Source organism: Rhodococcus sp. NS-SX18 (assembly GCF_057367935.1).
On record NZ_CM170633.1, the window covers coordinates 3,019,256 to 3,942,001 of the forward strand.

796 protein-coding genes, 13 tRNA genes, 2 other RNA genes, 4 pseudogenes, 3 riboswitches and 1 other annotated feature (2 of these 819 only partly in view) are annotated in these 922,746 nt (G+C 70.7%); of the genes and pseudogenes, 272 read left to right on the forward strand and 543 right to left on the reverse strand.

Features of this window, described 5'->3' with window-relative positions:
- The 4 genes from AC2IPW_RS13945 to nadA form a co-directional block, all read right to left on the reverse strand.
- Window positions 1-16: the beginning of a WS/DGAT/MGAT family O-acyltransferase gene (locus tag AC2IPW_RS13945; RefSeq protein WP_450120776.1), read on the reverse strand. It extends 1,394 nt beyond the left edge of the window; the window shows 16 of its 1,410 coding nt (coding positions 1-16); it begins with the start codon at window positions 14-16; its stop codon lies beyond the left edge, outside the window.
- Window positions 17-175: 159 nt separating this feature from the next.
- The gene (gene nadC / locus AC2IPW_RS13950; protein ID WP_054374928.1) at window positions 176-1,045 is read right to left on the reverse strand and encodes a carboxylating nicotinate-nucleotide diphosphorylase; all 870 of its coding nucleotides are present in this window, start codon (window positions 1,043-1,045) and stop codon (window positions 176-178) included.
- Complete coding sequence (locus AC2IPW_RS13955; RefSeq protein ID WP_486375059.1) at window positions 1,046-2,644, reverse strand: L-aspartate oxidase; 1,599 nt, start codon at window positions 2,642-2,644, stop codon at window positions 1,046-1,048.
- A 2-nt stretch (window positions 2,645-2,646) separates the two neighbouring features.
- Complete coding sequence (gene nadA, locus AC2IPW_RS13960) at window positions 2,647-3,681, reverse strand: quinolinate synthase NadA (protein WP_054374927.1); 1,035 nt, start codon at window positions 3,679-3,681, stop codon at window positions 2,647-2,649.
- Between the two features lie 79 nt (window positions 3,682-3,760).
- Here nadA and AC2IPW_RS13965 point away from each other — a divergent pair, with 79 nt between their 5' ends.
- Window positions 3,761-4,465 (forward strand): NUDIX hydrolase, encoded by a 705-nt coding sequence (locus AC2IPW_RS13965; RefSeq protein ID WP_054374926.1) that lies wholly within the window; start codon window positions 3,761-3,763, stop codon window positions 4,463-4,465.
- Window positions 4,466-4,993: 528 nt separating this feature from the next.
- Here the strand turns inward: AC2IPW_RS13965 and AC2IPW_RS13970 are convergent.
- Entirely contained in the window at window positions 4,994-5,377 is a 384-nt protein-coding gene (locus AC2IPW_RS13970; RefSeq protein ID WP_054374925.1) for a winged helix-turn-helix transcriptional regulator, read from the reverse strand.
- Between the two features lie 81 nt (window positions 5,378-5,458).
- Here AC2IPW_RS13970 and AC2IPW_RS13975 point away from each other — a divergent pair, with 81 nt between their 5' ends.
- Window positions 5,459-5,869 (forward strand): RidA family protein, encoded by a 411-nt coding sequence (locus AC2IPW_RS13975; RefSeq protein WP_003935825.1) that lies wholly within the window; start codon window positions 5,459-5,461, stop codon window positions 5,867-5,869.
- Window positions 5,870-5,876: 7 nt separating this feature from the next.
- Here the strand turns inward: AC2IPW_RS13975 and bsaP are convergent, their stop codons facing one another.
- Both bsaP and bioB read right to left on the reverse strand, forming a co-directional pair.
- Window positions 5,877-6,071, reverse strand: coding sequence for a biotin synthase auxiliary protein BsaP (gene bsaP, locus AC2IPW_RS13980; RefSeq protein WP_003935826.1), 195 nt, complete (start codon window positions 6,069-6,071; stop codon window positions 5,877-5,879).
- Between the two features lie 9 nt (window positions 6,072-6,080).
- The gene (gene bioB, locus AC2IPW_RS13985) at window positions 6,081-7,094 is read right to left on the reverse strand and encodes a biotin synthase BioB (RefSeq protein WP_486375060.1); all 1,014 of its coding nucleotides are present in this window, start codon (window positions 7,092-7,094) and stop codon (window positions 6,081-6,083) included.
- Window positions 7,095-7,221: 127 nt separating this feature from the next.
- On the opposite strand from bioB, the gene AC2IPW_RS13990 reads away from it, so the two are divergent.
- Window positions 7,222-7,884 carry a TetR/AcrR family transcriptional regulator C-terminal domain-containing protein gene (locus AC2IPW_RS13990; RefSeq protein ID WP_486375061.1) on the forward strand — a complete coding sequence of 221 codons (663 nt, stop codon included), beginning with the start codon at window positions 7,222-7,224 and terminating at the stop codon, window positions 7,882-7,884.
- A gap of 26 nt (window positions 7,885-7,910) precedes the next feature.
- On the opposite strand, the gene AC2IPW_RS13995 is transcribed toward AC2IPW_RS13990, so the two are convergent.
- Genes AC2IPW_RS13995 through AC2IPW_RS14010 form a run of 4 tightly spaced genes read right to left on the reverse strand, consistent with a single transcriptional unit; the run spans window position 7,911 to window position 11,730 of the window.
- Entirely contained in the window at window positions 7,911-8,657 is a 747-nt protein-coding gene (locus AC2IPW_RS13995; RefSeq protein WP_450120782.1) for a succinate dehydrogenase/fumarate reductase iron-sulfur subunit, read from the reverse strand.
- Window positions 8,658-8,659: 2 nt separating this feature from the next.
- On the reverse strand, window positions 8,660-10,576 hold the full coding sequence (locus AC2IPW_RS14000) for a fumarate reductase/succinate dehydrogenase flavoprotein subunit (RefSeq protein ID WP_003935830.1): 1,917 nt from the start codon (window positions 10,574-10,576) through the stop codon (window positions 8,660-8,662).
- 57 nt (window positions 10,577-10,633) lie between these two features.
- Window positions 10,634-11,449, reverse strand: coding sequence for a hypothetical protein (locus AC2IPW_RS14005; RefSeq protein ID WP_416061225.1), 816 nt, complete (start codon window positions 11,447-11,449; stop codon window positions 10,634-10,636).
- A complete protein-coding gene (locus AC2IPW_RS14010) occupies window positions 11,446-11,730 on the reverse strand; it encodes a hypothetical protein (protein ID WP_003935832.1) in 285 nt (94 codons plus the stop codon). The genes AC2IPW_RS14005 and AC2IPW_RS14010 overlap by 4 nt, the downstream gene beginning before the upstream one ends.
- Before the next feature lie 268 nt (window positions 11,731-11,998).
- Here AC2IPW_RS14010 and AC2IPW_RS14015 point away from each other — a divergent pair, with 268 nt between their 5' ends.
- Both AC2IPW_RS14015 and AC2IPW_RS14020 read left to right on the forward strand, forming a co-directional pair.
- On the forward strand, window positions 11,999-12,151 hold the full coding sequence (locus AC2IPW_RS14015) for a hypothetical protein (RefSeq protein ID WP_003935833.1): 153 nt from the start codon (window positions 11,999-12,001) through the stop codon (window positions 12,149-12,151).
- Between the two features lie 35 nt (window positions 12,152-12,186).
- Window positions 12,187-12,615, forward strand: a complete 429-nt coding sequence (locus AC2IPW_RS14020; RefSeq protein ID WP_416061226.1) for a hypothetical protein — start codon at window positions 12,187-12,189, stop codon at window positions 12,613-12,615.
- A 115-nt stretch (window positions 12,616-12,730) separates the two neighbouring features.
- Here AC2IPW_RS14020 and AC2IPW_RS14025 read toward each other — a convergent pair whose 3' ends face one another.
- The 5 genes from AC2IPW_RS14025 to AC2IPW_RS14045 all read right to left on the reverse strand — a co-directional run bounded on the left by AC2IPW_RS14025 (window position 12,731) and on the right by AC2IPW_RS14045 (window position 17,558).
- Window positions 12,731-13,162 (reverse strand): ATP-binding protein, encoded by a 432-nt coding sequence (locus AC2IPW_RS14025; protein WP_003935835.1) that lies wholly within the window; start codon window positions 13,160-13,162, stop codon window positions 12,731-12,733.
- Between the two features lie 85 nt (window positions 13,163-13,247).
- On the reverse strand, window positions 13,248-13,637 hold the full coding sequence (locus tag AC2IPW_RS14030; RefSeq protein WP_003935836.1) for an STAS domain-containing protein: 390 nt from the start codon (window positions 13,635-13,637) through the stop codon (window positions 13,248-13,250).
- A gap of 730 nt (window positions 13,638-14,367) precedes the next feature.
- The gene (bioD, locus tag AC2IPW_RS14035) at window positions 14,368-15,063 is read right to left on the reverse strand and encodes a dethiobiotin synthase (protein ID WP_486375062.1); all 696 of its coding nucleotides are present in this window, start codon (window positions 15,061-15,063) and stop codon (window positions 14,368-14,370) included.
- Window positions 15,060-16,199 (reverse strand): 8-amino-7-oxononanoate synthase, encoded by a 1,140-nt coding sequence (locus tag AC2IPW_RS14040; protein WP_289378331.1) that lies wholly within the window; start codon window positions 16,197-16,199, stop codon window positions 15,060-15,062. The genes bioD and AC2IPW_RS14040 overlap by 4 nt, the downstream gene beginning before the upstream one ends.
- Window positions 16,200-16,277: 78 nt before the next feature.
- On the reverse strand, window positions 16,278-17,558 hold the full coding sequence (locus AC2IPW_RS14045) for an adenosylmethionine--8-amino-7-oxononanoate transaminase (protein WP_289378332.1): 1,281 nt from the start codon (window positions 17,556-17,558) through the stop codon (window positions 16,278-16,280).
- 103 nt (window positions 17,559-17,661) lie between these two features.
- Between AC2IPW_RS14045 and glgX (AC2IPW_RS14050) the strand changes: the two genes are divergently transcribed.
- Both glgX (AC2IPW_RS14050) and treY read left to right on the forward strand, forming a co-directional pair.
- Complete coding sequence (gene glgX / locus AC2IPW_RS14050; RefSeq protein WP_416061230.1) at window positions 17,662-19,965, forward strand: glycogen debranching protein GlgX; 2,304 nt, start codon at window positions 17,662-17,664, stop codon at window positions 19,963-19,965.
- Window positions 19,962-22,322, forward strand: coding sequence for a malto-oligosyltrehalose synthase (gene treY / locus AC2IPW_RS14055; RefSeq protein WP_416061231.1), 2,361 nt, complete (start codon window positions 19,962-19,964; stop codon window positions 22,320-22,322). Before glgX (AC2IPW_RS14050) ends, treY begins: the two co-directional genes overlap by 4 nt.
- Before the next feature lie 46 nt (window positions 22,323-22,368).
- On the opposite strand, the gene AC2IPW_RS14060 is transcribed toward treY, so the two are convergent.
- The 6 genes from AC2IPW_RS14060 to AC2IPW_RS14085 form a co-directional block, all read right to left on the reverse strand.
- Window positions 22,369-22,626, reverse strand: coding sequence for a chorismate mutase (locus AC2IPW_RS14060; protein WP_054374703.1), 258 nt, complete (start codon window positions 22,624-22,626; stop codon window positions 22,369-22,371).
- A gap of 122 nt (window positions 22,627-22,748) precedes the next feature.
- On the reverse strand, window positions 22,749-23,540 hold the full coding sequence (locus AC2IPW_RS14065; protein ID WP_003935843.1) for an ABC transporter permease: 792 nt from the start codon (window positions 23,538-23,540) through the stop codon (window positions 22,749-22,751).
- Window positions 23,537-24,316 (reverse strand): ABC-2 transporter permease, encoded by a 780-nt coding sequence (locus AC2IPW_RS14070; protein WP_003935844.1) that lies wholly within the window; start codon window positions 24,314-24,316, stop codon window positions 23,537-23,539. The genes AC2IPW_RS14065 and AC2IPW_RS14070 overlap by 4 nt, the downstream gene beginning before the upstream one ends.
- Window positions 24,313-25,275: a daunorubicin/doxorubicin resistance ABC transporter ATP-binding protein DrrA gene (locus tag AC2IPW_RS14075; RefSeq protein ID WP_054374705.1), complete on the reverse strand. Its 963-nt coding sequence runs from the start codon at window positions 25,273-25,275 to the stop codon at window positions 24,313-24,315. Before AC2IPW_RS14075 ends, AC2IPW_RS14070 begins: the two co-directional genes overlap by 4 nt.
- Before the next feature lie 35 nt (window positions 25,276-25,310).
- A complete protein-coding gene (locus AC2IPW_RS14080) occupies window positions 25,311-40,049 on the reverse strand; it encodes a non-ribosomal peptide synthetase (protein ID WP_486375063.1) in 14,739 nt (4,912 codons plus the stop codon).
- A 134-nt stretch (window positions 40,050-40,183) separates the two neighbouring features.
- Window positions 40,184-40,675 (reverse strand): TIGR00725 family protein, encoded by a 492-nt coding sequence (locus AC2IPW_RS14085; protein WP_486375064.1) that lies wholly within the window; start codon window positions 40,673-40,675, stop codon window positions 40,184-40,186.
- Between the two features lie 107 nt (window positions 40,676-40,782).
- On the opposite strand from AC2IPW_RS14085, the gene AC2IPW_RS14090 reads away from it, so the two are divergent.
- Window positions 40,783-41,685 carry an alpha/beta fold hydrolase gene (locus AC2IPW_RS14090; protein ID WP_486375065.1) on the forward strand — a complete coding sequence of 301 codons (903 nt, stop codon included), beginning with the start codon at window positions 40,783-40,785 and terminating at the stop codon, window positions 41,683-41,685.
- Window positions 41,686-41,693: 8 nt separating this feature from the next.
- Here the strand turns inward: AC2IPW_RS14090 and AC2IPW_RS14095 are convergent, their stop codons facing one another.
- From AC2IPW_RS14095 to AC2IPW_RS14105, 3 genes are all read right to left on the reverse strand, one after another.
- Window positions 41,694-42,314 carry an FHA domain-containing protein gene (locus AC2IPW_RS14095; protein WP_040783537.1) on the reverse strand — a complete coding sequence of 207 codons (621 nt, stop codon included), beginning with the start codon at window positions 42,312-42,314 and terminating at the stop codon, window positions 41,694-41,696.
- Window positions 42,315-42,334: 20 nt separating this feature from the next.
- Complete coding sequence (locus AC2IPW_RS14100; protein WP_003938250.1) at window positions 42,335-42,637, reverse strand: chorismate mutase; 303 nt, start codon at window positions 42,635-42,637, stop codon at window positions 42,335-42,337.
- Window positions 42,638-42,729: 92 nt separating this feature from the next.
- On the reverse strand, window positions 42,730-43,719 hold the full coding sequence (locus tag AC2IPW_RS14105; RefSeq protein ID WP_486375066.1) for a magnesium transporter: 990 nt from the start codon (window positions 43,717-43,719) through the stop codon (window positions 42,730-42,732).
- A gap of 83 nt (window positions 43,720-43,802) precedes the next feature.
- Between AC2IPW_RS14105 and AC2IPW_RS14110 the strand changes: the two genes are divergently transcribed.
- A complete protein-coding gene (locus AC2IPW_RS14110; protein ID WP_486375067.1) occupies window positions 43,803-44,213 on the forward strand; it encodes a YchJ family protein in 411 nt (136 codons plus the stop codon).
- Between the two features lie 48 nt (window positions 44,214-44,261).
- On the opposite strand, the gene AC2IPW_RS14115 is transcribed toward AC2IPW_RS14110, so the two are convergent.
- The 3 genes from AC2IPW_RS14115 to AC2IPW_RS14125 form a co-directional block, all read right to left on the reverse strand.
- Window positions 44,262-44,492: a DUF6480 family protein gene (locus AC2IPW_RS14115; protein WP_003938247.1), complete on the reverse strand. Its 231-nt coding sequence runs from the start codon at window positions 44,490-44,492 to the stop codon at window positions 44,262-44,264.
- A gap of 96 nt (window positions 44,493-44,588) precedes the next feature.
- On the reverse strand, window positions 44,589-44,840 hold the full coding sequence (locus AC2IPW_RS14120; protein WP_289380552.1) for a hypothetical protein: 252 nt from the start codon (window positions 44,838-44,840) through the stop codon (window positions 44,589-44,591).
- 433 nt (window positions 44,841-45,273) lie between these two features.
- Window positions 45,274-46,071, reverse strand: coding sequence for an alpha/beta fold hydrolase (locus tag AC2IPW_RS14125; RefSeq protein WP_003938245.1), 798 nt, complete (start codon window positions 46,069-46,071; stop codon window positions 45,274-45,276).
- Between the two features lie 149 nt (window positions 46,072-46,220).
- Here AC2IPW_RS14125 and AC2IPW_RS14130 point away from each other — a divergent pair, with 149 nt between their 5' ends.
- Window positions 46,221-47,225, forward strand: a complete 1,005-nt coding sequence (locus tag AC2IPW_RS14130; RefSeq protein ID WP_486375068.1) for an AraC family transcriptional regulator — start codon at window positions 46,221-46,223, stop codon at window positions 47,223-47,225.
- Here AC2IPW_RS14130 and AC2IPW_RS14135 read toward each other — a convergent pair.
- Complete coding sequence (locus tag AC2IPW_RS14135) at window positions 47,191-47,850, reverse strand: TetR/AcrR family transcriptional regulator (RefSeq protein WP_486375069.1); 660 nt, start codon at window positions 47,848-47,850, stop codon at window positions 47,191-47,193. The genes AC2IPW_RS14130 and AC2IPW_RS14135 overlap by 35 nt on opposite strands.
- An 89-nt stretch (window positions 47,851-47,939) precedes the next feature.
- Between AC2IPW_RS14135 and treZ the strand changes: the two genes are divergently transcribed.
- On the forward strand, window positions 47,940-49,712 hold the full coding sequence (gene treZ, locus AC2IPW_RS14140) for a malto-oligosyltrehalose trehalohydrolase (protein ID WP_486375070.1): 1,773 nt from the start codon (window positions 47,940-47,942) through the stop codon (window positions 49,710-49,712).
- On the opposite strand, the gene AC2IPW_RS14145 is transcribed toward treZ, so the two are convergent.
- Window positions 49,684-51,207, reverse strand: coding sequence for an MFS transporter (locus AC2IPW_RS14145; RefSeq protein WP_416061239.1), 1,524 nt, complete (start codon window positions 51,205-51,207; stop codon window positions 49,684-49,686). The genes treZ and AC2IPW_RS14145 overlap by 29 nt on opposite strands.
- Window positions 51,208-51,301: 94 nt before the next feature.
- Here AC2IPW_RS14145 and AC2IPW_RS14150 point away from each other — a divergent pair, with 94 nt between their 5' ends.
- Together AC2IPW_RS14150 and AC2IPW_RS14155 are read left to right on the forward strand one after the other, a co-directional pair.
- The gene (locus AC2IPW_RS14150; protein ID WP_003938240.1) at window positions 51,302-51,838 is read left to right on the forward strand and encodes a TetR/AcrR family transcriptional regulator; all 537 of its coding nucleotides are present in this window, start codon (window positions 51,302-51,304) and stop codon (window positions 51,836-51,838) included.
- Window positions 51,839-51,918: 80 nt separating this feature from the next.
- On the forward strand, window positions 51,919-52,209 hold the full coding sequence (locus AC2IPW_RS14155; protein ID WP_486375071.1) for a hypothetical protein: 291 nt from the start codon (window positions 51,919-51,921) through the stop codon (window positions 52,207-52,209).
- A 56-nt stretch (window positions 52,210-52,265) separates the two neighbouring features.
- On the opposite strand, the gene ilvA is transcribed toward AC2IPW_RS14155, so the two are convergent.
- Window positions 52,266-53,588 carry a threonine ammonia-lyase IlvA gene (gene ilvA, locus AC2IPW_RS14160; protein WP_486377007.1) on the reverse strand — a complete coding sequence of 441 codons (1,323 nt, stop codon included), beginning with the start codon at window positions 53,586-53,588 and terminating at the stop codon, window positions 52,266-52,268.
- Between the two features lie 115 nt (window positions 53,589-53,703).
- Window positions 53,704-54,138 carry a nitroreductase family deazaflavin-dependent oxidoreductase gene (locus AC2IPW_RS14165; protein ID WP_054374654.1) on the reverse strand — a complete coding sequence of 145 codons (435 nt, stop codon included), beginning with the start codon at window positions 54,136-54,138 and terminating at the stop codon, window positions 53,704-53,706.
- A 159-nt stretch (window positions 54,139-54,297) separates the two neighbouring features.
- On the opposite strand from AC2IPW_RS14165, the gene AC2IPW_RS14170 reads away from it, so the two are divergent.
- Window positions 54,298-54,525 carry a hypothetical protein gene (locus AC2IPW_RS14170; RefSeq protein WP_486375072.1) on the forward strand — a complete coding sequence of 76 codons (228 nt, stop codon included), beginning with the start codon at window positions 54,298-54,300 and terminating at the stop codon, window positions 54,523-54,525.
- A gap of 123 nt (window positions 54,526-54,648) precedes the next feature.
- Here AC2IPW_RS14170 and AC2IPW_RS14175 read toward each other — a convergent pair.
- Window positions 54,649-55,914, reverse strand: a pseudogene (locus tag AC2IPW_RS14175) (IS3 family transposase).
- Window positions 55,496-55,627 (reverse strand) — a sequence feature (AL1L pseudoknot). It overlaps the preceding pseudogene by 132 nt.
- Window positions 55,915-56,245: 331 nt before the next feature.
- On the opposite strand from AC2IPW_RS14175, the gene AC2IPW_RS14180 reads away from it, so the two are divergent.
- Both AC2IPW_RS14180 and AC2IPW_RS14185 read left to right on the forward strand, forming a co-directional pair.
- Complete coding sequence (locus AC2IPW_RS14180; protein ID WP_486375073.1) at window positions 56,246-60,607, forward strand: hypothetical protein; 4,362 nt, start codon at window positions 56,246-56,248, stop codon at window positions 60,605-60,607.
- A 217-nt stretch (window positions 60,608-60,824) separates the two neighbouring features.
- A pseudogene (locus AC2IPW_RS14185) lies at window positions 60,825-60,980 on the forward strand (IS1634 family transposase); the annotation flags it as partial.
- Between the two features lie 18 nt (window positions 60,981-60,998).
- Here the strand turns inward: AC2IPW_RS14185 and AC2IPW_RS14190 are convergent.
- From AC2IPW_RS14190 to lspA, 9 genes are all read right to left on the reverse strand, one after another.
- Window positions 60,999-62,567, reverse strand: a complete 1,569-nt coding sequence (locus AC2IPW_RS14190) for an IS1634 family transposase (protein ID WP_450121930.1) — start codon at window positions 62,565-62,567, stop codon at window positions 60,999-61,001.
- A gap of 414 nt (window positions 62,568-62,981) precedes the next feature.
- A complete protein-coding gene (locus tag AC2IPW_RS14195) occupies window positions 62,982-64,757 on the reverse strand; it encodes an AIPR family protein (protein WP_486375074.1) in 1,776 nt (591 codons plus the stop codon).
- A gap of 124 nt (window positions 64,758-64,881) precedes the next feature.
- Window positions 64,882-68,418 carry a DNA polymerase III subunit alpha gene (gene dnaE, locus AC2IPW_RS14200; protein WP_486375075.1) on the reverse strand — a complete coding sequence of 1,179 codons (3,537 nt, stop codon included), beginning with the start codon at window positions 68,416-68,418 and terminating at the stop codon, window positions 64,882-64,884.
- Window positions 68,419-68,519: 101 nt separating this feature from the next.
- Window positions 68,520-69,443: an EamA family transporter RarD gene (gene rarD, locus AC2IPW_RS14205; RefSeq protein WP_003938234.1), complete on the reverse strand. Its 924-nt coding sequence runs from the start codon at window positions 69,441-69,443 to the stop codon at window positions 68,520-68,522.
- 55 nt (window positions 69,444-69,498) lie between these two features.
- Window positions 69,499-70,062 (reverse strand): LemA family protein, encoded by a 564-nt coding sequence (locus AC2IPW_RS14210; protein WP_450121413.1) that lies wholly within the window; start codon window positions 70,060-70,062, stop codon window positions 69,499-69,501.
- Window positions 70,063-70,127: 65 nt separating this feature from the next.
- Window positions 70,128-71,909 (reverse strand): DUF2207 domain-containing protein, encoded by a 1,782-nt coding sequence (locus AC2IPW_RS14215; protein WP_486375076.1) that lies wholly within the window; start codon window positions 71,907-71,909, stop codon window positions 70,128-70,130.
- A gap of 46 nt (window positions 71,910-71,955) precedes the next feature.
- Complete coding sequence (locus AC2IPW_RS14220) at window positions 71,956-72,594, reverse strand: hypothetical protein (protein ID WP_486375077.1); 639 nt, start codon at window positions 72,592-72,594, stop codon at window positions 71,956-71,958.
- Between the two features lie 2 nt (window positions 72,595-72,596).
- Entirely contained in the window at window positions 72,597-73,505 is a 909-nt protein-coding gene (locus tag AC2IPW_RS14225) for an RluA family pseudouridine synthase (protein WP_486377008.1), read from the reverse strand.
- A gap of 14 nt (window positions 73,506-73,519) precedes the next feature.
- Window positions 73,520-74,134: a signal peptidase II gene (gene lspA / locus AC2IPW_RS14230; protein WP_486375078.1), complete on the reverse strand. Its 615-nt coding sequence runs from the start codon at window positions 74,132-74,134 to the stop codon at window positions 73,520-73,522.
- A 66-nt stretch (window positions 74,135-74,200) separates the two neighbouring features.
- Between lspA and AC2IPW_RS14235 the strand changes: the two genes are divergently transcribed.
- Window positions 74,201-75,145, forward strand: a complete 945-nt coding sequence (locus AC2IPW_RS14235; RefSeq protein ID WP_486375079.1) for a hypothetical protein — start codon at window positions 74,201-74,203, stop codon at window positions 75,143-75,145.
- Window positions 75,146-75,208: 63 nt separating this feature from the next.
- Here AC2IPW_RS14235 and AC2IPW_RS14240 read toward each other — a convergent pair whose 3' ends face one another.
- The 24 genes from AC2IPW_RS14240 to AC2IPW_RS14355 form a co-directional block, all read right to left on the reverse strand.
- Window positions 75,209-75,706 carry a WKL family lipoprotein gene (locus AC2IPW_RS14240; RefSeq protein ID WP_040783541.1) on the reverse strand — a complete coding sequence of 166 codons (498 nt, stop codon included), beginning with the start codon at window positions 75,704-75,706 and terminating at the stop codon, window positions 75,209-75,211.
- Between the two features lie 143 nt (window positions 75,707-75,849).
- Complete coding sequence (locus tag AC2IPW_RS14245) at window positions 75,850-77,193, reverse strand: DNA polymerase IV (RefSeq protein WP_486375080.1); 1,344 nt, start codon at window positions 77,191-77,193, stop codon at window positions 75,850-75,852.
- Window positions 77,194-77,281: 88 nt separating this feature from the next.
- Window positions 77,282-80,434 carry an isoleucine--tRNA ligase gene (gene ileS / locus AC2IPW_RS14250; RefSeq protein WP_486375081.1) on the reverse strand — a complete coding sequence of 1,051 codons (3,153 nt, stop codon included), beginning with the start codon at window positions 80,432-80,434 and terminating at the stop codon, window positions 77,282-77,284.
- Between the two features lie 287 nt (window positions 80,435-80,721).
- Window positions 80,722-80,943 (reverse strand): hypothetical protein, encoded by a 222-nt coding sequence (locus AC2IPW_RS14255; RefSeq protein WP_003938223.1) that lies wholly within the window; start codon window positions 80,941-80,943, stop codon window positions 80,722-80,724.
- Between the two features lie 43 nt (window positions 80,944-80,986).
- Complete coding sequence (gene wag31 / locus AC2IPW_RS14260; protein WP_003938222.1) at window positions 80,987-81,838, reverse strand: DivIVA-like cell division protein Wag31; 852 nt, start codon at window positions 81,836-81,838, stop codon at window positions 80,987-80,989.
- Window positions 81,839-81,985: 147 nt separating this feature from the next.
- The gene (locus tag AC2IPW_RS14265; protein ID WP_003938221.1) at window positions 81,986-82,276 is read right to left on the reverse strand and encodes a YggT family protein; all 291 of its coding nucleotides are present in this window, start codon (window positions 82,274-82,276) and stop codon (window positions 81,986-81,988) included.
- Between the two features lie 114 nt (window positions 82,277-82,390).
- Window positions 82,391-83,059 (reverse strand): cell division protein SepF, encoded by a 669-nt coding sequence (locus AC2IPW_RS14270; protein WP_003938220.1) that lies wholly within the window; start codon window positions 83,057-83,059, stop codon window positions 82,391-82,393.
- A 31-nt stretch (window positions 83,060-83,090) separates the two neighbouring features.
- On the reverse strand, window positions 83,091-83,828 hold the full coding sequence (locus AC2IPW_RS14275) for a YggS family pyridoxal phosphate-dependent enzyme (protein ID WP_486375082.1): 738 nt from the start codon (window positions 83,826-83,828) through the stop codon (window positions 83,091-83,093).
- On the reverse strand, window positions 83,825-84,580 hold the full coding sequence (pgeF, locus tag AC2IPW_RS14280; RefSeq protein ID WP_040783527.1) for a peptidoglycan editing factor PgeF: 756 nt from the start codon (window positions 84,578-84,580) through the stop codon (window positions 83,825-83,827). The genes AC2IPW_RS14275 and pgeF overlap by 4 nt, the downstream gene beginning before the upstream one ends.
- A complete protein-coding gene (gene ftsZ, locus AC2IPW_RS14285) occupies window positions 84,577-85,773 on the reverse strand; it encodes a cell division protein FtsZ (RefSeq protein ID WP_003938217.1) in 1,197 nt (398 codons plus the stop codon). Before ftsZ ends, pgeF begins: the two co-directional genes overlap by 4 nt.
- A gap of 201 nt (window positions 85,774-85,974) precedes the next feature.
- Window positions 85,975-86,709: a cell division protein FtsQ/DivIB gene (locus tag AC2IPW_RS14290; protein ID WP_289380338.1), complete on the reverse strand. Its 735-nt coding sequence runs from the start codon at window positions 86,707-86,709 to the stop codon at window positions 85,975-85,977.
- Window positions 86,706-88,238 (reverse strand): UDP-N-acetylmuramate--L-alanine ligase, encoded by a 1,533-nt coding sequence (murC, locus tag AC2IPW_RS14295; protein ID WP_289380340.1) that lies wholly within the window; start codon window positions 88,236-88,238, stop codon window positions 86,706-86,708. Before murC ends, AC2IPW_RS14290 begins: the two co-directional genes overlap by 4 nt.
- On the reverse strand, window positions 88,235-89,389 hold the full coding sequence (murG, locus tag AC2IPW_RS14300; protein WP_003938214.1) for an undecaprenyldiphospho-muramoylpentapeptide beta-N-acetylglucosaminyltransferase: 1,155 nt from the start codon (window positions 89,387-89,389) through the stop codon (window positions 88,235-88,237). The genes murC and murG overlap by 4 nt, the downstream gene beginning before the upstream one ends.
- Window positions 89,386-90,876 (reverse strand): putative lipid II flippase FtsW, encoded by a 1,491-nt coding sequence (gene ftsW, locus AC2IPW_RS14305; protein WP_486375083.1) that lies wholly within the window; start codon window positions 90,874-90,876, stop codon window positions 89,386-89,388. The genes murG and ftsW overlap by 4 nt, the downstream gene beginning before the upstream one ends.
- Entirely contained in the window at window positions 90,873-92,306 is a 1,434-nt protein-coding gene (gene murD / locus AC2IPW_RS14310) for a UDP-N-acetylmuramoyl-L-alanine--D-glutamate ligase (protein ID WP_328517619.1), read from the reverse strand. Before murD ends, ftsW begins: the two co-directional genes overlap by 4 nt.
- Before the next feature lie 76 nt (window positions 92,307-92,382).
- Window positions 92,383-93,465, reverse strand: coding sequence for a phospho-N-acetylmuramoyl-pentapeptide-transferase (gene mraY / locus AC2IPW_RS14315; RefSeq protein WP_003934158.1), 1,083 nt, complete (start codon window positions 93,463-93,465; stop codon window positions 92,383-92,385).
- Window positions 93,462-94,988: a UDP-N-acetylmuramoyl-tripeptide--D-alanyl-D-alanine ligase gene (locus AC2IPW_RS14320; RefSeq protein WP_450121401.1), complete on the reverse strand. Its 1,527-nt coding sequence runs from the start codon at window positions 94,986-94,988 to the stop codon at window positions 93,462-93,464. The genes mraY and AC2IPW_RS14320 overlap by 4 nt, the downstream gene beginning before the upstream one ends.
- Window positions 94,985-96,637 (reverse strand): UDP-N-acetylmuramoyl-L-alanyl-D-glutamate--2,6-diaminopimelate ligase, encoded by a 1,653-nt coding sequence (locus AC2IPW_RS14325; protein WP_486377009.1) that lies wholly within the window; start codon window positions 96,635-96,637, stop codon window positions 94,985-94,987. The genes AC2IPW_RS14320 and AC2IPW_RS14325 overlap by 4 nt, the downstream gene beginning before the upstream one ends.
- A gap of 168 nt (window positions 96,638-96,805) precedes the next feature.
- A complete protein-coding gene (locus tag AC2IPW_RS14330) occupies window positions 96,806-98,653 on the reverse strand; it encodes a peptidoglycan D,D-transpeptidase FtsI family protein (protein ID WP_486375084.1) in 1,848 nt (615 codons plus the stop codon).
- Window positions 98,654-98,709: 56 nt separating this feature from the next.
- Window positions 98,710-99,342 (reverse strand): cell division protein FtsL, encoded by a 633-nt coding sequence (ftsL, locus tag AC2IPW_RS14335; protein ID WP_439127291.1) that lies wholly within the window; start codon window positions 99,340-99,342, stop codon window positions 98,710-98,712.
- 137 nt (window positions 99,343-99,479) lie between these two features.
- Entirely contained in the window at window positions 99,480-100,496 is a 1,017-nt protein-coding gene (gene rsmH / locus AC2IPW_RS14340; protein ID WP_486375085.1) for a 16S rRNA (cytosine(1402)-N(4))-methyltransferase RsmH, read from the reverse strand.
- 253 nt (window positions 100,497-100,749) lie between these two features.
- Window positions 100,750-101,181: a division/cell wall cluster transcriptional repressor MraZ gene (gene mraZ / locus AC2IPW_RS14345; protein WP_054373681.1), complete on the reverse strand. Its 432-nt coding sequence runs from the start codon at window positions 101,179-101,181 to the stop codon at window positions 100,750-100,752.
- 473 nt (window positions 101,182-101,654) lie between these two features.
- Window positions 101,655-102,071 (reverse strand): DUF3040 domain-containing protein, encoded by a 417-nt coding sequence (locus AC2IPW_RS14350; protein WP_040780784.1) that lies wholly within the window; start codon window positions 102,069-102,071, stop codon window positions 101,655-101,657.
- Between the two features lie 218 nt (window positions 102,072-102,289).
- On the reverse strand, window positions 102,290-102,814 hold the full coding sequence (locus tag AC2IPW_RS14355; RefSeq protein WP_486375086.1) for an SAV_6107 family HEPN domain-containing protein: 525 nt from the start codon (window positions 102,812-102,814) through the stop codon (window positions 102,290-102,292).
- A 178-nt stretch (window positions 102,815-102,992) separates the two neighbouring features.
- On the opposite strand from AC2IPW_RS14355, the gene AC2IPW_RS14360 reads away from it, so the two are divergent.
- Genes AC2IPW_RS14360 through AC2IPW_RS14380 form a run of 5 tightly spaced genes read left to right on the forward strand, consistent with a single transcriptional unit; the run spans window position 102,993 to window position 107,865 of the window.
- Complete coding sequence (locus AC2IPW_RS14360; protein WP_003934149.1) at window positions 102,993-103,592, forward strand: GNAT family N-acetyltransferase; 600 nt, start codon at window positions 102,993-102,995, stop codon at window positions 103,590-103,592.
- A 10-nt stretch (window positions 103,593-103,602) separates the two neighbouring features.
- The gene (locus tag AC2IPW_RS14365; protein ID WP_052033884.1) at window positions 103,603-105,192 is read left to right on the forward strand and encodes a phytoene desaturase family protein; all 1,590 of its coding nucleotides are present in this window, start codon (window positions 103,603-103,605) and stop codon (window positions 105,190-105,192) included.
- A complete protein-coding gene (locus AC2IPW_RS14370) occupies window positions 105,189-105,995 on the forward strand; it encodes a carotenoid biosynthesis protein (RefSeq protein WP_003934147.1) in 807 nt (268 codons plus the stop codon). Before AC2IPW_RS14365 ends, AC2IPW_RS14370 begins: the two co-directional genes overlap by 4 nt.
- Before the next feature lie 31 nt (window positions 105,996-106,026).
- Complete coding sequence (locus AC2IPW_RS14375) at window positions 106,027-106,728, forward strand: LppM family (lipo)protein (RefSeq protein WP_003934146.1); 702 nt, start codon at window positions 106,027-106,029, stop codon at window positions 106,726-106,728.
- Window positions 106,729-106,731: 3 nt separating this feature from the next.
- Window positions 106,732-107,865 (forward strand): glycosyltransferase, encoded by a 1,134-nt coding sequence (locus AC2IPW_RS14380; RefSeq protein WP_486375087.1) that lies wholly within the window; start codon window positions 106,732-106,734, stop codon window positions 107,863-107,865.
- 53 nt (window positions 107,866-107,918) lie between these two features.
- Here AC2IPW_RS14380 and metF read toward each other — a convergent pair whose 3' ends face one another.
- Window positions 107,919-108,887, reverse strand: coding sequence for a methylenetetrahydrofolate reductase [NAD(P)H] (metF, locus tag AC2IPW_RS14385; RefSeq protein WP_486375088.1), 969 nt, complete (start codon window positions 108,885-108,887; stop codon window positions 107,919-107,921).
- A gap of 206 nt (window positions 108,888-109,093) precedes the next feature.
- Between metF and AC2IPW_RS14390 the strand changes: the two genes are divergently transcribed.
- The 4 genes from AC2IPW_RS14390 to AC2IPW_RS14405 all read left to right on the forward strand — a co-directional run bounded on the left by AC2IPW_RS14390 (window position 109,094) and on the right by AC2IPW_RS14405 (window position 114,364).
- Entirely contained in the window at window positions 109,094-110,140 is a 1,047-nt protein-coding gene (locus AC2IPW_RS14390) for a polyprenyl synthetase family protein (protein WP_486377010.1), read from the forward strand.
- Window positions 110,140-111,672 carry a phytoene desaturase family protein gene (crtI, locus tag AC2IPW_RS14395; protein WP_486375089.1) on the forward strand — a complete coding sequence of 511 codons (1,533 nt, stop codon included), beginning with the start codon at window positions 110,140-110,142 and terminating at the stop codon, window positions 111,670-111,672. The genes AC2IPW_RS14390 and crtI overlap by 1 nt, the downstream gene beginning before the upstream one ends.
- Before the next feature lie 116 nt (window positions 111,673-111,788).
- Complete coding sequence (locus AC2IPW_RS14400; RefSeq protein WP_486375090.1) at window positions 111,789-113,459, forward strand: alpha-(1->6)-mannopyranosyltransferase A; 1,671 nt, start codon at window positions 111,789-111,791, stop codon at window positions 113,457-113,459.
- Window positions 113,456-114,364 (forward strand): phytoene/squalene synthase family protein, encoded by a 909-nt coding sequence (locus tag AC2IPW_RS14405; RefSeq protein WP_054373676.1) that lies wholly within the window; start codon window positions 113,456-113,458, stop codon window positions 114,362-114,364. The genes AC2IPW_RS14400 and AC2IPW_RS14405 overlap by 4 nt, the downstream gene beginning before the upstream one ends.
- A 22-nt stretch (window positions 114,365-114,386) precedes the next feature.
- Here the strand turns inward: AC2IPW_RS14405 and AC2IPW_RS14410 are convergent, their stop codons facing one another.
- Window positions 114,387-114,758 (reverse strand): Rv2175c family DNA-binding protein, encoded by a 372-nt coding sequence (locus AC2IPW_RS14410; RefSeq protein WP_268744372.1) that lies wholly within the window; start codon window positions 114,756-114,758, stop codon window positions 114,387-114,389.
- A gap of 262 nt (window positions 114,759-115,020) precedes the next feature.
- On the opposite strand from AC2IPW_RS14410, the gene pknB reads away from it, so the two are divergent.
- Window positions 115,021-117,021: a Stk1 family PASTA domain-containing Ser/Thr kinase gene (gene pknB / locus AC2IPW_RS14415; protein ID WP_486375091.1), complete on the forward strand. Its 2,001-nt coding sequence runs from the start codon at window positions 115,021-115,023 to the stop codon at window positions 117,019-117,021.
- A 21-nt stretch (window positions 117,022-117,042) separates the two neighbouring features.
- On the opposite strand, the gene AC2IPW_RS14420 is transcribed toward pknB, so the two are convergent.
- The 12 genes from AC2IPW_RS14420 to AC2IPW_RS14475 all read right to left on the reverse strand — a co-directional run bounded on the left by AC2IPW_RS14420 (window position 117,043) and on the right by AC2IPW_RS14475 (window position 128,048).
- Window positions 117,043-118,428 carry a class II 3-deoxy-7-phosphoheptulonate synthase gene (locus tag AC2IPW_RS14420; RefSeq protein ID WP_003934137.1) on the reverse strand — a complete coding sequence of 462 codons (1,386 nt, stop codon included), beginning with the start codon at window positions 118,426-118,428 and terminating at the stop codon, window positions 117,043-117,045.
- Between the two features lie 90 nt (window positions 118,429-118,518).
- Complete coding sequence (locus AC2IPW_RS14425; protein WP_003934136.1) at window positions 118,519-119,010, reverse strand: polyadenylate-specific 3'-exoribonuclease AS; 492 nt, start codon at window positions 119,008-119,010, stop codon at window positions 118,519-118,521.
- A gap of 83 nt (window positions 119,011-119,093) precedes the next feature.
- Entirely contained in the window at window positions 119,094-119,831 is a 738-nt protein-coding gene (locus tag AC2IPW_RS14430; RefSeq protein ID WP_003934135.1) for a lysophospholipid acyltransferase family protein, read from the reverse strand.
- Window positions 119,832-119,963: 132 nt separating this feature from the next.
- Window positions 119,964-120,938, reverse strand: a complete 975-nt coding sequence (locus tag AC2IPW_RS14435) for an ROK family protein (RefSeq protein WP_003934134.1) — start codon at window positions 120,936-120,938, stop codon at window positions 119,964-119,966.
- Between the two features lie 13 nt (window positions 120,939-120,951).
- Entirely contained in the window at window positions 120,952-121,386 is a 435-nt protein-coding gene (locus tag AC2IPW_RS14440) for a hypothetical protein (protein WP_371382523.1), read from the reverse strand.
- Window positions 121,383-122,603 carry an ArsA family ATPase gene (locus AC2IPW_RS14445; RefSeq protein ID WP_371382522.1) on the reverse strand — a complete coding sequence of 407 codons (1,221 nt, stop codon included), beginning with the start codon at window positions 122,601-122,603 and terminating at the stop codon, window positions 121,383-121,385. Before AC2IPW_RS14445 ends, AC2IPW_RS14440 begins: the two co-directional genes overlap by 4 nt.
- A 32-nt stretch (window positions 122,604-122,635) precedes the next feature.
- A complete protein-coding gene (locus AC2IPW_RS14450; protein ID WP_003934131.1) occupies window positions 122,636-123,073 on the reverse strand; it encodes an SRPBCC family protein in 438 nt (145 codons plus the stop codon).
- Window positions 123,074-123,196: 123 nt separating this feature from the next.
- Window positions 123,197-123,595, reverse strand: coding sequence for a hypothetical protein (locus AC2IPW_RS14455; RefSeq protein WP_054373700.1), 399 nt, complete (start codon window positions 123,593-123,595; stop codon window positions 123,197-123,199).
- 74 nt (window positions 123,596-123,669) lie between these two features.
- Window positions 123,670-124,797 (reverse strand): glycosyltransferase family 4 protein, encoded by a 1,128-nt coding sequence (locus tag AC2IPW_RS14460; protein ID WP_486375092.1) that lies wholly within the window; start codon window positions 124,795-124,797, stop codon window positions 123,670-123,672.
- Window positions 124,798-124,839: 42 nt separating this feature from the next.
- Entirely contained in the window at window positions 124,840-126,168 is a 1,329-nt protein-coding gene (locus AC2IPW_RS14465; RefSeq protein ID WP_486375093.1) for a gluzincin family metallopeptidase, read from the reverse strand.
- Between the two features lie 55 nt (window positions 126,169-126,223).
- Window positions 126,224-127,267, reverse strand: coding sequence for an NlpC/P60 family protein (locus AC2IPW_RS14470; protein WP_486375094.1), 1,044 nt, complete (start codon window positions 127,265-127,267; stop codon window positions 126,224-126,226).
- 199 nt (window positions 127,268-127,466) lie between these two features.
- Complete coding sequence (locus tag AC2IPW_RS14475) at window positions 127,467-128,048, reverse strand: C40 family peptidase (RefSeq protein WP_003934126.1); 582 nt, start codon at window positions 128,046-128,048, stop codon at window positions 127,467-127,469.
- A 14-nt stretch (window positions 128,049-128,062) separates the two neighbouring features.
- A riboswitch (cyclic di-AMP (ydaO/yuaA leader) is annotated at window positions 128,063-128,230 on the reverse strand.
- A gap of 489 nt (window positions 128,231-128,719) precedes the next feature.
- On the opposite strand from AC2IPW_RS14475, the gene AC2IPW_RS14480 reads away from it, so the two are divergent.
- On the forward strand, window positions 128,720-130,495 hold the full coding sequence (locus AC2IPW_RS14480) for a DEDD exonuclease domain-containing protein (protein ID WP_450120310.1): 1,776 nt from the start codon (window positions 128,720-128,722) through the stop codon (window positions 130,493-130,495).
- Between the two features lie 42 nt (window positions 130,496-130,537).
- Complete coding sequence (locus AC2IPW_RS14485) at window positions 130,538-130,813, forward strand: Lrp/AsnC family transcriptional regulator (protein WP_486375095.1); 276 nt, start codon at window positions 130,538-130,540, stop codon at window positions 130,811-130,813.
- A gap of 79 nt (window positions 130,814-130,892) precedes the next feature.
- Here the strand turns inward: AC2IPW_RS14485 and trpD are convergent, their stop codons facing one another.
- Window positions 130,893-131,966: an anthranilate phosphoribosyltransferase gene (gene trpD / locus AC2IPW_RS14490; protein WP_486375096.1), complete on the reverse strand. Its 1,074-nt coding sequence runs from the start codon at window positions 131,964-131,966 to the stop codon at window positions 130,893-130,895.
- A gap of 66 nt (window positions 131,967-132,032) precedes the next feature.
- On the reverse strand, window positions 132,033-132,479 hold the full coding sequence (locus tag AC2IPW_RS14495; RefSeq protein WP_052033882.1) for a hypothetical protein: 447 nt from the start codon (window positions 132,477-132,479) through the stop codon (window positions 132,033-132,035).
- Between the two features lie 137 nt (window positions 132,480-132,616).
- On the opposite strand from AC2IPW_RS14495, the gene ctaE reads away from it, so the two are divergent.
- From ctaE to qcrB, 4 genes are all read left to right on the forward strand, one after another.
- The gene (gene ctaE, locus AC2IPW_RS14500) at window positions 132,617-133,228 is read left to right on the forward strand and encodes an aa3-type cytochrome oxidase subunit III (protein WP_003934121.1); all 612 of its coding nucleotides are present in this window, start codon (window positions 132,617-132,619) and stop codon (window positions 133,226-133,228) included.
- A 63-nt stretch (window positions 133,229-133,291) separates the two neighbouring features.
- Window positions 133,292-134,161, forward strand: coding sequence for a cytochrome bc1 complex diheme cytochrome c subunit (gene qcrC, locus AC2IPW_RS14505; protein ID WP_040780777.1), 870 nt, complete (start codon window positions 133,292-133,294; stop codon window positions 134,159-134,161).
- Window positions 134,158-135,285, forward strand: coding sequence for a cytochrome bc1 complex Rieske iron-sulfur subunit (qcrA, locus tag AC2IPW_RS14510; protein ID WP_003934118.1), 1,128 nt, complete (start codon window positions 134,158-134,160; stop codon window positions 135,283-135,285). Before qcrC ends, qcrA begins: the two co-directional genes overlap by 4 nt.
- Window positions 135,282-136,931, forward strand: a complete 1,650-nt coding sequence (qcrB, locus tag AC2IPW_RS14515) for a cytochrome bc1 complex cytochrome b subunit (protein ID WP_040780775.1) — start codon at window positions 135,282-135,284, stop codon at window positions 136,929-136,931. Before qcrA ends, qcrB begins: the two co-directional genes overlap by 4 nt.
- A gap of 196 nt (window positions 136,932-137,127) precedes the next feature.
- On the opposite strand, the gene AC2IPW_RS14520 is transcribed toward qcrB, so the two are convergent.
- Window positions 137,128-138,003: a cytochrome c oxidase assembly protein gene (locus tag AC2IPW_RS14520; RefSeq protein WP_486375097.1), complete on the reverse strand. Its 876-nt coding sequence runs from the start codon at window positions 138,001-138,003 to the stop codon at window positions 137,128-137,130.
- Between the two features lie 11 nt (window positions 138,004-138,014).
- Window positions 138,015-138,524 (reverse strand): DUF2243 domain-containing protein, encoded by a 510-nt coding sequence (locus tag AC2IPW_RS14525; protein ID WP_486375098.1) that lies wholly within the window; start codon window positions 138,522-138,524, stop codon window positions 138,015-138,017.
- A gap of 173 nt (window positions 138,525-138,697) precedes the next feature.
- Here AC2IPW_RS14525 and AC2IPW_RS14530 point away from each other — a divergent pair, with 173 nt between their 5' ends.
- On the forward strand, window positions 138,698-138,904 hold the full coding sequence (locus AC2IPW_RS14530) for a hypothetical protein (protein ID WP_486375099.1): 207 nt from the start codon (window positions 138,698-138,700) through the stop codon (window positions 138,902-138,904).
- Window positions 138,905-139,258: 354 nt separating this feature from the next.
- Here AC2IPW_RS14530 and AC2IPW_RS14535 read toward each other — a convergent pair whose 3' ends face one another.
- Window positions 139,259-139,675, reverse strand: a complete 417-nt coding sequence (locus AC2IPW_RS14535; protein WP_010594341.1) for a cytochrome c oxidase subunit 4 — start codon at window positions 139,673-139,675, stop codon at window positions 139,259-139,261.
- A 31-nt stretch (window positions 139,676-139,706) separates the two neighbouring features.
- Window positions 139,707-140,771 (reverse strand): aa3-type cytochrome oxidase subunit II, encoded by a 1,065-nt coding sequence (gene ctaC / locus AC2IPW_RS14540; RefSeq protein WP_450120304.1) that lies wholly within the window; start codon window positions 140,769-140,771, stop codon window positions 139,707-139,709.
- 272 nt (window positions 140,772-141,043) lie between these two features.
- Here ctaC and asnB point away from each other — a divergent pair, with 272 nt between their 5' ends.
- Window positions 141,044-142,969: an asparagine synthase (glutamine-hydrolyzing) gene (gene asnB, locus AC2IPW_RS14545; protein WP_003934111.1), complete on the forward strand. Its 1,926-nt coding sequence runs from the start codon at window positions 141,044-141,046 to the stop codon at window positions 142,967-142,969.
- A 63-nt stretch (window positions 142,970-143,032) separates the two neighbouring features.
- Here the strand turns inward: asnB and AC2IPW_RS14550 are convergent, their stop codons facing one another.
- Complete coding sequence (locus AC2IPW_RS14550) at window positions 143,033-144,004, reverse strand: carbohydrate kinase family protein (RefSeq protein ID WP_289380583.1); 972 nt, start codon at window positions 144,002-144,004, stop codon at window positions 143,033-143,035.
- A 113-nt stretch (window positions 144,005-144,117) separates the two neighbouring features.
- Window positions 144,118-144,468 carry a HesB/IscA family protein gene (locus tag AC2IPW_RS14555; protein WP_003934109.1) on the reverse strand — a complete coding sequence of 117 codons (351 nt, stop codon included), beginning with the start codon at window positions 144,466-144,468 and terminating at the stop codon, window positions 144,118-144,120.
- Window positions 144,469-144,614: 146 nt separating this feature from the next.
- Here AC2IPW_RS14555 and AC2IPW_RS14560 point away from each other — a divergent pair, with 146 nt between their 5' ends.
- Window positions 144,615-145,280, forward strand: coding sequence for a DUF3043 domain-containing protein (locus AC2IPW_RS14560; RefSeq protein WP_003934108.1), 666 nt, complete (start codon window positions 144,615-144,617; stop codon window positions 145,278-145,280).
- A gap of 76 nt (window positions 145,281-145,356) precedes the next feature.
- Here AC2IPW_RS14560 and AC2IPW_RS14565 read toward each other — a convergent pair whose 3' ends face one another.
- Window positions 145,357-145,572, reverse strand: a complete 216-nt coding sequence (locus AC2IPW_RS14565; RefSeq protein WP_486375100.1) for a hypothetical protein — start codon at window positions 145,570-145,572, stop codon at window positions 145,357-145,359.
- Window positions 145,573-145,706: 134 nt separating this feature from the next.
- Between AC2IPW_RS14565 and cobT the strand changes: the two genes are divergently transcribed.
- On the forward strand, window positions 145,707-146,810 hold the full coding sequence (cobT, locus tag AC2IPW_RS14570; protein WP_003934106.1) for a nicotinate-nucleotide--dimethylbenzimidazole phosphoribosyltransferase: 1,104 nt from the start codon (window positions 145,707-145,709) through the stop codon (window positions 146,808-146,810).
- Complete coding sequence (locus tag AC2IPW_RS14575) at window positions 146,810-147,562, forward strand: adenosylcobinamide-GDP ribazoletransferase (RefSeq protein ID WP_003934105.1); 753 nt, start codon at window positions 146,810-146,812, stop codon at window positions 147,560-147,562. The genes cobT and AC2IPW_RS14575 overlap by 1 nt, the downstream gene beginning before the upstream one ends.
- Before the next feature lie 16 nt (window positions 147,563-147,578).
- On the opposite strand, the gene AC2IPW_RS14580 is transcribed toward AC2IPW_RS14575, so the two are convergent.
- Window positions 147,579-148,682, reverse strand: coding sequence for a branched-chain amino acid aminotransferase (locus tag AC2IPW_RS14580; RefSeq protein WP_003934104.1), 1,104 nt, complete (start codon window positions 148,680-148,682; stop codon window positions 147,579-147,581).
- 33 nt (window positions 148,683-148,715) lie between these two features.
- Window positions 148,716-149,816, reverse strand: coding sequence for a glycine cleavage system aminomethyltransferase GcvT (gene gcvT, locus AC2IPW_RS14585; protein WP_486375101.1), 1,101 nt, complete (start codon window positions 149,814-149,816; stop codon window positions 148,716-148,718).
- Window positions 149,817-149,890: 74 nt separating this feature from the next.
- Here gcvT and AC2IPW_RS14590 point away from each other — a divergent pair, with 74 nt between their 5' ends.
- The 6 genes from AC2IPW_RS14590 to AC2IPW_RS14615 all read left to right on the forward strand — a co-directional run bounded on the left by AC2IPW_RS14590 (window position 149,891) and on the right by AC2IPW_RS14615 (window position 157,110).
- Complete coding sequence (locus AC2IPW_RS14590; protein ID WP_003934102.1) at window positions 149,891-151,399, forward strand: leucyl aminopeptidase; 1,509 nt, start codon at window positions 149,891-149,893, stop codon at window positions 151,397-151,399.
- Window positions 151,400-151,656: 257 nt separating this feature from the next.
- Window positions 151,657-153,402, forward strand: a complete 1,746-nt coding sequence (sucB, locus tag AC2IPW_RS14595) for a 2-oxoglutarate dehydrogenase, E2 component, dihydrolipoamide succinyltransferase (protein ID WP_003934101.1) — start codon at window positions 151,657-151,659, stop codon at window positions 153,400-153,402.
- Between the two features lie 111 nt (window positions 153,403-153,513).
- Window positions 153,514-154,404, forward strand: coding sequence for a TIGR01777 family oxidoreductase (locus tag AC2IPW_RS14600; RefSeq protein ID WP_003934100.1), 891 nt, complete (start codon window positions 153,514-153,516; stop codon window positions 154,402-154,404).
- Between the two features lie 46 nt (window positions 154,405-154,450).
- Window positions 154,451-155,233, forward strand: a complete 783-nt coding sequence (lipB, locus tag AC2IPW_RS14605) for a lipoyl(octanoyl) transferase LipB (RefSeq protein ID WP_003934099.1) — start codon at window positions 154,451-154,453, stop codon at window positions 155,231-155,233.
- A 66-nt stretch (window positions 155,234-155,299) separates the two neighbouring features.
- Window positions 155,300-156,313 carry a lipoyl synthase gene (lipA, locus tag AC2IPW_RS14610; protein WP_003934098.1) on the forward strand — a complete coding sequence of 338 codons (1,014 nt, stop codon included), beginning with the start codon at window positions 155,300-155,302 and terminating at the stop codon, window positions 156,311-156,313.
- A gap of 56 nt (window positions 156,314-156,369) precedes the next feature.
- Complete coding sequence (locus AC2IPW_RS14615; RefSeq protein WP_003934097.1) at window positions 156,370-157,110, forward strand: DUF4191 domain-containing protein; 741 nt, start codon at window positions 156,370-156,372, stop codon at window positions 157,108-157,110.
- 71 nt (window positions 157,111-157,181) lie between these two features.
- Here AC2IPW_RS14615 and AC2IPW_RS14620 read toward each other — a convergent pair whose 3' ends face one another.
- Window positions 157,182-157,658: an RDD family protein gene (locus AC2IPW_RS14620; RefSeq protein WP_040780772.1), complete on the reverse strand. Its 477-nt coding sequence runs from the start codon at window positions 157,656-157,658 to the stop codon at window positions 157,182-157,184.
- A 213-nt stretch (window positions 157,659-157,871) separates the two neighbouring features.
- Between AC2IPW_RS14620 and glnA the strand changes: the two genes are divergently transcribed.
- Window positions 157,872-159,308, forward strand: a complete 1,437-nt coding sequence (gene glnA / locus AC2IPW_RS14625) for a type I glutamate--ammonia ligase (protein ID WP_054374447.1) — start codon at window positions 157,872-157,874, stop codon at window positions 159,306-159,308.
- Window positions 159,309-159,412: 104 nt separating this feature from the next.
- On the opposite strand, the gene AC2IPW_RS14630 is transcribed toward glnA, so the two are convergent.
- Window positions 159,413-160,558 (reverse strand): hypothetical protein, encoded by a 1,146-nt coding sequence (locus tag AC2IPW_RS14630; RefSeq protein ID WP_289378845.1) that lies wholly within the window; start codon window positions 160,556-160,558, stop codon window positions 159,413-159,415.
- A 12-nt stretch (window positions 160,559-160,570) separates the two neighbouring features.
- On the reverse strand, window positions 160,571-161,497 hold the full coding sequence (locus tag AC2IPW_RS14635; protein ID WP_003934093.1) for a metal-dependent hydrolase: 927 nt from the start codon (window positions 161,495-161,497) through the stop codon (window positions 160,571-160,573).
- Window positions 161,498-161,736: 239 nt separating this feature from the next.
- Between AC2IPW_RS14635 and AC2IPW_RS14640 the strand changes: the two genes are divergently transcribed.
- On the forward strand, window positions 161,737-162,351 hold the full coding sequence (locus AC2IPW_RS14640) for a TetR/AcrR family transcriptional regulator (RefSeq protein ID WP_486375102.1): 615 nt from the start codon (window positions 161,737-161,739) through the stop codon (window positions 162,349-162,351).
- 243 nt (window positions 162,352-162,594) lie between these two features.
- On the opposite strand, the gene AC2IPW_RS14645 is transcribed toward AC2IPW_RS14640, so the two are convergent.
- Entirely contained in the window at window positions 162,595-164,151 is a 1,557-nt protein-coding gene (locus AC2IPW_RS14645; protein ID WP_486375103.1) for an amino acid permease, read from the reverse strand.
- Between the two features lie 216 nt (window positions 164,152-164,367).
- Here AC2IPW_RS14645 and AC2IPW_RS14650 point away from each other — a divergent pair, with 216 nt between their 5' ends.
- On the forward strand, window positions 164,368-164,877 hold the full coding sequence (locus AC2IPW_RS14650) for an Lrp/AsnC family transcriptional regulator (protein WP_003937105.1): 510 nt from the start codon (window positions 164,368-164,370) through the stop codon (window positions 164,875-164,877).
- A 224-nt stretch (window positions 164,878-165,101) separates the two neighbouring features.
- Here the strand turns inward: AC2IPW_RS14650 and AC2IPW_RS14655 are convergent, their stop codons facing one another.
- Complete coding sequence (locus AC2IPW_RS14655; RefSeq protein WP_486375104.1) at window positions 165,102-166,175, reverse strand: Glu/Leu/Phe/Val family dehydrogenase; 1,074 nt, start codon at window positions 166,173-166,175, stop codon at window positions 165,102-165,104.
- 52 nt (window positions 166,176-166,227) lie between these two features.
- The gene (locus AC2IPW_RS14660; protein ID WP_486375105.1) at window positions 166,228-169,689 is read right to left on the reverse strand and encodes an indolepyruvate ferredoxin oxidoreductase family protein; all 3,462 of its coding nucleotides are present in this window, start codon (window positions 169,687-169,689) and stop codon (window positions 166,228-166,230) included.
- A gap of 578 nt (window positions 169,690-170,267) precedes the next feature.
- Here AC2IPW_RS14660 and AC2IPW_RS14665 point away from each other — a divergent pair.
- The gene (locus AC2IPW_RS14665; RefSeq protein ID WP_003937102.1) at window positions 170,268-170,588 is read left to right on the forward strand and encodes a PASTA domain-containing protein; all 321 of its coding nucleotides are present in this window, start codon (window positions 170,268-170,270) and stop codon (window positions 170,586-170,588) included.
- A gap of 19 nt (window positions 170,589-170,607) precedes the next feature.
- Here the strand turns inward: AC2IPW_RS14665 and thiM are convergent, their stop codons facing one another.
- The 4 genes from thiM to AC2IPW_RS14685 all read right to left on the reverse strand — a co-directional run bounded on the left by thiM (window position 170,608) and on the right by AC2IPW_RS14685 (window position 177,600).
- Complete coding sequence (gene thiM, locus AC2IPW_RS14670; protein WP_486375106.1) at window positions 170,608-171,450, reverse strand: hydroxyethylthiazole kinase; 843 nt, start codon at window positions 171,448-171,450, stop codon at window positions 170,608-170,610.
- A gap of 54 nt (window positions 171,451-171,504) precedes the next feature.
- The gene (locus AC2IPW_RS14675; protein ID WP_289378850.1) at window positions 171,505-174,516 is read right to left on the reverse strand and encodes a bifunctional [glutamine synthetase] adenylyltransferase/[glutamine synthetase]-adenylyl-L-tyrosine phosphorylase; all 3,012 of its coding nucleotides are present in this window, start codon (window positions 174,514-174,516) and stop codon (window positions 171,505-171,507) included.
- Between the two features lie 117 nt (window positions 174,517-174,633).
- Window positions 174,634-175,971 (reverse strand): glutamine synthetase family protein, encoded by a 1,338-nt coding sequence (locus AC2IPW_RS14680; RefSeq protein WP_003937099.1) that lies wholly within the window; start codon window positions 175,969-175,971, stop codon window positions 174,634-174,636.
- An 84-nt stretch (window positions 175,972-176,055) separates the two neighbouring features.
- A complete protein-coding gene (locus AC2IPW_RS14685; RefSeq protein WP_486375107.1) occupies window positions 176,056-177,600 on the reverse strand; it encodes an alpha/beta hydrolase in 1,545 nt (514 codons plus the stop codon).
- A 181-nt stretch (window positions 177,601-177,781) separates the two neighbouring features.
- On the opposite strand from AC2IPW_RS14685, the gene panB reads away from it, so the two are divergent.
- The 3 genes from panB to pip all read left to right on the forward strand — a co-directional run bounded on the left by panB (window position 177,782) and on the right by pip (window position 180,115).
- On the forward strand, window positions 177,782-178,630 hold the full coding sequence (panB, locus tag AC2IPW_RS14690) for a 3-methyl-2-oxobutanoate hydroxymethyltransferase (protein WP_371382500.1): 849 nt from the start codon (window positions 177,782-177,784) through the stop codon (window positions 178,628-178,630).
- Window positions 178,631-178,721: 91 nt separating this feature from the next.
- Entirely contained in the window at window positions 178,722-179,156 is a 435-nt protein-coding gene (locus AC2IPW_RS14695) for a hypothetical protein (protein WP_371382499.1), read from the forward strand.
- Window positions 179,156-180,115 carry a prolyl aminopeptidase gene (gene pip / locus AC2IPW_RS14700; RefSeq protein WP_289378853.1) on the forward strand — a complete coding sequence of 320 codons (960 nt, stop codon included), beginning with the start codon at window positions 179,156-179,158 and terminating at the stop codon, window positions 180,113-180,115. Before AC2IPW_RS14695 ends, pip begins: the two co-directional genes overlap by 1 nt.
- A 3-nt stretch (window positions 180,116-180,118) precedes the next feature.
- Here pip and AC2IPW_RS14705 read toward each other — a convergent pair whose 3' ends face one another.
- The 4 genes from AC2IPW_RS14705 to rnpB form a co-directional block, all read right to left on the reverse strand.
- Window positions 180,119-180,730: a CHAP domain-containing protein gene (locus AC2IPW_RS14705; RefSeq protein ID WP_054374782.1), complete on the reverse strand. Its 612-nt coding sequence runs from the start codon at window positions 180,728-180,730 to the stop codon at window positions 180,119-180,121.
- Window positions 180,714-182,123, reverse strand: coding sequence for an RNB domain-containing ribonuclease (locus AC2IPW_RS14710; protein ID WP_486375108.1), 1,410 nt, complete (start codon window positions 182,121-182,123; stop codon window positions 180,714-180,716). The genes AC2IPW_RS14705 and AC2IPW_RS14710 overlap by 17 nt, the downstream gene beginning before the upstream one ends.
- A gap of 16 nt (window positions 182,124-182,139) precedes the next feature.
- Window positions 182,140-182,319 carry a hypothetical protein gene (locus AC2IPW_RS14715; RefSeq protein WP_006947711.1) on the reverse strand — a complete coding sequence of 60 codons (180 nt, stop codon included), beginning with the start codon at window positions 182,317-182,319 and terminating at the stop codon, window positions 182,140-182,142.
- Between the two features lie 212 nt (window positions 182,320-182,531).
- An RNA gene (gene rnpB / locus AC2IPW_RS14720) (RNase P RNA component class A) lies at window positions 182,532-182,945 on the reverse strand.
- Window positions 182,946-183,001: 56 nt separating this feature from the next.
- On the opposite strand from rnpB, the gene AC2IPW_RS14725 reads away from it, so the two are divergent.
- Complete coding sequence (locus AC2IPW_RS14725) at window positions 183,002-183,526, forward strand: DUF1697 domain-containing protein (RefSeq protein ID WP_040782638.1); 525 nt, start codon at window positions 183,002-183,004, stop codon at window positions 183,524-183,526.
- Between the two features lie 65 nt (window positions 183,527-183,591).
- Here AC2IPW_RS14725 and AC2IPW_RS14730 read toward each other — a convergent pair whose 3' ends face one another.
- The 3 genes from AC2IPW_RS14730 to AC2IPW_RS14740 all read right to left on the reverse strand — a co-directional run bounded on the left by AC2IPW_RS14730 (window position 183,592) and on the right by AC2IPW_RS14740 (window position 186,631).
- Window positions 183,592-184,677 carry a bifunctional RNase H/acid phosphatase gene (locus AC2IPW_RS14730; RefSeq protein ID WP_450120291.1) on the reverse strand — a complete coding sequence of 362 codons (1,086 nt, stop codon included), beginning with the start codon at window positions 184,675-184,677 and terminating at the stop codon, window positions 183,592-183,594.
- Entirely contained in the window at window positions 184,674-185,411 is a 738-nt protein-coding gene (locus tag AC2IPW_RS14735) for a zinc ribbon domain-containing protein (protein WP_003937088.1), read from the reverse strand. Before AC2IPW_RS14735 ends, AC2IPW_RS14730 begins: the two co-directional genes overlap by 4 nt.
- 86 nt (window positions 185,412-185,497) lie before the next feature.
- The gene (locus AC2IPW_RS14740) at window positions 185,498-186,631 is read right to left on the reverse strand and encodes a Nif3-like dinuclear metal center hexameric protein (RefSeq protein ID WP_289378863.1); all 1,134 of its coding nucleotides are present in this window, start codon (window positions 186,629-186,631) and stop codon (window positions 185,498-185,500) included.
- A gap of 77 nt (window positions 186,632-186,708) precedes the next feature.
- Between AC2IPW_RS14740 and AC2IPW_RS14745 the strand changes: the two genes are divergently transcribed.
- From AC2IPW_RS14745 to AC2IPW_RS14765, 5 genes are read left to right on the forward strand one after another with little or no spacing between them, the layout of a single operon-like run.
- Window positions 186,709-187,410, forward strand: a complete 702-nt coding sequence (locus tag AC2IPW_RS14745) for an HAD hydrolase-like protein (RefSeq protein ID WP_486375109.1) — start codon at window positions 186,709-186,711, stop codon at window positions 187,408-187,410.
- The gene (locus AC2IPW_RS14750) at window positions 187,400-187,867 is read left to right on the forward strand and encodes a low molecular weight protein-tyrosine-phosphatase (protein WP_054374777.1); all 468 of its coding nucleotides are present in this window, start codon (window positions 187,400-187,402) and stop codon (window positions 187,865-187,867) included. Before AC2IPW_RS14745 ends, AC2IPW_RS14750 begins: the two co-directional genes overlap by 11 nt.
- Before the next feature lie 28 nt (window positions 187,868-187,895).
- Window positions 187,896-188,735, forward strand: coding sequence for an SURF1 family cytochrome oxidase biogenesis protein (locus AC2IPW_RS14755; protein ID WP_010594298.1), 840 nt, complete (start codon window positions 187,896-187,898; stop codon window positions 188,733-188,735).
- 23 nt (window positions 188,736-188,758) lie between these two features.
- On the forward strand, window positions 188,759-189,118 hold the full coding sequence (locus AC2IPW_RS14760; RefSeq protein WP_450120288.1) for a DUF5655 domain-containing protein: 360 nt from the start codon (window positions 188,759-188,761) through the stop codon (window positions 189,116-189,118).
- A gap of 55 nt (window positions 189,119-189,173) precedes the next feature.
- Window positions 189,174-189,314, forward strand: coding sequence for a hypothetical protein (locus tag AC2IPW_RS14765; protein WP_193788839.1), 141 nt, complete (start codon window positions 189,174-189,176; stop codon window positions 189,312-189,314).
- 263 nt (window positions 189,315-189,577) lie between these two features.
- Here the strand turns inward: AC2IPW_RS14765 and AC2IPW_RS14770 are convergent, their stop codons facing one another.
- The 4 genes from AC2IPW_RS14770 to AC2IPW_RS14785 all read right to left on the reverse strand — a co-directional run bounded on the left by AC2IPW_RS14770 (window position 189,578) and on the right by AC2IPW_RS14785 (window position 195,308).
- Complete coding sequence (locus AC2IPW_RS14770; RefSeq protein ID WP_486375110.1) at window positions 189,578-191,416, reverse strand: AMP-dependent synthetase/ligase; 1,839 nt, start codon at window positions 191,414-191,416, stop codon at window positions 189,578-189,580.
- A 60-nt stretch (window positions 191,417-191,476) separates the two neighbouring features.
- A complete protein-coding gene (locus AC2IPW_RS14775; RefSeq protein ID WP_450120286.1) occupies window positions 191,477-192,697 on the reverse strand; it encodes a lipase family protein in 1,221 nt (406 codons plus the stop codon).
- A gap of 336 nt (window positions 192,698-193,033) precedes the next feature.
- Window positions 193,034-193,456 carry a cupin domain-containing protein gene (locus AC2IPW_RS14780; protein ID WP_450120285.1) on the reverse strand — a complete coding sequence of 141 codons (423 nt, stop codon included), beginning with the start codon at window positions 193,454-193,456 and terminating at the stop codon, window positions 193,034-193,036.
- A gap of 142 nt (window positions 193,457-193,598) precedes the next feature.
- Window positions 193,599-195,308 (reverse strand): SulP family inorganic anion transporter, encoded by a 1,710-nt coding sequence (locus AC2IPW_RS14785; RefSeq protein ID WP_486375111.1) that lies wholly within the window; start codon window positions 195,306-195,308, stop codon window positions 193,599-193,601.
- Between the two features lie 340 nt (window positions 195,309-195,648).
- Here AC2IPW_RS14785 and AC2IPW_RS14790 point away from each other — a divergent pair, with 340 nt between their 5' ends.
- Entirely contained in the window at window positions 195,649-195,888 is a 240-nt protein-coding gene (locus AC2IPW_RS14790) for a hypothetical protein (RefSeq protein WP_486375112.1), read from the forward strand.
- Between the two features lie 18 nt (window positions 195,889-195,906).
- On the opposite strand, the gene AC2IPW_RS14795 is transcribed toward AC2IPW_RS14790, so the two are convergent.
- Window positions 195,907-196,617 carry a hypothetical protein gene (locus tag AC2IPW_RS14795; protein ID WP_486375113.1) on the reverse strand — a complete coding sequence of 237 codons (711 nt, stop codon included), beginning with the start codon at window positions 196,615-196,617 and terminating at the stop codon, window positions 195,907-195,909.
- A 574-nt stretch (window positions 196,618-197,191) separates the two neighbouring features.
- Between AC2IPW_RS14795 and AC2IPW_RS14800 the strand changes: the two are divergent.
- Window positions 197,192-197,465 (forward strand): annotated as a pseudogene (locus AC2IPW_RS14800) (tyrosine-type recombinase/integrase); the annotation flags it as partial.
- A gap of 59 nt (window positions 197,466-197,524) precedes the next feature.
- Here AC2IPW_RS14800 and AC2IPW_RS14805 read toward each other — a convergent pair.
- The 3 genes from AC2IPW_RS14805 to AC2IPW_RS14815 form a co-directional block, all read right to left on the reverse strand.
- Window positions 197,525-197,599: transfer RNA gene (locus AC2IPW_RS14805), tRNA-Val, on the reverse strand.
- A gap of 34 nt (window positions 197,600-197,633) precedes the next feature.
- The gene (locus AC2IPW_RS14810; RefSeq protein WP_416061282.1) at window positions 197,634-198,098 is read right to left on the reverse strand and encodes a peroxiredoxin; all 465 of its coding nucleotides are present in this window, start codon (window positions 198,096-198,098) and stop codon (window positions 197,634-197,636) included.
- 44 nt (window positions 198,099-198,142) lie between these two features.
- Window positions 198,143-198,565 (reverse strand): DUF3052 domain-containing protein, encoded by a 423-nt coding sequence (locus AC2IPW_RS14815; RefSeq protein ID WP_003937077.1) that lies wholly within the window; start codon window positions 198,563-198,565, stop codon window positions 198,143-198,145.
- Window positions 198,566-198,922: 357 nt separating this feature from the next.
- Here AC2IPW_RS14815 and aceE point away from each other — a divergent pair, with 357 nt between their 5' ends.
- From aceE to AC2IPW_RS14845, 6 genes are all read left to right on the forward strand, one after another.
- Window positions 198,923-201,775 (forward strand): pyruvate dehydrogenase (acetyl-transferring), homodimeric type, encoded by a 2,853-nt coding sequence (aceE, locus tag AC2IPW_RS14820; protein ID WP_040782636.1) that lies wholly within the window; start codon window positions 198,923-198,925, stop codon window positions 201,773-201,775.
- Between the two features lie 49 nt (window positions 201,776-201,824).
- On the forward strand, window positions 201,825-203,138 hold the full coding sequence (locus AC2IPW_RS14825; RefSeq protein ID WP_238586446.1) for a PucR family transcriptional regulator: 1,314 nt from the start codon (window positions 201,825-201,827) through the stop codon (window positions 203,136-203,138).
- 128 nt (window positions 203,139-203,266) lie between these two features.
- Window positions 203,267-204,184, forward strand: a complete 918-nt coding sequence (locus AC2IPW_RS14830; protein ID WP_040782669.1) for an ACP S-malonyltransferase — start codon at window positions 203,267-203,269, stop codon at window positions 204,182-204,184.
- Between the two features lie 117 nt (window positions 204,185-204,301).
- Window positions 204,302-204,580 carry a meromycolate extension acyl carrier protein AcpM gene (gene acpM, locus AC2IPW_RS14835; RefSeq protein WP_003937073.1) on the forward strand — a complete coding sequence of 93 codons (279 nt, stop codon included), beginning with the start codon at window positions 204,302-204,304 and terminating at the stop codon, window positions 204,578-204,580.
- Between the two features lie 8 nt (window positions 204,581-204,588).
- A complete protein-coding gene (locus AC2IPW_RS14840; protein WP_003937072.1) occupies window positions 204,589-205,836 on the forward strand; it encodes a KasA/KasB family beta-ketoacyl-ACP synthase in 1,248 nt (415 codons plus the stop codon).
- A gap of 99 nt (window positions 205,837-205,935) precedes the next feature.
- On the forward strand, window positions 205,936-207,369 hold the full coding sequence (locus AC2IPW_RS14845; protein ID WP_450121635.1) for an acyl-CoA carboxylase subunit beta: 1,434 nt from the start codon (window positions 205,936-205,938) through the stop codon (window positions 207,367-207,369).
- A gap of 70 nt (window positions 207,370-207,439) precedes the next feature.
- On the opposite strand, the gene AC2IPW_RS14850 is transcribed toward AC2IPW_RS14845, so the two are convergent.
- The 3 genes from AC2IPW_RS14850 to AC2IPW_RS14860 form a co-directional block, all read right to left on the reverse strand.
- On the reverse strand, window positions 207,440-207,949 hold the full coding sequence (locus tag AC2IPW_RS14850; RefSeq protein ID WP_003937070.1) for a DUF3145 domain-containing protein: 510 nt from the start codon (window positions 207,947-207,949) through the stop codon (window positions 207,440-207,442).
- Between the two features lie 103 nt (window positions 207,950-208,052).
- On the reverse strand, window positions 208,053-208,883 hold the full coding sequence (locus tag AC2IPW_RS14855) for a serine hydrolase domain-containing protein (protein ID WP_003937069.1): 831 nt from the start codon (window positions 208,881-208,883) through the stop codon (window positions 208,053-208,055).
- A 37-nt stretch (window positions 208,884-208,920) separates the two neighbouring features.
- On the reverse strand, window positions 208,921-210,048 hold the full coding sequence (locus tag AC2IPW_RS14860) for an NDMA-dependent alcohol dehydrogenase (RefSeq protein WP_054375132.1): 1,128 nt from the start codon (window positions 210,046-210,048) through the stop codon (window positions 208,921-208,923).
- A gap of 329 nt (window positions 210,049-210,377) precedes the next feature.
- On the opposite strand from AC2IPW_RS14860, the gene AC2IPW_RS14865 reads away from it, so the two are divergent.
- Window positions 210,378-210,581, forward strand: a complete 204-nt coding sequence (locus tag AC2IPW_RS14865) for a hypothetical protein (protein ID WP_054375128.1) — start codon at window positions 210,378-210,380, stop codon at window positions 210,579-210,581.
- Window positions 210,582-210,828: 247 nt separating this feature from the next.
- Entirely contained in the window at window positions 210,829-212,433 is a 1,605-nt protein-coding gene (locus AC2IPW_RS14870) for an MBL fold metallo-hydrolase (protein WP_486375114.1), read from the forward strand.
- A gap of 260 nt (window positions 212,434-212,693) precedes the next feature.
- Here AC2IPW_RS14870 and AC2IPW_RS14875 read toward each other — a convergent pair whose 3' ends face one another.
- Window positions 212,694-213,527, reverse strand: a complete 834-nt coding sequence (locus AC2IPW_RS14875) for a class I SAM-dependent methyltransferase (protein ID WP_486375115.1) — start codon at window positions 213,525-213,527, stop codon at window positions 212,694-212,696.
- Between the two features lie 190 nt (window positions 213,528-213,717).
- On the opposite strand from AC2IPW_RS14875, the gene AC2IPW_RS14880 reads away from it, so the two are divergent.
- Window positions 213,718-214,329 carry a sigma-70 family RNA polymerase sigma factor gene (locus AC2IPW_RS14880; RefSeq protein ID WP_486375116.1) on the forward strand — a complete coding sequence of 204 codons (612 nt, stop codon included), beginning with the start codon at window positions 213,718-213,720 and terminating at the stop codon, window positions 214,327-214,329.
- Between the two features lie 53 nt (window positions 214,330-214,382).
- Here AC2IPW_RS14880 and AC2IPW_RS14885 read toward each other — a convergent pair whose 3' ends face one another.
- Window positions 214,383-214,847: an ArsI/CadI family heavy metal resistance metalloenzyme gene (locus AC2IPW_RS14885; RefSeq protein ID WP_486375117.1), complete on the reverse strand. Its 465-nt coding sequence runs from the start codon at window positions 214,845-214,847 to the stop codon at window positions 214,383-214,385.
- Window positions 214,848-215,036: 189 nt separating this feature from the next.
- On the opposite strand from AC2IPW_RS14885, the gene AC2IPW_RS14890 reads away from it, so the two are divergent.
- Window positions 215,037-215,777 carry a PIG-L deacetylase family protein gene (locus AC2IPW_RS14890; protein ID WP_486375118.1) on the forward strand — a complete coding sequence of 247 codons (741 nt, stop codon included), beginning with the start codon at window positions 215,037-215,039 and terminating at the stop codon, window positions 215,775-215,777.
- Window positions 215,778-215,795: 18 nt separating this feature from the next.
- Here AC2IPW_RS14890 and AC2IPW_RS14895 read toward each other — a convergent pair.
- A tRNA-Ile gene (locus AC2IPW_RS14895) sits at window positions 215,796-215,869 on the reverse strand.
- 213 nt (window positions 215,870-216,082) lie between these two features.
- Window positions 216,083-216,155 (reverse strand) — tRNA-Asn (locus tag AC2IPW_RS14900).
- Between the two features lie 158 nt (window positions 216,156-216,313).
- Between AC2IPW_RS14900 and AC2IPW_RS14905 the strand changes: the two genes are divergently transcribed.
- On the forward strand, window positions 216,314-216,547 hold the full coding sequence (locus AC2IPW_RS14905; RefSeq protein WP_371382508.1) for a hypothetical protein: 234 nt from the start codon (window positions 216,314-216,316) through the stop codon (window positions 216,545-216,547).
- Window positions 216,548-216,563: 16 nt separating this feature from the next.
- On the opposite strand, the gene dnaG is transcribed toward AC2IPW_RS14905, so the two are convergent.
- From dnaG to AC2IPW_RS14920, 3 genes are read right to left on the reverse strand one after another with little or no spacing between them, the layout of a single operon-like run.
- Window positions 216,564-218,486 carry a DNA primase gene (dnaG, locus tag AC2IPW_RS14910; protein WP_054372460.1) on the reverse strand — a complete coding sequence of 641 codons (1,923 nt, stop codon included), beginning with the start codon at window positions 218,484-218,486 and terminating at the stop codon, window positions 216,564-216,566.
- 17 nt (window positions 218,487-218,503) lie between these two features.
- Window positions 218,504-219,775, reverse strand: a complete 1,272-nt coding sequence (locus AC2IPW_RS14915; protein WP_486375119.1) for a deoxyguanosinetriphosphate triphosphohydrolase — start codon at window positions 219,773-219,775, stop codon at window positions 218,504-218,506.
- A gap of 11 nt (window positions 219,776-219,786) precedes the next feature.
- Window positions 219,787-220,476, reverse strand: a complete 690-nt coding sequence (locus AC2IPW_RS14920; RefSeq protein WP_052033979.1) for a YdcF family protein — start codon at window positions 220,474-220,476, stop codon at window positions 219,787-219,789.
- Window positions 220,477-220,561: 85 nt separating this feature from the next.
- Between AC2IPW_RS14920 and AC2IPW_RS14925 the strand changes: the two genes are divergently transcribed.
- On the forward strand, window positions 220,562-222,580 hold the full coding sequence (locus tag AC2IPW_RS14925; RefSeq protein ID WP_486375120.1) for a TPM domain-containing protein: 2,019 nt from the start codon (window positions 220,562-220,564) through the stop codon (window positions 222,578-222,580).
- Window positions 222,581-222,646: 66 nt separating this feature from the next.
- On the opposite strand, the gene AC2IPW_RS14930 is transcribed toward AC2IPW_RS14925, so the two are convergent.
- Complete coding sequence (locus AC2IPW_RS14930; protein WP_003937056.1) at window positions 222,647-224,038, reverse strand: glycine--tRNA ligase; 1,392 nt, start codon at window positions 224,036-224,038, stop codon at window positions 222,647-222,649.
- 166 nt (window positions 224,039-224,204) lie between these two features.
- Between AC2IPW_RS14930 and AC2IPW_RS14935 the strand changes: the two genes are divergently transcribed.
- On the forward strand, window positions 224,205-224,591 hold the full coding sequence (locus AC2IPW_RS14935) for an ArsR/SmtB family transcription factor (protein ID WP_003937055.1): 387 nt from the start codon (window positions 224,205-224,207) through the stop codon (window positions 224,589-224,591).
- 8 nt (window positions 224,592-224,599) lie between these two features.
- The gene (locus AC2IPW_RS14940) at window positions 224,600-225,028 is read left to right on the forward strand and encodes a Fur family transcriptional regulator (protein ID WP_003937054.1); all 429 of its coding nucleotides are present in this window, start codon (window positions 224,600-224,602) and stop codon (window positions 225,026-225,028) included.
- A gap of 11 nt (window positions 225,029-225,039) precedes the next feature.
- Here the strand turns inward: AC2IPW_RS14940 and AC2IPW_RS14945 are convergent, their stop codons facing one another.
- The 5 genes from AC2IPW_RS14945 to AC2IPW_RS14965 form a co-directional block, all read right to left on the reverse strand.
- Window positions 225,040-225,543 (reverse strand): T3SS (YopN, CesT) and YbjN peptide-binding chaperone 1, encoded by a 504-nt coding sequence (locus tag AC2IPW_RS14945; RefSeq protein WP_289380802.1) that lies wholly within the window; start codon window positions 225,541-225,543, stop codon window positions 225,040-225,042.
- A complete protein-coding gene (locus AC2IPW_RS14950) occupies window positions 225,540-226,013 on the reverse strand; it encodes a hypothetical protein (RefSeq protein WP_003937052.1) in 474 nt (157 codons plus the stop codon). Before AC2IPW_RS14950 ends, AC2IPW_RS14945 begins: the two co-directional genes overlap by 4 nt.
- The gene (locus AC2IPW_RS14955; protein ID WP_003937051.1) at window positions 226,010-226,807 is read right to left on the reverse strand and encodes an isoprenyl transferase; all 798 of its coding nucleotides are present in this window, start codon (window positions 226,805-226,807) and stop codon (window positions 226,010-226,012) included. Before AC2IPW_RS14955 ends, AC2IPW_RS14950 begins: the two co-directional genes overlap by 4 nt.
- The gene (recO, locus tag AC2IPW_RS14960) at window positions 226,773-227,588 is read right to left on the reverse strand and encodes a DNA repair protein RecO (protein ID WP_081608744.1); all 816 of its coding nucleotides are present in this window, start codon (window positions 227,586-227,588) and stop codon (window positions 226,773-226,775) included. Before recO ends, AC2IPW_RS14955 begins: the two co-directional genes overlap by 35 nt.
- A gap of 64 nt (window positions 227,589-227,652) precedes the next feature.
- Window positions 227,653-228,690 carry an alpha/beta fold hydrolase gene (locus tag AC2IPW_RS14965; RefSeq protein WP_289380798.1) on the reverse strand — a complete coding sequence of 346 codons (1,038 nt, stop codon included), beginning with the start codon at window positions 228,688-228,690 and terminating at the stop codon, window positions 227,653-227,655.
- Window positions 228,691-228,883: 193 nt separating this feature from the next.
- Here AC2IPW_RS14965 and AC2IPW_RS14970 point away from each other — a divergent pair, with 193 nt between their 5' ends.
- Together AC2IPW_RS14970 and AC2IPW_RS14975 are read left to right on the forward strand one after the other, a co-directional pair.
- Complete coding sequence (locus tag AC2IPW_RS14970) at window positions 228,884-230,302, forward strand: amidase (RefSeq protein WP_289380797.1); 1,419 nt, start codon at window positions 228,884-228,886, stop codon at window positions 230,300-230,302.
- Complete coding sequence (locus tag AC2IPW_RS14975; RefSeq protein WP_371382480.1) at window positions 230,293-230,925, forward strand: TetR/AcrR family transcriptional regulator; 633 nt, start codon at window positions 230,293-230,295, stop codon at window positions 230,923-230,925. The genes AC2IPW_RS14970 and AC2IPW_RS14975 overlap by 10 nt, the downstream gene beginning before the upstream one ends.
- On the opposite strand, the gene AC2IPW_RS14980 is transcribed toward AC2IPW_RS14975, so the two are convergent.
- The 6 genes from AC2IPW_RS14980 to AC2IPW_RS15005 all read right to left on the reverse strand — a co-directional run bounded on the left by AC2IPW_RS14980 (window position 230,892) and on the right by AC2IPW_RS15005 (window position 235,997).
- A complete protein-coding gene (locus AC2IPW_RS14980) occupies window positions 230,892-231,197 on the reverse strand; it encodes a hypothetical protein (protein WP_289380795.1) in 306 nt (101 codons plus the stop codon). The genes AC2IPW_RS14975 and AC2IPW_RS14980 overlap by 34 nt on opposite strands.
- Window positions 231,198-231,262: 65 nt before the next feature.
- Window positions 231,263-232,180, reverse strand: a complete 918-nt coding sequence (era, locus tag AC2IPW_RS14985) for a GTPase Era (RefSeq protein ID WP_010594261.1) — start codon at window positions 232,178-232,180, stop codon at window positions 231,263-231,265.
- A gap of 67 nt (window positions 232,181-232,247) precedes the next feature.
- Entirely contained in the window at window positions 232,248-233,558 is a 1,311-nt protein-coding gene (locus tag AC2IPW_RS14990) for a hemolysin family protein (RefSeq protein ID WP_003937045.1), read from the reverse strand.
- Window positions 233,559-233,582: 24 nt separating this feature from the next.
- Window positions 233,583-234,125 carry an rRNA maturation RNase YbeY gene (ybeY, locus tag AC2IPW_RS14995; RefSeq protein ID WP_003937044.1) on the reverse strand — a complete coding sequence of 181 codons (543 nt, stop codon included), beginning with the start codon at window positions 234,123-234,125 and terminating at the stop codon, window positions 233,583-233,585.
- A gap of 67 nt (window positions 234,126-234,192) precedes the next feature.
- Window positions 234,193-235,260: a PhoH family protein gene (locus AC2IPW_RS15000; RefSeq protein WP_003937043.1), complete on the reverse strand. Its 1,068-nt coding sequence runs from the start codon at window positions 235,258-235,260 to the stop codon at window positions 234,193-234,195.
- A 62-nt stretch (window positions 235,261-235,322) separates the two neighbouring features.
- Window positions 235,323-235,997: a TetR/AcrR family transcriptional regulator gene (locus tag AC2IPW_RS15005; protein WP_003937042.1), complete on the reverse strand. Its 675-nt coding sequence runs from the start codon at window positions 235,995-235,997 to the stop codon at window positions 235,323-235,325.
- Window positions 235,998-236,123: 126 nt separating this feature from the next.
- Here AC2IPW_RS15005 and AC2IPW_RS15010 point away from each other — a divergent pair, with 126 nt between their 5' ends.
- Window positions 236,124-237,698, forward strand: a complete 1,575-nt coding sequence (locus AC2IPW_RS15010) for an MFS transporter (RefSeq protein ID WP_486375121.1) — start codon at window positions 236,124-236,126, stop codon at window positions 237,696-237,698.
- Between the two features lie 4 nt (window positions 237,699-237,702).
- On the opposite strand, the gene AC2IPW_RS15015 is transcribed toward AC2IPW_RS15010, so the two are convergent.
- From AC2IPW_RS15015 to hrcA, 4 genes are all read right to left on the reverse strand, one after another.
- Window positions 237,703-238,494, reverse strand: a complete 792-nt coding sequence (locus tag AC2IPW_RS15015) for an alpha/beta hydrolase family protein (protein ID WP_289380792.1) — start codon at window positions 238,492-238,494, stop codon at window positions 237,703-237,705.
- 13 nt (window positions 238,495-238,507) lie between these two features.
- Window positions 238,508-239,269 carry a 16S rRNA (uracil(1498)-N(3))-methyltransferase gene (locus AC2IPW_RS15020; RefSeq protein ID WP_048770821.1) on the reverse strand — a complete coding sequence of 254 codons (762 nt, stop codon included), beginning with the start codon at window positions 239,267-239,269 and terminating at the stop codon, window positions 238,508-238,510.
- Between the two features lie 9 nt (window positions 239,270-239,278).
- The gene (dnaJ, locus tag AC2IPW_RS15025) at window positions 239,279-240,427 is read right to left on the reverse strand and encodes a molecular chaperone DnaJ (protein WP_003937038.1); all 1,149 of its coding nucleotides are present in this window, start codon (window positions 240,425-240,427) and stop codon (window positions 239,279-239,281) included.
- 71 nt (window positions 240,428-240,498) lie between these two features.
- Window positions 240,499-241,542: a heat-inducible transcriptional repressor HrcA gene (gene hrcA / locus AC2IPW_RS15030; RefSeq protein WP_003937037.1), complete on the reverse strand. Its 1,044-nt coding sequence runs from the start codon at window positions 241,540-241,542 to the stop codon at window positions 240,499-240,501.
- Window positions 241,543-241,690: 148 nt separating this feature from the next.
- On the opposite strand from hrcA, the gene AC2IPW_RS15035 reads away from it, so the two are divergent.
- Window positions 241,691-242,026 (forward strand): type II toxin-antitoxin system VapB family antitoxin, encoded by a 336-nt coding sequence (locus AC2IPW_RS15035; RefSeq protein WP_003937036.1) that lies wholly within the window; start codon window positions 241,691-241,693, stop codon window positions 242,024-242,026.
- 65 nt (window positions 242,027-242,091) lie between these two features.
- Here AC2IPW_RS15035 and hemW read toward each other — a convergent pair whose 3' ends face one another.
- Window positions 242,092-243,294 carry a radical SAM family heme chaperone HemW gene (gene hemW / locus AC2IPW_RS15040; protein WP_450121108.1) on the reverse strand — a complete coding sequence of 401 codons (1,203 nt, stop codon included), beginning with the start codon at window positions 243,292-243,294 and terminating at the stop codon, window positions 242,092-242,094.
- 387 nt (window positions 243,295-243,681) lie between these two features.
- Here hemW and AC2IPW_RS15045 point away from each other — a divergent pair, with 387 nt between their 5' ends.
- The 6 genes from AC2IPW_RS15045 (at window position 243,682) to AC2IPW_RS15070 (ending at window position 250,115) form a co-directional block, all read left to right on the forward strand.
- Window positions 243,682-245,409: a nitrite/sulfite reductase gene (locus tag AC2IPW_RS15045; protein WP_003937034.1), complete on the forward strand. Its 1,728-nt coding sequence runs from the start codon at window positions 243,682-243,684 to the stop codon at window positions 245,407-245,409.
- A complete protein-coding gene (locus AC2IPW_RS15050) occupies window positions 245,406-246,143 on the forward strand; it encodes a phosphoadenylyl-sulfate reductase (RefSeq protein ID WP_124258389.1) in 738 nt (245 codons plus the stop codon). Before AC2IPW_RS15045 ends, AC2IPW_RS15050 begins: the two co-directional genes overlap by 4 nt.
- On the forward strand, window positions 246,140-247,084 hold the full coding sequence (gene cysD, locus AC2IPW_RS15055) for a sulfate adenylyltransferase subunit CysD (RefSeq protein WP_003937032.1): 945 nt from the start codon (window positions 246,140-246,142) through the stop codon (window positions 247,082-247,084). Before AC2IPW_RS15050 ends, cysD begins: the two co-directional genes overlap by 4 nt.
- Before the next feature lie 2 nt (window positions 247,085-247,086).
- On the forward strand, window positions 247,087-248,409 hold the full coding sequence (locus AC2IPW_RS15060; RefSeq protein WP_054373740.1) for a sulfate adenylyltransferase subunit 1: 1,323 nt from the start codon (window positions 247,087-247,089) through the stop codon (window positions 248,407-248,409).
- Window positions 248,406-249,161, forward strand: a complete 756-nt coding sequence (locus AC2IPW_RS15065) for a sirohydrochlorin chelatase (protein WP_289380813.1) — start codon at window positions 248,406-248,408, stop codon at window positions 249,159-249,161. Before AC2IPW_RS15060 ends, AC2IPW_RS15065 begins: the two co-directional genes overlap by 4 nt.
- Before the next feature lie 72 nt (window positions 249,162-249,233).
- Window positions 249,234-250,115, forward strand: coding sequence for a universal stress protein (locus AC2IPW_RS15070; RefSeq protein ID WP_003937029.1), 882 nt, complete (start codon window positions 249,234-249,236; stop codon window positions 250,113-250,115).
- A 65-nt stretch (window positions 250,116-250,180) separates the two neighbouring features.
- On the opposite strand, the gene AC2IPW_RS15075 is transcribed toward AC2IPW_RS15070, so the two are convergent.
- Both AC2IPW_RS15075 and AC2IPW_RS15080 read right to left on the reverse strand, forming a co-directional pair.
- Window positions 250,181-251,200: an extracellular solute-binding protein gene (locus AC2IPW_RS15075; RefSeq protein WP_486375122.1), complete on the reverse strand. Its 1,020-nt coding sequence runs from the start codon at window positions 251,198-251,200 to the stop codon at window positions 250,181-250,183.
- A 98-nt stretch (window positions 251,201-251,298) separates the two neighbouring features.
- On the reverse strand, window positions 251,299-251,505 hold the full coding sequence (locus AC2IPW_RS15080) for a hypothetical protein (protein WP_003937027.1): 207 nt from the start codon (window positions 251,503-251,505) through the stop codon (window positions 251,299-251,301).
- A 64-nt stretch (window positions 251,506-251,569) separates the two neighbouring features.
- On the opposite strand from AC2IPW_RS15080, the gene AC2IPW_RS15085 reads away from it, so the two are divergent.
- Window positions 251,570-253,528 carry a glycoside hydrolase family 15 protein gene (locus AC2IPW_RS15085; RefSeq protein WP_003937026.1) on the forward strand — a complete coding sequence of 653 codons (1,959 nt, stop codon included), beginning with the start codon at window positions 251,570-251,572 and terminating at the stop codon, window positions 253,526-253,528.
- A 4-nt stretch (window positions 253,529-253,532) separates the two neighbouring features.
- Here the strand turns inward: AC2IPW_RS15085 and AC2IPW_RS15090 are convergent, their stop codons facing one another.
- Both AC2IPW_RS15090 and lepA read right to left on the reverse strand, forming a co-directional pair.
- Window positions 253,533-254,465 carry an NAD(P)H-dependent flavin oxidoreductase gene (locus AC2IPW_RS15090; RefSeq protein ID WP_003937025.1) on the reverse strand — a complete coding sequence of 311 codons (933 nt, stop codon included), beginning with the start codon at window positions 254,463-254,465 and terminating at the stop codon, window positions 253,533-253,535.
- A 6-nt stretch (window positions 254,466-254,471) separates the two neighbouring features.
- Window positions 254,472-256,259, reverse strand: coding sequence for a translation elongation factor 4 (gene lepA, locus AC2IPW_RS15095; protein ID WP_235157362.1), 1,788 nt, complete (start codon window positions 256,257-256,259; stop codon window positions 254,472-254,474).
- Between the two features lie 187 nt (window positions 256,260-256,446).
- Between lepA and AC2IPW_RS15100 the strand changes: the two genes are divergently transcribed.
- Window positions 256,447-257,016 (forward strand): type II toxin-antitoxin system PemK/MazF family toxin, encoded by a 570-nt coding sequence (locus tag AC2IPW_RS15100; RefSeq protein ID WP_054373732.1) that lies wholly within the window; start codon window positions 256,447-256,449, stop codon window positions 257,014-257,016.
- 96 nt (window positions 257,017-257,112) lie between these two features.
- Here AC2IPW_RS15100 and AC2IPW_RS15105 read toward each other — a convergent pair whose 3' ends face one another.
- A complete protein-coding gene (locus tag AC2IPW_RS15105; RefSeq protein ID WP_486375123.1) occupies window positions 257,113-257,994 on the reverse strand; it encodes an aquaporin in 882 nt (293 codons plus the stop codon).
- 343 nt (window positions 257,995-258,337) lie between these two features.
- Between AC2IPW_RS15105 and rpsT the strand changes: the two genes are divergently transcribed.
- Window positions 258,338-258,598, forward strand: a complete 261-nt coding sequence (gene rpsT / locus AC2IPW_RS15110) for a 30S ribosomal protein S20 (protein WP_003937021.1) — start codon at window positions 258,338-258,340, stop codon at window positions 258,596-258,598.
- 60 nt (window positions 258,599-258,658) lie between these two features.
- Here rpsT and holA read toward each other — a convergent pair whose 3' ends face one another.
- The 14 genes from holA to AC2IPW_RS15180 form a co-directional block, all read right to left on the reverse strand.
- A complete protein-coding gene (gene holA / locus AC2IPW_RS15115) occupies window positions 258,659-259,627 on the reverse strand; it encodes a DNA polymerase III subunit delta (RefSeq protein WP_486375124.1) in 969 nt (322 codons plus the stop codon).
- Window positions 259,624-261,162 carry a ComEC/Rec2 family competence protein gene (locus AC2IPW_RS15120; RefSeq protein ID WP_416061301.1) on the reverse strand — a complete coding sequence of 513 codons (1,539 nt, stop codon included), beginning with the start codon at window positions 261,160-261,162 and terminating at the stop codon, window positions 259,624-259,626. The genes holA and AC2IPW_RS15120 overlap by 4 nt, the downstream gene beginning before the upstream one ends.
- Complete coding sequence (locus AC2IPW_RS15125) at window positions 261,159-261,974, reverse strand: helix-hairpin-helix domain-containing protein (protein WP_486375125.1); 816 nt, start codon at window positions 261,972-261,974, stop codon at window positions 261,159-261,161. The genes AC2IPW_RS15120 and AC2IPW_RS15125 overlap by 4 nt, the downstream gene beginning before the upstream one ends.
- Before the next feature lie 92 nt (window positions 261,975-262,066).
- Window positions 262,067-262,885: a DegV family protein gene (locus AC2IPW_RS15130; protein WP_040782625.1), complete on the reverse strand. Its 819-nt coding sequence runs from the start codon at window positions 262,883-262,885 to the stop codon at window positions 262,067-262,069.
- A 5-nt stretch (window positions 262,886-262,890) separates the two neighbouring features.
- Complete coding sequence (octT, locus tag AC2IPW_RS15135; protein ID WP_054373722.1) at window positions 262,891-263,664, reverse strand: diglucosylglycerate octanoyltransferase; 774 nt, start codon at window positions 263,662-263,664, stop codon at window positions 262,891-262,893.
- Window positions 263,651-264,304 (reverse strand): histidine phosphatase family protein, encoded by a 654-nt coding sequence (locus AC2IPW_RS15140; RefSeq protein ID WP_003937015.1) that lies wholly within the window; start codon window positions 264,302-264,304, stop codon window positions 263,651-263,653. The genes octT and AC2IPW_RS15140 overlap by 14 nt, the downstream gene beginning before the upstream one ends.
- Entirely contained in the window at window positions 264,301-264,774 is a 474-nt protein-coding gene (gene rsfS, locus AC2IPW_RS15145; RefSeq protein ID WP_486375126.1) for a ribosome silencing factor, read from the reverse strand. Before rsfS ends, AC2IPW_RS15140 begins: the two co-directional genes overlap by 4 nt.
- Window positions 264,771-265,472, reverse strand: a complete 702-nt coding sequence (nadD, locus tag AC2IPW_RS15150; RefSeq protein ID WP_054373720.1) for a nicotinate-nucleotide adenylyltransferase — start codon at window positions 265,470-265,472, stop codon at window positions 264,771-264,773. The genes rsfS and nadD overlap by 4 nt, the downstream gene beginning before the upstream one ends.
- Before the next feature lie 70 nt (window positions 265,473-265,542).
- Window positions 265,543-266,994 (reverse strand): vWA domain-containing protein, encoded by a 1,452-nt coding sequence (locus AC2IPW_RS15155; protein ID WP_450121048.1) that lies wholly within the window; start codon window positions 266,992-266,994, stop codon window positions 265,543-265,545.
- 1 nt (window position 266,995) lies between these two features.
- Window positions 266,996-267,877 (reverse strand): AAA family ATPase, encoded by an 882-nt coding sequence (locus AC2IPW_RS15160; RefSeq protein WP_003937011.1) that lies wholly within the window; start codon window positions 267,875-267,877, stop codon window positions 266,996-266,998.
- Between the two features lie 68 nt (window positions 267,878-267,945).
- Window positions 267,946-269,250, reverse strand: coding sequence for a glutamate-5-semialdehyde dehydrogenase (locus tag AC2IPW_RS15165; protein ID WP_003937010.1), 1,305 nt, complete (start codon window positions 269,248-269,250; stop codon window positions 267,946-267,948).
- Window positions 269,251-269,280: 30 nt separating this feature from the next.
- Window positions 269,281-270,387, reverse strand: a complete 1,107-nt coding sequence (locus AC2IPW_RS15170; protein WP_193788789.1) for a D-alanine--D-alanine ligase family protein — start codon at window positions 270,385-270,387, stop codon at window positions 269,281-269,283.
- Between the two features lie 49 nt (window positions 270,388-270,436).
- Window positions 270,437-271,558: a cystathionine gamma-lyase gene (locus tag AC2IPW_RS15175; protein ID WP_486375127.1), complete on the reverse strand. Its 1,122-nt coding sequence runs from the start codon at window positions 271,556-271,558 to the stop codon at window positions 270,437-270,439.
- A 4-nt stretch (window positions 271,559-271,562) separates the two neighbouring features.
- Window positions 271,563-272,561: an NAD(P)H-dependent glycerol-3-phosphate dehydrogenase gene (locus AC2IPW_RS15180; RefSeq protein ID WP_003937007.1), complete on the reverse strand. Its 999-nt coding sequence runs from the start codon at window positions 272,559-272,561 to the stop codon at window positions 271,563-271,565.
- Window positions 272,562-272,676: 115 nt separating this feature from the next.
- On the opposite strand from AC2IPW_RS15180, the gene cofC reads away from it, so the two are divergent.
- Genes cofC through AC2IPW_RS15195 form a run of 3 tightly spaced genes read left to right on the forward strand, consistent with a single transcriptional unit; the run spans window position 272,677 to window position 276,646 of the window.
- Window positions 272,677-273,432 (forward strand): 2-phospho-L-lactate guanylyltransferase, encoded by a 756-nt coding sequence (cofC, locus tag AC2IPW_RS15185; RefSeq protein ID WP_486375128.1) that lies wholly within the window; start codon window positions 272,677-272,679, stop codon window positions 273,430-273,432.
- A 50-nt stretch (window positions 273,433-273,482) separates the two neighbouring features.
- Window positions 273,483-275,699, forward strand: coding sequence for an RNA degradosome polyphosphate kinase (locus tag AC2IPW_RS15190; protein WP_416061307.1), 2,217 nt, complete (start codon window positions 273,483-273,485; stop codon window positions 275,697-275,699).
- 8 nt (window positions 275,700-275,707) lie between these two features.
- Window positions 275,708-276,646, forward strand: a complete 939-nt coding sequence (locus AC2IPW_RS15195) for an NUDIX hydrolase (protein ID WP_486375129.1) — start codon at window positions 275,708-275,710, stop codon at window positions 276,644-276,646.
- Between the two features lie 129 nt (window positions 276,647-276,775).
- Here AC2IPW_RS15195 and AC2IPW_RS15200 read toward each other — a convergent pair whose 3' ends face one another.
- From AC2IPW_RS15200 to leuC, 3 genes are all read right to left on the reverse strand, one after another.
- Window positions 276,776-277,513, reverse strand: coding sequence for an HU family DNA-binding protein (locus AC2IPW_RS15200; protein WP_289380756.1), 738 nt, complete (start codon window positions 277,511-277,513; stop codon window positions 276,776-276,778).
- A 168-nt stretch (window positions 277,514-277,681) separates the two neighbouring features.
- Complete coding sequence (leuD, locus tag AC2IPW_RS15205; protein WP_003937002.1) at window positions 277,682-278,278, reverse strand: 3-isopropylmalate dehydratase small subunit; 597 nt, start codon at window positions 278,276-278,278, stop codon at window positions 277,682-277,684.
- A 26-nt stretch (window positions 278,279-278,304) separates the two neighbouring features.
- Complete coding sequence (gene leuC / locus AC2IPW_RS15210; RefSeq protein ID WP_439127298.1) at window positions 278,305-279,732, reverse strand: 3-isopropylmalate dehydratase large subunit; 1,428 nt, start codon at window positions 279,730-279,732, stop codon at window positions 278,305-278,307.
- Between the two features lie 120 nt (window positions 279,733-279,852).
- Here leuC and AC2IPW_RS15215 point away from each other — a divergent pair, with 120 nt between their 5' ends.
- Genes AC2IPW_RS15215 through AC2IPW_RS15225 form a run of 3 tightly spaced genes read left to right on the forward strand, consistent with a single transcriptional unit; the run spans window position 279,853 to window position 281,353 of the window.
- The gene (locus AC2IPW_RS15215) at window positions 279,853-280,554 is read left to right on the forward strand and encodes an IclR family transcriptional regulator (protein ID WP_003937000.1); all 702 of its coding nucleotides are present in this window, start codon (window positions 279,853-279,855) and stop codon (window positions 280,552-280,554) included.
- 41 nt (window positions 280,555-280,595) lie between these two features.
- Window positions 280,596-281,138, forward strand: a complete 543-nt coding sequence (locus AC2IPW_RS15220) for a pyridoxamine 5'-phosphate oxidase family protein (RefSeq protein WP_003936999.1) — start codon at window positions 280,596-280,598, stop codon at window positions 281,136-281,138.
- A gap of 47 nt (window positions 281,139-281,185) precedes the next feature.
- Entirely contained in the window at window positions 281,186-281,353 is a 168-nt protein-coding gene (locus tag AC2IPW_RS15225) for a DUF5302 domain-containing protein (protein ID WP_003936998.1), read from the forward strand.
- 56 nt (window positions 281,354-281,409) lie between these two features.
- Here AC2IPW_RS15225 and AC2IPW_RS15230 read toward each other — a convergent pair.
- The 5 genes from AC2IPW_RS15230 to AC2IPW_RS15250 form a co-directional block, all read right to left on the reverse strand.
- A tRNA-Glu gene (locus AC2IPW_RS15230) sits at window positions 281,410-281,485 on the reverse strand.
- Between the two features lie 59 nt (window positions 281,486-281,544).
- Window positions 281,545-281,620, reverse strand: a tRNA-Glu gene (locus AC2IPW_RS15235).
- A 91-nt stretch (window positions 281,621-281,711) separates the two neighbouring features.
- Window positions 281,712-281,783: transfer RNA gene (locus tag AC2IPW_RS15240), tRNA-Gln, on the reverse strand.
- 163 nt (window positions 281,784-281,946) lie between these two features.
- Window positions 281,947-283,419, reverse strand: a complete 1,473-nt coding sequence (gene gltX / locus AC2IPW_RS15245) for a glutamate--tRNA ligase (protein WP_289380754.1) — start codon at window positions 283,417-283,419, stop codon at window positions 281,947-281,949.
- Between the two features lie 68 nt (window positions 283,420-283,487).
- Window positions 283,488-284,264, reverse strand: coding sequence for a fumarylacetoacetate hydrolase family protein (locus tag AC2IPW_RS15250; protein WP_486375130.1), 777 nt, complete (start codon window positions 284,262-284,264; stop codon window positions 283,488-283,490).
- Between the two features lie 114 nt (window positions 284,265-284,378).
- Between AC2IPW_RS15250 and AC2IPW_RS15255 the strand changes: the two genes are divergently transcribed.
- Window positions 284,379-285,551, forward strand: coding sequence for an MFS transporter (locus AC2IPW_RS15255; RefSeq protein WP_054373635.1), 1,173 nt, complete (start codon window positions 284,379-284,381; stop codon window positions 285,549-285,551).
- A gap of 47 nt (window positions 285,552-285,598) precedes the next feature.
- Here AC2IPW_RS15255 and AC2IPW_RS15260 read toward each other — a convergent pair whose 3' ends face one another.
- From AC2IPW_RS15260 to AC2IPW_RS15285, 6 genes are all read right to left on the reverse strand, one after another.
- Entirely contained in the window at window positions 285,599-286,609 is a 1,011-nt protein-coding gene (locus AC2IPW_RS15260; RefSeq protein WP_003936994.1) for a 3-isopropylmalate dehydrogenase, read from the reverse strand.
- A 79-nt stretch (window positions 286,610-286,688) separates the two neighbouring features.
- A complete protein-coding gene (serA, locus tag AC2IPW_RS15265) occupies window positions 286,689-288,281 on the reverse strand; it encodes a phosphoglycerate dehydrogenase (protein ID WP_054373636.1) in 1,593 nt (530 codons plus the stop codon).
- 212 nt (window positions 288,282-288,493) lie between these two features.
- Entirely contained in the window at window positions 288,494-290,272 is a 1,779-nt protein-coding gene (locus tag AC2IPW_RS15270) for a SulP family inorganic anion transporter (RefSeq protein ID WP_486375131.1), read from the reverse strand.
- A gap of 76 nt (window positions 290,273-290,348) precedes the next feature.
- Window positions 290,349-291,350 (reverse strand): ketol-acid reductoisomerase, encoded by a 1,002-nt coding sequence (gene ilvC / locus AC2IPW_RS15275; RefSeq protein ID WP_193788782.1) that lies wholly within the window; start codon window positions 291,348-291,350, stop codon window positions 290,349-290,351.
- Window positions 291,351-291,400: 50 nt separating this feature from the next.
- Window positions 291,401-291,904, reverse strand: coding sequence for an acetolactate synthase small subunit (ilvN, locus tag AC2IPW_RS15280; RefSeq protein ID WP_003936990.1), 504 nt, complete (start codon window positions 291,902-291,904; stop codon window positions 291,401-291,403).
- Window positions 291,901-293,847: an acetolactate synthase large subunit gene (locus AC2IPW_RS15285; protein WP_081005260.1), complete on the reverse strand. Its 1,947-nt coding sequence runs from the start codon at window positions 293,845-293,847 to the stop codon at window positions 291,901-291,903. Before AC2IPW_RS15285 ends, ilvN begins: the two co-directional genes overlap by 4 nt.
- 266 nt (window positions 293,848-294,113) lie before the next feature.
- Here AC2IPW_RS15285 and AC2IPW_RS15290 point away from each other — a divergent pair, with 266 nt between their 5' ends.
- Both AC2IPW_RS15290 and ilvD read left to right on the forward strand, forming a co-directional pair.
- Window positions 294,114-294,587 (forward strand): PH domain-containing protein, encoded by a 474-nt coding sequence (locus AC2IPW_RS15290; protein WP_486377011.1) that lies wholly within the window; start codon window positions 294,114-294,116, stop codon window positions 294,585-294,587.
- A 121-nt stretch (window positions 294,588-294,708) separates the two neighbouring features.
- Entirely contained in the window at window positions 294,709-296,550 is a 1,842-nt protein-coding gene (gene ilvD, locus AC2IPW_RS15295; RefSeq protein ID WP_486375132.1) for a dihydroxy-acid dehydratase, read from the forward strand.
- A 54-nt stretch (window positions 296,551-296,604) separates the two neighbouring features.
- Here the strand turns inward: ilvD and AC2IPW_RS15300 are convergent, their stop codons facing one another.
- Window positions 296,605-297,396 (reverse strand): DoxX family protein, encoded by a 792-nt coding sequence (locus tag AC2IPW_RS15300; RefSeq protein WP_486375133.1) that lies wholly within the window; start codon window positions 297,394-297,396, stop codon window positions 296,605-296,607.
- A 112-nt stretch (window positions 297,397-297,508) separates the two neighbouring features.
- Here AC2IPW_RS15300 and AC2IPW_RS15305 point away from each other — a divergent pair, with 112 nt between their 5' ends.
- Entirely contained in the window at window positions 297,509-298,621 is a 1,113-nt protein-coding gene (locus tag AC2IPW_RS15305; protein ID WP_450121764.1) for a PQQ-dependent sugar dehydrogenase, read from the forward strand.
- Window positions 298,622-298,645: 24 nt separating this feature from the next.
- Here the strand turns inward: AC2IPW_RS15305 and AC2IPW_RS15310 are convergent, their stop codons facing one another.
- Window positions 298,646-299,596, reverse strand: coding sequence for a linear amide C-N hydrolase (locus AC2IPW_RS15310; protein WP_486375134.1), 951 nt, complete (start codon window positions 299,594-299,596; stop codon window positions 298,646-298,648).
- Between the two features lie 283 nt (window positions 299,597-299,879).
- On the opposite strand from AC2IPW_RS15310, the gene AC2IPW_RS15315 reads away from it, so the two are divergent.
- On the forward strand, window positions 299,880-300,296 hold the full coding sequence (locus AC2IPW_RS15315) for a VOC family protein (RefSeq protein ID WP_450121760.1): 417 nt from the start codon (window positions 299,880-299,882) through the stop codon (window positions 300,294-300,296).
- Window positions 300,297-300,368: 72 nt separating this feature from the next.
- On the opposite strand, the gene gatB is transcribed toward AC2IPW_RS15315, so the two are convergent.
- The 4 genes from gatB to AC2IPW_RS15335 form a co-directional block, all read right to left on the reverse strand.
- The gene (gene gatB, locus AC2IPW_RS15320) at window positions 300,369-301,880 is read right to left on the reverse strand and encodes an Asp-tRNA(Asn)/Glu-tRNA(Gln) amidotransferase subunit GatB (RefSeq protein ID WP_486375135.1); all 1,512 of its coding nucleotides are present in this window, start codon (window positions 301,878-301,880) and stop codon (window positions 300,369-300,371) included.
- A 59-nt stretch (window positions 301,881-301,939) separates the two neighbouring features.
- On the reverse strand, window positions 301,940-302,971 hold the full coding sequence (locus AC2IPW_RS15325; protein WP_010596578.1) for a 6-phosphofructokinase: 1,032 nt from the start codon (window positions 302,969-302,971) through the stop codon (window positions 301,940-301,942).
- Between the two features lie 85 nt (window positions 302,972-303,056).
- The gene (locus AC2IPW_RS15330) at window positions 303,057-303,731 is read right to left on the reverse strand and encodes a response regulator (RefSeq protein WP_450121761.1); all 675 of its coding nucleotides are present in this window, start codon (window positions 303,729-303,731) and stop codon (window positions 303,057-303,059) included.
- 9 nt (window positions 303,732-303,740) lie between these two features.
- On the reverse strand, window positions 303,741-304,955 hold the full coding sequence (locus tag AC2IPW_RS15335) for a sensor histidine kinase (RefSeq protein WP_486375136.1): 1,215 nt from the start codon (window positions 304,953-304,955) through the stop codon (window positions 303,741-303,743).
- A gap of 104 nt (window positions 304,956-305,059) precedes the next feature.
- On the opposite strand from AC2IPW_RS15335, the gene AC2IPW_RS15340 reads away from it, so the two are divergent.
- Both AC2IPW_RS15340 and AC2IPW_RS15345 read left to right on the forward strand, forming a co-directional pair.
- Window positions 305,060-305,638, forward strand: a complete 579-nt coding sequence (locus AC2IPW_RS15340) for a hypothetical protein (protein ID WP_486375137.1) — start codon at window positions 305,060-305,062, stop codon at window positions 305,636-305,638.
- Window positions 305,635-306,945, forward strand: a complete 1,311-nt coding sequence (locus AC2IPW_RS15345; protein WP_486375138.1) for an alpha/beta-hydrolase family protein — start codon at window positions 305,635-305,637, stop codon at window positions 306,943-306,945. Before AC2IPW_RS15340 ends, AC2IPW_RS15345 begins: the two co-directional genes overlap by 4 nt.
- 26 nt (window positions 306,946-306,971) lie before the next feature.
- On the opposite strand, the gene gatA is transcribed toward AC2IPW_RS15345, so the two are convergent.
- Complete coding sequence (gatA, locus tag AC2IPW_RS15350) at window positions 306,972-308,447, reverse strand: Asp-tRNA(Asn)/Glu-tRNA(Gln) amidotransferase subunit GatA (RefSeq protein WP_486375139.1); 1,476 nt, start codon at window positions 308,445-308,447, stop codon at window positions 306,972-306,974.
- Window positions 308,444-308,743 carry an Asp-tRNA(Asn)/Glu-tRNA(Gln) amidotransferase subunit GatC gene (gatC, locus tag AC2IPW_RS15355; RefSeq protein WP_003936975.1) on the reverse strand — a complete coding sequence of 100 codons (300 nt, stop codon included), beginning with the start codon at window positions 308,741-308,743 and terminating at the stop codon, window positions 308,444-308,446. The genes gatA and gatC overlap by 4 nt, the downstream gene beginning before the upstream one ends.
- A gap of 290 nt (window positions 308,744-309,033) precedes the next feature.
- On the opposite strand from gatC, the gene AC2IPW_RS15360 reads away from it, so the two are divergent.
- Entirely contained in the window at window positions 309,034-309,684 is a 651-nt protein-coding gene (locus tag AC2IPW_RS15360; RefSeq protein ID WP_003936974.1) for an ACT domain-containing protein, read from the forward strand.
- A 9-nt stretch (window positions 309,685-309,693) separates the two neighbouring features.
- Here AC2IPW_RS15360 and AC2IPW_RS15365 read toward each other — a convergent pair whose 3' ends face one another.
- From AC2IPW_RS15365 to AC2IPW_RS15405, 9 genes are all read right to left on the reverse strand, one after another.
- The gene (locus AC2IPW_RS15365; RefSeq protein WP_003936973.1) at window positions 309,694-310,182 is read right to left on the reverse strand and encodes a GNAT family N-acetyltransferase; all 489 of its coding nucleotides are present in this window, start codon (window positions 310,180-310,182) and stop codon (window positions 309,694-309,696) included.
- Between the two features lie 79 nt (window positions 310,183-310,261).
- On the reverse strand, window positions 310,262-312,385 hold the full coding sequence (gene ligA / locus AC2IPW_RS15370) for an NAD-dependent DNA ligase LigA (RefSeq protein ID WP_486375140.1): 2,124 nt from the start codon (window positions 312,383-312,385) through the stop codon (window positions 310,262-310,264).
- Between the two features lie 10 nt (window positions 312,386-312,395).
- Window positions 312,396-313,448, reverse strand: coding sequence for a methionine synthase (locus tag AC2IPW_RS15375; protein WP_486375141.1), 1,053 nt, complete (start codon window positions 313,446-313,448; stop codon window positions 312,396-312,398).
- Window positions 313,445-314,536 (reverse strand): tRNA 2-thiouridine(34) synthase MnmA, encoded by a 1,092-nt coding sequence (mnmA, locus tag AC2IPW_RS15380; protein ID WP_416061322.1) that lies wholly within the window; start codon window positions 314,534-314,536, stop codon window positions 313,445-313,447. Before mnmA ends, AC2IPW_RS15375 begins: the two co-directional genes overlap by 4 nt.
- Window positions 314,537-314,541: 5 nt before the next feature.
- Entirely contained in the window at window positions 314,542-315,768 is a 1,227-nt protein-coding gene (locus tag AC2IPW_RS15385) for a cysteine desulfurase family protein (protein WP_486375142.1), read from the reverse strand.
- A 42-nt stretch (window positions 315,769-315,810) separates the two neighbouring features.
- A complete protein-coding gene (locus AC2IPW_RS15390; protein ID WP_003936968.1) occupies window positions 315,811-316,689 on the reverse strand; it encodes a lysophospholipid acyltransferase family protein in 879 nt (292 codons plus the stop codon).
- 111 nt (window positions 316,690-316,800) lie between these two features.
- Window positions 316,801-317,640 carry a GNAT family N-acetyltransferase gene (locus tag AC2IPW_RS15395; RefSeq protein ID WP_003936967.1) on the reverse strand — a complete coding sequence of 280 codons (840 nt, stop codon included), beginning with the start codon at window positions 317,638-317,640 and terminating at the stop codon, window positions 316,801-316,803.
- A 137-nt stretch (window positions 317,641-317,777) separates the two neighbouring features.
- Window positions 317,778-318,734, reverse strand: coding sequence for an electron transfer flavoprotein subunit alpha/FixB family protein (locus AC2IPW_RS15400; RefSeq protein ID WP_003936966.1), 957 nt, complete (start codon window positions 318,732-318,734; stop codon window positions 317,778-317,780).
- 46 nt (window positions 318,735-318,780) lie between these two features.
- Window positions 318,781-319,566 (reverse strand): electron transfer flavoprotein subunit beta/FixA family protein, encoded by a 786-nt coding sequence (locus AC2IPW_RS15405; RefSeq protein WP_003936965.1) that lies wholly within the window; start codon window positions 319,564-319,566, stop codon window positions 318,781-318,783.
- A gap of 230 nt (window positions 319,567-319,796) precedes the next feature.
- Between AC2IPW_RS15405 and AC2IPW_RS15410 the strand changes: the two genes are divergently transcribed.
- Genes AC2IPW_RS15410 through AC2IPW_RS15420 form a run of 3 tightly spaced genes read left to right on the forward strand, consistent with a single transcriptional unit; the run spans window position 319,797 to window position 323,364 of the window.
- Window positions 319,797-320,576: a class I SAM-dependent methyltransferase gene (locus AC2IPW_RS15410; RefSeq protein WP_486375143.1), complete on the forward strand. Its 780-nt coding sequence runs from the start codon at window positions 319,797-319,799 to the stop codon at window positions 320,574-320,576.
- A complete protein-coding gene (locus AC2IPW_RS15415) occupies window positions 320,573-322,123 on the forward strand; it encodes a 1,4-alpha-glucan branching protein domain-containing protein (RefSeq protein WP_486375144.1) in 1,551 nt (516 codons plus the stop codon). The genes AC2IPW_RS15410 and AC2IPW_RS15415 overlap by 4 nt, the downstream gene beginning before the upstream one ends.
- Window positions 322,120-323,364, forward strand: a complete 1,245-nt coding sequence (locus AC2IPW_RS15420; RefSeq protein WP_486375145.1) for a glycosyltransferase family 4 protein — start codon at window positions 322,120-322,122, stop codon at window positions 323,362-323,364. Before AC2IPW_RS15415 ends, AC2IPW_RS15420 begins: the two co-directional genes overlap by 4 nt.
- Before the next feature lie 19 nt (window positions 323,365-323,383).
- Here AC2IPW_RS15420 and AC2IPW_RS15425 read toward each other — a convergent pair whose 3' ends face one another.
- Together AC2IPW_RS15425 and AC2IPW_RS15430 are read right to left on the reverse strand one after the other, a co-directional pair.
- Window positions 323,384-324,874: an amidase gene (locus AC2IPW_RS15425; RefSeq protein ID WP_486375146.1), complete on the reverse strand. Its 1,491-nt coding sequence runs from the start codon at window positions 324,872-324,874 to the stop codon at window positions 323,384-323,386.
- A gap of 13 nt (window positions 324,875-324,887) precedes the next feature.
- The gene (locus tag AC2IPW_RS15430; RefSeq protein ID WP_010596600.1) at window positions 324,888-325,649 is read right to left on the reverse strand and encodes an acyltransferase; all 762 of its coding nucleotides are present in this window, start codon (window positions 325,647-325,649) and stop codon (window positions 324,888-324,890) included.
- A 96-nt stretch (window positions 325,650-325,745) separates the two neighbouring features.
- Between AC2IPW_RS15430 and AC2IPW_RS15435 the strand changes: the two genes are divergently transcribed.
- Window positions 325,746-327,047, forward strand: coding sequence for an outer membrane protein assembly factor BamB family protein (locus AC2IPW_RS15435; protein WP_486375147.1), 1,302 nt, complete (start codon window positions 325,746-325,748; stop codon window positions 327,045-327,047).
- A 7-nt stretch (window positions 327,048-327,054) separates the two neighbouring features.
- Here AC2IPW_RS15435 and AC2IPW_RS15440 read toward each other — a convergent pair whose 3' ends face one another.
- The 7 genes from AC2IPW_RS15440 to AC2IPW_RS15470 all read right to left on the reverse strand — a co-directional run bounded on the left by AC2IPW_RS15440 (window position 327,055) and on the right by AC2IPW_RS15470 (window position 332,596).
- A complete protein-coding gene (locus tag AC2IPW_RS15440) occupies window positions 327,055-327,435 on the reverse strand; it encodes a VOC family protein (protein ID WP_003936958.1) in 381 nt (126 codons plus the stop codon).
- Window positions 327,432-327,728, reverse strand: coding sequence for an ArsR/SmtB family transcription factor (locus AC2IPW_RS15445; RefSeq protein WP_003936957.1), 297 nt, complete (start codon window positions 327,726-327,728; stop codon window positions 327,432-327,434). Before AC2IPW_RS15445 ends, AC2IPW_RS15440 begins: the two co-directional genes overlap by 4 nt.
- A 56-nt stretch (window positions 327,729-327,784) precedes the next feature.
- Entirely contained in the window at window positions 327,785-328,942 is a 1,158-nt protein-coding gene (locus AC2IPW_RS15450; RefSeq protein ID WP_003936956.1) for a THUMP-like domain-containing protein, read from the reverse strand.
- A gap of 1 nt (window position 328,943) precedes the next feature.
- A complete protein-coding gene (locus AC2IPW_RS15455; protein ID WP_003936955.1) occupies window positions 328,944-329,915 on the reverse strand; it encodes a class I SAM-dependent methyltransferase in 972 nt (323 codons plus the stop codon).
- Window positions 329,916-329,967: 52 nt separating this feature from the next.
- Complete coding sequence (locus tag AC2IPW_RS15460) at window positions 329,968-330,747, reverse strand: enoyl-CoA hydratase/isomerase family protein (RefSeq protein ID WP_416061329.1); 780 nt, start codon at window positions 330,745-330,747, stop codon at window positions 329,968-329,970.
- 10 nt (window positions 330,748-330,757) lie between these two features.
- Complete coding sequence (locus AC2IPW_RS15465) at window positions 330,758-331,588, reverse strand: NUDIX hydrolase (RefSeq protein ID WP_003936953.1); 831 nt, start codon at window positions 331,586-331,588, stop codon at window positions 330,758-330,760.
- Window positions 331,589-331,762: 174 nt separating this feature from the next.
- Window positions 331,763-332,596, reverse strand: a complete 834-nt coding sequence (locus AC2IPW_RS15470) for an ABC transporter ATP-binding protein (RefSeq protein WP_040782650.1) — start codon at window positions 332,594-332,596, stop codon at window positions 331,763-331,765.
- A 96-nt stretch (window positions 332,597-332,692) separates the two neighbouring features.
- Here AC2IPW_RS15470 and glgX (AC2IPW_RS15475) point away from each other — a divergent pair, with 96 nt between their 5' ends.
- Window positions 332,693-334,807 (forward strand): glycogen debranching protein GlgX, encoded by a 2,115-nt coding sequence (glgX, locus tag AC2IPW_RS15475; protein WP_486377012.1) that lies wholly within the window; start codon window positions 332,693-332,695, stop codon window positions 334,805-334,807.
- Here glgX (AC2IPW_RS15475) and AC2IPW_RS15480 read toward each other — a convergent pair whose 3' ends face one another.
- The 3 genes from AC2IPW_RS15480 to ctaD all read right to left on the reverse strand — a co-directional run bounded on the left by AC2IPW_RS15480 (window position 334,808) and on the right by ctaD (window position 338,801).
- Window positions 334,808-335,557 (reverse strand): peptidyl-tRNA hydrolase, encoded by a 750-nt coding sequence (locus tag AC2IPW_RS15480; protein WP_486375148.1) that lies wholly within the window; start codon window positions 335,555-335,557, stop codon window positions 334,808-334,810.
- Window positions 335,558-335,657: 100 nt separating this feature from the next.
- Window positions 335,658-336,872 (reverse strand): phosphoserine phosphatase SerB, encoded by a 1,215-nt coding sequence (gene serB / locus AC2IPW_RS15485; RefSeq protein ID WP_193788801.1) that lies wholly within the window; start codon window positions 336,870-336,872, stop codon window positions 335,658-335,660.
- Between the two features lie 174 nt (window positions 336,873-337,046).
- Window positions 337,047-338,801, reverse strand: coding sequence for an aa3-type cytochrome oxidase subunit I (gene ctaD / locus AC2IPW_RS15490; protein ID WP_081005275.1), 1,755 nt, complete (start codon window positions 338,799-338,801; stop codon window positions 337,047-337,049).
- Window positions 338,802-339,057: 256 nt separating this feature from the next.
- Here ctaD and AC2IPW_RS15495 point away from each other — a divergent pair, with 256 nt between their 5' ends.
- A complete protein-coding gene (locus AC2IPW_RS15495; protein WP_003936947.1) occupies window positions 339,058-340,050 on the forward strand; it encodes an ABC transporter substrate-binding protein in 993 nt (330 codons plus the stop codon).
- Window positions 340,051-340,081: 31 nt separating this feature from the next.
- A complete protein-coding gene (locus AC2IPW_RS15500) occupies window positions 340,082-341,143 on the forward strand; it encodes an ABC transporter substrate-binding protein (protein ID WP_486375149.1) in 1,062 nt (353 codons plus the stop codon).
- A gap of 104 nt (window positions 341,144-341,247) precedes the next feature.
- Here AC2IPW_RS15500 and nrdF read toward each other — a convergent pair whose 3' ends face one another.
- The 8 genes from nrdF to AC2IPW_RS15540 all read right to left on the reverse strand — a co-directional run bounded on the left by nrdF (window position 341,248) and on the right by AC2IPW_RS15540 (window position 350,442).
- Window positions 341,248-342,258, reverse strand: coding sequence for a class 1b ribonucleoside-diphosphate reductase subunit beta (gene nrdF / locus AC2IPW_RS15505; protein ID WP_486375150.1), 1,011 nt, complete (start codon window positions 342,256-342,258; stop codon window positions 341,248-341,250).
- Between the two features lie 651 nt (window positions 342,259-342,909).
- Window positions 342,910-345,075 carry a class 1b ribonucleoside-diphosphate reductase subunit alpha gene (gene nrdE, locus AC2IPW_RS15510; RefSeq protein ID WP_054373946.1) on the reverse strand — a complete coding sequence of 722 codons (2,166 nt, stop codon included), beginning with the start codon at window positions 345,073-345,075 and terminating at the stop codon, window positions 342,910-342,912.
- Window positions 345,076-345,173: 98 nt separating this feature from the next.
- Window positions 345,174-345,602: a class Ib ribonucleoside-diphosphate reductase assembly flavoprotein NrdI gene (gene nrdI, locus AC2IPW_RS15515; protein ID WP_003936943.1), complete on the reverse strand. Its 429-nt coding sequence runs from the start codon at window positions 345,600-345,602 to the stop codon at window positions 345,174-345,176.
- 69 nt (window positions 345,603-345,671) lie between these two features.
- Complete coding sequence (locus AC2IPW_RS15520; RefSeq protein WP_003936942.1) at window positions 345,672-345,902, reverse strand: redoxin NrdH; 231 nt, start codon at window positions 345,900-345,902, stop codon at window positions 345,672-345,674.
- Between the two features lie 193 nt (window positions 345,903-346,095).
- Window positions 346,096-348,210, reverse strand: a complete 2,115-nt coding sequence (locus tag AC2IPW_RS15525) for a xanthine dehydrogenase family protein molybdopterin-binding subunit (protein WP_416061333.1) — start codon at window positions 348,208-348,210, stop codon at window positions 346,096-346,098.
- On the reverse strand, window positions 348,207-349,196 hold the full coding sequence (locus AC2IPW_RS15530; protein WP_289378572.1) for an FAD binding domain-containing protein: 990 nt from the start codon (window positions 349,194-349,196) through the stop codon (window positions 348,207-348,209). Before AC2IPW_RS15530 ends, AC2IPW_RS15525 begins: the two co-directional genes overlap by 4 nt.
- Window positions 349,193-349,741: a 2Fe-2S iron-sulfur cluster-binding protein gene (locus tag AC2IPW_RS15535; protein WP_289378571.1), complete on the reverse strand. Its 549-nt coding sequence runs from the start codon at window positions 349,739-349,741 to the stop codon at window positions 349,193-349,195. The genes AC2IPW_RS15530 and AC2IPW_RS15535 overlap by 4 nt, the downstream gene beginning before the upstream one ends.
- 140 nt (window positions 349,742-349,881) lie before the next feature.
- The gene (locus tag AC2IPW_RS15540) at window positions 349,882-350,442 is read right to left on the reverse strand and encodes an NAD(P)H-dependent oxidoreductase (protein ID WP_289378570.1); all 561 of its coding nucleotides are present in this window, start codon (window positions 350,440-350,442) and stop codon (window positions 349,882-349,884) included.
- 87 nt (window positions 350,443-350,529) lie between these two features.
- Here AC2IPW_RS15540 and AC2IPW_RS15545 point away from each other — a divergent pair, with 87 nt between their 5' ends.
- Together AC2IPW_RS15545 and AC2IPW_RS15550 are read left to right on the forward strand one after the other, a co-directional pair.
- Window positions 350,530-351,159, forward strand: coding sequence for a TetR/AcrR family transcriptional regulator (locus AC2IPW_RS15545; RefSeq protein WP_371383643.1), 630 nt, complete (start codon window positions 350,530-350,532; stop codon window positions 351,157-351,159).
- Between the two features lie 5 nt (window positions 351,160-351,164).
- The gene (locus AC2IPW_RS15550) at window positions 351,165-351,953 is read left to right on the forward strand and encodes an META domain-containing protein (RefSeq protein WP_486375151.1); all 789 of its coding nucleotides are present in this window, start codon (window positions 351,165-351,167) and stop codon (window positions 351,951-351,953) included.
- Window positions 351,954-351,962: 9 nt separating this feature from the next.
- Here the strand turns inward: AC2IPW_RS15550 and AC2IPW_RS15555 are convergent, their stop codons facing one another.
- Complete coding sequence (locus AC2IPW_RS15555) at window positions 351,963-352,511, reverse strand: nucleosidase (RefSeq protein ID WP_054373952.1); 549 nt, start codon at window positions 352,509-352,511, stop codon at window positions 351,963-351,965.
- The gene (locus tag AC2IPW_RS15560; RefSeq protein WP_486375152.1) at window positions 352,508-353,281 is read right to left on the reverse strand and encodes a fructosamine kinase family protein; all 774 of its coding nucleotides are present in this window, start codon (window positions 353,279-353,281) and stop codon (window positions 352,508-352,510) included. The genes AC2IPW_RS15555 and AC2IPW_RS15560 overlap by 4 nt, the downstream gene beginning before the upstream one ends.
- Before the next feature lie 75 nt (window positions 353,282-353,356).
- On the opposite strand from AC2IPW_RS15560, the gene nadE reads away from it, so the two are divergent.
- Window positions 353,357-354,196, forward strand: coding sequence for an ammonia-dependent NAD(+) synthetase (nadE, locus tag AC2IPW_RS15565; RefSeq protein WP_486375153.1), 840 nt, complete (start codon window positions 353,357-353,359; stop codon window positions 354,194-354,196).
- A 32-nt stretch (window positions 354,197-354,228) separates the two neighbouring features.
- Here nadE and AC2IPW_RS15570 read toward each other — a convergent pair whose 3' ends face one another.
- Both AC2IPW_RS15570 and moaA read right to left on the reverse strand, forming a co-directional pair.
- Window positions 354,229-354,486 (reverse strand): MoaD/ThiS family protein, encoded by a 258-nt coding sequence (locus tag AC2IPW_RS15570; protein WP_289377614.1) that lies wholly within the window; start codon window positions 354,484-354,486, stop codon window positions 354,229-354,231.
- A complete protein-coding gene (gene moaA / locus AC2IPW_RS15575; RefSeq protein WP_486375154.1) occupies window positions 354,479-355,540 on the reverse strand; it encodes a GTP 3',8-cyclase MoaA in 1,062 nt (353 codons plus the stop codon). Before moaA ends, AC2IPW_RS15570 begins: the two co-directional genes overlap by 8 nt.
- 119 nt (window positions 355,541-355,659) lie before the next feature.
- Between moaA and AC2IPW_RS15580 the strand changes: the two genes are divergently transcribed.
- The 4 genes from AC2IPW_RS15580 to AC2IPW_RS15595 all read left to right on the forward strand — a co-directional run bounded on the left by AC2IPW_RS15580 (window position 355,660) and on the right by AC2IPW_RS15595 (window position 359,959).
- A complete protein-coding gene (locus AC2IPW_RS15580) occupies window positions 355,660-356,850 on the forward strand; it encodes a molybdopterin molybdotransferase MoeA (protein WP_486375155.1) in 1,191 nt (396 codons plus the stop codon).
- Window positions 356,847-357,893, forward strand: coding sequence for a bifunctional molybdenum cofactor biosynthesis protein MoaC/MoaB (moaCB, locus tag AC2IPW_RS15585; protein ID WP_486375156.1), 1,047 nt, complete (start codon window positions 356,847-356,849; stop codon window positions 357,891-357,893). The genes AC2IPW_RS15580 and moaCB overlap by 4 nt, the downstream gene beginning before the upstream one ends.
- Window positions 357,886-358,332: a molybdenum cofactor biosynthesis protein MoaE gene (locus tag AC2IPW_RS15590; protein ID WP_003936928.1), complete on the forward strand. Its 447-nt coding sequence runs from the start codon at window positions 357,886-357,888 to the stop codon at window positions 358,330-358,332. The genes moaCB and AC2IPW_RS15590 overlap by 8 nt, the downstream gene beginning before the upstream one ends.
- Before the next feature lie 175 nt (window positions 358,333-358,507).
- On the forward strand, window positions 358,508-359,959 hold the full coding sequence (locus AC2IPW_RS15595) for a DEAD/DEAH box helicase (protein ID WP_486375157.1): 1,452 nt from the start codon (window positions 358,508-358,510) through the stop codon (window positions 359,957-359,959).
- Window positions 359,960-359,987: 28 nt separating this feature from the next.
- Here the strand turns inward: AC2IPW_RS15595 and AC2IPW_RS15600 are convergent, their stop codons facing one another.
- The 3 genes from AC2IPW_RS15600 to AC2IPW_RS15610 all read right to left on the reverse strand — a co-directional run bounded on the left by AC2IPW_RS15600 (window position 359,988) and on the right by AC2IPW_RS15610 (window position 362,813).
- On the reverse strand, window positions 359,988-361,010 hold the full coding sequence (locus AC2IPW_RS15600) for a CobW family GTP-binding protein (protein ID WP_371383637.1): 1,023 nt from the start codon (window positions 361,008-361,010) through the stop codon (window positions 359,988-359,990).
- Window positions 361,011-361,071: 61 nt separating this feature from the next.
- The gene (locus AC2IPW_RS15605) at window positions 361,072-361,731 is read right to left on the reverse strand and encodes an MBL fold metallo-hydrolase (protein ID WP_289377619.1); all 660 of its coding nucleotides are present in this window, start codon (window positions 361,729-361,731) and stop codon (window positions 361,072-361,074) included.
- Window positions 361,728-362,813: an S-(hydroxymethyl)mycothiol dehydrogenase gene (locus AC2IPW_RS15610; RefSeq protein WP_003938108.1), complete on the reverse strand. Its 1,086-nt coding sequence runs from the start codon at window positions 362,811-362,813 to the stop codon at window positions 361,728-361,730. The genes AC2IPW_RS15605 and AC2IPW_RS15610 overlap by 4 nt, the downstream gene beginning before the upstream one ends.
- A 248-nt stretch (window positions 362,814-363,061) precedes the next feature.
- On the opposite strand from AC2IPW_RS15610, the gene AC2IPW_RS15615 reads away from it, so the two are divergent.
- Together AC2IPW_RS15615 and AC2IPW_RS15620 are read left to right on the forward strand one after the other, a co-directional pair.
- Window positions 363,062-363,376 carry a WhiB family transcriptional regulator gene (locus AC2IPW_RS15615; RefSeq protein ID WP_003938109.1) on the forward strand — a complete coding sequence of 105 codons (315 nt, stop codon included), beginning with the start codon at window positions 363,062-363,064 and terminating at the stop codon, window positions 363,374-363,376.
- Between the two features lie 40 nt (window positions 363,377-363,416).
- Window positions 363,417-363,965, forward strand: a complete 549-nt coding sequence (locus AC2IPW_RS15620) for a gluconokinase (RefSeq protein WP_081005316.1) — start codon at window positions 363,417-363,419, stop codon at window positions 363,963-363,965.
- Here the strand turns inward: AC2IPW_RS15620 and AC2IPW_RS15625 are convergent.
- Window positions 363,949-365,226: a LuxR C-terminal-related transcriptional regulator gene (locus AC2IPW_RS15625; RefSeq protein ID WP_486375158.1), complete on the reverse strand. Its 1,278-nt coding sequence runs from the start codon at window positions 365,224-365,226 to the stop codon at window positions 363,949-363,951. The genes AC2IPW_RS15620 and AC2IPW_RS15625 overlap by 17 nt on opposite strands.
- Window positions 365,227-365,467: 241 nt before the next feature.
- On the opposite strand from AC2IPW_RS15625, the gene AC2IPW_RS15630 reads away from it, so the two are divergent.
- Together AC2IPW_RS15630 and AC2IPW_RS15635 are read left to right on the forward strand one after the other, a co-directional pair.
- Entirely contained in the window at window positions 365,468-366,253 is a 786-nt protein-coding gene (locus AC2IPW_RS15630; protein WP_486377013.1) for an IclR family transcriptional regulator, read from the forward strand.
- Window positions 366,246-367,748 (forward strand): AMP-dependent synthetase/ligase, encoded by a 1,503-nt coding sequence (locus tag AC2IPW_RS15635; protein WP_486375159.1) that lies wholly within the window; start codon window positions 366,246-366,248, stop codon window positions 367,746-367,748. The genes AC2IPW_RS15630 and AC2IPW_RS15635 overlap by 8 nt, the downstream gene beginning before the upstream one ends.
- Here AC2IPW_RS15635 and AC2IPW_RS15640 read toward each other — a convergent pair whose 3' ends face one another.
- The 17 genes from AC2IPW_RS15640 to prfB all read right to left on the reverse strand — a co-directional run bounded on the left by AC2IPW_RS15640 (window position 367,749) and on the right by prfB (window position 380,038).
- On the reverse strand, window positions 367,749-368,183 hold the full coding sequence (locus tag AC2IPW_RS15640; RefSeq protein ID WP_040783434.1) for a DUF7144 family membrane protein: 435 nt from the start codon (window positions 368,181-368,183) through the stop codon (window positions 367,749-367,751).
- Between the two features lie 385 nt (window positions 368,184-368,568).
- Window positions 368,569-368,641: transfer RNA gene (locus AC2IPW_RS15645), tRNA-Ala, on the reverse strand.
- Between the two features lie 76 nt (window positions 368,642-368,717).
- Window positions 368,718-368,793 (reverse strand) — tRNA-Ala (locus tag AC2IPW_RS15650).
- 146 nt (window positions 368,794-368,939) lie between these two features.
- Window positions 368,940-369,686, reverse strand: coding sequence for a DsbA family protein (locus tag AC2IPW_RS15655; RefSeq protein WP_003938115.1), 747 nt, complete (start codon window positions 369,684-369,686; stop codon window positions 368,940-368,942).
- A 37-nt stretch (window positions 369,687-369,723) separates the two neighbouring features.
- Window positions 369,724-370,212: a MauE/DoxX family redox-associated membrane protein gene (locus tag AC2IPW_RS15660; RefSeq protein WP_003938116.1), complete on the reverse strand. Its 489-nt coding sequence runs from the start codon at window positions 370,210-370,212 to the stop codon at window positions 369,724-369,726.
- Window positions 370,213-370,238: 26 nt separating this feature from the next.
- Window positions 370,239-371,447: an MFS transporter gene (locus tag AC2IPW_RS15665; protein WP_040783419.1), complete on the reverse strand. Its 1,209-nt coding sequence runs from the start codon at window positions 371,445-371,447 to the stop codon at window positions 370,239-370,241.
- 62 nt (window positions 371,448-371,509) lie between these two features.
- A complete protein-coding gene (gene pgm, locus AC2IPW_RS15670; RefSeq protein WP_486375160.1) occupies window positions 371,510-373,141 on the reverse strand; it encodes a phosphoglucomutase (alpha-D-glucose-1,6-bisphosphate-dependent) in 1,632 nt (543 codons plus the stop codon).
- A 78-nt stretch (window positions 373,142-373,219) separates the two neighbouring features.
- On the reverse strand, window positions 373,220-373,564 hold the full coding sequence (crcB, locus tag AC2IPW_RS15675; protein ID WP_040783436.1) for a fluoride efflux transporter CrcB: 345 nt from the start codon (window positions 373,562-373,564) through the stop codon (window positions 373,220-373,222).
- Window positions 373,561-373,917, reverse strand: a complete 357-nt coding sequence (locus AC2IPW_RS15680; protein WP_054374282.1) for a fluoride efflux transporter FluC — start codon at window positions 373,915-373,917, stop codon at window positions 373,561-373,563. Before AC2IPW_RS15680 ends, crcB begins: the two co-directional genes overlap by 4 nt.
- A 67-nt stretch (window positions 373,918-373,984) precedes the next feature.
- Window positions 373,985-374,353: a transfer-messenger RNA gene (ssrA, locus tag AC2IPW_RS15685) on the reverse strand.
- Window positions 374,354-374,454: 101 nt separating this feature from the next.
- Window positions 374,455-375,309: an EamA family transporter gene (locus tag AC2IPW_RS15690; protein ID WP_486377014.1), complete on the reverse strand. Its 855-nt coding sequence runs from the start codon at window positions 375,307-375,309 to the stop codon at window positions 374,455-374,457.
- Complete coding sequence (smpB, locus tag AC2IPW_RS15695) at window positions 375,306-375,779, reverse strand: SsrA-binding protein SmpB (RefSeq protein WP_010594668.1); 474 nt, start codon at window positions 375,777-375,779, stop codon at window positions 375,306-375,308. Before smpB ends, AC2IPW_RS15690 begins: the two co-directional genes overlap by 4 nt.
- Window positions 375,780-375,873: 94 nt before the next feature.
- Window positions 375,874-376,779, reverse strand: coding sequence for a permease-like cell division protein FtsX (gene ftsX / locus AC2IPW_RS15700; protein WP_486375161.1), 906 nt, complete (start codon window positions 376,777-376,779; stop codon window positions 375,874-375,876).
- Window positions 376,780-376,834: 55 nt separating this feature from the next.
- Entirely contained in the window at window positions 376,835-377,524 is a 690-nt protein-coding gene (gene ftsE / locus AC2IPW_RS15705) for a cell division ATP-binding protein FtsE (protein ID WP_054374284.1), read from the reverse strand.
- A 31-nt stretch (window positions 377,525-377,555) separates the two neighbouring features.
- The gene (locus AC2IPW_RS15710) at window positions 377,556-378,002 is read right to left on the reverse strand and encodes an Rv3103c transmembrane domain-containing protein (protein WP_486375162.1); all 447 of its coding nucleotides are present in this window, start codon (window positions 378,000-378,002) and stop codon (window positions 377,556-377,558) included.
- Entirely contained in the window at window positions 377,999-378,883 is an 885-nt protein-coding gene (locus tag AC2IPW_RS15715; RefSeq protein ID WP_486377015.1) for a mechanosensitive ion channel family protein, read from the reverse strand. The genes AC2IPW_RS15710 and AC2IPW_RS15715 overlap by 4 nt, the downstream gene beginning before the upstream one ends.
- A 30-nt stretch (window positions 378,884-378,913) precedes the next feature.
- A complete protein-coding gene (gene prfB, locus AC2IPW_RS15720) occupies window positions 378,914-380,038 on the reverse strand; it encodes a peptide chain release factor 2 (RefSeq protein WP_054374290.1) in 1,125 nt (374 codons plus the stop codon).
- Window positions 380,039-380,117: 79 nt separating this feature from the next.
- Between prfB and hisN the strand changes: the two genes are divergently transcribed.
- The 4 genes from hisN to AC2IPW_RS15740 all read left to right on the forward strand — a co-directional run bounded on the left by hisN (window position 380,118) and on the right by AC2IPW_RS15740 (window position 385,465).
- Complete coding sequence (gene hisN, locus AC2IPW_RS15725) at window positions 380,118-380,912, forward strand: histidinol-phosphatase (RefSeq protein ID WP_289377632.1); 795 nt, start codon at window positions 380,118-380,120, stop codon at window positions 380,910-380,912.
- A 90-nt stretch (window positions 380,913-381,002) separates the two neighbouring features.
- Window positions 381,003-382,397, forward strand: coding sequence for an acyl-CoA dehydrogenase family protein (locus AC2IPW_RS15730; protein WP_416061349.1), 1,395 nt, complete (start codon window positions 381,003-381,005; stop codon window positions 382,395-382,397).
- Between the two features lie 43 nt (window positions 382,398-382,440).
- The gene (locus tag AC2IPW_RS15735) at window positions 382,441-383,649 is read left to right on the forward strand and encodes an acyl-CoA dehydrogenase family protein (protein ID WP_054374296.1); all 1,209 of its coding nucleotides are present in this window, start codon (window positions 382,441-382,443) and stop codon (window positions 383,647-383,649) included.
- Window positions 383,650-383,821: 172 nt separating this feature from the next.
- The gene (locus tag AC2IPW_RS15740) at window positions 383,822-385,465 is read left to right on the forward strand and encodes an acyl-CoA synthetase (protein ID WP_486375163.1); all 1,644 of its coding nucleotides are present in this window, start codon (window positions 383,822-383,824) and stop codon (window positions 385,463-385,465) included.
- A 52-nt stretch (window positions 385,466-385,517) separates the two neighbouring features.
- On the opposite strand, the gene AC2IPW_RS15745 is transcribed toward AC2IPW_RS15740, so the two are convergent.
- Window positions 385,518-385,594 (reverse strand) — tRNA-Met (locus AC2IPW_RS15745).
- 434 nt (window positions 385,595-386,028) lie between these two features.
- Between AC2IPW_RS15745 and AC2IPW_RS15750 the strand changes: the two genes are divergently transcribed.
- Window positions 386,029-386,541 (forward strand): transglycosylase family protein, encoded by a 513-nt coding sequence (locus AC2IPW_RS15750; RefSeq protein WP_486375164.1) that lies wholly within the window; start codon window positions 386,029-386,031, stop codon window positions 386,539-386,541.
- A gap of 65 nt (window positions 386,542-386,606) precedes the next feature.
- Here AC2IPW_RS15750 and AC2IPW_RS15755 read toward each other — a convergent pair whose 3' ends face one another.
- A complete protein-coding gene (locus AC2IPW_RS15755; protein ID WP_486375165.1) occupies window positions 386,607-389,603 on the reverse strand; it encodes a UPF0182 family protein in 2,997 nt (998 codons plus the stop codon).
- Window positions 389,604-389,759: 156 nt separating this feature from the next.
- On the opposite strand from AC2IPW_RS15755, the gene AC2IPW_RS15760 reads away from it, so the two are divergent.
- Complete coding sequence (locus tag AC2IPW_RS15760; RefSeq protein ID WP_040782869.1) at window positions 389,760-390,365, forward strand: PPA1309 family protein; 606 nt, start codon at window positions 389,760-389,762, stop codon at window positions 390,363-390,365.
- Between the two features lie 14 nt (window positions 390,366-390,379).
- Here AC2IPW_RS15760 and AC2IPW_RS15765 read toward each other — a convergent pair whose 3' ends face one another.
- Complete coding sequence (locus AC2IPW_RS15765) at window positions 390,380-391,405, reverse strand: YlbL family protein (protein ID WP_040782872.1); 1,026 nt, start codon at window positions 391,403-391,405, stop codon at window positions 390,380-390,382.
- A gap of 88 nt (window positions 391,406-391,493) precedes the next feature.
- On the opposite strand from AC2IPW_RS15765, the gene AC2IPW_RS15770 reads away from it, so the two are divergent.
- The 3 genes from AC2IPW_RS15770 to AC2IPW_RS15780 all read left to right on the forward strand — a co-directional run bounded on the left by AC2IPW_RS15770 (window position 391,494) and on the right by AC2IPW_RS15780 (window position 395,312).
- On the forward strand, window positions 391,494-392,990 hold the full coding sequence (locus tag AC2IPW_RS15770) for a zinc-dependent metalloprotease (protein ID WP_486375166.1): 1,497 nt from the start codon (window positions 391,494-391,496) through the stop codon (window positions 392,988-392,990).
- Window positions 392,991-393,085: 95 nt separating this feature from the next.
- Window positions 393,086-393,934 (forward strand): hypothetical protein, encoded by an 849-nt coding sequence (locus AC2IPW_RS15775; protein WP_486375167.1) that lies wholly within the window; start codon window positions 393,086-393,088, stop codon window positions 393,932-393,934.
- A 46-nt stretch (window positions 393,935-393,980) separates the two neighbouring features.
- Complete coding sequence (locus AC2IPW_RS15780; RefSeq protein ID WP_003937332.1) at window positions 393,981-395,312, forward strand: ABC1 kinase family protein; 1,332 nt, start codon at window positions 393,981-393,983, stop codon at window positions 395,310-395,312.
- A 16-nt stretch (window positions 395,313-395,328) separates the two neighbouring features.
- Here AC2IPW_RS15780 and AC2IPW_RS15785 read toward each other — a convergent pair whose 3' ends face one another.
- On the reverse strand, window positions 395,329-395,607 hold the full coding sequence (locus AC2IPW_RS15785) for a WhiB family transcriptional regulator (protein ID WP_003937333.1): 279 nt from the start codon (window positions 395,605-395,607) through the stop codon (window positions 395,329-395,331).
- A 384-nt stretch (window positions 395,608-395,991) separates the two neighbouring features.
- Window positions 395,992-398,136, reverse strand: coding sequence for an ATP-dependent DNA helicase UvrD2 (locus AC2IPW_RS15790; protein WP_486375168.1), 2,145 nt, complete (start codon window positions 398,134-398,136; stop codon window positions 395,992-395,994).
- Window positions 398,137-398,238: 102 nt separating this feature from the next.
- On the opposite strand from AC2IPW_RS15790, the gene AC2IPW_RS15795 reads away from it, so the two are divergent.
- Window positions 398,239-398,493, forward strand: coding sequence for a mycoredoxin (locus AC2IPW_RS15795; RefSeq protein ID WP_040782890.1), 255 nt, complete (start codon window positions 398,239-398,241; stop codon window positions 398,491-398,493).
- Window positions 398,494-398,529: 36 nt separating this feature from the next.
- Here AC2IPW_RS15795 and AC2IPW_RS15800 read toward each other — a convergent pair whose 3' ends face one another.
- Entirely contained in the window at window positions 398,530-399,372 is an 843-nt protein-coding gene (locus AC2IPW_RS15800; RefSeq protein ID WP_486375169.1) for an SDR family NAD(P)-dependent oxidoreductase, read from the reverse strand.
- A gap of 103 nt (window positions 399,373-399,475) precedes the next feature.
- Between AC2IPW_RS15800 and AC2IPW_RS15805 the strand changes: the two genes are divergently transcribed.
- A complete protein-coding gene (locus tag AC2IPW_RS15805) occupies window positions 399,476-400,087 on the forward strand; it encodes a TetR/AcrR family transcriptional regulator (protein ID WP_054375065.1) in 612 nt (203 codons plus the stop codon).
- Between the two features lie 5 nt (window positions 400,088-400,092).
- Here AC2IPW_RS15805 and nudC read toward each other — a convergent pair whose 3' ends face one another.
- Window positions 400,093-400,995 (reverse strand): NAD(+) diphosphatase, encoded by a 903-nt coding sequence (gene nudC, locus AC2IPW_RS15810; RefSeq protein WP_289377641.1) that lies wholly within the window; start codon window positions 400,993-400,995, stop codon window positions 400,093-400,095.
- Between the two features lie 26 nt (window positions 400,996-401,021).
- Window positions 401,022-402,089 (reverse strand): potassium channel family protein, encoded by a 1,068-nt coding sequence (locus AC2IPW_RS15815; protein WP_289377642.1) that lies wholly within the window; start codon window positions 402,087-402,089, stop codon window positions 401,022-401,024.
- 103 nt (window positions 402,090-402,192) lie between these two features.
- On the opposite strand from AC2IPW_RS15815, the gene AC2IPW_RS15820 reads away from it, so the two are divergent.
- Window positions 402,193-402,585, forward strand: a complete 393-nt coding sequence (locus AC2IPW_RS15820) for a DoxX family protein (RefSeq protein ID WP_289377643.1) — start codon at window positions 402,193-402,195, stop codon at window positions 402,583-402,585.
- Window positions 402,586-402,594: 9 nt separating this feature from the next.
- Here the strand turns inward: AC2IPW_RS15820 and AC2IPW_RS15825 are convergent, their stop codons facing one another.
- From AC2IPW_RS15825 to AC2IPW_RS15835, 3 genes are all read right to left on the reverse strand, one after another.
- Window positions 402,595-405,960 carry an ATP-dependent helicase gene (locus AC2IPW_RS15825; RefSeq protein WP_486375170.1) on the reverse strand — a complete coding sequence of 1,122 codons (3,366 nt, stop codon included), beginning with the start codon at window positions 405,958-405,960 and terminating at the stop codon, window positions 402,595-402,597.
- Window positions 405,957-409,280 carry an ATP-dependent helicase gene (locus AC2IPW_RS15830; protein WP_486375171.1) on the reverse strand — a complete coding sequence of 1,108 codons (3,324 nt, stop codon included), beginning with the start codon at window positions 409,278-409,280 and terminating at the stop codon, window positions 405,957-405,959. The genes AC2IPW_RS15825 and AC2IPW_RS15830 overlap by 4 nt, the downstream gene beginning before the upstream one ends.
- 93 nt (window positions 409,281-409,373) lie before the next feature.
- Complete coding sequence (locus tag AC2IPW_RS15835; protein WP_486375172.1) at window positions 409,374-409,784, reverse strand: PaaI family thioesterase; 411 nt, start codon at window positions 409,782-409,784, stop codon at window positions 409,374-409,376.
- Window positions 409,785-409,836: 52 nt separating this feature from the next.
- Here AC2IPW_RS15835 and AC2IPW_RS15840 point away from each other — a divergent pair, with 52 nt between their 5' ends.
- The 3 genes from AC2IPW_RS15840 to AC2IPW_RS15850 are packed head-to-tail and all read left to right on the forward strand — an operon-like array spanning window position 409,837 to window position 411,458.
- Window positions 409,837-410,388, forward strand: coding sequence for a winged helix-turn-helix transcriptional regulator (locus AC2IPW_RS15840; RefSeq protein ID WP_486375173.1), 552 nt, complete (start codon window positions 409,837-409,839; stop codon window positions 410,386-410,388).
- Window positions 410,385-411,161 carry an alpha/beta fold hydrolase gene (locus AC2IPW_RS15845; RefSeq protein ID WP_486375174.1) on the forward strand — a complete coding sequence of 259 codons (777 nt, stop codon included), beginning with the start codon at window positions 410,385-410,387 and terminating at the stop codon, window positions 411,159-411,161. The genes AC2IPW_RS15840 and AC2IPW_RS15845 overlap by 4 nt, the downstream gene beginning before the upstream one ends.
- A complete protein-coding gene (locus AC2IPW_RS15850; RefSeq protein ID WP_486375175.1) occupies window positions 411,162-411,458 on the forward strand; it encodes an MGMT family protein in 297 nt (98 codons plus the stop codon).
- 6 nt (window positions 411,459-411,464) lie between these two features.
- Here the strand turns inward: AC2IPW_RS15850 and AC2IPW_RS15855 are convergent, their stop codons facing one another.
- Entirely contained in the window at window positions 411,465-412,901 is a 1,437-nt protein-coding gene (locus AC2IPW_RS15855; RefSeq protein WP_486375176.1) for an aminotransferase-like domain-containing protein, read from the reverse strand.
- Between the two features lie 61 nt (window positions 412,902-412,962).
- Between AC2IPW_RS15855 and AC2IPW_RS15860 the strand changes: the two genes are divergently transcribed.
- Both AC2IPW_RS15860 and AC2IPW_RS15865 read left to right on the forward strand, forming a co-directional pair.
- Window positions 412,963-413,091 carry a hypothetical protein gene (locus tag AC2IPW_RS15860; protein WP_006942753.1) on the forward strand — a complete coding sequence of 43 codons (129 nt, stop codon included), beginning with the start codon at window positions 412,963-412,965 and terminating at the stop codon, window positions 413,089-413,091.
- A gap of 45 nt (window positions 413,092-413,136) precedes the next feature.
- A complete protein-coding gene (locus AC2IPW_RS15865; RefSeq protein ID WP_486375177.1) occupies window positions 413,137-414,873 on the forward strand; it encodes an NTP transferase domain-containing protein in 1,737 nt (578 codons plus the stop codon).
- Window positions 414,874-414,883: 10 nt separating this feature from the next.
- On the opposite strand, the gene AC2IPW_RS15870 is transcribed toward AC2IPW_RS15865, so the two are convergent.
- The 7 genes from AC2IPW_RS15870 to AC2IPW_RS15900 all read right to left on the reverse strand — a co-directional run bounded on the left by AC2IPW_RS15870 (window position 414,884) and on the right by AC2IPW_RS15900 (window position 424,341).
- A complete protein-coding gene (locus AC2IPW_RS15870; protein ID WP_486377016.1) occupies window positions 414,884-416,386 on the reverse strand; it encodes an FUSC family protein in 1,503 nt (500 codons plus the stop codon).
- Between the two features lie 152 nt (window positions 416,387-416,538).
- On the reverse strand, window positions 416,539-417,243 hold the full coding sequence (locus AC2IPW_RS15875) for a sirohydrochlorin chelatase (RefSeq protein WP_003939149.1): 705 nt from the start codon (window positions 417,241-417,243) through the stop codon (window positions 416,539-416,541).
- A 45-nt stretch (window positions 417,244-417,288) separates the two neighbouring features.
- Window positions 417,289-418,446, reverse strand: coding sequence for a uroporphyrinogen-III synthase (locus AC2IPW_RS15880; protein WP_289377652.1), 1,158 nt, complete (start codon window positions 418,444-418,446; stop codon window positions 417,289-417,291).
- A complete protein-coding gene (nirD, locus tag AC2IPW_RS15885; protein WP_003939147.1) occupies window positions 418,443-418,865 on the reverse strand; it encodes a nitrite reductase small subunit NirD in 423 nt (140 codons plus the stop codon). The genes AC2IPW_RS15880 and nirD overlap by 4 nt, the downstream gene beginning before the upstream one ends.
- Before the next feature lie 56 nt (window positions 418,866-418,921).
- A complete protein-coding gene (gene nirB, locus AC2IPW_RS15890; protein ID WP_486375178.1) occupies window positions 418,922-421,435 on the reverse strand; it encodes a nitrite reductase large subunit NirB in 2,514 nt (837 codons plus the stop codon).
- 44 nt (window positions 421,436-421,479) lie between these two features.
- Complete coding sequence (locus AC2IPW_RS15895) at window positions 421,480-422,943, reverse strand: MFS transporter (protein WP_486375179.1); 1,464 nt, start codon at window positions 422,941-422,943, stop codon at window positions 421,480-421,482.
- A gap of 96 nt (window positions 422,944-423,039) precedes the next feature.
- Complete coding sequence (locus AC2IPW_RS15900; protein ID WP_416061368.1) at window positions 423,040-424,341, reverse strand: MFS transporter; 1,302 nt, start codon at window positions 424,339-424,341, stop codon at window positions 423,040-423,042.
- Between the two features lie 55 nt (window positions 424,342-424,396).
- On the opposite strand from AC2IPW_RS15900, the gene AC2IPW_RS15905 reads away from it, so the two are divergent.
- Window positions 424,397-425,062 (forward strand): FadR/GntR family transcriptional regulator, encoded by a 666-nt coding sequence (locus tag AC2IPW_RS15905; RefSeq protein WP_416061369.1) that lies wholly within the window; start codon window positions 424,397-424,399, stop codon window positions 425,060-425,062.
- A gap of 11 nt (window positions 425,063-425,073) precedes the next feature.
- Here AC2IPW_RS15905 and AC2IPW_RS15910 read toward each other — a convergent pair whose 3' ends face one another.
- The 3 genes from AC2IPW_RS15910 to AC2IPW_RS15920 all read right to left on the reverse strand — a co-directional run bounded on the left by AC2IPW_RS15910 (window position 425,074) and on the right by AC2IPW_RS15920 (window position 428,484).
- The gene (locus AC2IPW_RS15910) at window positions 425,074-425,928 is read right to left on the reverse strand and encodes a TIGR02569 family protein (protein WP_003939142.1); all 855 of its coding nucleotides are present in this window, start codon (window positions 425,926-425,928) and stop codon (window positions 425,074-425,076) included.
- 93 nt (window positions 425,929-426,021) lie between these two features.
- Window positions 426,022-427,203, reverse strand: coding sequence for an adenylyltransferase/sulfurtransferase MoeZ (moeZ, locus tag AC2IPW_RS15915; protein ID WP_486377017.1), 1,182 nt, complete (start codon window positions 427,201-427,203; stop codon window positions 426,022-426,024).
- Between the two features lie 282 nt (window positions 427,204-427,485).
- Window positions 427,486-428,484 (reverse strand): DUF3152 domain-containing protein, encoded by a 999-nt coding sequence (locus AC2IPW_RS15920; RefSeq protein ID WP_486377018.1) that lies wholly within the window; start codon window positions 428,482-428,484, stop codon window positions 427,486-427,488.
- 273 nt (window positions 428,485-428,757) lie between these two features.
- Between AC2IPW_RS15920 and fasR the strand changes: the two genes are divergently transcribed.
- A complete protein-coding gene (fasR, locus tag AC2IPW_RS15925; protein WP_003939139.1) occupies window positions 428,758-429,435 on the forward strand; it encodes an HTH-type transcriptional activator FasR in 678 nt (225 codons plus the stop codon).
- 85 nt (window positions 429,436-429,520) lie between these two features.
- On the opposite strand, the gene AC2IPW_RS15930 is transcribed toward fasR, so the two are convergent.
- Together AC2IPW_RS15930 and AC2IPW_RS15935 are read right to left on the reverse strand one after the other, a co-directional pair.
- Window positions 429,521-429,751 (reverse strand): DUF3107 domain-containing protein, encoded by a 231-nt coding sequence (locus AC2IPW_RS15930; RefSeq protein ID WP_003939138.1) that lies wholly within the window; start codon window positions 429,749-429,751, stop codon window positions 429,521-429,523.
- Window positions 429,752-429,797: 46 nt separating this feature from the next.
- On the reverse strand, window positions 429,798-430,496 hold the full coding sequence (locus AC2IPW_RS15935) for a ferritin-like fold-containing protein (RefSeq protein ID WP_486375180.1): 699 nt from the start codon (window positions 430,494-430,496) through the stop codon (window positions 429,798-429,800).
- Window positions 430,497-430,709: 213 nt separating this feature from the next.
- Here AC2IPW_RS15935 and AC2IPW_RS15940 point away from each other — a divergent pair, with 213 nt between their 5' ends.
- Window positions 430,710-432,326 carry a DEAD/DEAH box helicase gene (locus AC2IPW_RS15940; RefSeq protein ID WP_486375181.1) on the forward strand — a complete coding sequence of 539 codons (1,617 nt, stop codon included), beginning with the start codon at window positions 430,710-430,712 and terminating at the stop codon, window positions 432,324-432,326.
- A gap of 9 nt (window positions 432,327-432,335) precedes the next feature.
- Window positions 432,336-433,553, forward strand: a complete 1,218-nt coding sequence (locus AC2IPW_RS15945) for an Rv3212 family protein (protein ID WP_486375182.1) — start codon at window positions 432,336-432,338, stop codon at window positions 433,551-433,553.
- Window positions 433,554-433,568: 15 nt separating this feature from the next.
- On the opposite strand, the gene AC2IPW_RS15950 is transcribed toward AC2IPW_RS15945, so the two are convergent.
- The gene (locus AC2IPW_RS15950; protein WP_003939134.1) at window positions 433,569-434,357 is read right to left on the reverse strand and encodes a ParA family protein; all 789 of its coding nucleotides are present in this window, start codon (window positions 434,355-434,357) and stop codon (window positions 433,569-433,571) included.
- 93 nt (window positions 434,358-434,450) lie between these two features.
- Between AC2IPW_RS15950 and AC2IPW_RS15955 the strand changes: the two genes are divergently transcribed.
- Window positions 434,451-434,951 carry a GNAT family N-acetyltransferase gene (locus AC2IPW_RS15955; RefSeq protein ID WP_486375183.1) on the forward strand — a complete coding sequence of 167 codons (501 nt, stop codon included), beginning with the start codon at window positions 434,451-434,453 and terminating at the stop codon, window positions 434,949-434,951.
- Here AC2IPW_RS15955 and AC2IPW_RS15960 read toward each other — a convergent pair.
- Window positions 434,921-435,349, reverse strand: coding sequence for a hypothetical protein (locus AC2IPW_RS15960; RefSeq protein WP_486375184.1), 429 nt, complete (start codon window positions 435,347-435,349; stop codon window positions 434,921-434,923). The genes AC2IPW_RS15955 and AC2IPW_RS15960 overlap by 31 nt on opposite strands.
- Before the next feature lie 47 nt (window positions 435,350-435,396).
- Here AC2IPW_RS15960 and AC2IPW_RS15965 point away from each other — a divergent pair, with 47 nt between their 5' ends.
- Both AC2IPW_RS15965 and AC2IPW_RS15970 read left to right on the forward strand, forming a co-directional pair.
- Window positions 435,397-436,347: a diacylglycerol/lipid kinase family protein gene (locus AC2IPW_RS15965; protein WP_486375185.1), complete on the forward strand. Its 951-nt coding sequence runs from the start codon at window positions 435,397-435,399 to the stop codon at window positions 436,345-436,347.
- 224 nt (window positions 436,348-436,571) lie between these two features.
- A complete protein-coding gene (locus AC2IPW_RS15970) occupies window positions 436,572-436,826 on the forward strand; it encodes a WhiB family transcriptional regulator (protein ID WP_003939130.1) in 255 nt (84 codons plus the stop codon).
- Window positions 436,827-436,929: 103 nt separating this feature from the next.
- Here AC2IPW_RS15970 and AC2IPW_RS15975 read toward each other — a convergent pair whose 3' ends face one another.
- Window positions 436,930-438,408 carry a sensor histidine kinase gene (locus AC2IPW_RS15975; protein ID WP_289377663.1) on the reverse strand — a complete coding sequence of 493 codons (1,479 nt, stop codon included), beginning with the start codon at window positions 438,406-438,408 and terminating at the stop codon, window positions 436,930-436,932.
- Window positions 438,409-438,425: 17 nt separating this feature from the next.
- Window positions 438,426-438,641: a biotin/lipoyl-binding carrier protein gene (locus AC2IPW_RS15980; protein WP_003939128.1), complete on the reverse strand. Its 216-nt coding sequence runs from the start codon at window positions 438,639-438,641 to the stop codon at window positions 438,426-438,428.
- A 96-nt stretch (window positions 438,642-438,737) separates the two neighbouring features.
- Between AC2IPW_RS15980 and AC2IPW_RS15985 the strand changes: the two genes are divergently transcribed.
- Window positions 438,738-438,812, forward strand: a complete 75-nt coding sequence (locus AC2IPW_RS15985; protein WP_022597109.1) for a 50S ribosomal protein bL37 — start codon at window positions 438,738-438,740, stop codon at window positions 438,810-438,812.
- Window positions 438,813-438,867: 55 nt separating this feature from the next.
- Here the strand turns inward: AC2IPW_RS15985 and rsrA are convergent, their stop codons facing one another.
- Both rsrA and AC2IPW_RS15995 read right to left on the reverse strand, forming a co-directional pair.
- Window positions 438,868-439,149: a mycothiol system anti-sigma-R factor gene (gene rsrA, locus AC2IPW_RS15990; RefSeq protein ID WP_003939127.1), complete on the reverse strand. Its 282-nt coding sequence runs from the start codon at window positions 439,147-439,149 to the stop codon at window positions 438,868-438,870.
- Entirely contained in the window at window positions 439,146-439,775 is a 630-nt protein-coding gene (locus AC2IPW_RS15995) for a sigma-70 family RNA polymerase sigma factor (protein WP_054374681.1), read from the reverse strand. The genes rsrA and AC2IPW_RS15995 overlap by 4 nt, the downstream gene beginning before the upstream one ends.
- A gap of 160 nt (window positions 439,776-439,935) precedes the next feature.
- Between AC2IPW_RS15995 and ybaK the strand changes: the two genes are divergently transcribed.
- The 3 genes from ybaK to rsgA all read left to right on the forward strand — a co-directional run bounded on the left by ybaK (window position 439,936) and on the right by rsgA (window position 442,795).
- On the forward strand, window positions 439,936-440,433 hold the full coding sequence (gene ybaK / locus AC2IPW_RS16000; protein ID WP_450120715.1) for a Cys-tRNA(Pro) deacylase: 498 nt from the start codon (window positions 439,936-439,938) through the stop codon (window positions 440,431-440,433).
- 107 nt (window positions 440,434-440,540) lie between these two features.
- Window positions 440,541-441,809 (forward strand): 3-phosphoshikimate 1-carboxyvinyltransferase, encoded by a 1,269-nt coding sequence (gene aroA / locus AC2IPW_RS16005; protein WP_450120716.1) that lies wholly within the window; start codon window positions 440,541-440,543, stop codon window positions 441,807-441,809.
- Window positions 441,776-442,795 carry a ribosome small subunit-dependent GTPase A gene (gene rsgA / locus AC2IPW_RS16010; protein ID WP_003939123.1) on the forward strand — a complete coding sequence of 340 codons (1,020 nt, stop codon included), beginning with the start codon at window positions 441,776-441,778 and terminating at the stop codon, window positions 442,793-442,795. The genes aroA and rsgA overlap by 34 nt, the downstream gene beginning before the upstream one ends.
- A gap of 79 nt (window positions 442,796-442,874) precedes the next feature.
- On the opposite strand, the gene AC2IPW_RS16015 is transcribed toward rsgA, so the two are convergent.
- The 6 genes from AC2IPW_RS16015 to AC2IPW_RS16040 all read right to left on the reverse strand — a co-directional run bounded on the left by AC2IPW_RS16015 (window position 442,875) and on the right by AC2IPW_RS16040 (window position 449,053).
- A complete protein-coding gene (locus AC2IPW_RS16015) occupies window positions 442,875-444,110 on the reverse strand; it encodes a fatty acid desaturase family protein (RefSeq protein WP_003939122.1) in 1,236 nt (411 codons plus the stop codon).
- Window positions 444,111-444,171: 61 nt separating this feature from the next.
- Entirely contained in the window at window positions 444,172-445,404 is a 1,233-nt protein-coding gene (locus tag AC2IPW_RS16020; protein ID WP_003939121.1) for a fatty acid desaturase family protein, read from the reverse strand.
- 35 nt (window positions 445,405-445,439) lie between these two features.
- Complete coding sequence (locus AC2IPW_RS16025) at window positions 445,440-446,570, reverse strand: ferredoxin reductase (RefSeq protein ID WP_003939120.1); 1,131 nt, start codon at window positions 446,568-446,570, stop codon at window positions 445,440-445,442.
- 99 nt (window positions 446,571-446,669) lie between these two features.
- Window positions 446,670-447,182: a DUF6912 family protein gene (locus tag AC2IPW_RS16030; protein ID WP_003939119.1), complete on the reverse strand. Its 513-nt coding sequence runs from the start codon at window positions 447,180-447,182 to the stop codon at window positions 446,670-446,672.
- A gap of 3 nt (window positions 447,183-447,185) precedes the next feature.
- Window positions 447,186-448,598, reverse strand: coding sequence for a WS/DGAT/MGAT family O-acyltransferase (locus AC2IPW_RS16035; RefSeq protein WP_486375186.1), 1,413 nt, complete (start codon window positions 448,596-448,598; stop codon window positions 447,186-447,188).
- Complete coding sequence (locus tag AC2IPW_RS16040) at window positions 448,595-449,053, reverse strand: HAD-IA family hydrolase (protein ID WP_371383602.1); 459 nt, start codon at window positions 449,051-449,053, stop codon at window positions 448,595-448,597. The genes AC2IPW_RS16035 and AC2IPW_RS16040 overlap by 4 nt, the downstream gene beginning before the upstream one ends.
- A gap of 172 nt (window positions 449,054-449,225) precedes the next feature.
- Between AC2IPW_RS16040 and AC2IPW_RS16045 the strand changes: the two genes are divergently transcribed.
- Window positions 449,226-449,729 (forward strand): Rv3235 family protein, encoded by a 504-nt coding sequence (locus AC2IPW_RS16045; RefSeq protein ID WP_486375187.1) that lies wholly within the window; start codon window positions 449,226-449,228, stop codon window positions 449,727-449,729.
- 58 nt (window positions 449,730-449,787) lie between these two features.
- On the opposite strand, the gene secA is transcribed toward AC2IPW_RS16045, so the two are convergent.
- The 14 genes from secA to AC2IPW_RS16115 form a co-directional block, all read right to left on the reverse strand.
- Window positions 449,788-452,589: a preprotein translocase subunit SecA gene (gene secA / locus AC2IPW_RS16050; protein ID WP_486377019.1), complete on the reverse strand. Its 2,802-nt coding sequence runs from the start codon at window positions 452,587-452,589 to the stop codon at window positions 449,788-449,790.
- A 209-nt stretch (window positions 452,590-452,798) separates the two neighbouring features.
- On the reverse strand, window positions 452,799-453,473 hold the full coding sequence (gene hpf, locus AC2IPW_RS16055; protein ID WP_289381416.1) for a ribosome hibernation-promoting factor, HPF/YfiA family: 675 nt from the start codon (window positions 453,471-453,473) through the stop codon (window positions 452,799-452,801).
- Window positions 453,474-453,729: 256 nt separating this feature from the next.
- Window positions 453,730-454,374, reverse strand: coding sequence for a ComF family protein (locus AC2IPW_RS16060; protein ID WP_486375188.1), 645 nt, complete (start codon window positions 454,372-454,374; stop codon window positions 453,730-453,732).
- Between the two features lie 41 nt (window positions 454,375-454,415).
- Window positions 454,416-456,182, reverse strand: coding sequence for an MtrAB system accessory lipoprotein LpqB (gene lpqB, locus AC2IPW_RS16065; protein WP_486375189.1), 1,767 nt, complete (start codon window positions 456,180-456,182; stop codon window positions 454,416-454,418).
- Window positions 456,179-457,930 (reverse strand): MtrAB system histidine kinase MtrB, encoded by a 1,752-nt coding sequence (mtrB, locus tag AC2IPW_RS16070; RefSeq protein WP_486375190.1) that lies wholly within the window; start codon window positions 457,928-457,930, stop codon window positions 456,179-456,181. Before mtrB ends, lpqB begins: the two co-directional genes overlap by 4 nt.
- Window positions 457,927-458,604, reverse strand: coding sequence for an MtrAB system response regulator MtrA (gene mtrA, locus AC2IPW_RS16075; protein WP_003939111.1), 678 nt, complete (start codon window positions 458,602-458,604; stop codon window positions 457,927-457,929). Before mtrA ends, mtrB begins: the two co-directional genes overlap by 4 nt.
- Before the next feature lie 5 nt (window positions 458,605-458,609).
- Window positions 458,610-459,275 (reverse strand): dTMP kinase, encoded by a 666-nt coding sequence (locus AC2IPW_RS16080; RefSeq protein ID WP_289381407.1) that lies wholly within the window; start codon window positions 459,273-459,275, stop codon window positions 458,610-458,612.
- Between the two features lie 25 nt (window positions 459,276-459,300).
- Entirely contained in the window at window positions 459,301-460,788 is a 1,488-nt protein-coding gene (gene ahcY / locus AC2IPW_RS16085) for an adenosylhomocysteinase (protein WP_003939109.1), read from the reverse strand.
- Between the two features lie 58 nt (window positions 460,789-460,846).
- The gene (locus tag AC2IPW_RS16090; RefSeq protein WP_450120720.1) at window positions 460,847-461,509 is read right to left on the reverse strand and encodes a TetR/AcrR family transcriptional regulator; all 663 of its coding nucleotides are present in this window, start codon (window positions 461,507-461,509) and stop codon (window positions 460,847-460,849) included.
- A 46-nt stretch (window positions 461,510-461,555) separates the two neighbouring features.
- Complete coding sequence (locus tag AC2IPW_RS16095; RefSeq protein WP_416061377.1) at window positions 461,556-463,040, reverse strand: amino acid permease; 1,485 nt, start codon at window positions 463,038-463,040, stop codon at window positions 461,556-461,558.
- A 230-nt stretch (window positions 463,041-463,270) separates the two neighbouring features.
- Window positions 463,271-464,542: a mannose-6-phosphate isomerase, class I gene (gene manA / locus AC2IPW_RS16100; protein WP_003939106.1), complete on the reverse strand. Its 1,272-nt coding sequence runs from the start codon at window positions 464,540-464,542 to the stop codon at window positions 463,271-463,273.
- Window positions 464,542-465,627 carry an SIS domain-containing protein gene (locus tag AC2IPW_RS16105; RefSeq protein WP_003939105.1) on the reverse strand — a complete coding sequence of 362 codons (1,086 nt, stop codon included), beginning with the start codon at window positions 465,625-465,627 and terminating at the stop codon, window positions 464,542-464,544. The genes manA and AC2IPW_RS16105 overlap by 1 nt, the downstream gene beginning before the upstream one ends.
- An 82-nt stretch (window positions 465,628-465,709) precedes the next feature.
- Entirely contained in the window at window positions 465,710-467,077 is a 1,368-nt protein-coding gene (locus tag AC2IPW_RS16110; RefSeq protein ID WP_450120722.1) for a phosphomannomutase/phosphoglucomutase, read from the reverse strand.
- A gap of 72 nt (window positions 467,078-467,149) precedes the next feature.
- The gene (locus AC2IPW_RS16115; RefSeq protein ID WP_193788811.1) at window positions 467,150-467,545 is read right to left on the reverse strand and encodes a DUF3499 domain-containing protein; all 396 of its coding nucleotides are present in this window, start codon (window positions 467,543-467,545) and stop codon (window positions 467,150-467,152) included.
- An 87-nt stretch (window positions 467,546-467,632) separates the two neighbouring features.
- Here AC2IPW_RS16115 and AC2IPW_RS16120 point away from each other — a divergent pair, with 87 nt between their 5' ends.
- On the forward strand, window positions 467,633-468,127 hold the full coding sequence (locus AC2IPW_RS16120) for a metallopeptidase family protein (RefSeq protein WP_040784265.1): 495 nt from the start codon (window positions 467,633-467,635) through the stop codon (window positions 468,125-468,127).
- 4 nt (window positions 468,128-468,131) lie between these two features.
- On the opposite strand, the gene AC2IPW_RS16125 is transcribed toward AC2IPW_RS16120, so the two are convergent.
- On the reverse strand, window positions 468,132-468,395 hold the full coding sequence (locus AC2IPW_RS16125; RefSeq protein ID WP_193788813.1) for a WhiB family transcriptional regulator: 264 nt from the start codon (window positions 468,393-468,395) through the stop codon (window positions 468,132-468,134).
- A 402-nt stretch (window positions 468,396-468,797) separates the two neighbouring features.
- Here AC2IPW_RS16125 and cofD point away from each other — a divergent pair, with 402 nt between their 5' ends.
- From cofD to AC2IPW_RS16140, 3 genes are read left to right on the forward strand one after another with little or no spacing between them, the layout of a single operon-like run.
- Window positions 468,798-469,787 carry a 2-phospho-L-lactate transferase gene (gene cofD, locus AC2IPW_RS16130; protein ID WP_054374213.1) on the forward strand — a complete coding sequence of 330 codons (990 nt, stop codon included), beginning with the start codon at window positions 468,798-468,800 and terminating at the stop codon, window positions 469,785-469,787.
- Entirely contained in the window at window positions 469,784-471,166 is a 1,383-nt protein-coding gene (locus AC2IPW_RS16135; protein WP_289381649.1) for a coenzyme F420-0:L-glutamate ligase, read from the forward strand. The genes cofD and AC2IPW_RS16135 overlap by 4 nt, the downstream gene beginning before the upstream one ends.
- Window position 471,167: 1 nt before the next feature.
- Complete coding sequence (locus AC2IPW_RS16140) at window positions 471,168-471,731, forward strand: NUDIX hydrolase (RefSeq protein WP_486375191.1); 564 nt, start codon at window positions 471,168-471,170, stop codon at window positions 471,729-471,731.
- Here AC2IPW_RS16140 and AC2IPW_RS16145 read toward each other — a convergent pair.
- From AC2IPW_RS16145 to rfbD, 4 genes are read right to left on the reverse strand one after another with little or no spacing between them, the layout of a single operon-like run.
- Window positions 471,728-472,483 (reverse strand): SGNH/GDSL hydrolase family protein, encoded by a 756-nt coding sequence (locus AC2IPW_RS16145; protein WP_289381647.1) that lies wholly within the window; start codon window positions 472,481-472,483, stop codon window positions 471,728-471,730. The two genes, AC2IPW_RS16140 and AC2IPW_RS16145, sit on opposite strands and share 4 nt — an antisense overlap.
- Window positions 472,484-472,499: 16 nt before the next feature.
- Entirely contained in the window at window positions 472,500-473,585 is a 1,086-nt protein-coding gene (manB, locus tag AC2IPW_RS16150) for a mannose-1-phosphate guanylyltransferase (RefSeq protein WP_010594761.1), read from the reverse strand.
- On the reverse strand, window positions 473,582-474,487 hold the full coding sequence (locus tag AC2IPW_RS16155; protein WP_054374216.1) for a glycosyltransferase family 2 protein: 906 nt from the start codon (window positions 474,485-474,487) through the stop codon (window positions 473,582-473,584). The genes manB and AC2IPW_RS16155 overlap by 4 nt, the downstream gene beginning before the upstream one ends.
- Before the next feature lie 36 nt (window positions 474,488-474,523).
- Window positions 474,524-475,384, reverse strand: a complete 861-nt coding sequence (rfbD, locus tag AC2IPW_RS16160) for a dTDP-4-dehydrorhamnose reductase (protein WP_416061381.1) — start codon at window positions 475,382-475,384, stop codon at window positions 474,524-474,526.
- Between the two features lie 135 nt (window positions 475,385-475,519).
- On the opposite strand from rfbD, the gene AC2IPW_RS16165 reads away from it, so the two are divergent.
- Both AC2IPW_RS16165 and AC2IPW_RS16170 read left to right on the forward strand, forming a co-directional pair.
- The gene (locus tag AC2IPW_RS16165) at window positions 475,520-477,049 is read left to right on the forward strand and encodes an LCP family protein (protein ID WP_416061382.1); all 1,530 of its coding nucleotides are present in this window, start codon (window positions 475,520-475,522) and stop codon (window positions 477,047-477,049) included.
- Window positions 477,050-477,080: 31 nt separating this feature from the next.
- A complete protein-coding gene (locus AC2IPW_RS16170) occupies window positions 477,081-477,788 on the forward strand; it encodes a TIGR03089 family protein (protein ID WP_486375192.1) in 708 nt (235 codons plus the stop codon).
- Here the strand turns inward: AC2IPW_RS16170 and AC2IPW_RS16175 are convergent.
- The 3 genes from AC2IPW_RS16175 to AC2IPW_RS16185 form a co-directional block, all read right to left on the reverse strand.
- The gene (locus AC2IPW_RS16175; RefSeq protein ID WP_003939091.1) at window positions 477,766-478,113 is read right to left on the reverse strand and encodes a hypothetical protein; all 348 of its coding nucleotides are present in this window, start codon (window positions 478,111-478,113) and stop codon (window positions 477,766-477,768) included. The genes AC2IPW_RS16170 and AC2IPW_RS16175 overlap by 23 nt on opposite strands.
- Window positions 478,114-478,195: 82 nt before the next feature.
- Window positions 478,196-478,699, reverse strand: coding sequence for a 5-(carboxyamino)imidazole ribonucleotide mutase (gene purE, locus AC2IPW_RS16180; protein WP_274521200.1), 504 nt, complete (start codon window positions 478,697-478,699; stop codon window positions 478,196-478,198).
- Window positions 478,692-479,987 carry a 5-(carboxyamino)imidazole ribonucleotide synthase gene (locus tag AC2IPW_RS16185; protein WP_486375193.1) on the reverse strand — a complete coding sequence of 432 codons (1,296 nt, stop codon included), beginning with the start codon at window positions 479,985-479,987 and terminating at the stop codon, window positions 478,692-478,694. Before AC2IPW_RS16185 ends, purE begins: the two co-directional genes overlap by 8 nt.
- 135 nt (window positions 479,988-480,122) lie before the next feature.
- Here AC2IPW_RS16185 and AC2IPW_RS16190 point away from each other — a divergent pair, with 135 nt between their 5' ends.
- Complete coding sequence (locus tag AC2IPW_RS16190) at window positions 480,123-480,671, forward strand: GtrA family protein (protein WP_054372189.1); 549 nt, start codon at window positions 480,123-480,125, stop codon at window positions 480,669-480,671.
- 46 nt (window positions 480,672-480,717) lie between these two features.
- Here the strand turns inward: AC2IPW_RS16190 and AC2IPW_RS16195 are convergent, their stop codons facing one another.
- The 4 genes from AC2IPW_RS16195 to AC2IPW_RS16210 are packed head-to-tail and all read right to left on the reverse strand — an operon-like array spanning window position 480,718 to window position 484,213.
- Window positions 480,718-482,022, reverse strand: coding sequence for a sensor histidine kinase (locus tag AC2IPW_RS16195; protein WP_054372188.1), 1,305 nt, complete (start codon window positions 482,020-482,022; stop codon window positions 480,718-480,720).
- 10 nt (window positions 482,023-482,032) lie between these two features.
- Complete coding sequence (locus AC2IPW_RS16200; protein WP_054372187.1) at window positions 482,033-482,716, reverse strand: response regulator transcription factor; 684 nt, start codon at window positions 482,714-482,716, stop codon at window positions 482,033-482,035.
- A gap of 38 nt (window positions 482,717-482,754) precedes the next feature.
- Window positions 482,755-483,300, reverse strand: a complete 546-nt coding sequence (locus AC2IPW_RS16205; RefSeq protein ID WP_416061385.1) for a PH domain-containing protein — start codon at window positions 483,298-483,300, stop codon at window positions 482,755-482,757.
- Between the two features lie 46 nt (window positions 483,301-483,346).
- Window positions 483,347-484,213, reverse strand: a complete 867-nt coding sequence (locus AC2IPW_RS16210; RefSeq protein WP_486375194.1) for a biotin--[acetyl-CoA-carboxylase] ligase — start codon at window positions 484,211-484,213, stop codon at window positions 483,347-483,349.
- Window positions 484,214-484,330: 117 nt separating this feature from the next.
- Here AC2IPW_RS16210 and AC2IPW_RS16215 point away from each other — a divergent pair, with 117 nt between their 5' ends.
- The 5 genes from AC2IPW_RS16215 to AC2IPW_RS16235 all read left to right on the forward strand — a co-directional run bounded on the left by AC2IPW_RS16215 (window position 484,331) and on the right by AC2IPW_RS16235 (window position 488,347).
- Window positions 484,331-485,971 (forward strand): acyl-CoA carboxylase subunit beta, encoded by a 1,641-nt coding sequence (locus AC2IPW_RS16215; RefSeq protein WP_486375195.1) that lies wholly within the window; start codon window positions 484,331-484,333, stop codon window positions 485,969-485,971.
- A gap of 151 nt (window positions 485,972-486,122) precedes the next feature.
- Window positions 486,123-486,440, forward strand: coding sequence for an acyl-CoA carboxylase epsilon subunit (locus tag AC2IPW_RS16220; protein ID WP_486375196.1), 318 nt, complete (start codon window positions 486,123-486,125; stop codon window positions 486,438-486,440).
- A gap of 2 nt (window positions 486,441-486,442) precedes the next feature.
- Window positions 486,443-487,099 carry a Maf family protein gene (locus AC2IPW_RS16225; protein WP_486375197.1) on the forward strand — a complete coding sequence of 219 codons (657 nt, stop codon included), beginning with the start codon at window positions 486,443-486,445 and terminating at the stop codon, window positions 487,097-487,099.
- Window positions 487,100-487,124: 25 nt separating this feature from the next.
- On the forward strand, window positions 487,125-487,922 hold the full coding sequence (locus AC2IPW_RS16230) for a class I SAM-dependent methyltransferase (RefSeq protein ID WP_486375198.1): 798 nt from the start codon (window positions 487,125-487,127) through the stop codon (window positions 487,920-487,922).
- Window positions 487,923-487,987: 65 nt separating this feature from the next.
- Window positions 487,988-488,347 (forward strand): cupin domain-containing protein, encoded by a 360-nt coding sequence (locus AC2IPW_RS16235; protein ID WP_054372180.1) that lies wholly within the window; start codon window positions 487,988-487,990, stop codon window positions 488,345-488,347.
- On the opposite strand, the gene AC2IPW_RS16240 is transcribed toward AC2IPW_RS16235, so the two are convergent.
- Window positions 488,313-488,714 carry a group III truncated hemoglobin gene (locus AC2IPW_RS16240; protein WP_486375199.1) on the reverse strand — a complete coding sequence of 134 codons (402 nt, stop codon included), beginning with the start codon at window positions 488,712-488,714 and terminating at the stop codon, window positions 488,313-488,315. The two genes, AC2IPW_RS16235 and AC2IPW_RS16240, sit on opposite strands and share 35 nt — an antisense overlap.
- 90 nt (window positions 488,715-488,804) lie before the next feature.
- On the opposite strand from AC2IPW_RS16240, the gene AC2IPW_RS16245 reads away from it, so the two are divergent.
- From AC2IPW_RS16245 to AC2IPW_RS16285, 9 genes are all read left to right on the forward strand, one after another.
- Window positions 488,805-489,698: a sulfurtransferase gene (locus tag AC2IPW_RS16245; protein WP_054372178.1), complete on the forward strand. Its 894-nt coding sequence runs from the start codon at window positions 488,805-488,807 to the stop codon at window positions 489,696-489,698.
- A complete protein-coding gene (locus AC2IPW_RS16250) occupies window positions 489,695-490,108 on the forward strand; it encodes a SufE family protein (protein WP_289378718.1) in 414 nt (137 codons plus the stop codon). Before AC2IPW_RS16245 ends, AC2IPW_RS16250 begins: the two co-directional genes overlap by 4 nt.
- Before the next feature lie 6 nt (window positions 490,109-490,114).
- On the forward strand, window positions 490,115-491,551 hold the full coding sequence (locus AC2IPW_RS16255) for a condensation domain-containing protein (protein WP_450120459.1): 1,437 nt from the start codon (window positions 490,115-490,117) through the stop codon (window positions 491,549-491,551).
- Window positions 491,552-491,671: 120 nt separating this feature from the next.
- Window positions 491,672-493,468, forward strand: a complete 1,797-nt coding sequence (locus AC2IPW_RS16260; RefSeq protein WP_054372175.1) for an acetyl/propionyl/methylcrotonyl-CoA carboxylase subunit alpha — start codon at window positions 491,672-491,674, stop codon at window positions 493,466-493,468.
- A gap of 80 nt (window positions 493,469-493,548) precedes the next feature.
- The gene (locus tag AC2IPW_RS16265) at window positions 493,549-494,139 is read left to right on the forward strand and encodes a DUF1707 SHOCT-like domain-containing protein (RefSeq protein WP_486375200.1); all 591 of its coding nucleotides are present in this window, start codon (window positions 493,549-493,551) and stop codon (window positions 494,137-494,139) included.
- 20 nt (window positions 494,140-494,159) lie between these two features.
- Complete coding sequence (locus tag AC2IPW_RS16270; protein ID WP_486375201.1) at window positions 494,160-494,540, forward strand: DUF1707 SHOCT-like domain-containing protein; 381 nt, start codon at window positions 494,160-494,162, stop codon at window positions 494,538-494,540.
- The gene (locus AC2IPW_RS16275; RefSeq protein ID WP_486375202.1) at window positions 494,541-494,801 is read left to right on the forward strand and encodes a hypothetical protein; all 261 of its coding nucleotides are present in this window, start codon (window positions 494,541-494,543) and stop codon (window positions 494,799-494,801) included.
- The gene (locus tag AC2IPW_RS16280; protein ID WP_486375203.1) at window positions 494,798-495,139 is read left to right on the forward strand and encodes a VanZ family protein; all 342 of its coding nucleotides are present in this window, start codon (window positions 494,798-494,800) and stop codon (window positions 495,137-495,139) included. The genes AC2IPW_RS16275 and AC2IPW_RS16280 overlap by 4 nt, the downstream gene beginning before the upstream one ends.
- Window positions 495,140-495,232: 93 nt before the next feature.
- The gene (locus tag AC2IPW_RS16285) at window positions 495,233-495,628 is read left to right on the forward strand and encodes an MmcQ/YjbR family DNA-binding protein (RefSeq protein WP_450120461.1); all 396 of its coding nucleotides are present in this window, start codon (window positions 495,233-495,235) and stop codon (window positions 495,626-495,628) included.
- A gap of 26 nt (window positions 495,629-495,654) precedes the next feature.
- Here AC2IPW_RS16285 and AC2IPW_RS16290 read toward each other — a convergent pair whose 3' ends face one another.
- Window positions 495,655-496,479, reverse strand: coding sequence for a tyrosine-protein phosphatase (locus AC2IPW_RS16290; RefSeq protein WP_486375204.1), 825 nt, complete (start codon window positions 496,477-496,479; stop codon window positions 495,655-495,657).
- A gap of 277 nt (window positions 496,480-496,756) precedes the next feature.
- On the opposite strand from AC2IPW_RS16290, the gene AC2IPW_RS16295 reads away from it, so the two are divergent.
- A complete protein-coding gene (locus tag AC2IPW_RS16295; protein WP_486375205.1) occupies window positions 496,757-498,694 on the forward strand; it encodes a sensor histidine kinase in 1,938 nt (645 codons plus the stop codon).
- Window positions 498,695-498,765: 71 nt separating this feature from the next.
- Here AC2IPW_RS16295 and lat read toward each other — a convergent pair whose 3' ends face one another.
- Entirely contained in the window at window positions 498,766-500,109 is a 1,344-nt protein-coding gene (gene lat, locus AC2IPW_RS16300) for an L-lysine 6-transaminase (RefSeq protein WP_486375206.1), read from the reverse strand.
- Between the two features lie 66 nt (window positions 500,110-500,175).
- Window positions 500,176-500,625 (reverse strand): Lrp/AsnC family transcriptional regulator, encoded by a 450-nt coding sequence (locus AC2IPW_RS16305; protein ID WP_054372167.1) that lies wholly within the window; start codon window positions 500,623-500,625, stop codon window positions 500,176-500,178.
- A 36-nt stretch (window positions 500,626-500,661) separates the two neighbouring features.
- On the opposite strand from AC2IPW_RS16305, the gene amaB reads away from it, so the two are divergent.
- Together amaB and AC2IPW_RS16315 are read left to right on the forward strand one after the other, a co-directional pair.
- Window positions 500,662-502,167 carry an L-piperidine-6-carboxylate dehydrogenase gene (gene amaB, locus AC2IPW_RS16310; RefSeq protein WP_486375207.1) on the forward strand — a complete coding sequence of 502 codons (1,506 nt, stop codon included), beginning with the start codon at window positions 500,662-500,664 and terminating at the stop codon, window positions 502,165-502,167.
- Window positions 502,164-503,321 (forward strand): hypothetical protein, encoded by a 1,158-nt coding sequence (locus tag AC2IPW_RS16315; RefSeq protein ID WP_486375208.1) that lies wholly within the window; start codon window positions 502,164-502,166, stop codon window positions 503,319-503,321. The genes amaB and AC2IPW_RS16315 overlap by 4 nt, the downstream gene beginning before the upstream one ends.
- A gap of 126 nt (window positions 503,322-503,447) precedes the next feature.
- On the opposite strand, the gene AC2IPW_RS16320 is transcribed toward AC2IPW_RS16315, so the two are convergent.
- Genes AC2IPW_RS16320 through AC2IPW_RS16330 form a run of 3 tightly spaced genes read right to left on the reverse strand, consistent with a single transcriptional unit; the run spans window position 503,448 to window position 505,247 of the window.
- On the reverse strand, window positions 503,448-503,882 hold the full coding sequence (locus tag AC2IPW_RS16320; RefSeq protein WP_003935692.1) for a pyridoxamine 5'-phosphate oxidase family protein: 435 nt from the start codon (window positions 503,880-503,882) through the stop codon (window positions 503,448-503,450).
- Entirely contained in the window at window positions 503,879-504,256 is a 378-nt protein-coding gene (locus AC2IPW_RS16325) for a hypothetical protein (protein ID WP_289378703.1), read from the reverse strand. The genes AC2IPW_RS16320 and AC2IPW_RS16325 overlap by 4 nt, the downstream gene beginning before the upstream one ends.
- A gap of 22 nt (window positions 504,257-504,278) precedes the next feature.
- Window positions 504,279-505,247 (reverse strand): hypothetical protein, encoded by a 969-nt coding sequence (locus tag AC2IPW_RS16330; RefSeq protein ID WP_450120477.1) that lies wholly within the window; start codon window positions 505,245-505,247, stop codon window positions 504,279-504,281.
- A 139-nt stretch (window positions 505,248-505,386) separates the two neighbouring features.
- Here AC2IPW_RS16330 and AC2IPW_RS16335 point away from each other — a divergent pair, with 139 nt between their 5' ends.
- The 5 genes from AC2IPW_RS16335 to AC2IPW_RS16355 all read left to right on the forward strand — a co-directional run bounded on the left by AC2IPW_RS16335 (window position 505,387) and on the right by AC2IPW_RS16355 (window position 514,328).
- Window positions 505,387-506,931 (forward strand): AMP-binding protein, encoded by a 1,545-nt coding sequence (locus AC2IPW_RS16335; RefSeq protein ID WP_486375209.1) that lies wholly within the window; start codon window positions 505,387-505,389, stop codon window positions 506,929-506,931.
- A complete protein-coding gene (locus AC2IPW_RS16340; protein WP_289378723.1) occupies window positions 506,928-508,298 on the forward strand; it encodes an FAD-binding oxidoreductase in 1,371 nt (456 codons plus the stop codon). The genes AC2IPW_RS16335 and AC2IPW_RS16340 overlap by 4 nt, the downstream gene beginning before the upstream one ends.
- Window positions 508,299-508,342: 44 nt before the next feature.
- Window positions 508,343-508,906, forward strand: coding sequence for a hypothetical protein (locus AC2IPW_RS16345; RefSeq protein ID WP_289378700.1), 564 nt, complete (start codon window positions 508,343-508,345; stop codon window positions 508,904-508,906).
- A 68-nt stretch (window positions 508,907-508,974) separates the two neighbouring features.
- Complete coding sequence (locus AC2IPW_RS16350) at window positions 508,975-513,492, forward strand: ATP-dependent helicase (RefSeq protein WP_486375210.1); 4,518 nt, start codon at window positions 508,975-508,977, stop codon at window positions 513,490-513,492.
- Window positions 513,492-514,328: a DNA-formamidopyrimidine glycosylase family protein gene (locus AC2IPW_RS16355; RefSeq protein ID WP_486375211.1), complete on the forward strand. Its 837-nt coding sequence runs from the start codon at window positions 513,492-513,494 to the stop codon at window positions 514,326-514,328. The genes AC2IPW_RS16350 and AC2IPW_RS16355 overlap by 1 nt, the downstream gene beginning before the upstream one ends.
- 20 nt (window positions 514,329-514,348) lie before the next feature.
- On the opposite strand, the gene AC2IPW_RS16360 is transcribed toward AC2IPW_RS16355, so the two are convergent.
- Window positions 514,349-514,606: a DUF7218 family protein gene (locus AC2IPW_RS16360; RefSeq protein ID WP_003935700.1), complete on the reverse strand. Its 258-nt coding sequence runs from the start codon at window positions 514,604-514,606 to the stop codon at window positions 514,349-514,351.
- 69 nt (window positions 514,607-514,675) lie between these two features.
- Window positions 514,676-515,227 (reverse strand): annotated as a pseudogene (locus tag AC2IPW_RS16365) (TetR/AcrR family transcriptional regulator); the annotation flags it as partial.
- Between the two features lie 153 nt (window positions 515,228-515,380).
- On the opposite strand from AC2IPW_RS16365, the gene AC2IPW_RS16370 reads away from it, so the two are divergent.
- Window positions 515,381-515,917 (forward strand): hypothetical protein, encoded by a 537-nt coding sequence (locus tag AC2IPW_RS16370; RefSeq protein ID WP_416061399.1) that lies wholly within the window; start codon window positions 515,381-515,383, stop codon window positions 515,915-515,917.
- Between the two features lie 67 nt (window positions 515,918-515,984).
- Here the strand turns inward: AC2IPW_RS16370 and glpD are convergent, their stop codons facing one another.
- Entirely contained in the window at window positions 515,985-517,718 is a 1,734-nt protein-coding gene (glpD, locus tag AC2IPW_RS16375) for a glycerol-3-phosphate dehydrogenase (RefSeq protein ID WP_054372157.1), read from the reverse strand.
- A 95-nt stretch (window positions 517,719-517,813) separates the two neighbouring features.
- Between glpD and glpK the strand changes: the two genes are divergently transcribed.
- Window positions 517,814-519,328 (forward strand): glycerol kinase GlpK, encoded by a 1,515-nt coding sequence (gene glpK / locus AC2IPW_RS16380; protein ID WP_003935703.1) that lies wholly within the window; start codon window positions 517,814-517,816, stop codon window positions 519,326-519,328.
- 249 nt (window positions 519,329-519,577) lie between these two features.
- On the opposite strand, the gene AC2IPW_RS16385 is transcribed toward glpK, so the two are convergent.
- The 3 genes from AC2IPW_RS16385 to AC2IPW_RS16395 all read right to left on the reverse strand — a co-directional run bounded on the left by AC2IPW_RS16385 (window position 519,578) and on the right by AC2IPW_RS16395 (window position 522,271).
- Window positions 519,578-520,393: a MerR family transcriptional regulator gene (locus AC2IPW_RS16385; protein ID WP_416061400.1), complete on the reverse strand. Its 816-nt coding sequence runs from the start codon at window positions 520,391-520,393 to the stop codon at window positions 519,578-519,580.
- A complete protein-coding gene (locus tag AC2IPW_RS16390) occupies window positions 520,390-520,809 on the reverse strand; it encodes a VOC family protein (protein ID WP_040781790.1) in 420 nt (139 codons plus the stop codon). The genes AC2IPW_RS16385 and AC2IPW_RS16390 overlap by 4 nt, the downstream gene beginning before the upstream one ends.
- Before the next feature lie 61 nt (window positions 520,810-520,870).
- Window positions 520,871-522,271 carry an NAD(P)H-quinone dehydrogenase gene (locus AC2IPW_RS16395; RefSeq protein WP_416061401.1) on the reverse strand — a complete coding sequence of 467 codons (1,401 nt, stop codon included), beginning with the start codon at window positions 522,269-522,271 and terminating at the stop codon, window positions 520,871-520,873.
- A gap of 178 nt (window positions 522,272-522,449) precedes the next feature.
- On the opposite strand from AC2IPW_RS16395, the gene AC2IPW_RS16400 reads away from it, so the two are divergent.
- Window positions 522,450-522,920, forward strand: coding sequence for a gamma-glutamylcyclotransferase family protein (locus AC2IPW_RS16400; protein WP_006939627.1), 471 nt, complete (start codon window positions 522,450-522,452; stop codon window positions 522,918-522,920).
- Here the strand turns inward: AC2IPW_RS16400 and AC2IPW_RS16405 are convergent.
- The 6 genes from AC2IPW_RS16405 to AC2IPW_RS16430 form a co-directional block, all read right to left on the reverse strand.
- Complete coding sequence (locus AC2IPW_RS16405; RefSeq protein WP_416061402.1) at window positions 522,917-523,975, reverse strand: ABC transporter ATP-binding protein; 1,059 nt, start codon at window positions 523,973-523,975, stop codon at window positions 522,917-522,919. The two genes, AC2IPW_RS16400 and AC2IPW_RS16405, sit on opposite strands and share 4 nt — an antisense overlap.
- Window positions 523,972-525,426 (reverse strand): ABC transporter permease, encoded by a 1,455-nt coding sequence (locus AC2IPW_RS16410; protein WP_003935709.1) that lies wholly within the window; start codon window positions 525,424-525,426, stop codon window positions 523,972-523,974. Before AC2IPW_RS16410 ends, AC2IPW_RS16405 begins: the two co-directional genes overlap by 4 nt.
- Window positions 525,427-525,530: 104 nt before the next feature.
- The gene (locus AC2IPW_RS16415; RefSeq protein WP_003935710.1) at window positions 525,531-526,565 is read right to left on the reverse strand and encodes an iron ABC transporter substrate-binding protein; all 1,035 of its coding nucleotides are present in this window, start codon (window positions 526,563-526,565) and stop codon (window positions 525,531-525,533) included.
- Window positions 526,566-526,620: 55 nt separating this feature from the next.
- Window positions 526,621-527,775: a M20 family metallopeptidase gene (locus AC2IPW_RS16420; protein WP_003935711.1), complete on the reverse strand. Its 1,155-nt coding sequence runs from the start codon at window positions 527,773-527,775 to the stop codon at window positions 526,621-526,623.
- Window positions 527,772-528,932: a M20 family metallopeptidase gene (locus AC2IPW_RS16425; protein WP_054372151.1), complete on the reverse strand. Its 1,161-nt coding sequence runs from the start codon at window positions 528,930-528,932 to the stop codon at window positions 527,772-527,774. The genes AC2IPW_RS16420 and AC2IPW_RS16425 overlap by 4 nt, the downstream gene beginning before the upstream one ends.
- A 34-nt stretch (window positions 528,933-528,966) precedes the next feature.
- Window positions 528,967-529,665: an enoyl-CoA hydratase/isomerase family protein gene (locus tag AC2IPW_RS16430; RefSeq protein ID WP_416061403.1), complete on the reverse strand. Its 699-nt coding sequence runs from the start codon at window positions 529,663-529,665 to the stop codon at window positions 528,967-528,969.
- A 65-nt stretch (window positions 529,666-529,730) separates the two neighbouring features.
- On the opposite strand from AC2IPW_RS16430, the gene AC2IPW_RS16435 reads away from it, so the two are divergent.
- Window positions 529,731-530,543, forward strand: coding sequence for a purine-nucleoside phosphorylase (locus tag AC2IPW_RS16435; protein WP_450120469.1), 813 nt, complete (start codon window positions 529,731-529,733; stop codon window positions 530,541-530,543).
- Window positions 530,540-532,015, forward strand: coding sequence for a phospho-sugar mutase (locus tag AC2IPW_RS16440; RefSeq protein ID WP_486375212.1), 1,476 nt, complete (start codon window positions 530,540-530,542; stop codon window positions 532,013-532,015). Before AC2IPW_RS16435 ends, AC2IPW_RS16440 begins: the two co-directional genes overlap by 4 nt.
- 85 nt (window positions 532,016-532,100) lie before the next feature.
- Here AC2IPW_RS16440 and AC2IPW_RS16445 read toward each other — a convergent pair whose 3' ends face one another.
- Together AC2IPW_RS16445 and upp are read right to left on the reverse strand one after the other, a co-directional pair.
- On the reverse strand, window positions 532,101-532,796 hold the full coding sequence (locus AC2IPW_RS16445; protein WP_003935716.1) for an MspA family porin: 696 nt from the start codon (window positions 532,794-532,796) through the stop codon (window positions 532,101-532,103).
- 367 nt (window positions 532,797-533,163) lie between these two features.
- Window positions 533,164-533,787 (reverse strand): uracil phosphoribosyltransferase, encoded by a 624-nt coding sequence (gene upp, locus AC2IPW_RS16450; RefSeq protein WP_054372194.1) that lies wholly within the window; start codon window positions 533,785-533,787, stop codon window positions 533,164-533,166.
- A gap of 163 nt (window positions 533,788-533,950) precedes the next feature.
- Between upp and AC2IPW_RS16455 the strand changes: the two genes are divergently transcribed.
- From AC2IPW_RS16455 to AC2IPW_RS16470, 4 genes are read left to right on the forward strand one after another with little or no spacing between them, the layout of a single operon-like run.
- On the forward strand, window positions 533,951-534,592 hold the full coding sequence (locus AC2IPW_RS16455; protein WP_054372193.1) for an ABC transporter permease: 642 nt from the start codon (window positions 533,951-533,953) through the stop codon (window positions 534,590-534,592).
- A gap of 1 nt (window position 534,593) precedes the next feature.
- The gene (locus tag AC2IPW_RS16460) at window positions 534,594-535,784 is read left to right on the forward strand and encodes an ABC transporter ATP-binding protein (RefSeq protein ID WP_003935719.1); all 1,191 of its coding nucleotides are present in this window, start codon (window positions 534,594-534,596) and stop codon (window positions 535,782-535,784) included.
- Complete coding sequence (locus tag AC2IPW_RS16465) at window positions 535,781-536,575, forward strand: ABC transporter permease (RefSeq protein ID WP_003935720.1); 795 nt, start codon at window positions 535,781-535,783, stop codon at window positions 536,573-536,575. The genes AC2IPW_RS16460 and AC2IPW_RS16465 overlap by 4 nt, the downstream gene beginning before the upstream one ends.
- On the forward strand, window positions 536,572-537,549 hold the full coding sequence (locus AC2IPW_RS16470; RefSeq protein ID WP_003935721.1) for a glycine betaine ABC transporter substrate-binding protein: 978 nt from the start codon (window positions 536,572-536,574) through the stop codon (window positions 537,547-537,549). Before AC2IPW_RS16465 ends, AC2IPW_RS16470 begins: the two co-directional genes overlap by 4 nt.
- Before the next feature lie 79 nt (window positions 537,550-537,628).
- Here the strand turns inward: AC2IPW_RS16470 and AC2IPW_RS16475 are convergent, their stop codons facing one another.
- Window positions 537,629-537,943, reverse strand: coding sequence for a DMT family transporter (locus AC2IPW_RS16475; RefSeq protein ID WP_003935722.1), 315 nt, complete (start codon window positions 537,941-537,943; stop codon window positions 537,629-537,631).
- A 10-nt stretch (window positions 537,944-537,953) separates the two neighbouring features.
- Window positions 537,954-538,020, reverse strand: a riboswitch (guanidine-III (ykkC-III) riboswitch).
- A gap of 121 nt (window positions 538,021-538,141) precedes the next feature.
- On the opposite strand from AC2IPW_RS16475, the gene AC2IPW_RS16480 reads away from it, so the two are divergent.
- From AC2IPW_RS16480 to AC2IPW_RS16500, 5 genes are read left to right on the forward strand one after another with little or no spacing between them, the layout of a single operon-like run.
- The gene (locus AC2IPW_RS16480) at window positions 538,142-538,480 is read left to right on the forward strand and encodes a hypothetical protein (RefSeq protein WP_371383557.1); all 339 of its coding nucleotides are present in this window, start codon (window positions 538,142-538,144) and stop codon (window positions 538,478-538,480) included.
- A complete protein-coding gene (locus tag AC2IPW_RS16485) occupies window positions 538,477-539,451 on the forward strand; it encodes a C40 family peptidase (protein ID WP_416061407.1) in 975 nt (324 codons plus the stop codon). The genes AC2IPW_RS16480 and AC2IPW_RS16485 overlap by 4 nt, the downstream gene beginning before the upstream one ends.
- A gap of 41 nt (window positions 539,452-539,492) precedes the next feature.
- Window positions 539,493-539,825, forward strand: coding sequence for a hypothetical protein (locus tag AC2IPW_RS16490; RefSeq protein ID WP_416061408.1), 333 nt, complete (start codon window positions 539,493-539,495; stop codon window positions 539,823-539,825).
- 5 nt (window positions 539,826-539,830) lie between these two features.
- Window positions 539,831-540,136, forward strand: coding sequence for a YbaB/EbfC family nucleoid-associated protein (locus AC2IPW_RS16495; protein WP_003935726.1), 306 nt, complete (start codon window positions 539,831-539,833; stop codon window positions 540,134-540,136).
- 60 nt (window positions 540,137-540,196) lie between these two features.
- Window positions 540,197-541,423, forward strand: a complete 1,227-nt coding sequence (locus AC2IPW_RS16500) for a primosomal protein (RefSeq protein ID WP_486375213.1) — start codon at window positions 540,197-540,199, stop codon at window positions 541,421-541,423.
- On the opposite strand, the gene AC2IPW_RS16505 is transcribed toward AC2IPW_RS16500, so the two are convergent.
- The 5 genes from AC2IPW_RS16505 to AC2IPW_RS16525 form a co-directional block, all read right to left on the reverse strand.
- Window positions 541,356-542,744 carry an NAD(P)/FAD-dependent oxidoreductase gene (locus tag AC2IPW_RS16505; protein WP_486375214.1) on the reverse strand — a complete coding sequence of 463 codons (1,389 nt, stop codon included), beginning with the start codon at window positions 542,742-542,744 and terminating at the stop codon, window positions 541,356-541,358. The genes AC2IPW_RS16500 and AC2IPW_RS16505 overlap by 68 nt on opposite strands.
- An 82-nt stretch (window positions 542,745-542,826) precedes the next feature.
- Window positions 542,827-544,917: an ATP-binding protein gene (locus AC2IPW_RS16510; protein ID WP_486375215.1), complete on the reverse strand. Its 2,091-nt coding sequence runs from the start codon at window positions 544,915-544,917 to the stop codon at window positions 542,827-542,829.
- Between the two features lie 38 nt (window positions 544,918-544,955).
- A complete protein-coding gene (locus tag AC2IPW_RS16515; protein WP_289378742.1) occupies window positions 544,956-546,056 on the reverse strand; it encodes an adenosine deaminase in 1,101 nt (366 codons plus the stop codon).
- A 17-nt stretch (window positions 546,057-546,073) separates the two neighbouring features.
- Window positions 546,074-547,357 carry a thymidine phosphorylase gene (locus AC2IPW_RS16520; RefSeq protein ID WP_371383552.1) on the reverse strand — a complete coding sequence of 428 codons (1,284 nt, stop codon included), beginning with the start codon at window positions 547,355-547,357 and terminating at the stop codon, window positions 546,074-546,076.
- Window positions 547,350-547,772: a cytidine deaminase gene (locus AC2IPW_RS16525; RefSeq protein WP_416061412.1), complete on the reverse strand. Its 423-nt coding sequence runs from the start codon at window positions 547,770-547,772 to the stop codon at window positions 547,350-547,352. Before AC2IPW_RS16525 ends, AC2IPW_RS16520 begins: the two co-directional genes overlap by 8 nt.
- Window positions 547,773-548,025: 253 nt before the next feature.
- On the opposite strand from AC2IPW_RS16525, the gene sdhC reads away from it, so the two are divergent.
- The 4 genes from sdhC to AC2IPW_RS16545 are packed head-to-tail and all read left to right on the forward strand — an operon-like array spanning window position 548,026 to window position 551,415.
- Window positions 548,026-548,430: a succinate dehydrogenase, cytochrome b556 subunit gene (sdhC, locus tag AC2IPW_RS16530; RefSeq protein WP_072786530.1), complete on the forward strand. Its 405-nt coding sequence runs from the start codon at window positions 548,026-548,028 to the stop codon at window positions 548,428-548,430.
- A 1-nt stretch (window position 548,431) separates the two neighbouring features.
- The gene (locus AC2IPW_RS16535) at window positions 548,432-548,872 is read left to right on the forward strand and encodes a succinate dehydrogenase hydrophobic membrane anchor subunit (protein ID WP_003935734.1); all 441 of its coding nucleotides are present in this window, start codon (window positions 548,432-548,434) and stop codon (window positions 548,870-548,872) included.
- Window positions 548,873-548,887: 15 nt separating this feature from the next.
- Entirely contained in the window at window positions 548,888-550,639 is a 1,752-nt protein-coding gene (gene sdhA, locus AC2IPW_RS16540; protein WP_289378740.1) for a succinate dehydrogenase flavoprotein subunit, read from the forward strand.
- A complete protein-coding gene (locus AC2IPW_RS16545; RefSeq protein WP_003935736.1) occupies window positions 550,639-551,415 on the forward strand; it encodes a succinate dehydrogenase iron-sulfur subunit in 777 nt (258 codons plus the stop codon). The genes sdhA and AC2IPW_RS16545 overlap by 1 nt, the downstream gene beginning before the upstream one ends.
- 58 nt (window positions 551,416-551,473) lie before the next feature.
- On the opposite strand, the gene AC2IPW_RS16550 is transcribed toward AC2IPW_RS16545, so the two are convergent.
- Window positions 551,474-552,514: an NAD(P)-dependent alcohol dehydrogenase gene (locus tag AC2IPW_RS16550; RefSeq protein WP_416061413.1), complete on the reverse strand. Its 1,041-nt coding sequence runs from the start codon at window positions 552,512-552,514 to the stop codon at window positions 551,474-551,476.
- A gap of 89 nt (window positions 552,515-552,603) precedes the next feature.
- Window positions 552,604-553,611, reverse strand: coding sequence for an NADP-dependent oxidoreductase (locus tag AC2IPW_RS16555; RefSeq protein WP_371383551.1), 1,008 nt, complete (start codon window positions 553,609-553,611; stop codon window positions 552,604-552,606).
- Between the two features lie 122 nt (window positions 553,612-553,733).
- On the opposite strand from AC2IPW_RS16555, the gene AC2IPW_RS16560 reads away from it, so the two are divergent.
- Window positions 553,734-554,330: a TetR/AcrR family transcriptional regulator gene (locus AC2IPW_RS16560; protein ID WP_003935740.1), complete on the forward strand. Its 597-nt coding sequence runs from the start codon at window positions 553,734-553,736 to the stop codon at window positions 554,328-554,330.
- On the opposite strand, the gene yhjD is transcribed toward AC2IPW_RS16560, so the two are convergent.
- From yhjD to AC2IPW_RS16580, 4 genes are all read right to left on the reverse strand, one after another.
- Window positions 554,275-555,339 carry an inner membrane protein YhjD gene (yhjD, locus tag AC2IPW_RS16565; RefSeq protein ID WP_416061414.1) on the reverse strand — a complete coding sequence of 355 codons (1,065 nt, stop codon included), beginning with the start codon at window positions 555,337-555,339 and terminating at the stop codon, window positions 554,275-554,277. The two genes, AC2IPW_RS16560 and yhjD, sit on opposite strands and share 56 nt — an antisense overlap.
- 60 nt (window positions 555,340-555,399) lie before the next feature.
- Entirely contained in the window at window positions 555,400-556,440 is a 1,041-nt protein-coding gene (gene trpS / locus AC2IPW_RS16570) for a tryptophan--tRNA ligase (RefSeq protein WP_003935743.1), read from the reverse strand.
- Window positions 556,441-556,512: 72 nt separating this feature from the next.
- The gene (locus AC2IPW_RS16575; protein WP_200863125.1) at window positions 556,513-557,316 is read right to left on the reverse strand and encodes an exodeoxyribonuclease III; all 804 of its coding nucleotides are present in this window, start codon (window positions 557,314-557,316) and stop codon (window positions 556,513-556,515) included.
- A gap of 85 nt (window positions 557,317-557,401) precedes the next feature.
- Window positions 557,402-558,619 (reverse strand): NADP-dependent isocitrate dehydrogenase, encoded by a 1,218-nt coding sequence (locus AC2IPW_RS16580; RefSeq protein ID WP_003935745.1) that lies wholly within the window; start codon window positions 558,617-558,619, stop codon window positions 557,402-557,404.
- A 266-nt stretch (window positions 558,620-558,885) separates the two neighbouring features.
- Window positions 558,886-559,001, forward strand: a riboswitch (SAM riboswitch).
- An 86-nt stretch (window positions 559,002-559,087) separates the two neighbouring features.
- Here AC2IPW_RS16580 and AC2IPW_RS16585 point away from each other — a divergent pair.
- Both AC2IPW_RS16585 and metX read left to right on the forward strand, forming a co-directional pair.
- Entirely contained in the window at window positions 559,088-560,413 is a 1,326-nt protein-coding gene (locus AC2IPW_RS16585; RefSeq protein ID WP_416061415.1) for a bifunctional o-acetylhomoserine/o-acetylserine sulfhydrylase, read from the forward strand.
- Window positions 560,410-561,537, forward strand: a complete 1,128-nt coding sequence (gene metX / locus AC2IPW_RS16590) for a homoserine O-acetyltransferase MetX (protein WP_040783352.1) — start codon at window positions 560,410-560,412, stop codon at window positions 561,535-561,537. The genes AC2IPW_RS16585 and metX overlap by 4 nt, the downstream gene beginning before the upstream one ends.
- A gap of 52 nt (window positions 561,538-561,589) precedes the next feature.
- On the opposite strand, the gene AC2IPW_RS16595 is transcribed toward metX, so the two are convergent.
- Both AC2IPW_RS16595 and AC2IPW_RS16600 read right to left on the reverse strand, forming a co-directional pair.
- Complete coding sequence (locus AC2IPW_RS16595; protein ID WP_003937991.1) at window positions 561,590-561,892, reverse strand: DUF3017 domain-containing protein; 303 nt, start codon at window positions 561,890-561,892, stop codon at window positions 561,590-561,592.
- Window positions 561,893-561,896: 4 nt separating this feature from the next.
- Window positions 561,897-562,751, reverse strand: coding sequence for a bifunctional methylenetetrahydrofolate dehydrogenase/methenyltetrahydrofolate cyclohydrolase (locus tag AC2IPW_RS16600; protein WP_003937992.1), 855 nt, complete (start codon window positions 562,749-562,751; stop codon window positions 561,897-561,899).
- 142 nt (window positions 562,752-562,893) lie between these two features.
- Between AC2IPW_RS16600 and AC2IPW_RS16605 the strand changes: the two genes are divergently transcribed.
- The 3 genes from AC2IPW_RS16605 to AC2IPW_RS16615 all read left to right on the forward strand — a co-directional run bounded on the left by AC2IPW_RS16605 (window position 562,894) and on the right by AC2IPW_RS16615 (window position 564,427).
- The gene (locus tag AC2IPW_RS16605; RefSeq protein WP_003937993.1) at window positions 562,894-563,358 is read left to right on the forward strand and encodes a tRNA (cytidine(34)-2'-O)-methyltransferase; all 465 of its coding nucleotides are present in this window, start codon (window positions 562,894-562,896) and stop codon (window positions 563,356-563,358) included.
- Window positions 563,359-563,482: 124 nt separating this feature from the next.
- Window positions 563,483-564,004 carry an isopentenyl-diphosphate Delta-isomerase gene (idi, locus tag AC2IPW_RS16610; RefSeq protein ID WP_235157466.1) on the forward strand — a complete coding sequence of 174 codons (522 nt, stop codon included), beginning with the start codon at window positions 563,483-563,485 and terminating at the stop codon, window positions 564,002-564,004.
- A gap of 222 nt (window positions 564,005-564,226) precedes the next feature.
- Window positions 564,227-564,427, forward strand: coding sequence for a hypothetical protein (locus AC2IPW_RS16615; protein ID WP_003937995.1), 201 nt, complete (start codon window positions 564,227-564,229; stop codon window positions 564,425-564,427).
- Between the two features lie 33 nt (window positions 564,428-564,460).
- Here the strand turns inward: AC2IPW_RS16615 and AC2IPW_RS16620 are convergent, their stop codons facing one another.
- The 5 genes from AC2IPW_RS16620 to AC2IPW_RS16640 form a co-directional block, all read right to left on the reverse strand.
- Entirely contained in the window at window positions 564,461-564,769 is a 309-nt protein-coding gene (locus AC2IPW_RS16620; protein WP_003937996.1) for a rhodanese-like domain-containing protein, read from the reverse strand.
- On the reverse strand, window positions 564,762-565,601 hold the full coding sequence (locus AC2IPW_RS16625) for a DUF4349 domain-containing protein (protein ID WP_486375216.1): 840 nt from the start codon (window positions 565,599-565,601) through the stop codon (window positions 564,762-564,764). The genes AC2IPW_RS16620 and AC2IPW_RS16625 overlap by 8 nt, the downstream gene beginning before the upstream one ends.
- Window positions 565,602-565,612: 11 nt before the next feature.
- Window positions 565,613-568,873 (reverse strand): error-prone DNA polymerase, encoded by a 3,261-nt coding sequence (locus AC2IPW_RS16630; RefSeq protein WP_486375217.1) that lies wholly within the window; start codon window positions 568,871-568,873, stop codon window positions 565,613-565,615.
- An 82-nt stretch (window positions 568,874-568,955) separates the two neighbouring features.
- A complete protein-coding gene (locus AC2IPW_RS16635; RefSeq protein WP_486375218.1) occupies window positions 568,956-569,819 on the reverse strand; it encodes an RNA polymerase sigma-70 factor in 864 nt (287 codons plus the stop codon).
- Complete coding sequence (locus AC2IPW_RS16640; protein ID WP_416061419.1) at window positions 569,816-570,388, reverse strand: carboxymuconolactone decarboxylase family protein; 573 nt, start codon at window positions 570,386-570,388, stop codon at window positions 569,816-569,818. Before AC2IPW_RS16640 ends, AC2IPW_RS16635 begins: the two co-directional genes overlap by 4 nt.
- Before the next feature lie 358 nt (window positions 570,389-570,746).
- Between AC2IPW_RS16640 and AC2IPW_RS16645 the strand changes: the two genes are divergently transcribed.
- The 6 genes from AC2IPW_RS16645 (at window position 570,747) to AC2IPW_RS16670 (ending at window position 579,929) form a co-directional block, all read left to right on the forward strand.
- Window positions 570,747-571,454 carry a ScbR family autoregulator-binding transcription factor gene (locus tag AC2IPW_RS16645; RefSeq protein ID WP_486375219.1) on the forward strand — a complete coding sequence of 236 codons (708 nt, stop codon included), beginning with the start codon at window positions 570,747-570,749 and terminating at the stop codon, window positions 571,452-571,454.
- Between the two features lie 247 nt (window positions 571,455-571,701).
- Window positions 571,702-573,237, forward strand: coding sequence for a multicopper oxidase family protein (locus AC2IPW_RS16650; RefSeq protein WP_486375220.1), 1,536 nt, complete (start codon window positions 571,702-571,704; stop codon window positions 573,235-573,237).
- Window positions 573,238-573,247: 10 nt separating this feature from the next.
- A complete protein-coding gene (locus tag AC2IPW_RS16655) occupies window positions 573,248-574,156 on the forward strand; it encodes an ABC transporter ATP-binding protein (protein ID WP_416061422.1) in 909 nt (302 codons plus the stop codon).
- Window positions 574,153-575,736, forward strand: coding sequence for an ABC transporter permease (locus tag AC2IPW_RS16660; protein ID WP_486375221.1), 1,584 nt, complete (start codon window positions 574,153-574,155; stop codon window positions 575,734-575,736). Before AC2IPW_RS16655 ends, AC2IPW_RS16660 begins: the two co-directional genes overlap by 4 nt.
- A gap of 57 nt (window positions 575,737-575,793) precedes the next feature.
- Window positions 575,794-577,917, forward strand: coding sequence for an MMPL family transporter (locus tag AC2IPW_RS16665; protein WP_486375222.1), 2,124 nt, complete (start codon window positions 575,794-575,796; stop codon window positions 577,915-577,917).
- Between the two features lie 32 nt (window positions 577,918-577,949).
- Window positions 577,950-579,929, forward strand: coding sequence for an SDR family oxidoreductase (locus AC2IPW_RS16670; protein ID WP_486375223.1), 1,980 nt, complete (start codon window positions 577,950-577,952; stop codon window positions 579,927-579,929).
- Between the two features lie 58 nt (window positions 579,930-579,987).
- On the opposite strand, the gene AC2IPW_RS16675 is transcribed toward AC2IPW_RS16670, so the two are convergent.
- From AC2IPW_RS16675 to AC2IPW_RS16685, 3 genes are read right to left on the reverse strand one after another with little or no spacing between them, the layout of a single operon-like run.
- Window positions 579,988-580,860 carry a ferredoxin family protein gene (locus AC2IPW_RS16675; protein ID WP_486375224.1) on the reverse strand — a complete coding sequence of 291 codons (873 nt, stop codon included), beginning with the start codon at window positions 580,858-580,860 and terminating at the stop codon, window positions 579,988-579,990.
- 4 nt (window positions 580,861-580,864) lie between these two features.
- The gene (locus tag AC2IPW_RS16680; RefSeq protein WP_003938008.1) at window positions 580,865-581,458 is read right to left on the reverse strand and encodes a YdeI/OmpD-associated family protein; all 594 of its coding nucleotides are present in this window, start codon (window positions 581,456-581,458) and stop codon (window positions 580,865-580,867) included.
- Window positions 581,459-581,460: 2 nt separating this feature from the next.
- Complete coding sequence (locus AC2IPW_RS16685; protein WP_486375225.1) at window positions 581,461-581,982, reverse strand: hypothetical protein; 522 nt, start codon at window positions 581,980-581,982, stop codon at window positions 581,461-581,463.
- 238 nt (window positions 581,983-582,220) lie between these two features.
- Here AC2IPW_RS16685 and AC2IPW_RS16690 point away from each other — a divergent pair, with 238 nt between their 5' ends.
- Entirely contained in the window at window positions 582,221-583,603 is a 1,383-nt protein-coding gene (locus AC2IPW_RS16690) for a dicarboxylate/amino acid:cation symporter (RefSeq protein ID WP_003938010.1), read from the forward strand.
- Between the two features lie 399 nt (window positions 583,604-584,002).
- On the opposite strand, the gene AC2IPW_RS16695 is transcribed toward AC2IPW_RS16690, so the two are convergent.
- Together AC2IPW_RS16695 and AC2IPW_RS16700 are read right to left on the reverse strand one after the other, a co-directional pair.
- Window positions 584,003-584,470 carry a DIP1984 family protein gene (locus AC2IPW_RS16695; RefSeq protein WP_003938011.1) on the reverse strand — a complete coding sequence of 156 codons (468 nt, stop codon included), beginning with the start codon at window positions 584,468-584,470 and terminating at the stop codon, window positions 584,003-584,005.
- A 43-nt stretch (window positions 584,471-584,513) separates the two neighbouring features.
- Complete coding sequence (locus AC2IPW_RS16700; protein WP_486375226.1) at window positions 584,514-585,605, reverse strand: HNH endonuclease; 1,092 nt, start codon at window positions 585,603-585,605, stop codon at window positions 584,514-584,516.
- A 32-nt stretch (window positions 585,606-585,637) separates the two neighbouring features.
- Between AC2IPW_RS16700 and AC2IPW_RS16705 the strand changes: the two genes are divergently transcribed.
- Entirely contained in the window at window positions 585,638-585,949 is a 312-nt protein-coding gene (locus AC2IPW_RS16705) for a nucleoside triphosphate pyrophosphohydrolase (protein ID WP_486375227.1), read from the forward strand.
- Between the two features lie 14 nt (window positions 585,950-585,963).
- Here AC2IPW_RS16705 and AC2IPW_RS16710 read toward each other — a convergent pair whose 3' ends face one another.
- From AC2IPW_RS16710 to AC2IPW_RS16720, 3 genes are read right to left on the reverse strand one after another with little or no spacing between them, the layout of a single operon-like run.
- The gene (locus AC2IPW_RS16710; protein WP_486375228.1) at window positions 585,964-586,722 is read right to left on the reverse strand and encodes an alpha/beta fold hydrolase; all 759 of its coding nucleotides are present in this window, start codon (window positions 586,720-586,722) and stop codon (window positions 585,964-585,966) included.
- Between the two features lie 15 nt (window positions 586,723-586,737).
- Entirely contained in the window at window positions 586,738-588,306 is a 1,569-nt protein-coding gene (locus tag AC2IPW_RS16715; protein ID WP_486375229.1) for a DNA polymerase Y family protein, read from the reverse strand.
- Complete coding sequence (locus AC2IPW_RS16720) at window positions 588,303-589,088, reverse strand: hypothetical protein (RefSeq protein WP_486375230.1); 786 nt, start codon at window positions 589,086-589,088, stop codon at window positions 588,303-588,305. The genes AC2IPW_RS16715 and AC2IPW_RS16720 overlap by 4 nt, the downstream gene beginning before the upstream one ends.
- Window positions 589,089-589,217: 129 nt before the next feature.
- Here AC2IPW_RS16720 and AC2IPW_RS16725 point away from each other — a divergent pair, with 129 nt between their 5' ends.
- From AC2IPW_RS16725 to AC2IPW_RS16735, 3 genes are read left to right on the forward strand one after another with little or no spacing between them, the layout of a single operon-like run.
- Window positions 589,218-590,444 carry a serine/threonine-protein kinase gene (locus tag AC2IPW_RS16725; RefSeq protein WP_371384330.1) on the forward strand — a complete coding sequence of 409 codons (1,227 nt, stop codon included), beginning with the start codon at window positions 589,218-589,220 and terminating at the stop codon, window positions 590,442-590,444.
- Between the two features lie 39 nt (window positions 590,445-590,483).
- Window positions 590,484-591,551, forward strand: coding sequence for a DNA polymerase III subunit beta family protein (locus tag AC2IPW_RS16730; RefSeq protein ID WP_486375231.1), 1,068 nt, complete (start codon window positions 590,484-590,486; stop codon window positions 591,549-591,551).
- Complete coding sequence (locus tag AC2IPW_RS16735; RefSeq protein WP_486375232.1) at window positions 591,548-592,033, forward strand: hypothetical protein; 486 nt, start codon at window positions 591,548-591,550, stop codon at window positions 592,031-592,033. The genes AC2IPW_RS16730 and AC2IPW_RS16735 overlap by 4 nt, the downstream gene beginning before the upstream one ends.
- Window positions 592,034-592,040: 7 nt before the next feature.
- On the opposite strand, the gene AC2IPW_RS16740 is transcribed toward AC2IPW_RS16735, so the two are convergent.
- Together AC2IPW_RS16740 and AC2IPW_RS16745 are read right to left on the reverse strand one after the other, a co-directional pair.
- A complete protein-coding gene (locus tag AC2IPW_RS16740; RefSeq protein ID WP_003938020.1) occupies window positions 592,041-592,703 on the reverse strand; it encodes a response regulator in 663 nt (220 codons plus the stop codon).
- Window positions 592,700-593,974 (reverse strand): ATP-binding protein, encoded by a 1,275-nt coding sequence (locus tag AC2IPW_RS16745; protein ID WP_054374071.1) that lies wholly within the window; start codon window positions 593,972-593,974, stop codon window positions 592,700-592,702. Before AC2IPW_RS16745 ends, AC2IPW_RS16740 begins: the two co-directional genes overlap by 4 nt.
- 133 nt (window positions 593,975-594,107) lie before the next feature.
- On the opposite strand from AC2IPW_RS16745, the gene AC2IPW_RS16750 reads away from it, so the two are divergent.
- Together AC2IPW_RS16750 and AC2IPW_RS16755 are read left to right on the forward strand one after the other, a co-directional pair.
- On the forward strand, window positions 594,108-595,424 hold the full coding sequence (locus AC2IPW_RS16750) for a PspC domain-containing protein (protein ID WP_416061433.1): 1,317 nt from the start codon (window positions 594,108-594,110) through the stop codon (window positions 595,422-595,424).
- Window positions 595,417-595,653, forward strand: a complete 237-nt coding sequence (locus AC2IPW_RS16755) for a hypothetical protein (RefSeq protein ID WP_289379271.1) — start codon at window positions 595,417-595,419, stop codon at window positions 595,651-595,653. Before AC2IPW_RS16750 ends, AC2IPW_RS16755 begins: the two co-directional genes overlap by 8 nt.
- Before the next feature lie 60 nt (window positions 595,654-595,713).
- Here AC2IPW_RS16755 and guaA read toward each other — a convergent pair whose 3' ends face one another.
- The 4 genes from guaA to guaB all read right to left on the reverse strand — a co-directional run bounded on the left by guaA (window position 595,714) and on the right by guaB (window position 602,005).
- The gene (guaA, locus tag AC2IPW_RS16760; RefSeq protein WP_003938024.1) at window positions 595,714-597,285 is read right to left on the reverse strand and encodes a glutamine-hydrolyzing GMP synthase; all 1,572 of its coding nucleotides are present in this window, start codon (window positions 597,283-597,285) and stop codon (window positions 595,714-595,716) included.
- A 48-nt stretch (window positions 597,286-597,333) separates the two neighbouring features.
- Window positions 597,334-599,067, reverse strand: a complete 1,734-nt coding sequence (locus AC2IPW_RS16765; protein WP_416061434.1) for a GMC oxidoreductase — start codon at window positions 599,065-599,067, stop codon at window positions 597,334-597,336.
- 203 nt (window positions 599,068-599,270) lie between these two features.
- Complete coding sequence (locus tag AC2IPW_RS16770) at window positions 599,271-600,410, reverse strand: GuaB3 family IMP dehydrogenase-related protein (RefSeq protein ID WP_003938026.1); 1,140 nt, start codon at window positions 600,408-600,410, stop codon at window positions 599,271-599,273.
- Window positions 600,411-600,481: 71 nt separating this feature from the next.
- Window positions 600,482-602,005, reverse strand: a complete 1,524-nt coding sequence (guaB, locus tag AC2IPW_RS16775; protein WP_040783396.1) for an IMP dehydrogenase — start codon at window positions 602,003-602,005, stop codon at window positions 600,482-600,484.
- Between the two features lie 276 nt (window positions 602,006-602,281).
- On the opposite strand from guaB, the gene AC2IPW_RS16780 reads away from it, so the two are divergent.
- Window positions 602,282-602,692 (forward strand): DUF5319 domain-containing protein, encoded by a 411-nt coding sequence (locus AC2IPW_RS16780; RefSeq protein ID WP_003938028.1) that lies wholly within the window; start codon window positions 602,282-602,284, stop codon window positions 602,690-602,692.
- Between the two features lie 67 nt (window positions 602,693-602,759).
- Here AC2IPW_RS16780 and AC2IPW_RS16785 read toward each other — a convergent pair whose 3' ends face one another.
- The 3 genes from AC2IPW_RS16785 to AC2IPW_RS16795 form a co-directional block, all read right to left on the reverse strand.
- Entirely contained in the window at window positions 602,760-603,812 is a 1,053-nt protein-coding gene (locus tag AC2IPW_RS16785; protein ID WP_289379275.1) for an anti-sigma-D factor RsdA, read from the reverse strand.
- Complete coding sequence (locus tag AC2IPW_RS16790) at window positions 603,805-604,383, reverse strand: sigma-70 family RNA polymerase sigma factor (protein WP_040783363.1); 579 nt, start codon at window positions 604,381-604,383, stop codon at window positions 603,805-603,807. The genes AC2IPW_RS16785 and AC2IPW_RS16790 overlap by 8 nt, the downstream gene beginning before the upstream one ends.
- Before the next feature lie 121 nt (window positions 604,384-604,504).
- Window positions 604,505-605,347, reverse strand: a complete 843-nt coding sequence (locus AC2IPW_RS16795; RefSeq protein ID WP_416061435.1) for a hypothetical protein — start codon at window positions 605,345-605,347, stop codon at window positions 604,505-604,507.
- Between the two features lie 504 nt (window positions 605,348-605,851).
- On the opposite strand from AC2IPW_RS16795, the gene AC2IPW_RS16800 reads away from it, so the two are divergent.
- Window positions 605,852-606,145, forward strand: coding sequence for a WhiB family transcriptional regulator (locus AC2IPW_RS16800; RefSeq protein ID WP_003938032.1), 294 nt, complete (start codon window positions 605,852-605,854; stop codon window positions 606,143-606,145).
- A gap of 87 nt (window positions 606,146-606,232) precedes the next feature.
- On the opposite strand, the gene groL is transcribed toward AC2IPW_RS16800, so the two are convergent.
- On the reverse strand, window positions 606,233-607,849 hold the full coding sequence (gene groL / locus AC2IPW_RS16805) for a chaperonin GroEL (RefSeq protein ID WP_289379279.1): 1,617 nt from the start codon (window positions 607,847-607,849) through the stop codon (window positions 606,233-606,235).
- A gap of 86 nt (window positions 607,850-607,935) precedes the next feature.
- Window positions 607,936-608,238, reverse strand: a complete 303-nt coding sequence (gene groES, locus AC2IPW_RS16810; RefSeq protein WP_003938034.1) for a co-chaperone GroES — start codon at window positions 608,236-608,238, stop codon at window positions 607,936-607,938.
- Between the two features lie 696 nt (window positions 608,239-608,934).
- On the opposite strand from groES, the gene AC2IPW_RS16815 reads away from it, so the two are divergent.
- Window positions 608,935-610,455, forward strand: coding sequence for an Hsp70 family protein (locus AC2IPW_RS16815; protein ID WP_416061436.1), 1,521 nt, complete (start codon window positions 608,935-608,937; stop codon window positions 610,453-610,455).
- A gap of 29 nt (window positions 610,456-610,484) precedes the next feature.
- On the opposite strand, the gene tsaD is transcribed toward AC2IPW_RS16815, so the two are convergent.
- The 8 genes from tsaD to glmS are packed head-to-tail and all read right to left on the reverse strand — an operon-like array spanning window position 610,485 to window position 618,883.
- Window positions 610,485-611,525: a tRNA (adenosine(37)-N6)-threonylcarbamoyltransferase complex transferase subunit TsaD gene (gene tsaD, locus AC2IPW_RS16820; RefSeq protein ID WP_054374434.1), complete on the reverse strand. Its 1,041-nt coding sequence runs from the start codon at window positions 611,523-611,525 to the stop codon at window positions 610,485-610,487.
- Complete coding sequence (gene rimI, locus AC2IPW_RS16825) at window positions 611,522-612,016, reverse strand: ribosomal protein S18-alanine N-acetyltransferase (RefSeq protein WP_003938037.1); 495 nt, start codon at window positions 612,014-612,016, stop codon at window positions 611,522-611,524. Before rimI ends, tsaD begins: the two co-directional genes overlap by 4 nt.
- Window positions 612,013-612,741, reverse strand: a complete 729-nt coding sequence (tsaB, locus tag AC2IPW_RS16830; RefSeq protein WP_003938038.1) for a tRNA (adenosine(37)-N6)-threonylcarbamoyltransferase complex dimerization subunit type 1 TsaB — start codon at window positions 612,739-612,741, stop codon at window positions 612,013-612,015. Before tsaB ends, rimI begins: the two co-directional genes overlap by 4 nt.
- A gap of 30 nt (window positions 612,742-612,771) precedes the next feature.
- The gene (gene tsaE / locus AC2IPW_RS16835) at window positions 612,772-613,257 is read right to left on the reverse strand and encodes a tRNA (adenosine(37)-N6)-threonylcarbamoyltransferase complex ATPase subunit type 1 TsaE (protein ID WP_054374431.1); all 486 of its coding nucleotides are present in this window, start codon (window positions 613,255-613,257) and stop codon (window positions 612,772-612,774) included.
- The gene (locus AC2IPW_RS16840) at window positions 613,250-614,308 is read right to left on the reverse strand and encodes an alpha/beta fold hydrolase (RefSeq protein ID WP_416061437.1); all 1,059 of its coding nucleotides are present in this window, start codon (window positions 614,306-614,308) and stop codon (window positions 613,250-613,252) included. The genes tsaE and AC2IPW_RS16840 overlap by 8 nt, the downstream gene beginning before the upstream one ends.
- Window positions 614,305-615,489 carry an alanine racemase gene (alr, locus tag AC2IPW_RS16845; protein WP_416061438.1) on the reverse strand — a complete coding sequence of 395 codons (1,185 nt, stop codon included), beginning with the start codon at window positions 615,487-615,489 and terminating at the stop codon, window positions 614,305-614,307. The genes AC2IPW_RS16840 and alr overlap by 4 nt, the downstream gene beginning before the upstream one ends.
- Window positions 615,490-615,547: 58 nt before the next feature.
- A complete protein-coding gene (locus AC2IPW_RS16850; protein WP_486375233.1) occupies window positions 615,548-616,996 on the reverse strand; it encodes an NAD(P)H-hydrate dehydratase in 1,449 nt (482 codons plus the stop codon).
- A 21-nt stretch (window positions 616,997-617,017) separates the two neighbouring features.
- On the reverse strand, window positions 617,018-618,883 hold the full coding sequence (gene glmS, locus AC2IPW_RS16855) for a glutamine--fructose-6-phosphate transaminase (isomerizing) (protein ID WP_289379287.1): 1,866 nt from the start codon (window positions 618,881-618,883) through the stop codon (window positions 617,018-617,020).
- Window positions 618,884-618,981: 98 nt separating this feature from the next.
- Here glmS and AC2IPW_RS16860 point away from each other — a divergent pair, with 98 nt between their 5' ends.
- Window positions 618,982-619,827, forward strand: coding sequence for a dienelactone hydrolase family protein (locus AC2IPW_RS16860; RefSeq protein ID WP_289379288.1), 846 nt, complete (start codon window positions 618,982-618,984; stop codon window positions 619,825-619,827).
- Window positions 619,828-619,966: 139 nt separating this feature from the next.
- On the opposite strand, the gene AC2IPW_RS16865 is transcribed toward AC2IPW_RS16860, so the two are convergent.
- The 9 genes from AC2IPW_RS16865 to eccCa form a co-directional block, all read right to left on the reverse strand.
- Window positions 619,967-621,265, reverse strand: a complete 1,299-nt coding sequence (locus tag AC2IPW_RS16865; protein ID WP_486375234.1) for a hypothetical protein — start codon at window positions 621,263-621,265, stop codon at window positions 619,967-619,969.
- Window positions 621,262-621,588: a hypothetical protein gene (locus AC2IPW_RS16870; protein WP_486375235.1), complete on the reverse strand. Its 327-nt coding sequence runs from the start codon at window positions 621,586-621,588 to the stop codon at window positions 621,262-621,264. Before AC2IPW_RS16870 ends, AC2IPW_RS16865 begins: the two co-directional genes overlap by 4 nt.
- Window positions 621,589-621,662: 74 nt before the next feature.
- The gene (glmM, locus tag AC2IPW_RS16875) at window positions 621,663-623,000 is read right to left on the reverse strand and encodes a phosphoglucosamine mutase (protein ID WP_486375236.1); all 1,338 of its coding nucleotides are present in this window, start codon (window positions 622,998-623,000) and stop codon (window positions 621,663-621,665) included.
- A gap of 162 nt (window positions 623,001-623,162) precedes the next feature.
- Window positions 623,163-623,669, reverse strand: a complete 507-nt coding sequence (gene rpsI, locus AC2IPW_RS16880; protein ID WP_003938048.1) for a 30S ribosomal protein S9 — start codon at window positions 623,667-623,669, stop codon at window positions 623,163-623,165.
- Window positions 623,666-624,109: a 50S ribosomal protein L13 gene (gene rplM / locus AC2IPW_RS16885; RefSeq protein ID WP_003938049.1), complete on the reverse strand. Its 444-nt coding sequence runs from the start codon at window positions 624,107-624,109 to the stop codon at window positions 623,666-623,668. Before rplM ends, rpsI begins: the two co-directional genes overlap by 4 nt.
- Window positions 624,110-624,353: 244 nt before the next feature.
- Entirely contained in the window at window positions 624,354-624,653 is a 300-nt protein-coding gene (locus AC2IPW_RS16890) for a WXG100 family type VII secretion target (RefSeq protein ID WP_225223062.1), read from the reverse strand.
- A 64-nt stretch (window positions 624,654-624,717) separates the two neighbouring features.
- Window positions 624,718-625,059: a WXG100 family type VII secretion target gene (locus tag AC2IPW_RS16895; protein ID WP_235157476.1), complete on the reverse strand. Its 342-nt coding sequence runs from the start codon at window positions 625,057-625,059 to the stop codon at window positions 624,718-624,720.
- A gap of 128 nt (window positions 625,060-625,187) precedes the next feature.
- Window positions 625,188-626,423, reverse strand: coding sequence for a type VII secretion-associated protein (locus AC2IPW_RS16900; RefSeq protein ID WP_486375237.1), 1,236 nt, complete (start codon window positions 626,421-626,423; stop codon window positions 625,188-625,190).
- Between the two features lie 68 nt (window positions 626,424-626,491).
- Entirely contained in the window at window positions 626,492-630,466 is a 3,975-nt protein-coding gene (gene eccCa, locus AC2IPW_RS16905) for a type VII secretion protein EccCa (protein WP_486375238.1), read from the reverse strand.
- 263 nt (window positions 630,467-630,729) lie between these two features.
- Here eccCa and eccD point away from each other — a divergent pair, with 263 nt between their 5' ends.
- Both eccD and mycP read left to right on the forward strand, forming a co-directional pair.
- Window positions 630,730-632,190: a type VII secretion integral membrane protein EccD gene (gene eccD, locus AC2IPW_RS16910; RefSeq protein ID WP_486375239.1), complete on the forward strand. Its 1,461-nt coding sequence runs from the start codon at window positions 630,730-630,732 to the stop codon at window positions 632,188-632,190.
- Between the two features lies 1 nt (window position 632,191).
- Window positions 632,192-633,589 (forward strand): type VII secretion-associated serine protease mycosin, encoded by a 1,398-nt coding sequence (gene mycP / locus AC2IPW_RS16915; RefSeq protein WP_486375240.1) that lies wholly within the window; start codon window positions 632,192-632,194, stop codon window positions 633,587-633,589.
- Here the strand turns inward: mycP and eccB are convergent.
- The gene (gene eccB / locus AC2IPW_RS16920; protein WP_486375241.1) at window positions 633,535-634,989 is read right to left on the reverse strand and encodes a type VII secretion protein EccB; all 1,455 of its coding nucleotides are present in this window, start codon (window positions 634,987-634,989) and stop codon (window positions 633,535-633,537) included. The genes mycP and eccB overlap by 55 nt on opposite strands.
- A gap of 152 nt (window positions 634,990-635,141) precedes the next feature.
- Between eccB and eccE the strand changes: the two genes are divergently transcribed.
- Window positions 635,142-636,743: a type VII secretion protein EccE gene (gene eccE / locus AC2IPW_RS16925; protein ID WP_486377020.1), complete on the forward strand. Its 1,602-nt coding sequence runs from the start codon at window positions 635,142-635,144 to the stop codon at window positions 636,741-636,743.
- On the opposite strand, the gene AC2IPW_RS16930 is transcribed toward eccE, so the two are convergent.
- Entirely contained in the window at window positions 636,731-637,297 is a 567-nt protein-coding gene (locus AC2IPW_RS16930) for an NADPH-dependent FMN reductase (RefSeq protein WP_003938058.1), read from the reverse strand. The genes eccE and AC2IPW_RS16930 overlap by 13 nt on opposite strands.
- An 18-nt stretch (window positions 637,298-637,315) precedes the next feature.
- On the reverse strand, window positions 637,316-637,897 hold the full coding sequence (locus AC2IPW_RS16935) for a TetR/AcrR family transcriptional regulator (protein ID WP_416061448.1): 582 nt from the start codon (window positions 637,895-637,897) through the stop codon (window positions 637,316-637,318).
- A gap of 57 nt (window positions 637,898-637,954) precedes the next feature.
- On the opposite strand from AC2IPW_RS16935, the gene AC2IPW_RS16940 reads away from it, so the two are divergent.
- Together AC2IPW_RS16940 and AC2IPW_RS16945 are read left to right on the forward strand one after the other, a co-directional pair.
- On the forward strand, window positions 637,955-639,097 hold the full coding sequence (locus AC2IPW_RS16940; protein WP_416061449.1) for an acyl-CoA dehydrogenase family protein: 1,143 nt from the start codon (window positions 637,955-637,957) through the stop codon (window positions 639,095-639,097).
- Between the two features lie 131 nt (window positions 639,098-639,228).
- Complete coding sequence (locus tag AC2IPW_RS16945) at window positions 639,229-639,396, forward strand: hypothetical protein (protein WP_160320120.1); 168 nt, start codon at window positions 639,229-639,231, stop codon at window positions 639,394-639,396.
- Between the two features lie 5 nt (window positions 639,397-639,401).
- Here the strand turns inward: AC2IPW_RS16945 and AC2IPW_RS16950 are convergent, their stop codons facing one another.
- From AC2IPW_RS16950 to infA, 9 genes are all read right to left on the reverse strand, one after another.
- A complete protein-coding gene (locus AC2IPW_RS16950) occupies window positions 639,402-640,394 on the reverse strand; it encodes an alpha/beta hydrolase (protein WP_416061450.1) in 993 nt (330 codons plus the stop codon).
- 101 nt (window positions 640,395-640,495) lie between these two features.
- Window positions 640,496-641,407 carry a tRNA pseudouridine(38-40) synthase TruA gene (gene truA, locus AC2IPW_RS16955; RefSeq protein WP_486375242.1) on the reverse strand — a complete coding sequence of 304 codons (912 nt, stop codon included), beginning with the start codon at window positions 641,405-641,407 and terminating at the stop codon, window positions 640,496-640,498.
- A gap of 5 nt (window positions 641,408-641,412) precedes the next feature.
- Window positions 641,413-641,985, reverse strand: coding sequence for a 50S ribosomal protein L17 (rplQ, locus tag AC2IPW_RS16960; RefSeq protein WP_003938063.1), 573 nt, complete (start codon window positions 641,983-641,985; stop codon window positions 641,413-641,415).
- 31 nt (window positions 641,986-642,016) lie between these two features.
- Entirely contained in the window at window positions 642,017-643,078 is a 1,062-nt protein-coding gene (locus AC2IPW_RS16965; RefSeq protein WP_003938064.1) for a DNA-directed RNA polymerase subunit alpha, read from the reverse strand.
- Between the two features lie 102 nt (window positions 643,079-643,180).
- Window positions 643,181-643,786: a 30S ribosomal protein S4 gene (rpsD, locus tag AC2IPW_RS16970; RefSeq protein ID WP_003938065.1), complete on the reverse strand. Its 606-nt coding sequence runs from the start codon at window positions 643,784-643,786 to the stop codon at window positions 643,181-643,183.
- A gap of 21 nt (window positions 643,787-643,807) precedes the next feature.
- The gene (gene rpsK / locus AC2IPW_RS16975) at window positions 643,808-644,221 is read right to left on the reverse strand and encodes a 30S ribosomal protein S11 (RefSeq protein ID WP_003938066.1); all 414 of its coding nucleotides are present in this window, start codon (window positions 644,219-644,221) and stop codon (window positions 643,808-643,810) included.
- Window positions 644,221-644,589: a 30S ribosomal protein S13 gene (gene rpsM / locus AC2IPW_RS16980; protein WP_003938067.1), complete on the reverse strand. Its 369-nt coding sequence runs from the start codon at window positions 644,587-644,589 to the stop codon at window positions 644,221-644,223. The genes rpsK and rpsM overlap by 1 nt, the downstream gene beginning before the upstream one ends.
- Before the next feature lie 244 nt (window positions 644,590-644,833).
- Entirely contained in the window at window positions 644,834-644,947 is a 114-nt protein-coding gene (gene rpmJ / locus AC2IPW_RS16985) for a 50S ribosomal protein L36 (protein ID WP_003938068.1), read from the reverse strand.
- A 91-nt stretch (window positions 644,948-645,038) separates the two neighbouring features.
- A complete protein-coding gene (infA, locus tag AC2IPW_RS16990; protein ID WP_003886926.1) occupies window positions 645,039-645,260 on the reverse strand; it encodes a translation initiation factor IF-1 in 222 nt (73 codons plus the stop codon).
- 170 nt (window positions 645,261-645,430) lie between these two features.
- Here infA and dtd point away from each other — a divergent pair, with 170 nt between their 5' ends.
- Window positions 645,431-645,868, forward strand: a complete 438-nt coding sequence (gene dtd, locus AC2IPW_RS16995; RefSeq protein WP_003938069.1) for a D-aminoacyl-tRNA deacylase — start codon at window positions 645,431-645,433, stop codon at window positions 645,866-645,868.
- An 81-nt stretch (window positions 645,869-645,949) separates the two neighbouring features.
- On the opposite strand, the gene map is transcribed toward dtd, so the two are convergent.
- From map to AC2IPW_RS17120, 25 genes are all read right to left on the reverse strand, one after another.
- Window positions 645,950-646,747 carry a type I methionyl aminopeptidase gene (gene map / locus AC2IPW_RS17000; RefSeq protein WP_486375243.1) on the reverse strand — a complete coding sequence of 266 codons (798 nt, stop codon included), beginning with the start codon at window positions 646,745-646,747 and terminating at the stop codon, window positions 645,950-645,952.
- A gap of 18 nt (window positions 646,748-646,765) precedes the next feature.
- Window positions 646,766-647,311, reverse strand: coding sequence for an adenylate kinase (locus tag AC2IPW_RS17005; protein WP_003938071.1), 546 nt, complete (start codon window positions 647,309-647,311; stop codon window positions 646,766-646,768).
- Window positions 647,308-648,621: a preprotein translocase subunit SecY gene (gene secY / locus AC2IPW_RS17010; protein ID WP_003938072.1), complete on the reverse strand. Its 1,314-nt coding sequence runs from the start codon at window positions 648,619-648,621 to the stop codon at window positions 647,308-647,310. The genes AC2IPW_RS17005 and secY overlap by 4 nt, the downstream gene beginning before the upstream one ends.
- A 247-nt stretch (window positions 648,622-648,868) precedes the next feature.
- On the reverse strand, window positions 648,869-649,312 hold the full coding sequence (rplO, locus tag AC2IPW_RS17015; protein ID WP_003938073.1) for a 50S ribosomal protein L15: 444 nt from the start codon (window positions 649,310-649,312) through the stop codon (window positions 648,869-648,871).
- Complete coding sequence (gene rpmD / locus AC2IPW_RS17020; RefSeq protein WP_003938074.1) at window positions 649,309-649,509, reverse strand: 50S ribosomal protein L30; 201 nt, start codon at window positions 649,507-649,509, stop codon at window positions 649,309-649,311. The genes rplO and rpmD overlap by 4 nt, the downstream gene beginning before the upstream one ends.
- Window positions 649,509-650,159 carry a 30S ribosomal protein S5 gene (gene rpsE, locus AC2IPW_RS17025; protein WP_003938075.1) on the reverse strand — a complete coding sequence of 217 codons (651 nt, stop codon included), beginning with the start codon at window positions 650,157-650,159 and terminating at the stop codon, window positions 649,509-649,511. The genes rpmD and rpsE overlap by 1 nt, the downstream gene beginning before the upstream one ends.
- Window positions 650,160-650,190: 31 nt before the next feature.
- Window positions 650,191-650,598 carry a 50S ribosomal protein L18 gene (gene rplR / locus AC2IPW_RS17030; RefSeq protein WP_054371930.1) on the reverse strand — a complete coding sequence of 136 codons (408 nt, stop codon included), beginning with the start codon at window positions 650,596-650,598 and terminating at the stop codon, window positions 650,191-650,193.
- 2 nt (window positions 650,599-650,600) lie between these two features.
- Window positions 650,601-651,140, reverse strand: coding sequence for a 50S ribosomal protein L6 (gene rplF, locus AC2IPW_RS17035; protein WP_003938077.1), 540 nt, complete (start codon window positions 651,138-651,140; stop codon window positions 650,601-650,603).
- Between the two features lie 14 nt (window positions 651,141-651,154).
- Window positions 651,155-651,553 (reverse strand): 30S ribosomal protein S8, encoded by a 399-nt coding sequence (gene rpsH / locus AC2IPW_RS17040; RefSeq protein ID WP_003938078.1) that lies wholly within the window; start codon window positions 651,551-651,553, stop codon window positions 651,155-651,157.
- A gap of 184 nt (window positions 651,554-651,737) precedes the next feature.
- On the reverse strand, window positions 651,738-651,923 hold the full coding sequence (locus tag AC2IPW_RS17045) for a type Z 30S ribosomal protein S14 (protein WP_003938079.1): 186 nt from the start codon (window positions 651,921-651,923) through the stop codon (window positions 651,738-651,740).
- Window positions 651,924-651,927: 4 nt separating this feature from the next.
- The gene (gene rplE / locus AC2IPW_RS17050; protein ID WP_003938080.1) at window positions 651,928-652,494 is read right to left on the reverse strand and encodes a 50S ribosomal protein L5; all 567 of its coding nucleotides are present in this window, start codon (window positions 652,492-652,494) and stop codon (window positions 651,928-651,930) included.
- Between the two features lies 1 nt (window position 652,495).
- The gene (gene rplX / locus AC2IPW_RS17055) at window positions 652,496-652,813 is read right to left on the reverse strand and encodes a 50S ribosomal protein L24 (RefSeq protein ID WP_003938081.1); all 318 of its coding nucleotides are present in this window, start codon (window positions 652,811-652,813) and stop codon (window positions 652,496-652,498) included.
- Window positions 652,813-653,181, reverse strand: coding sequence for a 50S ribosomal protein L14 (gene rplN / locus AC2IPW_RS17060; RefSeq protein ID WP_003938082.1), 369 nt, complete (start codon window positions 653,179-653,181; stop codon window positions 652,813-652,815). The genes rplX and rplN overlap by 1 nt, the downstream gene beginning before the upstream one ends.
- Window positions 653,182-653,477: 296 nt before the next feature.
- Entirely contained in the window at window positions 653,478-653,762 is a 285-nt protein-coding gene (rpsQ, locus tag AC2IPW_RS17065) for a 30S ribosomal protein S17 (RefSeq protein ID WP_040783378.1), read from the reverse strand.
- On the reverse strand, window positions 653,759-653,995 hold the full coding sequence (rpmC, locus tag AC2IPW_RS17070; RefSeq protein WP_003938084.1) for a 50S ribosomal protein L29: 237 nt from the start codon (window positions 653,993-653,995) through the stop codon (window positions 653,759-653,761). Before rpmC ends, rpsQ begins: the two co-directional genes overlap by 4 nt.
- Window positions 653,995-654,411 carry a 50S ribosomal protein L16 gene (rplP, locus tag AC2IPW_RS17075; RefSeq protein WP_003938085.1) on the reverse strand — a complete coding sequence of 139 codons (417 nt, stop codon included), beginning with the start codon at window positions 654,409-654,411 and terminating at the stop codon, window positions 653,995-653,997. Before rplP ends, rpmC begins: the two co-directional genes overlap by 1 nt.
- Before the next feature lie 3 nt (window positions 654,412-654,414).
- The gene (gene rpsC / locus AC2IPW_RS17080; protein WP_003938086.1) at window positions 654,415-655,212 is read right to left on the reverse strand and encodes a 30S ribosomal protein S3; all 798 of its coding nucleotides are present in this window, start codon (window positions 655,210-655,212) and stop codon (window positions 654,415-654,417) included.
- Window positions 655,212-655,610 (reverse strand): 50S ribosomal protein L22, encoded by a 399-nt coding sequence (rplV, locus tag AC2IPW_RS17085; RefSeq protein ID WP_026137933.1) that lies wholly within the window; start codon window positions 655,608-655,610, stop codon window positions 655,212-655,214. The genes rpsC and rplV overlap by 1 nt, the downstream gene beginning before the upstream one ends.
- The gene (rpsS, locus tag AC2IPW_RS17090) at window positions 655,607-655,888 is read right to left on the reverse strand and encodes a 30S ribosomal protein S19 (protein WP_003938088.1); all 282 of its coding nucleotides are present in this window, start codon (window positions 655,886-655,888) and stop codon (window positions 655,607-655,609) included. The genes rplV and rpsS overlap by 4 nt, the downstream gene beginning before the upstream one ends.
- 19 nt (window positions 655,889-655,907) lie before the next feature.
- On the reverse strand, window positions 655,908-656,741 hold the full coding sequence (gene rplB, locus AC2IPW_RS17095) for a 50S ribosomal protein L2 (protein ID WP_003938089.1): 834 nt from the start codon (window positions 656,739-656,741) through the stop codon (window positions 655,908-655,910).
- A gap of 37 nt (window positions 656,742-656,778) precedes the next feature.
- Window positions 656,779-657,084, reverse strand: a complete 306-nt coding sequence (gene rplW, locus AC2IPW_RS17100; protein WP_003938090.1) for a 50S ribosomal protein L23 — start codon at window positions 657,082-657,084, stop codon at window positions 656,779-656,781.
- Complete coding sequence (gene rplD, locus AC2IPW_RS17105; RefSeq protein ID WP_486375244.1) at window positions 657,081-657,764, reverse strand: 50S ribosomal protein L4; 684 nt, start codon at window positions 657,762-657,764, stop codon at window positions 657,081-657,083. The genes rplW and rplD overlap by 4 nt, the downstream gene beginning before the upstream one ends.
- Window positions 657,761-658,414: a 50S ribosomal protein L3 gene (rplC, locus tag AC2IPW_RS17110; protein ID WP_003938092.1), complete on the reverse strand. Its 654-nt coding sequence runs from the start codon at window positions 658,412-658,414 to the stop codon at window positions 657,761-657,763. Before rplC ends, rplD begins: the two co-directional genes overlap by 4 nt.
- A gap of 45 nt (window positions 658,415-658,459) precedes the next feature.
- Window positions 658,460-658,765 (reverse strand): 30S ribosomal protein S10, encoded by a 306-nt coding sequence (gene rpsJ, locus AC2IPW_RS17115; protein WP_003938093.1) that lies wholly within the window; start codon window positions 658,763-658,765, stop codon window positions 658,460-658,462.
- A 435-nt stretch (window positions 658,766-659,200) separates the two neighbouring features.
- Entirely contained in the window at window positions 659,201-660,865 is a 1,665-nt protein-coding gene (locus tag AC2IPW_RS17120; protein ID WP_486375245.1) for an amidase, read from the reverse strand.
- Between the two features lie 142 nt (window positions 660,866-661,007).
- On the opposite strand from AC2IPW_RS17120, the gene AC2IPW_RS17125 reads away from it, so the two are divergent.
- The 5 genes from AC2IPW_RS17125 to AC2IPW_RS17145 all read left to right on the forward strand — a co-directional run bounded on the left by AC2IPW_RS17125 (window position 661,008) and on the right by AC2IPW_RS17145 (window position 665,643).
- Window positions 661,008-661,703: a GntR family transcriptional regulator gene (locus AC2IPW_RS17125; RefSeq protein ID WP_054371918.1), complete on the forward strand. Its 696-nt coding sequence runs from the start codon at window positions 661,008-661,010 to the stop codon at window positions 661,701-661,703.
- Window positions 661,704-661,834: 131 nt separating this feature from the next.
- Window positions 661,835-662,836, forward strand: a complete 1,002-nt coding sequence (locus tag AC2IPW_RS17130) for an ATP-binding cassette domain-containing protein (protein WP_289379211.1) — start codon at window positions 661,835-661,837, stop codon at window positions 662,834-662,836.
- On the forward strand, window positions 662,833-663,684 hold the full coding sequence (locus tag AC2IPW_RS17135) for an ABC transporter permease (protein WP_003938097.1): 852 nt from the start codon (window positions 662,833-662,835) through the stop codon (window positions 663,682-663,684). Before AC2IPW_RS17130 ends, AC2IPW_RS17135 begins: the two co-directional genes overlap by 4 nt.
- 7 nt (window positions 663,685-663,691) lie before the next feature.
- Window positions 663,692-664,549 carry an ABC transporter permease gene (locus AC2IPW_RS17140; RefSeq protein WP_450120275.1) on the forward strand — a complete coding sequence of 286 codons (858 nt, stop codon included), beginning with the start codon at window positions 663,692-663,694 and terminating at the stop codon, window positions 664,547-664,549.
- A 119-nt stretch (window positions 664,550-664,668) separates the two neighbouring features.
- A complete protein-coding gene (locus AC2IPW_RS17145; protein WP_450120276.1) occupies window positions 664,669-665,643 on the forward strand; it encodes a lipase family alpha/beta hydrolase in 975 nt (324 codons plus the stop codon).
- 73 nt (window positions 665,644-665,716) lie between these two features.
- Here the strand turns inward: AC2IPW_RS17145 and AC2IPW_RS17150 are convergent, their stop codons facing one another.
- The 15 genes from AC2IPW_RS17150 to AC2IPW_RS17220 form a co-directional block, all read right to left on the reverse strand.
- Window positions 665,717-666,745: an alpha/beta hydrolase gene (locus AC2IPW_RS17150; RefSeq protein WP_450120277.1), complete on the reverse strand. Its 1,029-nt coding sequence runs from the start codon at window positions 666,743-666,745 to the stop codon at window positions 665,717-665,719.
- Between the two features lie 142 nt (window positions 666,746-666,887).
- The gene (locus AC2IPW_RS17155) at window positions 666,888-680,552 is read right to left on the reverse strand and encodes a non-ribosomal peptide synthetase (protein ID WP_486375246.1); all 13,665 of its coding nucleotides are present in this window, start codon (window positions 680,550-680,552) and stop codon (window positions 666,888-666,890) included.
- 226 nt (window positions 680,553-680,778) lie between these two features.
- Entirely contained in the window at window positions 680,779-686,571 is a 5,793-nt protein-coding gene (locus AC2IPW_RS17160; protein WP_486377021.1) for an amino acid adenylation domain-containing protein, read from the reverse strand.
- Between the two features lie 617 nt (window positions 686,572-687,188).
- Window positions 687,189-699,281 carry a non-ribosomal peptide synthetase gene (locus AC2IPW_RS17165; RefSeq protein WP_486375247.1) on the reverse strand — a complete coding sequence of 4,031 codons (12,093 nt, stop codon included), beginning with the start codon at window positions 699,279-699,281 and terminating at the stop codon, window positions 687,189-687,191.
- Between the two features lie 183 nt (window positions 699,282-699,464).
- Entirely contained in the window at window positions 699,465-706,856 is a 7,392-nt protein-coding gene (locus AC2IPW_RS17170) for an amino acid adenylation domain-containing protein (RefSeq protein WP_486375248.1), read from the reverse strand.
- A gap of 216 nt (window positions 706,857-707,072) precedes the next feature.
- On the reverse strand, window positions 707,073-736,628 hold the full coding sequence (locus AC2IPW_RS17175) for a non-ribosomal peptide synthase/polyketide synthase (RefSeq protein ID WP_486375249.1): 29,556 nt from the start codon (window positions 736,626-736,628) through the stop codon (window positions 707,073-707,075).
- 145 nt (window positions 736,629-736,773) lie between these two features.
- Entirely contained in the window at window positions 736,774-757,614 is a 20,841-nt protein-coding gene (locus AC2IPW_RS17180; RefSeq protein WP_486375250.1) for a non-ribosomal peptide synthase/polyketide synthase, read from the reverse strand.
- A 288-nt stretch (window positions 757,615-757,902) separates the two neighbouring features.
- Entirely contained in the window at window positions 757,903-758,250 is a 348-nt protein-coding gene (locus tag AC2IPW_RS17185; protein WP_003936303.1) for a hypothetical protein, read from the reverse strand.
- A gap of 75 nt (window positions 758,251-758,325) precedes the next feature.
- On the reverse strand, window positions 758,326-760,287 hold the full coding sequence (locus AC2IPW_RS17190; RefSeq protein WP_486375251.1) for an acetoacetate--CoA ligase: 1,962 nt from the start codon (window positions 760,285-760,287) through the stop codon (window positions 758,326-758,328).
- Entirely contained in the window at window positions 760,284-761,141 is an 858-nt protein-coding gene (locus tag AC2IPW_RS17195; RefSeq protein ID WP_416061461.1) for an HpcH/HpaI aldolase/citrate lyase family protein, read from the reverse strand. Before AC2IPW_RS17195 ends, AC2IPW_RS17190 begins: the two co-directional genes overlap by 4 nt.
- A 138-nt stretch (window positions 761,142-761,279) precedes the next feature.
- Window positions 761,280-762,116, reverse strand: a complete 837-nt coding sequence (locus AC2IPW_RS17200; protein WP_486375252.1) for an HpcH/HpaI aldolase/citrate lyase family protein — start codon at window positions 762,114-762,116, stop codon at window positions 761,280-761,282.
- The gene (locus AC2IPW_RS17205) at window positions 762,113-762,598 is read right to left on the reverse strand and encodes a MaoC family dehydratase (protein WP_003936307.1); all 486 of its coding nucleotides are present in this window, start codon (window positions 762,596-762,598) and stop codon (window positions 762,113-762,115) included. Before AC2IPW_RS17205 ends, AC2IPW_RS17200 begins: the two co-directional genes overlap by 4 nt.
- Window positions 762,595-763,755: an acyl-CoA dehydrogenase family protein gene (locus tag AC2IPW_RS17210; protein WP_486375253.1), complete on the reverse strand. Its 1,161-nt coding sequence runs from the start codon at window positions 763,753-763,755 to the stop codon at window positions 762,595-762,597. Before AC2IPW_RS17210 ends, AC2IPW_RS17205 begins: the two co-directional genes overlap by 4 nt.
- Before the next feature lie 12 nt (window positions 763,756-763,767).
- Complete coding sequence (locus AC2IPW_RS17215; RefSeq protein WP_486375254.1) at window positions 763,768-765,789, reverse strand: acetyl/propionyl/methylcrotonyl-CoA carboxylase subunit alpha; 2,022 nt, start codon at window positions 765,787-765,789, stop codon at window positions 763,768-763,770.
- A gap of 11 nt (window positions 765,790-765,800) precedes the next feature.
- Window positions 765,801-767,408, reverse strand: coding sequence for a carboxyl transferase domain-containing protein (locus AC2IPW_RS17220; RefSeq protein WP_486375255.1), 1,608 nt, complete (start codon window positions 767,406-767,408; stop codon window positions 765,801-765,803).
- Between the two features lie 114 nt (window positions 767,409-767,522).
- On the opposite strand from AC2IPW_RS17220, the gene AC2IPW_RS17225 reads away from it, so the two are divergent.
- Window positions 767,523-768,152, forward strand: a complete 630-nt coding sequence (locus tag AC2IPW_RS17225) for an SACE_7040 family transcriptional regulator (RefSeq protein ID WP_268965449.1) — start codon at window positions 767,523-767,525, stop codon at window positions 768,150-768,152.
- A 98-nt stretch (window positions 768,153-768,250) separates the two neighbouring features.
- On the opposite strand, the gene AC2IPW_RS17230 is transcribed toward AC2IPW_RS17225, so the two are convergent.
- From AC2IPW_RS17230 to AC2IPW_RS17255, 6 genes are all read right to left on the reverse strand, one after another.
- Complete coding sequence (locus tag AC2IPW_RS17230; protein WP_371383544.1) at window positions 768,251-768,517, reverse strand: GlsB/YeaQ/YmgE family stress response membrane protein; 267 nt, start codon at window positions 768,515-768,517, stop codon at window positions 768,251-768,253.
- A gap of 155 nt (window positions 768,518-768,672) precedes the next feature.
- Complete coding sequence (locus AC2IPW_RS17235; RefSeq protein WP_054374119.1) at window positions 768,673-769,785, reverse strand: NDMA-dependent alcohol dehydrogenase; 1,113 nt, start codon at window positions 769,783-769,785, stop codon at window positions 768,673-768,675.
- Between the two features lie 37 nt (window positions 769,786-769,822).
- Window positions 769,823-771,322, reverse strand: coding sequence for an aldehyde dehydrogenase family protein (locus tag AC2IPW_RS17240; RefSeq protein ID WP_003936314.1), 1,500 nt, complete (start codon window positions 771,320-771,322; stop codon window positions 769,823-769,825).
- A 100-nt stretch (window positions 771,323-771,422) separates the two neighbouring features.
- The gene (locus AC2IPW_RS17245; RefSeq protein ID WP_486375256.1) at window positions 771,423-773,069 is read right to left on the reverse strand and encodes a sigma-54-dependent Fis family transcriptional regulator; all 1,647 of its coding nucleotides are present in this window, start codon (window positions 773,067-773,069) and stop codon (window positions 771,423-771,425) included.
- Entirely contained in the window at window positions 773,066-774,724 is a 1,659-nt protein-coding gene (locus AC2IPW_RS17250; protein WP_486375257.1) for an AMP-binding protein, read from the reverse strand. The genes AC2IPW_RS17245 and AC2IPW_RS17250 overlap by 4 nt, the downstream gene beginning before the upstream one ends.
- Window positions 774,725-774,891: 167 nt before the next feature.
- The gene (locus AC2IPW_RS17255; protein ID WP_371383540.1) at window positions 774,892-776,259 is read right to left on the reverse strand and encodes an MFS transporter; all 1,368 of its coding nucleotides are present in this window, start codon (window positions 776,257-776,259) and stop codon (window positions 774,892-774,894) included.
- A 219-nt stretch (window positions 776,260-776,478) separates the two neighbouring features.
- Here AC2IPW_RS17255 and AC2IPW_RS17260 point away from each other — a divergent pair, with 219 nt between their 5' ends.
- A complete protein-coding gene (locus AC2IPW_RS17260; RefSeq protein ID WP_054374122.1) occupies window positions 776,479-776,907 on the forward strand; it encodes a protein-tyrosine phosphatase family protein in 429 nt (142 codons plus the stop codon).
- Between the two features lie 8 nt (window positions 776,908-776,915).
- Here AC2IPW_RS17260 and AC2IPW_RS17265 read toward each other — a convergent pair whose 3' ends face one another.
- The 10 genes from AC2IPW_RS17265 to mftE form a co-directional block, all read right to left on the reverse strand.
- Complete coding sequence (locus AC2IPW_RS17265; protein WP_289378797.1) at window positions 776,916-777,464, reverse strand: hypothetical protein; 549 nt, start codon at window positions 777,462-777,464, stop codon at window positions 776,916-776,918.
- 138 nt (window positions 777,465-777,602) lie between these two features.
- Complete coding sequence (eutC, locus tag AC2IPW_RS17270) at window positions 777,603-778,367, reverse strand: ethanolamine ammonia-lyase subunit EutC (protein WP_289378798.1); 765 nt, start codon at window positions 778,365-778,367, stop codon at window positions 777,603-777,605.
- Window positions 778,364-779,779, reverse strand: a complete 1,416-nt coding sequence (locus AC2IPW_RS17275; protein WP_003937353.1) for an ethanolamine ammonia-lyase subunit EutB — start codon at window positions 779,777-779,779, stop codon at window positions 778,364-778,366. The genes eutC and AC2IPW_RS17275 overlap by 4 nt, the downstream gene beginning before the upstream one ends.
- Window positions 779,776-781,230, reverse strand: coding sequence for an ethanolamine permease (eat, locus tag AC2IPW_RS17280; RefSeq protein ID WP_486375258.1), 1,455 nt, complete (start codon window positions 781,228-781,230; stop codon window positions 779,776-779,778). Before eat ends, AC2IPW_RS17275 begins: the two co-directional genes overlap by 4 nt.
- A gap of 116 nt (window positions 781,231-781,346) precedes the next feature.
- Window positions 781,347-781,883, reverse strand: a complete 537-nt coding sequence (locus AC2IPW_RS17285) for a DUF779 domain-containing protein (RefSeq protein ID WP_407040981.1) — start codon at window positions 781,881-781,883, stop codon at window positions 781,347-781,349.
- 161 nt (window positions 781,884-782,044) lie between these two features.
- Window positions 782,045-783,568, reverse strand: a complete 1,524-nt coding sequence (gene adh / locus AC2IPW_RS17290; protein ID WP_003937356.1) for an aldehyde dehydrogenase — start codon at window positions 783,566-783,568, stop codon at window positions 782,045-782,047.
- A 100-nt stretch (window positions 783,569-783,668) separates the two neighbouring features.
- Window positions 783,669-784,970 (reverse strand): helix-turn-helix domain-containing protein, encoded by a 1,302-nt coding sequence (locus AC2IPW_RS17295; protein ID WP_003937357.1) that lies wholly within the window; start codon window positions 784,968-784,970, stop codon window positions 783,669-783,671.
- 49 nt (window positions 784,971-785,019) lie between these two features.
- Window positions 785,020-786,495, reverse strand: a complete 1,476-nt coding sequence (mftG, locus tag AC2IPW_RS17300) for a mycofactocin dehydrogenase MftG (RefSeq protein WP_486375259.1) — start codon at window positions 786,493-786,495, stop codon at window positions 785,020-785,022.
- Window positions 786,496-786,500: 5 nt separating this feature from the next.
- Window positions 786,501-787,889, reverse strand: a complete 1,389-nt coding sequence (gene mftF, locus AC2IPW_RS17305) for a mycofactocin biosynthesis glycosyltransferase MftF (RefSeq protein WP_486375260.1) — start codon at window positions 787,887-787,889, stop codon at window positions 786,501-786,503.
- Window positions 787,886-788,572: a mycofactocin biosynthesis peptidyl-dipeptidase MftE gene (gene mftE, locus AC2IPW_RS17310; RefSeq protein WP_486375261.1), complete on the reverse strand. Its 687-nt coding sequence runs from the start codon at window positions 788,570-788,572 to the stop codon at window positions 787,886-787,888. The genes mftF and mftE overlap by 4 nt, the downstream gene beginning before the upstream one ends.
- 281 nt (window positions 788,573-788,853) lie before the next feature.
- On the opposite strand from mftE, the gene AC2IPW_RS17315 reads away from it, so the two are divergent.
- Complete coding sequence (locus AC2IPW_RS17315) at window positions 788,854-789,027, forward strand: hypothetical protein (RefSeq protein ID WP_486375262.1); 174 nt, start codon at window positions 788,854-788,856, stop codon at window positions 789,025-789,027.
- Between the two features lie 5 nt (window positions 789,028-789,032).
- Here AC2IPW_RS17315 and AC2IPW_RS17320 read toward each other — a convergent pair whose 3' ends face one another.
- Complete coding sequence (locus AC2IPW_RS17320) at window positions 789,033-790,034, reverse strand: endonuclease/exonuclease/phosphatase family protein (protein ID WP_486375263.1); 1,002 nt, start codon at window positions 790,032-790,034, stop codon at window positions 789,033-789,035.
- Between the two features lie 125 nt (window positions 790,035-790,159).
- On the opposite strand from AC2IPW_RS17320, the gene AC2IPW_RS17325 reads away from it, so the two are divergent.
- Together AC2IPW_RS17325 and AC2IPW_RS17330 are read left to right on the forward strand one after the other, a co-directional pair.
- Window positions 790,160-790,504, forward strand: a complete 345-nt coding sequence (locus AC2IPW_RS17325; RefSeq protein ID WP_003937362.1) for a YciI family protein — start codon at window positions 790,160-790,162, stop codon at window positions 790,502-790,504.
- Window positions 790,501-791,772, forward strand: coding sequence for an RNA polymerase sigma factor (locus AC2IPW_RS17330; protein ID WP_486375264.1), 1,272 nt, complete (start codon window positions 790,501-790,503; stop codon window positions 791,770-791,772). Before AC2IPW_RS17325 ends, AC2IPW_RS17330 begins: the two co-directional genes overlap by 4 nt.
- A gap of 69 nt (window positions 791,773-791,841) precedes the next feature.
- Here the strand turns inward: AC2IPW_RS17330 and AC2IPW_RS17335 are convergent, their stop codons facing one another.
- Window positions 791,842-792,621, reverse strand: coding sequence for a hypothetical protein (locus AC2IPW_RS17335; protein WP_486375265.1), 780 nt, complete (start codon window positions 792,619-792,621; stop codon window positions 791,842-791,844).
- A 32-nt stretch (window positions 792,622-792,653) separates the two neighbouring features.
- On the opposite strand from AC2IPW_RS17335, the gene AC2IPW_RS17340 reads away from it, so the two are divergent.
- Entirely contained in the window at window positions 792,654-793,643 is a 990-nt protein-coding gene (locus tag AC2IPW_RS17340) for a GNAT family N-acetyltransferase (RefSeq protein ID WP_486375266.1), read from the forward strand.
- A gap of 16 nt (window positions 793,644-793,659) precedes the next feature.
- On the opposite strand, the gene AC2IPW_RS17345 is transcribed toward AC2IPW_RS17340, so the two are convergent.
- Window positions 793,660-794,478, reverse strand: coding sequence for an alpha/beta fold hydrolase (locus AC2IPW_RS17345; protein ID WP_486375267.1), 819 nt, complete (start codon window positions 794,476-794,478; stop codon window positions 793,660-793,662).
- A 55-nt stretch (window positions 794,479-794,533) separates the two neighbouring features.
- On the opposite strand from AC2IPW_RS17345, the gene AC2IPW_RS17350 reads away from it, so the two are divergent.
- From AC2IPW_RS17350 to AC2IPW_RS17360, 3 genes are all read left to right on the forward strand, one after another.
- The gene (locus tag AC2IPW_RS17350) at window positions 794,534-795,157 is read left to right on the forward strand and encodes a TetR-like C-terminal domain-containing protein (RefSeq protein WP_450120567.1); all 624 of its coding nucleotides are present in this window, start codon (window positions 794,534-794,536) and stop codon (window positions 795,155-795,157) included.
- A 67-nt stretch (window positions 795,158-795,224) separates the two neighbouring features.
- Window positions 795,225-795,578 carry a GntR family transcriptional regulator gene (locus AC2IPW_RS17355; protein ID WP_486375268.1) on the forward strand — a complete coding sequence of 118 codons (354 nt, stop codon included), beginning with the start codon at window positions 795,225-795,227 and terminating at the stop codon, window positions 795,576-795,578.
- Window positions 795,575-796,591: a DUF1648 domain-containing protein gene (locus AC2IPW_RS17360; protein WP_486375269.1), complete on the forward strand. Its 1,017-nt coding sequence runs from the start codon at window positions 795,575-795,577 to the stop codon at window positions 796,589-796,591. The genes AC2IPW_RS17355 and AC2IPW_RS17360 overlap by 4 nt, the downstream gene beginning before the upstream one ends.
- 63 nt (window positions 796,592-796,654) lie before the next feature.
- Here the strand turns inward: AC2IPW_RS17360 and AC2IPW_RS17365 are convergent, their stop codons facing one another.
- The gene (locus tag AC2IPW_RS17365) at window positions 796,655-798,223 is read right to left on the reverse strand and encodes an HD domain-containing phosphohydrolase (RefSeq protein WP_486375270.1); all 1,569 of its coding nucleotides are present in this window, start codon (window positions 798,221-798,223) and stop codon (window positions 796,655-796,657) included.
- Window positions 798,224-798,348: 125 nt separating this feature from the next.
- Between AC2IPW_RS17365 and AC2IPW_RS17370 the strand changes: the two genes are divergently transcribed.
- From AC2IPW_RS17370 to AC2IPW_RS17380, 3 genes are all read left to right on the forward strand, one after another.
- Window positions 798,349-799,080, forward strand: a complete 732-nt coding sequence (locus tag AC2IPW_RS17370) for a hypothetical protein (protein WP_486375271.1) — start codon at window positions 798,349-798,351, stop codon at window positions 799,078-799,080.
- Window positions 799,081-799,128: 48 nt separating this feature from the next.
- Entirely contained in the window at window positions 799,129-799,563 is a 435-nt protein-coding gene (locus AC2IPW_RS17375) for a hypothetical protein (protein ID WP_235157405.1), read from the forward strand.
- Window positions 799,564-799,749: 186 nt separating this feature from the next.
- Window positions 799,750-800,638 (forward strand): IS5 family transposase gene (locus AC2IPW_RS17380; RefSeq protein WP_486375272.1). Its coding sequence is split into 2 segments (ribosomal slippage): window positions 799,750-800,298 and window positions 800,300-800,638, totalling 888 coding nucleotides; the frame shifts between segments, so codons are not numbered across the junction.
- Between the two features lie 24 nt (window positions 800,639-800,662).
- On the opposite strand, the gene AC2IPW_RS17385 is transcribed toward AC2IPW_RS17380, so the two are convergent.
- The 7 genes from AC2IPW_RS17385 to mftA are packed head-to-tail and all read right to left on the reverse strand — an operon-like array spanning window position 800,663 to window position 808,312.
- Window positions 800,663-802,627 (reverse strand): mycofactocin system FadH/OYE family oxidoreductase 2, encoded by a 1,965-nt coding sequence (locus AC2IPW_RS17385; protein ID WP_486375273.1) that lies wholly within the window; start codon window positions 802,625-802,627, stop codon window positions 800,663-800,665.
- A complete protein-coding gene (locus tag AC2IPW_RS17390; RefSeq protein WP_054375040.1) occupies window positions 802,624-803,436 on the reverse strand; it encodes a mycofactocin-coupled SDR family oxidoreductase in 813 nt (270 codons plus the stop codon). The genes AC2IPW_RS17385 and AC2IPW_RS17390 overlap by 4 nt, the downstream gene beginning before the upstream one ends.
- Before the next feature lie 37 nt (window positions 803,437-803,473).
- A complete protein-coding gene (locus tag AC2IPW_RS17395; RefSeq protein ID WP_486375274.1) occupies window positions 803,474-805,372 on the reverse strand; it encodes a mycofactocin system FadH/OYE family oxidoreductase 1 in 1,899 nt (632 codons plus the stop codon).
- Window positions 805,373-805,388: 16 nt separating this feature from the next.
- Window positions 805,389-806,564, reverse strand: a complete 1,176-nt coding sequence (gene mftD, locus AC2IPW_RS17400) for a pre-mycofactocin synthase MftD (RefSeq protein WP_450120574.1) — start codon at window positions 806,562-806,564, stop codon at window positions 805,389-805,391.
- Window positions 806,565-806,602: 38 nt separating this feature from the next.
- On the reverse strand, window positions 806,603-807,850 hold the full coding sequence (gene mftC, locus AC2IPW_RS17405) for a mycofactocin radical SAM maturase (protein ID WP_450120575.1): 1,248 nt from the start codon (window positions 807,848-807,850) through the stop codon (window positions 806,603-806,605).
- A 46-nt stretch (window positions 807,851-807,896) separates the two neighbouring features.
- Entirely contained in the window at window positions 807,897-808,232 is a 336-nt protein-coding gene (gene mftB / locus AC2IPW_RS17410) for a mycofactocin biosynthesis chaperone MftB (RefSeq protein ID WP_017679992.1), read from the reverse strand.
- Window positions 808,217-808,312 (reverse strand): mycofactocin precursor MftA, encoded by a 96-nt coding sequence (mftA, locus tag AC2IPW_RS17415; protein WP_003937689.1) that lies wholly within the window; start codon window positions 808,310-808,312, stop codon window positions 808,217-808,219. The genes mftB and mftA overlap by 16 nt, the downstream gene beginning before the upstream one ends.
- A gap of 124 nt (window positions 808,313-808,436) precedes the next feature.
- Between mftA and mftR the strand changes: the two genes are divergently transcribed.
- Together mftR and mftM are read left to right on the forward strand one after the other, a co-directional pair.
- Complete coding sequence (mftR, locus tag AC2IPW_RS17420) at window positions 808,437-809,096, forward strand: mycofactocin system transcriptional regulator (RefSeq protein ID WP_450120576.1); 660 nt, start codon at window positions 808,437-808,439, stop codon at window positions 809,094-809,096.
- Window positions 809,093-809,902: a mycofactocin oligosaccharide methyltransferase MftM gene (mftM, locus tag AC2IPW_RS17425; protein WP_486375275.1), complete on the forward strand. Its 810-nt coding sequence runs from the start codon at window positions 809,093-809,095 to the stop codon at window positions 809,900-809,902. Before mftR ends, mftM begins: the two co-directional genes overlap by 4 nt.
- A 96-nt stretch (window positions 809,903-809,998) precedes the next feature.
- Here the strand turns inward: mftM and AC2IPW_RS17430 are convergent, their stop codons facing one another.
- Together AC2IPW_RS17430 and AC2IPW_RS17435 are read right to left on the reverse strand one after the other, a co-directional pair.
- Window positions 809,999-811,633, reverse strand: coding sequence for an ABC transporter permease (locus AC2IPW_RS17430; protein WP_486375276.1), 1,635 nt, complete (start codon window positions 811,631-811,633; stop codon window positions 809,999-810,001).
- Window positions 811,630-812,592, reverse strand: a complete 963-nt coding sequence (locus AC2IPW_RS17435) for an ABC transporter ATP-binding protein (RefSeq protein WP_416061486.1) — start codon at window positions 812,590-812,592, stop codon at window positions 811,630-811,632. The genes AC2IPW_RS17430 and AC2IPW_RS17435 overlap by 4 nt, the downstream gene beginning before the upstream one ends.
- A 156-nt stretch (window positions 812,593-812,748) precedes the next feature.
- Between AC2IPW_RS17435 and AC2IPW_RS17440 the strand changes: the two genes are divergently transcribed.
- Together AC2IPW_RS17440 and AC2IPW_RS17445 are read left to right on the forward strand one after the other, a co-directional pair.
- Window positions 812,749-813,966, forward strand: a complete 1,218-nt coding sequence (locus AC2IPW_RS17440) for a lipase family protein (RefSeq protein ID WP_416061487.1) — start codon at window positions 812,749-812,751, stop codon at window positions 813,964-813,966.
- 285 nt (window positions 813,967-814,251) lie between these two features.
- A complete protein-coding gene (locus tag AC2IPW_RS17445; RefSeq protein WP_416061488.1) occupies window positions 814,252-814,737 on the forward strand; it encodes a hypothetical protein in 486 nt (161 codons plus the stop codon).
- 20 nt (window positions 814,738-814,757) lie between these two features.
- Here AC2IPW_RS17445 and AC2IPW_RS17450 read toward each other — a convergent pair whose 3' ends face one another.
- The 6 genes from AC2IPW_RS17450 to mdo form a co-directional block, all read right to left on the reverse strand.
- On the reverse strand, window positions 814,758-815,426 hold the full coding sequence (locus AC2IPW_RS17450) for a MadR family response regulator transcription factor (protein ID WP_003937682.1): 669 nt from the start codon (window positions 815,424-815,426) through the stop codon (window positions 814,758-814,760).
- Window positions 815,423-816,862, reverse strand: a complete 1,440-nt coding sequence (locus AC2IPW_RS17455) for a MadS family sensor histidine kinase (protein WP_486375277.1) — start codon at window positions 816,860-816,862, stop codon at window positions 815,423-815,425. The genes AC2IPW_RS17450 and AC2IPW_RS17455 overlap by 4 nt, the downstream gene beginning before the upstream one ends.
- A complete protein-coding gene (locus AC2IPW_RS17460) occupies window positions 816,859-818,034 on the reverse strand; it encodes an iron-containing alcohol dehydrogenase (RefSeq protein WP_003937680.1) in 1,176 nt (391 codons plus the stop codon). The genes AC2IPW_RS17455 and AC2IPW_RS17460 overlap by 4 nt, the downstream gene beginning before the upstream one ends.
- A 245-nt stretch (window positions 818,035-818,279) precedes the next feature.
- Window positions 818,280-819,788 (reverse strand): MadC family VWA domain-containing protein, encoded by a 1,509-nt coding sequence (gene madC / locus AC2IPW_RS17465; RefSeq protein ID WP_486377022.1) that lies wholly within the window; start codon window positions 819,786-819,788, stop codon window positions 818,280-818,282.
- Between the two features lie 100 nt (window positions 819,789-819,888).
- Window positions 819,889-821,025, reverse strand: a complete 1,137-nt coding sequence (locus AC2IPW_RS17470; RefSeq protein ID WP_486375278.1) for a MadB family AAA-type ATPase — start codon at window positions 821,023-821,025, stop codon at window positions 819,889-819,891.
- Window positions 821,026-821,113: 88 nt separating this feature from the next.
- Window positions 821,114-822,385 carry an NDMA-dependent methanol dehydrogenase gene (gene mdo, locus AC2IPW_RS17475; protein ID WP_289378832.1) on the reverse strand — a complete coding sequence of 424 codons (1,272 nt, stop codon included), beginning with the start codon at window positions 822,383-822,385 and terminating at the stop codon, window positions 821,114-821,116.
- Window positions 822,386-822,703: 318 nt separating this feature from the next.
- Here mdo and AC2IPW_RS17480 point away from each other — a divergent pair, with 318 nt between their 5' ends.
- Window positions 822,704-823,759, forward strand: coding sequence for a ferredoxin--NADP reductase (locus AC2IPW_RS17480; protein ID WP_003937676.1), 1,056 nt, complete (start codon window positions 822,704-822,706; stop codon window positions 823,757-823,759).
- Window positions 823,760-823,784: 25 nt separating this feature from the next.
- Here AC2IPW_RS17480 and AC2IPW_RS17485 read toward each other — a convergent pair whose 3' ends face one another.
- On the reverse strand, window positions 823,785-825,032 hold the full coding sequence (locus tag AC2IPW_RS17485; RefSeq protein WP_054374917.1) for an MFS transporter: 1,248 nt from the start codon (window positions 825,030-825,032) through the stop codon (window positions 823,785-823,787).
- Between the two features lie 227 nt (window positions 825,033-825,259).
- Here AC2IPW_RS17485 and AC2IPW_RS17490 point away from each other — a divergent pair, with 227 nt between their 5' ends.
- On the forward strand, window positions 825,260-825,625 hold the full coding sequence (locus AC2IPW_RS17490; protein ID WP_003937674.1) for an SPW repeat domain-containing protein: 366 nt from the start codon (window positions 825,260-825,262) through the stop codon (window positions 825,623-825,625).
- A 97-nt stretch (window positions 825,626-825,722) separates the two neighbouring features.
- Window positions 825,723-826,334 (forward strand): TetR/AcrR family transcriptional regulator, encoded by a 612-nt coding sequence (locus tag AC2IPW_RS17495; protein WP_054374916.1) that lies wholly within the window; start codon window positions 825,723-825,725, stop codon window positions 826,332-826,334.
- Window positions 826,335-826,347: 13 nt separating this feature from the next.
- On the opposite strand, the gene AC2IPW_RS17500 is transcribed toward AC2IPW_RS17495, so the two are convergent.
- Together AC2IPW_RS17500 and AC2IPW_RS17505 are read right to left on the reverse strand one after the other, a co-directional pair.
- A complete protein-coding gene (locus AC2IPW_RS17500) occupies window positions 826,348-827,163 on the reverse strand; it encodes a glutamate racemase (RefSeq protein WP_486375279.1) in 816 nt (271 codons plus the stop codon).
- Window positions 827,164-827,194: 31 nt separating this feature from the next.
- Window positions 827,195-828,385, reverse strand: coding sequence for an NAD(P)/FAD-dependent oxidoreductase (locus tag AC2IPW_RS17505; protein ID WP_371383504.1), 1,191 nt, complete (start codon window positions 828,383-828,385; stop codon window positions 827,195-827,197).
- Between the two features lie 181 nt (window positions 828,386-828,566).
- Between AC2IPW_RS17505 and AC2IPW_RS17510 the strand changes: the two genes are divergently transcribed.
- The 5 genes from AC2IPW_RS17510 to AC2IPW_RS17530 are packed head-to-tail and all read left to right on the forward strand — an operon-like array spanning window position 828,567 to window position 831,129.
- The gene (locus tag AC2IPW_RS17510; RefSeq protein WP_003937670.1) at window positions 828,567-829,028 is read left to right on the forward strand and encodes an Asp23/Gls24 family envelope stress response protein; all 462 of its coding nucleotides are present in this window, start codon (window positions 828,567-828,569) and stop codon (window positions 829,026-829,028) included.
- Complete coding sequence (locus tag AC2IPW_RS17515; protein WP_054374914.1) at window positions 829,025-829,342, forward strand: Asp23/Gls24 family envelope stress response protein; 318 nt, start codon at window positions 829,025-829,027, stop codon at window positions 829,340-829,342. The genes AC2IPW_RS17510 and AC2IPW_RS17515 overlap by 4 nt, the downstream gene beginning before the upstream one ends.
- The gene (locus tag AC2IPW_RS17520) at window positions 829,339-829,533 is read left to right on the forward strand and encodes a hypothetical protein (protein ID WP_054374913.1); all 195 of its coding nucleotides are present in this window, start codon (window positions 829,339-829,341) and stop codon (window positions 829,531-829,533) included. The genes AC2IPW_RS17515 and AC2IPW_RS17520 overlap by 4 nt, the downstream gene beginning before the upstream one ends.
- On the forward strand, window positions 829,526-830,563 hold the full coding sequence (locus AC2IPW_RS17525; RefSeq protein ID WP_371383502.1) for a DUF6286 domain-containing protein: 1,038 nt from the start codon (window positions 829,526-829,528) through the stop codon (window positions 830,561-830,563). Before AC2IPW_RS17520 ends, AC2IPW_RS17525 begins: the two co-directional genes overlap by 8 nt.
- Complete coding sequence (locus AC2IPW_RS17530; protein WP_003937666.1) at window positions 830,560-831,129, forward strand: Asp23/Gls24 family envelope stress response protein; 570 nt, start codon at window positions 830,560-830,562, stop codon at window positions 831,127-831,129. The genes AC2IPW_RS17525 and AC2IPW_RS17530 overlap by 4 nt, the downstream gene beginning before the upstream one ends.
- A 236-nt stretch (window positions 831,130-831,365) precedes the next feature.
- Here AC2IPW_RS17530 and tuf read toward each other — a convergent pair whose 3' ends face one another.
- The 15 genes from tuf to AC2IPW_RS17605 form a co-directional block, all read right to left on the reverse strand.
- On the reverse strand, window positions 831,366-832,556 hold the full coding sequence (gene tuf / locus AC2IPW_RS17535; RefSeq protein WP_003937665.1) for an elongation factor Tu: 1,191 nt from the start codon (window positions 832,554-832,556) through the stop codon (window positions 831,366-831,368).
- Window positions 832,557-832,651: 95 nt separating this feature from the next.
- Complete coding sequence (gene fusA / locus AC2IPW_RS17540; protein WP_003937664.1) at window positions 832,652-834,754, reverse strand: elongation factor G; 2,103 nt, start codon at window positions 834,752-834,754, stop codon at window positions 832,652-832,654.
- Between the two features lie 147 nt (window positions 834,755-834,901).
- On the reverse strand, window positions 834,902-835,372 hold the full coding sequence (rpsG, locus tag AC2IPW_RS17545; protein WP_003937663.1) for a 30S ribosomal protein S7: 471 nt from the start codon (window positions 835,370-835,372) through the stop codon (window positions 834,902-834,904).
- Window positions 835,372-835,746 carry a 30S ribosomal protein S12 gene (gene rpsL, locus AC2IPW_RS17550; protein WP_003937662.1) on the reverse strand — a complete coding sequence of 125 codons (375 nt, stop codon included), beginning with the start codon at window positions 835,744-835,746 and terminating at the stop codon, window positions 835,372-835,374. Before rpsL ends, rpsG begins: the two co-directional genes overlap by 1 nt.
- 310 nt (window positions 835,747-836,056) lie before the next feature.
- A complete protein-coding gene (locus tag AC2IPW_RS17555) occupies window positions 836,057-836,581 on the reverse strand; it encodes a DUF3558 domain-containing protein (RefSeq protein ID WP_486377023.1) in 525 nt (174 codons plus the stop codon).
- A gap of 8 nt (window positions 836,582-836,589) precedes the next feature.
- Window positions 836,590-837,132 carry a DUF3558 domain-containing protein gene (locus AC2IPW_RS17560; protein WP_003937660.1) on the reverse strand — a complete coding sequence of 181 codons (543 nt, stop codon included), beginning with the start codon at window positions 837,130-837,132 and terminating at the stop codon, window positions 836,590-836,592.
- 9 nt (window positions 837,133-837,141) lie between these two features.
- The gene (locus tag AC2IPW_RS17565) at window positions 837,142-837,771 is read right to left on the reverse strand and encodes a TetR/AcrR family transcriptional regulator (RefSeq protein WP_003937659.1); all 630 of its coding nucleotides are present in this window, start codon (window positions 837,769-837,771) and stop codon (window positions 837,142-837,144) included.
- On the reverse strand, window positions 837,768-838,424 hold the full coding sequence (locus AC2IPW_RS17570; protein ID WP_003937658.1) for a TetR/AcrR family transcriptional regulator: 657 nt from the start codon (window positions 838,422-838,424) through the stop codon (window positions 837,768-837,770). Before AC2IPW_RS17570 ends, AC2IPW_RS17565 begins: the two co-directional genes overlap by 4 nt.
- A 162-nt stretch (window positions 838,425-838,586) precedes the next feature.
- A complete protein-coding gene (locus AC2IPW_RS17575; RefSeq protein WP_003937657.1) occupies window positions 838,587-839,366 on the reverse strand; it encodes an enoyl-CoA hydratase family protein in 780 nt (259 codons plus the stop codon).
- Between the two features lie 10 nt (window positions 839,367-839,376).
- Window positions 839,377-840,537 carry an acyl-CoA dehydrogenase family protein gene (locus tag AC2IPW_RS17580; RefSeq protein WP_010591984.1) on the reverse strand — a complete coding sequence of 387 codons (1,161 nt, stop codon included), beginning with the start codon at window positions 840,535-840,537 and terminating at the stop codon, window positions 839,377-839,379.
- Window positions 840,538-840,539: 2 nt separating this feature from the next.
- A complete protein-coding gene (locus tag AC2IPW_RS17585; RefSeq protein ID WP_486375280.1) occupies window positions 840,540-842,885 on the reverse strand; it encodes an acetyl/propionyl/methylcrotonyl-CoA carboxylase subunit alpha in 2,346 nt (781 codons plus the stop codon).
- Between the two features lie 7 nt (window positions 842,886-842,892).
- Window positions 842,893-844,491, reverse strand: coding sequence for an acyl-CoA carboxylase subunit beta (locus AC2IPW_RS17590; protein WP_486375281.1), 1,599 nt, complete (start codon window positions 844,489-844,491; stop codon window positions 842,893-842,895).
- Window positions 844,488-845,636: an acyl-CoA dehydrogenase family protein gene (locus tag AC2IPW_RS17595; protein WP_486375282.1), complete on the reverse strand. Its 1,149-nt coding sequence runs from the start codon at window positions 845,634-845,636 to the stop codon at window positions 844,488-844,490. The genes AC2IPW_RS17590 and AC2IPW_RS17595 overlap by 4 nt, the downstream gene beginning before the upstream one ends.
- Window positions 845,633-847,393, reverse strand: coding sequence for an acyclic terpene utilization AtuA family protein (locus AC2IPW_RS17600; RefSeq protein ID WP_003937652.1), 1,761 nt, complete (start codon window positions 847,391-847,393; stop codon window positions 845,633-845,635). Before AC2IPW_RS17600 ends, AC2IPW_RS17595 begins: the two co-directional genes overlap by 4 nt.
- Complete coding sequence (locus tag AC2IPW_RS17605; protein ID WP_486375283.1) at window positions 847,390-848,181, reverse strand: TIGR03084 family metal-binding protein; 792 nt, start codon at window positions 848,179-848,181, stop codon at window positions 847,390-847,392. The genes AC2IPW_RS17600 and AC2IPW_RS17605 overlap by 4 nt, the downstream gene beginning before the upstream one ends.
- Before the next feature lie 146 nt (window positions 848,182-848,327).
- Here AC2IPW_RS17605 and AC2IPW_RS17610 point away from each other — a divergent pair, with 146 nt between their 5' ends.
- Window positions 848,328-849,209 (forward strand): EamA family transporter, encoded by an 882-nt coding sequence (locus AC2IPW_RS17610; RefSeq protein ID WP_486375284.1) that lies wholly within the window; start codon window positions 848,328-848,330, stop codon window positions 849,207-849,209.
- Window positions 849,210-849,234: 25 nt separating this feature from the next.
- Here AC2IPW_RS17610 and AC2IPW_RS17615 read toward each other — a convergent pair whose 3' ends face one another.
- Together AC2IPW_RS17615 and AC2IPW_RS17620 are read right to left on the reverse strand one after the other, a co-directional pair.
- Window positions 849,235-850,881: an MFS transporter gene (locus tag AC2IPW_RS17615; protein WP_371383512.1), complete on the reverse strand. Its 1,647-nt coding sequence runs from the start codon at window positions 850,879-850,881 to the stop codon at window positions 849,235-849,237.
- Window positions 850,882-850,998: 117 nt separating this feature from the next.
- Window positions 850,999-851,916: a LysR family transcriptional regulator gene (locus AC2IPW_RS17620; RefSeq protein ID WP_289381279.1), complete on the reverse strand. Its 918-nt coding sequence runs from the start codon at window positions 851,914-851,916 to the stop codon at window positions 850,999-851,001.
- A gap of 63 nt (window positions 851,917-851,979) precedes the next feature.
- On the opposite strand from AC2IPW_RS17620, the gene AC2IPW_RS17625 reads away from it, so the two are divergent.
- Together AC2IPW_RS17625 and AC2IPW_RS17630 are read left to right on the forward strand one after the other, a co-directional pair.
- Window positions 851,980-852,417 (forward strand): PaaI family thioesterase, encoded by a 438-nt coding sequence (locus AC2IPW_RS17625; RefSeq protein WP_003937647.1) that lies wholly within the window; start codon window positions 851,980-851,982, stop codon window positions 852,415-852,417.
- A gap of 56 nt (window positions 852,418-852,473) precedes the next feature.
- Entirely contained in the window at window positions 852,474-853,280 is an 807-nt protein-coding gene (locus tag AC2IPW_RS17630; protein WP_371383496.1) for a class I SAM-dependent methyltransferase, read from the forward strand.
- Between the two features lie 32 nt (window positions 853,281-853,312).
- Here AC2IPW_RS17630 and AC2IPW_RS17635 read toward each other — a convergent pair whose 3' ends face one another.
- From AC2IPW_RS17635 to AC2IPW_RS17675, 9 genes are all read right to left on the reverse strand, one after another.
- Entirely contained in the window at window positions 853,313-854,617 is a 1,305-nt protein-coding gene (locus AC2IPW_RS17635) for an amidohydrolase family protein (RefSeq protein ID WP_486375285.1), read from the reverse strand.
- Between the two features lie 80 nt (window positions 854,618-854,697).
- The gene (locus AC2IPW_RS17640) at window positions 854,698-855,018 is read right to left on the reverse strand and encodes a DUF202 domain-containing protein (RefSeq protein ID WP_371383494.1); all 321 of its coding nucleotides are present in this window, start codon (window positions 855,016-855,018) and stop codon (window positions 854,698-854,700) included.
- A gap of 25 nt (window positions 855,019-855,043) precedes the next feature.
- On the reverse strand, window positions 855,044-855,412 hold the full coding sequence (locus AC2IPW_RS17645; protein WP_003937644.1) for a YidH family protein: 369 nt from the start codon (window positions 855,410-855,412) through the stop codon (window positions 855,044-855,046).
- Between the two features lie 59 nt (window positions 855,413-855,471).
- Window positions 855,472-855,924: a QcrA and Rieske domain-containing protein gene (locus tag AC2IPW_RS17650; protein WP_486375286.1), complete on the reverse strand. Its 453-nt coding sequence runs from the start codon at window positions 855,922-855,924 to the stop codon at window positions 855,472-855,474.
- Between the two features lie 41 nt (window positions 855,925-855,965).
- Complete coding sequence (locus tag AC2IPW_RS17655; protein ID WP_486375287.1) at window positions 855,966-856,529, reverse strand: DUF6529 family protein; 564 nt, start codon at window positions 856,527-856,529, stop codon at window positions 855,966-855,968.
- 36 nt (window positions 856,530-856,565) lie between these two features.
- Window positions 856,566-857,210, reverse strand: a complete 645-nt coding sequence (locus AC2IPW_RS17660; protein WP_486375288.1) for a hypothetical protein — start codon at window positions 857,208-857,210, stop codon at window positions 856,566-856,568.
- A gap of 88 nt (window positions 857,211-857,298) precedes the next feature.
- Complete coding sequence (locus AC2IPW_RS17665) at window positions 857,299-857,772, reverse strand: QcrA and Rieske domain-containing protein (protein ID WP_450120539.1); 474 nt, start codon at window positions 857,770-857,772, stop codon at window positions 857,299-857,301.
- A gap of 100 nt (window positions 857,773-857,872) precedes the next feature.
- The gene (locus AC2IPW_RS17670) at window positions 857,873-859,402 is read right to left on the reverse strand and encodes a DHA2 family efflux MFS transporter permease subunit (RefSeq protein ID WP_486375289.1); all 1,530 of its coding nucleotides are present in this window, start codon (window positions 859,400-859,402) and stop codon (window positions 857,873-857,875) included.
- A 274-nt stretch (window positions 859,403-859,676) separates the two neighbouring features.
- A complete protein-coding gene (locus AC2IPW_RS17675) occupies window positions 859,677-861,371 on the reverse strand; it encodes an FAD-dependent oxidoreductase (RefSeq protein WP_486375290.1) in 1,695 nt (564 codons plus the stop codon).
- Window positions 861,372-861,525: 154 nt separating this feature from the next.
- Between AC2IPW_RS17675 and AC2IPW_RS17680 the strand changes: the two genes are divergently transcribed.
- Both AC2IPW_RS17680 and AC2IPW_RS17685 read left to right on the forward strand, forming a co-directional pair.
- Entirely contained in the window at window positions 861,526-862,407 is an 882-nt protein-coding gene (locus AC2IPW_RS17680) for an acyl-[acyl-carrier-protein] thioesterase (protein WP_486375291.1), read from the forward strand.
- A 23-nt stretch (window positions 862,408-862,430) separates the two neighbouring features.
- Window positions 862,431-862,922 (forward strand): SixA phosphatase family protein, encoded by a 492-nt coding sequence (locus AC2IPW_RS17685; RefSeq protein ID WP_486375292.1) that lies wholly within the window; start codon window positions 862,431-862,433, stop codon window positions 862,920-862,922.
- A 10-nt stretch (window positions 862,923-862,932) separates the two neighbouring features.
- Here AC2IPW_RS17685 and AC2IPW_RS17690 read toward each other — a convergent pair whose 3' ends face one another.
- The 27 genes from AC2IPW_RS17690 to AC2IPW_RS17820 all read right to left on the reverse strand — a co-directional run bounded on the left by AC2IPW_RS17690 (window position 862,933) and on the right by AC2IPW_RS17820 (window position 889,989).
- Window positions 862,933-863,946, reverse strand: coding sequence for an iron-siderophore ABC transporter substrate-binding protein (locus AC2IPW_RS17690; protein WP_486375293.1), 1,014 nt, complete (start codon window positions 863,944-863,946; stop codon window positions 862,933-862,935).
- Window positions 863,947-864,119: 173 nt separating this feature from the next.
- Window positions 864,120-868,091: a DNA-directed RNA polymerase subunit beta' gene (locus tag AC2IPW_RS17695; protein ID WP_003937634.1), complete on the reverse strand. Its 3,972-nt coding sequence runs from the start codon at window positions 868,089-868,091 to the stop codon at window positions 864,120-864,122.
- 111 nt (window positions 868,092-868,202) lie between these two features.
- Window positions 868,203-871,709 (reverse strand): DNA-directed RNA polymerase subunit beta, encoded by a 3,507-nt coding sequence (rpoB, locus tag AC2IPW_RS17700; protein WP_486375294.1) that lies wholly within the window; start codon window positions 871,707-871,709, stop codon window positions 868,203-868,205.
- Window positions 871,710-872,049: 340 nt separating this feature from the next.
- Window positions 872,050-872,871: a hypothetical protein gene (locus tag AC2IPW_RS17705; protein ID WP_486375295.1), complete on the reverse strand. Its 822-nt coding sequence runs from the start codon at window positions 872,869-872,871 to the stop codon at window positions 872,050-872,052.
- Window positions 872,872-872,892: 21 nt separating this feature from the next.
- Complete coding sequence (locus AC2IPW_RS17710) at window positions 872,893-873,465, reverse strand: hypothetical protein (protein WP_486377024.1); 573 nt, start codon at window positions 873,463-873,465, stop codon at window positions 872,893-872,895.
- A 95-nt stretch (window positions 873,466-873,560) separates the two neighbouring features.
- Entirely contained in the window at window positions 873,561-874,808 is a 1,248-nt protein-coding gene (locus AC2IPW_RS17715; protein ID WP_486377025.1) for an MCE family protein, read from the reverse strand.
- Window positions 874,808-876,082 carry an MCE family protein gene (locus AC2IPW_RS17720; protein ID WP_486375296.1) on the reverse strand — a complete coding sequence of 425 codons (1,275 nt, stop codon included), beginning with the start codon at window positions 876,080-876,082 and terminating at the stop codon, window positions 874,808-874,810. Before AC2IPW_RS17720 ends, AC2IPW_RS17715 begins: the two co-directional genes overlap by 1 nt.
- A complete protein-coding gene (locus AC2IPW_RS17725) occupies window positions 876,079-877,326 on the reverse strand; it encodes an MCE family protein (protein ID WP_486375297.1) in 1,248 nt (415 codons plus the stop codon). The genes AC2IPW_RS17720 and AC2IPW_RS17725 overlap by 4 nt, the downstream gene beginning before the upstream one ends.
- Window positions 877,326-878,321 carry an MCE family protein gene (locus tag AC2IPW_RS17730; RefSeq protein WP_003937627.1) on the reverse strand — a complete coding sequence of 332 codons (996 nt, stop codon included), beginning with the start codon at window positions 878,319-878,321 and terminating at the stop codon, window positions 877,326-877,328. The genes AC2IPW_RS17725 and AC2IPW_RS17730 overlap by 1 nt, the downstream gene beginning before the upstream one ends.
- On the reverse strand, window positions 878,318-879,397 hold the full coding sequence (locus tag AC2IPW_RS17735) for an MCE family protein (protein WP_003937626.1): 1,080 nt from the start codon (window positions 879,395-879,397) through the stop codon (window positions 878,318-878,320). The genes AC2IPW_RS17730 and AC2IPW_RS17735 overlap by 4 nt, the downstream gene beginning before the upstream one ends.
- On the reverse strand, window positions 879,394-880,761 hold the full coding sequence (locus tag AC2IPW_RS17740; RefSeq protein WP_416061507.1) for an MCE family protein: 1,368 nt from the start codon (window positions 880,759-880,761) through the stop codon (window positions 879,394-879,396). The genes AC2IPW_RS17735 and AC2IPW_RS17740 overlap by 4 nt, the downstream gene beginning before the upstream one ends.
- Complete coding sequence (locus AC2IPW_RS17745) at window positions 880,758-881,618, reverse strand: MlaE family ABC transporter permease (RefSeq protein ID WP_040783020.1); 861 nt, start codon at window positions 881,616-881,618, stop codon at window positions 880,758-880,760. The genes AC2IPW_RS17740 and AC2IPW_RS17745 overlap by 4 nt, the downstream gene beginning before the upstream one ends.
- Window positions 881,619-881,622: 4 nt before the next feature.
- On the reverse strand, window positions 881,623-882,423 hold the full coding sequence (locus AC2IPW_RS17750) for an MlaE family ABC transporter permease (protein ID WP_003937623.1): 801 nt from the start codon (window positions 882,421-882,423) through the stop codon (window positions 881,623-881,625).
- A gap of 8 nt (window positions 882,424-882,431) precedes the next feature.
- Window positions 882,432-883,532, reverse strand: a complete 1,101-nt coding sequence (locus tag AC2IPW_RS17755) for an ABC transporter ATP-binding protein (RefSeq protein ID WP_289381913.1) — start codon at window positions 883,530-883,532, stop codon at window positions 882,432-882,434.
- Window positions 883,533-883,848: 316 nt separating this feature from the next.
- Window positions 883,849-884,235, reverse strand: a complete 387-nt coding sequence (gene rplL, locus AC2IPW_RS17760) for a 50S ribosomal protein L7/L12 (protein ID WP_003937621.1) — start codon at window positions 884,233-884,235, stop codon at window positions 883,849-883,851.
- 105 nt (window positions 884,236-884,340) lie between these two features.
- Complete coding sequence (gene rplJ, locus AC2IPW_RS17765) at window positions 884,341-884,874, reverse strand: 50S ribosomal protein L10 (protein ID WP_003937620.1); 534 nt, start codon at window positions 884,872-884,874, stop codon at window positions 884,341-884,343.
- Window positions 884,875-885,247: 373 nt separating this feature from the next.
- Complete coding sequence (rplA, locus tag AC2IPW_RS17770) at window positions 885,248-885,961, reverse strand: 50S ribosomal protein L1 (protein ID WP_003937619.1); 714 nt, start codon at window positions 885,959-885,961, stop codon at window positions 885,248-885,250.
- Between the two features lie 123 nt (window positions 885,962-886,084).
- Window positions 886,085-886,519 carry a 50S ribosomal protein L11 gene (gene rplK / locus AC2IPW_RS17775; RefSeq protein WP_003937618.1) on the reverse strand — a complete coding sequence of 145 codons (435 nt, stop codon included), beginning with the start codon at window positions 886,517-886,519 and terminating at the stop codon, window positions 886,085-886,087.
- Between the two features lie 70 nt (window positions 886,520-886,589).
- A complete protein-coding gene (gene nusG / locus AC2IPW_RS17780) occupies window positions 886,590-887,432 on the reverse strand; it encodes a transcription termination/antitermination protein NusG (protein WP_003937617.1) in 843 nt (280 codons plus the stop codon).
- A gap of 46 nt (window positions 887,433-887,478) precedes the next feature.
- On the reverse strand, window positions 887,479-887,901 hold the full coding sequence (secE, locus tag AC2IPW_RS17785; protein WP_003937616.1) for a preprotein translocase subunit SecE: 423 nt from the start codon (window positions 887,899-887,901) through the stop codon (window positions 887,479-887,481).
- Window positions 887,902-887,933: 32 nt separating this feature from the next.
- A tRNA-Trp gene (locus AC2IPW_RS17790) sits at window positions 887,934-888,006 on the reverse strand.
- Between the two features lie 173 nt (window positions 888,007-888,179).
- On the reverse strand, window positions 888,180-888,605 hold the full coding sequence (gene hadB, locus AC2IPW_RS17795; RefSeq protein WP_003937615.1) for a (3R)-hydroxyacyl-ACP dehydratase subunit HadB: 426 nt from the start codon (window positions 888,603-888,605) through the stop codon (window positions 888,180-888,182).
- Entirely contained in the window at window positions 888,592-889,167 is a 576-nt protein-coding gene (gene hadA, locus AC2IPW_RS17800; protein ID WP_003937614.1) for a (3R)-hydroxyacyl-ACP dehydratase subunit HadA, read from the reverse strand. The genes hadB and hadA overlap by 14 nt, the downstream gene beginning before the upstream one ends.
- Before the next feature lie 87 nt (window positions 889,168-889,254).
- A complete protein-coding gene (rpmG, locus tag AC2IPW_RS17805) occupies window positions 889,255-889,422 on the reverse strand; it encodes a 50S ribosomal protein L33 (protein ID WP_003937613.1) in 168 nt (55 codons plus the stop codon).
- A 58-nt stretch (window positions 889,423-889,480) separates the two neighbouring features.
- A tRNA-Met gene (locus tag AC2IPW_RS17810) sits at window positions 889,481-889,556 on the reverse strand.
- A 43-nt stretch (window positions 889,557-889,599) separates the two neighbouring features.
- Window positions 889,600-889,672: transfer RNA gene (locus tag AC2IPW_RS17815), tRNA-Thr, on the reverse strand.
- Between the two features lie 234 nt (window positions 889,673-889,906).
- A tRNA-Tyr gene (locus AC2IPW_RS17820) sits at window positions 889,907-889,989 on the reverse strand.
- A 147-nt stretch (window positions 889,990-890,136) separates the two neighbouring features.
- On the opposite strand from AC2IPW_RS17820, the gene AC2IPW_RS17825 reads away from it, so the two are divergent.
- Window positions 890,137-890,628: a YajQ family cyclic di-GMP-binding protein gene (locus tag AC2IPW_RS17825; protein ID WP_003937612.1), complete on the forward strand. Its 492-nt coding sequence runs from the start codon at window positions 890,137-890,139 to the stop codon at window positions 890,626-890,628.
- A 29-nt stretch (window positions 890,629-890,657) separates the two neighbouring features.
- Here the strand turns inward: AC2IPW_RS17825 and htpX are convergent, their stop codons facing one another.
- Together htpX and AC2IPW_RS17835 are read right to left on the reverse strand one after the other, a co-directional pair.
- A complete protein-coding gene (gene htpX / locus AC2IPW_RS17830; protein WP_003937611.1) occupies window positions 890,658-891,518 on the reverse strand; it encodes a zinc metalloprotease HtpX in 861 nt (286 codons plus the stop codon).
- A gap of 104 nt (window positions 891,519-891,622) precedes the next feature.
- Window positions 891,623-892,669: a polyprenyl synthetase family protein gene (locus tag AC2IPW_RS17835; protein WP_003937610.1), complete on the reverse strand. Its 1,047-nt coding sequence runs from the start codon at window positions 892,667-892,669 to the stop codon at window positions 891,623-891,625.
- 137 nt (window positions 892,670-892,806) lie between these two features.
- Here AC2IPW_RS17835 and AC2IPW_RS17840 point away from each other — a divergent pair, with 137 nt between their 5' ends.
- The gene (locus tag AC2IPW_RS17840) at window positions 892,807-894,078 is read left to right on the forward strand and encodes a geranylgeranyl reductase family protein (protein WP_486375298.1); all 1,272 of its coding nucleotides are present in this window, start codon (window positions 892,807-892,809) and stop codon (window positions 894,076-894,078) included.
- Between the two features lie 10 nt (window positions 894,079-894,088).
- On the opposite strand, the gene AC2IPW_RS17845 is transcribed toward AC2IPW_RS17840, so the two are convergent.
- From AC2IPW_RS17845 to menD, 4 genes are all read right to left on the reverse strand, one after another.
- On the reverse strand, window positions 894,089-894,787 hold the full coding sequence (locus AC2IPW_RS17845; protein WP_081005223.1) for a demethylmenaquinone methyltransferase: 699 nt from the start codon (window positions 894,785-894,787) through the stop codon (window positions 894,089-894,091).
- A gap of 43 nt (window positions 894,788-894,830) precedes the next feature.
- Complete coding sequence (locus tag AC2IPW_RS17850; protein ID WP_003937607.1) at window positions 894,831-895,973, reverse strand: glycosyltransferase family 4 protein; 1,143 nt, start codon at window positions 895,971-895,973, stop codon at window positions 894,831-894,833.
- 88 nt (window positions 895,974-896,061) lie between these two features.
- The gene (locus AC2IPW_RS17855; protein WP_486375299.1) at window positions 896,062-896,475 is read right to left on the reverse strand and encodes a DUF3592 domain-containing protein; all 414 of its coding nucleotides are present in this window, start codon (window positions 896,473-896,475) and stop codon (window positions 896,062-896,064) included.
- 7 nt (window positions 896,476-896,482) lie between these two features.
- Window positions 896,483-898,102 (reverse strand): 2-succinyl-5-enolpyruvyl-6-hydroxy-3-cyclohexene-1-carboxylic-acid synthase, encoded by a 1,620-nt coding sequence (gene menD, locus AC2IPW_RS17860; RefSeq protein WP_416061511.1) that lies wholly within the window; start codon window positions 898,100-898,102, stop codon window positions 896,483-896,485.
- A gap of 82 nt (window positions 898,103-898,184) precedes the next feature.
- Here menD and AC2IPW_RS17865 point away from each other — a divergent pair, with 82 nt between their 5' ends.
- Together AC2IPW_RS17865 and AC2IPW_RS17870 are read left to right on the forward strand one after the other, a co-directional pair.
- A complete protein-coding gene (locus AC2IPW_RS17865) occupies window positions 898,185-898,772 on the forward strand; it encodes a flavin reductase family protein (RefSeq protein ID WP_416061512.1) in 588 nt (195 codons plus the stop codon).
- A gap of 76 nt (window positions 898,773-898,848) precedes the next feature.
- Entirely contained in the window at window positions 898,849-899,688 is an 840-nt protein-coding gene (locus AC2IPW_RS17870) for a siderophore-interacting protein (RefSeq protein WP_416061513.1), read from the forward strand.
- Between the two features lie 45 nt (window positions 899,689-899,733).
- On the opposite strand, the gene AC2IPW_RS17875 is transcribed toward AC2IPW_RS17870, so the two are convergent.
- From AC2IPW_RS17875 to AC2IPW_RS17885, 3 genes are all read right to left on the reverse strand, one after another.
- Window positions 899,734-900,174, reverse strand: coding sequence for a DUF6918 family protein (locus tag AC2IPW_RS17875; RefSeq protein WP_040783088.1), 441 nt, complete (start codon window positions 900,172-900,174; stop codon window positions 899,734-899,736).
- Window positions 900,175-900,244: 70 nt separating this feature from the next.
- Window positions 900,245-901,228, reverse strand: a complete 984-nt coding sequence (locus AC2IPW_RS17880; protein ID WP_486375300.1) for an o-succinylbenzoate synthase — start codon at window positions 901,226-901,228, stop codon at window positions 900,245-900,247.
- Window positions 901,225-901,863 (reverse strand): PaaI family thioesterase, encoded by a 639-nt coding sequence (locus AC2IPW_RS17885; RefSeq protein WP_054373178.1) that lies wholly within the window; start codon window positions 901,861-901,863, stop codon window positions 901,225-901,227. The genes AC2IPW_RS17880 and AC2IPW_RS17885 overlap by 4 nt, the downstream gene beginning before the upstream one ends.
- Before the next feature lie 133 nt (window positions 901,864-901,996).
- On the opposite strand from AC2IPW_RS17885, the gene AC2IPW_RS17890 reads away from it, so the two are divergent.
- From AC2IPW_RS17890 to AC2IPW_RS17900, 3 genes are all read left to right on the forward strand, one after another.
- Window positions 901,997-902,890: a 1,4-dihydroxy-2-naphthoyl-CoA synthase gene (locus tag AC2IPW_RS17890; protein WP_003937599.1), complete on the forward strand. Its 894-nt coding sequence runs from the start codon at window positions 901,997-901,999 to the stop codon at window positions 902,888-902,890.
- 124 nt (window positions 902,891-903,014) lie between these two features.
- A complete protein-coding gene (locus AC2IPW_RS17895) occupies window positions 903,015-903,461 on the forward strand; it encodes a hypothetical protein (RefSeq protein WP_040783086.1) in 447 nt (148 codons plus the stop codon).
- Between the two features lies 1 nt (window position 903,462).
- Complete coding sequence (locus AC2IPW_RS17900; protein WP_003937597.1) at window positions 903,463-903,843, forward strand: VOC family protein; 381 nt, start codon at window positions 903,463-903,465, stop codon at window positions 903,841-903,843.
- Between the two features lie 51 nt (window positions 903,844-903,894).
- Here the strand turns inward: AC2IPW_RS17900 and AC2IPW_RS17905 are convergent, their stop codons facing one another.
- The 5 genes from AC2IPW_RS17905 to AC2IPW_RS17925 form a co-directional block, all read right to left on the reverse strand.
- On the reverse strand, window positions 903,895-904,254 hold the full coding sequence (locus AC2IPW_RS17905) for a hypothetical protein (RefSeq protein WP_003937596.1): 360 nt from the start codon (window positions 904,252-904,254) through the stop codon (window positions 903,895-903,897).
- Between the two features lie 2 nt (window positions 904,255-904,256).
- Window positions 904,257-905,000 carry an ABC transporter ATP-binding protein gene (locus tag AC2IPW_RS17910; protein WP_003937595.1) on the reverse strand — a complete coding sequence of 248 codons (744 nt, stop codon included), beginning with the start codon at window positions 904,998-905,000 and terminating at the stop codon, window positions 904,257-904,259.
- Window positions 904,997-905,734, reverse strand: a complete 738-nt coding sequence (locus AC2IPW_RS17915) for an ABC transporter ATP-binding protein (RefSeq protein ID WP_003937594.1) — start codon at window positions 905,732-905,734, stop codon at window positions 904,997-904,999. Before AC2IPW_RS17915 ends, AC2IPW_RS17910 begins: the two co-directional genes overlap by 4 nt.
- The gene (locus AC2IPW_RS17920; RefSeq protein WP_289379471.1) at window positions 905,727-908,012 is read right to left on the reverse strand and encodes a branched-chain amino acid ABC transporter permease; all 2,286 of its coding nucleotides are present in this window, start codon (window positions 908,010-908,012) and stop codon (window positions 905,727-905,729) included. Before AC2IPW_RS17920 ends, AC2IPW_RS17915 begins: the two co-directional genes overlap by 8 nt.
- An 85-nt stretch (window positions 908,013-908,097) precedes the next feature.
- A complete protein-coding gene (locus AC2IPW_RS17925; protein WP_054373173.1) occupies window positions 908,098-909,516 on the reverse strand; it encodes an ABC transporter substrate-binding protein in 1,419 nt (472 codons plus the stop codon).
- Window positions 909,517-909,791: 275 nt separating this feature from the next.
- On the opposite strand from AC2IPW_RS17925, the gene AC2IPW_RS17930 reads away from it, so the two are divergent.
- The 6 genes from AC2IPW_RS17930 to AC2IPW_RS17955 all read left to right on the forward strand — a co-directional run bounded on the left by AC2IPW_RS17930 (window position 909,792) and on the right by AC2IPW_RS17955 (window position 914,045).
- Window positions 909,792-911,000 carry an anion permease gene (locus tag AC2IPW_RS17930; RefSeq protein WP_486375301.1) on the forward strand — a complete coding sequence of 403 codons (1,209 nt, stop codon included), beginning with the start codon at window positions 909,792-909,794 and terminating at the stop codon, window positions 910,998-911,000.
- Window positions 910,997-911,260, forward strand: coding sequence for a hypothetical protein (locus AC2IPW_RS17935; RefSeq protein WP_486375302.1), 264 nt, complete (start codon window positions 910,997-910,999; stop codon window positions 911,258-911,260). Before AC2IPW_RS17930 ends, AC2IPW_RS17935 begins: the two co-directional genes overlap by 4 nt.
- A 40-nt stretch (window positions 911,261-911,300) precedes the next feature.
- Entirely contained in the window at window positions 911,301-911,639 is a 339-nt protein-coding gene (locus AC2IPW_RS17940) for a DUF3349 domain-containing protein (RefSeq protein WP_003937589.1), read from the forward strand.
- 12 nt (window positions 911,640-911,651) lie between these two features.
- Window positions 911,652-911,951 (forward strand): DUF3349 domain-containing protein, encoded by a 300-nt coding sequence (locus tag AC2IPW_RS17945; RefSeq protein ID WP_003937588.1) that lies wholly within the window; start codon window positions 911,652-911,654, stop codon window positions 911,949-911,951.
- Entirely contained in the window at window positions 911,924-913,090 is a 1,167-nt protein-coding gene (gene menE, locus AC2IPW_RS17950; RefSeq protein ID WP_289379467.1) for an o-succinylbenzoate--CoA ligase, read from the forward strand. Before AC2IPW_RS17945 ends, menE begins: the two co-directional genes overlap by 28 nt.
- An 85-nt stretch (window positions 913,091-913,175) precedes the next feature.
- The gene (locus AC2IPW_RS17955) at window positions 913,176-914,045 is read left to right on the forward strand and encodes a 1,4-dihydroxy-2-naphthoate polyprenyltransferase (protein WP_003937586.1); all 870 of its coding nucleotides are present in this window, start codon (window positions 913,176-913,178) and stop codon (window positions 914,043-914,045) included.
- 19 nt (window positions 914,046-914,064) lie between these two features.
- Here AC2IPW_RS17955 and AC2IPW_RS17960 read toward each other — a convergent pair whose 3' ends face one another.
- The 6 genes from AC2IPW_RS17960 to AC2IPW_RS17985 all read right to left on the reverse strand — a co-directional run bounded on the left by AC2IPW_RS17960 (window position 914,065) and on the right by AC2IPW_RS17985 (window position 917,605).
- Window positions 914,065-914,448 carry a phage holin family protein gene (locus AC2IPW_RS17960; RefSeq protein ID WP_003937585.1) on the reverse strand — a complete coding sequence of 128 codons (384 nt, stop codon included), beginning with the start codon at window positions 914,446-914,448 and terminating at the stop codon, window positions 914,065-914,067.
- 51 nt (window positions 914,449-914,499) lie between these two features.
- Window positions 914,500-915,054: a Clp protease N-terminal domain-containing protein gene (locus AC2IPW_RS17965; protein WP_486375303.1), complete on the reverse strand. Its 555-nt coding sequence runs from the start codon at window positions 915,052-915,054 to the stop codon at window positions 914,500-914,502.
- Window positions 915,055-915,060: 6 nt separating this feature from the next.
- A complete protein-coding gene (locus tag AC2IPW_RS17970) occupies window positions 915,061-915,276 on the reverse strand; it encodes a hypothetical protein (RefSeq protein ID WP_003937583.1) in 216 nt (71 codons plus the stop codon).
- 68 nt (window positions 915,277-915,344) lie between these two features.
- Complete coding sequence (locus AC2IPW_RS17975) at window positions 915,345-916,082, reverse strand: lysophospholipid acyltransferase family protein (protein ID WP_486375304.1); 738 nt, start codon at window positions 916,080-916,082, stop codon at window positions 915,345-915,347.
- Between the two features lie 63 nt (window positions 916,083-916,145).
- Window positions 916,146-917,237, reverse strand: a complete 1,092-nt coding sequence (gene cds1, locus AC2IPW_RS17980) for an L-cysteine desulfhydrase Cds1 (RefSeq protein WP_003937581.1) — start codon at window positions 917,235-917,237, stop codon at window positions 916,146-916,148.
- On the reverse strand, window positions 917,234-917,605 hold the full coding sequence (locus AC2IPW_RS17985; RefSeq protein WP_486375305.1) for a DUF4229 domain-containing protein: 372 nt from the start codon (window positions 917,603-917,605) through the stop codon (window positions 917,234-917,236). The genes cds1 and AC2IPW_RS17985 overlap by 4 nt, the downstream gene beginning before the upstream one ends.
- Window positions 917,606-917,767: 162 nt before the next feature.
- On the opposite strand from AC2IPW_RS17985, the gene AC2IPW_RS17990 reads away from it, so the two are divergent.
- Both AC2IPW_RS17990 and AC2IPW_RS17995 read left to right on the forward strand, forming a co-directional pair.
- Window positions 917,768-917,980, forward strand: a complete 213-nt coding sequence (locus AC2IPW_RS17990) for a BldC family transcriptional regulator (protein ID WP_003937579.1) — start codon at window positions 917,768-917,770, stop codon at window positions 917,978-917,980.
- A 123-nt stretch (window positions 917,981-918,103) separates the two neighbouring features.
- Complete coding sequence (locus AC2IPW_RS17995) at window positions 918,104-918,307, forward strand: hypothetical protein (protein WP_003937578.1); 204 nt, start codon at window positions 918,104-918,106, stop codon at window positions 918,305-918,307.
- A gap of 162 nt (window positions 918,308-918,469) precedes the next feature.
- Here AC2IPW_RS17995 and AC2IPW_RS18000 read toward each other — a convergent pair whose 3' ends face one another.
- The 4 genes in view from AC2IPW_RS18000 to AC2IPW_RS18015 are tightly spaced (each overlapping or abutting the next) and all read right to left on the reverse strand, a layout consistent with a single transcriptional unit that may run on beyond the window.
- On the reverse strand, window positions 918,470-919,519 hold the full coding sequence (locus tag AC2IPW_RS18000; RefSeq protein WP_486377026.1) for a MinD/ParA family ATP-binding protein: 1,050 nt from the start codon (window positions 919,517-919,519) through the stop codon (window positions 918,470-918,472).
- A complete protein-coding gene (gene ccsB / locus AC2IPW_RS18005) occupies window positions 919,516-920,496 on the reverse strand; it encodes a c-type cytochrome biogenesis protein CcsB (protein WP_486375306.1) in 981 nt (326 codons plus the stop codon). The genes AC2IPW_RS18000 and ccsB overlap by 4 nt, the downstream gene beginning before the upstream one ends.
- Window positions 920,493-922,172, reverse strand: a complete 1,680-nt coding sequence (gene resB / locus AC2IPW_RS18010) for a cytochrome c biogenesis protein ResB (protein ID WP_003937575.1) — start codon at window positions 922,170-922,172, stop codon at window positions 920,493-920,495. Before resB ends, ccsB begins: the two co-directional genes overlap by 4 nt.
- On the reverse strand, window positions 922,169-922,746 hold the 3' portion of the coding sequence (locus AC2IPW_RS18015; protein ID WP_052033990.1) for a cytochrome c biogenesis CcdA family protein. It continues 283 nt past the right edge of the window; only the last 578 of its 861 coding nucleotides appear in the window; its start codon lies beyond the right edge, outside the window — the gene reads right to left on this strand; it ends in the stop codon at window positions 922,169-922,171. Before AC2IPW_RS18015 ends, resB begins: the two co-directional genes overlap by 4 nt.

Here is a 922,746-nt window from a genome sequence, read left to right on the forward strand (position 1 = left end):
CCATCGGCAGACGCATGCGAACTCTCTCCGCTCCCCCGCCGGGGAACTCGTTCGTGGTGGGCCCCCTGTGACCCGCCGGACGCGCGCCGCCGCCGTGAGTTGCCTCACGGCGGCGGATACGTAGCCAGTTGTACGCGATCGGCGCGGCCGGCGCCAAGCGCGGCCCGGCGTGGCGTCACATGTCGAGACCGAGGTCGAGGACGCTCACCGAGTGGGTCAACGCGCCGACGGCGAGGTAGTCGACGCCGGTGCGGGCGTAGTCCGCGGCCACGTCGAGGGTCAGGCCCCCGGAGGACTCGAGTCGGGTCCGGGGCGCGTGGGTGTTGCGCCGCTGCACCGCGATCTGCGTCTGCCACAACGGGAAGTTGTCGAGCAGGATCAGCTCGACGTTCTCGGCGAGCACCTCGTCGAACTGCTCGAGGCTGTCGACCTCCACCTCGCACTCGAGGTCGGGGGCCTGGGCCCGCACGGCTCGCAGCGCCGCGACGACCGAACCGGCGGCGACGACGTGGTTGTCCTTGATCAGTGCGGCATCGCCGAGACCCATCCGATGGTTGACCCCACCGCCGACCCGCACCGCATACTTCTGCAGCGCGCGCAGACCGGGCAGGGTCTTGCGGCTGTCGCGGATCTTCGCGTCGGTGCCGGCGACGGCGTCCACCCACCGGGCGGTGGCGGTGGCGATGCCGGACAGGTGACACATCAGGTTCAGCATGGTGCGCTCGGCGGTGAGCAGGCCCCGGGTGGGTGCCTGCACCGTCAGGACCGTCTCCCCCGCCTCGGCGCGATGCCCGTCGACGGCACGGTCGAGCACCTCGTAGTTGCCGGCGCCGAGGACCTCGTCGAGCACCAGCAGACCGATGTCGATCCCGGCCACGGTGCCGGGGCTGCGCGGCACCACCGAGGCCGTGGCCACGGCGTCGGCGGGCACCGTGGCGTCGGAGGTCACATCCGGGCCGTAGCGCAGGTCCTCGTCGAGGGCGACGCGCACCAGCGCGAGCGTCTCGTCCCGATCGAGTCCGGCGGGCAGCTCGGTACTGGCCATTCAGTGCGCTCCTGTGAGTTGTGGTGTGCGCAGCGTGAGCTCGCCGTCGCCGTCGAGCCGCGTTTCGAGGCTGCGACGCTGCGCGGGGTCGGTGTCGGGATGGTCCGAACGGGTGTGACAACCGCGGCTCTCGGTGCGGGTACCGGCCGCGAGGGTCAGGGCCCGCGCCGCGACGGTGAGCGCGGCGTCCTCGAGTGCCGGCGCGTCGGCGCACCGGCCGGTCGGGGCGGCAGCGAGGTTCGCCCCGGCGGCGGCGAGTCCGGCCGCGTCGCGGACGACGGAGGCGTGCCGGGTCATGATCTGCTGCAACGCCGTCCGAGGTGCGCGGGCCCGCGGAGGCAGGTCGGCGTGGGCGGTTTCGACGCGCAGCCCACCGCGCTCGTCAGCCGCTGCCAGTCCGGCGCGTTCGCCGACGACGAGGCCCTCGAGCAGGCTGTTGGAGGCGAGCCGGTTGCCGCCGTGCAGGCCGGTACGGGCGACCTCGCCCGCCGCGTACAGCCCGGGCACGCCGGTGCGGCCGTACACGTCGGTGACGACCCCACCGCACGAGTAGTGCGCGGCCGGGGCGACGGGGATCAGGTCCCGAGCCGGGTCCAGGCCCACCTCCGCCAGGGAGGCCGTGACGGTCGGGAAACGCCGCGCGAATCCCTCCAGGTGCCGCGCATCGAGCAGGACGTGGTCGTCGCCGAGTTCGGCGAGCCGGGTGGCGATGGCACGGGAGACGACGTCGCGCGGTGCGAGGTCGCCGAGAGGATGTACTCCGGCGGTGACCGAACGGCCGGTGCTGTCCACGAGGCGCGCGCCTTCGCCGCGCACAGCTTCGCTGACGAGGGGGCGGCGGCCGACCGATCCGGCCGCGAACAGCACGGTCGGGTGGAACTGCACGAACTCGAGGTCGGCGACGGCGGCGCCGGCGTCCAGCGCCAGCGCGATCCCGTCGGCGGTGGCCCCGGCCGGGTTGGTGCTGCACGCGTACAGCTGCCCGAGGCCGCCGGTGGCCAGCAGCACGGCCGGGGTGTGGACCACACCGAGGCCCCGGTCGTCGAGAACGAGCAGGCCGGTGACACCACCGGCGTCGGTGAGGACGCGGGCGGCGGCGGCACCGAAGAGTACCGGCAGGCCGGCGGCGCCGAGGGCGCGCTGGATCTCGGCGCCGGTGGCGTCGCCGCCGGCGTGGATGATGCGCCGGGTGCTGTGTCCGCCCTCGCGGGTGCGGGCGATGCCGCCGTCGCGGCCGCGGTCGAACACGGCGCCGAGGTCGGTGAGCGCGGCGACGGCATCCTGTCCGCCGGAGACGACGGACCGCACGGCCGCCTCGTCGCACAGACCGGCACCGGCGGCGCACGTGTCGGCGACGTGGGCGTCCACGGAATCCGCCGGGCCCGGGGCGACGACGGCGATGCCGCCCTGCGCGTACTGGGTGGCGGTGTCGGTGGGGCCGCCCTTGCTGACGGTCAGCACCCGCAGTCCCCGCCGGGACGCGGCGCGGGCGGCGGTGAGGCCGGCCACGCCGCCCCCGACCACCACGAGGTCGGCGCGGGCTTCCCAGCGGATCGTGTCCTGCCGCTCCGCCCGGGCCGCGCCGACGCCGGCGGGCATGGTCACTCCCCGCCGCCGGGATTGCCGATGGCGATCATCCGCTGCACCGACTGCCGGGCCCGCTCGGCCACAGCCGCATCGACGTGGACCTCGTCCTTGCCCTCCTGCAGGCAGCGCAGCAGCGCGGCCGGGGTGATCATCTTCATGTAGGGGCAGGACGCGCGGTCGTTGACGGCCTGGAAGTCGACGCCGGGGGCGGCCTTGCGCAGCTGGTGCAGCATGCCCACCTCGGTGGCGACGAGAACCTGCCGGGCACCGGTGGCGCGGGCCGCGTCGAGCATGCCGCCGGTGGACAGGATCTTGACCTTGTCGTCGGCGACGAAGCCCTCGCCCGCGAGGTACAACGCGGAGGTCGCGCAGCCGCACTCGGGGTGGACGAACAGCTCGGCGTCGGGGTGCGCCTTGGACTTGGCGGCGAGTTCGTCGCCGTTGATCCCGGCGTGCACGTGGCACTCGCCCGCCCAGATGTGCATGTTCTGCCGGCCGGTCACGCGCTTGACGTGGGCGCCGAGGAACTGGTCGGGCAGGAACAGCACCTCGCGGTCGGGGTCGATGGAGGCGACGACGTCGACCGCGTTCGAGGAGGTGCAGCAGATGTCGGTCAGACCCTTGACCTCGGCGGTGGTGTTGACGTACGACACGACGACCGCGTCGGGATGATCGGCCTTCCACTCGCGCAACTGCTCGGCGGTGATCGAGTCCGCGAGCGAGCAGCCGGCCCGCTCGTCGGGGATGAGGACCGTCTTGGTGGGACTGAGGATCTTCGCGGTCTCGGCCATGAAGTGCACGCCGCAGAAGACGATGGTGTCCTCCTCGGCCTCGGCGGCGATACGCGAGAGGGCCAGGGAGTCGCCGACGTGGTCGGCGACGTCCTGGATGGCGGGCAGCTGGTAGTTGTGCGCCAGCAGCGTGGCGTTGCGCTCGCGCGCCAGTCGCCGGACCTCCGCGGCCCATTCCGGGGTCGCCTCGACACCGGTGTAACCGCCGGGTCCGTCCTGGATCGGGGTCTGCGCGCCCGCCCACGTCGTAGTGGTCATGGCCTGCTCCTTCGCCGTGCACCGGGCGGGCTGTGCCCGGATTTCCGTTTTCGGGGGTTTTCGACTTAGGATCGAAAACATGACACATGGTAGCACCCTTCACGAAGTGCTCATCGTCGTGTTCCAGGTCCGCCGCTTCCCGGACACCCACGGGGGCACGAAGACCGAGCTCGGAGTGCTGCTGTGGCAGCGCGCTCTCGACCCGCAGGCGGGCACCTGGTCGCTGCCCGGCGGCCGCCTCCACGACGACGAGGACCTCACCACCTCCGCGCGTCGCCAGCTGGCCGAGAAGGTCGACGTGCGCGAGGTCGCGCACCTCGAGCAGTTGTCGGTGTTCTCCGATCCGCACCGCGTGCCGGGACCGCGCACGATTGCCTCGACCTACCTCGGACTGGTGCCTATCTCCTCCGATCCCCGGCTGCCCGAGGACACCGCCTGGCATCCCGTCTCGGACCTGCCGGCGATGTCCTTCGACCACGGAATCATGGTCGAGAACGCGCGCACCCGACTGGCCGCCAAGCTCTCGTACACCAATATCGCGTTCGGGCTGGCCCCGGCCGAGTTCGCCATGTCCACGCTGCGCGAGATCTATTGTGCGGCACTCGGGTACCAGGTGGATGCCACGAACCTGCAGCGCGTACTCAAACGCCGCGACGTCCTGACCCCCACCGGCACCACCGCGCCGTCCGGCCGGGCCGGCGGCCGCCCTCCGGCGCTGTTCCGTTTCACCGAGTCGCGCCTGCGCGTCACCGACGAGTTCGCTGCCCTGCGCCCGCCGGGTTGACCGGTGCCGACGGCCCGGGCACACCCGGTGCCTGTTCGGCTCTCAGTGTCGGTCCGGGTCCGACTCGTTCACGGGGAGCACGGTGCCGAGGTCCTCGCGCCCGGCACCGACGACACGTCCGGGTCGTGGACGAGCGCGCAGGGCAAGCCCGCGTGGCACCTGGCCGCGGACCTGGTCGAGCAGTACGCGCCGCTGCTGTTCGAGCACGCGCTCGCTGCTGCTCGCCTTGGGCCGCTGTTCACCTGGCCCGACCAGTGGGCCGGCGCGACCGGATCGGAACCGAACGAACCACCCCCCCGACGAGCTCCTCGCAGCGGTGGCCGCGCTCCCGGCGCACGAGGCGGACGCAGCGCGGGCGTCGATCCCCGACGACATCCGGCGTCGCACTTCTGCCGCCGCCCACCACGACCGACGGCGCGACCCCGGACCGGACTATTCACCACGACCCCCTTGCCGACATGCTCTGTCGAGCACACGGTCGGCACGCTCCGGCGTTCCCCTGATCTGTCAGACCCCGGACCTGGCGCCTCAGGCGAGGTCCGACTCGGCATCGAAGCGTGCGCGGGCGGCGTCGATTTCGGGTAGGTGTGTGTCGGCCCACGCGAGGAGGACGTCGACCGGTGGGCGGAGCGTCTTGCCGAGCGGGGTCATCCGGTATTCGACCGCGACCGGACGGGAGCTGAGGAGCGTGCGCTCGACGATACCGTTGCGTTCGAGACGACGCAGGGTCGCGGTCAGCGACTTCTGCGTCACCGCGGGGATCGCGCGCCGCAGCTCGTTGAACCGGCTCGGGCGCTCGCACAGCTCGTTGCACACCGCCAACGACCACTTGTCGAGGATCTGATCGAGTAGCTCGCGATGCGGTGCAGTGACGGTGAATGCACCGACGTCGTCGGAGGCGGTATCGCGCATGACACCTAGTCTCGTTGAAGTGACCGCCAGAAACCAAGTATCACTGGGGTACCTGTTCGGATCGATGATCGAGGAGCACCTATGACCGTCCGATACCTGACCCCCGAAGGCATGACGCAGCCCACCCCGTACCACCACGTCGCCGTCGGCACGGGCACCCGCCACGTCCACGTCGCCGGCCAGATCGCCCGGCTCGCGGACGGAACCCCCGTCTCACCCGGCGATCTGGCGGGACAGGTCGCCCAGGCCTTACGGAACACAGCAACCGGACTGGCCGGTGCCGGGGCGGGGTTCGGCGACGTCCTGCGGCTGACCTTCTACGTCACGAACTGGGCGCCGGAGAAGATCACCGACTTCATGGCCGGCATCGAGCAGGTCGCCGAGGAGATCGGATTTCCCGTGCCGATGCCGCCGGCCTCCCTCCTCGGCGTGGACTACTTGTTCGAGCCGGATGTACTCGTCGAAGTCGAAGCGACCGCCGTCCTCGACTGAGTCCGCCTCAGCGACGTTCGGTCAGGCTCGAGTCGAGCATCCCGTGCCGTGAGCACCGGGCCCACCAGCCGTCGGGGGCGATCTGCACGATCATCCGTCGTCCGCACTGCTCGCAGAAACGGGGCGGCTCGAGACCGAGCCGGGCTGCGGCCGGGACCGGGGCGCCCTCGTCGACGGGCCGGCCGGTGAACGGATTGAACACGCCGGCCTCCTAGAAGGTCTCGCCGAGCGCCTTGATCGGCATCTTCAGCTCGCCGAGCAGGTCGAGGTCGGACTCGGCGGGCCGGCCGAGGGTGGTGAGGTAGTTGCCGACGATGACGGCATTGATGCCGCCGAGGATGCCCTGCTTGGCGCCGAGATCGCCGAGGGTGATCTCGCGGCCGCCGGCGAAGCGCAGGATGGTGCGCGGCAGCGCGAGCCGGAACGCGGCAACGGCCTTGAGCGCCTCTGCCGCCGGCAGGACCTCGAGGTCCCCGAACGGGGTGCCCGGGCGCGGGTTGAGGAAGTTCAGCGGCACCTCGTCGGGCTCGAGGGCGGCGAGGTCGGCGGCGAATTCGGCACGCTGCTCGAGCGTCTCCCCCATGCCGAGGATTCCGCCGCAGCACACCTCCATGCCGGCCTCACGGACCATCCGCAGCGTCTCCCACCGCTCCTCCCAGGTGTGGGTGGTGACGACCTGGGGGAAGAAGGAGCGGGCGGTTTCGAGGTTGTGGTTGTAGCGGTGCACTCCCATCGCGGCGAGCTGGTCGACCTGCTCCCGGGTGAGCATGCCGAGCGAACAGGCCACCTGGATGTCGACCTCGTTGCGGATCGCTTCGACACCGGCGGCGACCTGGGCCATCAGGCGTGCGTCGGGCCCTCGGACGGCGGCGACGATGCAGAACTCGGTGGCACCGGTCTTGGCCGTCTGCTTGGCGGCCTCGACGAGGCTGGGGATGTCGAGCCATGCCGAGCGGACCGGGGAGGCGAACAGTCCCGACTGGGAGCAGAAGTGGCAGTCCTCGGGGCAGCCGCCGGTCTTGAGGCTGATGATGCCCTCGACCTCGACCTCAGGGCCGCACCAGGCCATCCGGACCTCGTGGGCCAGGCCGAGCAGCTCCTCGAGCCGGTCGTCGGGCAGCCGCAGCACCTCGAGCACCTGCTCGCGATCGAGTCCCTCGCCGCGCCCCAGCACCTGTTCGCGGGCGAGGGCGAGGATGTCGGCACGGGCGGGGGCCTGGGTCACGGGAGTCTCCTGGAGGATGTGGGTCACGGCAAACTTGAACACCGTTCACTTGAACGATGTTCAGGCTAGGGTGGCGGTGGTCTACTGTCAACGCGACGGATGCTCGGGAACCAGACGGGAGCGAACGGTGCAGTTGCGACGCGGCGACGTCCTCGACGGCGCGATGGCGATCCTCGACGAGTACGGTCTCGGCGATCTGACGATGCGCAAGCTCGCCACCTCGCTCGGCGTCCAACCCGGCGCCCTGTACTGGCACTTCCCGAACAAGCAGACCCTGCTCGGGGCGATGGCCGATCGCATCCTCGACGGCGTCGCGGCCCCGCCCACCGCACCCACCTGGGACGGCGCCCTCTCCGAACTCGCGCATCGGTTCCGCGCCGCACTGCTCGCGCACCGGGACGGCGCGGAACTCGTCGCCGCGACCTACGCATCGCGCCTGACCACCGCGCGGGTGCGCGAGGCGTTCGTCGCCGCGGGTCTACGCGCCCGGCTGTCCCGGGCACACGCCGAACTCGCCGGCTATGCACTGCTGCACTACGTCCTCGGCCACACCGTCGACGAGCAGTCCCGCCTGCAACTCGCCGAACTCGGGGCACTGACCCGTAAGCCCGTCTCCCCCGACGTCTCCACCGAGACCGCAGCCGGTTCGGACGACGACCTGCACGACGGGGATCCGGCCGTGCGCTTCGATTTCGGCTTGACCCTGTTCATCGACGGCATCCGCACCCGCTTGCACACGGGCGGCGCCACGTCGCCCGGACCGAATGTCACACCGGTGCAGTCCAACTGAACGAATGTGACATTCGGGCGGGCCGCTCAGCGCCGGAACAGCTTGTTTCCGAGCCAGACGATCGGGTCGTAGCGACGGTCTACGACGCGTTCCTTCATCGGGATCAGCGCGTTGTCCGTGATGTGGATGTTCTCCGGGCACACCTCGGTGCAGCACTTGGTGATGTTGCACAACCCCAGTCCGTGTTCTTCCTGGGCGGAGGTGCGCCGATCGGCCACGTCGAGCGGATGCATCTCGAGTTCGGCGATCCGCATCAGGTACCGGGGCCCGGCGAACGCCTCCTTGTTCTCCTCGTGGTCGCGCACCACGTGGCAGACGTTCTGGCACAGGAAGCACTCGATGCACTTGCGGAACTCCTGCGACCGCTGCACGTCGATCTGCTGCATCCGGTACTCCCCGGGCGCCAGTTCGGGCGGGGGCGCGAACGCCGGGATCTCCCGGGCCTTGGCGTAGTTGAAGGACACGTCGGTGACCAGGTCCCGGATCACCGGGAAGGTGCGCAGCGGAGTCACGGTCACCACCTCGTCCTCGGCGAAGACCGACATCCGGGTCATGCACAGCAGCCGTGGACGGCCGTTGACCTCCGCCGAGCAGGACCCGCACTTGCCCGCCTTGCAGTTCCATCGCACCGCCAGGTCGGGGGCCTGGGTGGCCTGCAACCGGTGGACGATGTCGAGAACGACCTCCCCCTCGTTCACCTCGACGGCGTAGTCGCGCAGTTCGCCGCCCCCGTCGTCGCCGCGCCAGATCCTGAATGCCGCTCGGTAGCCCATGGCTACGGCCTCCGTCCCGGATGTTCCGCGAGTTCGTCGTCGGTGTAGTACTTGGCGAGTTCCTCCACATCGAAGAGTGCCAACAGGTCCGGACGCATGGGCACCTGACGTTCGGGCGCGACGGTGACATCCGGGATCGATCCGCCGCCGTCGCCCGTGCGGCACACCAGCAGCGTCCGGCGCCAGTTCGGGTCCATCGACGGGTGGTCGTCGCGGGTGTGCCCGCCCCGGCTCTCGGTGCGCAGCAACGCCGCCCGGGCCACGCACTCGCTCACCAGCAGCATGTTGCGCAGATCCAGGGCGAGGTGCCAGCCGGGATTGAACTGCCGGTGACCCTCCACGGCGACGTTGCGGATCCGTGCCCGCAACGCAGCGAGATCGTCGAGGGCGCGGGCAATCTCGTCGGCGCGCCGGATGATACCCACCAGGTCCTGCATGCACTGCTGCAACCCGGTGTGCAGGGTGTACGGGTTCTCCGCCGTGGCGGGCTCGGCGGGATCGAAGGGGGCCAGCGCCGTGCGCGCCGCCGCGACGACGTCCGCCTCCGCGATGCGTGGACGGTGTCCGAGGCCCTGCACGTAGTCGGCGGCGCCGAGACCGGCGCGCCGACCGAACACCAGCAGATCCGACAGGGAGTTGCCGCCGAGCCGGTTCGATCCGTGCATCCCGCCCGAGCACTCGCCGGCGGCGAACAGGCCGGGCACGGACGCGGCCCCGGTCTCGGGATCGACCTCGATCCCGCCCATCACGTAGTGGCAGGTGGGACCGACCTCCATCGCCTCGGCGGTGATGTCGACGTCGGCGAGTTCCTTGAACTGGTGGTGCATCGACGGCAGTCGCCGGACGATCTCCTCGGCGGGCATGCGCGAGGCGATGTCGAGGAACACCCCGCCGTGCGGGGTGCCACGACCGGCCTTGACCTCGGAGTTGATGGCGCGGGCCACCTCGTCGCGCGGCAACAGGTCCGGGGTGCGGCGATTGTTCTCCTGGTCGGTGTACCAGCGGTCGGCCTCTTCCTCCGTCTCGGCGTACTGGCCTTTGAACACCGGCGGAATGTAGGAGAACATGAACCGTTCGTCCTCGGAGTTCTTCAGCACCCCACCGTCACCGCGCACCCCCTCGGTGACGAGGATGCCCTTGACGCTCGGCGGCCACACCATCCCGGTGGGGTGGAACTGGACGAACTCCATGTTGATCAGGGCGGCCCCGGCCCGCAGCGCAAGCGCATGACCGTCGCCGGTGTACTCCCACGAATTCGACGTGACCTTCCAGGACTTGCCGATCCCGCCGGTGGCGAGGACGACGGCGGGGGCCTCGAACAGCACGAACCGGCCGGACTCGCGCCAGTACCCGAACGCACCGGCGATGCGGCCCTCACCGTCCTTCAGCAGTTCGGTGACGGTGCACTCGGCGAACACCCGCACACGGGCGTCGTAGTCGCCGGTGGCGGCGTAGTCCTCCTGCTGGAGCGACACGATCTTCTGCTGCATCGTGCGGATCAGCTCGAGCCCGGTACGGTCGCCGACGTGCGCGAGCCGGGGGTAGGTGTGACCACCGAAGTTGCGCTGGCTGATCCGACCGTCAGGGGTGCGGTCGAACAACGCACCGTAGGTCTCGAGTTCCCACACCCGGTCGGGGGCCTCGCGCGCATGCAGCTCGGCCATGCGCCAGTTGTTGAGGAACTTCCCTCCGCGCATGGTGTCCTGGAAGTGCACCTGCCACGAGTCGTGCGGGTTGGCGTTGCCCATCGCGGCGGCGCAGCCGCCTTCCGCCATGACGGTGTGGGCCTTGCCGAACAGCGACTTGCACACGACCGCAACCCGCAGTCCGCGCTGACGCGCCTCGATGACGGCACGCAACCCCGCCCCGCCCGCGCCGATCACCACTACGTCGTAGCTGTGCCGTTCGACGTCCGCCATCCAGTCCTCCTCTGCTGCCGAACCGCCCGCGGCAGGCGCCCGGGCCGGCGTCGTAGCTCAGCCGACGAACCGCAGGTCCGAAATGGTGCCGCTCGCCACGAGCATGATGTAGAAATCCGTGATCATCAGGGTGCCCAGCGTGGTCCACGCCAGCTGCATGTGCCGGGTGTTGAGTCTGGAGACGAACGTCCAGACCCGGTAGCGCAGCGGGTGTTTCGAGAAATGCTTGAGCCGGCCGCCGGTGACGTGCCGACACGAGTGGCACGAGACGGTGTATGCCCACAGCAGCACGACGTTCACCACCAGGATGACGTTGCCGAGCCCGAACCCGAAGCCGCCCCCGGCGCCGTGGAACGCGAGGATCGCGTCGTAGGTGTTGATCGCCGAGATGACGAGCGCGGCATAGAAGAAGTAGCGGTGCGAGTTCTGGATCAGCAGCGGCAACCGCGTCTCCCCCGTGTACCGGGCATGCGGCTCGGCGACGGCGCAGGCCGGCGGCGCCAGCCAGATCGAGCGGTAGTAGGCCTTGCGGTAGTAGTAGCACGTCAGCCGGAACCCGAGCAGGAACGGCAGCGACAGGAACGCCAGCGGGATCCACATGGGCAGCTCACCCACCCATGTGCCGAAGTGCCGGGCGCCGGGCACGCACGACGCGCTGACGCAGGGTGAGTAGAACGGCGTGAGGTAGTGGTACTCCTCGACCCAGTACGCGGTGCGGACGAACGACCGGATCGTCGCGTACACGACGAAGACGGCCAGTCCCAGCGTGGTGAGCAGCGGCGGTTGCCACCACCGGTCGGTACGTAGCGTGCGCGCCGCGATCCGAGCCCGCGTCGCGGAGCGCACACCGGTGCCTGCCGCCGGCACGCTCACCGCGAGCCGTGCAGGCCGCCGAGCCCCTCGTCGTCGCAGTCGACGCCGCGGAAGATCTCGTCGTACGGGGTGTCGGGGATCGGGATCCGCTCGCCGACCGGCCGGGACGCCTCACGCGGTGGGGAGGCCGCCAGGTCCTGCGCGTCGATGTCGAGCCGGTCCACGTCGTTGACCAGACGACGCACGGCGGCGGCGTCGCCGTACCTCGACCGGAGCGAGGTCAGACAGTGCCGCAGGTGACCGATGGTGCGGTGCAGTTCCTGCATTTCGGTGGTGGACATTCGTACCTCCGAGAGGTCGTCGGCACGTCGACACCTGCCGACTCGATGTGACAGCTATCACAGTACGACATTCGTGCGGCCTCGCATGCGAATCCGGCCATCGACGCGCACGCGTCGTGACCGCACGGGGCGCCGAGCCGGATCCGGACAGAACGTGCCAGAAAATGTGAAATATCCGTTACAGGTTTCGAAAACCCGCGCTCCGGGAAGACTTGGATGCCACTGTGAAAGCAGCACGCGCTGAAGAGAGTTAGGACAGAGAAACGTCATGCAGACCACCTTGTTCGCCTCCGCCGCCTCCCGCCGTGCAACGGCCACTGCCGGCTCGGCCATGAGCACCGAGGAGATCAAGCGCCACATCGAGGCGATGTTCGCCGAACCGCGCACCGACGAGCAGTCGGCCGGAACCGGACGCGCATGAGGTCGACGACGTCGATACGGAAAGCAGGGGATCAGATGACTTCAGGATCGATCGAGGGGGGATCGGCCGGCGAACTGCTGATCGTCGGCGACTGCTCCCGGGTGCTCGACGGCGCCCGCGGGGCCGAGCTGCGGAGCTGGGCACGGGAGCACGGATTCGGACTCACCGATGCCTTCGCCGGAGGCCGAGTGGTGTGCGCGATCGTCGCCGAGGAAGTGCTCGACGGCGCGTGCTCCGCTGCCGAGGCGATGACGATGCAGGCCGTGCGCGCCGCAGGCGTTCCGTGCGTCTGCGTGCACGACGCTCCCGAACGGATACTCGACGCACTCGCCGGTAGCGGCGTGCCGGCCGATGTGGTGGCCTCTCCGGCGCGAGACGTGACGGCTCCCCTCGGGACCGTGTGCACCTCGGTGTTCGCCGCGAGCGGCGACGCCGGCAGCCGTCGGCACCCGCAACCCGCCTGAGGTTTCTTCCCGGAACGGATTCCGGCCCCGACGCGCGAAACGTCGGGGCCGGAATCCGTTCGTGGTCACGATGGCGCCCACCCGACTCGCGTCGGCCGGTGACCGTCGAACTCCCCTAGGGCAGCTGCCAGCGCATCGCCACCTGCGTGCCGTCGGGGTTGACGGCCAGGTCGGTATCCGCGGCCAGATTCCGGATCAGCGCCAGGCCGTGCCCCCGGGAGTTACCGGCCGCCGGGGTGTCCGACTCCCGCCAGTGCCCGTGGTCGGTGACGACGATCTCCACACACCGGTCCTGCGGCGAGTAGTTCGCCTCCAGGTCGACCGTGCCGTCACCGTCGGTCGCGACGTACGCGTGCTCCACGGCGTTCGCGAGCGCCTCGTAACTGGCCAGCAGCACGTCCTGGCCGCCGACCTCGGCGAGCCGCAAGCCGCTGAGCCAGCGGTCGAGCGCCTGCCGCAGCATCGTCACCTGTGAGGCCTCGGCACGGACCCCGCGAAAGTACAGTCCGGTCGCCAGAAAGGCCGGTGCTACGCCCCGCGTCTGCATCCTCGTTCCCTCGTCGTCGCCAGGTCCCCGACAGGATCACGCCCCGGACACGTCCGTCCGGTCGAGCCTGCGCGGCCCGATCGGCTCATGCCTCCGTGCCGGCTTTGTCGGCCTGCAGAGCGGCCAGCGCCTCGTCGAGGCGGCTGTGGATCGGGAACACCTCGTCCAGCCCGAGCAGCGACAGCGGCCGGGCGGTGGCCGAACCCTGCGCGACGACGGCGTAGGGAGTCGTGCCGGCGGTCTTCTTCGACAGGTCGACCAGTACGGCGATGCCCACCGAGGCGAGGAAGTTGACAGCACCGAGGTCCACGATCAGGCCCCGGCACTTGTCGTTGCCCAGGGTGGCGACGGCTTCCTCCTCGAGCTGCGGGGCGCTGACCAGATCCACGTCACCGGCCACCGACAGCACCGCGATGTCGCCGCTCCACGCTTGGGAAACGGCCATGATCGGCTGTTCGGAAGTCGCTTCGTTCATCTGTCCATCATGCAAGACACTGTCCTCCTGTGCGATAGCGGGTCCGATCCCGAGGGTCGGAGTCGAGGGGGTATACCTACGGCGAGCAGGACGATGTCGTCCTGGGCGCCGGGCGGGAACCGGTTTCGAAAGTCCGGCGACGAGCCGGGCGGGGGTGGAGTCCGGCGCGCTCGTCACAGGGAATCCGACGTCGCTCTCTTCCCCGAATCTCTCCCGTTCGTCGGGGCCGGCCCGGGTGAGCCCGTCGGCGGGGAGCAACAGGGCCTCCCCCGGCTCCGGGCCGATCGGGCGCGACGGTGCCGAGCCGTCGACCGTCCGTGGTGGTGACGGGTGTAAAGGGGTCGGCATCGACGATCGACACCGTTGCCCCCGGCGTCCCGGACCGGGACGGGGTGTTCCGGCCGAGCGGGCCGTCGAGAATGTGGTCGGGCGAGACTGCCCGCTCGTGGGCCGTCCCGCACTGCTGGTGATCGAGCACCCTCATCGCTTGCGCTGTCTCCTACACCGACTTCCGGTCTGCCTCGGTCGGTGATACGCAGCGGTCGACACCGGACGCGGCGAGCACTGCGTAGCACTGACGCAGGGACGCGTCGTCGGGACGCGTCCTCACAGGCACTACGGCTGGTGTCTCAACCGCACCGGACACCCTACCCGAACTCGTCGGCTTCGCACATTCGTTCACCTACGGCACGCGTGGCGGTACGCAAGGCCGGCCGCTGCGGGGAGGGGGTCAGGTCCGAACCGGCATCCCGAGCCGGTCGGCAGGCAGCCAGCGGGTGGCCTGCTCGGCGAAGGACACGGCGTCGAGGGCGCCACTGCCCGCCGGAATGCGCCCGAGGAGGGGCACCCCGGTGACCTCGGGTAGATCCTGCAGATTGCACTGCTCGGCAAGACCGGGCTGCTCCGGCCACGCGCCGATCACCACGCCTGCGCACTCGACCCCTCCGGCCTTCAACGCGGCGACGGTCAGCGCGCTGTGGTTCAGGGTCCCCAGGGCGGGCGCCGCCACCACCACGGCCGGGGCGCTCACCGCGGCGGCGACATCGAGGAGGGTGAATCCGTCCCTGCCCAGCCGGACGAGCAGCCCCCCGGCGCCCTCGACGAGAACGAGGTCGTACTCGTCGGCGAGCGCGCGCACGGCGGCGACGACGACGGGCAGGTGCAGCAGCGGCCGTCCGCTGCGCCGCGCCGCGGTGTCCGGCGCCAGGGGCTCCGGGTAGCGGGCCAGCTCCACGGTGTGCACGCGGCCCCCGGTGAGCCGGGTGATCTCGGCGAGGTCGCCGGGAGCGTCGTCGGCCACTCCGGTCTGCGCCGGCTTGCACACGGCGACCCGAAGCCCCGCCGCCGCGGCCACCGCGGCGTAGGCCGCCGTGACGACGGTCTTGCCCACGTCGGTGGACGTGCCGGTCACACAGAGGACGGTCATGCTCGTGCTCCGGACAGCACATCGGTGAGGACGTCGTCGATGTGGGCGAGTTCGTCGGCGTCCAGGTTCGCACGGGCGGTCAGCCGCAGCCGCGACGTGCCCTCGGGAACGGACGGCGGCCGGAAGCATCCGACGTGGACTCCCCGGCTGCGGCACGCCTGCGCGGCATCGAACGCGACCTGTGGGTCCCCGAGCACCACCGACACGACCGCCGACGTGGGGGTGGCGACCCCGGTGATCCTGGCCAGGTCGGCGGCCCGCTCGAGCACGGCTCGGGCCCGGTGCGGCTCGTCACGCAACACGCGCAGTGCACCGCGGGCGGCGCCGACGGCGGCGGGCGCGAGACCGGTGTCGAAGATGAAGGTGCGGGCGGCGTCGATCAGGTGGGCCCGCACGCGAGCATCGGCGAGCACCACGCCTCCCTGTGACGCGAGGGACTTCGAGAGCGTCGCAGTGACCACGACGTCCGGTTCACCGGCGAGCCCCGCCTCGTGGACGAGTCCGCGGCCGCCCTCGCCCCGGACTCCCACCCCGTGGGCCTCGTCGACGAGCAGCAGCGCGTCGTGCGCCCGGCACGCCGCATGCAGTTGCGGCAGTGGCGCGAGGTCCCCGTCGGCGCTGAAGACGGAGTCGGTGAGCACGAGGGCACGCCGCTCGGTGCGGGTCGCGAGTGCCGTCCGCACGAAGTCGACGTCGGCGTGCGGGGCGATCTGCACCCGTGCGCGTGCGAGGCGGCACGCGTCGACCAGGGACGCGTGGCAGCCCGCGTCGGAGACGATCAGGGTGTCGCGGTCGGCAAGGGCGGTGACGGCGCCGAGGTTGGCGGCGTACCCGCTGGCGAACACGAGACCGGACTCGGCGCCGGTGAACTCGGCGAGTTCACGCTCGAGCAGTTCGTGCTCGCTGGTGGTGCCGGTGACGAGGCGGGACCCGGTGGCGCCACCGCCCCAGCGGCGCAGCGCGGCGGTCGCGGCGGCGAGGACCTCGGGGTGCCGGACGAGGCCGAGGTAGTCGTTGGAGGCGAGGTCGACGATGTCCGGCGCCGGGGTGCGCGGATGCAGGGTGCGGCGCAGGCCCGCCGCGCGCCGGGCATCGGCGACGTCGTCGAGCCATTCCAGGCTGGCGAAGACGGTCATGCCCGCAGACCATACCTGAACACTGTTCAAGTCGGAATGCGGGCGCGTTACCGGCTCGCCCGGCACCCCGCCGCCGGGTCAGGTCCGGGCGGCGGCGCACATCCCCGCGGTGATCGTCCGCACGTCGTCGTCCGTGCAGATGTACGGCGGCATCGCGTAGATCAGGTTGCGGAACGGGCGCAGCCACACGCCGGCCGCGACGGCGGCCGCCGTCGCGGCGCCCATGTCCACCGGCCGGTCCAGTTCGAGCACGCCGATACCACCGAGCACCCGCGCGTCCACCACGCCCGGCAGCTCCCGCGCCGGCGCCAGACCCGCTTCGAGGCCCTCGCCGAGCGCGGCCACCTCGCCGCGCCAATCGCGCGAGAGCAACAGCTCCACGGCGGCGACGGCCACCGCGCACGCGAGCGGATTGCCCATGAACGTCGGGCCGTGCATGATGCCGCCGCCCTCGCCCGCGCTGACCGCCTCGGCGACCGCCGAGGTGCACAGCACCGCCGCCAGCGTCAGATACCCGCCGGTCAACGCCTTGCCCACGCACATGACGTCCGGCGCGACGGCCGCGTGATCGGCGGCGAACAGCTCGCCGGTGCGGCCGAACCCGGTGGCGATCTCGTCGAAGATCAGCAGCAGGCCATGGGTGTCGCACATCCGGCGCAACTCGGTCAGGTAGCGGGGATCGTGGAAGCGCATGCCGCCCGCGCCCTGCACCACCGGTTCGACGATCACGGCGGCGAGTTCGTCGGTGTGGGCCTCGAGCGTGGCTTCGAACTCGGCGACGTACGCCGGGTCGAACTCGCGCGGGGGCGCCGGCGCGAACACCTGCCGCTGCAGTACTCCGGTCCACATCGAGTGCATGCCGCCGTCGGGGTCGCACACGCTCATCGGCGCGAACGTGTCGCCGTGGTAGCCGCCGCGCCAGGTCATGAGCCGGTGCCGCCCCGGCCGGCCCACCGCGCGCTGGTACTGCAGGGCGAGTTTGACCGCGACCTCCACCGACACCGACCCGGAATCGGCGAGGAAGACCTTGTCCAGGCCGTCGGGGGTGATCTGCACGAGCAGCTCCGCGAGTCGCGCGGCCGGCTCGTGGGTGAGCCCGCCGAACATGACGTGGCTCATCCGCCCCAGCTGGCGCGTGACCGCCGCGTCGAGGACGGGGTGGCGGTATCCGTGCACGGCGGCCCACCACGAGCTCATGCCGTCGACGAGTTCGCGGCCGTCGCCCAGCCGCAGCCGGGTGCCGTGTGCCTCGTCGACGACGAGCGGGACGGTCGATGCGGGCACGGCTCCGTAGGGATGCCACAGGTGCGCCGCGTCGAGCGCGGCGACCTCGTCGGGATTCAGGCGGCGGGCGGTCACGGGGATCGACTGTAGGCGTCGGCGCCGCGGGCCCGGTCGGCACCTGCGCCGGACCGGCTCGCTCGGTCCGTGCACGACCGCGGATCCGGCTAGGGTTGCGGTCATGGAACCCACCGAGCCGAGCACGTCCACCGAGGCCCTCCCGGCCGAGATCCCGGTGTGGCCGGGGAACGCATATCCGCTCGGCGCGACCTACGACGGGGCGGGGACGAACTTCGCCCTCTTCTCCGAGGTCGCCGAGAGGGTCGAACTGTGCCTGATCGCCAAGGACGGCACCGAGACCCGCGTGCCGATCGAGGAGGTCGACGGCAACGTCTGGCACGTCTACCTACCCACGGTGACCCCCGGCCAGCGCTACGGTTACCGGGTCCACGGCCCCTACGATCCGGCGCAGGGTCTGCGCTGTGATCCGAGCAAGCTGCTGCTCGACCCCTACGGCAAGGCTTTCGACGGTGCGTTCGACGGGGATGCGTCCCTGTTCTCGTACGCGATGGCGGGGTCCGAGGTCGAGGAGGCCCCGTCGGAACCGGAGCAGTCGGACGCAGCCGCGGAGGACGCCTCCGGTGCTCCGGGCGCGGCCACCGCGGAGTCGGGCGACGAGAACGAGACGGTGGCCGAGTCCGCCACCGAACCCGATGAGCCGTCGAATCCCGATTTCCCCCAGTTGGATTCGCTCGGGCACACGATGACGACCGTGGTGATCAACCCGTTCTTCGACTGGGTCTCCGACCGGCATCCGCGCCGGCCCTACTACGAGACCGTCATCTACGAGGCCCATGTGAAGGGCATGACCGCGACCCACCCCGGGGTGCCGGAGCAGTTGCGCGGCACCTACGCCGGGCTGGCCCACCCGGTGATCATCGAGCACCTGCAGAGCCTGGGGGTCACCGCGATCGAACTGATGCCCGTGCACCAGTTCATGCACGATCAGGTGCTGCTGGACCGTGGACTGCGGAACTACTGGGGCTACAACACCTTCGGCTTCCTGGCTCCGCACCTGGACTACTCGTCGGCCAGCAACCCGAGCGGCGTCGTCGCCGAGTTCAAGGCGATGGTGCGCGCCTACCACGAGGCGGGCATCGAGGTGATCCTCGACGTGGTGTACAACCACACCGCGGAGGGTAACCACATGGGGCCGACAATCTCTTTCCGCGGCATCGACAACGCCGCCTACTACCGGCTGGTCGACGACGACAAGTCCTACTACATGGACTACACCGGCACCGGCAACAGCCTCAACGCCCGCCATCCGCACACCCTGCAGCTGATCATGGATTCGTTGCGCTACTGGGTGACCGAGATGCATGTCGACGGATTCCGTTTCGACCTGGCCTCCACCCTGGCCCGCGAGCTGCACGACGTGGACCGGCTGTCCGCGTTCTTCGACCTCGTGCAGCAGGACCCGATTGTCTCGCAGGTCAAGCTGATCGCGGAGCCGTGGGACGTCGGTGAGGGCGGCTACCAGGTGGGCAACTTCCCCGGCCTGTGGACCGAGTGGAACGGCAAGTACCGCGACACGGTCCGGGACTACTGGCGCGGGGAACCGGCCACGCTCGGCGAGTTCGCCTCCCGGCTCACCGGTTCGTCGGACCTGTACGAGGCCACCGGCCGCCGGCCGAGCGCCTCGATCAACTTCGTCACCGCACACGACGGCTTCACCCTCGCCGACCTGGTCTCCTACAACGAGAAGCACAACGACGCCAACGGCGAGAACAACATGGACGGCGAGTCGCACAACCGCTCGTGGAACTGCGGCGTGGAGGGCCCGACCGACGACGCGGACGTGCTCGCGCTGCGGCAGCGGCAGAGCCGCAACATCCTGGCCACGCTGATGCTGTCCCAGGGCACCCCCATGCTCGCGCACGGCGACGAGTTCGGGCGCACGCAGCAGGGCAACAACAACGTCTACTGCCAGGACAACGAGTTGTCCTGGATGGACTGGTCGCTGGCGGAGACGAACGCGGACCTGCTCGAGTTCACCCGCAACGTGATCGCGCTGCGCCGGGCCCACCCGGTGTTCCGGCGACGGCGGTTCTTCGAGGGCCGCCCGATCCGCAGCGGCGAGCAGTCCCGGGACATCGCCTGGCGTACCCCGGCGGGCGAGGAGATGACGCCGGAGGACTGGGACAGCGGGTTCGGCAAGTCGCTGTCGGTGTTCCTCAACGGCGAGGGCATCCACGAGCCGAACCAGCGCGGCGAACGGGTCGTCGACGATTCGTTCCTGCTGTGCTTCAACGCGCACGACGAGCCGATCGATTTCGTCACCCCCGACGGCCCGCACGCCGACGAATGGTCGGTGGCGCTGGACACGGACGTGCCGGACGGGCTGCGCGAGCAGGTGGTGACCGCCGGGGAGTCCGTGCGGGTGCAGGGCCGTTCGCTGCTGGTGATGCGGAGGACCGCATGAGCCCGCGCCCGGTGTCGTCGACGTATCGGCTGCAGCTCACCGGCGACGGGACGACCTTCGCGGACGCGGTGGCCCTCGTGGACTATCTCGACGCGCTCGGCGTCTCCCACGTGTACCTGTCTCCGGTGCTCAGTGCCGCAGCCGGCTCGACCCACGGTTACGACGTGGTGGATCCGACGACGGTGTCGGCGGCGCTCGGCGGCCGCGAGGGTCTCGCGGCCCTCGCCCGTGAGGTCCGCTCCCGCGGGATGGGTCTGCTGATCGATATCGTGCCCAACCACGTCGGCGTCGGCGATCCGCGCGAGAACCCGTGGTGGTGGGACGTGCTGCGGCACGGCCGCGACTCGCCGTACGCCTCGTACTTCGACATCGACTGGGACGCGGACAACGGCTGCGACGGCCGGATCGCCCTGCCGGTGCTGGGGTCGGCCGCCGACGTCGAGGACCTGACCGTCGACCGCACCGGCGACGAGCCGACGCTGGCCTACTACGAGCGGCGCTTCCCCGTCGCCCCGGGCACCGACACGGGAACCGGAGCGGAAGTACATGCGCGGCAGGCGTATCGGCTCGTGCCGTGGGACAGCGGCCTGATCGGGTACCGCCGGTTCTTCACCGTCGACGACCTCGCGGCGGTGCGGGTGGAGGATCCGGCGGTGTTCGACGCGGTGCACGCCCAGGTGGCGTCGTGGATGCACGACGACCTCACCGACGGCGTCCGCGTGGATCATCCGGACGGTCTGGCCGATCCGACCGGTTACCTGCGGCGGTTGCGCGAGCTCGTCGGCCCGGACCGCTGGCTGGTCGTGGAGAAGATCCTCGGCGACGGCGAACCGCTCGACCCGACCCTGCCGGTCGACGGCACCACCGGCTACGACGCGCTCGGCGAGGTCGGTGCGGTGTTCCTCGACCCGCGTGGAGAGAAGGACCTCGACGCGCTCTCGCGCGATCGCACCGGCGCCTCCGGCGACGCGCAGTGGCTGCACGCGCAGGAGAGACACATCAAGAGCGCGGTGCTGCAGGCGGGGCTGGCACCGGAGGTGCGCCGGCTGGTGCGGGCGGTGCGCCGGGACGCCGCCGATGCGACCTGTCCGGACGAGCACCTGCGCGACGCGGTGATCTCCGTGGTGGCGGAGCTGCCCGTGTACCGGTCCGACTACGCGCCGCTGGCCGGGATGCTGCCCCGCATCCTCGGTGACTGCGCCCGCGCCGAGCCCGCACTCGAACGGGCGCTCGAGGTGCTGGCCCGGGCCCTGGCCCGGGGCGGAGAGGCGACGGCCCGGTTCGGGCAGGTGTGCGGCGCCGCGACCGCCAAGGCCGTCGAGGACTGCCTGTTCTACCGCGCGGCACGGTTGGTCTCGCTCCAGGAGGTCGGCGGCCACCCGGGCCGGTTCGGGCTCCCCGTCGCCGAGTTCCACCTCGCCTGGTCGGAGCGGGCGCGGTGGTGGCCGCGGGCGATGACGTCGCTGTCCACCCACGACACCAAGCGCGGCGAGGACGTCCGCGCCCGTATCGGGGTGCTCTCGCAGGTGCCGCAGCTGTGGGCGGCGTGCCTGTCCGAATGGGAATCGGTCGCGCCGCCCCCGGACGCCGCCTCGGGACTGTTCCTGTGGCAGAACGTCTTCGGGGCCTGGCCGCGCGACGGTCGCGTGACGGAGGAGCTGCGGACCCGGCTGCACGAGTACGCCCGGAAAGCGCTGCGGGAGAACGGCTTGCGGACCACCTGGACCGAGGTGGACGAGGAGTTCGAGGGCGCGGTGGCGGCCTGGCTCGACGCGGTGTGCGACGGGCCGGTCGGCGCGTCGCTGACCGAGTTCGTCGCGTCGCTGGCCCCGCATTTCTCCGCGGACTCGCTCGGGCAGAAGCTGCTGCAGCTGCTCGGACCCGGCATCCCCGACGTGTACCAGGGCACCGAGTTGTGGGAGGACTCGCTCGTCGACCCGGACAACCGGCGGCCGGTGGACTTCGCCGCGAGACGCCGGCTGCTCGAGCAGGACGCGCCGCCGGCCGTGGACGAAGCCGGCACCGCGAAGCTCGCGGTGGTGCGGTCGGCGCTGCGGTTGCGCCGCGAACGGCCGGCGAGCTTCGTCGGTGGTGCCTACGTCCCGCTGTCCGCGTCGGGTCCGGCCGCCGCTCACCTGATCGGCTTCGGGCGCGGCCCGGCGGCCGACGACGTCGACGTGGTGGCGCTCGCTTCGCGGCACACGGTGACCCTGGAGGAGACCGGGTGGGGCGACACGACGCTCGACCTGCCGCCGGGACTCTGGGTGGACCGGCTCACCGGGCGGCGGCTGTCGGCAACGGTGTCGCCGGCGGAGGTGTTCGCGGATCTTCCGGTAGCCGTGCTGGCCCGCGACTAGGCCGTCCGCGCAGAGGAGGGCAGTCCCGACCCGCGACGCCGCACCCCTAACGCAGACGCAGCAGGACCAGGGCCAGGGCCGTTCCGTCCTCCCCCAGCTCGGCGGCGTAGCGGCGGATCACGCTCATGTCGTGGGCGTGGGTGACGCGGGGCGCCCCCGTCCCGACCCGGAGCTGCCCGATCCGTCGCTCGAGCGCGACACGGCGCCGCACCACCGCGAGGATCTCGGTGTCGAGGCTGTCGATGTCGGCGCGCAGACGGGGCAGTTCGGAGTCGGTGGTACCTGGTTCGGCAACGGCGGTCATGATGCCTCCCTTCGGGATTCGGCGTGTTCACTGGATCGATCCTCCCGTACCCGGATGCCGGGAGACAGCCACCCCGGGTGGTGGATTCGCCACCCTGCCGGGATCACCGGCGGCCGATCCGGTCACAGGGCCCGCCGGTATCCGCGGATCACCGGCACGGCGCACACCGCGACCAGGGCCACCGACCAGGCCACGGTGCGCACCAGCGGGCCCTGGACGGCGCCGCCCAGGGCCAGCGCCTGCATCGTCTCGACGGCGCTGGTCATGGGCTGGTTGCGGATCACCGGCGCGAGCACCTCCGGGTACGCACCGATCGGCACGAACCCCGGATTGAAGAACAGCATCAGCGTGCACAGCAACGAGATCGATTCGATGACCACCGTTTTCGCGGCCATGAATGCGGCCGCGGTGACCAGCGCGGCGAACGCCAGCCCGAACAGCACCGGTACGGCCAGGAATCCGATCGCGGCGAGCGGGCCGCGGTGGAAGCGGAAACCGAGCACGACCCCGGCGGCGACGACCACGACGGTGGTCACGGCGATGCGCACCGCCTCGGCGAGGAATCTCGAGGCCAGCGCCGAAGCCCGGTGGACGGGCAGCACCCACAGCCGTGCGGGCAGCCCGGCCTCGCATTCGCGGCCGAGCGTGACGGCACCGGCCAGCGAGCCGAGCAGCGCGCTCATCACGACGACCATCGGCACCGTCCCGTACAGCGCGTCCTGCCCGGCGAACGCCGAGACCTGCCGGCCGAGCACCGCCTCGAGCATCAACAACAGGAGCACCGGGTAGGCGAGGCTCTGCAGCACCGTCATGGGATCCCGGCGCCAGCGGGTCAGCAGGCGCCCGGCCTGCAGCATGGTGTGCCGCACGAGAGCGGGGACCGAGTTCTCGGGTGTGGTCACGGTGGTGCTCATCGCTGCCTCCGGTTCGTGCGGGTGGCCAGGGGGACGACGACCAGAAGGATCCCGCCGAGCCACAGCAGCGTCGGCGTCAGGGCGGCACCGGTGCCGTCGGCGAGCCCGCGCAGGCTCGACGCGAACTGGGAGACGGGCTGGTTGCGGACGAACGGCTGGATCCAGGCCGGGAACTGGTCGATCGGAACGAAGCCGCAGGAGAGCATTCCGAGCACGAGCTGCGGCAGCATCAGGGCCTGCGTGGTGGCTTCCGGGCTGCGGAACACGGTGCCGAGCACATCGGCTCCGAGCGTGAGGACCATCCCGATGGTGAGCGCAAGTGCGCAGAACCCGACGGCCGCGGTGGTCCCGGCGAAGCGGAAACCGATGACGTACCCGCAACCGATCGCTGCTGCCAGCGACAACGCGCACTTGACGGCGCTCGCGGACAGGCGGGCGGCGAGCGGCACGGCCGCCGCGATCGGCATCGTCGCGAACCGGCGGTCGATGCCGTGCACCGCATCGGTGGCGGCCAGGAACGCGGCGGAGATCGCGGTGAAGGACACGGCCTGCAGCGCGATCAGCGGCATCAGGAACTGCCCGTAGTCGACGGTCCCGCCGGTGAACAGGGCGATCACCCGTTGCAGCGGCACGTAGAACCCGACGGTGAACACGAGCGGAGCGACGAGTGCGGTGACGAGCTCGCCGCCGCGGACGGCCGGGATCAGAGTGCGCACGGACAGCACCCACCACTGGTAGAGCGGTGAAGGCGACGGTGCGACGGTCGTCGTGGTCATGCCACCACCTCGAATCGCGGCCGGGCGGCGGTGAGGGCGAGGAAGACCTCGTCCAGCGACGGTCGCCGCAGCGCGATGTCGGAGACCGCGACACCGTGGGCGGCGACGGCGGTGGCGACCTGCGCCAGGGTGCCCGCGCCGTGCGGGGCGGGGATCGTGACGCGGTCGGCGGCGACTTCGATCACCGCCGCCGGGGCGAATCGGCGCAGCACCTGCGCCACGGCGGGCACGTCGGTCACCTGCACCGGGACGACCTCGCAGAAGGTGGCGCCGACGCGCTGCTTCAACTGGGCGGGGGTGCCCTCGGCGACGACCGTACCCCGGTCGATGACGACGATCCGGTCGGCGAGCAGGTCGGCCTCCTCGAGGTACTGCGTGGTGAGCAACGTGGTGACGCCCTGCGCCTTGAAACCGGCGATCAGGTCCCAGACCCGTTGGCGGCTGCGCGGATCGAGGCCGGTGGTCGGCTCGTCGAGGAACACCACCCGGGGCGGGACGACGAGCCCGCACGCGATGTCGATGCGGCGGCGCATACCGCCGGAGTACTTGCCGACCCGCCGGTCGGCGGCATCCTCGAGGTCGAACTCGGCAAGCAGTTCCCGCGCGCGGGCCCGGGCGGCGCGGCGCCGCAGCCCGAGCAGGCGCGCGAACAGGACCAGGTTCTCGAATCCGGTGAGCATGTCGTCGAGGGCGGCGTACTGGCCGGTGAGCATCACCGCGCGGCGCACCCCGGCCGGGTCGGTGACGACGTCGTGACCGGCCACGACGGCACGACCGGAATCCGGCCGCAACAGGGTGGACAGGATGTTCACGGTGGTCGTCTTGCCGGCGCCGTTGGGGCCGAGGACGCCGAGAACCTCACCGGGCTCGGCAGTGAAGCTCACGCCGCACAGGGCCGGGACCGGCCCGAAGCTCTTGGTGACGGCGTCGACGAGGACGGCGGGGGTCGAGGGGGACATGGTGCTCCGTTCGGAATCGGGGATGGACTGTGCGGTCAGGACGCGGCGAGGTACCGGTCGTCGCCGAGGTGCCGGTCGAGCACCGCGGCCAGGGTGGGCACCGCGTCGGGTGCGGTCATCCGGTCGTGCGCGACATCGAGCAGGTGGTTGTGCATCGCGCCGGTGACGTAGGGCCGCCAGCCGGCGAAACCCCCGGCGTGCTGCGGCTTGTCGGCCGTCGCGGTGACGAAGACGAGGTCACCGTCGTAGAGCGGCGGCCGGTAGCCGGCGAGCAGCGACGCCGAACCGTTGTACTCGGCGGTCATCCGGTCGAGGTGGCCGGTCTCGACCGGCGCCCCGGTGTGGGTGCGGATCAGCGCGGCGGCCTCGGCGGCCGTCAGGGCCGGATCGAGGTCGGGCAGCCCCAGGGACGAGCCGAGGGCCGCGACGAGTTCGCCGGCGGTCAGCGGTTCCGGCGCCGCGACGTCGCGGGCGATCAGGTCCGCGTCGAGCAGCGCGAGCAGCGCCACCTCCTCGCCGGCATCGCGCAACCGCGCGGCGACGGCGTGGGCGATGAATCCGCCGAGCGACCAGCCCAGCAGGTGGTACGGGCCGGTGGGCTGGACCGCACGGATCTCGTCGACGTACCGCTCGGCGTACGCGGCGATCGTCGCCGGGGCGCCCTCGCGGCCGTCGAGGTGCGGAGACTGCAGTCCGTACACCGGCCGTCCGGGGGCGAGGTGCGCGGCGAGCCCGGCGTAGCCCCAGGCCAGTCCGGACGCCGGATGCACGCAGAACAGCGGCGCTCCGTCGCCGTCGGTGCGCAGCGGCAGCCGCACCGCGAACGGCGAGTCCGGCTGCCCGCCGGTGTCCTCGGCCTCGATGTGGGCGGCCAGGGCCGCCGGGGTGGGCGCCGAGAACAGCGCGATCACCGGCACGGCGGTCCCGAGTTCGGCGCCGAGCCGATCGCAGGCCCGGGTGGCATCGAGGGAGGTCCCGCCCAGGTCGAAGAACGAGTCGTCGATCCCGACGTGCGCGAGGCCGAGCACCTGCGCGAACACCGCGACCACCGCCTCCTCCGCGGGGGTGCGCGGGGCGCGTCCCGACCCGGCCGCGAACACCGGCTCCGGCAGCGCCGCCCGGTCCAGCTTGCCGACCGGGGTCAGCGGCAGTTCGTCGAGCACGACGATCGCCGCCGGCACCAGGTGTCCGGGCAGCCGCTGCGCCGTCCGGCGCTGCACCCGGGCCGGGTCGAGGTGATGTCCCGGAGCCGGGAGCACGTAGGAGACGAGCACCTGGGCGCCGGACGGTCCGGGTCGCCCGACGGTGACCGCGAAGTCGACCTCGGGCAGGGCCGTGAGCGCCGCGTCGATCTCGCCGACCTCGACACGCATCCCGCGGACCTTGACCTGGTGGTCACCGCGCCCGAGGTACTCGAGCTCGAGCCCGTGCCCGGTCCGCACCCACCGCACGAGGTCCCCGGTGCGGTACATCCGCTCCCCCGGCTGATCGGGACGAGCGACGAACCGGCCGGCAGTCAGTCCCGCCCGTCCGTGGTAGCCCCGCGCCAGCCCGGCCCCGGCCAGGTAGAGCTCGCCCGTCACGCCGGCGGGTACCGGCCGCAGGCGGGCGTCGAGCACCAGCGGTGTCACGCCGCGCACGGCCGATCCGATCGTCACCGCCCGGCCCGGCACCAGCGGACCCGCCGTCGCCCAGATGGTGGCCTCCGTCGGTCCGTACAGGTTCAGCATCGTGCGGCCCTCACCGAACCGGTCCACGAGTTCCGGTCCGGTCGCCTCCCCGGCCACTGCCAGCACCTCCACCGAGGCCAGTGCGGCCGGGTCGAGCGTCGACAGCGCGGCGGGGGTGACGACGAGATGACTGACCCGGGCCGCACGGAGCCGGTCGGCGAGTTCGGTGCCGCCCACGACGGTGGGCGGGACGACCACGAGGCGGGCACCGACCGCGAATGCGGCGAGCTGCTCGAACACCGCGGCGTCGAAACTCGGCGACGCGATGTGCGCGATCCGGGCCTGCGGGGTCAGCGCCAGGGTCTCCTGCTGCGCCGCAACGAGGTTGCCCAGTCCGCGGTGGGTGACGGTGACCGCCTTGGGGGTGCCGGTCGAACCGGAGGTGTAGATCAGGTAGGCGGGATCGTCGACGTGCACGGCCGTGACCCGCGGCCGCTGCGGGACGAGCGCGAGGCGGGTGTCGGCGGCCGGGCCGTCGAGCACCAGCCACCCGACCGAGGCGGGCAGGCGGTCGTGGTGCTCGGTCACGGTCACCCCCAGGACGGCCCCGGAATCGGCGAGCATGTACTCGATCCGTTCCTGCGGGTGCCGGGGATCGACGGGCACGAACGCCGCGCCCGTTCGAGCGACCGCCCACACCGCGAGCACCGACTCGAACGATCGGGTCAGTGCCAGCGCGACGAGAGTGCCGGGACCGGCACCCCGCGCGGCGAGGGCGTCGGCGAGCAGCGCCGCGCGGGCGTCGAGTTCGCGATAGGTGACCTGCCGGTCGTCGGTGACGACGGCGACGGCGTCGGGTCGCGCCGTCGCCGCGGCGTGCAGCAGTTCCGGCAGGGTCACCGGGGCGACGGACTCCGGGCCCGTGCCGGCCCGCAGTTCGTCGGCCTCCTGCGCGTCGAGCAGGTCGACGTCGCCGATCGTGGCGTGCGGGTTCTCGGCGACCGCCGTCAGCAGCCGGCCGAAGCGGGCGGCGAGAGTGCGGGCGGTGACGTCGTCGAACAGGTCGCTGGCGTAGCCGAGGGTCACCTCGATTCCATCGGGTTCGCCGTTCGCGGTCGTGCGTTCGCGCAGGGTGAGGCTCAGGTCGAACGGTGAGGACTCGTGGGCGACGTCCTGCAGTTCGATGCGCAGGCCCGCGACCTCGAGCTCCGGCTGCTCGAAGTTCGCCAGCGCGAGGGAGACCTGGAACAGCGGGTGGTGCGCGGTGGAGCGAGCCGGGCGCACCGCCTCGACCACCTGGTCGAACGGCAGGTCGGCGTGGGCGAAGGCGGCCAGGTCGGCCTCGCGGACCTGCGCCACCAGGTCGGCGAACGTGACCCCGGGGCGCACCGGCGTGCGCAGGACCACCGTGTTGACGAACATGCCGACCAGGTCGTCGAGTTCGGCGGCGCCGCGACCGGCGACCGCGGTGCCCACCGCGATGTCGTCGCCGGCGCCGAGGCGCGAGAGCAGCGCGGCGAGCGCGGCGTGCACGGTCATGAACACGGTGGCGTGTTCGGTGGCAGCGACGGCCCGCAGCCGGGCGTGCACGTCGGCACCGAGCACGAGATCCACGTCGGCGCTCGCCATGGACTGCACGGGCGGGCGCGGGCGGTCGGTGGGCAGGGTGAGCCGGTCCGGAAGCCCGGCGAGGGTGCTCACCCAGAAGTCGCGCTGTAGCGCGGCGGTCGACCGCGGATCGGTCTCGTCGCCGAGGATGTCGCGTTGCCACAGCGTGTAGTCGGCGTACTGCACCGGCAGCGGCGCCCAGCCGGGCGCCGCACCCGCGGTGCGCGCGGCGTACGCGGCGATCAGGTCCCGCGCCAGCGGCGCCACCGACACCCCGTCCGCGGCGATGTGGTGCAACACCAGCACCAGCACGTGCTCCTGCACCCCCAGCCGCAGCACCCGGGCCCGCACCGGCAACTCGACGGTCAGGTCGAAACCGGCACCGGCGAAGTCCGCCACCGCGGCAGGCACGTCGGCCGGTGCCTCGGTGAAGTCGAGCACGTTCCCGGCGTCGACGGCCACCTGGTGCGGGCCGTCCGCATCGGCGGGGAAGACGGTGCGCAGGCTCTCGTGCCGGTCGGTCACGTCCCGCCACGCCGCGCCGAGCGCCGCGGCGTCGATCGGCCCGGACAGGCGCAACGCGACGGGAATGTTGTACGCCGCGGAGGTCGGGTCGAGCTGGTTGAGCACCCACATGCGCTGCTGCGCCGGCCCGAGGGGCACCCGGGCCGGGCGGGGCCGGGCCGTGAGGGCGATCCTCGGGGCGGGACGCTCGAGCAGGCGCACGGCCAGCGCCGCGGCGGTGGGCGCCTCGAACAGGTCGCGCACCGCCAGGGCGGAGTTCAGGCGGGCGACGACGCGGGTGGCGTCGAGCGAGTTGCCGCCGAGGTCGAAGAACGAGTCGTCGATCCCCACCCGGTCCAGGTCCAGCACCTCGGCGAACGCGGCGACCACGGCCTCCTCCGCCGGGGTGCGCGGGGCCCGCCCCGCGCCGGCGGCGAACACGGGCTCGGGCAGCGCCGCCCGGTCCAGCTTGCCCACCGGCGTCAGCGGCATTTCGTCGAGCACGACGACCGCCGCCGGCACGAGGTGGGCCGGCAGCAACTCGGACATCCGGGCCCGCAGCGCCTCGGCCGTCGGGTCGCATCCGGTCGCAGCGAGTACGTACGACACCAGCACCGGGGAGCCGGCCGGGCCGGGCCGGCCCACCGTCACCGCGCGGTCGACGTCCGGCAGCCCGGTCAGCGCCGCGTCGATCTCCCCCACCTCGATCCGCATTCCGCGGACCTTGACCTGGTGGTCACTGCGGCCGACGTACTCGAGCTCGAGGCGGCCCGCGGCGTGCACCCACCGCACCACGTCCCCGGTGCGGTACATCCGCGCTCCCTGCGGATGCGCCACGAACCGGGCTGCGGTCAGTCCCGGCCGCCCGTGGTAGCCGCGCGCCAGTCCGTCGCCGGCGAGGTACAACTCCCCCGCCACACCCAGCGGGACCGGGCGCAGCCGGCCGTCGAGCACCAGGGGCGTCACGCCGCGCACGGCCGATCCGATCGTCACCGGCCGGCCCGCCGTCAGCGCCGTCGACGCGGTGGCCCAGATGGTGGCCTCCGTCGGCCCGTACAGGTTCAGCATCGTCCGTCCCCCGGCGAACCGCTCCACCAGGTCCGAACCGACCGCCTCGCCGGCCACCGCGAGCACCCGGATCGTGGTCGGCTCCGCCGAGTCCAGCGTCGCGAGCACCGAGGGGGTGAGGACCACGTGTGTCACCTGCTCGGCCTCGAGGATTGCGGCCAGTTCGGTGCCACCGACGACGCCGGGCGGGACCGACACCAGGCAGCCCCCGGCGCCGAAGGCGGCCAGCTGTTCGAAGACGGCCGCGTCGAAGCTCGGCGAGGCGAAGCCGAGGACCCGCGCGTCCGGCCCGACGTCGAGCGAGTCGGCCTGGGCGCGAACGATGTTCGCCAGCCCGCGGTGGGTGACGGTGACGGCCTTCGGGGTGCCGGTCGAGCCGGAGGTGTAGATGAGGTAGGCGGCGTGGTCGGGATGCAGCGGCCGGGTCCGGTCCGCATCGGTCCACGGTGCGGACGAGTCGTCGGCGCATGCGGCCTGCAGCGCCGGGTCGTCGAGCTCGAGCCAGGTGAGCGCGCCGGGCAGCGCGGCCCGGTGCGCAGCCGTGGTCAGTCCGAAGGTGGCGCCGCTGTCGTGGAGCATGTGCGCGATGCGCTCGGCCGGGTACGCCGGGTCGACGGGCACGAAGGCGCCCCCGGCCTTGGCGACCGCCCACACGGCGAGCACCGACTCCGCGGAGCGGGGCAGTGCGAGTGCCACGCGCACGTCCGGACCCACCCCGGCGGCGACGAGCCGGTGCGCGAGCCGGCCGGCGGCATCGTCGAGTTCACGGTAGGTCCAGTCGGTGCCGCCGGCCCGCAGCGCCGGGCGCGCGGGGTGTGCGGCGGCGGCGGCCGCGAGCAGCGTGGGCAGCAGCCACGGCCCGATACCCGCCGGGCCGGCCGTGGCGGCCAGTTCGGCGGACTCGGCCGCGTCCAGCAGTGCCACGTCCCCGACGGGGACGGCCGGGTCGGCGGTCACGGTGGCGAGGAAGCGCACGAACCGCGCGGCGAGGGTGCGGGCGGTGGCGTCGTCGAACAGGTCGGTCGCGTAGGTGAGGGTGGCGTCCAGCCCGGCGGGCCGGCCGTCGTCGCCGGTGTGCTCGCGCAGCTCGAGCCCGAGGTCGAACTGCGAGGAGACCCGGGCGATGTCCTCCGGGGCGATCTCGAGTCCGTCGAGCTCGAGGGTCGGCGCCGCGAAGTCGGCCAGCGCGAGGGAGACCTGGAACAACGGGTGGTGCGCGGTGGAGCGAGCCGGGCGCACCGCCTCGACCACCTGGTCGAACGGCAGGTCGGCGTGGGCGAAGGCGGCCAGGTCGGCCTCGCGGACCTGCGCCACCAGGTCGGCGAACGTGACCTCGGGGCGCACCGGCGTGCGCAGGACCACCGTGTTGACGAACATGCCGACCAGGTCGTCGAGTTCGGCGGCGCCGCGACCGGCGACCGCCGTGCCCACCGCGATGTCGTCGCCGGCGCCGAGGCGCGAGAGCAGCGCGGCGAGCGCGGCGTGCACGGTCATGAACACGGTGGCGTTCGCGGTGCGGGCGAGACGTCGCAGCCCGGCGTGGAGGTCCGCGTCGAGGGTGAAGGCGATGTCGGCGCTCGCGCCGGACTGCACCGCGGGTCCGGGCCGGTCGGTGGGCAGGGTGATCCGGTCCGGGAGGCCGGCCAGCGTGCGGGTCCAGAAGTCCAGTTGCCGGGCGGTCGTCGAGTCGGGGTCGTCGGGGTCGCCGAGCGTCTCACGTTGCCACAGCGTGTAGTCGGCGTACTGCATCGGCAGCGGCGCCCACCCGGGCGCCGCACCCGTGGTGCGCGCGGCGTACGCGGCGATCAGGTCCCGCGCCAGCGGCGCCACCGACACCCCGTCCGCGGCGATGTGGTGCAGCACCAGCACCAGCACGTGCTCCTGCACCCCCAGGCGCAGCACCCGGGCCCGCACCGGCAGCTCGACGGTCAGGTCGAAACCGGCACCGGCGAAGTCCGCCACCGCGCCGCGGACCGCGTCCGCGGGCACGTCGACGACGTCGAGGCCGGAGGGCACCGTGTCGACGATTACCTGGTGCGGGCCGTCCGCATCGGCCGGGAAGACGGTGCGCAGACTCTCGTGCCGGCCGGTGAGGTCGCCGAAGGCGGCGGCCAGGGCGGTGAGGTCGAGTGGTCCGCGCAGGCGCAGCGCCACCGGGATGTTGTAGACACCGGAGTCGGAGTCGAACTGGTTGAGCACCCACATCCGGTGCTGTGCCGGTCCGAGCGGCAGGCGGACGGGCCGCTCGCGGCGCCCGAGCGCGGCGGCGGCACCGGTGCGGCCCGCGGCGCGGGCGGCGAGCGCCGCCGGGGTGGGGGCCTCGAACAGGTCGCGTACCGCCAGGGCGGTGCCGGCGGTGGCGTTGACGCGGGCGATCACGCGGGTCGCGTCGAGGGAGTTGCCACCCAGGTCGAAGAACGAGTCGTCGGCACCGAGGTCGTCCAGCCCGAGGACCTCGGCGAACGCGGCGGCGGCAGCGGTCTCCACGGGTCCGCGCGGCGCGCGGGCCGGGCGGCGGCTGCGGCCGAAGTCCGGTGCCGGCAGCGCCGTCCGGTCGAGCTTGCCGACCGGGGTGAGCGGAACCTCGTCGAGGACGACGATCGCGGCGGGCACGAGATGGGAGGGGAGCTGGTCGGCGAGCCGGTCCCGCAGCCGGTCCGGGTCGAGGGTGCGCCCCGGCGCGGGTCGCACGTAGGAGACGAGGACGGTCGAGCCGGTGGGTCCGGGGCGTCCGAGCGTGGTCGCGAAGTCGACCTCACCGTCGACGGTGAGGGCGGTGTCGATCTCGCCGAGCTCGACGCGGATGCCGCGCACCTTGACCTGGAAGTCGGTGCGGCCCAGATATTCCAGGACGAGTCGGCCGTCGTCGTCGCGGGTCCAGCGCACGAGGTCACCGGTGCGGTACATCCGTGCGCCGGGCCGGCGAGGATGCGCGACGAACCGGCTCGCGGTCAGGGGTGCCCGCCCGTGGTAGCCGCGGGCCAGACCGGGGCCGGACAGGTACAGTTCGCCGACCGTGCCGAGGGGCGCCGGCCGGAGCCAGCCGTCGAGTACGAGGGTTTCGGTGCCGGGGATGCCGGTGCCGAGCGTGACGGGCGCGTCGGCGGTGAGGTCGGCGACGGTGGCCCAGATGGTGGCCTCGGTCGGCCCGTAGAAGTTGAGCATCGTCCGGCCGGGCGCCCACCGGCGCACCAGGTCGGTGGGGACGGCTTCGCCGGCGACGCCCACCGTCTGCACGGTGGTGGCCGCCGCCGGGTCGAGGGTGGCCAGCACCGCGGGGGTGAGGACGAGGTGGGTGACGGCGGCGGCGGTGAGCCGGGCGGTCAGTTCGTCGCCGCCGACGACGGTCGGCGGCACGACGACGAGCCCGGCGCCGACGGCGAACGCGGCGAGCTGTTCGAAGACGGAGGCGTCGAAGCTCGGTGACGCGACGTGCGCGACGCGGGCCGAGGGGGTCAGTCCGAGCACGGCGATCTGGGCGTCGATCAGGTTGCCCAGGCCGCGGTGGGTGACGGTGACGGCCTTCGGGGTGCCGGTGGAACCGGAGGTGTAGATGAGGTAGGCCGGGTCGTCGAGCCGGGCCGGCGACGACGCTGCGGACCCGGTCGCGGCGAGGCGGGCGGGGGTGGCGGGGTCGTCGAGAACCAGCCAGGTCGCCGCGGAACCGGTCAGCCGGTCGCCGTGAGCGGAGACCGTGACGCCCAGCTGTGCGCCGGAGTCGGTGAGCATGTGCTCGATCCGGTCCTGCGGATGGCGCGGATCGACGGGAACGAAGGCGGCACCGGTCTTCGCGACCGCCCACGCGGCGAGGAGCGACTCGAACGAGCGGGTGAGCGCCAGCGCGACGGCCGTGCCGGGTCCGGCGCCGTGCGCCGCGAGCAGCCCCGCCAGCGCGTCGGCCCGGTCGTTCAGGTCGCGGTAGGTGGTCTCGCCGGCGTCGGTGACGACGGCGACCGCGTCCGGGTGACGGGTTGCGGTGCCGGTGAGGATCCCGGCGAGGGTGACGGCCCGGTCCCGGCCGGGGGTGAACGGGGCTGCGGCACCGGGAGCGCCGAGCGCGGCGATGCGGCGCTCCGGGGTCCGGGCGAGCGCCCCGAGCAGCTGCGCGCATCGTTCGAGAAGGTGGCGGGCGGCGACGTCGCCGACCGAGGCGGGGCGGTAGCGCAGGCTCAGCTGCGGCCGGTCGCCCGGCTCCACGATCAGGCTCGCGGGGTACGGGGTGGCTTCGGCGCCGGTGACGCCGAGGACCCGCATGCCGGCGTTGCCGGCCATTGCGGACAGCGCGGCGCGGTCGAGCGGGTAGGACTCGACGACGGCGAGGGTGTCGAACAGTTCGGTGGCGCCGGCCGCTCGGTGGATCTCGGGGAGGCCGAGATGCTGGTGCTCGAGCAGCGCCGCCTGTTCGGCCTGGATGCGGCGCAGCAGTTCGGTGCCGGTGTCGGTGGGCTGCAGGCGCACTCGCACCGGCACGGTGTTGACGAACAGACCCAGCACCGCGTCCACGCCCGGCAGCTCGGGCGGGCGGCCGGAGACGGTGGAGCCGAACACCACGTCGGTGCGGCCGGTGGCCTCGGCCAGGGTCAGCCCCCACGCCGCCTGCACGACCGTGGCGAGGGTGACGTCGTGGGCGCGGGTGACGGCGGCGAGTCCGGCGGCGGTCTCGGCACTCAGTTCGACGGTGTGGGCGGCGCCGCCGGCGTCGGCCGCGTCGGCGTGCGGGGCGAGGAGGGTGGGGGCGTCGATGCCGTCCAGGGCGCGGGCCCACGCGGACCGTGCGGCGCCGGCGTCCCGGCCGGCGAGCCAGGCCAGGTGGTCGCGGAACGACGGCGCCGGGCCGGGCACCGCCGCGCCCGCGGCGTAGGCGGTGAGCAGTTCGGCGACGAGCAGTGGGGTGGACCAGCCGTCGAGGACGAGGTGGTGGTTGGTCAGCAGCAGCCGGTACCGGTCGTCGGCGGTGCGGATCAGATGGATGCGCAGCAACGGTGCGGCGGCGAGGTCGAACCGGTCGGCGCGGTCCGCCTCGAGGATGCGCGCCAGTTCACCGTCGGTGTCGGCGCGGCCGCGCAGGTCGGTTTCCCGCCAGGGCAGCACGGCGGTGTGCCGCACGAGCTGGACCGGTCCGGCGGCGGTCTCACGGAAGGCGGCGCGCAGACTGTCGTGCCGGTCGACCACGGACTGGGCAGCGGCGCGCAGCCGGGCGGCGTCGACGGTGCCGGCGAGGTCGAGCACGGTCTGCACGGTGTAGTCGTCGGGGGCGTCCGCGGCGGCGTAGCCGGTGTGGAACAGCAGCCCGGCCTGCAGGGGCGACAGTGGCCACACGTCGGCCAGGCCTCCCCTCTCGTGCTCCCATTCGTCGATCCGGTCCTGGTCGACGGCGACGAGCGGGAAGTCGGAGGGACTGTGCCCGCCGGCGGCCGGGTCGGCGACGTGCCAGGCGAGCGCGGCGAGGGCGGCCACCCACAGCTGTGCGAACTCGTCGACGGCGTCCTCGTCGAGCAGGCCGCTCGCGTAGGTGAAGGTGCCGACGAGACCGTCGCCGTCGACGGCGGCGTCGATGTCGAGCACCGCGGGCAGCGGCATGCGTGGTTCGCGGGTCGCGGCGGTGCCGAGCGGCAGCCACGGCCCGTCGACCGTGGTGTCGATGCGGCCGAGGAAGTTGAACGCGATCTGCGGTGCCGGATGCGCGGGCAGGAGCCCGGCGACGTACCGGAGCAGGCCGTAGCCGATGCCGTGGTCGGGGACGGTGGCGAGCCGTTCCTTGACCGATCGGATCGCCGCGCCCGCCCCGGCACCACCGCCGAAGGCGTCGTCGACGTCGATCCCGGTCAGGTCCACGTCCAGCGGGTGCACGGTGGTGAACCATCCGACGGTGCGGGACAGGTCGGCACCGGGCACCGCCGCCTCCTCCCGCCCGTGGCCCTCGACGCCGACGAGCGTCGCGGGGACGGTGCGGCCACGGTTGCGGCGCCACCGGTCGGCGGCCAGGCCGAGCGCGGCGAGCAGCGCCTCGATGGGGCCGCAGTGGAAACGCCGGGGCACGGCGGTCAGGACGGCGTCGGTGACCTCGGCGGGCACGCGCACGCGCAGCTGCGCGGAGGTGGCGACGGTGTCGCGCGCCGGGTCCAAGGGCCGCTCCCCCAGCGCCGGATCGGGCGTGGCGAGAATCCGCTCCCACAGCGGCACTTCGTCGCTGCGATCCGCCTCGGTCAGGCCGTGCGCCCACCGGCGCAGCGACGTGCCGACCGGGGCGAGGGCGGACGCGGCACCGCCGCTGGTGTAGGCGGCGGCGAGGTCGGGCAGCAGGATGCGCCAGGACACCGCGTCCACGGCGAGGTGGTGGACGACGGCCACGAGCAGGTCGTCGCGGCCGTCGGGCGAGGCCAGCCACGCGAACTGGGCGACGATCCCGGCGGCCGGGTCGAGCCGGTCCGCCGCGGCCTCCAGCGCGGCCTCGGCGGCGCGGCGTGGCGCGTCGACGGGGGTGCGGTGCAGCACCGCCTCGGCGGCGACCGCGCCGGCCGGGAGCACCTCGAGCGTGCGGGCCGCGGTCAGCCGCATCCGCAGCGCGTCGTGCCGATCGAGCAGTGCCTGCACGGCGCCGGCCAGGTGCGCGGCGTCGGGGTGCTCGGGCAGCCGGATCAGCACGGCCTGCCCGTACCGGTCGACGGGCCCGCCGCCGGCCAGCAGTTCGGCGACGATCGGGGTGGTCTCGACCGGGCCGGTGCCGCCCCCGGGGAGTTCGGCGAGGGCCGTCGCGGCGCCGGTGTCCGCCACCGCGACGGCGGCCAGGGCGGCGACGGTGCGACGTTCGAAGACGTCGCGGGCGGTGAAGCGCAGTCCGGCGGCGCGGGCGCGGGAGACCAGGGTGATCGCGACGATGCTGTCGCCGCCGAGGGCGAAGAAGCTGTCGTCGGCGGAAACCCGCTCCACCCCGAGCACCTGGGCGAACAGCGCGCCGATCAGTTCCTCGCGTGCGCCCTCGGGGGCGCGGCCGCCGGCGGTCGCGGTGGCGCCGAAGTCGGGGGCGGGCAACGCGGCCCGGTCGATCTTGCCGACGGGGGTGAGCGGCAGCTCGGGCAGCACGGTGACCACCGCGGGCACGAGGTAGGCGGGCAGGGTGTCGGCGAGTGCGGCGCGCAGGGCGCCACCGTCGACGGGGGTGCCGGGACGTCCGACGACGTAGGCAGCGAGGACGGTTGCGCCGGCGGGCGTGGAGGTGCCGACGGTGACGGCCCGGGCCACGGTCTCGTGCCGCAGCAGCGCGGCATCGACCTCGCCGAGTTCGACGCGGAATCCACGGATCTTGACCTGGTGGTCGGTGCGGCCGGCGAACTCGAGCACGGCGGCTGCGCCGCCGGTGTGTCCTTCGGGTTCCCCTGGCAGCCCAAGGGACACACCGCGCCAGCGGACCAGGTCGCCGGTGCGGTACATGCGTTCGCCGGGCGCGGACGGGTCGGCCACGAATCGGGCCGCGGTCAGGTCGGGGCGGCCGAGGTAGCCGCGCGCGACACCCGGCCCGGCCAGGTACAGCTCGCCGGTCACCCCCACCGGCACGGGCTGCAGCCACCGGTCGAGGACCAGGGCACGCATGCCACGGATCGGTGCTCCGACGTCGACGCCGGCGCCGCGACGGTGCGGGGCGGCGAACGTGGCGGTGACCGTGGCCTCGGTGGGGCCGTAGGCGTTGAGGAACTTCCGCCCCCGGGACCAGCGGTCGGCCAGGTCGGGCGGGCAGGCGTCACCACCGACCACGACCGTGCCGATCTCGGGGTGGGCGTCGGGGTCGAGGGTCGCAAGCACGGCCGGGGTCGCGTCGAGGTGGGTGACTCGTCCGGCGTGCAGCACCTCGGCGAGCTCGGTACCGCCGTAGGCCTGCGGCGGTACCACCACCAGGGTGGCGCCGGCCGTGAAGGTCGACAGCAGCTCCTCGATCGAGGAGTCGAAGGCCGGTGAGTACAGGTGGGTGGCGCGCGAGCCGGGGGTGAGGGCGAGCCGCGTGCGGGTGTCGTCGGCGAGGTTCGCCAGGCCGGCGTGGGTGACGACGACGCCCTTGGGGGTGCCGGTGGACCCGGAGGTGTAGACGATGTAGGCGGCGTGCTCGGGTCGGATCCTCCGGTCGGTGATCGGCGCGGCGTCCGTGGCCGCGATCGCCGCGACGGTCCCGGGGTCGTCCAGCACGATCCAGTCGGTGTCGTCGGGCAGGCCGTCGCGGTGCGCGGCGACGGTCAGGCCGATGCGGGCGCCGCTGTCGCGCAGGACGTGTTCGAGCCGGGCGCGGGGGTGGCCGGGGTCGACGGGCACGAACGCGGCCCCGGTCTTGGCAACCGCCCACACGGACTGCACCGAGTCGAGCGAGCGCGCCAGCGCCAGCGCGACGGTGGTCTCCGGGCCGGCGCCGCGGGTCAGCAGCAGCCGGGCGAGCCGGTCGGTGGCGCTGTCCAGTTCGGAGTAGGTCACGGTGCGGGGACCGTCGATCACGGCGACGGCACCGGGGTCGAGGGCCGCCCCCGCGGTGAGCAGGTCGGCGAGGGTGCGGGCGGGCACCGGGTCGGCGCCACGGGCCGGGACGAGAGCCGCGCGCTCGTCCTCGTCGAGCAGGTCCAGGTCGGTGAGCCGCCGGTCGGGGGCGGCGGTGGCGAACCGGTGCAGGAACGCGAGGAACCGACGGTGGTGCGAGGCGAGCTCGTCCCGGGTGTACAGGTTCGGGTTGGCCTGGAAGTCGAGGTGCGTGCTGTGCCCGCCCGGGTAGAGGTTGACGAAGAGGTCCTCGATGAGCCCGGAGGTGAGCACGTGCACCCGGCCGGTGAGCGCGCCGAGCCGGACCTGGTGGTCGAACAGCATGAGGTTGACCGACGGGCCGAACCCGGCGGCGTGGTCGCCGGTGAGACCGAGGTCGCGGGCGATGTCCTCCTGCCGGTACCGCTGGCGGCGCAGCGCCCCGGTCAGCTCGAGTTCCGCTGCGGCGATGACGGAGGCGACGGTGGCGGCGTCGGTCCGCAACCGCAGCGGCACGACGTTGGCGAGCATGCCGCCGGAGCGGCGCAGCACGGCGGTGGTGCGGGCCGAGACGGGCAGGCTGAGCATCACCTCGTCGTGGCCGGTCATCCGGGCGAGGTAGGTGCCGAACGCGGCGACCACGAGCGGGGCGAGGCTCGACCCGCGCCGGGTCGCGGCATCGCGCAGGGCTCGCTCGGTGTCGGGGGGAAGTTCCGCGCCGACCAGCAGCGGATGCGCGTCGGCGGGGGCGGCCCGGCCGGCCAGCGACACGGGATCACCCAGGCCGGCCAGGTGTTCGGTCCAGTACGCGCGGTCGGTCTCGAACCGCGGGGAACGGCGGTAGGCCTCGTCCTCGGCGACGATGTCGGGCAGCGCCGCGGTGCGCGGGGCGTGCACCGCGGTTCCGGTGACGGTGGCGGTGTAGCGCTCGGCGGTGCGCGCGACGAGGGTCATCGCTCCGACGCCGTCGAGGGCGATGTGGTGGATCCGGGCGTACCAGAACCAGCGGTTGTCGGCGACGCGCAGCACGGCAGTGACGGCGAGCCGGTCGCTGCACATGTCGACGGGGGCGGTGTAGTCGCGCTCCATCCAGTCGCGGGCCGCGGCGACGGGATCGGCTTCGCCGCGCAGGTCGACCACCGTCAGGCGCTCGCCGGTGTGCACGACGGTCTGGAACGGGTGACCGTCCTCCTCGAGGATGCGCAGGAAGCCGGTGCCGAACTCGCGTCCGACCGCACGAGCGGACGTCTCGAGGGCGTCGAGGTCGAGGTCCCCGGTGATGTCGACGTACTGGGCGATGTTGACGGGCGTGTCGCCGGCCAGGTGCTGGGCGAACCAGATGCCGCGCTGGGCTGCCGAGAGCGGGAACGCGCCGGCGGACTGCTGGGCACCGAAATGTGCGTGGGCGACCGGGCTTTCGTGCAACACGGGGGTACTCCTGACGACCGGTGGACTGTGCTGCTTCCACGGTCGTCCGAACCCCCCCGTGCAGATACCGACCCCAGCGGTGGGGGTGGCACCCGCAGGGGTGGTCGAGCATCACCCTCGGGTGCGAGAACTTCTCAGCCTGTCCAGCCCGCGGTCGGGTCTCGCCGCCACAACAGGTCGTGGATGGCTTCGACGGCGTCCCCGGCGGAGGTGACGGCGAGCACCCCGGCGGCGGGCAGCGGCCACCCCCCGATCGAGATCACCGGCACCCCGGTCCGGACGGCGAGCGCGATCTCGCTGAGCGTGCCCCAGCTGCCGCCCACCGCGATCAGCGCCTCGCAGGTGCGGACCAGCAGGGCGTTGCGCATCTCGCCGAGCCCGGTCGGGATCGACACGGTCAGGTACGGGTTGGCTTCCGCGCGGTCGTCGCCGGGCAGCAGGCCGAGAGTGGTGCCGCCGGCCTCGGAGGCGCCGCGCGAGGCCGCGGCCATCACCCCGCCCAGTCCCCCGGTCACGACGACGGCGCGCCGCGCCGCGAGCAGCCCGCCGACCTGACGGGCGATCCGGCGTTGTTCGGCCGTGGCTTCCGCGGGCCCGACCACGCCGACATACCGCTGCGCATCCATGCCGAGATTGTCCACCACCCAGGGTGCAGAAGTGGCCCCCTGAGGTGAAATCCCCCACCACCGGGGCTGCTCGCGCCGGCACCGGCGTCCCGCGGATCCTTGTCCGCATGTCCACCCTCCGCACCGAGCGTCTCGTGCGCCGCCACACGGTGATCGCCGACGACGGCGTGCCGCTCGCGGTCCACGAGCTCGGCGCGGCCGGCGCGCCGCTCACCGCCGTGTTCGTCCACGGACACTGCGGCCGCACGGAAACCTGGACCCCGCTTCGGGATTCGTTGATCCGGCGGTACGGGGCCACGCTGCGGATGGTGTTCTTCGACCACCGTGGGCACGGCGCGTCCGGCACCGCCGGGCCGGAGACGTACACCGTCGAGCAGCTCGGGCGTGATCTCGCGGCGGTGCTGCGCGCGGTCTCTGCCGGCCCGGTGGTGCTGGTCGGCCACTCGATGGGCGGCATGACGATCCTGTCCTACGCCCGTCAGCATCCGCACGAGATCGGCATCCGCGTCGTCGGGGTCTGCCTGATCGGCACCGCCGCCGGTGATCTCGGGCGGTCGGGGCTCGGACGCTACCTCGACAGTCCCGCGGTCGCGTTGTTCCACCGGGCGGTGCGGCACGCGCCCGGTGCCGTGCAGCGCGCGCTGCACCTGGGCGGACGGGCGGTGCGGCCGCTGCGGCGGACGTCGCAGCGCCGCGCCTCCGGCTCCCGGTGGGCGGCTCTGCTGGCGGTGCTCGCGAACGACACCCCGGTGGTGACGATGGCGGCGTTCCTGCGATCGTTCGCGGTGCTCGACGAGTCCGCCGCGTTGGCGGTGCTCGCCGCGGTCCCCGCGGTCGTGCTGTGCGGCTCGGCAGACGAGTGGACCCCGTTCGAGCTGTCGGCGGGTCTGGCGGAGCGGCTGCCGCGCGCCGAGCTGGTGCGGGTCGACGGCGCGGGGCATTCGGTGATCACCGACCGGCCCGCGGAGGTCGCGAGGGCACTCGGTGGGTTGCTGCAGCGGGTCGGGTGAGCCGACGCTCAAAGGTCGCGTTCGGTGATGACGCCGCTGTGCAGTGCGAGCTCGGCGAGCCGGACCCGCTTCTGGTTCTGGGGCAGGTCCTCGACGCCGAACTTCGCGAACAGCGCCCGCAGGTGGGTCTTCACCGCGTCGACGCTCAGGAACAGTTCGGAGGCGATGTCCTGGTTGGATGCCGGGGTGGCGAAGGCGGCGCCGTGCTTGTACGGCCGGCACAGCGCGACCAGGATGCCGCGTTGTGTCTGCGTGAGCGATCGCACCGTCGGCAGCTCCGACGCGACACGGGTCGCCTCGTCCGGCCCCGCGCCGATCTCCTGGAAGGTCAGGCGGATCGAGCCGATCCGGATGCTGTCGCCCTCCCGCAGGCGCCGGCGGCCCGCGATGCGTTCCCCGTTGAGGAACGTGCCGTTGCGGGAGAGCCCGTCGTCGAGGATGGTCCAGTGGGTGCCGATCCACTCCACGACGGCGTGCAGGCGGGAGACCTCGTTGTCGCCGGTGAAGGCCACATCCGACGTCGGGGCACGGCCGATGGTGACGCGCGGCGAGCCCGGCGACAGCTCGAATCGATGCTGCCGCCCCTGCTTGTCGACGTATGTCAGACGCGATTCGGTGACGACGCTCATCACAACCTCCGGGGGCGGACTCAATCCTGCCCGCAGGTCGCAATGTCGGCAAGAGGGTCGCGCCCCAACCGCAGCAGCGTCGCGGCCAGCGCCGCGCCGTCCCGGCCCAGGACCGCGGTGAACCGTGTGAGCACCGCCATCTCGCGCCGCCCGTGCACCGACACCGTTCCGTGTCCGGCGCGGCGCAGCCGGCCGGCGTGGTGGGCAAGCCCGGTCCGGTACCGGATCGCGGCGACGATCTCGGCATCGACCCGGTCGATCTCGTCGAACACGCGATCCGGGTCGGTGTGGCTCGTGGTGAACCTCTCCGAGGTTGCGGTCACGGGGCCTCCATGGCGTTGTGGGTCGGTGGTCTCATCGTGACCGGGGATCACCGTGCGCCCCAAGGAACCCTGGGGTGGGGATCGCCCCACCCTCAGCCGAGGAGAAGCGTCACGGCCACGAAGTAGATGACGATCGAGAGCAGGTCCTGGATCACCGTGGCGAGCGGGCCGGACCCGAAAGCCGGGTCCTTGCCCAGCCGTTGCAGCGCCCACGGCAGCACCATCGCCACAGTCGTCGCGATGGTGCTCGCGGCCAGCACGGCCGACGCGACGGCGACCGCGAGATCCGGGTTCCCCGTCATGAGCAGCACGGCCGGCAGCATGGTCACACCGAGCAGCGCCCCCACCGACAGTCCGGTCAGCACCTCGCGGCGCACGATCCGGCGGATCCCCACCCCCACCGAGAACCCACGGATGACCAGTGCCTCGGTCTGCGTCCCGACCGCGTCCGCCAGATACACGATTCCCGGCACGAAGTAGGCGACGGCGAGGTCGGCGTCGAGTTCGGCCTCGAACACCTGCATCAGACGGGCCGAGACCATGGCTCCGATCAGACCGACGACGAGCCACGGCAGCCGGTGCCAGAGCCGACGACGGATTCCCTCGACGCTCGAGGCGCGCGCCGCGTCCACCGAGTGCACGAAGCCGCCGAGCCGGGCCATGTCCTGATCGTGCTCGTGCAGCAGCACGGCGAGCAGTTGCTGCGGCGCAATGAGGCCGCGGAACCGGCCGTGGCCGTCCACGACGGCCAGGCCCGGTTCGCCGTGCTGCACCGCCTTCCATGCGGCGCGTTCCTGCGCGGTATCCGGATGCACCACCGGCGGATCCGGATCCATCAGGTCGTTCATCCGGGCGGCGCCGGGGGCCGCCAGCAGCCGTTCGATCGTGACGAGACCGGCGAGCGTCTCACCGATGAGCACGGCGACGACGGCGGCGCTGTCGAAGCTGTGTTCTCGCATCCGGTCGAGCACGTCGGCGGCGGTGTCGTGCGGCCGGGCCACCGGGACGGCCGCGAAGCTGTGACGCAGCGCGGTGCCGGGGCTGCCCTGCCCCCGCGAAGGTGTGGCGGCAGAATCGACCATGGTTCACCGTTCCTCCGACCGCGCGTCCCGGGTGTCGATCGTGCCACGACCGTCCGGTTCCCGGCGACGGCGATAATGTGCCGGTGACTCGACGCACGCGCTACCCCCGGCCCGGATCGTCCGCCCCGTGTCCGTGCGGTCGGGGTCTTCCGTTCGGCGAATGCTGCGGACCGTTCCTCGCGGGCGGGGACGCGCCGACGCCCGAGCAGCTGATGCGGTCGCGGTACACCGCCTTCGTGGTCGGTGACGACGGCTATCTGCGTCGCACGTGGCACCCCGGCACCCGCCCGGCGCGACTGGATCTCGATCCGGCGCAGCGGTGGACCGGGCTCGAGGTGCTGCACACGAGCGGCGGGTTCCTGCACTCGGAGGGGACGGTCGAGTTCCGTGCCCACTACTGCTTCGGCGGTCACGAGGACGTGCTGCACGAGCACAGTCGGTTCGTCCGCGAGGGCGGCCGCTGGTACTACGTCGAGGCGCTCGGACGACCCTGACGAGTCCGACCGGGCGCCGACCGTTCGGTGTCTCAGGCGTTCGGTGTCTCAGTCGAACAGGGCGAACGCGCGTGCCACGAAGAACGCGGCCACGCCGAGCACGATCAGCGCGATGAGCACGATCGCGAAGACGGGCATCACCCGGCTCGGGTTGGGTTGGGGATGCGACAGGCCGGAGGTCTGTCCGGCGTCGGGTGGGGTGTCTCCGGGCTGCACGCCCCCGCCGGCGTCGAGGCCGGGCGCATCTTCGGGTCGGGGTCCGGGGTCCTGGGTGCTCAAGTGCGCTCCTGGTGTCTGCAGTACGGAAACAGAGCCGAGCGCGGCGTCTCGGCTCCGACGGGATACCCGGATTCCGGCGGCGCAATCCACGGGCCGTCAGCGGAACGGCCCCGGCAGATGACGCGAGAACCACACCGCCTCGCCGAACGGTTCCGCCGCCGCGTCGAAGTGCCGGCTGACGTCGGTGAGGGCATCGATCAGTCCGCTCACTGCGATCTCGTCGGCGAGGGGCAGGGAGGCCCGATCGAGGGCGTGGGCGGCCTCGACGATCGCCGCGATCTCCAGCACGAGATCGAACATCCTCTCGCGTGCCGCGCCGACCCGGGACGCAAAGCTGGCGTGGCTCATGGAACCCCTTCTCGGCAGAGTCATCTCCGGCGCACCGTCACCGACCCGGCGAGCCGGCGACGATCTCCGCCCGCACCCCGGTGAGAGCGCGGACGGTGGAACCTGTCGGCCCCGGGTATCCGCCGAGCGGCGGTCCGAAACACGCCCTCCGGCGGGGTTGACGGGTCGTGTCGACGTCTTCGTTCGGCACCGGGCACATCGCACCGGCTGAGGTCGGCGTGGCTGCGTGGCGCGGGGTCGGTGCGTCACGGAACGTGAGGGTCCGGTTCGGATAATTTCTCTCTTCCGTCTCGCATGGATTCGTGCCCGGGCATCCTGCTCGCTTCTGCTCGCTCCTGCTCGACGCCCTGATGCTGTGCGCGAGCTCCGGCCGACCCCTGCACGGTTCGGGTCGCCGGGCGGTGGCCCCGCCCCGCCGACCCGCGGATCGGCCCTACCCCGCCGCGGCGAAGTGCTTCTCGAGGTGCTCGGCGACCGCCTCGGGCTGTTCGAGTGCCACGGAGTGCCCCGCGGCGTCGACGGTGACGTGCCGGCCGCCCGCGGCGTCGGCGATGTTCACCGACGAGATCGGCGGCGGGTACGCGTGGTCCTCGCTCCCGGCGACGGCCAGGACCGGTACGCGGCACCCGGCCAGCTCCTCGACGATCCGCCCGCGATGGATGACGCCGTGGGCGGCGTCGCCGATGCGGGGTTCGAGCCGGGCGATCGCGGCGCGCCAGGTGCTCGTCATCGAACTCTCCTGCGCGAGGCTCGAATCGCCGAACATGATGTACATGACCGTGTCGACGACGTCGGCCGTGCCGTGCTCGGTGAGATGGTCGACCAGCGGAGCAAACTCGGCGAGCTTGTATTCCTCCTCCGCCGACGAACCGAGTGCGGCGGCCGTGCGGAGCAGTTCGGGGCGGCGCGCGGCGAGCCGCAGCGCGACGAACCCGCCGAGCGAATTGCCGACGACGTGACACGGGGCCAGATCGAGATGCTCGATCAGGGCCGCGGCGTCCTCGGCGAGGACGTCGACCGCGAGTTCCTCCCGCGGCGCCGGAGCGCTCTCGCCCTGCCCGCGATGGTCGTAGGCGACAACCCGGTACCCGTCGGCGGTGAACTTCTCCGCGAGCGCGTCGAACATCGTGTGATCGAAGAAGAGCGAATGGCTGAACACGATCGGCACCCCCTCGCGCGGACCGGCGTCGACGTAGGCGAGTTCCGTCCCGTTGACCTTTGCTCGCTGCATGAGAAACCTCCTGGATCGGAGCCACCGCGCTCCGGCTGTGGCGTTCGTCACTACACTGCCGACGAGCGTAGGGAGCGGGCTGGACGCGGCACTCGCCGATCCGCGCAGAGCACTGTCCGGCGCGCGCACGACCCGACGAGGAGGTCACGGTGGCAGCGGAGTACGAGGTGCAGTTCACGACGACGGGCCGGGTGCCGGCGCGCGACCGCGCCGAGTTCTGGACCGACCACGTGCGGTTCAACCACGGCACCCTGGACTATTCGTTCCCCCACCCGGACGAGCGTTCGCCGGCCGGCTTCGCCGGAGCCACACACGTGCAGCGCTGCGGCGGTCACCAGCTCGTCGAGTTCTGGTCCGATCGCATCACCTACGCGCGGACCGCCCGGCACGTCCGCGGGGACGACGACCGGAGCATGCGCCTGTTCGTGCCGAAATCCGGCGCGCTCACCGTCACCCACGACGGGCACGCACTGCCGGTGCCCGTCGGGCACGCGGCCCTGGTGTCGATGGCCCGCCCGTTCGAGCTGGTCCATCGCGCCCAGGCCCGGGCGTGGGTGCTCACCGTCCCCGAGGGCTGCCTGCCCGACCGGGCAGTCGCCGACGGGCCGAGTGTGCTCGACCTGCGCCGCGGCGTCGGGGCGGTGGCGGGGACCATGACACGGGCGCTGGCCCGCGAACGCACGTCGTTGTCCGGTCCCGCCTTCGTCGCGATCAGTGCCCGGGTGATCGAGCTCGTGTCCCTCGCCCTGGCCGACACACACGGTCACATCCGGCCCGGGGGCCTGCAAGCGGTCGCCGCGGCGGCCCATGCCTACGTCGACGAACGTTCGGACGACCCGGACCTGACCCCGGCGTCGATGGCACGCGACCTGGGCTGGTCGCTGCGCCAACTGCAGCTCGCGTTGCGAGCGGCCGGCACCACCCCTGCCGAGCTGCTCCGCAACCGCCGACTGGACCGCGCCCGCAGCCGACTCGAGGACCCGCGCTGGAACGCGGTGTCCGTGGGGGGAATTGCCTTCGCGTCCGGCTTCGGTTCGCTCGGTGCGTTCGGCACGGCCTTCCGAGCCCGTTTCGGGACCACCCCGAAGGCGGTGCGGGCGGCCGGTCCCGCGGCCGCGCTCAACGCAGCAGCGTCGCCCGCAGTGTCGCCGTGAGCCACGCCCGGTATTCGTCCACGTCCCAGCCGCAGTCGCGGCGCAGCAGCGCATGCACCTGCGGAGAACCCAGCGTGTAGAACACGTGCGCCGCGTGCTCGACACTCACGTCGTCGCGCAGCAATCCGTGCCGGCGCAGCCCCTCCGCGATGGTGCGCGCGTTGTCCGCGGTCGCGCGCGCGTCCTCGTCGGCGAACCGGCGCATGTCCGGGTCCGCGCCCGAGGACTCGACCGAGGTCATCAGCAGCCCGCCGGCCCGCTCGAGCAGGTCGGCGCCGTAGCGGACGACCTGCTCGACGATGCGTTCGGCATCCGAGCCCGCGGTTCCGGAGGCGCCGCGTCCCGCGCGTGGCTCCCGGCCCGACCCGGGCTCGTCGGCCGCGGACCCACCCGTGACCGCGGCGTCGAGCGCCTCCCGGAACAGTTCGGACTTGCCGCCGGGGAACGCCGTGAAGACCGTTCGCACCGCCACCCCGGCCGTCTCCGCGATCTGCCTGACCGTGGTGCTGACGTATCCGCGGTCGACGAAGAGCCGGGCGGCGGCGACGACGATCGTCGCGCGCGTCCGGCGCGCAGCCTCCTCACGCAGCGGCGAACTGTAGGCCCTCTTGGCATGCTGGGACATCGATCTCAGCTTATCAGCATCGGTTGCATCGGAACTGCAGCCGATTTCGGAGGTCTGCAGCGGCAGCGGCGACCGGGCATGCTGGTCGGGTGCACACCTTCGAGGTCTGGGCTCCGACCCCGCAATCCGTCCGGCTCCATGTCGACGGCACCGTCCACCCCATGCGCCGGGACGACCGCGGGTGGTGGCGCGCCGAGGTCGACGCCTCCCCCGGCGCTCGGTACGGCTTCCTCCTCGACGAGGACGAGACCGTGTTGCCGGACCCGCGCTCTCCGCGGCAACCGGACGGGGTGCACGGGTTGTCCCAGCTGCACTCGGTCGACGAGCACGCCTGGACCGACACGTCGTGGACGGGCCGGCAACTCGCCGGCGGGGTGGTGTACGAGCTGCACGTGGGGACCTTCACCGACGAAGGCACCTTCGATGCCGCCGTCGCCCGGCTCGACGACCTCGTCGAGCTCGGCATCGACCTGGTCGAACTGATGCCGGTCAACGCCTTCAACGGCACCCGCGGGTGGGGCTACGACGGTGTGCTCTGGTACGCGGTGCACGAGCCCTACGGCGGCCCGGACGGCCTGCAACGCTTCGTCGACGCCGCCCACGCCCGCGGCCTCGGGGTGATCCTGGACGTGGTGTACAACCATCTCGGACCGTCCGGAAACTACCTGGACCGCTACGGGCCGTACCTGTCCGGTGGGCAGGGCACGTGGGGCGCCTCGGTCAACCTCGACGGCCCGGACTCCGGCGAGGTGCGCCGCTACATCCTCGACAACGCCCTGCGCTGGATGCGGGAGTTCCACATCGACGGACTGCGCCTGGACGCGGTGCACGCTCTCGTCGACCACACCGCCGTGCACCTGCTCGAGGAGCTGGCCGTCGCGACGTACCGGATGTCGGCGCATCTGGGCCGTCCGCTCAGCCTGATCGCGGAGAGCGATCTGAACGATCCGAAGATGATCTCGCCCCGCGCCGCCGGCGGTTACGGCCTGCAGGCGCAGTGGGACGACGACATCCACCACGCCGTGCACGCCGCCGTCTCCGGTGAACGACAGGGCTACTACGGCGATTTCGGTTCGCTCGACTGCCTCGCCCGCACCCTGCGGCACGGGTTCTTCCACGCCGGCACCTATTCGAGCTTCCGCGGGCGCACCCACGGGCGGCCGCTCGACGCCGGACGCATCCCGGCGAGCTCCCTGCTGGCCTACACGTGCACCCACGACCAGGTCGGCAACCGGGCGGTCGGCGACCGGCCCGGTCACTACCTCGACCCCGGTCAGCTGGCCGTCAAGGCCGCGCTGGTGCTGACCTCCCCGTACACCCCCATGTTGTTCATGGGCGAGGAGTGGGACGCGAGCTCACCGTTCCAGTACTTCACCTCCCACCCGGAACCGGAGTTGGCCCGGGCCACCGCCGAGGGACGTCGGCGCGAGTTCGCCGAGCACGGGTGGGACGCCCAGGACGTCCCCGACCCGCAGGATCCGGAGACGTTCCGGCGGTCGACGCTGAACTGGGCCGAGCGGACCGAACCGGCCCGTGCCCGGGTGCTCGAGTGCTACCGGCAACTCCTGGCGCTGCGTCGCGAACGCGCCGAGCTGACCGATCCGTGGCTCGAGCACCTGCACGTCGACTACGACGAGGACGAGCGCTGGATCGTGCTGCACCGCGGCAGCCTGCGGGTGGCGTGCAACCTCGGACCCGACCCGGTCACCGTGCCCTTCGGCGGGGCTCCCCTGGTGTGGTGGGAGCCGGTGGTGGTCAACCGGACCGGGTCCGCAACCCTCGTGCCCGGGCACTCGTTCGTCGTTCTCGACGCCGCCCTCGCACCGCCGGGGGTCAGCGCGGGCGCAGCATCCGCAGGGTGAGCAGGGCAGTGGCCGCCAGAATCACCGCCGTGGCCGCCGCGGCACCGTGGGTGCCCGCGACGAACGCGGACCGCGCCGACTCGAGGAGGATCTCCGCCTCGGCCGCCGGAAGGCGGCCGGCCGCGGCGACCGCGCCGCCGAGGGTGTCGAACTCGTGGCCCGCACCCGGGACACCGAGCCGGGACCGGTAGACGGCGGTGACGACGCTGCCGAGGACCGCGACACCGAGGGCGATACCGAGCTCGTAGGCCGTCTCCGACACCGCGGACGCGGCGCCGGCCCGGTCCGCCGGGGCGGCCCCGACAACCAGGTCGGTGGTGAGTGTCAGCGCGATGCCGACGCCCACGCCGATGAGGACGAAACCGGCGACGAACACGCCGGCTCCGTGCTCGGTGTCCAGCGCCAGCAGCACGGCGGCGCCCACGGCCGCGACGGCCAGGGCACCCGACAGGACGGTCCCCACCGGCAGGCGCCGCACGAGCCAGGCCGCACCGAGTGCAGACAGGGCGCTGGTCGCGGTGCCGGGGAGCATCAGCAGACCCGCCTCCAGCGGTCCGACTCCGAGGACCAGCTGCAGGTACTGGGAACCGAAGAACAGCACCCCGGCGAGGGCGAAGATCGACAGCAGATTGGTCGCGACGGCGGCCGAGAACTCCCGGCGCCGGAACAGCGTGAGGTCGAGCAGCGGATCCGTCGCGATCCGCTGGCGGTAGACGAACGCGACGGCCGCCGTCAGGCCACCGCCGAGTGCGACCAGCGCCGCACTGTGCGGGCCGTGCAGCGCGGTTTCCTTGACCGCGTAGACGATCGGCACCACGGCCAGCAGGGACAGGGCGGCCCCCGGCAGGTCGAAGCGGCCCGGGTGCGGATCCCGCGATTCCGGGACGAGGAACGGTGCGGCGACCACGAGGACCGCCATGATCGGAAGGTTGATCAGAAACACCGACCCCCACCAGAAGTGCTCGAGCAGCCAGCCGCCGACGAGCGGGCCGGCGGCGGCCCCGCCGCCGGCCATCGCGCCCCACACGCCGATGGCGACGGTCCGCTCGCGCGGATCGGTGAACATGTGCCGGATGAGTCCGAGGGTGGCCGGCATGAGGGTGGCGCCCGAGACGCCCTGCAGTGCCCGCGCCACGATCAGCAGCTCGGGGCTCGGCGCCCACGCCGCGAGGACCGAGGCCGCGGCGAACCCGACGGCACCGACCAGCAGGAGCCGGCGTCGGCCGACCCGGTCGCCGAGCACGCCCATCGTCACCAGCAGACCGGCCACGGCGAACGAGTACACGTCGATGATCCACAGCAGCTGGACCCCGCTCGGGGCCAGATCGGCGCTGAGGAAGGGCAGGGCGAGGTCGAGAACGGTTGCGTCGACCGCGATCAGCAGCACGGCGCCTGCGAGAACCACCAGGCCCGCCCAGGTGCGGGCACCGGCCGGCGCATGCTCGGTTCCCGCCTCCGCCGGGGAAGCCGGCGGTATCTGCCCGGTGTTCGTCATCCTTCGTTCCTCCACACTGAACCGTCCAGCCGGTACACAAGTACGGTAGCACCAACCGTCCGGACGGTACAAAGATGGGCGGTAGGATCAGGCCATGGCCTCCGACACACGCGACCGGATCCTCGACGCCCTCGAACGCACCCTCGTCGACGTGGGGGTGGCCCAGGTGACGCTCGAGGGCGTCGCGGCGGCTGCCGGGGTGTCGAAAGGTGGTCTGCTGTACCACTTCCCGACCAAGGAGGCGATGCTCGCCGCCATGGTGCGGCGCCTCGGCGAACGCGGCGACGCCCGGCTCGCCGACGCCGTCGCCGGGGGCACCCCGGTCGCGGAGTGGTACCTGGCCGACCCGGACGAGACCGGCGACTCGGCGGAGATGGATCTGTTCCGGTCCACGGTGGCCGCGCTGCGCAGCGCCGACGGCCGGCACGACGACGTGCACCGGGCGGTCGTCGAGGTGCTTCGGTCGTGGGACGAGGGGCTGCGCGCGGAGATCGACGACCCGGTCACCGCCGAGATCGTGCGCCTCGTCGGCGACGGCATCTACCTGGGCGCGATGCTCGGACTGCCCAAGCCCGACCCGGAACTGCACCGGCGGGTCGTCGCCCGGCTCCTGGGGACGAAAAACCCTTGATTGTCGCCGACCGGCGCGAGTACGGTCAAGAGCAGTCGGGGAATCTTCCTGCACACACACGCTTCTCGGGGTGTATCGCCATGAAACTCCGGACTGCCACCGTCGGCGCCCTCCTCGCCGCCACCCTCACCCTCGCCCCGGCCGGAGTCGCGGCCGCGGCGCCCACCGACGCCCCCGCTCCGATCGGGATCACCTGGCAGCAGACCGATCACCGCAACGACTGGGACCGCCGCAACGACTGGGACCGCCGCAACGACTGGGACCGCCACGACCGCCGTGACCACGATCGCGGCTGGGAACGGAACTGGTGGGGTCCACCCGCTCCGTGCTGGTGGTTCGGCCCCTGGCTGGTCTGCGCTCCCTGGCGCTGAGCGGCCGCCGCGGACCTCGGCGGGGGAAGGCACTCCCCGCCGGGATCCCGTGCGGCTCAGGTGAGATAGCGGTAGGCCGGCGAACCCGGCTCGAGCCGCTGCGCCTCGATCGGCGAGACGTCCATCCGCGCCAGCAGCGACGTCAGACCGTCGGCCGTGCCGAGTTCGATGCCGACCAGCGCCGCACCGAACTCCCGGTTGTTGCGCTTGACGTACTCGAACAGGGTGATGTCGTCGTCGGGCCCGAGCACCTCGTCGAGGAACCGCCGCAGCGCCCCCGGTTCCTGAGGAAAGTCCACCAGGAAGTAGTGCTTGAGACCGCGGTGCACCAGCGAGCGCTCGATGACCTCCCCGTAGCGGGAGACATCGTTGTTGCCCCCGGAGATCAGGCACACCACCGTCGCACCCGGCGCGACGGTCATCCCCTCGAGCGCGGCGACGGACAGGGCCCCCGCGGGCTCGGCGATGATGCCCTCGTTCTGGTACAGGTCGAGCATCGCCGTGCACACGGCGCCCTCGTCGACCTGGGTCATCCCGAACGGCCCGGTGCCCAGTCCGTCGTTGCGCAGCGCCGCGACCAGCGGCAGGTTCGCATGGGAGACGATCTCGGGGCCGAGCCGGGAGACGACGGCGTACGGCACGTCGCCGACCCGTTTCACGGCAGCACCGTCGACGAACGGATCCACCTCCGGCAGGGTCACCGGCCCGCCCGCGACGAGGGCAGCGGTCATCGACGCCGCCCCGGCCGGCTCCACCCCGACGATCGAGGTGTGTGGTGACTTCTCGTGCAGGTACGCCGCGATGCCGGCCAGACAGCCACCACCGCCGACCGGAACCAGCACCACGTCCGGCGCCGCCGGCAGCTGGTCGAGCATCTCCCGGGCGATGGTGCCCTGACCCGCCGCGGTGCGGGCGTCGTCGAACGGCGCGACCATCGTCGCGCCGGTACGCGCGACATCCTCCGCCGCGGCGGCCGCGGCCGCGTCGAAGGTGTCACCCGTCGGGATGAGCTCGACGAACGCCCCGCCGTGCGCACGGATCCGGTCCCGCTTCTGCTTCGGGGTCCGGGTGGGCACGTAGATCCGGCCCCGCACCCCCATCGCCCGGCACGAGTAGGCCACACCCTGCGCGTGATTGCCGGCGCTGGCCGTCACCACACCCGCCTCGCGTTCCGCCGGAGAGAGCTGCGCCATGACGTTGTAGGCGCCGCGCAGCTTGTAGGAGCGCACGCGGGTGAGATCCTCGCGCTTGAGGTAGACGTTCGCTCCGGTGAGAGCGGAGAGCCGCTCGCTGTACTCGAGCGGTGTGGGGGCGACGACCGCGGAAATTCGCTCCGCCGCGGCATCGATGTCGGCCACGCTCAGGGCGGGCAGGTGCATCGGATCAGCGGTTCGCGAAGTCGTGGTCACCTGTCCATGCTGCCACTACCCACCCGGAACCCCCAACGCGGGTTTCGCCACTGCGTCCGCGGCCCCGGCCACCGGACCCCGCGCGCTACCGCGGCTCGAGGACGAAGACCGGAATCTCCCGATCCGTCTTCTTCTGGTACTCGGCGTAGTCGGGGAACGCCTCGACCGCCCGCCGCCACCACAGGTCCTTCTCCTCGCCGCGGACCTCGCGGGCGGTCATGTCCCGGACCGTCGGCCCGTCACGCAGTTCGACGTGCGGATCCGCCCGGACGTTGAAATACCAGACCGGATGCGTCGGGGCACCACCGAGCGAGGCGACCACCGCGTAGACGCCGTCGTGCTCGACCCGCATCAGCGGGGTCTTGCGCAGCTTGCCGCTCTTCGCTCCGCGGCTGGTCAGCACGACCACCGGGCGGCCGTTCAGGGTCGTGCCCTCGGTGCCGCCGGAACTCTCGTACAGCGCCACCTGATCGGCGGCCCACTGGGACGGACTCGGTTCGTATTCTCCGGTGAGAGGCATGGACCCAAGTCAACACCGCCGCGCACGGGGCCGCAGCGGACCCGGCGGATCCGTCCGTCCGAGTCGGACGCCACCACCCGACGAGCAAAGTTCGGTGGCCCGAACACAAGTCTGCGAGTAGCCTGGTGAACGGATTCCCCGAGGCGCACGGAGGTCGAGATGACGACGACGGATTCGCCCACTCGCGTCCGCCGCCGGCCCGCGTCCGTCGACGTGGCCGGAACCGCATGGCCGCTGTACAAGCTCGAGGCGCTCGTCGCGGCCGTCCTGGTGCTGCTGACGCTGTTCGCGATCACCGCCGACGCGCAGACCGCCGTGCTCGCCGCCGCCGGCACCGCCACCGTCGTGTGGTGGGTTCGGAAGCTGCTGTACAAGTCCATGAATTGATGCATGCCCCACCATGGGATGGCGGTTTCGTCGCACTTGCTGTTCTCGAATGCACTGATCGCGCGGGAGAGGTTGCCCAGTGCACCAGCGACTGAACCGCCCTCGATCTGGTAGAGACTTCGTTCAGGCCACCTCGAGGACCGAGGCGACGGTAGGGCGCTGTTCACGGCCGCGCGTCTCGTACTCGATCGGCGACAGATAGTCGATCGACGAATGCAACCGGTCCGCGTTGAACCAGCGGACCCACTCGGCGGTTTCCCACTCGACCTCGGCTCGGCCGGACCAGGACTGTGCTCGGTCGATCAGCTCTGTTTTGTAGAGACCGATCGTCGATTCCATCCGGGCGTTGTCGAGGGCGTCGCCGACGCTGCCGATGGAGCCGGCGATCCCGGACTCGATCAAAGCTTCGGTAAAGGCGAGAGAGGTGTATTGACTTCCGGCATCGGAGTGATGAACCAATCCTGTTGATATAAACCGGAAGTCAGCCCTTCTTCGGGTGAATAGAGCTTGTTCGATAACACCGTGAACCAGTGGGGTGCCCTTCGTTGTCATCACCCGCCACCCCAGAATCCGGCGAGAGAAGACGTCGACGCAGAACGCGGTGTAGACGAACCCGGCCGACGTCCACACATACGTGAAATCAGCTACCCACCACTGATCCGGACGATGCGGCGCATCCCAGTTTCCGCTCGATCAGATCCGGGTGCCGCGGCACTCGATCATCGCGCTCGGTGGTGACCGTGCGGCGTCCGCCGCGCACGACGCCGGTGATGCCGGTGATCGTCATCAGGCGGGCTACCTGATCACAGCCTATATCGTGACCAGCGCGTTTCATCGCGTGCCAGAGTTTACGGACACCGTAGACCCGCCGATTGGCCACGTACACCGCGTGCACGGCGTTCGCGGCGTAGGCGTCGGCCAGTTGCGCTTCGGAGATCCGTCCGCGGGCCTTGGCCTTGCAGTAGGCGGACGGGGCGATGCTGATGCCGTGCTCGGTGAACACGGCACAGATCGGGTCGACCCCGAAACGGCAACGGTGCGCGTCGATGTAGCCGACGATCACCGCAGTCGGCGGTCGACCTCCGCCGCGGCGAAAAACGCACTCGCGGTCTTCAAAATCTCGTTCGCCCTGCGTAATTCGGCGTTCTCTTCACGCAGTCGAAGCACCTCGTCGAGGTCGGCATCACTGTCCGACGTCAAGAAGGTCGGGGCGCCCTTTCGCTCTGCGGTTTCGATCCAGTTCCGCAGTGTCGCCGGCGCGATGTCGAGCAGCTCGCCGACATGGCGACGGGCGGCAGTCTTCGAGCCTCCGTGTTCGGCGATCCAGTCCCGATACATCCGGACCGCACGCTCTTGGGTCTCGGCGTCGTACTTTCTCGGTGCAGGCATACCAGCATTCTCCTTGTTAGATCAGGAGCCTCCACCTCGTCCAGGGCGGTTCAGTGAGCCCTATCGGTACCGCGAATCAGTCGCCGTTGACACCGCACGCACGATCGAGTCCCACTCCCGTCCGACCGTGCCGCAACCGGACAACGATCGAGCCCGCCGGCGAGCACATTACAGGGCAATCCGGCGACCTCTTCGACCGCAACAGCGCGGGTGAATGTAGATGTAGGAACTTTGATGACGATCATTCTGTTTGCGACACGACCGACACCTTCGCAACTTAAGATCCGAGACGCTGGTCAGCAGCACAGGTGACAGCCGGACGGAGGCAGAAGTGGCAGCACACGGCCTAAATCTTGATGATGTGCACCCGTCCTTACGTACTTCATTGCCCGCTGGAACTGAAGCGGGAATCGTCGAGTGGCAGCTGAATAATCGTCGGCAGCTCCAGCTAAGCAGCAAATTGACGAATGGCATGACTGAAGCTTCTGTGCTTGTCGTCTTAGTCAATAGCGCTGACGAGTCTGCAAAAAAGCTAATACTCAAATTGATCCCTCCGACCGAAGATTCGGCCGAGCCGACCCGCCACCTCGACGCCATCGAAGCTAGTCCGCCAAATTTCGCTAGCGACCACCTCGTTTCGCAACCTTATCCACCCGCCTCAATTGGCGCAGGATGGACCGCGATGTTTCAGGAAATCGCTGGTGGATCGACCAGCAAGATCCGCCCTTTGTCAGCTTTGGCTGGGAGTGTGGACATCGTCGAGCCAGCTGGATACGTGGCCAATTCCGTCATCAAAGACTGGAATCTTCACGAAAGAGTCGTTGATTCAACAGTCTGGAAATTCACACAACAACACACGGGCAAGAAATTCGAGAAAGGATCGTCTTTCAGGAATTGGATAGCAGATCAATTTGGCGGAAAATGCTTATCGTCTGATGGCATCGCCTTTACCGACGATGATTCGGCAGACATCTTACCGAATCCACTGAAGATCGCGGTCGGCAGTCACATCGTCAGCAATAGGCCGATCAAAGCCATAGTCGGACTGACACATGGCGATTTGCATTTGGAGAATATTTTAATTCCAATGGACAGTGGCGTGAGATTTAGCGGATACCGCCTAATTGACCTATCCAAGTTCACGCCGGAAGGCCCGTTAACACGGGACCCGATAAACCTGCTACTTTCAATAATTTCACCAGTGCTGCCCGATTTTTCACGTACCGTGCGCCGCACTCTTATGCGCCTAGTTCTAAGCGACACAGTCGGGTCAGTCCCCCTTCAGTTAAGTGGACTTAGCCATGTTGTTCACCGAATCAAGATCGCCGGAGAGGACCGGATGCGCTCGCTCGGCTTGATCGATGAATGGGAGTCGCAGCGGTTACTCTCATTGGCAGCGATCTGTCTGGTCTATGCGAGTCGCGAACGATTCTCTTTCGAGGTTCGTCTTTGGTATATGGAACTGAGCGGTCGCGCCATGAGTGCATACTTTCGGATGCACGACATAGCCAGTCCACTCACATTTGAGACAATTGGCACCAGTCGAAACGAAAGGGTGCGACTCGCAGCTGGCGCCGCGGAGGATATCGTCCGCGCTTCTTCCGAATTTGATGGTCGGGCAGCGACGATCGCCATAATTTCGACGGTACCTCGCGGAAGTGCAGGCGCAATCAACCTCGGTCTCTCTGGCTGGGACATTGTAATTGAGTTCGATGCGTTGACCGATTACCCTGGCGGCTCATACCACACGGTCAAGCACAAAGCACCCGTTCGCCTCCTCTCTATCGAGACGGAACAACCTACAGTCTTCGGAGGCACCGAGACAATGTGGATCGCCGCGGATGGGCTCAGCGTCGATGGCGAACCCATAGCGCCCATACAAGCCCGTGACTGGCGTCGAACCGCATTGAAGGCCGTGAGATATTATCTGAGGCAATTGATCGCCGCCCACGCTACGCCCGTGGCGATTACGGTCTACGGTGACGTGACATTTAAAGTTCGACAGATTGTCGAATCGGCCCTAGACATCGCCGGCGATAGGTTAAAAATACTTTGCGCTAACACGGACGGGGTAGGCGAATTAGGCGGATACGATGCCGTTCACGTCATGGGCGATGCGGAACTTGTCGCTGAGCAAATGCCTACCAGAAAGAGCGACACAAGCCCGCGTCATTTCGCTCCAACGGTACCATTTGGACGCGACGGCTCACCGCTTGTAATACCCGAACGCGAGATCGCCTGGTACAACGAGATTGGGGAGCTAGTGCACTCCCAGGTAGGGACAAAGTCAGACGGAATTGAGCGAGTTGGCACAGGATTTTATCGAGGTCGAACCATCTCTTGGTTCGAGCTCGCGATCGGGATGGACGTTGAACGGCAGGATCGTTTGGAGCCACTAAAGTCAAGAATTACCAAGCTGCTCCAGGAAGGCGGGACACTGCGGTGGACATATAAGCACGAGCCGGGCGCGGGCGGAACCACGATCGTCCGCCGTGTAGCCTGGGAGCTACATGACCAATATCCGACAATCCTAGTATCAGAGATCAGGGAGGCGAGACCTGTAGTTTCCAGAATTCGACAGCTCTCCCTACTTGCGAAGCGTCAGGTCCTGGTCGTGGTCGAAAATACTACGGAGATTGTCACCGACACCATTTACTCCAACCTGCGGGCAGACTCCGTCGGGGCTTTAATTCTGCTGGTGACACGTGGCCAAGTAGGCAACGAAGTCAAACCAGAAGGTTTCGATCGACGCCTGGGCTACCTGACCAAGGATGAATCTGATCGTTTCGTAGAATTGTTCACACGTGAGTCCTCCACGCGGGCCGAAGCGCTCCGTTTGATATCGACCACCGGGTCGAGCCCACGGCTACCATTCTTCTTCGCACTCACCGCATTTCAAGAAGAGTACACTGCGCTCGATGACTATGTGCAGCGCTCGATTGATGGTGTCGATCCTCGCGCACTCGATGTCCTCACGGTCCTCGCCCTCGTTCATCGCTTCGCTGCCGTTGCAGTTCCGTCTGACCTCTTTGCCACGCCTCTGGGTCTGCCACGCGGCGAGCCAGTCGACATAACAGGAAAGTTGTTGGGCACGTCGCATGGCGTGACGCTTGAGGAGCCGAAGGGTTCATGGAGGACGACTCACCCACTCGTAGCCGACGAAGTCTTACGCCAACTACTTGCCCCGGTATCGCGCCGGTCGTACGACCGAACATCATGGCGAGCAGGCCTTGCAGACCGAAGCAGGGCGCTCATTTCACTTGTCGCCACTTCGTACCCAGAGTCGGTCCCGGATAAAATTAAGCTTATACTGGAACGCCTCTTCCTCTATCGAAATAACCGTGACGACCTTGGAACCGGCCGAGAATCATTTTCCGAGCTTATTCAGAGCATTCCGGTGAGCGAAGCCCGCGTTGGTGTCCTTCGGGTACTTGCCGAGACTTTCCCCTACGAGCCACACTACTGGGCACACTATGCACGACTGCTTAGTTATGAGCAGCGAGATCATTCGGCGGCACGCGAAGCGATTGATACAGCCTTAGAAGTTGAGCGTGAGGATGCAGCCCTTTGGCATATGAGCGGAATAATCCGCAGAAATGAGTTACAGGATCTGTTGCGCCGCGATCAGTCAGGAAGATTCATCCGAAATGTGACACCGATGCAGATTCGACAGAACACTGATGCCGCTTTGGCCGATTTTCATCGGGCGGCGACGCTAGATGAATCCAGCGAGTACCCGCATGTTGCAATGGTGAGACTTGTGGTGATGGTCATAAAGGCCGCAAAGGATAACTATGGCAGGGGTAGTTTCGCGGAGTTCTTCGAGGATTATGGAAATGAGTACTACAGCAACATCCTTGATGAGGCGGAAGTTGCCATCGACAACCTCCGTGAGATTGCCGGTGATGACAAACTGTCAGCGCATACAGACGCGGCGCAGACGAGCCTAGTCGAGCTGTACGACGATTACGCTGGGCTAATGGCGGGCTGGCGTGCAATGCTACATAGGCCCGACGTCATCCGCGCGCCCATCCGTCGGCGCCTTGTCCGCGTAATTTGTTCGCGATGCAATGGATGGCGTAGTGCGGATAAGGCAAGTCTCCGCGAAGCAATCAGGCTACTTGACGATAACCTTCGTGATGATCCATCGGATGGTCGCACGACTCGCGAGTGGCTTTTAGCGGCCCGCTTCGAAGGCGCGCCACTCGATCGCGCAATCGAGTTGGTTTCGTATTGGGTGCAACGAGAGCCTACCCGGGAGGCACTTTTCTATGATTTTGTCCTTTCTGCGCTTGCGGCATTGAAAGGACGCGATTCAGCGTTATACGACTATCAAACCAAGCTTGCTCGACTAAGGGAGCGGTCCCAGTTCTTTCCCGGCCGCAAGACTTCTTATGAGTGGTACGGCGAGGGCAAAGAGTTAGGAGCCCTCGTTCACTACACAGATTTGAAGAATTGGGAGCGAACGGTAGATGCACGAGATCCAACTTTGTTAAGGCGTGTAAATGGTATAGTCCACAAGATTGAGCGTCCAGCCGCTGGCTCTTTGCTCGTAAGTCCGGGCGTAGAGGCCTTCTTTACACCGTCGGTAGCGGGAATGGTCCAGGGCAAGGATGAAACTACGGCGGTCAGTGCGTTGATTGGGTTTTCGTACGACGGGCTCCGCGCTTGGAGTGTTAAGCGGCGCGCATAACCGGCTCTTCCAGAAATGGAGGGCAGGAGGGGGCGTGAAGATCCGCGGTTGACGCTTCTGTGGCGCAACCTAATCGATGCGGTGGAGAATACCGGCTCTTCGCAGTTAGCCCTGAGATAGGACATTACTGGCGGGTAGAACACCTGTCGAGGCTTCCACCTGCGCATTCACGACGTCGACGAAGCGGATCGGGACACTAAGCGGGTAGGTTCGGGCCGTGGCATTCGTGCGGAAAGTGCGCACCGCATCCGGGGCGGTAGCGGTGCAGGTCGTGCGCAAACACCGCGGCCGGCACGAGATCCTCGCTCACGTCGGGTCCGCGCATACCGACGTCGAGTTGGGCATTCTGCTCGAACGAGCCCGACACCTGCTGCACCCGAGTTGCACCAGATTAGTGTGCCAACCCTGACCGGGGATTCGCGATGCCGAGGGAATCGAGGATGTGCACGGCGTCGTCGGTGAGCGGATCGAAGGCGGTGTGCTCGTGGCCGGCGATCGTGATTGTGACTTCCTGCAAGGGACGCAGGGTCCGCACGATCTTCCGGATCGACATCCCGGTCGCGTCCTGCAGATAGCGTGAGATCGCCAACGCGGCGAACACGGTGGTCAGGTGCGCCTCGATGGAATCGCGGGTGTGACTGAAGATCGGGCGGGCCCGCAGGTCGGTCTTCGACATCCGAAACGACTGCTCGACATGCCACAGATCGTGATACTTCGCCATGACTTCCTGTGGATTCATCAGCGAGACAGGCAGGTTCGTCACGTAGCCTTTCAGACCGATCAGGGAACGCGCCCGGGCCAGAGCATCGGTATCGAGGGATTTGCCCTTCGCGGTGCTCTTGACGAACCGCGGTGTTCTAGCAGCACGGGTGCCGTCGACGACCTCCCGGGCCCGGGCTTCCTGCGCGTTCAGCGTCTGGTTGTCCCGCAGGGCACGCTTGGTCGAGTACGCCCAGATCGCCCGCCACGCCGTCGTGTCGGCCGGCGCCCACACCGGCTCGCTGCGACGGGTGAGGTCGTTGACCGTGCTCTTGGCGTGCCGTGGGGTGACGGTGTCGATGATTTGCCCGTCGGTGAACACGTCCCCGTTCCAGTGGAAATGACTGGCCAGATCCGCCGGGGCCTTCGTCACCCGCGAACCGACGATGAACTTCAGCCCGGCGGCATCGAGATCCTTGAGATTCGTCGCCGACAACATCCCGGCGTCGGCGGCGATGACCATCTCCACCCCCTCGATATTGTGGCGGGCCTGGAACTGGCGCACGATGGGCACGATGGTGCGGGTCTCGGCGTGGTTTCCTTCGAAACATCCGATCTCCAACGGGAATCCGGTGCGATCGACGAGCAGCCCGACGACGATCTGCGGGTCGACCCGCCGCTCCTTGGAGTAGCCGACCTTACGGAGCTCGTCTTCCTTCTCCGCTTCGAAATACAAGGTCGTGACGTCGTAGAGCAGCAGGTTCAGATCCCCCGCGGTGGCGGCATGCTCGAAGCAGCGTCGTGCGATGTCGTCGCGGTACCCGTGGCCAGTGCATCGCTGCAGGGTCCGCACGAAGGTGTTGCGGTGGGCCGGGGCGATCCCGATCTCCCGCAGCACTCTGCCCGCATCCGCAACCGACGTCGGCTCGACGAGGCGGGCTGCCACGAGCTGGAAGAACGCGTCGTTGTCGCGCACATCGAAGCCGAGACGTCGCCAGGCCGCAGCGATGACCTCGATCAGCCAGCGGGAGCGTTTCCCGGTGATCGTCGGTGCAGAGCTGGTGGTGCCCAGGTCGAGGTCGAGCTCTTGCTGGCCGGCGAGCAGCTTGGTTCGAGCGGTTTCGAGCAGGGCGGCGAGTTCGCTGTCGGTGTGGGCCGATCCGAGGTGCTCGAGGACCTTGTCGCGGCGGCCCTGCTTGGCCGCGATCTGCACCGCGGTTGCTCCCGAGGCGGTGCGGACTTTGCGGATGTAGGCGGCCACGGGGCGGAGTCTACCGAGCCGTTAGTGTGCCACTTTCCGGCAACGCACCGCCGCTACCTGCACAAATGTCCGCGACTACCCCGGAAACCGACTTACCTGGTGCAACTCAGGTCAGAGGCGGCGTCCACGACGACGGTCCTGGACGCCGCCTCACCGCGCACTCTTGACAAAGCGACGTCCATATCAGTGTGCCATCTTCCGAACACGCACCGTCTCTACCTGCGCATATACGCGGGACCACCCCGAGAACCGGCTCACCTGGTGCAACTCAGGTCGAATAACGGAGCGCCGCAGGGCTTCACGGAAAGTGCGCCAGATCCATTTCAGTAATCTTCATCGACGTAATCTGCACTCTATTTCCGAAACGCCGCAATTCGCATGCGGAGGTCGTTTATATAATCCTTCTATATGGACCTACAAGTTGTCATTCGTCGCCACCTGCACACCTGAGGAAAAGCGCCGAAAGGTCTCACTGTGAAGTCCAGCGAGTGACTTTATAACGCCGACGAAGTTGGGCACCGCTTTAGTAATACTCTCGTTAGATATCCGGTTGCGAGAAAAAGCCGGATCGAGCTGCCCCGATAGCGCCAGCACGAGATCGATAATCGGCGTCCACAACGCTGACGCTTGAGTCGGGCTAACATTTTCAGCAAACTGCAGATCGAACTTGTTGACAATTGGCCGGTCGAGGAATATTTCCATACACTGCGCGATTACATGCACCAGCAGATATGTCGATCCCTTCTTGTTCAAGAACTCAAGCTGAGAAAGTTCGGCTGCCTGCATCGGCCCACCATCACCTCTGGACTTCTGAGTCAGATCCAGCTTTCTTTCATTCAACGAACTGAGCAGAGAATAACAGAAGACGACATGCCTTGCAGTTGTACGGTCAGTAAAGATCTGCCGGTAGTTCTTTTCTTTAGTCCACAGTTCTGATTTCTTGTCGTAAGCTGTAACTGGATCACCATGAAACGCCGCTAGTGACTGCCCCACCGTGTAGGACGGCAACGTGAACTTACTCCTCTTGATTGCATCGCTTGCGCCTCCGCGCCGGCCGCCTTCGTATTCGGCTTCGGGAATCGCCTTAAACTGCGACCGCAACCTCTCTTGGATCTGATCAGTGCTTCGAAAGTCAGCCGCTTGCAAACGATTTTGCGAATTGTTGAATCGAACAAGATTCGCAATAAGCGATTCCTTGTCCGCCTTTACGAACCGAATTGGCACCTCAAGCTCAGAGGGAACCTCAGCAAGGCTCCCTATAGAGCCGGTGGTTTGCGCACCGTTTACAATCGATATTCCTGTGATTCTCAGCCTTCGACCGCGCCTCCCCTTACGACCAATCTCATAGTCCAGAACAAGTGCCGTCACGCCGTTGTTAAATACGTAGAAGTTGCGCGGCTGATCCTGAGCTGTCGCCTTTATCCCATTATTTATATTGGAGTCACTCTCTCGGGACCCCAGATAGCCTCGAAGGTTGGCAGAGAAGAGATTCGTCTGATACTCATGGTAGAGATCGTGCAACCACTTTCCTGATACGGTTGTAACAAGCGAGCGCCAGTCATCACTCTCGATCTCTATTGCGTCGGGCACGTAGGTTTCGAATTCATCGGTGACAATCACCGTCCGCTCAGCCTGGGTATAGATCCGCTCAAGTTGGCTATCGCCAATCTCTTCGGCAAATATGTTGATGTCCGCCCCGCCCTCATATGCGTTAAACGCATTTCTGGCGGATACTTCTACTGCGCGCATTTCGTCTTGCACATTCTTGGACGCTGGAAGATTATGAACATACCATATATAAAATTGACGGATTTCTCCATCGCGGACGGCTGAACGTAGTTCGTCCGCCCGACCTTTCAGCCCGTCTGGCAGGGCATCCTGGTCGGCCGACAACAGCCAAGAAATTGCAGTATTGAGATCAGAAGCTTTATTTGCGGGAGCCGACGGTCTTGACTTGTCCGATACGTAGCATTGAGCGAGGACCGCAATCTGCCGCTCTTTGTCTACATATAGAACATCACACTTTTTATCGTCACCGCCTCCAGTAATCGATTCGCCAGCGATTGATTGAATATCATCGAGACCAAATTGGAGATTGAGCGCGAATACGCCAATCGAGTCGTTCGTGAGCCTGTAGTTTTCTTTCATTGCACTAAAAGCGGCAGTCCAACTTGAGCGAAGCTCCCCCATGGTCCCTCCCGTTAGAGAATTCTATCAACGTACATATGCTGTAAAACCCTGATTGGTCACTATTGTCGACGTGCTTCGGGTCCATGCTCCTGGGTTTCAGCAGAGGCCGGAGCCTCCGAAGGGCCTATATCGCCAGGCAGGCCGGCCCGAGCAGAGCTTTGAGATCACCCATCAGGGCCGACGACGGCTCCACCCGCAGGCTGTCGTCCACCTTCAGCACGGTCACCTTGCTGCCGGAGACCAACCGCACGTGCACATCCGAGGTACCCGGGTGCCGGGTGAGCACGCTCTTGAGCGCACCCACCTTGTCGGGGGTGCACAACCGGGTGGGCATCGACACCGACAGCGGCTTGGCCACCCCCACCTGAGACAGGTCGGGTACGGCGAGATCGTTGGCGATCAACGAGATCCGGTCGTCGCGGACCGACACCCGGGCCTTGACCAGCACCACGGAGTCCTCGACGACGTCCATGCCGTACACGGAGTAGGACTGCGGGAAGAACAGCACCTCGATCCCGCCGGCGAGGTCCTCGAGCTGGGCCGACGCCCACGTCAGGCCGTTCTTGTTGATGCGGCGGTTCACCGAGGCCAGGATGCCGCCCACGGTGACCTGGGCGCCGTCCTTGATCGCGCCCTCGAGGATGGTCGGGATCGCGGTGTCCGCCTGCTGGGCGAGGACGTGCTCGACGCCGTTGAGCGGATGCCCGGACACGTACAGGCCCAGCATCTCCCGTTCGAGGGCGAGCTTGTGCTTGGTGTCCCATTCCTCCTCGGGGATCTTCACGTTGAACACCGAGGCCACCGACTCGTCGGCGTCCGCGCCGCCGAAAAGGTCGAACTGCCCGATCGCCTCGGCCTTCTTGGTGCCCATCACCGCGTCGATCGCGTCGGCGTGCACCAGCATCAGGCCCTTGCGGGGATGGCCGAGCGAGTCGAAACCGCCGGCCTTGATCAGTGACTCGGTGACCTTCTTCGAGCACGCGAGAGCGTCGATCTTGTTGAGGTAGTCGGAGAAGTCGGTGAACCGGCTCTTCTCCTCCCGCGCGCGGATGATGGACGCGACGACGTTGGAGCCCACGTTGCGCACCGCGCCGAGGCCGAAGCGGATGTCCTCCCCCACCGACGCGAAGTCCACCCGCGACTCGTTGACGTCCGGCGGCAGCACCGTGATCCCCATCTTGCGGCAGTCCGACAGGTAGACCGCGGCCTTGTCCTTGTCGTCGCCGACCGACGTGAGCAGGCCCGCCATGTACTCGGCCGGGTAGTTGGCCTTGAGGTAGGCCGTCCAGAAGGAGACCAGGCCGTACCCGGCGGCATGCGACTTGTTGAATGCGTACCCGGCGAAGGGCAGAATCGTGTCCCACAGGGCCTTGATCGCCGGCTTGGAGAAGCCGTTGGCGAGCATGCCCTCCTCGAAGCCCTCGAACTCGGCGGCGAGGACCTCGGCCTTCTTCTTGCCCATCGCGCGGCGCAGGATGTCGGCTCGTCCGAGGGAGTAACCGGCCACCTTCTGAGCGATCTGCATGATCTGCTCCTGGTAGACGATCAGACCGTAGGTGTCGGCGAGGATGTCCTTCAGCGGTTCCTCGAGCTCGGGGTGGATCGGCTTGACCTCTTGCCGCCCGTTCTTGCGGTCGGCGTAGTCGTTGTGGGCGTTCATGCCCATCGGTCCGGGCCGGTACAGCGCGAGCACGGCGACGATGTCCTCGAACCCCGTCGGCTGCATGCGGCGCAGCAGATCCCGCATCGCGCTGCCGTCGAGCTGGAACACGCCCAGGGTGTCGCCGCGGGCCAGCAGTTCGTACGTGGGTGGATCCTCGAGCGGCAGCGTGTCCAGGTCGAGGTCGATGCCGCGGTTGTTCTTGATGTTCTCGATCGCGTCGCCGATGACGGTGAGGTTGCGCAGACCGAGGAAGTCCATCTTCAGCAGGCCGATGGCCTCGCACGACGGGTAGTCCCAACCGGTGATGATCGCGCCGTCCTGCGCCCGCTTCCACAGCGGGATGGCATCCATCAGCGGCTCGGAGGACATGATCACCGCGCACGCGTGCACGCCCGCGTTGCGGATCAGGCCCTCGAGGCCGAGCGCGGTGTCGTAGATCTTCTTCACGTCCGGGTTGGACTCGATCAGCGCCCGGACCTCGGCGGCCTCCTTGTACCGCTCGTGGTTCGGGTCGGTGATGCCCGAGACCGGGATGTCCTTGGCCATGATCGGCGGCGGCAGCGCCTTGGTGATCTGATCGGCGATGGCGAATCCGGGCTGGCCGAACTGCACGCGGGCCGAGTCCTTGATCGCGGCCTTGGTCTTGATGGTGCCGAACGTGATCACCTGGGCCACGCGGTCGGCCCCCCACCGTTCGGTGGCGTAGCGCACCATCTCACCGCGGCGGCGGTCGTCGAAGTCGATGTCGATATCGGGCATGGACACGCGCTCGGGGTTGAGGAACCGCTCGAACAGCAGACCGTGCGGGATCGGGTCGATGTTCGTGATGCCCATCGCGTAGGCGACGAGGGAACCCGCGGCCGAACCGCGGCCGGGGCCGACGCGGATGCCGACCTCGCGAGCGTGGGTGATCAGGTCACCGACGACGAGGAAGTAGGCCGGGAAGCCCATCTCGTTGATGACGCCGATCTCGTACTCGGCGCGGGTGAGGTACTCCTGCGGCACGCCGTCCGGGAATCGCCGGTCGAGCCCGCGCAGCACCTCCTCGCGCAGCCACGTCGCCTGCGTGTGCCCCTCGGGGACGGGGAAGATCGGCATCCGGTCCCGGTGCGTCCACACCTCCTTGTAGGACTGGACCCGCTCGGCGATCAGCAGCGTGTTGTCGCACGCGCCGGGCACCTCGCCGTCCCACAGTGCCCGCATCTCCGCGGCGGATTTGAGGTAGTAGCCGTCACCGTCGAACTTGAAGCGGGTCGGATCCGAGAGCGTCTTGCCGGTCTGGATGCACAGCAGGGCCTCGTGGTTCTCGGCGGCGTCCTTGGTGACGTAGTGGCAGTCGTTGGTCGCCAGCGGCGGGATGTCGAGCTTGCGGCCGATCTCGAGCAGGCCCTCACGGACCCGTCGCTCGATGGACAGGCCGTGGTCCATGAGTTCGAGGAAGAAGTTGTCCTTGCCCCAGATCTCCTGCCACTTCGCGGCCGCCTCGAGCGCCTCACGCTCGTGGCCCAGCCGCAGCCTGGTCTGGATCTCCCCGGACGGGCAGCCGGTGGTGGCGATGATGCCCTCGGCGTGGTGGGCGATGAGATCCTCGTCCATGCGGGCCCACTTGCCGAGCTGTCCCTCGATCGACGCGAGCGACGACAGCTTGAACAGATTGCGCAGCCCGGTGGCGTTCTCGGCGACCATCGTCATGTGCGTGTACGAGCCCGAGCCGGAGACGTCGTCGGACTTCTGGCTCGGATCGCCCCACTGCACGCGCTTGGTGCTGAACCGCGACTCGGGCGCGATGTAGGCCTCGATACCGATGATCGGCTTGATGCCCTGCTTCTCGGCGACGTTGTAGAACTCGCTGGCGCCGTACATGTTCCCGTGGTCGGTCATCCCGACCGCCGTCATCCCCAGCCGCTCGGCCTCCTTGAACAGGGGACCGACCTTTGCGGCTCCGTCGAGCATCGAATACTCGGTGTGGTTGTGCAGATGAACGAACGAGTCAGCCACGCGTGCCTCTCCCGGAAGGTCTGTGAGCACCCCGAGTGTAGGCCCCCGCGGCGACGGGATCGGACCGCCACACCGGCCCGGACGGCGTGTCGTGACCGGTGTTACTGCGGTGCACTCGAGGGGACCGGCTCGAGCGTCCCGCGGGCCCGGCGACCCCGGGCCACGGCGTCGGCGGTGAAGATCGCGAGCGCGATCCAGATCAGCCCGAACCCGATCCAGCGGGAGGCGGGCATGTCCTCGTGCAGGACCAGCACACCCCACGCCATCTGCAGGCTCGGGGTCAGGTACTGCAGCATGCCGAGGGTCACCAGGGGAACCCGCTGGGCGGCCGCGCCGAACAGCAGCAGCGGCAGTGCCGTGACGAGCCCGGCCGACACGAGCAGCAGCGAGTGCCCGGCGCCGTGACCGAGGAACGTACCGGTGCCGGTGACGGCGAGGAAGATCAGGTAGCCCGCCGCGAAGGGCACGGCGACGACGCCCTCCCCCGTCAGCGAGGTGCGCGGGTCGAGCGGCACGACCTTCTTGATCACCCCGTACAGGGCGAACGAGAAGGCGAGGGTGAGCGCGATGATCGGCGGCCGCCCGTAATCCACGGTGATCACCGCCACCGCGGCGGTCGCCAGGAGCAGCGCCGCGATCTGGGCGCGGCGCAGCCGCTCCCGGAAGAACAGCACCCCGAACAGCACGCTGACCAGCGGGTTGACGAAGTAGCCCAGCGCGGTCTCGACCACCCGGCCCGAGACCACGCCGTAGATGTAGGTGCCCCAGTTGACGGCGATGGCCGCGGACGCCGCCGCGACCAGCGCCCACACCCGTACCCCCAGCCCCCGCAGCGAACCGAGTCGGCCGAGGACGGCGAGCAGCAGCAGCATCGCCAGCAGCGTCCACAGCACCCGGTGCGCGAGGATCTCCACGGCTCCGGCGGGCTCGAGCAGGCCGAAGAACGCGGGGAACATTCCCCACGTCAGGTAGGCGCCGAGTCCGAACAGGATGCCGGCGTCGGGGCGCGATGCGGTGCTGCTCACCAGTCAACGGTAGGGCGCGCGGATGCGCCGGGGCGCGCCGGGTCGATCAGGTCGGTCAGAACGACACGGTCGGCGGCAGTTCCGTGCCCGCCGGGGCGGTGTAGAACTCGCGCTCGCGCACCCCCGCCGGGCCCGCGAAGAACATCCACGGGATGGTCTTCAGCGACGTGTTGAGCCGGCCTGCGGCGTCGTTGTAGTACTGGCGGGCGAAGGCGAGCTGGTCCTCGGTCTCACCCAGCTGACGCTGCAGGTCCAGGAAGTTGGCCGAGGCCTTCAGGTCCGGGTAGTTCTCGGCAACGGCGAGCACGTCGAACACCGCCTTCTCGAGACGCGCGTCGGCCTGCGCCTTCTCCGCCACCGTGCCACCGGAGGCGGCCCGCGTCGCGGCGGTGCGTGCGGCGGTGACCTCCTCGAACACGCTCTTCTCGTGCGCCGCGTAACCCCGCACCGTCGACACGAGATTCGGCACCAGGTCGGCGCGCCGGCTCAGTTGCACGTCGATGCCGCCCAGGGCCTCCTGGGCCAGGACGTCGGCGCGGCGCAGCCGGTTGAACCCGACCACAAACACGGCAACGAGCACCACCACCAGCACGACGACGATCACGACTGCGGTCACCATGGGACCGCCCTCCTTCCGCTGCCCGGCACCGGTGCGGGCGCGCCGGTGTCTCGTTCACCACTCGGTCACCAGGAGCCGCCGCCCCCGCCGCCACCACCACCGCCGCCACCGCCGCCGCCGCCCGACGACGAGGACTGGGACGCGGTGTACGCACTGATCGACGACGACAGGGCCGACTCGAAACTGTCGAATCCTCCGGCCCCGGAGGCGAATCCGTGCACTCCGACCGGATACGGGTACCACGCCGGCACCGGCGGCTCCGTCCCGGTGACGGTGCGGTACTTCTCCGCCCACTTCTCGGCCACGCCGAAGGCGACCGCGTGCGGAATGTAGCGGGTGTAGAGGTCCTGTTCCGCCGAGAACCGGTAGCGGTCCTCGCTCGACGGTGTCACGAGCATGCGCCGGAACCCGCCGGCACGCGACCACATCTCGCGGCCCTTCGCGGTGCGCCGGGTCCCAGCCTCCGGGCGCAGCAGTTCCCATCCGCCGAATACGAACGCCGCCGCCGGCAGGCCCCACATACTCGGCCAGACCGGCACGGCGAACCCGACCACCGCGAGCACCAGCGCCAGCACCACCGCCGCCTTGCCGAGGCGCTCGCGCGTGGACGGGGCCACCAGGCCCTCGTTGCGGGCCCAGATCCGGCACTGCGACGCCAGCTCCGTCGTCGCCTTCGACAGCCGTTCCCCCGCCGACTTCGAGCCGTCGGCCCGCAGCACCGCCCCCGGGTACGAGATCTGCAGCGCGTCGCCGACCGCCCGGGTCACCGGATCGGTCGCCGCCCACGTGTCCGCGGAGGCGATACCCCGGACCTCCCACACCTCGGACTTCTTGCCGGTCCCGCCGGGGCGCAATTCGACCAGCCCCTCCTCGGCGGCGTACAGCAACGTGGCCGCGAGCGGTGCAGGTCCGGGGCGTTCGGAGGCGAGGTAGACGGTCTGCACCGGCCCGAAACCGTCGGGCGGCGCGTACAGCACCGGCAACCCCGGCTCGGGTTCGCGCGCCGTCCAGGCCCATCGCGCGGCGACCCCGAACGCGAGCAGGCTCAGCCCCGCGACCAGCGCCACGATCGGCGGCGACCGTCCGACTATCGGGTCCCAGGCGACCGACCAGGGCACCGTGCTCCGGGCCGGAGCGTCGAGCCCGAGTCCGATGCGCACGTTCACCGCGGTGCGGGGTGCGAGCCCGGTCACGTCGACGGACACGGTGTCGGTGCCGGCCCCGCCGAGGACGCAGGTCGCGCCCGGCGCCGCACATTCGACCACGCCCGACGGCGCGGGCAGCCGCACCGTGATGTCCGCCCGGTCGACGGCCATCTCCCACCCGCCGGGGACCACGCTCCAGTGGAAGACCGATCCGACCGGCGCCGCCGTTCCGGCGGCCGTGTCGAACGTGCCGGAAGCCGCGCCCGGCGGGTCGAGGACCCCGTCGGTCGTGTACTCGATGCGATAGGTGTGGGTGCCCGGCTCCAGGTACACGTCGGGGTTCCCGATCTTCGCGACGACGAATCGGCGGCCTTGCTCCCAGCTCGTCTCGTACGGCTCGGGCGCGCCGTCGCGTTCGACGGAGACGATCTCGGGGATGTGGCGCACGTGCGGGTCGGCGCCCGTGGTGACGTCCCAGTACCGGAAGATGCCGTGCCGGTCGGCCGGGAAGGCGACCGTGACGGATTCGGTGGCGGTGAGCCCGCCGTCGGCGTCGACGGCGTAGTCGACGCTGTAGTTCGTGATCCGCGCCGGATCCGACGCCTCGGACGCCTCGCCGGTGTCGAGCCCGGCGAGCAGCGGCCACAGCAGACCGGCCGCGGCGAGCAGCGCCACCAGCAGGTACCCCAGAACCCGTGCCACGGCGTCACCGTACCCAGTGGCGACGCGCCTGTCCCGCCGATCGGGCTCAGGGCTCGCCGTCGTCCGGTCCCGGAGCGACGACGTCGACGTGCTCGGGCAGCAGGGGGTTCACCGAGAACGCCCCCGCGACGGCGTCCGGCGGCAGCAGTTCCACGCTCCGGACCTCGGATGCCGCGGCGAGCCGGGACGCCTCCGCCGGCGCGACGCGGACGACGACGCCGACGACGCAGGCGCATCCGTCGGCGAGACGCCCGGCCGAGGCGGCTGCGACCCGCACGGCCCGGTCGTTGCCCATCGCCGACCGGAGCCGGCCCGCAGCGACGGCCGGGGCGCGCCGCAGCGCCTCCGGGTGCTCGGACACGTCGACCGCGACCAGCGGGGTCTGCACCCGATCGATGGGCACGCGGAACAGCACCTGCGCGACCCGCGGGTCCCCGGGCAACTCCGCCACCTGTTCGACCGTCGCCGACGGCGCGAACGACACCAGACCCCAGCGCGGGTCGGCGCCGGCGGGGTCGAGACTCGCCGCGGCCCGCGCGAGGTAGCTGGGAACCGGCTCACCGTGGTCCGGACCGAGGGTGTCGGTGCGCACCGTCGCCGTCCGGGGCGGGGTGAGCAGTCCGGCCGCGAGTACCGCCGACGCCAGCACCGCTGTCGCCGCCACGGGCAGGAACGACCGCGGCACGGTCAGGCGCTGCGCAGCACGGCGAGCGCGTGTTCGAGGTCGGCCGGGTATTTGCTGGTGATCTCGATCCAGCGCCCGTCGGCCGGGTGCGCGAACCCGAGCGAGCGGGCGTGCAGCCACTGGCGTTCGAGGCCGAGCCGCTCCGCCAGGCGCGGGTCGGCGCCGTAGGTCAGATCCCCGCAGCAGGGGTGCCGCAGCGCCGAGAAGTGCACGCGGATCTGGTGGGTGCGGCCGGTCTCGAGGTGGATGTCGAGCAGGCTCGCGGCCTGGAAGGCTTCGACGGTGTCGTAGTGGGTGATGCTGGGCTTGCCGTCGGCGGTGACGGCGAACTTCCAGTCGCTGCTGCGGTGCCGGCCGATCGGCGCGTCGATCGTGCCGCTGCTCGGATCGGGGTGCCCCTGCACGAGGGCGTGGTAGCGCTTGTCGATGGTGCGCTGCTTGAACGACCGCTTGAGCACCGTGTAGGCGCGCTCGGACGTCGCGACGACCATCACTCCGGAGGTGCCCACGTCGAGGCGGTGGACGATGCCCTGCCGTTCGTGGGCGCCGGAGGTGGAGATCCGGAACCCCGCTGCGGCCAGGCCGCCGATCACGGTCGGTCCGGTCCAGCCGACGCTCGCGTGCGCCGCCACGCCCACGGGCTTGTCCACCGCGACGATGTCGTCGTCCGCGTAGAGGATCTCCATGCCCTCGACCGGGGTCGCCTCGATGGTCAGCGGACGGGGCGGCTCGGGCAGTTCCACCTCGAGCCACGAACCGGCGGACAGCCGGTCCGACTTTCCCGCCGCGGCGCCGTCGACCAGGACGGCACCCTCCTCGGTCAGGGCGGCGATCGCCGTGCGCGACAGGCCGAGCAGCCGTGCCAGACCCGCGTCGACCCGCATCCCGTCGAGCCCGTCGGGGACGGGCATCGCCCGGGTTTCTCTCACTGGTGTGCTTCCTTTCTGCTGCCGGCGGAGTCGGTCTTGCGTGAGCCGTCCGGTTCGATGCCGAAGACGGTCAGCGCGACGAGCAGGATCGCGCCGCAGACGATGGCGGAATCGGCGACGTTGAACACCGGCCACCAGCCGACGGACACGAAGTCGACGACATGTCCCTGCAGCGGACCCGGGGACCGGAAGATCCGGTCGACCAGATTACCCAGCGCTCCCCCGAGGACGAGCCCGAGTCCCAGGGCCCACCACCCCGACCGCAGCGTGCGGCCGATCCGGACCACCCCCACCACGACGGCGACCGCGACGAGGGTCAGCAGCCACGTCATGCCGGTGGCCATGGAGAAGGCGGCACCCGGGTTGCGCACCAGCGTCAACGTCACCGTGTCCCCCACGACGGAGATCGGGTCGCCCGGGTCGATGTAGTGGACCGCGAGGATCTTCGTGAGCAGGTCGAGGCCGAAGATCACCGCGGCGAGGGCGAGCAGCGCACTCAGCCGCCGGACCGGCACAGGGGCGTCCTTCTCCGGGGAGTCGGCCGTCGCCGACGCACTCGGTTCCGCGACGGTGTCGGGGTGGGCATCGTGCTCGGTGGGGTCGTCGGTCACCCTGCCATCATCCCCCATCGGAGGAGCACGGCGGCCACCCCGCCCGCCGTGGCTACCCTGGGGTGCGTGCCTGTGCTGCCCAGATTCGCCCGCCCGAGGGCCCGCTCCCTCGGTGTGGCCCTGTCCCTGACCACCCTTCTCGCCGGGTGCGGCAACTCCGCCGACGGCGCGGCTCCCGCCTCGACGGCGACCTCCACGGAGGTCACGGTGCCCGTCGCCGCGGTCACCGCGGTGGTCCTGGACCCGGGGGCCGAGCCACGCAGCCGGATCCGACTCACCCCGCCCGCCGGCACGAGCCAGCAGGTGGCGCTCACGACGTCCTCGCAGGTCTTCCAGTCGATCGGTGACCAGCCGGAGCAGGACTTCTCCACCCCCGAACTGACGTTGCCCCTCACCGCGACGGTGGGCGAAGCCGTGTCGGACACCTCGCCGAGCAGCCTGGTGGACCTGCGGATCGACGATGCGACGTCGCCGGACGCGGCCCTCGCCGCGGCGCTCGGTCCCGCCGAGGGCTCCGAGGCGGGACTGACGATGTCGCCGTCCGGGGCGGTGAGCGCGCTGCGGCTCGACCCCACCCCGGACTCCGCGGACATCGCCCGCTCCGCCATCGAACAGGCCTTCTACCAGGCCGTGTACCGGATGGTGTCGTTCCCCGAGGAGGAGATCGGCGTGGGTGCGGTGTGGGAGATCCACCAGCAGGTGATGAGCGGGATGGCGCTCGATCAGGTCGCCACCGCGCGCCTGCTCGAACGGGACGGCGACCGCCTGACCGTGCAGCTGCGCATCACGCAGACCCCGCGAGAGTCCACCTGGGCTCTGCCGAACGGGTCCGGCCAGCTGAACATCGACCGGTACGAGATGACCGGAGAGGGCACGATGACCATCGACCTGGGCCGGCCTCTCCCGATCGCCGGGGATCTCGCGGTGGGCGGCGAACAGGCCTACAGCGATCCCGCGGGCACCACGCGCCTGGCACAGAGTCTGGTGGACCGGGTGCGCTGGCAGTCCTGAGCGCTCACCCGAGACGACGGCGGCCGGGGCGGATCTCCACCCCGGCCGCCGTGTCGGTCTTCGTCAGGCGCAGGCAGGCGACTGCAGCTGAGCCGTCGCGACGATGGCGCAGGCGTTGTTCTTCGACAGCTTCCACACGCCGTCCTCGGCGACGAAGTCGACGGTGCCGACGGCGGGCTGCTGCGCACCGGCCAGCAGGGTCTCGATACCGGCGGTGACCGTGCCGTTCTGGTTGTCGTTGACGTCCAGGACGGTGATCTGCGCGCCGGCCTGCTTGGCGGCGGCGGCGACCTGGTCGATCAGTGCCGGATCCTGCTCGGCGCCCTGCACGAGGTCCACCTTCTCCTCGGCCGGGACGGTCTCGTCGAACGCCTTGGCCAGCATGGCGTTGAGATCCTCGACGGTCGGCACCGGCGGGTACTGCGCGACGGCCGTCGTGGTGCTGGTGGTGGTCTTCGCCGAGGTCGAGGTCGAGCTACCTCCGTCGTCCGAGCTGCAGGCGGACATCGTGAGGGCGGCGGCCACAGCCACCGTGGCGACAGTGATCTTGCGAAGCTTCAAGTTCTCGTCCTTCTCGTTCTCGATCGTGCACGGATACCGTGCTCGGTTCATCCAGCAGCGGATGCTCCACCGGGACAGCGGATCGCCCGTAAGCGTACCCGGCGGTAGTAAGAAGACCGTGAGAGCGGCGGGGGCACGCGCACTCACCCCAGTCCGGCGAGCGGATCGGCCTCGGCCAGCGCGGGATCGTTCTCGTCGAGGGTGCGGGCCGCCCCCGGTCCGGTCGAGCGGGTCTCGAAGCGGACCGTCACCACGCCGTGTCCGGCGCCCTGCACCCAGCCGTGCCCGAATTCCGGATGCCGCACGTCCGTGCCGGGACGCCACCGCGGTCCCGTCGGCGGCGCAGCCCGCTCCGGCCGGAGCTGCGGCGACGACTCCACCGTGCCTTCCGGGGCCTGCTCGAGCTCGGGAAAGAGCGAGTCCTGCCGGATGCTGGACAACCCGGCGAGGCCGACACCGACGAGGCGGATCGCCCCGATCTCGAGCGGATCGAGCACGAGGCGCTGCGCCGCCGCCGTGAGCGTCGCCACGTCCTCGGTGGCGTACGGCAACGTCGACGAGCGGGTGAGGATGCTCATGTCGGCCTTGCGCAACTTGAGCACGACGGTCCGGGCGGCGCGACCGTCTCGCCGCAGCCGGCGGTGCGCCGCGGCCGCGGCGGTGGCGACGGCGCGTCGCAGTTCGGCGAGGGTGACGATGTCGGTCTGGTACGTCGTCTCGGCGCTGACCTGCTTGGCGTCGGCGCGTTCGACGACCGGCCGGTCGTCGTGGCCGCCGGCGAGCCGGTGCAGCGCAGGACCGACCGTCGCGCCCAGGATCGACGCGGCCTCCGCGACCGGGAGCGCCGCGAGGTCCCCGATCGTGTCGATCCCCAGCCGGCGCAGCCGCTCCTCCGACACCGGTCCGATCCCCCACAGCTTGCGCACGGGCAGACCGTGCAGCAGTGCCAACTCCTCCTCGGGTCGCACGACCAGCGCTCCGTCGGGTTTGGCGAGGCCGGAGGCGATCTTGGCGATCTGTTTGCCGGAGCCGGCGCCGACGGACGCGACGAGACCGGTGCGGTCCCGCACCTGTTCACGCAGCCGCGCACAGAACGCCTCCACCTCCCGGTGCGTGGCGCCGGCGAGTTCGGCGGGCTCGGCGAACGCCTCGTCGAGCGACAGCGTCTCGAGCACGGGGATCTGTTCGCGCAGCACCTCGAACACGGTGTGACTGAGGGTCTGGTAGAGCACGCCGCGCGGCGGCAGCACCACGGCCGCGGGCCCCACCAGCCGGCGTGCGCGGCTCATCGGCATCGCCGACCGCGCCCCGAAGACCCGGGCCTCGTAACTGGCCCCGGCGACCACGCCGCGCGCGCCGAGACCGCCGACGAGCACCGGCCGGCCCCGAAGGGTCGGCCGGGTCAGTTGCTCGGCCGAGGCGAAGAACGCGTCGAGGTCCAGGTGCAGGACCCAGCGTCGACCGCTGCGAGTCACCACGTCGGGCACACGAAGATCTTCGCCCCTCGCACCGACATCGGGGCCGCACCGCCGTCGCGGAACCGTCGTCGCGGCTGTGCCCGCGCCGAGGTCACGCTCATGCCTTGACGATCGCCGCACGCACCCCTTCGCCGAGCTCGAGCGCCCCGTCGCCGGCGGGCGCCAGTTCGAAGCTGGTGGCCAGCACCTCCGAGGCGATGAGGTCGCGGTGCCGCACCGCCCAGTCCGCGCGGTCGGCCGGCACCTCGAACACCACGCCGATGCGGTCCGAGACCTCCAGGCCCAGGTTGCGGCGCGCGTCCTGCAGTTCGCGGATCCGGTCCTTCGCCCAGCCCTCGGCCTCGAGCTCCTCGGTGACCGTGGAATCCAGCACCACCAGGCCGGCGCCGCCGGGCAGCGCGGCCGTCGACTCCGGCTCCGCCGCGACCAGGCGCGTCGTGTACTCCTCCGGCAGCAGAGCGATACCGGCGGCAGTGACGGTGCCGTCGTCCGCCTCCGACCAATCTCCCGCCTTGACCGCCTTGATGACCGTCTGCACATCCTTGCCGAGGCGTGGTCCGGCAGCCCGGGCGTTGACGACCAGCTCGAAGCGGCCGTGCACATCGACGTCGTCGGTCAGTTCGACCGACTTCACGTTCACCTCGTCCTGGACGAGGTCGGCAAACGGCTGCAGCCGGTGGGCGTCGGGGGCGGCCACGGTGACCTGCGGGAGCGGCAACCGCACGCGCAGCTTCTGGGCCTTGCGCAGCGACAGCACCGTCGAGCACACCGCGCGGACCTCGTCCATCGACTCGACCAGGGCCGGGTCGGCCGGCAGCTCCCCGGCGGCCGGCCAGTCCGCCAGATGCACCGAGCGACCGCCGGTCAGGCCCCGCCAGATCACCTCGGTGACCAGCGGCAGCAGGGGAGCCGCCAGACGGCTGACGACCTCGAGCACGGTGTGCAGGGTGTCGATCGCGTCGGCGTCCTCGTCCCAGAACCGGCTGCGGGAGCGGCGCACGTACCAGTTGGTGAGGGCGTCGCTGAAGGTGCGCAGCTCGTCGCAGGCCCCGGCGATGTCGACCACCTCGAGGGCGTCGGTGACGGCGTCGCGGGTGGCGGCGAGCTTGGCCAGGATGTACCGGTCGAGCACGTGCGGCGAGTCGGTGCGCCACGTGCCGGGCTCGGAGGCGTACAGCTGCAGGAAGCTCCATGCGTTCCACAGCGGCAGCAGCGCCTGCCGGACACCCTCGCGGATGCCCTGCTCGGTGACGACGAGGTTGCCGCCGCGCAGGATGGGCGAGGACATCAGGAACCACCGCATGGCGTCGGAGCCGTCGCGGGCGAAGACCTCGTTGACATCGGGGTAGTTGCCCTTGGACTTGCTCATCTTCAGCCCGTCGTCACCGAGCACGATGCCGTGCGCCGCGACGGTCTTGAAGGCGGGCCGGTCGAACAGCGCGGTGGCCAGCACGTGCAGGGTGTAGAACCAGCCGCGGGTCTGGCCGTTGTACTCGACGATGAAGTCGCCCGGGTAGTGGGAGTCGAACCACCCTTGATTCTCGAACGGGTAGTGCACCTGCGCGAACGGCATGGAGCCCGACTCGAACCAGCAGTCCAGCACCTCGGGGACGCGGCGCATCGTCGACGTTCCGGTCGGGTCGTCGGGGTTGGGGCGGGTCAGCTCGTCGATCATGGGCCGGTGCAGGTCGGCCGGGCGCACCCCGAAGTCGCGTTCGAGCTCGTCCAGGGAGCCGTAGACGTCGATCCGCGGGTAGGCCGGGTCGTCCGAGACCCACACCGGAATCGGGCTGCCCCAGTATCGGTTCCGGCTGATGTTCCAGTCGCGGGCACCTTCGAGCCACTTGCCGAACTGTCCGTCGCGGATGTGCTCGGGCACCCAGGTGATCTGCTTGTTCAGCTCCACCATGCGGTCCCGGAACTGGGTGACGGCGACGAACCACGACGGCACCGCCATGTAGATCAGCGGTTGTCCGGACCGCCACGAGTGCGGGTAGGAGTGCTCGATCGTCTCGTGCCGCAACAGCTTTCCCGCGGCCTTGAGGTCCTTGATGATCACCGGGTTGGCGTCGAAGACCTGCAGCCCCTCGTAGGGCGGGACCATCGCGGTGAACTTCCCGCCCGGATCGAGCGGCTGCACCAGTTCGATGCCGTTGCGCTGGCAGTACTCCATGTCTTCCTCACCGAAAGCCGGTGCCAAATGCACGATTCCGGTGCCGGAGTCGGTGGTGACGTAGTCGGCGGCGAGGATCCGGTGGGCGTTCTCGCGGCCCACGAAGAAGTCGAACGGCGGCTCGTAGGCCAGGCCCACGAGGTCGGCGCCAGAGTAGCGGCCGAGCACCTCGGGTTCGTCACCGAGTTCGCGCGCGTAGTGACCGGCCCGGTCCTGCGCGAGGACGTAGGTCTTGCCGTCGGCGCCGCGCACGCCGATGTACTCGATGTCGGGATGCACCGCGATCGCAAGGTTGGACGGCAGGGTCCACGGCGTGGTGGTCCAGATCAGCGCGCACGCGCCGTCGAGCTCGGAGCCGGGGGCGCGCAGCACCATGTCCACGGTCACCGCCGGGTCCTGGCGCATCTTGTACGCGTCGTCGAGGCGGGTCTCCTGATTCGACAGCGGGGTCTGCTCGTACCACGAATAGGGCAGCACCCGGAAACCCTGGTAGATCAGGCCCTTGTCGTAGAGCTGCTTGAAGGCCCACATGACCGACTCCATGAAGTCCAGGTCCAGGGTCTTGTAGTCGTTGTCGAAGTCCACCCAGCGGGCCTGCCGGGTGACGTAGTCACGCCACTCCCCCGTGTACCGCAGCACCGACGTCTTGCAGTACGCGTTGAACTCGGCGAGCCCCATCGTGTCGATCTCGGACTTGTCCGTGATCCCGAGCTGCTTCTCCGCCTCGAGCTCGGCGGGCAGACCGTGGCAGTCCCAGCCGAAGCGCCGCTCGACCTTCTTCCCGCGCATCGTCTGGAAGCGCGGGATCAGGTCCTTGACGTAGCCGGTGAGCAGGTGGCCGTAGTGCGGCAGACCGTTCGCGAAGGGCGGGCCGTCGTAGAAGACGAACTCGTCGGCGCCGTCGCGGTTGGACACCGACGCCCGGAACGTGTCGTCCTCCGCCCACCGGTCGAGGACCTTCACCTCGAGCCCGGGGAAGTCGACGCCCGAATCCTTGGCGACCCCGTAGTCGACGAGCGGGTACTTGCCGGTCGGCGCGACCGGGGCCTGCGGGCTGTCGGGGGTGCTCTTCGTCACAGCGTGACTCCTCGTGCCTAGACGTGTCCGGCACGGGGACGATCACCGCGCACTGTGCGCCGGCAACCGCGGTACCACCCCGCTTGCACCGTCCCTCCGGGCGCTGCCGGTGAGACGGGCCTCTCGTTCGGGCTGTGACGGGCCCACCCGTTCGGTTCTACTGAGCAGTGCCGGTCGGCACGGCCGTTCTTCCGAAGGCTCCCCGGTGATGGCCGGATCGTCGCCGTCCCCGGCGGCCGCCGGGAAAGGACTGCAGTCTGTCCTCGAACTATTCTATGCCGCCGCGCTCACTCGCCGGCATCGCGTCCCCCGCGGCGCCGTTCCGGTTCGCCTCCCGCCGCCGTCGGGGGCGCGGTCCGCTTGCCGCTCAGCGCACTGATCAGCAGCAGGACCGCGCCCACCACACACACGACGATGCAACCCCAGGCCCACAGCACGGAGCCCGTCATGAGCGCCACGACGAGCATCCCGAAGCCGACAGCTGCGAGGGAGAGCGTCACCACCAGCACGGCGCACCCTCATCCCCACCCGGCCATCGGACCCCCGCCTCGGTCAGCTGTTGCCCTTGGCGAAGGACGTGGACCCGAACGACGAGTTCGACTGGTTGAACGCATCCTGGCCGCCGTCGACCGGCACGGCGGACCCGCGCTGCTCGAGTTCCTCGAGCTGGGACTCGAGGTAGGACTTCAGGCGCACCCGGTACTCACGTTCGAACGTCTTGAGCTGCTCGATGCGACCCTCGAGCACCGAACGCTGCTGGTTGATCGTCGCCATGATCTCGGTGTGCTTCTTCTCCGCGTCCGCCTGCAGCGCGTCGGCCTTCTCCTTGGCCTGGCGCAGCTGCGTCTCCGAACGGGTCCGGGCGTCGGCGAGCATCGCTTCCGACTTCTGCCGCGCGTCCGCGATCATGGCCTCGCTGCGGGTGCGCGCGTCGGAGATGAGCTGCTCGGAGTTGGTGCGGGCATTACGCAGCAACTCCTCGGCCTCGGTCTTGGCGTCGCCGGTGAGCCGGTCCGCCATCTCCTGGGCCAGACCCAGCACCTTGGCGGCCTGCATGCTCGCGTCCGCGGAGGCCGGCGCGGCCGCGACCGGCGCGGGGGCCGGCGCCGGCGCCGGGGTCGGCGCGGGTTCCGGCGGCTTCGGCGCCTCGACGACGCGCGCGGGTTCCGGTTTGGCGGCCGGGGCCGGAGCCCCCCCGGAACGGGCACCCTTCTTGGCCTCGGCCAGCTCCTGGTCGAGTTCGGCCACCCGCTGCCGCAGGTCGGCGTTCTCCTCGATCAGGTGGGACAGTTCCTGCTCGACGAGATCCAGGAATGCGTCGACCTCGTCCTCGTTGTAACCACGCTTTCCGATCGGCGGCTTGCTGAACGCGACATTGTGCACATCAGCTGGGGTCAGCGGCATGGAAGGATCCCTTCACGCGTCGTGTGAGCGGTCAAGCAAGCATTCAGTTATATCCACAGTGCGTCACGCGTATCAAACTCACTGTAACTGGCACCCCATTCTGGCACAGGGCGGCTTTCACGCGGATCGTCCGAGCAGGTGTCGGCCTCAGAGCGTCCCACCTCGGGGAATGAACGCCATCAGGAAGTAGACGATGAACAGCAGCACCATGATGGACAGATCCAGTCGCACTCCGCCGAGATTCAGCGGAGGAATGAGCCGGCGCAACAGTTTGACCGGCGGATCGGTGACCGTGAAGATCGCCTCGAGAACGACGACGACAAATCCCGTCGGCTTCCAGTCCCGCGCGAACGTCCGGATGAACTCGACGATGATCCGGCCGATCAGCAGCAGCCAGAAAATGAACAGCAGGAACCAGAGCACCTCGAATACGGCCACTCGCCCACTCTGCCCGACAACGGCGCATCGAGCCAAACCGAAACGCCCGGCGTCCGGTGTTGCACACCGGGCACCGGGCGTCGACCGTGCCGGGAACCGCCGCCGCGGATCGGGTCACTGCTGGTTGTAGAAGCCCGTCTCCGCGATCCGGCGGCGCTCCTCGGCGGAGACGTCGATGTCCGCCGGGGACAGCAGGAACACCTTCGTGGCGACCTTGTCGAACGAACCGCGCAGCGCGAACGCCAATCCGGCCGCGAAGTCGACGAGCCGCTTGGCGTCGGCATTGCTCATCTCGACCAGGTCCATGATCACCGGGGTGCCGTCGCGGAACCGCTCCCCGATCGTGCGGGCCTCGCCGTAGTCCCGGGGACGCAGCGTGGTGATCTTCGACAACGGGCCTCCCTCGTCGAACAGTGCGCCGCGACGGGCCTCGGACCGTTCCAGGCGGCCCTCGGAACCGAGCGACGACCGTGCGGCGGCACGCGCCGGCGGCGGGGTCGGGCGCGGTGCGCGGGCCGTGATCGGCTCCACGCGGGCCGCGCGCACGGGCGGCTCGTAGCGATCGAAGCCGTCCGGTTCGAAGTCGCGGCCGGCATCCTCGCGCCGCGATGCCTTGTACTCGTCCCGGTGCGACGGTCCGTAACCGCCGCCCGCGTACGGCGGCTCGTCGTAGTCCCGGTCGCGCTCCCGGCGGGCACTCGCGGGGTCGTCGAGGTAGTCGTCCTCGTACTCCTCGAGCGGCACCATCCCGAAGTACGCCTTGAACTTGTGGAGTGAGCTCATGGATCAACCTTCCTCGCGCGGCGGTCGCCACTCAGGCTAACGGCCGCGAGCCCAACACCGCGGTTCCGACACGCACGCACGTCGAACCCCATCGCACCGCCGCCTCGAGATCACCGGACATCCCGGCGGACAGTTCGGTGGCCTCGGGGTGATCGGAGCGCAGCGCGGCGTGGAGCCCGGCGAGCCGTTCGAAGGCGGCATCCGGGTCCCAGCCCAGCGGCGGTACCGCCATGAGACCGCGCAACGCGAGCCCGGCGGTCCCGGCGATCTCGTCCGCGAGCGCGTGCAGGTCGGCGGAACTCACCCCGCCTCGCTGCGGGTCGTCGTCGAGACTGACCTGCAGCAGGACGGCCAGGGGCGTGTCACGATCACCGGCGTCCTGCGCGGCCCGCGCACCGGCGTCCAGTGCGCGGGCCAGCCGGGCGCTGTCGACCGAGTGCACGGTGTGGGCCCAGCGCGCCACGGCCCGCGCCTTGTTGCGTTGCACCCGGCCGATCATGTGCCAGGCGACGGCGGGATCGGTTGTCCGCGAGCGGAATTCGGCAACCTTCGCGGTCGCTTCCTGTTCGCGGGATTCGCCGAAGGCGCGGCACCCGAGGCCGTAGAGGATCTCCACGTCGGAGACCGGGAAGAACTTCGTCACCGGTAGCAGTGTGATCTCCGCCGGGTGGCGGCCCGCCGCCCGGGCCGCGGCGTCGAGCCGCTCGTGTGCCCGGCGCAGTCCGTCGGCTATCTCGGCACGCCGCGCGCCGGCATCTGCTGCGGTCACCGGCCACCTCCGGCGGCGGGGTCCGATCCGGCTTCGAGCCAGATCACTGCCGCCAGCCGTCCGGTCGGCGCCTGCCGGCGATGGCTGAACAACGTCGGATCCTCGATGGTGCACCGGGGATCCTCCGCGACGGCCGTGACGCCGTGCTCGAGCAGTTGCCGGCGCAGCCCGGCCCGCAGGTCCAGCGCGGGCGTGCCCGCGACGGTGCGGGTGGCGCTACCGGGCAGGTGCGCCTCCACGTCGGCCTGCATCGAGGCGGGCACCTCGTACCGGCGCCCGCTCGCGGCGGGTCCGAGGAACGCGCCGATGCGCTCCGGTCGCGCACCGAGTTCGGTCATCGCGTCCAGGACGCGGGGCACGATCCCCACGCGGGCACCGATCCGGCCCGCGTGCACGGCGGCGATCACGCCCGCCTCCTCGTCCGAGAGCAGCACGGGCACGCAGTCCGCGCTCAACGTGACGAGCGCGAGACCGGTCTCGCGCGTGACCAGCGCATCGGTCGCGGGTACCGGGCCGCGGACCGGGCCGTCCACGACGGTGACGTTGCGACTGTGGATCTGCTCCATCCACACGAGGCGCTCGTACGGCAGCCCGATCACCGAGGCGAGCCGGCGCCGGTTCGCCTCGACCGCGGCCGGGTCGTCCCCCACGTGGTCACCGAGGTTGAACGAGTCGTAGGGCGGGGCGGAGACGCCGCCGGCACGGGTGGTGACGACCCGCCGCGCCCGCAGAACCGGCTGTGCCACCGTCAACGGCGCATGAAGATCGGCACGTCGACGTCGTCGTCGCCGTCGTCGTCCGCCTCGACCGGCCGCGCCGGCTGGGCCGACCCGATCGGCGGGAGCGAGCTGCCCGCGACGGGGTGCGGCTCGCGCGCCGGCATCTCCTCGGCCCGCTCCCGCTCCGGGCGGCCGACGTCGCCGGCACGCCCCGCGCCGATGGTGCCGCCGCGCGTGGCGGGGGTCGGCGGGGCCGATTCGACGGGACGTCGCGCCGGGGTGCCGCCGTCGAACCCGGCCGCGATGACGGTGACGCGCACCTCGTCGCCCAGGGAGTCGTCGATGACCGTGCCGAAGATGATGTTCGCGTCGATGTGCGCGGCCTCCTGCACCAGCGAAGCCGCCTCGTTGATCTCGAACAGGCCGAGGTCGGAGCCGCCGGCGATGGACAGCAGCACGCCGCGCGCACCCTCCATCGACGCCTCGAGCAGGGGCGAGTTGATCGCTGCCTCGGCGGCCTTGATGGCCCGGCCCTCGCCACGGGAGGAGCCGATGCCCATCAGGGCGCTGCCGGCGCCGGACATCACGCCCTTGACGTCCGCGAAGTCGACGTTGATCAGACCCGGGGTGGTGATCAGGTCGGTGATGCCCTGGACACCGTTGAGCAGCACCTCGTCGGCGGAGCGGAACGCGTCCATGAGACTGACGGCGGCGTCGCCGAGCTGCAGGAGCCGGTCGTTGGGGATGACGATGAGGGTGTCGCACGACTCGCGCAGGGTCTGGATGCCCGTGTCGGCCTGGCTGCCGCGGCGCTTGCCCTCGAACGAGAACGGCCGCGTGACGACGCCGACGGTCAGCGCTCCGAGCTTGCGGGCGATGCTCGCGACCACGGGCGCGCCGCCGGTGCCGGTCCCGCCGCCTTCACCGGCGGTGACGAAGACCATGTCGGCGCCCTTGAGCACCTCTTCGATCTCGTCCTTGTGGTCCTCGGCGGCCTTGCGGCCGACCTCGGGGTCCGCGCCGGCACCGAGCCCCCGGGTGAGCTCGCGGCCGACGTCGAGCTTGACGTCGGCGTCGGACATGAGCAGGGCCTGCGCGTCGGTGTTCACCGCGATGAACTCGACTCCCTTGAGTCCCTGTTCGATCATGCGGTTGACCGCGTTCACGCCGCCACCGCCGATACCGACGACCTTGATTACGGCGAGGTAGTTGTGCGGGGGCGTCATGGGCTCTCGCCTTCCTGAGAAATCGGTCACGCTTCGATCATCATCGGTGAGGTACGGACAAACCCTCAACCACAGGTCGATGGTTATGTCAAGTATCTCGACTGGTGCGAAACGCTATGGCACGGTGGCGGCGATCCGCCAGCAGGCGCGCCGACGGCGGGCACGATTTTCGTCCCGGGGCCTCGATCGCCGGCCGTGTCGTCATCGCACCGTCGGCAGGTCGGGCGCCGCCACGTCGTATGTCTGCCCTGGCCGGGTGAGCAACGGCACCACCACCTGTGCCTTGCGATCCGAACGTTCCACCGTGCCCCACACCACGATCCGGCCGTCGTGCAGGGTGAGCGAGACCTCGGATGCCGACGGCGCGTTCACCTCCCCCACCTGCACACGCAGCTCGGGCGGCAGCGCCTCGAGCACCTCGATCGCCGCTGCCGTCGCCGGGTCGCCGGGACCGGCGGCTGGGGTGACCAGACGCGGGGTCAGCATGGGCGGCGGCTCGACCGCGAAGTCCACCCCGTCGGCGTCGAGCGAGTGTGTACCGTCGGGCGCGTCGACGAACACCACTGCCTCCCGCTCGGTCACCGTGACCCGCACGGTGGAGGGGTAGACGCGCTGGACCCGTACGGACGCCGCCCGCGGCAGCGTCGCGACCCGCTGCGCCGCCGCCGCCGTGTCGACCTGCAGCAGCGGCGTGCCCTCCGCGAGGTCGAGACGGGCCAGCACGTCCTCCTGCGGGATCGCCGTCGCCCCCACGACCTCGACGGTCCGGACCGACAGCAACGGCGACAGCCACGCGACGGCGATCAGCCCGAGCACCGCCGCCACCACCGCCGCACCGATCAGCACCGTCCGCACCCGCACGGACCGGCCCGAGGGCCGGCGCGCAGGCCGTGCCGCCCCGCGGGGGCGGATACGGGTGGTGGCGGCGGGCGTCACGGACCGACCGGCCCCGGACCGGCAGCAGCTCCCGGCCGCAGCCGGCCCGGCTTGCTGCGCAGGGCATCGAGAATCTGGCGCCCGAGCATGGTCACGTCCCCCGCACCCATGGTGATCACGACGTCGCCCGGACGGCTCAGCCGCGCGACCTGGCGTGGCACGAGAGACAGATCCGGCTGGTAGTGCACGGGCTTGGACACCGACTGCGCGACGAGGGCGCCGCTCACGCCCGGTCGCGGCTTCTCGCGCGCACCGTAGACGTCCAGGACCACGACCTCGTCGGCGAGGTCGAGGGCCGCGCCGAACTCGGTCGCGAAGGTCTCGGTGCGCGAGTACAGGTGCGGCTGGAAGACGACGATCACGCGGGGGCGTTCGGTGCCCGTCTCGGTGTAGCGGACCGGCTCGCCCGCGACCAGCTCCGCGGCCGCGGCCAGCACCGCACGGACCTCGGTGGGATGGTGGGCGTAGTCGTCGAACACCCGCACGCCGTGTTCGCGGCCGCTGTACTGGAAGCGGCGGTGCACCCCGCCGAAACCGGCCAGACCCTCGACCGCTTCCTCGACCGGGGCGCCCGCCTCGAGGGAGGCGAGCAGCGCGGCGAGCGCGTTGAGCGCCATGTGCCGGCCGGGAACGGACAGCCGCACCGTGCGCGGTGCCGCCTCGTCGGCCAGGTGGAACTCGGCCACTCCCCCGACGTCCTTGGCCTCCCAGTTGAGCAGACGCACCCCCACCGGCACCCCGTCCACCTCGGCACCGTCACCGATCGCCGCCGCCGTGCCGTATCCGGTGACCCGCAGATCGTCCGGGCGACGGGCCGTCGCGCGTCGCGCCAGGGCGGCCGAGCCGGGGTCGTCGAGGCAGGCCACGAGCAGTCCGCCGGGGGCGATGCGGTCGACGAAGTCGTCGAACACCTGCACGTACGCCTCTTCCGTGCCGAAGAAGTCGAGGTGGTCGGCCTCGATGTTGGTCACGATCACCACGTCGGGGTCGTACTGGAGCAGGGAACCGTCGCTCTCGTCGGCCTCGGCGACGAACACGTCACCGCTACCGTGGTGCGCGTTGGTGCCCGACTCGTTGAGTTCGCCGCCCACGGCGAAGGACGGGTCGAAGCCACAGTGCTGCAGTGTCACCACCAGCATCGAGGTCGTCGACGTCTTGCCGTGCGTGCCGGCGACCAGGAAGGTGCGGTGCCCGCGCATCAGGGCGGCCAGCACCGCCGGGCGGAACAGGACGGGGACACCGCGGTCGCGGGCGGCGACGAGCTCGGGGTTGTCCTGGGGGATCGCGGCGTGCGTCGTCACCACCGCGGTGGGGCCGCCCTCGAGCAGGTCGAGCGCGTTCGCGTCGTGTCCGATGCGCACCGAGGCGCCGCGCGCACGCAACGCCAGCACGCCGCGGCTCTCCTTCGCGTCCGATCCGGAGACCTTCCCCCCGCGAGCGAGCAGGATCCGGGCGATGCCGGACATCCCGGCCCCGCCGATGCCTACCATGTGCACCCGCTCGAGCTCCGGGGGCAGCTGCTCGCTCATCGATCACTCCTGTTCGCTTTTACACCTGCGACGTCCAGCACGATCCGCGCTACCTCGGCGGCGGCGCTGCGGTGGCCCGCTCCTGCCGCCCGCCGTCCCATCTCGGCCAGACGGGTGGCGTCACGCAACAGCGGGATCACCGTGTCGGCCACGAACGCCGGTGTCAGTTCCTCGTCCGCCACGATCATTCCACCTCCGGCCGCCACCACCGGCCGGGCGTTGAGTTCCTGCTCTCCGTTGCCGTGCGGCAACGGCACGTACACCGCCGGCAGCCCCACCGCGGACACCTCGGCGACGGTCATCGCACCGGAGCGGCAGATCACCGCGTCGGCGGCGGAGTACGCCAGGTCCATTCGCGTCAGGTAGGGCACGGCGACGTAGGGACAACGGTCGTGCTCGGGACGTGTGGGCACGTCGACGGTGTTCTTGGGGCCGTGGGCGTGCAGCACGGCGATGCCCGCGGCGGCGAGCTGTCCGGCAGCGCCGGAGACGGCCTCGTTGAGGGAGCGGGCGCCCTGCGAACCGCCGAACACCAGGAGCACCGGCCCGTCCGGCGGGAGCCCGAAGTGGGCCCGGGCCTGGGTGCGCAGTGCCGCGCGGTCCAGCCCGGTGATGGACGACCGGACGGGGATGCCGACGATCTCGGCCTCGCCGCGGCGCACGATGCCCGATCCCGGGACCGCGGCCAGGACGCGTGCCGCGCGCAGGGCCCCGATCTTGTTGGCGATACCGGCGCGGGCGTTGGCTTCGTGGACGACGACGGGGATGCGGCGCCGGCGGCGCAGCGGCCCGGCACCGGCGGCCAGGTAGGCGGGCAGCGCCACGTAGCCGCCGAATCCGACGACGACGTCGGCGTGCGCGTGGTCGAGCACCTCGCGCGTCCGGCGAACCGAGGCGAGGACCCGCGCCGGCAGCCGGGCCAGGTCGGCGGTGAGCTTGCGGGGCAGTGGCACCGGGGGGATCAGTTCGAGGGGATAGCCGCGCTGCGGCACGAGGGTGGTCTCGAGACCCCGTTCGGTGCCCAGCGCGGTGATCGTCGCCGTCGGCACCAACTCGCGGATCGCGTCGGCGACCGCGAGGGCCGGCTCGATGTGCCCGGCGGTGCCGCCCCCGGCCACCACCACGGACAGGGCAGACTGCTCGCCGCTCACCTACGATTTCCTCGCTCTCCGGTTCGTCCGTCTCTGCTGTCGGTCGTGCGCGCCGGGCGTCTCGCCCGGCGCGGGGCCTGGTCCTGCGGCGCGACGGGCTGTGTCGTGCGCCCGCGCGCACGCTCCTGTGGCGCGCGTCCCCGCGGTGCCGGCCGCTCACGGACCGCCGTGCCGCTGCCCCGCTCGGCACCGGCCCGGCGCGGCGCGGCGCGGCCGGGATCGGCACGCCGGTCGAGCCGCACGGCCTCGCCGCGTGACGGGGTGTACTGCTCCGGTTTCGGCAGCCGCAGCAGCCGTCCGAAGCGGCCGTCCTGCCCGGCGTGCAGGGCGGCGACGGCCTCCGGTTCGTGCCGCGCCGCGTTGGCGATCAGACCGAACATCAGCAGCGTCGTCGCAGTGGACGTGCCGCCGGCCGAGACCAGCGGAAGCTGCAGTCCGGTCACGGGCAGCAGCCCGACGACGTAGCCGATGTTGATGAATGCCTGTCCGATGATCCACGTGGTGGCGGTGGCAGTGAGCAACCGCAGGAACGGATCGACCGAGCGCAGCGAGATCCGCAGACCGGCGTACGCGAACAGACCGAACAGGCCGATGACTGCCAGGCCGCCGAGGAATCCGAGCTCTTCACCGATGATGGCGAAGATGAAGTCGTTGTGGGCGTTGGGCAGGTAGCTCCACTTGGCGCGGCTCTGCCCGAGACCGCGGCCCCAGACTCCGCCGTCGGCCAGGGAGAACTTCGCCTGGCGTGCCTGGTACCCGATGCCCTGGGGGTCCGCGCCGGGATTGAAGAAGGCACGCACGCGTGCGGACCGGTACCCGGCGGTCAAGGCGAGAAGCACCGCGAGCCCGGCGGCGGTACCGACGATCGTCAGGAACACCCGCAGCCGCAGACCTGCGAACCAGAGCAGCGCCAGGACGATGATCGCGAGCGAGACGGTGGTACCCAGGTCGGGCTGGAGGATGATCAGCAGGGTGACCACCAGGGTGGCCGGGACCAGCGGAATCATCATCTCGCGGGTACTGGAGCGCTCTGCGCGACGCGACGCGAGCAGGTGCGCACCCCAGACGGCGATGGCGATCTTGGCCAGCTCGGAGGGCTGCAACGACACGCCGGCGACGACGAACCACCCGCGGGTGCCCTGGGACAGCGTGCCGATGCCGGGGATGAGCACCAGGACCAGCAGCACGACGGTGACCGCGAACGCCGGGAACGAGAACCGGCGCAGCACCCGCACCGGCACGATCAGGGCGAGGTAGAAGATGACCATGCCGAGGGCCGCGAAGATCGCCTGCGAGGTGAACAGGCCGTAGGCCGAACCGTTCGTGGCGACGGCTTCGACACTCGACGACGACAGGACCATCACCAGGCCCAACACGGTGAGCAGCACCGCGATCGTGACGACCAGGTGGAACGAGGCCAGCGGCCGGGCCAGCCACAGCCCGACCCGGTTCCGCGCCGCCCCGTCGGCGGGCTGCGGGGTGTTCACCGCCGCGTCCCGCCCCCGCGCAGTTGCTCGACCGCGGCGGCGAACGCGCGACCACGCTGCGCGTAGTCGGCGAACATGTCCAGCGACGCCGCGGCCGGCGCCAGCAGCACGGTGTCCCCTGCCGTCGCCAGCGACGCCGCCTCGCGCACCGCGGTCCGCATGGCCTCGGGCCCGTCCACCCCCGCGAGCGCCACCCGGCGTGCGGTACCCGGGACCGTCCCCGGTTCGCTCGTGCTCATCTGTCCATCGTCGCGCGTGTCGAGGACGACGACGGGGACGTCGGGGGCGTGTCGCGCGAGCGCGTCGGCGATGCGGCCGGCGTCACGGCCGAGCAGCACCACCCCGGCGAGACGGGGGGCGACCTCCGCCACCAGGTCGTCGACGTGCGCGCCTTTGAGCAGGCCGCCTGCCACCCACACCACCCGGTCGTGGGCGAGCAGCGACGTGCGCGCCGCGTGCGGATTGGTGGCCTTCGAATCGTCGATGTACGTCACGCCGTCGACGGTGCCGACGGGGGCGGCGCGGTGCGGACCGACGCGGTGCCGGCGCAGACCGTCGTGCACGGCGGAGGCGGGGACGTCGATCGCGCGGGCCAGTGCCGCGGCGGCGAGCGCGTCGGACAGGCCGGCCGGCCCGGCCGGGGTCACGTCGGCGACCGCGGCGAGCACGGCGGAGTCGGCGAACGCGCGGTCGACCAGGACGTCGCCGCTGATGCCGAGCTCACCGGCCTGCGGGTAGCCGAGGGTGAAGCCGACCGTCACGACTGCCCGCGACCGGTCGCGCAGGCTCCCGGCGATCGGATCGTCGAGGCCGAGCACGCCGACGGTGCCGGTCAGCGCCCGCGCCTTGGCGTCGATGTACCCCGCCATCCCGCCGTGCCAGTCCAGGTGGTCCTCGGCGATGTTGAGGATCACGCCGGCCTCGGGTCGCACGGACGGCGCCCAGTGCAGTTGGAACGACGACAGTTCCACGGCGAGGACGTCGGCGCGGGGCTCGGTCCGGCGCAGTGCGTCGAGGACGGGCAGGCCGATGTTGCCGCACGCCACGGACGCGAGTCCGGCGGCTTCGAGAATCGACTGCAGCATCGTCGTCGTCGTGGTCTTGCCGTTGGTGCCGGTGACGACGAGCCAGCGCCGCGGCGGGCCGTAGATCTCGGCCCGGTCGATACGCCAGGACAGTTCGATGTCCCCCCAGATCGGCACAGCCGCCCCCGCGGCATGCGAGAGCAGCGGTGCGTCCGGCGAGAACCCGGGGCTCGTCACGACCAGGGCGTAAGCATGCAGCGACGACGCGTCCGCGACGAGGTCGTCGAGATCGACGGTGTCGGCACCGAGTTCTCGGCAGCGCGCGAGGGCCTGCGGGTCGCGGTCGGCCACGGTCACCACCGCCCCGAGGTCGGCGAGGGGCCCGAGGGTGGCGCGGCCGGACATCCCGCCCCCGGCGACGAGCACGCGGGCGCCGCGGAGCCGGTCGAGGCCTTGGCGGCGCAGTTCGTCAGTCACGGTGTCAATCCCCGATCGCCGCTAGGTATTCGCTGTAGAACAGGGCCATGCCGATGGCCGAGGCGATGGCGGCGAGCAACCAGAACCGGATGATCACCGTCGTCTCGGCCCAGCCGCCGAGTTCGAAATGGTGATGGAACGGCGCCATGCGGAACACGCGACGCCGGCTGGACCGGAACACCGCCACCTGGATGACCACGGATGCGGCCTCGGCGACGAACAAGGCACCGATGACGACCATGAGCAGCTCGGTGCGCGTGGTGACGGACAGACCCGCGAGCATGCCGCCGAGGGCGAGCGAGCCGGTGTCCCCCATGAAGATCTTCGCGGGGGCGGCATTCCACCACAGGAAGCCGATGCACGCGGCGGCGCCGGCGGCGCACAGCAGCGCCAGGTCGAGCGGGTCCCGCACGTCGTAGCAGCCCTTGCCGGGGTCGGCGACGCACGAGTTGCGGTACTGCCAGAACGTGATGATCACGTAGGCGCCGAGCACCAGGCTCATCGACCCGGCGGCGAGGCCGTCGAGGCCGTCGGTGAGGTTGACGGCGTTGGACCAGGCGCTGACGAGCAGGTACACGAAGAGGATGAACACCACCGCACCCATCGAGACCGTGGCGATGTCGCGCACGTAGGACAGGTGCGTGCTGCCGGGGGTGAGCCCGTCACCGTTGCGGAACTGCAGGGCGAGGATGCCGAACGCGACGGCGGCGACGAGCTGGCCGACCAGCTTGGCGGTCTTGTTCAGACCCAGGTTGCGCTGCTTGCGGATCTTGATGAAATCGTCGAGGAAGCCGACGCCGCCGAGGGCGGTGGTCAGACCCAGCACGAGCAGACCCGAGGCCGACGGTCCCTCGGCCCCCTCGTAGGCCAGACCGATGGCGTGCGCACCGAAGTAGCCGGCCCACAGGCCGGCGAGGATCGCCACGCCGCCCATCGTCGGGGTGCCGCGCTTGGACTGATGACTCTGTGGCCCTTCGACGCGGATCTCCTGGCCGAATCCCTGCCGCGAGAACGCCTTGATCAGCACCGGCGTCAGCAGGATCGACACCGCCAGCGCGATTCCCGCGGCGAAGAGGATCTGTCTCACCGTGCGGCCTCCGTTTCCGTTCCTGCCGTGCCCACCGACCCTGCGAGGATCGCCTCCGCCACCGTCCACAGCCGGACGGACTGCGAGGCCTTGACCAGCACCAGGTCGCCGGGCTGCAGTTCGCGCTCGAGGAGCGCGATCGCCGCGTCGGCGTCGGGGACGTGGGTCGCCTCGTCGCCCCAGGATCCTTCCATCACCGCACCCTGGTAGAGGCCGCGGACCGGGCGCGTCGCGCCGACCGCGACGATGCGGGTGACGTCCAGGCGCACCGCGAGCCGGCCGATCGCGTCGTGTTCGACGACCGACTCGTCCCCGAGTTCGCCCATCTCCCCCAGGACCGCCCAGGTCCGGCGCGGGCTCTCACCCGCGCGGGCCATCGTCACCAGCGCCTTGAGCGCCGCGCGCATCGAATCGGGGTTGGCGTTGTAGGCGTCGTCGACGACGGTGACGCCGTCGGCGCGGGTGCGCACGTCCATGCGATGTGCCGATACCGCGCCGGCGCCGCCGAGCGCGGTCGCGACCTGCTCGAGCGTGGCGCCGCACTCGAGGGCGACGGCCGCGGCCGCGAGGGCGTTGCCGATGTGGTGCTCACCATGCACCGCGAGGGTGACCGCGGCGCGACGCTCGGTGCCGCCGTCGCGCACGACCAGGGTGAAGGTGGGGCGGGCGTGCTCGTCGAGGTGGATGTCGGTCGCCCGGATGTGCGCGGCCGGGTCGCTGCCGACGAACACGACACGGGCACGGGTGCGGGACGCCATCGCGGCGACCAGCGGATCGTCGGCGTTGAGGATCGCCACGCCGCCCTCCGCGGCGGGCGGCAGGGCTTCGACCAGTTCTCCCTTCGTCTGCGCGATGACCTCCTGGGATCCGAACTCCCCCAGGTGGGCGGTGCCGACGTTGAGCACCGCTCCGATTCGGGGCGGAGCGACGGTGGCGAGGGCCGCGATGTGCCCGGGTCCGCGCGCCGACATCTCCAGGACGAGGAATCGGGTGTCGGTGGTCGCGCGCAGCGCCGTCCAGGGGTGTCCGAGTTCGTTGTTGAACGAGCCGGGCGGTGCGACGACGGGACCGAGCGGCGCGAGCACCGCCGCGAGCAGGTCCTTCGTGGAGGTCTTGCCCGCGGATCCGGTGACGCCGACGACGGTCAGTCCGGCCGCGGTGAGCTCGTCGACCGCGGCGCGGGCGAGGGCACCCAGCGCGGCGAGCACCGCGGCGCCGGAGCCGTCGGCGTCGTGCTCGAAGGCCAGCGAGTTGGTCTCGACCGGCGGCACCGGCGGCACCACGACGGCGGGCACACCCACCGGCCGGGCGGCGAGCACCGCGGCGGCCCCGGCGGCGATCGCCTCGGCGGCGTGATCGTGCCCGTCGGAGCGGGCTCCCGGCAGGGCGAGGAACAGCCCGTGCGGGGTGACCTTGCGGGAGTCGAATTCGACGGTGCCCGTCACCTCGACGGCCGGGTCGTCGACGTCGTGCAGTGTCCCGCCGACCACCTCCGCGATGCGGGCGAGTGTCATCGGGATCATGGGGTGCCTCCGTACTGCTCGCTACCTGCGCCGGCGAACCGGTCGATGGCCGCGGCGAGCACCTCGCGGTCGTCGAAGGGGTGCTTGACCCCGTGGATCTCCTGACCGGTCTCGTGGCCCTTGCCGGCCACGAGGACGATGTCGCCAGGACGTGCCCAGCGCACGGCCGCTTCGATGGCCGCCGCCCGGTCGCCGATCTCGCGGACCTGTCCCCGCTGGTGTTCGGGGACGGCGCGGGCACCGGCGAGCACCGCGGCCCGGATGACCTCCGGGTCCTCGGTGCGGGGGTTGTCGTCGGTGACGACGAGCAGGTCCGCTCCCCGAGCTCCGACCTCCCCCATCAGGGGCCGCTTGCCGTGGTCCCGGTCGCCGCCTGCCCCGACGACGACGGCGAGTCGGCCACCGGCCGCCCGCCCGCGCAGCGTCGCGACGACGGCCTCGAGCGCAGCCGGCTTGTGTGCGTAGTCGACGACGGCGAGGAATTCCTGTCCGCGGTCGACCCGCTCCACCCGTCCCGGTACGTCGACGTCGGCGATGCCCGCGGCCGCGGCGTCGACGTCGACCCCGGCGGCCGCGCACACCGCGACGGCGAGGGCGGCGTTGGCGACGTTGAAGTGCCCGGGCAGACGCACCGCCACGCGCCGCTCGACGGCGTCGGGGCCGGTGAGAGTGAACGTCTGGGAGCCGGACGGCTCGGTGCACACCGCCGTGGCGGTCCAGTCGGCCGTGCCGGTGGTGGCGACGGTGCGCACCGCGTCGGGCTCGGCGGGGTGGGCGGCCCGGGCGATCTGCGCCATCCGCACGCCCCACTCGTCGTCGACGCACACGACGGCCCGGTGCGCCCGGACGGGCGAATCCGCCGCGAACAACCGGGCCTTCGCCCCGAAGTAGTCGTCGAGGTCACGATGGAAGTCGAGGTGGTCCTGGGACAGGTTCGTGAAGGCCCCGACCGCGAAACGGACCCCGGCGACCCGGCCGAGGGACAGGGCGTGGCTCGAGACCTCCATCACCACGGTGTCGATGCCCTGCTCGCGCATGGCCGCGAACAGGGCGTGCAGCTGCGGAGCCTCGGGGGTGGTCAGCGCGCTGGGCACCCGCCGGCCGGCGAGCCGGGTCTCGATGGTGCCGACCAGGCCGGTCACCCGACCCGCGGCGGCGAGTCCCGCCTCGATCAGATAGGAGCTGGTGGTCTTGCCGGAGGTGCCGGTGATGCCGACGACCTGGATGTGCTGCGACGGTTCGCCGTAGACGGCAGCGGAGACGAGGCCGAGGACCGACCGCGGATCCGGATGGACCAGCACCGGCACGGGACGGGTGACGACGGCGGCGAGGTGTTCGCATCCGGCGGCGTCGGTGAGGACGGCGACAGCACCGCGCGCCAGCGCCTCCCCCGCGTACTCGGCGCCGTGCGCGCGGGCGCCCGGCAGGGCGGCGAACAGGTCACCGGGCCGCACGCCCTGGGCGCGGAGGTCGACGCCGGTCACGGACACGGGAGCGCCGGCGGCGGCGGTCGGGGCGGCCGCTGCGCCCGGTTCGACGGTGCCGACGGTCGCGCCCACGGCGGCAGCAAGGTCGCGGAGTGGCGTCACCGGTGGATGCTCGGGTCTCAGGCCGCCTCCCGGCGGGGACGGGTCCGGACTCGACGGCACAGGCACCAGGCTCCTCTCGCTCCGCGGCAGTGTCTCTGCCGTTCTTCGTACTCCCGCGGCCGCGATGTGCCCGGGCTCGACCGCGGTGTCACGGTACCGACGTGTCAGGTTACCGACGGGCGGCAGCAGCGCCGACAGGTGCTCGGCGATCGACCGCACCCGCGCGGCTCAGTCCACCTGCAGGATCAGCTTGCTGCCTGGGTCGGCCGACAGCGGCACGCCCTCGCGCTGCAGCAACCACGAGGCGATCGTGTGGAACAGCGGTGCGGCGGACTGGCCGCCGCTGCCGTCGGCGCTGCGGGTGGGCGCGTCGAGCATGATGCCGATCACATAGCGGGGACGGTCGGCGGGTGCGATCCCGGCGAAGGTGATCCAATAGTTCGAGTTCGAGTAGCACTTGCACGCCGGGTCGACCTGCTGCGCGGTGCCGGTCTTGCCGGAGACCTGGTAGCCCTCGATCGCGGCCGGGGTACCGGTGCCGCGCTGATTGCCGGTGTCGTCCTGCACCACGGCCCGGAACATGTCGCGCACCGTGGCGGCCGTCTGCGGGCTGACCACCCGCACCGGATCCGGCCGGGGTGTGTCGGTGCGGGTGCCGTCCGGGGCCACGACGGCCCGGACGACGCGCGGCGGGATCCGCTCGCCGTCGTTGGCGATGGCCTGGTAGATCCCGGCCATCTGGAGCAGCGTCATGGACAGACCCTGCCCGATCGGCAGGTTGGCGAACGTGCCACCGGACCACTGCTCGCGACTGGGCACGCTGCCGGCGGACTCGCCGGGCAGGCCCACGTCGGTGCGCTGTCCGAGACCGAACAGGTCCAGCATCTGGGCGAACCGGTCCTCACCGACCCGTTCCGCGAGCATCAGAGTCCCCACGTTGGAGGATTTCCCGAACACGCCGGTCGCGGTGTAGGGCACGACGCCGTGGTCCCATGCGTCCTTGACGGTGACGCCGGCCATCCGGATCGTGCCGGGTACCTGCAGCACCTCGTCCGGGGTGGTGAGCCCGTCCTCGATCGCGGCGGCCGCCGTGACGATCTTGTTCACCGACCCCGGCTCGAAGGGGGTGCTGACGGCGGGATTACCGAGTTCGGCGTCCTTCGGGTTGTTGCCGACCCCGATCGAGGGGTCGAACGTACCGTCGTTGGCCATGGCGACGACCTCGCCGGTCCGGGCGTCGAGTACGACGGCGGAGGCGTTCTTCGCCCCGGAGAGGTCCTTGGCCCGCTGAACCTGCTGCTGCACGTAGTACTGGACGTCGGAATCGATGGTCAGCTCCACCGCGGAACCGTCGACGGCGGGCTGCTGATCGCGCCAGCTTCCGGGGATCACCGCGCCGTCGGAGCCCCGATCGTACGTCGACGAACCGTCGGTGCCGGCGAGCACGGAGTCCATGGCGTCCTCGAGGCCGAGGAGGCCGTGCCCGTCCCAGCCGGTCGCACCGACGAGATTGGCGGCGAGCGAACCGCCGGGATACAGCCGGATGTCCTGACGCTCGAGACCCACCCGGTCGTACTCGTCGACGATCGCGGTGGCAACCGCCGGGTCGACGCCGCGCGCCAGATAGACGAATGTCTCGTCGCTGCGCAGCTTGTCGAGGATCTCGTCCTCGGGGGCGGCCGCCCCCAGCGCCTCGTGGATCGCGGCGGCGACGCCTTCCAGATATGCGTCGGTCTCGGGCCGTGTCGGGTCCTCGGCACGCGCCTCGTCGAGTTCCCGTCGCACACGCACGGGCTGGAACGTGAGTGCCTTCGCCTCCATCGTGTAGGCCAACGGACTGCCGTTGCGGTCGGCGATGGTGCCGCGGGTAGCGGGCTCGACGAGCCGCGTCGTGCGCTGACTGGCCGATTCGGCGGTCAGCTGCGGAGCCTGCACGACCTGAACCCACAGCAGTTGTGCGGCCGCCACCCCGAGCGCCAGGAACATCACCGCGCGGCCGTACCGGTAGCGGAACCGGAAACCGGTGGTGTCGGCCCCGCCGGAGCCCGGGCGGGAGCGAGCCCGCCGGACGGGCACCGGCCGGCGGGAGGGAGCGGGGCGGACCGGCCGGGAAGACGGTGGGGTCCCTCGCCTCACCGGCGCCCGTCCTCGGCTTGCGTCGCAGGGGTCACGGGCACCAATTGTTCCGGCTGACCGGGCGCGGCCCCGGCATTGCCGGGCGACGGCGTGGCGTTCTCGGGTGCCGGGGCAGATTCGGCGGGCGGCGGAGTGAGTGGGGATGTCGTCGCGGTAGGAGCCTCGCCGGTGGCGGCACCCGAGGGCGCGGCGGACCGATCGGCGCCGGACGACGGGGTCACCGGTCGCGGATTCTCGCTGCCCGCGCTACCCGCGAGGGGCGGAAGCTGCGCCCGGGCCCGGTCACCGGGGGACGGCGGGGTCAGCGGCGCGGCCGGAGCCCCCTCCGCGGGTGCGGGCGTTCCCACCACCTGTACCCCGCCGTCGTCCCCGACGACGAGGCGTGCGACCTCGCCGGTGGGGATCATGCCGAGCTTCGCGGCCTGCATCGCCAGCACCGGCGCCGAATTACCGGCCTGGACGTCGCGTTGCAGGACGGCGCGCTCCTGGACGAGGCGCTGGTTGTAGTCGCGTGCGGCACTGAGCTGGTAGGAGTCCTCCGCGGCGCGCGTGGTCAACAGCAGGGTCACGGCCATGCCGATCCCGAGGAGAGCGATGATGGTGGCCACGAACGGAATTCGCGCCGCCACCCGAGCGCCGCGGCGTGCCGGGGCGGGAGTCGCCGGCTCCGCGCCCAGATGCGCCGTACGTCGGCTGCGCCGCTGATAGGCGCGCTGCGCAGCCGTCGATCGCGCCGGCCGGCGAGCAGGTGCTGCCACCTGTACGGTCATCGGTACCTCCTGGCGATTCGTTCCGCAGCACGCAGGCGCACCGGCGCCGAACGCGGATTTGCCTCGATCTCCTGCTCCGTCGCCCGTTCCGCCCCGCGGGTGAGCATCCGCAACTCCGGCCCGGTACCCGGGAGTTCCACCGGGAGCCCCTCGGGACTCTTCGACTTCGTCAGCGGCGTGAGAATCTGTTTGACCACGCGATCCTCGAGGGACTGGTACGACATGAACACCACCCGTCCCCCGATGGCGAGCGCCTCCAGGGCGTCCGGGATCGCGGCGCGCAGCGAGTCGAGTTCGCCGTTGACCTCGACGCGCAGCGCCTGGAAAGTGCGCTTGGCGGGATGCCCGCCGGTACGGCGGGACGCGGCCGGGATGGTCCGGTAGAGCAACTCCACCAGCTCCCCGCTCGTGCGCAACGGCGCCTTCGCCCGCTGCCGAACGATCTCCGAGGCGATCTTCCCGGCGAACCGCTCCTCCCCGTAGGTGCTGAGGATGCGGGCGAGGTCGCCGTGGCTGTAGGTGTTGAGGACGTCGGCCGCGGTGATTCCCGTGGTGGGGTCCATGCGCATGTCCAGCGGGGCGTCGCGGGAGTAGGCGAAGCCCCGCTCGGCCTCGTCGAGTTGCATCGAGGACACGCCGAGGTCGAACAGGATCGCATGGACGGATCCGACCCGATCCAGTCCGCAGGACGCGAGGGCGTCGGCGATGCCGTCGTAGCGGGTGTGCACGAACCGCGTGCGGCCGGCGTACGGCGCGAGCCGCCGGCGGGCGACGGCGAGCGCGTCGGGATCGCGATCGAGTCCGATCAGGTGCGCGCCCGGATAGGTACGCAGGAAGTGCTCGGAGTGTCCGCCGAGACCGAGGGTGGCGTCCACGTAGATCGCCCCTGCACCGGCGGCTTCGAGGGCGGGGCCGAGCAACTCGTCAGCGCGGTCGAGCAGAACCGGAATATGACCGAAGCTCTCCGGACTCGCGGCCTCCGGGACTGCCGCCGCGTCCTGCCCCTCCGCCATTCTTCCTCCGGTTGTCCTGCTCGGTTCGTGGGCGATCGGATCGTGGCTTCGGTCGGGGCGTCGCGGCTGGGTCCGGAGACGACCGCGGCGAATGCATCGAGGTCTCTGTCCGAACTGGAAACCTGGCGTTGGGGAAGTACGTCAGGGTTCCGTTTCACGAACCTGGCACTGGGGAAGTGTGTCAGGTTCGCTGTCGGGCAGAGGCCTCGCGGCACTCGCCGCGGTGGCGCTACGGTCGTTGCTGCGGTTCCGGTCACAGAATGTCGTGCAGGGCCTCGTCTCTCGCTTCCGAAAATTCTTCCTCGTGCTCGGCGAGGTACTGCTCCCACGCCGCAGCGTCCCAGATCTCCAGGTGCTTGACGGCACCGATCACGACGCAGTCCTTCGTGAGTCCCGCGTACCTGCGGTGGGCCGCGGACAGGGTGATCCGGCCCTGCGCATCGGGACGTTGCTCGTCGGTTCCCGCCGCCAGGCTCCGGAGGAACGCCCGGGCCTGCGGATTGCTCCGCGAAGCCGCGGCGGCACGCTCGGCGAGGGCGGCGAACTCGTCGCGAGGGAAGACGGAAAGGCTGTGGTCCTGACCCTTCGTGATCATCAGCCCTCCCGCCAGTTCGTCTCGGTACTTGGCAGGCAGCGTGAGCCGCCCCTTGTCGTCCAGCTTGGGCGTGTGGGTACCGAGGAACACTCGACACCCCCCGCCACGCCCCGGCCGGACCCTGTCCTTTGCTCGACGGAGGAACCCCTCCGCCGCGACCCACACTACCCCACTTTCCCCCACGTTCAACCGCTTACGCGCCGCCGCGCGGCGCCGTTTTTCGACTGTCCGCAGTTCAGGGCGGGTGGGGCAGAGTGGGCGACGGCGACGAGGCAGTGCCGCCGTGCCGCGGGAGACGGGTCCCCGTCGCGCGACGACGAACTCGGGCCCGGGAGAACACCCTGGTCGCCTCGCCTCGACGGGCGCCTCACCGGATCAGGGCACGACGGTGGGTCGTGGTGGGGCATGACGGTGGGGGGCGGTGGGGCATGACGGTGGGGGGCGGTGGGGCATGACGGTGGGGGGCGGTGGGGCCCGGTGTGCCGCGCGCCGGGAAAAGCCGAACGGCGCGCCCCGGCAACCGGGACGCGCCGTTCCTGAGAACTCGCGTGAAGTACTGCGCGCTACTCCTGCTCGAAACGCCGGCGGAAGCGGTCCTCCATCCTCTTGCTGAACCCTCCGCCGGACTTGCGGCCGCCGCGGGGTCTACCTTCCGCGGAACCGCGACCTGTTCCGCGGGGACCGTCGCCGGCGCCTGGACCGCGCTTGCCTCCGAGGAGGAGCAGGACCCCCGCGCCGAACATGACGATGAATCCGACGAGACTGATGATCGGGAACCCGCCCGGCTTCACCGGGAGGGCGACGCCTGCGATCAGCAACGCCAAACCCAGTGCGAACAACGCGCCGGCCTGGAGCCGACGCCGACTGGACGCCATCCCCATCCGGCTTCCCCGGACGGTAGAGGCGAACTTGGGATCCTCAGCATAGAGCGCGCTCTCGATCTGTTCGAGCATGCGCTGCTCGTGCTCGGAGAGTGGCACGGTACCTCCCCCGGCACTAAACGGTGGCCGCCGGATCTGCGGTCCAGATCGACGGGGGGCCGACTTTGACGGCCGCCTGGCTCAATAATACGAGTACATCCCGGCGGGGACCACAAACTGCGGATTCGAGTTCGATCACGGTTCCGAAGGACCTGCGTACGAGGGGCCGACGGACCCGGCCCGGGCCGTCGAACGACCCGGGCCGCGTCCCGCACCGATCAGGCGGTGCGGCGGCCGGCTCCCGACCCCGGGTCTGCGCCCCCCGACCGGTCGTCCGCGCCGGTCAGGTAGTCCTCGACCTCGTGGAGGAAACGGCCCACCTCGTCGTAGAAGCGGCTCGCCTCGTCGGCAGGCACGGAGCGGGTGACCCCCGCCTCGATCGCCGCGCGGGTGTCGGAACGATCGGCGAAGAAGTCGGCCCAGACCGCGAACCCCGGCTCCGCGCGCGCCATGAGCACCCACGCGTTGCGGGTGCGGGGACGACGCACCGGTCGGACCGCCCGCAGCTCGGCCCCGGCGAGTACGGCCCCGGCCCCGCGCAGCGCGGCGAGATACGCCAGATGGAACCGCTCGGACGGTTCCGGGGTGCCGGCGGCGGCCGAGAGCAGCTCGTCCGCGCGGTCGAGCAAGGTTGCGGCGCGCGAGGACACCGGGCGGGCGGCGCAGTCCGGACGGCCGACGGCCCGCGGACCGGTCGCGCCCGACGGTGCAGCAGCCGACTGTGTGGTTCGTGCTGCGGTCATCACTCCGAACACCTCCCTGCACCCCGCCGGGCACCGGCCGGGTCACGGCCCCGGCGATCCGGCGATGTTCGCTTCCCTCGAACATCGCCGGATCCCCGGTATCGAACATCCGTTCGACGTATTCAATATAGCTGCACCTACCGACACACAGTCAAGGGAAGGCGGTCCACTCCCCGTCATGAGTACGGATGCGAGCCCGCGGGGCGCGGCACCGATCGTCGTCGATCTCTCCGCCGCCGAGTTCCGCGCGCGGCTGCCCGAGGTGCTGCCCATCTACGTGGCCGCGATGCGATACCCGCGCGGCACCGAGTACCACCGCGCGCCCATGTGGTCCGAGCACTCTGCCCGCCCGGGATGGAAGGCCGTCGCGGCGGCTCTACCGGAGGAACCGTCGACGCTCGTCGCGATCGCCTACGGCTATTGCGGGTCACCGCATCAGTGGTGGAACCAGCAGGTGCGGACCGGGATGCGCCATGCCGGCTACCCGCCGGAGACGATCGACGCCGTCCTCGGCGACTACTTCGAACTGACCGAGCTGCACGTGCGGCCGGACGCCCAGGGGCACCGTATCGGCGAGGCGCTCCTGCGCCGGCTCCTGAGCGGCCGCCCCGAGCGCACGGTTCTGCTGTCGACTCCCGAGACACCCGGCGAGGACAACCGGGCCTGGCGTCTGTACCGGCGGTTCGGGTTCCGCGACGTCGTCCGCAACTTCCGGTTCACCGGGGACGCCCGTCCCTTCGCCGTCCTGGGCCGGGACCTTCCGCTCGAAGGTCCGTAGCGTGGACGGGGTGATCGATGCCGTCGTAGTGGGTTCCGGGCACAACGCCCTGGTGAGCGCGTGCTACCTGGCCCGCGCGGGTCGGTCCGTGGAGGTGCTCGAGCGGGACACCGTGCTCGGTGGCGCCGTGTCGACCGTGGAACGCTTCCCGGGCCACGCGGTCGACCGCGGCTCGTCGGCCCACGTCATGATCCGGCACACCGGCATCGTCGAGGAACTCGATCTGGCCGCGCACGGCCTGCGCTATGTCGACTGCGACCCGTGGGCGTTCGCCCCGGCCCCGGCGGGCAGCGACCGCCCGGGGATCGTCTTCCATCGCGATCTCGACCGCACCTGCCGATCCGTCGAGGCGGCGTGCGGTCCACGCGAGGCCGACGCCTACCGCCGCTTCGTGACGGTGTGGGGTCCGCGCAGCGCCCGGGTGATGCGCTCGTTCTCGGTGCCACCGACCGGCCGGCACCTGCTCTCGTCCTTCTGGGGTCTGGACACCGGCAGCGGCGGCAGTGACCTCTCCCGCCAGTTCCTCGGCACCGGCGACGCCCTCCTCGACGAGTACTTCGACGACGAGCCGCTCAAGGCCGCCCTCGCCTGGTTCGGTGCCCAGTCCGGTCCCCCGATGTCCGAGCCCGGCACTGCGCCCATGGTCGGCTTCGCGGCATTGATGCACACCCTGCCGCCCGGCCGGGCGGTCGGCGGGAGCGGCGCGCTGACCCGGGCCCTGGCCGCCCGCCTCGGGTCCGACGGTGGGGCCGTCACCCTCGGCGACGCCGTCACCGAGATCCGCCGCGCCGGGGACTGCTGGGCGGTCCGCACCGACTCCGGACGTGTCGTCACCGCGCGCACCGTGATCGCCGGCTGTCACGTGCTGACCACGTTCGATCTGCTCGAACGCGGCGGATTCGACCGCGCCCGCCTCGACGCGTGGCGGCGCCGGATCCGCGTCGGCCCGGGCATCGGCATGGTGGTACGCCTGGCGACCGACGCGCTGCCCCGGTATCCGAGCGGGCCCGCCGATGCCGCCGAGGCCGTGCGCGGCCTGCAACTGCTCGTCGAGGACCGGGCCCGGCTCCGGCTCGCGCACGGCGCCGCCCTGGCGGGGGAACTGCCGCCGCGGCCGGCCGTGCTGGCCATGAGTTTCACGGCACTCGATCCGTCGATCGCCCCGCCCGGCGAACACCAGGTGACCCTGTGGTCGCAGTGGCACCCGTACCGGCTCTCCGGCGACCGGCAGTGGTCCGCGCTGGCCGAGCCGGAGACGGACCGGATCGTCGCCGAGATGGAGCGGTTCGCGCCCGGCTTCGCCGGCTCCGTCCGGCACCGGCACATCCAGACCCCGCACGAGATCGAACGCGAACTGGGTCTGATCGGCGGCAATGTCATGCATGTGGAGATGTCGCTGGACCAGATGTTCATGTGGCGGCCGCTGCCGGAACTGTCCGGGCACCGGGTCCCGGGCGCCGACGGCGTCTATCTGACCGGCGCGTCCACCCATCCCGGGGGCGGGGTCTCCGGCGCGAGCGGGCGCGCCGCCGCGCAGCTCGCGCTCGCCGATTCCGCGGGTGGCCCTGTGCGCCGCGCGCTGGGACGGTGGCGTCGATGAATCGGCTGCCCGTCGTTCTCGCCGGTTGTGCGATCGCCGCGCAGATCGCGTATCCGCTGACCTCCGGCCAGGCCCGCGATCTCGTCACCGTCGCCGTGGTCACTCTTCTGGCGGCCGCCGGGCTCGCGCACGCGGCTGCGCGACGCGGCGCGGTCTGGACCGCCGGGTTCTTCGCGATCACGGCAGGGATCGGCTTCGCATCCGAGGTGGTGGGCACGGCGACCGGGTACCCGTACGGTTGCTATGCGTACGCCGCCGACCGGCTCGGTCCCGCGCTGTTCGACGTGCCTCTCGTGGTGCCGCTCGCCTGGACCGCGGGGATGTACCCGGTCTGGTACGTGGCGTCGCTGCTCGCCGCGCGCAGCGGGATCTCGCGGCCGGACGGGAACCGCGAGCGGGTGACTCGCATCGCGCTCACCACGGTGGGCATGGTCGGCTGGGACCTGTACCTCGACCCGCAGATGGTCTCCGACGGCCAATGGAGCTGGTGCAACGGCGGCGGCCTGCCCGGTATCGAGCAGATCCCGCTCACCAACTACCTCGGCTGGATCGTCGTGGCCACGCTCATGGCCATGGCATTGGACCTGCTCGACCGGACCGGACCGGTGCAGCCGGGCACCGACACCGTCCCCCTGGTGCTGTTCGTGTGGACGTGGCTCGGGTCTGCGCTCGCACACAGCGTCTTCCTGGGCGCGCCCGAGCTGAAGTACTCGGCTCTCTACGGGTCGGCGGTCATGAGCGTGCTCGGCATCCCGCTGTTGTTGTCCCTGCGGCGACGCGCCGGGACCGGGGCTCGCGTCTGACACGTCACCCCGCTCCTGGCACGATGTCGCTGTGCAGCCGCCCACCTCGCCCCGCTCCCGCCGACGGTCCCTCGCGGCGGCGGCGCTCCTGCTCCTGCTCGTCCCCGCCCTCGCCGGCTGCCTGCGGGTGCAGGCGACGATGGGGGTCTCGGCCGACGACCGTGTCTCCGGGCAGATCGTGGCCGCGACGATCCCCGCCGACGAGAACGACAAGGGACCGCAACTGACGGCTCCCGGCTCTCTCGCCGGCAAGGTCCGCGTGCAGGAGTACGACCAGGACGGGTACGTCGGTAGTCAGGTGTTCTTCAGTGATCTGAGCTTCGGGGACGTGCAACAGCTGGGGTCGATGTCGGACCAGACCTCGGGCACCTTCCAGCTCGCGCTGCAGCGCGCCGGTGACCTGGTGAGCGTCAACGGCAAGGTCGACCTCGAGTCGGTGCCGGTCCAGGGCACCGACGTGCAGATCACGATCGCGTTCCCGGCCCGGGTCGCGACGACCAACGGCAACCGTGAATCCGACTCGATCGTCACGTGGAAGCTGCCGGCCGGTGAGGTGAGTACGTTGCGCGCCGAGGTCCGCTACGCCGATCCGAACACCAGGGGGTTCGCCGGCTGGGCGGGCATCGTCGCCGGCGTCACGATCGGTGTCGCGGCGATCATCGGAGTACTCGCCTGGATGAACCGCAACCCCGCGCCCGCGCGACGCAGCCGCGACGACGCGACGGCGTCGTAGGCGATGCGGGCGCTGGTCGGCGTCGTCCGCGCCGGGGCCGTCGCCGCGACCCTGGGAGCCGCCGTCGCCGTCGCCAATCGCCTCACCCTGCCCCGGCTCGCCCCCGGCGATGTCGTCGACGAACCGGTGACGGTGATCGTCCCCGCCCGCAACGAAGCCCGTCGCCTACCTCGTCTCGTCGCGGATCTGCGCGCCCAGCGCGGTCTGCGCCGACTGCGGGTGGTGATCTTCGACGACGACTCGGTCGACGGCACGGCCGAGGCGGCGCGGCTCGCGGCCGGGGAGGATCCCCACGTCACGGTGATGCGTTCGACCGCGTCGCCACCACCCGGGTGGACGGGCAAGGCCGCGGCATGCGCATGTGCCTACGCCGCCACCGATCCGTCCGGCGTGGTCGCCTTCGTCGACGCGGACGTGCGGTTGGCCCCGGACGCGGTGGCGTCCGCGGTGACCGTGCTGAGGGACCGTGGGGCCGACCTGCTCACCCCGTGGCCCTTCCAGCAGGCCGGCTCCACCGCCGAGCAGCTCATGCAGCCGCTGCTGTTCTGGTCCTGGTTCGCGACGCTGCCGATCGCGGTGTCCCACCGCTCGAACCGGCCGTCCACCGCAGTCTCGTGCGGACAGTTCCTCGTGTTCGACGCACAGGCGTACGCCGCGGTCGGCGGGCACGTCGCGGTGGCGTCCAGTCCCACCGAGGACCTCGACCTCGCCCGGGCCCTGCGCCGGGCCGGGCGGCGCACGATGGTGGCCGCGGCCGGCAACGTCGTGTCCTGCCGGATGTACGAGGGCGCTGCGCCCCTGCGGGCCGGGTACACGCGCTGGCTGTGGTCGGCGTTCGGTTCCCCCGCCGGATCTGGGGCGGTGCTCGTCGCTGCCGCGGTGACCTACGTGCTGCCGCCCGTGGCGGCGGTGCTCGGCCGCGGCCCGGCCCGGCGCTGGGGGGTCGTGGGCACCGCCGCGGCGGTCGTTTCCCGGACCGTGGCCCGCGCGACCGAACGCGGCGGCCTCGAGCCGTCCGACCTGGCGGCCGCCTGCACCCACCCCTTCGCGGTGGGCGGGTTCGCGGCGCTGACGATCGACTCGCTCCGCGCGCGGCGCACCGGCCGGCTCGGCTGGAAGGACCGGCCCCTGCCCTGAGTCGTCGACCCTGAGCGCACCTGTCTCGAGCGCCCCTGCCTCGAGTGCCCGGCTCAGACCGCCGTGGGCACCGCGATGCCGAGGCGGGCGAGCACCTCGCGGGTAGCCCGCGCGAAGTTCAGGGTGATGAAGTGCAGGCAGGGCGCGCCCTCGGCGATGAGTCGCTCCGCCATCTCGGTGGCGACGTCGATGCCCACTTCGCGCACGGCGGCACGGTCTTCCTCCCGGCCGTTCCCGGCGGCCCGGACGAGGCGCTCCTCGAGGGTGGCCGGCAGCTTCGACCCGGACAGCTCCAGGCTGCGCCGCGCCGTGCGCAACGACGTGATCGGCATGATCTCCGGGATGATCGGCTTGGCTCCCTGTTCCGGGTCGTAGGCCACGACTCGGTCCCGCAGCCGCAGGTAGTCCTCGACGTCGAAGAACATTTGGGTGATCGAGTACTCGGCGCCCGCGCGCAGTTTGTGGACGAGATACCGCGTGTCGTGCTCGAGGTCCGGGGAGCGGTGGTGCGCCTCGGGGAACGACGCCACTCCGACGTGGAAGTCGCCGAGGTCGCGGACCAATCGGACGAGTTCCTCCGCGTACTCGAGCCCCTGCGGGTGCCGGGTCCATTCGCCCAGCGGATTTCCCGGCGGGTCACCTCGCAACGCCAGGATGTTGGTGATGCCACGATCGGCGTAGGCACCGACCATGGCGCGAAGTTCGTCGACGCTGTGCCCGACGGCGGTCAGATGCGCCACCGGCAGGAGCGTGGTTTCCTCCGCCAGCTCACCGGTGACCCGCACGGTGCGGTCCCGGGTGGAACCACCGGCTCCGTACGTCATCGACACGAAGGCCGGGCCGAGGCGTTCGAACTCGCGCACGGCACGCCACAGGCGCGCCTCGGCGTCGGCGTCGCGCGGCGGGGAGAACTCCACCGAGAACGGGATTCGCGCGCCGCGGGGCGCACGGAGACGGTCCACCACCGACGGCGTACGGGATTCTCCACCGCCGACCGGCCCGCTGTCGGAATCGAATGTCACCCGACCAGCATAGGGGCACGTCGGAGCGGGCCGAACGGGGGCGAGGCCCCTGGCCGCCGGATAGGGTGGGCGCGGGTGCACTCGGCGCGTTCGTTGCGCGATCGGGCCGCACCCGCCGTCGCCCGACGGGCCCGTCCACACACGACCAGGAGGACGCCCTGTTCACCGGATCCGAACCCGTGCCCGCCGCCTTGTTTCCCGATCTCGTGGAGGGCGCCCTGCGCGACTTCTTCGTCTCGCGGATCGAACTCGTCGAACCGATCGGCGGCGGCTATCCCGAGGCCGTCACGGCACTCGAATCCTTCGTGCTTCGCGGCGGCAAGCGGGTGCGTCCGGCGTTCGCGTGGAACGGCTGGATCGGCGCCGGCGGTGACCCGTCCGGTCTCGACGCGCCCGCGGTGCTGCGAGCCTGTTCGGCACTCGAACTGATCCAGGCCTGCGCCCTGGTACACGACGACATCATCGATGAATCCACCACCCGCCGCGGCTTCCCGACCGTGCACGTCGAGTTCGCCGACCGGCACCGCGCATCGGGCTGGCGGGGCCGGCCCGAGCAGTTCGGCACCGCCGTGGCCATCCTCCTCGGTGACCTCGCTCTGGCCTGGGCCGACGACATGGTTCGGGAAGCCGGACTGGATTCGGCCACGACCGCGCGGATCGCACCGGTGTGGTCGGCGATGCGCACCGAGGTCCTCGGCGGGCAGTTCCTCGACATCGCAGGCGAGGTGTCGGCCGACGAATCCGTGCCTGCGGCGATGCGGGTCAACCGGTTCAAGACCGCCGCGTACACGATCGAACGGCCGTTGCATCTCGGCGCCGCGCTCGCCGGTGCCGACGACGCCCTGATCGCCGCCTACCGGGAGTTCGGTACCGACATCGGGCTCGCCTTCCAGCTCCGCGACGACCTCCTCGGCGTGTTCGGAGATCCGGAGGTCACCGGCAAACCGTCCGGCGACGACCTGCGGTCGGGTAAACGAACCGTGCTGTACGCGCTGGCCCTGGAATCCGCCGACGCCCGTGACCCCGAGGCCGCCCGGTTGCTGCGCGAGAGCATCGGCTCGGACCTGTCCGACGCGGACGTCGAGAAATTGCGGACGGTCATCACCGACCTCGGGGCCGTGGACCGGGTGGAGCGGCGCATCGCCGCGCTCACCGACGCCGCGCTGGCGACGCTGGACGGCTCGAGCGCGACGGACGAGGGCAAGGCCCGTCTGCGGGCGGCGGCGCTCGACGCGACGCGGCGGGCCGCCTGATGCGCACCGTGAAGGACGCCGAGCGCGTCGTCGTCGTGGGGGCCGGGCTCGCCGGGCTCTCGACCGCGCTGTACCTGCTCGGCGCCGGGCGCAAGGTGACCGTCCTCGAACGCGAGACGACCGTCGGCGGCCGGGTGGGAGTGCACGCCGGACCCGGTTACGAGATCGACAACGGCGCCACCGTGCTCACCATGCCGGAACTCATCGCGGACGCGTTGGCGGCCGTCGGCGCCGACTTCGAGTCCGTCACCCCGGCGGTACGGCTGCGCCGGCTCGCCCCGGCGTACCACGCCCGGTTCGCCGACGGCACGACCCTGGACGTGCACACCGATCCGGACGCGATGGTCGCCGAGATCACCCGGGTGTGCGGAGCCGACGAGGCGCAGCGCTATCTTCGGCTGCGCTCCTGGCTCGCGGAGATCTTCGACGCCGAGTTCGACCGGTTCATGGCCGGGAACTTCGACTCCCCCCTCGACCTGGTCGCTTCCCCCGCGGCGGCGCGCGACCTGGCGACGCTGCTCCGTCTGGGCGGGTTCGGCCGGTTGGGGGCCCAGGTTAACCGCCGGATCACCGACCCGCGGTTGCGCCGCGTGTTCACTTTCCAGGCGTTGTACGCGGGTGTCGCACCCGCCCGGGCGCTGGCGGTGTACGGCGCCATCGCCCACATGGACACGTCCCTCGGCGTGTACTCGGTGAAGGGTGGCATGCGGGTGCTGGCCCGCGCGATGGCCGACGCGATCGTCACTGCCGGCGGGGAACTGCGCCTCGGCACCGAGGTCACGGGTCTGGACTTCGACGGCCGCACGGCCACCGCCGTCCGCACCGCCTCGGGGGAACGCGTGCCGTGCGACGCCGTGGTGCTGAGCCCGGACCTGCCGGTCGTGGACAGGCTGCTGCCGCCACGCCGGCGGCGCCGTGTGCTCGCGTCACCGTCGGCGGTGGTGCTGCACGGGAGCGTGCCGTCCGCCGTTGCCGCGCGTTGGCCTGCGATCCACCACCACACCATCGACTTCGGTGCGTCGTGGGAGGAGACGTTCGCCGAGATCAGCGCGGGACGCGGCCGCGGCCGGCTCATGAGCGACCCTTCGCTGCTGATCACCCGGCCGGCGTTGAGCGACCCGGGTCAGGGCTTCGTCCGCGACGGCGTGCGGCACGAGCCGCTGTCGGTGCTCGCGCCGTGCCCCAACCTGGACAGCGCCCCGTACGACTGGTCCGCGCTGGCCGACCCGTACGCCGCCGAACTGCTCGCCGTCCTCGGCCGGCGCGGATACGACGGCGTCGCCGACGAGTTCCGCATCGATCACATCGACACCCCGGCCACCTGGCAGGCCCGGGGCATGCTGGCGGGCAGCCCGTTCTCCGGGGCGCACGTCTTCCGGCAGACCGGACCGTTCCGGCGGCGGAACCTGGATCCACGCCATCCCAACGTCGTGCTCGCGGGCTCCGGGACCGTGCCGGGGGTGGGCGTGCCGACGGTCGTGTTGTCGGGCCGGCTCGCGGCCGAGCGGCTCGGTGTCCGCACCGCGCGGTGAGTGGTGGACCGCGGACGGTTGCGGCTGAACTAAACTGTCACCTCGTTCACCTGTCCGCCCGCGCCGCGCCCGGGCCCCGCACCGTCCACGACTTCCCGGGGGAGGAACTCGCAACCATGTCGTCCCCTGCCCCTTCCGACGCTGCTCCACAGCATCCGTCGGGACCGCAGCGCCCGCCGGAATCGCAACGTCCGCCGGAAGCACAGCGCCCGCCGGAAGCACAGCGCCCGCCGGAAGCACAGCGCCCGCCGGAAGCACAGCCTGCCGGCTCGCAGCCCGCACGGAGCAGACCCGGCGATTTCCTCCGGAGCCCGGCCGGCAATTCGGGCCTGCTGGGCACCCTCGGCGCCGCCTTCGTCACGTTCGGCGGATTCGGGGCCGGAAGCGTCCGGCGGCAGGACCCGCTGCTCGAGGAGCTGTACCTGTCCTGGTTGCGGTTCGGGCACGGCCTGCTGCTCTCGACGATCCTGATCTGGGCCGGTGTCCTGCTGATGATCGCGGCCTGGGTGCGGCTGGGCCGCAGCACCCTCTCCGGGCACGTGACGCTGCGCGAGCTGTGGACGGTGCTGCCCATGTGGGTGGCACCGTTGCTGATGGCCCCGCCGATGTTCAGCCGCGACGCCTACTCCTACCTCGCCCAGGGGGCGATGCTGCGCGACGGCTTCGACCCGTACCTCGACGGCCCGGTCGTCAACCCGGGTGTGCTGCTCGACAACGTGAGCAACGTGTGGAAGACGACCACCACCCCGTACGGTCCGGTGCACCTGCTGCTCGGCGCGGGCATCACGTCGCTCACCGGTGACGACGTCGTCACCGGTACCTGGTTGCTGCGGCTGACGATGCTGCCGGGTCTGGTGCTCACCGCGTGGGCCGTGCCGAAGCTCGCGCGCCGGCTCGGCGGCAACCCCCGCATCGCCCTGTGGCTGGCGGTGCTCAACCCGCTGATCCTGATCCACCTCATCGGCGGTGTGCACAACGAGATGCTGATGGTCGGGTTCATGATCGCCGGCATCGTGCTCGTGCTCGAGGGCCGGCACGTCGGCGGGATCGCACTCGTGTCCGTCGGCGCCGCGGTCAAGGCGTCGGCGGGTATCGCGCTGCCCTTCCTGGTGTGGATCTGGATGCTGCACGAACGGGACCGGGCGCGGGCGCAGGGCCGCGAACCGGCGTCGCCGATCGTGCTGTTCGGGAAGACCGCGGGCGCGGGGCTGCTGGTGTTCGCGGCCGTATTCGGGGCGGCTTCGGCGCTCGCGGGCGTCGGTATCGGCTGGCTGACGGCCTTGTCCGGCTCGTCGAAGATCATCAACTGGCTGTCGTTGCCGACGATCATGGCGCACGCCGTCACATGGTTCACGCCGTGGCAGCTGGGGTCGATCCTCGACGTCACCCGGATGCTCTGCGCCGTGGCGTTGCTGGTGATCATGGTGGTGACGTGGTGGCGGTTCCGGCGCACCGAGCGCGATGCCGTACTCGGCATCGTGATCACGCTGACCGCGATCACGGTGCTTTCGCCGGCCGCCCTGCCGTGGTACTACTCGTGGCCGCTCGCGGTGGCGGCGGGCTTCACCCTGTCGACGACCACGTTGGCGGTGCTCGTGGGCCTGTCGACCTGGCTGATGCTGATCTTCAACCCCGACGGCTCGATCGGCATGTACAACATCGCCCATGTGCTCCTGGCTGTGGTCGCCTCGGTGATCGCCGCCGCGTCGCTGCGTACCGTCGACCCGCTTCGGCTGCGCGCACGACGGGAACCACCCGTCCCCGCCGTCCACCCCGATCCGAGGTGACCGTGTCCGAGACCGACGCAGGATTCCGCTACTGCGAGGAGCTGGCGGCCACGCACGGCCGGACGTACTATCTCGCCACCCGTCTCCTGCCCCGGCCGCGACGGTCGGCGGTCCACGCCCTCTACGGGTTCGCTCGTCTCGTCGACGACATCGTCGACGTGACCGCCGTCGACGACCCGGCCGGCGCCGCCCGGCAGGTGACCGAAACGGAGCGCCGGCTGCACGCCGCCCTTGCGGGCGACCCCGGGCCGGCGGATGCGACCGGGTTGGTCGTGGGGGCGCTGGCCGAGACCATCCGGCGCTACGAGCTGCCCCTGGAGTACTTCGAGGCGTTCGTACGGTCGATGCGGATGGACATTCCCGGCACCCCCGAGTTCCGCGCGCGCTACGACGACATGCCGCAGCTGCGGGAGTACATGTACGGTTCGGCGGCGGTCATCGGACTGCAGTTGCTGCCCGTGTTCGAGGTCGCCGACATCGACGCGGCCGCACCCTATGCAGCGGCGCTCGGAGAAGCCTTCCAGCTCACGAACTTCATCCGGGATGTGGGCGAGGACCTCGACCGGGGGCGCACCTACCTGCCGGCCGACACGTGGGCCGCTTTCGGGGTCGATGTCGCGCTGCTCGAGCACGGCCGGCGCACCGGCGGGGCCCCGGATCCGCGGGTGCGCCGGGCACTGGCCCACTTCGTGGCGCTCACGCGGGCGGAGTACCGGCGAGCCGAGCCGGGTCTGGCGCTACTGCCGGATCGGATCCGGCCCGGCATCCGCACCGCCTTCGCGCTCTACGGCGGAATCCTCGACGAGGTCGAGCGCAGCGGCTACCGCGTCCTCGACGAGCGCGCCGTGGTCCCCGGCCGGCGCCGGGCGCGGGTTGCGCTGACCCAGCTGGTCCGCCTGCGCTGAGCGACCGGAGCCGGAACCGGAGTCAGAAGCCGAGTGCCTGCGCCCGGCGCATGACCTCCCGCCTCGCGTGGGTGTGCATCGCCGCGGCCGGGGAGCCGCCCGTGAGCGTGTCGTCCTCCCGGAACATCCAGTTCAGGATCTCGTCGTCCCGGAATCCTCCGTCGTGCAGTACCGCGATGAGACCGGGGATGCCCGCGAGGATCCGACCGTCGTCGTCGAAGAATGCCGCGGGCACCGCCAGCACGCCGTCCCGCTTGATCGCCAGGAGTTGGCGGTCGCGCAGCAGCTGGTGGACCCGGGTGATCACCAGACCGAGCTGCTTCGCCACGTCGACCAGCTGAAGCACGGGTACGGAGCGGTCGAGGACGTCTTCGCTGTAAGGGATAGCACTCACACGGTCAACGTTATCGGGTCCGTGGCGGCGGGCCGTCGACGGCCGCGCACGTGTCACCGCGGCGAGCCGCGCCCCTGTCACCGCGGCGAGCCGCGCCCCTGTCACCGCGGCGAGCCGCGCCCCTGTCACCGCAGCGAGCTACGGGCGGGCACCGGGCGGTTCGTGCGCTGGCTACGATCGACAGAGGCGAACCCGGCGGCATTCCCGTCGTGCGCCGCACCTGACGCAGCAAGACGACGGCACGGACACGGGGGTACACCGGGTGAGCTCTGGAGGCGACCGCCTGATCGGCGCGGTGCTCGAACGGCGCTACCGCATCGAGGCACCGATCGCCCGCGGTGGCATGTCCATCGTGTACCGAGGTACGGACCTGCGACTCGACCGTCCGGTGGCGGTGAAGGTCATGGATCCGCAGTTCGCGGCCGATCCCCAGTTCCTCGCTCGGTTCGAGTTCGAGGCGCGCTCGGTGGCGCGGTTGACCCATCCGGGCCTGGTCGCGGTGTACGACCAGGGGCAGGACGGGGATCACGTCTTCCTGGTGATGGAGCTGGTCGAGGGCGGCACGCTGCGCGAACTGCTGCGCGAGCGGGGTCCGATGCCGCCGCATGCGGCGGCGGCCGTCGCGGCGCCGGTGCTGGGAGCGCTCGCGGTGGCGCACCGCGCCGGCCTGGTGCACCGTGACGTCAAACCGGAGAATGTGCTGATCTCCGATGCCGGGGAGGTGAAGATCGCCGATTTCGGCCTGGTGCGGGCGGTCGCCGCGGCGACGACGACGTCGCGCAGTGTCATCCTGGGTACCGCCGCATATCTGTCGCCGGAACAGGTGACCACGGGCACCGCGGACGCACGCAGCGACGTGTACGCGACCGGGATCCTGCTGTTCGAGATGCTGACCGGCCGCACCCCGTTCACCGGCGACACGTCGCTCTCGGTGGCCTACCAACGGGTCGATCGGGACGTCCCGGATCCAGGTGCCCTCATCGACGGCGTCCCGGAGCAGTTCGACGGGCTGGTCCGGCACGCCACCGAACGGGAGCCCGGTGAACGGTTCCCGGATGCGGGGGCGATGGCCGCCGCGCTGAGCGAGGTCTGCGATGCCCTGGCGTTGCCCCGCTACCGGGTGCCCGCTCCGCAGCGGTCCGCGCAGCATCGTTCGGCGGCCGCGGAACCGGCGACGGCCGCGGTGAACCCCGCGCCGCCGACGGTGGCCGTGCGCGCCGCGGCACCGCCGTCGAGGCCGCTGCCACCGCCGACGGCGCCGGGTCTCGCCGCCCAGGTCTCCCCCGCCGGCCCGCAGCACACCAAGGTCGTCACCCAGCAACACCCACGGGCCGAGACGTCGGGACTCCGGGCCGAGCCTGCTGATTTCGCCGCCGAGCACCGACGGAACCGGCGGACGACGCTGCTGTGGCTGCTGGCGATCCTGCTCCTGGCGCTGGCCGTCGGTTTCGGCGGATGGTGGCTCGGATCCGGGCGGATGACCACCGTCCCGAGCGTCCTCGGGGTCGATCGGGACACCGCCCTCGCGGCCCTGCAGGCCGCAGACGTGACCCCCGAGGTACGAGGGGAGTACTCCGACGACGCCTCCGTCGACACCGTGCTCGGTACCGACCCGGAGGCCGGCAGCCGCGTCGCCCGGGGTGACGATGTCGTGCTGCTCGTCTCGCTGGGCCGGCCGACCGTGCCCACGATCGTCGGTGACGGTGACCGCGACGTCGTGGAACAGGAGTTGCGCAACCGGACCTTCGTTCCGGTGGACGGTGGCTCCGCCTACAGCACGGCCGTCGAGGAGGGCGGGGTCGCTGCGCTCGACCCGGCACCGGGCACGGTCCTTCCGGTGGGGGCGGAAGTCGCGGTGATCATCAGCAAGGGGTCGCCGCCGGTGGATGTGCCCGACGTCGCGGGCCGCACTGTCGACGAGGCCCGGCGGGCCCTGGACACGGTGGGACTCACGGTGCGCGAGACGCGGGAGGTGTTCGATGCGGACGTCGATGCGGGACGGGTCGTCGGCACCGACCCGGCGATCGGGAACCGGGTCAACGCCGGCGGCAGCGTCACGCTGATGGTGTCGAATGCGGTGAAGGTGCCCTCACTGCTGGGTCGCACGGTCGCGGCGGCGCGCGACGAACTCGGCCGGCTCGGTCTGGACGTCGAGGTGCGGCAGTTCGCAGGCTCCGACCGGTCGGTGGTGATCGGTCAGAGCCCGGGTGCGGGCGACCGGGTCGAGCCGGGCGGCACGGTGACGCTCACTGCCCTGCCCTGAGACCCGGCCGCCGCGCCCCGGTCAGCCGCGGAGCATCTCCGCGACCAGGAACGCCAGCTCGAGGGACTGCTGGGTGTTCAGACGGGGGTCGCACGCCGTCTCGTAGCGTCCGTGCAGGTCGATGTCGGAGATGTCCTGCGCGCCGCCGAGGCATTCGGTGACGTCCTCACCGGTGAGTTCGATGTGGATGCCGCCCGGGTGCGTGCCGAGTGCATTGTGCACCTCGAAGAAGCCCTGCACCTCGTCGACGATCCGGTCGAAGTGCCGCGTCTTGTAGCCCGTGGACGCCTCGTGCGTGTTGCCGTGCATCGGGTCGCACTGCCAGATGACCTGGTGTCCGGTCGCCTCCACCTTCGCGATGATCGCGGGCAGCAGATCGCGCACCTTCGCGTGCCCCATCCGGGAAATGAGGGTCAGCCGGCCCGGCTTGTTGGTGGGATCGAGCCGCTCGACGTACTCCGCCGCCATCTCGGGCGTGGTGCTGGGACCGATCTTCAGGCCGATCGGGTTGGCCAGCAGCTCGGCGAAGGCGATGTGGGCGCCGTCGAGCTGACGGGTGCGGTCACCGATCCACAGGAAGTGCGCCGACAGGTCGTACAGCCGGGGGTGCCCGTCGGTGTTGTCGAGCCGCAGCATTGCCCGCTCGTAGTCGAGGACCAGCGCCTCGTGGCTGGCGTAGATGGTGGCGGCCTTCAGATTGGGGTCCACGACGCCGCACGCGTCCATGAAACGCAGACCGCGGTCGATCTCGGAGGCGAGGGCCTCGTACCGCGCCCCGGCCGGGGACGAGGCGACGAACTCCCGGTTCCAATCGTGGACTCGGTGCAGGTCCGCCTCGCCGGCGGCGGTGATGGCCCGGACCAGGTTCATCGCGGCGCTGGCGTTGGCGTAGGCGCGGATGAGCCGGGACGGATCGTGTGCGCGCACGGCGGCGTCGGCGACGAGGGAGTTGATCATGTCGCCCCGGTACGACTGCAGCCCGAGCGCATCGATGTCCGAGGAGCGCGGTTTGGCGTACTGCCCGGCGATCCGCGCGACCTTCACGACCGGCAGCGACGCACCATAGGTCAGCACGACGGCCATCTGCAGCAGCGTGCGGATGTTGGCCTTGATGTGCGGCTCGGTGTTGTCGGCGAAGGTCTCGGCGCAGTCGCCGCCCTGGAGCAGGAAGGCTTCGCCGCGCGCGACCGCGGCGAGGTGGTTCTGCAGCTCCTCGACCTCGCGGGCCACGGTGATCGGCGGCACGCTCTCGAGCACGGTGCGCATCGCCGACGCCTGGTCCTCGGGCCAGCTCGGCTGCTGCAGGGCGGGCTTGGCCAGGGCCGCGTCCAGCCGTTCGCGCAGCTCGGCAGGGAGCGGCGGAAGGGTCGGCAAGCGGTCGATCGGCACATCGACAGTCCAGTTCACACCATCAGGATATGGCCCCGGCGTGACGACGGATACGCACCCCCGGGTAGGTCGACGCCACACCCCCCGCGCCGACCCCGGCGCGGGGCCTCAGCGGTACCGCCGCGCGGCCTCGATGGCCTCGAACTTGGCGAGATTGTGACGCGCGTCGGCGAGGGCGTCGTGATTGTCGTCGGGTGCGGCCGGCAGCGGCGGCCTGCCGTACTGCTCCCAGTGCTGGCGCAGTTCGCGGGTGAACTTGGGCAGCGCGTCGGGTAGTTCCGGCATCGTGCCCCAGAGCTGGACGAGCGCGACGTGATCGTAGGCCCCGAGCCAGGCCCACAGTTCGGGCTGGATGCCGGGCCGTGGGATCAGGAAGGACAGCAGTTCGTCGCGGATGCGGCTCCGGGACTTCCAGGCGGGGTGCGCGGGGGGCGGCAGCTTCGGCAGCACGTTCCGGCGCACCCACGGCCCGGCCCGCTCGGGATCGAACTCGGTCGACACCGCATAGAATTCGCGCCCGTCCTCGCAGGCGACACCGATCGACACGAGCTCGATGGTGCGACCATCCTCGATGAACTCGCAGTCGTAGAAGTAACGCACGTGCGCACATTATGCCCGGCCCCGGCCGGGCTGGTGTCGCCGGCGCCCGGCCCCGGCCGGGCTGGTGCCGCCGGCGCCCGGCGTCAGCCGGCCTGCGTGTCGGGCAGGCGGTCCGCGTCGGCTGCTGCGGCGGCCGCGTCCTCCTCGGCGGGCCGGTTCTTCAGGGTGGCCGCGTAGATGTCGACGTACTGCTGGTCCGACAGGCGCATCAGCGCGTACATCACCTCGTCGGTGACGGTGCGCTCGACGAATCGGTTGCCGCTCATGCCCTCGAAGCGGGAGAAGTCGATCGGTTCGCCGATCCGCACCGTCACCTTGGCCGGCTTCCACATCTTCGACCCGATGGGGTTCATCTCGTCGGTGCCGATCATCGCCACGGGAATCACTTTGACGCCGGTCTGCAGGGCGAGCCTTGCGATGCCGGTCTTGCCCTTGTAGAGGCGCCCGTCCGGCGACCGGGTGCCCTCCGGGTAGATGCCGAGCAGCTTGCCCTGGGAGAGGACGCGGACACCGGCGTTGAGGGCGTCCTGCGCCGCGTCGGCGCCGGTGCGGTCGATCGGGACCTGGCCGACCGCGGAGAAGAACCAGCGTTGGAACCGGCCTTTGAACCCGGTGCCGGTGAAGTACTCGCTCTTGGCGAGGAAGGTGATGCGGCGCCGTACGACGAGGGGAAGGAAGAAGGAGTCGAGGACGGCTTTGTGGTTACTGGCGAGGATCGCGGGGCCGTCGGCCGGGATGTTCTCCGCGCCTTCGATTTTCGGCCGCCCCATGAGCCAGAGCAGCGGCCCCAGCAGGACGTACTTGAAAAGCCAATACCACATGGCGTCCTTCCCCGTCTTCGAAACGCGCAGGCAGACCGTGCCTGCCGGTCGACTCTACGACGGCGGGGTGTTGCCGTGCACACCGTGGCACGCCGCGGTCCCGGCTCACACGGGGGGGACGTGACGAGCATCTCAATCATTCGGTCCGTTTCGTCCGGACCGGTGCCGGGCGAGGTCGGCTGCGCCCACCAGGCCGGCGGCGTCGCCGAGGTGTGCGGCCCGGACCCGTGCGAGCGGCCGGTGGCCCCGGCCGGTCAGGGCCGCCGCGTAGTGCCCTCGGGCGTCGTCGAGGAACAGGGACGCCGATCCCGACACCCCGCCGGCGACCACGACCAGTTCCGGGTCGAAGACGTCGGCGACCATGGCCAGGCCGAGTCCGAGCCAGCGGGCGAACTCGGCCATCGCCGCGACGGCGAGCGGGTCGCCGTCCTGCGCGGCTCCGGCGATCCGTCGTCCGGTCAGCGCGCCGGGGTCCGCCGCGACGTCGCGGGTGAGCTGGGAGGCCCGATCCGGGCCTGCGGCGAGCAACTCGATCGCGGTGTCCACGAGCGCGGTGCCACTGCAGTACCGCTCCCAGCAGCCGCGCTTTCCGCACGCGCAGGGCCGTCCGTCGGGAACCACCTGTAGGTGCCCGAGTTCGGGAGCAATGCCGTGCGCGCCCCGGAACAGCACACCGTCCAGCAGCAGGGCGGCGCCGATGCCGGTGCCGACGGCGACCAGCACCGTCGTCCCGACACCCGCAGCGGCACCGAACCGGTACTCGGCCCACGCGGCCGCGTTGGCGTCGTGCTCGAGAACCACCGGCAGGCCGATCCGAGCACTCATCCGCTCCGCCACGGGCACGTCCGCCCACGGCAGATGCGGGGCGTAGCGGACGACGCGACGGTCGGCGGTGAGGAACCCGGCGACGGCGAGACCGACGGCGGTGACTTCGTTGCGGCCCGCCAGGAGGGCGACGGTGCGGTCGAGGGCGTCGTCGAGGGCACGGCCCGAATGCGGGGTCGGCGCCCGGACGGTGTCGACGACGGTGCCGGTACCGTCGACGACGGCCGCGCGGATGCTGGTGCCGCCCACGTCGATTCCGATCGTGAGTCGATCCGTGCTCACGGCGCGGGTCCGATCAGCGTCGGATCGTGACCGAGATCGGCACGAACGTGCCGTTGCGGCCGGCCGGGGGCGGGTCCTGCGGACCGGGTGCGTCGGGGGCGGGGCCTCGGGGCGGAAGGTACCGGGCGAGCAGGTCCCGCAACAGCGCGATCAGGGCCGCGATCTGGGTCGCGAGCCGGGTGAGGAGCTCGTGCGGCTCACCTCGGACGGCGGCCGCCACGGCGCACAGCGGGCACCAGCTGCACGCACTCGCCGCCGAGGCGGACGCGTCCGTCGCGTGCCCGGTCGCCGCGTCGGGCGACACCGGCCGGGACGCCGCGTCGGGCTCCGGCGGCCGGGGGGACGACTCCGGCTCGGCGAATCGCTGCACCGTCTGCTCGAGCCGGTCGAGGACGGCGTCGGCCAGCGCCCGCAGTTCGGTGACGAGGACGTCGTGGTCGGCGCTCATTGCGGCCACACCGCGGGATCGGGACGGAACCGCACCAGCAGGTCCGATCCCTCGAACTCGGCGCCGGCGACCGTGCAGCGCCGCAGACCGGACGCGAGCCGCACCCGGCGGCGCATGCCGTCGGCACCGATCACCAGGTCGTCGTCGACCCGGCCGAGCGTCAGCGATGCCGCATCTGCCAGCGGCAGATGCATCCGCATCGTGTACACCGCATCCACCCCTGTCCCCGATTCACGCTGGACCCGCACCGGCCCGAGACCGGCATCCTCCCGCGCGAGCGGTGCTGCACCGTCCGGGTACAGCGACTCCGCGAGCGCCGCCAGAGAGGCCAACCCTACCGGTTCGGCACACCGCTGTTCGCACTCGACCACGGTGACGTCGCCGAGGGTCGCCGCGAGCTCGGCCACGATCCGGCGCTGTCCTTCGCGCTGCTCGGCGAGCCAGGCCGCGGCGGGTCCGGACTCGTCTGCCGGCAGGTCCGGGACGATCCGGTTGAGGATCACGCGTTCCAGCCGCAGCCCGGCCAGGGCCGTCCAGGACCGGAGACGTTGCGCTTCGGCGATGCCGAGCCGATCGGCGGTGGCGACGAGGTCGACTCGGGTGCGCGTGTGGTCGGCGAGCAGATCCTGCACGGTCGTGACGTGTTCGACGACGCGGTCGACGAGTGCCACGACCAGGGCGAGGCGCGGGTCGGCCCCGGTCGCCGCGACGATCCGGCTGTGCCGGGGCCAGATCCGCTCGATGTACTCCGAGACCGTCGCCGGCGCGGCGAGCATGCGGAAGGCGTCCGCGGACGCGGGCAGATCGACGAGCACCTCACCCCAGCGTCCCGAGTCGGCCAGGCGGGCCACCTCGCCGAGGGCGAGGATCTCCTGTGCGCCGGGCAGGCCGGTGAGTTCCTCGGCCGCGGGGATCCCGAACCGGTCACCGTGCCCGTGGGCACCGCCCGCGGCGGCGAGAGCGGTCAGGAGCGCGAAGCGCTGCTCGAGCAGCGCGAGCGAATCGATTTCCAGGGCGTCGAGACCGTCGGCGACCGGCACGATGCGGGCGTCGACGGACCCCGCCGACGCCGGATCGACCGTGAGGACGTCCGTCAGCGAGTGCGCCTGATCGAGCGAGACGACGAGGGTGGGAAGTCCGGAGCGAGCAGCCGCGAGGGCGGTGGCCGCCGCGAGGGTCGTCTTCCCGGCGCCGCCCTTGCCGACGAACAACCGCACGGCGGCGGGACCGGGCCGCCCGGCGTGCCCGCTCAGCCTTCCACCCGCTTCTTGAGTTCCTTCAGTGCGGTGTCGGTGATCACCTTCTCGGCTTTCCGTTTGAACAGTCCGATCATCGGGATGGTCAGGTCCACCGTCAGCTCGTAGTACACGGTGGTGCCGCCCTCCGGCGCTTCGGTGAGGATGTAGGAACCGAACTGGGCCTTCTGGATCTCCCCCGCGACGAGTTCCCAGCTGACCGACCGGCCGTCCGGAGCCCACTGGTAGACCAGCTCGTACGTGTCGCGCACCACGCCTGCGTCGAGCACGAACCGGACCCGCTCGGCGCGTCCTCCGGACTCGACGGCGAGCACTTCCACGGATTTCGCTGCCGAGACCCAGGTCGGGTACGCGTCGAAATCGGCGATCACGGCCATCACCCGATCGGACGGAGCATCGATGGTGATCGACCGTTTGGTCTTCTCGGCCATGCGACGAACGCTTCCTTTCCGTCTGTCCCCGTCGTCTACCGGATCGGCACACGCGGAAACCGCTGTCTATCACACCGTAGTAGTTCCGGTGCGGGCTCGTCGCCTGCACATACGGTCCGTCGATCAGGGGTGGGGGTCCTGTGGAGGTTCGCCGGCGGCGCGCCCGGCGTCGAGCCGCCGCTTGACGTCGAACGTCATGACCTTGCCGGCGACGCGGCGCCGATGATTCATGGCGGCGAGGTCCCACTCCCCCGCCTTCTCCGGCGGCATCCCGGCCGGTTCGCAGTGCAGGAAGTAGTGCACGATCGCGCCGTCGAGCATCGGCTCGAGCCAGACCTCCATCGTGCCGGTCAGCGCGCCGCCGACCGACCACCGGATGCCCTTCTCGGCTCGGTCCTCTCGGACCGTCAGGTCCAGGTCGGGCCACCACGACCGCCAGCGGCGGGGCTCGGCGATCTCGGCCGCGATCCGGCTCGGCGCCGCGGCGATGAAGGCCTGATCGGCCACCTGAATGCTGCTCACGGGGACAGCTTCACACACGCCCGGTCCCGGCTCTTCCAGGGGGTTGCGCGGGCCGCGGCCGGACGGCCGGTACGTCAGGCCAGCAGCCGCCGCAGCTTCTCTCCGAGTACTTCCCACCGCCATTCGGCGCCCACCCAGGCACGGCCGGCTGCGCCCATCGCCGCCGCGCGGTCGCGGTCGGCGAGGAGGTCGGCGACGGCGGCTGCCACCGCCGCGACCGAGGTGCCGTCCACGACGACACCGGTCTCTCCTTCCCGCACGGTCTCCGGCGCGCCGCCGGAGCGGCCCGCCACCACGGGCACCCCGGTGGCGGAGGCCTCGAGATAGACGATTCCGAGACCTTCGACGTCGAGGCCGGCGCCGCGCGTACGGCACGGCATCGCGAACACGTCCGCGATGGTGTGGTGGGCGGCGAGTTCGGCGGCCGGCACTCCTCCGGTGATCACGACGTGGTCCTCGACCCCGACGGAGCGGGCCAGTCTGCGGAGGCGGTCGTGGTACGGGCCCCCGCCGACGATCACGAGCACCGCCCCGTCGACGCGGCGCCGGATCTCGGGCAGCGCACGGATGAGCATGTCCTGGCCCTTGCGCGGCACGAGCCGGGACAGGCACAGCACGGTGGGGCGGTCCCCGAGGCGGTACCGGGCGCGCAGTTCCGCGCGAGCTGCGGGATCCGGCCGGAACACCTCGGTGTCCACGCCGGACGGCAGGTGCTCGAGACCGGCACCGGGACCGAACGCCGAGGCGAATCGACCGCGGGTGTACCGGCTGACGTAGGTGACGGCGTCGGTGGTGTCGCCGATGCGGCGCAGCGCCTGCCGTCCGGCGGGCACCATCGACCACCCGACCTCGTGCCCGTGGGTGCTGGCCACGATCCGGCGGGCGCCGGCGCGGCGCAACCCGGGGGCGAGCAGGGCCAACGGCGCCGCAGCGCCGAACCACACGGTCTCGCAGCCGCGGTCGGTCATGAGCTGGGCCGCCCGCCGCGCCACGGCGGGGGTCGGCAACATCAGGGTCGTGGGGTGGCGGACGACCTCGAAGGGTTGCCGGGCGTCGAACTTCACGTGACTGTCCCCGCGCCATCGCGGAGCATAGACGACGAGGTCGTCCGGCGGCACCTGGGCCGCGAACGCTTGCAGATAGGACTGGATCCCCCCGGGCCGGGGCGGAAAGTCGTTGGTGACCAGCAGCGTTCGGGGCATGCGCTCACCGTAGGCGGTGCTGCGGGCGGCCCCGGCAGCGGGTCAGCCGACGGGTGACGGCACCTGCGTTTCGAGCCGGCCCCGCCATCGGTCGACGAGCTGCTCCACGTCCACACCGAGCACGTCGCCGACGGCGGCGTCGAGTTCCCGGGGGTCGGCAGGCCCGGCGGCCAGCCGCCGGTACAGCGCGGTGAGCCGCTCGCTGCCGAACTCCTCGGCGACGAACGTCGCGATCGACCATGCGCTCTCGTACGCCAGGCGCGCGCCGTCGCCGGCGAAGTCGGCGTCCGCGGGCAGCGTGGTCGGCGCCCCGCGCTCGGCGACGACGGCGGCGAGGGTGGGCGCGATCGCGGCGAGATTGCCGCCGGTGCCGCGGTAGCCGACGTAGTCGGCATAGCCTTCGAGGATCCACAGCGGTGACCCGTCGACGGTGTCGGTGCGCGCCGCGACGTGGGTGAGTTCGTGACGCAGGATCGCCCGCAGGCCCGCCCGGTCCAGCCGCTGCTCCGCGGCGGGACTGAAGACGATGCGCTGACCGGTGGTCTCGCCCCGCTCGTGATCGACGGCGTCGGACACCGCGACAGCAGCGATGTCCGCGCCGTTGTAGCGGCTGCCGACCTGGGCGGTGAACTCGTCGTGCGAGGCGGTGACGAGCACGAGGGCGCGGCGGGGCCATCCGGTTCCCCACACGGCGTCCACGGCCTCGACGGCGGCGGCGAGTTCGGCGGCGATGTCGGCGACGAGGGACGAGTGCCCGGGATGGCCCACGACGAGGGACCGGCTCCCGGCTCCGGTGTCCACGGCCCGGACCTCGAGTGGGCCGTAGTCCCACGGCCCCCGCCAGGTGGTGGTTTCCGCGCCCGGCAGCGGGCGGTCGTCGACGAGGTGCCACTGCTCCCCCCGGCGGGCGAGGACCACCGTCACGGGCTTGCGCGTCGGTTCGTCGTCGATCCCTTCGACGGCGTAGCGCAGCAGGACGGTGAGGGCACGGGCCTCGTCGGCGCCGAGCCGGGCCGCCAGGTCGTCGGGGACGTCGGTGCCGAGGTCCGGACCGAGCTCGTAGGCGAAGTCCGCCAGCGGCAACGCGGCGAGGGCCTCCGCGCGGCGGACCTCCGCGTCGAGCAGTCCCGGGCGGGCGCGGGGATCCACGACGGTGGCGAGTACCGCCGGGTCGGCGGTGCGCACGGCCCGGGACCATGTGTCGAGCAGTTCCTGCACGGCCCGGTGCGAGCCCGGTTCCGCCGGGCCGTCGTCGGGCGTGAACGCGAGCGAGAGGCCGACGGCCAGGACCGCGACGACCAGTCCGGCGACGCCGAGCCGCTCCCACCGGCGGCTGCCAGGGGGGCGGGGCGACGAATCGGGCGCGGGCACGGCGGCCAGTGTAGGTCGCGCCCACGACGGCGCCGCGGGGGCGGCGCGGCGGACGTCAGTACCGGCGGGCGTTGTGGAACGGCATCCGGTCCATCGGGGCGACCTTGACCGGCACTCCGTAGGTGGAGGCGTGCAGGACGTTGCCGTTACCCGCGTACAGCCCCACGTGCGAGGCGTCGTCGTAGAAGGTCACGACGTCGCCGGGTCGGAGCTGATCGCGCGGGACGGGGGTGCCCCCCTGCGCCTGGGCCTGACTCGACCGCGGCAGGTCCTTGCCGATCTGCTTGTAGGCCCACACCACCAGACCGGAGCAGTCGAACTCGGAGGGACCGGCGGCACCCCAGCTGTACGGGCTGCCGATCCGGGTCATGCCGGCTTGCAGGGCACCGCTGCCGCTGCCGGGGGCCAGGCTCGACAGGATCTTCTCGGCATCGAATCCCGGGGGGAACGGGGTGCCGGCGAGGGTGGCCTTCTCCTCGGCGCTCAGGTCGGCGAACGCGGCGAGCACCTCGTCGATCCGGACCTCGAGTTCGCTCTGCTGCCGCTGCAGTTCGTCCCGCACGACCTGGGCCTGCTCGGCGGCGGCGCGCGCCTGGTCGGCCGAGCGCTGGGAGGCCAGCGCAGCCTCCGCGGCCGCGGCCGACGCGGTGCGGAATCCCGCGACCTGGTCGGCGGTCTGGTGGGCGATGACGTCGAGCGCCGCCATCTGGTCGAGCAGCTGCTGGGGCGACTCGCTGACCATCAGAGCGAACAACCGGTTGGTGCGGGCGCCGCGATAGTTGGCGACGGCGAGCTTGTCCACCGTGGGCCGGAAGACGGCGAGTTCCGCTTCCGCGGCGGCCAGCACCTCCCGGTCGCGCGTCAGAGCCGCGTCGGCGGCGCGCTGGGCCTCGACCTTCGCGTCGAGGTCGATTCCGGCGTTGTGCAGCGCCTCGGTGGTCTGCTCGGACTTGCGTGACAGCTCGGCCAGCCGCTCCAGTGCGGCGGTGGGGCTCTCCCCCACCGGGTCGGCGCCGGCTGGGGCGGCCACCGAGAACACCGCGAGGAGCACCCCGATCACCAGCGCCCGAAGCGACGGTTTCGTCCAGTCCACCACCACGGGACCAGGTCCTTTCGTTCGAGGTTGCGCACCCGTTACCCGAAAAATCTCGATCAGGTTACGGAAGGGTTCCGGGTCGTGTCTACCCGCCGGTAGCTCCGGCTGCGCCGGGTAGTGCGGCCCCGGAGCGCCAGCGGGGGCGGACCGGCGTCGACCGGTCCGCCCCCGCTGCACTGCGTGACAGTCGTGGAGTCGTCGCTCAGTAGCGGCGGGCCCCGTCGACCGGCATCGAGTTCATCGGAGCAATCTTCACGGGCTGACCCGAGGTCGACGCGTGGATGACGTTGCCGTTGCCGATGTAGATGCCGGAGTGGCCACCGCCGTAGAACGACACGACGTCGCCGGGCTGCAGGGCGGAGACGTCCACGGCCCGGCCGGCGGAGGCCTGGTCGTAACTGGTGCGCGGCAGGTTCAGACCGGCCTGCTTGTAGGCCCACTGCACCAGTCCGGAGCAGTCGAAGGCATCAGGACCGGCGGCGCCGTAGACGTAGGGGGCGCCGAGCTTGCTGTGGGCTGCGTCCACGGCGCGCTGGGCAACCGAGGTCACCGGCGCGCTGAAGGGCGCGGCCGGAGCCGGTGCGGCACCCTGCGGGGCCGGCGGGACGAGGTTGGTGACCTCCGGCGGAAGGGTCACGCCGGCCGGCAGGTCGAACGAGCCGACGCCGGGAATGGTGATCGGCTCCGCGAGGGCGGGACCGGCCGAGACGGTGACCGCACCGAGAGCGAGGGCACCGGCAACGACAGCGCGCCGGACGGTGCGCTTGGAAATCTGAGACGCCACGAGGGGTTTGCTCCATTTCTTCCGTTCGTCCGCCGACCGAGTTAGCTGACGGGTTCGGGCTGGGAAGATCAGCCCTACCCCTCGTTCCGCGGTGACGGTCGGAGGGGATTCACCCCAGAGGACAACGTGGGTCCCCGGCTCGGGCACCCGCTGTGGATGCGCCGATTAGGCGGTGACCGAGCGGCGTCTCCCCTCTGGTGGTTCGACATCCTCACCGCTTGGTCTCGAAAAGATTACGAAATCGCATCGGAGGATGTCGACCTTCGACGCTTCATCGGCCGCAGATTGACGGATATGCCCGATTCGGGCCGCACGACCCCGGCCGCGCGATCACGGAAACGTAACGGTCGGTTCGAGGGCGGCGGCCCCGGCGGCGGTGGCCGGCACGCCCCGGGGCCCGCCACCGGCCCGCTGACACGTCGTCGCAGGTCCCGCGGGCGATCTCCGCGGCGAGGACGCCTGCGACACCGCCCGTCGCGGCGACACGCCCCACCGTGCCACCCGGGCCGCTACCCCGTCGGGGCGGCGCCCACACCCACACGGGTGATCGACGATGTGATCCTCGTCTCGTCGAGCCGGGTCCGGGCCTCCGACCCTCTTTTTCCCTCCGGTTGGTGCCGGATCCCACTCCCCGCGGTGTCGGACCCGGCTCCTACCCTGACGACGTGACCGTGCCCCGACGACCCGACCCTGCCGTCGGGGTGCAGCTCGGGTTCGACGAACTGGACACGCCGTTGCGGGAGACGCTGTTCGTCGTCGTCGACCTCGAGACCACCGGCGGCAGCTCCACGGACGACGCCATCACGGAGATCGGCGCGGTCAAGATCCGCGGCGGTGAAGTACTCGGTGAGTTCGCCACGCTCGTCGACCCGGGCCGGTCGATCCCGCCGAACATCGTCCAGCTCACCGGCATCACCACCGCCATGGTGTGTTCCGCGCCCCGGATCGAGCAGGTCCTGCCGTCGTTCCTCGAGTTCGCCGCAGGGGCCGTGCTCGTCGCGCACAACGCGGGCTTCGACGTCGGCTTCCTGCGGGCCGCGGCGTCCCGCACCGAAGTCGCGTGGCCACGGTTCACGGTGCTGTGCACGGTCAAGCTCGCGCGCCGCGTGCTCGGCCGGGACGAGGCCCCGTCCGTGCGACTGTCCGCCCTCGCCGAGTTGTTCCGCGTGTCCACCACGCCCACGCACCGCGCGCTCGACGACGCCCGGGCCACCGTCGACGTCCTGCACGCGCTCATCGAGCGCGTCGGGAACCAGGGTGTCCACAGCCTCACCGAACTGCGGGACTACCTGCCGGCGGTCACCGCGGAGCAACGCGCCAAGCGGTCCCTCGCGGCACACCTGCCGCGACGGCCCGGCGTGTACCTGTTCCGCGGGCCCTCCGACGAGGTGCTGTACATCGGTACGGCCGTGGACCTCCGCCGCCGCGTGCGCAACTACTTCACCGGTTCCGAGACCCGGCCCCGGTTGAAGGAGATGGTGGCGCTCACCACCCGGATCGACCACGTCGAATGCGCCCATGCACTCGAGGCCGGGGTGCGGGAGCTGAGACTGCTGGCCGCGCACGCTCCGCCCTACAACCGCCGCTCCAAGTTCCCCGCGCGGGGCTGGTGGATCACCCTCACCGACGAGGCGTTCCCCCGGCTGTCCGTCGTGCGGACGCCCGCCGCGGCTCCACCGCATCCGGTCGGCGGCCCCACGGTCGACGCCGTCGGTCCGTTCTCCTCGCGGGCCGACGCCGTCGCCGTGGCCACGACCGTCGCCGAGTTCTGCCACCTGCGGACCTGCACCCGCCGCATCCCCCGCACGAAGCGACACGGCGAGCACTGCCCGCCGGACGCCGTCGGAGCCTGCGCCGCGGCAGCCGCCGGACTGCAGACCCCCGCCGAGTACGCACGGCAAGTGGACCTCGCCCGCGCCCTGCTCCGCGGAGAGGACGACGAGCCGCTGCATCGGATGCGCCGACGCATCGAACACCTCGGCGCCGCCGAACTGTTCGAGAGCGCGGCCAGGTTGCGCGACCGCACGGCCGACGCCGTGCTCGCACTGCGCCGGACGCAGCGCCTGGCCGCTCTCGCGGCGGTGGACGAGCTGATCGCTGCCCGCCGGCGGGCAGAGGGCGGCTGGGAGTTCGCGGTGATCCGGGCGGGCCGGCTCGCGGGGGCGGGAGTCGCTCCACGCGGCGTCCCGCCGATGCCCGTGGTCGACGCGATCGTCGCGGCAGCCGAGACGGTGCGACCGACGACCGCCCCGCTGCGGGGTGCACTCGTCGAGGAACTCGGACTACTGGTCCGCTGGCTCCACGACGACGGCGTCCGCATCGTCCGAACCACCCAGGGCTGGTCGGAGCCGCTCCGCGGCGCCGGCGCCTGGGCGCAATGGGGCGAACGCGCCCGGACGGCACGTGCCGGGGCCGAACCGGTCCCCGTCGCGCACCCCCTACGCTGAGTGCTCGCCCGCACGTCCGTTCCCGGCAGTCGAGGAGAGCCCATGATCCACGCCATCGTCCTGATCCACGCCGACGCCCACCGGATTCCGGAGACCGCTCAGGCGGTCGCCGATCTGGACGGTGTCGACAAGGTGTACTCGTGCGCCGGTGACATCGACCTGATCGCGTTGCTGCGGGTGCGGGACCACGAGGAGATCGCCGAGGTCGTCACCCGCGGGATCAACAAGCTCGAGGGCGTGGCCAAGACGGCGACGCACATCGCCTTCCAGTCGTACTCGAGCGCCGATGTCGAGGCCGGGTTCTCGATCGGAGAATAGGACGGAGCCCCGCCCGTCCCGCGTTCACCTCGCGCCGGCGAGCCGGGTGGTCACCGCGATCCGGCGGCGAGCCGGGTGGTCACCGCGATCCGGCGACGAGCCGGGTGGTCACTTCGGCCCAGCGGGCAAGGACCGCCGCCGCAGCGCCCGAGTCCAGCGCCTCGGCGGCCGTCTGCATCCCCGCTGCCAGGGCACTGGCGAGCGACCCTTCGAACCCCCGGAAGGCGGCGATCGCCCCGGCGGCGTTGAGCAGGACCGCGTCGCGCACCGGCCCGTGCTCGCCGGCGAGGACCGCCCGCGCGATCGCGGCATTGTCGGCGGCGTCGCCGCCGCGCAGCGCTTCGAGCGGCACCCGGGCGACGCCCAGGTCGGTGGGGTCGAGGCTCACGGTGCTCACGTTGCCGTCCCGGACGACGTACACCGTCGACGTCGTGGACGTGGTCAGTTCGTCCAGGCCGTCGTCCCCCCGCACGACGAGAGCCGAGTTGCCCCGCTCGGCGAGGACCCCGGCGACGGTGCCGATCAGCTCCGGGAACGCGCATCCGATCAGCCCGGCGCGGGGCCGGGCCGGGTTGGTCAACGGCCCGAGCACGTTGAACACCGTGGGAATTCCGATCTGCTTGCGCGGGGCGGCCGCGAACCGGAGCGCGGGGTGGTAGACGGGTGCGAAACAGAACCCGATACCGGCCTCGGCGACCGACGCCGCGACGGCCTCGGGACCGAGATCGATGTGCACGCCCAGCGCTTCGAGCACGTCCGCGCCGCCGCTCTTCGACGACGCCGCCCGGTTGCCGTGCTTGACGACCCGGATCCCGCACGCAGCCACCACCAGCGACGCCATGGTGGAGATGTTGACCGTGTTCGCCCGGTCCCCTCCGGTGCCCACGATGTCGACGACGTCGTCGTCCACCGGCACCAGGCGCGCATGGGCGAGCATCGAGTCGGCGAGGCCGAGCAGTTCCTCGGGGGTCTCCCCCTTCATCTTCAGCGCGACGCCGAAGGCGGCTATCTGCGCGGCCGTGGCGTTGTCGGACATGATCTCGTCCATCGCCCACTGGGCCTCCGCCCGGGCGAGGTCGCGTCCGGCGGTGAGCGCACCGAGGACCGCCGGCCAGCTCCGGGCCACCGCATCCGCCTGTAGTCCAGCGTTCATCGCACCTGCCCTCGCCGCATCTCGCTCCTTGTGTCCGACGCCGTCGTCGGCGGCGCACGGAGGAGCTTAGTCAGCGCCCGTCGCCGGCTGCAGGGCGTCCCACCCCAGCGCGGTGCCGCCGAGGCGCTGGGCGAGAGAGGCCATCCGTGACCGTTCCTGCGAACAGTGCAGCGCATCGAGGACCTGCACCCGCTGCAGCAGGACGGCCTCGAGGCCGGTCCCGGCCGGGTGCGCGGGCTGGGCGGGGGCGTACCCGTCCTGTGCACACAGGGCGATCGCCTGCTCCACCGAATCCGCCGGCAGTTCGAGGTGATGGCGCAGCACGGCCTCCGCCTCCGGGGACCACCCCGGTTCCGCCGCCGAGCCCCGCTCGAGGGCGGTCGAACAGGCCTCGACGTCGTCGAAGGACGAGACCACCACCACCAGGTCCGGCCGCGCCGGATCGAGCGGCTCCGGACGCTTGCGTGAGAACACCCGGAGGACTCGGCTCCAGACCCCTGCACCACTGCTCATCGCACCACGATCCCATGCTCGGCGACGGGGCGCGACGACCCCCCGAAACGGGGACTCACAGGCCGGTCACCAGCAAAGACGCGCCGATTTCAGCCCCGAGTGTCCAAGAGTTACTACGAACAGTCATACTTGCGAACGTGACGAGCGCAGTAGGGACTTCAGGAACTGCAATCACCCAGCGCGTGCACTCGCTGAACCGGCCCAATCTGGTCAGCGTCGGCACCATCGTGTGGTTGTCCAGTGAGCTCATGTTTTTCGCAGGGCTCTTCGCCATGTACTTCGTGGCCCGGGCGCAGGCCGACGGCAACTGGCCGCCGGAGCCTGTGCATCTCAATCTGGCGCTGGCGGTGCCGGTCACCCTCGTGCTGATCGCCTCCTCCTTCACCTGCCAGATGGGTGTGTTCGCCGCCGAACGCGGCGACGTGTTCGGCCTCCGCCGGTGGTACATCATCACCCTGCTCATGGGCACGTTCTTCGTGCTCGGCCAGGGCTTCGAGTACAGCCAGCTGGTCGCGGAAGGCGTGACGATCTCGAGCATGGTCTGGGGGTCGGTCTTCTACATCACGACCGGATTCCACGGCCTCCACGTCATCGGCGGTCTCATCGCCTTCGTGTTCCTCCTCGTACGCACGAGGGTCAGCAAGTTCACGCCGGCGCAGGCCACCGCAGCGATCGTCGTCTCCTACTACTGGCACTTCGTCGACATCGTGTGGATTGCGCTGTTTGCCACGATTTATTTCATCCGTTAGCCAGCTGAACGCCCAGGCAGCCCCCTGACGTCCAGTCCGTCCCGACATACCAAAGGGATACAGATGAGTTCATCCCCACCTCTCGCTTCCGAGGGTGACATGCCCGGTCAGTCCGCGGCCGCGTCCGCCAAGTCCCGCCGTCAGCGCAAGCTGCGCCGCCGCGTCACCGGTGCGCTGGTGCTCGCCCTCGGCCTGCTCAGCGCGGGCTTCCTCGCCTCCGCGCTGACCCCCGCGCCGCAGGTGGCGACGGCGAACGAGGACCAGTCGGCACTGATCCGCGAAGGCAAGCAGCTCTACGAGACCTCCTGCGTCACGTGCCACGGCGCCAACCTGCAGGGTGTGCAGGACCGCGGCCCGAGCCTGATCGGTGTCGGCGAGGCAGCCGTGTACTTCCAGGTCTCCACCGGCCGCATGCCGATGATGCGCAACGAGGCCCAGGCCCTGCGCAAGACGCCGAAGTTCGACGCGGCCCAGACGGACGCCCTCGGCGCCTACATCCAGGCCAACGGTGGCGGCCCCACGCTCATCCGCGACGAGAACGGTGAGATCGCGCAGTCCTCGCTGCGCGGCGACGACATCGCGCGCGGCAGCGAACTGTTCCGCCAGAACTGCGCCTCGTGCCACAACTTCACCGGCCGGGGTGGCGCACTGTCGTCCGGCAAGTTCGCGCCCGTCCTCGACCCGGCGAACGAGCAGCAGATCTACACCGCGATGCTGACCGGTCCGCAGAACATGCCCAAGTTCTCCGATCGTCAGCTCACGCTGGAGGAGAAGCAGGACATCATCGCCTACGTCAAGGCGTCCAGCGAGACGCAGAGCCCCGGCGGATACGGCCTGGGCGGCTTCGGCCCCGCCTCCGAGGGCCCGACGATGTGGGTGGTCGGGATCGTCGCCGTCGTGGGTGCGGCACTGTGGATCGGAGCAAGGTCATGAGTGGCGGCGAAACGCCGAACAAGCACACGGTCGAGAATCTCGATCAGATGAGCCGCGACGATCTCGTCGCGCTCGGCACCAACCTCGACGGCGTGGACGTGGCGTTCCGGAAGGACCGCTGGCCCGTCGGGGGTACCCGCGCCGAGAAGCGCGCGGAACGCAACGTCGCCTTCTGGTTCGGGCTGGCGGGTGTGTCGGCTCTCGCGTTCATCGCGGTGTTCATCTTCTGGCCGTGGGAGTACCAGGGCCCCGGGGAGGACAACTACTCGCTGTACAACCTGTACACGCCGCTGCTCGGCCTGACCCTGGGTCTGGCCATCCTCGGCGTCGGCGTCGGCGCGGTGCAGTTCACCAAGAAGTTCATCCCGGAAGAGGTGTCGATCCAGGATCGGCACGACGGCGTCTCCTCGGAGGTCGATCGGCGCACGATCGTCGCGGAGCTCTCGGACTCGCTGGACACTTCCACGCTGCCGCGTCGCAAGCTGATCAAGCGCACCGCGCTGTTCGGTGGCGGCGCCCTCGGCCTCGGCCTGATCATGCCGCTCGGCGGCCTGATCAAGAACCCCTGGGCCGAAGGTGACGACTCCCCGCTGTGGGTCTCGGGCTGGACGCCCCGGTACCCGGGCGAGACGATCTACCTGCGCCGCGACACCGGCCGCGTGAACGACATCGTCCTGGTCCGCCCGGAGGACCTCGACGCCGGCGGCATGGAGACCGTGTTCCCCTTCCGCGAGTCCGATCGCGGTGACGAGCACGCCCTCCTCGAGGGCCTGCGCGGCATCCGCAATGCCGTCATGCTGATCCGCCTGCGCACCGAGGACACCGCGAAGGCGATCAAGCGCAAGGGCCAGGAGAGCTTCAACTACGGCGACTACTTCGCCTACTCGAAGATCTGCACCCACCTGGGCTGCCCGACCTCGCTGTACGAACAGCAGACCAACCGCATCCTGTGCCCCTGCCACCAGTCGCAGTTCAATGCTCTGGAGTACGGCAAGCCCCTGTTCGGTCCTGCTGCTCGCGCTTTGCCGCAGCTGCCTATTACAGTGAACGAAGAGGGCTTCCTCGTCGCCAACGGCGACTTCATCGAGGCTCTCGGTCCGGCATTTTGGGAGCGTCGCCCGTGAGTACTGCAACACCGTCCCGCGCCGCCCACGCGGCGGAGAACATCGACTCGCGCTATCACCCGGCGGCCGGGCTGCGGCGTCAGATCAACAAGGTGTTCCCCACCCACTGGTCCTTCCTCCTGGGTGAGATCGCCCTGTACAGCTTCGTGATCCTGCTGATCTCGGGCGTGTACCTGACGCTGTTCTTCGATCCGTCCCTCGCGCACGTCGTCTACGACGGCGCCTACACCCCGCTGCGCGGCGTCACCATGTCGCGCGCGTACGAGACGACCCTGGACATCTCGTTCGAGGTGCGCGGCGGTCTGTTCGTCCGGCAGATCCACCACTGGGCTGCGCTGATGTTCGCCGCGTCGATCATCGTGCACCTGCTGCGCGTGTTCTTCACCGGTGCGTTCCGCCGTCCGCGCGAGGCGAACTGGGTGATCGGCTCGCTGCTGCTGATCCTCGCGATGTTCGAGGGCTTCTTCGGCTACTCGCTGCCCGACGACCTGCTCTCCGGCACCGGCCTTCGCGCCGCACTGTCCGGCATCACCATCAGCATCCCGGTGATCGGCACGTGGATGCACTGGCTGATCTTCGGCGGCGACTTCCCGGGCATGCTCATCATCCCGCGCCTGTACGTTGCGCACGTCCTGCTGCTTCCGGGCATCATCCTCGCCCTGATCGCAGCCCACCTGGCGCTCGTCTGGTACCAGAAGCACACGCAGTTCCCCGGCCCCGGCCGGACCGAGCAGAACGTCGTCGGTGTCCGGATCCTGCCGGTGTTCGCCGTCAAGTCCGGCGCGTTCTTCGCCATCACCTTCGCGGTGCTGGCCCTGATGAGCGGTCTGCTCCAGATCAACCCGGTCTGGAACATCGGCCCGTACAACCCGTCGCAGGTGTCGGCCGGCTCGCAGCCCGACATCTACATGATGTGGACGGACGGCCTTGCCCGGATCTGGCCGGCCTGGGAGATCTACCTGTTCGGCCGGTACACGATCCCCGCGGTGTTCTGGATCGCGGTGATCATGGGCCTGGTCTTCGCGGTGCTGATCGCCTACCCGTGGATCGAGAAGAAGTTCACCAAGGACGACGCGCACCACAACCTGCTGCAGCGTCCGCGGGACGTCCCGGTCCGGACCGCGATCGGCGCGATGGCCCTGACCTTCTACGCCATCGCGACCATCATGTGCATCAACGACATCATCGCCTACAAGTTCGACATCTCGTTGAACGCGATGACGTGGATCGGCCGCATCGGCATCCTGCTCGGCCCGCCGCTCGCCTACTACCTGACCTACCGGTTCTGCCTGGGCCTGCAGCGCAGCGACCGTCAGGTGCTCGAGCACGGCATCGAGACGGGCATCGTCCGTCGCCTGCCGCACGGCGAGTACATCGAGATCCACCAGCCGCTCGGCCCGGTGGACGAGCACGGACATCCGATCCCGCTCGAGTACCAGGGTGCTCCGGTGCCCAAGCGCATGAACAAGCTCGGCACCGCCGGCAAGCCCGGCGCGGGCAGCTGGTGGAGCGCGGACCCGGCCGAGGAGGCCACCGCCCTCGAGGCCGCGCACCACGAGGCGGAGGTCGAGCAGCGCGCCATCCTGAGCGAGTACCAGGAGCGCGTCCACGGCACGCCGACGGACGGTGACGGCCGGGCGCACTGACGTCGTCCGTCCGAAGCTGAGGCCCCGAACCGCACGCGGTTCGGGGCCTCTGCCGTTCGGGACCGCTGCAGTTCGGGACCTCTGCCGTCCGCACGCGTCCCCGTACAGCCCGGGAGCGTCCGAGCGTGTGCGCGGACCGGAGCCCCGGCCGCTCCCCCGCCTCGGCGAACGTCCGGGGTGCGGGGGCAACCGGCGGCTACCGTCCGGGCGTGCCGGCACGCCGGCGCCCGCTCGGCGTCGCGTCGGCACCGGTCCCGGGAGGAACGTGAGGGCCTTCTGCTGCGTTCCGGCGGACGTTCCGGGCCCGGTCCCGGCCGGTGCGGCGGTACCACTCCGCGGCCGGCACGACGGCGAGCACCACCTCGACGAGGTCGCCGCCGTAGAACATCAGCAACGCACCGGCCTGCAGATCCGACGTGGCGACCTCGTGACCGGGCGGTGGGGACGCGTACAGGCTCTTGGCCAGGATCGCGTGCGCCGTCCCGGCGAGGAACAGGACCAGTGCCCGCGATCCGAGGCCGTAACGGTGCCGGACGGGGTCGACCTGGCAAATCGCGTAGGCGAACAGCACCCCGGTCGCGAACACGTGCAGATGGACGGCCGCCCCGAGCAGCGAATCGTGGTGCATGACCGCGAACAGGCCGGTGCGGTACAGCAGCCACAGACCGCCCGGATCGAGAACGGCCGCCACCGGCGGAGCTGTGAGCACCGCGACGGGCCACGAGTGCGTTACCGCCACCAGCGCCCGTCGCGCGGGACCCGGCTGCAGTGTTCGCAAGGCGAGCGTGACGGGGTGTGCGAGCACGAGCAGCACCGGGGCCACCATCCCGGCACCCAGGTGGACACCCATGTGGCCGGTGAAGGCCGGCACCGGCAGAGGCGCGGTCGCGGCAGCGACAATCGCAGACCCGGCGACGAAGGACGCATCCCGTGTCCGCGACCAGAGGTCGCCGCGCCGCCGCAGCCGGCTCGACGCGGCGAGGTAGGCACCGGCAATCGTCACGGCGGCAACGACCACGAGCAGTTGCAGAGGCCCCGGACTACCCGGAGCGAGCATCGAATGGTCGTGCATACCGTGACCGCCTACCGCCGTCGACTGTCCGCACGGACTGCCCGGATCATCAGGACCGCGCCCACGACGAGGAGCACCAGGGCGAAACCGTTCCAGGCGAGGTCGTACGGCAGCAGCTCGACGTCGTAGCGGATCTGATGGGTACGGAGCACCTTGTGGTCGACGATGCCGTCGAACAGCTGGAAGCCCCCCGCGCCGAGGAACACGGCCGCGCGGAAACGACGAACCGCCACTGCGTTCTGCCGGCGTAGATCGACGAACAGCACGAACCCGGCCACCAGCAACAGCAGTTCCGCGGTGTGGAGGAGCCCGTCGGCGAGCAGGCCCACCGCCGGCGTGGACCGGTCGAAGAAGTGGTGCCACCCGAGGAACTGGTGGAACACGATCTCGTCTACCGCCGCCATGAACGCCACTCCGAGCGGGACGCCACTGACGACGGACCGTCGGACGAGAACGGGCGCGAGAGCTACGGTCCGGTCGTCACGCTCGACGGCGCCTGCCGGTCGGGGCCGATTGGTCATGGCATCGTCGTCTCCGGGCGCGGCCCCCGCTCGGGGACGGGGCGCTCAGCCGTTTTGCGATGGAGCCCCGGGGAACCCGACCCGGGCATGTCGAGAAACGTCGTATGGGAAGGTCTCGTCGCCGGGGCAGTCGGCGCGACGGTGATGACACTGGCGAGAGGATCGAGCAGCAGGTGACAAGGCACCCCGACTCCTACGTGCCGGCCCGCGTCCTCGAACGGCTCACCGGGCTGCCGGAGGCTCCCACGCGACGGCCGCTGCTGCCGAACTGGGCCACGTACCACGGGCAGGGCGCCGTGCTGGGAGTCGTGCGGTCGGTGATGTCGGAGGTGGGTTGCGAGGGCCGTGGGCATCCGCGAAGTTCACGGTCCTGCCGCTGACCAACGATCAGATCCTGGAGAACGCCACGGCGGCCGGCGCCCCGCCGCAGACGTGACCCGGTCGGAACTCGTGGTCGACGTCCTGGCGGTATACGCCTTCGTCACCGGAGTCGTCGCTGACGCTCTGGCAGCGCGCCGGGGCCACGGACCGGGACAGCTGCACGCCGCGACACTGCCTGGTCGGCATGCCGGTGTCGGTCCCGTGCCCCGCGACCGGGCCATGGGCCGGTCGCCACGATGACCCCCTCCCGTAGCGGACCGTCGTCCGCGGCACGACGCTCCCGGAAACACAGAAACCGCGGGGCGGCCTCCTCTCGTGAGGCCGCCCCGCGGTGTCGTGCGTCTACGTGTGCGTCAGTGCTTCTCGGGTCCGACGTGGTACTCGAACACCAGGCCGGCCGCGGCAGCGAGGATGAGCACCACGGCGAGGACGATCAGCCACGGCTGGAAGAAGGCCAGCGCGATGGCGGCGAAGGCGGCTGCCCCGGCCAGCAGGATCGGCCAGTAGCTGCCCGCGCTGAAGAAGCCCAGGTCGCCGGCGCCGTCGCTGATCTCGGCCTCCTCGTAGTCCTCCGGTCGGGTGTCGAGGCGACGGGCCACGAACCGGAAGTAGGTGCCGACGATGAGGGTCAGGCCCGCCGAGAGCACGATCGCCGTGAGGCCGGCCCACTCGATGCCCGTGCGGGACAGTCCGGTGAACACTCCGTAGACGATCGCGACGAGCACGAAGAACACCGTCACGACTTCGAAGAGCTTGGCTTCGATCTTCATATCAGCTTGTCCTTGGTCGGAGGGTTACCGGTCAGTTGCCCGCGGTGACGACGCCGCTGGCCGCCCGGTCGGTGCGGTCGGTCTTGAACGGGGTGGTGGACGTCGCGACCGGGGACTCGCCGATACGCTCGAGCGCCTGCGCGTTGGTCAGGCCCTGGCCACCGTCCTCGACGGGCTTGCGGAGTTCGATGTACTCCGCGAACCGCTCCGGGCTCACCGCGCGGACCTCGAAGTTCATCATCGCGTGGTAGGTGCCGCACATCTCGGCGCAGCGGCCGACGAACGCGCCTTCCTTCTGGATCTCGGAGATCTGGAAGACGGGATCGGAGCTGTTGTTCAGCGGGTTCGGGTTGACGTCCCGCTTGAACAGGAACTCCGGCACCCAGAAGGAGTGGATCACGTCGGAGGAGGCGAGCACGAACTCGATCCGGCGGTCGGTCGGCAGGACCAGGACCGGGATCTCGTTGCTGGTGCCGACCGTCTCGATCTTGTTGTAGTGCAGGTACGACAGGTCCTCGGTCTCCTGACCGTGGATCGGGGCCGGGATCTCGTGCTCGCCGCCGGCGTGCTCCTCGTCGTCGCCCGCGACCGCGGCCTGGGCGATCTCGTCCGTGCCCTCGTACCGCGCGGTGCCCTCACCGAGATCGATCGTGCGGTAGCCGAACTTCCAGTTCCACTGGAACGCCGTGACGTCGACGACGACGTTCGGGTTGTCCTCCTTGTCGAGGACGTAGTTCTGCACCACCACGGTGAAGTAGAACAGCACCGCGATGATGACGAACGGCACAGCCGTGTACAGCAGCTCGAGCGGCACGTTGTAGGCCGTCTGCCGCGGGAACTCCGGCGAGTCCTTCTTCTTGCGGTGGAAGATGACCACCCAGAAGGTCAGGCCCCACACCAGCACACCCATGACGAGGGCGGCGACGACCGACCACGTCCACAGCTCACGCATACGCTCGGCCTGCGGGGTAATCCCCTCCGGCCAGCCGAAACGCAGGACTTCCTCGCTGCTGCATCCCGTCAGCAGCAGGGCTGCAATACCGAGAGATGCTGCCAGCCCGAACCGCCGAAGGATCCGACCTTGCGCCACGTTCACGCCTTCCTGATCGCCGCAATTCCACTAGGGCACACCCGGAGGGCAGACCCAATTACTACGCAGCGTAGACCAAACCCGGCTGCTATCCATCCCCGGGGCGCACACAACGTGTCGCGTCGTCGCGTGCCCGCTGCTCACGACCGGGTCGACCCCGGCCGCCGGCTGCCGCGACCCCCGGGCTGCGGCATACTGCCATGCAGACCGTCGGTCCCTGCCGCGGCAACATTCCCGGGGGCCGAATCCATCCCAACCGGAATGAGGTATCGGACGCCGTGTGCGGACTGCTCGGGTTACTGACCACTGACGGCACCAGCGACGACGCCGTCGCCAAGGTCGACTCCGCGATGCACTGCCTGCGCCACCGTGGTCCCGACGAGCACGGCACCTGGCACGACGGTGACCTGGTCTACGGCTTCAATCGGCTGTCGATCATCGACATCGCGCACTCGCACCAGCCGCTGCGCTGGGGACCCCCGGAGTCTCCGGAGCGCTACGCCCTGACTTTCAACGGGGAGATCTACAACTATCTGGAGCTGCGTGCCGAGCTGACCGAGAAGTACGGGACCCAGTTCTCCACCGAGGGCGACAGCGAGGCCATCGTCGCCGCGTACCACCACTGGGGTGCCGACGCGGTGCGACGGCTTCGCGGCATGTTCGCGTTCGCGGTCTGGGACACCGAGACGCGCGAGTTGTTCCTCGCCCGCGATCCCTTCGGCATCAAGCCGCTGTTCCTCGCCACGGGCACCGGCGGTACCGCGTTCGGCAGCGAGAAGAAGAGCCTGCTCGAGCTGGCCGACGTGATCGGGATCGGCACCGGACTCGATCCCCGGGCCGTCGAGCACTACACGGTGTTGCAGTACGTGCCCGAACCGGAAACCCTGCACGCGGAGATCCGGCGGCTCGAGTCCGGGTGCTTCGCCCGCGTGCGCCCGGGCGGCCGCCCCGAGATCACCCGATACTTCGAGCCGACGTTCCCCGTCCGTCCCTTCGCCGCGGGTCGGGAGGACGACCGTTACCGGGAGATCGCGGAGGCGCTCGAGGACTCCGTCGCCAAGCACATGCGCGCCGACGTGACGGTGGGATCGTTCCTGTCCGGCGGTATCGACTCCACGGCCGTCGCGGCCCTCGCGATGCGGCACAACCCGAACCTGATCACGTTCACCACCGGGTTCGAGCGCGAGGGCTACTCGGAGGTCGACGTGGCCGCCGAATCCGCCGCCGCGATCGGCGCGCGCCACGTCGTCAAGGTCGTCTCCCCTGCCGAGTTCGCTGCCGCGATCCCCGAGATCGTGTGGTACCTGGACGACCCCGTCGCCGATCCCGCGCTGGTGCCCCTGTGGTTCGTCGCCAAGGAAGCTCGCAAGCACGTGAAGGTGGTGCTCTCCGGGGAAGGCGCCGACGAGTTGTTCGGCGGCTACACCATCTACCGCGAGCCGCTGTCGCTGAAGCCGTTCGAGTACCTGCCGAAGTCGATGCGGCGTGCGGCCGGGAAGCTGTCGGAGCGCATCCCCGAGGGCACCCGCGGAAAGAGCCTGCTCCATCGCGGGTCGATGACGCTCGAGGAGCGGTACTACGGCAACGCCCGCAGCTTCAACGACGCACAGCTGCGGGCCGTGCTGCGCGACTTCCGTCCGGAGTGGACGCACCAGGACGTCACCGCGCCGATCTACGCCCGCTCCGCCGGGTGGGATCCTGTCGCGCGGATGCAGCATCTCGACCTGTTCACCTGGCTGCGCGGCGACATCCTCGTCAAGGCAGACAAGATGACGATGGCGAATTCGCTGGAACTGCGAGTGCCATTCCTCGACCCGGAGGTCTTCCGCGTCGCCTCACAGGTACCGCTGGATCAGAAGATCACGAAGAACACCACCAAGTACGCGCTGCGTCGAGCCCTCGAGGGCATCGTCCCGCCGCACGTGCTGCACCGGGCGAAGCTCGGCTTCCCGGTGCCGCTGCGGCACTGGCTGCGCGGAACCGAACTGTTCGACTGGGCACGCAACGTGATCGCCGAGTCGGGCACCGAGCACCTGCTGGACAAGGCGGCCGTCGCCCGGATGCTCGACGAACACCGCGAGGGCCGGACCGATCACAGCCGGCGGCTGTGGACGGTGCTGGTGTTCATGATCTGGCACGGCATCTTCGTCGAGCAGCGCATCGTGCCGGAGATCCAGGAGCCGGCGTACCCCGTCGAGGTGTAAGGGCCGCTACGCGGCCGGTGTGTCCTTTGGGCGGCTCCCACCGCCCAAAGGACACACCGGCGGTCACGGGAGGATCGCGGCGATCTCGTCCGCGGCGTCCTGGCCGTACGCGACCGTCAGCCGCTTGACCGCGTCGGGGCGGTCGAAGGTCCATTCCTGGGTGCCGGTCGTCTCGAGTACCAGAACCGCGACGAGCGAGCCGAGCTGAGCGGCACGCTCGAGGGAGAGGCCCGCCCGGTGCCCCAGCAGGAATCCCGCCCGGAACGCGTCGCCGACGCCGGTGGGGTCCACCTTGGCCCGCTCGGGCACGACGCCCACGTGAGTCCGGCGGCCGTCCCGTTCGACGATCTCGACACCGTTACCGCCGAGCGTGGTGACCCGCAATCCGACCATGGCGCGGATCTGCGCCTCGGTCAGGCCGGTCTTCTGCTGCAGGAGTCCCCACTCGTATTCGTTGGTGAACAGGTAGGCGGCGCCGTCGATCAGCCGGGCAGACTCCTCACCGCTGAGACGGGCGAGCTGCTGAGACGGGTCGGCCGCGAACGGCACACCGAGCTGCCGGCACTCGTCGGTGTGCCGGGCCATCGCCTCCGGATCGTTGGCGCCGATCAGGACCAGGTCGACACCGTGTGTCCCGGTCACCTCGGCGAGGGAGATGTCCCGGGCCTCGGACATCGCGCCGGGGTAGAACGACGCGATCTGGGCCATCGCCTCGTCGGTCGTGCACACGAAGCGCGCGGTGTGCGCGGTCTGCGACACGTGCACGGGGCTGCAGTCGACGCCGTTGCCCTCGAGCCACGCGCGGTACTCGGCGAAGTCGGCGCCCACCGCTCCGACGAGCACCGGCGCCCCGCCGAGCACGCCCATCGCGTAGGCGATGTTGCCGCCCACACCGCCACGGCGGACCACCAGGTCGTCGACCAGGAAGCTGAGCGAGATGTGGCTGAGCTGGTCTGCGACGAGCTGCTCGGCGAAGCGTCCGGGGAAACGCATGAGGTGGTCGGTGGCGATGGAACCGGTCACGGCGATGGTCACGTGGCTGGGCCTTTCAGCGGAGGACTGGGATCGATCTCACGCTACCCGCACCCACCGGACAGCAGTGCGGCCCCGACGCGAGATCGCGCCGGGGCCGCACTACGGGACCCGCGTCAGTTGAACGAATCGCCGCAGGCGCAGGAGCCGGTGGCGTTCGGGTTGTCGATCGTGAAGCCCTGCTTCTCGATCGTGTCGACGAAGTCGATCGACGCGCCTTCGACGTAGGGCGCGCTCATCCGGTCGACGGCGAGGATGACGCCACCGAAGTCACGGGTGAGATCCCCGTCGAGCGTCCGGTCGTCGAAGAACAGCTGGTAGCGGAGGCCGGCACACCCGCCCGGCTGCACGGCGATGCGCAGCGAGAGGTCGTCGCGGCCCTCCTGGTCGAGCAGCGCCTTCGCCTTGGCGGAGGCGGCCTCGGTCATGGTGACGCCGTGAGTGGCGGTCTCGTCCTGCACAGTCATGGGCGCTCCCTCGTCTTTCGTGTCGAAACCCGGTTCCCTCAACGGTACCGCGCGTGGATCTATTCCTCATGCGCGGTACCGGACCGTGCGGGGGCCTGACCGGGGGCGATTTCCCGGCCGGGCCGGTTTTCCCATAGCCTGGAGGGGTGAAGTTGCTACGCCGCGGCGGTTCCGACGAATCCGACAACGAGGACCTCGGCGCGTCCGAGTCCGTCGCCGCTCCCCAGTCCGAGGGAGGCAAGGGGACGACCGGTAAGGGCCGTCCCACTCCGAAGCGCCGGGAGGCCGAGGCGCGTCGGCGCGGTCCCGTCGCTCCGGCTCCGCTGACTGCCAAGGAGGCGAGGGCACGCCGCAAGGCAGCCAAACAGTCCCTCTCCAAGGATGAACGCAAGGCGCAAGCGGCCGAGCGTCGCGCCGCCGCGGGCGAGCGCCGCACCCGGATGCTCGCGGGCGAGGAGAAGTATCTGCTGCCCCGCGACAAGGGTCCCGTGCGGGCCTACGTCCGCGATCTGGTGGACAGCCGTCGCAACCTGGTCGGTCTTTTCATGCCGATGGCGCTCATCCTGATCATGACGATGTTCCTCGGTCCGGTGGTCCAGCAGTACGTGACGCTGGCGATGTTCGCGATGATCGTGCTCATGGTGATCGAAGGGATCTACCTCGGCCGTCTCGTGAACAAGAAGGTCCGGGCCCGTTTCCCCGACACCACCGAGGGCGGATTCGGTCTCGGGTGGTACGCGTTCGTGCGGGCCTCCCAGATCCGCAAGCTCCGGGCGCCACTGCCCCGGGTCTCCCCCGGCGACGCCGTCTGACCGCAGCCCACCGGCACGCCGGTCGGTGATACGGCGACCGGCACACCGGTCAGTGATACGGCGACCGGCACACCGGTCAGTGATGCGGCGACCGACGCGCGTCGATCGCGCTGCGCACCCAGTCGGCCGTCGGGTCGCCACCGATGGGCGACGGGTCCTGCGGCCGGAACTGGTTGCAGCGCCACCACGCCCGGGTCACCCACCGCGGGGCGGGACGGGAACGGACCCGGGCGAGTTCGACGCCGGCGAAGAGTGTGATCGGCACGAGGACGATCACGGCGATCTGGCTCATGACGGACAGTCTGTCGCCGGCGACCCGGCCGAGACAGTGGCAGCAATGCCATCTACCGTCGATTTTCTGCCGCAGTGCGGGTTGATAGCGTCCAGCGGTGGCTTCGGCCTCCGCGACTTCGTGAAAGGTGCCCCGTGAGCAGCGAATCCGTTTCCTCCGCCGACGTCGTCTTCCCGCCCGTCGTCGCGCCCGATCCGGAGGTCCGCCGGCGCGCCGACGCCCGGCAGCGCGATCTCACCAAGCCTGCCGGTTCCCTCGGCCGGCTCGAGGAATTGGGCTGCTGGGTCGCGTCCTGCCAAGGACAGGTCCCGCCCCGGCCCTTCACCCGCCCCCGCGTGGTGGTGTTCGCCGGTGATCACGGGGTGGCCCGCGGCGGCGTCTCGGCGTATCCCCCCGAGGTCACCGCTCAGATGGTTGCCAACTTCCTCGCCGGTGGTGCCGCGGTCAACGTGCTCGCCGGGGTCGCCGGCGCCGGGGTCCGGGTCGTGGACATGGCCGTCGACGGCGACACGGATCCGGCCGTCTCCGCGCACAAGGTGCGCCGATCGAGCGGGGCCGTCGACCGGGAGGACGCGCTCACCGAGCAGGAGACCCTGCGGGCGATCGCCGCCGGACGATCCGTGGCCGACGAGGAGGTCGACGCGGGAGCCGACCTCCTCGTCGCGGGCGACATGGGGATCGGGAACACCACCCCTGCGACGGCGCTGATCGCCACCCTCACCGGCACCGAACCCGTCGCGGCGGTCGGCCGTGGCACCGGGATCGACGACGCCGCGTGGATGCGCAAGGTCGCCGCGATCCGGGACGCGATGCGACGCGCCCGGCCCCACGCCCGCAACCCGGTGGCCCTGCTGCGCACCGCCGGCGGCGCCGACCTCGCCGCGATGGCCGGCTACCTCGCCCAGGCGTCGGTGCGCCGGACCCCGGTCGTGCTCGACGGGGTCGTGGTCACCGCTGCCGCACTCGTCGCCGAGGAACTGGCGCCCGGGGCCCGGGACTGGTGGGTTGCCGGGCACCGCTCCACCGAACCGGCTCATACGCTGGCCCTGCGGCACCTGAACCTCGATCCCCTCGTCGACCTGGGAATGCGCCTCGGCGAGGGTTCGGGAGCGGTTGCCGCGCTGCCGATCCTGCACGGTGCGGTCGCGGTGCTCACGAACATGGCGACGTTCGCCGAAGCCGGCGTGAGCACCCGTGACGAGGACGCCGCGCCGGTCACCGAGCCGCGCGGCGACTGATGCGCGGCGTCGCTCTCGCTCTGTCCTGGCTCACTGTGCTGCCTATCCGGGGTCCTGGGCACATCGATCGCAGCGCGGGGGGCGCGGCCGTCGCCGCGGCACCGGTGGCCGGCCTCGTGCTGGGCCTGGGCACCGCGGGCGTGCTGTGGGCGGCCGTCGCCATCGGCTGCACTCCCCTGCTCGCGGGCCTGATCGGGGTGGGATTCCTGGGCCTCGCGACGCGTGGCATGCACCTCGACGGCCTGTGCGACACCGCCGACGGGCTCGGCTGCTACGGACCGCCGGAGCGGGCACGTGAGGTGATGAAGTCGGGCGGCGCCGGACCGTTCGGGGTGGCCACCCTGGTACTCGTGCTGGGGGCGCAGGCAGCCTCGTTCGGAGCGCTCGCCGACGCTCGATCCTGGTTCGCCGTGGTCCTCGCGGTCACCGCCGGCCGGGTCACGGTCGTCCTCGCATGCCGCCGTGGTGTCGCCGCAGCACCGGGCAGCGGGTTCGGTGCCCTGGTCGCCGGGACGCAGCCGCTCGGGGTGCGCCTCCTGTGGGCCGTCGTCGTGGTCGTCGCGGCTGCCTGGTGCGTGCCGGGCGCCTGGTGGGCCGGCCCGGCGACGGTCGCCGTGGGGCTCGTGGCCGCACTGCTGCTGGTGCGGCACTGCGTCCGCCGGTTCGGCGGTCTCAACGGTGACGCGCTCGGCGCCGGCCTCGAGACGACGGTGACGGTTGTGGCGGCGGCGTTGAGCGCGGCCGTCGGATAGGACGGCCGCGCCGGGCTCAGCGCAGCGTCGTCAGCCAGCCGTGCGTGTCGGCGAAGGTGCCGCGCTGGATCCCGGTGAGGGTGTCGCGCAACGCCATGGTGACCTCGCCGGGCTCGCCGTCGCCGACGGTGAACTCGCCGTCGCGGCTCTTGACGGTACCGACCGGGGTGATCACCGCCGCGGTCCCGCACGCGAAGACCTCGGTGATCTGCCCGCTGGCGACCTCGGACTCCCATTCCTGCACCGAGATCTTGCGCTCCTCCACTTCGAGGCCGGCCTCCCTGGCCAGCGTGAGCAGCGAGTCCCGGGTGATGCCGGGCAGCAACGAGCCGGACAGCTCCGGCGTCACCAGCTTCGCGTCGGCGCCCGACCCGAAGATGAAGCACAGATTCATGCCGCCCATCTCCTCGATGTAGCGACGCTCGACGGCGTCGAGCCACACCACCTGGTCGCACCCCTGCTCGACGGCTTGCGCCTGGGCCAGCAGCGACGCCGCGTAGTTGCCGGAGAACTTGGCGTCGCCGGTGCCGCCCGGTGCGGCCCGCACGTACTCCTGCGAGATCCACACGCTCACCGGCTTGACGCCACGAGGGAAGTACGCGCCGGCCGGGGACGCGATCAGCACGTACCGGTACTGATTCGCGGGCCGCACGCCGAGCCCCGCCTCGGTGGAGAACATGAACGGCCGCAGATACAGCGACTCCTCGCCCCCGGCGGCCGGCACCCATTCGTGGTCGGCCTCGACCAGTTCCGCGATCGACCGGACGAACAACTCGTCCGGCAGCTCGGCCATTGCCAGGCGCCGCGAGGACCGGCGCATCCGCTCGGCGTTGGAGTACACGCGGAAGGCTGCGATGCTGCCGTCGGGCTGCCGGTAGACCTTCAGACCCTCGAAGATCGCCTGCCCGTAGTGCAACACCATCGCGGCCGGGTCGAGCTGCATCGGTCCGTAGGGCTGAACGGTGGCGTCGTGCCAGCCGCGGCCCTCGGTGTAGTCGATCGTGACCATGTGATCGGTGAAGTACCGGCCGAATCCCGGATCCGCCAGTACTTCTCCCCGCCGTTCCGCGGAGGCGGGCGAGGGGTGCGGAAGGTGGGCGAATTCGAGGACACCGGTCATGACCGATGATCCTATCGAACCGCTCGCACGGTCCTACTTGGTGTGGTCGGGGACGAACGGAGGCGCGACGAGCTGGGCGCGCAGGGCGCGTCCCCGGACGTCGACCGTGACCTCGTCACCGGCGGCCGGCTCCCCGGCAGTCTCGAGGAGCGCCAGCGCGATCCCGACCTTCAACGTCGGGGAGAACGTGCCGGACGTCGTCTCCCCCACCGAAGTTCCGTCGCGCGACACCTTCAGGCCGGGTCGCAGCACCCCGCGATCGAGCGCCCGCAGTCCCCACAGTCGCCGCGCGGGACCGGACTCCTTCTCCGCGACGAGCGCCGCGCGGCCGCGGAATGCCGGCTTGCTCCAGCCCACGGCCCACCCGCAGCGGGCCTGCAGGGGCGAGATGGTCTCCGACAGTTCGTGTCCGTGCAACGGGTAGCCCATCTCGGTCCGCAGGGTGTCGCGAGCCCCGAGGCCAGCGGCCTGACCGCCGGCCGCACGCACGGCGTCGGCCAGGGCACGGAACAGCGACTCCGCGTCGGCCCACCGCGGTACCAGTTCGAAGCCGCGCTCACCGGTGTATCCGGTGCGGCACACCCGTACCGGCCGATCGTTCCACCGGGCGTCCACGAAGCTCATGTAGCCCAGCTCGGTGGGCAGACCCAGCCCCTGCAGGACGGCCTCGGCGTTCGGTCCCTGCACGGCGAACACACCGTAGTCCCGGTGCTGGTTCGTCACGGTCACGCCTTCGGGGGCATGCGCGGCGAGGACCTCGACCACCGCTGCGGTGTTCGCGGCGTTCGGCACGAGGAACAATTCCTCGTCGGAGACGTAGTAGACGATCAGGTCGTCGGTGACGCCGCCGGCTTCGTTGCAGCAGAGGGTGTACTGCGCCTTGCCCGGCCCGATCTTGCGCAGGTCGTTGGTGAGTGTCGCGTTCACGTAGTCCGCCGCACCCGGCCCGGCGACGAGGGCCTTGCCCAGATGACTGACGTCGAACAGGCCGACGTTCTCGCGCACGGCGGTGTGTTCGGCCACGGTACCGGCGTACGAGACGGGCATCTGCCAGCCACCGAAGGCCGCGAAGGTCGCTCCGAGTTCGGTGTGGACGGCGTGGATCGGGCCCTGCAGCAATGGCTGGTCGCTCATGTGCCCCACGCTATCCCACCCCCCGGGATCACTAGCATCGGTGCCACGACCCCCCTTTCCCGTAGGAGACGCCTGTGAGTGCCCTTTCACCCACCCTGCCCGAACTCGTTCTCGCCGGAAGCGTGTCCAAGCGCGCGGACGTCCTCGTCGTCGGCCTGACCGCCGGCGACAGCGGCCCCGAGGCCCTGCTCGGCGACGGCCTGGTGGACGAGGACGTCCTCGGCGGACTGCTCGACACCCTGCAGTCCGTCGGTGCCGCGGGCAAGGCCGAGGAGGTCACCCGGATCCCCGCGCCCGCCGCCCTGCCGGTCACCAGCGTGCTCGCCGTCGGGCTCGGCGCCGCCGACAAGCTCGACGCCGAGCAGGTGCGCCGCTCCGCCGGCGCTGCGGCGCGCGCCCTCGCCGGCGTCTCCGTGGTCGCGACGACCCTGTCCGCCGTGGATCTCGGCGCAACCGCGGAGGGCTTCGCGCTCGGCGCCTACACGTTCACCGAGTTCCGCACCACCAAGTCGAACTCCGGCGACGCGCAGCCGCCCGCCCGGATCGAACTTCTCGTCTCGTCGCCACGCGCCCGGGAGACCAAGGCGGAGCTGGCCCGGTCGGCTGCCGTCGCCGAGGCGGTCGCCACCGCGCGCCAGTTCGTCGACACCCCGCCGAGCCACCTGTTCCCGGCCGAGTTCGCCGAGCGCGCGAAGGCGCTCGGCACCGCCGCCGGGCTGAAGGTCGAGGTGCTGGACGAGAAGGCGCTCGAGCAGCAGGGCTACGGCGGCATCGTCGGGGTAGGCAAGGGCTCGTCGCGCCCGCCGCGGCTCGTGCGCCTGAGCTACTCGGCCAAGAAGCGGAAGGCGCCGAAGGTCGCGCTCGTCGGCAAGGGCATCACGTTCGACACCGGCGGCATCTCCATCAAGCCGGCCGCCGGAATGGAGAACATGACGTCCGACATGGGCGGTGCGGCGGCGGTGGTCGCGACGGTCGTGCTCGCCGCGAAGCTCGGGGTGGCGGCGGACGTGACCGCGACGGTACCGATGGCCGAGAACATGCCGTCCGCGACGGCACAGCGACCCGGCGACGTGCTGACCCAGTACGGCGGCACCACCGTCGAGGTGATCAACACGGACGCCGAGGGTCGGCTCATCCTGGCCGACGCCATCGTCCGTGCCTGCGAGGACGAGCCCGACTACCTGATCGACACCGCGACGCTCACCGGCGCGCAGATGGTCGCACTGGGGACCCGGACGCCCGGCGTCATGGGCACCGACGAGTTCCGGGACCGGGTCGCCCGGCTCTCGCAGGAGGTGGGCGAGAACGGGTGGGCGATGCCGCTGCCGGCCGAGCTGCGCGCGGACCTGAAGTCCCGGGTGGCCGACCTGGCCAACGTCACGCCGCATCGCTGGGGCGGGATGCTCGCCGCCGGCCTGTACCTGAAGGAGTTCGTGGCCGAGGGTGTGCAGTGGGCCCACATCGACATCGCCGGGCCGGCCTTCAACACCGGGAGCCCGTTCGGCTATGTCGGCAAGGGCGGCACCGGCGTACCGGTGCGAACCCTCATCGCGGTCATCGAGGACATCGCGAACAACGGGTGATCCGTCCCGCGCTTCCCTGCCGGGGTGCAGGGACGCGCGGGCGCACGTGACCCAACCCTCGTCGAACGTCGCCGAGGGATCAGTGCAAGGATGGTCGAGGTCATACCCGGCATCGGGTGTGGTCTCAACCGAACACCGCAAGACACCGCACGAGACCGTGGCCTCGAGCACAATGGTCAGCGACCACACAATGGTCCGCGACCATCGGTCGGCACAACTCAACACACCCGAACACAACCGTCGAGGAGTCAACAGACATGGCCTTCTCCGTCCAGATGCCAGCGCTTGGTGAGAGCGTCACCGAGGGAACTGTCACGCGATGGCTCAAGCAGGAAGGAGACACGGTCGAAGTCGACGAGCCGCTGCTCGAAGTTTCCACGGACAAGGTCGACACCGAGATCCCCTCGCCCGCGGCCGGTGTGCTGGTGAAGATCGTCGCCCAGGAGGACGAGACGATCGAGATCGGCGGTGAGCTGGCGGTGATCGGTGACTCCGCCGACGACGGAGGATCGTCCACCGCTCCCGCTGCCGCCCCGTCGGAGGAGGCGGCACCCGAGGAAGAGTCCACCCCCGAACCGGAACCCGAGCCGGAGCCCGAGCCGGCCTCGTCCGGTTCCGACACCGGCTCCGCCGAAGGCACTCCGGTCACCATGCCGGCGCTCGGTGAGTCCGTGACCGAGGGCACCGTCACCCGGTGGCTGAAGTCCGTCGGAGACGAGGTCGCGGTCGACGAACCCCTGCTCGAGGTGTCCACGGACAAGGTCGACACGGAGATCCCGTCCCCCGTGGCCGGTGTGCTCCTCGAGATCAACGCCGACGAGGACGAGACCGTCGAGGTCGGCGGACAGCTCGCGGTGATCGGGTCGGGAACCCCGGCCGCGGCGCCGTCGAAGCCCGAACCCAAGCCCGAACCGAAGCCCGAGCCGAAGCCCGAGCCCGAGCCGGCGAAGCAGGCGGCCCCCGAGCCGGCGAAGCAGCCCGCCCCGGAACCCGCGAAGCAGGCAGCCCCGGCGCCCGCCCCGGCTGCCGCGGCTGCGGAGACCCCGGGTGGCGCCACGCCGTACGTCACACCCCTCGTCCGCAAGCTCGCCGCCGAACACGACGTCGACCTGTCGACGGTGTCCGGCACCGGAGTCGGCGGACGCATCCGCAAGCAGGACGTGCTCGCCGCCGCCGAGGCCGCGAAGGCCCCCGCGGCCGAGGCCCCGAAGGCTCCCGCCGCCAAGGCTCCCGCCGCCGCTCCGGCCGCGACCGCCGGTGTCCGCCCCGAGCTCGCCCACCTGCGCGGCACCACGCAGAAGGTCAACCGGATCCGTCAGATCACGGCAATCAAGACTCGCGAGTCGCTGCAGACCACCGCGCAGCTCACCCAGACCTTCGAGGTCGACGTCACCAAGATCGCGCATCTGCGGGCGCAGGCGAAGGCGACCTTCGCCGAGCGCGAGGGCGTCAACCTCACCTTCCTGCCCTTCTTCGCGAAGGCCGTCGTGGAGGCCCTCAAGGCGCATCCGAACATCAACGCCTCTTACGACGAGGACAAGAAGGAGATCACCTACCACGCGGCCGAGCACCTCGGCATCGCCGTGGACACCGAGCAGGGCCTGCTCTCCCCGGTGATCCACAACGCCGGCGACCTGTCGCTGGCCGGCCTGGCCCGCGCGATCGCGGACATCGCCAAGCGGGCGCGCAGCGGTGGCCTCAAGCCGGACGAACTGGCCGGTGGCACCTTCACGATCACGAACATCGGCAGCCAGGGCGCCCTGTTCGACACACCGATCCTGGTGCCGCCGCAGGCGGCGATGCTGGGCACCGGCGCGATCGTCAAGCGTCCGGTGGTGGTCACCGACGAGGCGGGCAACGAGTCGATCGGTGTGCGGTCGATGTGCTACCTGCCGCTGACCTACGACCACCGGTTGGTCGACGGTGCGGACGCGGGCCGGTTCCTCACCACGATCAAGCACCGTCTCGAGGAAGCGGCGTTCGACGCGGACCTGGGCCTGTGATCCAGGGCGTGTAGCCCGGCACCCACCGGACCCGGAAGCGGGGGCATCGTCACACCGACGAGGCCCCCGCTTCCGCGTCCCGGCCTCTGCGGATGCGGGACAATCTCCGGCATGCGCATCCTCGTGGCGGGCTCGTCGGGGCTGATCGGAACGGCCTCGGTGGCATGGTTGCGGGCACACGATCACGAGGTGCGCCGCCTCGTCCGCCGTCCCCCGGCGGCGCCGGACGAGTGGTTCTGGGACCCGCCGACGGGCCGGGTCGATCCTTCGGCGTTCGACCGCGTCGATGCCGTGGTGAATCTGTGCGGCTCGAGCGTGGACGAGCGTCGCTGGTCCGGCGCGGTCAAGCAAGAACTGCGCGACAGCCGGATCGTCCCGACCGACGTCCTCGCCACCGCCGCCGCCTCCGCCGGGGTGCCGACACTGGTCAACGCAGGCGCCGTCGGCGTCTACGGGCACACCGGCGAGGACGTGGTGGACGAACGCAGCCCCGCCGGGCAGGGGTTCGTCGCGGACCTGTGCCGCGACTGGGAAGCTGCCACCGCGCCCGCGCGGGCCGCCGGGGTGCGCACGATCGTTCTCCGCATCGGGATCGTTCTCAGCCCGCACGGCGGCATCCTGCGCCGCCTCCAGCCGCTCTTCCGGCTCGGTCTCGGTTCCCGGCTCGGTGACGGCCGGCAGTACATGTCGTGGGTGGCGCTCGAGGATGTGGTGTCGGCGCTGGGTTTCGTCCTCGGCCGCGGCGATATCGCCGGGCCGGTCGACGTCACCGGCCCGGCTCCCGTGACCAACGCCCGGTTCACGGAGGCGCTGGCGCACTCGGTGCACCGTCCGGCGCCGTGGACGACGCCCGGATTCGTGGTCGGCGCGGTCGTCGGGGAGATGGCGCACGCGCTGGTGCTCACCGGGCAACGCGCGCTGCCGACGGTGCTCGAGTCGGCGGGCTTCGAGTTCCGGTATCCGACGATCGGAGGCGCCCTGGCACACGCGTTCGGAACCTGAAGCCACCTCTTCGCCACAGCTCCCCGACGGCGTAGGGTCGAGGACTATGAGCAGCGCATCTTCCTCCGCCCGTTTCGATTCCGAACCCGTCGCGGTGGCGCATCTGGGGCTGATCGGATACCTGGAAGCGTGGGAGCGGCAACGGGAGATCGCCGCCGACCGGGCCGAAGGCCGCGGCGTCGACACCCTGCTGTTGCTCGAGCATCCGCCCGTGTACACCGCCGGCAAACGCACTGCCCCGGAGGACCGGCCCACCGACGGCACCCCGGTGATCGACGTCGATCGCGGCGGCAAGATCACCTGGCACGGGCCCGGCCAGCTGGTGGGCTACCCGATCGTCCGGCTCGGCGAACCCATCGACGTCGTCGGCTACGTGCGACGTCTCGAGCAGGCACTGATCGAGGTCTGCACCGATCTCGGCCTCGTGTGCGGCCGCGTGGAGGGCCGCTCGGGGGTGTGGCTGCCGGCCGAGCTGCGCGACGGGCACTGGCTCCCCGAACGCAAGATCGCCGCGATCGGGGTGCGGGTGCAGCGCGGGGTGACGATGCACGGGTTCTCCCTCAACTGCGATGCCACCCTCGACGCGTTCGACTCGATCGTGCCGTGCGGCATCCGCGACGCGGGCGTCACCTCGCTCACCGGTGAACTCGGACGGGACGTCACCGTCGCCGAGGTGATGCCGGCCGTGACCGCGGCGGTGATCGACGCTCTCGACGGCCGCCTGCCGGTGACGGATCACGACATCGAGCGGGTGACGTTCGAACAGGCCGTCGGTGCCGAACCGCCGCAGACCCCGCGGCCGGAGTTCACCACGGTGCGGTACGGCTGACCGGCTCCCCGAGGGGCCCGCACCGGGGTGGGCCCGGCCCGTGCCGCCGGGCGTAGGATCGGGTCCGTGACTGTGGCCCCAGAAGGACGCAAGCTGCTGCGGATCGAGACCCGAAACGCACAGACGCCGATCGAACGTAAGCCGAACTGGATCAGGACCCGGGCGAAGATGGGCCCGGAGTACTCCGAGCTGAAGGGACTGGTGCGGCGCGAAGGCCTGCACACGGTCTGCGAGGAGGCCGGTTGTCCCAACATCTACGAATGCTGGGAGGACCGGGAGGCGACGTTCCTCATCGGTGGCGAGCAGTGCACCCGTCGATGCGATTTCTGTCAGATCGACACCGGTAAGCCCGCCGCGCTCGACCGCGACGAGCCGCGCCGGGTCGCCGAGTCGGTGCAGGCCATGGGTCTGCGGTACTCGACGATCACCGGTGTCGCCCGCGACGACCTGCCCGACGGCGGTGCGTGGCTCTACGCCGAGACCGTGCGGCAGATCCACGAGCTCAACCCGGGCACCGGTGTCGAGAATCTCATTCCCGACTTCAACGGCAAGCCGGAGCTGCTCACCGAGGTCTTCGAATCACGGCCCGAGGTGCTCGCGCACAACGTCGAGACCGTGCCCCGGATCTTCAAGCGCATCCGCCCGGCGTTCCGCTACCAGCGGTCGCTGGACGTGATCACCGCGGCCCGCGAGTTCGGGCTGGTGACCAAGTCCAACCTGATCCTCGGCATGGGCGAGACGCCGGAGGAGGTCACCGAGGCGCTGCACGACCTGCACGCCGCCGGCTGCGACATCGTCACCATCACCCAGTACCTGCGCCCGTCGCCGCGGCACCATCCCGTCGAGCGCTGGGTCAAGCCCGAGGAATTCGTGGCGCACTCGAAGACCGCCGAGGAGATCGGTTTCGCGGGCGTGATGGCCGGGCCGCTGGTCCGGTCGTCGTACCGCGCGGGGCGGCTGTACGCGCAGGCGATGGCACACCATGGCCGCGAGCTGCCCGCCGCCCAGGCGCACCTGGCCGAGGGGGGCACAGCGGCCCAGGAAGCCAGCTCCGTGCTGGCGCGCCTGACCACCTCTTAGCCGCACCGGACCCGCGGTGGCGAAAAGCGCACCGCGGGGAAAGTATCCTGGGAGCTATGGCGAGAGGCAGCAAACCCGACAAGGAAGCGAAGGCCGCAGCGAAGGCCGCGCGCAAGCAGGCGTCGAAGGAGCGGCGAACCCAGCTCTGGCAGGCGTTCCAGCTGCAGCGCAAGGAAGACAAGCTGCTGCTGCCGTGGATGATCGGTGCGATCGTCGTCTCCACCCTGGTGTTCTTCCTCGTCGGGCTGATCTTCGGTATCGAGTGGTTCCTTCTGCCGGTCGGCCTGCTCGTGGGGGTGCTGCTCGCGTTCGTCATCTTCGGCCGCCGGGTGCAGAAGACGGTGTACGGCAAGGCCGAGGGCCAGGCCGGGGCGGCGGCGTGGGCGCTGGACAACCTGCAGGGCTCCTGGCGCGTCACGCATGCGGTGGCCGGCACCACGCAGCTCGACGCCGTGCACCGCGTCATCGGCCGCCCGGGCGTGATCCTGGTGGCCGAGGGAGCACCGCAGCGCGTGAAAGGCCTTCTCGCGCAGGAGAAGAAGCGGGTCGCGCGCCTCGTGGGCGACACGCCGATCTACGACATCGTGGTCGGCAACGACGAGGGCCAGGTCCCGCTGTCACAGCTGCAGAAGCACCTGTCGAAACTGCCGCGCAACATCGACACCAAGCGGATGGACGCGATCGAGGGCCGGCTGGCCGCCCTGAGCACGAAGAAGTCCGGCGCCGCGCTCCCGAAGGGTCCGATGCCGGCCGGCGCGAAGATGCGCAGCGTGCAGCGCACCATGCGCCGCCGCTGAGATCCGTCCGGACCGCGGGAGCCCGCACCTACCCGGTGCAGGCTCCCGTTCGGCGTTTCGGGAAGGACACGTCAGCGGGACCGAACGAGAGCCGTGCCGGTCGCCCGGTCCTGCAGACCGCGGCCGTCGACGTCGGTGACGACGGCCGGCGCGATGAACACGAGCAGCAGCTGCCGGGCCAGGGCGCGAATCAGTCCCACCCGCACCGGCGCGTCGACCCGGGCGACCTGCAGGCCGACCAGATACTGCCCCGGGGTGAACGAGAACAGCGTCACCGTGAGCACCCCGACCACGAACCACACCAGCAGGGTGTAGGTGGACAGCTGGGGGTTCTCGAAGGGACGCTCCCCCACGATCGCGGTCGCGATGCCGACGGAGGTGAGCCAGTCGATCGCCAGCGCGCTCGCGCGCCGGCCGGTGCCGGCGAGCGCACCGCGTCCGGTCGCGGGCAGTCCGAGCAACTGCCCGCGGTAGTCCTGGGCCTTGTCCTGCCCCTTGGGGATCGCCGCAGCGGGTCCGGAGAGCCAGCTGCCGGTCATGCGTGCCATGGTGTCCAGGATAGGGTGCAACGGACGGACCGGCCCGACCCCACGTGCCCGCCGGTGACTTCTACCACAAATGCAGTCCTCACGACACCGGAAGACGAGCTGTAACATCGGTGAAACATGGGATTGATGGTCGGGCAACACCAGCTCAATACGGTCTGTATCCGACGCAGACGCCCCATCCCCATGGCGCGCATTGACTGAAGGAGCACAAGCGTGGCGTTCACCTCGGCCGAAGAGGTCATCAAGTACATCGAGGACGAAAACGTCGAGTACGTCGATGTCCGGTTCAGCGACCTCCCCGGCATCCAGCAGCACTTCTCGATCCCCGCGGGTGCGTTCACCAAGGACGTGTTCGAGGACGGCTTGGCGTTCGACGGTTCCTCCGTCCGCGGCTTCCAGTCCATCCACGAGTCGGACATGATGCTGCTGCCGGACGTGACCACCGCGCGCATCGATCCCTTCCGCGCTGCCAAGACGCTCAACATCAACTTCTTCGTCCACGACCCGTTCACCCGCGAGTCCTACAGCCGCGACCCGCGCAACGTCGCCCGTAAAGCCGAGGAGTACCTGGCCAGCACCGGCATCGCCGACACCGCGTTCTTCGGCGCCGAGGCCGAGTTCTACATCTTCGACTCGATCCGCTACGACTCGCAGATGAACGGCGCGTTCTACGAGATCGACTCGGTCTCCGGCGCGTGGAACACCGGCGTCGAGGCCAACGCCGACGGCTCGCCGAACCTCGGCTACAAGGTCCGCCCGAAGGGCGGCTACTTCCCCGTCGCGCCGTACGACCACTACGTGGACCTTCGCGACGAGATCTCCACCAACCTGCAGAACGCCGGCTTCGAACTCGAGCGCGGCCATCACGAGGTCGGTACCGCCGGTCAGGCCGAGATCAACTACAAGTTCAACACCCTGCTCGGTGCGGCCGACGACCTGCAGCTGTTCAAGTACATCGTCAAGAACACCGCGTGGAAGCACGGCAAGTCGGTGACCTTCATGCCGAAGCCGCTGTTCGGTGACAACGGCTCGGGCATGCACGTGCACCAGTCGCTGTGGAAGGAAGGCAAGCCGCTGTTCCACGACGAGTCCGGTTACGCGGGCCTGTCGGACCTGGCGCGCTGGTACATCGGCGGCATCCTGCACCACGCGCCGTCGCTGCTGGCGTTCACCAACCCCACGATCAACTCGTACCACCGCCTCGTGCCCGGCTACGAGGCCCCGATCAACCTGGTCTACAGCCAGCGCAACCGCTCCGCCGCGGTCCGCATCCCGATCACCGGCAACAACCCGAAGGCCAAGCGCCTCGAGTTCCGCGCGCCGGACGCCTCGGGCAACCCGTACCTGTCGTTCGCCGCGCAGATGCTCGCCGGCCTGGACGGCATCAAGAACAAGATCGAGCCGATGGCGCCGGTCGACAAGGACCTCTACGAGCTCCCGCCGGAGGAGGCCCGGAACATCCCGCAGGCCCCGACCAGCCTCGCGACCGTGATCGACAACCTCGAGCGCGACCACGAGTACCTCACCGAGGGCGGCGTGTTCACCTCCGACCTGATCGAGACCTGGATCTCGCTCAAGCGCGAGCAGGAGATCGCCCCGGTCAACCTGCGGCCGCACCCCTACGAGTTCCAGCTGTACTACGACTGCTGAGCCGGTCCCGCACGTAGTTCGTCACGAGTCCACCCGCCTTGCGTTCCGCGAGGCGGGTGGACTCGTGTCTGCGGTCCCCTCCTGTCTCCGGGGTACGCGGGCCGCTATGCGGCGTGCGCCCGCGCGTGGACGGGCGTGGTGTCGCTCGTTGCCTGCGGCACGGTGAGTGTGCCGGCCACGCAGAGTGCCGCGACGACGAAGCACGCCAGCGTGTACCACAGGTTGCCCACCGGGTCGCCGGTGCTCGTCACGCCGTCGACGGCACGGAAGAACTCCGGCAGCGCGGTGACCCACAGGAACGCCATGACGACCAGGTACACGACGCTATAGACCTGGACGAATCGGTTCGTGTACGGGGGAACATCCGGCTCGCCCCGTCGCAGGCGCACCCAGCGGCGAACGAGCACGACGACCCCGACGACGGTGACGACGACCAGTTCCACCGCATAGACCACCGCCCGGACCGTGGTGCTCCCCATGCCCAAAACGGTCGCCGGCAGCGGGAGGACGAACGTGCCCAGCGACGCCAGCAGGCCGATCACGACGGTGCGCCACACCAGTTCGAGACCGGAGAAGTGTCGGCCGCGGTCGACGTGGCGACCGACGAAGAACTGCACGCACAGCGCGAGCGACATCGGCCAGAGCGCGGCGAACACCACCACGCTCGGGAGCGGGACCGCGTCGAACATGGGCTGGTTGACCGGATTCGTCACCGCCCAGTGCCACCATCGCAACTGGGGTCCGAGATGGTCGAAGATCTCGTAGAACGCGTGGTGCACGAAACCGGCGCACACGGCCCCGACGAGGACTCCGTAGCGGCGGAACACCCCCAGCATCCTGACGATCTCGAACGCCAGCGTGGCCATCAGCGGGTAGATCGCGACGATGTACAGCGGGAGCCGGCCCCACAGGAACTCCACGGTGAACACGTTGTGGGCGAACATCGTGTCCACGTGCTCCTCGATGCCGAAGGCAGCCGGGAAGTACAGCGGTGGTTCGATGACGAACAGGTAGGCGGTGGCGCCGAACCAGAGCACCAGAGTGGTGGGATCGCCGTGGCGGCGCAGGCGCACGACGGCGAGCACGAGCGCGAGCACCGCGCCGAGCACGATGGTGACCTCGAGAACGGGAAGGGTCCAGTTCTCCAGAGCCGAGGGGTCGCGCACCTCGACGAGGCCGCCGGCCTCCTGGCACGAGAACCCCAGGGACGCGGCCAGTTCGGCGAAGGTGGGTGAGCACAGGTCGGTCATCGCGCCGGCTCCCTACGAGGCGACCGCGTCGGCGGTGTACCAGCGCGTGACGTCGTAGCCGTCCTCGTAGCGCCGGAACCACATGTCTGCGAGCGCCGGCAACTTCTCGTGGGCCGGATCGTGCTTCGGTAACTGGCTGCGCACCACCCCCGCCAGCGCGACGAGTTGCTCGGCGAGCGGCAGATCGTCGAACGCGCGTGGCATCGGGCCGCAGTCCCGCGCCTGCAGTAACGGCAACCACCTGCGCAGGCGCTGTGCGCGCCGGTACGACGCGAACATCGACAGGGCGTCGATCTTGCGGTCCGCCAACGGAACATGGTCGTTGAAGCCCTGGCAGGCCAGTCGGATGACCCTCAGCACATGACGGAAGACCGAGGGGGCCACCCGCATCCGGTAGATGTCGGACCCGACGACGGAGTCGAACACGACGAGCGCCGAACTCCGGTGTTCGACCTCCTCGACGAAGTGCCAGATGAACAGCGACGCCACCCGGTCGTCTCCGGGCCGGAACAGGGTGGCCTCGTTGTCGAGCATCAACTTGAACACCGGTGTGAAGGTTGCTTCGAGGTCCGCGGTGTAGGCGAGCCGGTAGTTCAGCGACGCCCGTGCGGTGAGCCGGTCGAATTCCGCGATGACGGCGGCGAGGGTGTCCCGGAGGCCGGGGTACCGCTCAATCAGGGCCTTGACATGCTGCCGGTGTGCGGTCGAGTGCTGGCCTTCCTGACGCATGAACGCGTCCGCCTCCGCGGCGACCGCCGGGTCGGTGATCAGCGGCTTGGCCTGGAGGATCATCTTCACGATCATCTTCTCGAAGCCGATCGCCAGGAACGAGACCGCGTTCGCCATGCTCGAGAAGGCCGGATTCTCCTCGTTCCACAGAAACGGCACGTCGTATTCCTCGAACGCGAAGTTCATTTTTCGGATCTGCAGGTCGGTCACGGGCGCTACACCTCGTCTTGCGGGGATGGGCTGGTCCGGCGGCCCCGCGACGGCTCCGAAGCCCCGGTGCAGTGATCATACGCATATCGCAGTTGACGTATGATGAGAACGCGTTGCATTTGCGGCGCCACGGGCGGAGGCCACCGCCGTGCTACCGTCGGTCGTTCGAGCGGACGGTCGACAGATCCCGCCCGGGGACCCGCCGGTCCCGATGCGGTTTCGATCCGAGGAAGCGGGCAGTGGCACGACGACGCGGTTGGGGCGGCAGCCCCCCGGAGAACGACGACGAGGCGTCTCACCGGATCGTTTCCGCCGCAGTCGATCTGATCGGCCGGACGGGCTGCGTCATCAGCCTGGCCGATGTCGCGGAATCGCTGGGTGTAATCCGCCAGACGGTGTACCGCTACTTCCCCAGCGCGGATGCGCTGATGCGGGCCGCGGCGATCGCGTCGGTCGACGGATTCCTCGATCGTCTCGCCCGGCACATCGGCGGCATCACGGACCCGGTCGACGCGATGACGGAAGGGGTCGTCTACACCCTCGCCGAGGTACGGCGCACGCCGCACCTGGGGCTTCTGCTCACCGGCACGTACCCGAACGTCCGTCCCGACGGCCTGACGTCCGACGAGGCACAGGAGTTCGGGATGACGATGATCGGGCGCTTCGACGTCGATTGGGAATGCTACGGATACGACGAAGCGGCCCTGCGCGAGCTCGTCGAGTACGTCCTGCGCACGATGCAGTCCTTCTTCGTCTCCCCCGACGATCCCCCGCGCAGCGACGACGACTTGCGGCGCTACCTCAGACGCTGGATGGGACCTGCGATCCTCGCCCAGCGCGACGTCACCAGGTGACGCTCGGGACCGCCTGACGGAATCCGCCCGGACAGATGAGCCCGGGTGGACCGCCGGTGGCGTCGACTCGTCGCACGGTCGCGGCCCCGCAGCGGTGACATTGCCGTGCTCACGGTCGAGTGCCTCGAAGAACCGAACTTTCAATTCTGCAGAAACCACGATCCCCGCAACTCCCTGAAATCCAGGGTGTTGCGGGGATCGCTAGAACCCGCCGTCGCTGCGGGGCCGGGTCCGTACTCCGCGCTACACCGGCTCGGGCTCGCGGGCGGCCTGTGGGGTTTCGGCCTGTGGGGTCTCGGCCTGCCGGGCCGCCTCGGCCCGGAGCCGCTGCCCGAGCACCGACGTGCGGCGACCGTAGACGGCGTAGACCACCACGCCCAGGGCCATCCAGGCCCCGAACCGCAGCCACGTCTCGACGGACAGGTTGAGCATCAGCCAGCCGCACGCGAGGACCGCGAGGATCGGCACCAGGGGCACGAGCGGCACCCGGAACCCACGCGGCAGGTCGGGGCGCGTGCGGCGGAGCACCATCACGCCGATGCACACCAGCACGAAGGCGAACAGCGTGCCGATGTTGACCATCTCCTCGAGCACACCCATGGGGAACACCGCGGCGAGCACGGCGACGATGCTGCCGACCAGCAGGGTGATACGCACCGGGGTGCCCTTGCGGCCGGTCGTGGCCAGCCGCCGCGGCATCAGCCCGTCCCGGGACATCGCGAACAACACACGGGTCTGGCCGAGCATCATCACCATCACGACGGTGGTGAGGCCGGCGAGACCGCCGATGTTGATCGCCGTCTGCGCCCACGTGATGCCGTGGGCCTCGAACGCGGTGGCCAGGGTGGCGCTGCCGTCACCGACGAGTGCGCTGCCCGTCCGCAGGTCGGTGTACTTCACCATGCCGGTCAGCACCAGCGTCACGCCGACGTAGAGAACCGTGACGATGGCGAGCGAGGCGAAGATGCCGCGCGGCAGCGCCTTCTGCGGGTTCTTCGTCTCCTCCGCGGTGGTGGCGACCACGTCGAATCCGATGAAGGCGAAGAACACCAGGCTCGCGGCGGCGAGCAGGCCGTACCACCCGTAGCTGCTGCCGTCGGCCCCGGTGAGGGCCGAGAACAGCGACTGGTGCACGCCGCTCGCGGTGCTCTGCGCGCCCTCGGCCGGCGGAATGTAGGGCGAGTAGTTGCTCTTGTCGATGTAGAAGATCCCGACCGCGATGACCAGCACGACGACGGCAACCTTGACGGCGGTGACGACGGCCGACACACGCGAGGACACCTTGGTGCCGACGGCGAGCACGACCGTGATCGCGCCGACGATGAGCAACGCCCCCCAGTCGACCGCGAGCGGGCCGAGATGCATCGTGGTGTGCGCCGTGCCACCGAGCATGCCGCCGAGATACAGCGACCAGCCCTTGGCGACGACGGCGGAGGCGAGCGCGAACTCGAGGATGAGGTCCCAGCCGATGATCCAGGCGGCGAACTCGCCGAAGGTGGCGTACGAGAAGGTATACGCGCTACCGGCGACAGGGACGGTCGATGCGAACTCCGCATAGCAGAGGGCCGCGAGGCCACACGTGATCGCAGCGAGCACGAAGGCCAGCGAGATCGACGGGCCCGCGACGTTGCCCGCGGTGCGCGCGGTGAGGGTGAAGATGCCGGCGCCGATCACCACGGCGACGCCGAACACGGTCAGGTCCTTGGCGGTCAGCTGTCGCCGCAGCCGCGAACAGGGTTCGTCGGTATCCGCGATGGACTGTTCGACGGATTTGGTGCGCCAGATGCCGACTCCGGGCATGTTGTGCTCCTCGGGATGGGGTTGGGGCCCGCCGGACCTCGTGGGCGGCCGGGGGCGCGACCCTCGTGGGCGACGCATTGTGGTGCCGCAGAGAGGGATTGCGTGAGCAATTCAGTGCAGCAATCATGGCACTGTCACTTTTCGTGTCAATATCTTCGACAACAACTACGCACGATGCTCAAATGTGACGCCCATCACAACCGAAAGGATGTCACCGTGCTCAGTTTCGATCGGCTCGACGCGGCCCTCCTCGCCGAGCTCACCCACAACCCGCGAGCCGGCATCGTCGATCTGGCAGCGAAGCTCGGCGTCGCGCGTAATACCGTCCAGTCGCGGATCCGGAAGCTCGAGGAGTCCGGCGCCGTGACGGGATATCGCCCGGTGGTGGATCTGCCGAAGCTCGGCCTGCCGCTGCAGGCGTTCATCGGCGCAGAACTCGTGCAGGCGAGGATGGGGCACGTGATCGCGGAGCTCGAGCGGTTCCCCGAGGTGCTCGAGGTGCACGCGACGACGGGCCGGGAGGACCTGCTGATCCGGATGGCGGCACAGTCGCAGGAGGACCTGCTCCTGCAGCTCGAACGCATCCACGCGATCGAGGGCGTCGCCCACACCACCACCACGCTGGCGCTGACGACGCCCGTGGCGTACCGGACGCAACCCCTGCTCGAACATCTCACCCGCGACTCGGGGCACGGGCGCTCCGTGCCGACGACCGATCGGCGCTGAGGGCCGTCGACGGCCGGGCCGTCGGCGCCCGGCCGCATCGGCCCTCGGACTGTTCGGTGCTCGGGCTGATCGGCGCTCGGGCCGATCGGCGCTCGGGCCGATCAGTGCTCGGGGACAACAACTTCCGGGGCGAGCCAGGTCCCGGCGCACGAGCGGAAGGGGGAGGCACCGTGGTGCCTCCCCCTTCCGCCGACCGGCCGGGACGATGCGACGACCGCGTCCCGTCAGGCCGCGTCGATACGCTGCTCGGCGAGCCGGTTCGCCGCCGCGCCGGGGCCGATGCCCAGGTCTCGCGACATCGCGAAGATCTCGGCGGTGCGGTCGAAGATCGCGTTCACCCGGGACCGGACGACGCTCGGATCGGATCCGTCGACCTCGCCGGCGACCTGGATCAGGCCGCCGGCGTTGGCGACGTAGTCCGGCACCCAGGTGATGCCGCGGTCGCGGAGCAGATCCTCGACCTCGGGGCGGGCGAGCTGATTGTTCGCGGCGCCGCACACCAGCCGCGCCCCGAGCGTGCTGCCGGCCGACGTGGTGAGCGTTCCGCCCAGCGCACACGGTGCGTAGACGTCCACCGGGGCGTCGACCACACTGCTCGCGATGCGGACCGGGAAGTCGGCGGCCACCCGGGCCAGGGCCGCGGGGTTCACATCGGTGACCACCACGTCGGCCCCGTCGGCGACGAGCAGCCGCACCAGCTCGTAGCCCACCTTCCCGAGCCCTTCGACACCGACCGTGCGTCCGTCCAGAGATGCTGTGCCCCAGACATGTTCGGCCCCGGCCCGCATTGCGCGGAACACCCCGAGCGCGGTGAGCGGCGAGCTGTCCCCGGATCCGCCGGCGGCGGCGGTACGTCCGACTGCGTACCGGGTGTGGCGGCCGACGACGTCCAGATCACCGGCAGCGGTGCCGACGTCGGCGGCGGTGACGTAGCGACCGCCCAGGGACTCGACGAACCGTCCGTACGCGGCGAGCAGAGCGTCGCTCTTGTCCGTGGCCGGGTCACCGAGTATGACGGCCTTGCCGCCGCCGAGGTTCACCCCGGCGACCGCAGCCTTGTAGGTCATCCCCCACGACAGCCGCAGCACGTCCTCGAGCGCGGTGGCCTCGTCGGCGTAGGGGTAGAAGCGGGTGCCGCCGAGGGCGGGGCCGAGCGCGGTGGAGTGGATCGCGACGATCGCACGCAGGCCGGTGGCGGCGTCCTGACAGAAGACGACCTGCTCGTGCGGGCGGTCGGAGAGGCGACGGGAACGGTCGAAGACTCCGGTCGGCGCGTGGTCGAGAAGAGAAGCGGTCACGAGTGGATTCCTTTCGGACAGAGACGATTCGGCGATGTCGGAGGTGGTGCCATCAGAAGTCGGTGTCGACCCCCAGGTCGGCGAGCCGGGCGCGGTACTGCTCGACGGAGCGCAGCTTGACGTCCTCGTAGCCACGGACCGCGTCCGCCAGCTCCGCGACCTGCACCGCACGGTCGTAGTTCTCGAGGCTCAGTTCGGCAGCGAGGCGGTCGATCGTCGCGGTGTAGTGGGCGAGCAGGGCACGTTCGACCCTGCGGACGTGCGCGTACCCGAACGGGTCGAGCCGGGTGCCGCGCAGCCGGCGGCCCTTAGCCAGCACCCGCAGCGCCACGTGGGACTTCGGACCGAACCCGACCTTCTTCGTGCGGCCGAGTGCGCGCAGCACGGGCGGATGCAGCCGATAGGTCAGTTGCGCCCCGCCGGGCACCTGGGACTGCACCTCGTCGAGGAAGGCGGGGTCGACGAGCATCCGCGCGACCTCGTACTCGTCCTTGTAGGCGGTGAGCTTGAACAGTCCGCGCGCGACGGCCGCGCTGAAGTCCGTGCGCGCGGTGACGCGGCGTTCGGCCTCCCACACGGCCTGCACCCGTTCGACGTACCGGGCGGCGAGGCGTTCGTCCTGGAAGTCGATCAGTGACGCGGCACGTACCCGCACGAGTCGCAACACCTCACCGTCGAAGGTGGTGCCGGCCAGCAGGTGCTCCGGTACGACGGTGACGCTCCGCTCGGGCCGCGACGGCTCGGTCGCGGCCGCGAACGCGTCCGGGTCGGCGACCGCCACGCGCCCCCACCGGAACGCGGCGATGTTCGCCGCGACCGCAACGCCGTTGATCTCGATCGCTTCCTCGACGGCCGCGGCGGGGATCTGCAGACCACCGAGCTGGTGCGCGGCGCCGACGACGAGGAAGTTCGCGGCGGCGGTGTCACCGAACAGCGCCTGCGCGGCGGCGAGGGCGTCGAACGAGGCCAGCCGACGGGTCACCGCGTCCAGCCGCGCGAGCAGCTGCTGCTCGTCCGGGTGCCGGATCGACCTGTCGTACACCATGTCCCCGGTGGGGGTGCGACTCGTCGACGCCACCGCGACGGTCGAGCGCGGGTCGGCGTAGGCGAGGTTCTTCGCGTCCGCCGCGGTCAGCAGGTCCAGCGCCAGCACGCACGACGCTCCGCCGGTGGTCACCCGGTTCCCCGGTTCGAGGCCGCCGGCGGCGAACCGCAGGTGCGAGACCACCGGGCCCGCCTTCTGGCTCATGCCGATCTGGTCCAGGGACTCGACGTCGAAGCCCGCGCGCAGCGCGGCGGTGGCGAGCACCTGGTTGACGGTGACGATGCCGGTGCCGCCGATACCGGCGAGGAAGACGTTGCGGGTGCCCACCGGGGTGTCGTTGTCGACGTCGGGCACGGCCGGCGGGGTCGGGGCGCCGCGGCGCCGCGTCTTCCGGTCCGGCGACGCCTCGACCGTCACGAACGACGGGCAGTCCCCGTCGAGGCACGAGTAGTCGGTGTTGCAGGAGGTCTGGTCGATCCGGGTCTTGGACCCGAACTCGGTGTCGACCGGCTGCACGGACAGGCAGTTGCTCTTGACGCCGCAGTCGCCGCAGCCCTCGCACACCGCCTCGTTGATCACCACGCGGGTGGTGCGGGCGGGCAGGGTTCCGCGCTTGCGTTGCCGGCGCGCGTCGGCCGCGCAGTGCTGGTCGTAGATGAGCACGGTGACGCCGGGGACCTCGCGCAGCACGCGCTGTGCTTCGTCGAGCCGGTCGCGGTGCCAGACCTGCACGCCGCGGGCGAGGGAGCGCTTGCGGTGCCGCTTCGGGTCGTCGGAGCAGACGATGATCCTGCGCACGCCCTCGGTGGTGAGTTTGCGGGTGAGCGCAGGAACGGTCAGTGCGCCCTCGGCGTCCTGCGCCCCGGTCATGGCGACGACGTCGTTGTAGAGCAGTTTGAAGGTGATGTTCACGCCGGCCGCGACACAGGCCTGCACTGCGAGCTGACCGGAGTGGAAGTATGTTCCGTCGCCGAGATTCTGGAACATGTGGCCGATGTCGGTGAACGGTGCCTGCCCGATCCACTGCGCACCCTCGCCACCCATCTGGGTCAGGCCGGTGACGGCGCTGTCGGCGCGGCCGGACATGGTGACGAGTGCGTGACAGCCGATGCCGCCGCCCCCGATCGAGCCGTCCGGCAGGGCCGTGGAGCGGTTGTGCGGGCAGCCGCTGCAGAAGTACGGGGCGCGCTTGGCAGAGAGCACCTCCAGCGGCAACTGGGGCAGCGGCGCGGGTCCGAGGTCGACGTGTCCGCGCAGCACCCGGCGCAACGGACCGCGGATCCGGCCGGCGGTGAGCTCGCCGTCGACGGGCATCAGCGGCCGGCCGTCGGCGTCCTTCTTGCCGACGATGCGCGGCGGGTGGTCGGTCCCGTAGAGGATCTCCCGGATCTGGGTCTCGACGAACGCGGTCTTGTCCTCGACGACGACGAGCTGTTCCAGACCGGCGGCGAAGTCGCGCACCAGGTCCGGACCGATCGGGTAGGGCATTCCGATGCGCAGCAGCCGGATGCCGGCGCGGTGCAGGTCGGTGTCGGTCACCCCGAGATCGAGCAGGGCCTGTCGCAGCGCGTCGAACGTGGTGCCGGTGGCGGCGAGTCCGATCCGGGCGTGCGGGGGGTCGACCTCGACGACGTCCAGGCCGTTGGCCTTCCCGTACGCGTGCACCATCGCCCAGCGCGGCCCGTACAGGTCCGCCTCGGCGATCACGCTGTCGCCCGGCGCCGCCATCGGGCGCTGCCGGTACACGAACGGCCTTCCCTCCCATTCGATCTCGGGAACGGTGATGCGCAAGTCCGCGACCGAACCGTCGACGGACCACGCGCCGTCGGCGACGTCGGCGACGATCTTGAGGGCGACGAGGCAGCCGGACGCACGCGACAGCGCGACGCCGTGCAGGCCCATCGTGACGATCTCGGCGGCGTTGCGCGGAAACAGGACCGGGATCCCGAGGGCGGCGAGGGACCGTTCGCTCACCGCGGGCACGGTGGACGACTTCGAGGCCGGGTCGTCGCCGACCATCAGCAGGACCCCGCCGTTCGGGTCCACGCCGTACATGTTCGCGTGCCGCAGCGCGTCGGTGGCGCGGTCCAGGCCGGGCCCCTTGCCGTACCAGACACCGACGACGCCGTCGTGGGTGGGCGTACCTGCCCCGAGCTGGCCCTGACTGCCCCATACGGAGGTTGCGGCGAGTTCCTCGTTGAACCCGGGCACGAAGGTGATGTCGTGCTCGGCGAGAACCTTCGGCATGCCGTGCAGCAGTTTGTCGAGGCCGCCGAGCGGGCTGCCGGGATACCCGGAGACGAAGGTGGCCACGCGGCGACCGTCGCGGATGTCGCGCACGTGCTGTTCGACGAGTTGGCGGGCGATCGCCTGGACACCGGTGAGGAGCACCGTGCCCGAGCCGGAGCGGTACCGGTCGTCCAGGTCGTAGGGAGAACGCTCGATTTCGCGGACCACGGTTTCGGTCATCGCACTGTTCCTTTGCTGCGACAGGTGTCGTGCACGTCGCTCGAGTCACATCAACTGGTTCAGCAATGATCCACACAGCTGATTGATTCAGTCAACAGAAGACTTTGCGGCGAATCATTTCGCTCAAATGTGACGTGTAACACACCGGGCAAATGGTCACGGTGATCAGCCGTCGGCGCCTCACCCGGCCCGCACCCCTGCCGGCCGATCCGGTACCGGCTCCGTCATCCGGTCCCGGCCGACGGACTGGGGGCCGCGCGCATCGGCCCCTTCCGGCAGGTCCGCCAGTTCTGCCGGATTTGTCAGAAGCCGGGGGTACCCTGAAGTGGCGCCGGCCGGTTCCGGGTCGGGCGCCTAGGGGAACTGCCGATGAACGCCTGCGCACCCCGCTGTGCCGGGGCACCGTCGTCCACGGCCGGACCGTGGTCCGCGTCGCGGGGGCGCTCGCCGCCCGGAATCACCGCCGGAACGCGCCGATAGATCACATCTGACGGATCCCGTCCCCGCCGACACCGGCGGTACGGATGTCCCCCACCGGATTCACTCCATCGCGACATCGTTCCCGAAAGGACGTTGTCATGCGCACCACCCTCCCGGCCGTTCTGTGCGCGGCCGCCGCCACCCTCCTTCTCGGTTCCGGCATCGCCGCAGCGCAACCCGCGCCCGATGTCGTCGGCCTCAGCGAACAGCAGGCGATCGCCCTCCTGGACGCGGAAGGTATCCCCTACAAGATCACCAACCGCGCCGGGAATCTGTCCGGCGACTGCCGCGTCACCGAACAACGGGATCGCGGCTACCGCACCGAGGTCGACTACGTGTACGACCACGACGACGACGAGTTCGATCGCGTCGAACGACAGGTGTGGCTGGGCGTGGGCCTGGTCGTCGTCTGCCGCTGAGCGGTCCGGAGTCGCCGAGCTACCGGCGCGGCTCGAAGACCTCGAGCTGCGCGCGGGCACGGAGCGTGTCGGCGTCCACGGTGTACAGGGCGTCGAGATAGGCGACGGCGAACGTGCCGGGTCCCGCGGCCGCCGCCTCGGCGATCTCCGCGGCGACAGCGACGTGCACGTGGGCCGCGGCGAGCCCGATCAACGGCGTCGGCGTGACGGCGAGGTATGCGGCGACGAGACCGCCGAGCGCGCAGCCCGTGGCCGTCACCCGCTGCAGCATCGCGCTGCCCCCGCCGACCCGCACCCCGATCACTGCCCCGTCGGCGTCCCGGCCGACGAGGTGATCGACTGCGCCCGAAGCCGATACGGATTCGGCGCGATCGAGCAGGTTCAGCGCCGCCGGGACAGCCGTCGCCGCATCGGCGGAACTGTCGACGCCGCGGGTCTCCCCCCGCAGGCCTGCCAGGGCGATGATCTCGGAGGCGTTGCCGCGGATCGCCGTCGGCCGGTGCGCCGACAGTTCGGCGGCGAGATCGCTGCGCCACGGCAGACCCCCCACTCCGACCGGGTCGAGGACCCACGGGGTGCCGGCCTCGTGGGCGCTGCGGGCCGCGAGACGGAACGCCTGCGCGGTGGCATCGTCGGGTGTGCCGACATTGACCAGGACGCCGTCCGCCGCCCGCGCGAATCCGCCGGCCTCGTGCACGTTGTCGATGTGCGCATTGCTCGCGCCTGCCGCCAGCAGCACGTTGGTGACGAAGTTCGCCGAGACCACGTTCGTCAGGGACTGCACGACCGGTGTCCGCGCCCGCAGTTCCCCGAGCGCCTCGGCCACGGCGTCGACCGTCGGGACACTGCGCGAAATCGTCACGAATCTCCTTTTCTCACATACGAATCGGGTCGGTGCGGCAGCTGGGTCCGGATCTCACGTCCCGAACACGCGTTCCACGACAGCCCGCGCACGCCGGGTGACCCGCAGATAGTGGTCGAGGAACTCGGAGGCGTCACCCCCCGGCCAGCCGGCGACCTGCGCCACCGCCGAGAGCAGCTTCCCCGGACCGGGCAGCTGATCGGTCCGTTTGCCGCGCACCAGCACGAGCGCGTTGCGGGCGCGAGTGGCGGTGAGCCACGCGTCGCGCAGCAGTGCGACGTCCGCGGTGCTGAGCAGTTCGGCGGCACCGATCGCGTCGAGCGTCTCGAGCGTCGACGTGTTGTGCAGCGACTCGATGTTGTGAGCGTGCTGCAACTGCAGCAGCTGCACGGTCCACTCGATGTCGGCCAGACCGCCGCGGCCCAGCTTGGTGTGTGTGGCGGGATCGGCGCCGCGCGGCAACCGTTCCGAGTCGACGCGGGCCTTCATCCGGCGGATCTCGCGCACCGCCTCGTCCGACACACCGCCGGCCGGGTAGCGGGTGGCGTCGATCATGTGCAGGAAGCGCAGCCCGAGGTCGGCGTCCCCGGCCACCGCGTCGGCCCGCAGCAGTGCCTGCACCTCCCACGTCTGCGCCCACTGCGCGTAGTACGCCTGGTAAGACGCGAGGGTGCGCACCATCGGGCCGCTGCGCCCCTCGGGGCGCAGCCCGGTGTCGACCTCGAGCGGCGGATCCGTGCTCGGCGCACCGAGCAGGGCGCGCACCCGCTCGGCGACCTGGTTGGCCCACTTCACCGCGGCGGTCTCGTCCGCGCCGGCAGTCGGTTCGCACACGAACAGCACGTCGGCGTCGGATCCGTAGCCCAGCTCGCCACCGCCGAGGCGGCCCATGCCGATCACCGCGAGTCGTGCCGGAGCCGGCCCGTCCTCCAGCTCGGACGCCTTGATCACGGCCGTCAGGGCAGCCTCGAGCACGGCCGCCCACACGGCGGACAGCGCGCGGCACACCTGCGGTACATCCAGCATGCCGAGGATGTCGGCGCTGGCGATACGGGCGAGTTCGGCCCGGCGCAGCGACCGGGCCGCGTTGATGGCCTTGTCGGGAGTGCCGTAGCGGGCCGAGGAGGTGACGATGGCCTTGGCGACCTCCTCGGGCTGCGGTTCGAGGAGCCGGGGACCGCTGGCGCCGTCGGCATAGAGCCGGACGACGTCCGGGGCCCGGACCAGCAGATTGGACACGTAGGCGGAGGAGCCGAGCACCGTCATGAGCCGGTCCGCGACGGACGGCTCGTCGCGCAGCGTCCGCAGGAACCACACCCGATCGACGAGCGCCTCCGACAGGCGGCGGTAGGCGAGCAGGCCGGCGTCGGGGTCGCTCGTCTCCCCCAGTGCCTCGAGCAGCTGGGGCAGCAGCAGCGCCTGGATGCGGGCCTTGCGCGAGGCACCGCCGGACAGCGCCGTCAGGTGGCCGAGCGCGTTCTCGGGTGCGCCGTAGCCCAGCGCGGCGAGCTGGCGGATCGCGGCGTCGGGCGACAGCCGCAGCGCCTCCTTGTCCACCCGGGCGACCGACTCGAGCAGCGGGCGGTAGAACAGCTTCGCGTGCAGTTTGCGTACCCGCGCCGCGTTGCGCTTGATCTCCGCCTCGAGCACGCCGAGCGCGTCGTGCCGGCCGTCCGGGCGCATGTGCGCGGCGCGGGCGAGCCAGCGCATCGCCTCCCGGTCCTCCGGGGGCGGCAGCGTGTGCGTGCGTTTGAGCCGTTGCAGCTGCAGCCGGTGCTCGAGCAACCGCAGGAACTCGTAGGAGGCCCGCAGGTTCGCGGCGTCGTCGCGCCCGACGTATCCCCCGCCGGCGAGGGCGGACAGCGCCTGCACCGTGTTCGGCACGCGCAGTGACTCGTCGGCGCGGCCGTGCACGAGCTGCAGCAGCTGGACCGCGAACTCGACGTCGCGCAAGCTGCCGCGGCCGAGCTTGAGTTCGCGCTCGCGCAGTTCGGCGGGCACGAGCTCCTCGACGCGCCGGCGCATCGCCTGCACCTCGGGCACGAAGGCATCCCGCTCGGACGCCGTCCACACCATCGGACTGAGCGCCTCGACGTAGCGGCGGCCGAGGTCGAGGTCGCCGGTCATCGGCCGGGCCTTGAGCAGCGCCTGGAACTCCCAGGTCTTCGCCCAGCGCTGGTAGTACGCGACGTGCGAGTCCAGGGTGCGGACCAGTTCGCCGCGCTTGCCCTCGGGACGCAGCGCGGCGTCGACGTCGAAGAACGCCGAGGTGCCGATCCTCATCATCTCCCCGGCGATGCGGCTGGCGCGGGCATCGGACGGTTCGGCGACAAACACGACGTCGACGTCGCTGACGTAGTTCAGCTCGCGGGCCCCGCACTTGCCCATTGCGATCACGGCCAGGTCGACGGTGCAGGGTCCGTCGGTGACGACATTGGCGACGGCCACCGCCAGGGCCGCCGTCAGCGCCGCATCGGCGAGGTCCGCGAGCCGCTGGCCCACCTCGAGGTACGGCAGGACCGGCTCGTTCTCCACCACGGCGGCGAGGTCGGCGGCCGCGAGCAGCGCCAACTGATCGCGGTAGCCGGTGCGCAGGGCCGCCACCGCGTCCGGACCGGTGATCTTCGCCCGGTAGATCAGACGATTCTCGCCCGTCCCGGCCTCGGGCTCGGCGTCGACGCAGCCGAGCATCCGCTCGGTGAGGGTTCGCCGGTCGGGCAGGTGCAGCGTCCCGGCGAGACCACGCCACCGGTCCGGGTGCGCGACGATGTGGTCACCGAGGGCGGACGAGCCACCGAACAGACCGAACAGCCGTCCGCGCAGTCCCTTGTCGGTGCGCAGTGCGGCGTCGAGTTCCGCCCACCCCTCCCCGAGCGCGTCGTGCAGGCGGGCCAGGGTCCGCAGCGCGAGGTCCGCGTCGGGTGCGCGCGAGAGCGCCCACAGCAGTTCGGTGCTGTCGGTGCCGGTCCAGCCGAGCTGCCGGAGCTCGTCCGGCGCGGACGGGGCGAGCAGGCCGAGCCGCCCGGCGCTCGGTATCGCCGAGCGCGCCGCCGGGGGTCTCACCATGATGGCTTCGTTCCGGCGCGGGACATTGCCGCCCGAGTGGGCACGGACCTCACCTCTTCGTCGTCGTCAACCGTCCGGTCCGCGGCGACTCCCCGTGCGGCCGCGGCCGGCAAGGGGTTACAAGCCCAGGTACTGGTCCAGTTCGTACGGGGTGACCTGGCTGCGGTAGTTCTCCCACTCCGTCCACTTGTTGCGGAGGAAGAAGTTGAACACGTGCTCGCCGAGCGCCTCGGCCACCAGTTCCGACTTCTCCATCTCCCGCAGGGCGATGTCGAGGTCGGTGGGCAGCTCGCGGTATCCCATCGCACGCCGTTCCGCGGAGGTCAGCGCCCACACGTCGTCCTCGGCCTCGGGTCCGAGCTCGTAGCCCTTCTCGATGCCGCGCAGGCCGGCGGCGAGCAGCACCGCGAACGTCAGGTACGGGTTGCAGGCCGAGTCGGGTGTGCGGATCTCCACCCGGCGCGACGACGCCTTGCTCGGCGTGTACATCGGCACCCGCACCAGGGCGGAACGGTTGGACGGGCCCCAGCACGCCGCGGTGGGCGCCTCGCCGCCGTGCACGATGCGCTTGTAGGAGTTGACCCACTGGTTGGTCACGGCGCTGATCTCGTTGGCGTGTTCGAGCACCCCGGCGATGAACGCCTTGCCGGTCGCCGAGAGCTGCAGCGGATCGTCGGGATCGTGGAAGGCGTTGTTCTCACCCTCGAACAGGCTCATGTGGGTGTGCATCGCCGAGCCCGCGTGCTCGCGGAACGGCTTGGGCATGAACGTCGCGCGCACGCCCTCCGACATCGCGATCTCCTTGACCACGTAGCGGAAGGTCATCACGTTGTCGGCCATGGACAGCGCGTCGGCGTACCGCAGGTCGATCTCCTGCTGGCCGGGCGCGGTCTCGTGGTGGCTGAACTCGACGGAGATGCCCATCGACTCGAGCGCGTCGATGGCGTGGCGGCGGAAGTTCGGGGCCGAGCGGTGCACCGACTGGTCGAAATAGCCGCCGTCGTCGGCGGGCACCGGCAGCGCCCCCTGTTCACCGTTCTCGATGAGGAAGAACTCGATCTCAGGGTGCACGTAGCAGCTGAAGCCCAGGTCGGACGCCTTGTTGAGCTGGCGGCGCAGCACGTGTCGCGGGTCGGCCCAGCTGGGGGTGCCGTCAGGCATGGTGATGTCGCAGAACATGCGGGCCGAGTACTGCTGGCCCTTGCCGTCGGCCCACGGCAGCACCTGGAAGGTCGAGGCGTCCGGGCGGGCGACCATGTCGGCCTCGGAGATGCGGGAGAAGCCCTCGATGGCCGAGCCGTCGAACCCGATACCCTCCTCGAAGGCTCCTTCGAGTTCGGCCGGGGCGATCGCCACCGACTTGAGGGTTCCGACGACGTCGGTGAACCACAAGCGCACGAACCGAATGTCGCGCTCTTCGAGGGTGCGGAGCACGAACTCCTTCTGGCGATCCATACGGCCGAGACTAGGCACAGTGCGTTAAATCCGTGTTACATCCGCGGGTTGTGGCTCCGGCGTGTCGCTCACATCGGCGGGTGGTCAGCACCGCAGGTCCGCGGCGGGCGCCTGCCCGGTCACGAAGTAGCTGGTCACCGGGTCGTCGACGCAGCTCTCGCCGTCCAGGACGACGGTGTGCTGGGTACCCGTGAAGGTGACGAGTGCGCCGCCGAGTTGCCGCGCGAGGTCCACCCCCGCCTGGTACGGCGTCGCGGGGTCGCCGGTGGTGGAGACGACGAGCACGGTCGGCAGGCCCGGCACGTCGGGGGTGTGCGGCGCACCGGTCGGCGGCACCGGCCAGAAGGCACACAGGTCCCGCGGCGCGGCGCCGCTCGCCCGGCCGTCGTCGAGGAACGGCGCCGCCTGCCGGTACAGCCGGTCGGCCTCGGCGGCGACAGCCGGGTCGGTCACCGGCGGATCGTCCACGCACCGGATCGCATTGAACGCGTCGGTGGCGTTGGTGTAGGTGCCGTCGTCGCCGCGTCCCTCGTACAGGTCCGCGAGCAGCAACAGCGTGTCGCCCCGGCCGTCGGTCAGCGCCACGAGGCCCGCCCGCAGCGAACCCCACAACCGCGGCGTGTACAGACCCTGCTGCACCCCGGTGATCGCGTCCCGGTGGCTCAGCCCCCGCGGATCCGTCGTCTCCGCGGGCGCCGCGATCAGCGGATCCACGAGAGCGCGGAACTTCTCCACCGCCGCAGCCGGGTCGGTGCCGAGCGCACAGTCGTCGTAGCGGGCGCAGTCCGCCGCGAAGGCGTCGAACGCGGTCTGGAAGCCGGCCGCCTGCAGCAGGACCTCGTCGAGGGGATCCTGCTCGGGATCGAGCGCACCGTCGAGCACCATCGTCCGCACCCGATCGGGGAAGGTCTCCGCATAGAGCGTGCCGATCCGGGTGCCGTACGAGAAGCCGAGGTAGTTCAGTTTCTCGTCGCCGAGGACGGAGCGGATGACGTCCATGTCGCGCACCACTTCGCGGGTGCCCACGTGGGCGAGCAGGTCGGTCCCGGTGCGCTGCGCGCAGATGTCGGCGTAGTCGCGGTGCCGCTGCTCCGTCCGCGCGATGCCCTCGGCACTCATGTCGCCGTCGTCGAACGCGCGGTCGGCGTCCGCCTCGGCGTCGGTGCGGCAGCGCACCGCGGGTTCGGAGGCGCCGATGCCGCGGGGATCGAAGCCGATCACGTCGAAACGGTCGGTCAGCTCGGTGCCGTCGGCGACGGTGGCGAGCCCGAGCCCGGACGCGCCCGGTCCGCCGGGGTTGACGAGCAGCGAGCCGATTCGCTGCCCCGAGGCCGGCGAACGGGAGATCGCCACGGTGATCGTCTGCCCGCCCGGGTCGTCGTAGTCCAACGGCACCGTGATCCGCGCACACTGCACGCCGCGCGGCAGCGGGCCGGCGTCGGTGTCGTAGTCCCGGCAGGACTCCCACTGCACCGGCTGTCCGTAGAACTGCTCGAGGCCGGCCGGGGCGCCGAGCGGTGCCGTCCGCGGCGGCGCGGTCTCGGTCGTGGTGCTGCACCCTGCGGCGAGCAGCACCACGGCGGTCACCGCGACGGCGCGCGACGCGGCACGGAGTGGAAGGGACGACACCCAGCGATGGTGCCACGGGAAGTCCCGTGGCCGGTGCGGCGGTTCGGGACCGGCCGAGCGGCGGGTGTGACCAATCGCACCGCCGGTGCCGCTACTGCCCGGATGACGCCGGTGGCAGACTGAGACCGTCATCACCCAACCCGGGGACCCGCACGGGCCTCGAGGCAGAAAGGGACCTCTGATGTCCGAATCCACCGCTGCCCTCTACGGCGGCTCGACTCCGTCCGACGCTCCTCGCCGCAAGACGCGGGTCCATCATCTGCAGGCCATGAAGGCCGAGGGCCGGCGCTGGGCCGAGCTGACGGCGTACGACTACTCGAGCGCCCGCATCTTCGAGGAGGCCGGCATCCCGGTGCTGCTCGTGGGTGACTCCGCCGCGAACGTCGTCTACGGCTACGACACCACCGTGCCGGTCACGGTCGACGAGATGCTCCCCCTCGTACGCGGCGTGGTGCGCGGCGCCCCGCACGCACTGGTGATCGCCGACCTGCCGTTCGGCACCTACGAGGCGTCGCCGGAGCAGGCCCTCGCCACCGCCATCCGCTTCATGAAAGAGGGCGGCGCCCACGCCGTCAAGCTCGAGGGCGGCGAGCGGGTCGCCGCGCAGATCGCCGCGATCACCGCCGCCGGAATCCCCGTCCAGGCGCACGTCGGGTTCACCCCGCAGTCGGTCAACAGCCTCGGCGGGTTCCGGGTGCAGGGCCGCGGCGACGGCGCCGAACAGCTCGTCGCCGACGCCATCGCCGTGCAGGAGGCCGGCGCCTTCTCCGTGGTCATGGAGATGGTGCCCGCCGACATCGCCGGTCAGGTCACCCGCAAGCTGACCATCCCCACGGTCGGGATCGGTGCCGGAAACGAGTGCGACGCCCAGGTTCTCGTGTGGCAGGACATGGCCGGATACACCAGCGGCAGGACCGCGAAGTTCGTCAAGAAGTTCGGCAGCGTGGGCGACGAGCTGCGCCGCGCGGCCGCCGAATATGCTGCAGAGGTGGCGGCCGGGACGTTCCCCGGTCCCGAGCATTCCTTCTGATCCGGCAGGACGAGGACACCTGCGGCCGGTCCGGCCGCAGGTTCCCTCACCCGTAGGCCCGGGCCTTACCGACCCACGAGGTGCATCGCAGATGATTCGTCCCCGTCGCACACTGTTCGCCGTTGCCGTCGCCGGTGCGACGATCGCCGCCCTGGCCGGGTGCGCGTCCGGCGGTCAGCCCGCCCCCACCGGGACGGGTTCGGCGTCGTCGCAGCCGACGACCGGCGCGGCGGCGGAGCCGAGCACGCTTCCGAGCGGGGTCACCGAAACCCAGGCTGCCGAGCTGTGCTCGCAGATGGAGGCCCAGCTGCAGAGCTGGCGCACCTACACCCCGTCCATGAGCAAGCCCGGTCTGAACCTGCTGGTCGGCGAATGGGCCGCCCGCAACGGCATCGACATGCTGGCGCTCGCCCGGGACCGTGACCGGGTCGACGCGATCGCCTCCGCCCAGTGCCCCGAGGTGCGCAGCGAGGCACTCGAGGCGCTGCAGATCCCGACCCTTGCCTCCGCGCTGGTCGGCTTCTGATGCCGTTGCGGCAGCCGTACCCGCCGATCGAACCGCACGAGCAGGGCATGCTCGATGTCGGTGACGGCCAGCGCATCTACTGGGAGGTCAGCGGTAATCCGACCGGCAAACCGGTGGTGTTCCTGCACGGCGGCCCCGGCGGCGGGACCGTTCCCGCACACCGGCAGTTCTTCGATCCGGAGGCATACCGGATCGTGCTGTTCGATCAGCGCGGCTGCGGCCGGTCGGTCCCGCACGTCGCCGACGGCGCCGATCTGTCCGCCAACACCACCGAGTACCTGCTCGCCGACATCGAAACCCTGCGACGGCGGCTGGGGATCGGCCGCTGGCAGGTGTTCGGTGGCTCGTGGGGGTCGACACTGGCGCTGGCCTATGCACAACGACACCCGCACCGGATCACCGAGCTGGTGTTGCGCGGCATCTTCCTGCTCCGCCGCAGCGAGATCGACTGGTACTACAACGGTGGTGCCGGACAACTGTTCCCCGAGCTGTGGGAGCGCTTCCTGGAACCGCTGACCGGCGCGCCGGAGGACGAGCATCCGGTCGACACGTACCACCGGCTGCTGCATTCGCCCGACCCCGACGTCGCGTTGCGGGCCGCCGTGGCGTGGTCGACGTGGGAGGGTGCGACCAGCGCCCTGCTGCCCGCGCCGGAACGAGTGGCGGAGACGTCGGACCCGCGTTTCGCGTTGGCGTTCGCCCGCATCGAGAACCACTACTTCCGCAACCGCGGCTTCCTCGAGGAAGGGCAGCTACTGCGCGACGCCGGCCGGCTGCGCACCGTTCCGGGCGTGATCGTGCAGGGCCGTTACGACGTGGTCTGCCCGGCGACGAGCGCGTGGGAGCTGCACAAGGCATGGCCCGGATCGGACTTCGTCGTCGTCGACGACGCCGGGCACGCGGCGAACGAACCCGGCATCACCCATCACCTGCTCGAGGCGACCGACCGCTTCCGCTGAACCTCATTCGAGGCGGCCGAACCCGACCACCGCCGAGTCGGACGTGACGTCGACGGTGTGCACGCGGATGCGGCCGAGTTCGTTTCCACCGACGGTCGTCGCGGTGTCGCCGTCGACCGCGACGACGATGTTGGTGTGCTGGCCGACCCACAGCTCGTTCTCGTACAACACCACATCCCCCACCACCGGCCGGTAGCCGCCGGCGGCCGGTTCGAACCGGCCGGCCGACTCGTAGTACTCCTGCAGGGTGTACACGCCGGGGATCCGCCAGTGCCCGGAATGCGGATTGGCCAGCGGACGCCCCGCTTCCCGCATGATCCAGCTGACGAAGTTCGCGCACCACGGCTCCTCGGCGCCCTCGGAATAGAAGGTCCCGGGCCGCTGCGTGCGGTGTTCGTCCGCGAGCAACTCCACGATCCGCGTCTGCGGCTGCGTCAGCGCCGAGGTGTCCACGTCCGGGAAATCGGCGGTGTCCCAGGGCAGGTATCTGCTCGGTACCGCGCCGAGCATCAGCACCGCGGCGAGGACCACGAGCACCAGCCCGGCGGCGACGCCGGCGAACAGGCCCCGCGGCCGCCGCTCCCGGCCGGCAGCGCCGTCACGCCGGGTACGCAAACCGCACCGTCCGGGTCTGCGGGTCGGCGTGCGTCAGCCGGATCCGGATTCGGCTGCCCTCCTTCGGCTCCCCGGTACACGGGGCGATCACGGTGGCGTCGGGCACGAACACCTCGGCGTCCCGGCGGCCGTTGGTCGCGCGCAGGACCGTCGCATCGAACGACTCCCCCACGTGCGGGGCGAGGACCGTCGCCTCGGTGAGTGCGATGCACGCGCGGGTCACCTTCCCGGCGAGCGCGTCGGAACCGGCCATGGTCTCGCGAAGTTCCGGCAGCGCCGCCCGCACCGGTGCCGGCACGTCGGTGCCGGCACAGACCGCCAGGCACACCTCCGTCACGAACCGGTCGGCCAGCCGCCGCAGCGGCGCCGTGACGTGTGCGTAGGGCGCCCCGATCGCCCCGTGACCCGGCTGCTCCGGCAGCTCGCCGTCGAACGCGACGTACGACGCGCCGCGCAGCAGCGCCGGGGCCTCGCTCATCAGCACCAGCGTGGCGGGCACGTTCACATCGAGGCCGGCCAGGAAGCTGCCCACCGGCAGGCCTTCCGGCCAGGGCACCCCCAGGGCAACGGCGGTGCGCCGCAGTTGCGCCACAGCCTCGCGGGCGGCCGCCGGCAGGGTTCGCAGCAACCCGATCCGTGCGTCGAGCATCATCTGCGCCGCGCACATTCCGGTCAGCAGCGACACATGGGAGTTCCAGTCGTCGACCTCCGTGCGCGGCTGGGTGGTCAACCGCCAGCCGTTCCCGTCGGCGATCACGTCCTGTTCGGGCAGTCGTAGTTCGATCGCGCCACGGGCCCGGGCCGCGGCTTCGCGGAGCCGGCCGAACTCCGGCAGCGCCGCGATCGACGGATGCACGACCCCGGCGTCGACACCGGCCTGCACTTCGGCGTAGTCGAACCGTGCGACGGATCGGACCAGTGCGCGCCGCACGGTCACGTCCACCGGCTCGGCGGTCTCGTCGAGAACGAGGCGCCACAGCGCGGCCGGGCGCACGCGGCCGGGCAGCAGACTGGCCGCGTTCTCGGACAACGACCGCGGATGCAGCGGGACCGACCCGTCGGGCAGGTAGTAGGTCTGACCGCGGCGTCTGCTCTCGCGGTCGAGCGCGCCGCCGGGGGTGACGAAGGCGGCGACGTCGGCGATCGCATAGTGCAGCACGAAACCGTGGACGGTCCGTTCGAGGTGCAGGGCCTGGTCGAGGTCCATCGATCCCGGCGGGTCGATGGTCACCAGGGGCAGATCAGTGCGGTCCACCCGCGCGGCGGACCAGCGGTCGGCCGCGGCCTCGGACTCGGCGATGGCGGGCAGGGGGTAATCGTCGTCGAGCGCGAATTCGGTTCGGACGGCACCGAAGTCGATCGCGGGGGCGACGACGATGCGGGTGTGCGTCACCGTGCCGAGGAACCGCTCAGCGGTTCCATTCCTCGTCGGCCTCGTCCGCAGCCTTGTTGCGCTCGGCCGCGATCTCGAGTGCCCGTTCGGCGGTGGCGCGGTCCGGGTACGGCCCCATGCGGTTCAGCGCACTGGGGTCCTTCCCCTGGCTGACCTTTCCGGTGTGTACGTCGTAGTACCAGCCCTCGTCGCTCATGACTCCCAGTCTGCCCCACGCGGCGCCGAGATTCGGGGTAACCCGCGCGCGGCGGCGCGGCTGGTACCGTCGGCCCCTGGTCCCCGCTCGACGACGCGAAAGGAATCGCATGTCGTACCTGCTCTACGACTTCCTGCTCCCCTACCTGGGGCACGAGGCCGCCTCCTACTGGGCGCACCTGCTGGTCGTCGCCCCGATCTGAGCCGGGTGGGCGGACGAGCCGGCCTGTAAGCCGGATCCTGTACCCCGCCGAGGCGGGGTGGCGACCATCCATCTGGGCACACCGTCGCCGGGTACCTCGAGCGGTTCACCCGCAGGCTCGGGCGAGCAGCCCTCGGACACCTGCGCAGCCGCACCGACCGGGTCGGTGCGGCCTTCAACCTTGCTCCGGGCGGGGTTTACCGAGCCACCCCGGTCACCCGGGGTGCTGGTGCGCTCTTACCGCACCGTTTCACCCTTACCCACCCCGAGGGGTGGGCGGTCTGTTTTCTGTGGCACTGTCCCGCGAGTCACCTCGGGTTGCCGTTAGCAACCGCCCTGCTCTGTGGAGTCCGGACTTTCCTCGATCCAGGGCCTGGCACCGCCACGGTGCCGGTTCCCTGTGCCGCGGTCGCCCGGCCAACTCGTCCGCGTCGATCAGCGTACTGCCTCACGTGTCGCAAATGCGAACTACGGTACCGCCATGGCGAGATATGTGGCTCTGCTGCGCGGCATCAACGTCGGCGGCATCACCATCGCGATGGCGGATCTGAAGGACGTGTTCACCGGACTCGGTTTCGGGAACGTCCGCACCGTGCTCGCGTCGGGCAATGTGGTGTTCGACGCCGGCACGGCCGACACCGCCGAATCGAAGGCGCGGATCGAGGCGGCGCTGCGCGCCCGCTTCGGTTACGAGGCGTTCGTGTTCGTCCACGATCAGGCTGCCGTCGCGGCTGTCGTCGACGCCTACCCGTTCCAGGAGCGCGACGGCCGGCACGCATACGCGGTCTTCGTCGCCGAACCCGCGGTTCTGGACGAGCTCGCGGCGACGACAGCGGACCTCGATCCGGCTGTCGAGCGCGTCGCCCGGGGCGACGGCGTCCTGTACTGGGACGTCGAGCGCGGGCAGACGGTCCGGGGCGCCTTCGGCCGGAACCTCGGCAAGCCCCGCTACAAGGCGGTGACCACGACGCGGAACCTGCGTACGCTCCGAAAGCTCCAGGTGTGAACGGCGGAACGACGCGTGCGGGCGCCGGGCTCGGGCGTCCGCACGCGCAGGGATCGGTCCGTCGCCTAAAGGTGCGAGGTGTCGTTGACCAGGCGCACGGCCGCGCCACCGTCGGGATAGAACTCGGCGATGCTCAGCGACGCGAGGTCCAGGTGCAGGCGGTACAGAAGCGACGGCCCGGCGTCGAGCGCCATCTGCAGCAGCGTCTTGATCGGCGTGACGTGGGAGACCACGAGCAGGTTCGCCCCGCCGTACTCCGCGACCAGATCGTCCCGGACGGCAGTGAGACGGCCGCGGACCTCGTCGAAGCTCTCCCCGCCCGGCGGACGCACCGACGTGTCCCCCAGCCAGCGACGGTGCACCTCGGGGTCACGCTGCGCCGCCTCGCCGAAGGTCAGTCCCTCCCACTTGCCGAAGTCGGTCTCGAGGAGCCCGTCGTGCACGGTCACGGGCAGACCGAGTACCGCCGCGGCGGCATCGGCGGTCTCCCGCGCCCGCCCGAGCGGCGACGAGACCACCGCGGCGATGTTGCCCCGCTCACCGATACGGCGGGCAGCCGCGTGCGCCTGCGCGCGGCCGAGTTCGGTCAGCGGCGGGTTGCCACGCCCGGAGTAGCGACGCTCCACCGACAACGGGGTCTGTCCGTGCCGCAGCAGCAGCATCCGGGTGGGCGTGCCGACGGCGCCGGTCCAGCCCGGCGCCTTCGCCGACGCGGAAGACGGCGGTTCGGAACCCGCCGCGGCCGAGGCAGCACCGTCCATCGCCTCGTTGGCGAGCCGGTCGGCGTAGGCATTCTCCGCGCGCGGCACCCAGGTGAACTCGATCCGCGAGAATCTCCCGGCCAGTTCGCGGGCGCGCGCGGCGAGCGGAATCATGTCCGGGTGCTTGATCTTCCATCGGCGTGACATCTGCTCGACGACCAGCTTGGAATCCATCCGGACGTCGACCTCGTCGGCCCCGAGTTCGGCGGCGGCGGTCAATCCGGCGATCAGGCCCTGGTATTCGGCCACGTTGTTGGTGGCGCGGCCGATGCTCGCGCTGCGCTCGGCCAGCACCGTCTCGTGGTCGGCATCGAAGACCACCGCACCGTAGCCGGCCGGACCCGGGTTGCCGCGCGAGCCGCCGTCGGCCTCGACAACGACCCGGCTCAAATCCCGGACTCCTTGGTGCGCACCAGGATCGCGTTGCACTCGGGGCAGCGCACGAGCGCCTCGGGCGGGGCTGCGGCGATGCGAGAGATCTCGCCGCGGTCGAGTTCGAGACGGCACGCGCCGCACCGTCGCGCCTGCAGCAGGGCTGCGCCGATGCCGGTCTTCGACCGCTGCGCCTCGTACTGGTCGACGAGCTCGGCGGGAAAGGCCTCCACGAGCGCCGCGCGGTCGCTCAGGCACCGGTGCTCGGCGACCTCGATGTCGGCGAGCGCTTCGTCGCGCAGACGGACGGCGTCCGCGAGTTCCGCATCGACGCTCGACAGCCGCGCGCCGGCGTGGTCGTGATCGGCCTTGGACGCCTCCCGGCGTTCCATGACCTCGAGCAGTTCGTCCTCGAGCAGCGCCTGCCGCCGTTCGAGGCTGGTGAGTTCGTGCTGGAGTTCGGACAGCTGCTTGGCGGCCACGCTGCCGCCGGCGAGGAGCTTGCGGTCGCGCTCTTCCCGTTGGCGGACCGCCTCGACCTCCCCTTCGAGCTTGCGGATGTCGCGGTCGAGGTCGTCGAGGATGATCTCGACGGCGACGGCGGCGTCCCGCCGCGCGGTGCGTTCCGCCTCGAGCCGTTCGACCTCCTGCTGTTCGGGCAGGGTGCGGCGCCGGTGCGCCAGGCGGGTCACCTCGGTGTCCACAGCGGCGAGGGCCAGGAGCTTGGACTGCACGGCGGGTTCGACGTTCACTCGGCGGGTTCCTGCTTTCGGCGGCGAGATCGTGGGGGGTGGTAGCTGCCTACCGTACCGCGCGGGCGGTCACGAGGAACCCGGACCTACCGGGCGGCGGTGGTCCAGGGATCGGTGCGCAGCTCGCTGACACGGGCCGCCCACCCGTCGCGGTCGGCGAAGGCGGCGTCGAGCACACCTTTCGCCTGCGCACACCACGGGTACTCGCTGGCCCAGTGCGCGACGTCGACGAGCGCGGGCCCGCCGGTACGCAGGTGCTCGTCGGCCGGATGGTGCCGCAGATCCGCAGTGACGTACGCATCGACGCCGAGCCGGGTGACGGTGCCGAGGAAGGAGTCGCCGGAGCCGCCGCACACCGCGACGGTGCGGACGATCCGGTCGGGATCGCCGGCACCGCGCACCCCCCACTCGGTGGCCGGCAGTGCCGCGGCGACGCGTTCGGTGAGCTCGCGCAGCGTCTGCGGCACCGGCAGGTCGCCGACGCGGCCCAGGCCCCGCGAGCCGGGCAGCTCGGCCAGTTCGAGCACGTCGAACGCGGGTTCCTCGTAGGGGTGCGCCGCGCGCAGAGCGGCAAGCACCCGGCCGCGCACCGCGCGCGGGGCGACGACCTCGATGCGGTCCTCGGCTACGCGTTCGAGGTCGCCGACGGTGCCGATTGCCGGATCCGCTCCGGCCTCGGGACGGAACTGTCCGGTCCCGGAGGTCGTCCAGCAGCACTCGCGGTAGTTGCCGAGCCGGCCCGCACCGGCGTCGAACAGGGCGGCGCGCACCTGTTCGGCCGAGTCGGCGGGCACGAGGACCACCCACTTGTCGACGGCCGGTTCGGGCTTGGGCTCTATCGGCCTGAGTCCGGTCAGGCCGAGCGCCTGCGCCAGCGCGTCGGACACGCCCGGATCGGCGCGGTCGGCGTTGGTGTGGGCGGTGAACAGCGCGCAGCCACCCCGGATGAGCCGGTGGATCAGGGCGCCTTTCGGGGTGTGCGCGCCGACGGTGTCGACACCGCGCAGCAGCAGCGGGTGATGCACGAGGAGCAGTTGTGCGCCCCAGTCGAGGGCCTCGTCGACCACGGCGGCGGTGGCGTCGACCGCGAGCAGCACCCGGTTCACGGGTTCGTCGGGATCGCCGGCGACCAGTCCGACAGAGTCCCACGACTCTGCCAGCGACGGCGGGTAGGCCGTCTCCAGCACGTCGATCACCTCGCGCAGCGTCACCGCCGTCACCGCTCCTCCTCCGTCGTCCCGGCAACTGTCCCCGACCCTACGCGGCGGGCTTCGCCGGCAGCCGGGAGAATGAGGGCGTGACGACTCTCGCCGATCTGCCTCCGCTGCTGTTGCCGGCACCCGTGGTGCTGTTCGACCTCGACGGCACCCTCACGGACTCGGCGGCGGGCGTGATCGACGGGTTCCGGCATGCACTCGCCACGGTGGGCGTTCCGGAACCGGCGCACGACGAGCCGCAACGCATCCTCGGTCCACCGATGATCGACACCCTGCGCGGACTCGGCCTCGACGAGCAGCGGGTGCAACAGGCCCTCACCGCGTACATCGAGCGCTACGACGAGCGTGGCTGGGCGGAGAACTCCGTCTTCGACGGGGTGGCGACGATGCTCGAGCGAGTGCGCGACGCCGGCAGCCGGCTCGCCGTCGCGACGTCGAAGAACCAGAACTTCGCGGTCCGCATCCTCGAGCATTTCGAGCTGGCCGGCCACTTCGACTTCATCGGCGGCGCGAGCGACGACGGGACCCGGCGGGCGAAGGCGGACGTGATCGCGCACAGTCTCGTCTCGCTCGGGGTGGACCCGGTCGCCGCCGCGGACGGCGGCACCGGAGGTGTGGTCATGGTCGGTGACCGCGAGCACGACGTGACGGGCGCGGCGCGATGGGGCATCCCGACGGTGTTCGTCGAGTGGGGGTACGGCGCGGCCGACGAGGCGGCCGACGCGCACCGGTCCACGTCCAGCGTCGGCGAACTGACGAGGGTGCTGACCGGTGGCCGCTGAGCGCCTGCACGTGACGTTCGTGTGCACCGGCAACATCTGCCGCTCGCCGATGGCGGAGAAGATCTTCGCCGAGCATCTCCGCCGGGCCGGTCTCGCCGGCCGGGTGCGGGTCACCAGCGCCGGCACCGGCGACTGGCATGCCGGCGAGGACGCGGATCCCCGCACCACGGATCTGTTGCGGCGGCACGGCTACCCGATCGGGCACTGTGCCCGGCGCGTGACGGACGAGCAGCTCGCCGCCGATCTGGTGGTCGCCCTGGACGCCGGTCACGACCGGATGCTCGCGCAGCTCGGGGTGCCCGCCGAGCGCCGGGCGCTGCTGCGCAGCTTCGACCCGGACGCGGAAGGCGAGTCGGTTCCGGATCCGTACTACGGTGACCGGCACGAGTTCGAACTGGTCCGGCGGCAGATCGAGGCGGCGATCCCGGGTCTGCTCGACTGGGTGCGACGGCACTGAGGCCCGCGTCACCGGCTACCGTGGTTACGTGCGACGACTGACGTTCCTGCTCCGCCCGAGCTGGCTGGTGCTGGCCCTGGTGGTGGGCGGCTTCGCCTACGCGTGCTTCACCGTGCTCGCGCCGTGGCAGCTCGGCAAGAACACCACCACCGAGGAGCGCAACGACCGGATCACCGCCTCGCTGGCCACGGACCCCGTGCCGGTCGAGGAGCTGCTCTCCGGCCCCGCGCCGGCTCCGGAGGACGAGTGGCGGCGCGTCGTCGCGACCGGCTCCTACCTCCCGGACTCGGATCTGCTGGTGCGGTTGCGCAGCGTCGAGTCCTCCCCCGCTTACGAGGTGCTCACACCGTTTCGGCTCGCCGACGGCCGCACCGTCCTGGTGAACCGCGGATACGTGCGTCCGGAACGGGGTACGGAGATCCCCGCGTTCGCCCCGCCGCCCACCGGCACGGTGACCGTCGATGCGCGCCTGCGGATGTCCGAGGGAACCGCCGAGGGCAGGACCCCGTTCCGCGACGCCGGCCGCACCCAGGCCTACTCGATCGATCCCGCGCAGATCGCGGCGTTCACCGGGCTGGAGCTGACGGGCGGATACCTGCAGCTGTCCGAGAACCAGGCCGGGGGGCTGGGCACGATCCCGCTGCCGCAGCTCGACGCCGGCCCCTACCTGTCGTACGGGCTGCAGTGGGTGGCGTTCGGGATCATGGCGCCGCTGGGCCTGGGGTACTTCGTGTGGGCGGAGCTGCGCGAGCGCCGCAAGCGGAAGGAACCGGCGCCCGCGGCCGCACCCGAGGCCGAGCCGGCACCCGCTCCGGTGGAGCGCAGCACCGAAGACAAGCTCGCCGACCGTTACGGCCGGTCCCGTTGAGCCACCCAGGCGAGGAGCCCGCGATGCACGCGACGATCGACGACTACCTGGCCGACAAGGACGACGCTGCCGTCGACATGTTCTGCCGGCTCCGCACACTCGTGCTGGGCCTCGGCGGCGACGTCGAGGAGCAGGTCCGTCCCGCCGAGGTGCGGTGGGGACGCGGCCGGGTGTTCGCGGCGGCGTTCGTCTATTCGTCGCGGCTGGAGATCGCCGTCGACCTGCCGCGGCGGGTCCACCACCCCCAGCTGCGGGAGGCCTTCCCGACCACCGCGAAGGTGACCACCCACCGCTTGAGCATCGCCACCCCGGACCAGCTCGACGACGGCGTCGTCGCGCTGCTGGCGGAGGCGTACGAGACGGCCGGAGAACGTGCCCGGTAGCAGATTCCGCTCAGCGCCGGGTTCAGGACCGGCCCGGCCGGGGCATCCGTCGGTCATGACCGAGAACACCGGAAACCCACAGCAGTACGACGCTTCCCAGGACCCCGACGCCGACCCCGAGCAGTTGAGGTCGAGCGCCCCGACCCAGCCGGATCAGGCCGAGGGGGAGGACGACGACGCGGGACCGGGTGCCTGAACCTGCACGACGCTCCCTTGGAGCTTTGTCGAGCCTCGACGGACTGGAGCCCGATATCTCCCGACGGATTCCAGGTGACGATGCGCCCGGTAGGTTCGCCCGCGACTTCGGAATCCGCACACTCCGTGACGTGGGCGGATTCCGGGCCGGCGCGTGGATGCCGACCCGTGTCGAGAAACCTCGGACGCCGTCGACGCCCCGGCGGTCGAGTTCCTGATCATGCCGGTCGAGTCTGTACCGGATCGGGTGCCTGAACCCGGACGTCAGGCGTACAACTGCTCGATCCGGTCGGCGAAGTTGTCGACCACCAGTTTGCGGCGCAGCTTCATGCTCGGTGTCAGGTCTCCCGCCTCGATGGACAGCTCCCGATCGAGGACAGCGAACCTCTTGATCTGCTCCCAGCGGTTGAGCCGGTCGTTGAGCCGGTCGATGCAGTCGGCGATCAGCGCGTGTGTCCGCTCGTCCCGGGCGATGTCACCGAACTCCCGGCCGGCCATGCCGTTCTTGGCCGCCCAATCGGTGATCGCCTCGGCATCGAGACCGACGAGGGCGACACAATACGGACGGCTCTCGCCGTACACGACGATCTCGCCGGCGTACGGGCAGATGCCCTTGAAGGTGGCCGAGATCGCGGACGGCGCGACGTACTTGCCCTGGCTGGTCTTGAACAGGTCCTTCTTTCGGTCGGTGATCCGCAGGAATCCGTCGGCGTCGATATCCCCGATGTCGCCGGTGTGGAACCAGCCGTCCGGTTCGAGCGCCTCCGCGGTAGCCTCGGGCCGCTCGTGATAGCCGTCCATCACACCGGGTCCGCGCAGGAGCACCTCGCCGTCCTCGGCGATCTGCACCTCCGTGCCGGGAAAAGGCCAGCCCACGGTGCCGAGCCGGTACGCGTACGGACGGTTGATGAACGACGCGGCGGACGTCTCGGTCAGGCCGTACCCCTCGAGGATGATGATGCCGGCAGCATCGAACCATTGCGCGACGGCGCGGTCGAGCGGCGCTGCCGCCGAGACGAAGAACCGCAGGCGACCGCCGAAACGCTCCTTCACGGTGGAGAACACCAGCCGGTCGGCGATCCGGTACCGGAGCCGGTCGAGGACGGACGGGGTGCGGCCCTCCTGCCTGGCCTGCGAGACACGCAGCCCGACGCCGACGGCCCAGTCGAAGATCCTCTTCTTCGCCCCGCCCTCCTCGGCGACCATCGCCTCGATGCGCGCATGCGCCTTCTCGAAGATGCGCGGGGCGGCGCCCATGAAGGTGGGGCGCACGACAGCGAGGTTCTCGACGATCTTCTCCACGCGGCCGTCGATCACCGTGGTGAAGCCGATCTGCAGCGGCAACGCCAGCATCACCTTGCCGAAGGCGTGCGACAGCGGCAACCAGAGGAAGTTCAGGTCGTCGGGGCCGAGGATGTTCACCGCGTCCACGGCCGCGGCGGTGTACGTCCACCCCGAGTGCGGCAGCAGCACGCCCTTCGGCTTCCCTGTGGTGCCGGAGGTGTACATGATGCTCGCCAACTGTTCGGGACGGATCGCGTCCACCCGGTCGGCGACGACGGAGGGCGAGTCGGCGAGCAGTGCACGGCCCCGAGTCTCCAGGTCCGCGAGGGTGACGACCCAGTCCCCGTCGCCCTCGCCGTCGACGACCACGACAGTCCGAACGTCGGGCAGGTCGGCGCGGTGGGCGACGAGCTTGTCGACCTGGGTCCAGTCCTCCGCGACCACGACGGCGCTGCCCGAGTTGGCGACGATGAAGGCGACGTCGGGTGCGTTGGTGGTGGGATAGATGGTGGTGGTCGCGGCGCCGGCGCACATGATCGCGAAATCCGCGAGCACCCATTCGTACCGGGTCGAGGAGGCGATCGCGACCGGATCCTCGGGTTCGACTCCCAGGGTGATCAAGCCGGCGGCGAGTGCGGTGACCCGGTCGCCGACCTGCTGCCAGGTCGTGCTTCCCCAGCCGTCCCCCTCGGGATACCGGAAAGCCTCGGCCTCCGGCGTCGCGGCTACCCGGTCGACGAACAGCCGGGCCACCGACGGGGCCCGATCGTCGATCTTCGCGAAGTCGACCGTCTCGTCCACCGCCCGCAGCGCAGCCATGCGCCGAGTGTAGATCCGCAGCGATCGCCGACGTGGGCAGTTACCCAAAGGTCAGAGGCGTCAACAGGTGCTGGGCGCCGGTTCGCCGCGGAACCGCGCGTCGACCCAGTCCAGAGCGGGGAACAGGCCCAGGGCGGCGGCGGAGAGATGATCCGGCGTCGGGGTCAGGAGAGTCTGCACCGGCACCCCGGCCGCGCAGTAGCGGCGCATCGTGGCGACCACGGAGTCGACCGGGATGAGCGCATCGGTCGGGCTGTGCCATTCGAAGATCGGGGCCTTGGGCACGCCGGCATACAGCTCGAGGCTGTTCTCCTCCATCACCGTCCGCGCAGCGGGATCGTCGAGGAAGCGGCGGTTGTCGGTCATCTCGGCCGCGCTGCGACCGACTCCCCAGAACATGATCTCGTTGGTGCAGCCGTTGGCGATCAGCTGCTTGAGCCAGTGTCCCTGGGCGTTGAGCTGCGGGGTGACGTGAATGCGGTCGGGATACTCGCGTTCGAGCCCGAGGGCGGCAGCCATCGCGAGGCCGAACGCCGGATGCGGGGCGGTGCCCAGACTCTCGGCCATCTTCACCAGGTTCATCGGGACACCGCCCTCGGCAGCTCCCACGATGTTCAGCTCCGGGGCGTATTCCGGGGCCAGCGCCGCGGCCCACGAGGTGGCCATCCCGCCCCCCGAATAGCCGCCCAGCGCGACCTTGCTGTCCGCCACCTGCAGTTCCGGCACGCGCTGCACGGCGCGGATTCCGTCCAGCGTGACCCGGCCGCCGAGCTTGGCGGCGCCGTAGGCCATCCGCGGGCCCAGATGGTCGGGCAGCGCCACCGCCCACCCGCGCGCCAGCGCAAGATTGAGTCCGGCAGCCTCCCGGATCTGATGCAACGGATGGCTCGTGTAGAGCTGGGAGACGATCTTGCACTTGTGCCCGAGCGCGTTGATGATGTGCTGATACGACAGCAGCGGCCCGTTCTGCACGTGATGCGCCGGCCGCACGAAGGTCGTGTTCGCCGCGACGGGTCGATCCTGCGAATCCGTGGTGCGGAACAGCACTTCCCACACGGTGCTGCCCGGGAAGTAGTACGAGGGCGGCAACTGCCGGACCCGTAGCACGTCGCCCGGTGCGCGGGCCGCGAGATCGGCCGGCGCGGCGTAGAACGGGTCCGGATCGGGGGCGGGCAGCAGCGGTGCGGCGCCTGCACTGCCGGTGCCGGAGACGGTCGCAACCAGTGCGAACGCGATCGCGAACACAGCGCTACGGACGGATCGGCGAATCACGAAAGCCACGGCATACCCCACCACCACCCGGACGTCGGACCGGGACCGACTATGCCAGACACCTGCACTCCCGGTGCGTGAACAACACGCTTGCCCGAGAGCCTCGCGTCTTCGAGTCCGGCCAGGAGGTCCCCGTGGAACCCGGCAGAGTACGGCTCGGCCGTGAAGTAGGCCGAGGAGTACTGGCGGGTGATGGGCACTCACCGAGCTCGTCGGGAGCCGGCTGGTGCAAGGGCAGAAGCTTCCCCTGTCAGCGGATGCGGTCGGGGTATGTCTGCTCCTGCCGCGGAAGGACCGTCCGCATCACTCGACTCTGCCGAGGTCGGCGACTGCGACCCGTACGAGCTAGGAAGTCGCCTCCTGGTCCGGCAGCTTCAGTTCGATCCCGTTCTCTTCCGCCCACTTCATCGCGTTCGGCATCATCACCGCAGCTTGCTGCTTCGCCTCCTCGACGGGAGTGAAGGCCACATACTCGGTTCCGGCGAACACGAAGGGCGTGTGCCCCGGCTCGAGGACGAAGGCGTCCCCGGCCTCGAAGATCTCCTCGACGCCGTCGGCTCGCCGGACACCGAACTTCCCTTTGAGCACATAGCCCATGTGGCTCGCCGGGCACTGGTCGTTCGGCCCGCCCTTGAAGAACGGCGCATAGTCCATGTCCGCGGAGGCGCTTTCGATGCTGACCAGCCAGCCCCCGACTTCCTGGCTGTACTCGTCCGTGTAACCCGGGACGACCATGCGGGACGCGGTGGCTTTCGATACCTTCGGCATCGTCTTCTCCTTCCCCTGGTGGCTCGCGCCGAGTCCGTGTGCCTCGCCCGTCCGCCACTGCCATGCTGCGTCTCCCGGCACTGCGCCCCATAGAGGCCAAGGTCCTCCGACGACCCGCGGGTCCCGCCCCCGGTCCTGGAGGTCACGCCGACGTCGGGTCGGTGTCCGGCGGGTGGTCGAGGTTGCGACGGGCCGCGGTGACGGCCGCGTCGACCGTCGGGTGTGCGTCTGTGACGACACTGGCGATGCCGGTCGCGTCGAGCAGGTCGCGCACCTGGCCGATCTCGCCGGCGAATAGCAGCCGGATGCGGTGGTGCTCGAGGTCGGCGTACAACCGGTCCAGCATCTCGACGGCGGTGATGTCGATTCCCGGCACGGAGGCGGTGTCGAGGACGACGGCCCGCGTGTCGTCGTGGACGTGGCCGCGTACGGCGGCTGCCACGTTGTCGGCGTTGGCGTAAATCAGCCCGGCCTCGGGCCGCAGCACCACGATCCCGGGCTCGGTGACCGCGTCGGGATGGCGCTGCAGGTCGACCCAGCGGCCGCTGTCCGGTGTGCGGCCCAGCTCGGCGACATGGGGCCGCGAGGCGCGGAACAGCAGTAGCAGGACCGACACCGCGACACCGAGGAAGAGCCCGGGCAGGATGTCGAGGACCAGCACACCCACCATCGCGCTCGCCGCGGCGAGGAAGTCCGCATACGCCGTGACGCCGTAGATCCGCCGCAGGCTCGGGGTGGCCAGACGCGCGTACTTGCGCAGCCCCCGGACATCGACGAGTCTCATGACGGCCGCGATCACCACGGCGGCGAGGGTCGCCTCCGGCAGGTTCGCGAACAGACCGGTCAGGAACAGCAGCGTCATCACCGTCAGCGCCGCCACGACGATGCCGGAGATCTGCGACACCGCCCCGGCCGAGGCGTTGACGGCGGTCTTCGACAGGGACCCGTTGACGATCATTCCGGAGGACAGTCCTGCGCCGATGTTCGCTGCGCCCACCCCGAGCAGCTCCTGGTTCGGATCGATCTCGTAGTGTTCCTGGGCGGCGTAGTTCTTGGCTGCGCCGATGCCCTCGGCGAACGCCACCAGCAGGATCCCTGCCGCCGACGCGAGCAGCGCGGCGTAGTCGGATCCAGAGACGCTGGGGAGCCCGAGCGGAGGTAGCCCGCCTTCGATCCGCCCGACGATCTCCACTCCCTCGGCGTCGAGATCGAAAACCGAGACGGCGACGATGCCCAGGACGACCGCGACCAGCGGGGCGGGCAGCCGGGGCGACACCCGGTGCAGGACCAGGACGACCGCGAGGGAACCGGCGCCGACGGCCAACGTCCAGCCGTTCGTCCCGCCCAGCGACGTGACCAGGTGCCAGGTCTTTTCGAAGAAGTCCCCCTCCCCCCTCGGGACTCCGAAGAGCTTCGGGAGCTGCCCGACGATGATCGTCAGCGCCAAGCCGACGATGAACCCCTTCAGCACCGGTTCGGAGATGAAGGAAGCCAGAAACCCCAGACGCGCCAGCCCCGCGAGGATCCCGAGCGCCCCGACCAACAGCGCCAGACCGGCCGTCAGCGTTGCCGCATCGGCGTCACTGGAGATGCCGGCAACAGCAGCACCCGAAAGCGCCGCGGTGGCCGCCATCGGACCCACCACCAGCTGCCGGGAGCTGCCGAACAGCGCATAGAGGAGCAGAGCCGCGGGCGCGGCGTACAGGCCGATCACCGGGGACACCCCGGCGATCGTGGCGTACGCGAGAGCCTCGGGCACCAGAACCGCCCAGACCGTCAGGCCGGCCAGCAGGTCCCGTCCGATCCGATCTGCCCGACAGCCCTCGAACGACGTGAGCAGCGGCACCTTCACAACACGAGCACAGCAAACCCTGCCCAGCCACGACAGAGTCCGAAGACCCCGGGCGCGACCCCACGAGTCCGGCTGCGTCAGCGGACGTCGACGCTTGCCGGGCAGAAGCCCCATCGAGGCCTGCCGCTGAACATGTCTCTCACCGCCACATTCCTGGTGGGCGCGGAGGGTTTCGAACCCCAGACGTGACCGAGGTCAGCCGGTCGCTGAGCCCCTGAACAGGGATTTTCGCGCATACCCCATCACACCATGCTCACTGACGCACGCGTGTGGGCAAAATGTGGGCACGCCCTTGCCTCAATCCAGCGCGGGCAGACTGCCTCGTTAGATTGTCGACGGTGTGACGCTCAAGATGGCGAGGTGCGCCGATATCGGTCTTGCCGAACTGCCGCACGCCACCGACGGGCTGGGGCGCGTACTCGACCTATTGTCCGAAGACTGCTTCCGTCGCGGCGGGCCCTCCCTTGCTGCGCTCGTCGTGTCTCAGTCGACCGGCGAGGTGGGGTCAGCCTTCCGGGGCAATCCGAGTTCCGAACGTACGAACGTGTACAAGCACTGGCGAGATGTCGTCCATACCTGAGCAGGTGGTTCGTCGCCTTCAGCGTGCCCAGTACTGCAGCATCGGCTCCTCGGCCAGTCGCGTATCTGCTCGAGTGATGATGAGCGCGTCCCGGTCGATCCAGTACTGCACGCCTTCGTTCGTCACGACGTACCCGAGTTCCGTGCGGACCGGATCGTCGATCTCGATGGGCGCGCCGTCGCTGAGCCGTACACCCTTGTAGTACAGCCGCCCGACCCCGGTCTCGCAAATGACCACCAGCGACTGCGGGGTACGGCCGATGAGCACCGCCGAGTTGGTGTAGTTGCAGCGTCCCCCCGGAACACCGATGAAACCCTGCGCGTCGGTACCGGCAACAGTCGGTAGTGGTGCCGCCGTGCGGGGTGCGCTGACCGTCGAGGGGGGAACGGGGGTGGTCATGCGCGATGTGGACGCTGGATCGCTCGGCATGAGCTCGATGATGTTCACGGTGAACTTCGGCACGGTGGTACGGCCCCCGATCTGGGTGTCGTAGGAGTACGACCCGTCCACCTCGACGTACATCTTGACGATGTCGTCCTCGACCACGTCGGCCACCAGGGCGGGGTCGTCGGCCTCGATGGCGGTGTTCTCGTCGTAGTCGTACGGGCTGTCCTGCAGGACAGCGGCGGTGTCGGCTCGGAAGCGGTCGGTACCGGTGGCTGAGTCGAACTGGGTCACCCGGCCGTAGACGAGGATCTTCCGTCCCGAAAAAGCATCCGGGTCCTTCACCAGCAGAGCAAAGTCCCGCTCCGAGATTTCCTGATAGGTGGCCGGATCAAGCTTGACGGGGTCCTCCGGCTGTGTGGTCGTCGCGCCGCTACCCACGTTCGAGGATCGGCTGGGACTCGGGGTGGAGTCACCTCGACTGCACGACTGGACGCTGAGGATGGAAATCACAAGGATTGCCAGCACAGCCCAAGGCCATTTCGGCTTCTTCCGCTTCCTCGGCTGCGGGGGCGGGGCCTGGACGGCTCCATAGACTGGCACAGTTCCAGGCTGACCTGGATAGCCGTAAGGCTGTTGCAGGTATCCATTGCCTTGCGGTGCCGACCCGTACGGCTGTTGCGCCCCTGCAGGTGGCTGGTCGCGATGGGGGTATGGGGGCGGCTGGGCCATGCCTTCGTCCATTCGGTGGAGGCCTGCCCTCGTGTTGCAGCAGACCAAGTGGTTCGCTAGGACTATCACCCAGTGACTCCGGCCGTTACAGAGCCATCCCGAGTGGTCCCCCGGGAGCCGTCGCGCCGACGCTGTAAACGTCCAGGCTGCAAGCGGATGGGCCACAGGGAGGAGGGTTGCGAAGGGCGGTACTCGAGCGTCCCGCGGTCAGAGTGAGGCGTCCTGGTTCGACAAGGCCGCCGCCGACGTCCCCCGCGTCACGCCTCACGACCTCCGGCATACAGCGGCAAGTCGAGCCATGCCGGCGAGCGTGAACGTCAACGGCGGTTCAGCGGATGCTCGGACACGCGAGCGCGGCGACGACGCTCGACGTCTACGCCGATCTCTTCGACGACTTGGAGGCGGTAGCTACCGTTCTGCCGGAAGCCCGAGCGGTAACGAGTGTGGGCAAGATGTGGGCAGCGAGGGCATCATCCGGCGGGCCACAAAGCCCTGAACAGGCCTCTCACCGCCACATTCCTGGTGGGCGCGGAGGGTTTCGAACCCCCGACCGCTGGTGTGTAAAACCAGAGCTCTACCACTGAGCTACACGCCCGCAGATCCGGCGGCTCACGCCGCCGGATCTCGTCTCAGGACTTTAGCGCGGCCAGCGCTCGCACCCAAGCGCCCTGGTCACGGGGTTCGCCGGGCTGATTCTCCTCGGCGAACCGGACGATGCCGTCCTTGTCGACGACGAAGGTGCCGCGGTTGGCGAAACCGAGCTTCTCGTTGAACACGTCGTAGGCCTGGGCGACGGCACCGTGCGGCCAGAAATCGGACAGCAGCGGGAACGTGTAACCCTGCTCGGCGGCCCAGATCTTGTGCGTGGGCGAGGCCCCCACCGACACGGCGACGATCGCGGTGTCGTCGTTCTCGTAGGTCGGCAGGTCGTCCCGCACGGCGCACAGCTCGCCCTGGCAGACACCGGTGAACGCCAGCGGGTAGAACACGAGCAGCACGTTCTTCTTCCCACGGAAGCTCGACAGCGTCACTTCCTGGTTGTTCTGGTCCTTCAGTGTGAAATCGGGCGCCTGGGCACCCACCTCGATCGCCATTGCGTCGGTCGTCCTTACTTCGGTGGCGGAACTGAGCGGTGTGCTCAGCGCTTGGTGCGGGCGGCCTTCGGCTGCACCAGCCGGCTGCCCACCCAGTCGCCGAGATTGGCGGTCGAGGTCTGGGTCAGGCCGGCGGTCGTCGCCGATTCGGCGATCTCGCTGGGCTCGACATGGTCCGGACGCCCGGTCTTCGGCGTCAGCACCCAGACGACGCCCTCGTCGGCGAGCGGGCCGATCGCATCCATCAGGGCGTCGACAAGGTCTCCGTCGCTGTCGCGCCACCAGAGCAGCACCACGTCGACGACCTCGTCGGATTCCTCGTCGAGCAGGTCCGATCCGATCGTGTCCTCGACGGCGGCCCGCAGGTCGTCGTCCGTGTCCTCGTCCCAACCGAGTTCCTGAACCACCTGGTCGTGGGAGATACCGAGCTTCTGAACGTAGTTCTGGGCGTCCGCCGCGGCGACCACGGTGGTGTCCTCCTTCGGTTGTGGCCGCGGGCTTGCCGCGTACCGGATGTCATGAGCGATTTTTCAAAGCGAACATCCTCGGGGAGCTCAACGCAAGCCGAACCGCACGGAAATTCTCGAGAATCTTCCGGGGACGTTACCGCGAGAAGCGTCACACTGCCGACCCGCCGCGCGGACCCGAACCGTCCGGATACCCACCCTGCGCGCGTTGTACACCCGGGGGGATGCCTCCTACCGCGGGATGGGGGAAGATGAGCAGTGCATCTCGTTCAGATGTCGATGAGTCGGCTCCCACAAGAGCCGGCCCTACGGAGCGGGCGCCACACCTGCGCGCCCCACCACGATGAGGAGCAGACGTTGACAGACCTGATCCACGAGCCCGATTCCTCGACGAGCGCCGCCACACCGGGCGCCTCGGAAGCGGGATCCTCGCCGAACACCACCGGGGCCACCGACGGCCGCGTGCGGGTCATCCGCGAGGGCGTGGCCTCCTACCTGCCGGACATAGACCCGGCCGAGACCACGGAGTGGCTCGAGTCCTTCGACGGGCTGCTCGAGTCCGCCGGTCCTGCGCGTGCCCGGTATCTGATGCTGCGCCTGCTCGAGCGCGCCGGCGAACGCCGTGTGTCCATCCCGGCCCTCACCTCGACCGACTATGTGAACACCATCCCGACCGAGAACGAGCCGTGGTTCCCCGGCGACGAGGAGGTCGAGCGCCGCTACCGCGCCTTCATCCGGTGGAACGCCGCGATCATGGTGCACCGCGCACAGCGTCCCGGCATCGGCGTCGGCGGCCACATCTCCACCTATGCGTCCTCCGCGGCACTGTACGAGGTGGGCTTCAACCACTTCTTCCGCGGTAAGGACCACCCCGGCGGCGGTGACCAGATCTTCATCCAGGGGCACGCCTCCCCCGGCATCTACGCTCGCGCCTACCTCGAGGGCCGCATCCCGGCCGAGCAACTCGACGGGTTCCGCCAGGAGGCCAGCCACGCCGACCAGGGCGGCGGCCTGCCGTCCTACCCGCACCCGCGGCTGCTGCCCGATTTCTGGGAGTTCCCGACGGTGTCGATGGGCCTCGGGCCGATGAACGCGATCTACCAGGCGCGGTTCAACCACTACCTGCACGATCGCGGCTTGAAGGACACCTCCGACCAGCACGTGTGGGCGTTCCTCGGCGACGGTGAGATGGACGAACCGGAGTCGCGGGGTCTCGCGCACGTCGCGGCGACCGAGGGTCTGGACAACCTCACGTTCGTGGTCAACTGCAATCTGCAGCGCCTGGACGGCCCGGTCCGCGGCAACGGCAAGATCATCCAGGAGCTGGAGTCGTTCTTCCGGGGAGCCGGCTGGAACGTCATCAAGGTGGTCTGGGGCCGGGAGTGGGACACCCTGCTGCACGCCGACAAGGACGGCGCGCTCGTCAATCTGATGAACGTGACCCCGGACGGCGACTACCAGACCTACAAGGCCAACGACGGCGCGTTCGTCCGTGAGCACTTCTTCGGCCGTGATCCGCGCACGAAGGAGCTGGTCAAGAACCTCAGCGATCAGGAGATCTGGAATCTCAAGCGCGGCGGCCACGACTACCGCAAGATCTACGCGGCCTACGCTGCGGCCATGGCGCACAAGGGTCAGCCGACGGTGATCCTGGCGCACACGATCAAGGGATACACCCTCGGTAAGCACTTCGAGGGCCGCAACGCCACGCACCAGATGAAGAAGCTCACGCTCGACGACCTCAAGTACTTCCGCGATCTGCAGCGCATCCCGATCTCGGACGCCGAACTCGAGGCGAACCCGAAGATGCCGCCGTACTACCACCCGGGCAACGACTCGCCGGAGATCCAGTACATGCTCGAGCGGCGCCGCGCGCTCGGCGGGTTCCTGCCCGAACGTCGCACCGCCGATGCGCCGCTGCCGCTGCCCGGGGACAAGACCTACGAGGTGGTCCGCAAGGGGTCCGGCAAGCAGCAGGTGGCCACCACCATGGCTTTGGTGCGCATCATGAAGGAGCTGCTGCGCGACAAGGAGATCGGTCCGCGCATCGTGCCGATCATCCCGGACGAGGCCCGCACGTTCGGTATGGACTCGTGGTTCCCGTCGCTGAAGATCTACAACCGCAACGGCCAGCTGTACACGTCGGTCGACGCCGAGTTGATGCTCGCCTACAAGGAGAGCGTCGCCGGGCAGATCCTGCACGAGGGCATCAACGAGGCCGGGTCCACCGCCTCCTTCACCGCCGTCGGCACCTCGTACGCCACGCACGGGCTGCCGATGATCCCGCTGTACATCTTCTACTCGATGTTCGGCTTCCAGCGCACCGGCGACGGCCTGTGGGCGGCGGCGGACCAGATGGCCCGCGGATTCGTGCTCGGCGCGACGGCCGGCCGCACCACCCTCACCGGCGAGGGTCTGCAGCACGCCGACGGGCATTCGTTGCTGCTGGCGTCGACGAACCCGGCGGTGGTGTCCTACGATCCTGCGTTCTCCTACGAGCTCGCGCACATCGTCAAGGACGGTCTGCGCCGTATGTACGGCGGCACGGAGGGCGTCGACGGGTTCGGTGGCGAGAACGTCTTCTACTACATCACCCTCTACAACGAGCCCTACGTGCAGCCGGCCGAGCCGGAGAACCTCGACGTCGAGGGCCTGCTCAAGGGCATCTACCTGTACCGCCGCGGTGAGGGCGCCGGGCCGAAGGCGCAGATCCTCGCCTCCGGGGTGCTCATGCCCGAGGCGTTGCGGGCTCAGGAGATGCTCGCCGACGAATGGGGCGTGGCCGCAGACGTGTGGTCGGTGACCTCGTGGGGCGAGCTGCGCCGCGACGGCGTCGAATGCGAGCGGCAGGCGCTGCTCGACCCGGGCGCCGACGCTCCGACGCCGTACGTGGCCAAGGTCCTGGCCGACGCCGCCGGGCCGTTCGTGGCCGTCTCCGACTGGATGCGTGCCGTACCGGACCAGATCCGGCAGTGGGTACCGGGCGACTACACCACCCTCGGCGCCGACGGGTTCGGGTTCTCCGACACCCGCCCCGCCACGCGCCGGTTCTTCAACATCGACGCGGAGTCCACGGTGGTCGCGGTGCTCGCCGCCCTCGGCCGGGACGGCGCTGTCGATCGCGCGCAAGCCGTCGAGGCCGCCCAGCGGTACCGGATCGACGACGTGGCGGCCGCACCGGAGCAGACCTCGGATCCCGGCGTGGCCTGATCCGAACCGCTCTGCCGCGGGCGACGGGCCGCGGGCGTAGTTTCGTCCCATGGTCGCAGAACCCGCAGAGCCGCGTCCGAAGCGCGCACCGGGCGTCCCTACGGGGCGTCCGGTGCCGCCGGCGCGGCCTGAGCGAGATCCCCTGCCCGATGCGCTCCTTCGTCGGGTCAAGCAGTTCTCCGGACGGCTGTCCACCGAGGCCGTGCACTCCATGCAGGAGCAGTTGCCGTTCTTCGCCGATCTCGACGCGTCGCAGCGGTCCAACGTGCAGCTGATCATCCAGACGGCGGTCGTCGACTTCCTGGAATGGGTGCGCAATCCCGACAGCGATCTGCGGTTCAGCTTGGACGCGTTCCAGGTGATCCCGCAGGACCTGGCGCGGCGGCTGACGTTGCGCCAGACCGTGGACATGGTCCGCGCAGCCATGGAGTTCTTCGAGCAGTGGCTGCCGGCCCTGGCACGCAACGAGCAGCAACTCGTCGCGCTCACCGAGGCGACGCTGCGCTACGGCCGGGAACTCGGATTCGCCGCGGCCTCGGTGTACGCGAGCGCAGCGGAGTCCCGCGGTGCCTGGGACACCCGCCTCGAGGCCCTGGTCGTCGACGCGGTGGTCCGTGGCGACACCGGTTCGGACATGCTTTCGCGCGCCGCGACGCTGAACTGGGATGCGACGGCGCCGGCCACCGTGATCATCGGTACACCCCCGCCGAACGAGGGGGTGTCGGTCGTGACGACCGTGCACTCGATCGCGCAGCAGCACGGCCGGGCGGCGCTGGCGGTGGTGCAGGGTGAGCGGCTCGTGATGGTGGTCAGCGGCGAGCTGCACGGGAGCATCGAGGCGATGACGTTCCGGTCCGAGCTGATGCGCAGCTTCTCCGACGATCCGGTGGTGATCGGTCCCACCACGCCCACCCTCGCGTCGGCGCATGCCTCGGCGGTCGAGGCGATGGCCGGGATGGAAGCGGTGGCCGGCTGGCGGGGTGCGCCGCGGCCGGTGCATGCGGCGGAGCTGCTGCCGGAGCGGGCCCTGCTCGGCGACGCGGGAGCGATCGCCGCCCTCGAGGACGAGGTGGTGGCTCCGCTCACCGAGGCGGGTGTGGCGCTGGCCGACACCCTCGACGCATACCTCGACTGTGGGGGTGCTGTCGAGACCTGCGCCCGACAGCTGTTTGTTCATCCAAATACCGTGCGGTACCGACTCAAGCGCATCACAGAAGTCACCGGCCGGGACCCGACGAATCCCCGTGATGCGTACGTGTTGCGGATAGCGGCCACCGTGGGAAGGTTGGCTCGAAGTCATAACGAATTGCGGACTCCAGTCCCACCTGTCTCCCGCTTCACATTGCGCGAACCGGGCGCGTAACAGGGGGCGGCACTTCGTCGATGGTGAACGCCGACGTGCAGTTTTGTTGGAACCCTACAAAACTGCACCCGAGAGTTCATCCCTACCGACATCTCGCAGGGGTGTCCCCAGGGTGTTCCCTGATCATCGTGATTTCGCTGCTCGCCCCCGGTCAGGGGTCCCAGAAACCCGGCATGCTCGCCTCCTGGTTGGAGCAGACCGGCGCCCGCGATCGCGTCCAGTTGTGGTCGAAGGTCTCAGGCCTCGACCTCGAACGCCTCGGCACCACGGCGACGGCCGAGGAGATCACCGATACCGCGGTGACCCAGCCGCTGGTCGTCGCGACGGCACTGCTCGCCTACGAGGAGCTCGAGTCCCGCGGCCTCGTCCCGGACGACACGATCGTCGCCGGGCACTCGGTCGGTGAGCTCGCCGCCGCAGCCATCGCCGGCGTCATCAGCGCGGACGAGGCGGTCATGCTCGCTGCCGTCCGCGGCGCCGAGATGGCCCGGGCGTGCGCGCTCGAGCCGACCGGCATGTCGGCCGTGCTCGGCGGCCGGGAGGACGAGGTGCTCGCGCGGCTGGCCGAGCTGGACCTGACGCCGGCGAACGTGAACGCCGCCGGCCAGATCGTCGCCGCCGGCCGCCTCACAGCGCTCGAGGAGCTCGCGGCGAATGCTCCGGAGAAGGCCCGGATCCGGCCCCTTCCGGTCGCCGGGGCCTTCCACACCGCGTTCATGGCCCCGGCCCAGGAAGCCGTCGCCGAGGCCGCGGCGAAGATCGTCCCCAGCGATCCGACCCGCACACTGCTGTCCAACTCCGACGGGGCGCCCGTCGCCTCCGGAGCGGACGCACTGACCAAGCTTGCCGCACAGGTCACCCGACCGGTGCGCTGGGACCTGTGCACCGCGACCCTGCGCGGGGCCGAGGTCTCGGCGGTCGTGGAGCTTCCCCCGGCCGGCACCCTGGTCGGCATTGCCAAGCGTGAGATGCGCGGCACGCCGACCACGGCACTCCAGACCCCTGAGGACATCTCAGCGCTGGCCGAATCGATCAGAGTCGGTTAGTTTGCTGCGCGCGCGTCGCGCAGTACGGGACCTGCCCTCGACGGGCACCCGGAATCCGGGCGGAACCCTCCACCCGGTCCGATCACAGCAAGACGAAACGAAGAAGGGAGCCACGACGTGGCCGCCACCCAGGAAGAAATCATCGCCGGTCTCGCGGAGATCATCGAAGAGGTCACCGGCATCGAGCCCTCCGAGGTGACCGTCGAGAAGTCGTTCGTCGACGATCTCGACATCGACTCCCTGTCCATGGTGGAGATCGCCGTGCAGACCGAGGACAAGTACGGCGTGAAGATCCCCGACGAGGACCTCGCGAGCCTGCGCACCGTCGGTGACGCCGTCGCCTACATCCAGAAGCTCGAGGCCGAGGGCGTCCAGGCCACGAACGACAACGAGTGAGCCCAGCCGTGACTTCCGCCTCTCCCCGCACAGGGACATTTCCCAACGTCGTCGTCACCAGCCTCGCGGCCACGACATCGATCGCAGGTGACGTGGATGCCACGTGGAAGGGCCTGCTCGCCGGTGAGAGCGGGATCGACACGCTGACCGGATTCGTCGACGAGTTCGACCTGCCGGTTCGCATCGGCGGCAAGCTCAAGACGAGCCCCGACGAAACCCTCTCGCGCGTCGAGATCCGCCGGATGAGCTTCGTCGAGCGGCTCGCGCTCAACCTCGGCCGCACCGTGTGGGCGAATGCCGGCAGCCCGGAGGTCGACCGCGAACGCCTCGGCGTCGTCGTCGGCACCGGTCTCGGTGGCGGTGAAGCGCTCATCGACGCGGTCGACAAGCTGCGCAGCGACGGCTACCGCAAGGTGTCTCCGTTCGCCGTGCAGATGGTCATGCCGAACGGCCCGTCGGCGACCGTGGGTCTCGAGCTCGGCGCGAAGGCCGGCGTGATGACGCCGGTGTCCGCCTGCTCGTCCGGCAACGAGGCCATCGCCCACGCCTACCGGATGATCGCGATGGGCGACGCCGACATCGTCGTCGCCGGTGGCGTCGAGGGCCAGCTCGACGCAGTTGCCACCGCCAGCTTCGCCATGATGCGGGCACTGAGCACCCGCAACGACGATCCGCGTGGGGCGTCGCGTCCGTTCGACAAGGACCGCGACGGTTTCGTCTTCGGCGAGGCCGGCGCGCTGATGGTGCTCGAGACCGAGGAACACGCCAAGGCTCGCGGCGCCACCATTCACGCCCGCCTGCTCGGCGCCGGCATCACCTCGGACGGATTCCACATCGTGGCGCCCGATCCCGAGGGGACCGGCGCGGCACGCGCCATGACGAAGGCCCTCCGCGGCGCCGGCCTCGCGCCGGCCGACATCGGATTCGTCAACGCGCATGCCACGGCCACACCCATCGGTGACATCGCCGAGGCGAAGGCGATCAATGCCGCGGTCGGCAACCATGCCGCGGTCTACGCACCGAAGGGTGCCCTCGGGCATTCCATCGGTGCGGTCGGTGCGCTGGAAGCGGTCCTGACGGTCCTGAGCCTGCGGGACGGGGTCATCCCGCCCACGCTCAACGTGGACAGCCAGGATCCAGAGATCGATCTCGACGTCGTGAAGGGCGAAGCCCGGTACGGCCAGATCGATTTCGCGCTGAACAACTCGTTCGGTTTCGGTGGGCACAACGTTGCGCTCGCGTTCGGCCGGGCCTGACCCGACCGGACTTCGCTCCCCGTCGGGGTGGGGATCTCGTCACGAGATCCCCACCCCCGGCGCCCATCCCCCGCTCTTGCCTTGTCCGAGGAGAACGCGATGACCGTCCTGGAACCTGCTCAGACGCGCGACGCCGCCGTCGACCCCCGCGATCCGCTCCGGCGGCTCGAGCGGCTGTTCGACGCGGGCACCCTGAGCCTGCTGCACCCCCGGGACAAGTCCGGCATGCTCGCCGCGATCGGTTCCATCGACGGTGTCCGGACCGTCGCGTACTGCTCCGACGCCACCGTGATGGGTGGCGCCATGGGCGTGGACGGCTGCAAGCACATCGTCGACGCCATCGACACCGCCCTCGAGCAGGACATCCCGATCGTCGGGTTGTGGCATTCGGGCGGTGCCCGGCTCGCCGAGGGCGTCGACTCCCTGCACGCGGTCGGCTTGATCTTCGAGGCGATGGTCCGCGCCTCCGGCCGGATCCCCCAGATCTCCGTCGTCCTCGGGTTCGCGGCGGGCGGCGCCGCCTACGGACCGGCACTCACCGACATCGTCATCATGGCGCCCGAGGCCCGCATCTTCGTCACCGGCCCCGACGTGGTGCGCAGCGTCACCGGTGAGCAGGTCGACATGGAATCCCTCGGCGGTCCGGACACCCACACCAAGAAGTCGGGCGTCGCGCACATCGCCGCCCACGACGAGGACGACGCCCTGCACCGAGCCCGTCGCCTCGTGTCGATGCTCGCCGAACAGGGCGAGTTCGACCTCGACGCCGCCCGTCGCGGCGACACCGACCTGCGGGCGCTGCTGCCCGAATCCCCGCGCCGCGCCTACGATGTCCGCCCGATCCTGCACGAGCTGCTCGACAACGTCGAGGGCGAGTCCAGCTTCGAGGAGCTGCAGGCCGGATGGGCCCGCAGCGTCGTCACCGGTTTCGGCCGTCTCGGCGGCCGCACCGTCGGCGTCATCGCGAACAACCCGTTGCGCCTCGGTGGCTGCCTGGATTCCGTCAGCGCCGAGAAGTCCGCGCGCTTCGTGCGCCTGTGCAATGCGTTCGGTGTCCCTCTCGTCGTCGTCGTCGACGTGCCCGGCTACCTGCCCGGCGTCAGCCAGGAATGGGAGGGTGTCGTCCGTCGCGGCGCGAAGCTGCTGCATGCCTTCGCCGAGTCCGAGGTGCCCCGCGTGACGCTGGTGACCCGGAAGATCTACGGCGGCGCCTACATCGCGATGAACTCCCGGGCACTGGGTGCGACCGCCGTGTTCGCCTGGCCTGATGCCGAGGTCGCCGTGATGGGCGCCAAGGCCGCGGTGGGGATCCTGCACAAGCGGGCTCTGGCCGCGGCACCGGAGGAGGAACGCGAAGCCCTGCACGACCGTCTCGCTGCCGAGCACGAGGCGATCGCCGGCGGCGTCGGTCGGGCGATGTCGATCGGTGTCGTCGACGAACTCATCGATCCGGCGACGACCCGCAGCACGCTTGCTCAGGCGCTGGCGGCGGCTCCGGCGCGTCGCGGCCGGCACAAGAACATCCCGCTGTAGACGGCTGCGCCGCCGGTGCGTCCTCCGGGTTGTCCCAGCAGCCCGAAGGACGCACCGGCCGCGTAGCGGCCTATCCCACGTTCCGGCGCAGCCAGGTCACCTCGGCACCCTCGCCGCCGCTGCGGTAGGGCTCGAGGGCCTCGTCCCAGGCCGTACCCAGCACCCGATTCAGCTCCTCGACGATGTTGCTGCCGCCGGCGAGCAGTGACCGCAGCCGCATCTCGCCGACCACGACGTCCCCGTTCGCGCTCGTGTTGCCCCGCCACAGTCCCAGTCCGGGCACGTGACTGTAGCGCTCGCCGTCGACGCCGTCGCTGGGGTCCTCGGTGATCTCGAAGCGGATCATCGGCCACACCCGGAGAGCGTCGACGAGGCGTGCGGCGGTCCCCACGGGACCCGCCCAGTTCACAGTGGTGCGTAGTTGTCCGACGTCGACCGGTTGACCGATCCAGGTGAGGTCCGGACGGCAATCGAGGGTGGCGGCCAGTGCCCATTCGATATGCGGGCAGACCGCAGCAGGCGACGAGTGGATGTAGACCACCCCGGTCGTCGCATCCGCGAACTGGTTCGACGCACGCACTACACACCTCCACTTCGACGAGGGACGTCTTCCCCAACGGCCTGAGATCGAAGCGGTCGCGCGTGGCGACAGGGGACAGTCTGCCTGTGTTACTCCTGTTTCGCTAGAGAACGGATGAGGAATTTGAGAATTGGGTGAGAACGTCGTCCGACAGGGCGGGCCACCGTGGTTTCGCCCAGTCGCCGAAAGCCCTGTCCGTCAGCACGACACACGCGATCTCCGCGCGGGGATCGACCCACAGGAATGTACCGGACTGACCGAAGTGCCCGTACGTTTCGGGCGAATTGGCCGAACCGGTCCAGTGCGGGTCCTTCCGGCCGCGGATCTCGACACCGAGCCCCCAGTCGTTGGGCTTGTGCATCCCGTATCCGGGCACGATCCCGTCGAGACCGGGGAACTGCACCCGGGTGGCCTCCTCGAGGGTCTGCGCCGACACCAGACGGGGCGCGAGCAGTTCCGCGGCGAAGTGCGTCAGGTCGGCGAGCGACGACTGCCCACCGTGCCCGGCAGGTCCCGGCAGCGACGACTCCCGCATGCCGAGCGGCTCGAAGACGGCCTGGGTGAGGTATTCGGGAAACGGGATGCCCGTCTCACCCTCGACGAGCTCCGCGAGAATCTCGAAGCCCGCGCTCGAGTAGATCCGTTTGCGGCCGGGCTCCGTTTGCGCCGTGCGTTCGTCGAAGGCCAGTCCCGATGCGTGCGCCAGCAGATGGCGGACGGTCGACCCCGACGGGCCGGCGGGCTGATCGAGCTCGAGCGCGCCCTCTTCCACGGCGACGAGGACCGCGTAGGCGACGAGGGGCTTGGTGACCGATGCGAGACGGTAGAGCCGCAACTGGTCGCCGTGCTCTGCGACGACACCGCCGGCGCGGGTGAGAACCGCGGCGGCGGCGTGGTCGACAGGCCAGTCGGAGATCGCGTCGAGGCTGTTCACGTACCCAGCCTAGAAGACGGCACCGGTGGCCGCGGAATCACCGATCGGCGTCGGTGTACCGGATGACGCCGCGGATGTTCTTCCCGTCGAGCATGTCCTGGTAGCCGTCGTTGACCTGCTCGAGGGTGTACGTCCGGGTGACCATGTCCGCGAGGTTGAGGTGTCCGGCCTTGTACATCGCGAGCAGGTTCGGAATATCGACCCGCGCATTGCAGCCGCCGAAGATGTTGCCCTGCAGATCCTTCTGCAGCATCGCGAACAGGAACGCGTTCAGCTTCACGTCCATGTCCGTCATGTGCCCCATCGCGGTGACCACGCAGCGGCCGTTCTTCGCCGTCAGCTGCAGAGCCTCCTCGACGTACTCACCGCGCATCTCGCCCACGGTGATGATCGTCTTGTCCGCCATGCGTCCCCACGTGGTCTCCATGATCGGCATGAGCGCCTCGGCCATCGACGGGTAGGCGTGCGTCGCGCCGAACTTCAGGGCCTGCTCACGCTTCCACGGCACGGGGTCGATCGCGAAGATCTGCCGCGCTCCGGAGGCGACGGCGCCCTGCAGCGCACTCATTCCCACACCCCCCACGCCGATCACGGCGACGGCCTCACCGGGCTTGACGTCGGCGACGTGGGTGGCCGATCCCCAGCCGGTGGGCACGCCGCAGCCCACGAGGGCGGCCAGCTCGAACGGGACGTCCTTGTCGATCTTGACGACCTGAGTCTGGTTGACCGTCATGTAGGGCGAGAAGGTGCCGAGCAGGCACATCGGAATCACGTGCTGTCCGCGCGCGTGGATCCGGTAGGTGCCGTCGGAGATCGCCATCCCGCTGAGCAGCCCGGCGCCGAGATCGCACAGGTTCGAGTGGCCGGTGGCGCACGACGGGCAGCGCCCGCACGCCGGAATGAAGGAAAGGACGACGTGATCGCCGACCTCGAGGCCCACGACGCCGTCTCCGACCTTCGTGATGACGCCGGCCCCTTCGTGCCCGCCCATCACCGGGAAGGACGGCATGGGCGTCGCTCCCGTCACGATGTGGTGGTCCGAGTGGCACATGCCCGCCGCCTCCATGCGGATCTGCACCTCACCCGCGACCGGGTCACCGATCTCGATTTCCTCCACCGACCACGGCTCGTCGAGACCCCACAGGATCGCGCCCTTGGTCTTCATCTGCATCGCCCTCCGTCACAGTGCGTGTGTACGCATGTGACCATAGCCACAAGACGACGAAATTGGAACAGGTTCTATTGCCGACCCGGCACGGTGGGACGGACGACCGGCGCCGGGTAGGGACTTGCGTCCCGATGTCGCCCGCCGGCTCGCCCCCGCCGGCCCGGGCCGGAGGATCGGGCTGACGATCGAGCTGCGATGCGGCCAGGCACGCCGCCGGCGCGGTGGAACCGGACCGATCACGCGAACAGGACGTCGACCAGGGTGAATCCCAGGGTGAAGATCGAAAACCGCGTAACCCTCCCCCGGGCAGCAGCGGTGTAGACGGCATGAACGTGATCGCCTCGCTGCTCGTCGCGTGGGTCGCCGTCGCTGCGGTGGTTGCCACGATCGTCGGGGCAGCGATCGCCCTCCGGGCCGAGCATCGGTCCCCGCGGTCCGGTCCGATGCAGCCGAAGGGGCTCAGACGACGCCCCCACCGTGCGGCACGTGCCGAGCGGCCGCGCACCGTGTGTGCGGAGCTGCGGGACTGACGCGACGGACGGGGCGCCGGTCCGAGGTGGCGCCGAGCGTCGGGGTGCTCGACGCCACCATGATGTCAATCGGGCAGGCGCCGACGGGTGTGACAGCGGGCGGGGGTGAGATCCGGGGTGATATCCACGGTCGGCGCGGGCCCGAGGTCGTCCTCGACTACTCGACCTGCCCAAGCTGGTCCGGCCGACCCGGATGTTCGGATAGCTTGACTGTGGTACCCGCGATTCCATGCCGTAGGAGCTACGTGTGGCGCACTATCCGACTCTCGTCTTCCACGGTGCCGCACAGACGGTCACCGGCTCGTGCACGGAGATCGCACTGGACTCGACGCGGATCCTGGTGGACTGTGGCCTGTTCCAGGGCTCACGCAGTCTCGAAGAGCTGAACTACGGCGACTTCGCGTTCACGCCGGACGAAATCGACGCCGTCGTTCTCACCCATGCCCACATCGATCATTGCGGTCTGCTGCCCAAGCTGGTGGCCCAGGGTTTCGACGGGCCGATCTTCTGCACCGGCCCGACCGCCGACCTGCTCGAATTCATGCTCGCCGACGCCGGGCGTATCCAGGAGTTCGAGGCCGAGCGGCGGAATCGGCGACGCGACCGCACGCGCGGGAGGAGGTTCGTCCCGCTCTACACGGAGGCAGACGCCCTCGCCGCCTGGGGGCAGGCCCGCCCGGTGGCGCTCGAAGAGTGGTTCGAGCCCGCCGCGGGCTTTCGCGCGAGGTTCTGGAACGCCGGGCACATACTGGGGGCCGCATCGGCGGAGATCGAAGCGGGGGGTGTGCGCCTGCTCTTCTCCGGTGACCTCGGTCCCGCCCAGAAGGCATTCCATCCCGATCCGACCGGCCCCTCGGGACCGGACCATCTCGTCTGCGAATCCACCTACGGAAACCGGACCCGCGTGCGGATGACGATCGAGCAACGGCGTGACCTGCTCGAAGAGGAGATCGCCCGTGCGGTCGGGCACGGCGGCAACCTCGTCGTCCCCGCCTTCGCGCTGGAACGGACCCAGGAACTGCTGCTCGACATCGCCCACCTCGTCGACGAGAACCGCATCCCCGCGGTACCGGTGTTCGTCGACTCACCGCTCGCCAACCGGGCGACCTCGGTGTTCGCCGCGCACGCGGGCGAACTCGAGGATCTCGAGGGGAAGAACATCTTCCGCCATCCCGCGATCCACTACGTCGACGACGCATCCACCTCCAAGCGGATCAACGACGTCTCGGGAGCGATCATCATCGCCGCCTCGGGAATGTGCGAGGCGGGGCGCATCCGTCACCACCTGAAGCACAACCTGCACCGCCGGGATTCGACGATCCTGTTCGTCGGTTTCCAGGCGCAGGGTTCGCTCGGCCGCGTGATCCTCGAGGGTGCGAAGCGCGTCCGCATCTCCGGTCAGGACATCGACGTGCGGGCGCAGATCCGCCGGATCGACAGCTACTCCGCGCACGCGGATCAGACCGAGCTCCTGGACTGGATCACGGCACGCGGTCCCGTGGCAGGCAGCCTGTTCCTCACCCACGGCGAGCCGGAGGCCGTTGCGGAACTGGCCGAACTGGTGCACGAGCTCGACCCTTCGCTGTCTATCGTCACCCCGGAGATCGGGGAGAGCTACCTGGTGGCGCCCGGTACCCCCGCGTCGCGGATTCAACCTGCTCGCGCGGACGTCGCTCGGTTGATCGGCCGCGACTGGCAGAACGACTACGCCGAACTGGCAGTGAGCCTGAAACAGCAACTCGGACGCATCACGGATGCGGAATCGCGCCGGAGGGCCGTCGCCGAGATCCGCGAGATCCTCGACAGCTACGCAGATGTCCGCCCCGCACACGGCGTACGGAAGCGGGACTGAGCCGGATCCACACCCTCGCCGAGGCGCCCGATTTGCTCGATTCGGGACCTTCTACCCTGCCCGACCGGGCCGTTTTCCTTCACATCCGCTCACACGCCACCTACGCTCGGGTCCGGCCACGATCCCCCTGCACAGTGGCCCTGCCCCGCCGGCGACGACGCGCGAAGCCGGCGGGGCCTCGCCTTCTCCTTCGGCACCGCTGCTGCGGCCGCACGAGAACGCCGCGGCGCTGCGGTGAAAGCCCGCACCGACCCGGTCGGCTATCTCTTGCGGGCGGTGAGCAACAGGTACTCGGCGTCGTACGCGGTCCGGCCGGGTTGCTCGGCCCGGTTCCACGCGGTGAGGAACTGCAGAAATTCCCGGTCCAGGTCTGCGATCCGCTCCGGGTCGTTGAACCGGTACACCGCGATCGTCGGACCGTAGTTGCGCTTCCAGTACTCACGGAACTCGATCGGCTCCGCGCTGTGGTCCATCACCACGCTTCGGCGATCCATGCGCACATCGATGATCCGATCACCGAACAACTCCCGGACGTGCTGCTCGTCGCCCCACATCGGGGGCGGCGTAGCGCCCGCCGGGGGTGGCGGCGCATACGGGGCCATGAGCCGGAACAGCTGACCGATGAAGCCCTCCGGCGTCCAGTTGATCATCCCGAGCGTCCCACCCGGCCGGCACACCCGCAGCAGTTCGTCGGCGACGGCCTGGTGATGTGGTGCGAACATCGCGCCCACGCTGGAGAGCACGACGTCGAAGCTGCCGTCGGGGAACGGCAGGGCCTCGGCGTCCGCCTCCACCCACTCGACGTCCACACCCCGCTCCGCCGCGGCTCTGCGGCCCGCGACGAACAACTCCGGCGTCAGGTCCGCGGCGGTGACGATCGCGCCCCGTTCGGCAGCCGGGATGGCAGCGTTGCCGGATCCGGCGCCCACGTCGAGCACTCGCCGGCCCGCTGTCACCCCGGCCGCGGCGACGAGCGTCGGCCCGAACGTCGGAATCAGGTCGGCCGCGACCGCCGGATAGTCCCCGGCCGCCCACAACGCCCGGTGCCTGGCCTTCAGCGCCCGGTCTGCGTCACGTTCCACGATGCCGGTCATGATCACTCCTTCGTCCGATGCTGCGGGATCGTGTGTCCCGTACTGGCACCGACACAGACGGCGCCGCCACCGCAAGGACGCAATCCAGGCGGAGTGTGCAGGCACCGACGTGGGATTGCGTCCTTTCACCGGTACCGTCGTCTGTGAAGGGACACCGCCCGTACAGCGCCCCTTCCTGGAGGACCACACCATGACCACGGCATCCCTCAGGTCCGCGACGGACGCGGACGCCCTGACCACCGAAGCCGTCTGGCGCGAGTTCGGTGCGCAGCTACGCGTCTTCGTGCAGCGGCGGATCGCCGATCCGGACCGCGCCGACGACGTGCTCGGCGAGATCCTGCTGCGCGTCCACAGGAACCTCGGCCGGGTCGAGGACCGCGAGCACCTGATCCGGTGGGTGTACCGGATCGCCCGCACCGCGATCATCGACGACTACCGCCGGGCCGCCCGGGATCGCGACCGGCTCGCGCCGCTCGTCGACGACGCACCCGACCAGGCCGGACAGGAGTGGGACGACACGACGACCGCCCAGCGGGAGCTGGCCGCCTGCCTGCGTCCGCTGCTCGAGGGGCTCTCCCCCGAGCAACGCCGAGCCGTCGAGCTGACCGACCTGGAAGGACTGACGCAGGCCCGCGCCGCCGCGGTCGAAGGGGTGTCGCTGTCCGGAATGAAGTCCCGTGTCCAGCGAGGCCGGCGGAAGCTGGCCGAGTTGCTCGGGCGATGCTGCGCCCTGACCCTCGATGCGCACGGGATGCCGATGGACTACACCGCCTCGACCGACTGCCGGTGCGCCGGCGCCTGATGGCGCGTGCGCCCGGTGTGCCGTCGCGGGACGGCACACCGGGCGAGTTCCGATCAGCCGCAGCAGGCGCCCGCGGTGGGGCTGTCCTCACTCGCGCATGCGACCGCACACGCCGAGCCCGTCAGCCCGTCCGGGTTGGCGGGATTGTCGTCGGTCACGGCGTAGTACTCCCACCATCCGTTGGGGACGTCGGGTGCGTCGACGAACACCTTGTCCTGCACGGCATGGCAGCACAGATCCTGCTCGGCGATCGTGGCGGTCAGTCCGGAGTCCCGGAACCGGGCCAGCGCTCCGGACACCTCGTCGGGGCCGTCCGCCTCGATTCCCAGGTGGTTCAGGCGTTCGCGCGCACCGGGATTCTCGATCAGCACCAGCTTCAGCGGAGGATCCTCGATCGCGAAGTTGGCATAGCCGGGGCGCTGTTTGTGCGGGGACACCCCGAACAACGCGGTGTAGAACTCGGTCGCCGCGGTGATGTCCTCGACGTTGAGAGCGAGCTGGACTCGGGTGGCAGACATGGTGGTCACTCCTCGAAATCGGGACACCGGCCCGGAAATCCACCGTGGATCCTCGTCACCGTGTGTCCTCCCTACTGACGACCGTCGCGCCGGACGGACGCAGCCGGCGTCGTTCGCTCGGAGAATGCGTCCTTCGCCGCGGTGCGACGTCCGAAAGGAGACTCGGTCACCGACTCGAAAGGATCCGTCGTGAACACCACATCCACCACGCTGCCCGAGAACTGGAACCGCGCGATGGCCATCGTCGCTCATCCGGACGACCTCGAGTACGGCGCGGCCGGCGCCATCGCCCGCTGGACCCGTTCGGGCAAGGCGGTGGCCTACGTCGTCGCCACCGACGGCGAGGCCGGCATCGACGGCCGCACCCCCGCCGAGGCGGCACCCCTGCGACGCCGCGAGCAGCTCGACGCCGCCGCCGTCGTCGGCGTCGAGGACGTGACGTTCCTCGGATACCGCGACGGCGTCGTCGAATACGGACTCGACCTGCGCCGCGCCGTCGCCCGCGAGATCCGGAGGTTCCGGCCGGACGTGCTGATCACCGCCACGTACGAGCCCACCTACGGACTGGACGGCGGGCGCATCGTCAATCAGGCGGACCATCGCGCCGTGGGCCTGGCGGTACTCGACGCCGCCCGCGACGCCGGCAATCGCTGGATCTTCCCCGAGCTGCTCGACGAGAACCTGCCTCCGTGGAACGGGGTCGGCCACGTGTACCTGATGGGTGCGAACGAGCCGTCGCACGCCGTCGACGTCACCGAGAGCCTCGACACCGGAATCGAATCACTGCGCGCCCACCGGTCCTACCTGGACGGGCTGGGCCGGGACTTCGATCCTGCGGCGTTCCTGCGCGAGTTCACCGCGGCCGCCGGAACCCGAATCGGCGTGCGGCACGCCGTCGCCTTCCAGCAGATCCGGCTCCAGGGGGTGTGACGGCCGGAGCGGGAAAGGTGGGGCGGGCGGGGCTCGAACCCGCGACCAATGGATTATGAGTCCACGGCTCTAACCGACTGAGCTACCGCCCCGTCCGCGCGCATCCGAAGGTACGCGACGTGTGCCGAATGCTACCGGCTGCGACGACCGGTCCCCGTCGTGGGTCGCCCCGTGTCGCCGGGAGCAGGCCGCGCCGCGGCAGCACGGTGGAGTGTGTAACTTCCGTCACACCGGCCACGGTTCGTGCCGGCCGGGACGAGAAAACCCCTCCCACCCGAGATCGGGTGGAAGGGGTTTTCCGGAAGCTCCCCCGGCTGGACTCGAACCAGCAACCGTTCGATTAACAGTCGAATGCTCTGCCAATTGAGCTACAGGGGATTGTCCTGCGTGCCCCGCCGTTTCCCGCGGTGCGTGAAGAACTGTAGCGCCCCACCCGACGCGGCACCAAATCGCCTGCCTGTGAGCCCTGGGACGTGAATCGGGCAGGATGGGTGGGACGCTGACACGGCTGAACGGAGACGACGTTGATCGGACTTATGGTGGGGGTTGCCGCGGGCTACGTCCTGGGGACACGGGCGGGCCGCGCCCGATACGAACAGCTCAGCAGGACGGCGAAGGCGGTCGCGGGTAGTCCGGTGACGAAGAAGGCGATCGAGGTGAGCAGGCAGAAGCTGGCCGACTCCCTGAGCCCGGAGCCGAAGCTCGAACCGATGAAGCCGCTCGACGAGCAGACCACGATCCTCGTCCCCCGCGACCAGTTGCGGCGGTGACGCGGGTGGCGTGAGGTCAGCCGGCCAGGCCGTCGCCGCTGGTGTCGCCGATGGCCTGGTCGAGCAGGCTGCGCCGATACTGCTCGAGTGCGACGAGGTCCCCGAGCAGGGAGTGGAACTCGTCGGATTCGGTGGCCGGGGAGATGCGCTGCAGTTTGGATTTGAGTTCGGCGACCTGCTCCCCCACCCAGACCTCCTGCAGTCGCGCGAGGACCCCGCCGATGTAGCGGGGCATCCGGTCGTCCTCCGCGGGCAACGGGTCCACCGCGAGTTCCATGACCAGTGAGTGCACCACGGGGTCGGTGGCAGCGCGCCCGACGGCGTCGACCCATTCCGCGCCGCCGAGACCCGCGCCGGTCCCGCCGGCCGCGGCCACGGCTTCGCGGACGGCCGCGTAGGCCGGATCGGTGAACGTCTCCGCGGGCAGCGAATCGAACACGGTGCCGGCGATCCCGGGGTACTGCAGCGCCGCCTTGAGGGCGTCGCGCTGCGGCCACAGCGCTGGATCGTCGGGACGCGGCCGGCGCAGGACCGTCTCCGCGGGACCCGCCTCCGCCCGCTGGTGCGGCGCGGCGGTACGTGCCTTCTCGTCGCCGCCGCGCGCGACGCGCCGGGACTCCTCCTGCACCCGCCGGCGGACGGCCGGAATGTCGTCCCAGCCCACCCAGTGCGACAACTGCACCGCATAACTGTCGCGCAGCGTACGTTCCTTGATCCGGGCCACCACGGGAACCGTCCGGCGCAGCGCCTCCACCCGGCCCTCGGCGGTGTCGAGGTCGTGCTCGGCGAGAATCGACTTGACGACGAACTCGAACATCGGGGTGCGCCGGGCGACGAGGTCGCGCACCGCCCCGTCACCGGACTTCTGCCGGAGCTCGCACGGATCCATGCCCTCGGGTGCGATCGCGACGAAGGTCTTGGCCGTGGTCTTCTGGTCGCCTTCGAACGCCTTCATCGCCGCAGCCCGGCCGGCAGCGTCGCCGTCGAAGGTGTAGATGATCTCACCACGGAAGTAGCTGTCGTCCATGAGCAGTCGCCGCAGCATCGCCAGATGCTCGTCGCCGAATGCGGTGCCGCACGCGGCGACTGCGGTTTTCACGCCCGACAGGTGCATTGCCATGACGTCGGTGTAACCCTCGACGATCACCGCCTGGTGCGCCTTGGCGATCTCCCGCTTGGCCAGGTCCAGTCCGAACAGCACCTGGGACTTCTTGTAGAGCAACGTTTCCGGGGTGTTGACGTACTTGGCCGCGAGCGTGTCGTCGTCGAACAGGCGACGGGCACCGAACCCGATGACGTCACCGGCGAGGTTGCGGATCGGCCACAGCAGCCGCCGGTGGAACCGGTCGATGGGCCCGCGACGTCCCTGTTTGGACAGCCCGGCGGCCTCGAGCTCGGCGAATTCGAAGCCGCGGGAGAGCAGGTGCCTGGTGAGAGCATCCCAGCCGGCGGGAGCGTATCCGCACCCGAACGTCTCGGCGGCGGCTTCGTCGAAGCTGCGTTCGGTCAGGTAGTCCCGCGCCACCTGGGCGTCGGGCGTCCGCAGCTGCTCGGCGTAGAACTCCTGCGCGGCCGCGTTGGCGGCGACGAGCCGCGCGCGGGTGCCGCGGTCGCGCTGCACCGACGGCCCGCCGCCCTCGTAGTTGAGGGTGTAGCCGACTCGATCGGCGAGCTGCTCGACGGCTTCGACGAAACTGATGTGCTCGATCTTCTGCAGGAACGAGTACACGTCGCCACCCTCGCCGCAGCCGAAGCAGTGGAAGTGGCCGTGGTTGGGACGGACGTGGAAGGACGGGGACTTCTCGTCGTGGAAGGGGCACAGCCCCTTCATCGAATCGGCGCCGCCGCGCCTGAGGGCGACGTACTCGCCGACGATGTCTTCGATCCGGACGCGGTCACGGACGGCCGCGATGTCCCTGTCTGAAATTCGCCCGGCCACGACGACGAGTCTAGGCGCTACCCCCAACTCGCCTGCGCGGCGAGGCTGTCGCGGTCGATCCGCTCGAGCCGGGACTCGGTGCACGAGGCGATCTGGTCGACGATCACCCGCATGCGGGCGGCGTCGTCGGGCGCGGCGTCCCACAGGGGGGCGAAGAACGGGTCGAGGCCGACGGGAGCCGTGCGCTCGAGCCATTCGGCGACGCGGTGGATCCGTTCCCGCTGCCGTTCCTGACGCTGCCGGTGGGCGGCATCGGACATCACGAACTGCAGGGCCATGGTCTTGAGCAGGGCCACCTCGGACGCGACGACCGGTGGGACGACGAGGTCGGCGTCGTAGCGGGTGACCGGGCGATCGCCGGTGACGGCGCGAGTGCCGATGATCGCGGCCGTCGCGAAGCGGCCGACGAGTTCGCTCGTGAGCCGCTTGAGCGCCACCGAACACGCGAGGCTGCCGTCGTAGGTGTCGACGGCCTGGACCACCGGCATCTGCGACAGTCGCTTCGAGGCCTCCACCAGCTCGTTCGGGTCGAGACCGGAGAATTCACGCATGCCGAGGTCGACGAGGGTGTTCACCGACGCCGGGTCGGTGAGCACGCGCAGGTCGATCCGTCCGTCGATCACGCCGTCCTCGACGTCGTGGACGGAGTAGGCGACATCGTCGGACCAGTCCATGATCTGGGCTTCCAGACACTTGTGCCGGTCGGGCGCGCCGTCGCGCACCCAGTCGAGGACGTCGGCGTCGTCGTCGTAGGCGCCGAACTTCGCGCCGGGCGCCGGGCGGGTCCACGGGTACTTCAGTGTCGCGTCGAGGGCCGCGCGGGTGAGATTGAGACCCGCGCTCGTACCGTCCGGGTGGACGATCTTCGGCTCGAGGCATGTGAGGATCCGCAGGTTCTGCGCGTTGCCCTCGAACCCGCCGCACTCGGCGGCCACCTCGTCGAGGGCACGTTCGCCGTTGTGACCGTAGGGCGGGTGCCCGATGTCGTGCGCGAGGCCGGCGAGGTCCACCAGGTCGGGATCACAACCGAGTCCGTCGGCGATGCTGCGGCCGATCTGGGCGACCTCGATCGAGTGGGTGAGACGGGTGCGCGGAGTGTCACCGTCGCGGGGACCGACGACCTGGGTCTTGTCGGCGAGCCGCCGCAGGGCGGCGCTGTGCTGGACCCGGGCGCGGTCCCGCGCGAACGGCGTACGGCTCGCGGTCGCCGGCCCGGCACCGGCGAGCGCCGACACCTTCGGGACCTCGGCGACGCGCCGTTCGAGGTCGTGTTCGTCGTAGCCGGGCATCACGTCCTCCTTCACTGTGCGGCCGTGTAGGGGAAGTCCGCGGAGTCGTGGGTGAGCTGGTACCAGATCAGCGCGCCCGTCTCACGGGCGATCCCGTGCAGCTGCGACTCCCGGGTGTACACGGCGGGGCCGGTGCGGGTCGGCGCGGTCCACGCGTCGAGACCGGCATCGCGGGCCATGGTGCGAGTTCGCAGCGAATGCCACGGATCGCTCACCAGCACCGCGGAGTGCAGTCCCTGCGCGCTCATCTCGCGGCTGACCGCCTCGACACTGAGCAGCGTGTCCGAGCCCTCTTCGACCGCGGTGATCGCCGACTCCGGCACACCCTTGGCGACCAGATAGTTCTTGCCGGAGGCCGCCTCGGTGAACAGGTCACCCTCCTGCTTCCCGCCGACGGTGACGATCCGTTCGGCCACCCGGTTCTCGTACAGCGCGAAGGCCTGGTCGAGGCGGGCCTGGAACACCGACGAGGGGGTGCCGGAGTACTGGGCGGCGCCGAGCACGACGATGGCATCGGCCGGGCTCCGGTCGTCGATGCGCGCCACCTGCCACACCCGCACCGCGGTCCCGGCGAGGACCGCGATCGCCGCGAGCACCACGCCGAGCACCAGCCGGCGCGTCCAGCGTGCGACGCTCGCCCCGAACCCGCGCCGGGTTTCGGGGAGGGGCGGGGCTGGGCGTGTACGGGCTGCGGTACTCACTCCCCGATTCTGCCAGTGTTGCGTGCGCGCCCACCCGGCGACGCGCCACGGGCGACGACGCATGCGAGCCGATAGATTCGGACGCATGTCACCGTATCCGGTCGTCGTCCGGCCACGTTCGGTCCGTCCGCTCCACCGTTCGCTGTCGCTGTCGGTGCCGGTCCTGCTCGCGGCGCTGGTCTGGTTGCTGCTGCCCGGTTCGGCGACGGCCGAGCCACCCTTCCGGCTCCCGCAGCCGGTCACCGACACGGCCGGCGTGCTGGATCCGGCGGCGACGGCGCAGATCGAGCAGGCGGCGGACGTGCTCTACGCCGAGCACGGGGTGCAGTTGTGGGTGGCGTACGTGCCGACGTTCTCGGGGCTGTCGTCCGACGACTGGACCGAGCGGACCGCGCAGGCCAGCAATTTCGGGACGGACACCGCCCTGCTGGCCGTGGCCACGCAGGACCGCGAGTACGCGCTGTGGACGCCGAACGCCCTGTCCGGGGTCACCGCGTCCGAGCGGGACGCCATCAGTACGGAGCGGATCGTGCCGCAGCTGCGGAACGAGAACTGGTCCGGCGCCGCGGTGGCGGCGGCCGAGGGCCTCGACGGGGCGTTGTCGACCTCGGGTTCGGGTTCGGGTTCGGGCACGACGCTGCTCGTGGGGGGCGGGGTCATCGCCGCCGGCGCCGGCGGGGTGTACCTGTACTCCAAGCGCGCCAAGCGCAAGCGGGCCGAGGCGGGCGCCCGGGCGGCGGCGGACACCGACCCGACCGACACCGACGCGCTGAGTGCACTGCCGCTCGAGGGGCTCGAACTGCACGCCCGGAAGATCCTGGTCGAGACCGACAACGCGGTCCGTTCGAGTTACGAGGCGCTGGAACTGGCGCGCGGGGAATTCGGCGACGGCGCGGTTCAACCGTTCGACCACGCCTACCGTCAGGCGCAGTCGGCCCTGGCGTCCGCGTTCGAGATCCGGCAGCGGCTCGATGACGCCATCCCCGAGACGCCTCAGCAGCAGCGCGAGATGCTCGTGCAGTTGATCTCGTCGTGTGGGCGCGCGGATCGGGAACTCGACGCGCAGGTCGAAGCGTTCGACCGGATGCGCGATCTGCTGCTCGATGCACCCGCCCGACTCGACGCACTCACCCAGCGCGCGATCGCGTTGCGAGCGCGCCTACCCCAGGCCGAGGCGACGCTGGCGGACCTGCGCACGGAGTTCCCGGCCGGCGCGCTCGCCCCGATCACCGACAACGTGGCGCTGGCCCAGGACGAGATCGAGTTCGCCGAGAAGTCCGTCGACCAAGGCCGGACCGCGGTGGCGCGTCCCGTCGGCGAGCAGGGCGACGCCGTGCGCGCCATCCGGGAAGCGGAAGGCGCTCTCGGACACGCGACGACCATGCTCGACGCGGTCGACCACGCCGCCGACGACATCCGGCGGGCGATCGCGACTCTGCCGGCGGCGATGGCCGACGCCGCGCAGGGCATCGCCGACGCCGAACAACTCGCGGCCACCGGGGGCGTGGAACTGGCCGAAGCCCGCAAGGCCGCGCAGGAGGCACTCGACCACGCCCGGGCGGCGATGAACACCGATCCTCTGGGCAGCTTCACCCGGGTCGTGGAGGCGGACGCCCGCCTCGACGCGCTGCGGGCCCGCACTCGGCAGGCACAGGAGGAGGCACAGCGCACCCGTCAGCGTCTCGAGCAGGATCTGACGGCCGCCCAGTCCCAGGTCACCGCCGCCGCGGACTTCATCGGGACGCGGCGCGGCGTGATCGGCGCCGAAGCCCGCACCCGCCTGTCGGAGGCGCAGCGTCATCTGCAGGCCGCGCAGCAACTCGCCGCGCACGAACCGGGCCGGGCGCTGCAACACGCTCAGGCAGCGGGGACTCTCGCGGCAAATGCGCTGCGTGCAGCGCAGAACGACGTGCAGCGCTGGGACCGTCAGCAACGTCCGCCCCGCGGCGGCGCATCGGGCGGCAACATCGCCGGTGCGGTGCTCGGCGGCATCCTGATCAACAGCGTCCTGACCGGTGGCCGCGGGGGCTTCGGCGGTGGGGGCTTCGGCGGCGGCGGCTTCGGGGGCGGCGGCTTCGGCGGCTCGAGCGGGGGGCGGTTCTAGTCGCGACCGCGCAGTGAGTGGGGGCCGCCTCGCGCGAGGCGGCCCCCACTCACTGCCGCTGCGTGGTCAGGCGCCGATCAGCCGCTGCGCCAGGTAGCCCTCGACCTGGTCGAGCCCGACGCGCTCCTGCGCCATGGTGTCGCGCTCACGGATGGTGACGGCCTGGTCCTCGAGGGTGTCGAAGTCGACCGTGATGCAGAACGGGGTGCCGATCTCGTCCTGGCGACGGTAGCGACGGCCGATGGCGCCGGCGTCGTCGAACTCGATGTTCCAGTGCTGGCGCAGCTGCGCGGCGAGGTCCTTCGCCTTGGGGCTCAGGTCCGCATTGCGCGACAGCGGCAGCACCGCCGCCTTGACCGGGGCGAGCCGGCGATCGAGGCGCAGCACGGTGCGCTTGTCGACGCCACCCTTCGCGTTGGGCGCCTCGTCCTCGCTGTAGGCATCGACGAGGAACGCCATGAGCGAACGCGTCAGGCCCGCTGCCGGTTCGATGACGTACGGGGTGTACCGCTCGTTGGTGGTCTGGTCGAAGAAGCTCAGGTCGGCACCCGAGTGCTGCGCGTGCGTCGACAGGTCGAAATCGGTGCGGTTGGCGACGCCCTCGAGCTCACCCCATTCGCTGCCCTGGAAGTGGAAGCGGTACTCGATGTCGACGGTGCGCTTCGAGTAGTGGGACAGCTTGTCCTGCGGGTGCTCGTACAGGCGCAGGTTGTCCTTGTTGATGCCGAGCCCGGTGTACCAGTCCATCCGGTAGTCGATCCAGTACTGATGCCACTGTTCGTCCTCGCCCGGCTTGACGAAGAACTCCATCTCCATCTGCTCGAACTCGCGGGTCCGGAAGATGAAGTTGCCCGGGGTGATCTCGTTGCGGAAGCTCTTGCCGATCTGGCCGATGCCGAACGGCGGCTTCTTGCGCGACGTGGTGAGGACATTGGCGAAGTTCACAAAGATGCCCTGCGCGGTCTCGGGGCGCAGGTAGTGCAGCCCCTCCTCGCTCTCGATCGGACCGAGATAGGTCTTGAGCATCATGTTGAAATCGCGGGGCTCGGTCCACTGGCCCTTGGTGCCGCAGTCGGGGCAGGCGATCTCCGACATGGGAACAGCGTCGGGATCGTCGAGCTTGTTCTTCTCGGCGTACGCCTCCTGCAGGTGGTCCTGGCGGTGGCGCTTGTGGCAGCTCAGGCACTCGACGAGCGGATCGTTGAAGACTCCGACGTGACCCGACGCGACCCACACCTGACGCGGCAGGATCACCGACGAGTCCAGACCGACGACGTCCTCACGGCTGGTGACCATGTTGCGCCACCACTGCTTCTTGATGTTCTCCTTGAGCTCCACGCCGAGCGGCCCGTAGTCCCAGGCCGACCTCGTACCGCCGTAGATCTCACCGCAGGGGTAGACCAGGCCCCGGCGCTTGGCCAGGTTGGCGACGGTATCGATCTTGGATTTCGGTGCCACTCGGATTCACTCCATCTTCGATGCGGGGTTTCGCAGCGTGCGTCGACCCGTAAGCCTATCGCTCCGGTCGGTGGGGCCGAACTTCGCGCCGGTTGACATGCACATTCGTGCATATCAAAATGGAATCGGTTTGCAATAACGCGGCCGAGGACCCGAAGGAGACCCGTTGAGCGTTGCCGACACCGGCCGCGGCGGCGACGCCACCGCCGCGAACCCACCGCACGAGGACTGCCGGCCGGACTCGGTGACACCCTCCCCGGCCCCGGCTCCGTCGCGCGAGACCCTCGCCGCCGCCGGCGAGCTGCTGCGCGCCCTGGCCGCACCCGTGCGCATCGCGATCGTGCTGCAACTGCGCGAGTCCGAGCGCTGCGTCCACGAGCTGGTCGGCGCGCTCGGCGTCACCCAACCGCTGATCAGCCAGCACCTGCGCATCCTCAAAGCCGCGGGGGTGGTCCGCGGCGAGCGCGCCGGCCGCGAGGTGCTCTACCGTCTCGTCGACGACCATCTCGCCCACATCGTCGTCGATGCCGTCGCCCACGTCGAGGAAGGTTGACCCCAGCCGTGCCGCCCGCCCCCAAACCCGTCGTCGGAGTCCGCTCCACCAGACAACGCAGTGCGATTTCCGCGCTGCTCGACGAGATCGAGGAATTCCGTTCGGCCCAGGACCTGCACGACGAACTGCGCCGTCGAGGTGAGGGCATCGGCCTGACCACCGTCTACCGCACCCTGCAGTCCCTCGCCGAAGCCGGCACCGTCGACGTGCTGCGCACCGACAACGGCGAGTCCGTCTACCGGCGCTGCTCGTCCGGTCACCACCACCACCTCGTGTGTCGCGCGTGCGGATTCACCGTCGAGGTGGACGGACCCGAGGTCGAGCGCTGGTCCCACGAGGTGGCCGAGGCGAACGGCTTCGTCGACGTCAGTCACACCGTCGAGATCTTCGGCACCTGCCGCGAGTGCGCAGCCGCCGAGCCCGCGACCACCCGCTGAGCGGCCGACCCTCAGCGGCACCCGCAGCCGTCGCAACCGCACCCGCCCAGTAGATCGAGGGCCTCGTCGCCCGGCTCGTCGAACACGCACGCCCGCCCGCCGAGCCGCGTTGCGAGGTCGGGAGCCGACGGCACGAGTGCCGCCACCACCGCGACCGCGCGCGCCAGGTGCGCCGGCACCAACGGGTGCGCCGGGACGCGCTGCACCGCCGTCACCCGGTCCTGATGGAGCTCGAGCGTCGCGTCCGGCCACTGCGCCTGCAGGTCGACGAGAACCTCGGCCGCGCGGGTACGACCGGAGATCCGCTCCACGAGGTACGTCGTCAGCTCCACCACCCCGGCTCGTGAGTCGACGACGACATAGGTGAGCACATCGTCGACCCAGATCGGCACGTCGCCGTCCGTGTCCGGTTCGATCTCCTCGGCGAGGACCGTCGACAGGACGCGCAGCACGGCCGCGCGCAGCGCGTCGTCGTCTCCGGTGGCGATCGGGAAGTCCCAGTCGAGTTCGCTCACTCGGATCCGCCCGTACCCGCGACGGCCGAACGCGCGTCGCCGGCGCCACCGAGCACGAGCAGCAGCATCGTCGTCAGGGGCGAATCGTCGAGGCCGGTGGCAGGAAAGGAGTACCGCAGCACCACGTCCGCCTCGGCGTCCCGCTCGACGAGATGGATCGACCCGAACTGCAGGGCGTCCGCTGCCGTGGCGACGCGCGTGCGCAACGCGTCGTCGAGGGGCAGGTCCCACGCGAGGATCCCGGTCAGCGACACCACGTCGAGACCCTCGGTGAGGGTCACCACCCGCACGGCGCAGGGCACGCCCGCGTAGTCGAATCCCAGCGCGTCGTCACCGTTCGTCCTGGGTTCGTGCAGGGCGACGAACCCCGCCAGCGCGGACGCGATCCGCTCGCGCAGGCTCAGTCCGCTCGGGTCCGTCCCGCCGGGGTCGGGTACCCGGTCGCCCCGCCCGGTCCCGGCGTCCGTCACTTCACACCCCCGAATCGACGGTCGCGCGAGGCGTATTCCACACACGCGGCCCACAGGTCCCGACGGTCGAAGTCGGGGAACATCTTGTCCTGGAACACCATTTCGGCGTAGGCCGACTGCCAGAGCAGGAAGTTCGAGGTGCGCTGCTCACCGGACGGCCGCAGGAACAGGTCCACGTCCGGCATGTCGGGTTCGTCGAGATACCGCGCCACCGTGGCCTCGGTGACACGATCCGGGTCGAGCTGTCCGGCGGCCACCCGGTGCGCGATTTCCCTTGCAGCGTCGGCGATCTCGGCTCGGCCCCCGTAGTTCACGCACATGGTGAGAGTCATCACGTCGTTGTCGCGGGTCAATTCCTCGGCGATCTCGAGTTCCTTGACGACACTGCGCCACAGCTTGGGCCGTCGTCCGGCCCAGCGCACGCGCACCCCCATCTCGTGCATCTCGTCGCGCCGGCGCCGGATCACATCCCGGTTGAAGCCCATGAGGAAGCGCACCTCGTCCGGGCTGCGCTTCCAGTTCTCGGTGGAGAACGCATACGCCGAGAGCCACTTGACGCCCATCTCGATGCAGCCGCACACGGTGTCCATCAGCACCGCCTCGCCGCGTTCGTGGCCGGCGGTGCGGGGCAGGCCGCGTTCCTGTGCCCAGCGTCCGTTGCCGTCCATGACCAGGGCGACGTGCCGCGGGATCAGCTCGGGCTGCAGCCCCGGTGGGCGGGCGCCGGACGGATGCGGATCGGGCGGCCGGATCTCGCGGTCACGCGATGGTTGCGGGGTGCGGCGTCGAATCACGCCCCCCATCCTGCCCGACCGTCTCCCCGTCCACAGCCACGGCATGGGGACGACTGCGTTCGATGAGGGGCAGAGTCCGCAACTGCCGCTCCAGATGCCACTGCAGATGGGCGGCGATCAAGCCACTGGCCTGCCCGCGCGTGGCCGCCGGCACCGTTTCGGTGCCCTCCCAGCGACCGTGGAACAACGCGTCCATCAGGTCCAGCACCCCCGCACCGGGGGTCGCGGCACCCGGCGGACGGCACTGCACGCACACCGCTCCCCCGGCCGCGACATGGAATGCGCGGTGCGGGCCGGGCTCGTCGCAGCGGGCGCAGCGGCCGATCGCAGGTGCCCAGCCGGCGTAGGCCATCGCGCGCAGCAGGTACGCGTCGAGAATCAGCTCCGGCGGCCGGATCCGGTCGGACAGCGCGCGGAGCGCACCGACGGTGAGGCGGTGCAGTTGCGGGACGGGGGCGCGTTCCTCACCGGCGAGCCGTTCGGCGGTCTCGAGGACGGCGCACGCGGTGGTGTAGCGGCCGTAGTCGTCGACGATGTCGGCACCGAACGCGTCGACGGTCTGGACCTGCGTGACGATGTCGAGGCTGCGGCCCGGATGCAGCTGCACGTCGATGTGCGCGAACGGCTCGAGCCGGGCCCCGAACTTCGAGCGGGTGCGCCGCACACCCTTCGCGACGGCCCGCACGAGTCCGTGGCGACGGGTGAGCAGGGTGACAATGCGGTCGGCCTCGCCCAGCTTGTGCTGGCGCAGCACCACCGCGTGATCCCGGTACAACCTCACGATCCGAGTCTGTCACGCCCGGCCGACACCCGCCGCACGCCACGTCCGGGTTCGCTCGGTCGGCTCAGGTGGCGCTGCGCTCGTCGGCACCCATCGCCCCGAGCACGGCCTGCCGGGTAGCGGGACCTCCGGTGATCCGGCGTTCGCCGGCGCCGTTGACGAGCAGCCGGCCCCAGCGCTGCTCGTCGAACTCGGCGGGGGCGGTGGAGCCGAGGAATTCCTCGACGACCCGGACGAACCGGATGGGGTCGTCGCGGAACGGGAAGTGACCGGAGTTGCGGAAGATCTCGAGCCGGGAATGCGGCATCGCCGAATGCGCCAGGTGCGCGTGCCCGACGGGGATCACGCTGTCGTGCTCACCCCAGATCAACTGCACGGGCAGGTCCTCGGTCAGGTAGCAGCGGTCGAGCATCGTCACCGCCTGACCACGCCAGTCCACGACGGCCCGCAGTGTGCGCAGAAACGCCTCGCACGCTGTGGGATCGGGCAGGCCCCCGAGAACCCGGATCAGGTCCGAGGTGTCGTGCAGCAGGACACCGGGACGCAGCGGCGTGTCGTGCCAGCGGCCCAGCAGACCCCCGGCGATCCGCACAGCGGGCATGGCGCCCGGGAGCCGCAGCAGCTTGAGCGCCTCGCTCAGTCCCGGCACGGACAGCAGCCGCAGGGCGGGGTGCACGTCCTTGGTGACACCACCGGCCGAGACCAGCACGAGCCGCTCGACCAGCTGCGGGAACTGGTACGCGAACTGCATCGCGACGCCCCCGCCGAGGGAATGCCCGACCACCGTGACGCGGTCGATGCCCAGCACCGACAGCAGATCTCGCACACCGTTGGCGTATCCGGCGACCGAATAGTCGCTGCGGGGCTTGTCGGAGCGCCCGTGGCCGAGCAGGTCGGGCGCGATGACCGTGTACTTGCGGGCCAGGTGCGGGATGACCTCCCTCCAGGTCGAGGAGTTGTCGCCGATCCCGTGGATCAGCAGCAGCGCGGGTCCCTCACCGGCAATCCGGAACGCGCGGCGGTAGCCGTGGATGGTCCGGAAGACCACCCGCGTCTCCGTATCCGGTACGCGCCGGAGGTTGCGTGTGCGTGATGAACCCATGTGTAACTCCTGACAGCCGATCTCTACGACATCCCGGGAGGCGCCCGCGATATCCCCGGGGGCATACCCAGCGACCCACCGCACATGTCCCTTATGTGACAAGCATCACATTTTCGAACTCGAACACTCGACCGGACGCACTGGAACAAGTTACTGTTCGTTCGAACGAACAGCTACCGGAGGACGCCGCCGCATGACCGCACCCCAGGCCGACACCCGAGCGCCGGGCCTCGCCGCCGAGGCCGCCGCGCTGGCCGCGGGCGCCACCACGTCCGTCGCCGCGACGCGGGCGGCCCTGGACCGCATCGCGACCGCCGATCCCGCCCTCAACGCCTTTCGGAGCGTCCGCCGCGAGCAGGCCCTCGCCGAGGCCGAGCAGGCCGACCGGCGTCTCGCCGCCGGGGTCCGCCTTCCCCTGCTCGGGGTGCCGGTCGCGGTGAAGGACGACACGGACATCGCGCAGGAGGTCACCGCGTTCGGATGCGCCGGCGAGTTCACCGCCTGCGGGCAGGACGCGGAAGTGGTGCGACGACTGCGGGCAGCCGGCGCCGTGATCGTCGGCAAGACGAACACCCCCGAACTGGGCCAGTGGCCGTTCACCGGTGGCAGCGCCTTCGGGCACACCCGCAACCCGTGGCACCGCGACCACACCCCCGGCGGGTCCTCCGGGGGCAGCGCTGCGGCGGTGGCGGCGGGCATGGTGTCCGCGGCGCTGGGCTCGGACGGCGCCGGGTCGGTCCGCATCCCGGCCGCCTGGACCAACCTCGTGGGGATCAAGCCGCAGCGTGGCCGGATCTCGATGTGGCCCGACCCCGAGGCGTTCTACGGCCTGACCACGCACGGCACCCTCGCCCGTACGGTCGCCGATGCCGCGCTGCTGCTCGACGCTGTCGCCGGCGGCCACGTCGGCGACCTGCACGAAGCCGAGTCCGTCACGGTGTCCGACGCCGTGGGCCGCGATCCGGGCCGGCTCCGCGTCGCGCTCTCGTTCGCCCTGCCGTACACCGCAACCCGCGCCCGCCTGCACGACGAGATCCGGGCGAGCGTCGAATCCCTCGCCGGCACCCTGCGCGCCCTGGGTCACGAGGTCACTCTCGCCGACCCCGCCTACGGAAAACTGCTGGGCCTGAACTTTCTGCCCCGGTCCATGGCGGGAATCGACGACTGGGTGCGGCGCCTGCCGGACCCCGCCCTGGCCGACCCCCGGACCCGCGCGAACGCGCGCACCGGCCGATTGCTCCGCGGCCGCCCGCTCCGTGCCGCGCGGGCCGCCGAACCACGCATACGCCGGCGCATCGGCTCGATCTTCGACCGGTTCGACGTCATCCTCGCCCCCACCACGGCCACTCCGCCGCCGACGGTGGACGCAATGGACGGTCTCGGAGGCTGGGCCACCGACAAGGTGATCACTGCCGCCTGCCCCTACACCTGGCCGTGGAACGTCCTGGGCTGGCCGAGCGTGAACATCCCGGCGGGCTTCACCGGATCGGGCCTGCCGGTCGGCGCCCAGCTCATGGGGCACGAGAACGCCGAGCCCGTGCTGATCTCCCTTGCCTCGCAGCTCGAGTCGGAACTGCGCTGGGATCGTCACACGCCGCGGCGATGGTGGTGAGCTCGATGGGCACGGATGTCCGCAGCAGGATCGTCGCCGCGACCCTGCACCTGATCGGCACGGACGGCATCGCCGCAGTCACCAACCGCCGCATCGCCGCCCGGGCGGAGGTCTCGCTCGGGTCGATCACCTACCACTTCCCCACCCAGTCCGATCTGCTGCGCTCGGCGCTCACGACATTCGTCGCCGACGAGACCACACGACTGCGCGAGCTCGCACAGGAGTACCGGGGCCGGGATCCGAGCCTGGTCGACGCCGCAGCACTCACCGAGCAGGTTGCCGAGGACTTGTCGTTCTCGGCCGAACGGATCGCCCCGTTCGAGCTCTACATCCAGGCGGGCAGGGATGCCCGGCTGCGGGACGCCGCGGCACAGTGCTGGTCCGCCTACGATGCGCTGACCGCAACGATCCTCACCGAACTCGGCGTACCCCGAGCGGAATCGATCGCGCCGACGCTGGTGGCCACGATCACGGGCCTGCAGCTGCGGCGCCTCGCCACCGGCGGTGCGGTGGACATCGCGACCTCCGTGCTGCACCTGGTCCGCAGCGCGGTCTCCCCGGACACCGCGGGAGGTGACCCGGGCACCGGTCACACCACGGTGGCGACGACGAAGATCACGTAGGCCGCGAGGGCGCTCCGCACGACGACGTGGACCGACCGGCGCGGGGCCCGCACCGCGAACAGGACGGAGGCCGTCGCCAGCAGCGCCCAGCACGCCGGATGTCCGTAGCGGATCGCCGCTTCCTGCACACCGGTCGTGGTGCCGGCCTTCGCGGGCACCACGAACAGCCAGAGCACGGCGAGTCCGAGACACAATGCCGCGAGGACGACGCCGACGGCGACGCGATTCCGCGTCACCACCGCCCGTACACCGCTCGCCGAATCACCGTTCACGGCTGTCTCTTCCGCGTTCGCAGCCCGGGCCGTGGCCCCCAAGACCTCTCGGGGACCACCGTAGATCAGAAGCCGAGGCGGCCGAGTTGCTTCGGATCACGCTGCCAGTCCTTGGCGACCTTGACGTGCAGATCGAGGTAGATCTTCACACCGAGCAGCTTCTCGATCTGCGACCGGGCGGCGGTACCGACCTCGCGCAGGCGCGCACCACCCTTGCCGATGACGATGCCCTTCTGGCTCGGCCGCTCCACGTACAGCAGCGCATGCACGTCGAGCAGTTCGCCCTGCTTCTCGGTTCGGCCCTCCCGCTCGGAGATCTCCTCGATCACTACCGCGAGCGAATGGGGCAGCTCGTCGCCGAGCCCCTCGAGCGCGGCCTCGCGGATCAGCTCGGCCATGAGCGTCTCCTCGGGCTCGTCCGTCAGCTCCCCGTCGGGGTAGAACGCCGGCCCGGGTTCCATGTGCGAGGCGAGAACGTCGACGAGGACCTCGAGCTGTTCCCCCGAGGTGGCGGACACGGGCACGACGTCCACGTCGGGCCCCAGCAGCTCGGACACGGCGAGCAGCTGCGGTGCGAGCCGTTCCTTGCTGACCTTGTCGATCTTCGTGACGATGCCGATCAGCTTCGTGCGGGGGGCGACCTGCCGCACCTGTTCGACGATCCAGCGGTCGCCGGGGCCGATCTTCTCGTCCGCCGGGATGCACACGCAGACGGCGTCGACCTCCGAATAGGTGTCGCGCACCAGGTCGTTGAGGCGCTGCCCGAGCAGGGTCCGCGGCCGGTGCAGGCCGGGAGTGTCGACGAGGATGATCTGTGCGTGTTCCCGGTGCACGATGCCCCGGATGGTGTGCCGGGTGGTCTGCGGGCGCGACGAGGTGATCGCGATCTTGCTGCCCACGAGCGCATTCGTCAGCGTCGATTTGCCGGTGTTGGGGCGGCCGACGAAACACACGAAGCCGGAACGGAAGTCGGGATCGGTCAATGCAGAGCTCCTCGTCTGTGGTGCCGCCGTACGGATCGGCACGGGGTGTGGGGCCTCGGCGACGAGGTCACCCGTCGACCGGCTCCTCGGCGACCGCGGCGGCCTCCTCGGTCGCGGGAACCCGTTGCACGTACACGGTGTTGATGCGGACCCGGCCGCGGGCGTCGCGGCCGCCCTCGCCGCGCAGCCGCAAGCCGTGGATCTCCACCTCCGAGCCCGGCAACGGTACCCGGCCGAGCACGAACCCGAGCAGTCCGCCGACGGTGTCGACCTCGAGATCGTCGAGCGCGACGTCGAACAGGTCACCGAGGTCCTCGACGGGCAATCGAGCGGAGACCCGGAAGGTGTCGTCGCCGAGATCCTCGACGGGGGCGATCTCTGCGGTGTCGTACTCGTCGGCGATCTCGCCGACGATTTCCTCGATGATGTCTTCGATGGTGACGAGACCGGCGATGCCGCCGTACTCGTCGACGAGCAGCGCCATGTGGTTGCGGTCGCGCTGCATGTCGGCCAGCAGATCGTCGAGACGCTTGGAATCGGGGACGAACACCGCCGGGCGCATCACCTCGGCCACGGTCACACTCCGGCCGCCGTCGCGTGAATAGTAGGTCTGCTGCACCAGATCCTTCAGGTACACGACGCCGCGGATGTCGTCGACGTTCTCCCCGACCACGGGGATGCGGGAGTGCCCGCTGCGTACCGCGAGCGAGGTGGCCTGGCCGGCGGTCTTGTCCGCCTCGATCCACACCATCTCGGGACGCGGCACCATCACCTCGCGCGCGGTGGTGTCACCGAAGTCGAACACCGACTGGATCATTCGCCGTTCCTCGGCCGCGACGACGCCGCGCTCCTGGGCCATGTCCACCAGCTCGCGCAGCTCGATCTCGTTGGCGAACGGCCCGTTCCGGAATCCGCGACCGGGGGTGATCGCATTGCCGATCAGGATCAGCAGTCTGCTCAGCGGGCCGAGCAGCACACCGATCACGCGCAGCGGCACCGTCGCGCCCAGGGCGATGGAATACGCGTGCTGGCGGCCGAGGGTGCGCGGACCCACGCCGATCACCATGTAGTCCACGAGCACCATGACCACGGCAGCGGTGACCAGCGCCCAGGTGTGGTCCATCCGGTCGAGCAGCGCCGCCACCAGCACGACCGTCGCGGTGATCTCGCACAGAATGCGCAGCAGCACCATCAGGTTGACGTACCGGGGGCGGTCTCCGAGGATCACCAGCAGCTTCTGCGCGCTGGGCCGTTCACCCTTCGCGAGTTCCTCCACCCGGGCCGGGGAGACGGTGTTCAGCGCCGAGTCGACCGCCGCGAACAATCCGCCGAGCGCCACCAGCACGACGGCGGCGACGACGAGCGCGGGGGCACTCATGCCGATCCTCCGAACACGACGCCGCTACCGCTCGGTCGGGTCGAAGAACCCGGCCTTGCCGAGGAGCTGCTGGTCGCGGGCGGCGAGCCGGGCCTCGTGCTCGGCGCGCCGCAGTTCCTCGTACCACTCCTCGAGGAGCTGATTCTGCAGACCGAACATCTCCTTCTCCTCGTCGGGTTCGGCGTGGTCGTAGCCGAGCAGGTGCAGAACGCCGTGGACCGTGAGCACGGCGAGTTCGTGCGCGAGTGAATGGCCGGCCTTGTCGGCCTGTTCCGCAGCGAAGGACGGGCACAGCACGATGTCGCCGAGCATGGAGGGGCCGGGCTCGGGAGCGTCGGGGCGGCCGCCGGGTTCGAGCTCGTCCATGGGGAAGGACATCACGTCGGTGGGGCCGGGCAGGTCCATCCAGCGCATGTGCAGATCGGCCATGGTGCCGGAGTCGACGAGCACCATCGACAGTTCTGCGGCCGGATGCACGTCCATCCGGGCGATGACGAACCGCGCGATGTCGATCAGGTCCTCCTCGGCGACGTCCATCCCCGATTCGTTCGAGATCTCGATGCTCATCTGTGCAGTTCCTTCTGGGCAGGTGCGGACACGGCGGGTGCGAGGCTGGAGGGGCCTTCGATCGCGGTCACCGGCGTGGCACCCGGTTCTGGGCCGCCGCCCGCCGTTGGGCGCGGTTGCCCATCGCCACGCCGGTCGGCCGATCGGCCTCGAAGCGCTCGTAGGCGTCGACGATGTCGGAGACGAGCCGGTGGCGCACGACGTCGCTGCTGTCGAGGACCGCGAAGTGGATTCCGTCGATGCCGTCGAGGATCTCGGCGGCGGCAGCCAGTCCGGAGCGGGCACCACCGGGCAGGTCCACCTGCGTGGTGTCGCCGGTGACGACGATCTTCGACCCGAAGCCGAGCCGGGTCAGGAACATCTTCATCTGTTCGGCGGTCGTGTTCTGGGCCTCGTCGAGGATGATGAACGCGTCGTTGAGGGTTCGCCCGCGCATGTACGCCAGCGGTGCGACTTCGATGACTCCGGCCTGCATGAGCTTCGGGATGGCTTCCGGATCCATCATGTCGTGCAGCGCGTCGTGCAGCGGGCGCAGGTACGGGTCGATCTTCTCGTGCAGCGTGCCGGGCAGGAAGCCGAGGCGCTCCCCCGCCTCGACGGCGGGACGGGTGAGGATGATGCGGGTGATCTGCTTCGACTGCAGGGCCTGCACGGCCTTGGCCATGGCGAGGTACGTCTTGCCGGTGCCCGCGGGCCCGATACCGAACACGATCGTGTTGGTGTCGATGGCGTCGACGTAGCGCTTCTGGTTGAGGGTCTTGGGCCGGATGGTCTTGCCGCGCCGGGACAGGATGTCGAGGCTCAGGACGTCGGCCGGCGCGTCGGACAAGCCCTGCGTGAGCATTCCCACGGTGCGGCGCACCGCGTCCGGGGTCACCGCCTGGCCGCGTCCGACGAGGGTGACCAGCTGCCCGAGCACCCGTTCCGCGAGCGCGACGTCCGCGGGCGCGCCGGTGAGGGTGACGGAGTTGCCGCGTACGTGGATGTCCGCGCCGAGAGCCCGTTCGAGGGCGATGAGATTCTCGTCGGCCGAGCCGAGCAACGGTGCCGCAGCTTCGGGGGGCAGGTCCAAGTTGGAACGGACGGTGGTCCGTTCGGCGTTCCCGGTCTCTCGGGTGTCGTCTGGTTCACTCACGTGGACGGTACGGCCTGCTTTCGGTTCGGCTGGCGCACGACGGGCGTCGTGACGATGTCAGTCTAGCGCCGGGTGTCTCCGCGCCCCACCGCATTGCCGCCTGGGGCGGGTGCCCGGTGCCGATCCTGCTGCGTTCGCCGGGCCTGCTGGACGACGGCGACGGCACGCTCCGGCGGAACCCCCATCAGGACGAGGGCGGCGAGGGCGACGGATTCACCCGCGTCGTGCACCATGCCGCGGTTGGCCTGTTCGAGGGTGGCCATGGTGAGCCCCTCGAGCATTCCGACGAGGACGACGGGCGGCAGGTACGCGGAGAACACCCCCGACCGCCGGCCCCGCTCCACGATCGCGAGGGTGCGGGTGCGCAGCGGGGCGATGAGCTCCCCGATGCGCTCGTCGCCGACCTCCTTGCGCGCGAAGGACAGCAACACGCGGAAGCGGTCTCCGACGGGCCAGGTCATGAGGGCAGCGACGGCGAGCGCCAGGTCGGGTTCCTCGGGATCCGGCCGGTCGACGGCCGCCGCGAGCGCGGCGGCCGCCTCCTCCGCGATGCCGTCGACGAGCGCCTCGCGGCTCGGGAAGTGGGCGTAGACGGTGCGGCGCACCACGCCGGCAGCCTGGGCGACCTCGTCCATGCTGGCGTCCGGGTCGGCTGCGAAACACCCCATGGCCGCCTCGAGGATCCGCGCTCGGTTCCCGCTCGTCCGCCGTCGCGGCCCCCGGATCGGTTCCGCCACGTGAACACCTTCTTCCACCGCCGAGTGTGACGTCCGTCAACTTTACTTGCACACTCGTGTGCAAATTCCTAACTTGCACATGGTTGTGCAAATAGTTGCCGACGCCCGCATGCGTGAGGAGCAGAGTTGACCTCGAGCCTGATCCGCCCGACCACGGGTCCCGCCCGTCCGTATCCGCGCCGGTGGGCCGGCCTCGCCGTGCTCTGCCTGAGCCTGCTGATCGTCGTGATGGCGAACACCGCGCTCATCGTCGCGGCCCCGAGCATGCTGCGCGAACTTCAGCTGACCAGCACCGACCTGCAGTGGGTGATCGACGGCTACACCGTGCCCTACGCCGCGCTGATGCTGCTCGCGGGCGTCCTCGGCGACCGCTACGGCCGGCGGCGCGCCCTCCTCACCGGGCTCGCCGTCTTCGCCGCGGGCGCCGTGTTCGGCAGCCTCGCCGGCACCGCGGCCGAGGTGATCGGCGCCCGCATCACGATGGGCGTCGGCGCCGCGGTCATCATGCCCGCGACCCTGTCCCTGCTCGTCGCCATGTTCCCCGCCGCGGAACGACCCCGCGCCATCGCCGCCTGGGCCGCGACGTCCGGACTGGCGATCGCACTCGGCCCCCTCCTCGCGGGGTGGCTGCTCGAACAGCACTCGTGGGGCTCGACGTTCCTCGTCAACGTGCCGATCGCGGCGTTCGCCGCCGTCGCGGCGCTCGCGCTGGTGCCGCCCTCCCGGGCCGAACACGTCACTCGCATCGACTGGGTCGGCGGCGCCCTGTCCGTGGCCGCCGTCGGCGCGCTCGTCGCCGGCATCATCGAGGGATTCCACTTCGGTTGGCACGCAACGGCGCTCGGCGCGCTGACGGTCGCCGTTCTCGCAGGCGGCGGCTTCGTCGCCTGGGAGCTGCGGCACCCGCAGCCGCTGCTGGCCCTCGGGCGCGTCGCCGACCGGTCCGTCGCAGGTGCGTGCCTGTCCGTGTTGCTGCTCTTCCTCACGTCGTTCGGGGCGATCTACTTCGTGGCGCAGCAGTTCCAGTTCGTGTTCGGCTACAGCCCGCTCGAGACCGGTCTGCGCCTGCTTCCGCTGGCCGCGGCCGTCTCGATCGGCTCGGCCGTGAGCGGCCGGCTGGCGCCACGTCTCGGGGCGCGCGTCGCGATCGGTGCCGGCACGGCCGTCGCCGCGATCGGCGTCCTCACCCTCACCCTGCTCGACGACGGTTCCGGATACCCGGTGTTCCTCGTCGCGCTCGTTCTTCTCGGTCTCGGCATCGGGCTGGCCGCCCCGCCGGCCACCGACCTCGTGATGAGCGGATTCCCCGAGGCCGAACTCGGCGCCGCGGGCGGCCTGAACGACACCGCGGTCGAACTCGGCGGCTCCCTCGGCATCGCCGTGCTGGGCTCGGTGCTGGCCACCGCCTACCAGCGTGAGATCTCCGCGTTCCTCGCCGGACTGCCGCTCGCGAATCTCGACGGGCCGATGGCCGCGCAGGCCGACACGGCCGTCGCTGCGGCAGGCGATTCCGTGGGCGGTGCCGCGCTGGTCGCCGAGGAGCTGGCGAAGAACCCGTTCGCCGCCTCCTACGCGCAGCCGCTTCTCGACGCGTCGGCCGACGCATTCTCGCAGGCGATCACGTCGGCGAGCCTCGTCGGCGGCGTCGCCCTGGCCGTCGGCGCGGTCGTCGTCACCGCGGTCCTGCCACCGCGCCGCTGAACCGTCAGCCCTCCGGACACACCTGCGAACCCAGCGGCTCCGGGGCCAGCAGCAACTCGCGCGACAGCGTCCAGCTGCGGGTCCGCTTGTCGAGGAACGCGAAGTGATCCTCGCCGTCGACGACGTGCAGTGCCACCGGATCACCCGCGGCGACCGCCGCCTCGGCGTAGCGCTCGGCGACCCTCACCGGCACCTGTGCGTCCTCGGTGCCGTGGACGAGCGCGACCGGCACCCCGATCGGCACCCGATGCCGGGGCGACGCCGACCGGTACAACTGCGGGTCCGCATCGTAGGGCTGACCGAACAGATCCTCGATGTAGCCCACCCGGCGGCCACGTTCGCCCGCGGACGCGAGGTCCAGCGCACCAGCCTGGGAGACGACGAGCTCGGGACGCACCTGCGTTCGCTGGCCCGCGAGCCACACGGCGAGCTGACCGCCGGCCGAGTGCCCGACCACCCGCACCCGGCCCGGATCGAGTGCGACGCCTGCGGTCCGGGCTTGCTCGACCACGGCGGTGGCGACGGCGTCGAGGGCCGCGACGATGTCGGCCGACATCTCCGGCCACCGCCCGCCCGCACCGATCCGCCGGTACTCGACGTTCCAGGCCGCCACGCCGTGCGCAGCCAGTTCGAGCGAGAGTGGCGTACCGAGGTTGAGGTGGTAGTCGCCGCTCCAGAAGCCGCCGTGGACGACCATCACCACCGGTACAGGCACGGCCGGGTCCGTGGCGTCCGGCAGGTACAGGTGGCCGAACTGCTGCGGCTGCGGACCGTAGGCGATGCGCACTCGGGACATGTCCTCGAGTGTGTCAGTGGAGCGGTCGCGCATCCCAACGCGGGGTCAGCACGCCCACCGCCCCCAGCGCGACCGCCGCGGCCGTGGACGTTCGCAGCACCGTCGGCCCGAGCAGCACCGGCCGCGCTCCCGCCGTCGTCAGCGCCGCCAGCTCGGCGTCGTCGACGCCGCCCTCCGGTCCGACCACGAGCAGCAGTTCGGCGGCGTCGGCCAGGGACAGCGAGCCGAAGGGGTCGGTCGCGGACTCGTGCAGGACCGCCGCGACACCCCCGCGAGCGACCGTCGCGCGCACGGCCTCGGCGACGTCCGCGGTCCGGTGGACCGGCGCGACCTCGGGCACGTGAGGACGCCGGGACTGCTTGGCGGCCGCCACCGCGACGGCCTGCCATCGCCCGACACCCTTGGCGGCCTTCGGACCGTCCCACCGGGCGACGCACCGCGCGGCCTGCCACGGCACGAACGCGTCGGCGCCCGCCTCCGTGGCCAGTTCCACCGCCAGTTCGGAACGATCGGATTTCGGCAACGCCTGCACCACGGTGACCCGGGGACGCGGTGCGGGGACTTCCCGACGGGCCAGGACACGGGCCTCGAGCCGGTCCTTCGCGGTCGCCGTCACCTCCACGTCCGCGACGTGGCCGCGCCCGTCCGACAGGACGAGGCGCTCGCCCACTGCGATGCGCCGCACCGTCGCCGCGTGGCGACCCTCCTTACCGTCGAGGACCGCGACCGCTCCTGCGTCGGGCAGGGGATCGAGGTAGAACAGCGTTGCGGCCACCGCGCGGCCTCAGCGCGCGCTGAACGCGTCGCGCAGCCGGGAGAAGAAGCCCCCGGCGTGCTGCGAGCCGGTGGTGACGACCTCGGGCACCTCGTGCTCGCGCTTGCGCCGGAACTCCTCGAGCAGCTTGACCTGCTTGCCGTCGAGCTTCGACGGGACGACGACCTCGAGGTGGGCGTGTACGTCCCCGCGCACCCCGGAACGCAGTTTGGGCATGCCGTGCCCGCGGAGCACCACCACCGACCCGGGCTGGGTGCCGGGATCGACGGTGATCTCGGCGGGCCCGTCGACGAGGGTGTCGAGCACGACGGTGGTGCCGAGTGCCGCGTCGACCATCGGGACCCGGATCGTGCAGTGCAGGTCGTCGCCGTCGCGCACGAACACGTCGTGCGCCTGCTCGATGATCTCGACGTACAGGTCGCCGGCGGGACCGCCGCCGGGGCCGACCTCGCCCTGCGCCGCCAGCCGGATACGCATGCCGTTGCTGACACCGGCCGGCACCTTGACCGTGATCTCCCGGCGAGCCCGCACCCGGCCGTCGCCGCCGCACTTGCGGCACGGGTCCGGGATCGTCTCCCCGGCACCGCGGCACGTCGGGCACGGCCGCGACGTCATGACCTGGCCGAGGAACGAGCGCTGCACCGACTGCACCTCCCCGGCGCCGCCACACGTCTCGCAACGCACGGCCTTCGAGTCGCCGTGGGTGCCGGACCCGGCACACCCGTCGCACAGGATCGCGGTCTCCACGGCGATCTGCTTGGTGACACCGGTGGCGCACTCCTCGAGTGTCAGCCGGGTGCGCAGCAGCGAGTCCGCGCCGGGCTGGACGCGGCCGCGCGGTCCGCGGGAGGTGGTCGCCCCGCCGCCGAAGAACGCCTCGAACACGTCGCCGAGACCACCGAAGCCGGCTCCCGAGAAGCCCCCACCCGCACCCGGACCGGTTTCGAGCGGATCCCCGCCGAGATCGACGATGCGCCGCTTCTCCGGGTCGGAGAGCACCTCGTACGCTGCGGAGATCTCCTGGAACCTCTTCTGCGCCGCCTCGTCCGGGTTCACATCCGGGTGGTGCTCGCGCGCAAGCTTGCGGTACGCCCGCTTGATCTCCTGATCGGTCGCGTTCTTCGACACGCCGAGCGTCCCGTAGTAGTCCCGTGCCACGTGAGTTCTTCGTCCTTCTCTATTCGCACAGATGTTGTGTCGTCGGATGGTGCGTCGGCGCCGAGCGGCGCTCAGCGTTCGCCGAGCACCTCACCGATGTAGCGGGCAACCGCAGCCACCGACGCAATCGTCCCCGGATAGTCCATCCGGGTGGGGCCGAGCACACCGAGGCCACCGAAGACGGTGCCCGCGGCACCGTACCCGGTGGACACCACGGACGTGCCGCGCATCTGCTCGACCTGGGTCTCCTCGCCGATTCGCACCGTCACGCGCCCGGCGTCCTGTGTCGCCGCCAGCAGCTTGAGGACCACCACCTGCTCCTCGAGCGCCTCGAGCACGGTACGCAACGAGCCGGGGAAGCCGGCATGCGCGTCGAAGTCGGCGGCGTTGCGCGTCAGGTTCGCCGTGCCGCCGAGCACGAGCCGTTCCTCGGGATGTTCGACGAGGGTTTCCACCAGCACGGTGGCGCACCGGATGACCGCATCACGCAGGTCGTCGGGCGCGTCCCCGGCGAGCTCGCTCACCGCGATCGACGCCGCGGCGAGGCGCTTGCCGGTCAGCGCCGCCCCGAGCAGGTCCCGCAGCCGCGACAGGTCTTCCTCGCCGAGGACGTCACCGAGCTCGACGATGCGCTGGTCCACCCGGCCGGAGTCGGTGATGAGCACCAGCAGCAACCGCGCAGGCGTCAGCGCGACCACCTCGAGATGGCGGACCGAGGACGCCGACAACGTGGGGTACTGCACCACCGCGACCTGCCGGGTCAGCTGCGCCAGCAACCGGACGCCGCGGCGCAGCACGTCGTCGAGGTCCACCCCCGACTCGAGGAACTGCAGGATCGCGCGGCGCTCGGCGCCCGAGAGGGGTTTGACGTCGGCGATCCGGTCGACGAACTGGCGGTAACCCTTGTCGGTGGGAACCCGGCCCGAGCTGGTGTGCGGCTGGGTGATGTAACCCTCGGCCTCGAGCACGGCCATGTCGTTGCGGACCGTCGCGCTGGACACACCCAGATTGTGGCGTTCGACGAGCGTCTTCGAACCGATCGGTTCCTTGGTGGACACGTAATCGGCCACGATCGCTCGTAACACCTCGAAGCGTCGTTCCTCGGTGCTCGACATCCCGCCCACCTCCGTCTCTGCAGTCGCACCCGGACGGCACGCATCACCGCAGGACGGTGCACTGCGTGCCGTTTCGCTCCAGTTTAGTCGCCGAGCCGGGGCGGCGAGCGGCGCGGCGCCCGTCGACGATGCGTCGTAAGTTGGTGCCATGATCTTCAAGGGCGTCCGGGACGGCAAGCCGTATCCCGACCACGGGCTCTCGCTGCGCGACTGGGCGCAGATCCCGCCCCGGCAGGTGCGGCTGGACCAGATCGTCACCACCACCAAGGTGCTCGAACTCGACCGGCTGCTGTCGGAGGACTCCACCTTCTACGGTGACCTCTTCCCCCACGCCGTCCAGTGGAAGGGCGTGCTGTACCTCGAGGACGGCCTGCACCGGGCCGTACGTTCGGCGCTGCGCAACCGTACCGTCCTGCACGCGCGGGTGTTCGACTACGACGTCCTGTTCCCGCACACGGCGGACACCGACACCGCCGAGTCGTAGACGCCGCACGGCCGTGGGGCATGACACCACGCCGCCGCGCGATCAGGCGGCCCGCCGCCGCGCGATCAGGTCAGAATCGTGCGGACCACGGCGTCGGCGAGGAGCCTGCCGCGGTCGGTGAGCACCAGCCGGCCGGCGCGCAGTTCGGCGAGCCCGTCCGCGACGACCGTCTCGGCAGCGCGCCGCTCGTCCGGGCCGAGCACGTCCAGCGGCACGCCGGTGCGCAGCCGCACCTCGAGCATCACCCGCTCGGTGTGGACGTCGTCGGCGGTGAGCAGTTCGCTGCCGCCGACGGGGAGGTCACCGGCGGCGAGCACGTCCGCGTAGCGTGCCGGATGTTTGACGTTCCACCAACGCACGCCGCCGACGTGGCTGTGGGCGCCCGGTCCGGCCCCCCACCAGTCGCCGCCGTCCCAATATCCGAGATTGTGGGCGCACCGTGCCGACGGATCGTCGGCACGAGCCCAGTTCGACACCTCGTACCAGGTCAGTCCGGCGGCCTCGAGCCGCGCGTCGATGCGCTCGTAGCGGGCCGCGAGAACGTCGTCGTCGGGAGCCGGCAGCTCACCCCGCCGCACCCGGCGGGCGAGCGCGGTGCCGTCCTCGACGATCAGCGCATACGCCGAGACATGATCGACGCCCGCCGCCAGCACGGCATCGAGGGACGCGTCGAGGTCCTCGTCCCGCTCCCCGGGGGTCCCGTAGATCAGGTCGAGATTGACATGGCCGAACCCGGCGGCGCGTGCCTCGCCCGCCGCCGCGACGGCCCGGCCCGGGGTGTGAGTGCGGTCGAGTACCGCCAGCACGTGCGGGGCAGCCGACTGCATGCCCAGCGACACCCGCGTGTATCCGGCCGCACGGATGCGGTCGAAGAAGGCCGGGGACGTCGATTCCGGGTTGGACTCCGTCGTCACCTCCGCGCCGGGGGCGAGGCCGAAGCTCGATCGCACCGCGTCGAGCACCTGCCCCAGGCCGTCGGCACCGAGCAGCGACGGGGTGCCACCACCGACGAAGACGGTCTGCGCCGCCGGAGACCCGAGCAGCTGCGCCGCGGCATCGAGTTCACGGCGCAGGCCCTCAAGCCACGACTGCGGGGACGCCGAGGTGCCGAGCTCCCCGGCGGTGTAGGTGTTGAAGTCGCAGTAGCCGCAGCGGGTCGCGCAGAACGGGACGTGCACGTACACACCGAACGGGCGGGAACCGACCCCGGCCAGCGCCGAAGCCGGCAGCTCGAGTCCTGCACCGACTCCGACACGCGTTCCGCTCACTCCCCCAGTGTTCCAGAAGCCCGCACGGGGCCCGTCGCTCCAACACGGTCCGGACACGCCACGCCGCGTTCGGCCCTGTCACCTCGGCATTTCCCCGATTTCCGGTGTAAATACCGCCACGTTTCGAGAACAGGGCCGTGACATGGCACAATGGTCCCCATGACCGGACCCGGAGTGCGACTCGTGGCGCGACGCCACGTCGACCTCAAGCGCGTCTGTGCATCGCGGTGTCTGTCCTGCACCGCCGGTTTCTGCGCCGACTGTCGATAGTCGGCCCACCCCCTCCGGCAGACCCCGATTCCTGCCGGGTCGAGGCATGTCCGCGCGGGCTCAGTCCCGCCCAGCCGACCCCCGATCCGGTCCCTCGCGAATTCCAGGAGTACCCGTATGTCGTCGACCACCGACGTCTCCCCCGCCGGCGATACCACCGAAACCGCCGCGGCCCGCCCCCGCTCCACCCGCCCCGCCAAACGGCGCGCGGAGGGCCAGTGGGCGCTCGGATACCGTGAGCCGCTCAATCCCAACGAGCAGGTCAAGAAGGACGACAACCCGCTCAACGTGCGGCGTCGCATCGAAGACATCTACGCGCACACCGGATTCGACGGCATCGACCGGACCGACCTGCGCAACCGGTTCCGCTGGTGGGGTCTGTACACCCAGCGCGAACAGGGCTACGACGGCACCTACACCGGCGACGAGAACATCGATCTGCTCGAGGCGAAGTACTTCATGATGCGGGTGCGCTGCGACGGCGGCGCCCTGAATCTCGCGCAGCTGCGCACCATCGCGGGGATCTCGACCGAGTTCGGGCGGAACACCGCCGACCTGTCGGACCGTGAGAACGTCCAGTACCACTGGATCGAGGTCGAGAACGTCCCGGAGATCTGGCGACGTCTCGAGTCCGTCGGCCTGAAGACGACGGAGGCGTGCGGCGACTGCCCTCGTGTGGTCCTCGGCTCCCCGCTCGCGGGCGAGTCCCTCGACGAGATCATCGACGGCACACCGGCGGTCGAGGAGATCGTCCGCCGCTACATCGGCGACCCGAAGTACTCGAATCTGCCGCGCAAGTTCAAGACCGCGATCTCCGGTCAGCAGGACGTGGTGCACGAGATCAACGACGTCGCGTTCGTGGGCGTGAACCACCCGGAGCACGGCCCCGGGTTCGACCTGTGGGTCGGCGGTGGCCTCTCGACGAATCCGATGCTGGCGCAACGGGTCGGCGCGTGGGTTCCGCTCGCCGAGGTACCCGATGTGTGGGAAGCCGTCGTGTCGGTCTTCCGCGACTACGGCTACCGCCGGCTGCGGTCGAAGGCGCGGCTGAAGTTCCTGGTCAAGGACTGGGGCGTGGAGAAGTTCCGCGAGGTTCTCGAAACGGAGTACCTGAAGCGGCCGATGCTGGACGGGCCCGCCCCGGAGAAGCCGACACGACCGATCGACCACGTGGGCGTGCAGAAACTGCGCAACGGACTCAACGCGGTCGGCGTCGCCCCCATCGCGGGCCGGGTCTCCGGCACGATCCTCGCCGCCGTCGCCGACGCGGCCGAGAAGGCCGGATCCGATCGCATCCGCTTCACGCCCTACCAGAAGCTCATCGTCCTCGACGTCGCCGACGAGAAGGTCGATCAGCTGATCGCCGACCTCGACGAGCTCGGCCTGCCCGCGAACCCGACGCCGTGGCGCAAGAACCTGATGGCCTGCACGGGCATCGAGTTCTGCAAGTTGTCGTTCGTCGAGACCCGCAAGCGCTCGCAGGCGCTGGTGCCCGAACTCGAGCAGCGCCTCGCCGACATCAACGCCCAGCTGGACGTTCCGGTGACGATCAACATCAACGGCTGCCCCAACTCGTGCGCCCGGTCGCAGGTCGCCGACATCGGCTTCAAGGGCCAGCTCGTCGACGACGGGGACGGCAACCAGGTGGAGGGATTCCAGGTGCACCTCGGCGGGACGCTCGGCATGGACGCGGCGTTCGGCCGGAAGCTGCGCCAGCACAAGGTGACCAGCGCCGAGACGGGCGACTACATCGAGCGGGTGGTGCGCAACTTCGTCAAGCACCGCAACGCGGGAGAACGCTTCTCGCAGTGGGTGTTGCGCGCGGACGAGGCCGATTTGCGATGACCGGGGAGCAGACGATCGAAGGACGGAACGTGACGACGACACGGACGACGGAGGAACTGCGGGAACTGGCCGCGCAGGGGGCGGCCACTCTCGAGGGCGCCTCGGCGCAGGAGCTGCTGCAGTGGACCGAGGAGAACTTCGGCGACTCGTACATCGTGGCGTCGAACATGCAGGACGGGGTGCTCGTGCACCTCGCGGCGCAGGTGCATCCCGGCGTGGACGTGCTCTTCCTCGACACCGGCTACCACTTCGCCGAGACCCTCGGCACCCGGGACGCCGTCGCGCAGGTGTACGGCGTGAACCTGGTCGAGGCCAAGGCGCAGCAGACGGTGGCCGAGCAGGACGCCCTGCTCGGTAAGGACCTGTTCGCACGGGACCCCAACGAATGCTGCCGCCTGAGGAAGGTGGTGCCGCTGAAGCAGACCCTGGCGGGCTACCAGGCGTGGGTCACCGGCATCCGCCGGGTGGAGGCCCCGACCCGGGCCAACGCCCCGCTGATCTCCTTCGACGACGCCTTCGGGCTGGTGAAGATCAACCCGATCGCCGCGTGGTCCGACGAGGACATGCAGAACTACATCGACGAACACGGGATCCTCGTCAATCCCCTGGTCGACGAGGGCTACCCCTCCATCGGGTGCGCCCCCTGCACCGCCAAACCACTACCCGGAGCCGATCCGCGCAGCGGACGGTGGGCCGGCCGAGCCAAGATCGAATGCGGGTTGCACGCCTCATGACACTCATCGACACGAAATTCACCGAATCCCGGAACACGTCGGACGGCAGCAGGTTCGACACCCTCGACGCCCTCGAGTCGGAAGCGATCCACGTCTTCCGCGAGGTCGCCGGCGAGTTCGAACGTCCGGTGATCCTGTTCTCGGGCGGCAAGGACTCGACGGTCCTGCTGCACCTGGCGCTCAAGGCCTTCTGGCCGGCGCCCCTGCCGTTCGCGCTGCTGCACGTCGACACCGGCCACAACCTTCCCGAAGTGCTCGAGTTCCGCGACCACGTCGTCGAGAAGTACGGGTTGCGGCTGCACGTGGCGAAGGTCGAGGACTACCTCGCCGACGGCCGCCTCACCGAGCGGCCCGACGGGATCCGCAACCCGCTGCAGACGGTTCCGCTGCTCGACGCCATCGCCGACAACCGTTTCGACGCGGTGTTCGGCGGCGGCCGCCGCGACGAGGAACGCTCCCGTGCCAAGGAACGGATCTTCTCCCTGCGCAACGCGTTCGGGCAGTGGGATCCCAAGCGGCAGCGGCCCGAGTTGTGGAACCTCTACAACGGCCGGCACGCCCCCGGCGAGCATGTGCGGGTCTTCCCGCTGAGCAACTTCACCGAGCTCGACATCTGGCGGTACATCGCCCGGGAGGACATCGAACTCGCGAGCATCTACTACGCCCACCAGCGCCCGGTGTACCGGCGTGACGGCATGTGGATGACACCCGGCGTGTGGGGCGGCCCGGCCGAGGGTGAGGAACTCGAGGTCCGGTCGGTGCGCTACCGCACGGTCGGGGACGGCTCCACGACCGGCGCGATCCTGTCCGAGGCGGCCGACAACGAGGCGATCCTCGACGAGGTCGCCGCGTCGCGGCTCACCGAGCGCGGCGCCACCCGCGGCGACGACCGCGTGTCCGAAGCGGCCATGGAGGACCGCAAGCGAGAGGGATATTTCTGATCATGAGCGACCTCCCCGTGCACAGCACCCAGCTGCTCCGGCTCGCCACCGCCGGCAGTGTCGACGACGGCAAGTCCACCCTCGTGGGCCGGCTCCTGTACGACACCAAGTCCGTGCTCGCCGACCAGATCGACGCGGTCACCCGCGCCTCGGTCGACAAGGGTCTCGACACCCCCGACCTGTCGCTGCTCGTCGACGGCCTGCGCGCCGAGCGCGAACAGGGCATCACCATCGACGTCGCGTACCGCTACTTCGCCACTCCCCGGCGCAGCTTCGTGCTGGCGGACACCCCGGGACACGTGCAGTACACCCGCAACACCGTCTCGGGGGCCTCCACCGCCCAGCTCGTGGTGCTGCTCGTCGACGCCCGCAAGGGCGTGGTCGCGCAGACCCGCAAGCACGCCGCCGTGCTCGCGCTGCTCGGCGTGCCCAAGCTCGTGCTGGCGGTCAACAAGATCGATCTGGTCGACGACCCGGCAGCCGTGTTCGCCGACATCTGCGGTCGGTTCAACGAGCTGACCCGGTCGCTCGGCTGGTCGCCGGAGGACGTGCAGGAGATCCCGGTCTCCGCCCTGCACGGCGACAACGTCGCGGTCCGTTCGGAGAACACGCCGTACTACGACGGCCCGACCCTGATCGAGCACCTCGAGTCCGTCCCGGTCGACGCCGACGTCCACGGCCGCCACGAGATCGGGCTGCGGTTCCCGGTGCAGTACGTGATCCGGCCCCGCACCGCCGACTTCCCGGACTACCGCGGCTACGCCGGGCAGATCGCGGCGGGCACTGTCCGGCCCGGCGACGAGGTCGTGATCCTGCCCGCGGGCACCCGGACCACGATCGAGCGGATCGACACCGCCGACGGCGAGCTCGCTCTCGCCCATGCCGGCCGCAGCGTCACCCTGATTCTCGCGGACGACGTCGACGTCTCCCGCGGGGACGTCATCGCCGCCCCGACCGCCGCCCCGGAACCGATCGATCAGTTCGAGGCGACGGTGTGCTGGCTGGCGGAGAAGCCGCTGCGACCCGGCGCCCGGTTGCTGCTCAAGCACGGCACCCGCACGACCCAGGCGATCGTCGGGACGCTCGAGGAGCGCTTCGACGAGCAGAACCTGACCTCGGTTCCCGCCCCGGAGTCGCTCGAGCTCAACGAGATCGCCCGCATCACCGTCCGGGTCGCCGAACCCATCGCGGCCGACGACTACAAGGTCAACCGCCGCACGGGCAGCTTCCTGCTGATCGACCCCGCGGGCGGGAACACCCTCGCCGCGGGCCTGGTGGGCAACAGCCTCGCCGAGGTCGAACTCGGGGACCGCGTCCCCGCATGATCCCGCTCGTCGCCGTCGCGCACGGCAGCCGTGACCCGCGCTCGGCGCGTGCCATGGCTGCCGCGCTGGCGGTGCTACGGGACCGCCACCCGGACCGGGACGTGCGGCTCGCGTTCCTGGATCTGAACACTCCCTCGGTGGGGCAGGTCGTCGATGCTGTCGCCGCCGAGGGGCACCGCCGCGTCGTGGTGGTTCCGTTGCTGCTGGGCAGCGCCTTCCACGCCCGGGTGGATCTGCCCGCGCTCCTCGCCGAGGCCCGCGTCCGGCATCCGCGTCTCGACGTGGTCCAGGCGGACGTCCTCGGCGCCGACGAGCGCCTCGTCGCGGCGGCCCGCGAGGCGATCGGTGCAGCCGGTGTCTCCCCGACGGAACCGACCGTGGGCGTCGCCCTGTGCGCGGTCGGATCCCGGCGCCGGGACGCCAATGCCGCCACCTCGGCGATCACGCCGCGTCTACTGCGCGGCACGGCGTGGGGGTGGGGCCGCACGTGCTTCGCCACCGCCGCGGCACCGACCGTCGTCGACGCCCTGTCGGACCTGCGTGCCGCCGGTGCCACCACGCTCGTGCTCGCCCCCTGGATGCTCGCGCCCGGGCTGCTGTGGGACCGCGCCGTCGCCGCCGCGCAGGCGGAGTTCCCCGAGGTCGTCTGTTCCGGCACCCTCGCGGACTCCCCTGCCGTCGGGTTCGTGATCGACGAACGCTACCGGCAGTCGCTCGTGCACGCCGGGGCCGCATCGCGTCACACCGCCTGACATCCGCCGATTGCCTCTGGCGCACTCCGGTCGTATCGGCACAGACTGGACTCGAGGCAAGGAGGCATCGTCATGGCCACAGCACCGATTCGGCACGGGATCGTCGTCGGGGTCGACGGTTCGGACGGCTCGTTCTCCGCGGCGCACTGGGCCGCGTCCGCCGCCCGGATCTTCGGTGAGCCGTTGCACCTGGTCAACGTGCTCCCCGATGCGCCGAGCGCAACCGGCAGATCCAGGGAGGAATTCGCCAAGCTCCTGCAGGCCGACAGCGAACGGCTGCTCGAACGTGCCCGCCGCGCGGCGCTGGACGGTCGTGCGGACGTCGAGGTCGAATGCAGCAGCCGACCGGGTCCCCCGGCGAAGACGCTCGTCGAACTGTCGAATACGGCCCGTCTGCTGGTGGTCGGACGAACCACGACGGGGGAACTGCGCTCGATGTTCGCCGGCTCCGACGTCGTCCGCGTCGCCAACCATGCCCGCTGCCCGGTCGTGGCGTGGCGGGGCGAAGACGACCACGAGGAGGTGGACACGCGGCCGGTCGTCGTCGGTGTCGACGGCAGCGCGTTGAGCACCGCCGCCATCGAGCACGCGTTCGAGTTCGCCTCCTTCCTCGGCGTGCCGTTGATCGCGGTGCACGCGTGGACCGAACAGTCGACACTGCGCGGCTACGACGAGTCCGCGCGCTTCGTCGACTGGTCGACGTACGCGCAGCAGAAGGCGGCCGACCTCGCGGAGAGCCTGGCCGGGTGGCGCGAGCGGTATCCCGACGTCGAGGTGCGGCCGGAGCTCGAGCGCCGCGGCGCGATGGTGGCCCTCATCGAGCGTTCCGTCGACGCGCAACTCGTCGCGGTGGGCAGTCATGGTCGCAGCACGATCGCGTCGGCCCTCCTCGGCTCCACCGGTCAGGGGCTGCTCCACCATTCCCGCTGCCCGGTGCTCATCTGCCGACAATGACACCCGGACCCGCGAATCCCGGTTCACGCAGGGCATTTCGAACGCGACCGTAAGTCGGCGCCCTCCTACCGTGTCGCCTCGGCGTAGATCACGGCGATGCTGCCGGTGCCGGGCCGGAACAGCTCGGCCTCGACCGCACTCCAGCCGCCGAGATCGTCGACGGTCCACAGCGTTTCGGGGGCCGGGAAGTCGTCGGCGAACTCCCGTGCGACGCCCGGGTCGGCCGGCCGGAATCCGGCTGAGGCCCAGATCCTCTGTGCCTGCGCGGTGTAGAGGAAGTCGTTGAACTCCTGGGCGGCCACCACGTCGGGCGCGTTGTCGATCACCACGGCGGGACTGTCGATCCGGAGGGTGGTGGCCAGGGGCACGCGCCGGACCGCGGCGCCGTCGCGTTCGAGCCGGACCGCGTCGCGTTCCGACAGGAGCAGCACGTCCCCGGCACCCTGCTCGAACACATCCACGGCCTCTTCGGGGCTCGCGGGCGAGGACTCGATGTGGTCACCGACGAGCGCCGCGAGGTAGTCCCGGCCCGCCTGCGGGTCGGCACCGCCGTTGCTCGTCGCGGCGTAGGCGGCGAGCAGGTTGAGCTCGCCCGCCCCGGAGGCCGTCGGGTCGGGCGTGACCACCTCGAGGCCCGGAGCGAGCAGGTCGTCCCAGTCCGTCACGCCCCAGGGATTGCCCTCCCGCACGAGCATCGTCACGACGGATCCGTACGGGATCCCCCGGTACACCCCCGCGTTCCAGTCCGGGTCGACCAATCCGGCGTCGACGAGCCCGGACAGGTCCGGCACCGAGGCGAAGGTGACGAAATCGGCCGAGGCGCCGCCGACGACGGCGGCAGCCTGCTGCGCGGACGGACCGGACGTGACGTCGAAACGGACGTCCTCGCCGGCTTCGGTGGTGCCGAACGCGGCGATGACCTCGTCCAGCGCCGCCCTGGCGCCCTCGGCTGCGGACAGGTCGACGGTGGGGCCGGAGCCGGCCGCAGCATCGTCGTCGTCCCGCTGCCCGTCACCGGCCGAGCACGCCGTGAGCGCGGCGGCGGCAGCGAGCGCGACGAGGTGCCGGCTCGGACGGAATCTCACGACATACCTCCGGCGCGGATCAACGAGTCAGCAGCCAGGCCACGACGACGAGAACGAGCAGGGCGGCCAGGGCGAGGGTCACGCGTGAGCGCGGCATGTCAGCGATCCTCCGTCTTCGGTTCGGACGCGGCCGGCTCCCTGCGTCCGACGGCCGCGAGGACGCCCGCGAGGGCACGGTCGAGCAACCAGGCCACGCCGGCGCACACCGGCACCACGACACCCAGCACCAGCGCGACCTGCGGGACGAACGGGAGGCCGGCCAACCACAACTCGAAGCCGTCCCACCACGAAGCCACCCGATCCACGCCCCCACCCTAGTCGGCGCTCGTTCGGTGGACGCCGAGGGCCGGGTGCCGGGATCATGAGGTGATGGCACAGACGTTTGAAGGATCGGGCCTCTCCTCCGCGCATTCGCACCCCCCACACCGGAGCCCCTACCCGCCGATCGACGACTATGCGTTCCTGTCGGACTGCGAAACGACCTGCCTCATCGCCCGCAACGGGGCAGTCGAATGGATGTGCCTGCCCCGGCCGGACTCGCCGAGCGTGTTCGGGGCGATCCTCGACCGCAGTGCCGGCTACTTCCGCATCGGCCCGCACGACCGCACCGTCCCGGCGGCACGCCGGTACCTGCCCGGCGGACTGATCCTCGAGACCACGTGGCAGACCGAGACGGGCTGGATCGTGGTGCGCGACGCGCTGGTGATGGCGCCGTGGCATGCCGTCCAGGAGCGGTCGCGGACCCACACGCGGACGCCGACGGACTGGGACGCCGAGCACATGCTGCTGCGCACCGTCCGCTGCGTGAGCGGCACCGTGGAACTCGAGGTCAGTTGCGCCCCCGCGTTCGACTACCATCGCGCTCCGGCGCGGTGGGAGTACACGGGCAAGGTGTACGAGGAGGCCACGGCGTACTGCACCGCCGGCGAACCCGGAGAGCACCCCGAACTGCGGCTCACCACCGATCTCCGGCTCGGCCTCGAGGACGGCGAGGCGCGGGCACGAACCCGGATGAGCAAAGGTGACACGGCGTTCGTCGCCCTGTCGTGGTCGGACGTGCCGTGTCCGGGAACGTTCGAGGAGGCCGCCGCGAAGATGGCCGAGACGGCGGACTTCTGGCGGGAGTGGATCACCACCGGTCGTTTCCCCGATCACCCCTGGCGCAGCTACCTGCAGCGCAGCGCACTGACCCTCAAGGGGCTGACGTACGCCCCCACCGGGGCACTGCTGGCCGCAGCCACCACATCTCTCCCGGAAACACCTGGCGGAGAAAGAAATTGGGACTACCGCTACGCGTGGGTGCGCGATTCGACGTTCGCGCTGTGGGGTCTGTACACCCTCGGGCTCGACCGGGAGGCCGACGCGTTCTTCGCCTTCATCTCCGACGCGTCCCGCAGCGAGGACGGCAAGTTGCAGCCGCTGCAGGTCATGTACGGCGTGGGCGGCGAGCGGGTGCTCACCGAATCGCAACTCGAGCACCTGTGCGGCTACGACGGAGCGCGTCCGGTGCGGATCGGCAACGATGCGTATCATCAAGTGCAGCACGATATCTGGGGTGCGATGCTGGATTCGGTATATCTGCACGCGCGGACCCGCCGGCACATGCCCCAGTCCTTCTGGCCGGCCGTGAAACGTCTCGTCGGGCAGGCCGAGCAGCACTGGAGCCTGCCCGATCGCGGGATCTGGGAGGTGCGCGGTGAGCCCCAGCACTTCACCTCGTCCAAGGTGATGTGCTGGGTCGCGCTCGACCGGGGCGCACGGCTGGCGCGCACGCACGGCCGTCCCGACTACGCGGTGCGGTGGGAGGCCGTCGCGGACGAAATCAAGGCGGACATCCTCGAGCACGGCGTCGACGAGCGCGGGGTGTTCACCCAGCGCTACGGTCACCCCTCCCTGGACGCCTCCGCACTGCTGGTGGTGCTGCTGCGGTTCCTGCCGGCCGACGATCCGCGGGTGCGGGCGACGGTCCTGGCGATCGAGGACGAACTGACCGAGGACGGACTGGTCCTGCGCTACCGCGTGGACTCGACCGACGACGGACTGACCGGCGAGGAGGGCACCTTCACGATCTGCTCGTTCTGGCTGGTCTCCGCCCTGGTGGAAATCGGCGAGGTGGAGCGGGCGCGCACACTGTGCGAACGTCTGCTCGGCTTCGCCAGCCCCCTCAAGCTCTACGCCGAGGAGATCGACCCGCGCTCGGGCCGGCACCTGGGCAACTTCCCCCAGGCGTTCACCCACCTGGCCCAGATCAATGCGGTCGTGCACGTGATCCGGGCGGAGGAGCAGATCGCGGCCGGGGAGTTCCAGCCCGCGCGCCGGGCGCCGTGACCCGCTACCAGGACCGGCGCAACAGTTCTTCCGCGCGATCGGCGATGTCCCGGACGATCTCGCCGGCGGGCCGCTGTTCCCGCACGAGTCCGGCGGCCTCCCCGGCGTAGACCACACCCCGCCGGGGGTCGGTCCCGTCGTACGCGGCGGCGAGGGTCTCCTCGTCGGCGCCGCGCCCGTGCCATTCGGCGGTGTAGTCGTTCGTCAGGGCCCGGCCACCCCATCGCGCCGGCCAGGGCTGATGCCGGGCCCGGTCGAAGACGTCCGTGTAGACGGTGTCGCTGCTGCTCGCCGCGACGAGCCGGTCCCGGGCGTACTCCGGACCCACCGTCTCGGGACTCGCCAGCAACGCCGTGCCGACGAGCGCGCCCTCCGCACCGGCCGCGAGCACCGCTGCCAGTCCCCGCCCGGACGCGATGCCGCCCGCGGCGAGCACCGGAAGCGACGTCGACTCGAGCACCTCCTGCAGGAGCGGCAGGGTCCCGATGTGCCCGGTGTGACCGCCGGCCTCGTGTCCCTGGGCGACGACGGCGTCGACCCCCGCGGCCTCGACGACCCGCAGGTCCTCGATCGTGTTGATCTGCGAGATCACGACGGCACCGGCTGCCCGCACGCGCGGCACATAGGGAGCCGGGTCGCCGAACGACAGCGACACCACGCGGGGCCGTTCGGCCAGCACCGCGTCGAGCAGACTGTCGTCGTCGGCGAGCGACCAGGTCATCAGCCCGAAACCGAGCGGTCCACCGCCGAGTTCGCGCGCCACCGCCGACTCGGCGGCCAGCCACTCCGGGGTGTTGTAGCGCGCGGCCCCGATCAGGCCGAGCCCGCCGGCCCGGGTCACCTCCCCGGCCAGGCGGCCGCCGGCGCGGCCGCCCATGGGGGCGCCGAGCAGCGGGACGGTGATGCCCAGGGTGCGGGTGAGCCAGGTCTCGAGCACGGTGGACTACTTCCCCTTCGGCTTGTCCGAGGACGCCTCGGACGAGAGCGCGGCCACGAACGCCTCCTGCGGGACGTCCACCCGGCCGATCGTCTTCATCCGCTTCTTGCCTTCCTTCTGCTTCTCGAGCAGCTTGCGCTTGCGGCTGATGTCGCCGCCGTAGCACTTGGCGAGCACGTCCTTGCGGATCGCACGGATATTCTCCCGGGCGATGATCTTCGATCCGATCGCCGCCTGCACCGGCACCTCGAACTGCTGCCGCGGGATCAGCTCCTTGAGCTTGGTGGTCATCTTGTTGCCGTACGCGGCGGCCGCGTCCTTGTGCACGATCGCGCTGAACGCGTCGACGGCCTCGCCCTGCAACAGGATGTCCACCTTCACCAGTGCGGCCTCCTGCTCGCCGGCCTCCTCGTAGTCGAGGCTGGCGTAGCCGCGGGTGCGGGACTTCAGCGAGTCGAAGAAGTCGAAGATGATCTCGGCCATCGGCAGGGTGTAGCGCAGCTCGACCCGGGTTTCGGACAGGTAGTCCATGCCGCCGAGTTCGCCACGCCGCGACTGGCACAGCTCCATGATCGAACCGATGAACTCGCTCGGGGAGATGATCGTGCACTTGACGATCGGCTCGTAGATCGCGCGGGCCTTGCCTTCGGGCCAGTCCGACGGGTTGGTGACGATGTGCTCCTGCCCGCCTTCGAGGACCACGCGGTAGACCACGTTGGGGGCGGTGGAGATCAGGTCCAGGCCGAACTCCCGCTCGAGTCGTTCCCGGGTGATCTCCATGTGCAGCAGGCCGAGGAAGCCGCACCGGAACCCGAAGCCGAGGGCCACCGACGTCTCGGGTTCGTAGGTGAGCGCGGCGTCGTTGAGCTGCAGCTTGTCGAGGGCATCGCGCAGGACGGGATAGTCCGACCCGTCGACCGGATACAGGCCGGAGTAGACCATCGGGCGGGGTTCCCGGTAACCGGTGAGGGGTTCGGCGGCACCGCCCCGCGCCGAGGTGACGGTGTCACCGACCTTCGACTGACGCACGTCCTTCACGCCGGTGATGAGATACCCGACCTCGCCGACCCCGAGCCCGGCGGTGGCCTTCGGCTCGGGCGAGACGATGCCCACCTCGAGCAGCTCGTGGGTGGCGCCGGTGGACATCATCTTGATCTTCTCGCGCGGCACGATCTTGCCATCGACCACGCGCACGTACGTGACGACGCCACGGTAGGTGTCGTACACCGAGTCGAAGATCATCGCGCGGGCGGGCGCGTCGGGGTCGCCGACCGGCGGCGGCACCTGCCGGATCACCTCGTCGAGCAGCTCCCGCACGCCCACCCCGGTCTTGCCGGACACCCGCAGCACGTCGTCGGGCTCGCAGCCGACGATGTGCGCGATCTCGGCGGCGTAGCGGTCCGGGTCGGCCGCGGGCAGGTCGATCTTGTTCAGGACCGGGATGATCGTCAGGTCCTTGTCGAGAGCGAGGTAGAGGTTGGCGAGGGTCTGCGCCTCGATGCCCTGGGCGGCATCGACGAGGAGCACCGCGCCCTCACACGCCTCGAGCGCACGGGAGACCTCGTAGGTGAAGTCGACGTGCCCGGGCGTGTCGATGAGGTGCATGACGTAGTCCTCGCCCTCGACCTGCCACGGCAGCCGCACGTTCTGGGCCTTGATGGTGATCCCGCGCTCGCGCTCGATGTCCATCCGGTCGAGGTACTGAGCACGCATCTGGCGCTCCTCGACCACACCGGTGAGCTGCAGCATGCGGTCCGCGAGCGTCGACTTGCCGTGGTCGATGTGCGCGATGATGCAGAAGTTCCGGATCTTCGCGGGGTCCGTGAACGTGGTGTCGGCGAAGGTGCTGATGTCGGGCTCCTGACTCGGACGGGCAGCAGCCCTGGCGGGCCGCGGTCACCCCTGCAGAATATCCAAGTCGCGCCGGGTCCGGTCCCGCGGCCGCACCTGTACGGCAGCGGGCGCCGCTAAGCTCGCCGACGTGGCTGGCACATGGAAGAAACTCGGCAGACAACTGGGACGGATCGCGGTCGAGCAGGGGCCGCGGCTGCTCGAGCAGATGCAGCGCTCCGGCGCCCTCGACCGGGCCCGGACCGCCCTCGGCTCCGGGACAGCCGACGCCGCCCGGCCGGCCCCGAAGCCGGGCCGTCCGGTGGCCTCCCGTACCGCCCCCACCGCGCAGCGCGCCCGGCAGATCTCGTACTCCCCCGACCTCGACGGCCGCGCCGACCCGGGCGAGATCGTGTGGACGTGGGTGGCCTACGAGGAGGACGCGACCCAGGGCAAGGACCGGCCCGTGCTCGTCGTCGGACGCAACGGCGGAACCCTGCTCGGTCTCATGCTGTCGTCGAACGACGACCGGGACGGTCACCGGGACTGGCTGGCGCTGGGTAACGGCAGCTGGGACGCCGGCAACCGGCCCAGCTGGGTCCGTCTGGACCGCGTGCTCGACGTACCCGAGGACGGCATCCGGCGCGAAGGCGCGGTGCTCGACCGGTCCAGGTTCGAGCAGGTCGCGGCGCGCCTGCGCGCCGACTACGGTTGGCGGTAGCTGCGCGTCCCGTCACCGCCGGCGATAGCCGGTCGTCCCGTCACCGCCGGCGGTAGCCGGTCGTCCCGTCACCGCCGGCGGTAGCCGGTCGTCCCGTCACCGCCGGCGGACGCCTGCGGGCGGCGTCATGGACGGCCGCAGTCCGGCGAACCGGCCGAACAGCGAGCGGTAGACGAGCGCACCGAGGGCGCCGCCGATCAGCGGGAACAGGATGAACAGCCAGAGCTGCGCGAGCGCGCCGTCCTGGTACGGAGCGACCGCGATGCTCCGCGCCGGGTTGACCGAGGTGTTGTCGATCGGGATCGCGACCAGGTGGATCACCGCCAGGGTGAAGCCGATCGACACCCCGGCCAGCAGCACGTCCGACGCCTGGTCCGTCGCGGCGAGCACGACGAACACCAGGAGCGCGGTCAGCAGCACCTCCACGATCATGGTCGCCCCGATGCCGTAACCGTCGATGAGCACCCCACCGAGCGGGCCCTCCACCGCCGACGGGCTGTGCGGTCCCCAACCGTTGGCGCCGAGCCCCTGCACGGCCCGGTCGTAGGTCGGCAGCGACTGCGCCACCGAGTAGATCGTCACGCCCGCGACGAGCCCGCCGAAGACCTGGGCCACGATGTAGAACACCGCCCGCTTGGCCGTGACCCGACCGATCGCGAGCTGACCGACCGTCACCGCCGGGTTCACGTGACAACCGGAGATCGGCCCGATGGCGTAGACGAGGAAGAGCAGGGTCAGCCCGAACGCCAGTGCGACGCCCAGATTGCCGACCTTGCTTCCGGCGAAGACCGCCGTGCCGACCGCGGAGAACACGAGCACGAACGTGCCGATCGCCTCCGCTGCGTACTTCTTCGCGTCCGAGAATTCTTCCTTCTCGACGGCTTCGAGCGCGGTCTCGTGTTCGGCCGCGCCGGGTGCAAGGTCCGCCGTCCGGTCTTCCGCCCGGTCCTTGCGGCCCGCCTCGTGTTCGTTCGTCATGCGCCCACCTCGCGTCGTGCGATCCCGGAGGACCGGATCCGATGTGTCGAACATCCGCACTGGCGAACACCGCGGGTCGAAGAGGGGCCCACCGGCCGCACAGCACTACCGCAACAGAACACAGCGGACACTACGCAAGCCGGGTGACGTCCACAACAACTTCCGGTGACGCCGAGGACCGTTTCCGGCAGGGGCGGCAGGCAGTGAGCGCAAAGACACCCGGTGTACGGTCCCGGACACCTGGTTTGGGGTTCCGCCGAGCCGCTGGTATCGTGGTCCGTCGGTGCCGTAGTGCGCCCAGAGCTTTCCGACCAACTACCAGCAAGACGACAGGATTTTACGCGTGGCCAACATCAAGTCCCAGGTGAAGCGGATCCGCACCAACGAGCGCAACCGACTCCGCAACCAGTCGGTCAAGTCCTCGCTGCGCACGGCGATCCGTTCCTTCCGCGAGGCCGCGGCCGCCGGTGACAAGGACAAGGCCACCGAGCTCCTCGTCTCCACCAGCCGCAAGCTCGACAAGGCAGCCAGCAAGGGCGTGATCCACGCCAACCAGGCCGCCAACAAGAAGTCCGCTCTGGCCAAGGTCGCCAACGGACTCTGAGGTAGAACGCAAGCTCTGCTCCGGAAGCCGCCCGGTCCTCGGACCGGGCGGCTCCGTCGTCTAACGGCTCCGGCCGGCCAGCCCGGCGACACGGCGCACGGCACGCTCGACCGCGTAGTCGCCGTCCGCCGCCGCGCCTTTGACGTCGGCGTTGAGGTCGGCCACCACCCGCAGCGCCGTCCCGATCGATCCCGGATCCCACGCGCGTGCCTGCGTCTGGGCCTTCTTCACCTTCCAGGGCGGCATGCCGAGTTCGGACGCCATCTTGAACGGGTCGCCACGCCCGGCCGAGCCGACGCGCGCGATCGTGTGGACGGCGTCGGCGAGAGCATCGGCGAGCAGGACGTGCGCGACGCCACGATGCGTCGCCCACCGCAGCGATTCCAGCGCCCCGGCTTCGTCACCCGCGACGGCCTTCTCTGCCACCTCGAACCCCGTGACCTCGGCCTTGCCGGAGTAGTAGCGCTGCACGGCGGCGGCATCGATCTTGCCGCCCGTGTCGGCGACGAGCTGGCTGCACGCCGCCGCCAGCTCTCGTAGGTCGGAGCCCACGGCGTCGATCACGGCCTGCACGACCTCCGGAGCGACCCGAACGCCGGCCGTGCGGAACTCGGTCCGCACGAAGTCCACCCGCTCGGCCGCCTTGGTGATCCTGGCGCACTCGTGGGTCTCGGCGCCGCACTTCTGCAGTTCGCCCACCATGGCTTTCGCGCGGCCGCCGCCGCTGTGCAGGACGACGAGGGCCACCCCCTCGGGTGGGTCGGTCGCTGCGTCGACGATCAGTGCGACGGCGTCCTTGCCGGCCTCCGCGGCGGATTCGAGGACGACCACCCGGTCCTCGGCGAACAACGACGGGCTCAGCAGCTCGGCGAGTTCGGCGGCGCCGGCGTCCCCGGCGCGCAGCCGCGAGACGGGCAGCTCGGCTCCCGCCCCCGTCCGCTCCCGGACGGCACCGACGATCCGCGCGACGGCCCGTTCGACGAGAAGGTCTTCGTCACCGAGCACGAGATGCAACTGCGGGTTGGTCACCGATCGATCGTGCCACGCCCTTCGGACATCACCGTCGGTGCCCCGGCCGGGCGTCCGCGCCGTAGCCGCGGCAGGTAGCCGGCAGCGACGAGCCCGCCGACGACGGCGACCGCTCCGCCCACGCCCGCCGGGACGGGCACCTCGGCCAGGGGCAGGGCAGCGGCACGCGCCGCCACTTCGAGGATCCACCACAGCATGGGCGCGGTCCCACGAGCGAGCAGCTCCGCCGCGGCCGGCGACACCGCGGAGACCGCCGCGACGGTCGTACCGAGCACGGTCAACGGCGGAATTACCGGTGCGACGAGGATGTTGGCCGCGATCGCCACGACGCTGACGGTGCCGGACAGCGCGGCGACGATCGGTGCGGTCACGACGAATGCGGCCGCCGATACGGCGAATACCTCGGCCACCGCGCGGGGCCACCCGCGGGCCCGCAGCCGGGTCACCCAGACCGGCGCCACCAATACCAGGCCGGCCGTGGCCGCGACCGACAGGGCGAACCCGGTGTCCGTCGCGAGTTCGGGTGCGGCGACGAGCAGCACCCCGACCGTGGCCGCCAGGGCGGGCAGCCCGTTCCGTCGCCGGCTCGTCACGAGCGCCAGCAATCCGATCGCACCCATCGCGGCGGCACGCAGCACGCTCGGCGACGGGCGCACGACGACGACGAACGCCACCAGCGCGACAGCCGCGAGCGCGACGCCCGTGCGGGGACCGAGGCCGAGTCCCCGCACGGCGAGCAGCACCGCGCCGAGAACGATGCTGACGTTGGCGCCGGACACCGCGGTCAGGTGGGTCAGGCCCGCGACCCGGAAACTCTCCCGGACGCCGTCGGGCAGCTGTGAGGTGTCGCCGACGACGAGACCCGGCAGGAGCCCGGCCGCAGCGGGCGGGAGCACCGCCCCCGACGCCGAGGCGAGACGCTCGCGGATCCGTCCTGCCTCCTGCTGCACCCGCGACGGCGCCTGCACCGATCGGGGTGGGCCGTCGGCTCGGACCACGGCCACCGTCAGGTCCGCGCTGTCCGGGTCGGCGAGCCGCCCGCGCAGGGTCACCCGCTGCCCCGGCAGCAGTTCCGCCCACGCGTCTGCGGGGGCGAACACCACGACGGCACCGCCGCCGGTGTACCGGCCGGCACCCAGCTCGGCGCGGTGCAGCCTCGCCGGGACCAGCACCTGATCTCCTCCGAAGACACTGTCCCCCAATCTCTTCGGATCCTCCGTAGGTTCGACCACCAGCGTGGCCCAGCCCTCGCGCGCGGCCGCCGCGGCGACCGGATGCGTCTCGACCGCCCACATCCGAAGCGCGACTGCCGCAGAGAACCCGGCGGCGACGACGAGAGTCGCGAGCAGTGGCGCGGCCGCGGCGCGAAACCGCCGTCGGCGTCTTGCCACGACCGTCGCCGCCGCGCACAGGGCGGCGATCGCCGCCAGCCCCAGCGCGACCTGCCAGCCGGCGTGCAACCCGAGCGTGGTTGCGGCCCACGCCGCGACCGCGGCCGGCACCAGGCGTGCGTCGTCACAGCCGGCTTCGGTCATACCGTCACCAGCGTTCGCAGGCGCGCCAGCCGAGCGGGGCCGATCCCGTCTACCTCGGCGAGTTGTTCGACGTCGGTGAACGGACCGTTGTCCCGGCGCCACGCGACTATCGCGGCGGCGGTCACGGGACCGACGCCGGGCAGCGCATCGAGGGCCGCCTCGTCGGCGGTGTTGAGGTTCACCGGTCCCCCTGTCTCGGGTGCGCCGGACACTCCGGTTTCGCCCGCACCTGCGGCGCCGGAGATTCCGCTCACCGGCGGGACCGGCGGCAGGGTGCCGACCATGATCTGGTCGCCGTCCGCGAGCCGTTGCGCCAGATTCAAGCCCGTCAGGTCCGCCCCCTCGAGGGCGCCGCCCGCGGCGGTGAGGGCATCGGCAACCCTCGAGCCGGGCGCAATTCGCACGAGGCCAGGCTTGCCCACCAGGCCCACGACACTGACCACCACCTCTTCCGGCGCCGAGTCCTGCTGGGGCCCGACGGGATCCGCCGTCGGTGCTGCGACCTCCACCGCCGGCAGCGGCGGGACCGGTTCCGCGACGGGACGATCGCGCCAGGTCACGACGAGGGTGACGAGCACGACCACGACACCGACCACCGCCAGGGCCCCGGTCCCGCGGCGGCCGGTCTGCCAGCGGGCCGCGCGCAACCGCTCGATCGGACCCGGTGGATCGGCGGTTCCGGCTGCGTCGTACCACGGGTACGGGTCGTCGTCCGCCGGGACCGTCGGCGCCGCCGGGGGACGGTCGCCGGTGGACCGGGCGATCGCGTCGAGCCGGCTGCGCACGAAGTCGTGCTCGTCGCTGCTGCCCATGGCGCGACGCTAACCGGACAGGACCGCTGTCACCGCGAAGGCTGGGACGAGCCGTCGAATCTGTGGATGAACTGTCCGCCTGTGGACAACTCCTACGCCCGGGAGACGACCACCCCGACGGCGCCGGGCCCGACGTGGGCGCCGAGGACCGCGTCGAGTTCCGATACCGACAGCGGAATCCCGGCGGGCAGCCGTTCGGCGAGTTCTGCGGCGAGCCGCTCGGCACGCTCGGGGGCTTCGCGGTGGTGCACGGCCACCGCGGTCACCGGCTCCGCGGAGTCGACGACGCCGTCGACCAGTTTCGTCATCGCCTTGGTCATGGTGCGTGTCTTCTCCCGCAACACCAGCCGGCCGTCGACGAGGTGCAGCACGGGTTTCATCGCCAGAGCGGTGCCGAGCAGCGCTGTGGCGGTGCCGATACGTCCGCCGCGGCGCAGATGGTCCAGCCGGTCGACCACCAGCAGGGTTCGACTGTGGGCGGCGACCTCCACCGCCCGGTCGTACACTTCCCGCACGCTCGCACCGGACCGGGCCGCTTCCGCGGCTGCCAGAGCAGCGAATCCCAGACCCATTGCGGTGGTTCGACTGTCGACCAGCTGCACTCGGTCACCGAGGGCGTCGGCAGCATAGCGGGCGGCCGACCAGGTACCCGACAGTTCACGGGACAGGTGCACGGCCACCACCCCGTCGCCGCCACTGTCGGACAGCGCGTCGGCGTACGCTTGCGTCAATTCCGCCGGGGAGGGGCCGGAAGTCGTGACGCCGGAGAGGTCGGCGGGCAGGTCGTCCACGCCCTCACGCAACTCGACACCGTCGGCGATCACGTGCAGCGGCACGACACGGATGTCGTAGCGCTCCACCAGTTCCGGGTCGAGACAGCACGACGAGTCGGTCACCACTACTACAGACACGCCGCCTACCGTATGTCCTCCGCAGCGAGGCGCGCATCCCGGCGCACCATACGTACCGCCTCGGCCACCGCGGCGGCAACCTCGCTGTGCCCGTTCCAACCCCAGTGGATGCCGTCCGGGTTCGCGTCACCGGAATGGATGTCCGCGTGCACGGCCTCGCCGAGATCGACCAGCGGGACCGATTTCTCGGAGGCCCACCGGTTGATTGCCCGGGCGGCGGCGGGTCGACCGCGGTGCACCGCGCGGTACTGCTCGCTGCGGTGCACCGACGGCAGCGTGGCGATGACCGGAAGGTCCGGCCGCATGTACGCCAGCGACTCGCGGATGGTCTCGAGGTAGTCCACACTGACCCGGGGCGGCAGGGCCACCGGCCAGCCGAGCGGGGACAGCCGGGGCTGCAGCCACCCGTAGGTCTCCCGTACGACGCGGCGCAACCGCGGTGGGCGCACGTAACGCAGCGTTTCGCGCAGCGCCGTCGGCAGCGGGGACGGCAGCGTGTCCATGCCGCCGACGGCCAGCACGACAGCACCTGCCCGCGGAATCGTCGCCCATACGCGCGGATCCTGGGTCATGGCCCACCACGCGTCGCGCGTCGTCCACCCGATCCGCGCGACGAGCTCCACGTCCCAGTCGAGTTCGCGCGCCACGATATTCGGCCAGATTCGCGGATGGTCCGCCGGGAGCCCGCCCTTCGGGCCGTAGTAGCTGAGGGAGTCCCCGATCACCAGCAGCGTCGGCCGCTGCGGACCGGCCGTCGGCTGTGGCTCAGAGGACGTCATCGGCCGCCACCGTCGCCGTCGCGTTCCACACGTCGAGGCGCCACGAGGGCCGGTCGCCGTATCCGCTGAGCTGGACCCAGCCGGTGTTGCCGAGTCCGCCGAGGACCGGCCACCGGTCGACCGGAAGATCGAGCAGGGCGGCCGTGAGCGCCGCGATCAGTCCGCCGTGCGCGACGACGATGATCGGGCGGTGCACCCACTGCTCGTGCTTGTCGAGCAGTTCCTGGATCACCGGTGCGCTGCGCCGCGCCACGTCGACCCGGCTCTCACCCTCGGGAGGGGCCCAGGTCGCGTCGGCCCGCCACGCCGCGCGGGCCCCCGGGGACACCGCGTCCACGTCGTGGTGGGTCAGGCCCTGCCAACGGCCGAGGTGGGTCTCGCGCAGACGCGGATCGATTTCCACCGGCAGCCCGGCCTGGTCACCGAGTTCGACGGCGGTGTCGTAGGCGCGCCGCAGATCGGACGAGACGATGGCGACGGGACTGTGCTCGACGAGGACCCGGGCCGCGGCCACGGCCTGCCGCCGCCCCAGCGCGGACAGCTCGGTGTCGAGCTGCCCCTGCATGCGACTGGTGGCGTTGTACTCGGTCTGGCCGTGGCGTACCAGGATCAGCCGCCGGACCGGTACCGCGTGGGTCACCGGTCCCCCGGCGCGTCGTCCGGGGCGGGGGTGGTGCCGCCCGCCGCTGCACCCGTGCCGGCGTCGCCGGCCGACGGGGGCGCGTCCGTGTCGCCCGCCGGCGCGGGCGCGCCGATGCCGTCGACGCTGATCACCGGGCAGTCCTTCCACAACCGGTCGAGTGCGTAGAAGTTGCGTTCGTCGTCGTGCTGGATGTGCACCACCACGTCGACGTAGTCCAGCAGGGTCCAACGACCCTCGCGGGTGCCCTCGCGCCGCACGGGCTTGTGCCCGGCGAGCCGCAGCTTCTCCTCGACGTTGTCGACGATCGCGTTGACCTGGCGCTCGTTGGCCGCGGAGGCGATCACGAAGCAGTCGGTGATGACCAGTTGCTCGGACACGTCGAGCACCACCACGTCGGTGGCCAGTTTCTCGTCGGCCGCGCGGGCCGCGATGCGTGCCATCTCGATGGCTTCTGCAGTTGCCGTCACTGCGTGGTCTTCCTCTCGGGGTGGGGATGGGACTCGGGATGGGTCACCGGGTGGGGGTGGGGCTCAGCGTGGGGGTGAGACACGGTCGTCGTGCCGTCGGGGCGCCGCGAGTTCGCGGGCCGATACAGGTTGCGCTTGCTGATGTACTGCACCACCCCGTCGGGCACCAGGTACCAGATGGGTCTGTGCTCACGCACCCGCGTCCGGCAGTCGGTCGACGAGATCGCCAGCGCCGGGATCTCGACGAGGCCGACGGTGTCGGCCGGCAGCTTCGCGAGATGCTCGGCGAGGTGCTCGACGTGCAGGTCGTAGCCCGGACGCGACACCCCGACGAACCGGGCCAGCTCGAACAGCTCGGCCCAGTCCTGCCACGACAGAATGGATGCCATCGCGTCGGCGCCGGTGATGAAGTACAACTGGGTGTCGGGCATCAGTGCGCGCAGGTCGCGCAGCGTGTCGACGGTGTAGGTGGCCTTCTCGCGTTCGATGTCGACCCGGCTGACGGAGAACCGTGGATTCGAGGCGGTCGCGATGACCGTCATCAGGTAGCGGTCCTCTGCCGTGCTGACCTCGCGTCCCGACTTCTGCCAGGGGTGTCCGGTGGGCACGAACACGACCTCGTCGAGGTCGTACCGGTCGGCCACTTCGCTGGCCGCGACGAGATGCCCGTGGTGGATGGGGTCGAAGGTTCCGCCCATGACACCGACGCGCCGGCGCGGCGGGGAATTCGGGACGGATGGCTCGTGCACGATGGTCCAGCTTACGGGTTCACACCGGCAGCAGGGCCGCCACCACCTGCGCCAGCTGCTGTGCGGACCGGCACTCGTGCATCGTGATCACCTCGCTGTACACCTCGGCTGCCGAATCGCCGGCTCCCCACTGGCCGCGTGGTTCCGGGTTGAGCCAGTGGGCGTGCCGGGCAACGGCCACCAGGTGTTCGAGCGCTGCGAGGTTGGGATCGCGGTAATTGGTCCGGGCGTCGCCGAGCACGAGCAGGGAGCTGCGGCTGGTGAGACTGTGCGCGTACCGCTCGGTGAACACGCCGAGCGCGTGACCGTAGTCGGAGTGGCCGTCGTAGGCGATCAGTTCGGCCTCCTGCAGCATTCGTGACATGGCGACCCCGAGGTCCGCGCCGGCGGAGAAGTGGTGGGTGACCTCGTCGGTGCTGTCGATGAAAGCGAACACCCGGACACGGGAGAACTGCTCGCGCAGGGCGTGCACGAGTAGCAGGGTGAAGTGGGAGAAGCCGGCGACCGATCCGGAGACGTCGCAGAGCACCACGAGCTCCGGACGGGCGGGACGTGGTTTGCGGTTGACGAGGTCGATCGGCACCCCGCCGGTGGACATCGACTTGCGCAGGGTCCGGCGCAGGTCGATCGCCCCCGCGCGGGCCCGCCGTCGTCGCGCGGCGAGCCGGCTCGCGAGCAGCCGCGCCAGTGGGGTGACGCTGCGGCGCAGCGCGGTGAGCTCGGCGTCGGTGGCCCGCAGGAAGTCGACCTCCTCGGCCAGTTTGGGCACCCCGTAGGTGGCGACGCGGTCGCGTCCGACCTGTTCGGCCGTGCGGCGCCGCGTCTCGCGTTCGACCATGGCCCGGAAGTCCGCCACCCGGCGCGCGGCGGTGCGGCGGGCTACTTCGGTGGCGTACTCGGTGTCCTGGTCCCGTTCCTCGGCGCCGGCGTTGCCGAGCAGTCCCTCGAGGATCTTCGACACCAGTGTCTCGGGCGAGACCTGGCGCAGGGCCTGGTACGCCGAGAACGACGACTTGTCACCCGAGGTGTACTGGCCCAGCTCCTCGACGATCTGCGCGGTCAGCAACTCGACGAGTTCGAACGCCTCGGCGGAGTCGTCGGCCAGCATCTCGGCGATCAGGTCCCGCAGCGCCTCGAAGTCGATCTCGCCGTCCGGGGTGCGCGGCAGGGTCGGATCGATCCCGCCGGCCTCGCGGCGTCCGACCGCGGCCGGGAACCACAGGTCGAACAGGGCGTCGAACGTCGGCCGATGGGTGGGCCGTCGCAGCAGCGCGCACGCCAGCCCCTCGCGGAGGGCGTCCCGGTCGAGCAGGTCGAGCACCGAGACGACCCGGCCGGCGTCGACGGTCTCCGACGGTCCTACGGGGATGCCGCGACGGCGCAGCGCCTCGACGAACCCGACGAGGTGGCCGGGCAACCCGTGCGGCGCCGACGGCCCGTGGTCCCGCAGCGGCGGGCGCGCCCCGGCCATCTCAGTTCAACCGCAGCTCGGCCGCGGCCCGCAGCTGATCGGACTGGTGTTTGAGGATGACGCCGAGGGTCGCCCGCACGGCCGCATCGTCGAGGGTGTCGAGGCCCAGGGCGAGCAGCGTGCGGCCCCAGTCGATCGTCTCCGCCACCGACGGCAGTTTCTTGAGCTGCATGCCGCGCAGTACCCGGACTGTGCGCACGAGCTGCTCGGCGACGGCCTCGGGCAACTCCGGAACCCGGCTCGCCAGGATGCGGCGCTCGAGGTCGGCATCGGGGAAGTCGAGATGCAGGAACAGGCAGCGCCGCTTGAGTGCCTCGGACAGTTCTCGGGTGGCGTTCGAGGTGAGCACCGTGAAGGGTTTGCGGGTGGCGCTGATGGTGCCGAGTTCGGGCACGGTGACCGCGAAATCGCTGAGCACCTCGAGCAGCAGACCCTCGATCTCCACGTCGGCCTTGTCGACCTCGTCGACGAGCAGCACCGTCGGGTCCTCCCGGCGGATGGCGGTCAGCAGCGGGCGCGGCAGGAGGAACTCCTCGGAGAACACGTCCTGCTTGGTCGCGTCCCAGGAATGGTCGGTGCCGGCCTGGATCCGCAGGATCTGCTTGGCGTGGTTCCACTCGTAGAGTGCCCGCGACTCGTCGACACCCTCATAGCACTGCAGCCGCACCAGCTCGGCGCCGGATGTCTGCGCCACCGCGCGGGCCAGCTCGGTCTTGCCCACTCCGGCGGGGCCTTCGATGAGCAGCGGTTTGCCGAGGCGATCGGCGAGGAACACCGCGGTGGCAGTGGCCTTGTCGGCGAGGTATCCGGTCTCGGCGAGGCGGTCGATCACCTCGTCGACGTCGGCGAAGATCGGCGGGGTGGTCGGCAGCGCACGGTCCACGCTGTGTCCTTTCGTCGGGGCGGGCCGGTCGGGGTGCGGATCTCGTCGAGCGCTGTCGGGCGCCGACCTCAGGCCGGCCGGGTGTGGCCGTCGCCCCAGACCACCCATTTGGTGGAGGTGAGTTCCGGCAGTCCCATCGGGCCGCGGGCGTGCAGCTTCTGGGTGGAGATACCGATCTCGGCACCGAACCCGAACTGCTCCCCGTCGGTGAACGCCGTCGAAGCGTTGACCATGACGGCTGCGGCATCGACCCGCGCGGAGAACTCACGGGCCGCCGCGAGGTCGGAGGTCACGATGGCCTCGGTGTGTCCGGTGCCGTACCGGTCGATGTGCGCGACGGCCGCATCGAGGTCGTCGACGACGGCGAGCGCGACGTCGAGACTCAGGTACTCGTCGGCCCAGTCCGATTCGGTGGCAGGTTCGAGGCCGGGCAGGTCGCCGTGGACGGTGACGCCGTGGCTGCGCAGCACCTGCAGCAGCCGGGGCACGACGTCGTCGGCGACGGCCTTGTCCACCAGGATCGTCTCGGCGGTGTTGCACACACTGGGCCGGCGGGTCTTGGCGTTGACCACGATCTTCTCGGCCATCTCCGGATCGGCCGACGCATGCACGTAGACATGGCAGTTGCCCACGCCCGTCTCGATGGTGGGCACGGTCGCGTCGCGGACGACGGCGGAGATCAGTCCGGCACCGCCGCGCGGGATGACGACGTCGACGAGTCCGCGGGCCTGGATGAGGTGCGTGACCGAGGATCGGTCCGCACTGGGCAGCAGTTGTACGGCGTCCTCGGGCAGTTCCTGCGTTGCGAGGGCGCCGCGCAGGGCCTCGACGAGGGCCGCGTTGGAGCGGGCGGCGGACGAGGACCCGCGCAGCAGGGCCGCGTTGCCGGATTTGAGGGCCAGACCGAAGGCGTCGACCGTGACGTTCGGCCTGGCTTCGTACACCATGCCGACGACGCCGAGCGGCACCCGCAGCTGCCGGATCTCGAGGCCGTTGGGCAGGGTCGAGCCGCGGACCACCTCGCCGATCGGGTCGGGCAGCCCCGCAACCTGGCGCAACCCCGCCGCGATGCCCTCGACTCGGGCCTGGGTGAGACGGAGCCGGTCGAGCAGGGATTCCTCGGTGCCCGCCGCGCGGGCGGTCTCGATGTCCTCGGCGTTGGCCGCGAGCACCGCGTCGGACGCGGCGAGCACCGCGTCCGCGGCGGCATGCAGGGCGGCGTCCTTCTGCGCGGTGGTGAGCAGGGCGAGCCGGCGGGAGGCGACGCGGGCGCGACGGGCCGCGGCGTGCACGGCCTCGCGGGTGTCCCCGGCGCCGGTCGCCCGGACGTCCCCGGAAACGGTCGCAGATGAGTCAGGGGTCACGGCAGTCATGGCCTCCAGACTAGTCCGCATCCGGACCGCTCAGCGCAGCCCGGTCCCCCGGGCCAGGGCGGTGTCGACCAGGGTGGAGAGCAACGTGCGGTATTCGAGGCCGCTGGCCTCCCACATGCGCGGGTACATCGAGATCGACGTGAACCCAGGCATGGTGTTGATCTCGTTGATCACCGGCCCGTCCTCCGTAACGAAGAAGTCGACCCGGGACAGGCCCTGGCAGTCGAGGGCGCGGAAGGCGCGGACCGCGAGGTCCCGGATCCGGTCGGAGACGTCGTCGTCGAGCTTGGCAGGCACGTCGAATTCGCACACGTCGTCGAGGTACTTGGTGTCGAAGTCGTAGAACGCCTCGTGATCGCCGGACGGGTCGGGCATCCGGATCTCGGCGACGACGCTGGCCCGCACATCGCCGTCGGGGAACTCGAGCACCCCGCATTCGACCTCGCGGCCGACGATCGCGGATTCGACGATCACCTTCGGGTCGTGCCGGCGGGCCTTGTCGATCGCCGCATCGAGCGCCGCCCAGTCGGCGACCCGGCTGATCCCGATGGAGGACCCGCCGCGGGCGGGCTTGACGAAGACGGGGAGGCCGAGACGCTGTTTCTGCTGCTCGGTGACGGTCGCGGTACCGGGCCGCAGCACGACCTGGAAGCCGACGGGCAGACCCTCCGCGGCCAGCAGTTTCTTGGTGAACTCCTTGTCCATACCGGCAGCGCTGGCGAGGACCCCCGGTCCCACGTACGGGACGCCGGCGAGTTCGAGCAGCCCCTGGATGGTGCCGTCCTCGCCGTACGCACCGTGCAGCACCGGGAACACGACGTCGACGGAGGCGAGCACCTTGCCGAACTCGCCCTCGGCGAGGGCGACGATGTCGCCCGCCCGGGTGGGGTCGGCGGTGAGGACCAGCGCCGAACCGTCCGCGTCGACGGTCGGCAGTTCGCGGCCCGCCTTGGCGAGCCGTTCCGGGTCCGTGTCGGCGAGCACCCAGGCGCCGTCGGTGGTGATGCCGATCGGGACGGCCTCGTAGCGTTGCGGGTCGAGGTGACGCAGGATGCTACCTGCCGAAACGCAGGAGACGGAGTGCTCGTTGCTGCGGCCACCGAAGACGACGGCCACCCGGATTCGGGGTGTGCTCACGGCACAAACCGTACCGGTGCCGCCGGCCCGGCCGATATCCGAGTCCTGCTCAGCGGCGGGCGAGCGCGCGGTCGAGATCGTCGAGGAGGTCGGCGGTGTCCTCGATCCCGCAGGACAAGCGCACGAAGCCGGGCGGTACGGGATCACCCCAGCGGGCACGCCGGTCCGCGGTGGTGTGGATGCCCCCGAAACTGGTCGCGGCGGTGACGAGCTCGCTCGCCGCGACGAACCGGTGGAACTGCTGTTCGTCGTCGAGCCGGAAGGTCACCAGCGGCCCGAACCGGCGCATCTGCGCCGCGGCGACGGGGTGCGCGGGATCGTCGTCCAGGCCGGGGTATCGGACGCTACGGACCGCGGGATGTTCGCGCAGCATCGTGGCCACGGCGAGCGCGTTGGCGCACTGCCGGTCGAAGCGCAACCCGGCGGTGCCCAGGCTGCGGTGTGCCAGCCACGTCTCGAACGGACCGAGGACGGCGCCGGAGAGCAGGCGCTCCCGTTCGAGGGGTGGCACGAGGGCGCCGTCGGCCACGGCGAGATACCCCATCAGCAGATCGCTGTGCCCGCTGAGCGATTTCGTGCCGCTGGCGACAACGATGTCCGCGCCCAGCGCGAGGGGCTGCTGCCCCAGCGGGGTGGCGGTGGTGTTGTCCACCACGAGCAGGGCGCCCGCCGTCCGGCACAGCGCCGCGGTGGCGCGCAGGTCGACGACGTCCAGTCCCGGGTTGGACGGGGTCTCGGCGAGCACGAGCGCGCCCTCTCCGGCATCGGCGAGGACCGCGTGGAGACCACCGTCGCCGAACTGGGCACAGGTGAGCTCGTGAACTGTGATGCCGAGGGGTTCGAGGCGTTCCCGCGCGTAGGCCCGCATTTGGTAGTACCCGTCCGCGGGGACGACGACGGTGCCACCGCCACGGCTCAGCGACCGCAGCGCGACGGTGACCGCGGACATGCCGGATCCGACGACGCGGGCTGCCGCCGCGCCCTCGAGCGCGGCCAGCGCGGATTCGAGGGCCCGCCAGCCAGGATTGGAGGCGCGGGCGTAGGTGTCGGTTTCGGTGCCTTCCGCGCCGAGCTGGTAGGGAGCCGCGAGAACCGGGCCGGGTTGCAGTGGAGCCCCGGGAACATGTTCGGCAGCAACCGCTTTCACACAACGCGTCGAGTCGCCCGGCACGCTCTCACTCCGGTTTGACTCGACGGCCGAGAAGCAGTCCGATCGCCTCGGGCACCGACATGCCCTCATAGCAGACACGGTGCACGGCGTCGGTGAGCGGCATCTCCACGTCGTAGCTGGCCGCCAGCGCCCGGACGGAGGTGCACGATTTGACCCCCTCGGCCACCTGGCCGTGGGTGGCCTCCTGCGCACTCTCGAGTGTCTCTCCCCGCCCCAGTCGTTCGCCGAACGACCGGTTGCGCGACAGGGGTGAGGTGCACGTGGCCACCAGGTCGCCCACGCCCGCGAGCCCGGCCAGCGTGGCCGGCTTGGCACCGAGGGCAGTTCCCAGCCGGGTGATCTCGGCCAGGCCGCGGGTGATGATGGAGGCGACGGTGTTGTCGCCGAGTCCGACCCCGGCCGCCATGCCGCACGCGAGGGCGATGACGTTCTTGCACGCGCCACCGATCTCGCAGCCGATGACATCGGTATTCGTGTAAGGCCTGAAATAACCTGTCGCACATGCTCTTTGAATCTCGAGCGCGCGAGTGGAGTCGGAACATGCGATCACCGTGGCGGCGGGCTGCCGATCGGCGATCTCACGGGCGAGATTCGGTCCCGACAGCACCGCGATGCGGTCGTGCTCGGCGCCGGTCACCTGAGCGATCACCTGGCTCATCCGCATCAGGGTGCCGCTCTCGATGCCCTTCGCCAGGCTCAACAGGGTCGCCTCGGGACCGATGTCGTCGCGCCACGACTCGAGATTCGCGCGCAACGTCTGCGACGGCACCGCGAGGACGAGGAAGTCCACTCCGTCGAGAGCGACGCGATGATCCGCGGTGGCGCGCACCGTAGCGGGCAGTTCGACGCCGGGCAGGTAGTCCGGGTTCTCGTGCCGGGTGGCGATCGCCTCGGCCACCTCCGCGCGCCGCGCCCAGATCGTCACGTCCGTTCCGGCCTCCGCCAGCACCTTTGCGAAGGCCGTCCCCCACGACCCCGCCCCCAACACCGCAGCCTTGCTCACGCAGTCCCCTTACTCGTGTCCGATCCCGTCCGCAGACCAGCGCCGCGGTTGCTCCAGTATCGCCTACCGCCGCGCCCGCGACCCCCGTCGCCGCCGACTGGCAGAATCGACGACCATGACCACCGCGCACGCGCTGATTCCCGTCAAGGCCCTGGGCCTGGCGAAGTCGCGGCTCGCGCATGTTCTCGATCCCGGCGACCGAGCCGCGCTGGTGCTCGCGATGCTCGCCGACACCCTGCACGCGGCGCTGGCGGTCGAGGGGCTCGCCGTCACCGTCATCACCACCGACGCCGACGTCGCCGCGCTCGCCCTCGGCGCGGGTGCGCACACGCTCGCCGATCCCCCGGTCGCCGACACGGCCGGCGCCTCCGTGGGTCCCGGCCCCTCCGATCCCCCATCCCTCGATCCCGCCTCCCTCGATCCCGCCTCCCTCGATCCCGCCTCCCTCGATCCACTGAATGCAGCGCTCGCCGCCGCCGCCCACCGGGTGCGCTCCCGCAAGCCGGGCGTGGATCTGATCGCGCTGCACGCGGACCTGCCGGCGCTGCGGCCCGCCGAACTGTCCGCGGCGCTCTCCGCGGCCCGCGAGGCCGGCCGGGCGGTCGTCGTGGACCACACCGGCACCGGCACCTCGGCGCTGCTGCACTGCACGCCCGAACCACTCGACCCGCTGTTCGGCCCTGATTCGGCGCACCGTCACGTGCGGGCGGGCGCCCACCCCCTGACCGGGGACTGGCCCGGACTGCGGCTCGACGTCGACACCGTCGCCGACCTCGAGGCCGCGACGGCGCAGGGTGTCGGGTCCGCGACGGCGTCGGTGCTGGCACGGATCGGATGGCCGATGCCTGTTCGTCATCCCGACTTCGGGTGACGGACGCCGACGGATTGTCCGCCGTTCCGAAACTGAGGGATGATCGACGTGTGAACCACGGCGATTCCACGGACCAGCGCATCGACACCGACCCTCCCGGGTTCGCCGGGGCATCCGGCGACGGCGGAGGCGGCCTCGACGGTGCGACCGCTACCCGTTCGGCCTCGGCGCCGAGCGCCCCACCTGCCGCCACGACGCTGCAGGCCGTCGCCGACAGTCTGCCCGCGGACCGCTACCTCAATCGCGAACTGAGCTGGCTCGACTTCAACGCGCGGGTGCTCGCGCTGGCCGAGGACACGTCCCTGCCGCTGCTCGAACGCGCCAAGTTCCTCGCCATCTTCGCTTCGAATCTCGACGAGTTCTACATGGTGCGTGTCGCCGGCCTCAAGCGCCGCGCCGAGACGGGATTGTCGGTCCGCTCCGCCGACGGGCTGTCGCCACGAGCGCAACTCGCGCTCATCGCGCGCAGCACCCAGGAGATCGCGCGCCGCCACTCCCTCGTCTTCCTCGACTCGGTCCTGCCCGCCCTGACTGCCGAAGGTATTTCGATCATCCGGTGGGACGATCTGGCGGACGACGAGAAACAGCGTCTGACCGCGCACTTCGCCGAACAGGTGTTCCCGGTTCTGACCCCGCTCGCGGTCGATCCGGCGCACCCGTTCCCGTACATCAGCGGCCTGAGCCTCAACCTTGCTGTCACCGTGAAGGATCGCCAGTCCGCCGGCGAGCACTTCGCCCGGGTCAAGGTGCCCGACAACGTCGACCGCTTCGTGCGGGTCCGCCGGGACGACTCGCCGGAGGGGATCGACGCGTTCCTTCCGCTCGAGGAACTCATCGCGGCCCACCTCGACGTGCTGTTCCCCGGCATGGAAATCGTCGAGCACCATGCCTTCCGGGTCACCCGCAACGCCGACTTCGAGGTCGAGGAGGACCGCGACGAGGACCTCCTGCAGGCACTCGAGCGGGAACTCGCCCGTCGCCGTTTCGGTTCCCCGGTGCGCCTCGAGGTCGCCGACGACATGACCGAGCACATGCTCGAACTGCTGCTGCGCGAACTGGACGTCGATCCCGCCGACGTGGTGCAGTTGCCGGGACTGCTGGACCTGTCGAGTCTGTGGCAGGTGCACGGCGTCGACCGGCCCGACCTCAAGGACCGGCCGTTCGTGCCGGCCACCCACCCCGCCTTCGGCGAACGCGAGACCCCCAAGAGCGTGTTCTCGACGCTGCGCGAGGGCGACGTGCTGGTGCACCACCCCTACGATTCCTTCTCCACCAGCGTGCAACGGTTCATCGAGCAGGCCGCAGCCGACAGCCAGGTGCTCGCTATCAAGCAGACCCTCTACCGCACCTCGGGTGACTCCCCCATCGTCAACGCGCTGATCGCCGCGGCGGAAGCCGGCAAGCAGGTGGTGGCACTGGTGGAGATCAAGGCCCGCTTCGACGAACAGGCGAACATCAAGTGGGCCCGCAAGCTGGAACAGGCCGGCGTGCATGTGGTGTACGGCCTGGTGGGACTCAAGACCCACTGCAAGACGTGTCTCGTGGTCCGCCGTGAGGGCTCGCTCATCCGCCGCTACTGCCACATCGGCACCGGCAACTACAACCCGAAGACTGCGCGCCTGTACGAGGACGTCGGTCTGCTCACCGCCGCACCGGAGATCGGCGCGGACCTGACCGATCTGTTCAACACGCTCACCGGGTACTCGCGCAAGGCGAAGTACCGCAACCTGCTCGTCGCCCCGCACGGGGTGCGGTCGGGCATCATCGAACGGATCGACACCGAGATCGAGCACCACGAGGCCGGACGCGACGCCCGGATCCGGCTGAAGGCCAATGCGCTCGTCGACGAACAGGTCATCGACGCGCTGTACCGCGCCTCCCGGGCCGGGGTACCGGTGGAGATCGTCGTGCGCGGCATCTGCGCGCTCAAGCCCGGAGTACCGGGCCTCAGTGAGAACATCACGGTGCGCTCCATTCTCGGGCGGTTCCTGGAGCACTCGCGCATCCTGCATTTCCGGGCGGCCGACGAGATCTGGATCGGCAGCGCGGACATGATGCACCGCAATCTCGATCGCCGGGTGGAGGTGATGGCCCAGGTGAAGGACCCCCGGCTCGCTGCGCAACTCGACTCGATCTTCGAGTCGGCGCTCGATCCGGCGACCCGGTGCTGGACGTTGCGGGCCGACGGCACCTGGCTCGCGTCGCCGGCACCGGGAACCGCCGCCCGCGACCACCAAGAAGAGTTCATGCGTAGCCGCAGCTCCTGATCGGAAGGATGTCGGTGTCCCCCGTTTCCGACAACGCAATGCGAGCCAACATCTTCGCCGCCGGAGCCGTCCTGTGGCGGAGGAACCCGACCGCCCGGAACCGTTTCGAGGTAGCCGTCGTGCACCGGCCGCGATACGACGACTGGTCCTTCCCCAAGGGCAAACTCGATCCCGGCGAGACAGCCGTCGTCGCCGCCGTACGCGAGATCGAGGAGGAGACCGGCATTTCGGCACGCCTCGGCCGGTATCTCGGCAAGGTCACCTACCCGGTTCCGGGACACCGGAAGCTCAAGCGGGTGGACTACTGGGCCGCCGCGGAACGCAGCGGCCGGTTCGTCCCCAACGACGAGGTCGACGAGCTGCGCTGGCTCGCACCCGACGACGCCTTCGCGGCCCTGTCGTACCCGATGGACCATACGGTGCTGCGGCGCTTCCAGACCCTGCCGCCGGACACGGCGACGGTGCTGATCGTGCGGCACGGGAAGGCCGGCAGCCGCAAGAACCATCGCGGCGACGACCGGCACCGGCCTCTCGACGCGGCGGGCCGCGCCCAGGCCCAGGCCCTCGTTCCCCAACTGCTCGCGTTCGGCGCGGACAGTGTGTTCGCCGCGGACCGGGTGCGCTGTGTGCAGACCGTGCAGCCGCTCGCGGACCGGCTCGGGGTCGAGATCGCCGTCGAGACCTCCCTGACCGAAGAGGAATACGGCGCCGACCCGCAACTCGGACGCAAGCGAGCGCTCGAACTCGCCCAGCGCGGCGGCGTGCCGGTGATCTGCAGTCAGGGCAAGGTGATTCCGGACCTCGTGCGATGGTGGGCCGAGCACGACGGGGTGGTCGCGCCGAACACGCGCAACCGGAAGGGCAGCACCTGGGTCCTGTCGCTGGCCGGTGACCGGCTCGTCGCAGTGGACCACATCGACAGTCCACTGCCCCCTACCCCCGCCTGAACGCACGTCGGCGGCCATCGAGGGAAAACCCCCGATGGCCGCCGAACGGACGGATCCGGGCGGTAGCGCCACGCTCGGCGGCGCCCCTTCTCGGCGACGGTCTTCCGGACCCGCGCCGTGCCGGAATTGCTACTTCTTGGCGGCGGTCTTGCGGGCCGGCGCCTTCTTGGCCGCGGTGGTCTTCTTCGCCGCGGTGGTCTTCTTCGCCGCGGTGGTCTTCTTGGCCGCGGTGGTCTTGGCCGGAGCCTTGGCCGCCGTGGTCTTCTTCGCCGCGGTGGTCTTCTTGGCCGCGGTGGTCTTGGCCGGAGCCTTGGCCGCCGTGGTCTTCTTCGCCGCGGTGGTCTTCTTCGCCGCGGTGGTCTTGGCCGGAGCCTTGGCCGCCGTGGTCTTCTTCGCCGCGGTGGTCTTCTTCGCCGCGGTGGTCTTGGCCGGAGCCTTGGCCGCCGTGGTCTTCTTCGCCGGAGCGGCCTTGGCGGCAGTCTTCTTCGCCGCCGCGGTCTTCTTGGCGGCCGTCTTCTTCGCCGCCGCGGTCTTCTTGGCGGCGGCAGCCGCGCCGCGCTTGACGGCCGGACCCGTCGCGGGGAGCTTCTGCGAACCGGCGATGACCGCCTTGAACTGTGCGCCGGGGCGGAATGCCGGCACCGACGTCGGCTTGACCTTCACGGTCTCGCCCGTACGCGGGTTGCGGGCGACCCGGGCGGCGCGGCGGCGCTGCTCGAAGACACCGAATCCGGTGATGGTGACGCTCTTGCCCGAGTGCACTGCACGCACGATCGCGTCGACCATGTGCTCCACGGCCGCCGTTGCTGTGCGCCTGTCCGAACCGAGTTTCTCGGTCAGAACATCGATCAGCTCTGCCTTGTTCATTGCATTCCTCCGCACATTACGGTCCACCGTCAGACCGACTCGAGTCCACGGTAGACCCGCAAACGGGCAAGAGTCTATGTGCCACGCCAATTCTCATGCAAATTACCGGCGGGCCGGATCCGGGCGTCCGCCGGATCCGGCCCGCCGAGGCCCGATTCGAAGGCTCGATCAGGGTGCCGGGAGGGTGCGTGGTTTCCAAGAAGGCCTTGCGTTTTCGTACTCGGAAATCGCGTCTACCTGGCGCAACGTGAGTCCGATGTCGTCGAGACCCTCCAACAGCCGCCACCGGGTGTAGTCGTCAATGCCGAACGGCACCACGGTGGTTCCGGCGGTCACGGTACGAGCTTCGAGATCGACCTCGAGCTCCAGCCCCGGCTGCTGTTCGATGAGCTTCCAGAGCAATTCGACGTCCGGTTGTTCGACCTGAGCGGCCAGCAATCCGGCCTTGCCGGCGTTGCCCCGGAAGATGTCGGCGAAGCGGGACGAGATGACGACGCGGAAACCGTAGTCGGACAGCGCCCACACGGCGTGCTCGCGCGAGGACCCGGTGCCGAAGTCCGGCCCGGCCACCAGGACGCTGCCCCGGTCGAACGGCGGGGTGTTCAGCACGAAGGCCGGATCCGTGCGCCAGGCGGCGAACAGGCCGTCCTCGAATCCGGTTCGAGTGACCCGCTTCAGGTACACCGCGGGGATGATCTGATCGGTGTCGACGTTCGACCGGCGCAGCGGAACGCCGATTCCCTTGTGAGTGGTGAAGGCTTCCATCGAAAATTCTCCTTCGGTCCCGTGACCTAGTCCAGATCCGCCGGAGCGGAGAGAGTGCCGCGCACCGCAGTCGCCGCCGCGACCTGAGGCGAGACGAGGTGGGTGCGTCCGCCCTTGCCTTGGCGGCCTTCGAAGTTCCGGTTCGAGGTCGAAGCGCAGCGCTCACCCGGCGCCAACTGGTCCGGGTTCATGCCCAGGCACATCGAGCAGCCCGCCTGGCGCCATTCCGCCCCTGCGGCCGTGAATATCTCACCGAGACCTTCGGCTTCGGCTTGGGCACGAACGCGCATCGATCCGGGCACGACGAGCATTCGGACTCCGTCGGCGACCGTGCGGCCCCGCAGGACGTCGGCGACGGCCCGCAGATCCTCGATCCGGCCGTTGGTGCACGACCCGACGAAGACGGTGTCGACGGGCACCTCCCGCAGCGGGGTGCCGGGCTCGAGTCCCATGTACCGCAGTGCCTTCTCGGCCGCGAGACGCTCGCTCTCGTCTGCCATCGCCGCCGGATCGGGCACCGACGAACCGAGGGGCGCACCCTGACCCGGGTTGGTGCCCCATGTGACGAAGGGCGTCAGGGCCGACCCGTCGATGCGGACCTCGGCGTCGAAAACCGCATCCTCGTCGGTCTTCAACTGTTCCCACGCCGCTACCGCGGCGTCCCAGTCCGCGCCCTGGGGCGCGTGCGGACGACCCTTCAGGAACTCGTAGGTGGTCTCGTCCGGTGCGATCATCCCGGCCCGGGCGCCCGCTTCGATGGACATGTTGCAGATGGTCATCCGCGCTTCCATCGAGAGCTTCCGGATGGCCTCGCCGCGGTACTCGAGCACGTAGCCCTGGCCGCCGCCGGTGCCGATCTCGGCGATGACGGCGAGGATCAGGTCCTTGCTCGAGACGCCGGGGGGCAGTTCGCCGTCGACGGTGATCGCCATCGTCTTGAACGGGCGCAGCGAAAGCGTCTGGGTCGCCAGCACATGCTCGACCTCACTGGTGCCGATACCCATCGCCAGGGCACCGAAGGCGCCGTGGGTGGAGGTGTGGCTGTCGCCGCACACCACGGTCGTGCCCGGCTGCGTCAGTCCGAGTTGCGGTCCGACGACATGGACGATGCCCTGCTCCACGTCCCCCATCGGGTGCAGCCGGATGCCGAACTCCTCACAGTTGCGGCGCAACGTCTCGACCTGGGTGCGCGAGACGGGGTCGGCGATGGGCTTGTCGATGTCGACCGTGGGGACGTTGTGGTCCTCGGTCGCGATGGTCAGGTCCGGGCGCCGCACGGGCCGATTCGCCAGCCGCAGGCCGTCGAACGCCTGCGGGCTCGTGACCTCGTGCACGAGATGCAGATCGATGTAGATCAGGTCCGGCTGCCGTGCCGCACCCTCTCCCGTACCGCGCACGACCACATGCTGGTCCCACACCTTCTCCGCCAGAGTCTTTCCAGCCATCTTCTCCACCTGTCGTACGTGACGAACGCGGTTCCCGTTCTCGGGCTGTCCCGGGCCGCGAATACTGTCGTCCCCGCCGGTTTCCGCGTGGGCTATGCTTCCCATTATGCGAGACGGAGGTATCGACCTATGAGACAGCATAGCGGGATCGGAGTGCTGGACAAAGCCATGGCGGTCCTCCACGCGGTGGCCCAGCAACCGTGCAACCTGACCGAACTGTGCGCTCGCACCGGACTACCCCGCGCCACCGCGCACCGACTCGCGGTCGGGCTCGAAGTGCACCGGCTGCTCGCGCGCGACGGTGACGGCCAGTGGCGCCCGGGCCCCGGCCTGGCCGAACTGTCCGCGGGCGCGGGCGACCCACTCGTCGATGCCGCCTCGCTCGTTCTCCCACGGCTACGCGAGATCACCGGCGAGAGCGTGCAGTTGTACCGGCGGGAGGGCACGCACCGGGTGTGCGTCGCCGCCCTCGAACCACCGACCGGTCTGCGCGACACCGTCCTCGTGGGCGCGAGACTGCCGATGACCGCCGGGTCCGGCGCGCGGGTCCTGCTCGCCTGGGCCGACGCCGCGACGCAGCGGGCGATCCTGCCGGAGGCGGCATTCGGCGAGCGGGTGCTCGCCGAGGTGCGTCGCCGCGGCTGGGCGCAGAGCGTCGCCGAGCGAGAACCCGGCGTGGCCTCGGTGGCCGCACCGGTACGCGATGCCTCCGGCTCGGTCGTCGCCGCGATCTCCGTCTCGGGACCCGTCGACCGGATGGGCCGCCGGCCCGGAGCACGGTGGGCCGCGGATCTGCTCGCGGCCGCCGACGCCCTGCACAAGCGACTCTAGAAGGCTGTCGCATCCGCCGACTCCTGTGCCACAGTGCACGCATGGGAACCCACCAGCGCGCACAGATCACGATGACCGACGCCGAGATCGGCGACTTCCTCGAACGCAGCCGCGTCGCGACGATGGCGACGGTCGGCCCCGGCGGCCTCCCCCACCTGGTCGCGATGTGGTACGCGGTGCTCGACGGCGAGATCTGGTTCGAAACCAAGCTGAAGTCGCAGAAGGCGGTCAATCTGCGGCGGGACAACCGGATCAGCGCGCTCGTCGAAGACGGCCACACGTACGACACGCTGCGCGGGGTCTCACTGGAGGGACACGCCGAAACGGTCGAGGACCGGGACGTGCTGTTCGAGGTGTGCCGCAGCGTGTGGGAACGCTACACCGGCCCCTACACCGCGGAACTGCGACCCGCGATCGAGCAGATGATGCACAAGCGCGTTGCGGTGCGAGTCGTCGCGGAACGGGTCCGGTCCTGGGACCATCGGAAACTCGGACTGCCGGCGATGCCGATCGGCGGCAGCACCGCGCCGTACCTGCTCGAGGAGCTGGAAAACCGGACGACAGACGTAGGGCTGCCGAGTTAGATTTCCGATGTCCCGGCCGAGTACCGGGCGGGGGAAGGGAGACAGCGGTGAACGACCCGAACGGGAAGCGGATCGCGGAGCAGTTCCGCGCAGCCCTCGAACGCAAGAATCAGCACGCCCGCCACGGCACGGACCATCTCGACGGGAGGGCCAAGGCGCAGGCGCCGCACGGCAGCGCCGACCACCGCCGCAATTTCCGGCGCAAGAGCGGTTGACGAGAACGGAACGACGAAGGTCCCTGCCGATCCGTGGATCGGCAGGGACCTTCGCGTGGTAGCCCCGACGGGATTTGAACCCGCGCTACCGCCTTGAGAGGGCGGCGTCCTAGGCCGCTAGACGACGGGGCCAGGAACTTTCACTGCTCGGAGAAGAACACCCTTCGACCTCGCGATCGAAGGATCTTCCGTGGTAGCCCCGACGGGATTTGAACCCGCGCTACCGCCTTGAGAGGGCGGCGTCCTAGGCCGCTAGACGACGGGGCCAGGAACTTCTTCTCCGTGCTCCCCCACCTTGCGGCGGAGGCTCAGCCAGCTTAACCGGCCGAGGCTCGGTGACAAAATCACCGGGCAGACGCTGGGGTACCAGGACTCGAACCTAGAATGGCTGAACCAGAATCAGCTGTGTTGCCAATTACACCATACCCCAATGGCTTGTTCCGGAGACCCGCCTCGCGGCGCTGCGGCCTCCGTTCCGAACCGAGAAGAAGGTTAGCACCATCGGTGCCCCCAATAACAAATCGCCTGGTCAAGCCGGGTGATGTGCCACCTGGGCCGGCCGCGGGAGGGCTCGCGGCCGGCCCGTGCACGACTCAGGCCGTGCGAGCGCGGGCGGCACGAAGCCGTGCCAGCGAGACGTCCCGGCCGAGCAGTTCCATCGACTCGTACAGCGGCGGACTGATGTGCGATCCCGTGAGGGCCACGCGCACCGGCGCGAAGGCCTTGCGGGGCTTGAGGCCGAGCTCGTCGATCAGCGCGGCCTTGAGGGCCTCTTCGAGGGCCGCCGCCTTCCACTCGGTCACGCCGCCGGCCGCAGCGATCGTCGCATCGAGCACGGGTGCGGCGTCGGGGCCGAGGTTCTTGGCTGCGGCCGCCTCGTCGAGGACGAAGTCGGCCTCGTCGACGTAGAGGAACTTCAGCAGGTCCCACGCGTCCGACAACACCACGATGCGGGTCTGGACCAGCTCGGCCGCCTCCGCGAACCGGGCGCTGTCGACATCCGCGCCGATGCGGCCGTGCTCCACGAGGAACGACTTCAGCCGTGCCGTGAAGTCGGCCGGTTCGAGCAGCCGGATGTGCTCGGCGTTGATGGCGTCTGCCTTCTTCTGGTCGAACCGCGCCGGGTTCGAGTTGACCTTGCCGATGTCGAAGGCGGCCACCATCTCGTCGAGCGAGAAGACGTCACGGTCGTCGGCCAGTCCCCAGCCGAGGAGCGCGAGGTAGTTGAGGAGCCCCTCGGCGATGAAGCCGCGGTCGCGGTGGATGAACAGATTGGACTCGGGGTCGCGCTTGGAGAGCTTCTTGTTGCCCTGCCCCATCACGAACGGCAGGTGACCGAACTCGGGCGTGAAATCGGTCACGCCGATGCGCTGCAGCGCCTGGTAGAGGGCGAGCTGACGCGGCGTCGACGAGAGCAGGTCTTCGCCGCGCAGCACGTGGGTGATCCGCATGAGGGCATCGTCCACGGGGTTGACCAGCGTGTAGAGCGGGATGCCGTTGCCGCGGGTCAGCGCGAAGTCGGGCACGGTGCCGGCCTTGAACGTGGTCTCACCGCGCACCAGATCGTTCCAGGCCAGGTCGTGATCGGGCATGCGCAGGCGCACCACGGGCTTACGCCCCTCCTCGCGGTACGCCTGCCGCTGCTCGGCGGTCAGATCGCGGTCGTAGTTGTCGTAGCCGAGCTTCGGGTCGCGGCCGGCAGCGCGGTGGCGTGCCTCGACCTCCTCCGGCGTGGAGAACGACTCGTACGCCTCGCCTGCGTCGAGCAGCCGGGCGACGACGTCGAGGTGCAGGTCGCGTCGCTGCGACTGCCGGTACGGCTCGTACGGGCCGCCCACCTCGGGGCCCTCGTCCCAGTCGAGCCCGAGCCACCGGAGCGCGTCGAGGATCGCCTGGTACGACTCCTCGGTGTCGCGGGCGGCGTCGGTGTCCTCGATGCGGAACACGAAGGTGCCGCCGTGGTGACGGGCGAAAGCCCAGTTGAACAGGGCGGTGCGCACGAGGCCCACGTGCGGGGTTCCGGTCGGGGACGGACAGAAACGAACGCGTACTTCGCTGTTGGTCATGGCTCACTCGGGTCGAGGGATCGAAAAGACCCCTCCAGGCTAGTCCCGACCGGTCGCGAAGCCGCGGCCTACCTGCGCTTGGCGGTCACCGGGTTCGTCAGCGTGCCGATGCCCTCGACGGTGATCGAGACGGTGTCGCCGTCGACGATCGGTCCGACGCCCTCCGGGGTGCCGGTGAGGATCACATCGCCCGGCAACAGGGTCATCACCGCCGAGACCCACTCGATCAGCTTCGGAATGTCGTGCACCATCAACGACGTTCGGCTGCGCTGACGCGTCTGTCCGTCGACCTGCGTGGTGATCTCGAGATCCGTGGGATCGATGTCCGTCTCGATCCAGGGCCCGAGGGGGCAGAACGTGTCGTGTCCCTTGGCTCGCGTCCACTGTCCGTCCTGCTGCTGATGGTCACGCGCCGAGACGTCGTTGGCCACCGTGTAGCCGAGGACCACGTCTTGCGCCTTCGCAGCCGGAACGTCCTTGCAGGGACGGCCGATGACGACGGCGAGTTCGGCCTCGTGGTGGACGAGGTTGCTGCTCGGCGGGAGCACGATCGGCGCCCCCGGGCCGACGATGGAGGTGTTCGGCTTGAGGAAGATCACCGGCTCGTCGGGGACCTCGTTGCCGGACTCGGCCGCGTGGGCGGCGTAGTTGCGGCCGACGCAGACCACCTTGCTCGCCAGGATCGGCGCAAGGAGCCGGACGTCGGCGAGCGGCCAGCTGCGGCCGGTGAAGGTCGGGGTGCCGAAAGGATGTTCGGCGATCTCCTTCGCGATCGCGGCGTCCCCCTCCCCCTCGATGCTGACGAAGGCGACACCGTCCGGGCTGGCAATTCGACCAAGGCGCATGCCGGGGAGTCTATCCGTGCGGCCGCCCGCGGCCCTGCGGACCACGTCGCGCAGGTATAGGCTCCCACGCAGAAGTTCATTCTACGGGATTATCGTTTCAGATAGTGAGACAACATGACGGTTCGGGACATCGGCGCGCGGCGCTGGGTCATCCTGGCGCTCGGCGTGTTCGCGCAGGCGGCTCAGGCGGTCCTCGTCAACGGCGCCGCCTTCCTCATCCCCACGCTCCACGAGGATTGGGGCCTCACGCTCGCGCAAGCCGGAACACTTTCCGCTGCACCGATATTCGGAGTCGTCTTCAGTCTAGTTGCATGGGGCGCCCTTGCCGACCGGTACGGCGAGCGGCGGGTCCTGGCCGCAGGACTCGCACTGGCCGCGGCGGCTGCGGCGGCGGCCGGGGTCAGCGGGACAGCGCCGATGCTCGCGCTCATGCTGGCCCTCGGCGGCGCCGCCGCAGCGAGTGCCAACGCCGCGAGCGGTCGCGTCGTCGTCGGCTGGTTCCCACCGCACCAGCGCGGTCTCGCCATGGGGATCCGGCAGATGTCGTTACCCCTCGGCGTCGCCGTCGCCGCGCTGACAATTCCCCCGCTCGCACGCGACCACGGAATCGGCGCTGCGCTGGCCTTCTCCGCGGTGGTCTGCGCCGCCGCGGCGGTCGCGTGCGCGATCGGCATCGTCGATCCACCGCGGCCGGAACGCGGCCGGGCCGCCGAACTCGGCCTGCTCGACAACCCCTATCGGGCCGGGCGGTCGCTGCAGCGGATCCACGCGGCGTCGGTGCTGCTGGTGGTGCCGCAGTACGTGGTGTGGACCTACGCGCTGGTGTGGCTGATCTCCGAGCGCGGCTGGGCCGAGTCCGCGGCGGGCCTGGTCATCACCGCCGCGCAGTTTCTCGGTGCACTCGGCCGCGTCGGCGCGGGGATGTGGTCCGACCGGGCCGGCAGCCGCCTGCGGCCGCTACGCATCGTGGCGCTGTCGGTGGTGCTGTCCATGGCCGTGTTCGCCGCCGCCGCACTCACCGATTCGGCGGTGGCCGTCGCGCTCCTGATCGTGGCTTCGGTGACGACGGTGGCGCCGAACGGGCTGGCTTTCACCGCGGTCGCCGAGATCGCGGGACCGTTCTGGGGCGGCCGCGCGCTCGGCATCCAGAACACCGGCCAGTTCGTTGCAGCGGCGTGCGTGGGACCCGCTTTCGGCGGACTCATCGCGCTGGCCGGCTTCCCCGCGGCGTTCGCGCTGGCCGCGCTGATCCCCGCCGCCGCGGTACCGCTGGTCCCCCGCACCTGAGCCGGTGCGGCCTTCCGGGCTCTCCGGGAGGCCGCACCGGGACGGGGTCAGAGGGCGGCAGCGATGCGGTCGCCGACCTCCGTCGTCACGATCGGCCCCGTGCCGCGGGCGGCGAGGTCCGCCTCGACCGCACGCTCGACCCGGGTCGCCTCGTCCGCCCGGCCGAGGTGGCGCAGCAGCAGGGCGACCGACAGGATCGCCGCGGTCGGGTCGGCGATGCCCTTGCCCGCGATGTCCGGGGCGCTGCCGTGGACCGGCTCGAACATCGACGGGTTGGTGCCCGAGGCGTCGATGTTGCCGCTGGCCGCCAGCCCGATGCCACCGGTGACCGCACCGGCGAGATCGGTGACGATGTCGCCGAACAGGTTGTCGGTCACGATCACGTCGAACCGGCCCGGGTCGTCGACCATGTAGATGGTGGCGGCGTCGATGTGGCAGTAGGCCGTCTCGACGTCCGGGTACTGCGCACCCACCGTCTCGACCGCACGCGTCCAGATGGCACCGGCGTTGGAAAGCACGTTGGTCTTGTGGATCAGGGTCAGGTGCTTGCGGCGACTCTGTGCGAGCTCGAAGGCGTAACGCACGACGCGTTCGGCTCCGAACCAGGTGTTGATCGAGACCTCGGTGGCGATCTCGTGGGGGGTGCCGACGCGGATGGCACCGCCGTTGCCGGTGTAGGGGCCCTCGGTGCCCTCCCGCACCACGACGAAGTCGATTTCCGGCTGCGCCGCGAGCGGCGACTTCGCCCCCGGGTACAACCGCGACGGCCGCAGATTGACATGGTGATCGAGCGCGAACCGCATGTTCAGCAGCAGCCCCCGCTCCAGCACGCCCGGGGTGACGGAGGGGTCGCCGATGGCGCCGAGCAGGATTGCGTCGTGCGCGCGGATCGCCGCCAGGTCGGCGTCCGGGAGCAGTTCCCCGGTGGCGTTGTACCGCCGGGCACCGAGGTCGTACTCGGTGGTCTCGAGGTCGGGGACCAGCCTTCCGAGGACCTTGAGGGCCTCTGCCGTGACCTCGACACCGATGCCGTCACCGGGGATGACCGCTAGCTTCATGGACACACTCTCTTCCTCTTCGCGACGACGGCCGCGACCGTGTTCGACGATCGCGGCCATCGGGTACAGCGGGGGTGGTTCAGGACAGGTCGACCTGCGCGACGCGGGCGTCGAGCTGCTCCACGATCTGCGCGATCTCGGCGTCGCCGACGACCCGGTCGACCCGCAGGATCACCGTGGCGCCGGGTCCTTCGACGTCCTGGCTCAAGGCCGCCGCCTGGATGTCGATCCCGGCGTTGCCGAGGACCGTGCCGAGGACCCCGAGCACGCCCGGACGGTCCTCGTAGTGGACGACGAGGTTGTGGCCCTCGGCACGCAGGTCGAAGCTGCGGCCGTTGATGTTGACGATCTTCTCGATCTGCTGCAGGCCGGTCAGCGCACCGGTGACCGTGGTGACGAGTCCGTCGGCGGCCACGGCGCGGACCTCCACGGCGCTGCGGTGCGTCGAGGCCTCGCTGTGCTTGTCGACCTCCACACTCACGCCGCGCTGTTCGGCGAGGGCGGGGGCGTTGACGAAGGTGACCGGCTCGTCGCTGCTGGCGGAGAACAGCCCGCGCAGTGCCGCAAGGCCCAGGATCTCGACGTTCTCTGCGGACAGCTCACCGCTGGCGACGACCTGCACGTTCTGCACGGCCTCGGGCGACAGCGTGCCGGCGATCAGACCCAGCTTGCGCACGAGCTCGAGCCACGGTGCGACCTCCTCGCCGACCGGGCCGCCGGAGACGTTCACGGCGTCCGGGACGAACTCGCCGGCCAGGGCCAGCAGCACACTCTTGGCGACGTCGGTGCCGGCGCGGTCCTGGGCCTCGGTCGTGGAGGCGCCGAGGTGCGGGGTGACGACGGTGTTGTCGAGGTCGAACAGCTTCGAGTCCGTGCAGGGTTCGGAGTGGAAGACGTCGAGGCCGGCGGCGCGAACCTTGCCGGAGACGAGGGCGTCGTGGAGGGCGTCCTCGTCGATGAGGCCACCGCGGGCGGCGTTGACGATGATGACGCCGTCCTTGGCCCGCGCGAGCCGCTCGGCGTTGATCAGGCCTGCCGTCTCCTTGGTCTTGGGCAGGTGCACGGAGATGAAGTCGGCGCGCTCGATCAGCTCGTCGATGTCGACCAGTTCGATCCCGAGCTGGGCGGCGCGGGCCGGCGGCAGATAGGGGTCGTAGGCGATGACATGGGTCTCGAAGGCGGCGAGGCGCTGCGCGAACAGCTGTCCGATCCGGCCCAGGCCGACGACGCCGACGGTCTTGCCCAGGATCTCGGTGCCGTTGAAGCTCGACCGCTTCCAGGTGCGCTCACGCAGCGTGCGGTCGGCGGCGGGGATCTGCCGCGCCGTGGCCATCAGCAGCGCCACGGCGTGCTCGGCGGCCGAATGGATGTTCGACGTCGGAGCGTTGACGACCATCACACCGCGTTCGGTGGCGGCCGGGATGTCGACGTTGTCGAGGCCGACGCCGGCGCGACCGACGATCTTCAGCTTCGTGGCGGCGGCGAGGACCTCGGCGTCGACCGTGGTCGCCGAACGGACCAGCAGGGCGTCCGCCTCGGGCACCGCCGCGAGCAGCGCGGGACGGTCCGGGCCGTCGACCCAGCGCACCTCGACGCCGTCACCGAGCGCATCGACGGTCGACTGCGCCAGCTTGTCGGCGATCAGGACAACGGGACGGCCATTCTGGCTCACGTGCGAACTCCCCTGTGGTTGGTTTGTCTGACGGGTCGTCGACGGCGCCGCACCCCGAGGTGCGCGAAGCGGCCGTGACCCGGCTCAGTTTAGTGCGTACGTGTCGCTTCCGGACCGCCACCCTGCGAGCCGCAGTGGATTTCGCGGCGGGCGCGCCGAACCCGGGAACGCCCGATCGGCGGCACGCGCCGGCCGGGACCGGCCCCGGGAGCTCAACGTCGGCGATTCCTCCTGCGCGGCAGCGACTTCGGCGCGCGACCGGTGGTGTGATCGGGGTTACCGCGCGGCGCGGATCCCGGGGACGGCGACGACGCGCGGTGCCGGAACGCGACGACCGCTGTCCGCACAGTGGGATAGAAGCGGTCGGGGGTGAACCGGTCCCCCACTCCGAACTGCACGAGCCGGTCCTTGATGGGGCCTTTCATGGCGGCGAAGGCCAGGTGGATCTTCTTGCCGGCCAGGTATCGGTCCAGGTCGACGAGTTCGTCGACGGCGGTGGTGTCGAGCCCGGTGATCGGTTCGGCAGCGATCACGACCCATTCGACCGGCTCGGGCGATTTCGCAACCAGCGAGCGGACGTAGTCGTCGAAGATCGAACCGTTGGCGAAGAACAGCGGGGCGTCGAACCGCACGAGCAGCAGACCGGGGATGCGATGCCCTTCGGGGTGACGGTTGATGTCGTGGAAGCCCGCGACGCGGGTCAGCTCGACGAGCTCGGTGCGGTACGGCGACCATGCGTGCCACACGACGGCGACGAACGAGAGCCCGATGGCGACGAGAATCCCCTCCAGGACCCCGACGAGCGCCACCCCGAGGAAGGCCGCCGCCGCGAGACCGGCCTCGAGCCGGCTCATCCGCCACATGCGGATCACCCCGCGCACGTCGATGAGGGCCGACGCCGCGACCAGCACGACCGCCGCGAGTGTCGCCTCGGGCAGATAGGCGGTCACGCCGGGCGCGAGCAGCACGAACAGCAGGACAGCGACGGCACCGACCACCCCGACGAGCTGGGTGCGGGCGCCGTTCTGCTCGGCGACGGGCGTGCGGGACGAGCTGGCCGAGATGGGGAATCCCCCGAGCAGACCGGTCGCGACGTTGGCGGCGCCGATGGCCTTCATCTCGGTACTGCCGTCCACGTCGTCGCCGCGGCGGGCCGCGAAGGTCCGCGAGAGCACCCCCGTGTCCGCGAACGCGATGAGCGCGATGCCGGCTGCCGGGCCGAGCAGCGCGAGCACGTCTTCCCAGCTCACCGCGGCCACGGCAGGTGCCGGCAACCCGGACGGCAGCGCGCCGACCATGGCGATCTGCTCCGGTAGGCCGAGCAGCGAGGACACCACACACGCTCCGGCCACCGCGACCAGGACACCCGGGATGCGCACCCGCAGGAGTCGGAACGCCACGATCACCGCCAGGGACGCCACACCGACGGCGGTGGCGACGGGGTCGACGTCACCCGCGGCGACCGCCCGGACGATCGCGGCGAGGTCCTGAGCCAGCCCCGGTTCGTCGATCGCGAAGCCGAACAGTGTCGGCAGCTGCCCGACCACGACGACCAGCGCGATGCCGTTGAGGTAACCGAGCCTGATGGGTTTGGACAGCAGTTCGGTGACGAAACCGAGCCGCAGGAAGCCGGCGACGACGAGGATCACGCCCACGAGCAGGGCCAGGACTCCAGCGAGGGCAAGGGCTTCCTGCGGATCGCCCGTCGCGGCGAGCGGGAGCACCGCCGCGGCGATGAGCGGGGTGAGGGCCGAATCGGGGCCGAGCACAAGCACTTTCGACGGCCCCAGCAGGGCGTACACCAGCATCGGGACGATCGTGGCGTACAACCCGGCGTAGGCGGGCAACCCGGCCGCCGTCGCGTAACCCATGCCCGCGGGAACGAGCAGCGCGGTGAGCGCCAGGCCGGCGGTGAAGTCGGGGCGCAGCCACTCCCGCCGGTAGGTGCGGGCCGCGACGACCCCCGGCAGCTTTCCCAGACCCCAGGACATCAGGGCATTATCCACCCTCGAACGCCGACGGCCCGGCACCACAGCGGTGCCGGGCCGTCGAAGCGGCGGGATCCGATCAGGCGGTCTCGGTGATCGGCCGGTCCACCCAGCTCATCAGGTCGCGCAGCTGCTTGCCGACGACCTCGATGCCGTGCTCGGCGTTCTTCTTGCGCAGGCCCTCGAGCTCCTTGTTGCCACCCTCGACGTTGGCGACGAGACGCTTGACGAAGGTGCCGTCCTGGATGTCCTTCAGGATCTCCTTCATGCGCTCCTTGGTGCCGGCGTCGATGACGCGCGGGCCGGAGAGGTAGCCACCGAACTCCGCGGTGTCGGACACCGAGTAGTTCATGCGGGCGATGCCACCCTCGTACATGAGGTCGACGATGAGCTTGAGCTCGTGGAGAACCTCGAAGTACGCCATCTCGGGGGCGTAGCCCGCCTCGACCATGACGTCGAAGCCGGTCTTGACCAGTTCCTCGGTGCCACCGCAGAGGACGGCCTGCTCACCGAACAGGTCGGTCTCGGTCTCTTCCTTAAAGGTGGTCTTGATGACGCCGGCGCGGGTGCCGCCGATGCCCTTGGCGTAGGACAGCGCCAGCGCCTGGCCCTCGCCCTTCGGGTCCTGGTGCACGGCGATGAGCGCGGGCACACCCTTGCCGTCGACGAACTGCCGGCGCACGAGGTGGCCGGGGCCCTTGGGGGCGACCATGGCGACCGTGACGTTCTCCGGCGCCTCGATGAGACCGAAGTGGATGTTGAGGCCGTGGCCGAAGAACAGCGCGTCGCCGTCCTTCAGGTTGGGCTCGATGTCGTTCTTGAAGATCGACGCCTGCGCGGTGTCGGGCGCGAGCACCATGATGACGTCGGCCCACTCCGAGACCTCGGCGGGGGTACCGACGGCGAGGCCGGCCTCCTCGGCCTTGGCCCGCGACTTCGAGCCTTCCTTCAGGCCGATGCGCACCTCGACGCCGGAGTCGCGCAGGCTCAGCGAGTGCGCGTGTCCCTGGCTGCCGTAGCCGATCACCGCGACCTTGCGGCCCTGGATGATCGACAGATCGGCGTCGTCGTCGTAGAACATCTCGACTGCCACAGTTGTTACCTCTCTCAGCAAATAAGGGTGTGTTCAGGCTAACGGGTGGCCGTGATCGACTTCGGACCGCGTCCGACCGCGACGACCCCGGACTGCACGATCTCGCGGATGCCGTAGGGCTCGAGCATCCGCAGCAGGGCGTCGAGCTTGGAGCGGGTACCGGTGGCCTCGATGGTGAGCGATTCGGGTGAGACGTCGATCACCTTGGCGCGGAACAGATTCACCGTCTCGATGACCTGCGTGCGCACGCTCGCGTCCGCCCGCACCTTGATCAGCAGCAGCTCGCGGGCGACCGAGGCATCCTCTTCCTGCTCGACGATCTTGATGACATTGACGAGCTTGTTGAGCTGCTTGGTCACCTGCTCGAGCGGAAACTCCTCGACGGTCACGACGATCGTCATCCGGGAGATCTCCGGGATCTCGGTGCCGCCCACCGCGAGGGACTCGATGTTGAACCCGCGGCGGGAGAACAGGCTCGCCACGCGGGCCAGCACGCCCGGCTTGTCCTCGACGAGAACGCTGAGGGTGTGACTGGTGCTCACTGACGATCCTCTCCTGGTGCTGCGGCACCGCGCTGTTCCGGGTGCCGCTCGTGCTCGAGTGCCTCGTGGATGACGGCCGGCTCCGCGGCGGCCTCGTCCTCGTCGAAGAGCGGACGGATGCCCCGCGCCGCCATGATCTCGTCGTTGCTGGTACCGGCGGCGACCATCGGCCACACCTGGGCGTCCTGACCGACGATGAAGTCGATGACGACCGGCCGGTCGTCGATGGACTGCGCCCGGCGGATCGCCTCCTCGACGTCCTCCTCGCGCTCGACCCGGATGCCGACACAGCCGAGCGCCTCGGCCAGCTTGACGAAGTCGGGGATGCGCAGGGTGTGGGTGGACAGATCGGTGTTCGAGTACCGCTCCTCGTAGAACAGTGTCTGCCACTGCCGGACCATGCCGAGGTTGCCGTTGTTGATGAGCGCGACCTTGATCGGCACTCCCTCGACCGCGCAGGTCGCCAGCTCCTGGTTCGTCATCTGGAAGCAACCGTCACCGTCGATGGCCCACACCTCGGCGTCGGGCACGCCCATCTTGGCGCCCATGGCCGCCGGCACGGCGTAGCCCATGGTGCCCAACCCACCGGAGTTGAGCCAGGTGCGCGGCTTCTCGTAGTCGATGAACTGCGCAGCCCACATCTGGTGCTGCCCGACGCCGGCGCAGTAGATGGCGTCCGGTCCGGCGAGCTTGCCGACCATCTGGATCACGTACTCCGGCGAGAGCATGCCGTCGGCCGGCCGGTCGTAGCTGAGCGGGTAGGTGCGCCGGATCCCGTCGAGGTACTCCCACCACTGGGCGTAGTCGAGCGTCGTACCCGTCGCGAGATCCGCCCGGATCGCCTCGATCAGCTCGACGATCACTTCCTTGCAGTCACCCACGATCGGCACGTCGGCGTGCCGGTTCTTGCCGATCTCGGCCGGGTCGATGTCCGCGTGGATGACCTTCGCGTCGGGCGCGAACGAGTCGAGCTGACCGGTGACGCGGTCGTCGAACCGCGCACCGAGCGTGATCAGCAGATCGGATCGCTGGAGGGCGGCAACCGCCGCGACGGTGCCGTGCATGCCGGGCATGCCGCAGTTGAGCTGATGGGTGTCGGGGAAGGCGCCGCGGGCCATCAGGGTCGTGACGACCGGGATGCCGGTGAGCTCGGCCAACTCGAGCAGCTCCGGAGAGGCCTCCGCCTTGATGACGCCGCCGCCGATGTACAGCACGGGCGACTTCGCCTCGGCGATCAGGCGGGCAGCCTCACGGACCTGCTTGCCGTGCGGCTTGGTGACGGGACGGTAGCCGGGCAGGTGCATCTCCGGCGGCCAGCTGAAGGTGGTCTGGGCCTGCAGGATGTCCTTCGGGATGTCCACCAGGACGGCACCGGGACGGCCGGAGGCGGCGAGGTAGAACGCCTCGGCGAGGACGCGGGGGATCTCGGCGCCGTCGGTCACGAGGAAGTTGTGCTTGGTGACGGGCATGGTGATGCCCGAGATGTCGGCTTCCTGGAAGGCGTCGGTGCCGATCAGACCGCGGCCGACCTGACCCGTGATCGCCACGACGGGAACGGAGTCCATCTGCGCGTCGGCGAGCGGCGTGACGAGGTTCGTGGCGCCGGGGCCGGAGGTGGCCATGCACACGCCGACCTTGCCGGAGGCCTGGGCGTATCCGGTCGCGGCGTGGCCGGCGCCCTGTTCGTGGCGGACCAGCACGTGCCGGACCTTCCGCGAGTCGAACAGCGGATCGTAGACGGGAAGGATCGCACCGCCCGGAATGCCGAAGACCGTGTCGACGTCGAGCTCCTCGAGGGCTCGGACCACCGACTGGGCGCCGGTGACCCGCTCGGGGGCGACCTGGCGTCGGGTACCGGGCTGGGCGGCCGCGGCCGCGGGCGACGGGGCTGCGGCCCCGGGCTTGCGCGGCGACGGTTGAGGCCTTGCGGTTGGTGCGCTCACTGCGATTCCTCTGGTTCTGGCTCCGGGCAACAAAAAACCCCCGTCAGCAGTATCTGCTGTACGAGGGTGGCGCGTCGTGGGCGAGTTGCGAGAAGCGGCTCAGGCGACGACGCGCCGGCCGATTACGAGCAACCCATTCTGATTCACGCGCTCGACGGTAGGCGCGCGAACGTCCGACAGTCAACTTGGTTCGGTCACCTGTCCCAGAATGTGAGATGCCTCGGCTGCAATGGGAAGATGGTGAGGTGTCATCTCCACAGCAGCCCGTGCCACCACGCCCATCATCCCATACGGCGGAACAGCAGCCGCAGGTCATCCAGATTTCCCGGCTCGCCCTGCTCGCGTGCGGGTTCGTACTGCTCGGAGCGGCCTCCCCGGCCCTGGCCTGGCCCGCCGCGTTCGGCTGGATGGTGGTGATCCCGTTCCTCGTCGCCGCGTGGGTGCTGCGGGTGCGCACCGTCGTCGGCCCCGAAGGCATCACGGCCCGATCCACGTTCTCCACCCGGACGCTCGCCTGGGACGAGCTCGACGGCCTGCGGTTCCCCAAGCGGGGCTGGGCACGCGCCCGCCGCACCGACGGCACCGAGGTCCCCCTCCCGGTCGTCACGTTCGGCCGCCTCCCCCAGCTCGCCGCCGGCAGCGGCGGTCGCATCACCGACCCGTACGCCGCCGCGCACGACGCCCAGGCGCGGGAACAGGCCACGGACACCGAGCCGGACGCGGACGTCGAGTCGAAATAGCACACGGGTAGATTCGACGTCGCCCAGGCCCGCTCCCGCCCCGCCCGGGGGAGCCCGGCCCCCGGTGTCGCCGCGCCCGCGCAGCATGCAGCCCGAAGAGCCCTAGCCCCCGAGGAATCCGATGCCCCCGTTGAGGTCACGCACCACCACCGCCGGACGCAATGCCGCCGGGGCCCGCGCCCTGTGGCGCGCCACCGGCATGACCGACTCCGACTTCGGCAAACCGATCGTCGCGATCGCGAACTCCTACACGCAGTTCGTGCCCGGCCACGTGCACCTCAAGGACGTCGGCGACATCGTCGCCGAGGCGGTCCGGGCCGCGGGCGGTGTGCCGCGCGAGTTCCACACCATCGCCGTCGACGACGGCATCGCCATGGGGCACGGCGGCATGCTGTACTCCCTGCCCAGCCGCGAGATCATCGCCGATTCGGTGGAATACATGGTCAACGCGCACACCGCCGACGCGCTGGTGTGCATCTCCAACTGCGACAAGATCACCCCGGGCATGCTCAACGCTGCGATGCGCCTGAACATCCCGACGGTGTTCGTCTCGGGCGGTCCGATGGAGGCGGGCAAGGCGGTGGTCGTCGGCGGTGTCGCGCAGGCCCCCACCGACCTGATCACGGCGATCTCGGCGTCGGCCAACGACGCCGTCACCGACGAGGGCCTCGACGAGGTCGAGCGCAGCGCCTGCCCGACGTGCGGGTCGTGCTCGGGCATGTTCACCGCGAACTCGATGAACTGCCTGACCGAGGCGCTCGGACTGGCGCTGCCCGGCAACGGCTCGACGCTGGCCACCCACGCGGCACGCCGCGCGCTGTTCGAGCGGGCCGGGACCACGGTCGTCGAGGCGGCGTTGCGCTGGTACCGGGACGAGGACGCGTCGGTCCTGCCGCGCAACATCGCCTCCCCCGCCGCGTTCCGGAATGCCATGGCGCTCGACGTCGCGATGGGCGGCTCGACCAACACCGTGCTGCACACGCTCGCCGCCGCGCAGGAGGGCGAGGTCGACTTCGACCTCACCACGATCGACGCGATCAGCCGCAGGGTGCCGTGCCTGTCGAAGGTCTCCCCGAACTCGGACTACCACATGGAGGACGTCCACCGGGCCGGCGGCATCCCGGCGATCCTCGGCGAGCTGCGCCGTGGCGGCCTGCTCGAGACGGACGTGACCACGGTCCACACCGCGAGCTTCGACGAGTGGCTCGACACGTGGGACATCCGTTCCGGCAAGGCCTCCGACGAGGCGATCGAGCTGTTCCACGCGGCGCCCGGCGGCGTCCGCACGACCGAGCCCTTCTCCACCGACAACCGCTGGTCGTCGCTGGACACCGATGCCGCAGGCGGCTGCATCCGGGACGTCGAGCACGCCTACACCGTCGAGGGTGGACTCGTCGTCCTGCGCGGCAACCTCGCCCCGGACGGTGCGATCCTCAAGACCGCCGGCATCGACGAGGATCTGTTCACCTTCGAGGGCCCGGCGCTCGTCGTCGAGTCGCAGGAGGAGGCCGTCTCGGTGATCCTCGGCAAGAAGGTGCAGCCCGGTGACGTGGTGGTGGTCCGCTACGAGGGACCCGCCGGCGGCCCCGGCATGCAGGAGATGCTGCACCCCACCGCGTTCCTCAAGGGCGCGGGTCTGGGCAAGCGGTGCGCCCTGATCACCGACGGCCGCTTCTCCGGTGGCACCTCGGGGCTGTCGATCGGGCACATCTCGCCCGAAGCTGCGTCCGGTGGTGTGATCGGTCTGCTCGAGAACGGCGACCGGATCCGGATCGACGTTCCCTCCCGCACCCTCGAGGTCCTCGTCGACGACGCCGTTCTCGCCGAGCGGCGCGCCAAGATGGAGGCGTCGGAGCGGCCGTGGCAGCCGGTCGACCGGCAGCGCACGGTCACCACCGCGCTGCGCGCCTACGCCGCGTTGGCGACCTCGGCCGACAAGGGCGCCGTCCGCCAGGTGCCGTAGGCACCGGTGTGTCCTTCGGGCTGCCGGGGCAACCCGAAGGACACACCGGCCGCGTCAGCGGCCGAACAGCCAGAGGCAGACCCCGCCGGCGACGCCGAGCAGCAGTGCGACGAAGGAGCCGAGGAACGGCCGGGTCGCCCAGCCGCGGGTGCCGTCGATCGCGATGCGGCCCGGGCCGGTCAGGACGATCACCGCCGCGGTGGCCGCGAGCAGGGTCTCGTACTCGACCCCGTCCGGTGCGAAGTACTGCAGTCCCGGCTCGGCGGACTGCCGAAACAGCCACGCGTTGATCATGATCGCCAGCACGGCGGCGGCGGCGAGCGGGGTGAGCAGGCCGAGGATCAGCAGCGCGCCGGCCGCCACCTCCCCCACCGCACCGAGCACCGCGAGCAGCGCCGGACGCTGGTAGCCGGCGTCGGCGAGCATCGCCTCGAACCCGTCCATACCGGGACCGCCCCACAGCCCGGTCAGCTTCTGCAGCCCGTGCACCACCATGGTGGCGCCGACGACCAACCGCAACACGAGCAGCCCCAGGTCCAGGCTGCCGCGGCGCGCCTTCGCCGGACCGGTCGCGGCCCCCTCCTCCACGCCGACGGCAGCCGCGGTCGCGCCGCCGGGCTCGTACCGGTACAGCTGTTCGGTGGGCGCGACGCCGGAGTCGTCGTAGCCGTACTGCGCCGGCCGGTCGAAAGCGGAGTTGTCGAGGTCGAGGTCGTCGTCGGATTCGAGCATCGACGAACGGGGACGCCGCAGCTCCAGCGTGGGTTCGTCGTAGGGACTCGACACCGGCTCCGCGGCATTCTGCGGCGTCGGCTCCGGAAGGTGGTCTTTCGCCTTGTCGGTCACCGGACCAGGGTAGGTCGACCGGGAGGGCCGACCCGGGAACCGAGGCGGGGCGCGCCGCCCCGGTAACGTCATGGACATGACGAGGCGCGCGAGAGTCGGTGGGTCGCGACGGATGCGAACGGCGGTCGCGTCGATCGTGGGTCTGCTCGCGTTCACCACGTCGTGCGCCCGGTTCGACGACGCAACCACCACGCCGTTCACCCCGGAACCGAGTTTCGACGCGGGCGCCGAACTCGAACCGCTCGAACCCCCGACGGAAACCACGACGACGGGCGCACCACCCACACCGCCGGGCCCGTGCCAGGACCCCGACCCCGCGGTGGTCGCCACCTGTCTCGATACCACGGGCGGGCTGGTCACCCTGCCCGACGGCGCGTCCGCGCTCGTCGCGGAGCGGCGCACGGGCCGGATCCTGCGGGTGGCGCCGCGAACGGAGCCGGTGGAGGTGGCGACCGTGCCGGTCGACGGATCCGGCGACGGTGGGCTCCTCGATCTCGCACTGTCGCCGACCTACGACGAGGATCGGCTGCTCTACGCCTACATCACCACCCCCACCGACAACCGCGTCGTGCGGCTCGCCGCGGGCGACGTCCCGAAGCCGGTGTTTACCGGCATCCCGCGGGGAGCGAGCGGGAACGCGGGGGCGCTCGAGTTCACCTCCCCCACCGACCTGGTGGTGCTGACCGGCAATGCCGGAGATGCGGCCGCGGCGGCCGATCCGGGGTCGCTCGCCGGAAAGCTGCTGCGCATGCCCGTGCCGGCGCCGGGTGCGGCTGCCGCGCCGTCGGTCGTGCTGTCCGGGATCGGGACGGCGGGCGACGTGTGCCGGGACCCCGCCGGGAACCTGTGGATCACCGACCGCACCGTCCTCGAGGACCGGCTGCAGCGTGTCGACGTGGACGGCGCGGTGAGCGCGTCCCCGGCGTGGACGTGGCCCGAACGTCCGGGCGTGGCCGGATGCGCGGCCGGAGCGGACGCGGTCGCGGTGTCGCTGACGGACGGCAAGGCGGTGGCGGTGGTCGCCGTCGACCCCGGAACCGGGGCGGTGACGGCCGCGCCCGTGACGGCCGTGCAGGACCGCTACGGCCGGCTCGGCGGCGCGGCGGTGGGTGGGGACGGGCAGCTGTGGGTGTCCACCGTCAACAAGTCCGGTGGCGAACCGGGCCCGAACGACGATCGTGTCGTGCTGATCCAGTTCCCCGCAGGCGGCGGCGGTTTCGACTAGCCGGAACCGTCCGGCACGGATCCTTCACGACAGCGTGAAGGGCGGCTCGGCCGCATCGGTGAACGCGCCGCTCACGTTGCCCAGCAGACCCGGTTTCGCCAGGTCGAGCCTGCGGCAGGTCGAGAAGTCCATGTCGGCCGACCGGGTCCACACGATGTTCGGGCTGAACGACGACTCGAATATGTACAGCCCCTCGGTGAGGTCCGCCAGCGTGCGCCAGATCGTCATCGAGATGTTCGGCCGCTGCGGATCCGGCTCGCCGAAAGGTTGTGCAACGTTGCGCATGACGCTCAGCAGCGCCGCATACGCGCGGGTCGGCGTCTCCACGGCGGGCAACCGGTCGAGATAGTAGCCGGCCCGGACGAAGCGGTCGGACGCTTCCGTCGTGCCCGGCAGCGGCTCGGATCCCCCGAAGCCGGTGAAGTTCTTCCGGAGTTCGATCTGTTCGTCGTAGGGCGGCGAGTTCGTCATCACGGTGTGCGCGCGGTCGTGGTGCACCCGCAGCGTTCCCCCGATGTGCTCGAGGATCAGGGAGTCGCCGTTCGCGTCCTCGAGGGCCAGATGCACGGTTGCGGGACGCCGGGACCGCGGTTCGATCAGCGGACGGACCTGGAAGGGCCGGTCGGCCATCAGTGCGAGGCACTCGTCGACGGTCCCGCACAGGTCCAGGAAGATCTGCGGCCACAGGGACACCGCGAGCGCGGGAACATCCGGGTTCCGTTCCCCGAAATCGGCTTCCGCGAGCCACAGCACGTGGGCGGCCAGACCGGCCTCGTTGATCCCGTCGCTCGTGGCGTTGTCCCAGACGGTGGCCACCAGGCTGCCGTAGCGGGCCGTCCAGGTCATGGGGTCGGGATCACGGTCGTGCCCGATCCGGTCGGCCCCGCGCGGCAGCGACCACAGGTTCGTGTCCATCTCCTCGCGCCAGTCCATGTTCCGGCCGACGAGAACGCCGTGCCCGCTTCCGGTCCACATCGCCCGAGTGCACATCGGTCCTCCAGAATGCCCGAGGGGAAATCCGGCCGTCCGTGCCGTGAGCGTCGACATGCCGCCCGCGACGGGAACGACGATACGGACATTTCGGTCCGATTCGAGCGTTTTCGCGAACCAATTGCACGGAACGGCGCCGATCCCGTTCCGTGCACACGACTTGTACTGTGCTGCAGTATATTCGGTTCTACGCCCACCTCCCGTGCGGGCCGGTGCGACAATATCGCCGATCGGTCCGACGCAGTGGTACGCCCGAGGGGGGCCCGAAATGACCACACGACTGAACCCGTACATCAGTTTTCGCGACAATGCCCGCCAGGCCATGGAGTTCTACCGGTCCGTGTTCGGCGGAGAACTGAACGTGAGCACGTTCGCAGAGATGCACGCGAGCGATGACCCGTCCGAGCAGGACAAGGTCATGCACTCGATGCTGTCGAGTCCGAACGGATTCGTCCTGATGGCGGCGGACACCCCGAACCAGATGAGTTACAACCCGGGGGACAACATCTCGATATCCCTCAGCGGCGACGACGAGACCGAGCTGCGTGGCTACTGGGACAAGCTCAGCGACGGCGGAACCGTCGCCGTGCCGCTCGAGCGAGCACCGTGGGGCGACCACTTCGGCATGTGCACCGACAGGTTCGGCATCCAGTGGATGGTGAACATCGCCGGCGAATCGCAGTAGACACACGTGAGAGGGTGGCCTGCCGTCCCGGCGGGCCACCCTCTCTCGTGCAAGAACTTCCTCTCGAAGAACTCAGCTGCAGGCGGCGAGCACGAGCTCCTTGACCAGGGCCGGGTCGGCCTGGCCGCGGGTGGCCTTCATCACGTCGCCGACGATCTTGCCGGCTGCCTGGACCTTGCCGCTGCGGATCTTGTCGGCGATGTCGGGGTTGGCGGCCAGTGCCTTCTCCACCTCCGACTTGATCAGCGAGTCGTCGCGCACGACCACCAGCTCGGGGTGGGCAGCGAGGATCTGCTTCGGGTCGCCCTCACCGGCGAGCACGTAGTCGACGACCTTGCGGGCGAGCTTGTTGGTGAGCGTGCCGTCGGCGACGAGGGCGATCACCTCTGCGACCTGCGCCGGGGTGATGGGCAGCTCGCCGAGCTCGACGCCGCGGCTGTTGGCCTGCTGCGCCAGGTAGGCGACCCACCAGGACCGGGACTCCGAGGCCGGGGCCCCGGCCTCGGTGGTGGCGATGATCAGGTCCAGGGCGCCGGCGTTGACGAGGTCGCGCATCTCCTCGTCGGAGATGCCCCACTCGGCCTGGATCCGGGCGCGCCGCAACCACGGCAGCTCGGGCAGGGTGGCGCGCAGTTCCTCGACCCACTCCGCGCTCGGAGCGATCGGTTCGAGGTCCGGCTCCGGGAAGTAGCGGTAGTCCTCCGCCGTCTCCTTGCGCCGGCCCGGGGACGTGGTGCCGTCCGCCTCCTGGAAGTGCCGGGTCTCCTGCACCACGGTGCCGCCCGCGGTCAGAACCGCGGCCTGGCGGCGCATCTCGTACCGCACGGCGACCTCGACCGACTTCAGGGAGTTGACGTTCTTCGTCTCGGTCCGGGTGCCGAACTCCGCCGCTCCGATCGGATTGAGCGAGACGTTGGCGTCGCACCGCATCGAGCCCTGGTCCATGCGCACGTCGGACACGTCGAGAGCCTTCAGCAAGTCCCGCAGCGCGGTGACGTAGGCGCGGGCGACCTCGGGGGCGCGCTCGCCGGCACCGACGATCGGCTTGGTGACGATCTCGATGAGCGGCACCCCCGCCCGGTTGTAGTCGAGCAGCGAGTGACTCGCCCCGTGGATGCGGCCCGTGGCGCCGCCCACGTGCAACGACTTGCCGGTGTCCTCTTCCATGTGAGCGCGCTCGATCTCCACCCGCCACGTGCTGCCGTCGTCGAGGACCACGTCCAGGTGGCCGTCCGTGGCGATCGGCTCGTCGTACTGCGAGATCTGGTAGTTCTTCGGCTGGTCCGGGTAGAAGTAGTTCTTCCGCGCGAACCGGCCCCACGGCGTGATCGAGCAGTTGAGCGCCAGCCCGATGCGGATCGCCGACTCCACCGCCGCCTGGTTGACCACGGGCAGCGAACCGGGCAGACCGAGGCACACCGGGCACACCTGGGTGTTCGGCTCGGCCCCGAACGTGGTCGGGCACGGGCAGAACATCTTGGTGGCGGTGTGCAGTTCGACGTGCACCTCCATGCCCATCACGGGCTCGAACTTCGCGAGCACCTCGTCGTAGGCGAGCAGATCATCGGACATGGCGGCAGTCATGGGCTCGATTTTAGACGGTGCCGACATCCGGCGATCCGGCGCTCACGCCCGGCGTGAGCTCACCCGAAGATGATCCGCATCTCCTCGTAGCGGTCCTTCGGCACCCGCTTGTGGTTGGCGAGCGCCTCGTCGAAACCGACCCGGACGATGTCGGTTCCGTGCAGCGCCACCATGTGGCCCCACTCCTCGTCGGCGACGAGATCGGTGACCGCCATACCCAGGCGGGTGGCGAGTACCCGATCGAAGGCCGTGGGCACGCCGCCCCGCTGGATGTAGCCGAGGATCGTGGCACGGGTCTGGATGCCCGTGCGCTCCTCGATCATCGGGGCGAGGACGTCGGCGATGCCGCCGAGCCGTGGCCTGTCGAACTCGTCGCGTCCCTTGTCGGAGTACGCCTCGGCCATGTCCGGCAGGGTGAATCCCTCCGCGACCACCACCATCGGGGCGCGGCCGCGGTCCCGGACACTGGTGACCCATTCGCAGATCTGTTCGATGCTCTCGGGTTGTTCGGGGATGAGGATGGCGTGGGCGCCCCCGGCGGTGCCGGAGTGCAGCGCGATCCACCCCGCCTCCCGGCCCATCACCTCGAGGACCATGCAGCGCTTGTGCGAGTTGCCGGTGGTGCGCAGCCGGTCGATCGCCTCGGTGGCGATCTCGACGGCGGTGTCGAATCCGAAGGTGTAGTCGGTTTGGCCGAGATCGTTGTCGATGGTCTTGGGTACCCCGACGATCCGGATGCCCTCCTCGAACAGCCGCTTGGACGCGGCGGCCGTGCCCTCGCCGCCGATGGCGATCACGGCGTCGACGCCCATGCGCTCGAGCGTGCGGGCGATGTTCTCCGCGCCGCCGTCCGGTCCCTGGTAGGGGCCGAACCGGCTGGTGCCGAGGATGGTGCCGCCCTGATGCGACAATCCGCGAACTTTGCTGCGGTCCAAGGGGATTGCATCGCCTTCCACCAATCCGCGCCAACCGTCGAGGAACCCGACGAATTCCTGGTCGTAGACGGTCCTGCCCTTGAGGACCGCTCCGCGGATCACCGCGTTCAGGCCGGGGCAGTCCCCGCCGCTGGTGAGAATGCCGATGCGCGTCATTCGTTCCTCCGTGCAGGTTGTCGGTGGTCCTCCCGGCAATACTGCCCCGGCACGGCGCCCGCGGCATCCCGATCGCCGGCGTCGCTCACCCCGGCACGACCAGTCCGGACTCGTATGCCAGCACCACCGCCTGTGCCCGGTCCCGCAGGTGCAACTTCCCGAACACCTTCCCCACGTGCGTCTTGACCGTCTGCTCGGCGACGAACAGGTGAGCGGCGATCTCCTGATTCGACAGTCCTCGGGCAATCAGCTCGAGCACCTCACGTTCGCGCGGGGTGAGCACGTCGAGTGCCCGGTCGCGGCCGCGGCGCGGCGATCGCCGGCGGGTGACGTCCGCGATGAGCCGGCGTGTGACGGTCGGGGCGAGCAGCGCCTGGCCGTCGGCGACGACGCGGACCGCCCGGACCAGTTCCTCGGCGGGCGCGTCCTTGAGCAGGAACCCGCTGGCGCCGAGGCTCAGCGCCTCGTAGACGTAGTCGTCGATGTCGAACGTGGTGAGCATCAGTACCCGCGTGGGCGGATCGGCCCGCCCGCCCAGGATGTGCCGGGCCGCGTCCAGTCCGTTCATCTCGGGCATCCGGACGTCCATCAGGACGACGTCGGGCCGCAGGCGGGCCGCCTCCGCGACGGCCCGCCGCCCGTCCGGAGCGTCGCCGACGACGCTGATGTCGGATTGGGCGGCGAGCAGCGCGCCGAAGCCCTGCCGAACCATGGCCTGGTCGTCGGCGATCAACACGGTGATGGGGCTCGGGTCCGTCACGGCCTCAGCCTAGGCTGTCGGGACGCGCGGCAGCTGCGCTCGCACCTCGAAGCCACCGCCCGGGGCGGGATGGGCGACGAGGTGGCCTCCGACCGCCAGGGCCCGGTCGACCATGCCGCGGATGCCGTTGCCACCGCTGCGGTCCCCCGGCCCGGGCCCCGCCTGCCCGGGGCCGTTGCACACGGTCACGCTCACCTCGTCCGGCCCGTAGCCCACGCGGACCCGCACCGGCGCACCGGAGGCGTGACGGGCGGCATTGGCGAGCGATTCCTGCAGGATGCGGTACACCGTCAGGGCCGTGGCGTCCGAGACGCCGGACGGATCACCGTTCTCCGCGGTGGACAGGACCATGCCGGCGCGCCGCGCCCCCTCGAACAGGTCCCCGAGCCGGTCCAGGCCGGGCTGCGGATCCTGCACCCGTTCGTCGTCGGCGCCCCTGTCGTCGGGGAGGCTGTCACTCCGGAGCACCCCGAGCATGCCGCGCACCTCGTTCAGCGCCTCGCGCGCGGTCGCCCCGATGGAGTCGAACTCGGCGCGTACCGGCTCGGAGACGCCCGGCAGACGGTACGGGGCGCTCTGCGCCTGCACGACGACGAGGGACATGTGGTGCGCGACGATGTCGTGCAGGTCTCGGGCGATGCGGGCCTTCTCCTCGAGGATCGCCCGGCGGGCCCGTTCGAGTTCGCTGACCTCCTCCTGCCGGGCGAGCTGGCGGCGGGACAGCACGAGCCACCGCACGAGCAGGCCGAACACCGCCATCGCAGTCAGGCCGAGTGCCCACCCCCAGCCGTCCTGCCCCGGCACGTGGGTGAAGAACAGCACCACGGTGGCCGCCCACACGAGCCCGGCGACCTGAAGGGAAGCGCGCATGCTCACCGCGACGAGAAGCGCGCACAGCACGAGGATGTGCACCACCTGCCAGGGGTAGTCGTAGCCGGGGACGAGGTCGAAGGCGCGGGGGATCGCCAGCGCGGCCCCGGCCGAAACCGCCCAGCCGAGGGCGGGGTCGGTCCGGATCGCCACGAACGGCCAGGCCGCGAGCGCCGCTACGACGGGCATCAGCGCGACGGGCACCTCGTGAGTGAGGTGCAGGGTGGGCCACGCGACCGCATACAGGATCAGGGTCACCGCTACGATCGCCATCGTCCCCCAACGGCCGCGGCCGTGTTCTCTCGTCCAGTGCACGGCACCACGGTAGGTCCGGGGCGTGTTCACTGTCGTCATACCGGGGAGTGAGATCCGCCTGGCCCCGTGGCGGCAGACGCTCGTGGCCGGACCGCTCCGTCGCGGGATCTCCCGCAGTCCCCGCCGTCCCTAACGTCCGCCACATGCGCAGACCACCCATGACAGCTCTACTGGGCACGGCCGCAGCGCTGTGTCTGGGAACCACGTGGGCACAGCCCGCTCCGCCGACGCGGCCCGATCCGGACACCGTGATTGCGACCGTGGCGGAACTGTCCGAGGGCGACACCGCGGCAGCGCTCGACACCTTCCCGGACGGCTTCGAGCCGGCGATGCACTATCGACCGGTCACCGAGGACGGGATCCTGGTGGACCCGCTCGGCGGCTGCTCCTCCCCCGTCCCCCTGCCGGACTTCTTCGAAACGCCTTGCCGGGAGCACGATCTCGGATACGACCTGTTGCGGTACGCGCGGTCGTCGGGACACGAACCCGGTCCGCAGGCGCGGCGCGGCCTGGACGCCCGGCTGAGCCGGCAGCTGCACGAGGCGTGCCGCGCGACGGCACCCGGCGACGACTGGTGCGTCGTCACCGCGACTGTGACTTCGTTTGCAGTACGGGTGAATTCGTGGCGGCAACGCGACGGAGCCCCGATCCCCGAGTCACCGCTTCCGTACGCGGCCGCGGTGTGGGCGCTGGTTGCAGCGGCGCGATGGACGCCCCGATGAGTGGGCGCGCGACGTCCCAGGACTCGGGGTTCGACGCCCTCGCAGGGCGCTGCCCGCGGGTGGCGACGACCGCAGCCGTGACGGTGGCGGTGTGGGTCTCGCTCGCGCCGTCGCTGCTGCCCCGTCCGGCCCTGGCGCAGGCCGCGGTCTCCGGATGCGCCGCCGCAGCCGCGGCGGGAGCCGCCGGCCTGTGCCGCCGGCGGAACGCGGGGTCCGCGCGCCCCGCAGCGCGGCTGGTGGCGCTGCTCGCCGCAGCCGTCGCGCTGGGGTGGACGGTTCTCGCGGCAGCGCAGTGGCAGGACGGGTTGCGGGCCGCGATGGGGCGGCCCACGACGGGCCCGGCGCACTGGATCGTCGTGTGCGTGTGCTCCTCGTGGGTCCTCGGCGCGACGCGGGTGCTCGGCCGGGTTCCGGAGACGTGGCGGCGGGCGGGTGTCCGCGCGGCCGCCGCCACGGCCGTCGCGGTGATGCTGGGAGCGGTCGCCGCGGTCGCTCCCGTCGGGGCCGGGCAGGTGTATCCGGACGCGGCGCCCGTCGCCGCCACCGCGGCCGGGGGCCCGTCGTCGCTGGTGGCGTGGCAGTCACTGGGCGACGAGGGTCGCCGTTTCGTGAGCGCCGACGCGCGAGCGATCCGCACATACGTGGGGCTCGAATCCGCGCCGGACGTCCGGTCGCGCGCAGCGCTCGCCGTCCGCGAGCTCGAGCGCGCGGGCGGGTTCGCACGCGCCCATGTCGTAGTGGTGGTGCCCACCGGCTCGGGGTGGGTCGACCCCGCCGCGGTGCGGGGGTTCACCTCGCTGTTCGGCGGCGACGTCGCGCTCGTCGCGCAGCAGTACTCGGCCGCACCCAGCTGGGTGACCTTCCTGTTCGACCGGAACGCGGCCGCGGAGTCGGCCCGCGCACTGCTCACGTCCGTACGATCCCGCATCGATGCCCTGGACCCGGTCCGGCGTCCACAGGTGCACGTGTACGGGCAGAGCCTCGGCTCGATCGGGGGCAGCGCCGCCCTCGCGGCGACCGCGACGGGTCCGTGCACGGCGATCTGGGCCGGTCCACCGGCAGGCGCGGTGCGCACGGACGGGGCGGTCGTCACCGCGAACACGTCGGATCCGGTGGTGTGGTGGCAACCGTCGCTGCTGTGGTCACCGCCCGACCTGTCCCGTGCGCGGCGCGACGCGCCCGTGCCGCGGTGGCTGCCGGTGGTCAGCTTCGTGCAGGCGACGCTGGACCTGCCGGTGGCGTTGGACGCGCCTCCCGGTCACGGGCACCGCTACGGCCCGGACCAGGCCCGGTGCGACCGCCCCTGACGCGGCGGTCGCACCGGGAGCCGGACTCAGGCGACGATCGGGCCGCGGGCGGCCTCGAACGCGGCGCCGACGCGGTAGAGCCGCTCGTCGGCGAGGGCCGGGGCCATGATCTGCAGACCGACGGGCAGCCCGTCGTCGGCGGACAGCCCGGACGGAACGGACATCGCGCAGTGCCCGGCAAGGTTGGTCGGGAGCGTGCACAGGTCCGACAGGTACATCGCCAGCGGATCGTCGACCTTCTCGCCGATCTTCCACGGCGTGAAGGGGCTGGTCGGCGAGACGAGGACGTCGACCTGCTCGTACGCCTTCTCGAAGTCCCGCGCGATGAGGGTGCGGACCTTGAGCGCCTGCCCGTAGTAGGCCTCGTAGTAGCCGGAGGACAACGCGTAGGTCCCGATCATGATGCGGCGCTTGACCTCCTTGCCGAACCCGGCGGCCCGGGTGGCGGCCATGACCTGCTCGGCGCTCATCGTGCCGTCGTCGACGCGCAGGCCGTAGCGCATGGCGTCGAAGCGGGCCAGGTTGGACGAGACCTCGGACGGCAGGATGAGGTAGTACGAGGCGAGCGCGTATTCGAAGTGCGGGCAGGAGACCTCGACGACCTCGGCGCCGAGCGCGGTCAGTTCGGCCACGGCCGCGTCGAACGACGCCAGCACGCCCGGCTGGTAGCTGTCCGAGTGCAGTTCCTTGACGACCCCGATGCGCAGCCCCTTCAGGTCGCCCTGCGCGCCCTGGCGGGCGGCCTCGACGACGGGCCGGACGGGCGCGTCCACCGACGTGGAGTCGCGCGGGTCGTGGCCGGCGATCACCTCGTGCAGCAACGCGGTGTCGAGCACAGTGCGGCCGCACGGGCCGCCCTGGTCGAGGGACGACGCGCACGCGACGAGACCGAACCGGGAGACCGTGCCGTAGGTGGGCTTGGTGCCGACCGTGGCGGTGACGGCGGCCGGCTGGCGGATCGACCCGCCGGTGTCGGTGCCGATCGCCAGCGGCGCCTGGTAGGAGGCCAGCGCGGCGGCCGAACCGCCACCGGACCCACCGGGGATGCGGGTGGTGTCCCACGGGTTGCGGGTGGGGCCGTACGCGGAGTTCTCGGTGGACGAGCCCATGGCGAACTCGTCCATGTTGGTCTTGCCCAGGATCGGGATGCCCGCCTGCCGCAGCTTCGTCGTCAGGGTCGCGTCGTACGGCGACATCCAGCCCTCGAGGATCTTCGAGGCACACGTGGTGGGCATGTCGGTCGTGGTGAACACGTCCTTGAGGGCGATCGGGACCCCGGCGAGCGGCGAGGCCGGGCTCTCCCCCGCCGCGACCGCGCGGTCCACCTCGGCTGCCGCGGCCAGCGCCTGGTCGCCCGCCACGTGCAGGAAGGCGTGGTACTCGCCGTCGACCTCGGCGATGCGGTCGAGGTGCGCACGAGTCACCTCGACCGACGACAGGTCGCCGGAGTGGATGCGTTCGGCGAGATCGGCCGCGGACAGCCGGGTGAGGTCGGTGCTCATTCGCCCTCCCCCAGGATCTGCGGGACGGAGAAGCGGCCGTCCTCGACCAGCGGGGCAGCGGCGAGCGCCTGCTCCGGGGTCAGGCCCGGGTGCACCTCGTCGGGACGGGTCACGTTGGTCACCGCGTTCGGGTTGGCCATCGGCGCCACATCGTCCGCGGCCACCTCCGACACAGCCTTGACGTGGCTGAGGATCGTATCCAGCTGGCCGGCGAACTCGTCGAGTTCGGCGTCGGTCAGCGCGAGCCGGGACAACCGGGCGAGGTGCGCGACCTCGTCACGGGAGATGGCAGGCACCTTCGGTGACCCCTTTCCGATGAAGAAACGAACGTGCCGTCCAGGGTAGTGCGTGCCGAACGGCACGGTTTCGCCGGTTCCCCGGACCGTCGCCGGCCGCCGGCCGTGTTGCAGTTCGGAGAAACACCTGTGTCGTTCGTGTGACAAGGCGCGCGTGACCGGCGGTTTCCCGGCAGGTCTCGGCGCCGCTGTGCCGGAGCGGCGTCCGGTAGGGGTTCGGGGGTGAAAAGATGGTGTCCGTCGCAGGCCGGCCGCCTCGGCCGTGACTTCGGAACCGGGAAAGGACGCTCGTGTCGTACCTGTTACGCGTCCAGCTTCCCGATCGCCCGGGCAGCCTCGGCTCACTCGCCGTCGCGCTCGGGTCGGTCGGTGCGGACATCCTCTCGCTCGACGTCGTCGAGCGCGGCGCCGGCTTCGCGATCGACGATCTCGTCGTCGACGTCGATGCCGGTTCGCTGCCGGACACGCTCATCACGGCCGCCGAACGCCTCGAGGGCGTGACGGTGGACTCGATCCGGCCCTATGCGGGAATCCTCGACACCCACCGCGAACTCGAGCTGATCGACCAGGTTGCCACCGCACGCCACGACCGGTTGCAGGTGCTCGTCGACGGCGCACCCCGGGTGCTGCGGGTCGGCTGGGCGACCGTCGTGGACACCGGCCCGCACGGCGCGTACCGGGTCGTGGGCAGTTCCGGTGCCCCCGAGACCCGGCCGGCGGAGGTGCCGTGGATGCCGCTGGAGAAGCCGATGCTGCTCGACCACGAGGGCGAGTGGGTGCCCGACCTGTGGCGGACGATGAACACGACTCTGGCGGCGGCGCCGCTGGGCACCCACGGACGGGTGCTGATGCTCGGCCGGCCCGGCGGCCCGGAGTTCCGCCCGTCCGAGGTGGCCCGGCTCGGCTACCTGGCCGGCATCATCGGCACGGTCCTCGGCTGACCGGACGCCTCAGACCAGTTCGCGGACCAGGGTGGTCAGCTCCACGCCGGGCACCGGCGCCCAGTCGCGCTCGGTGACCGGGACGAATCCGTTGCGGTCGTAGATGCGGCGCGCCTCGACCATGTCCGGCTGGGTGGAGAGCACCACCGCGCGGTCACCGCGGTCGTAGGCGGTGTCGAGGACGTGCCGCACCAGCGCCGACCCGACACCGCGCCCGCGCGCCGACGCCGCGACGGCCAGCATCCGGAACTCGAGTTCGCCCTTCTCGGCGACGTTCGCGAAGCGTGATGCCGGCTCGGCCAGCGTCACCGACCCGACGATCTCACCGCCGACGAGCGCGATCACCACCTCGGCGTGTTCGTCGCGGGCGGCGGTGTCGCGCAGACGCTCGGCGTACGGGTCGTCGGGCTCGACGAATCCGCCGCCGACGTACACGTCGACGGTGAGGGCGCCGACGGCGCCGTACTCGTCCGGGCTCACGCGTCTGATCTCGATCACTCGAGGACTATCGCAGTGCTCACCCCTTCCGCCCAAACGGTTCCCGAGCGATCCTCGTCACACCGGCACCGGCCGCCGGTCAGCTCTCGAGCTCGCCGAACTCCTCCTCGATCGCGTCGGTGCCCTCCGTGACGGCGGCCGGGCCGAGCTCGAGCAGGCGGCGGAACCCCTCTTCGTCGAGGACAGGGACGCCCAGCTCGGCCGCCTTGTCGGCCTTCGTTCCCGGCGCGTCCCCGACGACGACGAACGCGGTCTTCTTCGACACCGAGCCGGCCGCCTTGCCGCCGCGGAGCAGGATCGCCTCCTTGGCCTGGTCCCGGGAGAACCCCTCGAGCGAGCCGGTGACGACGATCGACAGGCCCTCGAGGGTGCGTTCGACGGATTCGTCGCGCTCGTCGAGCATGCGCACCCCTGCCGCGCGCCACTTCTCGACGATCGCGACGTGCCAGTCGACCGCGAACCATTCGCCCAGCGCCGCTGCGATGGTCGGTCCGACCCCCTCCACTGCGGCGAGCTCGTCGACGGACGCCTCCCGGATCCGGTCGAGGCTGCCGAACTCGGTGGCCAGCGCCCGCGCGGCGGTCGGACCGACGTGCCGGATCGACAGCGCGACCAGCACCCGCCACAGCGGCTTGTCCTTGGCCGCACGAAGATTCGTGAGCAGCCGGGCGCCGTTGGCGGACAGTGCCCCGGCCTTGGTGCGGAAGAGCGACGTCCGCAGCAGGTCGTCGGCGGTCAGGTCGAACAGGTCGCCCTCGTCGGCGATCACCCCGGCCTCGAGCAGCGCGGTGGCCGCCTCGTACCCGAGGGCCTCGATGTCGAACGCGCCGCGGCCCGCGACGTGGAAGACCCGCTCGCGCAGCTGCGCCGGGCAGTACCGCTGGTTGGGGCAGCGCAGGTCCACGTCGCCTTCCTTGGCGGGGGCGAGCGGTGTCCCGCACTCGGGGCATTCGGTGGGCATGACGAACTCGCGTTCGGTGCCGTCGCGCAGGTCCACGACCGGCCCGAGCACCTCGGGGATGACGTCACCGGCCTTGCGCAGCACCACGGTGTCGCCGATCAGCACCCCCTTGCGTGCGACCTCCGACGCATTGTGCAACGTGGCGAGGGAGACGGTCGATCCGGCGACCGTGACCGGTTCCATGTAGGCGAACGGGGTGACCCGGCCGGTACGGCCGACGCTGACCCGGATGTCGAGCAACTTGGTGGTCACCTCCTCCGGCGGGTACTTGTAGGCGATCGCCCACCGGGGCGCGCGCGAGGTGCTGCCGAGCCGCCGCTGCAGGGACACCTCGTCGATCTTGACCACGAGCCCGTCGATCTCGTGCTCGACGTCGTGGCGGTGCTCACCCCAGTACCGCATCCGGGCGAGGACCTCGTCGACGCCGACGACGCGGGCGGTGTGCCCGGAGACGGGCAGCCCCCAGGCGGCGAGGGCGGCGTAGGACTGCGACAGCGACACCGGCTCGAATCCCTCGACGTGGCCGAGCCCGTGGCAGATCATCCCGAGGCGCCGCCGCGCGGTCACCGCAGGGTTCTTCTGCCGCAGCGATCCGGCCGCCGTGTTGCGTGGATTGGCGAACGGGGCCTTGCCCTCGGCGACGAGGGCGGCGTTGAGCGCGTGGAAGTCCTCGAGCCGGAAGTACACCTCACCCCGCACCTCGAGCACGCGCGGAATCGGGAATTCTTCTGTCGCGGTGAGCCTTTCGGGGATGTCGTCGATCGTGAGGGCGTTGAGCGTGACCTCCTCGCCGGTGCGGCCGTCGCCGCGGGTGGCGGCCCGGCGCAGCCGGCCGTCCTCGTACACCAGGCTCAGCGCGACGCCGTCGATCTTCACCTCGCACAGGTAGTGCAGGTCCGGGCCGGTCTCGGCTTCCACGCGGGAGGCCCAGGCCCGCAACTCGTCCTCGGTGAAGACGTTGTCGAGGCTGAGCATCCGTTCGAGGTGGTCGACGGCGGTGAAGTCGGTGGCGAAGCCACCCCCGACGAGCTGGGTCGGGGAATCGGGGACGCGCAGGTCGGGGTAGTCGTCCTCGAGCTGCTTCAGCGTGCCGAGCAACTGGTCGAAGGCACCGTCGGAGATGATCGGCGCATCGCGCACGTAGTAACGGAACTGGTGCTCGCGCACCTCCTCCGCGAGTTGCTGCCAGCGCTCGCGCACGTCGGGCGGAGCTTGGGTGGGCGCGTCCGTCGATTCACTCACGCCGGAAAGACTAGTCGAGCGATACGACGTTCCCGGCCGCTCCGGACCGCAGCGAGTCGGGATCGTCGGTGAATGCGGCGGCGATGTCGCGGGCGAGGCGCAGCGCCCGCCGCGCCCATGTGGGATCGGCGCCGGCCAGGCCGCAGCGCGGAGTGACCCCGACCGAGCGCAAGGTGGCACGGGCGAAGCCCAGCCGATCGATCAGCGCGGTCGCGGGGTCGGCGAGCTCACGCCAGGTGGGGACGGCGGAGTCGGGCGCGGTGGAGGGCACGAGCCCGAGCAGGAGGGTCGTTCCGGCGTCGATCAGCTCACCGATGCCGTCGAGGTCGGCGGCGGTGAGCTGGGCGACGTCGAGTGCGACGGCGTCGACACCGCTGCGACGCAGCATCCCGGCCGGCACGCCCGGGGCGCAGCAGTGCACCGCGACGGGCCGCCCGATCGCCGCCAGTGTGGTCTCGAGGAGGTGCTGCGCCTCCGGCTCGGGGAGCGCGGGCACCGACTCGAGGGTCGTGCGCCCGGTCAGGGTTCCGGCCAGGACGGCGGGCAGCGCGGGCTCGTCCAGCTGCACCACCACGTCCGCGCCGAGACGACGAGTCAGTTCCGCGGCGTGCCGCGCCAGACCCTCACCGAGGGACTCGGTGACGTCGCGCACGGCGCCGGCATCGGTGAGCACGCGCCGGCCCCCGGCCAGCTCGGTGTGCGCGGCGAGGGTGAAAGGTCCGGCGGCCTGCACCTTCAGAGTCCGGCCCGGACCGAGTCCTGCTGTCTCCCAAGCCTCTTCGAGTGCATCGAGATCTCGGCGCAGCAGATCGCCGGCGCGGGCGGCGACCACGCCGCGACGACCGCCGAGCCGGTATCCGGTGGTGGACGTGTCGAGATGCAGGTCGACCAGCAGCGCGCCGGTACGGCCGACGAGATCGGCCCCGAGGCCCCGGGCCGGCAGCTCGACCAGGTGCGGCAGCGCCTCGAGCTCGCCGAGCACGGTCGCCGCCGACTCCCGGGCGTCGACGCCGGGCCACGAGCCGATGCCGGTGGCGACACCGGACCAGGATTCCGCACTCACCGGGCTGTCGCCGTACCGGTGCCGGCGATGGTGCCGCTGCCGAGGACGATGTCGCCGGCCGCGTCCGGCCGGTACAGCACCACGGCCTGTCCGGTGGCCACGCCCGTGAGGGGTTCGCGCAGGGTCACCTCGAGACCGGTGCCGACGCTCTCGGCGACGGCCGCGGCGACACCGCCGTGGGCGCGCACCTGCACGACGCATTCGAGCGGTCCGGCCGGCGCGGTGCCGCTGGACCAGACCGCACGCTCGGCGCGGATCGTCCACACCTTCAAGTCCTCCGCGGAGCCCACTTTCACGGTACCGGTGTCCGGCTCGATCGCGGTGACGTAACGGGGGCGGCCGTCCGCGCCGGGGCCGGCGATGCCCAGGCCCTTGCGCTGCCCGACCGTGAAACCATGCACCCCTTCGTGTTCGGCGAGCACGGCGCCGGACCGTGCGTCGACGACCCGGCCGGGACGCACCCCGATGCGGGCGCCGAGGAAGGCGCGGGTGTCACCGGAGGGAATGAAGCAGATGTCGTGGCTGTCGGGCTTGTCCGCCACCGCGAGACCCCGCTCGGCCGCTTCGGCGCGGATCCGTTCCTTGGGGGTGTCCCCGACGGGGAACATCGCACGCGCGAGCTGATCCGCCGTCAGCACGCCGAGCACGTACGACTGGTCCTTGCCGGCGTCGACCGCGCGTCGCAGGACGCCGCCCTCGAGCCGGGCATAGTGACCGGTGGCGACCGCGTCGAAGCCGAGGGCCACGGCCCGGTCGGCGAGGGCCGCAAACTTGATCTTCTCGTTGCAGCGCAGGCACGGATTCGGGGTGTGGCCGGCGGCATAGGACTCGACGAAGTCGTCGATGACCTCTTCCTTGAACCGGTCGGCGAAATCCCAGACGTAGAAAGGGATTCCGAGCACGTCAGCGGCCCGGCGGGCGTCGCCGGCATCCTCCTTCGAGCAGCAGCCCCGCGACCCGGTCCGCAGCGTCCCCGGCGCCGTGGACAGCGCCAGGTGCACGCCGACGACGTCGTGGCCGGCATCGACCGCGCGGGCCGCGGCCACCGCCGAGTCCACGCCACCGCTCATTGCCGCGAGCACCCTCATCGATGTCACCTCTCTCGACTACCGGCGCCGGCCAGTCCAGCGGCCCGCGCCCGTCCCACCACCTGCGGCAGTGCCGCCACGACGGCCTCCACGTCGGCACGAGTCGACGTGTGGCCCAAGGAGAATCGCAACGACCCGCGGGCCGTGCGGGGGTCCGCACCCATCGCGACCAGCACGTGGCTGGGCCTGGCCACGCCTGCGGTGCAGGCCGAACCGGTCGAGCACTCGATCCCGGCCGCATCCAGCAGCATGAGCAGCGAATCACCTTCGCAGCCGGGGAAGGTGAAGTGCACGTTGCCGGGCAGGCGGTCCGCACCGCGCGGGCCGTTGAGGATCGCGTCCGGTACCACGCCCGTCACGCCGGCGATCAGGTCGTCACGCAGCGCCGTGAGGACGGCGGCGCGTTCGCCGAGTTGGGCCGTCGCATCGCGCAGCGCCGCGGCCATGCCGGCTATTCCGGCCGTGTCGTGCGTTCCCGACCGGACGTCGCGCTCGTGCCCGCCGCCGTGCGTCAGCGGCACGCACGGCACCTGCCGGCCCAGCAGCAGGGCACCGACGCCCTGGGGACCACCGAACTTGTGCGCGGCGATCGTCATGGCGGCGAGCCCGCTCGCGGCGAAGTCCACCGGCAGATGACCTGCCGCCTGCACGGCGTCGCTGTGCACCGGAACCCCGTACTCGGCGGCGACGGCGGTGAGTTCGGCGACGGGCATCACGGTGCCCACCTCGTTGTTGGCCCACATCACCGACACGAGCGCCGTCTCGTCGGCGTGCTCGGCCAGGACCCGGCGCAGCGCATCCGGTTCGACCCGCCCGTCGGCCTCGACAGGCAGCCAGGTGACCTCGGCATCCTCGTGGGCGACGAGCCATTCGACGGCATCGAGCACCGCGTGGTGCTCGACGGCGCTCGCAATCACCCGGCGACGGCGCGGATCGGCGTCGCGGCGCGCCCAGTAGATGCCCTTGACCGCGAGGTTGTCACCCTCGGTGCCACCCGAGGTGAAGACGACCTCCGAGGGACGGGCGCCGAGGTCCGCGGCGACGGACTCCCGGGCCTCCTCGACGCGGCGGCGCGCCGCGCGTCCCGACCCGTGAAGGGAGGAGGCGTTGCCGACCGTCGCGAAGATCTCCGTCATCGCCGACACGGCCGCGGGCAGCATCGGCGTGGTCGCGGCGTGATCGAGGTAGACGGTCTTCGAGGTGCCGGAGGCTCCGGCGGGGTTCGAGGTCATGACCGGACCAGGATAGCGGGTCGGGCTCCGCGCCTGCCGACCTCACCGTCCGGCCCGGAGTTCCTCACGACCGGCGATGTCGTGGACGGCGCGGCCGAGCCCGGCGAGTTCGGCGTCGTCGTCGTTCCGGCGCACGGCCCGTTCGCACCGTGCGGCGAGGTCTCGTCGATCGGAGCCGGGCCGCTCGAGCGGGGCGAGCACCACTTCCACCACGACGCCCCGGTGCCGCAGCAGCCGTCGCAACGAGGCGCCCATCGTCTCGTCGCCGACGAACGCCGGGCCGGTGGCGATCCTCCCGGCGGCGTCGGCATACCGGAGCCCGACCGGTTGCACCGGGCGCCGGGCGTCGATCGCGGCCTGGAACAGCGCCGGACGGAATCCGCCGTACGCCCTGCCGCACCACGTCGTGCCCTCCGGGAACGCCGCGACCTTCTCCCCCGCCACGAGACGGTCACGGATTCGTGAGACCACGACGGGCAGCTCTCGCAGGCGCTCGCGCTCGATGGGAATGATCCGCATCCGCCGGGCCAGCGTGCCGAGGAGTCCCCACTCCAGCAGATCGCTGCGGGCGACGAACCCCGCGGGGGCGACGGCGGTGAGCACGAGCACGTCGGTCCAGGACACGTGCGGGGCGACGACGAGCACGCCCCCGCCCTCGTCACCCCGGTCCCGCAGGTCGGTCACCGTCAGCCGCAGCCCGGCGCACCGCAGCAGCACCCGGGCGAACGCGCGCTGGGTGGCGAGGCGCCCGCGGCGGGGCAGGAGCCGGCCGGCGGTCAGGAACGGGGCGGTCACCAGCACCGCCACGACGAGCATCCACCGGCCGGCCGCCGTGACGAAATTCACGCGCCCCGGATCGGCCGGGAGGCAGCCCGCGCCGCAGGGACTGGCCGGCATCCAGGCGTGAGCGCGGGTGTTCACGGCTGTCCTCCCGCGGTGTTCACGGCTGTCCTCCCGCGGCGTTCACGGCTGTCCTCCCGCGGCGTGCACGCCCGTGCTCCCGCGGCGTGCACGCCCGTGCTCCCGCGGCGTTCACGCCCGTGCTCCGGCGGCCGCCTCGGCGTTCTCGGCGGCGTTCCGAAGCCTGTCGAGATAGCGCGCGTCGGCGCCGGCGAGGCTCTGCAGCGCCACGAAGTCGGCCACGCCGAACTCGGGGTCGTGGGCGGGTTCGCCGCAGATGCGGGCACCGAGCCGCAGATATCCGCGCAGCAACGGCGGCAGCACCGGTCGCGCGGGTGGGGCAATCTCCTCGAGGGTGCGGCCGTCGAGGACGACCGGGTTCCGGGGAAGCACCCGCCGGACCGGCTCGACGGCGTGCCGGGCGAGCAACACGTCGCGCACTGCCCGTACGTTGGCGCCGGGCACGTCGGCCGGGTGGGTGCGGATCGGAACCGACACGCACCCCATCACCCAGTTGTGCCCGGTGAGCTGCAGGTAGCGCAGAATCCCGGCCCACATCAGCGACAGGACCGAACCGGAACGGTGGGCGGGGTCGACGCAGGCGCGCCCCATCTCCACCGCCCGCAGTCCGTCGGGATCGAGGGCGGTCAGGTCGAATTCGGTAGCGGTGTAATAGCCCCCGGCGGCGCGAGCGGCATCCGGCGGCAGCATCCGGTAGCAACCCACCACCGCGCCGGTACGGTTCTCGCGCACCAGCAGGTGGTCGCAGTACTCGTCGAAACGGTCGGCGTCGATGCCCGGCGGCATGCCTGCGGGAAGGCGGAACCCGGGTTCTGCGGCGAAGACGCGGTAACGCAGCCTCTGGGCGGCCTCGCGGTGTTCGCGGTCGGCGGACACGAGAAGGGAGTAACGCGGCCCCGACAGCATCGCCTCCGGCTTCGGGTTCCGGGCCGGCGCCAGCAAAGTGGTCATGGCGCAATGTGTATCGAGCCGGTACGTCGCGGCAGGGGCGGCACGGTGTCGCCTCCGTGCACGTCCGGTGAACATGCCCCGGCACGCGCGCGGCCCCGCACCCGGACGGGTGCGGGGCCGCGGCAGGACCTCGGGGATCAGCCCTTGTGCTTCTTGATCTCCTCGGTCAGTTGCGGAGCGACGTTGAACAGGTCGCCCACGACGCCGTAGTCCGCGATCTCGAAGATCGGGGCCTCTTCGTCCTTGTTGACCGCGACGATCGTCTTCGACGTCTGCATGCCGGCCCGGTGCTGGATGGCGCCGGAGATGCCCAGCGCCACGTACAGCTGCGGCGAGACCGTCTTGCCGGTCTGACCGACCTGGAACTGGCCCGGGTAGTACCCGGAGTCCACGGCGGCGCGGGAGGCACCGACGGCCGCACCGAGCGAGTCGGCGAGCTCCTCGACGACGGTGAACTTGTCGGCGCTGCCGACGCCGCGGCCGCCGGAGACGACGATCGACGCCTCGGTCAGCTCGGGACGGTCGCCGCCCACGATCGGGTTGCGGGCGGTGACCTTGACCGCGTTCTCCTCCTGCGCCGGAACCTCGACGTCCACGCGCTCGGCGGCGCCGGCCTGCGGCTGTGCCTCGACGGCACCGGGGCGCACGGAGACGACGGGCACCTCGCCGTTGGCCTTGGCGTCGACGGTGTACGCGCCACCGAAGATCGAGTGCACGGCCGAACCGTCGGACTTGACGTCGATGACGTCGCAGAGCAGGCCGGAACCGATACGCGCGGCGAGGCGGCCCGACACCTCCTTGCCCTCGACGCTGGCGGCGGTGATCACCGCGGCGGGGCTGGCGGACTCCACGAGCGAAGCCAGCACGTCGACCTTCGGGGTCACCAGGTAGCCGTCGATGTCGTCGGACTCGGCAACGTAGACCTTGGCGGCGCCGGCGGCGGCGAGCGCGTCCTGCAGCTTGTCGGCGGTGCCGGCCGGGCCGGTCACGACGGCGGCGGGCTCACCCAGTGCACGGGCGGCGGTGATCAGCTCGGTGCTGACCTTCTTCAGCGCACCCTCGGCGTGCTCGACGAGCACGAGTACTTCTGCCATTGCTCTTTCTCTCCCTTGGTATGTCTGCGGTGTCGCGTGGGTGCGATCAGATGATCTTCTGGCCGACGAGGTACGCGGCGATCTTGCTGCCGCCGTCACCCTCGTCCGCGACGCGCTCACCAGCGGTACGCGGGGGCTTCGGGCTGACACCGGTGACGGTGCTGCCGGCGTTGGCCACGCCGAAGATCTCGGGATCGAGCCCGATGTCGGCGAGAGTGAGGGCCTGAACTTCCTTCTTCTTCGCGGCCATGATGCCCTTGAAGGACGGGAAGCGGGGCTCGTTGATCTTCTCGGTGACCGAGACGATGGCCGGGAGCGCGGCCTCAAGGGTGAAGACACCCTCGTCGGTCTCGCGCTCGCCGCTGACCTTGCCGTCGGCGACGTTGAGCTTGCGCATGTGGGTCAGCTGCGGCAGGCCGAGGTACTCGGCGATGATCGCGGGCACGGCACCCATCCGGCCGTCGGTGGCCTCGTTGCCGGCGATGACCAGGTCGACGCCCTCGATCTGGCCGAGAGCCGCCGCGAGCGCGTACGCGGTCTGGATCGCGTCGGAGCCGTGGATGGCCGGGTCGTTGAGGTGGATTGCCTTGTCGGCACCCATGGACAGCGCCTTGCGGATCGCGTCGGTGGCGCGGTCCGGACCGGCGGTGAGCACGGTGACCTCCCCGCCGTCGCGCTCCTTGATGAGCAGGGCTTCCTCGACGGCGCGCTCGTTGATCTCGTCGAGCACCGCGTCGGCGGCCTCGCGATCGAGCGTGAAGTCGCCGTCGCTGAGCTTGCGCTCGGACCACGTGTCGGGGACCTGCTTGATCAAAACGACGATGTTCGTCATGGGTCTACGTCGACCTCCTGTGTATGACTTCCTTGGATCGGCGAGGCGCAACGCCTTGACCGAGCTCTCGTGCTTCGCACGGGGGTGTGCGATAGATTACCTCACGCTAAGTTACCCGCTGGTAACTTGGATGGAAACCTCGTCCACCATAACCACACGAAGGGAACCGCACGGCTGTGATCTGGACCACCGACGCCGAGGTCGACAAAGGTGGGGCTAATGTCGGGGCGGTGAGCGAATCCACCGTCCCCGCCGGCGACGCCCCTCGACTGCCCCTCACCGGTGAACGCACCGTTCCCGGCATCGCAGAGGAGAACTACTGGTTCCGCCGCCACGAGGTGGTCTACCGCGACCTGCTCCCCCGGTGTGCGGGCCGCACCGTGCTCGAGGCGGGCGCCGGCGAGGGCTACGGCGCCGACATGATCGCGGACGTCGCGAGCGCCGTCGTCGGACTCGACTACGACGAGAGTGCCGTCGCGCACGTGCGTGCCCGCTACCCGCGCGTGGACATGCGGCACGCCAACCTCGTCGAACTGCCGCTCCCCGACGCGTCGGTGGACGTCGTCGTCAACTTCCAGGTCATCGAGCACCTGTGGGACCAGCCCGGGTTCCTGCGCGAATGCCACCGGGTGCTCCGGGACGGCGGCGAACTGCTGATCAGCACCCCCAACCGCATCACGTTCTCCCCCGGCCGCGACACCCCGCTCAACCCGTTCCACACCCGGGAACTGAACGCCGCCGAGCTCACCGAGCTCCTCGAGGCAGCCGGCTTCCGCGTCACCCTCACCACCGGAGTGCACCACGGGCCCGTCCTGCGCGCCCTCGACGCGAAGCACGGCGGCTCCTTCATCGACGCCCAGATCGAGCGCGCCCTCGCCGGCGAGCCCTGGCCCGCGGACCTCACCGCGGACGTCGCCGCGGTGACGGTCGACGACTTCCTCCTCGCGCCCGAGAACATCGACGCCAGTCTCGATCTCGTCGCGATCGCGGTGAAGGATCCGGCGCGGTGACCACTCCCGCCGCCCGGCGGGAACCGGGTCTGTTCGCGCTCGTGCTGCACTCGCACCTGCCGTGGCTCGCCCACCACGGTCGCTGGCCCGTCGGTGAGGAATGGCTCTACCAGTCCTGGGCCGCAACGTATCTCCCGGTCACCGATGTCCTGCGCCGCCTCGCCGCCGAGGGCCGCACCCACCTGGTCACCCTCGGGGTGACACCCGTGCTGGCCGCGCAGCTCGACGATCCGTACTGCCTGACGGGGATGCATCACTGGCTCGGCAACTGGCAGTTGCGGGCCCACGAGGCCGCGGGCATGCGGGAGCCGTCCTACCGCGAGCTCGGAGCCCGTGAACACCGGCAGGCTGCCGCTGCCCTCGAGCAGTTCGAAACCCGTTGGCGCCACGGCGGATCGCCCGTGTTCCGCGAGCTCGTCGACGCCGACGCGGTCGAGTTGCTCGGCGGGCCCCTGGCCCACCCGTTCCAGCCTCTGCTCGACCCTCGGCTGCGGGCATTCTCCCTCGCCGAGGGCCTGGCGGACGCACACGCCCGCTGGGCGCACACACCGGCCGGAATCTGGGCTCCCGAGTGTGCCTTCACCCCCGGCATGGAGACCGGATACGCCGCCGCCGGGGTCGGGCACTTCATGGTGGACGGTCCCGCTCTGCGCGGTGACACGTCCCTCGGGCGGACCGTGTGGGACTCCGATGTCGTCGCCTTCGGCCGGGACCTGCAGGTGTCCTACCGGGTGTGGTCGCCGAAGTCCGGCTACCCGGGCCATGCCGCCTACCGCGACTTCCACACCTACTGCCACGACACCGGGCTCAAGCCCGCCCGCGTGACCGGCCGGACCGTCGCCCCCCAGGACAAGGCGCCCTACGACCCCGACCTGGCGTCTGCGGCCGTCGACCGGCACGTGGCCGACTTCGTCGACACGATCCGCCTGCGACTGCGCCGCGAGTCCGAGCGCATCGGACGCGACGCCCTGGTGGTCGCCGCGTTCGACACCGAACTGTTCGGTCATTGGTGGCACGAGGGCCCCCTGTTCCTGGAACGACTGCTGCGAGCACTGCCGGCCGCGGGCATCGAGGTAGGCACTCTGGCCGACGCACGCAACCGCGGGTACGTGGGCGCCCCCGTCGAACTGCCCGACACCTCGTGGGGATCCGGGAAGGACTGGCGGGTGTGGGCCGGCGAGCAGGTGCGCGACCTCGTCCAGCTCGACGAGGAAGTCGTGCGCACCACCCTCGACACCCTCGACAAGGCCCGCTCCGGGTCCCGGGGCCCCGCGCTGCGCAACCGGGCGCACGACCAGATGCTGCGCGAGGCGCTGCTGACGGTGTCGAGCGACTGGGCGTTCATGGTCAGCAAGGACACCGCGGCCGGCTACGCGCGGGACCGGGCCCACACGCATGCCCACGCGTTGCGGGAGATCGCCGCCGCGGTCGCCGCGGGCCGCGACGAGACGGCGGCGCAGCTGGCCGCCGGCTGGAACCGAGCGGACAATCTGTTCCCCGGGCTCGATGCCCGCCGCCTGCCCGATCGGATGGGAGCCCCGTCGTGAAGGTACTGATCGTCTCCTGGGAGTACCCGCCGGTCGTCGTCGGCGGCCTGGGCCGGCACGTGCACCACCTCGCCACCGAACTCGCCGCCGCCGGCCACGAGGTGGTCGTGCTCTCGCGCCGACCGTCCGGCACCGATGCCGGCACCCACCCCACGATCAGCCACATCGCCGAGGGTGTGCTCGTCGTCGCCGTCGCCGAGGACCCGCCGCACTTCGAGTTCGGCGTGGACATGCTGCCCTGGACGCTCGCCATGGGCCATGCCATGGTGCGGGCGGGGCTGGATCTGACCAAGGCCGGAATCGGCGACGGCTGGTACCCCGACGTGGTGCACGCGCACGACTGGCTCGTCGCACACCCGGCCGTGGCGCTCGCCGAGTTCTTCGACGTGCCGCTCGTGTCCACCCTGCACGCGAGCGAAGCGGGCCGGCACAGCGGCTGGCTGTCGAGCCGCATGAACCGGCAGGTGCACTCGATCGAATGGTGGCTCGCCAACGAGTCCGATCGGCTCATCACGTGTTCGGCCTCGATGAACGAGGAGGTCGTCGCGCTCTACGGACCGGAGCTGCCGCCGGCGACGGTGATCCGCAACGGAATCGACGTCACCGCCTGGTCCTACCGGGAGCGGGCGCCGCGCTCCGGGCCGCCGCAGCTGCTGTTCGTCGGCCGGCTCGAGTACGAGAAGGGGGTGCAGGACGCGATCGCCGCCCTGCCCCGGATCCGGCGCACGCACCCCGGAACCACGCTCGTCGTCGCCGGGGAGGGCACCCAGTTCGAGTGGCTGCGCGAGCAGGCACGGGTGCACCGCGTCGCGCGGTCGGTGACGTTCGTCGGCAACCTCGACCGCACCGAACTGCTCGGCCGGCTGCACCGCGCCGACGCGATCGTGCTGCCGAGTCGCTACGAGCCGTTCGGGATCATCGCGCTCGAGGCCGCAGCCGCCGGGACGCCGCTCGTCGCGTCGACGGCCGGTGGCCTCGGCGAGGCGGTGGTCGACGGCGAGACCGGACTCGCGTTCGCCCCGGGTGACGTCGCCGGGCTGGCGTCGGCGGTCCGGCGGACCCTCGACGATCCCGCCGCCGCCCAGCAGCGGGCACGGGCGGCGCGCGAGCGTCTCACGGAGGACTTCGACTGGCGGTTGGTGGCCACCGAGACCGCCCGGGTGTATGCGGAGGCGAAACGCCGTGTGCGCCATCCACTTCCCCGGCCTTCTATTCCTCAGCGCCCCCTGCCCGACCGGTGACCGGCAGCGCCGGCCCGCCTCACCGGGCCGGCAGCAGCGGGGGTTCGCGGTGCGCCCAGGGGCGGGCCTGCTCGAGCTGACCCGCGAGCGAGAGCAGCAGCCCCTCCGAGCCGAGCGGCCCGAGAAACTGCACGCCCAGCGGCAATCCCGCCGCGGTCCAGTGCAGTGGCACCGAAATCGCCGGGCGCCCAGTGATGTTCGCGAGCTGGGTGTACGGCGTCCGGGCCAGGTTCTCGTCGACGATGCGGTCCATCAGCCCGGCCCACCGCGCCGCACGGCCGAGTCGCGCCGTCACGATCAGGCGCGCGGCCCGCTGCAGCGCGGGCGGCGTGGCCAGTTCCCCCACGCGCGCCGGCGGATACGCCAGGGTCGGAGTGAGCAGCAGGTCGTACCGCTCGTGGAAGGCGCCGAGTTGCTGCGTGTATCCGTTCCACCGGCGCAGCGAAGCGAGATAGTCCGAGGGTCGGACGGAGTCGCCGAGCGCGGCGAGGAACCGCGTGTCCGGCTCGAACGCGTCGGGTGCGCACCCGGTGCTGCGGCGCGCCTGCCGGACGTCGGCGGCGAGCCAGGCGAACCACATCGTCAGCCAGTCGGTGGACAACCGTCGCTCGTCGATCCCCGTCGCGGCGGGTTCGACGACGTGGCCGAGCCCGTCGAGCAGCGCCGCGGCGTCCTCGACCGCCGCGACGGCCTCCGGGTCGACCCCGGTGCCGATCGGGGAATCCGTCGCGAATCCGATGCGCAGCGTCCTCGGGGGGACGCTCGCCGCGGAGGCGTACGACTCCTGCGGTACCGCCGCGAGATAGGGCCCGTTCGGGTCCGCGCCGGCCAGGACGTCGAGCATGACTGCCGCGTCGCGCACCGTCCGGGTGACGACTCCGTTGCTGACCGCCCCGTGCCGGTCCTCGTCCACCGCGGGACCGCTCGGCACCAGGCCCCGGCCCGGCTTCAGGCCGACCAGACCGCAACAGGCAGCAGGAATGCGGATCGAGCCGCCGCCGTCGTTCGCGCCGGCCGCCGGGACCACGCCGGCGGCGACCGCCGCCGCCGACCCGCCGGAGGACCCACCCGGCGTGTGCGCGGGATTCCACGGATTGCGGGTAGGGCCGTTCGCCTCGGGCTCGGTGATCCCCTTCGTCCCGAACTCCGGGGTGTTCGTCTTGCCGAACACGACGAGGCCCGCGCCCAGCCAACGGTCGACGACCACCGCGTTGCGCGCGGCGGGCAGCGTCGCCAGGGACCGGCTCCCACTGCCGGTCGGTAACCCGGCGATGTCCTGGAGCAGATCCTTGACCAGGAACGGAACACCCGCGAACGGCCCCTCGAGCGACTCACCGGCCCGGCGGCGCGCCTGCTCGTCGAGCCGGCATACGACGGCGTTCAGCGTCGGTTCCACTGCCTCGAGGCGGGCGAGAGCTACGTCGAGCAGTTCGTGTGGCGTGACCTCACGACGGGCGACGAGCTCGGCGAGCCCCACGGCGTCGTAGCGGCGGTAGTCGGCGTAGTCCATCGCAGGGCTCCTGTCAGGAACCGGGTTCCGCTGCCGGTTCGCGTCCGGCCTTCTTGCGCGCGATGTCCTCGAGCGCGGCGACATAGGCGGCGCGGTCGGCGGCGCCGGACTCCCAGTCCGTGCGGCGGTTCCTGACCACCTTGGCCGGCGCGCCGACCGCGATGCTGTAGTCCGGGATGTCGCCCTTGACCACGGCGTGCGCGCCGAGGACGCAGCCGCGTCCGGTGCGGGTGCCGCGCAGCACCGTGACCTTCGTCGCGATCCAGGTGTCGGGTCCGATGCGCACCGGGCCCTTGACGATCCCCTGGTCCTTGATCGGATAGGTAATGTCCTCGGTGCGATGGTCGAAGTCGCAGATGTAACACCAGTCGGCGACGAGCGTCGAGGCGCCGATCTCGATGTCGAGGTAGGTGTTGACGACGTTGTCCTTGCCGAAGACGACCTTGTCGCCGATGCGCAGCGACCCCTCGTGGCAGCGGATGGCGTTGCCGTCGCCGATGTGCACCCACCGACCGATCTCGAGCCTGGACAGCTCCGGGGTGGAGTGGATCTCGACGTTCTTGCCGAGGAACACCATGCCGCGCAGCACGACGTGCGGGTTGGCGAGCCTGAACTTGGCCAGACGGTAGTACCGGACCAGGTACCACGGCGTGTACGCCTTGTGCGCCAGCACCCATCGCAGCGAGGCGACGGTCAGGAATCGGGCCTGGTCGGGGTCCCGTCGCCGGGACCCGCGCCACCTCGTACGCAACGGTGCGCCCCACATGCTCGTCATGGTTGCCAGCGTACGGTCCGCCTCGTGCGCGGAGTGCGCCACCCGGCCCGATAGTGTGGCACATCGGTCATTCGAGCCACGGCGAGGAGATGAGTGATGCGGGCTGCCCTGCGGACGGTGATGCTGACGACCTCGGCGGCACTGGTGCTGACCGGATGCGGCAGCAGCAGCGGCCCGGTCGACGTCTTCGCCGCCGGGGCCTGGCCGGGGCGGTACGCCGACGCCCGCAACAGCAGCACCGCGCAGGCCGACGGGCTGCGCGACGTCGCGCCCGCGTGGTCGCGCCCGCTCGGCGGCGCCGTCACCTCCCCGGCGAGCGTCGCAGCCAACGGGCAGATCTTCGTCACCGGCGCGACCACCGTGGGCTGCAACCTCGTCTCGTTCCAGATCGACACCGGCCGCAAGCGCTGGTGCACCCGCCTGGCGCCGGGGGTCGCCGGGGTGACTCCCGCCGTCGACGGTGTGGCCAACATCTACGTCGGCGAAGAGGGCGCGATGGTGTCGTTCAACGAGCACGGCCAGCGGCGGTGGCGAATTCCGGTGAGCGGCACGCCGGGAACCGCCCAGTTCACCGGTGACGGAAACCTGGTGTTCGTCACGCATTTCGGGCAGGTCAACGTACTCGACCCGCAGACCGGCAAGCACGCGGCACCCATCTTCGACCTCGTGCCCACTCCCGCGGTGACGGACGGGACGAACGTGCCTCGGTTGCCGAACGACCACGGTCTGGCCGCCTGCTTCGGCGGATCGGAGGACTGCCCGGTGGCCACCACCCCGGCGGTCGATCTCGATACCGGCCGGATTCTGGTGACGCTGTGGCGGCCCGGCGCCGATCGGGCGGCTGTCGTGTCGATGCGCTACACCGGCGGCGACGATGCGCGCGTGGTCGAGGAATGGTCGCAGACGGAGCTGCCGGGCGGCGCGACCACCAGTCCCGTGCTGTCCGCGGACAGTGCAACGGTGTACGTGCACGACGGTGAGGGAGCCCTGTGGGCCCTCGACGCCGGGTCCGGTGCGCCCCGGTGGAGTCACGACCTCGGGTACGTGGCCTCCGCCGGCCCTGCGGTGTCAGCCGAGGGACTGCTGGTCCTCGCACCGGGAGGCCGGACCGGGGACCTGGTCGCGCTGCGCGACACCGGCGAGGCGGCCGAAACCGTGTGGCGCCGCGGCGACGTGCGTCAACTGGGAGTGCCGGCGCTGACCGCCGACGGCACCGGGTACACGGTGGCCCGTACCGACGACGGGTTGGCCGCCCTCGTGTTCGACGCCGCGAGCGGGGAGACCCTCGACGAGGAGACCCTGCCCGGTGCAGCCGGATTCTCGGTCGGCACCGCGGTCGGGCCGGCCGGTGAGTTCGTCACGACAACCCTGCCGGGCGAGGTGTACGTGCTCCGCTGACCCGCGCTCAGCCGGCGATCTGAATGAGATTGCCGCAGGTGTCGTCGAATACGGCGGTGGTGATGCCGCCCATCTCGAGAGGCTCCTGGGTGAACCGCACCCCGAGGCCGCGCAGCCGCTCGTACTCGGCGTGCACGTCGTCGACGGCGAACGAGGTGAACGGGATGCCGTCGGCGACGAGGGCTTCCTTGAAGGGGCGGACGGCGGGATGCCCGTCGGGTTCGAGCACCACTTCCGGCCCGTCCGGTTGCTGCGGCGAGACCACGGTGAGCCACCGCGCCTCGCCCAGGGGGATCTCGGTCTTCTTCACGAAGCCCAGGACATCGGTATAGAAGGCAAGCGCCTTGTCCTGGTCGTCGACCAGGACGCTGGTGAGAGTGACCTTCACTGCGACTCCTTTCGATGCGCGACCGTCCATCGGTCGGCGAGGCCGTGCAGTGGTGCAACGTCGACGTGGTGGAACTTCGATCGCCCCTCCCGACGGGTCCGGACCAGACCGGCCTCCTCGAGGATTGCCAGGTGCTGCGAGATCGCCTGCCGGGACGAACCCAGACCGTGCCGCGAGATCAGCCGGGTGCACAGCTCGAACAACGTCTGCCCGTCCCGCTCGACGAGCTCGTCGAGGATAGCCCGGCGGGTCGGATCCGCCAGCGCTTTGAAGACGTCGACCACACCGCCCATGATACGCAAGTGTTTGCTTGCATATCAATGGTCGCACGAGATCTCGCCGGGCGAACTCAGCGACTGGGCTCGCAGACGAATGCCGTCGGGGTGCGGCCGATCCGCGTCAACACGACGCTCAGCGACCGCGGACCACGGAGCTTGAGCCGCGGCCGGAGCACCGCCGGATCGACGTCCACCCCCCGCACGAGGATCTCCGCCACCCCGCAGTCCATCGACGAAAGGGCTTGCCGCAGCGACTTTTCCGAGTACTTCAGCCGATCGAGGATGCGGAATCCGCGCAGGCCCGCAGGGAGTACGTCGCCGGTGAGATACGCGATGCGCGGATCGAGTTGCCACAGACCGTGCGCGGCCGCGTAGTGCCGCACCAGTCCCGCGCGCACGATCGCCCCGTCCGGATCGACGATCCACTCCCCCGGTTCCCGCTCGGGAAGCTCGTCCGGCTGCGCGTCGGTGATCTCGAACCCGGCACCATCCGAACGCAACACACTCGCCCGTCGACGCACACCCGGCGCCGCGAGACCCGGCGAGTACAGGCACGCCTCACGGACACCCCCGTCGAGCGACACCACCTCGACCTCCCCCGCCCAGTCCAGCGCCTCGAAATCCAGCCCCGGGGCGCACTTGACGGCCAGGTCGCGCCCGGCATAGACGTCGAGCAGGTCGGGCAGCGGCGGCATCAGTGCCGCCGGATCGTGGGTACGCCGCCCGTCGGAACGACGGGCCGGATCGGCGATCACGGTGGTACCACGGGTGACCGGCCGCAGCGCGTCGGCACGGACCAGCGCCACTCCGGGAACGTTGTGCTCGGCCATCGCCAGACGAACCGGGTCGAGGTCGCTGCCGATCACCATCTCGGCGACTCCGGCCAGGGCCGCGAGTTCCGCCCCGATCGAACACGTCACGTCGTGAACCCGCCGGCCGGCGAGCCGGTGTGCCCGGTGCGCGGCGACGGGTGCCGGCGTCGCCTGTTGCAGCGCGTCGTCGGTCGACAGCCAGCCACCGGCGGCGGGCAGCTTCGCGACCGCCTTGCGGCGCAACAGCACGGTCTCGATCAGCGGAGCGGTCCTGTCAGCGAAACGCGTACGCGACCAGTCGATATCGACCAGGCGCGTACGCGTGGACAGCTCCCGGGCGGCCACTTCCGCGAGATCGGCCGCCCCCTGCGCCGAACGCAGGTACGCGACGTCGGCGAGGGTGAACGCGTAGCCCACCCTACGGCTTCACGCCGGTGATCATGACGTTGTAGAAGAAGCTGCGCGGGACGACGTGCCTGAGGACCTTTTCGTCCACCCAGCTGAGCGTCCGCCACCCCCCGAACGCGAAGCGCGCCCAGCCCCAGCCCAGCTTCTCCGCGGGCACCGCGGCCTCGAAGGTGCGGACCGGCCAGCCCAACAGCGCCGCCGCGAACTCCTCGCTACTGGCCTTCACCTGCACCGCGCCGGCCGAGGCCGCCATCCGTTCCAGGTCCGACGGGTCGAAAGTGTGCAGATCGACGACCGCCTCGAGCGCCGCGGCGCGTGAGGATTCGTCGAGTTCGGCCTGCGGCCGCCGCCATTCCCGCAGGAACGGCAGCTTGGTGACGGTCGTGGTGGCCTCCCACGTGAGACGGCCGAGCCAACGCGCGTAGAAGTTCCCGACCGTGCTGGGCTCGCCGGCGAACACGAATCGGCCACCCGGCTTCAGCACCCGCAGCACTTCGCGCAACGACTGCTCGACATCGGGGATGTGGTGCAGCACCGCGTGCCCGACGACGAGGTCGAAGGTGTCGTCGTCGTACGGGATCGTCTCGGCGTCGGCCACCCGGCCGTCCACCTCGAGGCCGAGATGCTCGGCGTTGCGCAGCGCGACCTTGACCATGCCGGGCGACAGATCGGTGACCGAGCCGGTCCGCGCGACTCCGGCCTGCATGAGGTTCAGCAGGAAGAAGCCGGTGCCGCAACCGAGTTCGAGGGCCCTCTCGTACGGAAGGGGCTGCTCGCCGGCGGCCGCGTCGAAACGGCCCTTCGCGTAGTCGATGCAACGCTCGTCGTAGGAGATCGACCACTTCTCGTCGTAGGTCTCGGCCTCCCAGTCGTGGTAGAGCACCTGTGCGAGCTTGGTGTCCTGGAGGGCGGCCGCAACCTCCTCGGCAGTGGCGTGCGGGTTCGGCGCGGGGTCGGCCCCGTCGGTCCTGCTTGCAGTCATGAAGGGCATCCTACCCATCGGTAAGCTGTGAACAAGTTCCAGTTCCGGGGTGCTACTCCCCGACGAACTCGGCCTTCCCCGGACCGTTGGCCACGAAAGACTCCATGCCGATCGTGCGGTCCTTCGTGGCGAACAGACCCGCGAAGACGTGCTGCTCGATCTTCAAGCCCGTGTCCAGGTCGGTATCGAGACCCTGGTCGATCGCCGCCTTCGCCGCCGCGAGTGCGCGGGTGGCGCCCCGGGTGAACTGCGATGCCCACGTGCGCGCCGCGGCGTACACCTCGTCCGGGGCGACGACTTCGTCGACCAGTCCCATCTGCTGAGCCTCGTCCGCGCCGACGAAACGGCCGGTGAACACGAGGTCCTTGGCCTTGGACGGGCCGATCAGGCGAGCCAGGCGTTGAGTTCCACCGCCGCCGGGAATGATGCCGAGCAGGATCTCCGGAACGCCCACCTTCGCGTTGTCGCCGGCGATCCGCCGGTCCGCACCCAGTGCGAGTTCCAGACCGCCTCCCAGCGCATAGCCGGTGATCGCAGCGACCGTCGGCTTCGGGATGTCCGCCACCGACCCGAGCGCCGACTGCAGGTCCGCGATGATCTCGCTCATCTGCACGTAGCTCAGTTCCGCCATCTCCTTGATGTCCGCGCCGGCCGCGAACACCTTCTCTCCGCCGTAGACGATCACGGCCTTGACGTCGGAGTTGACCGCCGCCTCGCGCGCAGCTGCCCGGATCTCCTCCTGAACCTGCCGGTTGAGTGCATTCATCGGCGGCCGGTCGAGCCGGATGGTGCCGATACCGTCGGAGACCTCGAGTGTCACGAATTCAGCCATGAGGCACAGGCTAGTTGGCGCCCCGGGCGGCCCACGGATGCGGCCCCGCCTCGTAGTACCCGTCCTGCTCGGGGAACTCCACCCGAAGTTCTCCGTCCCCCGTGACCAGGGTCGGCAGAATCGGCGTGATCTGCGGTTCCACAGCAAGGATCTCCGCGACCGAACCGAACCGCGACAACGCCGTCAACTGGCTCCAGGTCGGGGGCAGCAGCACGCTCCCACCGTCCTGCCAGTGCGCGATCGCCTCCTGGGGAGTCTGCCACCGCACCGCGTCGGCCTCGCTCGTGTCACCGTCGGCGATCTGTCCCTCCGGGGCCGCCGCGACGAAGAACCTGGTGTCGTACCGACGGCCCTCCCCGACCGGCGTGATCCAGTTCGACCACGGCCGCAGCAGGTCCGCCCGCAGCACCAGGCCCTCGCGCTCGAGGAACTCGCCGAAGGTGAACTCCCGAGCCTCGAGCTGTCGGCGTGCCGGACCGAACGCGGTCGTGTCCGCCACCACAGTGTCCGGCGTCGGACCGGCGAGGAGGACGCCGCACTCCTCGAACGTCTCGCGCACCGCCGCGAGAACGAGCGCCTGTGCCAGATTCTCGGAGGTGCCGAACCGCTCCGACCACCACCGCACCGGCGGGCCCGCCCACGCCACCGCTGCAGCGCTGTCCGACGGGTCGACGCCGCCTCCGGGGAACACCGTCATGCCGCCCGCGAACGCCATGCCGCGCACGCGCTGCAGGAGGAACACCTCGACGCCACGGTCGCCGTCCCGGACGAGGATCACCGTCGAGGCATCCTTGAGCGGCACCGCCGCCGCCGCGAGTTCTCCCGAACGTTCGATAGCCATACGCACAAGTTACGGCATGACGTGACCCACGACTCACCCACCTGCCGGCTCCCCCTGCGCTACGTGCGGCGGTGCCCTCGACCGCGGCTCCGCTGCGCTACGCGCGGCAGTGCCCTCGAACGCGGCTCCCGCTGCGCTATGCGCGACGGTGCCCACATCCGCGGCTCCCCTGCGCTACGCGCGGCGGTGCCGCCCGGGCTGGTATTTACGGCGCGCGAAGAACCGGCCGTCCACTTTGTCCAGGGCGATCGCCTGACTGAACGCCTCGCTGAGGTTCTCGCCCGTGATCACGTCGTCGAGTAGACCCTGTGCAACCACCTGCCCCTCCTTGAGGAGCATCGCGTGGGTGAAGCCCGGCGGAATCTCCTCCACATGATGGGTGATCAGCACAATCGCCGGAGCGTCCGGATCGGCCGCCAGCACACCGAGCCGCGCCACGAGTTCCTCACGCCCCCCGAGGTCCAGGCCGGCCGCGGGCTCGTCGAGCAACAGCAGTTCCGGATCCGTCATCAACGCGCGGGCAATGAGGACGCGCTTGCGCTCCCCCTCGGAGAGGGTGCCGTAGGTGCGGTCGGCCAGGTGCTCGGCGCCGAGGCTTTCGAGCATCTCCACGGCACGGGCGTTGTCCATCTCGTCGTACCGCTCGCGCCAGCGCCCGAGCACGCCGTACCCCGCGGAGATCACCAGGTCCACGACCTTCTCGTCGGACGGGACGCGGTTCGCCAGCGCCGACGACGACATCCCGATCCGAGGTCGCAGCTCGGACAGGTCGGTCTTCCCGAACGTCTCCGTCAGTACGTGCGCCGTCCCCGATGTGGGGAATGTCTCAGCCGCAGCGACCCTCAGCAGCGACGTCTTGCCCGCACCGTTCGGTCCGAGGATCACCCAACGTTCGTCGAGTTCCACCTTCCAGGACACGGGACCGACGAGGACGTTGCCGCCCCGCCGCACGAGCACGTCGTCGAATTCGATGAGCAGATCGGGATCAGGTTTGGCCACGCCGACCATCTTTGCGTACGCGCGAGCCCGGTTCACGGCAGGATCGCTTCCGTGTCGTACCCCTCGTCTTCTCCGCACCCCTCACCGGCACCCGGCGAGCCGTCGGTGCGTCCTGCCGTCGCCCGGTCCGGCGCCGGTCCCTTTCCTCTGGGCGCCTTCCCCGGCGACGACGGGACACGGTTCGCGGTGCACGCGCCCCACGGCAGCCGCGTCCAGCTCTGCCTGATCGACGACGCGGGTCGCGAGGATCGCATCGACCTGCCGGACAAGACGTACGGCATCTGGCACGGCGAGGTGCCGGGAGTCCGCCCGGGCCAGCGGTACGGATACCGCGTGCACGGCGCGTGGCAGCCCCGGACCGGGCTCCGCGCCAACCCGCACAAGCTGCTGCTCGACCCGTGGGGCCGGCAGCTGACCGGCGACATCGGCGACATGAGCCGCCTCCTCGGCTACGAACGCACTCCGTTCGGTGAGGCGTCGACCGTGGACTCGCTCGGCCACACACCGCTGTCGGTGGTGACCGACACCCCCGCCGCGTCCCGGTACGACCGCCCGGGCACACCGTGGGAGCAGACGGTGATCTACGAACTGCACGTCGGCTCCTACACCGCCCACCATCCCGATGTTCCCGAACAGTGGCGTGGCACCTACCTGGGACTGACGGCGCCCGCCGTCCTCGACTACCTCGTCGGCCTCGGTGTCACCGCCGTCGAACTCCTGCCTGTGCACGCCTTCCTCACCGAGCCACCCGTACGGGTCCGCGGCATGCGTAACCACTGGGGTTACTCCACCGCGTCGTACTTCGCACCGCACCCCGGCTACGCGACAATGCCCGGCAACGAGATCGCGGAGTTCCGGACGATGGTCGACGCGCTGCACGAGGCGGGACTCGAGGTGATCCTCGACGTGGTCTACAACCACACCTGCGAATGGTCGGTCGACGGCCCGCACGTGTCCTGGCGTGGCTTCGACGCGCCCGGCTACTACCTCCTCGATGCCACCGGCCACGACATCGATCTGACGGGCTGCGGCAACACCATCGACGGCAGTTCCCCGGTGGCGGTGCGGATGATCTGCGACAGCCTGCGGTACTGGGCCACGGAAATGGGCGTGGACGGTTTCCGGTTCGACCTCGCCAGTGCACTGGCCCGCCCCCGGGGTGGCGACTTCGACCCCCGCGCGGCCGTGTTCACCGCGATCACCACCGACCCTGTCCTCACCCGGCTCAAGCTGATCGCCGAACCCTGGGACGCGACGCTGCCCGGCTACCAACTCGGCAACATCGGTCCCCAGTGGTCGGAGTGGAACGATCGCTACCGCGACTCGGTACGGCGCTTCTGGGCGCGCGGGGCGGGAATCCGGGAAGTCGCCTCCCGGCTCGCGGGTTCGGAGGACCTCTACGGCCGGCACACCCGCCGCCCGTGGATGTCGATCAACTTCGTCACGGCGCACGACGGCTTCACGATGGCCGATCTCGTCAGTTACCGGCGCAAGCACAACGAGGCCAACGGTGAGCAGGGCCGGGACGGCAGTGACAACAACGAATCCGTCGACCACGGCGTCGAAGGGCCCACGGACGACCTCCTCGTCGTGGCTGCCCGCGCACGGCACGTGCGTGCGCTCCTCGCGACCCTGCTGCTGTCGACCGGCACCCCGATGCTGCTCGCCGGGGACGAGTTCGGGCACTCCCAGGGCGGCAACAACAATGCCTACTGTGTACCGGTCGACGTCCCGGTTCGCGACGCCTGGCCGCTCGACTGGGAACACGCGGACCGGGACCTGGTGGAGTTCGTGCGGCAGGCGTTGCGCCTGCGCAAGGTGGTCCCGGTGCTGCGGCAGGGCCGATTCTTCGACGGCCGGGCCCGTCAGGTCGGGTACCCCGACCTGGTGTGGTTCGGCGCGGACGGGCGAGAAATGCAGGATGCGGACTGGCTCGACGAAGACCGGCGGACGCTGCAGGCCTGGGTGGACGGCTCCCAGCTGGGCACGGTCACCCGCGCGGGCGTCCCGCTGGCGGACAGCAGTGGTCTGCTCGTGCTCCACGCGGGCGGCCCCGCCACCGTCACACTCGGCCGCGCCGAATGGTACCGCGGCGACATGGTGTGCGTCTTCGACTCGAGCTCCGTCGACGGAGAACCCGCAGACCTCACACCATTGCCCGCCGGTTCGACACTGCCGGTGACGGGGCCGACCCTGCTGGTTTTCAGGATCACGACGTGATCAGCCCGGGACGGCAACTACCGTCACCGACCCCGGAGCCACTTCGGTGAAGCCGGCGTCGCGCACCGCCACGGCAGTGCCGTCCGCTACCCGCTTCGTCAGGTGCCGCCACCGGACGGGGTCGGCGTCACGCACGGCACACACGAAACCGGACTCGGCCCAGGCACCGGCGTGCTCGGCGTCGAGGCCCCCGGCGAACAGCATCGCGGCGTGGCCGACCTGCGCCGCGGCCTTCCCGACCGTCATGTCGAGCGCAGCATCGATCCACAGCACCGGAACGCCGGCGGGCGGATCGTCCGGAGTGTCGTGCGGCAGATCCGTGCCGCCGATCTGCAGCCTCGAGATGCGGGGATCCAGAAGTCCCACGGGCCCGGGGACCAGCGCGCGGGCCTGCGCCCCGCGGTGTTCGACGGTGATCCCGTCGACCTCCTGCGCGGCGCGCCACTGGGCGCCGCGGGCACGGCGGCTGACCTTGCGGATTCGCGCGTCGGTCCACGCGAGATAGGGCTCGCGCCACGGTCCTGGTTCGCCGTCCGGTCCGGTCCCGACGCGTGGGTCCAGGCACAACGCGATCGTCGCCATCGCAGCGGCCTCAAGGAGTGCGCTCCGGGCGGGCGGATCCTGCTTGGGGATGTGGAGCACGATCGGCATCGCGAGCACTGCCCCCGGGTCGTCCGGGTCGGGTCGATGCCCGTAGCCGCGGGTGAGGACACCGTGGCGAGCCACGAAATCCGCACCGTGGGTAGCCACCACATCGTCACCGTGGCGAGCCACCACATCGGCACCGTGGCGAGCCACCACGTCATCACCGCGGCCTGCCGCGACGTCGGCACCGTGCGGTGCGGTCGTTTCAGGCACCGGTGTCGAGGGGCACGCGGCGCAGTGTGCCGTCGACCCGATCGGCGGCCTCGACCTCGTCGCGGGTGACGCCGAGGACGAACAGCACCGCGTCCAGGTACGGGTGGGACAGAGCCGTGTCCGCGACCTCCCGCAGCGCCGGCTTGGCGTTGAACGCGATGCCGAGTCCGGCCGCTCCGAGCATGTCGATGTCGTTCGCGCCGTCGCCGACGGCGACGGTCTGCTCGATCGGCACGCCGGCCTCGGCGGCGAACTCCCGCAGGGCACGTGCCTTCGCAGCCCGGTCCACCACCTCGCCGACGACGCGGCCGGTGAGCTTGCCGTCGACGATCTCGAGCGTGTTGGCCCGGACGAAGTCCAGTTCGAGTTCGTGGGCGAGACCGTCGATGACCTGTCGGAAGCCACCGGAGACGACGCCGCAGCGGAACCCGAGACGCCGCAGTGTGCGGATGGTGGTCCGGGCACCGGGGGTGAGTTCGAGGTTCTCGGCGACCTCGTCGATGACCGATGCGGGCAGGCCGGCGAGGGTGGCGACCCGCTGGTTCAGCGACTCGGTGAAGTCGATCTCGCCGCGCATCGCTGCCTCGGTGACAGCGCGGACCTTGTCCTCCACGCCGGCGTGTGCGGCGAGCATCTCGATCACCTCGCCCTGGACGAGGGTGGAGTCGACATCGAACACGATCAGCCGCTTCGAACGACGAGCGAGACCGGCGCGTTCCACGGCGATGTCGACCTCGAGGCCGGCGGCCACCTCCGCGAGCCCCGCGCGTAGTCGGACATCGGCCTCGGCGCCGGGGTCGGCAGCGGTGACCATGAGTTCGAGTCCGGTCACCGGGTAGTCGGCGATTCCCCGGATGGAGTCGATGTTGGCGCCCTGCCGTGCAAGCTCACGGCCCACCGAGCGCAGGGCTCGGGCACTGACGGGGCTGCCGAGGACCACGAGGGCGTGTGTGGACACGGACGAGCCGATACCCGGCTCGACTCCGGTCTGTACCTGGGCGTGCATGCCGATGGTGGCCATGGCGGCCTCGATCTCGTCCTGCAGCGCGTCGGGATCTGCCGGGCAGGAGACGAGCACCCCGAGGGTGAGCCGGCCTCGGATCACGACCTGCTCGACGTCGAGCAGATCGACGTCGTGCCGGGTGAGCGCCGCGAAGAGCACCGAGGTCACGCCGGGATGGTCCGGCCCCGTCACAGTCACCAGCATCGCGGTGTCAGACGCCACCTACGTCTCCGATCCTTCGTCAGTCGCGGCACTTACCCACTCATTGTGGCAGGTGAACGGGGTGCCGAGTGAGCAGGGGTCCTTTCGGTTGGACGCACGAGGCCCCGCCCGTCGGGGACGGGCGGGGCCTCGGGAGGCGTCGATCCGAGGGACGGATCAGCGGTCGGCGGGGGTCCTTTCGGCACCCTCGCTCAGCGCCACATGGTTGTGCTTGTTGCTGCCCGGGCCGACGTGGGCTTCGGCCCGCATGCGGTCCACCATGTGCGGGTAGTGCAGCTCGAACGCGGGCCGCTCGGAGCGGATGCGCGGCAGCTCGTAGAAGTTGTGCCGCGGCGGCGGGCAGGTGGTCGCCCACTCGAGGGAGTTGCCGTAGCCCCACGGGTCGTCGACGGTGACGACCTGCCCGTACCGGTAGCTCTTGAACACGTTCCACAGGAACGGCAGGGTCGAGGCACCGAGCACGAAGGCACCGATGGTCGAGACGATGTTCAAGGTGGTGAACCCGTCCGACGGCAGGTAGTCGGCGTAGCGACGCGGCATGCCCTCGTTGCCCAGCCAGTGCTGCACCAGGAACGTGGTGTGGAAGCCGAGAAAGGTCAGCCAGAAGTGCCACTTGGCGAGGCGCTCGTCGAGCATGCGCCCGGTCATCTTCGGGAACCAGAAGTAGATGCCGGCGTAGGTGGCGAACACGATGGTGCCGAAGAGCACGTAGTGGAAGTGCGCGATGACGAAGTAGGAGTCCGTCACGTGGAAGTCGAGCGGCGGGCTGGCGAGGATGACGCCGGACAGGCCGCCGAACAGGAAGGTGACGATGAAGCCCACCGAGAACAGCATCGGCGACTCGAACGTCAGGTGGCCCTTCCACATGGTGCCGATCCAGTTGAAGAACTTCACGCCGGTGGGCACCGCGATCAGGAACGTCATGAAGGAGAAGTACGGCAGCAGCACGGCGCCGGTGGCGTACATGTGGTGCGCCCACACCGCGATCGAGAGCGCCGCGATCGCCAGGGTCGCGTAGACCAGGCCGGTGTAGCCGAAGATCGGCTTGCGGGAGAAGACCGGGAAGATCTCCGAGACGATGCCGAAGAACGGCAGCGCGATGATGTACACCTCGGGATGGCCGAAGAACCAGAACAGGTGCTGCCACAGCATGACGCCACCGTTGGCGGGGTCGAAGATGTGCCCACCGAGGTGGCGATCGACGAAGAGGCCGAAGAACGCAGCGGTCAGCAGCGGGAACGCCAGGAGGATCAGCACGCTGGTGATGAGGATGTTCCACGTGAAGATGGGCATCCGGAACATGGTCATGCCGGGGGCGCGCAGGCACACGACGGTGGTGATGAAGTTGACCGCACCGAGGATGGTGCCCAGACCCATCACGCCGAGGCCGAGGACCCAGAAGTCACCGCCGACGCCGGGCGAGTGCAGCTCGCTGGTGAGCGGGCTGTACGCGGTCCAGCCGAAGTCGGCCGCACCACCGGGGGTGATGAAGCCGGCGGTCACGATCGTGGCGCCGAACAGGTACAGCCAGTAGCTGAAGGAGTTCAGGCGCGGGAACGCGACGTCGGGGGCGCCGATCTGCAGCGGCAGGATGTAGTTCGCGAACGCGAACACGACCGGGGTCGCGTACATCAGCAGCATGATCGTGCCGTGCATGGTGAACAGCTGGTTGTACTGCTCGTTCGACAGGAACTGCAGACCCGGAACCGCGAGTTCGGTGCGGATGAGCAGAGCCATCACGCCGCCGATGAGGAAGAACGCGAACGAGGTGACCATGTACATGATCCCGAGCATCTTGGGATCCGTGGTCGTGATCATCTTGTAGAAGAACGAGCCCTTGGGTCCCTGCCGCGGCGGGTACGGCCTCGCTGCAGCTATCTCCGGGACTGGCTGGGGCGCTACGGCAGTCACTAATCCTCCTGATTGCGCGCTCGACTCGCAGTGCGAGACGAACGTTCTCTGGCTTGCGCTGATCGAATCGTAGACGGTGCGACCACCGCACGCTCACCGGGTCCTACTCAGTGTCGTACTCGGCCCTCGAGCATACCGACGGGGGTCTGTGACCCACGCAACCCGGGGGCGGTCCGCCACCCTCTGCACCTCCCGTTTCGCCCAGGCCCTAAGGTAAGCGTCACCTAATATGAAGCCCCGAGAGACGAGGTTCACCGTGCACCCCCTCCCCCTGCGCCGCGGCATCGCCGCGTTCGCGACGACCCTTACTGCGGCTGTGCTGCTCGCCGGCTGCTCCTCCGGCGACACGGCAGAGCAGGCCCCGGCCACCGCGGGCTTCCCCCGTACCGTCGAGCACTTCCGCGGAACGACCACCCTCGACTCCCCGCCGCTGCGGGTCGTCGCGCTCGACACCAGCTACGCGGATGCGACCCTGCTGCTCGAATCCGAACTCGTCGGTTACGTCGACTACCGCACCGAGGGCCTGCCCGACTACCTGGGTGACACGCGCGACCGGTTCGCCGCGGACGCGACGTCGGTCGGCGCGGTGTCCGACGCGAGCCTCGAGAAGGTCGCCGCTCTGCAGCCCGACCTGATCCTGTCCGCGGACGTGCGCGACGGCGAGAACTACGACAAGCTCTCCGCCATCGCACCGACGGTCTTCTCCGAGAGCACCGGACCGACCTGGAAGGACAACATCCGGCTCGCCGCGCGTGCCCTCGGCAAGGAGGACCTCGCCGAGCAGAAGATCGCCGACTACGAGGCCCGGGCGAAAGCCATCGGCGACGAGATCAACGCCACAGCCGGCAACCCCACCGTCTCGGTGGTCCGCTTCGCCGGCGAACCCACCGCTCGTCTGTACCGCACCACGTCGTTCAGCGGCATCGTCCTCGAGGATGCCGGCCTGGCCAGGCCGGCGAGCCAGGGACCCGATCCGGCCGATCCGAGCAGCATCATGAATGCGGTCAGCCCCGAACTCATCGGCGAGGCGGACGCGGATGTGATCTTCGTCAGCATGTACCGCGACGGGGAGGGCAAGTCCGAGGCGGCGGCGCAGCCGTTCCTGTCCAATCCGCTGTGGCAGAACCTGAGCGGCCGGAAGGTGGACGTGGACGACAGCCTCTGGATGACGCCGGTGTCCATCCAGGGCGCACACAAGATCCTCGACGACCTCGCCGAGGCTTTCGGGGTCGATCCGCACACCAGTTAACCTGGACCGTCCCCTAGACAGGAGTGGTCGTATGCCCGCAGCGTCCCGGTCCCGCGCCGTCACGTGCACCGTCGCCCTCACTGCCGTCGCGGCGCTGGGGCTGGCGGGATGTGCGGAGACGACCGACGATCCGGCGAGCAGCATCGTACGCACGACCACCCGCATCGCCGGAGCCGCCGTCATCGGCATCGAACGCGACACCACGACCGCGTGCGCGCTGCCGAGCCCCCTGGATCCGGGGCAGCCCGCCGGCGGCACCCGGTCGGTGATCCACACCGGCGGTGTCTCCGAGGTGCCCGTCGACCCCCAGCGGATCGTGGTACTCGACGCTGCCGCGATGGACGCGGTGTGCGCACTCGGGCTGTGGGAGCGCGTGGTCGGCACGACCACCGACGTCGCCCGGGCGGAGTACCTCGGCACCGGCATCGCGGAACTGCCGTCGGTGGGCGCGACGTCGGCGCCCGACGTCGCGCTCATCGACGGTGCGGAGCCGGATCTGATCCTCGGCTCCTCTGCCGACCCGGAGCTCTACCGCCGCCTCGGGGCCGTCGCGCCCACGGTGCTCGTCGGCTCCGACCCGGTGTTCTGGCGGCAGCAGTTCCTCCGCGCCGCAGAGACACTCGGACGTTCGCAGGCGGCCGCCCGGGTGCTCGACGACTACCGTGCCACCGCGACGGACGTGGGCACGGCGACGACCGCGTCTCAGACGCAGGCGTCGATCGTGCGGTTCACCGGCGACGGCGCGGTCGTCGAGGGCACCGCGTCGTTCGCCGGCCAGGTCCTCGCCGACACCGGCGTCGCGCGCCCGCCCGCACAGCGGTTCGGTGTGCAGGACGGGAGTGCCGACGCGCCGCTCGACGAGGCCGATCCGGCCGCCGCGGAGGGCGACCTGATCTACGTCCGTTTCGCCGGCGAGGACGGCGTCGCCCACGGCAGCGAGGTGATGGACTCCGAGGCCTGGCTCGACCTCGGGGCGGTCACCGACAGCCGGTTGTTCGCGATGGACGACCTCGTGTGGTCCACGCCCGGCCCGGTGGCCGCGAAAGCCGTTCTGACGGACGTGCGCAACACCCTCAACGGCTATTCGAACTGAGCCCCACGACCGAATGTCACATGGGTTCGATCACATCGAACCCATGTGACATTCGGTCACAGCGGGCGGTCACACCGGGCGGTCACACCGGGTGGGTGGGAGGATCAGAAGTCCCAGTCCTCGTCCTCGGTGACGACTGCCTTACCGATCACGTACGAGCTGCCCGAGCCGGAGAAGAAGTCGTGGTTCTCGTCGGCGTTCGGTGACAGCGCGGACAGGATCGCCGGGTTGACGTCGGTCTCGTCCTTCGGGAACAGCGCCTCGTAGCCGAGATTCATCAGGGCCTTGTTGGCGTTGTACCGGAGGAACTTCTTGACGTCCTCGGTCAGGCCGACCTGGTCGTAGAGATCCGCCGTGTAGTGGGTTTCGTTGTCGTACAGCTCGTAGAGCAGCTCGAAGACCCAGTCCTTGAGCTCGTCGCGCTCGGCCTGGGTGATCTGCTCGAGACCCCGCTGGTACTTGTAGCCGATGTAGTAGCCGTGCACCGCCTCGTCGCGGATGATCAGGCGGATCATGTCGGCGGTGTTGGTGAGCTTGGCCCGCGACGACCAGTACATCGGCAGGTAGAAGCCCGAGTAGAACAGGAACGACTCGAGCAGTGTCGACGCCGCCTTGCGCTTCAGCGGGTCGTCGCCCTTGTAGTAGTCGAGGATGATCTGCGCCTTGCGCTGCAGGTGCTCGTTCTCCTCGGACCAGCGGAAGGCGTCGTCGATCTGCCGGCTCGAGCACAGCGTCGAGAAGATCTGCGAGTAGCTCTTCGCGTGCACCGACTCCATGAAGGCGATGTTGGTCAGCACCGCTTCCTCGTGCGGGGTGACCGCATCGGGGATGAGCGAGACCGCACCGACCGTGCCCTGGATGGTGTCGAGGAGCGTCAGGCCCGTGAAGACCCGCATCGTCAGCTCTTGCTCGTATTCGGTGAGGGTGCCCCACGACTGGATGTCGTTGGACACCGGAACCTTCTCCGGGAGCCAGAAGTTACCGGTAAGACGATCCCAGACCTCGGCGTCCTTGTCGTCGGGGACGCGGTTCCAGTTGATCGCGGAAACACGATCGATGAGCTTTACGCGTGTGCCGTCGGCTGGCGAATGCGCACGGGGTGCGGAAGTAGTCATTTACCTTTCCCTGTTGGCTCAACTTGCCCACTGTGGCGTAGTCGATCGACTGCGCCATCCGAACGAAAGCCAGGATTCATGCAACATCCGGCTCGACGTAGTAGTACTACGGATAGTAGCCCCACAGGCAAGCATTCTGCGAATTTTGCAGCGAAAGTCGTTGCGAGTAATGGCATTCGAGTTTGCTAGCAGTTCTCGGGATTGAGACAGGGGTAGGTGGAGGATGGGAGCATCCCATCCTCCACCTACGGGTTACATCAGACGCGCTGGGTGACCGTCCCGCGTGGGTCGTCACCACCCTTACGCTTGGTCACGAACCGGCCGGTCTCGGCCGATCTCGTAACCGAACGCTGGTTCGATGTGCCACTTCCGATCGCCTCGTTAATGGTTTTCGAAGGCCATCTGGCGGCGGAAGCCTTGCTGACAAATCGACCACTTATTGCGCTTCGGTTGACTCGACGAGTCATACCGACCACCTCCTACGGTGGCTACGCCTCGACTGAGCCCCGGGGCTTCTCCCAGGTTCAACTCGTGTACGCTCAACTTCTGGATATGCGGTCTCGCGCGTCGAGGCTATGAGGGGTTCGACTGTTGGGCAGTCGAACCCCTCACTTCTTTCTCACCGCCAGCCTGGCGGTGAAATGCTTTGAGTCACAGCATGCAGGACACGCAGTTCTCCACCTCGGTGCCCTCGAGCGCCATCTGCCGCAGTCGGATGTAGTACAGCGTCTTGATTCCCTTGCGCCAGGCGTAGATCTGGGCCTTGTTCACGTCGCGGGTGGTGACGGTGTCCTTGAAGAACAACGTCAGCGACAGGCCCTGGTCGACGTGCTGGGTGGCCGCCGCGTAGGTGTCGATGATCTTCTCGTACCCGATCTCGTACGCGTCCTGGAAGTACTCCAGGTTGTCGTTGGTCAGGTAGGGAGCCGGGTAGTAGACGCGACCGATCTTGCCTTCCTTGCGGATCTCGATCTTCGACGCCACCGGGTGGATGGAGCTGGTGGAGTTGTTGATGTACGAGATCGACCCGGTGGGCGGCACGGCCTGCAGGTTCTGGTTGTAGATGCCGTGCTCCTGGACCGACGCCTTCAGGGCGCGCCAGTCGTCCTGCGTGGGAATCGCCACGCCGGCGTCGGCGAAGAGCTGCCGCACGCGGGCGGTGGCCGGCTCCCACACCCGGTCGGTGTACTTGTCGAAGAACTCGCCCGAGGCGTACTTCGACTCGGGGAAGCCCTTGAAGTACGTACCCCGCTCGACGGCGAGCCGGTTCGACGCGCGCAGCGCGTGGTAGAGCACGGTGTAGAAGTAGATGTTCGTGAAGTCGACGCCCTCTTCGGAGCCGTAGAAGATGCGCTCCCGGGCGAGGTAGCCGTGCAGGTTCATCTGCCCGAGTCCGATCGCGTGGGAGTCGTTGTTGCCCTGCTCGATCGACGGCACCGAGTAGATGTGGGTCTGATCCGACACGGCGGTCAGCGCCCGGATCGCCACCTCGATGGTGTGCGCGAAGTCCGGCGAGTCCATGGCCTTGGCGATGTTGAGCGATCCCAGGTTGCACGAGATGTCTTTGCCCACATGGCTGTAGGACAGGTCCTCGTTGAAGGTGGAGGGCGTGGAGACCTGCAGGATCTCCGAGCACAGGTTCGAGTGGGTGATCTTGCCCTTGACGGGATTTGCCCGGTTGACGGTGTCCTCGAACATGATGTACGGATAGCCGGATTCGAACTGCAGTTCCGCGACGGTCTGGAAGAACTCGCGGGCCTTGATCTTCGACTTGCGGATGCGCTTGTCGTCGACCATCTCGTAGTACTTCTCGGTGACGTCGATGTCGGCGAACGGCACACCGTAGATGCGCTCGACGTCGTACGGCGAGAACAGGTACATGTCCTCGTTGCGCTTCGCGAGTTCGAACGTGATGTCGGGGACGACGATGCCCAGCGACAGGGTCTTGATGCGGATCTTCTCGTCCGCGTTCTCGCGCTTGGTGTCGAGGAATCGGTAGATGTCGGGGTGGTGCGCGTGCAGGTACACCGCGCCGGCACCCTGGCGCGCCCCGAGCTGGTTGGCGTAGGAGAACGAGTCCTCGAGCAGCTTCATGATGGGGATGACGCCGGAGGACTGGTTCTCGATCTGCTTGATCGGCGCACCGTGCTCACGGATGTTGCTGAGCAGCAACGCTACTCCGCCGCCACGCTTGGACAGCTGCAGCGCCGAGTTGATCGAGCGGCCGATGGACTCCATGTTGTCCTCGATCCGCAGCAGGAAGCAGGAGACGGGTTCGCCGCGCTGCTTCTTGCCGGAGTTGAGGAACGTCGGGGTGGCGGGCTGGAAACGGCCCGAGATGATCTCGTCGACCAGGTGGGTCGCGAGCTGCTCGTCACCGGCGGCCAGGGTCAGCGCGACCATGCAGACGCGGTCCTCGAACCGCTCGAGGTAGCGCTTGCCGTCGAACGTCTTGAGCGTGTAGGAGGTGTAGTACTTGAACGCGCCCAGGAACGTCGGGAAGCGGAACTTCTTCGAGTAGGCGTGTTCGAAGAGTTGCTTGACGAACGGCCGGGAGTACTGCTCGAGCACCTCGGGTTCGTAGTAGTTCTCCTCCACGAGGTAGTCCAGCTTCTCGTCGAGGTTGTGGAAGAACACCGTGTTCTGGTTGACGTGCTGCAGGAAGTACTGGCGGGCGGCGGCGACATCCTTGTCGAACTGGATCTCGCCGTCGGGTCCGTACAGGTTCAACATCGCGTTGAGCGCGTGGTAGTCGAGTCCCTTGAGGGACTCGTCGATCTTGGCGCTCGCTGCCGGCGCGGCATCGGTGACGGTCACGGTGCTTGCTCCCACTGTGAGTAGACGGGTTCGCCGCGCCCGTATCCCCGACGGTGGCGCAGCGTTGATGGAGTGGACGTTGTGTGGGTGGGTCGCGGTCAGGCCGACTGCAACGACTGCGCCCAGAACTGTGTCAGGCCCTCGCGGACGCGCTCGACGTCCTCGGCGGTACCCATGAGTTCGAACCGGTAGAGGTACGGAACTTTACACTTCTGGGACACCACATCTCCAGCGTAACAATAGGATTCGCCGAAGTTGGTGTTGCCGGCGGCGATGACCCCGCGAATCAGCGCACGGTTGTGCGGATTGTTGAGGAACCGGATCACCTGCTTGGGAACGAAATTCGTGTCCCGGCCGGTTGCGGTGGTGCCACCGCCGTAGGTCGGCAGGATCAGCACGTACGGTTCGTGCACCGCGAAGGCGCCGTCCCGGTCGTGCAACGGGATCCGGGTGGCCGGCAACCCCAGTCGCCGGACGAATCGGTGCGTGTTCTCCGATGCGCTCGAGAAATACACCAACGAGGTCATGGATGTCTCACATCACTTCGCTCGGGTCCGGCGACCGGCCGCAGGGGCGGTGGGTCGGCTCGCGACGGGTCAGGCGGCGACGGCGAGGGCCTTGATGCGGTCCGGACGGAAGCCCGACCAGTGCTCGTCACCGGCGACCACCACGGGGGCCTGCAGGTAGCCGAGGGCCATCACGTAGTCCCGCGCTTCGGGGTTCTCCGAGATGTCGACGACGGAGTACTCGATACCGGCCTTGTCGAGGGCTCGGTAGGTGGCATTGCACTGGACGCAGGCAGGCTTGGTGTAGACGGTGATGTTCATGACTTCCCCTTTTCGGCAACCTGACGACTGACTGCACAGCAGTGCCTCGAGGCCCGTCGTATCACTGCGATCCCGCTTCCCCGAGGGACCGGAAACGATCAAGCCTTCCAGCGCTCTAGACACTACACCTAGTGGCCGACAGAATCATAGAACGCGAGATGTTGTGAGTTACAGCCGTGATATTCCCAGGTCGTCACTCGCCCGCAGCGCTGTCGGGCAGGTGCGCGAGCACGTCCTCGAGGTGCGCCGGCAGCCGGCGCACCCGCGCCCCGGTGGCGTGCCACAGGGCGTTGACGACCGCCGCCGCGCTGCCGACGATCCCGATCTCCCCGACCCCGCGTGACCCCATCGGGGTGGCGTGCAGGTCGTCCTCGTCGAGCCAGGTTGCGTCCACGTCCCCGATGTCGGCATGGGTGGGGATGTGGTACTCCGCCAGATCGTGGTTGACCACGTGCCCGGTGCGGGCATCGCGGATGCTCTCCTCGTGCAGCGCCATGGAGATGCCGAAGCACATCCCGCCGATCAGTTGCGAACGTGCGGTGCGGGGATTGACCACCCGCCCTACCGAGAACACGCCGTGCATCCTCGGTACCCGGATCTCGCCGGTGTCGACATCCACCCGTACCTCGGCGAAATGCGCACCGAACGACTGGATTCGGTAGTGCTCGAGCGCGGGATTCTCCTCGGCCGTCGCCGAGGCCTCGGCACCGGGTTCCGGCCGGTCACCGTGCCGCTTGCGGAAGGCGTGGGCCGCGGCGACGATCGCGGTGCCCCACGACGAGGTGCCGGAGGACCCGCCGGCGACCGTGGCGTTCGGCAGGGCCGAGTCACCGATCTCGAGATGGATGTCCTCGGGCCCGCATCCGAGCGCGTCGGCCGCGATGAGGGTGAGCGCGGTCCACGCACCGGTCCCGATGTCCGCGGCACCCGTGCGCACGGTGTAGCGACCGTCGCCGTCGTGGCGGATCTTGACCTCGGTGCCGGGGTTGAGCAGGTGCGGATAGCTCGCTGCCGCGACTCCGGTGCCGACGAGCCACCGGCCGTCGCGGCGGGTGCCGGGAGTACGGTCGGCCGGATCCCAGCCGAACACCCGCGCACCTTCACGCAGGCACTCCACGAGCCGTCGCGACGACCACGGACGCCCGGATTCGGGGTCGGCGGGCGGGTCGTTGCGCACTCGCAGCTCGATGGGGTCGAGCCCGCACGCCACCGCGAGCTCGTCCATCGCGACCTCCCCCGCGAACATCCCCGGCGCTTCCCCCGGCGCCCGCATCCAGTAGGGAGCAGGCACGTCGAGTGCGACGATGCGGTGCGAGGTACGCCGATACGGGGCGGCGTACATCCCCCGCGACGACACCGCCGTCTGCTCCGCGTACTCGCGCACGTGCGAGGACTGCGAGAAGGCCTCGTGCACCACCGCCTCGAGCCGCCCTTCCCGACTCGCCACCAGCCGGACGTGCGAGACGGTGGGCGGTCGGTAGCCGACATAGCCGAACATGTCCTGCCGGGACACCGCGAACTTGACCGCCCGACCGGGCAGCAGCCGCGCCGCCATCGCCGCTACGACGTCGTGGGCATGCGGTGCTCCTTTCGAGCCGAAACCGCCGCCCACGTAGGGACTGACAACCCGCATCTGCTCGGGGCGCAGCCCGAGCACGGGCGCCAGCGTGGAGACGACGCCGTGAGGGCTCTGCGTGGAGTCGTACAGCGTCAACGACCCCCGGGACCACAGCGCGACGACGGTGTGCGGTTCGAGCGGGTTGTTGTGCTCCTCGGGCGTGGAATACCAGCCGTCGACGACGACGCCGTCGCGTTCCGCGACCTCGACGGCCGCGGCGTCGCCCTGTTCCGCGTCGGTGGGGTAGCCGCCGTTGGCCTGTTCGGGGGCGTAACTGCGCGGATGATCGGGCCGGAATACGACGTCGTGCGGTGCGGACTCGTACTCGACCTGCACCAGTTCGCTTGCGTGTCGCGCGACCTCGGGTGTCTCGGCCACCACGGCGGCGACGATCTGCCCCCGGAAGGCGACGGCCGGGTCCTGCAGGACCGCGTACTCGGCCTCCGAGGTGTCCGCCAGCCTGGGGGCACTCCAGGGGGTGAGGACGGCGAGCACGCCGGGCAGGGCCTGCGCCGCGGCGGTCTCGACGCGGGTCACCGTTCCCCGCGCCACGGTTGCCGTGATCGGGACGAGGTAGGCGGGGTCGTCGAACGGGTGCTCGTACGCGTAGGGTGCGGCGCCGGCCACCTTCAGCGGGCCGTCCACCCGCGCCGTCGACGTGCCGATCGGGCGCTGGGCCGAGGGGGTCATGCGACTGCCTCCGAAGTGAGTTCGCGCAGTACCGACACGAGGGTGCGGCGCAGCAGCGGCACCTTGAACTCGTTGCCGTCGAGGGGCCGGGCATCGGCGAGTTCCGCGTCGGCGGCCGCAGCGAAGACGGCGTCGACGGGGGCGCTGCCCAGCAGGACGTGCTCGGCCCGATGGGCGCGCCACGGCCGGTGCGCGACGCCGCCGAGAGCGATGCGGCATCCCGTGATCAGCCCGTCGGCGACCGTCAGGTCCGCCGCCACCGAGACGAGCGCGAACGCGTACGACGCCCGGTCGCGCACCTTGCGATACGTCGAGACGGCGCCCTCGGGGGCGGGGATCTCGACGTCCAGGATCAGCTCCTCGCGCTCGAGCACCGTGTCGCGCTCGGGGCTGTCGCCGGGAAGCCGGTAGAGCTGCTCGACGGGGATGCACCGCTCCCCCTGCGCGCCGAGCACCGTCACCTCGGCATCGAGCGCGAGCAGCGCCACCGCCATGTCCGACGGATGGGTGGCGACGCAGTGTTCGGAGGCGCCGAGCACGGCGTGGTAGCGGGTGTAGCCACCGAGTGCAGTGCAGCCGCTGCCCGGGGCACGCTTGTTGCACGGAGTCGACGGGTCCCGGAAGTACACGCAGCGGGTGCGCTGGAGCAGGTTGCCGGCGGTGGTGGCCATGTTGCGCAGCTGCGGGGACGCACCGGCCAGCAGGGCCCGGGACAGGACCGGGTACCGACGGCGCACGACCGGGTGGGCAGCCAGGTCGCTGTTGCGCACGTTGGCACCCACCCGCAGTCCGCCCTCGGCGGTCTCCGCGACGACGTCGAGCGGCAGACGGGAGACGTCGACGAGCACGTCGGGCGCGGTGACACCGAGTTTGAGGTGGTCCACCAGGTTGGTGCCGCCGGCAAGGTAGGCGGCACCGGGGTGGCCGGCGACCGCGGCAACCGCGGCGGCGGGATCGGTGGGCGTCTCGTATCGGAACGTCTTCACGAGCAGTGCCCCTCCCCGCTCGCGACGTGCCGGAGCGCTTCGACGATGTTCGGGTAGGCCGCGCACCGGCACAGGTTTCCGCTCATGCGTTCGCGGATCTCGTCGTCGGTGAGTTCCGGATCCTGGGTGAGGTCCGCGGTGACATGGCTCGGGGCGCCCTTGGCCATCTCGTCGAACATGCCGACGGCGGAGCAGATCTGGCCCGGCGTGCAGTAGCCGCACTGGAACGCGTCGCATTCGACGAACGCCTGGGGCAGATGCGACGGCCCGTCGTCCGCGATTCCGGCGGCGGTGACGACGTCGGCGCCGTCGTGCGCGACCGCGAGCGACAGACAGCTCACGATACGTCGGGAGTCGAGCAGGACCGTGCACGCGCCGCACTGACCGTGGTCGCAGCCCTTCTTCGGGGAGTAGATCCCGAGCCGGTCGCGGAGGGCGTCGAGGATCGTCGTGCGCACGTCGACGGTGCAGCGGCGCTCACGGCCGTCGACGCGCAGGGTGATCGTGTGCTCGTGTTCGCCGGGACTGTCGCTCTCGTGCGCCATGGGCTCCTCCGTCGCGATGGGGACTGGCGAGGTATTCCCCGCAGCATGCCCCGGCAATCACGACCGCGGGCGCGAATCGGGCACGGACACCGACGGCCCCGGACCGTGCGCGGTCCGGGGCCGTCCGAGACGTGGTCGGCTCAGGCGTCGACGAGCTCCCGGCGGGCGGCGGCGAGCTCGGACAGCAGCGCGGAGATCTGCTCGGCGACCTCGGCGTTCTCCTTCGGGTGGGCGTCGCCGAACTTGTCGAGGGTGCCCGCGATGGACAGCTGCAGGCCCGTCCGGCCGCCGGCGATGCCGAGCGCCTTGACAGTCTCCTCGAGCGCCCACTTGGCGCCGTTGCCGCTCGGCGAGGCACTGATCACGGCGGCGGGCTTGCCGGCCAGGGCACCGGCGCCGTACGGGCGGGAGAGCCAGTCGATGGCGTTCTTGAGCACGGCCGGGATGGTGCCGTTGTACTCGGGGGTGACGAGCAGAAGAGCGTCGGCCTCGCTCGCCGCGACGCGCAGCGCCTCGGCGGCGGTGGGGGCGCCCGTCTCGCCGTCGAGGTCCTCGTTGTAGAAGGGCACCTCGGCGAGGCCTTCGTACACGGAGACCTCGACGCCCTGCGGCGCGACGGCGGCCGCGGTCTCGGCGAGGCGGCGATTGACGGAGCCGGAGCGCAGGCTGCCGACGAGAGCGAGAACGCGGGTCTGGGACATGGGAGTGTTCCTTCGGTTCGGGTGTCCGTGTCTGACTCCACTCTAAACGGACTACGGTCCACTTATGTTCCCGGGCGGTACTGTGACGTGGTGAACATTCCGCTGCTGCCGCTCGCCGGAGACGAGGGCGTCGAACGGTGCGACGCCGCCCGCAATCGGCGGCGGCTCCTCGAGGCGGCCTCGCTCCTCGTCGCCGAACGCGGCGTCGACGCGGTCACGATGGATGCCGTCGCCGCGCGCGCCGGGGTCGGCAAGGGCACCGTCTTCCGGCGCTTCGGCTCCCGCGCAGGACTCATGCGCGCGCTGCTCGACCACTCCGAACAGGCCCTGCAGCAGCAGTTCCTCACCGGTCCCCCACCGCTCGGCCCCGGCGCCGATCCCGTCGACCGTCTCGTCGCGTTCGGCCGGGCCCGTATCCACCTCGTGGAGGTGCAGGGCGAGGTGCTGCGGGCCGCCGAGAGTTCTGCCGAAGCGCGCTTCAATGCCCCGGCGCGAGCGGTGAGCCTGACCCACATCGAGATCCTGTTGCGTACCGCCGGGGTCGACGGCGACCTGCCTCTGCTGGCCCAGTCCCTGTTCGCCCCCCTGGAGGCCACCCTGGTCCTGCATCAGTGGCGTGATCTCGGGTATTCGCTCGACCGGCTCGCCGACGGGTGGGCGGACCTCGCGCGGCGCGTCGTCGCGGCACCGGCCCGCGCCGGGCGGACGGTACGGTGACCGGCATGCTGCGGACGCTCGGGCTCTCGGTGCTCCTCGCGCTGGCGGCGACGACGGCCGCCTGTGCGGGCGACGGCGCGGCCGCCCCGCCCCAGGACCCCGCCCTGCTCACGGGACGGGCATTCGTTTCGACCGCCGTGTCGGGCCCACCGATCCCCGGCGGCGGACCCCTCGTCGTCGAGTTCCCCGAGTCGGGCCGGATCGCTGCGACCGCCGGCTGCAACCGCTCGGTGGGCTCGGTCGATCTCGCCGACGGCGTGCTGCGCGCCGACCGGCTCGCCAGCACTCTCATGTCGTGCCCGCGGCCGCTCGACGGCGCCGACACCTGGCTGTCCGATCTGTTCGCCGCGCAGCCGCGCTGGCACCTCGACGGCGACATGCTGACCCTCGACGGCGGCGACGTGTCCGTGTCCCTGCTCGACCGCACGGTCGCCGACCCGGACCGTCCCGTCGTGGGCACGCAGTGGGTGCTCACCGAACTCGTCACGGCCGCCGCGGTGTCGACCTCCCGGGCCCTCGAGGAGGCCGCGCCCACGCTGACCGTCGCCGACGACGGCACGGTCTCGGGCAGCACCGGCTGCAACCGGTTCACCGGCCACGTCACCGTCGGAGACACCTTGACGTTCGGGCCGCTGGCCACCACCCGCGCCGCGTGCCCCGACCCGGAGCTCGCGCGCATCGAGTCGACCGTCCTCGCCGTGCTGTCGGGCGAGGTGCGCTACGCGGTCGAGGGCGCGCGGATGCGACTGACCGGCGCGGACGGCGTCACCGGTCTCGGGTACACCGCGCGCTGACGAGCCGGCTCAGTACTGCTCCACCAGCCACCGCGCGAGTTCGCGGGCGCTGGCGTCGACCCTGGCCGGCCAGTCCAGCGCGGTCTCGTCCGCGTGGTCGCTGACGTGTTTGACCAGCCGGCACGGCGCACCCATGCGGGCCGCGGCGAAGGCGATCGCGAAACCCTCCATGTCGACGAGGTCGGCGCGGGCCGCGAGCGCATCCCGCACCTGCGCGTCCGAGACGAAGGAATCGCCCGTGGCGAGCACCGTCCCGTCCCCGCCCTCGAGTTCGACCACGTCCTCGACCGGATAGCCGAGGCTGCGCAGCACCTCGCTGCTGATGTCGTGGTTGATTACCGCCGACGGCAGGTAGAGCCCGCCGTGCTGCATGTGCAGCGCCCCGGCGGTCCCGAGGTTGACCACCGTGGGCGGCGTCCCGAGCCGGTGCCGCGCCAGCGCCTCGGTCACCGCGACGGCGGCGTGCACCTTGCCGATGCCGGTGATCACCGTCTCGTAGCGCGCCGGGACGTGCGCCGCCTCGGACCTCGTGGCGGCGACGACGAGAATCTCGGTCAACTCTGCTCTCCCAGCGCGAGGGTCGCGAGCGCTGCCCGGTGCAGCGCCCGCCCGTACCCTGCACCGTAGCCCGCCGCGTGCACCGCCAGCGGATGCAGCTGATGCATCGGCACGCGCTCGCGCCACCCCTCCCGCAGCGGGCACGTGGCGTCGTAGGCCGCGACGATCTCGTCGAGGTGGGGACAGCCGAACAACTCCAGCATCGCCAGATCCGTCTCCCGGTGACCGCCGTGCGCCGCCGGGTCGATCAGCACCACACCCGCGGCGGTCCACAGCACATTGCCGTTCCACAGGTCACCGTGCAGGCGGGCGGGCGACTCGTCGTCGTCGAACTCGCCGGCGGCGACGCGCGCGCAGGCCTTCTCGATGTCCGGCAGCTGCGTCGCGGTGACGCTGCCCGCGTCGACCGCGATCCGCAGGAACGGCTCGACCCGTTCCGTCACGTAGAACTCGCCCCAGCTCGCGTGGACGGTGCTGCTCATCGGGCGCTTGCCGATGAACAGCTGGCCGTCGAATCCGTCCGGCGGACAACCGAATCCGCGGGCGCCCGCAGCGTGCATGCGGGCGAGGCGCGCACCGAACCCCCGAGCCGCCGCCGCGCTGGGGGCCGCCTCGGTCAACCGCTCGAGATCGATGTGGTCCGCCCCGACCTCGCGGACGGCGACGACGGACATGCCCGCGGCCGCGAGCCAGCCCAGGCCTGCGGCCTCGGCGCGGAAGAAGTCGGGGTGGGCCCCGGCCCCGTGCTTGCGGAAGAGGTCGCTGCTCATCGTCACGAGTGTGCCCGCCGCGTGCCGCACATGTCACCCGAGCACACCGCCGGACGTCCCGCTAGGGTTCGAACGATGACGAACCTTCGCGCGCAGATCATCGAGGAACTCGGCGTCCGGCCGACGATCGACCCACAGGCGGAGATCCGGTCCCGCGTGCAGTTCCTGAAGGACTACGTCGTGTCGAGTTCCACCAAGGGATTCGTTCTCGGCATCAGCGGCGGCCAGGACAGCACGCTCGCCGGCCGTCTCGCCCAGCTCGCCGCGGAGGAACTGCGCGCGGAGGGACACGAGGCCGAGTTCGTCGCCGTACGACTGCCCTACGGCGAACAGGCCGACGAGCACGACGCGCAGGTCGCCATGGAGTTCATCGGCCCCGACCGCTCGTTGCGGATCAACGTCAAGCCCGGTGCCGACGCCTCCGCCGCCGAGGCCGGGCAGGCCATGCACGAGATCTACGGCAACGGATCGCAGCTCAGCGACTTCGTGCGGGGCAACATCAAGGCCCGTGAGCGGATGATCCTGCAGTACGCCATCGCCGGTCAGCTCGGGCTTCTGGTCGTCGGGACCGACCATGCCGCCGAGGCGGTGACCGGGTTCTTCACCAAGCACGGCGACGGCGGCGTGGACCTGACCCCGCTCAGCGGCCTGACGAAACGGCAGGGTGCGGCGCTGCTCCGCGAACTCGGGGCTCCCGACAGCACGTGGCAGAAGGTCCCGACCGCGGATCTCGAGGAGGATCGGCCGGCCCTTCCGGACGAGGTGGCCCTGGGCATGACCTACGCGGAGATCGACGACTACCTCGAGGGCAAGGACGTCACCCCGGCGCTCGCCGGGAAGCTCGAACGGACGTACCTGAACACCCGCCACAAGCGGACCGTGCCGGTGTCGCCGCTCGACACCTGGTGGCGCTGACGGGGAGCCGGCACCGGGCGGGGCCGGTCCCGTCAGCCGCCGGCGAACGGGGGCAGCACGTCGACCGCCGGGCCGGCGGCGCGTCCGAGGTCACGAGTCAGTTCGGAGTCGACCAGGAACGCCGCCACCGACAGCACGCGCGCCATCTCGGCGCCGTGCCGGTCGACCAGCGCCGCCTTCAGCGCCCCCAGATCCGCCGTCGGCGGCAACGCCACCGTCTCCTTCTCCACCCCGGCCGCATCCGCCGCCGCGGCGAAATACCGCACCTCGATACCCGTCGTGTCAGCCACCGATTGCTCCCATACTGCGCTGCGGCGGCGTGAAGTCCGCCGCGTCGATGCCGTGCCCGGCCCATTTGTTCCACATCGCGCCGCGCCACAACGCGGCGAGTTCGTCGTCGCTCGCCCCGCCCCGCAGTGCCGCCCGCAGGTCCGTCTCCCGATCGCTGAACAGGCACGAGCGCACGGTGCCTTCCGAGGTCAGGCGGGTGCGGTCGCAGTCGGAGCAGAACGACCGGGTCACCGACGCGATGATGCCCACGGTCGCCGGACCACCGTCGACGGCCCACCGCTCGGCCGGCGCGGACGGATCCTCCCGTCCCACCTCGGTGAGGGCGAAGCGGGCGGAGAGCAGGTCGAGCAGCCGCTGTGCGGGGACCATGTTCGCCCGGGCCCACTCGTGGTCGGCATCGAGCGGCATCTGCTCGATGAACCGCAACTGCACGCCCTCGTCCAGGCACCACGCCAGCAGGTCCGCAGCTCCGTCCAGGGTCTGCGGCATCAGCACGGCATTGACCTTCACCGGCGCGAATCCCGCCGCCTTGGCGGCACGGATCCCGTCCAGCACCGAATCGAGCCGGTCGCGCCGGGTCAGCTGGGCGAACCGCGCGCGGTCGACCGAATCCAGCGAGATGTTGACCCGCGTCAGACCTGCCCGCGCCAGCGCATCGGCCCGGTGGGCGAGACCGACAGCATTGGTGGTCACCGCCAGCGGCACCCCGGGCACGACGCGGGCACAACCGGCGACGATCTGCTCGAGGTCCCGCCGCATGAGCGGTTCGCCGCCGGTGAAGCGGACCTCCCGGATTCCGAGGTGGTGCACGCCCACGGCCACGAGGCGGACGATCTCCTCGGCGCTGAGCAGCCGCTCACGCGGGATCGCCGGCAGGCCCTCCTCCGGCATGCAGTACGTGCATCGCAGCGAGCACTTCTCGGTGATCGACACCCGCAGGTCGCGGGCGACACGCCCGAAGCGGTCGAGCAGCACAGGGGTGTCCGGCCGGTCGGAGACGTCCTCGGCCGCGACGGGGCGCACCACCGGGATCCCCACGTGTACCGCCGTCATCGGGCCTCCCTCCTCATGACCCTCAGTATGCCGTTACGGGTCCCCTCGCGCGGCGGGAGCGAAATCCACGACTCGACAAGGGCGCACGGCGCCGCGTCCGGTGTGCCTAGGATTGACGCATGGCGGGCGGCAGGCGGTCGGTGGAGGAGCATGCGCGACACGTGGCGACGTTGCTCTCCCCGTTGCTGATCCGCGGGGCCGAACCGGTCCCGCTCCTCGATGCGCTCGGCCGGGTACTGGCCGAGGACCTCGTCGCCCCGATCGACCTTCCCACCTTCCGGAACTCGCAGATGGACGGGTACGCAGTCGACACGGGGTCGGTCACCACCGCACCGGTGACCCTGCCCGTTCGTGCCGTCCTCGCGGCCGGTGACGGCGAGACGGCGCACGTGCCGGGAACTGCAACCAAGATCATGACCGGGGCGCCACTGCCCGTCGGCGCCGATGCCGTCGTCCCGGTCGAGGACACCGTGACCGACGACGGGGGCCACGTCACCTTGCGCACGGCGCCCGCCCCGGGCGCGTTCGTGCGCGAACGCGGCAGCGACATCGGTCGCGGCCGTCCCCTGCTGCCGGCGGGGACCGTCGTCGCCGCCCGGCACGTCGCGGCCCTCGCCGCGGTCGGTCTCACCCACGTGCCCGTCCGCACCCGACCGCGCGTGGCGGTGATCTCGACCGGCAGCGAACTGGTGCCCGGTGGCAGCGTTCTCACGACGGGCAGGATCCACGACTCGAACGGGCCGGCTCTGGCCGCCAGCGCGGCCGCCAACGGCGCGCTGGTGGTCTCGGTGGATCGCAGTGGCGACGACGCGGAGGTGTTCGCCGCGAAACTCGCGCACGCGACCTCCGTGGCCGAAGTGGTGTTCACCTCGGGCGGAGTGTCGAAAGGCGACTTCGAAGTCGTCAAGGACGTGCTCGGCCCGCGCGGTGCCGAGTTCGTGTCCGTGGCGATGCAACCCGGTGGACCGCAGGGGACGGCGCGGGTGGATGCGGTACCGGTGCTCACCTTTCCCGGTAACCCGGTCAGCGCGCTGGTCTCGTTCGAGGTGTTCGCCAGGCCGGTGTTGCGGTCCGCCGCGGGCCTGCCCGCGATCGATCCCGAGAAGCGCCCTCTGGCAACGAGTCTCGTCTCCGTTCCCGGTAAGCGTCAGTTCCTGCGCGGACGGCGCGACGGCGACGCCGTGGTGGCGATCCCCGGCGCCGGGTCCCACCTGATCGCCGCGATGGCCACCGCGGATGTCCTGCTCGACATCCCCGCCGACACCACGGGTCTCGAACCCGGAGAACTCGTAAGGGTGCTGCCGCTATGACCGAACCGCACGACGTCACCATGCCCGACAGCGGCGTTCTGAGCCACCTCGACGACAGTGGCCGCGCCCGGATGGTCGACGTGTCCGGCAAGTCCGACACCGCCCGCGTCGCGGTCGCCGCCGGCGAACTCGTCACCACCGCGGAGGTGGTGTCGCTGGTGCGGGCCGACGACATGCCCAAGGCGGACGTGCTCGCCACCGCGCGAATCGCCGGGATAGCCGCGGCCAAGCGCACATGGGAGCTGATTCCGCTGTGCCACCAGCTGGCATTGTCGTCGGTGCAGGTCACCTTCGGGTTCACCGACACCGCGATCACGATCGAGGCCACGGCAAAGACGAAGGGCCCCACGGGCGTCGAGATGGAAGCCCTCACCGCCGTCGCGGTGGCCGGGCTGACGCTGCACGACATGGTCAAGGCCGTCGACCCCGCCGCGGTCCTGAACGGGGTGCGGCTGCTCTCGAAGGCCGGCGGCAAACGCGGGCACTGGCAGCGCCGCGAGGAGGAGACCGCCACCGCCGAAGAGGCCGTGACCGTCGCGCCGGAGGACGACGATTTCGTCGAACAGACGGGTGCGCCGGCGACGGTCCTCGTCGCGTCCACGGGTGTGGCCGCCGGTACGCGGGAGGACAGGACGGGCCCGCTGATCGCGGAGTTTCTCGAGACGCGCGGCTTCACGGTGCGGGGTCCGCTGGTGTACGCCGACGCGGACATCGCGTGGGGACTCGAGGACGCGCTCGCCGGCGATCCCGCCCTCGTGATCTCCACCGGCGGGACCGGCGCTTCCCCGACGGATGCGACGCCGGAAGCGACGCTGGCATTGCTGGACCGCGAGCTGCCGGGCGTCGCGGAGGCGATCCGTCTGCGTGGCCTGCAGGTCACCCCGCACGCGTCGCTGTCACGCGGTGTGGCCGGCCTCGTCGGCCGCACGGTGGTGGTCAATCTGCCCGGCTCACCGGGGGGCGTGAAGGACGGGCTGGCGGTGCTCGAGCCGATTCTCGGTCACCTGCTGGCTCAGGTCGCCGGAGGAGGAGCGCATGAGTGAACTGCTGGCGCGGATCTCGAGCGAACCGCTCGATCCGGGCACCGTGGACGCCGCCGTGGCCGGCCCCGAGCACGGGGCGGTCGTGCTCTTCAGCGGCGTGGTGCGCAACCACGACGGGGGGCGCTCGGTCAGTGCGCTGGAGTATCAGGCCCATCCGGAGGCGGAGCACTTCCTGCGCCGCTGCTGCGAACAGCTGGCGGCCGATTCGGGGCTGCCGGTCGCCGCGGTGCACAGAGTGGGCGATCTCACCGTCGGCGATCTCGCGCTGGTGGCCGCAGTGGCGGCACCCCACCGGGCCGAGGCCTTCGCCGTGTGCGCTGAACTGGTCGAACGCATCAAACGCGAGGTTCCCATCTGGAAGCGGCAGCGTTTCGACGACGGCCTGTCCGAGTGGGTCGGCCTCGACGCGTGCGCCGACGAGCATCCCGGCGTGGGGTAGGCTGCGGTAGTTCGGGCATCACGACGATGCCCACCGTCGTGGGATACCGGCGGGCCGGGATCGTGCCCGGCTCCGCATGCAACACCGGCATCGGCTTTCCTTGCGGCGATCCACTGCGCCCTCCGAGAGCGTCTCGGAGTGCGTGCACGCTGCATCGAAAGGCAGTTCTGCACCCATGACCGTTTCCTTCTCCGACCTCGGCGTCCCCCGGACCCTGGTGGCCTCCCTGAACGACAGCGGCATCACCAGCCCGTTCCCGATCCAGGTCGACACGCTGCCCGACACGCTGGCCGGCCGTGACGTGCTCGGCAGAGGCCGCACGGGCAGCGGCAAGACGCTGGCGTTCTCCATTCCGCTCACCGCGCGCCTGGCCGGCGGCGCCACCCGCGCGGCGGGCCGCCCGCGTGGACTGGTGCTGGCCCCCACCCGCGAGCTGGCAACGCAGATCGCCGCGGTCGTCGAGCCTCTCGCACGGGTGGCCGGGCTGCGGGTGACCACCATCTTCGGCGGAGTCTCGCAGAACCGTCAGGTCGACGCACTGCGCCGCGGCGTGGACATCGTGATCGCCTGCCCGGGCCGGCTCGAGGACCTGATGCGGCAGAAGTTCGTCACCCTCGACGCGGTGGAGATCACCGTGCTCGACGAGGCGGACCACATGGCCGACCTCGGCTTCCTTCCCGGCGTGACGCGGATCATGAACGCGACACCGAAGGACGGTCAGCGCCTGCTGTTCTCGGCCACGCTCGACAACGGGGTCGACAAGCTCGTCAAGCGGTTCCTGCGCAACGAGGTGCTGCACTCGGTCGACGAGGCGCACTCCCCGGTCGCAGCGATGACGCACCACGTGTTCGACGTCGACAACGCCGACACGAAGAAGGACCTCGTACGGACCCTGGCTTCCGGCACGGGCCGTCGAATCCTGTTCATGCGCACCAAGCATCAGGCCCGCAAGCTCGCCCGTCAGCTCACCGAGTCCGGCATTCCCGCCGTCGATCTGCACGGCAACCTGTCGCAGAACGCGCGCGACCGCAACCTCGCGGCGTTCTCCTCCGGGGAGGCGCGAGTGCTCGTGGCCACCGACGTCGCGGCCCGCGGCGTCCATGTCGACGACGTGGAACTGGTGGTGCACGTGGACCCGCCGGCCGAACACAAGGCGTACCTGCACCGTTCGGGCCGCACGGCCCGCGCCGGAAGCACCGGCGACGTCGTGACCGTGGTCCTGCCGGAACAGCGCAAGGATCTCGCCGTCATCATGCGCAAGGCTGCGATCAAGGTCACCCCGGTGCGGGTGACGGCGAAGTCGGAGCACGTGCTGGATCTGGTCGGCGAGATCGCCCCGCACGTGGCGCCGTCCGCCAAGCAGGCCGCGCCGGCCCCCTCGGGCGGTGGATCGCGACGGCCGGCCCGACGCGGCGGCAGCGGAGCGACCGCTCAGCGCGGCGCCCGGCAGCACGGCGGCAGTGCCGCCCGACAGCACGGCGGCAGTGCCGCCCGACAGCACGGCGGCGGTGCCGCCCGGGAGCAGGGCGCGTCGCGACGGGAACAACCGGCCCGGCAAGAGCGCGCCGGTCAGGCCGGCCGCCGTCGTCGCCCGAACCGCCCGTCGGCGACTGCCGCACGGGGATAGACCGGCAGACAGGTTCCCGGACCCGCACTCAACGCGGCGTGAACCGGTGCACGGCCAGCATCGCGTCGGCCGGCACCGGTTCGGTGGGTACGCACGCGGCGAGCCGGGCGCGTACCGCATCGGGATCCAGATCGGCACCGATCACGACGAGCCGGGTGGTGGCAGGGGCGTCGCCCGTACGCCGCACGGGATCGAAGCGGATGTGGTCGCCCACAGTGTGCAGCAGGTAGGTGCGGGTCCGACCTCCGGCGACGACGTGGACGTACCCCTTGATGCGGAACACCCCGGCCGGCTGGTCCTCGAGGAAGCCGACGAGGGCGCGAGGGTGCAACGGTACCGGCGAATCGAAGTCCACGGCGTCGTAGCCGTCGTGCAGATGCGTGTGCTCGCCGTCGTGTTCCTCGTACAGCAACTGGTCGAGGCTGAGCTGTTCGCCGGGTTGCGGCTCGGGACGTTCGGGAATGTCGAACAACAGCGCCGGATCGATGCGCCCGTGCACGGTGGACACGATCGCGGCGCGGTCGTTGAGGCGGCACAGCGTTTCCAGCAGTTCGTCGTGCACGTCGCCGTCGATGCGGTCGGTCTTGTTGAGCAGCACGAGATCTGCCAGCGCGACGTGCTGGTCGAGTTCGGGGTGCCGCTCACGAGTGCCGCCGAATTCGGCCCCGTCGACGACGAGGACCAGCCCGCCGTAACCCACGTACTCGTTGCCCGACCCCACGACGAGCCGGATCATGTTGCGCGGCTCGGCGAGTCCACTGGCCTCGACGACGATGACGTCGATGTCCGAGGCGCGGTGCGCGAGCCGGTCGAGCATCGCGTCCATGTCGGCGACGTCGACGGCGCAGCACAGACAGCCGTTGCTCAACGAGACCATCGAGTCGACCTGCCCCGCGACCATCATCGAGTCGATGTTGACCGCGCCGAAGTCGTTGACGATCACTCCGATTCGTGCGCCACGGTTGTTCCGCAGCAGGTGGTTGAGCAGGGTCGTCTTCCCGGAGCCCAGAAAGCCTGCGACGATCACCACGGGGATCCGCTCGTTCGCCATGAAGCGAGCGTAGCGGTGCGTCCCGCCGCGCGGTCCGGCGACGGGACGCACCGCAGCCGGGTCAGCTGCCCCGGCGGATCCACTCCTCGAGGTGCGGGGACTCGGTGCCGATCGTGGTGCCGTCACCGTGACCGGTGTGCACCGTCGTCTCGGCGGGCAGGGCGAACAGCTTGTCGCGGATCGAGCCGATGATGGTCGGGAAGTCCGAGTACGAGCGCCCGGTCGCCCCCGGCCCGCCGGAGAACAGGGTGTCGCCGGTGAACAGCTCACCCGCCTCCGGCAGGTACAGGCACGTCGAGCCGGGCGAATGCCCGGGGGTGTGGATGGCCTGGATATCGGTGCCTGCCACCGTGATCCGGTCCCCGTCTTCGAGCGACCGGTGTGCCACACCGGGGTGGGTCATCTCCCAGAGCACGTCGTCGGCCGGGTTGAGCAGGATCGGCGCGTCGAGCTTCTCGGCCAGCTCGGGCGCGACGGTGACGTGGTCGTTGTGCCCGTGCGTGCACACGATCGCCACCACCTTCCGCCCCGCGACGGCGTCGATGATCGGCTGCGCGGTGTGTGCAGCGTCGATCACGACCACCTCCTCGTCGTCGCCGACGAGCCAGATGTTGTTGTCGACCTCCCACTCGCCGCCGTCGAGGGCGAAGGTGCCGTGGGTGACCACCCGGTCGATACGCAGCTGGTGTCGATTCCCCGTCGCTCCGCTCGCCCCGGTCACAGGACCACCACCGAGCGCAGCACCTCGCCGCGGTGCATGGTCTCGAACGCCTTCTCCACCTGGTCGAGGGCGATGCGTTCGGTCACGAACTTCTCGAGCGGCAGCCGGCCCTGCTGGTAGAGATCGACCAGCATCGGGAAGTCCCGCTCCGGCAGGCAGTCGCCGTACCAGGAGGACTTGAGCGATCCGCCGCGGGAGAAGAAGTCGATCAGCGGCATCTCGAGGGTCATGTCCGGGGTGGGCACGCCGACGAGCACCACGGTGCCGGCCAGATCACGGGCGTAGAAAGCCTGCTTCCACGTCTCCGGGCGGCCGACGGCGTCGATGACCACGTCGGCGCCGAAGCCGCCGGTCAGCTCCTGAATCGCCTCGACCGGGTCGGTCTCGGCGCCGTTGACGGTGTGGGTCGCGCCCAGGTCGGTGGCCCACTCGAGTTTCCTCGGGTCCCGGTCGACCGCGATGATCTTGTTGGCCCCGGCGAGGCGGGCACCCATGATCGCGGCGTCGCCGACGCCTCCGCAGCCGATGACCGCCACCGAGTCGCCGCGGGTGACTCCGCCGGTGTTCACCGCGGCACCCAGTCCGGCCATCACCCCGCAGCCGAGCAGGCCGACGACGGCCGGGTCGGCGCTGGGATCGACCTTGGTGCACTGCCCGGCGTGCACGAGGGTCTTGTCGGCGAACGCGCCGATGCCCAGGGCCGGGGTCAGTTCGGTGCCGTCCTCGAGAGTCATCTTCTGCGTCGCGTTGTGGGTGTCGAAGCAGTACTGCGGGCGGCCGCGCTTGCAGGCGCGGCACTGCCCGCACACGGCCCGCCAGTTGAGGACGACGAAGTCGCCGACCGCGACCGAGTCGACGCCCTCGCCGACGGACTCGACGACCCCGGCCGCCTCGTGGCCGAGCAGGAACGGGAACTCGTCGTTGATGCCGCCCTCCCGGTAGTGCAGGTCGGTGTGGCACACCCCGCACGCGGCGATCGCGACGACGACCTCGCCCGGCCCCGGATCGGGGATGACGATCGGCACGACCTCGACGGGAGCGCCCTTCGCGCGGGCGACGACGCCCCGTACCTGCTGTGGCATGACTGCCTCCTTCTCCTCGGTGCTCACGCGACGTATCGCGGTATGCGCACACGCTATCGACGGCGGGACGACCCGGTACCTGATCGAAGGAGGGGCTTCACCTGACCGAAAGACCAGCCCGCACTTTCAACTCGAAAATGCATAAGTAGCGTTGATCAGGCACGGAAGTCGGGCTAAGCTGCGATATGACCGCCCTCACAGGGCGCAGCGTCCAGGCGAGGCGACCCCTCGCAGGCCCGAGGAGTGCAATGTCGATCGCCAACACGGTGACCCTCCCCCACCCCCGCAGCGAGAGCTGGGATTGGCAGCTGCACGCTGCGTGCCGCGGCCACGAGTCGTCGGCCTTCTTCCATCCCGACGGGGAACGTGGGCACGCGCGCGAGCTGCGCGAGTACCGCGCCAAGCTCGTCTGCGCCCGATGCCCGGTTCTCGAGCGCTGCCGCACCCACGCCCTGGAGGTCGGGGAACCGTACGGCGTCTGGGGTGGAATGTCGGAATCCGAGCGCCGCTCGCGCCGGGCCGCCGTCAACCGGTCCACCCGGTGGGGCATGCTGGGGCGCTGACGAACGCCCCGGCGTCCGGCGTCGACCGACGGAGGCAGATGTGAACTCTCCCGCCCGTTCCGGCCCACCGATTCTCGTGATCATGGGTGTGTCCGGTTCCGGCAAGTCGACCGTCGCGGCACTCGTCGCCGACGCCCTGGGGTGGGACCTGCTCGAGGGCGACGACCTGCATCCGCGTTCCAATGTCGAGAAGATGGCCGCCGGCCGGCCGCTCGGCGACGCCGACCGGGCACCGTGGCTCGCGTCGATCGGCGAATGGATCCGGGACCACACCGCGCGGGGCCGGCCTGGAGTGGTGACGTGCTCCGCACTGCGCCGCAGCTACCGCGACGACCTGGCCGGTGCGAACGTGGTCTTCGTGCATTTGGCAGGCACGCGCGAACAGATCCGGGAACGACTGCGCACACGGCACGGCCACTACATGCCGGCCGACCTCCTGGACTCGCAGTTCGCCGCGTTCGAGCCGCTCGAACCCGACGAAGCGGCGATCGTCGTCGGCATCGGCGACGAGCCCGCCGCGATCGCCTCCGAGATCGTCGGGCGCGCAACCGAATGGATGCACGGGACGGACGTCAACCCGCGGCCTTGATCCCCGCCTCCGCACCGAGCGCGGCCGCTTCTCCGCGGGTGCTCACGCCGAGCTTGCGGAGCACCGACGCCACGTGGAACTTGACCGTCGACTCGCTGACGCCGAGCCGCTCGGCGATCATCCGGTTCCGCCGGCCCGCGACGAGGTGCTCGAGCACCTCCACCTCTCGGGGCGCGAGCACCGCCAGCGCCTCGAGTGCGGAGCCACCGGCCACCGGTGCGGGCAAGTCGAGCGGTAGCCGCGCCGCGACACGGCACCCCCACCCCGGCGTGGACTCGGCTTCTACGGTGCCGCCGAGGGTCTCGGCCCGGTCCCGCAACTGCCGCGCGAGGTCGGCCGCGTCGGCCTCGCCGTCCCCGTCGTCCCGGATGTCGATCAGCAGGTCGCCGCCGTGACAGTTCCAGGCCACCCGGATGCGGCCGAGGTCCGCCTGCGCGGACATCGCAAGCACCGCGCCGCGAGCGAGAGCCCGCGCCGCGTGCGCGACCTCTCCGGGCAGCGCCCGCCCGTCCACGGGCGGGGCGACCATCTCGAGGACCACCTCGCGATGCCGGAGCAGACCACGCAACTCCCCGTGCAGCCGGGCGAAGGCCGTGGTCACTGCTTCCTCGGCGAGCTCACGGTGACGGTCGACGGCCGAGCGGAGCCCGATGAGGGCATTGGTGGCGGTCTCCCGCGCGGTGACGCGTGCCCGGGTGTCGTCGAGATCCCTCGACCGCAGCGTCGCGAGGATCGACTCGAGTGTCATCGCATGAGCCTCGGTGAGCTCGGCAACGGTCCGTGCGCGTTCGGACGAGGCGGCACGCGATTCGGCGAGATACGCCGGGCTGGCGTTGCGGACCTGGAGCTGGATTCCGGTGGCCACGACGGCGAACAGGGCCCGGACCAGCTCGAGCGGAATCGAGGCGGGGCGGGCACTGTCCGGGACGAGCACGAGCAGCGTATCGGTCGCATCGAGGATCACCCACACGTCGCGGTCCCGGCCGGCGATCCGGGCCGGGCCGCGACGGATCTGCCCGGTCGCGAGCTCGCTCCGGATGCGGTCGAGTTCGGCGATGGTCACCCGGTCGACGACTCCGGGGTCGCCGGCCACCTTGCGCGGCCGGCCGGTGCATTCCCGCGTGAAGATCACCAGGGCGGTGTGCGGGATTAGGTCGGTGAGCAGCGCCGAGAAGCGCTGGCCGATCTCGGTCAGCGGCCCGACCAGCACGTCCCGCAGGTGGGTGATCATCGTGTCGGGGGCCGGGATCGTGGTGCTCACTCCGGCCACGATAGCGCGGGCGCTCCGAGAACCGGCTCCCCCGCTCGGCGGGAGGTCACCCGGATACGCGCGTCGGCGGACCGGGTGCATGCCCCGCTGCGGCGCTGCTGCTCACCGCGCCGGATCGAGGCGGCCGGGATCCGATGCCGCAACCGGACAATGCGCTCGAGAGCTGGACTAGCATTCCGCTCAGAGTCGTACCGGCCCGGCCGGAGCAGTTCCCGAGGAAGTGGTGAGCACCGTGACCCCTACCGGCACCGCCCGCCCGGCCACCGGTTCCGTCACGGTACGCGCGCTCACCCTCCTCGAGGCGTTCACCCGTGCGCAGCCCAGCCTGACCCTGAGCGAGATCTCCCGGCGCACAGGTCTGCCGCTCACCACAGTGCACCGGCTGGCCGGGGACCTCACGGAATGGGGCGCGCTGGAGCGCGACTCGTCCGGCCGCTTCAGCGTCGGGCTCCGGCTGTGGCAGGTCGCGGCCCTCGCACCCCGGGGTGCGCTGCTGCGCGAGCTGGCACTGCCGGTGATGGAAGACCTGTCGCAGATCACCCAGGAGAACGTGCAGCTCGGCGTGCGCGAGGGCACCGAGGTGGTGTTCGTCGAACGGCTGGGCGGTCAGCGAGCGGTCAAGACCCTCACCCGCGTCGGCAGTCCCTTTCCCATCCACGCGTCCGGCCTGGGACTCGTGCTGCTCGCGTTCGCGCCGCGCGCCGTTCAGGAGGAGGTGCTGGCACGGCCACTGGAACGGTTCACCGAACGCACCCTCACCTCACCGGACGAGCTGCGCCGGGTTCTGGCCGAGGTGCGCCGCACCGAGATCGCGGTGAGCGACCGCCAGGTGACGATGGAGGCAGTCTCGGTGGCCGCACCGATCTTCGAGCGGCCCGGAATCGCCGTCGCGGCACTGTCGATCGTCGCCGCCGCCGACACCGCGCAGGTCACCGCGTTGTCCCAGCTTGTCCGCACCGCCGCGCGTGCGATCGGCCGCTCCCTGCGACCCGGCGGATTGACGAGCAGCGATGGTTGAACCCGCCCGCACCGTGCCGCGGTTGCTGTTCGACCGGATCGCCCGCACGCCCCACGCGGAGGCGTTCCGGCAACCCGCGGGTGGCGACTGGTCGAGCGTGTCGTGGACCGAGGTGGGCAGCCGGGTCACGGCGCTGGCCGCCGGGTTGATCGGCCGGGGCATCGCCCCGGGCACGCATGTCGCCGTCTGCGCCGCCACCAGCTACGAGTGGATCCTCGCCGACTTGGCGATCGTGTGTGCGGGAGCGGTCACCGTGCCGATCTACCCCGCGACCCCGCCGGCGGACGTGGCGGCGCTGCTGCGGCACTCGGGCAGCGTGCTGACGTTCACGGACCGGCCGCTGCCCGCCACGCCGGCGCTGTACCTGAATCGGCTCGGCGAACTCGAGGACGAGGGCCGGCGCCTCCTGGCTGCCGACCCCGGAGCGGTGGCGGCCCGCATCGCGGGCGTGACGCCCGACCACCTGGCCACCTTGATCTACACCTCCAGTTCCGACGGCACCGCCAAGGGTGCGTGCTTGTCACACGCTTCCGTCGCCTACGAAGCCCGGGCCATGGCCCGCCTGGGAATGCTCACGCCCTCGGACCTGCAACTGCTCTGGCTGCCGCTCTCCCACGTCTTCGGGCGCGCGTTGCTGTTCGTGGGCGTGCATCTGGGGGTGCCGACGTTCGTCGACGGCCGTGCCGACCGGGTCGTGCAGCACCTCGTCGAGGTCAGGCCGACCTTCCTCGGATCCGTTCCGCATGTACTGGGCAAGATCCGCGGCGGCGTCGAGTCCGGCGCCGCGGATCTTGGTCGACTGCGGTTCGTGCTGTCCGGGTCGGCCCGGCTCGCCCGGCCATTGGCCGAGTGGTTCGAAGGGGTCGGTGTGCCGGCCCTCGAGGGCTACGGCATCACCGAGACGGCGGGGCCGTCCTGCGTCAACCGGCCGGACAGCCGGCGTCTCGGCTCCGTGGGCCGGCCCCTGCCCGGCACGCAGGTGCGTATCGCCCCCGACGGGGAACTGCTCGTGCGCAGCCCCGCGGTGATGGCCGGGTACCACGACGATGTCGAACGCACCGCGGCCGCCGTCGACCGCAACGGCTGGTTCCATACCGGCGATCGCGGCGCCGTCGACGACGACGGATTCGTCACACTGCGGGGCCGCAAGAAAGAGGTGTTCAAGACCTCGACCGGCAAGTACGTCGCGCCGGCTGCCCTCGCACGCCGGTTCCGGGCACTGCTCCCCGACGCGGACCTGGTCGTGGCAGGTGAACTCCGGCCCTACTGCGTAGGACTGGTCGTCCCCAAGTCGGACCGGCCGATCCCACCGGCGGAGGCCGCGGCAGCCGTCGACCGGCTCAACGCGGATCTCGGCCGCTGGGAACGCATTCGCCGGTTCATCGTGCTGCCCACACCGCTGCCATCGACGGACGTCGACGCGCACGGGCACCCGCTGCCGGAGCGAGTGCTCGCGCGCTGCGCCGACGTCGTGCAGCGTCTGTACGAGGATTGATCAGGGACGGTAGCCCGGCTCGGTGCTTCCGGCATCCCAGGTGCGATCGGCATCCCAGGTGCGATCGGCATCCCAGGTGGACACTGCCCAGATCACCACCACGTCGATCGCGATGATCGCGAGCGACCAGCCCGGGTAGTACGGCAACCACAGGAAGTTCACGATGATCGACAGCGCCGCGATGACGATCGCAGCGACGCGCGCCCACGTCGCGCCCGTGACGAGCGCGAGACCGATCACGGCCACCAGGATGCCCAGGATCAGATGCACCCAGCCCCATGCCGTGACGTCCCAGGAGAACGTGTACTCCTGTCCCACGACGATGATGTCGTCCTTGGCGATCGCGGCGATGCCCTGCAGGAACTGCAGAACACCGACCGTGGCGAGCAGGATGCCGGCCGCGATCGACGTGCCGGCGGCGAAGCCCTGCTTCAGGCCGGAGCCGGTCGCCGGCCCCGAGCCGTGGCGGACAGCGGCGGTGGGACCGCCACCCTCGTGGGCACCACCGGCATGGCGTGCGGACGCACCCGCTGCCGCGGTGGAACCCGAACCGGCAGCCGCACCTGAACCGGCAGTGGCACCTGAACCAGCAGTGGCACCTGAACCAGCAGTGGCACCCGCACCGGGCGCGGCACCGGCAGAAGAACCCGGGGTAATGTTCGAACCTTCGGACACGACAGCTCACCTCTCCCGTTTTCGAAGCGATCCATCACAGTGTGCGCCGCTACGAGAGAGCATGAAGCAGGTTCCGAGGGGAAAATGTCGGCATTGCCCGGGATATCGGCCCGATCGCAGAATGATCAGGGCGTCCCGGAGAGAGTGGAGCTAAGGGGACTCGAACCCCTGACCCCCACACTGCCAGTGTGGTGCGCTACCAGCTGCGCCATAGCCCCTGAACAAAACCGCACCACCCGAGGTGGGCCTCTCACGACAAGAGGCGAGAGCATTCACTCTCGCCTCTTGTCGTGATGGTGGAGCTAAGGGGACTCGAACCCCTGACCCCCACACTGCCAGTGTGGTGCGCTACCAGCTGCGCCATAGCCCCGTACCGTCACCTGGGATCAACTCCCCGGTGCGAAGAGAAAATTACACCATCGCCGTCGACGACAACAAATCGCCTGGTCAGTACGGACCGAGGAGGCGACCGGCGAGGCGACGGTGGTCGGTCGTCCGACCACCGTCGCCGCCGCCTCAGCCGAGCTCGGCCACCCAGTTGTCGTTACCGAGGGCGTCGATCACCGTGCCGTCGTGCACCACCGCGGGGGTGCCGGACGCGCCCGTCGCCGCGAGCGCCTGCCGCCCCGCCTCCGCGTCGGCGGCCGCCTGCTCGACACGTGCACCGTCGGCGATGCACTGCGCCGCGTCGTCGGACGCCCCGGCGTCCCGCGCCATCTGTGCCAGCTCGGCATTGGTGAGGTCGCTCTCGCCCCGCTCGGCGGGCTGGTTCTCCGGCGAGAGCAGCGCCGCATGGAACGCGGAGAACGCCGTCGCGTCCCCGCTCTGCGCAACGCACTGACCGGCCGCGACCGCGCGGGTCGAGTAGTCGCCGCTCGCGGAGAGCTGATCGAGGAACGCGAGCATGTGGTACCGCACAGCGAGGTCGCCGGCGTCGATCGCCTGCGCCAGTTCCTGACCGTGCTTGTGCTCGAGCTCGGCGCAGTACGGGCACAGCGGGTCCTCGAACAGGTCGATCGTGGTCGCGGCGTCGGGGAGACCGAGGAGGACGACCCCGTCGTCCTGCAGCTCCACCTGCACCGCGGCGTTCTGCACCGCCCCGTAGCCCTCGTTGCGCGCCTTACTTCGGTTCGCCTGCCACAGCACGCCCCCGATGACCAGCACCGCGATCACCACGACCGCGATCCCGCCGAGGATGAAGGTGGACTTGCTCGACGTCGGCTCCGGCGTGTACTTGACCGGTTTGACCTTCTTGGCGCTCACGAAATCTGCCCTTCGCTGTCCGGGAATCGATGCGGGATCACTCTGCCATCGCGGGCTGAGTGCGTGCTGAGAGCCTCGCCCGGGAGCCGGGACCGAGCGCGAGCGGACTGCGGGGGAACACCGTCAGCCAGGCGGCCAGGGCAAGGAAGCCGAGGTCTCGTGCGATTTCTCCGGCGTAGTCCCAGCCGTCCACGTCGGCGGCCCCACCGCCCCCGAAGCACCCGCAGTCGATCGACAGCCCGCGCGCCCATACCGACGCGATCACGACGATCAACGTCAGCAGCGCGGCCGCACCCACGACTGCTGCCGCGCGCACCGCGAGCCCGATCAGCAGCAGCAGACCGAGCACGAGCTCGAAGATCGGCAGCCCGGCCGCGACGGGCCGCACGAGGACCTCGGGCAGCAACTGGTACGCGCGGACGGCCACGACGGTCTGAGAGGGATCGACGAACTTGATCCAGCCGGAGATCAGCCACACGGCGGCGAGACCGAGCCGGGCGATCAGGCTGAGCAGGGGTATCCACACCTCATCGACAGTACCGAGGTCGGCGCTCAGCGCTCCGTGGCTTCGGTCACCGCGGGTTCCCGGACGGGCCTCGGCGCCAGTACCCAGGGCACGGCAACCAGCAGCATGACGGCACCGGTCACGGCGAACGCGGCCCCGTACGAAAGTTGCTGCGCCAGGACTCCGGCAGCGACCGGTCCGATCACCGCGCCCACGTCGGCGGTCATCTGGAAAGTCGCCAGCACCGGACCGCCGCGCGCCTTGCTGCCGACCACGTCGGCGACGGACGCCTGCTGGGCCGGGTTCATCAGGCCCGACCCGACGCCGGCCAGCAACGAGGTCGCGAAGAACAGCGCGAGGTTCGTGGTCAGGCCCATCGCGATGGTGCTGGTCCCGCACACCACGAGCCCCAGCAGCACGAACGGGCGGCGGCCGAACCGGTCGGACAACCGCCCGGAGACCATCAGGACCAGGGCGTTGCCCACGGCGAACACCGTCAGCGCCACTCCGGCCAGGCCGGCATCGCGTCCGAGCACCTCCACCACGAACAGCGGCACCATTGCCACCCGCACGCCGAAGACGACCCAGCCGTTGGCGAAGTTCGATCCGAGCGCGGCCCGGTACACCGGCGACCGCAGAGCCTCCCGCAACCGCATCGCCGGCATGCTGCCGCCCGAGTCCGGTGCGGCGAGTGCGGAGTGCCGCAGGCTCACGAACACGACGGCCGCGGCGACGAGGAGGGCCACCGCGTAGATCAGGAACGGTGCCCGCAACCCCAGACCTACCAGGGCGCCACCGACGAGCGGGCCGCCGATGTTGCCGAGCAGGAAGCTCGTCGCGTAGAGCCCCGACACCCGGCCCCGCGCGTTCGGCGGGGAGATGCGGATCAGCAATCCGAGCGCCGAGACGGTGAACATGGTGGAGCCGATCCCGCCGAGCGCCCGGAACAGCAGCAGCTGCCAGTAGTCCGTCGCGAAGGCGCAGGCGCCGGTCGACAGCGCCACGATGAGCACACCGGCGGTGTACACCGGCCGCTCTCCCAGCCGCTGCACGAGATTCCCGCTGGCGGGGGCGAACAACAGCCGCATGGCCGCGAACGCGGAGATCACGACGGATGCCGCGGTGACCCCCACCCCGAAACTGCGTGCGAACTGCGGCAGTGCGGGCGCGACGAGACCGAAGCCGAGGGCGATGACGAAGGCCGCGCTGACCAGGACCCAGATCTCCCGCGGCAAGGCGGCGTCGCGTGTTCGCATGATGGGCCCGATGTTAGCGACGCGCACGATCGGTCCGGCAGGCGCGTCCCGCCGGTGCGGACTCAGCCGAGAACGTGGGACACCAGGTCGCGCGCCGCGTCCTGGACCTGCGCGAGATGGTCTGGACCGAGGAACGATTCGGCGTAGATCTTGTACACGTCCTCGGTGCCCGACGGCCGGGCCGCGAACCACGCGTTCTCCGTGGTGACCTTCAGTCCGCCGATCGCGGCGCCGTTGCCCGGTGCGGCGGTGAGGGTCGCGGTGATGGGCTCGCCGGCCAGTTCGGTGGCGTCGACCTGTTCGGGTGCGAGCTTCGCCAGCACGGCCTTCTGCTCACGCGTGGCGGGCGCGTCGACCCGGGCGTACGACGGGTCGCCGTAGCGTTCGGCGAGTTCGGCGTAGCGCCGGGAGGGGGTCGTGCCGGTCACGGCAGTGATCTCGGACGCGAGCAGGGCCAGCAGGATGCCGTCCTTGTCGGTCGTCCACACGGAGCCGTCGCGCCGCAGGAACGATGCGCCGGCGCTCTCCTCCCCGCCGAATCCGAGGGTGCCGTCGAGCAGACCGGGAACGAACCACTTGAAGCCCACCGGAACTTCGAGCAGGCCCCGGCCCAGGCCCGCGGCCACCCGGTCGATCATCGACGAGCTCACGAGGGTCTTGCCGACCTTCGCCTCGGCGGACCATCCGGACCTGTGCCGGTACAGGTAGTCGATGGCGACGGCGAGGTAGTGGTTCGGGTTCATCAGCCCCCCGTCGGGGGTGACGATGCCGTGCCGGTCGGCGTCGGCGTCGTTGCCGGTGGCCAGGTCGTAGCGGTCGCAGGTGCCGATCAGCGACGCCATCGCGTTGGGCGACGAGCAGTCCATCCGGATCTTGCCGTCGGTGTCGAGGGTCATGAACCGCCACGTGGCGTCGACGAGCGGATTGACGACGGTCAGGTCGAGCCGGTGCCGCTCGGCGATCTCGCCCCAGTAGTCGACGCTCGCGCCGCCGAGGGGATCGGCACCGATGCGCAACCCCGCCTCGCGGACGGCGTCGAGGTCCAGGACGTTCGGCAGGTCGTCGATGTAGGCGGCGAGGAAGTCGTGCCGGCCGGCGTCGGCGAGCGCCCGGACGACGGGAACCCGGCGCACCCCGTCCAGTCCCGCGGCGAGCAGTTCGTTGGCGCGCGCCGCGACCACCGACGTCGCGTCCGTGTCGGCCGGCCCACCGTGCGGCGGGTTGTACTTGAATCCGCCGTCGCGAGGCGGGTTGTGCGACGGGGTGACGACGATCCCGTCGGCGCGGGCCCCGGATCCGGCGGCGTTGTGCCGCAGGATCGCGTGACTCACGGCCGGGGTGGGTGTGTAGCGGTCGCGGGCGTCGACGACCACAGCGACGCCGTTGGCGGCGAGCACCTCGAGTGCGCTCGTCCATGCCGGTTCCGACAGCGCGTGGGTGTCGCGGCCGAGGAACAGCGGCCCGGTGATCTGCTGCGCCGCGCGGTATTCGACGATCGCCTGGGTGGTGGCGAGGATGTGCTGCTCGTTGAAGGCGCCGTCGAGGCTCGATCCGCGGTGACCCGAGGTGCCGAAGGCAACCTGCTGCAGCGGATCCTGCGGGTCCGGCGTCACCGTGTAGTACGCGGTGACCAGGTGCGCGAGATCCTCCAGATCCGCAGCTGCCGCCGGTTGTCCCGCTCGTTCGTGCGCCATGTGACCTCCTCGTCCACCCGACCTTGCCCTGCTCATCTTGCCCGGCCGGCGTGCACCGCGCGCGCCGATCGTCGGCGGTCAGGACGTGAGGGCGAACCCGGCCCAGGCCGCGGCCGTACCGGCCAGCACGCTCACCACCGCATATGCCGTCGCCGTGACCGGGCGGCGCACGCGTACGAGACCGACCGATTCGACGGCGAACGTCGAATAGGTGGTCAGGCCTCCGCAGAATCCGGTGCCGAGCAGCGCGAACGTCGCCGGTGCCAGCGCGGCGCCGGACAGCAGGCCCAGCAGCAGGCAGCCGAGGACGTTGACCGTCAAGGTCGCCACCGGGACGCTGCGATAGGAGCGGACGTGCCGGCCCGCGAGGTAGCGCAGGACCGCGCCGGCACCGCCGCCGACGGCGACGAGCAGGACGGTCATCGGGTCGCCGACCGGTGCCGCCACGCCTCACCGGCGGCCATACCGAGGCGTGCCGCCGTGAGTGCCCCGGCGAGGGTCACGGTCACGTAGACGGCGGCGGTCGCGGGGTGGTGGACGGCGTCGACGGCGAACGTGGAGAAGGTGGTGTAGCCGCCGAGTACCCCGACACCGAGGAACAGGCGCCACAGCCGATCGGGACCGAGCAGCGCGGCGACGAGACCGAGCAGCAGCGAACCGGCGACGTTGACCGCCGCGATCGTCCAGATGCCGGGGAACTGCACGGCCAGTGCGTACCGGGCCACGGCGCCCATCGCTCCCCCAGCGGCGACCACAGCCGTCGGCTTGTACTCCATGCCGGTAACCGTAGAGGTCCGGCAAATGCGAAGGACCCCGGCCGGGTGGCCGGGGTCCTTCGCGTTCCGGTGGAGCTGCCGGGAATCGAACCCGGGTCCTCCGCCGCCTCGCCAGGGCTTCTCCGTGTGCAGTTCGCTATGTCTCTACTTGGATCTCCCGGTCCCGCGAACAAGCCGAGATGACGATCCCAGTCGCTGTTTGCTGTCCCGTCCGGCTCCGCGACCGAGCCGTACGGTGGAGCTCCCTAGTCGATGCCAGGATCCGGGGCGGGAGCACACCCGGTCTGACAGAGACGCGCTCGCTTAGGCAGCGAGGGCGTACTCGCGCTGAGTAGACTCGGCGCTTATTGGTTTGCAGCGACGCTTACGGTGGTCTCTTGCCTGCACCGACACGCTTCCCCTAGCTCAACGTACGCAGTCGAAACCGTTCAGCCCCGTACGTACCTGCGACCTTCGCAGGACTACCCACTCTAACGCGCGGACCCCCCTCCGTCATTCCCATTTCGTCCGAGCCGTGAATGACGTGGATCACAGCCGTCAGGCGGCCGCGGTGATCATGCCGACGGCAGTGAGGGCGAGCACCATGCCGGCCATCTGGCCACGCCCGATACGCTCGCCCAGCACGATCATCGCCAGCAGTACGGTCGCCGCCGGGTACAGCGCGCCGATCACGCTGACCAGCGACAGCATCCCGCCCTGGAAGGCGAACATCAGCGCACCGTTGGCGATCACGTCCAGGACCGCGACCGCGACGATGTGCGGATACACCCGCCCCGGCGGCCGGATCAGCTGCCGCGTCCCCATGGCCACGGCCCACACCACGAGCGTCGCGGTGAGCCGCGACATGCCGAGGGGCCACAGGCCGGTGCCTTCGGGGACGCGGTGCAGCGCGACGAACATCAGGGCGAACGCGACTCCGGAGCCGACGGTCAGCCACGCCACGTTCGCGGTGAAACGTGGTTGCGCGTCCCCGGCGACACTCTCCTTCGATTCCCTGCTGACCAGCACCACGGCGACGAGGGCGATCGCGATGCCGGCGTAGGCGACCGCCCCGGGCCGCTCCCCCGTCGCGATGCCGACGAGCACCGGGATCCCGGCCACGAGCACGGCGGTGAGCGGGGACACCACAGACATCGGACCTGCGGCGAGCGCGAGATAGAACCACCAGATCGCGACGCCGCCGGCCACACCGGCCGCCGCGCCCCAGCCGAGCGACCCGGCCGTGACGCCACCGCCGACGAGCGGCGCGACGGCGAGCACCAGTAGCAGCGACAGCGGGTACGACACGAGCACGAACCGCAGCGCGGCCACCTGCCGGGACGCGACTCCGCCGAGGAAGTCGCTCACCCCGTAGCCGACCGCGGCCACCAGGGCGAGCACGATCGCCGTCAGCGCATGCCCTTCACCCGCCGGCCGAGCTCGCGGGTCACCTCGCGCTCGGCGGTGCGACGGGCCAGATCCTGGCGCTTGTCGTAGTCCTGCTTGCCCCGGGCCAGCGCCAACTCGACCTTCACCTTGCCGTCGGAGAAGTACATCGACAGCGGCACCAGGGTCTGGTTGCCCTCGCGGGTCTTGCCTACGAGGTTGTCGATCTCCCGGCGGTGCAGCAGCAGCTTGCGAGTGCGCCGCGGCGCGTGGTTGGTCCACGTCCCGTGCCCGTACTCGGGGATGTGCAACCCGCGCAGCCACACCTCGCCGTCGTCGACGGTGGCGAACGCGTCGACGAGCGAGGCCTTGCCCTCACGCAGGCTCTTGACCTCGGTGCCCAGGAGTGCGACTCCGGCCTCGTACGTGTCCAGAATGGTGTAGTTGTGCCGCGCCTTGCGGTTGGTCGCAATGACCTTGCGGCCCTTTTCCTTCACTTTCGGGCCCCTCCGGTCCTCGATGCGTCCGACAGATCTGTGTACAGCATAGGTAGCGGAGACAACCGGATATTCCCGGCGCACCGGCGGGGAGCTATTCGCGCACGTACAGGCGCAGGGTGACGTAGGCGGTCAACGCCGCCATGCCGACGCCCACCAGCACCAGGATCGGGGAGACCAGCAGGACGTCGCTGTTGGAGATGCGGGCGACGATGTTGGCCTCGTAGACCTCCGAGAGCACCTCGTCGACGAAGGCGCCCTTCGCGGCGAACAACCCGGCGATGGCCAGCGCCGCACCGATCACGGCCGCCACGACGGCCTCGAGCAGGAACGGCAGCTGGGTGTACCAGCGGGTCGCGCCCACCAGCCGCATGATGCCCACCTCGGTGCGGCGGGTGAACGCGGCGATCTGCACCATGTTCGCGATGAGCAGGATCGCAGCGACCGCCTGGACCGTGGCGATCGCGAACGCGGCGTTGCGCACGCCGCCCAGCACGCTGAACAGCCGCTCGACGAGGTCCTTCTGGTTGAGGACACTGTCGACCCCGGGTCGGACGGCGAACTGGTCCTCGATCACCCCGAACCGCTCGGGGTCGGAGAGCTTGATCTTGAACGAGGCCGGGAAGCTCTCGGGGCTGACGAGTTCGGCGAGTTCCGGCTGATCCTTGAAGACCCGTTCGGTCGCGTCGGCGACGGCGTCCTCGCGGTTGAGGTACTGCACCGACACCACTGCCGGGGTGTTCTCCAGATCCGAGCGCAGGGTTCGGCAGATGTCCTGCTCGCAGTCCGGGTCCAGGGTCGAGATGTCCTCCGTGAGGAACACCTGCACCTCGACCCGGTCGAGGAAGATCTGCTGGGTCTTGTCCGCCATCTGCACGACGAGCAGACCCGCGCCGAACAAGCCGAGGGAGATCGCGGTGGTCAGGATCATCGCGACGGTCATGGTCAGGTTGCGGCGCAGGCCGGTGACGACCTCGCTCAGGATGAAGCTGGCACGCATGGAGTGTCGAAGTCCTTCGGTTGCCGGAGGGGCGAGTGCGATGGAGCGGGAGCAGTCAGCGGCCGACGCCGTAGACGCCGCGCGCCTCGTCGCGCACGACCCGTCCGAGGTCGAGCTCGACCACCCGGCGCCGCATCGAGTCGACGATGTGATGGTCGTGAGTGGCCATCAGCACGGTGGTTCCCGTGCGGTTGATGCGTTCGAGCAGCATCATGATGTCCTGGCTGGTGTCCGGGTCGAGGTTGCCGGTCGGTTCGTCGGCCATGAGCACGAGGGGCCGGTTCACGAACGCCCGCGCGATCGCGACGCGCTGCTGTTCACCGCCGGACAGCTCGGTGGGCAGGCGGTCCGCCTTACCGGACAGGCCGACGAGGTCGAGCACGTCGGGCACAGTGCGGGCGATGACCGAGCGCGGCTTGCCGATCACCTCGAGCGCGAACGCGACGTTCTCGGCCACCGTCTTGCGCTGCAGCAGCCGGAAGTCCTGGAACACGCAGCCGAGGTTCTGCCGCAGCCGTGGCACCCGCCGGGCCGAGAGCCGGTTGACGTGGAAGTCCGCCACGTGGATGTCACCCGACGTGGGGGTGTCCTCGCGGAGAAGCAGCCGCAGGAAGGTCGACTTCCCGGAACCGGACGGGCCGATGAGGAAGACGAACTCGCCCTTGTCGATCTCGACGCTCACCTTGTCGAGAGCCGGCCGGGTCGACGTCTTGTACGACTTGGACACATTCTCCAGGCGGATCACGCCGCCATGCTAGCCGTTATCGGACGGTGACCTAAGGAACCGACTCGCCGGTAGGTTCGGTGGGGGACGAATCGCCGAGACCGGGAATCGGGATCTCGGGCAACCGCAGGCCGGGCTGGGTCGTCGTGGTCGTCGGGGCCGGGGCACCGGGCACCGCCTCCGAGCCGCGTCCGCCCGGCGTCGATCCCGGGCCCGTCGGTGTCGGGCCGGTCGTCGTCGGAGTCGGTTCGGTGGTAGTGGGGGCGGTGGTGGTCGGCACGGGCTCGACCGTCGTGGGCTCCGGCACGTACGGCACGTACGGCACGTCGCTGACGACGACCGCTCCCGGCGGCGCCGCCGCGCTCTGCTCGTCCTCCGGATTCAAGTACACGTACAGCAACCACAGGCCGACCCAGAGCAGGCACAGGGACAACGTGGTGGTGCGCACCCGGCCGCCGAGAACGTGGTCCGGGATGTGGAATCGGCGTCGCTCGCTCACTGCACCGCCTCGATGCCGTGGATGGGAGTGGAGGTGTCCAGCTGGGGGTTGACGGTCATCCCCCGGCGGCGCAGCGCCAGCGCGACCCGCACCCGGAGTTCGCGGCCCACCTGGAACTGCTTGCCGGGCAGGGTCCGGGCCACCATGCGGACGCTGACCTGGTCGACCTCGAGGCTCTCGACACCCATCACGGTCGGCTCGTCGAGCAGCAGTTCGTTGAGCTTCTCGTCCTCGAACGCCGCGACGCCGACCTCGTGCAGGATATCGTTGACCTCGGCGATGTCCGCGGTGACCGGGATCGGCACGTCGACGACGGCACGGGCCCAGTCCTTGGACAGGTTGACGGCCTTGTTGATCTGCCCGTTGGGCACGGTGATGACCTCGCCGGCGGCGTTGCGCAGTTTCGTCACTCGCAGGGTGACGTCCTCGACCGTGCCGACCGCGTCGGCGGAGGCACCGGTGACCGAGATCTGGACGGTGTCACCGAATCCGTACTGCCGCTCGGTGATGATGAAGAATCCGGCGAGGATGTCCTGGACGATGCGCTGGGCGCCGAAGCCGAGCGCGGCACCGAGCACCGTGGCCGGCGCCACGAGGCTGCCGATGGGTAGCGCCAGGTAGTCGAAGACCTTCAGGGTTGCGATGATGTAGACGAAAGTGATCACCACCCAGGTGATCACTTGCGCCACCGAGTGGCGGTGCTTGGTGACTTCCGAACGCACCAGAGCGTCGGACTGCTGATAGGTCTCGTCGATCCGCCGCGTGATCCGGCCACCGACCCAGCTCACGAATCGCGCGACGAGCGCGGCACCGAGCACGGTGAGCGCGATCTGCAGACCGCTGCTCGACAGCCAGTCGAGAATCCTGCTACCGGGAAACAGGGTTCGATCCTCCGTGTCGCTGGTTCTGGCCTACTGGTTCTGCTTCTGGTTCTCGCGCATGCGCCACCGGATGCCCTCTTCGAGGAACCCGTCGATGTCGCCGTCGAGGACGGCCGCCGGGTTGTTCACCTCGTGCTCGGTGCGCAGGTCCTTGACCATCTGATAGGGGTGCAGGACGTAGGAGCGCATCTGGTTGCCCCAGGAGCTCCCGCCGTCGCCCTTGAGGGCGTCCATCTCCGCACGCTCCTCCTGCCGCTTGCGTTCGAGCAGCTTGGCCTGCAGCACGCGCATCGCCGAGACTTTGTTCTGCAGCTGCGACTTCTCGTTCTGGCAGGTGACGACGATTCCCGTGGGGATGTGGGTCAGGCGCACCGCGGAGTCGGTGGTGTTGACGGACTGCCCGCCCGGGCCGGACGAGCGGTACACGTCGACGCGGATGTCGTTCTCGTCGACGTCGATGTGGTCGGTCGTCTCGACGACCGGCAGCACCTCGACCTCGGCGAACGACGTCTGGCGCCGGCCCTGGTTGTCGAACGGGCTGATGCGCACGAGTCGGTGGGTGCCCATCTCGACCGAGAGGGTGCCGTACGTGTAGGGCGCCTTGATCGCGAAGGTCGCGGACTTGATGCCCGCCTCCTCCGCATAGGAGGTGTCGTAGACCTCCACCGGGTAGCCGTGCTTGTCGGCCCATCGGATGTACATGCGCATGAGCATCTCGGCCCAGTCGGCAGCGTCGACGCCGCCGGCGCCGGCGCGGATGTTGACCAGTGCGTCGCGCTGGTCGTACTCGCCGGAGAGCAGGGTGCGCACTTCCATCGCCTCGATGTCGGTGCGCAGGGCGGCGCGCTCGGTGTCGGCGTCGGCCAGCGCGGTGGTGCGGTCCTCCCCCTCCTCGCCCTCGGCGAGTTCGTAGAGGACCGGCAGGTCGTCGAGTCGCGAGCGCAGCTCCTCGACGCGCCGCAGTTCGCCCTGGGCGTGCGAGAGCTGGCTGGTGACCTGTTGCGCGTGCTCCTGGTCGTTCCACAACTCCGGGTCGGCGGCCTGGTGCTCGAGCTCGTCGATGCGCCGGCGCAGCTCGTCCACGTCGAGGACCGCCTCGACGGTCTCGAGGGTGGTCGCCAGTTCGGCCAGGTCTGCGGAAACATCGGGATGCACGATTCTCAAGGCTACCGGGTGTGCGGCGTGACCTCGCCACCGCTCGGGGCCGGGTGGGCTCTGGACTAGCGTCTGGGGCATGAGCACCGACTTCTCGGCCGATCTGGATCTCGCCCTGCGCCTCGCCGACGAGGCGGACGCCATCACCCGCACCCGGTTCGGCGCCCTCGATCTGACCGTCACCGACAAGCCGGACCTGACCCCGGTATCGGATGCGGATCTCGGCGTCGAACGCGCCGTGCGCGGCACCCTCGGCGCCGAGCGCCCGGGGGACGCGATCCTCGGCGAGGAGTTCGGCGGCGACGCCGTGTTCACCGGCCGCCAGTGGGTGGTCGATCCCATCGACGGGACCAAGAACTTCGTGCGCGGTGTGCCGGTGTGGGCCAGCCTGATCGCCCTGCTCGACGACGGTGTGCCGGTGGTGGGCGTGGTGAGCGCCCCGGCTCTGAACCGCCGCTGGTGGGCCGCGGCCGGCGCGGGGGCGTGGCTGGCTTACGACGGCGCGCAGCCTCGTCGGCTCACGGTCTCGCAGGTCGCCGAGCTGTCCGCCGCGTCGCTGAGTTTCTCGAGCCTGTCGGGCTGGCGCGACCGCGGCCGGCGCGACGAATTCGTCGCGCTCACCGACGAGGTGTGGCGGGTACGGGCCTACGGCGACTTCTACTCGTACTGCCTGCTGGCCGAGGGTGCGGTGGACATCGCCTTGGAGCCCGAGGTGTCCCTGTGGGACCTGGCTGCGCTGGACGTGCTGGTCCGGGAGGCGGGGGGCCGGTTCACGAATCTCGACGGCGCGACGGGCCCGCACGGTGGCAGCGCGGTCGCCACCAACGGAGCACTGCACGACGGTGTGCTCACCCGTCTGCGGCAAGCCCGGTAGAGCACTCACCACCAACTTACTCGATAGTAGACAGCAATCTTACTCCGCAGTAAGATTGGGACTGTCCGTCCCCACATCGAGAAACGTCTGGTGATCATGAGCAAGCAAGACAGTGTGGCCCGGAACACCCCCCGCGACACGTCCGCCGTGGGCCTGAACCCCCTCCGGCGGGACGCCATGGGCGCGGCGATGCGGGTGCTCACCCGGATCACCGGTTCGGAACTCGCGGACCGGTACAACCTCCGGCAGGCCATCGACCGGGTGACCTACCAGTCCACCAAGACCGGCTTCAAGACGCTCGGCGCCGCCACCCGCACCTTCAAGAAGGTCACCGGCGGATCCGGCGCACCGCAGCGCCTCGACACCGCCGTCCGCACCGACCTGTTCGACCTGACCCCCACCGACGATCAGCAGATGATCGTCGAGACCGTCCGCGAGTTCGCCGCCGAGATCCTGCGGCCCGCCGCGCACGACGCGGACGAGGCAGCCGCCGCCCCCGCCGACCTTCTCGCCCGGGCCGCCGAACTCGGCATCACCCTCGTCAACGTGCCCGAGGCGTTCGAGGGAGTCGCCACCGAGCGCGGCGCCGTCACCAACACGCTCGTCGCCGAGGCACTCGCTCACGGCGACATGGGGCTGGCCCTGCCGATCCTCGCGCCGAGCGGCGTCGCGGTCGCCCTCGCCCAGTGGGGCACCGAGGAGCAGCAACGGACGTACCTGCCCGCGTTCGCCGGTGACGACGTCCCGCAGGCCTGCGTCGTGATCACCGAGCCGCGGGCGCTGTTCGACCCGTTCGCGCTGCAGACCAAGGCGGTGCGCTCCCCCAGCGGCTACCGGCTGAACGGTGTCAAGTGCCTGGTGCCGGCCGCGGGCAGCGCCGAGCTGTTCGTCGTCGCCGCCGAACTCGACGGAAAGCCGTCGCTGTTCCTGGTCGAGTCCGACAGCAAGGGCGTCGTGATCGAGGCCGACCCGTCGATGGGGCTGCGCGCCGCCGGGCTCGGCCGGCTACACCTGACCGACGTCGCCGTCCCGCAGAGCGCCCTCCTCGGCGACGCCGACGCCGATGTGCGCGCCGAGCAGTACGCGGACGCCGTCCGCCTCGCCCGGCTCGGCTGGTCCGCCCTCGCCGCGGGCACCGGGCAGGCCGTGCTCGACTACGTCGTCCCCTACGTCAACGAACGGCAGGCGTTCGGCGAACCGGTCAGCCATCGGCAGGCCGTCGCCTTCATGGTCGCGAACATCAAGATCGAGCTCGACGGGATCAGGCTGGTCACGCTGCGCGGCGCGGCCCGGGCCGAGCAGGGCCTGTCCTTCGCCCGCGAGGCAGCGCTGGCCCGCAAGCTCGCCACCGACAAGGGCATGCAGATCGGCCTCGACGGCGTCCAGTTGCTCGGCGGCCACGGCTTCACCAAGGAACACCCCGTCGAACGCTGGTACCGCGACCTGCGCGCCGTGGGCGTCGCCGAGGGCGTCGTCCTCGTCTGAACCGCCCGACCCGGCAGCGTCCCCTCACATTTAGGAACCCGCGATGATCAATCTCGAACTTCCCAAGAGGCTCAAGGCGTCGGCGAACCAGGCCCACCAGGTCGCCGCGCAGATCTTCCGTCCCGTCTCCCGCAAGTACGACCTCGCCGAGCACGTCTACCCGGTCGAGCTGGACACGATGGCGGCAATGGTCGAGGGCCTGAACGACTCCGGTCAGGGCGCCTCGGGCGCGGCGCTCGGCCGCGGCGACGAGCCGAAGAAGCAGACCGGCAACGTCAACGGCGGCAACATGGCGTCGCTGCTCAACGTGATCGAAACCTGTTGGGGCGACGTGGGTCTGACTCTCTCGATCCCCTACCAGGGCCTCGGCAACTCGGCGATCGCCGCCGTCGCCACCGACGAGCAGCTCGAGCGCTTCGGCAAGGTGTGGGCGTCGATGGCCATCACCGAGCCGAGCTTCGGCTCCGACTCCGCCGCCGTGACCACCACCGCCGTCCTCGACGGCGACGAGTGGGTCCTCAACGGTGAGAAGATCTTCGTCACCGCCGGCGAGCGCTCGACCCACGTGGTCGTGTGGGCGAGCGTCGACAGGTCGAAGGGACGCGCGGCGATCAAGTCGTTCGTCGTCCCACGGGACGCCCCCGGCCTGAGCGTGGCCCGCCTCGAACATAAGCTCGGCATCAAGGCCTCCGACACGGCCGTGCTGGTGCTCGACAACTGCCGGATTCCGAGGGACAACCTGCTCGGCAGCCCCGAGGTGAACGTCGAGAAGGGGTTCGCGGGGGTCATGCAGACCTTCGACAACACCCGTCCGATCGTCGCCGGTATGGCCGTCGGCGTCGCCCGCGCGGCGCTCGAGGAACTGCGCGGCATCCTCGCCGAGGCCGGCGTCGAAGTGTCCTACGACGTCCCGGCCTGCAACCAGCACGCAGCGGCCGCCGAGTTCCTCGCGCTCGAGGCCGACTGGGAGGCGGCCTACCTGCAGGCGCTGCGGGCCGCGTGGATGGCCGACAACAAGCAGCCGAACTCGCTCGAGGCGTCGATCTCCAAGGCCAAGGCCGGCCGCACCGGTACCGCGGTCACCCTCAAGGCCGTCGAACTGGCGGGTACCTACGGCTACTCCGAACGTCCGCTGCTCGAGAAGTGGGCGCGCGACTCGAAGATTCTCGACATCTTCGAGGGCACGCAGCAGATCCAGCAGCTCATCATTGCGCGACGGTTGCTGGGCCTGTCGAGCGCCGAGCTGAAGTAGCCGGTCACAGACCGCTTCTCCGAGGGGTCGGGCCCCCGCCGTACTCACCGACGGCGGGGGTTTTCTCACGCTTCGGGCCGCTTCCCGGAATTCGGACGAATGTCCATCTCTGTGAAGTCCATCACCACTAGGGTTGCGGTGACGAATCCGGCACGAGCTCGAAGGGGACAGCATGCCCGGGCAGGACATCAAGGACAAGATCACCGGCGCCGTCGGGGAGGTGACCGACACGCTGGGCGCCGTGCGGGTACTCGCCCGCTCCGGACTGCTGCACTTTCCCCGGGTCGACCACGGAATCGGCACCCTCGTCGCGGTGAGCCGCTACGGCCCGTTCGCCGGACCGGTACATGCCCACGCCGCGCGCGGCTACGACGCCGTCGCCCTCGTCGACGAGCGTGGCCGGCTGAGCTACCAGGAACTCGAGGGGCAGTCGAATGCGCTCGTACGGGCGCTGCAGGCCGACGGGGTCGCGGCAGGCGACGTAATGGGCCTGATGGCCCGCAACCACCGTGGACTCGTTCTCACCATGCTCGCGGCCGCCAAGCTCGGCGCGAAGCTGGTCATGATGAATACCGGGTTCGCTCCGCGCCAGCTCGCGGACGTCGCGGAACGTGAAGGGGTCGGCACGTTCGTCTACGACGCCGAGTTCGCGGCGGTGGCCGAAGCCCTGCCGCCGGATGTGCGCACGTACAGCTCGTGGCTCGAGGGCGAGGAGCCGGAACCACCCGGGATCGAGTCCGTGCTCGCACAGTTCGACCGGTCCACTGTTCCCGCACCGAGCACGCTCGGCGGTTTCGTGCTGCTCACCAGCGGCACGACCGGCACCCCGAAGGGTGCCCCGCGCGAGCGCACGTCGCCGCTCGCCTCGGCGCAGTTCCTGGACCGGGTACCGCTACGGCCGGGACAGACGATGCTGATGGCGGCGCCGGCGTTCCACGGGACCGGAATCTCGCAGTTCGGACTCGCCCTGGCGCTGGGTCAGACGGTGGTGTTGGAGCGGCGGTTCGATCCGCTCGAAACGGTTCGCCTGATCGAACGGCACCGGGCGAACGTGCTCGTCGTCGTGCCGACGATGCTGCAGCGGATCCTGGACCTGGGGGGCGAGGCGATCGGCCGGTTCGACACGTCGAGCCTGCAGATCATCTTTTCCGCCGGCTCGGCGCTGTCGCCGGACGTGTGCCGGCGCACCCGCGAGTACTTCGGCGATGTCCTGCACAACCTGTACGGATCGACCGAATGCGCGGTGGCCACCGTCGCCACACCCGAGGACATCCGCCGGGCGCCGGGTACGGCCGGACGGCCGCCTGTGACGTGCCGGGTGGAGTTGTACGACGAGGAAGGCAACCGCATCACGGCACCCGGCAAGGTGGGCCGGATCTTCGTCGCGAGCGGGCTGAGCTTCGACGGTTACACGGACGGCCGGGACAAGGAGCGGATCAACGGTCTGCTCTCGACAGGCGACGTCGGGCACTTCGACGAGGCGGGACTGCTGTTCGTCGACGGCCGGGACGACGACATGATCGTCTCCGGTGGCGAGAACGTGTACCCGCTGGAGGTGGAGAACCTTCTCGTCGAACGGGACGACGTGTTCGATGCCGCGGTGGTCGGGGTGGAGGATCCGGACTTCGGTCACCGGCTGCGCGCCTTCGTGGTGCCGGCCGAAGGCTCCGCGCGCGACGCCGAGGAGATCAAGGAGTACGTCAAGGCGAACCTGGCACGTTACAAGGTTCCGCGTGACGTCGTCTTCCTCGACGAACTGCCGCGCAATGCGACGGGGAAGCTGCTGCGACGCGTACTTGTCGACATGAAGCCCTGATCTCATACGGAAGGGCCCGGCACCGGATCATCCGGTGCCGGGCCCTTCGGCGTGGTAGCGGGGACAGGATTTGAACCTGCGACCTCTGGGTTATGAGCCCAGCGAGCTACCGAGCTGCTCCACCCCGCGTTGCAGAAACGAAGTTACACGGCGCGGTGAACGGAATGCAAATCGCCTGGGCGAAGGTCTTTTTCGCGCGTCATCGCGTGTCCTGGACCACACTCGTCGCATGATCCCCCTCACATAACGGAGGCATAACGATCGCGTGACGGGTCGGCCGACTTGCCGCGACGACCTGCGCAAACGCCGGTCGCTCGTCCCACCTGATGGACACCCGGGGCGTTGTTGCGGCCGGTGGCCCGCGTCGCCACGGCTCGGTACGGTCGGCCGCGGCTCGAAACCACCGAGCCGACGCCGTCCCGCCGCCGCCGAGCTGCCCCGCGGGAATCGGTACGACGGAACCTTCAGGGGGCAGCGACGCGACCCGGCCGACTGTCCGCACCGCCACGACCGAGCGGTGCCCCGGGTCCGGCGTCGGCGAGCGCGGAGAGGATTCATCCCGCATGACCACTTTCTTCAGCAAGCGCGGCCTCGGCACGGCCGTTGTCACCGGCGCCCTCGTGGCGGTGCCGTTCGGCCTCGCCACCGGTACCGCCTCCGCTGCCCCGCACAACTGGGACGCGGTGGCGGAGTGCGAGAGCGGCGGCAACTGGTCGATCGACACCGGCAACGGCTACTACGGCGGTCTGCAGTTCTCGCAGAGCACCTGGGCAGCCAACGGCGGCACCGGCAGCCCACACACCGCTTCGAAGGCCGAGCAGATCCGCGTCGCGGAGAACACGCTGCAGACCCAGGGCCCGGGCGCGTGGCCGGTCTGCGGTCAGTACCTGACCACCGAGAGCGAGGCCGCGCCCGCCCCCGCTCCCGAGGCACCCGCCGCCCCGGCACCCGCAACCCCGGCACCCGAGGCCGCGCCCGTCGAGCAGGCACTCGGTGTCGCCGGTGAGTTCGCCGCGCAGCACGGCTTCGCCGCGCAGTTCGACCAGGCAGTCGGCATCGCACTGACCGGCCGCTGATTCGTCCGCGAACGACGGGGCCCCGCGCACGATGTGCGCGGGGCCCCGTTCCGGTCACGGCAGGATCAGCCGCCGGTGGACTGGTACGCCTCCACGGCGGCCTGCACCCGTTCCAGCGCTCGGCCGTACGCCGCGAAATCGCCGGTGCTCTGCGCCGCGCTGAGTTCGGCGAGTGCCGCGTCGAGTTCGGCGACTGCCGCCGTCCGGTCCGCCGGCGCCGGCGCGGGCGCCGGGTTCGGTGCCGGAGCGGGAGCCGGTGCCGCAGCCTGACCGTCCTGCGGTGTCCCCTGTGCCCCCTCGGCCGGTGCCGGGGGCGTCGACTCGCCACCCGGTGCGGTGGCCGCACTACCGACGCCGCCACCGAAGACCTGGTCCAGCGCCGCGGCAAGGGTGGGGGCATAGCCGATCCGTACGCCACCGGCGGGCCCGGGCTCGCGATAGCTGACGATCACCCGGGACAGCTGCGGGAAGGTGGAGGTGTTTCCCGTCGCCGAGTTGCGTTCCGTGTACATCGGCTGCACGTACAGGATGCCGCCCTGGGCGATGGGCAGCGTCAGCAGATTGCCGTACTGGATCCGGTTGGACCGCTCGAGCAAGGTGCGTTCCGACGCGACGCGCGTGTCGGAGATCATCGCGTTCTGCGTCTGTGCGGGACCGAACGTCTGGGTGTCGGTCGGTAGTTGGAGGATCGTGAACTTGCCGTAGTTGTCCGGATCCGAGTTCACCGAGATGTACGCGGACAGGAACTGCCGGTTGAAGCCCACCATCGCGGAGGTGAGCCGGAACGACGGGCGGGCCGTCTCCTCGTCACCGATCAGCACGTAGTAGGGCGGCTGATTCGCCGTCGTCTCCACCGTCGGGTCACTCGGCACCGACCAGAACGCGTTGTTGGTGAAGAACTCGCGCGGATCGTCGACGTGGTACTTCGCGAGCATCTCGCGCTGCACCTTGAACAGATCCTCCGGGTACCGGAAATGCGAACGGAGCTCGTCGGAGATCTGATCCTGCGGGGTCACCGCATCGGGGAAGACACCCATCCACGCCTTCAGGACCGGGTCCTGGTCGTCGACCTGGTAGAGGGTCACGGTGCCGTCGTACGCATCGACTGTCGCCTTCACCGAGTTCCGGATGTAGGAGACCTCCTTGCGGGGCAGCAGCCGGCCGGTGTTCTGGTCGACGCTGTCCTCGACGAGACCTTCGAGGGAACTGCGCTGCGCGTACGGGTAGTTGTCGAGCGTGGTGTAGGCGTCGACGATCCACACGATGCGGCCGTCGACGGCCGCAGGATAGGCGTCGCCGTCGGCGGTGAGCCACGGTGCGACCTTCGTCACCCGGTCCCGCGGATCGCGGTTGAACAAGAGCTTCGACTCGCTGCCGATCGCGCTCGAGAAGAGGATGTTGCGTTCGGCGTACTTGGAAGCGAACGCGAGGCGGTTGAACCAGTTGCCGATCGACACGCCGCCCGAGCCGGTGTAGGTGTACTGCGCGGTGTCGGTGTCGTATTCGCGCGGGGCCTCGCCCTCGGCGGCACCGACGATCGCGTAGTCGGGCTCCTCCTGCGCGATGACCTCACCGAAGTAGATCCGCGGCTGTTCGACCGGGATCACCTGGTCTCCGGACTCGAGCGACGCGATGTCGCTGACCATGTACACCGGGTAGCCGCTGTTGCTGTTGGCGGCCTCCTCGGCGGACTCGCTGGCAGCGGCGTTCACCCGGTTGGCGGGGGCGGCGACCAGGCCGTTTCCGTGGGTGTACACCGTGTGCCTGTTGATCCAGTCGGTCTGGTTACCCGTCAGGCTCGACGGCGACAGTTCACGGGCGGCGACGATGTAGTCCTCGCGCTGCCCGTCGATCTCGTACCGGTCGATGTCCAGCGACGGCGGGAACCCGTAGAAGTTCTTCAGCTGCTGCTGCTGGGTGAAGGTGCGGGGCAGCACGTTGGGGTCGAGCAGACGGGTGTTGGCAATCGTGGTCACGTCCGCCGGTACATTGCGCGGTGACGTGCTCCCCACACCGGGATAGTCCTGGTACTCCACGGTCTCGTCCGTGATGCCGTAGGCCTGACGCGTCGCCGCGATGTTGCGCTCGATGTACTCGGCCTCCTTGACGGCGGCGTTCGGCCGGACGGAGAACTGCTCGACCACCAGCGGCCACACGGCTCCGACGAGGATCGACGAGAGCACCAGCAGCGCGGTCGCCATCGCCGGGATACGCAGGTCGCGCAGCACGATCGCTGCGAAGAACGCCGCCGCGCAGATGACGGCGATCGCCATCAGGATCAGCTTGGCGGGCAGCACGGCGTTGATGTCGGTGAATCCCGCACCGGTGAACGTGGGCTCCTTGCGCCCGCTCCACAGCAGTGCGTACCGGTCGAGCCAGTACGCGACCGCCTTGAGCGCGACGAAGATGCCGGCCAGCACGGCCAGCTGGATGCGGGCGGCGCGGGTGAGACTGCCGCCGCGGCCGGCAAGCCGGATACCGCCGAAGATGTAGTGGGTGACCAGAGCGGCGAAGAGCGCCAGGATGACGGCCACGAACATCCAGTTCAGCAGGAACCGGTAGAAGGGCAGGTCGAAGGCGTAGAAGCCGACGTCCAGTCCGAACTGCGGGTCCGTGGTGCCGAACGAGCCGCCGTTGAAGAACATCTGCACGGTCACCCAGCTCGCCTGCGCGATCAGGCCGGACAGCAGACCGAGCACGATCGGGATGCCGAGGCCGAACGTGCGCAGCCGGGACATCACCGTGGTGCGATACCGCGAGATGGGGTCGTTGGGCCCGGAGGCGGGCACGAACACGGGGCGCGATCGGTACGCCAGCAGCATGGCGAGCCATACCACGGCGCCCACGAACAGACCCACGACGACGAACAAGACGATCCGGGTCAGCAGCACCTTCACGTACACGTCACGGAAGTCGACCTCGCCGAACCACAGCCAGTTGGTGTAGGCGTCCACCAGTCGGGGACCGACCAGCAGCAGCACCGCGGCCACCACGGCCAGGCTCAGCAGAATCTTGCTGCGTTTCGACAGCGAAGGTACTCCGGTGGGGGGCCTCATGCCCACGTGCCACACTCCCAATTCTCCGGCGACGCGGACGCGCCGCAGCTGTTCACCTCGACTGTCACCCACGGCACTCGTGGTGACCGTTTCGCCCCACTCTACGGAATGAGGCCGCCACCACGCCGCGGCGGCGACGAGACCGGGCGACGGTGCAAGGATATGCCCGTGAGCGACAGTCATCCCGTCCCGTCCGAAGACGCCCTGCGCCGGTGCGTCGGTGAGATCGTCGACTTCGTCGACGCCGGTGGCTGGGGACAGCCACCACAGATGTTCGCGCTGGTGCCGACGGCCCTGCTGGCGGCGTCGGAACCGACGCTGCTCGACCAGCTCGACGCGGGCCACGAGTACACCCCGGTGGAGCAGGACGCCTTCCCGGAGGACGTCGAGGGCGGCAGTCCCGCCCTCGACGAGTTCCTCGCCACCACCAGCTGGCCCGAGTCCGTCGCCGGCTGTGCCCTGGTGCAGGAGATCGTGGTGCTGCCGCCGAGCGCGGAGTCGGATCTCGACGACGCGCTGGTCCCGTTGCTGGCGGATCCGCACGCCGCCGACGAGGCCGCCCGCGTCGCGGCGCACGGCCATCCGGAACGGCGCGATGCGCGACTGATCGCGGCGGTGCTGCGGGACGGTCCGTCGCTGTCGCTACTGCAGTTGCGGCCCACCGACGAGGACGACCCGTTCGCCGGGATCGAACTGCGGACCTACGACAACCTCGCCCCCAACGTGGTAGCCGCGCTGTACGCGACCCTCGAACCGGGCGACGACTAGCGCCCGTCCCGCGTCTACTCGCAGCTCGGCGCGTCGCCCCCGTCGGCGAGCGAGCCGAGCGCACCGATCGCACCCTCGAGGGTTTCGACCTCGACCAGCCGCATCCCGTCGGGAGCAGCGCTGCGCGCCTCCGCGCAGTTGTCGGCGGGCACGAGGAACACCGTGGCGCCGTCCTCCGACGCCGCGACGAGCTTGTGGGTGATGCCGCCGATCGGGCCGACGGCCCCGTCGGAATCGATGGTGCCGGTCCCCGCGACGACGGCGCCGCCGCTGAGTTCGCCGGGACTGAGCTTGTCGACCACCGCGAGGCTGAAGATCAGCCCCGCCGACGGCCCGCCGACATCGGCGAGGTTGAACGTCACGTCGAACGGCACGTCCGGCACCTCCTCAGGGCTGATGCCGAGGAAACCCTCCTCCGGATCGTCGGGGCGGGCGCCCACGGTCACCGTGACGGTCTGCTCGACACCGTCCCGCACGATCCCGACGTCGACCGGCGTACCGGGGGCGACGGCGGCGACGGCGCGCTGCACGCTGCCGGCGGTGGTCACCGGCTCCCCGTCGACAGTGACGAGCCGGTCGTCCTCGCGCAGCACCCCGGCGGAGGGACCGGACTCGCCGACCCGGGCGACACGCAGGACGACGGGCAGGTCGAGATGGTGCAGGGCGGCGAGTTCCGCGCTGCGTTCGGACTGCTCGAACTGTGCGGCGTCCGCCTCCTTGACCTGTTCCCGGGTGGCGGTGGGCGGGTAGATCTGCTCGCGCGGGGCGATTCCGTACCGGCTGCCGAGCCACGCCGTGAGGGCCTGCGCCACGGTCAGCCGGTCGCTGACACCGACCGTGGTCATCACGAGCTCGCCGGTGGTCGGGTCGGTGTCGGTGCCCTCGATGGCGACGACCGCCTTGCCGTCGATCTCGCCGAGGGTGTCGAACGTCGGGCCGGGACCGAGCGCCACGTAGGGCACCTTCACATTCAGCGCCACCGTCACCAGCAGCAGCGCGGGGAACAGCACCGCCAGGATCGTCACGAGCCGTCGATTCACCCGGCCAGGGTATCCGGAGCGGCGGTGTTCGCGGTCAGCGTGATCGCGGGGGCCACCGCTGCGCGGTGGGCCTTGTACCGTTGACGGCATGAGCGACACGCCTTTCGGATTCTCGAATCCCGACGACGACCCGGACCGCAGGAAGGATTCCGGTTCCGGCGCCGAGGGATCCGGTGCCGAGGGTGCCGGCGCGGCAGGGGGCGGGTCCCAGGGCGGCACCCCCGGCGGGTTTCCCTTCGGGTTCGGTGTGCCCGGCGCAGGCGGTGCCCCGTTCGGGGCGGGTGGCGACAACCCGTTCGGAGCGCAGGGCTTCGACCCGGCAGCGCTCGGTCAGATGCTGACGCAGTTCGGTCAGATGCTCAGCGGCATGGGCAGCGCAATGGGGTCCGGCGGTTCGGGACCCGTCAACTACGAGGTGGCCGCCAAGCTCGCCCGCCAGCAGATCGGCTCCATCACGCCGGTCTCGTCCGGGTCGGCGGACGCCGTCCGGGACGCCGCGCACCTGGCAGAGCTGTGGCTCGACGGCGCGACCACGTTGCCCGCCGGCGCGACCCGCACCGTCGCCTGGACGCCCGTGGACTGGCTCGACAACACGCTCGAGACGTGGAAACGGCTGTGCGATCCCGTGGCCGAGCAGGTCAACGGCATGTGGGTCCAGGGTCTGCCGGAAGAGGCCCGGACGATGGCCGGGCCGATGCTCGGGATGTTCTCCCAGATGGGAGGCCTGGCGTTCGGATCCCAGCTCGGCCAGGCGCTCGGACAGCTGGCCAAAGAGGTCCTGACCTCGACCGACATCGGTCTTCCCCTCGGTCCTGCGGGCACCGCGGCGTTGATGCCCGCCGCGATCGATGCCTTCGGTGAGGGGCTCGAGCAGCCGGCACAGGAAGTTCTCGTCTTCCTCGCCGCGCGAGAGGCCGCACACCAGCGGCTCTACAGCCATGTGCCGTGGCTGCGATCGCGCCTGCTGTCCACGGTCGAGGACTACGCGCGCGGCATCCGGATGGACTTCTCCGCGATCGAGGACCTCGCCCAGGGCATCGACCCCACGGCGCTGACGGACCCGTCGAAGATCGAGGAACTGCTCAAGGGCGCGGCGTTCGAGCCGCAGACCACCCCTGAGCAGAAGCAGGCCCTCGAGCGCCTCGAGACGTTGCTCGCCCTCGTCGAGGGCTGGGTCGAGACCGTGGTCGCCGATGCCCTCGGCGACCGGCTGCCCGGGGTGGCCGCGTTGAGCGAGACCCTGCGCCGCCGCCGCGCGAGCGGTGGCCCCGCCGAGCAGACCTTCGCCACACTCGTCGGTCTCGAGCTGCGGCCGCGGAAACTGCGCGAGGCCGCCGCCCTGTGGCGCCGCCTCACCGCCGATGCCGGGACGGAGGCACGGGACAAGGTGTGGGCCCATCCGGACCTGCTGCCGGACTCGGCGGACCTGGACAACCCGGCCGCCTTCCTCGATCGGATCATCGGCGGCGAAACGACCACGTTCGACGATCCGATCGCGCAGCTGCGCGAGACCGAGGCACGCGAACGCGCCGAGCGGGAGAAGGGCGACTCCGGCGAGTCCACCGATCCCGACGAATCCGCCTGAGCACGCTTCGGCGCAGGTAGATCCCGGTTCTTCCCTGTGGACAACCGGCCTCGAGCACCCCGGGGCGCGGTCCGGGTTGCCGCAGACTGGCGGGCATGACCACGGCCACGCACCAGCCCGGACCGGCGCTCGATCCTGCCCTCGAAGTGCTCCGCCGCCCGGACGGCTCGGTCCAGCTCGGGTGGGGTCCCGACACCGCCGCAGTCCTCTCGCCCGGCAAAGACCTCGACGCATTCGGCCTGTCGACGGTGCTGAACCTGCTCGACGGACGTTCGTCGCGTGCGGAGATTCTGGTCCGCGCCGCGCGGGCCGGGCTCGCGGACGATGCCGTCACCGTCCTGCTCGACGAATTGACCACCGTCGGCGCGGTCCGGGATCCGGACGGGACCGTACCGGTGGCTCCTCGGGTGCGGGTGCACGGGCGCGGCCCCCTGGCGGATACGCTGGTCGCCCACCTGACGGTCTCAGGCACCCGGCTGAGCAGGTCCGCCGCCTACACCGGCGACAGTGACGTGGCCCGATGGGACGTGCAGTGCGTGCTCCTCGCCGACGCACTGGTCCCCGACCCCCGGCTCGTCCGGGAGCTGATGCGGCACCGCGTGCCGCACCTGCCCGTGCTGCTGCGCGACGGCCGTGGCATCGTCGGGCCGTTCGTCGTCCCGGGTCGCACGAGCTGTCTGCGATGCGCAGATCTCACCCGCACCGACCTCGACCCGCACTGGCCGCAGCTCGCGGCTCAACTGTGCGACCGCGTCGGCTGTGCGGAGCCCCCGGCGGTGCTGGCGACCGCGGCTCTCGCCCTCGGTGAGCTCGACGCGATTCTCACGACCGCGGCGCCCGCGACACTGGACCGGACCCTCGAGGTGGACCTGCGCAGTCATCGGCTCGCGTCGCGGCGCTGGTACCGGCACCCGGAGTGTGGGTGCGCAGCCCCGCCCGCGTGAAGCGGGGTCGCCCCCGGCGCCCCGCGCCGGGAGGACGGCGTCAGGCATGATGGGGGGCGTGGCCGAAATCCCCCGTAGAAGCAGTTCCCGCACCGCCAAGCTCGCCAGCATCCCCCTCGGGATCGCCGGTCGTGCCGCGGTGGGGTTCGGCCGGCGTCTGGCCGGCGGGGACCGCGAGGAGATCGATGCGGAGCTCGCGGCGAAGGCGGCCGAGCAGCTGTTCACGGTGCTCGGAGAGCTCAAGGGCGGAGCCATGAAGGTCGGCCAGGCACTGAGCGTGATGGAAGCCGCGGTACCGGAGGAGTTCGCCGAACCGTACCGGGAGGCGCTGACGAAGTTGCAGTCGGCCGCTCCGCCGCTGCCTGCCAAGACGGTCCACCGTGTCCTCGATCAGCAGCTCGGCGCCGGCTGGCGGGAACGCTTCGCCTCGTTCGACGACGTTCCCACCGCCTCGGCGAGCATCGGACAGGTCCACCGGGCGACGTGGGCGGACGGCCGCGAGGTCGCGGTGAAGGTCCAGTACCCGGGTGCCGACGAGGCACTGCGCGCCGATCTGCGCACCCTGTCGCGGTTCGCGGGTCTGTTCGCGACGGTGATGCCGGGCACGGACGTGCGGGCGGTGCTCGACGAGCTGACCGCCCGCACCGAGGAGGAGCTCGACTACCGGATCGAGGCCGACAATCAGCGGGCCTTCGCCAGAGTGTTCAGCGACGATCCTCGGTTCGTCGTGCCGCGGGTGGTCGCCAGTTCCCCGAAGGTCTTCGTCACCGAATGGCTGACGGCGACACCGCTTTCCACGATCATCGCGGAGGGTACCCGCGAGCAGCGCAACCGGGCCGGCGCGCTGCTGGCCGAATTCCACTTCGCCTCCCCGGCGCAGGTGGGACTGCTGCACTGCGACCCCCATCCGGGCAATTTCATGCTGCTCGACGACGGCCGGCTCGGCGTCATCGACTTCGGTGCCACGGCCGCGATGCCGAACGGGTTGCCACCGGTGCTGGGCCGGATGGTGCGGCTGGCCCTCGAAGAACGCTTCGACGAGCTGACCACTCTGCTCTACGAGAACCGGTTCGTCCTGCCGGGCAGGGAGGTCACCGAGCAGGAGATCGCGGACTACCTGCGCCCGTTCACCGACCCGATCCACACGGAGTCCTTCCACTTCACCCGGGCCTGGCTGCAGAAGGCGGCGGGCACCGCCACCGACTTCTCCGGATCCAACTTCCGGACCGCGCGGGCATTGAACCTGCCGCCGGAGTACGCGAACATCGTCCGCGTACTCCTCGGCTCGGTCGGCATCTGCGCCCAGCTGGATGCGCACGCCCCCTACATGCGGATCCTGTCGGAGTGGCTGCCGGGATTCACCGACCCGGTGGACTGACGTCCCGGCAACCCGGTCAGGCGCACACGAGTTCCTTGCGGGGACGCCCCCGCGGGCGCTTGCGGGCGACGACGACGCCCCGTTCGAAGATCTCGCCGCCCCACACACCCCACGGCTCGGCTCGGTCGAGTGCCGCGGCGAGGCAGTGGGCTCGGATCGGGCACCGGCCGCACAGCGTCTTGGCCCGCTCCAACTCGGCCGGTGATTCGGCGAACCACAGATCCGGGTCGTCGCCGCGGCAGGGCAACTCGCGCACGCGCGTCGTTCGGTCGACGTCGAGCGTTGCGGTTTGCACGATGGATGTCTCCTTTGTCTGGTTCGGATGCGAGGGGCGAACCGGGCAGAAGACGAAGAAGGCCACGGTCCGCTGGGCGGTGTCCGTGGCCGGAAGGCGAATCGAAGATTACCGGGGCTGACCTCGGTGGCTTCGGGACACGGACGAAAGGGCGGCTGCGCGCACGCGGGCGACGCGCGGAGTGCACGCACCGGCGGCGACGGGGGCGCCGGCGACGGGGGCGGCGACCACCACTGCAGCTGCATCGAAGCCGAGCATCGGGGCCACCTCCTGACGTCGTCCGCGCACGGGCCTTTCCCGTGACATCGACCTCCAGCCTAGAAACTCGGCCGTCGATCGCACAACCCATTTTCTACCTGCGGTTTTGCCGCATCCGTGGAACCGCTACAAATCGAGGGTGTCGGCCGCGCGTTCCCCACGCACGACAGCGAGCACGTCCGCTCCGAACTGCTCGAGTTTCTTCGCCCCGATACCGGGGATGGCGACGAGGGCGCGGTCGTCGCCCGGCCGCTGCTCGGCGATCGCGATGAGCGTGTTGTCGCTGAACACCACGTACGCGGGGACCTTCATCTCCTTGGACCGCTCCCGGCGCCAGTCCTTCAAGGCCACCAGCAGCGATTCGTCCAGGTTCGACGGGCAACCCTCGCAGCGTCCGAGCATGGTCGCGGACGATCCCATGAGGGGCTTGCCGCACACGCGGCACTGCGGCCGCTTCCGCTTCGGCGACGCGGGAGCCGCAATCCGGGAGGCCGGCGAATCGTCGGGGATCAGACCGTGCAGGAACCGTGATCGCCGCCGCGACCGGCGACCGCCCTCGGTGCGCGAGAGCGCCCACGACAGGTGCAGGTGCACGCGGGCGCGGGTCACCCCGACGTACAGCAGTCGGCGCTCCTCCTCGATCCCGGCTTCGTCGGGCGGTGTGGAGCTGTCACCGACGACGTGCACGATGGGCAGTGTCCCGTCGGTGAGCCCGACGAGGAAGACTGCGTCCCATTCCAGGCCTTTGGCCGCGTGCAGCGACGCAAGTGTGACGCCCTGCACCGTCGGTGGGTGCCGCGCCTCCGCCCGCGCCGCGAGGTCGCGCAGCAGGCCGTCGAGATCGAGGTCGGGCTCGTGCCCGAGGAGTTCCTCGGTGAGCTGCACGAGCGCCCGCAGCGATTCCCAGCGTTCACGCGCCTGCGCACCGGCAGGTTCGGTGTCGCTCAGCCCGAGCGGGGCGAGCACCGCCCGCACCAGCGTGACCAGGGCGGCGCCGCGATCGGCGCCCTCGGGCAGGTCGTCTCGGGCCTGCGCCTGACGCAGCGCCCCGACCGCCTGCCGCACCTCTGCCCGGGTGAAGAAGCCCTCGCCGCCGCGGACCTGGTACGGGATACCGGCTTCGGTGAACGCCTGCTCGTAGGCCTCGGACTGAGCGTTGATGCGGTAGAGCACGGCGATCTCGGCGGCCGGTACCCCCGAACCCAGCAGTTCGGCGATCGCCTTGGCGACGGCCCGCGCCTCGGCGGGTTCGTCGTCGTACTCGGCGAACGCCGGCTCCGGTCCGGGCGGGCGCTGGCCGACGAGCTGGAGCCGGGTCCCGGCGATGCGCCCGCGCGCCGCGCCGATGACCCGGTTGGCAAGGGACACGACCTGCGGGGTGGAACGGTAGTCACGTTCGAGCCGGACCACGGTCGCGTCCGGGAACCGGCGGGAGAAGTCGAGAAGGTACTGCGGGGTGGCACCGGTGAACGAGTAGATCGTCTGGTTCGCGTCACCGACGACGGTGAGGTCGTCGCGGTCGCCGAGCCACGCGTCGAGCACTCGCTGCTGCAGGGGCGTGACGTCCTGGTACTCGTCGACGACGAAACAGCGGTAGCGGTCGCGGAACTCCTCGGCGACGGCGGTGTGCTCCTCGAGCGCGGCGGCCGTGTGCAGCAGCAGGTCGTCGAAATCGAGGTAGATGCCGTCGTCGCGCACCTTGAGCGACTCGTAGCCGGCGTAGACGGCGGCGACCCGCCCAGCGTCGGCGGGAGGTTCCCGCCGGGCGCGGGCCACCACGGCCGGATAGTCCTCCGGCGCGACGAGCGATCCTTTGGCCCACTCGATCTCCGAGAGCAGGTCGCGCACGGTGTCGGTGTCGGTGGCGAACCCGGCCCGGTGCGCGGCCTGGGAGACGACCGCGAACTTGCGGTCGAGCAGTTGCCACGGCGTGTCGCCGACCACCTGCGGCCAGAAGTAGCGCAGCTGCCGCAGAGCGGCGGCGTGGAAGGTGCGCGCCTGCACCTGCGGGCCCGTGCCGCCCACGCCGAGTTCGCGCAGACGACCGCGCATCTCTCCGGCGGCGCGCGCGGTGAACGTGACTGCGAGGACCTGGCCGGCCGCGACGTGCCCGTGGGACACCAGGTGCGCGATGCGGCGGGTGATCGTCCGGGTCTTCCCGGTACCTGCGCCTGCGAGGACACACACCGGGCCCCGCGGCGCGAGGACCGCCGCGGCCTGCTGGGGATCGAGCCCCTCCACCGATGTCTCTGCGCGCATGGCCTCCATCATGGCAGGACGTGGTGACAGGCATCCGGCCCACACCGCCTGTGGCGGAGAACACATTTCGCTGGGGGACGGAACAGCGCGCAGACGGTGGTTGTTGTGCGCACCGTGACTACGACCGACGCTCCTGCCCTGACGCTCTACACCACCGACTGGTGCGGCTACTGCCGTCGCCTCAAGCTCCAGCTCGACGAGCACGGCATCGGCTACGCCGAGATCGACATCGAAGCCGACCCGGCGGCCGCCGAGTTCGTCGGCAGCGTCAACAACGGAAACCACGTCGTTCCCACCGTCCAGTACGCCGACGGCAGCACCGCGACCAATCCCCCGCTGTCCGCGGTCAAGCAGGCGCTCGGTCTCTAGCCGACGGCACCGCATCCGCCGGGAGCACCGAGGAGCTCAGGTGGTGTATCCCGGCGGGGCCGGCACGGCGTGTTCGGCTGCCCGGCTGACCTTCTCCCATGCCGCCCAGTCCCGGATGCGGTCCTGCGCGAGTCCGACCGCGGCGTCGTAGACGACGCTGCCGAGGATCAACCGTCTCGGCGGGGCGTCGCTGTCCACGGCTGCCCGGACCGCGGCCGCGGCGAGCGCCGGCTCGCTGTCGACGCCGCCGGCGGCCGACGTCGCTGCCATCTCGGCGCGCAGCGCCGCATAGTCGTCGAGCGGAGCAGTGGCGGGCATGTCCTTGTACAGGTCCGTCCAGTATCCGCCGGGTTCGACGATCGTCACGGCGACCCCGAAGTGTGCGGCCTCGGCAGCGACCGCCTCGCTCAGTCCTTCCAGTGCGAACTTGCTCGCGCTGTACAACCCGGTGGTGGGAAATGCCGCGATCCCCGCAATACTGGAGATCTGCAGCAGCCGGCCCCGGCGCCGGCGTAGCGCCGGCAACACCGCCTGCGTGACCCACAGCGCTCCGAAGAAGTTGGTCTCCATCTGAGCGCGTGCCTGCTCCTCGGTGAACTCCTCGACGAAGCCCGTCCACATCGTCCCGGCGTTGTTGACGACGACATCGAGGCGCCCGAAGTGGTCGACAACCCGATCGACCGCCGCGACCACCGCCGACCGGTCGGTCACGTCGACGTCGACGGTGAGCACCCGCTCGTCGTCCCGGAACTCGGGCACGGCGGTTGCGGTGCGGGCAAGGGCGGCCACCCGGTCTCCTGCGGTGAGCGCCTCCCGGGTGAACGCTCGGCCAAGCCCTCGGCTTGCCCCCGTGACCAGCCATATCCGCTGCTCGACCATGCCGGCGCCTCCTCAAATCTAGACGAGACGGATCGTCTCGTCATGTGAGTATGCGACCCTCGTTCCCCCTAGTCAAGACGGTCCGTCTCGTCTCGTTATGGCTATGCTGTGCTCCATGCCGCCGAGAAGCACCCGCCGCAGCGACGCCGCCCGGACAGCGATCCTGACCGCCGCGGTGGAGTTGGTCGGTGAAGTGGGCTACAGCAAGTCGAGCATCGAGGCGATCGCTACCCGAGCCGGCGTCGGGAAACAGACCATCTACCGGTGGTGGTCGTCGAAAGGATCGGTGCTGCTCGACGCCTACCTCAACGCAAACGTGGGCGGCGAACCGGAGGACCCGCAGGGCCTACCGAACACGGGCGATCTCGTCGCCGACATGAGGGCGGTGCTGCGCGCCACCGTCGACGAACTGAACGATCCCCGGTTCGAACGGCCGTTGCGCGCGCTGACCGTCGCCGTACTCGAGGACGAGTCCCTGGCCGCCGAATACTCCCGTCGTCTCGACGAGCCGACGCGGCAGATGAAGAAGGAGCGGCTGCGCGCGGCGCAGCGACAGGGTCAGCTGTCCCCCGATGTGGATCTCGACGCCGTCGTCGACACCCTCTTCGCCCCCGTCGCCCAGCGCTGGCTGCTGCGCTCCGGTCCGCTGACCTACGAATACACCGATCACCTCGTCGAGACCGTGCTCACCGGCCTGCCGAGGCCGGGGTCCTGACCGGTTCAGGTCCCCCGGACCCAGCCCTCCAGCATGCCCCGGGCGATCGAGATCGATCCCGGCAGCAACAACGGGGCGTCGGCCGGGGAAGCCCAGTCGCCGAGCGCGAGCGCGGCCCCCACCTCGTCGCGGCTGAACCAGCGGGCCTCGGCGATCTCCCCGTCGAGGAAGGCCAGCGGATGCTCCGGATCGGCGACGGCGGAGAACCCGATCATCACCGACCGCGGGAACGGCCACGGCTGGCTACCGAGGTACCGCACGTCTCGCACCTCGACGCCGACCTCCTCGCGGATCTCCCGCACGACGCAGGACTCGAGCGACTCCCCCGCCTCGACGAACCCGGCGAGCACGGAGAACCGTCGCTCCGGCCACACCGGCTGTCGCGCCAGCAGGACCCGGTCCGCGCCGTCGTGCACGAGACAGATGATTGCCGGGTCGGTACGCGGGAACTCCTCGTGACCGGTGCTGGTGCTGATCCTCGACCAGCCGGACAGGGTCGGCTCGGTCGGCGCTCCGTCCAGTGAACTGAAGCCCGCGCTGTCGTGCCAGTTGAGCAGGGCCACCGCGGTCACCATCAGACCCGCGTCGGCGTCGTCGAGCCGCTCCCCGACCCGGCGCAGATCGGCGACCGTTCCGGTCTGCGCGAGCACCCGGACCGCCCACACGTGCCGGTCGCCGCGCACACCGAGGAACACCGCGCCGGGAACCGGCTCGGGTCCCAGCTCCACCGCCGCGGCGAACACCAAGGCGTCGCCGTCCACCGGTACCTGCCCGCGACGATCGACCCGGAGCAGTTGGGCCCGGGACCAACCGTCGTGCAGGGCCGCGGCGTCGCCCCGCAGTTCCTCGGCGCGGTCGACGACCGCACGGGAGAGCAAGGGGGTGTCGGACAGCTGGAAACGGCTCACGACTGCACCCTAGCGGCGGCGCGGGCTCAGCCCGACACCCGCCGGATGTAGAGCAGCTTGTCGTCCGCCTCCACGGCGTCGACCTCGGGGGACCCCACGCGCAGCAGGCGGCCGTCGCGCACGACGCCGAGCACGATGTCGGACAGGTGGCGGGGCGAGCCGCCCACTTCGTTCGGTTCGACGTCGCGTTCGGCGATCGCGAATCCCGCCTCCGGGGTGAGCAGATCCTCGATCATCTCCACAACGCTCGGCGTCGTGGTGGCGATGCCGAGCAACCGGCCCGCAGTCTCCGACGAGATGACCACCGAGTCCGCGCCCGATTGACGCAGCAGATGCGTGTTCTCCGATTCGCGGATGGCCGCGACGATCTTCGCCCTCGGAGCGATCTCGCGTGCGCTGAGGGTGACGAGCACCGCGGTGTCGTCCCGGTTGGCGGCGACGATGATCGCGGCCGCATGCTGAACCCCGGCCAGGCGCAGCACATCCGACTTCGTCGCCGAACCCTGCACGGTCACCAGGCCTTGTCCCGCGGCGGTTTCGAGTACCACCGGATCCGTGTCGACGACGACGATCTCCGACGGCGGAACCCCGTCGCCCAGCATCGCATCCACGGCGGTGCGGCCCTTGGTGCCGTATCCGACGACGACGGTGTGATTACGCACGCGGCGCCTCCAACGCTGAATCTTGAACGCCTGACGGGAACTCTCGGTCAGTGCCGAGAGCGTCGTACCGACCAGGACGATGAGGAAGAAAATCCGTAGCGGCGTGATGACCAGAACGTTGATCAGTCTCGCCTCGGGAGTGATCGGGGTGATGTCACCGTACCCGGTGGTCGACAGCGAGACGGTTGCGTAGTAGACGCAGTCCAGCAGCGACAGCGCATCACCCTGGGCGTCGCGATAGCCGTCCCGGTCCAGATAGACCACCAGCACGGCGAACGCCAGTGCTGCCACCGCATATCCGACGCGGCGGGTGATGGCCCGGCTCGGACTGGTCTGCAACTGCGGCACCCGCAGGATGCCCACCAGTGCGAAGTCCGGGCGTTCGGTGAGCACGTCGGAACGGCTGAAGCGGCCCCGTAACCTACCCGGCATGGCGGCGCTCCCGCGGTGTTCTCGGCTCCGTCGATGCGGTCACCGACGTTCTCGTTGCTGACATCGGCTCGCAGCCTACGCGTCGGCCGCTAGTGTGGCGCGCATGTCCACACACCCGTCCCAGCGCGCGGCGCTGCGGCTGTCCGCGCTCCTCCTCGGCGCGGGCACCGCGCATTTCGCCTCCCCTCGACCCTTCGACCGGATCGTGCCGACAGCGCTGCCGGGTTCGCCGCGGACCTACACGTACGCATCCGGAGTCGCCGAGCTGACCGTGGGGACGGCACTTGCGATTCCGCGGACCCGCCGGCTCGGCGGGGCGTTGGCCGCGGCACTACTGGTGGCGGTGTTCCCCGCCAACGTGCAGATGGCCGTGACATGGCTGCGAAGCGAGCGGCTCTCCCCGGCCGCGAAGGCGATCGCGGTGGCCCGGCTGCCTCTGCAGCTGCCCCTGATCGCCCAGGCGTTCACGGCCCGGCGCAACGCGCCGCGCCGCTGACCTCGGCCGCTACCGTTCGCCGGCCGAGGGGCGGTCGGCACCGGCGCTGCGCACCAGCCGGTCCAGCCGTTCGGCTCCAGGCAGGTCCTCGGGTGCGATGGTCCGTCCCGAGCGCACGTAGTGGAAGGCGGCCCGGACCTTGCCGAGCGGCGGCGCGACCGGCCGGCCGGTCGCGCGGAACGTGCGGGCTGCCATCAGCTGCGCCCAGGCCAGGCGGTACGCGGCCAGCTGCATCGCCACCGCCTCGAGCCGGTCCTCGTCGGGTTCGGCGCCGGTCTTCCAGTCGATGACCGTCCAGCCGCCGTCCTGGTCCTCGAACACGGCGTCGATCCGGCCGCGGATCACCACCCCGGCCAGCGAGGTCTCGAACGGGACCTCCACCTCCACCGGGCTGCGCTGAGCCCACCGCGACCGCAGGAACGCCTCCTGGAGCCGGTCGAGTTCGGTTTCGTCGCCGCCGGCGTCGTCCGCGCCGGGCAGCTCGTCGAGATCGAGCAGGCGTGTGGCGCCGTACCGGCGTTCGAGCCAGGCATGGAAGGCGGTGCCGCGCCGCGCCAGCGGGTTCGGCCGGAACGGCAACGGGCGGCGCAGTCGCGCGGCCAGGGCGGCCGGGTCCGCAGCCAGATCCACCAACTGGCTGACCGACATCTGCGCGGGCAGCGTCACCTCGGCACGCTGCTCGGCACGCCGGGCCCGTTCGGCGAGCAGCGCGTCGACGTCCGCGGCCCAGTCGTCGGGGTCGTCGTCCGGGTTCGCCGGAGGCGCCGGTTCGGGCTCTTCGAGCGCCGCGAGGACCAGGGCCGCGCCCTGCTCGACGAAGGGACGCCGGAGCCCGAGAGGGTCGCGCGGCCACACGGCCGTGTGCGGATCCGCGGTCATCGGGTTCTCGGTGCCGGTTTCCGGCGTCGGAGCCCAGATCTCGATACTCCCGAGTCCGGTTCGCTCCGTTACCAGTTCGTGCAGTTCGGACAGGAACGGGGACGGTCCTTTCGGCTCCGTTCCGGACTCGGCCCAGTGGTGGCCGGAGACGAACAGGCTTCGTTCCGTGCGGGTGAGCGCGACGTAGAACAGACGCCGGTCCTCGTCCAGCTTCCGGTGCTTGAGGGCGTCCTTGTGGGTGTCGATGCGGTCCTCGAGCGACTTTCGGTCGTAGACGTCGTCGAGATCGAGGACGGGGACACCTTCGCTGTTCTCGTCCGGCAGTGCCCGGTCGCCGCGCAGCGACGGCGGCAGTTCGCCGAGGGCGCCGAGCCATGTGCTGCCCGCCGTCGACGACGGGAACACCCCCGCCGTCAGGTGCGGAACCGCCACCACCTCCCATTCGAGGCCCTTGGCCGAGTGCACGGTGAGCACCTGCACCCGCTCGGTGGCGACCTGCACCTCGCCCGGGGCGAGTCCGCCCTCGATCTCCTCCGCGGCGGAGAGATAGGCGAGCAGTCCGGTCAGCGTCGCCGAACCCCGGCTCGCGTACCCGGCGACCACGTCGGCGAAGGCATCGAGGTTCTCCCGGCCGACTCCGCCGTCGCTGCCGGCCCTGGCCTGCGCCTCGATGCCGATGCCCAGGACCCGTTCCACCTCCGCGACGAGTTCCGTCAACGGCTGGCCCAGCCGTTCCCGCAGGGACGCCAGTTCCTTGCCGAGCGCGACGATACGCGCGTATCCGAACTCCGAATAACGTTGCGGTGGTCCGGGATCGGAGAGTGCGTCGGCGATCCCGGCCTGCTCGGACTGCTCACCCGGCAGTGCGCTGTCGAGCGCCTCGGCGAGGGCGGCCGAGTCGGTGACCGAGCCGCCGACGCCGAAACGGCCACCGATGGCGAGTTCACCGGCCCGCCGCCAGAGCGCCTGCAGGTCGGCGGCGCCGAGCTGCCAGCGGGCCCCGGTCAACACCCGCACGGCCGCGCTGCCGGCCGCCGGGTCCGCGGCCAGCCGCAGCATCGCGATCACGTCGGCGACCTCGGGCGTGTGCAGCAGGCCGCCGAGACCGACGACCTCGACGGGCAGCCCGCGGGCGCGCAGCGCCTCGGCGATCGGCGCGGCGTCGGCGTTGCGGCGCACCAGTACCGCCGCGGTGGGCGGCGACGCCCCGGCCTCCCGGGCGGCCGCGTACTCGGCGGCGATCCGCTCCGCCACCCATTCCCGTTCCGCCTCGACGTCGGCGTGCAGGGCGAGCCGGACGTCACCGGTGACGGGTTCGGGCTTGGCCCGCAGCACGCTTACCTGGACTCCCTTGTGCCGCAACGGCTCCGATGCCAGGTTCGCCAGTTCCAGGGCCTCGGGAGGGTTGCGCCAGCTGGTGAGCAGCTCGAGGCGTGGTGCGGGGCTGCCGTCCGCCAGCGGGAAGTCCGTCGAGAACCGGGGCAGATTCGCCGCGGACGCGCCACGCCATCCGTAGATCGACTGCATCGGATCACCCACCGCGGTGACGGCGGGCATCGGATCCTCGACTCTGCCGGACGGCGAACCGCCGAACAGCGACGACAACAGGACGCGCTGGGCGTGGCCGGTGTCCTGGTACTCGTCGAGCAGCACCACGCGGAACCGGGCCCGTTCGGCACGGCCCACCTCCGGGTGGTCGCGCGCCATCCGGGCCGCGAGCGACATCTGGCTGCCGAAGTCCAGCGCGCCCTCGCGGCGCAGCGTCTGCGCCAATCGTTCGACCAGGGGCAGCAGTTCGATCCGCGACTGTTGCACCTCGAGGATGTTCAGCAGGGTCTTCGACGGCCCCCCGCGCTGCCTGAGACCGGCGGGCAGGGTGTGTACGAGCTTGTCCAGCTCGGTGTGCGCGACGCGCAGGTCGTCCGGCTCGACGAGGTGCTCGGCGAGCTGCCCCGCCAGCGCCAGCACGCACTCGGTGACCGAGGCGGGGTTGCGGTCGGTGTCGAGGTCGCCGTCCCAGGCGCTGACCACGCGGTACGCGAGTTGCCACAGTTCGGTCTCGGACAGCAGCGTCGCCGACGGTTCGATGGGCAAGAGCAGCCCGTGCTCACCGAGCAGTCGCCCGGCGTACGCGTGATAGGTGCCCACCTCCGGCTCGCCGGCGAGGATGCGGGCCCGTAGCCCGCCGGTGGGATCGAGATCGCGCACGAGCAGCGAACCGGCGAGCTTCGCCAGCCGCCGGCGGATCCGGGTGGTGAGCTGCTGGGCGGCCTTGCGGGTGAACGTCAGGCCCAACACCTGTTCCGGGTCGACGAAACCGTTCGCGACGAGCCAGACGACGCGCGCCGCCATCGTCTCGGTCTTGCCGGCCCCGGCACCGGCGACGACGAGCGTGGGCCGCAGCGGCGCCTCGATCACCGCGGCCTGCTCGTCGGTCGGCGGGAACTGCCCGAGCGCGGCGGCCAGCTCGGCCGCGGTCACCGTCGGTGCTGTCACTGTCCCGTCACCTGCCTGCCCTCGTCGTGCGCCGGGCAGCTCGACAGAACCGGGCAGTGCCGGCACCCGTCGTTGACCCGGGCCAGGAACTGCGGTCCCCGGGTGGCCGCGGCTGCTTCGTGGATCACGTCACGCCAACGGTCGAGTGTCTCGCCGTCCAGCGGAGGTTGCACCCGCTGGGTGGCGCCCTCCTTGTTGTGCGGTTTGGCGACGAACACCAGCCGTGCCCCGCCGGGGTCGGCGGCGGGCTGCCCGTCGATCGCGCCGGCCGCGGCGGCGACCTGGTAAGCCGCCAGCTGCGCGTGCTCCTGCGCCGCCTCCTTGGTGACGGGATGGCGCGCGGTCTTGACATCGATGATCACCGGCCGCCCGTCGGGGTCCCGCTCGAGCCGGTCGATCCGGCCGCGCAGCCGCACCCGCGGCTCGTCCTCGGTCCGGGGTTCGAGGATGCCGTCGACGGCGATCTCGACACCGACCTCGGTGAGCTCGCCACGGGTACCGCGCAGCCATGCCGAGAACGTGTCCAGCATGGCGCGGGTGCGCTCGAGTTCGCGGCGGGCGTACCACTGCGAGCCGAGATCGACCGAGTCCCAAGCCCGTTCGAGCGCCCGCTCCACCTGGTCGGGCGGGATCCGTCCGGCGAGTGCCTGCACCAGCGTGTGCACCAGGCTCCCCGCGACAGCGTGGGTGTTGTCGCCGTCGGAGCCGCCGTGCCGCTCGAACATCCATCGCAGCGGGCAGGTGGTGAGCTGTTCGACCGTCGACGGCGACAGCGGCACCGCGTCGGCTCCGGGGTCCCACAGTTCCTGCTGCGTGCTGGGCTCGGCGGTGCCGTACCACTGGTCCGGGTGCGCGCCCCGCACCCGGGCCCGGGCGAGCCGCGCGAGCTGCGCCGCCGCCCGGCGCTGCCGCTGCGGATCGTCGCGGGCCACCACGGGGTCGCACACGACGCTGCGCAGTTCGGCGACGAGGGTCGGCAGCGCGAGCACGCGGGTGCGGGTCTCCTCCGGCAGTACCGAGACGTCCTCCCCCGGCTCGTCGACCTCGTCGTCGGAGGCCGCACCCACCAGCTCGTCGACGAACCGGGACCGCACCATGTCGGTGTCGCCGCCGACCGATTCCACGGCGGTGACGAGGAGGGTGCGTCGCGCGCGGCTGCACGCCACGAGGAACAGACGGCGCTCGTCGGCCAGCAGCGGCGCGGTGCGCGAGAGCCGCGTCGCGCCGTCGCCGCCGTCGGCCCCGGAGACCGCGTCGATCAGCGTCTCGATACCGAGCAGGGTGCCACGGGCCCGCAGGCTCGGCCAGAGTCCCTCCTGCACGCCCGCGACCGCCACGACGTCCCATTCCCGGCCGGCCGCCGAGTGCGCGCTGACGACGGTGACGGCCTCGGCCTGCGCGACGAGGCGGGCGCGGACGGAACCCGGGATCTCCTGCTCGGTGAGGTAGTCGACGAATCCGGCGAGCTGAGCGCGCGGCAGCCGGTCGACGTAGTCGGCGGCGGCGTCGAACAGTGCCACGATGCCGTCGAGGTCGCGGTCTGCCTGCGCGCCGACAGGCCCGCCGCGTTCGGATGCCGCGGACCACTTGCGTTCGAGACCGGTGGCCTGCCACGCCTCCCACAGGACGTCCTCGATCCCGCCGCCGCGGCGCGCGGCGTCCCGCGCCTTGCGCAGCACGGACTGCGCCTTCCTCAGCGGCGCCGCTTCGACATCGGTGAGGCCGCGCACCAGTCGTTCGGCGTCCTCGCTCTCGTCGTCGACGAGCAGCAGCCGCAGCAGTTCGGCCGAGTCACGGTCGCTACCGGCAGCGAGTTCGACCCGGCGCAGGCCCCGGCGCAGGCGGCGCAGCGCGACCGGTTCCGCTGCGCCGACGGGACCGGACAGCAGGGCGAGCGCCTCCTCCCCGCCGAACGGCAGCCCGGACAGCGCCCGCAGCACGAGCAGCAGACCGGCGACTCCGTGCTGACGGGCCAGCGGCAGCTCGGATGCCGCTGTGGTCACCGGCACCCCGGCTGCCAGCAGGGCCCGCCGCAGCGGAGCGAGCGAACGCGGCACCGACCGCACCACGACGGCCATGCGGGACCACGGCACCCCGTCGACGAGATGGGCGCGGCGCAGCGTGTCTGCGACGAGCGCGGCCTCCTTCGCCGGCGTCGACAGCACCCGGACCCGCACTGTTCCCGGATCGTCCGACGGGACGGCGGGTGCGCCGCGGTGGGGCGGCAGGCCGGAGAGCCGCCGGGTGATCCGCCCGACGAGTTCCGCCACTTCCGGGGCGGCGCGATGGTTGGTTCCCAGCACCACGCGGCGGCTCGGGTCGTCGTCGGCGAGCGAGGTGAGAAAGGCCGGGTCGGCACCGCGGAAGGTGAAGACCGCCTGGTCCGGGTCACCGGCAATGGTGGTGGTGCGGGTGCCGAGGCCCACGACGCGCACCAGCTGGGCGGCCTGCGGATCGAGGTGCTGCGCGTCGTCAACGAGCAGGTGCCGGATCCGGGCGCGTTCCCGCGCGAGCAGGTCCGGATCGGTGACGAACGCGGCGAGGGCGGCACCGACGAGTTCGGCAGCGTCGAGGGCGGGCGCGGTGGCCTCGGGTGCCTCGATGCCGACGGCACCGCGCAGCAGCATGATCTGCTCGTACCGGGCCGCGAACTCGCCGACGGCGACCCATTCCGGTCGGGACCGCTGCTGCCCGAGGTCGGTCAGGTCCTCGGGGCCGAGACCGCGTTCGTTGGCGCGCAGCATCAGGTCCCGCAGTTCCACCGCGAAGCCGGTCATGCCGAGCGCGGGCCGCAGCCGCTCGGGCCACATTCCCGCGCCGTCGTCGAGGTCTCCGCGCAACAACTCGCGCAGGACCGCATCCTGCTCGGCGCCGGTGATCAGGCGCGGCGGCGGGTTGCCGTGTGTGGACGCCTGCAGCCGCAGCACCGCGAACGCGTACGAGTGGACGGTGCGCACCAGCGGTTCCCTCGTGGCACGGGGACCGCCGGCAGCCATCCCCGCGTGCAGCAACCCGGCGGTGATCGCTTCGCGGACCTCGGTCGCGGCGCGTCGCGAATGGGTGAGCACCAGCACCGATTCCGGGTCGGCGCCGGCGACGATGCGGGCCACGGCCAGGTCCACGAGCAGCGACGTCTTTCCCGTCCCGGGACCGCCCAGCACCTGCCACGGCCGCCACTGCGGCAGGGGCGGCGAGTCCGCGAACACCCGCTTCACGTCCTCGGGCCACTGTCGCTGCGGCGGCGCTTCGTCCGGCCTCGGCACCAAGCGCACTTCGACCTGCTGCGGCCGGGCGTCGGGACGGAGGTCGGCGTCGGTCATGTGGCCATTCCAGCAGACGGGACCGACACCGCCGCGGAGCGGCGACTCCTGCACCGCCGCGGAGCGGCGACTCCTGCACCGCCGCGCAGCGAGTCAGCCGGGCAACGGAACGTTCTGCAGCCGGACCTGACCGCGCGCCAGGGTCCTGCCGCTCTCGGTGGCGGTGACGGTGACGAGCCACAGCTGCTGGACGCGGCCCTGCTGAAGCGGCTCGGCGACGACGTCGACGCGCTCACCCGTGCTCGAGCGCAGGAAGTCGGTGCTGTTGTGCACCCCGACCGCGAACTGGCCGCGGTCCTGGACAGCGGCGCTGGCCCCGACGCTGGCCGCGGATTCGACGGCGGTGGTGTAGACACCGCCGTGCACGACGCCCCACGGAGTGTGATGGTCCCGGCTCAGATCGATGTGTCCGGTGACCCGGCTGCCGGAGACCTCGTCGAGCACGAGACCCGCGGCCTGCAGGAAAGCGCTGCCGGTGGGGAGATCGGTAGAGGTGGTGTCCATCACGCCACGCTAACTTCTGAAATTACAGTTAGCAAGGGTCTAGCCTCGATGCATGCGCTGGTTGGAGACGGACACGGCGAACTGTTCCGTGCAGCGGACACTGGACGTGATCGGCGAGAAGTGGACCCTGCTCGTCCTGCGGGAGGCGTTCAACGGCGTGCGCCGGTTCGACGACATGCGGCGGCACGTCGGGATGTCGGAGCCGATCCTGGCCGACCGCCTGCGCAAACTGGTGGCCGCGGAAATCCTGCGTCCGGTGCCGTACCGAGAGGCCGGACACCGCACCCGCAACGAGTACCGGCTCACCGACAAGGGTTTGGACCTCTTTCCCGTCCTCGTCGCCCTGCTCCAGTGGGGCGACCGCTACTGCGGCGACGAGGACGGACCCCCCGTGGTGGTTCGGGACCGGGTGAGCGGTCGGCCCGTCGCCGCGGTGGTCGTTCCCGCCGGCACGGCCGGACTGACCGCCCGCGAGACCGAATCGACCCCGGGTCCGGGAGCCCGGCCCGTCCCCGCCGACCGGCCGGCACGGCCGCACCGGTCCCGCGCGAGCGCATCGGCTGCCATCGGAACCGGCCGCGACCCTGACACAATCGACGGGTGAACGAACTGCACACCCACCTGTTCGGTCCGGTCGACGGTCCGCAGCTGCTCGCCCTGCACGGCCTCACCGGTCACGGCCGGCGCTGGGAGCACCTCGCGTCGGAGCACCTGCCCCAGGCCCGGGTCATCGCGCCGGACCTGCGGGGACACGGCCGCTCCCCGTGGACGCCGCCGTGGAACTTCGAGACGCACGTGCGGGACCTGCTCGCCGTCCTCGATGCCCACGCCTCGGGTCCGGTGCTGGTGGTCGGGCATTCCTTCGGCGGTGCCCTCGCCGTGCATCTGGCGGCGGCTGCGCCCGAGCGGGTACGTGGACTGGTACTGCTGGATCCGGCGATCGGGCTGCCGCCGGAGCGCATGCTCGAGATCGCGGAGCTGACGGTGCAGCACCCCGACTACACCGACGCGGCCGAGGCCCGCGCCGACAAGACGAACGGTTCCTGGGGTGAGGTCGATCCCGCACGGCTCGACGCCGAACTCGCCGAGCACCTGATCACCCTCGATTCCGGCCGGGTCAACTGGCGGCTGTGCGTTCCCGCCCTCGTGGCGTCGTGGAGTGAGCTGGCCCGCGAGTTCGTCCTACCACCGGCGCACCTGCCCACGATCGTCGCGCGGGCCGCGAAGGTGCAGCCGCCGTATGTCACCGCCGAGTTCCGGGCCGCCCTCGCCGACCGGCTCGGCACGAACCTCACGACACTCGAGCTCGACTGCGACCACATGATCGAACAGGCGCGCCCGGAGGAGACCGCGACCCTCGTCCGGAAGCTCCTGTAGATGCCGGCGACGAGCGAGGCCGACGTCGAACGCGTCCGGGAGCTGGTGGCCTCCGTTCCCGAGGGCCGGGTGACCACCTATGGCGACGTCGCGGCGGCGGCCGGCCTGTCCAGCCCGCGCACCGTGGGCTGGATCATGCGGACCGACAGCGCGGACCTGCCGTGGCACCGGGTGGTCCCGGCCTCCGGGCGTCCGGCCGCGCACCTGGCCCGTCGGCAGCTCGCCCGGCTCAGCCAGGAGGGAGTGCCGATCCGCGACGGCCGGGTCGATCTCGCGGCGGCGCGACACCGCTTCTGAACCGGCTCACACCAGCGGTGGTGCCCCGCGCCGGGGCTCGAGGACGGCCGCGCCGAGCCCGGCCAGCATCTCGACCGCGGCGAGCAGTTCCGGGACCGGCCGGGTGAACGGCAGGCGCTGATGGTCGTCGAACGCGTGGCCGGTGCCGAATCGGGTGCCCGGCAGCAGGACCAGTCCCTGCCGTTCCGCGGCGGCGACGAGGCGGGTGGAACCTATGCCGTCCGGCAGCCGGCACCACAGCGACAACCCACCCGTGGGCGGTACGAACCGCCACCCGGGCAGGCGTGCGGTGACGGCCGCGGCGAGCGCCTCCTGACGGGCGCGCAGCCCGGCGCGGCGCTCGTCGAGGATCCGTTCCCACCGCGCGAACAACTCCACGGCCGCAAGCTGATCGAGGATCGACACCCCGAGCTGGCGCCGCAGCAGCACTTCCCGCACGCGCGCGACGGTCGCCCGGTCGCCGCGCACCCAGCCGATCCGGATGCCGCCCCAGACCACCTTGCTCAACGAGCCGACGTGCACGGTGGCCGCGTCCGGGACCGGCGCCCCGAACGGCTCGATGTCATCGCCGGCGAACGACAGCTCCGCGGCGACCTCGTCGACGACGGTCAGGACGCGGTGCCGCCACAGGGTCGCGGAAAGGGACCGCCGCGCAGCGACACTCAGGCTCGCCCCGGTCGGATTGGCATGGTCGGGCATCAGGTACGCGACGGTGGGTGCGTGCTGACGCGCGGCGCGATCGGCTTCGACGACGATCATGTCGGGATCGTCGACGTCGACGGGCACGGCGACGGACTGGGCACCGGTCGCCGCGATCGTCTCGAGAGCGCCGGGGTGGCTCGGATGCTGGTGCAGCACCCGCCTGCCCGCCCCGACGACGGTGTGCAGGACGGCGTCCAGCCCGTCCGCCGCGGCGGCGGTGATCAGCACCTGCTCGGGGTCGGTGGGCAGTCCGCGGGCGGTGTACCGCGCCGCGACGGCGGCACGCAGCTCGGGCAGGCCGGTCGGTGCGTACCCGTGACCGGCCAGCAGGTCGGGCAGTCGACGCTGGGCGGCGGCGTAGGCCGCAGTCAGCAGGGACGACGCCTCCGGGGCGGCGTTGCCGAGGTCGAGTACGCCGGGCACAGGGGCGCCGAGCGCGGAGCCCCACGGCGTCCGGCCGTCGGGTGCGGCGACGAATGTCCCTGCCCCGTGCCGGGTGAGCGCCCAGCCGTCGTCGCGGAGGTCGCCGTAGGCGGCGGCCACCGTGACGCGGCTGACGCCGAGCGCGTCGGCCAGCGCCCGCTCGGCGGGCAGGCGCGTGCCGACCGGGAGCCGGCCGTCGGCGATGCGCCGGCGCAGCGCGGCGGCGACGGCTCGGTACAGCGGACCGCGGTCGGCTCCGAGCTCGCCGAGCAGCGCCGCGACCCGCGCCGCGGACGGGGTGGCGGACACGTCCTTCATGCAGTCCACTTTCGCACGGTGGACCGAACTCTCCGGTCCACCGAGCCGAGAGAATAGGACCATGATCTTCCTGGTCGTTCTCCTCACCGCGCTCAGCCTGGCGGCGGCCACCTGGACAGTGCTGGACACCGCGCAGGGCGGCCGGTGCGGGATCGGCGGTCCGCCGCGCAGTCACCACACGCCCGACTGACCGCCCCGGCACATCCCGCCGACCGGCGTCGGGCAGCATGAGTTCATGAGTTCGCTGACCGACGTCGAGGCCGTCATCGTCGCGGGTGGGCGCGCGACCCGCATGGGCGGTGTCGACAAGCCCGCACTCGTCGTCGGGGGCCGGCGACTGCTCGACATCGCCCTGGCCGCGGTGGCCGGGTGCCGGCGGGTCACCGTCGTCGGACCACGGCGCGACGATCTCGACCCCGCGGTGATCCAGGTGCAGGAGCGGCCCGCCGGGGCCGGGCCGGTTGCCGCGCTCGCCGCCGCGGGTGTCCACGAGTCGGTGGTGTTGACCCTCGCCGCCGACCTGCCGTTCCTCACCGCGGACACGGTCACCGCACTCGTCGAGGCCTTGCGCGGCAACACAGGATCCGACGCGGCGTTCGCGATCGACAACTCGGGGCGGATCCAGTTCCTGCTCGCCGCGTGGCGTGGTCCCGCGCTCGCCGGACACCTCGCCGCGCTGGGGTCGGATCCGGCCAATCAGCCGATGAAGGCCCTGCTGCCGGAGCGCTACGTCACGGTCCCGGTGGCGGGGACCGCGGACTGCGACACACCGCAGGAGCTCGCGCAGGCCCGCGCCGCCCGTTCCGGGCTGGTCGCGGCCGACCCCGACGCCGCGCGCGCGGAGATCCGGAAGTCGCTGCCGCGGTTGCCGGTCCGCACCCGCGCGCCGCAGGAGGCGGCGGGCGCGACCCTCGCTGCACCGCTCGTCGCCGCCGAGGCGCTGCCGCGAGCCGCGGTGTCGGCGATGGACGGATACGCCGTCGCCGGCGACGGCCCGTGGCTGCTGCGCACCGAGGTCCATCGGGCCGGCGCGACGCAGCCGCTCGGTCTGCACGACGGCCAGGCCGCGCGGATCGCCACCGGCGCCTACCTGCCGCCCGGCGCGACGACGGTGGTGCGCGACGAACACGTCGAGGTGACCGCCGACACCGTCACCCCGATACCCGGTGCCCCGGTGCGCGACGACGCGCGCCGGCGCGGGGAGGACTGGGCGCCCGGCGTCGAACTCGCCGCGGCGGGTGTCGCTCTGGGCCCGGCGGTGATCTCCGCTGCGCTGAGCGGCGAGGTGACCGCCGTGCAGGTCCGCGGCCCGGTGCGGGTCCACGTGGTCGTCACCGGCGACGAGATCCGCCGCGACGGGCCGCTGCGCGAAGGTCAGACCCGAGATTCGCTCGGTCCCGTCCTGCCGGCGTTCGTGCAGTGGTGCGGGGCTGTCGTCGCCGGGGAGGCCCACCTGCGCGACACCGGCGACGGGTTCGACCGGTTGCTCGGCGAGGCCACCGGCGTCGACGTGATCGTCGTGGCCGGGGCGACCGGCGGCGGGGCCGCGGATCAGTTGCGGTCTGCGCTGGCGCGGGCCGGCGCGTCGCTCGTCGTCGAGCGGGTCCGGTGCAAGCCGGGAGGATCCCAGGTGACAGCCGTGCTGCCGGACGGCCGCGTGGTGCTCGGCCTGCCGGGCAATCCGGTCGCGGCCGTCGCGACGCTGCTGGTGATGCTGCCCGCCGTCGTCGACGGTCTGACCGGTCGCCGGCCGCAGCCACCGTGGACCGCGCCGCTGGCGAATGCCTCACAGGTGAGCGGCGACATCACCCGACTGCTCCCGGCGAGACAGACCGGCAACGGACTTTGGTTGTGCGACAACGCGATCCGCACCGCACACCTGGCGGGGCTGATCGGGCGGCGGGCTATCGCGCTCGTGCCACCCGGCGCGGCGGACGGCGATCCGGTGGAGCTGGTGCCGCTGCCGCAGTGACCGGCACCGGTCAGCCCGGATGTGTGAGGACCCGGTATCCGGTCTCGTGGAGCCGCCGGTGCTCCGGCCACCGGTCGCGGGTCCAGGCAGGTTCGGAGTAGGCCGCGACGATCGCCGCGGTCGTCGCGGCGTGCAGATCGAACTCCAGGTCGCGGCACAGTTCCGGCAGTGCCGTCCGCTCCCCCGCCGCGCGTGCGTGCACGATGGTGGCGACCGTCTCGGCGACCCGCGCGTCGGCGAAGCGCAGCACGCGGCGATGCGCGGACGGCAGCACGAACCACAGCACCGCGACAGCGACGAACACACCGATCACCGTCTCGAGCAACCGGTCGCGAGCCACCACGGTGAAGTTGTGCGGCACCCCACCGCTCCCGAGCAGCAGCGCGAGCGGCGTGATGAACACCATCGCCACGCCGTAGTTGCGGACGAGGTATTCCTCGGTTCCGGCCAGCAGCACCGCCACCACGACGACGACCCCCACGGCCGTCGGCGCGGCCCACACGACCGCGGCCAGCACGCCGAGGCCCACGACGGTGCCGGCGAACCGGTGCAGACCCCGGTAGCTGCCCAGCACCCGGTCGGGTCCCTGATGCAGCACCATCGCCGCCGTGATCACCGCCCAGTCCGGTCGTCCGACACCGCCGGCGAGCGCCAGTGCGCCCGCGACGGGACCGGCCACGGCAAGGCGCACGACGATGGTCCAGGATCGGCTGCCGGGCCGAGCTGCCCGCGCGAGCCGGTATCGCACCGACGGACGCGGCAGCGGCGGTTGCGGCCGCAGGTCGTCGGTCTCGGAGGCGGCGCCCTCGTCGGTGCCCGCGACGAGGGTCGCGAGCCGCAGGTGCGCCGCTCGGAGCGTCCGGGCCAGCGGATGGTCGCTCTCGCCGATCCGCCCGTCGTGCAGGCACATCCACGCGGCGTGCAGTGCCCGGACCGCTTCGTGCCGCGGGCCGAGCGCCGCCGGCGCGCGCAAGCAGGTGTCGACGGCCGACACCGCCGCCGCCACCGCGACACGCTCGGGCGTGCGGGGCCTGAGCACCACGCCGGACATCGACACGAGAACCGCGGTGCCCGCACCGGCCGCGGTCCACGACACGACCGCGACGACCGGGACGCCGGCGCTCGGCAGCGCCGCCGCGATCTCCAGGGTGAGCAGCGGCAGGAACGCACCGGGGGCACCGAACCGCAACGCGTCGACCAGGAAGGCACCCACCGCGACGACGGCGGTCATGACCGCCACGAGCAGGAGCCACGTTTCCGGCGCACCCGTCTGCACGAGCACACCGACCCCGGCGCCCACACCGGCCAGCGCGACGAGTGCCGCCGCGACGAACAGCACCACCTTCCACCGCGCGCGGTAGGCGCGGCCCTCGCCGTACACGACGGCGAACGCCCCGAGGGCGACGGTCGCGGCGACGGGACCGTGACCGAGAGCGAGACCCGCGAGGCCGGGTAGCGCCACCGCGGCGGCAGCGCGCAGGGCACCGGGCCACCGCCGGCCCCGCCGCGGCACACCGAGGAGAAGGGTCCGGGCCGGTCCCGGCGCCGGAATCGGGGCACACACGGCGCCCTTGCCGGCCCCTGCTCCTGCCTCTGTCACTGCTTCGGACACGAGGATCGACGATACGGGGCGCAGCCCTCGTCGACGGCGCCGTGTCGGCAAGCTCACCCGCGCAGCGGCTCCTCGGTGAGCAACGCCGCGGCCGCGGACCGGTACCGCTGTGCCACCAGGCGCACCACGGCCTCGTGTACCCCGAGCGGTGCCGCCACGCCGTCGGCACCCGCGTCGGCGAGGCGGGCATGGAACAGTCCGTCGGCGAGCAGGTACGACGCGACGAACACCCGCCGCGCACCCGCGGCGCGCAGTTCGGCGACGACGTCCGGCACACGCGGGGCTCCGGTGGCGACGTACCCGACGCGCACCGCGACGCCCGCGAGGGACGAGACCATCTCCGCGGCCCGGCGCACGTCCCGGCGGGCCCGGGGGTCGGAGGAGCCGGCCGCGGCGAGCACCACGGCGTCCCCGGGTCTCCAGCCGGCTGCGGCGAGCCGCTGCAGTTGCACGCGGGCGAGTACGGGGTCGGGTCCGAGTGCGCGGGTGACCGCCACGGCGGGATGTCCGCTCTCGGCGACCTCTCGGGGCACGTCGGCGTGCACGTGGTAGCCGGAGGCGAGGAACGCGGGCACCAGCACGGTGGGTCGCCTCGAGCCGCGCAGCACCTCCGCAGGGGAAGGTCCGAGGACGTCGACGAAGGCGACGCGGGTGGTGCCCACCTCGCGGGAGACGGCGTCGGCGACGGCCGCGATCGTCTCGACGCCGCGCGGATTGCGTGTGCCGTGGGCGACGAGCAGCAGAGCCGGGTCGGTCATGGTCACAACTCCTGGTCGGGAACGGGTCGGCCGGAGACGAGGTCCCTAGCCGATCGGATACTCCTTGTCGGCGCAGCCGGCGGGATCCACCGCGAGCCGGTAGCCGCGCTTGACGACGGTCTGCACGATCGCGGGAGCGCCGAGCGCGGACCGCAGCCGCGCCACCGCGGTTTCCACCGCGTGGGTGTCGCCCCCGCCCCCAGGCAGCGCAGCGAGCAGTTCCTCGCGTGAGACGACCCGGCCGGGGCGGGCGGCCAGGGTCCGCATCAACGCCATCGCGGCGGGCGCCAGACAGCGGATCTCACCGTCGACCACGACGCAGCGGCCGCGGACGCTGAGCACGTGCCCGCCCGCCTCGATGCGGTGGGCGCGCCGCGGCAACTCCTCGGCGAGGTGGCGGGCGAGGGATCCGAGCCGTGCCCGGCCCGGCGCCGAGACCGGTACCTCCAGCTCGACCAGGGGTGCGGCCGTCACGGGACCCACGCACACCGCGGTGACGCCGGTGCGCAGAGCGCGCAGCATGGCCTCGAGCATGCCGGTGGCCTTGGAACGCTGCAGCAACGATGCGACGGCCGGTGCGCTGGTGAAGCTCACCGCGTCGATGCTGTGGTCGGCGATCTGCTCGATGAGCCGGTCCATCGCCGTGGGATCGTCGGGCGGGGTCCACCGGTACACCGGCACCGCCACCACATCGGCACCGGCGTCGCGCAGCACCTCGCACAGATCCGCACCGGGCTCCCATTCGGTCCGGGCGCCGTGCAGCTGCACCGCGATCCGCACTCCCTCCACGCCCTCGGCCAGCAGGTGCTCGAGCACCTCGGCGGAGGACTCGGACGCCGGGGACCACTCCTCCCGCAGGTCGGCTGCGCGGATCGCGCCGGTGACCTTCGGACCGCGGGCGAGAATGCGGCTGCCGCCCAGGGCCTCGCCGAGCTCCTCGGCGAGGCCCCAGCCGTCCGCGGCCCCCATCCAGCCGCGGAAGCCGATCGCCGTGGTGGCCACGGTGATGTCCGGCGGGGTGCGAAGGATGTCGCGCGTCACCCGCTCGAGTTCGGTGTCGTCCGCCAGCGGGATGATGCGGATGGCGGGCGCATGGACGATCTCCGCCCCGCGCCGGGTGAGCAGGGTGGCGAACTCGTCGGCACGGCGGGCCGCGGTGATGCCGATTGTGAAGCCGTGCAGCGGCGCGGTGTCCTCGCTCACGAACGCTCGCCGTAACCGCGGTGCACGGGCACGAGGCTGTGGATCTGAACGACACCGGCCCACACCCGCACGTCGTACACGGGCAGGCGGACCGACGGGTCGTCGAGGCAGCGTCCGTCGTCCAGTGAGAAAACCTGCTTGAGCAGGGGCGAGGCGACGGTCGGCTCGCCGCTGCGGTCACCGACGATCCCGCGCGACATCACCGCGGCCCGGCCGAACGGGTCGAAATTGCCCACTGCCCGCAACGTGCCGTCGTCGAGCAGGAACAGCGCGGCCTGCTCGCCGCCGCGCAGCAGCACGGCGACGCCGCGACCGGGGATGAGGTGACTGAGCGGGCAGGCCGACGTCCACTCCAGACGCCCGTCGTACACGGTGGCGCGCGACGCGCGTTCGGGGGTGTGCGTCTCGATGACGGTCATGAATGTCCTCCTTGGAACTACGGACGGAATTCTCCGGGGCCGGTGTTTCTCGGGGGTTAACCCGAGATTCCCTCGCGGTAAGAGGGCATTCCGACCAGTACCGGCACCTTCCGCTTGCCCGAGTCGTCGAACCGTACGGTCGGGTCGGCCACGTCCGGGGCGTTGACGAACGACACGAACCGGGACAGCTTCTCGGGGTCTTCCAGGACGCCGGCCCATTCGTCACGGTATCCGGCGACGTGCCTGGCCATCGCCGCCTCGAGCTCGTCCGCGATGCCGAGGCTGTCCTCGCACACCACCGCCTTCAGGTGCTCGAGACCGCCGTCGAGGGCCTCGAGCCAGGGCGCGGTGCGCTGCAGCCGGTCGGCGGTGCGCACGTAGAACATCAGGAACCGGTCGATGTACTTCACGAGCGTCTCGTCGTCGAGACCACCGGCGAGCAGCTGCGCATGCTTGGGTGACTGGCCACCGTTGCCGCACACGTACAGGTTCCAGCCACTCTCGGTCGCGATCACCCCGACGTCCTTGCCGCGGGCCTCGGCGCACTCGCGTGCGCACCCGGAGACACCGAACTTGAGCTTGTGCGGGGAGCGCAAGCCGCGGTAGCGCAGCTCCAGGTCGACGGCCATGCCGACCGAGTCCTGCACGCCGTACCGGCACCATGTGGATCCCACACAGCTCTTCACGGTGCGCAACGACTTGCCGTAGGCCTGGCCGGACTCCATGCCGGCGTCGACGAGGCGCTTCCAGATGAGCGGCAACTGCTCGACCCGCGCGCCGAACAGGTCGATGCGCTGTCCTCCGGTCATCTTGACGTACAGCCCGAAGTCGCGGGCGACCTCGCCGATGACGATGAGCTGCTCGGGGGTGCACTCACCGCCGGGCATCCGCGGCACCACCGAGTAGGTGCCGTTCTTCTGGATGTTGGCCAGGAAGTGGTCGTTGGTGTCCTGCAGCGCCGCCTGCTGCCGGCCCAGGATGTGATCCGAATCGGTCGAGGCGAGGATCGAGGCGACGACGGGTTTGCAGATGTCGCAGCCGCTCCCCCGCCCGTACTTGGCGATCAGCGCCGAGAACGTGCGGGTGTCGGTGGCCTGCACGATCTGGAACAGCTCGGCCCGGGACTGATCGAAGTGCTCGCACAGTGCCTTCGACATGACCACACCGGACGCCGCGAGGAGCTGCTTGACGGTGGGCAGGCATCCGCCACATGTGGTGCCGGCGCCCGTGCAGGCCTTGACCTGGGCGATGTCGCACGCGCCGTCCGCGATGGCGCCGCAGATCGCCCCCTTGGTGACTCCGTTGCACGAGCACACCTCGGCGTCGTCGGGCAGCGACCCGGCGCCAGGCTTCTCCCCCGCCGGCGAGATCAGCGCCGCCGGGTCGCCGGGCAGCTCCCGGCCGACGAGCGGCCGCAGCGACCCGTATGCGGAGGCGTCGCCGACGAGGATGCCGCCGAGCAGTGTCTTCGCGTCGTCCGAGACGACCAGCTTGGCGTAGGTGCCCTTGGCCGCGTCCGACAGCACGACCTCGAGGGCGCCCGGGGTTTCGGCGTGCGCGTCGCCGAAGCTCGCGACGTCGACCCCCAGCAGCTTCAGTTTGGTCGACAGGTCGGCTCCGGGGAACTGGGCGCCGCCGCCGAGGAGCCGGTCGGCCACCACCTCGGCCGTGCTGTAGCCGGGCGCGACGAGTCCGTAGCAGGTGCCGTCGACGGCGGCACACTCACCGACGGCGTAGATCGCGTCGTCGGTCGTGCTGCGGCAGCCGAGATCGGTGCGGACGCCGCCGCGGGGGCCCAGCTCGAGCCCCGCGTCGCGGGCCAGCTCGTCCCGGGGGCGCACCCCGGCGGAGAACACCAGCAGCGCGGCATCGATCACCGATCCGTCGGACAGTTCCACCCGCAACCCGTCGGGGCCCTCGGTGATCCCGGCGGTGCCGACGCCCGTGTGCACCGTCAGGCCGAGGTCGGTGACGAGGCGGGCGAGGAGCGCACCGCCGCCCTCGTCGACCTGCAGCGGCATGAGCCGTGGCGCGAACTCGACGACGTGCGGCGTCAGGCCGAGCATCCGCAGCGCGTTGGCCGCCTCGAGCCCGAGGAGCCCGCCCCCGACGACGACGCCGACCGCGCCCGGCGCGGCCCGGTGCGCGCCGGCCCGGATGCCGTCGAGGTCGTCGAGGGTGCGGTAGACGAAGCACCCGGCCAGGTCCTTGCCGGGAATCGGTGGGACGAAGGGGTACGAGCCGGTGGCCAGGACGAGTGCGTCGTACCCGATCACCTCGCCGGTGTCGGTGGTGACGGTGCGCCCGGTGCGGTCGACGGCCGCGGCCCGGGTGCCGATCCTCAGATCGACCAGGTCGTCGCCCTCGTACTCGTTGCCGGCGAGGGCGAGTTCCTTCGAATCCCACGAACCGACGTACGAGGACAGTCCCACACGGTCGTATGCGGGCAGCGGCTCCTCGCACAGGACCGTCACCGACCAGAGGTCGTCCTCGTCCCGGGTGCGCAGCGCCTCGACGAATCGGTGGCCCACCATGCCGTGCCCGACGACGACAACAGACTTGTGGCTCATACCGTTTCCTTCTTCCTTGGGGTGCAGGTGGGGCCGGGGCGCGCTCAGGCGCGGACGGCCACGGTGGTGACGGCGCGCTCGGCGGGCGTCGGCCCGGTGGGGGCACTGGGGCGGCGCAGGAACACGGCCCAGGTGACGACGATGCAGACCAGGTAGAAGGCGAGGAACACCCAGAACGCCATGGTCGCCGACTTGGCTTCGCTGCTGTAGGAGGCGCGAAGCACCAGGTTGATGCCGACACCACCGAGACCGCCGATGGCGCCGGCGAAACCGATCAGGGCACCGGACATGCTGCGCGCCCACGCAGCCTTCCCGGCCCTGTCGAGCGAGTCGAGGCTCTGTGCCTTGGCTTCGAAGACGGACGGGATCATCTTGTAGACAGAGCCGTTGCCGATGCCCGAGAGCAGGAACAGGGCGATGAATCCGAGGACGAAGGTCACCATGATGCCGCCGGTGGCGGCGCCGGCGGTGGCGTCGTCGAGGGTGCCGGCGGTGACGAGCAGTCCGGCCGCGAGGGCCATCGCCGCGAACGTGTACAGCGTGATCCGGCCTCCGCCGATGCGGTCGGCCAGCTTGCCGCCGAGCGGCCGGGCGATCGATCCGAGCAGCGGGCCGACGAACGCGATCTGCGCTGCGTGCAGAGCGGCCTCGGCAGCGGTCGCGCCCCCGGCGAGGAAGTTGATCTGCAGCACCTGCCCGAACGCGAAGCTGAAACCGATGAAGGAGCCGAAGGTGCCGATGTAGAGGAAGCTCAGGATCCACGAGTCGCGGTACCGCAGGGATTCCCCCATCGCGCGCAGGTCGGCGCGCTGATCACCGAGGTTGTCCATGAACAGGGCCGCGCCGAGGGCGGCGAAGGCACACAGCACCAGGTAGACGGCGCACACGATCCACGGTTCGGTGTTGCCCACGGTGGCGATGACGAGCAGTCCGACGAGCTGCACCACCGGCACGCCGATGTTGCCGCCGCCCGCGTTCAGGCCCAGCGCCCAGCCTTTGAGCCGTTGCGGATAGAAGGCGTTGATGTTGGTCATCGACGACGCGAAGTTGCCGCCGCCGAGGCCGGCGATCGCGGCCACCACCAGGAAGGTGGTGTACGAGAAGCCGGGGTTGAGCATGAGGTACAGGGTCGCGACGGTGGGGATCAGCAGCACCAGCGCGCTGAACACCGTCCAGTTGCGACCGCCGAACCGGGCGGTGGCGACCGTGTAGGGGATGCGCAGCAGCGAACCGACCAGGGTCGGCACGGCGACGAGGAAGAACTTACCGGCGGCATCGATGCCGTAGACGTCGGTCGGCATGAACAGCACCATCACGGACCAGATGGACCAGACGGAGAAGCCGACGTGCTCGGCCAGGACGGACCAGATCAGGTTCCGCTTCGCGATCTCCTTGCCGCCGGCGTCCCACGCCGCCGTGTCCTCGGCGTCCCAGTGTTCGATGCGGTGCTTGCGGGCGAACTTTGCACGCAGGCCTTCGGTCGGTGATATTCCGGTCGTTGCGGCCACCCCATGCCCCTTCCTCGGGTCGGTATCGATGGACCCAAGTTAGGAAACGGGTGTTGCCGCGGTGCTGCCCTCGGTGACTGCCGCGTCAAGAGATGCTCACCTGCGGCAGGAGGTCTCCGTGAGGTCGTCGCCACGGGTAGGCGCGGGGTACGGGTCGGCGCCGGAGCCGCCCCAGGAGTCCTCGACGTACCGGGGCCGGCAGGCCACGCGGCCGGCGATCAGGACCACGAGCGCGGCGCCGCCGAGGAACGCGAACGGAACCGTCCAGCCGCCGGTGGTCTCGCGCAGCACCCCCACCAGGACCGGTCCGGCGCAGGCGACGGTGTACCCGAGGCCCTGCGTGAACCCGGACAGCGCCGCCGACGCCGCATGGGTGCGGGTGCGCAGGTTGATCAGGGTCAGTGCCATAGGGAAGGTGGTCGGCCCGACGCCGATCGCCAGCACCCACAGGGCGGTGGCCGTGAGCGGTGCGAGCAGCAGACCGGTGAAACCCACCGCGTAGCTCACCACGCACACGAGGACCAGCGGGAACGGATCCCGCATGCGGGCGCATGCGGCGGGGGCGACGAACGAGGCCGCCAGACCGACGAAGGAGAACAGCGCGGTCATCGCGCCACCGAGTGCTTCGCTGCCTCCGGCGTCGAGCAGTACGGCGGGAATCCAGGTGAACATCGAGTAGGTGATCAGCGAGGTCATGCCGAACATGCCGGCCATCCCCCACGCAACGGGCGAGCGCCACACCCGGCCGGGTGCAGGGTCGGAAGGGGCCGCGTCGCGGGTGACCGGCTTCGGACCCCGGGCCCGGTGGAGGACGACGATCCACGGAACCGCCGCGGCGAACGCCCACACCGCCCACAGACCGATCGACCAGCGCCACCCCGCGGCTTCCGCGACGGGGACCGCGGCCAGGGCGGGTAGTGCGGTGCCGATCTGGACGCCCACGATGTAAACGGTGCTCACGACGGCGAGCCGATCGGAGAAGTACCGCTTGACCAGCGGCGGGATCACCACGTTGCCGACGCCCATCCCGGCGAGGGCGAGGGCGGAGAACGCGAGCAGTGTCCACGTCTCGTGGGTCAGCGCGCGGGCTGCCATGCCGACTCCGGCGGCCAGCATCGCGATCAGGGCCGTCGCCTCGAGTCCGACCCGCCGTGCGATGGCCGGGGTGAGGAGACCGAACGCCGCGAACATCGCGGTCGGCACCATGCCGAAGACGCCCACCACGGCGGGTGCGAAGCCGATTTCGGCGCGGATCTGTTCGGCGAGGGGACTGAACGAGGTCACGGCGAGGCGCAGCGTGAGCGCGGACATCACGATCGCGACGAAGACGAGGAGACGTCCCCGCAGCAGGGACGTTGACGAGGATCCGGCACCGGTGACAACCACGGGGCAAATCATAGGATGACCCGATGTATATCGTCGAAGGCGTTTTCCGGATGCAGGAAGGAGCCCCATGCGCACCGTGCGACGCACCGGTCTCGTCGCTCAGGTCACCGAGCAGCTACGCGACCACATCCGCACCGGCGCCTGGGCAGTTGGCTCCCGCATCCCGACCGAACCCACTCTGGCCGAGCTGACCGGCACGGGTCGCAACACCGTGCGCGAAGCCGTCCAGGCACTCGTGCATTCGGGCCTGCTCGAGCGACGGCAGGGGTCGGGTACCTACGTCGTCGCAACCTCGGAAGTGGGCAGCGCACTCGGCACCTACTTCGCCGACGCCCACGAACAGGACGTGCTCGAACTGCGGCAGGCGCTCGACGTCACCGCCGCGGCCCTCGCCGCGCAGCGCCGCTCCCAGGCGGACGCCGCGCACCTGACCGAACTGTTCGACGCGCGGATGCGCGCGTGGGCGGACCCGCGTTCGGCTGCCGCCCTCGCCGCCGACGTCGCCCTGCACCGCGCGATCGTCGCGGCCAGCCACAACGCCGTGTACCTGGAGTTCTACGACTCGCTGATACCCGTCATCGAGGAGACGATCCGCCGTCGCGTCGAAGAGACCGGCGCGGGCTTCCACGACGAGCACCGCGAACTGGTGCTCGCCGTCGTCGCAGGAGACCCGGGCCGCGCCACGGCCGCCGCCCTCGCGATGTTCGGGGAGTTGCGCGGCGGTGACGCCTAGGGGAGGAAGGCTCAGAGGAGCAGGCGCACCAGATCCGACGTGTGCGCCAGTCCCGGGAACGCCTCCTCCGTCGAACGCGGATGCAACGCGTGCACGGCGAGCCGGAACATCACCGCGCGCAGCAGCATCTGCGGCCACTCCGGCAGGTCCTCCCAGCGCCCGATGAGCTCGTCGTCGGCACCACCCCACGACAGCGCATCGACGACGGCCACGCCGGCCGCCCAGGACGCGGGCCGCCAGTAGGGGGTGATGTCGGTCAGGCCGGGTGCGGCGCTACCGGCGAAGAGCACGGTGCCGAACAGGTCGCCGTGCACGAGCTGATCGGGCAGGTGGACCGGCTTGCGCAACGTCGCGAGCTGGTTGATCAGATCGATGCTCTTGCGTCCGTCGGGGGTGACGGTTTCGGGGGCGCCGGCGGCGCGGGCGGTGCGCAGCGGTACCGCCTCCCATGCCGCGCGGTCGGCGGCGACGAACACGTCCACGTCCTCCCACGGCGCCACGGGTGGCTGCATGAGGAAACGTGGTCGTTCGAGTTGCGCGGTGGCGGCGTGCAACCGGAGCGACAGCGCCACCACCTCGTCGTGCCGCGGTTCGGACGTGCCCACGATGTAGGTGTCGGCGCGCCAGCCGGAGACGACGTAGCGGCCGTCGGTGGAGCGGACGGGCCGCGCCAGTCGGACCCCGTCGACGTCGAGGTTCTCGCGCACCTTCGCCGACCACGCTGCCCGGGCGTGGTCGGCGACCGGCGAGAGCACGACGTCGCCACAGCGCCAGCCACCGTCCCAGTCCGCCCCGAGCGGGACCGGTTCGACGTCGCGGAGGCCGAAGGTCGAGCGCACGTGCTGCGGGGGTTCGAGGGGGCTCACGGGGCACACCGTACAGTCGGCGCCGCCGCGTTCAGGGAAGGCACTCCGTTACCTCGGGACAGCATTCCCGCATCGTTATCTCGCCGTGTTCCCTCAGTACACGGGCAGTGACGGGTCCACCTGCTGCGCCCACGCGAGCACGCCGCCCTGCAGGTGCGTGGCGTCCGCGAAGCCGGCCTTCTTCAGCACGGCGAGCGCTTCGGCCGAGCGGATCCCGGTCTTGCAGTGCAGAACGATCGGCTTGTGCTGCGGCAGCTCCGCCAGCGCCTCGCCGGAGAGGATGCGGTCCTTCGGGATCAGCCGCGCCCCGTCGATGTGGACGATGTCCCACTCGACCGGCTCGCGCACGTCGATCAGTTCGATCTCCCGGTCCGACTCGAGCAGCCGGTGCAGTTCGGTCGGGGTGATCGTCGACTCGGCGACGGCATCGGCATCGTCCGGCACCACACCGCAGAAGGACTCGTAGTCGACCAACTCCGTCACCGGCACCCGTCCCGGATCCCGGCGCAACGTCACCGTCCGGTAACTCATCGCCAACGCGTCGTAGATCATCAGACGTCCGAGCAGCGAATCGCCGATGCCGGTGATCAACTTGATCGCCTCGGTGGCCATGATCGAGCCGACGGACGCACAGAGCACCCCGAGGACGCCGCCCTCCGCACAGGAGGGGACCATTCCCGGCGGAGGCGCCTCCGGGTACAGGTCCCGGTAGTTCAGTCCCCGCCCGCCCGGCGCGGCCTCCCAGAACACCGACACCTGTCCCTCGAACCGGAAGATCGACCCCCATACGTACGGCTTGCCGGCGAGGATCGCCGCATCGTTGACGAGGTAGCGGGTCGCGAAGTTGTCGGTGCCGTCGAGAATCAGGTCGTACTGCTCGAACAGCTCGACGGCGTTGGTGCGGTCGAGCCGGACCGGGTGCAGCCGCACCGCCACGTTGTCGTTGATCCTCCGGATCGTGTCGCGGGCGCTCTCCCCTTTAGGCCGGCCCACGTCGGCGACCCCGTGGATCACCTGCCGCTGCAGGTTGGACGATTCGACGTCGTCGAACTCGACGATTCCGAGAGTGCCGACCCCGGCCGCGGCGAGGTAGAGCAGCACCGGCGAACCGAGGCCGCCGGCACCGATGCACAGCACCCTCGCGTTCTTCAGCCGCCGCTGCCCCGTGACGCCCACGTCGGGAATGATCAGGTGCCGGCTGTAGCGGGCCACCTCCTCGCGGGTGAGGTCCGCACCAGGTTCCACGAGAGGTGGCAGTGCAGCAGATTCCACCAGAGGTGGCAGTGCAGCAGATTGCACCAACGGTGGCAGTGCAGCAGATTCCACCAGAGGTGGCAGTGACGTCACGACAGCTCCTCGGCCGGCTCGATCGGGCGGTTCCCCGATTGTCCCATCCTCACGCTCACGGATGGCCCATCCTCATGCTCCCGGATGGTCCATCCTCATGCTCCCGGATGGCCCATCCTCATGCTCCCGGATGGTCCATCCTCATGCTCCCGGATGGCCCATCCTCATGCTCGCGGATGGTCCATCCTCATGCTCGCGGATGGTCCATCCTCATGCTCGCGGATACGGCCACGGATTGAACCTGCACGTCAGACCGTCGCGGGGGACGACGCCCTCGGGGTCGAGCCCGGCGATGTCGTCGTTGGCGGTGCCGAACGACTGCTGCATCATGATCGGTGCCAAGCCTCCGTCGCTACCGCACCCTTCGTGGGCGGCGAAGCCGATGGCATGCCCGATCTCGTGGTTGATCAGGTACTGCCGGTAGGAGCCGATGTCACCCTGGAAAGCGACGGCACCGCGCACCCAGCGGGGCTCGTTGAGCAGGACCCGGCCCAGACCGGGATTGAAGCACGAGACCTCCAGTTCGATGTCGTACCCGCAGCCCTGCCGGATCGTCATCTGGGAGGTCAGCGACACCCGGAAATCGGGTTCGCCCTGATCGACGCGCCGGAATGCGAACGCCGGGTCCTGGATCCAGCTCTTCGGGTTGGCCAGGGTCTCGTCGACCATCCGCGCGAATGCCGCGTCGCCGCCGTAGCCGGTGGTGTCGACGCCGTCCTCGATCTCCACCGTGTAGGTGTAGGCGCGGCCGGTGCCGACCTGACCGCTGGTTCCCGGCACCACCCGCCAGGCGCCGGTTCCGGCCGCCGTGAACGGCCCCCCTTCCGGGAGCGCACCGGACGGCAGATCGGCGGGGAACGTGCCGTCGGCGACCGGTGCGGGCACGCCCACCACGGCGCCGGATTCGGCCACCGTGTCCCCGGTTGCCGCGGCCTCGGGCGGATCGCCGCCGGTGCGCAGGGCATCCACCACGACGATCACCGTGAGGATCGCGAGGACGGGAACGGCGTAGGCCCGCCACCCGTAGGTCGCGACGAATCGCCCGAGCCGGCTCTGCCGGCGCACCCCGCGATCCGGGCGCGGTGCGCGCGGGCGGGTGTCCTCCCCTGAGACGGGATCCCACTGGGCTCGCAGGGGCTGGTGGGAAGGGGCGCGGGTGCGGCGCCGGTCGGACGGCCGGTCCTCGGGTGTCCGGTGCGGCCTGCGCACCGGGCGGCGCGGTGTGTCCGCCACGTCGGCTCCTGCTCGCTCGGTCACGGGAGCCAGAATCTCACACGGCCGTCGCCGGGCGTGCCGAGTCGCGAAGCGCGGCGCACGACGCCGCCGCGCCGCTGTGACGCCGCGCACAATAGCGCTTCGGCTGGGATACTCGTGGGTAGGGGTGCGCGGCACCTCGGGGCCCCCCGGCCTGTAACGTGCAGAGACGATTGCACGTCGTAGTGGTAGGCATCACTTCGACGAATATCTCGGATTGGGAGCGACATGACCGAACTCGCAGCCCGGACATCGTCCGGCCGCGCCACCACCTCGGGCAACGGCACCGGCACTCGACGCGGCGCCCGGATGCCCCGGGACGAGCGCCGGGTCCAGCTCCTCGCTGCAGCCAGCGAAGTCTTCGTCACCCGCGGGTACCACGCGGCCGGCATGGACGAGATCGCCGAGTGTGCCGGGGTCAGCAAGCCGGTGCTGTATCAGCACTTCCCCGGCAAGCTCGAGCTGTACTGCGCGGTGCTGCAGAGCTATGTCGACAGCCTGATCTCCGGTGTCCGCCAGGCCCTCCGGTCGACCACCGACAACAGGCAGCGTGTCCGCGCTGCGGTGCAGGCGTTCTTCGACTTCGTCGACAACGACTCGCAGGGTTTCCGGCTCGTGTTCGAGTCGGACCTGATGGGCGAACCGCAGGTGGCGAACCGCGTGGAGCAGGCCACCGAGGCGTGCGTCGACGCGGTGTTCGACCTGGTGAGCCACGACTCCGGACTCGACCCGTACCGGGCGCGCATCCTGGCGGTCGGGCTCGTCGGCACCAGCCAGTTCACGGCCCGCTACTGGCTCGAGGCCGCCCGGCCGATCCCGAAGGAGGACGCCGTCGACACCACGGTCGCGCTCGCCTGGGGTGGTCTCTCACATGTGCCGCTGCAGCCGGAGCTGCGCCGGCGATGATCGACGGCGCCGACCGAGGTCGCGCCCGCAAACGACGGAAGGGCCGGGGCAGTCGCCCCGGCCCTTCCGTCGTTGTGCCGTCGCTCTAGCTCGCCGCGAACCCGACCTTGCGGATGTCGGCGGGGCCGATCTCGACGTAGGTGACCCGCGATGCCTGCACGATGAGCTTGCGACCCTTCTCGTCGACGAGCGTCAGGACGCCGTCCTTGTCGCCGGCCAGGGCTTGCGTCACGAGCGACTCGACCTCGTCGGGCGTCTGCTCGCTGACCACGGTGAGCTCGCGGGGACTGTCCGCAACACCGATCTTGACCTCCACGGTCGACCTCCGAACTCTCAGGGCTCTACAGCTGTCCCCGCCCAGATTAGTGCAGTCCCAGCACTGCCATCCGGTCGGCGTGCGCGAGCTGCATCCGGTCGAACAACGCCGCGATGTCGGCGAGATCACCGGTAGCGGCAATCACCAGATCGGTGAGGTCCTCCCGCTGCGCCATCACGTACTGGGCCTGGGTGATGGCCTCACCCAGCAGCCGCCGCCCCCACAGCATCAGCCGGTCCTTGTCGGCGGCGCTGTGCCGTACCGCCTCGCGGACCTCGTGCACCACGAACTCCGAATGTCCGGTCTCGGCGAGCACCTCCCGTACGACTTCGGCGACTTCGGGCGCGAGGGTGCCGGCGATCTCCCGGTAGAAGTCGGCGGCGATGCCGTCGCCGACATATGCCTTGACCAACGACTCGTGCCAGTTCGACGGGTTCGTGGACGCGTGGTAGGCGTCGAGGGCACGCCGGTAGGGCTCCATCGCCGCGTAGATTTCGACACCGCGCGCGGTCAGCGCGGCGTGCAGCGTCTCGAAGTGGCTCATCTCCGCGGCCGCCATGCTGGCGAACGCCACCCGCCCCTGCAGGCTCGGCGACATCCGCGCATCGTCGGCCAGGCGGTAGAAAGCCGAGATCTCGCCGTAGGCGAGCACCGCGAACAGCTCGGCGACGCCGGGATGGTCGGCCGGCACGCGCACCAGGGCGGCGGGTGGACGGGACGGTGACGGCGACGTTTCGGCTCCCATGACGACACAGCGTAGTACCCCGGCCGGCGACCGCGCGGCTCACGGTACTCGCACCCGGTACAATGGTCCCGGAAGGCCGCGCCTCGAGGCGCCGACCACCGGCCCCGCGGACTTCACCGATGATGTGCGCGCACCCGATCGCAGATCGCTGCCGCGCCTCGCAGAGCCCTACCGGCCGCTGAGGCGCAGGCCCGGTCGCCTCTCCACTCGTGCGTGCGTGCCGAGACCAGGAAGGCCAGACCCCTGAGCAAGATCACTGTCGACCACGAAGACGACGCCACCGAAACCACGGTGTCGGCCCAACTCGACTCCACCCACACCCCGCCCACGTTCGCCGAACTGGGCGTTCGGGACGAGATCGTCCGCGCTCTCGCCGAGATCGGCATCGAGCGCACCTTCGCCATCCAGGAGCTGACGCTCCCCCTTGCTCTCGCCGGCGACGACCTGATCGGCCAGGCGCGCACCGGCATGGGCAAGACCTTCGGGTTCGGTGTCCCGCTGCTGCACCGCCTCACCACCGCCGAGTCCGGCACCACCGCCCTCGACGGCACGCCCCGCGCGCTGGTGATCGTGCCGACGCGTGAGCTGTGCCTGCAGGTCACGCAGGACCTGGAGAACGCCGCCAAGTACCTCCCCGGCTCCACCGGATCCCTGAAGATCCTGTCCGTCTACGGCGGACGCCCGTACGAAACGCAGGTCGACGTGCTGAAGAAGGGCGTCGACGTCGTCGTCGGCACCCCGGGCCGGCTGCTGGACCTCGCCAACCAGGGTCATCTGATCCTCGGCAAGATCGGCGTCCTGGTGATGGACGAGGCGGACGAGATGCTCGACCTCGGCTTCCTGCCCGACATCGAGCGCATTCTCGGCATGGTGCCCGACCGCCGCCAGACGATGCTGTTCTCGGCCACGATGCCCGGCCCGATCATCACGCTCGCCCGCACGTTCCTGAGCCGCCCGACGCACATCCGTGCCGAGGAACCCGAGTCCTCCGCGGTGCACGAGCGCACCAACCAGCTCGTCTACCGCGCACACGCGCTCGACAAGGCGGAACTGGTGGCGCGCGTGCTGCAGGCCGAGGGCCGTGGCGCCACCATGATCTTCACCCGTACCAAGCGCACCGCCCAGAAGGTCGCCGACGAACTCGCCGAGCGCGGCTTCGCCGTCGGCGCCGTGCACGGCGACCTGGGGCAGATCGCCCGGGAGAAGGCGCTCGACAAGTTCCGCAAGGGCAAGATCGACGTGCTGGTCGCCACGGACGTGGCCGCCCGCGGCATCGACATCGACGACGTCACGCACGTCGTGAACTACCAGTGCCCCGAGGACGAGAAGACCTACGTCCACCGCATCGGCCGCACCGGCCGGGCGGGGCGCACCGGCATCGCCGTCACCCTCGTCGACTGGGACGACATTCCGCGCTGGCAGCTCATCGACAAGGCTCTCGACCTGGGCATGCCCGATCCGGTCGAGACCTACTCGAGCTCGCCGCACCTGTTCGAGGAGCTGGGCATCCCCGAAGGCACGACCGGAACCGTCCGCAAGGCGCCGGCCGAGCGGCCCGCCCGCGAGGAGGGCTCCGAGGATGCGGCACGACCCAAGCGCACCCGGGTCCGCCGGCGCACGCGCGGCGGCCGGCCGGACACCGGCAGCTCCGAGAACTCGGGCACCGGACCCGAGACGCCGGGCGGGAGTTCCGCATCGGCGCAGGCCGAGGAGTCCGGAAGCGGAACTGCGCCCGCACGGCGGCGCCGTCGCCGTCGCCGTGGCGGTTCCGCCGCGAACAGCGACACCGTCGCGAACAGCGAAACGGTCACGGCTTCGGCTGCCCAGTAGCCGCTCGCGATGATCGCACCGGAGCGCAGAACCCGGGCGGATCTGATCGCAGCCCTCGTGCTCGCCGTCGCGGTCGTCGCGGCGGCGAGCGTCGTCTGGCTGCGCTCGGATGCGCGCGGCACCGTGTCCGTCACGACCGACGCGGCGCCCGAGCCACCGCCGTCCGCGACCGTCGTCCCGTCGACCCTGACGGAAGCGTGGCGCGCCCCCAGCGGCGCGACGTCCCGTCCGATCGCGGTCGGGGCCGTCGTGGTCACCGGGGACGGTGGCACCGTCACCGGCCGCGCCCTCGACTCGGGCGCCGAACTGTGGCGCTACGACCGCGACATGCCGTTGTGCGGCGTGGTCGAGGACTGGCGCACCGCCGTGGCGGTCTATCGCGACCAGCGGGGATGCAGCCAGGTCACCCAGCTCGTGCCCGACTCGGGAATGCGCGGCGCACAACGATCGAGCGACGCCGACGACGCGGTGACCCTCACCGCTGCCGACACCCACGTGATCTCCCGGGGCGAGACCCGTCTCGAACTGTGGCGGTCCGATCTCGTGCGGACACTCGAGTACGGACGCGTGGACGCACCCGTCGTGCCGGGGGCGCAGCCCCGGAGCGGATGCACGCTGAATTCGGCCGCGGCGAGCAACAGCCGGCTTGCGGTCGTCGAGCGCTGCCCCGGTGAGGAGGCCGACCGCTTGACGCTGCTCGAGACGACCCCGGAGGCGGATTCGCAGCCGACGGAGATCGCCTCGTCGGTGCTACCGGAACTGGGCCCGGACGACGTCGGGACACGGGTCGTCGCGGTGGCCGGTGAGCGCACGGTGCTGTATCTGCCCCCCACCGCGTCGTCCGGGCCCGTGCTCGCCGTGTACGACGCGGCCGGAACGGTCACCGCGCGACACCCGCTGGCGGCCCCGGCGACGCCGGAGGCGGTGTTCCCCGCGACGGTGCAGGGTTCGATCCTCACGTGGTGGTCGGGCACGCAGACCGTCGCCCTCGGCGGCGACGACCTGGTACCGCAGTGGACGGTGCCCGGAACGACGGGCACCGGCGGTGCCATGGCCGGAGCGCTGCTGCTTCCGGTGCGCGACGCCCTCGCCGTGGTCGATCCAGCCACCGGGACGGAGCGGCAGCGCATTCCGGTCGCGCGCGACGAGACCGGTGTCGTGAACGTCGCGGTCGCCGGGAGTGCGGTGCTCGAGCAGCGGGGGCCGCAGGTCGTGGTGCTGCGGTGAGCCCCGGCCGACCCGTCACGACGTGAAGGTGGTCAATTCCTTGCCGTCGCGCCAGTGGGCGAGCAGGTTCTCGGCCAGCTCACGGTAGGCCTCGGCACCCTTGTTCTTCCGGCCGGCCAGCACCGAGGCCCCGGATGCCGACGCCTCCGCGAAGCGGACGGTGCGCGGGATCGGCGGCGCGAGTACCGGCATGTCGTACCGGTCGGCGACGTCGGCGAGCACGTCACGGCTGTGCGTCGTGCGGGCGTCGTAGAGGGTCGGTAGGGCACCGAGCAGCTCGAGGTCCGGGTTGGTGATCTGCTTGACCTCGGCGACGGTGCGCAGCAGCTGCCCGACGCCGCGATGCGCGAGGGTCTCGCACTGCAGGGGCACGAGCACGGATTGCGCCGCGGTCAGGCCGTTGAGCGTGAGCACGCCCAGCGACGGCGGGCAGTCGATCACGACGACGTCGAAGCTGTCGAGGAGAGGCGCCAGCGCCCGGCGAAGGGTGAACTCGCGTCCCGGCCGCATCAGCAGCAGGGCCTCGGCGCCGGCGAGGTCGATCGTCGCGGGCAGCAACGTGAACCCCTCGTCGGTGTCGAGCAGGACCTCCTTGGCCTCTGCCGCCCCCACCAGCACGTCGTGCACCGACCGTTCGAGCCGGTCGGGATTGTGCCCGAGCGAGAACGTCAGGCATCCCTGTGGGTCCAGGTCGACGACGAGCACCCGTTGCCCCAGCCCGGCCAGGGCGGCCGCCAGAGACGCGACGGTGGTCGTCTTCGCGACGCCACCCTTCTGATTTGCCACCGCAAGTACCGTTGTCACGGGTCGATCCTCGCTGAAAACTCGCCCGAACGCGAGAATCGACCGCGACTTCCGCCCCTCGGCGGGTCGCCGAACCTCACGAAAGGCCCGATCGTGATCCGCCGCGCCCGTCCCGCCGACGTCGACGCCCTCACCGCCCTCGTCTACGAACTGGCCGAGTACGAGAAGGCCCGCCACGAGTGCACCGTCGTGCCCGAGCAGCTGCACACGGCGTTGTTCGGGGCCGATGCCGCCGCGTTCGCCCACGTGGCCGAGGACGCGCACGGAACGGTGGTGGGCATGGCGCTGTGGTTCCGCAACTTCTCGACCTGGGACGGGGTGCACGGCATCTATCTCGAGGACCTGTACGTCCGGCCCGAGCATCGGGGACAGGGACACGGCCGCGCCCTGCTCGCGGCGCTGGCCCGCGAGTGCGTCGACCGTGGCTACAGTCGCCTGAGCTGGTCGGTGCTGGACTGGAACACGCCGTCGATCGGGTTCTACCGTTCGCTCGGCGCGGTCCCGCAGGACGAGTGGACCACCTTCCGTCTCAGCGGGCCGGCACTCGCCGCGCTCGGCGGAGATCAGACCGCGTCGTCGGCGTCCGGCGCGTAGTCCTGGGCCAGCCACCGCGTCGTCGGCGGGGCGAACAGCAGCACCAGCGCCGGCACCACGATCAGCGCCAGCAGAATGCCCAGCAGCACCTGGTGCGAGTCGGTCAGCAGCGACCAGACCACCGGTAGCAACAGCAGCTGCGCGACGATCGCCACGGCCCGTCCCCAGCGCTTTCCGCGCAGCAGCGCGATCCCGGCCGCGAGCACGGCACCGAACAGGATTCCCAGCCACAGCGCGAGGCCGTAGCCGTTTCCGACCGTCTGGTCGTGCCCGCCCGTCAGCGCCCGGACCACGGAGACCACAGCGAAACCGATGGCGATCACGCCTTCGAGGACGACGAGACCACCCGCCGCTCGAACGGTGGACGGAACGGTGCTGCGTGGCGACTCGGTGGACACCCGGCCAGCGTAGTGGACCCGTGCGAGACCACTTAGGCTGATGCTCCGTGCGCGCACTGTTGATCGTGAACCCCAACGCGACGACCACCACTCCGGCCGGTCGCGACCGGTTGGCCCGCGCACTCGCCGACCGGGTCTCCCTCACCGTCGCCCACACCACTCATCGGGGGCACGCCGCCGAACTGGCCCGCTCGGCGCACGCCGACGGAATGGACGTCGTCGTCGCGCACGGCGGCGACGGCACCGTCAACGAGATCGTCAACGGCCTGCTCGGTACCCCGTCGGTGCGCGCGGCCGACCCCACGCTCCCGCTGCTCGCGGTGGTCCCCGGCGGATCGGCCAATGTTTTCGCCCGCTCGCTGGGTGTGGACGCCGATCCGGTGAAGGCGACCGCGCAGTTGCTCGATCTGCTGGCCCGGCGCACGACCCGCCGGATCGGTCTCGGCCACTGCGACGGCCGGTGGTTCGTCTTCAATGCGGGGCTCGGACTCGACGCACAGGTGTGCGAGGCCATCGACCTGAGCCGGCTGGGCGGGCGGAAGGTCACGACGGCGCGGTACGTCGTGCATTCGATCACGCAGTTCTTCAAGTCGAAGGGTGCCGAGCCCGCGCTGACGTTGACGCTGCCCGGCCGGCCGCCGATTCCGGGCGTGTACTACGCGTTCGTCTCCAACTCGAGCCCGTGGACCTATCTCGACAAGCGCCCGGTGCACACCAACCCGGGCACCTCGTTCGACACCGGGCTCGGTGTCTTCGCGATGACGACGACGGCAGTGTTCGCAAGCTTGCGGGTGGTCCGCCAGCTGCTCGCGCGCCACGGGAATCCGAATTCCCGCCGACTGGTGCGGGTCGACGACGTGACGCGCGTGCAGGCGGTGTCGAGCCGGCCGATCGGTCTGCAGGTGGACGGGGACTACCTCGGTCTTCGCACCGAGGTGGAGTTCGTGTCGGTCCCCGCCGTACTCGAGGTCGTGGCGCCCATCCCGTGCGTCGAGTGACTCGGGTTACATTTTCGTTTTCCGAGGTGTACAAAGGAAGTTCGAGTCCCGCAACGGGCCACAACCGGCGTGAGCTTCCCCACGGTCGTGTCGATTCCTATTGACTTCACGCTGGTTCGTGAAAGCATTCACAAGTAACCGCGCGGAAACACTTGCCGACGCACGCATGAACTTGCCACCACGATCAGCCGGTGCGACGAGCACTATCGAAGGAGAGTAGAAGCATGGACTGGCGCCACAAGGCCATCTGCCGCGACGAGGATCCCGAGCTGTTCTTCCCCGTCGGTAACAGCGGCCCGGCCCTCGCGCAGATCGCCGACGCCAAGCTCGTGTGCAACCGCTGCCCCGTCACCGCCGAGTGCCTCTCCTGGGCCCTCGAGTCCGGTCAGGACGCGGGTGTGTGGGGCGGCATGAGCGAGGACGAGCGTCGTGCCCTCAAGCGCCGCAACGCCCGCACCCGGGCGCGCTCCGCGGTCTGACGCGGCCGACCGCCACAGATCTCCGGGAAGGCCCGGCACCACTTCGGTGCCGGGCCTTCCTGCTTCCGGAGGCCGGCTCCCCCGCCGTACACCTCACCGTGACTCAGCCGAGCGTCACCCGGCCCAGCGGAACCCGCAGCCGCGCATCCGTTCCCGTCGTCGCGCCCCGCTCGAGCCGCAACGTGCCGCCGAGTTCGGCGGCGACGAGCGTGCGGACGATCTGCAGACCCAACCGGTCCGAGCTCTCGAGGTCGAATCCCTCCGGCAGTCCCTTGCCCTCGTCGTGGACCACCACGTCGAGCCAGCGGGCCGACCGCTCGGCCCGCAGCGTCACGGTGCCGGCAGCACCCGGATCGAAGGCATGCTCCACGGAGTTCTGCACGAGTTCGGTGAGCACCATCACCAGCGGTGTCGCCCGCTCGGCGGGGAAGACACCGAGGCTGCCCTCCCGTCGCACCCGGACCTGGCTCCCCACGGTCGCGACGTCGACGACGATGGGGATCAGCCGGTCGACGACGTCGTCGAGATCGACCTCCTCGTCCACCGACATCGACAGCGCCTCGTGCACGAGCGCGATCGACGTCACCCGGCGTACCGCCTCGGCCAGTGCCTGCCGGGCCTCGGTGTTGCCCGTGCGCCGGGCCTGCAGCCGCAGCAGAGCCGCGACCGTCTGCAGGTTGTTCTTCACCCGGTGATGGATCTCCCGGATCGTGGCGTCCTTGCTCAGCAGCGCCCGATCGCGCCGCTTGACCTCGGTGACGTCGCGGATGACCACCGCAGCACCCTCGAGCCGGCCGCCGGGCGCGAGCACCAGCGCACGCAGCAGCACGGTGGCCCCGCGTGCCTCGATCTCCATGGGCCGGCCCAGCTTGCCGCGCACCGCGCCCCGCAGGTAGCTCTCGACGTCCTCGCTCTCGAACGGATCGGTCACCAGCGCGCGTGTCGTCTCGATCAGGTTCTGGCCGAGCAGGTCGGAGTTCAGGCCCATCCGGTGATAGGCGGACAGGGCATTCGGGCTCGCATACACCACCCGGCCGGACCGGTCGAGGCGGATGAAGCCGTCGCCCGCGCGGGGACTCGACTTGGTGTCCGAACGCGATTCCGTGGTCGGGAAGGCGCCCTCGCAGATCATCGTGAACAGGGCGTCCGCGCACTCGAGGTACGCGGTCTCGAGAGCGCTCTTGGTGCGCCTGGCCACGGTGGCCGCGTCGCGGCTCAGGACGGCGATGACCTGTCCGTCCCAGCGGACCGGCACCGCCTGCCGGCGCAGCGGTGCGACGTGGCTCGGCCGCGCGTCCGCAGAGACGACCACTCCGGTCTCGAGGGCCCGCAACACGTGTGGGTGCTCCCGCTCGGACACCACCGAACCCACCATGTCCTCGGGCAGCACGGTCGATGCGGTGGTGGGGCGGCACTGCGCCACGCACACCACCCCACCCGGCTCGGCGCTCACCCACAACAGGACGTCCGCGAAGGACAGGTCCGCGAGCAGCTGCCATTCCCCGACGACTCGCTGCAGGTGGTCGACCGCACCGCCCGGCAGGTCGGTGTGCTCGGCGAGAAGAGCGCTGAGGGTGGACACGGGCGGCACGTGCGGGCTCAGGAGATGACCGCGATGAGGTCGCCCTGCTGCACGACGTCGCCGACGACCACGTCCAGTGAGGTCACGGTGCCCGACGTCTCGGCGAGCACCGGAATCTCCATCTTCATGGACTCCAGGATCACCAGTGTGTCGCCCTCGGCGACGACGTCCCCTTCCTGCACCACCACCTCGAACACGGTGGAGACCATCTCGGCGCGCACGTCTTCGGCCATCGGGCACCTCATTCCACGAAGAAGACGGCGGCCCTGCTTTCAGGGCCACCGGACCACACGTGAAACACTGTAATGAACGAGAAAGGAGATCGGACCATGGGTAAGCGAGGCCGCAAGAAGCGCAGCCGCAAGGGTAACGCCGCCAACCACGGCAAGCGTCCCAACGCCTGAGGCGCGAACAGGGGGCCGGAAGCACTGCTTCCGGCCCCCTCGCGCGTCTCGGGGTTCAATCCCGGGCGTCGGTGCGCGTCACGACGACGGTCCGCCGGATCTCGACCAGCAGCCGCTCGCGCAGACCCTCCGGAGCGTGCTCGCCGCCGCACTTGCGACTGAGCAGGGACTTGAGCTGGGATTCGAGCCCGTACGCCTCGAGGCAGGACCCGCAGTCGTCGAGATGGCGCTGCAGACGCTCACGCGACCGGTCGTCGCACTCGCTGTCGAGCAGCAGATAGACGTCCGCGATCACTGCGGAACAGTCGAGCTGATCGAAGTCGGCCGACTCGCTCACCTCGAGACCTCCTTCTCGTCCACACCGGGTCCGACAGCCGCGTCGACGGCCCCGCTCCGGTTGAATCCTCGTTCCCGCGCGACATCGGCCAGCAGGCCGCGCAGCTGCTTGCGGCCACGGTGCAGCCGTGACATGACCGTGCCGATGGGGGTGCCCATGATCTCCGCGATCTCCTTGTACGGGAAACCCTCGACGTCGGCGTAGTACACCGCCATCCGGAACTCCTCGGGCAGCTCCTGCAGCGCGGCCTTGATGTCGTCGTCGGGAAGCGCATCGAGCGCCTCGACCTCCGCCGACCGCAGCCCGGTGGAGCTGTGCTCGGCCGTCGCCGCCAGCTGCCAGTCGGTGATCTCCTCGGTGGGGTACTGAGCGGGCTGGCGCTGCTTCTTGCGGTAGGAGTTGATGTAGGTGTTCGTCAGGATGCGGTACAGCCACGCCTTGAGGTTGGTCCCCTCCTTGAACGAGGAGAAGGCGGAGAACGCCTTGATATACGTCTCCTGAACCAGATCCTCGGCGTCCGCGGGGTTGCGGGTCATCCGCAGGGCCGCGCCGTAGAGCTGATCGAGCAAGGGCAGCGCGTCCCGCTCGAACCGTTCGGCCAGTTCCGTACCAGACTCCTCGACCACACCGATCCCTTCACTTGCCGTATCCGTGAAGGCTACCGGCCGGGACGGGCACAGCACAGGCACGCGGTACTCCTCGCTCTCGGTCACCGGCCACGCCGATCGTGGCGGCCACCCGGAATCAACACGACAGGGTGGGTGCTTGTTCCCTACATTGACGCGCATGGCCTCGACCTCCACTCCCGCGACCACGCTGCTGACACGCGAGAAAGTCACCCACCGCGTCCACGAGTACCCGCACGACCCGCGAGCCGGCTCGTTCGGTACCGAGGCCGTCGAGATCCTCGGGCAGCGGCTCGGGGTGGCTCCCGCCCAGATCTTCAAGACCCTCGTGATCAAGCTCTCCGACGGCAAGCTCGCGGTCGCCGTGATCCCGGTCCCGGCGACGCTGTCGCTCAAGGCGGCCGCGGCCGCCCTCGGAGGCGGCAAGGCGGTCATGGCCGAGCGCAGCGACGCCGAACGCGCCACCGGTTACGTCCTCGGGGGCATCTCACCGCTGGGTCAGCGCAGCCGGCTGCGCACCGCCGTCGACGCTTCCGCGCACCAGTGGGATCGGGTCCTGTGCAGCGCCGGCCGCCGCGGTCTCGAGATCGAACTCGCCCCGGCGGACCTGGTGCGGCTCACCGGAGCAGTGGTTGCGCCGATCACCGCCGGGGCCTGATGCGGGGCCGCCCGGCAGGTGGCGTGCCGACCGTGCCCCGCGCGGACCACACCCGGCTGCGGGGTGTGGCGGGTGGCCGCCGGCTCCGGATAGGCGAAGATGGACGGGTGAATCCGTGGAGTGCACCCCGAGCCGAGTCACCCGTCGACAGTTCCGTCGTGCTGCCCGGGTCCAAGTCGATCACCAACCGCGCCCTGATCCTCGCTGCCCTCGCGGACGGCCCGTCCACCGTGACCGGCGCGCTGCGCAGCCGCGACACCGACCTGATGATCGAGGCTCTGCGCGGACTGGGTGCGACGATCGACGAGCGGGACGACGGCACCACGCTGCACGTGACCCCTGGCCGGCTGCACGGCGCCCGGGTGGACTGCGGCCTGGCGGGAACGGTGATGCGATTCGTGCCGCCCCTCGCGGCGCTGGCCGACGGCGACGTCTTCTTCGACGGTGACGAGCAGGCGCGTACCCGCCCGATGGGCACCGTCCTCGAGGCCCTGCGCTCGCTCGGCGCCGACGTCGACGGCGACACCCTGCCCTTCACCGTGCACGGGCGCGGCTCCCTGCGCGGCGGCACCGTCACCATCGACGCGTCGGGGTCGTCGCAGTTCGTCTCGGGTCTGCTGCTGTCCGCCGCCGCGTTCGACGAGGGCGTCACGGTGCGGCACGCCGGGGCGACGGTGCCGTCCATGCCGCACATCGACATGACCGTCGAGATGCTGCGTGAGGCCGGAGTGACGGTGGACACGTCCGTGCCCGACACCTGGCGGGTCGCACCGGGCCCGGTCCGCGCCGTGGACCGGGTCGTCGAGCCCGATCTGTCCAACGCGACCCCGTTCCTGGCGGCCGCGGCCGTCACGGGCGGCACGGTGTCGGTGCCGCGGTGGCCGCAGCGCACCACCCAGGCCGGCGACGCGATCCGCGGCATCCTCGAACAGATGGGCGCCGATGTCGCGCTGTCCGACGGAACGCTCACCGTGCGAGGTCCGGAGCAGCTGCGCGGCCTCGACGTCGATCTGCACGACGTCGGCGAGCTCGCCCCCACGGTCGCCGCACTCGCAGCGCTGGCGACCACCCCGTCCACCCTGCGGGGCATCGCCCATCTGCGCGGGCACGAGACGGACCGCCTGGCCGCCCTGGCCACGGAGCTCGGCAAGCTCGGTGGTTCCGCCACCGAACTCGCCGACGGCCTGCACATCGTGCCCGCGCCGCTGCACGGCGGACGCTGGCATTCGTATGCGGACCACCGGATGGCCACGGCGGGCGCAATCGTGGGGCTCGTGGTCGACGGCGTCGAGGTCGAGGACATCGGCACGACGGCCAAGACCCTGCCCGGCTTCCCCGAGCTGTGGGCCGGGATGCTGAGGGGAGCGCGCTCCTGAGCCGGCGGACCTACGACGAGTCCGACGTCCGGATCCGTCCGGGCAAGGGCTCGCGGCCGCGCACGAAGGACCGGCCGGCCCATCGGGACGCCGTCGAAGCGATGGTCGTCTCCGTCGACCGTGGTCGGTGGGGCTGCGTGCTGGAGGGTGATCCCGCGCGGCCGGTCGTCGCGATGCGGGCCCGGGAGCTCGGGCGTACCCCCGTCGTCGTCGGGGACCGGGTCGGCGTGGTCGGAGACCTGTCGGGGCGGCCCGACACGCTGGCGCGCATCGTGCGGGTACAGGAACGCACCACGGTGTTGCGCCGCACCGCCGACGACACCGACCCGTTCGAGCGGATCGTCGTGGCCAACGCGGAGCAGTTGCTGATCGTCGTCGCACTGGCCGATCCGCCGCCGCGGACCGGGCTGGTCGAACGGTCCATGGTCGCCGCGTATGCGGGCGGGCTGGAACCGGTGCTGTGCCTGACGAAGAGCGATCTGGCCGATCCCGGAGAGTTCACGGCGCAGTTCGCGGATCTGGACGTACCTGTGGTGCTGGCGGGCCGTGAGCAGGACCTGTCGGAGCTGAAGGCGATGCTGGCGGGCAGGTCGACCGCGCTGATCGGTCATTCCGGCGTGGGAAAGTCCACTCTGGTCAACCGGCTCGTCCCGGATGCCGACCGGGCCACCGGCGAGGTCTCGGGAGTCGGGAAGGGCCGGCACACCTCCACGCAGTCGGTGGCGCTCCCGCTGCCGGGCGGCGGGTGGGTGATCGACACGCCGGGGATCAGGTCGTTCGGACTCGCCCACATCGATGCCGACGACGTGATCGCCGCGTTCTCGGATCTCGCCGACGCGGTGGAGGACTGTCCCCGTGGCTGCACCCACCTGGGTCCGCCCGCGGACCCCGAGTGCGCACTCGACACCCTCGAGGGCAAGTCCGGGCGCCGCGCGATGGCGGTGCGCACACTGTTGACCGCGATCGCCGCCAACGAAACCTGGTGACCCCCCGGGCGCCCGGTGTCACAGGGACGCCGAGCGCCCGGTGTCACAGGGACGCCGGGCGCTCGGTGCGGATTCGGGATCAGCGCATGCCGAGGAGCCGGCGCACGCCGCGGACCCGGCGGTTCTCGCGGATCGCCGTGGCCAGACCGCGTCGCCGCCCGGTCGCGGGGTCCACGACGGCGGTGCCGCCGAAGCCGCGCTCGGACGCGGTTTCCGGGGCGGCGTCCGGGGTGTCCGCGAGGTACTTGTTCGGCAGCGACAGTTTGGCAATGGTGCGCCAGGACTTGAAGTACTGCACGGCGAGCGGGCCGGTGGTGTACGGCAGGTCGTACTTGTCGCACAGCTCGCGCACCCGCACCGCGATCTCGGCGTACCGGTTCGACGGCAGGTCCGGGAACAGGTGGTGTTCGATCTGGTAGCTCAGGTTGCCCGTCATGAAGTCCATGACCGGGCCGCCGGAGATGTTGGCGCTGCCGAGCATCTGGCGCAGGTACCACTGCGCCTGCGTCTCGTTATCGACGTCGGCCTTGGTGAACTTCTCGGCGCCGTCGGGGAAGTGTCCGCAGAAGATGACCGCGTTGGTCCACAGATTGCGGATCACATTGGCCGTCATGTTAGCGGTGAGCGTGGACTTCCATGCCTTACCCGTCAGCGCCGGGTAGACCACGTAGTCCTTGGCGATCTGGCGACCGATCTTGTCCCCGACCTCGCGCAGCTTGCGCTTGGTCTCGGCACGGTCGTCCCGGCCCTTGGCGACCTTGCCGAGTTCGAGGTGCTGGATCGCGACGCCGTACTGGAACAGCAGGGCGAGCAGGGCGTTGTAGACGATGTTGCCGTAGTTGAACGGCTGCCAGCGCTGGTCGCGCGTGACCCGCAGCAGGCCGTATCCCACGTCGTCGTCCATGCCGAGGATGTTGGTGTACTTGTGGTGCAGGTAGTTGTGGGTCTGCTTCCAGTGCGCCGACGGGTCGGCGTTGTCCCACTCCCAGTGGACGGAGTGGACCTCGGGATCGTTCATCCAGTCCCACTGCCCGTGCATCACGTTGTGCCCGAGCTCCATGTTCTCGATGATCTTCGAGAGGCCGAGCAAGCCCGCACCGAGCAGCCACAGCGGCCGACGGCGGCTGCCGAACAGCACCGCACGCCCGCTCAGCTCCAGGCCGCGCTGCAGCCGGATCGTGTTGCGGATGTAGCGGGCGTCGCGCTCGCCGCGGGAGTCCTCGATGTCCCGTCGGATGGCGTCGAGCTCCCGGCCGAGGGCCTCGACGTCTGCCTCGGTGAGGTGCGCGTACTCCTTGATGTCCGAAATGGCCATGCGCCTACCGTACCGTAAGTTACGAGTCCGTAGGTTACGGGAATGTAGCTTGTGCGGCAGATCACTTCCGCCGGGCGGCGCGCTTGGTGGCACGCAAGGTCCGCAGCGCAGTCGCGAGCCCTTCGCGACGCTCACCCAACGACCGCGCCCGCGGCAGATCGGGACGCTGGAACTTTCGCTCGGAAGAGGTCTCCGGGGCATCGTCCGACGTCGCCCGCAGCCAGGAGTCCGGCAGTGCCAGCTTGTGGATCGTGCGCAGGGCGAGCAGGTACTGCTTACCGAGCGGACCGCTGGTGTACGGCAGGTCGTACTTCGCACACAGCGCCCGTACCCGCTCCGCGATCTCCGGGTAGCGGTTGCTGGGCAGGTCCGGGAACAGGTGGTGCTCGATCTGGTAGCTCAGGTTGCCCGTCATGAAGGCCATCACCGGACCGGCATCGATGTTGGCGCTACCGAGCAGCTGCCGCAGGTACCACTGCCCCTGCGTCTCGTTCTCGTACTGCGCCACGGTGAACTTCTCGGCGCCGTCGGGAAAGTGGCCGCAGAAGATGACCACGTACGCCCACAGGTTCCGCACCAGATTCGCCGTCAGGTTCGCGGTGATCGTGCTGCGCCACGCGCGACCGGTCATGGCCGGGAACAGCACCAGGTCCTTGCCCAGCTGGCGCGCAATCTTGCGAGCAAAATCCTTGGTGGGCTGGGAGTTCCACTGGCCGTCCGGCACACCGGCAGCCTTCTTCTCGGCATCGAGGTCGTGCAGTGCGATACCCCACTCGAACGTGGCTGCGAGAATCAGGTTGGCCAGCGGCTGCAGCAGGTTGATCGGCCGCCACTTCTCGTCGCGCGTCATCCGCAGGATGCCGAATCCCACGTCTTCGTCCATCCCGACGATGTTCGTGTAGGTGTGGTGCGCGTAGTTGTGGGCACGCTTCCAGTGCTGCGACGGCCCCGTCTGGTCCCATTCCCACGAGGTCGAGTGGATCTCCGGATCGTTCATCCAGTCCCACTGCCCGTGCATCACGTTGTGCCCGAGCTCCATGTTCTCGATGATCTTCGACAGCGAGAGCAGGCCCGTGCCGAGGAGCCACAGCGGACGTCGGCGGCTGCCGAACAGCGCCGCACGGCCGCCGATCTCGAGGACGCGTTGCAGACGAATGGTGTTGCGGATGTAGCGGGCGTCGCGCAGTCCTCGCGCGTCCTCGATATCGCGACGGATTGCATCGAACTCGCGGCCGAGCTCCTCGATGTCCGCGTCGGTGAGATGGGCGAACTCGGTGATGTCGGTGATTGCCACCGGGGTCCTTCCCCCTGGAACGGGTGGGTAGTGCGTCAGGCGCCGAGCGTGCAGTCTCCGGCAGCCGCGGAGATGCAGGTCTGCACCCGCTCCCCCTCGGCGTGTTCCTTGCCGGACCGAAGGTCGACGACATGCCCCTTCTCCAGGGGCACCACACAAGTCTGACAGATTCCCATCCGGCAGCCGAACGGCATCAGCGCGCCGGCGCTCTCACCGGCCTCGAGCAGGGTCGTCGCACCGTCGACGGTGACGACCTTTCCGGACTTGGCGAAGGTCACCGTGCCGCCGGCGCCGGAGGTGTCCGCGCGGGAGACGGCGAAGCGTTCCAGATGCAGCCGCTCCGGCAGGCCCGCGGAATCCCAGAACCGCTCGATGTCGTCGAGCATCGCCTGCGGTCCACACGCCCACACCTGGCGGTCCCGCCAGTCGGGGCACACCGTGTCGAGCTCGGGGAGGGCGAACTTGCCCTGCTCCCGAGTCAGGCGCACGTACGGGTGGTACTGCTCGTGGTCTGCCCCGAATCGGGCGATCTCGTCGGCGAACATCACCTCGGGGGCGGTGGGCGCCGAGTGGATGTGCACCACGTCGGGCAGCTGGGCATGTGCCTGCTCGGAGCGGCGGTCGAGGGTGCGCAGCATCGAGATGATCGGGGTGATGCCGCTGCCCGCGGTGAGGAACAGAATCTTCGGCGGCGGGGGGTCGGACAGGACGAACTCGCCCTTGGGTTCGGCGAGCCGCACGATCGTGCCGGCGGGCACGCCGCTGACGAGGTGGGTCGAGAGGAACCCGTCCGTCATGGCCTTGACGGTGATCGAGATGAGCTTGCGGTCCCAGGTGGGCGAGGAGGTGAGCGAGTACGAACGCCAGTGCCAGCGGCCGTCGACGTGCAGTCCGATGCCGATGTACTGACCCGGTGCGTACCCGAAGTCGAAGCCCCAGCCGGGCTTGATGACGAGCGTCGCGGAGTCCGCGGTCTCGCGGCGGACCTCGACGATGCGTCCACGCAGCTCGCGCGCCGACCACAGCGGGTTGGCGAGATGCAGGTAGTCGTCGGGAAGGAGGGGTGTCGTCAGCCGCGCGGCCGCGCCACGCAGGATGTTCGACACGGATCGGTCCTTCGTCGCGACGTGCGCCGCCGGCCGCTCGATCCAGTCCTTCAGACCCATCCGATCACTTCTCCTCGTCCACGGGCTACGCCTCCGTAGGTTACCAGTTCCCTACGGAGGCGTAGGTTGAGTCGAGACGGCGATCACACTCGGAGCCGATCAGAGCAGCTCCAGTAGGAACTGCAGCTCCTGCGTGGCGTACCAGGCGAGTTCGTGGTCCTCGGCGTCGCCCAGCACGAACTCCGCCTCCTCGTCGCCGAGATCGGCGGCATCGACGACCGGCAGGGCCCGGGCGATGTCCGGCTCCGCAGCGGCGAGGTCCACGTGCACCGACGCCACCGCGGACAGCGGCACCGGACCGGGCAGCCGGACCACCGCGTCGTCGAGGTCGGGACGCAGGGTCACTTCGTCGACGTCCGCGGCCACCACCACCCGGCGCAGACCGAACTCGGGCGGCGGGTCGTCGTCGGCCCGGCCGGCCAGCAGCCGCAGCGAGGCGCGGGCGGCCTCGGCCATCGCGACCTCGGCGAGTTCCTCGTCGTCGCCGGAGGTGTACGCCTCGCGCAGCGCCGGGGTGACAGCGAACGCGGTACGGCTCACCGCCTCGAACTCACCGTCGGCGACCAGCCGCTTCAACGTCTCGATGGTCGCCGGTACGTACACCCGCGTCACAACTCACCTACTGGCATCCAACAACTCCTCGAGCGACTCGTGCAGCAGCGACGTCAGCACCTCCACATCGGGCATGGCGTCGCGGTCCGCATTGAGACCGTAGTAGACGTTGCCGTCGTACGACGTCAACGCGACGCTCAGCGCCTGATTCTTCAGCAGGGGCGAGATCGGATACATCTCGAGGACCCGGGCCCCGGCGAGGTAGAGGGGATGCTGCGGGCCCGGCGCGTTCGTGATCATCAGGTTGAACATGCGCTGGGAGAATCCGCTCGCGACCCGAGCCCCCACCGCATGCATGGTCGCGGGCGCGAATCCGGACAGTCGCATCATCGACCGCGCCGGTACCCGCCGGCCCTGCCGCGAGTAGGCCTCCCCGGCGTGCGAGATGTGGGACAGACGGACGACCGCGTTCGGTTCCCCGACCGGAAGGTCCACCAGGAACGTCGAGACCTCCCCGCGCGGACCCGTCTCGGACTCCTCCCGGCCCGCCTCCGGCGCGTCCGGGTCCTGTGCGTACACGGACATGGGCACCATCGCCCGGACCACCGTCGCCTCCGTCAGCGGCTCCCCGCGGGAGAGCAGCCAGTACCGCAGCGCCCCCGCGATCACCGCCAGCACGACATCGTTGACGGTGCAGCCGTACCGCGCCCGGATCTTGCGGTACAACTCGAGATCCGCCTTGACCACCGCGAACCGGCGGTTACGGGAGATCGGGGCGTTCAACGGGCTGTCGGGCGCGGACTGGGCGGCGGTGCGCGCCAACCGGCCCACCACGTCCAGCGCCTCCCCGGCCGTCGCGGCCAGATCGCCGACCGCCGCCCGCACTCCCGACACCGCCTCACCGGGCCGGGCCACCAGCTCGGCGAGCGCGCCGAGCAGCAGCGCCGAGTCGCTCGGCTCCGGCTCCGGCATCCACAACTCCTCCGGATCCACCCGGGGCGTCTCGGTGGGCTCGAAGAGGACCTGTCCGATCTCGAGTGCCTGATCGCCGTCCACCAGCGCCGAGTGGGTCTTTGTGAACAGGGCGCACCGGTCGCCGGCGAGGCCTTCGACGAGATACATCTCCCACAGCGGGCGGGAGCGGTCGAGGGGACGGGAGATCAACCGGGCCAACAGGTCGTGCAGCTGCGTTTCGGAGCCGGGCCGCGGAAGTGCCGATCGCCGCACGTGATAGGTGATGTCGAAGTCGCGGTCGTCGACCCACACCGGACGCGCCAGGCCGAGCGCGACCTCGCGCGCCTTCTGCCGGTACCGCGGCACCGCGGCCAGACGGCGCTCCACGAGCCGCAGCACGTCCTCGTAGTCGAGCCCGCCGCTCGGCTGCTCCAGGATGGCGAGCGACCCGATGTGCATGGGGGTGTTGCTCGTCTCCAGAAAGTAGAACGACGCGTCCTGAGCCGACATCCGGTGGGTCATCGCCCCGCATCCCTCTCGTCTTCGTCCCGTCGCGCCGCTCCGGCCTGCGACGGGACGTCGAGACCGAACAGTACCGTCAGTTCCGCCACCACCTCGGCGGCATCGGCGTGGTGCACGCCGACCATTCCCGCGGCGACCGCACCGTCCACGTTCACCCGCAGGTCGTCGACGAACACGCACACCGACGGCTCGAGCCCGAGACGCCGGGCCACCGCCAGGTAGCTGCGCGGATCCGGTTTCGCGGTGCCCACGTCTGCGGACAGCACCACCTCGTCCACCAGCCGGCCCCGCCCCAGATCACGCAGGGGTGCGGCCGCGGCACCACCCGGATCGTTGCTGAGGATCGCGGTGCGCACGCCGCGCCGGCGCACCTCGGCGAGGATCCCGCCGAGCGCGGCCGCGTCCGTGCCGGGGCCCGCGAGCACCCCACCGAAATCGAGAACCAGTCCACGCATCGCCTCACCCTAGTTCGCGCGCACCGGTCAGGCGATGCAACGACCCGAACGACACGGCGACACCGGCGCGCGGATGTGGCACCATGACCGGCGACTCCGTCCTCTCCCGGGGTCTGTGCACCCGCTGTCGGCTGTTCCGCGCCGACGTCGTCCCTCGGAACCGGGAGAATCGATGACCCCTCAGCACGACGCCCGCTACGTCCGGCGCATCGTTCCGTTCGAGCCGCCGGTGCAGCGTTGCTGCCCGGCCGGACCGCACCGCCGGCACGCGAAGCGGCGCCTCACCCCGCACGACGGCCGTTCGATGCGGGTGAAGGCCGTGCCGCCGACCGGGCGAGCACTACCGGAGGTGGATCCGGCGGCACGACGGTTCGCCGACCTCGCGGCCCGGTTGATCCTCGAAGTAGCCGACCGCCGCCGCCCGGAGCCCCAGCTCGCCGCCGTGCTCCATCCGTCGCTGCATGCGGCCGTAGCTGTCGGCACGAGGACGAACGATGCGGGGACGGCGGTGCTCCTGCGGACCCGGCTGCGTGCGGTGGACGCCGACACCGCCGAGTTGTTCGGCTCCTACGGCCGCGGCCATCGCGTGTTCGCGCTGGCCGGCCGGATCTCGCGCCACCCCGTGTCACGCCGGACGCCGCACGGATGGCTGCTCACCACGGTGTGGCTGGGCTGACCATGCGTCCGGGCTGACTATGCGTCCGGGCCGGCCACCTCCCGGCCCGGACGCACCGTCAGCGGCGGCGCTGCGCCTTGGCCTGCTTGCGTGCCGCCTCCCGGCGTTGCCGACGAGTGCCCGTCGTCCCGGGTGCGGACGCGGCCGGCGACGAGGTCGCGGAACTGCGCCGAACCTGGGCACTGCCGTCCTCGGCCGGCCCGGTGTAGGTGAGATTGCGATCGTCGTCCTCGTCGAGTCCCTTCGCGCGCAGCGTCGCCGGGGCGGGCGTGGGTGCCGGAGTCGGCGCGGGGGCGGCCGGGGTCGGAGCCGGCTTCGTCAGGGTGGGGGCGGCCTGCGCGGTGGCCGCGGCGGACGCGGCGGTGACACCGACCCCCGGGGCCGGCTGCGGCCGCGCGGCCTCGACCTGCAGGTTGAACAGGAATCCGACGGACTCCTCCTTCAGGCCCTCGAGCATCCCGACGAACATGTCGTAGCCCTCGCGCTGGTACTCCACGAGGGGATCGCGCTGGGCCATCGCCCGCAGGCCGATGCCCTCCTTGAGGTAGTCCATCTCGTAGAGGTGTTCGCGCCACTTGCGGTCGAGCACCGAGAGCAGGACCCGACGCTCGAGCTCGCGCATGCCGCCCTCCCCGGCGATGGCGTCGATCTCCGCCTCACGGCGGGCGTATGCGGCGTGCGCGTCCTTCAGCAACGCCTCACGCAGTTCCTCCCGGCTGAGATCCGCGGGTTCGCCGTCCGTGGAGGTGGCGAGCTCCTTGTGATCGAGGCCCACCGGGTAGAGGGTCCGCAGGGCCGTCCACAGCTGCTCGAGGTCCCAGTCCTCGACGTAACCGTCGGCGGTGGCGCCGTCGACGTAGGCGGTGACCACGTCCGTGATCATGTGCTCGACCTGGCCTTCGAGATCCTCCCCGCGCAGGATGCGGCGACGCTCGTCGTAGATGACGGTGCGCTGCTGGTTCATCACCTCGTCGTACTTCAGGACGTTCTTGCGGATCTCGAAGTTCTGCTGCTCGACCTGTGTCTGGGCGCTCTTGATGGCCTTCGAGACCATCTTCGCCTCGATCGGCACGTCGTCGGGCAGGTTCAAGCGGGTCATGATCGATTCGAGCGCCGCACCGTTGAACCGGCGCATCAACTCGTCACCGAGCGAGAGGTAGAAGCGCGACTCGCCCGGGTCTCCCTGCCGGCCGGACCGGCCGCGCAGCTGGTTGTCGATCCGGCGGGACTCGTGCCGCTCGGTGCCGAGGACGTACAGGCCGCCGGCGTCCCTGACCTTGTCGGCGTCGGCCTTGACCTCGGCGTTGATCCGCTCGACCGCCTCGTCCCAGGCCGCCTCGTACTCCTCGGGCGTGTGGACCGGGTCGAGACCCCGCTTGCGCAGCTCCACGTCGGCGAGGATGTCGGGGTTGCCGCCGAGCACGATGTCGGTACCGCGGCCGGCCATGTTGGTCGCGACGGTCACCGCACCGGACCGCCCGGCCTCGGCGATGATGGTCGCCTCCTGCTCGTGGAACTTGGCGTTGAGCACGTTGTGCGGAATGCCGCGCTTGGTGAACTGCGCGGACAGGTACTCGGAGCGTTCGACGCTGGTGGTGCCGATCAGGACCGGCTGCCCCTTGGCATGCCGTTCGGCGACGTCGTCGACGACCGCCGCGAACTTCGCCGTCTCCGTCTTGTAGATCAGGTCGCCCTGGTCCACGCGGACCATCGGCTTGTTGGTCGGGATCGGGATCACCCCGAGCTCGTAGATCTGGTGCAGCTCCGCGGCCTCGGTCTCGGCGGTGCCCGTCATGCCGGAGAGCTTGTCGTAGAGGCGGAAGTAGTTCTGCAGCGTGATCGTGGCGAGCGTCTGGTTCTCCGCCTTGATCTCGACGCGTTCCTTGGCCTCGATGGCCTGGTGCATGCCCTCGTTGTAGCGACGTCCGACGAGGATGCGGCCGGTGAACTCGTCGACGATGATCACCTCGCCGTCCCGGACGATGTAGTCCTTGTCGCGCTGGTACAGCTCCTTGGCCTTGATCGCGTTGTTGAGGTAGCTCACCAGCGGCGAGTTCGCCGCCTCGTACAGGTTGTCGATGCCGAGCTGGTCCTCGACGAGCTCGACCCCCGCTTCGTGCACGCCGATGGTGCGCTTCTTGATGTCCACCTCGTAGTGGACGTCCTTCTTCAGCAGCGGCGCAATCCGCGCGAACTCGGCGTACCACTTGCTCGACGCGTCGGCCGGGCCGGAGATGATCAGCGGCGTCCGGGCCTCGTCGATGAGGATCGAGTCGACCTCGTCGACGATCGCGAAGTTGTGGCCGCGCTGCACGAGATCGTCGAGCGAGTGCGTCATGTTGTCGCGCAGGTAGTCGAAGCCGAACTCGTTGTTGGTGCCGTAGGTGATGTCGGCTGCGTATGCGGTGCGCCGCTCGGCGGGCGTCAGACCGGACAGGATCACCGCGGTCTCGAGACCGAGTGACCGGTGCACCCGGCCCATCCACTCGGAGTCGCGCTTGGCGAGATAGTCGTTGACCGTCACCACGTGCACGCCCTCGTCGGCGATGGCATTGAGGTATGCGGGCAGCACACAGGTCAGGGTCTTGCCCTCACCGGTCTTCATCTCGGCGATGTTGCCGAAGTGCAGGGCCGCGCCGCCCATGATCTGAACCGGGTAGTGCTTCTGCCCCAGCACGCGCCACGACGCCTCGCGGGCCGTGGCGAACGCCTCGGGCAGCAACTCGTCGAGGGCCTCACCCTCCTGGTAGCGACGACGGAACTCGTCCGTCTTGGCCCGTAACTGCTCGTCGGTGAGGGACTCGAACTCGGGTGAGAGGGAATCGACGTGGTCGGCGATGTGCTTGAGCCGCTTGACCATGCGACCTTCACCGACTCGGAGCAGCTTCGACAGCGACAGCACGGGCGTGTTCGTCCTCAATCTCGGGTACAGCACGGACAACGAAAATCCGGCCGAGGCCTGTATCGACCCCGGCCGGATTCCATGGTAGGCGGTCTATCGACGAGGTGACCACGGGCGACCGCTCGGCGGGGTGGCACACACGGTGCCGCCGCTGTGCGGCGCAGTGGTCACACGAGCCGGATCAACCCGTAGTCGAACGCGTGCCGGCGGTAGACGACGGACGGACTGTCGGACTCCTTGTCGTGGAACAGGTAGAAGTCGTGACCGACCAGCTCCATCTCGTACAGCGCGTCGTCGACGGTCATCGGCTCGGCCGTGTGTTCCTTCGTTCGCACGATCCGGCCGGGACCCGAGGGCTCGGGCTCGTACTGCTCCAGCGAGATCTCCGGTGAGATTCCGAGCGAGTCGTCCCGGGCGAGCTCGGCAGTGGCCTCGGCCACCGAGACGGGGGTCTTTTCCCCGTGGTGCACCTTGCGGCGGTCCTTCGTGCGGCGCAGCCGCGCCTCGAGCTTGTCCGTCACGGACTCGAAGGCAGCGTAGAAACTGTCCGCGGATGCCTCTGCGCGCACCACCGGCCCCTTGGCCCGAGCGGTGATCTCGACGCGCTGGCAACTCTTCAGCTGCCGGCGATTGCGCTCGTGCTGCAACTCGACGTCGAACAGGAAGATCGTCGGGTCGAAACGTTCGAGCCGAGCGAGCTTCTCGGACACGTAGACCCGGAAGTGATCCGGGACCTCGACGTTGCGCCCCTTGACGACGACGTCGGCGCGGGGACCGTTGGACTCCGCAGTACCGGCTTCGGCCTCAGCAGCGGGAACCTTGGACTTCGAAGGGATCGTCACTCGTACCTCCCGAGTACGGCCGGCGCAGCTCGCGCGCCGGCATGATCGACGAGCGCGAAATGCGCTCCGCCCGACACGACGGCTGAGGGGCGTTTTGCGCCCGCTACCTGTGTTTTCGGGTCTGAGGGCGACGGTAGTACGGAACGGCGGGGAGTGCCACCGTTCCGCTCAATTTCACGCCGTCGTCACCTGACGGTGGGACCGATGTCCCCGACGTGCCCGGCCCCTCGGCCTGCGGCTCGGGGTCCTCCGGCTCTCATGCGGCGGCGATCACCAGCACCCCGCACGGGCGATGGCCCGCTGCCCGCAGGACCCGCACCGATTCCGTGGCGGTGGCGCCGGTGGTGACGACGTCGTCGACGAGCAGCACGTCCGCTCCCGCCGGTGGCCCGGCCCTCCGCAGCCGCACCCGCCCGGCCAGATTGCGCTGCCGCTGCGCAGCCGACAATCCCACCGAATCCCGGACAGCACGTCCGGTGACGAGAAGGCCGCAGACCTCGAGACGCCGGTCGTAACCGGCGGCCGCCCGCACCGCACGCAGCACCGGATCGCCGCCGCGAGCGCGCGCCGCGTGGGCCCTCGTCGGGGCGGGCACCGCGACGAGAGGCCCGGCGGGCAGCTCCCCCCAGCGCCGCAGCCGTGACACCGCGGTGGCCAGCGCGAGGCCGAGCGGACCGGCCAGGTCGCGCCGGCCGTGTTCCTTGGCCGCGATCACCGCGCGGCGGCGCGCACCGCCGTACGGCCCCAGGGCCCACACCGGAACGCCGGGATCGACTCGGGGCCGGACCCGGGCCGGCACGTCCGCCAGCTCCCGGGCGCAGCGCCGGCACCAGCCGACGCCGGGGCGGCCGCAACCGCCGCACTCGACGGGCAGCACCAGATCCAGCAGCGACGTCAGCACCGCGACAGTGTGACCGTCGGCCCCGACATCTACCCGAGCCGTCAGCCCGGCAGGACGGGGACGGCCTGCAGCCCGGTCAGGCCGGGCACCTCCCGCCAGTACCGATCGCCGGCCGGATCGGCGTTGTTCAGCTGGAACACCGCCCGCGAGTCGGCCACGAACTCCGAGGTCGTCGACGCCTCGACGGCGACGACCGGCGGGGTGAGGTTGCGGCTCGGCAGGGCGTCCATTCGTGAGCCGTCGACCGCGACCTGCACGACCGGGACGTCGGAGGCGGCCCGGGCCACGACCACGGTGTCCGGGGTGCTCCAGTCCAGGGACAAGGCCGGGCTGCCGAGACCGACGGCGATCTCACGGGGTGACGTGAGTGAGAATTCCCCGTTCGATCTCTGCACGACCACCGCGACGTAGACGCGTCCGTCCACGATCATCGCCGCGCGCACGCCGTCGCGGGAGAGGCGCAGATCGCTGATCGTGTTGCCCACCGCCCGCACGGCCCCGGCGTCGACGGGCAGGACCGTGATCCGGCCGGTGCCCGGCTCACGCACCGCACGCACCACGTTCGTGCCGTTGACCACGGACCACACGGAATTGTCGTCGAGTGCCCACGTAGGCCGCGTGATCGAGTCGGCCTGGAGTGCGCGCGCCGCCGGGCCGTCGCGGTACGGGCCGATCAGCAACTCGGCGGTGGCTTCCGGACGCCCGGTGTCGGCGACGGCGGCCGCCAGTTCGCCGTCGTGCGACAACGCCACCGAGCGCAGGTTCGTGGCGGTGCCGAAGGTCCCGGGCACCGGAGTGACCCCGGTCTCGGCGACGCTGACCAGCCCGCCACCGCGCAGCGCGTGGAGGCCGATGGTGGCGCTCGAGGTGGCCAGCGGGTTCATCGATGCGACGTCCGCGGTGGTCCAGCCGTTCGGAAACCGCTCGTCGAGGGGCTGACCGTCCGCGAGCAGGACGTACGGGCCGGTGATCTCGGCGTTGGCCAGCGTCCAGATCACCTGGGCGGCGAGCAACTCGCGGCTTTCCTTGCTCAGGGGCCGCAACCCCAGGAAGTCGATCCGGACACCCCCGAGACCGACACCGACCTGGGTGGTGCGGCCGTCGGCCTTGGTGATCGGCCCCCGCACGGACACTCCCGAGCCGAGTTCCGTGCGCACGGCCGGTGCCAGGGCTGCCTTCGGGCCGTCGATGAGCAGGTCGATCAGCTGGGCCGCGGTCTGGTCCTGGTTCGAGGCGATCCAGCGGGGGTCGGGGACGACCGTGCGCCCGGACGGGTCGACGAAGTACAGCGAACGCCGCTGGTAGCCGTTGAGGAACTGCGGGCGGTCCATGACCACGCCCGGCCCCATCTCGTCGATGCGCCATTCGCCGCCGCGCAGCACGAGGGTGATCTTGGTTTCGAACGGTCCTTCGTCGGGGCGGTAGACCCCGCCCTCCTCCAGGTGGCCGACCCGGTTGGCGCGGATGACGTACGTCGCGCGGTCGGCGCTGCGCGACTCCGGGAGCACGTCGACCTTGTCGACGATCGTCGCGCTGGCGGCGTCGTCCCACTCGGCCGACATGTCGGCGGTGAGGAACTGCCGGGCGGCGAGGTGACGATTGGCCGGGTCCGTGCTGGCGCGCAGGAAGTCCCGCAGGAGCAGGTCCGGTTCCCGCCCCGGCGCCGGAGCCGGGACCGACGTGGTGGTGGGCTCGCGAGCGATGGTGCCCACCGCCTGGGGCGACGACGAGTCCGGCAGGCTGGCACAGCCGGACACGGCGACGGTCAGGCCCGTGAGCACCGCGAGCAGCGTCTTCGTGCCCCTCATGGGGTGGCCCCCTCGGGCGGGACCGGTACCGCCGCCGGGTTCGCAGCGGTCGCGGTGTCCTCGCCGGCCTCGGCGTCCACGGACGCGTCCTCGTCCGCCGCGGGCGCACCCGGCAGCGGACGGCCCTGGACCGCGCGGACCGTGCTGGGAACGAGTGGCAGCGGACTGCGGCCGACCTTGCGTCCCCGTTGTCGCGGGAGGGTGAGCCGGAAGCAGGACCCCAGGCCGGGTTCACCCCAGGCCTCGAGCTTGCCGTTGTGGAGGTTGGCGTCCTCGACGCTGATCGCCAGCCCGAGCCCGGTTCCGCCGGAGCGCCGCACCCGGGACGGGTCCGACCGCCAGAACCGGTTGAAGACGAGTTTCTCCTCGCCGGGCCGCAGACCGACGCCCTGGTCCCGGACGATGAACGCGGCGGCGGTGTCGTCGGCGCGCAGGCGCAGCAGGATGGGTTTGCCCTCTCCGTGGTCGATGGCGTTGGCGAGCAGGTTGCGCAGGATGCGCTCGACGCGGCGCGGATCGACCTCGGCGTCGACGGGTTCACCCGGCAGGTCGACGATCAGCTCGGTGCCGCTCTCGCGGGCGAGATGCCGGACGGTGGACACCGCGGCGCGGGCACACATGCGCAGGTCGAGTTGCTCGGCGGCGAGTTCGGCGACGCCGGCGTCGTGGCGGCTGATCTCGAGCAGGTCGCCCAGCAAACTCTCGAAGCGGTCGAGCTCGGTGACGAGCAGCTCCGAGGCGCGCTTGAGGGACGGGTCGAGTTCGTCGCTGCCGTCGTGGATGAGATCGGCGGCCATCCGCACCGTCGTCAGCGGGGTACGCAGCTCGTGGCTGACGTCCGAGGTGAACCGCTTCTGCAGGTTGCCGAACTCCTCGAGCTGGGTGATCTGCCGCGACAGGCTCTCGGCCATCTCGTTGAAGGACATGGCCAGGCGCGCCATGTCGTCCTCGCCGCGTACCGGCATGCGTTCCTTGAGCCGGCCGTCGGCGAACCGGACCGCGATACGCGATGCCGAGCGGATCGGCAGGACCACCTGGCGGGCGACGATCATCGAGATCGCGGCGAGCAGCACGAGCAGCACCCCGGCACCGACGAGGAGCGTGCCCCGCACCAGTGACAGTGTGTTCTCCTCGCCCGCCAGCGGGAACACCAGGTACAGCTCGAGGGTGGAGATGTCCGACGCCGTCGGCGTGCCCACGATCAGCGCCGGACCGGAGTAGCCGTCGGGATCCGACACCGTCGCGAACTGGTAGGCGATCTGGCCCTTCTGCACGAAGGCGCGCAGGTTCTCGGGGATCTGGTCGGCGGGCCCGCTCGACGTCGGTGCGCGTGGTCCGTCGCCCGGCACGATCAGCACCGGGTCGAAGGTGCCCGCGACGCCGGTGTCCTCGCCCGCGTCGCTGCTGCGATTCGTCAGCGCCGCAACGGCGCCGTCGAGCCGGACCTGCAGCGAGCCGGAGTCGTCGGCGCCGGCGAGTTGACCCTCGACGAGGGCGCGGGACCGCTCGACCTCCTCGGTGGCGGCGTTGATCTTCACCTCGAGCAGTCGTTCGGTGATCTGGCTGGTGAGGACGACACCGAGGACGAGCATCACGATCAGCGACAACGACAGGGTCGAGACCACGACCCGCAGTTGCAGCGATCGCCGCCACGTGTGGGCGAGCCGATTGCTCACCGCACGTGACCACCTCAGCAGCGGCAGAGTCCTCCTGGTGATCCGCCGCCGCAGTCGGTACACACCGATCACGGCGGTCCGGCCTTGTAGCCGACGCCCCGCACCGTCAGCACCACCTCGGGGTTCTCGGGATCCTTCTCGACCTTCGCCCGCAGCCGCTGCACGTGGACGTTCACCAGACGGGTGTCGGCCGCGTGCCGGTAGCCCCACACCTGCTCGAGCAGCACCTCACGAGTGAACACCTGCCGCGGCTTGCGCGCGAGCGCCACCAGCAGGTCGAACTCGAGCGGGGTGAGGGAGATCAGTTCGTCCCCGCGGGTGACCTTGTGAGCGGGAACGTCGATGGCGATGTCGCCGATGGAGAGCACCTCGGCCGGTTCCTGCTCGGTGCGACGGAGCCGCGCGCGGACCCGGGCCACGAGTTCCTTCGGCTTGAACGGCTTGACGATGTAGTCGTCGGCGCCGGATTCGAGTCCGAGCACCACGTCGACGGTGTCCGACTTGGCGGTGAGCATGACGATCGGCACGCCCGAGTCGGCGCGCAGCACCCGGCAGACGTCGATACCGTTCATGCCCGGGAGCATGAGGTCGAGCAGGACGAGGTCGGGCCGGATCTCCCGGACCGCGTTCAGCGCCTGCGAACCGTCCCCCACCACGTAGGGCTCGAATCCCTCGCCCCGCAGGACGATCGTAAGCATCTCGGCGAGCGCGGTGTCGTCGTCGACAACCAGAATCCTCGGCTTCATGGCTTCTATCGTGTCACTCCTCGACCGTGGTGAAGCTGATTTGAGATCTCGGCGGCGAGTTGTCGCGGATCGGCATCGGGTCCGGCAACCCGCCACGGCGACATCCACTGTCGGCGTGCGAGGTCGTCGTACACCTGTCCGGTGCGGGCCTGCAGACCCGAGTCCCGTTCGTAGGCGTCCCGGTCGCGGCCCGTGTCGGACGCGGCGCGGCTGCGGGCCCGGCGCGCCGCCAGCTCGACCGGCACCCGCAGCAGCAGCTGCAGATCCGGCACGGGCAGCGCGAACCGCTCGAACTCGAGTTCACGCACCCACTCCACCGCCGGTCCCGAGCCGCCCTCGTGGTGCCGGGCGGCGGTGTAGGCGGCATTGGACGCGACGTACCGATCGAGCAGGACGATGTCGTTGTCCGCCAGGAGCTTCCGCAACCCGTCGGCGGCGTCACGGCGATCGAGAGCCCACAGCAGCGCCATCGCCTCGATGCTCGAGGCGGTGTCACCGTGCCGGCCCCGCAACGCCTCGGCACCGAGGTCGGCGTGCACCGATGTCCCGTAACGCGGGAACGCAAGCGTCGAGACGACGAATCCGGCTGCGCGCCAAGCCTCGACGAGGCCGGCGGAGAGTGTCCGCTTGCCGGCCCCGTCGAGCCCCTCCACGACGATCAACGCACCCATCGGTGGTGTCCTGCGATTCCCGCGCTCAGTACCGGTAGTGCTCGGGCTTGTACGGGCCTTCGACGTCGACCCCGATGTACTCGGCCTGATCCTTGGACAGCTTGGTCAGTTCACCACCGAGCGCCTCGACGTGGATGCGGGCGACCTTCTCGTCCAGGTGCTTGGGCAGACGGTAGACCTCGTTGTCGTACTCGTCCGGCTTGGTCCACAACTCGATCTGGGCGATCACCTGATTGGCGAACGAGTTGCTCATCACGAACGACGGGTGGCCCGTGGCGTTGCCGAGGTTCAGCAGCCGGCCCTCGGACAGCACGAGGATGGAATGCCCGTCTGCGAAACGGAACTCGTCGACCTGCGCCTTGATGTTGATCCGGGTGACATCCGTCGCCCGCTCGAGGCCGGCCATGTCGATCTCGTTGTCGAAGTGGCCGATGTTGCCCAGGATGGCCTGGTGCTTCATGCGACGCATGTGATCGAAGGTGATGATGTCCTTGTTACCGGTCGCGGTGATCACGATGTCGGCCTGCTCGATGAAGCCCTCGACGGTGACGACGTCGAAGCCGTCCATCAGCGCCTGCAGCGCGTTGATGGGGTCGATCTCGGTGACCGACACCCGCGCGCCCTGCCCGCGCAGCGCCTCCGCGCAGCCCTTGCCGACGTCGCCGTAGCCGCACACCAGGGCGGCCTTGCCGCCGATGAGGACGTCGGTGCCGCGGTTGATCCCGTCGAGCAGCGAGTGCCGGGTGCCGTACTTGTTGTCGAACTTGCTCTTGGTGACCGAGTCGTTGACGTTGATCGCGGGGAACGCCAGATCGCCGCCGGCCGAGAGCTGGTACAACCGCAGCACGCCGGTGGTGGTCTCCTCGGTGACGCCGCGCACCGACTCGGCGACGGCGGTCCACTTCTTGGGATCCTGTGCGAGGGATTCGCGCAGCAGCGCCAGGAAGACCCGGTACTCGGCGGAGTCCTGGTCCTCGTCCACCGGGGGCACCACGCCCGCCTTCTCGAACTGCGCGCCCTTGAGCACCAGCATGGTGGCGTCGCCGCCGTCGTCGAGGATCATGTTGGCCGGGCGCGGGGTGCCGTCGGAGGCGGCGGGCCAGGTGAGCATCTGCTCGGCCGCCCACCAGTACTCCTCGAGCGTCTCACCCTTCCATGCGAACACCGGCACGCCCTTGGGCTCCTCCGGGGTTCCGTGCGGGCCGACGACGACCGCCGCGGCGGCGTGGTCCTGGGTCGAGAAGATGTTGCACGAGGCCCAGCGCACCTCGGCGCCGAGAGCGACGAGGGTCTCGATCAGCACGGCCGTCTGGACCGTCATGTGCAGCGAGCCGGAGATCCGCGCGCCCTTCAACGGCAGCACCTCCGCGTACTCGCGGCGCAGCGCCATCAGGCCGGGCATCTCGTGCTCGGCCAGCCGGATCTCCTTGCGGCCGAATTCGGCGAGGGACAGATCGGCGACCTTGAAGTCGATGCCGTTGCGCTGGTCGGCCACGAGCTTGTTGTCGGACACGTGAGGATGCCTCTCCTGTTGGCAGTCGGTTCTGCCAACAGGCTATACAACTCGCTGTTCAGTCGCGCCGGGCGGAGCGATCGATGAACGGGCCGAGCAGCTCGGCCAGGTCCGCGGCGACGTCCCGGTCGGACTCGGGCGGCATCGAGATGTAGCTCATCGCGACGCGCACGATCGCCCGCCCCAGAATGCCCGCGTCCGTCGCGGACGCCTGTACCCAACTGCGCTGGAAAGTTTCCGAGAGCCGGGCGGAGGCTCGTTCGATGAGCGGCGCAGAGTCCGTGGTGATCAGGCGCAGCAGATCCGGCTTGGCGTCGCCGCGCAGCAGCGACTGGATCAGCGGGTCGGCACTGCTCTCGACGAAGAACGAGGTGAACCCCTCGACGAGGGCGGCGCGCGCCTGTCCCACGTGGGTGTAGATCGCGTCGTCGACGGCGTCGACGAACTGATCCACCAGGCGCAGCGCGTACGCCTGAGCGAGTCCCTGCCGCGACGAGAACTCGTTGTACAGGGTCTGTCTGCTCACACCCGCGCCCCGCGCGACGTCCGTCATGGTGACCGCGGACCAGTCACGGGCGGTGAGCAGGTCCCGCATGGCGTCGAGCACCGAATTGCGCAGCAGCATCCGGCTGGCCTCGTGGAACGGTACGCGCTGCCGGTCTCCGGGTTCCCCGGCTCGCGGAGGCTCCCCGGCAGTGGCGGATTCGTGCACGATCGACATGCCGCGACGGTTTCACGCGAGGCCGATCCCGTCAACACGAACAGAGCTACCGGCGCGGTACCGCCGGTTCGGCGAGCACGGAGTGCCTGCGGCTGTAGGAGAAGTAGACGACCACACCGATCACCATCCACACCACGAACCGCAACCACGTCTCCACCGACAGGTTGGCCATGAGCCACAGGCAGGACAGCACCGCGAGGACCGGCACCAGCGGCACCGCGGGCACCCGGAAGCCGCGCTCGAGGTCCGGCCGGGTGCGCCGCAGCACGACCACTCCGATCGACACCAGAACGAATGCGAACAGCGTCCCGATGTTGACCATCTCCTCCAGGGCACCGAGCGGGATGAACCCGGCGAGCGCCGCCACCACGACCGTCACCAGCACGGTCGTCCGCACCGGAGTGCCGTGACGGCCCGTGTGCGAGAGACGGCGCGGAACGAGGCCGTCGCGGGCCATCGCGAACAGCACGCGGGTCTGGCCGAGCATGAGGACCATCACCACCGTGGTCAGGCCGGCGAGGGCGCCGATCGAGATGAGATTCTTGGCCCAGTCCATCCCGTTGAGAGCGAACGCCGTCGCGAGTGTCGACTCGTCCCCGGCCAGCTCCCTGTAGTTCACCATCCCGGTGAGGACGAGGCTCACCGCCACGTAGAGCACGGTGACGATCGCGAGGGACCCCAGGATCCCGATGGGCACCGCCCGCTGGGGATGCCGTGTCTCCTCCGCCGTGGTGGCGACCACGTCGAACCCGATGAAGGCGAAGAACACCAGGCTCGCCGCGGCGAGCAATCCGTACCACCCGAATGTGCTGCCCCCGGCACCGGTGAGGAACGAGAACAGCGACTGATGCAGCCCCTCCCCGGTCGACGCGGACTCCGACGGCGGTACGTACGGGGTGTAATTGTCAGTGTCGATGAAGAAGACGCCGAGCGCGACCACGAACAGGACGACGGCGATCTTGACGGAGGTGATCACCAGCGACACGCGCGAGGACAGCTTCGTTCCGGTAGCGATGAGAATTCCGATCACCACGACGATCAAGATCGCGCCCCAGTCCACCTTCACGGGTCCGACGGTGGCCACCGGGGACAGCCCGCCGAGCACCTCACCCAGATACAGCGACCAGCCCTTGCCGACCACGGCCGCAGCGAGGGCGAACTCGAGGATGAGGTCCCAGCCGATGATCCACGCGACGAACTCGCCGAACGTCGCGAAGGAGAATGTGTAGGCGCTCCCGGCCACGGGCACCGTCGACGCGAACTCGGCGTAGCACAGTGCCGCGAGCGCGCAGGCCACGGCCGCCAGCACGAACGCGAGCGACACGGACGGGCCGGCGACGTTGCCGGCCGTCCGGGCCGTCAAGGTGAAGATGCCGGCGCCGATGACGACGGCCACGCCGAACACGATCAGGTCCCACGCCGTGAGATCCTTGCGCAGCCGGGAATCCGGTTCGTCGGTGTCGAGGATCGACCGCTCCACCGACTTGGTCCGGAACAACCCGCTGCGGGACACGCCCCTGTTGTCGGTCATCGGGCACTCCCCTCGGTTTCGAGGTCGGGAGTACCCCGCGCCGCGGCAATCCATGCCACGGCGTGCGGAACCGTTCGCGCCCGAGGTGGGTCAGCCGTACCGCAGCGCAGTCGTGTCCCGGTGTCCTCGATCGCGGCGGCGTACGCTCCCGGCGTCCCGTCGATGGCCTTCGTGCACCGCGAGCCGACACCGGCTGCCTGTCGTCCGCTCGGGAACCGAGCGGCGCCACGCTAGTCGATCCGGGCGTCGACGTCCGCCAACCGGGCGCGGAACAGCTGCGCCGGCTCGCCGGCGGCACGCACGGTGACGGCCGGGTCGGATGCCGACAGCCAGACCGCCTGTCCGGCCGCCAGCTGCAGGGTCCGCCCCGCGCATTCCACGCCGGCGGACCCGGAGGTGCACAACAGGATCTGCGGACCGCACGGCGGCAGTGCGACGTCGTCCGGTGCCGCACCGGAGCCGGGGGCGAGATCGATCCGCGACAGGGCGAACTCCGGGGCCGGAGTCCGGTAGCGCACTTCCCCCGGACCGGCCGGCTCGGGTTCGAGGATCGGCACGTCCACGGGCCGGAAATCTAGCACCCGCAGCAACTCCGGCACGTCGACGTGTTTCGGCGTGAGTCCGCCGCGCAGCACGTTGTCCGAGTTGGCCATGATCTCCACAGCCATGCCGTGCAGGTACGCGTGCAGGTTTCCCGCTGCGAGGAACAGGCCCTGTCCCGGCTCGAGAGTGATCCGGTTGAGCAGTACGGCGGCGAGCACGCCCGCGTCGCCGGGGTAGAACTCGGCGAGCTGCAGCACCGTCCGGACCTCCTCGGCGAACGGGGCCGTGCCGTTGCCGTTGTGCGTCGCCAGGTAGGTCACGCAGCCGTCGAGTACCCGCGGCAACAGAGCCGACAGCACCGACTGCGGAAGGGTGATCCAGATGGTGAACAGCGCGCGCAGGCCGTCGGAGTCGGGTTGCCCGGCGAGCAGCCCGACGTAGGGATCGAGTTCGGGTACCTCGAGGGCGGCGAGCAGCTCGACGGTGCGATGCGGATCCCGGAAACCGGCGAGTGCCTCGAAGCGGGTGAGCGCGACGACGAGCTCGGGCTTGTGGCTCGCATCGCGATAGTTCCGCACCGGCGACTCCAGGGGCAGGCCCGCGGCCTCCTCGCGGGCGAAGCCCTCGGCAGCCTGTTCGGCACTCGGATGCGCTTGCAGCGACAGTGGTTCCTCGGCGGCCAGCAACTTGAGCAGGAACGGCAGCCGCGGCCCGAACCGGCTCAGTGTCGCCGGCCCGAGATGTCCGCCCGGATCGGCCTCGAGGACGTCGAGCAGGGAGGTGTCCTCACCCGGCCCGTCACCGTTGGTGCTCACCACCCGCGCCGGGTCCGCGGGGTGCGCACCCAGCCACAGTTCCGCTTCCGGATGCGCGGACGGCACCGTCCGGCCGCACAGCGCCGCGATCGCGGTGCGCGAACCCCAGGCATACGAACGCAGCGCACCTTCGAGTCGGAGCACTAGCGACCACCGACCAACCGCAGATAGGCAGCGGCCATCTCGAATCGCACGGCCAGCACCGCCACCTGCTCCGGCACCGACGGCACCGCCTTCGCCTCGAACTCCCCCACCACCGATACCAACTCCATGTCCGGCAGCGCTGCCGCGCGCCGCTCCGCCTGCCGCCGATCTTCCTCCACACTCAACACCAAGACCCGCACCGGGGGTGCGGGCACCGGCCCGTCGAGCTGTTCGTCGTGGAAGAACGGATCGTACGACTCCCCACCCGCCGGGGGTATCGCGACCAGTCGGTCCCGCGCGGCGAGAACGTCCGGCAGCGCCGACGCCGAGGCGATCACCCCGGCCACCTGCAGCAGGGACTCCCCCGCGTGCCGGGCGAGCGCAGCCGTCACCGCCGAGTCGCCCGCCAGGGCCACCCGTCGGGACTGGATCCGGGAGGCCAGCGCCTTCGCCGGATTCCGGAACACCTCGCTGCCCGGCTGGTCGCGGCCGGCTTCGCCGTCCGCCGAGTCGGCGAGATCGGCCAGCGGGGGAACCACGCCTGCCGTGCGGGTGGCCTCCATTGCCACCACCACCGCGAGGAACACCGCCAGGTGCCGCAGGAGGGAGTACGCCACCGGCACTCGGATCCGCGGGGGCAACAGCATCGCCCGGCCCGCCGCCGCCCCACGGATCGGTCCCTCGTCCGGGGCGTCGACAACCACCTCGGCGCCGCGCCGCAGGGCCGCGGCGACCGATTCGGCGAGCTGGGGGTCGCCGGCGTCGTCGCCCGCGACGACGACGACGTCGAGCGGGCCGACCCAGGGCGGGGTGACGGGGGCCGTGACCAGCGGCACGGCCGAACGCGCCGCGAGCATCGCGACGACGAGTTCGCCCGCGCGAGCGGCGCGCGCATCGCCACACACGAGCACCACGCTGCGCGGATGCAGGCCGTGCAGGCGGTCGAGGATCTGCTCGTCGACGGCCGCGGCGGTGGCGCGGATCTGTGCCCCGCCGAGCGCGGCGAACCGCAGAATCCCGTCGACGTCGGCGTCGATCAGGGCACCGGTGTCGTCCAAGTCGAGGATCGAAGAGGGAGCCGTCATGGCTGCGCCACCGTCCTTCCGACTCGCACCGTCCCGGGACCGAGCCCCGGGAACTCGATTATCCCCGCCACGGATACTTCCGTCACGCGCGCACGATCGCCAGGATTTCCCTCACCAGCGCGTCGACCTGCTCCGCCGTGCGGGCCTCGACGTTGAGTCGCAGCAGGGGCTCGGTGTTGGAGGCCCGCAGGTTGAACCAGGCACCGTCGGCGAGATCGACGGTGACGCCGTCGAGCCGGTCGACTGCTTCGGCGCGGTCGCCGAAGGCCTCGAGCACTGCGGCGGTGCGCTCCGCGGCGTCGTCGACGGTGGAGTTGATCTCCCCGGACGCGGCGTACCGGTCGTATTCGCGCATCAGCTCGGACAGGGGCCGGTCCTGGCCGGCGAGCGCGGCGAGCACGTGCAGGGCCGCGAGCATGCCCGAGTCCGCGCCCCAGAAGTCGCGGAAGTAGTAGTGCGCCGAATGCTCGCCGCCGAACACGGCCCCCGTCTCGGCCATCTGCTGCTTGATGAACGAGTGCCCGACGCGGGTGCGGACGGGCTTGCCCCCGAGTTCGGTGACGAGCTCGGGCACCGCGCGGGAGGTGATGAGGTTGTGGATGATCGTCGATCCGGGTTCCTTCGCGAGCTCGCGCGAGGCCACCAGCGCGGTGACCGCCGACGGCGTGACCGGCTCACCGCGCTCGTCGACGACGAAGCAGCGGTCGGCGTCACCGTCGAACGCGAGGCCGAGGTCGGCACCCGAGTCGCGCACCAGCTTCTGCAGGTCCACCAGGTTGGCGGGATCGAGCGGATTGGCCTCGTGGTTGGGGAAGGTTCCGTCGAGTTCGAAGTACAGCGGCACCAGGTCGATCGGGAGCGCACCGAACACCGCGGGCACCGTGTGCCCGCCCATACCGTTGCCGGCGTCGACGGCAACCCGGAGCGGGCGCATCGCGGACAGGTCCACCAGCGAGCGGACGAACGCGGCGTAGTCGGCGAGCACGTCCCGCTCGGTGACGGTGCCGGGGGCACCGTCGAAGTCCGGGACGCCGGCGACGAGTTCGGCCGCGACGGTGGCGAGCCCGGTCTCCTGTCCGACCGGCTTGGCCCCGGCCCGGCACAGCTTGATCCCGTTGTAGCGCGCCGGGTTGTGGCTCGCGGTGAACATGGCGCCGGGAGCCTCGAGGATCCCGGACGCGAAGTACAGCTGATCGGTGGAGGCCAAGCCGATGTGGACGACGTCGACTCCCTGGGCGGTGACGCCGGCGGCGAAGGCCTCGACCAGCTCCGGGGACGATGCGCGCATGTCGTGGCCGATCACGATGCGGGTGGCGCCGGTGTCCCGCATCAGGCGAGCGAAGGAGGCTCCGACGTCCCGGACGAATCCGGCGTCGAGCTGTTCTCCCACCAGGCCACGCACGTCGTACGCCTTGACCACGGCGGACACGGACTCGGCAGTTCTCGCCACTGTTGCTGCTCCTGATCGTCGACTGGCGCCGCCGCCTCCGCGGCGGGGCACGGTCAGCCTAGTGCGCGGCGATCAGGACGTGGGATCGGGCAACACGCGCAGATGGCCACGACGGCCGGTGCGGGCGGTGGGGGGTGCGGCCAGGGTGGTGGGGACACCGGAATCGGTGTCGTCGGAGTCGGTGCGGCCCCGCTCGCCGAGTCCGGCTTCGCGCACCGCCTCGGCCAGTGCGGTCAGGTCGTCCTCGTCCGGAGTCCCGGCGGTGAAGGCGCCCTCGTACCGGACCAGCTCCCACCCCTTCGGGGCGGTGATCCGCGAGCCGTGCGATTCGCACAGATCCCACGAGTGGGGCTCGGCGACCGTTGCCAGGGGACCGACGACCGCGGTGGAGTCCGAGTACACGTAGGTCAGCGTCGCAACAGCAGGGTTCTTGCACCCAGGCCGGCAGCATCGACGCAGTGATCTCACAGTCGGAGAGTAGCGCGCCGTGCGCTCCGGGACTATCCGGACACACCGGAGAAGCGGGTTCGGATTTGCGTGTCGTACTGTCCAGGCATGCCCCGATCGCGCCGTCCCAGACCCGTGACGTCCCGCTCGGTCGCCCGTCGCGGCCGCGGTGTGCGCGGCCCGCTGTTCCCGCACGAGGTGCCGGCGTGGCGCTCGCGCGCGGAGAAGTTCGATCTGCTCGTGCTGGGGGCCTTCGCGCCGATCGACGCACAGTGGCACGACCGGCTGACCAAGCTCGACATCGCCGTCGACGAGGTGCCCAAGATCCGCGCCCTCGACCCGGACTCGGTGAACTGGCCGTCGGAGGTGGTCGCGGACGGCCCGGTGCCGCTGTCGCGGCTCGTCCCCGCAGGGATCGACCGGCGCGGCGCGGCGACGCGGGCCCGGATCGTGCTCTTCCGCCGCCCGCTGGAACTGCGGGCGAAGGATCCCGAGGATCTCACCGACCTGGTGCACGACGTGCTCGTACACCAGGTCGCGACGTACCTCGGCGTCGAGCCCGAGGTCGTCGACCCCGAACTCGGCGGTTTCGACGAGGACTGACGCCTCAGACGATGCCGCGCTTGAGGCGTCGGCGCTCCCGCTCCGACAGACCACCCCAGATGCCGAAGCGTTCGTCGTTGGCCAGCGCGTACTCGAGACATTCGTCCCGCACCTCGCACCCCAAGCAGATCCGCTTCGCCTCCCGGGTCGATCCCCCTTTCTCAGGGAAGAACGCCTCGGGATCCGTCTGCGCGCACAAGGCGCGTTCCTGCCACTGTTCGTCGGCACCGTCGGACGGGTCGCCGAAACCATCGATCAGACTGAGCACGGGCCGCGCAGGCGCGTCCCCCCCGATGCCGTCGATGTCGTCCCGGACGTCCTCGCCTGCAGTGTCGATGCCTGCAGTGTCGATCCGAGAGCTCTCGAACCATTCGCGCTCGTCGGCCATCGTTCGCCTCCTCACCTGCAGCGCTGCAACTCTCGTCGAAACCGGCCCACTCCGCGCCACCCCCATCGAACATGCGTTCGAATGCAGTTCGCCACAACCGATCTCGGTTCCGGTTCACTGGAAATGACACTTATGTGATTAGACACGTGGGGCGTGTCGCGGTCAAGCCGAGCGGCGCCGCTGTCTTACCATCCGGGGTTCTCCTCCGCGCCGCTGCGCACCTGCCGCCCGGGTGCGCAGGCACCCCGGCAGCCCTCGCGGCGCACCGCCTACGCTTGCCCTGTGAACGTGACTGTATTGGTCGGCGGCGTCGGAGGTGCGCGTTTTCTCACCGGCGTGCGCCGGCTCCTCGGCATCGAACCCGGCCGCGACCTCGACCCCGACGCCGCGCACCGGGTGACCGCGATCGTCAACATCGGCGACGACGTCTGGATGCACGGGCTGCGCATCTGCCCCGACCTGGACACGTGCATGTACACCCTCGGCGGCGGGATCGACACCGAACGCGGATGGGGCCGGGCCGACGAGACCTGGCACGCGAAGGAGGAGCTGGCGGCGTACGGAGCGACACCGGACTGGTTCGGCCTCGGGGACCGCGACATCGCGACCCACCTGCTGCGCACCCAGTTGCTGAACGCCGGGTACCCGCTCTCGGCCGTGACCGAGGCGCTGTGCGACCGCTGGAAACCCGGCGTCGCCCTCCTCCCGGTCTCCGACGACCGCAGCGAGACCCACGTCGTCATCACCGATCCGGCCGACGGCGAGCAACGCGCCGTGCACTTCGAGGAATGGTGGGTCCGGCACCGCGCCCAGGTGCCCACGCACAGCTTCGCGCACATCGGCGCCGAGAAGGCCGCCCCCGCACCGGGTGTGCTCGAGGCGATCGACTCGGCGGACGTGGTGATCCTCGCCCCCTCCAACCCGGTGGTGAGCATCGGCGCGATCCTCGCGATCCCCGGACTGCGCGGCGCGCTGCGCACCACGTCCGCGAGGATCGTCGGACTGTCGCCGGTGATCGACGGAAAACCGCTGCGCGGCATGGCCGACGCGTGCCTCGGCGTGATCGGCGTCGAGACCACCGCCCAGGGCGTGGGACGGCACTACGGCGCCCGCAGCGGCGCAGGCCTGCTCGACGGCTGGCTGATCCACTCCACCGACGCCGCCGACGTGCCCGGCGTCGAGGTGCGCAGCGTGCCGCTGCTCATGACCGATCCCGACGCGACAGCCGAAATGGCTCGCGCCGCACTCGAACTGGCAGGAGTGACGCTGTGACCACGCCCTCCGACACGGCCGTCGGTACCGCCGCCGGGGTGCGCGACCACTCCCCCGGACGGCCGATCGAGATCCTCCCGGTGCCCGGCCTGCCCGAGTTCCGACCCGGCGACGACCTCGCCACCGCGCTCGCCGCCGCGGCGCCCTGGCTCGCCGACGGAGACGTCCTCGTCGTCACGAGCAAGATCTTCTCCAAGGTCGAGGGCCGCATCGTGGACTCCCCCACCGACCCCGAGGCCCGCGATGCGCTCCGCCGCCGCCTGGTCGACCAGGAGGCGGTGCGCGTGCTCGCGCGCAAGGGACGCACGCTCATCACCGAGAACCGGCTCGGGATCGTGCAGGCCGCCTCCGGGATCGACGGCTCGAATGTCGCCGCCTCGGAACTCGCCCTGCTGCCCGAGGATCCCGATGCGAGCGCCGCGGCTCTGCGCGAGCGTCTGCAGGCGCTGCTCGGTGTGAGCGTCGCCGTGGTCGTCACCGACACGATGGGCCGGGCCTGGCGCGTCGGCCAGACCGATGCCGCGATCGGAGCGGCCGGAATTCCGGTCCTGCACGAGTACGCGGGATCCCGTGACGGACAGGGCAACGAACTGTTCGTCACCTCCGTCGCCGTCGCCGACGAGATCGCGGCCGCGGGCGACCTCGTCAAGGGGAAGCTGGGCGGTGTCCCGGTCGCGGTGATCCGTGGCCTCGACCTGCCCGACAACGGTTCCACCGCCCGGCAACTCGTCCGTCGCGGCGAGGACGACCTGTTCTGGCTCGGCACCGCCGAGGCACTCGAGCGAGGCCGCCGCGAGGCGCTGTTGCTGCGGCGGTCGGTGCGGGAATTCTCCTCGGAACCGGTCGATCCCGAAGATCTGCGCGACGCCGTCGCCGAGGCTCTCACCGCTCCCGCGCCGCACCACACCCACCCGGTGCGGTTCGTCTGGGTCCGCACCGAGCAGGTGCGCCGCCGGCTGCTCGACCGCATGCGCGAACGTTGGGCCGCCGACCTCGCCGGTGACGGGCTCGCACCGGCGGCGATCGACCGACGGGTGGGCCGCGGCGCGATCCTCTACGACGCGCCCGAAGTGGTGATCCCGTTCTGGGTTCCCGACGGCGCCCACCGTTACCCCGACGCCCGGCGTACCGCCGCCGAGGCCACGATGTTCACCGTCGCCGCCGGCGCCGCCGTCCAGGGGCTGCTGGTCTCGCTCGCCGTCCGCGGGCTCGGCAGCTGCTGGATCGGGTCGACGATCTTCGCCCCGGACGTCGTGCGGCGTGAACTCGACCTGCCGGCGGACTGGTCGCCGCTCGGCGCGATCGCGGTCGGACACCCCCTCGAGCCGGCGACGCCGCGCATCGCCCCCGCGGCCGGCGACCTGCTGCTGGAGCTGTGAGATGACCGCGTCCACGCTGCACGCCTCGGCCGTCGACCGGCTGCAGACCTGGCGGACCGATTCGGCGGACGCGGAGTCGCTGCGGCACACCATGCTCGCATTTCTCGACGCCGCCCCCGAGGGATGTCTGCGCCGGCACGTCCCGGGACACGTCACGGCGTCGTCGCTCGTGCTCGATGCCGACCGGCGGCACGTGCTGCTGACCCTGCATCCCCGGGTGGGACGATGGATCCAGCTCGGTGGGCACTGCGAGGAATCCGACGAGACGGTCGTCGACGCGGCGATGCGGGAGGCGACCGAGGAGTCCGGAATCGCGGCTCTGACCATCGACCCGGAACTGCTCTCGGCGCACACCCACCCGATCACCTGCTCGCTCGGCCGCCCGACCCGGCACCTCGACCTGCGGTTCCTCGTCGTCGCGCCACCGGGAGCCGTACCCGTCCGGAGCACGGAATCGACGGACCTGCGGTGGTGGCCCGTCGACGCGCTGCCGCCCGAGGCCGAGCACGACACCCTCGGGCACCTGCTCGCTCTCGCGGGCGCACGCTTCCGGGCGGCCGGTTAGACCGGTTGCAGCGTGGGGCGTTTCGGCGCGACACCGTCCCCGGAGGACGTGCCGCGCACGCGCCGCCCGAGCCAGGGAACCAGGAATTCCCGCGCCCACCGGCGGTCCTCGGCCCGTTTCGCCGCGGACACCACCGGCGCGGCCTCGAACTCGGCCGGAGTGAGCGTGTGTGCCGCACCGAGGAGATCGAGCACGCGGATCGCCATGTTCCGGTGCCCGGCCGACGACATGTGGAGCCGGTCGAAATCCCACATCCGCAAGTCGCGGTACTCCGCGAAACGCCAGAAGTCGACGATCGTCGCACCGTGCCGGTCGGCGATCTCGCGGACGAGCTCGTTGTAGACGGCCCAGCGCCCGCGCAGGATCCGGAACACCGGCGCCCAGCTGCCGTCGTAGGCCGTCCACACGAGCACCCGGGCACCCGTCGCAGCGAGCTTGCCGACCGCCTCGTCGTACTCGGCGGCCAGCGCGTCGAGATCGAGCTTCGGGCGCATCAGGTTGTTGCCGCCGGCATAGATCGTCACCAGGTCGGGCCGCATCGCCACGGCCGCGTCGAGCTGCTCGTCGAGGATCGGGCGCAGCAGTCGTCCGCGCACGGCGAGATTGGCGTATCCGAATCCCGGGTTGTCGCGGGCGAGTTCCTCGGCGACGAGATCCGCCCAGCCCCGCAACCCGTTGGGCCGGGCCGGATCCGGGTCCCCGACGCCTTCGGTGAACGAATCCCCCAGTGCCACATACCGTTCGAACTTCACTGTGGATCCCCCCGTGCTATACGTCGGTGCTGAAACGGATCCCGCCGTCGGGGATCTGCACCCCGGGCCAGACCCGGGCGCCACGCAGCAGCTCGCAGCGCGCCCCGATGTCGGCACCGTCGCCGATGACGCCGTCGCGGATCAGGGCGCGGGGGCCGACGCGGACCCCGAATCCGATGATGGACCGCTCGATCACTGCACCGGCCTCGACCCGCGCGCCGTCGAAGATCACCGCACCGTCCAGACGCGCGCCGGCACCGATCTCGGCACCGCGGCCGACGACCGTGCCACCGATCAGCAGGGCGCCGGGCGCGACGGAGGCACCGGGATGGACGAGGGATTCGCCCCGCTGCCCACCGAGGGCCGGCGACGGCGCGATACCCCGCACCAGATCGGCCGAGCCCCGCACGAAGTCCTCCGGTGTGCCCATATCCCGCCAGTAGGCCGCGTCGACGTGCCCGTACACCCGCCTGCCCTCCGCCAGCAGAGACGGAAAGACCTCACGTTCGACGGACACCGGACGACCCTCGGGGATCGACTCGATGATCTCGCGCTTGAAGACGTAGCAGCCTGCGTTGATCTGGTCCGTCGGCGGATCCTGCGTCTTCTCCAGGAACGCGGTGACCCGGCCTTCCTCGTCGGTGGGCACACACCCGAACGCGCGCGGGTCGCCCACGCGCACCAGATGCAGCGTCACGTCGGCGTCGGTGCGCAGGTGGGTGTCGAGCACCGCGCCGAGATCCGTTCCACCGAGAACGTCACCGTTGAAGACCATAACGTTGTCGGCCCGCAACCTGGGCAGGACATTGCGGATGCCGCCGCCGGTGCCCAGCGGCTCGGCCTCGGTGACGTACTCGATCTCGAGTCCCAGTTCCGAGCCGTCACCGAAGTAGTCCTCGAAGACCTCCGCCTTGAACGAGGTACCGAGCACCACGTGCTTGATGCCGGCCGCACGGATGCGGGTGAGCAGATGCGTCAGGAACGGCACGCCGGCGGTGGGCAGCATCGGCTTCGGCGCGGACAGCGTCAGCGGCCGCAGCCGGGTTCCCTGTCCGCCCACCAGGATCACCGCATCGGTGTGCGGCGCAGCATCGTTCGTCATCGTGTCCCCTGTTCCGTGGTGTTACCCGCCTCGGCTGTCCGCGCCCGTTCGCGCGCCGCCGCGGCCACCGACATCCTCGACCGGGCGGCGAGCCCGGCCCGCAGCGTCCATCGCAGCGGTGCCTGCCACCGATGCGGGTGCCGGTCCGCCTGGAACCGGTAGGCGCTCTCGTGGTGGGCCGGAAGCATGAGTTCGGGATGCCGGCCGGCGGCGTGCCCTTTCGCGTGCGTGACCTCCGCCGAGGGCACGTACACGTTGAGCCAGCCCGCCCGGCCGAACCGGTCGCCGAGATCGACGTCCTCCATGTACATGAAATAGCGCGAGTCGAAGCCGTCGACCGCGTCGAAAGCCGCCCGCCGCACCAGCAGGCACGAGCCGGACAGCCATCCCACCGGCCGCTCCGACACGGATTCGTTCTCCTGCCGGTACCGCTGCGTCCACGGGTTCTTCGGCCACACCGTGCCGAGCAGCGCGTGCCCCGCGCCGGAGACCAGCCCGGGCACCGATCGCGCCGACGGATAGACGGTGCCGTCGGGCTCGTGGATCAACGGGCCCAGGGACGCGGCACGCGGCCAGCGACGCGCCCCCTCGAGCAGCCGGTCCAGCGACCCGGGCCCCCAGCGCACGTCGGGATTGGCGACGACGACGAACTCCTCCGCCGGGTCGACCTCTGCGACGGCCCGGTTCACGGCCCCGCCGTAGCCGATGTTGCCGCCGGTGTGCAGCAGTCGCACGTTCGGGTGCCGCGCGGCGGCCTCTTCCGGAGCGCCGTCGGTGGACCCGTTGTCCGCCAGGATCACCCGGGTGGGCAGGTTCGTCGCGCCGGTCAGCGAGGTCAGGAAGTGCTCCAGATGCTCACCGGGCGAGTAGGTCACCGTCACCACGGTCAGCGTCGAACTCACGCCGTCACCTTAGCCGCCGGCCGCGGCCGCGCCGAATCACGCCCGGGCCCGTAGGGCGCCGATCGCGGCATGCAGGGCCGGCCGCCACGGCCGCAGCGGCGTCAGCCCGGTGGCGGCCCATGCGCTGCCGTCGAGGACGGAGTACGCCGGACGGGGTGCGGGCCGCACGAACTCGTCGCTGCCGCACGGCTGCACACGGCTCGGGTCGGCGCCCGCCTCGGCGAACACTGCCCGGGCGAGATCGAACCAGCTCGCCTCCCCGGAGTTCGTCGCGTGCAGGATCCCGCCGGGCACCGTGCCCGCGCGGGCGGCGAGTTCGAGGATCCCGTCGGCGAGATCGGCGGCGTAGGTGGGGCAGCCCACCTGGTCGTCGACGACGCGCACCGTGTCGCGTTCGCGTTCGAGCCGGAGCATGGTGGCGACGAAGTCGTTGCCGTCGCCGGTGTAGAGCCACGCGGTGCGCACCACGTGGGCGCCCGGTAGCCGGTCGAGCACCGCCCGCTCCCCGGCGAGCTTGGTCCGGCCGTAGACGGTGCGGGGCCCCGTCGGATCGTCGACCCGGTACGGGCGGTTCCCGTCGCCGGCGAACACGTAGTCGGTGGACACGTGGATCAGGTGCGCGCCGGCGGCGGCGCATGCGGCGGCCAGGTTGGCGGGGCCGTGCTCGTTGACCGCGGCGGCGTCCTCGGGATGCGTCTCGGCCGCGTCCACCGCGGTGTAGGCGGCGCAGTTGAGCACGACGGCGCCGGGTTCGACGAGCGCGGCCACGGCGCCGGGATCGGTGATGTCCGCCTCCTCCGACCCGACGCCCCGGATCCGGAGGCCGCCCGCGGCGCCGCGAGCGAGCAGGTGACGGCCCAGTTGTCCGCGGGCCCCGGTGACGAGAACGGTCTGCACGGGCACGAGTGTGGCATGCCCCGGCGGCTGTCACCCGGTACGAGCCGGGCACGCCGCCGCGACGGGTGCCACAACGGCCGCCGTCTCGGCAGTAGCCTGGGTGCGACCGCCGACGCCCGACGAGAGGACCGCCAGGTGCCGCCAGAACCGCCCACACGCCGAGCTCCGGCGCGCGACGCGGGGGGAGGATCGGGGGTCCTGCGCGGTCGGCCGCTGCGGATCGCCGTCGCCGTCGCCGCGGCGCTCACCCTGGTCGCCACCGGCGTCGCGTGGCGCGGTGTCGATTCGCTGCGGTCCTCCCTCGCCACCGTGGGTGGGCTCACCCTGGGGGACGGCCGGGACGGCGCCCTCGACATCCTGCTGGTGGGCACCGACAGCCGCACCGACGCCCACGGCAATCCACTATCCCAGCGCGAACTCGACGCGCTGCGGGCCGGCGAGGAAGTGGCCAACAACACCGACACGATCATCCTGATCCGGGTACCGCTCGACGGCACCTCGGCGACCGCCGTCTCGATCCCCCGCGACACCTACGTCGAGGTGCCCGACATCGGCATGTCGAAGATCAACGCCGCGTTCGGTGCCACCAAGGAGACCGAGCGGCTGCGACTCGTCGAGGCGGGTGAGTCCGACGCGGCTGCCGAGAAGGCGGCCACGCAGGCGGGCCGGGAGGCGCTGGTCGAGTCGGTGGCCGACCTGACCGGCATCACCGTCGACCACTATGCCGAGGTCGGCCTGCTCGGGTTCGTGCTGCTCACCGATGCCGTCGGCGGCGTCGACGTCTGCCTGAACAACGCGGTCGACGAGCCGCTGTCCGGGGCGAACTTCCCCGCAGGTGAGCAGACCCTCGACGGTGCGGACGCCCTGAGCTTCGTCCGGCAGCGCCACGACCTGCCGCGCGGCGACCTGGACCGGATCGTGCGGCAGCAGGTGTTCATGGCGTCGCTCGTGCAGAAGGTGCTCAGCGCGAAGACGCTGAGCAACCCGTCCAAGCTGAACCAGCTCAGCGCCGCTGTGCAGCGGTCGGTGGTCCTCGATTCCGACTGGGACATCCTCGACCTGGCCACCCGGATGCAGGACCTGGCCGGCGGCGCCGTGCAGTTCTCGACGATCCCCGTCCAGGACCTCAACGCGATGACCGACTACGGCGAATCCGTGGTGCAGGTGGACCCGGAGGAGGTGCGCAGCTTCGTCGCCGACCTCGTCGATCCGGACGACGACGGGTCGCAGTCCACGACCGACCCGGCGCCGGACGTCGAGGCCGGCACGATCACGGTGGACGTCGCGAACGCCGGCGGTGTCGCCGGTCTGGCCTCCCGCGTTGCGGCCGCACTCGTCGGTGACGGCTTCGTCGAGGGCGGTGTGGGCAACCACACCGGCCGCGCGGTGGACGAGTCGACGGTCTTCGCCGCCGACCCCCGGTCCGACCAGGCGCGTGCCGTCGCCGAGGCACTCGGCGGCCTGGTCACCGCCGCCGACCCGTCGCTCGACGCCGGCACGGTGCGGGTGGTGCTCACCGAGGACTACGCGGGTCCGGGCGCGGACGCGAGCGTCACCTCCGTGGCCTCCGGATCGGAACTCGTGAGCGCCGGGGCCGCCCCCACATCGGTTCCACCCGGCCCGCCGATCGATGCCGGCTCCACGGGCCCCCGCTGTGTGAACTGAAGGACTGTGTGAATCGAAGGATGAGGACGCCGTGACCACGCTGACCGACACCCTGCTCGATCCGATCCTGGCCGCCGACCCGGCCGGCCCCCGCATCACGTGGTACGACGATGTGTCCGGCGCCCGCATCGAGCTGTCCGCGGTCACCCTCGCGAACTGGGCCGCCAAGACGGCGAACATGGTGCGCGACGAGTTCGGCCTGCTGCCCGGCGGGCGGGTGGCCGTCCTGCTCCCGGCCCACTGGCAGAGTGCCGCGGTCCTGCTCGGCGCGTGGTGGGCCGGTGCCGAGGTGGTGCTCGAACCCGACGACGCGGACCTCGCGCTGGTCACCGTGGACCGTCTCGACGAAGTCGCGGACGCTGCCGAGGTCGCGGTCCTCTCGCTCGACGCCTTCGGCCGGCCCGTGCCGGACCTGCCGGTGGGGGTCACCGACTATGCGACGCACGTGCGCGTGCACGGTGACCAGTTCCGCCCCGCCGGGGACGGCGGGCCGGTGCTCGACGGCCGCACGGCCGACGAGGTCGTGGCGGCAGCCCGGGAGGCCGCCGCGGCCGCAGGCGTCACGGGTGCGGACCGGGTGCTCTCGAGCCGCGACTGGAGCACCCCGCAGGCACTGATCGAGGGCCTGCTCGCCGTCCTCGCCGTCGGCGCATCGCTGGTGCAGGTGAGCAATCCGGATCCGGCAGCCACGGACCGGCGGGCCGAGAGCGAGAAGATCACCGCCCGTCTGGACGGTTGACCCCGCCGGTGTAGCCACCGTCGGCGAGGCCGGCCTCGATCTCGAACCGGTTGCGGGCACCGGGACGGCGCAACTCCTCCCGGAGATACCGGATCGCGAACCCGACGCCGTGCCGCGCCCACTGATCGGCGTGGACCGCCTCGTGCCGCAGGATCCGGCGCGACGGTGACCGGCCGGTGAGGAACGCCCCGCCGATCGTCGTACCCGAGCGGGCGTAGCCGCCGCGCATCCCGCTGCAGACGTAGAGACCGAACTCGTCGTCGAAGTCGATGCGGCCGCCCCACGCGCGCGCCCACAGCAGAGCCAGGGCCGTCACCGCGCGCACAGCACGATCCGCGCGGCGCGCGGTCGTCCGCGCGCTCGATTTCGAGCGCGGACGACCGAAAAGCGCGCGTACGTACACGAAGTCAGCCGAGCAGCTTCTGCCGCAACGCGTCGTCCTTCTCGAGCACCATCTGCTCGAGGCCCGCCTGGAACTGTTCCATCCGTTCCCGCAGCGCGGGGTCGGCCGCGCCGAGGATGCGGGCGGCGAGCAGCCCGGCGTTGCGGGCTCCGCCGATGGAGACGGTCGCGACGGGCACCCCGGCGGGCATCTGCACGATCGACAGCAGCGAGTCCATGCCGTCGAGGTACTTCAGCGGCACCGGCACGCCGATCACCGGAAGGGGCGTCGCGGAGGCGACCATGCCCGGCAGGTGCGCGGCGCCGCCCGCACCGGCGATGATCACCTTGATGCCACGTCCGGCGGCGTCGCGGGCGTAGTCGAGCATGCGCTGCGGGGTGCGGTGGGCCGAGACGACCCCCACCTCGAAGCGGATGCCGAACTCGACGAGCGCCTCGGCCGCAGCCTCCATCGTCGGCCAGTCCGAGTCGCTGCCCATGATCAGGCCGACCTGTGCTCCGTCAGTCACCGTGAGAATCCCATCCGTCGGTCCACACTCCGTGCGAGAGCCAGTGCGCCGCGCGCTCCGCGCGTTCGCGCACCGCCGCCACGTACTGCGGGTCGTCGGTCGACCCGGTCGCGTCCCCGAGCACGTTGACGTGCCCGATCTTGCGGTCCTTGCGCTCACCCTTGCCGTAGAGGTGCACATGCACGTCGGGCATCCGGGCGAACAGGTGGTGCAGCCGCTCGTCCATGCTCATCTCGGGCGCTTCGGGGGCGCCGAGCACGTTCGCCATCACCGTCACCGGCGCGATCGGCGACGTGTCGCCGAGCGGGTAGTCCAGCACCGCACGCAGGTGCTGCTCGAACTGGCCGGTGCGGGCGCCGTCCATGCCCCAGTGGCCGGAGTTGTGCGGCCGCATCGCGAGTTCGTTGACGATCAGCTCGCCGGTCTCGGTCTCGAAGAGCTCGACGGCCATGACCCCGACCACACCGAGCTCGGCGGCGATGCGCAGGGCCAGCTGTTCGGCGGCGGCTTCGACGTCGGCCCGCAGGTTCGGGGCGGGCGCGATGACGACGGCGCATTGCCCGTTCAGCTGCACGGTCTCGACCACGGGCCAGCTCGCGCCCTGCCCGAACGGCGAGCGCGCGACCATCGCGGACAGCTCCCGCCGCCACGAGACCTTCTCTTCGGCGATGAGGGGCACCCCGGCGGCGAGTTGCTCCGCGACGATCCGCTGCGCCTCGTCCGCGTCGCCGGTGATCCACACCCCGCGACCGTCGTAGCCGCCGCGGGCCGCCTTGATCACGACGGGCCAGCCGTGTTCGTCGCCGAAGGCCGTGAGGTCCTCGACCGAGGTGAGCTCCGCGAACGGCGGCACCGGAGCGCCGAGCTCCGCGAGGCGCCGGCGCATCGCGAGCTTGTCCTGCGCATAGATCAGGGCCTGCGGCGGCGGCTGCACACTGACGCCTTCGCGCTGCAGCACCTCGAGGTGCTCGGTGGGCACATGCTCGTGGTCGAACGTCAAGGCGTGGGCGCCGGTCGCGGCACTGCGCAACGCGTCGAGGTCGGTGTGGCTGCCGATCACTACGTCGGGGCTGACCCGTGCGGCCGGATCGTCCGGGCTCGCGGCCAGCACCCGCAGGGTCTGGCCGAGCGCGATCGCGGCCTGATGGGTCATGCGGGCGAGCTGACCGCCGCCGACCATCGCGACGACCGGCATACCGGCGGGCAGCGTGCGGGGAGTGTGCGAGGGGGTGTCACCGGCCGCGGGGGCGGGAGTCGCGGCGGCCGAGTCCGGGGGTGTAGCGGTCACGGCTCACCATGGTGTCACAGCGGGCGCCGGGGGTGGCGCCGCGCTCCCACGCGACACCCCCGCGTTCCTGTGGTAAAGCTGATAATCCACCGGCGGGTTCGTGCCTTCGGGCCACGGTTTCGTAGACTCGTCCGGGTGTCTTTCGTCGATGCGGCCGTGAACCGAGTCCCCGAGCCTCTCCGGGGGCTGTTGCTGCGGCACCACGAGTTGATCAAGTTCGCGATCGTCGGTGGCACCACCTTCGTCGTCGACTCGGTCATCTTCTACACCCTCAAGCTCACGGTGCTCGAGGAGAAGCCGGTGACCGCCAAGGTCATCGCCGGGGTGATCGCGGTGATCTGCTCGTACGTCCTCAACCGGGAGTGGTCGTTCAAGAACCGGGGCGGCCGGGAACGGCACCACGAGGCACTGCTGTTCTTCGCCGTCAGCGGCATCGGCGTGGTCCTCAGCTTCATCCCGCTGTGGATCTCGAGCTACGTGTTCGACCTGCGGGTGCCGGACGTCAGTCTCACCGTCGAGAACATCGCCGACTTCGTCAGCGCGTACATCATCGGCAATCTGCTGCAGATGGTGTTCCGGTTCTGGTGCTTCCGCCGCTTCGTGTTCCCCGAGGAGATGAATCCGGACGGGGACGAGGTTCCCGGGCACGAGGAGTTCGCCGAGGAAGGCCTGGGACACTCCTGACCGGGTCCCGCCCTGCCCCCATTGCAGGTCAGGAGCCACTTCCGGTTCAGCGCGGTTCCCGGATCCCCGGGTGGGTGGACTCGTCGCGGGTGGAACCGAGGAACAGTGCGAACAGGGCGGGCCGGCGGCGCTGCAGTTCCAGGCGCCCGCCGTCGGCCTCGGTAAGAGCCCGGGCGAGGGCCAGTCCCACTCCGGTCGAGCCGGTACCGGAGAAGCCGCGGTCGAAGATGTGCGGCGCCAGCTCGTCGCTGACACCGTCCCCCTCGTCGGTGACCTCCACGCACACGGTCGATCCGCCGCCGAGGGTCGAGACCCGCCGCACGGACACCGTGCACGTCCCGTCTCCGTGCATGAGCGCGTTGTCGACCAGCACCGCGACGGCCTCGCGGAGCCGGGATCCGGTCACCCGGCTGCGCAGCGACGGATCTCCGCTCAGGTGCAGTTCCCGCCCCGCCTCCTTGTAGGGGCCGCGCCAGTCCGCGATCACCCCGGTCAGCTCCCCGACGACGGACACCTCGGTGCGCAGCTCGGAACCGCTGTTGCGGGACGCGCGGACCAGTTCGTCGATGGCAGTGGTGAGCCGGTCCACCTGGCGCATCGCTTCCTCGGCTTCCTCGACGACGGCCGGGTCGGTGTGGGTGGACAGCTCGTCGAGACGCAGCCGCACCGCGGTCAGCCGGGACCGCAACTGGTGCGAGACGTCGCCGACGAGGGCGTGCTCCCGCTGCAGGCGGCCGGCGATCTCGACGGTGGCGGCATCGAGGACGTCCGAGACGCGATCGAGTTCGGGGATGCCGTGCCGGCGCGGATCGGGCCGGAAGTCGCCTTCGCCCAGCCGGCGCGCCCGCGCTGCGACGTCGCGCAAGGGATCGGCCAGCCGGCGCGCGGTGACGACGGCGACGACGGCACCGACGGCCACGGACAGCAGCACGAGCAGCGTCACCCCCACGAGGACCTGCCGCTGCAGCAGACGCATGTCCTCGGCCGGCGCCTCGAGCCGCAGGGATCCCGATGTTCCCATCGACAGGGACTCGACGAGGGGGTCGGGCACCGTGGCGGCACCGATGTCGAGCCGGGCCGCGGCGTCCTCGGGGGTCGGGTAGACGACGAGGAGGCGTCCGCCGTCGGGCACGACGAGCCGCAGGGAACTGGTGTCGAGTCCGCCGACGACCAGTCCGTCGGCGCCCTCCTGGGCGATGACCTCCGCGGACATGCGCTCGAGCCGGCCCTGCAGGTCGCGGCGTGCGGTGTCCTCGACGAACAGCCAGGCGGTGTAGGCGAGCGGGACTCCGAGCAGCAGGGCCACGAGCAGCGAGCCCGCGAGGACCGCGAACAGGATTCGGCTGCGCACCCCGGCCCCGTCAGTCGGTGTTCAGCCGGAAGCCGACACCGCGGACGGTAGCGATGCGTCGTTCCCCGGCCGGGCCCTCGTCGCCGATCTTGCGGCGCAGCCAGGACATGTGCATGTCGAGGGTCTTGGAACCTCGCAGGTCGGCGTCGCCCCAGACCTCCTGCAGGATGGCATCCCGGGAAACCACCTGGCCGGCATGCTCGAGCAGCACCCGCAGCAGTTCGTATTCCTTGTTGGCGAGGGTGACCTCGGAGCCGTCGACGAGCACGCGCCGGGCCGCCCGTTCGAGCCGGATCCCGGAGACCTCGACGACGTCCTCGGACTCGCCACCCCCGCGGCGGCGCAGCAGCGCCCGGACGCGGGCCATGAGCTCGGCGAGCCGGAAGGGCTTGCCGACGTAGTCGTCGGCGCCGGCGTCGAGACCGACGACGAAGTCGACCTCGTCGGTGCGGGCGGTGAGCATCAGGACGGCGAGGTCGGAGCGGTGGGCACGGATCTGCCGGCACACTTCGAGACCGTCGATGCCGGGCAGGCCGAGATCGAGGATGAGCAGTTCGTACGCACCGGACAGCGCCCGTTCGAGCGCGTCGGGGCCGGTCTGTTCGACGGTGACGTCGTACCCCTCCCGGCCCAGCGCGCGGGACAGGGGCGCGGCGATGGCTTCGTCGTCTTCGGCGAGCAGGACTGCGGTCACGGATCCAGGGTACGGATCGGGGCCGGGCGCACGGCGCGTTACCAGGCTTTGCGGCCCGGCCCGTCGGGTCTTTCCTCCCGGCCCAGCACCGGGTCGGCGTGGAACGCCTGCTGATACAGCAGGGCATGCACACGTTGCACGTCGGGGATGTCGTCGAATTCGAGCGGATCGTCGGCCGCGGAGACGATGACGAGGGTGCCGGTGCGCAGGATCCGGTCCAGCAGACCGTGCCGGAACTGCACGTTGCTGATGCGTCCCATCGGGATGTCGATGCCGGAGTGGGTGAGCACGCCCTGCCGGACGAGAACCCGCCGATCGGTGACGATGAAGTGGGTCGACAACCAGCCGACGAGCGGCGCCAGGCACTGCCAGGCGACGATCGCCGCCCACGCCACCGCGAGCACGATCGTCAGGGTGCTCGCGGTGGAGCCGTCGAGCCGGGCCTGGCTCAGGCCGAGCAGGAAGCCGGCGAGTGCGGTGGCGAGCACGAAGATCGCCGCCGGGACGATGAGCATCTTCCAGTGCGGGTGCCGGTGCAGCAGCAGCCGTTCCTCGGCGGCGAGGGCGTCCTCCGGGTATCCCATGCCGGACACGATGGCACAGCCGGGATGCGGGGTGCTCGAGTGCAGGTCAGGGCACCGGGCGCAGGTGGGTGATGTCCCCGGCCGACACCGCGATCGGCTCGCCGCCGTCGTCCGGGGTGATGACGATGCGGCCCTGCTCGTCGATGTCGGCCGCCACGCCGTGCAGCTCCGTGTCGCCGGGCAGCACCGCTCGCACCCGACGGCCGAGCGTGCCGCACCGTTCGCGGTAGGCGGCGGCCGGCCCGGTGACGTCCCAGCCCGCGACGTACCACTGCTGCCAGCGGTGGGCGAGTTCGCGCAGCAGCGCCTCGGCGAGTGCGGTGCGATCGAGATCGGTCGCCCCGGCGAGCGCGAGCGACGTCGCGGTGGGGACCGGCAGCTCGTCCTCGGTGAGCGAGACGTTGAGCCCGATCCCGACCACCACGACAGGCTCGGGATGGGTTCCCGCGACCTCGGCGAGGATTCCGGCCACTTTCCGGCCCCCGACGAGCACGTCGTTGGGCCATTTCAGCTCGGCATCCACCCCGGTGACCGAGCGGATCGCGTCGACGGTCGCGGTGCCGGCCAGCAGTGGCAGCCAGCCCAGATCGGCGAGGTCGATGCCGGGCATGCGCAGCAGCACCGAGACGATCACCTGGGCGCGGGGAACGCCGGCCCATCCCCGCGAGTGCCGGCCCCGGCCGCCGTGCTGGAACTCGGCGAGCAGCACGCGGCGGTCGGTGCCGGGGTCGCGGGCGGCCGCGAGCAGGTCGGCGTTGGTGGAGGCGGTCTCGGTGACCACGTCGAGGCGCCGGTAGAACGCGTCGGGATCGGCGCCGCGCACGAGGGCGGCGCGCAACCGCTCGGCGTCGAGTTCGTGTCGCGCCGGCGCGGGGCCGACGGGCGGACGCTGCGGTTCGGGTTCGGTGGGCATCCGCACAGCCTAGGATGGGCGGCGAAACGTACTGGCCGGTAGCTTCAGTTCAATGATTCAACACAAGCGGGGCCTCGGTGCGCGCTCGCTCACTGACGCTCGCTAAGCTCATGGCTCATGACCACTGTCCAGGAGCCGTCCGCGCCCGAGGCGGCGAGCACGCCCGATATCCACACGACCGCCGGCAAGCTGGCGGACCTGCGCAATCGCCAGGCTCAGGCGCAGGCCCCGAGCGGTGCGGCCGCCGTCGAGAAGGTGCACGCGAAGGGCAAGCTCACGGCCCGTGAGCGCATCGAAGCACTGCTCGACGAAGGCTCGTTCGTCGAGCTCGACCAGCTTGCCCGCCATCGCAGCACCAACTTCGGCCTGGCCGAGAACCGGCCGGTCGGCGACGGCGTCGTCACCGGCTACGGCACCGTCGACGGCCGCGACGTGTGCGTGTTCTCGCAGGACGCGACCGTGTTCGGCGGCAGCCTCGGCGAGGTCTACGGCGAGAAGATCGTCAAGGTCATGGACCTCGCGCTGCGGACCGGTCGTCCGCTGATCGGCATCAACGAGGGCGCCGGTGCGCGCATCCAGGAAGGTGTCGTCTCCCTCGGCCTCTACGGCGAGATCTTCCACCGCAACGTGCAGGCCTCCGGCGTCATCCCGCAGATCTCGCTGATCATGGGCCCGGCCGCCGGCGGACACGTCTACTCCCCCGCCCTGACCGACTTCGTGGTGATGGTCGACCAGACCAGCCAGATGTTCGTCACCGGACCCGACGTCATCAAGACCGTCACCGGTGAGGACGTCACCATGGAGGATCTCGGCGGCGCCCACACGCACATGGTCAAGTCCGGGGTCGCGCACTACGTCGCCGAGGGCGAGCAGGACGCCCTGGACTACGTCAAGGATCTGCTGTCGTACCTGCCGAGCAACAATCAGGCCGCAGCGCCTCGCACGGCACCGACCGACCCGATCGTCGGCTCGATCGAGGACTCGCTCACCGAGGAGGATCTCGAGCTCGACACCCTGATCCCGGACTCGCCGAACCAGCCCTACGACATGCACGAGGTGATCCGTCGCCTGCTCGACGACGACGAGTTCCTCGAGGTGCAGGCCGAGCGCGCCCAGAACATCATCGTCGGCTTCGGCCGCGTCGACGGCCGCAGCGTCGGCATCGTCGCCAACCAGCCCACCCAGTTCGCGGGCTGCCTGGACATCGACGCCTCGGAGAAGGCCGCGCGTTTCGTGCGCACCTGCGACGCGTTCAACGTCCCGATCGTCACCCTCGTCGACGTGCCGGGCTTCCTGCCGGGCACCGAGCAGGAGTACAACGGCATCATCCGCCGCGGCGCGAAGCTGCTGTACGCGTACGGCGAGGCCACCGTCGGCAAGATCACCGTCATCACGCGCAAGGCCTACGGCGGCGCGTACGACGTGATGGGCTCGAAGCACATGGGTGCGGATGTCAACCTGGCCTGGCCGACCGCGCAGATCGCCGTGATGGGCGCCTCCGGTGCCGTCGGATTCGTCTATCGCAAGCGCCTTCTCGAAGCGGCCAAGAACGGCGAGGACGTCGACGCGCTGCGCCTCGAGCTGCAGAACGAGTACGAGGACACCCTGGTGAATCCGTATGTCGCCGCCGAGCGCGGGTACGTCGACGCGGTCATCCCGCCGTCGCACACGCGCGGACAGATCGTGGCGGCCCTGCGGCTGCTCGAGCGCAAGATGGTCACGCTTCCGTCGAAGAAGCACGGGAACATCCCCCTCTGACGGCCACACGGCCGAGACCATCCCGGCCGGTTCGGTTCCGCCGAGCCGGCCGGGCCACGACCCACGAGAGGGACGACATGACTTCGAACGCGCAGCGCGCCCGCTCCCGCGCCCTGCCCGCCGCCTCCGGTAGCCTCCCGGGAGGTGTGTTGTGACTGCGGTAGCTGAGGAGAAGACCATCATCGACACCGAGGTGACCGAGGTCGCAGCGACCGAGTCGGCAGAGGCGGCCGAGTCGACGGCTCCGGCGGCCGAGACCGCCGCCCCCGAGACCTCCGCCGCGATCCGGATCGTCAAGGGCAACCCCTCGGACGTCGAGGTCGCCGCGCTGGTCGCGGTGCTCGCCGCGGCTGCCGGGTCCGCCGCCCCGGCAGCGGACGACCGCCCGCGCGAGACCTGGGGCGATCCCACCCGGATGCACCGCCGGACGGCGCCGTTCTCGCCGTACTCGTACCCGAACCTGGGCTGATCGTGGCCAGGCTGGTGCTCGCGTCGGCGTCCCCGGCCCGGCTGTCCGTGCTGCGCTCGGCCGGCGTCGACCCGATCGTGCGGGTCTCGGCGGTGGACGAGGATGCGCTGATCGCCGAGCTCGGTCCCGGCGCAGCCCCCGAAGTGGTGGTCACCGAACTCGCGAGGGCCAAGGCGGCGGACGTCGTGCCGACCCTCGCGCGCGACGGTCTCGGTGACGACACCCTCGTCGTGGGCTGCGACTCGATGCTGCTGGTCGACGGGCAGCTCCAGGGCAAGCCGGGCACGGTGGAGGTCGCACGCGAGCGCTGGCGGACGATGGCGGGCCGCAGCGCCGACCTACTCACCGGCCACAGCGTCCTGCGTCTGCGTGACAGTGAGGTCATCGCCCGCGCCGCCGGGCACAGCAGCACCACCGTCCACTTCGGCCGCCCCACCGACGCCGACCTCGAGGCGTACCTGGCCAGCGGCGAGCCCCTGCAGGTGGCGGGGGCGTTCACGCTCGACAGCCTCGGCGGGTGGTTCGTCGAGCGCGTCGAGGGCGACCCCTCGTCGGTGATCGGGATCGGCCTGCCCCTGGTGCGACAGCTGCTGGCCGAGGTGGGCGTGTCGGTGGCGCAGCTGTGGGCATCGAACACCGCCGACCCCCCTTCTAATTAGGTTTGCCTTCCCTTAGCATTTGGGCATGAGCGATTCCCCTGCCCTGCCCATGTCCGAACGCGACTCCGCCCACCTCCCCGGCCACTGGCTGCTCGCTCGCCTCGGCAAACGCGTGCTGCGTCCCGGCGGCGCGGGCACGACCACGCGGCTGCTCGCCGATGCGGGCATCGCGGGCAGCGACGTCGTCGAACTCGCTCCCGGCCTCGGGCGGACCGCGCGGGAGATCCTGGCTTCGGCGCCGCGCTCTTACACCGGTGTCGAGCACGACGAGACCGCCGCGGAGTTGACCCGCGACGCGATCGGCGACCGCGGCCGCTGCGTCGTCGCGGACGCCGCGGCCACGGGCCTTCCCGATGCGGGCGCCGACGTCGTCGTCGGCGAAGCGATGCTCACCATGCAGACCGACGCCGCCAAGGCACGCATCGTCGCCGAGGCCGCGCGCACGCTGCGCCCCGGAGGCCGGTACGCGATCCACGAGCTCGCCCTTGTGCCCGACGAGCTCGACGACACGGTGAAGACCGAGATCCGGCAGGGTCTGGCCCGCTCCATCAAGGTCAACGCCCGTCCGCTCACCGTCGCCGAGTGGCGGACCCTGCTCACCGACGCCGGTCTGAGCGTCGACGTCGTGCGGCTCGCCCCGATGGCGTTGCTGCGGCCGGCCCGGTTCGTCGCCGACGAGGGCGTCCTAGGCACCCTGCGCTTCGTACGCAACGTGCTGCGCGACGGCGACGCCCGCAAGCGGGTGCTGGGCATGCGTGCGACGTTCACGACGTACCGAAAGTCGATCGCGGCCGTGGCAATCGTCGCGACCAAGCCGCGGTAGGGCAATCGTCGCGACCAAGCCGCGGTAGGGCAATCGTCGCGACCAAGCCGCGGTAGCCTGCGCTCGTGAGCCCCGCCGCGCCGCAGCCCGAACCTGCCACCCCCGCCCTGTCGCATCTCGACGACGTCCGCGACGCCGTCGAGCCCTACCCGGACCGGCCGCGCCCGCAGCGTGTCCTCGTCGCCGAGGGGGCCCGCGTAGTGGTCTTCGCCTTCGACGCCGGGCAGGAACTGCGCGAGCACAGTGCCGCGTTTCCGGTGCTGCTGCAGGCCCTCACGGGTCACCTGCAGGTGACCGCCGACGGGCGCACCGTGGACCTCGAGCCGGGCGGGGTGGTGCACATGACCACCCGGCTGCCGCACGCGGTACGAGCCGTCGTGCCGTCGCGGCTCATGCTGACGATGCTCGATCCAGCCGCGCGCTGAGCGCCGCCGCGATCGACGCCGCCTTCGCCTTGGCGCGGTCGGCGTTCGTCCCGGCGAACAACTCGTCGACGGCCTCGTTCCACAGCCGCACCCAGCGGTCGAATCGCGCCGCGTCGAGCCCGTACTGCCGGTGCAGCGCGGCGTGCACCGGCACGAGGGCGCCGCGGTACCGGCCGGTGCGCAGCAGCACCTGCTCCCAGAAGTCCCCGATCGTCGGCAGATGGTCGTCGAGACCCACCACGGCCAGGGTCGAGAACGGCGCCTCGAGTACGGGATCGACGAGCGCGCGCTCGTAGAACCGGCGCAGCAGCCGATCGATGTCGGCGCGGGTCGCGAGGTCGGTCGGGGCGGACGGGGAGCGCAGCACGTTGCCCGACGGTACCGCCTAGAATCGACGGCGCACGTCGTCACGGATTGTCGATAACCGAACTGTCCACCACTGCCTCAGGAGCCACTTGTGCCCGTCGCGCCCGACGCCAACCCGTCCTTCGCCGCCTACGCCGATCCGACCCGCCTGGTGTCGACGGAGTGGCTGTCCGCCCACCTGGGTGCACCCGAGGTGAAGGTCGTCGAATCGGACGAGGATGTGCTGCTCTACGACGTCGGCCACATCCCCGGCGCTGTGAAGATCGACTGGCACCTCGACCTCAACGACCCGGTCACCCGCGACTACATCGACGGCGCCCAGTTCGCCGCCCTGATGGACCGCAAGGGCATCCGTCGCACCGACACGGTCGTCATCTACGGCGACAAGTCGAACTGGTGGGCCGCCTACGCGCTGTGGGTGTTCACGCTGTTCGGTCACGAGGACGTGCGCCTGCTCGACGGCGGCCGCGACGCCTGGATCGCCGAGAACCGCGACACCACCCTCGACATCCCGGTGAGCACCACCAGCGGCTACCCGGTGGTCGAGCGGGACGACGCCGCGATCCGCGCGTTCAAGGACGACGTCCTGGACCATCTCGGCAAGGGACCGCTCGTGGACGTGCGCTCGCCGCAGGAGTACACGGGCGAGCGCACCCACATGCCGGACTACCCCGAGGAAGGCGCGCTGCGCGGCGGGCACATCCCCACCGCGGTGTCCATTCCGTGGGCGCGGGCAGCGGCACCGGACAGCCGGTTCCGGTCGCGCGCCGAACTCGAGGAGATCTACGCCGACATCGCGCGGGACGCCGACGTCATCGCGTACTGCCGCATCGGCGAACGGTCGAGCCACACGTGGTTCGTGCTGACCCACCTGCTCGGCTACGAGCACGTCCGCAACTACGACGGATCGTGGACCGAGTGGGGCAATGCGGTACGGGTGCCGATCGTCAAGGGCGAGGAGCCCGGAGAGGTGCCGGCCCGGTGACTCTGCCCGCACCTCTCGCCGAGATCGTCGACGACTTCGCCGCGGTCGAAGGTCAGGACAAGCTGCAGCTGCTGCTCGAGTTCAGCCGGGAACTTCCGCCGATTCCCACCGAACTCGAGGAAGCGGCCATGGAGCCGGTGCCCGAGTGCCAGTCACCGCTGTTCCTGTCCGTCGACACGGCCGACCGTGAGCATGTGCGGCTGCACTTCAGCGCGCCCCCCGAGGCCCCGACCACCCGCGGCTTCGCCTCCATCCTGCATCAGGGGCTCGACGGTCTCAGTGCCGAACAGATCCTCGGGGTCCCCGACGATTTCTACTCGGCCCTCGGCCTGGCCGACGCGGTCAGCCCGCTGCGCCTGCGGGGGATGAGCGCAATGCTCGCGCGCATCAAGCGGCACCTGCGCGCCTGAGAAGTCATGGAGTTCACCGAGCTGGCGGACTACCCGATCCCGGCGGGTGTACTGACCGAATGGCTGCCGTGCGCTGCGGAGGATGCCTGGAGGACCGATCCGCGGCCGGTGTCGCACGTCCACGAGGCGCATCTGCGCCGCACCGCGGGCAGCCGTTACGGCGACGTTCCGGATGCGTGGCTGGGTACCGCCTTCGAGGTCCGGGGGCATCTCGAGCCGGAACCGTTCCGGCGCGCCCTCGAGCGCTGGATCGACCGCCACGAACCGCTGCGCAGCCACGTCACCCTGAGCGGCGACGCAGCCGCCGGCGGCGCGATCCGGCGCACCACACCCGCCGGTGCGGTGTCGGTCCGGTTCATCCGGCACCTGCCCTCCGCTCCGGACGACATCTGCGAGCACCTCGAGCAGCTGCTGGCCGACTGCACCGAGCCGCACACGTGGCCGGCGTACGTCTTCGCCACCCTCGAACCCGAGGACGTGGACGCGTCCGGCCCGTCGTTCACGGTGTTCTTCGCCGCGGACCATGCCGTGGCCGACGCCTACTCGGTCGTCCTGGTCGCCCACGAGATCACCGCCCTGTACGAGCAGGAGCGGACCGGCCGGCCGGCCGGGTTGTTTCCCGTGGGCAGCTACATCGACTTCGGTGCCACGGAACGGGCCGACGCCGCGGATCTGGCCGGCGACCACGAGGCCGTGCGGATCTGGCGAGACGCCCTGACCGCCGGCGGCGGTGGGATGCCCGAGTTCCCGTTACCCCTCGGCCCCCGGCCGGCCGGTGCGTCGCCGCAGCGTCGGCTGTCCGTGCGGATGCTCGACGACGACCGGGCCAACCGGTTCGCCGCCCGCTGCCGGGAGGCCGGGCACGGGTTCCTCGCCGGCACGCTCGCGTGCCTCGCCCGTGCCGCGGTCGAACTCGCGGGTGTCGAACAGTTCCGGACGATCGCGCCCGCCCACACCCGCAGCGGCCCGATGTGGGCCGGGGCCCTCGGCTGGTTCGTGGGATTGCGTCCGGTCGAGATCGACACGACCGGGACCGCGGACTTCGCGACGCTCGCGGCGCGCGCCGGTGCCGAACTGCGCCGCACCCGGGCGAGCGCCCGGGTGCCGTTCGACCTGGTCGGCGAACTGCTGGGGATACCCATGCGACCTCGATTCCTGGTGTCGTACATGGACATTCGCTTCGTCCCCATGGCCGCGCAGTGGCCGCAGTGGAACGCGCGGACGCTGCGCAGCCGCAGCTACACACACGACGTGTTCCTGTGGTTCAACCGCAGCCCGAAGGGAGTCAACCTGGCGGGCCGGTTCCCCGACACGCCGACCGCCGCGGCCAACGTGCCGCCGTTCGTCGAACGGGTCCGGACCTTGATGCACGAGGTGAGCGAGGACCGCGAGTGGGACACGCCGGAACGCGGGAACCGGGGCGCTCCGACTACCGGCCGGTAACGTTCCCGGGTTCCGGGCGCCCCGTAAGGTGGAGTGGCTATCCGGTTACATCGTCTATCGGATTGGCGCATACACTCCCAGAGACGGCAATAACCTAACGATCGATCAACAGGAGGCTCCGTGCCCAGTCATGCCAGCGCGCACATCACGAAGGTGCTCGTCGCCAACCGCGGCGAGATCGCTGTGCGGGTCATCCGAGCCGCCAAGGACGCCGGTTACGGGAGCGTGGCCGTCTACGCAGAACCCGACGCCGACGCCCAGTTCGTGAAGCTCGCCGACGAGGCATTCGCACTCGGCGGCCAGACCTCCGCCGAGTCCTACCTGGTGTTCGACAAGATCCTCGACGCCGCCCGCAAGTCCGGCGCCGACGCGATCCACCCCGGCTACGGCTTCCTGTCCGAGAACGCCGACTTCGCCCAGGCCGTGATCGACGCCGGCCTGATCTGGATCGGCCCCTCCCCGCAGTCCATCCGCGACCTCGGCGACAAGGTCACCGCACGACACATCGCCGAGCGCGCCCAGGCGCCGATGGCCGCCGGCACCAAGGATCCCGTGAAGAACGCCGACGAGGTCGTGGAGTTCGCGAAGCAGTACGGCGTGCCGGTCGCGATCAAGGCGGCCTTCGGTGGTGGCGGCCGCGGCATGAAGGTCGCGCACTCCATCGAGGAGATCCCCGAGCTGTTCGAGTCCGCGACCCGTGAGGCCGTCGCCGCCTTCGGCCGCGGCGAGTGCTTCGTCGAGCAGTACCTCGACAAGGCCCGCCACGTCGAGGCGCAGGTCATCGCCGACCAGCACGGCAACGTCATCGTCGCCGGCACCCGCGACTGCTCGCTGCAGCGCCGCTTCCAGAAGCTCGTCGAGGAGGCCCCCGCGCCGTTCCTGACCGACGAGCAGCGCCGGCGCATCCACGAGTCCGCCAAGGCCATCTGCCGCGAGGCCGGCTACTACGGCGCCGGCACGGTCGAGTACCTCGTCCAGGGCGACACCGTCTCCTTCCTCGAGGTCAACACCCGCCTGCAGGTCGAGCACCCGGTCACCGAGGAGACCGCCGGCATCGACCTGGTGCGCCAGCAGTTCCGCATCGCCAACGGCGAGAAGCTCGAGATCACCGAGGACCCGACCCCGCGCGGGCACTCGTTCGAGTTCCGCATCAACGGCGAGGATGCCGGCCGCGGCTTCCTGCCGGCCCCCGGCCCGATCAGCGTGTACAAGGAGCCCACGGGCCCCGGCGTGCGCGTCGACTCCGGTGTCGTCGCCGGCGACGTCATCGGTGGCCAGTTCGACTCGATGCTCGCCAAGCTGATCGTCACGGGTGAGACCCGGCAGCAGGCGCTCGAGCGCGCCCGTCGTGCCCTGGCCGAGTTCGAGGTCGACGGCCTGGCCACCGTGATCCCGTTCCACCGGCACATCGTCGAGCACCCCGCGTTCGTCGGGGACGGCGAGAAGTTCGACGTGTACACCAAGTGGATCGAAACCGAGTGGGAGAACACCGTCGAGCCGTACACCGGCGGTGCGGCAGCAACCGAGGACGAGGACGAGGCCCTGCCGCGGCAGAACGTCGTCGTCGAGGTCGGCGGTCGTCGCGTCGAGGTGTCGCTGCCCGGCCAGTTCACCCTCGGCGCCGGTGGCGCTGCCGCCGGTGGCGCGCTCCGCAAGAAGCCGAAGCCGCGCAAGCGCGGGGGTGCCCACGGAGGCAAGGCCTCGGGTGACGCGGTCACCGCGCCGATGCAGGGCACCGTCGTCAAGGTCGCGGTCTCCGAGGGCCAGGAGGTCGCCGAGGGCGACCTGATCGTGGTGCTCGAGGCCATGAAGATGGAGAACCCGGTCAACGCGCACAAGGCCGGTGTCGTCACGGGCCTGGCGGTCGAGCCGGGCGCCGCCATCACCCAGGGCACGGTGCTCGCCGAGCTCAAGTAGTCCCGCGTGCGACGGCGCGCCCCGGGAATCCGAGGATTCCGGGGGCGCGCCGTCGCCCGTCCCGGGTCTAGGGTGGTGACATGGCCGATTCACCGGAGATCCGTGTCGGCACGGTCGAGCGCGAGCAGGCTCAGCGCCTGCTCGGCGAGCACTTCGGTGCCGGCCGCCTCACCCTCGCCGAGTTCGAGGACCGCAGCGGTCGCATTGCCGCCGCCACCACCCGCCGCGACCTCGCACTGCTGTTCACCGACCTGCCTCCCGTGACCGGCCGGACCGACGCGCACCGGCGCGGGTGGTGGCTTCTGGTCCCGGTCGTGGTGCTCGGACTGTTCGCGCTCCACGAACTCCTGGAACCGGGCGTGTGGATCATGACAGGTGCGGGCGCCGCCGCCACCGTCGCCGTCCTCGCCGTCCGCGCCCGCACCGGGCGGCCCCGCCCGGCCGAGCCGGCCTTCCTGCGCGACGGCCCTCCGGTCCCCGCCCCCCGGGAACCGCAACCGCCCGCCCCCCGCGACGTCCCCGACGTGGTGTGGCTGCTGGCGATGAGCATGTTCGCCGTCGCCCCGGCGCTGGTCCTGCGGCATCCGGTGGCGCTGCTGATCTCCGCGGTCGCGCTGATCCTGATCATCTCCAGAGCATTTCGGACCGGCACCGGCGGGTCGGGCGGCTGACGACCCACTACTGTGGACCCATGGCCGACTCCCCCGAGGTCCGTATCGGCACCGTCGAACGCGAGCAGGCGCTGAACCTGCTCGGCGAGCACTTCGGTGCCGGCCGGCTCACCCTCACCGAATTCGACGAGCGCAGCGCCAAGGCGGCGGCCGCCACCACCCGTGCCGAACTCGACGCCCTGTTCACCGATCTTCCCCCCTCCACCCCGAACACGCCTGCGCCGGTGAAGGACACCGCGAAGGCCGAGCAGTGGGAGAAGTGGCGCACCACCGCCATGGCGCTGGTCCCGTTCGTCGCGCTGGTGCTGTTCTTCGTCTTCGACAACTGGCTGTGGTTCCTGCTGATCCCGGTCGCGGGAATCCTGTTCTCCGCGACCAAGGGCACGAAGGGTGGCTGCTGAGTGGAGCCCGTCGAGATCAACGCGGGCAACTGGTATCTGCTCGCCGAGGACCCCGAGGCGTGGGCCGCAGACACCGGCTACCGCTGGTCGGTGCGGGAGGCGACGACCGCCGGCGTCGAAGCCACCGTCGAACTGCGTCCCGACGGGACACTGACCGGCACGGCCGAACCCGGCTGCTCCGACGCCCTGGCCGCGGGTTCGGCCGCGGTGCGACGGTTCGCCGAGGGCGCCTTGGGCATGACGGTCACCGAAGGTCCATGACCGCCCGGTTCGCGCCGGTGACGCTCACGCTCGTGGTCGTCACCGTGCTACTCATGCTGCCGGGCGATGCGACCCCGTCCGGCTTCCCGCACGCCGACAAGATCACGCACGCGCTGATGTTCGCGGTACTCGCGTACACCTCCCGCTTCGCCCGCATCCCGCCCGCCGCGACCGTCCTCTGGCTCGCGGTGTACGCGGCGCTCACCGAGGTCCTCCAGGCCGCCGTCGCGGTGCGCCGGTCGGGGTCGGTGTGGGACTGGTGCGCGGACCTGGCCGGGGCGCTGCTCGGCATCGCGCTGTATGCCGCGGTGCGTCGTCGTTCCCGAGCACGGGCGTAGCTGCCCGCGTCCGCCGGGACGACTTCCCCGCTGCCGCGATCACCGAGAACGGACGCCGGCCGTGGTGTCGCCTCCGGGCGGTACGCTGCGCGCATGCCGCATCCCGTCATGTTCGACGAGTCCGATCCGCTGCTGGCACGGGTACGTGGGCTGGCACTGACCTTCCCGGGCGCCGCCGAGAAGATCTCGCACGGCAGGCCGTTCTTCTACACGAAGACTGCGTTCGCCGTGTACGGCGGGTCGGTGAAGGCCACGGGCGCGCAATTCCCGCGGTCTCTGCTCGTCAAACCGGACACCGCCGAGCACGACGCTCTGCTCGGGCAGCGACACACCTTCACTCCGGCGTATCTGGGTCCGTCGGGATGGATCGGGTTCGATCTGGATCGGGCCGACGTCGACTGGGACGAGGTCGCCGAGTTGCTCGACATGTCGTTCCGGGTCACGGCACCGGCGCGGCTGGTGCGCGAGTTGGACGGCCGCGTCGGATGATCCGCGCGGTACCGCCGGTCCGGATCTCACCCCAGTAGAGCCTGCCCGAGACGGTCCCGATCGGTGTTCGTGAGCCCCAGGCCCTCGTCGAGGTACCGGTCGAACGACCCGAACGTGTCCTCCGCCGTCGCGAACGCCACCTCGAGGTACTCGGCGCGGACGCCGAGAACGGATTCGAGGTCCGTACGGTCCACCCCCTTCTCGGTGAGCGCCGCGAGGATCGGTTCGAACACCGGCAGCAGCAACTCGTTGGTCAGGAGGTAGTCCTCGAACACCGAGTCGACCTCGACACCGACCGCCCGCAGGAGCACCGCTGCGGCCCAGCCGGTGCGGTCCTTGCCGGTGGTGCAGTGCACGAGAACCGGGGCACCGTCGTCGGCGAGCAGCGAGTGCAGCAGCGTCCGATACGCTGCCCGGGCGCTCGGCAGCAGCACGAAGTCGCGGTAACTGCCCCGCAGGTAGTCGGCTCCGCGGCCGTCCCCGAGAATCTCCCGGGCGAACGCGGCGTCGGTCAGCAACTCCTTCATGTGCGCGGCAATCGAACCGTGCTCACGATCGGCGAGCACGTCGAGGGGTAGATGCCGGGCGCCGGCCGGCATCCGGTCGGGCGCCGCCTCCCGTTCCGCGGCCGTGCGCAGATCCACGACCGCCGTCAGGCCGAGGCCTTCGAGTACGCGTGCATCCGCGTCGGTGACCCGGCTCAGGTCGGTCGAGCGGTACACCACGCCCCGTCGCACCGACGCACCGTCCCGGGTGGCCCACCCGCCGATGTCGCGCAGGTTCGGGATCGACTTCGGTTCGAGCCCGGGCCCGGACGTTCGGGCAGGGCTACCGGCGGCGGAGTCCGACATGGGCCCACCCTAGCCGGGTCGATTCAGGCTGTCGTGCCCGCTTCCTCGGCGGACTCGCCCGCTACCGCGTGAGAGCGCGGAGGTCGTACTCGATGGTCACGTCGCTGGGGAGCACCAGTGCCGGCAGGTTGACGAGGGCATTGACGATGACGGCGAACAGCATGGGATTTCTCCTTCGGTTTTCGCGAGGCGCACTCGCTTCTGCTTTCCGGGGTGTTCCGGCGAGTTCCGCACACGTCACGACTGTGGCTGTCGCTGCCCGTTCGGCGGATCCGTGGTGACACCGGATTCCGGCACCGTGGTGACACCTGAGGCGATCCGTGCCAGCACGGTGGTGCCCGCGTCGACGTGGGAGGAGACTGAGACGGTCCAGGAGGAGGCCGGGGTGCGGCAACGGGTGATTCAGCTGCTCGTCGTGGTCACCGTGGTGCTCGTCGCGTCGATCGCCGCGGCAGTGGACCGCTCGCCGACGGGACTGCGGGATCCGGCGCGCACGCTCCTGCTCGGACCGCGCGAGTCCTTCGCTGCCGCCGAGGGCCCGTTCCTGCCGGTGTTCGGCCCGACCGAACTCGGGTTGTTCCTCGGCGCCGGTGTGGCGTTCGTCGTGGCCGGAGCGATCGCGTGGAACACCCGCCCGCACGACCTGACCGGTCCCCTCGTCCTCATCGCCGGCCTGCTGTGGTTCCTCGGTGGTCTGCGACGCTCCGGCGAGCCCGTGGCCTTCACCGTCGGCGTGGTGGCGACGAACCTGTACCTGCCCGTCCTGCTCCAGGCTCTCGTGGGGTTCCCGACCGGTCGGCTGGAACGACCGTGGCAGCGCGTGTTCGTCGGTGCCGCCTGGATTCTCGCCACGGTCGGCATCGTGGCCGAGTGGCTGTTCTTCGATCCGCGGACCGCACCCGCGGCGTCCCCGTCGACGTCGACGAATTTGCTTCTCCTGCGCGATGACCCGGCCCTTGCACGGATCGTGCAGCTCGTCGTCGGGTTCTGCGCGTTCCTGATCGTGGTGACACTCGTGGTGGTGGTGGTCGCGCGCTGGCGGTCGGGGTCGCCGGCGTACCGGTCCGGGTTCGCGCCCCTCGGCATCGCATACGGTCTCTCGGCGGTGATCACGCTCGCCGTGCTCTCCAGCGCGGTGAACCTGCCGTGGTCGCCCCCGACCTGGGTGCTCAACCTGCGCTACCCGGCCACGGCGTTGTTCCCGCTGGCGGTCGCGGTCGGCCTCGTCCGGTATCGGCTCGCACGAGCTGCGGTCAGCGACGCGATGGTCGAGATCGGCACCGCACCGCTCGGTCTGGGGTTCGTCGACGCGCTCCGACGCGCCGTGCACGATCCCAGCCTGGTGCTGTGGACGTACGTCCCGGAGCGGGCGGCGTACGTCGATCCGGACGGTGCGGTGCGTGCTCTGCCCCGCCGGTCGGACTCCCGGGCGGCGACCGTCCTCGAGCGCGCCGGCACACCGGTGGGCGCGCTCGTGTACGACCCGTCGCTCGAGACGCAGCCCGAGCTGCTCGCCGCGGTCCGCAGCGCCACCGCGCTGGCTCTCGAGCACGAGCGACTGCACGCGGACCTGCAGCTCCGGCTCGACGAGGTGCGGCGCTCCCGCGAACGGATCGTCACGGCCGGCGACGTCCAGCGCCGGCGTCTCGAGCGCGACCTGCACGACGGTGCGCAGCAGCGTCTCGTCGCCGCGTCGCTGCTGCTGCGCCGTGCGCAGCGTGCCGGGGACGAGCCGACCGTGCGGCGGCTGCTCGCGGACGGTGCTGCCGAACTCGACGTCGCACTGCGGGAACTGCGCGAGCTCGCCAGAGGCGTGTACCCGGCGGCGCTCACCGAGCGCGGGCTCGCGGCGGCGCTGCGATCGCTGGCCGAGCGGGCACCCGTGCCCGTGGACATCGACGACACACTCGACGAACGGCCCTCGGCCCCCGTCGAACTCGCCGCGTACCTCATCGGCGCGGAGGCGGTCACCAACGCCGGTAAGCACTCCGGGGCCTCCGTCGTCCGGATCGGCCTGCACCGGGCGGGCGACATGCTGCGCATGACGATCCGGGACAACGGGCACGGCGGTGCGCGAGCCACACCCGGTGGCGGCCTGGACGGGCTGCGCGATCGGACCGCGGCGCTCGGCGGCGAGTTCGTCCTCGACAGCCCCGAGGGCGGAGGCACGACCGTCGACGTCACCCTGCCGTTCCGCGTCGACGCCGGGTCCTGACCGGGAACCCGATGGACGGTTCTGTGATCGCGCAACGAGCGGGCCACCTCCGCCGCCCCCGGGCGACCCCGTCAGGTCCGCGCGACCGCCCCCAAGACCCGGTCCAGGGCGTCGAGTGCCTCGTCCAGTTCGGCGGTGGTGACCGTCAGCGGCGGCCGGAACCGGATGCCGCGCTGCCCGGTGCCGATCATCAGCACGTGCTCGTCGACCCGCAGGTGGGTGAGCACGGCGTCGCGCACGGCCGGCGTGGGCAGGGTGAACGCACACATCAGGCCGCGCCCTCGGGGCTCGCCGACCAGCCGGTGGCGGACGGCGAGCTGCTTCAGCCCGGACAGCAGGTGCGCCCCCGTCATCCGTGCGCGGTCGACGAGGCGGTCCCGCTCGATCACCTCGAGAATCCGCCGCGCACGGACCATGTCGGTCAGGTTGCCGCCCCACGTGGAGTTCAGCCGCGACGACACGGCGAAGACGTTGTCGGGGATCTCGTCGATCCGGCCACCGGCCATGATGCCGCAGACCTGGGTCTTCTTGCCGAAGGCGACGATGTCGGGGGCGACGCCGAACTGCTGGTACGCCCACGTAGTTCCGGTCAGCCCGACGCCGGTCTGTACCTCGTCGAAGATCAGCAGCGCATCGTGCCGGCGGCACAGTTCGGCCATGGCCTGGAAGAACTCGGGCCGGAAGTGATGGTCGCCACCCTCGCCCTGAACGGGTTCGGCGATGAAACACGCGATGTCGTGCGGATTCTCGGCGAACGCCCGGTGCGCCTGCTGCAGTGCGTGCGCCTCGGCGGCCTCGACGTCGCGATCGTCGGCCAGGTAGGGCGCGTCGATGCGCGGCCAGCGGAACTTGGGATACCGGGCCGTCTTCACCGGGTCCGTGTTGGTGAGGGACATCGTGTAACCGGTGCGGCCGTGGAACGCCTCGGTGAGGTGGAGAACGCTGCCCCCGAGGTCGGAGCCGAGTCCGCGCGCCTCGTTGAGCCGGCTCTTCCAGTCGAAGGCCGCCTTGAGTGCGTTCTCCACCGCGAGTCCGCCGCCGTCGACGAAGAACAGGTGCGGCAGGGCCGGGTCGCCGAGCACCCGGGCGAAGGTGTCGACGAACCGGGCCATCGCCACGGTGTAGATGTCGGAGTTGCTCGGCTTGTTCGCGGCGGCCGCGGTGAGTTCGGCGGTGAACGCCGGGTCGTCGACGATGTCGGGGTGGTTCATCCCGAGTGCGGAGGACGCGAAGAACCCGAACATGTCGAGGTAGGTCGTGCCGTCCCGTTGGTCGACGAGCCGCACCCCCCGCGACCGGTCGAGGTCGAGGACGAGATCGAACCCGTCCACCAGCAGATGTTCGCGCAGAACGGCGTGTACCCGGCTCGGGGGCAGCTCGCGGGCACCGTCCGGGTGTCGGAATGCAGTGCTCATGCCACGAGAGTACGTTAGTTTTCCCCCTATATCGGGTGCATACCGGAAGATCGATCCACAGACACGCTATCGTTCGTAAAATGTTTGGAGAATGACTGTGCTGCGGGTGGCCACGTTCGCCGTCGCGCGGATCTCCTGCAGGAGTTGTTCGAGCGCCCGCGGCGAGGCGACGCGCACGAGCAGGATGTAGCTCTCGTCCCCTGCCACGGAGTGGCAGGATTCGATGGCGTCGATGTGCCGCAACCGTGCCGGCGCATCGTCCGGCTGGGACGGGTCGAGAGGGGTGATCGCGACGAACGCCGACAGCATCAGCCCGAGTGCCTCGGGATCGACCTTGGCCGTGTACCCGCGGATCACCTGCCGGGCTTCGAGGCGGCGGACCCGGGACTGCACCGCGGAGATCGACAATCCGGCCTTCTCGGCGAGTGTGGCCAGCGTCGCCCGGCCGTCCACCACCAATTCGCGCATGAGCAGCCGGTCGATCTCGTCCAGGGACTCCTTGGAGTTTTCCGCCATCAGCGCAGGCTAACCGACCCGGAAAGGACATCGACGATGAATCCGACTGGCAATCTCCACGATCGCGCCGCGGCCGCGCTGCGCCGCTGCGGGGCGGGCGCGCCCACGCTCGACGGCCCCCACCCGGTCACCAGTCCGATCGACGGTTCGGAGCTCGCGCGGCTGCACCCGGCGAGCGCGGGGGATGTCGATGCCGCGGTCACCGCGGCGAGCGCGGCCTTCGAGCGCTGGCGGCAGGTCCCTGCGCCGGTGCGGGGGCGGCTGGTCCGCAGGCTCGGGGAGCTGCTCGGCGAGCACAAGTCCGACCTTGCCGAACTCGTCACGCTCGAGGCCGGGAAGATCCCCTCCGAGGCCCTCGGCGAGGTGCAGGAGATGATCGACATCTGTGAATTCGCGGTGGGCCTCGCGCGCCAGCTCTACGGCCGCACCATGCCGTCGGAGCGCCCCGGCCACCGGCTGATGGAAACCTGGCATCCACTGGGCGTCGTCGCGGTGATCTCGGCGTTCAACTTCCCCGTCGCCGTGTGGTCCTGGAACACCGCGATCGCGCTGGTGTGCGGCGATCCGGTGGTGTGGAAGCCGTCGGAGAAGACCCCGCTCACGGCGCTGGCCTGCCACGCCCTGCTCGAGCGGGCCACCCGCGATGTGGGTGCCCCCGGCGGCCTGCACCACGTCCTCGTCGGCGATGCAGCCGTCGGCGAGGCGCTGGTCGACGACCCCCGCGTCGCACTGGTCAGTGCGACGGGTTCGATCAGGATGGGTCGCATCGTCGCGCCCCGGGTGGCGGCGCGGTTCGGGCGCTGCCTGCTCGAACTCGGCGGCAACAACGGCGCGATCGTCGGCCCCTCCGCCGACCTCGAGCTCGCCGTGCGGGCCGTGGTGTTCGCCGCGGCCGGCACCACCGGTCAGCGTTGCACCTCCCTGCGACGGCTCATTGCCCATCGCTCGGTCGTCGACGAAGTGACCGAGCGGATCGCCAAGGCCTACTCGGGGCTGCGGGTGGGTGATCCGTTCGGCGAGGGGGTGCTCGTCGGCCCGCTGATCGACGGCCGTGCCCACGCCGCGATGCGGGCCGCACTCGAACGCGCCGAACTCGACGGCGGCATCGTCGTCACGGGCGGGGACCCGGTCGAGGTCCCCGGCGACGGGGTGTACGTCCGGCCTGCGATCGTGCGAATGCCGGCCCAGACGGAGGTGGTCCGCGAGGAGACGTTCGCACCGATCCTCTACGTGCTGACCTACGACGACTTCGGCGAGGCGATCGCCCTGCACAACGGAGTGCCCCAGGGGCTTTCCTCGTCGATCTTCACCACCGACCAACGTGAGGCCGAGCGTTTCCTCGCCGCCTCGGACTGCGGCATCGCCAATGTCAACATCGGCACCTCCGGCGCCGAGATCGGGGGCGCGTTCGGCGGGGAGAAGGAGACCGGCGGCGGACGCGAGTCGGGTTCGGACTCGTGGAAGGCGTACATGCGCCGCGCCACCAACACGATCAACTTCTCCGACGATCTCCCCCTGGCGCAGGGTGTGGAGTTCGGTTGAGCGACACGTTGGTTCCGTACCGGCTGTGGGGGTGCCGACCGGATCGGTTCGACACCGAGATCGAGGGCGAGTTCGCGTGGACCGACCACATCGTGCGGACCCTCGGCGCGGCGTTCGATCCGGCCGGTGCCGAGATCCGGAGGGACGTGTCCCTGCTGCCGGAGACGCACGGCGTCAGCGTGCGCGCCGACGGGCTGACGCTCGGGATCCTCGGCGACGGCGACGCGCTGCGCTACGGGCCGGTGCTGCGCCGCGTCGTCGCGGGCGGGTACCTGCCGACGGTACCGGGCCGCATCTGGGCCGCGGACGCGGGCACCTACAACGACGACCCCGCCCGCAGCGGGCGCATCATCGCGCGCGTCACGGTCAGCCTCGGCGCCCCGGCCCGGCTGGTGCCCCGCAACGATCCGCCGGACGTGCCCTACACCCTGCTGCCCGCGGGTCGCACCCTGCAGGTCACCGGGGAGGAACAGCACTTCGACCTGTTGCACCCCTATGCCGACCCGCCCGGCAAGTACGCCCTGCTCGTCACCCTGCACGACGCGGACGGCGCGCTGGTGGAGGTGCGGGTGGACGACCGCCCGTGCGGGTATCTCGGCCGGCGGTCCAGCGCGCGTCTGCTGCCGATCGTGACCCACCTGTCCGCGCGGGGGCTGCGTACAGCCGCTCGTGCCGCGGTGAGCGGATCCCGGCTGGCCGCCGAGGTGACGGTGTCGGTGACGCCGGCCGACGAGATCGACGGGCGCGCCCTCGACGGGCCACCGGTGACCGTGCCGCGGCTGGCGCCCGGACCGGTCGCCGACCCACCCGACCCGGTGCTGCCGATGCACCGGTACCACGGGTGGGGCGGCCAGATCGTCGTGCAGGGAGACCGGCTGTGGATCCTGCGGGAGGGCCCCGTGGCGCGAGCTCTGGGACCGGTTCCGCTGACGCCCAAGAGAATCCGCTTACGGGATGTGACGGACGTGCAGTTCCGCCCGGCGCTGCCGCAGACCGACGGCATGCTCCGGATCGTGACGGGCAACGGGGACGGTGCGCCGGCGCCGACGGATCCCGACACCGTGGTGTTCCACCACCCCGATCGGCAGCGGTTCCAGGCGCTCGCCGACTGGCTGCGGCACGTCGCCGCCGTGAACGCCGGACCACCACCATGAGCCGGGGACGAGCGGGCACACAGGACGCCGGATCGAGGCGCGCGCGAAAGTCCCATCTGCGCAGGAATTTTCCCGCGCGGACGGCACCGGAGCACGCGACACGACGAGCCTCGGCGCTGCGGCGGGCTACGGCCGCCGCAGCAGCTCGGCCTCTCCCGGCTCGACGACGATCGTGGCCGGCGCGCTCTGCCCGTAGTACCGGGTACGCAACCGCCAGAGCCGCGCGTGCCCGAGTTCGTTGCGCCAGCCCCCCAGGTAGTACTTCCGGCCGATCCTGGCCATGACGGCAGGCGGCGGGGTGCTCGGCTGCACCGTGGCCCGGCCGTGCAGCCGCAGGACCGGCCCCCGCTCGCCGTCGTCGAGCAGCACGACGACGTCGGGATTCGCGGCGGCGTTGCGCGCAGCCACGGTGTCGCGCCCGGTAGCGAAGTACAACCGGCCGTCGACGTGCACGAACCACAGCGGCGCCAGGGCCGCCGCGCCCTTCGGCGACCGGGTCGCCAGGCGCGCGACGCGGGCGCGGGTAAGGAAGTCGCGCACGACGGCGTCGTCGGCCTTCACGGTTCCGGCTCCTCGTGCAGGGTCGCGTAGTCCCACGCGGTGGCCCGGTGCGGCGTGAAGACGAACCAGGCGAGGTCCGCACGTCCGTCGGGGGCGGGAGCGTCCGCTGCCGTCAGGCGGCCGCGCCAGTTCACCGCCCGCAGCTCGAACCAGAACTCGCCGTCGTCGAGCAGGACGGTGACCCGCTCGAGTCCGGCCGTGGGCGGCACCGATTCCCGCGGCACACCGACCCACAATCGGCCGTCGTACCGTCGGATCCGCGCGGGCAGCGCGGTGACCGACCCGGCCTCGTCGAAGGCGATCGCCGCGCGACCGTGCCCGATCAGCCTGTCGGCAAGCGGTTCCGGTTCGACGCGCTGGGTGATCCGCCCCATGTCGACAGACGATACCGCCGGATCATCCGCGACGGCCAGGCTCGCGCGGGGCCGGCCGGATCCGGACGGGTTCGGGCACGGTGACGGTCTCGTTGTCGGGCAACGACTCTTCCCGCCGGCGCCCGACGTCGGCGACCGTGTCGACGTCCGCGAGTGGCGCCGCCCCCTGTCGCGCGACGGTCTCGTCGTAGAGCTCGAACCACGGGAAGCCGCGCGCCGTGTAGTCGCTCGCGGCCAGCGGCCGGGTCGGTGGGTCCTCGTCCGTGAGCGCGCGCCACTGCTCGCTGTTCACCAGGCGTACCTCGACCACGGACCGGTGGTCCAGATCCCACGCGTCGTGCGACTCGACCGGGGTGGCGACGCCCTGGTCGACGGATCCGCCGGCGCCGAGTCCCATGGCCGGGGCCGGCGCGAAGGCGTGCAGCGGGCGCCGGGAGTCGAACTCGGCGCGCTCCTCCCATCGTTGCGCCCGCATGGGACAGGCCGCGACGCGGATCCCGCCCCGCGCCGGCCCGGACCGCAGTTGCTCCTCGACGCTGTAGCCGGACCCGAGCGGCATCGCGACGAACTGGCGCACCCGGCCCTGCGCCACGACGTAGCCGTCGAGCCACGGTTGTGCCGGCACCTCGAGGTAGTCCTCGCGTTCGAAGTCCGGCTCCGGCGACCAGGGTTCGCCGGTGAGCGCATCGACGTCCCCGGCGCCGACCTTCACCAGGAACGGGTACCGGGACTCGAACCCGAGCCAGCACGCCTCCGACTGCCACATCGGCATCACGAGGCCGCCGTGGGATCGCCACGAAGGCGGCAGCGCGGCCTCGTCGAGCTCGGCGACGGCCCGCAGCGGGAACCGTCCCAGCCCGGGCGGCAACGGATAGGTGTTGCCGTCGTCGGGCACCCGCAGGGTGCGGTGGAAGGAGACGGCCATGCGGGCGGCAGCGTGCACCTCCGGGAACTCGAACACCAGGCGGTCCTTCTCGAGAGCGAGCGCCACGTCGTCCTCCCGTCCGCGGGTTGCGGTGCCGTGCACGTGCGGGTGAGGGTACGCCGCGGCGGGCGGTCCGGTCGAGGGCCGGCACCGCGCGGCGCGCGACTCACGTGACGCGGGCCACAGCTGTGGTAGACCAGGGAACATGTTTCCTGGGAACTTCGTCGCCACGACGCCCGACAAGCCCGCCATCGTGCGGGCCGCCACCGGGGAGTCGCTCGCCTACCGGCAGCTCGACGAGAACTCCGTCCGCCTCGCGAAGTACCTGCGCGCCGCGGGCCTCGAACCGGGCGATCACATCGCGCTGATCTCCGACAACGATCTGCGGGTCATGGAGGTCTACTGGGCGGCGCTGCGGTCCGGCCTGTACGTCACGGTGGTGAACTGGCATCTGACCCCGGCCGAGGCCGCGTACGTGGTGAACGACTGCGGCGCGAAGGTGCTCGTCGCCTCGGCCGGTGCGGCCACCGCGGTCGACACCGGCGCCGGGGCCTATCCGAACGTGGTCCGCCGGCTCGTGTACGGCGGTGCGCTGCCCGGTTTCGACGACTACTCCGAGGCGCTCGCCGCGTTCGACGCCTCGCCCCTCGAGTCGCAGCCGCGCGGTCAGGACATGCTGTATTCGTCCGGAACGACCGGGCGGCCCAAGGGCATCAAGCCGAAGTTGCCCGAGGGTCAGGTGCAGGACGTGCCGGATCCCTACACGGCGGTGTTCGCGCCGATGTACGGGTTCGACGCCGACACCGTCTACCTGTGCCCCGCGCCCCTCTATCATGCTGCTCCCCTTCGTTTCTGCGGCACCATCCAGTCGGTCGGGGGAACTGTGATCCTCATGGACCGGTTCGAGCCCGAGGAGGCACTCGCCCTGATCGACCGCTACCGGGTCACGCACAGCCAGTGGGTCCCGACGATGTTCGTGCGGATGCTCAAGCTTCCCGGCGAGGTGCGCGGCAAGTACGACGTGTCGAGCCTGAAGGTCGCCATCCATGCGGCGGCACCGTGCCCGCCGGAGATCAAGCGCGCGATGATCGAGTGGTGGGGCCCGGTCGTGTACGAGTACTACGCCTCCACCGAGGGTGCCGGCGCCACGTTCATCGATTCGGCGCAGGCGCTGGCGCATCCCGGGTCGGTCGGACGCGACGGGGGCATGGGGATCGTCCACATCTGCGACGACGAGGGACGCGAACTTCCCACCGGCGCGGTCGGCACCGTGTGGTGGGAGCGGGACGAGCATCCGTTCCAGTACCACAACGATCCCGAGAAGACCCGTGAGGCCACGCATCCCGACCATCCGACGTGGACCACGAGCGGCGACATCGGGTACCTCGACGAGGAGCGCTACCTGTACCTCACCGACCGGGCTGCGTTCACCATCATCTCCGGCGGTGTGAACATCTACCCCCAGGAGTCGGAGAACGTGCTCACCCTGCATCCCAAGGTGTACGACGTCGCCGTGATCGGGGTTCCGAACGAGGAGATGGGCGAGGAGGTCAAGGCCGTCGTCCAGCTCGTCGACGGGGTCGAGCCCGGGCCCGAGGTCGAGCGTGAGCTCCTCGACTTCGTCCGGGAACGCGTCTCCCACTTCAAGGCACCGCGCAGCATCGACTTCTCCGACGACCTGCCGCGTACTCCCACCGGCAAACTCGTCAAGCACAAGCTGCGCGCCCGCTACCTCACCCCGGCGGGCTGACCGTGCCCGCCGATCTCGCCGAGCTCGCCGGTCTGCTCCCGGACGGCGCGCTGATCACCGACCCGGATCTGCTCGCCGGATACCGGCAGGACTGGGCCCGCGATCCGGACGCCGCCGTCCCCCGCGCGGTGGTGCGGGCCACGCGCACGGCGGACGTGCAGGCCACGTTGCGCTGGGCGAGCACACACCGGGTGCCCGTGGTGCCGCGCGGTGCGGGCACCAGCCTGTCCGGCGGCGCGGGCGGCCTCGCGGGTGGGATCGTGCTGAGCACCGAGCGGATGCGCGCGATCACCGTGGACCCGGTCACCCGCACGGCGGTCGTCCAGCCGGGACTGCTCAACGCCGAGGTCAAGCGCGCCGCGGCCGAGCACGGGTTGTGGTATCCACCCGACCCGTCGTCGTTCGAGATGTGCACCATCGGGGGCAACGCGGCGACCAACGCCGGTGGACTGTGCTGCGTGAAGTACGGCGTCACCACGGACTACGTGCTCGGTCTGGAGGTGGTCCTCGCCGACGGTACCGCGGTGCGGCTCGGTGGACCGCGCGTCAAGGACGTGGCGGGCCTGTCGCTGACCAAGCTGTTCGTCGGCAGCGAGGGCACCCTCGGCGTCATCACCGAGGTGACGCTGCGGCTCCTCCCGCCGCAGCCGCCGGCCTCGACGATGGTCGCCACGTTCGGCTCAGTGCAGGCCGCGGCGGACGCGGTGCTGGCCGTCACGGCGACGTTGCGGCCCGCGATGCTCGAGTTCATGGACCGCGCCTCGATCAACGCCGTCGAGGACGCACTGCACATGGGGCTGGACCGCACCACCGAGGCGATGCTCATCGCCCGGTCCGACGCGCCCGGCACGGCGTCCGCGCAGGAGATCGCGACGATGGTGAAGGCGTGCGAGGACGCCGGTGCCGACGAGGTGTTCTCGACCGACGACCCCGAGGAGGGAGAGGCGTTCGCGGCGGCGCGGCGGATGGCCATCCCGGCGGTCGAACGGACCGGCAGCCTGCTGCTCGAGGATGTCGGCGTCCCCCTGCCGGCCCTGCCGGCACTCGTCGGGGGCGTCGCCGAGATCGCCGAACGCAACGCGGTGACGGTCGCGGTCATCGCGCACGCCGGTGACGGCAACACCCATCCGCTGATCGTGTACGACCCCGCCGACGCCGACCAGACGGCCCGGGCGCACCTGGCGTTCGGGCAGATCATGGACCTGGCGATCGCGCTGGGCGGCACCATCACCGGCGAGCACGGGGTGGGCCGGTTGAAGAAGGCGTGGCTGCCGGACCAGGTGGGTCCCGACGTGATGGACCTGACCCGGCGGATCAAGGCGGCACTCGACCCGGACTCGATCCTCAATCCGGGCGTCATCCTCTGAAGCAAGATCGAGTACGGTGGCCGCGTGCGTGAGGACCGAATCGAGTGAACGCCCGTACGCCCTTGTCACCGGCGGGTCTGCCGCTGCGCGACACGCGCTACCGGACCTTCGAGCAGTACCCGGAGTTCGCCGCGGCGACGACGTGGCTGCGCGACTACGTGCGCGCCGCAATACCCAACCCGCGGATGAGTGAACGCGAGTACTGGTCGGTGGTGTGCCTGCCACCGCACGACGGCAGCCACCCCAGCGAGCCGCTCGTGAGCGTGCACGTCGGCGCGATCGAGGCCGCCGCGTTGTTCGTCGAGGCTCCGGCCGGACAGGCACGCCGGCTCGGCGGACGGGTCACCGTCGCCGTCGACGACCTCGAGACCGCCGCCGGCGCGAACGTGGACGTGCTCGCCGCAACCCATCCGGAGCTGAGGTTCCGGCTCGACGGGCCCATCGTGTCGATCGGCTGGTCCGGCGAGCCGGCCGGCCGCGCGCAGTTCGCCGCCGTGCCGTGGGAGCCGGCCGCTGCCGCACTCGTCGGCCGCGTGATGCGCACCGGCAGGTGCCGCTGGGCGGCGCACCACTGCGCCCAGCTGGCGCGGTTCGCGCTGGCCGACTGACACCGGGAAGCGGGGCGCGGAATCCGCGAGGTGCCCGCGGTGTCGTACCGGCGGTGCACCATGGAACGGTGACCGATGTCCTGAGCCGTTTCTCCGAGCCCACCCGGCAGTGGTTCGCGGGCGCTTTCGAAGCCCCGACCGCCGCGCAGCTCGGGGCCTGGGAGTCGATCTCGTCGGGCGCGCACACCCTGGTGGTGGCCCCGACCGGGTCGGGTAAGACGCTCTCGGCGTTCCTGTGGTCGCTCGACCGCCTGGCAGCCACCCCGGCCGAGCACACCGGCACCCGCGTGCTCTACGTCTCCCCGCTCAAGGCCCTCGCGGTGGACGTGGAACGGAACCTGCGCTCACCGCTGGTCGGCATCACCCAGACCGCGCGGCGACTCGGCCTCGAGCCGCCGGAGATCACAGTCGGGGTGCGGTCGGGCGACACGTCGGCCGCCGACCGGCGCACCCTCGTCCGCACGCCGCCGGACATCCTCATCACCACCCCCGAATCCCTGTTCCTCATGCTCACCTCCGCAGCGCGCGAGACACTCGCCGGGGTGGACACCGTCATCGTCGACGAGGTGCACGCCGTCGCCGGCACGAAACGCGGTGCCCACCTTGCCCTTTCCCTGGAACGGCTCGATCTGCTGCTCGGGCGACCCGCGCAGCGGATCGGACTCTCCGCGACGGTGCGGCCGCACGAGGAGGTGGGCCGGTTCCTCGCCGGGTCGGCGCCGATCCGCATCGTCGCCCCGCCGTCGGCCAAGACGTGGGATCTGACGGTGCGGGTGCCCGTCGAGGACATGACCGAACTCGGCGTGCAATCCGAGACGGCGGACGACGGGATGCCGGCGGTTCCGCAGGCGGGGTCGATCTGGCCGCACGTCGAGGAGCAGATCGTCGACCTCATCGTCGCGCACCGGTCCACCATCGTGTTCGCCAACTCCCGCCGACTCGCCGAGCGGTTGACGGCCCGGCTCAACGAGATCCACGCCGAACGCGAGGGCGAGGCGGTCGACCCCCGGCCGCGCCCGCCAGCGCAGCTCGGGGCATCCACCGAGGTCTCCCTCGGCGCACAGCCGCTGCTGGCGCGGGCTCACCACGGCTCGGTGAGCAAGGACCAGCGGGCCCTGATCGAGGACGACCTCAAATCCGGGCGGCTGCGCTGCGTCGTCGCGACCTCGAGCCTCGAACTCGGCATCGACATGGGCGCGGTCGACCTGGTGATCCAGGTCTCGGCGCCGCCGTCGGTGGCGAGCGGCCTGCAGCGCGTCGGACGGGCGGGGCATCAGGTCGGCGAGGTCTCTCGCGGGGTGCTGTTCCCCAAGCACCGTACCGACCTGGTGCACTGCGCGGTCACGGTCGAACGGATGGTGGGCGGGCACATCGAGGCTCTACAGGTGCCGGCCAACCCGCTGGACGTGCTCGCGCAGCAGACCGTCGCCGCGGTCGCCCTCGAGCCGGTCGACGTGGACGAGTGGTTCGACACGGTGCGGCGCAGCGGGTCCTTCGCGACGCTGCCGCGCTCGGCGTACGAGTCGACGCTGGACCTGCTGGCCGGACGGTACCCGTCGGACGAGTTCGCCGAACTGCGGCCCCGGGTGGTGTGGGATCGCACCGCCGGCACGCTCACCGGCCGGCCCGGCGCGCAGCGACTGGCCGTCACGTCGGGTGGCACGATCCCCGACCGCGGCCTGTTCACGGTGTACATGGTCGGCGAGAAGGCCACGCGCGTCGGGGAACTCGACGAGGAGATGGTGTACGAGTCCCGGGTGGGCGACGTGTTCGCGCTCGGCGCGACGAGCTGGCGCATCGAGGAGATCACCTTCGACCGGGTGCTGGTCTCCCCCGCCTACGGACAGCCCGGCCGGCTGCCGTTTTGGCACGGCGACGGGGTCGGCCGCCCGGCCGAACTCGGCGCCGCCCTGGGGGCGTTCGTGCGCGAACTCGGGCACGCCGACCCGGAGGACGCCGCCGCCCGGTGCCGTCGCGGCGGCCTGGACGACAACGCGACCACGAACCTGACCCGGCTGCTCGAGGAGCAGCGCACCGCCACGGGGCATCTGCCCACCGACCGCACCCTGGTCGTCGAGCGGTTCCGCGACGAACTCGGCGACTGGCGCCTGGTGCTGCACTCCCCGTACGGGATGCGGGTGCACGCACCGTGGGCGCTGGCCGTGGGCGCGCGACTGCTCGACCGATACGGCGTCGAAGCCGCACCCACGGCGTCGGACGACGGCATCATCGTCCGGCTCCCCGACACCGAGGACGCACCGCCGGGGGCGGAGGTGTTCGCCTTCGACACCGACGAGATCGAGGATCTCGTCACCGAGCAGGTCGGCGGCTCGGCACTGTTCGCGTCCCGCTTCCGGGAGTGCGCGGCGCGCGCCCTGCTGCTGCCACGCCGCAATCCGGGTAAGCGCGCGCCGCTGTGGCAACAGCGCCAGCGGTCGGCCCAGCTGCTCGACGTGGCCCGTCGCTACCCCACCTTCCCTATCCTCCTCGAGACGGTGCGGGAATGCCTCCAGGACGTCTACGACCTGCCTGCCCTGCGCAGCCTGCTCGGCCGTGTCGCCCGGCGGCAGGTCCGGATCGCGGAGGTCGAGACAGCCACCGCGTCGCCGTTCGCGACCTCGCTGCTGTTCGACTACGTCGGCGCGTTCATGTACGAAGGCGACAGTCCCCTCGCCGAGCGGCGCGCCGCGGCCCTGTCCCTGGACTCGACCCTTCTCGCCGAACTGCTCGGCCGGGTGGAGCTGCGCGAGTTGCTCGACGCCGACGTCATCGCCCGGGCCGAACTCGAGCTGCAGCATCTCGCCCCGGACCGCAGAGCCCGCGACGCCGAGGGTGTCGCGGACCTGCTCCGGTTGCTCGGCCCGCTCACCGACACCGATATCGCCGAGCGCACCACCGCCGATCCGGTCGCCTGGCTCGACGAACTGGACGCCCAGCGCCGGGTGCTGAAGGTGTCCTTCGCCGGCCGGGAGCGGTGGTCCGCCATCGAGGACGCCTCGCGTCTCCGGGACGCTCTCGGGGTCCCGTTGCCGATCGGCGTACCGACGGCATTCGTCGAGCCGGTGCCCGATCCCCTGGGTGACCTGATCGGCCGGTACGCGCGCACCCACGGCCCGTTCACCGCGGCGGAGGCGGCGGCCCGGTTCGGACTCGGCACCGCGGTGGTGCAGGACGTGCTGCATCGGCTGGCTGCCGAGAAACGAGTCAGTGCAGGGGAGTTCCGGCCCGGCACGACCGGCGCGGAGTGGTGCGACACGGAGGTCCTGCGGCGGCTGCGACGACGGTCGCTCGCGGCAGCACGCCAGGAGGTCGAACCGGTCGGGACCGCCACCCTCGGCCGGTTCCTGCCGGCGTGGCAGCACGTGGGTGGTGGACTGCGCGGGGTGGACGGGGTGGCCACGGTCGTCGAGCAGCTGGCCGGGGTGCCGGTGCCGGCGAGCGCGCTCGAGCCGCTGATCCTCGCCCCCCGGGTCCGGGACTACTCCCCCGCGATGCTCGACGAACTCACCACGACGGGCGAAGTCGTCTGGGCCGGCTCGGGGCAGATCTCCGGCAAGGACGGCTGGGTCTCGCTGCACCTGGCCGACACCGCTCCGCTGACCCTCGCACCGGCAGCCGAGATCGACGAGACCGACGTCCACCGCGGCATCCTGGACACGCTCGCGGGCGGCGGGGCGTACTTCTTCCGCCAGCTCACCGACTCCCTCGGCACCACGGACGCGGAAACCTCCTCGGCTCTCTGGGATCTCGTGTGGGCGGGTCTCGTCTCGGGTGACGCACCGGCCGCGCTGCGCGCCCTCGTCGGCGACACCTCACGCGCGACCCCCGCGCACCGCACGCCCCGCCGGGCCCCGCGCGCCCGGATGTACCGCGGACGCCCGGCACTTCCGAGCCGGAGCGGACCCCCGACGGTCGGCGGCCGGTGGTCGCTGCTACCCGAGCGGGAAACCGACCCGACGGTGCGCACCCATGCCACCGCGGACCTGCTGCTCGAGCGGTACGGCGTGGTCACCCGCGGCGCGGTCGTCACCGAGGGCGTGCCGGGCGGTTTCGCGCTGATGTACAAGGTGCTGAGCCGGTTCGAGGAGACCGGCCGGTGCCGTCGCGGCTACTTCGTCGACACGCTCGGCGGTGCCCAGTTCTCGACACCGGAGGTGGTGGACCGGTTGCGGTCCTACGGCGAGTCGCTCGAGGGCCGCCACACCGACACACCGGCGGTGACCCTGGCCGCGTGCGACCCGGCGAACCCGTACGGTGCGGCCCTGCCGTGGCCCAGGTCGGCCGCACCCGAGGACTCGCCGCGGCACCGTCCCGGGCGCAAGGCCGGTGGGCTCGTGGTGCTCGTCGACGGAGAACTGGGACTGTTCGTCGAACGCGGCGGACGCACGGTACTGACGTTCACCGAGGATCCGGGGACTCTCCGCGGCGCGTGCGCGTCACTGGCCGGCACGGTCAAGGGCGGGGGCCTCGACACTCTCGTCGTCGAGAAGGTCGACGGCAGGTCCATCCACGGCCACCCGTTCGCCGAGTTCCTCGCCGAGGCCGGTTTCTCGGCCACCCCGCGCGGATTCCGGTTGAGGGCCTGATGCCCGAGGGCGACACGGTCTTCCGGGCGGCCACTCTCCTGCGCGGCGCACTGGCAGGAAAGCCGTTGACGCGCTGCGATATCCGCGTTCCCCGGTACGCGACAGTCGACCTGACCGGCACCGTGGTCGAGGAGGTGCTCGCGCGCGGCAAGCACCTGCTGATCCGCGCCGGTGCGCACACCATCCACACCCACCTGAAGATGGAGGGAGTGTGGGACGTCCATCCGCCCGGGACACGCTGGCGCCGCCAGGGATACCACGCCAGGATCGTGCTGGCCGTCGAGGACGCCGAAGCCGTGGGCTTCGACCTCGGCATCGTCGAGGTGCTGGACCGCGACCGCGAGGCGGAGGCCGTGGGACACCTGGGACCGGATCTGCTCGGGCCGGACTGGGACCCGGCTGTCGCCGCGACCAACCTGGCGCGCGACCCGAGCCGCCCCGTCGGCCTGGCACTGCTCGACCAGCGTGTGATGGCCGGGGTCGGCAACGTCTACCGGTGCGAACTGTGCTTCCTGCGGGGCGTGCACCCGGCGACCCCGGTAGCGGACGCGGGAGAGCCGGCCGCCTGGGTCGATCTGGCGCACCGGCTGCTCATGTTCAATCGGGACCGCGTCAGCCGGATCACCACCGGCGACCGCCGGCCCGGCCGGGGCACCTGGGTGTACGGGCGCGCGGGCAAGCCGTGCCGCCGGTGCGGCACGGTGATCCGCACCGGGGCGCTGGGGTCCGCCGAGGACCCGGACCGCAAGATCGACTGGTGCCCGCACTGTCAGCCGCGGACCGGGGACGGTCCAGCCGCCCCGGCTCCGTCACCCGGGTCGCCCCCGGCTCCGTGACCCGGGTCGCCCCGTCCGTCTCAGTGGTTGCGCAGCGCGTCGATGAGCTCGCTCTTGCGCTTGGACGAGTAACCCGACATTCCGAGTTCCTTCGCCCGCTTCTTCAACTCGTCGACCGTCCAGTCCTCGTAGGACCCCGATTTGCCACCCTTGTGCCCGACCGAGGAGCGGCCACGATTCGCAGCCGCATTCGAGATTCGAGCGGCCTTCTCCTTGGAGGCGCCGTCGTCACGCAGTTCCTGATACAGCTTCTCGTCCTTGATCGACGACCTGGGCATGGTGCCCCTCCTTTCGTCGAGCGTGCTGTTGTGCTGCGGATACCCCTCCGGCCGGGGCCGTACACCTCCGGCCTGGACCAGCAGGCTCACACAGTGCCGCACCAACCGCTCCGGCGAGACCGCGACGGTGCCGTCCAGGTAGCCGATGAACAGGCTCGTCAGTGCCCCGACCAACCCCACGGCCACGAGGTGCCGCTCCTCGCGGTCGGTGATCGCGGTGAGCTGGTGCCGGACGAGCGCCACGAACGCGGGAGCGAGATCGAGGCCCCGGCCGCCGAGCGCCGGTTCGCGCAGCGGGCCGAGCAGCAGCACCCTGCCCACGGCCGGGCGGTCCACGATCAGCTCGACGAAGGCCGGGACCGCCGCTCCGGGAACGTCCCGCGGTTGCGGGACCGTTCCGACCGCGCCCTCCAGCACTGTGCGCACCTGTTCCCCGACCGCTGCGTACACGGCGCGCACGAACGCGTCCCGGTCGTCGAAGCTGTCGTAGAAGCACCGTTCGGTCAGGCCGGACGCCCGGCACACGGCGCGGACGTCGGCCGCCGGTCCGTCCGGCGCACCGAGCAGGTCGATGCCCGCCGACAACAGTGCGTCCCGGCGTGCCCGCCGGCGTTCCGCCATGTCGGTGCCGCCCCAGCGCCGTCGCGCCCTCTCCACCACCGCGATCCCGTCGTCGACCGTCTGCGCCGTCGGATCCTACGCGCCGGGGCCGGCCGCGACGGATGCACGCGGTTGCCGCCTCGGTGTGCCCGGCGGTCTGTCACCCTTGTCGGCATGGACTCCGATGCCAACGCGCTCCTGCACGGCCCGTTGTTCTCCCGGCGCATGCCGCTCGACCGCGGCAATGCCGCCAGTCGCATCAGCGCCTACATCTACGGCAACGTCCTGGTGCTCGCGGCACTCGTACCGATCGTCACCGGGCCGAAGTACGTCGGCATCGCGATCGTGCTCGGCACGGCTCTGTCGACGTTCGTCGCCCACACGTTCGCCGAGGCGGTCGGGCACACCGTGCGCCAGGGCACCCCGTTGAGCCGCGCGGAGAAGATCGCCGAACTGCGCAACTCGGTGCCGATCCTGAGCTCGGCGGTCCTGCCGTGCGCGATCCTGGGGATGGGCTGGCTGGGGTGGCTCGAACCGCGCACCGCCCAGCTGCTCGCCGAGGTCGCCGTGCTGGTGCGGATCGGAGGCATCGTCTTCGTCATCGGCCGCCTCAACGGGGAGCGGCCGGGCCGAAGCTCGTTGGTCAGCGCCCTCGCGCTCACCGCCGTCGCCGCGACCGTGGTGCTCGTCAAGGTGATCCTGACCCACTGACATTGCGCTCCCGGCTCGGCGACCGATGTCGGGGCGCGTCGACCACCGCTGCTGCCCCGGCCGCGACTCAGGCGCCCGTCGGCACCGGCTCGAGGATCTCCGCGCGTGCCTCCGGAGCGGCCGCCCGCAGTGCGTCGGCGGACTCGTCGTCGGGCCGGCTCTGCGATTCGATCTCCGCGTCGACCCTCGCCCGGTAGGTTGCGATCTCCTGCTCCACCGTCGCGGCGTCCCACCCCAGGACGGGTGCCACCAGGTGGGCCGTCTGCTCGGCGCAGTGCACGCCGCGATGGGGATACTCGATCGAGATGCGGGTGCGGCGGGCGAGGATGTCCTCGAGGTGCAGCGCTCCCTCCGCCGTTGCCGCGTAGACGACTTCTACCTGCAGATACTGTGGGGCATCGGTGAGCGGTTCGAGCAACTCGGGCCGGTCGGCCGCCACCTCGAGCACCTCGTCGATCAGCGATCCGTACCGGTCGAGCAGATGCTTGATCCGGTACGGATGCAGGCCGTACCGCTCGGCGAGCTGCATCGTCTGGTTCACGAGTGCGAAGTAGCCGTCGGCCCCGACCAACGGCACCCGTTCCGTGATGGAGGGGGCGATCCGGGCGGGGATGTCCTCGGCCGCCAGGTCGACGGCATCCTCGGCCATCACCCGGTAGGTGGTGTACTTGCCGCCGGCGATCGCCACGAGCCCGGGCGCGACCCGGGCCACGGCGTGCTCGCGAGACAGCTTCGACGTCTCGTCGCTCTCCCCCGCCAGCAACGGCCGCAGCCCCGCGTACACGCCGTCGATGTCGTCGTGGTCGAGCGGGACGACCAGGACCCGGTTGACGTGGTCGAGGATGTAGTCGATGTCGGCCTTCGTCGCGGCGGGGTGGGCGAGGTCGAGATTCCAGTCGGTGTCGGTGGTGCCGATGATCCAGTGGCTGCCCCACGGGATCACGAACAGCACGGATTTCTCGGTGCGCAGGATGATCGCCGAGTCACTGACGATCCGGTCGCGCGGCACCACGATGTGCACGCCTTTCGACGCGCGCACCCGGAACCGGCCGCGCTGCCGGGACAGCGCCTGGATCTCGTCGGTCCACACCCCCGTGGCGTTGATCACCACGTGCGCCTTCACCTCGGTGATCGAGCCGTCCTCCGAGTCACGCACCCGTACGCCGGAGACCCCGTCGGCCTCGCGCAGGAACCCGACCACCTGAGTCGAGGTGCGCACCACGGCGCCGTAGTGCGCGGCGGTGCGGGCCACGGTCATCGTGTGCCGCGCGTCGTCGACGACGGTGTCGTAGTACCGGATCCCGCCCACGAGCGAGTCGCGTTTGAGCCCGGGCGCCATGCGCAGCGCGCCGGATCGAGTCAGATGTTTCTGGGCGGGCACGGATTTGGCGCCGCCCATCCGGTCGTAGAGAAAAATCCCCGCGGCGATGTACGGGCGCTCCCACCCGCGGTGGGTGATGGGGAAGAGGAACTTCAGCGGCTTGACCAGATGCGGGGCCAGCGTCGAGAGCGACAGTTCGCGTTCGCGCAGCGCCTCGCGGACGAGGCCGAACTCGAGTTGCTCGAGGTAGCGCAGCCCGCCGTGGAACATCTTCGACGAGCGGCTCGACGTGCCCGAAGCGAAGTCCCGCGCCTCCACCAGTGCGACCCGCAACCCGCGGGTGGCGGCGTCCAGGGCGGCGCCGGCGCCGACGACACCGCCACCGATGACCACCACGTCGAACTGTTCCGAGCCGAGTCGTCGCCACGCGTCACGGCGCTGCTGCGGTCCGAGGACCTGGACGCCTGGTTGGTTGGTCACCGCATCGCTCCCGTGAGTCGCCGACGTTTCCGCACTCAGGCTAGTAGGTTCGTCCGCAGACTGCCGTCCCGAACCACACGCCCGGAGAGGTTGCCGTGACCCGATACATCGCCGCGATCGATCAGGGGACCACGTCGAGTCGCTGCATCATCTTCGACCACGACGGTCGCATCGTGGCGTGGGCCCAGACCGAGCACGAACAGATCCTCCCCCGCGCCGGCTGGGTGGAACACGATCCGGAAACGCTGTGGATCAACACTCGCGAGGTCGCCGCCCTGGCACTGGCGAAGGCGGATCTCACGCGTGCCGACATCGCCGCGATCGGGATCACCAACCAGCGCGAGACCACGGTGGTGTGGGAACGCTCCACGGGCCGGCCCGTCCACAACGCGATCGTGTGGCAGGACACCCGCACCGATCGCCTCGTCGAGCAGCTCGCCGGGGACGCGGGCGTGGACCGGTATCGCGACGCCACGGGCCTGCCGTTGTCGACGTACTTCGCGGGCCCGAAGGTGCGGTGGATCCTCGACAACGTCGAGGGCGCCCGGGAGCAGGCGGAGGCCGGCGAACTCGCGTTCGGGACGGTGGACAGCTGGATCCTGTGGAACCTCACCGGCGGCACCGGCGCAGGCAACCGGCAGCCGGGGGTGCACCTCACCGACGTCACCAACGCCTCGCGCACGATGCTCATGAATCTCGAGACACTGCAATGGGATCCGGACATCTGTGCGGATTTCGGTATTCCGATGTCGATGCTGCCGGAGATCCGGAGCTCGTCCGAGATCTACGGCTACGCCCGTGACCGCGGACCGCTCGCCGGCGTCCCGGTGGCCGGCATCCTCGGCGACCAGCAGGCCGCGACGTTCGGTCAGGCGTGCCTGTCGCCGGGGGAGGCGAAGAACACCTACGGAACCGGCAATTTCCTGCTTCTCAATACCGGGACGACGCCGGTGCGCAGCGAGCACGGACTGCTGACCACCGTGTGCTACCGCGTCGGCGATGCCCCGGCCGTGTACGCCCTCGAAGGGTCGATCGCCGTCACGGGCTCCCTGGTGCAATGGATGCGCGACAATCTGGGGCTCGTGCGCACGGCCGCGGAGATCGAGGACCTCGCCGCCACGGTCCCCGACAACGGCGGCGCGTACTTCGTACCGGCCTTCTCGGGCCTGTTCGCCCCGCGGTGGCGCCCCGACGCGCGCGGTGTGATCACCGGCCTCACCCGCTTCGTCAACCGGGGGCACCTGGCGCGGGCCGCACTCGAGGCGACCGCCTATCAGACCCGCGAGGTCATCGAGGCGATGCACGCCGACTCCGGTGTCGAACTGCACACCCTGAAGGTGGACGGCGGGATGGTCGTCAACGAGACCCTGATGCAGTTCCAGTCGGACATCCTCGGCGCCCCCGTGGTCCGTCCCGTGGTCTCCGAGACCACCGCGCTCGGTGCGGCGTACGCGGCGGGCCTGGCGGTCGGCTTCTGGGACGGTGAGGACGACATCCGGCACAACTGGGCGGCCGGCCGGACCTGGGAACCGAAGATGGACGGCGCCGAGCGGGAACGGCTCTACGCCGAGTGGAACAGGGCGGTCGAACGGACCTACGGCTGGGCCTGAGTGGCGTCGCACACGTGCGGCACTGCGGCTCCGGGGCGGGTTCCGGCTCGCGCGGCGCGGCCGAGCCGCCTCGGTGAGGTCGGCCTCCCCGGCGGTCGCGAAACGTAGCCGCGCACTGCGGCTGTGGTCCCCGGAGACCACGAAGGCGCCCGGCACGCACGCGACGCCGTGCCCGGCCGCGACGGGCAGCACCGTTCGGCGAGGGCCGCGAAATGCCCGGGCCGCGCGGCGCGGCGGCCTCGGGAACCCTCATTCCGGAACGAGGTCACCCGGCACAGGGTGCAGCACCCGCGTCCGCATCGCCTCGGGAGCGACGTCGCGCGGGTGGGTGAGGTAGTACTCCCGGAACGGTCCCCCGGCCCCGAGACCGCGCTCCTCCAGCCACCCGAACAGGGCGTGATAGGCGACCGGCAGCAGCGCGACCGGACCGACGAAGTCCACGCCCGCGAAAGTCCCGCCGGTCAGCGTCGTCGTGGCGGTGTCCGCACGTCCGGGTGGGGACCGCAACTCGAGGCCGACGCCGAACTGCACCACCCCGTCGAGGGCGGCCGGGTACTGCCCCACCACCGGCGCGTCGGTGGGCAGCCCGGCGCTCGTCGCGTCCGCCAGCAGCGCCGTCACGAGGTTCGTCACATCCGTATCCAGAGCCTCGGCGGTCGATTCCCCGTTGCGCCACAAGACCGTTCGATCCTCGATCCGGTACCGGCGCACGGGGAGGCCGTCGGCTCCGGCGTCGGCGAGGGAAGCGACGAGGGCGAGTGCCCGGTACTTGCGGGCGGCCTCGCGCTCGATCCGCTCCCGCTCCGCGGCGAGGACGGCCTCGGTGTGTCCGGGGTCCTGCAGCAGGCGACGGATCGCCGGGACGGACACCTCGGCTCTGCGCAGTACCGCGATGCGCAGAGCCGCGGCGAGCTGCTCGCGCGAGTAGTACCGGTATCCGGTACGCGGATCGACCCGGCCCGGAGCGAGCAGCCCTTCGCGGTCGTAGTGGCGCAGCGTCCTGACGCTCAGCCGGGACATCCGCGCGAACTCGCCGATGCTCAGCCATCCGCCGGCCGGACTCACCCGGTCACCACCGCCCCGCTACCGGCAACCTCCGGCGCGTACGGGATCACCGTGATGACGTCGACGAGCAGGCCGTCGGGATCGACGGTCATGAAGTGCCGCTGCCCGAAGTCCTCGTCGCGCAGTTCCGACGCGATCGGGAGTGCGAGGTCCCCGGCTCGCGCGTACACGGCGTCGACGTCGTCGACCTCCACCGAGATCAGCACGCCGGCGGGGGTGGAGCGGTGGGGCCGGGGAATCGTCTCGTGGCCGTGTGCCACGAGACCGAGCTGCACGGTCTCGTCGGTCGCCGCCTGCAGCTGCACATACCAGCCGCTGTCGAAGACCACGCGCAGACCGAGCAGCCCGGCATAGAAGTCGCGGCTGCGGGCGACGTCGTGAGCGGGGACCACGGGGAAGATGCTGTTCGTTCGCATGCGTCCACCGTCGGCCCTCCCCCAGGGAGAGAGTCAAGGACGTCGCCGCCGGTCATCTGGCTCAGTCCAGGTGGTCGTCGTGCCGCATCAGCTGACGCGCCGCCTCGGTGATCGACCCGGTCAGCGACGGGTAGACCGAGAAGGTGTGGGCGAGGTCGTCGACGCTGAGGTTGTTCTGCACCGCGATCGCGATGGGCAGGATCAGCTCCGAGGCGGTGGGCGCGACCACCACACCACCGATCACGACGCCGGTGGCGGGACGGCAGAAGATCTTCACGAAGCCGCGGCGCAGCCCCGCCATCTTCGCGCGGGGGTTGGTGTGCAGCGGCAACATCACGGTGCGGGCCGGGACCTCGCCGTTGTCGATCGCGGCCTGGCTGACACCGACCGTGGCGATCTCGGGCCGGGTGAACACCGCCGAGGCGACGGTCTTGAGCCGGATCGGGCTGACCCCCTCACCGAGGGCGTGGTACATCGCGATGCGGCCCTGCATCGCGGCCACCGACGCCAGCGGCAGCAGCCCGGTGCAGTCGCCGGCGGCGTAGATCCCCGAGACGGACGTGCGCGAGACCCGGTCGACCTGGAGGTAACCGCCGCGGTCGAGTTGCAGGCCGACCTTCTCCAGCCCGAGGCCCGCCGTGTTCGGCACCGAGCCGACCGTCATCAGCGCATGGCTGCCCTCGACGATGCGGCCGTCGGCCAGCTTGACGCGGATCCCGTCCCCGGTGCGCTCGACGGCGTCGGCGCGGGCGTGCTTGACCAGGTTCACGCCCCGCTCGGCGAAGGCGTCCTCGAGCACGAGGGCGGCGTCCTCGTCCTCGTGCGGCAGCACCCGGTCGCGGCTCGAGACCAGCGTCACCTGCACGCCGACCTCCGTATAGGCGGAGACGAACTCGGCGCCGGTCACACCGGAGCCGACGACCACCAGGTGCTCGGGCAGCGCGTCGAGGTCGTAGAGCTGACGCCAGTTGAGGATGCGGTCACCGTCCGGCTCCGCACCGGGCAGCACCCGCGGGCTCGCGCCCGTCGCGATGAGCACGACGTCGGCGTCGAGGACCCGCTCCTCGCCGGTGGAGAGGTCGGCGCGCACCTGGTGCGCCGCCATCCCGACCTGGGTGTCGATGAGCTCGCCGCGTCCGCTGAGCAGCTGCACGCCGGCCGCCTCGAGCTTGGTGCGGATGTCCGCGGACTGCGCCCGGGCGAGGCTCTTGACACGGGTATTGACCTCGGGCAGCGCCACTCCGGCGCTCTCGAGCCGAACGCCGAGGTCGGCCGCTCGGCGCATGTCGGTGCGGATGCCCGTGGACGCGATGAACGTCTTGGACGGCACGCAGTCGAAGAGCACGCAGGCACCACCGATCCCGTCCGAATCGATCAGTGACACGGTCGCGCCGTACTGAGCCGCCACCAGCGCCGCTTCGTAGCCCGCAGGGCCGCCGCCGATGATCACGATCCGGGTCATTGTTCTCCTCTGTATCGATTCCGAGATGGTCCTCGGTCCGGGATGTGCGGGCGCCGGGGTTGCCGAACGTCCGCAGACACGCTATGCCACGGGCACCGTCCTGCGCACGCGGACGCCACCACGAAGCGGCCGGCGCCCCGTGTCCTGCGCCGGACGGTCAGCCATTAGCCTGTACCCCGTGCCGATCTACGCCGCCTACGGCTCCAACATGCATCCCGAGCAGATGCTGCAGCGCTGCCCGCATTCGCCGATGGCCGGAACCGGCTGGCTCCACGGCTGGCGGCTGACCTTCAGCGGCGGCGACATCGGCTGGGAGGGCGCGCTCGCCACCGTCGTCGAGGACCCCGACTCGAAGGTGTTCGTCGTGCTCTACGACGTGCCCGACGAGGACGAACGCAGCCTCGACCGCTGGGAGGGCTCCGAACTCGGCATCCACCGCAAGATCCGGTTGCGGGTGGACACCGACGACGGGCCCGTGCTCGCCTGGCTGTACGTCCTCGACGCGTACGAGGGCGGCCTGCCGTCGGCGCGCTACCTGGGCGTGATGGCCGACGCCGCCGAGATCGCCGGTGCCCCCGCCGACTATGTGCGGGATCTGCGCACCCGCAACAGCCGTAACGTCGGGCCCGGCCGGCCCGACAGCTTCTAGGCCGGCTTCCCGGCCCCGCCCGGCCGAGCCGGGTAGAACGGCACCGGGACGCCGACCCGCAGCGTCACCGGATCCCCGGGCTGCACGTCGTGCGACGCGGCCCGCTGCGCCCGGATCGTCTGCCCGGCACCGGTCACCCGCACCTCCGTCAGGGCGCCCCCGAAGGCCAGGTCGAGCACGGTGAACTTGGACGGCTCGTCGGTTGCGGCGACCTGCACCTGCTCCGGGCGTACGAGGACGTGGCCCTTGCCGTGGGCGGGGGTCGCGAGGGGAACCGCCCCGATCACCGTGTGCGCGCGGTCGCCGGCCGCGTCGGCGTCCAGGACGACCGAATCCCCCACGAAGGCACCCACCTCGAGCGTCGCGGGCCACCGGTAGACCTCCTCCGGCGTGCCCACCTGCGCCAGACGCCCGCCGAGCATCACCGCGACCGTGTCCGCGATGGCCAGGGCCTCGGCCTGGTCGTGGGTGACGAGCACCGAGGCGACCTCCTGGTCCCGCAGCAGGGTGCGAACCTCGGTGCGCAGGCTGGACCGCAGCCCGGCATCGAGAGCGCTGAACGGCTCGTCGAGCAGGACGACGGCCGGATTGGGCGCGAGCGCCCGTGCCAGCGCGATGCGCTGTTGCTGACCGCCGGACAGCTGCGACGGCTTGCGCTGGCCGGTGCCGGCCAGGCCGACCAGTTCCAGCAGCTCCTCCACGCGACGCTGCCGCACGGACTGCTGCCGCACCATCGACCGCCACGTCGGCTGCACCAGCCCGTAGCCGACGTTGCGCGCGACGCTCAGATGAGGGAAGAGCGCACCCTCCTGCGGCACCAGCCCCACCCCACGGCGCTCCGGCGGCAGCGCCGTGAGGTCGCGTCCGTCCGCGACGACGCGGCCCGCTGCGGCCGGGTGCAGGCCCGCGATCACCCGCAGCAGCGTGGTCTTGCCTCCACCGGAGGGCCCCAGCACGGCCAGCAGCGCGCCTCGTTCCACCGTCAGCGAGACGTCGCTGACGACCTTCGTCCGCCCGTACCGGGCGCAGACGCCCTCGAGACAGAGCCCGCTCATTCCTCACCGCCACTTTCCGCATCGACCCGGCCGCGCAGCAGCCGGCCCAGCACCAGGGACGGCAGCGCGGCGACGAGCACCAGGATCGCCGCGTACGGGGCCGCCGACCCGTACTCGAGGGTCTCGGTGTACTTCCACATCCGTGACGCCAGGGTGTCCTCCCCGATCGGCACGAGCAACAACGTCGCCGGCAGTTCCTTCGCGATGGTGAGGAACGCCAGTGCCGCCCCCGCGACGACGCCGGGCGCCGCCAGCGGGATCATCACCCGGATGCCGGTCCGCATCCGTCCGCTGCCGAGCGTCGCGGACGCGTCCTCGAGGCCGAGCGGAATCGAGGCGACCGCCGCGCGGATCGAGCCGACGGCGAGCGGCAGGAACAGCACCGCGTAGCCCATCACGAGCATCGGGGTGTGCTGGTACCACTGCGGCAGCAACCGGATCCCGAAGAACACCAGGGCCAGGCCCACGGTGATGCCGGGCAGTGCGAATCCGACGTAGGCGGCGCTCTCGGTGAACCGCGAGACCGGCGAGGTCGACCGCGCCGCCAGGACGCCGACCGGGAGGGCCAGCGCGGTGGTGAGCAGCGCGCCGAGGGCAGCCACCCACAGGGTGTACGTCGTCGCCGTCCAGATCCCCGCCCAGTCGATCGCCGCCTGCTGCGAGAACCACAGCCAGCGCGCGAGTCCGGCGAGCGGCACACCGACGCCGGCCGTCAGCACGACGGCGAGGAACGCCAGAGCCGTCCACCGCTGCCGGCCCAGCGGTACGGGCGCGGCGGGCCGTGGGGCGCCGGAGCCGATGCGAGCGGTGGCCCCGCGGCGCACCCGGCGTTCGGAGACCGTCAGCGCGACGGCGAGCACGACGAGCACGAGGCCGAACACCGCCGCCGGCGTGCGGTCGAGCAGCCCCCGGTAGCTGCCGTAGATGGCGAGGGTGAACGCCTCGTACCGCATCAGCGCGACGGCCCCGAAGTCGCTGAGGGTGTACAGCGCCACCAGCAGGCCGCCGGCCGCCGCGGTGGGCCATACCTGCCGCAGGGTGACGGTCAGCGTGGTGCGCAGCCGGGACCGGCCGAGAGTACGCGCGACCTCCTCGAGCCCCGGGTCGACCGAGGCCAGCGCGGCGGACACCGGCAGGTACACGTACGGGAAGCTCGCCGCGGTCAGGACCAGCGCAGCACCCGCGAAGCCCGCGAGCCCGGGGAACTGGGCGATGTACACGAACCCGGACACGTACGACGGAATGGCGAGGGGAACGCTCAGTGCGAGGGCGAACCACCGTCGGCCGGGCAGGTCTGTGCGTGCCGTGAGCCACGCGGCGGTGACCCCGACGACGAGGCAGGCCACGGTGACGGTGAGCGCGAGAATGCCGCTGCGCCAGACCAGATCGAGGGTGCGCTGCCGGAACACCAGCGACCACACCCGGTCGGGACCGTCGGCGAACGCGCGCATGACCAGGTGCGCGACGGGGGCGAGTGCGAAGACCGAGACACCCAGCGCAGCCAGCGTGAGAACCGGCCGGCTGCGCCGGGTGGGACGGAGCGAGGCGAGCTGGATCAGATGAATCCCAGCTCCTGCAGCAACGCCTGGGTCTGCTCGAGCGAGGCGAGTTCGGCGAGTTCGATGTCGGCATTGCCGATCTCGGACAGCGGACGCAGCTGATCCTTGGTCTCGACACCCTCGACGACCGGGTACTCGGACGTCTCGTCGGCGAAGTACGTCTGGGCTTCGGGCGAGAGCAGCGCGGCGACGAACTGCTCCGCCTGTTCCTTCTGGTCCGTGGTCTGTACGACGCCGGCCCCGGCGATGTTCACGAGTGCGCCCGGATCACCGGCCTGGAAGTAGTAGACCTGCACGTTCAAGTTCTCGGCACCGCGCTCGTCCGCGAGGCCGTACCAGTAGTAGTGGTTGGTCAGGCCGAGGGTGACCTGGCCGGTGTCGACGCCTTCCATCAGCGGGCCGTTGCCCTCGAACGCCACCGGCTCGTTGGCCTTGAAGCCCTCGAGCCAGGCGCGGGCGCCGTCCTCGCCGCGCGCGACGCGCAGCCCGGTGACGAACGCCTGGAACGACGCGTTGGTCGGGGCGAAGCCGATCTGGCCCTTCCACTTCGGGTCCAGCAGGCCGTCGATGCCGGTGGGCAGATCCTGTGGCTGCACCTTCTGGTCGTTGTAGACGAGTACACGGGCACGTGCGGAGGTCGCCACCCAGGTGCCGTCGGCAGCGCGGTAGTCGGCGGGAACCAGGTCGGTCACCGAGGCCGGCAGCGTCTCGAGCAGCCCCGCCTGGTCGAGCAGGCCGAGCGCACCGGCGTCCTGGGTGAACACCACGTCGGCGGGCGAGGAGGCGCCCTCCTCCACCAGCTTCCCGGTGATCTCCGGGGTGCTGCCGTAGACGACGTCGATCTCGAAGCCGAGCGTGCCCTCGAGCTGGTCGATCAGGGGTGCGACCAGGTTCTCGCTGCGCCCGGAGTACAGGGTGAGCGCACCGGTGGAGTCACCCTCGGACTCACTCGAGTCGCTGCCGCACGCGGCCAGCGCGGCGGCAAGTACCCCGGCCGACAGTACTGCGACGGCTCTGCGTCGAAATTGCATTCCGGACCTCCTGGCGTGAGCGGCGACTCACAGGCAACGTACAGGTTGCCTAAGCCTAACCTGAGCCCAGGGCCAGGTTCGTCATCACCCGTACGCCGACCGCCAGGGCACGTTCGTCGAGATCGAAATCGGGCTGGTGGATGTCGAGCTTCGGTCCGGTCCCCCGCCACACACCCAGCCGGGCCATCGCACCCGGAACCTGTTCGAGGTACCAGGAGAAGTCCTCCCCGCCTCCGGACTGCGGGGTGTCCGCCAGCGCGTCCGGGTCGATCGCCCGCACCGCGTCCTCCACCATGCGGGCCGACACCTCGTCGTTGACGACGGGTGGCACACCGCGCCGGTAGTCCAGCTCGTAGCTCAGACCGGTCGGGGCGAGCAGGCCGTGCACGATCTCGCGCACCATCGGCTCGAGCAGTTCCCACGTCTCGTGGTCGCCGGTGCGGACGGTGCCGGTCAGCATGCCGGTGCGGGGAATCGCATTCGCGGCCTTGCCCGCCGCGACCGCGCCCCACACCATCACCGTGCTCGTGCGGGGGTCGATGCGCCGGCTGAGCATGCCGGGCAGCCCGGTGATCACGGTGCCGAGGCCGTACACCAGATCGCCCGTCAGGTGCGGGCGGGAAGTGTGTCCTCCCGGCGAGTCGAGAACCAGCTCGACCGTGTCGGCGGCCGAGGTGATCGCCCCGACCCGCACCCCGACCTTGCCGGCCTCGAGTCTGGGATCGCAGTGCAGCGCGAAGATCCGGACCACGCCCTCGAGCGCGCCGGCGGCCACCACGTCGAGCGCGCCGCCGGGCATCACCTCCTCGGCGGGCTGGAAGATCAGCCGCACCCCCACCGGCAGCTCGGGCACCGAGTTCAGCGCCAGCGCCGTGCCGAGCAGCACGGTCGTGTGGGCGTCGTGCCCGCAGGCGTGCGCCACGCCCGGCACGGTGGAGGCGAACGACAGGCCCGTCATCTCCTGCATGGGCAGCGCATCCATGTCGGCACGCAGGGCGATCCGCGGCCCGTCGGGACCGAGATCGCAGATCAGGCCCGTGCCGCGCGGCAGCACCTTGGGTTCGAGCCCGGCGGCCGCGAGTGTGCTTCCGACGAACTCGGTGGTCGCGTACTCCTGACGGGCCAGTTCGGGATTGGCGTGGATGTGCCGGCGCCACGCCGACAGGTCGTCGGTGTGCTCGCCCAGCCATTTCTCGATGTACGGGTTCATCGGCGTGCCACGTTCTCGAGCAGCCGCGCACGTTGCGTGGGATCGGCCGCCGCCCGGGCTGCCGTCGCGGCCAGGGCGCGGGCGCCGTCGAGGACGGCGAGGTCCGCCGAGGCGGTGACGCACGCGTCGGCGAACGCCGCCTGGTGGGTCACCGCACCACCGGAGTCGAGACCGATCACCGGGTGGATACCCGGCACCACGTTCGTCACGTTTCCCATGTCCGTACTGCCCAGCGGGCGCGATCCTTCCTCCTCGACGGGCAGCGGCGTGCGCCCGAGACCGATGATCTCCTCACGATAAGCCCGGACCAGCCACGGGTCGGGAGTCAGTTCCGTATAGGTCGGCGACACCGTGCGGATCTCGTGCGTGCAGCCGGCGGCGAGGGCCCCGGCCGCGAAGCAGTTGCCGGCACGCTCGGTCAGGTCGGCGAGGGCCTCCGCGGTAGTCGCCCGCAGGTAGTACAGCAGTTCCGTGTGCGCGGGCACGATGTTCGGTGCGGTGCCGCCGTCGCTGACGATCCCGTGGATCTGCTGACCGGGCAGTAGATGCTGACGCAGCAGGCCGACGGCGACCTGCGCGACGGTCGCCGCATCGGCAGCGTTGCGGCCGTATTCGGGAGCGGCGGAGGCGTGCGCCTCACGGCCGGTGTAGCTGACCGCGATGTCCGCGAGGGCCAGCGACGTCGCCCCGGTGATGTCGAACGGGCCCGGGTGCACCATCAGGGCCATGCCGACGTCGTCGAACACCCCGCGTTCGAGCATGAGTACCTTGCCCCCGCCGGTCTCCTCGGCGGGTGTGCCGATGACGCGGACGGTGATGCCGAGCGCGTCGGCGACGGCGGCCAGACCCAGGCCCGCGCCGGCGGCGGCAGCAGCGATGATGTTGTGCCCGCACGCGTGCCCGATCCCGGGCAGCGCGTCGTATTCGGCGCAGATTCCGACGACGAGGTCTCCGCTGCCGAACCGGGCGTCGAACGCGGTGGGCAGGTCGGCGATCCCGGTACGGACCTCGAATCCGCCGCTGCGCAACAGGTCCGCGATCTTCGCGGCGCTGCGGTGTTCGTCGAAGGCCAGTTCCGGCTCGGCGTGGATCGAATGCGACAGGGCGATCAGGCCGTCCGACGCAGCCTCGATCGCCCTGTCCGCATCGCTCGTCACCCGCTCAGTCTGGCACGGGCGGAGAGCACGCACCTCACCCGAGGCGGAAGTTCGACTCGTCCGTCTTCGTCTCGAGTGCCGCGATCAGCGGTGCATGCAGACCACGCTTGATGCCCGCCAGGTTGGCGCCGCGGGTGCCCGTGAGGGTGGCGGCCCGTTCGACGGCGGCGGCCAGCACGGCATCGCCGTCGACGGTGCGATCGACGATGCCCGCCGCGAGCGCGTCACCACCGCCGAACCGGCGGCCGGTCGTGGTCGCCTCGACCGCGGCCTGGATCGGCAGCCGCTCGCGCAGGAGTGCCGACATGCCCACGGTGAACGGCATGTTCAGGGACACCTCGGGCAGGCACCAGAAGCCGCGGTCGGCCCGCATCACGCGGAAGTCGTGGGTCAGCGCGAGCATTGCACCGGCCCCGAACGCGTGGCCCTGCACCGCCGCGACGGTCGCCGCGGGGAAGGTCAGGATCCGCACGTACAACTCGTGCACGGAATCGAGGTAGCTGGGAAGTTCGGGGAGGTTGCCGAAGATCCAGTCGGTGTCGAGCCCGTTGCTCCAGAACTTTCCGGTGGCCGCGGTCACGAGTGCGGCCGGGCCGTCGTGGGCGACGACCTCGTCGAGCAGCTCGTGGACGGCGGAGAGCCAGCCGGGATGGAAGCGGTTCTCGGTGTCGCCGCCGGAGCGGTCGCCGAGGTGGAGGACGAAGACGTCGCCGTCGCGGTCGAGGTATGGCATGCGGAGAGGATAGCGCCACAACCTACCCGCGAGTAATAACCGGTGTGGCGCTAGGGTCGACCGACATGGGAGCACCCGATGCCATCGCCGACCCCCCTGCCGAGGCCGCCCGCGCCGCCGCGGCACTCGCCGAGCGCACCGGAGTGCCCGAACACCCCGTGGCGGTGGTGCTCGGTTCGGGCTGGCGCGCTGCGGTGGACCGCTTCGGCACGGCGGTCGCGGACGTCCCGATGGGCGAACTGCCGGGGTTCGCCCCGCCCACCGCCGAAGGGCATTCGGGCACCGTGCATTCCGTGCGGGTCGGCGACACTCCGGTGCTGCTCCTCGCCGGCCGCACCCATGCCTACGAGGGGCACGACCTGAGCCGCGTCGTGCACCCGGTGCGTACCGCCGTCGCGGCCGGCGCGCGCACCGTCGTGCTCACCAACGCCGCCGGCGGCATCCGGCCCGATCACACGGTCGGTCAGCCGGTGCTGATCTCGGACCACCTCAACCTCACCGGGCGATCGCCCCTGCGCGGCGCCCAGTTCGTCGATCTCGTCGACGCCTACTGTCCGCAGCTGCGCGCCCTCGCCCGTGAGATCGACCCCACCCTCGACGAGGGCGTGTACGCCGGTCTGCCCGGCCCGCACTACGAGACCCCCGCCGAGATCCGCATGCTGCGCACGCTCGGCGCCGACCTGGTGGGCATGTCCACCGTGCACGAGACCATCGCCGCGCGGGCCGCGGGCGCGCGGGTGCTCGGAATCTCACTGGTCACCAATGCCGCCGCGGGACTCACCGGTGAGCACCTGGACCACCACGAGGTGCTCGCGGCGGGGCGGGCCGCCGCCACCCGCATGGGCGACCTGCTGCGTGAGCTGGCGGGCCGGCTGTGAGCCTGCGTTTCGGGACCGCCGGGCTGCGCGGGCCCGTCGGCGACGGACCCGGCTGCATCAACGAGGACGTGGTCGTCCGCACTACCGCGGGCCTGGCCCGGTGGCTCCGGGCGCGCGGGTCCGGCGGCGGCACCGTGGTCGTCGGCCGTGACGCCCGCACCGGATCCGCCGAGTTCTTCGCCGCCGCCACCGAGGTTCTCGCGGCCGCCGGTTTCGCTGTCGTGGCCCTGCCGCGTCCGTTGCCGACCCCGGTGGCGGCGTACGCCGTGCGGACCCTCGACGCGGTCGCGGGCGTGCAGATCACCGCGTCCCACAACCCCGCCTCGGACAACGGCTACAAGGTCTACACCCGTGGCGGTGCCCAACTGGTCGAGCCGGACGACCGTGAGATCGAGAGGGCGATCGACGCCGTCGGCGCGGCGTCGTCCGTGCCGCGCACCGCCGTCGCGCCCGCCGGGGACGACCTGGTGGCGCGGTATCTGACGCGCGTCGCCTCGCTACCGCGCGCCACGGCGCGCACCCTGCGCATCGCGCTGACACCGCTGCACGGCGTCGGCGGCGAGACTGCCGTCGCGGCGCTGCACGCCGCGGGCTTCGACGACGTGCACGTGGTGGACGCCCAGTTCGCGCCCGACCCGCGCTTCCCCACCGTGGAGTTTCCCAATCCGGAGGAACCGGGGGCCGCCGATGCCGTCCTCGCTCTTGCCGCCGACGTGGGCGCGGACATCGCGCTCGCCCTCGATCCCGATGCGGACCGGTGTGCCGTGGGTGTCCCCACACCCGAGGGCTGGCGAATGCTGCGCGGCGACGAGACCGGGGCGCTGCTCGGGGACCGAATTCTCGCGGGTGCCCCACGCGGCGCGCTGGTGGCGACGACGATCGTCTCCTCGACCCTGCTCGGCAAACTCGCCGCCGCGCGGGGTGCCCGCTACGCGCAGACCCTCACGGGTTTCAAGTGGCTCGCTCGCGCGGGCGACGGACTCGTGTACGCGTACGAGGAGGCCCTCGGTCACTGCGTCGACCCGGATGCGGTGCGCGACAAGGACGGCATCGCGACGGCGGTCGTCGTCGCAGACTACGCCGCCGAACTGAAGGCCCGCCGAAGCACTCTCGTCGACGCGCTCGATGCCCTGTACCGCGAGTTCGGGCTGCATCTCGGCGACCAGGTCTCGATCCGGGTGACCGATCTCGCCCGGATCGGGGCGATCATGAGCCGGTTGCGGTCCGCGCTACCGGCCGAACTCGCCGGGGAGCCGGTCACGGCCACGGACCTGGCGACGGCGAGCGGCCCGCTGCGCACGGACGCCGTGGTGCTCGAGGGCGCGTCGGTGCGGGTCGTGGTCCGGCCGTCGGGCACCGAACCGAAGCTCAAGTGCTACCTCGAGGCCGTCGCTGCGGACGGCGACCGCGACGGCGCGAGCGCGCGACTGCAGGCGTTGCGCGCGTGGGCCAGCGGCCTCGGTGAGCACTGACGGGCGGCACCGACGGGCAGCACCGACGGGCCGGTGACGGCCGCTCGTCGCGGTCGTCACCGGCCCGGAGGAGGAACGACAACCCTCAGAGACGGTGCGGCACACCGTAGGTGATGACGGTGTCGTTGTTCGAGGTGACGGCCCGGGCGTACGGCCGGATCGTGACCGGGCCGAGCGCTCCCGAGACGGAGCCGTGGACCCCGGCCAGCCGGACGGTCGCGGACCGGCCGTCGAACTCCATGTCCTCGACGAACGCCACGTCGGTGATGCCGCCCGGCGAGAGATCGACCTCGATCTCCTGGGACGGGATGATCGACCCACCGATCGTCGCTCCGGTGCTCGCGTCGAGTCCGAGAGCGAACTCGGGGGCGAGTTCGACACCGATACCGAACTCGTTGCCGACCTCCCAGTCGAGGCTGGGAGTGTTGATGTGCACGACGGCCCCGTTGAGAGCGACCGGGTAGCCGATCTGGTAGCCGATGGTCAGCTTGGTGTCCTGGAACGAGTCGGCATCGGGCCCGGTGAAGTTGACCGACACCACCTCGTCGTGGAAGAACTCGAAGCTGACGGGCGAGCTGTCGAGCGGCGGATAGGACTGGATCGACGTGTCGGCCTGGAGGACTTCGATGGCGTTGTTGTTTCCGAGGGGCAGTGTCCGGGCGTTGTCGACAGCGGCTCCGGCACTGCCGGACCCCACCACCATGCCCAGCACGGCGGCCGCACCGAGTGCGGTCGCCCGGGCGCACTGTCGAAATCTGTTGCCGGAGAAGGTGTTGATCATCGAGCGGACCTCATTTTCGTGGGCGGTCGAGGACAGTGGACGTTCCAACCGATCACGGGGAGCGTAACCAGAGCAGGCCCGTGGAAAAGGGAAGTTGATCAACTTCCCCGAATCGAGACGGTGCCCGTCCCGGCTGCGGCCGCTCGGACCGGGGTCCTCAGCGGCGTCGCATTCGGCGCTGAAAACCCGTTCCACCTGGTATTTCGACCGCCCGGACACCGCCCGGCGCAGGGACGACCGGGCACCCGCCGACCAACCTCATCCGACACTCTATTGTTATCCTGCAACAACACGGACTATTCGGGCAAAATCGGCGATCCGGTCGTTCGGGGGTTCACCGATGCCGCGCGCGGACCCGCGCAGGAGGTCAGCGTGGGCCGAACTGCCGGTCACCGGCGTCCCCGAGGCCCGGAACGATGTACTTGTTCTCGTTGAGACCGTCGTCGATCGATGCGGTCACGAGCCGGACCGGGTGGCCGGACTCGGACAGCGCCGTCACACCTTCCGGAGCCGCGACCACGCACACCGCCGTGACGTCGGTCGCCCCGCGAGCGACCAGCAGGTCGATCGTGTGCACCATCGAACCGCCCGTGGCCAGCATCGGATCGAGCACGTACACCGGCAGGCCGGACAGGTCGTCGGGAAGCGACTCGAGGTACGGCACCGGCTCGAACGTCTTCTCGTCGCGAGCCAGGCCGACGAACCCCACCCGCGCCTGCGGGATGAGCGCGTGGGCCTGCTCCACCATCCCGAGGCCCGCTCGCAGCACCGGCACCAGCAGTGGTGGCTGTCGGAGGCGCACACCGATCGTCGTCGCCACCGGCGTCCGCACCTCGAATTGCTCGACCGGCGCGTCCCGGATCGCCTCGTACACCAGCATCTGGGTCAGCCGGCGCAGCGCGTACCGGAAGGCTGCGTTGTCGCTGCGCTCGTCGCGCAGCGTGGTCAGGAGGGCAGCGGCGAGCGGGTGGTCGACGACGAGCGAATCCATGCCGGAAGGATAGAACGCCGTCGTTCGCCCGCCGTCGCCGAGTGCTTCCCGGCCCAGCCCATGCGCACGGTCCGTCGCGGTCCTGTTTCCCCGACTCGCCCCGACGCCGGTGCACGTGTGCCATCGTGACAGTCGGGCATGCGGGCGGACGGGACGGGTGGGCATGTGGGACTACATCGACGAGCGCAAGGCGCAGATCGCCTTCAGCGCGTACCAGCATGTGAGCCTCGTCGTGCAGGCCGTGCTTCTCGCCACCGTCGTGGCCGTCGTGCTCGCGGTGATCGTCACCCGGATCCCCCGGCTCGAACCGGTGGCCAACACCCTCAGTGCCGTCGGTCTGACCATCCCGTCCTTCGCGCTGCTCGGCATCCTCGTCCCGCTCGTCGGGATCGGGGTGGCACCGGCATTCCTCGCGGTCGCCTTCTACGCGACCCTGCCGGTCCTGCGCAACGCGGTGGTCGGGTTGCAGGGCGTCGACGGCACCCTCGTCGAATCCGCGCGTGGAATCGGCATGGGTGAGATCGGCTCGCTCACCCGCGTCCGGCTCCCGCTGGCCTGGCCCGTCATCCTCGCCGGCGTGCGGGTCTCGACACAGATGTCCATGGGTATCGCCGCGATCGCCGCGTACGTACTCGGTCCCGGTCTCGGCTCGTTCATCTTCACGGGTCTGTCGCAGATCGGCGGCGCGAATGCATTGAACTCGGCCCTGGTCGGCACGATCGGAGTGGTCGTCCTCGCGCTGGCGCTCGACGCGCTGCTCCTCGCGCTCGGCAAGGTCACCGTCTCGAAGGGAATCCGTGCCTGAGATGAACCCGCCGTCCTCGTCCGCCGCCCGGATCAGCGGCACCGACATCGACCTGATCGACGTGGTCAAGACGTTCCCCGGGCAGGCGCGCCCGGCAGTCGACGGTCTGAGCCTGCACATCCCCGCGGGTGAGATCGTGATGTTCGTGGGCCCGTCGGGCTGCGGCAAGACCACGTCGCTGAAGATGATCAACCGTCTCGTCGAACCCACGTCCGGAACCATCCGGATCGGCGGCGACGACATCCGGTCGGCGGACGTCGACGACCTGCGGCGACGGATCGGGTACGTGATCCAGGGTGGCAGCCTCTTTCCGCACATGACGGTCGCGCAGAACATCTCGATCGTGCCCCGGTTGCTGGGGTGGGACCGGCGGCGAACCGCGGACCGCGTCACCGAGCTGCTCGAACTGGTCAACCTCGACCCGGACCGGTACCGGGACCGGTACCCGCGGGAACTGTCCGGCGGGCAGCAGCAGCGGGTCGGCGTCGCCCGGGGCCTCGCCGCCGACCCGCCCGTCGTGCTGATGGACGAGCCGTTCGGCGCGGTGGACCCGATCACCCGGCTCCGATTGCAGGACGAGCTCCTGCGCATCCACGAAGATCTGCGCAAGACGATCGTGTGCGTCACCCACGACATCGACGAAGCCGTCAAACTGGGCGACCGGATCCTGATCATGCAGGAGGGCGGGCACGTCGCGCAGTACGACACCCCCGAGACGATCCTGTCGGCGCCCGCGAGCCCGTTCGTGGAGAAATTCGTCGGTGCCGGTTCCACCCTCAAACAGCTCTCGCTCAGCCGCGTCGCGGAAGTCGAACTGGCCGAACTCACCACCGCGGAAGTCGGCAGCTCCGCCGACGAGGCCGTCGCACGCGCCAGGGCGCGCGGAGACGACACCGTCGTCGTCCTCGACCGGCGCCGTCGTCCCGTGGCCTGGTTGTGGGTGCGCGAGCTGCAGGGTTCGGGCACCGTCCCGGACGGCGACCCCGACGACCTGGTCACCCTCGACCGGCACGCCACCCTCAACGACGCACTGGACACGATGCTCGCCTCCGCGCACGGGGCCGCGATCGTGACCGGACGGCAGGGCGAATTCCAGGGATTGATCAACTTCGAATCGGTGACCGGACGGATCCGCGGCGGCGAGTCGCAGTCCGCGGCCGCAGGCCCCGGCGAGACGGGACACCGGACATGAGCATCGACACCGAACCGTCGACCGCCGGGTCCGGTACCCGTCCGGGTCCTCCCTCGCGCCGCCGCGGCGGTACCGCGATGCTGTTCGTCCTGCCACTCGTCGTCGCCGTGGTGTTCGCCGCCTGGCTGCTGTGGCGCGCGAACGCGGACCTCGACTCGATCGAGGCCCGCCAGCTCGAATGGATCACCATCTCGACCCTCCTCCGGGAACACGTCGAACTCACGGCGGTCTCGGCGATCCTCGTCGTCGTGATCGCCGTCCCCCTCGGGATCGCCCTCACCCGGCCGGCGTCGCGCGCCCTCGCGCCCGTCGCGGTGGGCGTCGCCAACGCCGGGCAGGCGGCGCCGGCCATCGGACTGCTCGTGCTGCTGGCCATCTGGCTGGGATTCGGATTCGGCACCGCCGTCGTCGCCCTGACCCTGTATGCCGTGCTTCCCGTCCTGCGGAACACGATCACCGGCATCGAAGGTGTCGATCCGACCCTCGTCGAGGCCGGGCGCGGACTCGGCATGTCCGGGTTCGGCGTGTTGCTCCGGGTGGAGCTGCCCCTCGCCCTGCCGGTGATCATGACCGGTGTCCGCACCGCGCTCGTTCTGCTGGTCGGCACCGCCACTCTCGCCACCTTCATCAACGCCGGCGGCCTCGGTTCCCTCATCGTCACCGGAATCACCCTCTTCCGCTATCCCGTCCTCGTCAGCGGTGCGCTACTGGTGGCGCTGCTCGCCCTTCTGGTCGACTGGGCGGGGCGCATGCTCGAGTTCACGGTCCGGCCGAAGGGGCTCCGCTCGTGACCGCACGTCTTCTGTCCCGGCTCGCCGGAGCGCTCCTCGCGGCGTCGACGCTGGTCGCGTGCGGGCTGGGAACCGCCGGCGGTTTCGTCCCCACCGGCGAACTCGCGGGCCCGCTGCAGTCCGTCGAGCCGCTCGACGGTGCGAGCATCTCGGTCGGGTCGAAGAACTTCTCCGAGGCCCTCCTCCTCGGGAAGATGGCGGTGATCCTGCTGCGCTCGGCGGGCGCGGACGTCACGGATCTGACCAACATCCCCGGCAGCGCCAGTGCCCGCCAGGCGCAGCTCGAGGGACAGGTCGATCTGCAGTGGGAGTACACCGGCACGGCATGGATCGCCTATCTCGGACACGAGGAACCGATCCCCGACGAGCGCGGCCAGTACGAGGCCGTGCGCGACGAGGACCTGCGCGAGAACGGTCTGGTGTGGCTGCCGCCCGCCCCCATGAACAACACCTACGGTTTCGCGGCCACCAGCGCCAATGCGCAACGACTCGGCGTGGCTTCGCTCTCCGACATCGCGAACATCCCGGTCCCCGAACGCACCTTCTGCGTCGAATCCGAGTTCGCCAACCGCAACGACGGTCTGCAGCCGATGCTCGAGACCTACGGCATTCCGCTCGGATCCGGTGTGCCGCGCGAGAACATCAGGACGCTCGACACCGGCGCCATCTACGAGGCGACGGCACGCGGCGACTGCAACTTCGGCGAGGTGTTCACCACGGACGGCCGGATCGAGGCCCTGGATCTGACCGTGCTCGAGGACGACCGGAAGTTCTTCCCCATCTACAACGTGGCGGTCGTCGTCCGCGAGGAGACCCTCACCGAGAACCCGCAGATCGCGGAGTTGTTCGCCCCCGTCTCCCGGAAACTGACCGACGAGACACTCATCGAACTGAACGGGCGGATCGACGTCGACGGCCAGGAGCCGGCCGAGGTCGCCTACGACTGGCTGGTTCAGGAGGGCTTCGTCGAATAGGTGACCGGGAGTGGGACACCGGCTGCACCCGCGGCCGTGTCAGTGGACGAACTGCCGTGTCAGTGGACGAACTGCCGTGTCAGTGGACGAACTTCAGTCCCACCACGCCGCCGACGATCATGGTCAGGAACAGGATCTTCCATGCCGAGACCGATTCGTTCCCGGTCGCCATCGCGTACACCACGGTGAGCACCCCGCCGATGCCCACCCACACGGCGTACGACGTTCCCACCGGCAGTCGACGCATCGCGTAGGCCAGGCCCGCCATGCTCGCGATCAGCGCCGTGACGAACACGACCGTCGGAACGAGACGGGTGAACCCTCGGGAGCGGTCCAATGCCGTGGCCCACACCGCTTCCAGCACCCCGGACACCACCAGCACCAACCACGACATCACAGGCTCCCTCGGGCCGTCTTGTCGCACACCGGGTACGGCGCCCCTCGTCCGGGAACCCGGGTTCCGGGCTCGCTTCCAAGGTCCCACACCCCGTGGCGGGGAACAAATCCGGCCCGCCGGCGCGGAACCGGGGCACCACCCGCTGCGTCCAATCGGTCGAAGGACGATCCGTTTCACCGAGGGGGAACAGCCCGAATGGACGCAGGCACCGGAAACCACGACGTGGTACGCGCTCGACCCGAGACGATCGCGGCGTTCGGACGCACCGCTGCGGCCATGGCGGAGCGGCTCCACGAAGCCGCCGCCGAGGCACACGCTGTCGATCCGGCGCCCCTCGCGCCGGCATTCGGTCCGGTCGGCACCGCGTTCCTCGCCGCGTTCACGGCCACTCACCGCGCCCATCGGACCGAACTGACCCGGCTCGGCGGCACCTTCGCGGCAATGGGCGCGGTCGCCGGTGCCACCGCCGCCGCGTACGAACGCGCCGTCACCACCCAATCCGCACTGCTGGAGGCCGCCGGAGCCCCGCGGTGACCGCGGTGCCGGAGGTGGACCTGCTCGCCGCTCCCCTGACCGAGCTACTGTCGGCGTTCGGCACCGGCACCGTCGCCACCGATCCGGCCGCGGCACTGCGCTCCTGCACAGAACTGGTCGAAGGCGTCCACACGGTGGGCCGGACCGCGCTGGGCGAGCTCGCGTGGGACTGGGCCGGGGCTGCCGCAGAGGCCGCCGTCCGCAGCGGCGAACGGGCCCTGACCGACGTCGTCGCCGCCGCCGACCGCGGGACGGCCATCGCCGACGTCGCGGTGGAAGCGACGACGACCGTCCTCACCGGTGCCGCCGAGGTCGCCCGGCTGATCGACTCGTTCGCGACGCTGGCCGAACGCTCCGCTCCCCTCGCCGCACTCCCACAGGCGCAGATGATGCTGCTGGTGGCGGCCGTCGAGCACATCGCAGCGGGCCTCGACGTCCTGGCCCGGGTCACCTCCACGTTGGCGGACCACACGGCACGGATGGCAGAGCTGATGCCGCCGGATCCTGCCCCGGTTGCACCGCCGGGGCAGGAACCTGTCGTGCCGCGGGACGGCGAGCTGCGAGCCTTCGGCAGCCAGGGAACCGAGGTGCGGCTACCGGACGGCAGCGTGGCCGTCGCACCGAATCGCGCGGCGGCCGATGCCGTGCGGCACGCGCTCTCCCAGCAGGGCACGCCCTACGTGTGGGGTGGGACCGCACCGGGGCAGGGCCTCGACTGCAGCGGCCTGACCCAGTGGGCGTACGGGCAGGCAGGAGTACAGATCCCACGCCTCGCCCAGGATCAGGACGTCGGAACCGCAGTCGACGCGAGCGCGGTGCAACCCGGCGATCTCGCGGTGTGGGACGGGCACGTCGCGATGATCGTCGGAAACGGCCTCATGGTCGAGGCGGGTGACCCGGTCCAACTGTCGCCGATCCGGACCACGAACGGAGAGATGGGATTCCAGGGATTCTTCCGCCCCACCGGGTGAACACGGGAACCGATCGGCGTGGGTGCGCGTCCAAGTCCGGTATGGACATCGCGGAGACGACCATCACGACGGCGACCGCCCGGAACCGGGCCGGCACCGTCTCGGTACGCACCACCGAACAGGGCCTGCCCGTCGACCTGCACATCGATCAGAGCGAACTACGTTACGGCACAGCACAACTGGCCGAACAGATCGTGTCGCTGTGCCGGCGCGCGACAGTCGAGGCCGCTGCGCGGCACCGCGAGGAACTGGCGGACGGAGGCATACCGGAGGGGCTGCTGAATCGGCTGGGCCTGCCCACCCACGACGATGTGCAGCGTGCGCGCCGCGAGGACGGGCACGCGGCCGGTCCTCGCTCGGCGCTCCGGTGGTGAGCGCGATGTCGGCGAGCGACCAGCGCGTGACGGAAATCGTGGAGAGTGTGCGCACGCGGCTCGGGGCCCTGCAGGACTGCGTGGCCGCACTCGGCGTGGTCTCGGGCACCGCGACGAGCCCGGACGGCCTCGTGCGGGCCGAGGTGGACGGCAACGGCGCCCTGACCGGACTGTGGCTCGCCGAGGCGCTGCGCGGGCACCACACCCGCGACGTGACGGCATCGATCCTGGCCACGGCGCACGAGGCCGCACGGGTCGCCGCCGCCGAACGGGCCCGTCTGCTCGGGGAACTCCGCGGTGCGCTCGGGTGACGGCTGTCTCACCGTCGCCCCGCTATGTCTTCGGCCCGGAGATGGCTAGGCTTGGCGACCATGGCTGGAGACATCGTCCCGATCGAGCTCGGTCTCACCGACGGCGACGTCGCGACCCTCTGGGCGCCGCGGTGGCGCGAGGGCGACGACGAATGGGAGGCGTTCCTCGGCCACGGTGACGATCTGTATGCGTTCGGTGCGGTGGCCGAGCTCGTCGCGTTCGTCCGCTCCGGCGCCGACAACGACCTCGTCGAGCATCCGGCCTGGCCGGTCGTGTCCAAACTCGCGGCGGAGGAGTTCGAGCCGGACGAGAGCCATTCGTACGACTTGATCGGCGTGCCGGAACTCGTGGCGGACGACGCGGATCCGGAGTCCGTCGCCGAACTGCAGAACACGTTCGACATCGCGTCCGTCCTCGGCGACGTGTGTGAACTCGAGCCGGTGACGAAGTTCTTCGAGCGGGCCGAGATAGAGGCGCTGCTGAGCCACGGAGTCGCGGCGTTCGAGGGCCGCGAGGGCGTGGAACTGTGGAATCGGGTCGGCGCGGCCGTTGCCGAGGACTGGGACGGGGTGCTCGACGCGATCGACGGCGTCGTGAAGTCACCCGCGGTGGACCCCGAACTCATCGCCGAAGCCGAAGCGGAACTCGTCGCGGCCGAGGAGAACGTCGTCGAGGCCGAGGACGCGGCCGAGGAGGCGGAGGACGAGGAGTACGAGTTCGTCGACGGGGACGAGGAGACGAGCTTCTGGACCGCGGTCGGAATCGACCCGGTCAAGATCATCGCCTCCGACGGCACGTGGTTCACCCTGCGCTGTTACCTCGACGACGATGCGCTGTTCCTCGGCCGGGACGGGACGATAATGGTGTTCCCCACCGAGCGCGCCCTGGCGCGCTATCTGGCCGACCACCACGACCACGATCTGGCGGCGCTGAACACCTACGACGACATCCGGCACGCAGCGACGGACGGTTCCCTCGAGATCGACGTGACGGACGAGAACGTGTACGTGCTGCCCGGGATCGCCGACGACATCGAGCACGGCACGGAGGCGGTGGACGCCGATCAGCTGGATCTGGCGGTCGAGCTGTTCACCGACGCCGCGAACTACGCCGAGGACGACAGCACCGACGCCGCGCTGGCCGGCTCCACCGAGCTGGGCTGGTTCGTCAACTACGTGCTCGAACCGGATCCGACGCGGCTCGCGCCCAGCGCGCCGTTCACCGCGGAGGCCGAGGCGTGGCGGGCTCTCGAGCGGGAGTTCGAGGCCCGGCTGCACAAGCACTGACCGATCGCCGGAGCACCCGGCGGAGCATCGGCGGGGCGAACAGTTTGCCCGGCGGGTCCACCATCGCCGCGACGCGGAAGAATGCCCGGACCACCTCGGCATCCTGTACGGCAGCGGCGTGTACGAGCGGCAGATAACGGTTGGCCACGCGCACTTTCGCGCCGCGCCGGCCCTCGACCTCCGGCCAGGCGAGGTCTCCGCCGGTCGCCATGTCCCAGGGCACGGCGACGACCTTCGCCACGTCCCGGAACCACCGGTGCGGGTCCGGTTCCCAGCCGCGGGCCAGGTGTTCGGCGAGGAGCACGGCTTCGAACGCCGCGACGCTCATTCCCTGCGCGTAGATCGGGTCGAAGCTGCACACCGCGTCGCCGATCACCAGCAGTCCCTGCGGCAGCCGCCGGCACCGCTCGTAGCGCACGCGTCGGCTTGCCGGAAAGTGGTACGACCGGGGTGCGTCGAGCGGTTCGGCGTCCCGGATCGCGTCGTACACGTCCGGCCACGGCAAGGACCGCACGAAGTCCACCCAGCCCTCCGGTGAGGCCGGAGGCCGCTGACCGAGCATGCCCACCGCCGTCACGAGACAGCGGCCGTTCTCGATCGTCTGGAGAGCGGCGCCGCGCGGGTCGGGCGGGGACGGCGCGAGCAGAATGCCCAGGTCGCTGCCCATGTGTGCCGGATCGGCAGTGTAGGTGCGGGTGACGTACGTGAGATCGACGCGGACCTCCTCCCGCGCGGGCGGGGGGTATCCGAGCTGCTCGAGCCACGCCGGGGTTCGCGAACCGCGCCCGGTGGCGTCGACGACGAGGTCGGCGTCGAGGACTTCCTCGACGCTGCCGTCCGCCCTGCGGAGCACGCGCACGCCGGTGACCCGTCGACCGTCACTGCTCACGGTCGGCCCCAGGGCGTCGCACCGGTCGACGATCCGCACTCCGGGTAGTGCGGCGACGCGGGACCGTATCCGACGTTCGAGATTCGGCCGGCTCGCGCTCACCGCCGTCAGGCCACTTGCCGCCTGCCGGAGGCGGTGGCCGCCGAGATACCAGCGCACGTCGCCGCACTGGTCCACCATCGGCGCCCCGTCTGCGACGAGTTCTGCGGTGAGGCCGGGCAGGAGCTCCTCCATGGCGCGCATCCCGCCGGCCACCAGCACATGGATGTGGCGTCCCTGCGGCACACAGCGCCGCGCCGCGGCGCCGTCCGGCAGCCTGTCGTGGTCGATCACCACCACATCCGAGTACGCATCCGACAACACCCGTGCGGCCAGCAGACCGGCCGTTCCCGCTCCGAGTACCACGGCACGCTCACCGATTCGTGTCGTCATTTCCGGCACCTCCTCGTTCGAGTGCGAGAAGCATGCGGCCGGAATCTGCTCGGTCACCAGTCCGTTCGGTACTCGACTGTGCTCACTGCCGGCGGCCGTACACCTCCTGGTCCCACAGCCAGGACACGATCCGCTCGACCCCTGCGGTCAGATGCCTGCGATACGTGCTGAACGGCAGGCCGAGCGCCGCTGCGGCCGATTCCTGGGTCGCGGCCGGTCGCAGGTACGTCCGGTCCACGGCCCGCAGCAGTTTGTCGTCGCGGGGATGGTCGGCCAGGGTGGTGACCGCGTCGCGCAGCACCTCCTCGAGCAGCGCAGCGTCAGGCTCCCCGGAGCCGGTCCGGTCGTGGAGCACCCGAGTTCGCAGCAGCGGATTGCGGGCGAGGAGGTCGTGTCGCCGCAGGTCGTGCAGTCCCTGCTTGACCGACTGCGCGAACTCGGGTTGGGAGAGCACGAGCAGCACGGGTGCGCCGGGCACGGAGGGGGACGGACCGCGAGCCAGCGCCCGCTCCGTCACCCGCTCGAGCCAGGCGTCGACCGGGACGCGCCGGAAATCGTGGGCGAACAAGCCGAACCGGCGGCGACCGACGACGAAATCGCCGCCGTCGACCCGCGGCAGATCGGCCACCGCGAAGTAGTCGTCCCACCGGTCCGGCTCGGCCAGGACGAGCACGTCGTAGGCAAGACCCCGAGTGGTAAGGCATCGCTGCATCGTGAGAATCGGGACTGCATTGAGCGTCGGCGAGGGGTCCTGGTACGCCTCCCGGTCCACGACGAAGCGGGTCTGGGTGACGACCTCGACCTCGCGCAGCGGCGTACATCGCTGCGCGGCCCGCCATCCCGCCGCGGCGCCCGGGTCGCCGACCCGATCCGCCTCGGTGGCGCGGGTGAGGTCCAGCAGCCCGATCACCCCGCGGACGGTCCCGTCCAGGTCCCGGAGCACGAAGAAGCCGTCCGGTTGCCGTGCGAGCCACCACCGTGCGAGCTGTGCGGATTCCTCGCCCTCTGCAGCCCGGACCAGCTCGACGACCGCCGCGTGGTCGGCAACGGTGGCGGGCTCGGGATAGTGCCGGCCCCAGCTCTCCCACTGCACCGGCGACAGCACGCCGGCGAGGTTGCGGAACACGAACTTGAGATCGAAGATCGCCTGCTGTTGCCGCCGGCCGGTCGCCGAATCGAGCGCCCGGTGGATGTGCCGCCACACCTGGCGGAAGACGTCGGCGTAGCTGTCGGCGTCCCGCCACCACAGGTCGGCGTCGATGACGTCGCGGGCCAGGTCGTGAGGATGGAGACCGTCGGCTCCGGTCTCGACGAAGGACAGGCCCCGAAGCCACCGGAACGCGTCGTGGGCGCAGTCGTCGTCCGCCCCGAGCGCGTCCCGCAGGAGCGATTCCGTGGTCACGCGGGCGAGGGCGCACACCTCGAGTGCCCGACGGCGGACAGTGCCTGGTTCCTCGTCGACGAACCGGTGCAGCAGCGTCCCCACGAGGTCGGGGGTCAGCGGATCCGCGTCGGCGCTGCCGCCGCGGAGCACCGCGTCGGCGAGCAACGACAGCGCCAACGGGTGGCCGTGGGCCACGCGGCAGAGGCGCTCGTGCAGGTCGTCGCGGACCCCGGCGGCGCGCAGGTACTCGACGCTCTCCGGTGGCGCGAGGTTGCGCAGCGACACCACTCGCAGCAGATCGCCCCATGCCGGATCCGACTGCCACTGCGGCGACGGTGGATTCCGTCCCGCGATCACGACTATCGCGTCTTCCGGCAACCGCGGCAGCAGATTCCGGCGGATCCAGCCGTCGATCGGTGCGAGTGCCTCGTACGTGTCGATCACCGTCACGAGCCGTTGCCCGGAGGTGGTGGCGATTCGGTCCGCGTCCACGTCGAGGTGGTCCGCCAAAGCCGCGAGCACGGCAACCGGGTCGGGGACGAGGTCTCTCCCGTCGAGACGCACGAGAGCGGATCCGGCAGCCACGGCGAGATCGGCGACCTCGTCGAGCAGGCTCGTCTTGCCGATCCCTCCGGGTCCGTACAGGTACAGCACCGAGAACGGGGATCGAGGCGCGTCGAGTGCGGCACGTACCAGTTCGAGTTCGGCCGAACGCCCGACGAACCGGCGGCGGCGGCGCGCGGCGAGCACGTCGCCGAGAGTTGCCGAGGGCGGGACGCGGTCCCTCATACCTCGACCCTACGAGGTGACGACCGCCGGCGGTACCGTCAGCCGATCAGGACGGCGTAGCCGGGCTTGATCACGTTGTCGATGAGCTCGAGCCGCTGGTCGAACGGCAGGAACGCGGACTTCATCGCGTTGATCGTGAACCGCTCGAGGTCGGACCATCCGTACCCGAACGTCTCGACGAGCCGCATCATCTCCTTGCTCATCGTGGTGTCGCTCATCAGCCGGTTGTCGGTGTTGACGGTGACCCGGAACCGCAGACGCGCCAGCAGGTCGAACGGGTGCCGTTCGAGGGTGTCGACGGCACCGGTCTGCACGTTCGAACTCGGGCACAGCTCGAGTGGGATCCGCTTGTCGCGCACGTAGTTCGCCAGCAGGCCGAGGGTGGCGGTGCCGTCCTCGGCGACGGTGATGTCGTCGACGATGCGCACGCCGTGGCCCAGGCGGTCGGTGCCGCAGAACGCGATGGCCTCGTGGATGGACGGCAGTCCGAATGCCTCTCCCGCGTGGATCGTGAAGTGCGCGTTGGCGGCGCGCATGTACTCGAAGGCATCGAGATGCCGGCTCGGTGGGTAGCCGGCCTCGGCGCCGGCGATGTCGAACCCGACGACGCCGCGGTCGCGGAACCGCACCGTGAGTTCGGCGATCTCCCGGGACCGGGCGGCGTGCCGCATCGCGGTGAGCAGCAGCCGCACCCGGATCGGCTGGGCCCCGGAGGCCTCCACCGCGGACTCCCCCGATCGGAAACCTTCGAGCACGTGCTCGACCACGGAGTCCAGGTCGAGCCCCCGCTCGAGGTGCTGTTCGGGCGCGAACCGGACCTCGGCGTAGACGACGCCGTCGGCGGCGAGGTCGAGCACGCATTCGCGGGCGACTCGCTCGAGGCCGTCCGGGGTCTGCATGACGGCCACGGTGTGCGCGAACGTTTCGAGGTAGCGCTCGAGCGACCCGCTGTCGGCCGAGTCCCGGAACCAGCGCGCCAGCTCGGGCTCCGTGCCGGCCGGCAGCCGGTATCCGCAGGCATCGGCCAGTTCGAGCACGGTTCCCGGCCGCAGACCGCCGTCGAGGTGGTCGTGCAGAAGCACTTTCGGCGCGGTCCGCAGGGCGGGTTCGGTCAGTGTCGTCGTCGCCGGCTCCGTCATGCCCCGACGGTAGTCGGCTAGGCGGTGATCCGCTCGACGACGAGCGGCCGTGTCGCCGGCGCGGAATCGGAGATGTGCACGCCCTCGCCGAGGGTCGCCATCGCGGCAGGGAACTTCGCCGGAGTGTCGGTGTGCAGGGTGGCGATCGTGTCCCCGGCGCGGACCCTGTCCCCCGGCTTCGCGTGCAGCTCGATCCCCGCTGCGGCCTGCACGGGTTCGCCCTGCCGTTCCCGCCCGGCGCCGAGTCGCCATGCGGCCACACCCACCGCCATCGCGTCGAGTTCGGCCAGCACGCCGTCGCCGGGTGCGCGCAGTTCCTCCGTGTACCGGGCCGTGGGCAGCGGTGCGTCGGGGTCCCCGCCCTGCGCGGCGATCATCGCGCGCCACCGGTCCATGGCGGTGCCGTCGCGCAGCCGGTCCGCGGGGTCGACGTCGTCGCGGCCGACGGCGGCGAGCATTTCGCGGGCGAGGGCGAGGGTCAGCTCGACCACGTCGGGCGGGCCGGCACCGGCGAGTACATCGACGGCCTCGCGCACCTCGAGGGCGTTGCCGGCGGTGCGTCCGAGCGGGACGTCCATCCGGGTGAGGAGCGCGGTGGTGTGCAGTCCCTCGTCCTCGCCCAGCTCGACCATGGTGCGGGCGAGCTCGCGGGCGTCGCCCAGGTTCTTCATGAACGCCCCGGAGCCGACCTTGACGTCGAGGACGAGGGCGCCGGTGCCTTCGGCGATCTTCTTGCTCATGATCGAGCTGGCGATCAGGGGAATGGACTCGACCGTGCCGGTGACATCGCGCAGGGCGTAGAGGCGGCGGTCGGCCGGGGCGAGGTCGGCGCCGGCCGCGCAGACGACGGCACCCACCTCCGGGTCGGCGAGGATCTCGGCGATCTCGGTGGTGCTCATTTCCGCCCGCCAGCCGGGAATCGCCTCGAGCTTGTCCAGGGTGCCGCCGGTGTGGCCGAGTCCGCGGCCGGAGAGCTGGGGTACTGCGACGCCGCAGGCGGCGACGAGCGGGGCCAGCGGAAGGGTGATCTTGTCGCCTACACCGCCGGTGGAGTGCTTGTCGACGGTGGGCAGGCCCAGGCCGGTGAAGTCGAGGCGCCGGCCCGAGTCGATCATTGCGGTGGTCCAGCGGGCGGTCTCGGCGCGCGTCATGCCCCGGAAGTAGACCGCCATCGCGAGGGCCGCCATCTGCTCGTCCGCGACGACGCCGCGGGTGAACGCCTCGATGATCCAGTCGATCTCGGCGCCGCTGAGTTCCTTGCCGTCCCGTTTGCGGGTGATGATCGACAGGGCGTCAGGCACGGTCGGTCCCTCCCGTCTCGCGCACCGCGTCCAGGTCGCCGGGCCCGAACGCGTCCGGCAGCAGTTCGGAAATGGGGCGCGGTCCGCGGTGCGTGTCGACCTCGAGGCCGGGGCCACCGTGTTCGGCGAGGATCTGCCGGCAGCGCCCGCACGGGCTCAGGACGGCTCCGCGAGCGTCGCAGACGGCGACGGCACGCAATCGCCCGCCGCCACTGGAAATCAAGTTACCGACCAGTACGCATTCGGCGCACAGGCCCACTCCGTGTGAGACATTTTCCACATTGCATCCGACGACTATCCGTCCGTCGTCCACGAGCGCCGCGGCCCCCACCGGGAAACGGGAGTAGGGTGCATACGCGCGTCCCATCACCTCATGTGCTTTGGCGCGCAAGGTTTTCCAGTCTACGTCCGGCATAGTTGCCCATCCTGTCACGGTGGCCGATTCCACGATTCACCGACCCGGCCGGGCCAGATCACAGTTGGAAAGGCAAACCTAACTTGCAATTCGGCGGCCGTACGAACCGCCACGCGAATTAGTTCCCGACTTTCGAATAGGACTAAAGTCGGTCGAAGTCGGTTCAGGTTCACGTCGAGCCCGTGCTGCGGAATCCCCCAGAGGCTGGAGAGGCTCGACGCGTCCACCATTGACGTTGGAGGCACAGCACTCGATGAGCAGCACGACTGAAGCCGCTCCCGCACCGGGGCGCACACGGTCGCTTTACCGGGGAGACCCGGGCATGTGGTCCTGGGTTCTGCACCGGATCACAGGCGTGGCGACATTCTTCTTCCTTTTCGTCCACGTCCTGGACACGGCACTCGTCCGGGTGAATCCCGAAACCTACGACAGTGTCATCGAGACCTACAAGAATCCCGTCGTCGGGCTCATGGAGCTCGGGTTGGTGGCGATGGTGCTCTACCACGCCCTCAACGGCCTGCGCGTGATGCTCGTGGACTTCTGGTCCAAGGGCCCGCAGTACCAGCGGGTGATGCTCTGGACGGTCCTGGCGATCTGGTTCGTGGTGATGATCCCGGCCGCCGGTCGCATCTTCTACAACATGTTTGCGGGGCACTGAGATGACTGAAGCCAAGACTCTCGGCAAGGCGTACGACCGCCCGGCCAGCCTCGACAATCCGCGCTCCCCGCGCCGTGCCGCGAAGAACAACTTCGAGCTCTACGCCTGGTTGTTCATGCGCCTGTCCGGCCTTGCGCTGATCATCCTGGTGCTCGGCCACCTGTTCATCATGCTGATGCTGGACGAGGGCGTGCACCGCATCAACTTCGCGTTCGTCGCCGGACGCTGGTCCAGCCCGTTCTGGCAGTTCTGGGACCTGTCGATGCTCTGGCTCGCGCAGCTCCACGGCGGCAACGGCCTGCGCACCGTCATCGCGGACTACTCCCGCAAGGACTCGACCCGATTCTGGCTCAACACGATCCTGGTCGTGTCGATGATCCTGATCATGGGCCTGGGCACCTACGTGATCTTCACCTTCGACCCCAACATCGTTGCGAGCTAGGGGAGCTACGACTTCATGCAGGAACATCGTTATGACGTGGTCATCGTCGGTGCCGGCGGCGCCGGCATGCGTGCGGCCATCGAGGCCGGTCCCCGCGCCCGCACCGCAGTTCTGACCAAGCTCTACCCCACCCGCAGCCACACCGGCGCCGCGCAGGGCGGCATGTGCGCCGCCCTCGCGAACGTCGAGGAGGACAACTGGGAGTGGCACACCTTCGACACCGTCAAGGGTGGCGACTACCTCGTCGACCAGGACGCTGCGGAGATCATGGCCAAGGAGGCCATCGACGCGGTGCTCGACCTCGAGAAGATGGGTCTGCCGTTCAACCGCACCCCCGAGGGCAAGATCGACCAGCGGCGGTTCGGTGGCCACACCCGTGACCACGGCAAGGCCCCGGTACGGCGCGCCTGCTACGCGGCCGACCGCACCGGCCACATGATCCTGCAGACGCTCTACCAGAACTGCGTCAAGCACGACGTGGAGTTCTTCAACGAGTTCTACGCCCTCGACATCGCGCTGACGCAGACCCCCGAGGGTCCCGTCGCCACCGGCGTCATCGCCTACGAGCTCGCCACCGGCGAGATCCACATCTTCCACGCGAAGTCGATCGTGTTCGCCACCGGCGGCTCGGGCCGGATGTACAAGACGACGTCCAACGCGCACACCCTCACCGGTGACGGCATGGGCATCATCTTCCGCAAGGGCCTGCCGCTCGAGGACATGGAGTTCCACCAGTTCCACCCGACGGGACTCGCGGGCCTGGGCATCCTGATCTCCGAGGCCGTGCGCGGCGAGGGCGGCATCCTCCGCAACGCCGACGGCGAGCGCTTCATGGAGCGCTACGCCCCCACCATCAAGGACCTCGCGCCCCGCGACATCGTCGCCCGCTCGATGGTGCTCGAGGTGCTCGAGGGCCGCGGCGCCGGACCGAACAAGGACTACGTCTACATCGACGTGACCCACCTCGGTGAGGACGTCCTCGAGGAGAAGCTCCCGGACATCACCGAGTTCGCCCGCACCTACCTCGGCGTCGACCCCGTCACCGAGCTCGTGCCGGTGTACCCGACCTGCCACTACGTGATGGGCGGCATCCCCACCAAGATCAACGGTGAGGTGCTGCGCAACAACGAGGACGAGGTCCCGGGCCTGTACGCCGCCGGCGAGTGCGCCTGCGTCTCCGTCCACGGCGCCAACCGCCTCGGCACCAACTCGCTGCTCGACATCAACGTGTTCGGCCGTCGCGCCGGCATCGCTGCCGCCGAGTACGCGAACACCCACGACCACGTGGACCTGCCGGAGGACCCGGCCCGCAACGTCGTGGAGTGGCTCGAGCGGATCCTGGGCGCGGGCGGCAAGGAGCGCGTGGCGGACATCCGCAGCGAGCTGCAGCAGTCCATGGACAACAACGCCTCGGTGTTCCGCACCGAGGAGACGCTCACCAAGGCGCTCGAGGACATCCACGCGCTGAAGGAGCGGTACAAGCACATCACCGTCCAGGACAAGGGCAAGCGCTACAACAGCGACCTGCTCGAGGCCGTCGAGCTGGGCTTCCTGCTCGAGATGGCCGAGGTCACCGTCGCCGGTGCGCTCAACCGGAAGGAATCGCGCGGCGGTCACGCCCGCGAGGACTTCCCGAAGCGCGACGACGAGAAGTTCCTCAAGCACACCATGGCCTACAAGGAGGGGACGGAGCTGATCTCCCCCATCCGCCTGGACTACAAGCCGGTGGTGCAGACCCGCTACGAGCCGATGGAGCGGAAGTACTGATGACAACCCTCGAGAAGAACGAAGCCGACGTCTCGAACCTGCCACCCGTGCCCGAGGGCGCCACGATGGTCACCCTCAAGATCGCGCGGTTCAACCCCGAGGACGGCAAGGGTCAGCACTGGGACAGCTTCCAGGTTCCGGCGCTGCCGTCGGACCGCATGCTCAACCTGCTGCTCTACGTGAAGGGCTACCTCGACGGCACCCTCACGTTCCGCCGCAGCTGCGCGCACGGCGTGTGCGGCTCCGACGCGATGCGGATCAACGGCGTCAACCGCCTGGCCTGCAAGATCCTGATGAAGGACATGCTGCCCAAGGACGGCAAGCCGGTGACCATCACCGTCGAGCCGATCCGCGGCCTGCCGGTCGAGAAGGACCTCGTCGTCGACATGGAACCCTTCTTCGACGCGTTCCGCGCCGTGAAGCCGTTCCTCATCGCCACCGGCAACGAGCCCACCCGCGAGCGGATCCAGTCGCAGGCCGACCGGGCCCGCTTCGACGACACCACCAAGTGCATCCTCTGCGCGTGCTGCACCACCTCGTGCCCGGTGTACTGGAACGACGGCAGCTACTTCGGCCCCGCCGCCATCGTCAACGCGCACCGGTTCATCTTCGACAGCCGTGACGAGGGCGCCGCCGAGCGTCTCGACATCCTCAACGACGTCGAGGGCGTGTGGCGCTGCCGCACCACCTTCAACTGCACCGATGCGTGCCCCCGCGGCATCCAGGTGACGAAGGCGATCCAGGAGGTCAAGCGCGCGCTGCTGTTCGCTCGCTGATCCCCGTACCCGACGAAGGCTCCGCACTCGATCCGAGTGCGGAGCCTTCGTCGTCGCATCAGCCCGGAACGACGACGCCGCGACCGCGGATGCTGCCCTCGCGCAGCCGCCGGTAGGCCGTGGGCCCCTCGTCGAGGGTGAACGTCTCGGTGTGGATGTCCAGCCGGCCGGCGCGGGCCAGCTCCACGACCTCCATCAGCTCGGACCGGGTGCCCCAGTACGGGGTCACGACGGAGGCCCCGAACGGGATCATGAAGAAGCCGACCTTGGCATGCGCGCCGGTGTGGATGCCGACGACCGAGATGTGCCCGTCGACCGCGACCACCTCCTGGGCCATGTCGATCGTGCTCTGGGCGCCGACGAAGTCGAACACCGCCGTCGCCCCCTCACCGCCGGCCAGTTCCCGGACCGCGTCCACCGCACCGGCGCCCGACTTCACCGCCGCGTCGGCACCGACCTCACGGGCGAGTGCGAGGCGGTCGTCGTCGAGATCGACGGCGATCACGCGGGCCGCGCTGACTGCGCGCAGAATCTGGATGCCGACGTGCCCGAGTCCGCCGACCCCGATGACGACCGCCGTCGAGCCGGGTCCCAGCAGCGGCAGGACCCGCGAGATCGCGTGGTACGGCGTCAGGCCGGCGTCGGTGAGCGGAACCGCGGCGACCGGGTCGAGGTCCCCGATCGGGACGAGGTGGCGCGCCGAGTCGACGATCATGTACTCGGCCATCGACCCGGGCGAGCCGAGACCGGGCGGGGTGAGGCCCAGTTCGGCGGCGCGGGTGCAGTAGTTCTCGCGGCCACGCGCGCACGCGTGGCACGCACCGCAACCCCACGGCCCGTACACGGCGACGGCGTCCCCCGTCTCGAATCCGGTGACGCCGTCACCGAGTTCGGCGACGGTGCCGACACCCTCGTGGCCGAGGGTGAGGGGAAGACCGTAGGCGTACTGCCCCGCCGGCATGTCCATCACGAAGATGTCCGAGTGGCACAACCCGGCCGCGGTGACCTTCAGCAGGATCTCACCCGGCCCGGGCGACGGAGTCGGGACGTCGACGACGACCGGCTCGGAGCCGATCTCGGTGTACTGGAGGGCTTTCATGCGCCCGACTCTACGGCCGGGGGTGTGGGCCCGCCCGGTGCTACAGCGACTCTTCCGCTGCGCGACGCCGGCCGTTCCGGCTCCGGACGTCAGGCGGTCCGGACGAGCATCTTGCCGACGTTGCGCCCGCGCATGAGGTCGAGGAAGGCGTCCACCGAGTTGCCGATGCCGTCGACGACCGTCTCGTCGAACACCACGTCGCCGGCCGCGAGCCACGGCCCCATCTTCGCCGCGAACTCGGGGAAGACGTGGGTGTAGTGGCCGAGGGTGAAGCCCTGCAGGGTCAGCCCCCGGGTGATGATGTTGGCCATGTTGTCCGGCCCGGCCGTGCGTTCGGTGTTGTTGTACAGGGCGATTGCGCCGCACAGGGCGGCCCGGCCGCCGTCGCGCAGGACGTCGAGGGCTGCCTCGAGATGGTCGCCGCCGACATTGTCGAAGTACACGTCGATCCCGTCGGGCGCGGCCCGGCGCAGCTGACGCCGCACGGGCGCCGACTTGTAGTCGAACGCGTCGTCGTAGCCGTAGCGCTCGGTGAGCATCGCGACCTTGCTCTCGGAGCCGGCGGAGCCGAGCACCCGGCTCGCGCCCTCGAGCCGGGCGATCTGTCCGGCGGCGGTGCCCACTGCTCCGGCGGCGCCGGAGACGAAGACGGTGTCACCCGGCTGCAGGCGGGCGATGTGCATCAGACCCACGTAGGCGGTCAGCCCTGTCAGGCCGAGGATGCCGAGGTAGGCGGAAATCGGAACCCCCGGAAGCTCGTCGACCACCCGGAAGGCCCTGGCGTCGCCCTGCGCGACGTCGCGCCAGCCCAGATCGTGCAGCACGACCGAGCCGACGGGGTGGGCCGGCGACGTCGACTCCACGACGCGGCCGACGGCGCCGCCGGTCATGGTCTCGCCCAGGGCGAACGGCGGGATGTAGGACTTGACGTCGTTCATCCGTCCCCGCATGTAGGGGTCGACCGAGACGAACTCGTTGACGACGCGGACCTGGTTCGGACCGAGGTCGGGCAGGTCGACCGTCACGGTGCGGAAGTCGTCGTGCGACGGCCAGCCGACGGGGCGCCGGACCAGTTGGATCTGGGTGCTAGAGGTCACCGGGTGTGAACCTTCCTCACGTCTCGAGCCGCTGAGGCAGTTCCCGGCGGCTCCGGAGTATTGAACTGACCTTTCCAATATATACTGGACCGGTCATTGCACAACGGAGATCGGAAGGACGCATGGGACGGCCACCGGGGTTCGACACCGCCGACGTCGTGGAACGGGCACGGGATTTGTTCTGGGACAAGGGCTTCGAGGCCACCTCCGTCCCCGAGCTCGAGCGGGCGACGGGCCTGAACCGGTCGAGTCTCTACAACGCCTTCACCAGTAAGCGCGGGTTGTTCGACGCGGCCGTTCGCGACTACCTCGACCGTGTCGTCCGCCCCCGGCTGCGCGTCCTCACCGACGAACCGACCGCCCCCGATGCGGCGGCACGCTACTTCCGGGCGCTGGCCCGCACCGTCGCGGCCCTCCCGGACGACTCGCCGCGCCGCGGCTGCCTGCTGCTCAACAGCGCCGCCGGCCTCGCCGCGCACGACGAGACGCAACGCGCGGTCGTCACCGCCTACCGCACCGAGCTGGCGACCGCGTTCGCGCACGCGCTGCGCGCCCTCGATCCCGCCGCCGACGACGAGACGCTCGCCCGGCGGGTGCGGGTACTGACGTCGCTGTCGACGAGCACGCTGCTCCTCGCCCGCGTCGACCGCGACGAGGCGGTCGCTACCGCCGAAACCGCGATCGCGCAGCTCGACGAATGGCGCGCGAGCGCTCGCTGAGCAGGACCCCGCCGAGCGCTCCGGCACCGACGAGCGCCAGACCGCCACGCAGCCCGGGCCCCTCGTGCACCTCCACGCGCGGCGTGATCCGTGCCAGCTCCGGGGGCGGCACGTGAGCCATGACCAGATTCTCCTTGGACGATGCCGCCCACGCCGTGGCGAACAACACCATCCGGGCGGTCAGGTTCGCGAACACCAGTACGCCGAGGATCGGGCCGAAGGCCACTCCGGCGGGGCCGCTGGTGACCCGGGAGAGGTAGATCGAACCGACCTGCTTGAAGAGTTCGAACGCCACGGCGGCGAGCAGGCCGGCGCGCATCGCGCTGCGGAAGGTGACGGGTTCCCGGGGCAGCCGGGCGATCACCCAGGTGAACAGCACCCACGTCGCGCACACGGAAATGGCGATCGTCGCCACCGTCAGTGCCACGCCGACGCCGGGCACGTTCTCGAGCCGCAGCAGACCGACGAAGAAGTCCATGACCGGTCCGCTGCTCGCGGCCGACAAGGCCAGCGACGCCACGATGGCGAGGCCGAGGCCGAGGAGGGTCAGCACGTCGTTGACCTTGGTGCGCACGAACCCCGTCTTGCCGTGCGGATGGTCCCACATCGCGGTGAGCGCGTCCCGCAGGTTGGTGATCCAGCCGATTCCTGCATATGCGGCGGTGAGCAGACCGAGGGTGCCCACGGCACTGCGGGAGGCGATCGCGGAGTCGACCAGGCCCTGTACCGTCGCGCCGAGTTCACCGGGGATGTTCTGGGCGATCGCGGTCTGCAGCTGTTCGAGGGTCTCGGGCCGGCCCGCGAGCACGAAGCCGGCAATCGAGAACGACAGCATCAGGATGGGAATCAGGGACAGCACACTGAAGTACGTGATCCCTGCCGCGTAGTAGTCGCCCTTCTGCTCCTGGTATCGCAGGCCGGCCCGCACCAGATGGTCGAGTGCCGGATGCGCCGCGCGCTGCCGCTCGAGAAACCCCGGTTTCGACGGTTCGGTGGAATCGTCGGCCATCGGTGGGCAACTCCTTCCGCGTTCCGCCGCCCGTGTGCTGCGTCCGGCGCACGCCCCGGCTCACTTGCGGGGCAGGAATCCCACCTTGTCATAGACCTGGCCGAGTGTCCGGGAAGCCACCTCGCGGGCCTGGTCGGCGCCGGTCGACAGGATGCGCAGCAGTTCCGCCTCGTCGGCGAGGTACTCGTCCACCTTCGCCTGCAACGGGGTGACGAACTCGGTGAGCACCTCCGCGGTGTCGGTCTTGAGGTCGCCGTATCCCTTGCCCGCGTAGCCGGCCACGAGTTCGTCGACGGGCCGGCCGGACAGGGCGGCCTGAATGGTGAGCAGGTTGCTCACGCCGGGCTTGTTCGCGGGGTCGAAGCGGATCTCGCGCTCGTTGTCCGTCACCGCCGACTTGATCTTCTTCGCCGAAACCTTCGGATCGTCGAGCAGGTTGATCAGGCCGGCCGGGGTCGCGGCGGACTTGCTCATCTTCGCCGTGGGGTTCTGCAGGTCGTAGATCTTGGCGGTGCCCTTGATGATCTGCGGCTCGGGAACGACGAACGTCTTGCCGAACCTGGTGTTGAACCGCTGGGCGAGATCCCGGGTCAGCTCGAGGTGCTGACGCTGATCCTCCCCCACCGGCACCCGCTGCGGCCGGTACAGCAGGATGTCCGCCGCCATCAGCACCGGGTAGGTGAACAGACCGACGCTGGCGTGCTCGGTGCCCTCCTTGGCGGACTTGTCCTTGAACTGCGTCATCCGGCCCGCCTCGCCGAAGCCGGTGATACAGCTCAGCACCCACGCCAGCTCGGCGTGCTCGGGTACCTGGCTCTGGACGAACAGCACCGACCGGTCCGGGTCGATGCCGACGGCGAGCAGCTGCGCGGCCGCCCGCAGAGTGCGCCGGCGCAACCCCTTCGGATCCTGCGGCACGGTGATCGCGTGCAGATCGGGGATGAAGTAGTAGGCGTCGAACTCGTCCTGCAACGGAACCCACTGCTGCAGCGCGCCGAGGAAGTTCCCGAGGTGGAACGAATCGGAGGTCGGCTGGATACCCGACAGCACCCGGGGCCGGGCGGTCGGCGTGGTGGTGTTCTGTTCTGCAGTGCTCGCCATGGTTGTCGATACTTTCACGTGCGGGAAGAGCCGCTCCCGGGAGGTCGGCTCCGATCGCGGGGTCCGCCCGGATCAGCGGAACTGCACGGTGACCGGGGCGTGGTCCGACCAGCGCTCGGCATAGGTGGCAGCGCGCTCGACGCGGGCCTCCTTCGCCCGGGCGGCCAGCCCCGCCGTCGCGAGGTGGTAGTCGATCCGCCAGCCGGCGTCGGTGTCGAACGCCTTGCCGCGGTAGGACCACCAGGAATACGGGCCGTCGACGTCGGGGTGCAGGGCGCGCACCACGTCGACCCAGCGGCCGTCGGCGAGGAGGGCATCGAGCCAGGCGCGTTCGCCGGGCAGGAACCCGGACTTCTTCACGTTGCCCTTCCAGTTCTTGATGTCGCGCTCGGTGTGGGCGATGTTCCAGTCCCCGCACACCACCATGTGCCGGCCCGCGGCCTCCGCCTCGGCGGCCCGGTGGTTCAGGTGCGCCGCGAACGACGCCATGAACCGCTCCTTCTCTTCCTGCTTCGGGGTGTCGGCCTCCCCGGTGGGCAGGTACAGACTGCCGACGGTCAGATCGCCGAAGTCCGCCTCGACGTACCGTCCGGAGGCCGCGAACTCGTCCTCGTCGAACCCGACGCGGGAGGAGTCGGCGGGGCGCCGCGACAGGATCGCGACCCCGGCACGGCCCTTGGCCTCCGATTCGGCCGACACGACGTACCACCCGGCATCGAGGGCCGGCGCGATCGCCGCATGGAACTGCTGCTCGGTGGCGCGCACCTCCTGCAGGCACACGATGTCGGCGGGCTCGGTGGCCAGCCAGGCGAGCAGTCCCTTGCCGGCGGCGGCACGGACGCCGTTGACGTTGACGGTGGAGACGACATGAGGCACGCCGGTCACCGTAGCGGACGGACCCGACCCGCAACGACGACGGGACGCCCCCGGCAGGGGCGTCCCGTCGTGTGCGGTCCGTGCGTCAGGCGCGAGCCTTCTGGAGGTTCTCGTCGAGCGCGGCGAGGAACTCCTCGGTGGTCAGCCAGGCCTGCTCGGGTCCGATGAGCAGGGCGAGGTCCTTGGTCATCTGGCCGGCTTCGACGGTCTTGATGACGACGTCCTCGAGCTGCTGGGCGAACTCGATCACCTCGGGGGTGTTGTCGAGCTTGCCGCGGTGCTCGAGACCACGGGTCCAGGCGAAGATCGACGCGATCGGGTTGGTCGACGTCGGCTTGCCGGCCTGGTGCTGCCGGAAGTGCCGGGTGACGGTTCCGTGGGCAGCCTCGGCCTCGACGGTCTTTCCGTCCGGGGTCATGAGCACGGAGGTCATCAGGCCCAGCGAACCGTAGCCCTGTGCGACGGTGTCCGACTGGACGTCGCCGTCGTAGTTCTTGCAGGCCCAGACGTAACCGCCTTCCCACTTGAGCGAGGAAGCGACCATGTCGTCGATGAGGCGGTGCTCGTAGGTGAGTCCGGCGGCGTCGAACTCCGCCTTGAACTCCTCCTCGTAGATCCGCTGGAACTCGTCCTTGAACATGCCGTCGTAGGCCTTGAGGATCGTGTTCTTGGTCGAGAGGTAGACCGGGTAGTTCTGCTGCAGGCCGTAGGACAGCGAGGCCCGCGCGAAGTCCTGGATGGACTTCTTGTAGTTGTACATCCCCATGACGACGCCGCCGTCCTCGGGAATCTGGCACACCTCGTGCTGGATCGGCTCGGAGCCGTCCTCCGGCGTGAAGGTGATGGTGACGGTGCCCGGGCGGTCGACCTTGAAGTCGGTGGCGCGGTACTGGTCGCCGAAGGCGTGACGGCCGACGATGACCGGCTTGGTCCAGCCCGGCACCAGACGGGGCACGTTCGAGATGATGATCGGGGCACGGAAGATGGTGCCGCCCAGGATGTTACGGATCGTGCCGTTGGGCGAACGCCACATCTTCTTCAGGCCGAACTCCTCGACCCGGGCCTCGTCGGGAGTGATGGTGGCGCACTTGACGCCGACGCCGTGCTTCTTGATGGCGTTGGCCGCATCCACGGTGACCTGGTCGTCGGTCGCATCGCGGTGCTCGATGCCGAGGTCGTAGTACTCGAGATTCACATCCAGGTAAGGATGGATCAGCTTGTCTTTGATGAACTGCCAGATGATGCGGGTCATCTCGTCGCCGTCGAGTTCGACGACCGTTCCCTCAACCTTGATCTTGGACATGTGCGCTTCGCGTCCTCCTAGGAAGTGTCCCTGGTCCCAAGTCGATCCCACTTTGTGGGTGCGATCGTGGTCGGCTCAATGAACCATTCATGGCGTGCTCACACGTACGGAACACGGTCCAAACAAGACGAGCGTACTGCTATTGCCCCGGCCCGCCAAGCGCACCCCCGGCTACCCGCGGGTAACTTTCGCCTGCTCAGGCGCCCTCCGCCGGCAGGTACGGGTCGCCTACCGAAGCGTCTGTTCGAGCCGCTAGACTCGCGCCAGGTCATGAGTACCAGCGTGAAGCCCCGGCTTGCTGGTCGGCAACCCTCCGGCCAGGGTGGGGTGCTCCGGGTGATGACCCGGTCGTCCGGCGACACGCCGCACGACAAGCCGGTCCGATGGAGGTATTCGTCATGAGGGTTGTGATCATGAGCTGTCGTCACTAGCCGCCCCGACCTCCCGACCACGGCCAGTAAGGACATCATGACCGACAGCGAGAACACCCGGCGCGAAGACGGCTGGAGCTTCGAGACCAAGCAGATCCACGCGGGACAGCCCGCCGGCGGCGACACCCGCGCCCGCGCCCTGCCGATCTACCAGACCACCAGCTACACCTTCGACAACACCGACCACGCCGCCGCCCTGTTCGGCCTGACCGAACCCGGCAACATCTACACCCGCATCATGAACCCCACCCAGGACGCGGTCGAACAACGCATCGCCGCCCTCGAAGGCGGCGTCGCCGCCCTGCTCCTCGCCTCCGGCCAGGCCGCCGAAACCTACGCCCTCCTCAACCTCGCCGCCGCCGGCGACCACATCGTCGCCAGCCCCTACCTCTACGGCGGCACCTACAACCTGCTGCACTACACCCTGCCCCGCCTCGGCATCGAGGTCACCTTCGTCGACGACCCCGACGACCTCGACCAGTGGCGCGCCGCGATCCGCCCCACCACCCGCGCCCTCTACGGCGAAACCATCGCCAACCCCAAGAACCACCTGCTCGACATCCCCGGCATCGCCGCCGTCGCCCACGCCCACCACCTGCCGCTGATCGTCGACAACACCGTCGCCACCCCCTACCTGATCCGCCCCCTCGAACACGGCGCCGACATCGTCGTGCACTCGGCCACCAAATACCTCGGCGGCCACGGCACCGCCATCGCCGGGGTCCTCGTCGACGGCGGCACCTTCGACTGGACCGGCACCGGCCCCGACGGCGCCCCCCGCCACCCCCAGTTCACCACCCCCGACCCCAGCTACCACGGCGTGGTCTACGCCGACCTCGGCGCCCCCGCCTACGCCCTCAAGGCCCGCGTGCAACTGCTGCGCGACCTCGGTGCCGCGGTCTCCCCGTTCAACGCCTTCCTCATCGCCCAGGGCCTCGAGACCCTGAGCCTGCGCATGGAACGCCACGTCGCCAACGCCGAGCGCGTCGCCGAATTCCTCGACCGCCGCCCCGAGGTCACCGCCGTCGCCTACGCCGGCCTGCCCTCCTCGCCCTGGCACGACCGCGCCCGGCACCTCGCCCCCCGCGGCGCCGGCGCCATCGTCACCTTCGAACTCGCCGGCGGCATCGACGCCGGCAAGCAGTTCGTCAACGCGCTGACCCTGCACAGCCACGTCGCCAACATCGGCGACGTACGCTCGCTGGTCATCCACCCCGCCTCCACCACCCACTCCCAACTCACCGCCGCCGAACAACTCGCCGCCGGCGTCACCCCCGGCCAGGTCCGCCTCGCCGTCGGCATCGAGAACATCGACGACATCCTCACCGACCTCACCACCGGCCTCGAGGCGGTCGCGTCTTGACGGCGCGCGTCGACCGGCGCCACGTGGAGCTGCCGCCGGAGGACGGCCGTCTCGGGACGGTCGACATCGGGCCGCTGACGCTCGAGTCCGGCGCGACCCTGCCCGACGTGACCGTGGCGGTGCAACGATGGGGCCGGCTGTCGCCGTCGCGCGACAACGTCGTCCTCGTCGAACACGCCCTCACGGGGGACTCGCACGTGACCGGGCCCGCCGGACCCGAACACCCGTCGCCCGGCTGGTGGACCGGGATGGTCGGTCCGGGCGCGCCGATCGACACCGACACGTGGTGCGTCGTGGCGACGAACGTGCTGGGCGGCTGCCGCGGCACCACCGGACCGGGTTCGCCCGCTCCGGACGGCAAGGCGTGGGGTTCCCGGTTCCCCGGCATCACGGTGCGCGACCAGGTCGCCGCCGAGGTCGCGCTCGCCGATGCGCTCGGCATCGACAGGTTGGCGGCCGTCACCGGAGGGTCCATGGGCGGCATGCGGACGCTCGAGTGGATCATCGGGTATCCGGAACGGGTGCAGGCGGCCCTCGTCCTCGCCGTCGGCGCCCGCGCCACCGCCGACCAGATCGGCACCCAGACCACGCAGATCGCCGCCATCACCGCCGACCCGGACTGGCAGGGCGGGGACTACTACGGAACGGGACGGGTGCCGCGGGCCGGGCTGGGCATCGCACGGCGGATCGCACACCTGACCTACCGGACCGAGGGCGAACTCGACACCCGCTTCGCCAATTCCCCCCAGGGAAGCGAAAACCCCTGGAACGGCGGACGATACGCGGTGCAGAGCTATCTGGAGCACCAGGCCGACAAGCTCGTCGCGCGGTTCGATCCCGGTACGTACGTCGCGCTCACCCAGGCGATGAACCGGCACGACGTCGGACACGGGCGGGGCGGTGTGGCCGCCGCACTCGGATCCACCCCGGTGCCGACGATCGTCGCCGGCGTGGACTCCGACCGCCTGTATCCGCTGCGGCTGCAACAGGAGATCGCCGACGGCCTGCCGGGCTGCGACGGGCTGCGCGTCCTCGAGTCCCGGGACGGTCACGACGGTTTCCTCACCGAGGCCGACGCCGTCGCCAAACTCCTGACCGAGCTCGTCACCCTCGCACGAGGCTGAGGGCCGCGCGCCGCCGGGCCGCGGCCCGGCGGCTCATCCGGTGCCGAGCGGCTCATCCGGTGCCGAGCGGATCGATCGAGACCGCCAGGGCGATGACGAGTCCGCCCACGACGAGGAGCGCGGACACGTCGAAGGCCCGGCTGCGCACGGCGAGCACACCGACCTGATCCTCGGGCACCCACAGGCGCAGCAGACCGGCGAGCAGGGTGGCGCTGCCGAAGACGAACGCGCCACGACGCCACCGGTCCGCCAGGACGAGGATCACCGCCGCGGCGATGACGACCGTCACCGCCAGCAACGGCAGGTTCCGCCGGGCCAGCCGCAACCAGCGCTCCGCGCCGGCCAGGTGCACCACGGGCTCAGCGGCCGGCGAGCTGTTCGGCTCGCTCGACCACGTTCGCCAGCAGGAACGCACGGGTCAGGGGGCCGACGCCACCGGGATTGGGCGACAGGAACCCGGCAACCTCGCCGACGTCGGCGGCCACGTCGCCGCGCAGGCCCTCCGGGGTCCGGCTCACACCCACGTCCAGGACCGCCGCACCCGGCTTGACCATGTCCGCGGTGATCAGTCCCGGCACACCCGCAGCGGCGACGACGATGTCCGCACGCCGTACTTCCGCTGCGAGGTCCTTCGTGCCGGTATGGCAGAGAGTGACCGTCGCGTTCTCGCTGCGGCGGGTGAGCAGCAGCCCGATCGGCCGGCCGACGGTGACGCCGCGGCCCACCACCACCACGTGGGCGCCCGCGATCGGCACCTCGTACCGGCGCAGCAGATGCACGATGCCGCGCGGGGTGCACGGCAGGGCCGCCTCCTTGCCGAGGACCAGGCGGCCGAGGTTGATCGGGTGCAGACCGTCGGCGTCCTTGTCGGGATCGATGCGCTCGAGCGCGGCGTTCTCGTCCAGGTGCTCAGGCAGCGGCAACTGCACGATGTAGCCGGTGCAGCCGGGGTCGGCGTTCAGCTCGTCGATCACCGCGTCGAGCTGCTCCTGCGTCGTGTCGGCGGGCAGGTCGCGGCGGATCGAGTTGATCCCGACCTTGGCGCAGTCGTTGTGCTTGCCGCGCACGTACGCTGCCGATCCCGGGTCGTCGCCGACGAGCACGGTGCCCAGGCCGGGGGTGATGCCCTTCGCCTTCAGCGCGGCCACGCGGGCCTTCAGGTCCTCGAAAATCTCGTCGCGGGTCGCTTTACCGTCCAGGATCGTCGCAGTCACAACCGTCATTGTCTCAGGTCGCCCGGCAACGTCGGACGCAGCCTCACCGGTCAGCCGCACGTCCGGCACCGCGCGGCTGTCCGCTCCGGGCGCGGTCGGTCCCCGGCGGCACCGCCGGAGGTGCAACTGGCAAGCTGAATCGGTGTTCCGAGTGATGTTCTACGAGCCGCGCATCCCACCCAACACCGGCAATGCGATCCGCATGGTCGCCGGGACCGGCTGCGAGCTGCATCTGGTGGGGCCGCTCGGATTCGATCTCTCCGAGCCGAAACTGCGCCGCGCGGGCCTGGACTACCACGATCTGGCGTCGGTGAGCGTGCACGAGGACCTCGAGGCCGCGTGGGCCGCGCTGCGGCCGGAGCGGGTGTACGCGTTCACCGCGCATGCGAGCGTGTCGTATGCCGCACTCGAGTACCGGCCCGGCGACGTGTTCCTCTTCGGGCCGGAACCCACGGGACTGCCCGACGAGGTGCTCGCCGATCCCCACGTCACGACCCGGGTGCGGATTCCGATGCTGCCGGGCCGGCGCTCGTTGAACCTGTCGAACGCGGCGGCGGTGGTCACGTACGAGGCGTGGCGTCAGCACGGTTTCGCGGGGGCGGTCTGAACCGGCCGGGCAACGGACCCATCCGCGCCGGGGGCGGCCCCGAATCCCCTTCGACGCCGCGCGGAGCCTCGTCGTGAGGAGACGCCGCAACTGTGGGAATGTGGAACGGGGAGGTGGAGACGTCGTGACTCTTGTCGTGCTGGTCGACCGCGACGGTCGGGAAGTGGGAACCGCCGAGAAGGTGGCAGCGCACCGCCCTCCGGCACCGCTGCATCGCGCCTTCTCGGCGTTCCTCCTCGATGCCGACGGCAACGTCCTGCTGCAACGCAGGAGCCTGGACAAGTACCACTTCGCCGGCCTCTGGGCCAACAGTTGCTGTGGGCATCCCCTCCCGGGTGAGAGCGTGCTCGACGCTGCGGCCCGGCGTAGCTGGGACGAACTGGGTGTGCGCCCGTCGGACCTGCGGGAAGTGGCCTCGGTCGTCTACTCCGCCCACGATCCGGACTCGTCGCTCATGGAGCACGAGTTCGACCACGTCGTCGTCGGACGCGTGCACACGGCTCCTCGTCCCGTTCCGAGCGAGGTGGCCGAGGTGCGGTTCCAGTCCCTCGCCGAGGTCGTGCGCGACGTCGAGCAGACCCCACAGGTGTTCGCGCCGTGGATGCCGCACGTCCTCGGCGCGGTGCTGCCGGCGCTGGCCCGTTAGGCCGCCCGCCCGGTCCCGGCGACGGGCCGGACGTCGGCGTCCCGCTTCTCGTCGCAGGAGAAACGGACGCCGCATCGAAATGTTATACGTCGTTATCATTTCGTGATTTTCCCGCGTCGGGTGTGACACCGGCGCCGGGGATTCTCGGTATCCGGACCACTCCGGGACACCCGGCGACGCGCTCGCCGCCCGGCAGTCGGACGAACGAGTCGGAGAACAGACATGGCGGCACCACACCTCCCCCACCGTCCGAAGAACCCGTCGGCACTGCTCGAGGATCCGCACGCCGGGATCGTCCTCGCGGGCGTCCTCACGGTCGTGGGTGTGCTCGCGGCGGTGGCGATGGCCGGTTCCGCGCTGCTGGCCGTCGCCCTCGCCGTCATCGTGGCCGGTGCCGTGGCCGTCGTCGCCGCCGCTGTCTGACGGCGCGGTGAGGACGCACTTCAGTGCGTTCGGTCAGACCCCGACTTCGATGTCGCGACCGGACTGCTGCCAGGCGACGGTGCCGCCGGCCACCGACACGGCGTTGATGCCGCGGCCGGTGAGATAGCTGGCGGCCTGCGAACTGCGTCCCCCGACCGCACAGATGACGTAGACCGTCTCCGCGTCCGGAATCTCGTCGGCGCGGGCGACGAACTCGCTGAGCGGAATGAGCGTCACTCCGGGCACCCGCACCTGCAGGTACTCGTCGCGCTCACGGACGTCGATGACAGGGGCACCGGCGGCGAGCGCGGTGTCCAGGGCGGCCAGGCCGACCTCACGCATCCTGGTCGTTCCTCTCCGGGTTCGGGACTGGTTCCGGTTTGCCCCGCCGCGCGACGAGCCGGACGATCACGTAGACGACGGCTGCGCACACGGCGAGAAACCCCACCCACGGTAACGCGACGCCCAGAGCGACCACCGACCCGGCCAGTGCCGAGCGCAGCGCGTCCCATCCGGCGAGGACTCCGTCCCAGAAGCTGTCCCGGTCCGCACGGCGCTCCGCCGAGATGTCCACGGTCAGCGTGGACAGCTCGATCTGGTCTGCGAGGTAGCGCTGCTGGGCGACGAGACCGTCGAGTTCGCTCTGACGCTGGGCCAGCGCGTTCTCGGCCTCGATGAGGTCGGCGGTGTTCGCGGCGGAGGCCATCAGTGCGCGCAACCGGTCCACGGACGACTGCAAGGCCGCGATCCGCGCCTCGAGATCGGTGTACTGGAGCGTGACGTCCTCGCGGGTGGTGGTCAGGCTGGTCACCTCGCCGAGACCGCGGATGTCCTCGATCGTCCCGGTGAGCCGGTCCGCCGGCACCCGGACGGTCAGCACACTGCTGGTGCCCGGCTGCTCGGTGACCGAGTCCACCCGCCCGCCCGCGGCCTCGACGAGCGTCACCGCCTGTCGTCCGGCAGCAATCGGATCGTCGGCACGCAGAACCAGGTAGCCGGTGACGATCTCCTTGCGCGCGGTGGGCTGCGCGTCCGCGGGTGCCGATTCGCGGGTGCCGTCGGACAGGGACGGCTGCGGCGGTGCGGCCGCGCTCCCGTCACCCGGCCCTTCCCCGCCTCCGGCGCATCCGGCGAGGAACAGCAGGGCGAGCAGGATCACCAGGGGGCGTCGCATGCCGCAGGATGCTAACGGAAGTCGCGGGACTTTCCGATGATGCGCAGATCCATGCGCTGCAACCGGTCCGCGACCACCGTCACCGCCCCTTCCGCGTTCTGCACCCGTCCGCGCACCAGCAGCGCCGGTGCGGTGTGCGCGAGCGTGCGGTACCGCGCCCACAGCCCCACGGAGCACACCACGTTCACCATCCCGGTCTCGTCCTCGAGGTTGAGGAAGGTCACACCCTCGGCGGTCGCGGGTCGCTGCCGGTGCGTGACCGCGCCTCCCACGAGTACCCGGGCCCCGTCGGCGACCTGCAGCAGCTGCGCTGCCGGCACGACACCGAGCGCGTCGAGCTGCGGGCGCAGGAACTGGGTGGGATAGCTGTCCGGGGAGATCCCCGTCGCCCACACGTCCGCGGCGGCCAGTTCGACATCGCTCATGCCGGGCAAGGCGGGGGCCTGCGTCGAAGCGCCGACGCCGGGCAGCCGGTCGGGCCGCTGCGCCGCCGCGGCGCTCGCCGCCCACAGCGCCTCCCGGCGGGTGATGCCGAAGCACCCGAGGGCTCCCGCCGTGGCGAGGGCCTCGGCCTGGGCGGTGCTCGGTTCGACCCGCCGGGACAGTTCCGGGAACGACGTGTAGGGTCCGTGCGCCGTGCGCTCGGCGACGATCCGTTCGGCGAGCGGGTCACCGAGGTGGCGGACCGCGCCGAGGCCGAGACGCACCTCGCGGCCGCGGTTCTCGGTGGTGGCATGGGCGAGGCTCACGTTCACGTCCGGCCCGTGGACCACGACACCGTGACGGCGGGCGTCGGCGACGAGGGACTGTGGGGAGTAGAACCCCATCGGCTGCGCGCGCAGCAGGCCCGCACAGAATGCCGCGGGATGATGCAGCTTGAACCACGCCGAATAGAACACCAGGGCCGCGAAACTCTGCGAATGACTTTCGGGGAAACCGAAATTCGCGAAGGCATAGAGCTTCTCGTAGATGCGGTCGGCAACGTCGCCGGTGATGCCGTGCCGCTCGCGCATACCGTCGTAGAGCCGGCCGCGCAGCCGTTCCATCTTCGCGGTCGAACGCTTGGCCCCCATCGCCCGGCGCAACCGGTCGGCCTCGGCCGCCGTGAACCCGGCCGCGTCGACGGCCATCTGCATCAGCTGCTCCTGGAACAGCGGTACCCCGAGGGTGCGTTTCAGGGCTTTCTCGAGGCAGGGATGGTCGTAGGTGACGGGTTCGAGCCCGTTGCGGCGCCGGATGTACGGGTGCACGGACCCGCCCTGGATGGGACCCGGCCGGATGAGTGCCACCTCGACCACCAGGTCGTAGAAGACGCGCGGCTTCAAGCGCGGGAGGGTGGCCATCTGCGCGCGGGACTCGACCTGGAAGACCCCGACGGCGTCGGCGCGGCGCAGCATCTCGTACACCCCCTCCTCCGCGAGGTCGAGACGCGCGAGATCCACCGTGATCCCTTCGTGCTCGGCGACGAGGTCGATCATGTAGTGCAGCGCGGACAGCATGCCCAGCCCCAGAAGGTCGAACTTGACCAGTCCCGCGGCGGCACAGTCGTCCTTGTCCCACTGCAGCACGGTGCGGCCCGCCATCCGGGCCCATTCGACCGGGCACACGTCGGCGACGGGACGGTCGCAGATCACCATCCCGCCGGAATGGATGCCGAGATGGCGCGGCAGTCCTTCGACCTGTGCGGCGAGTTCGAGGACGGGCGACGGGATGTCGGTGTCCGTCTCCTGGTCCACACCGTGCCACCGGGTGACCTGGCGGCTCCAGGCGTCCTGCTGGCCCTGCGCGTAGCCGAGAGCCCGCGCCATGTCGCGGACGGCGGATTTGCCGCGGTAGGTGACGACGTTGGCGACCTGAGCGGCGTGGGTCCGCCCGTACTTGGCGTAGACGTACTGGATGGCCTCCTCCCGCCGATCGGATTCGATGTCGATGTCGATGTCGGGAGGTCCGTCGCGTTCCGGGGACAGGAAGCGTTCGAAGAGCAGTTCGTTGCGGACCGGGTCGACGTTGGTGATGCCGATGGCGTAGCAGACGGCGGAGTTGGCGGCCGAACCTCTCCCCTGGCAGAGGATGTCGTTGTCCTTGCAGAAGGTGACGATGTCGTGCACCACGAGGAAGTAGCCGGGAAAGTTCAGCCGGCCGATGACGTCGAGTTCGTGCTCGATCTGACGGTAGGCCGCCGGATCGTCCTCGGGGGTGCCGTAGCGGTGCCGTGCCCCGTGCAGCGCGAGTTCGCGCAGCCGGCTGAGTTCGGTATGACCCTCCGGTACATCGAACGGGGGCAGATCCGGGGCGATGAGCCGCAAGTCGAACGCACAGTCTCGGGCGAGTTCGGCGGCCCGGCGGACGGCACCGGGGTGGGCGGTGAACAGTTGCGCCATCTCGGCACCGGAACGCAGATGGGCACCACCGGTAGGGAGGAGCCGGCCCGCGGCTTCGTCGAGACTCTGCCGGTCGTGGATGGCGGCCAGCGCTGTCGCCAGTCGCCGGCGGTGCGGCGTGGCGTAGTGGGCCGCCGTGCTCGCAATGCACGGAAGACCCTGGCGATCGGCGAGTTCCGCGAGGAACGCGTTGCGTTCGCCGTCCTCGGGGAGACCGTGGTGAGTGAGCTCGACCGTGACCCGATCGGCACCGAAACGCTCGACGAGGTCGCGCAGGGCCGCCTCGGCCGCCTCGGGGCCCCCCACGTCGAGGGCTCGGCGGACGTGCCCGCGTCGGCAGCCGGTGAGGATCTGCCAGTGCCCACCGGCCGCATCGGTGAGCGCGTCGTAGTCGTAGCACGGCCGGCCCTTCTCCCCACCGGTCAGATGCGCGGCGGCGATCTCGCGGGACAACCGCCGATACCCCTCCTGCCCCCGCGCGAGGACCAGGAGGTGCGTCTCCTCCGGAGACCCGGCGGCGAGGGAGAGTTCGGCGCCGAACACGGTTCGCATCCCCAGTTCGCGGGCGGCCTCGGCGAAGCGCACGACGCCGTAGAGACCGTCGTGGTCGGTGAGCGCAACGGCTTCGAGACCGAGGCGCACCGCCTCCTCCACGAGTTCCTCGGGGCCGGAAGCGCCGTCGAGAAAGCTGAATGCCGAATGGGCGTGCAGTTCGGCGTAGGGCACGACGGGCCCGTCGGGCGGCCGGACGCGCGGTTCGTACTCTCCGCGGGTGCGCGACCAGGCGGGGCTGTCGCTGCCGTCACCGGGGAATTCGACGTCGCGGCGGGGCCGGCCCGACAACACGCGTTCGAGCTCCGACCAGGTCGGCGGCCCACTCCCCCAGCCCATCCCTGCACCGCCTTCAGCTCGACCGTCTCCGCTCATCGTACATATGTTCGATTGCTTGCCGCGCTCCTGTCGGGCGCGACGGTCACCGCCGCAGTTCCGCCGGACTTTCCAGCCGCCCCAGCTTGTGGGGGTTGTTGACCGCGTAGAGGTGAGTGATCCGGCCGTCCTCGACCACCAGACTCACCGCAGCGGCTGCGCCCTCGACCTCGAATCGCACGCCCGGCATCCCGTTGAGCCAGGCGCCGGCCGCCACGAAGCCCGGGGCCTGGGCGAGGCGGAGCAGCAACGCCGTCAGCCTCTCGGCTCCGGCGATCGGTTTGCGGGCCGCCGGCACCACCCCACCGCCGTCGGCGATGGCCACCACGTCCGGGGCGAGCACCTCCATCAGGCCCTGCACATCGCCCGTCGCGAGGGCCGTCATGAACTTCTCGACGACTGCCAGCCGCTCGGCCGGCGCCACCCGCATCCGCGGTCGCCGCGCCGCGACGTGCCGGCGGGCACGGTGGGCGATCTGCCGGACCGCGGACGGGGCCTTGCCCACCACCTCGGCGATCTCGTCGTAGGGCGTATCGAACACCTCACGTAGGACGAACACCGCCCGCTCGACCGGACCGAGGGTCTCCAGCACGGTGAGCATCGCGATCGAGACGCTCTCGGCGAGTTCGGCGTCTTCGGCCACGTCGGGACTCGTGAGCAGCGGCTCGGGTAGCCATTCCCCGATGTACTCCTCGCGTTGCCGCGCCAATGCCCGCAGCCGGTTCAGCGCCAGCCGCGTGACGATCCGGACCAGGTAGGCGCGCGCGTCCCGCACGTGCGTCCGGTCCACGTCGGCCCACCGCAGCCATGTCTCCTGGACGACGTCCTCGGCGTCGGCGGCAGAGCCGAGCATCTCGTAGGCGACGGTGAAGAGCAGGTTGCGGTGGGCGACGAACGGGTCGCCGGTCACGACTTCGACGCTACGGCGAGCGGCTCGAGATTGCAGGCGGCGGACAACCCCTGCGACTCGATGCCGAATGCCGTGTTGGAGCGGGTCATGAAGTTCACCAGCGCGATGTAGGCGGTCAACTCCACCATCGCGGCCGGGCCGAGCGCCTCCAGCAGCCGGGCCGACAATTCGTCGGTGACCGTCGGCGGCGTCTGCGTCATCGCCTCGGCGTACTCCATGACGTCGCGCTCCAGCGGCGTGAACACATCCGACTCACGCCACCGGGGCACCTCACGCGCCTTCCTCAGATCCAGCCCCTTGTTGTGGGCGTCGAAGTAGCCGAGGTCCAGGCAGAAGCTGCATCCGACCAGTGCGGCCACCGCCATGTGGGCGAACGACTTCAGGTTCTCGTCACACCGGTCCCACTTCCGAATCCTGCGAGCGACCGCGAATCCGAAGTTCAGCACCCTCCGGTTGTGCCACATCACCCCCACCCCCTCGGGCACGTCGCCGAGCATCTTCCGGGCCGTCCGCTCGACGAGCACGCCGTAGAGGCCGCTCAGCTCCGCTTTCGGGATCCTGCTGGTCATGATTCCTCCTCTGATCGTCTGTTCTCGGCATGGAGACACCGGCCACGAACCGAATGTGACAGCCGGGCCGGAAATCGCGGCCGGGGCGGCCGAACCGACGAAAGCCCCCCGTCGAGAACTCCACCGGCGCCGGTGGCCTTACAAAACCGGACGAATGGTTTTTCGGTGGTATGCTGCGAGCGCTACCAGAGACAGACCTCCGGGACGTGCCTTGTGCCGCGGCACGGACGGGCCTCTGGTGGCTCCGCAGGGAGCGGAGGGTGAGGTTCCGTTCGGGCAGGCTCGGGGGGCCGGCCCGAACGGAACACCTCCGTCCGCACCCGGTCACGCAGGGCGGCCGACGAAGCGAGGAGTGGACATGCCCCGGGACTCCGTCGGTGCACCGACCGTCGAACCGGCAGCCACTCCGGCCGCTGCGAACCCCCCGTCCGAGACTTCCGCCGGCGGGCGCCCGGCCCAGCAACGCGCGATCCGGACCCGACAGCAGATCCTTCTCGCCGCCGCCCGGTTGTTCGCCGACAACGGCGTCCACGGCACGGCCCTCGCCGAGGCCGCGGCCTCAGCCGAAGTGACCAAGGGAGCGCTGACCTTCCACTTCCCCACCAAGGACGCCCTGGTACAAGCGTTGATCAGCGAACAGGAACAGCGCACCCGCGCCGCGATCGGCACTGTCCTGCACACCGACGTCCCCGCGCTCGAGCAGCTGGTCGCGCTCACCCATGCGCTCGGCCGGTTGTTCACCGAAGACCTGATCGTCCAAGCCGGACTGCGGCTGACCGGCGAGTACGAGCGCGCCGACCGCGAGGCCTACCGGAGCTGGATCACGGTGTTCGAAGGCCTGTTCCGGCGCGCGTCGGACGAGGAGGAACTGAGCGCCCGGCTGGACCCGGACGCACACGCCCGGTTCCTCGTCTCCTCCGTTGCGGGGGTGTACCTGCTGTCGATGGTTCTCGCCGGCCGCGCGGACCTCGAGGCCCGCCTCGACCAGATGTGGGAGCTGTTGCTCCCCAGCATCGTCCGCGCCGATCGGCACGATCGGATCCCGGCGATCCGCTCCGCGCGCTGACTGGTTCCCCACTCTCCGAGACGGGCCGTTCGTACAGACGTGCGTCGCCGGGGAGGATCGCCGTACCGGACCGAAACCACCGGGAGGAACTCGCGACGAGAAGGCGGTTCCCGCGGTATCGGCCGAGTAGCGGGCCCGGCAACTGCCCGCTCGTCACAGGAACCTCCCGTTCGGCCCGCTGGGAGCACCCGCGCACACCGGTCCATTTCGGGGTTGTCCCCCATCCCGATTTCGGGTGTGCGCCCGGATGTGCCGCTCCGCCCACCGCAGCAGTATCGATCTCGTGAAGCGGATCCTGCTGCAACTGTCCGCCGCCGCGGGCGCCGTCGTCGTCGTCGTCACTGCGATCGCGGCAGGCGTCGTCGTGCACGCGTGGAACTCGGCGGTGGTCGACACCACCGGACAGGTCACCTTCGACCGTGCGCTGCACATCCCGCCGCTCGCGACGAGCGAGATCGCACCCGACGGGGTCCGCGTGTTCGACCTGACCATGCAGCGCGGCACCACGGACCTCGGGCACGGTCCCGGCACCCGGACCTGGGGCGTGAACGGGGCGTATCTCGGACCGACGTTGCGTGCCGGCCGCGGCGAACAGGTCCGGGTGAACGTCACCAACGATCTCGGCGAGGCGAGCACCCTGCACTGGCACGGCATGCACCTGCCGGCCGTCGCAGACGGTGGTCCGCACCAGGTGATATCTCCGGGTGCGACGTGGAGCCCGCAGTGGACGATCGACCAGCCGGCCGCGACGCTGTGGTACCACCCGCACCCGCACGGCGCCACCGCCGACCACGTCTACCGCGGGGTCGCCGGGCTGTTCCTGCTCGACGACCCGGCCGGCGGTCCGACCCTGCCCGACCGGTACGGGATCGACGACATCCCACTCGTGGTGCAGGACAAGCGGTTCGACCGCGATCAACTCGACACCGACGAAGCGATGTTCGCCGCCGTCGGTCTCCTCGGCGACGAGATCGTCGTCAACGGCACCCCGCGGCCCTACCTCGACATCACCACCGAGCGGGTCCGGCTGCGATTGCTCAATGCCTCCAACGCTCGCGTCTACAATTTCTCCTTCGATACCGGTCTGCCGTTCCTGCTCGTCGGCACCGACGGCGGCCCGCTCACCCGTCCGGCACCGATGCGCCGAATCCAGCTCTCCCCAGGCGAGCGCGCCGAGATCGTGGCCGCGCTGCCCGCAGGCGCGACGACCGTGCTCCGCAGCACCCCGCCGGACCTGGGTGCGGACTTCTGGCAGACCAGGTTCTCCGGCGGTGACGACGAGTTCGACATCCTCGAACTGCGCGCCGCGCATACGCTCGCGCCCAGCGCGCACGCACCGGAAGGACCGGTCACCCAGGAGGATCCCGGTACCCCCGCCGTCACGCGGCACCTGGACCTCACCGGCTCCGGCACCATCGACGGCCGCGCAATGGACATGTCCCGCATCGACCAGACCGTCGTCGCCGGCGCCACGGAGGTGTGGGAGGTCCGCAACAGCAGCGGGGCGATCCACAACTTCCACGTCCGCGGCACGAGCTTCCGCGTCCTCGGCGACGGCCATCCCGCCCTGTCCGGACCGAAGGACACCGTCTACATCGCACCGGGGCGCACCGTCCGATTGCTGATGCGGTTCACCGGCCACCCCGATCCCGCGGCGCCGTACATGTACCACTGCCACCTGCTCCGGCACGAGGACGGCGGCATGATGGGGCAGTTCGTCGTCGTCGGCCCGGGTGCGGGGCCGCCACCCGAACCGCCCGCCCACACCGCCGTCCACGAGTAGCGTGCGTCCTATGACGTCCGCGATCCGGATCGACGGACTGGTCAAGCGATTCGGACGCTTCACTGCGCTCGACGGCCTGGATCTGGAGGTCGCCGCGGGCGAGGTGCACGGTTTCCTCGGCCCCAACGGGGCCGGCAAATCCACCACGTTGCGGGTTCTGCTGGGTCTGCTCCGCCCGGACGCCGGGCACGTCGAACTGCTCGGCGGCGACCCCTGGCGCGACGTGGTGAGCCTGCACCGGCGGCTCGCCTACGTGCCGGGCGATGTGAGCCTGTGGCCCGGGATGACCGGTGGGGAGGCGATCGATCTGCTCGGACGGTTGCGCGGCGGGCTCGACCGGCGGCGCCGCGCGGACCTGCTCGACCGGTTCGAGCTCGACCCGACCAGGCGCGGCCGTACCTATTCGAAGGGCAATCGGCAGAAGGTGGCGCTCGTCGCGGCACTGGCCTCGGATGTGGAACTGCTGCTGTTCGACGAGCCGACCTCGGGGCTCGACCCGGTCATGTCCGCGGTGTTCCACGACGAGATCACCCGGGAGAAGCAGCGCGGGCGGACGGTCCTGCTGTCGAGTCACGTGCTCAGCGAGGTCGAGGCGCTCGCCGACCGGATGAGCATCATCCGTGACGGCCGGGTCGTCGAGACCGGCACGCTCGAGGACATGCGTGCGGATCTGCGCTCGACGATCGACGCGGTCCTCGCCGCACCCGTGGCCGACCCGACGGCACTGACCGCACTGCCCGGGATCCACGACGTGCGGATCGACGGCCCGCGCGTGCACTGCGCGGTCGAGCACGGCCACGCCGGTCCGGTGCTCGCGGCTCTGGGCCGCAACGACATCCGCAGCATCACCGTCTCGCCACCGTCCCTCGAGGAATTGTTCCTGCGGCACTATCACCGGCACGGGCAGGGCCCGACGTGACGGCCTCGTGGACGGGGATGCGGCCGCTGCTGCGGGCCACCGTCGAGCAGGACCGCGGCAGCGTCGCGCCGTGGATCGTGCTCGTCACGGCGCTGTCGGTGTCGTCGGTCCTCGCCTACGGCTGGGTGTTCCCGGATGCGACGAGCCGCCGCACCCTCGATGCCACCCTCGGCGCGAACCCGGCGCTGCGGGTCGTGTTCGGCCCGGCGCGCGACCTGACGTACGCGGACGGATTCAACGCGTGGCGGGCCGGGGCGCTCGGCGCGTTCTTCACGGCCCTGATGGCCATCCTGGCCGTCACCCGCAACAGCCGTGCCCACGAGGATTCGGGTCAGGCCGAACTCGTCGCCTCGGGCGTCGTCGGGCGCCAGGCCCGGCTGGCGACGGCCGTCGCGTGGTCGTCGCTGGCCTCCGTCGTGCTCGGTGTCGTCTGCGCGGGCGCGACGATCCTCGTCGGCGGCGGTGTCGCCGACTCGGTCACGCTGGCCGCGACGTTCACCGCGTCCGGGCTGGTGTTCGGTGCGCTCGCCGCGGTCACCGCCCAGCTGGGGTCCTACGCGCCCACCGCCAACACCCTGGCGGTCGGGGTGCTCGGGGCCTGCCTGCTGGTCCGCGCCTACGTCGACGTGGTCGCCCCCGACGGATGGGCGATCTGGACGACTCCGCTGGGCTGGGTGCAGCAGGTTCGTCCCGCGTCGGGAAACGACTGGTGGCCCCTGGCGGCCTGCCTGGCGCTGACCGCGGTACTGCTGCTGATCGCTTTCGTCCTGCAGGCCCGGCGCGATTTCGGGGTCGGTGTGATCGCGCCGTCGCCGGGGCCCGCCGAAGGCGGCGCCGCAACGAACGTGTGGGGCCTGGCGCTGCGTCTGCACCGCGGCGCGCTCGCCGCGTGGACGACGGTGTTCGTGGCGCTCGGGGTGGTGTTCGGTTTCATGTCCACCACGTTCACCGAGGTCTTCGCCGACAATCCGGCGCTCGGATCGCTGCTCGGGAGCGGACGCGGCTCGCTCGTCTTCGGTTTCGTGGTGACGATGCTGCAGCTGATGGGAATCGTCGCCGCCGTGTTCGGGGTCCAGGTGATGATGCGGCTGCGCGCCGAGGAACTGGCGCTGCGCGTCGAACCGGTGCTGGCCGGGGCCCTGACCCGGACCCGGTTCTTCGCGTCGCACGCGGGAATTGCGCTGCTCGCCCCCGCGGCGACGCTGCTCATGGGGGCGACGCTGTTCGCGTACGTCTCGTCGGCGCGGGGTGGACGGATCGCGGCCGGAGATCTGATCCGGCAGGCGCTCGTGACGATCCCGGCGGTGTGGGTGCTGGTCGGGCTCGCGGTCGCGGTGATCGGCGCCCGGCCCCGGGGGCGGATGCTCGGCTGGCTCGGGGTGGTCGCGGCATTCGCGCTGACGATCCTGGGCCCGCTGTTCCGCTTGTGGAACTGGATTCTGGGAATCAGTCCGTTCCGGCACGTGCCCGTGGTGACGGCGGCGCCGCCGCAGTGGCTCGGGCTCGCCGTGCTCACCGTCGTGGCCACCTTGTTCGTGGCCGTGGGGTTCGCGGGGTTCCGGCACCGGGACGTCGGCTGAGGACCGGTCGCACTACAGTCGCGGAGCATCGGGTCGTCACCGGGAACGGAGCACCGCATGAACCGTTGGGCCACATTCGTCGTCGACCGGCGCTGGTGGGTGCTCGGGCTGGCGGTCGTCGTCGTCGTGCTCGCGGGCATCTGGGGCACCGGGGTGTTCGGGCGGCTCTCGCAGGGCGGGTTCTACGACCCCGGCAGCGAATCGGCCGAGGTGCAGCGCATCGTGGACGACAATTTCGGTCCCCAGACCGCCGACATCATCGCGATCTACACCCCGCCGCCCGGGCGCACCGTCGCCGACATCGGACCCGAGGTGACCGCGGTGCTCGATCGGTTCGCGGCCGAGGTGCCCACCCATTCGATCGACTCCTACTGGTCGGCCACGCCCCCGGCGAAGCAGTTGCTGTTGTCGAAGGACGGCGGCAGCGCGGCGGCGGCCGTCACCCTCGAGCCCGGCTCGGAGATCACCGTCCAGACGTTCCAGGGTCTGCTCCCGAAACTCGAGGTCCCCGGTGTCGATGCGCAGTTCGCGGGAAACTCGGTCGTCGGCGTCGCGTTCACCACCCGGCTCGAGCGCGATCTGCTGTTCGCGGAGGCGATTGCGCTGCCGGTGACGCTGGTGCTCCTGGTGTTCATCTTCGGCGGTCTCGTCGCCGCAGCGGTCCCGGTGTTCGTCGGGGTCCTTGCCGTCCTCAGCGCCCTGGCGACGCTGCGTCTGCTCACGATGTACACCGAGGTGAGTTCGTTCGCGCTGAACGTCACGTCCCTGATCGGTCTGGGCCTGGCGATCGACTACGGCCTGTTCATCGTCAGCCGTTTCCGGGAGGAACTCGACTCCGGCGCCGACCCGGCCACCGCGACGCATCGCACCGTGCTCACCGCGGGCCGCACGGTCATGTTCTCGGGGCTGTTGCTGATGTGCGCCTTCGCCGGAATGCTCGTGTTCCCACAGGCCCTGCTGCGGTCCCTGGGTCTCGGCGCGATCGCCGCGGTGCTCAGCGCGGCGGTGCTCTCACTCACCGCGATTCCCGCACTGCTGGCGATACTCGGGCACCGCATCAACGCGCTGACGTGGCGTGAGGGCGCCGCGCGGCGGGGCGAGGCCCGGGCCCGGCGCTTCTGGGGGTCGGTGGTGACGAAGGTGATGCGCCGGCCGGCGCTGGTGGCGGTGACGATCACCGTCGGTCTGCTGCTGCTCGCCACGCCGCTGCTGCGCGCCTCCTTCGGCGAGATCGAGTACACCGCCCTGCCCGCGGGTGACCCGGCGCGTGCCGCCACCCAGACACTGCTCGACGAGTTCCCCTCCACCGGCAACGGCGTCACGCTCGTGCTGCGGGGTGACGACGGTTCCGGACCCGCCCCGGCCGCGGTCACGGCGGTGTCCCGCGCGGCGGCGGAGGTGGACGGCGTCGCGCAGACCGTCACCGTCGCCGCGCGGAACGACGTCGTGGTCCTGCTGGCGCTGTACGCCCAGGGTGTGGAGGAGACGCCGCAGGCGGGCGAGATCGTCCGGGAGCTACGGGATCTGCCGCCCCCGCCGGGCACCGACCTGCTCGTCGGCGGCGGCCGGGCGATGGTCGACGACAGCAATGCCGCGATCGCACGCTCGATGCCGGCGATGATCGCGGTCATGGTGCTCTCGACCCTGGTGCTGCTGTTCCTGGCATTCGGGTCCGTGGTGCTGCCGCTCAAGGCGGTGGCGATGGCGGGTCTGAGCCTGGCGGCCACGTTCGGCGTACTCACCTGGGTGTTCCAGCTCGGCAACGGAGCGGAGCTGCTCGGCGTGACCCCCAGCCCGCTGGAGCCGAGCTTCGTGGTTCTGATCCTGGCGGTGGTGTTCGGCCTGTCCACCGACTACGAGGTGTTCCTGATGTCGCGCATGGTGGAGGCCCGGGCCGCCGGAGCGAGCACGGAGGAGGCGGTGCGGTTCGGCACCGAGCGCACCGGCCGGGTGGTGACCTCGGCGGCGTTGCTGCTGATCGTGGTGACCGGCGCGTTCACGATCTCGGGATTGTCGATCATGCGGTTCCTGGGCATGGGGATGATCCTCGCGCTGATCATCGACGCGACCGTGGTGCGGATGCTGCTGGTGCCGTCGCTGGTCAAGCTGATGGGCGAGGCGAACTGGTGGGCGCCGGCGTGGATGAAGCGGGCGCACGCGAAGGTCGGCATCGGACACTAGAATCCGTTCTTACCTTGCAGTAGGTTCGGGCCATGGCCACGTACCTCGTCACGGGCGGCACCGGTTTCCTCGGCACGCACGTGCTCGGCCGACTGCTCGCGACCCACCCGGACGCCGACATCCATGTGCTGGTCCGGCCGGCGTCGCTGCCGAAGTTCGAGGCCCTCTGCAAGCGCCTGGACGGTGGATCCCGGCTGCACGCACTGCTCGGCGATCTCACCGAACCGGGTCTCGGACTCGACCCCGCCACGGTGCCGCCGGCCGAGCACGTCCTGCACCTCGGCGCGATCTACGATCTGACCGCCGGCGAGGAACAGGCGACCACGAACGTGGCGGGTGCGCGCGCGGTGATCGCGCTCGCGCTGGAACTGGGCGCGACCCTCCACCACGTCTCGTCCGTGGCCGTCGCCGGTGATCACCGCGGCACGTTCGCCGAGGACGACCTCGACCTGGGCCAGCACTTCCCGTCGCCGTATCACCGCACCAAGTTCGAGGCCGAGAAGGCGGTCCGGGCGAGTCCGGTGCGCCGGCGCATCTACCGGCCGTCGGTGATCGTGGGCAGTTCCACCACAGGCGAGATCACCAAGATCGACGGTCCCTACTACTTCTTTCCCGCCCTGGCCGCGCTGGCGGCGCTGCCGTCCCGGCTGCCGCTGGTCCTGCCCGACCTCGGCGACACCAACCTGGTGCCGGTCGACTACGTCGCGGCGGCGATCGTCGAACTGATGCACCGTCCCGGATCGGACGGGTGCACCTTCCATCTCGTCTCCCGCCCGCAACCGGTCCGCGAGGTGTTCGCGGCGCTGGCCGCCGCGGCCGGCGCCCCCGCCCCCGTCGCCGGCGTGCCCGGCGCGCTGGTACGTCCGCTGTTGTCGAGCAGCGCGCTTCCCGGCCTGGACACCGTCCGTCGTCTCGTGCTGCGCCGGGCGGGCATCCCACCGGTCGTGCTCGACCAGCTGACCTTCCCGAGCCGGTTCGCCGACCGCAACACCCGGGAGGCCCTGCGCGGCAGCGGCATCACAGTGCCCGTGTTCGCCGGGTACGCCCCGGTGCTGTGGCGCTACTGGCGCGAGCACCTCGACCCCGGCCGGGCCCGCCGCGACGATCCGCGCGGACCGCTCGTGGGACGGCACGTGCTGATCACGGGCGCCTCCTCGGGCATCGGCCGTGCGAGCGCGATCGCCGCGGCCCGCGAGGGCGCAGTCGTCTTCGCGCTCGCCCGCCGCGCCGAGGAACTCGACGCGGTCGTCGCCGCGATCCGCGCGGACGGCGGCAGCGCGTACGCCTACCCGTGTGACCTCACCGACTCGGCTGCGGTGGAGCACACCGTGCAGGCGATCCTCGCCGAGCACGACCACGTCGACATGCTGGTCAACAACGCGGGCCGCTCGATCCGGCGCGGGCTGTACCACTCGACGGACCGGCTACACGACTTCGAACGCACCATGGCGGTCAACTACTTCGGCGCCGTGCGGTCGACCCTGGCCGTGGTTCCGCACATGCGGGCGCGCCGGTTCGGGCACATCGTGAACATCAGCACCGCCGGGGTTCAGGCCCGCACCCCGCGATACGCGGCGTACATCGCGTCGAAGTCCGCGCTCGAGGGGTTCGCCGACGTCGCCGCCTCCGAAATGCGGGACGACGGAATCACGTTCACCACCATCCACATGCCCCTCGTCCGAACCCCCATGATCGAACCCTCCGGGTCGTACAACCCGGGTCCGGCGATCAGCCCGGAGGACGCCGCGCAGATGGTCGTCCGGGCCCTCGTCGAGCGGCCCAAGCGCATCGACGTGCCGATCGGGACTGTCGGCGAGTTCGCCGGCATCTTCGCCCCGGGTCTGCGGGATCGGATGTTCGCGCTCTACTACCACGCCTATCCGGATACGCCCGCCGCCCGCGGTGAGAAGTCCGACGCGCCCCCGCAGTTGCGGACGCCGACCCGTCCGGCGCTCCCGAACCCCGCGGTGCTGCGCCGAGTCGGCCGGCTGCTGCCCGGCGTGCACTGGTGAGGCGGCTCCGCCGCCGGTGTGTCCTTCGGGCGGCTGGGGCCGCCCGAAGGACACACCGCTAGAGGACCGCCACCAGTGGTCGCACCGGCTTCGGCTCGGCGCCGCAGCTGACCGGACGCGGCGGCAGCTGCCGGGCCTCGACCCGCACGCGCCAGTGACGGCCGTCGCGGTGCCGTACGACCGCTGCGGCGTCGCTCTCGTCGACGACGAACGCATCGGCATCCGCGGCCACCTGCTCACGCACCGCTATCTCGGCGACCTGCCCGGCCGCGGACCAGCTGCTGCGCCCCCGCAGCCCCGGCAGGTACACCTCCCCGCGAGCGGCGGCCGCCATGGCGTCCCGGCTCTGCGCGACGTCGAGCCGGCCGTAGGTGTAGCCGGTGGGCAGCAGGATCAGCGACGGAGCGAACCGGTGCCCGCCGGTGTGCGAACACTCCCACACATCCTCGCCGAACTCCGCGGCCAGCGCCGCCGCCACGGGACGCCCCAGCACGGCGCAGCACCGGTCCCGCTTGCCGTGGGCACACACCAGTGCGACGGGCCGGCCCTCCGCACGGCCGAGGCCGGGGGCGGGACCGGCGACGACGTGCGGGATCAGATCGAGCAGTTCCTTCGGCTCCCCGACCTCGAGTCGCTCGCACCAGCTGTTGCCCGGATCGGACCGGGCCAGGAGCACGGTGCGGGCGCTGCCGGGACGCGACGTGTCGCGGCCGGGTCGCCGGATGAACAGCAGCCGCACGCCGGCGGCGTCGGCCGCGGCCGAGAACTCGCCGGCGAGGTCGGGACCGAGAGCGGTGCCGTCGAGGACGTCGCGTCCCCAGCCGGACGGCATCTCGAGGCACACCCAGCCCGGAGCGGTGGCGGCGGTTCCAGGCAGTGGCTCGTCGAGCGCGGACGCCGCCGAGCAGGTGGGAGGAAATTCAGGGCTCACCCGCTCATTGTGTCCGTCCGGGCTGGTCGTGGAAGCGACGACCCTCCGCGAGTTGCTGCACGAAGGTCTCGATGCGGCGGGCACGGGTCTCCGGGCGCTTCGCGGCCTGCAGCCGGTAGGCGATCGCGAAGCGGTTGCGACCGTCGAGCGTGTCGTAGAAGGCCCGCGCGGCGGGATTGTCCGCGAGGGCGTCGAGGAAGTCCTGCGGCACCTGCGCGGTCGCCTGGCCGGCGTAGGCGCGCTCCCAGCGGCCGTCTGCGCGGGCGCGGGCGACTTCCGCAGCCCCGGCCGCGCTCAGCCGCCCCTCGGCCTCGAGGCGCTCGACGAGTTCACGGTTGCGCTGCGACCAGGGGCTGCGGGCACGACGCGGGGTGATGCGCTGGAGGCGGAAGTCGTCGTCGAGCCTGCGTGCCTGACTGTCGATCCAACCGTGGCACAGCAGTTCCTCGACCACCTCGGCGTAGCTCACCGACGGATGCGCCGACCCCTTCTTGGCGAGCTTGACCCAGATGCCCGGCGAATCGGTGTGGTGCTCACGCAGCCAGGTGGCGAAGGACTCCCGATCGGGGAAGTACTCGACAGGCAACTCGTCGGCCATGGTCATCTCCCCAGCCGGCGCAGGCCGGCCCGCGTCCACAGACCGAGGAAACCCTGGGACAGGTAGGCGAGGGAGCCGAGCGCGAGCACCCACTTCACGGTGCTGACCGTCGTCGCCGCCCGGACCGTGGTGTCGGTGATGCGGTCCCGGTGGTCGAGCAGATACAGACCCGCGACGTTCTCGACGTAGTCCGCGAACGCGGCCACTGCGGGGGCGACGGCGAGGGCGCGGCGGATGCGCGCCGGCACGGGCCGGTGCTCGGCGAGCGATCGCGCGCCGGCCCGCAGCGCGAGGGCAAAGGTCAAGGGATGCAACAGATCCCAGTAGTAGTGTCGGCGATAGCGCGCGACGGTGTCTGGGTCGAGTCCGTCGAGAACGGCACGGTATGCCGCCGCCGATCGAGCGGTCTGGATCCGTCCCACCGCCGGCGCGGCGGGGCCGAGCACGCGGGCGATGTTCGCCTGGGACACCACGAACAGCGCGGCCGTGGCGAGGAGTCTGCGATCCGGAGCAGTCGGAGCCATGGGGCGATCGTAGGTGGTGTGACGCACGTCGCCTGGCTCGTATTCGAATCTGCCATTCCCCCGCGAGTACAGTGGGCGCGGTGTTGTTCCTGACGTCTCGGCGATACGTCGACCTCGAGCTCCAGGCGAGCGCCATCTGTTCGCGCTCGCTCTGACGACCGCTCTTCCAGGAACCCTCCCGTCGTAGGCCGCCGCATCCGGCGCTGTGCTACGACTTCTTCATTCGAAAGGCACACCCATGCCCGACACCGCCCTGTCCGCGCGCGCCGAGAAGACCTCGCGGCGCCTGCCCCGATGGGCTACCTCCTTCGGCCCCCAGATCGTCCTCGGTCTCGTCGTCGGCGTCGTCGTCGGTCTCGTCGCACGAGCGATGCCCGACGCCGCCGACGGCAACGAGAACTGGCTCGTGGGCACCGTCCACACCCTCGGTTCGAGCTACGTCAAACTCCTCACTGTCGCGGTGATCCCCCTGATCTTCACCGCCATCGTGAGTTCCATCGCGAATCTGCGCGAAGTGACCAACGCCGCGCGTCTCGCCGTACAGACCCTGCTGTGGTTCGCCTTCACAGCCTTCGTCGCGGTAATCGTCGGCCTCGTCGTCGGTCTGATCGTCGAACCCGGTGCGCGCACGGACGTCAGCACCTCGGCCGAGAAGGCACCCGGGACCACCGGCTCCTGGTGGGCATTCCTCACCGGCCTGGTGCCGAACAACTTCCTAGGCCTCAACGTCAAGACCACGCTCGCCGAGGGCGCGGCCACCACGACGCTGAGCTTCAACGTGCTGCAGCTGCTCGTCGTCGCCGTGGCAGTCGGTATCGCCGCCCTGAAGGTGGGGGACAAGGCTGCACCCTTCCTCGAAATCAACGCGTCTCTGCTGGCGATCGTGCAGAAGGTGCTGTGGTGGATCATCCGCCTGGCCCCGATCGGCACCGCCGCGTTGATCGCGAACGCCGTCGCCACCTACGGTTGGGACGCCATCGGTTCGCTGGGATGGTTCACCGCCGCCGTCTACATCGGCCTGGCTGTCGTCTTCTTCGGGGTGTATCCGATCCTGCTGCGCATGCACGGGTTGTCGGTGCGCAGCTTCTACTCCGGCGTGTGGCCGGCGACGCAGCTCGGTTTCGTCTCCCGCTCGTCCATCGGCACCTTGCCACTGACCGAGCGCATCACGGAACGCAACCTCGGCGTCCCACGTGAGTACGCCGCGTTCGCGGTTCCGCTCGGATCCACCACCAAGATGGACGGCTGCGCCGCGATCTACCCCGCCGTCGCGGCGATCTTCGTCGCCGAGTTCTACGGCGTACCGCTGGGCATCACCGACTACCTGCTGATCGTGATCGTCGCCGTCGTGGGTTCGGCCGCCACCGCGGGCACCACCGGCGCGACGGTGATGCTGACCCTGACGCTGTCCACCCTGGGTCTGCCGCTGGCCGGGGTGGGGCTGCTGCTCGCGGTGGAGCCGATCGTCGACATGGGCCGCACCGCCGTCAACGTGACCGGCCAGGCCCTGGTGCCGACCATCGTCGCCAAGCGTGAAGGGATCCTCGACCGAGAGCGGTACGACGCCGACCGGCGCGGCGAACCGTTCGCGGACGAAGACGCCGCCGTCGCCGCGGTCTGACGATCTGCAGTCACGGTGAGGGACTGCACTGGTGAGGGACTGCACTGGTGAGGGACTGCACTGGTGAGGGACTGCACCGACGGCAGACTCACGCAGTCGGCGACGAAGGGGAGTACTGCGGGTTCGAATGCGCGGTACTCCCCTGTCGTTCCCTTCTCGTGCCGAACCTCCCGGCCCGCAGTTCGTGGGTGCCCCGTTCCCGCCCTCCCCGATTCGGATCAGCACGTGGTGATGAACTGTGCCGGCGTGCACCGTGTCCTCGTGCGTCGTGCAGGGCTGCTCCGTGCGCGGGACTCGAACCCGCTGCGCTGCCCTCCGCGCGCCGGAGGATACAGACGGGTCGATTCACCGCGACCCACGGCGTGTGCTCGCTTCCGATCGGGTACCCGCTGCCCACGATCACTCGTCGATCAGGTCCACCTCCCAGTTCACGCGCTGGATCTCCAGGTCCACCCGGCGGATCCGGCGGGCCAGATCGTCGGCGGTGCGCCGCAGGTCCCGGACCGACAGTGCCGAGACGTACGCTAGTTCGGACCGGAGCTGTCGGCCGTATCGATCCTTGCCACCGGAGGCCGCGTCCGCGGCCGCGGTGAGCGCACGGTGCCGCGTCTGCAGAGCGTCCCGTTCGGCCAGCGCATCGGTGAGGGTCCGGTCTCCGACACGGGTGGCGGTGTTCGTCTTGTTGATCCGAGCGATCAGCAGAGCATGCCGATCGACGGCGTCGGTGAGTTGTTCGAGAAGCTCGCCGGCGTTCTCGGCGGGCTCCTCCCCTTCCTGATATCGGGCATTCGCCACGACCCGAGTGCCGAGCTGCTCGATCCGTCGTTTCAGCTCGCCTCGTTCGGCGAGTGCCTCCGCCAGCCGCATGACGTCGAATCGTAGACGAGCGGTGAATTCATGCGTACCCGATTTACGGCACCGTCGAGACGACCCAGCCGGGCGGGAATACCGTGTCCCACGTTCCGGTCCGCGAACGGCCCTGCCACGTCGGCGTGCCCAGGGGCGAGCTGCGGTACAGGCCGCGAGCGGCGGCGAGGGTGCGGTCGTACTGGGTCGGCCAGCCGATGTCGGCGGCGAGTTGTTCGAGGACGGAGCGATCTCGGCTCAATGCCCGTTCGGTGTGCGCCAGTGCGGGCAGCGAGTCCCGCTTGTCGGTGTTGCATGCTCCGCAGGCGAGTACGAGATTCGCCAGTCCGTCGAGGGATGCCCGGGACCACGGTAGTACGTGGTCGACCGGACTTCCATCGGAAAGCTTTGCCGCACAGTAGAAGCAACGCGCTCCGAACGCCTCACGAAGCGCCACCCGAGGTTTCGTCAGCGAGACGCGCTCGCGGCCGAACAGGTGCCCCGCAATGTCGGGGACGTCCTCGTCGAGGAAGACGTTGTACCGGCGCACGTCCTGAACCCAGAGGATCTCCAGAGTCGGAGTGAGCAGACCGGACAGGCGTGCCAGGGCCGCCGCAACTCCCGGAAACAGGCGGATCGCGCCGCCCTGCCGGACGATCGCTGCCCGGGTGACTCCGGAATGCAGCCAGGAGTCGTCGTAGAGGAACGGCTCGCCGCGTCTGCCCGGCAACCGTTGAAGCCGGTACAGCGGCTGTTGCGCGAGCGTGAGCGCGACCTCCGCGACGGTCTCGCGGTACAGGTCGGGCTTCCGCAATCTCGCGAGGGACAGACCGACCACCCCGCCGGCGTTCGCCGCGCCGCGCAGCGCCTCCACCGCCGTCAGGATCCGAGCCCTGGGCTGCGAGGACTGGCGGAGCCGATGTCCGTCGAACGGGCGGACCTGGGGCCAGTACAGGTCGATCACCCGCTCGGCGAGAGCGTCGATCGGCACGTCGAGTGCCGCGGCCGGGTCCGCCGGTAGATGTTCGACGCAGACGCCGACCAGGGCCGACAGGGTTGCCAGCTTGTAGGTGGCGGTGCGCGCTCCGGTCTCGAGGACCGCGACGACGCGCTGACCGAGCGCGAGAGGATCCGTCGGTGATCCGGTACCGTCCACCCCGCGACGGTAGCGCAGCGGAAGGAACCACGATGGGCAAGTTGGTCCGCGACCGGATTCCCGAGATCATCGAAGCCGCCGGCCGGGTGGCGCGCATTCGCGTACTCGATCGGGACGAGTACCGCCGCGCCCTGCTCGACAAGCTGGCGGAGGAAGCGCGCGAACTGCGGGAAGCACAGAACTACGACGAGCGGCTCGGCGAACTGGCCGACGTGCACGAGGTGTTCACGGCTGTGCTCTCCGCGTTCGGGATCACCGCGGACGAGGTGGCTGCCGCGGCCGCGGGAAAGCGGGCCGAACGCGGCGGCTTCGATCGCCGCATCTGGTTGGACCAGCTCCGGTAGACCCGGAGTTCCGCTCAGTCGGTGAGGAAGGGCAGCACGGTGGCCTCGAACTCGCGGTGCCGGTCGCGGTGGATGCTGTGGCCGCAGGTGAAGTCGTGGACCGCGACGTCGCCGAGGACGTCCACCGCGGCGGTGAGCCGGGTCGGATCGACCATGCTGCCGGGCCCGCCCCGCAGAATCAGCGTCGGCGCGGTGATCTGCGGAAGACGTTCCCACCACATCGGATTCGGCGCCCGGAACTGGGTGATGGCCGAGCCGGTCATGGAGCGGTCGAAGGCGAAGGTCGCGCGCGGATTGCGCAGCAGGCCCGTCGAGGCGTGCCACAGTTCGGCCGGTGACGGCAGACGGCCACCGAGCACCGGCGGCGGATCACCCGGGCGCAGCGGCAGGGGGGCCTCCTCGAGCACGAGCCGCCGCACCAGACCCGGGCGCTGCTGCGCGACGAGGGATCCGGTGTGCCCGCCGAGGGAGTGCCCGACGAGGTCGACCGTCTCGAGGCCCAGGTGCTCGCAGAGCCCGAGCACGTCGGCGCCGAACTCGTCGAAACTGTAGGACGCGGCGCGGGCGCTGCGTCCGTGGCCGCGCAGGTCCACCGCCACGACCCGCCGGCCGGCCGCGAGCAGGGACCGGGCGAACCGGTCCCACGTGCGGCCGTCGCCGCCCATCCCGTGCACCAGCAGCACCGGCACGGGGTGGTGGCCCGTCGTGGGAGCCGAATCCCGGTAGGCGATCGCCACCCCGTTCGGCGCGGTCGTCAACACACTGGTCTCCACGTCGATCGAGCGTACTCACTCGTAGACGCCCTCCACATGCCAGTGCTCGTCGACGTGGATCACCAGCAGGGCCCGGGACTCCTCGAGTCGCACCTGCAGCCGCGCCACCGCCCGCGCCGCCGCCGGATCCCACCAGTACTCGTCCACCGGCCACGGTCCGGCCCACCCGCGCACCCGCCAGCTGCGGCTGCCCCAGCTCAGCCGGCCGGGATCGCCGCTGAGCAGACCGCGCTCGGTCACCGTCACCGGGGTGCCCGCCGTATCCTCGAGCGCCACGCCGGGCAGGGTGGTGAGCACCACAGCCGGGGCGGGCGGCGGTAGCCGGCCCGGCCACGGCGCCGACGGATCCGTCGCCGGCACCGACTCCTCCCCCAACGGCACGAGGGTCACCCGTTCCACCGGGCCACGTCCACCACTGAGCACCCCCACCAACACGGAGTCGGCACCGAGCAGTCCCTGCACCCGCACCAGGGCGCGCCGGGCCCGTTCGTCCTCGTCGCCGACCCCGCCCCACAGACCCAGCTGCAGCGACCCCGCCGTCACCACCTCCACCGGTTCGAGCCGCAGCAGGACGATTCCGGCGGTAGGGCGGGCCGCACTGTGCCCGGTGAGCCAGCCGTCGAGTTGCCAGCGCACCCGATCGGCCGTGCCGTCCGGGGTCAGCGGCTCGGCGCAGCGCCACGTCCGGGTCAGTTCCTCACCGTTGCCGGTGCGAGCGGCCACCAGCAGCCGGGTGCAGGCCACTCCCGCCGCGGCCAGCCGGGTGTGCAGCAGCGCGGCAAGCGCCCGGCCGGCGAAGGCGGCCGAATCGACCCGTTCGAGCGGCGGATCACAGGGACGTTCCACCACCAGATCGGGCGGCAGGGCACGGCCGGACGGCGGTCGTTGCGGCCGTGCCCGTGCGTCGCGGTGCGCGGCGACGGCGTCCGGTCCGAAGCGGGAGGCGACATCGGTCGGTGAGAGGGCAGCGAAGGCCCCGATCGTGCGCAGCCCGAGCCGTTTCAGCAGGTCCACCAGGTCGACGCGCTCCGGGGCAGCCAGGGACGGCTCCAGACAGATCTCCGAAATATTCAAAGGCGCAAGGAATTCCTCGTCTCTACCGGACGGGACGAGACGGGCGTGGCGGGCGGCGAGCACCGCCGTGAACAGCTCGTCGGCGATGCCCACCTGGCATTCGACGCCGACGGCGGCCACCTCGTCGATCAGTCGCTCGGCCGCTGCTTCCTCGGAACCGAACCAGCGCACGACACCGCGCGCGGCGAGCACCACCAGACCGGGACGCAGCACCTCCACGCCCGGCGCCGCCGCATCGATCGCCGCCGCCACCGGCTCGAACAACCGCGCGTCGCGATCCGGATCATCTCGGACCACATACAGATCCGGGCACCGGGCTTGGACTTCCCGGCGGCGCAGACCTCGTCGCACCCCGGCTGCCCGGGCCGACGTGGAACAGGCCACCACCCGGTTGGCCGAGATCACCGCCACCGGCGTCGTCGGCGGCAGGTCGGCGGCCGCGGCGGCAGCGATCGCCGGCCAGTCCGGGCACCACAGGGCCACCACCCGGGCCGGGCGGGGTTCGCTCACAGCGCCACCTCGGCAGGCCGGGGACTGCCCACCTGCGCCGGTCCACCCGGTCGCCACTCCACCCCGGCTCGACCGGCGCACAGGTCCATTCGCGCCGACCGAGGCTTGAAGGACCGGCCCTGCGCACGCACGGAGAACCTGGTACCGCACAGCCTGCCCCGGGCCGGGGCCGACAGCCCCCGGTAACCGTGCACCGCAGCCTCGAGCCGCACGTGCGCCCCGTCCCACCGGCCGTCGGTGACCACCAGGGCCGCGCCCTTGCTCCGGGCCCGAGCGACCACCGCCCGGGCCCGCGACGGCAGCACCACGGCGCCCCCGAGACCGAGAACGACGAGGTCCATGCCGTCGAGCAGGACGGCGGCCACCTCCACCGGGTCCGGCCCCGGGTCGGGGATCAGCGCGATCCGGCTCAACTCGGCCCCCATCTCGGCGGCGGCGAGCAGGCCGAGGCGACGATGACCGACGACTGCGGCGTGCCCACCGGCGGCGGTGGCCGAGGCCAGCACACCGAGCAGCAAAGATGTTGCGCCGGAGAAGCTTACGACGGATCCGCGGGTCAGGCCGCCGCCCGGGAGCAGCCGGGCGAGTGGCTCGGGCACCGGGAGCAGCCGGTCGGCCGGCACCGGGGATGCGGTGGGTTCCGCCGGGCGGGGACGGGCGCTCTCCCCTCTCGCAGGGATCGCGGCGATCTGCCGACGCAACGCCTCGAGCCGTTCCTGCCGGGAGGGACCCACCGGATCCTGCGACCCGCCCTCGACCGGAAACTCGGCCACCTCACCCACACGAACTCCCCTCGCCCTGCGCCGGCCGCGTATAACACGGCCCACCGACAAACCGCGGGGAAGACGCGGTTGTTCGAACATGTATTCGAACGACTTCAGTAGACCCGACTCCGGGGCGCCCGTCAAGCGATGGCCCCCGCGGCATCCACTACCCTCGTCAAGGTGTCGGAACAGGAGCGAGCGGCAAGCGTCGTCGGCCCGGATCACTTGGTGGCCGGACGTTATCGGCTCGTCTCCAAACTCGGTGGCGGTGGCATGGGAGCGGTCTGGCTCGCCCACGACACCCTGCTCGATCGGGACGTGGCCGTCAAACAGGTCACCTCGACCGTGGGCCTGCCCACGGAGGCCGCCGAGGAGATCCGCCGCCGCACGCTGCGGGAGGGCCGGATCGCTGCCCGCCTCACCCACGAGCACGCGATCGCGATGTACGACGTCGCCCTTCATTCCGGCGAGCCGTGGCTGGTCATGGAGCATCTTCCCTCCCGCAGCCTCGCCCAGGTGATGAACATCGCCGACACCCTGCCGCCGCTCGAGGTGGCGCAGATCGGCGCACACATCGCCGACGCACTCGCCGCCGCCCACGCTGCCGGGATCGTGCACCGCGACATCAAGCCGGGCAACATCCTCGTCGCCGAGCGCGGCCGCGAACTGGGTAGGGTGAAGATCAGCGACTTCGGCATCGCCCGGGCCAAGGGCGATCACGACCGGTCCGGCGTGATCACCGGCACCCCTGCCTTCTTCGCACCCGAAGTGGCCCGCGGCAGCGATCCCACCGAGGCCGGCGACGTCTTCTCCCTGGGTGCGACCCTCTACACCGCGATCGAGGGTCAGCCGCCGTTCGGCATCGATCCCGACTCGATCGCCCTGTTGCACCGCGTCGCCCGCGCCGAGATCATCCCGCCGACTCGTACGGGCCCACTGACCGACGTCCTGCTCGCGATGCTGGAACCCGACCCTGCCCGTCGCCCGACAATGGAGCAGGCCCGGGACCGTCTCGCCGCGGTCGTCCTCGGGGCCGACGCCGACCCGGAGCTGCTTCGCGGCCGTCCGATCCTGTCCGCCGACGGAACCGTCCCCGTGTGGGCCCGGCGCGCCACCGCACCCGTCGTGGGATCCCGGCGCACCGCGGCTACCGGCGGCACTCTCACCGGGTTGCCCGCCGCTCCCCAGCCCGTCTCGCTCCGGGGCGTACCCCGCCCCGCGGAGTTGCTGCGCCGGCTGCGCCCCACCGGGCCCCCGCCGCGCACCACGCAGGAGAAGATCGTCGCGTTCGCGCCGATGGCGATGGCGGTCATGGTGGCCGTGATCGTTCTCGCTCTGATCGTGGCCCTGATCATCGCGGTCGCCGTCAGCTGAGCTTGACCTTCGGGTCGGCCGAAGCTCGATGATGGTGCCGTGACCCCCTCCCCAGACCTGATCACGATCGGCATCATGGCCCGGCTCAGCGGGCTCACCCCGGGGGCGCTGCGGTTCTACGGCGACTGCCGGCTGCTCGTGCCCGCCATGGTCGATCCCGTCACCGGCTACCGGTACTACACGGTCGACCAACGCGAACGAGCGGTGACGATCCGTCAGCTCCGCGAACTCGACGTCCCGCTCGAGGACGTCGGCCGGATCCTCGACGGCGACGCCGAGTCCGGTGCCGCGCTGCTCGACGAACACGTCGCCGAACTGCATCGCCGGGCCGAGCGCGCGACCCGGCTGGCCTCCGCCGTCAAGTCCCGCCTCACCGCCCTTGCGGCACCGCCGGCGGTCGCCGTGCCAGGCCGGCTCCTCGCCGACACCGTCGAACGCGTCCTTCCGTCCATCGCCATGGATCCGAAAATTCCTTGTCTGACAGGAATTCTCGTCGAGGTGAATGCCGGGGCGGTGGTCCTGACGGCGACGAACCGTTACCGGCTGACCACCGGCTCGGTGACGGCCGCGGCCCGCACCGGGGACCCGTTCCGCACCGTCGCCGACAGCTCCGCGCTCCGCGGGACCGCCACGTCACTGCGGGAACACGAGAACGTCGGCCTGGCCCTCGACGACTCGGGCGCGCTCACCCTCACCGGCGCGGACGGTGAGCGGCACAGCTGCCCCGCCGTCGAGGGAACCTTCCCCGACTACCGCAGCATGCTCGCCGTCCTCACCCCGCCGGTCACGCGCGTGATCGTGCACCGCGACGCCCTGGCCGGGGCCGTGTGCGACGCTGCGGCCGGCACGATCGACCTTCGCGTGCGGGAGACGGCACTCACCGTCGGCCACGGGAGGCACGACCGCGTGCTGCCCGCCGACGTCACCGGCGCCGACCTGGATCTCGCCTTCGACCGGGACGGGCTGGGCGCCGCCCTCGACACCGCCGTCGGCCCGGAGGTGCTGCTGGACATCGCCTCCTACGACCGGCCCGTCGTGATCCGTTCCGCCGCGGCCGGGGACTTGACCACGCTGGCCATGCCCGTCCCCCGAGAGGAACGACCGTGACCACCGATCCCGACCCAATCATGGCCGCCGTCACCGACGCGGTCACAGCCGGCCGCTCCGGCGACAACACCACCGCCCGGACTCGGCTGGTGGCCTTGTGGTCGAGCATGGGGCCGCACGGCGATCCCCTGCACCGCTGCGCTCTGGCTCACTACCTGGCAGATCTGTACGACGATCCCGCCGTCTCCCTCACCTGGGACCTCCGCGCCTTCGACGCGGCCGCGGCCCTCGACGACGACCGGCTCGCCCGGCACCACGCCGCGTTGCAGGTGCGGGCCTTCCAGCCGTCGCTGCACCCGAATCTCGCCGACGACTACCGGCGTCTCGGGTCCTTCGCGGTCGCCACGGAGCACTTGACGGCGGCCCGCGACTGCGTCGACATCCTGCCCGAGGACGGGTACGGCCGCACGGTACGCGCGGGGATCGAGCACGTCGCTGCGGCACTCGCGACCGGCTCGACCGCGCGGCTGCCCACGCACTGAATTCCGGTCAGTCGATCCGCCGCCGGTGCGCCCACCGGGTGAGCGCGTTGCGGTTGGACTGCTGGGTCTTGCGCAGCACGTTCGACGCGTGCGTCTCGACGGTCTTGACCGAGATCACCAGTTCCTCGGCGATCTCCCGGTAGGTGTAACCGCGCGCGAGCAGGCGCAGCACCTCGAGTTCGCGCGGGGTGAGCGAATCGAGTTCGGGGTCGAGCGGCGGCTCCGGCACGCTCGAGCGGCCGGTGAACGAGTCCAGGACGAATCCGGCCAGACGCGGGCTGAACACCGCGTCCCCGCCGGCGACCCGTCGCACCGCGTCGGCCAGTTCGGATCCCGAGATGGTCTTGGTGACGTACCCGCGCGCGCCGGCCCGGATCACCGCGATGACGTCCTCGGCGGCGTCGGACACGCTCAACGCCAGGCACACCGGCCCGTCGGCGATCCGTCCGAGCACCGCCACCCCACCCCCGTCGGGCATGTGGACGTCGAGCAGGACCACGTCGGGGCGGGTGGCGTCGATTCCCGTGACCGCTTCGGTGACCGTGCCGGCCTCGCCGACGACCTCCATGTCGACCTCCCGGCCGAGCTCTGCGCGCACCCCCGAGCGGAACACGGCGTGGTCGTCGACCAGGAACACACGGAAACGGCGGGAGGCGTCGAGTGACGTCAAGTGGGCTGCTCCTCTGAACGGGCGTCGGTGCCCTCCCACTCTAGGGTTGTCGTGCGCTCCGCTCCGGTACCGGCACGGGGCATGTGGATGCGGATCTCCGTGCCCTTGCCGGGGTTCGAGCGCACGACGACCCGGCCGCCGCGACGCTCCACCCGGCCCCGGATCGAACGGGCCAGGCCCTGCCGGTCCTCCGGGACCGCGGACTCGTCGAAGCCGACGCCGCGGTCCCGGACGAAGACACTCACCTGCTCGGGTTCGACCTCGACGAACAGGTCCACGCTGTCCACCTGCGCGTGCTTGGCTGCGTTGACCAGCGCCTCCCGGGTGGCACCGAGCAGGGCGGTGAACGACTCGGCGGTGAGGTCCTCGTCGTCGCCGGGCGTCACGTCGCCCACGATCACCGGCGCCACCGATACCCCGTGCTGGTCCTCCACCTCGCCGGCGATGGTGCGCAGCGCCTCGGCCAGGCTGGTGTGCGGGGTCTCGCCACCGCCGAACAGCCAGCGCCGCAACTCGCGCTCCTGGCTGCGCGCCAGGCGCAGCACCTCCTGCGAGTTGTCGGCCTGCTTCTGGATCAGGGCGAGCGTCTGCAGCACCGAATCGTGCAGGTGCGACGCGATCTCCTCGCGTTCCTCGTTGCGGACGCGGGCGGCACGTTCCTCCTCGAGCGCGCGCCACATCCGCACCCACAGCGGCACCGACAGCAGGCCGGCCCCGACCAGCGTCACCAGCACGGCCAGCACCGACGAACGTAGGGCCGCCACGTCGACCTGGGCGAGGATCACGACGCCGAGCCCGATCACGATGAGCGAGGCACCGCCGACCACCCGCGCCCAGGTGAGCACCGTCGGGCGGGCGGGCAGGCCCAGCACCGAACGTGGTCCCTCCGCGTCGAACTCGCGCCAGACCAGCGCGGCGCCCACCGCCACCACGACGACGGGGGCGATCACCGAGCCCACGCCGCCGTTCAACAGCCACGAAAGCCCCACGGCCAGGCCCACTCCGATGACCGCAAGGCCGAGGGCCCGGCGCCGTTCGGTCGGCGAGGGCGGTTCGGTGTCCGAGCCCTGCGGTGTGAGGACCCACAGCAGTCCGTAGGCGACGATGCCCAGGCCGGCCAGCGCCGCCAGCACCGTGAACGCCACCCGCACCTTGAGCACGTCGACCCCGAGATGGTCGGCGAGGCCGCCGGCCACGCCGCCCACGACCCGGCCACCGACCCGGCGCTCGAGGCGGGGGGTGGGCAGGGGTGGGTAGGGAACCGGCTGCATACCTTCGATACTGGCACGCGTACCCCGTCCCGGGCATCGGGGACGAACCCTGAACCGGCGACCGCGCACCGGCGCGGAAATCAGGGTCGGTCCCTGATGCGCGACGGTGCGCCGGTCCAGAAGGATGTGGTTCATGAACACGCGAAGCTTCCCCGAGCAGCTCTCGGACATGTGGCGCACCCGTCCGGTCCGGCTGCCACGACAGGGCCACGTCGCCGGGGTGTGCGCGGGCATCGGCGTGCGATACGACGTGGATCCGGTGCTGATCCGCGTGGCGTTCGTGGTGTCCACCTTCTTCGGCGGCGCCGGCCTGGTGCTGTATCTGGTGTGCTGGCTGCTGCTGCCGCGCTACGGCGATCAGGTCTCCCCCGCCGAATCCCTCGTCGGCCGCGGCCAGAGCTCCGAATCGAGCACCAAGGTCGTGGTGCTGCTGGTGGTGCTGGCCGTCGCGGCGAGCGCCTTCGGTCCGCTGGGCGCCGGGGTGGGCGGTTCCGGGTTCGTCAGCATGGTGCTGATGCTCGGCGGTCTGTGGCTGCTGTACCAGCGCCGGCCGGAACCACCGGTCCTGCCCGGGGCACCGCAGCTGTTCCCCCAGAACCCCTTCCAGGCGCCGTTCCAGCAGAGTCAGTACCAGCAGGCACCCTTCGCGCAGCACAGCGCCGCCCCCGGCCCCGCACCGGCGGACCCGGACTTCTGGACGAAGCCGGAACCGGAATCGCCCCGGCCCGGCGACCAGTCCCCCGGGCCGGAACCGGCACCCCCACAGGATCCGTTGCTGCAGCGCCCCACGCCACCGTCGTGGGATCCGCTCGGTGTCGCACCGTTCGCATGGGACCTGCCCGAGCCTGCGCCCACGACGGCCGTCGTGCCCGCGAAACAGCCTCGTTCCCGGCTGACCACGACCGTGCTGGGCCTGGCGGTGCTCGCCGCGGCGGCTGCGGGGGCGGTGGCTTCCGCCGGCGAGGTCGCGTGGCTCACCCCGGCGCGCATCGGTGCGATCGCGCTCGTGGTGATCGGGCTCGGCCTGCTCGTCGGGGCATTCCTGCATCGCGGCTACGGACTGCTGGTGGTGACCGGTCCACTGCTCGGGTTCGTGGTGCTCGCCTCGCTCGTCGGACCGATCGACACCTCGTCGTGGGGAGAGCAGTTGTATTCGCCCCGCACTGCCGCGGAACTGCAGCCGGAGTACTCGGTGCAGATGGGGGCTCTGCAACTGGACCTGCGCGGACTCGAACTCACCGAGGACGAGACCGTCTCCGTCGAAACCCGATTCGGCGCCACCGAGGTCCTGCTGCCGCAGAACCTCGACGTCGACGTCGTCTGCACCGAACGGGCTTCGAACCCCTGCACGATCCAGGGCCTCGACGGCGGCGACGACGGCGTCGGCGGACCGGTCCTGACCCTGAATCTCGACACCGCATTCGGCAACTCGGAGGTGCGCCGTGGCTGACACCGACTACACCGACCCCACCCAGCCGGCGTCCGGCGCCCGGCGACGGGGCCCGTCGATCCTGATGCTGCTCTCTGCGATCGCGGCGCTGGCCGTCAGCGCGTGGGCGCTGATCGGGCCGTTCTCCCTCGAGCCGCTGGCGAACGTCGAGTTCCGCTGGCTACTCGTCGCGCTCGCCGTGGTCGTCGGCGCGACGCTGGTGTTCGCGCCGGGCAAGAAGAAGCGCTGACACCGTCGCCCCGGAACGCACTGCGCCCTTCGGTTCCGATCCGAAGGGCGCAGCCGCGTCTCACTCCCACTCGATGGTGCCCGGCGGCTTGCTCGTGACGTCGAGGACGACGCGGTTGACGTCGGGCACCTCGTTGGTGATGCGGGTGGAGATGCGCTCCAGGGCCTCGTACGGCAGGCGGGTCCAGTCCGCGGTCATCGCGTCCTCGCTGGAGACCGGGCGCAGCACGATCGGGTGACCGTAGGTGCGGCCGTCACCCTGAACGCCCACGCTCCGCACGTCGGCGAGCAGCACCACCGGGCACTGCCAGATCTGCTTGTCGAGGCCGGCAGCTGTGAGTTCCTCCCGGGCGATGGAGTCGGCGCGGCGCAGGATCGCGAGGCGCTCGCGGGTGACCTCGCCGATGATGCGGATACCCAGGCCCGGGCCGGGGAAGGGCTGGCGGCCGACGATCTCCTCCGGCAGGCCGAGTTCACGCCCGACTGCCCGCACCTCGTCCTTGAACAGCAGCCGCAGCGGCTCGACCAGTGCGAACTGCAGATCCTCGGGCAGGCCACCGACGTTGTGGTGGCTCTTGATGTTCGCGGTGCCGGTGCCGCCGCCGGACTCGACCACATCCGGGTACAGCGTGCCCTGCACCAGGAACTCGACGGTTTCGCCGTGGGCGGCGTTCTCGCCGAGCACCTCCGAGACGGCGCCTTCGAAGCTGCGGATGAACTCGCGGCCGATGATCTTGCGCTTGGTCTCCGGATCCGTCACGCCGGCCAGTTCCCGCAGGAACGTGTCGGCGGCGTCCACGGTGACGAGCCTCGCCCCGGTCGCGGCGACGAAGTCCTTCTCGACCTGTTGCCGCTCGCCCTCGCGCATCAGGCCGTGGTCGACGAACACACACGTCAGGCGGTCGCCGATGGCCCGCTGCACCAGGGCTGCGGCGACCGCGGAGTCGACCCCGCCGGACAGGCCGCAGATGGCGCGTCCGTCACCGACCTGCTCGCGGATCTGTTCGATCAGGGCCTCGGCGATGTTCGCGGCCGTCCAGGCGGCGGGGATACCGGCGATGTCGTGCAGGAAGCGGCTGAGCACCTGCTGGCCGTGCGGGGAATGCAGCACCTCAGGGTGGTACTGCACGCCGGCGAGGCGGCGCGCGCGGTCCTCGAACGCGGCCACGGGCGCGCCGGCGCTGCTGGCGGTCACCTCGAAGCCCTCCGGCGCGGCGGTGACCCCGTCGCCGTGGCTCATCCACACCGGCTGTGTCGCGGGCAGGCCGTCGTGCAGGACACCTCCGGTGACGGACATCTCGGTGCGCCCGTACTCACGATTGCCGGTGTGCGCGACGGTGCCGCCGAGCGCCTGGGCCATGGCCTGGAAGCCGTAGCAGATCCCGAACACCGGCACGTCCAGGTCGAACAGTTTCGGGTCGAGTTGCGGTGCCCCGTCGGCGTAGACGCTGGAGGGGCCACCGGAGAGCACCACGGCGAGCGGATCGCGGGCCGCGATCTCCTCCACCGGGGTGGTGTGCGGCACGACCTCGGAGTAGACCTTGGCTTCGCGGACGCGGCGGGCGATCAGCTGCGCGTACTGGGCTCCGAAGTCGACGACGAGGACCGGCCTGGACTGCTGGGTTTGCGACACCCGAACAGTCTAGAGGCCCGGTCCTCGTCCAACGAACGGCGGTTCGGGTCAGGCGACGCCGGACGCGGACCCGGTGCGGACCTCGACGATCGGCAGCGACAGCGCGCCCGGGGCGCCGGCCGGAACGACCGGCTTGTTCGGGGCGATCGGGTCCAGCCGGCGGTAGCCCTCCCCCTGGCCGGGACGCAGGTCCTGCTCCCCCTTGTTCGGCCACAGCGCCGCCGCGCGCTCGGCCTGCGCAGCGATGGTCAGCGACGGATTGACACCGAGATTGGCCGAGACGGCGGCCCCGTCCACGACGCTCAGCGTCGGGTATCCGTACACGCGGTGGTACGGGTCGATGACACCGTGTTCGGGATCGGTGCCGATCACGCAGCCACCGAGGAAGTGCGCAGTGAGCGGGACGTTGAAGATCTCCCCCCAGGTGCCGCCCGGGACGCCGTCGATCTTCTCGGCGATCCGGCGGGTGGCCTCGTTGCCGACGGGAATCCACGTCGGGTTGGGGTGCCCGTGGCCCTGCCGGCTGGTGACCTTGCGGCGACCGAACAGGCCCTTCTTGGTGTAGGTGACGATCGAGTTGTCCAGGTTCTGCATGACCAGGGCGATGATGGTGCGCTCGCTCCAGTCCTTGACGCTGAGCATCCGGGCCATCTGGACCGGGTTCTTCACCACCTGGCCGAGGAACTTCAGCCAGCGCGGCGTGCGGCCGCCACCGTCGGTCATCAAGGTCTGCAACAGACCCATCGCGTTGGAGCCCTTGCCGTAGCGGACCGGCTCGATGTGGGTGTCGGCAGTGGGATGGAACGACGACGTGATCGCCACCCCGCGGGTGAGATCCAGGTCCGGGTCGACGCTCATCTTCCCGGCGCCGACGATCGACTCGGAGTTCGTGCGGGTCAGATGGCCCAGCCGGTCGGACAGTTCCGGCAGGGCGCCGGTGTCCTTGAGGTGGTGCAGGAGATGCTGGGTGCCCCACGTGCCGGCGGCGAGGACGACGTGCCCGGCGGTGTAGGTGCGACGGTTCTTCCGCTTCCAGGTGCCGGTGCGCTCGGTGTCGACGTCCCACGTGCCGTCGGAGGCCTGGCGCAGGCCGGTGACCGTGGTGAGCGGGACGATCTCGGCGCCGGCCCGCTCGGCGAGCCCGAGGTAGTTCTTCAGCAGTGTGTTCTTGGCGCCGTGTCGGCATCCGGTCATGCACTCGCCGCATTCGATGCAGCCGGTGCGGTCGGGGCCGACACCGCCGAAGTACGGGTCGGCGACGGTACGGCCGGGCTCTCCGAAGTACACCCCCACGGGAGTCTGGATGAAGGTGTCGCCCACACCCATGTCCTCGGCGACGGACTTGACGATCCGGTCCGCGGGGGTCATGTGCGGGTTCTGCACCACGCCGAGCATGCGACGCGCCTGGTCGTAGAAGGGGCTGAGCTCGTCGTCCCAGTCGGTGATGTGTGCCCACTGGCCGTCTTCGAAGAACGGCGCCGGCGGCTTGTAGAGGGTGTTGGCGTAGTTGAGGGAACCCCCGCCGACGCCGGCTCCGGCAAGGATGAGGACGTCGTGCAGCAGGTGGATCCGTTGGATGCCGAAGCACCCCAGCTTGGGGGCCCAGAGGAATCGCTTGAGATCCCAGCTGGTCTTCGCGAAGTCGGCGTCGGCGAAACGCCGGCCCGCTTCGAGGATGCCGACCTTGTAGCCCTTCTCCACGAGCCGCAGGGCCGTCACACTTCCGCCGAAACCCGATCCGACGATGAGGACGTCGTAGTCCGTCGCGCGCTGCTCACCCACCGAAACACCTCCATGAAGCTGGTTGTTACTCACCAGTATGCACGGACTTGCTGTGACCACTGCCACAAGGGTGCCCTAACTGTAACCTCGAGTTCCGTAAACCGCAGGTGAGGCCCGGAAACGGCTGTGGCCGAATGTCACATGGCTTCGATCGAATCGACGCGATGTGACATTCGGCCACAGCGGGAAAGGCGCAGGGGCGGTCAGGCGCGGACGGTCAGGCCGACCTTCTGGAACTCCTTGAGATCCGAGTAGCCCGACTTCGCCATCGCACGACGCAGACCGCCGACCAGGTTCAGCGAGCCGAACGGGTCGTCGGACGGACCGGTGAGCACGCGGTCCAGACTCGGGCGCTCGTCGTAGGCGACCTGCAGCAGCGCGCCGCGCGGCACGGACGGATGCGCGCTCGCCGACGGCCAGTACCAACCACGGCCCGGGGCCTCGGCCGAGACCGCGAGAGGGGCGCCGAGCACGGCGGCGTCGGCGCCGCAGGCGATGGCCTTGGCCAGGTCGCCCGAGGTCTCGATGTCGCCGTCGGCGATGACGTGGACGTACCGGCCACCGGTTTCGTCCAGGTAGTCGCGACGGGCGGCGGCAGCGTCGGCGATCGCCGTCGCCATGGGCACACCGATGCCCAGCACTTCGCTGGTGGTGGTGGCGCCCGCTGTCGAGCCGTAGCCGACGACGACGCCCGCCGCGCCGGTACGCATCAGGTGCAGCGCGGTGCGGTGATCGCTCACACCACCTGCGACGACCGGCACGTCCAATTCGGAGATGAACGTCTTGAGGTTCAACGGCTCGCTCGCACCGTGCGCCACGTGCTCCGCGGAGATGATGGTCCCGTGGACAACCAGCAGGTCGAGGCCTGCCTTCACCAGGTGCGGAGTCAGTGCCCGCGCATTCTGCGGGCTGACCCGGACGGCCGTGGTCACACCGGCGTCGCGTACCTGCGCGATCGCGGCGGCCAGCAGGTCGGGCTGCAGCGGGGCCGCGTGGAGCTTCTGCAGGTGGGCGATCGCCGCTGCCGGGTCCGGGTCGGATTCGGCGATGCCGACGAGGCGTTCGATCTCGGCATCGACATCGGCGTGCCGGCCCCACAGTCCCTCACCGTTGATGACGCCGAGGCCGCCGGCCTTGCCCAGTTGCACCGCGAAGGACGGCGAGACCAGCGCATCGGTGGGATGGGCGAGCAGCGGGATGTCGAATCGGTACGCGTCGAGCTGCCAGGCCGTCGACACCTCCTTCGAGGAGCGCGTCCGGCGGGACGGCACGATGTTGATGTCGTCCAGCTCGTAGGTGCGTCGGGCGGTTCGCCCCATGCCGATTTCAACCAGGTCGCGCACGCGCGTCCCTTTCTTCTCAGGTAGATGCCCCCACCGGACACTCCGGCGGGGGCCGATCGCGGACTCTTGCTCTACCGAACCACGTAGTTCGGTGCCTCGGCCGTGATCGTGATGTCGTGGGGATGGCTCTCCTTCAGACCTGCCGCCGTGATCTGCACGAACTGGGCCTCCTGCAGCTGTTCGATGGTGGCGGCACCGGCGTAGCCCATCGCTGCCCGCAGGCCACCGATCAGCTGGTGCGTGACCTGCTGCAGCGGACCGCGGAACGGCACGCGACCTTCGATGCCCTCGGGCACCAGCTTGTCCTCGGAGAGCACGTCGTCCTGGAAGTAGCGGTCCTTCGAGTACGACTTGCCCGCGCCCCGGCTCTGCATCGCGCCGAGCGAACCCATGCCGCGGTAGCTCTTGAACTGCTTGCCGTTGACCAGGATCAGCTCACCCGGCGACTCGGCCGTGCCGGCCAGCAGGGAGCCGAGCATGGCCGTGGAGGCGCCGGCGGCGAGCGCCTTGGCGACGTCGCCGGAGAACTGCAGGCCGCCGTCGGCGATGACCGGCACGCCCGCGGGCTTGGCGACGGCGACGGCCTCGAGGATGGCGGTGATCTGCGGCGCGCCGACACCCGCGATGACGCGGGTGGTGCAGATGGAGCCGGGACCCACGCCAACCTTCACGGCGTCCACGCCGGCCTCGATGAGCGCTGCGGCGCCCGCCCGGGTCGCGACGTTGCCTCCGATGATCTGGACCCGATCGCCGACCTCGGTCTTGAGCTTGGCGATCATCCCGAGGACACCCGCGGAGTGACCGTGGGCGCTGTCGACCACGAGCACGTCCACCCCGGCGTCGGCCAGGGTCATGGCCCGGGTCCACGCGTCGTCGCCCACGCCGACGGCGGCACCGACGAGCAGGCGGCCGTCGCGGTCCTTGGTGGCGTCGGGGTGCTGCTCGGTCTTGACGAAGTCCTTGACGGTGATGAGTCCGGTCAGGCGGCCCTGCCCGTCGACGATCGGCAGCTTCTCGATCTTGTGACGGCGCAGCAACCCGAGGGCGGCTTCGGCGGTGACACCCTCCTGCGCGGTCACCAGCGGCGCCTTGGTCATGACCTCCGCGACCGGGCGGTTCTGGTCGACCTCGAACCGCATGTCCCGGTTGGTGATGATGCCGACGAGCTGACCCTCGTCGTCGGTGACGGGCAGCCCCGAGATGCGGAAGCGCGCACACATGGCGTCGACCTCGGCGAGGGTGGCGGTCGGCTTGCAGGTGACCGGGTCGGTGACCATGCCCGCCTCGGACCGCTTCACGGTCTCGACCTGCGCGGCCTGCGCCTCGGCGGACAGATTGCGGTGCAGGACGCCCATGCCACCGGCGCGGGCCATCGCGATGGCCATGCGCGACTCGGTGACGGTGTCCATTGCGGAACTGACCAGCGGAACCCGGAGGCGGATGTCCCGGGTCAGCTGGCTCGACGTGTCCACCTGGCTCGGGATGACGTCCGACGCGGCCGGAAGCAGCAGCACGTCGTCGAAGGTCAGACCCAGCATGGCGACCTTGTCGGGGTCGTCACCGCCGGTATGCACGTGCCCTCCGGTACTCCTCATGCGGTTCGGACCCTCCATGACGCGTCGATACGGTGCGGGCGGGTGGGCCCCGGCCCGGCATCGGTGATTACGGAACACAATGTCGTGAAAGACAATGGTGCGAGCGGTGCACACCGTTCCCCGGACACTCCGAACAACGATGCCCTGCTCATGAACTATCGTATCGGTTCACCGGGACCGGCACACACGCGCATCCGCACGCGTACACGAAGCTGCGCGGGAAGTCCACGGTGTGACGGCTGGCGCGGACCCCGTCGGACTGCGTACCGTGGAGTCGTGCGTGATCAGTTGCCTCCCGGTCTGCCACCGGACCCATTCGCTGGAGATCCCGACGATCCGTCCGCCGCACTGGACGCCATCGAGCCGGGTCAGCCGCTCGACCCTGCCGAGCGGCTGGCCGTCGAGGAGGATCTCGCCGACCTCGCGGTGTACGAAGCGCTGCTGTCGCCCCGCGGCGTCCGCGGCCTGGTGGTGTGCTGCGAGGACTGTCATCAGGATCACTACCACGACTGGGACATGCTGCGGGCGAACCTGCTGCAGCTGCTCGTCGACGGTACGGTCCGGCCCCACGAGCCGGCCTACGATCCCTCACCCGACGCCTATGTGACATGGGACTACTGCCGCGGCTACGCGGATGCGTCGATGAACGAGGCACTGCCGGTCGACCCGTACGGCCTCGACTCCTAGAAGAAGCCACCGCACCACGGGAAGGGCCCGCCGGGACGTTCGTCCCGGCGGGCCCTTCCCGTTGCGTCTACTCCGAAGGTGCGGGCACCACGGTGATCGTCTGGCTGATCGACTGCTGCTCGAGCGAAGTGGAGGGTGTCGGCGCCGACGCCGACGGGGTCGTGGTCGGCGCAGCAGTCGGCACGGTGGTGGGCTCCGGTGTCACCGGTGCGCTCGTCGGTTCGGTGGACGGGAGCGGCGGCGGCGTCGTGACCGGGGACGGTGACGGACTGGGTGCCGGCTGCGACGACGGCGGCACCAGATCGACGCCGGGTGCATCGCTGGAGGTCGCCGGAGGCACCGTTCCCGTACCGGGCGTCGTGCCGGCGATGGTGGGGTCCACGGTCGACGGGGTCGTCGGAGTGGTCGGCGCCGGCGCGGGAATCACCTGGGTCGATTGGACCGGCGGCGCGGGCAGCACAGGCGGGGGCGGGGGCGGAAGAAGCTTGCTCAACTCGGTGGTGAGCCGCTGCACCCAGTCACCGAGCTGGTCGCGCTGGCCGGCGTCGGTGATCGACCCGGACCGCTGCTGTGCCGATTGGATCAGTTCCTGCGCGCCTTCCGTGTCGCCGACGGCGAGCCGCTGCTCGGCCTCCTGCAGCGTGGAGGCGGTGTCGATCCGGGCGATCGTCGACTCGGCCTGCTCACTGAAGACGACCTGCTTGACACTCCACAGCGGGTCGCCGGGTTCTGCCTGGTAGGACACGGCGGTTGCCCCACCGACGGCGATGGCGATCAGGGCGGCGGCACCGGCGATGGGCCGGATCAGGCGGAGCTGGGTGCGGGAGCGGGAGCGGCGCTCGGCGAGTGCGTCGCGGGCACCGATCTCCCGGTTGACCGCAGCGACGATCTCGTCGAGATCCGGTTCGGGAGGAAGCGGATCGGCCAGGATCTCGGCACGCCAGCCCGCAAGAAGGGTGGCCAGCTCGTATTCCTCGGTCGTCTCGGTGGGCACCGGTCCGTCGCCGGAGATCGCGTCGATGAGGGCGTCGTCACGGCGCACTGCCGCAATGTCCACGGGGGTGCCGTCGTCGGCGAGATCGGCGAAGAAATCGTCATCCGCGCCGTGCTTCCTACCCATTTCTCTCACCTGCTCTCGTCACTTCCTTCTTCAGTCGGGCGATGGCACGGTGCTGCGCCACCCGAATGGCCCCTGCCGTACTTCCCACCGCTGCTGCTGTTTCTTCGGCGGACAGACCCACCACGAGCCGCAGGACCAAGATCTCCCGCTGCTTCTCCGGAAGCGTGCCCAGCAGCTGCTTCATCTGCCGGCTCGTCTCCGCGTTGAGTGCCTGCTCCTCCGGACTGTCGTCCAGCGACATCGACTCGGGTACCTCTGCGACCGGATCCGCCCGGTTGCGGGCGGCGCTGCGGTGCGCGTCGGCGACCTTGTGTGCCGCGATCCCGTACACGAATGCCATGAAGGGGCGTCCCTGGTCCTGATACCGCGGCAACGCCGTCATCACGGCCAGGCACACCTCCTGCGCTACGTCGTCCGCGGAGAGCTGGCCACGCTCCGCGGCTCCGACCCGAGCCCGGCAGTACCGGACGACCAAGGGCCGGATAATTCTCAGAACCTGAGCGAGAGCTGTCCGATCTCCCTGCGCAGCCGCAGCGACAGCGGAGTCCAACTCCTCACCCATAACAGTCATCGATTGCGCAAGTCCTGGCGTTACAAAGTGACACGACCCCCCGGCCGGGTGTGCTTCCACACGCAGTGGAACATTCCCAGACTAGCGACACGATCGGACGGAACGGACGCACGGATGGCTTCTAGGCCCGGATCGTTGCGAATCTCCCACCGCGCCGGGCGACGAGTGCCGCCGACTCGTCGCGCACGCGCCGAGCCGCGTCGCCGCCCCCGAGCCCGTCCCACAGCATCGCGGCCGCCCAGCGCAGCGGGACAAGACCCAGCGCCGTACTGCGATCGAGTACGTCGAGGCACAGGTCACGAGCGGGTGCGAGATCGGACTCCCCCGTCCACGAGGCGGCCCGCAGCAGATCGGACTTGACCAGGTGCCGGACCGAGCCGCTGCGTTCGGCCTCCGTCGCGGCAGCAGCCGAACGCCGGCGGGCCGTGGCGAAGTCCCCGGAAGCGAGCGCAGTCTCCGCGCAGACCCAGTGCAGTCGCACCCGCTGCCGCCGGAGCACCGTGCCGTGCACGCCCTCGGCTTCGTCGAGAGCGGCGGCGCACCGGTCCAGCAGCCGGACGGCCAGCCGGATCCGGCCGCATCCGAGTGCATCCGCCGCCAGACCCGTGAGGGCGTCACACCGAGCCTCGGCGGTCCGCGAGGAATACGGCGGGGCGTCGGCGAGCACCGCGGCCGCCCGACCGTCGAGGACGGCGGCCTCGCGGTGCCGGCCGAGCTGACGCAGCAGCGACGCTTCGGTGCTCGCCGCCAGGGACAGGAGCGCTCCGTCCGCACCCGTGGCGCGGTGGAGCCGGGTCAGCTCCGCGCGGGCGGCGGCGTAGCGACCCTGACCGCCCAGGGCGACGGCCCGGTGCCACGACGCGACGGGATCCCCGCCGAGAGGGAGCGGGAACAGGTCCGGCCTGGCACCGAAGGCCGCCGATGCGAGCGTGGACGTGTCGGACGGCGGAGCTGTGACGGGCACGAGCCCATGATCGCACCACCTTCTCCTCCGCCCGCCGGGGAGGCAGAGTGCATTCCGAGAAATATGCACCGAAGGCGCATCAATTACTTCCGTGCTTCAGCCGGTTGAACATCCGGTTTACGTTTTGTTAATTACAGACAAGGTGTAGGTAAGTAAAGACGTGCGGACCGGAGCCATTTTCGGTTCACACAAGCCGGACGGATGCCCTTCCGCGCTCAGCACAGGGTCTATAGTCCCTGTTCGGGGCCGTTCCGGTCACCGGAGGCCGGTACGCACGAGCGAGGCGCACACCTTCAGGACACAATCACGAATCTGCCACGAAGTAAATATTTCGGCGGTTAATTCTCGCAGATCGGGATATGCAAATTGCCACTCCGCGAAAGTGTTGACTCCATTTCCTCGCCACCTTTACGGTTACGGAGCCTGAACAACTGCTTTGGGAGGAAAGACCTTCCGCCCACGGTCCGCTCGCCCCTCGGGCGAGCACGCTGCAAAGGAGTACCCATGCCTGCACCCCACCACTTGCCCGGACCGAACGCGGACGTCTGGGATTGGCAGATGCACGGACTGTGTCGTGGGGTGGACTCCTCGATGTTCTTCCACCCGGACGGTGAGCGCGGCCGGGCCAGAGCGCAGCGCGAGAGCCGGGCCAAGGAGATGTGCCGGCAGTGCCCGGTACTCGCGCAGTGCCGGGAGCACGCCTTGGCGGTGTCCGAGCCGTACGGCATCTGGGGCGGCATGTCCGAGACCGAACGGGAAATGTACGCGCGGCACCGACGACGGCGGATCGCTGTCTGACCGGGCCGCCGGACGACCTCACGAGAAGACGAAGCCCCGCACGGATTGTTCCGTGCGGGGCTTCGTGGTTCCCGGGTGCCCGGCTCGCTAGTGAGCGTGACCGTGGCCGTGGCCGGCCTCGGGCTCTTCCTCCGGCTTGTCCACGACGGCACTCTCGGTGGTCAGCACCATCCGCGCCACCGAGGACGCGTTGACGACCGCGGACCGGGTCACCTTGACCGGATCCACGACACCGTCGGCGAGCAGGTCACCGTAGGTGAGAGTGGCCGCGTTGAAGCCGGATCCGGCAGGGGCCTCGGACACCTTGTTCACCACGACCGACCCGTCGAGACCGGCGTTGCCGGCGATCCAGTACAGCGGGGCCGTGAGAGCGGCGCGCAGCACGGCGACACCGGTGGCCTCGTCACCCGAGAGAGAGTTCTCGAGCGCGTCCAGCTCACGGGCGGCCTGCACGAGCGCCGAACCGCCACCGGGCACGATGCCCTCCTCGACCGCGGCCTTGGCCGCATTGACGGCGTCCTCGACACGGAACTTGCGCTCCTTGAGGTCCGTCTCGGTCGCTGCGCCCACCTTGATCACCGCGACACCACCGGAGAGCTTGGCGAGCCGCTCCTCGAGCTTCTCCCGGTCCCAGTCGGAATCGGTGGCCTCGATCTCGCGACGCAGCTGTGCGACGCGGTTCTCGATGTCCTCCTGCGTACCGGCACCGTCCACGATCGTGGTGTTGTCCTTGGTGACCACCACCCGGCGGGCCGAACCGAGCAGGTCGAGACCGGCATCCTTCAGGGTCAACCCGATGTCGGAGTTGATGACGGTGCCGGCGGTGACGACGGCGAGGTCGTCGAGGAACGCCTTGCGGCGGTCACCGAAGAACGGCGCCTTGACCGCGACGGCCTTGAGGGTCTTGCGGATGGAGTTGACCACGAGGGTGGAGAGCACCTCGCCCTCGACGTCCTCCGCGATGATCAGAACCGGCTTGCCGTTCTCGGCGATCTTCTCGAGCAGCGGCAGGAAATCGGGCAGGGAGCCGATCTTGTCGCGGTAGAGGAGGATGACGGCATCCTCGAGGACCGCCTGCTGTGCGTCGATGTCGGTGATGAAGTACGGCGACAGGAAGCCCTTGTCGAACTGGACGCCCTCGGTGACGACGAGCTCGGTCTGCAGCGTCGAGGATTCCTCGACGGTGACGACGCCGTCCTTGCCGACGGTGCTCAGGGCCTCGCCGACCATGGCGCCGATCTCCTCGTCGCGCGAGGAGACGGTGGCGACCTGGGCGATCGCCTCCTTGCCCTGGACGGGGGTGGCGGCGGCGAGGAGCGCCTCCGACACCTTCTCGGCGGCCCGGCCGATGCCGTTGCCGAGTGCGATGGGGTTGGCGCCGGCCGCGACGTTCTTCAGGCCGGCCTTGATGATGGCCTGGGCGAGCACGGTGGCGGTGGTGGTGCCGTCACCGGCGACGTCGTTGGTCTTGGTGGCCACGCTCTTGACCAGCTGGGCGCCGAGGTTCTCGAACGGGTCCTCCAGCTCGATCTCCCGGGCGATGCTGACACCGTCGTTGGTGACGGTCGGGCCGCCGAACGCCTTGGCGAGCACCACGTGCCGCCCACGCGGGCCGAGGGTGACCTTGACGGCGTCGGCGAGCTGATCGACGCCACGCTCGAGTGCCCGCCGCGCGGTCTCGTTGAACTCGATTTGCTTGGACATGTTCTCCGACTACTCCTGGAACGAAGGATCCGGAACGGATTCCGCCCCGGGTCCGAGGCGGAACTCCGGGGCGGAATGCGTGCGGCTTACTTGGCGACGACGGCCAGCACGTCGCGAGCCGACAGGATCAGGTACTCCTGGCCGGCGTACTTGATCTCGGTTCCGCCGTACTTGCTGTAGATGACGACGTCGCCTTCCTTGACATCGAGGGGGATGCGCTTCTCACCCTCGTCGTCCCAGCGGCCGGGGCCGACGGCGACGACGGTGCCCTCCTGGGGCTTCTCCTTCGCCGTGTCCGGGATGACCAGGCCGGAGGCAGTCGTCGTCTCGGCCTCGTTGGCCTGGACGAGGATCTTGTCCTCGAGCGGCTTGATGTTCACGCTCGCCACGATGAGCCCTCCACTTTCAGGGGTTCGATGGTCCGAGGCCTCTGATGGTCCTCGGACAGGGTTTGTTCAGTCACCACGGTGACTCCGCGCGCAGTCCCGTCGTCGCGGGTGCCGGAACACGCTCGGCGTCGACTAGCACTCTATACACGCGAGTGCCAGCGCTCAAGGGCAGTGGGTGCTGAATGCGCTCGTGTCGCCTCGGACGCACCACGACCGTGACCACCGCGCCTCCACCAGGGGCGACCTCCGGTCGAGCGCACCCCGTCCGGAGGCTCCGGACCCACCGCCGGCCGTCGCCCCGCACAGACCCAGCGCGCCTGCAACCGTGGAGACCGAACTGTGACCATTCGTACCCCGGTCGGGTCCCGGTCGCTCCCCCTCTCCGGAAAACGCTCGTTCGGCGCCCGCGCCTACGACGCTCCGCTCGCGCCACCCTCGGAGAGAACGGCTCCGAGCTGGGACGACAGCGGTGGCACGAACGGGCAACCCTCGCCCGGAGCCGACGTCGAGAGCGCCCGGCGGAACAGGCACGCCGCCCTGCGACGGTGCCGGACGGACCAGGATCGGCGCTTTTCGGCGAGCGCTCACACACCCCCGTCTGTTACGTTCGGATAACGGAGACCGAACGCGTGACCATTCGGTGACTTTGCGGCTCGACCGCGTCCCTGTCCGCCGGTCACGCACGGGAGGGGAACTATGCGCACGTCGCTGGGAATTTCCACCGGCGCTTCCGGAGTGGGCTCGGCCCTCGTCGTCGAGGGGCCGGGAGAGCACACCACCGAGTACCGATTTCTCGCCGCCGATCCCGAGGCAGCCGGCGACCTGGGCGACCTCGTCATCGATGCCCTCTCCCTCATGAGCACCCAGATCGACGGGCACGCCGTCCCCGACGCGGTGGCGGTGGCCTATCGAACCTCCGAACACGCAGAGGCGATCCGCTCCGCGTCGGTGCGCGACGGCCACATCGTCCACCTGGTACCGGAGACGACGGCCGTGCTCGCCTACCTGAACAGCACCGGTCTCGTCGACACCGCCGACACCCTCGCCGTCGCCGACCTGGGTGCATCGGGATTCACAGTCTCCGTTGTCGACCGACGTTCCGGATCGATGCTGCGCTCGGCCCGGACCGAGGACGTCGGGGGCGGAGCCGTCCGCGCCCGCGTCTACGACCACGTGCGCCGCCGGATCGGCCGCGCCCGTGGCCGCATCCCGATCGACCCCGCCCTGCTGACGGTGCGCTGCCAGGGCGCACTCGAGGCCCTCGGAGAAGCGTCCACCACCAGGATCGAACTCGGCGACGCCGGCCCGGCGGTGCCCCTGACCCGCACGGAACTCGACGAGATGGTGTCCGACCTCAGCGACACCGCGGCGACATTCACCCGGCGGGTCTGCGACACCGAGCCGCGGCCGCAGATGCTCGCGCTCGTCGGCGGCGCAGCGGCGATGCCGGCTCTCGCCGGCGCTGTGACGTCGGCCTTCGCCGGTCCCGTCGCGGTGGTGCCGGAACCGGCCACGGCAGCGGCCCACGGCGCCGCGCTGCTCGCCGCGTCGTCACGACTGTCCGCCTATCCGTCGGTAGGTGCCTCGGCTCCGACGCCGGGCACCCCCGGCGGCAAGGTCTCGGGTGCCCTCGCCGGGGCGCTGGTCATCGGTGCGCTCGTAGCCGGCTATGCGACCGACCACGTCGCGTCCGACGACACCGCCGTGTCCCCCGCGGGGACCAGCGGCCAGGCCACGACCCAGCCGGCGGCAGCCGTCCCCGACACCGGACACACGCAGATCCCCTCCGAGGATCCCCACGCCGCCGTCACCACGACAGCTCCCGACGACGGCTACCCACGCACGGACACGCCGGTGCCCTATCCGACGCCCACCGTGCCGCAGCCCTCGACGAGCACGCCGGCGACGACCACGCCGTCCAGCACACCGGAATCGACGACGAACGAGCGGCCCGAGTCGCCTGCGGACGTCCCCGGCACCGACCGGCCGTGGCAGTTGCCGGGAACCTTCCCGAGCCTGCCGCTGCCGACCGTCCCGCTGCCGACGCTGCCCGGCACGACGCCGTCGGAGAGCACCACACCGAGCTCGACGCCGTCCGCGCCGACGTCCGAGTTCGCACCGCCCGAGACGACGACCGAGGCCTCCTCGACCGCGGCCCCGGAGGAGGAGGCGCCGAGCACGTCACCGCCGCTCACCGAACCCGCACCGGCCGGCTGATCGCACCCGCCGATCCCCGCAGGATCGGGTCAGACGGGTACCTGGGCGATCTCGACCGGCAGGCCGGGATCGGTGCCGACGGTGAGCGCGGAGGGCTGGGCGCCCCCGGCGATCAGATGCGCTCCCAACGCGGCGATCATCACCCCGTTGTCGGTGCACAAACGCGGCCGCGGCACCCGCAGCGTGATCCCGGCGGCGGCGCAGCGCTCCTCGGCGAGCTCACGCAAACGGGAATTGGCAGTGGCTCCGCCCCCGAGGACCAGCGTGTCCACGCCCATGTCCTGCGCAGCCCGCACCGCCTTCATCGTCAGCACGTCGGCGACCGCCTCCTGGAAACCGGCCGCGACGTCCTCGAGCGGGACCGGTTCGCCGGACCGCTCGCGCGCCTCGACGAACCGCGCCACTGCCGTCTTGAGCCCGGAGAAGGAGAAGTCGTGCCGGGCGTCGCGCGGCCCCGTCATCCCCCGCGGGAACACCACCGCGGTGCGGTCACCGTTCCGTGCGGCCCGATCCAGCGCCGGTCCGCCCGGAAAACCCAGTCCGAGCAGCCGGGCGACCTTGTCGAACGCCTCCCCGGCTGCATCGTCGACCGTGGTGCCGAGCTCGACGATCGGCTTGCGGCCGAGATCCTCGACGTGGAGCAGGTGGGTGTGCCCGCCGGAGACCAGCAGCGCCACGCACGGCGGCATCGGTCCGTGTTCGATCGTGTCCACGGCGACGTGCCCACCGAGGTGGTTGATCGCGTAGAACGGCACGTCCCATGCCGCCGCATACGCCTTGGCCGCGGCGACACCGACGAGCAGTGCGCCGGCGAGACCGGGCCCGATCGTCACGCACACGGCGTCGGGTTCGACGACCCCGGCGGCGGAGAGCGCCCGTCGCATGGTCGGGACGATCGCCTCGAGGTGCGCGCGGGACGCGATCTCCGGGACGACGCCACCGAAGCGGGCGTGTTCGTCGACGCTGGAGGCCACCTCGTCGGCGAGCAGTTCGAGCGTGCCGTCACCGACCCACCGGACGATGCCGACGCCTGTCTCGTCGCAGGAGCTCTCGATCCCCATCACGATCACGACTGTGACTCCTTCCGCCGGTCCGGCCGGCACATGGTGTACGCGTCGGCCCCGCTCGGCTGGTAGTAGCGCTTCCTCGTCCCGACGATCTCGAAACCCTCCCGGCGGTACAGCGCGATCGCTGCGTCGTTGTCGGTGCGGACTTCCAGGAACACGGGACCGCCCCAGACGTCGGCCATCCGCAACAGCTCGGCGAGCAGCGCGCCACCGACGCCGCGGCGCCGCTGTCGTGGGTCCACCCCGATGGTATGGACCTCCGACTCCGGATGAACCGCGGTACCGAGTCGGGCGAGACCGGCGTAGCCGATGAGCCGGCCTTCGTCGTCGCGGGCGGCGACGTAGTGGTTCTGCGGTGCCGCCAGCTCGGCGCGGAACGCGTCGGCGCTCCACGGGTCGTCGCCGGGAAACAGGATCCGTTCCAGCTCGGCGCACCGGGCGACGTCGGACGGTTGCAGCGCGTCGACGAGGGGGCGGGGGTCGTGGGTGGTCATTTCTTCTTCCGGTCCGCCGTCTCCACCGCGTCCGGACGGCGCAGGTACAGGGGCACCAGGGGCTCGGGCTCCACCCCGGCGAGCAGGTCCGCGGCGGCAACCGCGACCAGCCCTGCCGGGGACGGTGTGGCCACCGGATGCGCGGGCAGCTCGAACAGGCCGACGTGGGGGCGGGATCCCGCGATCCGCTGCGACGGCTCCGCCTTCAGATCCGCCGGCCTGCACACCCCCGGACCCTCGATGCGGGCGCCGCCGGAATACCGCGCCCAGTACACCTCGCGGCGACGGGCATCGGTGACGACGAGCAGATCGCCGGCACCGTCGCCGCAGTCGACCGAACCGGAACCGTCGCCGCAGGCGACCGAACCGGCACCGTCCGCGCCGCGGACGTCGGCCGCGATCGCGTCGAGACTGCACACACCGTGCACCGGCACGCCGAGGGCGTCGCCGAAGGCCGCGGCGGTCGCCATGCCCACACGCAGCCCGGTGAACGGTCCCGGCCCGACCCCGACGACGACGGCGTCGAGGTCGGCCGGCGTGTGGCCGGTGGACGACAGACACTCGAGGATCTGCGGGGTCAGCACCTCGGCATGGGCGCGTGGATTGTCCGTGACCCGCACGGCCAACGTCTCGATACCGGCGGTCCCTGGTTCACCGCGATCGTCCACACGGACGAGACCTGCGGTGACGGCGGGGGTGGCGGTATCCACGGCGAGAACGAGCACGAGTATCCAGAGTACCGCCGGGCGCGGCGGTCACCCCACCCAGGACCAGGTGGCGGTGCGCACGTCCGAGTCCGGTTCGCGGCGCAGCCGCACCCGCAGGTGCCGTTCGGTGAGCGTCTCGACCAGTCCCTCACCCCATTCCACGACGACCACGGCGGCGGTCAGGTCGGTGTCGAGGTCGAGAGCGTCGAGTTCGTCGAGGGCGTTCGGTCCGTCCCCGAGGCGGTAGGCGTCGACGTGGATCATTCCGACGGGTTCGCCCTGGGTGCGATCGCCGGGACGATGTTCGCGGGCGATGACGAAGGTGGGCGAGGTGACCCGGCCCTGCACCCCGAGGCCTGCGGCGATGCCACGGGTCAGGGCGGTCTTCCCGGCGCCGAGCGGCCCGTCCAGGACCACGAGATCGCCGGCGTGCAGTTGTTCCGCCAGGCGTCGGCCCAGTGCCTCGGTGTCCTCGACCGTGGGCAGCTCGGCGCTGTGCTCGGTGTGCGTGCCGGCGGCGAGATCGTCACCCAATTGCGGCGCGCCTCCTGCCCGCGTCGTGAGCGAACCCGCGTTGGATCAGCCGGTCGAGCGCACCGACGACGACCTCGGGGAACTCGAGCTGCACCAGGTGTCCGGCGCCGCGGACCCGCTTGAGCTCGACGTCCGGGAGGGCCGCCGCGAGTTCCTCGGAGCCGGAGAACGGGATGATCATGTCGGCGTCCCCGCACAGCACGAGGGCGGGTACCTGTCCCAGCACCGGCAGTGCCGCGGATTCGTCGTGCAGTTCGAGGGTGCGCAGGAAGTTCACGATGGTCAGCACCGAGGTTTCCGCCAGCATCCGGTCGGAGAATTCGACGAGCTTCGGGCTGACCACCGTCCCGTAGGACGCGGCACGCAGGATCGGCGCGATGATCGCCTTGGCGGCACCGCGGGCGTACTGCACGAAGCCCGGCGCGGTACGGGCCAGGTGCCGGAATCCGTCGATCACCGGGTTCTCGAGGTTACGGCCGATGCCGGTCTTGGTCAGACCGGCCGCGGTGGTGGCGAGCAATCCGACTCCGACGATGCGTTCGTCGAACAGCTCCGGACGCTGCGCGGCCAGGGCGATGGTCGTCATTCCGCCCATCGAGTGCCCGACCACGATCACCGGGCCGGTGGGGGCGACCGTGTCGACGACCGTGCCCAGGTCGCGGCCGAGTTGGGCAATGGTGCAGGACTTCGACTTCGGCGCGGTGGATTCCCCGTGGCCGCGCTGATCGTAGAACACCATCCGCACGTCCTTGCCCCAGCGCTCCTGCAGGTGGCGCATCTGCAGGTGCCAGGACTGCATGCGCAGGCAGTACCCGTGCACGAACACGATCGTCAGCGGCGCCAGCGCCGAGCCGACCTCTCGCACGGCGAGTTCGACGCCGTCCTCGGTGCGGACGGTGCGCTTGGGCAGCGCGAGCATCGCGTCGAAGTCTTCTTCGCCGTAGATCTCGTGCGCGGGCAGACCCGCGGTGCGCACCGCGTACAACCCCGCGTTCGAGCCGAGCGTGGCCAGGCTCGCACCCAACAGTCCCAGACTGCCCAACAGCGTCATCGCCGCTCGCCTCCTCCGCCACCGACGTAGGTGCGGACGGTGCGCCCGCCGACGCCGGTGACCACCTCGTAGTTGATGGTGTCCAGCAGCTCTGCCCACACCTGTGCGACAGGCTCGCCGTGACGACCGTCACCGAAGAAGAACGCGGTATCGCCTTCTTTTACTCCGTCCCCGTCCGGTCCGAGATCGACCACGACCTGGTCCATGCACACGCGGCCGAGCTGAGGGCGGCGACGTCCGCCGAGCTGCACCTCGAAGCGGCCGCTGAGATTGCGCCGGATTCCGTCGGCGTATCCCATCGGCAACAGGGCCACGGTGGTGTCGGTGGGCGCCACCCAGCGATGCCCGTACGACACTCCGGACCCTGCACGCACCTTCTTCACCAGCGCCACCCTCGTTCGTAACGTCATCGCGGGACGGAACCCGAAGTCCCCGATCTCGGGGATCGGGGACAACCCGTACATCGCTATACCCGGTCTGACCATGTCGAAACGCAGGTCAGGGCGGGTGACAGTCGCTGCCGAGTTCGACAGGTGCACCACCTCGGGGCTCATTCCGTGGCGGCTCAGATCGGCGACGGCCTCGCGCAACCGGTCCCGCTGGCAGTCGATCTCGGGGTGACCGAGTTCGTCGGCGTGGGCCAGATGGGAAAAGGCGCCGCGCAGCCGGATCGCGCCCTCGGCGTGGGCCCGGCCCAGGTCCTGCAGAAATGCCGGCCATTCGTCGCGTGCCACGCCGTTGCGGTTGAGCCCGGTGTCGATCTTCGCGGTGAGCACCGCGGTCACGCCCGTTTCCCGCGCGGCGGCGACGATCGACGCGAGATGCCGGGTCGACGAAACCCCCAGTTCGACGCCAGCGGTGATCGCGGGTGCGAAATCGGCGTCGACGGTGTGCAGCCACGACAACACGGGCACGTCGATCCCGGCGCGACGCAGTTCGAGTGCCTCGGTCAGGGTCGTCACCCCCAACTCGCGCGCCCCGGCGGCGACGGCGGCCCGCGCGACCGGGACCGCGCCGTGGTTGTATGCGTCGGCCTTGACGACGGCCATCACCGCCGCCTCCCCGGCGAACTCCTGCAGCCGCCGCACGTTCTCGGCCACGGCGTCGAGGTCGATCAGTGCCTCGGCCTGCGGCAGGTCGTGGTGGAGGTGGTTGCGGGGTCGGGGTTCGGCCGTGGTCATGGGTCCCGATCCTGCCACTGCGGGCGAAGTGGCCCGCAGCACGGTCGACGGTGTCGGGTCACGATTCGGCCATGCTCCGCAGACGGCGTACCGCCGCGGGCACCCGGTCGAGGATCGCACTCGCCGACGTCGGCGCCCCGGCAGCGTCGGCGCCCCCGCGCGCGGCCGTGTCCGCGGCGACCGCATGGGCCCGCGCACCGGCTGCGCCGGCGAGGTCCGGGGCCATACCGGCGGACATCAGTGCCCCGATCATCCCGGACAGGACATCGCCCGCCCCGGCGGTGGCCGCCCACGACCCGCCGGCCTCGTTGACGAACACGTGCCCGTCCGGGTTCGCGATCAGCGTCGAGCGGCCCTTGAGCAGCACGTGCACTCCCCAGTCGGCCGCCAGGGCTCGCACCGCCGTCACCCGGTCCGGCTCCGGGCGACGGCCGGTCAGGCGCGCGAACTCCCCGGCATGCGGCGTCAACAGCGTCGGGGCGTCTCGGCCGCGGACCAGTTCCGGCTGCCGGGACAGCAGCGTCAGCCCGTCGGCATCGATAAGGACGGGCAGATCCGTCGCCAGCACCTCACGCAGCGCGTCGGCCGCCTGGTGATCGGTGCCGCCGCCGGGCCCGAACACCCACGCCTGCACGCGACCCGCCTCGGCGAACGACGGCGCGGCCACCACCTCGGGGAACCGGGCCAGCACGACGGGCGCAGCACTGCCGGCGTAGCGGACCATGCCGGACGTCGCGGCCACCGCACCGCCCGCGCAGAGCACGCCGGCGCCCGGGAACCGGGCGCTCCCGGCGACGATGCCCACGACGCCCTGGCTGTACTTGTCGTCGTCGGCGCCGGGCACCGGCCAGATCGCGCCGATCTCGGCCGGCTCGGCCGCCACCAGGTGCGACGGGGGCAGCTCGAGACCGATGTCGACGAGCTCGACCCGCCCACAGTGGGCCGGGGCGAGGACGTGGACCGGCTTGTACGCACCGAACGTGACGGTTACCGCCGCAGTGACGGCCGGTCCGTCCACGGCACCGGTGTCCGGGTCCACGCCGCTCGGGGTGTCCACCGCGACGATCGGCGCGACGATCTGCTCGACGACCGCCGCGGCCGCCGGGCGCAGCGGGCCCCGGCCCGAGATGCCGACGATTCCGTCGAGCACGAGATCCGGGTCACCGATCCGCCCCGGATCGGCCGGTACGAGGCGTCCACCGGCAGCACGCAGCGCCGCGGCTCCCGCTCGATGGGCCCGCTCCGGGTCGAGGAGCAGCGCCGTGACCGCGACCCCGCGACGACGCAGGAACGCGCCCGCCCACAGGGCGTCGCCGCCGTTGTCGCCCGACCCGACGAGCAGGCTGACGCGCCGGCCGGCGACGGACCCGGTACGCGCACGCAGTTCCGTCGCCGCGACCCGGGCGAGCCCGAACGCGGCGCGACGCATCAACGTGCCCTCCGGCAGGGCTGCGAGCAGCGGCGCCTCCGCCGCCCGCACCTGCTCACACGGGTAGTAGCTGCGCATCGGGTCTCCCGGCCGGGGTCGCTATTCCACCGTCACGGACTTGGCGAGGTTGCGGGGCTTGTCGACGTCGTAGCCGCGCGCCTGGGCGACCTCGGCGGCGAACACCTGAAGCGGCACGGTCGACAGCAGCGGCTGCAGCAGCGTCGGCGCCGCCGGGATCTCGATGAGGTGGTCGGCGAACGGCCGCACCGCCTCGTCACCCTCCTCGGCGATCACCACCGTCCGCGCGCCCCGGGCCTGGATCTCCCGGATGTTGCTCAGCAGCTTCGAGTGCAGCACCGCCCGCCCCTTCGGCGACGGCATCACCACGATCACCGGCAGCCCGTCCTCGATCAGCGCGATCGGACCGTGCTTGAGCTCGCCCGCGGCGAAGCCCTCGGCATGCATGTACGCCAGCTCCTTGAGCTTGAGCGCACCCTCGAGCGCCACCGGATACCCCACGTGCCGGCCCAGGAACAGCACCGTCGACGACGACGCCAGCTCCCGCGCCAGCCGCCGCACCGGCGCGACCGTCTCGAGCACCCGCCCGATCAGGTGCGGCATCGCCGCCAGATCGGCGTACTCGCGGGCCACCTCGTCCGGATACTTGGTGCCGCGGGCCTGCGCCAACGCCAACCCCACCAGGTAGTTCGCGGCGACCTGCGCCAGGAACGCCTTGGTCGAGGCCACCCCGATCTCCGGCCCGGCCCGGGTGTAGAGCACCGCGTCGGCCTCCCGGGGGATCTGCGCACCGTTGGTGTTGCACACCGCCAGCACCCGCGCCTTCTGATCCTTCGCGTGCCGCACCGCCTCGAGGGTGTCGGCGGTCTCCCCGGACTGGGAGATCGCCACCACCAGCGTCGACCGGTCCAGCACCGGATCCCGGTACCGGAACTCGCTGGCCAGCTCCACCTCCACCGGCAACCGCGTCCAGTGCTCGATCGCGTACTTGGCCACCAGACCCGAGTGGTACGCGCTGCCGCAGGCGACGACGAACACCTTGTCCACATCGCGCAGCTCCTGATCCGACAGCCGCTGCTCGTCGAGCACGATGCGACCCTCGGCGAAGTGCCCGAGCAGGGTGTCGCCCACCGCGGCGGGCTGCTCCTCGATCTCCTTGAGCATGAAGTAGTCGTGGCCGCCCTTCTCCGCGGCCGCCAGATCCCAGTCGATCTCGAACGGCCGGGTCGCCACGTCGGTGTCCCCGTCGAAGTCCGACACCCGGTACCCGTCGGCGGTGATCACCACCACCTGGTCCTGCCCGAGCTCGACCGCGCGCCGGGTGTGCTCGATGAACGCCGCCACGTCCGAGGCCACGAACGTCTCCCCGTCCCCGACCCCGACCACCAACGGCGTCGACCGGCGCGCCGCGACGATCGTGCCCGGATGATCGGCATGGGTGAACACCAGCGTGAACGCCCCCTCGAGCCGGCGCAGCACCGACAGCGCACTGGCCTCGAAATCCCCCGCGGTCGGCCCCTCGGCATACGCCCGGGCCACCAGGTGCACCGCCACCTCGGTGTCGGTGTCGCTGGCGAACTCCACCCCGGCCTTCTCGAGCTCGGCCCGCAGCGGCGCGAAGTTCTCGATGATGCCGTTGTGCACCACCGCCACCTTCCCCGACGCGTCCCGGTGCGGATGCGCGTTCCGGTCCGTCGGACGACCGTGCGTGGCCCACCGGGTGTGCCCCATGCCGGTGGTCCCGGCGAAGTGCCCGGCCCCGATCTCGTCGAGTTCGGCCTCCAGGTTCGCCAGCCGACCGGCCTTCCGCTCCACGGCCAGACCACCCGCACCGTCCAGGACCGCCACCCCGGCCGAGTCGTAGCCCCGGTACTCCATCCGCCGCAGTGCCTCCACCACGACATCGAGAGCCGGGCGGTGCCCGACGTACCCCACGATTCCGCACATGGTTAGCAGGGTACTGGTCCACGACCCGCCGGTAACAACTCGTCCGTGTCCCCGACGGGTGGCACGCACGAAGCTGATCATCGGCTAACGTTCACGCCGTGGCGGCGAAACCGAAATCCCTGGCCCAGCGGCTCTCGAAGCGCGGACCGCACACGGTATTGCGCGGCAACCTCGCTCTCGCAGGTCAGCCGGGCACCGTCTACACCCCCGCCGAGGGATTCGGCCTACCCGCCGTCGCGTTCGGCCACGGCTGGATGACCGGCCTCGACAAGTACTCGAAGCTGTTCGAGCACCTGGCCTCGTGGGGCATCGTGGTCGCTGCTCCGAGCACCGAACGCGGACCGATCCCGTCGCACCTCGGGCTCGCCGCCGACCTCGGCACCACCCTCGACATCTGCGTGGGTGTGCGCCTGGGTACCGGCCGGATCAGTGTCCACCCCGATCGGCTCGGCCTCGTCGGCCACGGCATGGGGGCGGGAGCCGCGGTGCTTGCCGCGTCCCGACGCGAGGTGGCGGCCGTCGCGGCGCTCTACCCGGCTCCGACGTCGCCCCCGGCCTCGACCCTGGCCGCCCGGGTGCACGCTCCCGGTCTCGTGCTCGCCGCGGAGAAGGACCTCGGCTCGATGGGCAGCGACGCCGTCGCTGTCGCCCAGGCCTGGGGCGGCGAGGTGCTGATGCGGGCCGTGCACAAGGCCACCGACGACGGCATGATCGAGGGCCGGCGCCTGCTCGCCTTCCTCGGCGTCGGGGGCGCACAGCGGAACACCCAGAAGGTCACACGCGCGCTCCTCACCGGATACCTGCTGTACCGGCTCGCCGGTGACAAGACCTACGCGCCGTTCGCCGATCCCGAGGCGGAGCTTCCCGGCTCCGAGGTGCTCACCGAGCCCGACGCGATCGACCGCGAACTCGGCACTCAGATCAACCAGCTTCTCGGACGGTAGAACTGCTCCTCGCCGGACGGCTCCGGCGCGCGCATCGTCCCGGTCCCGAGCTCGAGGGGGTCCCGCACGCGCCGTAGGGCCTCGAGGTGGCAGGCGACCGCTTCCCGGTGCTCAGCGACGATGCGCTCGAACCGTCCGGTCACAGCGGTCCTGCCTCGGCCAGGACCACCCCGTCGCCGGTCTCCTGCTCGGGACCGGGGCCGGCGCGCTCGTCCGCGGCCGGCCCGGTCCGGCGGGCGGTGTCCGCCCGGGGCCCCGGTCTCCCGGCCGGCGCAGGGGGCACTCCACCACCCGGCGCATCCGCCCGCGGAGGCTCGGGCGGCGGCGGTCCCGCCGACGTGCCGGATCCCGTTGCGCCCTGTCCCGCAGTGCCCTGTCCCGCAGTGCCCTGTCCCGCAGTGCCCTGTCCCGCAGTGCCCTGTCCCGGGGCGATGTGTCCCGGATCGTCGACGGGCAGGGGCGGGGCCGGTTCCGTGGCAGTAGTTCCGGGTACGGATGCTTGCGGGTCGGAAGCGTGCGACGGCGGCTGTGCGGGATCCGGCGGGACGGCCGCCTCGACGGCCTCGGACACCTCCCCCACCACCGTCGCGGCCAGGCCGAGGAACGCGCCGGTGAGGTCGCCCACAGCGGTCACGAGCCGTAGTCCCGCCGCGACCAGGTCCGTGGCTGCGCCTCGTGGCGAGCACAGGTCGGTTTCCGGACCCACATCCCGCACAGCCGGATCCGGCGGCGTGAGTGCCGTGGCGAGTTCGGCGAACACCGCCCGCACCGCATGGTCGGTGTCGTCGCACAGTGCGAGGAAGGACTCGACACTCGTCTCCACGCCGGGTCGGTACACCTCGTCACGCCACCGTGCGCACCAGTGCACGACTGCGGCGCGGTCGGGATCCTGGCCCAGGGCCGGATCCCATGTGGCGAGCTGGGTTGCCGTCGGACCGTCCCCGTCCGCGGCCCCGGCCAGGATGACGTCGATCTCCTCGACGGTGCGCCCGCCGACGGTCGTGTCCGCGAATTCTGCGGCCGCCCGGGCCTTCTCCTCGACGACGGCGAACACTGCGGCGGCAGCGTCGGCCAGCGCACGGTGAGCAGCGCCCAGCCGTGCCTGCAGGTCCTCCCCCACCGTCACATGGCGGAGGAGCGCGTCGACCGCACCCGCCGCTCCCTCTCCGGTCCACGCCGTCTCCAGCGCATCGACACAGGAACGCTGCCGCGCGACCTCGGCATCCAGGCCGGTCTCGAGCCGGGCGAAGACGTCGGCATCCACGAGCAGGACGGCCGGGTCCGTGCCGCGCTGCTCGTCGTAGCGTTCCACCAGGTGCGAGTAGGGCGGCACACCGGAGGCGTACCGCTCGACGCGCGGAAGATGCTCGGCAAAGAAGCGCAACCCGACCCGTCCCCCGTCGAGCACCGGGTCGAGCCGGCGCTCGCCCCCGATCACCGGGATACCGTCGGCGGCATGTCGACGCCCCGCAGGGCGGAGTCGGTCTCCTGATCCAGCCACGCGTACTCCCCGGTCGCGCGCCGCAGCGCCGACGCACGCGCGGCCGTCGCCGCCGACCACTCCACCACCGCGCGATGGAGTCCGTCGTAGCACACCTGCACCGCTTCGGCTTCGGACCGGTAGCGGTCGCCGACCGCGTCCGCACCGAAGCCGACAGCGCGGAACGCGTGCGCACGACGTTCCACGTCGCCGGCCGAGTCTGCCAGTCCGTCGGCGACCGACCGGATCAGCGCGCCGTCGAGTCCCATTCCGTCACGCACCGCGCCCCCTCCCTCGTCCCCCGAGGGATTGGACGCAGCGGGCGGCGGATCGGTTCCCCGTCGGTAGAAACGCCTCAGACGGCGGCGACCGCTCCCGCGAGGCGATCGGCGAGCGCGCGGGCCAGTGCGTCGTCGGCGGCCTCCACCATGACCCGCACCAGCTGTTCGGTGCCGGACGGCCGCAGCAGCACCCGCCCGGACTCACCCAGTTCCCGTTCCGCCGCGGCCACCGCGTCGGCGACGGCGGGCGCCTCGGCAACCGCGGTCTTGTCGGACACGGGCACGTTCACCAGCACCTGCGGCAGCGTGCGCATGACCGCGGCCAGGTCCGCGAGGGACGACCCCGTCGCCACCATCCGCTCCATGAGTCGCAGACCGGTCAGCACCCCGTCACCCGTGGTGCCCAGAGCCGGCAGCACGATGTGACCGGACTGTTCACCGCCGAGGCTGAAGGAACCGCGCCGCAGTTCTTCGAGCACGTAGCGGTCGCCGACCCCGGCGGTGACGACGGTGATCCCGGCTTCGCGCATCGCCAGGTGCAGGCCCAGATTGCTCATCACGGTGGCGACGAGCGTGTCGTCGTGCAGTTCGCCGGCCTCCCGCATCCCGAGGGCGAGGATCGCCATGATCGCGTCGCCGTCGACGACGGCGCCGGTCGCATCGACCGCGAGGCACCGGTCGGCATCGCCGTCGTGAGCGAGACCGATGTCGGCGCCGTGCTCGACGACGGCGGCCCGCAGACCGTCCAGGTGGGTCGAACCGCAACCGTCGTTGATGTCGAGCCCGTCCGGTTCCGCGTGCAGCGCGACGACCGTGGCCCCGGCCGCGGCGTACGCGGCCGGCCCGACGTGCGCCGCCGCGCCGTTGGCGCAGTCCACCACCACCGTCAGTCCGGTCAGCGGCGTACGCACCGCCGATGCGAGGTGCGCGAGGTAGCGGTCGGCCGCGTCGGCGGCGGTGCGCACCCGACCGACGCCCGCACCGGTGGGACGTGCGACGACGCCCTCACCGTGCAGCATCGCCTCGATGCGGTCCTCGACGGTGTCGTCGAGCTTGTGGCCACCGGCCGCGAAGATCTTGATGCCGTTGTCCGGCATGGGGTTGTGCGACGCGGAGATCATCACGCCGAGGTCGGCGTCGTAGGCGCCGGTCAGGAACGCGACCGCCGGAGTGGGCAGCACCCCGACCGACAATACGTCGACGCCGGCCGCTGCGAGACCCGCGGTCACCGCGGCTTCGAGCATCTCCCCGCTCGCACGGGGGTCGCGGCCCACCACCGCGACGGGGCGCCGCCCCTCGGCACCGTTCGCCAGCACGGTCGCGGCCGCACCGGCGAGTCGCATCGCCAGTTCGACCGTGAGCTCGGCGTTCGCCAAGCCTCGCACGCCATCGGTACCGAACATCCGACCCATCGAGCAAAGTCCTCCACGTCGAGAAATGCGGCCTGCGCCGCCTGCTGTCGCAAAAAGTACGTCAATGCACGAGAGCAGGCGTCCGGTAGCGAATTCTCTACCGGCGCCTGCTCTCGTGGTCGAACAGGTGCCGAGGCTGACGAGGTCAGCGTCGGCGGCACATCAGCGCTTGGAGTACTGCGGTGCCTTACGGGCCTTCTTCAGGCCGTACTTCTTGCGCTCGGTGGCACGCGGGTCACGCGTGAGGAAGCCGGCGCGCTTGAGCGCGGGACGGTCCTCGGCGGTGACCTCGATCAGCGCGCGGGCGATCGCCAGGCGCAGGGCGCCTGCCTGACCCGACGGGCCGCCGCCGTGCAGGCGGGCGTGCACGTCGAACTGCTCGGTGCGCTCGACCGTGACCAGCGGCGACTTGACGAGCTGCTGGTGCACCTTGTTCGGGAAGTAGTCCTCGATGGTGCGGCCGTTGAGCACGAACTTGCCGGTGCCGGGCACGAGGCGGACGCGGACGACGGCCTCCTTGCGGCGGCCGACGGTCTGCACCGGGCGGTCGAACACGATCGGCGCAGGAGCGACAGCGGCCTCCTCGGCCACGTACTCGTCCGCGGCGACCTCGACGTTCTCCGTGTCGGTGTACTCGTCGCTGTAGTTCTCGTTCACGTTCTCGGTCACTGCGCCACCTGCTTGATTTCGAACGGCACCGGCTGCTGCGCGGTGTGCGGGTGGTTCGGGCCCGCGTAGACCTTCAGCTTCTTCGCGATCGCGCGACCGAGCTTGTTCTTCGGGAGCATGCCGGTGACGGCCTTCTCCACCAGACGGTCCGGGTTCTTCTCCAGAACCTCACCGACGGTGCGGGAGCGGAGGCCGCCCGGGTAGCCGGAGTGGTTGTACAGGAGCTTGTCCTGCTTCTTGTTGCCGGAGACGGCAACCTTGTCCGCGTTGATGATGACGACGAAGTCGCCACCGTCCACGTGGGGGGCAAAAGTGGGCTTGTGCTTGCCGCGGAGCAGGTTCGCCGCCTGCACCGCGAGGCGGCCGAGCACCACGTCGGTGGCGTCGATGACGTGCCACTGGCGGGTCACGTCGCCGGCCTTCGGTGTGTACGTAGACACAGATCTTCCTCGTCTATCGTTTCGCTGCTGGCCCGCGCGCCGTCGATGATCACCCTCGGCGGCCAGTTGGGACCCGAGAAGCGACGTTCGCCGCGCACGAAGCAACGACGACGTACGACACGCCAACGGGACACGATACCGGGGACGCGTCCGCCCGGTCAAAACAGCACTCGGCCCGGTCGAAACAGCACGACGCCCCGGCGGCCTCTCCACCACCGGGACGTCGCTCGTCACTCGTGTCGTCTCAGGCCTGCCACCTCCGTGCCAACTCGGATTCGACGCTGCGCATCTCGTCGTTGCCTCGCGCCACGGCGACGGCGATCTGGTCGAGCAGCAGGTTCAGGTCGGCGGACGCCCGATCCCACTTCTGCTGCGTGACGTGGTACTCGGACCGGGCCTGACCGTCCCAGGTCTGCACCAGCGGTTCGACCTGGGACCTGATCCGGTCGAGCGTGTCGTTCATGCCGCGCTGCAGCCCGACGACGCGTGCATGCAGGTCGTCGATGCCACCGAAGTCCTGCCGGATCACATCGGGTCCACTCATTCGTTCTCCTCGGGTCGGGTCGTGCGGACTGAATCGGGCCCGGGCGGTACCGGACCGGTCGAGGTCAGTAGGTGCCGTGGAGGCTGTCGCCGAGGACGTTCAGCGACTGCGCCTGAGCCTCGACGGTGCCCTCGTACGCCCGGCCGTTGGTGCGGATGCCGGTGACGATCGCGGCCAGTGCCTCGTTGAGTTGAAGGGCACTGCGGTCCCATCGCGACATCACGTCGGTGAACGCCATTCCCGACCGGCCCTGCCATACGTCCGGCGACGACGAGACAGTGGTACGCAGCGCCCCGAGCAACTGTTCGAGTTCTCCGTGGGAGTCCTCGATCTGCCGCGCCGCCGTCTCCATAGTCGCGACGTCGGTCGCCACCCGATTCGAACTGCCCTGCCCTGGTTGCGTCACGCCTGTCTCCTCTGCCGTCCCGCGTTCCGTGTCCCTCCGGACCCCCGTGGCCGAAGCGGTTCGCGCCTACACCGATTGGACGCAGCGCCGCCCGGTCAGGTTCCCTCCTCGGCTAACGAGGTGATCCGCTACGCGACCGTCACCGTGTGAACGGCCTGCTCGCATTCGTTCTTGATGCCTGCCCATTCCCCGTCGAGGAACTGGCATCCGACCGCGACCTGGATGCCGGACTCGACGACGACGAACCAGCGCACGAGCGAGAACTCGTCCGGTGCCTCCACATAGGCGATCACCGGACGGTCCGCGAAGGTGGTGTCGGTATCGAGATCGCGGATCACCCCGCCCCGTTCGGCAGCGCGACGGGCCAGCACCTCCCCCAGGCCGGACAAGTCCAGAGGGCGACGAAGAATACTGTGCACCAATACTATTCGTCGATCATTCCCGCCCACTGGGACGAGTTCGGCACGGTCGGCACCGGCTGGGTCGCGCACCTTCCACCCCTCCGGCAACTCCAGCCGGACGGGCCCGAGCACATGCTGCACCGAAGGAGCTCGCGGCGTAGGAGATCTCGTCCCCGGGGTCGCGCCGGCCGTGTCGCCGAGGGCGGGATCGTCCACGACCTCCCCGTGCAGGTCCGCACGGTGTCCGGCAGTCCACACCAGGCCGACAGCGGTCACGGCCGCAACGACTGCGACGACTGCAATGCCCCGGCGCATCCGGCGGACGGGCCGGGACGCCGGCTCGGTGCGCAGCCAGCGCGGTGCCGCCGCCGCGTCCCCCGGCGGGACGGGAACGGGGTCCGGCACCGCGGCCAGCATCTCGGACGCTGCGACCGGTATCACCCGGATGCCACGGCCGAGCCGCTCGGCGATGCGCTCGCACAGCGGCATTCCGGGTGGCTCGCCCGGACTGCCCGTCACGAGGACGACATCCGGATCGACGGAACCGCACACGTCTCCTATCAGCTCGTCCAGCCGGCGGGCCCCGGTCGGAGAGTCCAGCAGTACCTCGTCGAGGTCGGGATCCCGGGCGAGCCGGTCGACCTCGCCGTCGGGCGCGGTCAGGGCCGTCGCCGTCACACCGGCACCGTCGACCTCCACGACCGCGTACCGCTCGCCGTCGCCCAGCGGCGCGGTGCGGCGCGCGGCGACCGCGGTGGTCACGAGGACGGCGTGCCGCGCGACCTGCCGTGCGGCCGTGTGCAGCTGCGCACGACGACGTTCTCCCCACTCGGTGGGATGCACCACCGTCACGGTGTCGAGATCGTCCGGCGCCCCTGCCGTCGCCGCGGCGTACCCGAGCAGGGCGGCCGGGTGCGCACCGTCGCCCGAACCGGGCCGGGGAACAGCGGCGGGAATCGTCACGGTCCGATCCGCCCACCGTGCGTGGATCCGTCCCGGGACGACCTGCACATGCAGCGCGGGGACGTCGCTCATTGCGGGGGCAGCCAGGCCGTCTGCACGAGCGCCTCCCCGTCGCGCTGCACGAGGATGCCCCGCCCGGGCGGCATCGGGCGCGGACGCACGGTGCCCACGAGTGCACCCTCCTCGCGGTTGCCGCTCATCACGAGACCGGCCGCCGACAATTCCCGCAGCCGCGCGATGACCGGTTCGAAGAGTGCGCGCCCGGCTCCTCCGGAGCGGCGCGCCAGGACCAGGTGCAGCCCGACGTCCTTGGCCTGGGGCAGGTAGTCGAGCAGGGGCGTCAGCGGTGACTGGCTCGCAGCGGAGACGAGGTCGTAGTCGTCGACGACGACGAAGACCTCGGGTCCCGACCACCAGGAGCGTTCCCGCAGTTGCTGCTGAGTGACGTCGGGACCGGGCATGCGCCGCTCGAACACCGCCGCGAGGTCGCGGGACATCGCGGACAACGTGACGGCGGACGGCGCGTATCCGCCGAGGTGGTCCCCCTCCACGACGCCGAGCAGGGTGCGCCGGTAGTCCCCGACGATGATGCGGGCCTGCGCCCCGGTGCGGGACTCCATGAGGCTGCGGCAGATGCCGCGCAGCACAGTCGTCTTCCCGCAACCCGAGTCACCGAAGACGAGCAGATGAGACTGTTCGGCGAAGTCGATCCCCACCGGGGCCAGTTCGGCTTCGTCGATGCCGAGCGGCACGAACAACCGCCGTTGCCCGGACGTGCCGCCGGCCGACCGGTCGCCGAGGGCCGCCAGGACGTCGGCGCGATCGACGAGGTCGGGGAGCATCCGGACGGCAGGGGCGGGGCGGCCAGGTGCAGCCGCGGCGACGGCGGCGACGGCGTCCGCCAGTCCCGCCGTGAGATCGACGGTTTCGGAGCTGCCGTCCACCCGCGGCAGCGCGGACAGTACGTGCAGCCCGTCACGGTCGATGCCCCGGCCCGGTCGGCCCTCGGGCACCGCCGCCGCCTTCTTGCGGCCGTACTCGGAATCGGCGGGATCGCCGAGGCGCAGTTCGAGGCGGGTGCCGAGATGGTCCCGCATCGCCGGTCGTACGTCGCCCCAGCGCGGCGCGGTGAGCACCACATGGATCCCGAAGGACAGCCCCTGGGCGGCCAGCACCGCGACCTGCGGTTCCAGCGTCTCGAAGTCCTGCCGGATGCTGGGCCAGCCGTCGATCACGAGGAACACGTCGCCGAAGGCGTCCACGTCCGCGGCCGGCCCGCTGCCGGCCCGGCGACGACGCAGCTCGGCCATCGACTCGAGGCCGAGTTCGGCGAAACGACCCTCCCGGCGCCGGAGCAGGGCGGACAGTTCGGCGATCGTCCGGCGGACCCGGTCGGCGTCCAGCCGGTTGGCGACCGAGCCGACGTGCGGAAGGCCGGCGAGTCCGGCGAGCGCTCCACCGCCGAAGTCCAGACAGTAGAACTGCACCTGCTCGGGCGTGTGCGTCATCGCCAACGACAGCACGAGGCTGCGGAGCATCGTCGACTTGCCGGCGCGCGGTCCTCCGACGACGACCACGTTGCCTGCCGAGCCCGCAAGGTCCACCACCAGCGGATCCCGCCGTTGCTCGAAAGGGCGGTCCACGATGCCGACCGGCGTGCGCAGGGTGCTCCGCGCCGGCACGTCACCGGTCAGCAGCGAGCGCGGGAGGAGCCGGTCCAGGCTCGGTGCCGCGTCGAGAGGCGGCAACCAGACCTCGTGCGCGGGAGTTCCGTGGCCGCGCACCCGCGCGACGAGGACATCGAGCACGGAACGGCTTTCCTCGGCGGGGACGGGGTCGTCGCCGGGTTCGGCCGGCTCGGGAACGGATTGGGGCTGTGCCAGGGGCACTTCGGCGGTGGTGAACAGCCGCGGCCGGGCGGCTGCAGTGCCGTGCCGGGTCACCGACCGGTCCGAGCGACGGTGCTCGTAGGGCCCGGACACGTAGGCGGCAGCGAACCGCACGATCTCCGCCGAGTCGCACTTGAGATATCCGGCTCCCGGCGACGGCGGCAGGTGGTAGGCGTCGGGAACGCCGAGAACGCTTCGGGATTCGTTGGCCGAGAAGGTCTTCAGGCCGATACGGTACGACAGATGACTGTCGAGTCCGCGTAACCGGCCCTCGTCGATCCGCTGGCTGGCGAGCAGCAGATGCATGTGCAGCGACCGCCCCAGCCGGCCGATCGTGGCGAACAGGTCCGCGAAGTCCGGCTGTTGCGTGAGCAACTCTGAGAACTCGTCCACGACGACGACCAGCGCCGGCAACGGTGCCAGCGCTGCACCGCCGGCGCGGGCTCGTTCGTAGTCGCCCACGTTCGCGAAGTTGCCTGCCCCGCGCAGAAGCTCCTGCCTGCGGTTCATCTCGCCCTCGAGGGCATCCTTCATCCGATCGACCATGGCCAGTTCGTCGGCGAGGTTGGTGATCACCGCCGCGACGTGCGGCGCCGACTCGAGTCCGAGGAACGTTGCGCCGCCCTTGAAGTCGACGAGAACGAGGTTCAGCGAGTCGGGGGCGTGCGTTGCGATCAGACCCAGTACCAGGGTCCGCAAGAGCTCCGATTTTCCCGAGCCGGTGGCTCCGATGCACAGCCCGTGCGGGCCCATGCCACCCTCGGCGGCCTCCTTCAGGTCCAGTTCGACCGGTGTGCCGTCGGTTCCGATTCCGATGGGGATCCGCAACCGGTTGCGTCCCCGCCGCGGCGACCAGGCCCGGCCGGGGTCGAACTGTGCGACGTCGCCGAGCCCGAGCAGATCCTCCCACCGGTCCGGTCGACTCTCACCGGGACCGGACTCGGCGGCCCGGTGGGTGGCTCGGTACGGCGCCAGTCGCCGCGCCGCCGTCTGTGCCTGCGCCACGCTCGCTCCGTCCGGAACCGCGAAGGTCTCCACCCGCTCGCCGGCCCGCGCACCCAGTCGTCCCGTACCGACGACGAGTTCGAGTCCGCGAGAGGCCGCGGCGGGCATCGACGCGCACAGGTCCAGGATCGTGGCGGAGTCGAGTCCGTCGTCGAGGATCCCCGAGCCCGAGCCGGGTACGCCCCCGTCGATCACGATCACCAGTTGGGGCACACCGTCGACCGGGGCCGCATTGCGGACGAATCGTCCGCGCCCCGTCAGCCGGTCGGCGAACGCGGCCTCGAGATCGCGGACGGACCCGAACACGGCGCGGGCGCTGCCCGCCCCGTCGACGAGCTCGTGGTTCTGCACGTGCGGCAGCCACTTGACCCAGTCCCACTCGTCGGCCGTGTCCGGCCCGCACACCACGGCGATTCGCAGCACCTCCGTGCTGTGGAAGGTGCACAGTTGCAGGAGCATCGCGCGCACCAGATCGCGTGCCGCTCGGCGGTCGCCGCCGAACGCCACGGCCGGGAACCCGCGCAGCGACACCGCTGTCGGCAGTGCCGGCACCACCGAGTGCGCGCGCACGAACCGCCGCAGCGACACGGCCGCCACCGGTTCGAGGTCCTCGACGGGACCGGTGTCGGGGGCGATCAGCCGGGTCGCGAGACGTTGCCCGCTGAGCCCGACCCGGACGTGGCAGAAGTCGACGTCGGTTCCGCTGCGTTCCCACATGCGTACCGTCCCCGCGAGCGTCCACAGCACGGCCGGGTCGGGATGCGTCCATTCGAGGGCCCGCCGCTGCCGGTCCGCGGTGTCGTGGACCTCCCGCCGGAGGCCGTCGAGATACCGCAGGTAGTCCTTTCGATCCTCGTCCGCCTCCGCCGCTTTCGCTCCGCCTCCGCGGCTGCCCGCGAACATGCCGACCATCGAGACGACCATCATGAGCGGGAAGACGAGCGACATCGGACTTCGCGCCGCCCCGGAACCGAACATCAGCGCCACCATGCCGATCATCGCCGCGACCATCACGACCGGCAGCAGCTTCGCCAGGAGGTTGCCCGGCGTCGACCGCGGAATCTCCGGCGGGGCCTGCATTCCGACCTCGCCCACCGGTACGCGCGGCACCTCACGCCGCGGCCTGCGCACGAACCGCACTGTACCCACGAACCGCTCAGTGCCCACGAACCGCTCAGTGCCCACGAACCGCTCTGTGCTCACCAACCCACCCCCACCGGCCCACCACGGCAGCCGTCCTCGCGACGGCCGTCCCCCCACGGTCGACGAAGGGTAACGCACACCCGAGAGATCGGCATGCACGCGGACGCGACGGCGTCTGCGCGAGGCGATGTCGTATCGTCTCCGCGAGATCCGGGCGGGCGCGCCCGCCCGGACCGAAGCACGGTCGGGGGACGACGGGGGGATGGACGATGGCGGCTGCGCATACCGAACCGGGGCGGATCGGCGCACCCGAACTCTGCCGGGTGACCGTGCTGGCACGGCACACCCAGGTCGACCTCGCCCTGCCCGGCGACGTCCCCGTCGCCCTGATCGTGCCCGGCGTCGTCGACCTCATCGCAAACCACCGCGCCCTCAACGACTTCGATTCCTCCGTCGAGCGGGTGGAGCCCGAAGCGTGGGCGCTTGCCCGTCTCGGTTCGTCGCGGCTCGCGGCGGCACTGAGCCTGCACGAGCAGGGTGTCCGGGACGGTGAACTGCTGGTACTCGAGGACGCGTCGGCACCGGCGCCACCCCCGCTGTTCGACGACGTGACCCACAGCGTCGCGACCGACGACGAGGCCGGGACGGGCCGCTGGTCGCCGAATTCGGCGGCGACGGTCGCGGCGGCGGTCACCCTCGCCGCGACGGTGACCGGTGCGGGGGCTCTGCTGCGCCTTTCCGCGCAGGAAGGACGGCTCGCCGCCGGGGCCGGTTGCGCCGCGCTCACCGTCCTGCTCCTGCTCGCCGGGATCCTGCTCCGACGGGTCCGCGACGACCGTCGCCCCGTGGTGCTGCTGTGCGCCTGTGCGGTGCCGGCCGCGTTCGTCACCGGAATCCTCGTGGTGCCGGGGACCTTCGGACCGGCGCACTCGATGCTCGGTGCAGTCCTGTCGGGGGCCGCGGCAACCCTGGTCCTGGTCTGGACCGACGTCGGACGGGCGCCCTTCACCGCGGTTGCCGCCGTCGCTGCGGTTGCCGCGGCTGCCTTCCTCGTCGCCACATGGGGAATCCCCGCGTCCGCGGTCGGCGCCGGAGTCGTCGTCACGGCGTTGCTGACTGTGACGTTCGCGCCCCGACTCGCCATGAAGTTCGCCGACCTGCCGCTGCCCCCGGTGCCCGGGCCCGGCACGGACGCATCCCGGACCGAGGACGGAGCGGACGCCCCGGACGGCGGGGGCCGGTCCCTGCCCGATCGGAGCGAACTCGCGGAGGCCGCCGCGCGGGCACGCGACCACCTCACCGGTCTCGTCGGTGCGGGAACCGTTCTGACCGTCGCGGGCGCGTGGTGCGCGGCGGCCCCGCTGTCCGGTGCCGACCCCGTCGGCCCGGGCACCGCCCTGGCCGTCGCCGCTGCGGCGGTGATCATGCTGCGCGGCCGCACCTACACCGACGCGCGCCAGGCGACGCTGCTGGTGGCAGGCGGCGCCTCCGTGCCGGTGGTCCTGCTCGCCGCCGCAGCGATCAGCGGATCTGTGCCTCCCGTCGCTGTCTTCGCCCTCGCATCCGGCGTCGCGGCCGCAGCGCTGGTGCTCGGCATGGCCGCTCCGCGCCGCTCGTTCACCCCGGTGCAGCGCCGCGCCGCCGAGCTCGTCGAGTACGCGACGATCGCGTCGGTCCTGCCACTGGCCTGCTGGGTCACGGGCCTCTACGCCGCCGTCCGCGGGATCTGACGTGGCCCGCGGGGCACGCCTCTTCCTCGTCGCCCTGGTGCTGACGACCTCGTCCTTCGGCACGGTCCCGTTCGCCGGGGCAGAACCTCCGCCCGTCGATGCCGGGAGCCTGCCTCCTCCCGCAGAGCCCGGACCCGTCGACGACACCGCGCAACGTTCGCCGTGCACCACCGTCGACATCGTCGACGACACCGCCACGATCCCGGATCCGCAGCGCCTCCTCGATTTTCCGGCCGTGTGGCCGTTGACGCGCGGCGCGGGTCAGCTCGTGGCGGTGATCGACACCGGAGTGGGCCGGAACGCCAGGCTGCCCGGGCTGGTCCCCGGTGGGGACTACGTGTCCTCGGGCGACGGGACGCAGGACTGCGACGCCCACGGAACGCTGGTGGCGGGACTCGTTGCGGCCCAGCCGGTCGCCGGGTCGGGGTTCGCCGGCGGCGCCCCGGACGCGCGGATCCTCGCCGTGCGCCAGTCCAGCCGCCACTTCTCGGCGCACCGGCCGGATGCCGGCGACCAGGATGCGCGCACGTCGCCCGGCTACGGCAACGTGCGCACGATGGCGATGGCGGTGCGCCACGCGGCGGACCGCGGTGCCACCGTCATCAACATCTCCGAGGTCGCCTGCGCGCCGGCCGCAGAGGGCATCGACGACCCCGAACTCGGGGCGGCGGTGCGGTACGCGACGGAGGTGAAGGACGTCGTCGTCGTCGCTGCCGCCGGGAATGTGGAGGATCGCTGCCGAGGGTCGAACCCGCACGGACTCGATCCGCTCCGCCCGGGAGCGGATCCGTGGCGCGCGGTCACGACCGTGGCCTCGCCGGCCTGGTACGACGACTACGTACTCACGGTCGGCTCGGTCGAGCCGGACGGCTCACCGTCGAGCTTCAGTCTGCCGGGACCGTGGGTGGACGTCGCCGCGCCCGGCGGCGGGGTGGTCTCCCTGCACCCCACCGCGGACGCCCTCGTCGACGCCTACCCGGGTGCTCAGGGCCCGACTCCGGTGGCGGGCACGAGTTTCGCGGCGCCGCTCGTGTCCGCCACCGTCGCGCTGGTACGGGCACGATTTCCGCATCTCGATGCCCGCGCCGTCGCGATGCGGATCGAGGCCACGGCGCACGCGCCGGCCGAGGGCTGGAATCCGCGGGTGGGCTTCGGCGTGATCGACCCGTTCGCGGCGGTGACCGCCCCGCGGGCGGAAGCGCGTGCGCCCGTGGCGGCCTCGGTGGCTGTCGCACCTCCGGCGCCGCCGGCTCCGACGGATCAGCGGCCCAGGAACGTCGCGGTCGTCGCGGCGACCGTGGTGCTCGCGATCGTGGGAGCGACAGCGGCGCTGCGACGCCGACGTCAGCTTCCGGCGCCGACCGGCGCCGGGTCCGGATCGGGTGCGACGCCGTCGTGAGCGACGAGCGCCTCCGCCCGCCCGAGCGCCGGACCCGGCGCGAACAGTTCGACGATCTGCCACGGCGCGGGCACCGGTTCGGAGAATCCCAGGGCGGTCGCGGCGTCCGCGTCGACGATGCCGTACCGCACGCCGGTGTCGGCGACGTAGAAGAGGGCGCCGCGCCGCGCGCTGTCCGGCGCGACGGAGGTGGTCTGCACGAACGCGCCCCGGCCGGGCGCGAGGTACGCGCTGTCGGCCTCGGGCCCGCCGCCGTCCGCCTGGGCCAGGGACACCGGCACCGCACCCTCGGGTAGCGGCAGCGCGGAGCCTGCCGACACCTCGACGGCGGACCGCGATCCTCCGTCCGCGCCGGCCTCCGGTGTCCACGTCAGGCATCCGACGGGGCGGTCGCCCGCATCGACGACCGTGGGCACGGTCGTGGGGAAGGTGTCCACGTCGAGACCGCGCACGGCCGGAGCGTCCCGCAGCAGATCCGGTGGGACGGCCGGGATCTCCGCGGCGCCCTGCGAATCGGTGAAGTGGACGATCTGCGCCGTGGCCTCGGAGACCTCCTGCACTCCGTCGCGCAGCACGACGTAGAACTTCTTCCCGTCCGGCACTGCGACGCGGACCACCGACCCGACGGTCAGCGAACCGATCGGATAGCCGGGCTCGCCGCCGGCGCCGGGGATCCGCGGAGCCTCGAGCCGCGGCACCTCCGGGATGGCGGCGAGCAGGGCCGGACCGACGGGACGCGCCATGCCGGCATCGATGCCGAGGACGCGGGTGAGCGCCCGGTCCGAGAGATCGACTTCGGCCCGGGATCCGCGGTACACCAGATGGTGCCTGCCGTCGGCCGCGACGAGCAGGGCTTCGTCGTCGGTGAGCGGTCGCGTGCGGTCACCGTAGGCCGGCTTCCCGGCGGCGACACTCGTGGTGACCGTGCGGCTTCCGTCGGTGGCCACGCTCTCGCACACCGTCCACGACAACGGCTCCGCGACGTGTGCCAGCGCGGACGGCGCACCCGGAATGCCGACGAGGGAACCTCGTGGGCGCGTTTCGAATTCCCCGTCGGCGACGACGGCGGGCTCGTCGGGCCGCCCGAGCACCAGGCGGGCGGAGGCCAGGTTGAGCACCGGATGGAAGGTGCCGTCGATCGCGACCAGCATCGCGCCGGATTCGCGACCGACCACGATCGTCGCGTCGCCGATCTTGTCCTGCGGGCGGAACAGGGCGAGTGCGGCGCAACCCGCGAGTCCGACGCAGGCGAGGACGGCACCCACCGCCAGAGCGCGCGACTGCGCCCGCATCGGGTCGTGAATCATCCGCACGTCCCGCCGCACCAGTGCATGTTCCATGCGGCGCACCAGAAATCGGTAGCCGTTGACCTGCCAGCGCGTGGTCGGCTGCGCTCCCATCGATCCTCCCCCGTACGACGCCCCCTCCGCCGCAACACAGTACAGTTCCGCCGGGGAACGTCGGGGGGACCGGGCCGTCGCTCGGTGGGAACGGGGGAATCGTCGTGCAGGATGGGATTTTCCGGCGGCCACGGCGCCGCTCCGCGGCCGGGGTGGTGCGTGCGCAGTGTGCGGCGGTGGCCGGGTGGACGACTGCGGTGGCTGCCGGAGCACCGCCTCCCGCTTCGGTGCTCGCGGCGGCACTGGCCGCGGTGGCAGTGGTGGTTCCGGTCCGGGGGCGCGACGCCGTCGACTGGTGGCGGGAATGGTGGCGATTCCGGAACCGTCCGATCCGGACCGCCCCGGTGATCGTCGACGTCACCGCGGCCGGCGACGGACCCGTCGGGGTGTGCTGGGACGGCTCGGCCGTCGGGGTGTGCTGGGACGGCTCGGCCGTCGTCGCGGTGGTGGAGCTGGTGCCGGCGGGTGGGGACCTCACCCGGCTGACACGCGATCGGGCAGAGCCACTGCGCCGGCTTCCGCTGGCGGCGATCGCCGCGTGCCTCTCGCGGCACGACGTCGAACTCGACGGGATCGACGTCGTCGTGCACGGCGGCCGGGTGTGCGACGAGACCGCGGCCGGCGAGGCGTACGGGAGCCTGGTCGGTCCGCTGCCCGCCGCCGCGACCCGCACGGTGTGGCTCGCGCTGCGGTTCGACGCCCTCGCCTGCCCGGCCGCGGTGGCGCGCCGGGGCGGCGGGTCCGAGGGCGCGGCACGCGCCGTGCGCATCGCGGCGCGCCGGGTCGTGCGCGCGCTGGCAGATCAGCGCCACGCCGCGCGGATCCTCGACGCGGGAGAGATCACCCGGGCGGTGGAGTCCGTCACCGGGTGCGCGGATCCGCTGCTGCTCGAGGAGGATCGCGACGCGGTACGGCTTCCCGGCGGTCTCAGTCGCGCCGCCGTCGTCGAACCTGGGCGCCTCGACCGGACGACCTTGACCCACCTCTGGTCGGAGCCGCTGTCGTCGGCGACGATCACGGTACGCCTGCGGCCCGGTACCGAGCCCGGAACCGTGCGGATGGGGGCAGTGGTGCGCGGAACGAGCCGCTCCCCCGAGCCGAGCCGCCGGATGCCGGGCACTCGACGGCTGTGGAGTCGCGAACTGGACGGGCTGCTGGCGTCGACCCCGACGGCCGCGGCCGGGCTCGAGGATCTGGTTCCCCTGCGCACCGTGCAGCTCGGCGACGTCGACGCCCTCACCCTGCCGGTGACGGGATGCGGACAGGTGATCGGGGCGGACGAGTCCGGGGCGGCCGTGTCTGCCCGCGTGACCGGCCCGGGAGTGCGATCCGTGTATGTCGCCGGGGAGCTGTACCTGGCGCAGCAGCTGGTGTTCCGGTCCGTCGCGATCGGCGCCCGGGTGGCGATCCACACCGATCGCGCCTCGGCCTGGCGTCCCCTGCTCGCCGCGGCGGGTCCGGACCGGTTGCGGCTCGGCGACGACCGGGGTGTCGACACGATCGTGTACGACGGCGTGGTCCCGGCGACGGTTCCCGCCGGGACGACCGCGATCCACGTGCATGCGGATCCGGACCGGTGGCCGCGTGAGCGCCCGGACGTGTCGATCCTGCAACCCGGCGCGGCCGGGGATCGGGTGGTGCTCACGACAGGGGGCCGCCGGATGTCGTTGTCGCTGGTGAGTGTGGGCGCCGAAGCCGCGTTCATCGGTCGTCCGCGGGCGGGTGGGCGCAGCCGGGCTCCTCAGCCGGGGTAGGGGTCGGCGGCCTGCCCGGCGCGCACGGTCCGCGCCCACCACGCGAGCTGGTTCAGCATCCGCTGGGCCGCATCGGCCGCGGCGCCGTCGGTGGTGGTGCCGTCTGCGGCGAAGGCGTGCTTGACGCGGTGGAAACTGACCGATTCGCGTACGGGGACCATGTGCACCTCGACGACGACCTGCCGGAGTTGTTCGACCGCGCGCAGACCGCCGGAGAGCCCGCCGTAGGAGACGAATCCGACGGGCTTGGTGCGCCATTCGTGTTTGACGGTGTCGAGGGCGGTCTTCAGGGCGGCCGGATAGCCGTGGTTGTACTCGGAGGTGACGACCGCGAACGCATCGGCCGCACCGATGCGCCGGGTGAACGCCTCGGCCTCGCGGCCGCCGGAAAGATCCTGCGGCAGCGGGGTGTCGGCAAGGTCGAGCACGCCGACGTCGAACTCGGGGCGTTGCCGCGCGGCCGCGGCGAACCAGTCGGCGACGACGGGCGCGATCCGCCCGGCCCGCACGCTGGCGACGACGATCTCGAGACGAATCGGGGCTTCGGCGTCCATGGGCCGATGGTAGGCGGGTCAGGCGGTGAGGCCGTGGGTGAGCAGGGCGGCGAGTTCGCGGTAGGCCTGGGCGTCCGGCAGGCCGGTGGCCTCGGCGACGTGGCGCTGCTGGATGCGGACCATGACGGCGGCGACGACGTCGGCGACGAACGCGGCGTGCACGTCGCGCAGTTCGCCGGTGGCGACTCCGGCGACGATGAGGTCGCGGACGCGTTCGGCGGCGAGCCGGGTGTTGCGTTCGTAGACCTCACGGGCGGCGGGGGCGGCAGCCATGTCCTCCATGAACTGCGCGGAGGCGGGTTCGAGTTGCCGGCCGACAGCCTCGAGATAGCCGCGGATGCGGTCGACGGCGCCGCTGCGGCCCTCGAGCTCGGATTCGACACGCTCGGTCGCGCCGCGGAAGAAGTGCACGGTGGCGGCCCGGACAAGGCGGTCCTTGCTCTCGGCGAGGGCGTACAGGGTCGACTTGGAACAGTGCAGGCGGGCGGCGATGTCGTCGAGGGTGAAGCGGGCGAAGCCCTCGGCGAGGAACAGCGCGACGAGCTGGTCGAACAGTTGCGCCTGCCGCGCCGTACCGCGCCGGGTTCCCGCTCTTGTCATACTATGAATAGTACTGCAGTATCGTTCTCAGTACTATTTTCTGAGCGAGGAGTCACCGTGCCCGTCGAGCGCCTGCTGCCCACCCCCGAGGCCTACGACCTCATCGAGCTGACCCGCGACGTCGCGGACAAGGTTCTCGCGCCGCGGGTCGTCGAACACGAGCGCAACGAGACGTTCCCCGAAGGCGTGTTCCCCGCCCTCGGGGCGGCCGGCCTGCTGAGCCTGCCGTACCCGGAGGAGTTCGGTGGCGGGAATCAGCCGTACGAGGTGTACCTGCAGGTGCTCGAGGAACTCGGCGCCCGCTGGGCGGCCGTCGCCGTCGCCGTGAGCGTGCACGGCCTGTCGTGCTTCGCGCTGGCCACCCACGGCACCGAGGAGCAGAAGGCCAGGTGGTTGCCGGACATGCTCGGCGGCGAGACGATCGGCGCCTACAGCCTGTCCGAGCCGCAGGCCGGGTCCGATGCCGCGGCCCTGGCCTGCCGCGCGACAGCCGTGGACGGCGGCTACCGGATCTCCGGGTCGAAGGCGTGGATCACCAACGGCGGCAAGGCGGACTTCTACACGCTGTTCGCCCGGACCTCCGACGCCGGCTCGAAGGGCATCTCCTGCTTCCTCGTGCCCGCCGGGACCGAAGGTCTCAGCTTCGGCAAGCCCGAGGAGAAGATGGGCCTGCATGCCATCCCCACCACGACCGCCCACTACGACGACGCGTTCGTACCCGAGGAGCGCCGTATCGGCGCCGAGGGCCAGGGTCTGCCGATCGCGTTCAGCGCGCTCGATTCGGGTCGCCTCGGGATCGCGGCCGTCGCGGTGGGCCTCGCGCAGGCCGCGCTCGACGAGGCCACCGCGTACGCCAAGGAGCGCAAGGCGTTCGGCAAGAAGATCATCGATCATCAGGGCCTCGGATTCGTCCTCGCCGACATGGCCGCGGCGGTGGACTCGGCCCGCGCCACCTACATCGACGCCGCGCGCCGCAAGGATGCCGGTCTGCCCTACTCGCGGCAGGCGTCGGTCGCCAAGCTCGTCGCGACCGACGCGGCAATGAAGGTGACCACCGACGCCGTGCAGGTACTCGGCGGCTACGGCTACACCCGGGACTTTCCCGTCGAGCGGTTCATGCGGGACGCGAAGATCACGCAGATCTTCGAGGGGACGAACCAGATCCAGCGGTTGGTCATCGCCCGGCACCTGGCCGGCTGACCGGCAGAGGTGTCGGGGCGCGTCGCCGTCCTCCCCGGCGGCGTGCGCGCCCCGACACTGCCCGGATAGCTCGCGCCGCGGAATCTGAAACATCTTCCTGTCAGATTCTGCGAGCCTGCTACCGTGCGCCGGTGAACAGACAGCGCAGGCGGGGCCGCAGGGCCGCGAACCGACTGGAGCGGGCGGCCGATGCCGCGGACGTCGTGGCAACCCTTGCCGAACTGGGGATCCTGTTCCTGAGACTGCTGTCGCTGCCGTTCCGCGCGGCGGCGGCGCTGCTCCGGATGGTCACGACCTGACCGCGCTACGCGCCGATCGCCTCCTCGAGGATCGGCCAGGACTCGTGCAGCGCGTCCTGCCAATAGCCCCACGAATGCGTGCCCTCCACCGCTGTGCTGAAGGTCGCCTCGATCCCGAGTTCGTCGAAGGTCCGTCGCAGCCGTTCGGTGCACTGTGCCGTGGCCGCCTCGATGGATCCGAGGACGAGCAGGTCGACCGGATCCACCTGCCCACCCAGGGCCGCCTCGTGCGGGCCCGGCAGGCCACCGCCGGAGGAGATGTACAGCGTCGTGCCGCGCAGCTTCTCCGCGTTCAGCGCCGCGTCGTTGGCCATCCACCCCGGGCCACCGATCGGGCCCCACATGTTCTCGACGTCGCCGCCCCCGATCGTGACGACGGCCTCGACGTAGCTGCGTCCCGGATCGCTGCTCGTCTGAGCGCACCCGCTGTAGGACGCCACCGCCTCGTACAGTCCCGGCGCCTGCTGCGCGAGAGCCAGCACCGAACTGCCCGACATCGACATTCCCGCGACGGCGTTGCGACCGTCGGCGCCCAGTGCCGCGTCCACGACCGGCGGCAGTTCCGACGTCAGGAACGTCGCCCATCGGTGCCGGCCGAGCTTCGGGTCGTCACGCACCCAGTCCGTGTAGTACGAGAAGGCGCCGCCCACCGGGGTGACGACGTTGACGTTCCTGCCGTCGAAGAACTCGCGGACGTCCGTCTGCTCCCGCCAGTTCGCGGCGTCTTCACCCCCGCCGGCGCCGTTGAGCAGGTAGAAGGTGGGCCGGGCAACGGAAGTGTCAGCGGGCCGGATCACCTCCACCGGGATCACCCGGTCCATGGACGGCGAGTACACGTGCAGCACCCAGTCGCGCGCGGTCCGCTCCTCCACGTGATCGACGTAGGCCCCGGCCGGAGCCGGCTCGGCGGCTGCCGGCGCCGTCAGCAGCGACGCCGCGGCGAACAGCGCCGCCGCGATCGTCGCGCCGCGTCGCCGGATCGCGGGCATGTCGAGCACTGCGCCTCCCTCTCACATGCCGATCCCCCGGCCGGGCCGGCCGGGGGAGGTGCTCGTCGGAACATATCACCGGAAGGCACATATCACTGGAAGGCCGCGGATCAGCAGCAGCCGTGGCCGATGGGGCCGCGCAGCTCGCGGGTGGCCGCGTTGCGCGCCGCGAGTTCGCCGTCGGGGGGATAGTCGACGCCGACGAGGCTGAGTCCGTGCGCCGGAGCCACGGCCACGGCCGCGGCGCGCTGCCGTTCGTCGAGCAGCGCGGTCATCCACTCGACACTGCGCCGCCCCTCCCCTACCGCGAGCGCCGCCCCGACGAGGCTGCGCACCATCGACCAGCAGAACGCGTCTGCGCTCACGTGCGCGGTCAGGATGTCCCCCGTGCTCGTCCAATCGAAGCGTTGCAGTTCGCGGACCGTCGTCGCGCCCTCGCGCCGCTTGCAGAACGCCGCGAAGTCGTGCAGGCCCAGCAGCGACCGCGACGCGGCACGCATCGCGTCGACGTCCACCGGCTTGGGCCAGGCGACGGTGTCGCGGGCCCGCAGCGGCTCGGCGCCGTAGACGGCGGTGGTGAGCCGGTACTCGTAGTGCCGGCGGACCGCCGAGAAACGGGCGTCGAAGTGCGGCGGGGCGACGGAGATGCCGGTGACGCGGACGTCGCGCGGCAGGAACCGCGCGAGCCGTCGCACCAGACGGCCGAGATCGTCCGGAAGGGCAGCGGCGGGGACGTCGACGTGCGCGACCTGACCGGACGCATGCACCCCGGCATCGGTCCGCCCGGCGACCGTGAGCTGGACCGGTGCGCGCACGACCGCCCCGAGTTTCTCTTCGATCTCCCCGCACACCGTCCGTCGTCCGGGTTGCCGTGCCCAGCCGGAGAAGTCGGTGCCGTCGTAGGCGATGTCGAGCCGCAGCCGGGTGCTGTCCCCCGCGGCGGACGGGTTCTCGAAAGCAACGGGCCCGCCGCCCCGGTTCGGGGCGACGGGCTCGTTCGCTTCAGCGGATGCCGAAACCAAGTGGACTAGTCCTTCTTGGCCTCGTCGGCGTCCTTGGCGTCGGCCGCGGTGGCGGTCTCGTCCTCGATCGCGTCGACGACGGCGTCCGCGTTCTCGACCTGCGCGTCGGAGGCGTCGGCCTCGACGGCTTCGACGACGTTCTCCTCGGCCGGGGCCTCGGTGGCCGGCGCGCTCTGCGAGGCGGCGACGCGACGGGCGCGGTCGGCCTCGGAGGTGACGGTCTTCTCCTTGACGAGCTCGATGATCGCCATGGGAGCGTTGTCACCCTTGCGCGGCATCGTCTTGACGATGCGGGTGTAGCCGCCGTTGCGGTCCTCGTAGAACGGGCCGATCTCCGCGAACAGCGTGTGGACGACGTCCTTGTTGCGGATGACCTTCAGCACCTCACGACGGTTGGCCAGCGTGCCGGCCTTCGCGTGCGTGACGAGCTTCTCGGCGTAGGGCCGCAGGGCCTTGGCCTTGGCCTCGGTGGTGGTGATGCGGCCGTGCTCGAAGAGCGCAGTGGCCAGGTTGGCCAGCAGCGCCTTCTGGTGCGAGGCCGACCCGCCGAAGCGGGCACCCTTCTTGGGCTTGGGCATGATGAATCTCCTAGTAACGGACCGTGAGCTGCTACAGCTGCTCGGTCTCGGCGTAGTCCTCGTTCCCCTCGGCGTCGCCGAAGGAACCGGCGTCCGTATCGCTCCAGGTACCGGTCGCGGCGTCGTAGCCGGCGACGGTGCTCGGGTCGAAGGACGCGGGGCTGTCCTTGAGGGAGAGGCCGAGCGAGTGCAGCTTGACCTTCACCTCGTCGATGGACTTCTGACCGAAGTTGCGGATGTCGAGCAGGTCGGACTCCGTGCGTGCCACGAGCTCACCGACGGTGTGCACACCCTCGCGCTTGAGGCAGTTGTAGGACCGGACCGTCAGGTCGAGATCCTCGATGGGGAGTCCGAAGGAGGCGATGTGGTCGGCCTCGGCGGGCGAGGGACCGATCTCGATGCCTTCTGCTTCGACGTTCAGCTCACGAGCCAGACCGAAGAGCTCCACCAGGGTCTTGCCCGCCGAAGCGAGCGCGTCCCGCGCGGTGATCGAGTTCTTGGTCTCCACGTCGAGAATCAACCGATCGAAGTCGGTGCGCTGCTCGACGCGGGTCGCCTCCACCTTGTAGGTCACCTTGAGCACCGGCGAGTAGATCGAATCGACCGGGATGCGGCCGATCTCGGCGCCGGACGCCTTGTTCTGGACGGCAGGGACGTAGCCGCGGCCGCGCTCGACGACGAGCTCGATCTCCAGCTTGCCCTTGTCGTTCAGGGTGGCGATGTGCAGGTCCGGGTTGTGGACGGTGACACCGGCCGGGGGCACGATGTCGCCCGCGGTCACGGTGCCGGGGCCCTGCTTGCGGACGTACATGGTGACCGGCTCGTCCTCTTCCGAGCTGACCACGAGGCCCTTGAGGTTCAGGATGATGTCGGTGACATCCTCCTTGACCCCGGGAACCGTGGTGAACTCGTGGAGCACGCCGTCGATGCGAATGCTGGTGACGGCCGCGCCCGGAATCGAGGACAGCAGGGTGCGACGAAGCGAGTTGCCGAGGGTGTACCCGAAGCCCGGCTCGAGGGGTTCGATGACGAACTTCGAGCGGTTGTCGGCGATGACCTCTTCGCTGAGGGTGGGTCGCTGCGAGATGAGCATGGAGTGCCTCCTTGTGGGCGTCCGCCATATGACGCCCTGGTCGGGATGTGGTGTCCCCCCGGACCTCGGGAGGACCGGAAGGACACCACGGCGCGAAGCGCCTTACTTCGAGTAGTACTCGACGATCAGCTGTTCCTGCAGCGGGATGTCGATCTGCGCGCGCTCGGGGAGCTGGTGGACCAGCACCCGCAGACGCGGGCCGACGACCTGCAGCCAACCCGGGATCGGACGATCGCCCTGGGTCTCACGGGCCACCTGGAAGGGCAGCGTGCCCAGCGACTTCTCGCGGACGTCGATGATGTCGTACTGCGAGACGCGGTAGCTGGGGATGTCGACCTTCTTGCCGTTCACCAGGAAGTGGCCGTGGCTCACCAGCTGGCGGGCCTGACGGCGGGTCCGGGCGAGACCGGCGCGGTAGACGACGTTGTCCAGACGCGACTCGAGGATGGTCAGCAGGACCTCACCGGTCTTGCCGGGGCGGCCGGCGGCCTCCTCGTAGTAGCGACGGAACTGCTTTTCCATCACGCCGTAGGAGAAGCGGGCCTTCTGCTTCTCCTGCAGCTGGAGCAGGTATTCGCTCTCCTTGATCCGCGCGCGGCCGTGCTGGCCGGGCGGGTAGGGGCGACGCTCGAACGCCTGGTCGCCTCCGACGAGGTCGACGCGCAGACGACGCGACTTACGGGTAACGGGACCGGTATAGCGAGCCATGATTCAAACCTTCCTTTCCCGTTAGACGCGACGCCGCTTGGGCGGACGGCAGCCGTTGTGCGGCTGGGGGGTGACGTCGGAGATGGTGCCGACCTCGAGGCCCGCGGCCTGGAGGGAACGGATCGCCGTCTCGCGGCCCGAGCCCGGGCCCTTCACGAAGACGTCGACCTTCTTGACACCGTGCTCCTGCGCCTTGCGGGCAGCGTTCTCGGCGGCGAGCTGCGCGGCGAACGGGGTCGACTTGCGCGAACCCTTGAAGCCGACGTGGCCGGAGGACGCCCAGGAGATGACGTTGCCGTTCGGGTCCGTGATGGACACGATCGTGTTGTTGAAGGTGCTCTTGATGTGAGCGGCACCGTGCGGGACGTTCTTCTTGTCCCTGCGGCGCGCCTTCTGGGTCTTCTTGGGACCGGTGCTGCGTGACTTGGGAGGCATTACTTCTTCTTTCCTGCGACGGTGCGCTTCGGACCCTTACGGGTGCGGGCGTTGGTCTTGGTGCGCTGTCCACGCACGGGCAGACCACGACGGTGTCGCAGGCCCTGGTAGCAGCCGATCTCGATCTTGCGACGGATGTCCGCCTGGACCTCGCGGCGGAGGTCACCCTCGACCTTGTAGGTCTCCTCGATGAACTCGCGCAGCTTGGCGAGATCCTCGTCGGAGAGGTCCTTGCTGCGCAGATCCGGGCTCACGCCGGTGGCCTCGAGGATCTCCTTCGAGCGGGTACGGCCGATGCCGTAGATGTAGGTCAGTGCGATCTCCATCCGCTTTTCGCGGGGAAGATCGACACCTGCGAGACGTGCCATGTGGCATTCCTATTCGGTGTGCGGAGGTCTGCTCCCAGCCCGTCCCCTGCGTCGTGAAACTGTGTGGTCCCGCGGCCCGGCCGAAGCCGGAACGCCGGTAGTCCGAAACACAGTGGGGCCCCGGCCTCCGAACCGGGGGTGTATCGCGCGGCTCCCCGACGAATCGGGAATCGTGACCGAACGACTGGTACTGGAAGGTCTTCTCTAGCTTGTTGCCAAGCCGATCTGTCGAAGAGCGGGTGGTCTAGCCCTGGCGCTGCTTGTGGCGCAGGTTCTCGCAGATCACCATGACCCGGCCGTTACGGCGGATCACCTTGCACTTCTCGCAGATCTTCTTGACGCTCGGCTGAACCTTCACGGTGCGTCTGATCTCCTGTGTGTACGCCTGCGGCAGAGCACGAGGCATGCTGCAGACATGGTTCTCCCCGACCGTGCGGCCGGGGAAGCTCTTACTTGTAGCGGTAGACGATGCGCCCACGCGACAGGTCGTAGGGCGAGAGCTCTACGACAACCCGGTCCTCGGGCAGGATGCGAATGTAGTGCTGACGCATCTTGCCGCTGATGTGAGCCAGGACCTTGTGACCGTTCTCGAGCTCAATGCGAAACATCGCATTGGGCAGCGGCTCGATCACTCGACCCTCGACCTCGATGGCTCCGTCTTTCTTGGCCATATCCTCCGCGATCCGTGTTGTTCGGCGTGTGGTTGCATCGGTGTCCGTTACCGTGACGCTCGGCGTGCCCGGCTGCGGACAACCGCAGACCGGCGCGCAGGGCGCACCATCGATCTATGTTACGGGAACTTTCCCACCAGGGCCAAATGCCGACATACAGGAGGACAGCCGTGCGGGCGTTGGTTCAGCGGGTGACGGGTGCCGCCGTCGCGGTCGACGGTCGCGAGGTCGCCCGGATCTCACCCCCGGTCGGCGGTCACGGCCTGCTCGTGCTCGTCGGCGTGACCCACGACGACGACGCGGCCAAGGCCGCGACGCTGGCCCGGAAGGTGTGGACGATGCGGATCCTCGAGGACGAGAAGTCGGCGTCCGATCTGGCGGCCCCGATCCTCGTGGTCAGCCAGTTCACGCTCATGGCCGACACGCGCAAGAGCCGGCGCCCGTCGTGGTCGGCCGCCGCACCGCGCGCCGTGGCCGAACCGCTGGTGGACGAGTTCGCGTCGGCTCTGCGGGAGCTGGGCGCCGACGTGCAGACCGGCGTCTTCGGGGAGCACATGGAGGTGAGCCTGGTGAACGACGGCCCGGTCACTCTCCTGGTCGAGGTGTGAACCGGGGTCTGCGACCCGAGCGAATGTCTCGCTCGGCTCGTCGGGCAGCGAGCGAGACATTCGCTCGCCACCACCGCCGCACTACTCCGGACGCAGGGTGAGGATGCGGGGACCGTCCTCGGTCACCGCGACGGTGTGCTCCCAGTGCGCGGCGCGGCTGCCGTCGGTCGTGACGACGGTCCACTTGTCGTCGAGCACCTCGGTCTCGTAGGTACCGAGCGTCAGCATCGGTTCGATGGCGAGTACGGATCCCACCACGAGGCGCGGGCCCTTCCCGGGCTCGCCCTCGTTCGGCAGGAACGGATCCATGTGCATCTCGCGGCCGATGGCGTGCCCGCCGTATCCGTCGACGATGCCGTAGCGCCGGCCGTGCAACCGTTCGGCCTCGCGGGTGCCGGTCTCGATGGCGTGCGAGACGTCGGTGAGCCGGTTGTCCGGCAGCATCGCCGCGATGCCCGCCTCCATCGACAGCCGTGTCGCATCGCTGAGATCGACGTCGGGGGCGGCGAGTTCCCCGACGCCGAAGGTCCACGCCGAGTCGCCGTGCCAGCCGTCGAGGATCGCGCCGCAGTCGATCGACACGAGATCGCCCTCGGCGAGGATCTCCGTCGCCGAGGGGATTCCGTGCACCACGCGGTCGTTCACCGACGAGCAGATCGAGCCGGTGAACCCGTGGTAGCCCAGGAAGGAGGGGACGGCCCCCGCGTCACGGATGACCGCCTCCGCCACCTGGTCCAGTTCCAGGGTGCTCACGCCCGGCTTCGCCGCCTCGCGGACCGCCACGAGTGCGGCGCCGACCACAGCGCCCGCCGCCGCCATCGCATCGAGTTCACCGGCGGTGCGGAACGGAACCACCTTGCGCTTGCGCCCGAAACCCATCGTCTTGCTCCTGCGTCCTTACTTGCCGAGGGCCGCGAGGGCGCGGGCGTTGATCTCGTCGACCTCGCCGACGGCATCGACCGTGACGAGCGCGTCGGCGTAGTAGTCGAGCAGCGGCGCCGTCTCCTCGCGGTACACCCGGAGCCGATTGCGGATGACGTCCTCGGTGTCGTCGGCGCGGCCGCGAGCGAGCATCCGCTCGACCACGACGTCCTCGTCGATGTCGAAGGAGAGGACGCCGTCGAGCTTCGTGTCCAGGTCCTTCAGGATGGACTCGAGTTCACGAGCCTGTTCCACGCTCCGAGGGAAGCCGTCGAGCAGGAAGCCGTCGACGGCGTCGGGCTCGGCGAGACGGGCGCGCACCATGTTGTTGGTGATCTCGGCGGGTACGAGCTCGCCGGCGTCGATGTACTTCTTGGCTTCGACACCGAGCGGGGTGCCCTGCCCGATGTTGGCCCGGAACAGATCCCCGGTGGAGATCGCGGGGACGCCGAGCTTCTCCGACAGGATGGCGGCCTGCGTGCCCTTGCCGGCACCGGGCGGACCGAGGAGTACAAGTCTCACTTGAGGAACCCTTCGTAGTTGCGCTGCATGAGTTGACTTTCGATCTGCTTGACAGTGTCCAGCGCGACACTGACGAGAATGAGCACCGCGGCGCCACCGAAGATGCTGGTGGCGGTCTGGCTGCCCGAGAGGAAGAAGTTGGGCAGCGTCGCGATGAGACCCAGGTACAGCGAACCTGGCACCGTGATGCGGTTGAGGACGTAGCTGAGGTACTCGGCAGTCGGGCGTCCCGGCCGGATGCCCGGGATGAAGCCGCCGTACTTCTTCATTTCGTCGGCCCGTTCCTCCGGATTGAAGGTGATGGCGACGTAGAAGAAGACGAAGAAGACGATCAGCCCGAAGTAGATCGCGATGTAGACCGGGTTGTTCGGATTCACCAGGTACTCGTTGATGATCCGCTGCCACCAGCTCGGATCGGTGGCCGAGGTGGCTCCGGTCAGCTGGGCGATGAGGTTCGGCAGGTACAGCAGCGACGACGCGAAGATCACCGGGATGATGCCGGCCTGGTTCACCTTCAACGGCAGGTACGTCGAAGACCCGCCGTACATGCGCCGGCCCACCATGCGCTTGGCGTACTGCACCGGGATCCGGCGCTGGCCCTGCTCGACGAACACCACGCCGGTGATGACCACCAGCGCGACGACGAGGACGATCGTGAAGACCAGCCCGCCGCGGGACTCGAGGATGGTGCGGCCCTCGGACGGCAGCCGCGAGGCGATGCCGGCGAAGATCAGGATCGACATGCCGTTGCCGACGCCGCGCTCGGTGATGAGCTCACCGAACCACATGACGAGCGCCGCACCGGCCGTCATGACCAGCACGATCACGACCATGCCGAAGATGCTGTCGTCGGCGAGGATCGGTTCGGAACAGCCCTGCAACAGCTGCCCGCGCGCCGCGAGGGCGACGATGCCGGTGGACTGCAGCACGGCGAGCGCCACCGCGAGGTAGCGCGTGTACTGCGTCATCTTGGCCTGCCCCGCCTGGCCTTCCTTGCGCAACTCCTCGAAGCGCGGAATGACCACCGTCAGCAGCTGCACGATGATGCTTGCGGTGATGAACGGCATGATGCCGATCGCGAACACCGACAGCTGCAACAGGGCGCCGCCGGAGAACAGGTTGATCAGCGAGTAGATCCCGGCGGAGTCCCCGCCGCTGAGCTGATCGATGCAGGCACGCACGTTGCCGTAGTCGACGCCCGGAGACGGCAGCGTCGCGCCGAGGCGGTACAGGGCCACCAACCCGAGCGCGACGAGGATCTTCCGCCTCAGGTCCGGGGTCCTGAGGGCCGAGACGAAGGCGGAAAGCAAAGATCCTCCTGGCAGGGCGAAACGGGAGACTGTGGATCGACGCGCGGGGTCCGACGGTCGACAACTCTTGAACTCTAGCAGCGCGCCCGGAACCGGTGCCGTGGCGCCGGGTCGGGGCTGCTCGTCCCCGCGGCGACAGGATGCCGCCGTGCGGTGTCCGGCAGGGCGGGAACGCCGAACGGCCGCACTGCAACACGTGCTGCAGTGCGGCCGTTCGTGTGCTGTGCGTCACGCACGAGCGAACCGGTCAGGCCAGTTCGGTCGCGGTGCCGCCGGCAGCGGTGATCTTCTCCTTGGCGGAGCCGGAGAACTTGTTCGCGGTCACCTGCACGGCCACCGTGAGCTCGCCCTCGCCGAGGACCTTCACGAGCTGGTTCTTGCGAACCGCGCCCTTGGCGACGAGCTCGTCGACGCCGACCTGTCCACCCTCGGGGAAGAGACGGGCGATGTCGCCGACGTTGACGACCTGGTACTCGGTGCGGAAGGCGTTCTTGAAGCCCTTGAGCTTCGGCAGCCGCATGTGCAGCGGCATCTGGCCACCCTCGAAGGCCGCCGAGACGTTCTTGCGCGCCTTGGTGCCCTTCGTACCGCGACCGGCGGTCTTGCCCTTCGAACCCTCACCGCGTCCGACGCGGGTCTTGTCCGTCTTCGCGCCCGGAGCCGGGCGCAGGTGGTGCAGCTTGATTGTCACTTGGAGGCCTCCTCAGCAGTGACTTCCTCGACAACGACGAGGTGACGCACCACGTTGATCAAGCCGCGGTTCTGCGCATTGTCCTCGCGGACCACGGACTGGCGGATCTTCCGCAGACCGAGGGTGCGCAGGCTGTCGCGCTGGTTCGACTTGGTGCCGATGGTGCTCTTGACCTGAGTGATCTTCAGCTCTGCCATTACTTCACGCTCCCAGCGGCCTGTGCCCGGGCGCGCAGCATGCCCGCAGGTGCGACGTCCTCGAGGGCCAGACCGCGGCGAGCCGCGACTTCCTCGGGGCGCTGCAGCTGCTTGAGGGCGGCCACGGTGGCGTGCACGACGTTGATGGCGTTGTCGCTGCCGAGCGACTTCGACAGGATGTCGTGGATGCCCGCGCATTCGAGCACGGCACGCACCGCACCACCGGCGATCACACCGGTACCCGGCGAGGCGGGGCGCAGCATGACGACGCCGGCCGCGGCCTCACCCTGCACCGGGTGCGTGATCGTGGAGCCGATGAGCGGGACGCGGAAGAAGCCCTTGCGAGCCTCCTCGACACCCTTCTGGATGGCCGCGGGAACTTCCTTGGCCTTGCCGTAGCCGACGCCGACCAGGCCGTTGCCGTCGCCCACGATCACCAGTGCGGTGAAGCTGAAGCGACGGCCGCCCTTGACGACCTTCGACACACGGTTGATCGAGACGACACGCTCGATGTAGTTCGACTTCTCGGCGGCACCGCCGCCGCGCGAGTCGCGATCGCGGCGGTCGCGACCACCACGCTGGTCCCCGGTGTTGGGGCCATTCTGTCCGGCGGGGCCGTTGCCGCCGTCACGCCGCTGACGTCCCGGCATCAGGCGTTCCTTCCGTTCGAAGAGATGGTCATCAGAACTTCAACCCGCTTTCGCGAGCCGCGTCTGCGAGGGCCGCGATCCGGCCGCTGTAGGTGTGGCCGCCACGGTCGAAGACCACAGCCTCCACGCCGGCAGCCTTGGCCCGCTCGGCGATCAGCTGGCCGACCTTGGCGCCGCGCGCCTTCTTGTCGCCCTCGAGCGCACGCACGTCCGGCTCGACGGTCGAGGCCGCCGCCAGGGTGGTGCCCGTCAGGTCGTCGACCAGCTGGGCGTGAATGTGGCGCGAGGACCGGTTCACGACGAGACGGGGACGCTCGGCGGTGCCGGCGACCTTCTTGCGCAGACGGAAGTGCCGACGCTGCTTCGACAGCCGACGCCGGGTGGACGCGTCCTTGCCGAGCGGAATCCGCTTGGCCTTCTGGTTCTCGGTCTGGCTCATGATCACTTACCCGTCTTTCCGACCTTGCGGCGCACCTGCTCGCCCTCGTAGCGGATGCCCTTGCCCTTGTACGGGTCGGACTTGCGCAGCCGGCGGATGTTGGCCGCGATCTGGCCGACCTTCTGCTTGTCGATGCCCGAGATCGAGAACTTCGTCGGCGACTCGACCGCGAACGTGATGCCCTCGGGGGCCTCGATCGGGACCGGGTGGCTGTAGCCGAGCGAGAACTCGAGGTCCTTGCCCTTGAGCGCGACGCGGTAGCCGACGCCGTGGATCTCCATCTTCGTGGTGTACCCCTCGGTGACACCCACGATGAGGTTCTGCACGAGCGTGCGCGACAGACCGTGCAGCGCGCGGCTGCGACGCTCGTCGTTCGGACGGCTCACGTTGAGCGCGCCGTCGTCACCCTTGGCGATGGTGATCGGCTCGGCGATGGTCAGCGAGAGGTTGCCCTTGGGGCCCTTCACTGCGACGTCCTGGCCGTCGATGGTCACCTCGACGCCCGACGGGACGGTGACCGGAAGCTTTCCAATACGCGACATTGTGGTGGCCTCCCTTACCAGACGTAGGCGAGGACTTCCCCGCCCACTCCCTGCTTGGCCGCCTGGCGATCGGTGAGCAGGCCGGAGGACGTGGAGATGATCGCCACGCCGAGGCCGCCCAGGACCTTGGGCAGGTTGGTGGATTTCGCGTACACGCGCAGGCCGGGCTTCGACACGCGGCGCACACCGGCGAGGCTGCGCTCACGGGACGGGCCGTACTTGAGGTTGACGACGAGGGTCTTGCCCACCTCGGCATCCTCGGTGCGGAAGTCGGCGATGTAGCCCTCACGCTTGAGGATCTCGGCGATGTTCGCCTTGATCTTCGAGTGGGGAAGCTTCACCTCGTCGTGGTACGCCGTGTTGGCGTTACGCAGACGCGTCAAGAAGTCTGCGATGGGGTCGGTCATGGTCATGGCTGACCTGTTCACCTTTCTCGTTGCGGTTCCCATGCAACACCGGCAGCGGCGACGAACGTGTCGCCGGCGCGGACCGGCCGTGGGCCTACGACGAACTTGGTTTCATGCGGACCGGACGCGGTTGCGACCGGCCCCTGACAGGAGTGACGGTGGACGACCGTGCGGTCGCCCACCGTTCACGTCACCAGGAGCTCTTGTGAACTCCCGGAAGCTGACCGCGGTGTGCCATGTCACGCAGGCAGATGCGGCAGAGTCCGAACTTGCGGAAGACCGAGTGGGGGCGCCCGCAGCGCTGGCAGCGGGTGTAGGCGCGCACCGCGAACTTCGGCTTCTTGTTGGCCTTGTTGACCAGTGCCTTCTTAGCCATGGGCTCAGTTCTCCTTGAACGGGAAGCCGAGGTGCTTGAGCAGGGCACGGCCTTCTTCGTTGTTGGTGGCGGTCGTGACGACGGTGATGTCCATGCCGCGCGGGCGGTCGATCTTGTCCACGTCGATCTCGTGGAACATCGACTGCTCGTTCAGGCCGAACGTGTAGTTGCCGTTGCCGTCGAACTGGTTGCCGTTGAGGCCGCGGAAGTCCCGGATACGGGGCAGCGCGATGGAGACCAGGCGGTCCAGGAACTCCCACATGCGGTCGCCGCGCAGCGTGACGCGCGCGCCGATCGGCATGCCCTCACGCAGCTTGAACTGGGCGATCGACTTGCGGGCCTTGCGGATCTCCGGCTTCTGACCGGTGATCAGAGCCAGGTCGGCGACCGCGCCGTTGATCAGCTTCGCGTCGCGGGCGGCGTCACCGACACCCATGTTGACGACGACCTTCACGACGCCGGGGATCTGCATGACGTTCGCGTAGTCGAACTCCGCGTTCAGCGCGTCGCGGATCTCCTCGCGGTACCGGGTCTTCAGACGCGGTGTGGTCTTGTTCTCGGTGGTGGTCATGTCAGATGTCCTTCCCGTTCTTCCGGGAAATCCGAACGCGCTTGCCGGTTTCCTCGTCGGTCCGGTAGCCCACGCGGGTGGGGTTGCCGTCCGAGTCGACGACCGCAACGTTGGAAACGTGGATCGGGGCCTCCTGCGTCACGATGCCCCCGGAAGAGGCGCCGCGCTCGTTGGCCGAGACCGCCGTGTGCTTCTTGATTCGGTTCACGCCCTCGACGAGGACCCGGTTCTCCTTCGGGTAGGCCGCGATGACCTTGCCCTTGGCACCCTTGTCCTTGCCCGAGATGACGAGCACGGTGTCGCCCTTGTGCACCTTCATCACAGCACCTCCGGAGCGAGCGAGACGATCTTCATGAACCGCTTGTCGCGCAGCTCGCGGCCGACGGGGCCGAAGATGCGGGTGCCACGCGGGTCGTTGTCACCCTTGATGATGACGGCGGCGTTCTCGTCGAACTTGATGTACGAGCCGTCCGGCCGGCGGCGCTCCTTGGCGGTGCGCACGATCACGGCCTTGACGACGTCGCCGCGCTTGACGTTGCCACCGGGGATCGCGTCCTTCACGGTGGCGACGATGATGTCACCGATACCGGCGTAGCGACGGGACGAGCCACCGAGAACGCGGATGCAGAGGATCTCCTTGGCACCCGTGTTGTCGGCGACGCGCAGTCGCGACTCCTGCTGGATCACTTACTTCTCCTTGACCTGGATTGGTGTGTACGTCAGATTTCCGACCTGGACGCACGCGGTCGTCGGTCGCTCACGGCGCACGCGCGCAAGACACACGGGTCCCGTGAGGCAACCCGTCCAGGGTAGGCGATATACCTCATGCAGGGCAAATCCGCGAACTGTGAGGTCGCTCCCTACCCCGGACCCGGGCGTGTCGTCCGAGGGCGCCCTCGGAAAGACCGACGGCACCCACACCGCGCGCGAGGCGAGCGATGTGGGTGCCGTACTCGATCGTCGTCGACGATGCGAAAGAGGGCTTACTTGGCCTTCTCGAGCACCTCGACCAGACGCCACCGCTTGGTCGCGGACAGCGGACGGGTCTCCATCAGCTGCACGCGGTCGCCGATGCCGGCCACGCCGTTCTCGTCGTGTGCCTTCACCTTGGTGGTACGGCGGATGATCTTGCCGTACAGCGGGTGCTTCACCCGGTCCTCGAGCTCGACCACGATCGTCTTCTCCATCTTGTCGGAGACGACGTAGCCGATGCGGACCTTGCGGCTGCCGCGCTCTTCCTTCTGGGTCACTGCCTTTTCCTCACTCATGCCGCGTCACCCGCATCCGGGCCGGAGGCCAGGCCGAGCTCGCGCTCACGCAGCACCGTGTAGATGCGGGCGATCTCGTTGCGCACGACGCGCAGCCGGCGGTTGTTGTCCAGCTGGCCGGTGGCCATCTGGAAACGAAGGTTGAACAGCTCTTCCTTCGCCTCGCGGAGCTTGGTGACCAGCTCTTCCTCGGTCAGCTCGCGGAGCTCTGTGGCGGGGGTTCCGGTAGCCATCAGAACTGCTCCTCCCTCGTCACGATCCTGCACTTGCACGGGAGCTTGTGCATCGCGCGCCGGAGGGCTTCGCGGGCAATCTCCTCGTTCGGGTAGCTCATCTCGAACATCACCCGTCCGGGCTTGATGTTCGCGACCCACCACTCGGGCGAACCCTTACCGGAACCCATGCGGGTCTCGGCAGGCTTCTTGGTGAGGGGGCGATCCGGGAAGATGTTGATCCAGATCTTGCCGCCACGCTTGATGTGCCGGGTCATGGCGATACGAGCGGACTCGATCTGCCGGTTGGTGATGTAGGCCGGCTCGAGAGCCTGGATGCCGTAGTCACCGAAGGTCACCTGGGTCCCACCCTTGGCGGCACCCGAGCGGCTCGGGTGGTGCTGCTTGCGGTGCTTGACCCGCCGTGGGATCAACATGCGTCAGCCCTCCTGATTCTCGGTCGGAGCGGGTGCATCGGCGGAGGCGGCGCGGCCGGCGTCGGTGCTCGTCGCGGTGGTGCCCGAGGCACCGGAACGACGGGGACGGCTCGGACGCTCGCGACGGGGACGGTCGGCCGGGGCGGCGGCCGCAGCGGCCAGCTCACGACGGCCACCGACGATGTCGCCCTTGTAGATCCAGACCTTCACGCCGATGCGGCCGAAGGTGGTCTTCGCCTCGTACAGGCCGTAGTCGATGTCCGCACGCAGCGTGTGCAGCGGGACGCGGCCTTCACGGTAGAACTCCGAGCGGGACATCTCGGCGCCGCCGAGGCGGCCCGAGCACTGCACCCGGATGCCCTTGACGTTGGGCTGACGCATGGCCGACTGGATGGCCTTGCGCATCGCGCGACGGAACGCCACACGGTTCGAGAGCTGCTCGGCGACGCCCTGCGCCACCAGCTGGGCCTCGGACTCGGCGTTCTTGACCTCGAGGATGTTCAGCTGAACCTGCTTGCCGGTCAGCTTCTCGAGCTCGGCGCGGATGCGATCGGCCTCGGCGCCGCGGCGGCCGATGACGATGCCCGGACGCGCGGTGTGGATGTCCACACGCACACGGTCACGGGTGCGCTCGATCTCGACCTTGGCGATGCCGGCCCGTTCGAGGCCGGTGGCCAGGAACTTGCGGATCGCGACGTCTTCCTTCACGTACTCCGCGTACTGCTTGTCGGCGTACCAGCGCGACTTCCAGTCGGTGGTGATGCCCAGACGGAAGCCGTGCGGGTTGATCTTCTGGCCCACTACTGAGCTCCCTTCCGGCGGTTACGGTTTCCAGCAGACGCAGGCGCCTTGCTCTCGACGATCACGGTGATGTGGCTCGTCCGCTTGCGGATGCGGAATGCACGGCCCTGGGCACGCGGCTGGAACCGCTTGAGGGTCGCGCCCTCGTCGACGTACGCCGTGGCGACGACGAGCGTGCTCGGGTCGAGGTCCAGGTTGTTCTGCGCGTTCGCGGCGGCGCTCGCGATCACCTTGGCGACCGGCTCGGCCGCGGACTGCGGCGCGAACTTCAGGATCGACAGAGCCTCGTCCACGGTCTTGCCCCGGACGATGTCGACGACGCGACGCGCCTTCATCGGGGTCACACGCACGTGGCGCGCAACAGCCCGAGCGCTCTTGTTTGTGGTTTCAGTGCTCATCGACGCTTGCTCTTCCGGTCGTCCTTGATGTGGCCCTTGAACGTACGGGTCGGCGCGAACTCGCCGAGCTTGTGGCCGACCATCGACTCCGAGACGAACACCGGCACGTGCTTGCGACCGTCGTGGACGGCGAACGTGTGACCGATGAAGTCGGGCAGAATGGTGGAACGGCGCGACCAGGTCTTGATGACCTGCTTGGTGCCCTTTTCGTTCTGCGTATCGACCTTCGCCAGGAGGTGGTCGTCGACGAACGGGCCCTTCTTGAGGCTGCGTGGCATTCTCTAACTCCCTCCTTGACTAGCGCTTCTTGCCGGTACGGCGACGACGGACGATGAGCTTGTCGGACGCCTTGTTCTTGCGGGTGCGGCCCTCGGGCTTGCCCCACGGGCTGACCGGGTGGCGACCACCGGAGGTCTTGCCCTCACCACCGCCGTGCGGGTGGTCGACCGGGTTCATGACCACACCACGGACGGTCGGGCGCTTGCCCTTCCAGCGCATGCGGCCGGCCTTGCCCCAGTTGATGTTCGACTGCTCGGCGTTGCCGACCTCGCCGACGGTGGCGCGGCAGCGCACGTCGACGCGGCGGATCTCACCGGAGGGCATACGCAGGGTGGCGTAGGTGCCTTCCTTACCGAGCAGCTGGATGCTGGCGCCGGCGGAACGGGCCATCTTGGCGCCGCCGCCCGGACGCAGTTCCACCGCGTGGATGGTGGTACCGGTCGGGATGTTGCGCAGCGGCAGGTTGTTGCCGGGCTTGATGTCGGCCTGCGGGCCGGACTCGACCGGAGCACCCTGCACCAGGCCCTTGGGGGCGATGATGTAGCGCTTCTCGCCGTCCACGTAGTGCAGCAGGGCGATGCGGGCGGTGCGGTTGGGGTCGTACTCGATGTGAGCGACCTTGGCCGGGATGCCGTCCTTGTCGTTGCGGCGGAAGTCGATCAGGCGGTAGGCGCGCTTGTGTCCGCCACCCTTGTGCCGGGTGGTGATGCGGCCGTGCGCGTTACGGCCACCGCGGCCGTGCAGCGGGCGAACCAGCGACTTCTCGGGCGTCGAGCGGGTGATCTCGGCGAAGTCCGAGACACTCGCGCCACGCCGACCCGGGGTTGTCGGCTTGTACTTACGAATTGCCATGAGTCTTCTCGTCCTCTATCTCTCGAGTCCCGGCCGCCTAGGCGACCGGCCCTCCGAAGATCTCGATGGGCTTGCTGTCGGCCGACAGGGTCACGAGCGCGCGCTTGGTGTCCTTGCGCTTGCCGTAACCGAACCGGGTCCGCTTGCGCTTGCCCTGACGGTTGGCGGTGTTGACGCTGGTCACCTTGACGCCGAAGACCTTCTCGACGGCAATCTTGATCTGCGTCTTGTTCGAGTCCGGGTGCACCAGGAAGGTGTAGGTGCCCTCCTCCATCAGCCCGTAGGACTTCTCGGAGATGACCGGAGCCAGCAGGATGTCGCGCGGATCCGCGATCGTGCTCACTTGCTCTCCTCCTTCTCTGCCTGGGCGGACTCGGCCGGCCCGTGGATGAACGCGTTGAGCGCCTCGACGCTGAACACGACGTCGTCGCTGTAGAGCACGTCGTAGGTGTTCAGCTGATCCGGAGCGATCGCGTGCACGTTCTGCAGGTTCTGCACGCTCTTCCACGCCGCGAGATCCTCACGGCCGACGACGAGGAGCAGGTTCTTGCGATCGGTCAGCTCCGCGAGGAAGGTACGCGCGCCCTTGGTGGACGGCGCCTGCCCGGCGACGAGCTCGGTGATCACGTGGATGCGCTCGTTGCGAGCCCGGTCGGAGAGGGCGCCACGGAGGGCGGCAGCCTTCATCTTCTTGGGCGTGCGCTGGCTGTAGTCGCGCGGCTGCGGGCCGTGGACGGTGCCACCGCCGGCGAACTGCGGCGCGCGGGTCGAGCCCTGGCGGGCGCGGCCGGTGCCCTTCTGGCGGTACGGCTTCCTGCCACCGCCGCGGACCTCGCCGCGGGTCTTGGTGGCGTGCGTGCCCTGGCGAGCCGCGGCGAGCTGCGCGACGACCACCTGGTGCAGCAGCGCGATGTTCGCGGGGGCGTCGAAGATCTCGGAGGGGAGATCGACGGTGCCGTTGGTCTGGCCGCCGGGAGCCTTGACGTCGAGCGTCAGCTTGGTTGCGGTCTCGGTGCTGGTCATGCCCGTGCACCACCCTTCACTGCGGTCTTGACGATCACGACGCCGCCCTTGCGGCCCGGGATCGCACCCTTGATCAGCAGCAGGCCGTTCTCGGCGTCCACCTTGTGGACCGAGAGGTTCTGCGTCGTGACGCGGTCGCTACCCATGCGCCCGGACATGCGGGTTCCCTTGAACACGCGGCCCGGGGTGGCGCAGCCACCGATGGAGCCCGGACGACGGTGCACAGCCTGCGCACCGTGCGAGGCGCCCTGGCCGGCGAAGCCGTGACGCTTCATGGTGCCGGCGAAGCCCTTGCCCTTGGAGGTGCCGGTGACGTCGACGAATGCGCCGTCCTCGAAGACCTCGGCGGTGAGCTCCTGGCCGATCTCGATGCCGTCGGTGTCGTCGACACGCAGCTCGACGATGTGGCGACGAGGAGTGACGCCCGCCTTCGCGAACTGGCCGGCGACCGGCTTGGTGACCTTGCGCGGGTCGATCGCACCGTAGGCGAGCTGCACGGCGCTGTAGCCGTCGCGCTCCTCGGTACGGATCTGGGTGACCACGTTGGGTCCGGCCTTGACGACGGTGACCGGAACGACCCGGTTGTTCTCGTCGAAGACCTGGGTCATGCCGAGCTTGGTGCCCAGGATTCCCTTGATCTGGTTAGTCATGTGTTGTCTCCGCTGCGTCTTCTACAAGCTCGCTGGTCTCGAAAGTCACTGAATGTTGACGTCGACGCTCGCCGGGAGGTCGATGCGCATGAGCGCGTCGACGGTCTTGGGCGTCGGGTCGAGGATGTCGATCAGCCGCTTGTGAGTCCGCATCTCGAAGTGCTCGCGCGAGTCCTTGTACTTGTGCGGCGAGCGGATGACGCAGTACACGTTCTTTTCGGTGGGCAACGGCACCGGGCCGACCACGCGAGCGCCCGTACGGGTCACCGTCTCGACGATCTTGCGCGCAGATGCGTCGATCGCCTCATGGTCATAGGCCTTGAGCCTGATGCGGATCTTTTGTCCCGCCACGCTTATGTGTCCTTTTCTTGCCGCGTTTCGTAGCACCCGAGCGAATCGGGAACCACCTCGTCTGCACAGTTCCGCCCGAACGGCGACGACGAACAGCACTCTCCACACCTCGTGACCGGGCGCACCCGATCCGCATGCCGCTGTTCATCTGTCATTGTTCTCCGGCACACGCGGTCGGGCGTGTCGCCCTACCGCTCGCTCCGCAGCGCCGAACCGATGCTCGACACCACGGACCGACCTGCCGGATGTACCCGCACGGGTACAGGAAGGTACTGCTTCCGTCTTGCATGTGGCCGCGACCAGGCCGTCAGGCTCGATCCGCGACTGTCACTCGATCTTGTTCCGAGCCGCGGAAAACCGTGACCCGGTCAAGGCAACCCGACCAGTATGCAGGACCGCCCCGGCATTCTCAACTTCGCGTCGGCGGGACGGCCGTCACAATCCTCCGGTCGACAGGGTCGCCGGTGTCCGGACCGGCGCCGCCGCCCCGAGCGTATTGGTCGGATCGGGACCCGGGCCCGGCGCCGTCGGCGTGACCACCGGCAGCTCGCGCGGCGTCGGGGTCACACCCGGCACGTCGCGCCACACCGGCAGGGCCTCCTGCAGGGCCAGGCCCACCGAGATCAACCCGGACTCCTGCCACGGCAGCGCACCCAGCTGGACGCCGAACGGCAGCCCGGTCACCGCCGAGCGGCCGACGGGGAAAGAAACAGCCGGGGCGCCGGTGTAATTGGCCCACTGGACGTCGCCGGCCACCCCGGACAGCACGCTCAGACCCGCGAACGCATCGCGGGGACAGCCGTCGTCGAGCGCGCCCGGCAGGGCGATCACATCGAGCTCGTGGTCGCGGAACATGGCGTTGTACTGGTGCTGATAACGCAACCGGTCCCGCTCCAGCGAGAAGTAGTCGGCGACGGGCAGCGCCAGAGAGGCCACCGCGGCACTCACGAGCGGCGCGAGGTCGATGCGGTATTCACCGAGCCGGTCCACGAACTGCCGGTGATAGGCACCCATCTCCGCGGTGTCACCGGCCAGGAGCGACTCCGGCGGGTGGGGCATCGACACCGGAACGAGTTCGGCGCCCAGTGCGCGCGCCGTCGCGAGGAACTCGTCGAACAGGCGGCGCAGCTCCGGTGCCAGCCGGTCGGTCCCGCCGTGCGGCAGGCCGATACGGACGCCCGCGAGCGGGGTCGCCCCGGTGGGCGGCGCCAGCGGGTAACCGCCCTCGGGCACGCCGGGGCCACCGGCCGTGACCGGATCGTCCGTCTCCTCACCCGCGAGGACACCGAGCAGCAGCGAAGCGTCCGCGAGGCTGTGCCCGATGGGGCCGGGATGGTCCCTGGTCCACGTGAGCGGGATCATCCCGTGCGAGGTGACGCGCCCGTACGTCGGCTTGATCGCCGAGACGCCGCACGCGCTCGCCGGCAGCCGCAGCGAGCCGCCGGTGTCGCTCCCGACCGACAAGGGGGCGAAGCGGGCCGCAACCGCCGCGGCGCTGCCGCCCGACGAGCCGCCCGGGGAATACTGCGTGTTCCACGGGTTCGCCACCTGCGGGGTGACGACACCGATCGCGAACTCGTCGGTGTGCACGTGACCGAGCAGGACCGCCCCGGCGTCCCGCAGCCGGCGCCACACCCCCGAATCACCGGCGGCGACGTTGTCGCGGAGCACATTGCTCGACGCGGTCAGCGGAAGGCCCCCCACCGCGAACAGATCCTTGAGGGCGATCGGCAGTCCGCACAGCGGCGAGACGGGCTCACCGGACGCCCGGGCGGCGGTGAGCCGCGTGGCCGCCGCGTCGGCAGCGGCATAGGCGAGGTCCGGATAGAGGTGGATCCATGCGCCGACACCGCCGTCGTGGTCCCGGCTACGACGCAGGTACGCATCGAGCAGTTCGCGTGGGTGCAACTGTCCGGCCTGCAGCAGACTGGCCGCTTCGATCGCACTCAACATGGCCGGATCGGTGGCCGGGACGGTCGCCGGGTCGGGAAGGCGAGAGGCCGGGCGGGCGGCGGCGCGCGCGGCGGGGAGGAGGCCGAGCCCGACGACGCCGCCGGCAGCGGTGCCGAGGAATCGACGCCGGGACGTTCGGGAACTCACCCGGTCGAGGCTAGTGTCGGCGCCGTATGCCTGCAGGACGAGCGCACCGAGCCACCCTCCCCCACGACGCATGAGCGGTGCGCGATAATCCGTCGAACGGAACCGGCCGATGTACCGGAACGCAGGACTGTAGGGAGTGCCGATGACATCTTCTGCCCAGTCCCGGGCGTCCGGGGGGCGGCCGCTGCGGCGCAGGCCACAGCTGTCGGACGACGTGGCGGTGCACGTCCGCAACCTCATCATGTCCGGTGGGGTCCGGCCCGGTGACTTCATCCGGCTGGACGAGACCGCCGCCGAACTCGGTGTGAGCGTCACCCCCGTTCGTGAGGCATTGCTCACACTGCGGGGTGAAGGCCTCGTCGAGCTCGTCCCCCACCGTGGCTACGTCGTCGCTCCGTTGAGCCGGGGCGACATCGACGACCTGTTCTGGTTGCAGGGACAGATCGCGGAAGAGCTCGCGCGCCGGGCGGCGGCGGCGATCACCCCGGAGACCGTCGCGGAACTGTCGGACCTCAACGAACGTCTCGCCGAGGCGGTGCGCAGCGGCGACGGGGCGCGGATCGAGGACCTCGAGTTCGCGTTCCACCGCACCCTCAACCGCGCGACCGGCGCGCGGAAGCTGTCGTGGTTCCTGCTCAACGCCACCCGCTACACCCCGGTGCACTTCTATTCGTCCGATCCCGCCTGGGGCGCTGCCGCCGTCGCCTCGCACCGCCGCCTGATCGACGCGCTCGGCCGCGCAGACGCCGATTCCGCAGGTGAGGAGACCCGCCGGCACTTCACCGACGGGGCCCGGCGCCTGGTCCGGCACCTGGACGAGATCGGTATCTGGAGCTGACGCGGCCGCCGCGCGGCACTCGCAGCCCGCTCGGACCGCGCCGGGCGGCCGGTAACATCGCGGCGTGGCGGCGGGATCTACTCGTCGACGGGTCCGCGAGCGGCCGACCGAGAGTTCCACGGCGGAGAGTGATGCTGAGATACCACGACGAAGCGGTCCTCGTCGACGACCTGCACAAGTCGTTCGGCGACGTCCATGCCCTCAAGGGCATCACGTTCTCCGCCCCGCGCGGTTCGGTCCTCGGCATTCTCGGCCCCAACGGCGCCGGCAAGACCACGACGGTGAAGATCCTCTCCACGCTGCTGCGCCCGACGAGCGGGCGCGCGGTGATCGCGGGGCACGACGTGGTCGCCGACCCGGCCGCCGTACGGCGCTCGATCATGATGACCGGGCAGTACGCCGCCCTCGACGAGACGCTGTCGGGCCGGGAGAACCTGATCCTGTTCGGCCGCCTCATGGGTCTCGACCGCGCGGCCGCCCGCCAGCGCGCCGACAATCTGCTCCGCGAATTCGACCTGGTCGACGCCGGCAAACGCGCGGTGCGGCACTACTCCGGCGGCATGCGCCGCCGCGTCGACATCGCCTGCGGTCTCGTCGTGCGCCCCGAGGTGGTGTTCCTCGACGAACCGACCACCGGTCTCGATCCGCGGAGTCGGCAGGGTGTCTGGTCTCTCGTGGGCGCGCTCAAGAAGCAGGGCATCACGGTGTTGCTGACGACGCAGTATCTCGAAGAGGCCGACCTGCTCAGCGACAACATCATCGTCATCGACCGGGGCACCGTCGTCGCCGAGGGCACCGCCAACCAGCTCAAGGCCTCGACCGGCGGCAGCTACTGCGAGATCGTCCCGGCCGATCCGAAGGCCCTGCCGTGGGTCGTGCATGCGCTCGGCAACCTCGTCCCGGGCGACGTCCGGGCGGAACTGGCCGGGTCCGAATCCAACGACCGGGTCTCCATCCCGGCGCCGCACGGTCCGGCGACGCTCGCCGAGGCCCTGCGCCGGCTGGCACCCACCCGGATCGAGCTGGCCGACATCGGTCTGCGCCGGCCGTCGCTCGACGACGTGTTCCTCAGCCTCACCGGCCACACGGCGGGCGCCGACGCCCCGGAACCGACGACGGGAGGGCAGGCGTGACCGTGCACACCAAGAGCATCAGCGCCCAGCGGGTGCGGCACGACGCGAAGATCACCCTCCCGGAGAAGCGGGTCGGTTCGCACCGGCGGGCCGACCCGACGGTGCTCAACCAGTGGAGTGCGCTCACGATGCGCACGGTCCGCACCATGGCGCGGTACGGCGAACTCGTCGTTGCGGCGATCACCCCGGTGGTGTTCGGCCTCGGCTTCTACCTGCCCCTGAAGTTCGTCATGTCGCTGCAGGGCATCGACTACGCGCAGTACCTGATGCCGATCATCGTCCTGCAGGCGATGGCGTTCACCGCCATCTCGGCGGCGCAGCTGTCCTCGGGTGAGGCGATGACGGGCCTGACGAGCCGGTTGCAGACCATGCCCGTGTTCAGCGCGGTCCCGCTGCTCTCCCGGATGTCGAGCGCGATGTTGCGGTCCGTCGTGTCCCTGGCCGGGGCGCTGTTGTTCGGATACGCGATCGGGTTCCGATTCTCGGCCGGGTTCGGACAGGCGGTCCTGTTCTGTGTCACCGCCCTGGCGATCAGTCTCGTCCTGGCGCTGGGCGCCGACGCGATCGGCACGCTGTCGAAGAGTCCCGAGGCCACCGCGCAGGCCCTGACGCTGCCGCAGCTGATCCTCGGCATGCTCTCGTGCGGCTTCGTCCCGGAGGAGGGCTTCCCCGAGTGGATCCGGCCGTTCGTCCGCAACCAGCCCATCTCGCAGTTCTCGTTCGCCATGCAGGACATGGCCGAGGGTGGCGTCACCTGGCAGGTCCTCTTCCCCACCGTGGCCTGGTGCGCGGGTCTCGCGCTCGTGTTCGCGCCACTGGCCGTATGGGCCAGCACGAGGCGGGGGTGATTCGCAGGTGACCGGAACGCCCGACGCCCGGCCCGTCGACGCCGACGGCGCCGCATTCGCCTTTCTGGACCCCACGCGCGCCCATCCGGAGCGGTCGTCGGCGGCGCTGTGGGAGCACAGCCGAATCCAGTGCGGGCGCCTGCTGCTGCGCTGGGCGCGCGATCCCGCGACGATGATCCAGGCGCTGCTCTACCCCGCGCTGACCCTGCTGATGTTCCGGGTCGTGCTCGGCAACACCGTCACCGCCGCGACCGGTCAGCCCGCGATCTACGGCACGGTCCCGATGATCATCCTGGTCGGTGCCATGTTCGGCTCGGTGGTCAGCGCGGTGGGTCTGCGTACGGAGCGGCAGACGGGCCTGCTCGGCCGCTTCCACACCCTGCCGATCCACCGGGCTGCCGGGCTGTTGGGCCGGATGTTCGCCGAGGCGGTCCGGGTGCTGGCCACCACGATCGTCATCCTGGCGGCCGGGGTGGCTCTGGGGTTCCGGTTCACGCAGGGCTATCTCGCCGTGCTCGGGATTCTGGTGATCCCGATCCTCTTCGGGATCGGGTTCGCCCTCATGGTCACCGTCCTCGCCACCATGTCGAGCAAGCTGCCCCTCGTGGAACTGGTGTCGATCGGGTGCACCCTGCTGATGTTCTTCAACTCCGGGTTCGTCCCGGTGATGGCCTACCCGAGGTGGCTGCAACCGATCGTGGAGAACCAGCCGATGTCGTGTGCGATCGACGCGATGAAGGCACTGGCGATGGGCGGTCCGCTCGCCGAACCGCTGGTCAAGACACTGCTGTGGGTCTTCCTCGCCGTCGCCGTGTTCACGGTGCCGGCCATCCGGGGCTATCGGCGCGCGGCCGAGGAGGGCTGATCGCGGCGACCCCGGGCGGCCGTCCCCGGCTGTTATCCTGTGCGCCGACCGCGGCCGCACAACGGCTGCAGCACGCAGCCGAGGCACTGTCACCCAGTGCGGCCCACGGAGGAATGCCGATGAAGTATGCCCGCCGGATCACCGTCGCCGTGACGGCGGCCGCCCTGGCGGCCGCCGGGCCGGCGCTGCCCACGGCCGCCGCGGCGCCCACCGAGCCCCCGTCTCTACCGGCGCTGCTCGACTCGATGGGGCCGAGTCCCGCCGGCGCGAACGACCTCGACTGTGTGCCCTCCCCCGAGCATCCCCGGCCGGTTGTTCTCGTCCACGGGACGAGGATGGACATGACCGGCACGTGGGCCGTTGCAGCCCCGCAGCTCGCCGATCTCGGCTACTGCGTCTACGCCCTGAACTACGGTGGCATCCGCTCGCTGGTCGACCCCGAACTCATGGTCTGGGGAGTCGGGAGCATCGAGGACTCCGCGAAGCAGGTCGGCGAGTTCGTCGATGCGGTGCTCACTCACACCGGAGCGGACCAGGTCGACCTCGTGGGTCACTCGCAGGGTGGACCGGTCTCCCGCCAGTACCTACGGTTCGAGGGCGGCGCGGACCCGGCGGACCCGGACCGCAACAAGGTCGACAAGCTGGTGATGCTCGGTGCGACCAACCACGGGACCACGTTCAACGGGCTGCAGCAGCTGTACTCCCTGTTCGCCCGTCTCGGACTGGGGAACCAGGAATGGGCCACCGAACGCCTCGCGCAGATGGTCTTCGGTATCGCCGGACGTCAGCAGCTGATCGGATCGCGCGTGCTGGCCCGGCTCAACTCCGGGTCCGAGACCCTGCCGGGAATCGAGTACACCTCGATCGCCACCCGTCAGGACACGGTCGCCACGCCACCGGAGAATGCGTTCCTGCAGCCCAGCGAGAACAGCGTGGTGCACAACGTGTGGCTCGAGGACGCGTGTCCGACCAGCCCGGCCGGCCACCTCGCCCTACTCGAACTGCCCGAGTCGCTGCACCTGGTGAAGTCGGCTCTCGATCCGCAGTACGCCGAGACCGTGCCGGCCCCGTGCACGGCGCCTCCCGCCGGCTAGACAGTCGCGGCACGCGAACGGCCCCTCCCGCCGGGAGGGGCCGTTCGCGTGTGCACGATCCGGGGACCGGAGATCAGATCCCGAGGGCCCGCTGCAGCACCGGCCACGAATCCTTCAGGTCGTCCTGCCAGTAGCCCCACGAGTGGGTTCCGGACTCGCGGAAGTTGTAGGTGGCGGGGATGCCCAGGCTGTCGAGCCGGTTCTTCAGGTTGTGCGTGCAGTAGTTGGTTGCGGCCTCGATCACGCCGCCGACCACGATCTGATTGGCCAGCACTCCCGCGTCACCGTCGATCTCCGGGCCGGTCAGCGTGTCGTGCGGACCGGGCAGGCCGGTGCCGTTGGAGATGTACATCTCGAGCCCGCGCAACTTCTCCGCGTTGACGTACGGATCCTTCTCCGCCCACATCGGGTCGTTCGTCGGTCCCCACATGTTCTCGGTGTCGCCGTTGCCCCACGTCTCGACCGTGATCTTGACGAACTGCTGGCCGATCGGGTCGGACGTCTGTGCGCATCCGCTGTAGGCAGCGACACCCCGGTACAGTCCCGGCGCGGCCATGGGCAGCTGGAACACCGAGGTGCCCGAGGTGGAGATGCCGGCGACCGCGTTGACTCCGGTGGTGCCCAGAGCCCCGTCCACGAGCGGCGGAATCTCCTCGGTCAGGAAGGTCTCCCACTTGTTCACACCGAGCTGCGGATCAGGGTTCTTCCAGTCGGTGTAGTAGCTGAACATGCCGCCGACGGGCGAGACGACGTTGACGTGCTTGTCCTTGAAGAACTCGATCGCGTCGGTTCGGCCCCGCCAGGTGGCCATATCCTCACCGCCGCCGGCGCCGTTGAGCAGATACAGCGTCGGCGCGGGCTTGCTGGTGTCGGCCGGGCGCCACACGTCCAGCAGGATCTCCTCGTCCATGGACGCCGAGTACACCCAGACGAGCAGCTGCTGCTCACCGTAGTTCTCGATCCTGGTGATGTACGACCCGTTCTCGGACGTGACGGCCGTGATGGGCTGCAGGGTGTCGGCCACCGGGTCGGCCGAGGCGAACGAGGCGCCCGTGAACAGCGGCAGCGCAAGTACCGCCGCCGAGATCGCGGCTGCTCCCATCCTCCGAGCGCGGCTCCGCGACTCGACAACACTCATTCCGTCAACCTCCTCAGGCCCGGCAGGCGGGCGTCCCCGAACCCCGGCGGACCGGGGTGCGCCCTACGGCGCAGCATGTACTGAATCGACAGCACGCGGACGAACGTTACCTTGCGGACGGCGGGCCATAAACCTCACCGATCACATCCGTCACATCGATCGAGTCACGATCCAACGCCGGCACGATCACGTCGAGCGCGGGGGGATCCATCATCGCGCCGTGCGCCCCCGGTACGAACCGGTTCCGGACCCGGCCGGTCACGTACGGAACCCACAGGTTCGCCGCATCCGCTTCGTTCGGGTGTTCGTCCCGCGCGCTGAAGAACTCGACGTCGCCGGCGAACAGTCCCGGTTCGTGCCGGTTGATCAGCTCCGGGGAGAGCACCGCCGCAGCGAAGATGCGCTGTACCCGCTGCGCGTCGAGGTCGATCAGCTCGGTGGGCACCGCGGCGGCCACAGCACTCGCCGCCTCCGGCGGCAGACCGTCACGGAGGGCCTCCGGGTCCACGTCCACTCCGAGGCTGCGGAGATTCTCGGCGAATTCCGCGCCGAAGCGGTCCGTGTCGATCCGCGGAATGCAGTCGAGCATCGCGAGGTGCTCGACTCGGAAGCCTCGCGTCTGCAACTCCACCGCCACCGCGTGGGCGAGCACACCCCCGAGCGACCAGCCTGCCAGCCGGTACGGCCCGTCGGGTCGGACCCGCACGATCTCGTCGGCGTATCGCTGCGCGAGCACCTCGATCGAGGTCGGCACGAATTCCGGGTCCGTGAGCGCCGGGGTCTGCAGCCCGAAGACCGGACGGCTGGGAGCGAGCCGCGCGGCGAGGGCCGCGTAGGGCCAGGCCAGGCCGATCATCGGATGGATGCAGAACAGCGGGGTCACGTCGGGCTCACCGGCGCGCAGCGGTAGCACGACGGCGAGCGCCGCGTCCCCTCCGCTGCCATCGCCTCCGATACGGGAGGCGAACGCCGCCACCGTCGGTGCCGCCAGCAACCACGGCACCCGCACCTGCACCCCGAGGACATCCCGCAGACGCGCGACGACCTGTGTCGCCACCAGGGAGTTGCCGCCGAGTTCGAAGAAGTCGTCGTCGAGGCCGACCCGGTCGAGACCGAGCACCTCGGCGAACATGTCCGCGACGACCTGCTGTGCATCGGTCTCCGGAGCCCGGTACGGGCGGGTGGCCGTGCCCGGTTCCGGCAGTGCTTCACGATCGAGCTTGCCTACCGGGGTGAGAGGCACCTCGTCGAGAACGACGATCGACGACGGCACCATGTGCCCCGGCAGCGTCCTCGCCGCCGAGGCCAGCAACGCGGCGGTGTCGACGGCCGCCGACGGCCGCGCGGTCACGTACGAGACCAAGCTCACGACGCCCGCCTCGGACGTCCGGCCGACGGTGACAGCGAAGTCGACCGCCGGATCCCGGCGGAGCACGGCGTCGATCTCCCCGAGTTCGATCCGGAATCCGCGGATCTTCACCTGGAAGTCCGACCGGCCCACGTACTCGATCTCACCGGACTCGGTCCATCGCACGACGTCACCCGTGCGGTAGAGGCGGTTGCCGGTGCCGTACGGATCGGCGACGAACCGGGAGGCGGTCAGCGATGCCCGGGCGTGATAACCCCGGGCCAGCTGGACGCCGGACAGATACAGCTCCCCCGTCACCCCGACCGGCACGGGACGGAGCCGGTCGTCGAGGACGAGCGAGCGCGTGCCCCGGAGCGGCCCGCCGATGGTGATCGGGCCGCCCGGGGTGAGCGGATCGCTGATGTTGGTCATGATGGTGGTCTCGGTGGGTCCGTACCCGTTGTGGAACGCCCGGCCCGGCGCCCATCGCGCGACGAGTTCGGGTGGGCAGGCCTCGCCACCGACCACGACGGTCCGCAGATCGTCGAGACCCGTGGGATCGACGGACGCCAGGGCCGCCGGAGTCACGAACGCGTGGGTGACGCGTTCGCGGCGCAGCAGGTCCGCCAGGTCCGCGCCACCGTAGACGGTGGGCGGCGCGATCACCAGCGTGGCCCCGGGCTCGACCGCGAGCAGCAGTTCGAGCACCGACGCGTCGAAGCTCGGCGACGCGAAGTGCAGCGCCCGGGTCTCCGGGCCGAGGGCGTAACGCTCGCGCTGTTCGGCCGCGAAGTTGGCCAGCCCGGTGTGGGTGACGACCACACCCTTCGGCAGCCCGGTGGAGCCGGAGGTGTAGATGACGTAGGCGGGATTGTCCACGCGCAGCGGACGCAGTCGGTCGCGGTCCGTCACCGGGGCGGACGACAGCGCGTCGAGTTCGGACTCGGTCCCACCGTCGTCGAGCACCACCCACGGGATCGTGTCGGGCAGGACGGTGCGTTCGGCTGCCACGGTCAGTCCGACCCGCGCCCGGGAGTCGGTGACCATGTGCAGGACCCGGTCGGCGGGGTAGTTGGGATCGACGGGAACGTACGCTGCGCCGGTCTTCGCGACCGCCCACACCGAGACGACGGACTCGAAGGACCGGGTCAGCCCCACGGCCACGACGTCCTCCGGTCCGACGCCGCGCGCGACGAGCAGACGCGCGAGCCGCGACGAGCGAGCGTCGAGCTCGGCATAGGTCAGCTCGCGACCGTCGTACGACAGGGCGGGCGACTGCGGGTCGCGGGCGGCGGCAGCGGCCAGCAGGTCGGCCAACGGCACGGCAGGTTCCGCCGGGCGTCCGGTCCGCCGGACGAGATCGTCCCGCTCGGCCTCGCCGAGGATTTCGAGCTGTCCCGTCGTCCCGGCGGTTCCGGCGGCAAAGTCGCCGAGCACCCGGAGGTAGCGCTGCGCGAGGGTCTGCACGGTGGACGCCGTGAAGACGTCCCTGCGGTACTTGAACCCGAAGGTCAGCGACTCCTCGGCCGTGGCCACCACCGTGAGCGGATAGTGGGTCGCATCGCGGGTGTTGACGCCGGCGACGATCATGCCGTCGATCGAGCTCGCCTGCTCGAGGCCGCTCCGGTCGATCGGATAGGACTCGTACACCAGCAGGGTGTCGAACAGCGCACCGGCCCCGGCGAGCTGCTGGATCTCCGCCAGCCCGATGTGATGGTGGTCGAGCAGGTCTGCCTGCTCTGCCTGCAGGGCACGCAGCGACGCGTCGACCGCCGTGTCCGGGTCGAGGCGGACACGCACCGGAATCGTGTTGATGAACAACCCGACCATCGACTCGACACCGTCGAGTCCGCCGGGCCGGCCGGAGACGGTGGTTCCGAACACCACGTCGTCGCGGCCCGTCGACCGCGCCAACAGCACGGCCCAGGCCGCCTGGAGGACGGTGTTGACGGTGACACCGAGCCGGCTCGCGTACTCGGTCAGTGCGGCGGTGGTGTCGGCATCGACCGCCACGCGGTGCTCCGCGCCGCCCGCGGCTCCCGTCTCACCGTCACCGAGCGCCTCGGCGAGCATGGCCGGCTCCCCGAGGCCCGCCAGCGCGTCCGCCCAGGCTTCGCGGGACCGGGTGTGGTCGCGCGTGGCCAACCACTCGAGGTAGGTGCGATACGCCGGGACCCGCGGCAGGATCGTCGCGTCGGCGTCGGTTGCATACAGGGTGAGCAGGTCCTGGAGCAGCAGCGGCATCGACCACCCGTCCAGCAGGATGTGGTGGCTGCTGACGGCCAGCGTCCACGCGTCCGGGGCGGTGCGCACCACGAGGAAGCGGATCAGCGGCGGGGCGGCCATGTCGAACGGGACGTCCTGGTCCGCGCGTACCGTCGACTCCAGTTCGGAGCCGTCCGCCCCGACCGAGTCGACCTCGCGCCACGGCAGGGCGACGTCGTCGAGCACCAGCTGGACCGGTTCACCGGACTCGCCGGCGACGAACGCCGTGCGCAGGTTGGGATGGCGTTCGAGCAGCGCCTCCGCCGCCCGGCGCAACCGGGCCACGTCGACCCGGCCCGTCAGGTGGAGCAGCACCTGGGTGGTGTAGACGTCGGCTCGGCCGTCGGCGAGCATCGCGTGGAAGAGCAGGCCGGACTGCAGCGGGGCGAGCGGCCACACGTCGACCAGCGCGGGGTACCGCGCCTCCCAGGCGTCCAGGTCGCTCTGGCCCACGTGCACGAGGGGAACGTCGGACGGTGTCAGGCCGCCCGAATCGGGGCGGGCGGCATGAGTGGCGAGCGCCTCGAGGGCGCGCACCCACAACTGGGCGAGCTCCTCGACGTCGTCGCGGCCGAGGAGACCGCTCGCATACCCGATGTTCGCTCCGAGCCGGCCGCCGATCACGACCGCGTTGATGTCGACCGTGGCCATCGCGGGGGCGTCGGCGTCGTCGCGGCCCGACAGGTCACCGAGGTCGCCGGCCGGCAGCCAGCCGAGCCCCGCAGCGCCGTCGGGAATCTCGCCGGCGTCGATCCGGCCGAGGTAGTTGAAGCTGATCTGCCCGGCGGGCAGCGACCCGAGCACGGCTCCGGCGGCAGGGTCGAGGTAGCGCAGCAATCCGTAGCCGATGCCCTTGTCCGGAACGGCGCGCAGGTTCTCCTTGACGGCCTTGATCGCGGTGCCCGCGGCGCGGCCCCCGGCGAACGCGTCGTCGAGATCCACACCGGACAGATCGAGCCGGACCGGGTACATGGTGGTGAACCAGCCGACGGTGCGGCCGAGGTCCGCGCCGGGGACGATTTCCTCCTCCCGGCCGTGCCCCTCGAGCCGGACCAGCGCCGACGGCTCGTCGACGCCCCGGTCGCGGCGCCAGCGGGCGACGGCGAGTGCCAGCGCGGCGAGGAGAGCGTCGTTGACACCGCCGTGGAACCGTGCGGGCAGCGTCGTCAGCAACGCGTCGGTCGTGGCGGGATCGACCTGGATCCGCGCCTTCTCCACCGTCGCGGCGAGGTCGACCGCGGGATCGAAGGGGCGGGCGCCGAGCAGCGGATCGGGGCCCTCGACGATCGAGCGCCACAGCCCGAGCTCGGCCGAACGGGCCGGGGCCGCGGTCTCGGAGAGGGCGTGTGCCCAGCGCCGGAACGACGTGCCGACCGGCTGGAGTTCGGGACGTCCACCGTTCGACAGCTGCGCCCACGCCGTGACGAGATCCGGTACGAGGATGCGCCAGGAGACGCCGTCGACGACGAGGTGATGCGCGACGACGACGAGCCGTCCGGTGCGGCCGGCACCCGGATCGAGCCACACGAACTGCAGCACGACGCCTTCGGACGGCCGCAACCGCGACTCGGCCTCGTCGAGCGCCCGCGCAGCGAGGTCGGCGAGCGCCTGTTCGTCCGTCCCGTCCGCGACCTCGATGCGGGCGACCAGTGCATCGACATCGACGCTGCCCGGCGGTGTGGTCGACAGTTCCCAGTCACCGGAGTCGTTGCGGCGCAGCCGCGCCCGGAGCATGTCGTGGCGGTCGACGACGGCCGTGAGGGTTCCGACGACGCCGGCGCGGTCGATCCCGGCCGGGAGTTCGAGTGCGAGAGTCTGGGTGTAGCGATCGAACCCGCCGCCGCGTTCGACCATGTACCGGACGATCGGCGTCAACGGCATGGCGCCGACGCCCCCGCCGGGAAGTTCGGCGAGCGCGGGCGGCGCCGCCTCCGCCCCGACGCGCGCGACCTCGGCGAGCCCGGCCACCGTCTTGCGTTCGAACACGTCGCGGGGAGTGAACACCACTCCGCGGGCTTTCGCCCGCGACACCAGCTGGATCGAGACGATGCTGTCGCCTCCGAGCGCGAAGAACGAGTCGTCGGCGCCGATCCGATCCACTCCCAGGACCTCCGCGAAGACCTCCGCGATCGCGATCTCGGCGTCTGTGCTGGGAGCACGGAACTTCTTGTCGCCCTTGAATATCGGAGCGGGGAGAGCCTTGCGATCGAGCTTGCCGTTGGCGGTCAGCGGCAGCGCCTCGAGCATCACGATCGCGTCGGGAACCATGTATCCGGTGAGGAACCGGGCCACCGAATCCAGCACCGTCGCCGGATCGAGGTCGCGATCCGCGCGCGGCACCACGTAGCCGACGAGGCGGTCGCCGGTGCGCTCGTCGGTCCGCACGACCGCGACGGCCTGCGCCACACCGTCGACTCCGGTGAGAGCAGCCTCGATCTCTCCGAGTTCGATGCGGAATCCGCGCAACTGGACCTGGGAGTCGCTGCGCCCGGCGTACTCGAGCATGCCGTGCGCGTTCCAGCGGGCGATGTCACCCGTCCGATACATGCGGGTTCCGGGAGCACCGAACGGGTCGGCGACGAACCGGCCGGAGGTGAGGTCGGCGCGGCCCAGGTACCCGCGCGTGAGCTGCGCTCCGCGCACGTACATCTCCCCCGGCACACCGACAGGAACGGGCTGCAGGCGCGCGTCGAGGACATAGATGCCCAGGCCCGGGATGCCGCGTCCGATCACACTCGCGGTGAGTGCCGCGTCGGCCGCAGCGAGCGGGAGGTACGAGACGTGCACGGTGGTCTCGGTGATGCCGTACATGTTGACCAACCGCGGCGCATCCTCGGCGTGCCGGGCGTACCAGCCGACGAGCTGCCGCAGATCGAGCGCCTCCCCGCCGAAGATCACGTACCGCAGTGCCGGGAGACCGGATTCCCCGCCGCGTTCCGCCGCCGCGCGGTCCGCCTCGGCGAGCTGGTAGAACGCCGACGGTGTCTGGTTGAGCACGGTCACCTGCTCCCGGCCCAGGAGGGCTCGGAAGTCCTCGGGCGAGCGCGAGGTGTAGTGATCGACGACGACGAGCCGGCCGCCGTGGAGCAGCGGTCCCCACAGCTCCCACACAGAGAAGTCGAACGCGTAGGAATGGAACATCGTCCACACGTCGTGCTCGCCGAACTCGAATGCGGGCCAGGTGTTCTCGAACAGTTCCAGCACCGTTCGGTGCGGCACCAGCACGCCCTTGGGACGGCCCGTGGAACCGGACGTGTAGATGACGTACGCGAGATTGTCGGCACGCAGCGGTGCCCGTCGTTCGTCGTCGCCGACCGGTGCGTCCGAGACCGCGGACAACTCGAGGGCCGACACGTCGATCGCCTCGACAGCGCTGTCCGGCAATGCTTCCCGGTCGGTGCCCGAGACGAGCACGCAGACCGGAGCAGCGTCGCGGAGCATGAATTCGAGGCGGTCGGCCGGATACGTCAGGTCCAGCGGCAGGTAGGCACCGCCGGCCTGCAGCACGGCGAGGAGCCCGACGACGAGTTCCTCGGTGCGCGGCAGCGCCACGGCCACGAGGGTGTCCGGTCGTACACCCCGGTCGATCAGGGTGCGGGCGAGGCGGTTCACGCGCGACGCCAGTTCCCCGTAGGTCAGGCTGCGGTCACCGGCGGTGACGGCGACCGCATCCGGGGTCCGGTCGGCCTGCGTCTGGAACCGGCCGACGAGAGTCCCATCGGCGGCGCGGGTGCCCGGCGAATTCCACGCCTCGAGCACGGCGGCCCGTTCCTCGTCCGGCAGCAGCGGGATGTCCCCGACCACGGTGGCCGGATCGGCGGCTACCGCCGTGAGGACGCGGGTGAATCGCTGGGCGAAGGACTCCATGGTGCCGGCGTCGAACAGATCGGTCGCATAGGTCAACGCCACGGACAGCCCGTCCGGCGCGCCGTCCTCGGTGACCACGTCCGAGACGGTCACCTGCAGGTCGAACTTCGCCTGATCGAAGTCGAAGTCGACCGGTTCGACGGTCAGTCCCGGCAGTTCGAGGCGGGTGCGCGCCAGGTTCTGGAAGCTGAGCGCGATCTGGAACAACGGGTGCCGCGCCTGGGACCGCTCCGGGTCGAGGACCTCGACGATGCGCTCGAACGGCACGTCGGCATGCCCGAATGCCTCCAGGTCGGTCTCGCGGACGCGACCGAGCAGCGCGGCGAACGTGTCGCCGGGCCCGACCGGCGTGCGCAACACCAGGGTGTTGACGAACATGCCGATGACGTCGTCCAGTTCGGCCTCGCCACGCCCGGCGACGGGCGTACCGATCACGATGTCCTCGGTGCCGGACAGCCGCGCGAGCAGGGTGGTCAGCGCGGCGTGGACCACCATGAACAGCGTGACGCCGTGCTCGCGGGCGAGCGCCGCCAGTGCCGCGTGCGTGCCGACATCGACGGAGAAGCCGGTCAGGGCACCCCGATTCGACGCGACGGGCGGACGGGGCCGGTCCGTGGGCAGGTCCAGCTGGTCCGGGATCCCCGACAGCGTTCGGCGCCAGTAGCCGAGTTGCTGCGCGAGCACCGACCGGGGATCGTCCTCGGCGCCGAGAACCTCCCGCTGCCACAGCGCGTAGTCCGCGTACTGGATCGCCGGCGGCGCCCAGTCGGGTTCCCGGCCGGCGGCCCGGGCGGCATACGCGAGCATCACGTCGCGCGTCAGCGGCCCCATCGAGAATCCGTCACCGCTGATGTGATGCAGCACGACGACGAGCACATGCTCCCGAGCGGACAGCCGGAACAGCTTCAGACGCAACGGGACTCCGGTCGTCACGTCGAACCCGGCACCGATCTCGGCGGCGACCGCGGCGGCGAGGCCGGCCTCGCTCACCGGATCCGGCTCCAGCCCGGCGGCCGGATCCGCTGTGGGCAGTACGACCTGACGCGGCACCCCGTCGACCTCCGGATACACCGTGCGCAGCGATTCGTGCCGGAACACCACGTCGTCGATCGCCGCCCGCAACGCCTCGATGTCGAGCTCACCCCGGAGCCGGATGGCCAGCGGCAGGTTGTTCACCGCGGAATCGGGGTCGAAGCGGTTGAGGAACCACATGCGCTGCTGGGCGAGGGACAACGGGACGATCTCCGGCCGCGGCCGCGGACGCAGGGCGACGCGTCCGGTCCGGCCGAACTCGGATTCGAGCCGGACCGCGAGCGCCTCCACTCCGGGGGTCTCGAACAGCACGCGGACCGCCACCTTGGTGTCGAGTGCCGCACCGAGCCGCGCCGCGACCTGGGTCGCGACGAGCGAGTTTCCGCCCAGGGCGAAGAAGTCGTCGTCCAACCCGACGCGGTCGAGGCCGAGCACGTCCGCGAAGACGCCCGCGACGATCTCCTCGACGGGCGTGCGCGGGCCGCGGAAGCCGCGAGTCTCGAACACCGGTTCCGGCAACGCCTTACGATCCAGCTTGCCGCTGGCGTTGAGGGGGAAGGCATCCAGCACGACGAGTGCCGACGGCACCATGTACGCGGGGAGGGTCTCGGCGACCGCGCCGAGCAGCTGCGCGCTCTCGACCGTCGCGCCCGGTGCGGGGACCGCATAGCCGACCAGCTGCTCGCCGGTGACGGTGGGGACGACGAGAGCGACCGCCTGGCCGACCGTGGGCTGGGCGAGCATCGCCGACTCGATCTCCCCCAGCTCGATCCGCTGACCGCGGAACTTGACCTGGAAATCGGTACGGCCGATGTAGTCGAGAACCTGGTCACCGCTCGCGGTGCGGCGCCACCGGACGAGGTCACCGGTGCGGTACATGCGAGCGCCGGGGGTGCCGAGCGGGTCGGCGACGAAGCGGTCCGCGGTGAGATCCGGTCGACCCACGTATCCGCGGGCGAGTTGCACGCCGGCGAGGTACAGCTCCCCGGGTACACCGACCGGGACAGGATGCAGCCGGCCGTCGAGGACGTACACGCGCACGTTCCACTCGGGCACACCGATGGGCACGCTCTGCCGCTCGTCGCCGGCGGGCCAGTACGTCACCGAGACCGCGGCCTCGGTGGGGCCGTACAGATTGTGCACCGCGGCAGCGCAGACGCGACGGAAGGCGTCGACGGTCTCGGGTGGCAGGGCTTCGCCGATCACGAACACGTGCCGCAGGCTCGTACAGGTACCGGCCGGCGCATGAGCGGCGAACACGGTGAGCATCGACGGCACGAAGTCGGTCAGCGTCACGCCGTGCCGCGCGATCGTCTCGGCGACGTACACCGGATCGCGGTGACCGTCGTGGGTGGCGACGACGAGGGTCGCACCGGCGCGCAGGGGCAGGAACCAGCCCCACAGCGACACGTCGAAGGTGGTGGCGGTCTTCTGCAGATAGACGTCGCTGTCGCCGATCTCGTACTCGTGGGCCATCCACTCGAGCTGGTTGACGATGGCCTCGTGCGAGATGCACACGCCCTTGGGGCGTCCCGTGGAACCGGACGTGAAGATGACGTAGGCGGGGGTGCCGGGACGGATCGGACCGGCCAGTTCGTCGTCCCGGATCGGGTCGGGCGCGTGGTCCCGCAGGTCGAGGTCGTCGACCAGGACGGGGGCGACCGTGCCGGGCAGGTCCGCCGCGTCCGCGCGGGTGCTCAGGACGCACACCGGTTGCGCGGTGGACAGGATGTGCCCGATGCGGTCGGCGGGATGGTCGGGATCGAGCGGCACGTAGGCACCGCCGGCCGCGACGACCGCGTAGATCGCGACCGGGAGGTCGATCGAACGCCGGATGGCCAGTGCCACGAGGGTTTCGGGTCCGACGCCGAGGCCGACGAGGTACCGGGCGAGCCGGTTGACGCGCGCATCGAACTGTGCGTAGGTGAGCGTCTCGTCGCCGAAGACGACGGCCACCGCATCCGGACGATGCGCGACGGCGTCCCGGTACGCGGACAGCAGCCCCGCCGCCCGGACCGGATGCACGGCACGGTCGTTGCCGACAGCGAGGGCGCGGTGCTCGGCGGTGTCGAGGAGGTCGAGGTCGCCCACCACGCGGTCGGTGCCCGCGGCCAGGGCTGCGAGCACCCGGATCAGGCGCCCGGCGAAACCCTGCACCGTGGACTCGTCGAAGAGATCGGTCGCATAGGTGAACTGCGCCGACATTCCGGCCGGCTTTCCGGCTTCCTCGCGGGGTGAGACGGTCAGCTGCAGATCGAACTTGGCGACGGCGCCACCGAGGTCGACGGATTCGATCTCGACGTCCGGCAGGGTCACCTCGGCGCGGTCGAGGTTCTGGAAGAACAGCGCCACCTGGAACAGCGGATGGTGCCCGGTCGATCGCACCGGATCGAGCACCTCCACGAGCCGCTCGAACGGCAGCTCCGCGTTGTCGAAGGCCGCGAGGTCGGCGTCTCTGACCCGGCCGAGCAGTTCGGCGAACGTGGCGTCGGGCTCCACGCGGGTGCGCAGCACGAGGGTGTTGACGAACATGCCGACGAGATCGTCGAGTGCGCGCTCGCCGCGCCCGGCGACGGGTGTGCCGATCGCGATGTCCGCGGTGCCCGACAGTCGCGACAGCAGTACCGCGAGCGCGGCGTGGACGACCATGAACGCGGACGTGCCGGTCGCCTGAGCGGCGGCTTCGACCGCCTCGTGCAGGGCGGCGTCGATCTCGAAGTCGACGGTGGCGCCGCGGCCCGAGGCCTCCACCGGTCGGGGCCGGTCGGTCGGCAGGTCGAGACGGTCCGGGAGGTCGGCGAGGGCGTCCCGCCAGAACTCGATCTCCCGCGCCGCCGGTGATGCGGGATCGGACTCGTCACCGAGTACGGCGCGCTGCCAGAGGGCGTAGTCGGCGTACTGCACGGCGAGCGGTTCCCACGCGGGGGCCGCACCGTCGGTGCGTGCGACGTACGCGGTGACCAGGTCCCGCACGAAGGGCGCGATGGAGGCGCCGTCGGCGGCGATGTGGTGGACGACCAGGACGAGGACGTGCTCGTCGTCGGCCGACCGCAGCAGGTTCACCCGCAGCGGCACCTCGGACGTCACGTCGAAGCCGGCCGTCGCGAGCCGGGCGACCGCTCCGGCGATCTCGTCGGGCGGGGTCGGCACCGGGTCGAGGGGGTGCGTCGCCTCCTCAGACGGGAGGATCAGCTGGGATCCGATGCCGTCGTGCTCGGGGTAGACGGTGCGCAGCACCTCGTGCCGGCCCACGACGTCGGCGAGGGCCCGGCGCAGGGCATCGACGTCGAGCGCCCCGCGGACGCGCAACGCGACGGGGATGTTGTTCGCCGCCGACGCCGGATCGAACCGGTTGAGGAACCACATCCGCTGCTGCGCCAGTGACAGCGGGATCGGATCGGGGCGCGGCCCGGCGACGAGCGGTTGCGGCGCGCCCGCCCCGACGGAGGGTTCGACGAGTGCGGCGAGGCCTTCGACGGTGGACGCCTCGAACAACAGTCGCGCGGGGACCCGGGTGGCGAGGCGTTCTCCGAGGCGGGCGGCCGCGCGGGTGGCGACGAGGGAATTGCCACCGAGTTCGAAGAAGTCGTCGTCGAGGCCGGCCCGTTCGGCACCGAGCAGCTCCGTGAACACCTCCGCCACGGCCTGTTCCGTGGCGGAACGGGGTGCGCGGTATTCGTGCGCGGGCAACTCCGGTTCGGGCAGTGCGGCCCGGTCGAGCTTGCCGACCGGGGTCAGCGGGATGCGGTCGAGCGGCACGATCACGGCGGGCACCATGTGCGCCGGCAGCCGGTGGGAGACGAACTCGGTCAGTGCGTCGGGGTCGATGTCCGCACCCGGGACGGGATGGACGTACGACACCAGCCGGGCCTCTCCCGAAGGGGTCCGGCGTCCCACCGTGACCGCGAAGTCGGCATCGGGGTGCGCGGCCAGCGCGGCGTCGATCTCCCCGAGCTCGATCCGGAATCCGCGGATCTTGACCTGGAAGTCGTTGCGCCCCATGTAGATCAGTCCGGTCTCGCCCGATCGGACGAGGTCACCGGTGCGGTACAGGCGGGTGCCGGCGGGACCCGCGACGAACCGCTCGGCTGTCAGCGCGGCGCGACGATGGTAGCCGCGGGCGAGACCGGGGCCCTCGAGGTAGAGCTCCCCCACGACCCCGGACGGGACCGGGTTGAGGCGCTCGTCCAGCACGTGCGCGGTCATCCCGCGGACGGCCCGGCCGATCGTGACCTGCTCGCCGGGCTGCAGCGCGTGCGAGATGTTGGTCATGATGGTGGTCTCGGTGGGCCCGTAGCCGTTGAAGAAGCGGCGCCCGGGTGCCCATCGCGCGACCAGGTCCGGCGGGCACGCCTCACCGCCCACGACCACCGTCGCGAGGGTGTCCAGTCCGGCCGGGTCGACGGATGCCAGGGCTGCGGGTGTGACGAAGGCGTGGGTGACCTGCCGGCTGCGCAGCAGCTCGGCGAGGTCCTCGCCGCCGTACACGGACGGTGGGGCGATCACCATGGTGGAGCCCGCGCCGACGGCGAGCAGCAGCTCGAGGACGGAGGCGTCGAAGCTGGGGGACGCGAAGTGCAGGGTGCGCGAGGCCGGGGTCAGCGCGTAGCGCTCGACCTGTTCGGCGCAGAAGCCCTCCAGTCCGGTGTGGGTGACGACCACGCCCTTGGGCCGGCCCGTGGAACCCGAGGTGTAGATCACGTACGCGGGGTGCTCCGCCCGCAGTGTCCGGACCCGGTCGTCGAGTGCGACGGGTGCTGCGGACTGTTCGGCGAGGGCGGCGCGGGTCTCGGCGGAATCGAGGGCGATCCAGGGCACGGAGCCGGGCAGGTCCGGCACCGAAGCCGTGAGGGTCAGACCGGCGCGGGCTCCCGAGTCGTCGACCATGTGCCGGACCCGGTCATCCGGGTAGTTGGGGTCCACGGGCACGAACGCGGCGCCGGCCTTGGCGACGGCCCACACCGACAGCACCGACTCGATCGACCGGGTCGCAGCGACGGCGACCACGTCCTCCGGCCCGATCCCGCGCCGGATGAGCAGCCGTGCCAGCCGGGAGGAGGCCGAGTCGAGCTCGCCGTAGCTCAGGGTGCGTTCCTCGAACACCACCGCGGGTGCGGCGGGATCACGTTCGACCGCTGCGGCCAGGAGCTGGGGCAGCAGAGCGACGCGGGGTCCGCGTCGGCGGCCGGGTCGCTGCCGGACCGGCCGGCGACCTCGTGATTCGTCCGGTCGTCGGTCCCCCGAACCGTCGACACTCATCCCTGCGTGCTCCGTCGCCGGTCGTCCTGCGCGTGCACACCCAGCATCATCCACCTCGCGTATCCCTCATCGTCCCGGCCGTCGCCCCCTGCACACGACAGTGCAGGGTGGCACGCGCCAGCCCCATTAGACCATCGGGGGGCCTGACGCTTCGTTACGGTCGAAACCGCGAGGTCGGCCGCGGATCACACCCCGCGACCAGCCGGCGGACGACGAGGGGCACGGGTCAGCGGCCGCCCCCGATCCAGCGGTCGAGCACCGGCCCGATCCGGGCGACGGCATCCTGCGACGTCATCTTCCAGTGGGTGGCCTGGACCGATTCGACCGCAAGCGTGCCGGTGACGTGCGTCCGCCACTGCTGCGCGGCGCGGGTCGCCGAGGTTCCGTCCTCGCTCGCGGCGAAGAACAGCAGGTCCCCGTCGAAGCGGGCGGGCCGGTGCTCGGCGAGCAGCCGGTAGGACAGGCGCACGCCTTCGAAGATGCGCTCGAGGCGGGGCAGGGTCAGCGCGTCGAACGGGGCCGGCAGGTCGGCGACCAGCTCCAATGCCTGTTCGGGAGTGAACTGCGCCGGGTCGAGGCCGGCCCCGACGTCGGTTCCGATGGCGCCGAGCAGATCGGCGACGCTGACCGCGGGCGGGACCGTCTCGACGGGTGCGGCGGGTGGGTGCGCGTCGAGCAGGGCGAGGGTGGCGACCTCGTGGCCGTCCGCCCGCAGCCGGACCGCGGCGGCGTGGGCGATGATGCCGCCGAGCGACCAGCCGACGAGATGGTAGGGGCCGGCGGGCTGGATCCGCCGGATCCGGTCCACGTACCCCGCGGCCCACGCGTCGATGCTCTCGGGCAGCGGTTCGTCGTCGCGCAGGGCCGGCGACTGCAGTCCGTAGAGGGGCCGCTCGGGGTCGAGGTGACGGGCCAGGCCCGCGAAGCTCCACGACAGACCGATCACCGGATGGATGCAGAACACCGGCTCGGCGGCACCGCCCGGGCGCAACGTCAGCACCGCGTCGAACCCCGCGGTGTGATCACCCGGGTCGCCGGCGGATCCCTCGATCCGGGCGGCGAGGGCTTCGACGGTGGGGGTGAGGAACATCCACTGCAACGACACCGGCAGGTTCGTGCGTTCGCGCAGCCGGGCGATCACCCGCACCGCGCTCAGCGACGTGCCGCCGAGGTCGAAGAAGTCGTCGTCGAGACCGACTCGGAACTCGCCGGCCTCCCCCGCCGGCTCGAGGACCTCGCGGTAGGCGGTGGCGACCTCCGTCTCGAGGGGAGTGCGCGGCGGTCGGTGGCGCCGCGGGGCGATCACCGGCTCGGGGAGGGCCGCACGGTCGAGCTTGCCGTGCGGGTTCAGCGGCAGAGCATCGAGGGTGACGACGCCGGCGGGCACCATGTAGGAGGGCAGGGTCTCGGCCAGCGACGCGCGGAGGCCGGCCACGTCGATCCGCCCGGCGGCCGGAACCACGAAGGCCACCAGCCGGTCCCCGCCGTGGACGGCGACCGCGGCATCGCGGACCGCCGGGTGGGCGCGCAGCGCGGCCTCGATCTCGCCGAGTTCGATCCGGAACCCGTGCACCTTGACCTGGAAGTCGGCGCGCTCGAGGTACTCCAGGGTGCCGCGACCGTCGCCGTCGATGCGCCACCGCACCACGTCCCCGGTGCGGTAGAGGCGGGTGCCCGGGTCACCGAAGGGGTTGGCCACGAACCGCTCGGCGGTCAGGCCGGGACGGCCCAGGTACCCGCGGGCGAGCTGCACACCGGCGAGGTACAGCTCACCGGCCACGCCCGGCGGCACGGGATGCATCCGTTCGTCGAGGACGAACGTCTGGGTGTTGGGGACCGGGTCGCCGATGGGCACGGAGGTGAGCGTCGGCGTGGTGACCGCGTGGGCGGTCACGGAGACCGCCGCCTCCGTCGGGCCGTACAGGTTCACCAGGTCCGCACTCGAGGCGCCGAGCGCGCGTCGCGCCGTCGGGGCGGGCAGTACTTCACCGATGGCGAGGACGCGGCGCAAGGTGGCGGGCAGCGCGCCGGCCGAGTCCTCGAGCAGCGCCTCGAGCATCGACGGCACCACGTGCAGGGTCGTGACCTTCTCACGGCGGATCACGTCGTTGAGGTAGGACGGGTCACGGTGACCGTCGGGGGCGGCGATCACCAGCCGGGCGCCGCAGGTGAGTGCGGACCAGAACTCCCACACCGACAGGTCGAAGGTCGCGGCCGTCTTGAGCAGTACCGCGTCGTCGGGACCGAGATCGTAGTGCGCCCGCTTCCAGGCGATCTGGTTGACGATCGCCTCGTGCGGCACCGCCACGCCCTTCGGGCGTCCGGTCGAGCCGGAGGTGTAGATGACGTACGCGGTGTTCGCGGCGCGCAGCGGTGCCCGCCGATCCGTGTCGGCGAGCGGTGTGGGATCGACGTCGCTCAGGTCGAGGCGGTCGACGTCGAGCACCGTCCGGCCCGCCAGGGCGTCGACCCGGTCCCCGGTGGTCGACAGCACGCACTGCGGGGCCGCCGCATCGAGGATGTACCGGTTGCGGGCCGCGGGGTGGTCGGGGTCCAGAGGCAGGTAGGCGCCGCCGGCCTTGGCGACGGCGTACATCGCCACCACGAGGTCGACCGAACGCCGGATACAGAGAGCCACTGTGGATTCCGGCCCCACGCCCTGGGTCACGAGGTGACGGGCGAGCCGGTTGACCCGCGCATCGAAGTCCCGATAGGTGAGGGTGCCGCCGCGGAACACGAGGGCGGGGGCGTCCGGGGTGGCCGCGACCTGCTCGTCGAACAGGTCGACGAGGGTCCGGCCGGCGGACAGGTCGGCCTGTTCGGCTTCCCACGCCCGCATCATCTCGGCCAGTTCCGCAGAGTCGTGCAGGTCGATGTCGCCGACCACGGCAGAGGGGTCGGCGACGACCGCCCGGAGTATCCGCAGATACCGCGCGAGCAGGCGCTGGATCGACGGTGCGTCGAACAGGTCGGTGGCGTAACCGAATTCGATGTCGAAACCGCCGGGCCCACCGCCCGCGGCGTGATCGACCACCGTGACGTGCAGATCGAAACGCGCTGCGTACGAATCGCTCTCGACCGGCGTGATCCGCAGGCCCGGCAGCTCGAGGGCTTCCCGGGCGAAGTTCTGGTAGGAGAACCCGACCTGGAAGATCGGATGGCGCGCGGTGGACCGGACCGGGTCGAGCACCTCGACGAGGCGTTCGAAGGGGACATCGGCGTGTGCGAACGCCTGCAGGTCGGTGTCGCGGACCTGCTCGAGCAGCGTCGCGAACGAGGTGGCGGCGTCGACGTCGGTCCGCAGTGCGAGCATGTTGACGAACATGCCGATCAGCCCGTCGAGTTCGGGGGCCGTGCGCCCCGCAACGGGGGTGCCGACGACGACGTCGTGCGTGTTCGACACTCGCGCCAGCAGCACCGCGAGGACGGCGTGCAGCACCATGAAGGGTGTCACGCCGCGCTCGCGGGCGAGTGCGCTGATCGCGTCGTAGGTGGCCTCGTCGACGTGCGCCGAGACCCGGTCCCCCGCATGACCGACGACGGCGGGCCGGGGCCGGTCCGTGGCGAGTTCGAGGTGTTCGGGGATGCCGTCGAGGGCGCGCCGCCAGTAGGCCAGCTGCCGAGCCGTGCCGGAGCGGGGATCGTCCTCGTCGCCGAGGGCGTCGAGCTGCCACAGGGTGTAGTCGGCGTACTGGACGGGCAGCGGTTCCCACGCCGGTTCCCGGCCCGTCGAGCGTGCAGTGTAGGCGGTGACGAGGTCCCGGACGAGCGGACCCAGCGACGAGCCGTCGCCGGCGATGTGGTGGAGGGCCACGGCAAGCACGTGCTCGTGGTCGGCGAGGCGGAAGAGCCGGGCTCGTACGGGAACCTCTCCGGTGACGTCGAACCGCCTTCCCACGAAACCGGCGAGCCGGGCCGGGGCGTCGGAGTCGGTCGCGTCCTCGGGCCCGAGGTCGAGCGGGATGTCGCCGACGTCGAGGATGCGCTGCTCGCCGACGCCGTCGACCTCGGGGTACACCGTCCGGAGCGTCTCGTGCCGCGCGACGACGTCCCGCACCGCCGTTCGCATCGCGTCGACGTCGAGCCTGCCGGACAACCGGACGGCGAGCGGGATGTTGAACACCGCCGAGTCCGGGTCGAGGCGGTTGAGGAACCACATGCGCTGCTGCGCCGGAGAGAGCGGGATCCGATCGGGTCGCGGGCGGCGCGGCAGCAGGGCGCGGGCGGCCGTCGGCGCGGCCGCCACCCGGGCGGCGAGCGCCTCGACGGTGGTGGCGTCGAACAGGTCGGCGGCCGAGACGGTGACCCCGAGCGCTGCCCTGATCCGGCCGATCACGCGCGTGGCGAGCAGCGAGTTGCCGCCGAGGTCGAAGAAGTCGTCGTGGACCGAGACCCGCTCCACCCCGAGCACGTCGCCGAACGCCTCCGCGACGGCCACCTCCGTGGAGGAGGACGGCGCCCGGTAGGGAGCCGACGCGATCTCGGGCTCGGGCAGAGCCGCCCGGTCGAGCTTGCCCACGGGGGTCAGCGGGATGGTCTCCAACGCGATCACCGACGACGGGATCATGTGGGCCGGCAATCGCTCGGCGACGAACGCGGTGAGCACGGCGATGTCGAGCGCGGAACCGGCGGCGGCATGCACGTACGTGACGAGACGAGTGTCCCCCGTCGCGCCCCGGTGACCGACGGTGGCGGCGAAGTCGACGGTGGGATGCGCGGCGAACGCCGCGTCGATCTCCCCGAGCTCGATGCGGAAGCCGCGCACCTTCACCTGGAAGTCGTTGCGGCCCAGGTACGTAATGCCTTCTCGTGCCGAACGCGGGGACCGCACCAGGTCGCCGGTGCGGTACCGCCGGGCGCCGCCGGGGGCGGCGACGAAGCGGGTGGCCGTCAGTCCGGGGCGATCGTGATACCCGCGGGCGAGGCCGGATCCAGTCAGGTACAGCTCGCCGGCCGTGCCTGCCGGCACGGGCCGCAGGCGGGTGTCGAGGATCTGGGCGGCGGCTTCGCGAACGGGCCTGCCGATGGTGACGGGTTCCCCGGGCTCGAGCGGCCCGGAGATGTTGGTCATGATCGTGGTCTCGGTGGGCCCGTACCCGTTGTGGAAGCGGCGGCCGGGCGCCCAGCGCGCCACCAGGTCCGGAGGGCACGCCTCACCGCCGACCACCACCGTCTCCAGGTCGTCCAGGCCGGTGGGATCCACCGAGGCAAGGGCGGCCGGTGTCACGAACGCGTGGGTGACCCGTTCCCTCCGCAGCAACTCGGCCAGTTCGTCGCCGCCGTACACGGACGGCGGCGCGACGACCATCGTCGATCCGGATCCGATGGCGAGCAACAGTTCGAGCACCGACGCGTCGAAGCTGGGGGACGCGAAATGCAGGGTGCGGGCGGCGGGGGTTAGCCGGTAGCGCTCGACCTGTTCGGCGCAGAAGGCCGCGAGTCCGGTGTGGGTGACCACCACCCCTTTCGGTTGTCCCGTCGAACCCGAGGTGTAGATGACGTACGCGGGATGGTCGGCGCGCAGCGGGCGTACGCGGTCGACGAAGGTGAGCGGGTCTGCCGGGCAGGCGTCGAGTTCCCTCCGGACCTCGGGCTCGTCCAGGACGACGGTGTCGAACCCGTCGGGAACGACCCCCCGGTGTGTGCCCACCGTGAGGGCGAGACGGGCGTCGGAGTCCGACAGCATGTACCGGACGCGATCGGCCGGGTAGAGCGGGTCCACCGGGACGAACGCGGCGCCGGCTTTGGCCACCGCCCAGACGGCGAGAACGGACCGGATCGAGCGGGTGAGGAGCACCGCGACGCGGTCCTCAGGGCCGATGCCCCGGGCAATGAGCAGGCGGGCGAGCCGGGACGATTCGGCGTCGGCCTCCCGATAAGTGAGGGTGTGTTCCCCGGCCGTAAGGGCCGGGGCGCCGGGGTCGCGTTCGACGGCCACCGACAGCAGGTGCGGCAGCATCGTCGTGGGCGGCCGGCGCCGCGAAGCGCGGAGCTTCCCACGGGCGGTTCGGTCGATCACCTTCATCGGCTGTCCCCTCCGAATTCCGGATCCGTTGTGCGCGTGCGCATACCGGTTCCGATCACGGTCGGGGTGTCACGAACTGCGGCGACACCCGCTCTCCCCGACGGACACCGCTTCGCTGTCGTCTCGCGCACCGGAACCCCGACGATTCCCGGCTCGAGAGCACTTCGCCACCATTCCACACGAAAACAAACCGTGCCACCTGTTCGTACGTCCAGAAGCCAAGTTACCGAAGGGTAGACCGGCATTCCGGACAGCGCGTGTTCCGTCCCGTCGGGAGCACCGGCACATCCGAATGCCCGATTCGCCGCACGCCGCAGCGCCGCTTCCGAAGGCGCCCATGCCCCCGAGCGGCATCCGGGGAGTCTTCGGCTCCCCCACGGGAAAGACCCGGCACCTGCGGTTTCGGAACACGGAGCCGGAACCCGGCATGGACGAGCTCCTCGCCGTCCCGGCGGTTCGATCCGACGGCCTCCATGGCCGCTACGGACCGAGGACCGACACTCTCCCCATTTCGTCCAGGGATTGGACAATTCACTCCGGGGTGTTCGATGTGATGTCGGACACGACGACCGCACGCGAACCACTCGTGCGCAATGCCCGACACCTCCGAGTCAGCGCGCGGCGCACCCGCATTCCGGGCAGGAGCCGACCGACGTCCAGCCTGCCAACAGCGGTCCGAGACGAGTGCATGCAGTCGGCCCGGTCATCTCCCAGTGCGAGACGGGGAGATCGTGCCGATGCACCTCGTCCGCGACGTAGGGCGCCCAGTCCCGGCCCCCGTCCGACGCGGTGTGCGGCGCGGCGCCGACGAACAGCATGCGCCCGTCGTACCGACCCGGAACATGCCCCTCGAGCGCATCGAACGAGCGCTCGATGCTCGTCAGGACGGACGCCGTCAGATCCGGGTCGATGTCGTCGGCGAGCACATCGAGACCGTCCTCGACCCCACCGGGCCCGCCGCCGTGGCTCGCGTTCAGAGCCACGGCCGCCACCGAGACCGGATCGACCGGGGAGCGCACGGCGTCGGGCAGATAGGAGTCGAGGAGCACGAGTGAACCGACCTCGAGTCCGGTCCGCTGGAGCTGGACCGCCATCTCGTGCGCGATCACACCGCCGAGGGACCACCCGACCAGATGGAAGGGACCGTCCGGGTGGACCCGCCGGACCTCCGAGACGTACCGAGCCGCCCAGGACTCGATCGAATCCGGTAGGTCCGACTCACCCGACAGTGCCGGGGACTGCAATCCGTAGACCGCGCGGCCGGGCTCGACGTATCCGGCGAGCGACGCGAAACTCCAGGCGAGGCCGATCACCGGGTGCACGAAGAACACCGGATCGCGTCCCTCGTCACCCTCCCGCAGAGGAAGCAGAACGGCCAGGGCCGAGTCGGCGGCTTCGCTCGCCGCCGACCGCTCCTCCACCGACCGCTCGATCCGGGCCGCAAGGTCGGCCACCTTCGGATGAGCGAAGACCCATTCGAGTGGGACCGGACGATCGAGTCGGCGCGTGAGCTCGCGGGTCACCCGCACGGCCACGAGGGAGGATCCGCCGAGAACGAAGAAGTCGTCGTCGGATCCGACCCGGTCCGCGGCGAGGACGTCCGCGAACACCTGCGCCACCGCGCGCTCGACCGGTGTCGCCGCGGCTCGGTAGGACGCCCGCTCGGGCATCGGCGTGGGCAGCGCGCCACGATCGACCTTGCCCGTCGCGCCGACGGGGAGCCGGTCCAGGCGCACGATCGAGGACGGCACCATGTAGTTCGGCAGCTCGTCCGCGAGCACGCCCCGCAGGGACGCCCCGTCGAAGTCCGACTCGGACTGTGCAGCAACGACATACGCGATGATTCGCGCACCGGTCGCCGCGTCCTGATGCACTGTCGCGACCGCGGCCGACACGACGGGCAGACGCAGCAGCGCCGCTTCGATGTCCCCGAGCTCGATCCGGAATCCGCGCAGCTTGACCTGGGAGTCCCCACGACCGACGTGCTCGAGGACGCCCGCATCGGTCCACCGGGCCAGATCGCCGGTACGGTACAGACGTCCCCCGGCCCCGAAGGGGTCGGCAACGAAACGGTCCGCGGTCACCCCGGGGCTTCCGCTGTATCCCCGCGCAAGCTGCCGGCCCGCCAGGTAGAGCTCTCCGGTCACTCCGGCCGGCACGGGTCGCAGCCGCCGGTCGAGTACATACACGCGGGTGTTCCACTCGGGCACTCCGATCGGCACCTGGTCGGTGTCTGCGGGCGTGACCCGGTGCGCCGTCACCGACACGGCCGCCTCGGTGGGTCCGTACAGGTTGACGAGTTCCGCCCGGCTCGACCGCCGGCACGCCCCGGCGACAGCCCCCGGGAGCGTCTCCCCGATCGAAAGCACCCGTCGCACCGAGGTCGGCAACTGTCCGTCTGCAACAGCGATCAGGGCGCTCAGCAGGGACGGAACCAGGTACAGCGTCGTGACGGCTTCGCGTTCGACGAGCGCCAGCAAGCGGACCGGATCGCGGCGGGCCTCGGGGTCGGCGACCACCAGCCGGCCACCGCACGTCGTGGCGCCCCAGAACTCCCACACCGACAGGTCGAACGTGGCCACGGTCCGCTGTACCGTCACCTCCCCCGGACCGAACCCGAACTCCGCATGCAGCCAACGCAACTGGTTGACCACCGCCCCGTGGTCCACCGCCACACCCTTGGGCACCCCCGTCGATCCCGACGTGAACAGGATGTAGGCGAGGTTCGCGGGATGCAGCGGCGCGGTCCTGTCGGCGTCGGTCACCGGGGCGGCCGAGTACTGCGACAGGTCCACGCTCGAGACATCGAGAACCCGGATCGGCTCCGGCACAACCGCGCTCGCGACGCCTGCGGATGCCGCAGACACGAGCACCGTCGCCGGTCGCGCCGCCGCGACCATGCGCGTCAGCCGGGCGACCGGAAGCGACGGATCGAGCGGAACGTACGCGCCGCCTGCGGCGGCGACCGCGTACATCGCGACGACGAGATCCACCGATCCGGGGATCAGCAGACCGACCCGGACCTCCGGTCCGACACCGTCCGCCACCAGCGCGCGGGCCAGCCGGGCGACTCGGGCACCGAGTTCACCGAACGTCGACTGCACCCCGTCCCCGACGAGCGCGACCGCGTCCGGGCGTTCGCGTACCTGGCGTCCGAGCAGATCGGGAAGGCAGTCGCCGGCCGCGATGTCGACGCGGGTGTCGTTCGCCGCCTCGAGCAGCGCCTGTCGTTCCCGGGCGCCGAGGAGGTCGGCGTCGCCGACCGCGCGGTCGGGAGCCGAGACCAGTTCGCCCAGGATCCGGACGAACCGGTCCACGATGGACGCGGCCGCATGTCCGTCGAAGAGATCGGTGGCGTACGACAGATGCCCGCCGATCCCCGCCGGCGTCCCGTCCGCCCCGTAGCTGTCACCGACGATCAGGTGCAGGTCGAACTGGGCGATCTCCCCCGCGATGTCGAACCGGGCCGCCGTCAGTCCGGCGAGTTCGAAATCGACCGTGCCGAGGTTCTGGAACGACAGGCCCACCTGGAACAGCGGATGCCGCGCCATGGACCGGGCCGGCGCCAGCGCCTCGACGAGCTGTTCGAACGGGACGTCCGCATGGGCCAGGGCCTGGAGGTTCTTCTCCCGGGCCTGCGCGAGGAGCGAGGTGAAGGAGACAGCCGGGTCGACTCGGGTGCGGAACACGAGGGTGTTCACGAACATCCCGATCAGGTCGTCGAGGGCTGCCTCGCCTCGACCGGCCACCGGGGTGCCCACGGCGATGTCCTCGGTGCCGGACAACCGGGCCAGCAGCACGGCGAAGGCCGCGTGCACGACGGTGAACGGCGTCGTCCTCGTTGTTGCCGCGAGTGCCGCCACCCTGCCGTGCAGATCCGCGTCGATCGTGACGGGAACCCGGTCGCCCCGATAGGACTGCACCGGAGGCCGCGGACGGGTCGTGGGCACCGGCAACTGATCGGGCAGATCGGCCAGTTCGTCGGCCCAGAAGGCGAGCTGGCGGGAGACGCGCGACTCCGGGTCGCTCTCGCTGCCCAGGATGTCCCGCTGCCACAGGGTGTAGTCCGCGTACTGCACGGGAAGTGGCTGCCACGCGGGTTCGCGCCCCTCTTGTCGCGCGCTGTACGCGAGGGCGAGATCCCGGACGAGGGGCGCCACGGAATATCCGTCGGCGGCGATGTGGTGCACCACGACGAGCAGGACGTGTTCGGCCGGGGACAACCGGAACAGCCGCACGAGGACCGGCACGGACCCGGTGACGTCGAACCGGGTCGCCGCCGCCGACCGGACGGCAGCGCGGAGTGCCGGTTCGTCGACGTCCGTCGGGTGCAGGGCCGGCGCACCCGCGCCGGCGGGCAGTATCTGCTGGACCGGCACCCCGTCGACCTCGGGGTAGAAGGTCCGGAGGACCTCGTGGCGGACGACGACATCGGCGACCGCCGACTGCAACGCCGCCGGATCCAGTCGGCCGGTCAGCCGCACTGCCATCGGAATGTTGTAGGCCGCGGCGGTCGCCTCGAACCGGCTGAGGAACCACATCCGCTGCTGGGCGGGCGACAGCGGAATCCGCTCCGGACGCGGCCGGGCGGCCAGGGCGGGCGAGCCGCCGGACCCGATGTAGCGTCCCACGGCTGCCGACAGCGACTCGATCGTCGATGCCTCGAAGATCACGCGCACGGGGACCGACGCATGCAGCGCCGCTCCGAGGCGGGCGACGACGCGCGTGGCGATCAGCGAATTCCCGCCGAGAGCGAAGAAGTCGTCGTCGAGCCCGAGCCGCTCCGCACCGAGCACCTCCCCGATCACCGAGGCCACGGCCTTTTCGACCGCGGTCGCGGGCGGGCGGAACTCCCGGACGGCCGGGACGGGTTCGGGCAGGGCCCGGCGATCCACCTTCCCGGAGGTGGTGAGCGGGAGCGTGCCGAGCACGGTCACCACGTCGGGCACCATGTACCGCGGCAGCACGCGTCCTACGGCCGCACGAACGGCGCCGCCGTCGGCCGCGGCACCGTCCACCGGCACGACGTACGCGGTGATCTGCGGACCGTGGGTCCCGTCGTGGACGGTCACGGCGGCCTGCGCCACCTCCGGCTGCGCCAGAAGTGCTGCCTCGATCTCCCCCAGCTCGATCCGCAGGCCGCGCACCTTCACCTGGAAGTCGTTGCGGCCCAGGAACTCCAGGGTTCCGTCCCGCAACCATCGGACTCGGTCACCGGTGCGGTACATCCGCGTCCCGCCCGGGTACGCGACGAACCGTTCCGCCGTGAGATCCGGACGGGTGTGGTAGCCGCGGGCAAGTTGCACCCCACCGAGATACAGCTCCCCCGGTACCCCGATCGGCACCGGATTCAGCCGCTCGTCGAGAACGTAGGCGGTGGTGTTGCGGATCGGGCGGCCGATCGGAACGGTGCCGGCATCGGTGCGACGGCCGGCGCAGCGCAGCACGGTCGCGGTGACGGTTGCCTCGGTCGGGCCGTAGGTGTTGTCGAGCAGCGCATCCGAACGCTCGGCGAACCGGGCCGCGAGCTCGCCGGGCAGCGCCTCGCCCCCGACGGACAGGTACTCGAGCGTCGCCGGAAGTTCGAGGTCGGGATCCGCGAGAAACAGGGCGAGCATCGTCGGGACGAACTCGAGGATGCAGACCGCCCACTGCCGCGAGAGGCGGACGAGGTAGTCCGGGTCGCGATGGCCTCCCGGTGCCGCGATCACGAGTCGTGCACCGACCTGCAACGGGAAGAACAGCTCCCACACCGACGCGTCGAACGTGACCGGGGTCTTCTGCAGGGCCGTGTCCCCGATGCCGAGTTCGTAGCGCTCGCGCATCCACGTCATCTGGTTCACGACGGCGCCGTGGGTCACGGCCACGCCCTTGGGGCGGCCGGTCGACCCGGAGGTGTAGAGCACGTAGGCGACGTGCGCCTCGTGCAGCGGCGCCAGGCGCTCGTGGTCGGCGAACTCGGTGGCCGGCGCCGGTGCGACGTCCGATTCGTCGACCACGAGGGCCGGGACGGTATCGGGGAGCGTGTCCCGGTCGTGTGTCGTGGTCAGCACCACCACCGGCTGGGCGGTGTCCAAAACGTACGCCGTTCGCTCGGCGGGATGTTCCGGGTCGAGCGGCACGTACCCGCCACCGGCCCGGAGCACCGCATAGATGCCGACCATCATCTCGACCGATCGGCTCATGTGGACACCGACCAGACGCTCGGGGCCGACGCCGCACGCGACGAGGCGCCTCGCGAGCCGATCCACCCGGGAGGCGAACTGCGCGTAGGTCAGCGCGGTGTCCTCGAAGACGACTGCCGTCGCGTCCGGGGTGCGCCGGACCTGCCGGGTGAACGCGTCCAGAACCGAGCGGTCACCGAGCGGCGCAGCCGTCCGGTTCAGCTCGTCGAGCCGGGCGCGTTCCTCCACCGTTCGCAGGTCGATGCCGCCGACCGCGACGCCCGGATCAGCCGCCGCCACCTCCAGGATCGACACGAGTCTCGCAGCGAACGTCCGCACGGTGTCCTCGTCGAACAGGTCGCAGGCGTAGACGACGGATCCGGAGATCCCCTCTCGGCGCCCCTGCTCGTCGCGCGTCTCGGTCAGGTGGATCTCGAGATCGAGTTTGGCGCCACCCGGGGGCGTTGCGACCGGTGCGATCTGCAGGTCCGGCAGTGCGATCTCGGAACGGGCGAAGTTGTGCACCACGAGCAGCACCTGGAACAGCGCCGAATGCGCGGTGGACCGGACGGGGTCGAGGACCTCCACGAGACGTTCGAGCGGCACGTCGGGGTTGCCGAACGCGGCGAGGTCGACCTCTCGCACGGAGGCGAGGACCTCGGCGAAGGTGGCATCCGGGTCGATCCGGGTGCGCAGCACGAGGGTGTTGCCGAACATCCCCACCAGATCGTCCAGTGCCTCCTCGCCGCGGCCGGCGACCTGCGCCCCGACGGGAATGTCGTCGGTACCGGACAGGCGGGCCAGCAGGACCGCGAGCGCGGCGTGCACGAGCATGAAGAACGTCACCCCGTGGTCCCGCGAGAGCCGATCGAGCCGGGCGGCCGACGACTCGTCCAGCGTGAAGTCCACGCTCGCGCCGCGGCCGGTCTGCACGGCGGGCCGCGGACGGTCGGTGGGCAGCTCCAGCAGGTCCGGCAGACCCGCCAGCGCCGTGGTCCAGTAGTGCATCTGACGCGAGAGCAGCGAATCGGGATCGTCCTCGGATCCCAGCACATCCTGTTGCCACAACGCGTAGTCGGCGTACTGGACGGGCAGGGGTTCCCACGCCGGCTCGACGCCCGCTCTGCGGGCCAGGTACGCGGTGGCCAGGTCCCGGGCCATCGGGGCCCGGGATCCGCCGTCGCCGGCGATGTGGTGGACGACGACGACCAGCACGTGGTCCCGGTCGGTGAGGCGCAGCAGGGCCGCCCGGACGGGTACCGCGGTGGTGACGTCGAACCCGCGGGAGACGAGTGCGGCGACCCGCGAGGACAGCTCGTCCTCGGTCACGTCGTGCGCCGCCGGATCGAGGGGCACGTCCTCGACCGGAACGATCACCTGGAACGGTCCGGAACCGGAGTCGGGGAAGACGGTGCGCAGCGCCTCGTGCCGTGCGAGCAGGTCGCGCAGTGCCGCCTGCAGGGCGGGCACGTCCAGCTCGCCGGTGAGTCGCAGCACGAGCGGGATGTTGAAGGCGGCGGAGTCCGGATCGAACCGGTTGAAGAACCACATCCGCCGTTGCGCGAGCGACAGCGGAATCCGCTCGGGGCGCTGCCGGTGCCGCAGCGGCATCCGGGACGGGACGGCGACCGGGTCCCCCATCCGCGCCGCCAGGGCCGACACCGTCGGCGCCTCGAACAACGTCCGCACCGGCACCCGGACACCGAGGGCGGCATCGAGCCGCGCGACCACCTGCATCGCGAGCAGCGAGTTGCCGCCGAGCGCGAAGAAGTCGTCGGCGCGGCCGACCCGCTCGACCCCGAGCACGGCGCCGTACACGTCTGCGACCGCCTGCTCGTCGGGCGTCGCCGGGGCGCAGTACTCGGCCGATTCGGGCTGCGGCACCGGCAGTGCCCGCCTGTCCAGCTTGCCTCCGGCGGTGAGGGGCAGGGCGTCGAGCACGACGACGTGGCCGGGCACCATGTGGTGCGGCAGCGTCCCGGCGAGGAACTCGCGCAGATGCGCCGGGTCGGGTGCGGCGCCGGCCGCTCCGACGACGTAGCCGACGAGCCTGTCCCCGCCGTGCGGATCGGTGTGCAGCACCGTAACTGCCTGCGCGACCGACGGATCCCGCTCGAGCGCGGCGTCGATCTCTCCGAGCTCGACCCGGAATCCACGCAGCTTGACCTGCGAGTCGCTCCGCCCGAGGTACTCCAGCTCGGCGAGCCCACCGGTGCCGCGCCAGCGCACCGTGTCACCGGTCCGGTACATCCGCGTGCCCGGCGTCCCGAACGGATTCGCCACGAACCGTGCGGCCGACAGGTCGCTGCGCCGGTGGTATCCCCGGGCGAGGGCGGTCCCAGCCAGGTACAGCTCGCCCGCGACGCCGGGTGGCACCGGCCGCAACCGGGAGTCCAGCACCAGTGCGGACACTCCCGGGACGGGCCGGCCGACGGTGACCGGACGGCCGGGCTGCAGCCGCGCGAACGAGGAGATGATCGTCGTCTCCGTCGGCCCGTAGCCGTTGAAGTACTTCCGCCCCGGCGCCCACCGCGCCAGCAGGTGCGGCGTTGTCACGTCCCCGCCGACCGAGACGGCCTCGAGGCTCTCGAGGCCCGACGGATCGACTGTCCCGAGGACGGCAGGGGTGACGATGGTGTGGCTGACCCGTTCGGCTCGGATCAGTTCCGCCAGTTCCGGTCCGCCGCCGATCGTGGACGGCACCACGACCAGCGTCGCCCCCTGGGAGAACGCGACCATCCATTCGAGCACCGAAGGGTCGAAGCTCGGCGAGCACACGTGCAGGAAGCGCGCCCGTGACGTCACGCCGTACAGCGTGACGGCGGCGTCGAGCAGCGGGTCGAGGCCCGCGTGGGTGACCACCACTCCCTTGGGCTGCCCGGTCGACCCCGACGTGTAGATGACGTATGCCGCGTGCTGCACCGACAGGGGCCGGACGCGCTCGGGCGTCCCGGCGGCGGATCGCGTCGCGACGACCCGCGCGAACTCGGGATCGTCCAGTTCCAGCCGGGGCGGGGAGTCGGGCAGCGCGGAGGCGTACTCGGTGGTGGTGAGGCACACCGCCGCACCGGAATCGGCGAGCATGTACCGGACCCGGTCCACCGGATAGGACGGGTCCACCGGAAGGTGTGCGGCGCCGGCCTTCGCGACCGCCCACACCCCGAGCACCATCTCGTACGAACGCGGGAACGCCAGGGCCACGACATCGTCGGGGCCGATGCCCCGTGCTGCCAGCTCTCGTGCGAGCCGCGACGACGACTCGTCGAGTTCGCGGTAGGTGATCGTCCGGCCCCGGTACCGGACGGCCGGCGCGGCGGGGTCGCGGGAAACCGCCGCGGTCAGGATCTCGGCGAGCGTGCGGGCACCGCCCGGCACGGCGTCCGGGGCACGCGTGAGCCGGGCGGCCTCGTCGCCGGTGAGGAGCGCCAGGTCGCCGACCGGCACGGCCGGGTCCACCACGGCGGCGGCCAGCAACCGCACGAACCGTCGCGCGAATCCGGCCACGGTCTCGTCGTCGAAGAGATCCCGCGCGAACACGAACTCCGCCGACATTCCCGCGGGTTTCCCGTCGAGGTCCGTGCGTTCGCGCAGGGTCAACGACAGGTCGAACTTCGCGGTGGTCACCTCGAAGGGCACCGCCGCCAGGCTCAGGCCCGGTAGTTCGAGCCCCGCGGGGGGGAGGTTCTCGAGCGCGAGGGCAACCTGGAACAGCGGGTGCCGCGCGGTCGAACGTTCCGGAGCGAGCAGTTCCACGACTCGTTCGAAGGGGATCTCGGCATGGGTGAACGCCTCGAGGTCGTTGTCGCGGACTCGGGCGAGGTGGTCCGCGAACCCGGACCCGGGATCGACCCGGGTCCGCAACACCAGGGTGTTGACGAACATGCCGACCATGTCGTCCAGCGCGGCGTCACCGCGGCCGGCGACTGCGGTACCTACGGCGATGTCGTGCGACGACGACATCCGGGCGAGGAACACTGCGAGTGCGGTGTGCAGGACCATGAACAGGGTCGACCCGTTCTGCTGCGCCAGTTCCGCCGCCCGCCGATGCGTCGGAGCGTCGATGTCGAAGGCGATCCGGCCGCCGGCGAAGGACTGCACCGGGGGGCGGGCGCGGTCGGCCGGCAGGTGCAACTCCTCGGGCAGATCCTCGAGGACCCGCTGCCAGTACTGCGCCTGCGCCGCCAGTGGACTGCCGGCGTCGCCCTCCGATCCGAGCGCCTCGCGCTGCCACAGCGCGAAGTCCGCGTACTGCAGCGGCAGCGGTTCCCATGCGGGTTCCCCGCCGGCGGCACGCGCGGCATAGGCGGTCATCAGATCTCGGGTCAGCGGCGTCATCGACCAGCCGTCGGCGCTGATGTGGTGGGCAACGAACACGAGCACGTGTTCGTCGTCCGCGACGCGGAACAGCCGCACCCGGAACGGCACTTCGGTGGTCACGTCGAATCCGGTGGCCACCACGTCGGCGATGCGGTCCGCCAGATCCGCCGGACGCACCGACTCCGACGCCCAGTCGGGGGTGTACCCGGCGACGGTGACGATCGCCTGGTACGGCAGCCCGTCCCGCTCCGGATACCGGGTGCGCAGGATCTCGTGCCGGGTTGCGATGTCGAACACGGACTTTCGCAAGGCATCGACGTCGAGTCGGCCCGTCAGCCGGATCGCCACCGGGATGTTGTCGGCCGCGGAGGTCGGATCGAACCGATTGAGGAACCACATCCGCTGCTGCGCGAACGACAGCGGTACGTGGTCCGGGCGTTCCCGGGCTGCCAACGGAACCGCCTGGACCGCCAGGCCACCCGACTCGAGCCGGGCCGCCAACGCGGCGACCGTCGGCGCCTCGAACACCGCGGGCACCGGCACGCGGGTCTCCAGGGCTGCCCCCAGGCGCGCCACCAGCCGGGTTGCCAGCAGAGAATTCCCACCCAGCTCGAGGAAGGAATCGTCCAGTCCGATGCGCTCGCGACCGAGCACCTCGGCGAACACCGACGCGACGGTCTCCTCGACCGAGGTGCGCGGCGCCCGGTATTCCCGCTGGGCGAACACCGGTTCGGGCAACGCCGCGCGATCGAGCTTGCCCACCGGCGTCAGCGGCACCGTGTCGAGCACCGTCACCAGGGCCGGCACCATGTGGGCGGGCAGCGTCTCCGCCAACCCGGCGAGCACCGCCGGCACCTCCAGCCGGGTTCCGGCCACCGGCAGCACGTACGAGACCAGTGCCGCCTCCCCGGACGGCAGCACCTTGCCGAGGGTCGCCGCGAACTCGATGTCCGGCCGCGCCGTCAGAGCCGCGTCGACCTCCCCCAGTTCCACCCGGAACCCGCGGATCTTGATCTGGAAGTCACTGCGCCCGAGGTACTCGATCGGGCCGTCGGCCGCGCGACGGACCAGGTCCCCGGTCCGGTACATCCGGGTGCCCGGATCCGACCCGAACGGATCGGCCACGAACCGCTCCGCCGTCAGCCCCGGTCGACGGTGGTAGCCGCGCGCGACCTGAGCGCCGGCCAGATACAGCTCACCGACCACCCCCGGCGGCACCTGCCGCAACCGGCCGTCGAGGACGTACGCGCCCACTCCCGGGATCGGGGTGCCGATCGTGATCGGCTCGCCGGCCACCAGCGGCGCGCTGCTGGTGGCCAGGATCGTCGCCTCCGTCGGCCCGTACGCGTTGAAGAACCGCCGGCCGGGAGCCGACCAGCGGTTCACCAGTTCCGGCCCGAAGGCCTCGCCGGCTGCCACCACGACCCGCAGGTCCGTCAGCCCCACGGGATCCACCGAACTCAGCGCCGCCGGGGTGATGAACACGTGCGTCACCGCAGCGGCCGTCAGCACCTCGGCCAGGTCGGCGCCGCTGCCCACCGACGCCGGCGCCACCACGACCGTCGCACCCGCGGAGAACCCGGTCAGCAACTCGAGCAGGGAGACGTCGAAGCTCGGCGAGCACACGTGCAGCACCCGCGCGTCCGCATCGACCTCGTAGTGCTCACGCTCGGCGGAGATCACGCCGGCGATGCCCGCGTGTGTGACAGCGACACCCTTGGGGCGGCCCGTGGAGCCGGACGTGTAGATCATCCATGCGACGTCCAGGCCCTCGAGCGCGCGCGTCCGGTCGGCGTACGAGATCGGATGCCCGGGCAACTGCTCGACCTGTCCGGCCGTCGCCGCGTCGTCGAGCCGCACCTGTTCGACTCCGGCCGGCACGGCGGCGGAGAAGTCGTTCACCGTCATGCACAGGGCTGCGCCGGAGTCCGCCAGCATGAACTCCACCCGCTCGACCGGGTAGCGCGGATCGACAGGGACGAACGTCGCCCCCGACTTGGCCACCGCCCACAGCGCGAGCACCGACTCCAGGGAACGGGGTATCGCCACCGCGACCGCGTCACCCGGCCCGACGCCGCGACCGATCAGCCACCGCGCCCATCGCGACGACGTCTCGTCCAACTCCCGGTACGACAGGGAGCCGCCCCCGGCGGCACACACCACCGCCGGGTGGTCGCCGCGCAGTTCCACCGCAGACGTCAGCAGAGTCGGCAGCGGTGCCACACGCGCGGCCCGGCTACGCGAACGACCCCGTTCCCGGCGCCGCACCCCCGACTCCCGCCTCACGCGCCCGGACCTCGATCTGCCCGGACCGGGCTCCTGCGTTGCACTACGGAACAGCTCCTTCCACACGCGGGAAGAGAATGGAGAACTCGTCCCGCCCGCAGGCAATCTACCGGCCGGTATTCAGTTCCGCATACTCCACGGGTCGACGGCGGCCACGGTCGCCCACTCGTCACCCGCCGCGGCGGAACCCGCGGGAACCTCGTCACGGTCGGTGACGACCACGACGCGGAGGTCCTCGGCGGGCGCGTCGTTCAACGCCTCTACCAGCGAAGACGGGACGAATGCGTGGGTCACCCACTCGTCGGACACCACGGCGGCGAGGTCGGCGTCCGGCTCGGCCACGACCACCACCGCACCGGCGATCCCGGCCGTCAGGATCGCGAAGACGCGCCACTGCTCCGCCGTACCGTCGCACACCAGCAACCGCGACTCGTAGTCCAGCTTCCCCGCCGCCCCTCCGCCGCGGGCCAGGGCGACCAGTTCGCCGTGGTCGACCACACGGTCGGCCACCCGCAGCGCGGGGTGCTGCGGCTGCAGGACCCGGACCCGCTCCGAGTAGTCGACCGGACGGGTGGACAGCGCTGCCACGGTGGCCGCCGTCGCCGGGTCGTCGAGGTACAGCCAGCGCGCGGCGGCCGACGGCCGGACGTCCGCCCCGTGCGTCGCCAACCCGAGCTCGGGGGTCTGCGCGGCCGCGGTGGAGCCGGAGACAGCAGGCACGATCGCAGCGCCCGCCTTGGTGATCGCCCAGAGCGCGGTGATCAGTTCCGGTCCGGCCGGCGCGGCGACCGCGACACCGTCGCCGGGTCCGACACCCTGGGCGATGAGATGCCGGGCCCACTGCGACGAGCGGCGATCGAGCTCGAGATAGGTGACCTCGGTGCCGTCCGCGACGAACGCCGGGGCCTCCGGGTCGGACTCCACCGCGACCTGCCACTCCTGCGGCACGGTCCGCTCGACCCGGTCGGGGGCCGCCACCGGCTCGGGCTCGATGTCCGCGGGCGCCGAGCGCTCGGTCTCGGTACGGATATCGATGTCGCCGACCACTGCCCGGGGGCTCGCCGCGACGGCGCGCAGGACGGTCACGAAGCGTTCGGCGAAGGTGGCGACGGTGCCGGCGTCGAACAGGTCCACGGCGTAGGTGAACCCGACGTGCATGCCGGCGGCCGAGCCGCCCGGGTGCTCACGCGGATCGACGGTCACCTGCAGGTCGAACTTGGCGGCGAGTTCACCGCCGTCGAGCGCCTCGACGGTGAGATCCGGCAGTTCGAGCCGCGCTGCCTCGGTGTTCTGGAACGACAGCACCGTCTGGAAGACGGGGTGCCGGGCCGGAGAGCGCGCGGCCACCACATCGTCGACCACCCGCTCGAACGGCACGTCGGCGTGACCGAACGCCTCGAGGTCGACGGCGCGGGCCCGGTCGAGCAACTCGGCGAAGGTCGCCGCCGGGTCGACGTCCGTACGCAGCGCGAGAGTGTTGACGAACATCCCGACCAAGTCGTCGAGGCGTCGGTCGCCGCGGCCCGCGACGGGCGTGCCGACGACGATGTCGTGGGTGCCGCTGAGCCGGGCCAGCAGCACCGCGAGCGCCGCGTGGACCACCATGAACAGCGAGGCCCGATGCTCGAGCGCGAGTGCGTCGAGCCGCTGCCGGGTGTGCTCGTCGACCTGCACGGCTACCGTGCCGCCGCGCAGCGACGGCTGCGGCGGCCGGGGACGGTCCGTGGGCAGATCGAGGAGTTCGGGCACGCCCGTCAGCCGCGAACGCCAGTAGTCGAGCTGGGCACCGGCCGGGGACTGCGCGTCGTCGGCGTCGCCGAGGACACGGCGTTGCCAGAGCGCGTAGTCGGCGTACTGCACCTCGAGCGGCGCCCAGGCGGGGGCATCGCCCGACAACCGCGACGCGTAGGCGGTCATCAGGTCCCGCGCCAGCGGCGCCAGCGACGCACCGTCGGCGGAGATGTGGTGGACGACGAGTGCGAGCACGTGGTCGTCGGCGCCGACCGAGACGATCCGGCCGCGCACCGGCACCTGCGACGAGACGTCGAATCCTTCCGAGGCGAGGGCGACCACCTCGGCGAGCGCCTCCTGCTCGGACGCCGCCTCGACCGGCACCACCGCGGGCACGACCGCGTCGGCGCCGAGAATGTGCTGGTAGGGCCCCGTCTCGTCCTGCGGGTACCGGGTGCGCAGCGACTCGTGCCGCTCGATCACGTCGCGCACCGCCGCGGTGAGGGCCGCGGTGTCGAGGCGGCCGCGCAGCCGGATCGCGAGCGGGATGTTGTAGCTCGCGGACGCCGGATCGAGCTGGTTGAGCACCCACATGCGCTGCTGGGCGAGGGAGAGCGGCACCCGGTCGGGGCGGGGGCCGGCGGTCAGCGCGGGCCGGGGCGCCGACTCCGCGTGCGCGTCGGCCCGGGCCGCGAGTTCGGCGACCGTCGGCGCCTCGAACAGCTCCCGGATCGCCAGGCCGGTTCCCAGCGACTCGTTGACCCGCGCGATCACCCGCGTCGCGATGAGCGAGTTGCCGCCGAGGTCGAAGAACGAATCGTCCGCTCCGATCCCCTCGACGCCGAGCACGTCGGCGAAGACCTGCGCGACGGCGCGTTCGGCGTCGGTGGCCGGCTCGCGGCGCGTGCCCGCGGTGGTGGTTGCCTGGGGCACCGGCAGGGCGCGCCGGTCGAGCTTGCCGTTCACGGTGAGTGGCAGCTCGTCGAGAACGACCACGACGTCCGGAACCATGTAGCCGGTGAGGAAGGCACCGAGCTGGTCGCGCACGCGGGCCACGTCGAGGTCCTCACCGGCGCGGGGCACCACGTATGCGACGAGCCGATCGCCGAGGCCGTCGTCGCGGACCACGGCGACCGCCTGGGCCACCGCGTCGGCACGCATCAGTGCCGCCTCGACCTCGCCGAGCTCGATGCGGAAGCCCCGCAACTGCACCTGCGCGTCGCCGCGCCCGGCGTATTCGAGTTCACCGTCGGTGTTCCACCGGGCGACGTCGCCGGTGCGGTAGAGCCGGCCCGACCCGAACGGGTCGGCGACGAACCGCGCGGCGGTCAGCTCCGGTCGGCCGAGGTAGCCGCGCGAGAGCTGATCGCCGGAGACGTACACCTCGCCCGGCACGCCCACCGGGACGGGCTGCAGCAGCCGGTCGAGCACCCGCAGCCGCAGACCCGGCAGCGAGCGGCCGATCCGGCTGGCGGCGCCGGCACGGGCGGCGCCGCGGTCGAGGGTCAGGAACGACAAGTGGACCGTGGTCTCGGTGATGCCGTACATGTTGACCAGGGTCGGTGCCACGGGCCGCCGCCCGTACCAGCCCTCGAGCTTGCCGAGGTCGAGGGCCTCGCCGCCGAACACGACGTAGCGCAGGGCGAGCGGACCGGCGTCGGGGCGCTCCACCGACGCCACCCGGTCGGCCTCGTCGAGCTGGAGGAACGCCGAGGGGGTCTGGTTCAGCACGGTGACCCGCTCGGCCCGCAGCAGCTCGAGGAACTGCTCGGGCGAGCGCGACGTGAGGTAATCGACGACGACCAGCCGGCCGCCGTACAGGAGCGGTCCCCACAGCTCCCACACCGTGAAGTCGAACGCGTAGGAGTGGAACAGCGTCCACACGTCGTCGGAGCCGAACCCGAACAGCGGTTCGGCGTTGGCGAACAGGGTCAGCACGTTGCGGTGGGTGACCGCGACGCCTTTCGGGCGGCCCGTCGAGCCGGAGGTGTAGATGACGTATGCACGGTTGTCCGCGCGCAGCGGCGCGATCCGCTCGGCGTCGGTGACCGGCCCGCTCGGGGCCTGCGGGTCGTCGTCCTCGACGTGCACCCGTGGCAGGCCGAGGTCCGGCAGGTCACCGCCTGCGTCGGTGAGGAGGCAGCGCGGCCGGGCGTCCTCGAGCATGTACCGCAGGCGCTCGGCAGGATAGGTGGTGTCGGTGGGCAGATACGCGGCACCCGACTTGAGAACCGCCAGCAGCGCCACGATCAGGTCGGCCGACCGGGGCAGCGCGACGGCGACGAGCTCTTCCGGGCCGGCTCCGGCCGCGACGAGCCGCCGGGCCAGGCGGTTGGCCCGGGCGTCGAGCTCGGCGAACGTGAGGGTGCGCCCGGCGAACGTTACGGCCGGGGCGTCGGGGCTGCGGCGGACGACGGCGTCGAAGCGGTCGACGAGCGTCGCCTCGGCCGGCACCCGGGCGCCGGGTCCGAGGCTGCTCCACTCGGTGAGGATCCGCTCGGCCTCGGCGTCGCCGAGAAACGGCAGCGTGCCGATCGGGGTGGCGGCGGACGTGGCGACCCCGCGCAGGATCCGGGTGAACCGGTCGGCGAAGGACTGCATGGTGTCGGCGTCGAAAAGATCGGTGGCGTAGGCGAGTTCGACTGTCATCCCGCCCGGCGCGCCGCGGTCCGAGACCTGCTCGGCGACGGTGACCTGCAGGTCGAACTTCGCGATCGCCGTGTCGAATTCGACACCGGAGATGCGCAGACCCGGCAGCTCGAGGGTGGACTGCGGCAGGTTCTGGAAGGTGAGCATCACCTGGAACAGTGGGTGCCTTGCCTGCGAGCGGGGCGGGTCGAGTACCTCGACGAGTCGTTCGAACGGCACGTCTGCATTCGCGAACGCCTCGAGGTCGGTGCCGCGTACCTGGGCGAGCAGGTCGGCGAACGACTCATCCGGAGCGACGGCGGTGCGCAGCACCAGCGTGTTGACGAACATGCCGATCACGTCGTCCAGAGCAGCCTCGCCGCGGCCCGCGACGGGGGTGCCGACGGCAATGTCGTCGGTGCCGGACAGACGGGCCAGCAGCACGGCCAGTGCCGTGTGCACCACCATGAACACGCTCGCGTTGTGGGTGCGGGCCAGCTCGGCGAGCGCGGCGTGCACTTCCTTGTCGATCGGGAAACGAAGGGCGGCACCACGATTGGAGGAAACGGCGGGGCGCGGGCGGTCGGCCGGGAGGCCGAGCTCCTCCGGCAGGTCCGCGAGCTGCGCTCGCCAGTAGGCGAGCTGCCGGAACAGCACCGACTCGGGATCGTCCTCGTCGCCGAGCACCTCCCGCTGCCAGAGTGCATAGTCGGCGTACTGAACCGACAACGGCGGCAACGGGTTCGGCTCGTTGCGGGTACGCGCCCGATAGGACGCGACGATGTCGCGGGTCAGCGGCGTCATGGAGAAGCCGTCGCCGGAGATGTGGTGCACGACGACGACGAGTACGTGCTCCTCGGCCGAGAGACGCAGCAGGGCGACGCGCCACGGCACGGCGGCGGTGACGTCGAACCCGGTGCCGACCAGTTCGAGAACCCGGGCGGGAACGTCCTCGACCGCGACGTCGACGGGCGTGAGATCCGGGACGGCCTCGGCCGCCGGCAGCACCACCTGGTAGCCGTCGCCGTCGATTTCCGGGTACACCGTCCGCAGCGACTCGTGCCGGGCGACGAGATCGGCGACCGCACCCTGCAGAGCATCGACGTCGAGGTGTCCCGTGAGACGGATCGCGACGGGGATGTTGTCGACCGCCGACTCGGGCGCGAAACGGTTCAGGAACCACATCCGCTGCTGGGCGAGCGACAACGGGACCTGCTCGGGGCGCTCGCGGGCGACGAGCGCCACGGCCCCGGACCCGGCCTGCGCCTCGAGCCGGTCGGCGAGCGCCTGCACCGTCGGGGCTTCGAACACCAGCGGCACCGGCACCCGCGTGTCGAGGACCGCGCCGAGCCGGGCGACGAGCCGGGTGGCGACGAGCGAGTTGCCGCCGAGGTCGAGGAAGGAATCGTCGAGGCCGACTCGCTCGACGCCGAGGACGTCGGCGAAGACCTCGGCGACGGCCTGCTCGGTCGGCGTCTGCGGCGCCCGGTACTCGCGGACCGCGAAGACCGGGTCGGGAAGGGCCGCGCGGTCGAGCTTGCCGACGGGATTGAGCGGCACCTCGGGGATGGGGACGACCGCCGCCGGGAGCATGTAGTCGGGCAGGAAGCCGGCCGCGAACTCGACGAGCGCCCCGGTGTCGAGGTCCGCGGCCGCACCTGCCGGTACGACGTAGGATACGAGCGCGGTCTCCCCGGACGGCAGCGGGCGGCCCACGGTGGTGGCGAACTCGACGTCCGGGTGCCGGACGAGGACCGCGTCGATCTCGGTGAGTTCGATGCGGTAGCCGCGGATCTTGACCTGGAAGTCGGAGCGGCCGAGGTACTCGATCGCACCGCCGTCGTCGCGGCGCACGAGGTCGCCGGTGCGGTACATGCGCGCCCCGCCCTCGGTGAACGGGTTGGCGACGAACCGGTCGGCGGTCAGACCCGGCCGGGCGTGATATCCGAGCGCGAGCTGTGCGCCCGCCAGGTACAGCTCGCCGGTGACGCCGGCGGGGACCGGCCGCAGGTGCGTATCGAGCACGTATGCCCCCACACCGGGGATCGGGGTACCGATGCGGATCGGGTCACCCGGGTGCAGGGCGGCGCTGCTGACCGCGAGGATGGTCGCCTCGGTCGGGCCGTAGCCGTTGAAGAAGTCGCGGTGGGGCGCGGCCCACCGTTCGACGAGATCGGGTCCGAAGCTCTCCCCCGCCACCACGACCACGCGCAGGTCGTCGAGCCCCCGAGGGTCCGCCGACCCGAGGGCGGCCGGGGTGATGAACGTGTGGGTGACGCGCTCGGCCGCAAGCAGCTCCGAGAGGTCCGTGCCGCCGACGATCGTCGGCGGCGAGACCACGAGGGTCGCGCCGGCACCGAACGTGGTCAGCAGCTCGAGCATCGACACGTCGAAGCTGGGCGAGCAGATGTGCAGCACGCGGGCGTCCGCGGTGACCCGGTAGTGCTCACGTTCCGCGGTGATCAGAGCGGCGATGCCGCTGTGCGGGACGGAGACGCCCTTGGGCAGGCCCGTCGATCCCGACGTGTAGATCATCCACGCCGGATGCAGCTCCGACAGGGGGCGGAGCCGGTCGGCGTACGACACCGGGTGGCTGGGACGGGCCGCGATGTCGGCGGCCACGCCGGGATCGTCGAGCGCGGTCCACTGCGTCGATCCCGGGAGAGCGCCGGCGAAGGCGGCCAGGGTCAGTCCGACGGCCGCACCCGAGTCGGACACCATGTGCTGAACCCGCTCGGCGGGGTACTTCGGATCCACGGGCAGGAAGGTCGCGCCCGACTTGGCGACCGCCCAGACGGACAGGACGGACTCGACCGAGCGCGGCACCGCAACGGCCACCACGTCGCCGGGCCCGACGCCCCGGGCGATCAGCACTCGCGCCAACTGCGACGACCTCGCGTCCAACTCCCGGTACGAGAGGCCCGTTCCGCCGGGCGTGACGACCGCCGGATGGTCGCCGCGTTCCTCGACGGTCGACGTCAGCAGCTGGGGCAGCAGGGCCACCTGGGTGCGGGCACGGGCGCCGCGCTGGGGGCGGGCCGGGGACGGACGGCGGCTGCGGGCAGGGCGTTCGCGGTGCCTCCCGGCGGACGGCTCCGGAGCGATCGCCGGATCGCTCTCGCCCGGACTGCCGTCGTGTCGAGAAGACCGCATGTAGGTGCCCACATCCTTCGCTTCGATTCCGTTGCCAGCGCGCGCGAACGATCAAGCATAGTCACTGCGCCCGGCGCCCTCGGCGGGACCGTACCGGCCGGTAGCCGCCACCCGTTCATCCACCGAGACGCCCGCGACGTTACCTTTACGGGCCTCACCTGCCGGAACGTGGTGGGCTCCCGCCAGCCGAAGGGAGCCCACCACGCCGGCACGGCGTCAGACGACGACGACCCGATGTGCCGCGCGCCACCGTTCGAGCAACTCGTCGGGGGCGCGGTCGACGACGACCACCACCGCCAGATCCTCGAGTCCCCCGGGTTCGAGGGTGTCGAGCGCGTCGGCGGTCAGGTGGGCATGGGTGACCCACTCGTCGTACAGGGCGGCGTCGAGGGCGTCCCCCGAGTCGGCGCCCTCCGGCACCACGACGACCGTCGCGCCGGTGGCTGTGACCAGCAGCGGCTCGAGAACCCCGCCTTCCGCCGCCGGCGAGCCGACCGCGGCGCTGCGCGACTCGTACGTCAGGCCGTACTGCTCGCGCAGCTCACCGATCCGGTCGATCACCTCCGCCTGGGTGAGCGTGCGCGTCGCGGTCACCAGGGCCGGGCTCTCGGGCTCGACCGGGCGGAGCCGGTCCGCGTAGGAGACCGGGTGTGCGGCCTGCGCCGCCTGCTCGGCACGCAGCTGCTCGTCGTCGAGCTGCAGCCACGGGACGGCGCCGGGCAGTCCGGTGACGCCCGTCACCGTCAGACCCAGCGTCACCCGGGCCGAGTCCGGCATCCCGGCTGCCGGGACGGCGGGATCGACCATCAGCAGGGCCGCCCCGGTCTTGGCGACCGCCCACTGCGCGACCACGGACTGGACCGACCGCGGGACGGCGACGGCGACCACGTCGCCGGCACCGACACCCCGCGCGACGAGCACCCGCGCCAGCCGCGAGGACCGTGCGTCCAGTTCGCGGTACGGCACCTCGGTGCCGTCGACGGCGACCGCCGGGGCCTCCGGATCCTCCTCGACCACGTTCGCCAGCACCGCGGCGAGCGTGCGGCCGGTGCTCGCGACCGGGGCCGCCGCGGGTTCGGCCTCGGCGACGAGGTGCGCCCGCTCCGCCGCGTCCATCAGATCGATGTCTCCCACCACGGCCTGCGGGTCGGCCACGAACGCCTCGAGGACCCGCACGAACCGCTGCGAGAGCACGTTCACCTCGGACTCGTCGAAGTACCGCTCGAGGTACTTGAAGGTGAACACGATCTCCGACTGCGCGAGGGTGAGCAGGGTCAGCGGGTAGTGCGTCGCGTCGTCGAGCCGGACGTCCGTGACGGTCATCCCGTCGAGGTCCGTCGCGGCCGCCGACAGGGCGGCTCGATCGATCGGGTACGACTCGAACACAAGGAGGGTGTCGAAGCCGATCCGGCCGCCGGCCCGCTGCTGGATCTCGGTGAGACCCAGGTAGTGGTGGCCGAGCAGGTCCGCCTGCTGCGCCTGCACGCGACGCAGCAGCTGCGCGATCGTCTCGTCGTCGTCCGTGTCCACCCGCACCGGCAGGGTGTTGATGAACAGGCCGACCATCGACTCGACGCCGGGCAGTTCGGCGGGGCGACCGGAGACGGTGGCACCGAAGGTCACATCGGAGCGACCCACGATCCGGCCGAGCAGCACCGCCCAGGCCGCCTGCACCAGCGTGTTCACGGTGATGCCGAGGCTCGCGGCCAAGGCCGACACCGCCGCGGCGCGTTCCTCGTCGAACACCACGTGCACCGAGGAGATGGCGTCCGCGTCGGGCCGGCGCACCGACGGGGCGAGGACCGTCGGCTCCTCGACACCGGCGAGTGCCTTCGCCCACACCTCGAGCGACGCCTCGCGGTCCTGCTCGGTGAGCCACTCGAGGAACTCCCGGTAGGAGTGGGCGGCGGGCAGCGCGGTGGTGTCCCCGCGCGTGACGTACAGCGCCATGAGGTCCTGCATGAGGACCGGCATGGACCAGCCGTCGAGCAGGATGTGATGGACCGTCACCGCGAGCAGCGAACGACCCTCGGCCAGGTCGACGAACAGGAACCGGATCAGCGGTGCCCGGCCGAGGTCGAAGCGCCGGACCTGTTCGTCGCGCAGGATGCGGGCCAGCTCGGCGTCGCGGGCGGCCTCGGCGAGGTCGCCGAGGTGCTCGTGCCGCCACTGCACCTCGACGTCGCCCAGCACCAGCTGCACCGGGTCGCCGCTGTCGGTGACGAACACCGTCCGCAGGTTCGGGTACCGGTTCAGCAGTGCCTGTGCCGCGGCGCGCAGCCGCTCCGGCTCCACCACCCCGCCGAGCTCGAGCACCGCCTGCATCGTGTAGACGTCCACGCTCGCCTCGGTCATGAGCGCATGGAAGTGCAGACCCGCTTGCAGCGGCGACAGCGGCCACACGTCGGTCGCCGAGGGATACCGCGACTGCCACACGTCGAGGTCGTGCTGGGCGACCGAGACGAGCGGCACGTCCGACGGGGTCAGGCCGCCTGCGCCCGGCTCGCGGACGTGGCGGGCCAGCGCCGTGAGCGCCTCGTGCCAGTGCTGGGCCAGCTCCTCGATCTCCGAGCGCTCGATCACCCCGGCGGGGAAACCGAAGTGCGCCTCGAGCTGCCTGCCGTCCGGTCCGTACGACACGGTCGCGGTGACGTCGACCGTCGTGGTGACCGGCGTCCCGGCGGGACGGACGGTCCGGTCGCCGGGTGCCGCCATCGGCGACCACGCGCCGCCCTCGACGGACACGGCCGGCTCGCCGAAGTGGAGGGCGACCTGCGGCCGCGGAGCGCCCAGGTCCCCGTCGGAGCCGGGGTCGAGGTACCGCAACAGACCGAAGCCGGCACCGCCGTCGGGCAGAGCCCGCAGCTGTTCCTTGACCGCCTTGACTGCGGCGCCCATCGCCGGCCCCCCGGCGAATGCGTCGTCGACGTCGATCCCTCCGAATCCCGCACGGAACGGGAAGGCGATGGTGAAGCATCCGACCGTCCGCGACAGGTCGGCTCCGGGCACCACCGTGGAGTCACGTCCGTCCCCGTCCACCTCGAGCAGCGTGGCCGTCTCGTCGATGCCCCGGTCCCGGCGCCACCGCACCAGGGCCAGACCCAGCGCGGTGACCAGACCGTCGCGGACGGTGCCGTGGAACCGCTCGGGCACCGCAACGAGCAGTGCCTCCGCGTCCGACGCCGGCACCGTGCTGTGCACGTGCTCGACGGTGGCGCCGACATCGACGGCCGGGTCGAGCGGACGGTCCCCGATCGGGAAGTCCGGGGTGTCCAGGATCGACCGCCACAGGGCGAGTTCCGTTCGGCGCTCGGTGCGGCCGGCCGCCTCGGCCAGCCCGTGCGTCCAGCGGCGCAGGGAGGTTCCGACCGCCGGCAGCACCACGGGCTGCCCGGATGCGAGAGCGTCGTACGCGGCGGCCAGATCGTCGATCAGGATCCGCCAGGACGCGTCGTCGGCAACGAAACGGTGGGCGACGATCAGCAACGTCTCGCCGCGCTCGTCGTCGATGCGGACGAACTGCACCATCCGGCCTGCGGCGGGGTCGAGTCGGTCGACGGCCGCCGCGAGGGCCCGTTCGGCGCGGTCCTGCCGGTCGTCGGGCGCGCCGATCGCCGGTTCCGCCTGTGCCAGCAGGGTTTCCGGGTCGACGGTGCCGGTGGTCCGCACCCGCAGGGTGACGGCACCGTCGGCATCGTGTTCGACGATCGCGCGCAGCGCGTCGTGGTGATCGACGACCGCGCCGACCGCGCCGGCCAGCGCGGCGGCGTCGACGCCGGCGGGCAGGGTCACCGCAGTCGACACGGCGAGCCGGTCGACGTCGCTGGAAGCCTCGAGGGCTTCACGCATCACCGGGGTCAACGGGACGTCCCCGATGCCGCCGCCGGGCAGTTCGGTCAGTGCACGCTCGACGCCGCCGGTGAGGGTGGCGATCTCCGCCAGCCCCGCGACGGTCTTGCGCTCGAACACGTCCCGCGGGGTGAACACCACGCCGCGGGCCTTCGCCCGCGAGACCAACTGGATCGAGACGATGCTGTCGCCGCCGAGCGCGAAGAAGTCGTCGTCGAGACCGACCCGGTCGAGGCCGAGGACCTCGGCGAACACCCGTGCCACGGCCTCCTCGGTGACGGTGGTCGGGGCCCGGAACTCCCGCGCCTCGAACACCGGCGCCGGCAGCGCCTTGCGGTCGAGCTTGCCGTTGACGTTCAGCGGCAGCGCCTCGAGCACCACGAACGCCGCCGGCACCATGTACGACGGCAGGTCCCGCCCGAGGCGGGAGCTCACATCGGCGACGTCGAGCACGACGCCCGGCTGTGGGACCACGTAGGCGATCACCTGCGGTCCGACGCGGTCGTCGTCGCGGACGACGACGGCCACGTCGCGCACGTCGTCGAGACCGCGCAGCGCAGACTCGATCTCGCCGAGCTCGATCCGGAAACCACGCACCTTGACCTGGAAGTCGCTGCGGCCGACGTACTCCAGACGACCCGCCGCATCCCACCGCACCAGATCGCCCGTGCGGTAGAGCCGTTCGCCGTCCCCGAACGGCGAGGCGACGAACCGCTCCGCCGTCAGATCCGCCCGGCGGTGGTAACCCCGCGCCAGCTGCGCACCCGCCAGGTACAACTCACCGGGCACGCCGACCGGCACCGGGTGCAGGCGCGCGTCGAGCACGTACACCCGCGAATTCCACTCCGGCACACCGATCGGCACCGACACCCCGGGGGCGTCGTCGACCTCGTGGAAGGTCACCGACACCGCCGCTTCGGTCGGGCCGTACAGGTTGTCCAACCGCGCCGCGTTGTGCGCCAGGAACCGTCGCGCCGTCGCCGCCGGCAACGCCTCACCGATCGCGAGCACCCGTCGTACCGCCGCCGGAAGACGGCCCTCGCCGTCGACGAGGAGGGTTTCGAGCATCGAGGGCACCACATGCAGCGTGGTCACGGACTGCTCGGCCGTCAACCCGTTCAGGTAGCTGGGGTCCCGGTGTCCGTCCGGGGCCGCGATCACCAACCGGCCACCGGAGACCAGCGCCGACCAGAACTCCCACACCGACAGGTCGAACGTCGCCGCCGTCTTGAGCAGCACCGCATCGTCGGCCCCGAGCGCATACTCCGCCCGCTTCCACACCAACTGGTTCACGATCGCGCCGTGCGGCACCGCCACACCCTTCGGCCGACCCGTCGACCCCGACGTGAAGATCACATACGCCGTGTTCGACGCCCGCAACGGCGCCCGCCGCTCCGCATCGGTCACCGGAGCACCCGACAGCGCCGACAGATCCGCGGTGTCGATCGCCAGGGTGCGGACAGACTTCTCCCCCGGCACCTCGAAACCGTCGCGCTCGGTGGTCAGCACCACCACCGGCGCCGCCACCTCGAGGATGTACCCGGTCCGCTCGGCCGGCTGCTCCGGATCCACCGGCACATACGCACCCCCGGCCTTGGCCACCGCGTACATCCCCACCAGCAACTCCACCGACCGGCGCATCGCCAACGCCACCGTCGACTCCGGCCCCACCCCCAACGACACCAGATGCCGGGCAAGACGATTGACCCGAGCGTCGAACTCGCCGTAGGTCAGCGTCTCGCCCTCGAAGAACAGGGCTGTGGCCTCGGGGGCGCGCCGCACCTGCTCGTCGAACAGATCCACCAACGTCGCCGACGCATCCACGTCGTGACCGGTCTCGTTCCACGCCTCGAGCACCCGCACCCGCTCGGCCGCCTCGAGAATCTCGATATCCCCCAGCGCCACCGACGGATCGGCCACCACCGCCTCGAGCACCCGCACGAACCGCTCCGCGAAACCGACAACCGTCGGCTCGTCGAACAGGTCCGTGGCGTAGGTGAGCACGCTCGTGATCCCCTCGGGGGCCCCGTCGTCGGCGTACCGGTCGGTGACCACCAGGTGCAGGTCGAACTGCGAGGTCTGCAGATCCGCGTCCACACCGGACACGGTCAGTCCCGGCAACTCGAGACTGGTCGTCGCGAGGTTCTGGAAGGACAGGCCCACCTGGAACAGCGGATGCCGCGCCGTCGACCGTTCCGGATTGAGCACCTCCACCAGGCGCTCGAACGGCACGTCGGCGTGCGCGAAGGCCTGCAGGTCCCGCTCCCGCGCCTGGTCGAGCAGGTCCGCGAAGGACTCACCGGACTCGACCCGGGTACGGAAGACCAGCGTGTTGACGAACATGCCGATCAGATCGTCGAGTTCACGCTGACCGCGGCCCGCGATCGGGGTACCGATCGCGATGTCCTCGGTGCCCGACAGCCGCGCAAGCAGCACCGCGAACGCGGCATGCACGGCCATGAACAACGTCGCGCCCCGGGCCCGGGCCAGCTCGACCAGTTGCCGGTGCAGGTCGGCGTCGATCGTGAAGTCGATCTTCCCGCCCGCGAACGACTGCACGGCCGGTCGCGGCCGGTCGGTCGGCAGATCCAGCTGGTCCGGCAGATCCGCCAGTGCCTGCTTCCAGTACGTCACCTGCTTCGCAGCCACCGATGCCGGGTCGTTCTCGTCGCCGAGCACCCGTCGCTGCCACAGGGCGTAGTCGGCGAACTGCACGGGCAGCGGCATCCAGTCCGGAGCGTTGCCGGTGGAGCGGGCCACGTACGCCGTCACCAGATCGCGGGTGAGCGGCCCCATCGAGGAACCGTCCGCCGAGATGTGGTGCACGACGAACGCGACGATCGTCTCGTCCTCGCCGACAGTGAACAACCGCACCCGGATCGGAGCCTCCGACGTCACGTCGAAGCCCGTGTAGGCCAGCTCGCGGATCCGGTCGGCCACCTCGTCCCAGCTGGTGGCCACCGGCGTCAGATCCGGGACCACCGCCGTCACCGGCAGCACGACCTGGACCGCGCCGTCGTCCGTCTCCGGGTACGCCGTGCGCAGCACCTCGTGCCGCTCGAACACGTCCCGGATCGCATCCTGCAATGCGGCGACGTTCAACCGGCCCGACAGCCGCAGCGCGACCGGCAGGTTGTAGGCCGCCGACTCCGGATCGAAGCGGTTGAGGAACCACATGCGCTGCTGCGCGAGCGAGAGCGGTACCCGCTCCGGCCGCGGCCCGGCCACCAGCGGCACCGCGCCGCCGGATCCGGCGTGCTGCTCGACGTGCGCCGCGAGCGCCTCGACCGTGGAGGCGTCGAACAGCACCCGCACCGGCACTCGCGAATCCAGCGCCGCACCCAGACGCGCCACCAGCTGGGTGGCGATCAGGGAGTTGCCGCCGAGCGCGAAGAAGTCGTCGTCGAGACCGACCCGTTCGACGCCCAGGACCTCGGCGAAGATGCCCGCGACGATCTCCTCGATCGGGGTGGTCGGTGCCCGGAACTCCCGTGCGGCGAACGTCGGCGCCGGCAGCGCCTTGCGATCGAGCTTGCCCGAGGTGTTCAGCGGGAACTCCGCGAGCACCACGATCGCCGCCGGCACCATGTACGACGGCAGCGTCCGCGTCACGAACTCGATCACCGCGCCGGCATCCACCTCGTGGCCCGGCGCGGGAACCACGTACCCCGCGAGCTGGTCGCCGGTGGGGGTCGGTACGACCAGCACCGCGGCCTGGTTCACCGACTCGTGCGCCAGCAACGCCGTCTCGATCTCGCCGAGCTCGATGCGCTGACCACGGAACTTGACCTGGAAGTCGGTGCGGCCGATGTACTCGAGTTCCCCGGCCTCGTTCCACGTGACCAGGTCACCGGTGCGGTACATCCGCTCCCCCGGCGCGCCGAACGGGTTCGCGACGAACCTGTCGGAGGTCAGGTCCGGGCGACGGACGTAGCCGCGTGCCAGCTGCACGCCCGCCAGATACAGCTCACCCGGGACACCGACCGGAACCGGCCGCAGCCGGCCGTCGAGGACCAGCACCCGCACGTTCCACTCCGGGACGCCGATCGGCACGACGTCGACCGGTCCGTCGGCCGGTGCCTGCCAGAACGTCGCAGACACCGCCGCTTCGGTCGGGCCGTAGAGGTTGTCGATCCCGGCGGTACTGATACGCCGCACGCCCTCGATCGTCTCGGGCGGCAGGGCCTCGCCGATCACGAAGACGTGGCGCAGCGTGGTGCACGACTCGCGGTCGACGTGGGCGGCGAACACCGTGAGCATCGACGGCACGAAGTCGGTGATCGTCACCTTCTCGCGGGCGATGACCTCCGCCACGTACACCGGGTCACGATGCCCGTCGGGTGTCGCCACGACCAGCTTCGCCCCCACGCTCAGCGGCATGAAGAAGCCCCACAGCGACACGTCGAACGTCGTGGCCGTCTTCTGCAGGTAGACGTCCTGCGCCGTCATCTCGAACTCGTCGAGCATCCACGCCGTCTGGTTGACGATGGCGCGGTGGGTGACGGCGACGCCCTTGGGCCGGCCGGTCGAGCCGGAGGTGAAGATGGCGTAGGCCGTGTTGTCCGGGCGCAGCGGCGCGCGCCGGTCCCGGTCGGTGACGGGCGCAGCCGAAATCGCCGACATGTCCAGCTCGTCGACGAGTACGGCGTCGACGGCGAGTCCGTCCGGGACGGTGAACTCGTCGCGCGCGGTCGTGACGATGCACACCGGATCGGCCGTGTCGAGGATGTGCCGGACGCGGTCGACCGGGTGATCCGGATCGATCGGCACCCACGCGCCGCCGGCCTCGACGATCGCGTACATGCCCACCAGCAGGTCGAACGACCGCCGGATCGCCAGGCCCACCAGGGACTCCGGCCCCACGCCCTGCGAGATCAGGTGCCGGGCGAGCCGATTGACGCGGGCGCCGAACTCGGCGTACGTCAGCTCGGCACCCTCGTAGGCCAGTGCCACCGCATCCGGGGTGCGGCGGACCTGCGCCTCGAACCGGGACAGCAACAACTCGGTGCCGTCGAGAGCATGGTCCGAGTCGTTCCACCCGTGCAGAATCTGCTCGAGTTCGGCCGGGTCGAGCAGCTCGACGTCGCCGACCGGCAGCGCCGGCTGCCCGGCGATCGTCTCGAGGACGCGCACGAACCGCGACAGCAGCGTCTCGACCTGCTGGGCGTCGAACAGCCTGCGCTGGTAGCGCAGGTCGAGTTCCATGCCGGATCCGACGTGGACGAACAGGCTCAGCGGGTAGTGGGTGGCGTCGTTCGTGCCGACGCCGGTGACCGACATGCCGTCGATCGACGCTGCCTGTTCGGCGAGTCCCTTCTCGTCGAGCGGGTAGGACTCGAACACCGTGAGGGTGTCGAACGCGACGGCCGGTCCGGCGACCCGCTGGATCTCGGTGAGTCCCAGGTGATGATGCTCGAGCAGCTCTGCCTGTTCCCGCTGGAGACGCTGCAGGAACCGCTCGATCGGCTCCTGCGGGTCGAACGTCACCCGCACCGGCAGGGTGTTGATGAACAGGCCCACCATCGATTCCACGCCGGGCAGATCCGCCGGCCGGCCCGACACGGTGGCGCCGAATACGACGTCGTCGCGTCCGGTCGACCGGCCGAGCAGTACGCCCCAGGCCGCCTGGACGAGGGTGTTGACGGTGACACCGAGCCGGGCTGCGGCCGAGGCGATCTCGGCCGTGCGGTCGTCGTCGAGCAGCAGCCGTACGCGGTCGGCGCCCTCCGCACCGGGGTGCCGGTCCGTCGCCGGCGCGAGCAGCGTCGGCTCCTCGAGCCCGTCGAGGACCCGGGCCCACGTCGCGCGGGAAGTGTCGAGGTCACGCTCGGCGACCCACGCCAGGAACGACCGGTAGGAGCGGGCTCGCGGCAACGGCGCCGCGTCCCCGCGGGTGGCGTACAGCATCATCATGTCCTGCATCAGCAGCGGCATCGACCAGCCGTCGACGAGGATGTGATGCACGGTCACGCCGAGCTGGTAGCGGCCCTCTCCGAGGGACGCGAGGACGAACCGGATCAGTGGCGCCTCGTCCATCGCGAACCGTCGCGCCTGCTCCTCCCGCCAGAACGGCACCGTCGCGCGGACACCCTCGGCGGCGACGAGCTGCGAGAGGTCGGCCTCACGCCACGGCACCCGCACATCCGACAGCACCACCTGCACCGCGGCACCGGCGGCGTCGTTGACGAAGACCGTCCGCAGGTTCGGGTACCGGTCGAGCAGCGCCTGCGCGGCGGTGCGCAGCCGTTGCGGATCGACCACACCGTCGAGGTCGAGCACGGCCTGGATCGTGTAGACGTCCACGCTGGTTTCGTCCATGAGGGCGTGGAAGAGCAGGCCCGACTGCAGCGGCGACAGCGGCCACACGTCGGCCGCGGACGGGAAGCGCGCCTCCCACGCCTCGAGGTCCTGCTGCGTCACCGACACGAGCGGCACGTCGGACGGGGTCAGGCCTCCGGCGCCGGGCTCGTTCGCGTACCGCGCCAGCGCCGCGAGCGCGTCCACCCAGTACGCGGCGAGGGACTCGATGTCCTCCGGATCGAGAAGCCCTGTCGGGAAGGCGAACCCGGCGGCGAGCCGAGGTCCGTCCGCACCGTCGGACACGATCGCGTTGATGTCGACGACGGCGTTGGCAGGCATGTCCGCGTCGAGGGCAGCGTCGACTCCACCGAGCGCGTCCGTGGGAACCCAGCCGATCGCGGCGAGTTCCTCGGGCACGTCCGCCGCCGACACCCGGCCGAGGTAGTTGAAGCTCACCTGCGGCTGGGTGGGGTACGCGGCCAGGACCTGCGAACCGACCGGGTCGAGGTGGCGCAGCAGGCCGTAGCCCATGCCCTTGTCCGGAATCGCCAGGAGCTGTTCCTTGACGGCCTTGACCGCGGATCCCATGGCACTCCCGCCGGCGAAGGCGTCGTCCACGTCGATTCCGGTCAGGTCCACCCGCACGGGATGCGCGCTGGTGAACCAGCCGACGGTGCGCGACAGGTCCGCACCCGGCACGACCGTTTCCTCGCGGCCGTGGCCCTCGAACTTCAGCAGTGCGGACGTCGCGTCGATGCCGCGGTCGCGTCGCCACCGGGTCAGGGCCAGGCCGAGAGCGGCGATGAGCCCGTCGTTGACGCTGCCGTGGAACAGCGCGGGCACCGAGGTCAGCAGGGCGTCGGTGTCGGCCGCGGGGACGGTCACCTCCAGCCGTTGCACGGTCGAGGCGACGTCGACCGCCGGGTCGAACGCACGAGCGCCGAGCAGCGGATCAGGCCCGTCGAGCACCGACCGCCACAGCTCGAGCTCCGCCCGGCGTTCGGGCGCGCGCGCCGCGTCCACCAGACCGTGGGCCCAGCGGCGCAGCGAGGTGCCCACCGCCGGCAACGTGACGTCCTGTCCCGCGGCCACCTGGCCCCACGCGACGGCGAGGTCGGGCAGCAGAATCCGCCACGAGACGCCGTCGACCACGAGGTGGTGCGCGACGACGAGCAGCACGCCGGGGCGGTCGCCGGGTCCGAAGTCGAACCACACGAACCGCAGAACGCGTCCCTCGGTGGGCGCGAGCCGGTTCAGCGCGGCGTCGAGCTCGCGCGACGCGACCGCGGTGAGCGCGGCGTCGTCGATGTCGGCGGGCACCTCGACGCGGGTGACGAGTTCGTCGGCGTCGACCGTGCCGGCGGCCCGTACCCGCAGCACGGGGGCACCATCGGCGTCGTGCTCGAGGATCGACCGCAGCGCGTCGTGGTGGTCGACGACGGCGCCGACGGTGCGCACCAGCACGTCCCAGTCGATGTCCTTCGGCAACGTCACCGCCACCGACTGGGAGAAGCGGTCGAAGCCGCCGCCCCAGCCGAGCACCTCACGCATGATCGGGGTGAGCGGGAGCTCCCCGACGCCGCCGCCGGGCAGCTCCTTCAGACCGCCGGGGCCCTCCCCCGCGGTGGTGCGGGTCGCGACCTCGGCCAGTCCGGCGACGGATCGCCGTTCGAACACGTCCCGCGGGGTGAACACGACACCGCGGGCCTTGGCGCGCGAGACCAGCTGGATCGACACGATGCTGTCGCCGCCGAGCGCGAAGAACGACTCGTCGACGCCGACCCGGTCGAGGCGCAGCACCTCGGCGAACACCTCGGCGATGGTCTCCTCGAGATCATTGCTCGCGGAACGTATTTCGCGTTCCTCGAGCTCCGGTTCGGGCAGCGCGTGGCGATCGAGCTTGCCGACCGGGGTCAGCGGGATCTTGTCGAGCACCACGATCGCGGACGGCACCATGTGCGCCGGCAGCGAGCGGCCGACGAACTCGGTCAGCGCGGCGGTGTCGACCGTCGCGCCTGCCTTCGGCAGCACGTAGGAGACGAGCACGGTGCCGCCGGACGGCGTCGTGCGGCCCAGCGTGGCCGCGAAGTCCACACTCTCGTGGGACGTCAGCGCGGAGTCGATCTCGCCGAGCTCGATGCGGAATCCCCGCACCTTGACCTGGAAGTCGCTGCGCCCGACGAACTCGAGCTCGAGGCGGTCGTCGGCCGTGACACGCCAGCGCACCATGTCGCCGGTGCGGTACATCCGCGCACCGTCCGCCGCGAACGGATCCGCGACGAACCGCTCCGAGGTGAGCACCGGACGCCGGTGGTAGCCGCGGGCGAGCGCGGCACCCGACAGGTACAGCTCACCTGCAACGCCCACGGGGACGGGACGCAGCCGGGAATCGAGGACGAGGGCGGTCGTGCCGCGCACGGGCCCGCCGATCGTGATCGGATCTCCCGGCAGGACGTGCGCATAGGTCGAGATGACCGTCGCTTCGGTGGGACCGTAGCCGTTGAGCAGGGTGCGGCCGGGCGCCCACCGGTTCACCAGCTCGGGCGGCAGGGCCTCGCCACCGACGACGACCACCTCGAGGCTGTCGAGGCCGTCGGGGTCGACGGTGCCGATCACCGCGGGGGTGATGATGGTGTGCGTGGGGCGTTCCGTGCGGAACAGGTCCGCGAGGTCGGGGCCGCCGATGATCGTCGACGGCACGACGACCAGCGTGGCGCCCTGGGAGAACGCCGCGATCCACTCCATCACCGACGGATCGAAGCTCGGCGACATGATGTGCAGGAACCGCGATCGGGACGTCAGGCCGTAGAGGTCGAGGATCGTGTCCAGCAGGCCGCCGAGGCCGGTGTGGGTGACCACGACGCCCTTGGGCCGGCCCGTCGACCCCGACGTGTAGATCAGGTAGGCGGGGTGCTGCGGGCGCAGCGGCCGGACGCGATCGGCGTCGGTGATCGGGTCCGCCGAACGGGCCGCGACGTCCGCTGCGAGGCCGGGATCGTCGACGACCAGCCACTCCGCGTCGTCGGGCAGACCGGCCCGGTGAGCGGTTCCCGTGAGCCCCAGGGCGGCACGGGAATCGGAGAGCATGTAGCGCACGCGCTCCGGCGGGTACGACGGGTCGACCGGCACGTGTGCGGCACCGGCCTTGGCCACCGCCCACACCGCCCGGACCATGTCGTAGGAGCGCGGGAACGCCACGGCCACGATGTTCTCGGGGCCGACGCCGCGCTCGATCAGCAGCCGCGCGAGCCGGGACGAGTCCTCGTCGAGCTCGCGGTAGGTGATCGAGCGTCCCTCGTACCGCACGGCGGTCGCGTCCGGGTCGAGGGACGCGCCGGCCGTGAGGAGGTCGGCGAGGGTTCCGCCGCTGACGACGTCGGTGCCGCGCACGTGGGTCAGCCGCTCGAGTTCGTGCGGCTCGAGCAGCGGCAGGTCACCGACGGGCACTGCCGGGTCGGCGACGGCCGCGTCGAAGAGGTGGGCGAAGCGAGCGGCGAACCCTTCGACGGTGTCGGCGTCGAACAGGGACCGCGCGTAGGTGAACTCGGCGGAGATCCCGTCCGGTCCGCCGTCCGCCGTGGTGTGCTCGCGCAGGGTCAGCGCGAGGTCGAACTTGGCGCTGTCGACGTCGAACGGGACCGTGGACACGCTCAGTTCGGGCAGCTCGAGGCCGGTCTCGGGGAGGTTCTCGAACGACATGGCGACCTGGAACAGCGGGTGCCGGGCCGTGGACCGCTCGGGGTTGAGGATCTCGACGAGCCGTTCGAACGGAAGGTCCGCGTGGGCGAACGCCTCGAGATCGCTCTCGCGGATGCGCCCGAGATGCTCGGCGAATCCGGCGTCGGCGTCGATGTGGCTGCGCAGCACGAGGGTATTGACGAACATGCCGACCATCTCGTCGAGTTCGGCCTCACCGCGGCCGGCGATCGGCGTGCCGATCGCGATGTCGTCGGCGGCGGCCATGCGCGCCAGGAACACCGCCAGGGCGGTGTGCATGACCATGAACAGCGTCGTACCGCTGCGCCGGGCGAGGTCGGCGGCCTGTCGGTGGGTGCCCGCGTCGATGCGGAACTCGATCTTGCCGCCCTCGAAGGCCTGCACCGAGGGTCGCGGCCGGTCGGTGGGCAGGTTCAGCTCGTCGGGCAGCCCGGCGAGCGTCCGCTTCCAGTAGTCGGCCTGGGCGGAGACGAGGCTGTCCGGATCGTCCTCCGATCCCAGCACCTGACGCTGCCACAGCGCGAAGTCCGCGTACTGCACCGGCAGCGGCGCCCGGTTCGGTTCGTGGCCGGCCGCGCGCGCGACATAGGCGATCATCACATCGCGCGTCAACGGTGCCATGGACCAGCCGTCGGCGCTGATGTGGTGCGCGACGAACACCAGCACATGGTCGTCGTCGGCGACCCGGAAGAGCCGGGCCCGCAAGGGAATCTCGTCGGTGACGTCGAAGCCCGCGGAGACCACCTCGACGACCCGGGCGACGAGGTCGGCCTCGGACACCGGTTCGGGTGCGAGGTCGGGGGCCGCCTCGGCGACCGGCAGGACCACCTGGTAGGCGTGACCGTCGGACTCCGGGTAGACGGTGCGCAGCACCTCGTGCCGGGCGACGACGTCGCGCACCGCGGCCCGCATGGCGTCCACGTCGAGTGTTCCGGTCAGCCGGACGGCGACCGGGATGTTGTTGGCCGCCGACTCGGTGTCGAACCGGTTGAGGAACCACATGCGCTGCTGGGCCAGCGACAGCGGAATCCGGTCCGGCCGCGGCTGCGGCACCAGCGGCGGACGCCCGCCGCCGCCGGCGTGCTGCTCGACCGCGACGGCGAGAGCCCCGACCGTGGTCGCCTCGAAGACGGCCCGGACCGGAATCTTCGCGTCGAGCGCGGCGCCGATGCGGGAGACGACCTGGGTGGCGAGCAGGGAGTTGCCGCCGAGTTCGAAGAAGTCGTCGTCGACACCGATCCGGGTGAGGCCGAGCACGTCGGCGAACACGCCGGCGACGATCTCCTCGACCGGGGTGCTCGGGGCGCGGAACTCCCGCGCCTCGAACACCGGCTCCGGCAGTGCCCGGCGATCGAGCTTGCCGTTGACGTTCAGCGGCAGCGCCTCGAGCACCACGAACGCCGCCGGCACCATGTACGACGGCAACGCCCCGGTGAGGCCGGACTTCACGCGCGCGATGTCGAGCACCGCGCCCGGCTCCGGAACCAGGTACGCCACGAGCTGCGTGCCCGTCCGATCGTCGTCCCGGGCGAGGACCGCGACGTCGCGCACCTCGTCGGCACCGCGCAGCGCGGCCTCGATCTCGCCGAGCTCGATCCGGAATCCGCGCACCTTGACCTGGAAGTCGCTGCGGCCGAGGTACTCCAGACGTCCGGCAGCGTCCCATCGGACGAGGTCGCCGGTGCGGTAGAGCCGTTCGCCGTCCCCGAACGGCGAGGCGACGAACCGCTCCGCCGTCAGATCCGCCCGGCCGTGGTAGCCGCGTGCCAGCTGCGCACCGGCGAGATACAGCTCGCCGGACACCCCGACCGGCACCGGGTGCAGGCGCCCGTCGAGCACGTAGACCCGCGAGTTCCATTCCGGCACACCGATCGGGACCGAGGCCCCGGAGACGTCGGCCACGTCGCCCGCGGTGATCGACACCGCGGCCTCGGTCGGGCCGTAGAGATTGACCAGCTGCGCGGTGTTGTGCTGCAGGAACCGCTGCGCCGTCGCCGCCGGCAGCGCCTCACCGATCGCGAGCACCCGGCGCAGAGACCTGGGCAGCACCCCGTCGGAGTCGACGAGCAGCGCTTCGAGCATCGACGGCACCACGTGCAGGGTGGTGACCGCCTGCTCGGCCATCAGGGTGTTCAGGTACCCGGGATCGCGGTGCCCGTCCGGTGTGGCGATCACCAGGCGGCCACCGGAGACCAGCGCCGACCAGAATTCCCACACCGACAGGTCGAACGTCGCCGCGGTCTTGAGCAGCGCCGCGTCCTGGGACCCGAGGCCGAAGTGCTCGCGCTTCCACAGCAACTGGTTCACGATCGCCGCGTGCGGCACCGCCACGCCCTTCGGCCGACCCGTCGAACCCGAGGTGAAGATCACGTACGCGGTGTTCGACGCCCGCAGCGGCGCCCGCCGCTCGGCGTCGGTGACCGGATCACCGGCATGGGGCGACAGGTCGGCCGTGTCGATCGCCAGGTGCGGGACAGAGCTGTCCCCCGGCAGCTCGAACGCGTCCCGCTCGGTGGTCAGTACCACCACCGGCGCCGCGGCGTCGAGGATGTATCCGGTTCGCTCGGCCGGCTGGTCCGGGTCGAGCGGCACGTAGACGCCACCGGCCTTGGTGACGGCATACATGCCGACGAGCAGCTCGATCGATCGGCGCATCGCCAGGGCGACCGTCGATTCGGGACCGACGCCGACCGAGATCAGGTGCCGGGCGAGCCGGTTGACTCGGGCATCGAACTCGCCGTAGGTGAGCGTCTCGCCCGCGAAGAACAGGGCGGGGGCGTCCGGGGTGCGTTGCACCTGCGCGTCGAACAGGTCGGCCAGCGTCGCCGAGGAGTCGACGGCGTGATCGGTGTCGTTCCAGCCCTCGAGCACCCGCACTCGCTCGGCGTCGTCGAGCAGCGGCACGTCGCCCACCGGGAGCGACGGGTCCGCCGCCACGGACTCGAGCAACCACAGGAAGCGCCGGGCGAAGCCGGCCACCGTCGACTCGTCGAACAGGTCCGTGGCGTAGGTGAAGAAGCCGGTCACACCGGCCGCGGCACCGTCCTCCGCGTGCCGGTCGGTGACGATCAGATGCAGATCGAACTGCGAGATCTCCATGTCCGCATCGACGTTCGCGATGGTCAGACCGGGCAGCTCGAGGCGGGACTGAGCGACGTTCTGGAACGACAGGCCCACCTGGAACAAGGGGTGCCGCGCGGTCGAGCGGACGGGGTTGAGCACCTCCACGAGCCGCTCGAACGGCACGTCGGCATTGGCGAATGCTCCCAGGTCGGCCTCGCGTGCCTGCGCCAGCAGTTCCTCGAACGCCGCGTCCGGGCGAACCCGGGTGCGGAAGACCAGGGTGTTGACGAACATGCCGATGAGATCGTCCAGCGCCCGCTCGTCACGGCCCGCGATGGGCGTGCCGATCGCGATGTCGTCGGTGTCGGACATCCGTGCGAGGAACACCGCGAGGGCGGTGTGCATCACCATGAACAGCGTCGTGTTACTGCGACGGGCGAGCTCGATCAGCCGCGCGTGCAGGTCGGGGTCGACGGCGAACCCGGTCCGGGCGCCGGCGAAGGACTGCACGGCCGGGCGCGGCCGGTCGGTGGGCAGGTCCAGCTGGTCGGGCAGACCGGCCAGGGCGTCCTTCCAGTACGCCACCTGCTTCGCAGCGATCGACTCGGGATCGTCTTCGGAACCGAGGACCTCCCGCTGCCACAGCGCATAGTCCGCGTACTGCACCGGCAGCGGCGCCCACGCCGGGAACTCGCCCTGCGAGCGGGCGATATAGGCCTGCATCAGGTCCCGGGTGAGCGGACCCGCCGACGAACCGTCGGCCGAGATGTGGTGGACGACCAGCGCGAGCACGTGGTCGTTCCCGGCCAGCCGGAACAGTCGCAACCGCAACGGCACCTCGGTGGTGACGTCGAAGGTGGTGGCCCCGAGCTCGTGGACGGCCGTCAGGATCTCGTGCTCGGCCACCGGGACCGGGGTGAGGTCCTGTTCGGCCTGGGCGGCAGGCACGACGACCTGGATCGGGCCGTCCGCCGTCTCGGGGTAGTAGGTGCGCAGGATCTCGTGCCGGGCGACGAGGTCTCCCACCGCCGCCTGCAGCGCCGCGACGTCGAGCGTCCCGGTCAGCCGGATCGCCATCGGCACGTTGTACGCGGCGGTGTCCGTGTCGAACCGGTTGAGGAACCACATGCGCTGCTGGGCGAGCGAGAGGGGGATCCGCTCGGGACGCGGCCGCGCCTCGAGCGGACGTCGAGCGTCGGCACTCTGATGCTGGACGGACACCGCGAGGGCTTCGACGGTCGGCGACTCGAACAGCGCACGAATCGGCACCCGGACATCGAGGGCGGCACCGAGCCGGGACGCGACCTGGGTGGCGAGCAGAGAGTTGCCGCCGAGTTCGAAGAAGTCGTCGTCGAGACCGACCCGCTCGAGCCCGAGGACCTCGGCGAACACCCGTGCCACGGCCTCCTCGGTGACGGTGGTCGGGGCCCGGAACTCCCGCGCCTCGAACACCGGCGCCGGCAGCGCCTTGCGGTCGAGCTTGCCGTTGACGTTCAGCGGCAGCGACTCGAGCACCACGAACGCCGCCGGCACCATGTACGACGGCAGCTGCTGCGCCAGGGCCGACTTGAGCTGCGCCGCATCAACTTCCGCACCGCCAGCCGGAACGACGTAGGCCACGAGCTGTGCGCCGCCGCGGTCGTCGTCGCGCGCGATCACCGCCACGTCCCGCACGTCGTCCAGATTGCGCAGGGCGGCCTCGATCTCGCCGAGCTCGATCCGGAAACCACGCACCTTGACCTGGAAGTCGCTGCGGCCGACGTACTCCAGACGACCCGCCGCATCCCACCGCACCAGATCACCCGTGCGGTAGAGCCGCTCACCGACCCCGAACGGCGAGGCGACGAACCGCTCCGCCGTCAGATCCGCCCGGCGGTGGTAACCCCGCGCCAGCTGCGTGCCCGCCAGGTACAACTCACCGGGCACGCCGACCGGCACCGGGTGCAGGCGCGCGTCGAGCACGTACACCCGCGAATTCCACTCGGGCACACCGATCGGCACCGACACACCCGCCGCGTCGTCGACCTCGTGGAAGGTCACCGACACCGCCGCTTCGGTCGGGCCGTACAGGTTGTCCAACCGCGCCGCGTTGCGCGCCAGGAACCGTCCCGCCGTCGCCGCCGGCAACGCCTCCCCGATCGCGAGCACCTGCCGCAGCGAACCCGCCAGCACGCCCCCACCCTCGACGAGCAACGCCTCGAGCATCGAGGGCACCACATGCAACGTGGTCACGGACTGCTCGGCCGTCAACCCGTTCAGGTAGCTGGGGTCCCGGTGTCCGTCCGGGGCCGCGATCACCAACCGGCCACCGGAGACCAGCGCCGACCAGAACTCCCACACCGACAGGTCGAACGTCGCCGCCGTCTTGAGCAGCACCGCATCGTCGGCCCCGAGCGCATACTCCGCCCGCTTCCACACCAACTGGTTCACGATCGCGCCGTGCGGCACCGCCACACCCTTCGGCCGACCCGTCGACCCCGACGTGAAGATCACATACGCCGTGTTCGACGCCCGCAACGGCGCCCGCCGCTCCGCATCGGTCACCGGAGCACCCGACAGCGCCGACAGATCCGCGGTGTCGATCGCCAGGGTGCGGACAGACTTCTCCCCCGGCACCTCGAAACCGTCGCGCTCGGTGGTCAGCACCACCACCGGCGCCGCCACCTCGAGGATGTACCCGGTCCGCTCGGCCGGCTGCTCCGGATCCACCGGCACATACGCACCACCGGCCTTGGCCACCGCGTACATCCCCACCAGCAACTCCACCGACCGGCGCATCGCCAACGCCACCGTCGACTCCGGCCCCACCCCCAACGACACCAGATGCCGGGCAAGACGATTGACCCGCGCGTCGAACTCGCCGTAGGTCAGCGTCTCGCCCTCGAAGAACAGGGCTGTGGCCTCGGGGGCGCGCCGCACCTGCTCGTCGAACAGATCCACCAACGTCGCCGACGCATCCACGTCGTGACCGGTCTCGTTCCACGCCTCGAGCACCCGCACCCGCTCGGCCGCCTCGAGAATCTCGATATCCCCCAGCGCCACCGACGGATCGGCCACCACCGCCTCGAGCACCCGCACGAACCGCTCCGCGAAACCGGCCACGGTGCCCTTGTCGAACAGGTCCGTCGCACACGTGAACGTCGCGTCGATGCGAGCCGGCGTCCCGTCCTCGTCGTAACGGTCGAAGACGGTCAGCTGCAGGTCGGTCTTGGCGAGCTCGAGCTCGAAGTTGGTCGGCGAGACGGTCAGTCCCGGCAGTTCCAGCTTCGTCTGTGCGAGGTTCTGGAAGGACAGGCCCACCTGGAACAGCGGGTTGCGGGCCGTCGACCGCACGGGGTTGAGCACCTCCACCAGGCGCTCGAACGGCACGTCGGCGTGCGCGAACGCTCCGAGGTCCGTCTCCCGGACCTGAGCCAGGAACTCGTCGAATGCGACGTCGGACTGCACGCGGGTGCGGAAGACGAGCGTGTTGACGAACATGCCGATCAGGTCGTCGAGCACCCGCTCGCCGCGGCCGGCGATCGGCGTACCGATCGCGACGTCGTCGGTGCCCGACAGCCGCCCCATCAGGGTCGCCAGGGCGGCGTGGATCACCATGAACAGCGTGGCGTTGTGGCGGCGTGCCAGCTCCTGCAGACCGCGATGCAACTCGGCATCGACGGTGAAGTGCAGCGAGTCGCCACGGAAGCTCTGGCGCGGAGGCCGCGGGCGGTCGGCGGGGAGATCGATCTGGTCGGGCAGCCCGGCCAGGGTCCGCTTCCAGTACTCGATCTGCTGCGCGGCGACGGAGTCGGGATCGTCCTCCGAACCGATGACGTCGCGTTGCCACAACGCGTAGTCCGCGTACTGGACGGGCAGCGGCTCCCATCCCGGGTTCTCCCCGCGGGACCGCGCCTCGTAGGCGATGGTGACGTCGCGCGCGAGGGGCGCCATCGAGGCGCCGTCGGCGGAGACGTGATGCACGACGAACGCCAGGACGTAGTCGGTGTCGGTGATCCGGAAGATGCGCGAGGCCACCGGGACCTGACGTGTCACGTCGAAGGTCGTCGACATGAACGCGACGATCTCCTCGGTGAGGTCGTCCTCGGTGACGTCGTACGGCGTCAGATCGGGCAGCGCCTCCTCGACGGGGAGCACGATCTGGTGCGGTCCGCCGTCGGGGTCCGGGTAGTAGGTGCGCAGCATCTCGTGCCGGCCGATCACGTCGCGCACCGCCGCCTGCATCGCGGCGAGATCCAGATCGCCCTGGAGTCGCACCGCGAAGGGAATGTTGTCCACCGCGGAGGAAGTGTCGAACTGGTTGAGGAACCAGTACCGCTGCTGGGCGAGCGACAGCGGCACCCGCTCGGGACGCGGTGCCGCGTCGAGCGGACGCCGGGCACCGGTACCGATCTGACGGCCGACCTCCGCGGCGAACGCTTCGACGGTGGACGTCTCGAACAGCACCCGCAGCGGCACCGACGCGTCGAGCGCCGCCCCGATCCGCGAGACCACCTGCGTGGCGATCAGCGAGTTGCCACCGAGGGCGAAGAAGTCGTCGTCGAGACCGACCCGGTCGAGACCGAGCACCTCGGCGAACACACTCGCCACGATCTCCTCCACCGGAGTCGTCGCGGCACGGAACACCTTGACCTCGAACACCGGCTCCGGCAACGCCTTCCGGTCCAGCTTGCCCGACGCGTTGAGCGGCAACTCCGCGAGCACCACGAACGCCGACGGCACCATGTACGACGGCAGCACCTGCCCCACCGCCGAGCGGGCCTCGTCCTCGTCGAACACGGCACCGGCGGCCGTCACCACGTACGCCACCAGCTGCTCGGCGCGGACCAGCACGACCGCCTGCGCCACCGCCGCAACCTCCAGCAACGCCGCCTCGATCTCGCCGAGCTCGATGCGCAGACCCCGCAGCTTGACCTGGAAGTCCGTGCGGCCCAGGTACTCGAGCTCCCCGGCCTCGGTCCACGTCACCAGATCACCGGTGCGGTACAACCGCTCCCCCGCCGCCCCGAACGGATTCGCCACGAACCGATCCGAGGTCAGATCCGGGCGGCCCACGTAGCCGCGCGCGAGCTGCACACCCGCCAGATACAACTCACCCGGCACCCCGACCGGCACCGGATTCAGCCGCCCGTCGAGCACGAACACACCCGTGTTCCACACCGGCGCACCGATCGGCACCGACACCACATCCGCGTCGGTCACCTCGTGGAACGTCACATCCACCGCGGCCTCGGTCGGCCCGTACAGGTTGTGCACAGCCACACCCGGCAGCACCGACCGCACCCGGGCGGCGACCGCGGCGGCGAGAGCCTCACCGGAAGCGAACACGTACCGCAGCGACGAGATCCCGCCGACCGCGGACTCGGCGACGAAGACCGCGAGCATCGACGGCACGAAGTGCGCGACGGTCACCGACTCTGCGCGCATGACCGCCGCGAGGTACCCGGGGTCGCGGTGCCCGTCCGGGGCCGCGACCACCAACCGCGCCCCCACCTGCAACGGCCAGAAGAACTCCCACACCGACACATCGAACGTGAACGGCGTCTTCTGCAACACCACATCGCCGGCCGACAACCCGTACCGACCCTGCATCCACACCAGACGATTGACGATCGCCGCATGCGAGACCGCCACACCCTTCGGCCGCCCCGTCGACCCCGACGTGAAAATCACATACGCCGTGTTCGACCCCCGCACCGGCGCACGCCGCTCCCCATCGGTCACCGGCGCATCCGACAACCCCGACACATCCAACTCGTCGAGCACCACCGTGCGGACAGACCCCTGCCCCGGCACCACGAACCCGTCCCGCCCCGTGGTCAACACCACCACCGGCGCCGCCACCTCCAGGATGTACCCGTTGCGCTCGGCCGGCTGATCCGGATCGACCGGCACATACCCGCCCCCGGCCTCCACCACCGCATACATCCCCACCAGCAGATCCACCGACCGGCGCATCGCCAACCCCACCAGCGACTCCGGCCCCACCCCCACCGACACCAGATACCGCGCCAACCGCCGCACCCGCCCGGCGAACTCCCCGTAACTGAGCGACACCCCGTCGAACGTCACCGCCGGCGCCTGCGGCGACCGCCGCACCTGCTCCGCGAACAACTCCCCCAACGTCGCCGCCGGCACCGCACGCCCCGTGTCGTTCCACACCTCGAGCACCCGCGACCGCTCCACCGGCTCGAGGATCTCCAGATCCCCCACCGCCACCGACGGATCGGCCACCACCGCCTCGAGCACCCGCACGAACCGCGCCGCGAACCCCGCCACCGTCGACGCATCGAACAGATCCGTCGCATAGGTGATCCCGACGGCGTACTCGGCGGAATCGGCTGTCTCGGCGGTCGTTTCGGCGAGGGAGAACTGCAGGTCGAACCGTGCGGTCGCGGCGTCGAAGTCGAGGCCCGAGACCGTCAGGCCCGGAAGCTCGAGGGCTCCCATCGCCTGGTTCTGGAAGGACAGCATGACCTGGAACAGCGGATGCCGCGCCGTCGACCGGGCAGGATTGAGCACCTCCACCAGCCGCTCGAACGGCACGTCCGCGTGCGCGAACGCGTCGAGGTCCGTGCCGCGTACCCGCGCGAGCAGGTCCTCGAAGGACTCCCCGCCCTCGACCCGGGTCCGCAGCACCAGGGTGTTGACGAACATCCCGACGAGGTCGTCGAGTTCCTGCTCGCCGCGACCGGCCACCGGGGTGCCGACGGCGATGTCGTCGGTCCCCGACAACCGCGCCAGCAGCACCGACAGTGCCGCGTGCACCACCATGAACGGGGTGACGTTGCGCTCACGTGCGACCCGCCCGATTGCGGCATGGAGGTCCGGCCCGAGCGAGAACTCGTGCACCGCACCCGCGTTGGAGGCAGACGCCGGCCGGGGACGGTCCGACGGCAGGTCGAGCTGGTCGGGCAGCCCGGCGAGCGCGCCGCTCCAGTACGCCTCCTGACTCGCGATCACCGAATCCGGGTCGTCCTCCGAGCCGAGTATCTCCCGCTGCCACAACGCGTAGTCGGCGTACTGCACCGGCAGTGGCTCCCACTCCGGTTCGCCACCGGTGGCCCGTGCCGAGTACGCCACCACCACGTCACGGGTGAGCGGCCCCATGGAGAAGCCGTCGGCCGCGATGTGGTGCACGACGAGGACGAGAACATGCTCGGTTGCGGACACCTCGAACAGCCGCGCCCGGAACGGCACCTGCGTCGACACGTCGAACCCCGCCGAGGCCATCGTCAGGACCTCGGCGAGCAGCTCGTCCTCCGAAGCCGGGATCGGCGACAGATCCGGAATCACCCGCGAGGTCGGCAACACCTGCTGGTACGCCACACCGTCCGCGTCCGGATATACCGTCCGCAGAGATTCGTGCCGCGCGAGCACATCGGCGACCGCCACCTGCAGTGCGTGCCGATCCAGCAACCCCGACAACCGGATGGCCAGCGGAATGTTGTTCACCGCGGAGTCCGGTTCGAATCGGTTCAGGAACCACATGCGGCGCTGCGCCAAGGAGAGCGGAACCCGCTCGGGTCGCGGGCGCGCCACCAACGGCACCCGGGTGCCGGCGGAGTCGGCCTGCTCGAGGCGGGCGGCGAGGGGAGCGACCGCCGAGGCCTCGAACAGTGTCCGCACCGGAACCGCCGTGCCGAGCGCCGCGGCGAGCCGGGAGATCACCTGCGTGGCGACGAGCGAGTTGCCACCCAGTTCGAAGAAGTCGTCGTCCAGACCGACCCGTTCCACGCCGAGGACGTCGGCGAAGACCCGGGCGACGATCTCCTCGACCGGGGTGGTCGGTGCCCGGAAGACCCGGGTTTCCTGCTCCGGTTCCGGCAGTGCACGCCGGTCGAGCTTGCCGCCGGGCGTCAGCGGGATCGAGTCCAGGACCACGACCGCGTGCGGCACCATGTAGCTCGTCAGGAACTGGGCCACGAAGTCCTTCACGGCGGCGCCGTCGAGCTCGATGCCCGGCTCGGGAACGACGTAGCCGACGAGCTGCTCACCCCGCTGCCCGTCCCGGCGCACCGTCGCGACCGCCTGGGCGACGCCGGCGCACCGCGCGAGAGCCGCTTCGATCTCACCGAGTTCGATCCGGAAACCGCGGATCTTCACCTGGTCGTCGGCCCGGCCGACGTACTCGACCACGCCGGCCGTCTCGTCCCCGGGAGAACCGGACCACCGCACTACGTCACCGGTTCGGTACATCCGGCTGCCGTCGGTGGCGTACGGATCGGCCACGAACCGCTCGGCCGTCAGCCCGGCCCGACCCAGATACCCGCGAGCCACCTGGATTCCCACCAGGTACAGCTCGCCCGGGACACCGACGGGCACCGGCTGCAGCCGGTCGTCGAGAACGAGCACCCGCATTCCGCGGACGGGGCCGCCCATCACCACCGGTTCGCCGGGTAGCAGGGCGTCACTGATGTTCGATGCCACCGTCGACTCGGTGGGACCGTAGGCGTTGAAGAACGCGCGGCGCGACCCGTCGGGCAGGATCGTCGCCCAGCGTGCCACCAGGCCCGGAGAGCACGCCTCGCCACCCGTGATCACCACGCGGATGCAGTCGAGGCCCGCGGGATCCACCGACCCGAGGGCCGCGGGGGTCACGAAGGCGTGGGTGACCGCCTCCGCGGCCAGCAGGCCGGCGAGCTCGGCGCCGCCGTACACCGAGGTCGGCGCGACGACCATCGTCGCGCCCGCACCGCACGCCAGCAGCAGTTCGAGCACCGAGGCGTCGAAGCTCGGCGACGCGAAGTGCAACGTGTGGGAGTCGGCGGTGACCGCGTACCGCTCCACCTGTTCGGCGCAGAAGTTCACCACACCGGCATGTGCGACCACGACGCCCTTCGGCGTGCCCGTCGTGCCGGAGGTGTAGATGACGTACGCCGGGTGGGCCGGGCGCAGGGAGCGCACGCGTTCGGCGTCGGCCAGCGGTCCCGCCGGCAGTCCCGCGCCGGCCTCGACCGCTTCCTCGAGTACGAGCCACGGAACGGAATCCGGTAGCGTACCGGCGGTTTCGGCTGTGGCGAGCCCGAGCACCGCGCCGGAATCGGAGAGCATGTAGGCGATCCGCTCGGTCGGGTACGTCGGGTCCACGGGGACGAACGCGGCACCGGCCTTGACCACCGCCCACAACGCCGTGACCGACTCGACCGACCGGGGCACAGCCACGGCCACTCGGTCTTCCGGTCCCACACCACGGGAGATCAGGATCCGGGCCAGACGCGACGACGTCGCGTCCAGATCCCCGTACGACACCGACCGGCCGTCGAACCGCAGGGCCACGGCAGCCGGGTCGCGACGCGCGGCGAGGGCGAGGATGTCGGCGAGGGTGCCGCCAGGCTCGGCGGCGGCACCGTGCACGGAGGTCAGTGCCTGTCGCTCCGGTACCGAGAGGAGGTCCGTGTCGCCCACGGCCCGTGCCGGGTCGGTGGCGACGGTCTCGAGCATCCGGAGCAACCGGCGCACGAAGGTCGCGACGGTCGGCTCGTCGAACAGGTCGGCGGCGTAGAGGAGGTCGCAGGCGAGACCACCGGGTTCGCCGTTCCCGTCCACGGTTTCGACGAAGATGAACGACAGGTCGTACTGGGACTGTCGGCGGTTCGCGGTCACGGGACTGATCGCGAGCTCACCCAGTTCGAGGCTGGTCTGCTCGAGGTTCTGGAAGGCGAGCATCACCTGGAACAGCGGGTGATGGGACTGCGACCGGACCGGATCGAGTACCTCGACGAGCCGTTCGAACGGGACGTCCGCGTGCCCGAATGCGGCGAGGTCGGACTCGCGCACGCGCGCCAGCAACCGGGTGAAGGGCTCACCCGTCTCGACCTCGGTGCGCAGCACCAGGGTGTTGACGAACATGCCGATCAGGTCGTCGAGTTCCTGCTCACCGCGGCCGGCGATCGGAGTGCCGATGGTGACGTCCGCCGAACCCGACAGGCGGCTGAGGACCGCCGCCAGGGCGGCGTGCACCACCATGAACGGTGTCGTCCGGGTCTCGTGCGCCAGCCGGACGAGACCCCGGTGCACCGATTCGTCGACGGTGAAGGCGTGCACCGCGGCACGGTTGCCGGCGACCGCCGGTCGCGGCCGATCGGTCGGCAGGTCCAGTCGCTCGGGTACGCCGTCGAGACGACGTGTCCAGTACTCGATCTGCTGGGCGACGACCGACTGCGGGTCGTCCTCCGAGCCGAGGGCCTGCCGCTGCCAGATGGCGTAGTCGGCGTACTGGACGGTCAACGGCTCCCACGCGGGTGCCTCGTGCCGGGTCCGGGCGTCGTAGGCGACCATGACGTCCCGCGTGAGCGGACCCATCGAGAATCCGTCCGCGGCGATGTGGTGCACCACGAGCACCAGCACGTGCTCGGTGTCGGACACCTGCAGCAGACGGACGCGAACGGGCACCTCGGTCGTGACGTCGAAACCGGCCGAGACAATCTCCGCGACCGTCGGCACGATCTCGGGCTCGCTCACCGTCGACGGCGTGAGCGTCGGCTTCACCTCCGAGGCGGGCAGCACCTGCTGGTAGCCGACCCCCTCCGTCTCGGGGTAGACGGTGCGCAGCACCTCGTGCCGGGCCACCACGTCCGCCACGGCCGCGCCGAGCGCGTCGACGTCGAGCGTCCCCGACAGCCTCAGGACGACCGTGATGTTGTTGACCGCCGACCCGGGGTCGAGGCGGTTGAGGAACCACATCCGGCGCTGCGCCAGCGACAACGGCACCTGCTCCGGCCGCACCTGCGGCACCAGCGGGGGCCGGTGGGAGTCGCCGGCCGCCATCGCCGCGTCGACGAGCGTGGCGAGCTGCGCGGCGGTAGGGGCGTCGAAGAACTCCCGTACGTCGATGCGGACCTTGTGATCGGCGTTGATCCGGGCCACCACGCGCGTGGCGCTCAGCGAATTGCCGCCCAGGGCGAAGAAGTCGTCGTCGACGCCGAGCCGCTCGACACCGAGCACACTCTCGAACGCCGCGACGACCGTTTCCTCGGTGGGGGTGCTCGGTGCGCGGTATTCGGTTGCCAGAACGCTGAAGTCGGGTTCGGGCAGCGCTCCGCGGTCGAGCTTGCCCGACGCGTTGAGGGGAAACTCCGTCATTTCCACGAACAGCGACGGCACCATGTAGTCCGGCAACCGCCGGCGCACGGCCGCAGCCAGCTCGGTGCGGTCGATCGGTTCACCGTCGGTGACGAGGTAGCCGACGAGGTGGTCGCCGAGCGTCTCGTCGGAGTGCACGACGACGACCGCCTGCCGGACCCCGGGATGGTCGAGCAGGGCGGATTCGATCTCCCCGAGCTCGATGCGCAGGCCGCGCAGCTTGACCTGGAAGTCGGTGCGCCCGACGTACTCGATCAGCCCGTCGGTGTTCCACTTGACCAGGTCACCGGTGCGGTACATGCGATCGCCCGGCGCACCGAACGGATCGGCGACGAAGCGGTCCGCCGTCAGGTCGGGCCGGCGCAGGTAGCCGCGCGCGAGCTGGATGCCCGCGAGGTACAGCTCTCCCTCGACTCCCTGTGGAACGGGCCGCAAACCCTCGTCGAGCACGTAGAGATCGGTGTCGGCCACGGCCGCACCGATGGGGACGACGGTGTCGTCACCGTGGGTCTCGTAGTAGGTGACGTCGACCGCGGCCTCGGTCGGGCCGTACAGGTTGTGCAGCCCGGCCGTGGAGATCGCGTGGAACCGGGCGACGGTCTGCGCGGGCAGCGCCTCACCCGAGGCGAAGACGTACCGCAGCGAGGTGACGGCCGCGGCGGTCGGCTCGGCGAGGTAGACCGCGAGCATGGAGGGGACGAAGTGGGCGACGGTGACCCGGCGCTCGATCATGGTCTGCGCCAGGTAGGCGGGGTCGCGGTGACCGTCGGGCAGTGCGATCGACAGTCGCGCCCCCACCTGCAGCGGCCAGAAGAACTCCCACACCGACACGTCGAACGTGAAGGGGGTCTTCTGCAGCACGACGTCGTCGCCGCGCAGCCCGTACTCGGCCTGTCGCCAGGCGATGTTCGCGACGATGGCCCGGTGCTCGACCGCGACGCCCTTCGGGCGGCCGGTGGAACCCGAGGTGAAGATGACGTACGCGAGACTGTCGGCGGTCAGGGCGCCGAGCCGTTCGTCGTCGCGCACCGGGTCCGCGGACACGGCCGCGAGGTCGAGGGTGTCGACGAGGACCACGGGTACCGAGGCCGGCAGGTCCACCTCGTCGCGGGCGGTGGTGACCACGGCGACCGGTTCGGCGATGTCGAGGACGTAGGCGATGCGGTCCGCGGGGTGGTCCGGATCCAGCGGCACGTAGGCGCCGCCGGCCTCGAGGACGGCGTACATGCCGACGAGCAGGTCGAAGGATCGTCGTATCGACAGGCCGACACGGGTGTCGGGGCCCACGCCGAGCCCGATCAGGTGCCGCGCGAGCCGGTTGACGCGGGCGGCGAACTCCGCGTAGGTCAGGGTCTCGCCATCGAACTCGAGGGCGACGGCGTCCGGGGTCGCCTCGACCTGCGCGTCGAAGCGGCCCACGAGGGTGTCGAGGTCGGGTCCGGCGGGCGCCACGGCGGCGTCACCGAGGACGGAGGCGGCATCGGTCAGGAGGCCGTCGAGCACGGTGGGCAGACCACCGTCGGCGAGGAGCTCGGGCGCGAGGTTGGACAGCACGACCGGGACCAGCGCCTCGATCCCGAGCACTCCCCCCATCGCGGCGTCGAGGGTGGCGATCTCCTGCTGGAGCCGGCTGTAGGTCAGCTGCGTGTCACCGTGGGCGAGGGCGACGCGGTCGGGCTCGCGGTCCACGACTCCGGCCAGCAACCGGGGCAGGTCTGCGATCGTCAGCGCCTGCTTGCCCGACGTGCCTTCAGCCATCTACTTCATCCTCCGATACCTCTGCGTGTCGCGCACTGTCTTGCGCGCTCCGTCCGACCCCGTGGGCACCCGGGTACCCACGGGGTCGGACGACAGTCGATGTTCGATTATCCCGGTCGGACCGACAGCAAACGAAGCGCCCAGGTCAGAGCCCCCCACCGGTGATCTCGTCGGCCGTGGTGAGCACGGATCGGACCAGTTCGGCGAACCCGTCGGCGCCCAGCGCGGGCAGGACACCGGGGATGAGGGTGTTCAACACCACAGGCACGAGCGCCTCCGCGGTCAGTGCCCCGCCCGTCGCCGTGGCCGTCGCGGCCAGTTTCTGCGCGAACTCCCCGAAGGTGACGTCCCGGCCCTCGTGGCTGAGCGCCACCGCGTCGGGGGCGGTCTCGGCGGCGGCGGCGACCAGGTCCGGCAGGTCCGCCACGGTCCGCGGCTTGCGCGGCGCGGCCAGCCGGGCCCGTTCGGCCTCGGTGAGGATGTCGATCGCACGCAGCCGGATCTGCGGATCCGACGTCACCGCATCGAGGATGCGGGTGAACCGTTCGGCGAACAGCTCGACCGTCTCCCGGTCGAACAGCGCGGTCGCGTAGGTGAAGATCACCTCGAGACCGCCGAGGCCGCCGCCGGGCGCGAACTGCTCGACGAAGGTGCACTGCAGGTCGAACTTCGCCTGGTGGGCGCCGGCCTCGAGCGGGGTGACCGCCAGTCCCGGCAGTTCCAGCGTGCCGGTCTCGATGTTCTGGAACGTGAGCATCACCTGGAACAGCGGCGTGTACGAGCTCGACCGCCGGCGGCCGACGGCGTCGACGAGCCGCTCGAACGGCACGTCGGCGTTGCCGAACGCCGCCAGGTCCTTCTCCTTCGCCTGGGCAAGGAGGTCGGCGAAGGTGCCCCCGCCTGCCACGCGGGTGCGCAGCACCAGCGTGTTGACGAACATGCCCACCAGGTCGTCGAGCACTTCCTCGGCGCGACCGGCGGTCGGAGTTCCGACCGCGACGTCCTCGGTGGACGCCAGGCGCGACAGGAGCACCGCGAGGGCGGCGTGCACGACCATGAACACCGTCGCGTTGTGTTCGCGGGCGGTCTTCTCGATGCGCTGCGCGAGCGCCTCCCCGATGGTGAACGTCACCGAGTCGCCCTCGGTGGACTGCCGCGCCGGCCGCGGCCGATCCGTCGGCAGCGCGAGCAGCTCGGGACTGCCGGTCAGTTCGTCGGTCCAGTACCCGAGCTGGCGGGACAGCTCGCTGTCGGGGTCGTCCGGGCTGCCGAGCACCTGCTGCTGCCACAGCGTGTAGTCGGCGTACTGAACCGGCAGCTCCGCCCATCCGGGCACCTGCGCCTCGGCGCGGGCGGCGTAGGCGACCATCACGTCGCGTACGAGCGGCCGCATCGAGTAGCCGTCGGCGCTGATGTGGTGCGCCACCAGGGCGAGCACGTGCTCGTCGTCGGCGACGCGGAACAACCGCGCCCGCACCGGCGGGGTCTGGGCCGTCACGTCGAACCCCGCACCGAGGACGTCGGTGAGCCGGTCGACGATCTCGCTCTCGGCGACGGGCACCGGGACCAGGTCCGGCAGTGCCTGCGACGTCGGGAGCACCACCTGGACCGGGCCGTCCTCCGTGTCCGGGTACACCGTGCGCAGCACCTCGTGCCGGGCGATCACGTCGGCGACCGCGGAACGCAGGGCCTCGGTGTCGAGGGAGCCGCTCAGCCGCACCGCGACGGGGATGTTGTAGACCCCGGATCCGGGATCGACCTGGTTGAGGGTCCACATCCGTTGCTGCGCGAGCGACAGCGGAATCCGCTCGGGCCGCGGCTGCGGTACCAGCGGTGGCCGGGCACCGCGGCCGACGGACGGCTGGATCCGGCCGGCCAGCGCCGCGACGGTCGACGCCTCGAACACGGTCCGCACCGACACCCGGGTGTCGAGCGCGACACCGAGCCGGGAGGCCAGCTGCGTCGCGAGCAGGGAGTTGCCGCCGAGTTCGAAGAAGTCGTCGTCGAGGCCGGCGCGTTCGATGCCCAGGACCTCGGCGAGGATGCGGGCGACGATCTCCTCCACCGGGGTGGTGGGGGCCCGGAACTGCCCGGCCTCGAACTCCGGTTCGGGCAGCGCCCGGCGGTCGAGCTTGCCGTTGGTGTTCAGCGGCAGCGCCTCGAGGACGACGAACGCCGACGGCACCATGTACGACGGAAGTGCCTGCGCCAGTGCCGCCTTCGTCGCGGCCGCATCGAATCCGGCAGTGACGGTTCCGGCAGTGTCGGATCCGGCGTCGGATCCGGTGTCGGATCCGTCGGCCGGGACCACGTACGCCACCAGCCGGTCGCCGACGTGCGGGTCGGTGCGGACGAGGACGGCGACGTCGCGCACCTCGTCGCGGGCGCGCAGCACCGACTCGATCTCCCCGAGTTCGATGCGGTAGCCGCGCACCTTGACCTGGAAGTCGGCGCGGTCGCGGTAGACCAGTTCGCCGGCGCGGTTCCAGTGCACGATGTCGCCGGTGCGGTACATCCGGCCCCCGCCGAACGGGTCGGCGACGAACCGGTCGGCGGTCAGGTCGGGACGGCCGTGGTAGCCGCGCGCCAGCTGCGCGCCCGCCAGGTACAGCTCGCCGCCGACCCCGATCGGCACCGGACGCAGGCGCGCGTCGAGCACATACACGCGGCTGTTCCACTCGGGCACGCCGATCGGCACGACCGCGGCGTCGGCGTCGCTCGTCTCGTGCACGGTGACGGACACGGCGGCCTCGGTCGGCCCGTACAGGTTGAACAGGGCCGCCTCGTTGTCCGCGCGGAACTGCTGCGCGGTGACCGCCGGCAGGGCCTCGCCGATGGCGAGCACGCGCCGCAGCGACGGCGCGACCTCCCCACCCGCGGCGGTCGTGAGCATCGACAGCATCGACGGCACCGCGTGCAGCGTGGTGACGCGCTCGTCGCGCAGCAACCGCAGCAGGTAGTCGGGATCGCGATGCCCGTCGGCGGTCGCGATCACCAGACGCGAACCGGAGGTGAGTGCCGACCAGAACTCCCACACCGACAAGTCGAACGTGGCGACGGTCTTGAGCAGCACCGCGTCGTCCGGTCCGAGATCGAACGCGTCCCGCTTCCAGAGCATCTGGTTGACCACGGCGGCGTGCGGAACCGCCACACCCTTGGGCCGGCCGGTCGATCCGGACGTGAAGATCACGTACGCGGTGTTCGCCGCACGCAGCGGCGCGCGACGTTCGGCCGCGGTCACCGGCGCGTCCGGCAGACCGGAGAGGTCCACGTGGTCGAGTTCGACGACCGGCACGCCGGGCAGGTCGATCCGATCCGCCGCGACCGTGACCACGCACGTGGGCGCCGCGGTGCCGAGGATGTAGGCGTTGCGCTCGGCCGGCTGGTCCGGGTCGAGGGGCACGTACGCACCGCCGGCCTTGGCGATCGCGTACATGCCGACGACGAGTTCCGGCGAACGCCGCACGATCAGCGCGACCCGGTCCTCCGGCCCCACACCCTGGGCGATCAGGTGCCGGGCGAGACGGTTGACGCGGGCGTCGAACTCGCCGTACGTGACAGCGGTGCCCTCGTACACCAGTGCGACCGCGCCGGGGTCCCGGCGCACCTGCTCGTCGAACAGGTCGACGAGCGTTGCGGCCGTGTCGGTCTCGTGGGCGGTGTCGTTCCATGCCGCCAGGACGTCGTGCTCTTCGCGCGCGAGCAGCACCGGGTGATCGCCCAGCGGCACGTCCGGCGCCTGCACGAGTGCCCGGAGCAACTGCTGGAAACGCTCGGCCACAGCACGCGCGGTGGACTCGTCGAACAGGTCGGTGGCGAAGGTCAGGATCGCGTCCATGCCGGCCGGGAAACCCTGCTCGTCGTATCGGTCGCTGACGATCAGGTGCAGGTCGAACTGCGACGTGCCGCCCTCGAGGTCGATCGGGGCGACGGTCAGACCGGCCAGTTCCAGTTCCGTGCGCTGCTGGTTCTGGAACGAGAAGCCCACCTGGAACAACGGGTGCCGCGCGGTGGAGCGGGCCGGGTTGAGCACCTCCACGAGCCGCTCGAACGGCACGTCCGCGTGGGCGAATGCCTGCAGGTCGGTTTCCCGTGCCGCCCCGAGCAGTTCGTCGAACGAGCGGTGGCCGTCGACGGAGAGCCGGAAGACCAGCGTGTTGACGAACATGCCGATCAGGTTCTCCACGGCGGCCTCGCCGCGACCCGCGATGGGCGTGCCCACCGCGATGTCGTCGGATCCGGACAGGCGGGCGAGCAGCGCCGCGAACGCGGCATGCATCGCCATGAACACGGTCGCGTTGCGGGCGCGCGCGAGGTCGCGCAACGCGGCGTGCACCTCTGCGTCCACGACGAACTCGACCCGGTCGCCGCGGAACGACTGCTGCGCGGGCCGCGGGCGGTCCGTGGGCAGGTCCAGCTGGTCCGGCAGATCGGCCAGCGCGGTCCGCCAGTGGTCGAGCTGCCGGGCGGCGAGCGACTCGGGATCGTCCTCGGATCCGAGCAGTTCCCGTTGCCACAGCGCGTAGTCCGCGTACTGGAGCTCGAGCGGCGCCCACGCCGGCTCGGTGCCGGCGGACCGGGCGGCGTACGCGGTCATCACATCGCGCACCATCGGCACCATCGACGAGCCGTCCGCGGCGATGTGGTGCACCACGGTGACGAGGACGTACTCGGTGGGTGCGAGACGCAGCAGCGCGATCCGCAGCGGGATCTCGCGGGTGACGTCGAAACCGGTCGAGGCGAGTTCGCGCAGGCGCGATTCCAGCTCGGCCGCCGGGACGTCGATCGGGTCGAGGTCGACCGGGACCGCGGTGGCGGGCCGGATGTCCTGCACCGGACCGGAATTCGTCTCCGGGTACACGGTCCGCAGCGTCTCGTGGCGGGCCACCAGGTCGGCGACGGCGGCGCGCAGCGCGTCGACGTCGAGGTCGCCGGTCAGCCGCAGAGCCATCGGGATGTTGTACGCCGTCGACTCGGGGTCGAAGCGGTTGAGGAACCACATGCGCTGCTGCGCCGGCGACAGCGGGATGCGTTCGGGACGCGTGCGCGCGGTCAGCGGCACCCGTCCGCCGCCGGTGGCGTCCTGCTCGACCCGCGCCGCGAGCGCGGCGACGGTCGAGGCCTCGAACAACGTCCGCACCGGGACCTGTGTGTCGAGCGCCACCCCGAGGCGCGCGACGACCTGCGTCGCGATCAGCGAGTTGCCGCCGAGCTCGAAGAAGTCGTCGTCGGCGCCCACCCGCTCCACACCGAGCACCTCGGCGAACGTGCCCGCGACGATCTCCTCGACCGGCGTCGACGGCGCCCGGAAGACCCGGGTCTCGAACACCGGTTCCGGCAGTGCCCGCCGGTCGAGCTTGCCGTTCACGGTCAGCGGGATCGCATCGATCACCACGAACGCCGACGGCACCATGTACTCCGGCACCAGCGCGCCCACCCCGGCGCGCAGTTCCTCGACGTCGACGGTCGCGCCGTCGGCGGGCACCACGTACGCGACGATGCGCGCCGCGCCGGGGGCGTCCTCGCGCACGATCACCGCGGCCTGCCCGACCGGCTGCTGGGCCAGCACGGCCGATTCGACCTCGCCGAGCTCGATCCGGAAGCCACGGATCTTGACCTGGTCGTCCGCGCGGCCGAGGTACTCGAGATCCCCCGAGACCGCCCAGCGGGCGACATCGCCGGTGCGGTACAGCAATCCACCGTCGGCGGAGAACGGGTCGGCCACGAACCGGGCCGCGGACAGGTCCGGGCGGCCCAGGTATCCGCGGGCCAGCTGACCGCCGCCGACGTACATCTCACCGGCCACGCCCACGGGAACGGGGTTGAGGCGGGTGTCGAGGACGTAGACCCGCAGGCCCGCGATCGGCACGCCCACGATGCTCGCGGAACCGGCCTCGGCCAGGTCCGCACCGATCTCCCGGTACGACACGTGCACCGTGGTCTCGGTGATGCCGTACATGTTCACCAGCCGCGGCGCGGTGTCCCCGTGCCGGGTGAACCAGCCCTCCAGCCGGCGCGGCTCGAGTGCCTCACCGCCGAAGATCACGTACCGCAGGGCGAGGTCGCCCTCCGTGCCACCGGCCGTGCGGTCGGCCTCGGCGAGCTGGTAGAACGCCGACGGCGTCTGATTGAGCACCGTCACCCGTTCGCGCACGAGCAACTCGCGGAATGCCTCCGGCGAGCGCGAGGTGAACCAGTCCACGACCACCAGGGTGCCGCCGTACAGCAGGGGGCCCCACAGTTCCCACACCGAGAAGTCGAACGCGTACGAGTGGAACATCGTCCACACATCCGACGGGCCGAACCCGTAGACCGACTCGGTGTTCACCATCAGCCGCACCACGTTCCGGTGCGGGATCAGCACGCCCTTGGGCCGGCCCGTGGACCCGGAGGTGTAGATGACGTACGCGAGGTTCGCGGCGTCGAGCGGCGCGGTGCGCTCCTCGTCGCGGATCGGCGCGTCGTCCACCCCCGACAGATCGACGGTGTCGAGCTCGACCACCGGCACCGCGGTGGGCACCTCGATCCCGGTGCCGGAGGCGGTGAGCACCGCGGCCGGCGCGGCGTCGGTGAGCATGAACTCGATCCGGTCGGACGGGTAGTTCGGGTCCACCGGCAGATACCCGCCGCCGGCCTCGAGCACCGCGACGAGGGCGACCACCAGATCCAGCGACCGCGGCAGCGCGACCGCCACGAGCGACTCGGGACCCACGCCCACCGAGATCAGATGGCGGGCCAGTCGCCGCGCCCGGGACGCGAACTCCGCGTAGGTCAGCGCCTCGTCGCCGAACCGCACCGCGATGTCGCCGGGCGCAGCGCTCACGCGCGCCTCGAACATGTCCACCAACGTCACATCCGCCGGGGCGACGTCGTCGCCGAGCGAATTCCACCGGGAGACCACGAGTTCGCGTTCGAACTCGTCGACGATCTCGATGTCACCGACCGCCACCGACGCATCCGCCGCCACGGCCCGCAGGATCCGCAGCAGCTGCTCGGCGAAGGCGGCGACGCGCAGCTCGTCGAACAGGTCGGTGGCGTAGGTGACGGCGGCGGCGATGCCGGCCGCCGAACCGTCCTCGGCCACCTGCTCCGAGAAGGTGAACTGCAGGTCGAATTTCGCGGTAGGCGGGTCGTAGTCGAGGGCCTCGAGCGCGAGACCGTCGAGTTCGAGTTCGGCCTGTCCGATGTTCTGGAAGGTCAGCACCACCTGGAACAGCGGGTGCCGGGCCTGGGAGCGCTCCGGGTCGAGGATCTCCACCAGCCGTTCGAACGGCACGTCCGCGTGGGCGAACGCGTCGAGGTCGCTTTCGCGCACCGCGCTCAACAGTTCCGCGAAGGACTGCCCGCCCTGCACGTCCGTGCGCAGGACGAGGGTGTTGACGAACATGCCGACCAGGTCGTCGAGGGCGGCCTCGCCGCGGCCTGCGACCGGGGTGCCGATCGCGATGTCCTCGGTTGCGGACAACCGGGCCAGCAGCACCGCGAGCGCCGCGTGCACGACCATGAACAGCGACGTGTTCTTCTCGTGCGCGAGGCTCTGCAGACGTTCGTGCAGCGCCTCGTCGACGTGGAAGCGGCTGGTGCGGCCGTGTCCGGAGGTCCGCTCGGGGCGGGCCCGATCGGACGGCAGGTCCAGCTGGTCGGGCAGCCCGGCGAGCGTGCGCTTCCAGAACTGCACCTGTTCGGCGGCCACGGATCCCGGCTCGTCCTCGGAACCGAGCACGTCGCGCTGCCACAGGGCGTAGTCCGCGTACTGGATCTCGAGCGGGGCCCAGCCGGGCAGCTCACCGCGGGTGCGGGCCGCGTAGGCGACCATCACGTCGCGGGCGAGCGGACGCACCGAGAACCCGTCCGTGGCGATGTGATGGGCGACGAACAGCAGCACGTGCTCGGTCCGGCTCAGCTCGAAGACCACCGCCCGGAACGGCACCTCGGCGGTGACGTCGAACCCGCGCGTGACGAGTTCGCGGGCACGATCCGGCAGGGCGTGCGCGTCGATGCGCTCGACCTCGAGCCGCACCGGGGAGTCCGGCAGGATCTGCTGGTAGCCGGTGCCGTCCACGTCGGGGTAGACGGTGCGCAGCACCTCGTGGCGCTCGGTCAGGTCCCGGACCGCCCCGCGCAGGGCGGGCACGTCGAGTGCACCGGTGAAACGCACTCCGATCGGGACGTTGTTCACCGCCGACTCGGGGTCGAAGCGGTTGAGGAACCACATGCGCTGCTGCGCCGGCGACAGCGGGATGCGCTCGGGCCGCGCGTACGGGACCAGCGGGGTGCGGCGACCCGCGCCGGCCTCCTGCTCGGCCCGCACCGCGAGGGCTTCGACAGTCGGGGCGTCGAACAGTGCCCGCACCGGGATCGACGCGTCGAGCGCGTCGCTGAGGCGGGCCGCGACCTGCGTCGCGACGAGTGAGTTGCCGCCGAGATCGAAAAAGTCGTCGTCGCGGCCGACCCGCGGCACACCCAGTACCTGGGCGAAGACGCCCGCGACGATCTCCTCGACCGGGGTCCGCGGCGCGGTGAAGGTGCGCGCTTCGAAGGTCGGAGCCGGCAGCGCTCGCCGGTCGATCTTGCCGCTGGCGTTCAGCGGGAACGCATCCAGGGGGACGAAGGCCGAGGGCACCATGTAGGACGGCAGCGCGGTGGCGAGCGCGTCCTTCGCCCGGGCGGGGTCGAAGTCGACGCCCGGTTCGGGCACCACGTAACCGACCAGCTGCGGTCCGAAGCGCGGGTCCTCGCGCACCACGGCGACGGCTTGGCGCACCTCGTCGAGGGCGGTCAGCTGCGACTCGACCTCTCCGAGTTCGATGCGCAGACCGCGCAACTTGACCTGCAGGTCCGTCCGGCCCAGGTAGTCGAGCTCACCTGCGGCGGTCCACCGCACCAGGTCGCCGGTGCGGTACATCCGCTCGCCGCTGGACCAGGGGTCGGCGACGAATCGGTCGGCGGTGAGGTCCGGGCGGCCGTGATAGCCGCGCGCCAGCTGGGGACCGGTGAGGTAGAGCTCGCCGGCGACGCCGAGCGGCACGGGGTGCAGCCGTTCGTCGAGCACGAGCGCGCCGGTGTTCCACACCGGTGTACCGATCGGAACCGTTGCGGTGTCGCCGGGTCCGGCCGTCCGGTGGACGGTCTGGATCGTCGTCTCGGTCGGTCCGTACAGGTTGTGGACGGGCGCATCGTTCAGTACGTGGAACCGGGCGACGGTTTCGGCCGGGAGGCTCTCGCCGCCGCAGAAGACCTGGGTCAGGGACGCGGCGGTCGTCCGGTCGAGGTGTTCGAGCACGGCGTCGAGCACGGCGGGCACGAACTGGACCAGCGTGACGGCGTGCCGCCCGATCGCTGCCGCCATTGCGGCGGGGTCGCGGTGCAGGTCGGGTGCGCCGACCACGATCCGGGCGCCCACCAGCGGCGGCAGGAAGATCTCCCAGACCGACGCGTCGAAGGTGGCGGGGGTCTTGAGCAGCAGGGCGTCGCCGGCGCCCGGGCCGAACTCGTCCTGCATCCACAGCAGTTGGTGGACCACGGCGGCGTGCGGCACGGCCACGCCCTTCGGCCGACCGGTGGACCCGGATGTGTAGAGCACGTACGCGAGATGATCCGGGCGCAGCGGCGCGAGCCGGTCGGCGTCGGTCAGGGGCGCATCGCCGTACGGGGTGGTGTCGGCCTCGTCGAGCGCCACGATCGGCACCGCGTCGGCACCCGGCAGGCGCTCACGTCCGGTACGGGTGAGAACCATTACGGGCGAGGCGGATTCGAGGACATACGCGATCCGGTCGGCCGGCTGGTCCGGGTCGAGCGGGACGTAGGCGGCCCCCGCAGCCAGGACGGCGTGGATCGCCACGAGCATCTCCGTCGAGCGGCTCGCGGCCACTGCGACCACGGTGTCCGGTCCCGCGCCGTGCGCGACGAGATACCGCGCCAGGGCGTTGACCCGGGAACCGAACTCGCGGTACGTCCACGTCGACTCGCCCGATTCCACGGCCACGGTGTCGGGCGTGCGGGCGGCCTGCCGGGCGAGGAGATCGACCAGGGTGGCGTCGGCGTCGAGCGCGCGACGGGGACCGTGCGAAAGCTGCTCGACCGCGTCGAGTTCCGCGCCCGGCAGCATCGGCAGGTCGCCGACCGGCACGTCGGGTCGTTCGGTCGCCAGCCGTAGCAGACGGACGAACCGGTCGCCGACGGCGGCGATCGTCGGGGCGTCGAACAGGTCGGTGGCGTAGGAGATCTCGACGGCGAGAGCGCCCGCGTCGGTGCCGGCGGCCTGACCCTCGAGGATCGTGAACATGAGGTCGAACTTCGACACGCCGCCGTCGAGGGGCAGTTGCGCGACGGACAGCCCCGGCAGTTCCAGGGCCACGTCGCCGATGTTCTGGAACGCCAGCATGACCTGGAACAGCGGAGTCCGGGCCTGGGTGCGTTCCGGCGCGAGCACGTCCACGAGCCGCTCGAACGGCACCTCGGCGTGCGCGAAGGCCCCGAGGTCGACTTCGCGCACCCGGGCGAGCAGGTCCGCGAAGGTGTCGGCGGTGTCCACCTCGGTACGCAGCACCAGGGTGTTGACGAACATGCCGATCAGGTTGTCGAGCGAGCGCTCCCCGCGGCCGGCCACCGGTGTGCCGACGGCGATGTCCCGGGAGGTGCCGAGACGGGCCAGCAACAGCGCCAGGGCCGCGTGGACCACCATGAACACCGTCGCGCGCTGCTCGCCGGCGAATCGGCCGAGCGCGGCGTGCAGCGACTCGTCGACGGTGAGCCGATGCGTCGCACCACGATTCGTCGCCACCGCGGGCCGGGGGCGGTCGGTCGGCAGGTCGAGGCCGTCCGGCAGCCCGCCGAGCGCCTGCTTCCAGTACTCGAGCTGACGGGTGACGAGCGAGTCGGGGTCGTCCTCGGAGCCGAGCACGTCACGCTGCCACAGGGTGTAGTCGGCGTACTGGATTTCCAGCGGCTCCCAGGCGGGTTCGTTGCCGAGCGACCGGGCCGCGTAGGCGACCATGATGTCGCGGGTGAGCGGGCCCATCGAGAAGCCGTCGCCGGCGATGTGGTGCATGACCGCGACGAGCACGTGCTCCTCGGGGCTCAGGCACAGCAGCCGCACGACGATCGGGACGTCGGTGGACACGTCGAAGTGCGTGCCCGCCAGCGCCCGCAGCTCGTCGGGCAGCTGCGCCCGGTCGATGCGCACCGCCTCGAGCGAGACGCGGACCTCGGAGGGGGCGAGCACCTTCTGGTAGCCGTATCCGTCGAGGTCGGGGTAGACGGTGCGCAGGGATTCGTGGCGGGCGAGGACGTCGCACACGGCATCCTCGAGCGCCGGGACGTCGAGCCGGCCGGACATGCGGACGGCGACCGGGATGTTGTTCGCCGTCGAATCGGGATCGAACCGGTTGAGGAACCACATCCGCTGCTGCGCGAGCGACAGCGGCACCCGCTCGGGACGGGGTTGCGGAACCAGCGGGGCCCGTCGCGCCGGGCCGTCGTGCCCGTCGATCCGGGCGGCCAACGCCTCGACGGTCGAGTTCTCGAACAGCACCCGCAGCGGCACCGACGCGTCGAGCGCCGCCCCGATCCGCGAGACCACCTGCGTGGCGATCAGCGAGTTGCCACCGAGGGCGAAGAAGTCGTCGTCGAGACCGACCCGGTCGAGACCGAGCACCTCGGCGAACACACTCGCCACGATCTCCTCCACCGGAGTCGTCGCGGCACGGAACACCTTGACCTCGAACACCGGCTCCGGCAACGCCTTCCGGTCCAGCTTGCCCGACGCGTTGAGCGGCAACTCCGCGAGCACCACGAACGCCGACGGCACCATGTACGACGGCAGCACCTGCCCCACCGCCGAGCGGGCCTCGTCCTCGTCGAACACGGCACCGGCGGCCGTCACCACGTACGCCACCAGCTGCTCGGCGCGGACCAGCACGACCGCCTGCGCCACCGCCGCAACCTCCAGCAACGCCGCCTCGATCTCGCCGAGCTCGATGCGCAGACCCCGCAGCTTGACCTGGAAGTCCGTGCGGCCCAGGTACTCGAGCTCCCCGGCCTCGGTCCACGTCACCAGATCACCGGTGCGGTACAACCGCTCCCCCGCCGCCCCGAACGGATTCGCCACGAACCGATCCGAGGTCAGATCCGGGCGGCCCACGTAGCCGCGCGCGAGCTGCACACCCGCCAGATACAACTCACCCGGCACCCCGACCGGCACCGGATTCAGCCGCCCGTCGAGCACGAACACACCCGTGTTCCACACCGGCGCACCGATCGGCACCGACACCACATCCGCGTCGGTCACCTCGTGGAACGTCACATCCACCGCGGCCTCGGTCGGCCCGTACAGGTTGTGCACAGCCACACCCGGCAGCACCGACCGCACCCGGGCGGCGACCGCGGCGGCGAGAGCCTCACCGGAAGCGAACACGTACCGCAGCGACGAGATCCCGCCGACCGCGGACTCGGCGACGAAGACCGCGAGCATCGACGGCACGAAGTGCGCGACGGTCACCGACTCTGCGCGCATGACCGCCGCGAGGTACCCGGGGTCGCGGTGCCCGTCCGGGGCCGCGACCACCAACCGCGCCCCCACCTGCAACGGCCAGAAGAACTCCCACACCGACACATCGAACGTGAACGGCGTCTTCTGCAACACCACATCGCCGGCCGACAACCCGTACCGACCCTGCATCCACACCAGACGATTGACGATCGCCGCATGCGAGACCGCCACACCCTTCGGCCGCCCCGTCGACCCCGACGTGAAAATCACATACGCCGTGTTCGACCCCCGCACCGGCGCACGCCGCTCCCCATCGGTCACCGGCGCATCCGACAACCCCGACACATCCAACTCGTCGAGCACCACCGTGCGGACAGACCCCTGCCCCGGCACCACGAACCCGTCCCGCCCCGTGGTCAACACCACCACCGGCGCCGCCACCTCCAGGATGTACCCGTTGCGCTCGGCCGGCTGATCCGGATCGACCGGCACATACCCGCCCCCGGCCTCCACCACCGCATACATCCCCACCAGCAGATCCACCGACCGGCGCATCGCCAACCCCACCAGCGACTCCGGCCCCACCCCCACCGACACCAGATACCGCGCCAACCGCCGCACCCGCCCGGCGAACTCCCCGTAACTGAGCGACACCCCGTCGAACGTCACCGCCGGCGCCTGCGGCGACCGCCGCACCTGCTCCGCGAACAACTCCCCCAACGTCGCCGCCGGCACCGCACGCCCCGTGTCGTTCCACACCTCGAGCACCCGCGACCGCTCCACCGGCTCGAGGATCTCCAGATCCCCCACCGCCACCGACGGATCGGCCACCACCGCCTCGAGCACCCGCACGAACCGCGCCGCGAACCCCGCCACCGTCGACGCATCGAACAGATCCGTCGCATAGGTGATCTCGGCGACGAGGCCGTCGGCGCCGCCGTCGTCGTCCGAGGACTCGGACAGCGTCAGCTGCAGGTCGAACTTCGCCACCGAGGTGTCGATGGCCTGCGTCTCCAGGACGAGCCGGGGCAGCTCCACATGGGTGGACCCGAGATTCTGGAAGGCCAGCATGACCTGGAACAGCGGATGCCGCGCCGTCGACCGGGCGGGATTGAGCACCTCCACCAGCCGCTCGAACGGCACGTCCGCGTGCGCGAACGCACCGAGCGCGGCCTCCCGGGCGCGGGCGAGCTGCTCGGTGAACGGCTGGTCCGGGTCCACCTGGGTACGCAGCACCAGGGTGTTGACGAACATGCCGACCACGTTGTCGAGTTCCTGCTCGCCGCGACCGGCCACCGGGGTGCCGACGGCGATGTCGTCGGTCCCCGACAACCGCGCCAGCAGCACCGACAGTGCCGCGTGCACCACCATGAAGAGCGTGGTGCCGTGCCGGCGCGCGACGTCGTCGAGCGCGGAGTGGATCTCGGCGGACACGACGAACCGCTCGGTGCCGCCGCGGAACGACTGCCGTGCCGGCCGTGGCCGGTCCGACGGCAGGTCGAGCTGGTCGGGCAGCCCGGCGAGGGTGGTGCGCCAGTAGGCGAGCTGGTCGGCGATCAGCGACTCCGGGTCGCTCTCGGAGCCGAGAAGTTCGTGCTGCCACAGTGTGTAGTCCGCGTACTGCACCGACAGCGGCGGCCACGCGGGACGCTCCCACTCGATGCGTGCGGCGTAGGCGGCCATGACATCACGTGCGACCGGTCCCATCGACCAGCCGTCGGCGGAGATGTGGTGCATGACGATCGCCAGCACGTGCTCGGTCGGGTCGATCTCGAACAGGTGGGCCCGCACGGGCACCTCGCGGGTCACGTCGAAACCGGCGGACGCGAGCGCCGAGATCTCCTGCTGCAGGTTCTCTTCCGTGATCGACGTCGGTGTCAGGTTGGGCACCGCCGTGGCGGCGTCCGTGACGACCTGCATCGGCCCGTCCGGCCCTTCGGGATAGACGGTTCGGAGCGACTCGTGCCGATCGATGACATCCATGATGGCGACCTGCAGCGCGGTGATGTCGAGTTCACCGGACAGCCGCAGCGCGAAGGGCAGGTTGTAGGTGGCCGACTCGGGCTCGAACCGGTTGAGGAACCACATGCGCTGCTGGGCCAGGGACAGCGGGATCCGGTCGGGGCGCGGCCGGGCCACGAGCGGGATGCGGCGGCCGGCGCCGGCACGGTGTTCGACCCGCGCGGCCAGCGTGACGACGGTCGACGCCTCGAACAGCAGACGCACGGGCACCTGGGTGTCGAGGGCCGCACCGAGCCGGGACACGAGCTGGGTCGCGACGAGCGAGTTGCCACCGAGCTCGAAGAAGTCGTCGTCCAGTCCGACCCGGTCGATGCCGAGGACGCTCTCGAAGGTGCCCGCGACGATCTCCTCGATCGGCGTGGTGGGGGCGCGGAAGGCCCGCGCCTCGAACACCGGCTCGGGCAGTGCCTTGCGGTCCACCTTGCCGTTCGGGGTGAGGGGGACGGCGTCGAGGACGACGCAGACCGAGGGGACCATGTAGGACGGCAGGAATCCTGCGACGTACCCGGTGAGTTCCTCGCTGTCGAGTCCCGCCTCGCCGTGGACGTAGGTGACCAGAGTGGTCTGCCCCGAGGGCATTTCGTGCCCGACCGTGGTGGCGAAGTCGACGGCGGGGTACGAGAGATAAGCGGCGTCGATCTCCCCGAGCTCGATCCGGTAGCCGCGGACCTTGACCTGGAAGTCGGTCCGCCCGGCGTACACCAGCCGGCCCTCGTCGTCCCACCGCACGACGTCGCCGGTGCGGTACATGCGCTCGCCCGGCGCGCCGAACGGGGAGGCGACGAAGCGGTCCGCCGTCAGCGCGGGCCGCCGGTGGTAGCCCCGGGCGAGCGCGTCTCCGGTCAGATAGAGCTCTCCGGACACACCGACCGGAACGGGGTGGAGCCGGGCGTCGAGCACGAGGGCACCGACCCCGGCCACGGGTGTGCCGATGGTGATGGGCTCGCCCGGGTGCAGTTCGCCGCGGGTGGTGACGATCGTGGTCTCGGTGGGGCCGTATGCGTTGAAGTAGCGGCGGCCGGGCGACCAGCGGGCGACCAGATCGGCGGTGGAGACGTCGCCGCCGACGTTGAGGACGCGCAAGGTGTCGAGGTCGCGGGGGTCGACCGATCCGAGTACGGCGGGGGTGATGACGGCATGGGTCACCCCGTACCTCTCGATCAGGTCGTGCAGTTCGATCCCACCCAGCACGTTCGCGGGTGTCACGACGAGTTCGGCGCCGGAGGAGCCGGCCATGAGCCACTCGAGCACCGACGGGTCGAAGCTGGGTGCGCACACGTGCAGCACCCGTGACCGCTCGGTGACGCCGTACAGTTCGACGCTCTCCTGCACGAGCGCGGCGAGTCCGTGGTGGGTCACGGCGACGCCCTTCGGCAGGCCCGTCGACCCCGAGGTGTAGATCATGTATGCCACGTGGTCGAGGCGCAGCGGCGCGAGCCGGTCGGCGTCGCCGACGGGTGCGGCGGAAGCCCGTTCGATCGCCGTGCGGGTCTCGTCGACGTCGAGGGCGTTCCAGTCGAAGTCCGCGGGCAGCTCCGGCAGGTGCCCGGCGGTGGTCAGACCGAGGACGGCGCCGGAGTCCCGGACGATGTGCCGGATGCGTTCGACCGGGTGTGCGGGATCGATCGGCACGTACGCGGCGCCGGTCTTGGCGACGGCCCACACACAGTGCACCATCTCCGCGGATCGCGGGAAAGCGAGGGCCACAATCGTTTCGGGTCCGACACCGCTGTCGACGAGGACGCGGGCGAGGCGGTTGGACCACTCGTCGAGCTCACGGTAGGTCAGGGCGGACTCGCCGCATCGGACGGCGATCGTGTCGGGCGCGAAATCCACTCCGGCCGTGAGCAGTTCGACGAGCGGCCGCTCCGCCCGATGGAGTTCGGGGCCGCGGACCGAGACGAGCCGGGCCTCCTCCTCGGGCGCGAGGAGGTCGATGTCACCGACCGGCGTCGCCGCATCGGCGACGATCGCTTCGAGGATCCGCGCGAAACGCTGCCCGAAGACGTCGACGGTGTCGGCGTCGAACAGGTCGGTCGCGTACTCGAACACGGCGTCCACGCCGGCCGGGCGACCCTCGTCGTCGGTCCGCTCGACCAGCCACAGCTGCAGGTCGAACTTCGCGATCGGCACGTCGAACTCGGCCGCGGTGGCACGCACACCGGAGAACGAAATATCGCGCGTTCCAGGAGATTCCACGGCCAGCGCGGCCTGGAACAACGGATGACGAGCCGTGGACCGGGGCGGCTTGAGGACCTCCACGAGCCGCTCGAACGGGACGTCCGCATTGGAGAAGGCGCTCAGATCGGAGTCGCGGACCCGGTCGAGGAGTTCCTCGAAACGCGCCCCCGGATCGACCCGCGTGCGCAGCACCAGTGTGTTGACGAACATGCCGATCAGGTCGTCGAGCAGACGATCACCCCGGCCGGCGACGACGCTGCCGATGGCGATGTCGTCGGATCCGCTCAGTCTCGACAGGAGGACGGCGTACGCGGAGTGCATCACCATGAACAGCGACGCATGATGCGAGCGGGCGACCTCGACCAGACCACGGTGGGTCTCGGCCGAGATCTGGAACCGGCGCTTGTCGCCGCGGTAGGTGGCGACCGCCGGGCGGGGACGATCCGCGGGCAGGTCGAGCTGATCCGGGATGCCGTCGAGTTCCCGAGTCCAGTAGGCGATCTGCTGCGCAGAGATCGAGGCCGGGTCGGATTCGAGTCCGAGCACGTCGCGTTGCCACAGTGCGTAGTCGGCGTACTGCACCGGAAGCGCGGACCAGCCGGGTTCGGAGCCGGCCGCCCGCGCCGCGTATGCGGTAACGATGTCGCGCACGAGCGGCTCGAAGGACGATCCGTCGGCGGCGATGTGGTGCAACACCATGGCCAGGACGAACTCGTCGTCCGCCAGCCGGTACAGGGCGATCCGGAACGGCAGGTCGACGGCGACGTCGAACCCGCGCTGCGCCAGGGCCACGACCCGGGCGTGCAGATCGGACGCGGCGATGTCGAGGACGGGGACACGACTGTCGACGTGTTCGGCCGGCAGGATCACCTGTTGCGGTTCCCCGTCGACGGCCGGGTAGACGGTGCGCAGTGTCTCGTGCCGGGCCACGACGTCGCCGAAGGCGGCGTCGAGGGCCGCCGGATCGAGCGGACCGGTGAGCCGCACTGTGAAGGGCAGGTTGTAGGCGGCGGTGCCGGCGTCGAAGCGGTTGAGGAACCAGATCCGTTGCTGCGCCGTCGAGAGCGGCAGCACGTCCGGCCGCGGTCCCGCGACGAGCGGCCGGCGGGCACCCGATCCGGACTGTCGCGCCACCCGGGCCGCGAGGCCCACGACGGTGGACGACTCGAACAGCACCCGCACCGGCACCTGGGTGTCCAGGGCGGAGCCGATCCGGGACACGAGCTGGGTGGCGACGAGCGAGTTGCCGCCGAGTTCGAAGAAGTCGTCGTCGAGGCCGACCTCGGCGACTCCCAGGACCTCGGAGAACGTCTCGGCCACGATCCGCTCGGCGGCGGTGCGCGGCGCCCGGAACATACGGGCGCTGTTGAACACCGGCTCGGGCAGGGCCCTGCGGTCGAGCTTGCCGCTGGTGTTGAGCGGGAACGCGTCGAGCACCATCAGCGACGCCGGAACCATGTACGACGGCAGCGCCCGGCCCAGCGCCTCGGTCAGCGCATCGGTGTCGATCGCATGGCCGGGAGCGGCGACGAGGTAACCGACGAGCTGGTCGCCGGTCGCCGTCGGCACCACGAGCACGACGGCCTGCGAGACCTCCGGGGCGGCGAGCAGGACCGCCTCGATCTCGCCCAGCTCGATGCGCTGGCCGCGGAACTTGACCTGGAAGTCGGTACGGCCGATGTAGTCGAGGTAGCCGGCACCGTCCGCGTCGAGGCGCCACAGCACGAGGTCGCCGGTGCGGTACATCCGGTCGCCCGGGGCGCCGAACGGATCGGCGAGGAACCGGTCGGCGGTGAGGTCGGGGCGGCGCAGGTAGCCGCGCGCGAGCTGGACCCCGGCGAGGTACAGCTCGCCGGGCCTGCCGGGCGGCACGGGCCGCAGCCGGTGGTCGAGGACGTAGACGCGGCTGTTCCACTGGGGGACGCCGATCGGGACGGTGGTCACGTCCTCGGGAGTCGCCCGGTGGTAGGTGATCGAGACCGCGGCCTCGGTGGGGCCGTAGAGGTTGTGCAGCTGCGCGGCGCACAACTGGGCGAACGCGGCCGCCGTCTCGGACGGCAGGGCCTCGCCGATCACGAACACGTGACGCAGCGTGTCGCACGAGCCGGGCCGGGCATTGGCGACGAACACCGTGAGCATCGACGGCACGAAGTCGGTGAGGGTGACCCCGTGTTCGGCGATCCTGTCGGCCACGTACATCGGGTCGCGGTGGCCGTCGGGGGTGGCGATCACCAAGGTCGCGCCGACGCGCAGGGGCATGAAGAAGCCCCACAGCGACACGTCGAACGTCGTCGCGGTCTTCTGCAGGTACACGTCGGACGCCGACAGCGCGTACTGGTCGTTCATCCACCGGATCTGGTTGTCGATCGCCCGGTGGGTGACGGCGACGCCCTTGGGACGCCCGGTGGAGCCCGAGGTGAAGATGACGTAGGCCGTGCTGTCGAGACGTACCGGCCCGAGCCGGTCGGCGTCGGTGAGCGGGCGCGTGTCCAGGCCGGCGAGATCGACGCGGTCGATCTCGACCACGTCGAGGCCGGCGGGCAGATCCACCTGGTCACGCGCGGTCGTGACCACGCAGACGGGTTGAGCGGTGTCGAGGATGTAGGCGGTCCGGTCCGCGGGATGGTCCGGGTCGATCGGCACCCAGGCCCCGCCGGCCTCGAGGATCGCGTACATCCCGACGAGCAGCTCGAGCGAACGCCGCACCGACAGTCCGACCAGTGACTCCGGTCCGACGCCGCGCGCGACGAGCAGTCGCGCGAGCGCGTTCGCGCGGGCGGCGAACTCCGCGTAGGTCAGGCTCTCGCCCTCGTACACGAGGGCCGTGGCGTCGGGTGTGCGTGCCACCTGCTCCTCGAACTCCGCGAGCAGCGTGCGGTGGTCGAGGGGGTGCTCGGTGCGGTTCCACTCGGTGAGCACCTGGGCGGTCTCGGCACCGGTTCCGAGGGGCAGGTCCCACACGCGCCGGTCGGGATCGGCCGCGACGAATCGGTCGAAGAACTCCACGAAGCGGGCATGGTGCGCCCGGGACTCCTGCGCGCCGTACAGGTTGGGGTTGGACTCGAAGTCGATGTGGGTGTGCGTGCCACCGCTCTTGTAGACGTTGACCCCGAGGTCCTCGATGAGACCGGTGGACAGGATGTTGATCCGTCCGACCATGTCGCCGAGACGGACCTCGTTGTCGAACAGCATGATGTTGACCCACGGTCCGAAGAACGTCGAGCGGCCGCCGGCCGCACTGCCGGCGTCGCGGACGATGTCCTCGTGGCGATACCGCTGGTGTCGCAGCGCTCCCGAGACGGCAGCGGTCGCCGACGCGACGAGCCCGCGCACGGTGGTGTCGGCGGCCACCTCGAGGCGCAACGGCACCACGTTGGAGACCATGCTGCCGGACCGGCGCAGCACCGCGGTGGTCCGCGCGGCGACGGGCAGGCTGAGTACGACGTCGGTGCGGCCGGTCATCTGGGCCATGTAGGCGGCGAAGGCCGCGATCACCGCGGTGGCGAGGCTGGTGCTCTCGCGTTCGGCGAAGCGGTCGACGAGCCCCTCGACACGGTCGTCGAGCGTGGCACTGTCGATCCGGCTGACGGGGGCCGGCGGTGCGGGACGACCGGCCAGGCTGGTGGGTTCGTCGATGCCTTCGACGACCGACGACCAGTACTCGCGGTCGGTGTCGAACCGCGACGAGTGCCGGTACCCGATCTCGGCCTCGTACACGGTGCGCACGTCCGAAGCCTTGTTCGGGCTGGGTTCGGCGCCCTCGACGGCCGCGGTGTAGAGCTCCGCGATGCGGGTCATGAAGGTCGCGGCACCGAAACCGTCGAGCGCGAGATGGTGGACGCGGTTGTACCAGAAGTAGCGGCGCTCGCCGAGCTGCAGGACGGTGGCCGAGATCAGCCGGTCCTTGAGCACGTCCACCGGGGTGCTGCGGTCGGCGCGCATCCATTCCATCGCGGCCTCGCGCGGATCGTCCGAGTCCCGCAGGTCCACGTATCCGATGGAGGCGTCGAGGTTCGGATCGACGAGCTGGTAGGGCTGCGCGTCGACCTCGAGGAACCGGAGGAAGCCGGAGCCCATCTCGAGGGCGGCGCGGGCGCTGGCCTCGAGCAGGAGGTCACGGTCGAGGTCGCCGACGAGCTCGACGTACTGGGCGATGTTCGCGGGCACCGACGGGTCGACGTGTTGCGCGAACCACATCCCGAGCTGTGCCGGGGAGAGGGGGAAGGCACCGTCCGGCACGTTCGCCGCGTTCGTGTTCGTCGCACCCGATCCGCCGACACCCAGCGAGTCCAAACCCCAACCTCTCTCTCACCGTCGGACGCAGGCCCGACCGTCGCGCCCGGTGACCCGGGCGAGCACCGTGCTCAGGTATATCTGCTGTTCAGGGGAGGAGCGTTACACGGCGGACAACGGCGCGAACGCCGCGAGACCCGCCGGGACAACGATCACCCCGCCTGTCGGCGCGGAGCTGCCCGAGCAGGTTACTCGCCGGTCGCCTTCCGGCCGCGTGACTTGCGCACCGGACCAATCTACAGGGTCGGTAAGGTCGGCTTCATCTTTGCCGCCGCGGTGTCGGAGCGGTCACCAGAGCACGGCGATGACGACGTTGAGGATGCCGAGCGCGCCGGCCGCGTGCGCCAGGGCAGCGGTCGAGCCCGGGTTCTGCCGTTCCTTCTTCATGCCGACGATCGCGATCACGAGGATGACGACGGCGACGACGAGCTTGACACCGATCTTCATGTGGTTCAGGTCGGCGTCGTCCGCCTCGTTGAGCCCGACCAACGCAAGGCCGGTCACCACCTGCAGGATCGCGCCGTGCAGCATGCCGGCCACCACGCGCGGTTCCTTGATCACGGCGAGCCAGGAGCCGATGATCCCGGCGAGGCCGATGAAGTGCAGGATGAGGAAGATGTCGATGGCGAGCGTCATGTGGCCATCGGATCACCCGAACAGGACAAATGTCCAGTCGGGTGACCCTCCTCGCTCCGCGGGTCGTGCCTCAGCTCACCGACGCTGCCGCTGGCGGGCATACCAGTCGAGCAACTCCGGTGCGTCGACCGCGCTGCGGTCGACGGTGTGGGCCGCGTCCGCCCCCTGGAAGAGCCGCTTGATCGGCACCTCGAGCTTCTTCCCGGTGCGGGTGTGGGGAACGCCCGGCGCCGCGACGATGTCGTCGGGCACGTGCCGCGGCGACGCCTGTTCGCGGATCACGGTGCGGATCTTCTCGCGCAGTGCGTCGTCGAGGGTGGCGCCGTCGGCGAGCACCACGAACAGCGGCATCCAGTAGCCGCCGTCGGGCTGCTCGGCTCCGATCACCAGGGCTTCGACGACCTCGGGGAGCTTCTCGACGGCCTGGTAGATGTCGGCGCTGCCCATCCGGACCCCGTGGCGGTTGAGCGTCGAATCGGAACGCCCGTGCATCACGACCGTCCCGCGCCCGGTGATCGTGATCCAGTCGCCGTGCCGCCACACCCCGGGATAGACGGAGAAGTACGCCTCGCGGTAGCGGTGCCCGTCCGGGTCGTTCCAGAATCGGACCGGCATCGACGGCATCGGGGCGGTCACCACGAGCTCCCCCACCTCGTCGCGGACCGGCCGGCCCCGCTCGTCGAACGCGTCGAGGGCGACGCCGAGATACGGCACCGACAGCTCGCCCGGCCACACCGGCACGGTGCGCACGGCACCGACGAACGCGGAGACGACATCGGTGCCGCCGGTGATGGACATCACGGGCACGTGCTCGCCGACGTTCTCGGCCAGCCACTGCGACGACGACGCGGGCAGGGTGGACCCCGTGACGCCCACTGCCCGCAGGGCGGACAGGTCGTGGTCCCGCCGGGGAACGACGCCCGCCTTGATGCAGGCCAGCACGTACCCCGGGCTGGTCCCCAGCACGGTGACCCGTTCCTGTGCGGCGATCCGCCACAGCCGGTCGACCTGCGGGTGCGACGGGCTGCCGTCGTAACAGACGATCGTCGCCCCGACGAGCAACCCGGCGGCCTGGAAGTTCCACATCATCCAGCTCGGGCTGGTGTACCAGAAGAAGGTGTCGTCGGATCCGAGGTCGGTGTGCAGCGAGACGGCCTTCAGATGCTCGAGCAGGACACCACCGTGCCCGTGCACGATGCCCTTGGGAAGGCCCGTGGTCCCGGACGAGAACACGACCCACAGCGGATGGTCGAACGGCACCGGCTCGGGACTCAGCGGGTGTTCCCCGACGGTGGCCGCCTCCCAGGTGAGCGCGCCTTCCAGGTCCTGGTGCGGGTCTGCCAGCCGGGGCACCACGACGGTCAGCACCAGCGAGGGCAGTTGCTCCCGCAGCCGGGCGACCGCCTCGGCGCGGGGGTGGGTGCGGCCGGCGAACCGGTAACCGTCGGCCGTGATCAGGGCGGCGGGGTCGAGTTGCCCGAGCCGGTCCACGGCCGCGGGGGCCGAGTAGTCCTGGCCGCAGGCCGCCCACACGGCGCCGATGCTCGCGGTGGCGAGCAGCGCGACCACGGCCTCCGGGATGTTCGGCAGGTAACCGACGACGCGGTCGCCGGCACCGACGCCGTGCTCGCGCAGGGTGGCGGCCAGCGCGGCCGCTTGCCTGCGGAGTTCGGCCCAGCTCAGTTCGGTGCGTTCGCCGTCCTCGCCGACGTGCACGATCGCGGGGCGGTCGTCGCGCGCGTGCCGCAGGGCGTGCTCCACGTAGTTCAGGCGCGCGCCGGGGAACCAGACGGCTCCGGGCATCGTGGCGTCGTCCAGCGCCGGTCCCGGGTCGGTGCTTGACCGTACGTCGAACCAGTCCCACACGTCCTGCCAGAACGGTCCGAGATTGTCGACGGACCACCGCCACAGGGCGGGGTAGTCGGGGAGGGAGACGCCGTGGCGCTTTTCGACCCACCGGGCGAAGGCGGTGATCCGGGCGCTCGCGACATCCTGTTCGGTGGGGGTCCACTGGGGAGGGATCTGTGTGTCGGTCATGCCCTCGCGCCCCCTCGGTGATCACCTGCGCGGGCCTCGACGGCGCGGTGCAGGATCTGCTCGGCGTGCCGCAGCACCGGCGCATCGACCATCCGGCCCTCGAACTGGAACACCCCCCGCTCCTCCGGCACCGCCGCCAGCACCCGCCGCGCCCACGCCACATCCTGCTCACTGGGCGCATACGCCGACCGGATCACCCCCACCTGACCCGGATGGATCGCCACCTTCGCATCGAACCCCACCGCCACCGCATCGAGCGCCTCGTCCCGCAACCCCTCGTGATCCCGGATGTCGAGAAACACCGAATCCAACGCGAACCGCCCGTATGCCTTCGCCGCCAGCAACGCCTGCGAGCGCACATGCCGCGCCACATCCCGATACGTCCCGTCGGCCCGGCGCGACGACTGCCCGCCCAGACCCACGACGAGATCCTCCGCCCCCCACATCAGACCGACCGTCCCGGCCGCCAACGCGATCTCGTCGACCTTCAACGCCCCCAACGGCGACTCGATCAACGCCACCACCTCCCGCGGCGCCAACGACGTCACCTGCTGCGCCGACTCGCACTTCGCCAGCATCACCCGGGTGTAGTCCGTAGCCGCCAGCGCCTTCAGATCGGCGTCGTGCTCGTCGGTGCCGGCGGGGTTCACCCGCACCACCGTGCGAGCAGGATCGAGGACCGTGTCCTGCAGGCACTTGCGGGCGTAGTCCTTGTCCCCCGGCGCCACCCCGTCCTCGAGATCGAGGATCACCACGTCCGCCGTCGCAGCCGCCTTACCGAACCGCTCCGGCCGATCCGCCGGACAGAACAACCACGCCGGGCCGCCGACGCCGTACATAGAGACCTCCTCCATCGGTGATCTCTTCGATGATGCTGTCCGTATGGTCCCCTGTCAGGGCATTTGCCCAGGATCCGCGCGCCGGACGGTCGTACGCGCGGGAAATTTCGGGCGCGGACGACCGGGGGCCGCGCGGATCCGTCGGCGATGCGGTCAGCGGTCGGCGGCCGCGGCGGACTGCTCGGCGCGGTGCAGGATCTGCTCGGCGTGCCGCAGCACCGGCGCATCGACCATCCGGCCCTCGAACTGGAACACCCCCCGCTCCTCCGGCACCGCCGCCAGCACCCGCCGCGCCCACGCCACATCCTGCTCACTGGGCGCATACGCCGACCGGATCACCCCCACCTGACCCGGATGGATCGCCACCTTCGCATCGAACCCCACCGCCACCGCATCGAGCGCCTCGTCCCGCAACCCCTCGTGATCCCGGATGTCGAGAAACACCGAATCCAACGCGAACCGCCCGTATGCCTTCGCCGCCAGCAACGCCTGCGAGCGCACATGCCGCGCCACATCCCGATACGTCCCGTCGGCCCGGCGCGACGACTGCCCGCCCAGACCCACGACGAGATCCTCCGCCCCCCACATCAGACCGACCGTCCCGGCCGCCAACGCGATCTCGTCGACCTTCAACGCCCCCAACGGCGACTCGATCAACGCCACCACCTCCCGCGGCGCCAACGACGTCACCTGCTGCGCCGACTCGCACTTCGCCAGCATCACCCGGGTGTACGGGGTCCGGTCGAGGGCGTCGAGGTCGGCGAGATGGTCGGACGTACCGGCGGGATTGAGCCGCACCACCGTGCGAGCAGGATCGAGGACCGTGTCCTGCAGGCACTTGCGGGCGTAGTCCTTGTCCCCCGGCGCCACCCCGTCCTCGAGATCGAGGATCACCACGTCCGCCGTCGCAGCCGCCTTACCGAACCGCTCCGGCCGATCCGCCGGACAGAACAACCACGCGGTGCCGCCCACGGTGGGCACGGTCCTCATGCCTGATCCTCCCCGGCCGGACGGCACTGGACCAGCGTCTGGCGCACCGCGACCGCGACGACGTCGCCGCGCTGGTTGCGGGCCGTGTGCTCGAGCGTGACGATCCCCTGCCCGGGACGAGACTTGGACGCACGCTTGTCGGTGACCAGCGTCTCGGCGTAGAGGGTGTCGCCGTGGCGGACCGGGGCGGGGAACTTGATCTCCGAGAACCCGAGGTTGGCGACGATCGTGCCCTGGGTCAGCTGTGCCACCGACAGACCGACGAGCGTGGACAGGGTGAACATCGAATTCACCAGGCGCTCACCGAATTCGGTGCCCGAGCTGTAGGCGGCGTCGAGGTGCAGCGCCTGCGTGTTCATCGTCATCGTGGTGAACGCGACGTTGTCGGCCTCGGTGACGGTGCGGCCGGGGCGGTGCTCGTACACCGTACCGACCTCGAATTCCTCGAACCACAGTCCTCGCTGGGTGACCCGGGCGCTCACAGGCCGAGCTCCCGCGCCACCAGCATGAGCTGGACCTCGGTGGTGCCCTCGCCGATCTCGAGGATCTTGCTGTCCCGGTAGTGCCGTGCGACGGCGTACTCGTTCATGAAGCCGTAGCCGCCGTGGATCTGCGTCGCGTCGCGCGCGTTGTCCATCGCCGCCTCCGACGCGACCAGCTTGGCGATGGCAGCCTGCTTCTTGAACGGCTTGCCGGCCAGCATCAGGGCCGCGGCGTCGTAGTACGCGGCGCGGGCGGCATGAGCCCGTGCCTCCATCCGGGCGATCTTGAAGGCGATCGCCTGGTTCCGCCCGATGGGGCGGCCGAAGGCCTCGCGTTCCTTCGCGTACTTGACGGACTCGTCGACGCAGCCCTGCGCGGCACCGGTGGACAGCGCGGCGATCGCGATGCGGCCCTCGTCGAGGATGCGCAGGAAGTTCGCGTAGCCGCGGCCTCGCTCCCCGAGCAGGTTCTCCGCCGGGACCCGCACATCGGTGAAGCTCAGCGGATGGGTGTCCGAGGCGTTCCAGCCGACCTTGTTGTAGGCGGGCTCGGCGACGAAGCCGGGGGTGTCGGTGGGCACGACGATCGTGGAGATCTCCTTCTTGCCGTCCCGCTCGCCGGTGACGGCGGTGACGGTGACGATCTCGGTGATGTCGGTGCCCGAGTTGGTGATGAACTGCTTGCTGCCGTTGATGATCCACTGATCACCGTCGAGCTTGGCAGTGGTCTTGGTGCCGCCGGCGTCGCTGCCCGCGCCGGGCTCGGTCAGGCCGAACGCGCCCAGGGCCCGGCCGGCCGCGAGCTGCGGCAGCCACTTGCGCTTCTGCTCCTCGGTGCCGAAGCGGTAGATCGGCATGGCGCCGAGCGAGACGCCGGCCTCGAGGGTGATGGCCACGGACTGGTCGACCTTCCCGAGTTCCTCGAGGGCGAGGCACAGCGCGAAGTAGTCGCCGCCCTGTCCCCCGTACTCCTCGGGGAACGGCAGCCCGAACAGGCCGAGATCGGCCATGCCCTTGACGACCTCGTACGGAAAGGTGTGGTTGGCGTCGTGCTCGGCGGCGACGGGCGCGACGACGCTCTGGGCGAAGTCGGCGACGGTGTCCTTGAGGTCCTGGTAGTCCTCGGGAAGCTGTCCGGTGGAGAGGTAGTCGGTCATCGCTGCTGTGTCCTAGCTTTCGTTGGTGTCGGTGGGAACGACGCGGGCGAGGAGCTGGTCGACCTTGACCTGGTCCCCGGGGGCGACGAGAAGTTCGACGGTGCCGTCGACCGGCGTGGTCAGGGCGTGCTCCATCTTCATCGCCTCGACCACGACGACGGTCGCGCCGGCGGTGACGGCAGCGCCCTGTTCGACGGACACGGCGATCACGGTGCCGGGCATCGGGCTGGTCAGCTCGGCCTCACCGGCGTGGGCGTCGGCGCCGCGGATGTTCGCTTCGCGGGCCTCGCGCACGGGCCAGGTGCCGCCGTCGCCGGCGAGCCACAGCTGGCCGTCGTCCTCGGCGACGCGGAACACCGAGCGCACCCCGTCGAGCGTGACGGCGAGGCGATCCCCCTCGAGCCGAGCGGTGAGCACCCGGTCCGGCCCGTCCTCGATCCGTGCAGTGGCGGATTCCGGGGTGCCGGACAGGTGCACGTGGTCGGTGCGGGTGGGGGTGTGCAGCCGCACCGTGGTCGGCGCGAATCCGCCGACCCGCCAGCCGGTGGGCCGGTCCCACGGATCGACCGGGGACTGGCTCGACGCGGCGGGCCAGCGTCGCAGCCACCGGTGCGCGGCCGCGGCGACGAGCACCGCATCGGGGGTGTCCGGGGCGGCGTAGTCGCCGAGACGGCGGTCGAGCAGGCCGGTGTCGAGGTTCCCGGCCTGCACGTCGGGGTCGGCGAGCAGGAAACGGGCGAAGTCGATGTTGGTGACCACTCCCAGGACCGCGGTGTCGGCCAGGGCCCTGTCGAGACGGCGCAGCGCGGCGGCCCGGTCGGGTCCGTGCGCGATCACCTTCGACAGCATCGGGTCGTAATCGCTGCCGACGACCGTGCCCACCTCGAGACCGGAGTCGACCCGGATCCCCGGACCGGAGGGTTCGACGACGCCGGCGACGTGGCCGCCGGTGGGCAGGAACCCGCGGGCGGGGTCCTCGGCGTAGACGCGGGCCTCGATCGCATGCCCGGTCAGGGTGATCTCGTCCTGGGCGAAGCCGAGCGCCTCACCGGCGGCGACGCGCACCTGCCACTCCACCAGGTCCAGTCCGGTGACCAGCTCGGTCACGGGGTGCTCGACCTGCAGGCGGGTGTTCATCTCCATGAAGAAGAACTCGTCCGGTGCGTCCGCGGAGACGATGAACTCGACCGTGCCGGCACCGGTGTAGTCGACGCTGCGGGCGGTGTTGCACGCCGCTTCGCCGATCCGGGCGCGGGTGGCCTCGTCGAGCAGCGCCGACGGGGCTTCCTCGATCACCTTCTGGTGGCGGCGCTGCAGGCTGCACTCACGTTCGCCGAGGTGCACGACGTTGCCGTGGGTGTCGGCGAGGATCTGCACCTCGATGTGCCGCGGTCGCTGGACGAACCGCTCGAGGAACAGGGTGTCGTCGCCGAACGCCGAGGCCGCCTCGCGTCGCGCCGAGGCGAGCGCCTCGGCGAGCTGACCGGATTCGGTGACCAGGCGCATTCCCTTGCCCCCGCCGCCGGCGGACGGCTTGATCAGCACCGGGTATCCGATGTCGTCCGCGGCGGCGATCAGTTCGTCGTCGGTCAGGCCGGGCCGGGAGATACCCGGGACCACCGGCACGTCGAACGCGGCGACGGCGTTCTTGGCGGTGATCTTGTCGCCCATGACCTCGATGGCCTTGGCGGGCGGGCCGAGGAACACGATCCCGGCGTCGGCGCAAGCCTGAGCGAAGCCCGAATTCTCGGACAGGAAGCCGTAGCCGGGGTGGATCGCCTGCGCGCCGGTGCGCCGCGCGGCGTCGATCACCTTGGTGATGTCGAGGTAGCTCTCCCGCGCGGCGGCGGGACCCAGCCGCACTGCGGTGTCGGCCTCGCGCACGTGGCGGGCGCCGGCGTCGGCGTCGCTGTAGACGGCGACGGAACGGATCCCCATCTGCCGCAGCGTGCGGATCACCCGCACCGCGATCTCCCCGCGGTTGGCGACCAGAACGGTATGGAACATCCCGGCTCGGCCGGTGGTATCGAACATGTTCAACTGCCTCACATCCGGAAGACGCCGTAGGAAACCGGCTCGAGGGGCGCGTTCGCACACGCCGACAGGGCCAGGCCGAGAACTTCCCGCGTGTCGGCGGGGTCGATGATGCCGTCGTCCCACAGCCGCGCGGTCGAGTAGTAGGGGTTGCCCTGGTGCTCGTACTGTTCGCGGATCGAGGCCTTGAACGCCTCCTCCTGCTCGGCGGTCCAGGGCGTGCCGGACGCGTCGAGCTGGTCGGAACGCACCGTCGCCAGCACGGAGGCGGCCTGCTCGCCGCCCATCACCGAGATGCGCGCGTTGGGCCACATCCACAGGAAGCGGGGCGAGTACGCCCGCCCGCACATCGAGTAGTTGCCGGCGCCGTAGGAGCCGCCGATGACGACGGTCAGCTTCGGCACCCGCGCGCACGCGACCGCGGTGACCATCTTGGCGCCGTGCTTGGCGATGCCGCCGGCCTCGTAGTCCCGCCCGACCATGAACCCGGAGATGTTCTGCAGGAACAGCAGCGGGATCGAGCGCTTGTCGCACAGCTCGATGAAGTGGGCGCCCTTCTGGGCGGATTCGCCGAACAGCACGCCGTTGTTGGCGATGATGCCGACGGGGTGGCCGTGGATCCGCGCGAACCCGGTGACCAGGGTCTTGCCGTACTCAGCCTTGAACTCGGCGAAGCTCGAACCGGGTCCGGTCGGGTCGCCGTCGACGATGCGCTCGATGACCTCGTGCACGTCGTAGGGGGTGCGCGGGTCGGTGGGCACCACGTCGTACAGCTCCGCCGGATCCGCGGCGGGCGCGAACGTCGGCGCGACGTCCCACGGCCGGGGGGTGCGGGGCCCGAACGTGGCGACGATGGCGCGCACCCTGTTCAGCGCGTCGCGGTCGTCCTCGGCGAGGTGGTCGGTGACACCGGAGACCTTCGAGTGCAGGTCGCCGCCGCCGAGTTCCTCCGCGGTGACGACCTCGCCGGTGGCGGCCTTCACCAGCGGCGGCCCGCCGAGGAAGATGGTGCCCTGGTTGCGGACGATGACGGCCTCGTCGCTCATCGCCGGCACGTAGGCGCCGCCCGCGGTGCACGAGCCGAGGACCGCGGCGATCTGCGGGATCCCCTTGGCGCTCATGGTGGCCTGGTTGTAGAAGATGCGGCCGAAGTGCTCGCGGTCGGGGAACACCTCGTCCTGCCGCGGCAGGAACGCCCCGCCGGAGTCGACCAGGTACAGGCACGGCAGCTGGTTCTGCAGAGCGATCTCCTGAGCCCGCAGATGCTTCTTCACCGTCACCGGGTAGTAGGTGCCGCCCTTGACGGTGGCGTCGTTCGCGACGATCACGCACTCGCGGCCGGACACCCGGCCGATGCCGGCGATCATTCCGGCGCCGGGGCACTCGTCGTCGTACATGCCGTTCGCGGCCAGCGGCGCGATCTCGAGGAATGCGCTGCCGGGATCGAGCAGGGCGTCGACGCGCTCGCGGGGCAGCAGCTTCCCGCGGGCGACGTGCCGTTCCCGGGCCTTCTCGCTGCCGCCGAGCGCGGCGGTCGCGAGCTTGTCGCGCAGCTCGGTGACCAGCTGGACATGCTGCTCGCGGTAGGTCCGCGCAGCGGTTGTCGGGGGGGTTGTCACAGTTCAGTCCTCGCCTTGGGGTGGGCGCCTGAGTTAATACTCGATAACTGAAAATGAGGTTAGCTGTGATTAACTGAGTTGTCCAGACCACGTCAGGAAGGAACGGTGCGGCCGATGACGGACTTGAAGCCGGACACCGACGAACAGCTGCTCACCGCACGCGGCCGGGCCAAGGCCGACCGGCGGCGGCAGCTGCTCCAGGCCGCCGCACGACTCGTCGCCGAACGCGGATTCAACGGCGTACGACTCGAGGACCTCGGGGCTGCGGTGGGCATCAGCGGCCCCGCCGTCTACCGGCACTTCCCCAACAAGGACGCGCTGCTCGTCGAACTGCTGGTCGACATCAGCCGCCGTCTGCTGGCCGGCGGCACCGACGTGGTCGACCACACCGACGATCCCCGCCGCACGCTCGACCGGCTGGTGGACTTCCACCTCGACTTCGCGCTCGGGGAACCGGACCTCATCCGGGTGCAGGACCGGGAGCTGCAGTCCCTGCCGGAGGACGCCCGCAGGGAGGTGCGCCAGACCCAGCGACGGTACGTCGAGCTGTGGGTGGGCGCCCTGCGCCGCCTCGACCCCACTCTGGGAGAGTCCGATGCCCGGACCATGGCGCACGCAGCGTTCGGGCTCATCAACTCGACACCGCACAGCGCCGACCGGTCCTCGCCTGCCGCAACGCGAGCGGTGTTGCGGCGCATGACCCTGGCCGCGCTGGGCGCAGAGCGCCCCGAATCCGGCGCCTGAACAGGCACGGAGCCCCGCCCGGATGACCGGACGGGGCTCCCGTCGTGCTGCTGTTACCGGCACTGCGGCTACCGGTACTGCTGCTGCCGGTACTGCGACTACCGGACCTTGTCCCTCGTCATCGAGGTGTAGGCCAGCGTCAGCACCGCCGCGACGGCGATACTGATGATCCAGCGCCACCAGTCGATACCCGGCGTATCACCCTGATCACTGATCAGACCCCAGATCCAGTAACCGATCAGAGCGCCGATGATGCCGATGACGACGGTGATGATCCAACCCATCGCCTGCTTCCCCGGAATCACCAGCCGTGCGAGCACACCGATGACCGCACCGAAGATGATCGTGCCGATGATTTCTCCCATCACGGGCTCCTCTCTCGGAACATCGAACCGTGGGGACGGTATGCCCAAGAGTGCGCGGAACATGCACGTTTCGGGTGAATTCCGGTAAATCTTCTGCAAAATGTTGCGGCGGGCCGCGCGGGTGGGCCCCGGCCGGGACGGCCGGGGCCCAGGGATCACGCGTCGTGCACGATGACTCCGCGGATGTTCTTGCCGTCGCGCAGGTCCTGGTAGCCCTGGTTGACCTCCTCGAGGCTGTACCGATGGGTGACCAGCTCGTCGAGCTTCAGCTGGCCCGCGTCGTACAGGCGCAGCAGCCGCACGATGTCGTACTGCGGGTTGGCCGAGCCGAACAGCGAGCCCTTGATGGTCTTCTGGAACAGGGTCAGTTCCGTTCCGGACACGTGCACGGTCAGCTTCTCCGGATTGGCCAGGCCGGTGATGACGACGGTGCCGCCCTTGCCGACGATCGAGGTCGCCGCCGAGACGACCTCCTCGTCGACGGTGCCCACGAGGATCAGGGCGGCGTCGGCGCCCTGGCCCCAGCTCAGCTCGTTGACCTTCTCGGCCGCCTCGGCGGCACTGGCGAAGGCGTGCGTGGCCCCGAACTTCAGGGCGGTCTCGCGCTTGAACTCCACCGGGTCGACGACCACGACGTACTTGGCGCCCGCGTGCACGGCACCCTGGACGGCGTTGATGCCGAGGCCGCCGATGCCGTAGATCACGACGATGTCGCCGGAGCGGACGTCGCCGGCGTACACCGCGGTGCCCCAGCCGGACGGCACACCGCAGCCGACGAGGACGGCAGTCTCGAGCGGGAGCCAGTCGTCGACCTTGACCACCGAGTGCTGCGAGATGGTCGCGCGCTCGGCGAACGTGCCGAGCATGCACATCGCGCCGAAGTCGGTGCTCCCGGAATGGAACCGGAACGAGCCGTCCGGCATGCAGCCCTCCAGGATGGTCGCGCCCATGTCGCACAGGTTCTGCCGGCCCGTCGAGCAGTACCGGCAGGTGCCGCAGTTCGGGATGAAGCTGCACACGACGTGATCGCCCGGCTTGACCTTGGTGACACCGGGACCGACCTCCTCGATGATGCCGGAGCCCTCGTGACCGCCGACGATCGGGAAGCGCGGGGGCAGGTCCCCGTCGGTCAGGTGCAGGTCCGAGTGGCACAGCCCCGCCGCGGTGTACTTGATCAGCACCTCGCCGGGACCGGGGCCGTCGAGGTCGAGTTCCATGATCTCGAAGGGCTTGCCGGTCTCGAGCAGGACTGCAGCTTTGGTCTTCATCGTTGTTCTCCTCGGGTGTGTCGGGGTGTGGGTCGGCTCAGAGGGCGATGTTCACGGCTTTGGTCTGGGTGTAGAGGTCCAGCGCTCCCGCACCGAGCTCACGTCCCCATCCGGACTGCTTGAACCCGCCGAACGGCATGGCGGTGTCGAAGCCGTTGTACTGGTTGATCCACACCGAACCGGCCTTGAGCCGCCGCGCGGTGCGGTGCGCCTTCGACAGGTCCCGCGTCCAGATGCCCGCGGCCAGTCCGTAGATCGAGTCGTTGGCGGCGGCGGAGATGCCGTCGTCGGCGTCGAAGGGCAGGGCGGCGACGACCGGACCGAAGATCTCCTCGCGCACCACGCTGAAATCGGGCTGCACGTCCACCAGCACGGTCGGCTCGACGAAGAAGCCCTTGTCGCCCCAACGCTTTCCCCCGGTGAGGGCGCGCGCCCCGTCGGTCAGCCCCTCACGCAGATACCCGGTGACCCGATCCAGCTGCTCCTGGGAGACCAGTGGGCCGAGCTGGGTGGCCGGGTCGAGACCGGGTCCGATCTTCACCTTGCTCGCGGCCTCGGCGACGGCCTCGGTGAACTTCTCGAACAGGGGGCGCTCGACGAACAGGCGGGTGCCGGCAACGCAGCACTGGCCGTGGTTGAACAGCCACGCATCGAGGGAACCCTGCACGGCCGCATCGAAGTCGGCGTCGGCGAAGACGATGTTCGGGCTCTTGCCGCCGAGTTCGAGCGAGACCTTCTTCAGGTTCCCCTTGGCGGCGTCGACGACCTTCTTGCCCACCTCGGTGGACCCGGTGAAGGCGATCTTGTCGACGTCGTCGTGCGCGGCGAGGGCGGCACCGGCGTCACCGAAGCCGGGCACGATGTTCACCACCCCGGGCGGGAACCCGGCCTCTTCGAAGATCTCGGCGAGCAGCAGCGCGGTGAGCGGCGTCTGCTCCGCGGGCTTGAGGATGACCGTGTTGCCGGCGGCCAGGGCTGGGGCGAGCTTGAACGCGGCCATCAGCAGCGGGAAGTTCCAGGGCACGATGAGTCCGCACACGCCCACCGGTTCGCGCAGCGTGTAGGCGTGGAACTCACCGCCGGGCACGAACGGCATCGTGACGTTCACCGTGCTGCCCTCGATCTTGGTGGCCCACCCGGCGTAGTAGCGGAAGATGTCCGCCGACCACGCCGTGTCCACGGCCGCGGCGATCACGGCGGACTTGCCGTTGTCGAGCGCTTCGAGCTGGCCGAACTCCTCGGCACGTTCGGTGAGCAGATCACCGACCCGCCAGATCATGCGCTCCCGCTCGGCGGCCTTCATCGTCGCCCAGGGGCCCTCGTCGAAGGCCTTGCGGGCGGCCCGCACGGCCCGGTCGACGTCCTCGGCGCCGCCGTGGGCGACGTCGGTGAGCTTGTCCCCGGTCGCGGGGTCGTAGGTCGCGAAGACGCGGCCCGAGGCGGCGTCGAGCCATTCGCCGCCGATGTAGAGCTGCTTGGGTCCGGAGAGGAATTCCCGGACCCGCGGAGCGACGATGTGCTCGGCAACAGCTGTCATGCCCAACCTCCTGAAGTAGTGTGACACGGGTCATACTGCTTCGGGTGGGACCGCGGGAACTGTTCAAGGATTGGACAGTGCGCACATGCGCATACGACCGTCAGCCCGCGATGCCGAGCGCGCGGATCCGGCTGTAGAGCGTGGTGCGGCTGATGCCGAGCTGCGCCGCGGCGTGCACCTTGTTGCCGCCACTCTCACGCAACGCCTCGATGATGGCCTCCCGCTCGGCGCGTTCGCGCCCGCCCAGGCGGGAGACCCGGCTCGTCGCCCGGTAGTCGACCGGCAGATCCTCTCGTCGCACCGGCAGCGGGGACTCCCGCACCGGGACGGCGGCGAGCACCGCACGCAGCTCGGCGAGGTTGCCGGGCCACGAACGTTCCGACAAGGCCGTCAGGGCACTCGGGCCCAGGCGCAGATCTCCTCGGCCGAGTTCCTGTGCGAGCGCGGCGGCCAGGTCACCGAGTTCCCGGATCCGTTGCCGCAGGGCTGGGATCCGGACCTGACCGGGGCAGCGTGCCAGCAGTTCCCGTACCGGCGGGCGGATGTCGTCGAGCGGGTCGGCTGTGAGCACGAGCCGCGGTGCGGCCGGGTCGGAGAGCATCGACGAGAGCAGGGCCGGCACCGGGTCCGGAGCCAGGTGCACGTGTTCGACGACCACGAATCCGCGGTCCGTCGCGGCGGCCGCGACCGTGAGCAACCGGGCCGACCATTCGCGTTCACCCTCACCGACGATCCGGGCGGCGTCCAGGAACGTGCCCTCACCCCGGACGAGTTCCCTTGCAGCCCAAGTTCGTCCACTCCCGGGCTCACCGACGATCGCCACGCCACCGGCGCCGTCGCGCAGCCGCCCGAGCCGTCGCCGCAGCCGCGTCGTCACATCCTGCGCGACATCGCTGCGGGGCACGGGTTCGCGTGCCCCGGAGGCGTCGAGCAGGAACAGCGCGCCGCTGCCGATGCCCGGGATGCGGTCGATCCGCAACCGGGTGCTGCCGCCGGCGGACAGCGCGAAATCCATGGTGCGGGACTCCCCGGCGGGTAGATCGACCGCGATCGCGCGCAGGGCTGCGTGATCGGCGGGTAGGAGCAGTTCGACGGCGGCCTTGTTGGTGAGCATGATGTCCTCGCCCATGGCCGCGACCGCGACGCCGCGCTGCTGCGCGGCCCGCTGGAACGCGTCGACGACCCGGCGGTCGGACTCGCGGGCGCCCTCGAGCAGCCGTGCCTCGATGTCGCGGGCCGCCCGGGCGAGGAACGGCGCGAACAGCGGATTGGCCGTCTTGCCGGCGGCGGTGATGTCGAGGATGCCTTCGATGCGGCGGGTGACCGGATGCACGAGTGGATGCCCGTAGCAGCTGAAGTCCTTGAGGGACTCGAGGTAGTGCTCTTCGCCGTGCACCACGAGGCTCTGCCGCACTTCGAACGGGGTGCCGAGAGCGTTGGTGCCGTAGGTGTCCTCGCTCAGGGCGGCGCCGGGGACCACGCCGATCTCCTCCATGGCCCGCTGCATGGGTGCCGAGTCGAACAACCGGGCCACGATCCGGCAGTCCCGGTCCACGAGGAGGATGCAGCAGCCCGTGCCGGCGAGCTGTGTGCGCAGCTCGTCGAGCACCGGCCGGGCGGCATCGAGCAGCCGCCCGGCCGCGTCCGAGGGGCCCAGCAGCGTCGGTGCGGGAAGCCGTCCCGGGTCTATCCCGCTCAACTGTGAGCGCTTCCAGGACAGCGCGATCTCCGGCCGCAGACCGTTCACCCCTGCCCGGCCTCCCCGAGCAGGGCCGTCGACATCTCCCGCATCTCGACCTTGCGGATCTTGCCGGTCACCGTCATCGGGAACTCGTCGACGATGTGCACGTAGCGGGGGATCTTGTAGTGCGCGAGCTTGCCCGTGCAGTACTCGCGCAGCGACTGCGCGTCGAGCGGCGCCGCCCCCTCCCGCATCCGGATCCACACCATGAGCTCCTCCCCGTACTTCTCGTCGGGCACCCCGACGACCTGGGCGTCGAGGATGTCCGGGTGGGTGTAGAGGAACTCCTCGATCTCCCGCGGGTAGATGTTCTCACCGCCGCGGATGACCATGTCCTTGATGCGGCCGGTGACCGAGACGTACCCGTCGGCGTCCATGACGCCGATGTCGCCGGTGTGCATCCACCGGGCCGCGTCGACGGCCTCGGCGGTCTTGTCGGGCTGGTTCCAGTAGCCGAGCATCACCGAGTAGCCGCGGGTGCACAGCTCCCCCGGCTCGCCGCGTGGGACGGTCAGGCCCGTGGCCGGGTCGACGATCTTGACCTCGAGGTGCGGGCCGACGCGGCCGACGGTGGACACCCGCTGGTCGATGGTGTCGTCGCTGCGGGTCTGCAGGGACACCGGCGAGGTCTCGGTCATGCCGTAGCAGATGGAGACCTCGGTCATGCCCATCCGCTCGATGACCTGCTTCATCACCTCGACCGGGCACGGGGAGCCGGCCATGATGCCGGTCCGCAGGCTCGACAGGTCGCGGGTCTCGAAGGAGGGGTCGGCGAGTTCGGCGATGAACATCGTCGGCACCCCGTACAGGGAGGTGCAGCGCTCCTCGGCGACGGCGGCCAGGGTCTGGGTCGGGTCGAAGGCCGGTCCCGGGATCACCATCGTCGCGCCGTGGCTGGTGCAGGCCAGATTGCCCATCACCATGCCGAAGCAGTGGTAGAAGGGCACCGGGATGCACACCTTGTCCTGCTCGGTGTAGTGGCACAGCTCGCCCACGAAGAACCCGTTGTTGAGGATGTTGTGGTGGCTGAGGGTGGCGCCCTTGGGGAATCCGGTCGTGCCGGACGTGTACTGGATGTTGATCGGGTCGTCGGCCGACAGGTCACGCTGCGCGGCGTCGAGCCGGGTACGGTCGTCGGCGAGTGCGGCGCGTCCGGACGCGCCGAGCTCGTCCCAGTCGGGGGAGCCGAGCAGCACCACCTGTTCGAGATCCGGGCAGTTGCCCCGCACCTCGCCGATCATCGCCGCGTAGTCGGACGTCTTGAAGCTCGGGGCCGCGACCAGCATCCGGATTCCGGCCTGGGTGAGCACGTACTGCAGTTCGTGCGAGCGGTAGGCCGGGTTGATGTTGACCAGGATCGCGCCGATCTTCGCGGTGGCGTACTGGACGAACACCCACTCGGCGCAGTTGGGCGCCCAGATGCCCACCCGGTCGCCCTTGCCGATACCGGCCCGCAGCAGTCCGAACGCGAGGGCGTCGACCTCGACGGCGAGTTCGGTGTAGGTCCAGCGCCGGCCGGCGGCACGGTCGACGAGCGCGTCCCGCTCGCCGTGCCGGGCGACGGTGCGGTCGAAGTTGTCACCGATCGTGTCCCCGAGCAGCGGGGTGTTCCACGCCCCCGAGGTGTAGCTGGGCAGTTCGGGTGTGGTGAAACCGGTCATTGGTGCTCCTGCAGTGTGCGCGGCCCGGGACGAGCGACGGGGTCTCGAGGACTCCGTCCACCATGCTCGCCGATCCGGGGCCGCAGGTGTTCGGATTCTGGACAGTTGACGGGGTGCTGACAGCACGAGGCGCCCTCCCCGGAATGTCGGGGAGGGCGCCGGCGGGATCAGAGCGCTCGGTCCCGGGTCTCGACGAGAGCCTTCGTGCACACGAAGCTCAGCACGCCGAGCACGGAGAGCATGACGCCGATGGCGATGCCGCCGTAGGACGCGGCCAGGGGCGCGGCCAGCATGGGCGGGATCGCACCGCCGAGGACGCCGGCGAGGTTGTAGCCGAGTCCGGCGCCGGTGTACCGGTACCGGGTCTGGAACATCTCCGGTAGCAGCGCACCGCACGGGCCGTAGGCGATGCCGAAGATGGCCAGGGTGACCATCATGCCGACGACGAACGCGACCGGCGATCCGGTGTCGAGCAGCGGGAACAGCGCCAGCGCCCAGACGACGGAGAAGCCGCACGAGATCATGATGACGCGACGGCGTCCGACCCGGTCGGAGTAGAGAGCGGAGAGCACGATCGCGGCGCCGAACACGAGCGACGAGATGATGCCGACGGTCAGGACGAACGGCCGGGAGAAGCCGAGGGTCTTGGTCGCGTAGCTGGTCAGGTACGCGGTGCCCATGTAGAAGAACGCGAACATGATCGCCAGGGCGCCGGCCGAGAGGAGGATCTCCTTGGTCTGGTAGCGCAGGGCGTCGAGGAACGGCAGGGTGCGCTTCTCGACCGGGGCGGCGGCGCGGGCCTCTCGCTCGGCCTGGAACACCGGGGTCTCCTGGATGGCGAGACGCATGTACAGACCGACAGCCACGAGAACGATGCTGAGCAGGAACGGGATTCGCCAACCGTAGTCGAGGAAGGCCTCGTTGGTGTCGCCGAGGGCCAGGCCGGTGAACAGGAAGGTGCCACTCGACAGGGCGAAGGCGATGGCCGGACCGAGCTGCGGAAACATCGCATACAGGCCGCGTTTGCCCGGTGGCGCGTACTCGGCGGTGAGCAGGGTCGCGCCGGCCCATTCCCCGCCGACGGCGAAGCCCTGCGCGAAGCGCAGCAGCACGAGGATGATCGGGGCGGCGACGCCGATCGTCTCGGCGCCCGGGAGCAACCCGATGAGCAGGGTCGAGATGCCCATCAGCAGCAGGGTGGAGACGAGGGTCTTCTTGCGGCCGATGCGGTCACCGAAGTGCCCGAACAGCATGGCGCCGACCGGGCGCGCGATGAAGGCGACGGCGAAGGTCGCGAACGAGGCGACCGTACCGGCGGTGGCGCCGAGCGCCGGGAAGAACACCGTCGGGAAGACCAGGGCTGCGGCGGTTCCGTAGATGAAGAAGTCGTAGAACTCGATGGTGGTGCCGATGCAGCTGGCGATGGCGACGCGTCGGATGCCGGGGCCGCCCGGGGCGGGAGCGGTCGGCGCGGCGGGCTTGTGCCCCGCCGGTACCACGGGGGGTTCGGCCCCCGGTGTCGACACTGTGGTCACGTCTGTCCTCCGTATTTCCGTCCGAGCCGCGGCGGACCTGCGCCGCGGGATGGAAGGAAAGGTAGTGATCCGCCTCACTCCCCCACTACCCCCGAAAGGGGGGTGGCTGTGAGCCGGATCACGTAGTTCGGCGAACGAATGACTAGGACAGGTCGTCGGGCACCCGGTAGCGCAACCGGCGGGCAGACCGATCGCACCCGGGCCGTCTACGCTCCGTCCATGGCGACGACCTGGGACCCGGCCACGCCGGGCATCTTGGCGCTACCGTCGGGCCGGTACGTTCGGGGCCGCGGCGTCCGCCGGCCCCTCCCGCCCGGCCCGCGCCCCGGACTCGGGATCTACCTCACCGGTCGGAAACCGCCGACGGTCCCGTGGGAGGCCCGGTGGATCCGCTGGCCCGACTTCCGGCTCCCCGCCGATCCCCGGGCCGCCCGCCGGATCCTGTACGAGGCATGGGAGCGGTGCGCGGCCGAACGCGTCGAAGTCGCCTGCGGCGGGGGCCGCGGACGCACGGGCACCGCCATGGCCTGCCTGGCGATCCTCGACGGCGTGCCGCCCACCGAGGCGGTTGCCTATGTGCGCGAGCACTATTCGCGCCGAGCGGTGGAGACACCGGGGCAACGGCGTTTCGTCGCCGCGTTCCGGTGACCGGCGCGTCAGTGACCGGCGGCGCCGGCGAGTTCGGCGCGCATCTCGCGCCACACGGTCGCGTACGAGTCGATGTTCGGCGCCGTCGCCCATGCCAGCGCGCCGGACTTGATCTTCCCGAGCGCCTCGGCGAACAGGTCCTGGTAGCGCGACAGACGCGGAACGAAGGCCGACACGTCGTCGAAGAGATTCTGTGCCTTGCGATCCAGCTCGATCAATTCGTCGAGGAAGTTGGCGGATTCCGGGTCGGCGAGCAGCGCGGTGAGCGCGTCGTCGAGCGGCCCGAACTGTTCGAACAGCTCCGCGAGGGAATCCTCGTCGATCGAGACGCGCTCCGCGTCGAGCTGATCGGTCAGTTCCGCGGCCCCCGCGTCGGTCAGGGAGATGCCGTCGCCGGTCTCCTTGGCCTTGCCCTGGGCGACGAGGGCGTCGAACGCCGCCCGCCCGGACGCGACGGACACCCCGAGGTGCGCCGCGATCACTTCCGCGGTGACGGTCTGCTTCAGCCGCACCGTCTGCAGCAGAGCCAGCTCGTCGACATTGCCAGCGAACGCCATCGTGTACTCTCCTCGTCGCCCGGTCGCGGGCCGTACGTGTCACCCGGTCGGGCGGAGTACATGATTTGGCGGAAACGGCGGCTGTGTCAAACTCCCGAGCGGGTACCACGCGTTCTCGTCGCTACAGCGTCCTCGTCGCTACAACTCCCCCGTCCTCGCGGAATCGAGCCGGTCGTCCCGCGTGGTGTCCTTCAGGTCCACCCCGGACCGCCCGAGCCGGCGCGCCCCGTCGACCAGCCCCGCGACGACGGCCGCGGCCGCCGCATACCCGAGCCCTTCGGGCGGGTGGATGTTGGACACGCAGTTCCGTTCGGCGTCGGCGCGACCGGGCCGCGGCTCGTGGGTCAGATACACCCCGAGGCTGTCGGCGACCGACAACCCGGGCCGCTCCCCGATCAGGACCAGCAGGGTGCGCACCCCCAGGGCTGCGCCGATGTGGTCGCCCAGCGCGACCCGCGCCGACGTCGCGATCACCGGCGTCGCCACGGACAGGTGCCGCGGCAGGGCCGCCACGATCGCCTCGAGCAGCGCGACGCCGTGCTCGGTCAGGGCCCGCGGCGAGAGCCCGTCGGCGAGCACCACGCCGACGTCGGCGTCCACGACCGGGACCGCGGACAGATCCGCGGGCAGCCGGCCGAGATCCGGGCGGCGCAGATACTCGCCCCGATCACGTACGCAGCTCTCGACGACGACCGGTGCGCCGAGTCCGAGACGTTCGACGTCGGCAGCCAGGGCCGGCACGTCGAGGGGCTGGTGCACCGCGTCGCGGGCCGCGGCGTGCGCGGCCCGGAACTCGAGCACCCGCGCGGTCGGGAGACCGTCGCCGGCGCGACCGAGCCCGATGCGGGCCTGGGTCGACGACCGCAGCGGCGCCCAGAAGTCGCGGTCGACGGACCCGCTCATGCCGCACCTCCCGCGAGGGCGCGCAGCGGGGAGGCCGCCGCGTCCACCGGCAGGATGTGCCCGGCACCGTCCACCATGCCGAGGCCGGCGAGCCACCGCTCGAACTCGGGAGCGGGGCGCAGCCCGAGCGCGCGCCGTACGTACAGCGCGTCGTGGAACGACAGGCTCTGGTAGCCGAGCATGACGTCGTCGGCTCCGGGCACGGCGATGACGAACGCGGCGCCGGCAACCCCGAGCAGCGTCAGGAGGGTGTCCATGTCGTCCTGGTCGGCCTCGGCGTGGTTGGTGTAGCACACGTCCACACCCATCGGCAGGCCCAGCAGCTTGCCGCAGAAGTGGTCCTCGAGGCCCGCCCGGACGATCTGTTTGCCGTCGTAGAGGTACTCGGGGCCGATGAAACCGACCACCGTGTTGATCAGTAGCGGGTCGAGCGCGCGGGCGACGGCGTACGCCCGGGTCTCGAGGGTCTGCTGATCCACCGGACGTCCGCCCGTGCCGAGGTGCGCGCCGGCCGACAGCGCCGAACCCTGCCCCGTCTCGAGGTACATGACGTTGTCGCCGACGGTGCCGCGTCCCAGGGCGCGGCCGGCCTCGTTCGCCTCCCGCAGCAGAGCCAGGTTCACCCCGAAGCCGGCATTGGCCCCCTCGGTGCCGGCGATCGACTGGAACACCAGGTCCACGGGTGCCCCGGCCTCGATGAGGCCGAGGGTGGTCGTCACGTGGGAGAGCACGCAGGACTGCACCGGGATGTCGAAGCGCAGCCGCATCTCGTCGAGCAGGTGCAGCAGGTCGGCGGTGGCCCGGGGCGAATCCGTCGCCGGGTTGATGCCGATGACGGCGTCGCCGCAGCCCATCAGCAGCCCGTCGAGCGTCGCGGCGGCGATGCCGCGCGGGTCGTCGGTGGGATGGTTGGGCTGCAGCCGGGTGCCGAGGCGGCCGGGCAGGCCGACGGTGGTGCGGAACGCCGAGGTGACCTCGATCGCGCGGGCCACCGCGATCAGGTCCTGGTTGCGCATGAGCTTGCTGACGGCGGCGACCATCTCGGGCGTCAGGCCGGGTGACAGGGCGGCGAACGTCGCGGCCGCATCGGCCTTCGTGACGGTGTCGAGCAGCAGGTCGCGCAGTCCCCCGACCGTCAGGTGCTGCACGGCGCGGTAGGCGTCCCGGTCGTGGTCGTCGAGGATCAGCCGGGTGACCTCGTCGGTCTCGTAGGGCACCACCGGTTCGGCGAGGAACACGTCGAGCGGGACGTCGGCGAGCACCCACTGCGCGGCTGCGCGCTCGGCGTCGGATTCGGCCGCGCAGCCGGCGAGTTCGTCGCCGGAGCGGCGCGGGGTGGCCTTGGCGAGCAGATCCACGAGGCCGTCGAAGGTGTAGGTGGTGCCGGCGAGGTGCTGGGTGTAGACGCTCACTTCAGCTCGGCCTCCGCCTCGGCGAGCGCGGCGAACTCCTCGTCGGGCGAGTTCGCCACCAGCCGGTGCCGGCTGTAGAGCCCGAAGTAGGCCATGAACGCGGCGAAGGCTCCGAGGGTCCACAGGGCGGCGATCGGGTCGACCAGGAACGTGGCCACGACGGCAGCGGCGGCGACGACCAGCGCGAAGGAAGTGGTGAAGACACCGCCGGGAGTGCGGTAGGGCCGCGGCATGTTCGGCTCGCGCCGGCGCAGCACGATGTGGCTGACCATCATCAGCACGTAGCTCACCGCGGCACCGAAGACGGCCATGTTCAGCAGCATCGCTCCCTCGCCCGTGAGCGACAGCGCGAAGCCGATCACGCCGGGGACGATCAGCGCCAGCACAGGCGCCTTGCGCTTGTTGGTCAGCGACAGGCTCGTGGGGAGATAACCGGCGCGCGAGAGCGCGAACGTCTGCCGCGAGTACGCGTACATGATCGAGAAGAAGCTCGCGATCAGACCGGCGAGGCCGATGTAGTTGACCACCTTCGCGGTGCCGCTGTCGCCGAGGGCCTCGACGAGGGGGTTGCCGGAGGTGGACAGGGCCTCGGCGCCGAGCGCGCCGGTGGCCAGGAACAGCACGGTCGCACCGGTGACGAGCAGTACCAGCATGGACACGATGATGCCCTTGGGCACGTTCTTCTCCGGCTCGGTCGCCTCCTCGGCGGCCAGCGGCACACCCTCCACGGCGAGGAAGAACCAGATCGCGAACGGTACGGCCGCCCAGATGCCGAACAGACCGAAGGGCAGGAACGACGACGCGCCGGCGGCGGTCTCGTCGACGGCGATGTCGGTGAGATTGGCGGTGTCGAACAGCCCGACTGCCGAGACGGCGAACACCACGAGCCCGACCAGGGCGATCGCGGTGATCACGAACATCGCCTTGAGGGCTTCGCCCGCGCCGGTGAGGTGGATGCCGATGAACACCGCGTACACGGCGAGGTAGATCCACCACCCGTCGGTGATGCCGAACAGGTTCAGCGACTCGACGTACCCGCCGATGAACGTGGCGATGGCCGCCGGGGCGATCGAGTACTCGATGAGAATTGCTGTGCCGGTGGCGAATCCGCCCCAGGGGCCGAGTGCGCGCCGGGCGAAGGTGTAGCCGCCGCCGGCGGCCGGCAGTGCGGAGGACAGCTCCGCCATGCCGAGCACCATCGCGAAGTACATGGCCGCGATGATCACCGCGGCGACGAGCAGTCCACCGAACCCGCCTTCGGCCAGGCCGTTGTTCCAGCCGGCGTAGTCCCCGGAGATGACGTAGCTGACCCCCAGCCCCGCGAGCAGAATCCAGCCTGCCGAACCCTTTCTCAGACTTCGCTTTTCGAGATAGGCACGACTCTCGGCGTGGAAGTCCGCGCCGTCGTGGTGGGCCGCGGTTCCGGTCCTGGGCGGGTCGGTCAACGACATGATCTCTCTTCTCGACGGAGGATGGCGACGTGTCGAGCAGGCACGCCGAGGACACCGCGAGTACTCACGGTACGAGCGGCATGTACACACCGCGTCAGTACGCGGTCACGGAAGTGTTACGAGGAGTGGCTCCGGGTCGTCGGCACCGGGCACGCGTCGGCGGCCTCGGCCACGACGGTCGGCTCCGTGGCCGGATCCGGGCGGGCGCCGGCGGCCCACTGCTTGCCGAGCAAGGGGGCGTCACGGGCGAGGGCGTCGTTCTCCTCGGCGGTGAAGGCGCGGCCGCGACTGAGGAACCGGAGCCCCTCGGGGGATTCGAGACTGAATCCGGAGCCGCGGCCCGGCACCACGTCGAGGACGAGCTGGGTGTGCTTCCACGCCTCGAACTGGGATCCCGAGATCCACACCGGGACGGCGTCGGTGCCGCCGGGCAGGTCGTCGGCGGTCCGTCCCACCTCGAGACGCAGGTCCAGCATCCCCAGCAGCACGTCCAGGTCGCCGACGACGAAGTCGCCGTCCGGGTAGCACATCGGCGCCGATCCGTCGCAGCAGCCGCCGGACTGGTGCATCATCAGCGGCCCGTGCCGCTCGGCCAGGCGGCGCAGGAGCGCGACCGCGTCGGAGGTGGCGACGAGGCGGAGCGGGACGGACATGCGGTGCCTTCCGGTTGTCGACGTGGGCCTCCCCCGAGCGAACGTGTCGCTCACCTCGACTGATCGAGTGAACGATACATTCGCTCGACTCGGGGCGGGGCGGAATGGGAACGGCACCTGCCACGTCGCAGGGGGGGTGACGTGACAGGTGCCGGGCCTGATCAGAAGAAGCCCTGGGCCTTCGGGGCGTAGGACACCAGGAGGTTCTTCGTCTGCTGGTAGTGGTCGAGCATCATGTGGTGGTTCTCGCGGCCGATGCCGGACTGCTTGTAGCCGCCGAACGCCGCGTGCGCCGGGTACTGGTGGTAGGTGTTGGTCCACACCCGGCCGGCCTGGATGGCACGGCCGGCCCGGTAGGCGACGCCGCCGTCGCGGGACCAGACACCGGCTCCGAGGCCGTAGAGGGTGTCGTTGGCGATGGAGATGGCGTCGTCGAAGTCCCGGAAGGAGGTCACCGAGACCACCGGTCCGAAGATCTCCTCCTGGAAGATGCGCATCTTGTTGTGGCCGCTGAACACCGTCGGCTGGACGTAGAAGCCGCCGGACAGGTCGCCGCCGAGGTCGGCGCGCTCGCCACCGGTGATCACCTGTGCGCCTTCGCTCTTGCCGATCTCGATGTAGGACAGGATCTTCTCGAGCTGGTCGTTCGAGGCCTGCGCACCGATCATCGTGTCGGTGTCGAGCGGATCACCCTGGCGCACGGCCTTCGTGCGCACCGCGGCCAGCGACAGGAAGTCGTCGAAGATGTCCTGCTGGATCAGCGAGCGCGAGGGGCAGGTGCACACTTCGCCCTGGTTGAGGGCGAACATCGTGAAGCCCTCGAGTGCCTTGTCCTGGTAGTCGTCGTTGGCCGAGAGCACGTCGGAGAAGAAGATGTTCGGGCTCTTGCCGCCGAGCTCGAGGGTGACCGGGATCAGGTTCTGCGAGGCGTACTGCATGATCAGGCGGCCGGTGGTGGTCTCGCCGGTGAACGCGATCTTGCGGATCCGCGGGCTCGACGCCAGCGGCTTGCCGGCCTCGACGCCGAAGCCGTTGACGATGTTGACCACGCCCGGGGGCAGCAGGTCGCCGATCACGGAGATGAGGTGCAGGATCGAGGCCGGCGTCTGCTCGGCCGGCTTGAGGACGACCGCGTTGCCGGCGGCCAGTGCCGGGGCGAGCTTCCACACCGCCATCAGGATCGGGAAGTTCCACGGGATGATCTGACCGACCACGCCGAGGGGCTCGTGGAAGTGGTAGGCGACGGTCTCGGAGTCGATCTCGGAGATCGAGCCCTCCTGCGCACGGATCGCGCCCGCGAAGTAGCGGAAGTGGTCGATGGCGAGCGGGATGTCGGCGTTGAGGGTTTCGCGGATCGGCTTGCCGTTGTCCCAGGTCTCGGCGAGAGCAATCGACTCGAGGTTCTCCTCGATGCGGTCGGCGATCTTGTTGAGCAGGATGGACCGCTCGGCGACGGAGGTCTTGCCCCAGGCCGGCGCGGCGGCGTGGGCGGCGTCGAGGGCCAGCTCGATGTCCTCCTCGGTGGACCGGGCCACCTCGGTGAACGGCTGTCCCGTGACCGGGGTGACGTTCTCGAAGTACTGACCCTTCACAGGCGGTACCCACTGGCCGCCGATCCAGTTGTCGTAGCGGGACTGGAAGGACATCAGGGCGTCGGGCGAGCCGGGACGGGCGTACACGGTCATCGGTGTTCACTCCTCGGATGGTCTGGCACACCCCATACGGGGCGTGTGATCCGGAACACTACGAACCGGTGGGTTGCAACTACGTTGCGTAGCTACGACCTCAGATGCCGAGCTGCCGGTCCAGCAGCTCGATCCGGGCCTTGACCTGGGCGAACAGTGTCGAGTGCGGATCGAGGGTGGTCAGGTACGCCTCCCACGCCGCGATGTCGTCGCGCCCGTGCACCGAGGCCGTCCACCGCGCGAGCAACTGGGCGTCGCCGGCGCGGAGCAGTGCCGCCTGCACCCGGGCGCGCAGCTCGTCCCGGATCTCCTCGACACCGGGCGCGACCGATCCGGGCAGCACCGGCCCGGCGTACAGGCGGACCGCCGTCGCCACATCACCGCGGTCGAGCGCACCGCGGACCTCCGCGACGTCGGTGACGAGTTCGCCCAGAAGACGGTACGGACGGGAACCGAGACCCTCGGATCCGAACACCTTGCGCAGCCGCGACATCTCGGCACGGATGGTGACGGAGTCGAGCTCGGACTCGTCGAGCAGCACCGCAAGCCGGTCCGAGCTCAGACCCTCGGGATGCTCGGCGAGCAGCAGCAGGATCTCGGCATGCCGCTGCGAGAGCGGAATCCGCTCGCCGTCACGGTGCAACGTGGGCCGGCCGGACCCGAACGTGTCGAGGCTCGTCCGAGCGGCCGACAACAACCGCGGGGAGCTGAGCAGGTGCAGTCGCAGCTCCGACTCGGCGGCGGCGACCGTGGCCCGCACGAGTTGCAGCACCTCCGGTGCGGCGACACGCAGACCGCCGGTGATGTCGATGGCGCCGAGGATGCGCCCGGTACTCGGGTCGTGCACCGGCGCGGCCGAGCAGCTCCACTCGTGCACGGTGCGGTTGAAGTGCTCGGCGGCCACGATCTGGACCGAGTGGTCGACGGCGAGCGCGGTGCCGGGCGCGTTGGTGCCCACCCGCTCCTCGCTCCAGTCGGCCCCCTCGACGAAGCTCATCGACAGTGCCCGGTCGCGGGCCGCGTGGTCGCCTTCGACCCACAGCAACCGGCCCTGCTCGTCGCTGATGGCCACGAGCAGCCCACTGTCGGCGGCGTCCTCCACGAGCAGCTTGCGCACGACGGGACGGATCAGCGCCATCGGGTGCCCGGCCCGGTACCGCTCGAGATCCAGGCCGGTGAGCAGACTCGGCTGTTCGACGGCGTCGGGACTGATCCCGTTGCGGCGGCTGCGCAGCCAGGATTCGCGCACCACCGAACGCACGGAGGCCGGCACGACCGACGCGTCGGCCGCGTCGAGGAACGAACTGTGCGCCGACGACACGCGTTGCGCCAGCTGCGACGGGTCGTCACCGGGCCGCAGCGCCACCCAGGGGTTGGCCGAGCCGGATCGTTCGTCGGTCATGCGGTGCTGCTCATCTGCCGGTTCCTCCTCCGGACAACTGTAACCCGAGTCACAAGTCGGTCCGGGTGCCCACCCGCTCCGCCAGCATCACTGCCGTCGCGTGCGGTCCGCGGCCGGGCACCTGCGGGAACACGGACGTGTCCACGACGCTCAGTGCCTCGGTGGTGTGCACCCGGCATCGGTCGTCGACGACGGCCGTGTCGTCGGTGCCCATCCGGCAGCTCCCGGACAGGTGCAGCGACGTCCCGAGGTGTCGTTCGAGCCACGCGTCGTCGGGGTCGAACGCATCGGGATCGAAACCGGTCCGGTCCACGACCTCCGGCATCGCCGCGAGCAGCTGCGCAGCGTGCGCGACCCCGTGGCGCAGGTCGGCACGGTCGGCCGGGTCCTCGAGGTAGCGGTAGTCCAGCATCGGCGACCGCGTCGGGTCGGCCGGATCGAGGCGGATCGTGCCGCGGCTGCGGGGACGGGTCAGCACCACTCCCAGCACGGGATCCGCGACGCCGCTGCCGGGGACGGACGCGGCGAACGGTGCGGTGTAGGGGCGCGTCTCGAGATTGCCGGTGTGCAGGACGACCTGCAGGACCGGGGCCGGCCCGGGCTGCGGGACGCGATACCGGTAGGGGACGGCGATCTCCGGATGGTCGGTGAAACCCGTCCCGACTCCGGGAATCTCGATCCGCGGGGTGATGCCGTGGCGGGTGAGCTCGGCGCCGTAGCCGATTCCGGAGAGCATGAGCAGTTGTGGGGAGCCGATCGCACCGGCGGCGAGCACCACGTGGCCGGCGTCGACGGTCTCGCCGTCCTCGGTCTCGACGCCGACCGCGCGCGATCCCGAGAGCACGACCCGGCGCACGCGGGTTCCGGTGCGCACGGTCAGGTTCGGCCGGGTCAGGGCGGGCAGCAGGTACGCGTGGGCGGGACCGACGCGCATCCCGTCGCGGATGTTGAGGGGGACGCGGCCCACCCCGTCCGGCCCGGGCGCGTTCAGGTCGTCGACACGACGGTGCCCGGCGGCGAGCGCCGCGTCGTGGAACGCGGAACCGACGGGGTGCAGTTGTGCCCACGGCGTACGGGCGACGGGCACGGGACCGGTCGCGCCGTGCCAGCGACGGTGCACACCCGTCCCGGCGTCGGCATCGGTTTCGGTGGCGCGGAAATGCGGCAGCACCCGATCGAACGACCAGGACGGTGGCCAGGCTTCGAAGTCGTCCGGGCGGGCCCGCACGAAGTACGCCCCGTTCACCGCGCCGGACCCGCCCAGCAGCCGGCCACGGGCGACGACGGACGGGCGACGCCGGGTCAGCCGGGCCGGGTAGGCGCAGGTCCACGGGCTGTCCGGCCCGACCGGCAGGACGGTCGCATCGAGCACCGCGGGCGGGGTGCCCGGAGTCGAGCGGTAACCCGGACCGGCCTCGAGCATCAGGACCGTCCGGTCGGGGTCCTCGCTGAGCCGGGCGGCCAGCACGCAGCCGCAACTGCCGCCGCCCACGACGACGACGTCGGCGTACGGCGGCGCGGACACCCCGCTCAGCCCTGGATGCGGGGCGCGAGCGCCGCCGGATCCCGGGCGACGACCGCACCCCACCAGAGGCCGGCGCCGTAGGCGATGTCGTCGAGACGCTTGTAGAACACGTAGCGCAGGGGGTCGAGGCCGCCGTCCTCGCGGTGGCCGTACCAGTCCCACAGCCCCTCGGCGACGGCGAAGCCGAGGACCGCGCGACGCACCTTCGGCGAGACCACGGCGGCGACGAACGTGACCGGCCAGTAGTGCCGGCACAGCGCGGAGGCGACCTGCCACATTCCGCCCGCGAAGCCCTGCGCGGTGAGGACCGCCGCGATCCGGGTCGGCTGGTCGAGTTCGGCGAACATCCGGCGCAGGCGGAGCATCGTCACCGACAGCGACGCGACCGCGCCGACCGCGCCGAGGCGGGTGCGGCTCGCGGCGGCCACGCACGCGAACAGCATCGACCCCGACATCGACATGGTGGGCACCGAACCGCGGTGCCGGCTCGCGAGAGGCGCCGCGCCGGTGCCGTAGAAGGCCTTGCGGGTGAACCACTTCCGGAACCCGACGCGGTGGTCGTGGGCCACGTGCGCGACCGGTTCGTAGCGCAGCCGCCAGCCGGCCTCCTGCAGCCGCCAGCACAGGTCCACGTCCTCGGCGACGTGCATGGTCTCGTCGAATCCGCCGGTCGCGGTGAGCACATCGCGACGGACGATGATCGCCGCGCTCGGTACGTACGAGACCGGGCTGCCGGACTTGACGGCGGCCTCGCGGCGGCCGAGATCGAGCGACGAGCGCGCGTGTTCGTAGCGTCCCAGGGCGCCCTTGTCGGGCTCGAGCGCGACGACGCGCGGGGCCACGAGCGCCACCGCCGGATCGGAGAAGTGCCCGAGCATCACCTCGAGCCAGCCCTTGCGCGGCACCACGTCCGAGTCGAGGAAGGCGACGAACGGCGTCGTGGCGGCGCGCAGTCCGGTGTTGCGTGCCGCGGCCGGGCCGCGGGACCGCTCGTGCCGCAGCACCCGGACCGAGTCCCTGTCCGGGACGGGCAACGGGGCGTCGGAGCCGTCGTCGACGACGATCACCGTCAGGCCCTCCACGGCGGCCAGCAGGCGTTCGAGCCCGGCCGGGTTGTTCTTCACGGGAATCACGACGGTGACGTCGGAGGTGGCGGGCAACGCGGTGGGACGGGGGTTTCCGACGCCGGAGTCGAGCAGGCGTCGCGCCACGACGGCGGTCTGCGAGTCGACGACCTTCACGTAGCCGTCACCGATCATGGCCGCGGCGGCGGGGGCGAGCTTGAGCATGCGGGTGGGTGAGCCGCCGATGAGGACGCGACCGTCCGAGTAGGCGCGTACCCGCGGATCGATACGGACGCCGAATCCGTCGGGCAGTCGGGCCGTGCTCGTCAACGGAGTCTTCCTTTCGCATCCGGCTCCCACCGGGTCGTCTGTGCCGCCGCTCGATCGACGAGTTCGGCGAACCATCGTGCCCCCTGCGCTGCGCTCGCGGGCGTCGGATCCCCCAGCACGCCGTTCGCGGACACGGCGACGATACCGCCCGCGCGCATTCGTGGCATCAGGTCGGTGAGGGTGCCGGTGTTTCCCTTCTCGGCACGGGCGGTGTCCACCACGTGCGGATCCAGATGCAGCAGGAGGCTGGTCTCGGTGACGCCGGCGTGGGCGTCGCCGCCGGGGACGGCGAATGGCAGCCATGCCACGTCGCGGCCCTCGTACCGCAACCGGGACACCGCCCTGGCCAGTGCGGGCACATTGCCGCCGTGCCAGTTGACGAACAGCAGGCGCGCGGCCCACCGGCACACCGAACGTCCGTATTCGACGAAGACGGTCTCCATCGCCTCGGCGCCGAGCGAGACGGTGCCGGGGAAGCCCTCGTGCTCGCCGCTGGCCCCGTACTCGAGGGCCGGCGCGACGAGCACACCCGGCAGGGCGGCCGTCAGCGCCCGGGCGATCCGGGTGTCGGTGTCGAGCGGAAGGTGTGGCCCGTGCTGTTCGAGCGCGCCGACGGGAACCGCGACCGTCGCCCGGCCCGGTTCGATGTCGGGCCAGTAGGCGGTGGCGAGGTCGCGGGTCACCGGTCCGATGGTAGGGGTGCGCCCTTCGGGTCGCCGCCGGCAGTGGCGAGTGCGCGCTCGACCCGGGCCATCACCCCCTGCCGGTGGACGCGCTGAGCAGCGCGTTCGTCCGGGCCGGGGTCCGCGGGACCCGAGCTGCCGTTCGACGTCCTGCGGCGCGAAGCCCTCATGCAGGGCAGCTCGCGGTCCGACTCGCGTGACCACCGGGACCCCGCGACGAGTATTCGCCCGTTCGGCGGTCGGTACGGACAGAATCGAGACGCCGCGGCGGAAGGTGGACCATGAGCAAGCTGCTGTACTCGGCAACGACGTCGATCGACGGATTCATCGCCGGCCCCGGCGGTGGCGGTGTCCGGCTGTTCGACCGCCCGGGCGGAACCCCGCCCGCGCTGGAACGTCTCGGCACGACCTCGGGGCCCGGCGCGACGGACATCCGGCTGCGGGTCGTGCGGTGAGAACGCTATCCGCCGGCTCCGGAACTCTCGTCGCCGGACGGCGGCGGGAGCTGGACGGCGGCGACGAGACCGTGATGATCGGAACCCGGGAGTTCGATCCGGTCGAGGGAGATCGCCGTGGCGCCCCGGGTGAGGATGTGATCGATCCCGACGACGGCCGGGTAGCGGCGGTCCGCCGGATACGTCGGCACGAGCCCGCCGCCGACCCGGTCCGCGGCGAGCACGTACCCGGAGTCGAGGAGGTCGCGGAAGCGGGTGTGCGAGTACGTCGCGTTGAAGTCCCCGCTGACCACGACCGGCGCCGGGCCGGTCACCGACTCGAGTTCCTCGTCCAGGCGTTCGAGCTCGGCTGCCCACGCCGGAGCAGGTGTCAGGTACGGGGGCGCGGGATGCACGGCGTACAGGATCAGCGGCCGCCCGGGGCCGGTGTCCAGAACCGCGGTCAGGTTCGTCGGCCCGAACCCGTCGAGCGTGCGGCCCGCCGAGAGGGGAAACCGGCTGTAGATCCCGGCGCCCGCACCGCCGGTCGGCGTCGGGGCGAGGAAGCGGTGCGGAAGCAGGTGGTCGAGCCCCGCGACCTGCAGCGCGGCCGCCGCGTCCCCGGTCAGTTCCTGCACGGTCAGGACGTCGACCCGCCGCTCGCGCACCGTCCGGACCAGCGCATCCGGATCGGCCTGCCCGACCATGAGATTGGCCTGCATCACGTGGATCGTGGGACCGGAAGTCGAGGCCGGCCGGTCACCCCGGACGCCAGGCACGTACAACGGTCCCAGGGTCCAGGCTCCGGCGGCGACGACGACGAGCGCCGAGGCCAGCAGAACCGGGCGCCGGGCGAGCGCGGCGACGACCGCACCGGCCGCCGTCCCGAGCAGCAGATACGGCCCCAGCGACGCCCACGCGATCACGGCGTTGCTCTCCACGTCCGTCGCGGAGGCGATCAGCGCGGTGAGCCCGAGCACCGTCGCGACGATCGAGACGAGGGCGGCGAGCCGTCGCGGCACACTCATGGATTCCTCCCCCCTCGCATTCACGGGAACGTACCGTCGCCCTGTCGATCCGCGCGTGTCCCGTTCGTCGTCATGTCGTACGGCAACCCTGCCGCACGGCACAACCACCCACGGAAGGGCTCCCCATGAAGTACATGATGCTGATCAACGCCGCATCGGCCGAGGCGGGCGACCAGTGCACCGTCGAGGAGTGGATGGTCTTCGACAAGGAGATCCAGGAGGCCGGAGTCGTCGTCGCCTCGGAATCGCTCGCAGACCTGACCACCGCGACGACCGTGCAGGTCGGTCCCGACGGGGCACGTTCCGTCACCACCGACGGACCGTTCGCCGAGACGCGCGAGGTTCTCGGCGGCTTCTACGTCGTCGACGTGCCCGACCTCGACGTCGCGCTGGACTGGGCGGCTCGCTGCCCCGGAGCGCGCGGCGGCGGATCCGTCGTGGTGCGGCCGATCGCCGACTTCGGGCAGTGAGCGCGACGGACGGGCCGGGCGCCGGCGCGCGGGTCGACGCGGCCGTCGAAGCGGTGTTCCGGGAGGAGCGGGGACGGTTGCTCGCCGCCCTCGTGCACCGCTTCGGCGACCTCGACCTGGCCGAGGACGTCGCCGGTGAGGCGATCGAAGCGGCGCTGGTGCACTGGCCCGTCCGGGGCGTGCCGGCCAAGCCGGGGGCCTGGTTGCTGACGACGGCGCGGCGCAAGGCCGTCGATCGGCTCCGGCGGGATCAGGCCTACGCCGCCCGGCTGGCCGTCCTGCAGGTGGATTCGGATCGGGCGGCCCATTCTCCCGTCCCCGAGGCCGGCAGCGACGTGCCCGACGAGCGCCTGCAGTTGTACTTCACCTGCGCCCACCCGGCGCTGGCGGCCGAGGACCGGGTGGCGTTGACCCTGCGGTGCCTGGCCGGGCTCGGGACACCCGAGGTGGCGCGGGCCTTCCTGGTCCCGACCGCGACGATGGCGCAGCGGATCGTGCGGGCGAAGAAGAAGATCCGGCAGGCCCGCATCCCGTTCCGGATGCCCGACCGGGACGAACTGCCGGAGCGGCTGCCGGGCGTACTGCAGGTGCTGTACTCGATCTTCACCGAGGGGTACGCCGCGAGTTCCGGACCGGACCTGCAGCGCCTCGACCTCGCCGACGAGGCGATCCGGCTGGCCCGGATCCTGCACCGGCTGCTGCCCGGTGAGCGGGAGGTGACCGGGTTGCTCGCTCTGATGCTGCTGACCCACGCGCGGCGCGACGCCCGGACCGGCCCGGAGGGCGAGGTCGTTCTGCTCGCGGATCAGGACCGCGCACGCTGGGACGGCGCACTCGTCGCCGAGGGCACCGCTCTCGTGCCCGTGGCACTGACCGGTGGCCCGCCCGGCCCGTACGGGGTGCAGGCCGCGATCGCCGCCCTGCACGACGAGGCCGCCGACGTCGCCTCCACGGACTGGCCGCAGATCGTCGCGCTCTACGACGTCCTGACCACCCTGACACCGACTCCTGTCGTCGCGGTCAACCGCGCCGCGGCCGTGGCAATGCGTGACGGCCCGGAGGCCGGTCTGGTGCTGCTCGACGCCCTCGCGGGCGAGCCCCGGCTGCGCAGCTACCACCCGTATCTCACGGCCCGCGGGGAGCTGCTGCACCGGCTCGGCCGCGACGACGAGGCCGCCGTCGCCTACCGGCGGGCACTCGAGCTGGCCGGAACCGAACCCGAACGCGCGCACCTGCGCCGTCGTCTGGAGGAGACGGGCCGGTCGTGACGCGGGCCGATTCGCGGTGTCGTCGCCGCCTCGGCCGAGCGGCTCCACACCCGTCGGCCGACACCTCGGTCAGTCGCCGAAGCCGCTGAGGGCGGCCCAGCCCGACGTGGCGAACGACCGTCGCAGGGCGGCGCGCAGGTCTGCCGCTCCCGCGAGTTCCGTCATCACGGACCGATACTCGTGCGGTGGGCGGCCGACGAGCGCCGCGAAGGCGGCACAGTCGCGCAGCAGCGTGCCGAACAGCCCTTCCTGGGTCTGCAGCGGGATCGGCGGTCCTCCGGGCGGCGCGAGGGTGCCCCACTTCGAGACGTACACGTCGAAGCTCACCGGCCGCCCTCCCCCGTCGATCTCGAGGACGCACTCGTCCGCGGTCACGGTACGGCGCGTGTAGTTCGGCTCCGTCGCGTCGAGGCACGCGAGCTGGTCCCGGTCGAGCAGCGACGCGAACACCGCGGTGCGGGCCCCCGGCCGGCGGAACGCGGTCGCCGCGACGTAACCGGCGACGCTGACGTGGGCGCTGTGCCCGACCGCCATGCCCGTCACCGTCGCGCGCAGGAACGGCACGGTGGGGTCGACGTCTCCGGCGGTCAACTTGCGCGCCACCCCTGCGGGACAGGCGTTGGACCCCACGGCGACGACCAGACGCCGGTCCCGGACGCCGCCGACGCCGGCGGCCCGGAGTGCGCCGTCGACGGTCGCGGCGGGCCGGCGGGTGCTCGCACCGACCTCGGCGCGAGCACGTGCGCGGTGGTAGCCGTCGCGGGTGAGCAGGCCCGTTCCCGGCGCGACGGGTCCGGGGTAGAGCCACGGAGCAGCCACGAAGTCCACCCCGCCGTCGACGGTGCTCATGCTCCCAGTATTCCGCGCGCTAGCCTGCGGGCGTGCACATCGAACCGCGTTCCCTCGACGACGCCGCGGTGCAATCCCTCGTCGACGAGGTGCAACTCGAATACGTCCGCCGGTACGGCGGTCCCGACCACACACTTCTGCGCCCGCAGGAGTTCGATTCACCCCACGGCATCTTCCTGCTGGCGTCGCTGGACGACGTCCCGGCCGGTATCGGCGGATGGCGGGAACGGAACTCGGCGCACCCCGGGCTGCGCGACGGCGACGCCGAGATCAAGCGCATGTACGTGCGCGCGGGCCTGCGCCGACGGGGTGTGGCGCGACGGATCCTGGCCGAACTCGAGCGCACCGCCGCCGAGGCGGGCCGGCGCCGCATGGTGCTCGAGACCGGCACCGAGCAGCCCGAGGCGCTCGCGATGTACGCGGCGTCCGGGTACGTTCCGCTGGCCGAGCGGTTCGGCAGGTACGCCTCCTCGGAGTCGTCGCTGTACTTCGCCAAGGACCTGCCGCCGCGAGACGACCGCATCCGTCCGGCAGCCGAGGCTGACCTGCGGCTGCTGCAGGACATCGAACGTGCGGCCGGGCGGGCATTCGCCGGGCTCGGCATGGACGCCGTCGCCGACGACGCGCCGCCCACGCTCGCGGAGCTGCGCGCGTACGTGACCGGCGGGCGCGCGTGGGTGGGTACCGATGGTGACGACCGTCCGGTGGCCTACCTGCTCGCCGAGGTCGTCGACGGCACCGCTCACGTCGGACAGGTGTCGGTGCATCCCGAGCACGCGCGCCGCGGGCTCGGGCGGGCCCTGATCGATCACCTCGCGACCTGGGCACGCGTTCGGGCGCTGCCCGCGCTGACACTGACCACGTTTGCCGACGTGCCGTGGAACGGTCCGTACTACCGGCGGCTCGGATTCGAGTTCGTGCGCGACGACGACCTCGGTCCGGGCCTGCGCCGGATCCGTCGCGAGGAGGCCGCCCACGGTCTGGATCGGTGGCCGCGGGCGGTGATGCGACGCGAACTGTGAACGGCGCCGGCCGAGGTCACGTGTACCCCGGCACCGACGCCGCCCAGAATCGCCGAATCAGGTCCGTCGTCTCGGCGGGCGCCTCGAGCGGGACGAGGTACGCGGCGCCGTCCACGACGGCGCACGAGGCGTGCGGCACCAGGCGGCTCGCCGCGCGCGCCTGCTCCGGCGTCCACCCCTTGTGGTCACTGCCGGTGACGAAGAGGGTCGGCACCGGCAGCCCGGGCAGGCGACCGGTCAGATCGGGGCGGTGCAGCGAGATGGAGACGACCGCGTTGCGCAGTGCCGCCCGGTCGGCGCGGACGAGGCAGTCCTCGACGAGGGCGACCGCCTCCGGATCGCGTTCCCTCGTTGTGGCGGACAGCAATACGTTCGCCACCCCCGAGCGGATGAAGCCGACGGGGCCGAGCATCCGGTGGGCGGAGAGGAGGAATACCGTGCGTGCGCGCTCCGCCCGGTTCAGCGCCTGGACGGGCGTCCCCAGCGTCACCAGGGTCCGGCACCGCGATGGCGCGTCGGTCGCGAAGACGATGCCGACGTGGCCGCCCCAGGCGTTGCCGACCCAGTCGACGGGTTCGTCGACGCCGAGTTCGTCGAGTACCGTTCCGGCCGCCGCAGCGCATTCGGTGGTGGTGTAGCGCCGGCCGGGATCCTCGCTCGCGCCGTGCCCCGGACCGGTGATCGACACGACCCGCCTTTCGGTCGACCACTCCTCTTCCACTCGGCCCCAGGATCTTTCGTCGACGAACAGGCTGTGCCACAGCACGGCGGGCGGGCCCTGCCCCCGCACCCGCACAGCCAGCGAGCCCACTCCGGTCGAGATCTTCCGCGTCATGGTCGTCACCGCCTCCGGCGGTCGGTTGACACTGTCAAGTGCTATGGTCCTCCCCATGGTTGACACTGTCAATGCGGCCCCGGGTGCGGGACGGCCGGGCGAGGGCCTCGACGAACGCCTGCTCCGGACCGCGCTCGAGCAGTTGCGCGAGGAGCCCGCGGAGCGACTCAGCCTGCGCCGGGTGGCGCAGCAACTGGACGTGAGCCACCAGGCGCCCTACGTGCACTTCGGCACCAAGCGCCGGTTCCTCGCGGCGGTGGCCGGGACCGGACTGCAGCAAGCCGCGGCGAGGGCCGCCGCCGCCGTCGAAGCCGCGGGCCCCGATCCCCTGTACCGGCTCCACGCCCTCGCCGGCGCCTACGTGCGCTTCGTGCGGGACAGCCCGCACGTGCACGACCTGGCCTACGGACCCACGGTCGGCAAGGCCGACCATCCCCGCCTGCAGCAGGCCGCGGCCGACTACTGGGAGTTGCTGCACGACACCGTCTCGGCCTGCCAACCCGCGGGCATCGACGAAGCCGACGTACTGCGCCGGTGCGCGGCCGCGTGGGGCACCGTCTACGGCATCGCCCGGTTGGCCGCACTGCACCAGATCCCCGCCTCGGTCCCCGCCGACAGGGACGCGCTGCTGCACGAGGCCCTCGACATGCTCCATCGCGGATGGCAGGCCTGCGACTGACCGCCCTGCCCGCGCCTCGGCAGGTAACCGACTTGTTCTATTTTAAATAGAACAATATGCTTGTGTCGTGCTCATCAGACTGGATCCGAACTCGCCGGACCCACTGTTCGTGCAGCTGGCCGCGGCCGTGCGCGGCGCGGTGGCCCGCGGCGAGGTCCGGGCGGGCGAGCGCCTCCCCGGCGCACGCGACCTGGCCGCCTCGCTCGGCCTCAACGTCCACACCGTGCTGCGGGGCTATCAGCAACTGCGCGACGAAGGCTTGGTGGAGCTGCGTCGCGGACGCGGTGCGGTCGTTACCGATCGCGCCGAAATCGGATATGCCGCTGTTCATTCCGCCGTCACTCAGGTCGTCGCGCACGCCAAGCGCGTCGGCCTGAGCGCCGACGGCCTCGTCGACCTGATCAGAGCGGAGTACAGATGACAAACGATCCCGGCACCGGCCGGCGCCCAGCCGGCCGCATCCTCCTCGCCTCCACGGTCGCCCCGCTGGTCGTCGCCGCCGCGGGCGCACTCGCGCTCAGGAACTGGCGTGCGCAACTGCCGGATCCGATCGCGACACACTGGAACCTCGACGGCGCCGCGGACGGATTCGCCGGACTCCCCGCGACGATCGCACTGATACTGGGGTTCGGTGCGCTGTTCGCCGCTCTCGGTTTCGGTCTCAGCCGGGCTGCCGCCGCCGACCCCGCCCTCACCCGCGCGGTCGCCGCGACCGTCACGGGCACCGTCGCTTTCGTGACCACCCTGATCGTGCTGGCGACCGGCTCGCAACGGGGTCTCGCCGACGCCGCCGCAGCCGCACCCCCGGGGACGTCGCTCCTCGCCGCGCTCGGCGTCGGCCTCACCCTCGGGGCCGGCGCCGCCGCGGCGATACCGCGGTGGTCGCGTGGACCCGCCGCTCCCCCGGCTGCGGAGGCACCGCGAATTCCCGTCGGCACAGACGAACTCGTGGTGTGGACCCGCTCGGTGGCCACCGGCAGCGTCACGACGAGCGTGCTGGTCGCGGCGATCGGCCTCGTCGCCGCGATCGGCGTGCTCACCCGGCTGTGGATCCTGCTGGGCCTGGCCGTGCTGCTCGCGGTGCTGGTGGCCGCGACCTGCTCGATCCGCGTCACCGTCGACGCCCGCGGGGTCACCGTCGCGGGACTGTTCGGGTGGCCGCACCTGCACACTCCGCTCGGTGACATCGCCTCCGCCTCCGTCACCGACGTGGCACCGCTGAGACACTTCGGTGGCTACGGATACCGCATGGCGGTGCTCGGCCCGCTGCGCGGTGCACGAGGGTTCGTCCTGCGCGGCGGCCCCGCCCTGGTGCTGCACCGGCGCGACGGCGTGCGCACCCTGGTCGTGGTCGACGACGCCGCGACCGCCGCCGGACTCGTCAACAGTCTGACGGAGCGGACGGGCGGTGCAAGGACCGATCCGACCCGCTGAACCCGGGCGGGAGGACCGCGACACCCGGCCGTGCACCGCTCGTAGCCTCCGTCCGTCCGCGGTTCACCACGCCAGTCCGAGGTCGACGGCGGCGAGACCGGCCCGCGTGCGGTTGTCCACCCCGAGCTTGGCGTAGACGCGCTCGACGTGGTTGCGGGCCGTCTTCTGCGCGATGCACAGCTCGTCGGCGATCTGCCGGTTGGAGCGGCCGCGGGCGACGAGCCGCAGCACCTCCACCTCCCGGGCGGTCAGGCCGGCCGGCCAGGGCGCGCGTCGCACCTGCCGGTGCCCGGCCGCCGTCAGCACCGCCTCGACGGCCTCGGCGTCGAGGCGGCCACCGCGGGCCTCGCGCCGCAGACGCTCCGCCGCGTGCTCGGGGGTGAGCGCATCACGATGCGGCCGGGGTTCGCCGAAGCGCTGGTACGTCTCCGCCGCGCCGAGGAGCCGAGCGGCGACACTCAGGTTGCGGCCGCGGACGCCGTTGGGATATCCGGAGCCGTCGAGGCGTTCGCGGTGTGTGGTCGCGACGGTGACGACGTCCTCCATGCCGGTGACACGGCTGAGGATCCGCCCGGTCAGGTACGGGTACAGCCGGACCCGTTCCCATTCGGTGGCGGTGAGCGGGCCGGACTTCTCCCAGATCCGGTTGGACACCCCCATTCGCCCGAGACCGTGCACGAGACCGGCCCGGTAGAGCACCGCGATGTCCGTCTCCGGCAGGCCGCGCAGGCGGGCCGCCGTCGCCGCCAGATCGGCCACCGATCGCGAATGACCCAGCAGGAAAGGTACTTTCAGGTCGACGAAGTCGGCCATCGCGCGCAGCAGCGCGTCGAGTTCGTCGCCGGCGAGGACGCACTCGCGGTCGGGTGCCCGACCCAGTGCCGCCGCCCATGCGTCCTGTTCGAGCAGATCGTGGGTGAACTCGTCCGCGCCCTCCCGGAACACCTGTGCCACCCGCGGACAGAACTGAGTCCCGCTGCGCGCCCGTGCGACCTCGACGGCCCGCCCCGGCCCGCCGGCCCGCAGATGGACCTCGCAGACCTCCGCCAGGTGCACGATGTGCATCTCGAGCGGGATGTCGTCGCCGCGCGCTCCCGCGGGCAGGCCGGCGCCGTCCCATCGTTCGAACGCGAAGGCCAGGGCCGCACCGACCTGCCGGTCGAGGCCCACCCGGTCGGACAGCGCTCCCGCCGAGGCGCAGTGCGAACCGATCAGTTCGGCCATGCGGCGGCGGGCGGTCAGCAGGAACGCGGCGACCTCGAGTCCGCGACGCGGTCCGTCGGTCCCGCGCCCGACGTGGCTCGTCAGCATCCGCAGGAACGGCAGCCCCGTCATGTCGACCCCGTAGGTGTCGGCGCGGAGCGCGATGTCGTCGCCGAACAACTGCGCCAGTTCGTGCGAGTCGGCGTGGCATCCGATCCAGGCGACGAGGTTCGCGTAGTAGACGACGGCCTGCTGCCGGGCATCCAGGCCCATGCGCTCGGCGATCCGTCCGGCCAGCACGGCGGAGCGGAGCATGTGTTCCATGGGCTGCCCCAGGCCCAGGTCGATCGCCAGGGACAGCGCTGCGAGCAACTCGGCACGCCGCGGCCCGTCCCGCGGCCCCGGAGACGACCCGCTCCTGCGCTGCACGGCCCCATTGTCCTCCGCTGCGGGAGCCGGGGCGCCCGGCGGGCAAAGATGAGGCATCGGCCCCATGCCTTCCGGACACGACGCGGCGCACGATCGGAACACGCGCAACGCCGAAGGAGGACGACATGAAGACCACGCCGCAAGCAGCCGCCGAGGAGCCTCGCGCCCTGGCCCGGGTCGCCGGTGAGCGGTTCACCGGATACGCGGTGATCGGGGCACCGTTCGCCGGCGGGCACTGTCTGGCACTGCGCCGGTTCACCGCCGCGTCGGTGGGCCCGGCCTTCACCGCGGTCTGGCACCGCGCCCCGGACGGCCGGTGGACCGTCTACAGCGATGCCGCGCCGGAGCACGGATGCGCCCGCTACCTCGGCGCCGCCCTCAGCCGGACGGTGCGCACCGACGTCGCCGCCGAATGGACCGACCCGTCCCGATTGCACATCACGGCGGGCGACGACGTCGTCTGGGACGTGCAGGTGACCTCGTCGCCGTCCACCGCCCTGGCGACCCTGGCCGGCCGGCTCCTGCCCGACCGGGCACGGCGCAATCCCTCGGTCCTGGCCGGGGTGGCACGCGTCGCCGGCCCGGTCCTGGGCGCCGGCCGGATCCGCCTCACCGGCAACGTGCCGAACGGCCAGTGGTTCCGTGCCGCTCCGCGCCGGTTGTGGTCCGTCCGCACCCTCGCCGCGACGGTGCGTGGCGTCGACCTCGGTGCCGACGGGCCGCTGTCCGAACAGGAGCGGCTCGGCGATTTCCGCATCCCCCAGCGCGCCCTGTTCGCGACCGTCGACGCCTGGTTCGAACCGTTCGATCCCGAGCGGCACGCACCGGCGTGCCCGGGCGCTGCGCTCACCTGCTGACCCGCGCCGGTACTTGCGCGTGCGATGATCTTGTGGACCATCGAGGGGGTGCCATTGACTGAAAGCATCGTGCCGGGGACGAGTAGACGAACCGCACGGGGAGGGTCCGACGATCCCGTGTACGTGCCGCTGCGCAGCGTCTCCGGAGCGGCGACGACGCTGCAGGAGGCGGTGGCGCGACAGAGCGCTACGGACTACTACGAGGTCCGCGCGGCGATGGATGCGGAGTACTACTGGCGCGCCGTGGTGCAGACCTTCCAGATCGCCGACGAGTCGTTCCTGCACGCCTCCCGCGGCACCCAGGACGGTGCCGACATCTCCGCCCACGTGATGGCCCGGGCCGCGGACTGGGTGGCGAAGACGGAACTGGCCGTGGAGGGCACCCGGATGTACGGGGCCCTGGTCGCGTTCACGCAGGGCGTGGGCGACGGGTATGCGGCGGTCGAGTCCTGGGCCGAGGCCACCAAGCGCGCGAGCCGATAGGCCGCTGCGCGGCCCGTGCGCGTTTCCGGTAGCGGTGGCTACCGGAAACACGCACGGCTAGGGCGTGTTTCAAAAGTGGGAGATCACCAGGTTGTTCAGGCGTAGAGGCGTGTCGTGAGCGCTGAATAAGCGAGGTCTCCGGTAGAGGGTTTATCGACCAAGAGAAACCTGAATACCGGAGACCTCGTGACCAGCGTAGCGGTGACGGGCCGGGCGGACCTGACCGACGCGCAGTGGGCGGTGCTCGAAGCACTGCTGCCGCGCCCGGTCAGGTCCGGACGGCCCTGTGTGTGGACGAAACGGCAGCTCATCGACGGTATTCGCTGGCGCACCCGCGTCGGTGCGCCGTGGCGTGACGTCCCGGAGCGGTACGGGCCGTGGCAGACGGTGTACGGACTGTTCCGACGCTGGCAGCGGGCCGGGGTGTGGGCACAGATCCTGACCGCGCTGCAGGCGTTGGCCGACGCCGCCGGCCGGATCGTGTGGGATGTCAGCGTCGACTCGACCGTCGTGCGCGCCCACCAGCACGCCGCCGGTGCCCGCCGATCGCTGCAGCTCGAACCGCCCGGCGGCGTCGAAACCGAACCCGACGACCACGCCCTGGGGCGCTCGCGTGGTGGGTGGAGCACCAAGCTGCACCTGGGCTGTGAGCAGAACCGGCGGCCGCTGGCGGTGCTGCTCACCCCCGGACAGCACGGCGACAGTCCGCAGTTCACCGCGGTGCTCGAGCGGATCTTCGGTGCCGCGACTCGGATCGGGTCGGGCCCGCACCCGGCCGGTGCGGGTGCTGGCGGACAAGGCGTACAGCTCCCGCGCCAACCGCGCCTACCTGCGTCGACGCCGGATCAGAGCGACGATCGCGATCCCGTCCGATCAGCTCGCGCACCGCCGCAGACGAGGCTCGCGAGGCGGCCGACCCCCGGCGTTCGACCGTCAGGTGTACCGGCAGCGGCACGCGGTCGAGTGCGGCATCAACCGGCTCAAACAGCACCGGGCGGTGGCCACTCGCTACGACAAGCTTGCCGTCCGGTATCTGGCCACCGTCCACGTCGCTGCCCTCAACCAGTGGCTATGAATGAGTACACATTTGAAACACGCCCTAGAGGCGGGTCGCGGCGCGCTCGCCCTCCACGATCGCGGCGTCCGCGCGTCGCGGGGTGACTGCGTCGCCGATCCGCACGACGTGGAAGGCACTGCCGCGCAGCGCCGTCCAGAGTTCGTCCACCGGATCCTGATGGGTGGCCACCACCACCGCAGCCACCGTGCGCCGGTGCGCGACGGCGGTCGGGTGGTGCCGCAGCGCGACGTCGAGCCGGCCGTCGCGTTCGGCGACGGCGGTGACGAGGGTGTCGGTCAGCTGTTCGATGCCGTGTGCGTGCGCCCGACGGGTCCAGCCCTCCATGTCGAGGGTCAGCCCGAGGTCCTGGCCGACGATCATCCCGGCCGTGCAGACCGTGACCGCGGCGCCGCGTCCGGCGAGCAACTCCGCCACCGACGTCGCATGGTGGAAGCCCAGGTCGTCGACGACGAGGACGTCACCGTGCGGAGACACCCGGCCGTCGAGCACGTCGCGGACGTCGACGACGAGGCCGGTGTCGCCGGCCCAGTCCGGTCGCCGCGGTCGCGCACCGGTCGCGACGACGACCGCGTCGGGACGCGCGTCGCGCACGAGCGCGGCGTCGACGTGCACGCCGGTGCGCATCTCGACGCCCGCGCGCCGGCACTCGACCTCGAGACTGCGGACCAGACCGGCCAGTTCGCCGCGGCCCGGCGCGGTCGCGGCCGTGCGGATCTGCCCGCCCAGCACGTCCGTGCTCTCGCAGAGGGTGACCCGGTGCCCGCGCTGCGCGGCGGTCGCGGCGGCGCGCAGCCCGGCCGGGCCGCCCCCGACGACGAGGACCCGCCGGCCGGGACGGCGGGGCCCGGGCAGCGGCTGCGCCTCGCGTCCGGCGCGGGGGTTGGCCACGCAGCCGATCCACCGCCCGAGGCCGACCCGGCCGATGCACTCCTGGTTGCAGGCCAGGCACGGGCGCACGTCGTCGCCGGCGAGGGCCTCGGCGGCGAAGTCGGGATCGGCGATCTGGCCGCGCACGACGCCGACGAGGTCGCAGCGCCCCTCGGCGAGCGCCGCCTCGGCCTGCGCCGGGGTCGTGAAGCGCCCGACGCCGACGACCGGCAGGCGCACCCGCCGCCGCAGCGCGTCGGGCACGAACAGCGCGTAGCCGTGCGGCGTCGCCATGGAAGCCTCGATCAGGTGCAGCGTCTCGGTGGCCACACCGATCGAGGTGTTGACGTAGTCGACGTGCCCGCTGTCCTCGACCAGGGCGGCGAGGGCGACGGCGTCGTCGAGGGTGATCCCGCCGTCGGTGCCGTCGTGTCCGCTGAGCCGGACCCCCACGACCAGGGCGGGCCCGACCGCCGCGCGCAGGGCCTCGACGACCTCGAGCAGGAACCGTGCCCGGTTCCGGAGCGGGCCGCCGTACCGGTCGGTGCGGCGGTTGGTGCCCGGTGACAGGAACTGCCGCACGATCGACGCCTGCGAGCACTGCAGTTCGACACCGTCGAACCCGCCGGCACGGCAGAGTTCGGCGACGCGGGCGTACCCGTCGACGAGCTCGCGGATCTCGTGCTCCTCGACGGCCTTGGGCACCTCCCGGAACAGCGGGTCGGGCACAGCGCTGGGGGCCCACAGGGGCAGGCCGGTGTACATGCCGGAGCCCTGGGCGCCGTTGTGGTTGAGCTGCGCGAGGATTCGCCCACCGTGGGCGTGCACGGACTCGGTGATCCGCCGGTAGCCGGGCACCACGGCGGGGTCGTAGCCCCGGATGAGCTTCTCGTAGGGCCGGTCCGTCGGATGCACGGTGTGTTCCTCGGAGACGATCAGACCGGCACCGCCGCGCGCCCGCGCGGCGTAGTAGGCGGCGTGCTGTGCGGTCGGCAGGCCGTCGACGGCGAAGTTCGTCAGGTGCGCGGAGAACACCACCCGGTTGCGCAGCGTGACCGGGCCGAGCCGCAGCGGGGCGGCCAGCCGCGGGTACGGCCGGGCGGGGCAGGACTCGCTCACACCTTCGAGTTCCCCTGGTCGAGAGCCATCTGGCTGCCGGTGATCGTCTTGGCCCGGTCGCTCGCGAGGAACAGCACGGCCTCGGTGATGTCGTCGACGTCGGCGATCGGTTTCTCGGTGAGGATCGGCGCGAAGCTCGGCAACCAGTGCGGGTACTTCTCGAACAACTTCAGCGCACCCTGGTCGGTGCCCATCGGCGTGTTCACACCGTACGGGTGGATGGAGTTGACCCGGATGCGGTACTCGCCGAGTTCCTTGGCGGCGGTCTGGGTCAGGCCGACGAGACCGAACTTCGCCGCGGCGTAGTTGGCCTGGCCGGGCATGGCCTTCAGGCCCGCGACGGAGCTGACGACGATGATCGACCCCCCGTTGCCGGCCTCGATCATGGCGGGTGTGGCGGCCTTGAGGGTCTTGAAGACTCCGGTGAGGTTGATGTCGATCAGTTCCTCGAACTGTTCGTCGGGCATCTCCCAGAAGCGGTTCCAGTTGCAGATGCCGGCGTTGGCGACGACGACGTCGAGACGGCCGAACTGGGCGACGCCCTCGTCGACGACGGTCTGCAGGGCGGCGCTGTCGCGGACGTCGGCGATGCGGGCGTGGATCTTCGCGCCCTCGGCCTCGACGAGCTGGACGGTTTCGTGGAAGTCGGCTTCCGTGACCGGCGCGTACGAGTTGTACTCCGAGACGGGTCCGGCGATGTCGACGCCGATGATCGAGGCGCCCTCCCGCGCGAACCGGATCGCGTGGTTGCGGCCCTGGCCGCGCGCGATACCAGTGATGAACACGACCCTGCCGTCGAACTCGCCCATGTGCCGATCCTTCCGATCCCCAGCATTTTGGAACAGGTTACAGTTCGGATGCGAGTGCGTGCCCCTCACGTACCGCGTGGTGGACACTGCGCGGTGCGAGGCAGTCACCGATCCGTGCGAGCCCGGTGCGGTAGAGGCTGTCCTCCGGCAGGCCCGGGGCGCAGTCGACGAGCAGCGCGCCCGCGACGTCGGTGCGCTGCCCGGTCAGCCGATGCTCGAGTTCGACGGCGTCGGCACCGACCCGGCGCACGGTGACCCCCAGATGCCGGGTGACCCCTGCCCGCTGGAGCCGGGCGTTGGCCGCGACCAGGTCGCCCGTCGGCGCGAGCCGGGCACCGGCGATCGGGTCCGTCGTCGCATACGAGACGCTGTACCCCTGGGCGGCAAGTTGTTCCGCGATACCCACGGCGACGGGCCCGCCGACCGGGTCCCACACCACCACCGGCCGCACGGGGATGGGGCCACCGGCGAGCAGCCCCGCGGCGGTCACGACATGCCCGTCCTCCACGGGGTACTCGGGCGGCCGGTCGCGGCTGCCGGTCGCGAGCACGACCACCGTTCCCTGCGCGGCGGCCGCGTCGAGGTCCGCGGCGGCGACGGCGCTGCGGGTGTCGATCCGCACGCCGAGCGCGCGGCAGCGGCCCTCGAGCCAGTCGACGAGCGCGGAGAGCGTGTCGCGTCCCGTGCCCACCGCCGCGGTGCGCAGCATCCCGCCCACGCGTCCGGCGCGTTCGACGAGGCGGACGCGGTGACCGCGTTCGGCCAGGACGCGGGCCGCCTCGAGCCCGGCCGGTCCCCCACCGACGACGAGGACGTCCCGCGCGACGGCCGCCGGAGGCTGCGGCGTACGGGTCTCGTGCCCGGCCTCCGCGTTGCCGATGCAGCCGACCCGGGGATTGCGGAAGTCGCGCACGAGGCAGGCCTGGTTGCACCGCACGCACGGTCGCGGGGCGCGCCCGTCGCGCACGGCGGCGACGAGGTCCGGATCGGCGATCTGCGCGCGGGTCATCTCCACCAGGTCGCACACCCCGTCGTCGAGGGCGCGCTGCGCGGCGACGGGCTCGACGACGCTGCCCTGCAGTACGACGGGCACGGCTCCGCCCACGGCGGCGCGGACGGCGCGGCACAGCCCGGCGTTGAACCCGGCCGGGGTGTGGGCGTCGGGCCGGTACACACCGGGGGCGTAGAGCCCGCCGCGCACGACGGTGAGCAGATCCAGCTGCGGGGCGAGCACGGACGCGTGATCGGCGGCTTGCTCCGGTGTGATGCCGGCCCAGGGGGCCTCCTCGTCGCAGCTCAGACGCAGCGCCAGGATCCGGTCGGGACCGAGTTCGGCGCGCACGGCCGCGATCACCTGCCGCAGCAGCAACGACCGGTCGGTGCCGTAGCGGTCGGCGCGCCGGTTGGTCAGTCCCGAGAGGAACTGGCGCAGCAGCGAGGTCGGCCCGGCGTCCAGTTCGATTCCGTCGACGTCGGCCGCGACCGCGACGGCGGCGGCGGCGCGGAACCCTTCGATCAGCTCCCCGATCTCGTCGTCGCCGACCTCCATCGGCAGTTCGCGGCCGGCCGGATCGGCCACCCGCGACGGTGCCCACAGCGGAGCCTGCGTCCACGCACTGGACCCCTGCAGACCGGCGTGGCCGAGCCCGGCCAGCACGAGGGTGCCGTGGGGTCGGCACGCGGCGACGATCGACGCCCAGCCGGGGCCGCCCTCCGCGGCCAGGGGTGCCCGCTCGTACGGCTGGTCGTGCGGGTGCACGGAGGCGACCTCGGTGACGAGCAGCCCGGCTCCGCCGCGGGCGCGGCGTTCGTAGTACGCCACGTGCTCAGCGGAGAAGGCCCTTCCCGCACCGAGATTGGTTTCGTGCGGTCCGAAGAGCACCCTGGCCGGCGCGTCGCGGCCGGCCAGGGTGATCGGTTCGGTGAGAGTGCCCATCGGCAGATGGGACCGCTCAGATTCCGAGGTCGCGCCGGAAGTTCGGCGGGACGACGATGTCGTCGGGGGTCAGCTCGTGGATCGACGTCTTGCCGAGTCCGATGAGCGCGGAGCCGATGCCCCCGGCGAGGATGTCGAGGACGTTCTCCACGCCCGCCTGCCCGTTGGCGGCCAGGCCCCACAGGTACGCGCGGCCGATCAGGACGGCCTTGGCGCCGAGCGCGACGGCCTTGACGACGTCGCTGCCGCGCCGGATGCCGCCGTCGAGCAGCACCTCCACGTCCCTGCCGACCGCTTCGGCGATCGCCGGCAGTGCGCGGATCGGGGCCGGGGTGCCGTCGAGGTTGTTGCCGCCGTGGTTGGACACCGAGATCGCCGTGACGCCGGCGTCGACGGCGCGCTTGGCGTCGTCGACCCGCATCACGCCCTTGAGCATGAACGGCGCGTCGCCCCACTGCTCGCGCAGCCACGCGACGTCCTCCCAGGTGGGCAACGGGGTGCCCATCCATTCGCCGTAGGCGCCGAAGAACGTCGGCGCGCTGCCACCGGGCGGGGTCAGGTTCGGCGTGGTCAGGTCCGGCACCTTGCCGGTCTTGGCCCAGTCGAGCAGCCAGCTCGGCCGCAGGATGCCCTCGGGCGCGAACCGGAACATCGCCTTGAGGTCCATCTTCTCCGGAATGGCGGGGCTGCCCCAGTCCCGGCCGTTGGAGAACGACCAGTCCAGGGTCATGATCAGGCCCTTGGCGCCGGCGGCACGGGCGCGCTCCATCCGCTGGACGAGCACGTCGCGGCTGCCCACCCAGTACATCTGGAAGAAGGTCTTGTCGTTGGCGGCGGCGACCTCCTCGATGGACTTGCTCGCGAACGAGCTCAGGCCCATCGCGACCCCGCGTGCCGCGGCGGCACGGGCGACGGCGACCTCGCCGTCGGGGTGCACCGCCTGCACCCCGGTCGGGGAGATCAGCACGGGCATCCCGACGTCCTGACCCATGACGTGGGTGCCCATCTCGCGCTTGTCGGACAGGCCCGCGACGTGCGGGGCGAAGCCGAGCTCGCCGAACGCGGCCATGTTGTCCTCGACGGTGATGCCCTTCTCGGAGCCGGCCACGAGGGCTCCGTAGACGGACTTGGGGAGCTTCTTCTTCGCGCGTTGCTGCGCGACCGCAACGGTTTCGAACCAGTCGTTGCCCATGGGGAAATCTGCCTCTCGTACTGCTGGGAAGACGCCGGCTACTGCATTCCGGCGAGCGGGTTCTCGTCGCACGCCCGCGACGGCGGGCGCACCATCAGCTCCAGGGGGACGGGGGCGCGCGGGGTGCGGCGCTCGCCGGTGCGGGAGTGGTCGACGCTGGACTTGGGCACGGTGCGGTCGGCGCTGAGCGCGGATTCGCCGTAACCCTGGACGCATTCGGGGTCCGGTCCGTCCATCGGCAGACCGGTGAAGAACTTGGCGGCCATGCAGCCGCCGCGGCACGAATCGTAGAACGTGCACTTGCTGCACGCACCGCCGGTCTGCGGGGCGCGCAGCTCGGTGAACAGTTCGGAATGCTGCCACACCTGCTGGAATCCGCCGTCGGACAGGATGTTTCCGGCGAGGAACTTGTCGTGGATCGCGAACGGGCAGGCGTAGACGTCGCCGACCGGGTCGATCAGGCACACCACCCGGCCCGCGCCGCACAGGTTCAGCCCCGGCAGTGCGCCGGCACCGTCGGCGCCGCCGAACGCGGACAGGTGGAAGAACGAGTCGCCGGTGAGCACGCCCTCGCCGTGGGCGACGAGCCAGTTGTAGAGCTGGCGTTGCTGCTCGTGGGTGGGATGCAGGTCGTCCCACACGTCCACGGCGCGGCCGGACGGGCGCAGCCGGGTGATGCGCAGGGTGGCGCCGTACCGGTCGGCCAGGGCCTTGAATTCGTCGAGCTGGTCGACGTTGTGGCGGGTGACGACGACGGAGATCTTTGCGTCGCGGAAGCCCGCCTCGGCGAGATTCTCGAGGGCCCGCACGGCCATCGCGAACGAACCGGGGCCGCGCACGGCGTCGTTGACCTCGGCGGTGGCGCCGTCGAGGGAGATCTGCACGTCGACGTAATCCGAGGCCGCCAGCCGTGCGGCAACCTTCTTGTCGATCTTGACGCCGTTGGTGGAGAACTTCACGCCCACCTGGTGTTCGGTGGCGTAGTCGACGAGCTCCCAGAAGTCCGAGCGCACGGTCGGCTCACCGCCGCCGATGTTGACGTAGAACACCTGCATGCGCTGCAGCTCGTCGATGACGGCCTTGCACTGTTCGGTGGTCAGCTCACGCGGGTCACGCCGACCGGACGAGGACAGGCAATGCACGCACGACAGGTTGCAGGCGTAGGTCAGCTCCCACGTCAGGCAGATGGGGGCGTCGAGGCCCTTCTCGAACTGGTCGACCAGGCGGCCGACCTTCGGTGGGGCGGAAGCGTCTCGTACTGCGGCGGATTCGAGCACTGAGGTCATGGGCTGCGTCCTCGTCGGTGGCGGGCGGAAGGTGTGCGGGCGGGGTCTAGGCCGGCACGATCATGTGGGAGTCGGCCAGCGTGGCCAGCGCACGCAGGTACGGACGCTGCGCGGGCTCGTCGATTCCGTGGGCAGCGAGCGCGGCCCGCACGGACGGATGCTGATCGAGGGTTTCGACGACCCGGACGATCGTGGTGTTCTTCAGGAACGAGAGCTTGCGGGTCCCGAAGTGGTAGAGCAACGCCCCGAACGGCTCGGGGCGAAGCGCTACCTGCGGGTGCAGCCTCCACGTCGTGTCCGGATCGAACCCTGCCGAGTCGACCTCGGTCGAATCGATCACAGTGGCGGCGGCGTCGGCGGGCACGATCAGTACACGCCGCACATGCCGTCGATGGAGACCTCTTCCACGAGGGACTCCTCGACCAGGTCGGACTCGACGACGCTGTTGTCACGATCGGACATGAAATTCCTCCTCGGATGGGGACTCCACGGTCGGAGTCGGTCGTCACAGGCCTGTTGCGCTGTGACTCGGTTCACCACTGTAATGGCATCGAGTGCAGAATGTCACCCATGGAAGGCTCACACCATGCGTAGCCGCCGGAAACCGTCCGCTCGGATAGGTCGTCGCCCCTCCACTTCGAGGGAGGGCCTCAGTGCGATCGGAATCGAACTGTTCCGCACCCAGGGGTTCGACGAGACCAGCGTCGACCAGATCGCGGAGGCTGCGGGGATCGCCCGGCGCACCTTCTTCCGATACTTCCCGTCCAAGAATGCCGTGCCGTGGGGCGACTTCGACGCCCACCTCGAGCAGATGCGCGCCCACCTCGACGCCCTGCCGCCCGAGGTACCCCTCGCCGAGGCGCTGACCTCGGCGTTGCTGGACTTCAACACCTTTCCCGCGTCGGAGGCGACGTTGCACCGCGACCGCATGGACCTGATCCTGCGGGTGCCGGCGCTGCAGGCGTACTCGGTGGTGATGTACGAGGGTTGGCGCCGCGTGATCACGGAGTACGTCGCGCACCGCATCGGGGGCTCCGCGGAGGACCACTATCCGCGCACCGTGGGCTATCTCGTCCTCGGCGTCGCGATGGCGGCGTACGAGCAGTGGCTCGCCGACGACACCCTCGCCCTGCCCGACCTCTTGTCGGCCGGCATGCGCGCCCTCTACAGTGGCCTCGACGCGGCTGCGCCGTCCACTACCGGCCCCGACGTCCCCACCTCATCGAAAAAGGCTGCGCTGCAATGACTGTGCTCGATTCCCTCGCCCCCTGCCCGGTCGGCCGATGGTCGCACGCCCACGTCACGGTGGAACGGGTGCCCTCGGGCCCGATCTCGCTGCGGCGCGACGCGGGACGACTGCACGTCACGCATTCCCTCGGACCGGAGGACCTCAGCGAACGCCTCGTCGCCGACGTCACCGCCTCGATCGCCGGCAGCGACCTCGGCCGGGAGGAGTTCGAGCTGACGATGGTCGGACTGGTGCGCTCCACCGTGCCGGACGCCCTCGATTCGTGGGTCACCTACTACCGCAACTCGCTGACCGAACTGCTCTACGGCACAGCCGAGTTCGCGCCGATCCACGACATGGCCGCCGAACTCGTCCGTGGCCGTGTGCTCGATCTCGGGTCCTGCTTCGGGTTCCTTCCCCTTCGCCTGGCTCGCGCCGGGGTCGCCGTGACCGCCACCGACATTCTGCCCGGCACCATGACCCTGCTCGACGCGGTCGCACCCCGCCTCGACCTCGCGGTGGACACCCTCGTGTGCGATGCGGCCCACGTCCCCGTCCCCGACGACAGCGCCGACACCGTCACCGCGATCCACCTGCTCGAGCACGTCGACGCGGCCACCGGTGCGGCGGTCGTCGCCGAGGCGCTGCGAATCGCCCGGGAACGCGTGGTGATCGCTGTGCCGTTCGAGGACGAAGCCACGGCCTGCCACGGCCACGTACGCACGTTCGACCTGCCCGCCCTGCACGCTCTCGGCGAGTCGACCGGCCGCACCTTCGAGGCCTTCGAACACCACGGCGGCTGGCTCGTGCTCGACGCGCGGTAACCGAACCCCCCTGTGACCGAACCCCGTATGACCGAATGTCACATCGCGTCGGTCACATCGACGCGATGTGACATTCGGCCCCGCGCCCGGCGCGGGTCACTGGACGACGAGATCGCGACGGCGCAGCGCGCCGATCCCCGCCGTCATGGTGAGCACCGCGAGAACCAGCAGCACCAGCAACGGCAGCACTCGCACCTCCGCGGCCGGCACCGGGGGCACGTGGACGAACGGCGACAGGTCCAGCACAGCCTGCGGCAGGTCCAGCAGGATGCCGAGCTGCCCGATGAGCAACCACACGGCGAACACGCCCCACGCGACGCTCGCGGCGCGACGCGGCACCACACCCACGCACAACACCGCCATCGCCTCCACCAGGAGAACAGCCGGGACGAAGGCCAGTGACGCCGGCAGCAGGTTGCCGAGTGATCCGGTGACGTCGCCGACCGTCAGGCCGTAGGAGACCGCCAGCGTGACGCCCGTGGCGATCTGCAGCACGATCACCCCGATCGTCACCACGCCGATGTGTGCGAGCATCCACGGCACCCGACCGAGGGCGGTCGAGAGCAGCGGCTCGACCCGCCCGGACGTCTCCTCCCCGTGCGTCCGCAGCACGGCTTGCACCGCGTACCCACTGCCGACCAGCGCCATCATCAGGAAGATCATCGCGAAGTACGCGTCGGTGAGGCCCTGCGCCCCGCCGCCGAGCTGCTTCATCATGTCGGCGACGGCGCCCCCCTCGTCGAGGAAGTTGTTCATCTCGTTCGCGACGCTGCCGTACGTCGCGGCGAGAACGACGATGCCGAGCGCCCACCACATCAACGTCGTGCGCTGTATCCGCCACGCGAAGCCCCACGCGGTAGGCAGCCACGACGCCGCACGGTCCGGCCCCGGCCGCGGTTGCACCAGCCCGGCGCCGTGATCGCGCCGCCCGGTCAGCTCGTACGCGGTCCACGTCGCCGCGACCGTGAAGACAGCGAACAACACCAGGACCCACCAGACGTCCTCGTCGAACGGCCGGATCTGCTGCGCCCAGCCGATCGGCGAGAGCCACGACACCCACATGCTCGTGACGCTGACCCCGCCTGGGTCGACGGTGGCGGCACTGTCGCCGACGGCACGCAGCAGGAACGCGACCCCCAGCGCCGCGCCGGCCAGTCCGTTCGCGGCCCGGGCACCCTCGGCGACCTGCGCGCTCACCGCCGCGACCGACGCGAACGCGATCCCGGCTGCCGCCGTCGCCACCGCAAGAGCGACAGATCCGGACAGCGGCAGTCCGAAACCCAGGGAGACGACGGTGAGCAGCAGCGCGAGTGCGACATTCGCCGCCGTGGCCACGATCAGGGCCGCGGTGAGCAGGGCACGCCGGCCGACGACACTGGCGCCGACCAGTTCCGCGCGGCCGGTCTCCTCGTTCTGCCGGGTGTGCCGGACCACGGCCATCGTGCTCATCAGGCCCGCCGCCAGGGCCAGGAACAGCAGTGTCTGCGCCGCGACGACCGCGCCGAGACTGTCCCCCGAGACCAGGCCGTTGGTGGCCAGCACCACGGGGGACACTGCGGAGCTGACGGCGATGAGGTGCAGGTCCTCCTGTGTCGGATAGAGCCCCTTCAGGCTCGACACCGAGATCGCGTACACGATCGTGATCGTCACCAGCCACACCGGCAGCTGCACGCGGTCGCGGCGGGCTGCCAGACGCACCAGCCGGCCGGTACCGACGAATGCGGCATTCATGCGCTGTCCCCGTCGCCGACGGCCGGCCGGCCGTGCGCGAGGTGCTCGCCGGGGACGTGGATGTGCTCGCCCGGCAGGTCGTCCCCGTAGTGCCGCAGGAACAGTTCCTCGAGGGTGGGCGGGGTACTGGTGAGCGACGTGATGCCGAAGTCGAGCAGCTCGCGCAGCACCGCGTCCATCCGGGCCGTGTCCACCTCGCACCGCACCCGCAGGCCGTCGACCTGCAGGTCGTGCACACCGGGCACCGTCTCGAGCCCGGCCACGGGACGCACGGTGTCGGCCACCACGGACGTGCGGGTCAGGTGCCGCAGTTCGGTCAGCGTGCCGGACTCGACGGTGCGGCCCTGCCGGATGATGGTCACCCGGTCGCACAGCGCTTCGACCTCGGCGAGGACGTGGCTCGAGAGCAGCACCGAGCTCCCGTCGGCGACGACCTCGCGGACGCAGTCCCGGAACACCTCGTCCTTGAGCGGGTCCAGGCCGGAGGTCGGCTCGTCGAAGAGGAACAACTCCACGTCCGAGGCGAGCGCGGCGACGATCGCGACCTTCTGCCGGTTGCCCTTCGAGTACGTGCGGGCCTTCTTGGTCGGATCGAGTTCGAAGCGTTCGAGCAGTTCGGCGCGGCGGCGTTCGTCGATGCCGCCGCGCAGACCGGCGAGCAGGTCGATCGCCTCCCCGCCGGTGAGGTTGGGCCACAGGTTGACCTCGCCGGGTACGTACGCGAGCCGCCGGTGCAGGTCCACCGCGTTGCGCCACGGGTCGCCCCCGAGCAGCTCGACCCGGCCGGAGTCCGCACGCAGCAGCCCGAGCAGAATGCGGATGGTGGTGGACTTGCCGGATCCGTTCGGGCCGAGGAATCCGTGCACCTCGCCTCGGCGGAGCTCGAGATCGAGACCGTCGAGAGCACGGGTGGTTCCGAACGACTTGACGAGCTTTTCCACGGAGATCGCCGTCGACATGGTGCCGAGGCTACGCCCAATCGGGGGTCCGTGCGGTGACGATTTGCGCAACACGCGGGGTCGGGTGAACCCTCGCAAATCGGTCGTTTAGGCTTCGCCCGGATCGCTGGTTTTCGAGGAACGGCACCGGTCGGTGCGCTGGAGAGGTGGGGGGACGTGGCCGCACGGTTCGGTCGGGGAATCCGCAATGCGCTGATCGGCGCCGCGGCGGTGTGCGCCACGGTCGCCGCCACGGGAACCGCGGGCGCCGCGCCCGTGTATCCGGTGCCGCCGGCCGACCCGTTCTACCGCGCGGCCGCCGACGTCGCCGTCGCCCCGGCCGGCGATGCACTCGAGGTGCGGCGCGTGCCCGCACCGCCCGGCATCGTCGACGTCGAGGCGTGGCAGGTCCGCTTCCGGTCGACGGATTCGACCGGCCGTCCGATCCCTGCGGTGACGACGGTTCTCGCCCCCGCCGGCAAGGCTCCGGACGGTCCGCTGCTGTCGTTCCAGCACGTCATCAACGCCCTCGGCACGCACTGCGCACCGTCGCAGACGCTGTGGACGAGCGACCCGGATCTCGCCGTGCGGGAGGCGCCGGCCCTCAACGTGGTGCTCCGGCGGGGCTGGACGGTCGCGATCCCGGACCATCTCGGGCCGAACAGCGCCTACGGCGCGGCTCGCCTCGGCGGACAGATCACCCTCGACGGCATCCGCGCGGTGCAGCAGGTACCCGAGCTGCAGCTCGCCCACAGCCCGGTTGCGCTGGCGGGGTACTCCGGCGGCGGGATGGCCACCGGGTGGGCCGCGGCACTGGCTCCGACCTACGCCCCCGACCTGAACCTGGTGGGTGCGGCGATGGGCGGGGTGCCGATGAACATCCGCAAGATGGCCGAGGCTCTCGGCGAGAACCCGCACCCCGCCTTCGGTCTGGCGTTCGCGGCCGCGCTGGGCCTCGAACGCGAGTACCCCGAACGGATGCGGATCAGCGCGGACCTGACCCCCGCGGGTGTGGCGATGCGCGACGCCCTGGCCAACGCCTGTACCAACGACATCCTCGCGCGCGGTGCCGGCGGCAGCCTGCGGCAGGTGAGCACCAATGCCCACCTGGCCGACGATGCCGACGCGGTCGCCGTCGCGGAGGAGAACAGCCTCGAGCTGTACCCGGGCGTGCCGACCGTGCCCGTGTTCGAATGGCACAGTCCCACCGACGCACTCATCCCGGTGGACTCCATCGACGCCACGCTCGACCGCTACTGCGCCGCGGGCGCGCCGGTGCGCCGGGTCGAGACCCCCAGCCCCGACCACATGTCGGCGGCGGTGCTCGGCCTGCCGGACGCGTTCGAGTTCCTCGGCGAGCGTTTCGACGGAGCACCGGTCACCGGAACCTGCTGACCCGTCCACGTCCACCGGACCCGAACGGATCGGCGGGCGCCTCGACGGAGTCGCCTGCACAGCCGCGTAGCTGCGCGTACATGCAGTATCGGGTCGCTGATCGGCGGACAGCGCTACTGCTTCCGGGTACTCGGTCGTGCTCGGAGCGGGTCCGTCCTCGGTCGGGTAACGCACCCGCGCAACGAGTGCGGCGCCGACAGAGCTGGAACCTCCGAAGATCGTGCCGAACGGTCGCTTTTCCGGCAGGATCACGTGGGAGACGCTCGTTCGACCGGAAGGACACCGATGCGATCGATTACCCGTGCCGCGCTCACAGCAGTGGCCGTCATTCCCTCGTTCCTGGCTGCCCCCGCCTTCGCGTCGGCGGCCGACGCCGGCGAGGTCGCCTTCGCCTTCACCGTCAGCGGATCGACCGTGACGAACACGATCACCAACGACTCGGGCACGCCCCTGGACTGCATGACCGGGCTCGCCCCGGCTCCTGGCGGGGTACTGCCGCCGGTCGCCGAGGTGATCGCCAACGGTCAGACCTTGGGCACGTCGGGCCGGGTACAGCCGGGTGTGACCACCCAGACCGTGACCGAGATCCCCGACGGCACCTATGTCGTCCTCGCCTCGTGCTCGACGGACGGCCTGGCCACCATGTGGGTTTCGGACTACCCCGGCATCGCAGACCATCTGGCGCCCATGCCGGTCACCGCCTACCCGGTCCAGCAGGCCTCCCCCGTCGTCACCGTGCCAGCAACCCTGCCGGCGTTCGGCAGCAGCTGACCCACGGCGTCGCCGCCGCGCTAGATCAAGCCGCGCTTGCTTGCCGCGTACACGGCCTCGGCGCGGCGGCTCACGCTCAGTTTGCGCATGATGTTGCTCACGTGGAACTTCACCGTGGTACCCGAGATGAAAAGGCGCTCACCGATCTTGGCGTTGGACAAGCCTGCTGCGAGCAGCCGCAGCACCTCGAGTTCGCGCTCGGTGAGTTGTTCCTGCGGCGTGGTCTGCCCGTTGAGGGAACGCACCACCGCCGCGGCGCTGCGCGAGTCGAAGGCACTCTCGCCGCGCGACACCGCGCGGATCGCGCGCACCAGCTCGGTCGTGTCGACGTCCTTCACGACGTACCCGCGTGCCCCGGCGTGCACGGCACGCACGACCAGCTGCTCGTCGAGGAACGTGGTGAGCACGAGCAGGCCCAGCCCCGGGTGGGCGGCCGACAGCTGCCCGCACAACGTCAGTCCCTCGTAGTCCGACCCGGCGGAGAGCTTCAGGTCCATCAGGACGATGTCGGGCCGGACCCGGCCCACGAGGGTGAGCGCCTCGGCCTCGTGCGAGGCCTCTCCGACCACCTCGAGGTCCGGCTCCCGCTCGAGGATCGAGCGCAGCCCCTGGCGCAGGATCGCGTGGTCGTCGACGAGGACGATGCGGACCGTGCGATTCACCGTCCCGGCTGGGGTTGCCACGTTCATCGCTGTGCTCCTGTCCGCGCCGCGTGTGCCGGCGCCGCACTGTTCCCGCTGGTTCCGATCGTCTCGTCGGCGTCCCGCTCCGCGTCGACGGCCCGTTCGGGCACCGGGATGCGCACCGCCACCCGGACCCCGCCGAGACGGGCGCGACGCACCTCGAGAGTGCCACCGAGCTCGTGTGCGCGGGCCTGCATGTTGGCCAGCCCGCGATGGCGGCCGTCCCAGTCGTTGTCCGCGGCGAGGCGCAGCATCAGCCGCATCCGGGCCGGGTCCCCGTCCCCGTCGTCGGCGACCGACAACAGCACCGAGTCCGGCCGGTACGTCAGCCGCAGCACCACGCGCCGGGCATTGGCGTGCACCGCGGCGTTGAACAGCGCCTCCCCTGCGATGCGCAGCAGCGAATGCTCGGCCTCGCCCGGCAGTTCGACCGGCGGGCCGCCCACCCGGACCGTGATGTCGAGTTCGCCCGGCGTGTGCGCGCTGCAGAGCTGCTCGAGCATCTCCGGCAGCGACGTGCGATCCGAGTCGGACGGGTGGTTGAGCGCGTAGATCGCCGAGCGCAGCTGTTCGACCGCGCGCCGGGTGAGCTCCTTGGCCAGGTCGAGCCGCTCGCCGCGCTCGGTGTCGGGAATGTCGCTGCGGCACACCTCGATCTGCATGCCGGCCGACAGCACGGCCTGCGTGACGCTGTCGTGCAGCTCCCGCGCGATGCGGTGACGTTCCTCGTCGAGCGCCTGGTGCCGATGCGCGGCACCGAGCTGCCGTTGGGTCAACTCCAGCTGACGCAACGTCGCCTCGAGTTCGGCGTTGCGGGCCTGCAGATCCGCCGCTGCGCGATTCGCTTCCTGGTATGCCTGCTCGGCTCGTCCGAGCAGCAGCTGGCCCCGCTGGTAGAGCGCGGAATTCTGCAGAGCCACGGCGGTCTGGCTGGCGAGGATCGACAGCACGGCGTGGTCGGTGCCGTCGATGGTGCGGTGTTCGGGTGTCCACGCGGCGATCGCGCCTGCCACCCCGCCGTCGAGGACGATGGGGACGAAGGCGTGATGGGTGTCGATGGTGGCGTCCCGGCCGATCGACCCCGACCGGATGTCCTCGAGGCAGCGCACCACGTCGTCGGGCAGGGGTGGACCTTCGACGTTGTCGACGAGGAACGGGGTGGCATCGGGTCCGAGGACCAGACGGCGCGGCCCTGCGTCGGGCAGGGTTCGGTCGGTCAGGGCGAAGACCACCCAGCGGGCGCTCAGGTGGGCACGCGCGGCCTCGGCCACGGCGCAGATCAGGGTCTCGGGACCCTCGACGGTGCGCACCAGGGCACGCGAGATCAGCTCGAGCGCGTGGACGACCCGCTCGAGACGTTCGGCGGCTCCGCGGTACTGGGGATAGAACGTGGGTTTGCCGGAACGCAGGCCGGTCAGTCGCGACAGGTCGGGAGCGGTCACAATGCCGCCCGGAACAGCGCGACCATCTGCTCGTGCGTCGCTTCGCGGGGGTTGGTGGACATGCACGCGTCGCGTAGCGCGCCCGCGGCCAGACGTTCGAGGTCGGTCGCCTGCACTCCGAGTTCCCGCAGTCCGCGCGGCACTCCGACTTCGCGGGCGAGCCGTTCGACCCGGTCTGCGACGGCGAGTGCGGCTTCCACGGCGGGACCGCGGTGCTCGTCGAGCCCGAGAGCCCGGGCGATCGCGACAAACGGCTCGGGATCGGAGGCGGCGTTGAACCGGATGACGTGCGGGAGGAGCACTCCGTTGATGACGCCGTGCGGCAGGTCCAGCAGCCCGCCGACCTGGTGGCTCATCGCGTGCGCGGCACCGAGGATCGCGTTGGTGAACGCCAGCCCGGCCTCGAGGCTGGCCTGGGCCATGATCGATCGGGCCGCCATCTCCCGGGGGTCTTCGATCGTGCGTACCAGCGTGTCGGTGACGAGACCGACCGCGCGCAGGGCGTGGTGGTCGGTGAGCGGGTTGTGGGCGCGGGAGACGAACGCCTCCACGCCGTGGGTGAGCGCGTCCAGCCCGGTGGCCGCATTCAGTTCGTCCGGCATGGTGGTCAGCAGCCGCGGGTCGATCACGGTCAGGTCCGGGACCAGCGAACGACCGATGATGGTGATCTTGGTGCCCCGGACGGTGTCGGTGACGACGCAGAACTGGGAGACGTCGGCGCCCGTGCCCGAGGTCGAGGGCACCACCACCATCGGTGGGATCGGAACGGCCGCCCGGTCCACGCCTTCGTAGTCGAGGATGCTGCCGCCGTTGGCGGCGAGCACCGCGATGCCCTTGGCGGCGTCGATCACCGAGCCGCCACCGAGCGCGACGAGCACGTCGCAGCCGTGCACACGGTACGTCTCGTGCCCGGCGGTGACCTCGTGGTCCTTGGGGTTGGGGGTGAGATCACCCCACACGATCGGCGTGAGGCCCTGCTCGACGAGATGGCCGTGCAGCTCGTCGACCCAGCCGGCCTCGATCAGCCCCGGGTCGGTGACCAGCAGGGGCCGGACCGCGCCGAGCCGAACCGCCGCGTGCGCCGCTTCGACCAGCGATCCGACCCCGAACACGATCTCCGGGGCATGGAACTTGGCCAGCGTCGTCGCGGTGTGCTCCGATGCGACGGCCACTGCGCACTCCTGACGATCCCGATTGCTGTGATCCAGCTTACGTGGCTTCCGAGCCTAGCCCCTACCCGACGGCGTGGCACCGGGCCGAACGGCAGGGGCGGTACCTGCCCGTTCGGGCAGGTACCGCCGGTCCACCGCGGGCCGGCCATCGGCCGAGAACACCCGCTCGGCCCCCGGCTCTCCGCTGATCCGACAGGAGCAGCGGATGACCGGCCGGGCCGCGGCTGCGCGACCCCGTCTCCCGCTCACCGCAGGGCGTGCCCGAGTTCCGCCGCCCGCGACAGCAGCTGGGCGGCGTCCCGGGCGACGACGACGCGATCGCACTCCTGGGCGTACTCGGGCATCGCGCACGTCGCCTGGGCCCAGTAGCGCTGCGGTTCCGGGGTGATCCAGGCGAGCCGGTGCACGCGACGACGAAGGTCGGCGAGCCGGTCGGCGCGGGCGGGCAGACCGTTGCAGCGGCCGTCGCCGACGACGAGCACACTCGTGCGCGAGTCGACGATGCCGGCGTGCTCGGCGAGCAGTTCGTCGAGCACCCGGCCGTAGTCGCTGCTCGCCTCGAGGTCGAGGCCGGGATGCGCCAGCACGGCCGCGAGGGCGCCGTCGCCCGTGGCGGCCAGCAGTTCCCGCGTCACGTCGACGGGCCGGTCGACGAACGCCAGGACGCGGCAGCGGTGGGCACGGCCGTGCATGGCCTGCGCCAGGCGGAGGGTGAACGCGGTGATCGGGCGCACCGACAGGGATACGTCGGCGAGGATGAGCAACCGGACCCGGTCGGGACGCGGGGCGCGCACGATCAGGTGGAACGGCACACCTTCGGTGCGCATCCCGGCACGCGCCGTGCGACGCATGTCGAGGCGGCCACGGGTCAGCTCGCGCGGCACCGGCCGCGCCGGGCCGCGCATGCGGCGCAGCACCTCGTGGCACGCCAGTTCGATCTCGGCTCGGGACGCGACGTCGCCGGCGGTGGCGGGGGCGTCGGGCTCGCCGTCCGGCAGCGGGCCGCCGAGCCCGGCCTGCGACAGTGCCGCGACGAACGCCTCGACGGCCTCGACGAGCCGGTTCAGTTGTGCCGCGCTGAGTGGCTCGTCGGCGTGGTCGTCGCCGTAGGCACGGCGCGGGTCGTAGGCGTCGAGCCACGCGAGGATGGATTCGGGATCGTCCCACGACAGCGACCCGACGACGGCGGCACCCGGATTCGCGGCCAGCTCGCCCACCGCTGCGGCTCCGGCCCGATCCACGTCGACGGTGTAGGTGACCCCGCGCCGTCCCGAGTCGGCGCCCGTGTCGACCGACAGCGCCGCGTCGGACGAGGTCATCGAGACGTCGTCGTCGTCCTTGTGGGGATTGAAGCCCTTGTCCGCCTCCGGGGTGTCGAAGTGGTCGCCGACCTCCGCGGCGCGCTCGTTGTACTCGGCGTAGCGCGCGACCTGCGGATCGTCGTCGAGCTCGAGCGCGGTCGGCAGGGACTCGGCGAATTGTGCTCGCGGCGAGGACTTCCCGTCTGCCGCACCGACGCTGTCCGCCGCGGCGAACAGCGCGTCGAAGGCGCGGTCGAAACCGGCCTGCTCGTGCGGGTACTTCGCGCACACCGCACGCAGGCAGGCTCGCAGCACATCGTGGTCGCGGGCACCGACGAGTCCGAGCACACGGCGGACCTCGATGGTCTCGGCGGGCGAGGCGGAGACCCCGTGCCGTCGCAGCAGGCGGCCGAAGACGGCGGCCACCACGTCGAGGGGGTACGACGGGTGCATCGCCGCGAGCGGCGTGACGGACTTCGCCGCGAGCGGCGTGACGGACTTCGCCGCGAGCGGTGTCCCGGGCGTCGTCGTGGGCGGTGTCACCGGCATGGGGTCACCGCCGCGCACCGATACCGACACCGCTGCCCCCGCCACCGCGCCCGCGGAACACCGCGGTGGTGGTGTTGGCGGGCCGGGAGGCGACCGTGGCCCGCTCGGGTCGCTCCCCTGCCGGCTCGGTGGTCGTCGACGCGGTCGTCGTCGCCACAGTGGTCCCCACAGTGGTCCTCGGTGCGGTGGTCGCCGGCGCGGTGGTCGTCGGTGCGGTGAGTGCGGTGTCACCGTCCAGCCGGGCGCGGACGAGGTCGGCGTCGCCGGTGTACTTGAGCAGCGCGGCGAGCAGGATGTCCCGGATCTGCCGGAGCGAGGTGTGGTCGCCGCCGCCGCGCCGCAGCACGGTGGCGGCACGCGCGGCATCGATGACCTCGGAGATGGACGGGCTCTTGCGCAACGGCAGTTCGCGCAGGGTGCGGGCCAGGTCCACGACCTCGCCGGCGGTGACGGTGTCGACGTCGGGGGCGCGGGCGGTGACGATCTCGCGTTCACGTTCGGGGGTGGGGTAGCCGACGTGGTAGTGCAGGCAGCGGCGCTTGAGGGCGGGCGAGAGTTCGCGGGTGTCGTTGGAGGTCAGGATCACCCAGGGCGCGGACCGGGCGGTGAAGGTGCCCACCTCCGGAATGGTGACCTGCCGCTCCGCGAGGACCTCGAGGAGCAGCGCCTCCATGGACTCCTCGGTTCGGTCGACCTCGTCGACGAGGAGGACTACCGGCTCCGGGGAGAGGATCGCCTCGAGCAGGGGGCGCACGGCCAGGAAGTTCTCGGAATACAGGCCGAAGTCCTGCGCGGCGAGGAAGCGGGACGCCTCGGCGACGTCGGGGTAGGCGGCGAGCTGCTCGCCGATGCGATCCCGCAGCATCTGCACGTGCAGCAGCTGCTTCGCGTAGTCCCACTCGTACAGCGCCCGGCTGTCGTCGAGACCCTCGTAGCACTGCAGCCGTACCAGCTTGCGCCCGCCGACGGCGGCGAGCGCCTTGGCGAGTTCGGTCTTGCCGACGCCGGCCGGGCCCTCGAGCAGCAGCGGCCGTTCGAGCGCGGTGGCGAGGTGGACGACGACCGCGAACTCGTCGTCGGCGATGTAGTCGTGGCGGCGCAGCGCGTCGGCGAGTTCCGGTCCGCTGGTGAAGCTGGTCATCGGTGCTCCTGTGTCGTCGTCGGCACTCGAGGTGGGTATGTCCGGGGCGGGTCGCCCCGCCCCGGACACGGATCGGTCGGGTGGTGGGTCAGTAGGCCCGGTTGATGCAGTGGTCGACGACGGGGATCATCGACTCGACCGTCACCTCGCGCGGGTTGCCCGGCGTGCACCAGTCGCCCTGGATGTGCTCGGAGATGGCGCGCACGGTCTTCTCGTCGCCCTTGATGACGTCGCCGCGTCCGGCGTACTTGCCGGTGTTCATGCGGTTCTTCTCGTACGAGTCGACGCGCACCTGACCGAAGTTGTCGGGGATGCCGACGTCCTTGGCCAACCGGATGGCGGCCTCGACCGCGGCGTCCGCCGCCTGGACGGTGGTCATGTTGCGGGTGTCGACACCCATCGCGGTGGCGATGCGGGCGTAGTGCTCGTAGCGCGAGGGCAGGTTGTACTCCCACACGCGCGGCAGGGCGATCGCGTTGTTGAGGCCGTGGTGGCTGTCGAAGAACGCGGACACGGCGTGCGAGATGGAGTGCACGATGCCCAGGCCGCCCGAGTTGAAGGCCTGCGCGGCGATGTACTGGGCGTTCATCATGCCCTCGCGGGCCTTGAGGTTGCGCGGCTCGAAGGTGGCCTCACGCAGGTGCTTGGCGACGAGCTCGATCGAGTACAGGGCGTTGCCGAGCGACGGGGCGAAGTCCAGCCGCGAGACGAACGGCTCGGAGCCGTGGGCGAGGACGTCGAAGCCGCAGTACGCGGTGAAGTGCTGCGGGCAGGTGTAGTACAGCAGCGGGTCGTCGATGGCGAGGGTGACGATCGTGGCCTCGTCGAAGCCGACCCACTTGTGCGGGTGGTCCATGTCGGAGGTGTCGGTGATGACGTATGCCCAGGAGGTCTCCGAGCCGGTGCCGGCGGTGGTCGAGACGGCGATGTGCGGCGGGTTCTCCTTGTTGGTGGACTTGGCGAAGCCCTCGAACTCGTTGATGTTGCGGCCGTCGTGGGCGATGACCACGCGGGCGCCCTTCGCGGCGTCGTGGCTCGAGCCGCCGCCGACGGAGATGATGGAGTCGCACTTCTCCTGCTGGTAGAGGGCGGCGGCCTCCATGACGTTGTAGTCCTTGGGGTTGGACTCGACCTTGTCGAACAGGACGACCTCGACACCCTGGTACTCGATCTTGCCGATCAGCTCCTCGATGATGCCCGAACCGCGTAGACCGGTCGTCATCAGCAGGGTGCGCTTGAAGCCCAGGTTCTTCGCCTCGACACCGATGATGTCGTGGGCGCCGACACCCATCAGTGCCCGCGGGAAGGGGTGGAACTCCTTGATGGGGAAGTCCCAGATCTGGTTGAGTTCGATGGCCATCGCGTCTCTCCTGATGTGTCGGCCGGAAGTGGTGGTTCGAATGCGGCGTCCGGTGTGACCGGCGTCTCTTCGCATCTCCACCTTCGGTCTCGATCACGCCCACGGAAAGGGCTTCGCGCTCGAACCGTCCGGTCGCGGCCCCGAAGCCGTCCGGTCGATCGGGCCGGCCTGCCCGATCGGGCAGGGGTCCGTTCCCGCTGATCGGGAGCCGACCGCAGCCCGACGCACCCCGTCCCGGTAGCGTTCTGTTGCTGATATCCTGAAACTAGAACGCGTTCTAGATTGCTTCACCCGCACCACGGAAGGACCGACCTGGCCATGACGACAGTCGAGGTGCCGCACGGCTCGCGATCCGCGATCCTGACCGTCTCCGCAGTCATCGAGGAGACGCCGGACTCGCGCTCGATCGTCTTCGACGTGCCGGCCGAGCTCCAGGACAAGTTCGCGTACAAGCCCGGACAGTTCCTGACCCTGCGCATCCCGAGCGAGCAGACCGGCTCCGTGGCCCGTTGCTACTCGCTGGCCAGCTCCCCGTACACCGACGACGCCCCCAAGGTCACGGTCAAGCGGACGGTCGACGGCTACGGGTCCAACTGGCTGTGCGACCGGATCTCCGCCGGTGACCGCATCGAGGTTCTGCCACCGTCGGGCGTCTTCACCCCGAAGTCCCTCGACCACGACTTCCTGCTGTTCGGCGCGGGCAGCGGCATCACCCCGGTCGTCTCGATCCTCAAGTCGGCACTGACCCAGGGGTCCGGCAAGGTCGTGCTGGTCTACGCCAACCGCGACGAGGCGTCGGTCATCTTCGCCGAGGAGCTGCGCGCCCTGGCCGAGAAGTACCCGACCCGGCTGACCGTCGTGCACTGGCTCGAGTCCGTGCAGGGCCTGCCGTCCGCCGAGCAGCTCGCCACCCTGGCGGCCCCGTTCAGCAGCCACGAGGCGTTCATGTGCGGCCCCGGCCCGTTCATGGATGCCGTGCACCGGGCGCTGCAGATCGCCGGCATGCCGCGCACGCAGGTGCACGCGGAGGTGTTCAACTCCCTCGCGGGGGACCCGTTCGCCGACCACACCCCCGTCGAGGTGAGCGACGAGGAGGCGGCCGACGCCGCGACGGTGGAGGTCGAGCTGGACGGGGAGACCCACACGATTCCGTGGCCGCGCTCGCAGACCCTCGTCGACATCATGCTCTCCAAGGGACTCGACGTGCCGTACTCCTGCCAGGAGGGCGAGTGCGGCTCGTGTGCGTGCACCGTCCTCGACGGCAAGGTCGAGATGGAGCACTGCGAGATCCTCGACCCCGAGGACATCGAGGCAGGCTACGTCCTGGGCTGCCAGGCCCGCCCGGTGACGGACACCGTCAAGATCGTCTTCTGAGACGGGTCCCTCGTCGGTCCTCGTCTCAGCGGACGAGGACCGGCGCCTCGACCAGCTGGGCGGCCGGCTTTCGCGGGCCGCGCAGCGCCACACCCACCCCGGCGCCGAGCGCGAGCACGATCACGGCGCCGCCGTAGCCCAGCGTCGTCGCGGTCAGCCCGTACGCGCCGGTCGCGAGGCCCGCGATCACCGCGGGCACGGAGAACGCGAGGTAGCAGACGACGAACGTGGTGGCGAACAGGCGACCGCGTTCGTGCGGTGCCGCCAGACCGCCGATGACGTTCATCGCTCCCAGGAACGCCGCACCCCAGCCGAAGCCCGCGACGGCGGTCCCGGCGAAGTAGGCGACGGCCCACCCACCGAGCACGGCGGTCACGACGACGCCGACGCCGGTGGCCAGGATCGCGGTCCCCGCGACGACCACGCGCCGCGGATCGAGACCGCGGAGCATCGTCGCCGCCACCGAACCGGACGCGAAGAGCGTGAAGATCGCCAGCCCGGCGACGAGGCGGTTGCCGATCCCGAAGACCGTACCCACGATCGACGGTCCGAGAGACATGTAGAGCCCGCCGAGCGACCACGCCGACAGCAGGGCCGGCAGGATCACCAGGTACGGGCCCCGCACCCCGGCCGGCACGGACGCACTCGGCAGCAGGCTGCGCAGCGCGGCCCGGCGGGTAGCGAAGCCCGGCGCGGGTACCCGGTCGGGGACGAAGACGAGCACGGCGGCCAGCGCCAGCGCCATCAGGACGACGAGGACGTAGACGAGCACAGTCGGAAAGGGCGCGAACTGAACGAGCAGTCCCGCGCCGGCGGCACCGAGGGCGAGCCCGAGCGACGGCGCGACACTGTTGACGAACGATCCGAGCCTGGGGCTCGGTTGCAGGTCGATCACGGCGGCGCTCACGGCTCCGGTAGCCGCCCCGACCGCGAGGCCCTGCAGCACGCGGGCCAGGACGAGCCAGCCCACGTCGTCGGCAAGGATGAACACGCCCATGCTCACCACGAGCAGCAGTAGCGCTCCGATCAGCACGGGCCGGCGGCCGACCTGATCGGAGATCGAGCCGATCGTCAGCAGGGTGGCGAGCAGGGCCAGGGCGTACACGGCGAAGACGGCGGTCAGCATTCCCGGCGAGAAGCCCCATTGCTGCTGGTACAGCGGATAGAGCGGGGAGGGAGCGGACGACGACGCGGTGAGCAGGAAGCTGGCCGTGCCGACCGCCAGGAAACCGTGACGGCGTGGCAGGGAGCGACCCGGCGTCGGCTCCGGCATCGGACCTCCTCGGAACTCGTGGGAACAGTCGACAGTTCGTTGACCAAGGCAACGATCTAGTGGAACATGCCGGGCGCGGAGATCATTCCCCACCCGGTCACTTCCCTGTAAAAACCGCCTCTCACCTGCGCTCGAGCGTTACCGCAGTGCAACGTCCCGACCGTTGACCGACCGGTCGATCAGGGTTATACCGAAGACAGGACCCGATACGCACTAGGAGGCTCGACATGTTCTCCGACAGCCGGCTACAGGATTACGTGGCCGTGATCCTGGGCGTCTTCACCGCCCTGTCCCCCCTGTGGGTCACCACCGACACCACGACGACGTGGACCCTCGTCGTTCTCGGCGTGCTGATCGCGCTGACCGGACTCGCGCAGATCGTCCGGCCCACGATGGCAGCGATCGACTACGCGATGGGTGTATTCGGCGTGCTGTTGTTCCTCTCCCCCTGGGTCATGGGCTACACCGAGTACAGCGGTGCATCCTGGACGGCCTGGGTGGTGGGCGTGCTCACCGTGGTCGTCGCGGTAGCAGCACTGCCCGCGATGAACGCGCGGATGCACGGACACGGCGGACTGGCCACGCACCACTGATCACCACCGCTCACCCCGCGGACGGCCGGCATGCCGGCCGTCCGCCCACGCCCCTGGCGCCTTCACATTCCCGCCCGTGCCCCCGGAGGTGAACGCCATGAGCACCCCGGGCTCGAAACCGCCGCGCCGTCGCGCCCGGCGGGACAACGCCGCGCGAGTACACATCCTCGACGCCGCCGAAACCCTCTTCGCCGCCCACGGCTTCGACGCCACCTCGACGACCGCGATCGCCGTCGCCGCCGACGTACCCAAGGGACTGATCTTCTACTACTTCCCCACCAAGGAATCGATCCTCGAGACGCTCGTCGCCGAGCGACTGCCCGCCGAACCGATCCAGGACGTCACCGGCCTCGTCTCCCCCGGCGACCCGGCGGCCAGTCTCGTCAACCTCGACGCCGCCCTCGACCTGCGCACCCACCACTCCTCGCTGCTCCGGGTCATCTGGCGTGAGGCCGAGAGCCATCCCGGCCTGCGCGCCCCGTTGCGCCGGCTGCGCACCTCCCTCCAGGAGGCCACCATGCGGGTCCTGCAGGCCAGCGTGCCCGGCCCGATACAACCGGGCACCCTGCGGACCTGTGCGACGACGTGGGTGTCGGCGATGTTCTCCGCGGCCACGGTCGACCGGCTGTTCGGTCTCGACGGCCCCTCCCCCGACGAACTCGGCGGCGTCGCGCGGCTCGTCGCCGCGGGCATGGCCGGGATGGGCTGAGCGGAACGACCGGTCAGCGCGTTCCGGCGCGTGGAGCGTCGTCGCCGGGCAGCCCCGCGGTCGGGTCACCGAAGCCGTCGACGAGCCCGCGGCCCGCCGGGTAGCCGAGGGCACCGGGGGGAAGCTCGCCGGGCCTGCCGCTCAGGAACACCTCGACCCGCCCGCTGCCCGCCCAGGGCCGGCCGAGGGCGTCGATACGCCGCAGAGTCTGCGCCGCCACCGCCTCGGCGCTGTCGAACAGGCGTACCCCGGCCGGCAGGTGCGCGGCTATGACGTCGGCCACCAGCGGGTAGTGGGTACAGCCGAGGACGACACCGCGCACGTCGGCCGGGGTCCGTTCCGCCGCCGCCGCGATCGCCGTGGCCGCGGCGGTCGTTTCGCCGCGGTCGATGGCGTCGGCGAGCCCGTGGCAGGCCACCCCTACCACTTTGCTGTCGCCGGCGAACCGCGCGACGAGGTCGGCCTGGTAGCGGCTGGCGGTGGTTGCTGCGGTGGCCCAGATCGCCACCGATTCGCACACCGCGGCGGCCGGCTTGATCGCCGGCACGGTTCCGATCACCGGGATCTCGTCACCGAGGGCCTCGCGCACATGCTCGAGCGCGGTCACGGACGCCGTGTTGCACGGCAGGACGACCACCTCGGCACCCCGGGTCACGGCCCGCTCCGCGGTGCGCACGACCCGGTCGATCACCCAGTCCCCGGGCTTCGGCCCCCACGGGGCGCCGTCCGGGTCCATCGACAGCATCAGGTCCAGTTCGGGACGCAATCGGCGCAGCCAGGCAGACGTCGGGAGCAGGCCGAGACCCGAGTCGATGAGCGCAACGATCACCCTACGAATCTAGCGGTCGCCGACTCGGCGGTTACGACGTGGGCGTGAGGATCTCCGTGATCGGCGCACCCGCGGCGATCTTCCCCCGCATCTTCATCACCTGTCCGGCCAGCCCCGCGCCGACCACACCCGTCAGGCGGCCGTCCCGTTCGTAGTAGGCGAGGAACTTGCGGCCGTCGTCGCGCACCACGTGCACGGTGTCGTCGGCGCGGACCGCGCCGAGCGCCTGGATCTTCACGTCGTACTGATCGCTCCAGAAGTACGGCACCTGCGCGACCGGATCGCTCTCGGAGCCGAGGAGCGCGCCGGCGAGCACCTTCGCCTGCTCTCCGGCGTTTGTCCAGTGCTCGAGCCGCGCGCGGGGGCCGTCCGAGACCTCCCAGGCCGCGACGTCGCCGACCGCCCACACGTGCGGGACGGACGTGCGGCCCACGCCGTCGCACACCACTCCGTCGTCCACGCGCACGCCCGAACCGTCGAGCCAGTCGGTGACCGGCACCGAGCCGATGCCGACGACGACCACATCCACCTCGAGTTCGGTGCCGTCACCGAGGACCGCCCCGGTGACCCGGCCGCCGCCGCGCACCTCTTGCACCCCGACGCCCGTGCGGACCTGCACGCCCTCCTCGGTGTGCAGCCGGGCGACCAGCGCGCCCACCTGCTCGCCGAGAACGGATGCGAGCGGGGCGGCCTGCGGCTCGACCAGTACCACGTCCATGCCCCGCCCCCGCAGACTCGCCGCGACCTCGCACCCGATGAATCCGCCGCCGACGACGAGCGCTCGTCCGCCCGGGACCACCGCAGCGCGCAGGGCCCGGCTGTCGTCCAACGACCGCAGCACGTGTACTCCGGCGAGCCCGGCCGTGCCGGGCAGCGGCCTCGGTCGCAGCCCGGTTGCGATGATCAGTTCGTCGAAGCCGACGCGCTGACCGTCGGACAGGGCGAGGGTACGAGTCGCCGGGTCGAGCCCGCGCGCCCGGACCCCCAGGCGCAGCTCGATGCGCTGGTCGTCGAAGAACTCCCGCGGCCGCAGTGTGGTGTCGTCGGTGCCGCCCCGGACCACCTCCTTCGACAGCGGCGGCCGGTCGTAGGGCAGGTGCGGTTCGTCGCCGATCAGGACGAGTTCCCCGTCGAATCCGCCGCCACGCAGTTCCTCGGCCACGCGCACCCCCGCCAATCCGGCCCCGACCACGACGATCCGCTGCGTACCCGTCACACCCACCCGCTCCGCCCTCTCCTCAGACAGTGACTCAGGCCACCGCAATCCGTGCAACTGTTTTACCAAATGCGCGGACCCCCGGACAGCGCGTCGTTCCTGCGCGAGCCGCGCCCCCCGCACCCGCCCGGAGTTACTACAGTCGGAGGGGACAGAACTTCATCCGGCAGGCCGACGAGGAGCCCCCATGACCAGCGACAGCGGCGCAGGCATCAGCCGCGTGCAGTTCGGCAACGGAATCACGCCGGGACCGGTCGATACGCAGGGGCGCACCATCATCGCCGACGCGGTCGTGGCCAAGATCGCCGGAATCGCGACCCGCGAGATCAGCGGTGTCTACGACGTCGGCGCCGGCACCGCACGCGTGGTCGGGGCGCTTCGGGACCGCATCCCCGGCGCGCGGATCAACCACGGGCAGGGCGTCGCCGTGGAGGTCGGCGAGAAGCAGGCCGCGATCGACATCGGCGTCGTCGCCGAATACGGCGTGGCCCTGCACGAACTCGCGGTCGCGATCCGCCACAACGTGATCACCGCCGTCGAACGGATGACCGGCCTCGAGGTCACCGAAGTCAACATCACCGTCTTCGACGTCGTGCTGTTCGACGAGGCCACGGGCGTCGCCGAAGACCTGAAACCCCGCGTCCAGTGACCACCCCCGCCGAGCCCGCAGAACTGGCCGCGGCCGCCGCCCTCCAGGTGCCCGGCGTCGCCGAGCTGCACGGCGGAGCCTTCGGCGAGGTCGCGACGTATCTGCCGGGCCGGCGTGTCACCGGGATCCGCCTCGGCGCGGACACGTGCGCGGTGCACATCGTCGTCGAGTACCCGGCCGACCTGTACGCCGTCGCGGCCGCCGTCCGGGACCGGCTCGGGCCGCTGGTCGGCGTCCCCGTCGACGTGACCATCGAAGACCTACGGATCCCGTCGCCCGACGGCGAGCACCCGACCAGTGAGGTGACCCCGTGAACCACACCCCTGTCAGCAACACCGCCATCGGACTCCTGGCGGGTCTGCTCCTCGCCCTCGCCGGCATCCTCGGCGGCTTCAGCGGCCTGCTGTTCGGCATCCTGCTCGGCGCCCTCGGCATGGCTGTCGGTGCCCACCGTGACGGCCTCCTCGACCTGGGCGCGCTGCTGCGGAGCCGGGGCCGTGGCTGACTCCAGGCCCACCGAGCCGGAGACGCTGCCGTCCCGGGCCGGCGCCGACGCGGTCGCTCCCGAGACGGTCGACCCCGTCGGGCACCGCGGACAGCTGGTGATCAAGGACCGCGCCGTCGAGCGGATCGCCGCGGCCGCCGCCCTCCAGGTGCCCGGGGTGATCCGCCAGCGCGGCGGACTCAGCCTGTTCACCGGGCGGGACCTGCCCCGCGCCGACGTCACCACCGGCGGCGGCGCCGTCGCGGTCAACCTGTACATCGCGGCCGAATGGCCCTACGACGCCGCCGCCCTCACCCGGCGGGTGCACGACGCAGTCGACCGTCAACTCCACGAGCTGACCGGTCTGCCGGTGCACGAACTCAACGTCCTCGTCGCCGCGACGTCCGTCGCCGAGGCGGCCGAACGCAGCGAACCGTCGGTGCCGGTCGAGTACACCGAGGCCGACATCGTCGCCCGGACCGAGTACCGGGCTCCGGTCCCGGTCGTCGCGCCGCTGCCGCCCCTCGCCCACCCGGCCGCGGCGCCGGCGGCCGCGCTCATCGCCGTGGGGGCACTGGCGCTCGCGTTCGCCGCGGCCCGGGAACTGCTCATCGTCCGCGGCACGTATGCGGGCGCGCCGTGGCTGCGGAACTCCTTCGAGTGGTTCGGCCGGCTGCACTGGCAGAGCTGGATCGCACCCGTCGCCGCGGCGCTGGTCTTGCTCGGGGTCGTGCTCGTGGTGGTGGCCGTCAAGCCGCGTCGCCGCACGCACGTGCCCCTGCAGGTGTCCGGACCGGTTCCCACGGTGTGGATGCGCCGAACCGACCTGGCCCGGATGTGCAGCGCCCACGCGTCGACGCTGCCCGGCGTGTACGCGGCCCGCACCGTCGTGGACCGTCGCCGGGCGCTGGTCAGCATCGTGGGATCGGGTGAGGAGTCGACCGCCGATCTGGTCGCCGCGGTCCGGGGCGCGGTGGCCCCGAACCTGGAACTGCTCGCCGAGCCGATCGCGCTCGTGGTGCAGGTGCATCGGCCGAGGACGGCGCGATGAAGCTGCGCACCGTCCTGGTCAACCGGTTGCTCACGTTCGCCGTGGGCGCCGCACTGCTCGGCGCCGGGGCGTTCGCGCTGGCCTGGCTCTGGCAGGTGAGTTTCGCCCGGGAATGGCTGGCCCGCCTGGACCGCCCGCGCATCATCGACATCCCGGACCAGTCCTGGTGGGAGGGCGCGCTGTGGACCGCCGTCGCCGTGGGCGTGACAATCGGGATCGTGCTCCTGGCGGTCAACTTCTCCCGGCGCCGGACGTCGCGGGTGCAGCTGTACGACGAGGTCACCGAGGCCACCCTGGCCGTGGAGCTCGGACCGGTGGCCGACGGCGTCGCCGGCGAGCTGGCGGCCCTGCCCGGGGTGCGGGCCACACGCAGCCGGGCCGTCGTCGAGCGCCACCTGCCGACCCTGTCGATCACGGTGTATGCGGATCCGAACATCGACGTCGCCGACTTCACCGCCCGTGCCGAGGAAACCGCCGAGCGGGCCGCCCGCGCGCTGGGCGGGGCCCGGGTGGCGACGCAGGTGCTGCTGCACCTGGATCCGGCTCACCCCGAACCCGCCGCGTAGCCGCTTTCCCGTCGCTCGAGCCCCCACTGCCCGAGCCCACGGCCGGAGCCGCCGCCGGCCGAGCTGAGCGAATGTCTCGCTCACCGCGGCTTATCGGCTCGGCGATACATTCGCTCGACGCCGGAAACGCCGAACGGCGCCCACCCCGAAGGATGGACGCCGTTCGACGTCAGCGAGAACCAGCTCACTCGATGATCGCGTAGGCGGTGCCTACTTGATGATCGCGTAGGCGGTGCCTACTTGATGATCTTCGTGACGCGACCGGCGCCGACGGTGCGGCCACCCTCGCGGATCGCGAAGCGCAGGCCCTCGTCCATGGCAACCGGCTGGATCAGGACGACCGACATCTCGGTGTTGTCGCCCGGCATGACCATCTCGGTGCCCTCGGGAAGGGTCACAACGCCCGTCACGTCCGTGGTACGGAAGTAGAACTGCGGACGGTAGTTGTTGAAGAACGGCGTGTGGCGGCCGCCCTCCTCCTTGTTGAGGATGTAGGCCTGGCCCTCGAACTCCGTGTGCGGAGTGGTGGTGCCCGGCTTCACGACGACCTGGCCGCGCTCGACGTCCTCGCGCTTGATGCCGCGGACCAGCAGACCGACGTTGTCGCCGGCCTGGCCCTGGTCGAGCAGCTTGCGGAACATCTCGATGCCCGTGACCGTGGTCTTGGTCGAGGTCGGACGGATACCGACGATCTCGACCTCCTCGTTCACGTTGATGACACCGCGCTCGATGCGGCCGGTGACGACCGTGCCACGACCGGTGATGGTGAAGACGTCCTCGACGGGCATGAGGAACGGCTTGTCGGTCTCACGAACCGGATCCGGGATGGACTCGTCGACGGCGTCCATCAGGTCCTCGATGGACTTGACCCACTTCTCGTCGCCCTCGAGCGCCTTGAGCGCCGAGATCGGGATGACCGGGGCGTTCTCGTCGAACTCCTGGGCGGCCAGCAGCTCGCGGACCTCCATCTCGACGAGCTCGAGGATTTCCTCGTCGTCGACCATGTCGGCCTTGTTCAGGGCGACCAGGATGTAGGGCACACCGACCTGACGGGCGAGCAGCACGTGCTCGCGAGTCTGCGGCATCGGGCCGTCGGTGGCGGCCACGACCAGGATCGCGCCGTCCATCTGAGCCGCACCGGTGATCATGTTCTTGATGTAGTCGGCGTGACCCGGGGCGTCGACGTGCGCGTAGTGGCGCTTCTCGGTCTGGTACTCGACGTGGGAGATGTTGATCGTGATACCACGAGCCTTCTCCTCCGGAGCCTTGTCGATCTGGTCGAACGCGAAGCTCTCGTTCAGGTCCGGGTACTTGTCGGCGAGCACCTTGGTGATGGCAGCCGTGGTGGTGGTCTTGCCGTGGTCGACGTGACCGATGGTGCCGATGTTCACGTGCGGCTTGGTCCGCTCGAACTTCGCCTTCGCCACTTGAGGGTCCTCCTGGACTGTTGTTGCTTGCAGTATGCAGCAGTGCGGTTTTGTTACTTACTTGGTCGTGCAGCCGACCGGTTCTGCAACCGAGGTTACTCGCCGGTCGCCTTGGCGATGATTTCCTTCGAGACGTTCGACGGAACCTCAGCGTAGGAATCGAACACCATGGAGAAGTTCGCGCGACCCTGGGTCTTCGACCGCAGGTCACCGATGTAACCGAACATCTCCGAGAGCGGAACCAGCGCCTTCACGACACGGGCACCACTGCGTTCCTCCATGGCCTGGATCTGGCCACGGCGGGAGTTGAGGTCGCCGATCACTTCACCCATGTAGTCCTCGGGGGTGGTGACCTCGACAGCCATGAGCGGCTCGAGGATGACCGGCGCGGCCTTGCGCGCAGCCTCCTTCAGAGCCTGCGAACCGGCGATCTTGAACGCCATTTCCGACGAGTCCACGTCGTGGTAGGCGCCGTCGAGCAGGGTGACCTTGACGTTCACCAGCGGGTACCCGGCGAGCACGCCGTACTGCATCGCGTCCTGCGCACCGGCGTCGACCGACGGGATGTACTCGCGGGGCACGCGACCACCGGTGACCTTGTTCTCGAACTCGTAGGTCGCGCCGTCCTCGCCCACGAACGGCTCGAGGGCGATGATGACCTTCGCGAACTGGCCGGAACCGCCGGTCTGCTTCTTGTGCGTGAACTCGAGCTTCTCGACCGGCTTGGTGATGGTCTCGCGGTACGCCACCTGCGGCTTGCCGACGTTGGCCTCGACCTTGAACTCGCGACGCATCCGGTCGACGAGGATGTCGAGGTGGAGCTCGCCCATGCCGCCGATGACGGTCTGGCCGGTCTCCTCGTCGAGCTCGACGGAGAAGGTGGGATCCTCCTCGGCCAGCTTCTGGATCGCGGTGCCCAGCTTCTCCTGGTCGGACTTGGTCTTCGGCTCGATGGAGACCTGGATGACCGGGTCCGGGAAGGTCATGGACTCGAGCACGATCGGGGCGTCCTGCGCGCACAGGGTGTCGCCGGTCGTGGTGTCCTTCAGGCCGATCATCGCGTAGATGTGGCCGGCCACCGCCTCGTCGACCGGGTTCTCCTTGTTGGCGTGCATCTGGAACAGCTTGCCGATGCGCTCCTTCTTGCCCTTGGTGGCGTTGAGCACCTGGGCGCCGGGCTCGATGCGACCGGAGTACACGCGCACGAAGGTCAGCTTGCCGAAGAACGGGTGCGCGGCGATCTTGAACGCCAGCGCGGAGAAGGGCTCGTCCTTGCTCGGCTTGCGAGTGAGGGTCTCCTCCTCGTCGCCGAGCTTGTGTCCCTCGACCTCGCCGATGTCGAGCGGGTTCGGCAGGTAGTCGATGACCGCGTCGAGCATGGGCTGGATGCCCTTGTTCTTGAACGCGGACCCGCACAGCACCGGGTACAGCTCGGAGGCGACGGTCAGCTTCCGGATGGCGCCCTTGATCTCGGCGACGGTCAGTTCCTCGCCACCGAAGTACTTCTCCATGAGCTCTTCGTCGCTCTCGGCGACCGTCTCGAGCAGCTTCTCGCGGTACTCGGCGGCCTTGTCGGCCAGGTCCGCGGGGATCTCCTCGACGGTCGGCTCGGCGCCGATCTCGACGGTGCCACGCCAGGTGTAGGCCTTCATCTCGACCAGGTCGACGACGCCGTCGAACGCGTCCTCGGCACCGATCGGCAGCTGCAGGACGAGCGGCTTGGCGCCGAGGCGGTCGATGATGGTCTGGACCGTGAAGTAGAAGTCCGCGCCCATCTTGTCCATCTTGTTGACGAAGCAGATGCGCGGAACGTCGTACTTGGCAGCCTGCCGCCAGACCTGCTCGGACTGCGGCTCGACGCCCTCCTTGCCGTCGAACACGGCGACCGCGCCGTCGAGGACGCGCAGCGACCGCTCGACCTCGACCGTGAAGTCGACGTGGCCGGGGGTGTCGATGATGTTGATCTGGTTCTTGTTCCAGAAGCAGGTCACCGCGGCGGAGGTGATGGTGATGCCGCGTTCCTTCTCCTGCTCCATCCAGTCGGTGGTCGACGCACCGTCGTGGGTCTCACCGATCTTGTAGTTCACACCGGTGTAGAAGAGGATGCGCTCGGTCGTCGTGGTCTTGCCGGCATCGATGTGCGCCATGATGCCGATGTTGCGGACCTTGTTCAGGTCGGTCAGCACTTCCTGTGCCACAGGTAACCCCGCTCGTAGCTCGTGTCGGTCCTAGGGTGCGGACCAGTGTTCTCGGATGTTCAGCCGGCCTTCAGGGACCGACACAGTTGTGCGAGCGGCCGGCCGGGAGGATGTCGGTAGCACCGGACCCTCCCGACCGGCAGCGACTCACCAGCGGTAGTGCGCGAACGCCTTGTTGGCCTCGGCCATCTTGTGGGTGTCCTCGCGACGCTTCACGGACGCACCCAGACCGTTGCTGGCGTCGAGGAGCTCGTTCGCGAGACGCTCGACCATCGTCTTCTCACGACGCTGACGCGAGAAGGTGACCAGCCACCGCAGCGCGAGGGTGGTCGAACGGCCGGGACGAACCTCGACCGGCACCTGGTAGGTGGCGCCACCGACACGGCGGCTGCGCACCTCGAGGGCGGGCTTGACGTTGTCCAGCGCGCGCTTGAGGGTGACGACCGGATCGGTGCCGGTCTTCTCGCGCGCCCGCTCGAGTGCCTCATAGACGATGCGCTCGGCGGTGGACTTCTTGCCGTCCAGCAGGATCTTGTTGACCAGCTGGGTGACCAGCGGCGACCCGTAGACCGGGTCGGCGATCAGGGGACGCTTCGGAGCGGGACCCTTACGTGGCATCAGCCCTTCTCCTTCTTCGCGCCGTAGCGGCTGCGCGCCTGCTTACGGTTCTTGACACCCTGGGTGTCGAGCGAACCGCGGATGATCTTGTAGCGGACACCGGGGAGGTCCTTCACACGACCACCGCGCACGAGCACCATCGAGTGCTCCTGCAGGTTGTGACCCTCACCCGGGATGTACGCGGTGACCTCGACGGAGCTGGTCAGACGCACGCGGGCGACCTTCCGGAGCGCCGAGTTCGGCTTCTTCGGGGTGGTGGTGTACACGCGAGTGCACACGCCGCGACGCTGCGGGCTGCCCTTGAGGGCCGCGGTCTTGACCTTGGCGGCCTTGTCGCGGCGGCCCTTGCGGACCAGCTGATTGATGGTTGGCATCTACCGGCTTTCTCGTTGTCTGAAGACTGCTCGCACGAGCAACCTTGGCTGTTCTGAAATTAGGGATCCATCGGTTGGGGCAAGAGAGCTGCTGCCCCGCACCCACCCCTCGTGTGCACACGAGGTCGGGCGTGTCGCGTACCCCCACACAGGCAGCCGGGGGCTCGCTCCTGCGGAGATTCCACAGACCGCGCGCACGGCACTACCTCGCATAGGCACACAGATCGGCCCGGGCATGCCGGACACGACCCACAACGATACCCGGCGGCGCGGCGCGAGGTCAAAGCGAGTCGCGGGGGTCCGCCGGCGCTCAACTGCTGAGGTCGAGGGTCAGTCGGGCCAGCGTGACGGCCGCCGCACACGAATCCGAGGACTGCGGGCCGGGGGCGTACTGGACCCACCAGCCGAAGATCCCTGTCGTGGACGCTCCCGCCGAGATCCCGCAGGACGCCGGGTCGTCGGGCGGGCGCATCAGCACGGCCCGCCGGCCCTCCACGGTCGTGTTCTCCACCGCGTACCCCAGCCGTTGCGCCGTCCCCCGCTCGGTGTCCAGCGAACCCGTCTCGAACCAGTTGAAGGTGATCTTCGCCGCCCCGCCCGCAGTGTCCCACCGGCAGATCGCCCCGAAGAAGCCCCGCTCGACCGCCTCCACGCCGACCGCCTCGGCGATCTGCTCGTCGGTGACGGCGTCGCACTCGGTGAGCAGGCGGGTGAACTCGGCGGAGGCGCCACCCGATCCGGCCCCCTGCGGCACCGCCTGACCCTCGATCGTGCTGCCGCATCCGGCGAGCGCCGCAGCCAGGACCAGCACTGCCGGCAGGGCCGCCTCCCGCATCGTCCGCGTCACTCCTGTGCCCTTTCCGCGCTGAGCTCGGCCAGGTCGCGGGCCACCACGCACGCGTCCGCGGCCGGGGTGAAGGACCCGTACGTCACGGACCAGTGCACGAAGTCGCCGCCGAACTGCACGCCGATCTCGCACAGCACGGTCTGCCCGACGTCGTTCTGTGCCGAGCCCTGGAAGCCGGGTCTGCCGTCGATCTCCACGTCGATCGCGGGCCGGCCGATCAGGTCGGAACCGGCTCGTTCGCGGCCGATCGGGCTGCCGCGGTACCAGGAGAACGTCACGCTCGGGCCGCCCGCCCCGACCAGCTCCCATTCGCACCCCACCGAGTTGCGGGTGATCTGTGCGAACGACCCCAACCCGAAGGCCCGGGCCACCTCGTCGTCGGTGACCGACCCGCACGCACCGAAGAACGGGCCCGGCTCGGTCACCGCCAGCGTGGGCGCCGCGCCCGGAGCCGGGGTCTCGGCCGCATCCGAACCGCACCCGGCGACGACGGCACCGACGAGCCCGAGGACCGCGACCGTGGCCGGCTTGGGAAGCATGACACCAACCTAACCGGCCGGGTGCTGCGCCGCCGCACGCTGCCGGGCCGCGTCGAGCACCGTGTCGAGCTGCGCGGCCCAGTGCTTCACGATCTCGGCCCGACGCCGCGAGTCGTCGGTGAGGACGTCGGCGAGGCCGAGGCCGCGCGCGAGGTCGAGGGTCGCCTGCACCATGCGGTGCACCGTCGGGTCGACCTCGTCCACGCCGAGCTGCTCGACGGCGACCCGGTGGGCGACGCGGCCGAAGTGTTCCTCGAGCGGGACGATGCGGGCCCGCAGTTCGGGATCGGCGGCCGCGGCCGTCCACACCTGCAGCGCCGCCTTGAACAGGCTGCCGGTGTAGTAGTCGACGAGCCGGCGCACCACCGCCTCGGTACGGGCGACGCCGACGGGCATGTCGACGGGCTCGCGGCGGGCGAGGTCCATCCGGCTGTCGAACATGAACTCGAGCGCTGCGGTGATCAGGTCCTCCCGGGTCGGGAAGTGGTGCTGCGCGGCGCCCCGGGAGACCCCCGCCCGTTCGGCGACGACGCCCACGGTGGTCGCGCCCCACCCCAGCTCCGCGAGGCAGTCGATGCTCGCCTCGAGCAGCCGGCGGCGCGTGACCCGGCTCCGATCCTGTTTGGGCTGGCGGGTCATCGCGGCGCGTCCTCGCCGGTGGCGGCCGTGGGTTCGTCGTCCACGAGGACCTGTTCGAGCTGACGGCGCCACACCGCCAGCTGGGGTTCGGTCAGCGGGTCGCGCGGGTCGATGGCGTAGCCGAGGGCCGCCCCGCGCATCGCCTGGTAGATCAGGTCACGCACCTCCACGAACCGGGGGCGGTTCGCGATCTCGGGACCGAAGTTCGCCGTCGTCTGCTCCTTGATCATCCGCCCCAGGATGCGTTCGAGCGGCAGCAACTCGGCCCGGAGTTCCTCGTGGCCGCGGGCGGCGAGCCACAGTTCCATCGAGGCCCAGAAGTACGGCTGCCGGAAGTGCCACCACATCCGGTCGACCGCGGCGGCGATCCGTGCGATCGGGTCGGTGGGCCAGGGGCGGTCTCGGTCGAGCCCCTGAACCCCCTGGGCGGCGAGGTGATGCACGGCGGCGACGAGCAGCGCGTCCCGCGACGGGTAGTGGTGCAGCAGCCGTCCGCGGGACACGCCGGCTGCCTGCTGGATGCGCACCGTGGTGGCGTTGGAGTAGCCGTGTTCGACCAGCACGGCCACCGCCGCATCGAGGATCCGCTTGCGGGTGGCGCGGCTGCGTTCCTGCTCGCCGCGACGGCGGGTGTCCGGGGACGGGCTGCTCATGGCGATCAGATTAGGCAGACCGCCGCGCCGGCTCGCGGAGGGTGACCGTCCACGTGAGGCACCCGGGACGGGTGCCGCCGACGACCGCCCGCACGTGCGCGCCCGGCCCGGCAGATCTCGACCACGTCCCGGTCGGGTCCGGCCGGGGCGACGGACCGTCCCTCACGGACGGCTCCACGCCGGTGGCCGCTTCTGCAGGAAAGCGGTCATCCCCTCGACCGCCTCCGGCGAGCCGAACAGCCGCGCCGACTGCTCCGCCAGCTCCTCCCCGTACCGGTCGAAGTCGGCGAGCATCCGCATCGTGGTCAGCCTCTTGGATTCGCCCAGCCCCTGCGGGGAACACTCGCGCAGCTGGGCGAGGATCTCCGCCACCGCGGCCCGCGGATCGTCGGTGTCGACGGTGACCAGGCCGATCGCCGCCGCAACCTCCGGCCCGAACCGCTCCCCGGTGAGGAAGTAGCGGCTCGCGGCGCGGGAGGTGAGCCGCGGCAGCACCGTCAGCGAGATGATCGACGCGGCCAATCCCAGCCGGGCCTCGGTCAACGCGAACGTCGACCGCGGCCCGGCGACGGCGAGATCGCACGCGCCGACCAACCCCATGCCGCCGGCGCGCACGTGCCCGTCGATTCGCCCGATCACCGGTTTGGGCAGCTCCAGGATCGAGCGCAGCACCGCCGTCATCTCCCGGGTCCGGGCGGCGGCCGCCGCCGCGGCGCCACCCTCCGCGGCGCTCGCCTCGCTCAGGTCGGCCCCGGCACAGAAGGTGCCGCCCTCGTGGGTGAGCACGACGGCGCGGACCCCGTCGTCGGCGGCCGCGTCGGCAAGTCCCTGCCGGAGCTGCGCGACGAGCCTGGCGGAGATCGCGTTGCGGTTGTGCGGCGAGTCGAGAGTGAGGGTGGCGAAACCCTCGCTCACCTCGTACCGGACGAATGTCTCGGACACCGGCGCTCCCTCAGTACGACCGCGGCAGACCCAGCGAGTGCTGGGACACGAAGTTGAGGATCATCTCCCGGCTGACCGGCGCCACCCGTGCGATACGCGCGGCGCCGAGCATCGCGGCCAGCCCGTACTCCCGGGTGAGCCCGCCCCCGCCGTGGGTCTGGATCGCCTGGTCGAGCGATTTGATGCTGGCCTCGGCCGCGGCGTACTTGGCCATGTTCGCGGCTTCGGCGGCACCGAAGTCGTCACCGCTGTCGTACAGCACCGCCGCCTTCTGCATCATCAGCTTCGCCAGCTCGAGCTCGATCTTGCACTGGGCGAGCGGGTGTGCGATGCCCTGGTGTGCCCCGATCGGCGACTTCCACACGGTGCGTTCGTTGGCGTACCGCACCGCGGCGTCCAGGGCGTAGCGGCCCATCCCGACGGCCATCGCCGCGCCGAGGATCCGCTCGGGATTCAGACCGGCGAACAACTGCATCAGCGCCGCGTCCGGCTCTCCCACCAGCGCGTCCGCCGGCAGTCGCACGTCGTCGAGGAACAGGGTGAACTGGTGGTCCGGCTCGACGATGTCCATCTCCATCGGCGTCTTGACGAAGTTCTCGGCATCGGTCGGGACGATGAACAGGGCCGGCCGCAACTTGCCGCTCTTCGCGTCCTCGGTGCGGGCGACGACGAGCACCGCGTCGGCCTGGTCCACGCCGGAGATGTAGATCTTGCTGCCGTGCAGGATCCAGTCCTCGCCGTCGCGGCGTGCGACGGTGGTGATCTGGTGCGAGTTGGACCCGGCGTCGGGCTCGGTGATGCCGAACGCCATGATCTTCGAGCCGTCGGCGAGCCCGGGCAGCCAGCGCTGCTTCTGCTCGTCGGTGCCGAACTTGGCGATGATGGTGCCGCAGATGGCGGGTGAGACGACCACCAGCAGCAGCCCGCAGCCCTGCGCGGCGAGTTCCTCCTGCACCAGGGCGAGTTCGTAGATGCCGGCCCCACCGCCGCCGAATTCCTCCGGCAGGTTCACACCCAGGAACCCCAGGCCGGCGGCCTCGCGCCACAGCTCGGTCAACGGTTCGCCCTTGCGGGCCTTCGGCAGCACGTAGTCGGTGTAGTTGTAGCGCTTGGCCAGGCCCGCGACCGCGGCCCGCAGTTGCTTCTGCTCGTCGGTTTCGATGACGCTCATGGTTACTCCTCGATGTCGGCCGGGGCGGACGGTTCGCCGGACTCGGCGGGGGTGACGACGGCCAGCACGGCGCCCAGTTCGACCTGGGTGCCGACGGCGACGGGCAGTTCGGTGAGCACGCCCGCGGTGGGGGCCTTGACGATGTGTTCCATCTTCATCGCCTCGAGCCACAGGACCGGTTGTCCCGCGTCGACCGCGTCGCCGACCGCGGCCCCGATCCGGATCACCGACCCGGGCATCGGCGCGAGCAGCGATCCCGCGGCGACGTGGGCCGAGGGTTCGACGAACCGCGGGATCGCTCGCAGCCGTACCGGACCGAGCGAGGAGTCCACGTGCACCGCGTCGCCGTAGCGCGCGACGTGGAACTGCCGCTGCACGCCGTCGATCGCAAGCACCACCCGGCGCGCGCCGTGCGCGACGAGGACGATGCCCGGATGGCCGTCGGCGACCAGACCGTGCCGGGTGAGCCGGTACCGCACCTCGTGTTCACCGTGGTCACCGTCGTACCGTTTGACCTGGGGCTGCGACGGCAGGTTGCGCCAGCCGCTCGGCAGGCCGCGGGCGACCGTTGCCGCCGCACGACGAGCGGCGGCGTCGGCCAGGGCGGCGGCGAGCGCGGACAGCGACTCGGCGGCGGCGTCGGCGAGCGGCGCGGCGAGCGTGGCGAGCCCGTGGGTGTCGAAGAAGGCGGTGTCGGTGTTTCCGGCCAGGAACCCGGGATGCCGGAGCACGTTCACGAGTAGGTCCCGGTTGGTGCGCAGACCGTGCACCTCCGCGCGGGCCAGCGACGTCTCGAGCATGCGGGCCGCGCGGTCCCGGGTCGGGGCGTAGGCGATCACCTTCGCGAGCATCGGGTCGTAGTGCACGCCCACCACCGAGCCGTCCTGCACGCCGGCGTCCAGCCGCAGCCCGGGTCCGGTCAGCACCTCGAACTCGGCGACACGACCGGGCAGGGCGAGGCGGTGCACCGTGCCGGACTGCGGCCGCCAGTCCTGAGCGGGATCCTCCGCGTAGAGCCGCACCTCGATCGAATGTCCGCTCGCCTGCGGCGGTTCGGGATCGAGACGGCCGCCGGCAGCAATCTGCAGCTGCAGGTCGACGAGGTCGAGCCCGGTGGTGCACTCGGTGACCGGGTGCTCGACCTGCAGCCGGGTGTTCATCTCGAGGAAGAAGAACTCACCCTCCGCGGTGACATCTCCCGTCGCTCCGCTCGCCCCGGTGACATCCCCCGTCGCTCCGCTCGCCCCGGTGACATCCCCCGTCGCTCCGCTCGCCCCGGTGACATCCCCCGTCGCTCCGCTCGCCCCGGTGACATCCCCCGTCGCTCCGCTCGCCCCGGTGACATCCCCCGTCGCTCCGCTCGCCCCGGTGACATCCCCCGTCGCTCCGCTCGCCCCGGTGACATCCCCCGTCGCTCCGCTCGCCCCGGTGACATCCCCCGTCGCTCCGCTCGCCCCGGTGACATCCCCCGTCGCTCCGCTCGCCCCGGTGACATCCCCCGTCGCTCCGCTCGCCCCGGTCGCGAGGAACTCGACCGTCCCGGCGCCCTCGTAGTCGATGGCGTGCGCGGCGCGCCGGGCCGCCTCGAACAGCCGCTCCCGCATGCCGGGCGTGGCGTCGACGAGCGGCGACGGGGCCTCCTCGACCACCTTCTGATGGCGGCGCTGGATCGAGCATTCGCGCTCCCCCACCGCCCACACGGTGCCGTGCCGGTCCGCGAGAACCTGCACTTCGATGTGCCGGCCCGTTTCGAGGTAGCGCTCACAGAACACCGTCGGGTCGCCGAACGCGGACTGCGCCTCGCGTCGCGCCGCCGCGAGCTGGTCGGACAGTTCGGCCAGGTCGCGGACGATCCGCATGCCGCGGCCGCCGCCGCCGGCGGAAGCCTTGATCAGCACGGGCAGGTCGGCCTCGGTCACCGCGGCCGGGTCCAGCTCGGCCAGCACCGGCACGCCGGCGTCGGCCATGATCTTCTTGGCCTCGACCTTCGAACCCATCCGGGCGATGGAGTCCGGGTCCGGCCCGATCCAGGTCAGTCCCGCGTCGAGGACCGCCCTCGCGAATTCGGCGTTCTCCGAGAGGAACCCGTATCCGGGGTGGATCGCGTCGGCCCCCGCCGTGCGGGCGGCGGCGATGATCGCCTCGCCGTGGAGGTAGGTGTCGGCGGGGGCGGTGCCGGGCAGGTGCACCGCGACGTCCGCCTCCGTGACGTGCGGACTGTCGGCGTCCGCGTCGGAGAACACGGCGACGGTGCCGAGGCCGGCGCGCCGGCAGGAGGCGAACACCCGGCGGGCGATCTCGCCGCGATTGGCGACGAGCACGGTGGTGACGGTGTCGGAACGGTTCACTGCTGCCTCACATCCGGAAGACACCGAAGCTGTCGGTGCCCTCGATCGGCGCGTTGGCGATGGCCGACAGGCACATCCCCACCACGGTGCGGGTGTCGCGCGGGTCGATGACCCCGTCGTCGTAGAGCCGGCCGGACAGGAACATCGGCAGCGACTCCGCCTCGATCTGGTTCTCGATCGCCGCGCGCATCGCCTCGTCGGCGGCCTCGTCGAACGCCTGTCCGCGCGCCTCGGCAGCGGCCCGTCCGACGATGGAGATGACGCCCGCGAGCTGTGCGCCGCCCATCACCGCGGACTTGGCGCTGGGCCAGGCGAACAGGAACCGCGGGTCGAAGGCACGACCGCACATCCCGTAGTGGCCGGCACCGTAGGAGGCGCCGAGCAGGATCGAGATGTGCGGCACCGTCGAGTTGGAGACCGCATTGATCATCATCGAGCCGTGCTTGATCATGCCGCGTTCCTCGTACTCGCGGCCGACCATGTAGCCGGTGGTGTTGTGCAGGAACAGCAACGGGGTGTTCGCACGGTTCGCGAGCTGGATGAACTGGGTGGCCTTCTGGGATTCCTCGCTGAACAGCACGCCGCGGGCGTTGGCGAGGATTCCCACCGGGTAGCCGTGCAGACGAGCCCAGCCGGTGACGAGCGACGACCCGTAGAGCGGTTTGAACTCGTCGAAGTCGGAATCGTCGACGATGCGGGCGATCACCTCGCGCGGGTCGAACGGCACCTTGAGGTCGGCGGGCACGATGCCGAGCAGTTCCTCGGGATCGTGACGGGGTTCACGCACCTCCGGGTGGGGTTCGGGGCCCTGCTTGCGCCAGTTCAGACGACGGACGATGCCCCGGCCGATCCGGATCGCGTCGGGTTCGTCGACCGCGTAGTAGTCGGCCAGCCCGGAGGTGCGGGCGTGCATCTCCGCTCCGCCGAGGGATTCGTCGTCGGATTCCTCGCCGGTGGCCATCTTCACCAGGGGCGGCCCGGCGAGGAACACCTTCGACCGCTTCTCGATCATCACCACGTGGTCCGACATGCCGGGTATGTACGCGCCGCCCGCGGTGGAATTGCCGAACACCAGGGCAATGGTCGGGATTCCGGCGGCGGACAGCTGCGTCAGGTCGCGGAACATGCGCCCGCCGGGGATGAACACCTCCTTCTGGGTGGGCAGGTCGGCACCACCCGACTCGACGAGGGAGATGACCGGCAGCCGGTTCTGCATCGCGATGTCGTTGGCGCGGAACCCTTTCCGCAGAGTCCAGGGATTGCTCGTACCGCCGCGGACGGTGGGGTCGTTGGCGACGATCAGGCATTCGACGCCCTCGACGACGCCGATTCCGGTGACGGTGCTGCCGCCGACCGGGAACTCGGTGCCCCAGGCGGCGAGCGGGGACAGCTCGAGGAACGGCGAGTCGGGGTCGAGGAGCAGTTCGATCCGTTCGCGCGGCAGCAGCTTGCCGCGTTCGTGATGCCGCCGGACGTACTTCTCCCCGCCGCCGGCGAGGGCCTTGGCGTGTTCGGCTTCGAGGTCTGCCAGCTGGGCGGTCATCGCCTCGGCCGCGGCGGCGTACTCCGCCGAGGACGGGTCGACGGTCGTCTGCAGGATGCTCACGCGGTGTACCCCAATCGTTTCGCGGCAAGTTCGGTGAGGATCTCGGTGGTACCGCCGCCGATACCGAGGATGCGCATGTCGCGGTACTGTCGTTCGACCTCGGACTCGGCCATGTAGCCCAGGCCGCCGAAGAGCTGCACGGCCTGGTGCGCGACCCACTCCCCGGCCTCGACGGCGGTGTTCTTGGCGAAGCACACCTCAGCGACGAGGTCGCCGTCACCGACGAGGGACCGCTCGACGACGCGCCGGCCGTACACCCGCGCGACGTCGATCCGCCGGGCCATCTCGGCGAGGGTGCGCTGTACGGACTGCCGGGAGATCAGGGGCCGGCCGAACGTCTCGCGGTCCCGGCACCAGGCCACGGTCAGGTCCAGGCACCGCTGCGCGCTCGAGTAGGCCTGCGCGGCGAGGGCGATCCTCTCGGAGACGAAGGCCTGCGCGATCTGCGCGAAGCCGCTGTTCTCGGCTCCGACGAGATTGGCGACCGGCACGCGCACACCGGCGAACGACAGTTCCGCGGTGTCGGAGGCACGCCAGCCCATCTTGTCCAGTTTGCGCGAGACGGTGAATCCCGTTGTGCCCTTTTCGATCACGAGCAGCGAGACGCCACCGGCACCGGGGCCGCCGGTGCGCACAGCGGTGACGACGAAGTCGGCGCGGCAGCCGGAGGTGATGTAGGTCTTGGCGCCGTCGACGATGTAGTGATCGCCGTCGCGGACGGCGGTGGTGGTCAGGTGCCCGACGTCGGAGCCGCCGCCGGGTTCGGTGATCGCGAGGGAGCCGACGAGCTCACCGGCGAGAGTCGGCGCGACCCACTTGCCGATCTGCTCTTCGTCGCCGGCGGCGACGAGGTGCGGCAGGGCGATGCCGCAGGTGAACAGGGAGGCGAACGCCCCGCCGGAGGCGCCGGCCTCGTGGAAGGCCTCGCACACGGTGAGGCTGTCCGCCGCGTCGCCCCCGGCGCCGCCGACGGCCTCGGGGAATCCGGCGCCGAGCAGGCCGAGCGCGGCAGCCTTCTTGTGCAGTTCGCGGGGCAGTTCGCCGTCGCGCTCCCACGCGGCGAGATGCGGCAGGATCTCGCGCCGGACGAAGGAGTGGACCGTCGAGCGCAGCTCGCGGCGTTCGGGGGTGTCCCAGATGCTCACTCGGTGTTCTTCCTCTCGGGGTTCTCCGTCCCGTCGCCGTCCAGGAGGGTCTCGGGGATGTAGAGGTATCTGCTGCGCAGCCACTCGCCGAGGCCCTTTGCCTGCGGGTCGAAGCGGGCCTGCGAGGCGACGCCGCGGCCGAGGATGCCCTCGACCACGAAGTTCACCGCCCGCAGGTTCGGCAGCACATGACGCGTCACGGTCAGGTTCTTCGCTTCGGGCAGCAGCGTTTTCAGCGTGTCGACGGTGAGGGTGTGCACCAGCCACCGCCACTGGTCGTCGGTGCGCACCCACACCCCCACGTTCGCGTCGCCACCCTTGTCGCCGCTGCGGGCGCCGGCGACGAGCCCGAGCGGCGCGTGCCGTACGGGCCCGGGTGGTAGCGGATCGGGAAGTTCGGGTTCGCCGACAGGTTCGAGTGCACGCGTCGGGGTGACGCACGCAATCGGGATTCGGCCGCCGTCCGGCAGCACCGCGGTGTGCGGTACTTCGGCGGCATCGACGTAGCCGGGGGTGAACACCGCGTACGGCTGCCCGTTACCGGGCGGGGCGGTCAGCGAGAAGCCGGGGTAGCTGGCGAGCGCGTACTCGACGGCGACCGAGGAGAAGGCGCGGCCGACGACCTTCGGGTCGCGGTCGCGCACGGTGCAGCGCAGCAGGGCGCTGGCCGCCTCCTCGGTGTCGGCGTCCGGATGGTCGGTGCGGGCGAGGGTCCACTCGAGCTCGGCAGGCCGGGTGGTCAGGTCCGCTTCCACCTGCCGTCGCACCAGCGCGGCCTTGGCCTCGATGTCGAGGCCGGTGAGGACGAACACCGCTTCGTTCCGGAAGCCGGCGAGGGCGTTGAGGGAGACCTTCAGCGTGGGTGGCGGCGCCTCGCCGCGGACGCCGCTGATCCGGACCCGGTCCGGCCCGTCCTGGGTGAGCCGGACGGTGTCGAGGCGGGTGGTGACATCGGGACCGGCGTAGCGGCCACCGGTCACCTCGTACAGCAGCTGGGCAGTCACGGTGCCGACGGTGACGGCGCCGCCGGTGCCGGGATGCTTGGTGATCGTGGAACTTCCGTCGGCCTCGATCTCGGCGATCGGGAAGCCCGGCCGGTCGAGATCGGCGATCTCGGTGAAGAAGGCGTAGTTGCCGCCGGTCGCCTGGGCGCCGCACTCGATCACGTGCCCAGCCGCCACCGCGCCCGCGAGAGCGTCGAAATCGTCCCGGGCCCAACCGAAATGGGCCGCCGCGGGCCCGACGATCACCGAGGCGTCGGTGACCCGGCCGGTGACGACGAGGTCGGCGCCGGCGTTCAGGCATTCCGCGATACCCCAGGCGCCGAGGTAGGCGTTGGCAGTCAGCGGCGGTGGATCGGCGGCCAGACCGAGTTCGGCGGCCCGGGCGATGAGGTCGTCGCCCTCGACGTGGGCGACGGCGACGTCGAGTCCGAGCCGGCCGGCGAGGTCGCGCACGGCCGTCGCCAGCCCGGCGGGGTTGAGCCCCCCGGCATTGGCGACGATCTTCACGCCCTTGTCGACGGCGAGCCCGAGACAGTCCTCAAGTTGCCGCAGGAACGTCTTGGCATAACCGAGCTCCGGGTCCTTCATCCGGTCCCGGCCGAGGATGAGCATGGTCAGCTCGGCGAGATAATCGCCGGTCAGGTAGTCGAGTTCGCCGCCCTCGAGCATCTCCCGCATGGCCCTGAGCCGGTCACCGTAGAAGCCGGAACAGTTTCCGATGCGCACCGCACGGCCCGCCGGCTGCGCGTTCACGCGTTCGCTCCGTCCGGGGTGCGACCGGCGCCGGGCGGCCCGGCGAATGCCTGAGCGAGGTCGAGCCACGCATCCGCGTCCGGTCCGGTGGCGACGAGGTCGGTGTCGGCGCGGTGGACCCGCTGGGTCACCAGGCGGCAGAAGTCGAGGGCGGATCCCGTGACGGTCTGGGTGGCGCCCTCGGGACCCCAGGTCCATTCCTGCCCGTCGGGGGCGGTGAGCCGGACGTGGAACGACCCGGCAGGCGGGGTGCGCCCGTGCACGGTGAACGCGAAGTCGCGGGTGCGGACACCGAGATGGGCGATGTGGCGCAGCCGGTGCGTGGGCGTGCGGGTGACGCCCAGCGCGTCGGCTACGTCGGAGCCGTGCGCCCAGGTCTCCATCAGCCGCGCGGTGGCCATCGAAGCCGCACTCATGGGCGGGCCGTACCAGACGATCTTGGTCCCGGCGGGGACGGCCGCGAGGGCGTCGGCGAGGGCGCGCCGCGCCGCACGCCAGTCGGCGAGCAGTTCGGCCGGCGGCCGACGGGCCTGTTCCCGCGCCCCGTCGTCGACGAAGCGGTCCGGGTCGGTGATCTCGCCGAGCCCGGCGACGAACGCCTCCGGGTCTTCGACGGCGGTGAGGGCGGCGCGGTCGGTCCACAGCAGGTGTCCGACCTGGTGGGCGATGGTCCAGCCCTCGGCGGGCGTCGAGGTCGTCCAGCGCTCGTCCGGAAGGTCGGCGACGAGGGCGTCGAGGTCGTCGCCCTCGGCACGCAGGTCGTCGAGAAGCGGTTGCAGCTCCGTCATGCGACCAGAGTCACACCCCCGGCAGCAAAAATCAAGCTCTCATGATTGTTTTTTGGTCGGCGTCGCCCCTGCTGCCGATCGTGCTGCCGTGCGGCAACATTCGTCGCACGCGGGACGACGGATCCCCCAGACCTTCCGGAGGATGCATGAGCGGCACGGCACGGACGCCACGAGGCGGCAGCCGGACCGTGCCCGTCGCGGCCGTGCTCGGCTCGGTGCTCTCCCTGCAGTTCGGTGCGGCCTTCGCCAGCACCCTGTTCGACGACGTCGGCGCCCTCGGCACGGTCACGCTGCGGCTGACGCTCGCCGCGGCGATCCTGTGGGCGGCGGTACGGCCGTCGGTGCGGCACTGGGGCCGGGCGCAGTGGCGGGGCGCGGTCGCTCTCGGAGTGAGCCTGGCCGCGATGAACGGCTTCTTCTATGTGGCGATCGCGCGACTCCCGCTCGCGGCGGCGGTCACGATCGAATTCCTCGGACCACTCACCCTCGCCGCGGTGCTCTCCCGCCGCCCACGGGACGCGCTGTGGGTGGCACTCGCGCTGGCCGGGGTGGCCCTCCTCGGGGCGCGCGGCCTCGGCGGGGACGGCGGCGCTCTCGACCCGGTGGGGATCGGATTCGCGCTGCTCGCCGCGGCCGGCTGGGCCTGGTACATCGTCGCGGGCTCGCACGTGGCCGCCACCGTATCCGGCGCGGCGGGCCTGACCGTCGCTACCACCGTCGCTGCGGTGCTCGTCCTTCCCTTCGGTCTCGGGACCGCGGGCGCCGGCCTGGCCGACCCTGCGATCCTCGCCGCCGGAGCGGTGGTGGCCCTGCTGTCCTCCGTGATCCCCTACAGCCTGGAGATGCGGGCGCTGCGCGATCTGCCGAGAAACGTGTTCGCCATCCTCATCGCTCTCGAACCGGCCGCGGCGGCCCTGGCGGGCGCGCTGGTGCTCGGCCAGTGGGTCCAGCCCATCGCGGCGGCAGGCATCGCGCTGGTGGTCGTCGCCGGAATCGGCGCCCTGCACGGCAGCGGGGAGCCGCGCTGACCCGGCACGGCAGCAGCGAGCCGCGCTAACGGTCCACGTCGCCGGGCTGGGCCTCCGACCGGCCGTCCGCCGCCGGCTCGGCGCGTTCGTCCGCCGCCGGCTCGGCGCCTTCGTCCTGAGCGCGGTACGACGCGAGCAGCCGTCTTTCGGTGTCGCGCTTCGGGAAGGCGAAGAACACCAGGACGGCACCGGCGGCGACGACGAGAAGAGCGGCGGTGTACGCCTTCGTGTCCCCGGCCAGGAACGCTGCGCGCGCCGCAGCCATGATGGCGTCGGCGTACTGCGGATACCGCTCGGCGAGATCGGCGGCACTCGCGAACGACTTGGTCAGCGCAGCCTGTGTCTGGCTGCTGATCTCGTCCGCGTCCGGTGACGACGAGATCGCCGCCGAGATCGACGACACGTACCCGGCGGTGAGCAACGCCCCGAGGACCGACTGCATCACGGCCCCGCCCAGATCCCGCTGCAGGTCGGCGGTCGCCGACGCCATCCCGGCGCGGGTCACCGGTACCGAGCCGGTGAGCGAGCGCGAGGCGGGCGTGCCGGCGAGACCCACCCCGACCCCGACGAAGGCGTACGCGAGGGCGATCTGCCAGTAGCTGGAGGTCTCGTCCCACATCGTCAGTGCGACGGCGAGCCCGAGGAGGATGAACGCGTAGCCGAGCAGCAATGTGGTGCGGGCACCCCGGCTCTCGACCAGACGGGCCGAGTACGGAGCCACGACGAGCATGCACGCTGCGGCGGGGAGGATCGTCGACCCGGCGGCGAGCGTGGAGTAACCGAGGACGTTCTGCAGGAACTGCTGTCCGACGAACATCACCCCCATCAGGGTTCCGAACACGATGATGCCTGCCACCGCAGCCACCCAGAACGTCGGCCGCGCGGCCACCTTCAGGTCGAACAGCGGCTCGGGGACCCGCCGCTGCCGCCACACGAACACCGCGCCCGCGACGGCGGTGACGGCCGCGCCGACCAGAGCCGCCGTGCCGCTGCCGCTCTCGGGTGCGAGGTTGACCGTTATCACGAGCGCCGCCACGAACAGCACCGACACGACTCCGCCGACATGGTCGACCGGGCCGGTGGTCTCGTTGACGTGCGCGGGAATCAGCACAGCCGCCGCCACGAGGGCGACGACGGCGAGCGGCAGGGTGATCAGGAAGGCCGAGCCCCAGTAGAAGTACTCGAGGAGCAGTCCGGACAACAGCGGTCCGAGCGCGGCGATCGCCCCGCCGGTCGCCGACCACAACGCGATCGCGCGGGTCCGTGAGGCTCCGGACCACAAGGCGGTGATCAGCGCCAGAGTCGTGGGATACGCCAGTCCCGCGGCGAGGCCGCCGGCCAGCCGGGCCGCGAACAGCACCTCGACGTTCGGCGCGAAGGCCGCCAGCAGACACGCGGGTATCGACAGGGCGACACCGAGCACGAGCAACTGCTTGCGGCCGTAGCGGTCCCCGAGCGCCCCCAGGTACAGCACCGACGCGGCCAGACCCAGCGAATACCCGACCGCGACCAGGTTCAGTTCCGTCTGGCTCGCGTCGAAGGCCCGGCCGATCGCGGGCAGCGCGATGTTGGCCACCGAGAGATTGAGGTTGGCGACGGTGGCGACGAGGATCAGCGTCGCGAGAACCGCACCCGCTCGCTGCGGGCGACGATCGATCTCGGCGACCGTCACAGCCTCGGCCCGCGCGATGCGTCCATGTCTCACTCCCGATGGCAGCGTCCCCGTCTGGCAGCGTCCCCGTCGATCATGATGACGCATCCGGACGCCGGACCAGGGGCGATCGGGCGATCAGGCGCCGCGGACGATCATCCGCACCAGTTCTCCGGCCGGCCCGGCGAGCTTGCGCGGGGGGCGCCACACCGCGCGCAGGGTGCGGGCCAGATCGAGGCCTTCGACGTCGACGGCCCGCAGTTCCCCGGCCGCGACATGGTCGGCCACGGCCAAGGTGCTCAGCACGGCCGGGCCCACGCCCCCGAGCGCCGCGGTGCGTACCGCGGCGCCGCTGCCGAGTTCGAGCAGCGGTGCCGGCCGATCGAACTCGCGCAGGGCGAGGTCCAGCGTGTGCCGCGTCCCCGAGCCCTCCTCGCGCACGACGAGCGGTGTCGCGGCCAGTTCGGCGACGGTGAGCGGTCGCCGGCGTCGTGCCCAGGGATGAGCCGGCGTGACGACCACCACGAGCCGATCCTGCGCCACCGGCGTGCTGTGCAGTCCCGGTGGGACGGCGGGAGCTTCGACGAATCCGACGTGGCAGCGGCCCGCCGCGACCGCGTCGCACACCTGCCGCGAGTTGTGGACCTGCAACTGGATGTGCACGTCGTCGCGGAGACCGCGGAAGCGGCCCAGCCAGCGCGGGATGAGGTGTTCGGCGACGGTCATGCTGGCCGCCACGGTCAGTTCGGCCTGCCGGTCGCTGCGCAACGCCGCCGCGGCGTCGAGTAGTCGACGGGCGTCGGTGAGGGTCTGTCGCGCCCAGTGCGCGACGACGGTGCCCTCCGGGGTGAGCGCAGAGCCGGCGCGTCCCCGGCGCACGAGCACGGCCCCGAGCTGCTTCTCGAGGCGGCGTACCGCACGGCTGGCATTGGGTTGCGCGACACCGGCGGCGCGGGCAGCCGCCCCGAGCCCGCCGTGGTCGTCGATGCCGACGAGCAGTTCGAGGGCGGCGAGGTCCGGCCAGCGGACCGTAGGCGACGGAGGTGGCTGCGTCATGCGCGAATGATATGGCCGTTCCCGGCAGGGTGGGGCAGACTGCAGTCCGTGGAACTTCGCGGAGTGGACGACGCGGCGGCCGTGCTCGCAGCGCAACCGTTCAGCGTCCTGGTCGGCGCCCGGGTCGTCGGGTACGAGCCGGGACGTGCGGTGCTCGAGATCCCCCTGCGCCCGGAATTGCTGCAGCAGTTCGGGTTCGTCCACGGTGGAGTGCTGGCCTATGCGGCGGACAATTCCCTGACGTTCGCAGCGGGAACCGTGCTCGGATCGTCCATCGTGACGACCGGGTTCACGATCGACTACCTGCGCCCGGGTCGTGGCACGCTGCTGCGGGCCGAGGCGGCGGTCGTCGACTCGAGCCGGCGGCAGGCGCTGTGCCGGTGCGAGATCGTCGCCGTGACCGAGGACGGCACCGAGACCAAGGTGGCCGCGGCGCAAGGCGGCGCCCGGGTGATCGAGCTCGACCGCCGTTCGGGCGGGACGCCCGGATCCGGTTCGTAGGAAGCGGGGACGGTCCGCGCAGGTCGGCTCCGGAGGTCGGAGAGAGGAAGACAGCGATGACGGATCACGCCGCCGACGCCTGGGAGATCGCCGAGGCATACGAGCGCTATGTAGGCCGCTGGAGCCGCCCGGTCGCTTCGAAGTTCCTGCAATGGCTGCCCCCTGGCGGCGCGGGCGCGGCGTGGTGCGACGTGGGATGCGGGACCGGCGCCCTTGCGCACGCCGTCCTTGTCGCCGCGGAACCGGCCCGAGTCGTCGGGGTCGAGCCGTCCGAGGGCTTCGCCACGGCGGCCCGCACAGCGGTCGACGATCCCCGCTTCGAGGTCCGGCCGGGTACCGCTGCGGCGCTCCCGGCCGGGGACGGCGAGTTCGACCACGTCGTGTCCGGATTGGTGCTCAACTTCCTTCCCGATCCGCTCGAGGGTCTTGCCGAGATGCGTCGCGTCACCCGATCGGGCGGGACGATCGGCGGCTACGTGTGGGATTACGCCGAGGGCATGGAGATGATTCGCGCCTTCTGGGATGCGGCCGTCGACCTGGACGAGACGGCACGGGACCTGGACGAGGGCGTCCGTTTCCCGCTCTGCCGTCCCGGTCCCCTCCACGACCTGCTGGCGTCCGCAGGTCTCACCGGGGTGCGGATCGAGTCCCTCGAGGTTCCCACCGTGTTCGCCGACTTCGACGATTTCTGGGCACCGTTCCTCGGCGGTCAGGGACCCGCCCCCGGATATTGCCTGTCACTGCCGGCCGGGCGCCGAGCCGAGCTGCGGGCGGCACTCGATGCCCGCCTGCGCCGCGACGGAGCCGGCCGGATCGCGCTGACCGCCCGGTCGTGGGCCTTCCACGGCTCCGTGCCCGGGTGATACGGGCGTAGATCGTCCAGGCATGCCTCGCGCTATCGCGTTGTGGCGGCGAGCGTGCCGTGGAGGTAGACGGCACGGATGCGTTGCAGCGCGCGGATGTCGACGGTCACGTCGCCGTCGACGACAAGCAGGTCGGCGTCGTACCCGGTTCGGAGAGCACCTTTGCGGTCGCTGAGACCGCAGGCACGTGCTGCCCGGGAGGTCGCGGTGGCGAGAGCCGTGGTGACGTCGGCGCCGCCGACGACCAAGTCGGCGACGGCGAGCGCCAGGATGCCGTGGGCCTTCCCGTCGCTGATGCCGGCGTCGACCCCGGAAACGACATCGACCCCGGCGTGACAGAGGCGAACCGCCAACTCCTGCCGGGCTTCCCACGTCGTGCCGGTCTTCTGCAGCACGGCAAGGACACCGGGCGGCAGCGTCACGTCGGGTCGTCTTCCCAGGGTTGGGCAGACGACAATCCGGCTCTCGGCGAGGTGCCGAAGCACCGATTCGGGAAGATCGATTCCGTGCTCGGTGAGGCAGCTGCAGTGCTCGATTCCGTCGACACCGGCCGCGAGTGCCTGCCGGACGGCGGGCAGCCCGTGGGCATGGGCGGTGACAGGCAGTCCGGCGGCGTGAGATTCGTCGACCACGAGCCGAAGCTGACCGAGACGGTATTGGCAGGTCAGGACGTCGGTACCGGCGGTCATGGCTCCACCGCTCGCCATGACCTTGACGATGTCGACACGGCGATCTGCGCGTTCACGAACCGCAGCGCGGATCTCGTCGGATCGTTCGGCGGCGCCGCCCATGTGCCAGCAGTGGCCCTGGTGGGTGGTGATCGGGGGGCCGGCCGCCACGATGGTCGGACAACGCGCAGGTGATTCGTGCGCGAGGCGGTCCCGCCGGTCGACGACGGCCCAGTGTCGGTCGCCGAGGTCCCGCACGGTCGTGACACCGGCTGCGAGCTGATCGGCGAGACTGCGGTCGATGATCGCGTCGAGTTCGTCGTCGGTGAGGCCGGGGAGGCGATCGAGGGCGCCGTTGCGGGAGTCTCCGCAGAGATGGACGTGGCAGTCGACGAGCCCCGGCAGGATCGTGGCGTCGGGATAGTCGTGCAGTTGCCAGCCCGCCGGCGGCGCACATGTGGCGGATTCCATTCCGATGATGCGGCCGTCCCGGCAGAGCACCAGGGCTCCGCCGGGAAGTGTCCGCTCACCGTCGAATGCCCAGTGCGCCCGAACCGCCAGCAGGCCCTCTGCCGGTGCTGCCGGTTCCGCCGGGGCAGACTGCGGGCGCGGCGCGTGACGGCCGGTGTCGGTGGCACCCGTGGCCGTGTCGACGGCTGGTGGACGCACATGTCCACGGTAGTCTCCGGCGCTGCCGCTGTCGTCGGCTTCCGGCACCGGACCCGGGACGGCGCGCATCGGCGCGGCGCTCACACCTGCGACGTGACGATGAGCGTGGCGGCGGCGAGCGCGAGGACCACGACGGTGACGGTCAGGACGATGTTGCGCCACCAGTGGTGCCTCGCCCGTCCCTCGATGAAGCGGCTCACCCGGGCGCGGTGCTCGCGTCCGCTCGTCACGAGCAGCACGAGCGCCGGGACCAGGCACAGCAGGCCGATCGTCACCACCACGGGGGCGGGGCCGGGGGCCAGGCGCAGAAACAGCAGGACCACCGCTCCCAGCCCGGTCGCCGTGCGCAGCCACGCGAGAGTGGTGCGCTCGGGCTGCAACCCGGGGTCGTCGTGTCTCATCGTCGGCCGGACCGCGGCGGCGCGCTCATACCAGGAGAGCCACGGTGAGGGCCAGAGCCCCGACCGCCAGCATCGCCGCCAGCAGGAAGGCGATCCGCGGCGGCGGCAGGGGGCGTTCGGTCCGCATCGCGGCCTCGATCTGCAGCCAGCGCCGCAGGGCGGCGATCACCAGGACCGCAGAGAACACGAGCAACGCACACGACAGTGTGGTCCGCACCACCGGTCCCACGACGTCCCCGGCGAAGGTCTCGAGCGCGACGGCCGCCGCGATGACGCCGAGCGCGGTGCGGATCCACGCGAGGAACGTGCGTTCGTTGGCGAGAGTGAAGCGGGCGTCGGGTTCGCCGCCTTCACGCAACGCCCGCGGCCGCCAGTCGCGCAGAGGTCCGATCACGCAATCGACCCTATCCCGGTGCCGCCCCGGGCGATCCGGCGGCCGGACGGCGGACCCGATTACGCGAGCGTGATCTCGCCGTTGTCGACGGTGACGGCCCTGCTCTCGAGGGGACGCGCGGCAGGGCCGTTCGCGACGGTGCCGTCGAGGTTGAACCGGCTGCCGTGGCAGGGACAGTTGATCGTGCCGTCCTGCACGGCCGCGACCGTGCAACCCTGATGAGTGCAGATCGCGCTGAAGGCGAGTACCTCGCCCGCGACCGGCTGGGTCACCACGACCTTCTGATCGGGGAAGACCTGCCCCCCGCCGACGGGGATGTCGGCGACAGCCGCAAGCGGTTGTCCTGCGGACGCGCCGGCCGGGGTCCCGCTGCCGGCATCCTGCGCTGCGGAGGTCTGCCCCGAGGCGGGCTCGTCGCCGTAGGTACTGCAGGCCGCGGTGGCAGCGACGGCGGCCACCCCGGCCCCCAGCAGCACCGTACGGCGGCTGACGGGAAACTGCTCGAGATCCATTTCCGGCTCCGATCGTGGGAGGGACACAGTGGGTTGGGGCGTCAGAACGCGATGCCCGTCGTGCGGAAGAAGTACAGCGCCGAGGTCGTCCACACGACCACGATCGCCGTGAACAGGACACCGCCGGCCAGGGGAACCGCCCATCCCGGCAGGCCCCGCCGGCTGAGGAGCAGCATCTTGGTCACGAACGCCCCGTAGAGGAGGCAACCGGCCAGCGAGTGCCACAGCACCCGCGGCTCACCGGTGCGGAAACCGAGCGCATACAGGCAGTGCACGGCGACGGGGACGGTGGCCAGCACGGCGAGGCGACCCGACCACACGTGCAGGGTCCCGATCCAGCTCGGCGCGCGCAGTCCCGGCAACCGTCCGTACATCCCGGCCGCCGAGACGAGTTGCACCAGTGCCAGCACACCGGCGAGGGTCGCCAGCCACGTCTTGACGGCGGTCGGGCTGGAGAACCCGGCGACGTTGATCGAGAAGAAGGTGGGCTCGTGCACGCTGCCGTAGACACCGAGACCGACCGCGACGAGGGCGCCCACCAGGAATGCGACGATCACCGGGGTCGTTCGCGGCGGCGCGGTGGGATGGACCTGCGGTGTGCTCATCCGTCCTCCTCTCGGCGTCACCACCCGGTGGCACCGTCAGAATGTGTCGCTGCCGGACACCGGGTCCGCGGTCACGATCTCCCCGTCGACGACCGCCGTCCCGTCCGGCGCGAGGGCAGGGGCGGGTGTGGTGCCGCCGTCGCCGCCGCGGAGCACACCCGTGACGGTCCCGTCCTGCGTGACGATCCAGCTCGCCCGGACATCGCCGACGTTCGCGAGGTAGAGGCCGGCCGGAGGTTCGGCCGGCGCGGCGTCGAAGGGCCAGCTGCGGTCACCGAGCCACAGGGTGCCGCGCACCGTCTCGCCGTCGAACTCGCCGTCGAGACGGGCTCCTTCCCGGCCCTCGAGGTCGAGCCGGCCGGCGTCTGCGTCGCCGGCCAGCCACGATTCGATCGCGCTGCCGTCGCACGCGTACGCGACGGCGTCCCCGCCCTCGACGGCGATCGCGAGCGTGAGCGTTCCGGTCGCGACGGGGATCTGTCCGACGTAGGTGGCCTGCGCCGGGAATTCCACTGCGGCCGGGGTCGCTGTCGTCGTGGTGGTGGGGTCCGGCGCCGCCGTCGCGGCGGGACCCGGGGCCGGCGTCGCGCCGTCGTCCTCCTTGGAGACATTCACCGCGAGCAGCACGGCGGCGAGGACCACCACCGCCGCCAAGGTGATCAACGGCCCCCTGCGCACCATGGGTCCCCTTTGCCGGTCAGCACTTCAGGGATGATGTCGCGGTCGAATCTACTCCGGCCTCCCCCGTCCGCTCAGCGGATCGCGCGGATCAATCGACGACGACGTCCGCACCGCGGGCCCCGGCCGGCCGCGCCTTCAACGGCTTGCGGGCGGGACCTCTGCTCACGGTCCCGTCCAAGCGGAACCGGCTGCCGTGGCAGTCGCAGACGATCTCGTCGGCCTCGACACCGGTGATGTTGCACCCCGAATGCGTGCACAATGCGACGAACGCCCGGTAGTCCCCGGCGACGGGTTGCGTCACCACCAGACGCCTGTCGGCGAACAGGACGCCGCTGCCCACCGGGATGTCGGCCGCGGCGGCGACGACCGCGGCATCCGGACCGGGCTCGGGCGGCGTGGTCGGCGCGGCGGGGGTGCTGTCGGTTTCCTCGGTCTCGGTGCCGCACGCGGACAGGACCGCGGCGGCGGCGACGGCGCCGGCCCCGCCGAAGAGGGCGCGGCGGCACAGGCGCGGCTGTCCGCCCGTCGGCGCGGGGCGTCGGTCGGTGGGTTCGATGCTCATGAAAACGTCCGTTCGGGTCGCCGTCGTGGTGCCGGAACGAGGTTAGCCGCAGACATGCGGAGGGGCCGCGACGTACGTCACGCCCCCTCCGACGGGTGGTTCAGTGGACGACGACCGGCTGCAGTCCCTCTCCTGCCGGATACTTCGCGCGTGTGCGCGGCAGGAACAGCGCGGGGATCACCGCGAGCGCCATGAGAACCGTCGCGACGAGGAACGTAGTCGCGAAGGCGTCGGCGAGCGAGGTGAGAATCGACTCCTGGACCGGTGCGGGCATCTGGTCGAGCGCCGCAGGGTCCATCTGCCCGCCGCCCTCGGGCGCCCCCGCCGGGGTCGCGAGGCGGCTGCTCAGGATCACCGACATGGTCGCGGTGCCCACGGAACCGGCGGCCTGCTGGACGATGTTCATCAGCGTCGACCCGCGGGCCACGCTCTGATGGGTCAGCGTCTGCAGGGCGGCCGTCATCGTCGGCATCATCGTGGCGCCCATTCCCATGCCCATGACGAACAGCGCGCCGAGGAGCAGGACGTAGGAGGTGTCCGTGCCCACCTGCGTGAAGACCGCCATGCCGAGCGTGACGAGGGTCAGGCCGACGAGCACGATCTTCCCGGGACCCATCCGGTCGACGAGCCGGCCGGCGATCGGCATGGTGAGCATGGCGCCGAGGCCCTGCGGTGCGAGCAGGATGCCCGCCGCCAAGGTCGACTCGCCCCGCACCTGGAGGAAGTAGCTGGGGAACAGCAGCCCCGCGCCGAAGAACGCGATCGCGAACACCGACATGGTGAGCACCGCGAACGTCAGCTGGCGGTTGCGGAACAGGTACAGGTCGATCAGCGGGTTCCGGGCGCGCAAGGCGTGGAACACGAAGGCGACGATCAGCGCGACGCCGATCACGCCCGGAACGAGGACCCGCGTCGCGGCGACGGTGCCGACCTCCGGAATGGAGGAGACACCGAACAGGAACAGCGCCAGCCCCGGCGACAGGAGCGCCATGCCCACGAAGTCGAAGGACTCGGACCGGCTCGGGCGGTCCTTGGGCAGGATCACCACGGCGGCGACGAGCGCCACGACACCGATAGGCAGGTTGATCAGGAAGATCCAGTGCCAGCTGGCGGTGTCGATCAGCCACCCGCCGAGAATCGGGCCGCCGATCGGGCCCAGCAGCATCGGGATGCCGAGCACCGCCATCACGCGGCCGACCCGGTGCGGGCCCGCCGCGTGGGTCATGATCGTCATGCCCAACGGCATGAGCATGCCGCCCCCGAGGCCCTGCACGACCCGGAATGCGATGAGCGAGGTGATGTCCCACGCCATGCTGCACAGCACGGAGCCGGCGACGAACAGGACGAGTGCGGCGACGTAGAGGCGCTTGGTGCCGAACCGGTCCGCGGCCCAGCCCGTGAGCGGAATCACGCTGGCGAGGGCCAGCGTGTAGGCGGTCATCGTCCACGCGACGGTCGCGTAGCTGGAGTCGAACTCCTTCATGAACGTCGGCACGGCGACGGAGACGACGGTCACGTCGAGGATCGACATGATGGCGCCGAGCACCACCACCGAGGCGATCTTCAGAACTGCCGCGTCGAGCTTGTCGCTCACCGGCGCGGCGGCCGGGCCCGCATGGGGGGCTGTCATGGGTAGGTCCTCTCGAGGCGCGAGGGCAGGCGGACCTGCCGGAACGGAGTCGAGGGCCGGGCAGTGCCGGACGACGATGACCGTCTCGGCACGAGCCGCGTGTCACCGCCGGCGTGGACTGCGTGTCACCCTCGACGTGCCCGGCGACCAGCGCGCGCCCCGACAGCGCGGCGGATCGACCTCCCGGCCTGAGCTCCCCCGGCGGACGTCGCCGCGGGCGGCGCCGGGCACCGTCGGACGATTCTAGTGCCGGCGCAGGCGAAGCCCCAACCGGTTATCGGCGGACCAGACGCAGCAGGCCGCGCCCCGACCGCGGGCGGCCGGCCGCCGTCGTCGTCAGGCGTGCGCGATCGGTCAGCTTGACCCGTGGCCGGCCGGCCGCACGGCCGGCCGCGCGCTCGGCCTCGTCGATCTCGTGCCATCCGCTCAGGCCCACGCGGCTCGGGCGCCGCTGCCCGAGCAGGCGATCGAGTTCCCGCCGGCCGTACGCCGGCCGCGTGAGCCGACCGGCGTCGAAGTCGGCGAGCAGAGCCGCGACGGTTTCCTTGGCGCATGCCTTGTTGGTTCCGATCACGCCGCTCGGCCCGCGCTTGATCCACCCGGTGACGTACACACCCGGTCCGGCCCCGGTGACCCGCCCGTTCTCGTTGGGGACGATCGCGCGCCGCTCGTCGAACGGCACCCCCGGGAGCGGAACCCCGCGGTAACCGATCGAGCGCAGCACCAGCTGCGCGTCGAGGTGCAGAGCCTGCTCGGTGGGGCGGGCGACGAGCGCACCGTCGTCGCCGGGGATCAGTTCGTTGCGCACCGCCCGCAGGCCCGCGACCCGGTCGGTGCCCTCGATCTCGGTGGGTGACACGAGGTAACGGAACACGATGCGCTTGTTTCCCGGCCGGGGTTCGCGGCGCGCGTATTCGCGGGCGAGCCGCATCCGCATGGCGACCGCCGGATCCGCCGCGGCGAGCTCCGCGCTGGCGGGGTCGAGGTCGAGCTCGGACTCGTCGACGACGACGTCGACCCCGTTCAGATCACCGAGGGCGAGGAATTCCGGATTGCTGTAGGCCGCCTGGGCCGGTCCGCGACGGCCCAGCAGGACGACCTCGCGGATGTTGCTCCGGCGCAGCGCCTCGAGGGCGTGGTCGGCGATGTCGGTCCGGGCCAGTTCGTCGACGTCCATGGTGAGGATGCGGGCGACATCGAGCGCGACGTTGCCGTTGCCGACGAGGACCGCGCGTTCACCGGAGAGGTCGAAGGCCCGGTCGGCGTAGTCGGGGTGGCCGTTGTACCAGGCGACGAACTCGGTGGCGGCGTGGCTGCCGGGCAGGTCCTCGCCGGGAATGCCGAGGCTGCGGTCGGCGGATGCGCCGGTGGCGTAGACGACGGCGTGGTGATGGGCGAGCAGCTCGTCGTGGTCGAGGTCGCGGCCCACCTCGACGTCGAGGTGCAGAGCGAACGCGTCGCGACGGAACGACCATTCGAACGACTCGGTGACGGCCTTGGTCCCGGGGTGGTCGGGCGCGACGCCGCTACGGACCAGGCCCCAGGGGGTCGGCAGCCGGTCGAACATCTCCACCTCGACGTTCGAGCGCTCGAGCAGTTCCTGCGCGGCGTAGCACGCCGCGGGGCCGGCTCCGACGACCGCGACCCGCAGGGTCTCCTGCCCCCGGGGCGGGGCGGGGGTCGGGGTGAGCGGGTTCCAGTTCTCGGGCATCGGGTGCGCCGTGTAGTAGTCGGCGTTGATGTCCTTGAACCGGGCCTGGGTCTCGGTGAGCCGGTCCTCGGGGAAGATCGCCTCGACCGGGCAGGCGTCCGCGCACGCGCCGCAGTCGATGCAGGTCTGCGGATCGATGTGCAGCATCTCGGTCTGCGCGAACTCGCGCTCCTCCGGGGTGGGATGGATGCAGTTCACCGGGCACACGGCGACGCAGCTCGCATCGTTGCAGCATGTCTGGGTGATCACGTAGGCCATGTCGCGTCCTCGAAGAGCCGGGACCGGATTTCATGTGACATCCGGTAACAGTTATATCGACTGTAGCCTCGGGGTTCGCCCCTCGCAAGATTCGCTGCGGCCCAGCCCCGCAACTGTCAGAATCGGCGGGGCCCGACGAAGACCAGGGGGACGCATGGGTTCGAACACCGCCGCGGCAGCGGCAACCGCGGACACCGCCGCGGCAGCGGCAACCGCAAACACCGCCGCGAAAGCTGCAACCGCGAACACCGCCGCGGCAGCGGCACCGGGAAAGCCCGCACCGGAGGACGCGTGGGCGCAGCCCCTCGACACCACTCCCCCGCCCGACGACGCGTTCCGGTCCACGCGCACGGTGCGCACCGGCGACGTCGACAGCCGGGAACGGCTCCGGCTCGACGGCGTGGCCCGCTACCTGCAGGACATCGGCACCGACAACCTCGACGCCGTCGACGCCACCGACACCGATCCGCTGTGGATCGTGCGCCGCACCGTCGTCGACGTGCACCGGCCGGCCCGCTTCCGGGAACAGCTCGAGCTGCGCCGGTGGTGTGATGCCCTGTCCACCCGGTGGGCCAATGTCCGCGTGCGGTTCGAGGGCACCGGCGGCGCCGCGATGGACACCTCGGCGTTCTGGATCAACATCGGGCCCACCAACGGCATGCCGGCGCGGATCAGCGACCGACTCTGGGAACACATGGCTCGTCACGCCGCGGACACCCGCCTGCGGTGGCGGGCGTGGTTGCCGCCCACACCGTCCGCCGACGCCGACGCCGGCACGCACTTCCCGCTGCGGGCCACCGACATCGATCCGTTCGACCACGTCAACAACGCCGCCTACTGGCACGGCATCGAGGAGCACCTGGCCGGACGGCCGGAGTTGCAGACCGCTCCGTACCGTGCGGCGATCGAGCATCTTCGACCGGTCGTCGCCGGCGACACGCTCGTTCTGCGGGCCCGGCACGACGCCGACTCGCTGACCCTGTGGTTCACGGTCGACGACGAGGTGCGGGCGGTGGCACGCGTCGGCCGCCGGTGAACGTCACCGCCTAGGGTGAACCCATGACCCGCACCCTGATCCTGTTGCGGCACGGGAAGTCCGCGTACCCGGACGGCGTCGCCGATCACGAGCGTCCGCTCGCCCCCCGAGGGCGGCGCGAGGCCGGTCTCGCCGGGCGCTGGCTGCGGGCCCACCAGCCCCCCGTCGACGCCGTGCTGTGTTCGACCGCGACGCGGGCCCGCAAGACGCTCGCAGAGGCCGCCGTCGAGGCGGCCACGGACTTCCTCGACGATCTCTACGAGGCCACGCCGAAGCGGATCGTCGACGCGATCCGCCGGGTTCCGGACGACGTGTCCACGCTGCTCGTCGTGGGACACGAGCCCGTCCTGTCGGCGACGACGCTGCTGCTCTCGACCGACCACGACTCCGACGCGGCCCGTCAGATCCTCGAGAAGTTCCCGACTTCCGCCGTGGCGGTGCTCGAGGTGCGCGGGACGTGGCACGACCTCGGCGCCCGTGGGGCCACCCTGGTCGATTTCCACATCCCGCGCTGACCGGGAGCCGCTACTTCACCGCCGCGGCGAGCGCCTCGAGATAGGCGTCGATCCCCCAGGTCAGGGACAGGACCGTGGGGGGCGAGACCGCGGCGATCAGTTCGGTGCCGTTCACCGTCGCCACCCTGCCCTCGGTGACCTGCTGCATGGTCTGTGCCCACGGCTGGGCGAGCGTGCGTTCCTGCGCTGCGGCGTCGTCGGCGTAGGAGAGGAGAATGTCGCTGGTGAGCTTGCCGGCCTCTTCGAAGCTCATCGTGAAGTAGAAACTGGACTCGTCCGTGCTCAGTTCGGTCACGCTCGGGGCGCTGACGAGACCGAGGTCGGTGAGGAACTCCACGCGCGAATCGGCGGGCTTGTAGACGTAGAACGTGTCGCCCGTGTCCCACACCGCGGCGACGGTGCGGCCCTGCAGCTGCGGGTACGCCGCGGCCTTGTCGGCGATGATCGCCTCGGTGTCGGCGATCAGGCGCTCTGCGTCGTCGGAGCGGCCCAGCGCCTGCCCGACCGTGGCGACGACGTCGCGCCACGGGGTGGCCCACGGCTCACCGGGGTACGCGACCGTGGGAGCGATCCGGCTGAGGGTGTCGTACTGGTCCTGGGTGAGCCCGGAGTAGTTGGCGAGGATGACGTCCGGGCGGGCCGCCGCGATCTGCTCGACCGGCACGTCCGTGCCGTCGTTCTGCAGGATTGTCGGTGTCTCGGCATCGAGTTCGGTGAGCTCGTCTCCGATCCACGGCAGGACGCCCTGCTCGTCACCGCCGTACGACTGTGCCGGCATGGCGACGGGGACGACCCCGAGGGCGAGGGCGGCATCGGTGCTCCCGAAGCCCCAGGTGACCACCCGTTCGGGCTCGGTCTCGATCGTGGTGTCACCGAGGGCGTGCTCGATCGTCACAGGGAAAGCGCCCGCGCCCGGGCCGGACGCCTCGGCGGGGTCGTCGCCTCCCGACGAGCACGCGGTCAGGACGAACGTGAGAGCGAAACCGGCTGCGGCAAGCAACCTCGGGATTCGGGTCGACGGCACTAGCGTTCCCTTCGAAGAATTAGGAGTGCCTACCCAAACTATCGGATCGGCCGTGCTGCCGCGCGGGTACCCCCGGAACCCAGAAGGCCCCGCCCCCGAAGAGAAGAGGGCGGGACCTTCGTGGCTACGGCAGGTGCCTGACCGCGGCCGGCGGACCGGCTGCGGCGACGGCTCTACCGGTAGTCGCTGGAGTAACCGTAGTCGTCGAGCGGGACCGCGGCGCCGGTGTTCTGGCCGAAGCCCTCCGGCGAGTAGTACTGATCCTCGTACGACGGGATCGCGTACGCGGCCGCGCGGGCCTCCTCGGTCGGCTGCACCTGGATGTTCCGGTACCGGTTGATGCCGGTGCCGGCCGGGATCAGCTTGCCGATGATCACGTTCTCCTTCAGACCGATCAGCTTGTCCGAGCGGCAGTTGATCGCCGCGTCGGTCAGCACGCGAGTGGTCTCCTGGAACGACGCCGCCGACAGCCACGAATCGGTGGCCAGCGACGCCTTCGTGATGCCCATGAGCACGGGACGGCCGGCAGCCGGCTCCCCGCCCTCGGCGACGACGCGCCGGTTCGAGGCCTCGAACTCGCTGCGCTCGACCAGCGATCCGGGGAGGAACTCCGTCGACCCCGAGTCGATGATCGTCACGCGGCGCAGCATCTGGCGCACGATGACCTCGATGTGCTTGTCGTGGATCGACACACCCTGGCTGCGGTACACCTCCTGGACCTCGTTGACGAGGTGGACCTGCACCTGGCGCGGTCCCATGACCCGCAGCACCTCGTGCGGATCGGCCGCACCCTCGAGCAGCTGCTGACCGACCTCCACGTGGTCGCCGTCCGTCAGGACACCTTCGGTCCCGTCCGCCTTACGGATGACGTGCAGACGCTGACGCTTCGACAGCTTGTCGTACACGACCTCCTCGCCACCGTCGTCCGGGACGATGGTGATCTTGTAGAAGCGGTCGTCGTCCTCGAGTCGCACGCGACCGGAGACGTCGGCGATGGGCGCCTTGCCCTTCGGGACACGGGCCTCGAACAGCTCCTGCACGCGGGGCAGACCGCCGGTGATGTCCTCACCGACGCCACCCTGGTGGAACGTACGCATCGTCAGCTGCGTACCGGGCTCACCGATGGACTGGGCGGCGACGATACCGACGGCCTCACCGATGTCGACGAGCTTGCCGGTCGCCATCGAGCGGCCGTAGCAGGTGGCGCACACGCCGGTACCGGTGTCGCAGGTCAGCACGGAGCGGACCTTGACCTTCCGGATGCCGGCGGCCAGCAGCGCCTCGATCGCCGGGTCGCCGAGGTCGCTGCCCCGGGTGACGACGACGTTGCCGCCCGCGTCGACCGCATCGGTGGCCAGCGTACGGGCGTACGTGCTGGTCTCGATGTGGGCGTCGCGCACCAGGCGACCGGTCTCGGCGCCCGTCCCGTCCCGCTCGGGCTCGGCGATGATCATCTCGATACCGCGCGGCGTGCCGCAGTCGGTCTCGCGGACGATGACGTCCTGCGACACGTCCACCAGACGACGGGTCAGGTAACCCGAGTCGGCGGTACGCAGCGCGGTGTCGGCCAGACCCTTACGCGCACCGTGGGTGTTGATGAAGTACTCGAGCACGGTCAGGCCCTCGCGGAACGAGGACTTGATCGGGCGCGGGATGAACTCGCCCTTCGGGTTCGTCACCAGACCCTTCATGCCCGCGAGCGAGCGGATCTGGGTCATGTTGCCCGCGGCGCCGGACTTCACGATCGTCGGGATCGGGTTGTCGTCCGGGTAGTGGGCCTCCATGGCCTGACCGACCTCTTCGGTCGCCTCCTGCCACAGCTTGACGAGCGAGTCGCGCCGCTCCTCCTTCGAGAGGGCACCACGAGCGAACTTGCGCTCGAGCTGATCCGCCGACGCCTCGTAGCGCTCGAGGATGTCCTTCTTCTCCGGCGGCACCAGCACGTCGGCCATCGACACGGTCACACCCGAACGGGTGGCCCAGTAGAAGCCGGCGTCCTTGAGCTTGTCGACGGTCTGCGCGACGACGATCATCGGGTAGCGCTCGGCGAGATCGTTGATGATCGCGGCCTGACGCTTCTTCGGCATGACGTCGTTGACGAAGCCGTAGTTCACCGGCAGCAGCTCGTTGAACAGCACTCGACCGAGCGTGGTCTGCACGGTCCAGCCGTCGCCGAAGTTCCAGCCGTCGGGGAACAGTTCCGTCTCGATGTCCCGTGACGGACGCTGCTGCTCCAGACGCACCTTGATGGGGGCCTGCACCGACAGCACGCCGCGGTCCACGGCCATGATCGCCTCGGCGGGAGACGAGTACACGCCCTGCTCCGGCTCACCGTCGGTGGCCGGCCGGTACGCACCCGGCGCGTCCTCGACCAGACGGGTCAGGTGGAACAGACCCGTCACCATGTCCAGACGCGGCATGGCGAGCGGACGGCCCGATGCCGGCGACAGGATGTTGTTCGACGACAGCATCAGCACGCGGGCCTCGGCCTGTGCCTCCGCCGACAGCGGCAGATGCACGGCCATCTGGTCGCCGTCGAAGTCGGCGTTGAAGGCCTCACACACGAGCGGGTGCAGCTGGATGGCCTTGCCCTCGACGAGCTGCGGCTCGAACGCCTGGATGCCGAGACGGTGCAGCGTGGGAGCACGGTTGAGCAGCACGGGGTGCTCGTTGATGACCTCTTCGAGGACGTCCCACACCTGCGGACGCTGCCGCTCGACCATCCGCTTGGCGGACTTGATGTTCTGCGCGTGGTTCAGATCGACCAGACGCTTCATCACGAACGGCTTGAACAGCTCGAGAGCCATCAGCTTCGGCAGACCGCACTGGTGCAGCTTGAGCTGCGGACCGACGACGATGACCGAACGGCCCGAGTAGTCGACACGCTTGCCGAGCAGGTTCTGACGGAACCGGCCCTGCTTGCCCTTGAGCAGGTCGGACAGCGACTTGAGCGGACGGTTGCCCGGACCGGTGACCGGCCGGCCGCGACGGCCGTTGTCGAACAGCGCGTCCACGGACTCCTGCAGCATCCGCTTCTCGTTGTTGACGATGATCTCGGGGGCACCGAGGTCGATCAGTCGCTTGAGGCGGTTGTTGCGGTTGATGACGCGGCGGTACAGATCGTTGAGATCGGAGGTCGCGAAGCGGCCACCGTCGAGCTGCACCATCGGGCGCAGCTCCGGCGGGATCACCGGCACCGCGTCGAGGACCATGCCCATGGGCGAGTTGCCGGACTGCTGGAACGCCGCGACGACCTTCAGTCGCTTGAGGGCGCGCAGCTTCTTCTGGCCCTTGCCGCTGCGGATGGTCTCGCGCAGCGACTCGGCCTCGGCGTCGATGTCGAAGTTCTCGATGAGCTTCTGGATCGACTCGGCGCCCATCGCGCCGGTGAAGTACTCGCCGTAACGGTCCTGCAGCTCGCGGTAGAGCAGCTCGTCGACGATCAGGTCCTTCGGCTTGAGCTTGGTGAAGGTGTTCCAGATCTCCTCGAGCCGGTCCAGCTCACGCTGGGCACGGTCGCGCAGCTGACGCATCTCGCGCTCGCCGCCGTCCTTGACCTTGCGGCGGACGTCGGACTTGGCACCCTCGGCCTCGAGCTCGGCCAGGTCGGCTTCCAGCTTCTGCGCGCGAGCCTCGAGGTCGGCGTCGCGCTGGTCGGCGACGGACTTCTTCTCGACCTCCATCTCGGCCTCGAGGGTCGAGAGCTCGTTGTGGCGCAGCTCGTCGTCCACGGCCGTGATGACGTACGCGGCGAAGTAGATGATCTTCTCGAGATCCTTCGGCGCCAGGTCGAGCAGGTAACCGAGGCGGCTCGGCACACCCTTGAAGTACCAGATGTGCGTGACCGGCGCGGCGAGCTCGATGTGACCCATGCGCTCGCGGCGCACCTTGGCGCGAGTCACCTCGACGCCGCAGCGCTCACAGATGATGCCCTTGAAGCGGACACGCTTGTACTTGCCGCAGTAGCACTCCCAGTCCCGGGTGGGGCCGAAGATCTTCTCGCAGAAGAGGCCGTCCTTCTCGGGCTTGAGCGTGCGGTAGTTGATGGTCTCCGGCTTCTTGACCTCACCGTACGACCAGTTGCGGATGTCCTCCGCGGTGGCCAAGCCGATGCGGAGTTCATCGAAGAAGTTGACGTCGAGCACGTAACTTCCTTTCCCCTTCACGGGTTTTGTTGCTGCTAGTTGTCGCTGTTGCTGCCGGGGCCCGACGAGATGCAGTCCGCCGTGCGGGAGTGCATCTCATCGGGTCGGCTCCTAGTTCGCGAGGTCGTCGACCGTGGCCGACTCGTTGCGGGAAAGGTTGATGCCCAGGTTGGCCGCCGCCCGCTCGAGGTCCTCGTCGTCGCCGTCGGCCATCGCGATGGCCGCGCCGTCGCTGGAGAGCACCTCCACGTTCAGGCACAGCGACTGGAGTTCCTTGAGGAGCACCTTGAAGGACTCGGGGATACCCGGCTCCGGGATGTTCTCGCCCTTGACGATGGCCTCGTAGACCTTCACGCGACCCACCACGTCGTCCGACTTGATGGTGAGCAGCTCCTGCAGCGTGTACGCCGCACCGTAGGCCTGCATGGCCCAGCACTCCATCTCGCCGAACCGCTGGCCACCGAACTGCGCCTTACCACCGAGCGGCTGCTGGGTGATCATCGAGTACGGGCCGGTCGAACGGGCGTGGATCTTGTCGTCGACCAGGTGGTGCAGCTTGATGATGTACATGTAGCCGACCGACACCGGGTACGGGAACGGCTCGCCGGAACGTCCGTCGAACAGCGTCGCCTTGCCGTCGGCGCCGACCATGACCTCGCCGTCACGGTTCGGCAGCGTCGAGCCGAGCAGACCCGTCAGCTCGTCCTCGCGGGCACCGTCGAACACCGGGGTGGCGATGTTGGTGTCCGGTTCGGCGGCGAGCATGTCGTCGGACAGGTTCTTCGCCCACTCGGGACGCTCACCGTCGCCGGCGACCTGGACGTTCCAGCCGGCCTTGCCGATCCAGCCGAGGTGCGTCTCGAGGATCTGGCCGATGTTCATACGACGCGGGACACCGTGCGTGTTGAGGATGATGTCCACCGGGGTGCCGTCGGGCAGGAACGGCATGTCCTCCTGCGGGAGGATCTTGCCGATGACGCCCTTGTTGCCGTGCCGGCCGGCGAGCTTGTCGCCGTCCTGGATCTTGCGCTTCTGCGCCACGTACACGCGGACGAGCTCGTTGACACCCGGGGGCAGATCGTCGTCGTCCTCGCGCGAGAACACGCGGACGCCGATGACCTTGCCGGTCTCACCGTGCGGCACCTTCAGCGACGTGTCACGCACCTCGCGGGCCTTCTCACCGAAGATCGCGCGCAGCAGCCGCTCCTCGGGGGTCAGCTCGGTCTCGCCCTTCGGGGTGACCTTGCCGACGAGGATGTCGCCGTCGCGCACCTCGGCGCCGATGCGCACGATGCCGCGCTCGTCCAGGTCCGCGAGGACCTCGTCCGAGACGTTCGGGATGTCGCGGGTGATCTCCTCGGCACCGAGCTTGGTGTCGCGGGCGTCGATCTCGTGCTCCTCGATGTGGATCGAGGTGAGCACGTCCTCCTCGACGAGGCGCTGCGACAGGATGATCGCGTCCTCGTAGTTGTGGCCTTCCCACGGCATGATCGCCACGAGCAGGTTCTTGCCGAGTGCCATCTCACCGTTCTCGGTGCAGGGGCCGTCGGCGAGGACCTGGCCGGACTCGACGCGCTGCCCCTCGTCCACGATCGGCCGCTGGTTCGAGCAGGTGCCCTGGTTCGAGCGGTCGAACTTGCGCAGACGGTAGGTGCGGCGGGTGCCGTCGTCCGCCATCACGGTGATGAAGTCGGCCGAGACCTCCTCGATCACACCGGACTTCTCGGTGACGACGACGTCGCCCGCATCGACGGCGGCACGCAGTTCCATGCCGGTACCGACGACAGGAGCCTCGTTGCGCACCAGCGGCACGGCCTGACGCTGCATGTTCGCACCCATGAGGGCACGGTTGGCGTCGTCGTGCTCGAGGAACGGGATCATGGCCGTGGCCACGGACACCATCTGCCGCGGCGAGACGTCCATGTAGTCGACCTCGGTCGCCGCGACGAATTCGACCTCGCCGCCCTTCTTGCGGACGAGGACGCGCTCCTCGCTGAAGCGGCCGTCGGCGTCGACCGGCGAGTTGGCCTGCGCCACGACGTGGCGGTCCTCCTCGTCGGCGGTGAGGTAGTCGACCTGATCGGTGACGATGCCGTCCTCGACCTTGCGGTACGGGGTCTCGATGAAGCCGAACGGGTTGACCCGCGCGTACACCGACAGGGAGCCGATCAGGCCGATGTTCGGGCCTTCCGGGGTCTCGATCGGGCACATGCGGCCGTAGTGCGAGTGGTGGACGTCGCGGACCTCGAGGCCGGCGCGCTCACGGGACAGACCACCCGGGCCGAGCGCCGAGAGGCGGCGCTTGTGGGTCAGACCCGACAGCGGGTTGTTCTGGTCCATGAACTGCGACAGCTGGGAGGTTCCGAAGAACTCCTTGATCGCAGCCACGACGGGACGGATGTTGATCAGCGTCTGCGGCGTGATGGCCTCGACGTCCTGGGTGGTCATCCGCTCACGGACGACGCGCTCCATGCGGGACAGGCCGACGCGGATCTGGTTCTGGATGAGCTCGCCGACGGTACGCAGGCGACGGTTGCCGAAGTGGTCGATGTCGTCGACCTCGACGGGAACCTCGACGCCGCCCGGCGCCGTCATGGTGTTCTCACCGGCGTGCAGGCGCACCAGGTACTCGATGGTGGCGACGATGTCTTCCTCGGTGAGGGTCGACGCCTCGATCGGCTGGCCGGCGTTCAGGCCCAGCTTCTTGTTGATCTTGTAACGTCCCACGCGCGCCAGGTCGTAGCGCTTGTCCTTGAAGAAGAGGTTCTCCAGCAGGGTCTGCGCGCTCTCCTTGGTGGGCGGCTCGCCCGGGCGCAGCTTGCGGTAGATGTCCAGCAGGGCCTCGTCGGTGCCGGCCGTGTTGTCCTTCTCGAGGGTGGACATCATGATCTCGGAGAAACCGAAGCGCTCGACGATCTGCTCGTTGGTCCAGCCGAGCGCCTTGAGCAGCACCGTGACCGGCTGGCGGCGCTTGCGGTCGATCCGCACGCCGACGGTGTCGCGCTTGTCGACGTCGAACTCGAGCCACGCGCCGCGGCCCGGGATCACCTTGACGCTGTGCAGGTCCTTCTCGGTGCTCTTGTCGACCGTGCGGTCGAAGTACACGCCCGGCGAACGCACCAGCTGCGAGACGACGACGCGCTCGGTGCCGTTGATGATGAAGGTGCCCTTGTCGGTCATCATCGGGAAGTCACCCATGAAGACCGTCTGGCTCTTGATCTCGCCGGTGTTGTTGTTGATGAACTCGGCAGTGACGAACAGCGGCGCCGCGTACGTCATGTCCTTGTCCTTGCACTCCTCGACCGAGGCCTTGACCTCGTCGAAGCGCGGGTCGGAGAAGGACAGGGACATCGACCCGGAGAAATCCTCGATCGGAGAGAGCTCCGCGAGGATCTCCTCGAGGCCGCCGACGACGGGACCGTCACCGCGTTCGGCGGCGAGCGCGCGCCAGCGCTCGGAGCCGATCAGCCATTCGAAGGAATCTGTCTGTAGATCGAGGAGCCCGGGAACTTCGAGAGGTTCGCGAATCTTCGCGAACGAGACCCTCTTCGGGGCTCCGGGGATTCCGGCAACTGCCTTGGTCTGGCTAGAGACTGCCAAGATGCGTCCTTCCAGCACCTCACGCGGGCCGCTCCAACCGGTGCGACCGCCGCTGTACCTGCTTCTTCATGTGGGGCGTTATCGCTGGTTGCAACCCGAAAGACAACCCCACCGCGAAGTCGGCGGAACGAACCCCGGAGGGCAACGCTCCCCGCGATGCGGTCGAGAGATGGACAGGAGGCAGCCAGCGCAAAGTCCGAACTTACACCCAAAAGTCGCAGATGTCGAGCGACGGCACGAAAAGAAGCGCCCGACCCCGGGCGCCCAGGACGCATATTCGTGCGTGCGTACCGATAGAGTGACCGCTCACGCCGTCCGCGTCAAGAGCAACCGGGCCGATCCCCGGTCACCGCGCTCGTCAGCGGTCCCGGATCTCGGAGACCAGCCACTTGCCGTCGATCTTCTCCATCCGCACCAGCAGCGGCGCCGACGCACTGCCCTGGGCGACCGCGTCGCCGGTCGCGCTGACGCTGATGAACGCCGCGACCTCGGCCCGGTCGTCGTCGAGCATCGACGCACCGATGTGGTCGATGCGCACCTCCGTCGCGGTGTGCGTCTGCACCGCGGCCTGCTTGGTGACATCCGCGGTCAGATCGAACTCCTCCCGCATCGGCGGGGTGAGGACCTCTCGGATCGCGGCGAAGTCCTCGTCGATCGTCTCGTGGTTGTAGCCGTGCATCGTCTCGATCGCATTGCCGGCGGCGGCGGTGACCTCGGACGTCGCGGCGCTGTCGACCCATGCCTCGTTGGTCACCGTCGCCCCGGGACGGGCGGCGGCGACCGCGGCGAACGCACCGAGCGCAAGCGCGGCACCACCGACGATCACCACCGGACGCCAGCTGCCGCGCGAGACGGTGCCGCCGGTCTGCGCGACGCGCGCCGGTTCACGCGGCTCCGGGGCGCTCTCGAGGTCGGAGTCGGAGACCTGCCCTGCCGGGGCCGCCGAGGGCTCGGACCCGGTTGCTTCGGGGACCGCCGTTCCCGCCCGGGCCGTCGGAGACGGGGTGGGCTCGGGCGAGGTGGACTCGGTCGGGGTCGGCTCGGTCGGGGTCGGCTCGGTCGGGGTCGGCTCGGGGCGGGCGGCACCGCCCGCAGCCGGGGTCCGGCCCGTCCCCGCGATCTTGGGCCGTCGGCCCCTCGGAGGACCGGCCGGATTGGGCTTGCGACGCTGCGGGGGCACTACACATTCTCCTTCATCGGCTCACTCGCCTGCGGCGGGTCCGGGTTCGGCTGGGGGCGCGGGGGCGGGTTCGGGCGGCGCGGGTTGCTGCGCTCCCTCCGCCGGCCCGGCACCGAGCTGCACGGAGTCCAGCGGCTGGATCGTCTCCGCCTTCCACACGTCGCCGTCCTTGCGCATCGCCACGTTCACGGTGACCTTGTTCTCGACGAAGTTGTCGGGCCAGGTGGTCTTCACCGCCAGGACGATCAGGGCCTGCGCCGTGTCCGCGTCCGTGTCGAGCGCCGTCAGCGAACCGAACAGCACGTCTGCCGACATGCCCGTGCCCGTCTGGGCCACCTGTTCCCGGATCTGCTGCTCCGTCGCGGCGAGATCGTTGTTCAGGGCCTCGCCGGTGATCGAGGACCGCATGTTCTCGATCGACGTGTCGACATCGGCGGCGTCGACGCTGTTGAGATTGATCGCGGCCTGCATCGCCCCGGACAGGGCGGCGTCCCGCGCCTCGGCGGCCGGACGGTCCACGAGCAGGGTCCGCCCCCACCCGAAGCCGAACCAGGCGGCCGCGGCGAGCGCGATCACCGCCAGCACGCTCACCACTACCAGAACGATCCTGCGCATCTTGTCGCCGCCCGCCCCCGCCGTCTGCGGGGGACGGGACGTCGTGTCTGAACTCACTACACCAACCTACTTACCTACTTCGGGGTGACTCCGAGCAACGGCGCGAGCTGCGTCGCGATCGGATTCAGATTGAGCTTGTCCGGGTCCTTCTTCGGTGTGAAGTCCCACGGCTGGATCGTGGCCGGGTCGGCGAACACGATCCGGTTCGCGCTGCGCACGCCGGTGACGCTGCCCTGCGGAACCTCGCAGGACGCCTCCGTGTTGAACGGGAAGTCCTGCTGGGTGTCGTCGAAGTTGGGGTCACGGCGCTGCATCTCGTCGAGGATCGCCTGGGTGCCCTCGTACCCGATGGTGCACGACGGCGGGTTGTTCGTCTCGAACAGGATGCCCTGCCGGACTGCTCCGTCGCCGGGCGCGACGGTCCCGGCGCTGGCCGCGACGGCCGGCAGGAACGCGAGCAGCGGCTGCAGGGCTACGGCCTGCGGGCCGAGCTTGTCGCCGAGCAGCGCCAGGTTCGTCAGGTTCGCCGTCAGACCGGGGCCCGAGTCCGCGACCAGCTGCGTGAGTTCCTCGCTCGCCGCGGTCCCGGTCTCGAGGAGGCGCCGGACGTCCGGGTCGCTGTCGCGCAGCTGCGCGGTCACCAGGTCCAGGTCCGCACTGAACTGCCGGATCGCCGACGCCTGCACCGACTGGGTGTCGAGCACGGTCTGGCTGTCGCGGATCAGCGACACCGTCTGAGGCAGGTACTGCACTCCGGCGTCGCTGAGCTGGGCCAGGGAGTCCACGAGGGTCTGCAGCTGGCCACCGCGGCCGTCGAACGCGGCCCCCAGTTCGGTCACCACCGTGCGCAGCGAGTCCACCGGTACCGAGCGGACGAGCGCGTTCGTGCTCACCAGGAGGTCCTGCACCGGCACCGGCACGTCGGTGGCGTCCTCCCCGATCACCGATCCTTCCTCGAGGTACGGACCCTCGTCGGTGTCCGGTAGCAGGTCGACGTACTGCTCACCGATCGCCGAGCGGTTCGCCACCACGGCACGGGTCGACGCCGGGATCTGCGGCCCGCCGTTGTCGAGGAGGAGGGTGACGTCGATGCCGTCCTCGGTCAGACCGAGTTCCCCCACCCGCCCGACCGGCACGCCCCGGTAGGTGACCTCGGCGTTGGTGAAGATGCCACCCGAATCTGCGAACCGGGCGTGGACGGTGTACTGCCCGAACCCGAGCAGGTTGTCGAGGCGCACGTACCGCGCACCGACGAACACCACGCCGAGCAGCGCGATCACCACGAACGCGACGATCTGTACCCGCAGCAACCGCGATCTCATCATCGCCCTCCCCCGACTCCGAGCTGATCGAGCAGGCCTTCCAGCGGATTGGCCGGCGCCGCACCGGAGTCCGGCGCCGCGGCGGGCACGCCGGGCAGCGTCACCCCCGGCGGCAGTTCGAGTCCCGCCGGCAGCCTCGGCTCCGGGAGTTCCGGCAGCAGCGAGACCGTGGGCCAGCCCCGTCTCGGCCCGTTGCCGTTGTAGTACGGATTCGACGGATCCACGACGGGCTTGGGCTCACCGAACTTCGGCTGCCGGTAGACCGGATCACCCTGTCCGACGCCGAGCGAAGCCAGCGCGTCCCCGATCTGCAGGTCCACAGCGAGGAACAGGTTGACCGAGCCGCCGAGGGCGATCCTCTCGACCCCGTCCGGGAAGGGCACCGTCGGGATGAACGGCAGCGCCTTCACCAGGTCGTCCCCGGACGCGGCGAGCTGCTGCAGGGTGGGGCGCAGGGCCAGCAGATCGGCGATCAGGTTCTCCTTGGACTGGTCGAGCACGTCGGTGCCCACGGTTCCCAGTCGGTCGAGCTGGACGAGCAGCTCCGTCAGCTGGGGACGCTGCTGCTCGAGCACCGCCGTGGCCACCGGAAGGTCGTCGAGGATCGCCGCGACACGCTCGTTCTGTTCCGCGACCCGGACGGTGAGCACGTCGAGGCCGTCGAGGGCGCGGGTGATGTCGTTGCGTTGCTGATCGAGACCGTCGATGAGCCGATCCGCCTGCTGCAGAAGGCTTTTCGTGGTGCCTTCGCGTCCCTCGAACGCGGTGGACAGCTCCTCGACGACCGGCTGCAACTGGCCGACGCCGCCACCGTTGAGCAGCAGCGAGAGGGCACCGAGTACGGGTTCGAGCTCCGTGGCGTGCCGGGTCCGGTCCAGCGGAATGACGTCGCCGTCGGCGAGCAGTTCGCTCGACGGGTCGCTCGGCGGCGGAGTGAGCTGGACGAACTTCTCGCCCAGCAGGCTGGTCTGTTCCACCGCCGCATACGCGTTGGCCGGCAACTCCACCGCCGAGTCCACCACGATCCCGACGTCCGCGGTCCACCCGTCGGGTCCCACGGAGACCGTCTCCACCCGGCCGACGGGCACGCCGTCCACCTTGACGGTCGACTGCGGCACGAGGTCGAGCACGTCGTCGAACTGCACGGTCACGTGGATCGGGTCCGAGCCGACGTCCGCGCCACCGGGCAGAGGCAGGCTCTCGGCGCCACCGCACGCAGACACCGTGAGGGCCGTCGCGCATGCTCCGGCACCGAGAATCACCGAGCGTCTCACTGTCCGCCCTCCTCGAGGTTCAGGCGCTGGGATTCGACGCCGGGCACCGTGCCGGGCACCACCTGACGCTGGATGTTCTCGCCGCTGAGGACACCGAACGGCAGGATCAGATCCGGGGTCCGGATGTCGTTGGTGATCTGTTCGGCGAGGCCGGAGCACTGGTCGATCAGCGGCTGCATCTGCCGGCCAAGCTGCTCGAACCTCGGGTCGCCCGGCACGAGCCGACCCAGATCGATGAGCTTGCACATCACGCCGGCCGGGTCCTGAAGATCGGTCACCACCAGGCGGGAGGCGAGCGACCCGGACTCCGCGTCGTACGAGTTGACGAGGTTGCTCACCGCCAGGGGCAGCAGGGTCAGCGAGTTCACCAGTGAATCCCGGTTTGCGGCGAGGTTGTTCGTCACCGGGACCAGGGCGTCCACGTTGTCCTTCAGCGCCGTCTGGTTGTCGTTCACGAACTGCGCGACCACCCCGAGCGACTCCGACAGCTGATTCAGCGCCAGCCCGAGGTTCTCCCGCTCACCGGCCAGATAGCCGGACAGGTCCGACAGCTGGGTATTGAACTCGCGCACCTGCTGATCGTTCGCGGCCAGTGCGGACACGAAGATCTGCAGGTTCTCGATGGTGCCGAACAGGTCACCCCGCGACTCGTTGAGCGTGCGCGACGCAGCGGAGAGCTGCTCGATGGTCTGGCCGAGCGCAGCACCGTTGCCCTCGAGGTTCTCGGCGCCGGTCTCCACGAAGCGGGTCAGTGCCCCGTCCTTGTTCGCGCCCTCCGGACCGAGAGCCCGCGACAGCTCGTCGACGCTGGCGTACAGCTCGTCCACCTCGACCGGGGTGGCGGTCCGTTCCCGCGGGATGACGGCGCCGTCGGTCATCGTCTCGCCACCGGTGTATGCGGGGGCGAGCTGCACGTAGCGGTCCGCGACGACCGACGGGGTGATCTGCACGGCTTTGGCATCGGCGGGGATGTCGACGCCACGGTCGACACGCATGTCCACCCGCACCTGGTCCCCTTCCGGGACGACCGCGGTGACCTTACCGACCTCCACGCCGAGGACCCGGACGTCGGACCCCTCGTACACGCCGACGGCCTTGTCGAAGTACGCGGTGATCTCGGTGGTTCCCATGCGGTTGAAGACCCACCACAGCACGCCCGCGATCAGCACCACGGCCGCGACGATCGCAGCGATCAGCACGATCGGGCCGCGCCGGGAGCCGCCACCGGACTCGGCATGCGACATCAGTTCTCTCCCAACGTGCGAACCGGATCGCGGTATCCGGGGATCTCGGGCAATCCGGGCGGAATGAGGTTGACGACGACCTGGTCGAACCAGCGGCCGTTGCCGACGACGTTCGAGTACAGCCGGACGAACGGCTCGTACAGCTTCATCGCCCGGTCCAGGTCGTCGTTCCGGTCCTGCAGGATCTGGACGACACCCCGCAGCTGATCGAGCGCCGGACCGATCGTCGCCTCGTTGTCGCGAACCAGGCCGGTCAGCTCCGCCGACAGACGCTGCGTCCCCGTCAGCAGCTGTGAGATGGCCTGCTGGCGATTGTTGAGTTCGGCGATCAGCAGTGCTCCGTCGCTGATCAGTCGATTGAACTCCGCGTTGCGGTCCGCAAGGATCTGCGACGTCCGGCCGGTCGCCTCGAGCAGCCGCTTCAGTTCCTGGTCCCGGCTCGCCACGGTCTGCGAGAGCCTGGTGACCCCGTCCAGCGAGGCCCGGATGTCGTCCGGTGTCTGGGAGAACGCCTCCGAGAGGGTGTCGAAGCTCGTGGCCAACTGCTCGGAGTCGATCTCGCCCAGGGTGGTGGCCGCCGACGAGAACGCCTCGATCACATCGTACGGGGCGACGGTGCGCGACAACGGAATCCGGTCGTCCGGATCGAGCACCTCGGTGCCCCGAGGTTCGAGGGCGAGGTACTTCTGGCCGAGGATGGTCTTGATCTGGATCGAGGCGGAGGTGTCGTTGCCGAGCCAGGCGTCCTTGACCTTGAACGACACGAGCACCCGGTCACCGTCGAGTTCGATGTCGGTGACCTGGCCGACCTTGACGCCGGCGATGCGCACCTCGTTGGTGGGCTTGAGGCCGGCCGCCTCGGTGAACTCCGCGCGGTAGGTGGCGCCCGCCCCGATGATCGGCAGCGAATCCAGGAAGAAGGCCGACAGGGTGGCCAGCAGGACCACGAGAATTCCGAGGGCGCCGGACACGGCCGGACTGCGACGTCTGCTCATCGTCCCTGCAACTCCTGCATCCCGTCCTGCGTACAGCGCTTCGCGGCGTTGGTGTAGATCGGCTGGTTCACCGTGGGCAGACCGGTCGGCAGATTCAGGTACGGAACCGAACCCGGCCCGGCGATCACGTCGATGCCGCACAGGTAGAACTGGAACCACGACCCGTAGCTCGCGACCCGGCCCAGCTTCTCGAGCTTGACCGGAAGGGTCGCGAGGACCTCGTCGACCGCGTCGCGGTTGTTGTTCAGGTTCGCCCCGAGCTGCTCGACCGCCGTGATCGAACCGGCGATCGCCGGCCGGGTCGGCTCGAGCAGATCGGCCGTCGCGTCCGTCAGCCCGGCCAGCGACTGTACGGCCGCACCCACCGTGTCGCGGTCGGCGGCCAGCCCGCTGACCAGCGCCTGGGTGTTGACGAGCAGCGAGTCGAGCTGCTCGTCCCGCTCGTTGATGTTGGTGAGCACCGAGTTCAGGTTGTCGATGACCGCACCGATCACCCGGTCCTTGTCGGCGATCGTGTTGGTCAGGCTCGCCGTCGTGCGCACCAGGTCGTCGACGGTTCCGGATTCGCCCTGGAACACCTGGACGATCTGGGACGAGAGTCGGTTGACGTCGTCGGCGCTGAGGGTCTGGAACAGGGGGCGGAAACCGTTGAACAGGGTGGTCAGGTTCACGGCCGGCTTGGTGCGTTCGAGCGGGATGGTGTCGCCGTCGGTCAGCTTCATCCCCTGCATGCCCTCGCCCTGGTCGAGAGCGATGTACCGCTGGCCGACGAGCGTGCGGTAGCGGATCGTCGCCGTGGTCGCGGCGGGCAGCCAGTCCCGATCGGACACCGAGAACGTCACGCGCGCCTCGCTGCGGTCCACGATCTCGATCTTCTCGACCTGGCCGACCCGGACGCCGGCGATCCGGATGTCGTCACCCTCGTTGAGCGAGGTCACGTCCGAGAAGATGGCGTGGAACTTCGTCCCGCCCCCACCGCCGAGGCTCGCGATGGTTGCCGCGAGCATTCCGGTGGCGAAGATCGTCACCACGGCGAAGACGATCAACTTGATCAGCGGTGCTGCCAGGCCTCTCATCGGAAGCTCACCTCCGTTCCACGCAGCGCGGGCGCACCCAGGCGGGTCGTCCAGGTCGGCACGTCCTCGGGCGCGATGCCCGTCGCCTCCGCGTACACGACGTCGAGGGCGTCCTGCTCGGCACGGGACCCGGAGTACGAGACCTGCGTCGTCGCCGGGGTCGTCCCGGTCAGCTCGCCGACGTCGTCCGGCACCCCGGACCCCTCGGGCGCCGGGAAGTAGGACATGGACTCCGGTCCCGGATTCCGGGACGGCACCTGGTAGGAGCCGTCGTTGATGGAGCCGCCGGGGTACTGCGGGAAGAACCGTCCCGGGGCCGTGACGTTGTCGTAGCAGGTGGGGCCACGAGTATCGAGCAGGCGCGGCTCGTCCTGGTTCGGCAGGTACCGGCCCTTCGGGTTGACGAACTGGACGCTCGCCCGGACGCCGGGGAACGGGTCGTCGGCCGCGAGCACGCCGGCAGCCGCGGGCGCCGCGTCGGCGAAGCCCTTCAGCATGCACGGGTACGACGGCGAGTACCGCGCCAGCAACTGCAGGGCCTGCTTGGAGTCGGCGGCGATGCTGATGATCGAGGCTGCGTTCTGTTCGAGCAGCCCGGCGGTCGCCGACGACGCTCCTGTCGCCGTGACGAGCAACGTCTCGAGCTGGTTCTCCTGCTCGACCACCGTGTTGCCGGTGGTGCGCAGGTTGTCGAGGGCACTGATCAGATCGGGCGCGGCGTCGGAGTAGGTCTGGGAGAAGTCCGCGAGTCCGCGCAGGTCCTCCTGCACGGCCGGGAGTTCCACATTGACCTCACGGAACACCTGTTCGAGCCGGTCCACGGTCTGCCCGAGGGTCTCGCCGCGGCCGCTCAGGCCCTGAGCCAGGGCGCCGAGGGTGTTCGCGAGGTCCTGCGGCGGGATGGCCTCCAGGAGGGGCAGCAGCCCGTCGAGCACCTGGCCGAGTTCGACGGTTTCGGCACTCGTGTCCTGCACCAGGGTGTCCCCTGCCTGGACCGGGCGCGCCGGCTGGTCCGGCAGGATCAGCGAGACGTACCGTTCGCCGAACAACGTCTTCGGCAGCAGTTGGGCGGTCGCGTTCGCGGGGATCAAGGCGGCCTTGTCCGGTTCGAGCGCGAGATGCGCGGTCACCGTCCCGCCCTCGGCCGTCGTGCCGCGAACCTCGCCGACGATCAGTCCCCGCACCTTGACGTCCGCGTTCAGCGGCAGCGCGTTACCGACCTCGTCGGTCACGAGGTCCACCTCGACGACCTTCTTGAAGGTCTTGTTGTACATCGCAATCGTGACGAACAGGAACAGTCCCAGCACGACGAAGAACATGAGGCCGAGGACCCTCCGCTTGAGGGTCGAGGGGGTCGAGTTCATCCGGCCACCCTCACGGTCGTGGTCGTACCCCAGATGGCGAGGCTGAGGAAGAAGTCGAGCACTGCGATCGTGACGATCGCGGTGCGCACGGCACGGCCGACAGCCACGCCGACGCCGGCGGGACCACCGCTGGCGTTGAAGCCGTAGTAGCAGTGGATGAGGATCAGGAAGAACGCGAAGACGAGAACCTTCGCGAAGGAGTACAGCACGTCCTCCGGTGGGAGGAACAGGTTGAAGTAGTGGTCGTACGAACCCGACGACTGCCCGTTGAACATCGTGCTGATCACGCGTGTCGCGAGGTACGCGGCGAGCAGGCCGATGATGTACAGCGGGATGACGGCGACGAAACCGGCGATCATCCGTGCGGTGACGAGGAACGGCACCGACGGCACCGCCATCACCTCGAGCGCATCGATCTCCTCACTGATCCGCATAGCACCGAGCTGGGCGGTGAAGCCACAGCCCACCGTCGCCGACAGTGCCAGCGCCGCCACGATCGGCGCGAGTTCGCGCGTGTTGACGTATGCCGACAGGAAGCCGGTGAGCACCGAGGAGCCGAGTTGCTCGAGGGCGGCGTAGCCCTGCAGGCCCACGACGACGCCGGTGAATCCCGACATCATCGCGATCACGCCGATGGTGCCGCCGATGACGGCGAGCGCGCCGCTGCCGAAGGTGACCTCGGCGAGCAGCCGCAGCACCTCCTTGCGGTAGTGGACGAGGGTGCGTGGGGTCCAGGCGATGGCCCGCGCGTAGAACGACATCTGGTCGCCTGCCCGATCCAGCATGTCGAGAGGAGCGCGCACGATTCTGCGCCCGCGGAGCCAGATGACATCTCCGCGGCCCTTTGCGATTGTCATCGAGTCAGGATCCCTTCGCCGGAACGATCTGCAGGTACACCATCGTCAGGATCAGGTTCGCGAAGAACAAAAGCAGGAAGGTGATGACGACGGTCTGGTTGACGGCCTCACCGACACCCTTCGGCCCGGCACCGGGGTGCAGGCCCTTGTAGGCCGCGACGACGCCGGCGATGACACCGAAGATCGCCGCCTTGATCTCGGCCACGTAGAGGTCGGGCAGCTGGGCCAGGGCCGAGAAGGAGGCCAGGTAGGCGCCCGGAGTTCCGCCCTGCAGGATCACATTGAAGAAGTAGCCGCCGGCGATGCCGACCACGGACACCAGTCCGTTGAGCAGCAGCGCGACGAGAACCATCGCGAGCACGCGCGGGACCACGAGGCGCTGCACGGGGTTGATGCCGAGCACCTCCATCGCGTCGATCTCCTCGCGAATCGTGCGCGACCCGAGGTCGGCGGTGACCGCGGAGCCGGCCGCACCGGCGATCAGCAGCGCGGTCACGATCGGACTGCCCTGCTGGATCACCGCCAGGACGCTGGCGGCACCGGTGAACGACTCCGCGCCGAGCTGCTTGATCAGCGACCCGGTCTGCAGCGAGACGACGGCGCCGAACGGAATCGCCACGAGGGCAGTGGGCAGGATCGTCACGCTCGCGATGAACCACGCCTGCTCGATGAACTCGCGGAACTGGAACGGCCGGCGGAACATGTTGCGCACGACGTCGACGAACAACTCGACGATGTTTCCGGCCTGGGTGAGTGCACCGTGTATCGGACGCACGAACGAGCTGGTGCCCGAACCGACCCCCATGTGTTCTCCTAGCTGGTGTGGTGGCGGGCGGACTCGTCGTACCCGTCAGCGGGGTACGCCGGAATGACCTGTGTGTCGTCGTCGCGGTAGGAATGGTCCTGATACGCCGGTGCGGCGTGCGATCCGTTGTTCTCCTCGAAGGACTCGAGGATGGCATGCTGGGCGGGCTCGGGCAGGGTGTGGAGGATGTGCCGCACCCGGTCCTGCCGGCGGCGCACCGCCTGACGCTCGGGCATCCCCGGGGTGGCCTTCATCTGCGGGACGATGCCCTCGATGTCGTCCACGCCACCGGCGTGGTGCCCGGCCTCGACGAGCGCCTGTTCCTGCGCCATCGTGGCCTCGTCCTTCTCCTCCGACATCCCGATCGGGCCGATCATCGTGCCGTTGAGGAACTGCTTGACCACCGGCTCGTCGCTGGTGAGCAGCACCTCACGCGGACCGAACATCACCAGCTCGCGGCGGAACAGCATGCCGATGTTGTCCGGCACCGTCCGCGCCAGGTTGATGTTGTGCGAGACGATCAGGATCGTCGCGTCGATCTCGGCGTTGATGTCGATCAGCGTCTGGGAGATGTAGGTGGTGCGCACGGGGTCCAGACCCGAGTCCGGCTCGTCGACCAGGATGATCTGCGGATCCAGCACCAGGGCGCGCGCCAGTCCCGCACGCTTGCGCATGCCGCCGGAGATCTCGCCCGGCAGCTTGTCCTCGGCGCCGAGCAGACCGACGAGCTCGAGCTTGTCCATCACGATCTTGCGGATGTCGGATTCGGACTTCTTGGTGTGCTCCCGCAGCGGGAACGCCACGTTGTCGTAGAGGTTCATCGACCCGAACAGCGCGCCGTCCTGGAACAGCACACCGAACAGCTTGCGGATCTCGTAGAGCTCCTTGCTCGAGCACTGCAGGATGTCGGTGCCGTCGATGACGATCGAGCCCTGCTCCGGCCGCAGCAGACCGATCAGCGACTTGAGGAACACCGACTTGCCCGTGCCGGACGGGCCCAGCAGGGCACTCACCTCGCCCGCCGGGAGGGTCAACGTCACGTCCTGCCAGATCCGCTGAGACCCGAAGGACTTCGTCAAGCCCTCGACAGCTACTTCGACTCCCACCATTACCTCCGCACGGCTCGATGCTGTTCCCCACTGTGGATTGCGTCACTGTAGCGCATCGAAGTGTTACCTGTGACACGGGATCCTACTAGCGAGTAAGAACACAGGTCAACTCGGGCATAACACCCGTCGATCAGGGTGATGACCTGCGTCTTTGCCGTCCCCGTGCGGCATCGACTCAACCTATCGCGGATGGAATCCGCGTGCCTGCCGAACGGTCACGAATAGGCGAAAAGGCCGCTGCCCACGGACGTGAATCCGTGGGCAGCGGCCTTGCCGAATCGCTCGACCGGGATGCGGTCGGGCAGCCTCGTACGTCTTACTTGACGGTGACCTTGGCGCCGGCCTCTTCGAGCTTCGCCTTGGCGGCGTCGGCAGCGTCCTTGGCGACCTTCTCCAGGATCGGCTTCGGAGCACCCTCGACGAGGTCCTTGGCCTCCTTCAGGCCGAGGCCCGAGACGATCTCGCGGACGACCTTGATGACCTGGATCTTCTTGTCGCCGGCACCCTCGAGGATGACGTCGAACTCGTCCTGCTCGGACTCGGCCTCGGCGGCGGCGGCCGGGGCACCGGCAGCAGCGACGGCGACCGGAGCGGCAGCGGTGACCTCGAAGGTCTCCTCGAAGGCCTTCACGAACTCCGAGAGCTCGAGGAGGGTCAGTTCCTTGAACGCGTCGAGCAGCTCTTCGGTGGTGAGCTTCGCCATGGTGGCGGTCCTTCCTTGTGGATCCCATGTCGCTGATCCGCGACCGGATGGGATACGCGCCGGGGCGCGCGGGGTGGGTGGGTCAGTGATTCGCGATGGTGCGGATCAGCTTGCGGCAGACTCCTGGTCCGCCTTCTTCTCCTGCAGAGCGGCCGCGAGACGGGCCACCTGCGAGGCAGGAGCGTTGAACAGGCCGGCGGCCTTTGCCAAGTTGCCCTTCATCGCGCCGGCGAGCTTGGCCAACAGCACCTCGCGGGACTCGAGGTCCGCGATCTGGTTGACCTGTTCCACGGACAGCGCAGCGCCGTCCATGTAGCCGCCCTTGATGACGAGCGCCTTGTTGTCCTTCGCGAAGGTCTTCAGGGCCTTCGCAGCGTCGACCGGCTCGCCCTTGATGAACGCAATGGCGGTCGGTCCGACGAACAGGTCGTCAAGGCCCTCGACGCCCGCCTCCGCGGCGGCACGCTTGACCAGGGTGTTCTTGGCGACGGAGTAGGTGGCACCCTCTCCGAGAGCGCGTCGCAGCTGCGTCAGACTGGTCACCGACAGACCACGGAACTCCGTGATCACGGCGGCAGTCGAGTCCTTGAACTGCTCGGTGATCTCCGCAACCGCGGAAACCTTCTCAGGCTTTGCCATACTTCGCCTCCTCTCAGTAACAGTCGTTTTCCCGCTCGGGAAGTTCCACTCGAAATCCGCAAAATGCAAAACGCCCCGGTGCAGGGCACACGGGGCGTACAGAGAGAAGGACGGCATCGCGAGCGATGTCGTATCTCCCCTACCTCGTCCTCCTGCGTGGGCCGCCGGGCAATCCCGGACCTTCAACCGAATCCGCACGCGGACCCGGTGACCAACGGTCTTGGGTAGAACATGATCGGGGTGAAGATCGGCACGCGCCGAACTCCGCGAGCCAGCGTACCGGACGAGGCGCGCGGACGCAAAACGGCCGGCACGGAGCAGTTCCGTGCCGGCCGTTCGGTGCGTTGCCCGCGAAGACCGGGTACCGGTCTCCTTACTCGGCGTCCTCGAGGAGGTTCCGGGTGCGCGACGGGTCCACCGGGATGCCCGGGCCGGTGGTGGTCGCGATCGTGACCTTCTTGACGTAACGCCCCTTCGCGGTGGACGGCTTCGCACGCAGGACCTCGTCCAGCGCGGCAGCGTAGTTCTCCACCAGCTTCGCGTCGTCGAACGACGCCTTGCCGATCACGAAGTGCAGGTTCGAGTTCTTGTCGACGCGGAAGTTGATCTTGCCGCCCTTGATGTCCGCGACAGCCTTCGTGACGTCCGGGGTGACCGTGCCCGTCTTCGGGTTCGGCATCAGGCCGCGCGGGCCGAGGACACGCGCGATGCGGCCGACCTTGGCCATCTGGTCCGGGGTCGCGATTGCGGCGTCGAAGTCCAGCCAACCGCCCTGGATCCGCTCGATGAGGTCCTCGGCGCCGACGGCGTCCGCACCGGCGGCCTCGGCCTCGGCGGCCTTCTCGCCCACAGCGAACACGATGACGCGGGCGGTCTTACCGGTGCCGTGCGGCAGGTTGACCGTGCCGCGGACCATCTGGTCCGCCTTGCGGGGGTCCACACCGAGGCGCATGGCGACCTCGACGGTGGCGTCGTAGTTCTTCGACGAGGTCTCCTTCGCGAGCCGAGCGGCCGCGAGGGGGCTGTAGAGCGTCGAGGCGTCGATCTTCTCAGCGGCGGCGAGGTACGCCTTGCTGCGCTTTGCCATTGTTCTGTCCTAACTTGTCACCGGAAGGTGAACGGTTCGGTCGTGGTTGTCGAGCCTGGCCGGCCCTCCCACGGATTACTGCTGCCGGGCACTCGGCCCTGCGGGTTCCGAGCGGCGCTGCGCTCAGCCCTCGACCGTGATGCCCATCGAACGCGCGGTGCCGGCGATGATCTTCGCGGCGGCCTCGACGTCGTTGGCGTTCAGGTCTTCCTGCTTGGTCTTGGCGATCTCGCGCACCTGGTCCATGGTGACCTTGGCGACCTTGGTCTTGTGCGGCTCGCCGGAGCCCTTCTGCACACCCGCGGCCTTCAGCAGCAGCTTGGCGGCCGGCGGGGTCTTGAGCTTGAAGTCGAACGAGCGGTCCTCGTAGACCGTGATCTCGACCGGCACGACGTTGCCGCGCTGCGACTCGGTCGCCGCGTTGTACGCCTTGCAGAACTCCATGATGTTGACGCCGTGCTGACCCAGCGCGGGGCCGACCGGCGGAGCCGGGTTGGCCTGACCTGCCTGGATCTGGAGCTTGATGAGCCCGGCAATCTTCTTCTTCTTCGGGGGCATCTCTATTCCTAGTTTCTTGCTCGGTGTGGTTCTTGCGTACTGCTATCGCAAGTTTGAGTGGGTCGGACCGTCAGATCTTCGACACCTGGTTGAAGGACAGCTCCACCGGGGTCTCGCGACCGAAGATCGACACCAGGACCTTGAGCTTCTGCTGCTCGGCGTTGACCTCGCTGATCGACGCCGGCAGCGTCGCGAACGGCCCGTCCATGACGGTGACGGACTCGCCGACCTCGAAGTCCACCTCGATGGTGGGCTTGGCAGCGGTCGCAGCGCCTTCGGCGGCAGCGGCAGCGGCGGCGGGCTTCTTCTTCGCCTGCTGCGGCAGGAGGAACTTCACGACCTCCTTGATCGTCAGCGGCGACGGGCGCGAGGTGGCACCCACGAATCCGGTGACTCCGGGAGTGTTGCGCACCGCGCCCCACGACTCGTCGTTCAGTTCCATCCGAACCAGGATGTAGCCCGGCAGAACCTTGCGGTTGACCTGCTTGCGCTGGCCGTTCTTGATCTCGGTGACCTCTTCGGTGGGCACCTCGACCTGGAAGATGTACTCCCCGAGGTCCAGGTTCTGCACACGGGTCTCGAGGTTGGCCTTGACCTTGTTCTCGTAACCGGCGTAGGAGTGCACGACGTACCAGTCGCCGGGCTCGAGCCGCAGCTGCTTCTCGAGGGCCTCCGCGGGATCGATCTCCTCCGCCGGGGCCTCCGCGGGCGCCTCGGACTCGTCACCGGCCGTCTCGTCGGTTTCGATGCCCGCCACCGCCGACTCGTCGGCCGCTTCCACCGCCGACTCGTCGGCCGGCTCTACTGCCGACTCGTCGGCCGGCTCGGCCGTCACGGAGTCGTCGACAAAGACCTCGTCCGAAACGCGCTCTTCGGCCGAGGGCTCGTACGAGTCGTTCTCGGGGGTGCTCACCGGGCACTTTCCTCTCGTCGATCACATTTGCCGGCACGCTGACGCGCTAGCCGAACAACCAGCTGACGCCCTTCACGAACGCCAGATCCAATCCAAAGATGAGCGCGGTCATGACCGCCACGAAGACCACGACGACCGTCGTGTACGTGACCAACTGCTTGCGATTCGGCCAGATCACCTTGCGCAGCTCGGCAAGGACCTCGCGGAAGAAGCGCCGCAGGCGCTTGAAGATGTTCTCCGTGCCCTGGGCACCGGAGCGAGCAGCGGACTTGGCCGGCTGCGATTCGGCCCGTCGAGCGGGCGCCACCGCGGTCGACGCCGGAGCGGCGGAACGTCGCGGGGACTTCTTGCCGGTGGGGGCAGCGGATGCGGAGGAAGCGCCGGGGGTCGCGTCGGTCGCCGATCCGGCGTCGTCAGGGCTGGAAGTCCCTGCGGTACCGCCGTCGCGCTTACCGCGCTCCTCGCTCACATCGTTCCTCTCGGTCGCTGGCAGTCCGGGGGCAGGGGCGACAGGACTTGAACCTGCAACCTGCGGTTTTGGAGACCGCTGCTCTGCCAATTGAGCTACGCCCCTCTGGTCGATGCCTCCGCCGGAAACCGGCGTCTCGATCGACCCATCTGCGACCACATGACATGCGCGCCACCCCGTGGGCCGTTACGGCCTTCGAGAGCAGCGCGCTGCGCTATGCGATCCCAGAAGTCTTAGTGTACTTCATAGCCCCGGGACAAACCCAATCCGCCGGCCGGTCAGGCCAGACGGACCGTTGCCGTGGCTCGCCCGAAGATCTTACGTCCTTCGGACTTCGCCACGATCGCGACCACTGCTGTCTTGCTGTCCGCGTCCACCGACTTGACCTTGCCGGAGAACTCCACCTCGGCGGCCCGATGGGCCTCGACGTAGACCGGACTGGTGAACCGAACGTTGTACTCGGTCACCGCTCCTGGGTCACCGAGCCAGTCGGTGACGAAACCGGCCGCGATGCCCATGGAGAGCATGCCGTGGCCGACCACGTCGCGCAAGCCGGCGAGCTTGGCGACCTCGTCGCTCCAGTGGATCGGATTGGGATCACCCGACACACCTGCGTAGTTCACGAGGTTGCCACGGGTGAGCGTCACCACCCGTACGGGCAGCTCCTCACCGACCGAGACGTCCTCGAACCTACGGCGCGACATGCATCATCACATCCTTGACTGCGTGGGCGATGTTCTCGTCCACCTCGCCACCGGTGCGGCCCACCAGGGTGGTCCACGTGGTCATCACGACGTTGTCGTGCTGATCGGTGATGATGTTCTTGGTGGTGATGATGTCGCTGCCGGCGGCCTGACGGAAATCGTCGAGGTACACATCGCAGAACAGTCGATCGCCCACCTGGATCGGCCGGTGGAACACCAGCCTCTGGTCCGTCTGCATGATCTGGCTGAGGTCGTATCCGGTGACGACCTCGTCGAACAGCTTGCGCTGGGCGATCATGCCGACGATGGAGATGAAAGTGAGCGGCGCGACGAGGCCGTCGTAGCCGAGGCCCTTCGCCGCTTCCTCGTCGTGATGCGCCGGATTGTTGTCCAGCACGGCGCGCGCGTACTCGCGGACCTTCTCCCGCCCGACCTCGTAGAAGTCTTCGACGCGATAGTGGTGACCGACCATCGAGGCCGCATGTGCCGCTACATCGAACTGGATCCCGGCCTGTTCGGTGCCGTCCACGACCGATTCTTCACTCACGAATGTGCCCGTCATACGCAGAACTCCCGCAACTTCGCCCGGACGCCGGCCGGCGTGGGCGATTGTGCGGGGAGCTCACGCGTCGACGTCGACCCTGTACGACTACTTCGACTCGCGGTGTGCGCGATGAGTGCCGCAGTTGGGGCAGAACTTCTTCAGCTCCAACCGATCGGGGTCGTTACGACGGTTCTTCTTCGTGATGTAGTTGCGGTGCTTGCACACCTCGCAGGCCAGGGTGATCTTCGGCCGAACGTCGGTGGAGGAGGCCACGGGATGCCTTCTTTCGCGTCAATCTGATCAACGACGATCAGGGTGGTTCATTCAACTGTGGTAGCGGTGACCGGACTTGAACCGGCGACGCAACGATTATGAGTCGTTTGCTCTACCAACTGAGCTACACCGCCTCGGTGTCGAGTGTCGCGAACAACGGCGGCACACAATCCAGCGAGCCCCCTGACGGAATCGAACCGTCGACCTTTTCCTTACCATGGAAACGCTCTGCCGACTGAGCTAAGGGGGCGCGACCACCGTGAGCATCTCTGCTCGCTGCGGCCTCCAAAAGATTACACACACTCCTCTGCAGGAACAAAATCGGCAGTTCAGGGGCTGTAAATCGACTTTTTCACCCCTCGGCCGAGCGTCCGGAGGCGCTCTCGGGCGTGCGCCGGCCGCACACCGGGACGCAGCGACGTCGGCACCGGAACGACCGCGAACGCAGAACGGCCCCGATCCGTTCGGATCGGGGCCGTTCCGGTGGCAGGTGTAGGATTCGAACCTACGTAGGCGTAAGCCGACGGATTTACAGTCCGCTCCCATTGGCCGCTCGGGCAACCTGCCGGGCGCGATCGGGACCGTGTCCCTGGCGCGTTTGAAACAATACAACGCACACCCCCCTGTTGTGCAAACCGGGTGGACAGCGGCACCGCGCCACCCGATAGCGTCGGGGCGGCAACCCGTACAGAACCGATCCGAAGTGGAGTGCACGTGGCTGATTCGTCGTTCGATGTGGTGAGCAAGGTCGACCGCCAGGAGGTGGACAACGCGCTGAACCAGGCCGCCAAGGAGCTCGGCACCCGTTTCGACTTCCGCAACACCGGGGCGGGCATCGAGTGGAGCGGCGAGGAGTCCATCACCCTGACCGCCGACACGGAGGAACGCGTCAACGCCGCCCTCGAGGTGTTCAAGGAGAAGCTGATCCGGCGCAATCTCTCCCTGAAGTCCTTCGACGCCGGCGAGCCCACCCAGTCCGGCAAGGTCTACAAGATCAGCGGGTCCCTGGTGCAGGGCATCAGCACCGAGAACGCCAAGAAGATCTCCAAGCTGATCCGGGACGAGGGACCCAAGGGCGTCAAGGCGCAGATCCAGGGCGAGGAGCTGCGCGTGACCAGCAAGAAGCGCGACGACCTGCAGGCCGTGATCGCACTGCTCAAGAATGCCGACCTCGACATCGCGCTGCAATTCGTCAACTACCGGTAGGCGGTGACGACCGGTTGGCACGGCGGGCGTCAGCCCCCGCGGGCCATGCGCTCGAGTCGGTCGATGCGCTCCGCCATGGGCGGGTGGGTCGAGAACAATCGGCTCATCCGCTCCCCCGGACGGAACGGGTTCGCGATCATCATGTGCGACTGCGCGGCGATCCGGGGTTCGGGCGGCAGCGGCGCCGCCCGGGTGCCCTGCTCGAGTTTGCGCAGCGCCGAGGCCAGCGCCAGCGGATCGCCGGTGAGTTCGGCGCCGGACTGATCCGCCTGGTACTCGCGGGAACGCGACACCGCGAGCCGGACGACGGTCGCCGCGATCGGCCCGAGCAGCGACACCAGCAACAGGGCCAGCGGATTGGTGCCCTGGTCGCGGTTGCCGAACATGTTCGCGAAGAATGCGAGATTCGCCAGCCCCGAGATCACCGCCGCCATCGCGCCGGCCACCGACGAGATCAGGATGTCCCGGTTGTAGACATGCGACAGTTCGTGTCCGAGCACCGCGCGCAGCTCGCGCTCGTTCAGGATCTGCAGGATCCCGGACGTGCAGCACACCGCCGCATGGCGGGGGTTGCGGCCGGTCGCGAACGCGTTGGGTGCGCTGGTCGGGCTGATGTACAGCCGGGGCATCGGCTGATGCGCCGTGGTCGCCAGCTCGCGCACGATCCGGTAGATCACCGGTGCCTGCACCTCGGTGATCGGCTGGGCATGCATGGCCCGCAACGCCAGTTTGTCGCTGTTGAAGTAGGCGTAGGCGTTCATCCCGACGGCCAGGACGATCGACCCGATCAGGATCGTCGGGTTCCGGAACAGGGCGCCGATGAACACGATGAGGGCGGACATCCCGATGAGGAGCCCCGCCGTCTTCAGCCGGTTCGCATTCCCGTGCACGTCACGCCTCTTCCCGTCGATCTGGCCCGAGCGTTCAACGAAGCGGGGTGGGGCGCGGGTTCCCCGCCGTCACCGGCCGAAACCGCGTCCCGGCGTCCGGGTCCCTATCCCACGCGCGCGATCGTGTAGTCGACGAGCCGGCGCAGCGCCTCGTTCGCCGGTCCCTGCGGCAGCGACGCCAGCTCCGCGCGGGCCTTGTCCGCGTACTCGCCCAGCGTCCGCTTCGCCGCAGCCATTCCCGGCGACCGCGCCAGCAGCTCCAGCGCCTCGGTGACGGCGGCTTCGTCCTCGACCGGTCCGGCGAGCAGTTCGCGCAGCCGATCGGCCTCGGGCCCCGTCTCACGGAAGGCGTACAGCACCGGCAGGGTGTGGACACCCTCGCGCAGGTCCGTTCCCGGCGTCTTGCCGGACTCCGTCGACGCCGACGAGATGTCGATGATGTCGTCGGCGATCTGGAATGCGGTACCGACGGCGTCGCCGAGCCGTTCCAGATGCGCGATCTGGTCCTGGTCGGCGCCGGAGAACGTCCCGCCGAAGCGTCCGCTCGTCGCGATCAGCGAGCCGGTCTTCTCCCACACGACCTTCAGGTAGTGCTCGACCGGGTCCCGATCCTTCCCGCTGCCGATGGTCTCGCGCATCTGCCCGGTCACGAGTTCGGCGAACGTCTCGGCGATGGTCCGTACCGCAGCGGGACCGAGCGTCGACACCAGGCGCGACGCGTGCGCGAACAGGAAGTCCCCGGCGAGGATGGCGACGCTGTTGCTCCACCGCGCGTTCGCGCTGGGTGCGCCCCGGCGCATGGTGGCCTCGTCCATCACGTCGTCGTGGTACAGCGTGGCCAGGTGCACGAGTTCGACCGCGGTCGCCGCCGTCACCACCGCCGGATCGTTCGGCTTCGGGCCGAGCTGGGCGGTGAGGAGGGTGAACAGCGGACGGAACCGCTTGCCGCCGGCCTTGGCGAGATGCAGTGCGACCTCGGTCAGGAAGTCCTCGCCGTCGGACAGCTCCGAGATCAGCACTTCCTCGACTCGGGCGAGACCGTCCCGGACGGCGCCCGCCAGGACCGGATCGCCGAGGTCCACCCCGGCCACCACCGTGTCCGACGTCGCGCCGGACGGACCGGCGGACTGCGCCGCCCCTTCAGTGCTCACGATGAGGTACCCATCCTGTTCTGTCGACCCGGCTACCGCTGTCCGCTGTCGAATCGGCTCCACGGTAGTGAACCTAGCCGCTCCGCCGGCCGGCTACCTCCCCGAGGCACCGAAGCCGTACCTGGAAGGATGGAGCCGTGGTGGCAGAACACGCTGGGTCCGAACCGCGGCCCGACCTTCCGGATCTCCCCGACCGTACCGACGTGCTCGTCGTCGGCGCAGGTCCTGCCGGGTCGGCCGCCGCCGCCTGGGCGGCCCGCGACGGACGCGACGTGCTGCTCGTCGACGCCGCGACCTTCCCGCGGGACAAGACGTGCGGCGACGGCCTGACCCCGCGGGCGGTAGCCGAGCTCGACCGCCTCGGCCTCGACGACTGGGTGCGCACGCGCACCGTCAACCGGGGCCTGCGGCTGGAAGGCTTCGGTCGCAGCCTCGAGCTTCCGTGGCCGTCGGGTTCCTTCCCGGCGCAGGGCAGCGCCGTGCCGCGCACCGAGCTCGACGACCGGATCCGCCGCGTCGCCGTCGAGTCGGGTGCCGCAGCGGCCGAGGGAACCAAGGCCGTCGCCGTCGAGCGCGAAGGGACGCGGGTGACCGCGGTGACCTTCGCGACCGCGCGCGGGCCGCGCACCGTCGGATGCGAACGGCTCGTCGTGGCGGACGGGGTCCGTTCTCCGCTGGGCAAGCTACTCGGCCGGCAGTGGCACCGCGACACCGCGTACGGGGTCGCGGCCCGCGCCTATGCCACCTCCCCCCGCAGCGACGACCCGTGGATCACGTCGCACCTCGAGCTGCGCGACGACGCGGGCACGCTGCACCCGGGCTACGGCTGGGTGTTCCCCCTCGGCACCGGGGAGGTCAACATCGGCGTGGGCACGCTCGCCACCTCCAAGCGGCCGGCCGCCGGGTCGCTGCGCCCGCTGATCGAGCTGTATGCGTCGCGACGGCGCGGGGAGTGGGGACTCGGCGAGACCACCCGGGTGGCGTCGGCGCTGCTGCCGATGGGCGGTGCCGTGTCCGGTGTGGCGGGCCCGAACTGGGCCCTGATCGGCGACGCCGCGGCGTGTGTGAATCCGCTCAACGGCGAGGGCATCGACTACGGCCTCGAGGGCGGGCGGCTCCTCGCCGGCGTCCTGGAGGCGGACGACCTCACGCAGCTGTGGCCGGCCCTGCTGCGCGAACGCTACGGCCGGGCGTTCTCCGTGGCCCGGCGGCTTGCCGGGCTGCTGACGTTGCCGAGGTTCCTGCCGGCCACCGGACCCGTGGGGATGAGTTCGACGTCGCTGATGACGGTGGCCGTCCGGGTCATGGGCAACCTCGTCACCGAGCGCGACGAGGATGTCGTCGCACGGGCGTGGCGGGCCGGGGGCGGCGCGTCGCTGCGCTGGGACCGCCGACCGCTCTTCGCCTGACCGCGTCCGGTCAGCGCACCGCCCGGTGCAGGGCCACGATCCCGCCGGTGAGGTTGCGCCACTGCACCGACCGCCAGCCGGCGGCCCGGATCCGCTCGGCGAGTTCGGGCTGTGTGGGCCACGCCCGGATCGACTCGGCGAGATAGACGTACGCGTCGGGGTTGCTGCTGACGGTCCGTGCGACCCGCGGCAGCGCCCGCATCAGGTATTCGAGGTAGAGCACGCGCAGCGGGGCCGACACGGGTGTGGCGAACTCGCACACCACGAGGCGGCCTCCGGGCTTGGTCACCCGCGCGATCTCGCGGAGTCCGGCCTCGAAGTCGGAGACGTTGCGCAGCCCGAAGGAGATGGTGGCGGCGTCGAAGACCGCGTCGGCGAAGGGCAGGCGCATCGCGTCGCCTGCGACCATCGGCACCTGCCGGAACGCGCCGGCCTGCAGCATTCCCGTGGAGAAGTCGGTGGCCACCACCCACGCGCCGGACCGGCCGAGCTCCACCGTCGACACCCCGGTGCCGGCGGCGAGATCGAGGACGCGCTCCCCCGGCCGCAGGTCCAGGGCCGCTCGGGTGGCTCGTCGCCAACTGCGGTCCTGCCCGAAGGAGAGCACGGTGTTGGTGATGTCGTATCGCTGGGCGACGTCGTCGAACATCGACGCGACCTCGCGCGGATCCTTCGCGAGCGAGGCCCGCGATCCGTGAGTAGTTGCCACGGTCGAAACGTTACCGCTACGCGCCGCGCCGCAGCGTGCCCGGCTACGCGCTGCGCCGCAGCGTGCCCGGCCGGACCGAGCAGACCTGCTCGTAGTGCCCGAGCAGTTCGTGGCACACCGCGGGCCAGGTGCGGCCGAGAACGCTGCGCCGCGCGGCCGCGCCGAACCGGGCGCGGAGCACCGGGTCGGCGAGGGCGCCCACCGCACCCGGCAGCAGTTCGGTGAAGCCGTCGACCGGCAGCCGGTAGCCGTTGCGGCAGTGGGCGACGAGATCGCGCGGGCCGCCCGCGTCGGGCGCGATCACGGGGACGCCGCTGGCGAGCGCCTCCTGCACGGCCTGGCAGAACGTCTCGTGCTCCCCCGGATGGACGAACACGTCGAGGCTCGCGTAGGCGTCGGCCAGTGCGTCACCGCCGAGGTGGCCGGTGAACACCGCCCCGGGCAGGGCCGTTTCGAGCCGGGCGCGTTCGGGACCGTCCCCGACGACGACGAGCCGGTAGCGGGGGTCGGCCGACAGGACTGCGAGACGTTCGACGTGCTTCTCCGGGGCGAGCCGGCCCACGAAACCGACCACGAGCCGGCCGTCGGACGACCAGGCTCGGCGCAGCGCCTCGTTACGCCGGGCCGGGGTGAAGCGTGCGGTGTCGACGCCCCGCGCCCAGCGGTGCACCCGGGGGATGCCGTGTGCGGCGAGGTCGGCGGCGGCCGCCGTCGACGGTGCGAGCGTGCGGTCACAGGCCCGGTGGATCCGGCGCGTCCACTGCCAGGCGGCACGGGCCGCGAGGCCGAGCCCGTAGCTGGACGCGAATCCGGCGACGTCGGTCTGGTAGACCGCGACGGTGGGCAGGTCGAGTCTGCGGGCCGCGCCGAGGCCGCCGGCACCGAGCAGGAACGGCGACGCCAGATGCACGACATCGGGCGCGAACCCACGCAGGATGCCGGTGAGCGCGGGCTGTGGCAGCCCCACGGGCAGGGAGCTGACCTTCGGCACGTGCACCGCCGGCACCCGGTACACCGGGATGCCGTCGTGATGGGCGGGGGCCGGCGGCAGACCGGCGACGGTGTCGGGAGCGACGACCAGGGCCTCGTGGCCGTGGCGGTCGAGGTGCTCGAGCACGCGCAACACCGAATTGGTGACGCCGTTGACGTTCGGGAGGAAGGATTCCGCGACGATGGCTACTCGCACCGGCCCAGCATCGCGGTGGCGGCAGTCCGGGCGGGGTGGTCGAGGTGTCCGCCCGGCGAAGTTCCGGCGAATCCTCCCGGCGGCACCGCTACACGCGCGCCTCGCTGCGCCGCCGGAGATACGCGAGCACAGGTGCCGCGACCAGCCAGGTCACCACGATCAACGAGGCGGCGGGCACGAGAGCGACCCGGACGTCGCGGCCGGTAACCCGCGCCAGGTCGGGGTCGCTGCGGGCGTACTCGACGGCGATCCGCTGCCCCGCCGTGAGTCCCGTCGGATACAGCACACCGAGCTCGGGGTTGTGGGTGACGCCGTCGGGGGTGACGAAGCTGATCGCCGAGCGCAGCGACCCGGCGGAAAGCACCTCTGCGGTGGCAGTGCCCATGTCGGAGGCGATCAGATGGTCGTTGCGCCACGCCGCGAGGACCAGGATCACGGCGAGCACCGAGATGCCGATCGCGACGCCGAGCACCGCCCGGCGTGCCCTGTCGATTCCGCTCATGCGTCCGTCACAGCTGGGCGCGCACGGCCGCGTGCAGTTCCCGCAGGCCGGAGCGGTCGGTGATCACCTCGAGCACCCGGATACCGCTGGGGGGCTCGGTCCGGTCGGCCAGCGCGGCGGTCAGTGCGGGAAGGTCCACCCGCTCGTGCGGTACCCGGTACGCGGCACACAGCGCGGCGAGGTCCATGCCGTGCGGGGTGCCGAACACCCGCTCGAAGACGCCGGCGTACTGCGGGTCGCCCTGCTCGAGCAGCTCGAAGATGCCACCGCCGTCGTCGTTGGCGACGACGACGGTCAGGTTCTGCGGTCGCGGTTCGGCGGTGCCGATCAGCAGCCCCGAGGCGTCGTGCAGGAACGTCAGGTCGCCCATCAGAGCGACGGTGCGGCCCTGGGGGTAGGCCAGGGCGGCGCCGACGGCGGTCGAGACGGTGCCGTCGATACCCGCGACACCCCGGTTGGAGAGCACTCTCACTCCGTCGCGCGGGTAGCTCACCAGCGCCGCGTCGCGCACCGGGTTGGAGGCCCCGAGCAGCAGCTGGTCCCCTTCTCGCAGCGCATCGGTGACCGTCGCTGCGACGTGCAGGCCGGTCGGCTTCGGATGGGCGTCGAGCTGGGCGCGCACCGCCTTGTCGGTGTGGGCGGACAGGTTCCGGCAGCGTTCCAGCCAGGCCGGATCAGGCCGGCCGGTGACGACGGCGCGGGTGCCGGTGGCGAGGACGTTGCCGGACACGTCGGGCCAGCGGGGTCCGGTGGTGAGGGCGTAGACCGCCACCGAGGGATCGGCGAGCAGCTTGGAGACCGGCCGGTGCAGAGTCGGCCTGCCGGTGATGATTGCCTGCCGCGGTTTCAGATGCGGCAGCGCCATCGGATGCAGCGGGACACCGTGGAGCGGCGCGGTGGGTTCGGCGACGGTCGGCAGGGCCGACAGTTCGGGCCGGTAGGCGGAGCCGTGCCCGGAGATCACCACGGTGTCGGCGGTGATGTCGAGGTCCATCGGCACGTCGAGGGTGGCGTGCACCGTGGTGGTCCAGGCGCTGCCGTCGGCGCGGCCCTCGGGCACCGGGCCCTGGGGATGCACGTCCGGGACGAGCGGCTCGCGCAGCGGGATGTCGAAGTGGACGGGACCGGCGTTTCCGGAGCGGGTGCCGCGGGCGGCGGCGAGGACGCGGCTGACCGCGGAACGCCACTGGCTGTTCTGCTCGATCCCTTCCGCCAGGCCGAGGCTGATGGTGGCGCGGACCTGGGTGCCGAACATGCCGAGCTGTTCGACGGTCTGGTTGGCGCCGGTGCCGAGCAGCTCGTAGGGCCGGTTGGCGCTGAGCACCACGAGCGGCACCCGGGCGTAGTTGGCTTCGAGCACGGCCGGCGCGAGGTTGGCGACCGCGGTGCCGGAGGTCATCACGACGGGCACCGGACGGCCGGAGGCAACGGACAGGCCGATCGCGAGGAATCCGGCGGTGCGCTCGTCGATGCGCATGTGCAGCCGCAACCGGCCCGCGTTGTCGGCGGCCTGCAGCGCGAAGGCGAGCGGTGCGTTGCGGGAGCCGGGGCACAGCACGACGTCGCGGACGCCCCCTCGGGCGAGTTCGTCGACGACGGCGGTGGCCTGGGCGGTGGACGGGTTCACGGAACCCAGAGTAGTGCGGGACAAACGACGCACCCCGGTCCCCTGGGCGGCACGGGACGCGGGTCACAGTGACAATGGATCGATGCGCACCGTCTTCGATCCCAGCGAGCTGGGCACCGGCCGTTTCTACCGACTGATGACCGCCGCGATCGTGCCGCGGCCGATCGCGTGGGTGTCGACGGTGTCCGCGGACGGTGTGCCCAACGTCGCGCCGTACAGCTTCTTCACCGTCGCCGCAGTGAACCCGCCGGTGGTGCAGTTCACCTCGGTGGGACGCAAGGACAGCGTCCGCAACATCGAGGAGACCGGCGAGTTCGTGATCAACGTCGCGACCGTGCCGCTGATGGAACGAGTCAACGCGACGTCGGCGGGGTTCGCGCACGACGTGGACGAGTTCGCGACCGTGGGCCTGCGGCCCGAGCGCAGCGAGCGGGTGCATCCACCCCGGGTCGCGGAGTCACCGGCGGCGATCGAGTGCACGCTGCACCGGGTGATCGAGGTCGGCGACTGCTTCGTGGTGATGGGCGACGTGGTGGCCGTGTCGGTCCGGGCCGACGTGCTGGCCGAGGACGGGCTGCCGGACGTCGCGGCGCTGGCACCGGCGAGTCGGCTGGGGCGGAACGAGTGGGGTCTGACGCCGCAGGTGCGCCACCTCGATCGACCCGAATGATAGGTTAGCCTCCGCTGATTTCATCGTCGACCGAGTTTCGCCGACGACGCCCGGCGTCTCGGGACGGAGGTTCTGTATGGCTGCGCGCACCACGACCCGGACGCCTCCCGCCACCCGCGAGATCGTCACCGCCCACGTCCTTGCGACCGAACCACTCGGTGCGAGCTTCGTGCGCGTGACCCTCGGCGGCGACGGACTCGCCCGGTTCGCGCCGATGGGGTTCGACCAGTGGTTCCGGATGTTCCTGCCCGGTCCCGGCCGGCACGAGCCGACCCTGCCGGCAGCCGCCGACCACAGCTGGTGGCCGCAGATGCAGGCGATGCCGGAACAGGTGCGTCCGATCCTGCGCAACTACACGGTGCGCGACTACCGGGAGACCGGCTGCGGCCGCTACGGGCCCGGAGCGGAACTCGTCGTGGACGTCGCGACCCACGGCGACACCGGGCCGGCGTCGGCGTGGGCGCGGAAGGCGGAACCGGGTGCGGCGCTCGCGCTGCTCGACGAGGGCATCATGTTCCACCGCCCGGCCGGGGCGGCCTGGCAGATCGTCGTGGGCGACGAGAGTGCGCTGCCGGCGATCGCCGGCATCCTCACGTCGTCGGCGGAGCGGAACGACGCGACGGTCACGGAGGTGTTCGTCGAGGTTTCCCAGCTCGAGGACGTCGTGGCGCAGAACCTGGTAACGGGACCGCGGACCCGCGTGCACCCGGTGATCCGGACCGATGTGCGGCCCGGAGCACAGGTGCTCGACGCGGTGCGCGCCGCGGAGCTGCCGGACGGGCCGGGCTACGGATTCGTCGTGGGAGAGTCCGGGTTGGTGACGACGATGCGCCGTCACCTCGTGCGGGAGCGGGGCCTGGAGAAGTCGGCCGTGACGTTCAGCGGCTACTGGAAGTACGGGGCCGCCGCGTACTGACGTGGTGCCCTTCCGGTCCAGGACCGAAAGGGCACCACGGCCGCCTCAGCCGGCGTGCTTCTGCACCAGCGCGCCCACGCGGGGCAGGGCCTCGACGACGTGCTTCTGCGCCGACGGACGCAGCTTGTCGTAGACCTTCTTGATCGCCGTGCGCGACGAGGCCGCGATGCGCGCGTCCGTCACACCGAGCAGCGCGTCCGCGACCGTCTCGCTGCGGGCGGTGAGGTAGTCGGCGAAGTCACCGTTGCCGGCGTAGTCCTGCCAGAACGGCTGGATCTTGGCGACGAACTCCGGCAGCAGACCCTCGACGGCGCTGGGCACGATCGACGGGCCGAGCTTCGTCACCGCCGCATAGCCGGCCTTGAGCGCGAGACCCGACGCGCCCTTCTTGTCCGCCACCTCGGCGTCGATCAGCGCCTCGACGTCGGCGACGACCGCCGGGACCTTGTCGGCGCCGAGCAGGGCATCATCCAGAGCTGCAACCACTTCCACTGCCTCCGTAATGTGACTCGTGAGTACGAACGCCCGGAACGATATACGACGACCCGAGCCGCACCTAGTCGAGCGCGGCGCGGCACCGCCGCACCCGGTCGAACCACCAGCGCGCCCGTTCGGGGTCGGCTCGCACGGTGTCGAGGAGCGCCGGATCCGGTGTCACCTGCCCCACCGGGAGCTTCCCGTCGGCCATCGTCCGTGGCGCTGCCACGTCGGCGGTGAAGAACCCACCCGTGCCCAGCCCGCACGCGTAGGGCAGCGCGGGCAGCGCGGCCGCGGCGGCCAGTCCGGCCCCCATGCCGACGGCCGAATCGAGTGCGCTCGACACCACCACCGGCACGCCGTGCCCGGCCAGCTCGTCGGCCAGCGCCAGCAGCCGTCGCATCCCCCCGAGCGGGGCCACCTTGACCACTGCCACGTCGGCGCCGCCGGCCCGGACCACCTTCAGGGGGTCTTCGGCGCGCCGGATGCTCTCGTCCGCCGCGATCGGCACGTCGGGCATCCGGCGACGCACCTCGACCAGCTCGGGCACGGTCGCGCAGGGTTGCTCGGCGTACTCGAGCGGGCCGTCGGCGACGAGTTCCCCGAGCGCCACGACCGCCTCGTCGACGCTCCACCCGCCGTTCGCGTCGATGCGGACGTTGGGCACCAGCTCGCGCACGGCCCGTACCCGTGCAACGTCCTGGGCCAGGTCCTGTCCGCGCTCGGCGACCTTGACCTTCGCGGTGCGGGCTCCGGGGAACCGGGCCAGAATCTGCGGCACGTCGCCGGGGCCGACGGCCGGGACGGTCGCGTTGACGGGCACGGTGTCCCGGCGCGGAGCAGGGGGCCCGAGCCACGCGGATTCGAGGGCCGAACGCAGCCAGTGGGCCGCCTCCTCGTCGGCGTACTCGGGGAACGGCCCGAATTCTCCCCACCCGGCGGGACCCCGCACGAGCACGAGCTCCCGTGCGGTGAGGCCGCGGAACCGCACCCGCATGGGCAGCGACACCACGACGGCGGCGTCGAGGATCTCGTCGAGGGGCGGCAGGGCCGCGGCGGTCACGGCTGGCCGGGCCGCAACTGGACCATCAGGGCCTCGCAGTCGGCGAGCAGCGTGCCGTCGGCCTCGCGCAGCTCGGCCGAGCAGAACAACTTGCGCCCGTCGACCCGGTCGACCCGGCCCTCGACGACGAGTTCGGTCTCGAGCGGAGTGATCTTGCGGTAGTTCACGTGCAGGTAGGCGGTGCGGGCGATGGGATGACCGGCCGCGTGGACGACCATTCCGAACAGGTCGTCGAACAGCAGGGGGAGGGTTCCGCCGTGCGCCGCGCTGTTGCCGCCGCGGTGATAGATCCGGAACGTGCCCCGCGAGCGAACCGACTCGGCATCGAATTTCTCGAGCATCCACGGCAGCATCAGCAGGCTGCCGCGTCCGGGCAGGTCGACGTTGAAGCCGGCCGGAGACCGGCCTTCGGGCACGACGTGCGGCTCGAGCAGGTCCCCGAGCGCCTCGGCCTGCTCGATGGCGCGGTCGACGACGTCGTCGGGGATGTGGGTGGAGACGGCGAGATCCTGCAGTCGCCGCAGGGCCTCGACGAAGCGGCCGAAGTTCGGTCCCGCCTTCACGGGCGTGTACACCGGGAACCCGCCGTGGTGTTCGTACTCGGCGTCCACCGTGCTGTCCGTCTGCTCGCTCATCCCTGCACGGTAACGCGTTCCAGCACGACCGGCTCCCGGCAGGACCGGGTTCCGGCAGGACAGTGGCCCAGCAGGGCCGTGACCCAGCAGGGCGTCGGTGCCGGGGCGGCCATCGGAGATCTATGGTCGACGGGTGACTTTCCATTCCGAGCTGTGGCGGCCCGTACCCGGGTTCGAGAACCTCACCGACATCACCTACCACCGGCACGTCACGCAGGGCACCGTCCGCGTCGCGTTCGACCGGCCGGAGGTGCGCAACGCGTTTCGTCCGCACACCGTCGACGAGTTGTACCGGGCGCTGGACCACGCCCGCATGACGTCCGACGTCGGCGCGGTGCTCCTGACCGGCAACGGGCCCAGCCCGAAGGACGGCGGCTGGGCCTTCTGCTCCGGCGGCGACCAGCGGATCCGTGGGCGCAGCGGCTACCAGTACGCGAACGGCGAAACCGCCGACACCGTGGACAGGGCCCGGGCGGGCCGGCTGCACATCCTCGAGGTGCAGCGGCTGATCCGGTTCATGCCGAAGGTCGTGATCGCTCTCGTCAACGGCTGGGCCGCCGGCGGTGGGCACAGTCTGCACGTCACGTGCGACCTGACCCTCGCGTCCCGGGAACACGCCCGGTTCAAGCAGACCGACGCCGACGTGGGCAGCTTCGACGGCGGCTACGGCAGCGCGTACCTCGCGAAGATGGTGGGGCAGAAGTTCGCCCGCGAGATCTTCTTCCTCGGCGAGACGTACACCGCCGAGGAGATGCACCACATGGGTGCGGTCAACCGCGTCGTCGACCACGCCGAACTCGAGAACGTCGCGCTCGAATGGGCCGCGAAGATCAACGGCAAATCCCCGCAGGCCCAGCGCATGCTCAAGTACGCGTTCAACCTGCAGGACGACGGGCTCGTCGGCCAGCAGCTGTTCGCGGGCGAGGCCACACGGCTGGCGTACATGACCGACGAGGCGGTCGAGGGTCGCGATGCGTTCCTGCAGAAGCGCGAACCGGACTGGTCGCCCTACCCCTGGCACTACTGAGCGGGAGTTGCCGGTGCCGAGCGGGAGGTTGTCGCCTCGTCGCCCGAGTGCGGTGCGCGACAACCTCCCGCTCGTCGCGAGAACGTCCCGATTGAAACGGCCCGAATCGGGCACACTCCTGACCATGACGGATCGCGAGCGACCACTCCCCGACCACATCCGGCCCGACGGCGTCTCCGACGAGACGGTCGAGGCCGCCGGCAAACTCTCCGAAGCGCTCGAGACAGTCGAGCAGGCCCGTGGCAATCTGTACGCCTTCCACCAGCTGATGGGCCGCGCCGACCTGTTGCTCGGCGACGCCGTCGACAAGCTCGCCGAAGCCGGTCACCACGAACTCGCCGACCGGGTCCGGACGGAGATGGTGGGACGCAACGTCCTCGAGGGGCGGTGGACCTTCCAGATCGTGGAGGACTTCGACGACGGCTACTGGACGGAGTTCCGTGAGCTCGACCGGCAGGTGCGCGACGAGCTGGTCCGCGGCCGCCGGCATCTGTTCGAGGCGGAGATGAAGGAGGACCGCCGCACCCATGGGCGACGCGGGCACGAGGCCCGACCGGCCGAGGACGGTTGAGATGGAGATCCTCGCCGGCCGGACGATCCTGCGGCCGTCCGACTACGACGTCGCCCTGGAGTTCTACGGCGACGTCCTGGGCCTGGCGATCTACCGCGAATATCCCGGCGGGACGGTGTTCTTCGCCGGTCAGTCGCTCATCGAGGTGGCCGCGCACGGCGGCAGCGCCCGGCCGCAGCACTTCGAGGGCGCACTGTGGCTGCAGGTGCGCGACGTCTACAACGCGGAGGCCGAGTTGGTGACGAAGGGCGTCCCCATCGTGCGGGGGGCCCGGCAGGAGCCGTGGGGCCTGCACGAGCTGTGGATCGCGGATCCGGACGGCATCCCGATCGTGCTCGTGCAGATCCCCGCCGATCACCCGCTGCGCCGCGACACCCGCTGAGCGGTGTGTCCTTCGGGCTGCCCTGGCAGCCCGAAGGACACACCGGCCGCGTCAGCGGCGGGTTTGGAGGGCAGCCGCGATCTGCTCGGTGTGGGCCTGCGACTCGTAGAGCTGACGCAGCAGCCACAGCCTCAGCACCCGGGCGATCGCGCCGGCGACGTACAGCGCGGCGCCGAGGATCGCGACGATCAGCAGCGCCGTGGCGAGGATCTGGTACGACGCGATGTTGCGCAGGTCCGCCTGGGTGAGCGAGGCGAAGTAGACGACGAACGCCGCGACGGCACCGCCGATCATCAGCACGAGCCCGCCGATTCGTGCGGGGCCGTCCCCCTTCGCGGATCCGGTGTCGAGTTTCAGCTCCGCCGCGTCCTGCCGGAACTTGGCGCGCCGCTCCTCGGTGAGTGCGGTCATGGTCATCCTCCTAGATAACTGGTCGAAAGTTCGTTCTCGATGTCGGCCGGATCCCCGATCCGCACGACGCGGCCCTGCAGCATCAGCGCGGCCGACGTCGCGATGGGCAGCACCGCCCGCGCGAACTGCTCGGCGACGAGGATCGACAACCCGTCCTCGACGAGCCGGCCGACGATGTCGTACATCTCGGTGACGATCCGCGGGGCGAGCCCCATGGACAGTTCGTCGAGCAGCAGCACGGTGGGAGCGGTGCCCAGGGCGCGCGACAGGGCGAGCATCTGCTGCTCGCCGCCCGACATCGAACCCGCGAGCTGGCCGCGCCGCTTCCCGAGGATCGGGAAGCGCTCGTAGGCGACGGTCTCGAGGTCCTCGAGCGACACGCCGGTGCCGGTGGCGACCCACAGGTTCTCCCGGACGGTGAGGTTGGGGAAGATCCCCCGCCCCTCCGGGATGGTGCAGACGCCGAGCCGGGCGAGCGCGGCGGCGTCGACACCGTTGACGACGCGACCGGCGACGCGCAGTTCGCCGTGCTCGACGGGCAGGACGCCCGAGCACACCCGAAGCGTCGTGGTCTTGCCGCCGCCGTTCGGCCCGAGCAGGGCGACCACCGAGCCCGGCTGCAGCGTGAGGTTCACCCCGTGCAGCACTTCGATGGGTCCGTAGCTGGCCCGCACGTCGACCAGTTCGAGCAACGGGGTCGGTTCGTCGCCGGAGATGTCGGCCAGATCGGTGACGGGGGCGTTCATGCCACCTCCTCGGTTCCGATGTATGCGGCGATCACCGCGGGGTCGTTGCGGATCTGCTCCGGGCTGCCCGAGGCGATGAGGGCGCCGTAGTCGAGGACGTGGATGCGCGAGCACACCCGCATCACGAGCGGCAGGTCGTGCTCGACCAGGCAGATCCCGAGGCCGTCGTCGGCGAGCCGGCACAGCAGGTCCGCGAAGTCGTCCGTCTCCTGCTCCGTCTGCCCGGATGCCGGTTCGTCGAGCAGCAGCACGCGCGGCCGGGTCATCAGCGCCCGTGCGACCTCGACGACGCGGGCGCGGCCGGTGGGAATGTCGGAGACGTCCATGTCCGCGACGTCGGTGAGTCCGGTCAGTTCGAGCAGCCGGTCGGTCTCGGCGTCGATGTCGTGGCGGGCACGGGTCGCGGTGCGGTGCATGTCGCCGGCGACCCGCAGGTTGTCGCGCACCGACAGCGACAGGAACAGCTCGAGCCGCTGGAAGGTGCGGGCCAGTCCGCGCCGGGCGCGCTTGTAGGGCGCGGCGCGGGTGAGGTCGACGCCGTCGAGCAGCACCTGCCCGGCGGTCGGCTTCTGCAGTCCGGTGACGGTGTTGAACAGGGTGGTCTTGCCGGCGCCGTTGGGGCCGATCAGCCCCGTCACGGTGCCCGCGGCGACGGTGATGCTCACGTCGTCGACGGCGGTGTGCCCGCCGAACCGGACCGTGATGCCCCGGGTCTCGAGCAGGGTGTCAGACATGCGCGCTCAGCTCCTTCGCGACGCTCGCGGACGGTTCGGGCGCCGCCGGGGTGGGCCGCGCCGCGGGCAGGCCCAGTTCCCGGTCCAGCCGGTAGCGCCCCTCGGCGGTGTACGGCTCGTCGAGACCGACGAGTTCGGGCGGGGTGGTGCGGCGCCGTTCCACTTCGTCGGCTCCGAGTACCGCACCGGGCATGAGCCACTCGCCGACGACCGGCAGCAGGAACACGATCGTGATGGTCAGGGCCGCGAACCACCAGTTGCCCAGGACGCCCGTCAGGGCCAGGACGTAGAGCAGCGCGATCACGGCGCCGCCGCCGTAGAGCACCGGCCGGGCGGAGAGCAGACGGCGGTAACCCTCGACCATCTGGTGCACACTGCCGGACGGGTTGTGACCCACCCCGATGCCGATCAGCGCGGGGCTGACGGCGGCGATGTTGCCGAGCAGCAGGTACAGGCCCTCGAGTTCGGGCTGCGTCTTGGCGAGGTTGTTGAACGAGACCATGATGACCGCGAAGCCCACCCCGGCCATGACACCGCCGAACAGCGCGCCGCTGACGTATCCGATGCCCGCGACGACCGTGAGCATGAGCAGGGTCAGGCTCACGATGATGTTGAAGTTCTCGCCCGCGACGGCGCCGGTGGCGCTCGACATCAGCACCCCGCCGAGCCCGGCGATGGCGGCCGAGAGCATGAACACGCTCAGCTTGAGGGTGATCAGGTTCTGCCCGAGCATGGCCGAGGCGGCGGGACTGTCCTTCATCGCCGCCAGGCGACGACCGTAGCCCCTGTTGCGCAGTGCGACGACGCCGACACCGAGCAGCGCGAACAACACCGTCGCCGTCATGAGGAACGTCGTCTCGTCCTGCAGGTCGAGCGGGCCGATCCGCAGGGGCGGGATCACCAGCGAACCACCCGAGAAGATCGAGAACTTCACGCCGAACAGTTCGTGCTCGGTGGTGTCACGCAGCACCATGTTGGAGACGAAGACGCCGAACGCCATGGTGGCGAGCGCAAGGTAGAGACCCCGCAGGCGTAGCGCCGGGAGGGCGACGAGCCCGCCGACGAGCGCGGTGACGGCCACGGCGAGCAGCACACCCCACACGGTCAACCGCTGGTCGAGTCCGGTGCCGGTGATCCCGAAGTGGAACACGACGATCGTGGCGATCGCCCCGAACGACAGCGGGGCGAGATTCATCTCCCCCGCGTACCCGGTGAGCAGGGTCAGCGACAGCGCGACGATCGCGAAGGTCATGCCGAGGGTGAAGGTGGTGATCGCGGATTCCACCATGAGCAGCCGGATGAGGTAGACGATCGCGACCAGCGCGACCGCCCACACCACGGCCTTGCGCACGCTCGGCACGTGGTAGCGCTCGCGGGTGCGCATCGCTGCGCCGCGCAGCCGGTCCTGGGGCAGCACGATCAGCACCACGAACAGCGCCACCATGGGCAGCGAGACCCGCAGGTTCGACGTCCATGCCCACGAGGAGGGCGCGTAACCGATCAGGTAGGCGCCGGCGAGGCCCAGGACGAGGGCGCCGACGAAGGTGCGCGGGATGGAGCTGAGCCGGCCGAACATGGCGGCCGCGAATGCGTCGATGACGAGCAGGGTGAGCATGTTCGCCTCGAGGCTGCCGCCGCTGATCGGGGTGATCAGCACGCCGGCGAGGACGGCGAGGGTGGAGCCGAGCGCCCACGAGAACGCGGCGATCCGCTCGGGGTTGTGCCCGTTGAGCCGCAGCAGGTCGGGATCGTCGACGACGCCGCGCATCGTGGCGCCGGTCCGGGTGCGCTGGAAGAGCATGCGCAACCCGACCGCGATCCCGACGGCCGCGAGCACGCACAGGATCTCGTGGACCCGGACGAACGCCCCGAGCACCCTGATCCCCGTGTCGTCGCCGAAGAACATGCCCAGCGAGCGGGGCTTCTCCGGATGCCAGAACCACTGGGACAGGAACAGCATCCCCAGCATGATCGAGACGGTCACGACGATCTTGGTGACCTCGGCGGTGTCCCGCAGGCCCCGCATGATCACCACGTACAGCGCCAGGCCCATGAGCGGCCCCGCGAGGAACAGCACCACCAGCAGGGCCAGCGGGACGGGCAGCCCCCATCCGGCCGTGAGCTGCCAGTAGAGGAATGCGCCGAGCATCGCCTGGGCGCCGTGCGCGAAGTTGAAGATTCCGGAGGTGTTGTAGGTCAGAACGAGCCCGGAGGCCGCGATCGCGTACACGGACCCGAGCACGAGGCCCAGGATCGTGAACGTCACGAATGTGTTCATGGTGAAGCCCTGTCGGTAGAGAACCGGTCGTGTGGAGGCGGGGCGGCGCCGCGCGGGCACCGCCCCGCCGGTGGGAGCAGGCCGGTCAGTCCTGCGGCGCGAGCACGTTCGGGTTCATGAACTTGGTGGCGATCCGGTCCGGACCGAGTTCGGTGCCCCACGTCTCGGGTGCGGTGGCGACGAGGTAGGAGTCGTTGCATTCGAACTCGGCGGAGGACTGCGGGAACGCCTGCGTGTACGCGTCGCCCTTCAGCGAGACCATCAGTCCGCACTTGGCGGGCATGTTGGCGCCGGGATCGGTGACGGCGTGCAGGCCGCCGCCGTCCCACTCGTGGATCTGCGAGAGCTCGTTGATCATGCACTGTCGGGTCAGGTCCGACCCGCACTCCTCGGCCGCGGTCGCCCACAGCAGGAACGACGACGTCGCCTGCATGCCGAGCAGCGCGGTCTTGCCGCCCTGCTCCTCGACGAGGTCGACGTACTGCTGCACCGCCGGCACCTTGTCGGCGTTCTCGAGCATCTGGAAGCCCATGCCCGCATACAGGTTGTCGAGCAGGCCGCCGGCGTTGGCCTCCTTGACGGTCTCGCCGTACCAGGTGGCCTCACCCATCAGGACGGGATCGATGCCGACCTGGCCGAGTGCCTTGAAGAAGTTCAGTTCGTTCGGCACGGGCGACCGGGAGGTCCACAGGCCCTCGACGCCGCACTCCTTGAACTTCTCGGCGAACGGGACGTAGCTGGCCTCGCCGTCGTAGTTGATGGTGACGCCGCAGTTCTTCAGCTCGAATCCGGCGGCCTCGGCGATCGAGCGCACCTTCGTCAGGGACGTGACGATCGTCGGCATCGTGCTGCCGACGAGGTCGAACTTGTCCTTCAGGTCCGGCCGCAGCTGCGCCAGCTGGAACCAGGCCGAGCCGTTGGCGTAGTCCACGGGGAACGGCACGCCCTGGTAGGTCATCGGCCCGTTGGCCGCTTCCGGCGAGACGGTGAACCCGGGGACCGCCGCGAGGTTGCAGGCCACGCGGGTCTGCTCGGCGGTCTGGTCCATCGCGAAGCCGTGACCGACCAACATGAACTCGGAGCGGCACGCGTCCTGCATGACCGAGTTGGCCTGGGTCATCGCTGCGTCGTAGTCGGTGCCGACGATGGTGCGCCCGTTGATGCCGCCCTGGGCGTTGCACCAGTCGATCATCGCGGAGACGGCGTCGGACATCTCCTTGTTCAGGCCGGGGCTCTTGGCGTAGCCGCGATCGTCGCCGTAGCCGATCCGGATCTCGGTGTCGGTCACGCCCTGGTCGGTGGCACCCGTGGCGTCGCCTTCGCCGCACGGCGAGTCCAGGGTGCCGAACTTGTCCACCGCGAGGGTGTCGGCCGCGGCAGCTCCGGTACCGCCGGTGCCGGCCCCGCCCGACGGGTCGGCGCCGCGTTCGCCGGCACAGGCCGAGAGCAACGCCACAGAGGCCGTGAGCGCCAGCACGGACCTGGCGAGTGTGTGCTTGTTCAAGGTCGGGTGTCTCCTTCGTCACAGCAACCCCTGTCCGGCGGTCGGCTCGGGAGGGGTGGTGCGGCGAAAGCTAGCCAGGGCCGCGGAGGCCGCGACGTGGGATTCCCGGTCAGTGAGACCTACCGTGAAGTCGGTCACACGCCCATCGGTGAGTGAAACTCCGCACAGCGGGGAACCGGCGCGGGCACGCTGCCACCGGCGGAGCCGTCGAGGTGTCGGCGTTCACCGAACCGTCGCTGTACTTTTACCCACCGGCTACCTCACAATCGGCAGATGTGACCACAGAGCTTGTCGTCCTCCTGGTGGTGGTAGTCACTGCCCTCGCATTCGACTTCACCAACGGCTTCCACGACACCGGGAACGCGATGGCGACATCGATCGCCACCGGCGCCCTGAAACCGAAGGTCGCGGTCGCCCTCTCCGCCTCGCTCAACCTGATCGGCGCATTCCTGTCGGTCGAGGTTGCCGCGACGGTCGCCAAGGGGGTGGTCAACCTCGACAGCACCGGCGGCGAGGCCCTGTTGCTCATCGTGTTCGCCGGGCTCGTCGGCGGCATCCTCTGGAATCTCGCGACGTGGCTGTTCGGCCTGCCGTCGAGCTCGTCGCACGCACTGTTCGGCGGCCTCATCGGCGCGGCCCTGGCGTCGCTCGGCATCAACGGCGTGGTGTGGGACGGGGTGATCGGCAAGGTGATCATTCCGGCGCTGCTGGCGCCGGTGGTCGCAGCACTCGTCGCCACCGTGGGCACCTGGTCGGTGCACCGCATCACCCGCGCGGTGCCCGACGAGACCCGCGGGCACGGCTTCCGCATCGGCCAGATCGGCTCGGCCTCGCTGGTCTCGCTCGCGCACGGCACCAACGACGCACAGAAGACCATGGGCGTGATCTTCCTGGCGCTCGTCGCGCACGGCAGCATCACCGCCGACGCGGAGATGCCGTTCTGGGTGAAGTTCTCCTGCGCCGTCGCGATCGCCCTGGGCACGTACCTCGGCGGCTGGCGCATCATCCGCACGCTCGGCAAGGGGCTGGTGGAGATCGCACCCCCGCAGGGCATGGCGGCCGAGTCGTCGTCGGCCGCGATCATCCTCACCTCGAGCCACTTCGGCCTGCCCCTGTCGACCACCCACGTGGCGACCGGGTCGATCCTGGGGTCCGGACTCGGCACCCGGTCGGCGAACGTGCGCTGGGGCGTCGCCGGCCGCATGGCCGTCGCCTGGCTGATCACCCTGCCGTCGGCGGCCCTCGTCGGCGCCCTGTGCTGGGGGCTGGCGCATCTGATCGGCGGCCTGCCGGGTGTGGTGGTGGTGTTCGCGGTGCTGTGCGCGCTGTCGCTGCTGATGTACGTGCGCTCGCGCCGGCAGCCGATCGACGCCTCCAACGTCACCGCGGAGTGGGACGGCAAGCTCGCTCCCGCGCAGACTCCGGTCCCGGCGCCCGAGGACGTGCCGGCCGCACCGACCACTCCCACGGAGGGACGCAAGTGACCCTGTTGACGAACACCCTCAGCTCGTTGTGGCAGGTCGTCCTCGTCGGACTCTTCTTCGGGGCGGGCCTGCCGGCCGTCTTCGCCCTCGGCATGCGCTCGCTCGTGGCGGGCCGCGCCGGTGAGCAGGCCCGGCCGAACCCGCTCGGCACCGCCGGCGCCGTCGTCTGCTTCGCCGTCGTGCTGATCGCGATCGTCGCGGGGATACTGTTGCTGGCTTCGGATTTCCTGTCGAGCACCTTCGGCCTCGACATCTTCTGAGCCACCACTGACCCTCCGCCCGTCCCACGAAAGAACGACATTGCCCAAGTACTCGCTCCGCTCGGTCCTCGACTGGCTGCGCGCCGGCTACCCGGAAGGCATCCCGGCCAAGGATCACTTCGCGCTGCTCGCCGTGCTGCGACGGCGTCTGACGGACGAGGAGATCGCCGAAGTGTGCGAGATGTCGATCGCCACGGCCCACGAGCATCCCGAGCGCCACGTCGACTACGACACGCTGAAGCAGATCATCGCCGGCGTGCTCCACGAGGAACCGTCGGAGGAGGACCTCGAACGAGTCGCCGGACACCTCGCCGCGGGAGGCTGGCCGGTGGTCGCCGAGGACGGGACCGTGGTGACCGCCGACGTCGGGACGAACTGAGGAGGTGCCCCCGTGACGCTTCCGCCGTTCCTCACCTCCATCATCGAATGGCTGCGTGCCGGCTACCCGGAGGGCGTGCCGGAACAGGACTATGTGCCGCTGTTCGCGCTGCTCAGCCGGCGGCTGTCGGAGGACGAGGTCGACCAGGTCGCGCACGCCCTCGTCGACGAGGGTGACCTGCCCATCTCGAAGACGGACATCGCGGTTCTGATCACGAAGATCACCAACGAGATGCCGCTCGAGGAGGACATCGATCGGGTGCGCCGGCACCTCGAGACCGGAGGGTGGCCGCTCACCGGCCCCGCCTCGTGAACCTCGAGGTGCTGCCCGTCCCCTCCGGCGACGCCGTGCCGGAGGTGCTGCCCGCACTCCGCCGCATGCTCGACGGCGACGGACCGGCCCTGCTCCCGGTGCCGGCCGCCGACGACCGGGAGATCCGGCGACTGACCGGGGCCCTGCACCCCGGCGAACCCGTCGACGACGGCATCGGCCTCGTCGTGGCCACCTCGGGGACCACAGGCACCCCGAAGGGGGCCCAGTTGACCGCCGCAGCGTTGCGGGCCAGCGGTGACGCCACGCACGAACGTCTCGGCGGGCCCGGCTCGTGGCTGCTGGCGCTGCCCGCCCACCACATCGCCGGCCTGCAGGTGCTGCTGCGGGGCCTGCTGGCGGGAACCGGGCCCGTGGTGATCGACGTCGCCGACGGCTTCGATCCGGGCCGGTTGCCCGCGGCGGTCGCCGCGATGCCCGCCGGGCGGCGCTACACGTCGCTGGTGCCCACCCAGCTGATCAAGGCCCTCGATGACCCGGCTGCCGTCGCGGCCCTCGCCGGCCTGGATGCGATCCTGCTGGGCGGTGCCGCAACTCCCGCCCCGGTCCTGCGCCGGGCGCGGGACGCCGGGATCACCGTGGTCCGCACCTACGGGATGAGCGAGACGTGCGGCGGGTGCGTGTACGACGGAGTCCCGCTGGCCGGGACCACGGTCCGGGTCGACGCGCAGTCCCGGGTGTGGCTCGGCGGGGCCACCCTCGCCCGCGGCTACCGCGGTCTGCCCGACCATCCGGCGTTCGCGGAGCCCGGCTGGTTCCGCACGGACGACGCGGGCGAACTCACCGACGGGGTCCTGCGCATCCTGGGGCGCCTGGACGAGGCCGTCACCACCGGCGGTCTCACCGTCGTGCCGCAGGTCGTCGAGGCCGTCCTGCTCGAGCACCCCGCGGTGCGCGAGTGCGCCGTGATCGGCCTGCCCGATCCCCGGCTCGGGCAGCGGGTGGCGGTCGTCGTCGTTCCGGAGGCCGGCGCCTCCCCCACGCTGGACGAACTGCGAACCTGGACGAGCGCATCGCTGGACGTCACCGCGGCACCGCGGGCGCTGTACGTCGTCCCCGCTCTGCCGTTGCGCGGCCCCGGCAAGGTGGACCGGCGGGCGCTGGTGGCCCGGTTCTCGTAGGTCGGCCCGTCTCGGCCGGGCGAGTGGATCGGTCATCTCCTCGGCCCGACGGGATGGCACATTCGCTCGATGGCAGGATCGACGCATGGCAACCGCTGGTCAATGGCTCGAAGGCGCCCGTCCGCGCACACTTCCCAACGCGATCGCGCCGGTCGTCGCCGGCACCGGCGCCGCGGCCGCGCTCGACGGCGTGGTGTGGTGGAAGGCTCTCCTGGCGTTGGTGGTCGCCCTCGCGCTGATCGTCGGGGTCAACTACGCCAACGACTACTCCGACGGCATCCGTGGGACCGACGACGACCGGGTCGGCCCGCTGCGGCTGGTGGGCTCGGGCGCGGCGGCGCCGGCGACGGTCAAGCGGGCCGCGTTCGCGTGCTTCGGTGTGGGCGCGACCGCCGGGATCGTGCTGGCGATCACGAGCGCCTGGTGGCTGCTGCTGGTGGGTGCGGTGTGCATCGCCGGTGCCTGGTACTACACCGGGGGCCGGAGCCCCTACGGCTACAGCGGGTTCGGCGAGGTCGCGGTGTTCGTGTTCTTCGGGCTCGTCGCCGTGCTGGGCACGCAGTTCGTGCAGGCGGGCCGGATCGACTGGGTCGGGCTGGCGTGCGCGGTGGCGGTGGGCTCGTTCTCGAGTGCGGTGCTGGTGGCCAACAACCTGCGCGACATCCCCACCGACACCGTCTCGGGCAAGCGCACGCTCGCGGTGCGGCTGGGCGACCCGCGGACCCGGACGCTGCACCTGGTCCTGCTGGCCGTGCCGTTCGTGGCGTCGCTGGCCCTGGTGGCGCGCACGCCGTGGGCGCTGGCGGGCCTGCTCGCGCTGCCGCTCGCGGTGCGCGCCCACGCACCCGTGCGGTCCGGTGGTCTCGGCATGCACCTGATCCCGGCGCTGCGGGATTCGGGTGTGGCGATGCTGGCGTGGGCCGTCGCGACCGCGGCGGCGCTGTTCGTCGCGTGAGCGGTCGTGCCCGGGAACGTCACTTCCGGTCGGGCACCAGCAGGCCGAGCGCCCAGTTGACGATCGAGATGATCAGGGCGCCCCAGAACGCGGTCCAGAAGCCCTCGACGGTCAGACCGTAGTCGGTGAACTCGCTCAGCCATGCGGTGAGCATGAGCATCAGCGCGTTCACGACGAGGGTGAACAGGCCCAGCGTCAGGATGAGCAGCGGGAGAGACAGCAGCTGCACCAGCGGCTTGACGAAGGCGTTGACGACGGTGAAGACGAGCGCGATCACCAGCAGCGCGATGATCTCGTTGGTGGCACCGGTGCCGGACCCCGTGAAGTCGATGCCGGAGACCCACTGGGCCGCCAGCCAGATGGCGACGGCGTTGAGGACCAGCCGGACCAGGAAGTTGATCATGCCGACACTGTTCCACATCCGGCTCCCGCGGCGCGGTCGCAGACTCGGACGTCAGGCCGCCCGGCCCCGGTAGTCGCGCAGACGGTCGCGCAGGACCTTGCGAGAGACGTGGGACTCGACCAGGGTGCAGGCACGTTCGTCGTCGGAACGCAGGATCCCGAGCAGCAGGTGCTCGCAGCCGATGACGCGGTCCCGGCGCGCGAGAGCTTCCCGCAGGGCGAGCTGCAAGGACTTCTTCGCGGCCGGATCGAACGGCATGTGCCGCGCGAACGGCCCCCGCCGGCCCCCGCCGGGTCCGCGGTCGAGGACGCCCTCGCCGAAGCTCTCCTCCAGTCTGGCCCGGACGGAATCGAGGTCGATACCGATGGCACCGAGGGCGGCGGCGTCCTCGTCGCCGAGCATCCCGGCGTCCCGCGCCAGTTCGCTGCGCACGGTCCCGGCGGTGAGCCCCAGGTCGGCGAGCAGGTCACGGAGCGTCACGTCCGCGGTGCCGAGGACGCCGAGCAGCAGGTGGGCCGGCGTGATTCGTCGGGCGTCCAGCTCCCGGCCCTCCTCCTGCGCGGTGACGACGGCGGCTCGCGCGCCGGCGGTGAATCGTTCGAACACGGCGGATCACCCACGCTTCCGGTTGTACTTCTGGTGGACGGCCTGCCTGCTCACCTCGAGTGCGTCGGCGATCGCCTGCCACGACCAGCCCTGTCGGCGGGCGTTGTCGACCTGGATCGCCTCGAGCCGCTCGAGCAACCGTCGCAGGGCGCGCACGGCCCGCAGCCCCTCTGCGGGGTCGGGGCTTCCGGCGGCGGCGGCGAGTGTGGTGGCCTCGGTCATGACGTCAATTTACGTTGACATCCGACGAACGTCAACAGAAGTTGACAGGCCGGGTCCGGCCGAGCTGATCAGTACCGCGCGATGGCAGCGTCCACGGCACGCTGCAGTTCGTCCTGCACCAGGCGCGTGACGTCGCGGACCTTGCCGTCGAGGTCGGTGACCGGGTCGGTGAGAAACACACTCGCCGGGCGCGACGGGCCCTTGCCCGGCCCGTACCCGATCCCGACGCACACCAGGGCGGGTCGCGCCCCCAGATCGCGCGCCCGGCGGACGATGTGGCCGATGCCGGTCCCGAGCGGCTGCAACCGCGTCGGGTCGCCCTCGTTGCAGGTGCCCTCCGGGAAGATCGCGACGCTGTCGCCGTGATGCAGCCGGGCGGCGGAGACGTCCATCATCCGGCGTCCGGCGTCGGAGACCGCCCGCAGGCCGTGATTCTTGGCCCGGAAGACCGGGATCCCGCCCATCATGTCGATCTTGCGGCGCTGCGACTCGTCGGCGAACAGCTCGTCCTTCGCCAGCACCCGCGTCCTGCCGATCACCGGGCGCAGCGGCGAGCGCCACGCCGTCGCCGCGAGGACGTACTGATCGCTGTGCGTCAGATGGTTGGCGACGATCAGGAGGGGCGTCCGAGCCCGGATGAGTTCCCGGAGGCGATCGCGGACGTCCCGGGCGTAGTGCACCCGGGGGCGATACCGGGCGGCGAGCAGGGCGTAGGCGGCCTGGGCGACGGGCCGGTTCTGCCGGTGCCCGAGGTAGAAGTCGTAGACGGCTTCGTAGTTGTCCAGGGACACGGCGGGACGTTCCATGTCCTCACGATACCGAACCTACGCAACCGTAGGCTACGGGCTCGTAAGGTCCGGGTCGCGGGGTCACGCCCGCCATCTGCCGGTGGCCGTGAACTCCTCGAGCGTCGCAGCGGGGCCCGCCAGGTCCAGACCCTCCCCGGCCACCCAGTCGTCGTCGAAATAGGTGCCCGCGTAGCGCTCCCCGCCGTCGCACAGCAGGGTGACGACGCTGCCGCGCCGGCCGTCGGCGATCATCGCCGCGATCAGACCGAACGCACCCCAGAGATTGGTCCCGGTCGAGCCTCCGACGCGGCGGCCCAGGGCCTCGCTCGCGTGCCGCATCGCGGCGATCGACGCGGCGTCCGGCACCCGGATCATCCGATCCACCACCTGACCGACGAACGACGGCTCCACCCGGGGCCGGCCGATGCCCTCGATACGCGACGGCATGCCCGTCGTGTAGTCCACCGAGCCCGTCTCGTACCCGCCGTAGAACGCGGAATTCTCGGGGTCGACGACGGCCAGCCGGGTACGGTGCCGGCGATACCGGATGTACCGGCCGACCGTGGCGCTGGTGCCGCCGGTGCCGGCGCCGACGACGATCCACTCCGGAATCGGATGCTCCTCGAGCTGCAGCTGGGTGAAGATCGATTCGGCGATGTTGTTGTTGCCGCGCCAGTCGGTGGCTCGTTCCGCGTGCGTGAACTGGTCCATGTAGTGACCGCCCAGTTCGGCGGCGAGACGGCGCGCCTCGGTATAGATCTCCGGCGGCCGGTCGACGAAGTGGCACCGTCCACCCTGCGCCTCGATGAGTGCGACCTTCGCCGGGCTGGTACTCCGCGGCATCACCGCGACGAAGTCGAGGCCGAGCAGCTTGGCGAAGTACGCCTCGCTGACGGCAGTCGAGCCGGAAGATGCCTCGATGATCGGGGTGTCCGCGCGCACCCAGCCGTTGCAGATGGCGTAGAGGAACAGCGATCGCGCGAGCCGGTGCTTCAAGCTGCCGGTGATGTGCGTGGACTCGTCCTTGAGGTACAGCTGCACCCCCCACTCGGGGGGCAGCGGATAACGCAGGAGATGCGTGTCGGCGCTGCGCTGGGAGTCGGCTTCGATCAGCTGGACGGCACGATCCACCCACTCCCGCGACGCACTGCGGTCGACGACGCCTTCGCTCACCTACGATCCTCGCCGCGCAGCCGGGACTGGAGGTCGGCCCGGTCGGCGCGGCGACGCGCGTCGACGGACGCGATGCCCGCGTTCACCCGGCGGCGCAGGGGCGCGAACACGACGAGCGAGAGCGGCAGCGCGATCAGCACCGCGAAGAGCGCAGCGACCAGCAGGGGGATCTCCACCCCGAACAGACGGGGAAGGTAGAGGATCACCACGGCGAGCACGAGGACGAGGAGCAGGCGGGCCAGCGAATAGAGGGCGACGTCCCGGGCCAAGGTGCCTCTGTCGGTGCCGGGATTTCCGGGCCGGCCGGGATTTCCGGGCCGGCCGGGATTTCCGGGCTGGTCAGGGCGGTTCTGCGATGCTTCACTCACCTGTTCAGGGTAACCGCCGCGGGCAGCGGTCCATCTGGTCGACCGTCCGTTTTGTCTATTACTTCCGCTTTACCAACGGTAGACCGTTCGAGCAACCAGGGTATTCGGTGTCAACATGGCCACGACGATCCGAACGAGACGAAACACCCGGAAGGACCATCGATGAGCGCACCCGCATTCAACGGCGCGAAGGAATCCCTGCTGACCCCCGGCCAGGTCGCGGCCCTGTTCCACGTGGACCCGAAGACGGTCACCCGCTGGGCTCACGCCGGCCGGCTCGGCTCGCTGCGTACCCCGGGCGGTCATCGCCGCTTCCGGGAGTCCGAGGTGCTGGCGCTGCTGCGCTCCCTCACCACCGAAGCCACCACCCGCTGACCGGGCCGCACTCCTGATCGGGGACCGGGGGCGCACCGACACCCTCGCCGCTACGAATAGACTGAAAGAGCAGGCCCGGCCGGCCACGGAAAGGCCGGCAGACTGCTCGCGGCGAGGAGGTGCGTGGTGCTCTACCTGTTGGCCATAGTCGGTGCCCTCACGATTGCGGTGCTGCTGTGGAAGGCGTTCGGTCCCGGACTTCGCTCCCAGCCGACCCGCGTGATCGGCCCCGACGACGACCCGGACTTCCTGTGGGAGGTCGACCGGCAGTTCCGTCGCAATTCCACCGACGGCACCCCCGGCCCCGAGCAGGACCCCGGAGACTGACCCTCGGACCGCGGCGCCCGCTCCGTCGCTGCGCTCGCGGCGGAGCGACCCCGTCGCTGCGCTCGCCTGCGGTTCTCTCCCGTCGCTGCGCTCGCCTGCGGTTCTCTCCCGTCGCTGCGCTCGCCTGCGGTTTCTCTCACGTCACTGCGCTCGCCCGGGGGGTCATCTCCCGTCGGCGGGCCGGCTCAGGTCACCTCGGCGCGGAAAGTCGGCGGCGACTCCCGCCGCCAGTTCCAGCAGCGCCCGCCGGGTGCGTGGCTGCAGCCGGGCCAGGTCGACCTCCGCGCCCTCCTCGAGGTGCGGATCGAACGGTAGTACGTGGACGCCGCGGCAGCGCCGGGCGAAGTGCTCGACCAGCCGGTCCACGTCCACCTTGCCGGACCGGGGCCGCACGGCGTTGACCACCGCCACCGAGCGGGCCACCAGGTCCCGGTAGCCGTGCGCGTCGAGCCAGTCCAGCGTCGCCGAGGCACTGCGCGCCCCGTCCACCGATCCGGAACTGACCACCACCAGCGTGTCCGCGTTCTCGAGGATCGCCCGCATCGCCGAGTGCATCAGTCCCGTGCCGCAGTCGGTGAGCACGATGGTGTGGAACCGTTCGAGGACGGCCAGCGTCCGCTCGTAGTCCCGCGCACTGAACGCTTCCGAGACGGCCGGATCGCTGTCCGAGGCCAGCACCTCGAGCCGGTGCCGATTCTGTGACGTATGGGCCCGGACATCGCTGTAGCGACGGATGCGCGCCTCGTCGCGCAGCAGGGTACGCACGGTTCCCGAGGCCCGGTCGGCGACCTTCTGGCTGAGCGTCCCCCGGTCGGGATTGGCGTCCACCGCGACCACCCGGTCGCCCCGCAGGGACGCGAATGTGGATCCGAGCGTGACCGTGACGGTGGTCTTTCCCACCCCGCCCTTCAGGCTCAGCAGCGCGATCCGGTAGCAGCCCCGGAGCGGTCCGCGCACCTGCTCTGTCAACTCACGCCGCTGCCGGTCCCGTCGGCCGTCGCCGGGATCGATGCGCCCGCCGGTGCCGCGGTACACGGCCCGGCGCCACCCCCGCGCGGGCGCCGACTGCACCCGGTTCACGAGCAGCGACGCGTCCAGATCCCGCGCCGACGGTTGTGCTGTCCCCGCCCGCTCGCTCTCCTGCGGCACCACGCTGTCGTCCCCCGTCCCCGGTCCCCCACGGCCCGGCCGACGCGGACGATAACAGATCAGTTCAGGCCGGCGTACGAATGCAGACCGGAGACGACCATGTTGATGATGAAGAGGTTGAACAGCATGGCGACGAACCCGGCGACGTTGATCCAGGCCGCGCGGGTGTTGCGCCAGCCCGACGTCGCGCGGGCGTGCAGGTACGCCGCGTACATCACCCAGGTGATGAAGGAGACGGTCTCCTTGGGATCCCAGCCCCAGAACCGGCCCCACGCGGCCTCGGCCCAGATCGCGCCGAGGATGATGCCGGCACCGAACAGCGGGAACCCGATGATGGTGGTGCGGTAGGCGAGACGGTCCAGGGTCTGCGCGTCGGGCAGGCGTTCGGCGATCCGGCCGAACACGCCGCGGCCTTCCTCGCCCTTCGGGAACCGGATGCGCAGCAGGAACAGCAGGCTGGCGACGCCGGAGACCAGGAAGATGCCGCTGCCGACGCTGATGATGGTCACGTGGATGGGCAGCCAGAACGACTGCAGGGCGGGCACGACGGGGGCGGCGTCGGCGTACAGCACGGTCGCCGCGAGGAACATCAGGATCAGCACCGGCACGAGCAGGTAGACCCACATGATCCGGTAGGCCGGCTTGCGCAGCACCACCAGTCCGAACAGCACCGCTGCGGCGCATGCCATGGCCACGAACTCGTACATGTTGCCGAGCGGGAAGCGCTCGGTGGACAGCCCGCGCAGCACGATCGACGTCACCTGCAGGGCAGCCACCACGACGACGAGCGCACGCCCCATGTTGCCGAGACGCTCGGACAGCGTCCGGCCCTGCACCTCCGCCACCCGGCCCGGTCCGGCCGGCTCCGACGGCGGTTCGGCAGCGCCCACGGCGACGAGCTTGCGCTCGCGCTCGGCGACGAGGTCGGCCCGGTGCGACGCGTACTCGGCGACCAGCAGCACGAGCGCAAGCACCAGCACCGCGAACGCCGATTCGAACGCCCAGTCGCTGTACTGCGCGAGGGTTTCGTTGAGGGTCATGCCTTCTTCTCCTGTGCTGCCTTCGCACGTGCGGTCGTGTCGTCGCCGAGCAGTCGGCCGGTCAGACGCTCGAACTCGTCACCCCATCCGGCCTGATCGGTCCGGGCGAGACCACCGAGTTCTACTACGGTACGTCGTTCCCCGTCGGCCACTGTACCGGCCGGGTAGACCCGCACCCAGATCCGGCGGCGCTTGATCACCAGCGACACCAGCAGCCCCGCCATCATCGTGACGGCCGACAGCAGCACCCACGTCTGCGCCGGGTCGTGGGAGACCTGCAGGTTCACGAAGTCGGTCGCGCCGTCGAACCGGATCTGCGTCCCGTCGGCGAGCGTCACGCTCTCCCCCGCATACAGGTTCACACGGTCCTGCTTGACGAGCCGGCCCTGGTTGATCAGCTCGCCGTTCAGGGAGAACAGCGACTGCGGAGTGCCGGTGTCGAGACCCGTGTCGCCCTTGTAGATGTCGATCGCGACGGCGGGATCGGTCAGCGCCGGGTAGCCGGAGGACAACAGGTTGCCGTGGAACACCGCCGTGGGGGCGAACAGTCCCTCGATCGCGATCTGGTTGCGCCGCCGCTCGTCGGCATCCGGGTACATCCCGCCCGGCGGATCGAAGCGCATCGCGCCACTGCTGAGGAAGGTGGTCGCGTCGTCCGGTCGCCACTGCAGCTTCTCGGTGCGGGTCTCGCCGTCGGGCCATGTCACCGTGAAGGACGGCGCGAAGCCGTGGCCCTGCAGGTAGACGCGGTCGCTGCCGACCCGCAGCGGATGGTTCACCTTCAGCTGGGCCTCGCGCCAGGTGTTCGTCGCCAGGTCGGCCCCCGCCTGGTAGTCGATGTTCGAGGTGAACATCTCGGCCTGGCCGTTGTCGAGATAGTCCGCGGAGAAGTCCTTCACGCGGATGCACATCGGAGTCAGGCCCGTGCCGTCGAGGGTGTTGCCCGCGCGGAAGGAGTCGAACGCCGCCGGCGAGCTGGTGCAGAACTCCTCGCCGTCGGCGACCAGGATGCGCTGGCCCTCGTAGCCGAACAGCTTGCCCACCGCGACGGCGGCGAGCAGCCCCACCAGCGCGAGGTGGAACAGCAGGTTGCCGGCCTCGCGCAGGTATCCCTTCTCCGCCGAGAGGGTGAGTTCCCCGTCGCGCGCGCCGCGGCGGGCGCCCGGCTCGTCGCCGCGCTCGGCGATGCGCCAGCCCCGCAGCTGACCCCGTACCCGGGCGAGCACCTCCTCCGGGGTGCCGTCGACCGTGGCCTCGAGGTGGTGCGGCAGTCGCGACAGGTTGCGCGGCGCCGGCACGGGCCGGGTGCGCAGCGCCCGGTAGTACTCGGTGCAGCGCGGCAGGATGCAGCCGATCAGGGAGACGAACAGCAGCACGTAGATCGCGGTGAACCAGAAGCTGCCGAACACGTCGAACAGCTCCAGCCGGTCCATCAGCGGCCCGAGGGTCGGGCGCGCGGCGATGTACTCGTCGACCTTGCCGGCGTTGAGGCTGCGCTGCGGCAGCAGCGCGCCGGGGATCGCGGCCAGCGCGAGCAGGAACAGCAGCACCAGCGCGGTGCGCATCGACGTCAGGCCGCGCCAGGTGTTGCGGACGAACGCCGCGGCGCGGCCGGCCGGGCCCTGCCGCGGCGGGGTCGGTGACGGTGGGGCGGTGGGTGTGTCGGTGGCCGTCATATCGGGAGCGTGACCTCGGAGATGAAGGCGTCCCGGATCCAGGAGACGAACACGTCCCAGGCGCCGGTGACGAGGGCGATTCCGACGGCCACGAGCATGAAGCCGCCGACGAGCTGGACGGTGCGGGCGTGGGCGCGCAACCAGCCCACCCCGCGCAGGGCCCGGGCGGAGCCCAGCGCGAGAACGACGAAGGGCAGCCCGAGACCGAGGCAGTACGCCACGATGAGCGCGACGCCCCGGGCGGCGGTGGTGCCCTCGGTGCCGGCGGCCAGGGAGATCACCCCGGCGAGGGTGGGGCCGAGGCACGGCGTCCATCCCAGGGCGAAGACGCCGCCGAGCAGCGGCGCGCCGGCCAGCCCGGAGATTCGCCGGGGTTCGGGGCGGGTGTCGCGCTGCAGGGCCGGGATCAGGCCGACGAACACCAGCCCCATCACGATGGTGACCACCCCGCCGATCCGCATCAGCAGCTCGCGGTTGACGGAGAGCGCGGAGATCGCCCCGAACACCGACGCGGTGGCGAGGACGAACACCACCGTGAATCCGGCGACGAACAGCGCGGCGGCCCCGGCGACGC

Bases quoted from the DNA above. Each gene is read 5' to 3' on its own strand.
- nadC (WP_054374928.1), bottom strand. From the start codon at position 1,045: ATGGCCAGTACCGAGCTGCCCGCCGGACTCGATCGGGACGAGACGCTC.
- AC2IPW_RS13955 (WP_486375059.1), bottom strand. From the start codon at position 2,644: ATGCCCGCCGGCGTCGGCGCGGCCCGGGCGGAGCGGCAGGACACGATC.
- nadA (WP_054374927.1), bottom strand. From the start codon at position 3,681: ATGACCACTACGACGTGGGCGGGCGCGCAGACCCCGATCCAGGACGGA.
- AC2IPW_RS13965 (WP_054374926.1), top strand. From the start codon at position 3,761: ATGACACATGGTAGCACCCTTCACGAAGTGCTCATCGTCGTGTTCCAG.
- AC2IPW_RS13970 (WP_054374925.1), bottom strand. From the start codon at position 5,377: ATGCGCGATACCGCCTCCGACGACGTCGGTGCATTCACCGTCACTGCA.
- AC2IPW_RS13975 (WP_003935825.1), top strand. From the start codon at position 5,459: ATGACCGTCCGATACCTGACCCCCGAAGGCATGACGCAGCCCACCCCG.
- AC2IPW_RS13995 (WP_450120782.1), bottom strand. From the start codon at position 8,657: ATGGGCTACCGAGCGGCATTCAGGATCTGGCGCGGCGACGACGGGGGC.
- AC2IPW_RS14000 (WP_003935830.1), bottom strand. From the start codon at position 10,576: ATGGCGGACGTCGAACGGCACAGCTACGACGTAGTGGTGATCGGCGCG.
- AC2IPW_RS14010 (WP_003935832.1), bottom strand. From the start codon at position 11,730: ATGTCCACCACCGAAATGCAGGAACTGCACCGCACCATCGGTCACCTG.
- AC2IPW_RS14015 (WP_003935833.1), top strand. From the start codon at position 11,999: ATGCAGACCACCTTGTTCGCCTCCGCCGCCTCCCGCCGTGCAACGGCC.
- AC2IPW_RS14020 (WP_416061226.1), top strand. From the start codon at position 12,187: ATGACTTCAGGATCGATCGAGGGGGGATCGGCCGGCGAACTGCTGATC.
- AC2IPW_RS14025 (WP_003935835.1), bottom strand. From the start codon at position 13,162: ATGCAGACGCGGGGCGTAGCACCGGCCTTTCTGGCGACCGGACTGTAC.
- AC2IPW_RS14030 (WP_003935836.1), bottom strand. From the start codon at position 13,637: ATGAACGAAGCGACTTCCGAACAGCCGATCATGGCCGTTTCCCAAGCG.
- bioD (WP_486375062.1), bottom strand. From the start codon at position 15,063: ATGACCGTCCTCTGTGTGACCGGCACGTCCACCGACGTGGGCAAGACC.
- AC2IPW_RS14040 (WP_289378331.1), bottom strand. From the start codon at position 16,199: ATGACCGTCTTCGCCAGCCTGGAATGGCTCGACGACGTCGCCGATGCC.
- glgX (WP_416061230.1), top strand. From the start codon at position 17,662: ATGGAACCCACCGAGCCGAGCACGTCCACCGAGGCCCTCCCGGCCGAG.
- treY (WP_416061231.1), top strand. From the start codon at position 19,962: ATGAGCCCGCGCCCGGTGTCGTCGACGTATCGGCTGCAGCTCACCGGC.
- AC2IPW_RS14060 (WP_054374703.1), bottom strand. From the start codon at position 22,626: ATGACCGCCGTTGCCGAACCAGGTACCACCGACTCCGAACTGCCCCGT.
- AC2IPW_RS14065 (WP_003935843.1), bottom strand. From the start codon at position 23,540: ATGAGCACCACCGTGACCACACCCGAGAACTCGGTCCCCGCTCTCGTG.
- AC2IPW_RS14070 (WP_003935844.1), bottom strand. From the start codon at position 24,316: ATGACCACGACGACCGTCGCACCGTCGCCTTCACCGCTCTACCAGTGG.
- AC2IPW_RS14075 (WP_054374705.1), bottom strand. From the start codon at position 25,275: ATGTCCCCCTCGACCCCCGCCGTCCTCGTCGACGCCGTCACCAAGAGC.
- AC2IPW_RS14085 (WP_486375064.1), bottom strand. From the start codon at position 40,675: ATGGATGCGCAGCGGTATGTCGGCGTGGTCGGGCCCGCGGAAGCCACG.
- AC2IPW_RS14090 (WP_486375065.1), top strand. From the start codon at position 40,783: ATGTCCACCCTCCGCACCGAGCGTCTCGTGCGCCGCCACACGGTGATC.
- AC2IPW_RS14095 (WP_040783537.1), bottom strand. From the start codon at position 42,314: ATGAGCGTCGTCACCGAATCGCGTCTGACATACGTCGACAAGCAGGGG.
- AC2IPW_RS14105 (WP_486375066.1), bottom strand. From the start codon at position 43,719: ATGGTCGATTCTGCCGCCACACCTTCGCGGGGGCAGGGCAGCCCCGGC.
- AC2IPW_RS14120 (WP_289380552.1), bottom strand. From the start codon at position 44,840: ATGAGCCACGCCAGCTTTGCGTCCCGGGTCGGCGCGGCACGCGAGAGG.
- AC2IPW_RS14125 (WP_003938245.1), bottom strand. From the start codon at position 46,071: ATGCAGCGAGCAAAGGTCAACGGGACGGAACTCGCCTACGTCGACGCC.
- AC2IPW_RS14135 (WP_486375069.1), bottom strand. From the start codon at position 47,850: ATGTCCCAGCATGCCAAGAGGGCCTACAGTTCGCCGCTGCGTGAGGAG.
- AC2IPW_RS14145 (WP_416061239.1), bottom strand. From the start codon at position 51,207: ATGACGAACACCGGGCAGATACCGCCGGCTTCCCCGGCGGAGGCGGGA.
- AC2IPW_RS14150 (WP_003938240.1), top strand. From the start codon at position 51,302: ATGGCCTCCGACACACGCGACCGGATCCTCGACGCCCTCGAACGCACC.
- AC2IPW_RS14155 (WP_486375071.1), top strand. From the start codon at position 51,919: ATGAAACTCCGGACTGCCACCGTCGGCGCCCTCCTCGCCGCCACCCTC.
- ilvA (WP_486377007.1), bottom strand. From the start codon at position 53,588: ATGCACCTGCCCGCCCTGAGCGTGGCCGACATCGATGCCGCGGCGGAG.
- AC2IPW_RS14165 (WP_054374654.1), bottom strand. From the start codon at position 54,138: ATGCCTCTCACCGGAGAATACGAACCGAGTCCGTCCCAGTGGGCCGCC.
- AC2IPW_RS14170 (WP_486375072.1), top strand. From the start codon at position 54,298: ATGACGACGACGGATTCGCCCACTCGCGTCCGCCGCCGGCCCGCGTCC.
- AC2IPW_RS14195 (WP_486375074.1), bottom strand. From the start codon at position 64,757: ATGGGGGAGCTTCGCTCAAGTTGGACTGCCGCTTTTAGTGCAATGAAA.
- AC2IPW_RS14210 (WP_450121413.1), bottom strand. From the start codon at position 70,062: ATGGTGACCGCAGTCGTGATCGTCGTCGTGCTGGTGGTGGTGCTCGTT.
- AC2IPW_RS14225 (WP_486377008.1), bottom strand. From the start codon at position 73,505: ATGCCCGTCCCCGACGGGCTCGACGGGATGCGGGTCGACGCGGGTCTG.
- wag31 (WP_003938222.1), bottom strand. From the start codon at position 81,838: ATGCCGCTGACCCCAGCTGATGTGCACAATGTCGCGTTCAGCAAGCCG.
- AC2IPW_RS14270 (WP_003938220.1), bottom strand. From the start codon at position 83,059: ATGAGCTCACTCCACAAGTTCAAGGCGTACTTCGGGATGGTGCCGCTC.
- ftsZ (WP_003938217.1), bottom strand. From the start codon at position 85,773: ATGACGCCCCCGCACAACTACCTCGCCGTAATCAAGGTCGTCGGTATC.
- murC (WP_289380340.1), bottom strand. From the start codon at position 88,238: ATGAGCGAGCAGCTGCCCCCGGAGCTCGAGCGGGTGCACATGGTAGGC.
- murD (WP_328517619.1), bottom strand. From the start codon at position 92,306: ATGTCCGGCCGCGCCACCCTCGGGCCCCTCGCCGACCTCGGGGCGGTG.
- AC2IPW_RS14320 (WP_450121401.1), bottom strand. From the start codon at position 94,988: ATGATCCCGATGACACTCGCCCGCATCGCGGAGGTGGTCGGCGGGACA.
- rsmH (WP_486375085.1), bottom strand. From the start codon at position 100,496: ATGGCGGAGGGGCAGGACGCGGCGGCAGTCCCGGAGGCCGCGAGTCCG.
- AC2IPW_RS14355 (WP_486375086.1), bottom strand. From the start codon at position 102,814: ATGACCGCAGCACGAACCACACAGTCGGCTGCTGCACCGTCGGGCGCG.
- AC2IPW_RS14360 (WP_003934149.1), top strand. From the start codon at position 102,993: ATGAGTACGGATGCGAGCCCGCGGGGCGCGGCACCGATCGTCGTCGAT.
- AC2IPW_RS14370 (WP_003934147.1), top strand. From the start codon at position 105,189: ATGAATCGGCTGCCCGTCGTTCTCGCCGGTTGTGCGATCGCCGCGCAG.
- AC2IPW_RS14380 (WP_486375087.1), top strand. From the start codon at position 106,732: ATGCGGGCGCTGGTCGGCGTCGTCCGCGCCGGGGCCGTCGCCGCGACC.
- crtI (WP_486375089.1), top strand. From the start codon at position 110,140: ATGCGCACCGTGAAGGACGCCGAGCGCGTCGTCGTCGTGGGGGCCGGG.
- AC2IPW_RS14400 (WP_486375090.1), top strand. From the start codon at position 111,789: ATGTCGTCCCCTGCCCCTTCCGACGCTGCTCCACAGCATCCGTCGGGA.
- AC2IPW_RS14430 (WP_003934135.1), bottom strand. From the start codon at position 119,831: ATGTGGTATTGGCTTTTCAAGTACGTCCTGCTGGGGCCGCTGCTCTGG.
- AC2IPW_RS14440 (WP_371382523.1), bottom strand. From the start codon at position 121,386: ATGAGCGCCGACCACGACGTCCTCGTCACCGAACTGCGGGCGCTGGCC.
- AC2IPW_RS14450 (WP_003934131.1), bottom strand. From the start codon at position 123,073: ATGGCCGAGAAGACCAAACGGTCGATCACCATCGATGCTCCGTCCGAT.
- AC2IPW_RS14460 (WP_486375092.1), bottom strand. From the start codon at position 124,797: ATGCCCCGAACGCTGCTGGTCACCAACGACTTTCCGCCCCGGCCCGGG.
- AC2IPW_RS14485 (WP_486375095.1), top strand. From the start codon at position 130,538: ATGATCCACGCCATCGTCCTGATCCACGCCGACGCCCACCGGATTCCG.
- trpD (WP_486375096.1), bottom strand. From the start codon at position 131,966: ATGAACGCTGGACTACAGGCGGATGCGGTGGCCCGGAGCTGGCCGGCG.
- AC2IPW_RS14495 (WP_052033882.1), bottom strand. From the start codon at position 132,479: ATGAGCAGTGGTGCAGGGGTCTGGAGCCGAGTCCTCCGGGTGTTCTCA.
- qcrC (WP_040780777.1), top strand. From the start codon at position 133,292: ATGAGTTCATCCCCACCTCTCGCTTCCGAGGGTGACATGCCCGGTCAG.
- qcrA (WP_003934118.1), top strand. From the start codon at position 134,158: ATGAGTGGCGGCGAAACGCCGAACAAGCACACGGTCGAGAATCTCGAT.
- AC2IPW_RS14520 (WP_486375097.1), bottom strand. From the start codon at position 138,003: ATGCACGACCATTCGATGCTCGCTCCGGGTAGTCCGGGGCCTCTGCAA.
- AC2IPW_RS14525 (WP_486375098.1), bottom strand. From the start codon at position 138,524: ATGACCAATCGGCCCCGACCGGCAGGCGCCGTCGAGCGTGACGACCGG.
- AC2IPW_RS14535 (WP_010594341.1), bottom strand. From the start codon at position 139,675: ATGAAGATCGAAGCCAAGCTCTTCGAAGTCGTGACGGTGTTCTTCGTG.
- AC2IPW_RS14555 (WP_003934109.1), bottom strand. From the start codon at position 144,468: ATGACTGTGCAGGACGAGACCGCCACTCACGGCGTCACCATGACCGAG.
- AC2IPW_RS14565 (WP_486375100.1), bottom strand. From the start codon at position 145,572: ATGAGCCAGATCGCCGTGATCGTCCTCGTGCCGATCACACTCTTCGCC.
- AC2IPW_RS14575 (WP_003934105.1), top strand. From the start codon at position 146,810: ATGCGCGGCGTCGCTCTCGCTCTGTCCTGGCTCACTGTGCTGCCTATC.
- AC2IPW_RS14580 (WP_003934104.1), bottom strand. From the start codon at position 148,682: ATGACCGGTGTCCTCGAATTCGCCCACCTTCCGCACCCCTCGCCCGCC.
- gcvT (WP_486375101.1), bottom strand. From the start codon at position 149,816: ATGAGCGACCAGCCATTGCTGCAGGGCCCGATCCACGCCGTCCACACC.
- sucB (WP_003934101.1), top strand. From the start codon at position 151,657: ATGGCCTTCTCCGTCCAGATGCCAGCGCTTGGTGAGAGCGTCACCGAG.
- AC2IPW_RS14600 (WP_003934100.1), top strand. From the start codon at position 153,514: ATGCGCATCCTCGTGGCGGGCTCGTCGGGGCTGATCGGAACGGCCTCG.
- lipB (WP_003934099.1), top strand. From the start codon at position 154,451: ATGAGCAGCGCATCTTCCTCCGCCCGTTTCGATTCCGAACCCGTCGCG.
- AC2IPW_RS14615 (WP_003934097.1), top strand. From the start codon at position 156,370: ATGGCGAGAGGCAGCAAACCCGACAAGGAAGCGAAGGCCGCAGCGAAG.
- AC2IPW_RS14620 (WP_040780772.1), bottom strand. From the start codon at position 157,658: ATGGCACGCATGACCGGCAGCTGGCTCTCCGGACCCGCTGCGGCGATC.
- AC2IPW_RS14630 (WP_289378845.1), bottom strand. From the start codon at position 160,558: ATGACCGACCTGTGCTCACCCACCTTCGCCGAACTGGCCGCGTCCCTG.
- AC2IPW_RS14645 (WP_486375103.1), bottom strand. From the start codon at position 164,151: ATGCCCGGAGTCGGCATCTGGCGCACCAAATCCGTCGAACAGTCCATC.
- AC2IPW_RS14660 (WP_486375105.1), bottom strand. From the start codon at position 169,689: ATGACCGAAACCGTGGTCCGCGAAATCGAGCGTTCTCCCTACGACCTG.
- AC2IPW_RS14665 (WP_003937102.1), top strand. From the start codon at position 170,268: ATGCGCACCACCCTCCCGGCCGTTCTGTGCGCGGCCGCCGCCACCCTC.
- AC2IPW_RS14675 (WP_289378850.1), bottom strand. From the start codon at position 174,516: ATGGTGAGACCCCCGGCGGCGCGCTCGGCGATACCGAGCGCCGGGCGG.
- AC2IPW_RS14680 (WP_003937099.1), bottom strand. From the start codon at position 175,971: ATGGATCGCCAGAAGGAGTTCGTGCTCCGCACCCTCGAAGAGCGCGAC.
- panB (WP_371382500.1), top strand. From the start codon at position 177,782: ATGTCCGAATCCACCGCTGCCCTCTACGGCGGCTCGACTCCGTCCGAC.
- AC2IPW_RS14695 (WP_371382499.1), top strand. From the start codon at position 178,722: ATGATTCGTCCCCGTCGCACACTGTTCGCCGTTGCCGTCGCCGGTGCG.
- pip (WP_289378853.1), top strand. From the start codon at position 179,156: ATGCCGTTGCGGCAGCCGTACCCGCCGATCGAACCGCACGAGCAGGGC.
- AC2IPW_RS14715 (WP_006947711.1), bottom strand. From the start codon at position 182,319: ATGAGCGACGAGGGCTGGTACTACGACGTACACACCGGAAAGGTCAGC.
- AC2IPW_RS14725 (WP_040782638.1), top strand. From the start codon at position 183,002: ATGGCGAGATATGTGGCTCTGCTGCGCGGCATCAACGTCGGCGGCATC.
- AC2IPW_RS14760 (WP_450120288.1), top strand. From the start codon at position 188,759: ATGCACGCGACGATCGACGACTACCTGGCCGACAAGGACGACGCTGCC.
- AC2IPW_RS14765 (WP_193788839.1), top strand. From the start codon at position 189,174: ATGACCGAGAACACCGGAAACCCACAGCAGTACGACGCTTCCCAGGAC.
- AC2IPW_RS14770 (WP_486375110.1), bottom strand. From the start codon at position 191,416: ATGGCTGCGCTGCGGGCGGTGGACGAGACGGTCGACTTCGCGAAGATC.
- AC2IPW_RS14780 (WP_450120285.1), bottom strand. From the start codon at position 193,456: ATGCCGAAGGTATCGAAAGCCACCGCGTCCCGCATGGTCGTCCCGGGT.
- AC2IPW_RS14810 (WP_416061282.1), bottom strand. From the start codon at position 198,098: ATGGCGATCGAGGTGGGTGCCCAGGCGCCCGATTTCACACTGAAGGAC.
- AC2IPW_RS14825 (WP_238586446.1), top strand. From the start codon at position 201,825: ATGGTCGCAGAACCCGCAGAGCCGCGTCCGAAGCGCGCACCGGGCGTC.
- AC2IPW_RS14845 (WP_450121635.1), top strand. From the start codon at position 205,936: ATGACCGTCCTGGAACCTGCTCAGACGCGCGACGCCGCCGTCGACCCC.
- AC2IPW_RS14860 (WP_054375132.1), bottom strand. From the start codon at position 210,048: ATGAAGACCAAGGGCGCGATCCTGTGGGGTCTCGACGAGCCGTGGTCG.
- AC2IPW_RS14865 (WP_054375128.1), top strand. From the start codon at position 210,378: ATGAACGTGATCGCCTCGCTGCTCGTCGCGTGGGTCGCCGTCGCTGCG.
- AC2IPW_RS14875 (WP_486375115.1), bottom strand. From the start codon at position 213,527: ATGACCGGCATCGTGGAACGTGACGCAGACCGGGCGCTGAAGGCCAGG.
- AC2IPW_RS14880 (WP_486375116.1), top strand. From the start codon at position 213,718: ATGACCACGGCATCCCTCAGGTCCGCGACGGACGCGGACGCCCTGACC.
- AC2IPW_RS14885 (WP_486375117.1), bottom strand. From the start codon at position 214,847: ATGTCTGCCACCCGAGTCCAGCTCGCTCTCAACGTCGAGGACATCACC.
- AC2IPW_RS14905 (WP_371382508.1), top strand. From the start codon at position 216,314: ATGGTGGGGGTTGCCGCGGGCTACGTCCTGGGGACACGGGCGGGCCGC.
- AC2IPW_RS14915 (WP_486375119.1), bottom strand. From the start codon at position 219,775: ATGCCCGGCTACGACGAACACGACCTCGAACGGCGCGTCGCCGAGGTC.
- AC2IPW_RS14925 (WP_486375120.1), top strand. From the start codon at position 220,562: ATGTCACCGTATCCGGTCGTCGTCCGGCCACGTTCGGTCCGTCCGCTC.
- AC2IPW_RS14965 (WP_289380798.1), bottom strand. From the start codon at position 228,690: ATGGGTTCATCACGCACACGCAACCTCCGGCGCGTACCGGATACGGAG.
- AC2IPW_RS14970 (WP_289380797.1), top strand. From the start codon at position 228,884: ATGACCGCACCCCAGGCCGACACCCGAGCGCCGGGCCTCGCCGCCGAG.
- AC2IPW_RS14975 (WP_371382480.1), top strand. From the start codon at position 230,293: ATGGTGGTGAGCTCGATGGGCACGGATGTCCGCAGCAGGATCGTCGCC.
- AC2IPW_RS14990 (WP_003937045.1), bottom strand. From the start codon at position 233,558: ATGAGTGCCCCCGCGCTCGTCGTCGCCGCCGTCGTGCTGGTGGCGCTC.
- ybeY (WP_003937044.1), bottom strand. From the start codon at position 234,125: ATGAGCATCGAGATCTCGAACGAATCGGGGATGGACGTCGCCGAGGAG.
- AC2IPW_RS15015 (WP_289380792.1), bottom strand. From the start codon at position 238,494: ATGTCCCGAGTGCGCATCGCCTACGGTCCGCAGCCGCAGCAGTTCGGC.
- hrcA (WP_003937037.1), bottom strand. From the start codon at position 241,542: ATGTCGAGCACCGAGGAACGACGCTTCGAGGTGTTACGAGCGATCGTG.
- AC2IPW_RS15035 (WP_003937036.1), top strand. From the start codon at position 241,691: ATGATCTTCAAGGGCGTCCGGGACGGCAAGCCGTATCCCGACCACGGG.
- AC2IPW_RS15045 (WP_003937034.1), top strand. From the start codon at position 243,682: ATGTCGTCGACCACCGACGTCTCCCCCGCCGGCGATACCACCGAAACC.
- AC2IPW_RS15050 (WP_124258389.1), top strand. From the start codon at position 245,406: ATGACCGGGGAGCAGACGATCGAAGGACGGAACGTGACGACGACACGG.
- cysD (WP_003937032.1), top strand. From the start codon at position 246,140: ATGACACTCATCGACACGAAATTCACCGAATCCCGGAACACGTCGGAC.
- AC2IPW_RS15060 (WP_054373740.1), top strand. From the start codon at position 247,087: ATGAGCGACCTCCCCGTGCACAGCACCCAGCTGCTCCGGCTCGCCACC.
- AC2IPW_RS15065 (WP_289380813.1), top strand. From the start codon at position 248,406: ATGATCCCGCTCGTCGCCGTCGCGCACGGCAGCCGTGACCCGCGCTCG.
- AC2IPW_RS15070 (WP_003937029.1), top strand. From the start codon at position 249,234: ATGGCCACAGCACCGATTCGGCACGGGATCGTCGTCGGGGTCGACGGT.
- AC2IPW_RS15085 (WP_003937026.1), top strand. From the start codon at position 251,570: ATGGCACAGACGTTTGAAGGATCGGGCCTCTCCTCCGCGCATTCGCAC.
- AC2IPW_RS15105 (WP_486375123.1), bottom strand. From the start codon at position 257,994: ATGACGAACGAACACGAGGCGGGCCGCAAGGACCGGGCGGAAGACCGG.
- AC2IPW_RS15120 (WP_416061301.1), bottom strand. From the start codon at position 261,162: ATGACCGAAGCCGGCTGTGACGACGCACGCCTGGTGCCGGCCGCGGTC.
- AC2IPW_RS15125 (WP_486375125.1), bottom strand. From the start codon at position 261,974: ATGGGCAGCAGCGACGAGCACGACTTCGTGCGCAGCCGGCTCGACGCG.
- octT (WP_054373722.1), bottom strand. From the start codon at position 263,664: ATGACGTCCTCTGAGCCACAGCCGACGGCCGGTCCGCAGCGGCCGACG.
- nadD (WP_054373720.1), bottom strand. From the start codon at position 265,472: ATGGGCGGAACCTTCGACCCCATCCACCACGGGCATCTCGTCGCGGCC.
- AC2IPW_RS15155 (WP_450121048.1), bottom strand. From the start codon at position 266,994: ATGGCCGGGGCGCGCCCGCCGCTGCGGGACCACGGGCCGTCGGCGCCG.
- AC2IPW_RS15165 (WP_003937010.1), bottom strand. From the start codon at position 269,250: ATGACTGCCGTGACCCCTGACTCATCTGCGACCGTTTCCGGGGACGTC.
- cofC (WP_486375128.1), top strand. From the start codon at position 272,677: ATGACCACCGCGCACGCGCTGATTCCCGTCAAGGCCCTGGGCCTGGCG.
- AC2IPW_RS15195 (WP_486375129.1), top strand. From the start codon at position 275,708: ATGTCGGTGTCCCCCGTTTCCGACAACGCAATGCGAGCCAACATCTTC.
- AC2IPW_RS15200 (WP_289380756.1), bottom strand. From the start codon at position 277,513: ATGAACAAGGCAGAGCTGATCGATGTTCTGACCGAGAAACTCGGTTCG.
- leuD (WP_003937002.1), bottom strand. From the start codon at position 278,278: ATGGAAGCCTTCACCACTCACAAGGGAATCGGCGTTCCGCTGCGCCGG.
- AC2IPW_RS15215 (WP_003937000.1), top strand. From the start codon at position 279,853: ATGAGACAGCATAGCGGGATCGGAGTGCTGGACAAAGCCATGGCGGTC.
- AC2IPW_RS15220 (WP_003936999.1), top strand. From the start codon at position 280,596: ATGGGAACCCACCAGCGCGCACAGATCACGATGACCGACGCCGAGATC.
- gltX (WP_289380754.1), bottom strand. From the start codon at position 283,419: ATGACCAACAGCGAAGTACGCGTTCGTTTCTGTCCGTCCCCGACCGGA.
- AC2IPW_RS15250 (WP_486375130.1), bottom strand. From the start codon at position 284,264: ATGCGCCTTGGTCGAATTGCCAGCCCGGACGGTGTCGCCTTCGTCAGC.
- AC2IPW_RS15255 (WP_054373635.1), top strand. From the start codon at position 284,379: ATGACGGTTCGGGACATCGGCGCGCGGCGCTGGGTCATCCTGGCGCTC.
- AC2IPW_RS15260 (WP_003936994.1), bottom strand. From the start codon at position 286,609: ATGAAGCTAGCGGTCATCCCCGGTGACGGCATCGGTGTCGAGGTCACG.
- AC2IPW_RS15270 (WP_486375131.1), bottom strand. From the start codon at position 290,272: ATGTCCTGGGGTCTGGGAAAGCTGCCGGGGGTCGTCGCGGCCCGCACC.
- ilvC (WP_193788782.1), bottom strand. From the start codon at position 291,350: ATGTTCTACGACGACGACGCCGATCTGTCGATCATCCAGGGCCGCAAG.
- ilvD (WP_486375132.1), top strand. From the start codon at position 294,709: ATGCCCCCGTTGAGGTCACGCACCACCACCGCCGGACGCAATGCCGCC.
- AC2IPW_RS15305 (WP_450121764.1), top strand. From the start codon at position 297,509: ATGCGAACGGCGGTCGCGTCGATCGTGGGTCTGCTCGCGTTCACCACG.
- AC2IPW_RS15310 (WP_486375134.1), bottom strand. From the start codon at position 299,596: ATGTGGACCGGAAGCGGGCACGGCGTTCTCGTCGGCCGGAACATGGAC.
- AC2IPW_RS15315 (WP_450121760.1), top strand. From the start codon at position 299,880: ATGACCACACGACTGAACCCGTACATCAGTTTTCGCGACAATGCCCGC.
- gatB (WP_486375135.1), bottom strand. From the start codon at position 301,880: ATGACTGCCGCCATGTCCGATGATCTGCTCGCCTACGACGAGGTGCTC.
- AC2IPW_RS15325 (WP_010596578.1), bottom strand. From the start codon at position 302,971: ATGACGCGCATCGGCATTCTCACCAGCGGCGGGGACTGCCCCGGCCTG.
- AC2IPW_RS15335 (WP_486375136.1), bottom strand. From the start codon at position 304,955: ATGACGACAGTGAACACGCCCCGGACCTACCGTGGTGCCGTGCACTGG.
- AC2IPW_RS15340 (WP_486375137.1), top strand. From the start codon at position 305,060: ATGCGCAGACCACCCATGACAGCTCTACTGGGCACGGCCGCAGCGCTG.
- AC2IPW_RS15345 (WP_486375138.1), top strand. From the start codon at position 305,635: ATGAGTGGGCGCGCGACGTCCCAGGACTCGGGGTTCGACGCCCTCGCA.
- gatA (WP_486375139.1), bottom strand. From the start codon at position 308,447: ATGAGCACCGACCTCACCCGGCTGTCCGCGGCCGATCTCGCCGAACGC.
- mnmA (WP_416061322.1), bottom strand. From the start codon at position 314,536: ATGAGGGTGCTCGCGGCAATGAGCGGTGGCGTGGACTCGGCGGTGGCC.
- AC2IPW_RS15385 (WP_486375142.1), bottom strand. From the start codon at position 315,768: ATGACCTCGAACCCCGCCGGAGCCTCCGGCACCTCGAAGACCGTCTAC.
- AC2IPW_RS15395 (WP_003936967.1), bottom strand. From the start codon at position 317,640: ATGACCACTTTGCTGGCGCCGGCCCGGAACCCGAAGCCGGAGGCGATG.
- AC2IPW_RS15400 (WP_003936966.1), bottom strand. From the start codon at position 318,734: ATGGCAGAAGTACTCGTGCTCGTCGAGCACGCCGAGGGTGCGCTGAAG.
- AC2IPW_RS15405 (WP_003936965.1), bottom strand. From the start codon at position 319,566: ATGACGAACATCGTCGTTTTGATCAAGCAGGTCCCCGACACGTGGTCC.
- AC2IPW_RS15425 (WP_486375146.1), bottom strand. From the start codon at position 324,874: ATGGACTACGCCGACTACCGCCGCTACGACGCCGTGGGGCTCGCCGAG.
- AC2IPW_RS15430 (WP_010596600.1), bottom strand. From the start codon at position 325,649: ATGACGAGCATGTGGGGCGCACCGTTGCGTACGAGGTGGCGCGGGTCC.
- AC2IPW_RS15435 (WP_486375147.1), top strand. From the start codon at position 325,746: ATGCGGGCTGCCCTGCGGACGGTGATGCTGACGACCTCGGCGGCACTG.
- AC2IPW_RS15445 (WP_003936957.1), bottom strand. From the start codon at position 327,728: ATGGGCGGTGTGGTCGACGTCTTCAAAGCGCTGGCGGATCCGACCCGC.
- AC2IPW_RS15455 (WP_003936955.1), bottom strand. From the start codon at position 329,915: ATGACTGCAAGCAGGACCGACGGGGCCGACCCCGCGCCGAACCCGCAC.
- AC2IPW_RS15460 (WP_416061329.1), bottom strand. From the start codon at position 330,747: ATGGCTGAATTCGTGACACTCGAGGTCTCCGACGGTATCGGCACCATC.
- AC2IPW_RS15465 (WP_003936953.1), bottom strand. From the start codon at position 331,588: ATGGCTATCGAACGTTCGGGAGAACTCGCGGCGGCGGCGGTGCCGCTC.
- AC2IPW_RS15470 (WP_040782650.1), bottom strand. From the start codon at position 332,596: ATGGTCGGCGTGGCCAAACCTGATCCCGATCTGCTCATCGAATTCGAC.
- serB (WP_193788801.1), bottom strand. From the start codon at position 336,872: ATGCTGGTGACTGTGACGGGGCCGGACCATCCCGGCGTGACCTCGGTG.
- AC2IPW_RS15500 (WP_486375149.1), top strand. From the start codon at position 340,082: ATGCCCGCAGCGTCCCGGTCCCGCGCCGTCACGTGCACCGTCGCCCTC.
- nrdF (WP_486375150.1), bottom strand. From the start codon at position 342,258: ATGACTACTTCCGCACCCCGTGCGCATTCGCCAGCCGACGGCACACGC.
- nrdI (WP_003936943.1), bottom strand. From the start codon at position 345,602: ATGACCTCGTTGGTGTATTTCTCGAGCGCATCGGAGAACACGCACCGA.
- AC2IPW_RS15520 (WP_003936942.1), bottom strand. From the start codon at position 345,902: ATGAACATCACCGTCTACACCAAGCCTGCCTGCGTCCAGTGCAATGCC.
- AC2IPW_RS15525 (WP_416061333.1), bottom strand. From the start codon at position 348,210: ATGACCCCCTCGGCCCAGCGCCCGATCGGCACGTCGACGGCGCGGGTG.
- AC2IPW_RS15535 (WP_289378571.1), bottom strand. From the start codon at position 349,741: ATGGCGCACGAGAGCGACAGTCCCGGCGAACACGAGCACACGATCACC.
- AC2IPW_RS15540 (WP_289378570.1), bottom strand. From the start codon at position 350,442: ATGTCCCAGACCCGCGTTCTCGCTCTCGTCGGCAGCCTGCGCTCCGGC.
- AC2IPW_RS15550 (WP_486375151.1), top strand. From the start codon at position 351,165: ATGCTGCGGACGCTCGGGCTCTCGGTGCTCCTCGCGCTGGCGGCGACG.
- AC2IPW_RS15560 (WP_486375152.1), bottom strand. From the start codon at position 353,281: ATGAGCAGCGACCTCTTCCGCAAGCACGGGGCCGGGGCCCACCCCGAC.
- nadE (WP_486375153.1), top strand. From the start codon at position 353,357: ATGACGAACCTTCGCGCGCAGATCATCGAGGAACTCGGCGTCCGGCCG.
- moaA (WP_486375154.1), bottom strand. From the start codon at position 355,540: ATGACGGCGGTACACGTGGGGATCCCGGTGGTGCGCCCCGTCGCGGCC.
- AC2IPW_RS15580 (WP_486375155.1), top strand. From the start codon at position 355,660: ATGGCGGGCGGCAGGCGGTCGGTGGAGGAGCATGCGCGACACGTGGCG.
- moaCB (WP_486375156.1), top strand. From the start codon at position 356,847: ATGACCGAACCGCACGACGTCACCATGCCCGACAGCGGCGTTCTGAGC.
- AC2IPW_RS15590 (WP_003936928.1), top strand. From the start codon at position 357,886: ATGAGTGAACTGCTGGCGCGGATCTCGAGCGAACCGCTCGATCCGGGC.
- AC2IPW_RS15595 (WP_486375157.1), top strand. From the start codon at position 358,508: ATGACCGTTTCCTTCTCCGACCTCGGCGTCCCCCGGACCCTGGTGGCC.
- AC2IPW_RS15600 (WP_371383637.1), bottom strand. From the start codon at position 361,010: ATGGCGAACGAGCGGATCCCCGTGGTGATCGTCGCAGGCTTTCTGGGC.
- AC2IPW_RS15610 (WP_003938108.1), bottom strand. From the start codon at position 362,813: ATGCCACAGCAGGTACGGGGCGTCGTCGCCCGCGCGAAGGGCGCTCCC.
- AC2IPW_RS15615 (WP_003938109.1), top strand. From the start codon at position 363,062: ATGTCGATCGCCAACACGGTGACCCTCCCCCACCCCCGCAGCGAGAGC.
- AC2IPW_RS15635 (WP_486375159.1), top strand. From the start codon at position 366,246: ATGGTTGAACCCGCCCGCACCGTGCCGCGGTTGCTGTTCGACCGGATC.
- AC2IPW_RS15665 (WP_040783419.1), bottom strand. From the start codon at position 371,447: ATGCGAACACGCGACGCCGCCTTGCCGCGGGAGATCTGGGTCCTGGTC.
- pgm (WP_486375160.1), bottom strand. From the start codon at position 373,141: ATGGCGCACGAACGAGCGGGACAACCGGCGGCAGCTGCGGATCTGGAG.
- crcB (WP_040783436.1), bottom strand. From the start codon at position 373,564: ATGACCGTCCTGCTCGTCGCCGTCGGCGGCGGTGCCGGCGCGGTCCTG.
- AC2IPW_RS15680 (WP_054374282.1), bottom strand. From the start codon at position 373,917: ATGGAGTACAAGCCGACGGCTGTGGTCGCCGCTGGGGGAGCGATGGGC.
- ftsX (WP_486375161.1), bottom strand. From the start codon at position 376,779: ATGCGTGCCAGCTTCATCCTGAGCGAGGTCGTCACCGGCCTGCGCCGC.
- hisN (WP_289377632.1), top strand. From the start codon at position 380,118: ATGAGCACCGACTTCTCGGCCGATCTGGATCTCGCCCTGCGCCTCGCC.
- AC2IPW_RS15735 (WP_054374296.1), top strand. From the start codon at position 382,441: ATGATCAATCTCGAACTTCCCAAGAGGCTCAAGGCGTCGGCGAACCAG.
- AC2IPW_RS15740 (WP_486375163.1), top strand. From the start codon at position 383,822: ATGCCCGGGCAGGACATCAAGGACAAGATCACCGGCGCCGTCGGGGAG.
- AC2IPW_RS15750 (WP_486375164.1), top strand. From the start codon at position 386,029: ATGACCACTTTCTTCAGCAAGCGCGGCCTCGGCACGGCCGTTGTCACC.
- AC2IPW_RS15760 (WP_040782869.1), top strand. From the start codon at position 389,760: ATGCCCGTGAGCGACAGTCATCCCGTCCCGTCCGAAGACGCCCTGCGC.
- AC2IPW_RS15770 (WP_486375166.1), top strand. From the start codon at position 391,494: ATGAGCGACACGCCTTTCGGATTCTCGAATCCCGACGACGACCCGGAC.
- AC2IPW_RS15775 (WP_486375167.1), top strand. From the start codon at position 393,086: ATGACCACGGCCACGCACCAGCCCGGACCGGCGCTCGATCCTGCCCTC.
- AC2IPW_RS15780 (WP_003937332.1), top strand. From the start codon at position 393,981: ATGATGGGGGGCGTGGCCGAAATCCCCCGTAGAAGCAGTTCCCGCACC.
- AC2IPW_RS15790 (WP_486375168.1), bottom strand. From the start codon at position 398,136: ATGATGGAGGCCATGCGCGCAGAGACATCGGTGGAGGGGCTCGATCCC.
- AC2IPW_RS15800 (WP_486375169.1), bottom strand. From the start codon at position 399,372: ATGGTCGAGCAGCGGATATGGCTGGTCACGGGGGCAAGCCGAGGGCTT.
- AC2IPW_RS15805 (WP_054375065.1), top strand. From the start codon at position 399,476: ATGCTGTGCTCCATGCCGCCGAGAAGCACCCGCCGCAGCGACGCCGCC.
- AC2IPW_RS15815 (WP_289377642.1), bottom strand. From the start codon at position 402,089: ATGCCGGGTAGGTTACGGGGCCGCTTCAGCCGTTCCGACGTGCTCACC.
- AC2IPW_RS15820 (WP_289377643.1), top strand. From the start codon at position 402,193: ATGTCCACACACCCGTCCCAGCGCGCGGCGCTGCGGCTGTCCGCGCTC.
- AC2IPW_RS15830 (WP_486375171.1), bottom strand. From the start codon at position 409,280: ATGACCGACGCCGACCTCCGTCCCGACGCCCGGCCGCAGCAGGTCGAA.
- AC2IPW_RS15835 (WP_486375172.1), bottom strand. From the start codon at position 409,784: ATGGACACCACCTCTACCGATCTCCCCACCGGCAGCGCTTTCCTGCAG.
- AC2IPW_RS15840 (WP_486375173.1), top strand. From the start codon at position 409,837: ATGCGCTGGTTGGAGACGGACACGGCGAACTGTTCCGTGCAGCGGACA.
- AC2IPW_RS15850 (WP_486375175.1), top strand. From the start codon at position 411,162: ATGCCGGCGACGAGCGAGGCCGACGTCGAACGCGTCCGGGAGCTGGTG.
- AC2IPW_RS15855 (WP_486375176.1), bottom strand. From the start codon at position 412,901: ATGAAGGACGTGTCCGCCACCCCGTCCGCGGCGCGGGTCGCGGCGCTG.
- AC2IPW_RS15860 (WP_006942753.1), top strand. From the start codon at position 412,963: ATGATCTTCCTGGTCGTTCTCCTCACCGCGCTCAGCCTGGCGGCGGCC.
- AC2IPW_RS15865 (WP_486375177.1), top strand. From the start codon at position 413,137: ATGAGTTCGCTGACCGACGTCGAGGCCGTCATCGTCGCGGGTGGGCGC.
- AC2IPW_RS15875 (WP_003939149.1), bottom strand. From the start codon at position 417,243: ATGACCGACCCGGCTCTGCTGCTCGTCGCCCACGGCACACGCAATCCG.
- nirD (WP_003939147.1), bottom strand. From the start codon at position 418,865: ATGACCGTCATCGAGACGCACACCCCCGAACGCGCGTCGCGCGCCACC.
- nirB (WP_486375178.1), bottom strand. From the start codon at position 421,435: ATGAGCCACAAGTCTGTTGTCGTCGTCGGGCACGGCATGGTGGGCCAC.
- AC2IPW_RS15900 (WP_416061368.1), bottom strand. From the start codon at position 424,341: ATGATTTGCCCCGTGGTTGTCACCGGTGCCGGATCCTCGTCAACGTCC.
- AC2IPW_RS15905 (WP_416061369.1), top strand. From the start codon at position 424,397: ATGCGCACCGTGCGACGCACCGGTCTCGTCGCTCAGGTCACCGAGCAG.
- fasR (WP_003939139.1), top strand. From the start codon at position 428,758: ATGACCGAACTCGCAGCCCGGACATCGTCCGGCCGCGCCACCACCTCG.
- AC2IPW_RS15935 (WP_486375180.1), bottom strand. From the start codon at position 430,496: ATGGGAGCCGAAACGTCGCCGTCACCGTCCCGTCCACCCGCCGCCCTG.
- AC2IPW_RS15945 (WP_486375182.1), top strand. From the start codon at position 432,336: ATGATCGCACCGGAGCGCAGAACCCGGGCGGATCTGATCGCAGCCCTC.
- AC2IPW_RS15970 (WP_003939130.1), top strand. From the start codon at position 436,572: ATGGACTGGCGCCACAAGGCCATCTGCCGCGACGAGGATCCCGAGCTG.
- AC2IPW_RS15980 (WP_003939128.1), bottom strand. From the start codon at position 438,641: ATGGCCGAAGACGTGCGCGCCGAGATGGTCTCCACCGTGTTCGAGGTG.
- ybaK (WP_450120715.1), top strand. From the start codon at position 439,936: ATGGCCTCGACCTCCACTCCCGCGACCACGCTGCTGACACGCGAGAAA.
- AC2IPW_RS16015 (WP_003939122.1), bottom strand. From the start codon at position 444,110: ATGGCCATTTCGGACATCAAGGAGTACGCGCACCTCACCGAGGCAGAC.
- AC2IPW_RS16025 (WP_003939120.1), bottom strand. From the start codon at position 446,570: ATGGGTCTGAAGGACTGGATCGAGCGGCCGGCGGCGCACGTCGCGACG.
- AC2IPW_RS16035 (WP_486375186.1), bottom strand. From the start codon at position 448,598: ATGACCCACCGGATGTCGGCTCAGGACGCGTCGTTCTACTTTCTGGAG.
- AC2IPW_RS16040 (WP_371383602.1), bottom strand. From the start codon at position 449,053: ATGCGTGGACTGGTTCTCGATTTCGGTGGGGTGCTCGCGGGCCCCGGC.
- AC2IPW_RS16045 (WP_486375187.1), top strand. From the start codon at position 449,226: ATGACCCCTCAGCACGACGCCCGCTACGTCCGGCGCATCGTTCCGTTC.
- secA (WP_486377019.1), bottom strand. From the start codon at position 452,589: ATGGTCAAGCGGCTCAAGCACATCGCCGACCACGTCGATTCCCTCTCA.
- lpqB (WP_486375189.1), bottom strand. From the start codon at position 456,182: ATGAGGGGCACGAAGACGCTGCTCGCGGTGCTCACGGGCCTGACCGTC.
- mtrA (WP_003939111.1), bottom strand. From the start codon at position 458,604: ATGAAGCCGAGGATTCTGGTTGTCGACGACGACACCGCGCTCGCCGAG.
- AC2IPW_RS16080 (WP_289381407.1), bottom strand. From the start codon at position 459,275: ATGGGTGCGTTGATCGTCGTGGAGGGGCTCGACGGGGCCGGCAAGCGG.
- AC2IPW_RS16090 (WP_450120720.1), bottom strand. From the start codon at position 461,509: ATGTCGATCGTGCACGAATCCGCCACTGCCGGGGAGCCTCCGCGAGCC.
- AC2IPW_RS16095 (WP_416061377.1), bottom strand. From the start codon at position 463,040: ATGACCGACAACAGGGGCGTGTCCCGCAGCGGGTTGTTCCGGACCAAG.
- AC2IPW_RS16105 (WP_003939105.1), bottom strand. From the start codon at position 465,627: ATGACGGCTCCCTCTTCGATCCTCGACTTGGACGACACCGGTGCCCTG.
- AC2IPW_RS16120 (WP_040784265.1), top strand. From the start codon at position 467,633: ATGCCCCGATCGCGCCGTCCCAGACCCGTGACGTCCCGCTCGGTCGCC.
- AC2IPW_RS16140 (WP_486375191.1), top strand. From the start codon at position 471,168: ATGACCGCGTCCACGCTGCACGCCTCGGCCGTCGACCGGCTGCAGACC.
- manB (WP_010594761.1), bottom strand. From the start codon at position 473,585: ATGACGAACGATGCTGCGCCGCACACCGATGCGGTGATCCTGGTGGGC.
- AC2IPW_RS16205 (WP_416061385.1), bottom strand. From the start codon at position 483,300: ATGGGATACCCGGAGGACGCCCTCGCCGCCGAGGAACGGCTGCTGCTG.
- AC2IPW_RS16210 (WP_486375194.1), bottom strand. From the start codon at position 484,213: ATGCCCACCGAACCCGAACCGCAGCGTCCGCCCGTCGGCCCCGCGCCG.
- AC2IPW_RS16215 (WP_486375195.1), top strand. From the start codon at position 484,331: ATGACCACTGTCCAGGAGCCGTCCGCGCCCGAGGCGGCGAGCACGCCC.
- AC2IPW_RS16230 (WP_486375198.1), top strand. From the start codon at position 487,125: ATGAGCGATTCCCCTGCCCTGCCCATGTCCGAACGCGACTCCGCCCAC.
- AC2IPW_RS16255 (WP_450120459.1), top strand. From the start codon at position 490,115: ATGGAGTTCACCGAGCTGGCGGACTACCCGATCCCGGCGGGTGTACTG.
- AC2IPW_RS16265 (WP_486375200.1), top strand. From the start codon at position 493,549: ATGGCCGATTCACCGGAGATCCGTGTCGGCACGGTCGAGCGCGAGCAG.
- AC2IPW_RS16270 (WP_486375201.1), top strand. From the start codon at position 494,160: ATGGCCGACTCCCCCGAGGTCCGTATCGGCACCGTCGAACGCGAGCAG.
- AC2IPW_RS16280 (WP_486375203.1), top strand. From the start codon at position 494,798: ATGACCGCCCGGTTCGCGCCGGTGACGCTCACGCTCGTGGTCGTCACC.
- AC2IPW_RS16285 (WP_450120461.1), top strand. From the start codon at position 495,233: ATGCCGCATCCCGTCATGTTCGACGAGTCCGATCCGCTGCTGGCACGG.
- AC2IPW_RS16290 (WP_486375204.1), bottom strand. From the start codon at position 496,479: ATGTCGGACTCCGCCGCCGGTAGCCCTGCCCGAACGTCCGGGCCCGGG.
- lat (WP_486375206.1), bottom strand. From the start codon at position 500,109: ATGAGCACTGCATTCCGACACCCGGACGGTGCCCGCGAGCTGCCCCCG.
- AC2IPW_RS16305 (WP_054372167.1), bottom strand. From the start codon at position 500,625: ATGGCGGAAAACTCCAAGGAGTCCCTGGACGAGATCGACCGGCTGCTC.
- amaB (WP_486375207.1), top strand. From the start codon at position 500,662: ATGAATCCGACTGGCAATCTCCACGATCGCGCCGCGGCCGCGCTGCGC.
- AC2IPW_RS16325 (WP_289378703.1), bottom strand. From the start codon at position 504,256: ATGGGGCGGATCACCCAGCGCGTCGAACCGGAACCGCTTGCCGACAGG.
- AC2IPW_RS16335 (WP_486375209.1), top strand. From the start codon at position 505,387: ATGTTTCCTGGGAACTTCGTCGCCACGACGCCCGACAAGCCCGCCATC.
- AC2IPW_RS16355 (WP_486375211.1), top strand. From the start codon at position 513,492: ATGCCCGAGGGCGACACGGTCTTCCGGGCGGCCACTCTCCTGCGCGGC.
- AC2IPW_RS16360 (WP_003935700.1), bottom strand. From the start codon at position 514,606: ATGCCCAGGTCGTCGATCAAGGACGAGAAGCTGTATCAGGAACTGCGT.
- AC2IPW_RS16370 (WP_416061399.1), top strand. From the start codon at position 515,381: ATGGACTCCGATGCCAACGCGCTCCTGCACGGCCCGTTGTTCTCCCGG.
- AC2IPW_RS16390 (WP_040781790.1), bottom strand. From the start codon at position 520,809: ATGCGAACGAACAGCATCTTCCCCGTGGTCCCCGCTCACGACGTCGCC.
- AC2IPW_RS16395 (WP_416061401.1), bottom strand. From the start codon at position 522,271: ATGACCCGGATCGTGATCATCGGCGGCGGCCCTGCGGGCTACGAAGCG.
- AC2IPW_RS16405 (WP_416061402.1), bottom strand. From the start codon at position 523,975: ATGAGCGGGCTCTGTCTCGAGGGCGTCTGCGCCCGGTACGGGCGGACG.
- AC2IPW_RS16410 (WP_003935709.1), bottom strand. From the start codon at position 525,426: ATGCGCGCGTTCGCCGACGGTCCCGACCGGGTGTGGTCGCTGGTGTTC.
- AC2IPW_RS16415 (WP_003935710.1), bottom strand. From the start codon at position 526,565: ATGCAATTTCGACGCAGAGCCGTCGCAGTACTGTCGGCCGGGGTACTT.
- AC2IPW_RS16420 (WP_003935711.1), bottom strand. From the start codon at position 527,775: ATGAACCCGTACATCGAGAAATGGCTGGGCGAGCACACCGACGACCTG.
- AC2IPW_RS16430 (WP_416061403.1), bottom strand. From the start codon at position 529,665: ATGCCATACCTCGACCGCGACGGCGACGTCTTCGTCCTCCACCTCGGC.
- AC2IPW_RS16435 (WP_450120469.1), top strand. From the start codon at position 529,731: ATGGGAGCACCCGATGCCATCGCCGACCCCCCTGCCGAGGCCGCCCGC.
- AC2IPW_RS16445 (WP_003935716.1), bottom strand. From the start codon at position 532,796: ATGATCAACACCTTCTCCGGCAACAGATTTCGACAGTGCGCCCGGGCG.
- upp (WP_054372194.1), bottom strand. From the start codon at position 533,787: ATGGATTCGCTCGTCGTCGACCACCCGCTCGCCGCTGCCCTCCTGACC.
- AC2IPW_RS16455 (WP_054372193.1), top strand. From the start codon at position 533,951: ATGTGGGACTACATCGACGAGCGCAAGGCGCAGATCGCCTTCAGCGCG.
- AC2IPW_RS16460 (WP_003935719.1), top strand. From the start codon at position 534,594: ATGAACCCGCCGTCCTCGTCCGCCGCCCGGATCAGCGGCACCGACATC.
- AC2IPW_RS16465 (WP_003935720.1), top strand. From the start codon at position 535,781: ATGAGCATCGACACCGAACCGTCGACCGCCGGGTCCGGTACCCGTCCG.
- AC2IPW_RS16475 (WP_003935722.1), bottom strand. From the start codon at position 537,943: ATGTCGTGGTTGGTGCTGGTGGTGTCCGGGGTGCTGGAAGCGGTGTGG.
- AC2IPW_RS16480 (WP_371383557.1), top strand. From the start codon at position 538,142: ATGGACGCAGGCACCGGAAACCACGACGTGGTACGCGCTCGACCCGAG.
- AC2IPW_RS16490 (WP_416061408.1), top strand. From the start codon at position 539,493: ATGGACATCGCGGAGACGACCATCACGACGGCGACCGCCCGGAACCGG.
- AC2IPW_RS16495 (WP_003935726.1), top strand. From the start codon at position 539,831: ATGTCGGCGAGCGACCAGCGCGTGACGGAAATCGTGGAGAGTGTGCGC.
- AC2IPW_RS16500 (WP_486375213.1), top strand. From the start codon at position 540,197: ATGGCTGGAGACATCGTCCCGATCGAGCTCGGTCTCACCGACGGCGAC.
- AC2IPW_RS16505 (WP_486375214.1), bottom strand. From the start codon at position 542,744: ATGACGACACGAATCGGTGAGCGTGCCGTGGTACTCGGAGCGGGAACG.
- AC2IPW_RS16510 (WP_486375215.1), bottom strand. From the start codon at position 544,917: ATGAGGGACCGCGTCCCGCCCTCGGCAACTCTCGGCGACGTGCTCGCC.
- AC2IPW_RS16515 (WP_289378742.1), bottom strand. From the start codon at position 546,056: ATGACGGAGCCGGCGACGACGACACTGACCGAACCCGCCCTGCGGACC.
- AC2IPW_RS16525 (WP_416061412.1), bottom strand. From the start codon at position 547,772: ATGCCGGACGTAGACTGGAAAACCTTGCGCGCCAAAGCACATGAGGTG.
- sdhC (WP_072786530.1), top strand. From the start codon at position 548,026: ATGAGCAGCACGACTGAAGCCGCTCCCGCACCGGGGCGCACACGGTCG.
- AC2IPW_RS16535 (WP_003935734.1), top strand. From the start codon at position 548,432: ATGACTGAAGCCAAGACTCTCGGCAAGGCGTACGACCGCCCGGCCAGC.
- sdhA (WP_289378740.1), top strand. From the start codon at position 548,888: ATGCAGGAACATCGTTATGACGTGGTCATCGTCGGTGCCGGCGGCGCC.
- AC2IPW_RS16545 (WP_003935736.1), top strand. From the start codon at position 550,639: ATGACAACCCTCGAGAAGAACGAAGCCGACGTCTCGAACCTGCCACCC.
- AC2IPW_RS16550 (WP_416061413.1), bottom strand. From the start codon at position 552,514: ATGAAAGCCCTCCAGTACACCGAGATCGGCTCCGAGCCGGTCGTCGTC.
- AC2IPW_RS16560 (WP_003935740.1), top strand. From the start codon at position 553,734: ATGGGACGGCCACCGGGGTTCGACACCGCCGACGTCGTGGAACGGGCA.
- yhjD (WP_416061414.1), bottom strand. From the start codon at position 555,339: ATGGCCGACGATTCCACCGAACCGTCGAAACCGGGGTTTCTCGAGCGG.
- trpS (WP_003935743.1), bottom strand. From the start codon at position 556,440: ATGGCGAGCACTGCAGAACAGAACACCACCACGCCGACCGCCCGGCCC.
- AC2IPW_RS16580 (WP_003935745.1), bottom strand. From the start codon at position 558,619: ATGTCCAAGATCAAGGTTGAGGGAACGGTCGTCGAACTCGACGGCGAC.
- AC2IPW_RS16585 (WP_416061415.1), top strand. From the start codon at position 559,088: ATGACCGACAGCGAGAACACCCGGCGCGAAGACGGCTGGAGCTTCGAG.
- AC2IPW_RS16615 (WP_003937995.1), top strand. From the start codon at position 564,227: ATGGCGGCACCACACCTCCCCCACCGTCCGAAGAACCCGTCGGCACTG.
- AC2IPW_RS16620 (WP_003937996.1), bottom strand. From the start codon at position 564,769: ATGCGTGAGGTCGGCCTGGCCGCCCTGGACACCGCGCTCGCCGCCGGT.
- AC2IPW_RS16625 (WP_486375216.1), bottom strand. From the start codon at position 565,601: ATGCGACGCCCCCTGGTGATCCTGCTCGCCCTGCTGTTCCTCGCCGGA.
- AC2IPW_RS16630 (WP_486375217.1), bottom strand. From the start codon at position 568,873: ATGGGCTGGGGGAGTGGGCCGCCGACCTGGTCGGAGCTCGAACGCGTG.
- AC2IPW_RS16640 (WP_416061419.1), bottom strand. From the start codon at position 570,388: ATGACCAGCAGGATCCCGAAAGCGGAGCTGAGCGGCCTCTACGGCGTG.
- AC2IPW_RS16645 (WP_486375219.1), top strand. From the start codon at position 570,747: ATGCCCCGGGACTCCGTCGGTGCACCGACCGTCGAACCGGCAGCCACT.
- AC2IPW_RS16650 (WP_486375220.1), top strand. From the start codon at position 571,702: ATGTGCCGCTCCGCCCACCGCAGCAGTATCGATCTCGTGAAGCGGATC.
- AC2IPW_RS16655 (WP_416061422.1), top strand. From the start codon at position 573,248: ATGACGTCCGCGATCCGGATCGACGGACTGGTCAAGCGATTCGGACGC.
- AC2IPW_RS16665 (WP_486375222.1), top strand. From the start codon at position 575,794: ATGAACCGTTGGGCCACATTCGTCGTCGACCGGCGCTGGTGGGTGCTC.
- AC2IPW_RS16670 (WP_486375223.1), top strand. From the start codon at position 577,950: ATGGCCACGTACCTCGTCACGGGCGGCACCGGTTTCCTCGGCACGCAC.
- AC2IPW_RS16680 (WP_003938008.1), bottom strand. From the start codon at position 581,458: ATGGCCGACGAGTTGCCTGTCGAGTACTTCCCCGATCGGGAGTCCTTC.
- AC2IPW_RS16685 (WP_486375225.1), bottom strand. From the start codon at position 581,982: ATGGCTCCGACTGCTCCGGATCGCAGACTCCTCGCCACGGCCGCGCTG.
- AC2IPW_RS16690 (WP_003938010.1), top strand. From the start codon at position 582,221: ATGCCCGACACCGCCCTGTCCGCGCGCGCCGAGAAGACCTCGCGGCGC.
- AC2IPW_RS16695 (WP_003938011.1), bottom strand. From the start codon at position 584,470: ATGCGGCTGGCGGAGGCACTCGCCGAACGAGGCGAGCTGAAACGACGG.
- AC2IPW_RS16705 (WP_486375227.1), top strand. From the start codon at position 585,638: ATGGGCAAGTTGGTCCGCGACCGGATTCCCGAGATCATCGAAGCCGCC.
- AC2IPW_RS16725 (WP_371384330.1), top strand. From the start codon at position 589,218: ATGGCCCCCGCGGCATCCACTACCCTCGTCAAGGTGTCGGAACAGGAG.
- AC2IPW_RS16745 (WP_054374071.1), bottom strand. From the start codon at position 593,974: ATGCAGCCGGTTCCCTACCCACCCCTGCCCACCCCCCGCCTCGAGCGC.
- AC2IPW_RS16750 (WP_416061433.1), top strand. From the start codon at position 594,108: ATGAACACGCGAAGCTTCCCCGAGCAGCTCTCGGACATGTGGCGCACC.
- guaB (WP_040783396.1), bottom strand. From the start codon at position 602,005: ATGAGGAGTACCGGAGGGCACGTGCATACCGGCGGTGACGACCCCGAC.
- AC2IPW_RS16785 (WP_289379275.1), bottom strand. From the start codon at position 603,812: ATGGGTAGGAAGCACGGCGCGGATGACGATTTCTTCGCCGATCTCGCC.
- AC2IPW_RS16790 (WP_040783363.1), bottom strand. From the start codon at position 604,383: ATGACTGTTATGGGTGAGGAGTTGGACTCCGCTGTCGCTGCGGCTGCG.
- AC2IPW_RS16800 (WP_003938032.1), top strand. From the start codon at position 605,852: ATGCCTGCACCCCACCACTTGCCCGGACCGAACGCGGACGTCTGGGAT.
- groL (WP_289379279.1), bottom strand. From the start codon at position 607,849: ATGTCCAAGCAAATCGAGTTCAACGAGACCGCGCGGCGGGCACTCGAG.
- AC2IPW_RS16815 (WP_416061436.1), top strand. From the start codon at position 608,935: ATGCGCACGTCGCTGGGAATTTCCACCGGCGCTTCCGGAGTGGGCTCG.
- rimI (WP_003938037.1), bottom strand. From the start codon at position 612,016: ATGACCACCCACGACCCCCGCCCCCTCGTCGACGCGCTGCAACCGTCC.
- AC2IPW_RS16840 (WP_416061437.1), bottom strand. From the start codon at position 614,308: ATGACGCTGTTGGGCAGTCTGGGACTGTTGGGTGCGAGCCTGGCCACG.
- alr (WP_416061438.1), bottom strand. From the start codon at position 615,489: ATGACCACGGCCGAACCCCGACCCCGCAACCACCTCCACCACGACCTG.
- AC2IPW_RS16850 (WP_486375233.1), bottom strand. From the start codon at position 616,996: ATGCGCAGCTACTACCCGTGTGAGCAGGTGCGGGCGGCGGAGGCGCCG.
- glmS (WP_289379287.1), bottom strand. From the start codon at position 618,883: ATGTGCGGAATCGTGGGGTACGTCGGGCACCGCCCGGCTCTCGATGTC.
- glmM (WP_486375236.1), bottom strand. From the start codon at position 623,000: ATGGGTCGGATGTTCGGTACCGATGGCGTGCGAGGCTTGGCGAACGCC.
- AC2IPW_RS16890 (WP_225223062.1), bottom strand. From the start codon at position 624,653: ATGAGTGGACCCGATGTGATCCGGCAGGACTTCGGTGGCATCGACGAC.
- eccD (WP_486375239.1), top strand. From the start codon at position 630,730: ATGGCGGCTGCGCATACCGAACCGGGGCGGATCGGCGCACCCGAACTC.
- eccB (WP_486375241.1), bottom strand. From the start codon at position 634,989: ATGGGAGCGCAGCCGACCACGCGCTGGCAGGTCAACGGCTACCGATTT.
- AC2IPW_RS16930 (WP_003938058.1), bottom strand. From the start codon at position 637,297: ATGGACGCCGAAGCCCCGATTCGTCTCGAGATCGTCGTCGCCAGCGTG.
- AC2IPW_RS16935 (WP_416061448.1), bottom strand. From the start codon at position 637,897: ATGACAAGAGCGGGAACCCGGCGCGGTACGGCGCGGCAGGCGCAACTG.
- rplQ (WP_003938063.1), bottom strand. From the start codon at position 641,985: ATGCCCAAGCCCAAGAAGGGTGCCCGCTTCGGCGGGTCGGCCTCGCAC.
- AC2IPW_RS16965 (WP_003938064.1), bottom strand. From the start codon at position 643,078: ATGCTCATCTCGCAGCGACCCACCCTCAGCGAAGAGGTCATCGCCGAC.
- rpsD (WP_003938065.1), bottom strand. From the start codon at position 643,786: ATGGCTCGCTATACCGGTCCCGTTACCCGTAAGTCGCGTCGTCTGCGC.
- rpsK (WP_003938066.1), bottom strand. From the start codon at position 644,221: ATGCCTCCCAAGTCACGCAGCACCGGTCCCAAGAAGACCCAGAAGGCG.
- rpsM (WP_003938067.1), bottom strand. From the start codon at position 644,589: ATGGCACGTCTCGCAGGTGTCGATCTTCCCCGCGAAAAGCGGATGGAG.
- infA (WP_003886926.1), bottom strand. From the start codon at position 645,260: ATGGCCAAGAAAGACGGAGCCATCGAGGTCGAGGGTCGAGTGATCGAG.
- map (WP_486375243.1), bottom strand. From the start codon at position 646,747: ATGGGTTTCGGGCGCAAGCGCAAGGTGGTTCCGTTCCGCACCGCCGGT.
- rpmD (WP_003938074.1), bottom strand. From the start codon at position 649,509: ATGGCAGAGCTGAAGATCACTCAGGTCAAGAGCACCATCGGCACCAAG.
- rpsE (WP_003938075.1), bottom strand. From the start codon at position 650,159: ATGCCGGGACGTCAGCGGCGTGACGGCGGCAACGGCCCCGCCGGACAG.
- rplR (WP_054371930.1), bottom strand. From the start codon at position 650,598: ATGAGCCAGACCGAGAACCAGAAGGCCAAGCGGATTCCGCTCGGCAAG.
- rplF (WP_003938077.1), bottom strand. From the start codon at position 651,140: ATGTCGCGTATTGGAAAGCTTCCGGTCACCGTCCCGTCGGGCGTCGAG.
- rpsH (WP_003938078.1), bottom strand. From the start codon at position 651,553: ATGACCATGACCGACCCCATCGCAGACTTCTTGACGCGTCTGCGTAAC.
- AC2IPW_RS17045 (WP_003938079.1), bottom strand. From the start codon at position 651,923: ATGGCTAAGAAGGCACTGGTCAACAAGGCCAACAAGAAGCCGAAGTTC.
- rplE (WP_003938080.1), bottom strand. From the start codon at position 652,494: ATGACCACCACCGAGAACAAGACCACACCGCGTCTGAAGACCCGGTAC.
- rplX (WP_003938081.1), bottom strand. From the start codon at position 652,813: ATGAAGGTGCACAAGGGCGACACCGTGCTCGTCATCTCGGGCAAGGAC.
- rpsQ (WP_040783378.1), bottom strand. From the start codon at position 653,762: ATGAGTGAGGAAAAGGCAGTGACCCAGAAGGAAGAGCGCGGCAGCCGC.
- rpmC (WP_003938084.1), bottom strand. From the start codon at position 653,995: ATGGCTACCGGAACCCCCGCCACAGAGCTCCGCGAGCTGACCGAGGAA.
- rplP (WP_003938085.1), bottom strand. From the start codon at position 654,411: ATGTTGATCCCACGGCGGGTCAAGCACCGCAAGCAGCACCACCCGAGC.
- rplV (WP_026137933.1), bottom strand. From the start codon at position 655,610: ATGAGCACTGAAACCACAAACAAGAGCGCTCGGGCTGTTGCGCGCCAC.
- rpsS (WP_003938088.1), bottom strand. From the start codon at position 655,888: ATGCCACGCAGCCTCAAGAAGGGCCCGTTCGTCGACGACCACCTCCTG.
- rplB (WP_003938089.1), bottom strand. From the start codon at position 656,741: ATGGCAATTCGTAAGTACAAGCCGACAACCCCGGGTCGGCGTGGCGCG.
- rplD (WP_486375244.1), bottom strand. From the start codon at position 657,764: ATGACCAGCACCGAGACCGCAACCAAGCTGACGCTCGACGTCAAGGCT.
- rplC (WP_003938092.1), bottom strand. From the start codon at position 658,414: ATGACTAACCAGATCAAGGGAATCCTGGGCACCAAGCTCGGCATGACC.
- AC2IPW_RS17125 (WP_054371918.1), top strand. From the start codon at position 661,008: ATGACATCTTCTGCCCAGTCCCGGGCGTCCGGGGGGCGGCCGCTGCGG.
- AC2IPW_RS17130 (WP_289379211.1), top strand. From the start codon at position 661,835: ATGCTGAGATACCACGACGAAGCGGTCCTCGTCGACGACCTGCACAAG.
- AC2IPW_RS17145 (WP_450120276.1), top strand. From the start codon at position 664,669: ATGAAGTATGCCCGCCGGATCACCGTCGCCGTGACGGCGGCCGCCCTG.
- AC2IPW_RS17150 (WP_450120277.1), bottom strand. From the start codon at position 666,745: ATGGGAGCAGCCGCGATCTCGGCGGCGGTACTTGCGCTGCCGCTGTTC.
- AC2IPW_RS17155 (WP_486375246.1), bottom strand. From the start codon at position 680,552: ATGAGTGTCGACGGTTCGGGGGACCGACGACCGGACGAATCACGAGGT.
- AC2IPW_RS17170 (WP_486375248.1), bottom strand. From the start codon at position 706,856: ATGCGGTCTTCTCGACACGACGGCAGTCCGGGCGAGAGCGATCCGGCG.
- AC2IPW_RS17175 (WP_486375249.1), bottom strand. From the start codon at position 736,628: ATGGCTGAAGGCACGTCGGGCAAGCAGGCGCTGACGATCGCAGACCTG.
- AC2IPW_RS17185 (WP_003936303.1), bottom strand. From the start codon at position 758,250: ATGACGCTCGCCATCGACATCTTCCTCATCCTGCACTTCATCGGCCTC.
- AC2IPW_RS17190 (WP_486375251.1), bottom strand. From the start codon at position 760,287: ATGACCGACACACAGATCCCTCCCCAGTGGACCCCCACCGAACAGGAT.
- AC2IPW_RS17195 (WP_416061461.1), bottom strand. From the start codon at position 761,141: ATGGAGGAGGTCTCTATGTACGGCGTCGGCGGCCCGGCGTGGTTGTTC.
- AC2IPW_RS17200 (WP_486375252.1), bottom strand. From the start codon at position 762,116: ATGAGGACCGTGCCCACCGTGGGCGGCACCGCGTGGTTGTTCTGTCCG.
- AC2IPW_RS17210 (WP_486375253.1), bottom strand. From the start codon at position 763,755: ATGACCGACTACCTCTCCACCGGACAGCTTCCCGAGGACTACCAGGAC.
- AC2IPW_RS17215 (WP_486375254.1), bottom strand. From the start codon at position 765,789: ATGTTCGATACCACCGGCCGAGCCGGGATGTTCCATACCGTTCTGGTC.
- AC2IPW_RS17225 (WP_268965449.1), top strand. From the start codon at position 767,523: ATGACGGACTTGAAGCCGGACACCGACGAACAGCTGCTCACCGCACGC.
- AC2IPW_RS17230 (WP_371383544.1), bottom strand. From the start codon at position 768,517: ATGGGAGAAATCATCGGCACGATCATCTTCGGTGCGGTCATCGGTGTG.
- AC2IPW_RS17235 (WP_054374119.1), bottom strand. From the start codon at position 769,785: ATGAAGACCAAAGCTGCAGTCCTGCTCGAGACCGGCAAGCCCTTCGAG.
- AC2IPW_RS17240 (WP_003936314.1), bottom strand. From the start codon at position 771,322: ATGACAGCTGTTGCCGAGCACATCGTCGCTCCGCGGGTCCGGGAATTC.
- AC2IPW_RS17250 (WP_486375257.1), bottom strand. From the start codon at position 774,724: ATGACCGGTTTCACCACACCCGAACTGCCCAGCTACACCTCGGGGGCG.
- AC2IPW_RS17260 (WP_054374122.1), top strand. From the start codon at position 776,479: ATGGCGACGACCTGGGACCCGGCCACGCCGGGCATCTTGGCGCTACCG.
- AC2IPW_RS17265 (WP_289378797.1), bottom strand. From the start codon at position 777,464: ATGGCGTTCGCTGGCAATGTCGACGAGCTGGCTCTGCTGCAGACGGTG.
- eutC (WP_289378798.1), bottom strand. From the start codon at position 778,367: ATGAGCGGGTCCGTCGACCGCGACTTCTGGGCGCCGCTGCGGTCGTCG.
- eat (WP_486375258.1), bottom strand. From the start codon at position 781,230: ATGTCGTTGACCGACCCGCCCAGGACCGGAACCGCGGCCCACCACGAC.
- AC2IPW_RS17285 (WP_407040981.1), bottom strand. From the start codon at position 781,883: ATGTCCGTCCCGCTCCGCCTCGTCGCCACCTCCGACGCGGTCGCGCTC.
- adh (WP_003937356.1), bottom strand. From the start codon at position 783,568: ATGACCGTGTACGCCCGTCCCGGCTCGCCCGACGCCCTGATGTCCTTC.
- AC2IPW_RS17295 (WP_003937357.1), bottom strand. From the start codon at position 784,970: ATGACCGACGAACGATCCGGCTCGGCCAACCCCTGGGTGGCGCTGCGG.
- AC2IPW_RS17315 (WP_486375262.1), top strand. From the start codon at position 788,854: ATGAGCAAGCTGCTGTACTCGGCAACGACGTCGATCGACGGATTCATC.
- AC2IPW_RS17320 (WP_486375263.1), bottom strand. From the start codon at position 790,034: ATGAGTGTGCCGCGACGGCTCGCCGCCCTCGTCTCGATCGTCGCGACG.
- AC2IPW_RS17325 (WP_003937362.1), top strand. From the start codon at position 790,160: ATGAAGTACATGATGCTGATCAACGCCGCATCGGCCGAGGCGGGCGAC.
- AC2IPW_RS17335 (WP_486375265.1), bottom strand. From the start codon at position 792,621: ATGAGCACCGTCGACGGCGGGGTGGACTTCGTGGCTGCTCCGTGGCTC.
- AC2IPW_RS17345 (WP_486375267.1), bottom strand. From the start codon at position 794,478: ATGACGCGGAAGATCTCGACCGGAGTGGGCTCGCTGGCTGTGCGGGTG.
- AC2IPW_RS17350 (WP_450120567.1), top strand. From the start codon at position 794,534: ATGGTTGACACTGTCAATGCGGCCCCGGGTGCGGGACGGCCGGGCGAG.
- AC2IPW_RS17360 (WP_486375269.1), top strand. From the start codon at position 795,575: ATGACAAACGATCCCGGCACCGGCCGGCGCCCAGCCGGCCGCATCCTC.
- AC2IPW_RS17370 (WP_486375271.1), top strand. From the start codon at position 798,349: ATGAAGACCACGCCGCAAGCAGCCGCCGAGGAGCCTCGCGCCCTGGCC.
- AC2IPW_RS17390 (WP_054375040.1), bottom strand. From the start codon at position 803,436: ATGGGCGAGTTCGACGGCAGGGTCGTGTTCATCACTGGTATCGCGCGC.
- AC2IPW_RS17395 (WP_486375274.1), bottom strand. From the start codon at position 805,372: ATGGGCACTCTCACCGAACCGATCACCCTGGCCGGCCGCGACGCGCCG.
- mftD (WP_450120574.1), bottom strand. From the start codon at position 806,564: ATGGGCAACGACTGGTTCGAAACCGTTGCGGTCGCGCAGCAACGCGCG.
- mftC (WP_450120575.1), bottom strand. From the start codon at position 807,850: ATGACCTCAGTGCTCGAATCCGCCGCAGTACGAGACGCTTCCGCCCCA.
- mftA (WP_003937689.1), bottom strand. From the start codon at position 808,312: ATGTCCGATCGTGACAACAGCGTCGTCGAGTCCGACCTGGTCGAGGAG.
- mftR (WP_450120576.1), top strand. From the start codon at position 808,437: ATGCGTAGCCGCCGGAAACCGTCCGCTCGGATAGGTCGTCGCCCCTCC.
- mftM (WP_486375275.1), top strand. From the start codon at position 809,093: ATGACTGTGCTCGATTCCCTCGCCCCCTGCCCGGTCGGCCGATGGTCG.
- AC2IPW_RS17430 (WP_486375276.1), bottom strand. From the start codon at position 811,633: ATGAATGCCGCATTCGTCGGTACCGGCCGGCTGGTGCGTCTGGCAGCC.
- AC2IPW_RS17435 (WP_416061486.1), bottom strand. From the start codon at position 812,592: ATGTCGACGGCGATCTCCGTGGAAAAGCTCGTCAAGTCGTTCGGAACC.
- AC2IPW_RS17445 (WP_416061488.1), top strand. From the start codon at position 814,252: ATGCGATCGATTACCCGTGCCGCGCTCACAGCAGTGGCCGTCATTCCC.
- AC2IPW_RS17450 (WP_003937682.1), bottom strand. From the start codon at position 815,426: ATGAACGTGGCAACCCCAGCCGGGACGGTGAATCGCACGGTCCGCATC.
- madC (WP_486377022.1), bottom strand. From the start codon at position 819,788: ATGCACCCGTCGTACCCCCTCGACGTGGTGGCCGCCGTCTTCGGCCGC.
- AC2IPW_RS17470 (WP_486375278.1), bottom strand. From the start codon at position 821,025: ATGACCAGCTTCACCAGCGGACCGGAACTCGCCGACGCGCTGCGCCGC.
- mdo (WP_289378832.1), bottom strand. From the start codon at position 822,385: ATGGCCATCGAACTCAACCAGATCTGGGACTTCCCCATCAAGGAGTTC.
- AC2IPW_RS17480 (WP_003937676.1), top strand. From the start codon at position 822,704: ATGACGACAGTCGAGGTGCCGCACGGCTCGCGATCCGCGATCCTGACC.
- AC2IPW_RS17485 (WP_054374917.1), bottom strand. From the start codon at position 825,032: ATGCCGGAGCCGACGCCGGGTCGCTCCCTGCCACGCCGTCACGGTTTC.
- AC2IPW_RS17490 (WP_003937674.1), top strand. From the start codon at position 825,260: ATGTTCTCCGACAGCCGGCTACAGGATTACGTGGCCGTGATCCTGGGC.
- AC2IPW_RS17495 (WP_054374916.1), top strand. From the start codon at position 825,723: ATGAGCACCCCGGGCTCGAAACCGCCGCGCCGTCGCGCCCGGCGGGAC.
- AC2IPW_RS17510 (WP_003937670.1), top strand. From the start codon at position 828,567: ATGACCAGCGACAGCGGCGCAGGCATCAGCCGCGTGCAGTTCGGCAAC.
- AC2IPW_RS17530 (WP_003937666.1), top strand. From the start codon at position 830,560: ATGAAGCTGCGCACCGTCCTGGTCAACCGGTTGCTCACGTTCGCCGTG.
- rpsG (WP_003937663.1), bottom strand. From the start codon at position 835,372: ATGCCACGTAAGGGTCCCGCTCCGAAGCGTCCCCTGATCGCCGACCCG.
- rpsL (WP_003937662.1), bottom strand. From the start codon at position 835,746: ATGCCAACCATCAATCAGCTGGTCCGCAAGGGCCGCCGCGACAAGGCC.
- AC2IPW_RS17555 (WP_486377023.1), bottom strand. From the start codon at position 836,581: ATGCGGGAGGCGGCCCTGCCGGCAGTGCTGGTCCTGGCTGCGGCGCTC.
- AC2IPW_RS17560 (WP_003937660.1), bottom strand. From the start codon at position 837,132: ATGCTTCCCAAGCCGGCCACGGTCGCGGTCCTCGGGCTCGTCGGTGCC.
- AC2IPW_RS17565 (WP_003937659.1), bottom strand. From the start codon at position 837,771: ATGACCCGCCAGCCCAAACAGGATCGGAGCCGGGTCACGCGCCGCCGG.
- AC2IPW_RS17570 (WP_003937658.1), bottom strand. From the start codon at position 838,424: ATGAGCAGCCCGTCCCCGGACACCCGCCGTCGCGGCGAGCAGGAACGC.
- AC2IPW_RS17580 (WP_010591984.1), bottom strand. From the start codon at position 840,537: ATGAGCGTCATCGAAACCGACGAGCAGAAGCAACTGCGGGCCGCGGTC.
- AC2IPW_RS17605 (WP_486375283.1), bottom strand. From the start codon at position 848,181: ATGACGGAGCTGCAACCGCTTCTCGACGACCTGCGTGCCGAGGGCGAC.
- AC2IPW_RS17610 (WP_486375284.1), top strand. From the start codon at position 848,328: ATGAGCGGCACGGCACGGACGCCACGAGGCGGCAGCCGGACCGTGCCC.
- AC2IPW_RS17620 (WP_289381279.1), bottom strand. From the start codon at position 851,916: ATGACGCAGCCACCTCCGTCGCCTACGGTCCGCTGGCCGGACCTCGCC.
- AC2IPW_RS17630 (WP_371383496.1), top strand. From the start codon at position 852,474: ATGACGGATCACGCCGCCGACGCCTGGGAGATCGCCGAGGCATACGAG.
- AC2IPW_RS17640 (WP_371383494.1), bottom strand. From the start codon at position 855,018: ATGAGACACGACGACCCCGGGTTGCAGCCCGAGCGCACCACTCTCGCG.
- AC2IPW_RS17650 (WP_486375286.1), bottom strand. From the start codon at position 855,924: ATGGATCTCGAGCAGTTTCCCGTCAGCCGCCGTACGGTGCTGCTGGGG.
- AC2IPW_RS17655 (WP_486375287.1), bottom strand. From the start codon at position 856,529: ATGAGCACACCGCAGGTCCATCCCACCGCGCCGCCGCGAACGACCCCG.
- AC2IPW_RS17660 (WP_486375288.1), bottom strand. From the start codon at position 857,210: ATGGTGCGCAGGGGGCCGTTGATCACCTTGGCGGCGGTGGTGGTCCTC.
- AC2IPW_RS17665 (WP_450120539.1), bottom strand. From the start codon at position 857,772: ATGAGCATCGAACCCACCGACCGACGCCCCGCGCCGACGGGCGGACAG.
- AC2IPW_RS17670 (WP_486375289.1), bottom strand. From the start codon at position 859,402: ATGACAGCCCCCCATGCGGGCCCGGCCGCCGCGCCGGTGAGCGACAAG.
- AC2IPW_RS17675 (WP_486375290.1), bottom strand. From the start codon at position 861,371: ATGGCCTACGTGATCACCCAGACATGCTGCAACGATGCGAGCTGCGTC.
- AC2IPW_RS17680 (WP_486375291.1), top strand. From the start codon at position 861,526: ATGGGTTCGAACACCGCCGCGGCAGCGGCAACCGCGGACACCGCCGCG.
- AC2IPW_RS17685 (WP_486375292.1), top strand. From the start codon at position 862,431: ATGACCCGCACCCTGATCCTGTTGCGGCACGGGAAGTCCGCGTACCCG.
- AC2IPW_RS17715 (WP_486377025.1), bottom strand. From the start codon at position 874,808: ATGAGATCGCGGTTGCTGCGGGTACAGATCGTCGCGTTCGTGGTGATC.
- AC2IPW_RS17725 (WP_486375297.1), bottom strand. From the start codon at position 877,326: ATGTCGCATGCCGAGTCCGGTGGCGGCTCCCGGCGCGGCCCGATCGTG.
- AC2IPW_RS17730 (WP_003937627.1), bottom strand. From the start codon at position 878,321: ATGAGCAGACGTCGCAGTCCGGCCGTGTCCGGCGCCCTCGGAATTCTC.
- AC2IPW_RS17735 (WP_003937626.1), bottom strand. From the start codon at position 879,397: ATGAGAGGCCTGGCAGCACCGCTGATCAAGTTGATCGTCTTCGCCGTG.
- AC2IPW_RS17740 (WP_416061507.1), bottom strand. From the start codon at position 880,761: ATGAACTCGACCCCCTCGACCCTCAAGCGGAGGGTCCTCGGCCTCATG.
- AC2IPW_RS17745 (WP_040783020.1), bottom strand. From the start codon at position 881,618: ATGACAATCGCAAAGGGCCGCGGAGATGTCATCTGGCTCCGCGGGCGC.
- AC2IPW_RS17750 (WP_003937623.1), bottom strand. From the start codon at position 882,423: ATGGGGGTCGGTTCGGGCACCAGCTCGTTCGTGCGTCCGATACACGGT.
- AC2IPW_RS17755 (WP_289381913.1), bottom strand. From the start codon at position 883,532: ATGGTGGGAGTCGAAGTAGCTGTCGAGGGCTTGACGAAGTCCTTCGGG.
- rplL (WP_003937621.1), bottom strand. From the start codon at position 884,235: ATGGCGAAGCTCACCACCGAAGAGCTGCTCGACGCGTTCAAGGAACTG.
- rplJ (WP_003937620.1), bottom strand. From the start codon at position 884,874: ATGGCAAAGCCTGAGAAGGTTTCCGCGGTTGCGGAGATCACCGAGCAG.
- rplA (WP_003937619.1), bottom strand. From the start codon at position 885,961: ATGGCAAAGCGCAGCAAGGCGTACCTCGCCGCCGCTGAGAAGATCGAC.
- rplK (WP_003937618.1), bottom strand. From the start codon at position 886,519: ATGCCCCCGAAGAAGAAGAAGATTGCCGGGCTCATCAAGCTCCAGATC.
- hadB (WP_003937615.1), bottom strand. From the start codon at position 888,605: ATGTCGCGCCGTAGGTTCGAGGACGTCTCGGTCGGTGAGGAGCTGCCC.
- hadA (WP_003937614.1), bottom strand. From the start codon at position 889,167: ATGACGGGCACATTCGTGAGTGAAGAATCGGTCGTGGACGGCACCGAA.
- AC2IPW_RS17855 (WP_486375299.1), bottom strand. From the start codon at position 896,475: ATGAGCGGAATCGACAGGGCACGCCGGGCGGTGCTCGGCGTCGCGATC.
- AC2IPW_RS17865 (WP_416061512.1), top strand. From the start codon at position 898,185: ATGCGCACCGTCTTCGATCCCAGCGAGCTGGGCACCGGCCGTTTCTAC.
- AC2IPW_RS17870 (WP_416061513.1), top strand. From the start codon at position 898,849: ATGGCTGCGCGCACCACGACCCGGACGCCTCCCGCCACCCGCGAGATC.
- AC2IPW_RS17885 (WP_054373178.1), bottom strand. From the start codon at position 901,863: ATGAGCGAGCAGACGGACAGCACGGTGGACGCCGAGTACGAACACCAC.
- AC2IPW_RS17895 (WP_040783086.1), top strand. From the start codon at position 903,015: ATGACGGATCGCGAGCGACCACTCCCCGACCACATCCGGCCCGACGGC.
- AC2IPW_RS17900 (WP_003937597.1), top strand. From the start codon at position 903,463: ATGGAGATCCTCGCCGGCCGGACGATCCTGCGGCCGTCCGACTACGAC.
- AC2IPW_RS17905 (WP_003937596.1), bottom strand. From the start codon at position 904,254: ATGACCGCACTCACCGAGGAGCGGCGCGCCAAGTTCCGGCAGGACGCG.
- AC2IPW_RS17910 (WP_003937595.1), bottom strand. From the start codon at position 905,000: ATGAACGCCCCCGTCACCGATCTGGCCGACATCTCCGGCGACGAACCG.
- AC2IPW_RS17915 (WP_003937594.1), bottom strand. From the start codon at position 905,734: ATGTCTGACACCCTGCTCGAGACCCGGGGCATCACGGTCCGGTTCGGC.
- AC2IPW_RS17920 (WP_289379471.1), bottom strand. From the start codon at position 908,012: ATGAACACATTCGTGACGTTCACGATCCTGGGCCTCGTGCTCGGGTCC.
- AC2IPW_RS17955 (WP_003937586.1), top strand. From the start codon at position 913,176: ATGGCAACCGCTGGTCAATGGCTCGAAGGCGCCCGTCCGCGCACACTT.
- AC2IPW_RS17960 (WP_003937585.1), bottom strand. From the start codon at position 914,448: ATGATCAACTTCCTGGTCCGGCTGGTCCTCAACGCCGTCGCCATCTGG.
- AC2IPW_RS17970 (WP_003937583.1), bottom strand. From the start codon at position 915,276: ATGACCGAGGCCACCACACTCGCCGCCGCCGCCGGAAGCCCCGACCCC.
- AC2IPW_RS17975 (WP_486375304.1), bottom strand. From the start codon at position 916,082: ATGGAACGTCCCGCCGTGTCCCTGGACAACTACGAAGCCGTCTACGAC.
- AC2IPW_RS17990 (WP_003937579.1), top strand. From the start codon at position 917,768: ATGAGCGCACCCGCATTCAACGGCGCGAAGGAATCCCTGCTGACCCCC.
- ccsB (WP_486375306.1), bottom strand. From the start codon at position 920,496: ATGACCCTCAACGAAACCCTCGCGCAGTACAGCGACTGGGCGTTCGAA.
- resB (WP_003937575.1), bottom strand. From the start codon at position 922,172: ATGACGGCCACCGACACACCCACCGCCCCACCGTCACCGACCCCGCCG.